Raw genomic sequence first — 686,275 nt, 5'->3', positions numbered from 1 at the left:
CGAAAAATCATCGGAAGATAGACCGCGTCCTGCGCTCAGTATTTTATTTCCGCTTGATAGCTAACTGGTGATGAATTTTAATTTCGGCATAACAATGCAATTACACCAGCAATCTTAGATAGCCTTTACTTACTAGACCGAGGTTTCATACGTCTGAAGATACGACTTGGAGAATCACTAAGACAAAACTTTAGCGTGTCATCCAGCACCTTCTGACGGACTTTCCTAGCCTGGCCACTGGTACCAAATCACACCCATACTTGGAAAGCACCTCTGCCATAACCAAGTTTTTCAGAAGCACTCCATCAAGTCTGTTACGGGAGATGCTGCGCTATCACTTTAGGTAGCCTTGGAGGAAGCTCCGCCAGTTTAGCAGCACTAGTTAGATCCGTTTTTAGTAATTTCAAAATTTTCAAAGACCATCTTCATATAGACGACAAGAAAACAATTAAAAGCCAAACCTCGATCAAAGTTTTCCGAGCCTGCTCTTCATTGATTGGCCATTTCAGCCAAGATAGCCCCAACACCTGGCCGTTTGGACCGGCAGAAACATTCCCAGGTAGCAGGTAGCAGGTACCAGGTAGCAGGTAGCAGCTAGCAGCTAGCAGCTAGCAGCTAGCAGCTAATAGAAAATACAAATTCTTTATGCCTCGCAAGGTGGGTGCCTTCAGGGTGACGACTGACCCATCGCATATGTTCGTAAGCGTTAAGAAAGTTCATACTAATCGCATGACTAGCTCATTACAGTCGGGCGAAAGCCAACTTCCTGCTAGAAATTGAGTGATCAACACCCAAGGACATCCTTATACAACCAAAAACAAAGACATCAATCACGCTTTATCATTCATGACCATAGCGTCGGCCATGTAAGCCTAAGACTGCATCATCTGACGAAACTCGGCGAGATATCCAGCCTGATTATAACTTGTTCGGATTTTTCTTCTCTCGGCATGCGCCGATTCACGCTCGATCACGTCCGAGCCAGATTCCATCTAGTTGAGCATGGTCTAGGCGCTGGCGCGAATGCCATGGGCTGAAAAGCCGATGCGGCCCTTACCCATGCGTTCGGGTGCTCGACTCAATGTCGTTGCTGTCATGCACTCGTTCGGCTTGCGATAGTAAGGAAATAGCAGCCGATGCGCTCCGTATACACTATCTGTTCAGATTAAGCCCGGCGCTCGACTTACCCTACCCAGTCTGCCCCCCCTTCAGCCCGAAGTGCATGCAACAACCTCGCTAAGGCTCCCTCCCCAACATTTCCCTCCTTCCGGGCAAGTCCGGTAACCATGGCAAATCGCCATCAAAACAAGGTAAATTCGCCAAAGAAATGAGGTCAAAGGCCGTTGTACTGCGGGTCGATCAGCTCGTGCCACCTGGGTCAGTTTTCGATCAGCTGCAACAAATAGCACCACATCAGGACGCCCAAGGTTCCAAGCAAATCCTATCGGCATTCCAAATGGCATTCCAACAAAAAAGTCAACTGATATTTTTTTAAAATCAATAGCTTGAACCGCCTATTCAGATTACCGGCGAACTGAGCTCGCTTAGCGACAACACCACTCATTGCTGACATCTGAGTGACCTGACGGAGTCCTCCTAACAAACCCCCTTAACATAGGCACTACCCAAAGAGCCCTCGCCATCGAAATCTTCCGGATACTCCCCCTCCTCAAGACCAATGAACGGTTTGATGACCGGTGCATCCGGTGTAACGCTGAGCACCTGCCTACCACCAATTGAAACCCATTCTCCAGCGCAATCGGGCACGATGAGAAAATACTTTTCCAAGCTTGGCTTACCCTCATCACCAATGACAGCCAATGCACCCGGCTCGATCTTCCTGTACGTCAGCGTGTCGACGGACAACCGCTCCATCAACCGCTCACACTCCTTGATACTGCCCTCCAGCTTGATGACGCGAATCTTCTGAGCAGTAGCCAGGTACTGAGCTTCTTCCTTGAAGGTATCGTAGCGACTTTGCATGGCGCCTATGTGCGAATTCGCTTCGTTTTGCGAATCACGCACGGACTCCTGCGCGGCGTTAAGCATACCCAGCAGTTTTTGCTTGATGCCCTGGAAAGCCGCTAGTTTTTCCTTATTGATACTCACGCAAAATCACTCCACTACGATCGGGAAACTGATAACCCTTTCCTTGCTTCAGGCACCACGATGAAACAGTGTCAGGAAATCCACAGTTGAAGTTGCAGCGGCCTTCGAGCACCAGGCGCAGCGGGGTAGATGAAATACTGCTTCGCAACTCCTGGGCCCACGGTTGCTGTTCAGCGATGACAAATGTGTCATTTTCATAAGTGCTATACGCCAGGTCCTGGCGCAAATAGCACAACGACGACTTCCCTTCCGGGAACACCCTGAAGTAGTCCCCATAGCCCTCAAGGCAGTTCGATTTTTTTGTGCACAAATCGCACACATCGTTGCTTTTTCTGGCAGTCGATTTCAGCTTGTATTCGACCAGTCCTTGGCGGGGTGTCAGGTACCTGACCCTGGAACGGCCGCGTTGCTGGCCATCATCCTGAATCAGTTTCAAATAGCCTGACGCTACTGACTCCTCAAGCGCTTCCTCCGGAGTAATGTAGTACCGGTCGTACTCAGCCGCTGACTCTTCTGTCCAGTACAGGTCCAGTAATTTCAGTCTCAACTGGTGTTGGTCAATAAATGCCAGCTGATCGGGGAGGTCCGTGGTATGCCCCCTCATCAACACCCTGTTCAGTGACATCGGTAAGGAACAATCAATCCCGGCCCGGATGCCCTCGATCAGCTTCTCAAGGTTTCCGCCTCCCGTTACCCTGCGATAGATATCTGGCGACATGGAGTGCCAGCTCAACCGCAAAAGGTCCAGACCCGCCTCTTTGAGCTCTTGCGCCTGCCGTGCAAGCAAGCTGCCGTTGCTGGTCATCGACACACGAAAGCCCATCGCTTTCAGCTTTGCTACCACATGGCCAACACGCACGTTACCTTCACGCCAGAGCAGTGGCTCAAGTGCCGCCACCTCCACTTGCATCAGCCCGGCGTTTTCCTTCCACCACTGCGCGACGCTGATAATCCGTGCAAGGCTAAGCCGGTTCATAGCACAAGCCCTGACAAAATGAGATCGCACACCTGTTCTGGCGTTCTGTCGCTGGTATCGACCTGGACAAGGTCCTGCATGGCAAGAAAGCGTCGACGGGCTTTGTCCAACAAGGTGAGGTTATGGTCGGTAGGGGAAACAACGCCGGTTTGATGCTCTCGCCGAGCAATGCGCTCACGGGAAACTTCGCTGCTCACTGTCAGCAAAATTGAGTGATCGGGCCGGGCCAGCGAGGGAAAGCATTCAGCGATATCGACAGGTAGCGGCTTTGCCTCAGGCCACTGGTAAGCGATGGTGGAGTGAATATACCGATCACAAATAACCGGCCCTCTCTCCAGCAATGCGTTAATTTCAACCTGTTGTGCTTCCAGCGAGTGCAGATAGAAAGCGTATTTTTCTTCCGTGCTTCCCTGGCGCTCAATACGCTGGCGCTCAGTTGAAAATCGCTCGTCTGGTGTTTTGATGCACACGGCGCCAAGGCGATTTGCGAGCATGCGTACAACGGTTGATTTACCGGCGCCGTCGATGCCTTCGATGGTAACGAAGAGGTGCTTCATGTGGATTATTGACTGCCTTGTCTAGCAACTGGAAAGCGTCAGGGCCGGCCCTCAAGACCGGCCACTGCCTGCTCTTTCAGTAGAAGTAATTGGATTCAGCCTTTTTATCGAGACCGACCACAACACTCTGGTCAATTCGACAGGCCGTCGGCGCGTCATTCACCCCCCAATGCCGACAGTAATAACGACCTTCGTTAACCGCCTCGCCCTCTTCGGTGAATACTTCGATCACGGCATTCCAAAGTGATACCCGCGGCGCATCACTGGTGGGGTCCAGGCACAGCAAATGAGTGATCTGCAACTCATCGTCATCATTCGCCTTATACCCCTGATAGCCGATAACCAGCAGCCAATGCCCCGCTTGCCCGCAGTCCCATTCGACACCCACGATCGGGATTTTTCGGTTATCGACAGCATCTGCAATGTTGCGAATGGTTGTTTTACGTCGTGGGGCGACATCAAGCACTGTGGTCACGACACCCGCATGCTTGAACACATCCACCAGCCAGCTCACATCAAAGTCGTCGGTACCTTCTGTAACCAAGGCACCAAAGGCCATCAAGTTTTCGCGAAAGCGGCCAAGGCGCGTGCGACCATCGAAACTGTCGAGTGATCGCGCCTGGTCTCGGGACATGACACCCAGTGCAATCAAGATCATCACGACACAATAAGGACCACAGGCGCCGTCCATTTCCCCTTGGCGCAGGTGGACGTAGTCGTGCGCGTGAGGATGCGCACAGGTCACCGGGCCGTTGGGCGAGACCGACAACCATGGGCTTACGAACATTTGATTCATACAGCATCATTCCTTTGCCGAGGCACTACAGCCGCCCAGTACACGCGGCCGCACCAAAAAACACAGGGGCTGGCGGCACTATGCACCCGCCGCCCGCATTCAGAACTCCACCGCCCGCAAGGTACGTGTCAACTCGCGCCAGTCACTGCAGTCTTTCTCAAGCTGGCTGGCAGCGCTTTGCAGGGCCACTAGGCTCTGCTCATACGGTTTTCTCTGATCAATGAAGAGCTGGTCAATCAACTCGCCGGCACTCTGAACCAGGGCATTTTCCAACTCGGCACCGGTCTCTTCGATCCATTGGATACGCTGGAGGGCACGGCTATGATTGCGCTCGTTCTCTTTTTCTTCGCTGCGCGCCGCCAGAAAAATTTCTGCAACCGCAAACACCAGCTGCACCACAGGCGCCGCGCGTCCCGCCCACTTTTGCAATGTCGACAGCCAACGGCCTTTCAACAGTGGAATCTTCAGCTTGCGCCCCAGAACAAGCAGCGAAGTCAGGTGATCCTGGTTGATACCTTTGAGCTGGGCGAATACTGGCCCGGACAACTTGTCCAGCAGCTCGCTTTCTTCGGCATTAGCGTAGAGCTTGGGATCTACCCCGGCATCGAGCAGCAAGTCGTCGATCTGCGCTTTGCGCATCATCTGCAGTTCGCTTTCGAGCCATTGCTGCAGCTTCTCGGCAATGCCCTGGGCCAGAACTTCCAGCGCTCGCGTCAGCGAAGCAGAGTCACCACTCTGATCAAGGGCACGCTCGATCGTCAGCCGTGCTGCCAGAATCTCGCGACGCACCAGATGCCTGGCGCTGTTTTTCAGCTGTTGCTGCTGACGTGCCATGTGCTCCAACTGTGCATCGATCGCGCCCAATTGCTGTGCCGGGGGCATTTCGCGTTCAAGTTGAACGGAGACCGGCGTGAGCAGTGCCCGCTCAATCATCGTGCAGGTTTGCTCAAGCAACTGCTCTTCGCCATCAAAGCGCTGCAGCCACTGTTTGAACCGAGCGATGAAGACGTCGTAACCCGAATGCTCAAGCAGCTTCGCTTTGCCCTCAAGGCGTCCGCGACTGGCCGACCTGACGTTCATCAGAATCACCGGCAACTGTTCGACCCATGCCTCATCCAGAGCATGGGTTCGCGCATAGTTGAGCAAGGTGCGCGAGAAGCTGGCCTGAATCCGCTCGATGACAGCAGGGTCGCTGTCTTCATAATTGAGCACGATGAACAACTGACGGCGCTGGGAGAGCAGCGTGAAAATACGTTCAACGATGTTCTGCGCATCCTGATCTTCCTGGCGCAGAACGAACAGAATCAAGTTGGCGCGCTTCAGTTGCTCAGTGCTGATTTCGTCATGCTCAATCGGCGCGTTGATCCCCGGTGTGTCGAGCAACACATGCCCGTCCCAATCGAAGTGATGCACGGTGTCGGTGGTGGGAATATCACCCACCACCGCACGCTCTTCACCCAGCAAGGCATTGATCAGCGTGCTTTTGCCAGCGTTGTAGGCACCGAACAACATGACGTGCACTTTGCGCTCGTCAATCTGTTCGATCAGCTGATCGATACGCGCAGGCGCATCCGGCAGGTAGCGCGAAGCGATGCTACAGGAACTGGCAATCAGCGTTTTGTACTGCTCAAAGGGGTTCATCGGGCAACGCTCTCCTTCAAACATTTCAGATCCTGCTCACTGCTCGCAATGATGTCGAACAGGCGCATGGCCTCGACGTCCACCAGGTCGATCGACTCGATGCAGGTATCTACCGCAGCGCCAACGGCCTTGGGCAAACGCGCGCGCAAGTCGGCTTCGAGCTTGCCATGCAAGCGTGCATAGCTGACCCCGACCACTTGCCGGACCATCTGCGTTTCGACCATGTAGTTACCGGCAGCGCCACCGAGCAGCCCACCCAGAAGCCCGCCAGCGATTGCACCAATCGGCCCGCCGAACGCAGTGCCGATTGCGGTACCGATCGCCGTGCCAGTGGCTGTCGCCGCCGCTTGCTTACCTCGCCCGGTAACCAACTCGACATCAACACCCAGGTCTTCGAAACTGCCGACGTCATCACTGGACATGTCGACCAGCACACCTTTGAGCTCGCTGACGTAGTCTTTCAACTCACGCGTCAGGTAATGCTCGATGGTGCTCTGGCACAGCGCATTGACATCCTTGGTCAGCGCTTGAACATCTTGCGTGGACTTGTGCGTTTCCAGCAGGTCAGCGAGTTTGAGCAGCACATCGGCAAGCACCGCCGAAGCGATCTGATCGCTACGTACCTTGAGGCCCTGAACCGCCTTGCGAGTGGCGTCTCGCAGTTCGTCCAGCCTGGGCAGCACGGTACTGCGCAAACTGCTCAGCACGTTGTTCTCAAGGTGGCTAACCATGAGCTGCGTGGCTTTGCTTTCCTTGTAAACGCGGGCCTCCTGGGCAATCACCTGCAACTGAGCGAACAACCGCTCAAAACCAGCCGCCTGCAGGCAATCGTCCTGCTCTGCGTTCTTACGGGCATACCGGACCGACACAGACACCACAGGTTTAAGCAGCGCCTCATCGAGGTCAGACGCGCGCAGCTGTTGTGCAGCACGTTTCCACACATCGCCTTCCTGCAGTGAACGATTGGCCGTCGTCTTGTTGCACAGCACCTTGATTAGCGTGTCCTGCCCGGGAACCTCATCCTCGTTGTAAAAGTCACTTTTGGTGATGATCGGCAGCAGGGGTTTATTGCGCTTGAGTTCCCCCTCCAGCTCAGCCAACTCCTGCACCTGACCTGGCGCAGTGGAACTGCTCAACCACAGCACCGCATCGGCGCTGTCGGTGTAACGCTTGGTCAGTTCACCATTCACACCTGTCACCGAAAGCAATCCGGGTGTGTCGATGAGAATCAGCTTTTGCCCCAGGCGGATGCCCTGGATCTGCGAGGTGGTTTCTGTCTCACCTTCGGCAAAGGGCTCATCGCGCTCGACGATCGCGTTGTCGGCCAGATGAAAGTACTGCACCGCCTCTCCATTGGCAGCGAAGCGTTCGGCGACAAAGTTGCAGAACGAACTCTTACCGGCATTGACCTTGCCAAACACCAGGATCACGGCTTTGTCGCCAAACGTTTCGGCAAGCTGTGCCGAAGGCTGATTACGCGCCCAGGTGCGTCCCCAGTCCTCGATGCACAACCGCACAACTTCGCGTACACCTTCGGCCTGGCGCGCCAGGTGACCGTCACGGTTCAACTTGCCCAGCGAGGGCTGGGCGCTCAACGCGCGGGTCAGATGAGATTGCCAATGCTTCAGTTTGCTTTCGTCGGCTTCCACCCGCTGGGTCAAATACTCGAACCCTTTGAGCGCCTCGATAAATGCTTTTTCCTGCATACACGATCCTGTGCTGGTTCAGGCTGCCCCAGGCAGCGAACTCATCGTCAAAAACAGTGTGACTACTGCCCCGCTTCAAACCGGTGGCAATCGAGCAATCAGCCTATTGGCAGGCTATTGAGAAACGTCTTGGCTTCGTTCCTCTCGGCGATATGCCGCTCCAGTACTTTGATTTCTCCATCAATCTCGCGTACGGGTGCATTACGCAAGAACGCTTTTTTCAGCGACTCAGTGGGAAATTTTGTCGGTTGGCTGACCATTGTCTGAACCAGCCCTTGAAGCTGCTTCGTATCAACTTCAATGCCATGCCCCTGGAGGAAGGCCTTCAGTTGGCGCTCGGCCGCTTCTTTGTTGGCTTGAAGTTTGGCGTTGCGTGCCTTCTCAGCAGCTTCTCGCTCGTAGTCGCGAGAAGACCCCGAAGAAGACGATGACGACGAGGAGTCCGAACTGCTGGATACCGCCGCTGCGACTGCCGCGACGGCTGCACCGGCTAACAAGATAAAAGGAAGCATGGCTCAGGCCTTATTGAGTTGTTTATGGAGCTTGCTGTGCAGGTTTTGGTACTCGGTGACAAAATTTGCCAGCAGCGCTTGCCGTTTGGCCTGCTGATGTAAAAGTCGCGCCTGCAAGTTGGTCAGCCCCTGATCGATCAGGCCTTCCAGGCTTTCCCCCAGCGCCAGCACTTCGTCCTTACGCGTTTGCTCGACATAAGCCAGTGCTGATTGCACAGCCTGGCGCAGCTCGTTGATGCCGCTTTTTTTGATTTTCAGCGCGCTTGCGCTCTCCAGGCCTTGACGATAACGATGGGCAGACACCGGAATGATTGGCAACTTCGGTGCTTGCTGCTTCATCAGCGCCTGAACATTCGCCAAGGTCTGCTCTTCGACCTGCTCGATCTGGGTCAGTACAATCAAGGTCTGACGCCCACTCTTGAGCGCGTCCTGCTGCAAGGTATCGATCATGTCGCATTCGCTCTGGTCGAGTTCGCCCTCTCGCACACAGTGCACAAACAGGCGGATATCCGATTGCTGCCAAGCGCCAGTCATCGCCGCTTGATCATCGTTGCGGGCAACGTCGGCATCCAGTCCGGGGGTGTCCAACCACCGCACGCCCTGATACTCGAAGTCGCTTAGCGCCGTCGTTTCCCGGGCATCGGACACAGCAAATTGCTCGCACTCGACCAATGCGTTGAGCAAGGAGCTCTTGCCATGGTTGTACTTGCCGATCACGGACACCACCGGCAGTCGCGCTTCGGCCAATAGGTATTGCAAACGGTTGATCTGATCAGTCTGATCGGGCAGCACCGCGTTGATTGCTTCGAAACCCATATCCACTCCTCTCCCTGAATGATGTCATTATGCCAACACTGGCCGTACCAAGGTACTCGCCCAACGCTGCATTGTCGGACTTGCACATCTAACGTCGGCGTGCAGGAAACAGCCTGATCAAGCACGCTCCAAGGTTGTCGGCGGTCTACGCTCGATCAAGCGTGTTTGCGCACATGGGGCAGTGATACGCGCAGGGCTGTGCTCCTTTCGGCATGCTTACTCCTCAACCCACAGGACAATAGCAACTTGCCACTGCGGGTGAGCGAACAGTAAGCGAGCGTGCGCAAAGGTTCCACGGGTGTGCAGATATACAGGTCAACTTTTAGTAGGGATCAGTGCTTCAGGCGCCGGGTTTAAGCAGACTTTCCCGGCGACCGATCCTGTCACTCCAACTTATATGACCAATAAATTTACACATCGCACCCAGCGCGTGGATTAGAAAATACCAAACAGCTTCGACTTGACGACCAGACCAGACGGAACCAGGCAGCTGGCAAAGAAGTTGTCTTGCTCGGCATACTTGTCGAACAAGCGGTCGAGCTCGAGATTGACCCGATCAAAGCCTTCATCGAGCCAGCCGATCAAGGTCGCTTTCAGGGTCAGTATAATTTTTGCCGCCTCAAACAGTGCCCCCACCTTGCGCATCAGACTGTCTGATTCAAACCCGTCTTCGATCTCTTTGAAACGCCCTTCCATCTCGCTCTGGAAGTCGTCGAATACTCGAGTGACTGCGCTTTCCAGCTCATCGCTGGTCTCCCAGTCACCCACGAAGCCAAAGGACGAGAGGTAGTCATCGAAGCTTCGTAAATCGGAAAACACTTCATCAAAGTCGGGGAGCTCGATTTCTCTGTCCAAATCGAGGTCAGCGATTTTGAACAGGCTCAGATCCGCCTTTTCAATCTTGCTGACCACAGTGTTGCGCATTTCCATGAGCACACGTTTGAAGTTCAAGCAGCTCATTGCTGCCAGACGCTTGCTCAGGAAGGCGTGAGATTGCTCCAGGTACAGTGAAAGCACTTCTTCCCGGCCAAAGGCCTGCGTCGACTGGCCGCCGCGCTTGCGTACCGACACCGAACACAGCGGTGTCACCGATACACCCGGGCACAGCTTGTGAATTTCCCGCGTCAAGGCTGCGACTTTATCACCCGCCACATCGGCATTGGTCAGGATGACTTGCAGGGGAATGCGTGCATCCTGGCCAATACGCTTGATCAGGTTGAGATCAACCGGTTCCAGACGTGCCGAGCTGGCGTTGATGACATAGAAAGCACCATGTATCCAGGTTTCCGGCTCCATGGGACGTTCGCGCCGTTGCTGCATGAAACGGTCGAACTGCTCAAGCCAACGCCCATAGTTGTCGGCCTCTAGCCCAACGCTGTCGAACACGTTCAGGAGGTGCCCCATGTGGGCAAACGTGTGGGACTGGAAATTCTTTTCCCAGGTGGTAACGGGCTTGCCACTTCCGGTTTCAAACAGGCCGGGCTGGTCGAACAGATAGTTGCAAAAGCTGCTTTTCCCTACACCGCTTTTGCCCAACACGATGAGGTTGATCGCGAATTGATCCATGGCGTTTCAAAACCTTGAACAGCTGTCATCTAAGGAAAGGCGGTGAGAAAGCGTAACGAGATGCCTCTCACCAAACCCTTCGGCGTTCACCAGTAAGTATCAGGCCTTGTTGGCCTTCCACTTTGACATACCGGCATTGAAAGCCTGCATGAAGAGCTCGCTGGAAAGCAGCTTTGTCCAATCCGGCGACTTGCCAGTTTTCAGGTAACCGTCGATGGCGCGTTCATACACCTCGACCAGGGCCAACCCCAGTCCGCCGGTGATTACCCCCGCCACACCAGCGTTTATGACCTGCCCAAACACCGGGATGAACTTGGTCAGGCTGGCCGCCAGCTGGCGCCCAATCAAGCTCAGGATCTGCCCCTTTAGCATACTGACGGCGATTTCACCCATCGAATCGAAGCCATAGAGCTTGGCCAGTGAGGCAGCCATGGCGATCTGCTGCGGCACGATGAGTAGCGCATCCGACATCGGCACCGGATTGAGCCCGGCACTGGCAGCGGTAGTGGCGCTGTAGGTCATGATGATGTTCATGGCTTCGCTACGCTTGGCCGGTAGCGAGGCAATCTGCGCAGCCACAAACGACTGACGTAGTGCATCATCCTTGAGCGATGTACTCGACCAAGTGATCAGCTTTTCAAGGTCCAGTTTCAGCTCTGGGTCAAGGGTGGGATTGTTGGCACAGGTCTCGAACACCTCGCAGTTCACACCGTTTTCGCGCAGGACTTTGCGAAACGCCTGGGAGGTCTCACCGTTACCCTGCTCGTCGATTGGCTCGGCATCGCACTGGGTAAGGACCACGGCCACCGGAATATCCAGTTCGCCAGTGAGCAAGCGCAGGTTGTCCACGTCAAAATCCGTGATGCGGTGATTGGCGACGGACAGGCAGTACCAAATGAGGTGGATCTGCTCATTCAGCGCCTGGTGTTTCCGCTGTTTGATTTCCGGGATGATTTTTTCCCGAAAGTTGCCCGCCGAAGCTTTGCCTTCAGTTACCTCGTAGCCCTCGGTATCGAAGATAACCAACGGCACTTTGGGGTCTTCGTAGCGGTGACAACCACGGGTGATCGGCTTTCCGGTGCCAACCTGGGCGATAGTCTTGCCGAAGATGTGGTTGATCAGGCTGCTTTTACCTACCCCGGTACCACCGACGATCATGAGGTTCGGTCGTTTAACCTGGGCCATCTCATTGTCGAACTGCTCTTCGAATCGCGTTTCCATACTTGCCATTGTTTTTCTCCGTCACTGCGCCTGTATGCGAAATGTCGCGCATTAAAGGCTATCGGTTTGGATGGATTAATCTTTAGCCTTCACTTGCGGGGGCTGCTTTCCTTCGACAATCACTGCCGACTATGCCCCAAACTCCAGGCCTCTTCGAGCATCTGGTCAAGCAATGCCAACAGGTCATCGGCAACAATTTCTTCGAAGTCGCTGTCTTCTTGCGCCAGGATCATCGCGGCAAACTCGTCGCTGTATTCCGGCGCGTCTTCATCTGCAACCGGCTCTGCGGGAATGGCATCCGGGTCACCTCGTTCTTGCTCGTCACTCACCGCGAACCTCCGAAATGAAGGGCGTCAACTGAACGGTCGAAACAGTTTGGCCTTGAATATCTCCAACTGCGTGGCGGCCCTGACCTCCAGGTTGGTGTTCCGGCATGCAGGGCAGGTCGAGAACCAGTCACGCCCCTCGCACAGCGCGTCACTGGCCGGTAACGTCGTGGCATGCCAGTGGCATTTGGGGCAACTGAAAGTGGACGGGCGAGGCGGTATAGGCATAGGAGCAAGTACCCTTGGGTAGCTGAAAAACGACGTGGGCGAACAGTCACGCCGACTCGGCGGCCCGCTTCTCAAGCTCTTCTTTCATCGCCATGTACTCACGGACAAACTCGTAGCCCATCTTGGCAACGACGATAACGCCAAAAATTGCGAATAGATTCTTCATGGCTCGATCTCTTTGGAGCGGAAGGCTTCAGCGTTTCAAAGCGATTTAAATCACCGCTCACTCCGCTAATGGACTGATCATCAGTGGCACCTGCGACAGCACCTATCAGTTGCTCTGATTGCGCAATTGCCTGAGCGCCTTTCATGCGTCATGCAGGCTGCCTTGCAGGCAATATCTAATGGCCATACCCTAGGCAAAATGCCACGCTGCGTCCACGTTGTCTGTGCATACAGGTAAACAATTGGAGCGGGTTCCAATGCGCAAGGCAGAAGCTTTTCACGTTCTGCGCAACGCCACCGAAGCAATACGTAAACTTTATAGACATATACTGTTGATTTACAGACAGCCAAGGACACCGAGGATCGCCCCCCCATGGACTACCAAGTACTCAAGACCCGTCACCGCCAGGAACGTGAAGGTCATCACCCCAACCTCACCTTGCGGGTTCATCGCGCCTTGAGCTGGCTGAACCGCGCCGAGCAGGCAGACGATGTCGACGGGCGCTTCATCTTCCTGTGGATTGCCTTCAACTCGGCCTATGCCACCGACATCGATGAGCAGTACCGTCTTTCCGAGCAGTCCACCTTCAAAACCTTCCTGGACAAACTCTGCTCACTCGACACTGGCAACCTGATCGAGAACCTGGTGTGGTCCGAATTCTCGGGCAGCATTCGCGTGTTGCTGGACAACCCCTACGTGTTCCAGAGTTTCTGGGACAACCAAAACGGCAAGATCAGCGAACAACAGTGGACCGAACGTTTTGCGAACGGCCGTCGGGTAGCGCAACAGGCGTTGGCCAGCCGCAATACCGCGGCTGTGCTCGGCGTTGTGTTCAACCGAATCTATACGCTGCGCAACCAAATGATGCACGGAGGGGCGACCTGGAACAGCAGCGTGAACCGTGACCAGGTGCGCGACTGCTCCAACCTACTGAGTAAGCTCGTGCCGGTGATCATCCTGCTGATGCTGGACAACCCAGAAACACTATGGGGCGACGCCTGCTACCCGGTGATCGAGGCGTAGCACCCTTTTTGCTCATAACGACACCTACGCCCCACAACAGCACCAGCATCACTCCCCGGGCGTGGATACTGCTTCACAAACGCGTTTCACAATCACTGCCACTGGCCAAATAAAATACGGGTACAAAACCGGGTATAAAAAAGCATGACCTTCAATAAACCCATAAAAATAAAGCATTGTACGCCATGACTTTTGGTTTAACGTCTAAGCGCCAGACCGCAGTACCCACGAACCCCTTGAGGCCAACGCCTCAAGGGGTTTTGTTTTTTCTGATCATGCACACGCCCTTCAGGAGCAGCCCCAACAATATTTGCAACGCCGCTGAAATCAGGGGCTGCTTTGCAGCCCTTTCGCGACACAAGGCCGCTCCTACAACGGAACGCGTCGCCTGAACCAACGCATTCCCCTGTAGGAGCGGCCTTGTGTCGCGATGGGCCGCAGAGCGGCCCCGGAATTCAGCATCTAAGCTGTGATTCAGCACCCTCCCCTGGACGCACGCACCATGCCCGAAAAAACCCGCCTCGACTGGCAACGCTGGTTACCCGGCCTGGTCACCCTGCTCCACTACCAACCCGCCTGGCTGCCCAAAGACATCGCCGCAGGCCTGGTGCTCACCACCATGCTGGTGCCGGTGGGTATCGCTTATGCCGAAGCTTCCGGCGTACCTGGCATCTACGGCCTGTACGCCACCATCATCCCGCTGCTGGCCTACGCCCTGTTCGGCCCCAGCCGCATCCTGGTGCTGGGCCCGGACTCGGCGCTGGCCGCGCCGATACTGGCAGTGGTGGTGCAATACGCCGCCAGCGACCCGCAACGGGCAATCGCCATCGCCAGCATGATGGCCCTGGTCGCCGGGGCGTTCTGTGTGATCGCCGGTTTGCTGCGCCTGGGCTTCATCACCGAACTGCTGTCCAAGCCGATCCGCTATGGCTACATGAACGGCATCGCCCTCACGGTGCTGATCAGCCAGTTGCCCAAACTGTTCGGCCTGTCGGTCGACAGCCAGGGCCCGCTGCGGGATACCTGGAACCTGATCCAGGCATTGCTCGCCGGCCATGGCCATTGGCCAAGCTTCGTGGTCGGTGGCGGTAGCCTGGCGCTGATCCTGCTGCTCAAGCCGTTCAAGCGTTTGCCGGGCATTCTCATTGCTGTGGTGCTGGCCACGCTGGCGGTGAGCCTGCTGGGGCTCGACCAGCAAGGCGTGAAAGTGCTCGGCGAACTGCCCCAGGGGCTACCCAGCTTCGTGTTCCCCTGGGTCAGCGGTATCGACCTGGTGGAGGTGCTGCTCGGCGGCATCGCAGTAGCGTTGGTGTCGTTCGCCGATACCAGTGTGCTGTCACGTTCATACGCCGCGCGCATGAAGGCCCCGGTCAACCCCAACCAGGAAATGTTCGGCCTGGGTGTGGCCAACCTGGCCTCGGGGCTGTTCCAGGGCATCCCCATCAGCAGCAGCTCGTCACGCACCCCCGTGGCCGAAGCGGCCGGCTCGCAGACCCAGCTCACCGGCATCATCGGCGCGCTGGCGGTGACCCTGTTGCTGCTGGTGGCGCCCAACCTGATGCAACACCTGCCCAACAGCGCCCTGGCGGCAGTGGTGATTGCCGCAGCATTGGGCCTGTTCGAGTTCGCCGACCTCAAGCGCATCTTCCGCATGCAGCAATGGGAATTCTGGCTGTCGTTCACCTGTTTCGTCGGTGTGGCGGTGTTCGGGGCGATTCCCGGTATCGGCATTGCCGTGGCGATATCAGTGATCGAATTCCTGTGGGACGGCTGGCGGCCGCATCATGCGGTGCTGGGACGGGTGGATGGCACCCGCGGTTACCATGATGTGCAGCGTTATCCACAGGCCCGACGCATTCCGGGGCTGGTGCTGCTGCGTTGGGATGCCCCGCTGTTCTTTGCCAATGCCGAACAGTTCCAGAGCACAGTGATGGCGGCGGTGGATGCATCGCCTACCTCGGTACAACGGCTGGTGATCGCGGCAGAGCCGGTGACCAGCATAGATATCACCTCGGCGGACATGCTGGCCGAACTGGACCGGGCGCTGGAGGCGCGGGGGGTGGAGTTGCAGTTTGCCGAGATGAAGGACCCGGTAAAGGACAAGATGCGGCAGTTCGAGTTGTTCGAGCATATGGGGGAGTCGGCATTTCATCCCACTGTTGGGGCAGCGGTGGATGCCTACCTGGAAGAGAGTGGGGTTGACTGGAAGCCCTAGGTTTTCCTGGGCTGGCCTCTTCGCGGGTAAACCCGCTCCCACAAGAATTGCGTGATCCCATGGGCAACGCGATTCCTGTGGGAGCGGGTTCACCCGCGAAGAAGCCCACGCCGCATCCGAAGCCGGTCGATCCAGATCAGCATGGCACTGGCATACACCGACACCGCCAGAAACAGCGCCATGCGTACGGCAAAGGCGCGGTACACATCCTGCCCGCCCGCGCTGTCCTGCACCGACTGCCCCAGCAAGATCAGCATGGTCGTCAGGCAACTCACCCAGTACGCCGGGCTTTGCCTGGTATCCACCGCACGGTAGAGCCTGCGCCCCTGCCAGAGAACGAACAGCAGCACCCACAGGAAAAACATCCACAGGTGCACGAACAGGCTCAACGCGCCCCACATCAATATCGCCAGCAACCCGGCCAGCAAGGTCGAGCCGATCAGTTCGCGGCTGGCATGCCGTGCGCGGGTCTCACCAGCCTGCTGCCCCAGGCTCACTGCCTTCATGATCAGCGGCATGTACTGGTCCGGGGCGATCAGCGCCAGCAAGAAGGCCGGCATGACGATCAACGTAGCACGCAAGGCAACCCAGCTCACCTGGTCACTGTCGAGCAGAGGCGGTGCCGGTTGCGCCGGCGCATCGGCCGGCTCGGGAAACAGCACATGCGCCGCTGCCGTGCCCAGCACCGCCAGCAGCATGCCTTTGGCCAGCGCTTCGACCACCGACAGCGCCAGGCTGAAGTCGCTGGTGCCGGCGGCAGCGATCATGGTCAGGCCGATAACCAGCAAATTGGCCAACAGGCCATTGCCGCCTTTCAGTGCATAACGCAAGGTAAGGAAAACCCCCACACTCACCAGCAACACCCCGCTTACCGGGGCATGGCGCAGCAGCGGAATCAGCAGCAGCCCGCTGCCGCAGGCAAGCAGCACCAGCCCCGCCAAGGCCGGTGCCGCACGCAGGGGCAAGGGCTGGCTGCGCATGGCCAGCAACAACACCGCGAACACCGGCGCCAGGATCGGTACCGGCAAGCCGATGCCGAAACTCACCGCCAGGCAAAGCGCCACGCCCCAGGCCAGGCGCAGGGCACGCAGGCGGCGTAGTTCAATAGGCATACGACAGCCAGCTCATCAGCCACATGAACAGCCGGCCTAGCAGGTTCAATGGGTTGCCCTCGCTTGGCAGGGCCATGACTTCGGCCTGGCCACCGACCCGCAATACGGTCTTGTCCTGCAACTGGTCACGCTCCAGTTCGACGATAACCGGGAAGCGCTGTGCGGAGCGCAGCCACTCGCGGCTGTTCTGTACGGTCGGCAACGTACCTGGCGGGGCACTCTGGCCTACGCTCACACCGTAGCCGATGCTGCGAATGCGCCCCTTCAACACCGTGCCGGGCAGCGCATCGAGCACTACCAGCACCGGGGTTTCAGGGCGCAGCCGACCTAGGTTGTTCTCGGTCATGTCGGCACTTATCCACACGTCATGGATAGCGATCAGGGTCATCATCGGGCTGCCGGCGCCAACATAGTGGCCAACGTCGGTGCGCAGGTCGGTGATCAACCCGTCTGCATCGGCGCGTACCATGGTGCGCGCCAGGTCCAGCCGGGCTTTTTCCACATTGGCCGCCGCGCTGCGCAGTTGGGCGTTGTCGTCCTGCGCTCCGCCCTGCTGCTCACGGGCCCGCTCAACTTCGGCACGGGCTGCCGCCACCTGGCTGATGGCCTGGTCGCGGCTGGCCTGGGCGCCCTCCAGGCGGCGCACCGACACCGTGCCCGGGTCTTCATCGATCAGGCGCTTGAGCCGCTCGGCGTCCTGCCGGGCCTTGCGCTCGTTGGCCTGGGCTGCCACCAGCGCCGCCTGGGCCGAGTCGATGCCAGCGGTGTGGGCGCCGATCTGCCGGCGTACCGTGTCCAGGTCGGCTTCGGCGCGAGCCAGGGCAATGCGATATTGCTCCTGGTCCAGTTCGAACAACACATCGCCCTTGCGCACTTCCTGGTTGTTGCCCACCGCCACACGCTTCACCTGCCCAGCCACCTCGGCACTCACCGGCACCACGTAGGCCTGGAGGCGGGCTTGCTGGGTATAGGGCGTGAAGCGATCGGCCAGCAGGTACCACAGCAGGCTCACGACAATCAGCAGCAGCACCCAGCGCATGCCGCGATCGGGGGCTGGCGGGGATGGCGTCGGCGTGGTGTCGCTCATTTCGTTTCACCTTGTGCATGTGCCCTGGGGCCTGGCTCGTCAAGCAGTTCACCCCAGTCGGTGCGTTGCTGCATCTGCTGGCGGGTCGCCGGGTCGATCGGTGCGCGGCTGGCGTCCCAGCCACCGCCCAGGGCCTTGTACAGTGTCACCAGGCTGCTGACCGCATTGCCGCGACTGACCAGATAGCCGTCCTGTTGCTGCAGCAGCAGTTGCTGGGCGTCGAGCACGCGCTGGAAGTCGGCAAAGCCTTCGCGGTACTGCGAGCTGGCCAGGTTCAGGGAGCGCTGCGCGGCCTGCGAGGCCTGGTCGCGGATACTTGCGCTCTGCAGCGAGCGCACCAGCCCGCTGGCGGCATCGTCGGCCTCACGGGCGGCTTCGCGCACATCCTGGTGATACAGCTCGATCAGTTGCTGCAAGCGGGCATCTTCCACGCGCACAGCGTTCTTGCGTCGGCCGTAGTCGAACGGGTTCCAGATCAGGCTGGGCCCGGCGGCGATGTCGAAGGTATCGGGCAAATGATTGGCCGTGACGAAACTCCAGCCGATGCTGCCCAACAGGCTCAGTTGTGGATAAAGGTCGGCCTCGGCCACCCCGACCAGCGCCGACTGCGCCGCTACCGCCTGCTCGGCGGCACGGATGTCCGGGCGGCGCTGCAGCAGGCGGGCGGGCACATCCTGCAGCACGGCACGGTTCGGCAACGGCAACTGGCCGTGGCCGGCATCCAGCTGTGGCAGCGGCCCGGGCGCGCGGCCCAGCAGCGAGCACAGCACGTTGCGCAGGGCATTGAGCTGGTTCTGGAACTCGGGGATGGTGGCCTGGGTAGCCAGATACTGGGTGCGCGCCTGTTGCCAGTCGAGTTCGTCGTTTTCGCCATGACGGAACAGCCGCTCGGTTATCTCCAGGCTGCGCTCCTGGCGGCGGGCGTTTTCTTCGGCGATATCCAGCCGCGCCTCGGCGGTGCGCAGGGCAAAGTAGGTGTCGGCCACCTGCGCACGCAACAGCAGCATGGCATCGGCATAATTGGCCTGGGAGGCGAAGTAGACGGCGTCGGCGCTTTCGATTGCGCGACTGAAGCGCCCCCAGAAGTCGATTTCCCAGCCGATGTCGAAGCCCGCGCTGGATTGCCAGAACACCGAATCGCGAGCGGTGGCGGTACCGGACTGATCCTGTTTCAGGTAAAGGCTCTGTGCGCGCAGTTGCTGCAGCTGTGGATAACGCCCGGTCTGCACGATGGCCAACTGGGCGCGGGCTTCGGCAACGCGCAAACCAGCCACGCGCAGGTTGCTGTTATTGGCATCGGCCTCGGCGATCAAGGCATCCAGGGCAGGGTCGGCGAACACGGCCCACCACTGGCGCAGGTCGGGCGCCGCGGCCTGCTGCCCGGCCTGCTCCAGCAGCGGGGTGTTCCAGGTGCCCAGCCACGGGTCCTGCGGCGGCTGGAAATCCGGGCCGACCTGGGTACAGCCCACCAACGCGGCAGCCAGGCTCAGTGCACAACCACAGAAGCGTCCGGGCATGGCAGGCCTTGGCTTACGCCGACGGTTCGACGGGATTTTCCGGCACCTGCAGCGCCACCCACTGCCAGAACAGTACATAAGTGACGCCCAGGATCACCGGCCCGATGAACAGGCCGATGATGCCTTTGACCACCATGCCGCCCAGTGCCCCGATCAGCACCACCGGCATCGGCACGTCCACCCCGCGCCCCAGCAGCAGCGGCTTGAGCACGTTGTCGGCAAGCCCGGCGACGAAGGTGTAGATGGCGAAAATAATGGTCGCCACGGTAAAGCCTTCGACGTTGAAGATGTAGATGATCACCGGCACCGTTATCAACGTGGCCGGTGCCTGGGCAATCCCCAGCATGAGGATGACGATTGCCAGCATCCCCGCCCCCGGTACCCCTTTGATGACGAAGCCGACACCGATCAGCAGCATCTGGATGAAGGCAATGCCGATCACGCCCTGGGCCACCGCGCGAATGGTGGCGGTGCACAGCTTGGCCAATGGCTTGCCGCGCTCCTCCCCCGACACCCGCATGGCGATGCGCTGCGCCGCGATTTCGCCGCGTTCACCGAACGCCATGATGATGCCCGAGACGATGATCGCCGCGATGAACAGCAGGAACGCGCCGCCTGCGCTGGCTGCTGCCCCCAGCACCGTGCGCCCGGCACCCTTGAGCTGGGGCATCCACTGGTTCAGCACACCGGCCATGTTTTCCGAGGCGGCCAGCCACAAGGCATGCACCTTCGGCCCGATCAGCGGCCAGGCCGCCACCGAGTCGGGAGGGGCCGGCACGCTCCAGGTACCGCTCTTGAGCAGCGTCACCAGGCTGTCCACCGACTCGCCGATGGACATCACCACCAGGTAGATCGGCACCAGCAGCACGACCAGTACCAGCAGAACGACCAGCGTCGCCGAAAGCCCGTCCTTGAGCCCTGTGCGGCGCTGGATGCGGCAATACAACGGGTACAAGGTCACCGCCAGGATCACCGACCACAGCATCAGCTCCAGGAACGGCTGGAACGTCTGGAAGGCGAATATCACCAGCGCAGCCACCAGGCCGGCCTTGATGAGCACATCGAGCAAGCCCCGCGACAGGCGGCTGTCCATCTTGATACCCGGTTGCATGCTTCACCTCCAAACTCCAGGTGCGCCATGTGGCGCGATTCAGTGGCCCGCTTCAGGGGCTGCCGGTGTGGGGTTGTCGTCACGCAACTGCCGCGCCAGGGCCATCATTACCAACGGCACTACCGCCATCGACAAGGTGATGGCCAGCACCAGCAGGTCATGCACCTGCTGCCCCAGCACCTGATGATCCAACGCCAGCTTGAACACCACGAAGGCAAACTCGCCGCCAGACGCCAGCACCACGCCCAGGCACAGCGCCTGGGCCTGGGTGAGCCCACCTGCGGTGCGGCCCAGGCCATAAAGCAGCGGCAATTTGATCATCACCAGCAGCAGGGTCAGCCCCAGCACCATTAACGGCATGCCGAACAGCAGGCGCAGGTCGGCGCTCATCCCCACGCCAACGAAGAACAGCCCCAGCAGCAAACCCTTGATGGGCTCGATCTGGGTTTCCAGTTCGTGACGGAAAGGCGACTCGGCCATCAATACGCCCGCCAGAAATGCCCCCAGCGCCATCGACACGCCCACGTGCTCCATCACCCAGGCGGTGCCCAGCACCACCAGCAAGGCGGTAGCGGTAGACAGCTCGGGCAGGCCCGAACCGACTGTCCACTTGAAAACAGGGGTCAACAGGTAGCGGCCAAAGATGATCAGCACACCTATGCCAACCACCACCGCCAACACCGGCCAGGCGCCTTCGTCGGCGGTACTGACATCACCACCGAGCAGCGGCACCACGGCAATCAGCGGGATCGCGGCAATGTCCTGGAACAGCAGGATCGCCACGGCCAGGCGGCCGTGCGGCTTGCCCAGGTCCTTGCGCTCGGCCAGTACCTGCAGGCCAAACGCGGTGGACGACAGCGCCAGGCCCAGGCCCAGCACGATGGCAGCCGGCTTCGACTGGCCGAACAGCCAGTACGCCAGCAGGCCAAGCACTACAGCACTCAGGCCCACTTGTAGCGAGCCGACGCCAAACAGCGCCCTGCGCATGCTCCACAAACGTCGCGGCGACAGCTCCAGGCCGATGACGAACAGCAGCATCACCACACCCATCTCCGACAGGCGTGCCACGTTATCCGGGTTGTTCAGCAAGCCAAATACCGATGGCCCTATGAGGATGCCCGCCAGCAGATAGCCGGGCACCGCCCCCATTTTCAAACGCTGCGCCAGCGGTACCAGAAGCACCACGGCCAGCAGGAACACCACCGTCGCCTGCAACAGGCTGCCATCATGTGGCATAGGCTCGCACCCTCGCTGCTCCCCGTGGGGAGAGATCAGAAACGCTCTTCGACGACCTTGAACGGGTAGTTGACGGCCTTGTATTTGCCGATCTTGCCGCGCTTGGGCAATTTCACCAGCCCGTCGCGGGTGATGTCCTTGTAGGGAATGCGCGTCAGCAGATGGCTGATGATGTTCAGCCGGGCACGGCGCTTGTCGTTGGAATGGGCCATGAACCACGGTGCCCAGGACGAATCAGAGGCGGCGAACATGTCGTCGCGGGCCCGGGTGTATTCATCCCAGCGTGTGTATGACTTGAGGTCCATCGGCGACAGCTTCCACAGCTTGCGGCCATCGTTGATACGGTCCTGCAGGCGGCGGGTCTGCTCTTCGGCGCTGACCTCCAGCCAGTACTTGATGAGGATGATCCCCGACTCGACCATCATCTTTTCGAACAGCGGCACCACGGTGAGAAACTTGCTGCTCTGCTCTTCACTGCAGAAGCCCATCACTCGCTCGACACCGGCGCGGTTGTACCAGCTGCGGTCGAAGATCACTACCTCGCCCGCGGCAGGCAGGTGGCCCAGGTAGCGTTGCACATACATCTGGCTCTTTTCCCGCTCGGTTGGCGCCGGCAGCGCCACCACGCGGAATACTCGCGGGCTGACGCGCTCGGTAATGGCCTTGATGGTACCGCCCTTGCCGGCGCCATCGCGGCCCTCGAAGACAATGCACACCTTCAGGCCCTTGGCCACCACCCATTCCTGCAGCTTCACCAGCTCCACATGCAGCTGCTTGAGTTCCTTCTCGTACGCCTTGCCGCCCAGTTTCTCTGGATGGTCCTTGGGGTCTCTCTTCCTGGACGACTTCGACATGGCGCTCTCCTGAGGGCGAATGAAGAGTCAGTATGGTCGATCCATGGCAGTTTGCCGCTTCGCTTGTGGTGAGTGTTCCGGGGAGGGTGTGGGAGCGGGTTTACCCGCGAATGCGTCATTGAAGCTACCGACGCATTCGCGGGTGAACCCGCTCCCACAGGGTACTCGGTGCCTCCAAGGCCGGACTACTTGGCCATCTTGTTATAGCTGGTCATCAGGTTGCGGTAGTCCGGAATATGGTTGGAGAACAGGGTCCCCAGCCCTTCAATGTCATTGCGCCAGTCACGGTGCAGCTCGCAGGCCACGCCGAACCAGGTCATCAGTTGCGCCCCGGCGGCCTCCATGCGCCGCCAGGCCGAGTCACGGGTCAGTTCGTTGAAGGTGCCGGAGGCATCGGTGACGACAAATACCTCGAAGCCCTCCTCCAGCGCCGACAGAGCCGGGAAGGCCACGCACACTTCGGTCACCACGCCGGCGATCAGCAGCTGCTTCTTGCCGGTAGCCTTGACGGCCTTGACGAAGTCCTCGTTGTCCCAGGCGTTGATGTTGCCAGGCCGGGCGATGTACGGGGCGTCGGGGAACTGCTCTTTCAGTTCGGGCACCAGCGGGCCGTTGGGGCCGGTCTCGAAACTGGTGGTGAGAATGGTCGGCAGCTTGAAGTACTTGGCCAGGTCCGACAGGGCCAGGACGTTGTTCTTGAAGCGGTCGGGGTCGATGTCCCTTACCAGCGAGAGCAGGCCGGTCTGGTGGTCGACCAGCAGCACGGCGGCGTTGTTCTTGTCCAGACGCTTGTATTGGAAGGCCATGACGGGTTTCCTTGCGTTAGCGGGTTGGGAATATCAGCGTAGGCAAGGATGAAAGGTGGATGGAACCGTCAGTCGGTTCGCCTGCCAAGGCCGGCGATGGGGCCGCATGGCGGCCCCTGCAATGCTCAGCCGAGCACCTTGCCAGCTACCTCATCGACCGCCACCTTGGTGATGGCGACGATCTTTTCGGCATCCTCCTGGTTCAGCACCAACGGCGGTGCGAAACCGAGAATGTCACCATGCGGCATGGCCCGGGCGATCATCCCGCGCTCAAGGCACGCTGCCGACACCTGTGGCCCGACTTTCAACGCCGGGTCGAACGCCGTACGCGCCTCGCGATCGGCCATGAACTCGATTGCGCAAAGCATGCCGTCACCCCGTACTTCACCTACCAGCGGGTGGCCTTCGAAGGTTTCGCGCATGCGCCGGTTCAGGTATGCCCCCACCACTTCGGCATTCTCGGTCAGGTTCTCGCGCTCGAGAATATCCAGGTTGGCCAGCGCCGCCGCCGCGCAGATCGGGTGCCCGGAGTAGGTCCAGCCGTGGCCCATCGGGCCGGCCTTCTGCGAGCCTTCTTCGATCACGTTCCACACCTTCTCACCAACGATCACTGCCGACAGAGGCGCATAGGCGCTGGTCAGGCCCTTGGCCGTGGTGATCAGGTCCGGGCGGATGTCGTAGCGCTGGCTGCCCATCTTCGAGCCCAGGCGGCCGAAGGCGCACACCACTTCGTCGGCGATCAGCAGCACGTCGTAGCGATCGAGCACGGCCTGGATCGCCTTCCAGTAGCCCTTGGGCGGCACGATGATGCCACCGGTGCCCATCAGCGGCTCGCCAATGAACGCGGCGACGGTATCGGGGCCTTCGGCCAGGATCAGCTGCTCCAGCTCGTCGGCGCAATAGCGCACGAAGGCCTGCTCGTCCATGTCGGCCGGTGCCTTGCGGTACCAGTGCGGGCAGACCGTATGCTTGACGCCCTCCACCGGCAGGTCGAAATGCTGGTGGAAGCTGGGCAGGCCGGTAAGGCTGCCAGTCATGATGCCCGAGCCGTGATAGCCGCGGTCGCGAGAGATGATCTTTTTCTTGAGTGGACGACCGAGGATGTTGTTGTAGTAGCGCACCAGCTTGACCTGGGTCTCGTTGGCATCGGAACCCGACAGGCCGTAATAGACCTTTTTCATCCCGGCCGGCGCCCAGTCGATGATGCGGCTGGAAAGCTCGATGATCGCTTCGGTCGAGTGGCCGACGTAGGTGTGGTAATACGCCAGCTCCTTGGCCTGGCGATGGATGGCGTCAGCGACCTCGGTACGCCCGTAACCGATGTTCACGCAGTACAGGCCGGCGAAGGCGTCTATCAGTTCGCGGCCTTCATGGTCACGCAGGCGGATGCCCTCGGCACCGGTGATGATCCGGCCCTTGAGCGCGCCGCTGGCGTGGTCATGGGCGTGGGTCGAAGGGTGCATGAAGTGGGCGCGGTCCTGTTCGAACAGCTGGCTGAAATCTTGGCTCATGGCAAACACTCCTTAGAACTGACCGTGGTGGTGCAAGCAAACGTATTTGGTTTCGACGAAGGGTTCGAAGCCCTCGCTGCCGCCTTCGCGGCCCAGGCCCGAGGCCTTCATGCCGCCGAACGGGATGGGGTGGCCGGTGAACTTGACGCCGTTGATCGCCACCATCGCGTGGTCGAGCCGGCGCACCAGCGGGTGCACGACATCGAGGCGGTTGCCGACGATGTAGGCAGCCAGGCCGTACTCGGTGTCATTGGCCATGGTGATGGCCTGCTCCAGCGTGTCGAACGGCATGACCCCGGCAATAGGCGCGAAGTTTTCTTCCTGGTAGATGCGCATCGCCGGCGTGACATCGGCGAGCACCGTCGGCTGGAAGAACCAGCCACCCAGCGCATGGCCCTCGCCTCCGACCAGGCGCCGGGCGCCACGCTGCAGGGCGTCCTCGACCCGGGCCTGGGTGGCATCGAAGGCGGCCTGGTGCATCAACGGGCCGACCTCTGCCGCCGTCTCCTCGCCATCGACCATCGCCGGGCCAACTTTCAGCGCCCGCACCGCTTCGGCGAAACGCATCAGGAATGCTTCGTACAACGGCCGCTGCACCATGATCCGGTTGGCCGCGCAGCAGTCCTGGCCAGACGTCTGGAACTTGGCGGCCACGGCCACCCGCACGGCCAGCTCCAGGTCGGCATCGGCGCAGACGATGAACGGCGCGTTGCCGCCCAGCTCCAGCGCCACTTTCTTCACATCCTGAGCCGCGGCTTGCAGCACCAGCTTGCCGACACGGGTCGAGCCGGTGAAGCTGACCGCCCGCACGCGGCTGTCGCGCACCAGGGTTTCCATGGCCATCTGCGGCTCGCCGATTACCACGTTGAACACCCCCGGCGGGAAGCCGGCGTCCTCTGCCAGCTGGGCCAGGGCCAGCGCCGAAAACGGTGTTTCGTGGGCCGGCTTGACCACCACCGTGCAGCCGGCCGCCAACGCCGCAGCCGCCTTGCGGGTGATCATGGCACTGGGGAAGTTCCACGGGGTGAGCAGCGCGCAGACCCCGACGGGCTCCTTCAGCGTACTCAGCTGGGCACCCGGAATATGGCTGGGGATAGTCTGCCCGTTGAGGCGCCGGGCCTCCTCGGCAAACCAGGGGATGAAGCTTGCCGCATAGGCTATTTCACCGCGTGCTTCGGCCAGCGGCTTACCCTGTTCCTCGCTGAGAATGCGCGCCAGAGCCTCCTGGTGCTCGAGCATCAATTCAGCCCAGCGCCGCAACAGCGCGGCGCGGCTGTCCAGACTCTGCTGGCGCCAGGCCGGGAAAGCCCGCTGGGCGGCATCCACCGCGGCGACGATCTGCTCGTGGTCGAGCAGCGGCACATGGCCGATGACCTGGCGGTTGGCCGGGTCATGCACGGCGATGCTGTTGCCGCTGTGGCTGTGCAGCCATTGGCCATCGACGTGGCACAGGCTGTTGAATGGGTAGTGGTGTGACATGACTGTTCTCCATACCTCGTTGTCGTGGCGCCAGGTTCAGGCCAGTACGTCGGCGATCACCGCCAGGGTGTCGCCGCACTGCACCAGGCCGGGAAAGTGCCGGGCTGCGAGCAAGCCATTGCGTCGGGCGCGGTACTCGACCGGGGCGCTGCCGGTGCGGCGGATGTCATGGATACGGGCGATCACCTCACCCTGGCTGACCGTTCCGCCCAGGTCGCGGCACATCTCCAGCAAGCCGTCGTGCTCGCTGGCGATGAAGCAATCGCCATCGGGCATGTCCAGCAGGGTTGTCTCGCCCTGCTCCACTTCGCCGGCGAGGATGCCGGCGTGAATCAGCACATTGCGCACGCCGCGCTCCGCCAGGGCCACGCTTTTCGCCGTGGAGGTGCCACCACCGCCCAGTTCGGTGGTGATGAACACCTTGCCCTGCTCTTCTGCCGCGGTGTCGTACATCGCCTGCGCATCCAGCTCGAGCATGCGCATGCTGTAGGGCGCGGCGAAGGCCTGCATGCCGGCTTCACAACGGGCCTGCTGGGCCTTGTCGGGCAGCACATGGCATGCAGCGAACGGCAGGAAATCGAGGGTGCGACCACCGGAGTGGATGTCCAGGACGATATCGGCCAACGGCAGCAAGGTGCGCCGGAAATAATCGGCGATCTTTTCCGTCACGCTGCCATCAGGCCGGCCAGGGAAGCTGCGGTTGAGGTTGCCCCGGTCGATCGGCGAAGTACGGGTGCCCGCCTGGAACGCCGGTGTGTTCATGAACGGCACGATGATCACCCGCCCGTTTACCTGCTCGGGCTGCAGCTGCTGAGCCAGCTTGCTCAGCGCCACCGGTCCTTCGTATTCATCACCGTGATTGCCACCAGTGAGCAAGGCAGTAGGGCCATTGCCATTCCTGACCACCGTCAGCGGAATCATCACTGCCCCCCAGGCCGAGTCGTCACGCGAGTACGGCAGCTTGAGGAAGCCGTGCTGCAAACCGTCCTGCTCGAAATCCAAGGTACAGGTGATCGGGTTGGCCACCGTGGCGGCGGCCTGTGCGATTGCATTCATGGGTCAGTCCTTCACGAACAGCTGGCGCGGCACGTTGCACAGGGTCTCGACCCCGGTCTCGGTGATGAGGATGCTTTCGGTGATCTCCAGGCCCCAGTCGTCCATCCACAGCCCCGGCATGAAGTGGAAGGTCATGCCCGGTTGCAGCACGCTGGTGTCGCTCGGGCGCAGGCTCATGGTGCGCTCGCCCCAATCTGGCGGGTAACTGATACCGATCGGGTAACCACAGCGGCTGTCCTTGTGTATGCCGAACTTCTCCAGCACACGGAAGAACGCCCTGGCGATGTCACCGGTGGTGTTGCCTGGCCGCGCGGCATCGAGGCCGGCCGCGATACCTTCGACCACCGCCTTTTCGCCATCAAGAAAGTGTTGCGGCGGCTTGCCCAGGTACACGGTACGCGACAGCGGGCAGTGGTAGCGCTTGTAGCAGCCGGCAATCTCGAAGAACGTGCCGGCGCCGCGGGTGAACGGGGAATCGTCCCAGGTAAGGTGCGGCGCGCTGGCATCTGCGCCAGTCGGCAGCAACGGCACGATGGCCGGGTAGTCGCCGCCATGGCCATCGACACCGAGAATGCCGCTGCGGTAGATCTCGGCCACCAGCTCGTTCTTGCGCATGCCGGGCTCGATGCGTTCGAGGATGCACCCGTGCATCTGTTCGACGATGCGCGCGGCGATACGCATGTATTCGATTTCCTGCGGCGACTTGACCGCCCGCTGCCAGTTGACCAGCCCGGCGGCATCGCTGAAGCGCGCCTGCGGCAAGTGCTTGCACAGGGCCTGGTAGGCCGCCGCGCTGAAGTAGTAGTTGTCCATCTCCACGCCGATGCTCAGGCCGCCCCAGCCCTTGGCCAGAATCACCTCCTGGCACAGGTAGTCCATCGGGTGGCGCTCGCGTGACTGCACATAGATATCCGGGTAGCCGACGATGTTGTCGTGCCGCATGAACACCGTGCGCCTTGCGCCATTGGCGTCCTGGCCGCGGCCAAACCAGATCGGCTCGCCATCGAGCGCCAGCAGCACGCACTGGTGCACGTAGAACGACCAGCCGTCATAGCCGGTGAGCCAGGCCATGTTCGATGGATCGGTAACCAGCAAAAGCTCCAGGCCCTGTGCCTGCATGGCAGCGCGGGTCTTGGCCAGGCGCTGGGCGTACTCCTGCCGGCTGAACGGCAGGTTGACCACTGTCTGTGACATACGGATGCCCTTCTTGTGAGTGGGTTGCGAAAACTGTCAGCTGTGAAACGCCAGGCCTTTGTGGGCGGCGATTGCGCGTTCGAAGGCAAGGTTGGCGATGGCGGTGTCCTGGGCCCCGGTGCCTGTCAGGTCGCACAGGGTGACCTCTTCGGCCTGCGCACGGCCCGGGTGCAGGCCGGCGATGATCTGGCCCAGCTCGGAATGGACGGCCTGTTCGCTGACCGCGCCAGTGCGCAAGGCGTGGTGCAGTTCGCCCAGCACGCGGGTCTGGCTCAGGCGGTCGGCCACATAACGGTCGAGCCGGGCCAGGGCCGTGGGCGCGATCTCGTTCTTGTGCTCGGCATCCGAGCCCATGGCAGTGATGTGCAGCCCCGGTTGCAGGTGATGCGGCAGGATCAGCGGCTCGCGGCTGGGGGTGCAGGTGATGGCGATATCGACCGCCTGCATGGCCTGGTCGACACTGTCGCAGGCCTGTACCTGCAGTTGCCCATCGCGCCCCAGGTCATCACATAACGCTGCGGTTCTCTGCGCATCGCGCCCCCACACCTTGACCTTCTCGATCGGCCGCACCAGGCGCAGTGCCTGCAGCTGCAGGCGTGCCTGTTCGCCACTGCCGATCAAGGCCACGCTGCGGCTGTCCTGCCGCGACAGCCAGCGGGCAGCCACCGCACCGGCTGCAGCGGTGCGCACGGCGGTGAGGTAGCCATTGTCGAGGAGCAAGGCATCGAGCAGGCCAGTGCGGGCCGACAGCAGCATCATCATGCCGTTGAGGCTGGGCAGGCCAAGCTTGGGGTTGTCGAAAAAGCCTGGGCTGACCTTGATCGCGAAACGCTCCAGACCAGGCAGGTAGGCGGTTTTCACGTCCACCTCGCCGTTGTGCTCGGGCACATCCAGGCGCAGGATCGGCGGCATCGCCACATTGGCCGTGGCAAGCAGGGCAAAGGCCTGCTCGATGGCATTGATCGCGTCGCGGTCGAGGGTAATGCAGCTACGCAGGTCGGCTTCGCTGAGCAAGGTGATGGCCGGCATTCGAATACCTCCAGTGAAGGAACGTGAATTTCAGGCGTCGCCGCCATTGATGACGCGCTGATGTTGTGCGCTGTCGACGTTGCGCCCGCTGACCACCACCACCACCGGGCCGCGGGCCGTCACCAAGCCGTCGAGCAGCGCTGCGATGCCGACTGCACCGGCACCTTCGAGTACCAACCGTTCGTGCTGGTAGGCGTGGCGCATGCCATTGGCGATCGACGCTTCCGGCAGCAGGTGGAGTTGGTCGAGCAGACGCTGGGTCATGTTCAGGGTGTGCTGGTTGCCCAGGCCGATGCCGCCGCCGAGCGAGTCAGCGAGTGTCGGCAGCTCCTCAACCTCGACCGGCCTGCCGGCCTGCAGGCTGGCGTACATCGCCGCGCCGCGCTGCATGCTGATGCCATGGGTGGTGATCGCCGGCTTGATGCTTTTCATGGCCAACGCCACACCTGCGAACAGGCCACCACCGGAGAGCGGAATCAGCACCTGCTCCACCTCGGGCAACTGCTCGATGATTTCCAGGCCCAACGTGCCCTGGCCGGCGATGACCTGAGGGTGATCGAAAGGTGGGATCAGGGTTGCGCCCTGTTGGTCGGCATGTTGTTGCGCGGCCTGCTGGGCATCGTCCTGGGAGTGGCCGACGATGCACACTTCGGCGCCCAGATCGCGGATGGCCTGGACTTTGTTGGCTGGCACCAGTTGCGAAAGAAACACGGTTGCCTTCACGCCCAGTTGCGCAGCAGCGTGGGCCACCGCCCGGCCGTGATTACCGGTGGAGGCGGTAACCACGCCGCATGTGCGTTGGTCAGCGCCAAGTGCGGCGATGGCATTGCTGGCGCCGCGCAGCTTGAAGCTGCCGGTAGTCTGCAGGGCCTCGAGCTTCAGGTAGACCGGCGTGCCCAGGTGCCGTGACAGGCTGGGGGAAAGTTCCAGCGGCGTGCTGCGCACCAGGCCGTGGATACGCTGGCGGGCGAGGTAGAGATCGTGAAGCGAGAGCGCTGACATGACCGGGACCCAACAAGTGAGCTGATGTTGGGCGGAGTGTATGAGGCGAAAATTGTCGTGATGAATGTACTAGGGCAATTTGCCGGGGAATTTGTTTTTGCCTGTACCGGCCTCTTCGCGGGTAAACCCGCTCCCACAGGAATCGCGCATTTCCTGAACCTCGCACGGAACCTGTGGGAGCGGGTTTACCCGCGAAGAGGCCGGTACAGGCCGCTCAAAGCTCGTGGATCTGCGGATACTGCCCGAACAACTCCCGCATATCGCCAAAGGCCTGGCGCAGCTTTGCCTCGGAACACTCGGCGCCCACGCACAAGCGCACGGCCCGTGGCCGCGGTGTACCGCGCACCAGGAACGGCTCCGGCGGCGTCACCGCAATCTGCCGGCGGCGCAAGGCACGCACCAGGCTGTCCACTTCCCAGCGCTCGGGAATGTTCAGCCACGCCCCTAGGGCATGGGCGTGCTGACCACGCACATAATCCCCCAGATACTCACGCAACAACGCCTGACGCTCGCCCAGCAAGGTGCGCTGCAGCGCCACCAGCTGCGCCGCGCGCCCATCGTTGATCCAGCGCGATGCAATTTCCGCCACCAAGGGCGTGGCCATCCAGCTGTTGACCCGCAAGATGCTCTCGGTGCGCAGCGCCAGGCGCTTGGGCATGGCCAGGTAGCCCACGCGCAGGCCGGTAAGCACCGACTTGGTCATGCTGGTGCAGTAGAACGACAGCTCCGGCGCATAGGAACTGAGTGGCCTGGCATGGCTGCCACCCAGTAGCGGCCCGTAAACGTCATCTTCGATGATATGCACACCAAAGCGCCGGGCAATTTCGGCAATCTCCTGGCGGCGGCTGTCGGGCATCAGGCTGACGGTCGGGTTGTTGAGGTTGGGTGTGCACACCAGCGCGGTCACCCGCTCGTTGCTGCAGATGTCCTCGAAATGTTCCGGGTTGATGCCCTCGCGGTCCATCTCCAGGCCTTTGAGGGTAAAACCGAGCACCTGTGAATTGCCGATCACGCCATGGTCGGTCAACCCCTCGCACAGCACCACATCATCCGGCCCGGCCAGCGAGGCCAGGGCCAGGAAGATGGCGTGGGCGGCGCCGTTGGTGACCAGCACATCGTCACGCTCGACCTGCATGCCCAGGCCGGCAAGCCAGCGCACCGCCGCCTCGCGGTGGCTCTCGAAACCGGCGATGGGCCGGTAGGCATGGATCCACGGCTGCTCCTCTTCCACGGCCAGCTCGGCGCAGGTGTCGCGCCAGATGCGCTCATGCACCTGGGTGTGCAGGATGCGGGTGATGGAGAAGTCGACCAGGGTACGCTCGGGCAGGTCGATGATGTCATCCGACACACGGTCGCTCATGCGCCGGCTGACGAAACTGCCACGGCCGATCTCGCAACGCACCAGGCCTTGCCGCTCCAGTTCCTTGTAGGCATTGGTCACGGTCTGCACGCTGATGCCCAGGGCATCGGCTACCTGGCGCTGCGGTGGCAGGCGCTGGTCATGTACCAATACGCCGCGCTCGATCTCGCCGGTGACGGCCTGGACCAGGATCTTGTATTTGGACTCGCCGATGCGGGCGGCGTCCAGGGCTGCCTTCCAACTGTGCATCATGATGTTCGCTTCACTTGCCAGGGCCAGGGCCACAGCATCCCCCGTACAAGTGCTTCGGGCAATTGTCCTAGTGCAATGCAATGGCCGTTTCAGCTTTTGTATGCTCGGCCCAAGGTCGAACTCCCGCTGCCCGGCAGCTTCGAACAAAAGACCGACCTGCTTTCGCTGTTTTGCTCCACTGCCTCCTAACACAGAGCCGTCGACGACGGTTTTTATAACAAACAGGAGCTTCATTGATGAGCCAGCCTTTCAACGTTCCACGCCCCTTCCAGCGCCTGCTGATGGCCTGTGCCACCTTCGGTGTGCTTGCCAGCGCCCAGGCCGCCAGCCTGGACGAAATCAAGGAAACCAGCCACATCCGCATCGGCTACGCCAACGAAACTCCGTTCGCCTTCACCGAGACCGATGGCCGGGTAACCGGGGAGTCACCGGAAATCGCCAAGATCATCTTCGAGAAGATGGGCATCAAACAGGTCGATGGCGTGCTCACCGAGTGGGGTTCGTTGATCCCGGGCTTGCGCGCCGGGCGCTTCGATGTGATTGCCGCCGGCATGTACATCACCCCGGCACGCTGCAAGCAGGTGATCTTCACCGACCCGCAGTACGCCCTGCCCGACACCCTGCTGGTGGCACAGGGCAATCCGAAGAACCTGCACAGCTACGCCGACATCGCCAGGAACCCGGACGTGAAGCTGGCGATCATGGCCGGCACGGTCAACCTCGCCTATGCCCGCGACTCCGGCATCACGGATGCGCAGATCCTTCAGGTGCCGGACACCACCGCCCAGTTGCAGGCCGTGCGCGCCGGCCGCGCCGATGCTGCCGTGGGCACCCAGCTGACCATGAAGGGCCTGGCGAAAAAGGGTGGCGACAAGGTCGAGGCGATCAGCGACTTCACCGATGACCCGGCCCACACCGGCTACGGTGCCCTGGCCTTCCGCCCCGAGGACAAAGCCCTGCGCGACGCGGTCAACGCCGAGATGAAGAAGTGGCTGGGCAGCGAGGAGCATCTGAAGACCGTCGCGCCGTTCGGCTTCGACCGCAGCAACGTGACTGACAAGACCGCCGCCGAGCTCTGTGCCCAGCAGTGAATCGAGGTGGCATGGCGCTTGCCGTGCCATTCCCTGTGTAATCCGATTATTCAGGTCGAACCATGGGTGAATTGATACCGTTGTTACTGCAAGGCGCCTGGATCACCATCCAGGTCACCTTCTTCGGCTCGCTGCTGGCCATCGTCGCCGCGATCCTCGCCGCCCTTGGCCGGCGTTCGTCATGGCGGCCATTGAGCTGGTTGTGCGTGGCCTACATCGAGCTGTTCCGCGGCACCTCGTTGCTGGTGCAGTTGTTCTGGCTGTTCTTCGTATTGCCGCTGCCACCGTTCAACCTCGAACTCAGCGCCTACACCGTGGCCATCGTCGGCCTCGGGCTGCATATCGGTGCCTACGGTGCCGAAGTGATGCGCGGGGCGATCAGCTCGGTGGCCAAGGGGCAGTACGAAGCCTGCACCGCGCTGAACATGCCCGCCACCACCCGCTTCCGGCGGATCATCCTGCCGCAGGCATTGCTGGCGGCCATCGCACCTGGCACCAACCTGCTGATCGAACTGCTGAAGAACACCTCGCTGGTGTCGCTGATCACCCTGTCGGACCTTAGCTTCCGCGCCCGTCAACTGGACCAGGCGACCTTCCAGACCCTGGAAATCTTCAGCCTCACCCTGCTGCTCTACTTCGTCCTGGCGCAGGTCATCAACTTCCTCATGCGTCGGGTCGAACGGCGCCTGAGCCGCGGTCGCCTGCGGGGGAGCCTGTCATGAATTTCTGGGACTGGAACTACGTCGCGCAAATCCTGCCCGACTTGCTGCAGGCGTCGCTGAAAACCCTGGGCATCACCTTGGTTGGCTTCCTGATCGCAGTGGTGCTGGGCCTGTTCCTGGCCATCGCCCGACGCAGCCGCCAGGCCTGGCTGTCGTGGCCGGTGGCATTGCTGATCGAGTTCATCCGCAGTACGCCGCTGCTGATCCAGGTGTATTTCCTCTACTACGTGCTGCCCAACTACGGGGTCAACATGACGGCCATGCAGGCCGGCATCATCGGTATCGGCGTGCACTACGCCTGTTACCTGGCCGAGGTTTACCGCGGCGGCCTCGACTCGGTAGCGCGCAGCCAGTGGGAAGCGGTGGTCGCCCTCAACTTCGCGCCGTGGACCGCCTACCGGGCAGTCATCCTGCCCCAGGCGATTCGGCCGATCCTGCCGCCGTTGGGCAACTACCTGATCGCCATGCTCAAGGACACCCCGGTGCTGTCGGCCATCACCGTGGTGGAAATCATGCAGCAGGCCAAGAACGTCGGCTCCGAAAGCTTCCGCTACCTCGAGCCGATCACCCTGGTCGGTCTGTTCTTCCTGGCCCTGAGCGTCGCTCTGGCCTACCTCGTTCGGCGCCTTGAAGTGCGCCTGGAGCTCCGCTGATGATCGCCCCTGTGACCCACTTCGCCACTGCCACCGCCACCCAGCCGCTGGACACCCACATGCCCACACCGGCCATTGCCCAACCGATCGTCAGCTTCAAGGACGTGACCAAACGCTACGGCAGCTTCACCGTGCTCGACGGCCTCAACCTCGATGTCGCCCCCGGCGAAAAGGTGGCGATCATCGGCCCCAGCGGCTCGGGCAAGTCGACGTTGCTGCGGGTACTGATGACGCTTGAGGGCATCGACCAGGGCATGATCGAAGTCGATGGCGAATCGCTCACCCACATGCCCGGGCGCAACGGCGCGCAGCTCATCGCCAACGAGCGCCATGTACGCAAAGTGCGGGCGAAGATCGGCATGGTGTTCCAGAGCTTCAACCTGTTCCCGCACATGAGTGCCTTGCAGAACGTGATCGAAGCCCCGGTCCAGGTGTTGGGCGTGAAGCCGGCCGAGGCGCGCGAACGGGCTGCCGAGCTGCTGGAGATGGTTGGCCTGGGCAACAAGTTCGAGCATTACCCGTCGCAGTTGTCCGGTGGCCAGCAACAACGCGTGGCGATTGCCCGGGCGCTGGCGATGCGGCCCAAGGTGATGCTGTTCGACGAAGTGACCTCGGCACTGGACCCGGAACTGTGTGGCGAGGTGCTGAACGTGATCCGCCGGTTGGGCAGCGAGCACAACCTGACCATGCTGATGGTGACGCATCAGATGGGCTTTGCCAGGGAGTTCGCGGATCGGGTGTGCTTCTTCTACAAGGGGCAGATCCACGAACAGGGGACGCCGGCGCAGATCTACGAAAACCCGCAACAGGAGCGGACCCGGGCGTTCCTCAGTGCAGTGCGGGAGGCGAACTGACCGACGATCGTCGCTTCAGTACTCGCGCCGCTTGCGAAACGCCCAGCGCCCCACCAGCACGGTGAAGGTCGCCACCAGGGCCACCAGCACCCAGAAACCATGGGGGTTTTCCGCCAGCGGCACACCCCCGACGTTCATGCCGAAGAAACCGGCGATGATGTTGATGGGCAGCGCCAGCACGGTCACCACGGTCAGGGTGAACAGGGTGCGGTTGGTCTGTTCGTTGAGCTTGGCGGCGATTTCTTCCTGCAGCAGCTTGATCCGCTCACCGAGGGCGGTGAGGTCGCTGATCACCAGGGTGAACTCTTCTGTGGCCGCCCGCAGCTGGCGTATGTCCTGTTCCTGCAGCCAGTCGGGCGGCCGGTTGAGCAGGCGCAGCAGTGCCCCCGGCTCCAGCGCCAGCAGGCGCTGCAGGCGCACCAGCACCCGGCGCATGCTGCCCAGTTCGGCGCGGTTGTCGCTCAGGCGCTGGGACAGCAACTGGTCTTCGATGCGGTCGACGCTGGTGGTGGTTTCACGCACGATCTGGGTCAGCACATCGCCCTGGTCGCGCAACAGATGGACCAGCAACTCGATGGATGAATGAAAGCGCTCGCCATGCTTGACCGACGAGCGCAGCTTGTCCACCGAATGCAACGGCTGCAACCGCGCGCTCACCAGCAACTGGCTGCTGGCGCAGGCCCACAGCGTGGAGATGTCCGAGGACACCAGGCCGAAGTTGAACACCACATCGTTGACCACTGCCAGCAGCGCCGAGTCGTCGTGTTCGATACGGGTCGAGCGCGAACCTTCGCGCAGGGTTTCGAAGAAGGCTTCGGGCAACTGCAGGTGGGTGCGCAGCCAGCGTTCGCAGGCAGCGTGGGCCAGGTTCAGGTGCACCCACAGAAACTCGCCAGGTTCCAGCGGCTGGCCGAGCGTGCGTAACAACTGCGCCGAATCGATTTCGCGCCCCGGCTGGCCAGGGCGGAAGGCGAAGGCGTAGAGCAGGCCGAACAGGTCGTGGTCCTGTGGCAGATGCAGCGCGGGATGGCCCATTCGAACTCGCAATGAGGCACGGGGAGATGGCAGAAAGGTTGCTGAATATTCGTTGCAGTCAGATGACAGCTGGATAACTGAAAGCCCTTTGGGCTGCGCTGACGCGTAGAGAGCCGAATTCGCAAGCGGTCCGCATACACTGTGGGAGCGGCTTTAGCCGCGAAGAATCCAACGCGGTGCCTGGCACCGGCTGCGCCGGTGTTCGCGGCTAAAGCCGCTCCCACAGGGTCCCTGCTAATTCAATGAGTTATGTGCAGCCTTATGAGAACGGGCACGCCCGCTCCCACAGGATGCGCGGCGCGAAACCTACCTTGCAACCCGCCGATACTGCTGTTTGGGGCTCCGTGGTGATTCGGGATCGGTCATTTCGATCAACCCGGCAGCGAGTGCCGGGTGCAGGTAACTCTTGCGGAATGTGGCACGGTGCGAGAGGCCCAGCTGGTGCATCAATTCGCTGCTCTTCAAAGCAACGCCTGCAGGCAGCACATTCAAGAGACTCGCTACTTGGTCGGTTACTTGGTCGGTTACTTGGTCGGTTACTTGGTCACTGTCTTCTGCTTCGATAAGCGCCCGCAACAAGGCTTCGAGCATGAATTCGACAAATGGGGTTGCTTCAGCAGCTTGGTCGGCGGCGGCCAGGGCAGCGTAGTAAGCGTCCTGCTGCTCACGAATAACGGTTTCCACCGGCAGGTACGCCAACACCGGCCGCCACTGGCTGAGGAGAAGGGTCTGCCATAACCGTCCCATCCGCCCATTACCGTCAGCAAATGGGTGGATGAATTCAAACTCGTAGTGGAATACACAACTGGTAATCAGCGGATGCCAATCGTTGTTCGCGAGCCAGTGCAACAAATCCTGCACCAGCATCGCCACCCGGCTGGCCGGTGGCGCCATATGCAGAAGGCGAGTGCCGCGATAGATGCCCACCCCTCCACGCCGGTAGCGGCCAGCGTCATCTATAAGCCCATGCATCAGCATGCCGTGCGCAGTGAGCAGATCGTCCTGGGACTCAGCGCGCCAACCAGGCATCGCATCGTAGGTCGCGAACGCGTTACGGACTTCCTGGATTTCGCGTGGCAAACCCAGAACCCGCTTGCCATCCAGCAAGGCGGTTACCTGCTCCACGCTCAAGGTGTTGTTCTCGATGGCGAGCGACGCCTGGATGGTGCGGATACGGTTGCCTCGGCGCAGCTGTGGCGTCAGCGTGCCATCACGGTAGGCAGTCAACAATCCCACTTGCTCGCTGATTTCGGCAACCAGAGCCAGAATGCGGGGGGTCACCGTCAGTGGTGGTTGGTAATTGCTCATTGCCTACAGCCCATGGGGATCAGCCGCCACCTTAATCCACAGATCAGGCGGGGGTAAAGAAAGCGCAGCCATCACTTCACAAATTCCTGAACTGATTATTTGCCCACAGCGATTTTTCCCCTCGCCAACCGCCACCAGAATCGCTTCACCACAATCACAAGAACCGTGAGGCCACTCCCGTGGACCAGACACTCCAGGTACGGCAAGCCGCCGCCGACCTCGTTGCGGCGTTCGCCAGCAACGACACCGCTCGCTATTTCGCCTGCTTCAGCGAAGACGCCACCTTCCTTTTCCACACCCTGCCGCAACCGCTGCTGTCGCGCCATGCCTACGAGCAACTCTGGGCCCAGTGGCAGGCCGACGGGTTTGCCGTGCTCGCCTGCGAATCGGGCAATGCCCAGGTGAGCCTGCAAGGTGACGTGGCGATCTTCATGCACGATGTGGCCACGCACATCCGCATCGCCGGCGAAGAACACCAGTTGAGCGAGCGCGAGACCATCGTCTTCCGCCGCCACGGCGAACGGTGGCTGGCCTGCCACGAGCACCTGTCGGTCGTATCGCCGGCCTGATCCCCTTTACGCGGCCCTGCCGCCCTGCCATCGCACCCACAAGAAGGCCCGCGCACTGCGCCGGCCCACAACAACCGCGCTGGAGCATCACCATGAGCCACTCGACCGGTATCGAGACCAATGGCGTCGAACAGATCCCCGACGATCAACGCGACGCCTCCCCGCTGGACCTGTTCCGCCTGATCTTCGGCGGCGCCAATACCTTCGCCACGGCCGTGCTGGGCAGCTTCCCGGTGCTGTTCGGGCTGTCGTTCCAGGCCGGTGTGTGGGCGATCCTGCTCGGCGTCGGCGTGGGCGCGCTGATCCTCGCGCCCATGGGCCTGTTCGGCGCGCTCAACGGCACCAACAACGCGGTGTCGTCGGGTGCGCACTTTGGCGTACACGGGCGCATCGTCGGTTCGTTCCTGTCGCTGCTCACCGCGGTGGCGTTCTTTTCGCTGTCGGTGTGGAGTTCGGGCGACGCCCTGGTCGGCGGCGCCAAGCGCCTGGCCGGCCTGCCGGAAACCGACCTGACCCTGGGCCTGGCCTACGGCCTGTTCGCGGTACTGGTGCTGGTGGTGTGTATCTTTGGCTTCCGCTTCATGCTGTGGGTCAACAAGATCGCCGTGTGGGCCTCGAGCCTGCTGTTCCTGCTGGGCATCGTTGCCTTTGCCGGGCCGTTCGACACCGGTTATGCGGGTAGCGTAAACCTAGGCCAGGCGGGCTTCTGGGCGGCATTCGTCGGTGCGGCGATCCTGGCCATGAGCAACCCGGTGTCGTTCGGTGCGTTCCTCGGCGACTGGTCGCGCTACATCCCGCGTGAAACGCCCAAGGCGCGCATCATGCTGGCGGTGATCGCGGCCCAGGGCGCGACACTGATCCCGTTCCTGTTCGGCCTGTGCACCGCCACCCTGGTGGCCACCCAGGCGCCGGACTACATCGCCGCCAACAACTACGTCGGTGGCCTGCTGGCGGTGGCGCCAAGCTGGTTCTTCCTGCCGGTGTGCCTGATTGCGGTGATCGGTGGCATGTCCACCGGCACCACCGCGCTGTACGGCACCGGCCTGGACATGTCCAGTGTGTTCCCACGCCTGCTCAGCCGTGCCGGCGCCACACTGCTGATCGGCGTGCTGGCGATCGGCTTCATCTTCGTCGGCCGCTTCACCTTCAACCTGGTGCAGAGCGTGTCGACCTTCGCCGTGCTGATCATCACCTGCACCAGCCCGTGGATGGTGATCATGATCCTCGGCCTGATCACCCGCCGCGGCTTCTACCATGCCGACGACCTGCAGGTGTTCACCCGCGGCCAACGTGGCGGCCACTACTGGTTCCTGCATGGCTGGAACTGGCGCGGCATGGGGGCGTGGATCCCCAGCGCGGCGGTGGGCCTGTGCTTCGTCAACCTGCCAGGGCAGTTCGTCGGCCCACTGGGCGACCTGGCCGGCGGCATCGACCTGAGCCTGCCGGTCACCCTGGGGCTGGCCGGTGTGCTGTACCTGCTGCTGCTCAACCTGTTCCCCGAACCTGCCGGCGTGTATGGCCCCCAGGGCCCGCGTTGGGTGCGTTGCAAAAGCACCGCGCACTCGCCGGTAACCACCGCCGAAACGGCCTGACTGGAAACCGACCATGACCACTTCCCACTACATCGCCGGCCGCTGGGTCGAAGGCCAGGGCAGCGACTGCATCAGCGTCAATGACCCGGCCCTTGGGCAACCCTTTGCCGAACTGAAGGCCGCCAGCGTCGCCCAGGTAGACCAGGCAGTGACCGCTGCCCGTGGCGCCCTGCCCGCCTGGAAAAACACCAGCGCCAGCGAACGCGCCGCCTACCTGCGCGGCTTTGCCGAACAACTCGGGCAGCGCCGTGAAGCGTTGATCACCTTGCAGATGCGCAACAACGGCAAGCCACGTCACGAGGCGGAAATCGACCTGGACGACGCCATCGCCACCTTCGGCTACTACGCCGAACTGGCCGAGCAACTGCCATCGAAGAACCGCGATGTGCCGTTGGCTGCGCCGGGTTTCAGCGCTCGCACCCGCCTGGAACCGGTGGGCGTGGTCGGCCTGATCGTGCCGTGGAACTTCCCGCTGGTGACCAGCGCCTGGAAGCTCGCCCCGGCCCTGGCCGCTGGTTGCACCGTGGTGCTAAAGCCATCGGAAGTCACCCCGCTGATCGAACAGGCCTACGGCCAGATCGCCGATGCCCTGGAGCTGCCGGCCGGGGTGTTGAACATCGTCAACGGCAAGGCCGAAACCGGCGCTGCACTGAGCAACCACAATGGCCTGGACAAGCTGTCGTTCACCGGCAGCAATAGTGTCGGCAGCCAGGTAATGCGCAGCGCTTCGGCGCAGTGCCGGCCGGTGACGCTGGAGCTGGGCGGCAAGTCGGCGATCGTGGTGTTCGATGATTGCGACGTGGGCCAGGCAGTGGAATGGATCGTCGCCGGCATTACCTGGAACGCCGGGCAGATGTGCTCGGCCACTTCGCGGCTGCTGGTGCAAGACGGCATTGCCGATGCGCTGCTGCCGCGCTTGCAGGTGGCACTGGAAAACCTGCGGGTCGGTAATCCATTGACCGAAGAGGTCGACATGGGGCCGCTGACCAGCCAGGCGCAGTGGCTGAAGGTGGCCGGCTACTTTGCCACGGCGCGGGAAGAAGGCCTGCAGTGTCTGGCCGGTGGCAAGGCGCTGGACCGGGATGGCTGGTTCGTCAGCCCGACGCTGTATGCCGATGTGCCGAAAGACAGCCGCCTGTGGACCGAGGAAATCTTTGGCCCGGTGCTGTGCGCGCGTCGCTTTGCGACCGAGGAACAGGCAATTGCCGAGGCCAACGATAGCCGCTTCGGGCTGGTGGCTACGGTGTGCTCCGCCGACCTGGAACGCGCCGAGCGGGTGGCCGATGCGCTGGAGGTTGGCCATGTGTGGATCAACTCGGTGCAGGCGGTGTTCGTCGAGACCTCGTGGGGTGGTACCAAGGGTAGCGGGATCGGGCGTGAGCTGGGGCCTTGGGGGTTGTCGGCCTACCAGTCGGTCAAGCATGTGACGCGCTGTCTGGGTTGAAATTTCCGGGGCCGCTTTGCGGCCCTTTCGCGACACAAGGCCGCTCCTACAAGAACCGCGTATGACCATGCATAACGTGCATAACGTGCAAATGACCCGGGCGCTCAACCAGTTGCTGAACCGCGAATAAGGCCTGGAATTGATGCCGGGCTCACCGGCCTCTTCGCGGGTAAACCCGCTCCCACAGGTACCGCGCTGCCCTTCAGGCCTGCGCTATCCCTGTGGGAGCGGGTTTACCCGCGAAGAGGCCGGCACAGGCGATACAAAACTTTGCGTCCGCGTGACTTTCCCCTCCCCCCCGCAAAGTCCCACTTCCTGGTACCCCCACAATCACAACACCAGGCCGGACCACCCATGCACCCTCAACGCACCGCCTTGCACAACGAGCTGCACGCCCGCCCGTCACTGTATTTCGACGGCCCGGCGCATGTCTTCCACCTGGCCTTGCTCGGCGGCGATGCTGCCTGTGCGGCACTGCTGCAACGCTGCTGCCCGGATGCCCTGGACACCGCAGCCGCCCAAGGCATCACCCGCCTGGATGGCCATCCGTTCAAGTGGGAACGGCACACCGAGTTCTTCACCCTGACCCTGGTGGTGCCCTGCACTGCCGCCGATACCGAGTGGCAAACGCTGCCGCCGGTGCTGGCCGAGGCTATCGCCCCGCAAGCGGCGCAGGTGATCAACGCGGTGCAGGTGCTGGTCCGTGACGAACAGGAACTGGACCTGCCCCACTACGGTTTCAAGGACCCGTGCGGCTCCTGCGTCGGCGGTGGCGATGCGGTGGTGTGGAGCGATTTTCGCCTGACCGAGGACGGCACCAACCGCTTCCTGTTCATCAACCGTCGCCTCAATGCCTACCGACAGGGCCGCATGATCCGCCGTCTGCTGGAGATCGAGACCTACCGCATGATGGCCTCGCTGACCCTGACCACGGCCAAGGACCTGAGCCAGGAACTGGATGCCTTCGACAAGACCCTGGTCAACCTCTCGGAGCGAAGTGCCGGTGTCGATGACCATGATTCCAAAGGCTTGCTGGAAGCCATTGCCCACCTGTCACGCCAGGTGGTCAGCCGTACGGTGAAAACCCGCCAGCGCTTCGGCGCCACGCAAGCCTATGCGCAACTGGTGTTCGAACGCCTGGGCGAGCTGCGGGAAAGCCATGTGGGCGACTGCCAGCGCCTGGGGGGTTTCATCGAACGCCGGTTCAAGCCGACCGTGCGCTACTGCGCGGCCACCGAGCAGCGCCTGGAGCAGCTGGCAAAGAATGTGGCCAACCTGGGCGACCTGTTGCAGGCGCGGGTACAGGTGGAAATGGAAGAGCAGAACGCCGGGATCCTGCGCAGCCTCAATGCCCGGGCTGATGCCCAGGTGAAGATTCAACGGGCGGTGGAGGGGCTGTCGATCATTGCCATCACCTACTACCTGCTGAACTTGTTCAAGCTGCTGTATGGCGGGCTGAATGTGCTGGGGTTGGGGCTGACGGCGCGGGATGGGCTGTTGGCCATGGCGCCGCCTGTGCTGTTGGTGTTGCTGGTGATTTTGCTGAGGATCAGGCAGGCCAAGCAGCATTGAGGCAGGGGGCTGCCTTGCAGCCCAATCGCCGGCAAGCCAGCTCCCACAAGGACCGCGTCGACTTCAAGCCATACGCAGTACCTGTGGGAGCTGGCTTGCCGGCGATTGGCTTCACACCGACTCGTCAGCCGAGCGAGCGCCCTCCTGCACCAACACCATGCTCTGCGGCGACGACAGGGGGATGCCCTCGTCACGCAGGCGCCCAAGGATGGTGAACAACAGGTCACTGCGCGTACCGGACACCTGCCGCGGCCCCGCCACGTAACCACTCACACCTATCACCATGCCGCTGCTGGTCAGGTCCTTGAAGGTGACCGAGGTAGCCGGCGCATCCAGAATCGCCTCGTGCTCCTGGTAAGCCGCCAGCAGCAGTTCACGCACGCGGTTGGCATCGGTCTCCAGCGGCATGGTCAGGGTAATGCCGACCACGCCCAGGGCGTTGCCCATGGTCACGTTACGCACGTTCTGCGAGATGAACTGCGAGTTGGGCACGATAACCGTCGAGCGGTCGGACATCTGGATCTCGGTGGCGCGCACGTTGATACGGCGAATGTCGCCCTCGACACCCGCCAGGCTGACCCAGTCGCCCACCTTGACCGGGCGCTCGGTCAGCAGGATCAGGCCGGAAATGAAGTTCTGCACGATCTGCTGCAAGCCGAAACCGATACCCACCGACAGGGCACTGACCACCCAGGTCAGGCTGGTGAGGTTGATGCGCAGGGTCGACATCACCAGCATGGCCAGGAAGATAAAGCCCAGGTAACCCACCAGAGTCACCAGCGAGGCACGCATGCCGGCGTCCATGTCGGTTTCCGGCAGCAGGCGATCGCTCAGCCAGCGCTTGACCACGCGGATGGCGAACAGGCCGCCGAGGAACATCACCACTGCCAACAGAATGTCCTGGGGGACAATGTTCATGTTGCCCAGCAGCTTGCCGCCGGTCTCGTCCCAATCACCCAGGCTCAACAGCAGTTCGCTGGGGCTGGTGCCCGACGGCATCAGTGCCAGCAACAACGCCAGGAACAGCACCACGGTGCGGCCGATACCGGCCAGGATGGTGCTGGCCTGGGCCTGGTGACGTGGCGCCAGGCCCAGGGTCGAGGCCAGCGCCAGGCCGCCGGGCTGGCGGGGCGACAGCAAGGTTTCGCAGAGGTCGCCAAAGAACGTGGTCAGCAGGTAGGCACAGGTAATCACCAGGCTGACCCACAGCAGCTTGGCGGTGAGGAAGTAGGCGAGTGTCAGGTAACCGGCGAGCAAGGCCAGCAGGATCAACGTAAGCCAGATCACCATCACGAACGGGATCAGCCCGGCCAGGCCTGTGGGGCGCTCCAGGTCATGCTTGCGCAGGGTGCGGCGGTAACGCAGCAGCGCACCGGCGAAGGTGAACGCCACTACCAGCGCGGTCAGGCCGTTGACCGCCACGGTCAGCGCCAGGCTGGCACCGATCACGCTGTTGATGCGTTCCATGGTCATCATGACCATCAGCGCCAACGCCAGCACCTTGGGGAACCAGCCCAGGGCGCTGGCCACTTCATCGTGAATAGGTGGCAGGCGCCAGGACGGGCGCTGCAGCATCAGCATGGCGCGGCCCAGGCCGGTGATGAAGGCACTGAACACCACCAGGGCAAGTACATGATTGGCCAGGCTGGCGATATCGGCGCCCAACTCGGCGCTGCTCTCCAGCCCCCAACGCAGCAGCGAGACCGAGCCGGCGATGGTGCCCAAGGTTGCCAGGCTGACACCCAGCGCCAGCGCACTGCGGCGCAGGCGGCCTTCGGGCAGCCAGCTGACCATGGCGCCGGCGAGAAGGCGCTCGAGCACGCGGCGCACCAAGGTCCAGACCAGGATTGCCGCTACCAGGCTGGTAATGAACAGCCAGCGATTTTCAGCGCTGAAGGCACTGCTGATGGCATCAGCCGTCTCACCACGCAGGTCACGCAGGCGTGCCACATCGTCCTGGGTGGGGCGAATGATGCTCTGCCAGAACGCCGGGCTCAGCGGTGAGGCCGCGCGGCTGGTGATCTGCGAGTTGAACTGGCTGCGGCGCAGGTTGACGATTTGCGTGGACAAGTCGCGCGCCGACTGGGTCAGCTTGGAGGCCTGATCCCGCTGCGCCACCAAGGCCTTCTTCTCGGCCTCCAGCGCTTTACGCTGCTGGGTCAGGGTAGCCGCCTCGTCCGGCTGGACCGGGCCGATGACCTTGAGCTTGTCGTCGACTTTTTCAACATCAGTGCTGCGCAGGGCAGTCAACGCGTCGGCCTGACGCTGCACCTGCATTGCGCCCAGGCGCAACTGCGAAAGCAGATCATCATTGGCGTCGCTGGTAACGCCCTGGCGTATCTGGTCCAGCCGCTCGCTCAACTGCTCGATGCTGGCGTTTTCATCCAGCACGTCCGCTTCGGCAACCGCCAGATTGGACAATGGCGTGGCCGGGGTCGACCAGGCCGGGCTGGCAATGGCAAGCATCAGGGCCATGAAAACCATCAGGCCTGGACAATAACGGGCAAGGCTGACACGCCTCATCGAATATTCCTCTTTACAATTCGATTTGGCGGGGGATTCTACGCGGCTTCACGCGATCAGGAGAGTGCCGTTTCTCGTTTGAGCAACTGCTGTTTGCGCTCGATGCCCCAGCGGTAGCCACTGATGTCGCCGTCGCGGCGGACCACCCGATGACAGGGGATGGCCACGGCGATGTGGTTGGCCGCGCAGGCCATGGCCACCGCACGCACCGCCTTGGGCGCGCCGATGCGCTCGGCGATGTCGGTGTAGCTGACCCGGCTGCCGGCCGGCACCTCGCGCAGGGCTTGCCACACCCGCTCCTGGAACGCAGTGCCTTGCACATCCAGTGGCAAGGCCAGGCCCAGCGCGGGTGCTTCGACGAATCCCACCACCTCGGCGACCAACCGTTCGTAAGCACTGTCGCCGCCGACCAGGTGGGCCTTGGGGAACTGGTCCTGCAGGTCGTGCAGCAGGGCCTCGGGATCGTCGCCCAGCAGGATCGCGCAAATGCCCTTCTCGCTCTGGGCCACCAGGATGGCACCCAAGGAGCATTGGCCAAGGGCGAAGTGGATGGTTGCCCCGGCGCCGCCGGCGCGGTATTGCCGCGGACGCATGCCCAGGCGCTGGTCGGCGCTTTCGTAGAAGCGGCTGTTGGAGTTATAGCCGGCGTCATAGATGGCATCGGTGACAGAGCGCTGGCCATCTTCCAGGTGGGCGCGCAGGCGCCGGGCACGGAAAGCGGTGGCATAGGCCTTGGGGGTCAGACCGGTTTCGGCCTTGAACAGGCGATGCAGGTGAAAAGGGCTGACGGCCAGTTGGGCGCTGAGTTGGTCGAGGCTGGGTGCCGGGTCGATGGCTTCGATCAGGCGGCAGGCGCGGGTGACCAGCTGGCTGTGGCGGGTGGCGCTGGTGGTGGCGGTGCAACGTTTGCAGGCGCGGTAGCCGGCGGTTTCGGCGGCAGCTGGGGTGTCGTAGAACTCGACGTTGGTTCGCTTGGCAAGACGCGATTTGCAGCCGGGGTGGCAGTAGATGCCGGTGGTGCGCACGGCGTAGACGAAGTGGCCGGTGGCGGCGGTTTCGCGGGATTCTACGGCTTGCCAGCGTTGGTCGGGGGTGGTGTAGGGGTTCATTGGTAAATGTCCAGATAGGTTGTTGCCTGTGCCGGCCTCTTCGCGGGCCTGCCCGCTCCCACAGGTACTGCATAGCCTTTCAAGGCTGTGGAATCCTTGTGGGAGCGGGCTTGCCCGCGAAAGGGCCGGCACAGGCAGTGCAAAACCTCAGGCCCGCCACAGGTACCAGGCCGCCACGGTGCGGTATGGGCGCCAGCCGCCACCCAGCGAACGCATTTGCGCCGGCGTCGGCGCCTTGTCCAGCCCCTTCAGCCGCCGATAACCCTCGCGCACGCCAAAATCGTCGACCGGCAGAACGTCCGAACGCGCCAGGCTGTAGATCAGCAACATCTCCACCGTCCACCGCCCTACCCCGCGCAATGCCACCAGCCGTTCGATCAACGCCTCGTCAGCCATGGCCAGTGCCTCTTCCCGGCTCGGCACCAGGCCATCCAGCCGGCCTTGGGCAATACCCTGGATCGTCGCCATCTTGCTCGCGGAAAAACCACAGGCGCGCATGGTTTGCGGTGCAACCGCCAGCAACTGTTCCGGCCCAGGGAAACTGGCCTCCGGAAACAGCGCCAAAAGCCGCCCCAGAATTGCCTCGGCGGCACGGGCATGCAACTGCTGGTAGGCAATCGCTCGCACCAGCACTTCGTAAGGTTCACGCCCCGGCGTGGCCTGGTGCAGGCAAGGCCCGGTCGCCTCGATATGCCGCGACCAGTCCGGGTCGAGCGCCGCAAGGTATTCAGTGGCCTCACGGTAGGCTTCAGGCGATAGGTCGGACAGGATCATGGCACCTCCAACGGGTCGATTGCAGGCCCAGCTTAACGCAGCCGTTCATCGGACAAACGCCGATTCTTGCGCGGCTAATTCCTGGCAGGGTATTGCTCGGCACCATCGCCCCGCAACCGCACCGTGCGCCGGTAAGACTGCCGGGCAAAGCACACGAACAACCCGGCCATCAGCGCCAGCGCGATGGGCAGACCATGCGGCGCCACATCCATCGCCGCACCGCTGACCAGCGGCCCGACCAGGCTACCCACACCCCACAGCAAGCCCACGCTGGCATTGGCGGTAACCAGGTCCTGCCCCTTGAAGCGCTGCCCGATCAGTACCAGCGCCAGGGTATAGATGCCGCCTGCCACGGCGCCCAGCAGCACCAGCAGCGGCCATAGCAACCAGGTCAGGTTCAGCAGCCAGGGCAGGCCGATACCGATCGCCATCGCCAGCAGCCCGCATACCAGGTGCAGCCCGGTGCGCTCCACCCGGTCGGCCAACCAGCCAAGCGGCAACTGGAACAACATGTCACCGGCAAACACGACGGTCACCATCAGCGCCGCCACGCCCACGGCAAAGCCATGGCTGGTGGCATACACCGGCAGCAGCGACAGCACCACGGCATCGAAGAACGAGAAGAACAGCACCGCCACGCATAACGCCGGCGCCACACGGAAGAAGCCGGCCAGGCCGAAGCTCTTTTCACCTTCTTCATGTTCCACATGGTCGTTGGGTACGGTCAGCACGATGCACAGCAGCGCCAGGCCATAGCAGGCGGTGACCACACCGGTGATCCACGGGCTGTCGGCGCCCAGCACCGCCAGCATGGCCGGGCCGAGCACCTGGAAGCCGGTAAAGCTGGTGGCGTACAGGGCCATGATCTTGCCGCGGTTGTGCTCCGGGCACAGTTCGTTGACCCACGACTCGCCGAGGATGATGGCGATACCCATGCCCAGCCCCAGGCCCAGGCGCAACAGCGCCAGCTGCCACAGCGAACCGAACGCCGACTCGAGCAAGGCAATGCTGAGCGTGCACAGGCTGAAGCACAGCAGGTAGGTGGTGCGCCGGGTCAGGTGGCGACAGCAGGCGTCGACCAGGAACGCCGAGAGCATCATGCCCGCAGCGGGGATGGCCGAGATGATGCCGATTTCCAGGGTGCTCGCACCGGCTTCATGCAGGCGCAACGACACCAGCGGCAGGCTGGCCCCCAAACTGAAACCCACGACCGAAACGGCGAACAACAGGCCCGCCAGCAAACGCATGTTCATGTACCACTCCTTGCAAACCGAAAAGACGTGCAGACACAGGCGCGCACGCCAGGGCGGCGAGCGACGCGAAAGCGCAGATCAGTTCAGGCGAGGTGTGGCGAGAAGGTGAAGGCAAAAAGCACGCTGCGGCGACGCTTGAGCACCGTGTCGCTCGGCCACGCACGACGCAGGGCCTGGAAGGCAGGCTGGCGGGCGTTTGGCAGGGACTGGGTACGGCACATTGCTTTGACTACTACGCAGGTGGTTGAAGAAAGGGCGGACTCTAGGCCAAGGGTGGTCAAGTCGTCAAATTTCGGAGAGCAACCGCCTTGCATGCTCTCCAGACCTGCGCGGGCCCTTGTAGGAGCAGCCTTGTGCTGCGAAGAGGCCGGCAAGACAACAAATTGTCTTCGGCAGTAATGGCCTCTTCGCAGCACAAGGCTGCTCCTACAGGTTCTGTGCATCTTTCAGCGCTTACCGGTACTTGGCAAGAACACCGCCAGCAACCCGAACAAAGGCAGGAACGAACACACCTCGTACACGTACTCGATGCCACGCAGGTCCGCCACATACCCGAGCAAGGCCGCACCGATGCCACCAAAGCCGAACATCAACCCGAAGAAGATCCCGGCAATCATGCCCACGCTGCCCGGTACCAGCTCCTGCGCATACACCACGATCGCGGAAAACGCCGAAGCCAGGATAAAGCCGATCACCACGCTCAACACGGTGGTCCAGAACAGATCGGTATACGGCAGCACCAGAGTGAACGGCGCCACGCCAAGGATCGAAAACCAGATCACGGCCTTGCGCCCGATGCGGTCACCGATCGGCCCGCCAAAGAAGGTACCCGCCGCCACCGCACCAAGGAACAGGAACAGGTGCAGCTGCGAGCTGGCCACCGACACATCGAACTTCTCGATCAGGTAGAAGGTGAAATAGCTGGTAAAGCTGGCCATGTAGAAGTACTTGGAGAACACCAGCAGGCCCAGCACGATCAGCGCCGCCACCACCCGCCCGCGGGAAATGCCGTGGGTCGCCTGCACAGCCTTGCGCGCCTTGGCCTGGTTGAGGTGCTCCTTGTACCAGCCACGCAGCATCAGGGTGACGCCGAGAAAGAACAGCGCAGCCAGGCCGAACCAGGCCACGTGGCTCTGGCCGAACGGAATGACAATGGCTGCCGCCAGCAGCGGCCCCAAAGCCGACCCGGTGTTGCCACCGACCTGGAAGGTCGACTGGGCCAGGCCGAAGCGCCCGCCCGATGCCAGGCGCGCAATACGCGAGGTTTCCGGGTGGAAGGTCGACGAGCCGATACCCACCAGGGCCGAGGCCAGCAGAATCATCGGGAAGCTGCCGACGAAGGCCAGCATCACGATACCCACCAGGGTACACAGGGTGCCCAGTGGCAGCAGGTTCGGTGCCGGTCGGCGATCGGTAAAGAAACCGACCCAAGGCTGCAGCAGCGAGGCGGTGATCTGGAACGTCAGGGTGATCATGCCGATCTGGGCGAAACTCAGGTCGTAGTTGGCCTTGAGCATCGGGTAGATCGCCGGCAGCACAGACTGGATCAGGTCATTGATCAGGTGCGCCAGGGCGCAGAAACCGATTATGCGCATCACCAGCGGCGTGGCTTGGCTCGCCGCTGCACTGGTGGGCGCCGTGGAGGCGCTACTGATAGCCATGGGCCTGAATCTCCGTCCGTAGTTTGGGATCCGATTATCGGAAAACAAATAGATACATAGCTACCTTTTATTTCCTTTGTCCGCGACACACTTGAAAATGGTTATCAATATAATTAGCATCCTTGGCCAAATACCCGTCATCGTTGGGCGAAACGGCCCTAATCGCGAGCACACCAACCCCATGAGCCCAATGCCCGTTCGCGTCCGTCCACGGCAGATCAACGCGCACCGCAGCCATCTGGGCAAATGGCTGGCGCTATTGTTCCTCCTGGGGCTGGCCGCTACCGCCTACCTGTACTGGCCGCTGATACAGCGCCTGGGCAGCGAATTGCATACCGATGCAGGTGAGCGCCGCAGCATCCGCCTGGCCGATGGCACCACCCTGCACCTGGGCAGCGCCAGTGCGATGAACGCCGACCTGCGTGGCCGCACGCGCCAACTGCACCTGGTGCAGGGCCGGGTATACCTGGAAGTGATGCTCGACGGCAGGGCCATGGAAATAGCAGTGGGCGACGCGCGCATCCAGGTGTTCGGTACCCGCCTGCAGGTCGCCCGCCATGCAGGCCATGACGAACTGGTGGTACTCAGTGGCAAGGCCATGGTTATCCAAGGCAGCGAACAGCGCATGGTATCGATGGGTGAGCGGGTAACCTTCGATGGCGCGCATATCGGCCCGGTACGGAAAGCCGACCTCAAAGCCGCCGATGGCTGGCGCAGCGGGCAGATGAAAGCCGGTGACATGCCGTTGGGCAAGGCAGAACCCGGGCCTGGCCGCTAAGTTTTTGAAAGCGTGCAAATTTTTTTTGAAATGAGTGTTGACAGGGGGGCCGTTCAAGAGAATAATGCGCGCCATCGGCTACATAGCTCAGTTGGTTAGAGCATAGCATTCATAATGCTGGGGTCCGGGGTTCAAGTCCCTGTGTAGCCACCAAACAAGACGAAGGGCTTACCGCAAGGTAAGCCCTTTTTCTTTGTCTGCGGAAAATTACCACAGGCCTGCACCCTTCCCGCACAGGGCATGCAATTGCCACCTCAACGCATTCCGGTCACCGCCACGGCCAGGCCCAACCCGATCAGCGCCAGGCCGATTACCCGGTCCACCAGCCTTTGCCGCTCGATCATCGCCTTGCGCAATGCCGCGCTGGAGAAGAACACCGCCACCAGGCTGAACCACAGCCAGTGGGCAACGGACATGAAAGCGCCGTAGGCAAAATCCAGCGCCAGCGAGCTGCCAGGCTGCACCACCTGGGTGAACGCACTGATCACGAACAGCATGGTCTTGGGGTTGAGGGCGTTGGTCAGAAAGCCCGTGCGCAGGGCCTGCGTTACGCTGGCTGCGGTTGCGGCAACCCCGTCGAGGCTGATACGCCGGGTGTTGGTCAGCGACTGGAAACCCAGGTAGACCAGGTAGCCCGCGCCCAGCACTTTCATGCCCAGGAACAGGGTCGGGCTCTGGCTGATGATCACCGCGATGCCCAGCACCGTGTACAGGACGTGCACCTGCACTCCCAGGGCAATGCCCACGGCGGCAGCCAGCCCGGCCTTGCGGCCCTGTGCATAACTGCTGCGGGTGACCATGGCGAAGTCGGCACCGGGGCTGATGACGGCGAGCAGGGTGAACAGGGCGACGGCAATGAGTTCGGTCATGCTGGTGGCTCTCGATAGACGATGGAAATGCACAGACCAGGTCATTATCGAGAGCTTATAGCCCAGCAAAAATCGATTTATAGTGAGGTAAATCTGATAGCTTTCCTCACAGATATCTAGCGCCTGTGTCGGCCTCTTCGCGGGTAAACCCGCTCCTACAGGGGCGGCGCATCGCCTGTGTGCGGGTTTACCCGCGAGAGGCCGGCACAGACAAACAGGAATGCCATGAAACTGCCGCCACTCAACGCCTTCCGCTACTTCGACATAGCCGCCCAGACCGAGAGCTTCGTGCGCGCCGCCGAGCACCTGCATGTCACCCATGGCGCAGTCAGCCGCCAGGTGCGTCTGCTTGAAGAAAGCCTTGGTGTGGAGTTGTTCGAGCGCCGCAACCGGGCCATTTTCCTCACCCCTGCCGGCCGTGCCTTGCAGGGCACTACCCAGGCGATCTTCGAGCAGCTCGAAGGTGCCGTGCAGCGTTTGCAACAACAGGCCCGCGACAACGTACTGGTGCTGTCGTGCGAGCCGACCATCGCCATGCGCTGGCTGATCCCGCGCCTGCCCCGCTTCCACGCCGCCCATCCCGACCTGCAGTTGCACCTGGTGGCCGCTGGCGGGCCATTGGACTTCGCACGTAGTGGTGTCGACCTGGCAATTCGCCGCGATGACTTCCACTGGGACAAACAGCTGTACAACCAGAAGATCTGCGACGAATGGATCGGCCCGGTCTGCCACCCCACCGCCCCCCTCCAACTCGAAGGCCAGCGCTTGCTGCACAGCGCCACCCGCCCCGGCGCCTGGCCCAACTGGCTGCGCCTGAGCGGCCAACAGGTCCGGCACACCGAGCGCAGCGACTACCAGCACTTTTACCTGTCGATTCAGGCCGCCAGCGCCGGCTTGGGCCTGGCCATGGCCTCAGCCCTCATGGTGCGCGACGAACTCGACAATGGGCAGTTGCAGGCACCGTTCGGCTTCGTGCGTGACGGCTCGGCCTACCTCCTGCTCAGCCCCCTGCCGCTGGAAGACGACGGCAAGCGCCAGCGCTTCGCCACGTGGGTGATGGGCGAATGCCGGAGCTGCCTGGCTCATCTGGGCTTGATACAGAACGACGAACCCGCACGGCCGTCACCACCCCAGGTACGGTAACCCGCGGTATCCACATGAATACGCCCGGAGGGGTAGCGCCCCAGGCCCATGTTCCAGGCCTGGCCGTATTGCTGCCAGAACCGGCACAGCGGGTTGGGGTCCGCCCAGTCGGGCAGCAGGATATCGACAGCGAACGCCCGGGCATGGGCGCTGTTGGCCGCCCCGCCGGCGCAGGCATTCAGGCGCGGGGCTCGATAGGCTGAAACCACCTCGAACTGACGCAGGATGCCCTGGTCATGAAGCGTCTTTATCAGCGAGAGCGTCGAGCGCACTGCCGGCCAGTTGCTGGCGGGCGGCACGGCGAAGGGGGACGCGTGGCACAGCTTCCAGTCCGAAGCCGAACGCAGCAGCTGATGGATCGGCACCACGCCATAAAGACGGGCATCCACAAGCATCTCGCGAAATGGCCGTGTCTGATGGTCCCCGGCCCATTGCGCGAACAACCAGATATCACGCTCATCGGCCTGCGCTCCTGCACCCAACATGCCCAGCACCAGCGGCAGCCATCCAGCCCTTTTCATCCCTGCTCCCCTTGCCACAGTATGTGCCACGCTGCCGAATACGGCTGCGCCCAACAAGGAGTTAAGCATGCACAAGATGGCATTACCGAGCCTTGCCGCCCTGGCCTTCAGCGGCCTTGCAGCCGCCGATGCGCGAATCGACCTGGGCGACGCCCAGCGCGTCACCCGCCTTTTCGCCTTCCCCAACAACTGCCACGTGATCTGTTATCGCGACTGGACCCTGGAGCAAACCGTAGAACACTATCTGACACAGAGCGTACGCCGCGACGGCCATGCCGCGGCCCAGGTGCATGTAAGCCGCGACAACGATCGCCTGCACGCAAACATCAGTGGCGTACCCGCCAACTATGCAAAACCCCTGCGCAAGCTGCTCGACAGCGGTGAACTGGCCTATCAGGCGGCCACCCGGCTGAACGAGGACGGCAAATGGTCCTACGACTGGTATCTGTTCCTGCCGCTGGGCATGGCCCTGCAGAACCGCCGCAGCATCGAACTGCTGCACTTCCCGCCGGACTACTCGCTGACCCAGGCCCAGGACTACCTGCGCTCCAACACCACCGACCGCTGGGCTGAGCTGTTGACATTCAACGGCGTCGACGCCAGCCAGACCCCGGCCTACCAGACCATCATCGATATCGCTCCCATCGCCGCACCCGCCAGCGCGGGTGAAACGCTGAAGGAAACCTACAGCTACTTCAAGGACTACCAGGTGCGCATGGTCAGCGAGATGACCCTGCAAAACCCCGCCAGGCCTCTGCCGATGGTGGCATTCGGCGCGCCGGTACGCAGCTGGATCCAGCAGCAGTACGGGCCGCAGGTTAATGTGCTGGGCCTGGTCAGTATCAGCCCGCAGGCAGGTGCCAAGGTACCGGTACTGGGTGCCAACCACCCTAGTGCCATCTGGTATGCGGCAGACAAGGACAGCCACGGCGGCAACCAGGATGCAGCTGATGCTGCCGGCTTGAAAATGATGGGGCAGGACCTGACGGCAGCCTGCTGGCAGGCAGGGATGGGGCGCAATCAACGGGCCGATGCCAAGCTGACGCTGGATGCCTGCTCGACCAAGTGGCAGGTTACACAGAAGAAACAGACCTGCGAGCTGTTCTTCCGCACCATTCGCAAGTACACGCCGGAGCAGGCGGCGGCAAAATGCAATACCGGCAGCGTGACCAGAAGCCTGCGCGACCTGGCCAAGCCGATGGAGGCTCAGCCACAGGACCTGTGATTGAAGCCCGCCCTGCTCAATCTTCGAGCAGGGTGCAGGCCATCACCAAGGCGTCTTCACGGCCGCCGGCAACCGGGTAATAGTCGCGGCGGCGGCCGATTTCGTTGAAACCATAGCGTTCGTACAAACGATAGGCCGACTGGTTGCTGGCACGCACTTCCAGGAAGCACTCGCGGCCATTGAGCTGGTAGGCCCGGGCCATTAGGTGCTCGAGCAGGCGCAGGCCCAGGCCGCGGCCCTGGTTTTCCGGCTTGACGGTGATGTTGAGCAGGTGGGCCTCGTCGATGATCACGTTGATCACGCCATGGCCCACCTGCTGCTGGCCGTCGAACATCAGCCAGACTTCATACGATTTGAGCGCATCCTGAAAGATCCCTCGAGTCCAGGGATGACTGAACGCGGCATATTCGATCTTAAGTACGGCATCCAGATCCGCCTCGGTCATCCGGCGGAAGCTGATCGAGTCACTCATTCAACGCTCTTCCAGCGCGCCATCAGCTGGCGCATGGCTTTCCAGACGTCCGCCTTGCGCTGCGGCTCGTCCATCAACAGTTCAAGGCCCGGCAAGGCCCAGGCTTCGCCCAGGCCCTCGAGCTTCAGGGTTTGGTAATAGGCTTCGCCGTCGACATTGGCGGCAAAGCGCAGCGCCGGCAGGCCGACCAGCCACAGGCAGGTGCACGGGGCGTCCTCCAGGCGCGCCTGGACAAAGCCCTGGACAAAATCGCGCGCCGCCTCCGGGCCCTGGTCCATGTTGCCGCGCACCAGCAGCGGCCAGCGCACCGGCTCGCCGATGATCTGCGGTGCGTCGGGCAGGCCGGCGGCGCGCAGCATGTCCTTGAGCAGCAGGTACGACGGGTCGCGGCTCTGGAACGGCTGGCCGGTGGCCAACTCCACCAGCAGCAGGCAGCTGCCGGCTCGCAGCAGCTGCAGCGAGAAGCGCGGGGGAGGCACCGGGGCCGGGCGCGGTGGCGCGACCTGCTCCTCGGCCTCGGCGGGCTTGGCGGCCGGCTTGGGCGCACTGCCCGGGCGCGGAATCTCGATTTTCGGCCGCTCGCCGGAGCGGGCCTGGGGGGGGACTGGCGCCTCGTTGGCAGCCGGTGCCGGCCTGCCGTCGAAATCGAGGTCCTCGACCGGCGCCACCGGCAGCAGCAGCTCGGGACGCGACGGTGCGGCGAACGGCAGTTCGGCGCGCGGCAGCCAGTGCACCACTTGCATGGCGGAAAGGTAGGCGCGGCGACGGGGTTCGGTGAGCAAGGGGCGGGGTTCCGAGGGGTGAAGACAAAGGGCCATTCTAACGCCGTTGGCATTCGAGTGCCGCAACTGGTCGGCGGATTTTTATTGCCTGTACCGGCCCTTTCGCGGGTGAACCCGCTCCCACCGGTACTGCGCAAGGCCCTGTGGGAGCGGGTTCACCCGCGAAAGGGCCAGTGAATCCCGTACAACGACAAAGGTTATCTCTCATTACAGACCAAGGGGTGAAAACCTCCCCCCCGGATGCAGTACAATCGCCCCCTTTTTCTTGGCAACGAGTCGAAGCCAATGATCGAACCCAAGCGCGTCCTGCGCGCCCTAGCCGAACACTGGGCCCTGATCGAGCCGCTGTGCGAGCGTTTCGACCAGGGCACCCTGAGCCTGGTCGAATTGCGTCAGCATGTGGCCCGCCAGCAGGTCGAGAGCACCCCGCAGGACATCACCCAGCTGCTCGACGTGTGGATCCGCCTGGATATCCTGGTCCCGGTGGCCAAGAGCCCGAACCGTTTCGAGCTCAACGCGCAGATCCACGACTTCCTCGCCTACCTGCGCCGCGAACACCGGCTGGGCCTGTGCCTGGAGATCGAAGCCTACCTGCGCCACCTGGAGCGCCTGGCCGGGCATATCCAGGACGCCTTCAACAACCGCGACAGCGACGACCTGGCGCGCCAGCTGCGCCTGCTCGACATGCGCGTGCGCGATGTACTGAAGAAGCTCGACAACGACGAACAGGCACTGGTGGCCGTGGCCGAACGGGCCAAGACCAGCAACCGCCAGATCCCGCTGCGCCAGCGCTATGCCGAAGTACTGGCGACCTGGGACGAGTATGTCGAGCCGATGATCCAGCTGGTCAACGCCGACGGCGCCTTCGAACAGGGCGTGCGCAAGGTCGAGACCGTGCTGCTGAAGCTGCTGGGCGAACAGGCGCGCCTGGGCCACCTGGTCGACGACGACATGCTGCTGCGCACCCATGCGCGCATCCTGGAAATGCAGACCAGCGCCCAGCTGACCCTGCGCCACGCCCGCGAATTGCTGCTGCCGCTGCGTGAAGAAGCCCGCCGGCACAACGCCGTGACCCGTGGCGCCGCACTGGCCCTGTCGGTGATCCGGCGCAAGGGCATCGACGCCGTACCGCAAGCGGCCATGCCGATGTTCACCCGCCCGCAAAGCACCTTCCTCGGCAGCGCCAGCCAGGTCGAGGCCTATGTCTACGCACTGGCCCGCTTCGAGCCCAAGCCGGCGCGCTTCCCCAAGGCCCACAAGACCCAGTCCGGCGCCCTGCCCCGCGCACCGCGCACGGTCAAGGAAATGGCCGAACGCTGCGAACAGGCCCTGCCGCTGCCCGACCTGATGGTCTGGCTGCTGGAGCAGGAACCCGAAGGCGCCACCGACGAGCTGCTGTACTGGTTCTCGCGCCTGTCGCGGGAAAAGCGCTTCAAGCGCGAACGCCTCGACCGCCGCGAGTACATCACCCAGGAACACCTGGTCAGCCTGCGCTCGTTCGCCCTGACCTCCAGCCGCGAAGACGCCGCCAGCGCGCCTACCGAATCCAACGCGAGCCCAGCCCATGCATCTTGATCTTTCCGAACTGTCCCAGCTCGCGCCGATCTTCCGCGAGCTGTTCAAAGGCTTCCACGTCAGCCGCCGCGACCCTGAGCTGTATGCCCAGCTGTCGAACTTCCAGGACCAGTACCGCACCCTGTTCAAGGCCCTGGGCTTCGAACTGGTGTGCGACACCCGTGGGTTCTACTACTTCGTGCCGGACATGACCGCCGCGCAGGTCAACAAGACCGCGCAGCGCCTGTCGCTGTTCACCTTCATCCTGGTCGAACACCTGGCCGACCAGGGCCGCGACCCGATGGCCGTGCTCGATGGCGGCAGCATCGGCCGTGACGAACTGCCCTCGCTGCTGGACAAGTACCGCGACCTGTTCCTGCAGGCCGAAGTGCAGACCGTGGACGAGCTGGAAGAAAAAATCCTGCGCCGCATGACCCAGCTCGGCTTCGCCTTCGAGGAAGGCGGCATCTACCGCTTCCTGCCGCCGATGCATCGCTTCCTCGACGTGTGCCTGGCCGTGCAGCAGGACCGCGACCTGGCAGCCACCCTGCACAGCGACCTGCCGCTGCCGACCCCGGTACTGGTCGAGGAAGAAAGCCCCGAAGAACTCAACCGCACCGACGACCCGCTCGACCTCAGCCCCTTCGAGGGCGAGGAAAGCGAAGAGGAAGCCCTGGCCCGGGCCATCCGCGAAGAGCAACAGGAGATTGACGCATGAGCCAGGAACGCTACGGCATCCGCCGCTTCGCACTGCTCAACACCGCCGGCTACAGCCTTGGCCTGTTCCCGCTGGAGCACCCACTGTCGGTATACGGTGCCAACAACCTGGGTAAATCGGCGTCGATCAACGCCCTGCAGTTCCCGATCCTGGCGCGCATGTCGGACATGAGCTTCGGCAAGTACAGCCTCGAGCAGTCGCGCCGCTTCTACTTCGCCAGCGATACCTCGTACATTCTCTGCGAACTGAGCCTGCCCCACGGCCCGCACGTCATCGGCGTTGTCGGCCGCGGCCCGGGCGGCGGTTTCGGCCACCAGTTCTTTGCCTACAAGGGCGAACTGGACCTGGCCCACTACCAGAAGAACGACACCTGCCTGCGCCAGAAAGAGCTGTTCACCAACCTCGAGCGCCTGGGGATCAAGGCCTACGAGCTGAAGCCGGACGAACTGCGTCGTCTGCTGGTCGGTGGCCACACCTCGGTGCCGCTGGACCTGACCATGATCCCGCTGCGCTCGACCAGCGAGCAAAGCCTGAAAACCTTCCGCGCGCTGTTCATCAACCTGCTGCACATGCGCGAAATCACCGCCGCCAAGCTCAAGCAACTGTTCCTCGACGCCTTCGAGCACAGCCTGCGCTCTGGTAGCGTCGACTATATCGCCGCGTGCGAGGAAGCCTTCCGCGACGTGCGCCGCATGGAACAGGACTACAACGCCCTGGTCGCCGCCGGCCCGCTGGTGGAGGCCCTGGCCGGTGGCGTGGCCCAGCGCGACATCCTGCGCGGCAAGCTGCACCGCATTTCACCAGTGCTCGACACCCTGCTGGGCACCTGGCAGGAATACGCGATGGCGCGCAAGGAAGAGCTGGTGATCCAGGCCGAGCACTACCGTGGCGAGCAGGACCGCCTGCAGAACGACCAGCGCGGCGGTACTCAGGAACTGATGCGCCTGGAGCGTGAAATTACCGGTATCCAGCGCTGGCTGGGCGAGCTGTCGGTGCTCAAGCATCGCTTCGCCCTGGTCGATGACGTCAAGGTGCTGGAGCAGCAACTGCTGGCGGCCAAGGACGCCCACGACGAACTGGCCGGCGCCCTGGCCCAGTCGCGGCAGTTCAGCGCCGAAGACCTGGACGAACGCGTCCGAGACCTGGAAAAGCGCCTGAAGCAGGTCAAGCAACAGCTCGACCACGCCGACAACAACAGCTACGCCCGCCTGCGCGAAGAGTTCTCGCAGCAGGACGTCGACCGCCTGATGCGCCTGTTCAATGGCGCGCTGTTCAGCCTGCCGCTGGGTGACCGCGGTATCGAACTGGACGACAGCGACCTGTGGGTAAAATCGCTGGAAGCGGTGCTCGACGGCTTCAAGGGCGAACGCTTCGAAGCCCCGGGCCTGTCCATCGACCTGTCGCACATCGACCCACCGGCACTGCAGGCCCTGGCCGACCGTGCCGCCCTGCGTGACCAGAAAGAGCGCCTGGAAAAAGAGCTGAAGCAGCTCAAGACCCAGCAGGCCGTGGCCGCCGACCGCTCCGCCTCCAAGGCGCAGACCGAAGCCCTGTACCAGGAGGTACTGGACGCGCAGAAAGCGCTGGAAGACTTCCGCCGCAGCGAAACCCTGGCCGCCGAAGAGCCCGAGAAGCTGGAGCAGCTGTCGCAGCTCGAAGCCGCCCAGGACGAACTCAAGCGCTCCAGCGACGCCTTCACCGAACGCGTCCAGCAGCTGTCGGCCAAGCTGCAACTGGTCGGCCGGCAGATCGGCGACCTCGAGGCCAAGCAGCGCACCCTGGAAGACGCCCTGCGCCGTCGCCAGCTGCTGCCGGCCGACCTGCCCTACGGCACGCCGTACATGGAAGCCATCGACGACTCGATGGACAACCTGCTGCCACTGCTCAACGACTACCAGGACAGCTGGCAGAGCCTGCAGCGGGTGGACAACCAGATCGAGGCGCTGTACGCCCAGGTGCGCCTGAAAGGCGTGGCCAAGTTCGACAGCGAAGACGACATGGAACGCCGCCTGCAGTTGCTGGTGAATGCCTACGCGCACCGCACCGACGAAGCCCTGACCTTGGCCAAGGCCCGCCGCGCCGCGGTCACCGACATCGCCCGGACCCTGCGCAACATTCGCAGCGACTACGACAGCCTCGAGCACCAGCTGGCCCTGTTCAACCGCGAGATCAACAAGCGCCAGGTATCCAACCTGGAGAGCTTCCGCGTGGTGCTGGCGCCGAACAAGGAAGCGCTCAAGCACATCGACCAGATCATCCACAGCGCCGGTCAGTACGAAGAAGGCGAAACCCTGTCGGTGTTCGACCTGACCCAGAGCGCCGAGCAGGACAACAAGAACGAAGAGGCCAAGGAATACCTGGCACGGTTGGTGGCAGCCAACCACAACCAGCTGGGCCTGAAGGACCTGTTCGAGCTGGCGTTCGAGATCACCAAGGTCAACGGCCAGCCGGTGATCCATGCCGACATCGACGGCGCGGCATCCAACGGCACCACCATGACCATCAAGGCGCTGACCAACATGTACCTGTTGCTGCACCTGATGGACCGCGACCTGGCCGGGCGTATCCGCCTGCCGTACTACCTGGACGAAGCGGCGGACATCGACGAACGCAACCAGGCTGCACTGCTGGAGACCAGCCTGCAGCTCGGCTTCGTGCCGATCCTGGCGAGCGTGAAGCCGCAGGTGTCGGCGCGCGTGGCGATCGACCTGGAAGGTGGCAGTGGGCCGAATGGCATCTACATCGACGAGGCGGACTGGAAGTTCATCAGCCGTCGCGATGAGGTGAAGGCGGTTGTGCGTGAGGATCATCAGGCCGAGGAATTGGCCTGATATCGGAGTAGTGGGGCCGCTTTGCGGCCCTTTCGCAGCACAAGGCTGCTCCTACAAAGGTATGCATACGCCGATCAATGTAGGAACAGCCTTGTGCTGCGAATGGAGGCCGAAGGCCTCCCAAAAATCTACCAAGCTATCAATGAGCCCAAGGCAGAATCGGAATCGCGGTCACCGCATTCTGCGGGCTGCCTTCGATCATGCGGTCGCTGTACACCAGGTACACCAGCGTATTGCGCTTCTTGTCGAGGAAGCGCACCACCTGCATGGTCTTGAACACCAGCGAGGTGCGCTCCTTGAACACTTCCTCGCCATCCTTCAGCTCACCCTTGAAGCTGATCGGCCCGACCTGACGACAGGCAATCGATGCCTCCGCCCGGTCCTCCGCCAACCCCAACCCACCCTTCACGCCGCCAGTCTTGGCCCGCGACAGGTAGCAGGTCACACCCTCGACCTTGGGGTCGTCGAACGCCTCGACCACAATACGATCATTCGGCCCGAGGAACTTGAACACGGTGGACACCTGGCCGATTTCCTCGGCCCCGGCCAGCATTGGCAGCACCAATGCCGCCACGCCGATTACCCGCTTCAGCACGCTCATACCAGCACCAGGTTGTCGCGGTGCACCAACTCCGGTTCTGCGCTGTAGCCCAGCAGGCTTTCGATGGCATCGGATGGCTGGCCGATGATCTTCTGCGCCTCAAGGGCGCTGTAGTTGGCCAGCCCACGGGCTACTTCCAGGCCGTCCGGGCCGACGCACACCACCATCTCGCCACGACGGAAGCTGCCCTGCACGGTCTTCACGCCAACCGGCAGCAGGCTCTTGTTGGCCTGGCGCAGCGCCTGCACGGCACCGGCATCCAGCACCAGGGTGCCACGGGTCTGCAGATGGCCGGCCAGCCACTGCTTGCGCGCGGCAAGCATGCCGCGCTCGGGCGACAGCAAGGTACCCAGGCGTTCGCCAGCCTTGAGGCGATCCAGCACGCGCTCGATGCGACCACCGATGATGATGGTGTGGGCACCGGAACGGGCAGCCAGGCGCGCGGCGCGCAGCTTGGTCTGCATGCCGCCACGACCCAGCGCGCCACCGGTACCGCCGGCCACGGCATCCAGTGCCGGGTCGTCGGCGCGAGCCTCGTAGATCAGCTGGGCTTCGGGGTTGTTGCGCGGGTCGGCGTCGAACATGCCATCGCGGTCGGTGAGGATCACCAGCAGGTCAGCCTCGACCAGGTTGGCCACCAGCGCCGCCAGGGTGTCGTTGTCGCCGAAGCGGATCTCGTCGGTGACCACGGTATCGTTTTCGTTGATCACCGGCACCACGCCCAGGTCGACCAGCGTGCGCAGGGTGCTGCGGGCGTTCAGGTAGCGCTTGCGGTCGGACAGGTCGTCATGGGTCAGCAGGATTTGCGCGGTGTGCTTGCCGTGCTCGCCGAAGCTCGACTCCCAGGCCTGCACCAGGCGCATCTGGCCGATCGAGGCTGCCGCCTGCAACTCGTTCATCGCACTCGGTCGCGACGTCCAGCCCAGCTGGCTCATGCCGGCAGCCACGGCCCCGGAGGAGACCAGTACCAACTCCACGCCTGCCTCACGCAGCGCGACCATCTGCTCGACCCAAACGGCCATGGCACCGCGATCGAGGCCTTTGCCATCGGCGGTCAGCAGAGCACTGCCAATCTTCACGACCCAGCGCTTGGCGCCCGTCACCTTGCTTCGCATCTTCTTCCAACCTATGTCGAATCTGTAGATACCGTGGATACAAAAACGCCGCTCCAAAGAGCGGCGTTTAGTGTACTGCAACCGGTCAGTCGCGCACGTAAATGATTTCCGGGCCGTCTTCGTCGTCCTCGAAATCATCGTCCCAACCGTCATCGTCGCCGATGTCGTGCACGCTCTTGACACCAGTACGACGCAGGGTACGGGCGTCGTCCAGGGCCTGCAGCTGGGCACGGGCTTCGTCTTCGATGCGCTGGTCGAGGTCGGCCAGCTCTTCGGCGTAGGCCGGGTCGTTGGCCAGGCGGTCGGCGCGGTCTTCGAGGTAGCGCATCAGGTCGTGGCTGAGCTTTTCGGTGCCCTGCTTGGAGATGGCCGAAATCACGTAGACCGGGCCCTCCCACTGCAGGCGCTCGACCACTTCCTTGACCCGCTCGTCGCGCTCGTCATCCATGACCATGTCGGCCTTGTTCAGCACCAGCCAGCGCTCACGCTCGGCCAGCGACGGGCTGAAGCGGGTCAGCTCGTTGACGATGACTTCGGCGGCATCGGCCGGGCTGCTTCCGTCCAGCGGCGCCATGTCCACCAGGTGCAGCAGTACGCGGGTACGCGCCAGGTGCTTGAGGAAGCGGATACCCAGGCCGGCGCCCTCGGAAGCACCTTCGATCAGGCCGGGAATGTCGGCGATGACGAAGCTCTTCCAGCGGTCGACGCTGACCACACCCAGGTTCGGCACCAGGGTGGTGAACGGGTAGTCGGCCACTTTCGGCTTGGCGGCCGAAACCGAGCGAATGAAGGTGCTCTTGCCGGCATTCGGCAGGCCCAGCAGGCCGACGTCAGCCAGCACTTTCATTTCCATCTTCAGGTCACGCTGGTCACCTGGCTTGCCCGGGGTGGTCTGGCGCGGTGCACGGTTGGTGCTGGACTTGAAGCGGGTGTTGCCCAAACCGTGCCAGCCGCCCTGGGCGACCATCAGTTTCTGGCCCGGGGTGACCAGGTCACCGATCACTTCCTGGGTGGAGGCGTCGATCACGGTAGTGCCGACCGGCACGCGCAGGTACAGGTCGTCGCCTTTCTTGCCGGTGCAGTCGGTGCTGCCGCCGTTGGCGCCACGCTGGGCCTCGTGGTGACGGGTGTAGCGATAGTCGACCAGGGTGTTGAGGTTTTCGTCGGCGATCATGTACACCGAACCACCGTCGCCACCGTCACCACCGTTGGGGCCACCGTTCTCGATGAATTTCTCGCGACGGAAGCTCATGCAACCGTTGCCACCGTCACCGGCCTTGACCCGAATGGATACTTCGTCAACAAACTTCATTCAAAACCGCCTCTCGCCTGCTGGCGAGTTGAATACCTGAAAAACCTGAGGCTCTTGCAAAAATGAGCGCGGCGGCCCCGTACGACCGTAGAAACCCACGCCGGCAGCCCATACAAACAGCTTTGCAAGAGGCTCACCACAAACGAAAAAGCCCCGTCGCATGACGGGGCTTCTGGAGCGACGTCGCGATTAAGCGGCGACGATGCTCACGTAACGGCGCATGAACTCGCCTTTTTTCTCGAACTTGATCACGCCTTCGATCTTGGCGAACAAGGTGTGATCCTTGCCCATGCCAACACCGTAGCCAGCGTGGAATTCGGTGCCGCGCTGGCGGACGATGATGTTGCCTGGCTTGATAACCTGGCCGCCATACATCTTCACGCCAAGGCGTTTCGATTCTGAGTCGCGACCGTTACGAGTACTACCACCAGCCTTCTTGTGAGCCATGGTTCAATTCTCCAAATAAATTCAGGGGATCTAGGGGATTAAGCCTGGATACCGGTGATTTTGATCTCGGTGAACCACTGGCGGTGGCCCATACGCTTCATGTGGTGCTTACGACGACGGAACTTGATGATGCGAACCTTGTCGTGGCGGCCTTGCGAAACGACTTCGGCCACTACTTTAGCGCCAGCAACAACTGGAGCACCGATGGTGACTTCTTCACCGTTGGCGACCAGCAGGACGCGATCGAAGGTCACGGATTCGCCAGTGGCGACTTCCAGTTTTTCGATCTTGAGGAATTCACCTTCAGCGACTTTGTACTGCTTGCCGCCGGTAACGATTACTGCGTAAGACATGGTATTTCTCCGATAATCCTGCTCACCCAGCGCTTTATATGATGAGTATTGGCTGGCATGGCTGCACAGGGCTGGAACGGCCCGGCGCAATTGCGTAAGGCAGGTGCTGCCCAGGAAGTTAGGGTGCGCGATTGTACGCAACCGCGGTTTTGCTTGCAAGTGCCGCCCCCGGGGCGCTGGCACCGCGCCTTGACACACCGGGACCCGCGACCTAGCATGCCGCGCAACCTCACTGGAGCAGCCGATGCAACCCCAATCCTTCTACCGCGCGGTGGCTGATGATTTCAGCGCCGTCGACGAGATCATCAAGAAGCAGCTGACCTCGCGCGTGCCGCTGGTATCGAAGATCGGCGACTATATCACGTCCGCCGGTGGCAAGCGCCTGCGCCCCCTGCTGGTGCTGCTGTGTGGCAAGGCCCTGGGCCGCGAAGGCGACGACCTGCGCCTGCTGGCTGCCACCATCGAATTCCTGCACACCGCTACCCTGCTGCACGACGACGTGGTCGACATGTCCGGCATGCGCCGTGGCCGCTCCACCGCCAATGCCCTGTGGGGCAACGCGCCGAGCGTGCTGGTGGGTGACTTCCTCTATTCGCGCTCGTTCGAGATGATGGTCGAACTGGGCTCGATGCCGGTCATGCAGATCCTGTCCAAGGCCACCCGCGTGATTGCCGAAGGTGAGGTGCTGCAGCTGTCGCGGGTACGCGACGCCAGCACCACCGAGGAAGTCTACATGGAGGTCATCCGCGGCAAGACCGCGATGCTGTTCGAGGCTTCGACCCACAGCGCCGCCGCGCTGGCCGAAGCAACCGACGAACAGCGCGAGGCCTTGCGTACCTTCGGTGACCACCTGGGCGTGGCGTTCCAGCTGGTCGACGACCTGCTGGACTACAAGGGTGACTCGCAGACCCTGGGCAAGAACGTCGGTGACGACCTGGCCGAAGGCAAGCCTACCCTGCCGCTGATCTACACCATGCGCGAAGGCACCGCCGAACAGGCTGCGCTGGTGCGCCAGGCGATCCAAAAGGGTGGCCTGGAAGACCTGGAGCAGATTCGCGTGGCAGTCGAGGAGTCGGGTGCTCTGAAGTACACGGCGGAGCTTGCGCGTGACTATGTGAAGCGTGCCATCCAGTGCCTGGAAGTGCTGCCGGCCAGCGAATTTCGTGATGCGCTGGTCGAGTTGAGCGAGTTTGCTGTCGCGCGTACTCACTGATAGACCGAGTCGTCTTCATTCGCGGGCAAGCCCGCTCCTACAGGATTGCGTCGCCTGTATGAGCTGGCTTGCCCGCGATGCTTTTGTACGGACATAATCACTTCTGAAAAAATACCTTATACAATTCGGGTTTTTAACCGCCCGTCTGTTTGTTTGAGGAACCGAAGTGAGCACTCTGCCACCCTGCCCGAAATGCAACTCCGAATACACCTATGAGGATGGCACGCAGCTGATCTGCCCTGAATGCGCCCACGAGTGGTCGGCCAGCGGCGACGCCGAAGCGGCCAGCGACGAGGTGGTGAAGAAGGACTCGGTCGGCAACATCCTGCAGGATGGCGACACCGTCACCGTGATCAAGGACCTCAAGGTCAAGGGCTCGTCCCTGGTGGTCAAGGTCGGCACCAAGGTCAAGAACATCCGCCTGTGCGACGGCGACCACGACATCGACTGCAAGATCGACGGCATCGGCGCCATGAAGCTGAAGTCCGAGTTCGTACGCAAGGTCTGATTTTCCATAAAACCGCCAATTGGCGCTTGCTATTCAGATAATAAGAATTATTCTCATTGGGACTGCTATCCAAGGAGAATAGCCATGACTTATCTGATCGACGCCTGGCTGGACCGCCCTCACCCCTACCTGCGCATTCTTCATCGGGAAACCGGCGAAGTGTGCGCGGTGCTTGAAGAAGAAGCACTCGACGAGCTGCGTGACCAGGGCGACCTGGACATGAGCGGGCTGAATTCGAGTGAACCGGGGGTACTCAAGGAGCTGGTGCGGAATCTGTTTCTGTTCTGCTATGCGCGGGCGTTGCGCCCCGGGGGGACAGACTGGAACTGACGGACCTGGCGAGGGCTTCGCCCTCGATCGCGACACAAGGCCGCTCCTACAAGTGTATGCGTTCCCCTGTAGAAGCGGCCTTGTGTCGCGAATGGGCCGCAAAGCGGCCCCAGCGGCATTACAGAACGTCGAGCAGCTCGACGTCGAACACCAGCACGCTGTGCGGCGGGATGCTGCCAACGCCTTGGGCGCCGTAGGCCAGTTCGCTCGGCACGTACAGGCGCCATTTGCTGCCAGCGTTCATCAGCTGCAGGGCTTCGGTCCAGCCAGCGATCACACCACCTACCGGGAATTCAGCCGGCTGACCACGATCGTAGGAGCTGTCGAACACAGTGCCGTCGATCAGGGTGCCGTGGTAGTGGGTGCGCACGTTGTCTTCGCGGGTCGGCTTGGCGCCTTCACCTGCGGTCAGTACTTCGAACTGCAGGCCCGAAGCCAGGGTGGTGATGCCGTCACGCTTGGCGTTCTCGACCAGGAATGCCTTGCCAGCGGCAGCAGCGGCTTCAGCCTTGGCAGCTGCTTCGGCTTGCATCACTTCGCGGATGACCTTGAAGCTGGCCGACAGGTCGGCTTCGCTGACGCGGCTGTCGGCGCCGTTGAAGGCATCGGTCAGGCCAGCCAGGATGGCTTCCAGGCTGACGCCCGGTGGCGGGTTGTCGCGCAGCTGGCCGCCCAGCTGACGGCCGATGCCGTAGCTGACGCGCGTTTCGTCGGTGGACAGGTTGAGTTCGGACATTGTCGTGCTCCACTGCAGGGCGCAGTGAAGCCGCGCCCTTGATGAAAAGGGCGAGCAGCCTAGCACACTGGGGCGCTGCGAGCAGCTACCAGGCCGAGCGCTGGGAAATCGGCACCTTCAAGTCTTCTTCCGGGTGCGTGCCCATGCCGCACATTTCGTCCTGCACCGACCAGTGCACCAGGTTCATCGAGACCATGGGGATGGTTTGCAGCAACTTGCGTGCATCCTCCACCGAATGCACGCGCAAGCGTTCACCACGGGCATCGGACAGGGGGTGGGGGTGGCCTTTGATCCGCGCTTCGAGCAGGTAGTCACCGCCTTCGATGGCGATCAGGTTCAGTTCGTCGACATGGCCAGCCCTGGCCTCGGTGTTGAGCTGATGCAGGTTCATGAGAGCACCTCGCGATGGGAACCACGCATGAGAGCTCATTTTTTGTACAGAAAGGGCGAATGCACAAGGCATGACTGACGCCGCTCGTCAGTTGGACCGCGCCGGCCTCTTCGCGGGCTTGCCCGCTCCCACAGGGATGGCGAAGAGGCCTGAAAGGTTCAGTGCTTGGTCAGCTTGTCCAGGTAACCCATGCAGAATGCCGAGACCACGAAGGTCATGTGGATGATCACGTACCACATCAGGTAATCGGTGGAGATGTTCTGTGCGTCCATGAACACCCGCAGCAGGTGGATGGACGAAATGGCCACGATCGACGCGGCAACCTTCATCTTCAGCGACGAAGAGTCCATCTTGCCCAGCCAGTTGAGCTTTTCCTTGCTCTCGTCGATGTCCAGTTGCGAAACGAAGTTCTCGTAGCCGGAGATCATCACCATCACCAGCAGGCCGCCCACCAGCGACATGTCGATCAGCGACAGGATCACCAGGATTAGGTCGGCTTCGCTGAGGGCGAAGACGTTGGGCAGGACGTGGACCACTTCCTGGAAGAATTTCAGCGCCAGGGCCAGCAGGCCGAGGGACAGGCCGAAGTAGATGGGGGCGAGCAGCCAGCGCGAGGCATACATCGCATTTTCGAGGATACGTTCCATGGAGTGTCGGGACTCATCAGGTGACTAAAAAAGCGACGGCGAGTATAGCCAGCCACCTGTTACAGCAAAAGCCCGGGGCTGCCATGCAGCCCATTCGCTTGTAGGAGCAGCCTTGTGCTGCGAATGGGCCGCAAAGCGGCCCCCTGCATCAATCAGGTCTCAGGATGAAACTGGTAATCCCCCAGATTCCGACACCGCTCACCATTGATCCGCCGCAACTGCGCCTGCAAATGCAAACACCAGATCTGCGGATCCTCGGCCACCTGATACCCATGCAAGGTCAGGCTGTCGACAATGGCATTGAGTACCGATTCGGCCACCAGCGGCCCATGGAACGGCCCTTGGGCCTTGATCGCGGACGGTTGTTCACCGGCCATGCCGGCGGCGAACAGCAGCGTCCACATGCCGTTATCCCCGGCCAGCGGACGGATGCTGCATTCGATGCGGGTCACCAGGCCCAGGCACTGGCGTGTGAGGCTGAGATTGCGCATGGCCGCGCCCCCTCCAATAAGCCTTGTTCAGCCTGAACCTCAGGCTGTTTCCATCCTGAACGCTGTTACCGTCCTTAAGTTCCAGCATAGAAGAACGGTACAGAAAGATGGAAAACCGGCGCTGAACGGTAGCACATCGCCGCCAGCGCCGGTTTCTTGACTCAGGCCGGCTTGGCCTGGGCAATCACCTCTTCCAGGCGCTCTTTCTCCGCCTTCTCGATTTCTTCCTCGCTGATCATCTCGGCAATCTCACGCAGGCGCTCCACCACCCGCGCGTTGACGCTGCCTTCGGTGAACTGGCCCTTGTCATCCAGCACACCGGCCTCCTCGCCCACCAGCAGGCTCAACGCCTCGTCGGCCTGGCTGACCGCGTACACGTGGAACATGCCGTTCTCCACTGCCTGCAGCACACGCTCGTCGAGCATCAGCGTGGCGACGTTGGCACGCGGGATGATCACTCCCTGCTCGCCGGTCAGGCCACGCGCCTCGCACAAGCGGAAGAAGCCTTCGATCTTCTCGTTGACCCCACCCACCGCCTGCACTTCACCAAACTGGTTGATCGAGCCGGTGATGGCGAAGCACTGCTTGAGCGGCGTACGCGACAAGGCCGAGATCAGCGTGCAGGCTTCGCCCAGCGAGGCGCTGTCACCGTCCACATAGCCGTAGGACTGTTCCAGGGCGATGCTCGCCGAGATCGCCAGCGGGAACTCCTGGGCATAGCGGCTGCCCAGGTAGCCGGTGAGGATCATCACACCCTTGGAGTGGATCGGCTGGCCGAGGTTTACCTCACGCTCGATGTCGACGATACCGCTGCCGCCCGGGTACACGGTGGCGGAGATACGCGCCGGCATACCGAACGCCGAATCACCCACTTCCAGCACGGTCAGGCCGTTGCACTTGCCGATGGCCGCGCCTTCGGTGTCGATCAGGATGATGCCGGCGAGCATGTCGTCCAGCACCCGCTGCGAAACACGCCCGGTGCGGGTGGCCTTGGCCTTGAGCGCACGCTCGATGTGCCCGGCGTCGGTCATTTCGTCACTGGCCAGCTGGCGGATGAAATCAGCTTCGCTGACCAGCTGGAACAGGTCGCCGATACGTGCCGACAGGCGCGACTGGTTTTCTGCCAGGCGGGCGCTGTAGGTGGCCAGACGCGCCACCGCGTCACTGGTCAGTGGCGCCATGCCCTCTTCGTTGGTGCGGGTGCGCAACAGCTGGGCGAACTGCTCCAGGTTCTCATCGACCATGGGCATGTCTTCGTCGAAGTCCACCAGCACCCGGAACATTTCCTGGAAGTCCGGGTCGTGGTCCTGCAGCGCGTAGTAAAGCTGGCGCGAACCGATGATGACCAGCTTGATGTTCAGCGGGATCATCTGCGGCGTCAGGCTGACGGTAGCCACCCGCCCCAGCTCGCCCAGTGGCGACTCCATCTTCAACTTGCGCGACTGCAGCGCACGCTTGAGTGCGTCCCAGACGAACGGCTCGCCCAACATCTTCTCGGCTTCCAGAATCAGGAAGCCGCCGTTGGCGCGGTGTAGCGCGCCTGGGCGCAGCTGACGGTACGAGGTGTACAGCGCACCCTGGTCGGTGCTGTATTCGATACGGCCAAACAGGTTGTCGTAGGTCGGGTGCGGCTCGAACACCACCGGCGCACCGCCGTCGGCGTGGTGGCCGACCACCAGGCTTGGCGCGTACTGCTCTTCCAGCAGCTTGCGCGCAGCCGCGTCGGTCTTGCTGTCATCGACCAGTTGCTCGACCACGGTACGCAGCAGGTTCAGCTGCACCGACTGCAGGTAGGCGCAGACCGCAGCGTTCTCGGCGTACTTCTCCGACAGCGGCGCCAGCAACGGCTGCAGGGCCAGGGTGATGGTTTCCTCGTTGAGCTGGCGCAGCTGGTTGTTCGACTCGCGCTTCCATTGCGGCAGGCTGGCCAGCTCTTCGTTCAGGCGTTCCTCGAGCAGGGCGATATCCTCGTGGAACTGCTCGCGCACCTCTTCCGGCAACTGGGCGAATTCGGCTTCATCCAGCGCCTTGCCGTCGGCCATCGGGGTGAAGGCGACGTTGCTGGCATCGCGGTACAGGGCCACGTCCTTTTCCAGCGAGGCGCGCTCGATCACATCCAGGGCGCGGTCGTAACGCTGGTTGAAGGCGCGGTCGATGGCGCCTTTCTTCTGCTGGTAGGACGGGTGCTCGAATACCGCAGGGAAGGTCGACAACAGGTTGTCGATCAGCCCGTTCATGTCGGCGATGAACGCCCCGGCGGTGCCGGACGGCAATTCCAGTGCGCGGGGTTCACGCGTGTCATCGAAGTGGTTGACGTAAACCCAGTCGGCCGGGGTCTGCTGACGCTTGCCCTCGGCCTTGAGGTAGCGCTTGACGAACGAGAAGCGGCCGGTTCCGGGCTCGCCCATCACGTACACGTTGTAACCAGGGCGCGGCATGGCCACGCCAAACTGCAGGGCCTCGACAGCACGTTCCTGGCCCAGGACTCCGCGAAACGGCTCCAGATCGTCGGTATTGGTAAAGGCAAACTGCTCGGGGGAGAAACGCCGGGTCAGGGCTTCAGGCGCGAGACGCAGGCGCGCAGCGACAGGATCGGGCATTGGGTTTCCTTACTTCGGCGGGGCAGATACGCAGCATTCTGGCGCTGCCCGCGCGCGCCTTGCAAGGCTCCGCAGGACTTTATGTCGCAGCCGGTGCGGGTCATGCAACAGCAAATTTTTCGCAATCAACAACGCAACTCTTAGATCGTGCCTAAACTCCAAGCTGCGCGGGTGGGTGAAAAGCTTTCCCGACCTGGCAACCGAGTTGCCAGAAACCCTGACCCTTGGTTAAGTCAAATAGAGAACAAATGCTATGAAACGGATTCTTCTGGGTACTCTGTTCACCGTGGTCTCGATCAATGCCATGGCCGAAGCGCCAGGCGGCCCGAACTGCGGCTGGGGCAACATGCTGTTCGAAGGCCAGCGCGGCACTCCGGCACACTTCCTGGCTTCCACCACCAACGGCACCTCCGGTAACGCCACCTTCGGCATGACCTCCGGCACCAACGGCTGCTCGACCAAAGCGTCGCTGACCTACGGCGGCAAGTCCTGGTTCGCCATGAACGGCATGATGAATGAACTTTCCGAAGACATGGCCATGGGCCAGGGCGAAGCACTGACCACCTATGCCGTGGTTCTCGGCGTGGCCCCTGAAGACCGTGGCTACTTCGCATCGGTCACCCATCAGCACTTCAACCAGATCTTCAGCAGCGCCGACGTCACTGCCGAAACCGTCCACAGCAACACCCTGGCTGTTCTGAAGAACGACCCACGCCTGGCCAAATACGCAACCGAGGCCTGAGTGCAGCTCCTCCCGCCCCGGCCCCGGGGCGGGTTTCGCCTTTTTTCGGCATCGTTGAGAAGTAGTTGCCCGACATGCTCAAACGCTTCGTATCCCTGGCGCTGTGTGCCTGCGCCCCTGCTCATGCCGCGCCCGTGCTGGACCAAGGCCGTGTCCAGCAACTGGCCAACACCCCTTACTGGATTGCCCTGGGCCATTACGAAACCGCCAAGCTGGGTGGCTGGCGCAGCTATGTGGACGATGATGCGTTCTTCCTCGCCGAGGATGGCGCGCACTACCCCGACCAGGAACTGAAAGCCACGGTCGAAGCGCTGTACGCCCCGGCCAGCCTCGGCGACAAACATGCCCAGTGCGTATTCCCGGCGCGCACCCGCTGGCTGCGCGAACAGCTCGACTTGCAAGACTTGCCGCAACCTGACTGCCAGGAGTTCACCACCTGGTACCAGTCTATCGACCCACACAGTGCGGCGCTGATCTTCCCGGCGGCCTACCTGAACAGCCCGTCATCGATGTTCGGCCACACCTTGCTGCGCATCGACCAGTCCAACACCCGCAGCGACGACACCACGCTGCTGAGCTACGCAATCAACTTCGGCGCCTACATCGAAGGCAGCGACAACAGCATCCTGTATGCCTGGAAGGGCCTGATGGGTGGCTACCCGGGCCTGTTCGCGCTGATGCCCTACCAGGAGAAACTGTCCGAATACCGCAGCCTGGAAAACCGCGACCTGTGGGAGTACCAACTGGACCTGACCCCGGAAGAAACCGGGCGCATGGTCGAACATGTGTGGGAGCTGAAGCAGATCCAGTTCGACTACTTCTTCTTCGATGAGAACTGCTCGTACCGCCTGCTGGAGCTGCTGCAGGTGGCCCGGCCGGGCCTTGACCTGACCTCGCAGTTCCCGCTGACCGCCATCCCGACCGACACGGTGAAAGCCGTGAAGCAGTCCGGCATGGTCGCCAGCGAGACGTACCGCCCCTCTCGCGAACGTGAACTGCTGGCCCGGGCCGAGCCGCTCGATCACGACGAAAAGCGCCAGGTGCTGGCTGTAAGTGCCGACACCGGGCAACTGCAGAGCCCCGAATTCAAGGCCCTCCCCCGCCAGCGCCAGGCGCTGGTGCAGGACGCCGCGTACCGGCTGGAGCGTTACCGTGCCAATGGCCAGGAGCGCGACCCTGGGCAGGCGAAACGCAGCTTCGAACTGCTGCGGGCAATCAACAGCAACCCGCCCCTGCCCCTGCAGATCGAGCGCCCAGGCCTGCCCGAGGACGGCCATGACTCGCGCACCTGGCAGCTGGGCGTAGGCACCCGCGAAGACCGCGCCTACGCCGAGTACGGCCTGCGCATGGCCTACCACGACCTGAATGACAACGCCTATGGCTTCCCGCTGGGGGCGCAGATCGAGATCCTGCAGCTGAAGCTGCGCCAGTACGAAGGCAATGACTGGCAGGTGCAGCGCCTGGACCTGGCCACCATCCGTTCGCTGACACCGCGCAACGAGCTGCTCAAGCCCTGGTCGTGGCAGGTGGCCGGCGGGCTGGAGCGCGTGCCGGGCAAGCATGATGACGAAGTGCTGGTAAGCCATGTGAACGGCGGGGCCGGCGGCACCTGGCAACTGGCCGACGGGTTGCTGGGCTTTGCCCTGGGCACGGTGCGGGTCGAGCACCACAATGATTTTGCCCAGTTCATCGCCCCGGCGGCGGGCTTCAATGGCGGGCTGCTGTGGCGCAACGGGCTGGGCAACATGACGCTGGAGGCCAAGGGCGATTATTTCACCAATGGCGAAGTACGGCGCAGTGTGAGCCTGAACCAGCAATGGGAGATCAGCCAGAACCTGGGCCTGCGGTTGAGTGCTTCGCGAGAGTTCAGCCACCTGGCCACAGCGCAGAACGAGGTGATGCTGGAGTTGAAGTGGTATCACTACTGATCGGCCCTACGCAGTCTTTGTAGGAGCGCGCCAGGGCAGAACCTGTGTGAACCAACCGACTCTTTGACACTGTTTTAACGGCTCCCCGACAAATCGCCACCTAGACTTTCCAGTATCAACCGGAGGGTTTTGTGGTTATGTCGCGGTACTGGTTCGGCGTGTGCATGGCGTTGTTGCTGTCTGGTTGCGAAACCACCCACGAGCAGATGGTCCACCAGGGTTATCCCCCCGCCTATGCCGATGGCTTCCAGGACGGCTGCAGCAGCGGCCGACAGGCGGCAGGGCTGATGGTCGGCGCTTTTCGCAAGGACGTGCCGCGCTACCTGCACGAGCGCCAGTACGAAAGCGGCTGGGACGACGGCTTTCGCCAGTGCCACGCCATGCAGAACAGCGAAGAACAGCGCCAGTACCACGAGCGCTTCTGGGACCAGCGCGAGCGCGACTGGGAGCAGGAAAAGGACCGCGACGCCGCACGCGCCTATCGCCACAACTGAGTCGCAAACGGACATCCCTTGAAACCGGCGGCCTGCGATGATGGTCTCCTGCAAAAGGAGGCCACGCATGAGCCGAGCATTCGTCAACGAAGACCAAGCCGCCGCCCAGGCTGATCAGCCGGTCGAGCGACGGGTCAGCGAACAACCCAACTACGTCACTGCCAGTGGCCTGCGCCAGCTGCAGGAGCGCGTGACCGAGCTGAATGCCCTGCGCAGCGAACTGCAGGCACAAGGTGAACGTGGCGACAAGCAGCGGCTGGCGGATACCGAACGGGACCTGCGCTACTTCAGCGCGCGATTGCAAAGCGCCCAGGTTGTGCCGGCGGCGACATCGCGCAGCAAGGTGCAGATTGGCAGCCGGGTGCGGTTTGTCGATGCGCAGGACCAGGAGCAAGTAGTAAGGCTGGTGGGCGAGGATGAGGCGGATGCCGGGCGGGGGTTGATAAACTGGGGTTCGCCGTTGGGGCGGGCTTTGCTCGGGGCGGGGCCAGGGGATGAGGTGGTCTGGCGGCGGCCGGTGGGGGAGCAGGTGATCGAAGTGGTTGAGGTTTTTGGTGAAGATTGAGGACCTGGGGGCTGCTTTGCAGCCCATCGCGACACAAGGCCGCTCCTACAAGGACCGCGTCATTTCTGAACATGCGCGATACCTGTAGGAGCGGCCTTGTGTCGCGAAAGGGCCGCAAAGCGGCCCCAACGGCCTCAGATCAAACCACGCCTTGCGCCAACATCGCATCAGCCACTTTCACGAAGCCCGCGATGTTCGCACCTTTGACGTAGTTGATGCTGCCATCCGCCTCTTCACCGTAATGCACGCACGCATGGTGAATCGACTGCATGATGTTGTGCAGCTTGCTGTCCACCTCACCGGCAGTCCACAGCAGGCGCATGGCGTTCTGCGACATCTCCAGGCCCGACACGGCCACGCCGCCGGCGTTGGAGGCCTTGCCCGGGGCGTACAGGATGCCGGCCTCCAGGAAGATATCCACAGCCTCCAGGGTAGTCGGCATGTTGGCGCCTTCGGCCACGCAGATGCAGCCATTGCGCAGCAAGGTGCGGGCGTCTTCGGCGTCCAGTTCGTTCTGCGTGGCACACGGCAGGGCGATGTCGCACGGCAGGCTCCACGGGGTCTGGCCCTTGCGGAACTCCAGGCCGAACTGCGCGGCCAGTTCGCTGATGCGGCCACGCTTGACGTTCTTCAGTTCCATCACCGCATCCCACTGGGCATCGGTCAGGCCAGCTTCGGCGTACAGGGTGCCTTCGGAGTCAGACAGCGAAATCACCTTGCCGCCCAGGTCCATGACCTTGCGCGCGGCATACTGGGCCACGTTACCCGAACCGGAAATCGCCACGCGGCAGCCATCGATACGCTTGTCCTGGCGCTTGAGCATTTCCTCTGCGAAGTACACGCAGCCGTAGCCGGTGGCTTCCGGACGGATCAGGCTGCCGCCGTAGGTCATGCCCTTGCCGGTCAGCACCGAAGTGAACTGGTTGGCCAGGCGCTTGTACTGGCCGAACATGAAGCCGATTTCGCGGGCACCCACGCCGATGTCACCGGCCGGGACGTCCAGGTCAGCGCCAATGTGGCGGTACAGCTCGCTCATGAACGCCTGGCAGAAACGCATGACTTCGGCGTCGCTCTTGCCTTTGGGGTCGAAGTCCGAGCCGCCTTTGCCGCCGCCCATGGGCAGCGAGGTGAGAGAGTTCTTGAACACCTGCTCGAAGGCCAGGAACTTCAGCACGCCCAGGTTGACCGACGGGTGGAAGCGCAGGCCGCCCTTGTACGGGCCGATGGCGCTGCTCATCTGGATGCGGTAGCCGCGGTTGACCTGCACCTTGCCCTGGTCATCGACCCAGGACACGCGGAACAGTACGGCGCGCTCGGGCTCGACCATACGCTCCAGAATGCCGGCCTGCAGGTAATGCGGGTTGGCCTCGAGGAATGGCCACAGGCTGCGCAGCACTTCTTCCACAGCCTGGTGGAATTCAGGTTGGGCCGGATCGCGTTGCTTCAGGCGCGCGAGGAAATTGTCGACAGATTCGATCATGGTAGACATCTCACCAAGAGGATTGGACTTATTGGTTTTTTCAGGAATGTACCAAGAAGCAATCGCACCGGAATAGGGCGAAATGTCGTTTTTTTGAAATTATTTGGTGCGTTTTATATAAGTGTATACAAAATCCGGGGCGGCGGCGGCTTCATTCGCGGGCTCGCCCGCTCCCACAGGTTCATCACAGGCCTTGGGTTTCAGGGGCTCCTGTGTGAACGGGCATGCCCGCGAATGAAGCCAGCACCACTTCCCAGTCGGGCACAAAAATGGGGCCTCAAAGGGCCCCATTCTTGTGCATCAGAACACCGGCTTACTGAGCCAGCTTCTTGTGCCGTACACGGTGCGGCTGGGCAGCAGCATCGCCCAGGCGCTTCTTGCGGTCGGCTTCGTACTCGGTGTAGTTACCCTCGAAGAACACCACGTTCGAGTCGTCTTCGTACGCCAGGATGTGGGTAGCCACACGGTCCAGGAACCAACGGTCGTGGGAGATCACGATCGCCGCGCCCGGGAAGTCCAGCAGGGCCTCTTCCAGCGAACGCAGGGTTTCGACGTCGAGGTCGTTGGACGGTTCGTCGAGCAGCAGGACGTTACCGCCCTCCTTCAGGGTCAGAGCCAGGTGCAGGCGGCCACGCTCACCACCGGACAGGTCCTTGACGAACTTCTGCTGGTCGCCACCCTTGAAGTTGAAGCGGCCCACATAGGTACGCGACGGGATCTCGTAGTTGCCGATGCGGATCATGTCAGAGCCGTCGGAAACCTGCTGGAATACGGTCTTGCCGCCGTCCAGGTCTTCGCGGCTCTGGTCGACGCAGGCCAGCTGCACGGTTTCACCGATCTCGATGCTGCCCGAGTCCGGCTGTTCCTTGCCCATCAGCATGCGGAACAGGGTCGACTTACCGGCACCGTTACCACCGATCACACCGACGATGGCGCCTTTAGGCATGGAGAACGACAGGTTGTCGATCAGCACGCGGTCGCCGTAGCCCTTGGTGACGTTCTTGAACTCGATGACCTTGTCGCCCAGGCGCGGGCCGGCCGGGATGTAGATCTCGTTGGTTTCGCTGCGCTTCTGGAATTCCTGCGACTGCATTTCTTCAAAGCGCTGCAGACGTGCCTTGGACTTGGACTGGCGGGCCTTGGCGCCTTTGCGCACCCACTCCAGTTCCTCTTTCATGGCCTTCTCGTGGGCGCTCTGCTGCTTGGATTCCTGCGCCAGGCGCTCGGACTTGGCTTCCAGCCAGCCCGAGTAGTTGCCTTCGTACGGGATACCGGCGCCGCGGTCCAGTTCCAGGATCCAGCCAGCGACGTTGTCGAGGAAGTAACGGTCGTGGGTAATGGCTACCACGGTGCCTGGGAAGTCGTGCAGGAAGCGCTCCAGCCAGGCCACCGAGTCGGCGTCCAGGTGGTTGGTCGGTTCGTCCAGCAGCAGCATGTCGGGGGCCGACAGCAGCAGGCGGCACAGGGCCACTCGGCGCTTCTCACCACCGGACAGGTGCTCGATGCGTGCATCCCAGGCCGGCAGACGCAGGGCGTCGGCGGCAACGTCCAGCTGGCGCTCCAGGTTGTGGCCGTCAGCGGCCTGCAGGATGGCTTCCAGCTTGGCCTGCTCGGCGGCCAGCTTGTCGAAGTCGGCATCCGGTTCGGCGTAGGCAGCATAGACCTCGTCCAGGCGCGCCTGGGCGTCCTTGATCACGCTGACCGCTTCCTCGACCACTTCGCGCACCGACTTGTTCGGGTCCAGTTGCGGTTCCTGTGGCAGGTAGCCGACGTTGATGTCGGGCATCGGACGGGCTTCGCCGTCGAATTCCTTGTCGACGCCCGCCATGATCCGCAGCAGGGTCGATTTACCCGCGCCGTTCAGGCCGAGCACGCCGATCTTGGCGCCCGGGAAGAACGACAGGGAAATGTTCTTGAGAATTTCCCGCTTCGGCGGCACGACCTTGCTCAGCCGATGCATGGTGTAGACGTATTGAGCCAAAACCAAGCCCTCTAATCAGATAGGTAAAGACATCGACGATCGCCCCGGCGCGCTGGCCAGGGGGATGTATTTACGGGGTGTCATTGAACAAAGTCGACCATTCTACGCCAACGCGCGGCGTTGCATAGGAGGGGCGGATGGTGGGGGGTAGGACCGGGGAGAATCTATTGCCTGTGCTGGCCTCTTCGCGGCTAAAGCCGCTCCCACAGGTACTGCACAGTTCTCGAAGGCAGTGATAATCCCTGTGGGAGCGGCTTTAGCCGCGAAAGGGCCGGTACAGCTGCAGATGACTCAGACGTGACGCTGCTTGGCCTTGCCCCGCGGCAAGCGGCAACGGTCGCCCTGCTCGGCCAGGCGCGCGGCCCAGGCGGACTTCACGCTGAAGCCACCGCTACGAGTCGGCTGCTGCTCGGCAGCTTTTGCCGGTTTGGCGGCCGCAGGCACGCTGACAACCTTGACCGCCGGCTTGACCTCGGCCACGGCGACTGCCGGCTCAACTGCCGCCTTGGCGGTCTTGCGCAGTTCGGCCAGCGATGGGCTCTTGCTCTTGGCGACAGCTGCCGCCTCGGGTTTGCTCAGCGAACGCTGGCAAGACTTGCAGGATACGTCCTCGGTCACGGCAGTGCTGACAAGGGTCTGACTGCTGCGCCCGCAGGCGGAATCGAGGCCATTGGAGGAAAAGTGAGTAACCAAAACCGAACATCTCCGATGCGTTGTCATTTGAAGCGGGCGCTATTCTCGCACAGGTTGCAGGGGCTTGCCGAACCACCGGGCAGGCACCACCGGTCACATCGGCTGGCACTTTGCCATAATCCTAGGCATGCTAGCCCGTTTCGGGTGTCCGGCCTTATAGTGCGCCACCGCGGTCTGGCAACCAGACACCGGCACACACCGTGCATGATCCATCCCTGCCATCGCCAGCCCAATCGCAGGATCAACGCTTGACCAATCTTACTCATCCGTCGACATTGCGTTCCGCGCCACAGGCGCCCGTGGCCTCGCTGCGCGGGTCGATCAAGGGTGCGCTGGCGCTGCTGGCCCTGATCCTGCTGGGCCTGCTGCTGTGGCAGCTGTTCGCCCAGTTCAACCATACCCAGGCCGACCTGCGCAAACAGAGCCTGGACGCCACCGCCGAACTGGCCGACCACCTGAGCCTGAACATGGCCCTCAAGGCGCAACAGGCCGTGAATGTGGTGCAGCCCTACGTCAAGGCGCCGACGCCCTCGGCCCTGCCCAGCCTCATGGGCACCCTTCGCGAGCGCCTGCCGGCCCTGCAGAGCATGGCCTGGCTGGACGCTACCGGGCAGGTGCAGGCCGACAGCCTGGCCGGCAGCCCCGACCGCCATTTGCTTGACGAGCTGCTTAGGCTGAACCAGGGCAGCCCGTACTTCTTCACCAATTCGGGCGACAACCGCACCGTCTACCTATTGCTACGCCAGGCCACCGAACAAGGCCGCGGCTACTGGCTGCTGCGCCTGTCGCCGGACTACTACCGCACCCTCACCCTCCACCTGGATGGTGCCGGCCACCCGCTGTGGCTGTTGGAAAACAGCCGCAACGGCGAGGTACTGCAAAGCCATGCGCCGGCCGTTACCAGCAACGAACCGCTGCAAAGCGTGATGCTGGCTTTCATCGACAACAGTACCTGGCAGTTGCGCGGCCTGTTCGACGCCAAGCTGGCCCAACAGAAGCTGCTGCCGGCGCTGCTCGGCAAATGCCTGCTGGTGCTGTTCTGCGCCCTGCTGCCGATGCTGGCCCTGGTCAACATGCGCCGCCGCCAACGGGCGCTGCAGGACGACCGCCGGCGCTATCAGGAAATTTTCGAAGGCACCGGCGTGGCCTTGTGTGTGCTCGACCTGTCCAGCCTGCCCGGCCAACTCGACCGTTACCACCTGCGCAACCGTGCCGCGCTCAAACACAGCCTGGCCCTGGACCCCAACCTGCGCCGCTCGCTGCTGCTGGAGCTGAAGATCACCGAGATCAACCAGGTGGCCCGCCAACTGTTGAACATCGACAGCCACGAAGGTGCCTGGCAGCGCCTGATCGATGGCACTGGCGATGGCCGCGACAGCATCGGCATGCAACTGATCGACGCGCTGATCGAGCAGCGCCCGCTGCTGGAGCTGGAGGTGCGCCTGCCGGCGCCGCTGGGTGGCGAGCTGCACCTGTGGCTGATGGCCCGCCTGCCGCAGCAGCGCCGCGACTACCAGGCGGTCATCCTCAGCATCAGCGACATCACCAGCCGCAAGCAGGTGGAGCTGTCGCTGCTGGAGCGCGAAAGCTTCTGGTCGGACGTGGTGCGCACCGTGCCCGACCAGTTGTATGTGCAGGACGTGCTCAGCCAGCGCATGATCTTCAGCAACCGCCACCTCGGCCAGACCTTGGGCTACGACCGTACCGAGCTGGCGCAGATGGGCGAGCGCTTCTGGGAACTGCTGCTGCACCCCGAGGATGCCACGCACTACCAGGCGCTGCGCCAGCAACAGCGGGACAGCGGCCATGACCAGCCGCTGCACTGCCAGCTGCGTTTCCGCCACCGCGATGGCGGCTGGCGCTGCTACGACATCCGCGAACAAGTGCTGACCCGTGACGCCGACGGCCTGGTGACACGCATCATCGGCGTGGGTAAGGACGTGACGGTGCAGATCGAGGCCAGCCAGTCGCTGCGCGACAGCGAGCAGCGCTACCGCATGCTCGCCGAAAGCATCAGCGACGTGATCTTCTCCACCGACAACCTGCTCCAGCTCAACTACGTAAGCCCCTCGGTGCAAAGCGTGCTGGGCTACCAGGCCGACTGGATCTTCGCCAACGGCTGGCAGTCGATCATCGCCAACCCGTCCCAGCTCACCGGCATCTACAGCCTGATGGAGCGCGTCAGCAAGGCCATGGGCGACCCGGCCCAGCTGGCCCAGCTACGCAACCAACTGCCCACCCAGCTGTTCCTTTTCGACTGCCTGCGCGCCGATGGCCGCAAGATCCCCATCGAACTGCGCCTGGTGCTGGTGTGGGACGATGAAGAGCGCTTCGAAGGCGTGCTCGGGGTTGGCCGCGACATCAGCCAGCAACGCCGTGCCGAGAAAGACCTGCGCATGGCAGCGACGGTATTCGAGCACTCCACCTCGGCCATCCTCATCACCGACCCGGCGGGCTATATCGTCCAGGCCAACGAAGCGTTCAGCCGCGTCAGTGGCTACGCCGTCAGCGAGGTGCTCGACCAGTTGCCGGGCATGCTTACCGTCGACGAGCAGCAGGAAGGCCACCTGCGCTACGTGGTGAAGCAGCTTTACCAGCGCGGCAGCTGGGAGGGCGAAATGTGGCTCAAGCGCCGCGACGGCGACCACTACCCGGCCTGGGTCGGCATTACCGCAGTGCTGGACGACGAAGGCGACCTGGCCAGCTACGTGTGTTTCTTCACCGACATCAGCGAGCGCAAGGCCAGCGAACAGCGCATCCACCGCCTGGCCTACTACGACGCCCTCACCCACCTGCCCAACCGCACGTTGTTCCAGGACCGTCTGTACAACGCCCTGCAGCAGGCCGAGCGGCAAAAGGCCTGGGTGGTGCTGATGTTCCTCGACCTGGACCGCTTCAAACCGATCAACGACTCCCTCGGCCACGCTGCCGGCGACCGCATGCTCAAGGACATGGCCCAGCGCCTGCTGGCCTGTGTGGACAACGACGACACCGTGGCGCGCATGGGCGGCGACGAGTTCACCCTGCTGCTGCAACCGCGCGCGACCCGCGAGATGGCACTCAACCGCGCCATCCACGTGGCCGAGAACATCCTCGGCAGCCTGGTGCGGCCGTTCGTGCTGGAAAACCGCGAGTTCTTCGTTACCGCCAGTATCGGCATCGCCCTCAGCCCGCAGGACGGCAGCGAGCTGAGCCAGCTGATGAAAAACGCCGACACCGCCATGTACCACGCCAAGGAGCGCGGCAAGAACAACTTCCAGTTCTACCAGGCGGAGATGAACGCCAGCGCCCTGGAACGCCTGGAGCTGGAGAGCGACCTGCGCCATGCCATGGAGCAGAACGAGTTCATCCTCTACTACCAGCCGCAGTTCAGTGGCGACGGCAAGCGCCTGACCGGCGCCGAAGCCCTGCTACGCTGGCGCCACCCGACCCGCGGCCTGGTGCCGCCGGGCGATTTCATCCCGGTGATCGAAGAACTGGGCCTGGTGGTGGACGTGGGCGACTGGGTGCTGCGCGAGGCCAGCCGCCAGCTCAAGGCCTGGCACAAGGCCAAGGTGCGCGTGCCCAAGGTGTCGGTGAACATCTCGGCGCGGCAGTTCTCCGACGGCCAGCTGGGTACGCGCATCGCCACCATTCTGGAAGAAACCGGCCTGCCACCGGCGTGCCTGGAGCTGGAGCTGACCGAAAGCATCCTGATGCGCGAAGTGAACGAAGCCATGCAGATTCTCGCCAGCCTGAAAAACCTCGGCCTGAGCATCGCGGTGGACGACTTCGGCACCGGTTATTCGTCGCTGAACTACCTCAAGCAGTTCCCGATCGACGTGCTGAAGATCGACCGCACCTTCGTCGACGGCCTGCCCGAAGGCGAACAGGATGCGCAGATTGCCCGGGCGATCATCGCCATGGCCCACAGCCTCAACCTGGCGGTGATCGCCGAAGGGGTGGAGACCCACGAGCAGCTGGAGTTCCTGCGCGAGCATGGTTGCGACGAGGTGCAGGGCTACCTGTTCGGGCGGCCGATGCCGGCGCATCAGTTCGAGGCGCAGTTCGCCAACGAGAAGCTCTTCATGTTCCATTGACCCCGACGCCTCCTGGCGTGCGCGGACTCTGTAGGAGCGGCCTTGTGTCGCGAAAGGACCGCAACGCGGTCCCGACAATTTCGGCGGCAACGCTGCAATCGCGGGGCCGCTGCGCGCCCCTTTCGCGACACAAGGCCGCTCCTACAGGGACCGCGCCCGGCCTGAGAAGCGCACCCTTAAAAACGGACCTGCGAGTCAACTCCAGTTCCCGCCCAGCCCAGACACGGCGCGGGATGCAACGTGAAGCCCATTGGTCCGCGACTTGATGCCACTTCATATGCCAGCCGCGGATCAATCGGTTAGAATGCCCCCCCAATTCACCCCGATCCTTGAGGACCGCCATGTTCAGCCGTGATTTGACCATTGCCAAGTACGACGCCGAGCTCTTCGAAGCCATGCAGCAAGAAGCTCTGCGCCAGGAAGAGCATATCGAGCTGATCGCTTCGGAAAACTACACCAGCCCGGCAGTCATGGAGGCCCAGGGCTCGGTCCTGACCAACAAGTACGCCGAAGGCTACCCAGGCAAGCGCTACTACGGTGGTTGCGAGTACGTCGACGTCGTCGAGCAGCTGGCCATCGACCGTGCCAAGGAACTGTTCGGCGCCGACTACGCCAACGTCCAGCCGCACGCCGGCTCCCAGGCCAACGCCGCCGTCTACCTGGCCCTGCTGTCGGCCGGTGACACCATCCTGGGCATGAGCCTGGCCCACGGTGGCCACCTGACCCACGGTGCTTCGGTAAGCTCCTCGGGCAAGCTGTACAACGCCATCCAGTACGGCATCGACAGCAACGGCCTGATCGACTACGACGAAGTCGAGCGCCTGGCTGTCGAGCACAAGCCGAAGATGATCGTTGCCGGCTTCTCGGCCTACTCGCAGGTTCTGGACTTCGCCCGCTTCCGCGCCATCGCCGACAAGGTCGGTGCCTACCTGTTCGTCGACATGGCTCACGTTGCCGGCCTGGTTGCCGCTGGCGTGTACCCGAACCCTGTTCCGTTCGCCGACGTGGTCACCACCACCACCCACAAGACCCTGCGCGGCCCGCGCGGCGGCCTGATCCTCGCTCGCAAGAACGAAGAGATCGAGAAGAAGCTGAACTCCGCCGTCTTCCCTGGCGCCCAGGGTGGCCCGCTGGAGCACGTCATCGCTGCCAAGGCCATCTGCTTCAAGGAAGCCCTGCAGCCTGAGTTCAAGGCTTACCAGCAGCAGGTAGTGAAGAACGCCCAGGCCATGGCCAGCGTGTTCATCGAGCGTGGTTTCGACGTGGTTTCCGGTGGCACCCAGAACCACCTGTTCCTGCTGTCGCTGATCAAGCAGGAAATCTCCGGCAAGGACGCTGACGCCGCCCTGGGCAAAGCCTTCATCACCGTCAACAAGAACTCGGTACCGAACGACCCACGTTCCCCGTTCGTCACCTCGGGCCTGCGTTTCGGCACCCCAGCCGTTACCACCCGTGGTTTCAAGGAAGCCGAGTGCCGCGAGCTGGCTGGCTGGATCTGCGACATCCTGGCTGACCTGAACAACGAAGCGGTTATCGACGCCGTGCGTGAGAAGGTCAAGGCCATCTGCAAGAAGCTGCCGGTTTACGGCAACTGATTGGCGATTGCCTGACAGGAAAAAGCCCGGCCTAGTGCCGGGCTTTTTCGTTTTCAGGTGGCGAATCCTGTGGGAGCGGGCGTGCCCGCGAAGAAGACGACTCGGTGGATGGCACCGGCTGCGCCGGTATTCGCGGGCACGCCCGCTCCCACAGGTTATGATTGCGTTCCTCCCTTCAAGCACAGGCCCTACCTTGACCAGAGAGCAACTTGAAACCCACCAGGTCCCGATCTATTTCGTCGCCGTGCTTGCCGCCGTCACGTTCGGCCTGCTGACCAGCGACACTGCACAGCTCCTGGAGGCGCTGGTCACCCCCGCCATCGCGGTGCTGATGTACGCGATGTTCCTGCAGATCCCCTTCCTCGACTTGCGCCAGGGTCTGGGCAACCGCCGCTTCACTTCCGCCCTGCTGCTGGCCAACTTCGTCCTCGTGCCGCTACTGGTATGGGCCATCACCCGCGGGCTGGTCGAGCACCCGGCGATCCTCATCGGCGCGCTGCTGGTGTTGCTGACACCGTGCATCGATTACGTGGTGGTTTTCACCCACATCGGCAAAGGCGACTCCCGCCTGACCCTGGCCGCCACCCCTGTGCTGCTGTTGGTACAACTGGCAATGCTGCCGCTCTACCTGGCCCTGATGCTGGGTGACAACAGCAGCGTGGCCATCTCCATCACCCCGTTCGTGGAAGCCTTCGTGCTACTGATCGTGCTGCCGATGGTCCTCGCCGTACTCACCAGCGCCGGCACCCGTCGCTCACGCACGGTCTCGACCTGGAACGACGCCTGGGCGTGGATGCCGGTACCGGCCATGGCTCTGGTGCTGGTGGTGGTCATCGCCTCGCAAATAGCCGTAGTACTGCGTGATTTCGACCGTTTGCTGCCGGTGATTCCGGTGTACATCGGCTTCATGCTGCTGGCGCCAGTGCTCGGGTTCGTTGCGGCGCGCTTGCTGCGCTTGCCGGTGACCGAGGCACGCTCGGTAACCTTCAGCGCCGCCACGCGCAATTCGCTGGTAGTGCTGCCGCTGGCGCTGGCGTTGCCGGAAGACATGCGCGGTTTGGCGGCGGCAGCTGTGATTACGCAGACATTGGTGGAACTGCTAGGCGAACTGGTCTACGTAAAGGCGATACCCCGGTTTGTGCGCTGACCCGGGGCGTCAGCCGCTTTGGGTCAGGAGCGCTCAGGGCACACGGCAAACACCTGCACCTCGACCAGGTACCCCTCTCCAAGGTCTGCGCCTACGCAAGCCCGTGGAGGTTTCGGATACCCCTTCAACCAGGCGTCGTACACCTCATTGACCAGGTCGAAGTGGCTGTAGTCGGCGATCCATAACTGAACCCGGGTCAAATGCTCCTTATCGACGTTGGCCTCTGCCATCAGCCCATCGATCGTACCCAACGCCTGCCGCAACTGGCCCTGTACATCCTGCTGCAGGTCGTCCGCAACCACGCCTGCCGTTTCGAACAGGCCCCTGTAGCAGACCGCCAGCGACATCCGCTCGCCTTGTCCATAACGTTCGATCATCAAGGTTCCCCCTCTCAACCCATCTGGTTGAGGCAGACGACTTTGGGCTGGGTCATGTCCTCGTAGGCGAACCGCACCCCCTCGCGGCCAAGGCTTCCATATTTCGAGCCACCGAATGGCATGGCATCGAAGCGGTAGTCGGACGAGTCGTTGATCATCACGCCGCCCGCCTCGATACGCCGTGCCAGGCTCAACGCCAAGGACAGGTCTCGGGTAAACACACCAGCGTGCAAGCTGTACTCCGGGGCATTGGCCAGCGCTATGGCCTGCTCGATCTCCTCGAAGGGCGCCAGCATCACCACCGGTGCGAACACCTCTTCACGCCACAGCCGGCTGGCGTGGTCAACACCTTCCAGCACCGTCGGCGAATAGGTAGCCCCCTGGCGCTTGTGACCACAGAGCAGGCGAGCGCCGCCTTGAAGGGCCTGGTTCACGCGCTCTTCAATCTGCCGGGCCGAGCCTTCGGTGATCATCGGCCCCATGTCGGTTTCGCGCAGGCCTGGATCACCTACCACCATGGCCTGGGTCAAGGCCACGAAGCGCTGGCGGAATGCCTCATAGATGGAAGCTTCCACCAGGATGCGCTGGGTGCCGATGCAGTTCTGCCCGGCTGCCCAGAACGCGCCAGATACACAAGACTCGACAGTGGCCTCGAGGTCGCAGTCCTTCAGTACCAGCACCGGGGCGTTGCCACCCAGGTCCATGGCCAGTTTTTTCAGGCCCGCCCCCCGGGCAATCTGTTCGCCTGTGGCGAAACCGCCGGTGAAGGAAATCATCCGCACTTCACGCACGGCCACCAGGGCCTTGCCCAGTTCGGCACCGCCAGTGGCCACGGTGACGACGGCCTCTGGCAGCCCCGCGTCGACCAGGTACTGCACCAGCTTCAAGGCAGAAAGCGGGGCCAGCTCCGAGGGTTTGAGAATGACCGCATTGCCCCCGGCAATCGCCGGCCCCAACTTGTGCGCCACCAGGTTGAGCGGGTCGTTGTACGGCGTGATGGCCAGGATCAGCCCCAGCGGCTCGCGTGTGAACCAGCCCTGACGCGATTCGGAGCCTTCGTAGGCATCGAACGGCACCACCTCGCCGGCATTGCGCCGCGCTTCCTCGGCAGACAGCTTGAGCGTGTTGATGCAGCGTTTCACCTCCTTCTCGGCCTGACGCAGGGTCTTGCCCGCTTCGTCGACAATCAGGCCGGCAAAATCGGCTGCATCGCGCTCAATCAGCCGGGCCGCCTGCTCCAGAATGCTCGCGCGACGGTGCCGAGGCAGCGCGGCACTTTCGTGCACGCCCTGCCGAGCACGCACGAGCAGACCTGGCACGGCATCGGCAGCAAGGTTGGCGACGCTGCCGACCAGGCTACCGTCGAACGGGCTGTAGACATCGATCAAGGCGGGTTGCTGGACGGCTACCCGGGACACGGAAGTCAGGCTCATGAAGGTTGCTCCTCAGGCCGAGCGGCCAGCAGTGTGGATGGCGACGATATCCGACAACAGGGCGAATGCCGTTTCGACACGCCCCGCACCCGGGCCGGACACGGTTACAGCGCCCAGCAATTCGGTGTTGAACGCAACCGCATTGGTGGCACCGGAAATACCCGCCAGAGGGTGGTTGCCGGGCAACAGGCGCGCTTCGACGCAGGCACGCACCGAACCATCGGTTTCACGGCTGGCACTGCCGATCAGTTTCCAGCGCTGGCCCGCCGCCTGCGCTTGCTGGATAGCAGCGCTATCGAGGCTGCTGATCCCGCTGCAGGTCACATCATTCACCTGCAAGCAAGCGCCGAGCAGCTCGTTGGCGAGGATCACCACTTTCAGGCGTACGTCATACCCCTCCACATCGGCGCTCGGGTCAGCCTCGGCATAGCCAAGTGCTTGCGCCTGGGCCACTGCATCGGCAAAACCGAGTCCCTCTTCCATACGGGTCAGCACATAGTTGGAGGTGCCATTGAGGATGCCCTCGAACCCCACCAGGCCTGCACCGGCCAACGTCTGGCGCGCCATGCGCAGCACCGGCGTACCGCTCATGACCGCGCCTTCGTACTCGAACGACACACCATTGGCCTTGGCCAGGGCCTTCAGCGCCGCAGCATGCAAGGCGATCGGCCCCTTGTTGGTAGTGACCACGTGCTTGCCTGCTTCCAGCGCCCAACGGCAGAAGGTTGCCGCCGGTTCACCGTCCTTGGGGTTGGTGAATGTGGCCTCGGCGATGATGTCGGCACCGGACTGCTTGATCACCGATTCGTTGAACGCTTCAGCCGAACCTTGCGGGATCTGCGCCAGCGCCCCCTTCTGAGCAGGCAGTGCAGCCAGCGTGGCCGCATCCAGACCGTTGCGGTCGATTGCCGACCCCAGGAACAGGTCGGTCACGCCAACGATCTTCAGGCCAAAGCCCAGCTCTTGCTGCCAGCGCGCATTGCGTTCGGCGATCAGTTGGGCCAGGGCACGGTTCACACCGCCAAAGCCAACAAGTGCAATTTTGTATTCGGTCATGGTTCGCTGTCCTTTCCAGGCGGTTGGTCGATGGGGACAAGCGTAAGAGCCGTGCAATGCCAGTTGAATATGGCAATCCGCTGTATTTACTGGCCAATCTGACCAGTAGCCGATGCACGCCTGAGCGCCGCCGGAATGCAAAACGCCGCCAGGGCGCAAACCCGGGCGGCGTTGTTGTAGCGAGGGTTACCAAACGGCAAGCGCGCGTCTCAGATCACCGTGGCCAGGACGAACGATGTCACGGTGTTCTCGACCCCAGGCATGGCGGCAATCTCCTTCCATACATGGTGCACCCGTTCCGGGCTGGAAGCCTCGACGCGCAGCAGCAGGTCGAATTCGCCGCTGAGCACTTCACACTGGATCACCTCGGGGATCTGGCGCAATGCATCGAGCACAGCCTCTCCGCGCATGCGGTCGTAGCGGTAGACGAAGATGACCGCGTTGATCAGCGAGGTCGGTCGTCGCCCCTCACCGATACGCAGGGTATAGCCCTGGATGGCCCCGTCACGCTCCAGGCGCTCGATGCGCTGGCGTACCGCATTACGCGACAGGTTCACCTTGAGCCCCAGTTCGGCATGGGCAATGCGTGCATTGGCGGTGAGCTCGGCGAGAATACGCTCGTCCAGGGGGTCGAGGATGCGCTTCATCGTCCTGCCTGCAACCGGGCCAGTATTTCATGAACCCCCGCCAGGTCCTCTGGCGCCAGCAGCGGCCCAACGCCTGCGCTGCCAACACCACAGGCCGGCACCTCGCCATGCCAGGCCCCAAGCTCCGCCAGCAACCCGGCAGACTTTTCCGGGGCAAACTGGCCCAGCGTGACGATCGGCGCACCAATGTTGCGCCGGTGCAGGCGCCCGGCGAATGCCCCGGTGGCAGCGTGTGGGTCTACTGCGCAGCCGGTTTCCTGGAACAGCGTGACGATTTCTTCGCGAATCAGCGCGTCATCCACGGCATAGGAGTCGAACAGCATGCGCGCGTGCAGCCACTGGCGGTTGCCGATGCTCAACTCGCCACAATCCTCGAAATGCTCCATCAGTGCCCGGGTCGCGCCACCATCGCGGTCATACAGCTCCCAGACGAAACGTTCCAGGTTGGAGAACAGCGAAAAGTCCATGACCGGCGACAAGGTCTGGCTGGTGGAGCCACGGCTGTAGCGATTGCAGTGGATGAACCGGTGCAAGGCATCGTTGCGGTTGGTGGAAACAATGATCTGGTTGATTGGCAGGCCCATTTTCTGGGCAATGAACCCCGCGTAGATCTCGGCAAAACTGGCCGTGGGGATGCTGAAACCCACCGGCCGAATCCCACCACCCAGCTGAAGCGCCGCGTGGAAATAGAACACGATCTGCGCCAGCACGCCGACCCAGTTGGTCGAGTTGAAGCTCACGGGAATCAGCCCGGGGCACGGCCATGCACGCAGCAGCGCCGACACCAGTGACTGGCAGTCATCGAAGCTGCCGTCCACGGCCACGCAGCTCACGCTTTCGGAAGCGGCACTGCGCATCACCGCCGCCCGGTCGGCCGGTGTCCCGGCACTGGGGTAAAGCGCCAGCAAGCGTGCCGTAGGGCAATGCCGCAAGGCTTCGATAGCGGCCACCGCCGTATCGCCGTTGCTGGCACCGACCAGCATGACCCGTTCGCAATCGGGGCCCAGGAAATGGCGGATGAGCCGCGCCTGCAATTGCGCGGCGAAATCCTTGGAGGAACGGGTAGGCCCGTGAAACAGCTGCAGGATCCATTCGTTATGGCCAATCTGCTGCAACGGTGCGATGCCACGGTGCTTGAAGCCGCGGTAGCTGTCGCTTACCAGCGCTCTCAGGGTCGGCTCATCGAGCGTGTCGCCGACAAACGGCGCCATTACCCGCCAGGCCAGTTCGTCGAACGGCAACCACGACCAGCTGGCAATATCCTGCTGGCTGAACGTCGGCACCGCAGTCGGCACGTAAAGCCCGCCATCGTCGGCCAGCCCGGAAAGCAGCGCCGTGCGGAAATCAACCCGTGTCTCGTTGCCGCGCGTGGATGTGTACTGCATCGGTGCTCCAGGTAAATATTTGATTAACGGTGGGCCATCGCCACCAACCAGTGGCTGAAGGCTTGGGCATCCGTGGACAACGCCTCACCCAGGCCACGTACCAGGTAAAACGACTCGCTCGCCTCGATGCGCTGCGCAAAAGGCGCCACCAGCCGCCCCTCCTGCAGCAAGTCATCGACCAGCGACGAGCGCGCCAGTGCCACCCCAAGCCCCAGTTCCGCCATGCGCAAGGTCGCCACCAGGGTGTCGAACTGCAGGCCGCTGGAAGAATCGACCTGGTCGGCGCCTACCCGCTCCAGCCAATAACCCCACCCCTCCTCGTAACCCAGCACATGCAGCAACGGGACGCGGGCCAGGTCGCGCGGCTCGCGTAGCGGGGAGCCGGCAATCAGCGCAGGGGAGCAGACTGGCACCAGCAGGTCGCGGGTCAGGCGCTGCGCTTCCACGCCAGCCCACTGGCCGCTGCCCCAGCGGATTTCCAGGTCATCCTCTGCATCCAGTTCCTTGACCCACAGGTTGCTGATGTAGCGGATGTCCACCTGTGGGTGCGAACGGCGAAAATCGGCCAGGCGGGGCGCCAGCCAGAAATGCAGGAACGACAGGCTGCCGCGCACTTTCAGGGGCCGACGCTGGCGTTGCCCGAAAATTTCATTGGTGCCTACCGCCAGGCGGCTTATCGCATCCTGCACCACCGGCAGGTAGGACTGGCCTTCTTCGGTCAACCCCAGCCCCCGGGGCAGGCGCTTGAACAGCGCCACTCCCAACTGGCTCTCCAGGTGGCGGATCTGCTGGCTCACGGCCCCTTGGGTGAGGTGCAGTTCCTCGGCTGCATGGGTGAAGTTCAGGTAACGCGCCGACACTTCGAAGGCTCTGAGCCAGTTCAAGGGGGGCAGGGTTTTCTGGGTCATCGGCGGTTTCTCGTGGCAACGTTCCGGTGCCCTAGTATCACCCTGCTCTGGCGGCCTCGGAACCTGTTGCCAAGGCTTCCGGTTGCAGCGGGCGACGGTCGCGGTACTTGCGGGTCAGCCAGTAGGCCAGGTAACACCAGGCGATAAATGGAAGACCAAAGTACAGGGCCACGCGCTGTGCCGGGTCGAAGGCAATGCCGACGCAGGCCAGCACGCAGCAGAAGATGGCCGCCAGCGGCACGAACGGGTAGCCGCGCACGCGGAACTTGAGGTCTTCGAGCTTGCCGCCATTGGCGATGTAATGGCGACGGAATGCCATCTGGCTGGCCGCGATGCTGATCCACACCACCACCACCGCCAACCCGGAAATGGACACCAGCGCCAGGTAGATGGTGTCGGGGGCAAACACACTGCTCAGCAGCGATGCCATGCCACCGGCCATGCTCAGGACGATGGCATTGAACGGCGTGCCACGACGCGACAGCGCCGCGTACCGGCGGGGCATGTTGCCTTGGTCGCTGAGGGTCCACAGCATGCGCGCCGCTGCATAAAGCCCGGAATTGGCCGCCGACAGCAGTGCAGTGATGATGACGAAGTTCATGATGTCCGCCGCATAGGGGATACCGATCATGGCAAAGACCATCACGAACGGGCTTTCAACCACCCCGGCCTGTTCACGCGGCAACAAGGTAGCCAATACGAAGATGGTGCCGACGAAGAACAGCGCCAGCCGCAGGACCGTGGTACGGATGGCCTTGGGTACGTTCTTTTCCGGGTCGCGGGTTTCGCCGGCGGCGATGCCGATCAACTCGGTACCCGAGAACGCGAAGGCCACCGCCAGCAGGGTCATGGCGATCGACCAGAAGCCCGTAGGGAACAGCCCCTCGCGGGTGAAGTTGCCCAGCCCGACACTGTGCGCCTGGGTAATTTCGAAAACGCCCAGGATCGCGCCGCCGCCCACCACCAGGAAGGCGATAACCGCCAGCACCTTGATCAGTGACAACCAGAATTCGGTTTCGGCAAACGACCGCACCGAAATGATATTGCTGATGAACACCGCAAACCCGAACAGCGCACTCCATATCCACACCGGCGTATCGGGGAACCAACGCACCATCAGGATACCGGCGGCGGTGAATTCCGAGCCGATGGCCACGGTCCAGGTCAGCCAGTACATCCAGGCCACCATGTAGCCTGTACCCGGCCCGAGGTAGCGCGTGGCGTAACTGCTGAACGAGCCGACTTCCGGCATGTGTACCGCCAGTTCGCCCAGGCACATCATCACCAGGTAGACCATGATCGCGCCGAGGATATAGGCGATGACCGCCCCCAGCGGGCCCGCCTGGTTGACGGTGTAGCCCGACGTCAGGAACAGGCCGGTACCGATGACACCGCCCAGCGCCAGCATGACGATATGGCGGGTTTGCATATCCTGCTTGAAGCTATGCGCCGAAGCATTTCTCGTTGTCGTTGTCTGCAGGGACATTGTGGTTTACTCATGAAAGTTGGCGGGCAAGGACGTTGCAACGACCTCGTCTTGGCAGAGCGAAGCGAATTGCCTTGCATATTGTTTTTGTTCGACTTCATGAAGTGGCACCCACCGCAAGGAGCGGGTGCTACACGCCTGCCTCAGGCCTGTGCTTCGGCCAGGCAGGCGTCTTCGTCACCGTGCAATTCCTTTGCTGCGGCCAACTCCTGGCGCACCGATGCACAGGCCTGTGCCAGGTCTGCCAGCAGGTCCTCGGTGTCCTCGATGCCCACCGAAATGCGCACCAGCCCTTCGGAAATGCCCAGGGCCAGCCGTTCTTCGAGGGTGTTTTCCACATGGCTGGTGGTACGCGCCGGGCCGTAGATGGTTTCTACCGCGCCCAGGTTGCCCGCCCGATGGGCGTACTTCAGGCGCGGCAGCAGCCGCGCTACGGTGGGCATGCCGCCTTTGAGCACGAAGCTGACAATGGCGCCGAAGCCACGCATCTGCGCCTTGGCGATCGCATGGCCCGGATGCTGGGGCAACCCCGGGTAGTTGACCGCTTCGACCAGCGGTTCGGTAGTCAGGTAATGCGCCAGGGCCTGGGCACTGGCCTGTTGCTGACGCAGGCGCAGGGCCAGGGTCTTGATACCGCGGATGATCAGGTAGGCGGAAAACGGGTCCAGCGCCGCACCGTTGATCTCGCGGTAGTGGCGCACCTGGGCCATCAACGACTCGGCACCGCACACCACCCCGCCCAGTACATCACCGTGCCCGGACAGGAATTTGGTGGCACTGTGCACCACCACATCCACGCCCAGGGCCAGCGGGTTCTGGTTCAGCGGGGTGGCGAAGGTGTTGTCGGCCACCACCACGGCGCCAGCCTTCCGGGCGGCAGCGCTCAGGCGCTGGATGTCCAGTACCTTGAGGGTGGGGTTGGTAGGGGTTTCCAGATACAGCAGGTCGCAACCCGCGGCGATCTCGCGCTCCAGCGCTTCGGTGTCGAGGGTGTCGCACAGGCAGACCTGCACACCCATGCGCGGCAGGAACTCTTCGAAGATCTTGTTGGTACCGCCGTAACTGTCGCGGGTCGATACCACACGCTTGCCGCTTGAGAGGAAGGTATGCAGCACGGCACTGATGGCAGCCATGCCGCTGCTGAATGCCACCGCCGACTCGGACTGCTCCAGCTCGCAGAGCTTGGCTTCCAGGGTAGCGACTGTCGGGTTGCTCATGCGGCTGTAGATGTAGCCGGGCAGCTTGCCCTGCGCCACGTCGTACCAGGCATCGATGTCGTTGTAGCCGTAGGCGGCACTGACCACGATCGGGGTCTGGGTAGCGTTGTACGGATGCTGAACCTGCTCCCCGCTCCACACCACACGCGTACCGATACCGGCCGCTGCATTGCCCTCGAATTTCTCGTTCTTGTTCATATCCGGTTCCCGCACCGCTGAGTTGTGTACACCGATTCGGCATCGGCTTTCAGCGGACTATAGGGGCATGGCGGGGGGACTGAAAAACGATGGAATCCGGGTCTGAGTAACGTTTTTTTTAATGGCTGGGGCCGAGCGGGTGCGGAAGCCGCCCTGCCCCTTCAAGGCTTTACGCCAGGTTGCGTTTCAGCTCGGCGATATGCTCCGGGCCAATGCCACAGCAGCCACCGATCATGCTGGCACCCCGTTCACGCCAATCGTTGGCCCATGCCAGGTAACCCGGCGGGTCAAGGTCTTCGCGCAGCTCATCCAGGCCGTCGTTGGCGGTGGCTTCCTTCGGCTGCGGCGGGAAGGCGTTGGCATAGGCACCAATGGCGATGTCAGCGTTGTGTCGCTCGATTACCGAGCGCGCTACATCCAGTGCAGCGCCAATGACCTCGGGCTGGCTGCAGTTGAACAGCACGGCCGCCGCGCCCAGGCCGACCACGGCCTCGATGGCATCGGCCACTGGCTCGCCGGAGCGCAGGCGTGGCACCTCGTCGACCTCTTCGTCCTGCAGGGTGAACGACACCCAGAACGGCCTGCCGTCTGCCGGCAATTGGCCGTGGATGGCTCGCACCTCGGCAACCGAGCTCTGGGTTTCGGCCAGCCACAAGTCAACATGCGGGGCCAGGCCCTGCAGCAACGGGGCCAGCACCTCCTCGACGCGCTCGGGCTGGAACAGGTCCGGGCGATAGGAGCCGAACAGCGGCGGCAGCGAGCCCGCCACCTTGACCGGGTGCGCTGCGGTATCGGCGGCATGCCGCGCCAGCTGGCCTGCGATATTGGCCAGTTGTCGTCCTTCCTTTGCAAAACGCTCTTCGCCGATGTGGAACGGCACCACCGCATAGCTGTTGCTGGTAATGACCTGGGCACCGGCAGCGATGAAAGCTGCGTGCACACCAACCACCGCTTCCGGCGCCTCGCTCAGCGCCAACGCCGACCACTCGGGCTGACGAAACGGCGCCCCACTGCGCTGCAGCTCACGGCCCATGCCACCGTCGAGAATTACTATCGCTCGCTGTTTCATATAACTACTCTAAAGGTGCTTATGAATAAAATTCATTATGTAGGTGACATTTATAACTATTAAATACCGCTTCCTATAATTGGCCAACATTTCAGGTATGTCCATGCGATTTTCTACTGTGCTCGGTGCGGGCCTTGTGCTGCTCGCAACTGCTTCCCAGGCCTTTGCCGGTGCCACGCTGGAGCGGGTTGAATCGCGCAAGGAACTGGTCAACGTTTTGATGGAAAGCTACCCACCGTTTTCCTTCCTCAATGACCAGAACCAGCTGGACGGTTTCGACGTGGATGTGGCCAAGGCCGTGGCGGACAAGCTCGGCGTCAAGCTGCGGCTGGAAACCCCTTCGTGGGACGTGATCGCCGCAGGCCGCTGGAGCGGCCGCTACGACATCTGCATCTGCTCGATGACCCCCAGCAAGGCCCGCGCCGAAGTTTTCGACTTCCCGGTGAAGTACTACGCATCGCCTGCGGTGATCGTGGTCAATGCCAAGGATGAGCGTATCCATGGTGCCAAGGACCTGGAAGGCCGCAAGGTGGGTTTGACCAGTGCATCGAGCTATGAAAGCTACCTGAACAAGAACCTGGTCATCGAAGGCGACGAAGACAAGAAGATCGAATACCCCTTCGACTTCGTGCAGATTGCGCCTTACGACACCGACAACGTCGCCTTCCAGGACCTTGGCCTGGGCGCCGGCGTACGCCTGGACGCAATCCTCACCAACCTGGTGACCGCGCAGCCGCGCCTGGACCAGGACAAGCGCTTCAAGCTGGCAGGTGCCCCGCTGTATGAAGAGCCGAACTCGGTGGCCATCGAGAAAGGCGACCCCGAGTGGGATGCCAAGGTGCGCCAGGTGTTTGCCGAGTTGAAGGCTGACGGCACCCTGGCCAAGCTGTCGCAGAAATGGATTGGCGCCGATATCAGCAAATGAGCACCTTCCCCTCATCCCCCAAGCCCGTGGCCAAGCCCACGGGTGCCGGCCTGTTCGGCTTTCGCACCCGGCTGTTGCTGACCTGGCTGGCGCTGTTTGGCCTGTTCGTCGCGTTTTTCCTCAGTTTCGATCTGAAGTTCTCGATCATCCTGGAGAAGTTTCCGAACCTCGCCGGTTTCAAGCTGGGGCCCAACGGCTTTCTGCAAGGCGCGGCACTGACCCTGTTCCTGTGCCTGTGCTCGATGCTGGTGTCGGTACTGTTCGGCTTCGCCGCCGCGCTGGCGCGGTTGTCGAACAGCGCGGTGCTGGTGGGTGTCGCCAGCTTCTACACCTCGTTCTTCCGCGGCACCCCCCTGCTGATCCAGATTCTGCTGATCTACCTGGGGCTGCCACAGCTGGGCCTGGTACCGGGCGCCATCAGCGCCGGCATCATCGCCTTGTCGCTGAACTACGGGGCCTACCTGAGCGAAATCTTCCGCGCCGGCATCCTCGGCGTCGCGCGCGGGCAACGTGAAGCGGCACTGGCGCTGGGCATGCGCACGCCGCAGATCTTCTGGCATATCGTCCTGCCCCAGGCCATGCGGGTGATCATTCCGCCTACGGCCAACCAGTTCATCTCGATGCTGAAGGATTCATCGCTGATATCGGTGATGGGGGTATGGGAGGTGATGTTCCTGGCGCAGTCGTACGGGCGGTCGAGCTATCGATACCTGGAGATGCTGACCACGGCGGCGGTGATCTACTGGGTGCTGTCGATCCTGCTCGAGCTGGTGCAGGCGCGGCTGGAGCGGCATTTTGGCAAGGCTTACCAGCGCTAGGGGCCAGGCTGGGTTGGCAGCCCCCCCCTTATTGAACTGCACGTAAACTCATTGAATTAGCAGGGACACTGTGGGAGCGGCTTTAGCCGCGAACACCGGCGCAGCCGGTGCCATGCACCGCGTTGGATTCTTCGCGGCTAAAGCCACTCCCACAGCGTTACAGCGCCTTCATTTCAGCAATATCCCGCGCCACCTGATCAGCCGATTGATCGAACATCGCCTGCTCCTGCGCATCCAGCGGCAACTCGATCACCCGCGCCAACCCCTCCTCTGCCAGCACGCAGGGCACACCCATGGCAATATCCGTGCGCCCGTACTCGCCTTCCAGAATCGCCACCGCCGGCAAGATGCGGTTTCGCCCGTTGGCGATCGCATCGACCATCTGCGCAATCGCCACGCCCGGCGCATCGCAGGCGCTGCCCAGCTTCTTCAGCCCCAGGATCTCGCCACCACCCTTGCGGGTGCGCTCGACGATCTGCTCGATCTGCTCACTGGACAGGAAGTGCGACAACGGCACCGAACCGATCTGGCAGTAGCGCATCAGCGGCACCATGCTGTCGCCATGCCCGCCCAGGACCAGCGCCGTGATATCCCGGGCAGAGAACCCGGTCTGCTCGGCGATGAAACACTTCATGCGTGCGGTATCCAGCACCCCCGCCTGGCCGAACACCTTGGTGCGCCCTAGCCCGCTCAAGCTCCAGGCGCGATAGGTGAGCACATCGACCGGGTTCGAAACCACCAGCACGGTCGCAGTTGGTGCATGCAGCTTGATGTCGGCCATGATGCCGTCGAGGATTGGCAGGTTGATACTCAGTACATCCTGACGCGACTGCCCCGGCTTGCGCGGCACGCCTGCAGTGATGACCACCAGCTCAGAGCCGTCCAGCATTTCAGCCTTGGCCCCGCCGTGAACCCGGGTATCGGAACCCGACTCGACTGCCGCCTGCCACACATCCAGCGCCTTGCCTTGCGCCATCTCGCCCTGCACATCCATCAACACCAGCTCACGGCACAACTCTTCCCGAGCGATGATCTGCGCCGCCGCCTCGCCGACCAAGCCGGCACCCACGATTGTCAGTTTGTTCACACGACACCTCCCAGCGGCGCGCGCCACCAGGAACACGCCTGCGATACACAGAAGTATTGACCGCTGAGGGGAAAAGGCCACTCGAAGGCAAATGTATGCGTCGCCTGGAGCCGCGAGCTATCGGAAAACACGGGCGAAGCTCGTGCCATCCGCCGCAGGGTCCGCGCCCTCAATTCACAAAAAATTCATTTCACTGCTTGCACTACAGCAGTCAGCGTGATCTATTTGTCCCACGTCCCGGGACCAGGGACGAATAGGTGAAATATCATATGAAAGGTCAAGACATAGGTTTATTACTCAAGCTAGTTTGCCTCCACCGGCATGAGTCACATGGAAAGGCTGTGGGGGCGTGGCCGCACGACTGGAAAGACTGGGAGGAGGAAAGCGATGACCACATTCCGCGTTACCAGGGGCAGCCAGATTTTTTTGAGGGGGGCACCCCACATTTCTCTTCCTACACCGCCCGAGCACTGGAGCTACAAACGGGCATCAGCAAGACCCAGATAAACATCTCCTTGAAGCATTGCACGCAAATTGGCTTGGTCAAAGCTGACCGCAAATCGGGCGTGCCTAGAGCGAACACCAAGGCCCTTTTTGAGTTCATCGTTTACGGTCTGAAGTATGTTTTTCCGGTTCGAGCCGGAGAGCTGACTCGTGGCATTGCAACCAGCTTTGCAGCGCCAGTTCTGGACAAGAGCTTGATTAGCGCTGGTGAGCATGTGCCGGTCTGGTCATATGCCCGTGGCAATACCATGGGAATGAAGATCGAGCCGCTGTTCAAGACCGCAGCAGATGCCGCTCGAAGAGATCCGGAAATGTACGCCCTGCTAGCACTGGTCGATGCCATACGGCTGGGACAGCCCCGCGAACGAAACCTTGCGGCAGAACTGCTGCAGGATCGCCTGGAGTTGCCATGAGCGTTTTCAGTACCCTTCGAAGCATGCTATGCGAGGTTGCCAAAGCATTGGGGCCCGAACTTCGCCAGCAGATGACCTTTGTTGGTGGCTGCACCACGGGCTTGCTACTGACGGACGCTTTCACCCGGGAGCAAGTACGCAGTACCGACGATGTTGACCTGATCGTGCACGTCATGGGCCCCATAGGCTTCGCCCGTTTGCAGGAGACGCTCAGCGCGCGCGGTTTCCGGGTCAGCCCACAAGAAGATGTCGATGACTTCCCCATCTGCGCGATGAAACTTGGCGATCTTCGCGTCGATTTCATGCCGGACGACGATTCCCTTGGATTCAGCAACCGCTGGTACAAAGACGCAATGGCCTCTTCTACGGCCTATGACCTAGAGGAGGAAGTTACTATCAACCTGGTCAACCCCGTGTACTTCATGGCCACCAAACTGGAAGCCTGGACAGGGCGCGGACAGGGGGATGCCCTGTCGAGCCGTGACATAGAAGATATCCTCAACTTGATTGACGGGCGCCCGGAGCTAGCAGACGAAATCGAATCTGCCTCTATCGAAGTACGCGACTACATCAGCCAGGAGATTGGTCAGCTACTGACTGACAGGAACTTTGAATATGCAGTCAACGCCCAGGCCAGAGGCGATGCGGATCGCGAAGGTCTGCTGTTCGAACGGTTAGAAGCCCTGGCAGGAGTGAACCGCTGATGCAGATTGGCTGGCTCAGTCGCCAGGGCAAGGCACGGCTCAGCAACAACGATGCAGCAGCTTTCGGGCGCAATGGTGACTACGTGTTGGCCATTCTCGTGGATGCTGCCGAAAGAGGCGACGGACAAGGCCTCGCCCGACACTGGTCCCGTACCGTGGTCGACGTTGCAGTTGGAGGGGCCCAGCAACTGAGCCCCGAAGGGCTGGTCAGTATCATGCGTGCCGAACAGCAACGCTTGCGACAAGATTATCTACACGCCATCGCCAGCTATTGCTGCGTACTCATCGACCTTCAGCAGCAATTGATCCATGTTGGGCATGTTGGCGATTGCCTGGTGGGACTCCAGCGACCCGGCATGCCCATCAACTGGGTGAACAGGCCGCACAATCTGCAGGAACAGGCGATCTGGCCGGGGGAGATCTCGGGGATTAACGAATCACGGCATCTGCTGACCCGCTCACTGAACGCAAGGCGCTTTTGCATTCCGGACTGGCAGATGACACAACTCCCATGGGATGGACGGCTGCTGCTATGCAGTGACGGGTACTGGCATGAACATCTACATTCGGGTATCGAACTGCAAAGCGTCAACGATGACGCTAGCATGCTAAGCCTGGAATATGGTGAGCCAGCCATTGAACTACAGGCGGACTGCGACAATTTCCGGGAATGCATTCCGAGCACAGTGACTACTACTTCGGCCTGACGCGTTGTGCTGGCAGGCAGAATGGTAGCCCCTCACTAGCACAGCGCATACCTAAAAAACTGCGCTGTTTCCATCCACATGACATCGATTGATTCCCGTGGCGCTTTGGGCCGGGCGGCATGCCTCTCGGCACGGGTATCGGGCACTGATCCTTGCCGCCCTCCTGGCCTTGCCCTTGCGCGGGCTGATCGCCGGTTGCTGGGAGTCCACTTGGGCCCTGATTCCGGTACAGGCCCTTGATGGAATCGGGGCAGGCCTGCTGAGTGTCGCCTTGCCTGGGCTTGTCGCTTCCATCCTGCGCGGCACTGGGCACATCAATGCAGGGCTTGGTGCAGTGATGACGATACAGGGAATAGGCGCGGCCATGAGCCACGCACTTGCCGGCTGGATCGCGCAACATTTCGGCTATGGCACAGCCTTCGTCGTTCTGGGTATCGTGGCTGCAATCGGACTACTCACCTATCAGGCAGGCCTTAGGAAGGGACACCCAAGCCGGCAATTGCCAGCTCAGCCAAATAACGTTGACACGATATAGCGTGCTGCACGCCATCCACCAAAGGCTGGCACCCGGCCAAGCCGCGCCAACTCATTCATTCACCTGAGTAAACTGCATGCCTGTATTTGATCCATCCTCGCTCATCTGGGCCGTCGCCGCCGTTGCGACCGGTGGGGTAATCCTGCGCCCCTGGCGGGTGCCGGAATATGTCTGGGCAGTCGGCGCCGCTGTATTGCTGACCGCGTTTGGCCTGGTGCCACTACCCACGGCCCTCGGCGCTGTCGCCGAGGGTGGCGATGTTTACCTGTTTCTGATCGGTATGATGGTGCTGGCCGAACTGGCACGCCAGGAAGGGCTGTTCGACTGGCTGGCCATGTACGCGGTGCAGCATGCCCGGGGCTCCGGCCAGCGCCTGTTCGACCTGGTATTCCTGGTGGGGGTACTGGTAACGGTGTTCCTCTCCAACGATGCCACGGCTGTGGTGCTTACCCCAGCAGTGTATGCCGCATGCCGGGCGGCCAAGGCCGAGCCGCTGCCCTATCTGTTCATCTGTGCCTTCATCGCCAATGCCGCCAGTTTTGTGCTGCCCATTTCCAACCCGGCCAACCTGGTAGTGTTCGGCAGCCAGATGCCGCCGTTGCTGGATTGGCTGCGGCAGTTCACCTTGCCGTCGCTTGCGGCCATCGGCCTGACCTACCTTGTGCTGCGGCTGGCCCAGCGCAAACAGATACGCCAGCCCCTGGCAACGACTATCGACATGCAACCGCTGTCCAGCGGTGCACGCTTGTGCGCGCTGGGTATCGTGCTGACAGGCGCCCTGTTGCTGCTGACCTCCGCCTTGGACCGGCAGCTCGGCTTGCCCACCTTCTGCGCCGGCATCGCCACGGCCGGGCTGATCCACCTGCGCCAGCGGCGCAACCCGATGCCGGTGCTCAAAGGCGTGGCATGGGGCGTACTGCCGTTGGTCGCGGGCCTGTTCGTGCTGGTGGAAGCGGTGGCACAGACGGGTGTGATCGAGCACCTGGCCCATGGCTTGGCCGCGCTGGCGCGCAGCTCCGAGCACCAGGCGAGCTGGGGCGCCGGCGTGGTCGCGGCTATCGCCGGCAACCTGATGAACAATCTGCCGACCGGCCTGATCGCAGGTTCCGTTGGCCATATTGTCGATTTACCCGCGAAAACTACTGCGGCGCTGCTGATTGGCGTCGACCTCGGTCCGAACCTGTCGATTACCGGCTCCCTGGCCACTTTGCTCTGGCTGGTTGCCGTTCGCCGTGAAGGCGAACACGTCGGTGCCTTGGACTTCCTGCGCCTGGGGGCACTGGTAATGCCGCCTGCCTTGATCGGGGCGTTGGGGTTGCTTCATTTGTGAAGCGCTCGCAAGCGGTCCGCGTACCGTGTGGGAGCGGGCGTGCCCGCGAAGAATCCAACGCGATGCCTGGCACCGGCTGCGCCGGTGTTCGCGGCGGTTCGACGCCTCGACACACCCGCTCCCACAAGGCCACTGCCAACTCAATGAGTTATGTGTTGTGGAGATCGTTGGAGGCGCCGGGCAATTTACGCCTTGAACAAGCGCTCGGCGATGAAATCGACGAACACTCGGATCTTCGGCGACAGGTGGCGGCTCGATTGCCACAGCGCCCAGAACTGGCCCTGGTCGGAGGTATGCGCATCAAGCAGGCTTTCCAGTGCGCCAGTCCTGACCGATTCACGTACCAGAAAGTCCGGCATATAGGCGATACCATGGCCGTCCACCGCAGCCATCAGCATTGCCTCCATGTTGTTCAGCGTCAGCACCGTGGGTAAGCGCAACTGGGTAATCTCGGGATCGGCGCCGAGGCTCCAGTCCATGATCTTGCCGGTCGTGACAAAGCGATAGCGCAGGCAGTCGTGTCGCTCCAGGTCGGCTAGCGTCTGGGGCCGCCCCTTGCGTGCCAGGTAGGTAGGCGCTGCGCACAGGACAAAGCGGAACGGCCCGAGCTTGCGCGACATCAATTTTGAATCGGCTAGCCCACCACTGCGGATCACCACATCGAAACCATCGTCGATCAGGTCGACCAGGTGGTCGTTGAAGTCCATTTCCAGTTCGATTTCAGGGTATGCCTTGCGAAAAGCCGGCATCAACGGCAGCAGAAAACGGTAGCCGATGGTCGGGAGGCTGACCCGCAAGCGACCACGCGGGGCCTGTATCGCATGGGACAGCATGGCCTCCGCATCCTGGAGGTCGTCGAGGATGCGCCGGCAGCGCTCATAGAACAGCTGGCCTTCCGCCGTCAGGCTGACCTTGCGCGTACTGCGCTGGAACAGCCGCACCTTCAACGAACTCTCCAGGCGGGCAACGTTCTTGCCGACCGCCGATGCGGAAATACCCATCGCCCGCGCCGCGCTGACAAAGCTCAACGACTCGGCGGTTTTCACGAAGGCGAGGATGCCGTTCAGGCTTTCCATGGCATTACTTCCCTTTTGTCCATTATGAGTGGAGTTCCAGCCTGTTTATCCAGCATTGCGGCCACTATAGATTTAACGCACACGGAGCTACAACAGGAGGGATAGCGCAATGGATCAGGCTACTGATCACACCCCGCACGCGGGCCGTTACTATGTTCTGGCAGCCATCTGCCTGGCCGCCCTGGTGCTGCCGCTGAGTTTCACCGGTGGCGCCGTGGCCACGCCGGCCATCGGCAAGGCCTTCGGTGCCGAGCCGTCCTCGCTTACCTGGATCACCAACGCCTTCATGCTCAGTTTCGGCAGCCTGCTGATGGCAGCCGGAACCCTGTCGGACATTTACGGACGAAAGCGCCTGTTCACACTGGGCCTGGCCCTGTTCGTCATCGTCAGCATCCTGCTGGCGAGCGTCTACAGCATCGTCTGGCTTGATGCCTTGCGGGCGGTGCAGGGCGTTGCTGCCGCCGCTGCCCTGGCCAGCGGTTCCGCCGCCTTGGCCCAAGAGTTCGAGGACCAGGCCCGCACGCGCGCGTTCAGCCTGCTTGGCACGACGTTCGGGCTGGGCCTGGCGTTCGGGCCGATGGTCAGCGGCCTGCTGATCGAACAGTTCGGCTGGCGCTCGATCTTCGTCAGCACTGCGGTCCTTGCTGCGATCTCGCTGCTGGCAGCGTTGTCACGGATGCGCGAAAGCTTCAACCCCGAAGCGCCCAAGCTGGACCTGCCCGGTGTGCTTGCTTTCTCGAGCATGCTCGCACTGTTTACCACTGCGATCATCCTGGGGCCGCAGGCCGGCTGGCGCTCCCCGCTGATCCTGGGCCTGTTCGGCGGCGCGGCACTGAGCTTGCTGGCGTTCGTGACCATCGAGCTGCGCGCCAGGCAGCCGATGCTCGAGCTGAGCCTGCTGAAATACCCGCGCTTTGTCGGGGTGCAGATTCTGCCGATCGGCACCTGTTATTGCTACATCGTGCTGATCGTACTGCTTCCGTTTCGCTTGATCGGCGTAGAAGGCATCGCCCCGATGCAAAGCGGCCTGATCATGCTGGCACTGTCGGCGCCGATGCTGGTGGTCCCGCTGCTGGCCGCCTGGTTGACCCGCTGGGTAAGTGCTGGCGTGCTGTCGGCTGCAGGCTTCCTGGTGGCGGCTGCGGGGTTGTACCTGTTGGCCCATGCCGCTATTGGCGATTACCAGCAACTGGTGCTGGCAATGCTGGTGATTGGTATCGGCACCGGTTTCCCTTGGGGCCTGATGGACGGGCTGGCGGTTAGCGTGATTCCCAAAGAGCAAGCAGGCATGGCCGCCGGCATCTTCAACACCACCCGCGTGGCGGGCGAAGGTGTCGCCCTGGCGATCACCATCGCCCTGCTCACCGCGTTGGTAGGTAACAGTCTTGGGCGCGTACTGCCTGCCGGCGATTACAGCGAACTGGCGCAGCGCCTGGTGATGGGCGACCTGGGCCAGGTTCAGGGCGTCGATCCGTTGCTGCTGCAGGCTGCGTATCTGGACGGTTTCGGCACCTTGGTGCTGGTGCTGATCGGGTTCACCGTGTTGTCGGCTGGAGCGGCGTTCTTCTTGCTTGGTCAAGACGAGCAGGCAAGGCGTGCCAAAGCGCCTCACAGCAGCCTGCCAGCCTCCGATTCGGTGCGGGGCTGACGACGGCATGGCGATTACACGCAACCATGGGGTCTTGCCTAACGCTCAGGGGCCTGGCCGCTTCGCTCCATGACCTTCCCACACCGCTCACTGGCCAGACGGCTGATGATCCGGGTCGCCTGATGGATACCGGCCGTGTTGCGAAAGCTCAGGCGCGGGTTGTGTTCGCACTCCGGCATTTCGTCGTGCTGGAGGGACTAGCGCGGTCCCTGTAGGAGCTGGCTTGCCTGCGAAGGGCTGCGCAGCAGCCCCATAACCCTACCCGACAGGAATACACCACCAGGAGGCCTTTAGCAGAGGGCCAGCCGCAAGGGTGATATCTGGCCCGCCATTCATCGATGATCCAGCCTAACGCTCGGGGTCCTGGCCGCTTCGTTCCATGACCTTCCCACACCGCTCACTGGCCAAACGGCTAATGATCCGGATCGCCTGATGGATACCGGCAGTGTTGCGAAAACTCAGGTGGAGGTTGTGTTCGCACTCCAGCATTTCGCCGTGCTGGAGGGACTAGCGCGGTCCCTGTAGGAGCTGGCTTGCCTGCGATGGGCTGCGCAGCAGCCCCATAACCCTACCCGACAGGAATACACCACCAGAAGGCCATTAGCAGAAGGCCAGCCGCAAGCGTGATATCCGGCCCGCCGCTCATCAATGATCCTGCCTAACTAACAGGGTCCTGCCCGTTTCGCTCCATCACCTTCCCACACTGCTCACTGGCCAAACGGCTGATGATCCGGATCGCCTGGTGGATACCGGCAGTGTTGCGAAAGCTCAGGTGGGGGTTGTGTTCGCACTCCAGCATTTCGTCGTGCTGGACCAAGGCTTCGCCTAGCAGTTCGAGGGTCCAGGCGTAGCTTTGGATGGTGGATAGGCGTTCTTGGTCAGTCATGGTGCACCTCCCTGGCTGCAGAGACGGAGCGAGATTGACTGGAGGTAAGATCGCTGAGGGCCGTCGAGGAACGACGGTGGAGAACGAATGCGAGGATCTGTAACGGATTTTCGGTGGTCATGCATGAGTTCCTTTCGTGATGGAACTGCCACCGCTCGCGGCCAAGCAAGTTAAGGTGGCAGCAGTACGCGGGTTGGCCGACCGGGACGAAAGGAGCCCGGCACACCCGAAGGTGTCCCGCGCACCACCGCCATAACGCGACATCGCGGGCACAAAAAAAGCGCCTGCGATGAAGACTGGGCGCTGATGCGCCTTTCGATTCCGACCGGCCAAGGTCGCATCACCGATGCTTCGGTGACCGGAGGACTTTATTCCCGAGAGACCGTTTTCGCAAGTTTCTGAGAGTAGGAAAGGACTATGCGTTTCGTAGGAAGATGGCCATCAGAGATCTTTAGCAGAGGGCCAGCCGCAAGATGATGTCTGGCCCACCGCTCATGCATTTGCGAGTTAGGTTAGCGTTGATGCCATGGCTAACGGCGACACTGGAAACGGGTCTTGGGCTGTATGGTATCCATCCAGCTCTCGGCACGATGCCCATGTAGAGTCGGAATCAATCATGGCTGCTTTCATATCGCAGCCATCCAGCAGTCAATGAGCCTCCATCTACGCGGTCTTTTGGATGAGTCCGCCCTTCACTGACAGGGACTTCTGGGAAGTCAAATGGGCTCATGCCTTCGATACAGGCAACGTTGACCCCATATTGATCCGGTGAGGAGCGGCGCTGGTGGAAGGTGTAGATTCCGCATTTCGAGCAGAAGTAGTGCTTTGCAACACGTGTGTTGAACTGATACAGGGTGAGCGCATCCTGCCCTTGGGTCACAGTGATATCGCCCAGGTTGGCTGATACCGCCACTGCACCCCGCATGCGACAGAGCGAGCAGTTGCACCGGCGCGCTGTACGCACACCATCGGTTAAGCGAAGTGAAAAACGCACCGTTCCACAATGGCAGGCTGCCTGGTAAACAGGGCGATCATCGTGTTTTTCATCAGTCATAGCGTTTCTCTTGTCGTGTCAGAGGGAAACAAAGCAGTAGGTCTGCGGGTTGTGTGATGAGCAGGCGGGATCAGCTGCTGGAGGTACTGATGGAAAGCTCGGCCATCTGAAAATATCTATAACCGATTAAAGCACTATCTTGAAAAATCTCGCCAAACACCCCGAAAACACGGGGTGAAAGCTAAATGCCGGTCACCCATTATCTTGAAACCCGTACAACCGGAAGTGAAAAACCGCTGACTATTCACTCGCCTGTGAAGCTGGGTTGAAGGTGGCCTGATCGGCCGAAAGCAGAAACCGGAAGAAACAAAATGCCCTCACACGACAGCGCCCAAGAAGTCGGCTCGACCTGCTTGAGCACTGCGCCAAGGGGAACTCCAGCCACCATCGACCACGGCTCGGTCTTCAATCTGTCCCTATTGGTCGCCGGGTCACCCTTATCGGGTCCGAACTCATAGAGCTTTTGTAGTGAGGCGCCAGCTTTGAACGGGGTGATCGTCTCCCCTTTGGCCGTGACTGCCTACTCTAGGTGGCGGCGAGTTTTTTTATAAACCGGCCTGGCGCCTTGCCCGCCTCAACACCGCTAAAGAGAATAAAGCCTAAGCAGTTCGGTATTACCATGAACTCTAGAATCTAAGCTAGACATCCGACCTCAGTGAGTTGTTTTTTAGGAGAAGATACAAAAGCAGAATTATCTTTTTTGATAGAGACTGCGCGTGCTAGAGGACTAAGCAAATGTTGCTCTAGAAATTTTACAACTGGCACTGCAACACCATCTCCAACCAACTTTACTGCATGTGTCTTTAAATTAGGTAATTTGTAAGTCTCAGCTAGCCCCATAAGTCTCGCAGATTCACGTGGAGACATATGCCGCGTACGAACACTCTCACCTTCTACATATATAAGCATCTGACGTGAAGACCCACCATCCGAAGCTCTCAAGCAACCGGCCACGCCGTCAAACCTAACCTCAGCTCGTGATTTATTAATACCATCGATTAATCGCATGCGACGATATAAAGTACCAATTACAAGACTACCAGATTCTTTGGCCTTTCTGATCTTTTCTAGATTAGTTGGTGTCATTGACCCTAAGAGCTTCAAAGTTTGAGCATCAGTGTGCCAACTTAAACTCGAATCGTCATGAAGCATCAAATCTGCAAGAGATGATGTCCTGAAAACAGCTTCTGGCAACCGCCACCAAATGTGCCGGCATCTCAATTCCTCCGGCAAATATTCGACGGCCTTAACAACCTGAGTTGGGTGCCAGAGAGAAATTGGACTATCTGAGCGCAGCGAACTGGGAAGCTCAACATCAATTTTTACGGCAACAAAAAAAATTCTTGGCCGGCTTTGTGGCAAGAAATTTATTGCATCGATCATTGTGACGCCGAACCGATAGCCACATTCGACAAAGCTTTGGCTAATCAGCTTAAAGTCCAAGCCTCCACGAGACTGTAAGAGCCCGACAACGTTTTCTAAAACTACAATCTTCGGTTCGCGGCCCGTGGCAGTTTTGCTTGCAATTAGCTCCCACCATTTCGTGAAAACCGAAGAACTGGCTCCCGACAATCCATCCCCTAAACCAGCAGAGCTGAAATTCTGACAAGGCGAGCTTGCCCACGCAAGCGTTAAATTATCAGGAATCTGGTCAGCGGTTACTAATCTGATATCCCCTGGCAAGAAATGTTCAGACGACCAATTTTCCATATAAGAGGAAATCTTCACAACATCGTTATCATTTGAAAAGACACATCGCCAGTCATTCCCCAGACCAGCGCGTGCCATCCCTCCTCCGGCAAAAAACTCCGCCCAACTAAACAGATAAGTATTTTCATCGGAATCAGTAAGGCTCAATTTTGGTGCACCCAGCTAGTATCTAATCAGAAGATCATACCATAAAAATTTGCTTTCGTCGCGGCAGGTCCGATGAGCACCTCTTTCTCGAATTCGAACATCAAGCGCTCTCGTTCAAAAGCAAAAGAATTTAAATTACCATTATTGTAAAATCGTAGCGCTTTAACATTAATGAAATGCGAAGAAAGTTGCTCTTTATCGAGGCCGGCAATTTCAAAATCCTTATAGCCCTCTGAATTTAAGAGAAAGAAAAAACCAGGCCGACGACCTTTGTTCTTAAATTCTTTTGGAATCATGAGCGTTAGCTTCTGGTGGAAATCGAAATCTGTCAGGCCCAAACCACGAGCATATTGTTTTCTGAGCGCTAGCACCAGCGCCTTGGTACGCGCCGCGATTGCATTGATTTGCACCCCATCAAGCGGTTGAACCACAGGCTTGTGATTCAGAGTCCACTTCAAGTCACCTGAAGACAAATAGTCTTTGAGATCCGAAAGTGCTCTCTGTGAGTTTCTGGCAGTTGTACCAAAGCTGTTGGTATACGTTGATATATAGAACCAAGCTCTTAATCGAGCAGAGCTTGGTTTAGATTGATCCATATATGCTCGAGCGACGCCCAACATTTGCAGCCGATATGGAAATTCGTTAGGTGTTTCAATACTTAAGTGCTCCGCTGCAAAAATTGCAAGCTTATGTATAGCCCTAAATACTTCGGCAACAACCCCGTCGTTGATATCCTGCGCAAGCTTGTCAGTATCTCTGGAGTAGAGTTCAAATCCGAGGCGAAGCTTAAGTAACATCAGCACAAATTCAGAATCAATTTCTCGCCATTTCGGCAATCCCTCCAGAAAAATCTCGCGATTTCGCTCAACGCTTGTTAGAAGGTCAAACTTATCGGAATAGCTAAGGGCATTGAGCATATGGGCTTCAGTCATAACTGTGCCACGACTATTAATCCGCTCAAAACTTTTAGTTACTAACGCCTGATCATCGGATTCCAGGGGAATAACCGGAATCTTATAATTCTTGAATGCACTCACAATGGCGTCAGACCTGTCTAACAAGTCGTCTCTGCCACCAGGAATGGTGCGCTGAAAGCGAAGTAAGTCCTTACTCTTAAAAACCAGACTCAATGGCATGTAATTATATTTCGCACGCAACTTAATGCTGGGATCCAACTCACTTTCGAAAAGAAATAAATTCTCAACATTCTCAGCCGTCAAATCACAGTACATTGACAATGCTTTGACACTTGCACCGGATCGATTAGATGGCTCGATTTCCTCGACAGGATAAATTAACGTCCCATACAGCGTTGAAAGCCGTTGCAAGCCGTCCATTAAATATAGATTTGTACTCGTAGCCACATCCCCTCTCACCGGAAAAGGACCAATGCGATCATACACGGTTATATTTGAAAGACGGGTATTCCAAACTAAAAGAGCACCAATGGGCAGACCTTCAAATATACTACACAAAAGCTCTCGTTGCTGCTGAGGCTTCCAGACCAAGTCCCGTTGAAACCTCGGGATTTTTAGAAAGCCTTCATGAATTTCTTTAAGCAGTTCAGAGAGATAAGAAACTCTAGGCTCCATCGTGAATTTGAAACTCATACAGGCCTCCCCAGCAATTGTTCAAGATGAGCTATCTTAGTGCCAAACTCCGCCATCACGTTTAAAGCGCGAAATATATCATGGATTTGTTGTTGATATTCCGCACAATAGACTTCAGAGGCAAGCTTATCTCCAAAGCCTCTACCCAATTCTTTTTTCTGCTTTTCCGTCAGATTTGCGTACACAGCATGGTCTTCTTCCTTGCTTTTACCAAAACCCTTCTTGAAGTTGAAATACTTTGACTGCTCCAGACTTAGACCAAAAATAGACTCAACTTTCTGCCCCTTGATATCTGGATGCGTTAAATTGTAAATTTCACGGGTAATATAGTTTTCGACACATCTGCGTTCGAGGCAATGAAATGTGAGATTGTTGTCGGTGCAGACTTGTATCAGGTCTTGAGTGGCTTGAGGGACATGTCCAGGATAGCACGCGTCATTGTCAAACATAATCCAACTCAGAAGTCGAAAGCTAGGAGTAACGGCTCTCTCAATGAGCTGCACTTTCAGTTCACCGTTACCACCGCCGCCGACGAACGCAAGCCTGCCCTTTTGAAATAGGTTCATAAACCGCTCCCGCGATCGCTGAGGCAGGAGAGTCAACAGGAAGTCTCTATCGTTTCTTGAGTTCTCTAGACCAATCAGCGTGACATGATCTAGCACCATACATGCGTCGTCCAGTGTCAATGTGACTTGCCCATCCCATACGCTTTCAGAAATATTATGAAGAACCCGAATCTTATTAGCAGCCAAGTATAACTTCTTCATATTATGCTGCGATTTCAGGTGCACCGAATGACGAAGCACGCGGGACCAGGTTTCTTGAGTCCTGGCATCTAGCGTCTCTACCCACACCTCTGCTTTATCAATATCAGTAAACTCCACAAAAATTCGCTCTTCCAGAAAGCGCTTTGCGAGGTCGTGCAGTTTGATTTCATTTTCACCATTCAGCAATTCGGAAGAAACTAGAAAGTGCATTCTATGCTCCTTCTCCATCTCTTACTTTTATTAAGTTCTTCGCCTGCTCATAAACTTCTTGAAAAACTTCGCTTGGGAAATTGTTAAGAATGTACGCATCCTCATCAAACTCGACCTTTTTCAAGGTGCTGCCATCAGCCTCAACAGCCCTGGACACCCAGTAAGCACTAACGTCTGCCAAATTTAACTCTTTAGAGGCGACAACAGTCTGAACGGCAAGAAGTAGGCTTTCCGAATGAGTTTCGATGACAAATCGTGCATTTGTGTTTTTCCTAATACATCTTACCAAAAAGTTAGCAAGAGTAACTATTGCCTTAGGATGCAAATGCAGTTCAGGCTGCTCAAGTAATATGATTGGGTACTCGCCTAAGTCACCTGTAGCAGCAAGAGCACATAAAGTTACAACAGGCAGCGCTTGGGCTATACCCTCTCCTGAATCAAGTATAGGCACTCTAATTGGAGAAGAAACATCACTCTCATTTACGGAAACAGTCTCTAGGCGTGCAACAATTCGATCATTCGATACGCTTTGAGACAAAGTGTCCAAGACTATTTTTCTACCACAAGTTTCAGCGAGCCACTCATTAATCCAATCAAAAGCCTTGCTTTTTTTGCTTGCCAAATCCCAGATTGCTTCAGCGGTCCCTCCGCCGTCAAATCTAATACCGACAGGGACGCTCGAGTTTATTGTAAATTCCCTTGGAGGGTAAATCCTCACAGCATTTAGCCAATGAACAGAATTTGATAAAGCAAATGTCTTCTTACTAATAGATGGGAACAAAGGCTTCTTAGACTTCAGATTTTTTACAATTGAAAATCTGTCTAGATACAATTCTCGGCCGGCATTATTCGCATCAACGTAACGCCCATCAGCGCCTAAGCCCTGAATAAAAATTGACTCGCGCAATCCGCTGGGGGAATTCTCTTTATATGTTAATGAAGTTAATACCTCTTTATCAACACCCTCTTGTTTAATGTCAAATGAAAAACAATCACCGTCACACCATTCTATCCCAAAGCTCATTCGGCTTTGATTAGCAAAAGCTATATTCCTAAAAATAGCCCCCCTCAAGCAGGGTGCCGTGTAATCAAGAAAGCTCGGAGCATAAGTTTCAGGTCGAGATTGTGAAAAACTAGCAGCTAATATCGATAGCAGTCGGATTGCCGAACTTTTACCTGAGTTATTGTATCCGAACAATATCGTCAACGGCTTTACGCTCAGACTTTGCGGTTCTTTGAAGGCTCTGTACTGAGAAAAGCTGACACTTTTTACCGCCGAATTCTTCATAAAACCTCCATGTGCGCATCTAGAGAACATATTCCAATAGCTAAAATTAATCAAGCTTTCTGAAAAAGCGGCTTGGATTTTTTATTGACTAGATAGGTCTCGCTTGCAGAACATTCTAACGACGTCAGAGTGCATAGCTAATTTTTTTGTAAGTGCGTACAGGGGTTCACACGAAAATATTCTAATCATTCCCTAGCCACAGTGCGCTTAGTAGCATCATGTAAAAAGTTCCTATATGCAGTTGACATTCCTACAGTAGTTTTGATGCGTGCCCCCACAGAGACGAATGATGCCAGAAACCGCTTAACCAGGAATAGTGAATCGGGTGAATTATCGCTCCGCTACTTGTGCGTTCCTACTGGTTATGCTGCGAATGGTGCGGAGAGATCAGCGTAGTTTCAAACCGCTTGAAAGGAATCGGCTGACTCAACTCCCATACTCGAGGAGCAAAGAGGACTGACAACAAGGCCGCTTAAGCCGACAAAAATTGAATTACGCGCTGTTGAGCTAGTCATTCCTACAATTGACAGACGTGTCCCCCAGAGACAGACGGAAACAACAAAGCCCGCATTAGGCGGGCTTTGTTGGTGTTTCATAGATAGTCATAGACTTCTGGAAACTGGCCTTTGGTGCCGGAGACAGGAATCGAACCTGCGACCTTCGCGTTACGAGTGCGCTGCTCTACCGACTGAGCTACACCGGCGTGTAGCGCAACGTACCACTGCTCGCACCCGTTACGCAAACCCCTGTTTCCGCTAGTTTATTGCCCCACCCTCAAGGCGCCTTGCACCCCTTCGGCGCCAGGTCTTCCTCGATGTCGGTCGTACACGCCCATCCGCTAGCCGAACGCGTCAGGGTCAATGCCTTGCCCAGCGCATTGGCAGGCGCATCCACCAGCGTGCAAACGATGCTCCCAGTGCCATCCGCCGCCTTGCCGCTAGCCGTGATCGCACAGTGCGCCGTCGCCGGCTGGCCACCCAGCGCGGCCACATCCGCCACATCCTTCCCATCATTCAACCGCAGGTCCATCGCCGTCTTCAGCGCGCTGATCTCCAGCAACCCGGCCGCGGCCTTGGAGCGTGACTGGTGGTTGGTGTACATCGGTAAGGCGATGGTCGCCAGAATGCCGATGATCGCGACGACGATCATCAGTTCGATCAGGGTGATACCGCGTTGCCCTTTCATGAACGTTTTCCTTTTTGATACGCGTACTCGTTGAGGTCAGGCTCGACCCCGGCTGGCAGCGGCGCAGTAGGCCTGAACAGACACCTTTTGTCACCCCTGCCCGCTCGGGCGTCGTCTTCGCTGAACTACTCTAGTGAGCATCTCGGACGCACGCCCTTGCATGGGCGCGGCAAGCTGTTTCCAGGCTTGTCGCACGGGCAGAAAAAGGACCTTGCATGACCCAATCCACACTCCTCTACACCTGGCACGGCACCGACGCCAACGGCGCGCCGGTCAGCGGGCAAACGTCCGGGCGCAGCCCGGCCTATGTGCGTGCCGGGCTTATCCGCCAGGGCATCAAGGTGGCCAGCTTGCGGCCTGCCGGTGGGCTGACGTTCAGTTTGCCGAAACGGCAGGCAAAGGCCGACCCGGCGGGGTTCAGCCGGCAGTTGGCGACCTTGCTCAAGGCCGGGGTGCCGCTGCTGCAGGCGTTCGAGGTGATGGGGCGCAGTGGCTGTGATGCGGCGCAGGCGGCATTGCTGGATAGATTGAAACAGGATGTGGCCTCGGGCCTGGGGCTGGCAGATGCGTTGCAGCGCCACCCGGGGTGGTTCGATGCGCTGTACTGCAACCTGGTGCGCGTCGGTGAGCAGTCCGGCACGCTCGACCGGCAGCTGGAACAGCTGGCAGGCATGCTGGAGCAGCGTCGGGTGCTGCACAAGAAGGTGCGCAAGGCGATGATCTACCCGTTGCTGCTGTTGCTGACGGGGCTGGGGGTGTCGGCGATCCTGTTGCTGGAGGTGATTCCGAAATTCGAGGGCATGTTCTCTGGCATGGGCGTGGCGTTGCCGGCATTTACCCAATGGGTGATCGACTTGTCCACAGGGCTGAGCCGCTTTGCGCCGCTGTTGCTGGTGATGGGCGTGGTGCTGGGTTTTGCCATGCGCCAGCTCTACCGGCAGCACGCGCCAGCACGCCTGTGGATATCTCGCCGGGTGCTGGGCTTGCCGGTGTTCGGCACGCTGCTGGGGCAGGCGGCGCTGGCGCGCTTTGCGCGCAGCTTGGCAACGTCCTACGCCGCCGGGGTGCCGTTACTGGATGCGCTGGGCACGGTGGCCAGGGTCAGTGGTGGCGACCTGCATGAACAGGCGGTGTTGCGGCTGCGCCAGGGCATGGCCAATGGGCAGGGGCTGCACCAGGCGATGGCCGCTGAGCCGCTGTTTCCGCCGCTGCTGGTTCAACTGACCGCCATCGGGGAATCCAGTGGCACGCTGGACCAGATGCTGGAAAAAGCCGCCAGCCATTACGAGGAACAGGTCAGCCAGGCGCTGGACCAGTTGACCAGCCTGCTGGAGCCGGCCATCGTGCTGGTCCTGGGCCTGCTGGTGGGCGGCCTGGTGGTGGCGATGTACCTGCCGATCTTCCAGTTGGGTAGCTTGATCTGAACATGACTTTATGGACTTTGCTGGCTGAGCAGCCGGCGTACTTTCTCACCCTGGCCACGGTGCTCGGCCTGCTGGTGGGCAGTTTTCTCAATGTGCTGGTGTACCGCCTGCCGATCATGCTGGAGCGGCAATGGCAGCGTGAGGCGCAGGAAATGCTGGAGTTGCCGACCACGCCGCACGAGCGTTTCGACCTGTGGCTACCCGCCTCGCGCTGCCCGCATTGCGCGCATCGGATTCGCGCATGGGAGAACATTCCGGTCATCAGCTACCTGGCCTTGCGCGGGCGTTGCTCAGCCTGCAAAACCCGCATCAGCCCGCGCTACCCATTGGTGGAGTTAGCCAGCGCGCTGCTGTCGCTGGTGGTGGCCTGGCGCTTTGGTGCTTCGCCCGAGGCCTTGCTGGCGCTGCCGCTGACCTGGTGCCTGCTGGCCCTGAGCCTGATCGATGCCGAGCACCAGTTGCTGCCGGATGCGCTGGTGTTGCCGATGCTGTGGCTGGGGCTGATCGTCAACGCCTTTGGCCTCTACGTCCCGCTGACCAGTGCGTTGTGGGGCGCGGTGGCCGGGTACCTCAGCCTGTGGACGGTGTACTGGGTGTTCAAGCTGGTTACCGGCAAGGAGGGCATGGGCTATGGCGACTTCAAGCTGATGGCGCTGATCGGGGCCTGGGGTGGCTGGCAGGTGTTGCCGTTGACCCTGCTGCTGTCGTCGGTGGTCGGGGCGCTGGCTGGGCTGTGCCTGTTGCGCTTGCGCCGCCATGCCATGGGCACGGCGATCCCGTTTGGCCCCTATCTGGCGATTGCGGGGTGGATTGCAGTGCTCTGGGGTGATGAAATATACGTCTCATACACAAACCTGCTTGGATTCTGATGACCACTGCGGCCTTTACCCCCTGGATTCTCGGCCTGACCGGCGGCATTGGTAGCGGCAAGAGCGCCGCTGCCGAGCGTTTCGTCGAGCTTGGTGTGCACCTGGTCGATGCCGACCAGGCGGCGCGCTGGGTGGTCGAGCCTGGCCGCCCTGCCCTGGCCAGCATCGTCGAGCGCTTCGGCACTGGCGTGCTGCAGGCGGATGGCCAACTCGATCGTGCCGCCCTGCGCCAGCTGATCTTCGCCGACCCGGCGCAGCGCAAATGGCTGGAGCAATTGCTGCACCCGCTGATCGGGCAGGAGATTTTCAGCTACCTGGCCAAGGCGGAGTCGCCGTATGCGGTGTATGTGTCGCCGCTGCTGATCGAGTCGGGCCAGCACCAGAAAACCCAACGGGTGCTGGTGATCGATGCGCCTCAGGAGCTGCAGGTGGCGCGTACCCTGGCGCGTGACAACACCAGTGCCGAGCAGGTGCAGGCCATTCTCAAGGCCCAGCTGGCCCGCGAGGAGCGCCTGCGCCATGCCGATGATGTGGTGGTCAATGACGGCGACCTCGCCGCGCTGCATCAGCAGATTGACCGCCTGCACCACTTTTACCTGACTTTACGAGGAGGCCAGCCATGAGCCAGCCATTGACCGTCGATTGCCCGACCTGTGGCGCACCTGTGGAATGGAACGAGAAAAGCCCGTTCCGGCCATTCTGTTCGGACCGTTGCAAGCTGATCGACCTGGGCGCCTGGGCGGCGGAGGAGCACAAGATTCCGGGGGCGGAAGAGTCCGAGGATGAGCTGTACTCGGGGGATTTGGAGCCGCGGCATTGATCCGATAGCCAAGTGGCTGTGCGGGCCGTTTCGCGGGCATGCCCGCTCCCACAGGCAACCCCACAAGCTTCAAGACTGGCGCGGTACCTGTAGGAGCGGCCTTGTGTCGCGATGGGCCGCAAAGCGGCCCTCGATTTCAGCGTTAACCCAAAGTTCGCCGGGGCTGCTCCGCAGCCCTCCCACAGGCAACCCCACAAGCTTCAAGACTGACGCGGTACCTGTAGGAGCGGCCTTGTGTCGCGATGGGCCGCAAAGCGGCCCTCGATTTCAGCGTTAACCCAAAGTTCGCCGGGGCTGCTCCGCAGCCCTTTCGCGACACAAGGCCGCTCCTACAAGCAAGGACCGCACCGCTGCGGTGGCCTGGTTAGTTATCGATCATCCTCCTTCCACGGCGCCTGCAGATACCGCGTGCGGTTGAAGGTTTCCAGCCACTCCGGGCAAAACACCACCAGCGCACTGATCACCGTGCCGTTGATGAACGCTTCGGGGAACATCATCAGCCACAGGTAGCCGACAAAATCGCTGAGCCACTCCGGCATGGCGAAGCGCCCGTCCAGCCACAACAACCCCAGCGCGGTCGACAGGCAGGCCAGCACGGTCAGTGCCGCCGGGAAGAACCCTGAACAGAAGATATACACAAACAGGTTCCGCGGCTGGGCGCGCTCGACCCCTATCGCGCACGCCTCGGCGATCAGCACCGGCAGGCCAACCAGCAACAAGCCATTCACCCCCAGCGCCGCCAGGTCCTGACGCCCCAGCACCAGCAAACCGAGCTGGGCCATGAACCCGCCAAGCACCGCCAGTGGCCAGTCCAGCAACAGCGTGACCGCCGTCATGCCAATGAAGTGATACGACACCCCGGTATCGAAATCGCGCCGCACCAACCACAAGGCAAACAGGCAGAACACCGTGCCAAACAGCAGATGCTGGCGGCGCCGGTCAGTGAACAGCTCAACCCAGCGCACCTGGCTGACCGCCCAGATCAGCAACGGCACATACCCCAGCCAGCCAAGCGTAAGGGTGGTGCCCGACAACACCTGCGCGCTGATCACCTGACGAATGCCCCTTGCAGCCATGTGGATAAAGCCGAGTCTACACCCATTCTCCGTTTCATTCGGTTGCGCTAGGCTGGCACCCTCACTCAATGCAGGAAGCATTGCTCATGCCGGAAGGAATCAACCTTGCCCTGCTGCTGGCAGCAGCGCTCAACGCCATCATCGGCGTACTTCACCTGGTCATCATCGCCGTCGGGCCACGCTGGTACCGTTTGTTCGGGGCCGGCGAGCGCATGGCCGTGGCCGCCGAAAACGGCCGCTGGTACCCAGGGCTGATCACCGCAGCCATCGCCTGCGTGCTGCTGGCCTGGTCGGGGTATGCGCTGTCAGCTGCCGGGGCCATCGGGCGGTTGCCCTTGCTGCTGCCGGCCATCTGCCTGATCACCTTGGTGTACCTGGCGCGCGGCCTGCTGGGGCCGATATTGCTGGCGGGTACCGGGCGCTCGCGGCGTTTCATCGTGGTCAGTTCACTGATCTGCCTGGGGTTTGGCCTGGTGCACCTGCTTGGTGTGGTACAGCAATGGCCAATACTGGGCTGATTTCTGCGCACAAACAGCATCTTATCGTCATCGATTAACAGCTAAGCTTGTCTGCATGGATGACTCAGACTACCTGCGCCTGCTTACCATCCAGGCGGAACAAGCCAATGCCTTTCTCTCCAACGCCCGCAAGTGGGAGCGGGAGCGTTGGGTGTGCCAACGCCTGTTGCAGGGGCTGAACATCCCCTATCGCAGCGAGGACTTCACCCCGGCCGGGCAAGAACCGCCAGACGTGCTGTTCCGCGACGCGGCGTTCGAGGTGTTTTTCGTGCTCGACGAGGGCCGCCGGCTCAACGATGAATGGCGCGAAGAACTGCAGCGCCGGCGCAGTGCGTTTTCCCTGGCGCAACTGGTGCGCCGCGAAGCGCGCCCGCGGCGCATCAGTGCCACCGAGCTGCTGGGGCGGCTGGCGCCGACCTTGCGCAAGAAGGCGCACAACTACCGGGAACGCGGGCTGGAACTGAACGAGCTGGATATCATTGCCTTCGCCAGCCTCAAGCGCGAAGTGCTCGACCTCAACACCCATTTCCCGCCGCCCACCGAATACCTGCGCCAGGGCTGGCGCTCGCTGTCACTGGTCGGGCCGACATTTGCCCGGGTGCTGTTCGCCCACCCCGATGCGCCGGACTTCCTGCGCGGCAACCTGGGCCGCAGCATTGTGTTCGACGTGGGCATCAGTCTTTGATCCACTGCAGCGAGTGTTTGCGATGGCGTACACTCGGCGCCAGAGATAGAAAGCCTTATCATTTGTTTCAAGCGCTTGCGTGAACGCTGTAGCGTTTACGCAGTCCCAAACGTCTACCTGACGAGGCCCCACCATGACCAGCCGCCTGAATCCGGAAGATCAGCGTCGTGTCGATGAGTATCTGCGAGCCCCCCAGCACCAAGTCGAGCGCAGGCCCTTCCGGCCGTGGCTGCTCCTTGTGCTGGTGGTGGCCGTGACCATCGGGTTGGGTCTCATCAGCCGCCTGCTCAGTGGACTGGTGCTATGAGCTGCTTCGCGCTCGCCCTCCCCTCGTGCAGTTTGCGGCCGGCCCCCGGGGCCACGAATTCCGTAAACCTTATGAGATATCCCCATGACTCATCGCATCGTGATTGTCGGCGGCGGCGCCGGCGGCCTGGAACTGGCGACCCGCCTGGGTAAAAGCCTGGGTAAGCGCAAGCAGGCCGAGATCACCCTGGTCGACGCCAACCTCACGCACATCTGGAAGCCTCTGCTGCACGAAGTGGCCGCCGGCTCGCTGAACTCCTCGGAAGACGAACTGAACTACGTGGCCCAGGCCAAGTGGAACCACTTCAACTTCCAGCTGGGGCGCATGAGCGGCCTGGACCGTGAAGGCAAACAGATTCAACTGGCCGCCACCCTCGACGAAGAGGGCCGCGAGCTGTTGCCTGCGCGCACCCTGGGCTACGACACCCTGGTCATTGCCGTAGGTTCCAACACCAACGACTTCGGCACCTTGGGCGCGGCGCAGCACTGCCTGTTCCTCGACACCCGCAAGCAGGCCGAGCGTTTCCACCAGCAGTTGCTCAACCACTATCTGCGTGCCCATGCCGGTGACGTGGCGAGCGAGAAGATCAGCGTGGCCATCGTCGGCGCCGGTGCCACCGGTGTGGAACTGGCAGCCGAGCTGCATCACGCGGCCCACGAACTGGCGGCCTATGGCCTGGACCGCATCCAGCCCAAGGACATGCACATCACCATTATCGAGGCCGGCCCGCGCGTATTGCCGGCGCTGCCAGAGCGCATCAGCGTGCCGGTGCACAAGACTCTGGAAAAGCTCGGGGTGAAGGTGATGACCAACGCTGCGGTCAGTGAAGTGACCGAGGATGGCCTGAAAACCAAAGACGGTGAAGTGATCCAGGCCAGTTTGAAAGTGTGGGCGGCTGGTATCCGTGCGCCGGCGTTCCTCAAGGACATCGATGGCCTGGAAACCAACCGAATCAACCAGCTGGTGGTGCGCCCTACCCTGCAAACCACCCGCGATGACAACATCTTTGCCTTCGGTGACTGCGCCGCCTGCCCGCAACCGGGTAGCGACCGCAACGTGCCGCCACGTGCCCAGGCGGCGCACCAGCAGGCTTCGATGCTGGCGCAGAGTTTGAAGGCGCGGCTGGAGAACAAGGCGCTGCCGACCTATGAGTACAAGGACTACGGCTCGCTGGTGTCGCTGTCGCGCTTCTCGGCGGTGGGCAACCTGATGGGTAACCTGATGGGCAGCGTGAAGCTGGAGGGCTGGCTGGCGCGGATGTTCTACGTGTCGCTGTACCGGATGCACCAGATGGCGTTGTACGGGTTCTTCCGTACGGCGTTGATGATGCTGGGTAGCAAGATTGGCCGGGGTACCGAGCCTAGGTTGAAGTTGCACTGACACTGAAGATTGCTGGGGGCGCTTTGCGCCCCTTTCGCGACACAAGGCCGCTCCTACAAACGACCGCGCAATATCTGCTTGCTGTAGGAGCGGCCTTGTGTCGCGATGGCCTGCAACGCAGGCCCAAAATTCTGGCAAAAAAAAAGGGCATCTCATGCGAGATGCCCTTTTTTTCATGGTGGGTCGTGTAGGATTCGAACCTACGACCAATTGGTTAAAAGCCAACTGCTCTACCAACTGAGCTAACGACCCGGAAATGGTCGGGGTGAGGGGATTCGAACTCCTGACATCCTGCTCCCAAAGCAGGCGCGCTACCGGACTGCGCTACACCCCGTGATACTTAAAGAAAAAGGGCATCTCGCTTGAGATGCCCTTTTTACATGGTGGGTCGTGTAGGATTCGAACCTACGACCAATTGGTTAAAAGCCAACTGCTCTACCAACTGAGCTAACGACCCGGAAAATGGTCGGGGTGAGGGGATTCGAACTCCTGACATCCTGCTCCCAAAGCAGGCGCGCTACCGGACTGCGCTACACCCCGAGATTGGCTCCGCGACCTGGACTCGAACCAGGGACCCAATGATTAACAGTCATTTGCTCTACCGACTGAGCTATCGCGGAACTGAACTTCGGTACATCTTTACAGCTTCGAAGCTTGTGTTAGCTTCGGTCTCTTTGGCTATCCGCTTTCGCGTTGCAGCTGCTGAGGCCGGCTATTCTACATTCTTCGTTTTGCTTGTCAACCACTTTTTTTCATTCAACTTACTGATTTGTAAGTTGTTTTGCGGTCACCGATGTTGCTGGTGATTCGCTTAGTGCCTGACAACGCGGCGTATATTAGGGGCACCCGATTTTAGATGCAAGCAAAAATTTCAAAAATTTCAGCTAGTTATCCAGGAAGCCGGAAAGGCCCGGATTTGCTGGGGCTGTGACGGCCCCTTCGCGGGCATGCCCGCTCCCACAGGTACGGCACCGGTCCTCGGAATGTGTGAGAGGCCTGGGAGATACAGACAAAAAAAAGCCCCGCAGATGCGGGGCTCATGGTGAAACAGATCAGCCGAAGACGATTTCGTCGCCTTCCACCTTGGCGGTAATCGCCGTGCCCGGCATGAACTTGCCTGCCAGGATCAACTGCGCCAACGGGTTTTCGATCCAGCGCTGGATCGCCCGCTTCAGTGGCCGTGCGCCGTATACCGGGTCGTAACCCACGGCAATCAGCTTGTCCAATGCCTCCGGGCTCAGGCTCAGCGACAGTTCGCGCTCCAGCAGACGGCTGCGCAGGCGGCCCAGCTGGATTTCGGTAATGCCGGCAATCTGCTCGCGGCCCAGTGGCTCGAACACCACCACTTCGTCGATACGGTTGATGAATTCCGGACGGAAGTGCGAACCCACCGCATCCATCACCGCCGCACGCTGTGCCTCACGGTCACCCACCAGTTCCTGGATCTGCGCCGAGCCCAGGTTGGAGGTCATCACGATCACGGTGTTGCGGAAGTCCACGGTGCGCCCGTGGCTGTCGGTCAGGCGGCCGTCTTCCAGCACCTGCAGCAGCACGTTGAACACATCCGGGTGGGCCTTCTCCACCTCGTCCAGCAGCACCACCGAGTATGGCTTGCGCCGTACCGCCTCGGTCAGGTAACCGCCCTCTTCATACCCCACATAGCCTGGTGGGGCACCGATCAGGCGAGCCACGGAATGCTTCTCCATGAACTCGGACATGTCGATGCGCACCATTGCCTCTTCGGTGTCGAACAGGAACTCGGCCAGCGCCTTGCACAGCTCGGTCTTGCCCACCCCGGTCGGGCCGAGGAACAGGAACGAACCACTCGGCCGGTTCGGGTCGGACAGCCCGGCACGCGAACGGCGCACCGCGTTGGCCACGGCGGTTACCGCCTCGTTCTGGCCGATCACACGCTGGTGCAGCAGCTCTTCCATCTTCAGCAGCTTTTCACGCTCGCCTTCGAGCATCTTGGCCACCGGGATACCGGTCCACTTCGAGACCACTTCCGCAATTTCTTCCTCGGTGACCTTATTGCGCAGCAACTGGTTTTCGGTCTTGCCGTGCTGGTCGACCATCTGCAGGCTACGCTCCAAGTCCGGGATCACCCCGTACTGCAGCTCGGCCATGCGGCTCAGGTCGCCTTTGCGACGGGCGGTCTCCAGCTCCTGGCGGGCCTGCTCGATCTTTTGCTGGATCTGCGCCGAGCCCTGCACCTCAGCCTTCTCGGAGGCCCAGATTTCTTCCAGGTCGGCATATTCACGCTCCAACCGGTCGATTTCCTCGGTCAGCTTCTCCAGGCGCTTTTTCGCCGCTTCGTCTTCTTCCTTCTTCAGCGCCTGCGACTCCACCTTCAGCTGGATCAGGCGACGGTCGAGGCGGTCGAGCACTTCCGGCTTGGAGTCGATCTCCATGCGGATGCGGCTGGCCGCTTCGTCGATCAGGTCAATGGCCTTGTCCGGCAGCTGACGGTCAGTGATGTAGCGGTGGCTGAGCTTGGCCGCAGCAATGATGGCGCCGTCGGTGATGGCAACCTTGTGGTGCACTTCATAGCGCTCTTTCAGGCCCCGCAGGATGGCGATGGTGTCTTCCTCGCTCGGCTCCTCGACCAGCACCTTCTGGAAGCGGCGCTCCAGGGCAGCATCCTTTTCGATGAACTGGCGGTACTCGTTCAGCGTGGTGGCGCCAACGCAGTGCAGCTCGCCACGAGCCAGGGCCGGCTTGAGCATGTTGCCGGCGTCCATGGCGCCCTCACCCTTGCCGGCGCCGACCATGGTGTGCAGTTCGTCGATGAACAGGATGATCTGGCCTTCCTGCTTGGACAGCTCGTTCAGCAGGCCTTTGAGGCGTTCTTCGAACTCGCCGCGGTACTTGGCACCGGCAATCAGCGCGCCCATGTCCAGCGCCAGCAGGCGCTTGCCCTTGAGGCCGTCCGGCACTTCACCATTGATGATGCGCTGGGCCAGGCCTTCGGCGATGGCGGTTTTACCTACGCCAGGCTCACCGATCAGCACCGGGTTGTTCTTGGTACGGCGTTGCAGCACCTGTACGGTACGGCGAATTTCGTCGTCACGGCCAATCACCGGGTCCAGTTTGCCTTCTTCGGCACGCTTGGTCAGGTCGACGGTGTACTTGTCCAGCGCCTGGCGCGATTCCTCGGCGTTGGCGTCATTGACCGCCGCACCGCCGCGCAGGTTGTTGATGGCGTTTTCCAGGGCCTTCTTGCTCACGCCCTGGCTCAACAACAGCTTGCCGAGCTTGCTGTTCTCGTCCATGGCAGCCAGCAGCACAAGTTCGCTGGAAATGAACTGGTCGCCCTTCTGCTGGGCCAGGCGGTCGGCCTGGTTGAGCAGGCGCGCCAGGTCCTGCGACATGTTTACGTCGCCGGTGGGGTTCTGGATTTTCGGCAGCTGGTCGAGTTCTTTCACCAGTGCCTGGCGCAGGCTGTTGATGTCGAAGCCTACCTGCATCAGCAGCGGCTTGATCGAACCGCCCTGCTGCTCGAGCAGTGCCTGCAACAGGTGCACCGGCTCGATGGCAGGGTGATCCATGCCAACCGCCAGGGATTGGGCATCGGATATCGCAAGCTGCAGCTTGCTGGTCAAACGGTCTATTCGCATGGGGGTACCTTCCTTTTAAAGGGCAGGTCGGAGCGATGGACAGCGCCTGTTTGTGAAGAAACCTGCCTGAGATGACCTTATAGATAAGGCTGATTCTGGAAGATTCAAGCGTAGCGGGGTTGACCAGGATCAACCTGTTGGATTAGTGCTGGGCCATTCGCGGGCATGCCCGCTCCTACAGGGAATCCGCAATGTTTGAAACCTGTGGATCGGGCGTGCCCGCGAAAAGGCCGGTGCAGGCTAGCGCGGCTCCAGCCACACCAGGGAAGCAAAGCGCCCCCCCTGCGGAGTACGGCGATAGGAGAAGAACCGCTCGTCGCTGACCGTGCACAAGCCACCGCCATGAACAGCAGTCACCCCACGCGCCGCCAAACGAATACGCGCCAGCTCATAGATGTCGGCCATCAACTTGCCCGGCCGGGCACCATCGACAAAGGCCCGGGCCGCTTCCGGGTGCACCGCAGTAAAGGCATCACGCACTTCCAGCCCCACTTCGAACGCCTGTGGGCCAATCGCCGGCCCCAGCCACACCAGCACCTCTTCGGGTGGCAGTGCCAGGCGATCCAAGGTGGCCTCCAGCACACCACCGGCCAGCCCGCGCCAGCCAGCATGCGCGGCCGCCACACGGGTACCGGCCCGGTCGCAGAACAGCGCTGGCAGGCAATCTGCAGTCATCACGGTGCAGGCAATGCCAGGCTGGTCGGTCCAGCTGGCGTCGGCCTCGGCCACCACAGCCGGGTCGGCATTTGCCACCACCAGCCCATGCACCTGCTTGAGCCAGGCCGGCTGGATGGCGAATTCGTCGCTCAGGCGACGACGGTTTTCGGCCACCGCGGCAGGGTCGTCCCCTACATGGTCGCCAAGGTTGAAGGTTTCATAGGGCGGCAGGCTGACGCCGCCCTGGCGGGTGGTGACACAGGCGCGCACTGAGGCCGGGGCTGGCCAGTCGGGGAACAGCAGCGACTGAGTCAGGCCACTCATCCGATAAAGCTCTCGCGGTCCTGGTTCAGCAGCGACAGCAACCAGACGAAGTCATCCGGCAGCGGCGATTCCCATTCCATGCGCTCACCGGTGGTCGGGTGTACCAGCGCCAGGAAGCGTGCGTGCAGGGCCTGACGCGGGAAGGTCTTCACCGCCTCGACCATGGTCGGGCTGGCTGCCGGCGGAATGCGGAAGCGGCCGCCGTAGGTCTGGTCGCCGACCAGCGGGTAGCCGACATGAGCCATGTGCACGCGGATCTGGTGGGTACGGCCGGTTTCCAGCTTCACCCGCACATGGGTGTGCGAGCGGAAGCGCTTGAGCACACGGTAGTGGCTGATCGCAGGCTTGCCGCCGTCGGTGACTGCCATGCGCTGGCGCATGCCGCCGTGGCGGCCGATGGGCGCGTCGATCTTGCCACCGGCAGTCACCACACCAACCACGATGCATTCATAAATGCGGCTGACCGAGCGCTTTTGCAGCTGGTCGACCAGGTTGGTCTGCGCCTGCAGGGTCTTGGCCACCACCATCAGGCCGGTGGTGTCCTTGTCCAGGCGGTGCACGATGCCGGCGCGCGGCACGTTGATGATGTCGGGCACATGGTGCAGCAGCGCGTTCAGCAAGGTGCCGCTGGCATGCCCGGCAGCCGGGTGCACAACCAGGCCGGCAGGCTTGTTGATCACCAGGATCTGGTCGTCTTCATAGACGATGTCCAGCGCGATGTCCTCGGCCTCCCACTCGCCCTGGGCCTCTTGCTCGGCCTCCAGTGCCAGCACGGCGCCACCATGGACGGTGTCACGCGGGCGCAGGACCGCGCCATCGACCGTCAGGCGGCCTTCTTTGATCCAGGTAGTCAGCCGCGAGCGCGAATACTCGTCGAACAATTGGGCGGCGACCTGGTCGAGGCGTTGACCGCCCAGTTCGGACGGGACCTCTGCGCTAAGTTGAATGATCTCGGACATGCTCGATTCGGCGGGCGCACAGCCTTTGGTTTCGGCTGCGAGCTTGTGGTTAAATACGGCTTCTTTTGTCCCGGGGTTGGCCGGGGCGCTCATCATAACAGGACGGCACCGCCCAAGACAGCGGCCGTCAAAGGGACGCAAGCCGCCATGCAAGTGAAACACCTGCTGCTGATCGCCATCCTCGGGCTCACCGCGGCCTGTTCCTCCAATAAGGAAGTGATCGACGAGAACCTCAGCGAGGCCGAGCTGTATCAGCAGGCGCAAGCTGACCTGGACAACTCCAGCTACACCAGCGCCGTGAACAAGCTCAAGGCCCTGGAGTCGCGCTACCCGTTCGGCCGCTATGCCGACCAGGCGCAGCTCGAGCTGATCTACGCCAACTACAAGAACTCCGAGCCCGAGGCTGCCAAGTCGGCTGCCGAGCGCTTCATCCGCCTGCACCCGCAGCACCCGAACGTCGACTACGCCTACTACCTCAAGGGCCTGACCTCGTTCGACCAGGACCGTGGCCTGGTGGCGCGCTTCCTGCCGCTGGACATGACCAAGCGTGACCCGGGTGCTGCCCGCGACTCGTACAACGAATTCGCCCAGCTGACCAGCCGCTTCCCCAATAGCCGCTACGCCCCCGACGCCAAGCAGCGCATGATCTACCTGCGCAACCTGCTGGCGTCGTACGAAATCCATGTGGCCGACTACTACCTGAGCCGCCAGGCCTATGTAGCCGCTGCCAACCGTGGCCGCTACGTGGTAGAGAACTTCCAGGAAACCCCATCGGTCGGCGACGGCCTGGCGGTGATGGTCGAGGCGTACCAGAAGATGCACCTGGACGAACTGGCCGCCACCAGCCTGGAAACCCTCAAACTCAACTACCCGGACCACCCGAGCCTGGTAGATGGCGAGTTCCAGCCAAAGCAGACCGAGTCTGACGGCCGCGGCTGGCTGTCCAAAGCGACCCTGGGCCTGATCGAGACCGACACCCCGCTGCCGCCGGGTGAAACCCGCGCGAACCAGGACGTGGTCAAGCAGTTCCAGGACGCACGTGACGAGATGCCGCGTGAGCTGCTGCCAACCGACGAGAACGGTGATCCGATCGTGCCGGAAGGGCCGAAGGAAGCCGAGAAGGACCGTTCCTGGTTCAGCTACATGACCTTTGGTCTGTTCGACTGATACGTAGCGGTACATGAAAGGGAGGCCCTGGGCCTCCCTTTTTTATTGGCCGCGTCCTAGACTGTCGGCTTCTTCAACCGACAAGCTGGACACCATGGTTCGCCTACTTTTCTGGATCGCCCTGATCGCCGCCGCGTTCTGGCTGTGGCGCAAGTTCAAAGCCAGCCAACAGTCGCACCCCGAGGCGAAGCTGGATGCGCCGCTGAAGATGGTGCGCTGCGCCCATTGCGGCGTGCACCTGCCCAATGACCGGGCGCTGCAGCAGGGCAACGAGTGGTATTGCAGCCAGGCACACCTGCAGCAAGGGCCGGGGCAATCCCGTTAGAAACTGGGGCTGCCTTGCAGCCCTTTCGCGACACAAGGCCGCTCCCACAGGGAATACGCAGCCCCTGTAGGAGCGGCCCCGGCAATCTCAGCTCAACCGCCCGGCTGGCGCATACGGCGCCGGGTCAATGATCGGCTCTGCCCCGGTCAACAGGTCGGTAAACAGCTGGCACGAAGCCGGCGCCAGCACCAGCCCGTTGCGGTAATGCCCGCAGTTCAACCACAACCCCGCATGCCCCGGCACCGGTCCGATATACGGAATACCTTCCGGCGACCCCGGCCGCAGCCCGGCCCAGTGCGCCACCACCGTGGCCCCCTCGAGCTCAGGCAGCAACTCCACCGCCGAGGCCTTCAGGCTCTCCAACGCCTCCTCGGTCGGGGTCTTGTCGTACCCGGCATGCTCCAGCGTGCTACCCACCAGAATATGCCCGTCACGCCGCGGGATCGCATAGCGCCCCTTGGCCAGCACCATGCTCGGCAGAAAGTCTTCGGCACATTTGAACAAAATCATCTGGCCCTTCACCGGCTCCACCGGCAGTTCCAGGCCGAGCGTACGCAGCAGGTCGCCACTCCACGCGCCAGCACTGAGCACCACCTCATCCGCCGCCAGCACGTCGTCTGCCGTCTGCACCCCGGTCACGCGACCGCCTTGCTGGACAAAACCGGTAACCTGGCAGTGCTCACGCAAGGTCACGTTGGGCAACGCCAGCAACGCCGCCTTGAGCGACTTCACCAGGCGCGGGTTGCGCACGTTGGCCACGCCGGCCATGTAGATGGCACGCTTGAAGCCCGGGCCCAGCACCGGCACCGCGTCATAGGCCGCCGAAATATCCACGGCACTCAGCGGCCGCTGCTCACGCTCGGCCCAGGCCAGCGCTTCGGCCTCGTCGTCCAGGTCGAGCCAGTACAGGCCGGTGGTGTGCACTTCGGGGTCGACGCCGGTGCTGGCGAACAAACGCTCGCCCAGCTGTGGATAAAAGTCTTGCGACCAGTGTGCCAAGGCGGTCACGGCCGGGCTGTAGCGCCACGGGTACAGCGGCGAGACGATGCCACCGCCGGCCCAGGACGATTCGCGGCCGACTTCACCCTGATCACACACCACCACCTGCCCGACCTTCGCCGCCAGGTTGAATGCCGTCAGCAGGCCGATCACCCCGCCACCGACCACCACTACTTGCTTGCTCATCTGTCGATCCAACACCTGAAGTAAATCCGCGATGCACCGGGCATCATTCAATCTTCAGCTTCCCCAGCAGTGCACGCTGTCTTCGACGGCACCCGGATTGCGCTGCACGCCGGCCTGGTCGAGCTGGAAATCGCCACAGCGGTCCTGCGCCATCAGCCCGCTCGGCAGCCGCCGGGCGCGCAGCGTGAAGGTGTCGCTGTCGCGCTGGGCCTGCAGGCTGTAATAGCGGGTACCGTCGGGCAAGGCAGGGTCGCCCTCGGCGTATTGGCCAGTGCGTACGCGGTGGCGCTCCAGGCGCAGGGCGGCGTCATGCAGCAGGCCAACCACTTCGCTGCGCGCGGCTCGCCGTAGCTGGTCGCTGTAACTGGGGTAGGCAATGGCTGCCAGAATGCCGGTCACGGCCAGCACAATCAACAACTCGATCAGGCTCAAGCCTTGCTGCATGTCAGTCTCCTCGCAATCTCTGCCGCCAGGCAATGCGCCGGGTTGTGTCGCCGGCCATGGCGTAGAAAGCTTCCAGCACATGCCGTGACTGGGTTTGCAGGCTGACGGCGGTGACGCGGTACAGGGTGACCTGCTGCCCTTCCGGCATATGCGCCGCGTGTTCGCTGGTACCCAGATTCTGCAAATGGAAATAGCCGGTTCGCGTGCGCTGCCACTGCCCGCTCAGGTCATGCGGTCGAGCGGGTGGCGGGCACGCCTCGCAAGGGTCGGGGGGAGCCCGCTCGAGCTCGCCTGCCCCTGCCAGCAGCGTGGCCTCGGCCTGCTCCAGCGCCAGCAGGCCTTCGCTCAGATAGCCGGTCATTCGCGTTTGCGCCAGCGCATCACGCAGGGCGGACGCCGCAAGCAGCCCAAGCAGCAGGCTCAGGACCAAGGCCAACAACAGGACTATGCCACGCTGACGATTCATGGGTTCGGCACCGGGTTGCGGATTGCGACGCTCAGTTCATGGTGCTGTTCAAGTTCGAGCGTGGGTTCGTAAAGCGTCAGGGCAATATCCACCCCCTCACCCTGTGCCATTTGCACACGCTGCAAACGCATTGACCGCACATTTTCAACCAGCGGCTGGAAGTTGCTTTTGTTGCGTTTGAATTTCAGCGTATTGCCCTGGAGTTGGTAGACATATCTGCTGATGGGGTAAACCTGTGGGTAGCCCTCCTTCAACTCATCGTCCACAGACACTTTGCTAGTACAGTCCGTGTGCAGGAACCACTGCGGGCCCCCGGCTTGCCCAGGTAACTCCGCAACGACCAGGCTAAGGGTGGATGCTTCGACTTCCATCGGCCGGGCGAATGCGTGGTCTGCGCTCGAACTGCCGAAGTGCCTTGGCCGCAGTCGCAGGCAGCCAAACATCCCGGTCATGCGGATATCCTGGGCCATTCGCAGCAATGCCATGCGTGCCTCATCCTGCATGCGTACTGCCGTGCTTTGCAGCCGCCAGGTATGGTGGGCCGAGGCGAATAGCTGGCTGGCCGCCGCCAACAGCAGCAACCCGATGGTCAGCGCCAGCATCACCTCAAGCAAGCCGAAACCACACTGGCCCCGACTCATGGCCGCCCCCTTTCCTGCTCACTGTGCGCCGCCATTGCCGCCTTCCCATCGCGGCGCGCGTCCTCCGCAGCCTGCAATGCCTGCAGTTGCAGGCCTGCCGCTGCGAACATACCCACAGCCACCACTACCACCGCCAATAACACTTCCAGAAGCGTCATGCCCCGCTGTCTTGCGTGCATCCCTGCACCTCCTGCGACTTTTCCTGCAATTGCATTGAACCCGGGCGACTGGACCGCGGGTCCAACGACCGTGAAGCTACAGCCAAGCACTTCCAGGGAGGAATGCACGGTGAAGCAACGAGGTGTAACACTGATTCAAATGTTGTCGGCCCTGGCGGTGGCCGTGTTGCTGACACAGCTCGGCATGCCGGCCTACGCCAGATTGAGCGACGACCTACACAGGGCGGCAGCTGCGCGTGACTTGGCGCAGGCGCTGCGCAGTGCGCGCAGCCATGCCATGTTGCAAAGCCAGCCGGTGCTGGTGCAGGCGTTGGACGGTAACTGGGGGAATGGTTGGCAGGTGATGCTGGAGCATAACGGGCAGGTGCTGCGCGAGCAGCGTCTTTCACGGCCGCTGAAGATCACGAGCAATCGCGGTGAGCAGCTGAAATTCAGTGCGCAGGGTGTTCCGCTTGGGGCCAACGGTAATTGGTTAGGTTCAACGATGGAGATTTGCGAGCGCTTGACCGCAACTAGCCAGTATCAAGTGGTGATGGCATCGACTGGCAGGGTCAACGTACAGATGGGAGAGCCAAAAAAATCCCGATGCAAAGACACCACTAGCAGATCAGCGCGGTCAATGTAGGAGCGGCCTTGTGTCGCGAAAGGGCCGCAAAGCGGCCCCGGCAATATCAGCTCTAACGCTGAAATCCTGGGGCTGCTTTGCAGCCCGTTCGCGACACAAGGCCGCTCCTACAGGGGGGATTGCGCAAACTGCGGTCAGATCAGCGACCGAACCCGCAACTCCTTGGGCATGGAGAAGGTGATGTTCTCTTCCCGCCCATCCAGCTCTTCAGCACCGGTGGCGCCCCAGGCCTTGAGCTGCTCGATCACGCCACGCACCAGCACTTCGGGAGCCGAAGCGCCAGCGGTAATGCCGACCCGCGCCGTCTGGTCGAACCAGCCACGCTGCAGGTCCTCGGCACCGTCGATCAGGTAGGCCGGGGTGCCCATGCGCTCGGCCAGCTCGCGCAGGCGGTTGGAGTTGGAGCTGTTCGGGCTGCCGACCACCAGTACCACGTCGCACTCGTCCGCCAGTTGCTTGACCGCGTCCTGGCGGTTCTGGGTGGCGTAGCAGATGTCGTCCTTGCGCGGGCCGCCAATGTTCGGGAAGCGGGCACGCAGGGCGTCGATCACGCGGCTGGTGTCGTCCATCGACAGCGTGGTCTGGGTGACGAACGCCAGGTGGTCCGGGTCCTTCACCTGCAGGTTGGCAACATCCTCCTCGTCTTCGACGAGGTAGATGGCGCCACCGTTGCTGGCGTCGTACTGGCCCATGGTGCCTTCGACCTCCGGATGCCCTTCGTGGCCGATGAGAATGCACTCACGGCCGTCGCGGCTGTACTTGGCCACTTCGATGTGCACCTTGGTCACCAGCGGGCAGGTGGCATCGAACACTTTCAGGCCACGGCCAGCAGCTTCCTGGCGCACGGCCTGGGAAACACCGTGGGCACTGAAGATGACGATGACGTCGTCCGGTACCTGGTCCAGCTCTTCGACGAAGATGGCGCCACGGTTGCGCAGGTCTTCCACCACGAACTTGTTGTGCACCACTTCGTGACGCACATAGATCGGCGGGCCGAAGACTTCCAGCGCGCGGTTGACGATCTCGATCGCCCGGTCGACCCCAGCGCAGAAGCCGCGAGGGTTGGCGAGTTTGATTTGCATGCTCGGCTCCAGGCTTACAGGGCCTTCACCTCGAGGATCTCCACCTCGAAGGTCAGGGTCTTGCCAGCCAATGGGTGATTGAAGTCGATGGTCACCTGGTCGTCATCGAACGCTTTGACCACACCCGGCAGCTCGGTGTTGGCGGCGTCGTTGAAGATGATCAACAGCCCTTCGGACAACTCCATGCCCTCGAACTGGGACCGCGGCATGACTTGCACGTTCTGCGGGTTTGGCTGGCCGAATGCGTTCTCCGGGGCCACCACGACGGTACGCTTGTCGCCGCCCTTGAAGCCGAACAGGGCGTTCTCGAACCCTGGCAGCAGGTTGCCATCGCCAACCTTCAAGGTGGCCGGGGCCTTGTCGAACGTGCTGTCGACGGTGTCGCCGTTTTCCAGGTGCAGCGCGAAGTGCAGGGTGACTTCGGTGTTCTGGCCGATACGGGTGTCAGTCATGGACCGGATCCTCGGACTTCTTGCTCTTGAACATATCCAGCGCCAGCATCACCGCACCAACGGTGATGGCGCTGTCGGCCAGGTTGAAGGCCGGGAAGTAATGGCGGTTCTGCCAGTGCACCAGGATGAAGTCGACCACATGGCCGAGCACGACGCGGTCGTACAGGTTGCCGATCGCGCCACCCAGCACCAGCGCCAGCGCCACGGCCAGCCAGGTCTCGTTGCGCCCCAGGCGCTTGAGCCACACTACCAGCACGGCACTGACCACCACGGCGATCAGGGCAAACAGCCAGCGCTGCCAGCCGGAGCTTTCAGCCAGGAAGCTGAACGCCGCGCCGGTGTTGTAGGCCAGGGTCCAGCTGAAGTAGTCAGGGATGACGACAACCTGCTGGTACATGGTCAGGGCATTGTTGAAATACAGCTTGGTGGCCTGGTCGAGGACCAGTACCACCAGGCTCAGCCAAAGCCATGCAAGGCGCCCGAAGCGCCCCGCTACAGGGTTAGGCATAGTGGCGCACCTCGCCGGAACCGCTCAGGTTGTCGACGCAACGGCCGCAGATTTCCGGGTGCTCCGGGTGGCTGCCGACGTCGGCGCGGAAGTGCCAGCAACGGCCGCACTTGGTGTGGCCGGACTTGACCACTTGCAGCTTGAGGCCTTCGACTTCGGTGGCCACCGCTTCGGCCGGCGCTTGCGCGAATGGCACCACGCTGGCAGCCGAGGTGATCAGCACGAAGCGCAGTTCGTCGCCCAGCTTGCCCAGGTCGGCGCTCAGGCCTTCGTCGGCGTACAGGGTGACTTCGGCCTGCAGGTTGCCGCCGATGACCTTGGCGGTACGCTGGTTTTCCAGCTCCTTGTTGACCGATGCCTTGACGGCCATCACGCGGTCCCAGTAGGCGCGGTCCAGTTCGGTACCTTCCGGCAGCTCGCTCAGGCCTTCGTACCAGCCGTTGAGCATTACCGACTCGTTGCGCTCGCCTGGCAGGTACTGCCAGATTTCGTCGGCGGTAAACGCCAGGATCGGCGCGATCCAGCGCACCAGCGCCTCGCTGATGTGGTAGAGCGCGGTCTGGCAGGAGCGGCGAGCGACACTGTTGGCGCCGGTGGTGTACTGGCGGTCCTTGATGATGTCGAGGTAGAAGCCGCCCAGTTCCTGCACGCAGAAGTTGTGCACCTTGGAGTAGACGTTCCAGAAACGGTACTCGCTGTAGTGCTCTTCCAGCTCGCGTTGCAGCAGCAGGGTGCGGTCAACCGCCCAGCGGTCCAGCGCCAGCATGTCTTCCGGGGCCAGCAGGTCGCGGGCCGGGTCGAAGCCGGACAGGTTGGAGAGCAGGAAGCGTGCAGTGTTGCGGATACGGCGGTAGGCGTCGGCGCTGCGCTGCAGGATCTGCTCGGAAACGGCCATTTCACCGGAATAGTCGGTAGCGGCAACCCACAGGCGCAGGATATCGGCACCCAGGGTGTTGTTGACCTTCTCCGGCTCGATGGTGTTGCCCAGCGACTTGGACATCTTGCGGCCGTTCTCGTCCACGGTGAAGCCGTGGGTCAGCAGCTCGCGGTACGGCGCGTGGCCGTCGATGGCGCAACCGGTCAGCAAGGACGAGTGGAACCAGCCGCGGTGCTGGTCGGAACCTTCCAGGTACAGGTCGGCACGCGGGCCGGTGGCGTGGCCGATGTCATGCGAGCCACGCAGCACGTGCCAGTGGGTGGTACCCGAGTCGAACCACACGTCGAGGGTGTCGGTGATCTTGTCGTACTGCTCGGCTTCAGCGCCCAGCAGTTCGGCGGCGTCCAGCTTGAACCAGGCCTCGATGCCTTCCTGTTCGACGCGCTTGGCCACTGCTTCCATCAGCTCGACGGTGCGTGGGTGCAGCTCGCCGGTCTGCTTGTGCAGGAAGAACGGGATCGGTACACCCCAGTTGCGCTGTCGGGAGATGCACCAGTCCGGGCGGTTGGCGATCATCGAATGCAGGCGCGCCTGGCCCCAGGCCGGGACGAACTTGGTGTCTTCGATGGCTTTAAGTGCGCGCTCACGCAGCGGCTCGCCGGTGGTCGGCTGCTTGTCCATACCCACGAACCACTGCGCGGTGGCGCGGTAGATCAGCGGGGTCTTGTGGCGCCAGCAGTGCATGTAGCTGTGGCTGATGGTTTCGGTGTGCATCAGCGCGCCGACTTCGCTCAGCTTCTCGACGATGGCCGGGTTGGCCTTCCAGATGAACTGGCCGCCGAAGAATGGCAGCGAGTCCACATACACGCCGTTGCTCTGCACCGGGGTGAGGATGTCGTCGTTGACCATGCCGTAGCGCTTGCAGGTGACGAAGTCGTCTTCACCGTAGGCTGGCGAGGAGTGCACCACGCCGGTACCGGCGCCCAGCTCGACGTAGTCAGCCAGGTAGATTGGCGACAGGCGGTCATAGAACGGGTGGCGGAAGTTGATCAGTTCCAGTGCCGAACCCTGGGCGGTGGCGATGACCGAGCCTTCCAGGCTGTAGCGCTTGAGGCACGACTCGACCAGCTCTTCGGCCAGAACCAGCAGACGCTCGCCGGTGTCGACCAGGGCGTACTTGAACTCCGGGTGGATGTTCAGCGCCTGGTTGGCCGGGATAGTCCACGGGGTGGTGGTCCAGATCACGATGGCAGCCGGCTTGGCCAGCGAAGCCAGACCGAAGGCAGTAGCCAGCTTGGCGTCATCGGCTACCGGGAAGGCAACGTCGATGGTCTGCGATTTCTTGTCGGCGTACTCGACTTCGGCCTCGGCCAGGGCCGAACCGCAATCGAAGCACCAGTTCACAGGCTTCAGGCCCTTGAACACGAAGCCTTGCTTGACCATCTCGGCCAGGGCGCGGATTTCGCCGGCCTCGTTGGCAAAGTTCATGGTCTTGTACGGGTTGTCCCAGTCACCCAGCACGCCCAGGCGGATGAACTCGGTCTTCTGCCCCTCGATCTGCTCGGCGGCGTACTCGCGGCACAGCTCGCGAGTGCGGTCGGCGGACAGGTGCTTGCCGTGGGTGACCTCGACCTTGTGCTCGATCGGCAGGCCATGGCAGTCCCAGCCCGGCACATACGGCGCATCGAAGCCGGCCAGGGTCTTGGAACGGACGATCATGTCCTTGAGGATCTTGTTCAGCGCATGACCGATATGAATCTTGCCGTTGGCATAGGGCGGGCCGTCGTGCAGGACGAACTTGGGACGATCCTTGCCAATTTCGCGCAGCTTCTGGTACAGGCCAATGCTGTCCCAGCGCTGCAGGATCTGCGGTTCGCGCTGAGGCAGGCCGGCCTTCATGGGGAAGGCGGTGTCCGGAAGGTTAAGCGTGGCTTTGTAGTCGGTCATTTCAGGCTCTTCGTTAGCGGTTGAGCGTGCCAATGTGCACGTGCGGCGGCGATATCCGCATCGATCGCCGACTTCAGCGCCTCCAGGGAGGCGAATCGCTGCTCTTCACGCAGCTTGTGGTGGAACTCCACCGTCAGGCGCCGGCCGTAAAGGTCGCCGGCATAGTCCAGCAGATGAATCTCCAGGTGCGGGCGCCCGTCACCGGCAACGGTGGGGCGCACGCCGATATTGCCGACACCCGGCCAGGCCTTGCCGTCGATTTCGATGCTGGCCAGGTAGACCCCGGACAGCGGCACGCGGCGGCGCTTGAGCTGGATGTTGGCGGTAGGTGTGCCGAGCTGGCGGGCCAGCTTCTGGCCATGCAGCACGCGGCCGCTGATGCGGTATGGGCGGCCCAGCAGGTGCTCGGCCAGCTCGAAGTTGCCTTCGGACAGGGCCTTGCGCACTTCGGTGCTGCTGACCCGCAGGCCGTCCTGGATCACCGTGTTGGCAGCCTCGACGGTGAAGCCGTACTGCTTGCCGGCCTCGACCAGGAAGGCGAAGTCGCCGGCGCGGTCGCAGCCGAAGCGGAAGTCATCGCCCACTTCGAGGTGGCGTACACCCAGGCCGTCGACCAGGATGGCCTTGACGAAGGCATCGGCGCCGAGATTGCTCAGGCGCTGGTTGAATGCCAGGCACAGCACCCGGTCGATACCCTCGGCCGCCAGCAGCTCGATCTTGTCGCGCAGCCGGGCCAGGCGGGCCGGCGCGGTGTCGGGGGCGAAGTACTCGCGTGGTTGCGGTTCGAAGATGACCACGCAGGTCGGCAGGCCCAAGGCCTGGCCGCGCTCGCGCAGGCGCGCCAGGATAGCCTGGTGGCCGCGGTGAACCCCGTCGAAGTTGCCAATGGTGGCGACACAGCCCCGGTGCTCGGGGCGCAGGTTGTGAAGACCTCGAACCAGCTGCATAACGCGCTTCTTGCTCATAAAGTGGCCGATTATAACCACACCCGGGCGCCGGTGACAGGCAGCAGCGCCCAAGGGCGGCGTGGAATGCGAAAAACCGACGCCTGACCCGCCCGATGCCTCAGTGCAAGGCCTTGCGGGCGAAATGCCGAGGCCGGAAGCCGCACAGGTACAGGCAGCCGAAATAGGTCACGACGCCCGCCAGTACCAGAGCCCCCAGGCGCACCAGGCGCTCGAGCATGTTGCCCTGTTCCCAGGCTGGCAGATAATGCATGCCGGCCAGCAACACCGCCGACATCAGCCCCACCGCCAGCAACAGCTTGAGCAGGAATATCGCCCAGCCTGGTTGCGGCTGAAACAGCTGCTGACTGCGCAGTTTCCAGAACAGCAGGCCGGCGTTCAGGCAGGCCCCCAGGCTGATCGCCAGGGCCAGGCCGGCATGCGCGAGCGGCCCGATCAGGGCCAGGTTGAACAGTTGGGTGCAGACCAGGGTGAATACCGCGATCTTCACCGGTGTACGGATATTCTGCTGCGCATAGAAGCCCGGTGCCAGTACCTTGACCAGAATGATCGCCAGCAAGCCCACCGAATAGGCGATCAGCGCCTTCTGGGTCATGGCTGCGTCGACGGCAGTGAACTTGCCGTACTGGAACAGCGCCACGGTCAAAGGCTCGGCGAGGATGGCCAGGGCCAGGGTGCAGGGCAGCACCAGCAGGAAACACAGGCGCAGGCCCCAGTCGAGGATCCGTGAGTACTCCTCGCGGTCCTTGTTGGCGTAGGTCTTGGCCAGGGTCGGCAGCAGTATGGTGCCCAGGGCCACGCCCAGTACACCGGAAGGCAGCTCCATGAGGCGGTCGGCGTAGTACATCCACGACACCGAGCCGGCTACCAGGAAGGAGGCGAAGATGGTGTTGATGATCAGCGAGATCTGACTCACCGACACCCCGAGGATCGCTGGCAGCATCTGCTTGAGCACCCGCCACACGCCGGCATCACGCAGGTTCAGGCGTGGCAGCACGAGCATGCCGATCTTCTTCAGCGCTGGCAGCTGGTACAGCAACTGTGCCAGGCCACCGGCCAGCACGCCCCATGCCAGGGCCATGATGGGCGGGTCGAAATACGGCGTGAGCAGCACGGCGAAGGCAATCATCGCCACATTCAGCAAGGTCGGGGTAAAGGCCGGCACCGAGAAACGGTTCCAGGTATTGAGGATTGCCCCGGCCAGGGAGGACAGCGAGATCAGCAATATATAAGGAAAAGTCACCCGCAACAGGGCGGTGGTCAGTTCGTACTTTTCGGCACTGTCGACAAAGCCTGGGGCGGTCGCCCACACCACCCATGGCGCCGCCAGGATGCCGATGGCGGTCACCAGCGCCAGAACCAAGGTCAGCAGGCCACTGACATAGGCGACGAAGGTGCGGGTCGCCTCCTCGCCTTGCTGGGTCTTGTATTCGGCCAGGATCGGCACGAAGGCCTGAGAAAACGCGCCCTCGGCGAAGATGCGCCGCAGCAGGTTGGGCAGCTTGAAGGCGATGAAGAAAGCATCGGTGGCGATGCCGGCGCCGAAAACACGCGCCAGGATGGTGTCGCGGACAAAGCCTAGCACCCGGGAAATCATGGTGATCGAGCTTACCGCAGCCAGGGATTTGAGCAGGTTCATCGAAAAGATTCACGCCAAGGGCAGAGGACGCTGCCAGACAGCGTCCGAATGTGCGATACTCCCGCGCCTTCGCAGGGGAGCCAAAAATTCCCGAGTTTACAGGTCGCGCAGCAGAAAGGAATATTTCCCTCTTGTTGGCGCACCGCTCGGCGGAACCTTGCAGGTGGCCTTGACATCCGTTCGACTGATCGGCATGATTCGCGGCCTATTTTGTTTGCTATTTACCTAAAGTCTTTCGAGGAGCTCGACGGTGGCCAACACACCTTCCGCCAAGAAACGTGCAAAACAGGCTGAGAAGCGTCGCAGCCACAACGCCAGCCTGCGTTCCATGGTCCGTACCTACATCAAGAATGTAGTTAAAGCCATCGACGCAAAAGACGCCGAAAAAGCGCAAGCCGCTTACGTTCTGGCTGTGCCTGTAATCGACCGTATGGCCGACAAGGGCATCATCCACAAGAACAAGGCTGCTCGTCACAAAGGCCGTCTGAATGGCCACATCAAGGCGCTGAAAGAAGCTGCAGCTGCCTAAGCGACGCGCTAGTCGAAAAACCGACCCTAGGGTCGGTTTTTTGTTGCCTGCGATTTGTGCAAGCATCCCGCCCAGTTGATTACGATCGGCTTTTTGTAGGAGCAGCCTTGTGCTGCGAATGGGCTGCATAGCAGCCCCAGGCTTCAGCTGGCAGCGGACATTGTCGGGGCTGCTACGCAGCCCATTCGCAGCACAAGGCTGCTCCTACGGAAAAGCGCAAGGCTGCACTTGGCAGCCCTGCCTCCACATCACTTGGCAATCTGAATCTTCGGCGCCCACTGCAGCCATTCATCCTCGGCCTTGTCGAACAAGGCGAACGTCTGCTGCGGCCGTGCCGGGTTGCCCATCTGCTCGCCATCCGGCGTGGCGAAGGCGATACCGCCGTCGATCATGGTCTCCACCGACTCGGTACGCACCGTAACCCCCTTGACCAGCCCCCAGTCGAAACCGAAGCCGCTGCTGTTCCAGAAGCGGCTGCCGCTGCGCACCAGGGCCGCATAGCGCGGTTCGATCAGGATATGGATCAACACGCGGTCAGCGCTCTGGCCCAGCTCGAAGCCCGTCACCTTGCCCACCGCAACCTCACGGTAGGTCACCGGCACGCCCGGCTTGATCGAGCCACGGCGCGGAGCGCTCAGCGTCAACGGCAGCCCGACTTCAGGCCCTGCCACCTGCGGGGCGTCGGCCAAGGCGATGAAATCGCGCTGCGGGCCACGGTCCTTGGCAGCCGGCTGCACTTCCAGGTACTGCCCACCCACCAGAGTGTCGAGGTTCTGCGTGCGCACCAGGCCAAAGGCTGGCTTGACCACCCAGAACTGCGTACCGACGCGGGCGATACGGTCCGCCGCTTCGGTAATGCGCGCCCGCAGCAGCACCGCCTGCAGGTCATCGGTCAGGTCGACGCTCTCGATGCTGCCCACATCCAGGCCACGGAAGCGGATCGCCGTGCCTGGCTTGAGGCCGTCAGCACGGTCCACACGAATGGTGATCAACGTTCCTGCGCGGTTGACCGCCTCCTGGCTGTCATGCAGGCGGAAGCGTGGGATGTGGCGTTTGAGCGGCACATCGGGCCGTGGCGTGTCGAACGCGATACCACCGGCCATCAGGGTTTGCAGTGATTCACTCTTGATCTTGATGCCCGACAGGCCGCCCGTCAGGGTGATGCCACTGACATTCCAGAAGCGCGACGAACCGTTGACCAGCTTTTCGTATTCCTTCTCGATATGCACACCGATCAGGATGCGGTTGCTGTTGCGGGCGAACTGGTAGCTCTGCACGCTACCCACCTTCACCTGGCGGTACATGACCGGGCTACCGACTTCCAGCGAACCCAGGGTGTCGGCGAACAGCACCATGTGCAGGCCTGGTGCCTTGAGGTCGAGCGGAGGCGCCTTGGCGCGGGCTTCGAACTCGCGCTCGGGCCGCGCGCCCTTTTCACCAGGGCGAATGGCAATGTAGTTACCCTTTACCAGCGCCTCCAGGCCGGTGATACCCGCCAGAGAAATCGACGGCTTTACCACCCAGAACTGCGTGCCCTCGACCAGGTAATCCTCGGCCAACGGGTCCAGCGTAAGCTCGGCCGAGGCACTGGCCAGGTTGTCTGCCATTGTCAGGGCTTTCAGCGAGCCTACCTGGATGCCCTTGTACATGACCGGTGTACGGCCCGCCTGCAGGCCCTCGTAATCGCTCAATTTCACCTTCACCCGGATACCGGCCTGGGCCGCATCAAAGTCCTCATACAGACGGAACGGCAGGTTCGAGTCGGTGGGTGGACTGTCCTTGCGGTGTTCCGGCGTGGCAAAGGCGATACCACCGGCGACAATGCTCGACAGCGATTCACTACGCACTTTCACGCCCGACAGCGAGGCATCGATGCTGACGCCGCTGGCATTCCAGAAACGCGTGTGCTTGCGCACCAGGCTGGCATAGGCCGGCTCGATGAAGACCTTTATCTCGACAGTGCTCTGGTCCTCGGACAGGCGGTAGCTTTTTACCCGGCCAACCTGGATCTGCTTGTAGAACACCGGGCTGTCACGGTTGAGCGACCCAAGCCGCTCAGCCTTGAGGGTAAGGTGCAGGCCCGGCTCGGTGTCCGACAGCGGCGGCGCAACCTTCAAGGCAGTAAAACGTTTGGTGCGCTCCCCCTCCCCTGGGCTGACGGCGATGTAGTTGCCTGACACCAGAGTTTCCAGGCCGGAAATACCCGCCAGGCTGACGCTCGGCTTCACCAGCCAGAAACGCGTGCCTTTGGTCAGATGCGGCTCGGCAGCCTTGTTCATCTCGATGGTGGCGATCACCCCCTGGTTCTCACCCTTGGCGTCGAGCACCAGGCTCTTGACCTTGCCAACCGGCATGCCCTTGTAGATCACCTCGGTCTTGTTGGCGACGATACCCTCACCCGACTCGAAGCGGACTTCAATTTCCACACCGGCATCACGGTAAGCCTGCCACGCAAGCCAGCCACCGATCATCAAGGCGATCAAAGGCAGGATCCATATGGCCGACCAGTTCGAGGCTGGGCGGGTTTTAGCCGTTGGCAGGTCACTCATGGTCGTCATCCGACTCCGTGTTATCCCAAATCAGTCGGGGATCGAAAGTTAAAGCGGCAAGCATTGTCAGGATCACCACAGTTGCAAAGGCGACAGCGCCCAGGTTGGCTTCGACACTGGCTATTCGGCCGAAATTCACCACCGCCACCAGGATGGCGATGACAAAGATATCGAGCATGGACCAGCGCCCAATGAATTCGATGAAGCGGTACATCAATATCCGTTGCCGTGCCGAAAGCGGCTGACGACGCTGAACGGAGTACAACAGCAAGCCGATGCCCACCAGTTTGAACGTGGGCACCAGGATACTGGCAATGAACACCACGGCAGCAATGGGCACCATGCCATGCTTGAGCAAGGTGATGACACCGGACATGATCGTGTCGGGGCTGCCTTGGCCCAGGGTGCTCACGGTCATGATCGGCAGCATGTTGGCCGGGATGTACAGGATCGACGCGGCAATCAGCAGCGCCCAGGTACGCGCGATGCTGTTCGGCCGACGGGCATGCACGATGGCACCGCAGCGTGTACAGGTTTGTGAAGTGCTGTCTGGCTGTTGCCGGTTCAGCTCGTGACATTCATTGCAGACAAGAATGCCTGCATCAATCGCCCGCATGCAGGTCCTCCCCTGATAGCGCACTCCAGATCTGGTGCGGTGACATCACCACCTCGAGCCACACCTGGATCAATAACAGGCTGATGAAGCAGAACAGCCCCAGGCCTACCGTCAGCTCGGCCAGGTCCACCAGCTTGACGATGGCTACCAGCACGCCCATGAAATAGACCTCGAGCATGCCCCAGTCACGCAAGTGGTGATAGATGCGGTAGAACAGCAGGCCGAAACTACGCCCCACGTTCAGACGGATACTCAAGAGCACGACCAGCTGACAGAGCAGTTTTGCCAAAGGGATGGCCATACTGCACAGGAAAACCACGACGGCCACACCGCGCATTTCCGAGTTGTACAGGCCCAGCACGCCGCTCCAGACGGTATCGTCCGATGTCTGGCCAAGCAGGTGCAGCTGCATGATCGGCAGGAAATTGGCAGGCACAAACAGCAGCAAGGCGGTGAGCACCAGGGCCAGGCTGCGGTTGACCACATTGTGCCGATGGGCGTACAGCTCATAGCCGCAGCGCGGGCATTGGGCTTTCTCATCATGCTGGAGCACGGGCTTGCGCAGCAGCAGGTCACATTCATGACAGGCGACAAGCTCGTCCAACGGCAACTGGGCCAGGGTTTCAGGTTCGACAGGATTGGGCATATAGCGCTTCTGAATAGGTGCGTGGGCCTATTCTAGTGTTCTGGCTCGAATTGTGGGAGGCGACGATCGAACGGAGACCAGTGCGGGCGAGTCGAGGCGTCGAACCGCCGCGAACACCGGCGAAGCCGGTGCCATACACCGGGTCGTCTGCTTCGCGGGTGAACCCGCTCCCACAGGGACTGCGTATGCCCGGGAATTTTTGCGCCACAAAGACAAAACCCCTACCTGCATGTGCAGATAGGGGTTTTGCGAAATGAATCTTGACGATGACCTACTCTCACATGGGGAAACCCCACACTACCATCGGCGATGCATCGTTTCACTGCTGAGTTCGGGATGGGATCAGGTGGTTCCAATGCTCTATGGTCGTCAAGAAATTCTGTTGCCAGAATGTCCAGATGGACAGCCCAGCGAATTCGGATATGCGATATTTGTGATGTTGCGAACTTTCGGTTGTTTCGTCTTCACCACCGCAATCTGCGCTAGCAAATTGCTTGGGTGTTATATGGTCAAGCCTCACGGGCAATTAGTATTGGTTAGCTCAACGCCTCACAGCGCTTACACACCCAACCTATCAACGTCGTAGTCTTCGACGGCCCTTTAGGGGATTCAAGATCCCAGTGAGATCTCATCTTGAGGCAAGTTTCCCGCTTAGATGCTTTCAGCGGTTATCTCTTCCGAACATAGCTACCCGGCAATGCCACTGGCGTGACAACCGGAACACCAGAGGTTCGTCCACTCCGGTCCTCTCGTACTAGGAGCAGCCCCTCTCAAATCTCAAACGTCCACGGCAGATAGGGACCGAACTGTCTCACGACGTTCTAAACCCAGCTCGCGTACCACTTTAAATGGCGAACAGCCATACCCTTGGGACCGGCTTCAGCCCCAGGATGTGATGAGCCGACATCGAGGTGCCAAACACCGCCGTCGATATGAACTCTTGGGCGGTATCAGCCTGTTATCCCCGGAGTACCTTTTATCCGTTGAGCGATGGCCCTTCCATACAGAACCACCGGATCACTAAGACCTACTTTCGTACCTGCTCGACGTGTTTGTCTCGCAGTCAAGCGCGCTTTTGCCTTTATACTCTACGACCGATTTCCGACCGGTCTGAGCGCACCTTCGTACTCCTCCGTTACTCTTTGGGAGGAGACCGCCCCAGTCAAACTACCCACCATACACTGTCCTCGATCCGGATAACGGACCTGAGTTAGAACCTCAAAGTTGCCAGGGTGGTATTTCAAGGATGGCTCCATGAGAACTGGCGTCCCCACTTCAAAGCCTCCCACCTATCCTACACAAGCAAATTCAAAGTCCAGTGCAAAGCTATAGTAAAGGTTCACGGGGTCTTTCCGTCTAGCCGCGGATACACTGCATCTTCACAGCGATTTCAATTTCACTGAGTCTCGGGTGGAGACAGCGCCGCCATCGTTACGCCATTCGTGCAGGTCGGAACTTACCCGACAAGGAATTTCGCTACCTTAGGACCGTTATAGTTACGGCCGCCGTTTACCGGGGCTTCGATCAAGAGCTTCGCTTGCGCTAACCCCATCAATTAACCTTCCGGCACCGGGCAGGCGTCACACCCTATACGTCCACTTTCGTGTTTGCAGAGTGCTGTGTTTTTAATAAACAGTCGCAGCGGCCTGGTATCTTCGACCGGCATGGGCTTACGGAGCAAGTCCTTCACCCTCGCCGGCGCACCTTCTCCCGAAGTTACGGTGCCATTTTGCCTAGTTCCTTCACCCGAGTTCTCTCAAGCGCCTTGGTATTCTCTACCTAACCACCTGTGTCGGTTTGGGGTACGGTTCCCAGTTATCTGAAGCTTAGGAGCTTTTCTTGGAAGCATGGTATCAACCACTTCGTCGCCTAAAGGCAACTCGTCATCAGCTCTCGGCCTTGAAATCCCGGATTTGCCTAAGATTTCAGCCTACCACCTTAAACCTGGACAACCAACGCCAGGCTGGCCTAACCTTCTCCGTCCCTCCATCGCAATAACTGGAAGTACAGGAATATTAACCTGTTTTCCATCGACTACGCTTTTCAGCCTCGCCTTAGGGACCGACTAACCCTGCGTCGATTAACGTTGCGCAGGAAACCTTGGTCTTTCGGCGTGCGAGTTTTTCACTCGCATTGTCGTTACTCATGTCAGCATTCGCACTTCTGATACCTCCAGCAAGCTTCTCAACTCACCTTCACAGGCTTACAGAACGCTCCTCTACCGCGTCATCAAAGATGACACCCGTAGCTTCGGTGCATGGTTTGAGCCCCGTTACATCTTCCGCGCAGGCCGACTCGACTAGTGAGCTATTACGCTTTCTTTAAAGGGTGGCTGCTTCTAAGCCAACCTCCTAGCTGTCTAAGCCTTCCCACATCGTTTCCCACTTAACCATGACTTTGGGACCTTAGCTGACGGTCTGGGTTGTTTCCCTTTTCACGACGGACGTTAGCACCCGCCGTGTGTCTCCCATGCTCGGCACTTCCAGGTATTCGGAGTTTGCATCGGTTTGGTAAGTCGGGATGACCCCCTAGCCGAAACAGTGCTCTACCCCCTGGAGTGATACATGAGGCGCTACCTAAATAGCTTTCGAGGAGAACCAGCTATCTCCGAGCTTGATTAGCCTTTCACTCCGATCCACAGGTCATCCGCTAACTTTTCAACGGTAGTCGGTTCGGTCCTCCAGTCAGTGTTACCTAACCTTCAACCTGCCCATGGATAGATCGCCCGGTTTCGGGTCTATACCCAGCGACTAAACGCCCTATTAAGACTCGCTTTCGCTACGCCTCCCCTATTCGGTTAAGCTCGCCACTGAATATAAGTCGCTGACCCATTATACAAAAGGTACGCAGTCACCTAACAAAGTAGGCTCCCACTGCTTGTACGCATACGGTTTCAGGTTCTATTTCACTCCCCTCTCCGGGGTTCTTTTCGCCTTTCCCTCACGGTACTGGTTCACTATCGGTCAGTCAGTAGTATTTAGCCTTGGAGGATGGTCCCCCCATATTCAGACAAAGTTTCTCGTGCTCCGTCCTACTCGATTTCATTGACAAGAGATTTTCGTGTACGGGGCTATCACCCACTATGGCCGCACTTTCCAGAGCGTTCCACTAATCTCAAATCAACTTAAGGGCTGGTCCCCGTTCGCTCGCCACTACTAAGGGAATCTCGGTTGATTTCTTTTCCTCAGGGTACTTAGATGTTTCAGTTCCCCTGGTTCGCCTCTTGCACCTATGTATTCAGTACAAGATACTCAGCTTATGCTGAGTGGGTTCCCCCATTCAGAGATCTCTGGATCACAGTCTGTTTGCCGACTCCCCAAAGCTTATCGCAGGCTACCACGTCTTTCATCGCCTCTGACTGCCAAGGCATCCACCGTATGCGCTTCTTCACTTGACCATATAACCCCAAGCAATCTGGTTATACTGTGAAGACGACATTCGCCGAAAATTCGCATGTTGCTCTTTCGAGCAGAACTCACAAATTTTACCTTAGCCTGATTAACCAGCAGTGAAACTGGCCATCAGTCTATATCTATCACATATCCGAATTTTTAAAGAACGATCTGACAAAAGTCAGAAATCAACATTCGATGCGAATGTTCATTTCTGAGTTTGATCAAGTAAAGCAAGTGGTGGAGCCAAGCGGGATCGAACCGCTGACCTCCTGCGTGCAAGGCAGGCGCTCTCCCAGCTGAGCTATGGCCCCAAATATTGGTAGGTCTGGGCAGATTTGAACTGCCGACCTCACCCTTATCAGGGGTGCGCTCTAACCAACTGAGCTACAGACCTATATAGGGTCTTGATCGTCTTCAACCATGAATCAAGCAATTCGTGTGGGAGCTCATCAGCAGGCTGATGTCGTCGATTAAGGAGGTGATCCAGCCGCAGGTTCCCCTACGGCTACCTTGTTACGACTTCACCCCAGTCATGAATCACACCGTGGTAACCGTCCTCCCGAAGGTTAGACTAGCTACTTCTGGTGCAACCCACTCCCATGGTGTGACGGGCGGTGTGTACAAGGCCCGGGAACGTATTCACCGCGACATTCTGATTCGCGATTACTAGCGATTCCGACTTCACGCAGTCGAGTTGCAGACTGCGATCCGGACTACGATCGGTTTTGTGAGATTAGCTCCACCTCGCGGCTTGGCAACCCTCTGTACCGACCATTGTAGCACGTGTGTAGCCCAGGCCGTAAGGGCCATGATGACTTGACGTCATCCCCACCTTCCTCCGGTTTGTCACCGGCAGTCTCCTTAGAGTGCCCACCATAACGTGCTGGTAACTAAGGACAAGGGTTGCGCTCGTTACGGGACTTAACCCAACATCTCACGACACGAGCTGACGACAGCCATGCAGCACCTGTGTCAGAGTTCCCGAAGGCACCAATCCATCTCTGGAAAGTTCTCTGCATGTCAAGGCCTGGTAAGGTTCTTCGCGTTGCTTCGAATTAAACCACATGCTCCACCGCTTGTGCGGGCCCCCGTCAATTCATTTGAGTTTTAACCTTGCGGCCGTACTCCCCAGGCGGTCAACTTAATGCGTTAGCTGCGCCACTAAAATCTCAAGGATTCCAACGGCTAGTTGACATCGTTTACGGCGTGGACTACCAGGGTATCTAATCCTGTTTGCTCCCCACGCTTTCGCACCTCAGTGTCAGTATCAGTCCAGGTGGTCGCCTTCGCCACTGGTGTTCCTTCCTATATCTACGCATTTCACCGCTACACAGGAAATTCCACCACCCTCTACCGTACTCTAGCTCGCCAGTTTTGGATGCAGTTCCCAGGTTGAGCCCGGGGCTTTCACATCCAACTTAACGAACCACCTACGCGCGCTTTACGCCCAGTAATTCCGATTAACGCTTGCACCCTCTGTATTACCGCGGCTGCTGGCACAGAGTTAGCCGGTGCTTATTCTGTCGGTAACGTCAAAACAGCAAGGTATTAGCTTACTGCCCTTCCTCCCAACTTAAAGTGCTTTACAATCCGAAGACCTTCTTCACACACGCGGCATGGCTGGATCAGGCTTTCGCCCATTGTCCAATATTCCCCACTGCTGCCTCCCGTAGGAGTCTGGACCGTGTCTCAGTTCCAGTGTGACTGATCATCCTCTCAGACCAGTTACGGATCGTCGCCTTGGTGAGCCATTACCTCACCAACTAGCTAATCCGACCTAGGCTCATCTGATAGCGCAAGGCCCGAAGGTCCCCTGCTTTCTCCCGTAGGACGTATGCGGTATTAGCGTTCCTTTCGAAACGTTGTCCCCCACTACCAGGCAGATTCCTAGGCATTACTCACCCGTCCGCCGCTGAATCAAGGAGCAAGCTCCCGTCATCCGCTCGACTTGCATGTGTTAGGCCTGCCGCCAGCGTTCAATCTGAGCCATGATCAAACTCTTCAGTTCAATACTGCTTGGGTTTTTAAGAAACCCTAAACTTGGCTCAGCAATCTCAAATGACTATGTGATTTCTCGCATAGCCACTTGTGATGCTGATAATCTTTGTGACTATCAGTCCGTACTCACAAGCACCCACACGAATTGCTTGATTCGATTTGTTAAAGAGCGTTTGGTTAAGAGCCTTTCGTCTCAACCGAGGCGCGCATTTTACGCTTTCCTCATTTGCTGTCAAGCGTTTATTTTGAAGTTTTTTGCGAGAAACTCGTTTAGCTTCAAACACTTGACTCGCTGCGATCTCTCGTAGCGGGAGGCGAATCATACAGCGTTTAGAAGCGCTGTCAACCATCATCTCAACCGCTGCCGATCATTTGATCGTAGCCCTTTCAACTTCGCTTCAACTATCTAACTCTTTGAAAATCAAGGAGTTTGTCGTTCCGGCGTCGCTGGAAGTGGGGCGCATTATAAGGGGATTCAGAAGGCGGTCAAGGGTTAATTTCATTTATTTGAAATATCCCAGGCGAAGACCTTATAAAGGCCACCAGATGTTCGCCACAACACCTTCTGCGCCTATGAGATCGAGCGCCGCCCGCGCGGCGCTTCGCAGCACAAGGCTGCTCCTACATCTGTTTCGGGCCAGTCACGCCTGTGCCTGCGCACGCGACCGCCTTGTTTGCCCGACGCGACATCGAGGTGGACGCCAAGGCGGTCGCGTGCCGTTCTCACAGGAATAATTGGCCCGAAACAAACGGTAGGAGCAGCCTTGTGCTGCGAAGCGCCGCGCGGGCGGCGCTCGATCTCACAGGCGCCAGAAAACCCAAGACAGGCACCTCTCAAAGCCAATGCCATCTCAAGACAGGCCCATAGCCGCCCTGACGCACACGACAACCAAAAGCCAAAACACCAAACCCCAAAAACAAAGCGGGGAGGCCTGTCGGCCTCCCCGCTTCTGCTTCATCCCTTACAAACTAGGGAACGCAAACTGCGAAGCCTCATGGCTGGCCCGCTGCGGCCAGCGCTGGGTAATCGCCTTGCGACGGGTATAGAAGCGCACACCGTCCGGACCATAGGCATGCAGGTCACCGAACAGCGAGCGCTTCCAGCCACCAAAGCTGTGGTAGGCCACCGGCACCGGCAGCGGTACGTTCACACCGACCATGCCCACTTCGATCTCGTCGCAGAACAGGCGCGCCGCTTCACCGTCACGGGTGAAGATGCAGGTGCCGTTGCCATACTCATGATCGTTGATCAGTTGCATGGCCTGCTCCAGGCTGTTCACACGCACTACGCACAGCACCGGGCCGAAGATCTCTTCCTTATAGATACGCATCTCCGGGGTCACCTTATCGAACAGGGTGCCACCGACGAAGTAGCCATCCTCATTACCAGCCACACGGAAGCCACGGCCATCCACCACCAGCTTGGCGCCAGCAGCAATACCGTCATCAATGTAGCCCACCACCTTGTCACGGGCAGCAGCCGTCACCAGCGGCCCCATGTCCAGGCCGCACGAGGTGCCGGCCCCAATCTTCAGTGCCTTGATCTGCGGTTCCAGCTTGGCAATTAGGGCGTCTGCCACCTGGTCACCCACGCACACCGCCACCGAAATGGCCATGCAACGCTCGCCGCACGAACCATAGGCAGCCCCCATCAGTGCGCTCACGGCATTGTCCAGGTCGGCATCCGGCATCAGCACCGCGTGGTTCTTCGCACCACCCAGGGCCTGCACACGCTTGCCGCGCTTGGTGCCTTCAGCGTAGATGTACTCGGCGATCGGAGTCGAACCGACGAAGCTCAGGGCCTTCACTTCCGGCGCTTCGATCAGCGCATCCACCGCTTCCTTGTCGCCATGCACCACGTTGAGGATACCCTTCGGAAGGCCGGCTTCCAGCAGCAACTGGGCGATGAACAGGGTCGAGCTCGGGTCGCGCTCGGAAGGCTTGAGGATGAAGGCGTTACCGCAGGCGATGGCCAGTGGGTACATCCACAGCGGCACCATGGCCGGGAAGTTGAACGGGGTGATACCGGCAACCACGCCCAGTGGCTGGAAGTCGGACCAGGCATCGATGTTCGGGCCAACGTTGCGGCTGTACTCGCCTTTCAGTACTTCCGGCGCGGCGCAGGCGAACTCGACGTTCTCGATGCCACGCTTCAGTTCGCCGGCAGCATCTTCCAGAGTCTTGCCGTGCTCTTCGCTGATCATCTGCGAGATTCGTGCTTCATTCTGCTCCAGCAGTTGCTTGAAGCGGAACATCACCTGGGCGCGCTTGGCCGGTGGGGTGTTGCGCCAGGCCGGGAAGGCAGCCTTGGCCGAATCGATCGCTTCCTGCACGGTCGCGCGGCTGGCCAACTCGACTTTGCGCACGGCCTGGCCGGTGGACGGGTTGAAGACATCGGCGGTGCGCTCACCCTTGGTAACCAGTTCGCCATGGATCAGGTGCTGAACAATGCTCATGCAAAACTCCAGATAAAGAAGGTTGAGGCAGGCGCGCGATGCGTTCACGCGCCAGGCATCAGAATCGGAAAGATCAGTCGATCAGGTTCAGGGTTTCGCCTACTGCGTCGAACAGGCGATCCAGTTCCTGCGGCGCGGTGTTGAAGGTTGGGCCGAACTGCAGGGTGTCGCCACCGAAGCGTACATAGAAGCCTGCCTTCCACAGTTTCATCGCTGCCTCGTACGGACGCACGATGGCATCACCGTCGCGGGCAGCGATCTGGATCGCGCCGGCCAGGCCGTAGTTGCGGATATCGACGATGTTCTTGGTGCCCTTCACGCCATGCAGCAGCTTCTCGAAGTGCGGCGCTAGCTCGGCGGCGGCCTGCACCAGGTTTTCCTTCTGCAGCAGGTCCAGCGCGGCGATACCGGCGGCGCAGGCTACCGGGTGGGCCGAGTAGGTGTAGCCGTGCGGGAATTCCACGGCGTACTCCGGGGTCGGCTGGTTCATGAAGGTCTGGTAGATCTCGCTGCTGGCGATAACCGCGCCCATCGGGATAGCGCCGTTGGTCACCTGCTTGGCGATGCACATAAGGTCCGGGGTCACGCCGAAGGCTTCGGAGCCAGTCATCGCGCCCATGCGACCGAAGCCGGTAATCACTTCGTCGAAGATCAGCAAGATGTTGTGCTGGGTGCAGATTTCACGCAGGCGCTTCAGGTAACCCTTCGGCGGCGGCAGAACACCAGCCGAACCTGCCAGCGGCTCGACGATCACGGCAGCGATGTTGGAGGCGTCGTGCAGCTCGATCAGCTTGAGCATCTCGTCAGCGAGGGCGATACCACCCTCCTCGGGCATGCCTTTGGAGAAGGCGTTGACCGGCAGCACGGTGTGAGGCAGATGGTCGACATCCAGCAGCTGACCGAACAGCTTGCGGTTACCGTTGACGCCACCGAGGCTGGTGCCGGCGATGTTCACGCCGTGGTAGCCGCGAGCACGGCCGATGATCTTGGTCTTGGTCGCCTGGCCTTTCAGGCGCCAGTAGGCACGCACCATCTTCAGCGCGGTGTCGGCACACTCGGAACCGGAGTTGGTATAGAACACATGGTTCAGGTCGCCCGGGGTAAGTTCGGTGATCTTCTCGGCCAGCTGGAACGACAGCGGGTGGCCGAACTGGAAGGCCGGGGAGTAGTCCAGTGTGCCGATCTGGCGAGCCACCGCTTCGGTGATTTCCTTGCGGGTGTGCCCGGCGCCGCAGGTCCACAAACCGGACAGGGCATCGAAGATCTTGCGCCCCTGGTCGTCGAACAGGTAGCTGCCTTCCGCCGCCACGATCAGGCGTGGGTCGCGCTGGAAGTTGCGGTTGGCGGTGTAGGGCATCCAGTGCGCATCCAGCTTGAGCTGGCTGGCGATACCGGCGGGGGCGGTTTCGGGCATGTTCATCGGCGGTTCCTCGGAAGACGATTAGGCAACGATGGATGTTGTTGCAGCTAAATTGGCACGGCGATAAAGTCTGGAAAAGCCAACATTTCTAATCTTCAGACAGGCCCTGACTAAACTAATGAGCCGACGCCCCGATCCACTCGCCCAAGTCAGCGATTTTGACATCCGCCTGCTGAAGATCTACCGCAGTGTCGTAGAGTGCGGCGGTTTCTCGGCCGCCGAAAACGTGCTGGGCATTGGCCGTTCGGCCATCAGCCAGCAGATGAACGACCTCGAGCAACGCCTCGGCCTGCGCCTGTGCCAGCGCGGCCGCGCCGGGTTCTCACTGACCGAGGAAGGCCGCGAGGTCTACCACTCGGCGCTGCAACTGCTCAGCGCCCTGGAAAGCTTCCGCACCGAGGTCAACGGCCTGCACCAGCATTTGCGTGGAGAGCTGAACATTGGCCTGACCGACAACCTTGTGACGCTGCCGCACATGCGCATTACCCATGCCCTGGCCGAGCTCAAGGACCGCGGCCCCGATGTGCGCATCCAGATCCGCATGATCGCACCCAGCCAGGTCGAGCACGGTGTGCTCGATGGCAGCCTGCATGTCGGCGTGGTGCCGCAGACCAGCCCGCTGTCGGGCCTCGAGTACCAGCCGCTGTACAGTGAGCGCTCACTGCTGTACTGCGCAGTCGGCCACCCGCTGTTCTATGCCGATGACCAGCAGATCGACGACGACCGCCTCAACAGCCAGGAAGCCATCACCCCCACCTTCCGCCTGCCGGCCGAAATCCAGGCGCATTACCAGGCACTGAATTGCACGGCCAGTGCTTCGGACCGCGAAGGCATGGCGTTTCTCATCCTTACCGGGCGCTACATCGGCTACCTGCCAGACCACTACGCCACGTTCTGGGTGCAGCAAGGCCGCTTGCGTGCCCTCAAGCCCCGGGAACGCTTCTATGACCTGAGTCTCAGCTGGGTAACGCGCAAGGGCCGGCGGCCGAACCTGGTACTGGAAAGCTTCCTCGAAAGCCTGGCTGCGACACGCTGATGCCAGTCTGTGCCGCAAACGCTTGTCACTTCGGCACAGGCAGGTAATCTTGTCCGACAGCCGCAGCCACTGACCCGTACGGAATCGTCCATGACCCTAGAAGTCCCTGCGCATCGCCTCTCCGCCTCGGGCAAGCCCGCGGGCCGCATCCGCCAGAAGAACGAACAGGCCATTATCCAGGCCGCCGAAGACGAGTTTGCCCGCCATGGTTTCAAGGGCACCAGCATGAACACCATCGCCCTCAAGGCGGGGTTGCCCAAGGCCAATCTGCATTACTACTTCACCAACAAGCTGGGCCTGTACATTGCCGTACTCAGCAACATCATCGAGTTGTGGGACAGCACCTTCAACGCCTTGAGCGTCGACGACGATCCGGGCGAAGCCCTGAGCCAGTACATCCGCACCAAGATGGAGTTCTCCCGGCGCAACCCGCAAGCCTCGCGGATTTTCGCCATGGAAGTGATCAGCGGCGGCACCTGCCTGAGCGAATACTTCAGTGCCGACTACCGCGAATGGTTCCGCGGCCGGGCCGCGGTGTTCCAGGCCTGGATCGAAGCCGGAAAGATGGACCCGGTCGACCCGGTGCACCTGATCTTCCTGCTGTGGGGCAGCACCCAGCACTACGCCGACTTCGCCACCCAGATCTGCCAGGTGACCGGCCGCAGCCGCCTGACCAAGCAGGACATGGAAGACGCGAGCAACAATCTTATCCACATCATTTTGAAGGGCTGCGGCATCAAGCCGGCTGCCTGATCGTCATTTATGCCTTCTACCCTGCTCGACCTCTGCGAGTACCGCGAGGAAATCCGCAAAAGCCGCTTCATCACCCTGGCCGGGCCGATCAGCAGTGCCGCCGACGCGATGAGTTTCATCGAACGCCACAGCGACCTGGCCGCCACCCACAACTGCTGGGCCTGGAAGCTTGGCGCCCAGTACCGCAGCAGCGATGACGGCGAACCTGGCGGTACCGCGGGGCGGCCAATCCTCGCGGCCATCGAGGCGCAGGACTGCGACCAGGTGGTGGTGCTGGTAATCCGCTGGTACGGCGGCATTCAGCTGGGAACTGGCGGCTTGGCCAGGGCCTACGGCGGCGGCGCAAACAAATGCCTGCAACAGGCACCCAAGCGGCTTCTGGTGCAGCGCAGCGAATTCACCTGCAGTTGCAGTTTCAGCGAACTGGCACTGGTGAAGCTGCGCCTGGCAGAGGTTGACGGCCTGGTTCTGGACGAACAATTCACCGCCAATGGCGTGGACCTGCTGATTGCACTCGGCGACACCCATCTGGCGCAAATTCAGCAGCAGTTGGCCGACTTGAGCCGCGGGCGCATTCTGCTCGAAGCACGTTGAACATTGCCCACAACAACTGTGGGCCGGCCTGTGGATAAGCTTGGGGCATTCGCTTGCAGGCAGCATTAATCAAGGGCTACAGAGGCTTGATCATATTTTGATCACCATTTGATGACAGCCGCAAACCGTTGATGCTCCTGAGGTTATCCCCAGGTCCCCAGCCTGCGTACCCCCCGCAAGCAATCTGCGCTTGCACACAATAACTGTGGACCAGCTTGTGGATAACCCGTGCGCCAACAGGCCGAAGGCCACGCCGTACAAGGGCCTGACGCAACTGGTGATTTTTCGTACAGCCCACCACGAGGCGCTCGGCACCACAGTGCATTATCCTCAATATCCTTCTTCGAACCGATCACGGAGCGCATCCAAATGGCTAACGCAAAAACCGCACTCATCATCGGCGCCTCGCGCGGGCTAGGCCTGGGCCTGGTGCAACGCCTCCAGGAAGACGGCTGGAACATCACCGCCACCGTGCGCAACCCGCAGCAGCCCGGCGCCCTGGCGGACGTGCCCGGCGTGCGCATCGAACAGCTGGAAATGAACGACACGGCCCAGCTCGATGGCCTCAAGCAACGCCTGCAAGACCAAGTCTTCGACCTGGTGTTCATCAACGCCGGGGTCATGGGGCCTCTGCCGCAAGACCTGGAGACAGTGCAGAACAAGGACATCGGCGACCTTTTCATGACCAACGCCGTGGCGCCAATCCGCGTGGCCCGCCGCCTGGTCGGTCAGGTACGCGAAAGCAGCGGCGTGCTGGCCTTCATGAGCTCGATCCTCGGCAGCGTGACCATCCCCGATGGCGGCGAAATCTGCCTGTACAAGGCCAGCAAAGCGGCCCTGAACTCGATGATCAACAGCTTCGTCGTCGAGCAACAACGCCCCGACCTGTGCGTGCTGGCCATGCACCCGGGCTGGGTGAAAACCGACATGGGCGGTGAAAACGCCGAGATCGACGTGCTGACCAGCACCCGCGGCATGCTTGAACAGATCAAGGCGCAAAGCGGCAACGGCGGCCTGCGCTTCATCAACTACAAGGGCGAACCCTTGGTCTGGTGATTCACCAGGTCGCAGCCTGGCCGGGCGCAATGCCCGGCAAGGCTCTGTAGAATGGCGGCAACCGTACCTGATTGAGATGACCCACCATGTATGACTGGTTGAACGCCCTGCCCAAGGCCGAACTGCACCTGCACCTGGAAGGCTCGCTGGAGCCCGAGCTGCTGTTCGCCCTGGCCGAGCGCAACAAGATCGCCCTGCCCTGGGCCGATGTGGAGACCTTGCGCGGTGCCTATGCCTTCAACAACCTGCAGGAGTTCCTCGACCTGTATTACCAAGGCGCCGACGTGCTGCGCACCGAGCAGGACTTCTACGACCTGACCTGGGCCTACCTGCAACGCTGCAAGGCGCAGAACGTGATCCACACCGAACCGTTCTTCGACCCACAGACCCACACCGACCGCGGCATCCCCTTCGAGGTGGTGCTCAACGGCATCAACCAGGCGTTGAAGGACGGTCGCGAGCAACTGGGCATCAGCAGTGGCCTGATCCTCAGCTTCCTGCGCCACCTCAGCGAAGATGAAGCACAGAAAACCCTCGACCAGGCCCTGCCATTCCGCGATGCGTTCATCGCCGTTGGCCTGGACAGCTCGGAAATGGGGCACCCACCGAGCAAGTTCCAGCGAGTGTTCGACCGCGCCCGCAGCGAAGGCCTGGTCGCCGTTGCCCATGCCGGCGAGGAAGGCCCGCCCGAGTACATCTGGGAAGCCCTGGACCTGCTGAAGGTCAAGCGTATCGACCACGGTGTGCGCGCCATCGAGGACGAGCGCCTGATGCAGCGCATCATCGACGAGCAGATCCCGCTCACGGTGTGCCCGCTGTCGAACACCAAGCTGTGCGTGTTCGACCACATGAGCCAACACAACATCCTCGAGATGCTCGAGCGCGGCGTGAAGGTCACGGTCAACTCTGACGACCCGGCCTACTTCGGCGGCTATGTCACCGAAAACTTCCACGCCCTGTACACCCATTTGGGCATGACCGAAGACCAGGCCCGTCGACTGGCCCAGAACAGCCTGGATGCCCGGCTGGCCTGAATGACCTGACGGCGACATATCTGTGGCGCCGTCAACCTACCTGCAACGTCGGCACGCGGGCAATGCGATTGATCTGCTGGATACCCAACGCAGAAATATGCAATGCCCGCGAGTCCTCGGCCTCGCGCATCCAGCCAGATTGCAGGAACAGCCGGAACAAGGCCTGCCCCAGCACGCCGCCCAGGTGCGGCCCCTGGTCGTTCCACTCGGTGCAGCGGCAGATCACGCAGCCACGTTGCTGGTGCGGCGCCAAGGCATCGATGTAGACCCCGACCAAAGCCAGCTGCGTCCGCCCCTCTTCGCTTACCATCAACTGCCGACCACTACCCTCCAGCCAGCCGGCCACCACCAGACGGTGATACAGCTCACCGGCCAGTTCCCCACCCAGGTGATCGCCACAGCGACGCGCCCTGCGTATCGACATGGGCAGCGGTGATACCGGTGCCTTGGCCCGCTCCCCCCTGGCACTCTCCAACTGGACACTGGCCAGGGCCTCCACCGCTGCCCCGACTTGCGGGGTGGCCAGCCGGAAGTAGCGCTTGCGCCCCCGCGCTTCGTGCCGGAGCAAACCGGCCGACGACAACAACGAAAGATGAGCGCAGGCCGATGACGAGGTCAGGCCTGTCATTACCGCGAGCTCGTTGGCCAGCCGCGGCGTACCATCGATCAATGCCCACAACATGGCACTGCGCTTGGGGTCGGCCATCAGGCTGGCAATCTGGCTGATACTGCTGGCTGCGTTCATGTCCCTGTAACTCCCTGCAAGTTCACTGTGTGGATGCGATGGCCACCCTTGGCAGGGAAGCGCCTCTCGCTGGCACTGGCCTGGTTCGCCAGTATAAGCCGCAAAAAACGCCATTCAGGCAGCGCCGCGCAGTGGTGCCACAGGCAAAATACCACTGGGTATGCCTACCCATGGCAAGCAGTGAAGCAGTGCGTGAAAGCTGCCCGGACCGCGTGGGCAAGCAGCCCGGCACACATGGCAGGAGCCCGGGAACGACAGGCGGAAAAAACACCGGATGCAACTTCGGACGCGGCCGACAACCAATTTCCACAAGTAGCGCAAGCCAAAGCGAAGGTTCCACGTGCTTGCGGGCATTGCACCCCAAGCAGGAAAAAACATGTAGAAAACATTCTTGCCGACCGTCAGTCAGGACACTGATGCAGGTCATGGCGGGCAGAAGGTGCAGCGCTACACTTCATCCGCTCTCCCCCTTTGGAGGTATGCCGCGATGAAAATTGTCGTCAGTGCGTCGAGCCGAAACCCCGCTTGCCCCTGGCAGGTCCAGCTCGATCAACACGTGGTCAGTTTCCGCAGCGAGGCCGAGGCGCGTGCCTTCGTCGCCACGCTGGAAACCCGCCTGCATGCACCTCACCCGCTTATGCGGGAGCCTTGGCCGGCAAGCGTCGGGTCAGCAGCGCGACACTGACCACCAGCGCCCCGCACAGGCTGATCACCAGCGCCATCGGTACCGCACTGCCATCATGCAGCAGCCCGACCAGCGCTGCTGCGCCGGCGGCAACGCTGAACTGCAGGCAGCCCATCAGCGCCGAGGCACTGCCGGCCCGCGCCCCCTGCCCGCTCATGGCACAGGCAGAGGCGTTGGGGATGATGCAGCCAAGGCTGGAGATGCAGACGAACAGCGGTACCAGCAGTGGCCACAGCTGTGTTGGCCGCATTGCCGCCACGGCCAGCAACACCAAGCCCGCAGCCAGGTACAGCCACACCGCACGCGCCAACAGAAACGCCGGCCCGCGCTTGGCCAGCAAGCGTGCATTCACCTGCGCCACCAGGATGAAGCCGGCGGCATTGGTGCCGAACAACCAGCCGTAATGCTCGGCCGGCACGCCGTAGAGCTTGATGAACACGAAAGGTGAACCGGCGATGTAGGCAAACATGCCGGCGATGGCGATACCACCGGTCAGGGCATGGCCGACGAACACCCGGTCAGCGAACAGACGCAAGTATTGGCGCATGGCGCCAGACAGCGGTTGCCGCGGTATGTGCTCGGGCAGGCTTTCCGGCAGGCCCAGGCTGACCGCCAGCAGGCAGCCGGCACTGAACAGGCTCAGGGCGAGGAAGATCGATTGCCAGCCGGCCACGTTCACCAGCACCCCGCCCAGCATCGGTGCCAGGATTGGCGCCAGGCCCATGACTAGCATCAGCTGCGAGAACCCTTTGGCCGAGGCCACCGGGTCGCACTTGTCACTGACGATGGCCCGCGAAAGCACCATCCCGGCGCAACCGCCCAACGCCTGGACAAACCGCGCCAGCACCAGGGTATCGAGGTTGGGGGCATAGGCACAGGCCAGTGACGCCAGGGTGAACAGGGTCACCCCGAACATCAGCGGCTTGCGTCGGCCAAAGCGGTCAGCCACCGGCCCGTAGGCCAGTTGCCCGATGGACAGGCCAAGGAAGTAGGCGGCCAAAGTGGCCTGGACGTGTTTTTCATCGGTGGCGAACGCCTGCGCCATGGCCGGGAAAGCAGGCAGGTAGAAGTCGATCGCCAAGGGCCCGAACGCACTGAGTGCGCCCAGGATGAGCACCATTCGCAGGTTCATCAGGAATCCATAGCAGGCTAAGCAAGTGCTCGATTCTACCTGCTGCGGGCCCTATCGACATGAAAACATTTGCAACAATACAGGCCCTGGCGCGGCCCCTGTAGGAGCGGCCTTGTGTCGCGATGGGCCGCAAAGCGGCCCCAGCAAGTCATGCATCGATGCCAATATCCTGGGGCCGCCTTGCGGCCCATCGCGACACAAGGCCGCTCCTACAGAGTTCAGCGCATAGCCTGATCAGGCTACGTCGGCCTGATAACCCTCATCGCGAATGGCCGTGAGGATCTGCTCCTGAGCCAACTCGCTCTGCACCCGTACCTGCCTGGCCGCCAGATCGACCTCCACCTTGGCCGCGGCATCCTGTTCCTGCACCGCCCGGGTCACGGCTTTCACGCAATGGCCACAGGTCATGCCTTGTACATTGAACACTTGCATGGGGGTTACCTCCTTCGGGTTTTCCACAAGTCTCAAGCTTGCCATCGGGGCAAGGTCAAGACTTGCCGACACCAGCCGGGGTGGAAATCCGCGCGCGCGTCGGCCAAGCTGCGCCTTTGATGATCAGGCAAGCAGGAGATTCTTCATGTTCAGGGCAGCATTGGGCGTCGTCGGGCTATTGAGCACGCTGGCTGCAGTGCCACCGGCCAGCGCCGAGGGCAACTCGGACTACAGCGTGCTGATCATTTCCCGGGAGCGTCTGGAAGTGGCCACCAGTTGCGAAATCGGCATCTACCTCAACGACCAGCTCTCCGGGCGCGTGTTCCAGGAGCAGTCCACCTCGTTCAACCTGCCGCCCGGCCCGGTGGACGTGCGCCTGCGCCTGCTGCCCGGGCAAATGCCCGGCTGCGCCCCGGGTGTCGAGGACCAACGCAGCACACGACTGGACCTGCAGGCGGGCCAGATCAACAAATACCGCATCGCCATGGGGCAATATGGGCTGGAGTTGAAGCGAGCCGGCCTGGGCTATTGACCTTACCTGCGTGGCAAGGTTGATGCTGGAGGCCTGTCCAAGGAGGAGAGCCATGCCCGCATCCACCACATACGACCTGCCGATCTCCGGCATGACCTGCGCCAGTTGTGCCGGCCGGGTCGAACGCGCCCTGCGCAAGGTCACCGGCACTGAACAGGTCAGCGTCAACCTCGCCACCGAACAGGCCCGGGTCCAGGCCCCGGCCAACAGTCTGCCCGCGCTGGTCGAGGCCATACGCGAAGCCGGCTATGGCGTGCCCACCCGCACCGTCGAACTGCAGATTGGCGGCATGACCTGCGCCAGTTGCGTCGGCCGCGTAGAGCGCGCTCTCGGCAAGCTGCCGGGTGTTGAACGGGTCAGCGTCAACCTGGCCAGCGAACGCGCTCACCTCGAAGTGCTCGCGGCCCTCGACGACAACCTGCTGATCGACGCCGTGCAAAAGGCCGGCTACAGCGCCAGCCTGCCGCAAACCGCCAAGGACGACCAGCACGCTGCCCAGCACCGCCTGCGTAACGAACGCCTGGCGGTCGGCGCAGCGTTGCTGCTCGCCCTGCCGCTGGTGGTACCAATGGTGGTGCAGCCGTTTGGCGTGCACTGGATGTTGCCAGCGTGGGTGCAGTTCCTGCTGGCCACACCGGTGCAGTTCATTCTCGGCGCGCGGTTCTACGTGGCCGCCTGGAAAGCCGTGCGCGCCGGGACTGGCAACATGGACCTGCTGGTAGCCCTGGGCACCAGCGCCGGCTACGGCCTGAGCCTGTACCAGTGGGCGCAAGCCCCCGCCGGCATGGCCCCTCACCTGTACTTCGAAGCTTCGGCCGTGGTGATTGCCCTGGTGCTGCTGGGCAAGTACCTGGAAAGCCGTGCCAAGCGCCAGACTGCCAGCGCCATCCGTGCCCTCGAAGCCCTTCGCCCGGAACGGGCCGTGCGCCTGGTCGATGGCCAGGAAGAGGACGTGGCCATTGCACAACTGCGCCTCGGCGACCTGGTACTGGTCAAACCCGGCGAGCGCTTCCCGGTCGATGGCGTGGTGGAAGACGGCAGCAGCCATGCCGATGAAGCCTTGATCAGCGGCGAGAGCCTGCCGATGCCCAAGCAGCCAGGGGACAGGGTCACCGGTGGCGCCATCAACGGCGAAGGCCGGCTGCTGGTACGCACCCAGGCACTGGGTACCGAAACCGTGCTGGCACGCATCATCCGCCTGGTGGAAGACGCCCAGGCGGCCAAGGCACCGATCCAGAAGCTGGTCGACCGGGTCAGCCAGGTATTCGTCCCGGCCGTGCTGGTACTGGCGCTGATCACCCTGGTCGGTTGGTGGCTGGCTGGCGCGCCACTGGAAACCGCGCTGATCAATGCCGTCGCGGTACTGGTCATCGCCTGCCCCTGCGCCCTCGGCCTGGCCACACCCGCCGCGATCATGGCCGGCACCGGGGTCGCCGCCCGCCATGGCATCCTGATCAAGGACGCCGAAGCCCTGGAGCGCGCCCATGCGGTCAACCGTGTGGTGTTCGACAAGACCGGCACCCTCACCTCCGGCAGCCCGCGCGTTGTCCACAGCCAGGCGCAGGTGGGCAGCAGCGCCGACCTGCACCGCCTGGCCGGTGCCCTGCAGCGCGGCAGCGAACACCCGCTGGCCAAGGCGGTACTGGATGCCTGTGCCGAACAGGGCCTGGACGTGCCTGGCGTTGCTGACAGCCAGTCGCTGACCGGGCGTGGTATTGCCGGGCGTGTGGAAGGCCGCGAGTTGGCCCTGGGCAACCGCCGCCTGCTCGATGAAAGCGCCCTGCCACCCGGCGACCTGGCCGCCAAGGCCCAGGCCTGGGAAGCCGAGGGGCGCACCCTGTCATGGCTTATCGAACGCGGCGCGCAGCCGCGTGTGCTGGGCCTGTTCGCCTTTGGTGACAGCCTCAAGCCCGGCGCCGCGCAGGCGATCGATACCCTGCACGCGCAACACATCAGCAGCCACCTGCTGACCGGCGACAACCGCGGCAGCGCCAAAGTGGTGGCCGATGCCCTGGGCATCGACGACGTGCATGCCGAAGTGCTGCCGGCCGACAAGGCCGCGACCGTGACTGCACTCAAGCAGGATGGCGTGGTCGCCATGGTCGGGGATGGCATCAATGATGCGCCGGCGCTGGCCGCCGCCGATATCGGCATTGCCATGGGCGGCGGTACCGATGTGGCCATGCAGGCCGCCGGCATCACCCTGATGCGCGGCGACCCACGCCTGGTACCGGCCGCCCTGGAGATCAGCCGCAAGACCTATGCGAAGATCCGCCAGAACCTGTTCTGGGCGTTCATCTATAACCTGATCGGCATCCCGCTGGCCGCGCTGGGTTACCTCAACCCGGTACTGGCCGGCGCCGCCATGGCCCTGTCCAGCGTCAGCGTGGTGAGCAACGCGCTGTGGCTCAAGGCGTGGAAACCCACCAGCAACACCCAGGAGGCCCCATGAACATAGGCCAGGCCGCCCGCCGCAGCGGGCTCAGCACCAAGATGATCCGTTACTACGAGTCCATCGGCCTGCTCAAACCCGCCACGCGCAGTGACAGCGGCTACCGCCTTTACCAGGCGGAAGACTTGCACAGCCTGGCCTTCATCAAGCGCTCCCGCGACCTGGGCTTTTCCCTTGAGGAGGTCGGCAAGCTGTTGACCTTGTGGCAGGACCGCCAGCGTGCCAGCGCCGATGTGAAAGCGCTGGCCATGCAACACATCGATGAGCTGAACCGGCGCATTGAAGAGCTGGTGAACCTGCGCGACACCCTTGGCGAACTGGTATCGCATTGCCAGGGAGACGAGCGCCCGGACTGCCCGATCCTCAAGGATCTGGCCAATGGCTCTGCTAATGGCTGCTGTCACTGAGCCACCCGCAACGTTTGGTATGCCATATACGTCCAAACACGACCGAATAGTCACCAACTGCGACTTTATCCAATAAATACGGGCGTTTTCCTACATTAAACCCGGATGCTGCCGATGCAATTGTTACCTGCCTCGTGTGTCGAAAATAACAAATCCGGGAGCGTCGATGAGCATCAAACAGAAACTGACCTGGGCATTCGCGGTCATCGCCGGCTTGCCCATAATCCTTGTGGCCACCTTGGTGGTCCTCAACCTGCGTGGCGAAGCCCGCGACGGATTCCTCGATGGCAGCAGCCGGGAAATCCGCCAGGTCAGCAACGCGATGAACATCTTCTTCCAGGGCATCAACCAGAATGTCGAGTACCTGGCTGCGCAGCCGATGGTCGCCGCCACGGGTAGCGAACTGAACAAGTACATGAGCGCAACCCCGTCCAACGAATTGGGCGACCAGGCCAACAAGCTGCTGGAGTTCATGACCCGCCTGGCCACCACGCATCCCAGCTATGCGTACCTGTCCTACGGGGTGAATGACGGTGGCTATGTCGGCTGGCCGGCCGGGCAGAAGTTCGTCAATTACGACCCGCGCACCCGCCCCTGGTACCAATTGGCAATGGCCAACCCTGGCAAGACCTTGCGTACCGGCGCCTACTACTGGGCTGCCGACGACGCCGTGCTGGTCAGCACCGTGCGCACCGTCGCCAACCAACTGGGCAACCCTGGTGGCGTGGTCAACGTCGACGTCTCGCTCAAAGGCCTTACCGAGATCGTCCAGCAGATCAAGCTGGGCGAAAGCGGCTACGTGCTACTGGTGGAAAACAACGGCAACGTACTGGTCGACCCTCGTGACGCCAAGCATAACTTCAAGCAACTGGCGAGCTTTGGCGACGGGTACGCCGAGCTGGCCAAGCACGGCAAGGGGCTGGCCGAAGTGGAACTGAATGGCGTGCGCTACATGGCCAACATCTACCCGGACGAACAGCTGGGCTGGACCCTGATCGGCCTGATCGAACAAAGCGAAGTGATGCAGACCACCACCCGCCTGACTTGGCTGATCGGCGTGGTGGCCCTGGTACTGGCCGCGCTGTTCGCCGTGGTCGGTGCCACCTTCGCCAAGCTGATCGTACGCCCGATCAACGGCGTCACCAGCGGCCTGGAAGATATCGCCCAGGGCGAGGGCGACCTGACCCGCAACCTGGAGATCCGTGGCCGCGACGAAACAGCGCAACTGGCCAGCTGGTTCAACCAGTTCCTCGGTGCCATTCGCAGCCTGATCCAGCACATCGGGGCTGCCGCCAGCAAGATACTCAGCACCTCCAGCAGCTCGACCCGCGTTTCCAGCGACATGGCCGAAGCCGCAGGCCGCCAGCGCGAAGCGGTGGACATGGTCTCTACCGCCTTCCACGAAATGGTCGCCACCGCCAACGAAGTGGCACGTTCCTGCAGCCAGGCGGCACAGTCGGCCGACAGCGGCCAGCAGCAGGCCCGCGAAGGCCAGCAGCAAATCGATGCCGCGGTACATAGCGTTGACCGCCTGAGCCAGGAGATAGAACAGTCGGCGCAGTCGATCCAGCAGCTGGAGCGTGACAGCAACGCCATCCAGTCGATCCTCGGCACCATCCGCTCGATTGCCGAGCAAACCAACCTGCTGGCACTCAACGCCGCCATCGAAGCGGCCCGTGCCGGCGAGCAGGGCCGTGGCTTTGCCGTGGTTGCCGACGAAGTGCGGGCGCTGGCCAAGCGCACTGCCGACTCCACCGCCGAGATCGACGGCCTGCTGGGCAACCTGGCCAGCCGCACTGCCGAGGTTGCCGCACAGATGCACGCCAGCCTGGAGGTTTCGCAGCAGTCGGTGAGCCGCATCGGCCTGGCCCGTGACAGCTTCGGGCAGATCCGCGAGTCGGTGGATGTGATCCGCGACATGAACACCCAGATTGCCACGGCGGCCGAAGAGCAGCACCAGGTGGCCGAAGACATCAACCGGCACATCAGCCAGATTCATGGCGATGCGCAGCTGGTGGCCGAACTGGCCCAAGCGGCGCGGATGGATTCGGAGAGCCTGGCCGGGTTGTCCAATGAGCTGGATGCACTGGTGCGCAGGTTCCGTACCTGATGTTTTGCCTGCCCCGGCCTAATCGCCGGCAAGCCGGCTCCCACAGGTACTGCACAGGCCCTGAGTGCAGTGGGATCCTGTGGGAGCTGGCTTGCCGGCGATAAGGCCGGTGCAGGCAAACAATGCCTGATTGCCTAAAGCTTCAATTCCCCCGGCGTCGCGCCGAACAATTGCTTGAACGCCGCAATGTAAGCCGAGGTGGAGTCATACCCACACCCCAACGCCGCCTCGGTCACACTCTCCCCGGCCTCCAGCAGCGCCAGCGACGACAACAGCCGCATACGCTGCCGCCAGTTGCGAAAACTCAAGCCCGTCTCCCGCTGGAACAGCCGCATCAGCGTCTTCTCCGAGCAACCCAACTCTCGCGCCCACTGCTGCAAGGTCTGCGACTGGTCCGGTGCAGCGATCAGACCATTGCACAGCGCCAGCAACCCCGGGTGCCGTGGCAGTGGCAACGAAAAGCCGACTTCGGGCAGCATGCGCAACTGGTCGAGCAGCACCGCCACCAGCCGCGCCTCGGCACTGTCACCCTCCGGGTAGTCTGCCGGGAACAGGCAGAACTGCTTGATAAGTTCGCGCGCCAACGGGGTCACTTCCAGTACCCGGCATTGCTCCGGGGCCCACGGGCAGGCATCCCGGCGCACGTAAAGGCTGCGCATTTCGGCCTGCATTGAGGTGACCACTTCGTGTTCGGCATCGGCTGGTATCCATACGCCCCACTGGGGCGGGGCGAAGTAGCTGCCTTCCTGTGTATACACCCCGAGGACGCCGCTGATGGCGTAGGAGAACTGCACCCAGTCGTGCTGGTGGCGGGTGGTCCAGGAGCCGGCGCCAAGGCTTTCGGCTCGTGCATAGAGCGGCCTGGGCAGGTGGTCCAGCGCCGGAATGGGGCGGGGGTGTCCGATGATGGGCATGGTGGTTTCTTTTAGTTCTGACCAGACAAGCCTAACAGCTCAGCGCTCGACGATGACGGTCACCCCCTGCCCGCCCGCAGCGCAGATCGATATCAACCCCCGCCCCTTCCCCGACCTCGCCAGCAGCTTGGCCAGGTTGGCCAATATCCGCCCCCCGGTCGCGGCAAACGGGTGCCCGGCCGCCAGCGAACTGCCCTTGACGTTGAGCTTGCTGCGGTCAATCGCCCCGAGCGGCGCATCCAGCCCCAGCCGTTCGCGGCAATAATCGGCATCTTCCCAGGCCTTGAGCGTGCACAGCACCTGGGCAGCAAAGGCTTCGTGAATCTCGTAATAGTCAAAGTCCTGCAGCGTCAGGCCATTGCGCGCCAACAGCCGCGGCACCGCATACACCGGCGCCATCAACAGCCCTTCGCGACCAGTAACGAAATCCACCGCAGCGGTTTCACCATCGACCAGATAGGCCAGCACCGACAGCCCCTGCTGCTCGGCCCATTCCTCGCTGCCCAGCAACACCAGCGAAGCACCATCGGTCAGCGGTGTGGAGTTGCCCGCCGTCAGCGTGCCCTGCCCGCTGCGGTCGAAGGCTGGCTTGAGCTTGGCCAATTGTTCCAGCGTCAGGTCGGGGCGCAGGTTGTTATCACGGGTCAACGACAGAAACGGCGTCAGCAAGTCATCCTGCCAACCTTCGGCGTACGCGGCAGCCAGCGCCTGGTGGCTGAGCAGCGCCAGCTCGTCCTGTTCGGCACGGCCAATGCGCCAGGCCTGGGCCATGCGTTCGCAATGCTCGCCCATCGACAACCCGGTGCGCGGCTCGCCGTTGCGCGGCAATTCGGGTTTCAGGTGGTGAGGGCGCAGCTTGAGGAATGGCTTGAGCCGCTCGCCCAGGCTTTTGCCACGGTTGGCCTGCAGCAAGATGTGGCGCAGGCCTTCGTTTACCGCAATCGGCGCATCGGAGGTGGTGTCCACGCCGCCGGCAATCCCGCAGTCGATCTGCCCCAGGGCAATCTTGTTGGCCACCAGCAGCGCTGCCTCCAGCCCGGTGCCGCAGGCTTGCTGGATGTCGTAGGCCGGCGTCTGCGGCGACAGCCGCGAGCCCAGCACGCACTCCCGGGTCAGGTTCATGTCACGCGAGTGCTTGAGCACCGCACCGGCCACCACTTCCCCCATGCGCAACCCATGCAGGCGGTAGCGTTCGATCAGCCCTTCGAGGGCGACGGTTAGCATCGCCTGGTTGCTGGCCGTGGCGTAGGCGCCATTGGAACGGGCGAAGGGAATTCGGTTGCCGCCCAGGATCGCGACCCGGCGAAGTGAACGCATGCGCTTGTTCCTCCTGAAACAATTTGATCCGTACAGCCTAGGTGTTTTTGCCGCATTCGAACGACCTTGCCACAAAGTTGGTCCACACTTTCAAGCTTGCCTTCCGGGAGACCCACTCATGAGCGATCGCTACCTCGGCTTTGCCAACTCCAACCTCGGCCGCCGCCTTGTGGATGCCCTTGGCCTGCCACGTCCAGCGCCGCTGGAGCGTTGGCAGGCAGGCCGCCTGCGCCCGGTCGAAGGTGCCCTGGTACTGGGTGGCGGGCCACTGGCGAGCCAGGTCGAAGCCATTGCCCCGCGCCTGACCGACACGCTTTACAGCTTCAATACCGACAACCTCCAGGCCGAGGCATGGGTGGCTGGCCTGGGGCCGAAGATCAAGGCCGTGGTATTTGATGCCAGTCACCTGTCCGACAGCGACGCGTTGAAGCAGTTGCGCGAGTTTTTCCAGCCTCTGCTGCGCAGCCTGGCATCGTGCGCCCATGTGGTGTTGCTGGGCCGCGCGCCAGAAAACCTCGACGACCCGTTGGCCAGCATTGCCCAACGAGCCCTGGAAGGCTTCAGCCGCTCGCTGGCCAAGGAACTGCGCAACGGTGCGACCACGCAGTTGCTGTATGTCGGCCCCGGCGCGGAGGACCAGCTGGAAGGCGCCCTGCGCTTCTTCCTCTCGCCCAAGAGCGCCTTCATTTCCGGCCAGGTGCTGCGCCTGCATGCCTGCGCCAGCCAGGTCGAGGACTGGACACGGCCGCTGGCTGGCCGCCGCGCCCTGGTAACCGGGGCCGCACGCGGCATCGGTGCCGCCATTGCCGAAACCCTGGCGCGGGACGGTGCCGACGTACTGCTGCTGGACGTGCCGCAAGCCAGTCAGGACCTCGACGCCCTGGCCGCACGCCTGGGTGGCAAGGCGCTGCCCCTGGACATCTGCGCCGGCGACGCGGCAACGCAACTGCTTGCGGCCCTGCCCGACGGCGTCGACATCGTGGTGCACAACGCCGGTATCACACGCGACAAGACCCTGGCCAACATGACCCCGGAATACTGGGACGCGGTGCTGGCGGTAAACCTCAAGGCACCGCAGGTGCTGACACAGGCGCTGTACGACAACGGCGCCCTGGGTGAAAACGCGCGCATCACCCTGCTGGCCTCGGTCAGCGGTATCGCCGGCAACCGCGGGCAGGCCAACTATGCCGCGAGCAAGGCCGGGCTGATCGGCCTGGCCCAGGCGTGGGCGCCCCGGCTCGCCGAGCGCGGCGGCAGCATCAATGCCGTGGCACCCGGTTTCATCGAAACCCACATGACCGCCGCCATGCCCATGGGCCTGCGCGAGGCCGGGCGACGCTTGAGTTCGCTTGGCCAGGGCGGCCGCCCGCAGGATGTCGCCGAAGCCATCGCCTGGCTCAGCCAGCCGGGCTCCGGTGCAGTCAACGGCCAGGTGCTGCGGGTATGCGGCCAAGCCTTGATGGGGGCCTGAACATGAGCCGACACTGGCACGACCTGCACAGCCCGGCTTCGCGCGCCAGCCTGTACCTGCGCGCGGCAAGCAAGCGCACCATCAGCGGCGACCAGCTGCCGGACGACGGCCTGCGCTGTTTCATTCGCGTCCAGTCGGGCAACCTGGCCGCCTATCGTCGGCTGTGCCACTTCACCGACGATGGCCGCCTGCCGGGTACTTATCCACATGTCATGGCGTTCACGCTGCAGCTGCAGTTGATGACCGCGCCAAACTTCCCCTTCCCGCTGCTCGGCCTGGTGCACCTGCACAACCGCATCGAAGTGATGCGCCCGCTGGGCGGTATCGAAGGGCTGCGCTTTGCGGTGCATGCAGGCAATCTGCAAGCGCATGCCAAGGGCGGCACCTTCGACCTGGTCACCGAAGCCGAAGACGGCATCGGCCTGCTCTGGCGCGAGACCAGCCGCATGCTGGTGCGCGGGCTGAAGCTGGAAAGCCAGGCAGGTGAGCCTGCCGAGGACGAACCGCAAGCGCTGCCAGAGGCGACCCGCTGGTACGCCGACAGCGATATCGGCCGGCGTTATGCCAAGGTCTGCGGGGACTACAACCCGATCCACCTCAGCGCGGCCAGTGCCCGGCTCTTCGGCTTCCCCACGGCCATTGCCCATGGCATGTGGAGCAAGGCCATGGCCCTGGCGGCACTGCGCGGGCACCTGCCGCACAGTGGCTATGCCTTCGAGGTGGATTTCCGCAAGCCGGTGCGGTTGCCATCGGAGGTGGTGCTCGGTGCCAGTGAGGCGGGGGCTACGGGAGAGCTGCGGCTGGATGGGCATGGAGGCATGTTGCATATGGTCGGGCGCTGGGCCCCCCTGTAGGAGCGGCCTTGTGTCGCGATGGGCCGCAAAGCGGCCCCGGCGATGCCAGCGGCGAAGCTGATAATTTGGGGCCGCTTCGCGCCCCATCGCGACACAAGGCCGCTCCTACAGGGACCATGTCTGTCTTGGCGGTATACGCTTGCTTTGCATCGGGCCTGCGCAGAAGCTATGCAGCATTAGGAGACCCCCGATGAACCTGCAAGAACTCACCCAACGCCTGCACCAGATCCGCGACAACAACGACTGGCGCGGCTTTCACAGCCCGAAGAACCTCGCCATGGCCGCCAGTGTCGAAATGGCCGAGCTGGTGGAAATCTTCCAGTGGCTGAACGAAGACCAATCGCGCCAGCTGCCAGCCGATAAGCTGGCCCATGCCGGCCAGGAAATCGGCGATGTGGTGCTCTACCTGTTGCTGCTGTGCAGCGAACTTGGCCTGGACATGGACCAGGTAGTGCGAGCCAAGCTGGCCCACAGCGAGAGGCGCTTCGCCCGATGAACGACCGTCACTTCGATGAGCTGGCTACCCGCTTTGCCGAAAAGATCTACGGCGGCGCCAAGGGCGCGATCCGCCTGGCCGTGCTGCAGGCCGACCTGGCCGAAGCCCTGCCTGACCGCCCGCTGCGCATCCTCGACATCGGTGCCGGGTTGGGTCACATGGCTTTGTGGCTGGCCCAGCGCGGCCACCAGCTGACCCTGGCCGAACCCGCCGCGCCCATGCTCGACGGCGCACGGGCGCGCTTTGCCGAAGCCGGCCAACCGGCCACCTTCATCCAGGCCCCCTGGCAAGACCTGCTTGGCCAGCTGACCGAACCCTACGATCTGGTGCTATGCCACGCCGTACTCGAATGGCTGGCCGAGCCCGAAAGCATCCTGCCGGTGCTGCACCAGCTCACGGCCCCTTCCGGGTGGCTGTCGCTGGCCTTCTACAACCGCGACGCCCTGGTCTATCGCAACCTGCTCAAGGGCCATTTCCGCAAGTTGCGCAGCAACCGGCTGGAAGGTGAAAAGCAGAGCCTGACCCCGCAAAAACCGCTTGATCCACGGGAACTCAGGGCGCAACTTGATCCTATGTGGCAGGTTGAAAGCGAAAGTGGCGTGCGGGTGTTCCACGACTACATGCCCAAGGAATTCCAAGGCAAGGCCGAGCTGCTCGACCTGCTGGAAATGGAACTGGCCTACCGTCGCCACCCCAGCTTCGCCGGGCTCGGCCGCTACCTGCACTGGGTCTGTCGCCCCCGTTGACCTGCCCGCCGGGAGGAATACATGCCGTACCGTCTGTTGTGCCTGGCCGTGCTGCCGCTTGCCCTGGCTGGCTGCCAGGGCAGCAACCCCTACGTGGCCAGCAGCCGCCCGTTACCACCGGCACCGGCCCAGGCGGCCAGCACCTTCGATGCCAGTGCCTACCCGACACCGGCCCGTGATTACGGGCACTACCGTAGCTGGAGCTGGCTCAACGGCCAGTTGCCCAGTGGCTCGGTCGATACCGACCCGGCGCAACTGGCCGATGCCGTCAGCGGCGCACTGGACCAGCATGGCCTGCGTCCCGCCCGGGGCGGCCCCGGCGACTTGCTGGTCAGCGCCGACATACGCCTGGAAAAGCGCTTGCGCCAGGTACGTGACTACGATGCCTACGACCCTTACTACGGCCCGTATCCCTATGGCGGTGTCGGCTATGGCGGCTACCGCCATGGCTATGGGGGCTATGCCAGCGTGCCCATCGTGCGCACCTACGAAGTGCAGGTGATGGTGGTGCGTATCGACCTGTACGACGCCCGCAGCGGCCAGCCGGTATGGAGTGCCAGTGCCGAAAGCGGCAGCGACAAGGACTCGCCGCGTGAACGCGAAAGCGCCCTGCGCGATTCTGTGCACAAGGCGCTCAACGGCTATCCTCCCAGTTGATATCCAACGGAGAACCATCATGTTGCGCCGTCTCGTTCTACTGTCATTCGCGTTGTTGCTCGCCGCCTGCTCCAGCAATAACGTCCAGCAGGATTTCGATGCCAGCCGTGACTTTGCCGCCTACCGCAGCTGGGCATGGCAGGAACCGGGCCTGCAGTACCGCCCGGATGACCCACGAATCAAGAGCGACCTCACCGAGCAACGCATTCACCAGGCAGTTGCAAGCCAACTCGACCAGCGTGGCCTGCGCCCGGTACAAGGCGGCGCCCGGCCGGACGTGACAGTGCGCGCGTACCTGATCGTCGAGCAGCGCCAGCAACAGATCACCACCAACTACGGCGGTGGCTGGGGAGGCTACTGGGGCGGCTACTGGGGTGGCCCGATGTACAACGAAACTCGCAGCGTCGACTACAAGGTCGCCACTATCCAGATCGACCTGTTCGATGGGCGTGACGGCAAGCTGGTGTGGCGCGGCAGTGCCGAGCAGATCATGAACAACTACCCGCCAAGCCCCGAGGAACGCAACAGCGCGATCCAGAACACCGTGACCAAGGTGTTGGCCAACTACCCGCCGGGGAGCAAGAAGTAACACCGAGCGCGGTTATGCAGGCACCGCAGCCCCTGTGGGAGCGGGTTTACCCGCGAAGAAAACAACGCGGTGCATGGCACCGGCTTTGCCGGTGTTCGCGGGTGAACCCGCTCCCACAAGGGTCGCCTGCGAGGCCTGTTTCAACAGCGACAAAATCCATCCCGGCCACGCCTTTTTCCCTCTCCCGCTCCACTCCCCGCAGGTTCCCGTCTATCTTCACTTAAGGAAACCTGACTGACCGGGTAGATGTGTTCAACATTTGGGAAGGGCGACCTGCCAATGCAAAGCATTGTTCTCCTGCTGTGGCTTGCCTTGTGCTCCGAACAGGACGTGCGTCAACGCCAGATATCCAACATGCTCACCCTGGGTGTGGCTGCCTGTGCCCTGGCTTGGCTTTTCGCCACTGGCCGCAGCTGGATCGGCGCCGATGCCAGCGATGCCGGATGGGCGCTGGCCATCGTCATGTTGCTGACCCTGCCCGGCTACATGCTCGGCCGTTTCGGTGCCGATGACGTCAAGCTGATGGGCGCCCTGGCCCTGGCCACCAGCCCGCAATACGTGCTTGGCACCTTCATCGGCGCCGGCGTCAGCGTGCTGCTGTGGCTGCTTACCCGCCGGCGCCTGTGGACGTTGCTCAACCCCAAGGTAAAAAAGCGCTTGCAGGCTTTGACCGAGGAAATGGGTGACAAGCAGGCGTTCGTCCCCTATGTGCTCACCGGTTTTCTTTTGACTGCTGTATGGATCCAGTGAGCAATCTCGTGGTCCGATGGCTGTACAGAATATGTAATTTGTACAAATCCACTACCCCCGACTATTTTTAGTTTGCAGAGCGCTTGGCCCGGGAGCAGGACCGCGTAACGACAGGGAGTTGATCGTGTCCAGAGCATTCAGTGATGTGAAGATATTGGTGGTCGATGACCAACCAGTGATAGTCGAACAATTGTGTGAGTTTCTCGAAACCAAGGGTTACCGCTGCCTGCCGGCCCACTCCACTGACGAAGCCCTGGAACGTTACCTGGCAGACGAGACCATTGGCGTGGTCATCTGTGACCTGCACATGCCTGGTCGTGATGGTATTGAACTGGTCCGCGAACTGAAGATACAAGGCGGGCAGCGCGCGTTCGAGGCCATCATGGTGACCGGTCGAGCGGAGAAGCAGGATGTGATCCGAGCGTTGCGCGAGGGCTTTGCCGATTACTACCAGAAACCCATGGACCTCAATGAACTGCTGGAGGGCGTACGCCGCCAGGAACAGGCCGTGCAGGAGCGCCAGCGCAGCTTCCGCGAGCTGGGCGGGTTGAGCCAGCGTCTGCAAGAGCTGGCAGAGTCGATGGACGAGCTTTACCAGGACCTGCAAAAAGCCCGGGGCCAGGGCATGCACCGGCGTGCCAGCGATGTGGACGAGAGTGAAAGCGAACTGCCAGCGGCGTTCGAGAAGCTGTCGCCACGCCAGCTGGAAGTAGCCCGCCTGGTGGGCAAGGGCCAGACCAACTACCAGATCGCCTGTGAGCTGGGCATTACCGAGAATACCGTGAAGCTGTATGTGTCGCAGGTGCTGCGCCTGACCCACATGCACAACCGCACCCAGCTGGCACTGGCACTGACACCCAGTTCGTCGCCGGTGCATCAGCGGTTTACTACCCATTGAGTGACCGGTAGGCACACCGCTTTTTTGTAGGAGCAGCCTTGCGCTGCGAAAGGGCCCTCATGGCATACAAAAGATTGCGCCTGAAATGGCCTCTTTGCAGCACAAGGCTGCTCCTACAGATCCTCGGTTCACCTGTTACAACTGGATAGCCAGTTTTAACGTCACGCGCGGCGCGCGGTCCAGGCTGTCCAATGCCACATCGGCCAAAGGCTTGGCCACCTCCAGCGCCACATTGAACAAGCGCCCATCGCCCAATCGCACCCCAAGCGCCGCCGAAGCCAGGTGGGCATCCTCCACAGGCCCTCGGTTATGCCATGCCTGCGCCGTGTCCACCACCACATAGGGCTGCACCAACGCCAGCCAGCTGCCGTGCATGCTGTAGTTCACCTCGTAAGCCAAACCCCAGCCCTTGTCGCCGTCCGCCTGGTCGCGCGGGTAGCCACGGCCGAAATTTTGCCCGCCAAATCCCGCACGCTCGCTGTCAGGCAGCTGGTCATCGCTCCAGTACAACGCCCCGGACACCACCCCCTGCCAGTTACCTAGCAACGTGTTGCTCTGCAAGCCGGAAAGCCGCAACCGCAGAAAATCCAGATCGTAGTCGGCATCGCTACGCGCCCCCAGATAATCCAGGCCCTGATAGACCCCGGCGCTGACGATGCGCAAACGGCCCTCTTCCACCTTGCGCCAGTCGCCCTCGAATGACAGCGCACGCACGTAGGTGTCGTAGTCCCGTGCCGATGGCAACCCATCTACCCGGTCCTCGAAGTGCTCACTGACCGAATACACCTGCCCCTGCACCACCATCCATTCATCCGGCCTGACGATCACCGGCTGGCGCAGGCCGATCGCATAGCGATCGCTGTCGCGCTTGCGGGTGATGTCACGGCCATCGTCCAGACGAATCCGCGTGCCGGGTTCGCTGCGGTAGCGCGAAGCCGACAGCAGCAGCTGGCTGCCGCCCGCGTCCAGGTACTGGCTGTAGGCCAGGCGCTGGTAATGCACCTGGTCATCCCCCGGCGGCAGCAACAGGCTGGCCTCGATCTGTTCGGCAAAGCGGGTCTGGGCGTGGCTGGTTGCCGTCAGCAGCGCCTGCGCATCGTCGCGGTTGCCATCAGCAACGATAACAGCAGCGCTGAACGGCTTGCGCTGCGCATGCACAGTCAACCGCGCAGCACCATCAGCGGTTTGCGCCACGGCCAGCTGCGGCTCTATCGTTACCCCCGGCAGGCGCTTGGCCAGGCCCAGGTAGCGCTCCAGCGTTTCTCGGGTCAGCGGGCGCTCGGTGGCAAGCCGCTCCAGCAGCTGATGCAGATAGGCGCCGGCCGGGCCGATATCGCCGTCCACGCGGTAATCACGGATATAACCTTCGACCAGCACCACATTGACCCGGCCATCGGCCACTTCCTGCGGCGGCAGGTAGGCGTACGACAACAGGTAGCCTTCCTGCCGATAGCGCTGGGTCAGGCGCGCGGTGTACTGCTGCAGCTCGCCCAACGTGGTCTGGCGCCCGATCAGCGGTTGGTAGTGTTCGCGCAGGTCGCTCAAGGGGAACACCGTGCCGCCTTCGAAGCGCACTTTATGCAGCACCAGCGGGGTATTCGCAGGCGCCCACGCGGGGCTGTCACCCTCCACCCCAGCCAGCTGCAGGTGAGCGCTGACCGGGCGGTAGGCGTCTATTGGAAGGTTGGCGCTGGGCAGGCGACGTTCGTACTCATGGCTGTCGAGAAAACCCGGCAAAGGCTCGGCATGGGCCGCAAGTGCCCAAGGCAGCAACAATAGGGGCACGGCCAGAGGACGCATAGGGCGCTCCATGTTCCCTGGGGCTGCGTTGCAGCCCTTCGCGGGCGCGCCCGCTCCCACCGAGATCGCGCTTTCCTGAACCCAGCACCAAACCTGTGGGAGCGGGCGTGCCCGCGAAGGGCCGCAAAGCGGCCCCAAATTGCTTGACTGACAGGCATCAGGGGCGCCAGCCGGTCACACCCGTTACCTGCAAGCGTAGGTGCTGCCTCGGCCCTCGTCGAACGGCTACTCGCTGACCTGGAACGCCACGCGCGCCGTCTCGCCGCTTTCATCCAGCGCGCTGATTTCGGCCTGGCCTACCTGTTGGAAGCGCACCAGCAGGCTGTCCTGGCCCTGGGTTTCGCCCAATGGCTGGCCGTTGAGGAACCACCAGCGCCGACCGCCGCCGCCCAGCGCCGACACATGCAGTTGCAACGGCTCGCTGCTGGTGGCCGGGCGGCGCAGGTTGTCGCCTGGGCGCACGCCCACGATCGAAAGCGGTGGCGCGCTGGCCGGCACCTGCGGCGGGCAGGCCGGATCGATGGCCGGCAGGCGCGCCGCACGCCGCTCCACACGTGGCAGCCAAGGCTCCAGCGGGGCGGGCCATAGGGCGATATCGCGGGCCTTGGCGCCCGGGCAACTGCCATCGACGCGCAGCCCCTGGTCGTTGACCCATACGCTTTCGCGCAGGCCCAGGCCGAGTGGCTGGTCGGCGGCCTGCAGGGTTGGCGGCGTAGTGCCGTCCAAAGTCCAGGCGAAACGCTGACGCCGGCAGTTGGGGTCCTTTTTGCTCATCGGCTGGCCCAGTGGCCAACAGATCGCAGCCACGCCGACGTTCGCCGGCACCCGCTCCACCGGCACGCTGATGCCACGCTGGCTGTCACGGTTGCTCAGCAGGTCGTGCACCTGCAGCATCAGCGGCGCTGCCGAAGCCAGCCCGAATTGGCCGGGGACCGGTGTGCCATCGGGGCGGCCAATCCATACGCCGATCAGGTAGCGCGGGCCCACGCCGATCGACCAGGCATCGCGAAAGCCGTAGCTTGTGCCCGTCTTCCACGCCAGTTGCGGGCGTTGCACCAGCTCGGCATGCGGGTCGCGGTCGGGGCGCGCCTGGCCGCTGAGGATGCGCCGGATGATCCACGCCGCCCCTGGCGACAGCAGGCGCCGTTCCAGCAACGGATCCTGTGGTTGCAGGCGCACCCTCGCACTATTGCCACCCCGCGCCAGCGCAGCGTAGCCACCCACCAGGTCCTCCAGGCGGCTGCCCGCACCACCCAGGATCAACGACAGGTTGGGCTCTGCCAGAGGCGGCAATATCAGCGGCATGCCCGCCATGCGCAGTTGCGCGGCAAAGCGTTTCGGACCATAGGCCTCCAACAGCTGCACCGCCGGCAGGTTGAGCGACAGCGCAAGCGCCGAACTGGCCGACACCGGCCCGCTGAAGCCCATGGAGAAGTTGCCGGGGCGGTAGTCGCCATAGCGTCGCGGCACATCCTGCAACAACGACTCGGAATGGATCAGGCCATCATCCAGTGCCATGCCGTAGAGGAACGGCTTTAGAGTGGAGCCCGGCGAGCGCAACGAACGCACCATGTCGACATGCCCGAAGCGGCGCTCGTCGGCCAGGTCGATAGAACCCAGGTAGGCACGCACCGCCATCGTCTGCGCATCGACCACCAGGATGGCGGCGGAGGTGCGCTCCGGCAGCCGTGCCCGCCAGCCCAGCAGCAGGTCTTCGAGGCGCCGCTGCAGTGCGGCGTCGAGCGTGGTACGGATCAGCGGCGGGCTGTCGGCGCTGTTCAGGCGCCGGGCCAGCAACGGCGCGAGAGCCGGCTCCTGACGTGGCGCCAGTACAAGCGGCTCTTCGGCAGCCTCACGGATTTGCTGAGCCGGCCACACCTGGTATTCGGCCAGGCGTTGCAGCACCTTGTCCCGGGCGCGCTGCGCACGCTCGGGGTGACGGTCCGGGCGCAAGCGGCTGGGCGCCTGGGGCAGCACGGCCAGCAGTGCCGCTTCGGCCGGGGTCAGGTGCATGGGCGACTTGCCAAGGTAGGCCCAGCTGGCCGCCGCCACGCCCTGCAGGGTGCCGCCGAAGGGCGCGCGGTCCAGGTAGATCTGCAGGATTTCGCGCTTGGACAAGTGCCATTCCAGCTGCGCCGTGCGCCATAGTTGGCGCAGCTTGCCGGCCAGGGTGCGCTCATGCGGGTCGAGCAGGCGTGCGACCTGCATCGACAGCGTGCTGCCGCCCGACACCACACGCCCGCCACGCAGGTTCAGCCAGGCAGCGCGAGCCAGGGCCAGCGGGTTGACTCCGGGGTGGCTGTAGAACCAGCGGTCTTCGTAGGTGAGCAGCGCCTGCAGATACAGCGGCGAGACTTCGTCGGAGCTGACCGGGTAGCGCCATACGCCATCGGCATCGGCAAAGCGCCACAACGGCGTGCCGTCCTCGGCCAGCACGACGCGGGCCAGGTCGTCTCCGGGCATGGGCAGCGGCCATAGGCGGTCGGCCAGCCACAACAGGCCGAACAGCACCAGCATGCCGATCGCCGTGGCGCGCAACAGCCTGCCCGCACGGGTATGCGGCCGCGTTAAGCTTGGCATCGGGAACCGACCTGGCCAGGTGATGGCCAAAGGCTTGGGAACGGCAACATCGCCGATTCGTTCATCAGGAAGCAACTATGCATGTAGAAGGTTTTTTCGAGTGGCTGGGCCAGGCGCTGGGGTCATTGATCCGCTTCATCGTCGACGCATTGAGCGGGCTGTTCAACCTGCTGGCCAATGCCGGTGGCAATTTCATCGATGGCCTGGCGCGCACCTTGGGCATGGAGACCTCGCTGCTCAGCATCCTCGCCCTGATCATCGGGCTGGTGCTGCTGTACTCGGCAATCCGCGCGTTCATGCGCGCCTCGATCATCCTCGGGATCATCTGGCTGTTGCTGGGGTTGTGGGTGATGAGCTGGGTGATACACTGAACAAGGCCGGGGGCCGCGTTGCGGCCCAATCGCCGGCAAGCCAGCTCCCACCTCGACCGCGTCGCCCTCAAGCCATGCTCCATCCTGTGGGAGCTGGCTTGCCGGCGATGAGGCCGGTAAAGGCGACAAAATTCTAGCGGGCTTTTACGGTCATCTCCCCTTGCCCATCCCCCACGGCCTGCAGGTTTGGCCGGTACATCGATTCAACCTGCGGCGGCGGCACGCGATAGGTGCCCGGGGTCACCGCCCGAGCCAGGTACAGCAGGTGGGTGGTGCCATAGCTGTCCAGCTTGAGCGCGGCGACGTAACGATCATCCCGATACTCCTGGTGCACCACGCTGGCGTTCTGCATCGATTCGCGCCATTCCTTCACCGCACTGCTGGCGTTTTCCAGGCTGGCGGCACTTTGCGCCAGGTTCTGGTTTTCCAGCTCCAGGCCCGCCGGTAGCAAGTCCACCACCAGCGCATCCGGCACCCGGTCTTCAGCCTTGAGCGCCAGGTGCACCAGCACCAGGTCGCCGCTGCGCAGGTTATGCAGGTCCAACGGCTGACCATTCATGCCCAGGTACTCACGGCGGATCTGCATGCCGTTGCCACCGGCCGCAGGCGCCTGGCGTGGGTAACCCGACAAGGTCAGTTGCTGGTACAGCGTCTCGCTGCCTTGGTTCTGCACACTCAATGGCGAAGCCAGCAACGGGCCTTCGAGCTTCATGCCAGACTCGGCATTGTTGAACTCGCGCACTTCACCCGCGCTGTCCAGGCGCGCCTGCCACTGGCCTTCCGGTTTGCCCAGCAGGCCACGGCCGGCCAGGAACAGCGCATTGCGCTCCTGGGTCGACAGCCAGCGGTTGGCCGCCAGCTCATCCGACAGGGCGAACAGCCGCTGGTCGACCTGGCGGCTGGCCAGGTTGCTTTCCTGCAGCAGCGCCAGGATCAGTGCCTGGTCGCGCAGGGCGCTACCATAGTCGGCCATCCAGCCTTTACCGCGGCTGATGCCCAGGCCCGCCTGCAGGGCCTGCTCGGCACGCGGCTTGTCGCCCATCTTGTCCAGCGCCACCGCCAGTTGCACAAGTGGCAGGCCAGAGCGGGCGTCGGCGCGGCGTTCGAACAAGCCGCGCAGTGCCCCCAGAGGCGCCTGCTGGCTGCGCGACAGCACCAATGCCGCATAGGCCTGCACGGCGAAGCGGGTGTGTTCGGCGTTCTCGCTGTAGTCGACTTCGATCAGGTTGCGCTCCTGCAGGTAGCGCAGCAGGCGCTCGCTGGCCTTCTTCAGCGCTTCGGCCGGCACACCATAGCCTTGGTCACGGGCGCGCAGCAGGAAGTCGGTGACATAGGCGGTCAGCCAGTATTCTTCCTCGCTGTCCGAGCTCCAAAGGCCGAAGCTGCCGTTGTAGCGCTGCATGCCCAGCAGGTGCTCGATACCCATCTCGATCTTGCGCTTGCGCACATCGGCTGGCTCGCCCTTGATGCCCAGGCGCTTGAGGCTGTCGGCATCGGCGTACAGCGACGGGTAGAGGCCGCTGGTGGTCTGCTCCAGGCAACCGTAGGGGTAGGCTTCGAGGGCACGGATCTGCTCGGCCAGGTTCAGCGGTGGCCGGCTCGACAAGGCCAGGCTGCCTTCAAGCCCGGCGGGTTCGAAGGCGGCCAGGTCTGCTTCAGGCAGGGTCCATGGCTGGTCCTTCAAGGCCACGCGGTAGTGCTTGAGCATCGCCGGGTAGGCCGGGCGCACGCCCAGCGTCCACTCGCGTTCGAACGCGCCGGTCGGCTCGTTCGGCAGCTGCAGGCCAGTAACCCGCACATGTACCTTGCCCTGCCCCAAGCCACCCTGGGCCTGTACCGGGATCATCAGCGTCGAGCGCTGGCCTTCAGCCAGGGCTACGTTTTGCACGGCGTTGGCCGCCAGGCTCAGCTGCCCTTCGGTGCTGATTTCAACATTCAGTTGCTGGGCACGACCAGACAGGTTGGCCAGGTCCAGCGCCAGGCTGGTACGGTCGCCACCGGCCAGGAAACGCGGCGCCGAGAGTTCGGCGATCAGCGGCGCGGCGACCACGGTCTTGCCTTCGGCCATGCCGAACTGTTCCTCGGTCCAGGCCTGGGCCATCAGCCGCAGTTCGCCATTGAAGTCGGGGATATCGACCGTGGCCTGGCCCTCGCCCTTGTCGTCCAGGGTCACCGGCAGGCTCTGCTGGGCGACGATGGTCACCGTGGTGTTGGGGCGCTTGCCACCCTTGGCCATCGCTGCGTCACCACCAAATGCCAGGCTGGCCAGGCGGCCCTGGCCGGCTTCGATCAACTGGCCGTAGATATCCAGCTGGTCAGCACCGTAAGCCTTGCGCCCGAACAGGCTGGCGAATGGGTCGGGGGTCTTGAAGTCGGTGATGTTGAGGATGCCCACGTCCACCGCCGACAACAGCACATGCACCCGTTCAGGCACGCTGCCATCGGCATTTGCAGCCTTGATCTTCACGGTCAGCGGCTGTTTCGGGCGCATTTTTTCCGGAGCCTGCAGGCTCACCGCCAGCTTGCGTTCGGCGCGGTTCAGCGGCAGGTGCAGCACGCCCACCGCGCGTTTCGGCGTGGCGTTGGCCTTGCGCTCACCCGGGCGGATCACCAGCGCGCTGATGTACAGGTCATGGCGTGCCCACTGCTTGTCCAGTTGCACATCGAACGTCTTGCCCTCGGCGGGAACGTCGATCTCCTGCCACCACAGCGGGCCATCGCTGGACTCGATCATCAGGTAGCCACTGCCGGCTGCGGGCGGGGTGACGGTGACCTTGGCGGCAGCGCCGTCGGCGTAGGCCGGTTTGTCCAGCGCCAGCTTGACCTGGTCCGGCCGCACCGCGCCGCCTTCGGCGTTGTCCTGGGCGCGATAGCCTGCCCAGAAGCGCGCGCTGGACACCAGGCCCGTCTCCGGGTCCTCCACCTCGACACGGTAAGGGCCCCATTCCACCTGGAAGCTCAGCTTGGCGGTGGAGCCGGCCTTGACGCTTACGGTCTCTTCGCTCTGGGTCAGGAACTTCTCGTTGTAGGCGTAGCTCCAGCCATCGCTCTGCGAGTAGTTCCAGTAGTAGTCGCGGCGCTCGCGCACCAGCCGCACCTTGAGGTCGTTGGCCGCCAGTTTCTTGCCGTTGCGGTCGGCCACCAGGAACTCGAACTCCACCGGCCCGTCACTGTCGGTTTCCTCGCCGTCGAACAGGCCACGCAGGCCCGGCAGGCGCTCGGCCGGCCAGATGGGTTGTTCCAGGCGGCGGGTAATCGGCCGGCCACCGGACTCCTGCAGGCTGGCCTGCACGGTCAGTTGCAGCGGCGAGCGGGCTTCGGCCCAGCGGCTTTCGATATCGACCACGGCCTTGCCGGCCTGGTCGAGGGTAACTTCGTCCAGCTCCAGGTCCTGGTTCAGCTCGGTTTCGGTGACCGAGCCGAACTGGTAGCCAGGCAGCGCCGGTACCGCCTCGCGCAGCGGGCGAACATAGGCCTGGCCGCTCAGGCGGTTGCCGGCAGCCGGGGCGCCGTAAAGGTAACGGCCATTGACCTGGATACGCGCATCCTGATCCGGAGACAACGGTTTGCTGCTGCCTTTGAGTTCCAGCGCCAGGCGCTCGGGCAGGAAGTCTTCGACGAGAAATTCATACACCTGCTTGCGCCCGCCCCCCAGGTCGAGCAGCAGTTGCCAGCGGCCGGTCGGGGCCTCGCTGGCCAGCTGCAGCTGGTACTGGTACAGGCCATTGCCGTCGGCTTCCCAGACGAACTTGCGGCTGACCTGCTCATCCGGGCGACGCACTTCCACGCTCACTGGCTGCGCCTTGACCGGCTTGCCGTCCTGGTCGCGCAGCAGGCCGTTGAGCAACACCGTTTCACCGGGGCGATACAGGTCACGCGGGCCGAAGATGAAGAACTGCAGCGGGTTGGCCTGCGGGCCAGTGATGTCGAACTCGGCCAGGTCCAGCGCCGCGCTGCTCAGGCGCAGCAGGGTGGTGTGCACGCCTTGGGTGGCGATCAGGGTGTCGGCCTTGGGCGTGATCGGCAGCTGGGCGTGGCCATCGCTGTCGGTGCTGGCCTGAGCCAGCAGCTTGCCCTTGTCGTCATGGATTTCCAGGTTGACGCCGTTCATCGCCTTGCCACCTTCCAGGGCCTGGGCGAACACATCGAGGCGGTCACGGTAGCGATGCGCGGACACACCGATGTCGCTGAGAGTGAACAGGGTCGCTGGTTGCGAGTAGTCGTAAGTGCCCGAGGCTCGCATCACCGCCAGGTACACGCCTGGCTCCTGCAGCGGCTTGATGCCGGCGATCGGCAGCAGCACGGTCTCGCGGGTGTTGCGTGCGGGGTTGAGGTCGAAGCGGCCGCTGTAGACCAGATCGGCCATGTCCAGGGTTTCCTTGGACTGGTAGTAGTAAAGGCTGCTGTTGCGCCCCCAGTTGACCAGGAAGGTCGAGAGCATGTCCGGCTTCACGCGGAAGAACTCGACATCGACCTTGTCGACGTTGAGGGCGATCACCGGCAGGCCCTCGGCCAGGCGCGTGGGCAGCAGCGAACCGCGGCTGGCGAAGCCGATGGTCGGCTGCATGTCGCGGGTTTCCAGGCGGCTGATCGACTCGCTGTCCAGTTGCTTGCCATTGACCGCCAGCAGGCCCTTGTCGACGGTCAGCACCAGCTTGCGCTGCGGCTCCAGATGGCGCAGACGCAGCTCCATCTGGTTGTCGGACAGTTCCCAGGCGCCGTCGAGCTTGCCTTTGACGGTGTCGACCAGGTGCACTTTGCTGGCGAAGTCCTGCTTGGCATCCAGCGGCGCGGAGAAGCTGATCGACAGCGTCGCGGCGCCATCGAGCTGCACTTCGGAAACATCCAGCACCGTCAGCTCTCGGCCCTCGTAGCGTTTGGCGAGTACGGCCGGGTCTTCGCGTTGGGGTGCCGGGGTGGCGGCGGGCGCTGTGGCCGCCGGCTTTTCGGATGGCGCCGGCTTGTCCGGCGTCGAAGAGTCACAGGCACTGAGCAAAGCCAGCGCGCAGGCCAGCAACAATCCTTTGTTGAACATGGAGTAGAACTCTTTGGCAGCGTGTACGTGAGGGCAGCAACTATAGCGCAACTATGGTCGCGCGAATTAGCTGCATGGCCGGTACACTGCTGGCAATTTAGAAAAGCGGGGGGCGCTTTGCGCCCCTTTCGCGACACAAGGTCGCTCCTACAGAGACCGCGGCAACCTGGAAGGCCTTGCGGTTCCTGTAGGAGCGGCCTTGTGTCGCGAAAGGGCTGCGCAGCAGCCCCAGGATTCCCCAGGACGCCCGATGACCTCACTGACCACCGACTGGCAGCACCGCCCCACCCACCACAAGGTCTGGGCCCTGGCCGCGCCGATGATCCTGTCCAACATCTCCGTGCCGCTGGTAGCCCTGGTCGACAGCACGGTCATCGGCCACCTCCCCCACGCCCACCAGTTGGGTGCCGTAGCCGTGGGCGCCACGCTGTTCACCTTCATGGTCGGCCTGATGGGCTTCCTGCGCATGGGCTCCACCGGCTTCGCCGCCCAGGCCGCCGGCCGAGGCGACGGGGCAGCGTTGCGCCAGGTACTGGTACAAGGGCTGTTGCTGGCGGTCGGCTTCGCCCTGCTGATCGGCCTGCTGGCCCTGCCCTTCAGCCAGCTGGCGCTGCACGCGATGCAACCCAGCGCGGCCCTGCAGCAAGCCACCGAAGACTTCTTCCATACCCGCTTGCTTGGCCTGCCCGCGGCACTGGCCAGCTACGCCCTGGTCGGCTGGTTCCTCGGCACCCAGAACGCGCGGGCGCCACTGGCCATCCTGCTGACCACCAACCTGCTGAACATCGCCTTGAACCTGTGGTTCGTGCTTGGCCTGGGCTGGGGCGTGCTAGGTTCGGCGCGGGCGTCGGTGATTGCAGAATGGAGCGCCGCCCTGCTCGGCCTGGCCCTGACTCGCCCGGCCCTGCGCGCCTACCCGGGGCAGATCGTGTGGGCGGCGCTCAAGCGCTGGCAGGCCTGGCGACCGCTGCTGGCGGTGAACCGCGACATCTTCCTGCGCAGCCTGGCGCTGCAACTGGTGTTCCTGCTGATCACCGTGCAAGGCGCTCGTCTGGGCGAAGCCACCGTGGCGGCCAATGCCCTGCTGCTCAACGGCCTGCTGCTGACTGCCTATGCGCTTGACGGGTTGGCGCACGCGGTAGAGGCCCTGTGCGGCCATGCCATTGGCGCCCGCGACCGCGACACATTGCGCCGCTCGCTGGTGGTGGCCTGTGGCTGGTCGCTGATCATCAGCCTGGGGTTTGCCGGGTTGTTCCTGCTGGGCGGGCACCTGTTCATCGATTTGCAGACCGACATCGAGAGTGTGCGGGCAGCGGCTTATCCGTACCTGCCGTACCTGGCATTGCTGCCGTTGATTGCGGTGTGGAGTTATTTGCTGGATGGCTTGTTCATAGGCGCGACCCGGGCGCGGGAGATGCGTAATGCGATGTTGGTTTCGGTGGTGATTGCGCTGCCCTTGGGGGTGCTCATGAGTGGGTTTGGCAACCATGGGTTGTGGTTGGCGTTTCTCGGGTTCATGGGGTTGCGGGCAGTGACGTTGGGGTGGGTGGGATGGCGGTTGCAGGAAAAAGGTGAGTGGATTCAGTAATGCCGGGGCCGCTTTGCGGCCCATCGCGACGCAAGGCCGCTCCTACATGGAGATGGCCTGGTATCGCGATCACCTGCGGATTCACAGCCACACACAATCCCAATGTGGATAATCACCAGCCCGCCGCACCAGGCCAGCCCGAATGGGATTGGCGATGATGTAGCGGGCAGCGGCCTTTACATCCTCCTCCTTGCGCAGCGCTCGGTCGTAAAAGCCGGGTTGCCAGATGTGCTGTCGCTCGGCACCTGTACGGTAGAGCGCGCAACTGCTTCGCGACTTGAAGGCACACATGAGTTTGCCCAGGCTGGTCGGGCCAAGCTCGATCAGCCAGTGCAAATGGTCCGGCATCAAGACCCAGGCCAGCGAACGGCAACTCCCCTCTCGATCACTCAGCCGCAATTGCTGAATGGCCGAACGCGCAAACCAGAGGTTCTCGAACAACGGGAGGCGATGGCGTGTGATGGTGGTTAGCAGGTAGAGCCGGCCTGGCTCTGAAAAGCGCCCTTGGCGCAAGCGATGGTTGCCGTGACGATCCATGTCGACTTCCTTTGAACATTGCATTCACAGGATAGGCATGGCGATGAAATGCATCGCCGGTGGATCATTACCGAGTATGACGCGGTGAGGGCTGCGCCCTCAGATCGCGACACAAGGCCGCTCCTACAAAAGCTCGCGCCGCGATTTCCCGCGAAACCGCAATTCCATGTGGTTTCGCGGTCCCCTGTAGGAGCGGCCTTGTGTCGCGATGGGCCGCAAAGCGGCCCCCGAGGATCACGACGACAGGTACGAAGACCGGGTCAGACCAAGGCGCAACGCATCCAGGTACTGAGTCCGCTCCCGCGCAGTGATCTTGGCGCTGGCCACCTTGTCACGGTAATGCGTCATCAACTCCTCCGGCGACAAGTGCACATAGCGCAGCATGTCTTCGATGGTGTCGTGGGTCTCGATACCGGCGTGGTACACGCTACCGTCGGCGTTCTGGTAGATGTTCACCGAGTCGGTGTCACCGAACAGGTTGTGCATGTCACCGAGGATTTCCTGGTAGGCACCGACCAGGAACACACCCAGCAAGTAATCCTCGCCCTCCTTCACCGCGTGCACCGGCATGCTGGTCTCGATGCTCTGCTCGTCGACGTACTGGTTGATCTTGCCATCGGAGTCGCAGGTCAGGTCCTGCAGCACGGCACGACGCATCGGCTCTTCGTCCAGGCGGTGCAGCGGGATGATCGGCAATACCTGGCCGATGGCCCAGGTGTCCGGCAGGCTCTGGAACACCGAGAAGTTGCAGATGTACTTGTCGGCCAGCTTGTCGTTCAGCTCGTCCAGCACCTGGCGGTGCGAGCGCTGGCGGGCTTTCAGCGAGTTGTGCAGGCGGCGGCACACGGCAAAGTAGCACTGCTCGGCCAGGGCCTTCTCGGCCAGGCTGATCTTGCCATCTGCATACTGCGCGGCCACGTCACCCATGTAGTGGGTGGCGCGCCAGTAGGTCTCGGTCACCATCTCGATGTCGGTCGGGCCGAGCAGGTCGACCAGCCACTGCACGGTCTCGGGCAGGGCTTCCTTGTTCTCGATGGTCGGCACGTCGTCGTTGTGCTTCTCGACGTCGGTCACCTGGATCACCAGCATGGCGTGGTGCGCGGTCAGCGAACGGCCGCTCTCGGAGAAGATGTGCGGGTGCGGCAGGCCCTGCGCGTCGCAGAATTCCTTGAGCATGCCCACCACCACGCCGGCGTAGTCGTCCATGTCGTAGTTGATCGAGCTGGCATTGCGCGAATGGGTACCGTCGTAGTCCACGCCCAGACCACCGCCAACGTCGATATGGTCGACCGGCAGGCCCAGCGCACGCAGCTCACCGTAGTAACGGATGGCTTCCTTGAAGCCGTGTTGGTAGTCCGCCAGGTTGGCGATCTGCGAGCCCATGTGGAAGTGAAGCAGGCGGATACCTTGGTCCAGGCCGGCATCGCGGAAGCGCTGTACCACCGAAATCAGCTGGGCGGCGGACAAGCCGAACTTGGACTTCTCGCCACCGGTGTCGGCCCACTTGCTCGAGGCCAGCGACGACAGGCGCACGCGCAGGCCGACTTGCGGCTTGACCTTGAGCTCGGCGGCCTCGTCGATCACCAGGGCCACTTCCGACTCTTTCTCGATGACGATGAACACGTTGTGGCCGAGCTTCTGGCCCATCAGCGCCAGGCGGATGAACTCGCGGTCCTTGTAGCCGTTGCAGACGATGGTGCCACCCTTCGGCGCCAGCGCCAGCACTGCCAGCAGCTCAGGCTTGGAGCCGGCTTCCAGGCCAATGGAGACGTTCTGCGTGGCGATGATGTTTTCCACCACCGCTTCCTGCTGGTTGACCTTGATCGGGTACAGCGCGGTGTACTTGCTCTGGTATTCCAGGCGCGCGATGTTGGCATCGAAGGCGCCGGTCAGCTGGCGCACGCGGTCCTGCAGAATGTCGGGGAAGCGCACCAGCAATGGCAGCGACAGGCCGCTCTGGCGCAGTTCGTCGACCTGTTCGAACAGGTCGATCGGTGCGCTTTTCGGGCCGTTGGGGCGTACTTCGACGCGCCCGGCTTCATTGATGGCGAAATAACCAGCGCCCCAATGGCGGATGCCATAAACACTGCGGCTGTCGGCCACGGTCCATTGGCTACCATCGTCTTTGCGTGTGCGTCGTACGGACATTCAAGTCCCCTATAGATAAGTCGAAGACACTGCCCCGCAAGGAGGCGGGCGCAGTGTAAAAGCCAAAAATGACGATTCGTCCGTGCCCTGGATAGACCCTGGTCACGGCAACGAGTTTAGAAAGCACTGGGCAAAAAATCGCGTGGCCGCATCAGCCGCCGGATTTTTTCGCCTTGAAGCCCTGCTTGGTCAGCTCACCGATCAGCAGTTCGACATGGTCGCCCTGGATTTCGATGACCCCATCCTTCAGGGCGCCACCGGTACCACAGCGGCGCTTGAGGGTAGAGGCCAGCTCCTTGAGCTGATCGAGCGGCAGCGGCACGCCGGTGACGGTGGTCACGGTCTTGCCGCCGCGGCCCTTGCTTTCGCGGCGCACACGGGCAATGCCATCGCCTTCGGGGATGACCTGCTGCTTGCAGGTACAAGCATCCACCGGCTGGCTACAGTCGGGGCAGTGCCGACCGGTGTCGGTGGAGTAAACGAGACCGCCAAGGGCGGCGAAGGAAGAAGCTTTCTTGGCCACTTTTGTTCCTCTGTGCTGAGGACAAAAACTGGTCGGCCCCTGGGGGTTGAGCCCGACCGCGAAGCCCCACTCTGGCAGGGGCGGCGCTACTGCCACAAGACCTGCGGCAGCCCGAAAAGGGCGCGCAGTGTAACGATAAATCCCGCTGTTGCTAAGTACTGGAATGCGGCATTTTGCGAATGTTTTGCGACTCCTTTCGACACTGGGGCTGCTTTGCAGCCCGATCGCGACACAAGGCCGCTCCTACAAAGCCCTGCGTACCCCGATCAATGTAGGAGCGGCCTTGTGTCGCGAAAGGACCGCAAAGCGGTCCACGGCGTCATCCCAGGCTGGCTTTATAGCGCTGCAACGCCGCCAACGAGTCCGGGCAATACGGCTTGGTCAGACTTTCTTGCTCAGCCTGCTCCAGGCCAATGAAGCGCGCCTCGATCACCTCTTCCGGCTGCAGCCGCAACGGCGCATCCGAAACCGCCGAATACACCGCACACCACAAGCGGTTATCCGGCTGGTCGAAGTAGAACCGTTCATGAAAGCGCAACTCCACCCCGTCGATCCCCAGCTCTTCGGCCAGCTCACGCGCCGCCGAATCGGCATACGCCTCCCCGGCCGTCACCATGCCGCCTGCCGCCACATCCCAATACCCCGGGTACAGCGCCTTGCTCAGGGTACGCCGGTGCACGCACAACTCACCGGCGCTGTTGAACAGCAGAATGAACGTGCAACGCCCGATCAGGCCGCGCTCACGCAGTTCGGCCCGGGGCAAGGCACCCAGCACCCGGTCGGCTTCATCCACCCAGGTGACCAGTTCTCGGTCGGAAGCCGCCCGGTGGGCGGCCTCGTTCGGGCTGATCGCCATCATCAACCCTGCGACAGCAGCTGACGCAGGTCGATGACCGCCGCGTTGGCCCGGGAAATGTAGTTGGCCATGACCAGTGAGTGGTTGGCCCACATGCCGAAGCCGCTGCCGTTGAGCACCATCGGGCTCCACAGGGCTTCCTGCGAGGCTTCCAGCTCACGGATGATCTGGCGCACGCTGACCGTGGCGTTCTTCTTCGCCAGCACGTCGGCAAAGTCCACCTCGATGGCGCGCAGCAGGTGCGACAGCGCCCAGGCCTGGCCACGGGCTTCGTAGAACACGTTGTCGATCTGCAGCCATGGGGTTTCCACCAGCTCCTCGTCCACCTGCGGCGCCTGGCCGGCGACCAGCGACTCGGTCTTCAGCGTGGTGTTGAGCTTGACCCGGCCAACGCTGGCCGACAGGCGCTGCGACAGCGAGCCCAGGCGGGTGGCCACGTCACCCAGCCAGTTGTTCAGGTTGTCGGCACGGGTATAGAAGATTGCGCCCTTGTCGCCGGCAGCCAGACGGGTCTGGTAGCGGGTCAGCGACTTGATGCCCTCTTCGAACTCCGACTCGCTCGACGGCAGGATCCAGCTCTTGTTGTCGAAGTTGAAACGCGGCTCGGCCTTGGCCAGGTCGGCGTCTTCGGTCGACTGCGACTGCGAACGGGCGAAGTCCTTGCGCAAGGCACGGGACAGGTCGCGCACCTGGACCAGCACGCCATATTCCCAGCTCGGCATGTTGTCCATCCACAGCCCTGGCGGGAAGCGGTCGTTGGAAATGTAGCCACCAGGCTTGTTCAGCAAGGTGCCGGCCACGGTCTTGAGGGTTTCGATAGTGGTGTAGCCCACCACCATCTGCTGGCCGGTACGCTCGGCTGCGGCCTGGGCGTTCTGCTGCACCGGGAACAGCTCCGGCTCCTGGCTCCAGTACCAGCCCAGGCCGATGCACACCAGCAGGTACAACCCGATCAGGGTCCCCAGGGCACGGCTCCAGAGGCCGCCAAGATAGCTACGGGCGGCGGCGCCACGGCCGTCGACACGCTCGCGGGGCTCGGCTTTGGCCTCGCGGTTTTTCCAGTCCAGCATGGCTTTGTCCTTAATCAGTCACGACGGTTCAGGGGCTTGGACCACAGGCCTACGCCAGGGTGCCACGGCAAGCCCGCGTGGCAGCACTATAAAGCAGACACCGCCTTACGCATAAGCGACCAATCGGTCAGCAACTGAATATTCGTTCTGGCCGCTTTGTTGACACAGGGCACTCACGCACCTGAAAAGAACTGCTAGCATAGAGCCATCATTGCCCCTGCACACCCCAACCTACAAGTAGCCAGGACATGAGCCAAGCAGCCGAGCCGAGCCCGCTGTGCCCCGCCCAACAGCTGACGCGTAGCGGCCTGCGCAAGGACGACCCGCTCGATCAGGTGCTGCTGCCGCCCCTGCGCAAGCCGGTGTACATCCTGCTGCAGGACCACGAACGCGCCCAGCGCCTGGCCCAGCAACTGGAATTCTTTGGCCTGGTGGTGCAGGCGCTTGCCAGCGCCGCGGCGTTTCAGGCCTCGATCAGCGAATACCCGCCCTCGGCCATCATCATGGATGTCGACTTCAACGGTGCCGGCCAAGGCCTGCTGTTGGCTGCCCAGATGCAGCAGGGGCTGGCCCGACATATACCACTGCTGTTCTTCAGCCATCACGAAACCGACACCCCGACCCGCCTGGCCGCCGTGCGCGCCGGTGGCCAGGACTTCCTCACCGGCACCCTGGAAGCCTCCAGCCTGTTGGAAAAGGTCGAACTGCTGACCAATGCAACCCAGCACGACCCGTTGCGCGTACTGGTCATCGACGACTCACGCACCCAGGCGCTGTACACCGAGCGCGTGCTGGCCAGCGCCGGCATGATCACCCGCAGCCTGACCGACCCGATCCGCACCATGGCCGAGCTGGCTGACTTCCAGCCCGACCTGATCATCCTCGACCTGTACATGCCGGCCTGCACCGGCCCCGAACTGGCCAAGGTGATCCGCCACAGCGACCGTTATGTGAGTGTGCCGATCATCTATCTGTCTGCCGAGGACGACCTGGACAAGCAGCTGGATGCCATGAGCGAAGGCGGTGATGACTTCCTGACCAAGCCGTTTCGCTCACGCCACCTGATCACCACCGTGCGCAACCGCGCCGCCCGCGCCCGGCACCTGAAGGCGCGCATGGTACGCGACAGCCTGACCGGGTTGTACAACCACACCCACATCCTGCAATTGCTGGAAGACTGCAGCTTCCGCGCCCGTCGCGAGCAGCTGCCGTTGTGCTTCGCCATGCTCGACATCGACCACTTCAAGAAGATCAACGACCGCCACGGTCACCCCATGGGCGACCGGGTGATCAAGAGCCTGGCGCTGTTTCTCAAGCAGCGCTTGCGCAAGACCGATTTCATTGGCCGTTACGGCGGTGAAGAGTTCGCCATTGTCATGCCCAATACCGCACTGGACGCGGCGCACAAGGTTCTGGACGAAATCCGCAGGCGCTTTGCCGAGATCCTCTACCCGGCGCAGCCACGGGACTTGCAGTGCACCTTCAGTGCAGGGGTGGTGCAGTTGGATGAGGGGCTGGATGCGCTGACCATGGCCAGTGCGGCGGACGAGGCGCTGTATCGGGCCAAGCATGCCGGGCGTAATTGTGTAGTCCGTGTGGAGCCTTGAGTTTCTTATAGCCTGCACTGGCCTCTTCGCAGCACAAGGCTGCTTCTACAGGTATCGCACGCGCTGTAGGAGCAGCCTTGTGCTGCGAAGAGGCCAGTGCAGGCGGCCACCAATAGAGGCACTGTGCCACTTTTTTATGGCGCCAACCCCCTGTCGTCATCACCCCGTCACAAAATCGCAATAACTTCAGCCACCGACCTCTCCCTCCCCCGCAGGAAGCTCGCGGCTATGCGCCTGAAGTGGCTGACCAATTTCAACACCCTGTTGCTGGTAACCGTGTGTATCGCCCTGGGCGCCACCTTGTGGTGGTCGCAACGGGCCCTGGAGCGCCCCTACCAACTGATGGAGCGCTACCTGGGCCTGTCCCAGCAGTTCCAGAACCAGGCGGCCCGCAACATCCAGGCGTACCTGGGCAGCGGCGATGCCCTGCGCCATGCCGCGGCGATGGAGGCCAACCAGCAGTTGCAGGCCGCGCTGGCCGACTGGCCCAGCGAACTGGCCGACAAACTGCGCCCCAGCCTGGACAGCCTGCAGGCCTTTACCGCCGAGGAGCTGCTGGCCGCCGGCAAGCTGGCCGGCGACCCGCAAGCCCTGCTGCTGCAGGCCGAGCGGGAACTGGGTGCCAACTTCGAACAGATGGCCGGCTACGCCCGCGACAGCGGCAACGCCGACGCAAACCGCTACCTGGTGCCACTGCTCGACGCCACCGTGCACCTCGGTCGCCTGTCGCTGGCCCGGGACAAGCTGGTCAGCAGCGGCCGCCCGGAGCTGGCCGACGAAGTGGAGCGTGAGCTGCAGCTGATCCGTGCCCAGGCCCAGGCGATCGATGCCTTGCCCTTGCTCGGCGTAACCCATACCGCCGAATCCGGTGCCGACGACTTCGCCGCGATGATGGGCCTGGAAACCCAGGCCAGCGCCCAGCAGGAAGACATTGCCGTCGGCCTCAAGCGCGAACTGCAGAGCCTGCTCGGCCGCTACCCGGCCGAGCTGCAGCGCACCCGCGAACAGATCGAGCGCCGCGTCGCCCTGGCCGCCAGCACCGGCCAGCGCCTGGAGGCCGTGCAACAGGCCATTGCGGCGCTGGAGCCCGAGGTACGCGCCCAGCATGCGAAAATTGCCGCTGAAGTGCGAATCATCCAGGGCCTTATGATCGGCCTGATCCTGCTTATCGCCCTGCTGATCGACACCTTGCAACGCCGCCTGGCGCGCACCCTGACCGGCCTGGCCCCTGCCCTGTCGCGCTGGGCCGAGGGTGATTTCGCCGAGGCCATCGCCCTGGGGAGGACCAACCGCGAACTGCGCGACATCCAGGAATCGCTCAACCGCCTGCGTCAGTATCTGGTAGAGCTGGTCGGCACCATACGCCACAACGCCGAGCAGGTGGCTGGCAGCAGCCACGCCCTGGCCGGCATGAGCGCCGCCCTGCATGACGGCGCCGAACGCCAGGCCGGCGACACCGGGCAGATCCGCGATGCCTTGGGTGAACTGGAAGCGACCATCCAGCAAGTGGCCGGCGACGCCAGCGCCGCAGCTGACGCCAGCCGCGATGCCGGGCGTGCAGTGGAGCAGGGCCAGGCGGTGATCGGCCAGAGCCTGTCGGGCTTGCGTGAGTTGGTCGACGAGGTGCAGGGCAACGCCCGCATGATCGAGCAACTGGCGGAGGAGTCGGCCACCATCGGCGGCGTCCTGACGGTGATCCGCTCGATTGCCGAGCAGACCAACCTGCTGGCGCTGAATGCCGCGATCGAAGCGGCCCGCGCCGGTGAGATGGGCCGTGGTTTTGCCGTGGTGGCCGATGAGGTGCGTTCGCTGGCACAGCGCACCACCGGGGCGACCGGCGAGATTCAGGCACTGATCGACCGCTTGCAGCAGGCAGCCAGAAGTTCGGTGGCCGGGATGCGTGCGCAGCTTGAGCATGCCGAGGCCACGGCCAACCAGGCCCAGGCGGCGGACGGGGCGCTGGACGAGATCGTCTGTGCCATTCGCACCATTTCGGACACTGCGGTGCGGATTGCCGATGTCACGGCGCAGCAGAGTGGTGCCGTGAGTGAGATTCGCGACCACAGCGAGCGGATTCATGAGCTGGGTGAGGACAACCTGCAGCGCATTGGCGAGGGGCGCGAGCAAGGCGAGCAGTTGCTGAGCCTGGGTGGTGAACTGAACCGGGCGGTGCGGGCCTTCAGAGTCTAGGTTGGCATGTACCGGCCTCTTCGCGGGCATGCCCGCTCCCACAGGGATAGCGCATGGCTTGAGGTTTATGCGGACGAGGTGGGTGCGGGTTTACCCGCAGCACATGAGCCAGCGGCCATGTGTCGCCCCCGCCACCAGCATGGCCCCAACCCGCACCAACTCCGCTATCATGCCCAGCACGTTCCACCTCGCGAGTCCGCCATGCGCCGCCTGTTTTTCCTGCTGTTCCTGCTGCTGGCCAGCCCTGCCTTCGCCACGGGCCTGCTCGACAACCGCCCCAGCGCCACCCTCGGCGCAGCTTCGCTGGCCAACAACGCCGACTTCCTGCCGGTACACGAAGCGTTCAAGCTCAGCCTGGTCCAGGCCGATGCGCAAACCATCAAGCTGCGCTTCGTCGCAACCGACGGCTACTACCTCTATCGCCACCGTTTCCAGTTCCGCACCGAACCGGCCGACATTGCCCTGGGCACACCAAGCATCCCCAAGGGCGAGGCCAAGCACGATGAGTTCTTCGGCGATGTCGAGGTGTACCACGGCGTGCTCGATATCGAGCTCCCGCGCAATGACCCGCGCGCCTTCACCCTGCTGGTGGGCTACCAGGGCTGCGCCGACAAAGGCCTGTGCTACCCGCCAGAAACCGCACGTCTGAGCATCGATGGCGAAGGCGGCAAAAGCACCCCGGCCGGCGGTGAACACGCCTGGACCTGGAAGTCGCTGCTGCTGTTCTTCCTCGCTGGGGTCGGCCTGACGTTCACCCCCTGCGTGCTGCCGATGCTGCCGATCCTTTCCGGCGTGGTGCTGCGCGGCCAGGCTGGCGGCCTGCGCGGTTTGGCGTTGTCGCTGGCCTATGTGCTGCCGATGGCGGCCAGCTTCGCGGTACTCGGTGCGTTGATGGGGTTGTTCGGCGCCGGCCTGAACCTGCAGGCGCGCCTGCAGTCGGCCTGGGTACTGGTGCCCTTCGCGCTGTTTTTCGTGGTATTTGCCCTGGCCATGTTCGGCCTGTTCGAACTGAAACTGCCGCAAGCCCTGAGCAACCGCCTGAACAATGTGGCCAGCCACACCCGGGGCGGCTCGCTGCTGGGCGCGGCAATACTGGGCGTACTCTCCAGCCTGCTGGTTTCGCCCTGTGTGTCGGCGCCGCTGGCCGGTGCGCTGCTGTACATCAGCGCCAGCGGCGATGCCCTGGGCGGCGCACTCAAGCTGTTCGCCCTAGGCCTGGGCATGGGCGCACCATTGCTGCTGGTGGCTACCGGTGGCGCGGCCTGGCTGCCGAAAAGCGGCCCTTGGCTGAACACGGTGAAGAACGCCATCGGCGTCCTGCTGCTGGGCTTGGCCATCGGTTTGCTCAGCCGTGTGCTGCCAGGCCCGCTGACCTTGCTGCTGGTCGGTTTCCTCGCCGCCGGCGTGGCGCTGTTCCTCGGTGCCCTCGAATTTGTCGTCAAGACCGCGCGCCAGCGCCTGGCCCAACTGCTCGGCCTGGCCCTGCTGGTGTACGCCCTGGCCTGCTGGTACGGCGCCCTCAGCGGCCACGGCGACCCACTGCGCCCGCTGCCGCCGGCAACCCTTGTGGCCACCGGCAACGGGCCCGCGGTGCAGGCGGATAGCTGGCAGACGATCACTACCCCCGCCGCACTGGACGCTGCCCTGGCCCAGGCCAAGGCAGCCGGCCAGCCGGTGCTCTTGGACTGGTACGCCGACTGGTGCATCAGTTGCAAGGTGATCGAACGCGAGGTGCTCACCACGCCGCAGGTGCAAGCGCAACTGGCCGGCTTCAAGCTGCTGCGTTTTGACATCACCGAAAGCAATGCCGAACAACGCAGCCTGCTCGATCGCTACCGGCTGTTCGGCCCGCCCGCCCTGCTGTTCTTTGCCGCGAACGGTAGCGAAATAACCGCTGATCGGGTCATTGGCGAGATAAATGCCAGTGAATTTGCGCAAATTCTCACACGCGTGCGCGGTAAAGTCGGTCTATAACTTCCCGCGAGCTGTGAAAAATCCAGAAATCAGTGACCAAATTTAATTATTTGGTCACATACTTCGCGCGAACCTCGGACATCGTGCTGGCTATTGCCGGGAACTGGACACTTGCCGTCGCTTTACGGCACACTCGCCGCGCTGTGTCGAATTGCCCTACAAATCCAAGGAATCCGCAGATGGCAACGCTACTGGTGCTTCACGGCCCCAACCTCAACCTGCTCGGTACCCGCGAGCCTGGCCACTACGGCGCCGTGACCCTGGCCCAGATCAACCAGGACCTGGAGCAACGTGCCCGCGCCGCAGGCCACCATCTGCAGTACCTGCAGAGCAACGCCGAATACGAACTGATCGACCGCATTCACGCCGCACGCAACGAGGGTGTGGACTTCATCCTGATCAATCCGGCTGCTTTCACCCACACAAGCGTCGCATTACGTGACGCATTGCTTGCGGTGAGCATCCCATTCATCGAAGTGCACCTGTCCAACGTGCACAAACGCGAACCGTTCCGCCACCACTCCTACTTTTCCGATGTTGCAGTAGGGGTGATCTGCGGCCTGGGCGCCAGCGGTTATCGCCTGGCCCTGGAGTCCGCGCTGGAACAACTGGCTGCCAACGCACAGCCCAAATGATGAAAACCCTGGCCTCAGTGGGCCAGGGTTCGAGAGAAACGTTTCAGATACGTTTTTTTGTATTTCGCCCCCTGACCGAACCTTTGGGAGTTGATGATTAATGGATATCCGTAAAGTCAAGAAACTGATCGAGCTGCTGGAAGAGTCTGGCATCGACGAACTGGAGATCAAGGAAGGCGAAGAGTCGGTCCGTATCAGCCGTCACAGCAAGACCCCGGCTGCCCAGCAGTACTTCGCACCGGCTCCGGTAGCCGCCGCTCCTGTTGCTGCCCCGGTCGCCGCTGCCGCTCCGGCCGCTGAAGCCGCTGCCGCCGCCCCGGCCCTGAAAGGCACCGTGATCCGCTCGCCGATGGTAGGTACCTTCTACCGCAAGCCTTCGCCGACCTCGCCGAACTTCGCTGAAGTTGGCCAGACCGTGAAGAAAGGCGACACCCTGTGCATCGTCGAAGCCATGAAGATGATGAACCACATCGAAGCCGATGTTGGCGGTGTCATCGACGCCATCCTGGTAGAAGACGGCCAGCCGGTTGAGTTCGACCAGCCGCTGTTCACCGTCGTTTGAATCGCGGAGAGCCAACGATGTCTGGGAAGCTCGAAAAAGTCCTGATCGCCAACCGCGGGGAAATTGCCCTGCGGATCCTGCGTGCCTGCAAAGAGCTGGGTATCAAGACAGTCGCCGTGCACTCCACCGCCGACCGTGAACTGATGCACCTGGGCCTGGCAGACGAGTCGGTCTGCATCGGCCCTGCATCGTCCAAGGATTCCTACCTGCATATCCCGGCGATCATCGCTGCCGCCGAAGTGACCGGCGCCACCGCGATCCACCCGGGCTACGGCTTCCTGGCGGAAAACGCCGATTTCGCCGAGCAGGTGGAAAAATCCGGTTTCGCCTTCATCGGCCCGAAAGCCGACACCATTCGCCTGATGGGCGACAAGGTTTCGGCCAAGGACGCGATGATCAAGTCGGGCGTACCGACTGTGCCGGGCTCCGATGGCCCGCTGCCGGAAGATGAAGAAGTCGCCCTGGCGATTGCTCGTGACGTCGGCTACCCAGTGATCATCAAGGCCGCCGGTGGCGGTGGTGGTCGCGGCATGCGCGTGGTGCACAAGGAAGAGGACCTGATTTCCTCGGCCAAGCTCACCCGTACCGAAGCCGGTGCAGCCTTCGGCAACCCGATGGTCTACCTGGAGAAGTTCCTGACCAACCCACGCCACGTGGAAGTCCAGGTACTGTCCGACGGCCAGGGCAACGCCATTCACCTGGGCGACCGTGACTGCTCGCTGCAGCGCCGTCACCAGAAGGTACTGGAAGAAGCGCCAGCCCCGGGCATCGACGAGAAAGCCCGTCAGGAAGTGTTCAAGCGCTGCGTCGATGCGTGCATCGAGATCGGCTACCGTGGTGCGGGTACTTTCGAGTTCCTGTACGAGAACGGCCGCTTCTACTTCATCGAGATGAACACCCGCGTGCAGGTTGAGCACCCGGTGTCGGAGATGGTGACCGGTATCGACATCGTCAAGGAGATGCTGAGCATCGCCGCTGGCAACAAGCTGTCGTTCCGCCAGGAAGACGTGGTCATCCGTGGCCATGCGCTGGAATGCCGTATCAACGCCGAAGACCCGAAGAAGTTCATCCCGAGCCCAGGCAAGGTGAAGCACTTCCACGCCCCGGGTGGCAACGGCGTGCGTGTTGATTCGCACCTGTACAGCGGTTACTCGGTTCCGCCGAACTACGACTCGCTGATCGGCAAGCTGATCACCTACGGCAAGGACCGCGACGAAGCCATGGCGCGCATGCGCAATGCCCTGGACGAGATCGTCGTCGACGGCATCAAGACCAACATCCCGCTGCACCGCGACCTGGTGCGTGATGAAGGTTTCTGCAAAGGCGGCGTCAACATTCACTACCTCGAGCACAAACTGGCCAGCCAGGAGTGATCGCGTAGTGTGATGTACTGAAAACCCCGGACTTGTTCCGGGGTTTTTTATTGCCTGTCAGGGCCTCATCGCCGGCAAGCCAGCTCCCACAGGGATTGCACACGGCTTGAGGTCTATGCGGTCGAGGTGGGAGCTGGCTTGCCGGCGATTGGGCTGCAAAGCAGCCCCCGGGTCCTACCCCTTCATCCGCGGCATCTCGATGTGGTGCTCATGCACCCGCCGGTACAAAGTTGCCCGCGATATCCCCAGAGCCCGCGCCGCATCGGCCGGCTTCCAGCGATGGCGGATCAGCGCATCCAGCAGCAACTGCCGGGCCGGACAGGACATGCTGCTTTCAGCCGATGCGACTACCTCACCGCGCACCTCCTGCGGCAGGTCCTGCATCTGCACCTGCCCGCCCTCACTCACCGCACAGGCATAGCGCAACACCTGCCGCAGCTGGCGCAAGTTCCCCGGCCAGCGATAGACCAGCAGCGCCTGCAGCGCATCATCCGCCAACACCACCTCGACCCCGCAGGCCTCGGCCTCCTCGACCAGCAACTGGTGAATCAACCCCAAGCGGTCCTCACGCTCGCGCAGCGGCGGCAATTCGAAGCGGGCATTGGCCAGGCGGAAGTAAAGATCCTCGCGAAAACGCCCATCCTCCACCATCGCCGCCAAATCGCGGTGGGTCGCGCAAATCACCTGGATATCCACCCGCTCCCGCCGCGCCGCGCCCAGCGGCGCCACTTCACCCTCCGCCAGCACGCGCAGCAACCGGGTTTGCAGGTTCAGCGGCATGTCACCGATTTCGTCGAGGAACAGCGTGCCGCCATCGGCCTGCTGCAACAGCCCCTGCATACCTTTGCTGGAAGCCCCGGTGAAGGCCCCGGCCACATAGCCGAACAGCTCGCTCTCGATCAGGCTTTCCGGGATGGCCGCGCAGTTCAGGGTGACGAACGGGCCATCGCGACGCAGGCTTTGCTGATGCAGCTGGCGGGCGAACACCTCTTTGCCAGCCCCCGTCTCGCCTTGCACAAGCACCGCCAGATTGCAGTCCTTGACCCGCGTGGCCAGGCGCAGATGCTGCTCGATACGGGCGTCCTGGGCCTGGCGCAACGGCTGCGCACGCTGGCGCTGGCGGGGTGCGCTGACCCGGCCGTACAACCCACCCAGGCCCGGCAGGCGTTGAGCGGACGATGCGTTCACGCGGCGCAACTGATCCATGTCGAACAGCTCGCCAATGTGCTCGGGCAAACGCCCCAGATGCTCCACCAGGCGCTGGCGCGCCAGGCTGTTGATCGCCTGCAGGCGGCCATCGCCATCCCAGGCCAGCAGGTAGTCGGGCTGGCTTTCCACATAGCCAGGCGTGCCATGGGCACGCATTACCCAATGGCCCTGGGCACTGTGCATGAAGAAGGCATTTTCGATCTCGCGCGCAGTCTGCTCGACCAATTGGCGGATCAGGTGCTGGCTGCGGCGGTCGTCCGGCGACTGCAAGGCCGAGACATCCACCACGCCCAGCAACTCGCCCAGCGGGTCGAAGACCGGTGCCGCCGTACAGGTCAGGCCAATGAACGCAGCGCGGAAGTGGTCGCGCTTGTGCACCGTGACCGGCGCCTTGCTGGTCAACACCGCCGCCACGCCGCAGGTGCCCTCCTCGCCCTCCGACCAGCAGGTGCCCAGGTACAGCCCGGCCTTGCGGCAGTCGTTGCGGATGGCCGACTCGACCCGGTAATCGATGGTGCGCCCCAAGGCGTCGGTGAGCAGCACGCAGTAGTCGGCACCGCGCACCCGCTCATGCAGGCGGGCCACGGCATCGCTGGCGATACGCAGGAACAGTTCGGCGCGCTCACGGCACTCGTTGAGCAGGCTTTGGGACAGAATGCGCGGCCCCTGCTGGGACCCGGGGTCGAGGCGGTACAGCTCCATGGAACGGCGCCATGAATCGAGAATCAGCGGTGGCACCGGCGCCTGCGGCAGGCGGTCGGCATTCTTCAGCACCCTGCTGACGCAGTCGACATGGGCTCGGGAGTTCGCGGCAAGCATTCAGGCCCTCCGGTTCTCGTTGCTGTTTTTATCGTTGTCCGGCCATTAAGCGCTTCCAGGCATGCCCCGACAAGCACTGCGTGATTACCGGCCGGCTTGAGACGCAGCGTCTCAGCGTCTCGGCCATGCCATACCTCGGCTGGCACCCGGCGTCTCGCCAGCCCGGCCATAGTTTCCGGCCAGAGCGCAACGAAACCGCTCTGCCCCGGCGATTTCAGCCAACCCAAGGAAAACTGGCACCGCGCTTGCTCCGGCACTGGCAAACAAGAAACGAGGTGCGCCATGCCGCTACCCGCCCCAACTGTCGGCATCATTGCCAACCCTGCCTCCGGCCGCGACCTGCGCCGCCTGACTGCCAATGCCGGGCTCTATTCGAGTACCGACAAGGCATCGGCGATCCAGCGCCTGCTCGCTGCCTTCGGTGCTACCGGCATCGGCCAGGTGCTGCTGCCCAGCGACATGACCGGCATCGCCGCTGCCGTGCTCAAGGCCAGCCAGGGCCCGGTCGCCCATGACCAGCACTGGCCGGCCATCGAAATCCTCGACCTGCCGCTGACCCAGACTGTTGCCGATACCCGCCTGGCCACCCGCCAAATGGTCGAGCGCGGTGTGGCGATGATCGCCGTGCTTGGCGGCGACGGCACCCACAAGGCAGTCGCTGCCGAGGCCGGGGACGTGCCGCTGCTGACCTTGTCCACCGGCACCAACAATGCCTTCCCCGAACTGCGCGAGGCCACCAGCGCCGGCCTGGCCGGCGGCCTGCTTGCCAGCGGACGGGTACCAGCCAGCATCGGCCTGCGCCGCAACAAGCGCCTGCTGGTGAAGGTGCCCGAACAACAGCTTGCCGAATGGGCACTGGTGGAGGTGGCGGTGTCGCCTCAGCGCTTCATCGGCGCTCGGGCACTGAGCCGCAGCGAAGACCTTTGCGAAGTCTTCGCGTGTTTCGCCGAACCCCATGCCATCGGCCTCTCGGCCCTGTGCGGCCTGTGGTGCCCGGTCTCGCGCCAGGACCCGCACGGTGCCTGGGTACGCCTGAACCCCGGTGCTGAACAAGCGCTGCTCGCACCACTGGCACCCGGCCTGCTGCAAGGCTGCGGCATCACCGCCAGCGGCGCCCTGACGCCCGGCGTAGCCCATCGCCTGAGCCTGGCCAGCGGCACCCTGGCGCTGGACGGCGAGCGCGAAATCGAATTCGCCGAGCATGACAGCCCCACCATCACCCTCGACCACCAAGGCCCATTGAGCGTGGACGTCGAGGCCGTACTGGCGCACGCCGCCCGCCATCACTTGCTGGCCGTGCCCCGTGGCCATCGGCTGCACCCTGCAAACCCGTGTTGAGACAACCCCGGAGAACAACAAGATGTCCAATCAACTCAGTACCGAACAACTGCTGCATGCCTATGAAGTGATGCGCACTATCCGTGCCTTCGAAGAACGCCTGCACGTCGAGTTCGCCACCGGCGAGATCCCTGGCTTCGTGCACCTGTATGCCGGCGAGGAGGCTTCCGCCGCCGGAGTCATGGCCCACCTGCGCGATAGCGACTGTATCGCCTCGACCCACCGCGGCCACGGCCACTGCATCGCCAAGGGTGTGGACGTATACGGCATGATGGCCGAGATCTACGGCAAGAAGACCGGCGTGTGCGGCGGCAAAGGCGGTTCGATGCACATCGCCGACCTGGAAAAAGGCATGCTCGGCGCCAACGGCATCGTCGGTGCCGGCGCTCCGCTGGTGGCCGGGGCGGCGCTGGCGGCCAAGATCAAAGGCCGCGACGATGTATCGGTGGCCTTCTTCGGCGATGGCGCCTCCAACGAAGGCGCCGTGTTCGAAGCCATGAACATGGCCTCGATCATGAACCTGCCGTGCATCTTCGTGGCCGAGAACAACGGCTACGCCGAAGCCACCGCCTCGACCTGGTCGGTTGCCTGCGACCATATCGCCGATCGCGCGGCCGGGTTCGGCATGCCCGGTGTCACCATCGACGGTTTCGACTTCTTTGCCGTGTACGAGGCCGCCGGCGCTGCCATCGAACGTGCGCGTTCCGGGCAAGGCCCGTCGCTGATCGAGGTCAAGCTCAGCCGCTACTACGGCCATTTCGAAGGCGATGCACAAACCTACCGCGCCCCGGACGAAGTGAAGAACCTGCGCGAATCCCGCGACTGCCTCATGCAGTTCCGCAACAAGACCACCCGCGCCGGCCTGCTCACGGCTGCGCAACTGGACGCCATCGACGCCCGCGTCGAGGACCTGATCGAAGACGCCGTGCGCCGCGCCAAGTCCGATCCCAAGCCACAGCCCGCCGACCTGCTCACCGACGTCTACGTCGCCTACCCCTGAGCCGCGGATTACAAGAACAACAGGAGAATCACCATGGCAAGAAAGATCAGCTACCAGCAGGCCATCAACGAAGCCCTGGCCCAGGAAATGCGCCGCGACAACACTGTATTCATCATTGGCGAAGACGTTGCCGGCGGCGCCGGTGCCCCCGGCGAGGATGACGCCTGGGGGGGCGTGCTGGGCGTGACCAAGGGCCTTTACCATCAGTTCCCGGGGCGCGTGCTCGACGCACCGCTGTCGGAAATCGGCTACGTCGGCGCTGCCGTCGGTGCTGCCACCCAGGGCCTGCGCCCGGTGTGCGAGCTGATGTTCGTCGACTTCGCCGGCTGCTGCCTGGACCAGATCCTCAACCAGGCCGCCAAGTTCCGCTACATGTTCGGCGGCAAGGCGGTAACCCCGCTGGTGATGCGCACCATGTACGGCGCCGGCCTGCGCGCGGCGGCCCAGCACTCGCAGATGCTCACCTCGCTGTGGACGCACATTCCCGGCCTGAAGGTGGTCTGCCCGTCCTCGCCGTACGATGCCAAGGGCCTGTTGATACAGGCGATCCGCGACAACGACCCGGTGATCTTCTGCGAGCACAAGCTGCTCTACAGCATGCAGGGAGAGGTGCCGGAAGAGGTGTACACCGTACCGTTCGGTGAGGCCAACTTCCTGCGTGATGGCGACGACGTGACCCTGGTCACCTATGGCCGCATGGTGCATGTGGCGCTGGAGGCCGCCAACAACCTGGCCCGCCAGGGTATCGACTGCGAAGTGCTGGACCTGCGCACCACCAGCCCGCTGGATGAGGACAGCATCCTGGAAAGCGTGGAAAAGACCGGCCGCCTGGTGGTGATCGACGAAGCCAACCCGCGTTGCTCCATGGCCACCGACATCAGCGCGCTGGTGGCACAGAAGGCCTTCGGCGCGCTCAAGGGCCCGATCGAAATGGTCACCGCCCCGCATACTCCTGTGCCGTTCTCCGATGCACTGGAAGACCTGTACATCCCTGACGCGGCGAAGATCGAGGCTGCGGTACGCAAAGTGATCGAAGCCGCAAGGAGTGCCGCATGAGCCAGATCCATACCCTGACCATGCCCAAGTGGGGCCTGTCGATGACCGAGGGCCGGGTGGATACCTGGCTGAAGCAGGAAGGTGACGAAATCAACAAGGGCGACGAGGTGCTGGACGTCGAGACCGACAAGATCAGCAGCAGCGTCGAAGCCCCGTTCAGCGGTGTGTTGCGCCGCCAGGTGGCCAGGCCTGATGAAACCCTGCCGGTCGGTGCCCTGCTGGCGGTGGTGGTGGAAGGCGAAGCCGAAGAAGCCGAAATCGATGCCGTGGTGCAGCGCTTCCAGGCCGAGTTCGTCGCCGAGGGGGGCGCCGACCAGGCCCAAGGGCCAGCGCCACAGAAGGCTGAAGTGGCTGGCCGGCAGTTGCGCTGGTTCGAGCTCGGTGAAGGCGGCACGCCGCTGGTGCTGGTGCACGGTTTTGGTGGCGACCTCAACAACTGGCTGTTCAACCACCCGGCGCTGTCTGCCGAGCGACGGGTAATCGCCCTCGACCTGCCGGGCCATGGCGAGTCGGCCAAGGCCCTGCAACGGGGCGACCTGGATGAGTTGAGCGAAACCGTACTGGCCCTGCTCGACCACCTGGACATCGCCAAGGCCCACCTGGCCGGCCACTCCATGGGCGGCGCGGTCAGCCTGAACGTGGCGCGCCTGGCGCCGCAACGGGTGGCCAGCCTGAGCCTGGTGGCCAGTGCCGGGCTGGGCGAGGAGATCAACGGACAGTACCTGCAAGGCTTCGTCGCTGCCGCCAACCGCAATGCCCTCAAACCGCAGATGGTACAGCTGTTTGCCGACCCCGCACTGGTAACGCGGCAGATGCTGGAGGACATGCTCAAGTTCAAGCGACTGGAAGGCGTGGACGACGCGTTGCGCCTGTTGGCATCGGCCATCGCTGACGGCGACCGGCAGCGCCACGACCTGCGCGGGGTGCTGGGACAACACCCGGCCCTGGTGGTGTGGGGCGGCAAGGACGCGATCATCCCGGCCAGCCATGCCGAAGGGCTGGAGGCTGAAGTGCTGGTGCTGCCCGAGGCTGGCCACATGGTGCAAATGGAGGCGGCCGAACAGGTCAACCAGCAACTGCTCGCGTTCCTGCGCAAGCACTAAGCCCTTTCCGTGAGCCTGGAGAACAACAATGAACGACCTGAGCCACACCCACATGCGCGCCGCCGTCTGGCATGGCCGCAATGATATTCGCGTCGAACAGGTGCCCCTGCCGGCCGACCCTGCGCCCGGCTGGGTGCAGATCAAGGTGGACTGGTGCGGCATCTGCGGCTCCGACCTGCACGAATACGTCGCTGGCCCGGTATTCATCCCGGTGGAGGCACCGCACCCGCTGACCGGCATCCAGGGCCAGTGCATCCTCGGCCACGAGTTCTGCGGCCAGATCGCCAAGCTGGGTGAAGGCGTGGAAGGTTTTGCCGTCGGTGACCCGGTGGCTGCGGACGCCTGCCAGCATTGCGGCACCTGCTACTACTGCACCCACGGCCTGTACAACATCTGCGAGCGCCTGGCCTTCACCGGCCTGATGAACAACGGCGCCTTTGCCGAACTGGTCAACGTGCCCGCCAACCTGCTGTACCTGCTGCCGCAGGGTTTCCCGGCAGAGGCCGGGGCGCTGATCGAACCGCTGGCGGTGGGCATGCATGCGGTAAAGAAGGCCGGCAGCCTGCTTGGCCAGACGGTGGTGGTAGTTGGAGCCGGCACTATTGGTTTGTGCACCATCATGTGTGCCAAGGCGGCAGGCGCGGCGCAGGTGATCGCCCTGGAAATGTCCTCGGCGCGCAAGGCCAAGGCTAGAGAGGTTGGCGCCAGCGTAGTGCTGGACCCCAGCCAGTGCGACGCCCTGGTGGAAATCCGCAAGCTCACTGCCGGGCTGGGCGCGGATGTGAGTTTTGAATGCATCGGCAACAAACACACGGCCAAGCTGGCCATCGACACCATCCGCAAGGCGGGCAAGTGCGTGTTGGTGGGGATATTCGAGGAGCCTAGCGAGTTCAACTTCTTCGAACTGGTGTCCACCGAAAAGCAGGTGCTGGGCGCGTTGGCGTACAACGGCGAGTTTGCCGATGTGATTGCCTTCATCGCTGACGGCAGGCTGGACATTCGCCCGCTGGTGACCGGGCGGATCGGGCTGGAGCAGATTGTCGAGCTGGGCTTCGAGGAGTTGGTCAACAACAAGGAGGAGAACGTGAAGATCATCGTTTCGCCGGGCGTGCGCTGATTGCACCTCAAAGGCAACACGGAACCTGTGGGAGCGGGCGTGCCCGCGAATCAGGCAACTCGGTGGATGGCACCGGCTTCGCCGGTGTTCGCGGCTAAAGCCGCTCCCACAGGTATTGCGCAAAGCTGAAGGTCACCGCAATACCTGTGGGAGCGGGTTCACCCGCGAAGAAGACCACACGGTACATGGCACCGGCTTCGCCGGTGTTCTCGGGCACGCCCGCTGCCACAGGTTCCGTGCCAGCTTTTCAATGCAGTGCAGGCTCGAGAGCTGCGCCAGCACATGCGTTCGCTGTTTCAGGACCCCATTCTGCGTCATACTCGGCAGACCTATTGCCCGGTTCTCGCCATGCGTTCACTGCTCCCCGTCACCCTGGTCCTGCTGCTCGCCGCCTGCGGCGATGGCGAATCGCTGCTCCCGCCGGACGCGCGCCTGCCTGACGGTGGGCGGTACCGGGGGCAGGTGGTCGATGGCCTGCTGCAAGGCGAGGGCCGGATCGACTACCCCAACGGCAGCTGGTACGCCGGTACCTTCAAGGACGGCCAATGGCACGGTCAGGGCGAATGGCACGGCCGCAACGGCGAGGTGTACCGCGGCCAGTTCGCCGCAGGGCTGTTCCAGGGGCTGGGCGAGCTGACTACCCCGGGTAGCCACTATGCCGGCACCTTCAGCCACGGCCGCCGCGACGGCGAAGGCACCCTCAAGCAAGCCGACCAGACCTACCGCGGCCAGTTCAAGGACGACCTGTACGAAGGCGCCGGCGAGCTGGAACTGGCCGACGGCAGCCGCTACCAGGGCCTGTTCGCCAAGGGCAAGCCCAACGGCGCTGGGGTGCGCAGCGATGCCAGCGGCAACCAGTTCAGCGGCCACTTCATCAATGGCCAGCTGGAAGGCAGCGGCACCTACGACAGCGTTGACGGCGAGCAGTACATCGGCGAGTTCAAGGACAACCGCCTGGAAGGCCGTGGCCGCTACGAAAATGCCGATGGTGATGTGTGGATCGGCGAATTCAAGGACGGCTCGCTGGTTGGCGAAGGCGAACTGCTGGGCAGCGATGGCAGCCACTACAAAGGCACCTTCGCCGACTGGCGCCTGTCGGGCCAGGGCAGCCTGCAACTGGCCGACGGCAGCAAGTACATCGGTGGCTTTCTCAACGATGCCTACCACGGCCAGGGCCGGCTGATCCTGGCCAACGGCAAGGTCGAAAGTGGCACCTGGAGCAACGGCGTGCGCGTACGGGACCAGAACGGCAAGCTGTTGCCCGACCCGCTGGACCTGACGCTGCTCAACCAGGGCCGTTTGCTGGATGAAGCGCTGGCCCGGGTACCGCGCTCGGCGCCACCAGTTCAGCTATACAGCCTGGTGGTGGCCGGCGATGGCCAGCAGAGCGTGTTCATGCGTGAAGCCGACTATGTCAGCAACATGCTCAAGGTGCGCTTTGGCGCCAGTGGCCAGGTGACCCTGGTCAACCACCGCGACCACATGACCACCCGAGCCATGGCCACACGCGAAAACCTGACCCGCGCCGCCCGTACCCTGGCCGAGCGCAGCGGCCCCGAAGACCTGGTGTTCATCTATCTCACCAGTCATGGCAGCCAGGACCATCAGCTGGTACTCGACCAACCGCGCCTGCAGTTGGCCGATCTGTCTGCCGACGAGCTGGCGAGCGCGCTGGCACCGCTGAAGAACCGCGACAAGGTGATTGTCATATCCGCCTGCTATTCAGGGGGCTACATCACGCCGCTCAAAGATGAGCGCACGCTGATCATGACCGCCGCCCGGGCCGACCGCGTGTCTTTCGGTTGCTCGGAAGAAGCCGATTTCACCTATTTCGGCGATGCCCTGTTCGCCGAAGCGCTGAACCAGACCGACGACCTGAAACAGGCGTTTGAACTGGCGCGCGCCAGCGTTGCCGAAAGAGAACAAAGGGAAGGTTTCGAGGCCTCCGAACCGCAGCTGTGGGCGCCGCCGAACGTGCTTGAGCACTGGCAGCACCTGCGCCGGCAACAGGCCGAAGAAGCATTGCGTAACGCCGCACAGGCCAACGTGGGGGAACAGGCGGAAACGCCACGCAGCCACTAAGCTTGTGTGTAACAAGGGAGAGACATCATGTATTTGACGCCTCAGCATGTCCTGCTTGCCGGTGCCACGGGTCTGACAGGTGAACACCTGCTCGACCGTCTGCTCAACGAGCCCACCATCACTCGCGTACTGGCGCCTACCCGCCGGCCATTGGCCGAGCACCCGCACCTGGAAAACCCGGTAGGCGACCCGGCTGTGTTCCTTCCACAACTGGGTGGGCGGGTCGATATCGCCTATTGCTGCCTGGGCACCACACTGAAGCAGGCCGGTTCCGAATCGGCCTTCCGCGCGGTGGACCTGGACATGGTGGTGGCGTTCAGCAAGCGTGCCCGGGAGTTGGGCGCGCGGCATCTGCTGGTGGTCAGTGCATTGGGCGCCGACCCGAAATCGTCGATTTTCTACAACCGGGTCAAGGGTGAGATGGAGGAGGCACTCAAGGCTCAGGATTGGCCGCAGCTGACCATCGTGCGGCCATCGTTGCTGCTGGGTGAGCGGGTCGAGCCTCGGCTTAGTGAACAGTTGGCTTCGCCGTTTGCCAAGCTGATACCCGGGAAGTATCGGGGGATCGAGGCTTGTACCTTGGCCCGGGCGCTGTGGCGGCTGGCGCTGGAGGAAGAGGACGGGGTGCGGATTGTGGAGTCGGATGAGTTGCGCAGGTTGGGCAAGAAATAGGCTTCACTTGTGATGGCCTCTTCGCGGGCACGCCCGCTCCCACAGGTACAGTGATCACAAGAAGATTACACAGATCCTGTAGGAGCGGGTTTACCCGCGAAAGGGCCCTTACAGGCCACCAGTGGCCTGGAAGCCTACACCGGCCGCTGTCAGCAACGACAACGGCAGCAACAAGGTATCGAGCAACATGCTCCCCGGCAGGTCCAGCCCCGGATACGCTGGCGCCTCAGCCCCGTAACGATCCCGCGGGCAGCACCCGCCATTGATCACATACAAGTCCAACCGGGTACCGGCATACACCACCGGTGCCCCGGGTTTGTTGGCATCCAACGTGCGCACCGTGGCGCAGCCACCGAGCAGCACCAGCGCCAGCAAGCCCACCAGCGCTCGCTTCAATCATCCACCCCGAAGTGGTGCTCACCCCAGCGCGGCAACATGTCCTGGGGAATGTTCAGCAGGTTGAGAATGCGCGCCACCACGAAGTCGACCAGGTCGTCGATGGTCTGCGGCTGGTGATAAAAGCCCGGTGCCGCCGGCAGGATCACCGCGCCCATCTGCGACAGCTTGAGCATGTTCTCCAGGTGGATGGTGGAGAACGGCGCCTCGCGCGGCACCAGGATCAGTTGGCGACGCTCCTTGAGGGTAACGTCGGCAGCACGTTCGATCAGGTTGTTGCAGGCACCGGTGGCAATCGCCGACAACGTGCCGGTGGAACAGGGCACCACGACCATTGCCGCCGGGGCGCCGGAGCCCGAGGCTACCGGCGACATCCAGTCTTCCTTGCCATACACGCGGATCTGCCCGTCGGCAGCGCCGGTATATTCGGTGAGGAAGGCCTGCATCGCCTGTGGCTTGGCCGGCAGCACCACGTCCGTCTCGGTGGCCATCACCAGTTGCGCGGCCTTGGAGATCAGGAAGTGCACCTCGCGGTCCTCACGCACCAGGCAGTCGAGCAGGCGCAGGCCATACTGGGCACCAGAGGCGCCCGTCATGGCCAGGGTGATGCGTTCCGGCCCGCTCACTTCAGTGCCTCGGCCAGCTTGCCGTGCAGGCCGCCGAAGCCGCCGTTGCTCATGATCACTACATGGGTACCCGGGCGGGCCTGCCCCTTGACCCGTTCGATGATCGCTTCGAGGCTGTCGGCCACCACGCTGGGCACTTTGCATTGCGCGGCGGTGGCAGCCAGGTCCCAGCCAAGGTTGGCCGGGGCGTACCAGATCACCTGGTCGGCGTCGTTGACGCTTTCCGGCAGGCCGTCACGGTGGGCACCGAGCTTCATCGAGTTTGAGCGCGGCTCGATCACGGCGATCACCGGGGCTTCGCCAACGCGCTTGCGCAGGCCGTCTAGGGTGGTGGCGATGGCGGTCGGGTGGTGGGCGAAGTCATCGTAGATGGTCACGCCCTGCACTTCGGCAACCTTCTCCATGCGCCGCTTGACGCTCTTGAAGGCGCTCAGGCCTTCGATGCCCATGGCTGGCACCACGCCTACATGGCGCGCCGCTGCCAGGGTAGCCAGGGCGTTGGCGACGTTGTGCTGGCCAGTCAGCGCCCAGTCCACCACGCCCTGCGCTTCGCCGTCGAACAGCACTTCGAAGCGCGAGCCGTCGGGGCTGAGCAGACGGGCTTGCCACTGGCCACCTTCGCCGGTGGTCTGCACCGGGGTCCAGCAACCCATGCCGATCACTCGCTCCAGCGCCTGCTCGGTGGTGGGGTGGATGACAAGGCCTTCGCTGGGGATGGTGCGCACCAGGTGGTGGAACTGCCGCTCGATCGAGGCCAGGTCGGGGAAGATGTCCGCATGGTCGAACTCGAGGTTGTTGAGGATCGCCGTGCGCGGGTGGTAGTGGACGAACTTCGAGCGCTTGTCGAAGAAGGCGCTGTCGTACTCGTCGGCTTCGACCACGAAGAACGGCGTATCGCCAAGGCGCGCCGACACCGAGAAGTTCTGCGGCACACCGCCAATCAGGAAGCCCGGGCTCATGCCAGCGTGTTCCAGCACCCAGGCCAGCATGCTGCTGGTAGTGGTCTTGCCGTGGGTACCGGCAACGGCCAGCACCCAGCGGCCCTGCAACACGTGGTCGGCCAGCCACTGCGGGCCGGAAACATAGGGCAGGCCCTTGTTCAGCACGTACTCCACCGCCGGGTTGCCACGCGACATGGCGTTGCCGATGACCACCAGATCTGGCGCCGGGTCCAGCTGGGCCGGGTCATAGCCTTGGGTCAGCTCGATGCCCTGGGCTTCAAGCTGGGTGCTCATCGGGGGATAGACGTTGGCGTCCGAGCCGGTGACGCGGTGGCCAAGTTCCTTGGCCAGCACCGCCAGCGAGCCCATGAAAGTGCCGCAAATACCGAGAATGTGAATATGCATGGTCGACCTCGCAAAACATCGAGGCAGGGTAGCCCAGGGCGCGACAAATCGCACCAGATGTTTCGCTCAGTCGGCCCTGGTGATGCCGTGTTTGCGCAGTTTTCGATACAAGGTATTGCGGCTGATGCCCAAGTGCTCGGCGACACGGGTGAGGTGCCAGTGTTTTGCCTCTAGCGTCTCCAACAATGCTTGCCGCTCCGCATCCTGTAGGAGCGGCCTTGTGTCGCGATCGGGCTGCGCAGCAGCCCCTGCAAATTGGTCGGCGCGGCTGGGCCCCTGGGGCCGCTCTGCGGCCCTTTCGCGACACAAGGCCGCTCCTACAGGGACGGTGCTGTTGCGAACAATGGCTGGGAGATCCGGGAACACGATGCGGGAGTCTTCGCAAAGTGCCACCAGGGTACGCAGCACGTTGCGCATCTGCCGCACGTTGCCCGGCCAGGCGAAGTCGAGCAGTGCCTGCCGCGCCCTGGGCTCGATATCGATCGGTTCTCCCTGCGCCTCCTGACGCAGCAGAAAGTCCAGCAACTGCGCCTTGTCACTGCGCTCGCGCACTGCCGGCAATGCCACTTCCAGGCCATTGAGGCGGTAATACAGGTCCTCGCGGAAACTGCCCTGCTCCACCCTATCCAGCAGGTCACGGTGAGTAGCGCTGACAATGCGCACGTCGACCGCCTGCGGCTCGCCACCGATCGGCACCACCTGGCGCTCCTCCAGCACGCGCAGCAGGCGGGTTTGCAGGGCCAGTGGCATGTCGCCAATCTCGTCCAGCAGCAAGGTGCCGCCATCGGCCTGCAGCAGCTTGCCGCGCATGCCTTCCTTGCGTGCACCGGTAAAGCTGCCGCCGCGGTAGCCGAACAGTTCGCTCTCGATCAGGCTCTCCGGGATCGAGGCGCAGTTGATGGCGACGAACGGCTTGCCGCGCCGCTCGCTGGCCTGGTGCACGGCCTGGGCAAAAGCCTCCTTGCCACAGCCGGTCTCGCCGCGCAGCAACAGCGGCACATCGCGCTCGAACACCCGCACGCTGCGGCGGAAGTCGTTCTGCAAGGCGGGGTCGAGCAGGCAGATAAGCGGCTCCACTTCCCGCGTGGGCCGCGGCTGGGCGGCTGGTACCGACCACACCGGTGCGCGCGCCTGGCCACGCAGGCTGGCGAACACCTGGCGCCCGTCCAGGGTATGCAGCGGCCAGGCCGTGCTGCCGCTGGGCGTGGCGCGGCTGAACAGTTCGTCGTGGCTGCAAGCGAAAAAGCGTTCCAGCGGTTTGCCCAGCACGCCACCACGCACCGTGCCCAGCAGGTTCAGCGCACTCTGGTTGGCGGCGCAGATGCGCCCGTCACCGTCGAACGCCAGCAGGCCTTCGCTGAACAGGCCGACCGACTCGGCCTGCAGGTGAAAACGCAGCAGCCATTGCTGTTCGAAATGGCGCAGGAAGTAGCAGCTTTCGATCATCTTCGCCGACAGGTTGACCAAAGCCATGGTGTGGAACTGGCTCTGCCGGGAAACGTCGGGCCGCGCCGAAGACACATCCAGCACTGCAAGCAACTCGCCATGCGGGTCGAACACCGGGCTGGCCGAGCAGGTCAGGCCGGTGTGGCGGCCACGGAAGTGCTCGTTCTGGTGGATGGTCAGCGCCTGGCGCTCGACCAGGCAGGTGCCGATGCCGTTGGTGCCCTCGCGCGCCTCGCTCCAGTCAGCGCCCAGCCACAGCCCGGCACGCTCGAAGCTGCGCCGCTCGGTCGGCGCGCTGACGCAATTGAGGATCACCCCACGGGCATCGGTCAGCAGCACCGCATGGCCGGCCCCGGAAAGCTGCTGGTGCAGGCTGTTCATTTCATGGTCGGCAATCTGCAGCACCTGGCGCAGGCGCTCGCGGCTTTCCAGCAGGCGCCCATGCTCGAGCACCACCGGGGCCTCGATCACCGACGGGTCGAGGTGGTAGTCCTCCAGGCAGCGCAGCCAGGAGCGGGCGATGGACGGGTCACTTCCACCCTCTCCGGCCCCACCATGGGCGACGGTATGGACTTGCTGGGCATGGCGACTGAAATGATTGCTCTGCATTGTTGTAGTTCTCCGCAGATAGAGAGTCCCGCCAGCATCCTCCACCCGGCAAGGCTTTGCAATGCACCCTCCGGTTACGTGTCGCAAATGGCACAAAGTGTCACCCCCGCGCGTACCGGCGCTGGCACAGAGATCGTGGGCCAGGCCCAAAGAACCGAGCCAAGTCATTGATTTTCCTGGCGCTCGAAACGCTGGCCCAACCTTTGCTCTACGCTTTCCAACTCCCTAACAAACACAATAGCCAGGAGACACACCATGCGTTACGCACATCCCGGTACCGAAGGCGCGAAGGTTTCCTTCAAGAGCCGCTACGGCAACTACATCGGTGGTGAGTTCGTTCCTCCGGTAAAGGGGCAGTACTTCGAAAATACCTCCCCGGTGAATGGCAAGCTGATCGCTGAATTCCCTCGCTCCACTGCCGAAGACATCGATAAAGCCCTGGATGCAGCCCACGCTGCGGCCGACGCCTGGGGCCGCACTTCAGTGCAGGACCGCTCCAACGTTCTGCTGAAGATCGCCGACCGTATCGAGCAGAACCTCGAACTGCTGGCCATTACCGAAACCTGGGACAACGGCAAGCCGATCCGCGAAACCCTCAATGCCGACATTCCGCTGGCGGTCGACCACTTCCGCTACTTCGCTGGCTGCATCCGCGCCCAGGAAGGCGGCGCCGCGGAAATCAACGAAGGCACCGTGGCCTACCACATCCATGAGCCACTGGGCGTGGTCGGGCAGATCATCCCGTGGAACTTCCCGATCCTGATGGCCGCCTGGAAGCTCGCCCCGGCACTGGCCGCCGGCAACTGCGTGGTGCTCAAGCCAGCCGAACAGACCCCGCTGGGCATCACCGTGCTGCTGGAAGTGATCGGTGACCTGCTGCCACCTGGTGTGCTCAACGTGGTGCAAGGCTATGGCCGCGAAGCCGGTGAAGCACTGGCCACCAGCAAGCGCATCGCCAAGATCGCCTTCACCGGCTCGACCCCGGTGGGCTCGCACATCATGAAATGCGCCGCCGAGAACATCATCCCGTCCACCGTCGAACTGGGCGGCAAGTCGCCGAACGTGTATTTCGAAGACATCATGCAAGCCGAACCAAGCTTCATCGAGAAGGCGGCCGAAGGCATGGTGCTGGCGTTCTTCAACCAGGGCGAGGTATGCACCTGCCCGTCACGGGCACTGGTGCAGGAGTCGATCTACCCGCAGTTCATGGAAGTGGTGATGAAGAAGGTGCTGCAGATCAAGCGCGGCGACCCGCTGGACACTGACACCATGGTCGGAGCGCAGGCCTCGCAACAGCAGTTCGAGAAGATCCTGTCGTACCTGGATATCGCCCAGAAGGAAGGCGCCGAGTTGCTGACCGGCGGCAAGGTCGAAAAACTGGAGGGCTCGCTGGCCACCGGTTACTACATCCAGCCGACCCTGCTCAAGGGCAACAACAAGATGCGCGTGTTCCAGGAAGAAATCTTCGGCCCGGTGGTCAGCGTCACCACCTTCAAGGACGAAGCCGAAGCCCTGGCGATCGCCAACGACACCGAGTTCGGCCTGGGCGCCGGCGTGTGGACCCGCGACATCAACCGTGCCTACCGCGTGGGCCGTGGGATCAAGGCTGGCCGCGTGTGGACCAACTGCTACCACCTGTACCCGGCGCATGCCGCGTTCGGTGGCTACAAGAAGTCGGGGGTCGGGCGTGAGACGCACAAGATGATGCTCGACCACTATCAGCAGACCAAGAACCTGCTGGTGAGCTACGACATCAATCCGTTGGGCTTCTTCTAAACCTGGGATGGCCTCGGGGCTGCTTTGCAGCCCATCGCCGGCAAGCCAGCTCCCACAGGGATCGCAGGGGATTCCAGACCTGTGCAGTACCTGTGGGAGCCGGCTTGCCGGCGATGAGGCCGGACCTGCAAACACAATATCCAGAGCACCAACCGCTCTGGCTCGCTTCCTGCAGTACCCATCACCATCGGCCCGGAACCCGTCCGGCCACCAAGAAAAACAACAGGTGAATCTATGCCAAGCGATCATTCCGCCGGCTCGCCGGCAGGCTCTTCCGTCGACTTCGAAAAAGTCGGCTCGGACTATTTCCAGCAACGTGAACTGAAAAAAGGTGCCGCCGGCTGGGTCCTGCTGGTCGGCCTGGGCGTGGCCTACGTCATCTCCGGCGACTATGCCGGCTGGAACTTCGGCCTGGCGCAGGGCGGCTGGGGCGGCATGTTCCTCGCCACCCTGCTGATGGCCACCATGTACCTGTGCATGTGCTTCTCGCTGGCCGAGCTGTCGTCGATGATCCCCACCGCAGGCGGCGGCTACGGCTTTGCCCGCAGCGCCTTCGGCCCCTGGGGCGGCTTCCTCACCGGCACGGCAATCCTCATCGAGTACGCTATCGCCCCCGCCGCCATCGCCGTGTTCATCGGCGCCTACTGCCAGTCACTGTTCGGCATCGGCGGCTGGATGATCTACCTGGCGTTCTACATCGTGTTCATCGGCATCCACATCTTTGGCGTGGGTGAGGCGTTGAAGCTGATGTTCATCATCACCGCCATCGCAGCCATCGCTCTGGCCGTGTTCCTGGTGAGCATGGTGCCCCATTTTGATGCAGCCAACCTGTTCGACATCGCCAAAACGGACGCTGTGGGCGCCAGCAGCTTCCTGCCGTTCGGCTATGTCGGCGTGTGGGCGGCCATCCCCTATGCCATCTGGTTCTTCCTTGCCGTAGAGGGCGTGCCGCTGGCTGCCGAAGAAACCAAGAACCCCAAGCGTGACCTGCCACGCGGCCTGATCGGCGCCATGCTGGTGTTGCTGGCCTTCGCCCTGCTGATCCTGGTGGTCGGCCCTGGCGGCGCAGGCTCCGAAGCACTGAAAGCGTCCGGCAACCCGCTGGTGGAAGCATTGTCCAAAGCCTACGGCGGTAGCACCTGGATGGGCGGCTTCGTCAACCTGATCGGCCTGGCCGGGCTGATCGCCAGCTTCTTCTCGATCATCTACGCCTACTCCCGGCAGATCTTCGCCCTGTCCCGCGCCGGCTACCTGCCGCGCAAGCTGTCGGAAACCAACAAGAGCAAGGCCCCGGTACTGGCCTTGATCATCCCCGGGATCATCGGCTTTGCCCTGTCGCTGACCGGCCAGGGTGACCTGCTGATCCTGGTGGCGGTGTTCGGCGCTACCCTGTCGTACGTGCTGATGATGGCCGCGCACATCACCCTGCGCATCCGTCGGCCGAAGATGGAGCGCCCATACCGCACCCCTGGTGGCATCTTCACCTCGGGCCTGGCACTGGTACTGGCCTGCATCGCTGTGGTCGCCGGTTTCCTGGTAGACCCACGGGTGGTGATTGGCGCCGCAGTGATCTATGCGGTATTAATTGCCTACTTTGCTTTCTACAGCCGCCACCACCTGGTCGCGGGTACACCGGAAGAGGAATTCGCCGCGATCCAGAAGGCCGAAGAGGCCTTGCACTGATCGCCGCCACCCGCCGCGGGGCAACCCGCGGCTCTGGAGAGTCTGTATGGCAAGTTTCGTACACACGGTCGGCCACCTGGTCTACCGCTTCGACAGCCTCAAGGAAGTGATGGCCAAGGCCAGCCCCGCCCGCTCGGGGGACTACCTGGCGGGCGTCGCGGCCAGCAATGATGGCGAACGGGTCGCCGCGCAGATGGCCCTGGCCAATATCCCGCTGACGCATTTCCTCAACGAAGCGCTGATCCCTTACGAAGATGATGAAGTCACGCGCCTGATCATCGACACTCACGACGCCCAGGCCTTCGCCCCGGTCAGCCACCTGACCGTGGGTGGCCTGCGCGACTGGCTGCTGAGCGAAGAGGCCAACGAGGACAGCCTGCGCAGCCTGGCACCCGGGCTGACGCCGGAAATGGCCGCAGCGGTGTCGAAGATCATGCGCGTGCAAGACCTGGTGCTGGTGGCACAGAAGATCCGCGTGGTCACCCGGTTCCGTGGCACCATGGGCCTGCGCGGGCGCCTGTCGACCCGGCTGCAGCCCAACCACCCGACCGACGAGCCGGCCGGCATCGCCGCCAGCATTCTCGACGGCCTGCTGTACGGCAACGGCGACGCCATGATCGGCATCAACCCGGCCACCGACAGCATCGCCTCGATCTGCGCCCTGCTGGAGATGCTCGACGCCATCATCCAGCGCTACGACATCCCCACCCAGGCCTGCGTGCTGACCCACGTCACCACCTCGATCGAGGCGATCAACCGTGGCGTGCCACTGGACCTGGTGTTCCAATCCATTGCCGGCACCGAGGCGGCCAACGCCGGGTTCGGCATCAACCTGAACGTGCTGCAGGAAGGCTACGAAGCGGGCCTTTCGCTGAAACGCGGCACCCTCGGGCAGAACCTGATGTACTTCGAAACCGGCCAGGGCAGCGCGCTGTCAGCCAACGCCCACCACGGCGTCGACCAGCAGACCTGTGAAACCCGCGCCTATGCCGTGGCCCGCCACTTCAAGCCGTTCCTGGTCAACACCGTGGTCGGTTTCATCGGCCCGGAGTACCTGTACAACGGCAAGCAGATCATCCGCGCCGGCCTCGAAGACCACTTCTGCGGCAAGCTGCTGGGAGTGCCAATGGGTTGCGACATCTGCTACACCAACCACGCCGAAGCCGACCAGGACGACATGGACACCCTGCTGACCCTGCTGGGCGTGGCCGGGATCAACTTCATCATGGGTATCCCAGGCTCCGACGACATCATGCTCAACTACCAGACCACCTCGTTCCATGACGCGCTGTACGCGCGCCAGACCCTGGGCCTGAAGCCCGGGCCGGAATTCGAGGCATGGCTGGCCCGCACCGGCATCTTCACCCAGGCCGATGGCCGGGTGCGCTTTGGTGACAACCTGCCGCCGGCCTTCCGCCAGGCCTTGGCACAGCTTGCATAGGGATGACCATGGACCACCGCACGCCTACCCCCGAAAACCCCTGGCTGGCCCTGCGCAACCTGACCCCGGCGCGCATCGCCCTGGGCCGCACCGGCACCAGCCTGCCTACAGGTGCACAACTGGACTTCCAGTTCGCCCACGCCCAGGCACGCGATGCCGTGCACCTGGCCTTCGACCATGCCGGCCTGGCTACCCAGCTGAGTGACCGCGGGCGCGAAAGCCTGGTGCTGCACAGCGCCGCCAGCGACCGCAACCAGTACCTGCAACGCCCGGACCTGGGGCGACGGCTGAACGAAGATTCGGTTGCCGCGCTGCGCCAGCATGCCCAGGCCAACCCCGGCGGGGTCGACCTGGCCATCGTCGTCGCTGACGGCCTCTCGGCACTGGCCGTGCACCGCCACACCCTGCCGTTCCTGGCGCGCTTCGAGGAACAGGCCGCCGCCGACGGCTGGACCAGCGCCCCGGTGGTGCTGGTGCAGCAGGGCCGCGTGGCAGTGGCCGACGAGGTTGGTGAGCTGCTGGGCGCACGGATGACGGTGATGCTGATCGGCGAACGCCCGGGGCTCAGCTCGCCCGACAGCCTTGGCCTGTACTTCACCTATGCGCCAAAGGTCGGCCTGACCGACGCCTACCGCAACTGCATTTCCAACATCCGCCTGGAGGGCCTGAGTTATGGCATGGCGGCGCACCGCTTGCTGTACTTGATGCGCGAAGCCTGCCGGCGCCAGCTTTCCGGGGTGAATCTGAAGGACGAGGCCGAGGTCCATAGCCTGGAGAGCGAAAACAGCACCGGCCAGAAAGGTAACTTCCTGCTCGGCAAAGGATAAAAAACATGTCACGGAAGGCGGATTGCACTTGCGCCAAGCATTGGGCAGCATGCCTTTGAAAGCTGCTGGCAATCCGCTGTTTCCCCTAATGGACTCTGAGGGCCGCACATGCGCATCATCAAGGCAACCCTGGAACACCTCGATCTGCTTACGCCGATGTTCGTCAAATACCGCGAGTTCTATGGGCAGCTACCCTACCCCGACAGTTCGCGCAGCTTCCTGGAAAAGCGCCTGAAGCGGGATGAGTCGGTGATCTACCTGGCGCTACCCGATGATGATGACGGCAAGCTGCTGGGCTTCTGCCAGCTGTACCCGAGCTACTCGTCGCTGTCGCTGAAGCGGGTATGGATTCTCAACGATATCTACGTGGCCGAGGACTCGCGGCGCATGCTGGTGGCCGACCACCTGATGCGTGAGGCGAAGAAAATGGCCAAGGAAACCAACGCCGTGCGCATGCGGGTGTCAACCAGCGCGGACAATGAGGTAGCGCACAAGACTTACGAATCCATCGGGTTTCGTGAGGATAACGAGTTCAAGAGCTATATCCTGCCGATCAGCCAGGATTGACCTGCACCGGCCCTTTCGCGGGCTCGCCCGCTCCCACAGGTACAGCACAGCCTTAGGAAGCAGTGATATCTCTTTGGGAGCGGGCATGCCCGCGAAAGGGCCGGTACAGGAATACCACCTGCCGTAACCCCCCGCTACAAACTCCCCGGGCATGATCCTGACTTAGCCGTATAATGGCCCACCTGTCGTGTGTGAAAATTTACCCATCCGCAGGTAACCGAGCCTACGCCCAAGAACACAGGTGCTGTACATGGATTTCAACCCGCTGGACCTTATCCTGCATCTCGATGCCTACCTCGATCTGCTGGTCACCAACTACGGTCCCTGGATCTACGCCATCCTCTTCACCGTGATCTTCTGTGAAACCGGGCTGGTGGTCATGCCCTTCCTGCCTGGCGATTCGCTGCTGTTCATTGCCGGCGCCGTGGCCGCCGGTGGCGGCATGGACCCGTTGCTGCTGGCCGGCCTGCTGATGGCCGCCGCGATCCTCGGCGACAGCACCAACTATGTGATCGGCCGCACGACGGGCGAGCGGTTGTTCAACAACCCCAACTCGAAGATCTTCCGTCGCGACTACCTGCAGCGTACCCACGACTTCTATGAACGCCACGGCGGCAAGACCGTGACCATGGCGCGCTTCCTGCCCATCCTGCGCACCTTTGCGCCGTTCGTCGCCGGCATCGCCCACATGCACTACCCGCGCTTCCTCGGTTTCAGTGTCGCCGGTTCGCTACTGTGGGTCGGCGGCCTGGTGACCCTGGGCTACTTCTTCGGCAACGTGCCATTCATCAAACAGCACCTGTCGCTGATGGTGGTGGGCATCATCATCCTGTCGCTGGTACCGATGATCCTCGGCCTGCTGCGTGGCCGTCTGGGCCGCACGGCCAAAGCGCACTGAAACTTGCCGATGTGGTCGTTCAGCGCCTGGCGGCGCAAGCGCACCCTGGCGCGCTATCCCATCACCCCCCAGCAATGGCAGGCCGTGCGCGAGCGCCTGCCAATGCTGGACGGCATCACTGACGAAGAGGATCGCTGGCTGCGTGAAGCCTGCATCCTGTTCCTGCTCGACAAGCACCTCACCTGCCTGCCCGGCGTCGAGCCGGATGACGAGCAGCGCCTGGTGCTGGCGGCCCAGGCGCAGTTGCCGCTGCTGCACCTGGGCGAGCTGAACTGGTACCAGGGTTTCCACGAAATCATCCTCTACCCCGACGACTTCAAGAGCCCCCAGCGCCACCGCGATGCCAGTGGCGTGGAGCACGTGTGGGACGGTGAGCACAGCGGCGAAGCCTGGCAGCAGGGCCCGATCATCCTCGCCTGGAGCGGCGTGCTGGCCAGTGGTGGCTGGGAGGCCTACAACCTGGTCATCCATGAACTGGCGCACAAGCTCGACATGCTCAATGGTGATGCCAACGGCCTGCCGCCGCTGCACAGCGGCATGCCCGTGGATGAATGGGCAACCGCCATGCAACAGGCCTATGACGACCTCAACCGCCAGCTGGACGCCAACCCCGACGCCGAAACCGCCATCGATCCATATGCCGCAGAGAACCCCGCAGAATTCTTTGCCGTAACCAGCGAGTACTTCTTTAGTGCTCCCGACCTGCTGCAACAGGCTTATCCACAGGTCTACCGCCAGTTGTCGCTGTTCTACCGCCAGGACCCGCTGGCGCGCCTGTGCCGGTTGCAGGCCGAACACCCGGAATACCGCGAAAGCCACGCCTGACGGGGCCGCACATCAGGCCAGGCGTGGCATGCCCATGCAGAATGTGCCTATAATCGCCGCCACTTTTTTGGTCAAACACGGGGGCACTGCCCAATGAGCTACAGCAAGATTCCGGCGGGCAAAGACCTGCCGAACGACATCTACGTCGCCATCGAGATCCCGGCCAACCACGCGCCGATCAAATACGAGATCGACAAGGACAGCGATACCCTGTTCGTCGACCGTTTCATGGCTACCCCGATGTTCTACCCAGCCAACTACGGCTTCATCCCGAACACCCTGGCCGATGACGGTGATCCGCTGGACGTGCTGGTCGTTACCCCTTACCCGGTAGCCCCAGGTTCGGTTATCCGCGCCCGTCCGGTCGGCGTGCTGAACATGACCGACGACGGCGGCGGCGACGCCAAGGTCATCGCTGTTCCTCACGACAAGCTGTCGCAGCTGTACGTCGACGTGAAGGAATACACCGACCTGCCAGCCCTGCTGATCCAGCAGATCGAGCACTTCTTTGCCAACTACAAAGATCTCGAGAAGGGCAAGTGGGTCAAGATCGAAGGCTGGGAAGGCGCTGACGCCGCCCGCGCCGCGATCACCAAATCGGTTGCTGCCTACAAGGGCTGATGCCGGTTGCATGAAGAACCCCGCCTCGGCGGGGTTTTTTATGGCCATTCGTCAACACCTGCGTTCGCGGCCCTCTTGTTGAATGACCTGCCTTCGCGGTCGGTTGTAGGAGCGGCCTTGTGTCGCGATCGGGCGCGAAGCGGCCGTAAAATCAGCAAATGCGGTCTCTCAGGTACATCGTGCGGGATGGTTTGGGGCCGCGTCGCGCCCCGTCGCGACACAAGGCCGCTCCTACAGCTACCGCGCCAACGCCTGATGCGGTAATAAATCCTACGCAGTCCTACTCCAACGCCCTACAAACAGGCGCTTTTCACACAAGCTCCATCAACATCCGGTTCATATCCTTGCTGGCACCCCGCCGCTACACTCGCCGCCATGAACACATCCGGTGACAGACTCAAAGCCCTCCTCCACGAATGTGGCCTGACCCCTTCTGATTTCGCCGCCCAGCGCAGCGTCACGCCCCAGCACGTCAACAACTGGCTCAAGCGCGGCGTGCCCCTGGCCCGGCTGGACGAAATGGCGGACCTGTTCTGCGTGCATCGTCGCTGGTTGCGCACGGGCGAAGGCCCCAAACACCACAACCCGATCCTGCGCACCTGCCCACCGGGGCCGGCGCCCGCCAACCCGCCCACGCCGCTATCGGCGCAAGGCGGCCGTACATTGAAGGTGCCCTTTTACGAGCTGCACAACGGCCTGCTGTCGCCCGTGGCCGGCAAACACCTGTGCCTGCCCGCAAAAGCCCTGAAAGGGTTGGGAGTGCATGCCGACGACGCCATCTGCCTGGCCATGCCCGCCAGCAACATGACCCCGCTGATTCCGCTGCAAGCTACCCTGGCCATCGACCTGGGCATGACCCAGGTGGTCGAGGGCGAAACCTATGCCCTGCTGCACAACGGCGTGCTCAGGGTTAACAACCTCAGCCTCGGCCAGCACGGCACGCTGTACCTGCACAGCCATGATCGGCGCAACTATGCGGTCGAACGCTACACCGCCGCCCAGCGCCAGACACAAGGGCTGAAGATACTGGGCTGGGTGTTCCACTGGTCGCATTTCCGCCAGCAACGGCCCGACTGAAACAACCTGTGCCATTTTTTGCTGGGCATCCTGCGCGCGCCCTTGTATGCTACGCCGCACATTCAGCCCCGACCGGCGCAAGCCGCGGTCCAGAGGGCTCGGCGATATCCCACACGGGCATCTGCCATCTCTTTCGGCCCCTTGATGGCCACACAGTTAAGGCGATTGCGGCTTACCATAAATTAGTCGGAAGCGTCCCCGAGAAGCCGGCCACAAGCCGGCTTTTTAATGCCCGCCATTCTCATCCTCTGAACTTTCTGCAGCCTTCCCATGGCCGGGGAATCGCCGTTGCGTGAGCGAAAAAAATCTCATTCGCCATTTTTATGACACTATACTAACGCTCATCCGAAAATCGTCGGATAAATGACGTTTCGCGTGGAGCTTTCACCCTCCTGATCTAGGCTCAAGCCATATGGGAGGAGGTGTAGTCCATGCGCAAATTATTGATTGGCTCGTCGATCCTGGCTTGTCTCGTGGTGTTGGGCGGCTGGTTGAGCCGCCCGCAGCCGTTGCCGGTCAGGCTGCTGGAAGTTGAGCGGGGGCCGGTTGAGACGGTGGTGGCCAACACGCGCGCGGGTACGCTGAAGTCCTGTCGACGCTCGCACCTGTCCTTCAATGTCGGCGGCCAGGTTGCCGAGTTGCTGGTCAGCGAGGGCCAGCGGGTCCAGCCGGGTCAGGTGCTCATGCGCCTGCGGCAGGACGAGCAACAGGCCAGGCTGCAGGAAGCCGAGGCGCGGCTGGAGGCCCAGCGCAACACCCGCGAACAGCGCTGCCAGCAAGCTCTCCTGGACCGACGCGACCTTGATCGCCTGGGCCAGCTGGCCGACCGCAAGTTGATTGCCGCCGATCGCCTCGATCAGGCGGCAACCAAGGCCAACCTGGCGAAGCTGATGTGCAGTGCCAGTGCCGTGTTGATACGCGAGGCCGACGCCAGCCTGCAGTTGCAGCGCTCACTGCTGGAACAGACGACTCTGCGCGCGCCATTCGCCGGCATCGTCGCAGAAATCAACGGCGAACTCGGCGAGTTCGTCACCCCTTCGCCGCCAGGTATTCCCACGCCGCCAGCAGTCGACCTGATCGACGACAGCTGCCTGTATGTAGAGGCACCGATCGATGAGGTGGACGCTGCCCGGGTTCACCCAGGAACCGCCGTACGGATCAGCCTGGATGCCTTCCGTGGTCAGCATTTCACCGGCCGCGTCAGCCGCATCGCGCCCTATGTGCGCGAACTGGAGAAGCAGGCGCGCACCGTCGATGTCGAGGTGCGCTTCGACCAGCCGCCGGCAGACCTGGCCCTGCTCACCGGTTATAGCGCCGATGTCGAGATCCTCCTGGAGCAGCACACGGGTGCCTTGCGCATCCCCACCGAGACCCTGCTGGAGGGGCAGCGCGTGCTGCGATATGACCCGAGCGCCCGGGTGTTGCGCGAGGTGCAGGTGCAAACCGGGCTGAGCAACTGGCGCTGGACCGAGGTGCTTGCAGGGCTGGACGAGGACGCACGCATAGTCGCCAGCCACGAGCAGGAAGGGCTCAAGGATACCGTGGCGGTGATCCCTGTGGATGCCGCGGAGACCGAGAAATGATCCGCCTGCGCGGCGGTAGCCGCAGCTTCCAGTTGGGCGAGCAGCAGGTGATGGGGCTGGATGGCCTGGACCTGGACATCGCCGCCGGTGACTACATGGCGGTGATGGGCCCGTCAGGCTCGGGCAAGTCGACCCTGCTGAACATCCTCGGCCTGCTCGACGCGCCGAGCGCCGGCGAATACTGGCTGCAGGGCGAGGCCACGGCGTCGCTGAGCGAGGCGCGCCGCGCCCAGTTGCGCAGCCGACTGATAGGTTTCGTGTTCCAGTCCTACCACCTGATCGCACGGCTGACGGTGCTGGAAAACATCGAGCTGCCGATGGTCCTCGCCGGCATTGGTGCGGCACAACGGCGCAAGCGCAGCAGCCAATTGGTGGCACGCCTGGGGCTGGGCGAGCGCATTGCCCACCGCCCGGCCGAGCTGTCCGGTGGCCAGCGCCAGCGCGTCGCGATCGCCCGGGCGATGGTCATGCAACCGGCGCTGCTGTTGGCCGACGAACCCACCGGCAATCTCGATAGCCAGGCCGGCGCAGAGGTCTTCAGCCTGCTGGAGGAGCTCAACGGCGAGGGCCTGACCCTGATAGTGGTGACCCACGATGCCAGCCTGGGCGCCCGTGCACAGCGCCAGCTGCACATGCGTGACGGGCGGATCCACAGTATTGCGCCGCAGTGGGCGCGGGCCTGATGCGCGCTGCCGATGCCCTGGGCTTCTGGCTAGGTGCCTTGCGTGGGCATCGCTCACGCAGCCTGATGCTACTGCTGGCCATCGCTATCGGGGTGGTCGCGGTCAATCTGCTCACCGGTCTTGGCGCGGGGGCGCGGGCCTTCGTCCTGAACGAGTTCTCGCTGCTCGGGCGCGACATACTCATCGTTTTCCCGGGGCGCAAGGAAACCACCGGGCGAATGCCGCCGCTCACCGGGCTGACGCCACACGAGTTGACCTTGCAGGATGTCCAGGCCATCACCCGGTTGCCGGGCATCCGCCGGGTCGCGCCGCAGCAGGCCGGGCAGATGGAGGTAATAGTCGGCAACCGCAATCGTGAGGTGCTGACGCTGGGCACCACCCGGGACTTCTTCGCCATTCGCCAACTGACGGTCGTACAAGGCCAGCCCCTACCGACGCTGGACCCTGAGCAGGCTGAAGCCGTCTGCGTGATCGGCGGCAAACTCCGGCGCGAACTGTTCGGGGCTCGCCCGGCCCTGGGTGAATGGTTGCGCGCCGGCGACCGGCGCTTCCGGGTGGTCGGCATTCTCGGTGAGCGGGGCGAATCGTTGGGGATGGATTTCGCCGAGATGTTGATCATCCCGGTGGCCAGTGCACAGGCCTTGTTCAATAGCGAGGGGTTGTCGCGGGTGTTTGTCGAGGTGCATGGTCCGAGCTTTCTCGACCGTAGCAAGCAGCTGATACTCGCCGCGCTCAAGGAGCGTCACGAGGGTGAGGAGGACGTTACCCTGGTCAGCCAGGACAGCCTGCTCAGCGCCTTCGACCAGATACTCGCGGTGCTGACCCTGGCGGTGGCTGGCATTGCCGCGATCAGCCTGCTGGTGGCAGGCATCCTGATCATGAACGTGACCTGGATTGCAGTGAGCCAGCGCAGCGCCGAGATCGGCCTGCTCAAAGCCATAGGCGTGACGGCGGCGCAGCTGCGCCTGCTGTTCCTCGGCGAGGCAGCGCTGTTGGCCCTGACAGGGGCACTGGCAGGGCTGCTGCTGGCCGAAACCTTGCTCTGGCTGGGGCGCCTGGCGTTCGATCTGCCGCTCTATGCCCCCTGGTGGGCGCGGGCTGGAGCAGTGCTGCTGGCACTTGGCACGGCGCTGCTGTTCGCCTGGCTGCCGGCCGCTCGGGCCTCGGCGCTGGAGCCGGTGGCGGCGCTACGCCCGCCGGGGGCGCACTGATGCGCTGGCAAGATGGTTTCCGGCTGACCAGCTCGGCGCTGACCTGCCGCCCGCTGCGCAGCCTGCTGACCCTGCTCGGGGTAGCGATCGGCATAGCCGCCGTGGCGCTGCTCACGGCCATCGGCGAGGGCGTGCGCGGCTATGTGCTGGAGAACTTCTCGCAGTTCGGTACTCGGATCATCACCGTGCGCCCGGGCAAGACCCAGACCAGCGGCCTCGGCGGCCTGCTCGGCAGCGTACGGCCACTGACCATCAGTGACACCGATGCCCTGCGGCGCTTGCCGCATGTCGAGGCAGCTGTGCCGATCATTCAGGGTAGCGGGGATGTCCAGTTCGGCCAGCTGAGCCGGCGCAGCGACATTCTCGGTAGTGGCCATCAATTGGCACAGGCCTGGCGCATGCAGCTGAGCCTGGGCGAGTTCCTGCCCGCGGCCCGTGACGGTCGTTCGCCGCCCTATGTGGTGCTCGGCCATCAGCTGCGTGCCGAGCTGTTCGGTGCGCGCAATCCGCTGGGCGAGTTGATTCGCGTCGGCGGCGTGCGTTTCCGGGTGATCGGCGTGATGGAAAAGAAGGGCCAGTTGCTCGGTTTCAACCTCGACGATATCGCCTACATCCCGGTGGATTGGGCGCAAAGCCTGTTCAACCGCACCGGGGTGGTCAAAGCCCATGTAGTGTTCGGCGCAGGCACCACTTCAAAGGCGTTGAGCCGGCAGATTCGCGAGGTGCTTGGCGAACGGCACGGCGCGGAGGACTTCAGCCTGACCACCCAGGATGACATGCTGCGCAGCTTCAACCGCGTGCTCGGCACCCTGAGCCTGGCCATCGGTGCCTTGGGGGGTATTTCGCTGTTGGTTGGCGCGGTCGGCATTCTCACCATCATGACGACCGCTGTGGGCGAGCGCACGGCGGAAATCGGCCTGTTGCGGGCGATTGGCGCCAGCCCGCGGCAGGTGCTCGGGCTGTTTCTCGCCGAAGCGACGCTGCTGTCCATGGCCGGTGGCTTGCTTGGCCTGCTGTTGATGGGCCTGCTGCTCGGGCTACTGCACCTGGCCATGCCGAGCCTGCCCTTGGCGCTGCATCCGCTGTTTCTGCTACTGGCGCTGCTGCTGGCGGCGGTGCTCGGCATTCTCGCCGGCCTGGCTCCGGCCGTGCGGGCGGCCCGCTTGCATCCGGTGGCGGCGCTGCGCATCGAGTAGCGGCCAGGCCAAAGAGCCCCTTGATGGGGCTGCTTTGCAGCCCTTCGCGGGCACGCCCGCTCCCACAGGTCCCGCGCATGTCCTGGCTACAGCGCCATCCCTGTGGGAGCGGGCGTGCCCGCGAAGGGCCGCAAGGCGGCCCCAGATTCTGCATGCCATGCGCTTCGTCAGTCATACCCACCGCAAGCTGACAGAAAAGTAATCTGAAGCTCAGCCAGCTGACAGCGCAGGTCCGCTAGCGTGAAGGAAGATTGTGGGGCTTCTCGACCCACGGGCTGGGGCGTTCAACCGCCTGAACACCAGCAACTTTTCGACTGACTGGACGCAACGGCATGCAAAGCAAAACCACCAGACGCTCCTTCGTCAAAGGCCTTGCCGCTACCGGACTGCTTGGCGGGCTGGGCATGTGGCGCACGCCGGTCTGGGCCGTGACCAGCCCCGGCCAACCGAATGTGCTGAGCGGCACCGACTTCGACCTCTACATCGGTGAGCTGCCGGTCAACATTACCGGCGCTGCGCGCACAGCGATGGCCATCAACGGCTCCATTCCCGGGCCCATCCTGCGCTGGCGCGAAGGCGATACCGTGACGCTGCGTGTGCGCAACCGCTTGCAGCAGGACACCTCCATCCACTGGCACGGCATCATCCTGCCGGCGAACATGGACGGCGTGCCGGGCCTGAGCTTCCATGGCATCGCCCCCGACGGCATGTATGAGTACAAGTTCAAGGTCCAGCAGAACGGCACCTACTGGTACCACAGCCACTCCGGTTTCCAGGAGCAGGTCGGGGTGTATGGCGCCCTGGTCATCGACGCGAAAGAGCCTGAGCCGTTCACCTATGACCGGGACTACGTGGTCATGCTCAGCGACTGGACGGATGAAGACCCTGCACGGGTGCTGTCCAAGCTCAAGAAGCAGTCCGACTACTACAACTACCACAAGCGCACGGTGGGCGATTTCGTCAACGATGTGAGCGAAATGGGCTGGTCCGCCGCGGTAGCCGACCGCAAGATGTGGGCCGAGATGAAAATGAGCCCCACCGATCTCGCTGACGTGAGCGGCTACACCTACACCTACCTGATGAACGGCCAGGCCCCCGACGGTAACTGGACGGGCGTGTTCAAGCCGGGCGAAAAAATCCGCCTGCGCTTCATCAATGGCTCGGCCATGACGTATTTCGATGTGCGAATTCCCGGCTTGAAGATGACGGTTGTCGCGGCGGACGGGCAGCATGTAAAGCCCGTTTCGGTCGACGAGTTCCGCATTGCCGTTGCCGAAACCTACGATGTCATCGTCGAACCCGAAAGCGAGCAGGCTTACACCATTTTCGCCCAATCCATGGACCGTACCGGGTATTCCAGGGGCACCCTGGCGGTTCGCGAGGGCTTGCAGGCCCCTGTTCCCGCTGTCGATCCACGGCCGACCATTTCCATGAGCGATATGGGCATGGACCATGGCGGTATGGGCGGCATGGATCACGGCAGCATGGCCGGCATGGACCACGATGACATGGCAGGCATGGACCACGGCAGCATGGCCGGCATGGACCATGGCGAAATGGCTGGCACCAGCGCGCCCATGCAGAGCCACCCAGAGTCCGAGACCAACAACCCCCTGGTCGACATGCAAACGATGACCCCGACGCCAAAACTGGGCGATCCGGGCATCGGCCTGCGTGACAACGGCCGCCGTGTGCTGACCTATGCCGACCTGCGCAGCACCTTCCCGGACCCGGACGGCCGCGCGCCTGGTCGCACAATAGAGTTGCACCTAACCGGCCACATGGAAAAGTTCGCCTGGTCCTTCGACGGCATCAAGTTTTCCGATGCCGAGCCACTGCGCCTCAAGTATGGTGAGCGCCTGCGCATCACCCTGGTCAACGACACCATGATGACTCACCCCATCCACCTGCATGGCATGTGGAGCGACCTGGAGGATGAGAACGGCAACTTCATGGTGCGCAAACACACGATCGACATGCCGCCTGGCTCAAAACGAAGCTATCGCGTCACGGCAGATGCCTTGGGGCGTTGGGCCTATCACTGTCACCTGCTGTTCCACATGGAAATGGGCATGTTCCGCGAAGTCCGCGTGGACGAATGAACTGGAGATCCGAGATGAGCAAACCAATGAAACGAAGCGCGTTTTTTCTCTCTGCTGCGATAGCCGGCCTGTTTGCAGTTTATGCCCCATCATCCTGGTCCGACGGCAACGATCAGCAGTCTGCCGATGCCAAGGAAGCCAGGAGTGCCCAAGGCATGGACCATGGCGCCATGAAAGGGATGGATCACAGCTCGATGAAAGGTATGAACCATGACGCCATGAAGGGTATGGACCATGGTTCGATGCAGGGCATGGACCACGGCAAGATGATGGAATCCCATGGCAGTAACAAAGCCAAGGCAGGGAAAGATGCTCAATAGCCTGGCACGACCATCGCTGCTGGCACTGACCGTTACGCTGGGGGCGCTGGGTGCTGCGCCCAGCTTCGCCGCTGAAGAAATGGACCATTCGATGATGGACCACGGCGAGATGGATCATGGCAGCATGCAGGGCATGGACCATGGCGCGATGAATCATGGAGCTATGAATCATGAGGCTATGGACCATTCGACAATGAACCAAGGCTCGGCGGATACACCGACAACAAGCCGTACCCCGATCCCGGTGCTGACCGATGCCGACCGCCAGGCAGCCTTCCCCCCATTGGGTGGGCATCAGATGCACGACAGTGCTATCAACAGCTTCTTCCTGCTGGATCAGCTCGAGTACCAGGATGCGGATGAAGGCAGCACGCTGGCCTGGGATGCTTCTGGCTGGGTAGGCGGCGATATCAACCGGCTGTGGATCCGCTCCGAAGGTGAACGCACCAACGGTGTCACCGAGGATGCCGAATTGCAGCTGCTGTACGGCCGCTCGATCAGCCCATGGTGGGATGTGGTTGCCGGGGTGCGCCAGGACTTCAAGCCTGAATCCCCCCAGACCTGGGCGGCGTTCGGTATCCAGGGCATGGCGCTTTACGACTTCGAAGCCGAAGCCACCGCGTTCATTGGCGAGAACGGCCAGACTGCCGCGCGCCTGGAAGGCGACTACGACATTCTGCTGACCAACCGCCTGATCCTGCAGCCGACCGCTGAAGCCAATTTCTATGGCAAGAACGACCCTGGGCGCGGTGTGGGTTCCGGCCTGGCAAATACCGAAGTCGGGCTGCGCCTGCGCTATGAAATTGTCCGCCAGTTCGCCCCCTACATCGGCATCACCTGGAGCCGCTCCTACGGCAAAACCGCCGATTTCGTCCGCGACGACGGTGGTGATGTGGATGAAGCGCGTTTCGTGGCCGGTATCCGCATGTGGTTTTGAGAACCAGACATGAAAAGAACAATAACAACGCTTGTTGCAGCAGGCGCGGTGGCCAGCGTGGCCGTGCTGGGTGCTGCGTACTCTGGCCTGGTCAATGTGGGGGCCGATGATCCCCATTTCCCCGCCGTGCATGCCTTTCTGGCCATGGCACGGGACCGCTCGATCGCAGTACGGGCCAGGGACATCGAGGTGCCAGACCTGAAAGATGAAGCGCTGATTCGTACCGGCGCCGGTAACTACAATGCCATGTGCATCGGCTGCCACCTTGCCCCTGGCGTCGAGAAGACCGAGCTCAGCCAGGCTCTGTATCCATCACCCCCCAACCTGACCAAAAGCGGGATCGGTAGCGACCCCGCTGCGGCGTTCTGGATCATCAAGCACGGCATCAAGGCCTCCGGCATGCCGGCCTGGGGCAAGAGCATGGGCGATGAATACATCTGGGGCATCGTCGCCTTCCTGGATCAGCTCCCCCAGTTGAACGCCCAGCAGTACAAAACGATGGTCGCGGCCAGTGGCGGCCACCAGCATGGTGGTGGCGAAAGTGAAATGCACAACCATGAAGGCCAGCACCGCGGCAACGTGCCTGGCCACCATGGTGAGCAGGCCTCGGGCGCAAGCCAGCATGATGAGGGGCATTCAAAGGCCCATACTCATCGCGATGGCAAGCAGCACATGCATAAAGACTGAAGGCAGGTTACGCAGCACGCGATCCGCCGGGTCCAGCGGGCCAGCAGGTGTATACCGACAGGTTTGCAGCGCCTATGAGACCGAGCGCCGCCCGCGCGGCGCTTCGCGGGGCAAGCCCGCTCCCACATTTGTTGCAACGTGGCCATGTCTGTGAGGCCATGGTTGTCAGCCTTGGCGCACGACTCAAGATAGGTGGGGCGGCAGCAGCGCCAACGGGGAGATATCGCCAGTCCAACAAAGCGGGCAACCATGGCCTGACAGGTTTGGCACGTTGCAACAAATGTGGGAGCGGGCTTGCCCCGCGAAGCGCCGCGCGGGCGGCGCTCGGTCTCATAGGCGCTGAAATTGCTAAGGCGAACACCTTGCGGCCTTCACACAACCTGAAGGCAAACGCTCACTGCCCCATGCCCAGCTCGGCATCATCCATCAGCGCCTTGGCCATCGCACTCAGGTAGTGCGCAGCCCAGATCATCATCGGCTTCTCATCCATCAGGCCGGTGATGGTCAGTTCGCGGACATAGCCCATCAACTCTGAGGACTGCTCGCGGGCATCGCGGCAGGGGATGCCGGGCTCGATGCGGAACAGTGGATGGGTGCCGTGTTCGCCTTGGTAGAAGGTGGTTTTGCCGACGGTGAACTGGGTGTCTTCTGTGGTCATTGTTGAATCCCCCTGAAATTTCTCGACTGCTTGCTCTGGCCCTTTCGCGGGCACGCCCGCTCCCACAGGTACTGTGCAAGTCTTGAGTACTGTGAAGATCCTGTGGGAGCGGGCGTGCCCGCGAAGAGGCCGGAACAGGCAACACATTGCTTAGGCCCTAGTGCAAAGTCCTGGGCCCAGTGGGCATCTGCACCTGAATCAATGCCGACTCCAGCAAAGCCCGCAGCGTCTCCAGTTCATGCATCGACGTCATCATCAAAACCGACGCCGGCGACTTGGGCGGCAGCAGCATGGCCTGATGCACAACGGTCGCAGCGCACAGCGCATAGTCCGTGGCCTGGATCAGGGTGTCTTCAAGGGAATGAATATCGTGGGGTGGATCGAGGACAATCTTAAGCATGGTGACACTCTCTATAGGTTGGCTAGAGCTGCCACTCATGACTTGCAGTGTGATGGGTGGCAGCCACGTACGGGTCTGCAAGACCGGCAGAGAGCAAAATCCGGCAGGTTCGAAAACCTCCCGTACGCAGCCACCATTAAGCGCGCGCAATGGCATGCCATTGGCATCGGTGATCGGCATTTTGCTCTGGACAGGCTTGCAGGCCCGGTCGCTGATTTGGCAACGACAGGGCCACACTAGGCCGCCAGGAACACCACCGCAATGGCTCAAGGGCGCTAGGAAGCTATTTCAGAAATGGCCTACGCGCAACGGGAAAAATCTGATTATCAGAAGTCATACCACGGCTCGAATGAAGGGATATCTCGGTAAACCCGTCAGCCCTTCACACACACCACCTGCCGCAAGGTGTGCACCACCTCCACCAAGTCCTGCTGCGCGCGCATCACCGCATCGATGTCCTTGTAGGCCATGGGGATCTCGTCGATCACCTCCTTGTCCTTGCGGCATTCCACATGCGCCGTGGCCCGCCGCTGGTCTTCCACGGTGAAGCGGCTCTTGGCCTTGGTCCGGCTCATCACCCGGCCGGCACCATGGCTGCAGGAACAGAAAGACTCCTCGTTGCCCAGCCCTCGCACGATGAAGCTCTTGGCCCCCATCGAGCCGGGAATGATGCCCAACTGCCCTTTCTGCGCCGACACCGCCCCCTTGCGCGTCACCAGCACCTCTCGGCCAAAATGCTGCTCGCGCTGCACATAGTTATGGTGGCAGTTCACCGCTTCCAGGCTGGCCTCGAACGGTTTGCCCAGCGCCTTGCGAGCCGCACCGACCACCGCCAGCATCATCAGTTCGCGGTTCTGCCTGGCGTAGTCCTGCGCCCACTCCACCGCTTCGACGTAGTCGGCGAAATGGCGGCTGCCTTCCTCGAAATACGCCAGGTCCTTGTCCGGCAGGTTGGCCAGGTGCTGGCGCATGTCGGCCTGGGCCAGTTCGATGAACAGGTTGCCGATGGCATTGCCCACGCCCCGGGAGCCGCTGTGCAGCATGAACCAGACGCGGTCGGCCTCGTCCAGGCACACCTCGATGAAGTGGTTGCCGCCGCCCAGCGTCCCCAGGTGATGGCGGTTATTGGTCTTCTCCAGCCGCGGGTACTTGTCGGTGATGGCCTTGAAGCGCCCGGCCAACCGCCCCCAGGCCTTGTCAGCCTGGGCCGGCACATCGGCCCAGGCGCCCTGGTCGCGTTTGCCGAAGGTCTTGCCATGCGGCACGGCGTGCTCGATGGCATTGCGCAGGCCATGCAGGTTATCCGGCAAGTCGCGGGCGTGCAGCGACGTGCGCGCGGCGATCATTCCGCAGCCGATATCCACACCCACCGCGGCGGGGATGATCGCGCCAACCGTGGGGATCACACTGCCGATGGTCGAGCCCTTGCCCAGATGCACGTCCGGCATCACAGCCAGGTGCTTGAAGATGAACGGCATCCTCGCCTTGTTGAGCAGTTGCTTGCGGGCGTCGCCTTCCACCGGTACGCCGTCGGTCCACAACTTGACCGGTTTGCCGCCGGCGACCTGAAGAATGTCCATGGGGCTGTTCCTCGAATGCATAGCGGAATGATACCGCCAAAGGTCGTAGAGCCGTCGATTGCCAGCGAGGTGGCAATGTGCTGTATGCTTGGCGGGTCTTCAGGGCGGGGTGAAAGTCCCCACCGGCGGTAAATCGAAAGATGAGCCCGCGAGCGCCCCGGCCATGCCGGGGGTCAGCAGATCTGGTGAGACTCCAGAGCCGACGGTCATAGTCCGGATGAAAGAAGGCGTCAGGCAGGGGCCATCCGGGCGCCCCTGCGCGCGCATTTTGTTCGCCCCGAGACGTTCATCGATCATTCACGAGGAGCGTTTCATGTCCACCAGGCACCACCCACAATTCCCCAATGTCAGCGCCGCCATCGCCGCCTTCCGGGCCGGGCGCCCTGTGCTGCTGCTCGACGACGACGACCGCGAGGACGAAGCGGACATCATCGCCGCCGCCGAGAACATCTCGCTGCAGACCATGGCCATGATGATTCGCGATTGCAGCGGCATCGTCTGCCTGTGCCTGGACGAGGCCACCGTCGACGAACTGCAACTGGCACCCATGGTGCAGAACAACCAGGCACGCCATGGCACCGGCTTTACCGTCACCATCGAGGCGGCGGAAGGCATTACCACCGGGGTGTCCGCCCAGGACCGCATCACCACCATTGGCGCGGCATTGCGCTCTACTGCGGAGCAGCGCCATATCGTCAGCCCGGGGCATGTATTCCCGCTGCGCGCCCGCAATGGCGGGGTGCTGACCCGCCGTGGCCACACCGAAGGCTCGGTGGACCTGGCACGCCTGGCCGGGTTGCGCCCGGCGGCAGTGCTGTGCGAACTGATGAACCCCGATGGCACGATGGCCCGTGGCGAGCAAGTGGCGGTGTATGCGCGGCAATACAATCTGCCGGTGCTGACCATCGAGGAACTGGCGCGGTACCGTGAGGCCATGCTGGAGCTGGAAGCAGAGCCAGCCTGACAGGCCACCTTGGGGCCATTCGCGGGCTTGCCCGCTCCCACAGGTGCACTACAGGTCTTGAAGACTGTGATGTACCTGTGGGAGCGGGCAAGCCCGCGAAAGGGCCCTTGAAACCAACAGCGTTGCCCCTGAAGTTTGCTCCCCCCGCCCCGCTCTGCTAGTGTCGCGCCGTTCTGAATGCCACCGAGACAGTCGCCATGGCCCGCAAAAAAGCCTCCCTCGATTTCGAGCAATCCCTCGCAGACCTGCAAGCACTGGTCGAGCGCCTGGAGAACGGCGAGTTGTCGCTGGAAGAGTCGCTGGCCGCCTTCGAGCAAGGCATCGCCCTGACCCGCGATTGCCAGGGTGCCCTGGCCCAGGCCGAACAGAAGGTGCAAATCCTGCTGGAACGCGATGGCGAACTGGCTGCCCAGCCCTTCGACGCGGAGCCGGAAGCATGATCGGCACCTACCAGGCCAGCTGCCAGGCGCGGGTCGACGCCGCCCTCGAACCGTTGTTCGTCGCCCCGACCAAGGAACTCGAACGCCTTTACGCCGCCATGCGCTACAGCGTGATGAACGGTGGCAAACGCGTTCGTCCGCTGCTGGCCTACGCGGCCTGCGAAGCCTTGGGCGCCCCGGCCGAACACGCCAACGGCGCAGCCTGTGCGGTGGAACTGATCCACGCGTACTCGCTGGTGCATGACGACCTGCCGGCCATGGATGACGACGACCTGCGCCGCGGCCAGCCGACCACCCACAAAGCCTTCGATGAAGCCTGCGCGATCCTCGCCGGCGACGGTTTGCAGAGCCTGGCCTTCAGCGCCCTGCTCGACCCGCGCCTGAGCCCGCAAGACGACAGCATTCGCCTGGCTATGGTCCAGGCCCTGGCCAAGGCTGCCGGCCCGGCAGGCATGGTCGGTGGCCAGGCCATCGACCTGGGCTCGGTGGGCCTGAAGCTGGACCAGCAGGCGCTGGAGTTCATGCACCGGCACAAGACCGGTGCGCTGATCGAAGCCAGCGTGCGCCTCGGCGCCCTGGCCAGCGCCCGCGCCGAGCAGGCGCAACTGGATGCCCTGCAGACATATGCACAGGCGATAGGCCTGGCCTTCCAGGTGCAGGACGACATTCTCGACGTGGAAAGCGATACCGCCACCCTGGGCAAACGACAAGGGGCCGATATCGCCCGTGACAAACCGACCTACCCGGCGCTGCTGGGCCTGGAAGCGGCCAAGGCCTATGCGATCGAACTGCGCGACCAGGCGCTGGTCGCACTGCAAGGGTTCGGCGAAAAGGCCGAACCGCTGCGGGCGTTGGCGCGTTACATCGTCGAACGCCGCAATTAAGCAACGACACCAATCCCTGTGGGAGCGGGTTTACCCGCGAATGCGATGTTGAGTTTACCGCCGCATTCGCGGGTGAACCCGCTCCCACAGGGGCCGCGTAACCCGTGGTTGAATGGGCAGTATTTCCTACAATGGGGTAAACTGCCGCGTCTTCACACACCTATAACGACTCGCCTGATGCCCACGACGTTTCAAGAGATCCCCCGCGAACGCCCGGTCACGCCGTTGCTCGACCGCGCTGACACGCCTGCCGGCCTGCGCCGGCTGGCCGAAGCCGACCTGGAGACCCTGGCCGACGAACTGCGCCAGGAACTGCTCTACACCGTGGGTCAGACCGGTGGGCATTTTGGTGCCGGCCTGGGTGTCATCGAGCTGACCATCGCCCTGCACTACGTCTTCGACACCCCCGACGACCGGCTGGTGTGGGACGTGGGTCACCAGGCCTACCCGCACAAGATCCTCACCGGGCGCCGTAACCGCATGCTCAGCCTGCGCCAGAAGGACGGCATCGCCGCCTTCCCGCGCCGCAGCGAGAGCGAGTACGACACCTTCGGCGTCGGCCACTCCAGCACCTCGATCAGCGCTGCACTGGGCATGGCCATTGCCGCCCGCCTGCAGAACAGCGACCGCAAGTCGATCGCGGTGATCGGTGACGGCGCGCTGACCGCCGGCATGGCCTTCGAGGCGTTGAACCACGCCCAGGAAGTCAACGCCGACATGCTGGTGATCCTCAACGACAACGACATGTCGATTTCGCGCAATGTCGGTGGTCTGTCCAACTACCTGGCCAAGATCCTCTCCAGCCGCACCTATGCGAGCATGCGCGAAGGCAGCAAGAAAGTGCTGTCGCGCCTGCCGGGCGCCTGGGAAATCGCCCGCCGCACCGAAGAGTACGCCAAAGGCATGCTGGTGCCGGGCACGCTGTTCGAAGAACTGGGCTGGAACTACATCGGCCCGATCGACGGCCACGACCTGCCGACCATGATCGCCACCCTGCGGAATATGCGTGACCTCAAGGGCCCGCAGTTCCTGCACGTGGTGACCAAGAAGGGCAAGGGCTTCGCCCCAGCCGAGATCGACCCGATCGGCTACCACGCCATCACCAAGCTGGAGCCGGCCGACAAACCCGCCGCACCGAAGAAAGCCAGCGGCCCGAAATACTCCGCAGTGTTCGGCCAGTGGCTGTGCGACATGGCTGCCGCCGACAACCGCCTGGTGGGCATTACCCCGGCGATGAAGGAAGGCTCCGACCTGGTCGAGTTCAGCGAGCGCTACCCGGAGCGTTACTTCGACGTGGCGATCGCCGAGCAACATGCCGTGACCCTGGCGGCCGGCATGGCCTGCGAGGGCAGCAAGCCGGTGGTGGCGATCTACTCCACCTTCCTGCAGCGCGCCTACGACCAGCTGATCCACGACGTGGCGGTACAGAACCTTGACGTGCTGTTCGCCATCGACCGCGCCGGCCTGGTCGGCGAAGACGGCCCGACCCACGCGGGCAGCTACGATCTGTCATACCTGCGCTGCATCCCGGGCATGCTGGTGATGACCCCAAGCGATGAAAACGAGCTGCGCAAGATGCTCAGCACCGGCCACCTGTACAACGGCCCGGCGGCTGTGCGCTACCCGCGTGGCACCGGCCCGAACGCGCCGATCAGCGGTGACCTGGAGCCGCTGGAAATCGGCAAGGGCGTGGTCCGTCGCCAGGGCGAGAAAGTCGCCTTGCTGGTGTTCGGCGTGCAACTGGCCGAGGCCATGCAGGTGGCTGAGCAGATCAACGCTACCGTGGTCGACATGCGCTTCGTCAAACCGCTGGACGAGGCACTGGTGCTGGAACTGGCCGCAAGCCATGAGCTGCTGGTGACCATCGAAGAAAACGCCATCATGGGCGGTGCCGGTGCGGCTGTGGGTGAGTTCCTGGCCAGCCAGGCGATCGTGAAACCGCTGCTGCACCTGGGGTTGCCGGACATCTATGTCGAGCATGCCAAGCCGGCGCAGATGCTGGCTGAGTGCGGGCTGGATGCGGCTGGGATCGAGGCTTCGGTGAAGGCTCGGATGACCAGGCTCGGGCTTTGAGATTTTGGGGCCGCTTTGCGGCCCATCGCGACACAAGGCCGCTCCTACAGGGACCGCGCAGTTCTTTGTAGGAGCGGCCTTGCGTCGCGATCGAGGGCGCAGCCCTCGCAAAAGCTTACTTGGACGCCGGCGCGTTAGCCTCGAGCAACGCACACAAACGCGCCGTAGCTTCGATCATCTGCCCACTAGGCCGCTCCAGGCCTTTGTCTGGCACCACCAGTAAACGATCATCGGCAACCGCACGCAGTTGCGGCCAGGCCTTCCAACTCTCCAGCTGCGCCTGATCACCCGCCAGAATGACCTGTGGGTTGCGCAGCAGCACAGACTCCACATTTACCTGCGGCGCCGCCTGGGTGAGATCGGCGAAGACATTACGCGCGCCGCAAACGGCCAGGGCATCGCTGACCACCTGCCGGCCACCGAGCGTGTACAGCGGTCGGTCCCAGACCTGGTAGAACACCTGCAAGGGCTCGTCCCGTCGATACTGCTGGCGCAGCTGCCGCAGCCGGTCACGCAGGGCCTGGGCATACCGATGGCCCTGTTCGGCACGACCGATTCGTTCGGCGATGGCTTCGATCTGCTCGATCAGCTGGTCGATGTCATGGGGTTCTGCGCTATACGTTGCGATACCCAGGCGCTTGAGCTGGTCGCGTTGGGCCGGCGGCACGCTGCCCGGCCACAGCAGCAACAGGTCGGGGCGCAGGCTGAGCAGGCGTTCGAGGTCCAGTTGCCCCTGGCGCCCCACCGAGGGCAACTCGCGCAGCGCCGCCGGCCGTTCGCCACCGTCGAGCACACCGACCAGCAGGTCATCGGCCTGTAGTTCGAGCATGATCTCGCTCATCGACGGGGCCAGGCTGACCACTCGCAGGGGTTCGGCGGGCAGTGCGGAGCAGACGAGCAGCGCCAGCAGGCCGGGCAGCAGGCGCATCAGCCGAGCTGGCGTGGAATACGATAGAGGTACAGCACCACTGCGGTGGACAACGCCAGCAGGATCTGCGGCACCGCCTCGAGGCCGACCAGCACCGACAAAGCGGCGACCCAGGCCGGGAAGCAGGCATACAACATAGCCAGGCGCCGCACCCGCGCCAGTTCGATCCAGGCGGCGGGCTCTTCTCCAGTGCCGAGCACCTTGGAAGTGGCGATGAGGGCGCGCTTGTAGGCACTGAAGCGCGGCAGGCTGAGGAACATGGTCGCCGCGCCGGCAATGAACAGTGGCATGGCCAGCACCGAGGCCAGCGCATCACCGCCACCGAAGGCCCAGGCCATCACTGGCAGCGGCACCAGGCCCACCGCCAGGTATTGCCACCAGGCCAGCGCCAGGCGCCGCTTGACCTCGGCGCGGGTCACGCCTGAGGCACCTCGCCCTGGTGCTCGTTACCCAGCATGTGGCCCAGCTTGCCGGCCTTGGTTGCCAGGTAGTAGCGGTTGTGCGGGTTGTGCCCGGTGTGCAGCGGTACGCGCTCGGCGACGACGATGCTCATGTCGGTCAGGGCTTTGACCTTGCGCGGGTTGTTGGTCATCAGGCGCAACGACTTCACGCCCAGGTGCTCCAGCATCGGCAGGCACATGGCGTAGTCGCGCTGGTCGGCGGCGAAGCCCAGGCGCTCGTTGGCCTCGACGGTATCGGCGCCACCGTCCTGCAGCTCGTAGGCGCGAATCTTGTTCAGCAGGCCGATGCCACGGCCTTCCTGGCGCAGGTACAGCAGCACGCCACGGCCTTCACGGGCGATGGCCTGCAGCGCGGCTTCCAGCTGCGAGCCGCAGTCGCAGCGCTGGCTGAACAGGGCATCGCCGGTCAGGCACTCGGAGTGCAGGCGCCCCAGCACCGGCTGGCCGTCCGCGATGTCACCCAGGCTGAGCACCACGTGCTCACGGCCAGTGGCTTCGTCGAGGAAGCCATGCATGGTGAAGGTCGCGAAGGGAGTCGGGAGTTTAGAGGCGGCAACAAAGACGACGGGCACGTTGTGCTCCTGGAATAAGTTTAAATTTCTCGTGGGCCGATTGTATCAGCAGGTTGGGGGATGTGGGCTGGCTGAATACCGTGGGGTAAGATCGAAAAGTTCGATGCTTAGCAAAGGTCTGTACTCAATCCTGTGGGAGCGGGCATGCCCATGAAACGGGGCGCTCAATGTGGTTTGCTATCCGGGCTGAACGGATACGGCTGCTGCCAGTGCTCGAAGATCGGCTTCAGCTCACCACTGCGCACCAGCTCGGTCATGCGCTTGTCGAACAGGTCGCGCAGGGCCTTGGCCTGGTCGCTGCGGGCAAAGGCCAGGTACAGCGGCAGTTCGGCCACATGGGTGCGGCGGAAGCGCTCGGGCTGGGAGGTCTGGCCGAGCACATAGTCGATCTCGGTCAGCGCATCGATGTAGAAGTCCACACGGTCATGCTCGAGCATCGGCAGGATACCTTCGCGGCGCTGGACTTCGCGGAAGTCATGCACATCGGGCAGATAGCTACCGAAGTCGTAGCCACGCACCCAGGCCAAGCGGTAGCGACCTATGGTCTGCCGAGTAGGCACTGGCTTGCTGACCAACCCTAGCGCGTAGATGTGGTCCATGTCGAAGTGCCAGCGCGGATACAGGTTGTCGTCGTTCTCTTCCTTGTACGAGCCTACCCAGGCGTCAGCCTCGCCACGCTTCACCAGCCCGACCGCACGGCTGTAGGGCGCGCTCTGGGTCACTACCTTGACCCCGGCCGGCTCGAACACCTTGCGCAGCACGTCCCAGGCTACCCCGGTACCGTCGGCGTTGGTGTAGTCGAGCCACTCTTCGCTGACCAGGTGGATCTGCTTCGGCACACCCTCGGCAGCCGCCGCCCACGGGGCAAGGCTCAGCAGCATTGCCAGCAGCACGGTCCTCATGGCCATTCACACGCTCCCTGTATCAGGCAACCGCCCAAACCAGAACCTGCATCCCCAGCCAGGCAAACACGCCAGCCAGGATATCGTCGAGCATGATGCCAACGCCCCCATGCACATGGCGGTCGACCCAGCGGATCGGCCACGGCTTGAGAATGTCGAAGAAGCGGAACATCAGGAACCCCGCCAGCAGCCACTGCCAGCCTTCCGGCACCAGCCAGAGGGTTATCCACATGCCGACGATCTCGTCCCAGACAATGCCTTCATGGTCGTGCACGCGCAAGTCATTGGCGACCTTACCGCATAGCCAGAAGCCGAACAGCATGCTCACGCCCAGCAACAGCCAGTAGCCCCAGTCGGGCAGCATCTGCCACATCGGGATGAACGGTATGGCCACCAGCGAGCCCCAGGTGCCCGGCGCCTTTGGCAAGGTGCCAGAACCGAAACCGAAGGCGATGAAGTGCCACGGGTTGCGCCAGACCGAAGGCGGAACAAACTCCGCAGGCACCTGGTTGGGGTGATCGGTCACGGTGTCTCCCTAAAATGTTGATAGCCGCGTTGCCGCGGGGTGATGTCCTGGCCCTGCCGGTCGCGCAGGCTCACACCCTGCCCTTCGAGCACCCGCCCGATGACGTGGAATGCCGCCAGGCCTTGTGCCTGCAGGGATGAAAGCTCGGCTGGCGGCAAGGTGAACGCCAGCACGTAGTCATCACCACCGGTCAGCGCCGCATGTACGGCCGCCTCGGCGCCGAGCAAGCCCTGCAGGGCGGATGACACCGGCACCTGCTCCAGGTTCACTTCGAGCGCCACGCGGGAGCCCTTGGCGATATGCCCGCAGTCGGCCAGCAGGCCGTCGGAAATATCCAGTGCCGAAGTTGCACGCCCGCGCAGCAACTGGCCCAGGGCGAACTGCGGCGACGGCGACCAGTAATGGTCGAGCAACGGTTGCGCCAGCGCGGCATCGGCCTGGCGCTGGCCCAGCACCAGCGGCAAAGCCCCTGCCGCGTTACCCAACTCGCCCCCGACGCAAAGCAGGTCGCCCGGGCGAGCGCCATCACGGCGCAACGCCTGCCCCACCGGAACCCGGCCGAACACGGTCATGGTGATACTCAGGGGGCCGCGAGTGGTGTCGCCACCGATAAGGCTTAGCTGGCAGTGGCCGGCCATGCGGTTGAGGCCGCTGGCGTAGGCTTGCAGCCAGTCGGCGCTGACCTCGGGCAAGGTCAGGGCAAGGGTGAAGCCGATGGGGGTGGCGCCCATGGCAGCCAGGTCGCTGGCCGCCACGGCCAGCGAGCGCTGGCCGAGCAACCAAGGGTCGCACAGAGCCGGAAAATGCACCCCGGCAACCAGGGTGTCGGTGGACACCGCCAGTTGCTCGCCGGCAGGAAGGCCCAGCAAGGCGCAGTCGTCACCAATGCCAAGGGCCACGCCTTCACCGCCTTGCGCACAGGGCGCGGCGGCGAAGTAATGGCTGATCAGCTCGAACTCACCCATGGTCCGCAAGCGCCAGGATCAGCGCTTGTTCGCCTTTACTTCTGCTTCGCGCAGGTTCGGGGCCAGCTTGTCCAGCACACCGTTGACGAACTTGTGGCCATCGGTGGCACCGAAGACCTTGGCCAGCTCGACACCTTCGTTGATCACCACGCGGTACGGTACGTCGACGCGTTTGATGAACTCCCAGGTAGACAGACGCAGCACGGCCAGCTCGACCGGGTCGAGCTCTTCCAGTGCCAAGTCCAGGCATGGCTTCAGGGCGCTGTCGATTTCGCTCTTGATCGCCGGGACCCCATGCAGGATCTCGCGGAAATAAGCGCCGTCGACATCGGAGAAATCGTTATCGACCCGGAACTGCGCTTCGATCTCGTTCAGCGAATGCTGCGCCATGTGCCACTGGTACAGTGCCTGGGTCGCGAGCTTGCGGGCTTCGCGGCGCTTGGCACTCTTCGATGGCTTGCCGGCATCCGCAGGTTTTGGATCGCGCGGGTTGAAACGATCGCTTTCGTCGCTAATCACTTGGCCTCCAACTGCGCCAGCAGGCTGACCATTTCCAGAGCGGACAGGGCAGCTTCAGCACCTTTGTTGCCGGCCTTGGTGCCGGAACGCTCGATGGCCTGCTCGATGGAGTCGACGGTCAGTACGCCGAAGGCCACCGGAACACCGAACTCCATGGACACCTGGGCCAGGCCCTTGGTGCATTCGCCCGCCACGTATTCGAAGTGCGGGGTACCACCACGGATCACTGCGCCCAGGGCGATGATCGCGTCGTAGGCGCCTTGCTGGGCGACCTTCTGTGCCACCAGCGGGATTTCGAATGCACCCGGGGCACGGATGATGGTGATGTCGCTTTCGCTGACACCGTGGCGTACCAGGGCATCAACGGCACCGCTTACCAGGCTTTCGACGACGAAGCTGTTGAAGCGGCCAACCACCAAAGCATAGCGACCTTTGGGGGCGATGAAGGTACCTTCGATGGTCTTCAGGGTCATTCCGATATTCTCATCTTCAAGAGCGAGGCCGCATGCTGGCGGCCTCGACAGGGGTATGGACTCGAGCTGGAGGGCGTCACTGCCGCCTCAAGTCACTCGGAGGGCACGTATTCTACAACTTCCAGATCGAATCCGGATATCGCGTTGAACTTCATCGGCGAACTCATCAGGCGCATCTTGCGCACACCGAGGTCGCGCAGGATCTGCGAACCTGCACCCACGGTGCTGTAGGTGGTCGGTGCCTTGACTGGTGCATCGCCAGCGCTTTCGCGGATGTGCGCCAGCAGCACGTCGCCGTCCAGCGGGTGCCCCAGCAGCAATACCACGCCGCTGCCGGCCTCGGCCACGGCAGCCATGGCGGCGCGCAGGCTCCAGCGGCCCGGTTGCTTGACCAGCAGCAGGTCGCGCAGCGGGTCCATGTTGTGTACGCGGACCAGGGTCGGCTCTTCGGCGCAGATCTTGCCCAGGGTCAAGGCCATGTGCACGTCACCTTCCACCGCGTCGCGGTAGGTGACCAGGTTGAACTCACCCAGCTCGCTCTCGACCGGTTGCTCGGAGACGCGCTGCACGGTGCGCTCGTGGATCATGCGGTAGTGGATCAGGTCGGCGATGGTGCCGATCTTCAGGCCGTGCTCGGCGGCAAACACTTCCAGTTCGGCGCGGCGCGACATGGTGCCGTCGTCGTTCATCACTTCGCAGATCACGCCACTTGGCTCGAAACCGGCCATGCGTGCCAGGTCGCATGCGGCCTCGGTGTGGCCGGCACGGGCCAAGGTACCGCCAGGCTGGGCCATCAGCGGGAAGATGTGGCCAGGGCTGACGATATCTTCGGCCTTGGCGTCCTTGGCAGCGGCCGCCTGCACGGTACGTGCGCGGTCAGCGGCGGAGATGCCGGTGGTGACACCTTCGGCGGCTTCGATCGACACGGTGAACTTGGTGCCGAAGCCCGAGCCGTTGCGCGGCGCCATCAGCGGCAGCTTCAGGGTCTCGCAGCGCTCGCGGGTCATCGGCATGCAGATCAGGCCGCGGGCGTGCTTGGCCATGAAGTTGATGTGCTCAGGCAGGCAGCACTCGGCCGCCATGATGATGTCGCCTTCGTTCTCGCGGTCTTCGTCATCCATGAGGATGACCATTTTGCCCTGGCGGATGTCTTCGACCAGTTCTTCGATGCTGTTGAGCGCCACGCGGCACCCCCTTCTCAATCAGGATTTCAAGAAGCCGTTGGCGGCCAGGAAGCTTTCGGTAATGCCACTGCCCTTGCTCGGTTCGGCAGCCTTGTCACCCAGCAGCAGACGCTCCAGGTAACGGGCCAGCAGGTCGACCTCAAGGTTTACCCGACGCCCTGCACGGTAGTCGGCCATGATGGTTTCGGACAGGGTGTGCGGGACAATGGTCAGCTCGAACTCGGCGCCATTGACCTCGTTGACCGTCAGGCTGGTGCCGTCGACGGTGATCGAACCCTTGTGGGCGATGTACTTGGCCAGTTCCTTCGGTGCACGCACGCGGAACTGGATGGCGCGGGCGTTATCGCTGCGCGAGATGATTTCGCCGACCCCGTCGACGTGGCCGCTGACCAGGTGCCCGCCCAGCCGGGTAGTGGGAGTCAGGGCTTTTTCCAGGTTGACCTTGCTGCCGCTCTTGAGGTCGATGAAGGCGGTGCGCTTGAGGGTTTCGACGCTGACGTCGGCCCAGAAGCCGTCGCCCGGCAGCTCGACGGCGGTCAGGCACACGCCGTTGACGGCGATGCTGTCGCCGAGCTTGACGTCACCCAGGTCGAGCTTGCCGGTTTCGACGTAGACGCGCACGTCGCCACCCTTGGGGGTCAGGCTGCGGATGGTGCCGATGGATTCGATGATGCCGGTGAACATGGGGTCTTCCTCAAAAACGTTTTGCGCAGGGCAAGCCAGGCATTATACGCGGGGTGCCGGCAGGGGGATGGCCGTGACCCGCCAGTCATCGCCCACTGCGCGCATTTCGGTAATTTTCAGCCGCGGCGCTTCGCTCATCTTGTCCAGTGGCCAGTCCAACAGCGGACGGGCCTGGGAACCGAGGAAAGTGCCGGCGACGAACAGCTGGTACTCGTCGATCAGGCCTAGCCGGGAGAAGGCGCCGACCAGGCCGGCACCGGCTTCCAGCAGGACTTCGTTGATGCCGCGGGCCGCCAGTGCCTGCAGCAACGCCGACAGGTCTACCTGGCCATTGTCACCCGGCAAGCTGAGCAGTTCGTGGCCGGCAGCGGCATAGCGCGGGTCATCTGCGACAGCGGTCACCACCAGCGCCGGGCCAGCCTGGAAAAACGGCGCATCCAGCGGCAGGCGCAGGTGGCCATCGATCAGCACTCGCAGCGGTGTGCGGCTGAGAGCCAGGGCAGTGGTTTCGGCATCCAGGCCCAGCTCGGCGCCGCGCACGGTCATCCGCGCGTTGTCGGCCAACACGCTGGTGGCGCTGGTCAGTACCACGCTGGAGCGGGCACGCAGGCGCTGCACCGCCGAGCGGGCGGCCGGGCCAGTGATCCACTGGCTTTCGCCACTGGCCATGGCGGTGCGGCCATCCAGGCTCATGGCCAGCTTGGCGCGAACGAACGGCAGACCGTGCTCCATACGCTTGAGGAAACCGGGGTTGAGTGCGCGGGCCTCGGCCTCGAGCACGCCGCTGGCCACTTCGATACCGGCCTCGGCCAGGCGCCGCAGGCCCTGCCCCGCCACTTGCGGGTTGGGGTCCTGCATGGCGGCTACCACCCGTGCCACGCCTGCCTTGACCAGCGCTTCAGCGCACGGTGGCGTGCGGCCATGATGGCTGCACGGCTCAAGGGTGACATAGGCACAGGCGCCACGGGCACGCTCACCGGCCTGGCGCAGCGCATGCACTTCGGCATGCGGCTCGCCGGCGCGCACATGCCAGCCTTCGCCGACCACCTCGCCATCGCGCACGATCACGCAGCCTACGCGCGGGTTCGGGTGGGTGGTGTACAGGCCCTTGCGCGCCAGCTCCAGCGCGCGGGCCATGTAGTGGGCGTCGAGGATGGCAGCTTGGCTGGGCATGGTCACTCTTTAGCCGGCTCGCGAGCCAGGCGGTCGATTTCTTCGCGGAACTCGTCGAGGTCCTGGAAGCGGCGGTAAACCGAGGCAAAACGGATATAGGCCACTTCGTCGAGCTTGCGCAGCTCGGCCATGACCATCTCACCCACTACCAGCGATTTGACTTCACGCTCGCCGGTGGCACGCAGGCGGCTCTTGATATGCGCCAGCGCAGCTTCCAGGCGCTCGACGCTGACCGGGCGTTTTTCCAGTGCCCGCTGCATGCCGGCGCGCAGCTTTTCTTCGTCGAAGGGTTGGCGCGTGCCGTCCTGCTTGATCAGCCGGGGCAGCACCAGCTCGGCGGTTTCGAAGGTGGTGAAGCGCTCGCCGCAGGCGACGCATTCACGGCGGCGGCGCACCTGCTCGCCCTCAGCGACGAGACGAGAGTCGATTACCTTGGTGTCGTTGGCACCGCAAAAGGGACAGTGCATGGTGGCAGGCAACAAAAAAAGGGAGGGCCATGGTAGCGCATCCCACTGGCAAGACAAGCCAAAGGGGTTAACATCCATGGGAAATCTACCCGTGAAGGACTACCCCATGCACTACCGAGCGCTCGTCGTGCTGTGCTGCGCCGCCCTGCTCGCTGCCTGCGGCAGCGACAGGCCGAAGCCCGACACCCCTCCGGCACCCACGCCAGCCCGCACGGCCAAGCCGGCCACAGTACTGGGCCCGCTGCCGGCCTACCAGCGCGAGCTGAGCGGCACCTTGCTGGAAATCCCCGCCGGTGCCGACGTGGAGCTGGCCTTGCTGGTCATCGACGAACGCGACCGCCCACAACGCTTGCTGGCCAGCAGCAACCTGACCGGCACCGGCCAGGCCCTGCCCTACCAACTGCGCTTCAACCCCGAGGCCTTCCCCGCTGGTGCCCGGGTCGAGCTGCGCGGCCGCGCCAGCAGCTCTGGCCAGCTGATCATGCACCTGCCGCCGGTGCGCATTACCCAGGCCCAGACCCAGGCCACCGGTCCGCTGCGTTTCGAGAAGGCGCCGTAAGTGGCGCCAGTCTCCCTACAACAGCCCCTGCAACAAGCCCTCAGCGGCCTGATCGGCGAAGCGCGTCTTGTCGTCAGCGAGCTACCCGGCTGCGACCTCAAGCTGTGGCTGATCGACGACCAGAACATGGACCGCGCCTTCAGTAGCGAGGAGACTCGGCGCATTCTTGAAGATCCGCCCTACTGGAGCTTCTGTTGGGCCAGCGGCCTGGCCATGGCCCGTTATCTGGCCGAGCACCCGGAATGGGTAGCCGGCAAGCGCGTGCTGGATTTTGGCGCCGGCTCCGGTATCGCCGGTATTGCCGCCGCCCGCGCCGGTGCGCTGGAAGTGGTGGCCTGCGACCTCGACCCGTTGGCACTCGATGCCTGCCGCGCGAATGCCGCGCTGAACGGGGTGGAACTGGGTTACAGCAGCGATTTCTTCGCCGAAGACGATCGCTTCGACCTGATCCTGGTTGCTGACGTGCTGTACGACCGCGCCAACCTGCCGCTGCTGGATGCCTTCCTCGGCCGCGGGCGCCAGGCGCTGGTGGCCGACTCGCGGGTACGCGACTTCAGCCACCCGCTGTACCAGCAGCTGGGTGTGCTGGAAGCGCTGACCCTGCCGGACCTGGCCGAGCCGCACGAATTCCGCCGGGTCAGCCTGTACCACGCCAGCCGCGACACCTTATAGTGGTGTTATCCACGAGTTTGCGAGAGTCGCGATGACCCAAGACACGCCTTACATTTTCGACGCTACCGATGCCACCTTCCAGCAACTGGTTATCGAGAACTCCTTCCACAAACCGGTGCTGGTGGATTTCTGGGCCGAGTGGTGTGCGCCGTGCAAGGCACTGATGCCGCTGCTGGCGAAGATCACCGAGGGTTACCAGGGCGAGTTGCTGCTGGCCAAGATCAACTGTGACGTGGAGCAACAGGTAGTTGCCCAGTTCGGCATCCGCAGCCTGCCGACCGTGGTGCTGTTCAAGGACGGCCAGCCGGTGGACGGTTTTGCCGGTGCGCAGCCGGAATCGGCGATCCGCGCCATGCTCGAGCCGCACGTGCAACTGCCTGCCGCGCCCACCGCCTCGCCGCTGGAGCAGGCCAAGGGACTGTTTGCCGAAAGCCGTTTTGCCGAGGCCGAAGCGCTGTTGCAGGCGCTGCTGGGTGAGGACAACAGCAATGCCGAGGCACTGATCCTGTATGCCCGTTGCCTGGCCGAGCGCGGGGAGCTGGGTGAGGCCCAGGTGGTGCTGGATGCGGTCAAGACTGACGAGCACAAAGCTGCACTGGCCGGTGCCAAGGCACAACTGACCTTCCTGCGCCAGGCCGCCAGTCTGCCGGAAGTGGCTGACCTGAAAAGCCGCTTGGCGCAGAACCCGCAGGATGATGAAGCGGCTTATCAGCTGAGCGTGCAGCAGTTGGCGCGCCAGCAGTATGAAGCGGCGCTGGAAGGGTTGTTGAAGCTGTTCCAGCGTAACCGTGGTTATGAGAACGGGCTGCCGCAGAAGGCGTTGCTGCAGGTGTTCGAGCTGCTGGGCGGTGATCACCCGCTGGTCGGCGTGTATCGTCGCAAGTTGTCGGCGGCGATGTTCTGACAATGCCGGGGCCGCTTTGCGGCCCATTCGCAGCACAAGGCTGCTCCTACACCACGTGTTGCGCAGTCCCTGTAGGAGCAGCCTTGTGCTGCGAATGGGCTGCAAAGCAGCCCCCAAAATCCTGAAAGCCTTCACCCAACCCAGTGATACACCGGCGCGTCCACGCCACTTTCCACCTTGACTTCACTGCTATGCCGCAAGCGCACCAGCAGCCGCTTACCCGCCGCCGTACTTCCCGCCAGCCCTTCGAGCCGATCCAGCAATTCCGGCCCGCTCATCTGCCCCGCCAGGCGCAACACCTCACGCGCCGCAGTCCATTGCCCGTCATCCTGACGCGTTGTCGCCACGGTTTCGGTTGCTGCGGTCTGCGCCACTGCGGGCAATTCGATCTGCCGCCCCAGTTGTGCCCACTCTTCAGGCGCCAGCTCGATGGTCAGGTCCACAGGCCAATCACCAATCTGTCCACGAATTCTCATGCTGCATTCCCTGAACCCAAGTCTAATGCCGCCATCCTACCCCAACATGAAACCTGCGCCACGCAGGCTGGCAGCACGGGGAAAAGCTGTTATAACATAACCCAATCTTCTTGCCCGCTCCGGAGTCATCCATGCGTCGCCTGTTGCTTGCCCTGCCCTTCGCCTTGCTGCCACTGGCCGTGGCCCATGCCCACGATGATGACCACAATCACGACCACGCCCACGGCACCCTCGGCGCCCACGAGCATGGCGTGGCCAAGCTCAATGCCGTGCTCGATGGCAACACTCTGGAGCTGGAGTTGGACAGCCCGGCAATGAATCTGGTCGGCTTCGAACACGCTGCCAACAGCGACGCCGACAAGGCCAAGGTCGCGGCGGTGCGCCAGCAGCTGGAGCAGCCACTGAAGCTGTTCGGCCTGCCCGCCGCTGCCGGTTGCAAGGAAGACCAGCAGGAACTGGAAAGCCCGCTGTTCGGTGATGCCCCGAAAGCCGACGACGATGGTGACGACCACGAGCACAGCCACCAGCACAGCGACATCGGCGCCCATTACCAGCTGACCTGCGCCAACCCCGACAAACTGGCGCAGGTGGACCTCGCTCCGCTGTTCAAGGCGTTCCCGGCTACCCAGAAAATCACCGTTCAACTGATCGGCCCCAATGGCCAGAAAGGCGCGGAAGCCACGCCAGCCAAGGCTGCGGTCGTGTTCTGAATGCGCCAGCCGTTGATCGAACTGCATGACCTGGTCTTCGCCTGGCCCGGACAGCCGGCGCTGCTGGATATTCCGGCATTCCGCCTGGAAGCTGGCGAAGCCCTGTTTCTCAAGGGCCCCAGCGGCAGTGGCAAGACCACATTGCTGGGCCTGCTGGGCGGGGTGAACGTACCGGGCCAGGGCCGCATCCAGTTGCTCGGCCAAGACCTCTGCCGTCTGGGCCAGGGCGCCCGTGACCGCTTCCGGGTCGACCACACCGGTTATATCTTCCAGCAGTTCAACCTGCTGCCGTTCTTCTCGGTGCGCGAAAACGTCGAGCTGCCCTGCCGCTTCTCGCGCAGCCGCAAGGCCCGCGCCGAGCAGCGCCATGGCAGTGTCGACCAGGCAGCCAGCACCTTGCTGGCCCACCTGGGCCTGGACGACCCCGCCCTGCTCGCCCGCCGCGCCGACAGCCTGTCGATCGGCCAGCAGCAACGGGTTGCTGCCGCCCGCGCACTGATCGGCCAACCCGAACTGGTGATCGCCGACGAACCGACCTCGGCGCTGGATGCCGACACCCGCGAAGCGTTCATCCGCCTGCTGTTCGATGAATGCCGCGCCGCCGGTGCCAGCCTGCTGTTCGTCAGCCACGACCAAAGCCTGGCGCCGCTGTTCGACCGCCACCTGTCGCTGGCCGAACTCAACCGCGCCGCCAAGCCCCGGGAGGCCTGATGTACCTGCTCCGCCTTGCCTTGGCCAGCCTGGCCAACCGCCGCTTCACCGCATTCCTCACCGCCTTCGCCATCGCCCTGTCGGTGTGCCTGCTGCTGGCCGTTGAGCGGGTCCGTACCGAGGCCCGGGCCAGCTTCGCCAGCACCATAAGCGGTACCGACCTGATCGTCGGCGCCCGCTCCGGCTCGGTGAACCTGCTGTTGTACTCGGTGTTCCGCATCGGCAACGCCACCAACAATATCCGTTGGGACAGCTATGAGCACTACGCCAAGGACCCGCGGGTGAAATGGACCATCCCCATCTCGCTGGGCGACTCGCACCGTGGTTATCGGGTGATGGGCACTACCGGCGACTACTTCAGCCATTACCAGTACGGCCGCCGCCAGCACCTGGAATTGAGCCAGGGCCGCGCGTTTGCCGATGATCCGTTCGAGGTGGTGCTGGGTGCCGAAGTGGCCGAGGCGTTGCACTACAAACTGGGCGACAAGCTGGTGCTTGCCCACGGCGTGGCCGCGATCAGCCTGGTCAAGCACGACGACAAGCCGTTCACCGTGGTCGGAGTGCTCAAGCGCACCGGCACACCGGTCGACCGCACGCTGCATATCAGCCTGGGCGGCATGGAAGCCATCCACATCGACTGGCACAACGGGGTGCCGGCCCGTGGCGCCGGGCGTATCAGCGCCGAGCAGGCACGGACCATGGACCTGCAGCCTGCCGCCATCACTGCGTTCATGCTCGGCCTGAACAGCAAGATCGCGACATTCAGCCTGCAGCGGGAGATCAATGAATACCGCAGCGAGCCGTTGCTGGCGATCCTGCCCGGGGTAGCCCTGCAGGAGCTGTGGAGCCTGATGGGCACCGCGGAGCAGGCGTTGTTCGTGGTGTCGCTGTTCGTGGTGCTGACCGGCCTGATCGGCATGCTTACGGCGATTCTCACCAGCCTCAATGAACGCCGTAGGGAGATGGCGATATTGCGCTCGGTTGGTGCCAGGCCGTGGCATATCGCAGGGCTGCTGGTGCTGGAGGCACTGTCGCTGGCGGCGGTCGGGATCGCTGCAGGGCTTGGCTTGCTGTATGCGGGAATCGCCTTGGCACAAGGGTATGTGCAGGCCAACTATGGTTTGTACTTGCCGCTGGCCATGCCGAGTGCTCATGAATGGACGTTGCTGGCTATCATCCTGGGAGCTGCGCTGTTGATGGGCAGCGTACCGGCGTGGCGGGCCTATCGGCAGTCGTTGGCCGATGGCTTGTCCATTCACCTCTGAGGGCGTGCAATGATCCAATACCTCACGGCCTTCTTCGCGGGTGAACCCGCGAAGAGGCCAGTACAGGCAGTACAACTACTACTGGTCATGCTGCTTTCGCTGGCATCGCCCATCTGGGCCTCGGAACCCCGCGAACTTGACTGGCCCGCCCTCATCCCCGAAGGCGCCCCGGTCATCCCGCCCCAACTCGCGCCGTTGCACGACATGTCGCAGCTCAGCAACGCCCTGTCCGCCGAGTCCGCCCCACCGGCGCGCCAGCAGGCCCCCGATGCTCCAGTGGTAAAAAGCCTCGACGGCCAGCAGATCAAACTGCCCGGCTACATCGTGCCGCTGGAGGTGAGCGAAGAAGGCCGCACCACCGAATTCCTGCTGGTCCCCTACTACGGCGCGTGCATCCACGTGCCACCGCCACCGTCGAACCAGATCGTGCACATCTTCAGTGAAATGGGCGTTCGCGTAGAAGACCTCTACCAGCCCTACTGGATCGAGGGGAAGCTGCAGGTTAGAGCCTCCAGCAGCGAACTGGCCGATGCCGGCTACCAGATGGAAGCCGAGAAAATATACGCTTATGAGCTGAGATGAGAACTGTTTCGAATTCGTGACGACGCTTCTTTGAGCTGGGTCAAACTTTCTGTTTAACGGCATCCGTACCATTGGACTACTCGATTACTCACGTCCTCTGGGAGCTTCCATGAACAAGTCCTTGCTCAGCGCCGCCCTCGCGGCCCTGGCGCTCGCTGCCCCTGTCGCCCACGCCCACCAGGCGGGTGATGTCATCGTCCGTGCCGGTGCCATCACCGTTGCCCCCAACGAAAGCAGCGGCGACCTGAAATTCGACGGCAGCAAGGTATCGGGCACCAAGGCGACCTTGGACAGCGACACCCAACTGGGCCTGACCTTCGCCTACATGCTCACCGACCATGTCGGCCTCGAGTTGCTGGCGGCCACCCCGTTCAAGCACACCGTCGGCGTCAAAGGTCTGGGCGGCGGCCTGGACGGCAAGTTGGCCGATATCAAGCAACTGCCACCGACCCTGTCGTTGCAGTACTACCCGATGGAACCAACTTCCAAGTTCCAGCCGTATGCCGGCGTCGGCATCAACTACACCCTGTTCTTCGATGAGGACCTCAGTAGTGCACGCAAGCAGCAGGGCTTCAGCAACCTGAAGCTGCAAGACTCGGTCGGCATCGCCGGTCAGCTGGGCATGGACTACATGATCACCGACAACCTGCTGGTCAACGCTTCGGTCTGGTACATCGACATCGACACCAAGGCCAGCGTCGACGGCCCGTCCGCACTGGGCTACAGCAAGACCAAAGTCGACGTCGATGTCGACCCATGGGTGTACATGGTCGGCCTTGGCTACAAGTTCTGACCTGAACACTGCAGGGCGGCTTCGGCCGCCCTCGCGCGTTGCAGCCATAACCAGTACCCCAGCGCGACCGCGCTGATGCCCATCCCGAGCCCACACACCGCTGCCCAACCCCAATGGGCATACACCCAACTCGCCAGCACTGCCCCCACTCCACTGCCAAGCGAATAGCAGCACATGTAGGCGCCGATCAAACGGCTGGCCATTGCGCCACGCCCGGCCAGCAGCAGGCTCTGGTTGGTGACATGCACCGCCTGCACGGCAAAGTCCAGCATCAGCACACCCAACCCGAAGGCCATCAGTGAATGCCCGACGAAGGCCGTGGGCAGCCATGACAGCACAAGCAGAATCAGCGCTACCCCGGTGGTGCGCTCCCCCAGCCCCTGGTCGGCCAGGCGACCGGCGCGCGCTGCCGCCAATGTGCCGGCAACACCCGCCAGGCCGAATAGACCGATCGCGGTATGGCTCAGCGCCAGTGGCTCGGCACTCAGGGGCATGACCATGGCACTCCAGAGCACGCTGAACGCAGCGAAGATCAACACGCCGAACAACCCGCGCTGACGTAGCAGCCGGTCGTGCCGGTACAGCCTGAACTGGGCAACGATCAGCGCCCGGTAGCCAGACCGCAGCGACACCGGTTGCCCCACGGGCAGGCTGCGCCACAGCACCAGGGCCAGCAGTATCAACAACCCTGCGGTAATCAGGTACACGCTGCGCCAGCCAGCCAGGTCGGCAAGCCCGCCCGAGACCAGCCGCGCCAGCAAAATGCCCAGCACTATGCCGCTGGTGACGGTGCCCACGGCCTGCCCCTGCTGGCCGGGGTCGGCAAGGCTCGCTGCATGCGCCACCATCACCTGCACCATGACCGCCATCAGCCCGGTGATAGCCAGGGCCAGCAGCAATAGCGCCCAGTTGGGCGCCATGCCTACCCCAACCAGCGCCAGGGCCGAGAACAGCAACTGCCCGAGCAGCAGGCGCTTGCGGTCGATCAGGTCACCCAGCGGCACGATCAGCAACAACCCCAGGGCGTAGCCCGCCTGGGTCGCGCCAACTACCCAACCGATCTGCTGCTGCGCCACGCCAAGGTCAGCGGCCATCGACTCGAGCAGAGGCTGGGCGAAATACACTGTCGCCACAGCCATGGCGCTGGTAATGGCCAGCAGCAGGGTTATCCAGCGTGTAAGTGCAGGGTTCATCGGGCTGGTCTCGTCAATCTGGTTTCGAATTGAAACCACATGCTGGCTATTTAGCAAATGTAGTTTTAATCTGCAACCAGATGATCACGAAAGGCCCCGTCCATGCTCGATGAAAACAATGCGCAATGCCCCGTAGCCCGGGCGCTGGAGGTACTGGGAGACCGCTGGGCGCTGATGATCCTGCGCGACGCATTCGATGGGCTGCGGCGCTTCAGTGAATTCCAGAAGAACCTGGGGCTGGCGAAGAACATCCTCGCCTCACGGCTGAAGTGGCTGGTGGAGAGTGGGCTGCTGACGATGCAGCCGGCGTCGGATGGCAGTGCCTACAAGGAGTATGTGCTGACCGAGAAAGGGCGATCGGTGTTCCCGGTGGTGGTTGGCTTGAGGCAGTGGGGGGAGCGGTTTCTGTTCGAGGCGGGCGAGGTGCGTTCGGAGTTGGTGGATGGTGATACGGGGCAGGCGCTGGAAACACTGCAGGTGCGGGCCCGGGATGGGCGGGTGCTGGCGGCAGGGGATTGCCTGCGAAAAGTGGTGCGGCATGAGTGATTCTGGGGCTGCTGCGCAGCCCATCGCCGGCAAGCCAGCTCCCACCGGGACCGCGTACTCGCTCTCGGGGAGCTGGCTTGCCGGCGATAGGGGCGCAAAGCGCCCCCAAGCAATTCAGCCCTTGCCCAGAAGCCGCGACAAGCCCTCGACCATCGGCGTCGCCTGCGGAAACTCGAACCGCGCCAACAAGCGCTGGTTATCCGCCCGCGAATGGCGAATGTCACCCGAACGTGCCGCCACATAGCTGACCGCCGGCAAGCTACCCACCACCTTCTCAAGCGCTGCCAGCAGCTGGTTAAGCGATGTGGCCTGGTTGAGGCCGATATTCACCGCGCCCTCCTCGACCTGCGGCTGCTCCAGCGCCTGCACCATCACCTGCACCAGGTCGCCCACGTAAAGGAAGTCCCGGGTCTGCTCACCATCACCGAATACGGTAATCGGCAAACCCTGCACAGCACGTTGGGAGAAGATGCTGATCACCCCGGAATACGGCGAGGACGGGTCCTGGCGCGGCCCGAAGATATTGAAGAAGCGGAACACCACCGGCTCCAGGCCATGCTGACGACGGTAGAAGTCCAGGTACTGCTCACTGGCCAGCTTGTCCACGGCATAGGGGGTCAGCGGCGCCTTGGGAGTGTCTTCGGCAATCGACTCGCCTTCACCATTGTTGCCATACACCGCCGCACTGGAGGCGAACAGCACCCGGCGCAGCCCATGCACGCGCATGGCTTCGCACACGTTGAGGGTACCGATGAAATTGCTCTGGTGGGTCCGCACCGGGTCCTCGACCGAGGCCTGCACCGAGGCCACCGCAGCCAGGTGCACCACGGCACTGCAGCCAGCCGTAACCTGCGTAACCAGCTCGGCATCGGCGACATCGCCTTCAACCAGTTCCAGCCGAGGGTGGCCAACCTGCAGGTTGCCCCGCTGGCCAGTGGAGAAATCGTCGAGAATGCGTACGGCGTAGCCTTTCTCCAACAACGCATCGCACAGGTGGGAGCCAATAAAGCCGGCACCGCCGGTGATCAGGATGGGGGCGTCAGCCATGGCGGTAGAACCGGTCCAGTAGAGGCGGCAAGCCGGCGCGCCAGGCGCGCGGCTTGATGCCGAAGGTATGAAGGATTTTCTTGCAGGCCAGTACCGCGTGCTGCGGCTCTTCGCTGGCATCCGGCCGTGCGGCATGTGCCTGCGGCGTCGGCGCCTGCACGGCCAGCTGCCGGTACTGGCCTGCCTCGGCGAGGATCGCCTGGCCCAGCGCCAGCGGCGTGGTCGCCTCGTTGCCGGCGTAATGGTAGGTGCCCCACAGCGGCGCACTGCAATCGAGTTGTTTGAGCACCGACAGGATCACCCGGGCGGCGTCGTCGACCGGCGTAGGGTTGCCACGCCGGTCATCGGCCAGCAGCAGCTCCTGGGGTTGCTCGGCGCGGGTAAGGAAGCGGCCCAACGCCCCGTCGATGCTTTCGTCGAGCAGCCAACCAAAGCGCAACAGCACGTGTTGCGGGCAAGCCGCGCGAACGCTCTGCTCGAAACGCCACAGGGCCTGGCCACGCAGGCCCAGCGGTACCGGCTCGTCCTTTTCGCTGTAGGCCGTGGCCCGAGAACCATCGAACACCCGGTAGCTGGATGGCTGAACCAGGGTGATCTGGTGGTGCTGGCACAGCTCTGCCAACCGCTCCACAGCCCGCTCCTGCTGGGCCAGGCGCTGCTCACTGACCGACTCGGCCTGGAACCAGTCGAAGTAATAGGCCAGGTTGACCAGTGCATCGGGACGATGATCGTCGAGCAGCTGGGTGAGGCTGGCCGGCGTCCAGCCGTTCTCGGGTGGACGCGGAGCCAGGAATGCGATGTCCTCCTCGGCCCCAAGACGAATCAGCGCTTGCCCGAGGGCATTGCCACCACCCAACAGCATTAGGCGCATACGCATAGAGTCAGCAGATCCGGAGAGGTTGATTGAAGGAAAGGGGTCATTTTGCGGTTTCCGGGCGGGGAAGTCCAACACCGGACCCGTTCGATGCCACAGGCGGTAGTGATTTCAAAGTTTCACCGTTCAATACCGCAACACGCAGAAATCTCCTACGACATACCAGGAACGAGCTGACTTCCGCGCAACAGCACAACCGCATTGAATAGTTGACTCCCCCACTTGCCAGCCGGGGAGCTTCACAAAAACAAGTACAGGGAACGTTCAATGCCTCATTCAGAAGCTGCATACCTGGATTTCAGCCCGGAGCAAAGCAAAGCCATAGCCTTTGCAAGCCAGACCATTGCTGACCTGGGTGGCCCAGAGGCCAAAGGAGTAGCACTTCAGGCTCGTATATTCGCCGATCAACTCGAGCAAGCCTTGAGTGTGGAACAGCGTGGGCTGCTACAACGCTTCAGTGAAGGCCATCTATCTGCCTTGATGTACAGACATATGCCTTGTGCCGACGAGCCAATACCAGAATATCTGCCCCACATTTCCACCCTGGCGCAAAACCCACGCTGCCAATACCTTGCCTCACGCAATCAACTGCTGCTGGAGCTCGTGCGCCACCGCAGTTTCGCCTTCGATATAGATAACGAGGGTAAGCAGGTTCGCCTGGTGGGCAACTTCAAGGGCGGTGGCCGCATTCCGCGACTCGACGAAGATCCCTGCCTGAAAGTTGAAACCAGCTCGCATGCGGGCTTGCGCTTGGGGCCACACACTGAAGCGCCTTACAACTGCTCGACAATTTCCAGCAACGCTCACTCCCCTGCTCCCTCTGCACTGATTCTGACTGCGCGCTGGAACCCCGCCAATGAACCTACGCATGTCTTCCCGCTCCAGGGAATCATTGAACGCTTGGGTAGCATGGGCACACTTGCACTGACTTCAGCGTCTTTCGACTTCACCCGCAGTGACTGCTTCGGTCACGGGCAAGGCAATGCAGGCAAAGCAGTTTCAATACTGCAATTCGAGCCAAATGGTGGTTTCTCTGTTCGTTACAATAGCTATCGCTTCAGTCTGAATGACCGCGCCTGCAGCGCTGCTGCGCGCGCTTTCGACTCCTTTCAAAAAATACTGGATACCACACAACCGTTGGCGTTTGTCCTGCAGCCTGACACCGCACTGCTGATCAACAACAGCCGAGCCTTGCACGGCCGCGACATGGTTCAGGACAACCGGCGCCTGCTTATCCGTCAATTCGGATATTCCCCCTTTGCCGAACCGCTGGTGCTCGCTGAAGACCCGCTGCTGGTGCGTGGCTGATCATAGGAAAACACTCAATGATCGAATTAGATTTAACGCTTGTTCTGACCCTCGCACTGGTGGCACTGATGGCCGGCTTTTTCGATGCTATCGCCGGTGGCGGGGGCCTGATCACGCTCCCGGTGTTGTTCATTGCCGGTATCGAACCCTTGGCGGCAATTGCCACCAACAAGTTCCAGGCGGCTTCGGCTACGGTTTCGGCTACGTGCGCCTTCGCCCGCAAAGGCATGATCGACTGGAGACAAGGCAGTCCAATGGCTGTCATGTCGTTTATCGGAGGGGCGTTGGGTGCCTTGTCGATAACTTACGTGCCCAAAAGCGTTCTGCAGGCGTGCGTTCCACCTCTGCTGATCCTGATAGCCGCCTACTTTGCCTTCAGTCCAAAGCCGAATGAACAAGCGCGCAAGGCAAAGATATCGACCAGCCTGTTCTGCATTACGGTTGCACCAATCATTGGCTTTTATGACGGGATCTTCGGCCCTGGCGTAGGCTCGTTCTTCATGCTGGCCTGCGTGATCCTCTTGGGCCAGCACTTGATACAAGCCGTGTGCACCAGCAAGCTATTGAACGCAGCCTGTAATCTGGGCGCGTTGTCAGTCTTTTCACTGAGCGGGGCGATCATCTGGCCGCTGGCACTGGCGATGGCATTCGCTGCTTTTGTGGGGGCTCAACTGGGCGCACGCTGCGCAGTACACTTTGGCCCCCGTCTGATCAAGCCATTGCTGGTCTGTGTTTGCTGCATCATGGCAATCAAGTTGCTGCTCGACCCAGGCAACCCTGTTGGCGAGTGGTTACATCAACTTGTTCTCTGAAAAAAGCATCACTCGATTTCGAACAGACTGTTACGCAACGGCCCCACGCTAAGGCGCTCACGCACATCGTCATCTATGCGTGGGTCATCCGGCTGGTACAGTTTTACCTGCCGGTAGACATTGATGCGATTGATCTCCTCTCCCAGGTAGTCCCACACAACCCGAGTGCAGGCCGGGTTGCGCCGGTCTCCGCTGGATACGCCGGCCTTCAGGCCGTTGAGGCGGGTAATGCGGCTCTTGAAACTGGGGATGAGGATAGTCTGGCTCATCTCGTTGAACGTCAGCGACTCGTAATCGACCAGGAACATCCGGTCCTGCAGTTGGAACGCCGCTCCCAGATAGCGGCAACGCACCTCGGCATGGGGGTTGGTGGCGCTGGAACGCTCCTGGCGTTCCTGGCGTTCGAAAAGGAACTGCCCGCGCTCCTCCCACAGGTGCACCAATGACACCAGGACCGTGCCCGGAACCGACATGCAGTTGGAATATTCCAGGTAGTAACCGCAATAGCGCGACAGGTTCCCCGCATGGGCGTGCAACGGACGGAACAGATCACTGATCGGGTCGCCAGGCTGCTCGGCCGGGGTCGACACGCGAGCACCGATCAGGCGGCTGAACTGCTCGGGTGGCAAATTCAATTCGTAATCTTCGACCCCGAAGAAATCGCCGATGCGCTTGAGGTTGTAGGCCGTCGGGCGGCTTTGCCCACTCAGGTACTTGTTGAACTGTGCGCGGTTGATCGACAGCTGGCGGCAAACTTCGGAGATAGAGCGGTAGTGGCTGCAGGCCAGTTTGAGGTTGGTAGCGAAATGATCGCTCATGACTCGGGACTCAGGTGACGCGAATGGCGCAATTGTAGCATCAAGTTGCACCAAATCAGAGCAACCCGCGAAATTGTAACCGCTCTTGTCATAGCCAACCATGCGCCCCACGAATAGCGGTGCGCCTGCCGTCCGCTGATCTTTCCACACGAACAATAAGAATCGAGGTCATTTTCCAATGCTCGAAGTACTCAACGATTTCCTCTCGGGGAAACTTCTCATTGTGCTGATCGTAGGGCTGGGTAGCTACTTCACTATCCGCTCCCGGTTCGTCCAGTTCCGCCACTTCGGCCACATGTTCGGTGTGTTCAAGGAATCGCTGCGTGGCCAGGCAGGCCAGCTGAGCTCCTTCCAGGCCCTGATGCTGAGCCTGGCTGGCCGCGTTGGTGCCGGTAACATCGCCGGTGTCGGCATTGCCGTGACCCTGGGTGGCCCAGGCGCCGTGTTCTGGATGTGGGTCACCGCACTGGTGGGTATGTCCAGCAGCTTCTTCGAATGCACCCTGGCCCAGGTCTACAAGCGCGCCGATGGCGACGGCCTGTACCGTGGTGGCCCGGCGTACTACATCCAGCACGGCCTGAAGCTGAAAAGCATGGCCATCGTGTTCTCGGTCCTGCTGCTGGTCACCTACGGCTTCGCCTTCATCGGCCTGCAGTCGTACACCGTGACTCACTCGCTGCAGAACGCCTTCGCCTTCGACCCCAAGCACACCGGCATCGTCCTCGCCGTGCTGCTGGCCATCACCTTCATCGGCGGCATCAAGCGCATCGCCGCGGTGTCGGACCTGCTGGTACCGGTCAAGACCCTGGCGTACATCGGCGTGACCCTGTACGTGATCGGCACCCAGATCGAGCACGTGCCAGCCATGCTGGAAACCATCTTCAAGAGTGCCTTCGGCCTCGACCCGGCGTTCGGCGGCCTGCTCGGCAGTGCCATCGTCATGGGCGTGAAGCGTGGTGTGTTCGCCAACGAAGCGGGCCTGGGCAGTGCGCCAAACGTCGCAGCCGTGGCCGCCGTGAAACACCCGGGTGCGCAGGGCGTTGTCCAGGCATTCAGCGTGTTCCTCGACACCTTCGTGATCTGCACCTGCACCGCGTTGCTGATCCTGTTGTCGGGCTTCTACACCCCGGGCTTCGAAGGTGACGGCATCGTCCTGACCCAGAACTCGCTGGCCGCCGTGGTTGGTGACTGGGGCCGCGTGTTCGTCAGCGTGGCACTGTCGCTGTTCGTGTTCACCTGCATCCTCTACAACTACTACCTGGGCGAGAACAGCCTGCAGTTCCTCAGCCGCAATCGTGTGGTACTGATGGTATTCCGTGGCCTGGTACTGGCGCTGGTTGTATGGGGCTCGTTGCAGGACCTGTCGACTGTGTTCGCCTTTGCCGATATCACCATGACCTGCCTGGCCTTCGTCAACCTGGTGGCCCTGGCCCTGCTGTTCAAGGTCGGCCTGCGGGTGATGCGCGACTACGACGACCAGCGCAAGGCGGGCGTCGACCAACCGGTGTTCGACTCGGCCAAGTTTGCCGACCTGGACCTGGATCGCAATGCCTGGCCTGCCAATCCGCAGGCGGAAACAGCCACTGACAAAGCAGTCGGCGAAGTCCAGACGCAGCGCTGATATTCTCCCCTGCCAGCCGCCCCGTCCGTGGGCGGCTTACCTTCTTCCGCTCACCGCTACGGATACTTCCCATGCGAGCAGTAAAGAATCTCCTCGTGCTCTATACCGGGGGCACCATCGGCATGCTCGAAACCCCCGAAGGCCTGGCGCCGGCCGGTGGCTTCGAAGCACGCATGCGCGAACACTTTGCCCAGTTGGCCGATGCACCCCAGGTGCAATGGACCTTGCAGGAACTGAACCCGCTGCTCGACAGCGCCAACATGCAACAGCACAACTGGCTGGCGATGCGCGATGCAATCGTCGCAGCGGTAGAGGTGGCTGGCCATGATGGCGTGCTCGTACTGCATGGTACCGACAGCCTGGCCTACAGCGCCGCGGCGTTGTCGTTCCTGCTGCTGGGCCTGCCGGTGCCAGTGCTGCTGACCGGCTCGATGCTGCCTGCAGGTAGCGCGGACAGCGACGCCTGGGGCAACTTGTGCGGCGCACTGCGCCAGTTCGAACAAGGGCTGGAAGATGGCGTGCAACTGTACTTCCATGGGCAGCTGCTGCATGGCTGCCGGGCGTCGAAGCTGCGCAGCGAGGCGTTCGATGCCTTTGCCGCGCTGCCGCGCCATCGTGACAGTGAGCGCGCAACGGCGATCCCTGCCGAGCTTGGCTACAAGCACCCGCGCCAGCCGGTCAACCTGGCGATAGTGCCGGTGTTCCCGGGCCTGCAGGCCGGGCACTTGCAGGCACTGCTGGGCAGCGGCGTGCAGGGTTTGCTGCTGGAGTGCTACGGCAGCGGTACCGGGCCGTCGGATGACCAGGCGTTGCTGGATGCGCTGAGCGCGGCACGCCAGCGGGGTGTGATGCTGGCAGCTATCAGCCAGTGCCCTGAGGGGTCGGTGGTGTTCGATACCTATGCGGCGGGTAACCGCTTGCGCGGGGCCGGGCTGGTCAGTGGCGGGGGCATGACCCGGGAGGCGGCGCTGGCCAAGATGGTTGCGTTGCTGGGGGCCGGGCTGGATGTCGACACGGCGGAGCGGTGGTTTGCCCTGGATCTGTGTGGGGAACGGGCCTGAGTGTTGCCTGGTCTGGCCCTATCGCCGGCAAGCCAGCTCCCACAGGGATAACACAAGGCCTGAGGCCTGTGGAGTACCTGTGGGAGCTGGCTTGCCGGCGATAGGGCCCTGACAGGCAAAGGAAAATGGCGGAAGGCAGCGGGAGTCGAACCTGCCCGGGAACGGCTGCCGTCCCCAACCGGGTTTGAAGCCCGGCCGCGCCACCGGGCGCGATTGCCTTCCTTGAACTCAGTGCCTGGCCTGCTGCTGGGCCAGGGCGCTGTCGGCGCGAATGTGACGCTGATCGGCCACCCTCCGGGTCAGGCCGATGCGGTCGAAGTACTCCAGAATCTGCACACTGCGCTTGCGACCGATGCCCAACATATCGCGAAACGCGGCAACCTGCACTATCGGCGTTTCACTGGCCTGCCCCAGCAGCAGCTCTGCCATGCGCTGTAGCGTCGCCTCGGGGTAGAACAGGTCGCGCACCACCTGGTGCACCAGGCCCAACCGGGCCAGCTTGCGCAGCAACAGGCGCACATCGGCTTCGGCACAATTTTCCTCGCTCGCCAGCGTCCGGACCCAGGGCGGATCGTATTGCCCCGCCAGCAACTTCGGTTGCAGACTCGCCCATAATGCACTGTCGGCTTCGCTCAACTGCACCTTGTGATCGGGCAGGTGCAGCCAAGGCCCGCTGCTGGCAATGGCGCCGTCTTCGAGCAACTCATCCAGCAGGCTGACAAAAGCGGGCCGCTCCAGCGGCAAGGCAGCAAAGCGGCGCAGGCGGTCGCGGTCCGGGCCGAGCTGGTCGGGCTCCTGTTCATGGAACCGCACCAACTGCTCCAGCACCTGGCGCTTGAGCGCCTGCCACCGGACACTGGCAAACAGCAGTTGGCCCTGCCGCGTGGCCACCACCAGCACATCTTCCGGCAACTGCCAGGTTTCGCGCAGGCGATTGAACTGCCGTTCCAGACGTTGCGGGTCGATCCCCCCGGGTGCGCTGGCAAGCAGTGCCGGCAAGGCCTGCTCCAGGTCCTCGGCATCACGCAGCACCTGCAATTGGCGCAGGCGCTCATCACTGCGACGCTGACGGCTTGGCGCGAACGGATCGAGTACCTTGCCGCCCCCCAGTGTGCGCTGGGCACGCTGATCGCGCAGCACCAAGCGGTCGCCGTGTACCGCCTGCAGCGGCGCGTTGAGCAGCAACTGGGCGAACATGCGCTGGCCTGCCACCAAGGTTTCACCCTCGAGCAAGGCTACCCGGGCCGTTACATCCTGGGTGCCCAGGTGCACGTGCACAGCGCTGAAATGCTCGAAGGTACGGGTCTCGCCCGGCAACAGGTTCAGCTCGATATCCACCCGCACGCTAGGCGCATGCAGCCACTCGGGCACCAGCCAGTCCCCCCGGCGCACCTGCTCCACCGCCAGGCGTTCGGCAGCAATGTTCAGTGCCACCCGCTGGCCCGCTTCGGCCACCAGTGCGGCCTGGTTCTGCGCATGCAGGCCACGCACCCGCACCGGTTTGCCGGCCTTGCCCAGTAACAAGGTGTCACCGGCACTGACCCGCCCGGCCAGCGCCGTGCCCGTGACCACCACACCCGCACCGGTAACGGCAAAGGCGCGGTCGACGGCCAGGCGGAAACCGCCGCGCACGCTGCGCTGGCACACGCGCTGTTGCGCGGCCAGCAAGGCCTGGCGCAAGGCATCGATACCTTCGCCGGTCACACTTGACAACGGAAACTGCCGCGCACCGGCATATGGGCCCGGCGCGAGAAGTTCGCTGACCTGTGCCTGCACTTCGGCCAGGCGGGCCGGCTCTACACGGTCGCATTTGCTGATCGCCACCAGGGCTTGTGGGATGCCCAGCAACTCGATGATCGCCAGGTGCTCGCGGGTTTGAGGCATCACCCCGTCGTCGGCCGCGACTACCAGCAGCACCAGATCGATACCATGGGCGCCGGCCAGCATGTTGTGGATAAAGCGCTCGTGACCGGGCACGTCGATGAAGCCGGTCAGCACTGCGCCCTCGGTCAACGCCGCATAGCGATAGCCAAGGTCGATGGTCATGCCACGGGCGCGCTCCTCCTGGCGCTGGTCACCGGCCTGGCCGGTCAGGGCCTGGAGCAGTGCGGTCTTGCCGTGGTCGATGTGGCCGGCGGTACCAACGATCACTGTACCGGCCCCAATTGCAGGGTGGGCAACTGAGCCAGCCACTGGGCCTCGTCATCCAGTTGGCGCAGGTCCAGCCACAGGGCGTCATCGTCGATTCGGCCGAGCACTGGCACGGGCAGACCGCGCAAGGCGCGCTCCAGTACATGCAGGCTGCGCCCGCGCAACTTCTTCGACACCTGCGGGCGCAGGCACAATGCCGCGCTTGGCAGGCGGGCCACCGGTTGGCTGCCACTGCCAATCATGCCCAACGCCGGCTCCACACTGACCGCCCATTGCTCGCCGAGCCGGGCTTTGATTTCAGGGGCCAGGCGCTCGGCCTGGGCCTGGATTTCGGCCTGACTGCGGGTCAGCAGGCGCAGGCTGGGCAGGCGCTCGGCCAGGCGGTCGGGGTTGCGGTACAACGCCAGCACCGCTTCGAGTGCGGCAAGGGTGATCTTGTCGACCCGCAGCGCGCGCTTGAGCGGGTTCTTCTTGATTCTGGCGATCAGCTCCTTGCGCCCGACGATGATTCCGGCTTGCGGCCCGCCCAGCAGTTTGTCGCCGCTGAAGGTGACGATATCGGCGCCGTCAGCCAGGGCCTGACGCACAGTAGGCTCGGCGGGCAGGCCCCAGCGGGTAAGGTCAAGCAGGCTGCCGCTGCCAAGGTCTTCAAGCAACGGCAAGTCATGTTGGTGGGCGATACGCGCCAGCTCGGCGGTGGGCACCTGGGTAGTGAAGCCCTGAATGCTGTAGTTGCTGCAATGCACCCGCATCAGCAGGCCCGTACGCGGGCTGATGGCGGCCTCGTAGTCACGGGCATGGGTGCGGTTGGTGGTGCCGACTTCGTGCAGCTTCACGCCGGCGCGGGCCATGATGTCGGGGATGCGGAAGGCACCGCCGATCTCGATCAGTTCACCGCGTGAGATGATCCCCTCCTTGCGCGCACCCAGGCTGTTGAGCGCCAGCAGCACGGCGGCGGCGTTGTTGTTGACCACGGTGACGGCTTCGGCGCCTGTCAGCTCGCGGATCAGGCCCTCGATCAGATCGTCACGGTCGCCGCGCTTGCCGGTGGCCAGGTCGAATTCCAGGTTGAGCGGGTAGCGGGCGGCGGTCTGCATGGCCTCGATGGCCTCCTCTGGCAACAGGGCGCGGCCGAGGTTGGTGTGCAACACGGTGCCGGTGAGGTTGAACACTCGGCGGACCTGGCTGCGTTGCTGGGTGGCCAAGCGTTCGCCAGTGCGGCCCAGCAGGACTTCAGCGGCCAGTTCGGCGGTGCTGAGCTGGCCGGTGCGGGCGGGGTCGCGCAGGTCGTCGAGCAGTTGCCGCAGGGTGGCGAGGACCGCGTCGCGACCGTGGCGGTCGATCAGCGGGAGGCAGGCTGGGTGGCGCAAAAGGGTGTCGATGGAGGGCAGGCGTGGGGTGTCGCTGGCTAGGCTGGAGGGCATGCGGTACTACCTTGGACTGATCCGTTGTCTGTACTGGCCTCTCGCGGGTAAACCCGCTCCTACAAGGGCCGCGCAAGCCTCAAAAGCTGCGCGGGCCCTGTGGGAGCGGGTTTACCCGCGAAGAAGGCGACTCGGTCTTACAGTGTAGACACTCTCCATTACCCGGGTGCGAGCATCAGGTTCGGTGCCAACCGATGGAAGCCCTCCTCGTCCAGGCGAATGTCCAGTGCCAGGCTGGCCAGGTCATCGGCCAGCGGCTCGGCCGCCGCGTCGTTTTCCAGGTAGTTCTGCTTCAGGTAGCTCTCGCACTCCGGGCAGCACTCCGCCCGTAGCGGCGCCTTGCCCGGCGCATGGCGGTCATCGTCAAGGCTGGTATAGCGCAGGTCCTTGCTCGACTCGCAGTACACGCATTTGACCCGCACCACGTGCCATTCGCAGGCACACAGCGAACAAGCCAGGTAGCGCAGGCCATTGTGCTTGCCGCGGTTGCGCACCACCCCGGCCATCGCCGGCGAACCGCAGGCCGGGCACTGGGCCAGGCTGTCGGCGGGCTTGAGCTCTGGCGCGGGCAGCGCCAGCAACCAGCTGGACCAGGCCGCCTGCAAGGCCGCCCCAATGAACGGCACCAGTGCTGCGGGCACTGCGTCGTACTGGCCGGCGAGCAAGGCGATGCCCCAACCCTTGCGTTGATGGTCGTCACTGCTGCGCAGGGTTTGCAGCGCCTCCCCCAACGGACCGCTGGTGTCCGCGTCGAGATGCTCGAGCAAGGCCAGCAACCAGACCAGCCATGGCCCTTCACGCACCAGGCTGTCCGCCGCCAGTGGCGGCAAACCATGACTTATGCACAGGCGCTGACGCTCCTCTGCCACCGGCATGCCAGCGGGCGGGTTATCCACAAGCTGCTGCTGGATACGGCACAAACGAGCCACCAGCTTCAGGTATTCGCCAAGGGCATTGCCCTCAGCCAGCTGCTCCAGACGCGCGGCGCGCAGTTCGAACAGGTTGGCGGGGGGCAGGTGCAGAAACGGCGGCATCACTGCCGACGCTTCGATCTGCCCGGGTTCGAGTATCGTGCTCAAGCGCTCATCCTTCTTTTCGTCCGTGATTGCCCGGCGTCTTGTCACCAGTCACTTCGCGGTACCACAACTCATGGTGCTTGCGCGCCCAGGCGCGGCTGACCCAGCCATGCAGCATGGCGCCGATCGAGCCCTTGATCCAGATACCGGCGTAGATGTGCACGATGATGCTGAGGATCAGCACGAACGCCGCCAGGGCGTGGAGCAGCGCAGACAGGCGAATGACCTCGATGCCGAACAAATGGCTGAAGTATGCGCGCCAGATCACCACGCCGCTGACCAGCAGAACCAGCATGCACACCAGCAGGGTCCAGAACAACAGCTTCTGCCCGGCGTTGTACTTGCCGATCGGTGGCACACCCTCCTCCTTGTTGAGCATCACCCGGTCCACCCGGCGCAGCCACAGTCGGTCATTGGCAGTGATGAAATTGGCGCGCCAGAAACGCAGCACCAGGCCGAGGAAGAACACGAACATCGCCACCCCGAGGAAGGGGTGCAGGATGCGTGTCCAGGGCCCACCGCCGAACAGGTTGCTGAGCCAGAACAGCGCCGGATGGAACAGCGCCAGCCCCGACAGGCCAGCCAGGATGAACAGGATCGCGACGACCCAGTGATTGCTGCGCTCGTTGGCGTTGTAGCGCAGGATGGGTTTGTTGTCGTTCATGGTCGCTGCTCCCCTTGCCCACCGGGCTTGGTCGGATCATAGACATGGACCGACGGGTCCACCTGGTGCACGCTTTCATCCGCAGGTGCCGGGTGTTCGTCCTCCTCCACCCGCTGTGGCCCTACCCGCACATAGTGGAAGAACCCGGCCAGCACCGCAGCCCCCATGGCCAGCAGCGCCAGCGGCTTGGTAAAGCCCTTCCACAGCCCCACCAGCGGGCTGATCACCGGCTGGTCCGGCAGGCCGGCGTACAGCTTCGGTGTGTCGGCATGGTGCAGCACATACATCACGTGGGTGCCACCGACGCCGTCCGGGTCGTACAGCCCGGCCTTGTCGTAGCCCCGCGACTTGAGGTCGACGACGCGCTCGGCGGCATGCACCTTCATCTCATCCTTCGTGCCGAACACGATCGCCCCGGTCGGGCAGGTTTTCACGCAGGCCGGCTCCAGGCCCACGGTCACGCGGTCGGAACACAGGGTGCACTTGTACGCCTTGTGGTCCTTCTGCGAAATACGCGGGATATTGAACGGGCAACCGGTGATGCAGTACCCACAACCGATGCAGTGGTCCTGGTTGAAGTCGACGATGCCGTTGGCGTGCTTGATGATCGCTCCCGGGCTCGGGCACGCCTTCAGGCAACCTGGCTCGGCGCAGTGCATGCAGCCATCCTTGCGAATCAGCCACTCCAGGTTGCCGTCGTCGCGCTCGTGCTCGGTAAAGCGCATCAGGGTCCAGGTCTCGGCAGTGAGGTCCTGGGGGTTGTCGTAGGTGCCGTGGTTGTGGCCGACCTCGTCACGCAGTTCGTTCCACTCCGAACACGCCACCTGGCAAGCCTTGCAGCCGATGCATTTGGTGGTGTCGATCAGCTTGGCGACTTCCTGCTGCTGGCGTACCGAAGGCGGTAAGGTGGTGGTGGCCGAGCGGGCGATGATGTCTTGGCTGGCCATCAGAGTTTCTCCACTTTGACGAGGAACGACTTGGACTCTGGCGTCTGGGTATTGCCGTCACCCAGGAAAGGCACCAGGGTGTTGGTCAGGTAGCCATGCCGCGTAGCCCCGGTGAAGCCCCAGTGCAGCGGGATGCCGATCTGGTGCACGGTCTGGTTATTGACCTGGAGCGGGCGAATCCGCTTGGTCACTACCGCCACCGCATCGATGTGTCCGCGCTTGCTCGATACCCGCACCCGGTCGCCGGCCTTGATACCTTTCTCGTTGGCCAGCACCTCGCCGATTTCGACGAACTGCTCGGGCTGGGCAATGGCGTTGAGCCGGCAATGCTTGCTCCAGAAGTGGAAGTGCTCGGTCAGCCTGTACGTGGTCGCCGCGTACGGGAACTCGTCGTGCTTGCCGAGGGTGTCCCACACCGAGTCGAATACCCGCCCGGCCGGGTTACTGGTGGCCTTCTTGTTCTGCGGGTGCAGCGGGTTGATGCCAATCGGCGTCTCGAACGGCTCGTAGTGCTCGGGGAACGGGCCTTCGGCCATCTTGTCGATGGCGAAGAACCGCGCCACGCCTTCGGGGTTCATGATGAACGGGTTCATCCCCGCCTCGGGCGGCGAGTCGACCTTGAAGTCGGGCACATCGGTCCCGGTCCAGGCCTTGCCGTTCCACCACACCAGGCGCTTCTTCTCCGGGTCCCACGGCTTGCCTTGCGGGTCGCTGGAGGCACGGTTGTAGAGGATGCGGCGGTTGGCCGGCCAGGCCCAGGCCCAGTTCTGCACTTGGTGCATGCCGTACGGGTCGCTGTTGTCACGGCGAGCCATCTGGTTACCCTGCTCGGTCCAGCTGCCGGAGAAGATCCAGCAACCGGACGCAGTGCTGCCGTCGTCCTTGAGCTGGCCAAAGCCCGCCAGTTGCTGGCCGGCCTTGAGCACTGCGCCAGTCGGATCGGTGACGTCCGTCACCGCCCAGCCGTTCATTTCCTTGGCCAGCTCCTCCGGGGATGGCTCTTCAGGGACCTTGTATGGCCAGTTGATGTTCATCAGCGCGTCAGGATAGGCGCCGCCTTCGGCCTGGTAGCGTCGGCGCAGGCGCAGGAACAGCTCGCTCATGATGTGAACGTCGGTGCGGGTCTCGCCCGGGCCGTCGGCGCCCTTCCAGTGCCACTGCAGCCAGCGGCTGCTGTTGACCAGCGAGCCGTCTTCCTCGGCAAAGCAGGTAGTGGGCAGGCGGATCACTTCGGTCTGGATGTTGGCCGTATCGACATCGTTGAACGGCCCGGCGTTGCGCCAGAACTCCGAGGTCTCGGTGGCCAGCGGGTCCATGATCACCAGCCACTTGAGTTTGCTCAGGGCGGCAGTGACACGGTTCTTGTCCGGCAGCGCGGCAATCGGGTTGAAACCTTGGCACATGTAGCCGTTTACCTTGCCCTGGCCCATCATCTCGAACATGCGCAGCACGTCGTAGGCCGGCACATCGAGCTTGGGCAGCCAGTCGTAGCCCCAGTTGTTCTCCGCCGTGGCATTGGCGCCGTACCACGCCTTCATCAGGCTGACATGGAACTTGCCGTAGTTCTGCCAGTACGACAGTTGGCCAGGACGCAGTGGCTTGGAGGCGCGCTTGTCGATATAGGCGGCATAGTCCTGCTCGGCATCGCCGGCAAGGGTCAAGTAACCCGGCAACGAGTTGGACAGCAGGCCGAGGTCGGTCAGGCCCTGGATGTTGGAGTGCCCGCGCAAGGCGTTGACCCCGCCACCCGGCATGCCGACGTTGCCCAGCAGCAACTGCACCATGGCCGCACTGCGGATGATCTGTGCGCCGATCGAGTGCTGCGTCCAGCCAAGCGCATAGAGGATCGTCATGGTCTTGCCCGGTACCGAGCAGGTGGCGATCTCTTCCCAGATCTTCAACATGGCGTCCTGCGGCATGCCACAGGTCATGCTTGCCAGTTCCGGTGTATAGCGGCTGTAGTGCTGCTTCATCAGCTGGAACACGCAGCGCGGGTGCTGCAGCGTCGGGTCGACCTTGGCAAAGCCGTCTTCACCCAGCTCGTAACCCCAGCCGGACTTGTCGGAATACACGCGCTTGGCCTCGTCGTACCCGCTGAACAGGCCATCCTCGAAGCCATAGTTCTCTTTGACGATGAACGACACATCGGTGTAGTTGCGCACGTACTCGTGCTGGATCTTGTCATTGCTCAGCAAGTAATTGATCAACCCGCCCATGAAGGCGATGTCGGTACCGGTACGAATCGGTGCGTAGTAGTCGGCCACCGAAGCGGTACGGGTAAACCGCGGGTCGACCACGATCAGCCGCGCCTTGTTGTGCGCCTTGGCCTCGGTCACCCACTTGAAGCCGCACGGATGCGCTTCTGCTGCGTTGCCACCCATCACCAGGACCAGATTCGCATTGGCGATATCGGACCAGTGGTTGGTCATGGCGCCACGGCCGTACGTCGGGGCAAGACTTGCCACCGTCGGGCCATGTCAGACACGAGCCTGGTTATCGAACCCCAGCATGCCTGTTGCGCGGATGACCTTGTGGGTCAGGTAGCCGGCCTCGCTGGAGGCGGCGGAAGCAGCAAGAAAGCCGGTGGTGAGCCAGCGATTGACCGTTTGCCCCTGGGCGTTCTTTTCGATGAAGTTGGCGTCGCGGTCCTGCTTCATCAGGTCGGCAACGCGATCGAGCGCCTCGTCCCAGCTGACCCGCACCCACTCCTTGCTGCCCGGCTTGCGTACCTCGGGGTACTGCAGGCGGCTCGGGCTGTGGATGAAGTCCAGCAGGCCAGCGCCTTTCGGGCAGAGGGTGCCGCGGTTGACCGGGTGGTCGGCGTCACCTTCGATATGGATGATGTTTTGTTTGACGTTCTTGCCCGCATCGCCCTGGCTGTACATGATCAGGCCGCAGCCGACCGAGCAGTAAGGGCAGGTGTTACGGGTTTCCTTGGTATGCGCCAGCTTGAAGTGACGCACCTGCTCGGCGAATGCGGGTGTCGGGGCCATGCCCAACGCCGCAAGGCTCGAGCCTCCAAGGCCGACGGCGGCGACCTTGAAGAACTGCCGACGGTTCAGGTCCATCGTGCACTCCTGATCAGGTGGTGGACGCACGGAACATGGCCGGCGCCTCTTGGTAGTCACGGTGGCGGCCAATTGATGGCCGCCAACAGTTAAGACTAGCCAAGAATCGAGAAGGTGCGATGACATGGGTCAGCTGAAGGCGCTGTGTTGCCTGATTCGCGGGTGAACCCGCTCCCACAGTTACTGCACATGCCCGAAGCAGGGCGCTATTCCTGTTGGAGCGGGCGTGCCCGCAAACACCGGCAACGCCCGGCCATCCACCACCGGCCGATCAGCAAAGCGGCAGGTTGCGCACCACGTTCAGCGCCGCACTGCTCTGGGCCACCGGCATGATCTCGATGGTATTGATGTTCACATGCGCCGGCTGCTCGGCAATCCAGGCCACCGTGGCCGCGATGTCCTCGGGCAGGATGGCCTCCACGTCCCGATACAGCGCCTGCACGGCATCCAGATCACCGTTCAGGCGCACCACCGAGAAATCGGTCCCCGAGCACAGCCCAGGCTCGATGTTGCTCACTCGAACGCGGGTGCCCGCCAGGTCGGCGCGCAGGTTGAGGCTGAACTGGCGAACGAAGGCCTTGCTGGCGCCATACACGTTACCGCCCGGGTAGGGATAGGTGCCGGCGATCGAGCCGATATTGATGATCATGCCGCTGTCAGCTTCCACCATCTGCGGCAGGATCTTGTGGGTGACCATGGCCAGGCCAGTGATGTTGGTGTCGATCATCCGCTGCCAGTTTTCCGCACTACTGGCCTGGGCACGGTCCACGCCCAGCGCCAGCCCGGCATTATTGACCAGCAGGTCGACCTGCAGTGACGCATCACTAATCTGCTCGACCGCCTTCTCGAGCGACACCGGGTCGGTGACATCCAGCGCCAGCGGAATGAAATTGACGCCTAGCTCGGCGGCCAGCGCTTGCAGCTTGTCCATGCGCCGGGCGCCACCGATCACGCGGTAGCCTTTGCCGATCAAGGTACGGCAGATGGCGCGGCCAAAGCCCGAGGAGGCGCCGGTTACGAATGCAGTTTTCATCAGTTGTCTCCTATGGAAGGGTCAGGCCAGGTACTTAACGCCCAGGCTGGTGAACAGGCAGAGCATCGAGAACACCAGCGCCTTGCGCACCACTTCGTTGCCCTTGCGCAGGGCCAGTGCACTGCCAAGGTGGTTACCGAGGATGTTGCAGGCCACCAGCGGCACCGCCAACAGGTAGACGACCTTGCCGGCAATGACGAAGGCCACCAAAGCGCCGATGTTGGATGCGAAGTTGAAGGTTTTTGAATTGGCCGAGCTGGAGACCAGGTCCATGCGCAGCAGGTAGTGGAACGCGATGATGAACATGCTGCCGGTACCCGGGCCGAAGAAGCCGTCGTAGAAGCCGATGGCCAGACAGGTCAGCGGTACCACGGTGAAGAGCATGCGCGATGACAGTTCACGCTCCTCGACCGGGCGGTCCTTGGGGGTGAGGAAGATGAGGATGCCGAAGGGGATCAGCGCCAGGATGATCTTGCCCACGGCTTCCTGGGAGATCGAGACGATCAGGTGCGCTCCCAGGTAGGCACCGAGCAACGAGAATGGCACGCCGACCAGCGCCACCTGCCAGACCATCTTGCTGTTGGCCAGGAAGTTGCGAATGGCTGCCAGTGTGCCAACGGTACTGACCAGTTTTTCCTGGCCGAGGGCAACCTGCGGTGGCATGCCGACCAGCAGAAAGCCCGGCACCAGGAACAACCCGCCGCCACCGGCAATGCTGTCTACGAAGCCGGCAACGAAAGCGATAGCCCCAAGCATGAGCACCGCCAGCAACCAGTGTTCCGCCCAGAAAGCGCCCAGAATTTCCATAGCGAAGTCCATCCAGTGGAGTGTCCTGCCAAGCACAACGCAAATGTGCATGTCCCAATCAGCGCGATGATTGTAATTACAACAATTGAATCGATTCAATATCGAATTAAATCGACTCAATGGCGAAGATTGCCATCATTACCCGCATCTTGGCTTTCATGTTAGGCTGCGCGCAATTGCAGAATCTGGTGCCATTTCCATGTGGGTCCCTCAATACGGCGATCAAACCCAGCCGGTTTACCTGATGATCGCTAATGCCCTTGAACAGGACATCGAAAGTGGTCGGCTTGCAGCAGGCGATCGTTTGCCCACCCTCAAAGACCTTGCCGAGGCACTGAATGTAACCCCCGGCACAGTTGGAAGAGCCTACGACGAAGCCGCCAAGCGCGGCCTGGTGGTTGGAGAGGTAGGCCGTGGCACATTTGTCAGGCAGTTGCGACAGCGGTTATCCGCCCCGTCGGTGCACACACCAGCTACTGGCGAAAGCAGCCAGATCGATCTCTCGATCATCAAACCCAACGACGCCCACATGAGTGAGTGGCTGGGTGCGGCCATCAGCGAGCTGGCCACCTCTGCGGACCTGGGACAGGTACTCGACTATGTGACAGAAGGTGGTCACACCTCCCACAAACAAGCAGGTGCAGCCTGGATTCAGCGCTGGCTGCCTGATGCGCGCTGGCAACAGGTTGTACTGACCTCTGGCGCACAGCATGGACTATTGGTGGCCATCAGCAGCCTGTCGAACAGCGACGATGTGGTGCTGTGTGAATCGTTCTGCTATCCCGGCATCATCTCCCTGGCCCACAGCATGGGCCGCCGCCTGCGTGGCGTGGCCATGGACGAGCATGGCCTTATTCCCGAGGCATTGCGCGCGGCCTGCCTGGAGCATCGCCCTTCCCTGTTGGTGTGTGTCACCACCCACCAGAACCCCACCAACTCGATCATGCCCCACGCACGGCGCCAGGCCATCGCAGAGATCGCCCGCGAGTTCGACCTGTTCATCGTCGATGACGATATCTACGGCTTCCTTGAACCCGCTCCGGATTACCAGCCACTGGCAGCGTATGCGCCAGAACGTTCGGTGTATCTCACCAGCCTGTCCAAAAGTGTGCTGCCGGCGCTGCGTATCGGTTACCTGTACGCTCCACCGCAAACCCTCTCGCGGCTATCGTCGATGGTACGCAGCAGCGTCTGGATGCCATCGCCGTTGATGGCACAACTGGCCCGCAACCTGATCAACAGCGGCATGGCCGACCAGTTGGTGCGAGAACAACAGGAAGAGGCTGCCGCGCGCCAGCAAATGGCCCAGGAGATCCTTGGCAAGTACAAGATCCGCAGCCAGCCCAACAGCTTCCACATCTGGCTGGAGTTGCCCGAGCCGTGGACCAGCGACGAATTCGCCAACCTGGCGCGTAACAACGGCGTCACTGTAGTCAGTGGCAGCCAGTTCCTGCCAGAGCGCAGCCACGCCAGCTGCGGCGTGCGCATCGCCTTGATGGCCCCCAGTCGTCAGGAGTTGGGCTTTGCCCTGACCAAGCTGGTCAGCCTGCTGGACTCGCCAGAGCCACGGTTGTTCTATTGATCAGGCTCGCTATTGGAGTGGCAGTCGGTACCAATTCATTCTCGGGCAAGCCCGCCCACAAAAAGGTACGCGGCACCGCCCATAAAAAAACCCAGGGCAACTGCCCTGGGTTTCTGGTCTTGCCAGACGCCTAACCGTTCTGATCAGAACGGAATATCGTCATCGAAGCTGTCGAAGTCAGCCGCCGGCTGCGGGGCTGGCTGCTGCGGGGCCGGGCGCTGAGGAGCCTGTTGCGGGCGCGGGGCCTGCTGGCGTGGGGCCTGGTTGTACTGCTGCGGCTGGCCGCCACCGTAGTTGCCGCCACCCTGGTTGTACGGGTCACCGCCCTGCTGCTGGTTCTGCGGGCGGCCGCCGAGCAGCTGCATGGTGCCGTTGATGTCGACGATGATCTCGGTGGTGTAGCGCTTGATGCCGTCTTTTTCCCACTCGCGGGTCTGCAGCTTGCCTTCGATGTAGCACTGCGAACCTTTGCGCAGATATTCGCCGGCGATTTCGGCAACCTTGCCGAACAGCGACACACGGTGCCACTCGGTACGCTCGACCTTCTGGCCCGACTGCTTGTCGGTCCACTGCTCGCTGGTAGCCAGGCTCAGGTTGGTCACGGCGTTACCGTTGGGCAGGTAGCGGACTTCGGGATCCTGGCCACAGGTGCCGACCAGAATGACTTTGTTAACCCCACGGGCCATAACGTTCTCCTAGGCTTCGCACGCCGAAGAGGCCGGGTTTACCAGGCGCTCGAGGGTCGTACGGTCCAAAATTTTCGTATCCAGTTTGATATAGATGGCGGCTTCTTCCGCCACCACGACGGCGTCGGTCACACCTGGCACAGCCATCAGGCGCTCGGTCAGGCCGGCTTCCCGGACTGCCTCTGGCGTCAGCGGCATGCGCAGGCTGGTCACATAGGGCGGCTCGTTCATGCGCAAGGCGACGACCAACCAGATGGCACACAGTACCGCACAACCGAGGAACACCATGTTCAGCCCGCCGTGCTGGAACAACCAGCCACCGAGGATTCCTCCCAGGGCAGCGCCGAGGAACTGGCTGGTGGAGTAGACCCCCATTGCCGTCCCCTTGCCACCTGCAGGCGACACCTTGCTCACCAGCGAAGGCAGCGATGCCTCCAGCAGGTTGAATGCAGTAAAGAATACCACGGTGCCGATCACCAGTCCGCGCAAACCGTCAGCCCACTGCCAGAAGAACACCTCCACCAGCAGCAACACACTGACCGCCCCGGCCAGCACGCGTTTCATCTTGCGCTTTTTTTCGCCATAGATGATGAACGGGACCATTGCAAAAAATGAGATGAACAACGCGGTCAGGTACACCCACCAGTGCTGTTCCTTCGGAAGACCGCCGCGCTCGACAAAGGCCAGTGGCAATGCGACGAAGCTGGCCATGAGGATGGCGTGGAGGATGAAGATGCCCACATCCAGGCGCAGAAGGTCCGGATGGCGCAGGGTCGGGCCGATGGCCTGGCGCGCCACACCCGACTCACGGTGCTGCAGGATGCTGTGGGTATTGGGCACCACAAAGGCGATCAGCAGGATGCCGACCAGGGCAAGTCCTGCCGTGGCGAGGAACAATCCTGACAAGCCAAAGGCACGAGTCAGCAATGGGCCGACGACCATGGCGACGGCAAACGAAAGGCCGATGCTCATGCCGATCATGGCCATGGCCTTGGTCCGGTGCTGCTCGCGGGTGAGGTCGGACAGCAGCGCCATGACCGCAGCGGAAATCGCCCCGGCACCCTGCAGGATACGCCCGGCAATCACACCCCAGATGGAGTCGGCCTGGGCCGCCAATACACTGCCCAGGGCAAAGATGACCAGCCCCAGGTAAATCACAGGCCGGCGGCCGATGCGATCGGAAATCATCCCGAACGGGATCTGCAATACGGCCTGGGTCAGGCCATAGGCACCAATGGCCAGGCCGATCAGCGCAGGCGTGGCACCGGCCAGGTCCATGCCGTAGGTGGCCAGCACCGGCAAGACCATGAACATGCCCAGCATACGAAAGGCAAAGACCAGGGCCAGGCCGCCAGCGGCGCGGGTTTCGCCGCCACTCATACGCTCGTTGTGGGTGTCGTGCATGGATTAACCTCGTGTGAACCGGCGGCGATTCTATCAGTCCGACAGCTTGACGGCATCTACGCGACGCTTTGCCGCGTAATGGCAGGGCGCCGTATACTTCCTTGTTTATGCCCGCCGAGCGAGGCCGCAGTGGACAAGATCCTGATTCGTGGGGCACGTACCCACAACCTGAAGAACATCGACCTGACCCTGCCCCGGGACAAGCTGATCGTGATCACCGGCCTATCCGGTTCCGGCAAGTCGTCCCTGGCGTTCGACACTCTGTACGCCGAAGGCCAGCGCCGCTATGTGGAATCGCTGTCGGCCTACGCCCGGCAGTTCCTGTCGATGATGGAAAAGCCCGACGTCGACACCATCGAAGGCCTGTCGCCGGCCATTTCCATCGAGCAGAAGTCGACCTCGCACAACCCCCGCTCCACGGTCGGCACCATCACCGAAATCTACGACTATCTGCGCCTGCTGTACGCTCGCGTGGGTACCCCACGCTGCCCGGATCACGATATCCCGCTGGAAGCGCAAACGATCAGCCAGATGGTCGACCTGGTGCTGGAGCGACCGGAAGGCAGCAAGCTGATGCTGCTGGCGCCGGTGGTGCGCGAGCGCAAGGGCGAGCACCTGGCGGTGTTCGACGAGCTGCGGGCCCAGGGCTTTGTGCGCGCCCGGGTCAACGGCAAGCTCTACGAGCTCGACGAACTGCCCAAGCTGGACAAGCAGAAAAAACACAGCATCGATGTGGTGGTGGACCGTTTCAAGGTCCGCGCCGACCTGCAACAGCGCCTGGCCGAGTCGTTCGAGACCGCGCTCAAGCTGGCCGACGGCATAGCCCTGGTCGCGCCGATGGATGACGAGCCCGGCGAAGAGACGATCTTCTCCGCGCGTTTCGCCTGCCCGGTCTGTGGTCATGCCATCAGCGAGCTGGAGCCGAAGCTGTTCTCCTTCAACAACCCCGCCGGCGCCTGCCCGACCTGCGATGGCCTGGGGGTGAAGCAGTTCTTCGACACCAAGCGCCTGGTCAATGCCGAGCTCACCTTGGCCGAAGGCGCGATCCGCGGCTGGGACCGGCGCAACGTGTACTACTTCCAGATGCTCGGCTCGCTGGCCGCGCATTACGGCTTCAGCCTTGAGGAACCATTCGGCCAGCTTTCGGCCGAGCACCAGAAGGTGATCCTGCAGGGCAGCGGCAAGCAGAGCGTCGACTTCAAGTACCTCAACGACCGTGGCGACATCGTCAAGCGCTCGCACCCGTTCGAAGGCATCGTGCCGAACCTGGAGCGTCGCTACCGCGAGACCGAGTCGGCCACCGTGCGCGAAGAACTGGCCAAGTTCCTCGGCACCCAGCCGTGCCCCGATTGCCGCGGCACCCGCCTGCGCCGTGAGGCAAGGCATGTGTGGGTGGGCGAAAAAACGCTACCGGCAGTGACCAACCTGCCGATCGGTGAAGCCAGCAACTACTTCGGCGAGCTGACTCTGACCGGACGCCGTGGCGAGATTGCGGCGAAGATCCTCAAGGAAATCTGCGAGCGCCTGCAGTTCCTGGTGAACGTCGGTCTCGACTATCTCACCCTGGACCGCAGCGCTGATACCCTGTCCGGTGGCGAAGCGCAGCGTATCCGCCTGGCCAGCCAGATCGGTGCTGGCCTGGTGGGAGTGATGTACATCCTCGATGAGCCGTCCATCGGCCTTCATCAACGTGACAATGACCGCCTGCTGGCCACCCTCAACCACCTGCGCGACCTGGGCAACACGGTGATCGTGGTGGAACACGACGAGGACGCCATCCGCCTGGCCGACTACGTGGTGGACATCGGCCCTGGGGCCGGCGTGCACGGCGGTCAGATCGTCGCCGAGGGGTCGCCGCAGGAGGTCATGGAGCACCCCGACTCGCTGACCGGCAAGTACCTGTCAGGGCGCAAGAAGATCGTAGTGCCGGCCAAGCGCACGCCGCGCAACAAGAAGCTGCAACTCAAGCTCAAGGGCGCGCGTGGCAACAACCTGCAAAACGTCGACCTTGAAATCCCGATCGGCCTGCTGACCTGCGTGACCGGGGTGTCCGGTTCGGGCAAGTCGACACTGATCAACAACACCCTGTTCCCACTGGCCGCGACCGCCCTGAATGGCTCAAGCAGCCTGGAAGCGGCGCCGCATGCCAGCATGGATGGCCTGCAGCACCTGGACAAGGTAGTGGACATCGACCAGAGCCCGATCGGCCGCACCCCTCGCTCGAACCCGGCGACCTACACCGGCATCTTCACGCCGATCCGCGAGCTGTTCTCCGGTGTGCCGGAATCGCGTTCGCGCGGCTATGGTCCGGGGCGTTTCTCGTTCAACGTCAAGGGAGGCCGTTGCGAGGCCTGCCAGGGCGATGGCCTGATCAAGGTGGAGATGCACTTCCTGCCGGACATCTATGTGCCATGCGACGTGTGCAAGAGCAAGCGCTACAACCGCGAAACCCTGGAGATCAAGTACAAGGGCAAGAACATCCACGAGGTGCTGGAAATGACCATCGAGGATGCCCGCGAGTTCTTCGACGCAGTGCCGGCGCTGGCGCGCAAGCTGCAGACGTTGATGGATGTGGGGCTGTCATACATCAAGCTGGGCCAGTCGGCGACCACGCTGTCGGGCGGTGAGGCACAGCGAGTGAAGCTGTCGCGCGAACTGTCCAAGCGTGACACCGGCAAGACCCTGTACATCCTCGACGAGCCGACCACGGGCCTGCACTTTGCCGATATTCAGCAGTTGCTGGACGTGCTGCATCGCCTGCGCGACCACGGCAATACCGTGGTGGTGATCGAGCACAACCTGGATGTGATCAAGACCGCGGATTGGCTGGTGGATCTGGGGCCGGAGGGTGGCTCGAAAGGCGGACAGATCATCGCCTGCGGTACGCCGGAAGAACTGAGTACGATGAAGCAGTCGTATACCGGGCACTACCTGAAACCGTTGCTGGAGCGGGATCGGGCGTAAGGCCTCGGGGGGCGCTTTGCGCCCCTTTCGCGACACAAGGCCGCTCCTACAGGCGATCGCGTAATCTCTGGATTGACGCGATCAAATGTAGGAGCGGCCTTGTGTCGCGATAGGGCTGCAAAGCAGCCCCAGGCTTTTACATCTGCGACTGCAGGTAATTCTCCAGGCCAATGGCCTTGATCAGCCCCTGCTGCTTCTCCAGCCAGTAGGTGTGATCTTCTTCGGTATCAGCCAACTGTGCGCGCAGGATATCGCGGCTGATGTAGTCCTTGTGCAGTTCGCACAGTTCGATGCCTTTGCACAGCGCGCCGCGTACCTTGTACTCGAGCTTGAGGTCGGCCTCGATCATTTCCGGCACGGTGCTGCCCACTTCCAGGTCATCCGCGCGCATGTCAGGGGTGCCTTCGAGCATGAGGATGCGACGCATCAGGGCATCGGCGTGCTGCGTCTCTTCTTCCATTTCGTGGTTGATGCGCTCGTAGAGCTTGGACAGGCCCCAGTCTTCGTACATACGCGAGTGAATGAAGTACTGGTCGCGAGCCGCCAGTTCGCCCTTCAGCAGCGTAACGAGGTAGTTGATTACGTCCGGGTGACCTTGCATCGCCCTGCTTCTCCATGTGAAAACGTCTATGCCATATAGTGTGAACCAGCTTTTGCCTGCGGTCACTGAAAAACCGCGCAATTAGAAGCAAAAAATCGGTTAAACAGTAGTGATATTCATTGAAAAACCGCCCAAATGAGGGCGGTTCTTCTTATCACTTCGACTTAGGCGAGATTGATGCCCAAGGCCTTGGCAACCCCTTCGCCATAGGCCGGATCGGCCTTGAAGAAGTATTGCAGCTGACGCCGGATCACGTCTTCGCTGACGCCTGCCATGGTGCCGGCAATGTTGTTTATCAGCAGGGCTTTCTGCTCATCGTTCATCAGGCGGAACAGCGCGCCGGCGTGGCTATAGTAGTCGGTGTCCTCGCGGTGGTCGTAGCGGTCTGCCGAACCATTCAGGGCCAGTGCAGGCTCGGCGTGGCTTGGCGACTGCTTCGGCGCATCGCTGTAGCTGTTGGGCTCATAGTTCGGCGCGCTGCCGTAAGTGGCAGTGGCCATGGAACCATCACGCTGGTAGCTGTTGACCGGGCAGCGTGGTGCGTTCACCGGCAGTTGCTGATGGTTGGTGCCCACCCGGTAGCGGTGCGCGTCGGCGTAGGCGAATACCCGCCCTTGCAGCATGCGGTCCGGCGACAGGCCAACACCCGGCACCATGTTGCTCGGGCCAAACGCAGCCTGCTCGACCTCGGCAAAGTAGTTGAGCGGGTTACGGTTGAGCTCCAGCACGCCCACTTCAATCAGCGGGTAGACCTTCTGCGACCAGGTTTTGGTCACGTCGAAGGGGTTTTCGTCGCGGCTGGCAGCCTCGGCTTCGCTCATCACCTGGATGCATACGGTCCAGCGTGGGTAATCGCCCCGCTCGATGGCTTCGAACAGGTCGCGCTGGGCGTAGTCCGGGTCAGTACCTGCCAGGCGCGCGGCATCTGCCGGTGCGAGGTTCTTGATGCCTTGCTGGGTCTTGAAGTGCCATTTGACCCAGGTGCGTTCACCCTTGGCATTGATCAGGCTGTAGGTATGGCTACCGAAACCGTGCATGTGGCGGTAGCCGTCCGGAATGCCGCGATCGGAGAACAGAATGGTGACCTGATGCAGCGCCTCGGGAGAGTGCGACCAGAAGTCCCACATCATCTGGGCGTTCTTCAGGTTGGATTGTGGGTGACGCTTCTGGGTGTGGATAAAGTCCGGAAACTTCAGTGGGTCGCGGATGAAGAACACCGGCGTGTTGTTGCCGACGATGTCCCAGTTACCTTCCTCGGTGTAGAACTTGACGGCAAAACCACGGGGATCGCGCTCGGTATCAGAGGAGCCACGCTCACCACCAACGGTGGAGAAGCGCAGGAAGGTTTCGGTCTGCTTGCCAACCTGTTCAAACAACTTGGCACTGGTGTAATCGGTGATATCGCGGGTGACGGTAAAGGTGCCGTAGGCGCCCGAGCCTTTTGCGTGTACGCGGCGCTCAGGAATGTTCTCGCGATTGAAGTGGGCGAGCTTCTCGATCAGGTGGAAGTCGTCGAGCAGCAGCGGGCCGCGCGGGCCGGCGGAACGGGAATTCTGGTTGTCTGCTACAGGTGCACCGCTGGCGGTGGTGAGAATCTTGCTCATGGGCTCTCCTTATCGGTCTTCAAGCGCCGGCTAATCGGCTCTGGAGAGAGTATTGACGAGCAAGGTTACAAGAACAAATGCATTACGTTACTTGAATCAATAGAAATAAACAATACATCTTGAAACAAAAAACCGGGCACTAGGCCCGGTTTTTTGTAGCAGACAGAACGTCTTACTCAGCAGCTTCTACAGCACCGCCGACCGGACGATCAACCAGCTCGACGTACGCCATAGGAGCGTTGTCGCCAGCGCGGAAACCGCACTTCAGGATGCGCAGGTAGCCGCCCTGACGGGTGGCGTAACGCTTGCCCAGGTCGTTGAACAGCTTGCCAACAGCGGACTTCGAACGGGTACGATCGAAGGCCAGACGGCGGTTAGCTACGCTGTCTTCCTTGGCCAGGGTGATCAGCGGCTCGGCAACGCGGCGCAGTTCCTTGGCTTTCGGCAGGGTGGTTTTGATCAGCTCGTGCTCGATCAGCGACACTGCCATGTTCTGGAACATAGCCTTGCGGTGAGAGCTGGTACGGCTCAGGTGACGTCCACTTTTACGATGACGCATGATTCATTCCTTACCAAACACTACGTTCGGTGATTACGACGATCAGGCGGTCGCCTTGTCGTCTTTCTTAAGACTTGCAGGCGGCCAGTTGTCGAGGCGCATGCCGAGAGACAGACCACGAGAGGCCAGGACGTCCTTGATTTCAGTCAGGGACTTCTTGCCCAGGTTAGGAGTCTTCAACAGCTCTACTTCGGTACGCTGAATCAGGTCGCCGATGTAGTAGATGTTCTCCGCCTTGAGGCAGTTGGCCGAACGTACAGTCAGTTCCAGGTCGTCAACCGGACGCAGCAGGATCGGATCGATCTCGTCTTCCTGCTCGACTACGACAGGCTCGCTGTCACCTTTGAGGTCGACGAACGCGGCCAGCTGCTGTTGCAGGATGGTCGCAGCGCGGCGGATAGCCTCTTCAGGATCCAGGGTGCCGTTGGTTTCCAGATCAATGACCAGCTTGTCCAGGTTGGTACGCTGTTCAACACGGGCGTTCTCGACCACATAGGCGATACGACGCACCGGGCTGAACGAAGCGTCCAACTGCAGACGGCCAATGCTACGGCTTTCGTCTTCGTCGGTTTGACGGGAGTCGGCCGGCTCGTAACCACGACCACGAGCTACAGTGAGCTTCATGTTCAGGGCGCCGTTCGACGCCAGGTTCGCGATTACGTGATCGGGGTTGACGATCTCGACATCGTGATCCAGCTGAATATCGGCAGCGGTAACCACCCCCGAACCCTTTTTCGACAAGGTCAGCGTAACTTCGTCACGACCGTGCAGTTTGATAGCCAGGCCTTTCAGGTTCAACAGGATTTCAATGACGTCTTCCTGAACACCTTCGATCGCGGAGTACTCGTGGAGTACGCCGTCGATCTCGGCCTCGACTACTGCACAGCCAGGCATGGAGGACAACAGGATGCGGCGCAGCGCGTTGCCCAGGGTATGGCCGAAACCACGCTCGAGAGGCTCGAGCGTAATCTTGGCGCGGGTCGGACTGACTACCTGCACATCAATGTGGCGGGGAGTCAGGAACTCATTTACCGAAATCTGCATGGATGCACCTATTTTCTAGCCCTTACTTGGAGTAGAGCTCGACAATCAGGTTCTCGTTGATGTCGGCAGACAGGTCGCTGCGAGCAGGAACGTTCTTGAAAACGCCCGACTTTTTAGCAGCATCCACGTCAACCCACTCAACGCGGCCACGCTGGGCGCACAGTTCAAGGGCTTGAACAATGCGCAGCTGGTTCAGCGACTTCTCGCGAACCGCGACCACGTCACCCGGACGAACTTGGTAGGATGGAATGTTTACAGTCTTACCGTTGACGCTGATCGCTTTGTGCGAAACCAGCTGACGGGACTCGGAACGAGTCGAGCCGAAGCCCATACGGTAGACGACGTTATCCAGACGGCACTCGAGCAGTTGCAGCAGGTTCTCACCGGTTGCGCCTTTTTTCGAGGCTGCAGCCTGGTAGTAACCGCGGAACTGACGCTCCAGAACACCGTAGATACGACGAACTTTTTGCTTCTCGCGCAGCTGGGTACCGTAGTCGGACTGACGGCCACGGCGCTGGCCGTGGATACCTGGGGCTGCTTCGATGTTGCACTTCGATTCCAGAGCGCGAACGCCGCTCTTCAGGAACAGGTCAGTGCCTTCACGACGAGACAGTTTGCATTTTGGACCAATGTAACGTGCCATTTATCTGTCTCCTGATTACACGCGACGCTTCTTCGGCGGACGGCACCCGTTGTGCGGGATTGGCGTCACGTCGGTGATGCTGGCGATCTTGTAGCCGCAGCTGTTCAGTGCACGAACGGCGGACTCACGACCTGGACCTGGACCCTTGACGTTTACGTCGAGGTTCTTCAGACCGTATTCCAGCGCAGCTTGACCAGCACGCTCAGCAGCGATCTGTGCTGCGAACGGGGTGGATTTGCGCGAACCACGGAAACCCGAACCACCGGAGGTCGCCCAGGACAAAGCGTTGCCCTGACGGTCGGTGATGGTCACGATGGTGTTGTTGAAAGAGGCATGGATGTGGGCGATGCCATCAACCACTGTCTTTTTGACTTTCTTACGAGGACGAGCAGCAGGTTTTGCCATGTCTATATTCCTGGGCGATTACTTGCGGATCGGCTTACGCGGGCCCTTACGGGTGCGTGCGTTGGTCTTGGTGCGCTGACCGCGAACCGGCAGACCTTTACGATGACGCAGGCCGCGGTAGCAACCCAGGTCCATCAAGCGCTTGATCTTCATGTTGATGTCACGACGCAGGTCACCTTCGGTGGTGAACTTCGCGACTTCGCCACGCAGGGTTTCGATTTGCTCGTCGCTCAGATCCTTGATCTTAGCGGCTGGGTTTACACCAGCGTCTGCACAGATCTTCTGTGCAGTAGTGCGACCGACACCATAGATGTAGGTCAGCGAGATAACAGCATGCTTGTTATCTGGAATGTTGACGCCTGCAATACGGGCCATTCAGTGGGACTCCAATTGACAGCTACCTACGCCCCGGAAGCCAAGAAATAGGGCGCGAGATAATATCGCTGTAGAAACGAATAATCAACCCAGCAGCACACTAGCTGCTGGGTTTGAAGCGCAGATCACACTCAGCCTTGGCGCTGTTTGTGACGCGGTTCCGCGCTGCAGATCACTCGTACGACGCCTTCGCGACGGATGATCTTGCAGTTACGGCACAGCTTTTTCACCGATGCACGAACTTTCATTACCGACTCCTCGAACCTTAGGGGCGTATCAGCGCAGCAGACCGCTGCCACCGTAGCCTTTCAGGTTGGCTTTCTTCATCAGGGATTCGTACTGGTGCGAAACGAGGTGCGATTGTACTTGGGACATGAAGTCCATCACAACCACTACCACAATCAGCAACGAGGTCCCGCCAAGGTAGAACGGCACATTTGCTGCCACCACCAGGAACTGGGGCAGAAGGCAGACGGCCATCATGTAAAGAGCACCGAACATGGTCAGACGGGTCAGAACGCCATCAATGTAGCGTGCCGACTGCTCACCAGGACGGATACCCGGAATAAAGGCACCGGACTTCTTCAGGTTTTCCGCTACGTCTTTCGGGTTGAACATCAGCGCTGTGTAGAAGAAGCAGAAGAAAATGATCCCTGCACTAAACAGCAGAATGTTCAACGGCTGACCAGGAGCGATCGACTGCGAGATGTCCTGCAGCCAGCCCATACCTTCGGACTGACCGAACCAGGCACCCAGCGAAGCCGGGAACAGCAGAATGCTGCTCGCGAAAATGGCCGGGATAACCCCCGCCATGTTCACCTTCAGCGGCAAGTGGCTGGTCTGCGCAGCGAAGACCTTGCGGCCCTGCTGACGCTTGGCGTAGTGAACGGCGATACGACGCTGACCACGCTCAATGAACACCACAAAACCGATAATCGCTACTGCCAGCAAACCGATAGCGACCAGGGCGAAAATGTTGATATCGCCTGTGCGCGCAGACTCGAAAGACTGCCCGATTGCTCTCGGAAGACCGGCAACGATACCCGCGAAGATCAACATCGAGATACCGTTGCCCACACCGCGCTCGGTGATCTGCTCGCCCAGCCACATCATGAACATCGCGCCTGCCACGAAGGTGGAGACAGCAACGACATGGAAGCCCAGGCCTACAGAAAACGCAACGCCCTGGTTGGCCAGGCCAATGGACATGCCAATGGCTTGAACCAGTGCCAGGATAACGGTGCCGTAGCGGGTGTACTGGCTGATCTTACGACGGCCAGCTTCACCTTCCTTCTTCAACTGTTCCAGTTGCGGGCTGACCGCCGTCATCAGCTGCATGATGATCGATGCCGAGATGTACGGCATGATCCCCAGTGCAAAGATGCTCATGCGCTCAAGCGCGCCACCGGAAAACATGTTGAACAAGCTAAGAATGGTCCCCTCATTCTGCCGAAACAGATCCGCCAGACGGTCTGGATTGATGCCAGGAACCGGGATATGCGCACCTATCCGATAGACGATGATCGCCATAAACAGAAAGCGCAGACGAGCCCAGAGTTCCGACATCCCGCCCTTACCGAGCGAAGAGAGAGCACCTTGCTTAGCCATTTATTCCTCGAACTTGCCGCCAGCTGCTTCGATAGCCGCACGCGCACCCTTGGTGGCTGCGATACCCTTGATGGTGACTGCGCGAGTGACTTCGCCAGACAGCATGATTTTCACGCGCTGTACGTTCTGGCCGATCACGTTGGCATCCTTCAGGGATTGCACGGAGATCACGTCGCCTTCCACCTTGGCCAGCTCGGACAGACGCACTTCGGCGCGGTCCATGGCTTTCAGGGAAACGAAGCCGAACTTCGGCAGACGACGGTGCAGCGGCTGTTGACCGCCTTCGAAGCCAGGAGCGATCGAACCACCCGAACGGGAAGTCTGACCTTTGTGGCCACGGCCGCCGGTCTTGCCCAGACCGCTACCGATACCACGACCTGGACGATGCTTCTCGCGACGGGAACCCGGCGCTGGACTCAGATCATTGAGTTTCATCGATTAACCCTCGACCTTCAGCATGTAGTAAGCCTTGTTGATCATCCCGCGGTTTTCGGGAGTATCCTGGACTTCTACAGTGTGACCGATGCGACGCAGACCCAGGCCCTTAACGCACAGCTTGTGGTTAGGCAGACGGCCCGAGACGCTCTTGATCAGCGTTACTTTTACGGTTGCCATGATCAGAAGATCTCCTCGACGCTCTTGCCGCGCTTGGCAGCAATGGATTCAGGAGATTGCATGGCTTTCAGACCCTTGAAGGTGGCGTAAACCACGTTCACAGGGTTGGTCGAACCGTAGCACTTGGCCAGAACGTTCTGAACACCAGCAACTTCCAGGACAGCACGCATTGCGCCACCGGCGATGATACCGGTACCTTCCGAGGCAGGCTGCATGTAAACCTTCGAGGCGCCGTGGGCAGCCTTGGTGGCGTACTGCAGGGTGGTGCCCTTCAGGTCAACCTGGATCATGTTGCGGCGAGCAGCTTCCATGGCTTTCTGGATCGCGGCAGGTACTTCGCGCGATTTGCCACGGCCGAAGCCAACACGGCCCTTACCATCACCTACCACGGTCAGCGCGGTGAAGGTGAAGATACGGCCGCCTTTTACGGTTTTGGCAACGCGGTTAACTTGAACCAGCTTCTCGATGTAGCCTTCGTCGCGCTTTTGATCGTTATTTGCCATAACTTAGAACTCCAGCCCGCCTTCACGAGCAGCATCGGCCAGCGCTTTGACGCGGCCATGGTACTTGAAGCCGGAACGGTCAAAGGCAACTTGAGATACACCGGCGGCTTTCGCACGCTCAGCTACCAGCTTGCCAACCTTAGTGGCCGCGTCGATGTTGCCAGTGGCGCCATCACGCAGTTCTTTGTCCAAGGTCGAGGCGCTTGCCAGAACCTTGCTGCCGTCGGCCGAAATGACCTGGGCGTAGATGTGCTGCGAGGAGCGGAACACGCACAGGCGCACGACTTCGAGTTCGTGCATCTTGAGACGTGCTTTGCGAGCGCGACGCAGTCGAGTAACTTTTTTGTCGGTCATTTGCTAGGCCCTACTTCTTCTTGGCTTCTTTACGACGGACTACTTCGTCCGCGTAACGCACACCCTTGCCTTTGTAAGGCTCTGGCGGACGGAAGTCGCGGATTTCAGCGGCCACCTGACCCACCAGCTGCTTGTCGATACCCTTGATCAGGATGTCGGTCTGGCTTGGGGTTTCAGCGGTGATACCGGCTGGCAGTTCGTAGTCCACTGGGTGCGAGAAGCCCAGGGCCAGGTTCAGGACGGTGCCCTTGGCCTGTGCCTTGTAACCAACACCGACCAGCTGGAGCTTGCGCTCGAAGCCTTGGCTTACGCCCTGGACCATGTTGTTCACCAGAGCGCGGGTGGTACCGGCCATGGCGCGAGCTTGCTGGTCACCGTTACGAGCGACGAAACGCAGCTCGCCAGACTCTTCGGTAACTTCAACAGACGAGTGAACGTTCAGTTCGAGAGTGCCTTTGGCACCCTTCACCGAAAGCTGCTGGCCGGCGAATTTGACTTCGACGCCTGCTGGCAGCTTAACGGGGTTCTTAGCGACGCGAGACATGCCTATCTCCCCTTAGAACACTGTGCACAGAACTTCGCCGCCGACACCGGCAGCGCGCGCAGCGCGATCAGTCATCACACCTTTGTTGGTGGAGACGATAGACACGCCCAGACCGCCACGTACTTTCGGCAGTTCTGCGACGGACTTGTACTGGCGCAGGCCTGGACGGCTGGAGCGCTTCAGTTCCTCGATGACCGGACGGCCTTCGAAGTACTTCAGTTCGATCGACAGGGAAGGCTTGGCCTCACCAGTTACCTGGTAGCCGGCGATGTAACCTTCGTCTTTCAGAACTTTGGCAACCGCGACCTTCAGGGTGGAGGAAGGCATGCTTACGACGGACTTTTCAGCCATCTGGGCATTACGGATGCGAGTTAGCATGTCCGCTAACGGGTCCTGCATACTCATGGGCTAGATGCTCCTGATACAAGAATTATTAGCCTTGCGGCTATCACAACCACCCGAGCGGACAGGGCAAAAAACCCAGGCTCAGGTGAGCCGGTCATTCTAGACACAAGGTAGAAACGAAACAAGCCCCATATAGGGGCTTGTTTGTTGGCGAGGTCACCGGCGGTCGGAAGATTGCTCCCCTTCCGCCGGGATCCAGCCTGCTGCGATTACCAGGAGGCCTTGACCAGACCTGGTACGTCACCGCGCATTGCAGCTTGACGCAGCATGTTACGGCCCAGGCCGAACTTACGGTATACACCGTGAGGACGACCGGTCAGGCGGCAACGGTTGCGCAGACGCGAAGCGCTGGCATCACGTGGCTGCTTCTGCAGGGCGACAACGGCAGCGAAACGCTCTTCAGGAGAGGCGTTCAGGTTGACGATGGTCGCTTTCAGCTCGGCACGCTTTTTGGCGTACTTGGCTACCGTGAGCTGACGCTTCAGCTCGCGGTTTTTCATGCTCTTCTTGGCCATTTTCCTACTCCAATCAGTTGCGGAACGGGAACTTGAAAGCACGCAGCAGAGCGCGGCCTTCGTCGTCCGAACGAGCAGTGGTGGTCAGGGTGATGTCCAAACCGCGCAGAGCATCGATCTTGTCGTAGTCGATTTCCGGGAAGATGATCTGCTCTTTCACGCCCATGCTGTAGTTGCCACGGCCATCGAAGGACTTGGCATTCAGGCCGCGGAAGTCGCGAACCCGAGGCAGGGAGATCGCCAGCAGGCGGTCCAGGAATTCGTACATCTTGTCGCGACGCAGGGTCACCTTGACACCGATCGGCCAGCCTTCACGGACTTTGAAGCCCGCGATGGATTTACGAGCGAAAGTCACGACCGGCTTTTGACCGGTGATCTTTTCCAGGTCGGCAACAGCGTGCTCGATGACTTTCTTGTCGCCGATCGCTTCGCCCAGACCCATGTTCAGGGTGATCTTGGTAACGCGCGGAACTTCCATCACGTTCGACAGCTTAAGTTCTTCCTTAAGCTTAGGAGCGATTTCGTTCCGGTAAATCTCTTTCAGTCGTGCCATGGTCTTCTACCTAGCAGTGTTCAAGCATCAACCGCTTTTTGGGTCGACTTGAAGACACGAATTTTTTTACCGTCTTCTACTTTGAAACCAACGCGGTCAGCCTTGTTGGTTTCGCCGTTGAAGATGGCAACGTTGGAAGCGTGCAGAGGCGCTTCTTTTTCGACGATACCGCCCTGTACGCCCGCCATCGGGTTAGGCTTGGTATGACGCTTGACCAGGTTCACACCACCAACAACCAGACGGTTGTCAGCCAGAACCTTCAGCACCTTACCGCGCTTACCTTTGTCTTTGCCGGCGATCACGATGATCTCGTCGTCACGACGAATCTTTTGCATGTCGGATCTCCTTACAGCACTTCAGGGGCGAGCGAGACGATCTTCATGAACTTCTCGGTACGAAGTTCACGGGTCACTGGCCCGAAGATGCGAGTGCCGATCGGCTCTTGCTTGTTGTTCAGCAGAACAGCAGCGTTGCCGTCGAAACGAATGATGGAACCGTCAGCGCGACGAACACCGTGACGGGTGCGCACGACAACAGCAGTCATCACTTGGCCTTTCTTGACCTTACCGCGCGGAATTGCTTCCTTGACGGTTACCTTGATGATGTCACCGATGCCGGCGTAACGGCGGTGCGAACCACCGAGCACCTTGATGCACATGACGCGACGAGCGCCGCTGTTATCGGCCACATCGAGCATGGATTGAGTCTGAATCATAAAATTTCTCCGACCCCTAGCCCTTAGACTTCAACAGCGCGTTCGAGGACTTCAACCAGTGCCCAGGACTTGGTCTTGGCCAGCGGACGGGTTTCACGGATGGAAACCTTGTCGCCGATCTTGCACTGGTTGGCTTCGTCGTGCGCGTGCAGCTTAGTCGAACGCTTAACGTATTTACCGTAGATCGGGTGCTTTACGCGACGCTCGATCAGAACGGTGATGGTCTTGTCCATTTTGTCGCTGACGACACGGCCAGTCAGCGTACGGACGGTTTTTTCAGCTTCAGCCATGATCACTTACCTGCCTGCTGGTTGAGCACAGTTTTCACGCGAGCGATGTCACGCTTAACTTGCGAGAGCAGGTGCGACTGCCCCAACTGGCCAGTTGCTTTCTGCATACGCAGATTGAACTGGTCGCGCAGCAAGCCGAGCAGTTGCTCATTCAGTTGCTGTGCCGATTTTTCACGAAGTTCATTCGCTTTCATCACATCACCGTCCGCTTAACAAAGGAGGTGGCGAGAGGCAGCTTTGCAGCAGCCAGGGCGAAAGCTTCGCGCGCCAGCTCTTCAGAAACACCCTCGATTTCATACAGGACTTTGCCTGGCTGAATCTGGGCAACCCAGTATTCCACGGAACCCTTACCTTTACCCATACGAACCTCGAGAGGCTTCTTGGAGATCGGCTTGTCCGGGAACACACGGATCCAGATCTTACCGCCACGTTTTACGTGACGGGTCAGCGCACGACGTGCGGACTCGATCTGGCGAGCGGTGAGGCGACCGCGAGCAACAGCTTTCAGGGCGAATTCGCCGAAGCTGACTTTGCTACCGCGCAGTGCCAGACCACGGTTGTGGCCAGTCATCTGCTTGCGGAATTTTGTACGCTTTGGTTGCAACATTTGGCGTACCCCTTACTTAGCAGCTTTTTTACGAGGCGCTGGTGCTTGTGGTTTCAGTTCTTCTTGGCGACCACCAATAACTTCGCCTTTGAAGATCCAAACCTTCACACCGATCACACCGTAAGTGGTGTGAGCTTCGTAGGTGTTGTAGTCGATATCGGCACGCAGGGTGTGCAGAGGCACACGACCTTCGCGATACCACTCGGTACGAGCAATCTCAGCACCGCCGAGACGACCGCTCACCTGGATCTTGATGCCCTTGGCACCAATACGCATGGCGTTCTGTACGGCGCGCTTCATGGCGCGACGGAACATTACGCGGCGCTCCAGCTGCTGAGCTACGCTCTGCGCAACCAGCATAGCGTCGAGTTCCGGCTTGCGGATCTCTTCGATGTTGATGTGCACAGGCACACCCATCTGCTTGGTCAGGTCCTGACGCAGCTTCTCGACATCTTCACCTTTCTTACCGATAACGATACCGGGACGAGCGGTGTGGATGGTGATGCGTGCAGTTTGAGCCGGACGATGAATATCGATACGGCTTACGGACGCGCTTTTTAGTTTGTCTTGGAGGTACTCACGCGTTTTCAGATCCTTCAACAGGTAATCTGCGTAAGTAGCACCGTCTGCGTACCAGACGGAGGTGTGCTCCTTGACGATTCCCAGGCGAATGCCAGTGGGATGTACTTTCTGACCCATCTGATCGACTCCGTTACTTGTCCGCAACCTTGACAGTGATATGGCAAGACCGCTTGACGATGCGATCAGCACGGCCTTTGGCACGTGGCATGATGCGCTTCAGCGAACGCCCTTCGTTGACGAAGACGGTGGAGACCTTCAGGTCATCAACGTCTGCGCCTTCGTTGTGTTCGGCGTTGGCAACGGCCGACTCGAGGACTTTCTTCATGATTTCAGCGGCTTTTTTGCTGCTGAAGGCCAACAGGTTGAGCGCTTCGCCCACCTTCTTCCCGCGGATCTGGTCGGCGACCAAGCGGGCTTTCTGGGCGGAGATGCGAGCGCCCGACAACTTAGCGGCTACTTCCATTTCCTTACCCCTTAACGCTTGGCTTTCTTGTCAGCCACGTGCCCGCGATAGGTGCGGGTACCGGCGAACTCGCCCAGTTTGTGGCCGACCATGTCTTCGTTCACCAGAACTGGGACATGTTGACGACCGTTGTGTACCGCGATGGTCAGACCGACCATTTGTGGCAGGATCATCGAACGGCGCGACCAGGTTTTAACTGGCTTGCGATCGTTCTTCTCCACCGCCACTTCGACCTTCTTCAGCAGGTGAAGATCGATAAAAGGACCTTTTTTCAGAGAACGTGGCACTGTCGTATCCCTCTAGTTACTTGCGACGACGGACGATCATGTTGTCGGTACGCTTATTACCACGGGTCTTCGCACCCTTGGTTGGGAAGCCCCATGGCGATACCGGATGACGACCACCGGAGGTACGACCTTCACCACCACCATGTGGGTGGTCAACCGGGTTCATGGCAACACCACGAACGGTTGGGCGAACGCCGCGCCAGCGTTTGGCACCAGCTTTACCCAGCGAACGCAGGCTGTGCTCGGAGTTCGAGACTTCGCCCAGGGTCGCACGGCACTCAGCCAGTACTTTACGCATCTCACCGGAACGCAGACGCAGAGTCACGTAGACGCCTTCACGAGCGATCAGCTGAGCCGAAGCACCAGCGGAACGAGCGATCTGAGCACCTTTACCCGGCTTCAGTTCGATGCCGTGAATGGTGCTACCTACTGGGATATTGCGCAGCTGCAGGGAGTTACCGGCCTTGATTGGGGCCAGGGCACCTGCGATCAGCTGGTCACCAGCGCTCACGCCTTTAGGGGCGATGATGTAGCGACGCTCACCGTCTGCGTAGCACAGCAGGGCGATGTGAGCAGTACGGTTCGGGTCGTATTCGATACGCTCGACAGTGGCTGGAATGCCATCTTTGTCGTTGCGACGGAAGTCGACCAGACGGTAATGCTGCTTATGACCACCACCAACGTGACGAGTGGTGATGCGGCCATTGTTGTTACGACCACCAGACTTCGATTTTTTCTCGATCAGCGGTGCGTGAGGAGCGCCTTTGTGCAGCTCCTGGTTGACCACCTTGACCACGAAACGGCGGCCAGGGGAAGTCGGTTTGCATTTAACGATTGCCATGATGCACCCCTTCCTTACTCAGCACTGCTGCTGAAATCGAGATCTTGGCCTGGCTGAAGGGAGACGATCGCCTTCTTCCAGTCATTACGCTTGCCCAGACCACGTGCGGTACGCTTGGTTTTACCCAGAACGTTAACAGTCGACACGTTTTCAACTTTTACATTGAACAGGCCTTCGACAGCTTTCTTGATTTCCAGCTTGGTTGCATCGGTAGCAACCTTGAATACGAACTGGCCTTTTTTCTCAGCCAGAACGGTAGCCTTCTCGGAAACGTGCGGGCCAAGGAGGACTTTGAATACGCGTTCCTGGTTCATCCCAGCAGCTCCTCGAATTTCTTCACGGCCGAGACAGTGATCAACACTTTCTCGTATGCGATCAGACTGACCGGGTCGGAACCTTGTACGTCACGTACGTCAACGTGCGGCAGGTTGCGAGCAGCCAGGTACAGGTTCTGATCAACAGCGTCGGAAACGATCAGTACGTCGTTCAGACCCATGCCGTTCAGCTTGTTCAGCAGATCTTTGGTTTTCGGTGCTTCAACAGCGAAGTCCTGAACCACGACCAGACGGTCGCTACGCACCAGCTCAGCGAGGATGGAGCGCAGGGCTGCGCGGTACATCTTCTTGTTGAGCTTCTGCGAGTGATCTTGAGGGCGAGCTGCGAAGGTTACACCACCGCCACGCCAGATCGGACCACGAGTGGTACCAGCACGAGCACGGCCAGTACCCTTCTGACGCCATGGGCGCTTACCGCCACCAGCCACGTCGGAACGGGTCTTCTGCTGCTTGGTGCCCTGACGGCCGCCGGCCATGTAGGCCACGACTGCTTGGTGTACCAGCGTCTCGTTGAATTCGCCACCGAAAGTCAGTTCGGAAACTTCGATCGCCTGAGCGTCATTTACATTGAGTTGCATGTCAGTTTCCCCTTAACCGCGAGCCTTGACAGCTGGACGTACAACCACGTCGCCGCCAGTAGCGCCTGGAACGGCACCCTTGACCAGCAGCAGGTTGCGTTCAGCGTCTACGCGAACTACTTCCAGGGACTGAACAGTCACGCGCTCGGCGCCCATGTGACCGGACATTTTCTTGCCCTTGAACACACGACCAGGAGTCTGGCACTGGCCGATGGAACCTGGGACACGGTGCGACACGGAGTTACCGTGGGTGTTGTCCTGGCCACGGAAGTTCCAGCGCTTGATGGTACCGGCGAAGCCTTTACCTTTGGACTGACCAGTAACGTCTACCAGCTGGCCTGCAGTGAAGAGTTCAGCTTTGATCAGATCGCCAGCCTGGAAATCGCCTTCTTCAAGACGGAACTCCCAGACACCGCGACCAGCGGCAACGTTGGCCTTGGCGAAGTGGCCTGCCTGAGCGGCAGTCACGCGCGAAGCACGACGCTCGCCGACAGTGACTTGCACTGCACGGTAGCCATCGGTTTCTTCAGTTTTGAACTGGGTGACGCGATTCGGCTCGATCTCGATGACCGTGACCGGAATGGAGACACCTTCTTCGGTGAAAATGCGGGTCATACCGCACTTGCGACCGATTACACCAATAGTCATGTTGTAAACCTCATGAGTGTACGGGGCTTTCACCCGCTATGGCCGCCCATTTCAGAGCGTTACACGACCAGACCGAAGTCTTAGCCGAGGCTGATCTGTACTTCCACACCTGCCGCCAGATCAAGCTTCATCAGCGCATCAACGGTTTTATCCGTTGGCTGGACGATGTCCAGAACACGCTTATGAGTGCGGATCTCGTACTGGTCACGCGCGTCTTTGTTGACGTGCGGGGAAACCAGAACGGTGAAACGCTCTTTGCGGGTAGGCAGTGGAATTGGACCACGCACTTGTGCACCAGTACGTTTCGCGGTTTCCACGATTTCCTGGGTGGATTGGTCGATCAGGCGATGGTCGAAAGCCTTCAACCTGATACGGATTTGCTGATTTTGCATTGGATTTCAGACTCCAGGCTGTTCCCAACGGACGCACTACGCCCGCTAAAAGGAGGCGTGATTCTATAGACGCCCCCATTTAGTGTCAACCCAATAAAAAAAACCCCCGCTGAGCGGGGGTTTTTTCAATCGGTCGAGTGATTACTCGATGATTTTTGCTACGACGCCGGCGCCGACGGTACGACCGCCTTCACGGATAGCGAAGCGCAGACCGTCTTCCATTGCGATGGTCTTGATCAGGGTGACAGTCATCTGAATGTTGTCACCTGGCATTACCATTTCAACGCCTTCCGGCAGTTCGCAGTTACCGGTCACGTCAGTGGTACGGAAGTAGAACTGAGGACGGTAGCCTTTGAAGAACGGAGTGTGACGACCGCCTTCTTCCTTCGACAGAACGTAGACTTCTGCGGTGAACTTGGTGTGCGGCTTGACCGAACCTGGCTTGACCAGAACCTGGCCACGCTCAACGTCGTCACGCTTGGTACCACGCAGCAGAACGCCGCAGTTCTCGCCAGCACGACCTTCGTCCAGCAGCTTGCGGAACATCTCAACACCGGTGCAGGTGGTGGTGGTGGTGTCACGCAGACCAACGATTTCCAGCGGATCCTGAACGCGGACGATACCACGCTCGATACGACCGGTAACAACGGTACCACGACCCGAGATCGAGAATACGTCTTCGATCGGCATCAGGAACGGCTGGTCAACGGCACGAACAGGCTCAGGGATGTAGGCATCCAGAGTTTCTACCAGCTTCTTGACAGCGGTAGTACCCATTTCGTTGTCGTCTTTGCCTTCCAGGGCCATACGAGCCGAACCGATGATGATCGGGGTATCGTCGCCTGGGAAGTCGTAGGTGGACAGCAGGTCGCGAACTTCCATCTCGACCAGCTCCAGCAGCTCGGCGTCGTCTACCAGGTCAGCCTTGTTCAGGAAGACCACGATGTAAGGAACGCCTACCTGACGGGACAGCAGGATGTGCTCACGGGTTTGTGGCATCGGACCATCGGCGGCCGAGCAAACCAGGATCGCGCCGTCCATCTGGGCAGCACCGGTGATCATGTTCTTCACGTAGTCAGCGTGACCTGGGCAGTCAACGTGAGCGTAGTGACGAATGTTCGAGTTGTACTCGACGTGAGCGGTGTTGATGGTGATACCGCGCGCTTTTTCTTCCGGAGCCGAGTCGATCTTGTCGAACTCAACGACTGCCGAACCGAAAACTTCGGAGCAGACGCGAGTCAGAGCTGCGGTCAGAGTGGTCTTACCGTGGTCAACGTGGCCGATGGTGCCGACGTTAACGTGGGGAAGGGAACGATCAAATTTTTCTTTAGCCACGACAGTGAACCTCTTGCCTAAAGGGGATTAGCCTTGTTTTTTAACGAGTGCTTCGACGATGTTCGACGGAGCTTCGGCGTATTTGGAGAATTCCATGGAGTAGCTTGCGCGACCCTGAGACATGGAACGAACGTCGGTTGCGTAACCGAACATCTCTCCGAGCGGAACTTCAGCGCGGACGACACGGCCAGAGACCGATTCATCCATACCCTGGACCAGACCACGACGACGGTTCAGGTCACCCATCACGTCACCCAGGTAGTCTTCCGGAGTTACAACTTCGACCTTCATGATCGGCTCGAGAACCACGCCACCGCCCTTCTGGGCCAGTTGCTTGGTTGCCATCGAAGCGGCGATCTTGAACGCCATTTCGTTGGAGTCGACGTCGTGGTACGAACCGTCGAATACCGCGGCCTTCAGGCCGATCAGAGGATAGCCGGCAACAACGCCGTTCTTCATCTGCTCTTCGATACCCTTCTGGATCGCAGGGATGTATTCCTTAGGAATCACACCACCAACGACTTCGTTGGCGAACACCAGACCTTCGGTGATGTTGCCCTTGTCGTCCTGATCCGGCTCCGAGAAACGGATCCAGCAGTGACCGAACTGACCACGACCGCCCGACTGACGAACGAACTTGCCTTCGATCTCGACGTTGGACTTGGTGATCTTCTCGCGGTACGAAACCTGCGGCTTGCCGATGTTGGCTTCGACGTTGAACTCGCGCTTCATGCGGTCAACGAGGATGTCCAGGTGCAGCTCACCCATACCGGAGATGATGGTCTGACCAGTTTCTTCGTCGGTCTTGACGCGGAACGACGGGTCTTCCTGGGCCAGCTTGCCCAGTGCGATACCCATCTTCTCCTGGTCAGCCTTGGTTTTCGGCTCTACGGAGAGCGAAATCACAGGCTCCGGGAAGTCCATACGTTCGAGGATGATCGGCTTGTCGGCGTTGCACAGGGTGTCACCAGTGGTGACGTCCTTCATGCCGATCAGAGCGGCGATATCGCCCGCACGCACTTCCTTGATCTCTTCACGCTGGTTGGCGTGCATCTGCACCATACGACCAACGCGCTCTTTCTTGCCCTTGACCGAGTTGATGACGGAGTCACCGGAGGTCAGGAAGCCCGAGTAAACGCGAACGAAGGTCAGAGTACCAACGAACGGGTCGGTGGCAATCTTGAACGCCAGAGCCGAGAACGGCTCATCGTCGTCAGCATGACGCTCGTCGTACTGCTCTGGGGTGACTTCATCCTTCGGCACTTCGGCCAGATCAGGGTGGATACCCTTGATCGCAGGAATTTCGGTCGGAGCAGGCAGGTAGTCGATAACGGCGTCGAGAACCAGGGGAACGCCCTTGTTCTTGAACGACGAACCGCAGACAGCCGGAACGATCTCGCTGGCCAGGGTGCGCGCGCGCAGGCCTGCCTTGATTTCTTCGACGGTCAGCTCACCTTCTTCAAGGTACTTGTTCATCAGCTCTTCGCTGGCTTCGGCGGCGGCTTCAACCATGTTGTTGCGCCATTCGTTAGCCAGGTCGACCATGTCCGCTGGAATTTCTTCTTCGCGGTAGGTGGTGCCCTTGTCGTCTTCGTTCCAGTAGATGGCTTTCATCTTGATCAGGTCGACCTGACCCTGGAAGTCGTCTTCTGCACCGATAGCCAGCTGGACCGGAACCGGGGTGTGACCCAGGCGGTTCTTGATCTGACCGACAACGCGCAGGAAGTTGGCACCAGCACGGTCCATCTTGTTCACGTAGACAACACGTGGAACGCCGTACTTGTTGGCCTGACGCCATACGGTTTCGGACTGCGGCTCAACGCCGGAGGTGCCGCAGAACACAACGACCGCGCCGTCGAGTACACGCAGCGAACGCTCTACTTCAATGGTGAAGTCAACGTGGCCGGGGGTATCGATGACGTTTACGCGGTAGTTGTCGTACTGACCACGGGAACCTTTCCAGAAGGTGGTAACGGCAGCGGAGGTAATGGTGATACCGCGCTCCTGCTCCTGCACCATCCAGTCGGTGGTCGCGGCGCCGTCGTGCACCTCGCCCATTTTGTGGCTCAGACCTGTGTAGAACAGGATCCGCTCGGTAGTGGTAGTCTTGCCCGCGTCAACGTGGGCGCAGATACCGATGTTACGGTAGCGGTTAATTGCTGTAGTACGAGCCATAAAGCCCTCGCAAAATGATTGATGCTTGAATTAGAAGCGGTAGTGCGAGAACGCTTTGTTGGCCTCGGCCATACGGTGCACGTCTTCACGCTTCTTGACTGCAGCACCCTTGCCTTCAGCAGCATCCAGCAGTTCGCCGGCCAGGCGCAGGGCCATCGACTTCTCGCCGCGCTTGCGGGCGTAGTCTACGAGCCAGCGCATTGCCAGAGCGTTACGACGGGACGGACGAACTTCAACCGGAACCTGGTAAGTGGCACCGCCAACACGGCGGGACTTAACTTCGACCAGCGGAGCGATGGCGTCGAGAGCTTTCTCGAAGATTTCCAGGGGGTCGCTGTTCTTGCGTGCTTTGACGGTATCCAGGGCACCGTAAACGATGCGCTCGGCTACGGCCTTCTTGCCGCTTTCCATCACGTGGTTCATGAACTTGGCGAGAATCTGGGATCCGTACTTCGGATCGTCAAGGATCTCACGTTTTGCTGCTACACGACGTCTTGGCATGATAAGCCCTCAAACGGTCTTCAGGTTAGCCCGGGACCAGGTCTTTCGACCCCTGCCCGACCTTACTCTTATCGACTCAAATAAATGGATGTCTGCAAACGGCCGATTACTTCGGACGCTTGGTACCGTACTTCGAACGACCCTGGTTACGGCCTTTAACGCCCGAAGTATCCAGAGAGCCGCGAACGGTGTGGTAACGAACACCTGGCAAGTCTTTTACACGGCCGCCACGGATCAGGACGACGCTGTGCTCTTGCAGGTTGTGGCCTTCACCACCGATGTACGAGGAAACCTCGAAACCGTTGGTCAGACGCACACGGCATACTTTACGCAGTGCCGAGTTAGGTTTTTTCGGCGTGGTGGTGTACACGCGGGTGCACACGCCACGACGCTGCGGGCAGTTCTGCAGCGCAGGTACGTCGGATTTCTCGACGGTACGCTTACGCGGCTGACGTACCAGCTGGTTGATAGTTGCCATCTACTAGCTCCACTGATTGTCTTGCGACGCTATTGTCTTGCAAGAAAGCCAAAAATTGGCGAGACGGAGCCTCACCAAATTTAAGGGTACAAAAGTCTAAAGAGGATCTTGCACCCAGTCAAGACGAGGCCCCGGCCCTCCCCGCCCGATCATCGGCAACATTTCATGTCGCCGCTGATCGCTCGGGGCTTGCCGGGGCCCTGCCCTGTACTTAGTTACCGCTGGAGTTCAGCGCTTCGGTCAGTGCGGCTTCCACCTCACTGGCGCTCACACGCAGCGGCTTGTCGGCATCACGGCGACGCTTACGCTCGCTGTGGTAGGCCAGACCAGTACCGGCCGGAATCAGACGACCCACGACCACGTTCTCTTTCAGGCCGCGCAGGTAGTCGCGCTTGCCGGTTACCGCCGCTTCGGTCAGTACGCGGGTGGTTTCCTGGAAGGAAGCCGCGGAGATGAACGACTCGGTCGACAGCGAGGCCTTGGTGATACCCAGCAGCACGCGGGAGAACTTGGAGATGAACTTGTCCTCGCTGGCGAGACGCTCGTTCTCTACCAGTACCTGGGTCAGTTCCATCTGGTCGCCCTTGATGAAGCTGGAGTCACCCGACTCGGTGATCTCGACCTTGCGCAGCATCTGACGCAGGATGGTCTCGATGTGCTTGTCGTTGATCTTAACGCCTTGCAGACGGTAAACGTCCTGGATCTCGTTGACGATGTACTTCGCCAGCGCGCTCACACCCAGCAGACGCAGAATGTCGTGCGGATCGCTCGGGCCGTCGGAGATAACTTCGCCGCGGTTTACCTGTTCGCCTTCGAAGACGTTCAGGTGGCGCCACTTCGGAATCAGCTCTTCGTACGGATCGCTACCGTCGGTCGGGGTGATGACCAGACGACGCTTGCCCTTGGTCTCCTTGCCGAACGCGATGGTGCCGCTGACTTCAGCCAGAATCGAGGCCTCTTTCGGACGGCGCGCTTCGAACAGGTCGGCAACGCGCGGCAGACCACCGGTGATGTCACGGGTCTTCGACGTTTCTTGCGGGATACGCGCGATAACGTCACCAACACCGATCTGGGCACCGTCAGCCACGCCGACGAGGGCGTTGGCCGGCAGGAAGTACTGGGCAGGTACGTCGGTACCTGGCAGGTACAGATCCTTGCCAGAAGCGTCGACCATCTTGATAGCAGGACGGATTTCCTTGCCAGCGGCAGGGCGATCCTTGACGTCCAGTACTTCAATGTTGGTCAAACCCGTCAATTCGTCAGTCTGACGCTTGATGGTGATGCCTTCTTCCATGCCAACGAAGGTCACGGTACCTTTCAGTTCGGTAACGATCGGGTGGGTGTGCGGGTCCCACTTGGCGACGATAGCGCCAGCTTCGACCTTTTCACCTTCCTTGACCGAAATTACCGCACCATAAGGCAGCTTGTAGCGCTCACGCTCACGACCGAACTCGTCGGCAATGGCCAACTCGCCCGAACGCGATACGGCAACCAGGTTGCCATCGGCACGTTCTACCTGCTTCAGGTTGTGCAGACGCACCATACCGCCGTTCTTCACCTGGACGCTGTCGGCAGCCGAGGTACGGCTTGCAGCACCACCGATGTGGAACGTACGCATGGTCAGCTGGGTACCCGGCTCACCGATCGACTGCGCAGCGATAACGCCGACAGCTTCACCGATGTTCACCTGGTGACCGCGAGCCAGGTCACGACCGTAGCACTTGGCGCAGATGCCGTAACGGGTTTCGCAGTTGATCGGCGAACGCACGACCACTTCGTCGATGCTGTTCAGCTCGATGAATTCGACCCACTTCTCGTCGACCAGGGTACCGGCCGGAACGATGACGTCCTCGGTGCCTGGCTTGAACACGTCACGGGCGATGACACGACCCAGCACACGCTCACCCAGCGGTTCTACAACGTCACCACCTTCGATGTGCGGGGTCATCAGCAGGCCCTGGTCGGTGCCGCAGTCGATCTCGGTAACAACCAGATCCTGGGCAACGTCTACCAGACGACGAGTCAGGTAACCGGAGTTGGCGGTCTTCAGTGCGGTATCCGCCAGACCCTTACGAGCACCGTGGGTCGAAATGAAGTACTGCAGAACGCTCAGACCTTCACGGAAGTTCGCAGTGATCGGCGTCTCGATGATGGAGCCGTCCGGCTTGGCCATCAGGCCACGCATACCGGCCAGCTGACGGATCTGGGCTGCGGAACCCCGCGCACCGGAGTCAGCCATCATGTACATCGAGTTGAAGGACTCTTGCTCGACTTCCTTGCCTTCGCGATCGATGACCTTCTCTTTCGAGAGGTTGGCCATCATCGCCTTGGACACTTCGTCGTTCGCCTTCGACCACAAGTCGATGACCTTGTTGTACTTCTCGCCCTGGGTTACCAGACCGGAGGCGTACTGGCTCTCGATTTCCTTCACTTCGTCGGTAGCGGTACCGATGATGCGTGCTTTCTCGTCCGGGATAACGAAGTCGTTAACACCGATCGAAACGCCGGAAATGGTCGAGTAAGCGAAACCGGTGTACATCAGCTGGTCAGCGAAGATAACGGTCTCTTTCAGACCAACCACGCGGTAGCACTGGTTGATCAGCTTGGAGATCGCCTTTTTCTTCATCGGCTGGTTGACCACGTCGTAAGGCAGGCCTGCCGGTACGACCTGGAACAGCAGCGCACGGCCGACGGTGGTGTCGACGATGCGGGTGTTCTTGACCACGGAGCCGTCACGCTCTTTCACGGTTTCGTTGATACGAACCTTGATTTTCGCGTGCAGGGCAGCCTCGCCGGCGCGGAATACGCGGTCGACTTCCTGCAGGTCGGCGAACACGCGACCTTCGCCCTTGGCGTTGATGGCTTCACGGGTCATGTAGTACAGACCCAGTACCACGTCCTGCGACGGAACGATGATTGGCTCACCGTTGGCTGGCGACAGGATGTTGTTGGTCGACATCATCAGCGCGCGCGCTTCGAGCTGGGCTTCCAGGGTCAGCGGCACGTGAACGGCCATCTGGTCACCGTCGAAGTCGGCGTTGTACGCGGCACAGACCAGCGGGTGCAGCTGAATAGCCTTGCCTTCGATCAGAACCGGTTCAAATGCCTGGATACCCAGACGGTGCAGGGTCGGTGCGCGGTTGAGCAGCACGGGGTGTTCGCGGATCACCTCGGCGAGCACGTCCCACACCTCTGGCAGCTCACGCTCGACCATCTTCTTGGCAGCCTTGATGGTGGTCGCCAGACCACGCATTTCCAGCTTGCCGAAAATGAACGGCTTGAACAGCTCGAGAGCCATCTTTTTCGGCAGACCGCACTGGTGCAGACGCAGGGTCGGGCCTACGGTAATTACCGAACGGCCGGAGTAGTCCACACGCTTACCGAGCAGGTTCTGACGGAAGCGACCTTGCTTACCTTTGATCATGTCGGCCAGGGACTTCAGCGGACGCTTGTTCGAGCCAGTGATGGCGCGACCGCGACGGCCGTTGTCCAGCAGGGCGTCGACCGCCTCCTGCAGCATGCGCTTTTCGTTGCGCACGATGATGTCCGGCGCCGACAGATCCAGCAGGCGCTTCAGACGGTTGTTACGGTTGATCACGCGACGATACAGGTCGTTCAGGTCAGAGGTCGCGAAGCGGCCGCCATCCAGCGGTACCAGCGGACGCAGGTCCGGCGGCAGCACTGGCAGGACGGTCAGGACCATCCACTCAGGCAGGTTGCCCGAACCCTGGAACGCTTCCATCAGCTTCAGGCGCTTGGACAGCTTCTTGATCTTGGTTTCCGAGTTGGTCTGCGGAATCTCTTCGCGCAGGCGACCGATCTCGTGCTCCAGGTCGATAGCGTGCAGCAGCTCGCGGACAGCCTCGGCACCCATGCGGGCGTCGAAGTCATCACCGAACTCTTCCAGCGCTTCGAAGTACTGCTCGTCGTTCAGCAGCTGGCCTTTTTCCAGGGTGGTCATGCCCGGGTCGATAACGACGTAGCTCTCGAAGTAGAGCACGCGCTCGATGTCACGCAGGGTCATGTCCATCAGCAGGCCGATACGGGACGGCAGCGACTTCAGGAACCAGATGTGGGCAACCGGCGAGGCCAGTTCGATGTGCGCCATGCGCTCACGACGAACTTTTGCCAGGGCAACTTCAACGCCGCACTTCTCGCAGATCACGCCGCGATGCTTGAGGCGCTTGTACTTGCCGCACAGGCACTCGTAGTCCTTGACTGGGCCAAAGATCTTGGCGCAGAACAGGCCGTCACGCTCAGGCTTGAACGTACGGTAGTTGATGGTTTCCGGCTTCTTAACTTCACCGAACGACCACGAACGGATCATTTCAGGCGACGCCAGACCGATGCGGATGGCGTCGAACTCTTCGACTTGACCCTGGTTTTTCAGCAAATTCAGTAGGTCTTTCAAGGCCTTTCCTCCTGGCGGAGCAGGGAGCGGGCATTACCTGCCCCACTCCCCTTCGCGTCACGTGTTATTCGGTTTCCAGATCGATATCGATACCGAGCGAACGGATCTCTTTGATCAACACGTTGAAGGACTCGGGCATGCCCGGCTCCATACGGTGATCGCCATCCACGATGTTCTTGTACATCTTGGTACGGCCGTTCACGTCGTCCGACTTCACTGTGAGCATTTCTTGCAGGGTGTATGCCGCGCCGTATGCTTCCAGCGCCCACACTTCCATCTCCCCGAAACGCTGACCACCGAACTGCGCCTTACCACCCAGCGGCTGCTGGGTAACCAGGCTGTAGGAACCAGTGGAACGCGCGTGCATCTTGTCGTCCACCAAGTGGTTCAGCTTGAGCATGTACATGTAACCAACGGTCACAGGACGCTCGAACTTGTTGCCGGTACGGCCATCGAACAGCACCATCTGGCCGCTCTCTGGCAGGTCGGCCAGCTTCAGCATGGCCTTGATCTCGCGCTCCTTGGCACCGTCGAAGACCGGGGTAGCCATTGGCACGCCCTTCTTCAGGTTGTGGGCCAGGGCCAGGATCTCTTCGTCGGTGAACTCGTCCAGGTTTTCCTGACGACCGCCGATCTCGTTGTAGACCTCGGTCAGGAACACGCGCAGTTCAGCGGCCTTGCGCTGCTCTTCGATCATGCGGTCGATCTTCTCGCCCAGACCTTTGGCCGCCAGGCCCAGGTGGGTTTCGAGGATCTGACCGACGTTCATACGCGAAGGTACACCCAGCGGGTTCAGTACGACATCGACCGGAGTACCGTTGGCGTCGTGCGGCATGTCTTCGACCGGCATGATTACCGAGACGACACCCTTGTTACCGTGACGACCGGCCATCTTGTCACCCGGCTGGATGCGACGGCGGATTGCCAGGTAAACCTTGACGATCTTCAGTACGCCCGGTGCCAGGTCATCACCCTGCTGCAGCTTGCGCTTCTTGTCTTCGAACTTGTCGTCCAGCAGACGGCGACGATCGACGATGTACTGCTGAGCCTTTTCCAGCTGCTCGTTCAGTGCATCTTCGGCCATGCGCAGTTTGAACCACTGCCCGTGCTCCAGACCATCCAGCACTTCGTCAGTGATCACGGTGCCTTTCTTCAGGCCCGCGCCACCGTCGACCACCTGGCCGTTCAGAGCAGAACGCAGACGCTCGAAGGTTGCACCTTCGACGATGCGGAACTCTTCGTTGAGGTCCTTGCGGATCTCGTCCAGCTGCATCTTCTCGATGGCCAGAGCGCGGCTGTCGCGCTCGACGCCATCACGGGTGAAGACCTGTACGTCGATGACGGTACCCTTGGTGCCGGTTGGCACGCGCAGGGAGGTGTCCTTAACGTCGCTGGCCTTCTCACCGAAGATTGCGCGCAGCAGTTTTTCTTCCGGAGTCAGCTGGGTTTCGCCTTTTGGCGTTACCTTGCCGACCAGGATGTCGCCAGCGCCGACTTCGGCACCCACGTAGACGATACCGGCTTCGTCCAGCTTGTTCAGTGCGGCTTCACCCACGTTCGGGATGTCCGCAGTGATTTCCTCTGGGCCAAGCTTGGTGTCACGCGCCACACAGGTCAGTTCCTGGATGTGGATGGTGGTGAAGCGGTCTTCCTGAACCACACGCTCGGACAGGCAGATGGAGTCTTCGAAGTTGAAGCCGTTCCACGCCATGAACGCGATGCGCATGTTCTGACCCAGTGCCAGTTCACCCATGTCGGTGGACGGGCCGTCGGCCATGATGTCGCCACGCTGAACCTTGTCACCCTTGCTCACCAGCGGACGCTGGTTGATGCAGGTGTTCTGGTTCGAACGGGTGTACTTAGTCAGGTTGTAGATATCCACACCTGCTTCGCCGGTTTCCACTTCGTCGTCGGCAACGCGAACAACGATACGGCTGGCGTCGACCGAGTCGATCACGCCACCGCGACGAGCAACCACGCAGACACCGGAGTCACGGGCAACGTTGCGCTCCATGCCGGTACCTACCAGCGGCTTGTCGGCGCGCAGGGTCGGTACAGCCTGACGCTGCATGTTCGAACCCATCAATGCACGGTTGGCGTCGTCGTGCTCGAGGAACGGAATCAGCGACGCAGCGACGGAAACAACCTGCTTCGGCGAAACGTCCATCAGGGTGACGTCTTCCGGCGCCTTGACGGTGAATTCGTTCAGGTGACGAACAGCTACCAGCTCATCGATCAGCTGCTTCTTCTCGTTCATCGCGGCCGAAGCCTGGGCGATGACGTGATCCGCCTCTTCAATGGCCGACAGGAACACGATGTCGTCACTGACCACGCCTTCCTTCACTACGCGGTACGGGCTTTCCAGGAAGCCGTACTGGTTGGTGCGGGCATAGGCTGCCAGGGAGTTGATCAGACCGATGTTCGGACCTTCAGGGGTCTCGATCGGGCACACACGGCCGTAGTGGGTCGGGTGTACGTCACGGACTTCGAAGCCGGCACGCTCACGGGTCAGACCGCCTGGGCCGAGTGCGGAGACGCGGCGCTTGTGGGTGATCTCGGAGAGCGGGTTGTTCTGGTCCATGAACTGGGACAGCTGGCTGGAACCGAAGAACTCTTTCACCGCTGCCGCAACCGGCTTGGCGTTGATCAGGTCTTGCGGCATCAGGCCTTCGCTTTCCGCCATCGACAGGCGTTCCTTGACCGCGCGCTCGACACGCACCAGGCCAACGCGGAACTGGTTCTCGGCCATCTCACCGACGCAACGTACACGACGGTTACCCAGGTGGTCGATGTCGTCGACGATGCCTTTGCCGTTACGGATGTCGACCAGGGTCTTCAGAACCTCGACGATATCTTCCTTGCTCAGCACGCCCGAACCTTCGATCTCGGTACGACCGATCCGACGGTTGAACTTCATGCGGCCAACGGCGGACAGGTCGTAACGCTCGGCGCTGAAGAACAAGTTGTTGAACAGGGTCTCGGCAGCATCCTTGGTTGGCGGCTCGCCAGGACGCATCATGCGGTAGATCTCGACCAGGGCTTCCAGCTGGTTGCTGGTGGTGTCGATCTTCAGGGTGTCGGAGATGAACGGACCGCAATCGATGTCGTTGGTGTACAGGGTCTCGATACGGACGACCTGAGCCTTGGCGACCTTGATCAGCAGTTCAGTGGTCATCTCGGTGTTGCATTCAGCCAGGATCTCGCCGGTAGCCGGATGCACAATAGCCTTGGCAGTAGTGCGGCCCAGGACGTATTCCATTGGAACGTCCAGCTGCTTGACGCCGGCCTTCTCGAGCTGGTTGATGTGGCGCGCAGTAATACGGCGGCCCTGCTCGACGATGACTTTGCCGGTTTCGTCATGGATATCCATGACTGCAACCTCACCACGCAGACGCTGCGGTACCAGTTCCAGGCTGAGTTTCTCGCCGGAAATGTGGAACACGTTGGTGGTGTAGAAGGTGTTCAGCACTTCTTCAGTGCTGTAACCCAGGGCACGCAGCAGCACCGAGGCCGGCAGTTTGCGGCGACGGTCGATACGCACGAACACGCAGTCCTTCGGGTCGAACTCGAAGTCCAGCCAGGAGCCGCGGTAAGGGATGATGCGAGCGGAGTACAGCAGCTTGCCGGAGCTGTGAGTCTTGCCACGATCGTGGTCGAAGAACACACCAGGCGAACGGTGCAGCTGGGAAACGATCACACGCTCGGTACCGTTGATAACGAAGGTACCGTTCTCAGTCATCAGGGGGATTTCACCCATGTAGACTTCTTGCTCTTTGATGTCCTTGATCGCTTTGTTCGACGATTCCTTGTCGAAGATGATCAGGCGCACCTTGACCCGCAGTGGGACCGCGAAGGTCACGCCACGCAGGACACATTCCTTCACATCGAAGGCGGGTTCGCCCAGGCGATAGCCTACGTACTCCAGGGCAGCATTGCCGGAGTAGCTGATGATCGGGAATACCGATTTGAAGGCCGCGTGCAGGCCGACGTCGCGGAACTGATCCTTGGATGCTCCCGCTTGCAGGAATTCGCGATACGAATCCAGCTGGATGGCCAGGAGGTAAGGCACATCCATGACGTCCGGCAACTTGCTAAAGTCCTTGCGGATACGTTTTTTCTCAGTGTATGAGTAAGCCATCAGCGTTCCCCAGCTTGGTCACCTGCTTGTTTGGCTTCTCCCGGCGGGAGCAGCCAGAAAATCGTGCAAACCTCTTGGTTTGCGCCACCCACATGGGTGTCTTGCAGCTTGTTATCGGGGCCGGCCTGACCGGCCACCAATAACGGAAAAAGGCCGGTGGCATAAGCCACCAGCCATCAGCCCTTCGCTCAACGCTCGGACTGGAGTCGCAAGGTCGAGATTACTTCAGCTCGACTTTAGCGCCAGCTTCTTCCAGCTTCTTCTTCGCGTCTTCAGCGGCTTCTTTCGAAACGCCTTCAGCGATAACCTGAGGAGCGCCGTCGACTTTCTCTTTGGCTTCTTTCAGGCCCAGACCGGTCAGTTCACGAACGGCCTTGATCACGTTTACTTTCTTGTCGCCAGCTTCGGTCAGAACGACGTTGAACTCGGTCTGCTCTTCAACAGCGGCAGCAGCGCCAGCAGCTGGGCCAGCAGCAACAGCGGCAGCAGCGGTAACGCCGAAGGTTTCTTCCATCGCTTTGATCAGTTCAACAATTTCCAGAACAGTTTTCTGGCCGATCGCTTCGATGATTTGTTCGTTAGTCAGAGACATGACTTAAATCCTGTATTGGGGTGACAGCCTACGCAGCCATCAAATTAAACGTATGATTTTGAAAGAGTTGCGCGTGCCTTAGGCAGCAGCAGCTTCTTTCTGGTCGCGCAGAGCTGCCAGGGTACGAGCCAGCTTGCTGGTTGCACCTTGGATTACGCTCATCAGCTGTGCGATAGCCTCGTCGCGGGTTGGCAGGGTTGCCAGCACGTCGATCTGGTTAGCGGCAAGGAACTTGCCGTCGAACGCAGCTGCCTTGATCTCGAACTTGTCCTGACCCTTGGCGAACTCTTTGAACAGACGAGCAGCAGCGCCCGGGTGTTCGTTGGAGAAAGCAATCAGGGTCGGGCCTTTGAACGCGTCGTTGAGGATCGAGAATTCGGTGCCTTCAACAGCGCGCTTCAGCAGGGTGTTACGTACGACACGTACGTATACGCCAGCTTCGCGGGCCTCTTTACGGAGTCCGGTCATTGCGCCTACAGTCACACCACGGGCATCAGCCACGACAGCGGACAGAGCGACTTTGGCAGCCTCGTTGACTTCAGCGACGATGGCCTTCTTGTCTTCGAGTTTAATTGCCACGGGTTTACTCCTGGTTTTTACCGTTTCATCTGGCCGAAGCCGGATGTCGTTTTGGTGTCTGATTCGGTAACGAATCGGGAGCACCATCTGCGTGGGCTGGTATTTTAAGGCTTGCGCCGCCTACGGTCTTGGATAGCCCCCGCCAGGCAGGGACCCCAATTTTTGCTGGTGGCGCGACAGGTCGCGCCACCATGTTCTTACACGTTCAGCGAGCTCTGATCGATGACCAGACCTGGGCCCATGGTGGTGCTCAGGGTAACGCGCTTGACGTAGATACCTTTCGAGGAAGCTGGCTTGATACGCTTCAGATCAGCGATCAGGGCTTCAACGTTTTCCTTCAGCTTGCCGGCTTCGAAGCCGACCTTGCCAACGGAGGTGTGGATGATACCGTTCTTGTCGGTACGGTAGCGAACCTGACCAGCCTTGGCGTTCTTGACAGCGCCGGCTACGTCTGGGGTCACGGTACCAACTTTCGGGTTAGGCATCAGGCCGCGAGGACCCAGAACCTGACCCAGTTGACCTACAACGCGCATGGCATCAGGCGATGCGATGACGACGTCATAGTTCAGGTCGCCGCCTTTCATTTCGGCAGCCAGATCGTCCATACCTACGCGGTCAGCGCCGGCAGCCAGAGCGGCTTCAGCAGCTGGACCCTGGGTGAAGACAGCAACGCGAACGGTCTTGCCAGTGCCGTGTGGCAGCACGGTAGCGCTACGTACGACCTGGTCAGATTTACGCGGGTCAACACCAAGGTTAACGGCGATGTCGTAGGACTCTACGAACTTGGCAGCCGGCAGCGAAGCCAGCAGAGTGGCCGCTTCTTCGAAGTTGTAGGCCTTGCCTGCTTCGATTTTCTCGGCGATTGCCTTTTGGCGTTTGGTCAGCTTAGCCATTACACACCCTCCACGTTCAGGCCCATGCTGCGGGCAGAGCCAGCGATGGTGCGTACAGCAGCGTCCAGGTCAGCGGCAGTCAGATCAGCCTGTTTAGCTTTGGCGATGTCTTCCAGCTGAGCACGGGTAACGGTACCGACTTTAACGGTGTTCGGGCGAGCCGAACCACTGGTCAGGCCAGCAGCTTTCTTCAGCAGAACCGAGGCAGGGGTGCTCTTGGTCTCGAAGGTGAAGCTACGGTCGCTGTAGACAGTGATGATCACAGGAGTCGGCAGGCCGGCTTCTTGACCCTGGGTACGGGCGTTGAAGGCCTTGCAGAATTCCATGATGTTCACACCGTGTTGACCCAGTGCTGGACCAACGGGTGGGCTTGGGTTGGCCTGGCCGGCCTTAACTTGCAGCTTGATGTAAGCCTGAATCTTCTTAGCCATGAGCTACTCCAAAATCGGGTACGAACGCCTGTTGGCTCCCCGGATGACTTGCGTTTTATCCCAGTGACGACAAAACCCCGCAGCACACAGGGCTGCGGGGTATGGGATGCTTCGTCCGCCTAGACCTTTTCGACCTGGCTGAACTCGAGCTCCACCGGAGTAGAGCGACCGAAAATGAGCACCGCTACCTGCAGGCGACTCTTTTCGTAGTTAACCTCTTCGACACTACCATTGAAGTCAGCGAACGGACCGTCAATGACTCGAACCACTTCACCCGGCTCGAACAGCGTCTTCGGCTTCGGCTTGTCGCTACCGTCGGCAACGCGACGCAGGATAGCCTCTGCTTCTTTATCGGTGATCGGCGCAGGCTTGTCTGCGGTGCCGCCAATAAAGCCCATCACACGAGGGGTGTCCTTGACCAAGTGCCAAGTCCCTTCGTTCATCTCCATCTGGACCAGTACATAGCCAGGGAAGAATTTACGCTCACTCTTGCGCTTCTGGCCATTGCGCATTTCGACGACTTCTTCGGTCGGGACCAAGATCTCGCCGAAACCGTCTTCCATGCCAGCCAGCTTGACGCGCTCGATCAGGGAGCGCATTACATGCTTCTCGTAACCCGAGTAAGCATGCACAACATACCAACGCTTAGCCACGGGACACCTTTAGCCAACGATCAAGGAGACCGCCCAGCCGAGCAGGGAATCAAGACCCCACAGCAGCAGTGCCATAACCAGCACGACAGCCACGACAATCAGCGTGGTCTGGGTGGTTTCCTGGCGGGTCGGCCACACGACTTTACGAATCTCGGTACGAGCTTCCTTCGCCAGCGCAAAGAACGACTTGCCCTTCGCAGTCTGCAGAGCTACAAAGCCCGCGACAGCAGCCAGGACGAGAAGTGCAAGGACGCGATACAGGATCGGGGAGGCGGAGTAATACTGGTTACCCACTACACCGACAACCACCAAAGCCACTACAGCCAGCCACTTGAACAGATCAAAACGCGATTCTTGGGCTTCAGTTTTGGGAGTCATCGAGGAGGATCCTGTGAGAAGAAAGCCATCACACCGAGGTGAAATGGCAGGTCAGGAGGGAATCGAACCCCCAACCTACGGTTTTGGAGACCGTCGCTCTGCCAATTGAGCTACTGACCTGTAACGCTGTATCAGGCCGGCCATTATACCGGCCTGATCAAGTAAATCAACTACTTATTCAATAATTTTTGCTACGACGCCGGCGCCGACGGTACGACCGCCTTCACGGATAGCGAAGCGCAGACCGTCTTCCATTGCGATGGTCTTGATCAGGGTGACAGTCATCTGAATGTTGTCACCTGGCATTACCATTTCAACGCCTTCCGGCAGTTCGCAGTTACCGGTCACGTCAGTGGTACGGAAGTAGAACTGAGGACGGTAGCCTTTGAAGAACGGAGTGTGACGACCGCCTTCTTCCTTCGACAGAACGTAGACTTCTGCGGTGAACTTGGTGTGCGGCTTGACCGAACCTGGCTTGACCAGAACCTGGCCACGCTCAACGTCGTCACGCTTGGTACCACGCAGCAGAACGCCGCAGTTCTCGCCAGCACGACCTTCGTCCAGCAGCTTGCGGAACATCTCAACACCGGTGCAGGTGGTGGTGGTGGTGTCACGCAGACCAACGATTTCCAGCGGATCCTGAACGCGGACGATACCACGCTCGATACGACCGGTAACAACGGTACCACGACCCGAGATCGAGAATACGTCTTCGATCGGCATCAGGAACGGCTGGTCAACGGCACGAACTGGCTCAGGGATGTAGGCATCCAGAGTTTCTACCAGCTTCTTGACAGCGGTAGTACCCATTTCGTTGTCGTCTTTGCCTTCCAGGGCCATACGAGCCGAACCGATGATGATCGGGGTATCGTCGCCTGGGAAGTCGTAGGTGGACAGCAGGTCGCGAACTTCCATCTCGACCAGTTCCAGCAGCTCGGCGTCGTCCACCAGGTCAGCCTTGTTCAGGAAGACCACGATGTAAGGAACGCCTACCTGACGGGACAGCAGGATGTGCTCACGGGTTTGTGGCATCGGACCATCGGCGGCCGAGCAAACCAGGATCGCGCCGTCCATCTGGGCAGCACCGGTGATCATGTTCTTCACGTAGTCAGCGTGACCTGGGCAGTCAACGTGAGCGTAGTGACGAATGTTCGAGTTGTACTCGACGTGAGCGGTGTTGATGGTGATACCGCGCGCTTTTTCTTCCGGAGCCGAGTCGATCTTGTCGAACTCAACGACTGCCGAACCGAAAACTTCGGAGCAGACGCGAGTCAGAGCTGCGGTCAGAGTGGTCTTACCGTGGTCAACGTGGCCGATAGTGCCGACGTTAACGTGGGGAAGGGAACGATCAAACTTTTCCTTAGCCATCGATACAATCCTCCGCAGAAGAAATAGTCTTGCGCTGATAAAACAAAGGCAGATATTTTCATATCTGCCTTGTTTATATGGAGCTCTTGAGCGGACTTGAACCGCTGACCTCACCCTTACCAAGGGTGTGCTCTACCAACTGAGCTACAAGAGCGAAACACTTTGTGCAAAATCCAGCAAACTTGGAGCGGGTAGCGGGAATCGAACCCGCATCATCAGCTTGGAAGGCTGAGGTTCTACCACTAAACTATACCCGCGGAGCTTGCGGCTCTCGCTAAAACTGGTGGAGGGAGAAGGATTCGAACCTTCGAAGCTCTCGCAACGGATTTACAGTCCGTCCCCTTTGACCGCTCGGGAATCCCTCCAGATGTGGCCGGCATTCTATTTGTCTGCCGCCATAGTGTCAAGCGTTTTTTCAAATTTTTTCAATCAAATCTGAAACTTAGCTGCTTTGACACTGCTTCCAGTTCTGCCACCTGAGTGGTCTTCCCTGTGAAGCGGGCGCCATTCTATCAAGCTATTCGCCAGTTGCAATACCCTGGCAGAAAATAATTTTGTGTTTTAAGTCTTTGAAATCGTTGGAAAGAGTCGCAAGGACGGTTTGGTCCAGCAAACGCTCGCTTTCCGGGGCAACCTTGAGCCAACGACCGTCCGCCCCTGGCAGCTGCCCCACCACCGGCAGCGTGGCAATATCCAAGCTCATCAAACGCTGACGCAGCGCATCGAGCTGCCCCTGCCCCATCACACCACCGACCACCAGGCACTCGTCCCGCCGCTTGGGCGGTGCCGACACCCCTGTTTCGCGCAACAGGCGGATTTCTTGCTGATTGCCCTTGTACAGCGACAAGGGCGCGACCTCCTTGACCTTCAGCGGGGCTTCCTGCTGGTGCCACACGTAATAGAAGACGTTAAGCACCAGTAACAGCAGAAACAACCAACGCATAGGCACCTCAATCCAATGGGCAGGCCATGGCCAGGCCTACGAAAACCAGGTCAGGCACGACACGCGCCTGGGGGACGGCCTCCTTTACCAGCGGCGCATCGCCACCTGTGAGGAACACCGTGAAATCCTCCCCCCACAATGCACGCGCCTGTTCGAGCTGGGTACGCGCAAAACCCTGAAGCATCAACACGCAACCGCGCTCGACCGCCTCGACCGTCGAGCGTCCCGGCGCCAGACTGGCCAATGCCCGCTCGGCGGAAGCATCGTCATAACGGATACGCCGGGTGTGCGTACGCAACTGGCTACGCATCAATGGCATCCCCGGGCAGATGTAGCCACCCAGATGCTCGCCATTCGCCGCCACGAAATCCGCTTTTGCAGCGGTCCCCAGATCAATGACCAGGCAGGCGCCCCTGGCCAAGTGAAAGGCTCCTAGCGCCGCCAACCAACGGTCCATGCCCAGGCGCTGGTAATCGTCATAGCCATTGCGCACACCCGCCATTTCCCGGGCCGGGTGCGCCACCCGTGCCTGCACGGCAAACGCCTGGGCAATCAGCGCGCAAAGCGCATCGGTTTCGTCCTCACTGCGCACACTGACAATGCGGCAACCGCTGAGACGCACCGAAGCCAGTGCAGCCACTTCGGCCACCAGCGCCTGATCGGAGTCGACGATACCGCCGCTTTCAATCACTGCATCAGCGACATGGATTACTCGCCATTTGATGAAGCTGTTACCGCAATCGAGCTCAAGAATCATCACGCAACCTCAAACTGAGCTCACCACCACTGAAGCTCTTCTCCACCCCGTCCACCTCAAGGCGCAAGCCGCCCTGCCCGTCGACGCCAAGAACCACGCCATCAATACGCGTGCTACCGGCAACCAGAGAAACACTGCGCCCCTGCCAGAGGTGCGCCTGTTCCCATTCTTCCTGGAATGCGGCAAACCCATAGCGACGATGCCGTGCCAATTCGTGCTGCAACTGCTGACTGAGCAACGCTACCAGCCGGTTACGGTCTATTGCCGCACCTATTTCGCGACGCATCGAGGTCCACATCTGGTCGACCTGATCGTTGGTTTGCATGTTCACATTGATGCCAATACCCAGCACCACATGACAAACATCTGCCGGGTCGCCCACTAACTCCAGGAGGATACCGGTGATCTTTTGCCCGCGAACGAGGACATCGTTGGGCCATTTGAGCCCCACATCCCTTACACCAAAAGCCTGCAGGGTACGCATTACCGCCAATCCAACCACCAGGCTCAAGCCCTCGAGCTGGCGCATGCCACCATCCACGCGGAGAACCAGGCTGTAATAGAGGTTTTCGGCAAACGGGCTGACCCACTGCCGACCGCGCCGACCACGGCCGGCGCTCTGGCGCTCGGCCAGGACCAGGAATGGAGCGATCTGCCCTTCCCCGGCGAGCCGCAAGCCTTCGGCATTGGTCGAGTCGATGGTTTCGTGGATGAACACGGGCCAACGCTCGCCTTCGGCAAACTCGGAGATCGCCTGTGCATCGAGCAAAGCCAGTGGCGCCGCCAGCTGATAGCCGCGCCCACGAACCTTGTGAATGGTGAGGTTCAGTTCGCTCTCCAGGTGCTGCAGCTGCTTCCAAACGGCGCTGCGACTTACCCCGAGGGCCGACCCCAGAGCTTCTCCGGAATGGAACCGACCATCCTTGAGGAGATTCAACAACTTCAGCATGCCAGTCTCGACTTGGAATAAGGCAGGCATGATAGCTATGGGCCGTTGGCTTGCATAGGAAAAGGGCCCGCCGGCAGGGCGATGGGGATCCTGCAGCATACCCTGAAGACCCCGCCGCACTTATGGGCTTTCGCCGCAAAGCAGGCGACGCGGTGGATGGCACCGGCCTTGCTGGTGTTCGCAGGTGAACCCGCTGTATGCCCGGGAATTTTTGCGCCACAAAGACAAAACCCCTACCTGCATGTGCAGATAGGGGTTTTGCGAAATGAATCTTGACGATGACCTACTCTCACATGGGGAAACCCCACACTACCATCGGCGATGCATCGTTTCACTGCTGAGTTCGGGATGGGATCAGGTGGTTCCAATGCTCTATGGTCGTCAAGAAATTCTGTTGCCAGAATGTCCAGATGGACAGCCCAGCGAATTCGGATATGCGATATTTGTGATGTTGCGAACTTTCGGTTGTTTCGTCTTCACCACCGCAATCTGCGTTAGCAAATTGCTTGGGTGTTATATGGTCAAGCCTCACGGGCAATTAGTATTGGTTAGCTCAACGCCTCACAGCGCTTACACACCCAACCTATCAACGTCGTAGTCTTCGACGGCCCTTCAGGGGATTCAAGATCCCAGTGAGATCTCATCTTGAGGCAAGTTTCCCGCTTAAATGCTTTCAGCGGTTATCTCTTCCGAACATAGCTACCCGGCAATGCCACTGGCGTGACAACCGGAACACCAGAGGTTCGTCCACTCCGGTCCTCTCGTACTAGGAGCAGCCCCTCTCAAATCTCAAACGTCCACGGCAGATAGGGACCGAACTGTCTCACGACGTTCTAAACCCAGCTCGCGTACCACTTTAAATGGCGAACAGCCATACCCTTGGGACCGGCTTCAGCCCCAGGATGTGATGAGCCGACATCGAGGTGCCAAACACCGCCGTCGATATGAACTCTTGGGCGGTATCAGCCTGTTATCCCCGGAGTACCTTTTATCCGTTGAGCGATGGCCCTTCCATACAGAACCACCGGATCACTAAGACCTACTTTCGTACCTGCTCGACGTGTTTGTCTCGCAGTCAAGCGCGCTTTTGCCTTTATACTCTACGACCGATTTCCGACCGGTCTGAGCGCACCTTCGTACTCCTCCGTTACTCTTTGGGAGGAGACCGCCCCAGTCAAACTACCCACCATACACTGTCCTCGATCCGGATAACGGACCTGAGTTAGAACCTCAAAGTTGCCAGGGTGGTATTTCAAGGATGGCTCCATGAGAACTGGCGTCCCCACTTCAAAGCCTCCCACCTATCCTACACAAGCAAATTCAAAGTCCAGTGCAAAGCTATAGTAAAGGTTCACGGGGTCTTTCCGTCTAGCCGCGGATACACTGCATCTTCACAGCGATTTCAATTTCACTGAGTCTCGGGTGGAGACAGCGCCGCCATCGTTACGCCATTCGTGCAGGTCGGAACTTACCCGACAAGGAATTTCGCTACCTTAGGACCGTTATAGTTACGGCCGCCGTTTACCGGGGCTTCGATCAAGAGCTTCGCTTGCGCTAACCCCATCAATTAACCTTCCGGCACCGGGCAGGCGTCACACCCTATACGTCCACTTTCGTGTTTGCAGAGTGCTGTGTTTTTAATAAACAGTCGCAGCGGCCTGGTATCTTCGACCGGCATGGGCTTACGGAGCAAGTCCTTCACCCTCGCCGGCGCACCTTCTCCCGAAGTTACGGTGCCATTTTGCCTAGTTCCTTCACCCGAGTTCTCTCAAGCGCCTTGGTATTCTCTACCTAACCACCTGTGTCGGTTTGGGGTACGGTTCCCAGTTATCTGAAGCTTAGGAGCTTTTCTTGGAAGCATGGTATCAACCACTTCGTCGCCTAAAGGCAACTCGTCATCAGCTCTCGGCCTTGAAATCCCGGATTTGCCTAAGATTTCAGCCTACCACCTTAAACCTGGACAACCAACGCCAGGCTGGCCTAACCTTCTCCGTCCCTCCATCGCAATAACTGGAAGTACAGGAATATTAACCTGTTTTCCATCGACTACGCTTTTCAGCCTCGCCTTAGGGACCGACTAACCCTGCGTCGATTAACGTTGCGCAGGAAACCTTGGTCTTTCGGCGTGCGAGTTTTTCACTCGCATTGTCGTTACTCATGTCAGCATTCGCACTTCTGATACCTCCAGCAAGCTTCTCAACTCACCTTCACAGGCTTACAGAACGCTCCTCTACCGCGTCATCAAAGATGACACCCGTAGCTTCGGTGCATGGTTTGAGCCCCGTTACATCTTCCGCGCAGGCCGACTCGACTAGTGAGCTATTACGCTTTCTTTAAAGGGTGGCTGCTTCTAAGCCAACCTCCTAGCTGTCTAAGCCTTCCCACATCGTTTCCCACTTAACCATGACTTTGGGACCTTAGCTGACGGTCTGGGTTGTTTCCCTTTTCACGACGGACGTTAGCACCCGCCGTGTGTCTCCCATGCTCGGCACTTCCAGGTATTCGGAGTTTGCATCGGTTTGGTAAGTCGGGATGACCCCCTAGCCGAAACAGTGCTCTACCCCCTGGAGTGATACATGAGGCGCTACCTAAATAGCTTTCGAGGAGAACCAGCTATCTCCGAGCTTGATTAGCCTTTCACTCCGATCCACAGGTCATCCGCTAACTTTTCAACGGTAGTCGGTTCGGTCCTCCAGTCAGTGTTACCTAACCTTCAACCTGCCCATGGATAGATCGCCCGGTTTCGGGTCTATACCCAGCGACTAAACGCCCTATTAAGACTCGCTTTCGCTACGCCTCCCCTATTCGGTTAAGCTCGCCACTGAATATAAGTCGCTGACCCATTATACAAAAGGTACGCAGTCACCTAACAAAGTAGGCTCCCACTGCTTGTACGCATACGGTTTCAGGTTCTATTTCACTCCCCTCTCCGGGGTTCTTTTCGCCTTTCCCTCACGGTACTGGTTCACTATCGGTCAGTCAGTAGTATTTAGCCTTGGAGGATGGTCCCCCCATATTCAGACAAAGTTTCTCGTGCTCCGTCCTACTCGATTTCATTGACAAGAGATTTTCGTGTACGGGGCTATCACCCACTATGGCCGCACTTTCCAGAGCGTTCCACTAATCTCAAATCAACTTAAGGGCTGGTCCCCGTTCGCTCGCCACTACTAAGGGAATCTCGGTTGATTTCTTTTCCTCAGGGTACTTAGATGTTTCAGTTCCCCTGGTTCGCCTCTTGCACCTATGTATTCAGTACAAGATACTCAGCTTATGCTGAGTGGGTTCCCCCATTCAGAGATCTCTGGATCACAGTCTGTTTGCCGACTCCCCAAAGCTTATCGCAGGCTACCACGTCTTTCATCGCCTCTGACTGCCAAGGCATCCACCGTATGCGCTTCTTCACTTGACCATATAACCCCAAGCAATCTGGTTATACTGTGAAGACGACATTCGCCGAAAATTCGCATGTTGCTCTTTCGAGCAGAACTCACAAATTTTACCTTAGCCTGATTAACCAGCAGTGAAACTGGTCATCAGTCTATATCTATCACATATCCGAATTTTTAAAGAACGATCTGACAAAAGTCAGAAATCAACATTCGAAACGAATGCTCATTTCCAAGTTCTGACCAGGAACAACACAAGATCCATACAGGATCTTGATCGTCTTCAACCATGAATCAAGCAATTCGTGTGGGAGCTCATCAGCAGGCTGATGTCGTCGATTAAGGAGGTGATCCAGCCGCAGGTTCCCCTACGGCTACCTTGTTACGACTTCACCCCAGTCATGAATCACACCGTGGTAACCGTCCTCCCGAAGGTTAGACTAGCTACTTCTGGTGCAACCCACTCCCATGGTGTGACGGGCGGTGTGTACAAGGCCCGGGAACGTATTCACCGCGACATTCTGATTCGCGATTACTAGCGATTCCGACTTCACGCAGTCGAGTTGCAGACTGCGATCCGGACTACGATCGGTTTTGTGAGATTAGCTCCACCTCGCGGCTTGGCAACCCTCTGTACCGACCATTGTAGCACGTGTGTAGCCCAGGCCGTAAGGGCCATGATGACTTGACGTCATCCCCACCTTCCTCCGGTTTGTCACCGGCAGTCTCCTTAGAGTGCCCACCATAACGTGCTGGTAACTAAGGACAAGGGTTGCGCTCGTTACGGGACTTAACCCAACATCTCACGACACGAGCTGACGACAGCCATGCAGCACCTGTGTCAGAGTTCCCGAAGGCACCAATCCATCTCTGGAAAGTTCTCTGCATGTCAAGGCCTGGTAAGGTTCTTCGCGTTGCTTCGAATTAAACCACATGCTCCACCGCTTGTGCGGGCCCCCGTCAATTCATTTGAGTTTTAACCTTGCGGCCGTACTCCCCAGGCGGTCAACTTAATGCGTTAGCTGCGCCACTAAAATCTCAAGGATTCCAACGGCTAGTTGACATCGTTTACGGCGTGGACTACCAGGGTATCTAATCCTGTTTGCTCCCCACGCTTTCGCACCTCAGTGTCAGTATCAGTCCAGGTGGTCGCCTTCGCCACTGGTGTTCCTTCCTATATCTACGCATTTCACCGCTACACAGGAAATTCCACCACCCTCTACCGTACTCTAGCTCGCCAGTTTTGGATGCAGTTCCCAGGTTGAGCCCGGGGCTTTCACATCCAACTTAACGAACCACCTACGCGCGCTTTACGCCCAGTAATTCCGATTAACGCTTGCACCCTCTGTATTACCGCGGCTGCTGGCACAGAGTTAGCCGGTGCTTATTCTGTCGGTAACGTCAAAACAGCAAGGTATTAACTTACTGCCCTTCCTCCCAACTTAAAGTGCTTTACAATCCGAAGACCTTCTTCACACACGCGGCATGGCTGGATCAGGCTTTCGCCCATTGTCCAATATTCCCCACTGCTGCCTCCCGTAGGAGTCTGGACCGTGTCTCAGTTCCAGTGTGACTGATCATCCTCTCAGACCAGTTACGGATCGTCGCCTTGGTGAGCCATTACCTCACCAACTAGCTAATCCGACCTAGGCTCATCTGATAGCGCAAGGCCCGAAGGTCCCCTGCTTTCTCCCGTAGGACGTATGCGGTATTAGCGTTCCTTTCGAAACGTTGTCCCCCACTACCAGGCAGATTCCTAGGCATTACTCACCCGTCCGCCGCTGAATCAAGGAGCAAGCTCCCGTCATCCGCTCGACTTGCATGTGTTAGGCCTGCCGCCAGCGTTCAATCTGAGCCATGATCAAACTCTTCAGTTCAATACTGCTTGGGTTTTTAAGAAACCCTAAACTTGGCTCAGCAATCTCAAATGACTATGTGATTTCTCGCATGGCCACTTGTGATGCTGATAATCTTTGTGACTATCAGCCCGTACTCACAAGCACCCACACGAATTGCTTGATTCGATTTGTTAAAGAGCGTTTGGTTAAGAGCCTTTCGTCTCAACCGAGGCGCGCATTCTACGCCTTCCTCATTTGCTGTCAAGCGTTTATTTTGAAGTTTTTGCGAGAAACTCGTTTAGCTTCAAACACTTGACTCGCTGCGATCTCTCGTAGCGGGAGGCGAATCATACAGCGTTTAGAAGCGCTGTCAACCATCATCTCAACCGCTGTCGATCATTCGATCGAAGCGCTCCTGACACTACCTGAATCGCCTAACTAATTGATTTGCAAGAAGTTTTGCGCTTCGACTACGTCAGAAGTGGGGCGCATTATAAGGGGATTCAGAAGGCGGTCAAGGATTAATTTCATTTATTTGAAATATCCCAGGCGAAGACCTTATAAAGGCCACCAGATGTTCGCCACAACACCTTCTGCGCCTATGAGATCGAGCGTCGCCCGCGCGGCGCTTCGCAGCACAAGGCTGCTCCTACATCTGTTTCGGGCCAGTCACGCCTGTGCCTGCGCACGCGACCGCCTTGTTTGCCCGACGCGACATCGAGGTGGACGCCAAGGCGGTCGCGTGCCGTTCTCACAGGAATAATTGGCCCGAAACAAACGGTAGGAGCAGCCTTGTGCTGCGAAGCGCCGCGCGGGCGACGCTCGATCTCACAGGCGCCAGAAAACCCAAGACAGCCACCTCTCAAAGCCAATGCCATCTCAAGACAGGCACCCGGCAGCCCTGACACAACCAACAACCAACAACCCAAAAACAAAGCGGGGAGGCCTACCGACCTCCCCGCTTTTACATAGCTACACCTACCGGCTATCACTCAGCCTTGAGGGTAACCCGAGCAAACGACTTCTTGCCCGCCTGGCACACATGGGTTGCACCCAGCGCAAACACGAAGTCACGATCGACCACCGCGCCATCAACCTTGACCGCACCACCACTCAGCAAATCACGCGCCTGAGCCGAGTTCTTCACCAGGCCAGCCCGGTTCAGCACGGCAGCAATTGGCAGGCTTTCAGCCGCAGCCACTTCGACCTCCGGCAGATCTTCCGGCAACTCGCCCTCCTTCATGCGGTTACCCGCGGCACGGTGAGCATTGGCCGCAGCCTCCTCGCCATGGAAGCGTGCAACGATCTCTTCCGCCAGCTTGATCTTGATGTCGCGTGGATTTGCGCCATTGGCGACGTCGGTACGGAACTGCTCGATCTCTTCCATGGAACGGAAGCTCAGCAGCTCGAAGTAGCGCCACATCAGGGTATCCGGGATCGACACCAACTTGCTGTACATAACCCCCGGCGCTTCCTGGATACCTACATAGTTACCCAGCGACTTGGACATCTTCTTCACGCCGTCGAGCCCTTCGAGCAGCGGCATGGTCACGATGTTCTGCGCCTCCTGGCCATAGGCGCGCTGCAGTTCACGCCCCATCAGCAGGTTGAACTTCTGGTCAGTGCCACCGAGTTCGACATCAGCCTTCAGTGCCACCGAGTCATAGCCCTGCACCAGCGGGTACAGGAACTCGTGGATGGCAATAGGCTGGTTGGTGGTGTAGCGCTTGTCGAAGTCATCGCGCTCGAGCATGCGCGCCACGGTGTACTGCGACGCCAGTCGAATGAAATCAGCCGGAGTCAGCTTGTCCATCCAGGTGGAGTTGAATGCAACCTCGGTCTTGGCCGGGTCAAGGATCTTGAACACCTGCTGCTTGTACGTCTCGGCGTTTTCCAGCACCTGCTCGCGGGTCAGCGGCGGGCGCGTGGCGCTCTTGCCGCTCGGGTCGCCGATCATGCCGGTGAAGTCACCGATCAGGAAGATGACCTGATGCCCCAGATCCTGGAACTGGCGCAGCTTGTTGATCAGCACCGTGTGCCCAAGGTGCAGGTCAGGCGCGGTCGGGTCGAAGCCGGCCTTGATGCGCAGAGGTTGGCCGCGCTTGAGCTTCTCCACCAGTTCCGACTCGACCAGTACTTCTTCCGCGCCGCGCTTGATAAGCGCCAGCTGCTCTTCAACCGACTTCATAGACAAACCCGCAAGGCTCAGATTCAGGGGGAGCCAACCATACAAGATCGGCCGTCAATTACAAGTTTCGCAAAGGAATGTGACCCGAGCCCGGGCTTGCGGCGTCTACGCGCCCTTGCGTGAAAATGGTTTTGGTTATATTTTATACAGTTATTTCATCTTCATCATGTCATTCATCTTTTCCATTTCACCTTTTTCAAAGTCACCTTGCCCATGACCAACGAACCGCCTAAAGCGCCCCCGCTTTATCCGAAAAGCCATCTGTTGGCCGCCAGCGGCATAGCCGCCCTGCTCAGCCTGGCCCTGCTGGTGTTTCCTTCCAGCGAAGTGGAAGCCAAGAAAACCACCCTCAACCTCGAGCTGGAGAGCCCTGCCGAGCAGTTGAAGGACGAATCCCGCGCTGCGCCCCTGGTGCAGGCAGAAGGTGAGCAAGGCTCACCATTCGCCCAGATCGAAGAGGCCGCCCCCGAGACCCAGAAGGCCGAGCAGGAAGCCCCTGCGGCCGAACCGGTCGTCGAAGCTGCCAAGCAGCCCAGCCACCGCGAAGTCACCGTGGCCCGTGGCGACACCCTGTCCACACTGTTCGCCAAGGTCGGCCTGCCGAGCAACGCGGTGCACGACCTTCTGGCCAGCAACAAGCAGGCCAAGCAGTTCAGCCAGCTCAAGCATGGCCAGGTGCTGCAGTTCGAGCTTGACAAGGACGGCCAGCTGGCCAGCCTGCACAGCAAGGTCAGCAACCTCGAAACCATTCGCCTGACCAAGACCGACAAGGGCTATACCTTCAACCGCGAGATCAGCAAGCCGGTTGTGCGTACCGCCTACGCCCACGGTGTGATCAAAAGCTCGCTGTCGGCCTCGGCCCAACGTGCCGGCCTGTCCCACAGCATGACCATGGACATGGCTCGCGTGCTGGGTTACGACATCGATTTCGCCCAGGACATCCGCCCGGGCGATGAATTCGACGTGGTCTACGAGCAGAAGGTGATGGACGGCAAGGTCGTCGGTACCGGCAACATCCTCTCCGCGCGCTTCACCAACCGCGGCAAGACCTACACCGCCGTGCGCTATACCAACAAGCAGGGCAACACCAGTTACTACACCGCAGATGGCAACAGCCTGCGCAAGGCATTCATCCGCACTCCGGTCGACTTCGCCCGCATCAGCTCGCGCTTCTCTGCCGGCCGCAAGCATCCGATCCTGAACAAGATCCGTGCCCACAAAGGCGTCGACTACGCCGCCCCACGCGGCACCCCGATCAAGGCAGCCGGTGACGGCCGCATCGAACTGGCCGGGCGCCGCGGTGGTTACGGCAATACCGTGATCATCCAGCACGGCAACCGCTACAAGACGCTGTACGGCCACATGCAAGGCTTTGCCAAGGGCATCAAGACCGGCAGCTCGGTCAAGCAGGGCCAGATCATCGGCTATATCGGCACCACCGGCTTGTCCACCGGACCGCACCTGCACTACGAGTTCCAGGTCAACGGTGTGCACGTTGACCCGCTGAGCCAGAAAGTGCCAATGGCCGACCCGATTGCCAGGAACGAACGCCAGCGTTTCCTGCAGCAGAGCCAGCCCTTGATCGCCCGCATGGATCAGGAAAAGGCCACCCTGCTCGCAGCGAACAAGCGCTAAGCACATGGCGCTATACCTGGGGGTGATGTCCGGCACCAGCCTCGATGGCCTGGACATTGCCTTGATCGAACAAGGCGAGCAGCTCGAACTGCTCGCCACCCACTACCTGCCCATGCCCGGCGACCTGCGCCAGGAACTGCTGGGCCTTTGCAGCAGCGGCCCTGACGAGATCGCCCGCGCTGCACTGGCGGAAAACCGCTGGGCCAGCCTGGCAGGCGAAGGCATCTGCCAACTGCTGGCCAGGCAAGGGCTGCCGGCCGGAGCCATCCGCGCCATCGGCAGCCACGGCCAGACCATTCGCCACGAACCTGCACGCGGCTTTACCGTGCAAATCGGCAACCCGGCGCTGCTGGCCGAGCTTACCGGTATCAGCGTGGTAGCCGACTTCCGCCGCCGCGATGTGGCCGCCGGCGGACAAGGTGCGCCACTGGTGCCGGCCTTCCATGAAACCCTGTTCAGCCATCTGGGCCAGCGCCTGGCAATTCTCAACGTGGGCGGCTTCAGCAACCTCAGCCTGATCGAACACGACAAGCCAGTCCACGGCTTCGACTGCGGCCCGGGCAACGTGCTGCTGGATGCCTGGATCGAACGCAAGCGCGGCCAGGCCTACGATGCGGATGGGGCTTGGGCTGCCTCGGGCTTGGTGCAAGCCGACTTGCTCAGCGCACTGCTGGCCGACCCGTTCTTCGCCGGAATCGGCCCGAAGAGCACCGGTCGCGAAGTATTCAACCTGTCCTGGCTGGAAGGTCACCTGGCCCGCCTGCCCGCTTACCGCGACGAGGACGTACAGGCAACTTTGCTGGAACTGACCGCACGCAGCATCATCGACTCGTTGAGCAACGCCCAGCAAGGCACCGAAGCGCTGCTGGTCTGCGGTGGCGGTGCGCGCAACGGCGCCCTGATGGCACGCCTTGGCCAGTTGCTGCCCGACGCCCGTGTCGCCAGCACCGGCGCCCATGGCGTGGACCCGGACTGGGTCGAAGCAATGGCCTTCGCCTGGCTGGCCCACTGCTGCCTGGAAGGCATTGCTGCCAATCGCCCTAGCGTGACAGCGGCCAAGGGCCTGCGCGTACTCGGCGCAATCTACCCGGCCTGAACGTTACGCCAGAAAGCAAAACGCCGCGCAATTGCGCGGCGTTTTCGTATGGCCAGGCCTCAGATCGAGAACGAGGAGCCGCAGCCACAGGTGGTGGCAGCGTTCGGGTTCTTGATCACGAAGCGCGAGCCTTCCAGGCCTTCCTGGTAATCCACCTCGGCGCCGGCCAGGTACTGGAAGCTCATTGGGTCGACCACAAGGGAAACACCTTCGCGCTCGACGATGGTGTCGTCTTCGGCCACGTCCTCATCGAAGGTGAAGCCATACTGGAAGCCCGAGCAGCCGCCACCGGTGACGAACACGCGCAGCTTCAGACGATCGTTGCCTTCCTCGGAAACCAGGTTCTTCACCTTTTGCGCAGCGCCGTGGGTGAATTCCAAAGCGGTGGGGGTGAAGGTTTCGACGCTCATGTTGATTCTCCCGGCGTGGTAGCCGCCATAAAACTCGATGACGCGCATTATCCGCTTTCCCGAGAAAATCGGTCAAGAATTGTGCGGCTTTAGTCGCGACCTACAAAAAGGCCCGCACGACGCGGGCCTTTTCGCAAGCTGGCTGCTTATGGCAGCAGGCCCGCGTGGGACAGGCCCATGCGTTCGTCCAGGCCGAACAGGATGTTGAGGTTCTGCACTGCCTGGCCGGACGCGCCCTTGACCAGGTTGTCGATCACCGACAGCACCACCACCAGGTCACCACCTTGCGGGCGATGAACGGCAATGCGGCAGACGTTGGCACCGCGCACACTGCGGGTTTCCGGATGGCTGCCAGCCGGCATCACGTCGACGAACGGTTCGTTGGCATAACGCTTCTCGAACAGCGCCTGCAGGTCGACCGAGGTGTCGGCGACGGTAGCGTACAGGGTTGCATGGATACCACGGATCATTGGCGTCAGGTGCGGCACGAAAGTCAGGCCGATATCCTTGCCAGCGGCCAGGCGCAGGCCCTGGCTGATTTCCGGCAGGTGGCGATGGCCCTTCACTGCATAGGCTTTCATGCTTTCGCCGGCCTCGCAGAACAGCGAGCCCACCGCCGCACCACGGCCAGCGCCGCTGACACCCGACTTGCAGTCGGCGATCAGGCGCGACGGGTCGGCCAGGCCAGCTTCCAGCAGCGGCAGGAAGCCCAGTTGGGTAGCAGTCGGGTAGCAACCCGGCACAGCGATCAGGCGCGCCTGGCGAATCTTCTCGCGGTTGACTTCAGGCAGGCCGTATACCGCGTCCTTGAGAAGCTCTGGCGCACCGTGCGGCTGGCCGTACCACTTGCCCCACTCGGCAGCGTCCTGCAGGCGGAAATCGGCCGACAGGTCGATCACCTTGGTACCGGCCGCCAGCAGTTCGCCAGCCAGGGCGTGGGCAACACCGTGCGGGGTGGCGAAAAACACCACGTCGCAGGCTGCCAGGGTCTTGCTGTCCGGCACGCTGAACGCCAGCCCGTCATAGTGGCCGCGCAGGTTCGGGTACATGTCCGCCACTGCAACGCCCGCCTCGGAGCGCGAAGTGATGACCGCCACTTCGGCCTGTGGATGCTGTGCCAGCAGACGCAACAGTTCGACGCCGGTGTAACCCGTGCCGCCGACGATACCGACCTTGATCATAACGCTTGCCCCTTATCAACGAGCCGTCTGGAAAGCGCACGATAATAGGGGCGCAAGGCGCCTGTAACAACTCTTCGGGTGACCCTTCGGGCGCTTGACCACTACTATCTGACGACCGTGAATACCTGAAGGAACTCCCCCATGCTTTACCTATGGATCAAAGCGCTGCATATCGTCAGCGTGGTCTGCTGGTTCGCCGGCCTGTTCTACCTGCCGCGGCTGTTCGTCTACCACGCCCAAAGCCAGGACAGCATCAGCCAGGAACGCTTCGTGACCATGGAGCGCAAGCTGTTTCGCGGCATCATGAACCCGGCGATGATCGCCACCTACGTGTTCGGCGCGTGGATGCTCTATCTCACGCCCGGCTGGCTCAGCCAGGGCTGGCTGCATGCCAAGCTGACCCTGGTCATCCTGCTGACCGTCTACCATCACATGTGCGGCGCCCAGCGCAAGCGCTTCGCCAGCGGCAGCAACACCCGCAGCCACGTCTACTATCGCTGGTTCAACGAAGTGCCCGTGCTGTTCCTGCTGGGTATCGTAATTCTGGTGGTGGTCAAACCGTTCTGACATAGCCACCCGCTCAAGGAGCCTTGCCATGTCGTTACCTGCCTCCCTCGAACAACGCCTGCGCCTGCCCGTGGTTGCCGCACCGATGTTCCTGATCTCCAACCCCAGGCTGGTACTGGCCTGCTGCTCCAGCGGCGTGGTCGGCAGCTTCCCGGCCCTGAACCAGCGCGACAGCACCGGCTTCAAGGCCTGGCTGGAGGAAATAGAGGCAGGCCTGGCACAGCTGCAGGCGCCAGCACCCTATGCCGTCAACCTGATCGTCCACCCGACCAACCCGCGCCTGCAGGCCGACTTGGCGTTGTGCGTGGAACACCGCGTGCCGATCGTCATCACCAGCCTCGGCGCGGTGAAGGAAGTGGTCGATGCCGTGCATGGCTACGGTGGCCTGGTGTTCCACGATGTCACCACCCGCCGCCATGCCGAGAAAGCCGCCGAAGCCGGTGTCGATGGCCTGATCGCCGTTGCTGCAGGCGCAGGCGGCCATGCGGGCACCTGGAGCCCGTTCGCCCTGGCCGCGGAGATCCGCCAGTTCTTCGACAAGACCCTGCTGCTGGCCGGTTGCCTCAACCACGGCCACGAGATCCTCGCCGCGCAAATGCTGGGTGCGGACCTTGCGTACATGGGCACCCGCTTCATCGCCACCGCAGAAAGCCAGGCCCCGGGCGCCTACAAGCAGATGCTGCTCGATTCCCATGCCGCCGACATCGTCCACACCCCGGCGGTGTCCGGCGTCCCCGCCAGCTTCCTGCGCCCGAGCCTGGAACAGGCCGGCTATGACATGAACGCCATCAAGGGCGGCCATGAGCAAGGCAAGCTCAAGCCGATCGACGACGAAGCCAAGGCCTGGAAGACCGTGTGGTCGGCGGGCCAGGGGGTCGGCGGTATAGACGACCTGCCCAGCGCCAGCGCGCTGATCGGACGGCTGCATGACGAGTACCGGGACGCCCTGGAGCGCTGCCAGGCCCTGCGCGCCCGTACCTTGTAGCAAAAGGCAACACCTTGACTGGCCAAGCTGTACACTAGGCGCCCTCTTCAGCCCCCAGGAGCCTTGCATGACCCGTTACGCCATGATCACTGGTGCTTCCAGCGGCCTGGGCCTCGCCCTGGCGGAAGCCCTGGCGCGGCGCGGGCGCAACCTGATCCTGGTGGCTCGCCAGCGTGAAACGCTGGAGCCGGTGGCCATCGAACTGACCCAACGCTTCGGTGTCGAGGTGCTATTCCGCGCCTGCGATCTCAGCCAACCGTTACGCCTGTCAGGCTTCGTGCTTGAACTGGAGGAAGGCGAGCGACGTATAGACCTGCTGGTCAATTGTGCCGGCCTGCGCACCTACGGGCCATTCCTGGCCCATGAGTGGGCGGACGAGCAGGACTTGCTGGAAGTCAACGTGCTGGCCCTGAGCCGCCTGTGCCACGCCATCGGTAACCTGATGGCCGTGCAGGGCGGCGGACAGATCCTCAATGTCGCGGGCCTGGCCGGGGTGGCGCCAGGCCCGTGGATGGCCGCCTATGCCGCTAGCAAGGCCTATGTACTGAGCTTCTCCCAGGCCTTGCGTGAAGAACTCAAGCGCACCGGCATCAAGGTTTCGGTACTGTGCCCAGGCCCGGTGCACTCCTCGCGCCGGCGCATTCCGCGGCTGGATGGCAAGCCACGCTGCCTCAGCCCTGAGGAAGTTGCGCTGTACACGGTGCGCGCGCTGGACAAGAACCGCGCGCTGATCATGCCCGGCCGGCGCAACCGCTGGCTGGCGTTCGCCCCGCGTCTGCTGCCGCGCTGGCTGGTGCGCAAGCTGGCCGGTGCCATCCACCGCCGCTATTGCCCGGTTGGTATGGAATAGCTACTGGGCGAGCGGCGCCCGGCTGAGTACACTCGGCCCGACCCTCACCATGGAGCAAGTGTTGTGGACGATTTATTCATCAAGATCATCAACCGGGAAATCCCGGCGAAGATCATCTACGAGGACGACCAGGTTCTGGCGTTCCACGATATCGCCCCCCAGGCGCCCGTGCATTTTCTGGTCATCCCGAAAAAGCACATCCGCACTCTCAATGACTTGACCGAGGAAGACAAAGGCCTGGCTGGTCACATCTTGTTCACCGCCCAGCGCCTGGCCAAGGAACTTGGCTGCGAAGAAGGCTTCCGCGTAGTCATGAACTGCAACGAGCAAGGCGGCCAGACCGTCTACCACATCCACATGCACGTGCTTGGCCAGCGCCAGATGCACTGGCCACCGGGCTGATCCACGGCAAGCGACCCTGCCACTATTGCGGTAAACTGTCGGGCACATTCTTGCGGAGGTGCCCGATGGCTACCGAACGTCACTACTCGCCGCTCGACCGCTTGTTGCTGCAGGCCGATACCGCCATGCGCACCTTGCTGCCCTTCAGCGGCCAACCCACCCGCCCTTCGCCGGCCATCGTCCAGCCGGACGTCGACCTTGACGAACAGCAGGCCCGCCATGTTGCCGGGTTGATGCGTATCAACCACACCGGTGAAGTCTGCGCCCAGGCGCTGTACCAGGGCCAGGCCCTGACCGCCAAGCTGCCCGAAGTGCGCAAGGCCATGGAACACGCCGCCGAGGAAGAAGTGGACCACCTGGCCTGGTGCGAACAGCGCATTCGCCAACTGAACAGCCACCCCAGCGTGCTCAACCCGTTGTTCTACGGCATGTCGTTCGGTATCGGTGCACTCGCCGGGCTGGTCAGCGACAAGGTCAGCCTTGGCTTCGTCGCCGCCACCGAGCATCAGGTGTGCAAGCACCTCGACGAGCACCTGGAGCAGATTCCGCAGGAAGACGAAAAGTCCCGGGCCATCCTCGAACAGATGCGCGTCGACGAGGAACAGCACGCCGAGTCTGCACTGGAAGCCGGCGGTTATCGCTTCCCTGCCCCAGTCCGTTTTGGCATGAGCCTGTTGGCCAAAGTCATGACCAAGAGTACCTACCGTATCTGAAGGCATCACCATGACGGACCGTTTCGACGCCAAGGACCTGGCGCGCGCCGTGCAAGCCGGCATTCTCCAGCCAGGCCAGGACCAGGCCCTGCTGGCGTTCCTGCGCCAGCGACCAGCACAGCGTGGCAGCTTCCAACTGGCCCATGTCGCGTTCTACTTCGGCGCCATGCTGATCATGGCAGCCATGGGTTGGTTGCTCACCGAAGCCTGGATGCGCATCGGCGACTGGGCGCTGCTGCTCATCGCCAGCCTCTATATTCTGCTGCTCACACTGTTCGCCGTTAACCTGCAACGGCGCGTACAGCCCGTCGCGGCCGGGGTGCTGGCGGCGGTGGCGGTCAGCATCGTGCCGTTGGCGGTGTTCGCCATCGAACGGCTGGTCGGCTGGTGGCCAATGGATGATGCGCAGGCGAACTATCACCAGTACTACACCTACGTGCAGGGCGGCTGGCTGGCAATGGAAGCAGCCACGGTACTTGCCGGACTGTTGATGCTGAGGCTGATCCCCTACCCGTTTATCGTCATGCCGATTGCCGTCGCCCTGTGGTTCATGTCGATGGACTTGAGCGAATGGTTCTTCGGCTCGCCATTCAGCTGGGAACAGCGCCGCGAGGTTTCGCTGTGGTTCGGTCTGGGCTTGCTGGTGTTTTTTGTTGGTGTGGACGGCCGCACCCGCGAAGACTATGCCCACTGGGGCTACCTGGCCGGGCTGGCGGCATTCTGGGGCGGGCTGACGCTGGTGGACAGCGGCAGTGAGCTGGGCAAGGCCCTGTACTGCCTGATCAATATTGCCCTGATGGGTATGGCGGTGCTGTTGCGCCGGCCGGTGTTCATGGTGTTCGGGGCGTTGGGTGTGGCGGCTTACCTGGGGTACCTGTCGTACGAGGTGTTTGCCGACTCGCTGCTGTTCCCGGTGGTGGTGACCCTGATCGGGCTGGGGGTTATCGGGCTGGGGCTGGTTTACCAGAAGCGGCGGGAGCGGTTGAGCCGGGTGATGCGCGATTGTTTGCCGGGATGGGTGCGGGCTGCGCTGCCGGCGCTTCGCAGCTGAAATTGCCAGGGCCGCTCCGCGCCCCATCGCGACAGAAGGCCGCTCCTACAGGTGGTACGCGATCCCTTGTAGGAGCGGCCTTGTGTCGCGATGGGGCGCAAAGCGGCCCCAAAATGTCAGCCTTGACCCAGCTCTACAATCTCGTACCCGTGGGAAATCTCAACCCCGGCACGCTCGAGCATGATCGAAGCCGAGCAATACTTCTCCGCCGACAGCTCCACCGCACGCTTGACCTGGGCTTCCTTGAGCCCACGCCCCTTCACCACGAAGTTCATGTGGATCTTGGTAAACACCTTCGGGTCTTCGCTGGCACGCTCGGCCTCCAGGAACGCCTCGCAGCTTTCCACCGCCTGGCGCGACTTCTTCAGAATGCTGACCACGTCAAAGCTGCTGCAGCCACCCAGGCCCAGCAACAACATTTCCATCGGGCGCACGCCCAGGTTACGGCCACCGGCCTCGGGCGGGCCGTCCATCACGACGACATGGCCGCTCCCCGATTCGCCGAGGAACATCGCCTCACCGGCCCACTGGATACGTGCCTTCATCTACCCGGACTCCTGATTTACGAAAAAGGGTGTCAGCTTAGACCTTGTACGGCTGTGGGAAAAGTACGAGTCATGTCGGTTTAGTACCGAAACATCCTGTAGTGTCTGATAAGCTGGCGCCAAATGACTGGCGCGCTCCGCCAGCCAACCTTTATATAAAGCCTATGCGTCATATCGAACAGGATTTCGTGATGGTTGCTTCCGCCCTACCCGCCAAGATCAAGAACATCGACAAGCTGCTGGTGCACTGCCAGCGCCGTCGCTATACCGCCAAAAGCAACATCATCTGCGCCGGCGACCGGGCCGAGACACTGTCGTTCATCATCAAGGGTTCGGTCACCATCCTCATCGAGGACGATGACGGCCATGAAATGATCATCGCCTACCTCAACAATGGCGACTTCTTCGGCGAGCTGGGCCTGTTCGAACCAGTCGAAGGTGAACAGCAGCGCAGTGCCTGGGTGCGCGCCAAGACCGAATGCGAAGTGGCCGAAATCAGTTATGAGAAATTTCGCGAACTCGCGCGCCAAGACCCGGAAATCCTTTATGCCTTGGGCAGCCAGATGGCCCAGCGCTTGCGCAACACCACGCGCAAGGTCGGCGACCTGGCGTTCTTCGACGTTACCGGGCGTGTCGCACGTTGCCTGCTGGAGCTGTGCAAGCAACCCGACGCCATGACCCACCCCGATGGCATGCAGATCAAGATCACTCGTCAGGAAATCGGCCGCATCGTCGGTTGCTCGCGGGAAATGGTCGGCCGCGTCCTCAAGGACCTTGAGGAACGCAGCCTGGTGCAGGTCAAAGGCAAGACCATGGTGGTCTACGGTACCCGCTAGTCTCTGGGCAGGTCGGTCAGCACCTTGGCATAGGCCTGCGACAGCCGCTCGAACCATGGGGCCGCGGGCGCCACTTCGTGCAGGGCGATGTGCGCATCGGCACGGCAGCGCTGCTCCAGTTCGCAGCACTCATTGAAGCGGTTGACCGCAGCCACCATCGAATCACGCTCGTTGTCCAGCAGCAACGCACCGTGCACCAGCACCACCGGGCGCTTGCCACCCAGCCCCTGGCGCCAGCGCTGGGCGGTGCCGACCAATTTGCGGCCATTGAGGTTGACGTTGTAACGGCCATCGCAGAAGGCACCGTCGATTTCGCCCACCGATGCCACCCCACCCCACTCGCGCAGCACGTCGCATAGCGGCAGGCACAAGCGCTCGTAGGCGTTTTCGATACGGCCGTGGTCTCCTTCGCTGCGGGGGGCAACATAGACCAGGGCTACGTTCACCGTGGAGTGTGACTGCGGCACCGGTTCGCCGCCGGTTTCGCGCAGCAGCACCGGCCAGCCGGCAATCGCCAGCTCCGCGCAGGCGGCTTCGAAGTTTTCCAGACGGCTCATGCGCCGGGGCATGACCAGGGCGTGGTCGGTCGGGCGCCAGAACAGCACGCCACTGTCGCACTCCCCGCGGCAGACGGCGGCCAGCAATTCCTGTTCGGCGTGCAGGCCTTGTTCTACGGTCAGGGTCAGGGGTTGATCGGTCATTGATCCACCTATGTCTTTTTTTACCGGCCTCTTCGAGGGCTCGCCCGCGAAGAGGCCATTGCAGGCATACAAAAAAGCCGGCAATAACGCCGGCTTCATTCGATCAGTCCAGTTGCTGAACAGTCTTCTTCACCTGTTCCGGGAAGAACAACCGCTGCAATTCAAGCCCTGGCTGCTCGGCGCGCATGAATGCCTCACCTACCAGGAACGAGTAGACCTCATTGATCGCCATCAGCTCCACATCGGCCCGGTTCAAGATGCCGCTCTCGGTAATCGCCAGGCGATCACGCGGAATACGCGGCAGCAGGTCGAGGGTGGTTTCCAGGCTGACCTCGAAGGTGTGCAGGTTGCGGTTGTTCACCCCCACCAGCGGTGTATCCAGGGTTTTCAACGCGCGCTCCAGCTCATCGCCGTCGTGCACTTCCACCAGCACGTCGAGGCCGACATCCTTGGCCGTGGCCGCCAGTTCAGCCATCTTCACGTCATCCAGCGCCGACACGATCAGCAGTACACAGTCCGCGCCCAGGGCCCGGGCCTCGACGATCTGGTACGGGTCGACCATGAAGTCTTTGCGGATCACCGGCAGCGACACCGCCGCGCGGGCCTGCTGCAGGTACTCGTCGGCGCCCTGGAAGTAATCCACATCGGTCAGTACCGACAGGCAGGTCGCCCCGCCCTTCTCGTAGCTGACGGCGATTTCCGCCGGCACGAAATGCTCGCGAATCACGCCTTTGCTCGGCGAGGCCTTCTTTATTTCGGCAATCACCGCCGGCTGCTTGCGTGCGGCTTGCTCGATCAGAGCCTTGGCAAAACCACGCGGGGCGTCGGCAGCCTTTGCAAGGCCCTCCAGTTCGGCGAGGCTGACGCGCGCGCTGCGCTCGGCCACTTCCTGAAACTTGCGGGCAATGATCCTTTCCAGCACCGTCGGCACACTCATGCTTCGTTCTCCACCTTGAATACTGCAGTAAAGGCACCCAGCTCCTGCAGCTTCTCCCAGGCCAGCCCGGTGTGCAGTACGTCGTGGGCCAGTTCCACACCGGCTTTCAGGCTCATGGCATGGTCAGCGGCATATAGCGCCGCGCCGGCATTGAGCACGATCATCTCGGCGGCCTTCTGGCCGTTTTCGGTCTTGCGTCGGCCCAGTGCATCGCGGATCAGCTCCAGCGACGCCTGCGGGTTCTCGACGGCCAGGCCGTGCAGGCTCTGGCTCTTCATGCCTAGGTCTTCCGGCTCTACCCAGTATTCGGTGATTTCGCCATTCTTCAGTTCGGCGACGAAGGTCGGTGCAGCCAGGCTGAACTCGTCCAGGCCGTCTTTCGAGTGCACCACCAGCACGTGCTTGCTGCCCAGGCGCTGCAGCACTTCAGCCAACGGGCGGCATAGGGTCTGGGCGAATACACCGACCACCTGGTGCTTCACCCCGGCCGGGTTCGTAAGCGGGCCGAGCATGTTGAACAGGGTGCGCAGCCCCAGGTCGCGACGCGGGCCGGCTGCGTGCTTCATGGCCGAATGATGGCTTTGCGCGAACATGAAGCCGATGCCCAGGCTATCGATGCAGCGGGCCACCTGGGTGGGCGTCAGGTTCAGGTAGATACCGGCGGCCTCCAGCAGGTCGGCACTGCCGCTCTTGCCCGATACCGCGCGGTTGCCATGCTTTGCCACGGTGCAACCTGCCGCCGCCAGTACGAACGACGAGGCGGTGGACACGTTGAAGATGTTGGCGCCATCACCGCCGGTACCGACGATATCGACCACGCCATCGAGGCTCTGCAGTTCGACCTTGTCTGCCAGCTCGCGCATCACCGACACCGCACCGACGATCTCGTCGATGCTTTCGCTCTTCATGCGCATGCCCATCAGGAAGGCGCCGATCTGCGCTTCGCTGCACTGGCCGGTCATGATCTGGCGCATGACGTCGCGCATTTCTTCGGTAGAAAGGTCCAGCTGACCGACGATACGGCTCAACGCACTCTTGATATCCATGTTCGATCCTTAGCGGCGGCCGCCGGTCTGCTTGAGGAAGTTGGCGAACAGTTCGTGGCCCTGTTCGGTCAGGATCGACTCGGGGTGGAACTGCACCCCTTCGATATTCAGCGTCTTGTGGCGCAAGCCCATGATCTCGTCGACCGAGCCGTCAGCATGGGCGGTCCAGGCGGTCACTTCCAGGCAGTCGGGCAAGGTTTCGCGCTTTACCACCAGCGAGTGGTAACGGGTAACGGTCAACGGGTTGTTGAGGCCGGCGAACACGCCCAGGTCACGGTGATGTACCGGGCTGGTCTTGCCGTGCATCACCTGGCGGGCACGTACCACATCACCACCAAAGGCCTGGCCGATGGACTGGTGGCCCAGGCATACGCCAAGGATCGGCAGCTTGCCGGCAAAGTGCAGGATGGCCTCGATGGACACGCCCGCCTCGCTCGGCGTGCACGGGCCTGGAGATACGACGATGCGCTCGGGATTGAGGGCTTCGATCTGGGCAATGGTCATTTCGTCATTGCGAATGACCTTTACATCGGCACCCAGCTCGCCAAGGTACTGAACGACGTTGTAAGTGAATGAGTCGTAATTGTCGATCATCAGTAACATCGGGTTAAACCTCTTGAATCTACTGACTTCAAAATTCGAACCTTCCTGCTTCTGCCAAAGGCGCAGCTTGGCCATTCAGGGGCGGTAGTCAGGAAGGCAAACGGGGGCGGGCCGGACGGGCCGGCAGGGGATAAAGTCAGGCGCGCCAACGCCAACGGGCGTGGGCCTTGATAACGCGCATCAAGAGTTTGCTGACGATCAACACAGGATAGGTCTCGCTCATACGTTCCGGCACAGTAGCCTACCGGGGCGGCGGGCGCAATATGCCCGTAAACACGGGGAAACGAATGGACTTGGGAGGGATGCACTGCGATTTGCTAAGGTCGATGGGGTTGTCCTGATAAAAACAAAGAAAAGGATGTTCCCTGATGCGAAAAGCACCGTTATTGCGCTTTACCCTCGCCTCATTGACGTTAGCCTGCAGCCAGGCCTTCGCGACACCCTCGCCCTACTCCAGCATGATCGTGTTTGGTGACAGCCTCAGCGACGCCGGGCAGTTTGGCGGGGTGCGCTTCACCAACCGCGATGCCAATGGCAATTATGCGCCAGTGTCACCGATGATCCTGGGCGGGCGGCTCGGTGTGAGCCCGACCGAGCTTGGCCCTTCCACCTCACCGGTCAATCCGGTGCTGGGCCTTCCCGACGGCAACAACTGGGCAGTCGGTGGCTACACCACCCAGCAGATCCTGGACTCGATAACCAGTACCTCCGAAACCGTCATCCCGCCAGGGCGACCCGGCGCCGGGCTGGTACTGCGTGATAAACCGGGCTACCTGGCCAACGGCCTGCGCGCCGACCCCAACGCGTTGTATTACCTGACTGGCGGCGGCAATGACTTCCTGCAAGGCCTGGTCAACAGCCCGACCGATGCCGTGGCCGCCGGCGCCCGCCTGGCCGCCAGCGCCCAGGCCCTGCAGCAAGGCGGCGCCCGCTACATCATGGTCTGGCTGCTGCCCGACCTCGGGCAAACACCGAACTTCAGCGGTACGCCGCAACAAAACCCACTGTCGCGGCTATCCGGCGCGTTCAACCAGTCGCTGCTCAGCCAACTGGGGCAGATCGATGCCGAAATCATTCCGCTGAACATCCCTGTGCTGCTGAGCGAAGCGCTGGCCAGCCCCGAGCAGTTCGGCCTGGCCAGCGGCCAGAATCTGGTCGGCACCTGCTACAGCGGCGAAGGCTGTGTGGGAAATCCCGTGTATGGCATCAACGGCGCCACGCCAGACCCGACCAAGCTGCTGTTCAACGACTCGGTGCACCCGACCATTGCCGGCCAGCAACTGATTGCCGACTACGCCTATTCGATCATCGCCGCCCCCTGGGAACTGACCTTGCTCCCGGAAATGGCCCACGCCAGCCTACGCGCTCACCAGGACGAACTGCGCAACCAGTGGCAGACACCCTGGCAGGCAGTTGGCCAGTGGCAGGCCTTCGTTGCCACCGGCGCACAGGACCTGGACATCGACGGCCAGCGCAGCGCGGCCAGCGGCGACGGCCGCGGCTACAACCTGACTCTGGGCGGCAGCTACCGCCTGAACGATGCATGGCGCCTGGGCCTGGCCGGAGGCGTGTACCGGCAGAAGCTGGAAGCCGGCGCACAGGACTCGGACTACAAGCTGGACAGCTACCTTGCCAGCGCCTTCGCCCAATACCGCCAGGACCGCTGGTGGGCCGACGCGGCGCTGACCGCCGGGCACCTGGACTACAGCGACCTCAAGCGCACCTTCGCCCTTGGCGTGAACGACCGCAGCGAAAAGGGCGACACCAATGGCGAGGCCTGGGCGATGTCGGGGCGACTGGGCTACAACCTGGCAGCCGAGAGCAGCAGCTGGCAGCTGGCGCCGTTCATCAGCGCCGACTATGCGCGAGTGAAGGTGGATGGCTATGACGAGAAGACCGGGCGCTCGACGGCGCTGGGTTTCGATGACCAGGAACGTACATCACGCCGTTTGGGCGTGGGGTTGCTGGGTAGCGTGCAGGTGCTGCCAGGTACTCGGCTGTTCGCCGAGGTGGCGCAGGAGCACGAGTTCGAGGATGACCAGCAGGATGTGACGATGCACCTGACCAGCCTGCCGGCGAACGATTTCACCCTGACAGGGTATACGCCGCACAGCGACCTGACCCGGGCGAGCCTGGGGGTGAGCCATGAAGTGGTGGCGGGGGTGCATTTGCGCGGCAACTACAACTGGCGCAAGAGTGATGAATTGACGCAGCAGGGAGTGAGCTTGGGCATCAGCGTCGACTTTTGAATTGATGGGGCCGCTTTGCGGCCCCGATCAACTTATTTGGCGGAAGTCTGCTCAGCCAACGCCACCGCGCGGAACATCGCTCGGCGCTTGTTGATGGTCTCTTCCCATTCCAGCGCCGGCACCGAGTCGGCAACGATGCCACCCCCGGCCTGCACATGCAGCTCACCGTCCTTGATTACCGCGGTACGGATGGCAATGGCGGTATCCATGTTGCCGTTCCATGCGAAGTAACCGACGGCACCACCGTAAACCCCACGTTTGACCGGCTCCAGCTCGTCGATGATTTCCATCGCACGAATTTTCGGCGCACCCGACAGCGTACCGGCCGGCAGTATCGCCCGCAGTGCGTCCATCGCCGTCAGCCCTTCGCGCAGCTGGCCAGTGACGTTGGACACAATGTGCATCACGTTGGAGTAACGCTCGATCACCATCTTCTCGGTCAGGCGCACGCTGCCGGTCGAGGACACGCGCCCGACGTCGTTACGGCCCAGGTCGATGAGCATCAGGTGCTCGGCAATTTCCTTGTCGTCCGACAGCAGGTCGTCTTCCAGCGCGCGGTCGGCCTCTTCGGTAGCACCACGCGGGCGGGTGCCGGCAATCGGGCGTACGGTGACCAGGTTGTCCTCGACGCGTACCAGCACCTCGGGCGAGCTGCCGACCACATGGAAGTCGCCAAAGTTGAAGAAGTACATGTACGGCGTCGGGTTGAAGCAGCGCAGCGCGCGGTACAGGTCGATAGGCGCCGCCTTGAAGTCGATCGACATGCGCTGCGACGGCACCACCTGCATGCAGTCACCAGCCAGGATGTATTCCTTGATGCGGCCGACGGCGTTCTTGTAATCCTCGCGGGTATAGCTGGAGCGGAATTCCGGCTCGGCAGCCTGCGGGCCACTCAGGTCCAGGCCACGGCGTGGAGTGATCGGCTGACGCAGGGTTTCAAGCAGGCCTTGCAGGCGTGCCTGGCCCTGTTCGAAAGCCTGCTCTTCCGCCGGGTCGACCAGCACGATCGCGTGCATCTTGCCCGCCAGGTTGTCGAACACCACCACCGCATCGGACACCATCAGCAGGATATCCGGCACACCCAGCGGGTCCGGGTTGGGGCTGGCGCCCAGGCGCTTTTCCACATAGCGCACGCAGTCGTAGCCGAAGTAGCCGACCAGGCCGCCGTTGAAGCGCGGCAGGCCAGGGATATCGGCGACCTTGTAACGGTCCTTGAAGGTTTCGACGAAGGCCAGCGGGTCTTCGACATCGTGGCTTTCCACCTCCACGCCATCCTGCAGGATGCTGACGTGGTAACCGTGCACACGCATCACGGTGCGCGACGGCAGGCCGATCATCGAGTAACGGCCCCATTTCTCGCCGCCCTGCACCGATTCGAGCAGGTACGAGTTGGGCTGGTCGGCCAGTTTCAGATAGATCGACAACGGCGTGTCGAAGTCGGCCAGGGTTTCGCAGGCCAGGGGAATGCGGTTGTAGCCGGCAGCGGCCAGGCGCAGGAATTCTTCGCGGGTCATGGGTAGCCTCGTGGCAAGCAGCAATAGGTCAGGCAAACGGACGGGCCGGCACGCGCCGGCAGGCTGAAGTCAGGCGCGCCAACGCCAACGGGCCAAGGCCTTGATGACTTTCATCCAGAATTTGCCGGTAACCGCCACGGTGGACTCTCTGTCTTGTGAGGCTTGAAGGTCCGCCAACGTTATCCCAGTGGCCGGGTCTGCGCAACCGGGCAGCAATGCACGCAGGTCGTCGATCACCAGACTGGGGGATTCGTCGTGGATCGGCCGGCCATGGTTGTAGCCGTAGGTCAGGCCGACGCACTGCACGCCAGCCGCCTTGGCCGCCAGCACGTCACTGCGTGAATCGCCGACAAACAGCGACTGCTGCGGGGTGACACCGGCCATCTGCATGACGAACAGCAACGCCGCAGGGTCGGGCTTTTTCTGCGGCAGAGTGTCGCCACCGATGATCCAGCGGAAGTAGTTGCCGATCTTCATCTGGTCCAGCAGCGGGCCAACGAAGCGCTCGGGCTTGTTGGTGATCAGAGCCATCTCCACGCCCTGCTTGCGCAGCCAGCGCAGGGTGTCCTGCACACCGGGGTAGACCACGGTCAGTTCGTGGCTTTCGGCATAGGCGTCCATGAACAGCGCCAGCGCCTGGTCGGCCAGCGCATCTTCCACGGCAGCGTGGTCGATGCCGCCGGCCAGCGCCCGGCGCACCAGAACCTGGGCACCGTTGCCCACCCAGTGGCGCACCGCCTCCAGGCCGGCAGGCGGGCGCCCCAGTTCGAGCAGCATGCGGTCCACGGCGGCGGCCAGGTCTGGCACGGAATCGATCAGGGTACCGTCCAGATCGAACATCACCAGCCTGGGCAGCGTCCCGGGGAACAGCTGCTCGAAGCCGCTCATGGGCGGGCCTGAGCCAGTTCGGCGCGCATCCTGGCGATTACTTCCTGGTAATCCGGGGCGTTGAAGATCGCCGAGCCGGCCACGAAAGTGTCGGCGCCAGCGGCAGCGATTTCGCGGATGTTGTTGACGTTGACGCCACCGTCGATTTCCAGGCGGATATCACGGCCGCTGGCGTCGATCAGCGCACGCGCCTCGCGCAGCTTGTCGAGGGTGCCAGGGATGAACTTCTGCCCGCCAAAGCCCGGGTTGACGCTCATCAGCAGCACCATGTCGATCTTGTCCATCACATACTTCAAGGCATCCAGGCTGGTGGCCGGGTTGAACACCAGACCGGCCTTGCAACCACCGTCCTTGATCAACTGCAGAGAACGGTCGATGTGCTGCGAGGCTTCCGGGTGGAAGGTGATGTAGGTGGCACCAGCTTCGATGAAGTCGCCGATGATGCGGTCGACCGGGCTGACCATCAGGTGCACGTCGATCGGGGCGGTGACGCCGTACTTGCGCAGGGCGGTGCAGACCATCGGACCGATGGTCAGGTTGGGGACGTAGTGGTTGTCCATCACATCGAAGTGGACGATGTCGGCACCCGCGGCCAATACCTTGTCGACGTCCTCGCCCAGACGGGCGAAATCGGCGGAGAGAATGGAGGGGGCAATAGCGTAGGGCTGCATGGCGCACCTGTTGGCAGAATCACGGTGGCGCGCATTGTAACCCAGGGAAGCGGATGAAGGCTGATTAGCATCAACCTGTACCGGCCTCTTCGCGTCTGTAGGAGCAGCCTTGTGCTGCGAAGAGGCCGGTAGGGCCGAAGAATAGCTTTTGTCTTACCGGCCTCTTCGCAGCACAAGGCTGCTCCTACAAGGGTAATGCGCAGGCCTTGAGCTACTAATCAAGTCGGCTGCTGGGTCCTCAGCTTCTCGCTACGCCCACGCAACCATTCCAGGGTCAGCAGCAACACTACCGAAAAGGCAATCAGCAAGGTCGCCGCCGCGGCAATGGTCGGGCTCAGGTTCTCGCGAATACCACTGAACATCTGTCGCGGCAGGGTCGCCTGCTCCGGCCCGGCCAGGAAAAGGGTCACCACTACTTCGTCAAACGACGTGGCAAAGGCGAACAACGCCCCCGAAATCACCCCGGGCGCGATCAACGGCAGGGTTACCCGGCGGAAAGTCAGCAGTGGCGAGGCGCCCAGGCTGGCTGCCGCACGCACCAGGTTGTAGTTGAAGCCCTGCAAGGTCGCCGACACGGTAATGATCACGAACGGCACGCCGAGTACCGCATGCACCAGAATCAGCGAGGTGAAGCTGTTGCCCATGCCCAGCGGGGCGAAGAACAGGTAGCTGGCCACACCGATGATCACCACCGGCACCACCATCGGCGAAATCACCAGCGCCATCACCAGCGACTTGCCCGGGAAGTCGCCACGGGTCAGGCCGATGGCCGCCAGGGTGCCGAACACCATGGCCAGCACCGTGGCTGCCGGGGCGACGATGATGCTGTTCTTCAAGGCCCGCATCCACTCGGCCGAACCGAAGAAGTCCTGGTACCACTGCAGCGAGAAGCCCTGCAGCGGGTACACCAGGAAGCTGCCACTGTTGAACGACAGCGGCACTATCACCAGGACCGGCAGTATGAGGAACAGCAGGATCAAGCCGCAAAGAATGCGCAGGCTGTAGAACCACACCCGCTCCACGGGCGACATGTAAGGGCTCAGCATGACAAGGCTCCTCAGCTCAGGCGCAGGCGGCTGGCGCCGACCAGCCAGCTATAGATCAGGTACAACAGCACGGTCGCCAGCAGCAACAGCCCGCCAAGCGCGGTGGCCATGCCCCAGTTGATGCTGGTGTTGGTGTAGAAGGCCACGAAGTAGCTGACCATCTGGTCATTCGGGCTGCCCAGCAGTGCCGGGGTGATGTAGTAGCCGATGGCCAGAATGAACACCAGCAGGCAACCAGCGCCAACCCCGGCGTAGGTCTGCGGGAAGTAGACCCGCCAGAAACTGGCGAACGGGTGGCAGCCCAGCGAGATCGCCGCACGCATGTAGCTCGGCGAAATGCCCTTCATCACGCTGTACAGCGGCAGGATCATGAAAGGCAACAGGATGTGCACCATCGAGATGTACACGCCGGTGCGGTTGAACACCAGTTCCAGCGGCTGGTCGATGATGCCCATGGCCATCAGCGCGCTGTTGATCAGGCCGCCCGACTGCAGCAGCACGATCCACGCCGCCACCCGCACCAGGATCGAGGTCCAGAACGGCAGCAGCACCAGGATCATCAGCAGGTTGCTCTGCCGGGTCGGCAGGTTGGCCAGCAGGTACGCCAGCGGGTAGGCCAGCACCAGGCAGATTGCGGTAATCACCACACCCATCCACAGGGTGCGGGCGAAGATGTCCAGGTAAATGGCCTGGTCCGGGGTGGCCTTGGCCAGTTCGCCAAGGTCATCGATACGGTGGTCGAGCGAAGCCAGCAGGTAGAAAGAGGTGACCGTACTGGTGTTGCGGCGGATTGCCTGCCAGTAGGCCGGGTCGCCCCAACGCTCGTCGAGAGCCTGCAAGGCATCTTTATACGAAGCGGGTTCGCTCTTGAACGGCAGCGCCCGCGCGGTCTTTGCCAACAGGCTGCGGTAACCGGCGAGCTCCATGTTCAGGCGCTTGGAAAGGTCGCCCAAGGTCTGGTTCTTGCGCGATTCGGCCAAATCCTGGCTCAACGCCTTGTAAACGTCCTCGCCCGGCAGGCTCTTGCCATCCCACTGGGTGATGACGCCAACGGTGCGCGGCAAGCCGCCAACCACTTCCGGGTTGCCGACGCTCTTGTACAGCAGCGCCGCAATAGGCACCAGGAACACCAGCAGGAGAAACAGCGCCAGCGGCGCGATCAACGCCTGCGCCTTCCAGCGGTTGACCCGCTCGGCATGCTTGAGGCGCTGCTTGAGACTTGGACCTGCGCCTTCTTTGAGGGGCACTGCAATGGCCATGGCGAACTCCGCGATACGAACTGAAAATGGGGCTGCTGCGCAGCCCATCGCAGGCAAGCCAGCTCCTACAGATACTGCGCTGGCTCTAGAGCGGCCCCCTGTGGGAGCTGGCTTGCCGGCGATGGGCCGCAAAGCGGCCCCCTACACTGGTCGTTTACTTCTTCGCCGCCCAGGCGTTGAAGCGCTGCTCCAGCTGCTCGCTGTTGTCGGCCCAGAAGGCCACATCGATCTGCACCTGGTTGGCGATGTTTTCAGGCGTGGTCGGCATGTCCTTCTTCACAGCGTCCGACAGCAGGCTCACGGCCTTGGAATTGGCCGGGCCGTAGGCGATGTTCTCGGAGTAGGTCTTCTGCTGCTCTGGCTGCACGCTGAAGGCGATGAATTTCTTCGCTTCCTCGACATCCTTGGCACCTTTCGGGATGGCCCAGGCATCGAAGTCGTAGATGCCGCCGTTCCACACCACCTTCAGGTTGCTCTCTTTCTGCACCGCAGCGATGCGGCCGTTGTAGGCAGAGCTCATGACCACGTCACCCGAGGCCAGGTACTGCGGCGGCTGGGCGCCGGCTTCCCACCACTGGATGCTTGGCTTGAGTTCGTCGAGCTTCTTGAAGGCGCGGTCCACGCCCTCTTTGGTGCCCAGCACCTGGTACACATCCTTCGGCGCCACACCGTCGGCCATCAGGGCGAATTCCAGGGTGTACTTGGCGCCCTTGCGCAGGCCGCGCTTACCCGGGAATTTCTTGGTATCCCAGAAATCGGCCCAGCTGGTCGGTGCGGTCTTCAGCTTGTCGGCGTTGTAGGCCAGCACCGTGGACCATACGAAGAAGCCAACACCACATGGCTGAATGGCACCCGGCACATAGTCGGCCTCATTACCGAACAGGGCCGGGTCGAGTTCTTCGAACATGCCCTCGTCACAGCCACGGGCCAACTCTGGCGACTCCACTTCCACCAGGTTCCACGACACGCTCTTGGTGTCGACCATGGCTTTGACCTTGGCCATCTCGCCGTTGTACTCGCCTGCGATGATCTTGCCCTTGCCGGCCTTCTCCCACGGTTCGTAGAACGCCTTCACCTGGGCCGCCTTGTTGGCACCACCAAACGAGACAACAGTCAGGTCTGCGGCCATGGCCTGGCCAGCGGCGAACAGCCCCAGGGCCAGGGCGGTCAGTTTCAACTGCTTGCGCATTATTATTCTCTCCACAGTACAGGGTTGGTGAAGCAATCCATCAATGGGCTTCGGCAATCGGATCGAGCGCGCGGGCGTGCTCCACCTCCCAGCCCAGCGGTACCACATCGCCCACGGCCAGGGCCGGGTCGAGCTCGGCAATCGGCTGTTTCACGAAGAAATCGCCCTTGCCGCAAACTTCCAGGCGCACCCGCACGTGGTCGCCCAGGTAAATGAATTCCGCCACCCGGCCCGAGAAACGGTTAACACAGCTTTCGCTGTGGCCATTCAGGCGCACGCGCTCCGGGCGGATCGACAGGGTCACCGGCTCGCCGGCCTGGCCGACATTCACCGCCAGCGCCTCGACCCGCTCGCCACGCGGCAACTGCACCTGGCAGCGCTTGCCATCACTGGCCAGCAAGGTGCCGTTGATGCGGTTGTTCTCGCCGATGAAGTTGGCGACGAAGGTGTTGCAGGGTTCTTCGTACAGCGTGCGCGGGTCGGCGATTTGCTGGATTTCGCCCTGATGGAACACGGCCACCCGGTCGGACATGGTCAGCGCTTCGCCCTGGTCGTGGGTCACGTACACCACGGTCACGCCCAGGCGCTGGTGGATGTGCTTGATCTCCATCTGCATGTGCTCGCGCAGCTGCTTGTCCAGCGCGCCCAGCGGTTCGTCCATCAGAACCAGCTGCGGCTCGAACACCAGTGCCCGGGCCAGGGCCACACGCTGCTGCTGGCCGCCGGACAGCTGGCCGGGGTAGCGTTTGGCGAAGGCATCGAGCTGGACCATGTTCAGCACCCGCTTTACCCGCTCGCTGATGTCGGTCTTGCTCAGGTTGCGCACGGTCAGCGGGAACGCCAGGTTCTCGGCCACGGTCATGTGCGGGAACAGCGCGTAGTTCTGGAACACCATGCCGATGTCGCGTTTGTGCGGCGGCACGTTGTTGATCGAACGCCCGGCCAGCTGGATTTCACCGGCGGTGGGGGTTTCGAAGCCAGCCAGCATCATCAGGCTGGTGGTCTTGCCCGAGCCGGACGGGCCAAGCAGGGTAAGGAACTCGCCCTTGCGAATATCCAGATTGAGGTCTTTGACGATCAGCGACTCGCCGTCGTAGCTCTTCTGCACACCACGGAAGCTGACCAGCGTTTCGCTGGTTGCAGCGTTCGACTTCGCCTCGCTCATGCCTGCACCTTCTTGTTGGATGACTGCGTAGGCATAGACTAGACAAGCGGCAAGCACCGGAAAATCGGGGGTGCTGAGAGAATGCCATCATCCGGATGGAAGATTTGTTGTAGGGATTCCCCTACAAAGATGGCGGGATTGGAATACTTCTCTCAGACCTCCGGCGCGCCCCTGTGGCGGGCTTACCCGCGAAGAGGCTAGCCCAGGCAGCGCAGATGGCAGGTCAGGCCCTTTCGCGGGTAAACCCGCTCCCACAGGGATTCGCTACAGGACGTAGGAAGCGCATGTCGCAATCAGACCAGCTTGTGCTCCATCGCGTACTTCACCAGCTCAGCCAGCGAATTCACTTTCAGCTTCTGCATCAGGCGCGCCTTGTGGGTGCTGATGGTCTTGCTCGACAGCGCCAACTGCTGGGCGATGTCGTTGACGTTGGCGCCCTGGGCCAGGCGTTCGAACACCGAAAACTCTCGCTCCGACAGCAGGGTGTGCAACGGCCGCGACTCGGTCAGGCCCACCTCGAAGACCATGCGGTCGGCCAGCGCCGGGTCGATATAGCGCCCGCCAGCGGCAACCCGGCGAATCGCGGTCAGCAACAGCGCCGGGTCGCTGTCCTTGGTGGCATAGCCCGCCGCTCCGGCCTTCAGCGCCCGCGCCGCCATCTGCGCTTCATCGTGCATCGACAGCATCAGGATCGCCGGGGCGTCCTGCAACGCGCGGATTCGCGGAATCGCTTCCAGGCCATTCACGCCCGGCATCGAAATATCCAGCAGTACCACCTCGCACGGGGTGTGGCGCAAGGTTTCCAGCAACTGCTCGCCGTTACCGGCTTCCCCCGCCACCTGCATGTCCTTGGCCAGGCCAATCAACTGCTTGATGCCCTCACGGACAATGGTGTGGTCTTCGGCCACCAGCACTCGAATCACGATCGCTCTCCTACTCCAACGGTATGGCCACGCTCAGGCTGGTGCCTTCGCCCGGTTCACTGTCCAGCGCCATGCTGCCGCCCAGCATCAGCACCCGCTCACGTACCCCTACCAGGCCGAACGAGGTGGGCCGAGGCTGGTCGCGGCAAAAGCCCTGGCCGTCATCGCTGACGGTCATGCGCAATTGCCCGTGCTCACGCACCAGTTCGATCTCCACGCTATGGGCCTGGGCATGGCGCATCACGTTGGTCAGCGCCTCCTGGAGGATACGGAACAGCCCGATGGCCTTGGCATCGCTCAATGCTGGCAGATTATCCGGTACTTGCACCAGGCAGGGGATTTGCGTGCGTGCTTCAAAGCGCCGCGCCTGCCATTCAATGGCCGAGGCGATGCCGGCATCGAGAATCGGAGGACGCAAGGCAGTGGCTACGTCGCGCACCAGCTGGAACAGCTGGGCGATCAGGCGCTTCATGCTGGCCAGCCGCTCGTTCAGCCCCGGGTCCAGCTCGGCGAAGGCCAGCTCGCACATCGACACTTCCAGCTTGAGCACGGTCAGCATCTGCCCCAGTTCATCGTGCACTTCTCGGGCGATGCGGGCTTTTTCTTCCTCACGCACGCTTTCCAGGTGGGCCGACAGTTCGCGCAGCTGCTCCTGGGACCTGGCCAGCGCCAGCTCGGCCCGCTTGCCCTGCGTGATGTCCCAAACCACACCGTCCCATACCACCCGGCCGTTACCCAGGCGCCGGGTACTGGCTTTGATGTCGGCCCAGCGCTGTTCACCCTGGCGGGTGAGGATGCGCCCCTGCCAGGACCAGTCCTGGTCGCTGGCCAAGGCCAGGTCCTGCACCCGGTGGTAATCGGCACGGTCCTCAGGGTGCACCAGGTTGCGCAGGCCCATCTGCGGGTCCTGGATCTCACTGGGCGAATAGCCCACCAAGGCCTCGCTGCCTTCGCTGATGTAGGGGAATTCCAGGTCGCCCTCGGCCGGGTCGCGCTCCAGGCGGAACACCAGCCCCGGCACGTTGCCGGCAATGCCCTTGAGCCGCGCCTCGCTTTCGCGCAGGGCCGCCAGGGCGCGGTAGCGCTCGGTGACATCGGCGAGGTACACAACCAGGTACTCGGAGTCACGAAAGCGCAGAAAACTCAGCGACAGCTCGACCGGCAACAGGCTGTGGTCAGCCCGGCGGCACTGCGTCTCGAACTGACCAACACCGCCCGCCCCGGTACGTGCGCCCTTCCACAGCTCCAGCCAGCGATCCATGGTCAGGCTGGGTTCAAAGTCGCTAAGCGGCCGCTCCAGCAGTGCGCCTTCGCCGTAGCCCAGCATGCGCTCGGCGGCATGGTTGGCGTAGCGTACGTGGCTGTCCCAGTTGACCCAGAGGATGCCCACCGTGCTCTGGTCGATGGCAAACTGACTCAGGCGCAACGCTTCTTCGCGCACTTGCCGCTCCACAAGACTTTCGCGCGTGGCCAGCAGGCTGCGCTCCAACTGGCGCTGTTGCCGACGCTGCCACACCAGGGTGGCCAACGCGCACAACAGCAGCAAGCCGAACAGCAGTGCCAGGTTCTTCCAGAATCCTGTCGACTCGCTCAAGCGTGGGTACTTTGGCTGCAGCCAACGCTGGTGCAGTTGCTCCAGTTCCTTGGCCGGCAGCGCCTGCAGGCCACGCTCCAGCACATCAGCCAGCAGCGGCCAGTCGCGCCGCGAACCGATGCGCAACAGTTGCGGCAGGCCGATATCGCCGACCACAGCCAGCTCGCCGAACTCGCTTTCGCGCGACAGGCGGCTGAGCTGAGCTTCATCCAGCACGGCGAAACTGGCCTGGCCGCCCACCACCAATTGCAGGGCCTCGCGCTCGTTGGGTACCCCTTGCAGGTTGAGGTTGCTGTAGTTACCGCGCAGGTAGTCCGCCAGCTGGCTGGGCATGCGCACCGCCACCCGCTGCTCGGCTCCGAGCGTTTCCAGTTCCACGGCCATCGTCCCGGTGCGCGGCCCCACCACCAGTTGCGGCACGCGCATGTAAGGGTCGCTGAACAGCCACAGACGCAGGCTGGCAGGGGTCTGGGTAAGCCCCGGGGCAAAGTCGATTTCGCCGGCCTGGAGGGCATGTTCGAGGCTGGCCTGGTCGGCGAAGTTGCGCCAGGTAAGGTCCAGCCGCAGCGCCTGCGCCAGGCTGCTCACCAGTTCCACGTTGGCACCGTACAGTTGCTGCAGGCGCCGGTCGAACTGAGCGTAGGGCGCCTGCAACACCAGGCCGACACGCAGGCTACGATGTGTATCCAGCCATTGCTGCTGGGCAGGTTCCAGGGCAACCGTGGGCACCGCTTCGGGCCTTGCCAATGCAATCAAGGGCAGCCAAAAGCAGCCGATAACCAACAGGCGACGCACTCGCTTCATCTACACGCTCGTCTTGGCAAAGCGGCCATGCAGCATGGCCGTCACGGGCAAATACCATTAGGCTGCCGGTATCATTCTGGCCCCGGGTTGACTCATGTCCACACTTTATCGCACGACGCTGGCAATGTGCTGCCTGGCCTCGATCCTTCCACTCGGCGCCCTGGCCGCCGATGCCGAAAAACCATCCACCACCACCGAGGCACCCGTTGCCCAAGCTCCTCGCCCGCCGCTGCTGGAACGCAGCCAGGAGGATGCCCAGGCACTTGAACGGCTGGTGCCCAAGGCCGAACAGCAGACCCTTCAGGCCGGTGCCGACAGCTTCCTGGCCTTGTGGAAACCAGCCAACGACAGCGATCCACAGGGCGCGGTCATCATCGTCCCGGGGGCTGGCGAAACGGCTGACTGGCCGAATGCGGTCGGCCCGCTGCGGCAGAAGTTCCCCGATATCGGCTGGCACAGCCTCAGCATCAGCCTGCCTGACCTGCTCGCCGACAGCCCGCAGGCGCGAGTCGAGGCCAAGCCGGCTACCGAGCCGGAGCCAGACAAGGGCGAAAGCGCTCCGGCCAAGGACATGCCGGCCGATGCCAATGCTAACGTCGCCCAGGCTACCGCAGCCGATGCCGACACCGCAGAGAGCACTGACGCCAAACAGGCCAGCGAACAAACCGACCCAGCCGATGCCGAGCGCATTTTCGCCCGCCTGGATGCTGCGGTGGCCTTTGCCCAGCAGCACAACGCCCGCAGCATCGTGCTGATCGGCCATGGCAGCGGCGCATATTGGGCGGCCCGCTATCTGAGCGAGAGGCAGCCACCACAGGTGCAGAAACTGGTAATGGTTGCCGCGCAGACACCAGCACGGGTGGAGCATGACCTGGAAAGCCTGGCGCCAACCTTGAAAGTGCCGACTGCCGACATCTACTACGCCACCCGCAGCAGTGACCGCAATGCAGCCGCACAGCGCCTGCAGGCCAGCAAGCGGCAGAAGGACAACAAGTACCGGCAGTTGTCGCTGATTGCCATGCCGGGGAACAAGGCGGCCGAGCAGGAGCAACTGTTCCGCCGGGTGCGGGGGTGGATGAGTCCGCAGGGGTAAGGTTTGCCATGATGGCCCTGTCGCCGGCACTCCAGCTCCCACAGGTACACCACAGTGTTCAGGGTCAGTGCAATACCTGTGGGAGCTGGCTTGCCCGCGATAGGGCCATCAAAGCCCGCGCCGCTTGCGGATCATGGCATAAGCCTGATGCAGCTCCCGGGTCCGCTCGGTTGCTTCACGCACCTGCGACTCACTGGCACCAGTACCCGCCAGCTTGTCCGGGTGGTGCCGGCTGACCAGCCGACGATACGCCTGCTTGACCTTGTCGCCATCGGTATCCGCCTCGACCGCCAGCAAGCGCAACGCCGCCGCATAGGTCATGGCGACCCCTTCCGGCCCCGCCGCCTTGCGTGGTTCGTACTCCAGCGACATGGCCTGCACCTGCCGCCGGCTCAGGCCCAGTTTCTGCCCCCAGTCCAGCAGCAGTTCACGCTCCTTGTTGCCCATCTTGCCGTCGGCCCAGACCATGCGCCAACAGGCACGCAGGGTACCTTCGGCCGCATGCGGCTGCTGGCGAATGCGCCGCAGGTGCCCACCCAGCCGGTCCTTGCCCGCCTTGCCGCGGTTGAACGCAGCAATCGCACGCAGCCGAGCCTCTTCGGCCAGGTCCAGGCGCACCATCTCCTGGCGCGCCTGCTGAATATGCTGCTCGCCCACCCGGCCATCGCACTTGGCCAGGCGCCCGAGCATCACGAACAGCAATTCGTCGTCCTGCAACGCCGGGCGCCCACCCAGGCGTTCACGCATGTCCTCCCAGCCTTGCAAACGCAGGCGACGGTCCATGGCCTGCCCGAGCAACGCCCCGAGCAAGGCCCCGGGGATGCTGGCAACGGCAAAGCCGGCACCGACACCAATCACCGTGCTTGGCCACCACATGTCAGGCACGCTCGCGGATCAGGCGCTCGGCCTCGGCCAAGCGTTCGAGCGTACCGACATCAACCCAGTGCCCACGGTAGTGCTCGCCACTGACCTGGCCCGCAGCCATGGCCTGACGCAGCAACGGCGCCAGCTTGAAGGCGCCAGGCTGGCAGCCTTCGAACAGCGCCGGGTGCAGCACCGAAAGGCCACTGAAGGTCAGCGTGCCAGGCGCATCATCACCATCGACCACCCGCTCACCCACCAGGCGGAAGTCGCCGCGGCCGTGATGGCCTGGGTTGTCGACCAGCACTAGGTGAGCCAGGCCTTGCAGGGGAGCCTGCAGGCGCGCGAAGTCGTAGTCGGTCCAGACATCGCCGTTCACCAACAGGAACGGCGCGTCACCCAGCAATGGCAGGGCCTTGAAGATGCCACCGCCGGTTTCCAGCGGCTCTCCTTCGGGCGAATAGCGGATGCTCAGGCCGAAACGGCTGCCGTCACCCAGGTGGTCCTCGATCTGCTGGCCGAGCCAGGCATGGTTGATCACCACCTCGGTGACGCCCGCCGCAGCCAGGGCCCGCAGGTGGTACTCGATCAATGGCTGGCCGGCGACCGGGACCAGCGGTTTGGGGGTGTGCAGGGTGAGCGGGCGCATGCGCTCGCCTTTGCCCGCTGCCAGGATCATTGCCTTCATGCACGCGCTCCGGCCTGCAACTCGGCAATCAGCTCACCCAGCTCCGCCAATTCGGGCCGGCGGCTGATCACTTCTTCTATATAGGCGAAGAAGCGCGGTACGTCGCCCAGGTAACGGGGTTTGCCGTCACGGTGGCAGATACGGGCGAAAATACCGATCACCTTCAGGTGGCGCTGTACACCCATCAGGTCGCTGGCACGCTGGAACGCCTCGAAATCGGCCTGCACCGGGATGCCGGCAGCCTGCGCCTTCTGCCAGTAGTCGCGCAGCCAGCCTTCGACCCGCGCCTGCGGCCAGCTGAGGAACGCGTCCTTGAACAGGCAGGTGATGTCGTAGGTGACCGGGCCATACACGGCATCCTGGAAGTCCAGCACGCCGGGGTTGGGCGTGCTCTGCATGAGGTTGCGCGGCATGTAGTCTCGGTGCACCAGCACCTTGGGCTGGGCCAGTGCGCTGTCGATCAGCAGCTGGCTGATTCGTTGCCAGGTGGATTTCTGGGCATCGCTGAAGGCCAGGCCAAGCTCACGACCCACGTACCACTCCGGGAACAACTCAACTTCACGGCGCAACAGCGCATCGTCGTAGCTGGGCAACGGCGCGTCCATCGGCAGGCGCTGAAACGCCAGCAGTGCGTCGATGGCATCGGCGAACAGGCCGTCGGCGTTGTCCGCATCAATGATATCAAGGTATGTCTGGTGGCCCAGGTCACCCAACAGCAGGAAACCACGTTCCAGGTCCTGGGCATGGATCAGCGGCACGTGCACGTCGGCGCTGGCCAGCAGGTGGTCGATGGCGACGAACGGTCGGCAGTTTTCCTGTGGAGGTGGTGCATCCATGATCACGAAGCTGTGGCCGGCACCCTGCCAGCGGAAATAACGGCGGAAGCTGGCGTCGCTGCTGGCCGCGGTCAAGCTGCCTGCAGGCACGTCGCCCCAGGCATTTTTCCGGAAAAGATCATTGAGCTGCTCATCGAGCCAGACCGTCAGTTGTTGCAGGCGTACATCGTGTTCAGGCATTACAAGGGTCTCCGACGGCCCTAGCCGTCAAGCGGGTCATGCTTTATTATCCAGCATCTTTTTCAGACCATCGAGAGGCGTGCGGCCCCACACGCGGGCAGATGGCACGCAGGAAGCCCGGACTAATAAGATGGCATTGAAATCCCCCGCGTTTCGTAGAAAGTTTCCGTTGCTGGTAACCGGCGGTCTGCTGGCCCTGCAACCTCTGGCCACGTCTTACGTGGTGGCAGCCGAACAGTTCGACTGCCAAGTGTCCGCCTCCGGTGGTTGGGACTGCAAGCCCAAGACCCCAACCAACAACCTGCCGCCGCGCCCGGTGCACGAGGGTGCTGCCGTCAGCACCGGCACCGAAGCCGCGAGCGAAGGCGAAACCGCGGACCGGCCGATGCTGGTCACCGAGGCCAAGGGCCGTGGCCTGAAGTCGCGTAGCGAAGACTACAGCCACCTGGACTGGGTTCCGCGTGAAAAGCTCACTGCCGCACAGTTGGCCGAAACCGGCCCGTACTGCGGAGGCGCCTACATCGAGCCAACCCGCCCTGGCATGGCCGACACCACGCCGAAGGACGAGTCGCCGACCTACATCAACGCCAAGGTATCCAAGTACCAGCAAGAGCAGCAGATCGCTACCCTCGCCGGTGACGTGGTGATGCGCCAGGGCAGCATGCAGGCCGAGGCCGACGAGGCCAACCTCTACCAGACCGAAAACCGTGGCGAGCTCAAGGGCAACGTCAAGATCCGTGACAACGGTTCTCTGGTGGTCGGTGACGAGGCACAGATCCAGCTCGACACGGGCGAGGCCCAGGTCGACAACGCCGAATACGTGATGCACAAGTCGCACATCCGCGGCAGTGCCCTGTACGCCAAGCGTGGCGAGAACGCCATCATCCGCCTCAAGGACGGTACGTACACCACCTGCGAACCGGGCAGCAACGCCTGGCAGCTGAAGGGCAACAACATCACCCTGAACCCGGCCACCGGTTTCGGTACCGCGACCAACGTTACGCTGCGGGTCAAGGATTTCCCGGTGTTCTACACACCGTACATCTACTTCCCGATCGACGACCGTCGCCAGTCCGGCTTCCTGCCGCCATCGTTCAGCAGCACCAGCGATACCGGCTTCATGCTGGTCACGCCGTACTACTTCAACCTGGCGCCGAACTACGATGCCACGTTGTATCCGCGCTACATGACCAAGCGCGGCCTGCTGATGGAAGGCGAGTTCCGCTACCTGACGCCTTCCAGCGAAGGCCAGTTCGGTGGCGCGTACCTCAACGACAAGAACGACGACCGTAAAGACCAGACTGACTACAAAGAGCAGCGCTGGATGGTCAACTGGCAGCACAAGGGCGGCTTGGACGAGCGCCTGATGGCTGAAGTGGACTACACCGACATCAGCGATCCGTTCTACTTCCAGGACCTGGAATCCGACCAGATCGGTATTGAAACCCAGGACTTGCTGAACCAGCAGGGTGCACTGACCTACCGTGGTGACAGCTACACCGCACGGTTGAATGTGCATGCCTACGAAATGGCGACCATCTCGAAGATCACCCCGTATGATCGCCTGCCGCAGATTACCTTCAATGGCAAGCTGCCGTACGAGCCGGGTGGGCTCAATATTGCTTACGAAACCGAGGCAGTCCGTTTCGATCGTGACCTGAAAGACGACTTCGTATTGAACGAAGATGGCCTTCCCGACACTTCGGCGGGTGCGCCTGGTCGCCGCCTGGACCAGAACGTCAGCGGCATCGCCCGCGCCAACGGCAACCGTTTCAACGTCGCACCATCGATCAGCCTGCCGATGGAAGCCAGCTACGGCTTCCTGACCCCCAAGCTGAAATATGCGTATACCCACTACGATCTGGACTTGGACAGCCAGGGTAAAACCCAGGCTATCGCGCAATCGGCCAACCCAGCGTATGGCAGCTACAACAGCTCGCTGAACCGCGACGTACCGATCTTCAGCGTGGACAGCGGCCTGTACTTCGACCGCAAAACTTCGCTGTTCGGCACCAACTACAAGCAAACCCTCGAACCGCGTATGTACTACCTCTACGTCCCGTACAAGGACCAGAAGGACATCCCGCTGTTCGACTCGGGTGAAACCCTGTTCAGCTACGATTCGCTATTCCGCGACAACCGCTTCAGCGGCACCGACCGCATCGGTGACGAGAACAAGCTGTCGCTGGGCGTGACCACCCGCTGGATCGAAGAAAACGGTTTCGAACGCCAGAACTTCAGCATCGGTCAGGCTTTCTATTTCAAGGACCGCAAAGTTCAGCTCCCTGGTATCGATTACCGTACCCGCAGCGACTCGCAGTCCGATGTGTCGCCATACGCGTTGGTGTACAACTACTACTTCAACCGCGACTGGCGCTTCAATTCGGACTTCAACTGGGACCCGGACAGCCGCAGCACCCGCTCGGGCAGCGCGATGTTCCATTACCAGCCTGAAGACAACCCGAACAAAGTGGTCAACCTCGGTTATCGCTACCGTAACGACACCATCTCCTACGACTCCACGACCGGTACCTGGAAAGTGGGCGGTGGCGACTACGGCGTCCCAGGCAGCGAGAACTACATCAAGGACTACTACAAGATCCAGCAGCATGACTTCTCGGTCATCTGGCCGATCGTTCCGCAGTGGAGCGTCATCGCTCGCTGGCAGCATGACTACAACCGCAATCGCACCCTGGAAGCCCTGGGCGGTTTCGAGTACGACAACTGCTGCTGGAAGCTGCGTCTGATCAACCGTTACTGGATCGACTACGACGACTTCAGCCAAGCCCTCCCGGCGAACGAAAAAGGCGACCACGGCATCTTCCTTCAGATCGTCCTGAAAGGCCTCGGTGGTGTAGTCGGCAACAAGGTCGAATCTTTCCTCGACCAAGGCATTCAAGGTTATCGTGAACGTGAAGACCAAGCTTATTGATCGACTGCGCCCGGCGTTGCTGGGCGTTGCATTGCTGAGTGGCGCGGTGCATGCCGCGGTGCAACCTCTTGATCGCGTGGTGGCCATCGTCGACAACGACGTGGTCATGCAAAGCCAGTTGGACCAGCGTGTCCGCGAGGTCCAGCAAACCATCGCCAAGCGTGGCGGCGGCATGCCGCCTGCCGGTGCGCTGGATCAGCAGGTGCTGGAACGCCTGATCGTCGAGAACCTGCAGTTGCAGATCGGCGAGCGCTCCGGCATCCGCATCACCGACGAAGAGCTGAACCAGGCCATGGGCACCATTGCCCAGCGCAATGGCATGTCGCTGGACCAGTTCCGCGCCGCCCTGGCTCGTGACGGCATGTCGTTCGACGACGCCCGTGAGCAGGTCAAGCGCGAGATGATCATCAGCCGCGTGCGCCAGCGCCGCGTGGCCGAGCGTATCCAGGTCTCCGAGCAGGAAGTGAAGAACTTCCTCAACTCCGACCTTGGCAAGATGCAGATGTCGGAAGAGTACCGCCTGGCCAACATCCTGATCCCGACCCCGGAAGCGGCCAACTCGGAAGCCATCCAGGCCGCCGCGCGCCAGGTTGGCGATGTGTACCAGCAGCTCAAGCAGGGCGCGGACTTCGGCCAGATGGCCATTGCCCGCTCCGCCAGCGAAAACGCCCTGGAAGGCGGCGAAATGGGCTGGCGTAAAGCCGGCCAGCTGCCACCAGACTTCGCCAAGATGCTCAGCAGCATGCCGGTTGGCGAAATTACCCAGCCCATCCGCATCCCCAACGGCTTCATCATCCTCAAGCTCGAGGAGAAGCGCGGTGGCAGCGAGAACGTGCTGCGTGACGAAGTGCACGTTCGCCACATCCTGATCAAGCCGAGCGAGATCCGCAGCGAGGCGGCCACCGAGCAACTCGCCGAGCGCCTGTACGAGCGCATCAAGAACGGTGAAGACTTCGGTGAGCTGGCCAAGAGCTTCTCGGAAGACCCGGGTTCGGCGCTCAACGGCGGCGACCTCAACTGGGTCGACCCGAACAGCCTGGTACCGGAGTTCCGCGAGCAGATGGCCAACGCCGCCCAAGGCGAGGTCACTCGTCCGTTCAAGACCCAGTACGGCTGGCATGTCCTGGAAGTGCTGGGCCGTCGCGCCACCGACAGCACCGAGCAGGCTCGTGAGCAACAGGCCATGAACGTACTGCGCAACCGCAAGTACGACGAAGAGCTGCAGACCTGGCTGCGCCAGATCCGCGACGAGGCCTACGTTGAAATCAAGCTGCCTGGCGCTGACCAGGCCGCCCAGTGAAGCCCCTGCGCTTCGCCGTCACCCCCGGCGAGCCGGCCGGCATAGGCCCTGACCTGTGCCTGCTGCTCGCCGCAGACGCCCAGCCCCATCCCCTGATCGCCATCACCAGCCGTGACCTGCTCGCCGAGCGGGCCACGCAGCTGGGGCTGGCCGTCAACCTGCTGCCGGTAGCGCCGGGGCTATGGCCCGAGCAGCCGGCGCCAGCGGGTAGCCTTTACGTCTGGGATACCCCCCTGGCGGCCCCGGTGGCGCCGGGCCAGCTCGACAAGGCCAATGCCGCGTTTGTGTTGGAAACCCTGACCCGTGCCGGGCAAGGCTGCCTGGAAGGGCATTTCGCCGGGATGATCACCGCCCCTGTACACAAGGGCGTAATCAACGAAAGCGGTATCGCCTTCTCCGGGCATACCGAATTCCTTGCCGAGCTGACCCACACCGCGCAAGTGGTGATGATGCTGGCCACCCGTGGCCTGCGCGTGGCCCTGGTGACCACGCACCTGCCGCTGCGCGACATTGCCGACGCCATCACTGCCGAGCGCGTCGAGCGTGTAACCCGTATCCTGCATGCCGACATGCGCGACAAGTTCGGCATTGCCAACCCGCGTATCCTGGTGTGCGGCCTCAACCCGCACGCGGGCGAGGGCGGCCACCTGGGCCGCGAGGAAATCGACATCATCGAGCCGACCTTGGCCCGCCTGCGCACCGAAGGCATGGACCTGCGCGGGCCGCTGCCGGCCGATACCCTGTTTACCCCCAAATATCTGGAGCACTGCGACGCGGTGCTGGCGATGTACCACGACCAGGGCCTGCCTGTACTCAAGTACAAAGGCTTCGGCGCTGCGGTCAACGTGACCCTGGGCCTGCCGATCATCCGCACGTCGGTCGACCACGGCACAGCCCTGGACCTGGCCGGCACCGGCAAGGTCGACACCGGCAGCCTGCGCGTCGCGCTGGAAACCGCCTACCAGATGGCCGAGAACCGACCATGAACGAGCAATACCAACACCGGGCGCGCAAGCGCTTCGGCCAGAACTTCCTGCACGACGCCGGCATCATCGACCGCATCCTGCGTGCCATCAACGCCAAGGCCGGCGAACATCTGCTGGAAATCGGCCCCGGCCAGGGCGCCCTGACCGAAGGCCTGCTCGGCAGCGGGGCACAACTGGACGTGGTGGAACTGGACAAGGACCTGGTGCCGATCCTGCAGCACAAGTTCGCCGACCGCAGCAATTTCCGCCTGCACCAAGGCGACGCCTTGAAGTTCGACTTCAACCAGCTAGGCGTGCCACCGCGCAGCCTCAAGGTAGTGGGCAACCTGCCCTACAACATTTCCACCCCGCTGATATTCCACCTGCTCAGCCATGCCGGGTTGATCCGCGACATGCACTTCATGCTGCAGAAGGAAGTGGTCGAGCGCATGGCCGCCGGCCCTGGCGGTGGTGACTGGGGGCGTCTGTCGATCATGGTGCAGTACCACTGCCGGGTCGAGCACCTGTTCAACGTTGGCCCTGGCGCATTCAACCCGCCGCCGAAAGTGGACTCGGCCATCGTCCGCCTGGTGCCGCACGAAGTGCTGCCGTACCCGGCCAAGGACGCAAAGCTGCTGGAGCAGGTGGTACGCGAAGCCTTCAACCAGCGCCGCAAGACCCTGCGCAACACCATGAAAGGCCTGCTCGACAGTGCGGCCATCGAAGCTGCCGGCGTGGATGGCAGCCTGCGCCCTGAACAGCTGGACCTGGCCGCCTTCGTGCGCCTGGCTGACCAGTTGGCCGATCAGCAAGCCTGATATCGCCTGTACCGGCCTCTTCGCGGGCAAACCCGCTCCCACAGGTACTGCACAGCCCTCAAAATCTGCGTAGTACCTTGTAGGAGCAGCCTTGTGCTGCGAAGAAGGATTTTCTTCGACAGTAATGGCCTCTTCGCAGCACAAGGCTGCTCCTACAGGTCCTGTGCATACCTTGAAACCCATGCTCTCCAGGTAGGAGCGGGTTTACCCGCGAAAGGGCCGGGACAGACAACACAAACCCCCAAGCCCCTCACCGCTGGCCCTCACCCCTCCCAATGGCCTAGACTGCATTACTGCGTCAGTTTGCCCAAGGCCCTTGCATGTCCGACCCTCGCTATAAAATCGACGTTAGCGTCGTGACCCGCTACCTCAAAGAACAATCCGACCCCGAAAACAGTCGTTTCGCTTTCGCCTACACCATCACTGTGCAGAACAATGGCTCGCTCAAGGCCAAGCTGCTGTCGCGCCACTGGCTGATCACCAACGGTGACGGCGAGGTCGAGGAGGTGCGTGGCGCCGGCGTGGTCGGCCAGCAGCCCAATATCGACCCGGGCCAGAGCCATACCTACAGCAGCGGCGCGGTCATCAGCACCCGCGTGGGCACCATGCAGGGCAGCTACCAGATGTTCGCCGAAGACGGCAAACGCTTCGATGCCGAGATCGCCCCCTTCCGCCTGGCGGTGCCCGGGGCGCTGCACTGATGGCTACCTATGCCGTCGGTGACCTGCAGGGCTGCCTGCAGCCACTCAAGTGCCTGCTCGAACGGGTCAATTTCAACCCCGCCGTCGACCACCTGTGGCTGGTCGGCGACCTGGTCAACCGCGGCCCCGAGTCACTGGAAACCCTGCGCTTCCTTTATTCGATCCGCCAGTCGCTGGTGTGCGTGCTAGGCAACCATGACCTGCACCTGCTGGCCGTCTGGCATAACGTCGAACGCCTGAAGAAAAGCGACACACTGCGCGAGATCATCGAAGCACCGGACGCCGATCAGCTGTTCGACTGGCTACGCCAGCAAAAGCTGCTGCATTACGACGAACCCCGTGGCATTGCGCTGGTTCACGCCGGTATTCCACCGCAATGGACCTTGGGCAAAGCCCTGGAACTGGCCGCCGAGGTAGAGGAAGTGCTGCGTGACGATGAGCGCCTGAAACTGTACCTGGACGGCATGTACGGCAACGAGCCGAACAAGTGGAGCAAGAGCCTCACCGGCATCGAACGCCTGCGGGTCATCACCAACTGCCTCACGCGCATGCGCTTCTGCACCGCCGAGGGCAAGCTCGACCTCAAGAGCAAGGAAGGCCTGGATACCGCCCCCAAGGGCTACAAGCCCTGGTACGCACACAAAGGCCGCCGCTCACGCCACGTGAAGATCATCTTCGGCCACTGGGCCGCCCTGCAGGGGCAGGTCGACGAGCCCGGCATCATCGCCCTGGACACCGGTTGCGTATGGGGCGGTGCCATGACCCTGTACAACGTCGACAGCGGCGAATACCACCGCTGTGACTGCAGCGACGACGGCAACTTACGCCTTCCCACCCAAACGCCTACACTGAACGATCAATCCTGAAGGAAGCCGTACCCATGAGCGAATTCAAGCGCATCCATCCCGAACAGGCCCTGGCCCTTCGCGCGCAAGGTGCGGTAGTCGTCGACATTCGCGACCCGCAGGCCTTTGCCGCCGGCCACATCACTGGCGCCAAGCATCTGGATAACCATTCTGTCGCCGAGTTCATCCGCAATGCCGACCTCGACGCCCCAACCCTGGTGGTGTGCTACCACGGCAATTCCAGCCAGAGCGCTGCGGCCTATCTGGTGAACCAGGGTTTCTCGGACGTATACAGCGTCGACGGCGGCTTTGAGCTGTGGCGCGCCACCTACCCGGCCGAAACCGCCCAGGGCACTGCCGAATAATTTTTTCATTTTTACTGCAGCCCGCGCCCCATGCGGGCTTGCGGCTTATCTGACGAACGGTCGTTCGCAACTTCTCCACGCCTCGCCCTTGACCTTGCGGATAACCAACTATTCTTAAGCGCAGGCCATCCAGAAAAAGGGGAGAGCCGGTACACCGGCGTGCGGGTCATCGGTAGCGTTAAAGGGTGTTCTGGGGGGTATACAGCAATCGGCAGCCCCGGTTGCATGCCAGCATCAGCTGACTGATCCGGCGTCGTCTCCACGTATCGAGCGAGGTGACGTCATGAGTATTTTTAGCCACTTCCAACAACGTTTCGAGTCTACGCGCCAGGAAGAACTCTCGCTGCAGGAGTACCTCGAGCTGTGCAAAGAGGATCGCAGTGCCTACGCATCGGCGGCCGAACGGCTGTTGCTGGCCATCGGTGAGCCGGAGCTGATCGACACCTCAACCAACTCCAGACTGTCGCGAATCTTCTCCAACAAGGTTATCCGCCGCTATCCGGCCTTTGCCGACTTCCATGGCATGGAAGAGTGCATCGACCAGATCGTGTCCTACTTCCGCCACGCCGCCCAAGGCCTGGAGGAGAAGAAACAGATCCTCTATCTGCTGGGCCCGGTGGGCGGCGGTAAGTCGTCGCTGGCCGAAAAACTCAAGCAGCTGATGGAAAAGGTACCGTTCTACGCCATCAAGGGCTCGCCGGTATTCGAGTCGCCATTGGGCCTGTTCAATGCCACCGAAGACGGGGCCATTCTCGAGGAAGAGTTCGGCATCCCGCGGCGCTACCTGAACACCATCATGTCGCCCTGGGCCACCAAGCGCCTGCAGGAGTTCGGCGGCGACATCAGCAAGTTCAAGGTGGTGAAGCTGTACCCGTCGATCCTCAACCAGATCGCCATCGCCAAGACCGAACCTGGCGACGAGAACAACCAGGACATTTCGGCCCTGGTCGGCAAGGTCGACATCCGCAAGCTCGAGGAATTCCCGCAGAACGACGCCGACGCATATGCCTATTCGGGCGCGCTGTGCCGGGCCAACCAGGGCCTGATGGAATTCGTCGAGATGTTCAAGGCCCCGATCAAGGTCCTGCACCCGTTGCTCACCGCCACCCAGGAAGGCAACTACAACAGTACCGAAGGCCTCGGCGCCATCCCCTACTCCGGGATTCTGCTGGCCCACTCCAACGAATCGGAGTGGCACACCTTCCGTAACAACAAGAACAACGAGGCGTTCATCGACCGGATCTACATCGTCAAGGTGCCGTACTGCCTGCGCGTCAGCGACGAAATCAAGATCTACGACAAGCTGCTGATCAACAGCTCGCTGGCCAAGGCGCACTGCGCGCCAGATACGCTGAAGATGCTCGCCCAGTTCACCGTGCTGTCGCGCCTGAAAGAGCCGGAAAACTCCAACATCTACTCGAAGATGCGGGTGTACGACGGGGAAAACCTCAAGGACACCGATCCGAAGGCCAAGTCGATCCAGGAGTACCGCGATGCCGCCGGCGTCGACGAAGGCATGAACGGCCTGTCGACCCGCTTCGCGTTCAAGATCCTGTCCAAGGTGTTCAACTTCGATCCGCATGAAGTGGCCGCCAACCCGGTGCACCTGCTTTATGTGCTGGAGCAGCAGATCGAGCAGGAACAATTCCCGGCGGAAGTGCGCGAACGCTACCTGCGCTACCTGAAGGAGTACCTGGCCCCGCGCTATATCGAGTTCATTGGCAAGGAAATCCAGACCGCCTACCTGGAGTCCTACAGCGAGTACGGCCAGAACATCTTCGACCGCTACGTGCTGTATGCAGACTTCTGGATTCAGGACCAGGAATACCGCGACCCGGAAACCGGCGAAATCCTCAACCGTATCGCCCTCAACGAAGAACTGGAGAAGATCGAGAAGCCGGCCGGCATCAGCAACCCGAAAGATTTCCGCAACGAAATCGTCAACTTCGTGCTGCGCGCCCGCGCCAACAACAACGGCAAGAACCCGAGCTGGCTGAGCTACGAAAAGCTGCGGGTGGTGATCGAGAAGAAAATGTTCTCCAACACCGAAGACCTGCTGCCGGTCATCAGCTTCAACGCCAAGGCAAGCAAGGAGGACCAACAGAAACACAACGACTTCGTCACGCGTATGGTAGAGCGTGGCTACACCGACAAACAGGTTCGTCTGCTGTCGGAATGGTACCTGCGGGTCAGGAAATCGCAATAAAGCGACAAGCTACCCACCGCGCGCCCAGGGCTGCCATGCCAGCCCTGGGCGGCGGCAGCTGCTTTGCTGCCTTTATCTGCAGCAGCTCGTAGCTTGAAGCGTGCAGCTGTTCCCAGCTACCGGAGGGACCATGAGCTACGTTATAGATCGACGCCTGAACGGCAAGAACAAGAGCACGGTGAACCGCCAGCGCTTCCTGCGGCGGTACCGCGAACACATCAAGAAAGCCGTCGAAGAGGCGGTAAGCCGCCGTTCCATCATGGACATGGAACATGGCGAGCAGATCAGCATTCCGGGGCGCGACATCGACGAACCGGTGCTGCACCATGGTCGCGGGGGCAAGCAGACCATCGTGCACCCAGGCAACAAGGAATTCACCGCCGGTGAACACATCCCCAGGCCACAAGGCGGTGGCGGTGGCAGCGGCCGAGGCAAGGCCGGCAACTCCGGCGAAGGCATGGACGACTTCGTATTCCAGATCACCCAGGAAGAATTCCTCGAGTTCATGTTCGAGGACCTCGAGCTACCCAACCTGGTCAAACGTCACCTGACCGGGGCCGACACTTTCAAGACCGTGCGCGCCGGTATCGCCAACGAAGGCAACCCGTCACGCATCAACATCGTGCGCACCCTGCGTTCGGCCCATGCCCGGCGCATCGCCCTGACCGGCAGCAGCCGCGCACTGCTGCGCGAAGCGCAAAAGGAACTCGCCCGCCTGAAGGTCGAGGAGCCAGACAACTTCACCGATATCCAGGAAGTCGAACACGAGATCGAACGCCTGAAGGCACGCATCAACCGCCTGCCCTTCCTCGACACCTTCGACCTCAAGTACAACCTGCTGGTCAAGCAGCCCAACCCCAGTTCCAAGGCTGTGATGTTCTGCCTGATGGACGTGTCCGGCTCGATGACCCAGGCCACCAAGGACATCGCCAAGCGCTTCTTCATCCTGCTGTACCTGTTCCTCAAGCGTAACTACGACCGCATCGAAGTGGTGTTCATCCGCCACCACACCAGCGCTCGTGAAGTCGACGAGGAAGAATTCTTCTATTCGCGGGAAACCGGCGGCACCATCGTTTCCAGCGCACTCAAACTGATGCAGGAGGTCATGGCCGAACGCTACCCGGCCAGCGACTGGAACATCTACGCCGCCCAGGCTTCCGACGGCGACAACTGGAACGACGACTCGCCGATCTGCCGTGACATCCTGGCCAAGCAGATCATGCCGCATGTGCAGTACTACACTTACGTTGAAATCACCCCGCGTGAACACCAGGCGCTGTGGTACGAATACGAGCGCATCGGCGAAGCCTTCCCCGACACGTTCGCCCAGCAGCAGTTGGTATCGGCCGGGGATATCTACCCGGTCTTCCGTGAACTCTTCCAGCGCAGGTTAGCCACATGACCGCCAGAGCACAGAGACGCCAACCTATTTCCACCGGGTCCGAGTGGACGTTCGAACTGATCCAGACCTACGACCGGGAAATCAGCCGCCTGGCCGAGCGTTACGCCCTGGACACCTACCCCAACCAGATCGAGGTCATTACCGCCGAGCAGATGATGGACGCCTACGCCTCGGTCGGGATGCCGCTGGGTTATCACCACTGGTCCTACGGCAAGCAGTTCCTCAGCACGGAGAAGTCCTACAGCCGTGGCCAGATGGGCTTGGCCTACGAGATCGTGATCAACTCCGACCCCTGCATCGCCTACCTGATGGAAGAAAACACCATGTGCATGCAGGCACTGGTGATCGCCCACGCCTGCTACGGCCATAACAGTTTCTTCAAGGGCAACTACCTGTTCCGCACCTGGACCGACGCCAGTTCAATCATCGACTACCTGGTGTTCGCCAAGCAGTACATCGCCCAGTGCGAAGAGCGCCATGGCATTGATGCCGTGGAAGACCTGATCGACTCCTGCCATGCCCTCATGAACTACGGCGTCGACCGCTACAAGCGGCCTTATCCGATTTCCGCTGAAGAGGAGCGGCGGCGGCAGAAGGAGCGCGAGGAGCACCTGCAGCGGCAGATCAATGACCTTTGGCGGACCATTCCGAAGAGCGCCGACAAGGGTAACGAGCGAGATGATGCGCGCTTCCCCGCCGAACCGCAGGAAAACATCCTGTATTTCATCGAGAAGAACGCCCCGCTGCTGGAGCCCTGGCAACGTGAAGTGGTGCGCATCGTGCGCAAGATCGCCCAGTATTTCTACCCGCAGCGCCAGACCCAAGTGATGAACGAAGGCTGGGCGACGTTCTGGCACTACACACTGATGAACGACCTGTACGACGAGGGGCTGATCACCGAAGGCTTCATGATGGAGTTTCTGCAGTCGCACACCAGCGTGGTATTCCAGCCCGGCTTCGACAGCCCCTACTACAACGGCATCAACCCCTACGCACTGGGCTTTGCGATGTATACCGACATCCGCCGCATGTGCGAAAACCCGACCGAAGAAGATCGGCGCTGGTTCCCCGACATTGCCGGCAGCGACTGGCTTTCTACCATCAAGTTCGCCATGAGCAGCTTCAAGGACGAGAGCTTCATCCTGCAGTACCTGTCGCCGAAGGTCATTCGCGATCTGAAGCTGTTCAGCATCCTCGATGACGACCAGCGCGACGACCTGTATGTACCTGCCATCCACGACGAGGCCGGCTACCGGACCATTCGCGAACTACTGGCGGCGCAGTACAACCTGGGCAACCGCGAACCGAACGTGCAGATCTGGAGCGTTGACCGCCGCGGCGACCGCTCGCTGACCTTGCGTCACCAGCAACACAACCGCAAACCGCTGGGCGATTCTACCGATGAAGTGCTCAAGCACCTGCACCGCCTGTGGGGCTTCGACATCCACCTGGAGACCGTCCAGGGAGAGCAGGTGATGAAAACCCACCACATGCCACCACGCGGCGAGCACGGCGAAAGCGCCGACTATGGCCGCATGGATCTGGCTGTCATTCACCACCTCTAGTGCAACTTCAAGGCTGCCGACGGGTTATCCTGTCGGCAGTTATGGAGAGCTGCACATGCACATCTACAAAGTCGGCGGCGCCGTGCGCGACCGCCTGCTCGGCCGCCCTGTCAGCGATATCGACTGGCTGGTGGTCGGCGCCACGGTCGAGGAAATGCACGCCAAGGGCTTTCGACCGGTCGGCGCTGATTTCCCGGTGTTCCTGCACCCGAAAACCGGCGAGGAATACGCCCTGGCGCGCACCGAGCGCAAGAGCGGGCGTGGCTACGGCGGTTTCACTTTCCACGCCAGCCCCGATGTGACCCTGGAAGAAGACCTGATCCGTCGTGACCTGACCATCAATGCAATGGCCGAGGACGAGACGGGTACGGTATACGATCCCTATCATGGCCAGGACGATATCGATCAACGCCTTTTACGCCATGTTTCCCCGGCATTCGCCGAAGATCCGTTGCGCGTACTGCGTGTCGCGCGCTTTGCTGCCCGTTATGCACCGCTGGGATTCCGGGTTGCCGATGAGACGCTTGAGCTGATGCGTCAGATCAGTGCCTCTGGCGAATTGCAGGCGCTGACCGCCGAGCGCAGCTGGAAGGAAATCGAGCGGGCGCTGATGGAGGCGCAGCCACGGATGTTTTTCCAGGTGCTGCGTGCTTGCGATGCTCTGCAGGAACTGCTGCCCGAACTGGATGACGGCCCCCAGGCTCTGGCAGCATTGGAACAGGCTGCAATGCACGACCAGCCCCTGCATATACGCTGGGCCTGCCTGCTACAGCCGCTGGCACCGGACGCCATCAAGGCAGTCAACAAGCGCCTGAAGGCGCCGCGAGAGTGTCAGGAGCTGGCGTTGCTGACGGGTGAGTGCCTGGAGCTAGGCAACCAGGCGCAGGAACTGCCTGCCGCGACAATCCTGGAGCTGTTGCAGAAGTTCGACGTGTACCGGCGGCCGCAGCGGTTCGAGGATTTCCTGATCGCTTGCGAGATGACAGCACTGGGCGAGGGAAAATCGGGTTATCCACAGGCCGACTACCTGCGAGGGGCAGCGGCGGCGGCGCGGGCAGTGGATGTTAAGCCATTGGTGCAGGCAGGGCTGACCGGCCAGGCCTTGGGTGAAGCGCTCAAAAGTGAGCGGCTGAAAGCGCTCGAGGCTTACAAGCGCGATTGAGCATACCGGTCCTTTCGCGGGCGTGCCCGCGAAGAGGCCGGTACAGGCTTACGCGGGAGTCAGCTGCAACCCACGCCACTCAAAGGCAACCGGCGCCAGCACCTGATCAATTTGCGCCTCCTGCCACAACTGCGCCATTGTCTTGCCTACCCCCGGATGCACAAGCTCCGGCGCCAGCAGCGACAGTGGCCACAGCACAAAGGCGTTCTTCAGGATCTCGGCCCGAGGCAACACCAGCCCATCGAACGTGCCGTGCAAGTCGTCATACATCAGCACGTCGATATCCAGCGGCAGCCCCTTGCGGTCCGGGGCATAGCGGCCATTGTCGGCCTCGATGAACTTCAACCGGCGGTCCAGTTCGATCAACGGCAACGCAGTCTGCCCAGTCACCACGAAGTTGATGAACGGACCGCTCTTGATCCCCACCGCCTGGCTTTCGAACGCCGGCGAGCAGCGCATGTCGGTCAGGATGCCTGCCAACGCATCGAGCCCGGCGCACAAATGCACCTCGCGATCAATGTTGCTGCCAAGGCCCAGGTAAACCGTGCTCAGAGACATCCGCGCTCGATCTCCACGCCAACACCGCCACGGGCTGCCGGTACCGCACCCGGCTTGGTCAGCTTCAACCGCACCCACGGGATGTGGAACTCTTCCATCAACGTCGCCACCAGGCGCTCGGCGAAAGTTTCAACCAACTCGAAACGCGCCTGTTCGGCAAACGCCTGGATACGGGCCGACACACTGGCATAATCCAGCGCCAGGTTCAGGTCGTCACCCGCCGCAGCCGGGCGGTTATCCCAGGCAAAGCTCAGGTCCAGGCGCAAGCACTGGCGAATATCCCGCTCCCAGTCATAGGCACCGATGACGGTATCGACTTCCAGGCCTTCGATGAACACTCTGTCCAAGCACTTCTCTCCACAGCACGACAAGGGCGACTGGCGCCGTTAGAATCAGGGCGTCCTCGCCCGGAATAGTTAGCATGTTTTGGTTACTGGCGTTGCTCGCCTACCTGCTTGGCTCGCTGTCCTTCGCCATCGTCCTCAGCCGCCTTACGGGCAGTCCGGACCCGCGTTCCAGCGGTTCAGGCAATGCCGGCGCCACCAACATGCTACGCCTGGCAGGCCGCAAACTGGCGATCCTGACCCTGCTTGGCGACCTGTGCAAGGGCCTGTTGCCGGTATTGCTCGCCCGCGGTGCCGGCCTGGACCTGCAAGCGCAGGCCTGGATTGGCGTTTGCGCAGTGCTGGGCCACCTGTTCCCGCTGTACTTCCGCTTTCAGGGCGGCAAGGGCGTGGCAACTGCCGCCGGCATGCTCATGGCCCTGTATTTCCCAGCCGCGCTGCTGGCCATCGGCGCCTGGCTGCTGACTTTCTACCTCACCCGCACCAGTTCGCTGGCGGCACTGATCGCCACACCACTGACCTTGCCGTTGCTGGCCTGGCGCGAGCCAGAGGCCCTGCTGCCGATCACTGTGTTGACGGCTATGATCGTATGGCGCCATCGCAGCAACCTGCGCGACCTGTTCGCAGGCCGCGAACGGCACTTCTGAAGCTTAAAGCGGCGGCAACTGCTCCATCGGCCAGCGTGCCTGCACACTGATTGCCAGGTCTTGCTGTTGCCCGGCCAACAACCGCTGGCAGCCGGCATAGGCGATCATCGCACCGTTGTCGGTACAGAACTGCGGGCGCGCGTAGTACACGTTGCCCTTGATGCTGCCGAGCATGTCCTCGAGGGACGCACGCAGTGCCTTGTTGGCGCTGACGCCACCGGCAATGACCAGGCGCTTGAGGCCAGTCTGTTTCAACGCCCGCTTGCACTTGATGGTCAAAGTCTCCACCACCGCCTGCTGGAATGCCAGGGACAGGTCGCAACGGGTTTGCTCACTGTCGTCGCCGGCATCGCGGCACTGCTGCCAGGTGTTCAGGGCAAAGGTTTTCAGGCCGCTGAAGCTGAACTCCAGGCCCGGGCGGTCGGTCATCGGCCGCGGGAACACGAAGCGGCCAGGCACACCGCGTTCGGCCAGACGGGCGATTTCCGGGCCACCGGGGTAGTTCAGGCCGATCAGCTTGGCGGTCTTGTCGAACGCTTCACCGGCGGCGTCGTCCAGGCTCTCGCCCAGCAGCTCGTACTGGCCGATGCCATCGACCCGCACCAGCTGGGTGTGACCACCGGAAACCAACAAAGCGACGAACGGAAACTCCGGTGGGTTTTCTTCCAGCATGGGTGCCAGCAGGTGGCCTTCCATGTGGTGTACGCCAATCGCCGGGATGTCCCAGGCAAAGGCCAGCGCCTGGGCGCACGAGGCCCCCACCAGCAGGGCACCGACCAGGCCAGGGCCTGCGGTGTAGGCGATGGCGTCGATCTCGGTGGCGACGCAGCCGGCCTCATCCAGCACCTGGCGGATGAGTGGCAGCATGCGCTTGACGTGGTCGCGCGAGGCAAGCTCTGGCACCACACCGCCGAACACGCGGTGCAGGTCGATCTGGCTGAACAGCGCGTCGGCCAACAAACCGCGCTCGCTGTCGTATAATGCGACGCCAGTTTCGTCGCAGGATGTTTCCAATCCCAGTACTAGCATGGGTTCGTCCCTTGTGGGGGCTGAATTCGAAGCCGCGCATGATAGTCCCCGTGTCGGATGCCGACCAGCGGTTTTCGATCAGAGGCTTTGCATTCCGGCTTGCTAAGGGTTAACATCCGCAACCCTTGAAAACCGACGTTCTCCAGCACACCTTTGTTTTGCCAGGAGCACGTCTACCCCGGTAATGAATTAAGGTAGCCCTGGATGCCAGCCGTCAAAGTTAAAGAGAACGAACCCTTCGACGTAGCTCTGCGTCGTTTCAAGCGCTCCTGCGAAAAAGCCGGTGTACTGGCTGAAGTTCGTAGCCGCGAGTTTTACGAGAAGCCGACCGCCGAGCGTAAGCGCAAAGCAGCTGCTGCTGTTAAGCGTCACGCCAAGAAAGTTCAGCGCGAACAGCGCCGCGCCGTTCGTCTGTACTAATACAGGCGTTCTACGCAAAGCTTCTGCCCTGCCCGGCTAACCGCCGGGCGATGGCAGTGGTCGTTTCAAACTTGAGCAGCTAGCTCAAGGCCCTGCACAAGCTTCATGCGAACTGCACATGGGCAACCTGCCTGAAACGTCAGAGCTGGTCCTCCTTGTTGTATGACCAGACGTGCACGTCCGACTGACGAGCCCTCAGGGGCTGGCGACGAGCACACATTCCCTCGCACTTTCCCAAGCGGCACTCGCCCCATTCGGCGCGTGAGCGATTAGACTTGCCAGCTGCCAGATGACGAGACTGCCATGGCCGGGCTGATTCCCCAGAGTTTCATTGACGACCTTATCAACCGCCTCGACATCGTCGACGTGGTGAGTTCGCGCGTCCAGCTGAAAAAAACCGGCAAGAACTATTCCGCCTGCTGCCCGTTCCACAAGGAAAAAACCCCTTCCTTCACGGTCAGCCCCGACAAGCAGTTCTACTACTGCTTCGGCTGCGGCGCCGGCGGCAACGCCCTGGGCTTCGTCATGGACCACGACAACCTGGACTTCCCCCAGGCGGTCGAGGAGCTGGCCCGCGCCGCCGGCATGGAAGTACCCCGCGAGCAAGGTCGCCGCGACCACAAGCCGCGCCAGCCAACCGATTCGCCGCTGTACCCGCTGCTGGACGCCGCCTCGGAGTTCTACCGCCAGGCCCTGCGCAGCCACCCGACCCGCAAGGCAGCGGTGGATTACCTCAAGGGCCGCGGCCTGTCCGGGGAAATCGCCCGTGACTTCGGCCTGGGCTTCGCCCCGCCAGGCTGGGATAACCTGCTCAAGCACCTGGGTGCCGACACCTTGCAGCAGAAGGTGATGATCGATGCCGGCCTGTTGATCGAAAACGCCGAAAGCGGCAAGCGCTACGACCGTTTCCGCGACCGGGTGATGTTCCCGATCCGCGACAGCCGCGGACGCATCATCGCCTTTGGTGGCCGAGTGCTCGGCGACGACAAGCCCAAGTATCTGAACTCCCCGGAAACCCCGGTGTTCCACAAGGGCCAGGAACTCTACGGCCTGTACGAGGCACGCAAGCACAACCGCAACCTCGACGAAATCATCGTCGTCGAGGGCTACATGGACGTCATTGCCCTGGCCCAGCAGGGCCTGCGCAACGCCGTGGCCACCCTCGGCACCGCCACCAGCGAAGAGCACCTCAAGCGCCTGTTCCGCGTGGTACCCAGCGTGCTGTTCTGCTTCGACGGTGACCAGGCCGGGCGCAAGGCCGCCTGGCGCGCCCTGGAGTCGACCCTGTCGAACCTGCAGGACGGCCGCCGCGCGCGCTTCCTGTTCCTGCCCGAAGGCGAAGACCCGGACAGCCTGGTGCGCGCCGAAGGCACCGACGCCTTCATGGCCCGCATCAACCAGCACGCCCAGCCGCTGGCCGATTACTTCTTCGAGCAGCTAAGCGTCGAAGCCGACCCGCGCTCGCTGGAAGGCAAGGCGCACATGGCGACCCTTGCCGCACCGCTGATCGAAAAGATCCCCGGCGCCAACCTGCGCCAGCTGATGCGCAACCGCCTTAAGGAAATCACCGGCCTCGACCCGCAGCAGGTCGAGCAACTGGCGCAACACGCCCCGGCCACCAGCAGCGTGCCGGACTACGACCCTGGCTACGACTATGACGCCATGGCCAGCTATACCCCCGATTACGGCGACATGCCGCAGCACGACTTCGCCCCCGTTCATCAGGAACAGGAGTGGAAGCCGAACAAGGGCGCTGGCAAGAAGCAGTGGGGCGACAAACCCTGGGACAAGAACCGCAAGGGTGGCAAGCCATGGCAGCAGCGTGACGAAGCACCACCACGCGTACCGGCCCCGGTCGAGCCACCCACCCTGGCCGCCCTGCGCACGTTGCTGCACCACCCTCTGCTGGCCGGCAAGGTGGAAGATGCCAGCCACTTCGCCGATGAAGAACACTTGTACAGCCAGCTGCTGGTGGCACTGATCGAAGCCGCGCAGAAAAATCCTGGGCTAAGCTCAATGCAGTTGATCGCACGTTGGCACGGCACCGAACAGGGGCGCCTGCTGCGGGCCCTGGCGGAAAAGGAATGGCTGATCGTGGCCGACAACCTTGAACAACAGTTTTTCGACACTATAACTAGCTTGTCCGCCCGCCAACGCGAGCGCAGCCTGGAACAACTGCTCAGGAAATCACGTCAAAGCGAATTGACCAGCGAGGAAAAAACCCAGCTCCTCGCCCTGCTGAGCCGGAATGTTCCCGCACAAACGCCGACCTCATCTGGCGCGTGAGGCCCATGCTCGGGTATAATCCTCGGCTTGTTTTTTGCCCGCCAAGACCTTCAGTGGATAGGGTGTTATGTCCGGAAAAGCGCAACAGCAGTCTCGTATCAAAGAGTTGATCACCCGCGGTCGTGAGCAGGGCTACCTGACTTACGCGGAGGTCAACGACCACCTGCCTGAGGATATTTCAGATCCGGAACAGGTGGAAGACATCATCCGCATGATCAACGACATGGGGATCAACGTATTCGAGAGTGCTCCGGATGCGGATGCCCTTCTGTTGGCGGAAGCCGACACCGACGAAGCCGCGGCCGAAGAAGCCGCTGCTGCGTTGGCGGCAGTTGAAACCGATATCGGCCGCACGACCGACCCGGTGCGCATGTACATGCGCGAAATGGGCACCGTCGAGCTGCTGACCCGCGAAGGCGAGATCGAAATCGCCAAGCGTATCGAGGAAGGCATCCGTGAAGTCATGGGCGCCATCGCTCACTTCCCGGGCACTGTCGACTACATTCTCAGCGAATATGACCGTGTCACCAGCGAAGGCGGCCGTCTGTCGGACGTTCTCAGCGGTTACATCGATCCTGACGACAATATCGCCGCGCCGACCGAAGAAGTGCCGATCCCAGGCACCAAGGCCGCCGCTGCGAAGGAAGAGTCCGACGACGACGAGGACGAATCCGAAAGCGGTGACGACGAGGAAGAGGCCGAGAGCGGCCCGGACCCGGAAGTCGCCCGTCAGCGTTTCGGCGCGGTCAACGACCAGCTTCAGGCCACCAACAAGGTTCTGAAGAAGAATGGTCGCACCCACCAGGAAAGCATCGACGCCCTGCAGGCCCTGGCCGATTTGTTCATGCCGATCAAGCTGGTACCGAAGCAGTTCGAGGTACTGGTAGAGCGTGTTCGTGACGCCCTGAACCGCCTGCGCCAGCAGGAACGCGCCATCATGCAGCTGTGCGTGCGTGACGCCCGCATGCCGCGTGCCGACTTCCTGCGCATGTTCCCGAGCAACGAAACCGACCAGACCTGGAGCGGTGACCTGGCCAAGCGCAACACCAAATGGGCTGCCGCCCTGGGTGAAAAGGACGCTGCCATCGTCGCTTGCCAGCAGAAGCTGATCGACCTTGAGACCGAAACCGGCCTGACCGTTGCCGAGATCAAGGAAATCAACCGTCGTATGTCGATCGGTGAAGCCAAGGCCCGCCGCGCCAAGAAAGAAATGGTCGAGGCGAACCTGCGTCTGGTGATCTCCATCGCCAAGAAGTACACCAACCGTGGCTTGCAATTCCTCGACCTGATCCAGGAAGGCAACATCGGCTTGATGAAAGCGGTGGACAAGTTCGAATACCGTCGCGGCTACAAGTTCTCGACCTATGCCACCTGGTGGATCCGCCAGGCGATCACCCGTTCGATCGCCGACCAGGCGCGCACCATCCGTATTCCGGTGCACATGATCGAGACGATCAACAAGCTCAACCGTATTTCCCGCCAGATGCTGCAGGAAATGGGTCGCGAACCGACCCCGGAAGAGCTGGGCGAGCGCATGGAAATGCCTGAGGACAAGATCCGCAAGGTACTGAAGATCGCCAAAGAGCCGATCTCCATGGAAACCCCGATCGGTGACGACGAAGATTCGCACCTGGGCGACTTCATCGAGGACTCGACCATGCAGTCCCCGATTGACGTGGCCACGGTCGAAAGCCTCAAGGAAGCCACTCGTGACGTGCTCTCGGGCCTGACCGCACGCGAAGCCAAGGTGCTGCGTATGCGCTTCGGTATCGACATGAACACCGACCACACCCTCGAAGAGGTGGGCAAGCAGTTCGACGTGACCCGCGAGCGGATCCGTCAGATCGAAGCGAAGGCGTTGCGCAAACTGCGCCACCCGACTCGCAGCGAGCATCTGCGCTCCTTCCTCGACGAGTGATGACAAAACCCCGGCCCAGGCCGGGGTTTTTCTTTTCCGGCTGTTGCGCAAAATCTGAATTCTGGCGCGATCTCTGTAGGAGCAGCCTTGTGCTGCGAAGAGTCCATTGCAACAGTAGATGATCTTTCGCCTGACTGGCGTCTTCGCAGCACAAGGCTGCTCCTACAGGGGGCGCGCATGCCATGAAGGCCATGCAGGTCGCCCCACACCCGCAAGGCCCTGTTGCCTCTGACAAAAGACCCTGCCTTCCACCGCACACCTACAGCAATGCCCGTCTACACTCGACTTCATACCACTTGAATGTGAGGCCGCTATGCCGCTGATGCCGGCCATCCTGTTGCTGCTCCTGATCTTGTGGAACACAACGGCCGGCGCCCTGACCCTGACAGACGAGGAGAAAGCCTGGTTGGCTGCCCACCCGCAGCTGAGCCTGGGTGTAGACGCCTCTTGGCCACCGTTCGAGTTTCGCGACCAGGAGGGCCGGTACCAGGGATTGGCCGCCGATTACATCGCCACGATCCAGCAACGCCTGGGCGTGACGCTCAAACCGGTCGAACCCAGCAGCTGGACCGAGGTACTGGCGCAAGCACGCGAAAGCCGCATCGACCTGCTGCCCGGCATCATGTCCACCCCCGAGCGCCAAGGCTACCTGGCCTTCACCCGGCCGTACCTCGACTTCCCCATCGTTATCCTCGCCCACAAAGGCGGTGCACAGCCGCGCAACCTGGACGACCTTTACGGCCTGAAGATCGCCGTGGTCGAAAACTACGCCCCGCACGAACTGCTGCGCACCCAACACCCAGACCTCAACCTGGTGGCCCTACCTAACGTCAGCTCTACCCTGCAGGCCCTGGCCACCGACGAAGTGGACGCCGTGGTCGGTGACCTCGCTTCAAGCATCTGGAGCCTGCGCCAGCTCAAGCTCGACGGCCTCTACGTCAGCGGCGAAACGCCCTACCGCTACCAACTGGCCATGGCCGCCCCGCGCGACAAGAAAGTACTGGTCGGCATTCTCGACAAAGTGATAGCCGACATGAGCAGCAGCGAAGTCAGCCAGATCCAGCAACGCTGGGTGGGCAATGTTGTCGACCAACGGATGTTCTGGTCGGACCTGCTGGTGTATGGCCTGCCCACGGTGCTGGTATTGATGGCCGTGCTGGCAGCGGTCATCCGCATCAACCGCCGGCTCAGTTCGGAAATTTCACGGCGCATCGCCTTGGAGCAGGAACTGCGCAGCAGCGAGTACCACTATCGCAGCCTGGTCGAGAGCCTGTCCGCCATAGCCTGGGAGGCCGACGCCAACGACTTCACCTACAGCTACGTCTCGCCCCACGCAGAAGGCCTGCTCGGCTACCCATTGGCCGACTGGCTCAAACCTGGCTTCTGGCGCAGCATCCTGCACCCGGAGGATGCCCTCTGGGCCCAGGCCTACTGCGACAGCGAGACTGCCGCCGGCCGCGACCACAGCCTCGACTACCGGGTGATCAGGGCCGATGGCCAGCCACTGTGGGTACGCAACATCGTCAGCATGATCGAGCATGGCCACCAGCCGGTGATGCGTGGCCTGATGATCGACATCAGCGAGACCAAGCGCACCGAGGACGCCCTGCGCCTGTCCGAACAGAAGTTCGCCTCGGTGTTCCAGCAGTGCCCCGACATCCTGCTGATCGCCCGCCACAGCGACGGCTGCCTGCTGGAGGTGAACGAGGCCTTCGAAGAGCAGATCGGCCTCACCCCGAGCCAGGTAATTGGCCGCACCGCCACCGAGCTCAACCTGTGGGGCGTCGAAGGCGACGGCCCGCGGCTGCTCGAACGCCTGCACCAAGGCGGTATCCGCAACCTGGAAATGAGCTTCCGCCGCAGCAACGGCCAACTCTTCACCGGCCTGACCTCGGCCGAAACCTTTGAACTCGACGGCAACCTCGCGCTCGTGGTGGCGGTACGCGATATCAGCCAGCTCAAGGAAACCCAGGAGCAGCTACAAACCTCGGAAGAGAAATTCGCCAAGGCCTTCCATGCCTCGCCCGATGGCCTGCTGCTGTCGCGCCAGAGCGACGGTTTGCTGCTCGAAGTGAACGAAGGCTTCTGCCGCCTGACCGGCTATGATCTCAGCCCGACCATCGACCAGACCTCGCTGGACCTGGGCATCTGGGTCGACCTCAACGAGCGCAAGCGTCTGGTCCAACAGCTAAAACGCGACGGCTTCGTACGCGACTTCACGTGCCACCTGCGCCGCAGCGACGGGCAGATTCGCCTCTGCGAACTCTCTGCACGGCCGCTGCCGATTGCTGGCGACGACTGCATACTGACCATCGCCCGCGACATCACTGAGCGCCATCTGATGCAGGAAAAGCTGCAGCTGGCCGCCACCGTGTTCGAGAACACCGCCGAAGGCGTGCTGATCACCGACATCGACCAGCACATTAGTGCCGTAAACCGCGCCTTCAGCGAAATCACCGGTTACAGTGAGATCGAAGCCCTCGGTCAGACCCCACGCCTGCTCGCCTCCGGCCAGCACGACAGTGCGTTCTATGCCGCCATGTGGCACCAGCTGACCGATGAAGGCCATTGGCAAGGCGAGATCTATAACAAGCGCAAGAACGGCGAACTGTACCCCGGCTGGCTGACCATCAGCGCCGTACGCAACAGCGAGCGCGAGATTACCCACTTCGTCGCTGTGTTCGCCGACATCTCCAGCCTCAAGCACGCCCAGGCCAAGCTTGACTACCAGGCCCACCACGACCCACTGACCGGCCTGCCCAACCGTGCCCTGTTCGAGAACCGCCTGCAGGCCGCGCTCACCTGCGCGCAGGTCTCCAACCGCAAGGGCGCGGTGCTGTTCCTTGACCTAGACCGTTTCAAGCACATCAACGACAGCCTCGGCCACCCGGTCGGCGATCTGCTGCTCAAGGGCATCGCCCAACGCCTGAAAGAGCAGGTGCGTGATGTCGACACCGTGGCCCGCCTGGGTGGCGATGAGTTCATCATCCTGCTGCCCGGCCTGCACAAACCCAGTGACGCCAGCGCCATCGCCAACAAGCTGCTGACCTGCTTCAACGCGCCATTCCAGGCTGGCGAGCATGAGTTCTTCACCAGCGCCAGCATCGGCATCAGCCTTTATCCACAGGACGGTACCGACGTTGCCACACTGATTCGCAACGCCGACGCCGCCATGTACCGCTCCAAGGCCAAGGGCCGTAACCGCGTCGAAGCCTACACCCTCGACCTCACCGCCCAGGCCAGCGAACGCATCGCCCTGGAGCACGAACTGCGCCGCGCCATCGAGCGCAACGAACTGAGCCTGTGCTTCCAGCCCAAGCTCAGCCTCAAGACACAGAGCCTGGTCGGTGCCGAAGCGCTGATACGCTGGAGCCACCCGACCTTTGGTGAAGTGCCGCCGGAGCACTTCATTCACCTGGCGGAAGAGAACGGCACCATACTCCAGATCGGTGACTGGGTACTGGAGCAGGCCTGCCGGCAGATGCAGGCCTGGAAGATGCACTACGACCCCTTCGGCCCGCTGTCGATAAACCTCGCCGGCGCCCAGCTACGCCATCCCCACCTTGCCAGGCGCATCGAACAGTTGCTGAAGCACTACCAGCTCACAGCCGGTGACCTGCAGCTGGAAATCACCGAAAACTTCATCATGAGCCAGGCAGAGGAAGCCTTGGCCGTGCTGTACCAGCTGAAGAAACTGGGCGTGCAACTGGCCATCGACGATTTCGGCACCGGTTATTCATCGCTGAGCTACCTCAAGCGCCTGCCGCTGGACATTCTCAAGATCGACAAGTCGTTCATCCGCGGGCTGCCCGACGACCCTCATGACGCCGCCATCGCCCGCGCCATCATCGCCCTGGGCCGCAGCATGCAGCTGACCATCATTGCCGAGGGCGTGGAAAACCAGGCCCAGCAACGGTTCCTGGCGGCAGAGGGCTGTGAGCAGATCCAGGGCTACATCGTCAGCCTGCCCCTGCCCCCGGACGACTTCGCGGCGACGTTTCTTCGCATAGCACTATCGGATCTTTCAGATGGCACAGGTGCGAAACCCTCGTTATAATCCGGCCACTTACTGAGGGCCTATAGCTCAGTCGGTTAGAGCAGAGGACTCATAATCCTTTGGTCCACGGTTCGAGTCCGTGTGGGCCCACCAGAAAACTCAAAGGCCTACGTTGCAGAACGTAGGCCTTTGTCATTTCAGGGACTGCAGTCGTCATGTTCTCCTGACTAGGGCAACTCCTCTTGCTGGGCTATCCAGCTGTGTATGTACTGAAGAACCCGTGTCGCACCTTCGGCAGTTTCCACCAGCTCTATCGGCCGCTCACCACTGAGGAACTGATTGGGCTGCTCCATCCACTTGAACGCTGCCGCCCTGCTTCCGCGTACAGGAATGGCCAAATCCAGAATTTCCTGCAGCAGTTCAGGTTGTCCATACCAGGACTCCGGCTTGATGGTTGGTTTCCTCCCTGGAATCACTCTCGGTAGCTGACAGGCCGCAAGCTCGCCTGAATTGATGTGCTCTCGCTTCCAGTGCGCAAACTTGATCAGGTCGGTATTCGCCGAGCGGTTTTGCCCCGACGTCGGCACAACCACGCCAATCCGCACATCTGTGTGAGCACGAATCATCTGAAGTGCAGGAGCGATGTCAGTATCGTTGGTAACGATGACGGCATGGTCAACCTGCCCCGTGATCGAATCATGGTAAGCCTGGAGGGCCAGATTCACGTCGCTCTGTTTCTCCTCCACCTTCCAGGCCTGGATTTCCTGGCACTCACGCGGAGCCTTGTCCGGATTTTCAGGGTCGACGATCTTCACCTTCATTTTATTGACGGCGTAATAACCTTCGATGAGCTCTATTCGACCGTCATGCAGCTTGCGCAAAGCAGTGTGGTAGCGAGCTTGTGACGACACTGAATCGCCAGCACGGGCGACCGACTCGATGATCTTTGCCGTGAAATATTTGATCGAGGGGGATTCCAGGAGCCGCCATGCCCTGATCTGGCCATGGCTGTCCGTGACCAGTATGGAAGGCAAGATGTGCTTTTCAAAGAGAGGTAGCAGGTCGAGCCACTTGTACGGTGTGCCGCGCAAGCAGCCGTAGTAGAAGTTGTAGCCGTCGATATAGATACGAGTGCGCAGAGGCTCAGAATCAAGCTTTCTCTGCATTTTTTGCACTCCAGAAACGAAAAAACCGGCTTAAGCCGGCTTTTTCCCCCTCCAACCAGATGGTCATGCCACGCCGGTCGTGAGGGTTAGTTGTTGTCGGCAGTATTGCGCAATGAGGGAGCTGATGCAAGGTAGTAGGCTGGCATCCTCGTCCTCCGAAACACAACGTTCGTGAGAGGGCCATTCTCTGCTCAGGCATGGCTATCTAAACAGCTATAAATCGTTAGATTTTGTGAGCTCCTATTCCACCCTAGACCGCACCTCGACCTGCCGGACCAATCGAGCAGTTCTGTCATTGCGCCCGATGCTTACATGCCGGCGCAGCAGCTGTAGGAGCGGCCTTGTGTCGCGAAAGGGCCGCGAAGCTGCCCCGGGATTGCAGCACTGATGCAACGCATGGCCAACTGTCTACCCTTGCCCTGCTTACCGCAGGCTGGCTAGGCTAGCGGGTCAACCGTAGAGACTCGCCATGTCGGATTCCCGCTCCATCACGCTGGATGAAATCGATCGCCAGCTGATCGCCCTGTTGCAGATAAACGCCCGCGAAAGCGTCGCCACCCTCGCCCGCCAGCTGGGCATCGCTCGTACTACCGTCAACTCGCGTCTGGAGCGGCTGGAGAAGAACAAGGTCATCTCCGGCTATGGCGTGCGCCTGGGCCAGCGGGTGATGGGGGGTGGGCTGCAGGCGTATGTGGGGATCAAGGTGCAGCCGCGCTCGGGCAAGGAGGTGGTGCGGCGCCTGAGTGCCATGGGCCAGGTACAGCAGCTGTGCGCAGTGAGCGGCGAGTTCGACTATGTGGCCTGGCTGCGTACGGATTCGCCCGAGCAACTGGACCAGTTGCTCGACCAGATCGGCAGTGTCGACGGGGTGGAGAAGACCACCACGTCGATCATTCTCAGCAGCAAGGTGGACCGAGGGCAGCCGCTCTGAACCTGGCTGGCGGTCAGGCCTCCTGGCCGTCGAGCAGGCCTTCCAGAATCGCCGAAAGGCTTTCGGCGGAATGCTGCATCGACCAGACGATGTCACGGCTGCGCTCGGGGGCGTGATGCTGGGCATAGTCGGTGGCGATCTGATTGAGGCCACGGGCCAGCAGGCAGGCGTGGACCAAGGCGTCTGCGGCGTCGATGCCGGGGCGTATGGCGAATAATGGCGGGTGGCTGGTTTCGCAGTTGCAGAAGGTTTTTTCTGCGGTGGGTTTCAGTTTTTCGGGTTGGTCGGAATAAGTCTTCTTCATGATGCAGTTTCCAAATTGAGTCTTGAGAAAACCGCCTACCAACTCCTTCTCACGGGAAATAGGTGGCAGCCATGCACGGGGTGAGAACCGGCCAACTTGGAAATCCGGCCAGGCGAAAGCCTGCCCGCGCACAGCTGCCATGACATAAGCCTTGGTACGAAGTTGGAGATGGGTTCTCACACCCAGTCGCCCGAACAGCGGCGACCCAGTGAAGTTAACGATGAGGCGTTTCCCACGCAGCCAGACCGAGGCTATAGCGGGCGTAGGGTAATTCTTTAATTCATGGCATGGGTGTAGGAACTGTCTGATCACACCCTGTGGGAGCGGGCGTGCCCGCGAACACGGGCGAAGCCCGTGCCATACACCGCGGGGGCTTCTTCGCGGGCTCGCCCGCTCCCACAGGGGGCCGATGCTGTGCTTGAGATGGGTAGGCTTCCTGTTCGTCATAAAGCAATCTTGTTTATACATTTCGACGATTCAAGCTACATTCAGACAACAATATGCACCTTAATAACGAACACCCCACTCCCTAAAATGGCCTCCAGGCATCTCCTATACTCAGGCTCCGCCCCTGCGCAGCCTCTCTGGCAAGGTCACTTCATGAACAAGAAAAACCGCCACCCCGCCGATGGTAAAAAACCCGTCACCATCTTCGGCCCGGATTTCCCCTTCGCCTTCGACGATTGGCTGGAACACCCCGCAGGCCTGGGCAGCATCCCGGCCGAGCGCCATGGTGAGGAAGTGGCAATCGTGGGCGCCGGTATCGCCGGCCTGGTGGCGGCCTACGAGCTGATGAAGCTGGGCCTAAAGCCGGTGGTGTACGAAGCATCCAAGCTGGGTGGCCGGCTGCGCTCGCAAACCTTCAACGGCACTGACGGGATCATCGCCGAACTGGGTGGCATGCGCTTCCCGGTGTCGTCCACTGCCTTCTACCACTACGTGGACAAGCTGGGCCTGGAGACCAAACCGTTCCCCAACCCACTGACCCCGGCCTCGGGCAGCACTGTGATCGACCTGGAAGGCCAGACCTACTACGCCGAAAAACCCACCGACCTGCCCAAGTTGTTCCACGAAGTGGCCGATGCCTGGGCCGACGCGCTGGAAAGCGGTGCCCAGTTCGCCGACATCCAGCAGGCCATCCGCGACCGTGACGTACCGCGCCTGAAAGAGCTTTGGAACAAGCTGGTACCGCTGTGGGACGACCGCACGTTCTACGACTTCGTCGCCACCTCGCGCTCGTTCGCCCAGCTGAGCTTCCAGCACCGCGAAGTGTTCGGCCAGGTCGGCTTCGGCACCGGCGGCTGGGACTCGGACTTCCCCAACTCGATGCTGGAAATCTTCCGCGTGGTGATGACCAACTGCGACGACCACCAGCACCTGGTAGTCGGCGGTGTGGAACAGGTACCGCAAGGCATCTGGCGCCATGTACCGGAGCGCTGCGTGCATTGGCCGGAAGGCACCAGCCTGAGCGGGCTGCATGGCGGCGCACCGCGTACCGGGGTCAAGCGCATCGCCCGCGCTGCCGATGGCCGCCTGGCGGTCACCGACAACTGGGGCGACACCCGTCACTACAGTGCCGTGCTCGTCACCTGCCAGACCTGGCTGCTGACCACCCAGATCGACTGCGAGGAATCGCTGTTCTCGCAAAAGATGTGGATGGCCCTGGACCGCACCCGCTACATGCAGTCGTCGAAGACCTTCGTCATGGTCGACCGGCCGTTCTGGAAGGACAAGGACCCGGAAACCGGCCGCGACCTGATGAGCATGACCCTCACCGATCGCCTCACCCGTGGCACCTACTTGTTCGATAACGGTGACGACAAGCCGGGGGTGATCTGCCTGTCCTACTCGTGGATGAGCGACGCGCTGAAGATGCTGCCGCACCCGGTGGAAAAACGCGTGCAACTGGCTCTGGATGCACTGAAGAAGATCTACCCGAAGACCGACATCGCCGGGCACATCATCGGCGACCCGATCACCGTTTCCTGGGAAGCCGACCCGCACTTCCTCGGCGCCTTCAAGGGCGCGTTGCCTGGGCACTACCGCTACAACCAGCGCATGTACGCGCACTTCATGCAGCAGGACATGCCTGCCGAGCAGCGCGGCATGTTCATCGCCGGTGACGATGTGTCGTGGACGCCGGCCTGGGTGGAAGGCGCGGTACAAACATCGCTGAATGCGGTGTGGGGTATCATGAATCACTTCGGTGGCCGCACCCACCCGGACAACCCCGGCCCAGGCGATGTGTTCGACGAAATCGGCCCGATCGCCCTGCCGGACTGAGACAAGGAGGCAGCATGCGCATCGCTCTGTTCCAGGGCGCACCCAAGCCACTGGACGTGCCCGGCAACCTGCAACGGTTGCGCCACCAGGCGCAACTGGCGGCCGAACGCGGGGCCAGTTTGCTGGTGTGCCCGGAGATGTTCCTGACCGGCTACAACATCGGCCTGGCCCAGGTCGAGCGCCTGGCCGAGGCCGCCGATGGCCCGGCGGCCATGGAGGTGGTGGAAATCGCCCAGGCGCACCGCATCGCCATCGTCTACGGGTATCCGGAGCGTGGCGATGATGGCGCGATCTACAACAGCGTGCAGTTGATCGATGCGCACGGCCGCAGCCTGAGCAACTATCGCAAGACCCACCTGTTCGGCGAGCTGGACCGCTCGATGTTCAGCGCAGGTGCCGATCACTTCCCGGTGGTGGAGCTGGATGGCTGGAAGGTCGGCCTGCTGATCTGCTACGACATCGAGTTCCCGGAAAACGCGCGACGCCTGGCGCTGGACGGTGCCGAGCTGATCCTGGTGCCGACGGCGAACATGTCGCCGTACGACTTCATCTGCCAGGTGACAGTGAGGGCGCGGGCGCAGGAGAATCAGTGCTACCTGGTGTATGCCAACTACTGCGGCTCGGAAGACGATATCCAGTATTGCGGGCAGAGCAGCATCGTCGGCCCGGATGGCAGCCTGCTGGCCATGGCCGGGCGGGACGAGTGCCAGTTGCTGGCGGAGCTGGAGCATGAGCGGGTGGTACAGGGGCGGGCGGCGTTTCCTTACCTGAGCGATCTGCGCCAGGAGCTGCACCTGCGTAAGGGCTGACAGGGGCCGCTGTGCGGCCCATTCGCCGGCAAGCCGGCTCCCACCTCGACCGCACCGGTTTCAAGGCATTTGCATTCCCTGCGGGAGCCGGCTTGCCGGCGATAGGGCCAAGCCTGCCAACACAAATGGGTTAGCATGAACACCTGCCCCGGAGTTTCCATGCCTGACGCCACCCGCCACCTCACCCTCGCCAACGGCCTGCAGCTGACCCTGCGCCACGCCCCGCGCCTGAAGCGCTCGGCCGCGGCCCTGCGGGTGCACGCGGGTAGCCACGACGCGCCGACCAGATGGCCCGGCCTGGCCCACTTCCTGGAGCACCTGTTCTTCCTCGGCACCTCGCGCTTCCCTCTGGACGACGGCCTGATGCGCTACGTGCAGGCCCTCGGCGGCCAGGTCAATGCCAGCACTCGCGAACGCACCACCGACTTCTTCTTCGAGGTCCCGCCCAGCGCCCTGGCCGGGGGGCTGGAGCGCCTGTGCCAGATGTTGGCCGAGCCAGATTTGGGTATCGAGCGCCAACGCCGCGAACGCGAAGTAATCCATGCCGAGTTCATTGCCTGGTCGCGCAGCCCGCAGGCCCAGCAGCAGTTCGCCTTGCTGCAATCGGCAGCGCCCGGCCATCCATTGGGCGCTTTTCATGCCGGTAACCGGCACACCCTGGCCTTGCAGGATCCTGCCTTCCAGCAAGCGCTCGGTGGCTTTCACCAGCGCTTCTACCAAGGCGGCCAGGTCACCCTGAGCCTGTGCGGCCCGCAATCGCTGGATGAACTGGAATTACTGGGCCGGCAGCATGCCAAGCTGTTCGCAACAGGTGAACGGGTGCCACAAGCTCTGCCACCGCCTTTATCGGCGACCGACACGCACCTGCTGTTCAGCCACGAAAACCTGCCGGCAGGTGCCGAGCAGGCCCTTGAGTTGCTCATCGCCAGCCTCGGCGATAGCCGCCCGGGCACCTGGCTGGATGCACTTCGCCAGCGTGGCTGGCTGCAAGGCTTCAAGGCTGAGGCGCTGTATGCCTTCGCCGGGCAGTTGCTGTGGCACATTGATCTGAAGCTGAGCGAGGACGCCTGCCCAGAGGAAGCCAATGCCCTGTTGCAGGGCTGGTTCGGCTTCATCCGCCAGGCCGCCCCTGAGCAATTGAGTGCCGAATTCGAGCTGCTGCAGCAAAGCCGCGAACGCAGTGCCAGTGCGCTTGAGCTGGCCCGCCGGGACAGCGCCGGCCAGCCGTTCAGCGGTTTGGACACACAAGGCTTGCAGGCGCTCCGAGCCCTGCTGGAAGGCCTGCCGGGCCGCGCACATGGGCATTGGCAACTGCCCTCCATCGACCCCCTGCTTCTGGCCGACTTGCCTGATGCCAGTCCGCACCCACTGCCAGCGGCATTGAAAGTCAGCGACCAGCTGCCTGGTGCTCGTCAGTACGCGGCGCTGTACCTGCGCTGGCATGTCCCTTCGCCGTTGCGCCAGCGCCTGCATGCGCTGCTCGAGCGCGCCTTGCACCCCCTGCAGGAGCGCTGCGAGCGCGTATCGGTGCAGCTGCAGTTCAGTACCGCTGGCGAATATTGGCAACTGCGCTGCGCCGGGCTGCCGGCAGCGGTATTGCGCACTGTGGAACAGGCCTTGGCACTGATGCTCAAGCCCCCGGCAGGAAGCTGGCTGCCGAGTTCGACGCAGCCTCCGGCACTGATCCCCATCCGTGCCCTGCTCAAGCAGCTACCCGACGCAGTTCTGGGCGCCGCGCCTGCACCTGCTCCGGCCTGCACCCTGGCACAGACGCATCTCGACAGCCTGTGGCAGCAAACACGCTGGCACGGCCTGGCTGCCGGCTTCGACGATGCCGCCCTGAACGCATTGGGCACCGTGCTGCAGCACTGCCCTGGCCAAGGCTCGGCGCCTGGCCCTCTGCCCGCCTGGGCCAAGCACCGTTGGCAACATGCCGAAGTACCCGGCAGTGAGCATGCCCTGCTGCTGTTCTGCCCACTGCCAGCGGCCATGGAAGCCGCTGGCCGCCTGCTCGCGCAGTTGCTGCAAGGGCCGGTTTACCAACGGCTACGGGTAGAACTGCAACTCGGCTATGCGGTGTTCAGTACCTTTCGTCAGGTCGAGGGGGTCGGCGGCCTGCTGTTCGGGGTCCAGTCGCCTCATGCCAGCCAGGTACAGATCCTCGACCACCTGCTCACCTTGCTGCGCCAGGGCGTTACCCTGGCCCCTGCCGCTGGTCAGGCCCTGGCCGCGCAATTCGATGAACCGGCGATGGGCAACGCCGAAGTCGCCGAATGGGCGTGGCAGACATTCCTGGCCACACAACCCGGCAGGCTGGATGCACTGCGCAGGTCTATCCTGAAAACGCGGCAGACGGATCTGGACCAGTTGCTGAACCACTTGCTCGATACAGATTCCACTTGGCTATGCCTTGCCAACGCAGCCGCACCAGATGCTTCCTGGCTGGGTTCAAACCCATGATTGTTACGAAAACCGCAACGGAGTTTTCGAATAATTAACCTTTCGGTACAAATTTTTCTTGTAAGATAGCGCAATCCCAGCCATGGGAACCTCCAGCCATTGGCGGTACCCAAGTAGTAGCTGACAAACCCACCCCCTCATCCGGAAGGAGTAATTCCATGTGGACCAAACCTGCATACACTGATCTGCGCATCGGCTTCGAAGTCACCATGTACTTCGCCAACCGCTAAGCCCGGCTTACGGTTCAACGCCTCGGCCTGCCGGGGCGTTTTCGTTTTTTCGCTACGGTTTCTGCAGAGAGAGTGGCCATGTACATCCAGGTTCTCGGTTCCGCCGCCGGCGGCGGGTTCCCCCAGTGGAACTGCAACTGCGTCAACTGCAAGGGCTTGCGTGACGGCACCTTGCGGGCCACGCCGCGCACCCAGTCCTCCATCGCCCTGTCCGACGATGGCGTGCACTGGGTGCTGTGCAATGCCTCGCCCGATATCCGCGCCCAGCTCCAGGCCTTTGCGCCGATGCAGCCGGCCCGTGCCCTGCGCGACACCGGCATCAACGCCATCATCCTGCTGGACAGCCAGATCGACCACACCACTGGCCTGCTCAGCCTGCGCGAAGGCTGCCCGCACCAGGTGTGGTGCACCGACATGGTCCACCAGGACCTGACCACGGGCTTTCCGCTGTTCAACATGCTCAGCCACTGGAACGGCGGCCTGCAGTGGAACCGCATCGAGCTGGAAGGCAGCTTCGTCATCGACGCCTGCCCCAACCTGCGCTTCACCCCGTTCCCCCTGCGCAGCGCCGCGCCGCCCTACTCGCCACACCGCTTCGACCCGCACCCGGGCGACAACCTTGGCCTGCTGGTCGAGGACACCCGCACCGGCGGCAAGCTGTTCTACGCCCCAGGCCTGGGCCAGGTAGACAACAAGCTGCTGACGATGATGCAAGGCGCCGACTGCCTGCTGGTCGACGGCACCCTGTGGGAAGATGATGAAATGCAGCGCCGTGGCGTAGGCACCCGCACCGGCCGCGAGATGGGCCACCTGGCGCAGAACGGCCCCGGCGGCATGCTGGAGGTGCTGGATGGCTTCCCGCGCCAGCGCAAGGTACTTATCCACATCAACAACACCAACCCGATTCTCGACGAAGACTCGCCCGAGCGTGCCGAAGTGCTGCGCCGGGGTGTGGAAGTGGCCTTCGATGGCATGAGTATCGAGTTGTAAAAAGGTCTGCGAGTTGACACAACCCCCTGTGGGAGCGGGCATGCCCGCGAAAAATCCAACACGGTGTATGGCACCGGCTTCGCCGGTGTTCGCGGGCACGCCCGCTCCCACAGGGGGCGAGGTGAGCCGAGACTCAGCTTTACAGGAGCCAGCCGAATGAGCGACGCACTGCCAATGTCCCCTGCCGAATTCGAGCAGGCCCTGCGCGCCAAGGGCGCCTACTATCACATTCATCACCCGTACCACGTGGCGATGTACCAGGGTCGCGCCACCCGCGAACAGATCCAGGGCTGGGTAGCCAACCGCTTCTACTACCAGGTCAACATCCCGATGAAGGATGCCGCGATCCTGGCCAACTGCCCGGACCGCGAAGTACGCCGCGAGTGGATCCAGCGCCTGCTCGACCACGATGGCGCGCCCGGCGAGGACGGTGGTATCGAAGCCTGGCTGCGCCTGGGCCAGGCCGTGGGCCTGGACCCGGACCAGCTGCGCTCCCAGGAGCTGGTACTGCCCGGTGTGCGCTTTGCCGTGGACGCCTACGTCAACTTCGCCCGCCGGGCCAGTTGGCAGGAAGCGGCCAGCAGCTCGTTGACCGAACTGTTCGCCCCGCAGATCCACCAGTCGCGCCTGGACAGCTGGCCGCAGCACTACCCGTGGATCGACCCGGCCGGCTACGAATACTTCCGCACCCGCCTGGGCCAGGCCCGGCGTGACGTGGAGCATGGCCTGGCGATTACCTTGCAGCACTACACCACCCGCGCGGGCCAGGAGCGTATGCTGGAGATACTGCAGTTCAAGCTGGATATTCTCTGGAGCATGCTCGACGCCATGAGCATGGCCTACGAGCTGAACCGCCCGCCCTATCATTCCGTCACCCAGGAACGGGTGTGGCACAAAGGGATCACCCTATGAGTTTCGACCGTAATCAAGTGCCAGCCTGGCGCCCCGGCTACCGCTTCCAGTACGAGCCGGCGCAAAAGGGCCATGTGCTGCTGTACCCCGAGGGCATGATCAAGCTCAACGACAGCGCGGCCCTGATCGGTGGCCTGATCGACGGCCAACGCGACGTTGCCGCGATCATCAGCGAACTCGAACAACAGTTCCCCGGTGTCCCGGAAGTGGCCGATGACATCGAGCAGTTCATGGAGGTGGCCCGTGCCGAACACTGGATCGTCCTCGCCTGAGTTACCGCCCACGCCCGCAGTCGGCCTGCCGCTGTGGCTGCTGGCCGAGCTGACCTACCGTTGCCCGCTGCAGTGCCCGTACTGCTCCAACCCACTGGACTTCGCAGCCCAGGGCCAGGAGCTGAGTACCGCACAGTGGTTCAAGGTGATGGCCGAAGCCCGGGAAATGGGTGCCGCGCAAATCGGTTTCTCCGGCGGAGAACCGCTGGTACGTCAGGACCTCGCCGAACTGATCGGCGAGGCCCGCCGGCTGGGCTACTACACCAACCTGATCACCTCGGGCATCGGCCTGACCGAGGCGCGCATCGCCGACTTCAAGAAGGCCGGCCTGGACCATATCCAGATCAGCTTCCAGGCCAGTGACGAGCAGGTCAACAATCTGCTGGCCGGCTCGAAGAAGGCCTTTGCGCAAAAGCTGGAAATGGCCCGTGCGGTGAAGGCCCATGGCTACCCGATGGTGCTCAACTTCGTCACCCACCGGCACAACATCGACAAGATCGACCGCATCATCGAGCTGTGCATCGCCCTGGAAGCCGACTTCGTCGAGCTTGCCACCTGCCAGTTCTACGGCTGGGCCCACCTCAACCGGCTGGGCCTGCTGCCAACCCGCGCGCAGCTGGAACGGGCCGAACGCATTACCAACGAGTATCGGGAAAAGCTCAAGGCCGAGGGCAACCCGTGCAAGCTGATCTTCGTCACACCGGACTACTACGAGGAGCGCCCCAAGGCCTGCATGAATGGCTGGGGCAGCCTGTTCCTCACCATCACCCCGGACGGCACTGCCCTGCCCTGCCACGGCGCGCGCCAGCTGCCGGTGCAGTTCCCCAACGTGCGCGACCACGACCTGCACCACATCTGGTACGACTCGTTCGGCTTCAACCGCTTCCGTGGCTATGAGTGGATGCCCGAACCCTGCCGTTCCTGCGACGAGAAGGAAAAGGACTTCGGCGGCTGCCGCTGCCAGGCCTTCATGCTCACCGGCGATGCCAGCAACGCCGACCCGGTGTGCGCCAAGTCGGCCGACCACGGCATCATCCTCAAGGCCCGCGAGGAGGCGGAAAGCGCCCAGCTCACCATTGAACAGATGACCTTCCGCAATGAACGAAACTCCCGTGTCATCGTCCGCGGCTGAGTTCAGCGCGGCCCAGGCTGTTGCGGCCGGCACCGACTTCGCCGAACTCAAGGTCAGCGCTGCGGGGCTGTTCTGGAACGAGTTTCGCCCGGCCGATGGTGCCTGTCGCATCTGGCACTGGCAGCACCAGCAGGCCCGCTGCCTGACCCCCGATGGCTTCAGTGTGCGTAGCCGGGTTTACGAATACGGCGGTGGCAGCTTTTGCCTGGGCGGCGATGGGCTGCTGTTCGTCAACGAAAAGGACCAGCAGGTCTATACCCAGGCCCTGGAAGGCGCAGCACCGCGCGCCATGACCGATGATGCCAGCTGCCGCTACGGCGATGTGCAGTGGCAGGACGGCCTGGTGCTGGCGGTCGAGGAGCAGCATGGCGAACGGGTCGAGCATCGCTTGGTCGCCCTGGGTGAACAAGCCCGCGAAGTGCTCGCCGAGGGGGCCGACTTCTATGCATCGCCTACGGTAAGTATCGACGGCCAGCGCCTGGCGTGGGTCGAATGGGACCGCCCGGCACAACCCTGGACCATCACCAGGCTGATGTGCCGCATACGTGATGCAAGTGGCCACTGGGGGCCCGCGCAATGTGTGGCTGGCGCCGACGAATCGCTACAGCAACCACGCTTCGATGGCGAAGGCCGACTTTACTGCCTGTCCGACCGCAATGGCTTCTGGCAACCCTGGGGCGAGGTCGATGGCCGTTGGCAGGCCCTGCCTGCCGAACCGGCGGACCACGCCGCAGCCCCCTGGCAACTGGGCGCCAGTACCTGGTTGGCGCTGGGACCGCGAAGCTATCTGGCCAGCTGGTTCGAAGACGGCTTCGGGCAACTGGGCCTGCGCACTGCCGATGGCCGACTGGAGCGTTTCGCCAGCGCCTACACGCGCTTTCGCAGCCTGGCCATGGATGCCGAACACCTGTATGCCATTGCCGCCTCGCCGATCAGCCCGCCGGCGGTCATCGCCATCGCCCGCAACGACCACGAGGTCAGCGTATTGGCTGGTGGCACCGAAGTGCTGCCGGCAAGGCATATCAGCCTGCCGCAGTCGATCCACTACGGCAGTGACGGTCATCGCGCCCACGGTTTCTTCTACCCGGCAGCCCGGTCGCAAGGAGCCGCACCGCTGGTGGTGTTCATCCATGGCGGCCCGACCTCGGCCTGTTATCCCGTGCTCGACCCGCGAATCCAGTACTGGACCCAACGCGGCTTCGCCGTCGCCGACCTGAACTACCGGGGCAGCACCGGCTATGGCCGTGAATACCGCCAGGCCCTGCACCTGCGCTGGGGCGAAAGCGATGTGGCCGATGCTTGCGCGGCGGTGGATTACCTGGCCGGACGTGGGCTGATCGACAGCCGCAAGGCGTTCATCCGCGGCGGTAGTGCGGGCGGCTACACCACCCTATGCGCCCTGGCGTTCCATGATGTGTTCCGAGCCGGTGCCAGCCTGTACGGGGTCAGCGACCCGGTTGCCCTGGGCCGGGCCACCCACAAGTTCGAAGGGGACTACCTGGACTGGCTGATTGGCGACCCGCTGCAGGATGCCGAGCGCTATCGCCAGCGTACGCCGCTGCTGCATGCGGGGCAGATCAAGGTACCGGTGATTTTCTTCCAGGGCGAACTGGATGCGGTGGTGGTGCCGGAGCAGACGCGGTCGATGCTGGCGGCACTGCAGGCTAACGGGATCGAGGCTGAAGGGCACTTCTACGCGGGGGAGCGGCACGGGTTCCGCAAGGCGGAAAACCTGGCGCATGCGCTGGAAGAAGAATGGAAATTCTATTGCCGGGTGTTGGGGGGCTGAGATTCTGGGGCCGCTTTGCGGCCCATCGCGACACAAGGCCGCTCCTACAGGGATCGCACAAGCCCGAATGTGGCGCTGTACCTGTAGGAGCGGCCTTGTGTCGCGATGGGCTGCAAAGCAGCCCCAAAAATCTCAGCGCTTGGCGATGATGTACACCGCATGCACGATCCCCGGAATGTACCCCAGCAAGGTAAGCAAGATATTCAGCCAGAACGCCCCGCCAAACCCCACCTGCAGGAAAACGCCCAGCGGCGGCAGGATGATGGCGATGATGATGCGTATAAAGTCCATGCGAGTCTCTCCTGAAGGGGTTACATCAGAGACTAGCCGCCCGCCACAGAGGTTCAACAGGCAAAAAAAAACGCCCCGGGCCGAATGAAACAGGCCAAGGGCGATGCGCAGGAACGCCAGACGGTTCGTAGAATTCTCGATGTCACCAGGCCGCTAGGCTGGCATTTCGCGGCGGGCCTGCTGCTGGGCATGCAGGCGGGCAAAGGCACGGGCAAGGCGCAGCAGCATTTCGTCGATGTTGCCCTTGCTCACGGTCAGCGCTGGCGAAAAACGCACCACATCCGCCTGCGGTGCGTTGAGCAACAGGCCTTCGTGCAAGGCAGCCGCCACCAGCTGGCGGGCCAGGTTTTCTTTCATCTGCAGGGCCCACAGCAGGCCTTGCCCGCGCACTTCGCCCTGGCCATAGCGCCCGGCCAGCCGGCTCAGGCCTTCACGCAGGTGGCGGCCGTTGTCCCGCACCTGGGTGAAGAAGCCAGGCTCCAGCACGGTATCCAGCACGGCCAGGCCGGCAGCGCACATCAGCGCGTTGCCATGGTGGCTGCCTTCCAGTTCGCCAGGCTCGGCGCAGCACGCCGTGCCCCGGGCCAGCAAGGCCGCCAGCGGCACACCACCGCCCAAACCCTTGCCCAGCGTGATGATATCGGCGCGCACGCCGTAGGTTTCCTCGGCCAGCAGCGCGCCACAGCGGCCAATGCCGGTCTGCACCTCGTCGAGGATCAGCAGGATGCCCAGTTCGCGGCACAGCGTTTCCACACCCTTTAGGTATTCCTGCGTGGCCGGGATGACACCCGCCTCACCTTGGATCGGCTCGAGCATGATCGCCACGGTGCGCGAGTCCACCTCGGCGTGCAGCGCCGCCAAGTCGTTGAATGGCACCTTGCTGAAGCCAGGCAGGCCCGGTTCGCAGCGGTTGCAGGGCAGCGGGTCGGACGCTGACAACGCGCCCAGGCTGCGGCCATGGCAGGCCTGGGTGGCGGTGATGATGTGATAGGCGCCGTTGCGGTGCAGCTGGCCCCACTTGCGCGCCAGCTTGATCGCGCCTTCGCAGGCTTCGGCACCGCTGTTGAGCAGGTAGGCCTGGTCGCTGCCGGTGCTCTGGCACAGGCGGTTGACCAGCCCCAGCAGGCCACGGCTGTGGAAGCCCGAGCCCGGGTTGATCAACGCCTGGGCCTGGCTGCCCAGCGCCTTCGCCAGCACACTGGGGCTGTGGCCCAGGCTGTTGACTGCACCACCCTGGGTGAAGTCCAGGTAGGCATGCCCTTCGTTGTCCCACAACCAGGAGCCCTGGCCACGCACGAATACCTGCGCTGCGCGTTCGGTGCTGGGCATCAGGCGCTCACGCGACAGCTGCGGCGCTTCCGGCGCGATCACCGGCGCACGCTTGGGCTCGGCGACGGCGGCAGGGGCCGGGCGGCGCAGGTTGAACAGGTTCATCAGGGCTCCAACCAATCACGACAGGGGCGGTCACGGTGCGGCTTGGGTGCGGCACTCGATATTTTGCCTTGCCTATCAAAAGTGTTTTTCATCCGGGGTAACAATCGATCGATTCATCGCTGTAACCCTTTGGAATACGGCGATAGACTAGGCCTCGCGAGGGGTTTCGACCATTTCGTTTTTCCAGCATTTTCGATAAGTATCACTTATGGATTTCCGCCAACTGCGTTATTTCGTCGCGGTGTATGAAGAAGGCCACGTGGGCCGCGCCGCCGAGCGCCTGTCGCTGTCCCAGCCAGCGCTTTCCCAGCAGATACGCCAGCTGGAGCACAGCCTCGACCTGAGCCTGTTCGAACGCAGCAACAAGCGCCTGCTGCCGACTCTGGCCGCCCACACCCTGTACAACCACGCCCTGCCGTTGCTCGACGGCCTGCAGCGCGCCCACGAGGCCATGCGCAACTTCAAGGGCCAGTCGCTGCGTACCTTGGCCATCGGCGTGCTGCAGACCGTGCGGCCGAGCCTGGTGCCGCAGCTGCTTGAACGCCTGCGCAGGGCACAGCCGCACCTGGTGGTGCAGATCTACGAATTGTCAGGGCTGGAGATCGAACGGCGCTTGCTCAATGGCAGCCTGGACATCGGTATCAGTTACCTGCCGCCACGCCAGCCGGGGCTGCATGGTCTGCTGCTCTATGAAGATGAACTGCAACTGGTCATCCCCGCTACCCACCCGCTAAAGGACTTCAAGAAGGTGTCCATTCGCCAGGCCGCCGAGCTGCCCATGCTGATGCTGGGCGAGGAATTCCAGATCCGCCAGATCTGGCAGGCGCAACTGGCCAGCCAGGGGCGTCGGCCGCAGGTGCAGGCAGAGATGAACAACATGGCGGGGATTCTCGACAGCCTGGCCCATACCGCGCTGGCCACCATCCTGCCGGGGCGGGCCAAGGAGGCCGCCGAGGATGACCAGGGGCTGCTGTGGAAGCCATTGAGCGAGCCACGGGTACCGCTGAAGGTTGGCTTGGTGTTCCGCGATGCCCAACGCCAGCAGGCATCTGTGGAGCTGCTGCGCACGCTGCTGGAGGAAGAGACGGACGCCCGCCTGTTGGGTGCATCACCGCTGGATGTGCTGGGCTGAAAAAACACGCGCACAAAGAAAACCCCGCCGAAGCGGGGTTTTCCAGACTGTTTCCCTGTGACATCCGTATCGCCCCGCCATCCTGGCAGGTGTCCTTCGTCGTCATCCTTGATCTGTCCTTTGCGCTTCCTGCGCAACGTCCATGTGGTAAAGAATAACCGTGGATCCAATCTGAGAACAGTGGTGAAAAGTCACCACGTTGTGTAGGAAAAGGCTTACACGACAGGGGCCGCTTTGCGGCCCATCGCGACACAAGGCCGCTCCCACAGGGGAACGCATAGCCATTCGAGCTTGCACGGTACCTGTGGGAGCGGCCTTGTGTCGCGATGGGCTGCAAAGCAGCCCCCAAATCTGTCAGAACTGTTCGGCATCCAGCAGGTACAACGACTCACTCCCCGCCTTCACCGAAGCCACCAGCGAGTCCACCCGCGGCAGCAACCGCGCAAAGTAGAACCGCGCCGTACCCAGCTTGCCCGTATAGAACGCCTCATCCCCTTCACCCGCCTTCGCCGCCCGCGCCATCAATGCCCACATGTAGGCATAGGCGACATAACCAAAGGCATGCAGGTACTCGACCGAAGCCGCTCCGATTTCGTTCGGGTTGCCCTTGGCCTGTTCCAGCACCCACTCGGTCAGCCCGTCGAGCTGATCGAGACAGGCACCCAACGGCTTGGCAAATTCATCCAGCTCGCTACCTGCGCTGGCAATGAACTGGCGAATCTCGTCGGAGAACAGCCGGTAGTACGCCCCGCCACTGGCCACCACCTTGCGCCCCATCAGGTCGAGGGCCTGGATGCCGTTGGTGCCTTCGTAGATCTGCGTGATACGCACATCGCGCACCAGTTGCTCCTGCCCCCATTCGCGAATGTAGCCATGCCCGCCGAACACCTGCTGGCCGTGCACCGCGCACTCCAGGCCCAGGTCGGTGAGGAAGGCCTTGGCAACCGGCGTCAGCAGTGCCACCAGTTCTTCGCTGCGCTTGCGCACGGCGGTGTCTTCGCTGAACTTGGCACTGTCCAGCTGCATGGCCACATAGCTGGAGAAGGCACGGCCACCCTCGATCAGCGCCTTCATGGTCAACAGCATGCGGCGCACGTCCGGGTGGACGATGATCGGGTCAGCGGCCTTGTCCTTGGCTTGTGGCCCGGTCGGGGCGCGGCTCTGCAGGCGGTCGCGGGCGTACTCCACGGCATTCTGGTAGGAGCGCTCGGCCGAGGCCAGGCCCTGGATACCAACGCCAAGGCGCTCGTAGTTCATCATGGTGAACATGGCCGCCAGGCCCTTGTTCGGCTCACCGACGATATAGCCGACCGCTTGATCGAAGTTCATCACGCAGGTGGCCGAGGCCTGGATACCCATCTTGTGCTCGATCGAGCCGCAGGTGGCCGGGTTGCGCGCCCCCAGGCTGCCGTCTTCATTGACCAGGAACTTCGGCACCAGGAACAGCGAAATGCCTTTCGGCCCCGCTGGTGCGTCCGGCAGCTTGGCCAGCACCAGGTGGATGATGTTCTCGGTCAGGTCGTGCTCGCCGCCGGTGATGAAGATCTTGGTGCCGCTGACCTTGTAGCTGCCGTCGGCCTGGGGCTCGGCCTTGGTGCGGATGATGCCCAGATCGGTACCGGCGTGCGGCTCGGTCAGGCACATGGAGCCGGCCCACACGCCGGCGTACATGTTTGGCAGGTACTTTTCCTTCAGCGCTTCACTGGCGTGGGCGTTGATCGACAGACAGGCGCCAGCAGTCAGCATCGGGTACAGGCCGAAGGACAGGCTGGAGGCGTTGACCATTTCCTCGACCTGGGCCGAGATGACCTTGGGCATGCCCATACCGCCGAACAGCGGGTCGCCACCCACACCCACCCAACCGCCTTCGGCGTAGGTTTTGTACGCCTCGATGAAACCGGCTGGGGTACTTACTGCGCCGTTTTCCCAGTGACAGCCCTCTTCGTCGGCGGCACGGCTGAGCGGTGCGATGGACTTGGCGGTGACCTTGCCGGCTTCTTCCAGCACGGCCATGGCTGTGTCGGCATCGACAACCTCGGCCAACCCGGGCAACTGCGCCCACTGCTCGGCCACGTTGAAGACTTCATTCAGTACGAAGCGCATGTCGCGCAGGGGCGCTTTATATTCAGCCATGACAACCTCTCGCTAGTCGGGTCGGAGCGGTCTCGGGGAACCGCGACACTGGGTTGCAGCCAGTGTAACCGAACAACTTTTACGAGACATAGGGTCATCAATAGACCGTATAGTCTAACTCGGTCACGCCGTGCGCACCGCCCCTCGCTGCGCTTGTTGCCCATGTACCATGACACAATTGCGCCCTGCGCCCTTGGCGCTGTACAGCGCCTGGTCAGCGGATTTCAGCACCGCTTCGGGGTTACGATGATCGGCCTGGCGCTCCGCCACACCGATGCTGATGGTGACCGAAACCGTACCCCCACTGCTGCCCGCCCGCCGCTGGCGCCCGGCGGTATCGTCCTGCGGGCGGTTGTGCTGGTCGCGCAGGTGCATCACGTAGTTGGCGATCATTTCGCGCACGGCTTCAACATGGGGCACGCATTCCTCGGCGGTCTTGCCGGCAAACACCAGAGCGAACTCCTCGCCGCCATAGCGGTAGGCACGGCCCCCCCCGGTAACCTTGGACAGGCGGCTGGCAACCAGGCGCAGCACCTGGTCGCCGACATCGTGGCCGTGGGTGTCGTTGAATTTCTTGAAGTGGTCGACATCGGTCATGGCGATCACATAGTTGCGTCCCAGGCGCTGCATGCGCTCGTTCAGCGCACGGCGCCCCGGCAGGCCGGTCAGTTCGTCGCGGAAAGCCATCTGGTAGGCCTCGTGCGCCACCGCTGCGGCGATCATCAGCATGACCTGGCTGCACATGATGTTCAGGGTAAACGGCAGGATGAAGGTTTGCGGCAACATCCAGAAGATGCCCAGCAGGCCCATCACCTGCGCAGCGTGCAGCGGCCGTGGTGCACGCAGGTATTGCACCACCAGCAGGATGAACACGCCGAGGAACAGCGGATAGACCATCTGGATCAGGCTCATCCACTGGCCATGCAAGGTTGGCCAGCGGATTTCCGCCAACCAGGTCAGTAGTGCTTGGGGGTAGCTTTGCTCCAGGGCCACCGCCACGCTACCCACGGCGAACAGCACGGCGCCACGGGCGACCAGGTCCTGCAGCAGGTGGGTGCGCTCCTGCCAGGCACCATACAGCCCGAACAGGGCGGGTAGCAGCAGGCACACGAGGTGGAAGATCACCGCCGCGTCCTCGCGAACGCGGCCATGGTCACGGTAGAAGTCGGTCTGGGTGTCGAGCAGGTAGTAGGCGATGTACACCGTGAGCATCAGGAACAGCTCGCGCTGGCGACGGTACACCGCACAGTAGGCGCCACCCAGCAGCAGGACCAAGGTGGGCAGGACGTTGAACAGCGATGTGAAAAAGACACTGAGGTCTCTCACATAGGCCGCGGCGAGTCCTGCCAGCAAAAGAATCAGCGAAGGCAGGAAGTGACTCGCGCGAACAGCGTTAAAACGAAACAAGGGTAATCTCCAACCCGGCAGATCAATGGTGGCATTGTGCCCTTACTTCATCGGCAGTGCACATGAACAGTTGAATATCGAATCAGACGCTTTTCCTTGTAGGAGCAGCCTTGTGCTGCGAAAAGGCCGCAATGACAAAAGATTTTCTGTGGCAGCTATGGCCTCTTCGCAGCACAAGGCTGCTCCTACAAAGAGATAGGCATCAGGCCGCAGAATGAAAAAACCCGCCTGCCGGTGAAGGCAGACGGGTTTCGTGTACAGCGGCAGGATCAGTACGACAGGCCGAAGTGTTCTTCGTCCATCGCCATCAGGTTGTTGGCACCCGACAGCATGGTCGCCACATGGGTACGGGTACGCGGCAGGATGCGCTGGAAGTAGAAGCGCGCGGTCTGCAACTTGGCGGTGTAGAAGGCTTCTTCGCTGGTGCCGGCAGCCAGTTTCTCCGCCGCCAGGCGGGCGATGTCAGCCCAGAAGTAGGCCAGGCAGGCGTAGCCGGAATACATCAGGTAATCGACCGAGGCCGCACCCACTTCTTCGCGGTCCTTCATGGCGGCCATACCCACTTTCATGGTCAGCTCGCCCCATTCCTTGTTCAGCGCCGCCAGCGGTTCGACGAACTCCTTGACCGCTTCGTTGCCTTCCTGCGCCTGGCAGAACTTGTGCACGATCTTGGTGAAGCCCTTCAGCGCTTCGCCTTGGGTCATCAGCACCTTGCGGCCGAGCAGGTCCAGGGCCTGGATGCCGGTGGTGCCTTCGTACAACATGGAAATGCGGCTGTCCCGTACGTTCTGCTCCATGCCCCATTCGGCGATGAAGCCGTGGCCACCGTAGATCTGCACGCCATGGTTGGCGGCTTCGAAGCCGACCTCGGTCATGAACGCCTTGGCGATCGGGGTCAGGAACGCCAGCAGGGCATCGGCCTTCTTGCGCTCTTCTTCATCCTGGCTGTACTTGACGATGTCCACCTGCTTGGCAGTGAAGTACACCATCGCGCGGTTGCCTTCGGCGAAGGCCTTCATGGTCAGCAGCATGCGACGCACGTCCGGGTGGACGATGATCGGGTCAGCAGCCTTGTCCGGTGCTTTCGGGCCAGTCAGGGAGCGCATCTGCAGGCGCTCACGGGCGTACTTCAGGCCACCCTGGAACGCGACTTCGGCGTGGGCCAGGCCTTGCAGCGCGGTACCCAGGCGAGCGGTGTTCATGAAGGTGAACATGCAGTTCAGACCTTTGTTAGCCGGGCCGATCAGGTAGCCGGTAGCGCCGTCGAAGTTCATCACGCAGGTGGCGTTGCCGTGGATACCCATCTTGTGTTCGATCGAGCCGCAGCTCACGCCGTTGCGCTCGCCCACACCGCCTTCGGCGTTGGGCAGGAACTTCGGCACGATGAACAGCGAGATGCCCTTGGTGCCAGCCGGTGCGTCCGGCAGGCGGGCCAGGACGATATGGACGATGTTGTCGGCCATGTCGTGCTCACCGGCCGAAATGAAGATCTTGGTGCCCGACACCTTGTAGCTGCCGTCGGCCTGTGGCTCGGCCTTGGTGCGCAGCATGCCCAGGTCGGTACCGCAGTGCGGCTCGGTCAGGCACATGGTACCGGTCCACTCGCCGGATACCAGCTTGGTCAGGTAGGTGTGCTGCTGCTCGGGGGTGCCGTGCGCAGAGATGGTGTTCATCGCGCCATGGGACAGGCCCGGGTACATGCCCCACGACCAGTTCGCACCGCCGACCATTTCGCTCAGCGCCAGGCCCAGCGACTCCGGCAGGCCCTGGCCGCCGTGCTCGACGTCATGCGCCAGGCTCGGCCAGCCGCCTTCTACGAACTGTTCGTAGGCCGCTTTGAAGCCGGTCGGGGTTTTAACGCCCGACTCGCTCCAGGTGCAGCCCTCCTGGTCACCCACGCGGTTCAGCGGCGACAGCACCTGCTCACAGAACTTCGCGCCTTCTTCGAGGATCGCGTCGACCATGTCGGGCGTGGCGTCCTGGCAACCCGGCAGGCTCTGATAGTGCGCCTCATAGCCGAGCAGCTCGTCGCGAACGAAGCGGATATCACGCAAGGGGGCTTTGTAATCAGGCATTGCGATGAACCTCTAGGTGAGTTCTGTGGGGTGACCAGCACGTGGCGGCCGTCGATCAAACAGTTGTTTGAAACTTACGTTTAGCTCCGCCTTATGTCAAGGATGGACTATGGTGCCATTTACGCCACGAAAAATGGCAAAAGCGTCAAGCCATGATAAGTCCCCCTGTGGGAGCGGGTTTACCCGCGAATGGGCCAGCCCGGAAAACAGAGGTTTCCGGGCGGACGCATTCGCGGGTAAACCCGCTCCCACAGGGATAGCGTTATGTTCGGGAAAGGCCGCCGTGTCAGGCGTAGGTGTCGATGATCCGGCCGAGCATTTCGTCGGAAGCCTTGGCGACCTTTGCGCCAAGCTCGACTTCGAGTTTGCCCACGGCCAGCTGCACGGTGCTGGTGGCCAGGTCCATTTGCTGGCTGCGGTCGACCGCGCGCAGGCGTTCGGCCTGAAAATCGCTGGACTGGCTGGTGGCGCTACGTTCGGCGGTGGTGCTGGCGATCTGGCTGGCAGCCTGATCGACGCGGTTCTGGCCGGTCTGGATTGCGCTCAGGCCCGCGTAATAGGCGGAGCTACCGGTGATTTCCATGTCAGGACTCCATTGACGCTGGATGGCGAACAGGCCCATTAAAGCAGGCCAGGGGCGAAAAGGCCCGTTTAAATCCCTAATGGCCTCGTGCCATTTGATAGGCCTTGGGTATTCCTGTACCGGCCTCTTCGCGGGCTTGCCCGCTCCTACAGGGGACCGCGCGATACCTGAACCCTGCGCTGTACCTGTGGGAGCGGGCAAGCCCGCGAAAGGGCCAAGCCTGGAAACGGCTAATCCAGCAGATCCAGCTGAAGGTGTTCAGCAACCATGTCGGCACTGGCCTGCTTCAACTTGGGCACCCGCCCCAGGCATGGCGCCGGCAAACGCTCGGCCAGGCTGGCCAGGTTCTCTTCCAGGCGCGAAGTACGCGGCTCGATGATGTTCGCCACCCATCCAGCCAGTTGCAGCCCGTCACGCTCGATCGCCTCAGCGCTTAACAAGGCATGGCTGATACAGCCGAGCCGCACCCCGACCACCAGAATCACCGGCAGCCGCAGGGCCACCGCAAGGTCGGACAGGTTTTCCAGCCCCGACAACGGCACGCGCCAGCCTCCGGCTCCCTCGATCAGGGTGAAATCGGCATTTTGTTGCAGCACATTCCGCATCGCAGCCAGCAGGTCCGACACGGCCAGCGTCACCCCTGCCTCACGTGCGGCCACATGCGGCGCAATCGCAGGCTCGAAGGCAAACGGGTTGACCTGTTCGTAGGGCATCTTGATCGTGCTTTCATCGATCAGCGCCTGAGCGTCGCTGTTGCGCAAGCCTTTGGGCGTCATCGTGCAACCGGAGGCCACCGGCTTGGCTCCCAACGTGCTCATGCCCTGCAACCGTGCCGCATGCAGCAGGCCGGCAGCGATGGTGGTTTTGCCGACATCGGTATCGGTACCGGCAATGAAATAGGCCTGGCTCATCTCGCTCCCCTTAAGCCTGTGGCTTGCGCAACACACCATAGACCACCTGGTAGGTGGCTGGCAGCCCCTCGGGCTGGCGAAATGCCTCATACGCCTGCAACAGGCCCTGCATGCGTGCCCGGCCGGTAAGCCCGGAAGGTCGGCCGGGGTTCAGGTTGTGGGCGCCGAGAGCCTTGAGTTCATGGGTAAGGCTGCGTACATCCGGGTAGTGCAGCACGTGCGGACAACGCTGCAGACCAAGCTGTTCGAAGCCGCTGGCTGCGCACAGGCGCTGATAGTCCTCGAAACGGCGGAAGCGGTTCACATGCACTAGGCCATCCACCGCCTGCCAACTGGCGCGCAGTTCATCGAGGGTACCCACACACAGGCTGCTGAAGGCCAGCACGCCGCCCGGGCGCAGCACTCGCAGCGCTTCTGCCAGCACGCTGGCGAACTGGCCGCACCACTGCACGGCCAGGCTGGTAAACACCAGGTCGACACTGGCATCACGCAGCGGCAAACGCTCGGCGTCACCGGCCACGTGATAGAGCGCCCCGCCCTGTTCGTTGCGGGCATGGCACAACATGCCTTCGGCGATATCCACCGCAACGCCGCTGGCCTGGGTGAACCGCTCGGCCAACGCCCTGCTGAAATGACCGGTGCCGCTGCCCAGGTCCAGCCAGCGTGACGGCTGCAGGCCTTCCGGCAACTGCTCCAGCAAGCTCGAACCCACCGCACGCTGCAAGGCTGCCACGCTGTCGTAGCTGGCTGCGGCGCGGGAGAACGAGGCCGCTACCTGGCGCTTGTCGGGCAGCGCGCCGGGCAGGGTCGGACGGGAAAGGTCAGTCATCGCCACTCTCATGCAGGAAACTCTTGATGCCCGCCGCCAGTTCCTGCGGGTATTCCAGCAGGAACGCGTGGGAGCTTTCTTCGACCAGGCCCACTTCCACATCGGGCAGCAACTCGCTCAGCGCCTTTGCCGCCTCTGCCGGCACCAGCGCATCGCTGCCGGCGAACAGGTGCAACTGCGGGCCTCCGTAGGCCTGCAGTGCTTCGCGGGTGTCCAGCTTGGCCAGCACTTCAAGGCCGGTGGCCAGGTACAGCGGGTCGGTGTCCGGTACGCCGACACCCAGTTGGCGTAGCAGGGTGCGCGGTTGCAGGGCACCGTCACTGCACAAGGTACGGAAGCGCTTCAGGGTGACCTGGGTATGGCTGCGGCAGCCGTCGAGGAACGTGCCAAAAGTGTCTTCGGCCATGCCGTGGGGCCAGTCGGGGCGAGCCACGAAACTGGGGTTGCTGGCCAGAGTCAGCAGGCCGCAGCAATGGTCGCCGCGCTTGTGCGCCAGCGCGCTGGCCAGCATGCCGCCTAACGACCAGCCACCCAGCCAGACATCGCTCGGCAGCTTGCGGTCGAGGTGGTCGACCCAGGCCTGCACATCGCTATGGGCCAGTTCCGGCAAGGGCATCAGCTCTACCTGCAGGCGGGCGTCCTGGGCACGCAGGCTGGCGGCCAGCGGCTCCAGGGAAGCAGTGCCCAAGCCCCAGCCAGGCAACAGAACAAGTCGATTACGCATCGGCGCTCTCCAACTGTGGATAACACTCGGCCAATGCATTCAACAATAGCTGCACCTGCGCCCCGCTGTGCGCGGCGCTCAATGTCACCCGCAGGCGTGCGCTGCCCGCCGGCACGGTGGGCGGGCGGATGGCCGTCACCAGCAAGCCGCGCTCGCGCAGCATGCGTGACAGGCGCAGGGCCTTTGCGCTGTCGCCGATGACGATGGGCTGGATCGGCGTCGGGCTGTCCATCAATTCCAGGCCGATCTGCTGCGCACCTTCACGGAACTGGCGGATCAGCGCGGCCAGGTGCTCGCGGCGCCAGGTTTCGCGGCGCAGCAATTCCAGGCTCTTGAGGGTGGCGCAGGCCAGCGCCGGTGGCTGGCTGGTTGTATAGATGTACGGGCGGGCGAACTGCACCAGCGCCTCGATCAGCTCTTCGCTGCCGGCCACAAAGGCACCGGCGGTACCACAAGCCTTGCCCAGCGTACCGATCAACACCGGCACATCCTCAACGCCCAGGCCGAAGTGCTCGACGATACCGCCGCCCCGGGTGCCGAGGGTGCCCAAGCCATGGGCATCGTCAACCATCAGCCAGGCACCGCGAGCGCGGGCGACATCGGCCAGCGCCGGCAGGTCGGCCAGGTCGCCGTCCATGCTGAACACGCCATCGGTCACTACCAGGGTATTGCCTACGGCCTTGTCCAGGCGGCTGGCCAGGCTGGCCGGGTCGTTGTGCAGGTAGCGGTTGAAACGGGCACCACTGAGCAACCCGCCATCCAGCAGCGAAGCGTGGTTCAGGCGGTCCTGCAGCACCGTGTCGCCCTGCCCCACCAGCGCGGTGATGGCGCCCAGGTTGGCCATGTAGCCGGTGGAGAACAGCAGCGCGCGCGGGCGCCCGGTGAGTTCGGCCAGGGCCTCTTCCACCTGGTGGTGCGGCGTACTGTGGCCGATCACCAGGTGCGAGGCACCGCCACCGACACCCCAGCGCTTGGCGCCGGCCTGCCAGGCGGCAATCACCTCGGGGTGGTTGGCCAAGCCCAGGTAGTCATTGCTGCAGAAGGCCAGCAAACACTGGCCATCGACCACCACTTCCGGCCCCTGCGGGCTTTCCAGCAATGGCCGCTGCCGATACAGGTCTGCGGCGCGCCGTTCGGCCAGGCGCGCTGCCAAGTCGAAGGCCATTTCAGGCTGTCGCGGCGTTGTAGAACATCTCGCTGCTGCGCTGCTCGACCAGCGCCTGCTCGATGGCCGCCTGGTGCACTTCGTCGGCGTGCTCTTCACGCGCTTCGGGCTTGATGCCCAGGCGTGCGAACAGCTGCATGTCCTTGTCGGCCTGCGGGTTGGCGGTGGTCAGCAGTTTTTCGCCGTAGAAGATCGAGTTGGCACCAGCCATGAAGGCCAGGGCCTGCATCTGCTCGTTCATCTGCTCGCGGCCGGCGGACAGGCGCACGTGCGACTTGGGCATGAGGATACGGGCCACGGCCAGCATGCGGATGAAGTCGAACGGGTCGACGTCCTCTTCCTCGGCCAGCGGCGTGCCGGCCACCTTGACCAGCATGTTGATTGGAACCGACTCCGGGTGTTCGGGCAGGTTGGCCAGCTGGATCAGCAGGCCGGCGCGGTCGTCCAGCGACTCACCCATGCCGAGGATGCCGCCGGAGCAGATCTTCATCCCGGCATCGCGCACGTAGGCCAGGGTCTGCAGGCGCTCGCTGTAGGTGCGGGTGGTGATGATGCTGCCGTAGAACTCAGGCGAGGTGTCGAGGTTGTGGTTGTAGTAGTCCAGGCCGGCCTGAGCCAGGGCCTTGGTCTGCTCCTGGTCGAGCTTGCCGAGGGTCATGCAGGTTTCCAGGCCCATGGCCTTCACGCCTTTGACCATCTCCAGCACGTAGGGCATGTCTTTGGCCGACGGGTGCTTCCACGCCGCGCCCATGCAGAAGCGGGTAGAACCAATGGCTTTGGCGCGGGCGGCTTCTTCCAGCACCTTCTGCACTTCCATCAGCTTCTGTTTTTCCAGCCCGGTGTTGTAGTGGCCGGACTGTGGACAATATTTGCAATCTTCCGGGCAGGCGCCGGTCTTGATCGACAACAGGGTCGAAACCTGCACGCGGTTCGGGTCGAAATGCGCGCGGTGCACGGTCTGCGCCTGGAACAGCAGGTCATTGAACGGTTGCTGGAACAGCGCCTTGACCTCGGCCAGGGACCAGTCGTGACGTGTTGTTGCAGTTGTGCTGGCGCTCATTGGCGTTTCCTTGTTTAGGCTGAAGCAGGCGCCGGGACAGGAAAGCCCGCCAGCGCATCACGGATAGCTCGCATAGTCATGGAAGGCCTATGAACTGTCAACCACACTGGAAAAGACTGGTTTACAAGTGCTCACTTATTAATCAATTGTGTTTGCTGTGCGATGAACCTGCCGAGCAGGCCTACCCGCTGTGCGTCGCCTGCGAGCAGGAACTGCCCTGGCTGGGCGATCATTGCCTGCGCTGCGCCCTGCCATTGCCGATAGCCGGCCTGACTTGCGCTCAATGCCAGCGCCGCGCACCGGCCTTCGAGCAGGTGCTTGCACTGTGGCATTTCGGCTTTCCGGTGGACACGCTGATCAGCCGTTTCAAGCACAACCGCCAGTGGCCCTTGGGGCGCCTGATGGCCGAATTGCTCGCGCATGGGCTGCTGCACCGCTTTACCGAAGGGCTGCCGCGCCCCGACCTGTTGTTGCCTGTACCCTTGGCCAAACGTCGACTACGGGAGCGGGGGTTCAACCAGGCGGGGATGCTCGGGCGCTGGCTGTCGTCGCACGTGGGGGTACGTTGCGACGAGCGGTTGCTGCTGCGCACACGGGAGACACCTGCGCAGCAACAACTGGACGCCAAGGCCAGGCGACGCAACTTGCGCCAGGCGTTTACCGTCACGGGCAAGCTGACGGGCAAGCATGTCGCCATTGTCGATGACGTGTTGACCACCGGTGCGACCGCGCAAGCGGTTGCCGAAGTGCTGCGCAAGGCCGGTGCGCGGCGGGTGGATGTGTATTGCCTGGCGCGTACGCCCAAGCCGGGGTATGTATGAGCAAGCGCGAATTGCCCGGTGTAGGAGCGGCCCTGTGTCGCGATCGGGCTGCGCAGCAGCCCCAGCGATATTTGCCAAGGCATGAATCGTGGGGCCGCTTCGCGCCCCTTTCGCGACACAAGGCCGCTCCTACACACTATCCACCCTCAGGCCCCCACAAGACCGAATGCCCATGCCCCTGCCCCCCCACCTTACCCAGCACATCGCTCGCCGCCCCCAACGCATCGCGCTGCTGCAGTACATTGCCGAAGAAGGTTCGATCACCCGCGCCGCCAAGGCTGCGGGCATCAGCTACAAGGCCGCCTGGGACGCCATCGACGAACTCAACAACCTGGCCAGCCAGCCCCTTGTCGAGCGCAGTACCGGCGGGCGTGGTGGCGGTGGTGCCCGTCTGTCGCCGGAAGGCCAGCGGGTGCTGCGCCTGTACCAGAGGCTGCAGGCCCTTCAGGCGCAAATCCTCGAAGCGGCCGAAGAGTCCAGCGACCTCGACCTGCTCGGCCGGCTGATGCTGCGTACCAGCGCGCGCAACCAGTTGCAGGGCCAGGTCAGCGGCCTGCGCCGCGAGGGACGGCATGATCGCGTCAGCCTGGCGTTGGGCGGAGGGTTGGAGATCGAGGCGTTGATCACCCACGACAGCACCGCACGGCTGGAACTGACGCTGGGGACGACGGTAGTGGCGCTGCTCAAGGCGGGGTGGGTGAGGTTGCTGGCCGACGAGGAACAGGCCGAAGCGGATAGCAATTGCCTACGGGCGACGGTGGAGGAGGTGCTGGCGGAGGCTGATGGGCCTGGTGAGGTCCGGTTGGCGTTGGGGAATGGGCAGACGTTGTGTGCGTTTGCCGAGACGGATTGGTTGGCTGGGCAGCGGGTGGCAGCAGGCAGTTCGGTGCGGGTTCAATTTCATCCCTCTTATGTATTGCTTGGGATTCCTGCATAGCCTGGCCGCGCTTTGCGCGGTTCGCGGGTTTACCCGCGAAGAGGCCGGTACAGGCATAACGCGTTACCATGGTCCCCACGCCGCCTATCCCCGGAGCCCCCATGTCCCACCCCTTCGATACCCTCACCCCCGACCTGGTCCTGGACGCCGTGGAAAGCCTGGGCTTTCTCAGCGATGCCCGGGTGCTGGCGCTGAACAGCTACGAAAACCGCGTCTACCAGGTGGGCATCGAGGGCGCGCAACCGCTGATCGCCAAGTTCTACCGCCCAGGCCGCTGGAGCGACGCGGCCATCCTCGAAGAGCACAGCTTCACTGCCGAACTGGCCCAATGCGAAGTGCCGGTGGTCGCCCCGCTGCAGCACGACGGCCGCACCCTGTTCGAACACCAGGGCTTCCGCTTCACCCTGTTCCCCCGCCGCGGCGGCCACGCGCCAGAGCCGGGTAACCTCGACCAGCTCTACCGTCTTGGCCAGTTGCTCGGCCGCCTGCATGCCGTGGGTGCCAGCAAACCGTTCGAGCACCGCGAAGCGCTGGCTGTGGACAACTTCGGCCACGCCTCGCTGAATACCCTGCTGGAAGGCGATTTCGTCCCTCGCGAACTGCTGCCGGCGTTCGAATCGGTGGCCCGCGACCTGCTCAAGCGAGTGGAGGACATCTATGCCCGCACCCCGCACAAGCTCATCCGCCTGCATGGCGACCTGCACCCCGGCAACCTTATGCACCGCGACGAGGTGTACCACGTGGTCGACCTCGACGACTGCCGCATGGGCCCGGCGGTGCAGGACTTGTGGATGATGCTGGCCGGCAGCCGCGAGGAGCGCCTGGGGCAACTGGCCGAACTGATCGACGGCTACAACGAGTTCCACGACTTCGACCCGCGCGAGCTGGCCCTGATCGAGCCCCTGCGCGCCCTGCGCCAGTTGCACTACAGCGCCTGGCTGGCGCGGCGCTGGGACGATCCGGCATTTCCGCCGAGCTTCCCCTGGTTCGGCCAGCCACGCTACTGGGGAGACCAGATCCTCGCCCTGCGCGAGCAAATGGCCGCACTGGATGAAGCGCCGCTGAAATTGTTCTAGAAGCACGCCCGCCTCTGTCTACAATAGGCGTCGCTTTATTTAGCTACCTAAGCAAGGATTCTGCATGCACGCCGCAAACCCGCGTCGCGGGTACCTACTGGGCCTCAGCGCCTACATCATCTGGGGTCTTTTCCCCCTGTACTTCAAGGCAATCCAGAGCGTTCCGGCGGTGGAGATCATTGTCCACCGGGTGCTGTGGTCGGCACTGTTCGGCTCGCTGTTGCTACTGGTGTGGAAACACCCCGGCTGGTGGCGTGAACTGCGTGACAACCCGCGCCGGTTGGGCATCCTGGCCCTGAGCGGGGCGCTGATCGCCGGCAATTGGCTGACCTACGTATGGTCGGTGAACAACGGGCGCATGCTCGAGGCCAGCCTGGGTTACTACATCAACCCGCTGATCAACGTGCTGCTGGGCATGCTGATTCTTGGCGAGCGCCTGCGTCGGCTTCAGTGGCTGGCCGTGGCCATGGCCGCGGTGGGTGTGGCTCAGCAGGTGTGGCAGGTGGGCAGCCTGCCGTGGGTGTCGCTGGTACTGGCGCTGAGCTTCGGCTTCTACGGGCTGATTCGCAAGCAGGCACCGGTGGCGGCGCTGCCGGGCCTGGTGGTGGAAACCTGGATGCTGGTACCGCTGGCGCTTGGCTGGCTATTGCTGCATCCGGCGGCGACAAGTGCCCAAGGCGCGTTCTACACCAGCAGCGAAGCGTTGTGGCTGATGGCTGCGGGGCCGGTGACACTGGTGCCGCTGGTGTGCTTCAACGCTGCTGCGCGGCACTTGCCGTACACCACGCTGGGCTTCCTGCAGTACCTGGCGCCGACCCTGGTGCTGCTGCAGGCGGTGCTGCTGTTCGATGAGCATTTGTCGCCGAGCACCTTGGTGGCGTTCATGTTCATCTGGGCGGGTTTGGCGATTTACAGCGTCGATGCGTGGGTCAGTTTGCGCAAGCGCAGCTGATCAAAAAATGATCACAACTCTGCGGCCCCTGTAGTTCATGGCCTGCAGAGACATCTCCAAAGGTTATCCACACCCTCGTCCCCGTGCTTTGTGCACAAGCTGCTGATTTTTGGGTGTTTTTTGATCAAAGCCGTGTAAGGCGCGCGCGGCCTGGGCTGGAGAGGGGAACCCCCAGGTTATCCACAGGGCCTTCCCCGTGATATCGGGATAACCGCAGGGGGCTGCTTTGCAGCCCATCGCGACACAAGGCCGCTCCTACAGGGGAACGCGTAACCCTTGTAGGAGCGGCCTTGTGTCGCGATGGGCCGCGAAGCGGCCCCGGCAATCTCGGATCAATCCTCCGGCCGCAGCTTCAACTCCACCATCAAGTCATCCGCCAGACTCTCCAGTCGCTGCTGCAGTTCTTCGAGCGGTAGAGTCAGCGGCAAAGCCAACAACGCATCTGCATGAAACAACGGCTCGCTGCTCATCGGCGCCGGCCGCACTTCTGTTGAAAACCGCTCGACGTTCACCTGCAATTCAGCCAGCAAACGGGTGATATCACGCACGATCCCCGGCCGGTCATTCCCTACCAGCTCCATGGCAATCGGTTTCCAGGTACACGAAGGCTCGATGCCACTCTCGGCGATCAGCACGCGAATGTCATATCGGACCAACCCCTGCAGCGAAGCCACCAGCTCGTCGTAGTTTTCCGCCGGCACCGCCACCCGCAGGATGCCGGCAAACTGCCCGGCCATGCGCGACATGCGGCTTTCCAGCCAGTTGCCACTGTGGTCGGCGATGCACTGGGCAATGCGCTCGACCTGGCCGGCCTTGTCAGGGGCAATCACAGTCAGTACAAGATGATCCACAAGCCCTTCCTCGTGTCGGACCGCGCCGTGCGGCAGAAAATCGGGGGATCGACTCAGTATAGGCAAGGCGCGGCAACCTGCCGCAGGGCAATCCGCACAACGAATCGTGTACTGTTTCAAGATTTATCTGGAACAATCCACCTGTTTTTTGCGAACATACTCACTCCCAGCGTGACCATACGCGACCAACGGGTCGCATAACGGCGCTTTTAGTCTGATTTTGCCCCGCCTACTGCTTCATGTAGTATCCCGTGGCGCGGACTACAAAACGTCGTTTGGATGTCTGCCAAGGCGCCTGTGAAAATACGCACACTGTCTGCCAGCCGGTCTGGCAGGCCGCACCCAGCCGCGCTCGGGGTTTACTCGGGGGCATGCACTGGTGCCGTGTTTAGAGAAGCGCTACAGGCTTAATACAGAAGAGCGAAATAGCTGAGCAGAGTGAGGCAAGCAATGACTGGATACGTTCAAGTCGGTGGCCTTCAGGTCGCCAAGGTCCTGTACGACTTCGTGAACAACGAAGCCATCCCAGGGACCGGCATCGTCGCCGAGCAGTTCTGGGCCGGTGCAGAGAAGATCATCAATGACCTCGCTCCAAAGAACAAAGCCCTGCTCGCCAAGCGCGACGAGCTGCAAGCCAAGATCGACGCCTGGCACCAGGCACGCAAAGGCCAGGCCCACGACGCCGTAGCCTACAAAGCATTCCTCCAGGAAATCGGCTACCTGCTGCCACAAGCCGACGATTTCCAGGCAACCACCCAGAACGTGGACGAAGAAATCGCCCACATGGCCGGCCCGCAGCTGGTCGTACCGGTGATGAACGCCCGCTTCGCCCTGAACGCCGCCAACGCCCGTTGGGGTTCGCTGTACGACGCGCTGTATGGCACCGATGCCATCAGCGATGAAGGCGGCGCCGAGAAAGGCCAGGGCTACAACAAGGTACGTGGCGACAAGGTCATCGCCTTCGCCCGCGCCTTCCTCGACGAAGCCGCGCCACTGGCGGCCGGCTCGCACGTCGACTCCACCGGCTACCGCATCGAAGGCGGCAAGCTGGTAGTTGCCCTGAAAGGCGGCAGCAACAGCGGCCTGCGTGACGATGCCCAGCTGATCGGCTTCCATGGCGATGCCGCTGCGCCGACCGCCGTGCTGCTCAAGCACAACGGCCTGCACTTCGAAATCCAGGTCGACGCCAGCACCCCGGTCGGCAGCACCGACGCCGCCGGCGTGAAAGACATCCTGATGGAATCGGCGCTGACCACCATCATGGACTGCGAAGACTCGGTTGCAGCCGTTGACGCCGACGACAAGGTGATCGTCTACCGCAACTGGCTGGGCCTGATGAAAGGCGACCTGGCAGAAAGCGTTAGCAAGGGTGGCAAAACCTTCACCCGCACCATGAACCCGGACCGCGAGTACGCCGCGCCCAACGGCGGTAGCGTGACCCTGCATGGCCGTTCGCTGCTGTTCGTGCGCAACGTTGGCCACCTGATGACCAACCCGGCGATCCTCGACGCCCAAGGCAACGAAATCCCCGAAGGTATTCAGGACGGCCTGTTCACCAACCTGATCGCCCTGCACAACCTCAATGGCAACACCAGCCGCAAGAACACCCGCACCGGCAGCGTGTACATCGTCAAGCCGAAGATGCACGGCCCGGAGGAAGTAGCCTTCGCCGCCGAAATCTTCAGCCAGGTCGAAGACCTGCTGGGCATGAAGCGCAATACCGTCAAGGTCGGCATCATGGACGAGGAGCGCCGTACCACGGTCAACCTCAAGTCGTGCATCAAGGCCGCAGCCGAGCGCGTGGTGTTCATCAACACCGGCTTCCTCGATCGCACCGGCGATGAAATCCACACCTCGATGGAAGCCGGCGCCGTGGTGCGCAAGGGCGCCATGAAAAACGAGAAGTGGATCGGTGCCTACGAGAACAACAACGTCGACGTTGGCCTGGCCACCGGCCTGCAAGGCCGTGCGCAGATCGGCAAAGGCATGTGGGCCATGCCCGATCTGATGGCAGCCATGCTCGAGCAGAAGATCGCCCACCCGTTGGCTGGCGCCAACACCGCCTGGGTGCCGTCGCCGACTGCAGCCACCCTGCATGCCCTGCACTACCACAAGGTGGACGTACAGGCGCGTCAGCGTGAACTGGCTTCGCGCACACCCGCGTCGGTGGATGACATCCTCACCATCCCGCTGGCCGCCGACACCAACTGGTCGGCCGAAGAGATCCGCAACGAACTGGACAACAACGCTCAGGGCATCCTCGGCTACGTGGTGCGCTGGATCGACCAGGGCGTAGGTTGCTCGAAGGTGCCGGACATCAACAACGTCGGCCTGATGGAAGACCGCGCCACCCTGCGCATCTCGGCCCAGCTGCTGGCCAACTGGCTGCGCCATGGCGTGGTCAGCCAGGAGCAGGTGCTGGAAAGCCTCAAGCGCATGGCCGTGGTGGTGGACCAGCAGAACGCCAGCGACCCTCTGTACCGCCCGATGGCACCGAACTTCGACGACAACGTCGCGTTCCAGGCGGCGGTAGAACTGGTGGTGGAAGGTGGCAAGCAGCCGAACGGCTATACCGAGCCGGTACTGCACCGCCGTCGCCGCGAGTTCAAGGCGCGTAACGGGCTGTAAGCGACATCTGCGACAGGGGGCCGCTTTGCGGCCCAATCGCCGGCAAGCCAGCTCCCACAGGGACTGCACAGGCCCCAAACGCTGTGCGGTCCCTGTGGGAGCTGGCTTGCCGGCGATGAGGCCGGAACAGGCTCCTCAGCTAACCGATCTGCAGTTCTTTCTTCACCAGCTCCAGCAGCCTGTCCAGGTCGACCGGCTTCAGAAGAAAATCCACAACCCCCAGGTGCATCACGTCCACCGCCTCTTTCACGTCGGTATCGCCCGACACCACGATGATCGACAACGCCGCCCGCTCTGATTCGCGAACCTTGCGGATCAGGTCCAGGCCATCCTCGGGCTGCATGCGCAAATCCGTGATCATCAAGCCGATTCTTTGCTGGTAGTGCAGGTACAGCCTGGCCTCCTCGGCCCCATCCGCCCCGACACAGTCAATCCCCCGGCTTTTCAGGTACAGGATCAGCGCCTCACGATTCACCGCATTGTCATCCACCACCAGCACCAGGGGCTTGGCAACCACGGGCGCACTTACGAGGGCCAATGCCTCGCGCTCGGCGTCACTCAGGATGTCGTGTTGCTCAGGCATGCTCATCTCGTCAAAAAAATTCCGCTTCAGCATTAGGACCGCAGAACTTGCGTAACCCGGTTGGCCTTTCGTCGGGTCTTTGACAGGGGCGCTCATAGACTTACGTCCAATGGGCACCATCCCGCCGCAAGCCGACCATGGAGGCAGAGAACAACATGGCCGGCACCTATATATATAGATATATAGTTCGGCATAGCGATACGGTCAGTTTCATGAGCAAAAAGGACGCCTACACCCAGGCGGGCAGGACAGCAGTGCTGCAGAACATCCAGGGCACCCTGCAGTTCCTGCAGCGTTTTCCGCCGTTCAACCAGATGGAACACAGCCACCTGGCCTACCTGGTCGAACAGTGCCAGCTGCGCTTCTATGCCAGCGGCGAAAGCATCGTCAAACCTGCCGATGGGCCGGTCGAGCACTTCTACATCGTCAAGCAGGGCCGCGTGGTCGGCGAACGCCAGCATCTGGTCAAACCTGGTGTGGAGACTACCTTCGAGATCACCAGCGGCGAATGCTTCCCGCTGGCTGCCCTGCTCGGCGAGCGGGCGACCCGCACCGAGCATCTGGCAGGTGAGGACACCTTCTGCCTGCAGTTGAACAAGGCCGCGTTCATCCGCGTGTTCTCGATGTCGGAAGTGTTTCGGGATTTTGCCCTGCGCGGGGTCAGCAGCCTGCTCGACCAGGTCAACCAGCAGGTACGCCAGCGCGCGGTGGAAACCCTCGGCACCCAGTATTCGCTGAACACGCCGCTGGGTGAACTGGCCATGCGCCATCCGGTGGTGTGCAGCCCCGAAACGCCTCTGCGAGACGCCGTGCGACTGATGCACGAGCAGCAGGTCGGCAGTATCGTAGTGGTCGACCAGCAGCGTTACCCCACCGGTATCTTCACACTGCGCGACTTGCGCCAGGTGGTGGCTGCGGCCGATGCCGACCTGGGTGCACCCATCGCGCGCCACATGACCGCCCAGCCGTTCTACCTCAGCCCCCAGGCCAGCGCCTTCGACGCAGCCATGGCGATGACCGAGCGGCACATCGCCCACGTATGCCTGGTGGAAAACCAGCGCCTGTGCGGTGTGGTTTCGGAGCGCGACCTGTTCTCCCTGCAACGGGTCGACCTGGTGCACCTGGCACGCACCATCCGCCATGCGCCACGCCTGGATACCCTGGTCTCGCTGCGCGGCGAAATCAGCCAGCTGGTCGAGCGAATGCTGGCCCATGGCGCATCCTCCACGCAGATTACCCAGATCATCACCCTGCTCAACGACCACACCGTGTGCCGGGTGATCGAACTGGCGCTGGCCGAGCGCGGTGACCCGGGCGTGCCGTTCAGCTGGCTGTGCTTTGGCAGCGAGGGGCGACAAGAACAAACCCTGCACACTGACCAGGACAACGGCATCCTCTTCGAAGCCGCCGACAGCATCGAAGCCGACGCCATCCGCGCACGCCTGCTGCCGCTGGCGCAATACATAAACCAGTGCCTGGCCCAGTGCGGCTTCACCCTGTGCAAGGGCAACGTCATGGCCGGCAACCCCGAGCTGTGCCTGTCGCGCATTGAATGGGCGCGGCGTTTTGCCAGTTTTGTCCGTGAAGCCAGCCCGGAGAACCTGCTGGGCTCGAGCATCTATTTCGACCTGCGTGTGGTGTGGGGCGACGAGCAAGGTTGCGAGCAACTGCGCCAGGGCCTGCTGGAGCAGGTGGCCGACAACCGCATCTTCCAGCGCATGATGGCTGACAACGCCCTGCGCCAGCGCCCGCCGGTGGGCCGCCTGCGCGAGTTCGTGCTGACCCGCCAGGGTAACGACAAGGCCGCCACCCTCGACCTCAAGGTCCAGGGCCTGACGCCCTTCGTCGATGGTGCGCGGCTGCTGGCCCTGGCCAACGGCATCGGTGCCTGCAATACCTTGGAGCGCCTGCGCCAGCTCGTGGCCAAGGGCGTGATCGAGGCACTGGATGGCGCAGCGTATGAAGAGGCCTACCACTTCATCCAGCAAACCCGCATGCAGCAGCACCAGCGCCAGACCCGCGACAACCTGCCCTATTCCAACCGCCTGGACCCGGACAGCCTCAACCACCTGGACCGGCGCATCCTGCGCGAGTCCCTGCGCCAGGCCCAGCGCCTGCAAAGCAGCCTGGCCTTGCGGTACCAGCTATGAGCCTGTTCGCCTGGCTGCGCCCCAGCGCGCCGGAACTGGACCACGCCACGCGCCAGCGCCTGGCCCGGCTGCCCAAGTCAGCGCCATTGGGGGTGTGTACCCTGCGCGAGCAGCGCTGGGTGGTGCTTGACCTGGAGACCAGCGGCCTGAACACCAACCGTGACCAGGTGTTATCGGTTGGTGCCGTCGCCATCGAAGACGGCGCCATCGACTTTGCCCAGCAATTCGAACGCACCTTGCACCGGCCTTTGCAGAAGACCAACGCCAGCGTGCTGATCCACGGCCTGGGCCCGAGTGCCCTGGCTGCCGGTTGCGACCCGGCCGAGGCCTTGCTCGATCTGCTCGACTTCATTGGCAACAGCCCGGTGTTGGCATTCCATGCGCCGTTCGACCAGCGCATGCTCGCCCGCGCGCTGAAGGAAAGCCTGGGCTATCGCTTGCAGTCACCTTTCCTGGATGTTGCCGAGCTGGCGCCGATGCTCAACCCCGACACAGTGCTGCGCGAGGCCGGGCTGGATGACTGGGTGGCGCGGTTTGGCCTGCAGGTAGAGGAGCGCCATCACGCCAGCGCCGATGCGCTGGTTACCGCCGAACTGGCGCTGATCCTGTTCAGCCAGGCCCGGCGCCAGCAGCTGGACAGCCCGCTGCAGCTGGAGCAGCGCTTGCGCGGGTGGCGCAGGCGCAAGGTGCACAATCACGGTTTGTAGGGCGTGAGCGCTGAGTCGCCTGTGAGATCGAGCGCCGCGCGGGCGGCGCTCGATCTCATAAACGCTACATCACCCACGCCCTACACCCCGTCAGCCCCAACCATGATGGCCATCCGATAAGCGTCCATTGCACCCACCCCCTCCCCTCTGCAACAATCGCGAATAATTATCGTTAGTTAATGCATTCGTTCCGGGGGGACGCTGCTTGTCTTCTGCACAGAGCCCACACGCCGATCTGGTCGGTGCGCTGTACCGCGACCATCGCGGCTGGCTGCTCGCCTGGCTGCAACGCAGCATGGCCTGCCGCCAACGTGCCGAAGACCTGAGCCAGGACACCTTCGTGCGCCTGCTCGGCCGTGCGCAACTGGATACGCCCCGCGAACCCCGCGCGTTCCTGGCCGCCGTGGCCAAGGGCCTGATGTTCGACCACTTCCGCCGCGCCGCGCTAGAACAAGCCTACCTGGCTGAACTGGCCCTGATGCCGGAAGCCGAACAACCTTCCCCGGAAGTGCAACACCTGATCCTCGAGGACCTCAAGGCCATCGACCGCCTGCTAGGCAAGCTGTCGAGCAAGGCCCGCGCAGCATTCCTGCACAATCGCCTGGACGGTATGAGCCATGCCGAAATCGCCGAGCGCATGGGGGTTTCGGTTTCGCGGGTGCGCCAGTACATCGCCCAGGGCATGCGCCAGTGCTACGTGGCCCTGTACGGGGAGCCGACGTGAGCAGTTCACCGGTTTCGTCCCGGGTGCTGGAAGCCGCCATTGCCTGGAAGCTCAGCCTCGACAACGGCAGCGGCACACCTGACGAGCGCAGCGAATTCATGCGCTGGCATGCCGCCAGCGAGGAGCATGCCCGCGCCTGGCACCAACTCGGTGCCATGGACCAGCGCGTGAGCGCCGCTGCCGGCCCGGCACGCCAGGCCCTGCTGCAATCGCGCGCCGGGCTGCGCCGACGTATCGGCAAGGTCGGCGGCGGGCTGGCCGGCATGTTTCTGCTGAGCTCGCTGCTGGCCTGGGTCGGCGCACCATCGCTGGCACCGAGCTACTGGCTGGCCGACCAGCGTACCGCCACCGGCGAACTGCGTACCCTGCGCCTGGAAGACGGCACCTTGTTGAGCCTGAACAGCCACACGGCCGTGGATATCGACTACGCCGGCAAGCAACGGGTGATCGTGCTGCACCAAGGCGAGATTTCGGTCGAAACCGGCCATCAGGACCCGCGCCCGCTGCTGGTGCGCACCGACGATGGCCGCCTGCGCCCGTTGGGCACGCGCTTCCTGGTGCGCCGCGAGGACGACGGCACGCGCCTGGAAGTGCTGCAAGCTTCGGTCGCCGCCATGCCGCTGAACAGCGGCGACGAACAGGTGCTGCGCGAAGGCCAGCAGGTTCTGATGAACGCCAACGGCCTTGGCCGGATCGGCACGGTGCCAGCCGGTGCCGACGCCTGGACCCGCGGCATGCTGGTGGTGGACAACGTGCGCCTGGCTGACCTGCTGGCCACGCTTGGCCAGTACCGCAGCGGTTACCTTGGGGTAGACGACCAGGTCGCCGACCTGCGGGTGACCGGCAGCTTCCCGCTGAACGATACCGACCTGGCGCTGTCGTCGCTGGTGCCGGCACTGCCGGTGAAGGTCGAGCGGCATACCCAGTGGTGGGTGACCGTCGGTCCCAAGTAGGCCTGCACTGGCCTCTTCGCGGGTAAACCCGCTCCCACAGGATTGCACCAGCCTCAAAGCCCCCGCGATCCCTGTGGGAGCGGGTTTACCCGCGAAAGGGCCGGTACAGGCAAAAGCCAACTTCAAATAATTCTCAATTTTTTTCAGATTCGCCCTGTCACTTTTCAAATCTCGCTCGGCAAGGAAGCAGAAAGCACTTATCCGTCGAGGAGCCTCTGCATGTCCCGTGCTGTTGATCGTATCCTGCGCCCCAGCCTGATGGCCCTGGCCATCGCCGTGACCGCACCATTGGCCAGCCCTGCCCTGTTCGCCGCCGAGCAATCCGCTCAGCGCGCCTACGACCTGCCCAGCGCCCCGCTGGCCACCACTCTCAACCAGATCGCCAGCCAGGCCGGCATCACCCTGGCCATCGACCCGGCACTGGTCAGCGGTCGCACCTCGGCCCCGGTGAGCGGGCAGTACGATGGCCTTGGTGCCCTGCAGGCCGCCCTGCGCGGCACCGGCCTGCAACTGCAGCAAAGCAGCGTGGGCAGCTACAGCCTGGTGGCTACGCCGGAAGGGACACTGGCGTTGCCGGAGACTGCGATCAATGCGACTTCCAGCTATGAAAGCGCCTGGGGACCGGTAGAGGGTTACACCGCTACCCGGACAGCAGCAGGCACCAAGACCGACACCGCCATCGCCGAACTTCCCCGCTCGGTAAGCGTGATCACCCGCCAGCAGATGGAAGACCGGCCGGTGCTCAGCCTGAACGACGCCCTTCGCTACACCGCTGGCGTGCAGAGCAGCGGCTATGGATCCGACTCGCGCAGCGACTGGTTGCTGGTACGGGGTTTTGTGCCTACCCAGTTCCTCGATGGCCTGCCATTGCCCAAGGGCAACTACGCCACCCCCAAGATCGAGCCCTGGAACCTGGAGCGCATCGCCGTACTGCGTGGCCCGGCCTCTTCGGTCTACGGCCAGACTCCACCAGGCGGCCTGCTTGACATGACCAGCCGTCGGCCGCAATTGGAAAGCAGCCACGAAGTCGAAGCCCAGGTTGGCAGCAACAACCACAAGCAGATCAACTTCGACAGCACCGGCAAGCTCGACGATGCAGGCCAGTTCCTGTACCGAGTGAGCGGCACCGTGCGTGACAGCGGTTCGCCGGTCGATCACATCCCGGACAAGCGCTACAACATCGCGCCCAGTCTGACCTGGAACATCAACGACGACACCAAGCTGACTTTCATCAGCCAGTACACCCGCGATGACACCGGCATCACCGGCCAGTTCCTGCCACTGCAGGGCACCAAACTGGATAGCCCCGCAGGCAAGATTTCGCACCACAAGAACCTGGGCGACCCGGATTGGGAGTCCTACGACCGCACCTACTACCACCTGGGCTATGCGTTCGAAACACGCCTGAACGACACCTGGCAGTTCCGTCAGAACCTGCGCTACGCGCGTAACGAACTGGACTTCAAGGGCATTACCGCCGGTGGTTCGATCTGGCCAGCCGGCCCGGACGAAGCTGTCAGCGCCGATGGCACCGTGCAACGCACCGCCGGTATCGTCGAGGAGGACATCTCACAGTTCGCCCTGGACAACAACTTCCAGGCCGACTTCCAGACCGGGCAGGTTGCCCATACCCTGCTGCTGGGGCTCGACCACCAGCGCTCGGACAGTAATGCCCGCTGGCGCTGGGGCTCGGCGGGTGTGCCACCGAGCAATATCCACAACCCCATCTACGGTCAGGATTTCTCGAACGTTCAGTACTTCGACATGTACGACTACGACCAGAAAACCCAGCAGACCGGCCTGTATATCCAGGACCAGATGGCGTTGGACAACTGGCGCCTTACCCTTGGTGGCCGTGAGGACTGGGTGCACACCGGCACCACCTTCCACAACCAAGGCGACGCAACCAACACCCAACGCGACAAGAAGTTCAGTGGTAACGCAGCTCTCAGCTATGTATTCGATAACGGCCTGACGCCTTACATCTCCTATGCCGAGTCGTTCCAGGCTGCCACCGGTTCCACCGTCAACAGCACCGATGCCTTCAAACCGACCGAAGGCAAGCAATACGAACTGGGCATCAAGTACCAGCCTCCAGGCAGCAATAGCCTGTTCACCGCTGCTGTGTTCGACCTGACACAGGAGAACATGTCGGTGACCGAGGGTGGTGTCACCCGCCAGGTAGGCGAAGTGCGTGTCAAAGGCCTGGAGCTGGAGGCTACCTCGGATGTGACCGAGAACCTCAAACTGGTGGGTTCGTACACCTACAACGACAGCGAAATCATCAAAGGCACCAGTGACGAGAAAGGCAAGCGCATGGCGCAGGTGCCGCGCAACCAGGCTACTGCCTGGGCTGACTACACCTGGCACAGCGGACCACTGGATGGGTTCGGGGTCGGCGTTGGCGTGCGCTACGTGGGCGATACCTACGGTAATACCACTAATACCGATTGGGGCCATGTGGGGTCATACACCGTCTACGACGCATCGGTGCACTACGACCTGGGCCGCCTGAACAGCACCCTCAAGGGGGTGACCGTAGCCGTGGATGCGAAGAACCTGTTCAACAAGGACTACTTGTCTACCTGTGACGGGTACTACTGCTACTACGGCGACGAGCGCAACGTGGTGGCCAGTGTCAATTACAAGTTCTGAGTGAGCCGGGCCATTCGCCGCACAAGGCTGCCCCTACAACGGCCAACGCGGTCCCTGTAGGAGCAGCCTTGCGCTGCGAAAGGGCTGCGCAGCAGCCCCAGCTTCCAACAGGCAAAAATCGGTACCGTGATGAAAAGCCCAACCATCCGCCGCTGGTCGGTGATCCACACCTGGAGCAGCCTGGTCTGCACCCTGTTCCTGCTATTGCTGGCAGTCACCGGCCTGCCGCTGATCTTCAACCACGAACTCGAACACCTGCTGGGCGATGCCCCTGAACTGCGGGAAATGCCGGCCAATACCCCACACCTGGACCTGCAGCAGTTGGTGATCAAGGCCGAGCAGCACCGCCCCGGCGAGGTCATGCAGTACTTCGGCTACGACGAGGACGAAGCCAACGGCGTAGTGGCCATCACCGCCGCCACCGCCGGCACCGAACCCAATTCGTCGCACACCTTCATGCTCGACGCACGCACCGGTGAAGCCGTGGCCATGCCGGCCGCCAACGGCGGCTTCATGATGACCATGCTGCGCCTGCACGTTGACATGTTCGCCGGCCTGCCCGGCAAGCTGCTGCTCGCCTTCATGGGCGTGCTGTTCGTCGTGGCGATCATCTCCGGCACAGTGCTCTATGCACCATTCATGCGTCGCCTGGACTTCGGCACGGTGCGCCACGGCAAATCCCGTCGCCTGCGCTGGCTCGACCTGCACAACCTGATCGGCGTGGTCACCTTGGCCTGGGCACTGACGGTAGGCGTGACCGGGGTCATCAGCGCGCTGTCGGACCTGGTCATCGCCGCCTGGCGCAACGACAGCCTGGCCGCCATGGTTGCCCCGTACCGTGATGCCCCACCGCTCACCGAACGTGCCCCAGCCACCCACCTGCTGACCATCGCCGAACAGGCCGCCCCCGGCATGCGCCCGGACTTCATCGCCTTCCCCGGCACACGCTTTTCCAGTGAGCACCACTATGCGGTGTTCATGAAGGGCGCCACGCACCTGACCTCGCACCTGCTCACGCCCGTGCTGATCGATGCGCGAACACTGGCGGTGACCGCCGTCGGCGAACGCCCCTGGTACATGGATGCCATGGGCCTGTCGCAACCACTGCACTTCGGCGACTACGGCGGCCGGCCAATGCAAATCCTGTGGGCGCTACTCGATGTGCTGACCATCATCGTCCTCGGCAGCGGCTTGTACCTGTGGTGGGGCAAACAACGCACGAAGCGGGAGGCGCGGGCATGAGCCACAAGTCACAGCCGACCTGGCGCATCTTCATCTGGCCGATGGTCGTGGCCTTGCTCACTGCCGTGGGGCTGTTTGCCGCCTTGCTGGGGGACGGGGTCTGGGACAGCCTGGCCTGGCTCGGCCTGGGGGTGTCGGCGGCTCTCGGCCTGCAAGGTTTCTACCCTCGTCCACGGCAGTAACCGGGTAATACCCGCACCCTCTTTTGCCGCGACATGGTTGGCTCCCATTTTCCAAGGAGCCATACCATGACACCTTTGCAGCGCCTCGAAGCGCTCGATCAACAACTCATCGCCCTTGAGCAAGGCAAACCCGAACTGACGGGCGAAACGGAACCGGCCGCCATGCGTCAGCGTTTTTTTGGTGACCTGGCAGCGTTCTGGAACGACCCTGTCGAAGCAGGCCACAGCCGCGTCCAGCAGCTGCGCGAACTGCGTCATGAGCAACTTCTGGCCGAACTGGAGCTGCGCCTCGCCGACCAGACCCTGGACTACAGCCACATCAGCCTGCTGCGCACCTCCCTGGAGCTGCCGCTACCCTGGCAGCGCAACCACCTGCCAGACACCCACCGGGCCCAGGTTTATCGGCCGGTATTCAACCGTTCAAGGCCCCATGGCCGGTTGCCGTTACCCGGCGTGCTGGTATTGGTGGCAGACGCACCGGAAGGGGCCGTTGCCGAGCCTGCAACAGCCACAGGCCAGGCACTGCTGTGCAGCGTTTCTCATGGCGTTGAAGGCTTCGCCAACCTGGCCGAACTGCATAGGGAGCTGTGCGAGCGCCTGGACGACCCCATGCAAAGCCGGCCAATGCTGCAACTGCTACCCCGCCTGCAGGACCAGCAACTGGTCCGGTGTGCCGACCGGCTGCGATACGAGTGGTTTACCGGCGACCTGGTCGAACAACAGGCCACTGACGTGATCGACGCGCAGCATCAACGGCTCACCATCGCCTGGCACGCCGCCTGGGCGCTTGACCAGAACCCGGATCTGCCGGCGCTGAAAAGCACCCTGGCCAAACAGCAGTCACTGAACGATCTCATGGGCAGCCAATATGCGTTGTCCACCCGTTATGCGCTGCTGCTGGAAAAACACCTGCCCGCCTGGCTGCGCCAGAGCTCCACGCAAAACCTGACGCACATCATGCAAACGATCCAGGAGCTCGCCGGGGCCATCACCCAGGCTGCTGCACCCGGCCTTTTGACCCTGGAGGCGTTCGGCAATCGCCACCACCTGCTGGCATGGGTGCGCGAACGCCTTGGCAAGGCGCTGCGGCGCGAATTCTCCATCGACTTGCCTGCCGAAAAAGTCTGCATAACCGTCACGCTTGCACACCGCACCGGCCCGCTGATCAACCCGCTGGCACCTTCGGGTTACGTGGCCGTTGCCAACCGTCGCCATGTCGGTGGCACCATCGAACTGGTAACCACCACCTACCGCCTGGACGAGCTGGCCCTGTTGAACATCGGCTGGTTCGACGTCGATTACTGGCTGACTGCCCGGATACACAACGAGGACGGCTCCACGCTGGAATCAATATCCGCGGAAGGGGTAAAGCGCCTGGTGCGTGAGCTGGACGCCGGCAGTGGCTACATCCGCTACCTGCGAACCCACCTGCTGGAGTCTCCAGGTGCGCGCTGGCGCATGCAATGCCACGGCAACATGAACCGCGCCCGCATGCGCGCCGAGGCGGCCAAGGCCCGCTATGCCAGGCACTTTCTGAACGATACCCACGAGCGGGGCTATCGCTGGGTCAAAGCCGTCACCGACCACCCCGACAACAATTGGCGCCCTACCATCGACGAGCATCGTATCGCGGTGCGCCAACTGATCATCGACGGGCACACGCTGCAAGGGGTACTGCTGCTCAATGCCGAGAGCGACAACCAGCCGTCGCTGGTGCTGTATACGCCGGACGCTCCCGACCGGCGCGCATGGCGTGAATACCCCGATACCCGGGCGCTGCTCAGAACCCTTCGCAGCACGCCGTCCTTGCGAAAGTACCTGATCCAGCGCGCGCCTCTGGCTGATGGCAAGCGGCTCGACAAGTTGGTGCGCAAAGGCCGCCTCGGGCCATATGTGCAAAGACCAATGATCAACGGCAACCTCTTCGATGCCCTTTACAAGGCCCAGGTCCACGCCATGATCGCCGAGGTCGATACCAACAGCCGCAGCAACCGCGAGCTGCTCGGCGAGTACGGGCTGTCGACGCTGCGCCTGGTTCTCGACATGATCAGCCTCGTGCTACCGGCCCCGACAATGTCAGCCCTGGCCTTCGGCCGTATGTCGATTTCGCTGTGGGACGGCTTCGAAGCCCTGGAAAAAGAGGATTATGCAGCGACCTTCCACCACGCCATGGCTGCTTTGAGCCACAGCGCCGACGGGTTGTCCAGTTTCGCTGGTTCGCCCCTCATGCGCCGGGCGATGCGCGGCCTGCCGCCGCAACCTCCGCGCCCACTGCCGAATACCCACGAAGCGGCCGTGGATGTGAGCAAGCTGCGCTACCGGATCGACGGCGTTCATGGCGAGGAAGTGTACGAACAGATCAACAGCGTGCCAGGCCCGGACCGGTACTTCGTCAAGGACAGCCAGGGGAGGTTGTACAACGTCCACTTCGACGGCTATCGCTGGCGGGTTCTCGACCCCAGGCAGCCGGATGCCTACGCGCAACTGCCGATCAAACGGCTGCGCAACGGCAATTGGGTGGTCGATTCCATCGTGCTTTGGCATGACGGGTTGCCTGACATAGCCCACCTGTTGGAAGAGGTACGCCTGCAACAACCATTAGCGGGCGAACCGGTGGCAGGGGACGCCGACCTGCACGACGCTGGGGGGCAACTCTATTTGCAGTTGGGTAACCATCAGTTGCCGGTTCGACGGCACCTGCTTGCCGGGCAATACCATTTGCTGCTGCCCGAGAAGGCACTGGGCGCAGTCCACGCCTGGGCAGTATTGCGCCAACAGGGCGGCCAATGGCGCATTCGCGTGCGCCAGCCAGGCCGCAGCAGCGACTGGCTGGCACTGCCGGCGGATTACTCGGCCAGCTTGGGCAACAGCCGGTCCAGCCGCTGATGCAAGGCACTGCCACTCGGCCAGTTGCGCAGCAGCCGCGCCCGATCACGGGCGTAGGCCGGGGCGAAGCTGAGCTGGGTGGCGTGCTGGCACATGGCGTCGAGGTCGATCAGCGACCATTGGCCGTTGTGCCAGAACAGGTTGTGGCCCTTGAAGTCGCCGTGGCTGATACGCTCGCGAATCAGTTGCTGCATCACATGCACCAGGGCATCCACCTGCTCCTCAGGCGCATCGCCGTTATCCACGTAGGGCGCGAAGCATTCGGCCAGGTCTGGGCCATCGATATACTCGGTGACCAGGTAGGCACGGCTTCGCAGCCCCATCACCCGTTGCTCCAGCACCGCGAGTGGACGCGGCGTGGCAATGTCGAGGAACTCCAGGCGATGGCCTTCGATCCAGGAATGCCAGGCCCGGCTCGGGCGCCAGAAGCGCTTGAACCAGTGCGCGGTGTTCTTGATGTTGTAGCGCTTGAGCACCAGCGTGCGCCCGCCAACCTCGATGCGCGCCACACTGGCCGCACCACCGGTCTTGTACAGGTGACCCTGGTCGATCAACGCATCGGCCTGCTCCAGTACCGGCAGCATGGCTTCGACCTCGTCGCGGCGGATTGCCCGCAAGCCCGAAAGGCTGCGCTCGACACTGAACAGGCTGCATTCACGACCAGCCTTTTCCAGGTAATCCTTCTGGCGCCAGCTGCGCACCTTGTCTACCTGCTTCTGCAGGGCTTCCAGCGGCAGCGCATGCTCGGCGTTGGCCAGCAGATAGTGCACCAGCAATTCTTCGATGAAAGGCTCCAGGCGCTTGGGGAGCTGAGCGAAGAACACCCCCAGGTTTTCCAGCACACGCGGGCGTGACAGCTGCTGGCCAGGCGTTTCGGCCTTGATGCCGGCGCCGTCGATCAGGTACAGCTTGCCGCCGTGGCGCAGCAGGTTGTCCAGGTGCAGGTCTTCCTGCCACAGGCCCCGGGCGTGCATGTGCGCCACTGCGGTGAGCGCCTCGCCCAGCACCAGATGCTGCTCGTCTGCCAACACCGGCAAGCTCTCCACTGCCGCCCAGGCATCGGCCAGGCTCTCGGCGCCGTCGAGGAATTCGAACAGCAGCCAGCCGCCCTCGCCTTCCTTGAGGCCGTCGGCCAGCAGCTTCGGCGTGGTCAGGCCCTGCTCGGCCAGCAGTTTCACGCCTTGCAATTCGCGCTGGAAATGCCGTGCAGCGTTACCACCGACCAGCAGCTTGGCCAGCACCGGGGTACCGCGCCACACGCCGGCACCCACATAGCGCTGGCCCGGCAGCACGCGCAGCAGGCTGAGCAATTGCAGGTCGGCCGTGCCGGCGGCATCGGCCAGGGTGATGCTCAGGGGCAACGAGGGGCTGCGCCCGGCCTCTTTCAATTCAGACAAACGCATCAGCGGGCCTCTTTTTCACGACGGCGTTGCGTCAGGCGTTGCAGCCAGGTATCGACCAGCGTGCCATCGGCAGGCTGCGCCAGGTAGCTGGCCAGCAAGGTACGTACATCGCGCTCGCCCCAGACCGGTGCGCGGCGCAGCAACGGCTCCAGGTCCTTGAGGCGGTCACGCATGCCGAACAGCAGGGGTCGGGTCTTCTCCAGGTCGATCAGTTGCGCGTCCCAGCCTTCGCGGCGCTGACGCAGGAAGATGTGCTTGGGGTAGAAGCAACCATGCACCTGGCCGGCACGGTGCAGGGTGCGCGCCAGCTGGCCGCAGGCCTGCAGGACACCATTGCGTTCGGCATCGCTCAGTTGTGGCCACCGGGCCAACAAGCTGTCGAGGTCGGCCCATTCGTCCAGAGCACGAGTCATCAGGATCGCCCGGTGCGTGCCGCCTTTCTTGCGCTCGCCGTAGAACACCGCCTGCAAGGCCGGAATCTGCAGTTTCTGGTAACGGCTGATGTTGCGGAATTCGCGGGCGAAGGTCGGCTCGCCGAATGGCCGGTGGAGGGTACGGGTCAGGTAGTCGCTCTGGCGCTTGAGGTAGTAGCCCTTGCCCTCGAGTTCCAGGCGGTACACGCTGCTCCAGCCACCGCGGCCGGTGTTCGGTTCGTCCACGGCATCCAGTTGCAGCGCCCACAGCGCCTCGAAGTCGTCCAGGCCATGGCGCTTGAGCAGCGCGAGGTCCGCGCTGGCCAGGTAATCGGTCATTCCCTTCCCTCGAAAAAGCTCACCACCTGGCGAATGCGCTTCTTGTCACGCACATTCAGCCGATCGCGGCCACGATATTGCAGGTAGAAACGCAGGCGCTGGGTCGCCGACAGATGGTATTTGGCCACTTTGTCCAGGCATGCAAGGTCCTTGATCATCCGGTGCCGCCACATGAAGCCGCGCCAGAAATCGCCGGTGGGGCAGTCGATGAAGAATAGCGTGCCCTGGTCGTCGACCAGCAAGTTGCGCCATTTCAGGTCGTTATGGGCGAAGTGGTGCTGGTGCATGACCCGGGTGTGGCGCGCCAGCTGGCTGCTGACATGCCCGACCCAGGCGCGATCGGCCAGGCGTGCATCGTTGCGCTCGGCCAGCGCCGACAAGTCTTCGGTATGCGGCAGTTCGCGGGTGATCATGGCCCCCCGGCCAAAGGCCAGGCCATTGCGCTCCAGGCCCCAGGCCACCACTTCGGCAGTGGGGATGTCCCACTTGGCGAACTGCTTGAGGTTCTGCCATTCGGCCTTGATCCGCGGCCGGCCCAGGTAACGGCGCATGTGCTTGCCGGCCCCGGTGTAGCGCTTGACGTAATAATTGACCCCGTCACGCGTGATACGCACCACCTCACTGAGCGGGTCGCGGGTCAGGCGCTCGCCTTGCAGGGCAAATACAGCATCGAGGCTGCCGAAGTCCGCCGCCAGGTGTTCGTAGCCCGGCGCCAGTGTCCACCCCGCCATCAGAGTGCATCCCCATAGCGTTGCTTGCGATCGTAGAGTTTCTGCGCCTTGCGCTCCAGCCAGGCGAGCAGCGCGGCTTCATCCTTCAGGACTTGCCGCAGCGGGCGCTGGAAGTAACCGCGCAGGAAGCGCAGCTTGTCGCGCTGGGTCAGGCCGATGTCCAGCGCCGAGAAGTACAGCGCGGCCAGGTCCTTGTCGCGCCAGCGGCGGCTGATTTTCGCCCGGGTCTGCGCGCGGTGCAGGTCGATTACCGACAGTTTGAAGTCTTCCGCCGTCACCGGGCGGTCGGTGTGCAGCAGGAAGTGGCAGATGTAGCAGTCGCGGTGGTTGACCCCGGCGCGGTGCATGCCGCCGGTCATCTTCGCCACTTCGGCGATCAGCGCGCGCTTCAGGCGCGGCTCGGGCGGCTGCCTGACCCAGTCGATGCTGAAGTCTTCCAGGCTGATGGTCGGCGCCAGCTCTTCGGTGATGATGAACGAGTGCTGCGCGGCCGGGTTGCTGCCACGCTCGCCATAGGCGACGGCTGTCATGGTCGGCACGCCAACCTGGTGCAGGCGCTGTATGGCCTGCCATTCCTGGCCGGCGCCGAGTACCGGCAGCTTGGCGGTGAGCAGGTTCTTGAAGATCTCGCCCCAGCCGATGCCGCGGTGGATCTTGACGAAAAAGCCCTCGCCAGCGACTTCGGTGCGCAGCGTGCGGCGCCCTTCCAGTTCGCGATAGACCTCGCCTTGCAGCGCCTCCACGGCATCGAAGGCATCACGCCCGGCCCACAGGCGCTTGAACGGTTCGGCCAGTATCAGCTTCATGCGGACTCCTGCCCCAGGATCACGTCGGCGGCATGCTGCGGCATGCTGTACAGATCGGCGGTTTCAGCAAACGCCAGGCCGTTGCGCGACCAACTGGCGCGGGCCTGCTGGTCTTCGAGCATGCGCTGCAGGTAGCCATTGAGCTGTTCCTGCTCGAACGGCTCGTCCAGCACCAGGCCACTGTCGGCCTCAGCGATATAGTGGGCGTAGCCGCATACTTTGGAGACCAGCACCGGCAGGCCGGCCACCAGTGCCTCGAGCAGCACCGTGCCGGTGTTCTCGTTGTACGCCGGGTGGATCAGCAGGTCGGCGCCAAGCAGAAAGCGCGGGATGTCGCTGCGGCCCTTGAGGAACTGCACCTGCTCGCCCAGGCCCAAGGTAGCGCTTTGCAGCTGGAACACCTTGGGGTCATCCTGGCCGATCACCATCAGCCTGGTGCGTTTGCGCAGGGTCGACGGCAGTGCGGCCAGGGCCTTCAGGCTGCGGTCAACACCCTTGGTCTTGAAGCCCGAGCCAATCTGCACCAGCAGCAGGTCGTCATTGCCCAGGTTGAATTCCTTGCGGAACTCGGTGCGGATTTCGCCGGCATTGGCCGGCGCGCGGCGGTCCTGGGAAATGCCCGGCGGCAGCAGGTGGAAACGCTCCACCGGGGTGCCGTAGTGCTTGATGAATAGCGGCTGCTGCACTTCGGAAATCATCAGCACTTCGGTATGGGCGTCCTTGGCGAACACCGCGCGTTCGTATTCGGCAAAGTGCCGGTAACGACCCCAGCGGCGGTACAGGCCGCCACGCAGGGTCTGCGCCTTGTCCTCGAAGCAGCCGTCGGCGGCGTAGTACACATCCAGCCCAGGCATCTTGTTGAAGCCGATCAGGCGGTCGACCGGGCGCTTGGCCAGGTCGGCGGCCATCCAGGCGCTGAGCTTCTCGTTGCGGCGGTGGTTGAAAATCGCCTTCACCGGCGCCACCAGCACTTCGAAGCCCGGCGGAATGTCACCCTCCCAGATCAACGTGTACACACGGATCTGGTGGCCCCGCTTCTGGCATTCCAGGGCAATGCGCATGAAGTCGCGCTGCAGCCCGCCGAAGGGGAAATATTTGTAAAGCACGAAAGCCAGTTGCATCAACGGACATCCTCAGCCAGCAGCAACGCGCTCAAGCGGCTCGCCACATGCTCGGGATTCAGGCGAGTGAAGCACAATGGCCACTCGCGTTTCAGATCGAACCGGCGCAGGTCGTCGGCGCTCGGTTTGTAGGTGCACTTCTTCTGCAGGCAGGGCGCGCAGGGCCAGTCACTGGCCTGGTGAATCTGGGTCCGTCCGTAGGCGCCAGTCAGGCCCGGGTTGGTAGGGCCGAACAGCGAAATGGTGGGCACATCGAGTGCCGCCGCCAGGTGGCCGAGGCCGGTATCGACCGCCACGCAGGCTTTTGCCGCCGCCAACACGCGTGCGACGCCGGCAAGGTTCAATTTGGGGAGCACCTGGCAGTTGTTCAAGCCCTGGGCGATGCGCTCGGCCCGCGCCTTCTCGGCCGGGTTGCCCCACGGCAGGCGCACCTCCAGCTTGCGCCGGCCCATGCGCTCGGCCAGTTCGCGCCAGTAGGCTTCGGGCCAGTGCTTGGTCGCCCAGGTGGTGCCATGCAGGAACACCACATAGGGGGCGGCCGGCGGCAGTTGCAGGCGCTCGAGGTCCAGGCCGTAGTTGCCGATGCCTTCCGGCAGGTCGTAGGCCAGGGCCATGGCGAACAGCTGGCGCACCCGCTCCACCGCGTGCTGGCCGGTGGCAACCGACAGGCGCCGGTCATAGAAGCGGCTGGCCCAGCCTTCGCGGGCCGAATAGCGGTCCAGGCCGGCCACCGGAGCCTTCACGTAGCGGGTCAGCCAGGCCGATTTGACCAGGCCCTGGGCGTCGATCACCAGGTCGTACTTGCGCTCGCGTACACGTTGCTTGAACGCCTTCCACTCGCCGCTCTTGATGGTTTGCCAGAGGTTCTTGCGCCAGCGGCGAATGGCCACCGGGATCACCTGGTCGACCGCCGGGTGCCAGCTGGGGATTTCGGCGAAGCCTTCTTCCACCACCCAGTCGAAGCGGATGCCCGGGATGGCGTGGGCGGCATCGGTAAGCGCCGGCAAGGTGTGGATCACATCACCCAGCGACGAAGTCTTGATGATCAGTACCCGCACTTAGTCGACCTCGGCCACGGTATCGATCAGGTCCGGCCCGGTCAGGCTGTGCAGGGCAGCGATGACTTTGCCCGGTTCCAGCAGGCGCAGGCAGTTGTAGTGGCCGAAGCGGCAGGTGCGGTCGAAGCACGGGCTGCACTCGATGCCGGTGCGCACCACTTCCACGTGCTCGGCCAGCGGCGGGGTAAAGCCCGGCGAGGTCGAGCCGTACACCGCCACCAGCGGGCGGTTCAGCGCGGCGGCCACGTGCATCAGGCCCGAGTCGTTGGACACCACGGCATGGGCGCAGGACATCAGGTCGATGGCCTCGGCCAGCGAGGTTTCGCCGGCCAGGTTGGACGACTCTTCACGCAAGCCCGGGATCAGCCGATCGCGAATCTGCTCACCGACCGGGTGATCGTTCTTCGAGCCGAACAGCCACACCTGCCAGCCCTGGCGGATCATCGCATCGGCCACGGTGGCGTAGTGCTCGGCCGGCCAGCGCTTGGCCTCGCCGAACTCGGCACCGGGGCACAGCGCCAGCACCGGGCGGTCCAGCTCCAGGCCGAACTTGGCCAGGGCGGCGTCGCGGCTTTGCGCTTCGATCTGCAGGCTGGGGCGCGGGTACGGCTGCGGCAGCTCGGCGCCGGGTGCGTAAGCCAGGGCCATGAAGCGCTCGATCATCAGCGGGTAACGGGCCTTGTCCAGCTTGCGCACGTCGTTGAGCAGGCCGAAGCGCATTTCGCCGCGCCAGCCGGTGCGCTTGGGGATACCGGCAAAGAACGGCACCAGCGCCGACTTCAGCGAGTTGGGCAGCAGGATGGCCTGGTCGTACTGGCCGGCCAAGGACTTGCCGATGCGTCGCCGCGTGGCCAGTTCCAGTGCGCCGTGGCCGAGCGGGAAGCTCAGGGCCTGACGGACCTCGGGCATGCGTTCGAGGATCGGCCGGCTCCACTCGGGGGCCAGCACATCGATCACGCAGTCGGGATGCTGCTGTTTCAGGCACTGGAACAGGGTCTGCGCCATCACCATGTCGCCGACCCAGCTGGGGCCAATGATCAGTATTCTCATGCTTAGTCCAGAAACGCTCGGGGAGGCTACAGGCTGCGATACAGCCTGGCCTCCCCTCTTTATATTCAGGCTATGTGGCGGACAGTGTACCACCGGTGGTGAGGCATGAGCCTTTGGGGCTGCTTTGCAGCCCATCGCGACACAAGGCCGCTCCTACAAGGGAATGCGATCTCCTGTAGGAGCGGCCTTGTGTCGCGATGGGCCGCAAAGCGGCCCCAGCAATCTCAAGTCAAACCCAATTCACCCCAGATCCGCCGCACTTCGCGGCGTTCATCGGCAAACTGCGCCGCATCGATAACCCCGGCCTGCTTCTGCAGGGCCTGGCGGTGCGAGGCCGAGCGGAACGCCTTGTACACTTCACGCAACAGCACCGCGTCACTGGCCGGCATCAAACCCGCCTGCTCCAGCTCTTCCAGAATGCGGATGTTATCGGTCCATCGGAGTATGGCCGGGTGGTCGTGGGACCAGGCCAAAGCGGCGTATTGCACCATAAATTCGATATCGACGATACCGCCGGCATCCTGCTTGATATCGAACGGCACACCGGCCTCGAAGGCGTTGGCTGCGGTACCGGCAGCGGTGGCCTTGGTGCCGAGGTTGTCGCGCATCTTGGCGCGCATTTCGCTCACTTCGCTGCGCAGTTTTTCCAGGTCGCGGGCCTGGCCCAACACCTTGGCGCGCACGCCTTCGAATGCCGTGCCCACCTGCTTGCAGCCCACCAGCACCCGGGCCCGCACCAGGGCCTGGTGCTCCCAGGTCCAGGCCTCGTTCTGCTGGTAGCGCTCGAACGCTCCCAGCGAGCTCACCAGCAGGCCCGAGGCACCCGACGGGCGCAGGCGCATGTCCACGTCATACAGCTGGCCCGAGTTGGTCTGGGTGGTCAGCAGGTGAATGATGCGCTGGCCGAGGCGCGTGAAGAACTGCGCACTGTCGATCGGCTTGGCGCCGTCGGTTTCCGCCTGCGGGTCGCCGTCATGGATGAATACCAGGTCCAGGTCCGATCCGTGACCCAGCTCCAGGCCACCTACCTTGCCGTAGCCGATGATGATGAAGCCCGGGTCGCACAGGCTGCCGTCGCTGCGCTTGGGCTGGCCGTGGCGGGCCACGGTCTGGCGCCAGGCCAGGGCCAGTACCTGGTCGAGGATGGCCTCGGCCAGCCAGGTCAGGTAGTCGCTGACTTTCATCAGCGGCAGGTTGCCGCTGATTTCCGAAGCGGCCACGCGCAGGCTGTGGGCCAGCTTGAAGTGGCGCAGCGCCTCCATTTGCTGTTCCAGGTCGTCCTCGGGAATGCGTGTCAGGCGTTCGCGCAGTTCGCTGGCCAGCTCCGGCGCCAGTGGCGGGCTGAACAGGCGGCCTTCGTTAAGTAGCTCGTCGAGCAGCAGCGGGTAGCGGGCAATCTGCTCGGCAATCCACGGGCTGGCGGCGCACAGTGTCAGCAAGCGGCGCAAGGCCCCGGGGTTTTCGGTGAGCAGCACCAGGTAGGCGGAACGCCGTGCCACGGCCTCGACCAGCGGCAGCACGCGCTCGAGCACCAGGTCGGGGTTGTCATGTTCCACAGCCTGGGCCAGCAACCGTGGGATAAAGGCGTCCAGGCGCTCACGGCCAATCCGCTGCATCGAACGCAGCTGCGGGCTGGAGCGCAGCGCGGCCAGGCGCCGCAGGGCTTCGGCAGGCTGCTGGAAACCAGCCTCTTGCAGCTGACGGCCAGCCGCATCTTCATCCTGTGCCTGCTCCCACAGCGGTGACCATTCCCCCCCCACCACCAGCTCGCCCTCGCCGTCTTCATCATCCGGGTCGGCGATCACTTGGCGGAAGTGCCAGTCAATACGGCCACGCCAGTGCGTCAGCTGGTCATGGAAGCTTTGCCAGTCGGCATAGCCAAGCATGTAGGCCACCCGCGCCTGATCGATCTCGTTGTCCGGCAGCATCTGCGTCTGGCGGTCGGCGATGGCCTGGATGGCGTGTTCGGTATAACGCAGGAACTCATAACCCTCGCGCAGCTCGGCGACCACGGCTGGCGGTAGGTAGCCCTGGCCCTCGAGGGTGGCCAGCACTTTAAGCAGCGGCCGCTGTTGCAGGCTGAGGTCGCGCCCGCCGTGGATCAGCTGGAAAGCCTGAGCGATGAATTCCACCTCACGAATCCCCCCGGCACCCAGCTTTATGTTGTCGGCCATGCCCTTGCGCCGCACTTCCTGCTGGATCAGCTGCTTCATGCTGCGCAGCGCTTCGATCGCGGAAAAGTCCAGGTAGCGGCGGTACACGAACGGCCGCAGCATCTCCTGCAACTGTGCCCCGGTCGCCTGGTCGCCGGCCACAACCCGCGCCTTGATCATCGCGTAGCGTTCCCAGTCACGGCCCTGGTCCTGGTAGTACTGCTCCAGGGCATTGAAGCTGAGCACCAGCGCGCCGGCCGAACCATACGGGCGCAGGCGCATGTCGACGCGGAAAACGAAACCGTCGACGGTGACCGGGTCCAGCGCCTTGATCAGGCGCTGGCCCAGGCGGGTGAAGAACTCCTGGTTGTCCAGCGAGCGCTTCACCCCTTCGGTTTCGCCGCCTTCGGGGAAGGCGAAGATCAGGTCGATGTCCGACGACAGGTTCAGCTCCACCGCGCCCAGCTTGCCCATGCCCAGCACCACCATGTGCTGCGGCTGGCCGCTGCGGTTGCCGACAGGCGTGCCGAACTGCTGACAGTGGCGCGGGTACAGCCATTGGTAGGCTTCGTCGATGGCGGCGTCGGCCAGGTCGGACAGGTCGCGGCAGGTTTCGCCCAGCGCGGCCTGGCGGGTGATGTCGCGCCAGACGATGCGCAGCTGTTGGCGGTTGCGCTCGCGGCGCAGGTTGCGCGCCAGCTCCTCCTCGCTTTGCGCCGCCTGGGCGGCTGCAGCGATGTGCCCGCACAGTTCACCCGCGGCGTAACTCCGATCCAGCTCGCCACTGGCCAGCAGGCCGAACAGCATCGCTGGCTCGCGTCGGACCAGGCCGAGCACGAAGTCGCTGGCGGCGGCTACCTGGTCGAACTGTTGCCGGTGCAGAGGGCTCCAGGCCTGGGGGTCGAGTTCCGGGTGGGCAGCCACGGCATCGCTGATGAATTGCTGGTTGCGAGCGACCAGTGGCTGCAGGGAAGCGGGCAGATCGGACGGCAAAGGTAGGCGCATGGTCTATCCTTGATCGGCGTGAAATAGAGGGGAAGAAGCGGCCAAGGGGAAGCCGGACCACGGTTGGACTGTCGTACAAAAGTTGGAAATAGCTGAAAGAAGCGAAAAAATGGCAACAAACATCAAGAATTACCCGTTCGCGACACAATTCCAACCAACATGAACGTTTTTCCTCACAAGCCAACATGCGACGAAACGTCGCACAAATGTAGTTTTACTACTACTCGTGTCGTGTAAAAGCATGAAATGCGAAAGCAAATGTAGTAAAACTACACGGCGCCGGAGGACACCCCGGTAATCCAAGAATTCACGACGTCTGCCCATAAGGCCAGTCGCAATCTCAGGCAATCGATTCTGGTTGCCTTTCCGCCCTGGAGCAAGCCATGCAAGACCTCGATCCAATCGAAACCCAGGAATGGCTGGATGCCCTGGAGTCGGTCCTCGACAAAGAAGGCGAAGACCGCGCTCATTACCTGATGACCCGTATGGGCGAGCTGGCCACCCGTAGTGGCTCCCAGCTGCCGTATGCGATCACCACGCCATACCGCAACACCATCCCTGTCACCCACGAAGCACGCATGCCTGGCGACCTGTTCATGGAACGCCGCATTCGCTCGATGGTGCGTTGGAACGCCCTGGCCATGGTCATGCGTACCAACCTGAAAGACTCGGACCTGGGCGGACACATCTCCAGCTTCGCCTCCAGCGCCACCCTGTACGACATCGGCTTCAACTACTTCTTCCAGGCCCCGACCGAAGAACACGGCGGCGACCTGATCTTCTTCCAGGGCCATGCTTCGCCAGGCATCTACGCCCGTGCGTTCATGGAAGGCCGCATCAGCGAAGACCAGATGAACAACTTCCGTCAGGAAGTGGACGGCAACGGCCTGTCTTCGTACCCGCACCCATGGCTGATGCCTGACTTCTGGCAGTTCCCGACCGTTTCGATGGGTCTGGGCCCGATCCAGGCCATCTACCAGGCACGTTTCATGAAGTACCTGGAAGCCCGTGGCTTCATCCCGGCCGGCAAGCAGAAGGTCTGGTGCTTCATGGGCGACGGCGAGTGCGACGAGCCGGAATCCCTGGGCGCAATCGCGCTGGCCGGCCGCGAGAAGCTGGACAACCTGATCTTCGTCATCAACTGCAACCTGCAGCGCCTCGACGGCCCGGTTCGCGGCAACGGCAAGATCATCCAGGAACTCGAAGGCGTGTTCCGTGGCGGTGGCTGGAACGTCAACAAGGTCGTGTGGGGCCGCTTCTGGGACCCACTGTTCGCCAAGGACACCAACGGTGCCCTGCAGCGCCGCATGGACGAAGTCATCGACGGCGAGTACCAGAACTACAAAGCCAAAGACGGCGCGTACGTTCGTGAGAACTTCTTCAACACCCCAGAGCTCAAGGCCATGGTCGAAGACCTGTCCGACGAAGAGATCTGGAAGCTCAACCGTGGCGGCCACGACCCGTACAAGGTCTACGCGGCGTACCACCAGGCGGTCAACCACAAGGACCAGCCTACCGTCATCCTGGCCAAGACCATCAAGGGTTACGGTACCGGTGCCGGCGAAGCCAAGAACACCGCGCACAACACCAAGAAGGTCGACGTCGACAGCCTGCGTCACTTCCGTGACCGCTTCGACATCCCGGTCAAGGATGCCGACCTGGAGAACCTGCCGTTCTTCAAGCCGGAAGAAGGTTCTGCCGAAGCCAAGTACCTGGCCGAGCGCCGTGCTGCCCTGGGCGGTTTCGTGCCACAGCGCCGCGCCAAGAGCTTCAGCGTACCGACCCCGCCACTGGAAACGCTGAAAGCGATCCTGGACGGCTCGGGTGACCGCGAAATCTCCACCACCATGGCCTTCGTGCGTATTCTGGCGCAGCTGGTCAAGGACAAGGAAATCGGCCAGCGCATCGTCCCGATCATCCCGGACGAAGCCCGTACCTTCGGTATGGAAGGCATGTTCCGCCAGCTGGGCATCTACTCGTCGGTCGGCCAGCTCTACGAGCCAGTCGATAAAGACCAGGTGATGTTCTACCGCGAAGACAAGAAGGGCCAGATCCTCGAGGAAGGCATCAACGAAGCCGGCGCCATGTCGTCGTTCATCGCTGCCGGTACCTCGTACAGCTGCCACAACCAGCCGATGCTGCCGTTCTACATCTTCTACTCGATGTTCGGCTTCCAGCGTATTGGCGACCTGGCCTGGGCCGCTGGCGACAGCCGCACCCGTGGCTTCCTGATCGGCGGTACTGCCGGCCGTACCACCCTCAACGGTGAAGGCCTGCAGCACGAAGACGGTCACAGCCACATGATGGCGGGCACCATCCCGAACTGCCGCACCTATGATCCAACCTACGGCTACGAGCTGGCGGTGATCATCCAGGACGGCATGAAGAAGATGACCGAAGAGCAACAGGACATCTTCTACTACATCACCGTGATGAACGAATCCTACCAGCAGCCAGCCATGCCGGCCGGTGTCGAGGAAGGCATCATCAAGGGCATGTACCTGCTGGAAGAAGACACCCGCGAAGCCGCGCACCACGTACAGCTGATGGGCTCCGGCACCATCCTGCGCGAAGTCCGCGAAGCAGCGAAGATCCTGCGTGAAGAGTTCAACGTCGGTGCCGACGTGTGGAGCGTCACCAGCTTCAACGAACTGCGTCGCGACGGCCTGGCCGTGGAACGCGCCAACCGCCTGAAGCCTGGCCAGAAGCCACAGCAGACCTATGTCGAGCAGTGCCTGAACGGTCGCAAGGGCCCGGTCATCGCCTCCACCGACTACATGAAGCTGTTCGCCGAGCAGATTCGCCAGTGGGTACCGAGCAAAGAGTTCAAGGTCCTGGGTACCGACGGTTACGGTCGCAGCGACAGCCGCAAGAAGCTGCGTCACTTCTTCGAAGTCGACCGCCACTTCGTGGTGCTGGCTGCCCTGGAAGCCCTGGCTGACCGCGGCGAGATCGAACCAAAGGTTGTTGCAGACGCTATCGTCAAGTTCGGTATCGACCCGGACAAGCGCAACCCACTGGACTGCTGAGGAGTATTTTTAAGTGAGCGAACTCATTCGCGTACCTGACATCGGCAGCGGTGAAGGTGAAATCATCGAGCTGTTCGTCAAGGTCGGTGATCGTATCGAGGCTGACCAGAGCCTGCTGACCCTGGAGTCCGACAAGGCCTCCATGGAGATCCCGGCCCCGAAAGCCGGCGTCATCAAGGAACTGAAGGTCAAGCTGGGCGACCGCCTGAAAGAAGGCGACGAGCTGCTGGTCCTGGAAGCCGAGGGCGCCGCTGCAGCGGCCCCTGAGGCTCCGGCCGCCGCTCCGGCCCAGGCTGCTGCGCCGGCTCCGGCCGCCGAAGCCGCCCCTGCCCCAGCTCCGGCAGCAGCCCCGGCTGCCGCCAGCGTGCAGGACATCCACGTGCCGGACATCGGTTCGTCGGGCAAGGCCAAGATCATCGAAGTGCTGGTAAAGGTCGGCGACACCGTCGAAGCCGACCAGTCGCTGATTACCCTGGAGTCCGACAAGGCTTCCATGGAAATCCCGTCGCCGGCTGCCGGCGTGGTCGAAGAAGTCCTTTGCAAGCTGGAAGACGAAGTCGGCACTGGCGACCTGATCTTCAAGCTGAAAGTCGCGGGCGCTGCCCCGGCTGCTGCTCCGGCACCTGCCGCTGCTGCCCCGGCCAAGGCTGAAGCGGCTCCGGCCGCCGCACCTGCCGCTGCAGCCCCGGCTGCTGCCCCTGCACCGGTTGCTACCGCACCGGCTGCCGGTAGCAACGCCAAGGTTCACGCAGGCCCGGCGGTTCGTCAGCTGGCCCGTGAATTCGGCGTCGACCTGGGCGCGGTTGCCGCGACCGGTCCGCACGGCCGCATCCTGAAAGAAGACGTGCAGGTCTACGTCAAGGCGATGATGCAGAAGGCCAAGGAAGCACCGGCAGCCGCTGGCGCAACCGGTGGCGCCGGCATCCCGCCAATCCCTGCCGTGGACTTCAGCAAGTTCGGTGAAGTGGAAGAAGTGGCCCTGACCCGCCTGATGCAGGTCGGTGCTGCCAACCTGCACCGCAGCTGGCTGAACGTGCCGCACGTGACCCAGTTCGACTCCGCCGACATCACCGAGCTGGAAGCCTTCCGCGTTGCGCAGAAGGCCGTGGCCGAGAAGGCTGGCGTTAAGCTGACCGTGCTGCCCCTGCTGCTCAAGGCCTGCGCCTTCCTGCTCAAGGAACTGCCAGACTTCAACAGCTCGCTGGCGCCAAGCGGCAAGGCCATCATCCGCAAGAAGTACGTGCACATCGGCTTTGCCGTGGACACCCCGGACGGCCTGCTGGTCCCTGTGATCAAGAACGTCGACCAGAAGAGCCTGCTGCAACTGGCTGCCGAAGCGGCTGCGCTGGCCGAGAAAGCCCGCACCAAGAAGCTGTCGGCCGACGAGATGCAAGGCGCCTGCTTCACCATCTCCAGCCTCGGCCACATTGGCGGCACCGGCTTCACGCCGATCGTCAACGCGCCGGAAGTGGCGATCCTGGGCGTCTCCAAGGCGACCATGCAGCCAGTCTGGGATGGCAAGGCCTTCCAGCCGAAGCTGATGCTGCCGCTGTCGCTGTCCTACGATCACCGTGTGATCAACGGCGCTGCCGCCGCGCGCTTCACCAAGCGCCTGGGCGACGTGCTGGGCGATATCCGCACCATGCTGCTGTAAGGCAGCCCGCTGCCCCTCCCTGCGAGGGGCAGTATGCTTTTCGAGCTGCCACGCTCGTACCTCAACCCCGTCGATTGGCGGGGCTTTTTTTTGCCTCGCATAAAGCACATTGGGGCCGCAAAGCGGCCCCGGAAATATCAGCCAGACTACAGATTCCCACCCACCAGCCGATAACCCGTCCACAGCATCACGCATGGCTGCTTGCCAGCCCCCGGGACATGATGCAACCTTGCCAGACCTGCCGCCCCCAAAGGCCGCGTTTCCTCTTCAAGCGAGTCTTCGATGAAAAGCCAACCCGATGCCGCCAGCCGTGTGGCGGCCGAGGTCGTCACGCAGTTACCCGTGCCCTCGCGGCTCGGCATGCTGCGCTTCGAAAGGCTCAACGAAGCCACTTGGGCCATGCTCTACCTCGACCCGGCCTGCGAGCGCCAGTTCGGCCTGCACGCTGGCGACCTCTGCGCCCTGGTAGACGCACCCTACGCCAGCCTGATGGAACCCGAGGCCCGCTACCGGCTACACGACGAGATCCAGCTGCAACTGGCCCAGCGCGGGTACTACCGCGTGCGCTACACCTTGCACACGCCAACTGCTTCGCTACGCCTGCTGGAGGCTGGGGAAGCCTACAAGCAGCACAACCGCCATCTGTTGCGCGGCTACCTGAGCGTGCTCGACGACCAGGCCGAAGAAACCAGCGAGGCCGGTGCCAGCGACCTGGAATCGCGCAACAACCGCCTGCAACTAGCCCTGCAACTGAACCAGCGCGCGCAGCAGGAACAACTCGAACACCTGGAACGGGTACGTGGCCAGCAAGACCTGATCCTGCGCCTGGCCCGCCAGCGCTACAGCGCAGGCAACTCTCTGCGGGAAGCCGCCCAGCTGATTACCCAGAGCGCCTGCGAAATCTACAAGGTCGATATTGCGAGTATCTGGCACCTTGAAGACCAGCGCCTGGAGCCGATCATCGCCTGGTACCGGGACGCGCAAGAACACCGCCAGCCCGAAGCCATCGATGCCAGCCGCTTCCCCGACTACCTTGACGCGTTGCACGCCAGCCGCGCCATCGACGCCCACAATGCCGGCCACGACCCGCGGACCCGAGCCCTGACACAAAGCCTGTGCCCGGATAACAAGGCCATGCTCGATGCCAGTATCCGTGTCGATGGCCAGGTCGTCGGCGTGCTGTGCCTGGAGCAGACCGGCCAGACACGGGCCTGGCAGTCGGACGAAATCGCTTTTGCCGGCGAACTGGCCGACCAGTTCGCCCAGGTCATCACCAACCACAACCGGCGCACCGCCGCCAGCGCCCTGCACCTGTTCCAGCGCGCAGTCGAGCAAAGCGCCAGCGCCTTCCTGCTGGTCAACCGCGACGGTGTGGTGGAATACGTCAACCCCAGCTTTACTGCCATCACCCAGTACAGCACCGAAGAAGTGCAAGGCCGCCACCTGGCTGAGCTGCCAGCGCTGGAGAACCTGAGCGAGCTGCTGTTCGACTCTCCGTCGAGCCTGGCCATGGGTAACAGCTGGCAGGGCGAGTTCAAGAGCCGGCGCAAGAACCTCGAACCCTACTGGGGCCAGCTTTCGATTTCCAAGGTATATGGCGACAACCGTGAGCTGACCCACTACATCGGCATCTACGAAGACGTCACCCAGACCAAGCTGGCCCAGCAGCGCATCGAGCGCCTGGCCTATACCGACAACCTGACCAACCTGGGCAACCGCCCGGCGTTCATTCGCAGCCTGGACGAGCGCTTTGCCCGTGATGGCGAATACTCGATGTGTCTGCTGCTGGTGGACATCGACAACTTCAAGCGCATCAACGACAGCCTCGGCCACCAGACCGGCGACAAGCTGCTGATCAGCCTGGCCCGGCGCCTGCGCAACAGCCTGCACTCGGGCGGTATCCTGGCGCGCTTTGCCAGTAACGAGTTCGCGGTACTGCTCGACGATACAAGCCTTGAAGATGGCCAGGGGGTCGCCCAGCAATTGCTGCGCACCCTCGACAAACCGATGTTCGTCGACAACCAGCTGATCAACGTCACCGCCTCGGTGGGCCTGGCCTGCGCGCCACTGCATGGCGCCGACCCGGCCAGCCTGATGAAGAACGCCGGCCTGGCGCTGCACAAGGCCAAGGCCAACGGCAAGCATCAGGTGCAGGTGTTTACCGAAGTGCTCAATGCCGAAGCCAGCTACAAGCTGTTCGTCGAGAACAACCTCCGTCGTGCCCTGACCCAGAACGAGCTGGAGGTGTTCTACCAGCCCAAGCTGTGCCTGCGCAGCGGCCGCCTGTTGGGGCTGGAAGCGCTGCTGCGCTGGAACCACCCTGAGCGCGGGATGATCCGCCCGGACCAGTTCATCAGCGTGGCGGAAGAAACCGGCCTGATCATCCCCATCGGCAAATGGGTGGTGCGCCAGTCGTGCCGCATGAGCCAGCAACTGCGCGAAGCCGGCATGGGCAACCTGCATGTGGCCATCAACCTGTCCCCCAAGCAGTTCTCCGACCCGGACCTGGTGGCATCGATCAGCACGATCCTAGAGGAAGAAGCCCTGCCCCCGCACCTGCTGGAGCTGGAGCTGACCGAAGGCCTGCTGCTGGAAGCCACAGAAGATACCCACCGCCAGCTGGATGAACTGAAGGCCCTGGGCCTGACCCTGGCCATGGACGATTTCGGCACCGGTTATTCGTCGCTGAGCTACCTGAAGAAGTTTCCGATCGACATCCTCAAGATCGACCGCAGCTTCATCAACGAGATCCCGGACAACCAGGACGACATGGAAATCACCTCGGCGGTGGTAGCCATGGCTCACAACCTCAAGCTGAAGGTGGTAGCCGAGGGTATCGAGACGCCGGAGCAGCTGGCGTTCCTGCGCCGGCACCGCTGCGACGTGGGCCAGGGCTACCTGTTCGACCGGCCGATTCCGGGGCGCGAGCTGGCTGAACGGCTGAAGCGCTATCCGCGTGGCCCAGTGGCCTGACAGCCGCGCAAACCTCGGGCACTATAGAACCCATTCGGGCCCTATCGCCGGCAAGCCAGCTCCCACAGGGACCGCTCATATCTCAAAATCTGTGATATCCCTGTGGGAGCTGGCTTGCCGGCGATGGCCCCACCACCTATCCAACTGAATAAACACAGAGGAACGGCCATGGTCCTGCGTTCGGAAATCCTGGTGAACAAAAACGTCATGCCAACCGCGGAACAGGCCCTGCCTGGCCGCGAAACGCCAATGAGCCTGCCCGAGTTCCACTACGTGTTCAAAGACACGCCGCTGCTCGGCCCTTTCTTCGAAGGCGCCATCGACTTCGCCATCTTCGGCCTCGGTTGCTTCTGGGGCGCCGAGCGTCGCTTCTGGCAACGTGAAGGCGTAGTAAGCACCGTGGTCGGCTACGCAGGCGGCTTCACCCCCCACCCCACTTACGAAGAAGTCTGCTCGGGCCTGACCGGCCACACCGAAGTGGTGCTGGTGGTGTTCGACAAGGACAGAGTCAGCTACCGCGAGCTGCTGGCGATGTTCTGGGAGCTGCACAACCCGACCCAGGGCATGCGCCAGGGCAACGACATCGGCACCCAGTACCGCTCGGCCATCTACTGCACCAGCCCTGAACAGCTGGAACAGGCCAAGGCCAGCCGCGACGCCTTCCAGGCCGAACTGAGCAAGGCCGGCTTCGGTGAGATCACCACCGAAATCGACCAGGCACCGACCGTGTACTTCGCCGAGGCCTACCACCAGCAGTACCTGGCCAAGAACCCGGACGGCTACTGCGGTATCGGCGGTACCGGCGTGTGCCTGCCACCGAGCCTGCAGGGTAACTGAAGCATGAGCACGATGACTCTGTTCCACTCGCCGTTGTCGCCTTTCGTGCGCAAGGTCATGGTGGTGTTGCACGAGACCGGCCAACTTGAGCGCGTGCAGCTGCAGCCGGTGAACATCAGCCCGGTCAGCGGCGACCCACAGCTCAACCAGGACAACCCGATCGGCAAGATCCCGGCCCTGCGCCTGGAAGACGGCACCGTTCTGCATGACAGCCGGGTGATCTGCGAGTACCTCGACCTGCAGCACGTCGGCCTGCCGCTGCTGCCGCGCGAAGGCTCGGCACGCTGGCGGCGCATGACGCTGGTGTCGCAGGCCGATGCCATCATGGATGCGGCGGTATCGAGCCGCTACGAGAGTTTCCTGCGCCCTGAAGACAAGCGCTGGGATGGTTGGCTGCAGGCACAGGGCGACAAGATCCGCCGTAGCCTGGCCAATCTGGAGCAGGAGCATTTGCCCGAGTTGATGTCCGGGTTCGACCTGGCAGCGATTGGCGTGGCCTGTGCGCTGGGGTATCTGGATTTGCGCCAGCCCGAGTTTGGCTGGCGTGAACACCAGCCTGGATTGGCGGCGTGGTATGCCGAGGTGGCCAAGCGGCCGTCGATGGTGGCAACAGCACCGGCAGCCTGACAGGCCCATTCGCAGCACAAGGCTGCTCCTACAGGCACTCGTGCTCCCCTGTAGGAGCAGCCTTGTGCTGCGAATGCCTCACCTCGGTATCACAGGAAACAACTGCCCGATCCTGAGGGCTAACCACCGCCCGATCTCTCTGTCCTCCCTCATGCCACCCTCCCCACCCGGGCCCAATCCAGCCGCCGGGTCAGCACCATGAATACCCCCAGCAGGCCAAAGCACAGCAACGAGCCCATCAACAGCGCATAGTCCTCGGCACTCAGCAGCCCGTACAGCAGCGCATACAACGCCGCCAACCCCACCGCAAAGCCCACCCCACGCCCCAGGCTGCGCAGCACATGGCTCAGGTAGAAGCCGATCAGCAGCACACACGCCGAAGCTGACAACCCATACGCCAAACCAAAGCCGATGTGCTCGGACAACGACAGCAACAGCAGGTAGAAGAAAGCCAGCGCCACCCCCACCAGGATGTACTGCACCGGGTGTACGCTGAGGTTCTTAAGCACTTCGAACAGGAAGAAGCCGGCGAAGGTCAGGGCGATGAACAGCAAGGCGTACTTGATCGCCCGCTCGCTCTTCAGGTACTGGTCCACCGGGTCGACGAAGCTGACACCGAAGCTGCGCTCGCTGAAGTCCGCACACTGCCCGGCGGTAGCGCACTGGCGCAGGGCGTCTTCGAGGTTGGTGGCAAAGAACGAGGTCTGCCAGTGGGCACTGAAGCCTTGGGCGTCGATATCGCGGCGACTGGGCAGGTAGTTGCCGACGAAGCTCGGGTGCGGCCAGTTGGCACGCAGGTCCACGGCACTGGTGCGGCCCACCGGCACTACGTGCAGCTGGCCGGTGCCTTGCAGTGCGAGATCGAAACCATAGCTGAATTCACGCGCCTGCAAGCCGTCCAGCCCCGGCAGGCTGGCGTGCACGCCGCCGCGCATCCAGTCGAGCCGGGTACCGGCTTCGAACGGTACTTTCTGCTCGCCGATGCTCAGCTCAAGGCCGTTCTCGATGCCGCGGATATCGCTGATGCCCACCACCAGGAACGGCTTGTCGAAGCGGTAGTCGTCGAAGTCCTTGTCGATGCCCCAGCGTTCCGGGAGCTTGAAGCGGCCACTGATACGGCCCTTGGCGTGGAACAGCCGGGCCTGGTAGATGCCACGGGCGCGCAGTTCGGTGTCCACGCCCAGGTCGGCGTCGAAGGTTTCCGGCAGGAAGTACAGGTGACCGGCAATGGTGCTGGTTTCTTGCGTGCGCTCGCCGTCCTTTTCGATCCAGCGGCGCTGGTACTTGCGGTAGGGCACCACCAGCAGCGGGCCGCTGAGTTGCTGGTCGAAGCTAGCGCTCTGGGCGATATCGCGCAGCACAGTGTCGCGCAGGGCCTGGCGTTCACCGATCAGGCCGCTGATCAGCAGTAGCGGGACGAGCAGCAGCAAGATCAATACGGCGATCATGCCGAGTTTGAAACCGAGGGTCTTGTTCATGGGGCCTCCTGTGGCAGTGGGCGCAGTGTCTGCGCCTTGCGTGGAGGCCTCGGGGAGATGGTGTGGAGATTGTGTGTTTTTGGGGCCGCTTTGCGGCCCATCGCGACACAAGGCCGCTCCTACAGGAGGACGCGCGCTCTTGTAGGAGCGGCCTTGTGTCGCGATGGGCTGCGCAGCAGCCCCGGCAATGTCAGCTGATACGCCGCACCGGCAGCCACAACCTCACCCGCACCCCACCATCGACGTTATCCACCGCCAACGCCCCGCCATGCAGCTGCATCACCTCGGCCACGAAATTCAGCCCCAGCCCGGTACTCTTGCGCCCACTCCCCGGCCGCGGCAGCGAGTAGAACCGCTCGCTCACCCGCCCAATGGCATAGGCAGGTATCGCCTGCCCCTGGTTGAACACACTCAGCGCCACCCGCTCGCCATCGCGCTCCAGGTCGAACAGCAGCGCGCCGCCCTCCGGGGTGAAGTCCAACGCGTTGTCGAGCAGGTTGGCCAGCGCCTGGCGCATCAGAAACGGGTCACACAACAGGCGCAAACCAGCCGGCACCCGCTGACGCACCTGCAAATCGGCACCTTCGATACGCGCCGCATGGGCCAACAGCAACTCGTCCACCAATGCCGCCAGCGCCACCTGCTGCTCATCCTCCAGCGCCTGCATCTGCTCGACCCGGGCCAGGTTGAGCAGGCGTTCGATCATCTGCTGCAAACGCTCGCTCTCGCGCTCGATGTTGCCGGCAAAGCGCGCCCGCTGGTCAGCCGGCATGTCATCGCCCTGCAACAGCTCGGAAGCGCCACGAATGGCCGCCAGCGGGCTTTTCAGCTCGTGTGTCAGGGTATGCACATACCGCTCGACATAAGCCTTGCCTTCCAGTTGGGTGCGCATGTGCTCGACCGCCTGGGCCAGGTGAGCCAGTTCACCACCCTTGTAATGCGGCAGGGCGGCGCGCTCGCCCTCGCTGACCGCCTGAGCGTAGCGGGCCAGCCGGCGCAGCGAGCGCGCCAGCCACCACGACAACGCGGCACCGATCAGCAGGCCCAGGCCGATCAGCCCCAGCCCCAAGGTGAGCAAGCGCCGTTCTGAGCGGTCGATGTACGGTTGCAGCGAGCTGTTGGGCTTGGCCACGGTGACCACGCCGATGATCTTGCCATCGTCGATGATCGGCGCGCCTACATGCATCACCGAGGTGCTTTCATCTTCGGGGTCGCTGCGGGTGGAACGGGCGCCATACTGGCCACGTAGGGTCAGGTACACGTCATTCCACTTCGAGTAGTCCTTGCCCAGGTCCTCGCCGCTGGAGTCCAGCAGTACGGTGCCCTTGGCATCGGTGACGTAGATGCGGTGGCTGACCTGGTTCTTGGCCAGCCCCCAGATCTGCGCACCCGGGCTGCGCGAGCCGTAGGCCTTGAGCACTTCGGGCAAGCGGCTCTGGTTCAGGGTGCCGGCCTTGACGTCATCGTGCAGGATCTCGGCCAGCAGGTTGGCGGTGTCCACCAGCGTTTCTTCCGAGGACTGTCGCACTACCGGACGGATCTGTTCACGCACCGTGTTGAGCAGAAAGTAGCCCGCCAGCCCGACGAACAGGAAGTACACCAGGAAGATCCGGATGCCCAGGCGCATCAAGCATGGTCCGGGCTGTAGCTGTAGCCGAGGCCACGGTGGGTCTGGATCGGTTCGGCGTCGCTGGCCACCTGGCGCAGCTTGGCGCGCAGGCTCTTGATATGGCTGTCGATGGTGCGCTCGTAGCCAACGTCAGAGGCCACGCCCACGGCGTCCAGCAGCTGTTCGCGGCTGAATACCCGGTGCGGTTGCTCGAGCAGGCATTGCAGCAGGCGGAATTCGTGGCGGGTAAGGGGGAGTGGCTGGCCGCGGTAGGTGATCTGCATGCGCAAGGTGTCGAGCTGGAACAGCGCGGTCTCGACAGCTGGCTCGACCCTGGGGCCCATGCGCTTGAGGATCGCCCGTACTCGCGCCGCCACTTCACGCGGGCTGAAGGGTTTGACCACATAATCGTCTGCGCCGATTTCCAGTCCCACCACCCGGTCGATTTCGCCGTCGCGGGCGCTGAGGAACATTACCGGTACTTCGCTGAAGCGGCGCAGCTGACGGCAGGTTTCGAAGCCACTGATATCGGGCAGGCCGATATCGAGGATGACCAGGTCGGCCGGGCGCTGGCGCTGCTGGTCGAGGGCGGCGCTGCCCAGGGTTACCCATTCGGTGCTATGGCCGTCGGCCTGCAGGGCATAGACCAAGGTGTCGGCGATGGCGGCTTCGTCTTCGACGATGAGGATGTGGGGCATGGCGTCCGGGCCTGTGCAGATATCTATGGCGACGCACTATTGTGTAGGAGCGGCCTTGTGTCGCGAAAGGGCCGCAGAGCGGCCCCGGCGATTTCTGCATCAGCGCTGAGATCGTGGGGCCGCTATGCGCCCCATCGCAGGCAAGCCAGCTCCCACAGGTACCGCGCAGCCCACAAGGACACGCGCCATCCCTGTGGGAGCGGGCGTGCCCGCGAAGAGGCCGGTACAGGTGGCTTGCGATCAGCAGCCTGGCTTGCCAGCGGTGAACTTCTTGGCCGGATTGACCGCCGCCTTGAACTCGCGCAAAGCCTTGGAACCCACCAGCAGCGGGTAGTTGAAGCTGCTGCGGTCCACCAGGTTGACCTCGACGGTGCGCTTCACGTCCCCCAGGCACAGCTCCAGGTCGACCACCGGGCGCTTGGAGATTTCCGGCGCATCGCCTTCCTCCTCTTCATCGGCACGGCCCTTGATCTTGCTGATGCGCGAGACCTTGTGCTCGTACACCTTGCCGTCCGAGTCCTTGGTGGCCAGGCGGAAGCGCACCCACTCGTCGCCATCACGGGTGAACAGCTCGATATCCTTGGCCGACAGCGACGCGGTGAAGGCACCGGTATCCATCTTGGCTTTCAGGGTTTCGCCCAGTTCGGGCAGGGCTATGTTCTCGTAACGGCCATAGATTGTGGGCTCGGCGGCCATGACCGGCAGCGCCAACAACGACAACAGGGCAAGCAGAGGTTTCACAGGCAAGCTTCCTTGAGGAGGGTCAGTGCTTAGACTGCACTGGCAGGATAGGTTCGCTGTCACAAGCCTATCCAACATAATGTGAAACATTTGTCCTCGCCGCAGGGCACTGGAAATTTGGCGTAGGGCACGGCCCTGCTTATCATTGCCAACCGTTTATCTCCTACAACAAGAGTCTCTTTATGCGTCGCCTGCTGACCGGCATCCTCACTACCACCCTGCTGCTGCTCAACACCCTGGTGTTGATCTGCCCGCTGCTGGTCTTCGCCCTGCTCAAACTGGTGCTTCCGGGGCGTGGGCGTGACTATGCTTCCTGGGCGGTGATGTGGGTGGCCGAGACCTGGTCGGAGATCGACAAGGCCATCTTTGCCCTGTGCATTCCTACCCAGTGGGATATCCGCGGCGTCGAGAACCTGCGCAAGGACACTTCGTACCTGGCCGTCAGCAACCACCAGACCTGGGTCGATATCCCGGCGCTGATCGAGAGCCTCAACCGCCGTACACCGTTCTTCAAGTTCTTCCTGAAGAAGGAGCTGATCTGGGTACCACTGCTGGGCCTGGCCTGGTGGGGGCTGGATTACCCGTTCATGAAGCGCTACAGCAAGGCCTTCCTGGAGAAGCACCCCGAGCTGAAAGGCAAGGACCTGGAAATCACCAAGGCTGCCTGTGAACTGTTCAAGCGCCAGCCGGTGACCGTGGTGAACTACCTGGAAGGCACCCGCTTCACCGAAGCCAAGCGTCAGCAGCAGCAATCGCCGTATCGCTACCTGCTCAAGCCCAAGGCTGGTGGCGTGGCGTTCGTGCTGGCGGCATTGGGCGAGCAGCTGGATGCCTTGCTGGACGTGACCATCGTCTACCCCGGCAACAAGGCGCCGGGTTTCTGGGATTTGCTCAATGGCAGCATCAGCCGGGTGATTATCGACATTCGTGTACGTGAACTGGACCCGATGCTGTGGTCAGGGGATTACGAGAATGATGCTGAGTTCAGGCAGACCGTGCAGGCCTGGGTGAACCAGTTGTGGGTAGAGAAGGACTTGCGGATCGAGCAGCTGCGGGTGGAGATGGGCTGAGATTTCCATTGCCTGACCAGGCCTCTTCGCGGGTAAACCCGCTCCCACAAGTACTGCGCAATACTCAAGACCTGTGAGCCCCCTGTAGGAGCGGGTTTACCCGCGAAGAGGCCGGTACAGGCATTAAAAGAATCCGATTAAAAACCTGGCTAATAATCAGCATTAGGATTACTTCTTTGTCACACCCCACCTAAGTGGATAAAAATCGACCAAAGCACAACTACAAAAAAGCTCTGGATCGAACGATGGCCAACCCACCCAGCTCCCCCCCCGTCCAGCTCCGCCGTGTCCTCGGCCTGCCCGCCCTGGTGTTCTTCGGCCTGGTGTACATGGTCCCGCTGACCATCTTCACCACCTACGGCATCGTCACCGAACTTACTGGTGGCCGCACGGCCGGCGCCTATATCGTCACCCTGGTGGCCATGCTGTTCACCGCCACCTCCTACAGTTTCATGGTCAAACGCTTCCCGGTCGCGGGCTCGGCGTACTCCTACACCAACATGGCCTTCGGCCCGAACGTTGGCTTCCTGGCCGGCTGGTCGCTGCTGCTCGACTACCTGTTCCTGCCGATGATCAACTACCTGCTGATCGGCTTGTTCCTGAACATCGCCTTTCCGGCCATCCCCGCGTGGTCGATCGCGCTGGCCTCTATCGCCCTGGTCACGGTGCTCAACGTGGTCGGTATTCACTCTGTGGCCAAGACCAGCAACCTGATCGTCGGTGCACAGATCGTCTTCATCGTGGTGTTCGTCGCCCTGTCCTGCCAGTCCCTGGCCGGCCAACCGCTCGACCTGCTTTCACCACTGCTGGGCGACGGTTCGCAGCCGGGCTTCGGCGCGCTGATGGCTGGTGCGGCGGTGCTGTGCCTGTCGTTCCTCGGTTTTGACGCTGTCTCGACCTTGGCCGAAGAATGCCGCGATGCCCGCCGCGATGTGCCACGGGCAATCATCCTCACCACCCTGTTCGCCGGCGTGCTGTTCACCGTGCTGGCCTATGTCAGCCAACTGGTACTACCCGGCACCACCTTTGCCAATGCCGATGCGGCGGCCAACGAGGTGATGTTCAAGGCGGGCGGGCAGTTCCTGGCCAACTTCTTCACTGCGGCCTATGTGGCTGGCAGCTTGGGCTCGGCGCTGGCCTCGCAGGCGGCTGTGTCGCGCATTCTATTCACCATGGGTCGTGACAAGGTGCTGCCGCAGCGAACGTTCGGCTACCTGTCACCGCGCTTTGGCACGCCGGTGTTCGCCATTCTGCTGGTTTCGGCGTTCTCGTTGCTGGCGTTGGTGATCGACCTGGCGACCCTTGCCTCGCTGATCAGCTTTGGTGCGCTGGTGGCGTTTTCGGCGGTGAACCTGGCGGTGGTGAAGACCCACCTGGTGGACGATGCCTCGCAGCGCAGCCTCAAAGGGCTGCTGAGCTATGGCCTGGTGCCGCTGGTGGGGTTGGGGTTGACACTGTGGCTGTGGACCAGCCTGTCGGCGCTTACCTTGGTGATTGGCCTGTGCTGGTTTGCGCTGGGTCTTGCGTACCTGGCAGTACTGACCGCCGGCTTCCGCCGCCCGGTACGCCTGGTAGACTTTACGGAAGCGACCTGACAGGACGCGATTCCGTGTTTGCGGGATACACCATTCTCATGGCCTGCGCTGGCCTTTGTAGGAGCGGCCTTGTGTCGCGAAGGGCCGCAAAGCGGCCCCAGGATTTCAGCGTCACCACACAGATTGCCGGGGCCGCTTCGCGCCTCTTTCGCGACGCAAGGCCGCTCCTACAGGTACAGCGTAAGCCTTCAAGGCTGTGATGCTGGCAAAACCCTCAGACCGAAGGTCGAGTCAATGGAGCAGGAGTGGTCCACAAACTCCCCAGGTTCTGCAACAACGACCCAGCAATCCCCTGCTGCCCCAGGTACTGCAGCAGCAACGGCGCAAACTGCCCGATCATCCCGGTATCCATCCCCAGCGCCTTGAACGCATTGTCCAGGTCGCTGCGGTTTTCCACATTGTTGCCCAGCGCATTGCTCAAAGCCGACTGGCTCTCGCTGTTCTTGCCCAGCAACTCACCCAGGCCACTCAAGCCACCCAGTGCATTGGCCCCGGCAAGCAGGTCCAGCCCTGGCACGGCCTTGGTCAATTGGCCGTAGTCGTCGCTGCTCAGGTTGTTGCGCGCCAGCCCAAGCATGGCCCCAGCACCACCCACGGCTTGCTCCGGGGTGATATTCAATTGGCTGCCCAAGGTATTGAGCAGGTTTGCCTGCGCCTCGGGTGCCTGCACCTGGCCTTGCTGGCTATGATTCTGGTTCTGCATGGCCGACACGGCGTTGGCGGCGTCGCTGAGGTTGAAGGCAAACACCGGGCTTGCGGCCAGGGTCATCAGGGTTGCCAGGGTGAATGCTTTCATCGGGGGGGGACCTCGTGGGCCGGGATGGCGTGGGAAACGAGGGGTTTGACTCATGGTTTTGGGGTTTGTTCCAGCCGTTCGTTACCTAGCAGAATTGCTAGTTGTCACCACCTAAACATGGCGCGCAATGTAAAGCGCCATCGCAAAATCGCAAGCGCCCAGGAAGAAATTTATGATGGACAACACCGGAAATAGAAGAGAATTGGTTTCAACATCAATCAGCCCGCACTCCCAAAAGGTCTCAGATAGAAGCACCATGACCTTCTATAAAAATGGCAAACTTACTACCGAGATATCTGCGCAAGGCTATTGTCATGTTTTCGGGGCGCAAGCCACCCATATGGCTCAGTTTGACCAGACTCAGGAGCCTAACTTTTTTAGAGTCGATGAAGCCAATACAGTCCTTGGCATGCGGAGTGACTCAATGTCGTACTCCCCCTATGGCTATCTAAATATTGAAAAAATGGCAGCACTGCTCGGATTCAATGGGCAGCGGCGAGACCTTTTGACTCAAGGATATCTACTGGGCAATGGGCACCGACTATACATCACATGCCTGATGCGGTTCGGCAGTCCGGACACGTTCAGCCCCTTCGACAGAGGAGGTGTGAATGCTTACGCTTACTGCCAGAACGACCCTATCAATAAAGTAGACCCCTCGGGGAACATTCCCCATTATTTACGTAGCGTTGCCAAGTGGATCGGTAATATTACGGGATTGAGAAAGCCTTCATCCAACCCAGGGGGTACCTTAAGCATCATCAATGAACCAGGTGTACGAGATAAGATATTCAGTCAACTTCCAGCAAAAGACCTGGGGAACCTTGCCTCCACATCAAAGGCATTCCACTTGGAGATTGGGGAATTATCCATAAAAAATGTCAAAAAACTAGATGCAAACTTAGTACCTGCGGCAATCCAAGGAAAAGTTGAGGGCATTCTTCCAATTGACACAAAACGTAAGCGCGCCCTTCATAATAGTGTCATACAGAAAATTGAAAATTTACCTATACAACAACTGGAAAACAGCGACGCATTTGCTGACCTGCACCCAGGAGCCGCACTCTTACGTATAAATAGAAATAACCAAAAAATGCTAAACTTTCCCCATGAATCCGGAGTTCCCATAATCGATCCAGTAAGTGGCAGGCGAAATGCCATTCGCTTAAACCGCTAGCTACAAATACCACTCCCATAGGTAGTACATAACGCCTTTGTGTCTATATTTGTACTACAACGCCCCAAAAACCCCTCACCTCCTGAGGAGCTGTCATTTTCAAGACGCACGGAACATACTCCCAACTTCCTCCAAGCCATTGTGGTGTTCAGGGTTGCGTCCTGGTCTCGGGCGGTCGCTGCACATCAGCGATCGGCTTTGACAGGCCGACTCAAATTAAAAGCTATGCCCTGCCTTTCATGGCGGCTGTGCGTGGGGCACCTTCGGGTGCGCCGGGCCCCTCAATTTGACCGGTCTGTCAACCCATTGCACAACTGCCGCCCTTTGTTTGACAGCAAATGGCGGCGGCTTCATCGCAAATTGAGGGTTACACCATGCTGAAAACTGTTTCTGATCCGCCCCATAATCCCCACTCCCTTGAAGGCGGCATCCTCCATACCATGGAGTACGCCTAGTGATGATCGCCGACGGGCATATTCAAACCTTCAGCAGACACCGACGTTACGTCGCGACGGGCACCGAGATATTTCAGGAATACAGCAATTATTTTGAGCGTATTGGAAGGAGAGCAGAAGAGATCCGCCAACAACTCGGGACTGATCAACTCCGATGGTTTCACTTTTAAAGCAGATATCCAGATACTCAAAGGAGTCGGCCCCTAATCACCCGCTACCTGATAAAACTGCCGGCCGCTGGTGATAGGGCCTGCACTACACGTCCAAAAATTTCAGACTGAAGGCTGAACCAAAGGCGCCGGCTTTGCCCACAGTGAAGGAAGAGATGACACCGCACAGTCAGATGTCCCCCATCCTTTGCCGGAGCGCCTGGATATCGCGCGCCATTTGCTCTTCCGTAGTTATAAAACTGCCAAAATCTGTGGGTTCGCCTGGACTTGAAACTCGCTTGAACGTAAGTACGTGGTGCGCCGCCCCAGGAATCCTCAGTTCATTTATACCTGTGCTCCGTACCACTCCCCGTGAGGATTCTTTCTTAACCACTGCAAAATCAACTGTACTTACCGCTAACACAGCACCTTTTTTCTTTAAACCTGCATAGTTGAGCGCATTCTCGTACGTATCGGTCACAAACAATGTGCCAGTTGGACTTTTAAAACCTTCCTTCAAAATTTTCTTTGCTGCGGCCTTACTTGTACCATGATAACCAATCCGGACGTCTTGGTCTGCCTGCTTTCCGCCAGGGCTTTTAGAGGACCAAAGAAGACTCCTAAAAAAGTTGAAAATCCGCCCATGACCTGTCGGATCGGTAAAGTTTACAGGGTCACCAATGCAGTACACGTACGAATTCGCTCCCCCTCTACCAAATGGGCTCAAGTTATCCGGACTGGTAAATCGCATCAGACTGGGACTATACGCACGATATCCATTACCTAATAAGTAACGAACTGCGACTTCATCAAATCGCTCACCACTGAACCCAAGCAAAGCATCCTTTAAATTTTCTAAGGATGCACAACCATAGGGCGCGTAGGCGACTCCAAATTTCGCTCCATATTTCGGCACACGCGAAACAGATAGTTTTTCATCATGATAAAGCAGTCCTATCTCGTATCGACCGTCATGAATTTCACGCTGGGCAAGCACGCCGTGCTCGAACCTATAAATCGATTGGCATTTATAGCTTTGAATTTTTGCATGTAGATTATCACCTTGATAGAAATACTGAGCGAAGGCCAGTTCCAACTTGGAATCATATTTCTCAGACATTCCTTGTTCAGGTACAGGTTTAATAGGCATAGATATCACCTCCAGCAGCATGATCACCTCTATCCATACACTCGCCCACTCAGGTTATGCCGTCTACTAGCAAAAATATCAGTTGATGGCGCTACTCACAGCGCAATCGGACATTTCCTCAGAGAAGGGCCGGAGAGCCATGTCGCTCCAAAAAAGCAACTGTCAAATTTGCCAGTAGCAGAATCGACATAGATTAAGTTAGTCTAATTTATACTTCCGCGACTCCGCCATCGTACCGCCAAGCGCCACGAGGCTAGCTCAATCAATTTGTTGGAGGACTATCATGGCACACCTCTTCTACCAAAGCGGTAATCTCATCACTTTAAAAATAGGCGATCATTACCGTTCGACTTTCCGGTCCACCAAACATATTTTCGCTGAATCCTCTAATGATAGCGCCCGAAAACTTGAACTGTTAGCGACAGATACGAAAAACTCAATAATGTACACCCATGACAGCGCAAAAAAAGAAGAGTATGCATATGCCGCTTTTGGGCATTCTAGAAACCTACCGTCCAAACGGACGTTGCAAGGATTCAATGGCGAATTCATAGATATACTATTAGGAGTCTATCACCTTGGATTGGGGTATAGAGCATACTCCCCGGATCTAATGCGTTTTCAATCACCTGATAGCCTCAGCCCCTTTGGAAAGGGTGGAACGAACTGTTACGCATACTGCGGCGGAGATCCAGTCAACTATACAGACCCGACAGGTCATGTACTCGTACATTTGGAAAATGGCCAGGTCATGAAGGTGAGCAAGAACGCTGCCGTAGCGTTTCATAGATTCAAGCCCTCCACGCTCAAGCGTACCACCTCGCATGCCAGTGCATTGCGTCCAAACGCCCCACGCTACTCTGCCACACCTTAACCCATTAATCACTTTGATAAAATAAGGGAGCCCGATATATTCGAGTCCATTATTAGCAATCTACTCCCCCAAGAGGCAGCCGCACTCTCAAAAACTTCTAGATCCATTAATAGCTATACCACCCCAATCATTCAAAGATACATAAAAGCAATAACCACAAGCGATCAAACAATGAGCGCTGCGAGGGCGGGAACACTCTCCGGCGTACCGGGTAATTTCAGCAGAAGCGCTGTAGCAAGGCTTGACCTATTAGAAGATATAAACAGCATAGAAGCTCTTGGTGGTGCAAGAATTTATTTGAGAGAGATCAGATATGGCCGACAGCAAGCTCGTCGAGACGCCCGGATAGAGCGACCTGGTAGCCTTGAGGACCTCATCTTCGATGCTGATTAAATTATGAGAGCGAACACTTCAAAGCCGCCCTCTACAAGCGGCTTTGAATGTTCAATACATTTCTCATATTTATTGTATTCGTCCGGCCAATAGATCTTCCTGCCGCAACCGCCGAAGGCCATGCTGTCCACCTAATTTAAGTGGACTTCGGTTGCACGGTCAGAAAGCCGTAGCGGTATGTGCGGGATATGACCATTGACGGACTGATGGACAACAAGCCGCAGTTGCTTTGGGCTTCACATTACCTGAGCGCGTTGGCCAAGGCGCTGATGGATGATGCCGAGCTGGGGATGATGCGCTGAGCCTTGTATAGCTTGGCCGGTTAGCGCGGTCAGCTGTAGGAGCGGCCTTGTGTCGCGAAAGGGCTGCGCAGCAGCCCCGGCAATTTGTGCATTTGCGCCAAAACCCTGGGGCTGCTTGGCAGCCCTTTCGCGACACAAGGCCGCTCCTACAGGGCAGTGCAGGCTTGAGATCAGTGCAACAGCCACAAAAAAGCCCCTCGATTCGAGGGGCTCTCGTTAATCGGCGCTGATTACGCCGCCCCCCACATCTTGTGCGGGTCAATAACGAACTTCTTCGGCACACCCGCATCGAACTCGCCATAACCTTCCGGCGCCTGGTCGAGGTTGATCACCTGCACACCCACCACTTCGGCAATGTTGATACGGTCCCACATGATCGCCTGCATCAGCTGGCGGTTGTACTTCATGGTCGGGGTCTGGCCGGTGTGGAAGCTGTGCGACTTGGCCCAGCCCAGGCCGAAGCGAATGCTCAGCGCGCCGATCTTGGCGGCAGCATCCACCGCACCCGGGTCTTCGGTCACGTACAGGCCCGGGATACCGATGTTGCCGGCAACGCGGGTAACCTGCATCAGCGAGTTCAGCACGGTAGCTGGCGCTTCATGCTTGGCACCTTCGTGGCCATGGCCGCGGGCCTCGAAGCCAACGGCGTCGATGGCGCAGTCCACTTCAGGCTCGCCGAGGATATCGACGATCTGCTCGTGCAGCGGGGTGTCCTTGGACAGGTCGACCACTTCGAAACCCTGGGACTTGGCGTGAGCCAGGCGGGCTGGGTTGAGGTCGCCAACGATGACGCAAGCAGCGCCCAGCAGACGTGCCGAGGCAGCGGCAGCCAAACCGACCGGGCCGGCACCGGCAACGTAGACGGTGCTGCCTGGGCCAACGCCGGCAGTCACGGCACCGTGGTAACCAGTAGGCAGGATGTCAGACAGGCAGGTCAGGTCACGGATCTTTTCCATGGCCTTGTCGCGCTCGGGCAGTTTCAGCAGGTTGAAGTCGGCGTACGGCACCAGCACGTACTCGGCCTGGCCGCCGGTCCAGTCGCCCATGTCGACGTAACCATAGGCACCGCCAGCGCGGGCAGGGTTGACGGTGAGGCAGACACCGGTGTGCATTTCCTTGCAGGAGCGGCAGCGGCCACAGGCGACGTTGAATGGCACCGAGACCAGGTCGCCAATCTGCATGCGCTCGACGTCACGGCCCTTCTCGACGATCTCGCCGGTGATTTCGTGGCCCAGGACCAGGCCGACCTGGGCAGTGGTGCGACCGCGGACCATGTGCTGGTCGGAGCCGCAGATGTTGGTGGAGACCACCTTCAGGATCACGCCGTGCTCGATCTTCTTGCCGCGTGGGTCCTGCATTTTCGGGTAGTCGATCTTCTGCACCTCGACCTTGCCGGCGCCGAGATATACCACTCCACGATTGCCAGACATGCTCTTACCTCGCTTGATTTATATTTATGCAGCGGTGGTTGAACGCGCCGCCATCCGTGGGCGGCATGTGTTACTGGAATGCAGGGAATTGTGGGCCTGATGGGGACGGATGCGCTGACTGGAAACGACAGGCAAATACCTCTGAACGGCAATCGGCCAGGTGGTGGTCGCGCGCATGCCCGGGGCGATGAATATCTACCGCAATACGTTGGCGACCGAGTGATTCGATAGGGATGCAGTAACCCATCGTCTATCAAACTGGAGAACCACCATGACGGATACTGAACGCCCCGAGGACGCCTTCTGGCCATACTGGGTCGAGGCTGCCAGGCAGCAGGGCTTCGACCCAGACATCGAAGCAGCATTGTTCGGCAAACAGCGGTACTTTCTGGACGCCGACAAGATCTTCTATTACGCGGCTTATGGTCCAGGCTACGACTTCGACGAAGAAGCCGAAGGCATGGATCTTCACGAGTTCAAAGCAGGCTGGGTGGACCGCGACGGCGATCCAATCCCAGGTAACAAACTGGGTGCGGACATGCGCCAGAGGTTCCTTACAGCCATCCGCGAAACCCTGAAAGCCCATGCCCGCGATAAAAGCTAGACGCGGTCAGAGCACCACAGTCCTGTTCGCATTGAGGAACACTCGTCGCTCGATGTGATACCCCACCGCTCGCGCCAGGGTCAGGCACTCGATGTCGCGCCCTTTGGCAATCAGGTCTTCGGGGTAATGACTGTGGTCGACCACCTCCACACCCTGGGCGATGATCGGGCCTTCGTCCAGGTCGTTGTTGATGTAGTGCGCGGTAGCGCCAACCATCTTCACGCCCTTGTTGTACGCCTGGTGATAAGGCTTGGCGCCTTTGAACCCTGGCAGCAACGAGTGGTGAATGTTGATCGCCCAACCATCCAGGCGCCGGCACAGCTCCGGTGACAGCACCTGCATGTAGCGCGCAAGAATCACCAGTTCGGCGCCGGTTTCCTCGATCACCTGAAGTACCTTGCGCTCTTGCCCGGGCTTGTCCTTGGGGTCGAGGGCAAAGTGGTAGTAAGGAATCTTGTGCCAGTGTGCCAGGGGTTCGAGATCAGGGTGGTTGGATACCACCGCGACCACGTCCATGGCCAGCTGACCGATACGCTGGCGATACAGCAGGTCGTTAAGGCAGTGGTCGGCCTTGGACACCATGATCACCACCTTGGGGCGATGGTTAGGTGCGGTCAGCTCGAAGGTCATGCCGAACGCCTCGCTGCGCTCGGCAAGGCCGGCCCGGAAGCCGGCTTCATCGAAATCATCCGGCTGGCGGAACTCCACGCGAATGAAGAAACGCCCCGACAGCCGGTCATCGAAGGAGTGGTGCTCCGTCACGTAGCAGCGCTGCTCGAAGAGGTAACGCGTCACCACGTCGACGGTGCCGAGCATGCTCGGGCAGTCGGCGGTGAGAATCCAGGTATCCGGTGCCCGACTCATGTTCTGTTCTCCTTAAGCCTCGATGCTCAGGCCGTACTCGGCCGAAGCGTCCTGCAGCCACAGCCACCAGTAGTCGGCGAAGCTGCGGCGAATCACCAGCTCCCAGGTATCTTCGGCGGTGCGGCGGATCACCAGTTGCGACTTGGCGAAGACAGTGCCGACTGCCTTGCCCACCGGGAAGTTGTTCGGATGAACATCATAGCTGGTGGACTTCATCAGCACTTCGCGCACGTTCGGGCCGCGCAGTTCCAGCAGGCTCTGCCCACCGCTGACATTGACCACCTGGATGTGCTGGCCTTCGAGGGCCGCGCGCAGCTTCTGCTCGACGGCAAACTCCTGGCCCCCCGGGACGATCAGCAGCCACTCGTCCGGCCCCATCCATTGCAGCGACATTTCGTTGTTGGCGACCACGGTCAGTGCCACTGGCAGCTCCAGGCCCAGGGCCTTGTGCACGCCGGCGGCAAATTCCGGGTCGTGGCCGTCGCCACGGAGGGTCAGGTGGCCGAGGAACTTGCGTTCACGCAGGGTCACGCCTGCGTTCTTGCGGCCTTTGCCAACCAGGCTGGCCAGGTCGGCGTGGTGCAGTGGCGACTGGGCCTTGGCCTCGGCGCCGGGGTTTTGCTGGAAGACGTTGATAGCGCTCATTTCTTACCTGCCTTGAATTCTTGTTCGTCGATGCGACGCAGCTTGTGTGTTGGGGCTACCGGCCTCATCGCCGGCAAGCCAGCTCCCACAGGGAGCTCGCCAACCTTCAAAGCTGCATCGATCCTGTGGGAGCTGGCTTGCCGGCGATTGGGCCTGGCCTGCCCCCACAGGGCCCGGAGTCAAACGTTCTGCCGCTCACCCTTCGGATCGAAGAACACCGAAGACACGATCTCCGCCTCGATCACGCTGCCATCCGCCTGCGGCGAGTAGACGCGCTCGCCCATGCGCTTGAGGCCGCCTTTGACCACACCCATGGCGAACGAATAGCCCAGGGAGTTGGACGCATAGCTGGAGGTGACGTGGCCAACCATGTCCATCGGGATCGGCTGTTTCGGGTCGAACACCAGCTGGGCGCCTTCCGGCAGCCACTTGGTCGGGTCGACCGGCTTCAGGCCCACCAGCTGCTTGCGGTTTTCGCGCACGCAGTCTTCGCGGTTCATGCCACGCAGGCCGATCCACGAATACGGCTTGTTGCGGCCCACGCACCAGCTCATGTTCAGGTCATCCGGGGTCATTGAGCCGTCAGTGTCCTGGCCAACGATGATGAAGCCCTTCTCGGCACGCAGTACGTGCATGGTCTCGGTGCCGTACGGGGTCAGGTTGTACTTCTTGCCTGCCTCGATGATCTGTTCCAGCACGCCCATGGCGTAGTTGGCCTGTACGTTGACTTCGTACGACAGCTCGCCGGTGAACGAGATACGGAACACCCGGGCCGGTACGCCGCCGACGTTGCCTTCTTTCCAGGTCATGAACGGGAAGGCTTCCTTGTCCATGTCGATGTCGGTCAGCTCGCTGAGCAGCTTGCGGCTGTTCGGGCCGGACAGGGTCATGGTGGCCCAGTGGTCGGTGACCGAGGTGAAGTACACCTTCAGTTCCGGCCATTCGGTCTGGTGGTACAGCTCCATCCACTGCAGCACGCGGGCGGCGCCACCAGTGGTGGTGGTCATGATGAAGTGGTTGTCGCCGACGCAGGCGGTTACGCCGTCGTCGAAGACCATGCCGTCTTCCTTGCACATCAGGCCATAGCGGGCCTTGCCCACGTCGAGCTTGGTCCAGGCGTTGGTGTAGATGCGGTTGAGGAACTCACGCGCGTCCGGGCCCTGGATGTCGATCTTGCCCAGGGTCGAGGCGTCCAGCAGGCCCACGCTGTCGCGCACGGCCTTGCATTCACGGGCCACGGCGGCGTGGATGTCTTCACCGGCTTTCGGGAAGTACCATGGGCGCTTCCACTGGCCGACATCTTCGAACTCGGCGCCGTTCTTCACGTGCCAGGCATGCAGGGCGGTGAAGCGTACGGGCTCGAACAGGTGACCACAGTGACGGCCCGCTACCGCGCCGAAGGTAACCGGCGTGTAGTTGGGACGGAACATGGTGGTGCCCATTTCCGGGATGGTGATGCCGATCGAACGGGCGGCAATGGCCAGGCCGTTGATGTTGCCCAGTTTGCCCTGGTCGGTACCGAAGCCCAGCGCGGTGTAGCGTTTCACGTGCTCGACCGACTCGAAGCCTTCGCGGGTGGCCAGTTCGATGGCGGCTGCGGTGACGTCGTTCTGCTGGTCAACGAACTGCTTGGGTGCACGGGCAGTGCCTTTGTCGTGCGGCACCTGGAACAGCGCCACAGTGGCCTCTTCCTTGCGTGCAACGGTTTTCGGCAGGCTGCCAACGGTGGCCTTGAAGCCCGCTTCGGTGGCTGCGCGAACGCCGCCCTCGAAGCCATCGGCGATCACGTCGCCCAGGGCGTAGACGCCGTTGATGCCACCCACGCATTCGCGTTTCTGCGGAGCATCGCCCGGCACGAAGCCGAGGATGTCTTCACGCCATACCGGGCGACCGCCCAGGTGCGAAGCCAGGTGCACGATCGGGCTGTAACCGCCGGAGGTGGCGATCAGGTCGCACTCGAGAGTTTCGCCAGGGCTGGTGACCTTGTGTGCCTGCACATCGATGGCGGCCACACGGGCGCCGGTGACGTGCTTGCTGCCCTTGGCCTCGATCACGGCGCTGGAGGTGAGGATGCGGATGCCTTTGGCACGTGCTTCTTCAACCAGCGAGCCACGCGGGTTGTGGCGGGCGTCGGCAATGGCGACCACTTGCAGGCCGGCGTCGTGCCAGTCCAGCGCGGCGCGGTAGGCGTGGTCGTTGTTGGTCGACAGCACCAGCTTGCGGCCCGGGGCCACGCCGTAACGGCGTACGTAGGTGGAAACGGCACCAGCCAGCATGTTGCCCGGCACGTCGTTGTTGCCGTACACCAGCGGGCGCTCGTGGGCGCCGGCAGCCAGCACCACGCGCTTGGCACGCACGCGGTGCACGCGGTGGCGAACCTGACCGATCGGGGCGCGGTCGCCGAGGTGGTCGGTGAGGCGCTCGTGGATGGTCAGGAAGTTATGGTCGTGGTAGCCGTTGACCGTGGCACGTGGCAGCAGGGTCACTTCCGGCAGGCTTTCCAGCTCCTTGACCACGGCGTTGACCCAATCGGTAGCAGGCTTGCCGTCGAGGGTTTCGCGGGTGTCGAGCAGGCTGCCGCCGAACTCTTCCTGCTCGTCAGCCAGGATCACGCGGGCACCGCTGCGGGCAGCGGCCAGTGCGGCGGCCAGGCCAGCAGGGCCGGCGCCGACGATCAGCACGTCGCAGTGCTGGTTCATGTAGTCGTAGCTGTCCGGGTCGTTCTGCAGCGGCGCACGGCCAAGGCCGGCGGCTTTGCGGATGTACTTCTCGTAAGTCATCCAGAACGATTTCGGGTACATGAAGGTTTTGTAGTAGAAGCCCGGCGGCATCATGCTGCCGCCCACCTTGCCCAGGATGCCCATGACGTCGTTGTTGACGTTCGGCCAGCCGTTGGTGCTGGTAGCTACAAGACCTGCGTACAGCGCCTGCTGGGTGGCACGCACGTTGGGGATCTGGGTGGCTTCGCTGGAGCCGATCTGCAGGATGGCGTTCGGCTCTTCGGTACCAGCGGCGATGATGCCGCGTGGGCGCGAATACTTGAAGCTGCGGCCGACGATGTCGACGCCGTTGGCCAGCAATGCGGCGGCCAGGCTGTCACCGGCATAACCTTGATAGGTCTTGCCGTTGAAAGTGAAGTTCAGGACCTTGCTGCGGTCGATACGGCCGCCGCTGGCGAGGCGATAGGTCTGGCTCATACTTTTTCCCCTTGGCCTTTGACGGTCGACGCGGCGCCGCTCTGCTTGCCGCTGGCGGTCACTTGCGGCTTCTCGCCAATCTTGTAGGTTTCCAGAATCTCGTAGGTCACGGTGTCGCGGGTGACGTTGAAATACTGGCGGCAGCCGGCAACGTGGTCCCACAGTTCGTGGTGAATACCGCGTGGGTTGTCACGGTAGAACATGTAGGTACCCCACTCCTCGTCGGAGCAGGCGTTAGGATCCAGCGGGCGGGCGATGTGCGCCTGGCCAGAGGCGTGGAACTCTTCTTCGGAGCGCAGCTCGCCGCAGTGGGGACAGAAAATATGCAACATGACGGTGTCTCCGGTTAGTGGGCGACGGCGGCGGCGCCGTGTTCGTCGATCAGTGCGCCGTTGTAGAAACGGTCCATGGAGAACGGCGCGGCCAGTGGGTGCATTTCGCCCTTGGCCAGGCTCGCGGCGAAGACGTTGCCCGAACCCGGGGTCGCCTTGAAGCCGCCAGTACCCCAACCGCAGTTGAAGAACATGTTCTTGACCGGGGTCTTGGTGATGATCGGGCAAGCGTCCGGCGAGGTATCGACGATGCCGCCCCACTGGCGGTTCATGCGCACGCGCGAGAGGTTGGGGAACATCTCGACGATGGCCTGCAGGGTATGCTCGATCACCGGGTACGAACCGCGCTGGCCGTAGCCGACCCAGCCGTCGATACCGGCACCGATCACCAGGTCGCCCTTGTCGGACTGGCTGATGTAGCCGTGCACGGCGTTGGACATGATCACGCTGTCGATGATCGGCTTGATCGGCTCGGATACCAGTGCTTGCAGCGGGTGCGATTCCAGCGGCAGGCGGAAGCCGGCCAGCTTGGCCATGTGCCCGGAGTTACCGGCGGTGACCACGCCGACGCGCTTGGCGCCGATGAAGCCTTTGTTGGTTTCCACACCGATGACCGCGCCGTTTTCCTTGCGGAAGCCGATCACTTCGGTCTGCTGGATCAGGTCCACGCCCAGGGCGTCGGCGGCACGGGCGAAGCCCCAGGCCACGGCGTCGTGACGGGCCACGCCGCCACGGCGCTGCACGGTGGCACCAAGGATCGGGTAGCGGGTGTTCTTCGAGCAATCCAGGTACGGGATCTCGGCCGCGACCTGGGCGGTGTTGAGCAGCTCGCCATCCACGCCGTTCAGGCGGTTGGCGCTGACCCGGCGCTCGGAGTCACGCATGTCCTGCAGGGTGTGGCACAGGTTGTACACACCGCGCTGGGAGAACATCACGTTGTAGTTGAGGTCCTGGGACAGGCCCTCCCACAGCTTCATGGCGTGCTCATACAGGTGCGCCGACTCGTCCCACAGGTAGTTGGAACGCACGATGGTGGTGTTACGGGCGGTGTTGCCGCCGCCCAGGTAACCCTTCTCGATCACGGCAACGTTGGTGATGCCGTGTTCTTTGGCCAGGTAGTAGGCCGTGGCCAGGCCATGGCCGCCACCGCCGACGATAACCACGTCGTAGACCTTTTTAGGGGTTGGCGTGCGCCACATGCGCTGCCAGTTCTCGTGGTGGCTGAGGGAGTGCTTGAAAAGGCCGAAGCCCGAGTAACGTTGCATGGTGTGTGACTCCACTCAGCGGTAAACAGGGAAATCTGCGCAAAGGGCCGCGACGTTCTTCGCCACATCGGCTTCGACGTCTGCGTCACCGAGGTTGTCGAGGATGTCGCAGATCCAGCCGGCCAGGGCCACGCACTGAGCGACCTTGAAGCCGCGGGTGGTAACGGCCGGGGTACCGATGCGCAGGCCCGAGGTGACGAATGGCGACTGCGGGTCATTCGGCACGGCGTTCTTGTTGACGGTGATGTGCGCGCGGCCCAGGGCGGCGTCGGCATCTTTGCCGGTGAGGCCCTGGCGGATCAGGCTGACCAGGAACAGGTGGTTGTCGGTGCCGCCGGAAACCACGTCGTAGCCGCGGTCGATGAACACCTGGGCCATGGCCTGGGCGTTTTCGATCACTTGTTGCTGGTAGGCCTTGAATTCAGGCTCCAGCGCTTCCTTGAAGCAAACGGCCTTGGCGGCGATCACGTGCATCAGCGGGCCGCCCTGGGCGCCAGGGAACACCGCGGCGTTCAGCTTCTTCTCGATCTCTTCGTTCGACTTGGCAAGGATCAGGCCGCCACGTGGGCCGCGCAGGGTCTTGTGAGTAGTGGTGGTAACCACATCGGCGAACGGGATCGGGTTCGGGTACAGGCCAGCGGCAACCAGGCCGGCTACGTGGGCCATGTCGACGAACAGCAGCGCACCGACCTTGTCGGCGATGGCGCGGAAGCGTGGGAAGTCGAGGGTCTTGGAGTAGGCCGAGAAGCCGGCAACGATCATTTTTGGCTTGTGCTCGACAGCCAGGCGCTCGACTTCGTCGTAGTCGATCAGGCCGGTGTTGGTGTCGATGCCGTATTGCACAGCGTTGTACAGTTTGCCCGAAGACGACACCTTGGCACCGTGGGTCAGGTGGCCGCCGTGGGCCAGGCTCATGCCGAGGATGGTGTCACCAGCCTGCAGCAGGGCCAGGTAGACCGCAGCGTTGGCCGAGGAGCCGGAGTGCGGCTGGACGTTGGCGTAGTCGGCACCGAACAGCTGCTTGGCGCGCTCGATGGCCAGGGCCTCTACCTTGTCCACGTGCTCGCAGCCGCCGTAGTAGCGCTTGCCCGGGTAGCCTTCGGCGTACTTGTTGGTCAGGCCGCTGCCTTGGGCCTGCATCACGCGCTTGGAGGTGTAGTTTTCCGAGGCGATCAGCTCGATATGGTCTTCCTGGCGCTGTTCTTCGGCATTCATCGCCGCCAGCAGTGCATCGTCGTAACCCTGAATCTGGTCTTGCTTGCTGAACATCGTGTATCTCCCGGCAGCGATCGTTTTTTGTCGTGGGGCACTGTGGCCCTTTGTGGCGATGTTATGACTGGCCGGGGCGGGTCAGATGCCTGCGCACGCCTTGCAATGGCGCGTTTACGACATTCGTTTTGCACTGGCCTCTCTGGCCTCATCGCCGGCAAGCCGGCTCCCACAGGAATGACATTGCTCTCAAGCCCTGTGGAGTACCTGTGGGAGCCAGCTTGCCGGCGATAGGCCCAGTACAGGCACCGCTGAAATCAGCCGATGCACCGCTTGTATAGGCAACTGCTGAATCGATGGTTTAGAGTGCTGTTCTGCGTCGTTCACAGGACAGTGTCATGACAGATAAGAGCCAACAATTCGCCAGCGACAACTATTCCGGCATCTGCCCCGAAGCCTGGGCAGCGATGGAAAAGGCCAACCATGGCCACGACCGCGCCTACGGCGACGACCAGTGGACCGAACGCGCCGCGGAATACTTCCGCAAGCTGTTCGAAACCGACTGCGAGGTGTTCTTCGCCTTCAACGGCACCGCCGCCAACTCCCTGGCCCTGGCCTCGCTGTGCCAGAGCTACCACAGCGTGATCTGCTCCGAGACCGCCCACGTCGAAACCGACGAGTGCGGTGCGCCAGAGTTCTTCTCCAACGGCTCCAAGCTGCTGACCGCGCCCAGCGTCAACGGCAAGCTGACACCACAGTCGATCCGCGAAGTGGCGCTGAAGCGTCAGGACATCCACTACCCCAAGCCACGGGTGGTGACCATTACCCAGGCCACCGAGGTGGGCACCGTCTATCGCCCCGACGAGCTGAAGGCGATCAGCGCCACCTGCAAGGAGCTGGGGCTGAACCTGCACATGGACGGCGCACGCTTCAGCAATGCCTGCTCGTTCCTGGGCTGCAGCCCGGCAGAGCTGACCTGGAAGGCCGGTGTCGATGTACTGTGCTTTGGCGGCACCAAGAACGGCATGGCGGTGGGCGAGGCGATCCTGTTCTTCAACCGCCAACTGGCCGAGGACTTCGACTACCGCTGCAAGCAGGCCGGGCAACTGGCATCGAAGATGCGCTTCCTGTCGGCGCCTTGGGTGGGCCTGCTGGAAGATGGCGCCTGGCTTCGCCATGGCACGCATGCCAACCATTGCGCGCAGTTGCTCGCCTCGCTGGTGAGTGACTTGCCGGGGGTGGAGCTGATGTTCCCGGTCGAGGCCAACGGGGTGTTTCTGCAGATGCCAGAGCACGCGATCGACGCACTGCGCGCCAAGGGGTGGCGGTTCTATACCTTCATTGGTAGCGGCGGGGCGCGGTTCATGTGCTCGTGGGATACCGAGCAAGAGCGGGTGCGCGAGCTGGCGGCGGATATCCGCAGCATCATCGGCGCCTGACAGCCCGCATTCGCGGGCATGCCCGCTCTCATAGAGCAACACATGACTCATTGGTTCGGCGAGGCCCTGTAGGAGCAGCCTTGTGCTGCGAAGAGGCCGGGGCTGACAAAGCCTGTCTATTGGCTGTACCGGCCTCTTCGCAGCACAAGGCTGCTCCTACAAAGGACGCGTCAGACGAGCGATATTGGTTCTCTGCGCGACAGCGCAGCCCAAAGGGTTGGGCAATCTCCCACAGGAACATCGCAGCCGTCGAGAGCTGTGCAGTACCTGTGGGAGCGGGCAAGCCCGCGAAGAAGCCCTGATCTAAAGCCTGAACCCACCCATCTGCCGCGCCAGGTCATCCGCCAAGCCACGCAGCGCCTGGCACTCTTCACGACAGCCCTGCACCTCCGCCGCGGTCTCCCGCGCCAGGTCGGAAATCCCCTGCACCGTACGATTGATCTCCTCGGTCACCGCCGACTGCTCTTCGGTCGCAGTAGCTACCTGATGGTTCATGTCGCTGATGTGCTCGACCTGGTCAGTGATCGCCCCCAATGACGCTCCGGTGCGCTGGCTCGACTCCACCCCGCTACCCGTCGCCTGCTGCCCAGCCTGCATCGAACTCACAGCCGAACCCGCGCCCTGCTTCAAGCGCTGGATCATCTGCTGCACTTCGTCGGTGGACAGCTGCGTGCGCCGGGCCAAGGTACGCACCTCATCGGCCACCACGGCAAACCCACGGCCCATCTCCCCTGCCCTGGCCGCCTCGATGGCGGCATTCAGCGCCAGCAGGTTGGTTTGCTCGGAAATACTACGGATAACCGCAAGAACTTCGTCGATCGAAGCTACTTCCTCGGCCAGCTGGCTGACTGCATCGGCCGCCTTGCCGATATCACCCGACATCCCCTCGATACCACGGATCGAGCGTTGCACCACTTCACGCGCCTGCAGGGCTTCGTCCCTCGCCGACTGCGAGGCCTGGGCCGCATCACCGGCATTGCGGGCAATGTCCTGCACGGTCAAACCCATTTCGTGCACGGCGGTAGCGACCATTTCGGTCATTTCCTGCTGGCGCCCGGAACGCTCGGCGGTGTTGTCCACCACCTGTGTCACCTGCTCGACCGCCAGGTGCAGCCGCTCGGAAGTGTGCAATACCTCGCCGATCAACCGGCGCTGGCTGTCGAGGAAGCGGTTGAAACCACGCGCCAGGTCGCCCAGTTCGTCCTGGCGTGAATCGTCCAGCCGGTGGCTGAGGTCACCCGCGCCGCTGCCAATCTGCACCAGCGCCGCTGTCACGCGGCGGATCGGCCGCACCAGGCCACGCGCCAGCAGCACCACCAGCAGCAGCGACACCAGGGCCACGGCACCACCGATCAGGCTGGTCAGCCATACCGCCTGGTGCATTGGCGCGTAGATTTCCTCCTCGGGCACCTCGGCCACCAGGGTCCAGTTGAGGTCGCGAAGGGGCAGTCCGAGCGCCAGGTAGCTTTCGCCGTCACGGCTGAAGCGGCTGCTGCGCAGGCCTTCGCCGCCAGTCATCAGCACCTTGGCGGCATCCGCGCCGAGCTGTTCGGTGAGCTGGCGTTTGCCGCTGAAGGCAGCGTCCGGATGAACCTGGATCAGGCCATCGTTACGCACCAGGAACACCTTCCCGTGCTCGCCAAATTTGAAGTCATGGATCAGCTTCGACAGTTCGGTCATGCGCAGGCCCATACCGGCCACACCGACCAGTTGGCCATTCTTTTCCACACGATAGTCGATGAACAGCGCGAGCTCGCCGGTGGCACCGTCGATGTCGATGTTGATCAGGCGTTCGGCACCGCTGTCGATGTAGCCGTAGAACCATTTGTCCTTGGGGTTGCCGCGGCTGAGGGTACGGTCCATGCCATTCTCGTTGTAGTAGTGGCCGGTTTCGGTCGAAACGAACAAAGTGGTGAAGGCCCGGTTGCGCTGCTTGGCGGCGGTCAGGTATTCGATGAATGAAGCGGCATGGGCGGGGTCTTCACCGGCGGCAAGCCAGTCGCGCAGCAGGGTGTTGCCGGCAATATCTGCCGCCGCCACCAGCGGCTGGCCGAGCATGCGCTCGATGTCGTTGCGGATGGCCTCGATGCTGGCGGGCAGCGCGGTATCGACCAGGTAGCGTTCGGTGAGACGGTTTAGCGCCACCGTGAAAATGATGACCACCACCAGGATGCTCGCCAGCAGGGCTGCGCCCATGCTGGAGATCAACTGCCACTGGATGCTTTTACGCCAGATACGCATGCCCTACTCCCCGCATAATTATTGTTTGCGGAAAGTGTATACACTTGCGTATGCAGTTAATCTAGTGACCTGAAGCAATCAGATACCCTGTGGGAGCGGGTTTACCCGCGAATGCGATGCTGAATGCACTGACGCATTCGCGGGTGAATCCGCTCCCACAGAGGTCGATGCAAGGCCTTATTGTTCGGCTATGGTCCGCACGATGGCGTCCACCGTGGCATCGATCTGCGCCTGGGTACGCTCCAGCGTCTTGCGGTGCTCATCCTGCAGCTCGATCTGCCGCGAACACAGGTTCAGCGCGGCCAGCACCAGCAGCTTGTCGCCGATCAGGGTCGGGTACTGACGCTTGGTCTGGGCCAGGGCGGTGTTGAGCATCTGCACCGCCTGGGCCAGGGTCGCTTCCTGGCCTTCAGGCGCCTTGATCGAATAGTCGTTGCCGAGGATCGACACGACATTGATCGGCTGCGCTCGCAGTGTCATGCGCCTACGACGCCGGCGTTGGCGCGCTCGAGCAGGGCCTGCAGGCGTGCGGCGGTGCTGCCGTTCTTCTCTTCCTGCTCCATCAGCGACAGCTGCAGGGTTTCGTTCTCTTCCTTGGCCTGGGCCAGTTCCTGACCGAGGGCGGCGTTCTGCTCGGTGAGTTGAGCGTTCTTCTGCATCAGGTCGCTGACCAGTTGCTCGATTTGATTCAGGGAAGCTTCCAGCATGGGTCTATCTCAGGTTGTTGCGAGGGGCGCACACGATAAAGAAAAGTGCGGCCCATCGCCATTAAATATCGGATTCACAAAGTGTCTAACCCGCAGATTGACAGGGTAGCCGGCCCCTTGTTCCGACCTGGATCAACCGCCGGTCAGGAAAAGGACTGACGAAAGCGCCCGTGGCCAGCAGCAGAACAACGAAATCGAACAGGCGGCCAGCACCCTCATCGAGATGATCAGCGCTGTGGAAGAAGTGGCGCGGAAAGTGGACGCAACCTGGCAAACATCAATGAGCTGTCGGTGCAGAGTGCTACCGGGGCGCAACAGACCCGTGCGGTGATTGCAGAATTGTCACGCCTTGCCTTGGACTTTAATGGGTTGGCGAGATGCAGCCCTGATCTGTTCAGCAAGCTCCAAGGGGCTTGGAGACTCGCTGGCGGTGGTAGGGCCAACGAAGGGCGAAAATTCAGCCCCAGCCAAATCCATCATGAGAGGCCCAAAACTATTCTCAACCTCTTTCTGCAGCGCCCTGCCGACTGAAAATCCTTTTAACCCGGCCTTCACAATACTCCCAGCAGTCGCCAACTCTTTACCACCAGGTACTCCGTAAAAAGCCAGGCTGCCTCCGATACCGGCCGTCCATTTAGCCGCTTCAGCCAACACCTTCAATCCAGCTGGACGAGCCCAAGCTGCTTTAATCCGCGAGCCTAGCCATATCGCGCTTTTGAGAAACGAGAGAATGCTGAATGCTCCGCTCGGATCTTGCCTGTTAACCGGATCTCCCAAGCAATAGGCATAAGCATTGATACCCCCCTTGGAAAATGGGCTCAGCTGGTCTGCAGACAAGAATCGCCTTGATGCGGAGCTATATGCTCTTCTGCCATTGCCGAGCAGATAAAAGCCTGTGAGGTTATCTCGGCGCTCGCCATTAAATGCGAGTACCCAAGCAGCATTGCCCGGATGTGCACCATAGGGGTCATATGCGCCGTGTGTTCTGCAGTGGCTGCGGTAAAACACTGAACCGCTCATATCCACAACTAGCAAATGGCAACGGTTCATGCTCAATACTCAAAGAGGACTGAGGCAATTCTATTTGGTACCTCGGGTAATCTGGAACTGTCGGAAATACCAGTTGTGAAACAGAACAGGGCCGCTTTGCGGCCCTGGGAACACCGGATCAGTAATCGATCCGCACATCCCCTTTCGGCACACTGCAGCACGACAGGATGTAGCCCTCGGCTTCGTCCTCTTCGGTAATGCCGCCGTTGTGCTCCATCTCCACTTCGCCGCCCAGCTTGAGCACCTTGCAGGTGCCGCAAATGCCCATACCGCAGGCTTTCGGGATCATCAGGCCAACCTTGGCCGCCGCCGCGTGCACGGTCTCGCCCGGGGCGATGCGGATGCTCTTCTCGCTGCCGATGAACTCCACCAGGTTGAGGTCGGCCGCATCCAGTTCCGGCGCGTCGGCAGCCTGCTCGGCATGCTCCACCGCATCGGCTTTGGCCTCAGGCGGCGTCGCACCGAACGATTCCTCGTGATAGTTCTTCATGTCGAAGCCGACCGCTTCGAGCATGCGCTTGACCGCAGTCATGTATGGCGTCGGGCCGCAGCAGAACACCACACGGTCCATGTAGTCCGGCGCGATCAGCTCCATCAGGCGCTGGTTGAGGTAACCGCGATAACCCGCCCACGGCTCACCCAGGCCATGCTTTTCACAAATGATGTGCAGGCTGAAATTGGGGATGCGCGAGGCCATCTGCTCCAGTTCACGATGGTAGATGATGTCCTTCGGCGAACGGGCGCTGTGCACGAACACCATGTCGACATTGCCGTTGGTGTCGTAGAACCAGCGCGCCATCGACATGACCGGGGTGATCCCGACACCGCCCGAGAGGTACAGCACCTTTTGCGCCGGGAAATCGATGGCGTTGAACAGCCCCACCGGGCCATGCACCGGCAGCTCGGCGCCTTCGTGCATGGTGTCGTGAAGGAAGTTGGACACCAGGCCGCCCGGTACGCGCTTGACCGTGATCGAGAAGCTGTAGGGCACCGACGGCGAACTGGAGATGGTGTAGGAACGCATCACCGGCTTGCCTTCGATCTCCAGCTCCAGGGTGACGAACTGCCCCGGCTTGAAGAAGAACATGATCGGTTGATCGGCCATGAAGCAGAACGTGCGCACGTCCCAGGTCTCCTGGATGACCTTGACGCAGCGCACGATGTGGCGGCCGTTGGCCCAGGTCTGGGTAGTGACCGGATTGAGGAAGGTATCGGACATGTTCATCTCCAGCAGCCGACTATTGGCCGTTTTATGGCTTGGATAATGCGCAAGCTGAAGACGACGTACATTCCTGCCAGCGACATCGGCGTGCTTATCGCGACCAGCCCCGCACTGCAAGGGCTGGCGCGTCGTAATTCAAATCGGCCATGTCGCCCATGGATACGGTTCATGACGCCTTCGGACGCACACTCCACGGCAAAACAACTAGCTGTTTCTGATGAGCAGCCTTGCGGCACCACAACAACGATTAGCCACCTTTTGCCGGCCGCACACGGCCCCGAGGAATACACGATGGACGTCACCGCAACCCTGAGCCTGGGCGATCCACTGGAACCTGCACGCAAGGCCACCGCCGAGATGCTGCAGACCCGCGAGCGCACCTACTCGCTGCCCCAGCCTTTCTACACCGACGAGCGTCTGTTCCAGATCGACATGCAGGAGATCTTCCACAAGGAGTGGCTGATCGCGGGGCTGGTAAGCGAGATTCCGACAAAGGGCAACTTCCTGACCCTGCAGATCGGCAAGAACCCGATCATCGTGATCCGTGGTGCCGAGGGTAAGGTGCATGCCTTCCATAACGTCTGCCGCCACCGCGGCTCGCGTCTGTGCACCAGCGAAAAAGGCAAGGTGGCCAAGCTGGTCTGCCCTTACCACCAGTGGACCTACGAGCTGGACGGCCGCTTGCTGTTCGCCGGCACTGAAATGGGCGCCGACTTCGACATGAACCAGTATGGCCTGAAGCCGGTGAACGTGAAGGTCGCTGGCGGCTACATCTTCATCAGCCTGGCGGAAAACCCGCCCGCCATCGACGAGTTCCTGGCCACCCTGGACCACTACATGGAACCGTACGATATGGAAAACACCAAGGTGGCGGTACAAACCACCTTGATGGAAAAGGCCAACTGGAAACTGGTGCTGGAAAACAACCGCGAGTGCTACCACTGCAATGGGTCGCACCCTGAACTGCTGAAAACCCTGCTGGAGTGGGACGACACCAACGACCCTCGCGCCGACCAGGCCTTCAAGGACCACGTAGCCGCCTCCGCCGCTGCCTGGGAAGCCGAGAAGATCCCGTACCTGCACAAGAGCCATGGCCTGCGTAACCGTATCGTGCGCATGCCGCTGCTCAAGGGGACCGTGTCGATGACCATGGATGGCAAGCAGGCATGCAAGAAGCTGATGGGCCGCATCAAGAACCCCGACCTGGGCTCGATGCGCATCCTGCACCTGCCACACTCCTGGAACCACTGCATGGGCGACCACATGATCGTGTTCACCGTGTGGCCGATCAGCGCCCAGGAAACCATGGTCACCACCAAGTGGCTGGTGCACAAGGATGCCGTGGAAGGCGTGGACTACGACCCTGAGCAGATGCGCAAGGTCTGGGACGCAACCAACGATCAGGACCGTCGTTTGGCTGAAGAGAACCAGCGTGGGATCAACTCCACTGCTTATCAGCCTGGGCCTTACTCGAAGACCTACGAGTTTGGCGTGGTCAACTTCATTGACTGGTATAGCCAGCGCTTGCTGAACAATCTGGGCGCGGAACCTGCGCCTTACCTGAAAGAAGTGCAGGCGCAGTAACTGCCCGGGATAAGCGGATAGCGACAGATGTCGCTATCCGTATTTCTGGGATGGGGTCATGCCTCTGATCTCGGCCGCTGAAGTGTTCACATCATCTGCGGTAGGCGGAGATTCTCGCCGCCTCACAGCGACAGGCGTATCCGGTTTCCATGGCTTCTCCTGAGCCAGCCCCCATGCCTCATAGCCCGTCGTTGCGAGCGACACAACGGTCAGCGTAGCCAAGGCCCATGTCTGCCAGTTGTTTTCAGGATCGGCCGTTCTCACAACACCAATGGTCAACCCCGCAACGCCAGCGACCGCACTCACGCTGGACAAAGCCCAATCCTGTCGTGTTGGCGGCATAATCGACGGTGAAAGGCTTTCCACGGCAATTCTTCGACTAGCACCCACCTGCTTGACGAAAGCTCTGAATCGTAGCCCGCTGATAAACAGACCTAGCACGTTGGTAAGGATACTCAGCACTGGCAGTACATAATCCTCTGCCTTCTGCCCTGTGGGATCGCGGTGGTTGACCGGGTCACCAAGGCAGTACAAATAAGCATTGAGCCCGCCCTCGCCGAACGGGCTTTGCGTGTCGGGTGACTGGAAACGCATGAGCGAGGGTGTGTAGGTACGATGGCCATTTCCTAGTGGGTAATTCCCAGTCACTGGGTCCCGATACTCTCCACAAAATGCCAGCCCTGGTGCGCAGGCGGCGCTCATGACTCCATAAGGCGCATAAGCACGGGGGCCGCCGGGATACGTACCCAGTACAGAGTGCTGCCGATCGGCATTTAGCAGGTATGTCGCCATGAGTTATTCACAAATACGAAGACCTGTGGATACGGTAATGGTCGGTTTAACATTTGCGTACTGGCAAAAATGTCAGGTAGGACCTTGATCATTATTTGACCATATCAGCCAAGGTCGCGTATTAACTGGGCTACAGCGGAGTTCATACATCTTGTCCACAGAAACACCAACAGACTTTGTGGGCAACCAATGAGCTTTTTGCTATCGCCCTGTTGATAAGTGACCCAAGGGCTTGATTTTCAGGCATCGCGTAGCATCCGGGCGGGATTGTTCAATTTTTGAACAGATCTGCCAAAGCCTTTGACTACGCCGCTTACAGGTGATGCCGAACAGATTATCCACAGACCGGCTAACAGCGATTGTGGGCAAAATCAGCAGGGTGCTGCCGTGCTTTGCATGCGAAGGCAGGGATAATACTGATCGTTTTTTGATCAAAAGCTTGGAGGTCACGTCATACAAGGGCTGCGGCCATGCGCCAACACTTTATCCACACCTTGGCGAACAGATTCGGTGGGCAAAAGCGACCGATCGAGGCTGTGTATGGAATGTAGGAGCGGCCTTGTGTAGCGATGGGCCGCAGCGCGGCCCCAGGATCTCGACTACGAATCAAGATAACCGGGGCTGCTGCGCAGCCCATCGCGACACAAGGCCGCTCCTACACCGGGACCGCGTGAGGCTCTAGCGCAGCACGCCTTCTTCCACCAGCAGCTTGAGGATGGCCTCGGCGCCTTCCTGTGGAGAAACGTCCTTCAATACCTTGCCACCGCCACCACTGGCCTTGGCCGTCGCCGCCTTCATCCGGTCGGCACCGCTCTTGGCCTTGATCACCTTAAGCCGCTTGGGCCGTGGGCGGGCTGGCTGCAGTTCGGCTTCGGCCAGCAGTTCGTCCTCGACGATAGCCACGTTGCGTGCCGCCAACACACCCCGACGCGCCGGCCCGAAAGCGCTCTGGCGCGGCTTGGGCGCAGCGTTATCCACAGTCGCCAGCAACGGCAGACGCACCTTCAGCCGACGCCGCTGACCGCGCGGCAGCGCCTGCAATACCTGGGCGGTGCCGTTGTCGATCGACTCCACTTCAGCCAACCCCACAATCAGCGGCCAGCCGAGCTTTTCGGCCAGCAGGAACGGCAACATGCCCGACCCTTCGCCGGTCTCGGCCTGGCTACCAGTCAGCACCAGCTGTGCCCCGGCATCGCGCAGGTAATCCCCGAGCACGCCCAGCACGTCGGCACCAGCCGGCTGCTCCAGCACATCCAGATGGTCCAGGCCCATCCCCAGGTAGGCGCGCAGCGCCTCTTCCCGTGGGTCGCCGGCATGCACCACCTGCAAGTTATCCCCAGCCAGCTGCAAACCCAGCTCCACGGCGCGCGCATCCTGCTCGGCGCGGCGAGCGCGGCCGGAGCTGGGGTGGGCACCGATGGAAACCAGGCTGATCACTTTCGTACTCATGCTCGTGCCCTTATGCCGCGTCGCGCTGGCCGCCGCTGCGGTAGTTGTCCACAGCCTCGATCAGTGCCTGGAGAATCGCCGAACTGTCGCCAATTACCGACAGGTCGGCCCGTTTGATCATGTCGCAGCCCGGGTCCATGTTGATCGCCACCACCTTGTCGCAGGCGCCGATGCCCTGCAGGTGCTGGATCGCGCCCGAGATACCCACAGCCACGTAGACCCGCGCGGTAACCCAGGTACCGGTGGCACCCACCTGGCGGTTGCGCGGCATGAAGCCATCGTCCACCGCCACCCGCGAGGCGCCTTCGGTGGCGCCGAGGGCCGCGGTGGCCTTGTGATACAGGTCCCAGTCCTTGACCCCGTTGCCGCCCGAGACGATGAACTCGGCTTCGGCCATGGCAATGGTGGCCGGGTCCACGGCCACCGAGCCGAGGTCTTCGATGCGCGACAGGCTGCGCGCCACGCTTGTGGACAACTCCACCGGCAGCGCTTCGTGACGGGTTTCGCTGACTGGCTCGGCGCACTCGGCCGCCGCCAGGATCAAGCGTGGTACGGCGCGCTGCAGGTCTTGGTGGCCGGCACCGGCACGGCCGATGCACTGGCCGTCCTTGACCTGCCATACCCGCGTCGCCGGGCGCTCGCCCAGTGCCGCGCCCAGGCGCCGGCCCAGTTCGCCGCCACCGGTGCGGCTGTCGGGCAGCAGCCAGTGGCGCGGGGTGAACTGGTTATCCACAGCCCGCAAGCCTTGTACCAGTTGCTCCGGTGCATAACCTTCGAAAGCCTCGCCTTCGATGACCAGCAGGCGGTCTACCCCGGCTGTGGAAAAGTTGCTTTCCTTGTGCTCGCCAAACACCACTGCCAGCACCGCACCGTCGCTGCCGGCCAGACTGTGGGCCAGGCCGAGCAGGTCGCGGTCGTGGCTGCTCAGGCGGCCGCCGACCATGTCTGGCACCACGGCGATGTAGAACGCCGGCGCCGGCACCTGGTGCAGCGGCAGCTTGACCTCGGCCGCCGCCGTGCGTCGCCCGCCCACGGCGGTGCCCTGCTGGGCGCCGCTGCGGTCGATGCGCTTGATGCCGGCCGGGCCGATGAAGCCTGCGGCAATCGCATGGGGGTTCTTGCGGATGAGGCCGTTGGGCCCCATCCAGCTGGTCTGCTGCGTCTGCATCGCTGCATGCAGCGGGTGCAGACGGTTACGGGCGATCCACTCGGCGCGTGGGTCGCGGCGGATAATGTCGCTCATCAGTGCACCTCCGCAGGTTCACGTTTGGCCGTTTGCGGCTTTGGGGCAGAGGGCGCGTCCTCTTCGATCAGCACGTCGGCCACCAGTTCGGCCAGGTCCTTGATCTGCGGGCGCGGTTCGACCACACCTTCGAGCATGGCGGTGCACTGTGGGCAACCCACAGCTACCAGCTCGGCCTCGGTCTCGCGGATGTCGTCCATGCGCATGTCCGGGATACGCTGCTTGCCAGGGATGTCGGTGATCGGCGCACCGCCGCCACCGCCGCAGCAACGGGAACGGAAGCCCGAGCGCTGCATCTCGCGCACTTCGATACCCAGGGCCTTGAGCACGGCACGCGGAGCTTCGTACTCACCGTTGTAACGACCCAGGTAGCACGGGTCGTGGTAAGTGACGCTGCCACCCTTGTGCTGGCCGAGGTTGAGCTTGTTGGCCGCGATCAGTTCGGCGATGTAGGTGCTGTGGTGCTGCACCTGATAGTCGCCGCCCAGGGCGCCGTACTCGTTTTTCAGCACATGGAAGCTGTGTGGGTCGCAGGTGACGATGCGCTGGAACTTGTACTTGGCCAGGGTCTGGATATTGCGTTTGGCCAATTGCTGGAAGGTCGCTTCATCGCCCAGACGGCGCGCCACGTCGCCGCTGTCGCGCTCTTCCAGGCCGAGCACGGCAAAGTCCACGCCCGACGCCTTGAGCACTTTGACGAACGAGCGCAGGGTGCGCTGGTTGCGCATGTCGAAGGCGCCGTCACCGACCCAGAACAGCACCTCGGTGGTTTTCACCTCCGACAGCAGTTGCAGGTTGAGGTCGGCGGCCCAGTTCATGCGCCCGCCAGGTGCGAAGCCGCCCGGGTTGTCGGTAGCGATCAGGTTGTCCAGCACTTCGGCGCCCTTGTTCGGGGTGGCGCCTTTTTCCAGGGTGAGGTGACGGCGCATGTCGACGATGGCATCGACGTGCTCGATCATCATCGGGCATTCCTCAACGCAGGCACGGCAGGTGGTACACGACCACAGCGTTTCGGCGTCGACCAGGCCATTGACGATCGGCTGGTGCGGGTGGCCGCCATGCTCACCGATCGGTTTGCCCGGGTATGGGCTGCCGGCAAACTGCGCGTCAGTACCACCGGCCAGGCCGATGACCATGTCCTGGATGAGCTTTTTCGGGTTCAGCGGCTGGCCGGCGGCAAAGGCCGGGCACATGGCTTCGCATTTACCGCACTGCACGCAGGCGTCGAAGCCCAGCAGCTGGTTCCAGGTGAAGTCCACCGGCTTTTCCACGCCCAGTGGCGCGTTCGGGTCTTCCAGGTCCAGCGGCTTGAGGCCGGTGGAACGGCCGCCGCCAAAGCGTTCGGCGCGGCGGTGCCAGGCCAAGTGCAGGGCACCGGCGAAGGCGTGTTTCATCGGGCCGCCCCAGGTCATGCCGAAGAACAACTCCGACACGCCCCACAGCACGCCCAGCCCGAGAATGCCCACCATCACCCAGCCACCGGTGTTGGCCGGCAGGATGCCGGCAACCGGCAAGGTGGCGATGAAGAAGCTCACGGCAAACGCCAGCAAGCTCTTCGGCAGGCGCATCCACGGGCCCTTGGACAGGCGCGAAGGCGGGTTGAGGCGGCGCTTGAAGACGAAGATGGCGCCGCTGAACATGATCACGGTAGCCACCAGCAACGCGTAGCCGAGAATCTTGCTCTGTAGGCCGAAGCCGTGCACCAGGATCGCCAGCACGGCCGACAGCACGAAGCCGCCAGCGGTGGCCACGTGGGTCTTGGACATGTACTTGTCGCGCTCGACCACATGGTGCAGGTCCACCAGGTAACGGCGCGGCATGGCCAGCAGGCCGCCGATCAGGTTGACCTTGGACGGCCGGCCACGCCGCCACATGCGCACCCGGCGCAGGGCGCCGAGCACTGCCAGGCCAAGGGCAGCGAACAGCAGAATAGGTAGAAGGGTGTTCAACATGGGAGGCTCCCACAACAGCTGGATTCTTGCGCCACTCTGAAGATGGGATTGGCCCCTTGTGGGAGCGGGTTTACCCGCGAATGCGTCAGATCAGACAACTTTGTTGCTTGTGCTGACGCTTTCGCGGGTGAACCCGCTCCCACAGGGACCGCGCCCGGTGGCGACGATTTTTCTCGATCAGAAGTCCTTGCACAGGCGCAAGGCGTCGTAGATCGCCGCATGCACGTTGCGCTGGGCCACGCAGTCGCCGATGCGGTACAGCAGGTAGCCTTCGCCCGGCTGGCTGAGGATCGGCTGTGGCTTGATGGCGAACAGCGCCTCCACGTCGATCTGGCCTTTGTTGCGCGAACCTTCCTTCAGTGCGTAGTACAGCTGCTCGTCAGGACGCACGCCGTTCTCCACCACCACCTGGTCGACCACACGCTCTTCCTTGGCGCCGGTGTATTCGTTTTCCAGCACCGCCACCAGCTTGTCGCCTTCGCGGTAGACCTTTTCCAGCATCATGTCGCCGGTCATGATCACTTCTTTCGGATACATGCTGCGGTAGTAGGTCGGGAAGGTAGTACCGCCCATGGCCACGCCCGGCTTGATGTCGTCGGTGACGATCTCCACCTGGCTGCCCTTGTCGGCGATGAAGTCAGCCACCGACATGCCGGTGAACTCGCAGATGGTGTCGTACACCAGCACGTTCTTGCCCGGCGCAACCTTGCCGTCGAGCACATCCCAGCTGCTGACCACCAGCCCTTCGGCGGCGCCCCAGTGCTCGTTCTGCTCCAGGAAGGAATGCCCACCCACCGCCAGCACGATGATGTCCGGGCGCAGGTCCTGGATGGCAGCCACGTCGGCGGCGGTGCCCAGGCGCAGGTCGACCTTCAGGCGCGCCAGCTCCAGCTGGTACCAGCGGGTGATACCGGCGATCTGGTCGCGCTGCGGGGCCTTGGCGGCGATGGTGATCTGCCCGCCGATCTGCTCCTTCTTCTCGAACAGGGTCACATCGTGGCCACGTTCGGCAGCCACGCGGGCCGCTTCCATGCCGGCCGGGCCGGCGCCAACTACCACCACCTTGCGCTTGGCGCCGGTGGTCTTCTCGATGATATGCGGCACGCCCATGTATTCACGGGAGGTCGCGGCGTTCTGGATGCACAGTACATCCAGGCCCTGGTACTGGCGGTCGATGCAGTAGTTGGCACCGACGCACTGCTTGATCTGGTCGATCTGGCCCATCTTGATCTTGGCGATCAGGTGCGGGTCAGCCATGTGCGCACGGGTCATGCCGACCATGTCCACGTAGCCACCTTCGAGGATACGCGTGGCCTGGTTCGGGTCCTTGATGTTCTGCGCGTGCAGCACCGGGACCTTGACCACTTCCTTGATACCGGCCGCCAGGTGCAGGAACGGCTCCGGCGGGTAGCTCATGTTCGGGATTACGTTGGCCAGGGTGTTGTGGGTGTCGCAACCCGAACCGACCACGCCGATGAAGTCGAGCATGCCAGTGGCGTCGTAGTAGGCAGCGATCTGCTTCATGTCCTCGTGGCTGAGGCCATCGGGGTGGAACTCGTCGCCACAGATACGCATGCCCACGCAGAAGTCGTCACCGACCTCGGCGCGCACAGCCTTCAGTACTTCGAGGCCGAACTTCATGCGGCCTTCGAAGGTACCGCCCCATTCGTCGGTACGCTTGTTGACCCGCGGGCTCCAGAACTGGTCGATCATGTGCTGGTGCACGGCCGACAGTTCCACGCCGTCCAGGCCACCTTCCTTGGCGCGGCGGGCAGCTTGCGCGTAGTTGCCGATCACGCGCCAGATCTCTTCCACCTCGATGGTCTTGCAGGTGGCGCGGTGCACGGGTTCACGGATACCCGACGGCGACATCAGGGTCGGCCAGTTGAAGCCGTCCCAACGCGAGCGACGGCCCATGTGGGTAATCTGGATCATGATCTTGGCGCCATGCTTGTGCATGGCGTCAGCCAGGTTCTGGAAGTGCGGGATGATGCGGTCGGTCGACAGGTTGACCGACGACCACCACTCCTGCGGGCTGTCGATGGCCACCACCGACGAGCCGCCGCAGATCGCCAGGCCGATACCGCCCTTGGCCTTTTCTTCGTAGTACTTCACGTAGCGGTCGGTCGTCATGCCGCCGTCAGTGGCGTAGACCTCGGCGTGCGCGGTGCTGAGCACACGGTTGCGGATGGTCAGTTTGCCGATCTGGATCGGCTGGAACATTGCTTCGAATGCCATGACGCTATCTCCGGCTTACAACGGCTTTGTAACGAACAGGCCATCTTCGTGGCCTTCTTCCGACCCGCCATAGACCTGTTCGGCCACGGTGCGGATCGAGCTGCCGCGGGCAGCGAGAATCTGGTCCATGGCGCCGGCGAACCAGCCGGTGAACATGTAGTCGACCTTGCGGCCGCACTTGCCATAGACGTACACGAACGCGGAGTGCTTGAGCTTGACGCTGCAGGTGCCCTTGTCGAGGTCGATGTCCTGGATTTCGAACAGGCCCCAGCCACGCTGGCTCAGGCGCTTCATGTAGTGCTCGAACACCGCCACGCCTTCCAGGCCATGGCACTCGGCTTCTTTTTCACACCAGTGCCAGGCGGACTTGTAGCCGGCCTTGTAGAGGATCTCGGCGTACTTGTCGGCGCCCAGGACTTCTTCGATGCCCATGTGGTTGTTGACGAAGAAATGGCGCGGCACATACAGCATCGGCAAGGCGTCGCTGGTCCAGACACCGGTCTCGCTGTCTACTTCGATTGGCAATTGCGGGGCGATCTTGGCCATGGAAACTCAACTCCATAAAATTTTTTATCGGGATGCCCCGGCGTTGCTGGCAGGGGCTTTCAGGCTTGGAGAGCGGCTTACTCGCCCCACACGTCCTTGAGGACGTTGACCCAGTTCTCACCCATGATCTTGCGCACCACGCGCTCGGAGTGGCCGCGCTTGAGCAAGGTTTCGGTGAGGTTGGGGAATTCGCCCACAGTGCGGATGCCCAGCGGGTTGATGATCTTGCCGAAGTTGGTCAGGCGACGGGCGTAACCCTTGTCGTGGGTCAGGTATTCGAAGAAGTCCTGGCCGTGGCCCTGGGTGAAGTCGGTACCGATACCGATGGCGTCTTCACCGACGATGTTCATGGTGTACTCGATGGCTTCGGCGTAGTCGTCGATGGTCGAGTCGATGCCCTTGGCCAGGAACGGCGCGAACATGGTCACGCCGACGAAACCGCCGTGGTCGGCGATGAACTTCAGCTCTTCGTCCGACTTGTTGCGCGGGTGCTCTTTCAGGCCCGAAGGCAGGCAGTGCGAGTAGCAGACCGGCTTTTTCGACTCGAGGATGACTTCTTCGGAGGTCTTGGAGCCCACGTGGGACAGGTCGCACATGATGCCGACGCGGTTCATTTCGGCAACGATCTCGCGACCGAAGCCCGACAGGCCGCCGTCTCGCTCGTAGCAACCGGTACCGACCAGGTTCTGGGTGTTGTAGCACATCTGCACGATACCCACGCCCAGCTGCTTGAACACGTCGACGTAGGCGATCTGGTCTTCGAAGGCGTGGGCGTTCTGGAAGCCGAAGAGAATGCCGGTCTTGCCCAGTTCCTTGGCCTTGCGGATGTCGGCGGTGGTGCGTACCGGCATCACCAGGTCGCTGTTATCGCGGATCAGCTTCTGGCTGGCGGCGATGTTGTCGACGGTAGCCTTGAAGCCTTCCCAGACCGACACCGTGCAGTTGGCCGCAGTCAGCCCGCCTTTGCGCATGTCTTCGAACAGCTCGCGGTTCCACTTGGCAATGATCAGGCCGTCGATGACGATGCTGTCGGCGTGAAGTTCGGCTGGGCTCATCAGGCTGTCCCCTTTTATTGAATGGGTTTGCGCCAAACCTTATTGCCGGCGCTTTGGGGCCAGCATATGCCTGTGCCCAAAGGCGCCCCGATGCAAAAACGACAGGGGGTTTGCCGAAAGCGTCAATGCGCGACATCGCGCCCTCTGGCGCGCCGTCTGGCGATGAGAGACAGTCTCGATAACGACATTTCCGGCCGTTTCATGAACATTTCTTCAGGGAGCTATCGTCTTGTCGGCGGCTGAGCGAGAATCCAGCCGATTCGTCAGCCTTGTTGAGGAGAAAACGGATGAAATCAATGGCATGGCTGGTACTGCTGGCTGTCGTATCGGGCGCCCAGGCCGGCGAGGAAGAAAGCACCCCGTGCGACAACGTCGAGACCGACCAGCAGACATTCGCTTGCGCGGCGTTCAACAAGCAGACGGCCGAGCGTGAACTTAAGTCGGCGTATGACGACCTGATACAGCGCATTCGCGACCAGTACGCCGACGAAGGCGACAAGGCAGACGCCTTGGCCGGGCGCATGGAGGCGGCCGAGAAACTGTGGACGCAACTGCGCGATGCCGACTGCAAGGTCGAAACCTATGCCGAGAAACCGGGCAGCAAGGCGTTCGAAGCAGCGTGGAACACCTGCGTGGCACAACGCAGCGATGACCGCTCGGAGTACCTGCAGTCCATCGGCCAGCAGTAAGGGAGTTCCTCGGCAGGAAAGGCTTTCGGCTTATCTGTCTTGACGATCCGAACCAAAGTGCGTTCCCGGCGCCTCACCCGAGGTGCCGATGATGAACTCGATCGGAAACCAAGACATGACCTCTACTATCAGCAAGACCGACATGAACAGCGCCATTGCCGCCCTGAAGAAAGAAGGCGAAGAACGCGCCGTCATGGTTGCCAACACCGTCTGCATCTTTGCCCCGGATGTACCTGCCAGCGTTGCCGAAGACGTGCTCGATGGCATGCGCTTGATGAACCTGTCGGCAAACAAGAAGTTCGACAAGGAAACCCAGCAGCGCGAGTGGTACAACTTCTACAACGACGGCCTGGGCAAGTTCGGCTGGACGCTGACCGGCGCCGCCCATGTCGAGGAGGCAATCGACAAGGACACCCACACGCTGGCCACCCTGGTGCCGCAGATCGTCACCGTCCAGATCGGCGCCAGCCACCGCCTGAGCCGCTGTGTAAAACGCTCCTTCGAAGTGATCGTGCAAACACCCAAGGCGCAGCAACTGCTCGAAGAAAGCAGCGTGAGCGTTTCGGGCAAATCCAGCACCATTCAGATTTCGGCCTGCGAGATGACACCGCAAGGCCTGCCGATCATGCACATGACCAGCGTTCAGCTGAGCTATGACAAGGCTGAGAAAACCGCAGGTTCCGCTGGCCGCATCATCGACAAGTCGAACACCAGGGTATACCGGGCCTCGCAGCAGGGCTCGTTCAGTGTTCGCCACTTCGACGCCATGCGCGAAGCCGTCAGGATGAAGCTGGCCAGCCAAGCGTTCGACATCCTGGCGCTGGACATCTGACCTGCGCCTGGCGCCGCCATGCGGCGCCAGGTTCCCCTTCCTACGCCTACGGCGAGGGCCAGAAGCATGCCCACCAAACCTGCCACCCAACCCTGGGAAGACCTTCATGCCTGCTTGCGCCTGGCGCAACTGGAAGCCAACCAGGTTCACGATCGCCAACAGGATGGCCAGCGCTGGTTCAACCGTTTTCTGCAGGGCCTGGAAAACAGCGGTGTCGAACTGATCGAGCGGACAACGAAAAGCATCAACTGCGTACCCACGGATGCTGTGTTTCAAGACGTCTTCAACGGCTGGATTCCAGCGCCCCAGCGTCGCAACCTCAAGTTCGAGCGGGTTGCCAACGACATACTTAATGGCTTGAAACAGCCAGACCTCGCCCTGCTGCGCAGCACCTCGGCCAGCTCGCACCTGCGCATCGAATTTGACCTGGATGATAGCGGAAGCCCGCTGGCGATCGTCTTCAACCTGTGCTGTTCGACCGACCCGGATGCCCCACGTACGCGCCTTGCCCTGCAACTGGACCACATGGGCGCGAAACTCGACGCCCGGGCTTTCGAGGCGCGGCGAGTACAGGTCGAAAACCGCCTCCAGGCGCTTTCTGACCTCGATCAGTTCTAACCAGGCGGCATTGCACGCTCCAAGGCTGAGGGTGGTCGCCACCGTGCAAATATTGGTCGCCAGAACGCACGGCACAGAGCCTCCATGGGCCGCGCGAAAGATTTCAGTTACTTTTTCCCAGTTTGGCTTCTGTTCGGTAGGTAACTTGGCCGATTCGCTCGATACCTCCTACCGATTGCGCCATGCTCAGCCCCTCAGACAGCGGATACTCCTGATCCATATCTGAGACGATGAAAGCCCCTTCATCGCCGCCCCGATAATTGCGGTGCGCTGCGCGACCTAATCCAGCACATTCTCGACCAGTATGCCGATCAAAGCGACAAGGACACTGCCTTGGTCGGCGCATGGACGCAGCCGAAAAGCTCTTGGCGCAGCTGCGGGATGCTGACCGAGAGGTCGAGCCCTATGCCGACAAGCCTGGCAACAAGGCGCTTCAGGCGGTCTGGGATACTTGCTTTACGTAACGCAGCAATGACCGCTCGGAATACCTGCAGTCCATGGGGCAGCAGTCATCACGCACCGCTCCTCACTTACATTGTAAAAAATCAAAACAACCATCATGAGATGACTTAAAAAGCGAAATTCAGCTCTCGATCTCAGTATTGGCTGCCGCCCTAGCCCAACACAGCTAATAATACGGTCATTAGATGCGCCGTGAAATCCAAGCTAAGTCAAGAAACACCAGATAGCCGGGAACTATATCTCTCTCCATTAAACCCTGCCAAATGCCGAAGATTCCAAGCTCCGCAGCTAACTGCTGCTTTTCAATTGGAGCGTCACATGCAGGGCCCTTTAGTTCTACCTGACCAGTATGTCTATCCTACAAATAGAATCCCAGTAATACTCCCCACACTTTATCCCTTTGGGTTACCTCACTGGCCATATGCCGCGCCTGGCCCATTCATCTCTGATATACCACCTGCCACTCCTTCTCCAACGGCACTCCCGAAACCAGAGCAACTGCTGGATGCAATCAGAAGTGAGAACACCAGCAAATTTGAATTAGGCAACATTATTCAATCAGTAACTGAAGAAGTTGAGGAACTGGCAGCCACTCTCTACGCAAATGACATCAATGCGCGAAAATATGCAATGGAGGACCTAATTCTACAAAAACTAGATGAGATACCGCTTCTCGACACTAATGCCAGACAACTATTAGGTTTCAATTCTACATGGAGGTCTTCTGCATCCGTCATCTCCAGTTACGAGCAAAAATATGGAAAAATAAGCGACAACCCAGACCTTTTCGTTCAGAGAGCCACACAGAGCTACGCCCACTCTAAGACTAGGGACTTTATTGCACTCCAGATTTATCATCTATCGCAACAATTGCAGGGCAGCACTACAGAGCAAGTACGGGCCCGCGTCCAAGCCCGAGAAGCCGCGCGTATGGCAGCCAGAGCTGCCGCAAATGCCGAAGCAGAGCGTATCGCCGCTGAGGCTGCCGCGAAGGCCGAAGCCGAGCGTATCGCCGCCGAGGCTGCCGCGAAGGCCGAAGCCGAGCGTATCGCCGCCGAGGCTGCCGCGAAGGCCGAAGCCGAGCGTATCGCCGCCGAAACTGCCACAGTCCGAGCAGCAAATACATACTCTACATCTGGTTCCATTGCACAAATCAGCTCGGTCGTGCTTACGGCTGCAGGCACAGTGTCGAGTAATACCCCCCTGTTCTCACTTCGCACAGTATTAGGAACTGCGATTGGAGCACTAGAAGGTTATGCGGTCGCTGTAGGCTCGGGTTTCATCGTCGGTGTTTCGGCTTTGCTCTACTCGCCTCGGCTCGGTAATGGTGAGCTCCCTGATCGCTACAGCCTGCAAACGCCGCTGTCAGATCTAGCTCCCCAAGTAAGCATAGCATTGGCAACCAATGAAGGCATAAGCAGCACAGCTGAGATGCCCTACCGTTTCAGCTCCCGGACCACGGCCGAGGGCGCCTCGGAAATTTTCGTAGTCAAAGCTAACGGCGGCCCCGTTCCATTTGAGGTACGTGTACTTACCGCTTCATTCGACGCACAACGCAACATCTATACCGCGACCACCGCAGACTCACCGCCGCGGACCCTCACCTGGACTCCTATCGACAAACCAAGAGACTCCTCTACCAGCCTGCCCTCTGAGCAAAAACCTCCGAAGATTTATCCCGGAGCTGAATTGCTACCGGTTGAAATCAGGATTGACAGCTACCCAGGTATTGCTGACGCCAACCTTGATGACTACATCGTTGTTTTTCCTGCAGACTCGGGGCTGCCGCCAATCTACACAATGTTCAGGGATCGGCGAGAAGATCCTGGTACGGCAAGTGGGTACGGCCCTCAAGTTGACGAATCGTGGTCTAGAGGCGCTTCGACAGGTGAAGGAGCCCCCATTCCAATGCAGGTTGCTGACTTGCTGCGGGGGAGAAACTTCCCAAATTGGCGGTCCATGAGGGAAGCGATCTGGAAAGCAATTGGCAATGACGAAATGCTTTCAAAACAATTCAGTCGGGTGAACATTTCTAGGATGAGAAAAGGGCTCGCTCCGTACGTTCCCAAAAATGCTCGTGTCGGGAAACGAGTTGTGGTGGAACTGCATCATAAAACATTGATTTCTCGGGGCGGAGAAGTGTACAACGCAGAGAACATTTTCCTTACGACTCCCGACCTCCATATCCAAATTCACCAAGGCAATTAAAAATGAATGATTCTATTAGCGATATTAAAGAAACAGATTTTTTGGAGTTTGTAAAAAAAATATACATAGTTGACTACCCTAGCGACGAAGCGCACCGTAGCGCTGTGGAGAAATTTGAGCAACTGTCAGAGCACCCTGCTGGATCAGATCTTCTTTTTTACCCAGAGGAAGGGAAAGATAGCCCTGAGCAAATTGTGGCCGAGGTGAAGGCTTGGCGTGCTGCAAACGGCAAACCAGGATTTGCTCAACCCTAATATGTGCCCCCCCGATCAGTTGTAAAGGCGGTCAAATAACTGATCGGGGCTCCCACCTCGTCTAACCAAACAAGTTTTCCAAGGAGGCGAGAGTTGAACCTCAATGGCTCACGAGGACCAGTCACACCACCCGGGCCAACCGATCCTCCCGCGGACACCGCTCGAACCGTGCCCGGTAGCTGCGTGTGAAATACGACGCCGACTCGAACCCGCACGCCACCGCCACCTCCAGCACACTCATGTCGGTCTGGCGCAATAGCTGCCGAGCCTTGTCCAGTCGCAATCGCAGATAGAAGCCACTGGGCGTGTCGTCCAGATGCAAGCGGAACAGGCGCTCCAGTTGCCGCCGAGTCACCTGCACTGCATCGGCCAGCACCTGGGTGTTGAGCGGCTGCTCGATATTTCGCTCCATCTCGCCGATCACCTTTACGAGCTTCTTGTTGCTGATGCAGTAACGGCTGGCGATCTGCATGCGCTGGTGGTCCTGGCGCTGGCGAATACGCCCGAGCACGAACTGCTCGGACACCTGCACCGCCAGCTCGCTGCCATGGGCCTGGCCGATCAGGTCAAGCATCAGGTCGATTGACGCGGTACCGCCTGCGCAGGTGATGCGACGCCGATCGATCTCGAACAGCTCCTGGGTCACCTGCAAGCGTGGATAGCGCTCCTTGAACGCCTCCAGCGCCTCCCAGTGCACGGTGGCGCGGTGGCCGTCGAGCAGGCCGGCCTCGGCCAGCACCACCGCGCCGGTATCGATGCCACCCAGAACCACCCCCTCATGGTCCAGGCGGCGTAGCGCCTGCTGCAGCGCCGGCCCATAACAGGCCAATGGCTCGAAACCGGCGACGATCAGCAGGATGCCACCAGGCTCGCCCGCCGCCAGCGCTGCATCGGCGTTCACCGACATGCCATTGCTGGCCAGCACCGCCCCGCCGTCCAGGCTCAACACCTGCCAGCGATACAACGGGCCCTTGAAGCGGTTGGCCACCCGCAGTGGTTCCAGGGCACTGATGAAACCCATGGCCGAGAACCCGGGCAACAACAGGAAGTGAATGATTTGCGGCATTGCATGCTCCACGGCAAAGGTGGTCGCCTCCGTGCAAATGTTGGTCGCCAGGGTGCGATTTTCCACCCTGACAGCAGCGTAGCTTCTTCATACGACCCAGAGAGGTCGAACCCCAATAACAATATGCACTGCCGATGGAGAGCCACCATGCACAGCTTGATCCGCCGCAGCCTGTTGACCCTTGCCCTGAGCAGCATCGCCACTTCCCCACTATTCGCCGCCGAGCCCGCGGCTTGCAAGAACGTCCGTCTGGGCGTGGTCAACTGGACCGACGTCATCGCCACCAGCGCCATGGCCCAGGTGCTGCTCGATGGCCTTGGCTACCAGACCAAACAGACCAGCGCCTCGCAGCAGATCATCTTCGCCGGCATCCGCGACAAACGCCTGGACATGTTCCTGGGTTACTGGAACCCGATCATGACCCAGACCATCACCCCGTTCGTCGACGCCAAGCAGGTCAAGGTGCTCGACAAACCCAGCCTGGAAGACGCCCGCGCCACCCTGGCGGTGCCCAAGTACCTGGCCGACAAGGGCCTGAAGACCTTCGCCGACATCCACAAGTTCGAAAAGGAACTGGGCGGGAAAATCTACGGCATCGAACCGGGTTCCGGCGCCAACACCCAGATCAAGGCGATGATCGCCAAGAACCAGTTCGGCCTGGGCAAGTTCCAGCTGGTCGAGTCCAGCGAGGCCGGCATGCTCGCCGCCGTCGATCGCGCGGTGCGGCGCAACGAAGCCGTGGTGTTCTTTGGCTGGGCGCCGCACCCGATGAACGTGAATATCGACATGGTCTACCTGGGCGACAGCCAGGACGCCCTGGGCCCTGACGAAGGCCGCGCGACAGTGTGGACGGTGACCGCGCCGGACTACGCCGAACGCTGCCCCAATGCCCACCGCCTGCTGGCCAACCTGAACTTCAGCGCCGAGGACGAGAGCCGCATGATGCAGCCGCTGCTCGACCACAAGGATGCGCTGGAGTCGGCCCGCCAGTGGCTCAAGGACCACCCCGAGGACAAGGCCCGCTGGCTGGAGGGTGTGACCACCTTCGATGGCAAGCCGGCTGCTGACAACCTCAAGCTCACTGCCAACTGACACCCCCCCTTCGCAGCACAAGGCTGCTCCTACAGGTACAGCGCATAGAACAAGGTCTGCGCAGACCCTGTGGGAGCGGGCATGCCCGCGAAAAGGCCACCACAGCTCTCTCAAGGAACCCCGACATGAACCACGACGTCATCATCACCTGCGCCCTCACCGGCGCCGGCGACACCGCCTCGAAAAGCCACCTTGTTCCAGTCACCCCCAAGCAGATCGCCGAGTCTGCCGTAGAGGCCGCCAAAGCCGGCGCCACCGTGGTCCACTGCCACGTGCGCGACCCGCAAACCGGCCGCTTCAGCCGTGACGTGGCGCTGTATCGAGAAGTCATGGAGCGCATCCGCGAAGCCGACGTGGACATCATCGTCAACCTTACCGCGGGCATGGGTGGCGACCTGGAAATCGGCCCGGGTGAAACACCACTGGAGTTCGGCGCGGGTACCGACCTGATCGGCCCACTGGAGCGTCTGGCCCATGTCGAAGCGCTGCTGCCGGAAATCTGCACCCTCGACTGCGGCACCCTCAACTTCGGCGACGGCAACTCGATCTACGTCTCCACCCCGGCACAACTACGCGCCGGCGCCAAGCGCATTACCGAGCTGGGGGTAAAAGCCGAGCTGGAAATCTTCGACACCGGCCACCTGTGGTTTGCCAAGCAGATGATGAAGGAAGGCCTGCTCGAAGACCCGCTGTTCCAGCTGTGCCTGGGTATCCCGTGGGGCGCTCCGGCCGATACCACCACCATGAAGGCGATGGCCGACAACTTGCCGCCAAACGTCACCTGGGCCGGGTTCGGTATCGGTCGCATGCAGATGCCGATGGCCGCACAGGCGGTGCTGCTGGGCGGCAACGTGCGGGTGGGCCTGGAGGACAACCTTTACCTGGACCGTGGCGTGCTGGCCAGCAACGGCCAGTTGGTCGAGCGCGCGGTGGAAATCATTTCGCGCCTTGGCGCCCGTGTGCTGACCCCGGCCGAAGGCCGGGAAAAGATGAACCTCAAACGCCGCTGACACTTTCAGGAGCCCAACATGACCTTCATCACCGAGATCAAGACCTTCGCCGCGCTGGGTAGTGGCGTGATCGGCAGCGGCTGGGTTGCGCGCGCCCTGGCCCACGGCCTGGACGTGGTCGCCTGGGACCCGGCGCCAGGCGCCGAGCAGGCCTTGCGCAAGCGCATCGCCAACGCCTGGCCGGCACTGGAAAAGCAAGGCCTGGCACCAGGCGCATCACAAGACCGCCTGAAGTTCGTCGCCACCATCGAGGAATGCGTCCGCGACGCCGATTTCATCCAGGAAAGCGCCCCTGAACGCCTGGACCTGAAGCTCGACCTGCACGCAAAGATCAGCGCCGCCGCCAAACCCGACGCGATCATCGGTTCCAGCACCTCGGGCCTGCTGCCCAGCGAGTTCTACGAGTCGGCCACCCACCCCGAGCGCTGCGTGGTCGGCCACCCGTTCAACCCGGTGTACCTGCTGCCGCTGGTGGAAATCGTCGGCGGCAACCGCACCGCTCCCGAGGCCATCGAAGCGGCCCGGACCATCTACACCGCCCTGGGCATGCGCCCGCTACACGTACGCAAGGAAGTGCCCGGGTTCATCGCCGACCGCCTGCTCGAAGCGCTGTGGCGCGAAGCACTGCACTTGGTCAACGACGGCGTGGCCAGCACCGGCGAGATCGACGATGCCATCCGCTTCGGCGCCGGCCTGCGCTGGTCGTTCATGGGCACGTTCCTCACCTACACCCTGGCCGGTGGTGATGCGGGCATGCGTCACTTCATGGCCCAGTTCGGCCCGGCGTTGAAACTGCCCTGGACCTACCTGCCGGCGCCGGAACTCACCGACAAGTTGATCGACGATGTGGTCGAAGGGACCTCCGAGCAACTGGCGGATCGCAGCATCGCCGCGCTGGAGCGCTATCGTGATGACACCCTGTTGGCAGTGCTGGAAGCGGTAAAGACCAGCAAGGCCAGCCACGGCATGGCTTTCGGCGACTGAGGAGACCGCGATGCCCGCACTGATCACCTACCGCACCCCGGTCCAGGAGGACTGGGTCGACTACAACGGGCACCTGCGCGATGCCTACTACCTGCTGATCTTCAGCTACGCCACCGACGCGCTGATGGAGCGCATCGGCCTGGATGCCGACAGCCGCGGCCAGAGCGGTAACTCGCTGTTCACCCTGGAGGCGCACATCAACTACCTGCACGAAGTGAAGCTGGGCACCGAGGTATGGGTGCAAACGCAGATCATCGGCTTTGATCGCAAGCGCCTGCATGTCTACCACAGCCTGCACCGGGCAGGGTTCGACGAAGCGCTGGCGGCCAGTGAGCAGATGCTGCTGCATGTGGACCTGGCGGGGCCGAGGTCGGCACCGTTCAGTGAGCGGGGTGTCGAGTTGCTGCAAGGGTTGGTGGATGAGCAGCAGGATGTGCCCCCGGCTGAGTTCGTCGGCCGTGTGATAGCCCTGCCTACACCAAACTGAGCAGCAACATATAACCTGTGGGAGCGGGCGTGCCCGCGAATGCGGCGGTAAATCCACCATCGCATTCGCGGGCACGCCCGCTCCCACAGGTCATGTATTCAGGCAAAAAATAACCCCGGAAAGCCGTGAGCATCCGGGGCCAAGAGCGAGCAACATCCACTGTACACGAACGAGGGTGACCAAACCCTCCGTTGCGGCAGATGGCTTGAGTTTGCGCACTTCCCGAACACTGGATTTAGCCGTAAACGACCTGTTCTTAGCCAAAGCAGCCATGGCGCCATTCTGTTGTTGCGGGCATGTCGCCGGCGTCACAGAATCGGTCGTAAATCACAGCAGCACTCTCTTAGCGATAAAAGGGACAACAGCCATGATGCATGCGGATTTGATTGACCAGGACGATCTGGCAGGCCACCTGCGCGCGCGCGGGTTCGAGATTCCGGCCGGCGCTACTGCCGAGCAGGCGTGCGAAGCGGTGGTGCGTGGGCTGACCGAGCCCAATGCACGGGCGCTGAAGGGGATGGTGGAGCAGATGTATACCGGTAGTGCGACGATCCTGCCGGCGGTGCGCCAGGCCATCGACAAACAGCTGTTGCCGGCGTTGGCGCAGTTCAACAAGCGCGGCTGACAAAGTTTTCCTGCACCGGCCTCTTCGCGGGCTTGCCCGCTCCCACAGGGATTGCACAGAGTTCAAATACTGTGCACCTCCTGTGGGAGCGGGCAAGCCCGCGAAGAGGCCGGCTCCGTTTCAGAGCCTTACACTGGCAAAGGTCGACTCATTGCGCGCCTGGCTCAGGGCCGCCATCGGCCCGCTGTGCGGCGACAGGGTCATGGCCTGCGGGATCGGCATCATCGCCACCTGCTGCGCGGTGTTGGAGCCCACGCGCTCGTCACGCGGCGGAATGCCGAAATACTCGCGGTAGCATTTGGAGAAGTGCGGGGTAGACACGAAGCCGCACACCGACGCCACTTCGATGATCGACATCGGCGTCTGCTTCAGCAGCTGCCGGGCGCGGATCAGGCGCAGCTTCAGGTAGTAACGCGACGGCGAACAGTGCAGGTACTTCTGGAACAGGCGCTCGAGCTGCCGGCGCGATACCGACACGTATACCGCCAGTTCGTCCAGGTCGATCGGCTCTTCGAGGTTGGCCTCCATCAGCGCAACGATTTCCTGCAGCTTTGGCTGGTTGGTGCCAAGCATGTGCTTGAGCGGCACGCGCTGGTGATCCTGCTCGTTGCGGATGCGCTCGTAGACGAACATTTCGGAGATCGCCGCCGACAGTTCACGGCCGTGGTCGCGGCTGATCAGGTGCAGCATCATGTCCAGCGGCGCAGTACCGCCGGAGCTGGTGAAGCGGTTACGGTCGAGGGTGAACAGGCGGGTGCTCATGTTGACGCGCGGGAAAGCCTCTTGCATCGCGGCCAGGCACTCCCAGTGCACACTGCAATCGAAACCATCCAGCAGCCCGGCACAGGCCAAGGCCCAGCTGCCGGTGCATACCGCGCCCAGGCGGCGCGACTGGCGGGCCTGGGTTTGCAACCAGGTGACATGCTCGCGGGTGACACTGCGCTGGATGCCCACGCCGCCGCAAACAATCACGGTATCGATGGGAGGCGCACTGTGCATCGCGGCGTCAGGGGTTATCTGCAAGCCATCGCTGGCCCACACCTGTCCACCATCGGCGGTTAGGGTGTGCCAGCGGTACAGCTCGCGGCCGGACAGCTGGTTGGCCATGCGCAGCGGCTCGACGGCCGACGCCAGGGAAATCAGGGTGAAATTGTCCAATAGGAGAAACCCGATGGACTGGGGGGCTGTGCGGTTCTGGGTTGGGTTCCCGGAGGTGTACGACGTCATCGCGATTTCTCCTCACACAAATGCAGGGGGTGCCTCAGGCGAGCACTGATTTCTTGTTATGTATGGCCCCGGTTTCATGTGTGGGGGCCTTGGTACCAATCTCTACGCAAACGCCGTGCCTGAAGTTGAACGGCCATCCAAAAAAACCTGAAAACGACGCCTTTGTTAGGCAAATCAGGTGCTTTGATCGAGTTGGTCAATCATCGTAGAACGGGCGTGCTAGGCGGTGTGCGTGGAATGGCTGAGCAATTTGGTGACACGCGCAGTGTAGGATGCCCAGAAACGACACTCTTGAGTGTCACCGACAATGCCCGCACTGATTACGACACCCGACGATTGGTATGCGTCGCGCTGCACCATAAGGATGCATTGGGGGGGCTGTGCTGCACCTGCGTCAAACTCAAGGGCCTCTTCACGGTTTCACCCGCGAAGAGGCCCTTGAGTTCCGGTCAAGCTATCAGCACTCGATCGCGCTGACCGCCAAACCACCGCGCGAAGTCTCTTTATACTTGTCGTGCATGTCGGCCCCGGTATCGCGCATGGTGCGGATCACCTGGTCGAGGGAAATGAAGTGCTCGCCGTCACCACGCAAGGCCATCTGCACTGCGTTGATGGCCTTGACCGCAGCAATAGCGTTGCGCTCGATGCACGGCACCTGCACCAATCCGCCAACCGGGTCGCAGGTCAGGCCCAGGTTGTGCTCCAGGGCGATCTCGGCAGCGTTCTCCACCTGTGGCGGGGTCGCGCCCAGCACTTCGGCAAGACCCGCCGCTGCCATGGCGCAAGCCGAGCCGACTTCCCCCTGGCAACCCACTTCGGCACCAGAGATCGAGGCGTTCTTCTTGCACAGGATGCCCACCGCGGCAGCACCGAGGAAGAAGTCGACCACGCTGGACTCGTCCACCGCATCGCTGAAGCGCATGTAGTAGTGCAACACCGCCGGGATGATGCCCGCCGCACCGTTGGTCGGTGCGGTAACCATACGCCCCCCGGCAGCGTTTTCTTCATTGACCGCCAAGGCGAACAGGTTGACCCACTCCATGGCGCTCATGGTCGAGCCGATCACGTTGGGTTTGCCGATTTCCTGCAGGCTGCGGTGCAGCTTGGCGGCGCGGCGGCGCACGTTCAATCCGCCGGGCAGCGTGCCTTCGTACTTGAGGCCGTTGTTGACGCATTCCTGCATGGCTTCCCAGAGCTTGTGCAGGCCGGCGCGGATCTCTTCCTCGCTGCGCCAGACCTTCTCGTTGGCCATCATCAATTGCGACACGCTGAGGTCGTTTTGCTTGCACAGGCGCAGCAGTTCGGCAGCGCTATTGAAATCGTACGGCAGCACCGTCTGGTCAGCATCCAGCACGCCGCTGGCGGCCTGGGCGGCATCAACCACGAAGCCGCCACCCACCGAGTAGTAGGTGTCGCGGTGCAGCTCGCCCTGTTCGCCTTCGGCAACCAGGGTCATGGCGTTGGGGTGGTACGGCAAATTCTCGTCCAGCAACAGCATGTCGCGGGCCCAGACGAATTCGATGGGCAGGCGGCTGTCCAGCTGCAGGGTGTTGGTTTCGCGCAGGTCGGCTATACGCGGCGCGATCTGGGTCGGGTCGATGGCGTCAGGCCATTCACCCATCAAGCCCATGATGGTGGCATTGTCGGTGCCGTGCCCCACACCTGTGGCCGACAGCGAGCCATACAGGCGCACTTCGATCCGCTTCACACGTTCCAGCTCGCCGCGTTCGCGCAGGCCCTGGACGAACAGGGCGCCAGCACGCATGGGGCCTACGGTGTGGGAGCTGGAGGGCCCGACACCGATCTTGAACAGGTCGAACACGCTGATGGCCATTGTCGAATCACCTCTTGCTGGGCTTGTCTCTGCGCGCCATGCGCAGGGCGGGGTAACTGCTAGGCTGAAGCAGCGGGCCGCCTTGAATGCACGCATCATCGGGCTTTTACCAACCCCCTCGCCGTCTGCAACCGACGTACTTTTGTCCAGCAGCGCCGCGCTGTTTTCAACCGGGGAGCTGCCCTTGCCACGCCGCTTTACGGCGGCCTGGTGACGTAAAAATGCGGCTGAGGGGGTGGAAAAATCCATAAACGACATCGCCCATACTGGATACGACCCGTTCCGTACTGGTTACGACCCCACCAGTAGGCGATTGCACGGCGCTGGAGGATTATCGAAAGCGACTCGTAAAGCACGGCCACGCATCCTGCCCTCTGCAGGCCTGGTCGACCGGACCCTGAGAAAGCCCGGCGACCCACGCGAACCCGAAGACAAAATCACAGGAGTCCATCCATGAAAGGTTCACCCTCGCTGTTGCTGGTTGCGTTGCTGTCCGCGCCTTTGCTGGCCCAGGCCGCCGAACCCGAGCAATGCAAGACGGTACGGTTCTCGGATGTCGGCTGGACCGACATCACGGTCACCACCGCGACCACCAGCGTTGTGCTCGAAGCACTGGGTTACAAGACCCACACCACCATGATCTCGGTACCGGTGACCTACAAGTCGCTGGCCACCGGCAAGGACCTGGACGTGTTTCTCGGCAACTGGATGCCGACCATGGAGAACGACATCAAGCAGTATCGCGACGCCGGCACCGTGGAAACCGTGCGCGCCAACCTGGAAAACGCCAAGTACACCCTGGCCGTGCCCCAGGCGCTTTATGACAAGGGCCTGAAGGATTTCAGCGACATTCCCAAGTTCAAGCAGGAACTGGACGGCAAGATCTACGGCATCGAGCCCGGCAACGATGGCAACCGCACCATCCAGAGCATGATCGACAAGAACGCCTTCGGCCTGAAGGACGCCGGATTCAAGATCGTTCAGTCCAGCGAGGCCGGCATGCTGTCGCAGGTCGACCGCGCGCAGAAACGCGGCGAGGCCATCGTGTTCCTCGGCTGGGAACCGCACCCGATGAACACCCGCTTCAAGATGCAGTACCTGACCGGCGGAGACGAATTCTTCGGCCCCGACTTCGGCAAGGCGACCGTATTGACCAACACCCGCAAGGGCTATGTGCAGGAATGCAGCAACGTTGGCCAGCTGTTGAAGAACCTGTCGTTCGAGCTCAAGGATGAAAGCACCATGATGGGCTATGTCCTGGACGACAAGATGAAACCCGAGGCGGCTGCCAAGAAGTGGCTCAAGGACAACCCTGGCAAACTGGATGCCTGGCTGGCCGGCGTAACCACCGTGGATGGCAAACCCGGCCTTGAGGCGGCCAAGGCCAAGCTGACGCAATAACGAAATACGCAATAGCGCTACCTCGGGGCAGGACCGTGCCTGCCCCGGGTTGAGTTCAATCTATGCAGGTGGAAGCTCGCTATCATGCTTATCGATCAGAAAATACCCCTGGGCCAGTACATCGCGTCGTTCGTCGAGTGGCTGACCCAGAACGGCGCGAATTACTTCGACGCCATCGCGCAAGGCCTGGAGTTCATGATCCATGGCGTAACCAGTGCCCTGACTTTCTTCAATCCGTTCGTGCTCATCGCTCTGTTCGCCGCCCTGGCGCATTTCATCCAGCGCAAGTGGGCGCTGACCGCATTCGTCGCCCTGTCGTTCCTGCTGATCCTCAACCTGGGTTACTGGCAGGAAACCATGGAAACCCTGGCGCAGGTCACCTTCGCCACGGTGGTTTGCGTGGCCATCGGCGTGCCACTGGGCATCGTCGCCGCGCACAAACCGATGTTCTATACCGCCATGCGCCCGGTACTCGACCTGATGCAGACGGTACCTACCTTCGTCTACCTGATCCCCACCCTGACCCTGTTCGGCCTGGGTGTGGTGCCGGGGCTGATCTCGACAGTGGTGTTTGCCATCGCCGCCCCGATCCGTCTCACCTATCTGGGCATCTGCGACGTCCCGCAGGAGCTGATGGATGCCGGCAAGGCCTTTGGCTGCTCACGGCGCCAGCTGCTCACCCGTATCGAACTGCCGCACGCGATGCCAAGCATCGCCGCCGGCGTTACCCAGTGCATCATGCTGTCGCTATCGATGGTGGTGATCGCCGCCCTGGTCGGCGCTGACGGCCTGGGCAAACCTGTGGTCAACGCACTGAACACCGCCGATATTTCCCTGGGCTTCGAAGCGGGCCTGGCAATCGTGCTGCTGGCGATCATGCTCGACCGTATCTGCAAGCAACCGGACCTGCCGGTAAGGGGTGAAGCATGAGCATCATTCGTTTCGAAGACGTCGACGTCATCTTCTCCAACAAGCCGCGCGAAGCGCTGGCACTGCTCGACCAAGGCCAGACCCGCGAGCAGATTCTCAAGCAGACCGGCCTGGTGGTGGGTGTCGAGAAGGCCAACCTGGATATCCAGAAGGGCGAGATCTGCGTGCTGATGGGCCTGTCCGGCTCGGGCAAGTCGAGTTTGCTGCGCTGCATCAACGGCCTCAACACCGTCAGCCGCGGCAAGCTGTTCGTCGAGCACGAAGGCAAGCACATCGATATTGCCCACTGCACCCCGGCCGAACTGAAGATGATGCGCACCAAGCGCATTGCCATGGTGTTCCAGAAATTCGCCCTGATGCCCTGGCTGACGGTGCGCGAGAACATCAGCTTTGGCCTGGAAATGCAGGGCCGCCCCGAGAAGGAACGACGCAAGCTGGTAGACGAGAAGCTCGAACTGGTGGGCCTGACCCAGTGGCGCAACAAGAAGCCGGACGAACTGTCTGGCGGCATGCAGCAGCGCGTGGGCCTGGCCCGGGCGCTGGCGATGGATGCCGACATCCTGCTGATGGACGAACCGTTCTCGGCACTGGACCCGCTGATCCGCCAGGGCCTGCAAGACGAGTTGCTGGGCCTGCAGGCCAAGCTGAGCAAGACCATCGTGTTCGTCAGCCACGACCTGGACGAGGCGCTGAAACTGGGTAGCCGCATCGCCATCATGAAGGACGGGCGGATCATCCAGTACAGCAAGCCGGAAGAGATCGTGCTCAACCCGGCCGACGAGTATGTGCGTACCTTTGTCGCCCATACCAACCCACTGAACGTGCTGTGCGGGCGCAGCCTGATGCGCAGCCTGGACAACTGCAAGCGGGTGAACGGTTCGGTGTGCCTGGACCCCGGCATCGACTCGTGGCTGGACCTTGGCGAAGGTGGCTCGATCAAGCGCGCACGCCAGGGGCAGAACGGGCTTGACCTGCAGAACTGGGCACCAGGGCAGGATGTGGAGCTGCTGGGCCGCCGCCCAACGTTGGTAAATGCCGATATCGGAATGCGCGAGGCGCTACAGATTCGTTATCAGACCGGCAACAAGCTGGTGTTGCAGGATAACGACAAGGTGGTGGGGATTCTTGGGGATACCGAGCTTTATCACGCATTGCTCGGCAAGAACCACGGTTGATGCAATTGGGGCCGCGTTGCGGCCCTTTCGCAGCACAAGGCTGCTCCTACAAAGGACCGCGTAACCTTGTAGGAGCAGCCTTGTGCTGCGAATGGAGGGCAAAGCCCTCCCGGCATTCTGTCAGCGAACGACAATCCCGCGCGAAGCCATGTAGGCTTTGGCTTCCGGCACCGTGTACTCACCAAAGTGGAAGATGCTGGCCGCCAACACTGCGCTGGCATGCCCTTCCAGAATGCCGTCAGCCAGGTGCTGCAGGTTACCCACCCCACCTGAGGCAATCACCGGAATACCCAGCGCATCACTGATCGCACGGGTAACGCCCAGGTCGAAGCCGTTCTTCATGCCGTCCTGATCCATGCTGGTCAGCAGGATCTCGCCAGCACCCAGGCCTTCCATCTTCTTCGCCCATTCAACGGCATCCAGCCCGGTCGGCTTGCGCCCGCCGTGGGTGAAGATTTCCCAGCGTGGTTCTTCGCCTGGCCCGGACACCTTCTTGGCATCAATGGCGACGACGATGCACTGCGAACCGAAACGGTCCGCGGCCTCGCCGACAAACTCTGGGTTGAACACCGCGGCCGTGTTGATCGAGACCTTGTCGGCACCGGCATTGAGCAGGTTGCGGATGTCCTGCACGGTGCGCACGCCACCGCCCACGGTCAGCGGGATGAACACCTGGCTGGCCATGCGCTCGACGGTATGCAGGGTAGTGTCGCGGCCGTCGACGCTGGCAGTGATGTCGAGGAAGGTGATTTCGTCGGCACCTTGCTCGTCGTAGCGACGGGCGATTTCCACCGGGTCGCCAGCATCACGGATGTTCTCGAACTTGACGCCCTTGACCACCCGGCCGTTGTCCACGTCCAGGCAAGGGATGATGCGCTTGGCCAGTGCCATGGTTCAGTCCTCAGCCTTGGTAGTTGTCGCAGAAGGTCTGGGCCTCGGCGACATCGAGGGTGCCTTCGTAGATGGCACGGCCGGTGATGGCGCCGATGATGCCCGGGGCCTTGGCGTCCAGCAGGGCCTTGATGTCGCCCAGATTGTGGATGCCGCCCGAGGCGATCACCGGGATCGAAGTGGCTTCTGCCAGCGCCTTGGTGAACGGCACGTTGCAGCCTTGCATCATGCCGTCCTTGGCGATGTCGGTGTAGACGATCGCCGAGACGCCATCGGCCTCGAAACGCTTGGCCAGGTCGATGACCTGAACCGAGCTCACTTCAGCCCAGCCGTCGGTGGCGACAAAGCCGTCCTTGGCGTCCAGGCCAACGATGACCTTGCCCGGGAAGGCCTTGCACGCTTCGGCAACGAACTCTGGCTGCTTGACCGCCTTGGTGCCGATGATCACGTAGCTGACGCCAGCCTTGACGTAGTGCTCGATGGTTTCCAGCGAGCGGATGCCACCGCCGATCTGGATCGGCAGGGTCGGGTAGCGCTTGGCAATGGCGGTGACCACTTCACCGTTGACCGGCTGGCCTTCGAAGGCGCCGTTGAGGTCGACCAGGTGCAGGCGGCGGCAGCCACCCTCGACCCACTTGGCGGCCATGCTCACCGGGTCGTCGGAAAATACCGTGGAGTCTTCCATGCGGCCCTGGCGCAGGCGCACGCAGGCACCGTCCTTCAGATCGATAGCGGGGATAATCAGCATCTTGGGAACCTGTCTGTTCTTGGGGTTTCAGGGCTTCTCGAGCGCCCACAGATCGCTTTCGATGCTCTCGAACCGCTCCTTGAGGTGCAGCTGAACATCGGCAATCGCCCTGTTGTAGTAAAGGGGTGCAATTTCTTTGCTGAACAGTTCGAGGACTTCGGCCACTTCGAACGACCCCAGCTCCAGCTCGAAACGATCTTCGAGGAAGCGCTTGAGCGTGTGCAGCGCTTCGCGCTCCTGCTCGGGGGCCAGGGTGATGACCGGGGCCTTGGTCTTCGACCTGCTCATTTACCAGCGCCCGTCCCAGGCGACGAAGTTCTGCAGCAGCTGCAGGCCATGGGTATGGCTCTTCTCCGGGTGGAACTGCACGGCAAAGCGCGAGCCATCGGCCAGTGCAGCGGCGAAATCGACACCGTAATGGCCGCGGCCGACCACCTGGGCCGGCTTGCCGGCATTGATGTAATAGCTGTGCACGAAGTAGAACCGCGCACGGTCGGGGATGTCGTGCCACAGCGGGTGGTCGTTGGTCTGGCCGACTTCGTTCCAGCCCATGTGCGGCACCTTCAGGTGCTCGCCGTCTTCCTGCAGGTCTTTGCCAAAGAAGCGAACCTGGCCGGGGAACAGGCCGATACAGTCGACACCGTCGTTTTCTTCGCTGTGGTCGAGCAGTGCCTGCATACCCACGCAGATGCCGAGGAACGGGCGGTCCTGGCTGACTTCACGCACCAGGCTGTCGAAGCCCAGGCGGCGGATTTCTGCCATGCAGTCGCGAATCGCGCCCACGCCCGGGAATACCACGCGGTCGGCTTCGCGGATGACCGTGGCATCACTGGTGACCAGTACCTTGCCGGCACCTACATGCTCGAGCGCCTTGGCCACCGAGTGCAGGTTGCCCATGCCATAGTCGATTACGGCTACCGTCTGCATTTACAGGCACCCTTTGGTGGAAGGCATCTGCCCGGCCATGCGCTCGTCGAGGGTAATGGCCATGCGCAGGGCGCGGCCGAAAGCCTTGAACACGGTCTCGATCTGGTGGTGGGTGTTGTGGCCACGCAGGTTGTCGATGTGCAGGGTGACCAGGGCGTGGTTGACGAAGCCCTGGAAGAACTCCTGGAACAGGTCGACATCGAAGCCACCGACGCTGGCGCGGGTGTACGGCACATGCATCTGCAGGCCCGGGCGACCGGAGAAGTCGATAACCACGCGCGACAGCGCTTCGTCCAGCGGCACATAGGCGTGGCCGTAGCGGAAGATGCCCTTCTTGTCACCGATGGCCTGGGCAAATGCCATGCCCAGGGTGATGCCGACGTCTTCGACGGTATGGTGATCGTCGATATGCGTGTCACCCTTGCACTCGATATCCAGATCGATCAGCCCATGGCGGGCAATCTGGTCCAGCATGTGTTCAAGGAAAGGCACACCGATATCGAATCGGGCCTTGCCACTGCCATCGAGGTTGATCGAGCACTTGACCTGGGTTTCCAGGGTATTGCGCTCGACGGAAGCCTTACGTTCGACCATCACCAGCTCCGCAAAATCATTAGGCGAAAAGGGCTTCATTATAGGCCTAGAACGCGCCGGCTTGAAACGCGGATGACATATGGCAAAACGCGGAATTACGCAGGCTGGATACCGTTACAGGTCTATACAACCGCATGGCTTGGGGCTGCTTTGCAGCCCATCGCCGGCAAGCCAGCTCCCACAGGGGCCTCACAATCTTCCAGGCCTGTAGCATACCTGTGGGAGCTGGCTTGCCGGCGATAGGGCTAGTACAGCCAGCAAAGTCAGCCGGTTTTACCACTGATCAATGGAACAGCACAGCCGTCTTCTGCAGGGTAATCCAAACGCCCCAGGCCAACGGCACGACCACCACTGCCCAGGCCAGCAGCACCAGCGGCAGGCTACCCGGCGCCGCCTTCCACTCCAGCGAGCGCGCCCCGTCGGCGCCCTTGTCATGGCTCAACGCCCGCTCGGCAGCCAGTTCGGCATCGCTCATGAAATGCTTGTCGGCCACCGGTCGCACCAGCATGTTGCAGACAAAGCCCAGCACCAGCAGGCCGGCGAGGATGTACAGGGTCATGTCATAAGCAGCCGCACGCTCCACCCCGGCCGCCAACTGGTACTCGCGCAGGTAGGTGATAAGCACCGGCCCCAGCACCCCCGCCGCCGCCCAGGCGGTCAGCAGGCGGCCATGAATGGCGCCGACCATCTGCGTGCCGAACAGGTCGGCCAGGTAGGCCGGTACCGTGGCAAAACCACCACCGTACATCGACAGGATGATGCAGAACGCCGCCACGAACAGCGCCACGTTACCCAGGTGCCCCATGTTCGGCACCAGGCTGTACAAGCCCACGCCCAGGGCAAAGAAGGCGAAATAGGTGTTCTTGCGGCCAATGTAGTCCGAGAACGACGCCCAGAAGAACCGGCCGCCGATGTTGAACAGGCTCAGCAGGCCGGTGAAGCCGGCGGCGATCGCGGCAATCTGCGCCAGCTGGGCGCTGTTCAGCTCGCTGAAGCTCAGCCCGTTGCCCAGCAGCTTGCCGGCGAACACTTCCTGCAGCAACGGCGAAGCCATGCCGAGGATGCCGATACCCGCTGACACGTTCAGGCACAGCACCAGCCAGATCAGCGCGAACTGCGGGGTCTTCCAGGCCACGCTGACGTGCACGTGGCGGTCGGTGACCATGGTGTTGCCAGCTTTCTTCACTGGGGCGCTCCAGCCTTCGGGCTTCCAGCCGGTTGGCGGTACGCGATACGCCAGGGCACCGGCGGTCATGAACACGAAGTAGATCGCCGCCATGACGACGAAGCTCTGCCACACGCCCACTTCCTGCGCATTGCCGAAATGGCCCATCAGCGCGGTGGCCAGTGGTGCACCGACCATGGCCCCGCCACCGAAGCCCATGATCGCCATGCCGGTGGCCATGCCGCGCTTGTCCGGGAACCACTTGATCAAGGTCGACACCGGCGAGATGTAGCCCAGGCCCAGGCCGATACCCCCGATTACGCCGGAACCCAGCCACATCAGCCACAGCTGATGGGTTTTCACGCCAATCGCCGAAATCAGCATGCCACCGCACCAGCACAGCGCCGACACCAGGCCGGCCTTGCGCGGGCCGGCGTGTTCCAGCCAACCACCCAGCACGGCCGCCGAGCAACCGAGGAAGACGAAGAACAGGGTGTAGATCCAGCTCAGCATGGAAATCGGCCAATCGCATTCGGCGCTGAACATACGGGCCATGAAGCCCATGTCCGCCGCGCAGGCGACCGGGGCGGTGATGCCTAGGGCTTGCGACAGCGGCAGCCAGAACACCGAGAAGCCATAGGCCATGCCGATGCACAGGTGGATGGCAAGGGCGGCCGGTGGGACCAGCCAGCGGTTGAAGCCCGGACGGGCGATGATGCGCTCCTTCGACAGGAAGCCTGGCGCACTGGCCAAGGTCCCCGCCGCGACGGTACTGCTCATGGATCAGATCCTTCTTATAGGGAGGGTGCAGGCAAAGCGGCGCAAGGGTAGCAGTATCAAATAGCGTGAAAGCAATCTGATATCGTTAATTTTTGCTCGGCTGAAACGGTCATGTTGCCTATACCGGCGATAGGGCCGGTACAGGCCACACATTCGGAACTGACAAAATCATGGCTGTCGAAAGCCGTACCATCTGCTGTACGCGTAGGAAATGCCCCGTATCTCTAGTCGAATACGCAGGGGTAACCACTGCGGCGCTATACTCTGGCGCTTGAATTTAAAAAACGGACTACAAGGACTCGCCCATGAAAGCGTTCGGCAAAATCCTGGGACTTGGGCTTCTCGGGTTGCTGCTGATCATCGTGGCGCTGGGCTTCGCCCTGACCCACCTCTTCGATCCCAACGACTACAAAGACGAGATTCGCCAGCTGGCACGTGACAAGGCTCACGTCGAGCTGACCCTCAACGGTGACATTGGCTGGAGTCTGTTCCCGTGGCTGGGCCTGGAGTTGCACGATGCGAGCATCGCCACCTTGAACAAACCCAAGGAGCCCTTCGCCGACCTGCAGATGCTCGGGCTTTCTGTACGTGTGCTGCCACTGCTGCGCCGCGAAGTGCAGATGAGCGACGTGCGCGTCGAGGGCCTGAACCTGACCCTGGCCCGTGACGAACAGGGCCATGGCAACTGGGAAGACATCGGCAAGCCGCTGCCCACGCAGAACGGCGCCAGTGCCGATGGGCAGGCCAGTGCTCCAGCCCAGGCACCGGCCGAACAGGCGTCGGCACCAGTCGCCAGCAATGAACGCGCCGTCAAGCTGGACATCGACAGCCTGACCGTGAACAACGCCCGCGTGCAATACACCGATGCCAAGACCGGCCAGAGCTACAGCGCCGAAAGCATCCAGCTGAGCACCGGCCCGGTCCACGAAGGGGCGAACATTCCACTCAAGGCCAGCGCCTTCCTCAGCGCCAGCCAGCCGAACATCAAGGCCCGCACCGAACTGGCCGGCGAGCTGCGCTTCGACCGCAAGCTCAAGCGCTACAACTTCGAAGACATGCGCCTGTCGGGCGAAACCTCGGGTGAGCCCACCGGCGGCAAGACCGTGACCTTCGCCGCCCAAGGCCAATTGCTGGTCGACCTGGCCGCCAATGTCGCCTCGTGGAACGGCCTGAAAGTCTCGGCCAACCAGCTGCGCGCCCTGGGCGAGCTGAACCTGCGAGACCTGAACAAGGCACCGCAGCTGAGCGGCGGCCTGTCCATCGCCCAGTTCGACCTGCGCACCTTCCTCGACAGCATCGGCCGCCCGCTGCCGGCCACCAACGACCCGGCGGCCTTCGCCAAGCTGGAACTGGTCACCCGCCTGCAGGGCACGCCGAACAGCCTGGCCCTGGAAGACCTGGCGGTGAAGCTGGACGACAGCACCTTCACTGGCCGCGTGGCCGTCGAAGACTTCGCCAAACAGGCCCTGCGCCTGCAGCTCAAGGGTGACACCTTCAACGCCGACCGCTACCTGCCGGCCAAGAGTGAAGAGGCCAAGGGCGCCACCGCCGCGCGTCAGGCCGAGGTCAAGCAACAGGAAGCCACCGCGGTCGCCGGCCCTGGCACCACGCCACTCCCCAACGCCCCGACCCAGGTCGCCTGGAGCGACGACAAGCTGCTGCCGATCGACCGCCTGCGCGTCCTCGACCTGCAAGCCGACCTGGCCTTCGGTTCGCTGACCCTGGACAAACTGCCGATCGAAGACGCCCAGCTCAAGGCGATCGGCCAGGGCGGCCTGCTGACCCTGCAAACCCTGCGCGGTGAACTGTACAACGGCACCTTCGAGGCCAAGGGCACGGACGATGTGCGCCCTGCCGTGCCGCAACTGGGCGTCAACACCAGCATCCAGCGGGTGCCGGTGGAACACTTCATCAAGACCGAGGGCAAAGAGCAGACGCCACCGGTCAAAGGCCTGCTGACCCTGACCAGCGACCTGACCGCCACCGGCAACAGCCAGAAGGCCCTGGTCGACACCCTCAACGGCAACGCCAACTTTGTCATCAATGATGGCGTGCTGGTCAATGCCAACCTGGAACAGCAACTGTGCAAGGCCATCGCCACGCTGAACCGCAAGTCGCTCAGCGGCGAGCCACGTGGCAAGGACACCCCGTTCCAGGAACTGCGTGGCAGCCTGGTAGTACGCAATGGCGTTGCCAACAACCCGGACCTCAAGGCGCGCATTCCGGGCCTTACCGTTAATGGCCATGGTGACCTCGACCTGCGCGTACTGGGCATGGACTACAACGTTGGCGTGGTCGTCGAAGGCGACCAGCGCGCCATGCCGGACCCGGCCTGCCAGGTCAACGAACGCTATGTGGGTGTCGAAATACCGCTGCGCTGCCGCGGCCCGCTGGAGCTGGGCGCCAAAGCCTGCCGTCTGGACCAGGACGGCCTGGGCAAGGTTGCCGCCAAGGTGGCCGGCAACCGTCTGCAAGACAAGATCGATGAAAAACTCGGAGACAAAGTGAGCCCGGAATTGAAAGACGCGCTCAAGGGGCTGTTCAAGCGATGAGCCCCGAGCAGTTCTCCAGCGCAGTGCTGGATTGGTATGACGAACACGGCCGGCACGACCTGCCCTGGCAACAGGGCATCAACCCGTACCGGGTATGGGTGTCGGAAATCATGTTGCAGCAGACCCAGGTCAGCACCGTGCTCAACTACTTCGACCGCTTCATGCAGGCCCTGCCGACCGTGCAGGCCCTGGCCGAGGCGCCGGAGGACGAGGTACTGCACCTGTGGACGGGCCTGGGCTACTACACCCGGGCACGCAACCTGCAAAAGGCCGCCAAGATCGTGGTCGCACAGCATGGCGGCGAATTCCCGCGCAGTGTCGAGCAGCTCACCGAGCTGCCCGGCATCGGCCGCTCCACCGCCGGCGCCATCGCCAGTATCAGCATGGGCATCCGCGCACCGATCCTCGACGGCAACGTCAAGCGCGTGCTCGCCCGCTACACCGCCCAGGCCGGCTACCCCGGCGAGCCCAAGGTGGCCAACCAGCTGTGGGCCACGGCCGAACGCTTTACCCCACAGCAGCGCGCCAACCACTACACCCAGGCGATGATGGACATGGGTGCCACGCTGTGCACCCGCAGCAAGCCCAGCTGCCTGATCTGCCCGCTGCAGCGCGGCTGCGAAGCGCACCTGCACGGTGAAGAAACCCGCTACCCCGAGCCCAAGCCGCGCAAGGCACTGCCGCAACGCCGCACGCTGATGCCGCTGCTGGCCAACAACGAAGGCGCCATCCTGCTTTACCGTCGCCCGTCCAGCGGTCTGTGGGGTGGTTTGTGGAGCCTGCCGGAACTGGACGACATTGCCCAGCTCGACGACCTGGCCTACCAGCACGGCCTGCGCCTGGCTGACAGCCGCGCCATGGACGGCCTGACCCATACCTTCAGCCACTTCCAGCTGGCGATCGAACCCTGGCTGGTGCGCGTCGACCCGGTCGGCCAGCACGTGGCCGAGGCCGACTGGCTCTGGTATAACCTCGCCACCCCGCCGCGCCTGGGCCTCGCCGCCCCGGTGAAAAAGCTGCTCAAACGCGCGGCCGACGAACTGATTGCAGGAGATGCCCGATGACCCGCACCGTGATGTGCCGCAAGTACAAAGAAGAACTGCCAGGCCTGGAGCGCCCGCCCTACCCCGGCGCCAAGGGCCAGGACATCTTCGAACACATCTCGCAGAAAGCCTGGGCCGACTGGCAGAAGCACCAGACCATGCTGATCAACGAAAAGCGCCTGAACATGATGAACGCCGAGGACCGCAAATTCCTCCAGGGCGAGATGGACAAGTTTTTCGCCGGCGAAGAATACGCCCAGGCGGAAGGCTACGTTCCACCCTCGGAATGACCCCACGGAACGTAAGCGACGGAATTAATTTAAAATTTTTTCAAAAAGTCGTTGACGAGCGGTCTGAAAGTCTATTTAATTCACCTCGTCGCCCAGATAGCTCAGTCGGTAGAGCAGAGGATTGAAAATCCTCGTGTCGGCGGTTCGACTCCGTCTCTGGGCACCACCTTCAAGCTTCTGGTGGTTGCAAAGTTACCCGAAGCGACAACAAGAAACCCGCCTAGTGCGGGTTTTTTGTTGTCTGTCATTTTTGCTGGAGGCTTGGCAGTTACCTGCCGTTACTGCCCTTCCCGATCGCTAAACCTTACCCCGCCGCGCGCGGCAGCACCTCGGCATGAAGCCTGACCCCGAGGGCCGCCATCACCTTCATGATGGTCGCCAAACTCGGGTTACCCTCCGCAGACAACGCCTTATACAGCCCTTCTCGTGTCAGGCCGGTATCACGCGCCAACTGAGCCATACCCCGGGCACGAGCGATATCACCAAGGGCAGCAGCAAGCAGTGCTGGATCGTTTTCTTCAAGACAGGCCTCAAGGTAGAGGGCCATGTCTTCCTCTGTCTTCAAATGGTCTACAGCGTCCCATTTGGTCAGCTTGATATTTGTCATGGCGGCCTCCTAAAGGTCGCGTGCCAGCTTGAGGGCAGATTTGATATCGCTGGCCTGGCGGGTTTTATCGCCACCCGCCAGGAGGGTGTGCACATAAAAAAATGTGAACCACAGTTCACACTACATTCAATTTTTCGCTGTTTCGAACTGTTTGTGGAAGCGCCGTTGACCGATATCAAAGTGCCGCCAATCGCTCGACTTAAAATGCCAGATGGACATCCGACCCGACCCGCAAGGACCTCCATGAGCGAAGAATCCCCCCTCCTACTCCCCGCCCCCAGCGAGCCCGCCATCACCCCAGCCCGCACGCGCCGCCCACGCCAGCGCAAGCCGGAGCCGACGATCACCAGCATCAGCCAGCAACCTGCTGCACTGGAAGTCGCCACCGCCCCCAAGGGCAGCAACGAAGACAGCACCTCGGCCCGCTTGCCCACCAGCTACCCGTACCGCACCCGCATGCGTCGCCAGGACTACGAGAAGGCCAAGCATGCGCTGCAGATTGAGCTGCTCAAGGTACAGAGCTGGGTGAAGGAAACCGGCCAACGCGTGGTGATCCTGTTCGAAGGGCGCGATGCCGCAGGCAAGGGCGGCACCATCAAGCGGTTCATGGAGCACCTCAACCCACGCGGCGCGCGCATCGTGGCCCTGGAGAAGCCTTCCGAGCAGGAAAAAGGACAGTGGTACTTCCAGCGCTACATCCAACATCTGCCCACGGCAGGTGAAATGGTGTTCTTCGACCGCTCCTGGTACAACCGCGCCGGTGTCGAGAAGGTGATGGATTTCTGCTCGCCACTGCAGTACCTGGAGTTCATGCGCCAGGCGCCGGAGTTGGAGCGCATGCTGTGCAACAGCGGCATCCTGTTGTTCAAGTACTGGTTCTCGGTGAACCGAGAAGAGCAGCTGCGCCGCTTCATCTCGCGCCGGGACGACCCGCTCAAACACTGGAAGCTGTCCCCCATCGACATCAAGTCGCTGGACAAGTGGGAGGACTACACCGCAGCCAAGGAGGCGATGTTCTTCCATACCGACACGGCCGATGCACCTTGGACGGTGATCAAGTCCGATGACAAGAAGCGTGCGCGGATCAATTGCATCCGGCACTTCCTGCATTCGCTGGACTACCCGGGCAAGGACCGCAGCGTGGCGCATGCGCCGGATGCGCTACTGGTCGGGCGAGCGTCCCACGGCTTCGAGGAAGATGAGGCAGAGCCGCAGGCCAGTTGAATCGGCGTGCCTGCTGCGCTTCAATACGCGCAATTTCCGCCCCACCAAGGATTCACCATGGCCACCCCAACCAAGCAACAGAAACGCGCCAAGCGCGCCGCCAGCAAGGCCAAGCAGAACCGCATGGTACGCAGCGGCCAGGCGGTCAAGGCCAGTGCCGGTGACAGCGCCAGCATCGAGCAGGTGTACAACAAGGCCATGGAGTCGGGCAGCTACGACCCGCTGTTCAAGAAGATGAAGGAAGCCCAGGAAGGCGGCCTGGTACCGATGATTTCGGTGTTCCTGGTAGACCCTCTGCTGGCCCTGGTGCTCAAGGGGCACAAGGAAGAGCACGCCACCGATTACATCGTGCTGGTGTTCAATGCCTACCGCAAATGGCTGGATGGGGCCGACGAAGAAGCCACCATGGCCTGGCTGGAGAGCGATGAGTTCCAGGCCGCCTACGTGGCGGCTTCGGAGCTGGTTGCCAAGCAGCAACAGCAGCAGAAGCAATTTGGCTGACAGGGCTGTGTAGCCTGCCCGGGCCCTATCGCCGGCAAGCCGGCTCCCACAGGTACACCCCAGGCTTAAAGGCAATGCCGTCCCTGTGGGAGCGGGCAAGCCCGCGAAAGAGCCGGAACAGGCAACAAAAAGGCCGCGCCCTTCACAGGACGCGGCCTTTTCATTTCAGCCAGCGCGGGTCAGTTATCCAGCGCCACCCGCCCGGCAGCTTCACGCTTGCGGTGCACCAGCAAGCCAGCCGCCACCACACCAATGCTCAGCAGCGCGGTCGCGATGATTTCGGCGCGGTGGTCCTCACGCAGCGCCATTACCACCAGAATGGCAATGATGAAGGCAATGGTCGCCCAGGTAAGGCCCGGGAACAGCCACATCTTGAAGGTGATCTTCTCGCCGCGTGCCTCACGCTGGGCGCGCATGCGCAGCTGCGATACGGCAATCACCAGGTACACCAGCAGCGCAATGGCACCAGAGCTGGCCAGCAGGAACTCGAACACCTGGGCCGGGGCCACGAAGTTGGCGAACACACAAAGGAACGCTGCTGCGGTAGACAGCAGAACCGCCACATGCGGGGTAGCCGACTTGGTGGTGCGCTGGGCAATGGCCGGGGCGTCACCACGCTTGCTCAGCGAGAACAGCATGCGCGACGAGGTGTACAGCGCCGAGTTCAGGCAGCTGGTCACGGCGATCAGTACGACGATGTCGACGATCAGCTTGGCATTCGGCACGCCGATGCGGCTCAGCACGGTCTGGTAGGAACCGGTCTCGGCCAGGGCCGGGTCGTTCCACGGTACCAGGGCCACGACCAGGAAGATCGACACCAGGTAGAACAGGCAGATACGCCAGATCACCGAGTTGGTGGCGCGGCTGATCTGCTTGCCCGGGTCCTTCGACTCGGCGGCGGCGATGGTAACGATTTCGGTACCCATGAACGAGAACATGGTGGTCAGCATGGCTGCCAGCACCGCGCCCAGGCCGTTAGGCATGAAGCCCTGGGTGTCGAACAGGTGGCTGGCACCGCTTACCTGGCTGCTCGGCACAAAGCCGAACAAGGCAGCACAACCCACAGCGATGAAGCCGATGATCGCCAGAACCTTGAGCAGAGCGAACCAGAACTCGAACTCGCCGTAGTTCTTCACGCTGCACAGGTTGGTCAGGGTCAGCGCCAAGGTGATGACCAGGGAGAACGCCCACAGGTCGGCCGCAGGGAACCAGGCATGCAGGATGGCCGCGGCGGCGTTGGCCTCCAGCGGAATCACCAGTACCCAGAACCACCAGTACAGCCAGCCAATGGTGAAACCGGCCCAGCGCCCGATGGCGCGGTCGGCATAGGTAGAGAACGAACCGGTGTCAGGCGAGGCGACCGCCATTTCACCCAACATGCGCATGACCAGCACGACCAGCGTACCGGCGGCAGCGTAAGCCAGCAGCACGGCTGGGCCGGCAGCAGCGATGGCGTGGCCGGAGCCAACGAAAAGGCCGGCACCGATGACGCCAGCGATGGACAGCATGGTCACATGCCGTTGTTTGAGCCCCTGAGCGAGGTCATTGGAATTGTTACCGCTCATTGAAACTACCTTTGTAAGGAGTGGACCACTCCGACTGCGGTTACGGAGCGCGCCTGGGGTTGACCTGGGCGTCGCTGCAATCGGCGGTTTCCTGCTGGCAATAAGCGCGCCATGTGCTGAATACATTCGTCAGAAAAGTCGGTAGCCCTTTTAGCATGCGGTTTGGAGGGCTTTCGGCCAACGGCTGACCGAAAGGCCACCAAATCATCGGATTACTGAAATACCCACTTACAAACGCACCAAAGGTGCTCCCCGGTAACACCTGTGCACCGCTGCAATGCAAAAAAGTGCAACCTAGAGGTACAACCTAAAGACCTGGCCGCCCCCGTTCGCGGGCATGCCCGCTCCCACAAGTCAGGTGCAACCATTTGAGCCTTTTAAAGAACCTGTGGGAGCGGGCGTGCCCGCGAAAGGTCTAAAACCGCTTCCATGAGCGGGCCAAAGCTGGCACCATCGCGCCTTTTTTCATCAAGGCTCTGGTGCTGGGCGACACCTTCGCGGACATCCGCGCGACGTTGCGCTGCAACGATGCGACAAACTGCCCCACCAGCGCCCCGAGTCCCCAGCGACCCTGTTGGCCGTGATAATGCCGCTATGCTAGCGTGGCGCACGCCAGGAAGGCCGCCAACAGCTGGGAACGCACCCGTACACATGAGGACCGCACATGGCTCAGGCCACGCCCGCGCTGGAAATCCGCAATCTGCACAAACGCTACGGCGAGCAGGAAATTCTCAAGGGCATTTCGCTGACCGCACGCGACGGTGACGTGATCTCCATCCTGGGGTCGTCCGGCTCCGGCAAATCCACCCTGCTGCGCTGCATCAACCTGCTCGAAAACCCGCACCAGGGCGAAATCCTGGTTGCCGGTGAAGCCCTCAAGCTCAAGGCCGCCAAGAACGGCGACCTGGTCGCCGCCGACAACCGCCAGATCAACCGCCTGCGCAGCGAGATCGGTTTCGTCTTCCAGAACTTCAACCTGTGGCCGCACATGTCGATCCTCGACAACATCATCGAGGCGCCACGCCGCGTGCTCGGCCAGAGCAAGGCCGAGGCCATCGAAGCCGCCGAAGCCCTGCTGAACAAGGTCGGCATCTACGACAAGCGCCACAGCTACCCCGCCCAGCTTTCCGGTGGCCAGCAACAGCGCGCCGCCATTGCCCGTACCCTGGCCATGAAGCCCAAGGTCATCCTGTTCGACGAGCCAACTTCGGCGCTCGATCCGGAAATGGTCCAGGAAGTGCTAAACGTTATCCGCGCATTGGCCGAAGAAGGCCGTACCATGCTGCTGGTGACGCACGAGATGAGCTTTGCCCGCCATGTGTCCAGTGAAGTCGTCTTCCTGCACCAGGGCCTGGTCGAAGAGCAGGGATCGCCGCAGCAGGTCTTCGAGAACCCGACCTCGGCGCGTTGCAAGCAATTCATGTCCAGCCACCGCTAACGGAGCAATACATGCACACTTACAAGAAGTTCCTCCTGGCAGCTGCTGCCACGCTGGTGATGTCGGCCAACGCCCTGGCCGCAGAAAAACTGCGCATGGGTATCGAAGCCGCCTACCCACCGTTCAACAACAAGGATGCCAGCGGTAACGTGGTCGGCTTCGACAAAGACATCGGCGACGCCCTGTGCGCCAAGATGAAAGTCGAATGCTCGGTCGTCACCTCCGACTGGGACGGCATCATCCCGGCCCTGAACGCCAAGAAGTTCGACTTCCTGGTGTCGTCGCTGTCGATCACCGACGAGCGCAAGCAGGCCGTGGACTTCACCGAGCCGTACTACTCCAACAAGCTGCAGTTCATCGCGCCGAAAAACGTCGACTTCAAGACTGACAAGGCCTCGCTCAAGGGCAAGGTAATCGGTACCCAGCGCGCCACCCTGGCTGGCACCTGGCTGGAAGACAACTACGGTAACGACGTAGAGATCAAACTGTACGACACCCAGGAAAACGCCTACCTCGACCTGGTTTCCGGCCGCATCGACGGCATCCTGGCCGACAAGTACGTGCAGTACGAGTGGCTGAAGAGCAAAGACGGCTCGAACTTCGAGTTCAAGGGCGAGCCAGTGATGGACAGCGACAAGATCGGCATCGCCGTGCGCAAGGGTGACACCAAGCTGCGCGACGACCTGAACAAGGCCCTGGCAGAAATCAAGGCCGACGGCACGTACAAGAAGATCAACGACAAGTACTTCCCGTTCAGCATCGAATGATCCGCCCCGACCGGCGCGCCCTTGCGGCGCGCCAGTCCCTAGAATGACCTGCCCATGAATATCGACCTGCACGGATTCGGTCCGGCCATGATGGCCGGCACCCTGATGACCGTAAAACTGGCGCTTTGCGCCTTGCTGCTGGGCCTGGTCCTGGGCCTGCTCGGCGCCCTGGCCAAGACTTCCGCGACCAAGCCGCTGCAATGGCTTGGTGGCTTCTATTCGACCCTGGTTCGCGGCGTGCCCGAACTGCTGTGGGTACTGCTTATCTATTTCGGCACCGTCGGCTTGATGAACGCCCTCGGTGAAGCCCTGAACATGCCGGGCCTGGAGCTCAGCGCGTTCGCTGCGGGCGTGATCGCCCTGGGCCTGTGCTTCGGCGCCTATGCCACCGAAGTGTTCCGTGGCGCCATCCTGGCGATCCCCAAGGGCCACCGTGAAGCCGGCCTGGCGCTTGGCCTGTCCAAGGGCCGCATCCTGTCGCGGATCATCCTGCCGCAGATGTGGCGCATCGCCCTGCCCGGCCTTGGCAACCTGTTCATGATCCTGATGAAGGACACCGCCCTGGTGTCGGTAATCGGCCTGGAAGAAATCATGCGCCACGCACAAATCGGCGTGACCGTGACCAAAGAGCCGTTCACCTTCTACATGGTCGCGGCCTGCATCTACCTGAGCCTGACTATCATCGCGATGACCGGCATGCACTTCATGGAAAAACGCGCCGCTCGCGGCTTTGCGAGGGCTGAATAATGAATTGGGAAGTCATCATCAAATGGCTGCCACGCCTGGCCCAGGGTGCGACCCTGACCCTGGAGCTGGTAGCCATCGCGGTGGTTGCCGGGTTGATCCTGGCCATCCCGCTGGGCATCGCCCGCTCCTCGCGCCATTGGTATGTGCGCGCGGTGCCGTTCAGCTACATCTTCTTCTTCCGTGGCACGCCGCTGCTGGTGCAGCTGTTCCTGGTCTACTACGGCCTGGCGCAGTTCGACGCGGTGCGTTCGAGTTCGCTGTGGCCGTACCTGCGCGATCCGTTCTGGTGCACCGTGCTGACCATGACCCTGCACACTGCTGCCTACATCGCCGAGATCCTGCGCGGCGCGCTGCAGTCGATCCCCAAGGGTGAGATCGAGGCGGCGCGGGCGCTGGGCATGTCGCGAGGCAAGACGCTGTTCTACATCATGCTGCCACGCGCCGCGCGCATCGGCCTGCCGGCGTACAGCAACGAAGTGATCCTGATGCTCAAGGCCAGCGCCCTGGCCAGTACCGTGACCCTGCTGGAACTGACCGGCATGGCCCGTACCATCATCGCCCGCACCTACCTGCCGGTAGAGATCTTCTTTGCCGCCGGGGTGTTCTACCTGGTGATCTCGTTCGTGCTGGTGCAGGGCTTCAAGCTGCTGGAGCGCTGGTTGCGCGTGGATGCGTGCCAGGGCCGCTGAGACCTCACTGACTGCTTCGCGGGCACGCCCGCTCCCACAGGTGTAGCGCCTACCTTGAATGTGGCGCTATACCTGTGGGAGCGGGCGTGCCCGCGAAGAGGCCCTCAAAACCACCACACATCCTTGCCATGCCCAACCACCTCCACAGCCCCCACCTAAGCACCCGCTTCCAGGCCCTCGACCAGTTCCTGATCGAGCACCAGCAGCTGTGGAAACCCCGCCCCTTCACCAGCCTGAAGCTGGCTTGGGAAACCGCCCACCCCGAGCTTGCCGCCCACCTGCGCCAATGCTCCCTGGCAGACGCCGAAACCGACACCACCGCTGCCCCGTTGCCCGCCCCATTCCCGCAACTGGCCCAGCAAGCCCGACAGCTTTCGGCACTCGGCAACCTCCCGGAAACCGACCTGCCCCCCGCCGCGCACCGCCTCGACGTAGCCGTCCCCGGCCGCAAATGGCAGCAGATCGAAGCGTTCGCCAGCCACCTGGCCTTCCGCGAACAGCCCCGTCACTGGCTGGACTGGTGCTCCGGCAAAGGCCACCTGGGCCGCCGCCTGCTGCAACCCGGCCAACAACTGACCTGCCTGGAATACGACGCCGAACTGGTCGCCGCCGGCCAGGCCCTGAGCGCGCACCACCACTTGCCGGCGCAGCATGTGCACCAGGATGTGATGGCCAACGACAGCGCCCGCCACCTGGCTGGCGACAAAAGCGTGGTTGCCCTGCACGCCTGTGGCGACCTGCATGTGCGCCTGATGCAACTGGCCAGCCAGCAAGGTTGCCGACAACTGGCCGTGGCGCCCTGCTGCTACAACCGCATCGCGGCGCAGCAATACCAGGCGTTATCCACAGCCGCCCAAGCCTCCGGCCTGCGGCTGTCACTGGACGACCTGGGCCTGCCCCTGAGCGAAACCGTTACCGCCGGCGCCCGTGTGCGGCGCCAGCGCGACACCTCGATGGCCCGGCGCCTGGGCTTCGACCTGCTGCAACGCCAGCAGCGCCAGACCGACGAGTACCTGCCGACACCGTCGCTACCCGTGGCCTGGCTGGAGAAGCCCTTCGAGCAGTACTGCCGCGACCTGGCCGAACTCAAGCAATTGCAGCTGACTGGCAACCCGGACTGGGCTGCCCTGGAAGCCGCCGGCTGGCAACGCCTGGCCGAGGTCCGCAACCTGGAGCGCGTGCGCAACCTGTTCCGCCGGCCGCTGGAGCTGTGGCTGGTACTCGATCGGGCCCTGTTCCTCGAAGAACAAGGCTACAACGTGCGCCTTGGCTTGTTCTGCGACTACCCACTCACCCCGCGCAACCTGCTAATCCTTGCCGAACGCGACCGTTAGCCGCAGCACAACCTGTGGATAACTCTGTGAACAAGCTTGTGATTACCTGTTGGATCCAAGCGCTATTTCAAGCGTTTGGCTTATTCCGGCTTGCGCGTCAAGGCCAGTAAAAACAGGCGTTTGCGCAAAGACCGGCGGTGTATCGATCCGGCATGCCTTTCGCGCAAGTCGCCGATGCCACTTGTGCATAAACATTTCTTGTGGTTGGCGCAAGCACTGTTTGCACGGCCTTTGTGGGTTCTTTTTCTTGCTCAGAAATCTGCAGGTTTACGCGATTCCTGTGGGAGCGGGCGTGCCCGCGAACACGGGCGAAGCCCGTGCCATGCGATGCGGTACCCGCTCCTACGACTTTCAATGGACCTTGTTCTTGGCAATCTCGATATCGTTCATCAGCGCCTTGGCCATGTCGCACAGATAATCGGCGGCGCCCAGGAATTTATGGTCATCCTCCATATCCCCCTCGCGCACCAGATGCTTGATGTAGCCCATCAGGATCGAGACATGCTCATAGGCAGCATCGACGGGGACGCCAGGCTCCACGCGTAGCAGATTGAGGGATGGGTTACCGGCTGCGAGGAAGGTTTCCACGCCTGCGGTAGTGATGGGTTCGATGATGGTTTTCTTCATGGCATAAATCCTTACTCGAGGAGGGGACTGCCAGAAATCTTTCTCACGGATTTGGGTGGCAGCCGTACGCGGGGTGAGAAACCGGTCGAATAAGGAAGCCCGGCCAGACCGAAGTCTGCCCGCGTACGGCCACCATAAATGGGTAGCGCTTATTCGATCAGGGTTCTCACACCCGGTCGCCAGAGCGACCCGAAAACGGTATCCGTGAGCCATTTCCCCGACAACAGCGATACTTCGGCGGCGCGCGTAGGATAGTTCCGAAGCCACCAACCCCTGAAGCTGTTAGCCCTAAAGTTCAGAATCTTCGTACAGCTGATGGCCTATTCGCGGGCGCGCCCGTTCCCACAAGTACTACACAGTTTCAAGGCTTGTGGAGATCCTGTGGGAGCGGGCAAGCCCGCGAATAGGCCATCACAAGCAACACAAAGCTAATGCCCGACCGCCGCAACGGTGTATCATCCGCCGCCCCAAATGATTAAAAAGTGACGTCGCGCGCTACCCGCCAGCCCCGCGACCTTCTGGCGTTGCGCCAGAACCGACAATGGACTAACGGACCCGACCATCGTGACCCAAGCCAAGCCCCTCGCCCTGCTGACCCTCGCCCTGGCCCTGACCGGCTGCGCCAGCGGCACCGCTCCCCACCCCACCAGCAGCCTGGGCTGGAACCACCCCGGCATGCAGCTGGGCGGCGACAACGGCCTGCCCCTGCGCACCGAAAGCCCCTGCCGCAAGCGCGGCTGCGACAATGACAAGCTGTTCTTCAACCCGGGCAAAACCGAGCCGAGCGTCACCACCATCCATCGCGGCTGGTAGGAAAATTCTTCTTTCAGGTCGGTGACTTAGGTCATTTGCGAACATTCGCAACGAAGTGGTTTACAGGCGCCAACCGATCGTTATAATGACGCCCCATTGCCGGTATAGCTCAGATGGTAGAGCAACTGACTTGTAATCAGTAGGTCCCGGGTTCGATTCCTGGTGCCGGCACCATACGCAGTATCAAAAAAGGCTCACCGAAAGGTGGGCCTTTTTTGTTTCCAGCACGCTCTGCATGATCCCTTCCTCCAAGATTGATCTCAATCAAGCCTGACGCCGGCACGCAGCTTAGCCTGAGATCAGTCAGCCCTTGAGGGAAGGAAACCATGGCCAAGAAATTCCCCAAAACCCCCAGCCACCCGGAGCGCATCTGCTGGGGCTGCGACCTGTACTGCCCGGCCAAGTCATTGGCCTGTGGCAATGGGGCGAGTCGGACCATGCACCCAGCGGAACTGTTTGGCGAGGACTGGGACAGTTTCGAGGACCGGCTGGAGAAGCCGGTTGATCGCCAGCAAGAGACTGGCCCTAGGTGAAACAGGGCAGCTTTGCGGCCCATAGCCGGCAAGCCGGGCTCCTACAGGTACAGCGCATGCCTTGAGGCCGATGCGGCCCAGCGAATGAGGTGCTGCGGTGGATGGCACGGGCTTCGCCCGTGTTCGCGGGCGCGCCCGCTCCCACAGGGATCGCGCCACCTGTTAGAAATTGAGCACGGCAGTTGCTACCAACGGGGCGCGCCGGATTCAAGATATGCGCTGTATATGTGGGAGCCCGGCTTGCCGGCGATGGGCTGCGCAGCAGCCCCAGGTGCGGTTGATCAGAACGCTGTGCTGACCGTCAGCGACAGGTTGCGTGGGTCACCATAAATTGCCCCGGCATAGAACCCGTAGCGGGTGTAGTAGTGCTTGTCGAACAGGTTGTTGGCGTTGAGGCTGACGCTGGTGTCGTCAATCAGCTGGTACTTGGCCATGGCATTCCAGATGGCATAACCGGACCAATTCACGTCAGTGGCACCGTTGCTCACACCATTGCTCGGCTGGCCCGCCGGGCTGGAGATTGCGCGGATGTTGCACTGCGCAGTAACCCCGGCGCCCAGGGTCAGGCGGTCGAGCGGGCCGGAAAGGCGGTAGGTGGTCGAGGCCTTGAACAGGTGCGATGGGTCGCTGCGGCCGTCGCTGTCGACGCGACGGAAGTGCAGGTAGGTGTAGCCGGCGTACACGTTCCAGCTGGGGGTCAGGGCGCCGGCGATTTCCAGGTCGATACCGTCGGTTTCCTGGCCGGAACCGGCCTTGTAGGCGTCGCCACCGGTGGGGGTGGTCAGGTCGCCGTCGAGCACTGCCTTGTTTTCCTGCTTGGTGCGGAAGTACGCCGCCGAGGCGTTCAGGCGGCCATCGAACCACTCTCCCTTGATGCCCGTCTCGTAGCTTTGCCCGCGAATCGGCTCGACCTTGCTGCCGCTGCTGGTTTCAGCGGTTTGCGGGGTGAAGATGTCGGTGTAGCTGGCATACAGCGAGTAGTTGTCGTTGAGGTCGTACACGGCGCCCAGGTACGGGGTGACGATGCCGTTCTCTTCCTGGCTGGTACGTGCGCCAGCCACGCTGCGGGTGGTGGCCGAGTAGTTGCTGGTGCGCACGCCGAGGATGACCGACAGTGGGTCGGTGATGCTCAGGCGGGTTGCCGCGTACATGCCCTGCAGGCGGGTGGTGGTCTTGCTGTGGCGGCCGGTGCGCGAGGCGATGATGTTGTAGTCGTCATCCACGCCATTGCGCCAGTCGGTCAGCGGGAAGCCGTTGTTGGCGCGGAACTGGCAGCCCAGCGCAGGCGCACTGGCCATGCCGTCACCGACCATGGTGCAGGTGTATTCCGGCGACCAGGCCACGGTGCGGCTGTCGTTGTAGCCAACCATCGCCTGGTGGGTACGGCCAAACAGTTGGAACGGGCCGGACAGGTCGATCTGCGCCGACTGCTGGGTGGTGTCGGTGGAGCTGTGCAGGCCGTTGAGCACGGCGCCGCTGCCATCCTGGTCCCAGTAGCCGCCGTAGCTGCCACGGCCTGCCGAGTTGACCTTGGCCAGGCCACGGTGGTTGAGGGTTTCGGCGGTGCTCTGGGCGGCTTTCAGGTCCAGCGTCCAGTCGTTGTCGAAGCGGTGCTCCAGCGAGCCGAACGCGGTGCGGGTGGTGTACTCGCCAAAGCTCCAGCTGGGTACCACGTTGGTGCTGCGCGGCAGGTCGGTCTTGCTGCCATCGCTGTACCAGATCGGGATGTTCGCACCCCAGCCACCGCCGACAATCTTGTTGTACTCGTACTGGTAGCCGGCACCAAGGGTGGTGGCGTCGTCCAGGTCGAACTCGAAGTTGGCCAGCGCTGCACGGGAGCGCTCGGACTGGTTGTCGCGGAATGAGTTGGCGTCCTGCTGGGTCATCACGAAGCGCGAACGCAGGCGGCCGTCTTCGGACAGCGGCAAGTTGAGGTCGGCGCCCAGGCGGCGTTTGTCCCAACTGCCGTAGGTGGCATAGGCGCAACCGCCGAACGTCCTGGTCGGTGCCTTGCGGATCAGGTTGACGGTGGCCGACGGGTCGCCGGTACCGCCCAGCAGGCCGTTGGCGCCGCGCACGATGTCGATGCGCTCGTACAGGTCCATGTTCAGTGCGTTGCCGCCGCCACTGAAATCGGACCCGCCCTGGAACTGCAGGCCATCGACCTTCCAGTTGCTGATCGAGTAACCACGGGCACGGTAGTCGGTACGCCCGCCCACTTCGGACTTGCTCGCGGTCACGCCTGGGGTGGTTTCCAGCGCTTCCTCGATGGTGTGGATGTCGCGGTCATCCATTTGCTGGCGGGTAATGGTGGTGACCGACTGCGGCGTCTGGCGCGGCGTCAGGGCCAGGCCGGTGGAGCTGCGGGTGCTTTCGACGGTGTAACCCAGCTGACCAGCTTCGTCGGCAGGCAGCAGGGCGCTGTCTTCGATCTGCGTGGCCTCCAGTTCCAGGGGCTTGCTGTCGGCAGCCATCGCGCCACCGCTGACGGCCACGGCAATGAACAGGGCCAGCGGTTTAAGGCGTGTGCCGCCTCGGCTGATGGAGGGGAAGGTGTTCGAGGTGCTCTCGGAGTTCATTTGGGAAGGCTTCGTATTTGCAGATGATTTTTTGTTAGGATTCTAGGGATCGGCCCCCCGGGCTCCAGACCCGGCTTGTACGGGGATGTAATCGAACGTAACGAGCGCCACCGGCCCTCACCGAACAGGTGTTTTTCTGCATGAGCACAACTTTGCTTGTTGTCGACGATGACGACGAGATCCGCGAACTTCTTTGTGATTACCTGACAGATGCCGGCTATAACGTGCTGGCAGCGGCTGACGGCGAGCAGATGCGCGAGCACCTGGCCCGGCACAAGGTTGAGCTGGTGGTGCTGGACCTGATGCTGCCGGGCGAAGATGGCCTGAGCCTGTGCCGCCAGCTGCAAGCCACGCCGGGGCTGGCGGTGATCATGCTGTCGGCCAAGGGCAGCACGCTGGACCGCATCATCGGTCTGGAGGTGGGTGCCGATGACTACCTGGCCAAGCCCTTCGAGCCACGCGAGCTGATCGCCCGGATCAAGGCCGTGCTGCGTCGTCCGCAACGCCTGGATGCGCCCGCCGAAGAGCCGGTAGAAGATGCCCAGCTGTTCGCCGGCTTCCGCCTGGAACACGTGAAACGCCTGCTCACCCGCCCCGATGGCGAGACCCTGACCCTGCCCCGCTCCGACTACCGCGTACTGCGCGAGCTGCTGGAAGCCAACAACCGTGTGGTGTCCCGCGACCAGCTGACGCGCAGTGCGTTCGGCCGCGACCACCTGCCAGACGACCGTTCGGTGGACATGTGCGTCAGCCGCCTGCGCCAGCACCTGCGCCACGCGCCGGCGGGTGCCGCGCAAATTCTCACTATCCGCAACGAAGGCTATTTGCTGAGCATCGCCGCCAACGGGGCCGATGCCTGACATGCGCTGGCTGCGCCGGCTGTGGCCACGCACGTTGTTCGGCCAGTTGCTGCTGATAATGGTCAGCGGCACCGTGCTGATCCAGTTGATGTCCAGCAGCATCTGGTTCGATGTGCGTTTTGCCCAGGTTCTCGAGGCCCCTGTCCGGCTGATTGCCGCACGCAGCGCGCCGTTGATCGCCCAGGCTGACTGCCGTGCCGGTGCATTGCAGGCGCCAGCGCATTACCAAGTGCGTTGCAGCGAAGCCCTGCCCACGCCGGTGCAGGACGAGCGCCGCGGGCGCAGGCGTGTCGAGCTGTTGCTGCACCAGGCCCTCGAGTACGAGTTGGGGCATGCCCAGGACGTGCGCCTGATGAAGGTGCAGCTGACCGACGAACAGGGCCAGCCGATCGTCTGGCGCAGCCTGTTCGGCCTGCGCACGGCCCAGGCGCATCTGCAGTTCGCGGTACCGTTGGCCGATGGGCATTGGCTGACCATCGAGGGCCAGGAACTGCAAGGCTGGAGCGGCGAGTCGGCCTGGGTGCTGATCAGCGATTACCTGTTGCGGGTGTATGCGCTGCGCATCGTCGCGGTATTGCTGGTGTGCCTGATAGCCGTGCGCCTGTGCCTGCGCCCGCTGCGGCGCCTGGCCGATGCCGCGCGCGGCCTGGGCAGCAACCTCGAGCAGCCGCCCTTGGCGCTGGATGGCCCGGAGGAAGTGCGCCAGGCGGCCCAGGCCTTCAACGCCATGCAGCAGCGGCTGATCGCGATGGTCAACGACAAGGCCTACTTCCTGGCCGCCGTGTCCCACGACCTGCGCACCCCGCTGACGCGCATGCGCCTGCGCCTGGAGCGCTTGCCGGACGACGAAAACCGGCAACGCCTGCGGCAGAACATCGCGCAGATGGACAACATGATCGGCCAGGTGCTCGATTACCTGCGCGCGGGGGAGCAGCAGAACTTGCAACAGGTAGACCTGGACCGGCTGGTGGTGCGCCAGTGCGCGGAGCTGGCCACTGCCGAAGAGCCGTTGCCGGTGCATGGCCAGGGGGGCAGCCTGCGGGTCGATGCCCTGCTGCTGCAGCGCTGCCTGCAGAACCTGCTGGTCAATGCGTTGCGTTATGCCAAGGAAGTTTCGGTCACGCTGGAGCAGGCGACCACAGGGGTGTTCATCCATATCGATGACCGCGGCCCGGGGATTGCGCCGAGCCTGCTGGCGACCATCATCGACCCGTTCGTGCGTGGTGAAGGGTCGCGCAACCAGGCGTCCGGGGGGTATGGGCTGGGGTTGAGCATCGCCCAGCGGATTGCTGCCAGCCATGGGGGCGAGTTGCTGCTGGCGAACCGCGAGGGGGGTGGGTTGCGGGTCAGCGTGTTGCTGCCTCGCTAACACTTTTGTGGAGGAGGAACTGTGCCGCCTGTGCTGGCCTCATCGCCGGCAAGCCAGCTCCCACCGGAACTGCGCATGGCTTGAAATCGGTGCGGTCGAGGTGGGAGCAGGCTTGCCGGCGATGAGGCCAGCACAGGCAACACAACCACAATCAGGTAACAGTCTTTTACCGATTACCCAGGTTTTCCCCTCCCCGCCTTTGCCTATCCTATGCCCGGTCATCCTGCCTGCGATGGACCCATGAAACACTCTCTACCCAGCCGCTACGCCTGCCTCGCCCTCTGCCTGCTGTTCACCTTCGCCAGCCTGCCGCTGCTACCCCAGCATGCCTGGCTGTGGCCGTTGACACTGATCACCGCGCTGCTCAGCCTGGTCGGCCTGAACGACCTGCGGCAAAGCCACCACGCCGTGCGCCGCAACTACCCGATCCTGGGCAACATCCGCTACCTGATCGAAACCATCCGCCCGGAGATCCGCCAGTACCTGATCGAGGGCGACGACGACAAGCTGCCGTTCTCCCGCTCGCAGCGCTCGCTGGTCTACGCCCGGGCCAAGAACGAAAGCGCCGAGAAGGCCTTCGGCACCCTCAACGATGCCTACAAGCCCGGCTTCGAGTTCATCAGCCATTCCATGCTGCCAGTGGCCACGCCAGACCCGGCATCGTTCCGCATCGCCATTGGCGGGCCGCAATGCCGCCTGCCCTATTCGGCATCTATCTTCAACATCTCGGCCATGAGCTTCGGCGCCCTCAGCGCCAACGCCATCGCTGCCCTGAACCGCGGTGCACGCATGGGCCGTTTTGCCCATGACACCGGCGAAGGCAGCATCAGCCCGTACCACCGCGAACATGGCGGTGACCTGATCTGGGAAATCGGCAGTGGCTACTTCGGCTGCCGCACCGAGGACGGCCGCTTCGACCCACAGCGATTCGCCGAGCAGGCGCGCTCGCCACAGGTGAAGATGATCGAGATCAAGCTCAGCCAGGGCGCCAAGCCGGGCCACGGCGGCATCCTGCCGGGGCACAAGGTCAGCCCCGAAATTGCCGCAACCCGTGGCGTGCGCGTGGGCGAAGATTGCATCTCGCCAGCGGCGCACAGTGCCTTCCGCACGCCAGTCGAGTTGCTGCAGTTCGTGGCCAGCCTGCGCGAGCTGTCGGGCGGCAAGCCGGTGGGGTTCAAATTCTGCCTGGGCCACCCTTGGGAGTTCATGGGCATTGCCAAGGCCATGCTGGCCACTGGCATCACTCCGGACTTCATCGTCGTCGATGGCAAGGAAGGCGGCACCGGGGCGGCGCCACGCGAGTTCAGCGACAACATGGGCGTGCCGATGCGCGAGGGCCTGATGTTCGTGCACAACACCCTGGTCGGCCTGAACCTGCGCGCCGGCATCCGCATTGGCGCGGCGGGCAAGATCGTCAGCGCCTTCGACATCGCCAGCGTGCTGGCCATCGGGGCGGACTGGGTCAACTCCGCGCGCGGCTTCATGTTCGCCATTGGCTGCATCCAGTCGCAGAGCTGCCATACCAACAAATGCCCGACCGGGGTGGCCACGCAAGACCCGCTGCGCCAGCGCGCCTTGGTGGTGCCGGACAAGGCCGAGCGGGTGGCCAGCTTCCACCGCAACACGCTGCATACGTTGGCCGAAATGTTGGCTGCCGCGGGCCTGGAACACCCTTCGGAACTCAAGCCCAAGCACCTGGCGCGGCGTATCAGCCCTAGCGAAATCGGGCTGTTCTCGGACCTGCACACGTTCCTTAAACCGGGCGAATTGCTCAGTGGCTCGATTGAAAGCGAGTTTTATGCGCGGATGTGGCGGATGGCGCGTAGTGACAGCTTTGGGCCGGAGACTGGGGAGGGAGAGGTGAAGGTTGCTGGGGTGCGGCGCAGGGAAGTGGTGGAGACGGCGTGAAAGCCGGGGGCCGGGTTGCGGCCCTTTCGCGACACAAGGCCGCTCCTACAGAATCGTGTGGGAGCGGCCTTGTGTCGCGATGGGCTGCAAAGCAGCCCCTAGGCCATCAGATCAGGATCAGAAGATGCTGATCGGGTACTCGACGAATACGCGGACTTCGTTGCCGTCGTCGTTGTAACCGTTCTGCTGCACGGCGTTGTTGGTACGCACGAACGAGCTACGCAGCTTGATCGACAGGTCCTTGGCCGGGCCGTCCTGCACCACGTAACGGATCTGGTTGAAGATCTCGCGCTCTTTACCTTCACCGAAGCCCTGCGGGTTGTCGACGTTGCGGGTGTTGATGTTGTCACCCACCACGTAGGCCAGCTTGTAGGTCAGGCCCGGGATGCCGTAGGCACCGAAGTCCAGGCCGTAGCCCAGCTGCCAGGAGCGCTCGTCTTCGGCGTTGAAGTCGGACCAGTACGAGTTGGCCAGGTAGATGGTCGAACCACCGTCACCCACGCCACCCTCGTTCTGGTACCAGCCGTAGTTGTAGCCGGTGCTGCCGGTGCTGCGCTGGTGGGCGATGGTGAACGAGTGCGCACCGAACGCGTAGGTCGCTGCCAGGCTCCAGATGGTGTTGGAGTCGCCGTTGAGTTTGGCGCTCTTGACGAACTTGTTGTCGATGTCCGACTTGTAGCCGTTGAAGTCCAGGGTCAGGGACTGGTCGTTGGCAATCGGGAAGACGTAGTTCAGGCCCAGGTAGTGCTTCTTCATCACGTCTTCGTTGTCGGCGGTGTACAGCGAAGCGGTGAAGTTGTCGGTGAACTTGTAGCTACCACCGAGGACGTTGATCGACTTCAGGCCACCACCGTCACGGCGCTCGGCGCTCTTGCGCGCTTCCTGGGTGAAGCGGCCGGCGTTCAGTTCCAGGCCCTGGATCTCTTTGGAGGTGATCAGGGTACCGGTGAAGCTTTCTGGCAGCAGACGGGCGTCGTCGTACTGCAGCACTGGCAGTGCCGGCATCTGGTCACCGTACTTGAGCACGGTGTTGGAGATGCGGAACTTCACTGCAGCGCCACCACGGGCCAGGTTGTGCGGCGAGTTGGCGTTGCCGTTCTCGTCCTTGAAGTCCGAAGGCTTGAAGAAGTCGACACCGGCGCCACCGTTGTGGCCCTTGCCGCCATCCAGACGCACGGCGTACAGGCCGAATGCATCGACGCCGACACCGACGGTGCCCTGGGTGAAGCCGGAGGAGAAGTTGGCGATGACGCCCTGGCCCCATTCGATCTGGTCGTCGGTGCCGTGCTTCTTGTCACGATTGATGTAGGCGTTACGCAGCAGGACGTTGGCGTGGCTGTCCTCGATGAAGCCTTTGCTGTCGGCCTGATCATTGGCCTGTGCCTGGGTCGCGGCGATCATCGCCAGGGCGACCAGGCTGATCCTGGTTTTCAACATGTTGTTTTCCTTATTTCTTAATCAAAAACGCTCTGCAATATGACGCCAGGAACCAACGCCCCTTCGTAGGTTCGACGCTATGCGGATCCAGACTGGAAGGCCTGCCGGAAATCACACGGCGGCCTCTGGCAGCAGCATGGCCAAGATCATGGCCAGCAGGCGTTGGCCGAATCCTAGCCGTGTGCGATTACAAATGTCAAAAAGTCGTGAAATGCAGGTTGATATAACCAAAATCGCGCGCTTGCCTGGTGCATTTCCATGCAGGTTTGCGCTATCAGCGGACAATTTATCTCGTGTGAGAAATAGCCTTTTGATCGAATGGACAATTTCCTGCGAGGGCTTTCGCAGCACAAGGCTGCTCCTACAGGGAAACGCGGCGCGGTGGAGACCGTAACAAACTGACACAGATGTAATGACAAGCCTTTACAAATACTCAAGCAATAGCAAATAACAAGCATTACCATCCGCATCTCTTTTTCACCTGCTCGATCCGGATGTGCCCATGCTTGTACCCTGCCGTCTTTCACCCCTGACGCTTGGCCTGTCGCTGCTGTTCGGCGCCAGCCTGGCCAGTGCCGCCACCACCACCCTGCCGGAACTGTCGGTAACCGCCGACAGTGAGCGCGAAGAGGACAACCCGCGAGTCAAGGAGGTAAGCACCGCGACCCGCACCTCGACGCCGGTACGCTATGTGCCGCAGGCCATCGACACGGTAAAGACCGTCAACGTGCTGGATTACGGCAGCAACACCCTGGGCAAGGCGCTGGAAGGCATCCCCAACGTCAGCAGCGGTGCCGACACCCGCTTCGACAGCGTGCGCATCCGCGGCTTCGAAGCCAGCAACGACTTCTACCTGGACGGCATTCGCGACGACAGCCAGTACATCCGCGACCTGCATAACATCGAGCGGGTCGAAGTGCTCAAGGGGCCGGCAGCGGTGCTTTATGGCCGTGGCAGCCAGGGCGGTATCGTCAACCGGGTGAGCAAGGCGCCGGAGCACGGCCGCCGTTCGAGCATCGAGGCGCAGGCCGGCAGCGAAGACCTGCGCAGCCTGTATGCCGACCTCAGTGCCGACCCCAGCGACACCGTCAGCCTGCGCCTGAACATGGGCAACCAGGACAACAACAGCTTCCGCGACGGCATCGACGGCAACCGCCAGCTGTTCGCCCCGTCGATCAGCTGGCAGGTCACCCCCGACCTGAACTGGCTGGTGCAATACGAATACAGCCGCTACAACCGCACCCCGGACCGAGGCATCCCCGGGGTCAACGGCCGCCCGGCCGATGTCGGCCGCAGCACCACTTATGGCGACACACAGCGCGACTATATCGACGACCGCGCCCAGTCGCTGCGCTCGCGCCTGAACTATCAGCTGAACGAAACCTGGCAGTTGCGCCATACCCTTGGCCTGTTCAAGCTCGACAGTGAGTTCGACAACACCTACGTCACGGGCTACGACGCCAGCACCGACACCTTGACCCGCCAGCGCTGGCAGCAGGACCTGAACACCAGAAACCTGTTCAACACCCTGGAGGCCGAGGGCGACTTCGACACCTTGGGCCTGGAGCACAAGCTGTTGCTGGGCCTGGAGTTCGGCAACCAGAAGCGCGACCCGGTGCTGTACAAAGCGGTCGACCAGAAACTCCAGGGCCTGGGCAAGCCCGGCCGCAACCAGCAGCTCAATGGCCCAATGACGTTGTTTAGTGACAACCATACCGTGGTCGATAGCCGCGGCCTTTATCTGCAAGACCAGATCCGCCTGAACGATCAGTGGCAGGTTCTTGCCGGTGTACGCTTCGACCAGTTCGACGTGCAGACCACCAACAAGGATGGCGTGCGCGAAACACAGGACAGCAACAGCACCAGCCCACGCTTGGGTGTGGTCTATACACCGTGGCGCGACCATTCGTTCTACGCCTCGTGGAGCAAGACCTTCTCGCCGGTTGGCGGCGGGCTGATCGGCATCACCCCAGGCGCAAAAGGCAACGGTAACGACGCCAAGCCGGAAGAAACCCGTCAGAAGGAAATCGGCGTGAAGAGCGACTGGCTCGACCAGCGCCTGACCACCACCCTGGCCATCTACGAGCTGGAGCTGTACAACCGCCGCACCCGCGACCCGCTTGTCCCGGAAAACATCTTGCTCAGCGGCATGCAGCGTTCGCGCGGTATCGAGCTGACCGCCACCGGCAACATCGTTGGCAACTGGTACGTGCGCGGTGGCATCGGCCTGCAGGACGCGACCATCGTCAAGGACAACAACGGCCAGGAAGGCAACCGTATCAATGACGTGGCCAAGCGCAACGGCAGCCTGTTCGTGACCTGGAAACCGGAACTGGGCTGGTACGCCGAAACCGGCCTGACGTTGGTAGGCGAGCGTTATGCGGACAACCAGAACACCACGGTGCTGCCGGGGTATGGCCGCTGGGATGCACTGGCGGGGTACCGCACGCATGACTGGGATGTGCGGGCGGCGCTGAGCAATATCGCCGACAAGACCTATTACAGCTCGGCAACCAGTGCGGCGCAGATCCAGGTGGGTGACCCGCGTAGCCTGGTGGTGACTGGCAGCTACAGATTCTGATCTTTATTGCCTGTGCCGGCCCCTTCGCGGCTAAAGCCCTCCCACAGGGACCCCACATGTATCGAGCCCAGTGGGGTACCTGTGGGAGCGGCTTTAGCCGCGAAGGGGCCAGCACAGGTTGAAGCAATCGATCAGTGCCACACCGCCATCAGCGCCTGCATTTCTGCTTCGCTGATCAGCCCTTGGGGGTATCGTCCGGCAAGCAGACGTCGTGGGTCGGTCGTCCTGACCCTGATGCTTCCATGGTGTTTCAACCACTTCGCCACAAGTCTGAGCGATTGGTGATTCACTGCCGATGGGCGCAAAGCCGACTCACTTGCTGCATTCATTTCTACACGTACTCCCTGGCCCGTGAGCGGCTAATCTACGTAAGGATTGTTACAGATTCGAGAGCTCAGCATGGCCGAGCTATCTGTCTGAAAAACAATACAAAACATATGCCAGTACAGGCCTGCGGACGGCCCCTGGAAACAAAAAAGCCCGTCATGTGACGGGCCTCTTCATTCACCGTGCGCTCAACGCTTGAACGGCGCCGGCTGCTGCTGTGTCAGGCAGTGGATGTTGCCACCGCCCAACAGCAGCTCACGACCAGGGATCATCACCACCTCGTGGTCGGGGAAAATCTTCGCCAGGATCGCTCTGGCCTCGGCATCTGCCGGGTCGTCGAAGCTAGGCGCAATGATGCCGCCGTTGACGATCAGGAAGTTCACGTACGAGCCGGCCAGGCGCACCGATGGGTCACGCTCCTGGCTGCCTGCCACCTGATCGACCCCGGCGCACTCTTCGGCAGTAGCGAACAGCGGGCCCGGGATCGGCATTTTGTGCACGATGAACTCGCGGCCCTTGGCATCGCGGGTGTTCTTCAGCACCTCCATGGCGGCATGGCAGCGTGCATAGTTGGGGTCGTTGGAATCATCGGTCCAGGCCAGTAACACTTCGCCCGGGCGCACGTAACAGCAGAAGTTGTCGACATGGCCATCGGTCTCGTCGTTGTACAGGCCATCCGGCAACCAGACCAAGGTGTCCACCGCCAGATGATCGCGCAGCACCGCTTCGATCTGCTCGCGGTTCAGGTGCGGGTTGCGGTTGCGATTGAGCAGGCATTCTTCGGTAGTAATCACCGTGCCTTCGCCGTCCACGTGGATCGAGCCGCCCTCGAGCACGAAGCCTTCGGTGTGGTAGCGCTGGCAGCGCTCCATTTCCAGGACCTTGGCCGCCAGCTCCTCGTCACGGTTCCACGGTGCGTACAGGCCGCCGTCGAAGCCGCCCCAGGCATTGAAGCCCCAGTCCACACCACGCACTTCACCCTGGTCGTTGATGACGAAGGTCGGACCGGTGTCACGCACCCAGGCATCGTCATTGCTGATCTCGACCACGCGAATGTTCGGCTGGTCGAGCTGGCGGCGGGCATTCTCGTACTGGCCAGCGGAAACCGCGACGGTTACCGGCTCGAAGCGGGCAATGGCCTTGGCCAGGGTCACATGGGCAGCCTGCGCCGGCTTGCCGCCCAGGCGCCAGTTGTCCGGGCGCTCCGGCCAGACCATCCACACCTGGGTTTGCGGGGCCCACTCGGCGGGCATGTGGAAACCATCGGCACGGGGAGTGGAGTTGAGGGTTTTCATGATTGACCTCTGTGATGGCCCTGAGCCGGACTGTGCTGGGGCGTTTGTCAATTTATAACCGATATATATCGATATTTGAAGCCCGATAATCGGGAAAATCATGAGCGATCAAGGAAATTAAATCGATAAGAATCGATACAACCCCAACCTTGGCCGAGGAGCGAAACGGCACGACATCTACCATAGCCAGCCCTTGTGAATGCCGTTGAAGCCCGAGGCGGAAAAAACGGCCAGACCGGCTAGGGTCAATACATGAGCAGAACGGGCCAGCGAACCGCCATGAACATCATCCCTACCGCGATCCCTGAAGTACTGATCATCGAGCCGAAGGTTTTCGGTGACAGCCGTGGTTTTTTCTTCGAGGCATTCAACGCCCGCGAGTTCGCCCGGCAAACCGGCGTGAAGGCCGAGTTCGTCCAGGACAACCACTCGCGCTCCATCAAGGGTGTCCTGCGTGGCCTGCACTACCAGGTGGAAAACACCCAAGGCAAGCTGGTGCGCGTGGTGCAGGGGGAAATCCGTGATATTGCCGTGGACGTGCGCAAGAGCTCGCCAACCTTCGGCCAATGGGTCGCGGTGCAGCTGTCGGCCGACAATCATCGCCAGTTATGGATTCCACCAGGCTTTGCCCACGGCTTTGCGGTGATGAGCGAGTCGGCCGAGTTCCTCTACAAGACCACCGACTACTACAACCCGGGTGCCGACCGCTGCATCCGCTGGGATGACCCGACGCTGGCCATCGACTGGGGGCTGCAGCAGCCACCGGTGCTGTCGGACAAGGACAAGCTCGGCCTGCCGCTGGCAGAGGCGGAACTGCTACCTTAACTAGCGCATAATTGCGGCAGACTTTTCTGGCGCATTTACGTGATGATTGCAAAACCCACGCCCCCACGCCGTCCCCGCTGGCGCAGCCTGGCCCTGTTGGCCGTGTGCCTGGTCCCGTTATTGTGGCCCCTGCATCACCTGGCCGAACGTTACTACCAGGAAGAACTGGCCTCGCAGAACCGCCAGACCCTCGACCTGTATGTCGCCAACCTGCTCGGTACCCTGCACCGCTATGAAACCCTGCCGCAGATACTCGGCGACCTGCCGGCGCTGCGCGGGGTGCTGGCCGACCCGTTCCGCCTGGAAGCGGTGACCAATGCCAACCGCCTGCTCAAGGACATCGTCCAGCAGACCGGCGCCGAGGTGATGTACCTGATGGACGTCAGCGGCAACACCCTGGCCGCCTCCAACTGGGACAAGCGTGACAGCTTCGTCGGCCGCAACTTCGCCTTCCGCCCGTATTTCAACGAAGCCATGGCCGGCCGCCTGGGGCGCTTCTTTGGCCAGGGCACCACATCGGCCAAGCGCGGTTACTTCTTCGCCGCCGCCGTGCGAGACCGTGAACGCATCGTTGGCGTACTGGTGGTCAAGGTCGACCTCAACCACACCGAAACCTTGTGGGGCCGCACCCCCGAGCAGCTGTTGCTGACCGACCACAATGGCGTGGTCATCCTGACCTCGCGGCCCGACTGGCGCTTCCGCGCGACCCGTGCGCTGACCGAGGCCGAGCGCCAGGCCATCATCGCCATCCAGCCCTACCCGACCCAAGCCCCGCAACCGCTGGTACTCAACCCGGACGCCTGGATCAGCCAGACCCGCGACATCAAGGAAACCGGTTGGCAGGTCAGCATCCTCGCTCCGCGCATGCTGGTCGACCGTTCGGTGCAAACCGTCATGGCCATCGGCGCTGGCACCCTGCTGGTGCTGATACTGCTGGCTGGCCTGGTGATGCAGCGGCGCCGTCACTACATCGACCGCATCGACTTCGAGGCACGCGGCCGCCAGGAACTGGAAAAACGCGTGGCCGAGCGCACCGCCGACCTTGAAGGCCTGAACACCCGGCTCAAGAGCGCCGTACTGGAGCGTGAGAACGCCCAACAGGAGGCCGTGCGCGCCCAGGACGAACTGGTACAGGCCGGCAAGCTGTCGGTGCTCGGCACCATGTCGGCCAGCATCAGTCACGAACTCAACCAGCCGCTGGCCGCCATCCGCAGCTACGCGGAAAACGCCGAGATCCTGCTCGACCACCAGCGAACCGAAGAAGCCCGCGGCAACCTCAAGCTGATTGGCGAGCTGACCGGGCGCATGGCCTCGATCATCGCCCACCTGCGCGCCTTCGCCCGCCGTGACCGCCATGCCCCGGAGAGCGTGGCCCTGCAGCCGGCCCTGGACGACGCCCTGGCGCTGCTGGCCAAGCGCCGCCGGGCAATGGCCGTGGAACTGATCCGCGACCTGCCGGAAGCCACCTTGTGGGTACAGGCCGGCGAGACCCGCCTGCGCCAGGTGCTCGGCAACCTGCTGGCCAATGCCCTCGACGCCCTGACCGAAAAAGCCAACCCGCGCCGCCTGTGGCTAAGTGCCGAACAGCGCGATGACTGCGTCTACCTGTACATTCGCGACAACGGCCCCGGCTTCAGCCGCCAGGCCCTGGAGCACGCCAAGGAGCCGTTCTTCACCACCAAGACCCGCACCCAGGGCCTGGGCCTGGGCCTGGCCATCTGCGAAAGCCTGATGCGTGCCCTGGGCGGTGAACTGCTGCTGGCCAACCACCCGGAAGGTGGCGCACTACTGACCCTGCAGCTGCGTGTGGCCGCGCCTGGCGCTACTTTGCCCAATTCGGAGGACCCCTCGGCATGACCACCGAGACACTGATCGACAGCCGAGCCCAGGTCATCCTGGTCGATGATGACCCGCACTTGCGCCAGGCCCTGAGCCAGACCCTGGACCTGGCCGGGCTCAAGGTGGTCGCCCTGGCCGACGCCCAGGGCCTGGCCGAACGCATCGAGGCCGACTGGCCCGGGGTGGTGGTCAGCGACATCCGCATGCCGGGTATCGATGGCCTGCAGCTGCTGGAACAACTGCACGGCCGTGACAACGAGCTGCCGGTATTGCTGATCACCGGCCACGGTGATGTGCCGCTGGCGGTGCAGGCAATGCGCGCCGGGGCTTATGACTTCCTGGAAAAACCCTTTGCCAGCGACGCCCTGCTGGACAGCGTGCGCCGCGCCCTGGCCCTGCGCCGCCTGGTGCTGGACAACCGCAGCTTGCGCCTGGCCCTGAGCGACCGTCAGCAATTGGCCACCCGCCTGGTGGGCCAGTCGCCGTCCATGCAGCGCCTGCGCGAGCAGATCGGCGCCCTGGCCGGCACCCGCGCCGATGTGCTGATCCTGGGTGAGACCGGTGCCGGCAAAGAGGTGGTGGCCCGCGCCCTGCACGACCTGTCCAGCCGCCGCGACGGGCCGTTCGTGGCGATCAATGCCGGCGCACTGGCCGAGTCGGTGGTCGAAAGCGAGCTGTTCGGCCATGAGCCCGGGGCGTTCACCGGCGCGCAGAAACGCCGCATCGGCAAGTTCGAGTTCGCCAACGGCGGCACACTGTTCCTCGACGAAATCGAGAGCATGAGCCTGGATGTGCAGGTGAAACTGCTGCGCATGCTTCAGGAACGGGTGGTTGAGCGCTTGGGTGGCAACCAGCTGATCCCGCTGGACATCCGCATCATCGCCGCGACCAAGGAGGACCTGCGCCAGTCCGCTGACCAAGGGCGGTTCCGCGCCGATTTGTATTACCGCCTGAACGTGGCGCCGCTGCGTATTCCACCGCTGCGCGAACGCGGCGATGACATCCTGGTGCTTTTCCAGCACTTCGCCGACGCCGCCAGCGAGCGCCATGGTCTGCCGCCACACGCCCTGCAGCCGGCCCAGCGCGCCATGCTGCTGCGTCACGACTGGCCCGGTAACGTACGCGAGCTGCAGAACGCCGCCGAGCGTTTCGCCCTTGGCCTGGAACTGGCTCTGGACGGTCAGGCGCCGCCGGCGGCAATGCCTTCGGTACCGATGCCGAGCGGCAACCTCAGCGAACAGGTCGAGCAGTTCGAGCGCTCGCTGATCGCTGCCGAACTGGCCCAGCCACACAGCTCCATGCGCAGCCTGGCCGAGGCGCTGGGCATCCCCCGCAAAACCTTGCACGACAAGCTGCGCAAGCATGGCTTGAGCTTTGATGGCGGTAGCGGCGGGCATGACGATCAAGAGGACAACCGTTAATGAACACCGATAGCCAGTACCTGCAGACCGTCCTGCACGGCGACATCCCCCTGACCCGCGAAATGGGCCTGGAAGTGCTCGATTGGCAGCAGCACACCCTGCGCCTGCAATTGCCGCTGGCGGCCAACGTCAACCACAAGAGCACCATGTTCGGCGGTAGCCTGTACTGCGCCGCGGTGCTGGTGGGTTGGGGCTGGCTGCACCTGCGCCTGCGCGAGTCGGGTATCGATGACGGGCATATCGTCATCCAGGAAGGGCAGATCAGTTATCCGCTGCCGGTTACCGGGGCGGCGGTGGCGCGCTGTGCGCCGCCGGATGAGAAGACCTGGGAGCGGTTCCTGACCATGTATCAGCGGCGCGGGCGGGCACGGTTGACGCTGGAGACCACGGTGAGCAATGCCGGTAGTGACGAGCCTGCTGTTACCTTCAGCGGCCAATACGTGCTGCACCGCTGACCGCGGGCAAGTACTGATGCCAGTCAGTTAGTGCTGTTGGGTCTGCTGCGCAGCCCATCGCCGGCAAGCCAGCTCCCACAGGTGCAGCGCCATGCTGAAGGTCTGCGCAGTACTTGTGGGAGCTGGCTTGCCGGCGATGGGCCGCAAAGCGGCCCCGGCGATATAGGCGGCGAAGCTGAAGTCCTGAGCTCCAACAGAGTGTGATGATACCCGTCAGATCAGGCTCAGGAAGGCTTCGCGCCAAGCAGCATTTGCCGGCAACGCCAGGAAATGCGGGTTGAGCAACGACTCCCGCGCCGGGTACCGGAACGGCAAGCCGTCCAACCCGATTACCTGGCCACCGGCCCCTTCCACCACGCCCTGCGCCGCCGCGGTATCCCACTGCGAGGTCGGTGCCAGGCGGGGATAGCAATCAGCGCTACCCTCGGCCAACAGGCAGAATTTCAACGAACTGCCGATATTGGCCAGCTCCAGTTCACCCACCGCCGCCCCCAACCCGGCCAACAGCGCTTCCTGTTCCGGGCTGGAATGGCGACGGCTGGCAACCACGGTGAAACGCCCACCTGCCGGCGGCGCGTCGCGAACCTGGATCGGCTGCGGAGCCTCACCCGCTTCCGCACGCCAGGCGCCCAACCCACGCCCACCGAAGTAGCAGCGCCCGTTGGTCGGCATGGATACCACGCCGAACACCACCTCGCCGTTTTCGACCAGGGCGATGTTGACCGTGAACTCCTCGCTGCCGGCGATGAATTCCTTGGTGCCGTCCAGCGGGTCGACCAGCCACCAGCGGCTCCAACCCTGACGCTCGGCCAGCGGAATGTTGCAATCCTCTTCAGACAGCACCGGGATCTGCGGCGCCAGCGCCAGCAGGCCATCGGCAATCACCCGGTGCGCCGCCAGGTCGGCGGCGGTGACCGGCGAATCGTCGGCCTTGTTGGTCACGGCCACATCGGCGCGCCAGAACGGCAAGATCGCTTCGCCCGCCGCAAGGGCCAGCTTGACCACTTCGTGCATCAATTGCAGGTCGTTCATGCTTCCAGCAGCCCCCGCTGAATCAGTAGGTCACGCGCCAGATACAACGCCGCCAAGGCACGCCCCTCGGTGAACTGTGGGTGCATGGCCAGGGCCGAGAGTTCGCGCAGGTTAACCTTGTCGACCCGCATCGGCTCCGGCTCATCGCCCTCCAGGCGCTCCTCGTACAGGTCGCTGGCCAGCACCACCTGGATCTTCTGGCTCATGTAGCCCGGCGACAGCGACAGCTCGGTCAGGTGCTCCAGCTGGCGCGCGCCAAAACCGGCCTCTTCCTTGAGCTCCCGGTCGGCTGCCGCCAGCACGTCCTCGCCCGGCTCGATCAGGCCTTTGGGCAACGACAGCTCGTATTCGTCGGTGCCGCCGCAGTATTCCTCTACCAGCACCGCGTGCTCGGCATCGAGCATGGCCACGATCATCACCGCGCCGTAACCATTACCCCGGCCCACCAGGCGCTCGTAGGTACGCTCGTTGCCATTGCTGAAGCGCAATTGCACGGCTTCGACGCGAAACAGGCGGCTGCTGGCGACGATTTCGCGGCTGAGGACGGTGGGTTTCTGGCGCATGGGGCGGCTCCTTGGCGTGAACGGGTTACTATACCGTGGCTTGCCGACTGATCGAGAGTTTCCCATGCCTGTTCTTCCCTGGTCCGCCATCGATACCGTCCTGCTGGACATGGATGGCACCCTGCTCGACCTGCATTACGACAACCGCTTCTGGCTGGACCACCTGCCCCAGCGCTATGCCGAGCTGCACGGGGTGAGCCGTGCCATGGCGGAAATGGAACTGCAGCCGCTGTTCGAACGCAATGCCGGCACGCTTAACTGGTATTGCCTGGACTTCTGGAGCCGCGAATTGCGGCTGCCGATCCGTGAGCTGAAACAGGAAATCGCCGACCTGATCGCCCTGCGCCCGGATGCCGATACTTTCCTTGCCGCGATCCGCGACGCGGGCAAGCGCGTGGTGATGATCACCAATGCGCACCGGGATTCGCTGTCACTGAAGCTGGAGCGGGTGGAGCTGGCGCCGTACTTCGAACGGCTGATCAGCTCGCATGACTACGGCTACCCGAAGGAAAGCCCGCAGTTCTGGGACGCGTTGCAGGCGGACATCGGCTTTGAACCGGAGCGCAGCCTGTTCATCGATGACACCTTGGCGATTCTGCGCAGTGCGCGACGGTTTGGCGTGGGGCATCTGCTGGCGGTGCGCCAGCCGGATAGCCAGGCAGGGCCGCGGGATACCGAGGAGTTTGCGGCGGTGGAGGATTACCGGGAATTATTGGTAGGCCTGTGAGGGCCCTTTCGCCGGCAAGCCAGCTCCCACATGTACCTCGCAGGCCCTCAGGCCTGTGGTAATCCTGTGGGAGCTGGCTTGCCGGCGATAGGGCCGGTACAGGCTGCAGAGATCAGTCAGGAATACGCAACACCTGCCCCGGATAGATCTTGTCCGGGTGCTTGAGCATCGGTTTATTGGCCTCGAAGATCTTCTGGTATTTGTTGGGGTCGCCATACACCTTCTTCGAAATGGCGCTCAACGTATCACCCTTTTCCACCGTCACGAACCGCGCGGCCTTGGCCACCGGTCCGGTCACGGTGATCTGGTCATCCACACTGGCAACGCCCGCGACGTTACCCGCCGCCAGGATGATCTTCTCCTTCTCCTCCTGGCTGGCCACCTCACCCTTGAGGATGATCGTGTCTCCCTCTACAGTGACCGTGATATTCGGGTTGCCCAGGCCGACACTTTCCACGTGTTTCTTCAGTTGCTCTTCGGCATTGGCATTGCCGGGGGTCAGCAGGTCGATCAACTTCTCGCCCGCTTCCTTGACGAAACTGAACAAGCTCATAACGCTCTCCTTGTTGACGAAACCTCGGACACAGCAGTCTAGGCCAGCTTTTCCCCTGGCGCCCCATGCGACCAATCGACGCGGTCTATCAAGGCATAGACCCTAGCGATTAGACGCCGCCAGCCCGCACGCCTAGGCTTGTGCTATCTGAAAGTTGCCGATAGCCCGATGAACAGTCAGCTCCGATGAACAGCAAGCCTCCGGTCTGCGCGGCCTCATCGCCCTTGACCATGCCCGCCGCCAGCAACACCTACGATTACGTCCAGCTCAACGATGCCAGACGCGACAGCACGCCCCTGGCCGAAGAAGTGGCCCTGGCCATTGCCTACAACGGCCTGAACCAGGCGGTGATGCTGGTCAGCCCCACCGACCTGGAAGACTTCGCCGTCGGCTTCAGTGTCGGCAGCGGCATAGTCGAAGGCACAACGGAAATCTACGACCTGAAACTCTCCGGCAGCGGCTCGGCAATGTACGCCGACCTGGAGATTTCCAGCCGTGCGTTCTGGAACCTGAAAAACCAACGCCGCCAGTTGGCCGGCACCAGTGGTTGCGGCCTGTGCGGGGTCGAAGCGCTGGAGCAGGCACTGCCAGAGCTGGCCAAGCTGCCTGGCGCACCTTTGCCACCCGCGCAATGGTTGGTCGGCCTGCGTGAGCGCATCGATGCCTTCCAGCCCCTCGGCCAACACTGCGGCGCGGTGCATGCGGCGCTGTTCATGGACCGCCACGGCGAACTGCTGCTCGGCCGCGAAGACATCGGCCGGCACAACGCCCTCGACAAGCTGATCGGCGCCTTGCTGCGCCAAGACATCGACAGCCAGGGTGGCCTGGCCATCGTCACCAGCCGCTGCAGCCTGGAGCTGATCCAGAAGGTGCTGCGGGCCGGTATCCAGACCCTGGTCAGCCTGTCGGCGCCCACCGGCCTTGCCCTGCAATGGGCGCGCAAACACAACCTCAACCTTATTCATTTGCCCAAGCACAGCGCACCGCGGGTCTACAGCCCAGCGGCGGAGTCGTAACAGTCGTGACCTCGTACCAACACCTCCCGGACAACGCCCCAGCCTCTCCACCTCGTTACAAGCCCTACCACGGCCCCGCCGGTGGCTGGGGCGCGCTGCGCAGCGTGGCCAAGGCCTGGGTTGGCAGCGATAACGCGCTGAAGAACATTCGCGCGCTGCTCAAGACCAACCAGAACGGCGGCTTCGATTGCCCCGGCTGTGCCTGGGGCGACTCGCCGGAAAGCGGCATGGTCAAGTTCTGCGAGAACGGTGCCAAGGCAGTGAACTGGGAGGCGACCAAGCGCCGCGTCGATGCCGCCTTTTTCGCCCGCTACAGCGTCACTTCGCTGCTGCAGCAGAGCGACTACTGGCTGGAGTACCAGGGGCGCCTGACCGAGCCGATGGTCTATGACGCGTCCAGCGACCGCTACCGGCCGATCAGCTGGGAAGCCGCCTTCACCCTGATCGCTCGCGAGTTGAACAAGCTGGCCAGCCCTGACCAGGCCGAGTTCTACACTTCGGGGCGCGCCAGCAACGAAGCAGCGTACCTGTACCAGCTGTTCGTGCGGGCCTACGGCACCAACAACTTCCCCGACTGCTCGAACATGTGCCACGAGGCCAGCGGCGTGGCCCTGGGGCAAAGCGTCGGGGTCGGCAAGGGCACCGTCACCTTCGACGACTTCGAGCACGCCGACGCGATTTTCGTCTGGGGCCAGAACCCCGGTACCAACCACCCGCGCATGCTCGACCCGCTGCGCGATGCGGTAAAGCGCGGTGCCCAGGTGGTGTGCATCAACCCGCTCAAGGAGCGTGGCCTGGAGCGCTTCCAGCACCCGCAGAACCCGCTGGAGATGCTGACCAACAGCGACCGGCCGACCAACACCGCATTCTTCCGCCCGGCCTTGGGCGGCGACATGGCGCTGCTGCGCGGCATGGCCAAGTTCGTCCTGCAATGGGAACGCGAAGCCCAGGCCAACGGCGAACCGGCAGTCTTCGACCACGCCTTCATCGCCGAACATGGCCATGGCGTCGACGACTACCTGGCGGTAGTGGATGCCACCCCGTGGGAGCACATCCAGACCCAGTCCGGCCTGGCGCTGGCCGACATCGAACTGGCCGCGCGCATGTACTGCCGTGGCAAGCGGGTGATCATGTGCTGGGCGATGGGCATTACCCAGCACCGCCACTCGGTGCCGACCATCCAGGAAATCGTCAACCTGCAGATGCTGCGCGGCAATATCGGCGTGCCAGGCGCAGGACTGTGCCCGGTGCGTGGCCACAGCAACGTGCAGGGTGACCGCACCATGGGCATCAACGAGCGCCCGCCGGTGGCCCTGCTGGACGCCATCGAGCAGCGCTTCGGCTTCCCCGTGCCCCGGCACAACGGCCACAACACCGTCGAGGCGATCCATGCCATGCTCGACGGCCGGGCCAAGGTATTCATCGGCCTGGGCGGCAACTTCGCCCAGGCAACGCCGGACACCGAGCGCACCGCCCAGGCACTGCGCAACTGCGAGCTGACCGTGCACATCAGCACCAAGCTCAACCGCAGCCACCTGGTGCACGGCAAGCAGGCACTGATCCTGCCGTGCCTGGGGCGCACTGACATCGACCTGCAGGCAGAAGGGCCACAGGCGGTAACGGTAGAGGACTCGTTCAGCATGGTCCACGCCTCCAATGGCCAGCTGAAGCCGCTGTCAACGCAGATGCGCTCGGAGCCGGCGGTCATCGCCGGTATCGCCGCCGCCACCCTGGGCAAGAAGCCCGTGGACTGGCACTGGCTGGTGGCTGACTACGACCGTATCCGCGAGCTGATCGGCGACACCATCGCCGGCTTCAGCGGCTTCAACCAGCGCCTGCGCGAGCCGGGCGGTTTCTACCTGGGCAACAGCGCCGCCAGCCGCGAATGGAATACCAGTACCGGCCGCGCGAACTTCAAGGCCAACCTGCTGCCCGACACGCTGCTCGACGAGCGTGTACGGGCCAGCGGCCAGGTGCCAGACCTGATCATGCAGTCAATGCGCTCGCACGATCAGTACAACACCACCATCTACGGCCTGGACGACCGCTACCGTGGCGTGCGTGGCCAGCGCGAGGTGCTGTTCGCCAACGAAGCCGACATCATCCGCCTGGGCTTCCAGCCGGGGCAGCAGGTCGACATCGTGTCGTTGTGGGGGGATGAGCATGTGCGCCGTGTGCACGGCTTCACCCTGCTGGCCTTCGACATCCCGGCCGGGCAGGCGGCGGCGTACTACCCGGAGGTGAACCCGCTGGTGCCGCTGGAGAGCATTGGCGATGGCAGCCATACGCCGACGTCGAAGTTCATTGCCATCAAACTGGAGCGGGCGCGGGACGACGGGCGCATCCTGTAGGAACGGTGTTGGCCTCTTCGCGGGTAAACCCGCTCCCACAGAGGCAACTCAAGGACCGAGAGCGGTGATATCCCTGTGGGAGCGGGTTTACCCGCGAAGAGGCCGGAAGCCCCTGCGCAAAAATCAAAAAAGCCCTGTTCCATAGCGGTTCAGGGCTTCGTCATAAAGGTCTCAGACAGCGAAAAAACGATAAAGTTTCACAGCCGTTACCGTCGTGGTTATGACGACGACCGCCGCCACTGGGACCGCGGCCATCATTACGGCCATCGCAAGCACAAGCGCCACTGGCGCGACTAACGCCTGAGGGCCCTGCCCCGGCAACAAAAGCCCCGCCCCTGCCAGCGGGGCTTTTTTATGCCTGCTGTTCCAGCACTACACCAGACAGGATCACCTGCAGCGTCTCTGGCAATGCCACTGGCCGGCCACTGGCGCGTTCGATGAACACCTGCACCACCGTGCCTGCCGCACACGCCTCCGGCTCCCCTGGGCGGAACAGGGCCAGGCGGTACTCCACCGTGCTGCCCGCCAGGCGCGTCACCCCCAGCCCCACTTCCAGTACATCCGGGAACCCTGGCAGCGCGTAGAAATCCGCCGCCGAACTGACCACGAAGGCCGCCAGCTCGCCGTCACGCAGGTCCAGTTCGGCCTGTTCGACGAGGAACGCTTGGATGGCGGTTTCGAAAAAGCCATGCACGGTGGCACCGGCGACGTGGCCATTCAGGTCATTGTCCTGGGGGCGAGTGAGGATGGGGTGGAAGTGGGAGAAGGCAGTGCGCTGAGGGGATTCGGTCATCTGGCTGGCTCTTGTCTTCGCAATGAATGCTGACAGTGAAACAGAAAAACCGGATTTCCGCTGCTTGTGCCGGCCTCTTCGCGGGTCACGCTCCTACAAGAGACTGCACTCGCCGGGAATCAGAAAACAAAAAAGCCGCCCCAAGGGGCGGCTTTCTCGTTGCGGGCGGGTGCAGCTTACAGCTGCGGGCCAGCGGCCTTGATGGCGTCGGAAACTTCGAACTTCTTGAAGTTTTCGATGAACAGCTTGGCCAGGCCTTTGGCGGCCTCGTCGTAGGCAGCCTTGTCAGCCCAGTTGGTGCGCGGGTTGAGCAGCTCGGTATCAACGCCCGGAACGGCCTTAGGCACGTCCAGGTTGATGATGTCCAGGTGCTCGGTTTCGGCACCGATCAGCGCGCCGCTCTGGATCGCAGCGATCACGGCACGTGTGGTCGGGATGCTGAAGCGCTTGCCAACGCCGTAGCCACCGCCGGTCCAGCCGGTGTTGACCAGGTAGACCTTCGAGTCGAAGCCCTTGATACGCTTGATCAGCAGCTCGGCGTACTCGCCAGCCGGGCGCGGGAAGAACGGGGCGCCGAAGCAGGTGGAGAAAGTCGACTTGATGCCGCTGCCCGAACCCATTTCGGTGGAACCGACCAGCGCGGTGTAGCCGGACAGGAAGTGGTAGGCAGCCTGCTCGTTGTTCAGGATCGAAACCGGAGGCAGAACACCAGTCAGGTCGCAGGTCAGGAAGATGACTGCGTTCGGCTCGCCGCCCAGGTTCGCTGCGGAACGCTTGGCAACGTGCTCCAGCGGGTAGGCCGCACGGCTGTTCTGGGTCAGGCTGACATCGGTGTAGTCGGCGTGCTTGTTGGCGTCGAGGACGACGTTTTCCAACACGGCGCCATGCTTGATGGCTTTCCAGATGACCGGCTCGTTCTTCTCGGACAAGTCGATGCACTTGGCGTAGCAGCCGCCTTCGATGTTGAAGACCACGCCCTCGCCCCAGCCGTGCTCGTCGTCACCGATCAGGTAACGGCTTTCGTCGGCCGACAGGGTGGTCTTGCCGGTGCCGGACAGGCCGAAGAACAAGGTCACATCGCCTGCTTCGCCGATGTTGGCGGCGCAGTGCATCGGCAGCACGTCGGCAGCCGGCAGCAGGAAGTTCTGCACCGAGAACATGGCTTTCTTCATTTCGCCGGCGTAGCGCATGCCAGCGATCAGCACCTTCTTCTGGGCGAAGTTGATGATCACGCAACCATCGGAGTTGGTGCCGTCACGCTCAGGCTCGCACACGAAGTTGGCGACGTTGAGGACCTGCCACTCGCCACGGCCAGCCGGGTTGTACTGCTCCGGGTTGATGAACAGGCAACGACCGAACAGGTTCTGCCAGGCAGTCTGGGTGGTCATCTTCACCGGCAGGTAGTGCTCGGCGGCCGCCCCTACGTGAACGTAGGAAACGAAGTGATCCTGGGCGTTGTTGAACGCCTCGACGCGGTCCCACAGGGCATCGAACTTGTCGGCCGGGAACTTGCGGTTGATCGGGCCCCAGGCAATGGCGTCCTGGGTGGAAGGCTCTTCGACGATGAAACGGTCAGCCGGCGAACGGCCAGTACGGTGACCGGTCTCCACGACCAGTGCGCCAGTATCGGCTAGTACGCCTTCACCGCGTTGCAGCGCTTCTTTTACCAGCTCATCGACGCTCAGGTCGGTGTACACGGTGTTGTTGGCTTGCGTCATGAGATACCCCATCCGGCCCGAGGCCGAGTGCTCCAAACGTTTTGTAGTTGTCTTGAAAAAACTACTACAGCGAAAAAAGTGGCCGGATTATGCCAGAAACGCCCAAAAAAAGTAGGCCCCTCCTGTCAGAACTGCGCTTTTGCGCAATTCGACAGGAGATTGTCCTGTAGTTAAACGTTTCAGTGACGAGTTTCTGAGGCTACGTCAGTGCCGCCACCGGCAAACAGTTGCGCCACATCGCTGGCGTCGAAGAAATAGCGCTCGTTGCAGAACTGGCAATCGATCTCCACCTGCCCGCCGCATTCTTCCACCAGCGCCTTGGCATCGTGCTCGCCCAAACTGACCAGCGCATTGCCGGAACGTTCGCGAGAGCAGCTGCAGTTGAAGCGCAACGGCTGGATATCGAACAGGCGCACGGCATCTTCGTGGTACAGGCGGTGCAGCAGGGTTTCGTTGTCCAGCGCCCACTCATCGGCCTTGAGCGTGGTGGCCAATGCCACAACGTGCTGCCAGCTTTCTTCACGCTCTTCATCGTCCGGCTGGCGATCGCGCGGCAGTTGCTGCAGCAGCAGACCACGGGCCTTGCCGCCTTCGGCGTTGAGCCAGAAGCGCGTGTTGAGCTGTTGCGACTGGACGAAGTAGTTGGTGAAGCACTCCGACAGGGTGGCGCCGTCGAGGTCGACGGTGCCCTGGTAGCGCTGGCCCTTGACGGGATCGATGGTCAGGGTCAGGTGGCCGTCGGGCATCAGCTGCGACAGGGTAGCATCCGCCGGGATCTGGTCCGCTTCGTAACGGGCCATGCCACGGATGTCCCGGTCACCCGAACATTCGACCATCAACAGCGGGATCGGCCCTGCGGAACGCGCCTGCAGAATCAGCAGGCCGTCGAACTTCAGCGCCCCCACCAGCAAGGCGGTGGCGGCCATCAGCTCGCCCAGCAGTGCCTGCACCGGCTGCGGGTACTCATGACGCGCCAGCACCGCGGCGTAGCTGTCATCGAGAGACACCCACTCGCCGCGCACATCGCGCTCGTCGAAGATGAAACGTTGGGTGAAATCGGTATCAGGCAAGTCGCTCATAGGTTTTGGCTATCTGAAAAATGATGACAAAATGGTTACAAGGGTTGTCGGAAAACATGCGAGAACCCCGTGACAGAGCGCTCACAAGGCGCTCCGATTCCTGTTTGCAATAGAGGTATTTTATGGACAATCGACCACTGTTCCAAGCAAGGTGGTCCTGGGGGCCATTGGCAGCCTGTACGCTGCTTCCTATCGCTCTACTGTGTTTCTGGTTATGGCCCATTGGCCAGATCTTGTGCCTGACTTTCGACGAGTGGCTGTTCCACAGCCTGAATGCGCCGCTGGCCGACAACACCACCTGGCGCTACATCTGGACCGTCGGTAGCCTGCGCCCATTCGACATCGTCGTCGGCCTGATCCTTCTGGCAGTGCTTATCCGTGGTGACTGGGTGTTCAAGGCAACCCAGGTGCGCCAGGCCTTTTTCGGCTTCCTGGTCACGCTAATCCTCTTAGTGGTGATTCGCGCGCTGTTTTCCAAGTGGGTGGATGCAGCCGGCTGGCAGCACAAGAGCCCGTCGATGATGTTCGACGAGGTGGTGCACCTCAGCGACTACTATCCGAACCTGGAGGCGGCCTGGGAGCTCAAGGACCGTTCCAGCAAGAGTTTCCCGGGGGATCATGCCTCGGTACTGCTGGTCTGGGCGCTGTTCATGAGCGTGTTCAGCCGCCGCCTGGTGCAGTACCTGGTGGTCTGGGGGCTGGCGGTATTGTTCATGTTGCCGCGCCTGGTGGCCGGTGCCCACTGGGGGCAGGATGACTACATCGGCGGGCTGCTGATGGCGGTGCTGGCGTTGGGCTGGAGCTGCTATACGCCGCTGGCGGCCAAGGGGAGTGCAGTGCTGCTGCGCTGGACGGCGCCGTTGTTCGCGATAGCGGCCAAGTTACCGTTGGTCGGGCGCTTGGCGGTGACCCGCTAGATCCTTGGGGCTACTGCGTAGCCCATCGCGGCACAAGGCCGCTCCTACAGGGGGGCGCAGGCCTCAGGCCTTGTGCTGGCTGCCGTGGCCTCATCGCCGGCAAGCCAGCTCCCACAGGGATTGCACAAGTTTCAGGGCTTGCGCAGTACCTGTGGGAGCTGGCTTGCCGGCGATGGGCCGCAAAACGGCCCCGGCTATTCGAAGCTCCCATGCAACTGGTGAATCTGCCGCCGCTGCTTCTTGGTCGGCCGCCCATCGGTGGTCACGCCCATCGCCCCGGCCTTGCGCAGTTCCGCCGCCTGTTCACGCCGGCGCACGCTGTCCTCGGTCTCTTCGTACAACGTCTGCGCCTCTGGCGCCCCACGCCGCACCACCGACAGAGCCTTCACCACCACGGTGCGCTCGTCGAATCCGGTGCGCAGCACGAACTCGTCACCCACCCGCGGCTCCTTGCCCGGCTTGCAGCGCTCACCCCGGCAATGCACCTTGCCGCTCTCGATCGCAGCCTTGGCCAGCGCGCGAGTCTTGTAGAAGCGTGCCGCCCACAGCCATTTGTCCAGGCGGACCTTGTCGTCGTCTTCGGCTTTTTGTGCCATCCCGTTACCTCGAACGCTGTGTTTCATCGAACTGTACTACCGTAACGATCGGATGCAAAAAATCCCCGCCGTGCTTACAGTTCACCACCTCATCCGCAGGGTGCGTTTCGTGAAGACATTTGACCATTTGACTGTGATCGGCCTGCGCGAGTGGGTCGCCCTGCCCGACCTTGGAGTGGCCGGGCTGCGCGCCAAGATCGACACCGGTGCCAGCACCTCCAGCCTGCACGCCACCGAAGTGGAACCGTTCGAGCGCGACGGCCAGCCCTGGGTCCGCTTTACCGCACATCTTGGCTCGGTGGTGCAGTTGCGCCACCGCCGCTGCGAGGCACCGCTGGTGACCATGAAAACCATCAAGAGCTCCAACGGCCAGGCCCAGACCCGCTATGTCATCCGCACGTCACTGGCCCTGGGCGACGGTGTGTGGGAAGTGGAGTTCACCCTGGCCTGCCGCAAGAACATGCGTTATCGCCTGTTGCTGGGTTCCAAGGCCCTGATCCATGGTCAGCTGGTGGTCAACCCTGGCCTCAAATACGTACAAGACAAACCGGCCTTCCCGGCCACCCTTTCTACTGCCACAGGTGCTGCATGAAGATCGCTGTGCTGTCGCGCAATCCGCGTCTGTATTCCACCCGCCGCCTGGTCGAAGCCGGTACCCAGCGGGGCCACGAAATGGTGGTGATCGACACCCTGCGGGCCTACATGAACATTGCCAGCCACAAACCGCAGATCCACTACCGCGGCAAGCCGCTGGAAGGCTTCGATGCGGTGATCCCGCGCATCGGTGCATCGGTGACCTTCTATGGCTGCGCAGTGCTGCGCCAGTTCGAGATGATGGGTGTATATCCGCTCAACGAGTCGGTAGCGATAGCCCGCTCCCGCGACAAGCTGCGTTCACTGCAATTGCTGTCGCGGCGCGGCATCGGCCTGCCGATTACCGGTTTCGCCCACTCGCCGGACGACATCCCCGACCTGATCCAGATGGTCAACGGCGCCCCGCTGGTGATCAAGGTGCTGGAAGGTACACAGGGCATCGGCGTGGTGCTGTGCGAAACCACCAAGGCCGCCGAATCGGTGATCGAGGCGTTCATGGGGTTGAAGCAGAACATCATGGTGCAGGAATACATCAAGGAAGCGGGTGGCGCGGATATCCGCTGCTTCGTGGTCGGCGACAAGGTCATCGCGTCGATGAAGCGCCAGGCCAAGCCGGGGGAATTCCGCTCCAACCTGCACCGCGGTGGGGTGGCCAGCCTGATCAAGATCACCCCGGAAGAACGCATGACCGCCATTCGCGCGGCCAAGGTGATGGGCTTGAGTGTGGCGGGTGTGGATATCCTGCGCTCCAACCACGGGCCGCTGGTGATGGAGGTGAACTCGTCGCCGGGGCTGGAAGGCATCGAAGTGACCACCGGCAAGAACGTGGCCGGCATGATCATCGAGCATCTGGAGAAGAATGGCGGGCCTAATCAGACTCGGACCAAGGGTAAGGGCTGAGATTTTGGGGCTGCTGCGCAGCCCATTCGCAGCACAAGGCTGCTGCTACAAGGGATCTCGCCCCCTGTAGGAGCGGCCTTGTGTCGCGAAAGGGCCGCAAAGCGGCCCCGGCAATCACACGGCATTACGCGGCAGCAACAGCCCCAAAGGCAACCGTACCCGCGCCTCGATCCCACCCCCGGACCGATTGCGCAACTCCACATTCCCGCCATGCTGCGCCGCGATCCGCTTGACGATCGCCAGCCCCAGCCCGGTGCCCTTGCCCCCCCGGGCCCGGTCACCACGAATGAACGGGTTGAAGATGGTCTCCAGCTCCGACTCGTCGATCCCCGTCCCGCGGTCCAGTACGCTCAGCACCACATACGGCGCACTCTCGTCGCCCGACACATAGGCGGCCACCTCGACCCCTTTGCCGGCGTGGTGCAGGGCGTTGCCGATCAGGTTGCCCAGCATGCGCTTGAGCGAAACCCGGCGCAGCGGGAACGGTGGGATCGGCTCCAGGCACAACCGCACCCGTTCCTCCGGCTGGTTGTACGGCGCCACCACTTCGCGCACCAGGTCAGCCAGGTCGACCTCCTCAACCGGCTCGTCACGCCCATCGCGGATAAAGGCCAGGAACTGGTCGAGGATCGCGTCCATGTCCTCGATATCGCGGACCATGTCGTCACTCAGTTCGCTGTCGCTGTCCAGCAACGACAACGACAGGCGCAGGCGCGTCAGCGGTGTGCGCAGGTCGTGGGAAACTCCGGCCAGCATCAGCTCGCGCTCGCGCCCGGCCTGCTCGACATCCTCAGCCATCTGGTTGAAGGCCTTGTACACCTCGGTCATCTCGCTGGGCGTATCGCTGATCGGCAGGCGCACGCTGCGCCCCTGGCCCAGTTGCCGGGCGGCGAACACCAGGCGCTTGAGCGGCTGGTTCAGCTGGCGCACGAAGATCCAGGCCGAAGCTGTGGACAACAGGCCGATGGCCAGGAACCAACCCAGCACGTTCCAGATCTTCTGCCCACGCAGCGGGTGCGGGTACAGCGGTACCTTCAACCAGCCCGGCCCCAGGCTTGGCGCATTGACCCACAACGCCGGCGGTGCATGAATGCGCAACCGTACCTCGGTGTCTTCGCCCAACTCGGCCTGCATCTGCCGTTGGTAGATTTCGCTGTAGGGCCAGTGCTGCTCACCCTCGGGCACGCCCGAGCCGGTGACCCGGATAAGGCCTGCCGCTTCGGCGATCTTGTCGCGGTTTTCTTCGTCGGCTGCCCAATAGGCGCGCAGGGTCAGCGCAACACCGTGGCTGTACTGACGGTCGACCAGCACGTCCTCGTTCATCAGCAGGTAGACCAGGGTCAAGGCCTTGGAGAACAAGACGACGATCAACACCAGCCACAGGGTGCGGGCGAAGAAACTTTGCGGAAACCAGAGCGGTGTTTTCATCGACGGCGCGGCATCATTTACCGGCGTTTCCGTCCGGCACGAACACGTAGCCCACGCCCCACACGGTCTGGATATAACGCGGCTTGGACGGGTCCGGCTCGATCATGCGGCGCAGACGCGAGATCTGCACGTCGATGGAGCGTTCCAGCGCATCCCATTCACGGCCACGCGCCAGGTTCATCAGCTTGTCGCGGGTCAGCGGCTCGCGCGCGTGCATCACCAGCGCCTTGAGCACGGCGAACTCGCCGGTAGTGAGCATGTGCACTTCGTCGCCACGCTTGAGTTCGCGGGTGGCCAGCGACAGCTCGTAGTCGCCGAAGGTGACCGACTCGTCTTCGCTACCCGGCGCACCCGGCACGCTCGGTGCCTGGCGGCGCAGCACGGCCTTGACCCGGGCCATCAGCTCGTCGGGGTTGAACGGCTTGCCCAGATAGTCGTCAGCGCCCAGCTCCAGGCCCTTGATACGGCTGAGCTCGTCGCCCTTGGCGGTGAGCATGATGATCGGGATCTGGTTGTTCTGCTGGCGCAGGCGCTTGCACGCCGACAGGCCATCCTCGCCGGGCAGCATCAGGTCGAGAACCACCAGGTTGAACACCTCACGCTGCAGCAGGCGGTCCATCTGCTCGGTGTTGGGCACCGCGCGGGCACGGTAGCCCTTGCTGGTGAAGAAACGTTCCAGCAGGCTGCTCAGCCCCGGGTCGTCGTCGACGATGAGAATCTTGTCACCTTCAGCGGTGTTTGGCGTGCCGGTCATGAATAACTCCTCTGATATCGCCGCGCATTATGGCGTAGCCATTGCTGCACGTTGCGTGAGCATTGTTAGCAGATTTTTCCCCCGGCGCCAGTTCCGGCTGGCCGGGCGCCATCACCGCAAGCCGTTTGCGATGGGTATAATGCGCGGCTTTCATCCAGCGCCGCCGGGCGACAGGCCCACAGGCGACCCCCGTATTCACAAATGTCAGGTGGTTTACATGGACAGCATCAACAGCCGTATCGCCGAGGAACTGGGCGTACGCCCCCAGCAGGTCGAGGCGGCCGTGGGCCTGTTGGACGAAGGCTCGACCGTGCCCTTCATCGCCCGCTACCGCAAGGAAGTGACCGGTAGCCTGGACGACACCCAGCTGCGCCATCTGGAAGAGCGCCTGCGCTACCTGCGCGAACTCGACGAGCGCCGTGCCAGCATCCTGGCCAGCATCGAGGAGCAGGGCAAGCTGACCCCGGAACTGGCCCGCGAGATCAAGCTGGCCGATACCAAGACCCGCCTCGAAGACCTGTACCTGCCGTACAAGCAGAAGCGCCGCACCAAGGGCCAGATCGCCCTGGAAGCCGGCCTCGGCGAGCTGGCCGACGGCCTGTTCAACAACCCAGACCTTGCCCCGGAAAGCGAAGCCGCACGCTTCGTCAACGCCGACAAGGGCGTGGCCGACGTCAAGGCCGCGCTGGAAGGCGCCAAGTACATCCTCATGGAGCGCTTCGCCGAAGACGCCGCCCTGCTCGACAAGCTGCGCAGCTTCCTCAAGCAGGAGTCGGTGCTCAGCGCCCGCGTCGTGCCTGGCAAGGAAGAGGAAGGCGCCAAGTTCCGTGACTACTTCGCCCATGACGAACTGCTGCGCAACGCGCCGTCGCACCGCGCCCTGGCAATTTTCCGCGGGCGTAACGAAGGCGTGCTGAGCGCCTCGCTGAAAGTCGGCGAAGAACTGCCCGGCACCCTGCACCCGTGCGAACTGATGATCGGCAACCACGTCGGCATCGAGAACCGCAACCGCCCGGCCGACAAGTGGCTGGGCGAAGTGGTGCGCTGGACCTGGAAGGTCAAGCTCTACACCCACCTGGAAACCGACCTGTTCGGCGAGCTGCGCGACAACGCCGAAGGCGAGGCGATCAATGTGTTCGCCCACAACCTGCACGACCTGCTGCTGGCCGCCCCGGCCGGCCCGCGCGCCACCCTGGGCTTCGACCCGGGCCTGCGTACCGGCTGCAAGATCGCCGTGGTCGATGCCACAGGCAAGTTGCTGGACCACACCACGGTCTACCCGCACGCGCCGAAGAACGACTGGGACCGCACCATTTCGATCATGGCTGCACTATGCGCCAAGCACTCGGTGGAGCTGATCGCCATCGGTAACGGCACCGCCAGCCGCGAAAGCGACAAGCTGGTGGCGGAGCTGGTCAAGAAGTACCCAGCGCTGAAGATCACCAAGATCATGGTTTCCGAGGCCGGCGCTTCGGTGTACTCCGCATCGGAACTGGCCGCCCGCGAATTCCCGGACCTGGACGTGTCGATCCGTGGCGCCGTGTCGATTGCCCGCCGCCTGCAGGACCCGCTGGCCGAGCTGGTGAAGATCGACCCGAAATCCATCGGTGTCGGCCAGTACCAGCATGACGTGTCTCAACTGAAACTGGCGCGCGGCCTGGACGCCGTGGTCGAGGACTGCGTGAACGCCGTGGGCGTGGACGTCAACACCGCCTCGGTGGCCCTGCTGACGCGCATCTCCGGCCTTAACGCTACCCTGGCGCAGAACATCGTCGCCCATCGCGATGCCAACGGCCCGTTCGCCACTCGCGCGGCACTGAAAAAGGTCAGCCGCCTGGGTGAGAAAACCTTCGAACAAGCCGCCGGCTTCCTGCGTGTGATGAACGGCGACAACCCGCTGGATGCCTCCGCGGTGCACCCCGAGGCCTACCCGCTGGTGCAACGGATTGCCGCCGATACCGGCCGTGACATCCGCTCGCTGATCGGTGACAGCAGCTTCCTCAAGCGCCTGGACCCGAAGAAATTTACCGATGAAACCTTCGGCCTGCCGACCGTCACCGACATCCTGCAAGAACTGGACAAGCCTGGCCGCGACCCACGCCCCGAGTTCAAGACCGCCACCTTCCAGGACGGCGTCGAAGACCTCAAGGACCTGGAACCGGGCATGATCCTCGAAGGCGTGGTGACCAACGTCACCAACTTCGGTGCCTTCGTCGACATCGGCGTGCACCAGGACGGCCTGGTGCACATTTCGGCGCTGTCCGAGAAGTTCATCAAGGACCCGCGTGAAGCGGTCAAGGCCGGCGACGTGGTCAAGGTCAAGGTCATGGAAGTGGACATCCCGCGCAAGCGTGTCGGCCTGTCCATGCGCATGAGCGACACCCCTGGCGAGAAGGTCGATGGCAACCGCGGCGGTAACCGTGGCAATGGCGGCAACCGCCAGCAGCAGGCGCCGCGCCAGCGCGAAACCGCCACCGCAGCACCGGCCAACAACGCCATGGCAGCCCTGTTCGCCAACGCCAAGCAGCTGAAGAAGAAGTGATGGACGTTCCACGCGAATACGTCGAAAGCGCCTTCAGCCAGCTCCTCGGCTGCCGCCTGCAACGCCTGGAGACAGGTGTTGCCGAGGTAGCCCTGGCGCTCGAGCCACACTTGCGCAACCGTGGCCAGAAGCTGCACGGCGGGGCGATCTTCAGCCTGGTGGACATCGCCATGGGCCTGGCCTGCTCGGCCAGCCATGGTTTTGACCAGCAAAGCGTCACCATCGAGTGCAAGATCAACTACATGCGCGCCGTCAGTGACGGCGAGGTGCTGTGCACCGCCCGCGTGCTGCACGCCGGGCGGCGTACCCTGGTGGTCGACGCCGACGTAGTTCAGGGCGACAAGCTGGTGGCGAAAGCGCAAGGAACCTTCGCGGTTCTCTAGCTCACCAAGCATTATCTGCGGTATTTTCAGCAGTGCGCTGGCACTGCTGGATCCGCGTTAACCAGGCGACAACGCCAGTTCCTTTCTTCCTACCCTTGTAGACCGTTATCTCTACCCCCATATTGGGGCGACTGACGCGTGAAGGAATACATCTTGAGCGACCTCCTCAACCGCCGCCTGAGCCTGCTCGGCGCCAATCTTCCCCTGCTCAAGCAGTGCCTGCACGGTATTGAGCGCGAATGTCTGCGCGTGACCGACGAAGGTCGCCTGGCCCAGACCCCGCATCCGCAAGCCCTGGGATCGGCGCTGACCAACGAGCAGATCACCACCGATTATTCCGAGTCGCTGCTGGAGTTCATCACCCCGGCCCTTCCCGACCCGGCCAAGGTGCTGGAAAGCCTCGAAGAGACCCACCGTTTCGTCTACAGCAAGCTGGGCGACGAATATCTGTGGAGCCCGTCGATGCCCTGCACGCTGCCAGCCGAGGAGGACATCCCGATCGCCGAGTACGGCAGCTCGAACATCGGTAAGCTCAAGCATGTCTACCGCAAGGGCCTGGCCCTGCGCTACGGCCGCACCATGCAGTGCATCGCCGGTATCCATTACAACTTCTCGCTGCCCGAAGCGCTGTGGCCGTTGCTGCGCGCCGCAGAAGGCGGCAGCGAGAGCGACCGCGACTACCAGTCGTCGGCCTATATCGCGCTGATCCGTAATTTCCGCCGCTACAGCTGGCTGCTGATGTACCTGTTCGGCGCCTCGCCGGCCCTGGACAAAGGCTTCCTGCGTGGCCGCCCGCACCAGCTCGAAGAGCTGGACGCCGAAACCCTGTACCTGCCCTACGCCACCAGCCTGCGCATGAGCGACCTTGGCTACCAGAGCAACGCCCAGGCCGGCCTCACGCCGTGCTACAACAACCTGGCCAGCTACACCGACAGCCTGCGCAAGGCGGTGGGCACGCCCTACCCGCCTTACGTCGAAGTCGGCACGCACGTGGATGGCGAGTGGGTACAGCTGAACACCAACATCCTGCAGATCGAAAACGAGTACTACTCGAACATTCGCCCCAAGCGCGTCACCTACACCGGCGAGCGGCCGATCCAGGCCCTGACCTCGCGCGGCGTGCAGTACGTGGAAGTGCGTTGCCTGGACATCAACCCGTTCCTGCCGGTGGGCATCGACCTGACCGAGGCGCGCTTCCTCGACGCGTTCCTGCTGTTCTGCGCGCTGGAAGACAGCCCGCAACTGGACAACGGCGAATGCGGCCAGTGCACCAACAACTTCCTGACAGTGGTCAAGGAAGGCCGACGCCCGGGCCTGGAACTGCGCCGCAATGGCCAGCCGATCGGCCTGAAGACCTGGGCCAGCGAGCTGATCGAGCGAATCCGGCCACTGGCCGATCTGCTCGACCAGGCGCAAGGCGGTGCAGAGCACGGCAATGCCCTGGATGCCCAGCAGGCCAAGGTCGACGACGCCTCGCTGACCCCGTCGGCCCAAGTGCTGGCGCGCATGACCGAGCATAACGAAAGCTTCGTCAAGTTCGCCCTGCGCCAGAGTCGTATTCACGCCGAAACCTTCCGCGAGCAGCCACTGCCGGTCGAACGCCAGCAGGCCTTCGAAACCCTCGCCCGCGACTCGCTGGCCGAGCAGTCGCGCCTGGAACAGCAGGAAGTCGGCGACTTCGACCTGTTCGTCGGCGCCTACCAGGCCAGCATCCTGGCGATCAGCAACTGATGACCCGCACTGCCACCCCGCGCAAGCCGCGCGCCAGCAGCCAGGCCAGGATCGAGGCGATCCTGGCTGCTGCACGCGAGTTGCTGGCCGAGCTGGGGGTGGCGAGCCTGTCGATCTACAGCGTGGCCGAGCGCGCACAGATACCACCGTCGTCGGTGTACCACTTCTTCGCCAGCGTGCCGGCGCTGCTGGAGGCGTTGACGGCCGATGTGCACCGGGCCTTTCGGGAAGCGCTGAGCGCGCCGATCGACAGCAGTGCGTTCAACACCTGGCACGAGCTGTCACGGCTGATCGAGCAGCGGATGCTGAATATCTATAACGAGGACGCGGCGGCGCGGCAGCTGATCCTGGCCCAGCATGGCCTGAGCGAAGTGGTGCAGGCCGACCGGCAGCACGACATGGAACTGGGCGACTTGATGCACAAGTTGTTCGACCAGCATTTTCATCTGCCCGAGATGCCGGTGGATGTGGACGTGTTTGCCCTGGCCATGGAATTGAGTGACCGGGTGTATGCGCGGTCGGTGCAGCTGCATGAGGCGATCACCCCGCGCATGGCCGAGGAAGGCAAGCGAGTGTTCGAGGCGTATCTGGGGTTGTATCTGCCGCCATTTCTGGCCAAGCGTTAAATTTGATGGCCTCATCGCCGGCAAGCCAGCTCCCACAGGTACAGCACAAGGCCTGAAGCTTGTGGGCACCTATGGGAGCTGGCTTGCCGGCGATTGGGCTGCAAAGCAGCCCCATGGCCAACACCCATCACAGCTTGGCGATGGACACTTCAGTCGATTTCACGAAGGCAATCACTTCACTGCCCACCTGCAGCTCCAGCTCACGCACGGAGCGGGTGGTGATGACCGAAGTGACGATGCCCGAGGCAGTCTGCACGTCGATTTCCGACAGTACCGGACCTTCCAGGATTTCCTTCACGGTGCCTTTGAACTGGTTGCGAACGTTGATGGCTTTGATGGTCATGATTTGATTCCTTCTCTATGGCTTCAGTCTGGTAAGTGAGTCAGTCAGTGCGCCCAACGCAGTTGCGTGGGCAAAGGGGCTACAGGATCCGGCTCGGGCGCAGCGCCCGGGGCCGACAGAACACGGTTGAGCACTTCGCTTTCCAGCGCGGCCAGGCGGTGCGAACCACGCGCCCGAGGCCGTGCCAGGTCGACAGTGAGGTCGAGCCCGACTTCGCCGTCCTCGATCAGGATCACCCGGTCAGCCACGGCGACTGCCTCGCTGACATCGTGGGTAACCAGCAACACGGTGAAGCCGTGCTGACGCCACAGGCGTTCGATCAGTTGCTGCATCTCGATACGGGTCAATGCATCCAGTGCACCGAGCGGCTCGTCCAGCAGCAGCAGGCGCGGCTGGTGAATCAGCGCCCGGGCCAGGGCCACACGCTGCTTCTGGCCACCCGACAGAGCCGCCGGCCATTCATTGGCGCGATCGGCCAGGCCAACGGACTCCAACGCTTCCAGCGCACGCGGGCGCCAGTCGCCAGACAGGCCCAGGCCAACGTTGTCGATCACCTTCTTCCATGGCAGCAGGCGCGCGTCCTGGAACATCAGGCGGGTTTCTTCGCGGGCCTGTTCCAGCGGCGCGGCACCGGCCAGCAACTGGCCTGCAGTGGGCTGGTCGAGACCGGCCAGCAGGCGCAGCAAGGTGCTCTTGCCGCAGCCACTACGGCCGACGATCGCGACGAACTGGCCGGCAGGAATATGCAGCTCGATCCCCTTCAGCACTTCGCGCTGGCCAAAGGTCTTGCGCAGGCCGCTGGAAGCCAGCGGGATGCCACGCAGCAGGCGTGGCGGCTGTTCCTTGAGTACGGTCATGCGCCCTCCCTCCTGGCCACTTGATAGGCCGGGTGCCAGCGCAGCCAAACACGCTCCAGGCCCCGGGCTGCGAGGTCGGCAAGCTTGCCGAGCACGGCATACAGGACGATGGCCAGCACTACCACGTCGGTCTGCAGGAACTCACGGGCGTTCATCGCCAGGTAACCGATGCCGGCATTGGCCGAAATGGTTTCGGCAACGATCAGGGTCAGCCACATGAAGCCCAGGGCAAAGCGCACGCCTACCAGGATCGAAGGCAATGCCCCGGGCAGGATCACCTGGCGGAACAGGCTGAAGCCGGACAAGCCATAGCTGCGCGCCATTTCCACCAGCGCCGGGTCGACGTTGCGGATGCCGTGATAGGTGTTCAGGTAGATCGGGAACAGCGTGCCCAGCGCCACCAGGAAGATCTTTGCCGACTCGTCGATACCGAACCACAGGATCACCAGCGGGATCAGCGCCAGGTGCGGCACGTTGCGGATCATCTGCACCGAGCTGTCGAGCAGGCGTTCGCCCCAGTTCGACAGGCCGGTGATGAAGCCCAGCACCAGGCCGATGCTGCCACCGATGACGAAGCCCAGCCCGGCACGCCAGCCACTGATGGCCAGGTGGGTCCAGATCTCGCCGCTGCGCACCAGCTCGACGCCGGCGCTGACCACGGCGCTGGGCGCGGGCAGGATGCGCGTCGACAGCCAGCCGGCGCTGACCGCCAGTTGCCAGGCAGCCAGCAGCAGTACCGGCAGCGCCCATGGCGCCAGGCGCTGGCCAAGGTTGTTGGAAGTTGCACGACTCATGGCCTGGCCCTCAGCTCTGCGCAACGGACTTGGGCAGGATGTCGTTGGCCACCATTTCGCCAAACGGGCTCACATAGCCGCCGGCCTTGGCTTGCTCCGGGCGTTGCACATCCAGGTGCGGGAACAGCAGCTCGGCCACCCGGTACGACTCTTCCAGGTGCGGGTAGCCGGAGAAGATGAAGGTATCGATGCCCAGCTCGGCGTATTCCTTGACGCGTGCCGCGACGGTCCGGCCATCCCCCACCAGCGCGGTACCGGCACCGCCACGCACCAGGCCGACACCTGCCCACAGGTTGGGGCTGACCTCCAGCTTGTCACGGTTGCCGTTGTGCAGGGCGGCCATGCGTTGCTGGCCGACCGAGTCGAAGCGCGCCAGCGAGGCCTGTGCACGAGCGATGGTGTCGTCGTCCAGGTGCGAGATGAGCTTGTCGGCAGCGGCCCAGGCTTCTTCGTTGGTTTCCCGCACGATCACGTGCAGGCGGATGCCGAAGCGCACTTCGCGGCCCTGAGCAGCGACTTTCTCACGCACCTGGGCGATTTTTTCAGCGACCGCACTCGGCGGCTCGCCCCAGGTCAGGTACAGCTCGACCTGCTCGGCGGCCAGGTCCTGTGCGGCTTCGGAGGAACCACCGAAATACAGTGGCGGGCGTGGTTGCTGGATCGGCGGGTAGAGCAGCTTGGCGCCCTTCACCTGGATGTGCTTGCCGTCGTAGTCGACCACCTCGCCTTCCAGCACCTTGCGCCAGATACGGGTGAACTCTACCGAGGCTTCATAACGTTCCTGATGGTTCAGGTGCAGGCCGTCACCGGCCAACTCGTCCGGGTCGCCACCGGTCACCAGGTTGAACAGCGCGCGGCCGTTGGACAGGCGATCAAGGGTTGCTGCCTGGCGTGCCGCCACGGTCGGCGAAATGATCCCGGGGCGCAGGGCGACCAGGAACTTCAGCCGCTGGGTCACCGGGATCAGCGATGCCGCGACCAGCCAGGAGTCCTCGCAGGAGCGCCCGGTAGGGATCAGCACGCCACCAAAGCCGAGCCGGTCGGCCGCCTGGGCGATCTGCTGCAGGTAGCCATGGTCGACGGCGCGCGCGCCATCGGAGGTGCCCAGGTACTTGCCGTCACCGTGGGTAGGAAGGAACCAGAAGATGTTAAGGCTCATTGGAGTTGTCTCCTCAAGGGGGCTCAGCCAGGGCGGCGCCCCGGCGCAGGCGAATCAATCAAGGCGCACTGGCGACCTTGGCCGGGGGTGTCCAGATCACGTCCTTGATGCTCAGCGGCTTGGGAATCAGCTTCAGTGCCTGGAACGTGTCGGCGATCTTCTGTTGCGCGGCCACCACTTCCGGGGTGAGCGGCGCGGCACCGTAGCCTTGGCGCTTGACCGAAGTCAGGGTGATATCGGCGGGCAGGCCGAGCAGCGGCGCGACCTGGTCGGTCACTTCCTGCGGGTTGGCCTGGGACCATCCACCCACGGCACGCACTTCTTCGATCAGGGTGTTGATCACCGCCGGGTGCTGGGTCGCGTAGTTGCGGGTGGCCAGGTAGAACTGATGGTTGTCGACCAGGCCCTTGCCATCGCGCAGGGTATGAGCCTGCAGCTGTTTCTCGGCGGCAGCCTGGTACGGGTCCCAGATCACCCAGGCGTCCACGCTGCCGCGTTCGAAGGCGGCGCGGGCGTCGGCCGGGGGCAGGTACACCGGCTGGATGTCGCTGTATTTCAGGCCTGCGTCTTCCAGGGCGCGAACCAGCAGGTAGTGAACGTTGGAGCCTTTGTTGAGGGCGACTTTCTTGCCCTTGAGGTCTTTGACCGACTGGATCGGCGAGCCCTTCGGCACCAGGATCGCCTCGCTGTGCGGCGCTGGCGGCTCGTAGGCGACGTACAGCAGGTCGGCACCGGCGGCCTGGGCGAACACCGGCGGGGTTTCACCGGTGACGCCAAAGTCGATGGAGCCTACGTTCAGCCCCTCAAGCAGCTGCGGGCCGCCGGGGAACTCGGTCCATTGCACCTGCACGCCCTGCTCGGCCAGGCGCTTTTCCAGCGTGCCCTTGGCCTTGAGCAGCACCAGGGTGCCGTATTTCTGGTAACCGATACGCAGGCTCTCGGCCTGGGCTTGGGTAATGGCGCCGAAGGACACAGCCGCCGCAAACAGGGCGACCAGACCGCGACGCAAGAAGACTGTGCGCATGGCGCTCTCCTGTGCGAGTGGGTTCGGGTTGCACCTGCTTGCCTCGTTGTCGGGCGAGTAAGGTGGTGAAGCGGGTTGGGCCGGTCAGATGCTCCAGCGAGCGCTGATCAGGCGTTCGTTCAATACGCCGGGGGCCACGGGGCGCGGCCGACGGGCCAGTGCAACGTGGAAGGTTTCCAGCGCGTCCTGCAGGCGTTCTTCCAGCGCCGCTACCAGCTGCGCGGGCCTGGAGCCTTCTGCGTAGGCGACCTGGCTGTCGTCGGCGAAGATCCCTTGCAGGGTCTCTTGCGCCTTGAGTGCCGACAGCACGGGTTTCAGCGCGTAATCCACCGCCAGCATGTGGGCGATGCTGCCGCCGGTGGCGATCGGCAACACGATCTTGTGTGCCAGGGCGCGTTCGGGCAGCAGGTCGAGCAAGGTTTTCAGGGCACCGGCGAACGAGGCCTTGTACACCGGCGTGGCGACGATCAGGCCATCGGCCTGGGCGACCAGCTGCTGGAAGTGCTGCACCTTCGGGCTGTCGAAACGAGCGTGCAGCAGGTCTTCGGCGGGAAAGTCACGTACCTGGAACGTCACTACCTCGACGCCACGGTCCTGCAGCCACTGGCGAGAACGCTCCAGCAGCACGCCGGAGCGTGAACGGGTACTTGGGCTACCACCGATTGAGACGACCAGCATTGCAGCGCTTCCTTGTGTTTTGTTGGAGGTGACATTAGCAGTCGTCGCATATATCTAGAAATCATATTTTTTCATTTGTTTATTCCATTTTTATCAAAATCCTGTTTTGGCACTTTCGGGGGTTTACCCGCGAAGAAGCCACCGCAGTTTCAGCAGGCATAAAAAAGGGCCGTCGAAACGGCCCGAATATCCCTGCTTTGGCTAAGAGCAATGCAACGAGGAATCCTTTAACGATTGGGCTGCGGAGTCAGCCGCAGATAGGGTTTGACCGCCCGGTAACCTTTGGGGAAACGCTGCCTGATCTCTTCCTCGTCCTTCAGCGAGGGCACGATTACCACGTCGTCACCGTCCTGCCAGTTACCTGGCGTGGCGACCTTGTGGTTGTCGGTCAGCTGCAGCGAGTCGATCACCCGCAAGATTTCGTTGAAGTTGCGTCCGGTACTGGCCGGGTAGGTGATGGTCAGGCGCACCTTCTTGTTCGGGTCGATGACGAACAGCGAGCGCACGGTCAGGGTGTCGCTGGCATTCGGGTGGATCAGGTCGTACAGGTCGGACACCTTGCGGTCGGCGTCGGCAATGATCGGGAAGTTGACCACGGTGTTCTGGGTTTCGTTGATGTCATCGATCCAGCGGTGGTGCGAATCGACCGGGTCCACCGACAGGGCGATGGCCTTGACCCCGCGTTTGGCGAAATCGTCCTTCAGCTTGGCGGTCAGGCCCAGCTCGGTGGTGCACACCGGGGTGAAGTCGGCTGGGTGAGAGAACAACACCCCCCAGCTGTTGCCCAGCCACTCGTGGAAGCGGATCTTGCCTTCACTGGAATCCTGTTCGAAATCGGGGGCGATATCGCCGAGTTTTAGGCTCATGGGCTGCGGCTCCTGTGCTGGGTTCTGTACCGTGTGGGTTCAATGTGCCTGCATTCGATTAAAAATAAAAAGAATAAATACTGATTTGTTTATAACCAAAAAACATACGAAATTGCAGACACAAAAAAGCCTCGCACTAGGCGAGGCTTCTTGTTCAGCTACGGCTTACAGGAAGTTGTAAGTGTAGTTCACGATGAAGCGAGTCTGGTCTTTGTCCCCGATGCTTTCGCCGCTACCACGGTAAACACCCTGACGCAGGCTGAAGCCCAGGCCTTTGAGGGAGCCTTGCTGAATGGTGTAGTCGACGCGTGCGTCACGTTCCCATTCGTTGTAGCTGCCGTCGCCCGACTTGTTGCGGATGTCGTCACCACGCAGGTAGGCCACCGAAGCCTTCAGGCCTGGAACGCCCAGGGACGCGAAGTCATAGGAGTACTGACCGAAGGTGGTGTTCTCACCGGCACGAGCGAACTGGTTGATCATGCTGTCGGTGAACAGGTAGAAGCTTGCGCCGCCATTGCCTTCCAGCGAGGAAGTGGCGCCGTCCTTGCGGACGCTACCTTGGTTCAGCCAGACGAAACCACCATCGTCACCCACTTGCTGGTGACCGAGCATCAGCGCATGGCCACCCAGGGTGTAGGTGAACATGGCGCTCCAGGTCTTGTTGTCGACCTCGCCCCCGTTCTTCGCGTAGCCACCGTTGTTGTCGAAGGCGTAACCGGTCTCGCCATTCTTGCCGTCGCTGCGGCTATCGAAGTAGCGCAGGTCGGTCTTGAACGACTGGTTGTCGGCGATCTTGAAGACGTGGGTAGCACCCAGGAAGTGCTGCTTGTAGAAGTCTTCCAGGTTCGAGTAGTAGTACTGCAGGGTCAGGTCGGGAGTGAGCTTGTAGTCACCACCGGCGAACTGGAACTTGTTGCTGTCGCGGAAGGCGCCAGAAACGGAAAGACCGGTACGGTTGCTCGAAGCACGACCCATGGCGTGGGTCAGTTGACCTGCGTTGAAGGTCAGGTTGTCGATTTCCTTCGACTGGAGGGTGCCACCCTCGAAGGTCTGCGGCAGCAGACGGCCGTCGTTGGAGACCAGGATCGGCAGCATAGGCGCCAGGGCGCTACCGTAGTGGACCTCGGTCTTGGAGAAGCGAGCCTTGGCGTTACCACCAATGCGTGCCCAGTCGTGAACTGCCGAACCATCGGAGTCGCTTGGGAAGAAGGTGTTGTTGGCATCTGGACGGCTACCACGGCCACCATCCAGGTGAATGCCCCACAAAGCCTGGACGTCGACACCAAAACCTACGGTGCCTTCGGTGAAACCAGACAGGTAGTCGAGCTTGAAGCCCTGACCGCTTTCTTTCTGGTCGATACCGCTTTCGCGGTTGTCATCGTTGAAGTACATGGTGCGCGAGCTGAGCGACAGCTTGCTGTCTTCAACGAAACCGGCAGCGCCTGCTTGTTGGGCGAGAACCCCCAGTGCCACGGCCAGGGCCAGGCTGGACTTGTACATGTTTTGCTCCTCTACGTTCTAATTCTTGTGTATCTCTGGTGGCGGGATCTGCTGCCCCGCTCACCGTGGATTGGCGATTTAGTCCCAAAGCGTGACCGTAAAGTCAATCGTTTCTAAACGTTTCGCGACTTTGGTCTAAGACGCCAGCTGCGCTACAGGATAATGACAATCCTATAAATCCAAAATGACCGTTTTATGAATTGGTAAGATTTTTAAGGAATATGTTAGGAATTATTACTGCTATTCGTTAGAAGCAGCATTCTTTTCATAACCAATAGTTATTTGCAAACGTTTGCTCATAACCTAATTCCGTATCGTTCTATCGGGACGAAAAAGCCTAGCAGCACTCTCGGATTTCACCATTGAGCGAAATCACAGCGTTTCCCTGTTAACGCGTCTCAAACCATTGGCTCCTAAGCTAATGCAAAAAAGTTATTTATTTTACATTTCTTAGATCAATTAGCCTTCTCGTCATCCACCACACCGATTGCCTGACGAGAGGTTCACCATGATCCCGCACGCCCCGCTGCGCCTGTTCGCCGCCCTGACCCTCGCCAGCGCCAGCTGGTCGGCCCAGGCTGCTGACCTGACCGTGGCCTACCAGACCACCGTCGACCCGGCCAAGGTGGCGCAGGTCGATGGCGATTACGAAAAAGCCAGCAAGGCCAGCATCGACTGGCGCAAATTCGATAACGGCGCCGACGTGATCACCGCCGTAGCCAGCGGCGATGTACAGATCGGCTACCTGGGCTCCAGCCCGCTGGCCGCCGCAGCCTCCCGCAAGCTGCCGGTCGAGACCTTCCTGATCGCCACGCAGATTGGCGCCGGTGAAGCACTGGTCGCCCGCGACAGCATCAAGACTCCGCAAGACCTGGTCGGCAAGAAAGTCGCCGTGCCTTTCGTCTCCACCGGCCACTACAGCCTGCTGGCCGCGCTGAAGAGCTGGAACATCGACCCGGCCAAGGTGCAGATCCTCAACCTGGCGCCACCGGCAATCATTGCCGCCTGGAAGCGCGGCGACATCGATGCCACCTACGTCTGGGACCCGGCCCTGGGTGTGGCCAAGGAAAACGGCAAGGTGCTGATCACCTCCGGCGAGCTGGCCGAGAAAGGCGCACCGACCTTCGACGCATGGATCGTGCGCAAGGACTTCGCCGCCAAGCACCCCGACGTGGTCAAGGCCTTCGCCAAGGTCACCCTCGACGCCTACGCCGACTACCGCAAGAACCCGCAAGCCTGGCTGGCAAATCCCGACAACGTGAGCAAGCTGGCCAAACTGTCTGGCGCCAAGCCTGCCGACATCCCGGTGCTGCTGCAGGGCAACGTCTACCCGCTGGCCGCCGACCAGGCCAACGCACTGGGCGCACCGACCACCCAGGCGCTGACCGACACGGCCACCTTCCTCAAGCAGCAAGGCAAGGTCGACGCGGTGCTGCCGGACTACTCCCCGTACGTCAGCGCCCAGTACCTCCCCAACTAAGCCTGTAGAAAACCGACCGGAGCCTGCCATGGCCTTGCTCGAACTGGAGCGCATCAGCGCACAGTACCCCGGTGCCGAAACCCCGGTACTGGCCGACATCAACCTGAGCCTGGGGCCACGCCAGCTGCTGGTGGCCCTGGGCCCTTCCGGCAGTGGCAAGACCTCGCTGCTCAACCTCATCGCAGGCTTCGTCGCCCCCAGCGGCGGGCGCATCACCCTGGACGGCGTGCCCGTCCAGGGCCCCGGCGCCGAGCGCGGCGTAGTGTTCCAGGACGATGCGCTGCTGCCTTGGCAGAACGTGCTGGGCAACGTCGCATTCGGCCTGGAACTGGCCGGCGTGCCACGCGCCGAGCGTGAGGCCAAGGCACGCGAAATGCTGGCCCTGGTCGACCTCGACGGCTTTGGCGAACGGCGTATCTGGCAATTGTCCGGTGGCCAGAAGCAGCGTGTTGGCCTGGCCCGGGCGTTGGCAGCCGATCCACGGGTGTTGCTGATGGACGAACCGTTCGGCGCACTTGATGCCTTCACCCGCGAGCAGATGCAGGAGTTGTTGCTGCAGGTATGGCAACGCACCGCCAAGCCGGTGTTCCTGATTACCCACGACATCGAAGAAGCCGTGTTCCTCGCCAGTGAACTGGTACTGCTGGCGCCCAACCCGGGGCGCGTGGTGGAGCGCCTGCAACTGGACTTCGGCCAGCGCTACGCAGCGGGTGAATCGGCGCGGGCTATCAAGTCCGACCCGGCTTTTATCGAAACCCGCGAGCACGTACTTGCGCGGGTGTTCTCTCAACGCCAAAGCCTGCAGGAGCGCGCATGAGCAGCCTGGACCTGCCGGTCACCGGCAAGCGCAACACCCAACCCCGGCCAGCCACCAAGCTGCGCCGCCCCCTGCCCACCCGCTGGATCAGCACCCTGACCCTGGCCAGCCTGCTGTTGGCCTGGTGGCTGGTGACCGCGGCCGGCTGGATCGAGCCGCTATTCCTGCCCTCGCCCGCCGACATCCTGGCCAAGGCCGGGACCCTGCTGACCCAAGGCTATATGGATGCCAGCCTGTGGCAGCATCTGGGTGCCAGCCTGGGGCGCATCGGCGTGGCCCTGCTTGCCGCCACCCTCACCGCCATCCCGGTGGGTATCGCCATCGGCTACAACCGCGTGGCCCGAGGCATTCTCGACCCGCTGATCGAGTTCTACCGGCCGATCCCGCCGCTGGCCTACCTGCCGCTGATCGTCATCTGGTGCGGCATCGGCGAGCTGTCCAAGGTGCTGCTGATCTACCTGGCAATCTTCGCCCCCATTGCCATTGCCACTGCCACCGGCGTGCGCACGGTCGACCCGGCCAAGCTGCGTGCCGCGCAGTCGCTGGGCGCGACCAAGGCCCAGCTGATCCGCCACGTGATCCTGCCCAGCGCCCTGCCCGACATCCTCACCGGCATCCGCATTGGCCTGGGGGTTGGCTGGTCGACCCTGGTGGCTGCCGAGCTGATCGCCGCCACCAGCGGCCTGGGCTTCATGGTGCAGTCGGCGGCGCAGTTCCTGGTCACCGATGTGGTGGTGCTGGGGATTTTGCTGATCGCCCTGATCGCCTTCGCACTGGAAATGAGCCTGCGTGCCCTGCAACGCAAACTGGTGCCTTGGCACGGGCAGAGCCACTGAATCCTGTTGACCACGCCAGCAGCCTGGCGCCTGATTGAAGAGACCGACATGAGCCTGACCATCACCCCCCTCAGCCCGGCGCTCGGCGCCCAGATCAGCGGCGTGGACATCAGCCGCGATATCACCGTCGAAGAACGAGACGCCATCGAGCAGGCGCTGCTGCAGCACCAGGTGCTGTTCTTCCGCGACCAGCCGATCAACCCGCAGCAGCAGGCGCGGTTTGCCGCCCGCTTCGGCGACCTGCACATCCACCCTATCTATCCCAACGTGCCGGAAACCCCGCAGGTGCTTATCCTCGACACGGCGGTGACCGATGTGCGCGACAACGCCGTGTGGCACACCGATGTGACCTTCCTGCCGACCCCGGCCCTGGGCGCGGTACTCAGCGCCAAGCAGTTGCCGGCCTACGGCGGCGACACCCTTTGGGCCAGCGGCATCGCTGCCTTCGAAGCCTTGTCGGCGCCGCTGCGCGAGATGCTCGACGGGCTGACAGCCACCCATGACTTCACCAAGTCGTTCCCGCTGGAGCGCTTTGGTACCACGCCGGAAGACCTGGCGCGCTGGGAAGCAACCCGGCGGAACAACCCGCCGCTGTCGCACCCGGTGGTGCGCACGCATCCGGTGAGCGGGCGCAAGGCGCTGTTCGTCAATGAGGGGTTCACCACGCGCATCAATGAGCTGGGCGAACTGGAAAGCGAGGCACTGTTGAAACTGCTGTTCGCCCATGCGACGCGGCCGGAGTTCAGCATTCGCTGGCGGTGGCAGGAGAATGACGTGGCGTTCTGGGACAACCGCGTGACCCAGCATTTTGCGGTGGATGACTACCGGCCGAACCGGCGGGTGATGCATCGGGCGACCATCCTTGGGGATGCGCCCTTCTGAAACTGGGAGGCCTTTGGCCTCCATTCGCAGCACAAGGCTGCTCCTACAGGGAAGCGCGATCCCTTGTAGGAGCAGCCTTGTGCTGCGAATGGGCCGCAAAGCGGCCCCAGCGATCTAGCGGACCAGATGCAGGTACTGCATGTGCCGTTCGTACTGGTCGAGGATGTCGTTGATGATCTGCTCCTTGCTGTAGCCCACCAGGTCATAGTTCTGGCTGCCTTCGCTCAGGTGCACCTCCGCCCGGTAGTAACGGCGGTTCTTCAACTCTTGCGTACCCAGCCCACCCAGGGCGAACGATGGCGTGAAGTAACCACGCATCTGCACCTGGTAAATGAACGGCTGTTCCTCGCCATGGCCAATCTTCAGGCTGACGTTGTCGTGGCTCGGGTCGTCCTGGGTAATCAGCACCAGGCCCTTCTGCTCGAACACTTCACGCACATCGGCAATTGCCGGGCGGACCACGTCGTCCATGAAGCGGTATACCTCATCACGCGACGGGAAGTGCACCGCCTGGCTCAGGCGCTGGCGCCAGCCGCCACGGCCGCGGCGTGACTGGGCGAACGGGGCCAGCGAATGCATCTGTGCGATCTGCCGTTGCGACTCCAGGTAGAACGCCTTGTGCAGCCCCCACATCATGCACAGCAGGATCAGCGAGAACGGCAACGAGGTCAGCACCACCGCCGACTTCAGCGAGTCGATGCTGCCGGCGAACAGCAGCGCGCTGGTGATCAGCGCGGTCATCGCCCCCCAGAAGATACGCAGCCAGTTCGGCCCATCCTCGTCCGCATCACCGCCCTTGGCCGACAAGGTCGACAGCACCACGGTGCCCGAGTCGGCCGAGGTGACGAAGAACACAAAGCTGATGAACACCGTCACGGCGATCACCGTCTTGCTCCAAGGGTAGGTCTCCAGCAGCAGGTACAGGCTCATCGACGGGTTATCCAGCGCCGACTGGCCCAACGCTGTCATGCCGTGGTTGATGACTTGGTCCAGGGCACTGTTGCCGAAGATCGACATCCACGCCAAGGTGAAGCCCAGCGGAATCAACAGCACACCAAAGACGAACTCGCGGATGGTGCGGCCACGGGAGATGCGGGCGATGAACAGGCCCACGAACGGCGCCCAGGCAATCCACCAGGCCCAGTAGAACACCGTCCAACCGCCCAGCCAGTCACGGTTCTCGCCGTAGGCATAAACGTCGAAGCTCTTGCGCGGCAAGGCACCCAGGTAGTCGCCGAGGTTCTGGATCAGCGTGTTGAACAGGTGCTGGGTAGGCCCGGCGAACAACACGAACAGCAACAGCGCGCAGGCCAGGAACAGGTTGATGTCGCTCATAACCCGCACGCCCTTCTCCACCCCGGCGACCGCCACGGCCACCGCCGCGCCCATCATCAGGGTGATGAGCAGCACTTGCACCCACTGGCTGTGGTCGATGCCGAACAGGTAGTCGAGGCCGGCGTTCAGGTGCAGCACGCCAAAACCCATGTCGGCACCCAGGCCGAACACCGTGGCGATGATGCCGAAACCGTCCACCGCATAACCGATCGGCCCGTTGATGCGCTTGCCGATCAGCGGGTACAACGCCGATCGCAAGGCCAGCGGCAGGTTGTGCCGATAGGCGAAGTAGGCTAGGGCCATGCCGACGAAGGCGAACACGCCCCAGCCATGCAGGCCCCAGTGCAGGAACAGGATCTGCATCGCCTGGCGCCCGGCCTCGGCCGTGCCCGCTTCGCCCTGGGGCGGCTGCAGCATGTGGGTCAGGGGTTCGGACACGCAAAAGAAGAACAAGGTGATACTGATGCCGGCGGCGAACAGCATACCGGCCCATGACAGGTAGCTGAACTCGGGTTCGTCGTGGTCGGCACCGAGCTTGATCTTGCCGTAGCCGGACAAGGCGGTGACCACCACGAAGACCAGGTACAGCGTCATCGCCAGCATGTAGTACCAGCCGACCGTGTTGGCCGCCCAGTTCTGCGCCGCCAGCAACCAATCGCCTGCTGCTTGTGGATAGGAAATGACCACGAGGCCGAAGATGAGGATGAAACTTGCCGCGAAATAGAACACCGGGGGGTTCATGCGGATCTTGCCATTGGCAAGGGAAGGGTTCGGTGCACTCATTGGGGGCGCACCTCGTCGAATGACGTAAGGCTCGGAATGAACGGGTTCAGCAAAGGAATCCTCCTGTTGAACACCGGCAGCGGACCAGCGTTTTTTCATTGAACAAGCGTTCAAGTTAAACATGGATCGGATTTCAATGCGAATTGGGGCGCTGATTGGTGCCCTCCTGCACTGACCTCTTCGCGGGCTCGCCCACTCCCACAGGGACCGCACGAACATTGAATTTTGTGCAGTAGCTGTGGGAGCGGGCAAGCCCGCGAAGTGGCCGGTACAGGCCAATGAAATGCCAGATCAGTTCTTGTCCTGGCAATCCAGCTGCAGGTTGGCCTGGGTAATGTTGCTCTCGGCCGGCACACTGCGAGTCAGCCACACATTACCGCCAATGGTCGAGCCTTTGCCGATGGTGATCCGCCCCAGCACCGTGGCCCCCGCATAGATCACCACATCGTCCTCAACGATCGGGTGGCGTGGCAGCCCCTTGTGCAAGGTGCCCGATTCATCGCTGGGGAAGCGCTTGGCGCCCAGGGTCACCGCCTGGTAGATGCGCACACGCTCGCCGATGATCGCGGTTTCGCCAATCACCACGCCGGTACCGTGGTCGATGAAGAAGCTCGGGCCGATCTGCGCCCCGGGGTGAATGTCGATCCCCGTGGCCGAATGCGCCAGCTCCGAGCTGATCCGCGCCAGCAGCGGCAGGCCGGCCTGGTACAGATGGTGCGCCAGGCGATGGTGGATGATCGCCAGGATGCCCGGGTAGCACAGCAGCACTTCATCGACACTGCGCGCAGCCGGGTCGCCGTGATAGGCGGCCAGAACGTCGGTGTCCAGCAGCACGCGCAGGCCCGGCAGGGCGGCGGCGAATCCCTGCACCAGGCTCAGCGCATGAGCATCGACGCCGGCCAGTTCGCCCTTGCTTTGTCGTGCGGCGTAGCGCAGCTCCAGGCGGGCCTGGGCCAGCAGGGCGGTCAGGGCGGCATCCAGCGTATGGCCGACGTAGAAGTCTTCGCTTTCTTCGCGCAGGTCGACCGGGCCAAGGCGCATGGGGAACAGTGCGCCGCACAGTTGCTCCAGGATGTGCCGCATCGCTTCGCGCGAAGGCAGCTCACGCCCGCCCTGCTCGCCGCTGCTGCGGCCATTGCGGGTGCGCCATTGTTCACGGGCGCCGCGCAGGCCGGTGACGATGCTCTGCAACTGCCAGTGCCCGGATGAAGATTGTTCGCTCACGGTTTTCTCCTGCCTGAGTAGGCCAAACTCATTTTTATTTGCAGGTCCGGCCTCTTCGCGGGCTCGCCCGCTCCCACAGGGACCGCACAAATTCCAAGCCCTGTGCAGTACCTGTGGGAGCGGGCGAGCCCGCGAAAGGGCCGGACCTGCCTACATGCAATTCACTCTACGGCAAATCCATCCCTTGGAAAAAACAACGCTTTATTCCATCCTGCGCTAAGTCAGGCATAAGCCGCGATGACGGAGCAGGCAACCTCGCCTACCCTCAATGCAGCCAGCACCTGGCAAAAACCAAAAGGAAATAACAAAATAATTTTTTAGTATTTCCTGGCCTAAGCAGCCGACCCTATAGTCGCCACCCACTACTTACACAACAAGCGCGGGGCTCTGAAATGTCGAAATTCGCCAAACCGCTACTCAACGCCAGCCTGGCACTCCTGCTGGGTGCCGGCCTGCTCAGTCAGGCCTTCGCTGGCGAGCAGCTGAAGACCATCCAGGAAAAAGGCGTGATCAACGTCGGCCTCGAAGGCACCTACCCACCGTTCAGCTTCCAGGACGAAAACGGCAAGCTGACCGGCTTCGAAGTGGAACTGTCCGAGCTGCTGGCCAAGGAGCTGGGGGTAAAGGCCAAGGTGCAGCCGACCAAGTGGGACGGCATCCTCGCCGCACTGGAATCCAAGCGCCTGGACGTGGTGATCAACCAGGTAACCATTTCCGAAGAGCGCAAGAAGAAGTATGACTTCTCCGAGCCTTACACTATCTCCGGCATCCAGGCGCTGATCCTGAAGAAGAAGGCCGAGCAGCTGAACATCCACAAGGCCGCAGACCTGGCAGGCAAGAAGGTCGGTGTAGGCCTGGGCACCAACTACGAGCAATGGGTCAAGAAGGACGTGCCGCAAGCCGATGTACGCACCTATGAAGACGACCCGAGCAAGTTCGCCGACCTGCGCAACGGCCGCATCGACGCCATCCTGATCGACCGCCTGGCCGCGCTGGAATACGCGCAAAAAGCCAAGGACACCGAACTGGCCGGCGATGCCTTCTCGCGCCTGGAAAGCGGCGTGGCCCTGCGCAAGGGTGAACCGGAACTGCTGGCAGCGATCAACAAGGCGCTGGACAAGCTCAAGGCTGACGGCACGCTGGCCAAGCTGTCCGAGAAATACTTCGGTGCCGATGTCACCAAATGATCGCTGAAAGCCTGCAACTCGTTGTCGACTCCGCGCCCTTCCTGCTGAAGGGCGCGGGCTATACAGTGCTGCTCAGTGTTGGCGGCATGTTCTTCGGCCTGGTGCTGGGCTTTGCCCTGGCACTGATGCGGTTGTCGAAGATATTGCCCCTGAACTGGCTGGCGCGGGTCTACGTGTCGTTCTTCCGCGGCACGCCGCTGCTGGTGCAGCTGTTCGTCATCTACTTCGGCATGCCGCAGATCGGCATCGAACTCGACCCGATCCCGGCTTCGCTGATCGGCCTGTCGCTGAACATGGCCGCCTACATCTGCGAAATCCTGCGCGCGGCGATTTCCTCGATCGACCGTGGCCAGTGGGAAGCTGCAGCCAGTATCGGCATGACCCGCGTCCAGGCCATGCGCCGGGCGATCCTGCCCCAGGCCTTGCGCACCGCACTGCCGCCGTTGGGCAACAGCTTCATCTCGCTGGTCAAGGACACTGCCCTGGCGGCAACCATCCAGGTGCCCGAGCTGTTCCGCCAGGCCCAGCTGATCACCGCACGCACCTTCGAAGTGTTCACCATGTACGTGGCGGTGGCGGTCATCTACTGGGTGTTGTGCAGCATCCTCGCGCACTTCCAGAACCGCATGGAAGCGCGAGTCAACCAGCATGACCAGGAGCATTGAGCATGATTGAAGTCAAAGGCCTGACCAAGCGGTTCAAAGGCCAGACCGTGCTCAACGGTATCGACCTGACAGTACAACCCGGCGAAGTGGTGGCCATCATCGGCCCCAGCGGCTCGGGCAAGACAACCTTCCTGCGTTGCCTGAACCTGCTGGAAACACCCGATGCCGGGCAGATCCAGATTGGCGATATCAGCATCGACGCCAACCGCCCGCTGGGTGGGCAGCAAAGTGCGATTCGCCGCTTGCGCCAGCAGGCCGGGTTCGTGTTCCAGAACTTCAACCTGTTCCCTCATCGCACCGCCCTGGAAAACGTGATCGAGGGGCCGGTGATCGTCAAGAAGACACCCCGCGAGCAGGCGATCGAACTGGGCCGGCGCCTGCTGGCCAAGGTCGGCCTGGCCGGCAAGGAAGACGCCTACCCGCGGCGCCTGTCCGGTGGCCAGCAACAACGGGTGGCCATCGCCCGCGCCTTGGCCATGGAGCCGGAGGTGATCCTGTTCGACGAGCCGACCTCGGCGCTGGACCCCGAACTGGTGGGTGAAGTGCTGGCGACCATCCGCGGCCTGGCCGAGGAGAAGCGCACCATGATCATCGTTACCCACGAGATGAGCTTTGCCCGCGATGTGGCGAACCGGGTGATCTTCTTCGACAAGGGCGTGATCGTTGAGCAGGGCGAGGCCAAGGCGCTGTTTGCGGCGCCGAAGGAAGAGCGTACCCGGCAGTTCTTGCGCAAGTTCCTGGGGACTGCTGCCTCCGAGTAAACCTGCACTGGCCCTATCGCCGGCAAGCCAGCTCCCACAGATACCCCACAGTAATCAAGACCTGTGGCGTCCTGTGGGAGCTGGCTTGCCGGCGATAGGGCCAGTACATCCACAGCAAATCCCTCCTTCTATATATATTCCAAAGAGTTAGTTCATAAACTTTTTATAAAGCATTAGGGTATATAAACCGGACCACCGGACCAGCACACATCTGTCGCGATCAGCTGTTAGCGACATAATTCATTTGTGAGGTCAGGAATGGTCAGGATCACGATCACCCCAGTGCGGAACGCCAGGGCATTGAGTGCAGCCAAGGAGCGGTACTGATGTCCAGCCAACCCGATACCCAATTCCACAGCGATCTCGACAGCTCGCCCCTGCTGCTGCCGGCCAAGGTTCTACGCAACGACACCGAAGCCCTGCAAGCAGCCCGCGAACTGGCCGAGGTCGCCCGCGAGCAGGCCGCCCGCCGCGACCAGCAACGCAAACTGCCATGGGCCGAGATCGAACTGTTCACCCGCAGCGGCCTTGGCAGCATCAGCGTACCCAAGGCACATGGCGGCCCGGAGGTGTCGTTCGAGACCGTGGCTGAAGTGTTCCGCCTCATCAGCGCCGCCGACCCGGCCCTGGGGCAGATCCCGCAGAACCAGTTCGGCATGCTGCAACTGTTGCGCCTGACTGCCACCGAGGCGCAGCAGGCGGTGATCTTCCGCAGTGTGCTTGATGGCTGGCGCATCGGCAATGCCGGCCCCGAACGCGGCACCAAGGACACCCTGACCCTCAAGGCCAGGATCACCCGCGTCGGCGACAGCTATCGCATCAGCGGCGAGAAGTTCTATTCCACCGGCGCCCTGTTCGCCCACTGGGTGGCGGTCAAGGCACTGGACGACGAAGGTCGCCAGCGCCTGGCATTCGTCCGCCGAGGCAGCCCGGGGCTGCGCATCGTCGATGACTGGTCCGGTTTCGGGCAGCGCACCACTGCAAGCGGCACCGTGCTACTCGACCAGGTCCCGGTGGATGCCGACCTGGTGATCGACAACTGGCGCCAGCGCGACATTCCCAACATCCAGGGCGCTGCCTCGCAGCTGATCCAGGCGGCGATCGATGCTGGCATTGCCGAAGCAGCGATCGAGGACGCCATCAGCTTCGTGCGCGAAAAGGCCCGGCCATGGATCGAAGCCAAGGTCGACCGCGCCAGCGACGACCCTTACGTAATCGCCGACATCGGCCGCCTGAAGCTCGAGCTGCACGCCGCCGAAGCCCTGCTGCGCAAGGCCGCGCGGGTCCTCGACGAGGTCAACGCCGAGCCGATCGATGCAGCAAGCGCAGCGCGGGCCTCGATCGCGGTGGCCGAGGCCAAGGTGCTGACTACCGAGATTGCCCTGCAGGCCAGCGAAAAGCTGTTCGAGCTGGCCGGCAGCCGCGCCACCCTCGCCGAGTTCAACCTCGACCGCCACTGGCGCAATGCCCGGGTGCACACCCTGCATGACCCTGTGCGCTGGAAGTACCACGCAGTTGGCGCTTACCACCTCAACGGCACCTTGCCTGCACGGCATTCCTGGATCTGATTTAAGGGCCTTGGGGCTGCTTTGCAGCCCATCGCGACACAAGGCCGCTCCTACAAGGGATCGCGTACCTCCTGTAGGAGCGGCCTTGTGTCGCGATGGGCCGCAGAGCGGCCCCGAGGCCCCGGAGAAACACCATGACTACAAACATCATCACCAGCGACACCCAGGCCCTGAAAGTTGCCGAAGAAGTCGCCCGACACCTGCGCCGCGACAGCGCCCTGCGCGACCGCGAGCGCCGTCTGCCGCACGCCGAACTGGAACTGTTCACTCGCTCCGGCCTGTGGGCCATCAGCGTACCCAAGGCCTTCGGCGGCGCCGGCGTGTCCAACATCACCCTGGCCAAGGTAATCGCCCGCATCGCCCAGGCCGACGGCTCGCTAGGGCAGATCCCGCAAAACCATTTCTACGGCCTGGAAGTCCTGCGGGTAAACGGCACACCCGAACAGCAACAGCGCTTTTACGCCGAAGTACTGGCGGGCAACCGCTTCGGCAACGCCCTGGCCGAACTGGGCACCAAGACCGCCAACGACCGCACCACGCGCCTGTCCCGCGACGGCGATGGTTTTCGCATCAACGGCCGCAAGTTCTACTCCACCGGCGCCATATACGCCCAGCGCATTCCCACTTCGGTGGTCGATGAGCAGGGCGTGCAGCACCTGGCCTTCGTCCCGGCCGACAGCCAGGGCCTGCAGGTGATCGACGACTGGAGCGGCTTCGGCCAGCGCACCACCGGCAGCGGCTCGGTGGTGTTCGATAACGTGTATGTCAGTGCCGCCGACGTGGTGCCGTTCCAGAGCGCCTTCGAACGCCCCACCCCGGTCGGCCCGCTGGCGCAGATCCTTCATGCCGCCATCGACACCGGCATCGCCCGCGCCGCATACGAAGATGCCCTGCACTTCGTGCGCACCCGCAGCCGCCCCTGGGTCGACTCCGGCCTGGACAAGGCCAGCGATGACCCGCTTACGCTGAAGAGTTTCGGCCATCTGGCGATCCGTCTGCACGCCGCCGAAGCCTTGCTGGAGCGCGCGGGCGAATATCTGGACCGCGCCCGCGACGACAGCACTGCCGAAAACGTGGCCGCCGCGTCCATCGCGGTGGCCGAGGCCCGCGCCATCAGCACCGAGATTTCCCTCGCGGCCGGCACCACCCTGTTCGAACTGGGCGGCAGCCAGGCCACACTGGCCGAACACAACCTTGACCGCCACTGGCGCAACGCCCGCGTGCACACCCTGCACGACCCGGTGCGCTGGAAGTACCACGCCATCGGCAACTACTACCTCAATGATGCCAACCCACCACGCCGGGGGACCATCTGATGGCCAAGCAGATCCTGCTCAATGCTTTCAACATGAATTGCATCGGGCACATCAACCACGGCCTGTGGACCCACCCACGGGACACCTCGACCCAGTACAAGACCCTGGACTACTGGACCAGTCTGGCGCGGCTGCTGGAGCGCGGCTTGTTCGACGGGCTTTTCATCGCCGACATCGTCGGCACCTACGACATCTACGGCCAGTCGCTGGACGTCACCCTCAAGGAGTCGATCCAGCTGCCGGTCAACGACCCGCTGCTGCTGGTCTCGGCCATGGCCGCCGTCACCCGCCACCTGGGCTTCGGCCTTACCGCCAACCTCACCTACGAAGCGCCGTACCTGTTCGCTCGCCGCCTTTCCACCCTGGACCACCTGAGCCATGGCCGAGTGGGCTGGAACATCGTCACCGGCTACCTCGACAGCGCCGCCCGGGCCATGGGCCTGGCGCAGCAACCCGAGCATGACCGCCGCTACGACCAGGCCGACGAGTACCTGCAGGTGCTGTACAAGCTGCTGGAAGGCAGCTGGGCTGAAGATGCCGTGGTCGCCGACCGCCAGCAGCGCGTCTATGCCAGGCCCGACAGGGTGCGCAAGGTCAACCACCAGGGCGAGTTCTACAAGGTCGACGGCTACCACCTGTGCGAACCCTCACCGCAGCGTACACCGGTACTGTTCCAGGCCGGCAGCTCGCAGCGTGGCCTGGCCTTCGCCGGCAACCATGCCGAATGCGTGTTCATCAGTGGCCAGGACAAGGCCGCCACCCGCGCCCAGGTCGACAAGGTGCGCGCCGCCGCCCAAGCCGCTGGCCGCGACCCGCAAGCGGTCAAGGTGTTCATGGGCATCACGGTGATCGTCGCCGCCACCGAGCAGCAGGCCCAGGCCAAGCATGCCGAGTACCTGCGCCATGCCAGCGCCGAGGCCGGGGTCGCGCACTTCGCAGCGTCCACCGGCATCGACTTCGCCGCCTACGCCCTGGACGAGCCGATTGCCTTCAGCCAGGGCAACGCCATCCAGTCGGCCACGCGCCAGTTGCAGGACAACGTCTGGACCCGCCGGCGCCTGCTGCAGCAGCACGCCCTGGGTGGCCGTTACGTGACCCTGGTCGGCGCGCCCGAGCAGGTGGCCGAACAGCTGATCGCCTGGGTCGATGAAACCGGTCTGGACGGTTTCAACCTGACCCGCACCGTAACCCCGGAAAGCTTCGAGGACTTCATCGACCTGGTCATCCCGCAGTTGCAACAGCGTGGCCGCTACAAGACCGCCTATGCCGAAGGCACCCTGCGCGAAAAACTGTTCCAGGCCGACCACCCGCATTTGCCCGCCGACCACCCTGGCTCGGCCTACCGCTTTACCTCTACCCCTGCCCCGACTGGAGCCCTGCACCATGCTTGATAAATTGTTCCGGCCCGTCGCGGCCATTGCCCTCTCCCTCGGTCTGTCCGCCAGCGCGCTGGCTGCCGAACCGCTGAAGATCGGCACCACCTCGGCCTTTGCCATCCCGCTGGAAGCCGCAGTGGAAGAAGCGCACAAGCAAGGCCTTGAAGTGAAGCTGGTCGAGTTCAGCGACTGGATCGCACCCAATGTCAGCCTCAATAGCGGCGACATCGACGTGAACTACTTCCAGCACATCCCGTTCCTGGAAAACGCCAAGGCAGCCGCAGGCTTCAACCTGGTGCCCTACGCCCCGGGCATCATCAACAACGTCGGCCTGTACTCGAAAAAGTGCAAGAGCTTCGCCGACCTGCCCGAAGGCGCCAGCGTGGCCATCGCCAACGACCCGATCAACAGCGGCCGTGGCCTGCAGCTGCTGGCCAAGGCCGGGCTGATCACCCTCAAGCCGGGGGTCGGCTACAAGGCCACCGAGGACGATATCGTCGCCAACCCGAAAAAACTGAAAATCCTTCAGGTCGAGGCCGTACAGCTGGTTCGCGCCTATGACGACGCCGACCTGGTGCAGGGCTACCCGGCCTACATCCGCCTGGCCAACAGCTTCGACGCCGGCTCCGCACTGCTGTTCGACGGCCTGGAGAACAAGGAGTACGTGATCCAGTTCGTCATTCGACCGCAAAGCAAGGACGACCCACGCCTGGCCAAGTTCGTCGACATCTACCAGCACTCGCCAGTGGTGCGCGCAGCCTTGGACAAAGCCCACGGCAAGCTCTACCAGGCCGGTTGGGAGGGCTGACATGAGCCAGGCCAGCGCGCTGCGGGCGCCCACCACACAACCACTGCCGCCAACGGCCAGGGAGCAGGCCCTGCGCCCGGAGGTCAATGAAGCCCATGTGCGCTTCATCGGCCTGGGCAAGACCTACCCGGGCCAGGCGCAACCGGCCTTGCAAGGCATCGACCTGAACATCTGCCATGGCGAGATCTTCGGCATCATCGGCCGCAGCGGCGCCGGCAAGTCATCGCTGCTGCGCACCATCAACCGCCTGGAGCAACCCAGCCAGGGCCGGGTGCTGATCGACCAGGTGGACATCGCGCCCTTCGACGAGGACCACCTGGTAGCCCTGCGCCGGCGTATCGGCATGATCTTCCAGCACTTCAACCTGATGTCGGCCAAGACCGTGTGGCAGAACGTCGAGCTGCCCCTCAAGGTGGCCGGCGTGGCCAAGGCGGAGCGCCAGCGCAAGGTACGCGAACTGCTTGAGCTGGTGGGCCTGCGGGAAAAGCACCACGTGTACCCGGCGCAGCTGTCCGGCGGGCAGAAGCAGCGCGTGGGCATTGCCAGGGCGTTGGTGCATGACCCCGAGATCCTGCTGTGCGACGAGGCCACCTCGGCGCTGGACCCGGAGACCACTGCTTCCATTCTCGAACTGCTGCGCGACATCAACCAGCGCCTGGGCCTGACCATCGTGCTGATCACCCACGAGATGGCGGTAATCCGCGATATCTGCCACCGGGTGGTGGTGCTGGAACGTGGAGAAGTGGTCGAGCAGGGTGAGGTCTGGCGGGTGTTTGGCTCACCACGCCACGAAGTCACCCGTACCCTGCTGGCACCGTTGCAAGCCAGGTTGCCAGCCGCGCTGCAAGCCAGCCTGCGGGCCAACCCGGCAAGCCGCGACAGTGCCGTGGTGCTGAGGCTGACCCTGCTCGGCGAGCCCGAACTGTCCGCCCTGTTCAACGACCTTGGCGGCCGCGTACGCCTGCTGCAGGGTGGTGTGGAAACCATTGGCGAGCATGCCCTGGGGCAGCTGATCCTGTCGGTGCAGCACTCGCCGCACGACACCCATCAATTGCTGGAGCGCGCCCGCCGCTGGGCCGAGGACGTGGAGGTACTGGGCCATGTGGTTTGATCGCCTGCTGGAAGGTTTGCTCGATACCCTGCTGATGGTCGGCGTGTCGTCGCTGATCGCCCTGCTGGTGGGGGTACCGATGGCGGTGCTGCTGGTCACCAGCGACAAGGGCGGGATCTTCGAGGCGCCGCTGCTGAACCGGGTGCTGGGTGCATTCGTCAACCTGTTCCGCTCGATCCCGTTCCTGATCCTGATGGTCGCGCTGATCCCCTTCACCCGCTTGGTAGTGGGTACCACGTATGGCGTGTGGGCGGCAGTGGTGCCACTGACCATTGCCGCCACTCCGTTCTTCGCGCGGATTGCCGAGGTCAGCCTGCGCGAAGTCGACCACGGCCTGGTGGAGGCTGCACAGGCCATGGGCTGCCGGCGCTGGCACATTGTCTGGCACGTACTGCTGCCAGAGGCGCTGCCGGGGATTGTCGGGGGCTTCACCATCACCCTGGTGACCCTGATCAACTCCTCGGCCATGGCCGGAGCGATCGGTGCCGGGGGACTGGGGGACATCGCCTACCGCTATGGCTACCAGCGCTTCGACAGCCAGATCATGCTGACCGTGATTGCCATGCTGGTGGCGTTGGTGGCGTTGATCCAACTGGGTGGAGACCGGTTGGCGAAAGGCTTGAACAAGCGCTGAATTCTTCGCGGGCACGCCCGCTCCCACAGGTACTGCACAGGGCTTGAATACAACGATATCCCTGTGGGAGCGGGCATGCCCGCGAAGGGGCCTTCAACCCCAGCACAAATCCCCGGCAGGCACCGGCCGCCCGAACCAGTACCCCTGCCCAAGCTGACACTGCTCATGCAGCAGGAAGCTGGCCTGCTCGGCCTGCTCGATGCCCTCTGCATGCACTTGCATACCCATGCTGCGGGCCAGGGCGATGATCACCCGGACGATCGCGATATCGTCCTCATCCAGCGGCAACCCGGCAACGAAGCCTTGGTCGATCTTCAGCTTCTGCACCGGCAAGCGCTTGAGCCGCAGCAGCGATGAATAACCGGTGCCAAAGTCGTCGATAGCCAAGGTCACCCCCAGCTCGCGCAGGCGATGCAACTGCTCCAGCGCCACCTCCGGGTCCTCCATCACTGCGCTCTCGGTCACCTCCAGCTCCAGCAAGGCCGGGGCCAGGCCGGTGTCGTCCAGCACCTCGGCCACCTGCTGGTACAGCTCGTGCTGGCCAAACAGGCGGCTGGAAATGTTCACCGCCACGAATGCCAACTGCCGCCCTTCACCCTGCCATCGCACCATCTGCCGACACGCCTGGCGTAGTACCCAGGCGTCGATCTCGGCAATCAGCCCGGTACGCTCGGCAATCGGGATGAATTCGCCCGGTGGAACCAGGCCGCGCTCAGGGTGCTGCCAACGCACCAAGGCTTCGACGCCGACCTGGCGGCCGGTCGCCAGGTCGTGCACCGGCTGGTAGAACACCCGCAGCTCGTCCTGCTCCAAGGCTCGGCGCAGCTCGCCGGCGGTTTCGACCCGGTGTTGGGCGTGAGCGGTCAGTTCTTCGGTGTACAGCGCATAGCAGGCCCGCCCGTTGCTCTTGGCCTTGTACAACGCCGAGTCGGCATTGCGCAGCAACTGCTCGGCACTCAAGGCATCGCTGGGGAACAGGCTGATGCCCACGCTGACGCTGATGAACAGGCGGTGACCGTCGAACTGGAACGGCTCGCGCATGCGCTCGATGATGCCCTGCGCCAGCTTGCCCGCCTGGCCAACCTCATGGCAGTTTTCCGCCAGCACGCCAAATTCGTCGCCCCCCAGGCGCGCCAGGGTCACGCCGCTGCGCAGCACCTCTGCCAGGCGCTCGCCCACCAGCTTCAGCAACTGGTCGCCAATGGTGTGGCCAAGGCCGTCGTTGATGCTCTGGAAATGGTCCAGGTCCAGCAACAGCAGGGCACAACCACGCTTGTTCGCCTGGGCTGCGGCCAGCGCCTGCTCGACCCGGTCGTTGAACAGCAGGCGGTTGGGCAGGTCGGTCAGCGGGTCGTGGTGAGCCAGGTAGGCCAGTTCCTGTTCAGAATGCTTGATCGCGCTGATGTCGCTGAACACCGCCACGTAATGGCTGAGCTCGCCTTGATCGTCGCGGATGGCGCAAATGGTCTGCCATTGCGGGTAGATTTCACCGCTCTTGCGCCGATTCCATATTTCGCCGCTCCACTCGCCCTTTTCCGCCAGAGTGGCGAAGATCTGCTGGTAGAACGCCAGGCCATGGCGGCCCGACTTGAACTTGTTCGGGCGCTGGCCGATGACCTCGTCCTGCTGGTAGCCGGTGATACGCATGAAGGCACGGTTGACGTGCACGATCAGGCCATGGCGGTCTGTCACCAGCACGCCTTCGAGGGTGCTGTCGAACACTGCCGCAGCCATGCGCAGGCGTTCACGGTCTTCACCACGCATACGCGCGCCAACACCGATGAAGTCGAGCAGCCGCACCCGCGACACATAGATCAGAAAGGCGCTGAGCAGCACCCAGACCACCACGTTGATCTGCCGGCCCACGGTCAGTGCCAGGGGGTCGTCGGTCATGCCGTGCAACACCACCTCGGCCAGCGTCAGCCAGAGGATCGAGAGCACCACATACAGCGCGGCCATGCGCAAGGCGTCGCGAACGGAAACAGACATGTCGGGTGCAATTGCCCATGAAAAATGATGGGGCATTATAAAGGCTGAAACATGTCGTGACTTCCTATCTGAACGGGTAACTGTATTTATTTCCTGCCCAAGGGATAATCAGCCCCTCCTCCTGCATTCCGAGGGTATTTACACCTATGTGGTACAACGGCCTGCTCGACTTCTCGGCCTGGCAACTGGTCGGCATTACACTGTTGATGACCCACGTGACCATCGTCAGCGTCACGGTCTACCTGCACCGCTACTCCGCGCACCGGGCCCTGGAGCTCAATGGCGCGCTCAAGCACTTCTTCCGTTTCTGGCTGTGGCTGACCACGGCGCAGAACACCCGCGAATGGACCGCCGTCCACCGCAAGCACCACGCCAAATGCGAAACCCCCGACGACCCGCACAGCCCGCTGTACAAGGGCCTGGGCACGGTGCTGCGCAAGGGTGCCGAGCTTTACCGGGAAGAGGCGCGCAACCCTGAAACCCTGCGCATCTATGGCAAGAACTGCCCGGACGACTGGATCGAGCGCAACCTCTACTCGCGCTACAAGCTGGGCGGCATCGCGCTGATGGCGGTAATCGACCTGCTGCTGTTCGGCACCATCGGCATCACCATCTGGGCAGTGCAGATGATGTGGATTCCGTTCTGGGCCGCCGGCGTGGTCAACGGCCTGGGCCACGCTCTCGGCTACCGCAACTTCGAGTGCCGCGACGCCGCGACCAACCTGGTGCCGTGGGGCATCGTCATCGGTGGCGAAGAGCTGCACAACAACCACCACACCTACCCCAACTCGGCCAAGCTGTCGGTCAAGCGCTGGGAGTTCGACATGGGTTGGGCGTGGATCCGCCTGTTCTGCCTGCTGCGCCTGGCCAAGGTACAGCGCGTGGCGCCCATCGCCCACCGGGTGGCAGGCAAGGCCAGCCTGGACATGGACACCGCCATGGCCATCCTCAACAACCGCTTCCAGATCATGGCCCAGTACCGCAAGCTGGTGATCGGCCCGCTGGTCAAGCAGGAGCTGGCCCGCGTCGATGCTTCGCTGCGCCATCACTTCCGCCGCGCCAAGCGCCTGTTGTCGCGCGAGACCAGCCTGCTGGAAGACCGTCACCATGTGCGCATCGAGTCGATGCTCGCCCACAGCCAGGCGCTGAAGACCATCTACGAAAAACGCCTGGCCCTGCAGCAGATCTGGGCGCGCACCAGCGCCAACGGCCACGACATGCTGGCCGCCATGAAGGACTGGGTACATGAGGCGGAAACCAGCGGCATCCACGCCCTGCGGGACTTCGCGGCACAGCTGAAGACGTACTCCCTGCGCCCGACCGGCGCCTGACCGCCGTTGATCGGCACGCCCCTTTGGCTGGGCGTGCCGCCCGGAACTTCGCCCTCTCGTTTACACTCATATCTGGCACATCGCCCGCGTGGCGGGCCAGATGCTGGCCGCACGCTTTCACGCCGAGATCTGCTCCGTGCACATGGCCAAGAACATTCCGACGACACTGCCCGGCACCCCGCCTCCGGAAGCCGCCCAGACCTTGCTTGCGCTACTCCACGCCCAAGGCGAGGTTGCCCGCCTGAGCGAGCGCGAACAGCTGTTCAGCTCGCTGCTCGATAGCGTCAATGCGGTGCTATGGGCCTTCGACTGGGAAACCCGTCAGGTGCTTTACGTCAGCCCCGCCTACGAACGCATCTTCGGCCGCTCGGCCAGCCTGGTGCTGGCCGACTACAACGAGTGGCGAGACAGCATCTACCCCGACGACCTGGAGTTCGCCGAACGCAGCCTGGCCCAGGTACTGCTCAAGGGCTCGGTGGAAGACCGCGAGTACCGCATCCTCAATGCCGACGGCCAGTTGCGCTGGCTGAGCGACAAGTGCTACATCAACCAGCAACGCGATGGCGACCGGGTGATCATCGTCGGCATCGCAGAAGACATCACCGAGAAGAAGCAGCTCGAAGGTGAACTGCAGCGCCTGGCCACCACCGACGTGCTGACCCAGAGCAGCAACCGCCGGCACTTTTTCGAATGCGCCCAGCAAGCCTTCGACAGCGCCCGCGAAGACGGTACACCACTGGCCTTCCTGCTGCTGGACATCGACGACTTCAAGCGCATCAACGACAGCTACGGTCACCAGGAAGGCGACCAGGTGTTGCAGCAGATCGCCGACAGCGGCAAGGCCGTGCTACGCCGAGGTGACCTGTTCGGGCGCATTGGTGGCGAGGAGTTCGCGGCAGTGTTCCCCGGCTGTAGTGCCCAGGTCGCGGAGCAGATTGCCGAGCGCTTGCAGCGGCAGATCCAGCGGCTGAGCTTCAGCCATGGGGAGCAGACCTACGGGGTGACGGTGAGCCAGGGGGTGACCGGGCTGACTGACGAGGATGTGGCGCTGGACAGCCTGTATGCCCGGGCCGATGCGGCGATGTACCAGGCCAAGCGCCAGGGCAAGAACCAGATCGTCCGCGGCTGAGCCTTGGGGGGGGCTTTGCCCCCCTATCGCGACACAAGGCCGCTCCTACCGGCAACCGCGTACCCGTGTAGGAGCGGCCTTGTGTCGCGATGGGCCGCAAAGCGGCCCCAAGACCTCAGCCCGAAACTTCACCCTCAGCTAAAGGCGGTTCTTCCTGCTGCGGCTTCACCTCCGGGTTCTCCACCTTACGCAACCGCCTCAGCTCCGGCAGGCCAAGCTTGAGCAGGCGCGCGGTCTTGCTGCTGGCCACCTTCTCCAGCCCCTGCTCGGCCGACAGCCGCGACAACTGCCCGGCCAGGTTCATGGCCAGCATCTCCCGCGAGTACACCCCGCCGCCCAGCTGGTAGATCGCCGCGATCAACTCTCGCAACCCCAGCGGCAACCGCCAGCGCGTACGCAGCGCCGAGCCGAACGCCGCACCGAACTCATTGAGCGACAGCTGCACCTGATCCTCATCCAGCTCGCCCCCGGCCAGCCGCCACTCCTGCAGGCAGCGCAGCACCGCCAGGTCGCCCAGGCAATGCAGCAACCCCGCGCAATAACAACGCCCTTCGTCCAGCTCGAGCATGCGTGCCAAGGTGCGGCCATATTCGGCAGCGTGCAGCGACAACTCCCAGTAGCGGGAAGCATGCTCCGCCAGCAGCGGGTCGCTGAGGCGAGCGCTGCGCTTGAGGGTCATGCCCAGGATCAGGTTCATGCTCTGGGTGCTGCCAAGCTTGTTCAAGGCCTGCAGCAGCGTCTGCACTGGTGCTTCGCGGTGCAGCGCTGCGCTGTTGGCCGCCGCAATCAGCACAGCGGTGATCTGCGGGTCGCCCTGCACTTCCTCTTCGAGCACTCTCAGGTTCAGGCCCTGGGGGTTTAGCGCGCGCTTGATCGCCACCTGCACATCGGCCAGCAGCGGCCCGCCATCGGCGGTAGCGCGACGCTGCTCGAGGTAGGCCGGCAGGCTGGCACCTGGCTGCAAGGCCGGCACCGGGCAGGCGATTTCTTCGCCAACCGCCAGCAGCAGCTCTTCCAGGCGCTTGCGAAGAGTTTCCAGGTTCAGCGGCTTGCTCAGGTAGGCAGTAGGGTGCAGGGGCAACGCCTCATGCACACTGGCACTGTCAATGCGGTTGCTCATGAGGATGAACGGCAACCTCGAGTCTTTCGCGCGTACCTTGCGCAACAGGTCGAGCCCATCGACACCTGCCAGTTCGCGCGCGGCAATGATCAGGTCGGGCTTGCTCGACAGCGCGCTCAAGGCCTGCGAGCCGTCGGCGCAGAGCTGCAGGCGGGCATCACAGCGCACGCTCAGCAGCATTTCGCTGAGCATGTCACGTACCCAGGGGTCGCCCTCGACAATAAGTACGCTTGGTGGGGTGGGGTCTGCAGCGTTCATCGCCAACTCCTGAATAGCCCTGCCACACAGTCCGTCGCAGCTTCCTGAGCAAATCCTCCGACAACGATAGCGCCCCAAGGCTTTCCTGGGCACAAAAAAACCCGCCGAAGCGGGTTTTTTCTGAAGCAGGTCACATCAGGCGATTTCAGCGAAGCACTCTTCGATGATAGCCAGGCCTTTGTCCAGCAGAGCATCTTCTGCGGTCAGCGGAACCAGGATACGCAGAACGTTGCCGTAGGTACCGCAGGACAGCAGGATCAGGCCCTTCTCGCGAGCCTTGGCGACAACCTGGCCAACGGCAGCTGCGTTCGGGGTGTGAGTGCCTTTCTCGAAGACTTCGACAGCGATCATCGAGCCCAGACCACGGACGTCGCCGATGATCGGGTACTTCTTCTGGATTTCGCGCAGGCCGGTGGTCAGGCGCTCACCCACAGCTTTGCTGCGGTCCAGCAGTTTCTCTTCTTCGAACACTTCGATCACGGCCAGGGCCGCGGCGCAAGCGATCGGCGAACCGGCGTAGGTACCACCCAGGCCGCCAGGAGCGATGGCGTCCATGTATTCGGCCTTGCCGCACACACCGGCCAGCGGGAAGCCGCCAGCGATGGATTTGGCGAAGGTGGTCAGGTCAGGCGCAACGCCCATCTGTTCCATGGCGAAGAAGGTGCCAGTACGGCCAGCGCCGGTCTGTACTTCGTCGGCGATGAGCAGGATGCCGTGCTGGTCGCACAGGGCGCGCAGGCGCTTCATCAGCTCTTTCGGCGCTGGCAGGAAGCCGCCTTCGCCTTGTACCGGCTCGAGGATGATCGCGGCGATGTCGCGCGGCTCGGCGTCGTTCTTGAAGATGCGCTCGACCGAGGCGATGGCGTCGTCAACGCTGATACCGTGCAGTTCGCTAGGGAACAGAGCGCGGAAGATGCCACCTGGCATCAGGCCCATGCCAGCGGAGTACGGCACGACCTTGCCGGTCAGGCCCAGGGTCATCATGGTACGGCCGTGGTAGCCGCCGGTGAAGGCGATTACGCCAGCGCGGCCAGTGGCGGCACGGGCGATCTTGACGGCGTTTTCAACGGCTTCGGAGCCGGTGGTGACCAGCAGGGTCTTCTTGTCGAAGTCGCCTGGGACCAGCTTGTTGATCTTTTCGCACAGCTCTACATAGGGTTCGTAGGCCAGCACCTGGAAGCAGGTGTGGCTGACCTTGGTCAGCTGGTCTTGCACGGCCGCAACCACTTTCGGGTGCAGGTGGCCGGTGTTCAGTACTGCGATGCCGCCGGCGAAGTCGATCAGTTCGCGGCCTTCAACGTCGATCACGGTCGAGTTCTTCGCGGTATCGACGAAGATCGGGTGGATCTGGCCAACGCCACGTGGGACGGCGGCGACACGACGTTGCATCAAGGATTCGTTGGTCTTGCTCATAATGCCCTCATTGCGCCGGTCTGGAGTGGCGCTTTTATTCGGGGGTGGCTGGGAGTGCTCGCGAACAGTATTCGTTGATCGACTGCCGTGAACGCCCTGGCCACCAGGTACTGCGATGTAAAAAAGGCCAGCGAGACGTCGCTCTCGCGCCCCGCTGGCAGAGGTAAAGCCTTTACCGTGCTATCAGACGCTGATGCACAGGTATTTGATTTCGAGGTAGTCCTCGATACCGTACTTGGAACCTTCGCGGCCCAGGCCCGAAGCCTTGATGCCACCGAACGGTGCCACTTCATTGGAGATCAGGCCGGTGTTGATACCTACCATGCCGTATTCCAGGGCTTCGGCAACACGGAACACACGGCTCATGTCGCGGGCGTAGAAGTACGAGGCCAGGCCGAACTCGGTGTCGTTGGACATGGCGATCACTTCGGCCTCGTCCTTGAAGCGGAACAGCGGCGCCAGCGGGCCGAAGGTCTCTTCCTTGGCGACGGCAGCGGTCTTCGGTACGTCGACCAGAATGGTCGGCTCGAAGAAGTTGCCTTCGATGATCTTGCCACCGGACAGTACCTTGGCGCCTTTGCCAACGGCGTCTTCGATGTGTTCCTGGACCTTGGCGACAGCCTTGCCGTCGATCAGCGGGCCAGTGGTGGTGCCTTCTTCCAGGCCGTTACCGATCTTCAGCTTGGCAACAGCGGCGGCCAGCTTCTGGGCGAACGCGTCGTAGACGCCGTCCTGCACGTAGATACGGTTGGCGCAGACGCAGGTCTGGCCGTTGTTGCGGTACTTGGAGATGATCGCGCCCTCGACCGCCTTGTCCAGGTCGGCGTCGTCGAACACGATGAACGGGGCGTTGCCACCCAGCTCCAGGGAAACCTTCTTGATGTCCTTGGCGCATTCTTCCATCAGCTGGCGACCGATTTCGGTCGAGCCGGTGAAGGACAGCTTGCGGACCAGGGAGTTGCCGGTCAGTTCACCGCCAACTTCGCCAGCGCTGCCGGTAACCACGCTCAGCACGCCAGCCGGGATGCCGGCACGGTGGGCCAGCTCGACCAGGGCCAGGGCGGAGTATGGGGTCTGCGAGGCAGGCTTGAGCACCATGGTGCAGCCGGCGGCCAGGGCCGGGCCGGCTTTACGGGTGATCATGGCGGCCGGGAAGTTCCACGGGGTGATGGCCGCGGTAACACCGATTGGCTGCTTGATGACGATCAGGCGCTTGTCTGGCTGGTGGCCCGGGATGGTGTCACCGTAGACACGCTTGGCTTCCTCGGCGAACCACTCGATGAACGAGGCAGCATAGGCGATTTCGCCCTTGGCTTCGGCCAGCGGCTTGCCTTGTTCGGTGGTCATCAGGCGAGCCAGGTCGTCCTGGTTCTCGATCATCAGTTCGAACCAGCGACGCAGCTTGGCCGAACGCTCCTTGGCGGTCAGGGCACGCCAGGCCGGCAGAGCCTTGTCGGCGGCTTCGATGGCGCGGCGGGTTTCCGCGGTGCCCATCTTCGGCACGGTACCGATGACTTCACCAGTGGCCGGGTTGGTGACCTTGATGGTCTGGCCGTTGTCCGCATCCAGCCACTCACCATTGATGTAGGCTTGCTGGCGGAACAACTGAGCGTCTTTGAGCTGCATGTCGGCTTCCCGAATTGTTGATTGTTGAAAAGCGCCCAAGGCAGGGCATCGAGCGTTTGAAATCTCAAACGAATGCTAAGCGGCTGCTGGGGTGTTGGACAATAGGCTGTTCGAAAAAAAGAACGAATGGTTGAACACCCTGGCGGAAATTTCACATTTCTGTGCCGTAGCAACCGGCCCTATCGCCGGCAAGCCAGCTCCCACAGGGACCCCACAAAATTCAGCACCTGTGGGGTCCCTGTGGGAGCTGGCTTGCCGGCGATAGGGCCAGTACAGGTTAGACGAACGAGCTGAAGGAAATGTGATGGGAGGACCGACGGCCCTCCCGGAGGGATGGGTCAGAAGGCCTTGGCCAGGTCGATCACCAAGGCTCGGTAACCCACGCTGCCCGGCTGCCGGCTGTGCACCTTCAGCTCCACCAGCACCTCCTGGGTCCCGCGCCGCACCTCGTTGAGCACGGTGGTGGTCAGTTTCTCCGGGGTCAGGAAGTTCACCGACGCCGAGTAAATGAACTGGGTGTCGGTCTCCGGCCGGTAGGCCACCACCGAGGTCACCGGGCTGTACCACTCGTCGCCGCGCTCCTTGCCGTATTCCCACACCTGCTCGACCGTGCCCTTGGCCTCGTCGATGCGGTATTCCACCGCCCGACTGTAGTTGCCCGTCAGCCTGGTCGGCGCAAAGTCGCGGCCCCAGCCGTTGTCGAACACGGTCAGCGTGCCTTTGCCGGTCAGCCAGGCGGTGTGCTGTGTCCACGACCAGTCGAAGCCTTCGCTCGCCACCGGCGTCAGCACCTTCTCGCGCAGACGCTCAGGCCAGCCTTGAGGCGAGGCGAGAATCCACTTCACCTGCTTGTCGCGGCCTATCTTCACCACGCCCTGGTGCCGTGCTGAAACGATGATGCTGTCGTCATCGGCGTCGTAGTCGATGGCATTGACGTGTGCCCAGTTACGGCCTGTGCCCACGCCCGGGGTGTCACCAAAGGGCAGGTCACCTTCGGCCAGTTCGTTGGCCAGCCGCTCGTCCTGTTTCTGCACCCCGGCCGGCAATTGGATGGCTGCCTTGCCCAGGGTTTCCAGCAGGTCGCCACGGTACGGGTCGAGAATCTGGTTGAGGTCCCAGAAGTCCAGCACATCACCGGCCTCGTTGACCTCGATGATGTGATCACGGATCGAGCGCACGCGCTTGCCGTCGGGCCGGCGATAGTCGCTGGTGCCCACCCGCAGCAGGTAGGTGCCATTGGCGGTCTCGCGGATTTCATGGGAGAAGTCGGCAAACTTGTCGGGCAGGCTGCGCTGCCAGATGCGCCGGCCCAGCAGGTCGTACTTGGAGTAGGTCTGGCCCTGGCCCCAGATCAGCTTGCCATCGCGGGTCTGCTGGAAGCCCATGGTGCCGCCCAGGCCATCGCGGCGGTTGGAGTCGTGGATCTGCTCGATGTCCAGGTACCAGCGCACGTCGCCATTGCTGTCGGCGATCCAGTTGTTACCCACCTGGTCCCATTCCGCCGCGCCGCCCAGGGCATTCCACTTGAAGGCGCGCCCGCCCGGGATGTCCCCCTGCAGGTGGTTGAACAGGTACAGGCGCTGTTCAAAACCTGGCGCTACCTTGACTGGCTGCACTTCAGGCAAGGCAGCGGTCTGCCTGGCCACCACCGGCAGGCGCACGGCCGGAGCGTAGATCTGGTACTGCTCGCGGATGCGCTCGCCGTCGAGCTTGTAGGTCACTTCCACCTGGTTGACGTGGTCCGGGTACAGGCCGAATACCGGGATGCCGCCATAGGTCCACAACGAACGGTCGGACACCTCGTAGGCGATGTCCACACCGCGCTCACCCCGGCCCAGCACGCGCACGTGCGCGGCACTCAGGCTGCGCCCACCGTCGCGAATGATCGCGGTCAGCGGCGCCAGGCGATAAGGGTTGACCACCACGTCGCCGAGCAGCGCCTCGTCACGTTCGGGGACCTTGGCGGTCAGGCAGGCGCCCTCAGGCAATACAGGGGTTTCGGTCTTGGCATTCATGGCAAAGCTCCTTGTGCTCAGAAGTCGTAACGGGCGGTGGCGCCGAAAGTGCGCGGGGTACCGAGCACGCCGGCATAGCCACCGTTGGCGGAGTTCCACAGGCTGGTGAAGTAGGTCTTGTCACCGGCGTTCTTCACCCACAGCGACAGGTCCACCACGCCGTCGCCCTGGTCCAGGCGCACACCGGCGGAGAGGTTGACCAGCGCGTAGCTGGGGATCTGGCCGAAATCGGAGTCGTCGATGGTGCCCACCGCCTTGGAGCGGAAGGCGTAGCTGGCGGTGACGTAGGGTTCGATGTGCTCGCTGGCCTGCCACTTGTACTGGGTATTGAGGTTGGCGATGTACTTGGAGGCGCCGACCACCTGGTGGCCGGACAAATCGCAGGTGGCAGTGGCATTGGCCAGGCTCACTTCCGGCGGGCATGGGGCGTCCTTGTACTCGGTGTAGCGCACGTCGTTCCACGAGCCGTTGAAGTTGACCGTGAGGCCGCGCAGCGGCAGTGCCGTGGCTTCGAACTCCAGGCCACGCGAGCGCACGCGGCCGGCGTTGGCCAGGTACTGCACGCGGTTGATCTGGTCGTAGACGTTGGCCTGGTAGCCATGCACTTCGGCCCAGAACAGGTTGGTATTGAGTTGCAGGCGGTCGTCGAACAGCGAGCTTTTCAAGCCGAGTTCGGCGTTGTTGACCCGCTCGGTGCCGACCAGCAGCGAATCGGTGCCCAGCCGTGGCGCAGCGCCAACGGTAAGGTTGATACCGCCAGACTTCTCGCCGTGGGTCAGGGTGGCGTAGCCCAGCAATTGCTCGTTGAAGCGGTAGCTCAGGCCCAGCAGGCCAGAGGGGCTGAAGCTGTACTGGTTGAGGTCGCCTGAATCGTAGGCGCCTACCCGGCCCTGGCGTGCTGCTGCGGCGGCCCCGGTTACTGCCGCACCGCCGGTTGGTGCATCGCGGGTCACCCAGGCGCTCTTTTCTTCATAGGTGCCGCGAACGCCGGCGGTGAAGTCCAGGCGGTCGGTGATGTGCCAGGTGCCTTGGGCGAACAGCGCGTAGCTGTCCGTGTCGATGTGCCCGTTACCAATGGTGTCGACGTTGGCCAGGGCGCCGGCCGGGGTGAGGTTCCAGATGTCCGCCTGCGGCCCGTAGAAAGTGAAGGATTTGTTGTCCAGGTCCTGCTTGAAGTAGTACGCGCCCAGCACGTAGTCGAAGGCACCACCGGTGGGCGAAGCCAGGCGGATTTCCTGCGAGTACTGCTTGTCGCGCACCGACACCCCGGCGCTGTAGAACACCGGCACGTTGAGGCCGTCGTCGTTGCGCGGGGTGAAGTCCCACCAGCGGTAGGCGGTGATCGAGGTCAGGGTGAAGTCGTTGGGCAGGGTCCAGTTGGCCTCCACCGAGGTGCCGCCCTGGAACACCGTCACCTGCTGGTCGGCGTCGAAGTTGACCTTGCTGTGCTTGCCCGACACCAACGTCGCGCCGGCCTGGGCGGCCAGGCTTTCGTAGCGGTTGACGCCATTGATGGTAGGGCCGGTGCTGTACAGGCTGAGGATGCCGTTGTCGGAGTCTTCTTCGTTGTATTCGCCGATCCAGCGCAGGTTGAAGGTTTCGCTCGGTTTGAACAGCAGCTGGGTACGAAAACCTTGGCGCTTGCCGCCGTTGAGGTCGTCGCCGTTGTGGATGTTCTTCACATAGCCGTCGTCTTCGGTGCGATAGGCGCTGATGCGCCCGGCCAGTGTGTCGCTGATCGGCCCCGAGAAGCTGCCTTGGGTTTGCAGGTAGCCGTCTTCACCAATCGACTGCTGGATGCTGCCCTCGCGGTGGAAGGTGGGCTTGCGCGTGGTGATGTTGAGCACGCCGGCGGTGGTGTTCTTGCCGAACAGCGTACCTTGCGGGCCGCGCAGCACCTCCAGCTGCTCCACGTCCAGCAGGTCGAACACCGCCATGCCGGGGCGGCCGAGGTAGACGTTGTCCAGGTAGATGCCGACGCTGCCTTCCAGGCCATCGCTGGCGGGGTTGTTGCCCAGGCCACGGATCGAAATGCTCGACTGGCGGGCATGAACGTAGGCGACGTTGGTGCTGGGTACCAGTTGCTGCAGGTCCTGCACGCGGTAGATGCGTTGGGTTTCCAGGGTTTCGCTGTCGAGCACGCTGATCGGCGTGGGCACGCTTTGCGCGGTTTCTTCGCGGCGGCGGGCATTGACCGTGACAGTGCCGAGCTTGGCTTCCTGCTCCACCGCCGGGGTGGCGCTGACCGGCTCTTCGGCGAAGCTGGCAGAGGACGCCGCCAGCAGCACGCCGGCAGCCAAGGGTTGCAAGGTGAAACGCGACGCGCGCGCAGGCCAACGGGAAACTCCGGACATGCAAATGCTCCTTGAGGCATGGGCCCTGGCGAGCATTTCCGTTGGCGGAACCGAATCGCGGTCAGTCGGGCTTATATTCTTTTCGGCGATATAAATATTTTTAATTCATATTTTGTGGAATAAGTGACTCCCTTTATAAGGGGGCTAACCCTTGTCAGCAATTGCATTCGACCGAAAGTTTCAATGTAAAAAATGCATATCGATCTCCGTCAGCTGCGTCACTACATTGCCCTTGTCGAGCACCGCAGCTTCGTTGCTGCGGCCGCTGCGGTGAACCTGTCGCAATCAGCGTTCAGCCGCAGCATCCAGACCCTCGAGCACAACATCGGCTGCCGCCTGGTCGACCGCGCCAGCAAGGAGCTGGCGCCGACTCGCCAGGGCCTGCTGGTGCTGGAGCATTCGCGGCGGCTGGTGCATGGGGCGCACAACCTGGTCAACGAGATCCACCAGTTCAATGGTGCCACTACCGGCGTTGTACGCTTTGGCTCCGGCCCGGCGCCGGCAGGGGGTTTGGTACCGCGGGCGGTGGCACGCTTCGTCGCCGAATACCCCGCGGCACGTACCTGCTTCCAGGTGGATAACTGGCAGGCGCTGAACCGCAAGCTGGTTGCCGAGGAGATCGAGTTCTTCGTCGCCGACACCCGCCAGTTCGAGTCTGACCCGGACTACCAGGTGCACAGGCTGGCGCCGCAGCGCTGGCACTTCTGCTGCCGCGTCGGGCACCCGTTGACCGGGCGCGAGAGCGTGCGGGCACGTGACCTGTTCGAATACCCCCTGGCCACGACCTTCCGCCCGCCGAACATCCGCAAGATCCTCAGCGACCTCAGCGGGCGGCAGGATTTTCTGCCGACGGTAGAGTGCGAGCACGGCTATGCACTGCTGAATGTGGTGATGCATTCGGACACCATCGGCATTGCCTGCAATGCCAACTTGCGGCCGTATCAGCGTGACGGGGGATTGGTGGCATTGCAGCTGGCCGACCTGACGGTGGAGCAGGAAGAAGCGTTCTATACCCGTTATGGGGTGGTGAGCCGGGTGGGGTATGGGCTATCGCCGTTGGCTCAGGGGCTGGTCAGGCAGTTGATTGCCTGCGATACCGAGTTTTAGCTGACGGGGGCTTTGCCCCCGAATCGCCGGCAAGCCAGCTCCCACAAGATCACCGCAGCCTTCTGGCCTGTGATGTACCTGTGGGAGCTGGCTTGCCGGCGATAGGGCCGCAAAGCGGCCCCGGCGATATCAGCCTTTACGCGTGGTGCGGCTCAACTGGCCATCCACCCCGACCGGTACCTCACCCGCCAGGGTCACCCGCCGCACCACCCGCGGCTGGGTCCCGTAATCATCCACCGCATAATGCTGCGTCGCGCGGTTATCCCAGATCGCCACGTCCCCCGCCTGCCAGCGCCAGCGAACGGTGTTCTCCAGACGCGTCACATGCCCTTGCAGCACCGCGAACAGGTGTTGCGAATCCGCCAGCGAATAACCTTTGATGCGCTTTACAAAATGCCCCAGCTGCAGCACCCGCTCGCCACTGATCGGATGCACGCGCACCACCGGGTGCTCGGTCTCGTACACCGTGGAGGTGAACACTTTGCGATAGCGCTCCAGCTTGGCCTGGTCCACATCGGGCTTCACGCTGGCGTAGTCGTATTCGTTGCTGTGCACCGCCCATAGCTTGTCGGCCAGCTCGCGCAGCGGCTCGGGCAGCTCCTGGTAGGCCGTGGCGGTGTTGGCCCACACGGTGTCACCACCGGATGCCGGCGCCACCACGCTGCGCAGGATCGAGGCCTTGGGGTAGGCGTCGACGAAGGTCACGTCGGTATGCCAGGAGTTGGCCCGCTGACCTTCGGCACCATCGAGCTGCAACAGGTAGCTGGTGCCATCCACCACCGGCACGGTAGGGTGGGCGACCGGCTCACCGAGCAACTTGGCGAAAGCTTCCTGGGTTTGGTCATCCAGGTGGGTCTGGCCACGGAAGAAGATCACCTTGTGCTTCACCAGCGCGGCCTGGATGGCGTCGAGGGTGGCGGCATCAAGGTCGGCGGACAATTTCACCCCGCGAATTTCGGCACCGATGCGGCCGGCAACCGGGTGGATGTCGAGTTCGAGGGTTTGTGGCGCGGTGGCCAGGGCGGCATTGCTCATGGTCGTGTCCTTGCGGTCATTGTCGGGTTTTCGGGGTTCAGCGGGCGGCCTGCACGGCCTGTTTTTGTTGCAGCGCAACATCGAGGAAACGTGGTTCGATCCAGTCGGCCACCTGGAAGCCACGGCGGATCAGGCGCTCCTTGGCGGCCAGGTCCACACCCTGTTGCAACTGGCCGACGAATTCGGCGTCCAGCCGTGGATCGAAGTAATGGGCCAGGTCTTCCTTGGCCAGGTCGTCATTGAGGATGCTGCGCGGCCAGTTGGCATTGCTGGCCACCAGCTCGACATAGGCCTCGCGGTTGTGTTCGTCGCGCAGCCAGGCGCTGGCCTGTTGCTGGGCATTGACCAGGCGCTGCACCAGCTCGGGGTATTTGCGGATGAAATCGCCAGTGCACAGCAGTACCGCCTGGGTACTGCCGGCTCCTTCCAGATCACGCGAGTTGACCGGTAGCTCTACCAGCCCGCGCTCGCGCAGCGACAGCAGGTTGGACAGGCCCCAGGTGGCGTCGATCTGCTTGGCGGCCAGTGCGGCATTGGCGGCGTTGAAGTCCAGGTTGATCACCTTCAGCTCGCGCTCGCTAAGCCCCTGGCTGGCCAGGGCGCTGGCGAACGACAGCTGGTTGGCGGTGCCACGGAACACCGCCACGCGCTTGCCTTTGAGGTCGTGCAGGGTCTTGATGCCGGAACCGGGCACCACGCCCAGGTAGCTCTTCACCCCACGTACCCCCGCCGACAGCACGCGGGTATCCAGGCCATTGGCCTTGCCGACGATGGCGGCCAGGTCGCCGAGGTAGGCGAAATCGGCCTGGCCGTTGGCCAACGCTTCGTTCACCACCGGCCCGGCGCCCTTGAAGAAGTGCCAGTCGATGCGAATGCCGTCCTTGGCGAATTCCTTCTCCAGCAGTTGCTGGTCACGCAGCACGTCGACCACGCCACCGGCGCTGGGCTTGCTGCCCGCGCTGAGGTCGGGCACGGCGATGCGGATGCTTGCTGGCTTGGCCGGTTCAGCTGCGTGGGCGCTGAGGGTGAAGGCCAGCCCAAGGGCGGTGATCAGGTGGCGCAGCGGGATTTTCATGGCAAGGCTCCTTGGCAGGCTGCCACCGGCGATGGCCGGCGCTTTGGCCAGAAGCTAGGCAGGTCTGGCTAGAACCTACAAAGACAGAAAATTCATTCTTCAGTAACTGAATGGCATAAATCAGGCGGCATGCGGGCCTGCGACTGGCTTGCGAAAAGCGCATGGAAAATATGAGGAAAACGCAACGGCGGGGGGCTTCCGTATGCATGAAACGCATGCTCTTATCTCTTGAAAGTCATTTTTCAGAATTTTTAATTCCATAAATGAATAATCTAACAACGTCTTGAGAGATGGCCGATGAATGGAATTCTGAGCAGGAATCGGAGGTGGCTCCGGGGGCCGCTGTGCGGCCCTATCGCGACACAAGGCCGCTCCTACAAAGGCCTCGCATACCTGGTGCCTGCAGCAATTGCCGTGCTGTGGGTAGTGGCCAGCCGGGAGCACTGGATGAGCGAGCAGATTCTGCCGGCGCCAGCATTGGTTTGGCAGAGCGCGGTGGAGTTTGGCTCCGGCGAGCTGTGGGGGCACCTGTGGATAAGCTTGCAGCGGTTGTTCTGGGGGCTGGCGGTCGGCATCGGCAGCGGGTTGCTGCTGGGTGTTTGGCTGGGAGCTTCGCGGCGGGCGCAAACGCTGGTGCTGCCGACCTTCGTGGCGCTGGCACAGATTCCTACCCTGGCCTGGATCCCGTTGTTCATGCTGTTCTTCGGGATCGGCGAGTTGCTCAAGCTGGTGGTGCTGGTGAAAGCCGTGGTGGTCCCCGTCACCTTGCACACGCTGGTCGGTGTACGCGATGCCCAGCCCAAGCTGCGAGAGGCCGCTGCGGTGCTGCGCCTGCCTCGCCATCTACTGTTCCTGCGCCTGCTGCTACCGGCTGCCCTGCCCGCCTTCCTCACCGGCGTACGCCTCGCCCTGGCCACCGGCTGGACCTCGCTGCTGGCGGTCGAACTGCTGGCCTCCAGCGAAGGGATTGGCTACCTGATGGTGTGGGGACGGCAGCTGTTCATGCTCGACCTGGTGCTGCTGTGCATCCTGGTGATCGGCCTGGTCGGCGCACTGCTGGAGCGCGGCTTCTCGGCCCTGGAAAAGCGCCTGCTGTACTGGCCGCAAGCGGCCACAGGGGAGCAGCACCGTGGCCCCGTGCCGCGGGGTTGGCAAAGCCTGCTGCTGCCACTGGCACTGTTGGCCCTGTGGCAGTTCAGTAGCAGTTTGGGCTGGGTAGACAGCAACATCCTGACCTCACCACTTGAAGTGTTGCGCACCCTGCTGACCGGCCTGGCCGATGGTTCGCTGCCGCAAGCCTTGCTGCTGAGCCTGCAGCGCGCTTTGGCCGGCTTGCTGCTGGGCGGTAGCGCTGGCCTGCTGGCCGGTTTGCTGTTGGGGCTTTCGGCCAATGCCGAACGTATCTTCGAGCCTAGCCTGTCGGCGTTGCGTCAGGTGGCGCTGTTTGCCTGGGTGCCGCTGCTCACAGCCTGGTTCGGCCTGGGTGAAGGGGCCAAGCAGGTATTCGTCGGCATGGCTGCGTTCTTCCCGTTGCTGATCGCCACCCAGCGCGGTATCGCCAGCCTCTCGCCACAGCTGGGCGAAGCGGCGCGCACCCTGCGCCTGAACCTGTGGCAACGCCTGCGGCTGCTGGTGCTACCCGGCGCAGCCCCGGCCATTTTTGCCGGCCTGCGCCTGTCGCTGATCTACGCCTGGCTGGGCACCATCGGTGCCGAATACTTCATGCCCTCGGACGGAGGCATCGCCAGCCTGATGATCGGCGCCCAGCAGCTGTTCCGCATGGACCAGGTAATGGCCGCCATGCTGCTGATCGGCCTGGTCGGCGCCCTGCTCGGCACCCTTGGACAACGCCTCGAATCGCGCGCCACGCGCTGGAGAACCGCATGAACGCCTTCAACACCTCGCACCTGCACGCGGCCAACCAGCCCGATGCCACCCCACCCCTGGTCAGCTTCGAGGGGGTCGGCAAAGTGTTCAGCGTCGATGGCCAGCCGCTGGAAGCCATCCGCAACTTCAACCTGTCGATCAACCAAGGCGAATTCATCGCCATCGTTGGTGCTTCCGGCTGTGGCAAATCTACTCTGCTGCGCCTGCTGGTGGGGCTGGATACCGACTACAGCGGCAACATCCGTGTGGACGGCCACACTGTCAGCGGCATTGGTAGCGAACGCGGCATCGTGTTTCAGGAGCACCGGCTGTTCCCCTGGCTGAGCGTGGAACAGAACATTGCCCTGGGCCTGGTCAACGAACCGCTCACCCAGGGTGAGCGCGCGCGGCGGGTACACGAGTTCGTGCAACTGGTGGGGCTGGTCGGCTTCGAGTCAGCCTACCCACACCAGCTGTCCGGCGGCATGGCCCAGCGCGTGGCGATCGCCCGAGGCCTGGTAGCCAGCCCGCGTATCCTGCTGCTCGACGAGCCGTTCGGCGCGCTGGATGCGCTTACCCGCCAGCAACTGCAGGACGAGCTGCTGGCTATTCGCGAACGTGCAGGCATCACCACGCTGCTGGTCACCCATGACGCCGAAGAGGCCACCTACCTGGCCGACCGGGTGGTGGTTCTGGAACCGCGCCCGGGGCGGATCAAGTCGGTGGTGGAGATCGACCTGCCACACCCACGGTTGCGTACGGGCGCGGCACTTCACGAGCTGCGGGAGAAGGTGCTGCACCAGGTCACCGGGGATGGCGGCTACCTGACGCCGCCGGTGCGCCGGGTCGAAGGGTTGAGGCCGGAGCTGATTGCGCTCTGAGCCTGTGGGAGCGGGCATGCCCCTCCTCATAGAACTACACCGTGTGGGAGCGGCTTTAGCCGCGAACACCGGCGCAGCCGGTGCCATGCACCGCGTTGGATTCTTCGCGGCTAAAGCCGCTCCCACAGGGTACGCGGACCGCTTGCGAATTCAGGTCTCTATGCGACAGCGAATGCCCGCGAAGAAGACTCACAGGGCAATCAGGTCACGCAGGTAAGCCCAAGGGTAGATACCCCGTTCATGCCCATCGCTGAACACCAGCTGCACGCCATATCCTTGCGGCTCGATTTGCACCACGCGCACATCATCGCGCACCAGACTGATGCTCCCCTGCAGCCGTGCCGTTCGGCATTGTGAACAGGGGCAAGCACCGCGCAGGCGGGCATGGCTGAGGCTGTGTTCGCCGTCTTGCCATTGCAGCACCAGTTGCCCGGGCCCGCGCATGTTGCGAATAGCTTGCGGGGCGTTCATCAGTAGGCCCCGCGCAGTTGCGCCATGGCGATCCGCACAGCCTTGCGCACCTCGGGATCGCTATCGGCCTCGGCGGCCTGCAGCACCGGCAAGGCACGCGCCTGGCCCAGCTCACCCAGGGCCAGAGCCGCCTCCTTGCGCAGGTTGGCAATGCCGTGGCCAAGCAACTCGCCAAGCGCGTCCAGGGCCGCAACATGACGCAGCCGCCCCAGAGACCGCGCCGCACGCAGACGTACTTGCCAGAAGTCATCGGCAAGAGCATTTACCAGTGCCGGGCCTGCTGGGGCCAGGCCCACCTTGCCTAGCGTGGTGGCGGCTTCTTCACGCACTTGCCAGGCCTTGTCAGCCAATGCAGCCACCAATGCTGGCACCACCGCGCTGTCGCGGGCGAGCCCCAGCGCACCAATGGCCGCGCGGCGCACCTCGGTGTCCGGCTCATCTGCGGCAAGCTTTGCCAATGCTGGCAATGCCGGCTGGTGCTTGAGCCAGCCAAGAATACCCACTGCCTCACGCCGGACCGCGGCGTCGCCATCGGCCAGGGCCAGCAGTGCAGGCTCTGCAGCATCTTCCAGGCGCAACTCGCGCAAGGCACGCAGGGCGCTTGCACGGACGAAGGCATCGGCATGCTTGACCCATGGCAGGATCAGCTGACCGTTTTCAAGGCTCTTGAGTTCGCTGAGGCTCTGGGCGGCAGCCAGCCGTACCGGCTCGGCAGCATCGGCCAGCGCAGCACACAGGGCCTGCACAACTTCGGGTTCTTCCCAGGCCTCGAGCAGGCGCGCGGACTCGGCACGCACCTCGTCGGCGACATCCACCAGCAGTGCATCGGTGAGCCATGGCAAGCCATCCGGGTCTTCCAGGTCGGCCAGTTCGATCAGGGCGATGCGGCGCACGCCTGCATCAGCGGCACCAAGGCGAGGCAGAAGAGCAAGGATGTCGGGGTTGTCAGTCGTTCGTTCAGTCATAGCGCGATCCGTAGCGGTGGGTGCTCAGTGTCCGGCAGGCCCAGCGGGGTCAGGCGCGGGAGTTCGCGGCCTTCCTCGTGACGGAGCAAGGCCAGACAGTGACGCTTGAGGTGAGTGAATTCAGGGCTGGTCAGCAGGCTGGCGCGGCGTGGGCGCGGAAACTCCAGGTGCAGGTCTTCGATAAAGCGGCCAGGTCGCGGGCTCATCACCAGGATACGGTCGGCCAGGAACAGCGCCTCGTCGATATCGTGGGTGACGAACACCACGGTGGTGCGGATGCTTGCCCAGATATCCAGCAACAGCTCCTGCATGCGTGCACGGGTTTGCGCATCCAGGGCACCGAAGGGTTCGTCCATCAGCAAAAGGCGCGGCCGGTTGATCAGCACCCGGGCAATCTCGGCCCGTTGCTGCATGCCGCCGGACAACTGACTGGGCCAGCGCCCGGCAAAGTCGGCCAGCCCCACCAGTTGCAGCATTTCACGAGCCTGCCGGCGACGTTCGGCGCGGCCCTGGCCCTGCATCTTCAGGCCGAAGGCCACGTTGTCGAGCACGCTACGCCAAGGCAGCAAGGTGTGGTGCTGAAACACCATGCCACGCTGCGGTGACGGCCCGGCAACGGTCTGGCCATCCACGCTCAACTGGCCGCTGCTGGGCACCAGGTGCCCGGCCAGGGCGCCAAGCAACGTCGACTTGCCGCAACCGGAGGGGCCAAGGATGCAGACGAACTCGCCAGGCTCTACGGCAAAGTCCAGACGCTGCACCGCCTCGAATGCTTCGCTGCCATGCCCCAGTCGTATCGACAGGCCACGCCCGTCGATACGCCCTGGCGCTGGTTGATAACTGTTCATCAGCTGGCCCTCCGCGTGCGGTACCAAGGCGTGGCCAATTCCCCAAGTCGCTTGACCAGGGCGCTGCTGCCCATGCCCAGCACGCCGATCAGCAGCATGCCGACGATGATGTCCGGGTAGTTTTGCAAGGTGTACGACTCCCAGGTGTAGTAGCCGATACCGAACTGTCCGGAAATCATCTCGGCGGTGACCAGGCAGAACCATGAAGTACCCATGCCGATGGCAAGGCCAGTGACGATGCTTGGCAGCGCTCCAGGCAACACCACTTCGCGCAGGATCGACCAACGTTCTGCACCGAGGCTGCGCGCCGACGCCACCAGGCGCGGGTCGATGGCCTCGACGCCGTGCACGGTGTTCAGCAGGATCGGGAACAGCGCGCCAGTGAACGTTATGAACACCATCGACAGTTCCGACGACGGGAACATCAGGATCGCCAGCGGAATCCACGCCACCGCCGGAATCGGACGCAGCACTTCGAGTGGCGGCAGCAGGGTGTCCTCGGCCCATTTCGAGCGGCCGATCAACAACCCCAGGGCCACGCCAATCAGCGCCGCGGCGCCATAACCGGCAAACACCCGTGACAGGCTGCTGCCCAGGTGCGCCAGCAGGGTGCTGGAGGTCAGCAACTGCCAGGCAGCTTCCAGCACCGCCTTCGGTGTGGGGACATAGGTGAACGTCAGCAGCCCGAGGTCCAGCTTCACGCTCGCCGCGACCTGCCAGAACAGCAGGCAGGCCAGCAGCGAAGCCAGGCGCACCGGCCAGCGCTTGAGGTTGCAGGTCATGTCGGTGCCTCCCGGTCAGCGCTGGGCGACCAACTTCTGGTTGGCGCTGACGAAGTCCAGCGCTTCACCGCCATGGGCCTTGGCATACTGCTCGGCCTGGTCCTTGAGCAGGAACGCTGCCAGTTCACCCTTGGCGTTACGCACGAACCAGGCCTGGTTCGCCAGCAACTTGATTCCGCTGTCGGCGGCCTGGGCGTAGATGGCGCGGATGTCCTTGCCCTCCTGCTCCAGCTGGGCCAAGGCGCCAAGCGCGGCCTCCGGCGAAGCGTAGTGGCGGACCTTGCCTTCACCGCGCACCCAGATCTGTGCCAGGCGGCTGAAGTCGGTGATCGGTTTGCCTGTCAGCGCGTCATTGGCCTTGAGTGGCTGCGGATCATAGTCTTTCAGCGCCTTGTCGTAGTCCAGGCCAGCCTCCTTGAAGGCCGCACGGATGTACTGGTCGTCGATGAACTTGTCGGTGTCGAGGCCGCGGTCGGTCTTTTTAAGCAGCTTGAGCGTATCGATGGAGGTTGCGACTGCCTGACGGTATTCAGGCTTCCATGTCAGGTCGCGGGTCTGCAGGCCGAGCGGGCCGTGGAACAGGTAATTGACCTCGGCCTCGATGCCGGTGACTTTCTCGATCAACTCGCTGTACTTCTCAGGTTCCGCAGCGATCAGCCGATCGGCTTCGAGGCTGGCGCGCAGGTAGGCGGTGACCACTTCGGGGTACTTCTTCGCATAATCGGCATCGACCAAAGCGCCATGGAAGGTCGGTGCGTTGGCTTGGGCGCCGTCATAGATCTTGCGGGCGAAGCCGCGGTTGGGGAACAGTTCGGCGAACGGCACGAAGTCGGCATGGGCCTCGATGCGGTTGCTACGCAGGGCGGAACCGGCGATTTCCGGCGCCTGGGCGATGATTCGCACATCCTTCTGCGGGTCCCAGCCCTGGGCTGCTACGGCACGCAGCAGCATGCCGTGGGCGGTGGAGGCGAACGGCACGGAAATGGTCCTGCCCTTGAGTTCAGCCAGCGACTGCACGCTGGACGCCGCCGGTACGACGATGCCATTGCCGCTGCCGTGCACGCTGCCCGACAGCACGCTTACGAACAGGCTGCGCTTGCCGGCATCCAGGTGGGCAACACCGTTGAACGACCCGGGGAAGTCGGCCATTGCACCGAAGTCGAGTTTGCCAGCGACCATTTCATTGGTCAGTGGCGCACCGCTGGTGAAGTTCTTCCACTCCACCTGATACTTGGCATCTTTGTATTTGCCGTCATGCGGCAGGTACTTGTCCAGCAGGCCAAGCTCGCGTATCAGCAGGCCACCAGTGGCGCAGTTGATGGTGGTGTCCTGGGTGCCAATGGCGATGCGGATGGTTTCGGCGCTGGCATTCAGGCCAGTGAGCGCCAGCGCGAGGCCGGCCACGGTTGCAACAAGGCGCATGGGTGTTTCCCCTCGAGTCGTTATAAGAGTTGGGTCGTCTCCGCCGCCCGGCTTGGGTGGTGGGAAACGAGGGGCACAGCAGGAGGGCGTCCGGTGGTGCGCCGGATGGCGGGATGAATCAGCGCAGCAGGTATGGGATGTCGACCTTCACCGCACCCGTGGGGCAGTCCTTTTCGCAGGGCATGCAGTACCAGCATTCGTCGAAGGCCATGTAGGCCTTCTGCGTGGCCGGGTTGATCGCCAGCAGGTCCATGGGGCAAACCTCCACGCAGACGGTGCAGCCTTTTTCGGCGATGCACTTGTCTTCGTCGATGGTGACGGGGGCGCTGCTGCGGAAGAAGATTTCTTGCGGCTGGTAGGCCATTTCACGGAGTCCTCGGGGCCTGCGGCCCTCGTTCTTCGAAGTGTTCACAGGACACAGCGTCGCCTAGGCTGCATCGGCCTTTACCCGCAGCTGGTCGTAGGCGGTCTGCTCTTGTGCGTCCAACGCAATCAGGTAAGGCTCGACCGCTTTCCTGAAACTGGTCATTTCACCGTTCTCGCCCTTTTTCAGATGGCAATGGCAGAACCACTCGCCATCATTGCGCTCAGGGAAGTCCACCCGGTGGTGGTACAGCCCCCAGCGGCTTTCCTCGCGGAACAGCGAGGCCCGCGCCGCCATCTCGGCGCAATCGCGAATCACCGAAACTTCCATCGCACGCATCAGTTCATGAGGGTTGCTGGCCTTCATCTGGTCGAGGTCACGTTCGATCTCTGCAAAGCGCTCCAGGCCGATTTCCATCTTTTTGGTCACCTTCGGCGGCTGCAGGTAATCGTTGACCATGCGTCTGAGCTTGTACTCGACCTGCGCCGGCGGCAGGCCATGCTGACGCTGCAGCGGGGCAAACACCCGCGCGCGCTCGCGCTCGACCTGTTCGGCATCGACCTCGGCGAGTTCGCGCCCGGTCACGTAATGCGCAGCGTTCACACCGGCAAACCAGCCATAGGTGAAGGCCCCGAGCATGTAGTTGTGCGGCACCGCTGCCATATCGCCCGCGGCATACAGCCCTTTGACGCTGGTCTCGGCCTTTTCATTGACCCACACCCCCGACGCCGAATGCCCCGAGCAGAAACCGATCTCCGAGATATGCATCTCGACCATGTGCTGGCGATAATCGGTGCCACGCCCGGCGTGGAACTGGCCACGACTGGGGCGCTCGTTGCTGTGCAAGATCTCTTCGATGTTCTGGATGGTTTCCTCGGCCAAGTGATCGAGCTTGAGGAACACCGGGCCATTGCCGCCCTCGAGTTCCTGATGGAACTCCCACATCATCTGGCCGCTCCAGTAGTCGCACTCGATAAAGCGCTCACCCTTGCTGTTGGCGGTATATCCACCCAGTGGGCCGGTGACGTAGGCACAGGCCGGGCCGTTGTAGTCCTTGATCAGCGGGTTGATCTGGAAGCACTCGAGGTTGGCCAGTTCGGCACCTGCATGGTAGGCCATGGCGTAGCCATCACCGGCGTTGGTCGGGTTCTCGTAGGTGCCCATCAGATAACCCGACGACGGCAGGCCCAGGCGCCCGGCCGCGCCGCAGGCAAGGATCACCGCCTTGGCCCGCACCACGCGAAACTCGCCGCTACGGCAATCGAAACCCAGCACGCCAGCGGCCGCGCCTTCACCATCGAGCAGCACACGGGTGCAGACCATACGGTTGCTGATTTCGACCCGGGCACGCTTGAGCTGACGGTACAGCACCTTCTTGATGTCGTGGCCTTCGGGCATGGGCAGCACGTAGGCGCCCATGTGGTGAACCTTTTTCACCGCGTAGTCGCCGGTCTCGTCCTTCTCGAACTTCACCCCCCAGCGGTCGAGTTGCTCGATGGTTTCAAAGCTGTGGGTAGCGTAGGCATGCACCGTGGCCTGGTTGACGATGCCGTCATTGGCCACGGTGATTTCCTTGGTGTACTGCTCGGGGGTGGCATGGCCTGGGATGATCGCGTTGTTCAGGCCATCCATGCCCATGCTGATGGCTCCGCTGCGCTTGACGTTGGCTTTGTCCAGCAGCAGCACGCGCAGGTTTTTGTCCTGCTCCTTGGCCTTGATCGCCGCCATCGGCCCGGCGGTACCGCCACCGATGACGATGATGTCGTAGTCCTGGGTCTGGATGCTCATGCCTTGCTCCCCTTCTGGCGGTCGATGCGCAGGCGGTACTGGAAAGCATCGCCGCGGTAGTAAAGGTGTTCGAAGTCCAGTGGCGTACCATCGGCGGCATGGGTCAGGCGCTCGATGCGCATGATCGGCGAGCCTTCTTCAACATCCAGGGCCTGGGTCAGGTCGCTGTCGGCCAGCACGGCATCGATGGCCAGGTCGGCGTGGCCAAGGGCAATGCCGCAGTCGTTTTCCAGGAGCAGGAAAATGTCGCGGGTGACAAGGTCGGCCTTTTCCAGTTTTTCGCCGACGGCCTTGGGCAACCAGGTCAGCTCCAGCGACACCGGCTCGCGGTTGATCAGCCGTACTCGGCGGATCTCGGTGACCAGGCTGCCCTCCTCGACCTGCAGCCGCGCGGCCACCAATGCATTGGCTGGCACATGGCGGAAACTGCGCAGGCGGTTGATCACCTCGTAACCCATTTGCGTCATCGACTCGCCCAACCCCTGCAGGGTACTGACGTTCTGGAAAGCCTTGGGCTTGGCGACGAAGGTGCCCTTGCCGTGGATCTTGAAAATCAGCCCTTCCTTCTGCAGGTCGCCCAGCGCCTGGCGCACGGTGATGCGGCTGACGTCGAAAGCCTTGCCCAGTTCGCTTTCCGAGGGCATGCGGCTATGCGATGGATAAGTGCCGTCGAGGATGCGCTCGCGCAGCAATTCCTTGAGCTGGGTGTAAAGCGGTACCGGGGACAGGGGGAGCAGTTCGGCCATGGGGTCTCTTCGCTGATCGGATACTTGTTATAACAAGTTGTGACCAGAGAATAGAGGGCATAATAACTGCCGTGGAAATATCGATATCGCATATGGATAGATGCGTTTGTGATTGCTTCTGCCGGCCTCTTCTCGGCGAAAGGTAAAAACAGCTACAGATCAAGGCGATGGACGCCATCGGATCAGATGGGTATCATGCGTGCGCGTTGCACTCGTAGCTCAGCTGGATAGAGTACTGCCCTCCGAAGGCAGGGGTCGTGGGTTCGAATCCCGCCGAGTGCGCCATACCCCTCACAAAGCCCGCCTTGCGCGGGCTTTGTCGCTTCTGCAAGACAGTGTCGGCCTGCTCGCGTTATTTCGTTTGGCGCTTACTGAAGCCGGCTTTAGTCCTGATGGCTTTACCTGGTTGGATCCATCTGCTTAGAATAGTGGCATTATGCCTCATCCTTCAGATGGATCGTCGCAAGGTTAACCATACCCTCCAGGGAATCAGGAATGAAAATGCTGAAACACTGTCTGGCCTTGACCATCGCCGCCACCCTCGTGGGTTGCCAGGCGACCGGTGAGCAATACCAATCCGATGTGTTCGATGCCAGCCAGGTAAACACCCAGCAGGAAGCCAAGACCGTGAAAATCATCACGGTCTCGCCGACCAAGATCAAGGTCAGCAACGAGAAGAACCAGAAAGCCGCAATGATGGTGGGTGGTGTACTGGGTGCGCTGGGTGGCGCGGCGCTGGGTGCAGGCCACAACAAGGACACCGCGATCATCGGCGGCGTGGCAGGCGGTGGCGCCGGCGCACTGGCAGGGTCCCTGGTCAGCGATACCTCGCTGGTGCCCGGCGTACTGATCGGCTACTCGGAAAACGGCAAGATCTACACCTCCGCCCAGGTTGGCCGCCCGTGCGATTTCGAAGTGGGGGGCATCTCCCTGATGGTCATGACCATCTCCAACGAAACCCGCATCCAGCCAAATGCGACCTGCCCAGATCCGAAAAAGAGCTGAGGCCTGAGCACATGAAGCACATTGTTCTGGGCACCGCCCTCGCACTGTCTGCCGCCACTGCCATGGCAGGCCAGTTCGATCAGCTCTACCAGATCGAACAGCAGACCAAGCAATCCGAAGCCGCCCTGGAAACCGAACGCCTGCGCCAGGCCGCCGCCGCCGAGCAGCGCGCCGAAGCTCGCGAAGCTGCTGCCCGCCAGCAGCGCGCAGCGGCCCAACGTGCCTCCGCGCAGCGTGCCGCCGAGAAACAGCAGGCGCAAGCAGCCGAGCGCAAGCGCGTGCAGACCCGCGAAGAAGCCTACGAGGACGACCTGCGTGCGCTGGAGCTGGAAGAGCGTCGCCTGGCCCTGCAAGCGAAAAAGGCAAAGGTCGCCCGCGCCAACGACTACATCGATGCCGAACTGCGCGACAGCGCTGCACGCACCGACGTGATCCAGTCCAATGCAGACTCCGCACGCAACGTCACCTCGGGCGCCAAGTCGCTGCTCGAGGACGCCGGCAAGGCGGAAGTGAAACGCGCCGGCAGCCTGTTCGGCGAGTAACCATCCAGGTGCGGTCCCGGCCCGCAGGCCGTGACCGCCCGTTGCAGAGACAACATCATGCTACGTCTGATCATGCTGGCCACGGCCGGCCTGCTGCTGAGCGGCTGCCTGCAGGAAGAAGCCAAGTTCCCCACCGTCGACCTGCACGGTCGCCTGGTCGTCGACCAGGAAATGACCGCATCGCGTCAGGCGCAGGGCATCCAGGGCGAGTACTTCAAGCGCGTCCTCAGCGTGAATGGCCAGGACATGGCCTTCAACGACTTCGTCCAGCAATACTGCCCGGACAGCAATACCCGCAACGAAACCTGTATCAAGGCCTTCCGCATCAAGAAGATCGACGATGTCAGCGGTGCCACGAGGTTCCTGCCCAACGGGCTGTAATCACCGTTGGAAGCACTGGAAAGGCCCCGGCAACGCGCCCGGGGCTTTTTCGTTTGTGCGACATGTCGCGTTTCTGGCACTCCCGTGCCACGGGTCATTGGTGTTAGCGTGGGCGTCTTCCCGTTTCCCGACGGGTAACCCACAACAATGATTGGCGAAGGAATGCGCACAACCATGCACCTGAAAAAACTTACCGCCACCACCCTGCTGCTGGCCAGCATCGGCCTGTTCACCCAACCGGCACAGGCCAACCTTACCCAGCAGCAGTCCGCGGCCATCGTCAAAGCCTTCGACGGCAGCGACCCAAGCGACTTCAAGCAGTTCCTCGGCAAGCTCAAAGGCAGCGACCTGGCCAAGGCCGACAACCTCGCGGCAACCCTGGATGCCTACCTGGCCGGCAAGCCATTGGCCGCCGAGCAGCAGAACGAGATCAACCGCCTGCTCGGCCTGTATACCCGCATCAAGTACGGCAAGGCTGCCAGCGAAACCCTGCGTGAACTGGTGGCCATCCCCACCTTCAATGTCGAAGGCACGCCGCAGCACGAGAACCCCGAGTTCCTCAGGATCGCCGAAAAGATCAAGGCCCTGGCCGACAGCTTCGGCCTGGCTTTCCGCAATATCGACAACCGGGTGTACGAGATTTCGCTGGGCAGCGGTAAGGAAGTGGTCGGCATCCATGCCCACGCCGACGTGGTGCCGGTCAACCCGGACAACTGGAAGCTGGCCGATGGCACGCGCCTGGACCCGTTCAAGGTCACCCTGGTCGGTGACCGCATGTACGGCCGCGGCACCGAAGACGACAAGAACGGCATTGTCGTGGCGATGTACGCGCTGAAAGTGGCCAAGGACGAAAACCTGCCGCTGGCCCGCCAGTTCAAGCTGCTGATCGACACCACTGAAGAAACCAGCGGTGATGCCATCCCCTACTACTTCGAGCGCAACCCCACGCCCGACTACAACCTGGCCCTCGATGGCGGCTACCCGGTGGTCATCGCCGAGAAAGGCTACGGCACGATCATGGCCAGCTTCAGCAAGCGCCAGGCCAGTGGCAAGGGTGCCGAGATCGTCAACCTGACCGGCGGCCTGGCCACCAACCAGATCCCGACAACCTCGGTCGCGACCCTGGTCACCGACAACCCGGCGAAGCTGGCCAGCCAGCTGGAAAAAGCCGGCGCCGATTACGTGAAGCGCAATGGCGGCGACTTCAGCATCGCTGCCAAGGCCGATGGCAAGCAGGTGTTGCTCACCGTGACCGGCGTTTCCGCCCACTCTTCGGAGCCGGAGTCCGGGGTCAACCCGGTGGCGCGCATGCTTGGTTTCATCAACGGCCTGGGCAAGGATGTGCCGCTCAAGCACAACCACTTCACCGATGCCGCCCGCTATGCCGCCGACAACTGGGGCCTGGACTACCTGGGCAACAAGCTCGGCGTGGCCTTCAAGGATTCGTTCATGGGCCCGCTGACCGCCTCGCTGACCTTTGTCGGGGTGGATGAAAAAGGCCTGAAACTGGCGGTGAACCTGCGCATTCCGAAGGGCAAGCCCATTGCCAAGATCAAGGACGAACTGGCTGACAAGCTGGGCAAATGGACCCGGCAGAGCCATACCTCGGTGGCCTTCGACTACAGCCTGGACGAGCCGATGTACCGCAACCCCGAAGGCGAATGGGTCAAGGCCTTGCTGGACGTTGCCACCGAGAACCTGGGCATGAAGCACGAGTTCGGCACCTCGGCGGGTGCTACCTCGGTACACGACCTGCCTAACGGCGTGCAGTTCGGCCTGGCCATGCCGGATGTGAAGTACACCGGGCACAACGACAACGAGTTCAAGACCGTGGAGCAGTTCATGCTGGACTTGCAGGTGGTGAGCGAGATGGTGGCGCGGATCGGGCAGATGCCGAAGCTCTGAGCCAACTCTACCGGCCTCTTCGCGGCTAAAGCCTCCCACCTCGACCGCATCGGCCTCGAGCCAGGTGCTATCCCTGTGGGAGTGGCTTTAGCCGCGAAGAGGCCGGCACAGGCGACAACTCATGACGTTTTTCAATCGACTCGATGCCGTTTCCTGCATTGCCGTGCAGAGCGCCGTGCCGGATGCTTTATTTACTCCGAGACATCGCTTTTTCCCCAGCAGAGGCCCGTATGAAGACCGTCGAACAAATCCTCAAGACCAAGTCCCAGCATCAGACCGTGTACACCATCGGCCCGGATGACTCGGTACTCGACGCACTGAAAATGCTGGCGGAAAAAAACGTCGGTGCGCTCCCGGTGGTCGAGGCCAACCAGGTGGTGGGTATCGTCAGTGAACGGGACTATGCGCGCAAACTGGTGCTCAAGGGCCGCTCGTCCGCCGCCACCCCTGTGCGCGAGATCATGAGTGCGCCGGTGGTCACCGTGGAACCGAAGCAGAAGCTCGACTACTGCATGAACCTGATGACCGACCGCCACCTGCGCCACCTGCCGGTGGTCGACAATGGCCAGCTGCTCGGCCTGCTGTCGATCGGCGACCTGGTCAAGGAAACCATCGCCGAACAGGCCAGCCTGATCCTGCAACTGGAGCAATACATCCGCGGTGAATGAAGCACCTCAATGGTAGGCGCGCTCCAGTTCGTCCAGCTGATGGTCGAAGCTGCGCAGGCGCGCCGACCAGGTGTACACCAGCACTTCCAGATCCCGATTGAGCACGGCAGTGTTGCCATTGCCGCTGCGGGTTGGTTCGCCCAGATCCAGCTGGTAGCGTTCACGGGCCATGGCCTGGGCCACGCTGGACAGGTCGCGGGCATTGGCCAGCCAGTGGTGGTGGTGGTCATGAATTTCGCGGTCGAGCAAGCGGCACTGGCGTTTCAGGGCATCCAGGCTCTGCTCCAGCGGCGTGCCCTTGAGCTCGCCCATGACCTCTTCGAAGGTGCGCCCCGAATGCCAGTAGCTGCCCCAGAAGTAGCGGTCGAACACCGTCTCGACGCGGCGCAGCGCAACCTTGGTGTTCCAGATGGTCAGCAACGTTCGCCCCTGCACCACCTCGCGCTTGTTCAGGTGCAGTTGCTGCCAGGCGATCCAGGCCAGCGCCACCAGTGCAACCGCCACGGTGACGGCGGCAGCGGCATACAGGAAGTGCACTGCCTGGTTCATCTGTTGCGATTGCCTGATGCCGTAGAAGTAACTGGCCGTCAGGGTGCCCAGGATCGTCACGGAGCACCAGAAACCCGGTGCGTAGGGATCTTTCATCGCGCTATCCCCTTGTTGTTTTCCTGAGCATAGCAACGGCCAATCACTCGTCAGGTGCCACTCGGCGCTTTATTTTCGAGGGCGGCGCAACGCTTCGTTGAGTTGATCGAATGGCTCCGCCCAGTCGGCATCCTCATTGATGCTGTCGTTGAGAAACTCGCGCTGGGAAGCGGTCCAGAACGGCGCATCCACCAACTTGATGTCGTTCTTCAGTGGCGAGTGGCTGGCGATGAACTGATCGATGCTCACCGCATCGTCAGGCAGGCCCAGTTGTTTGAACAGCTCGGCAAAGGGATGAATCGGCGCTTCCATGGTTCCTCCTGAGAGCCAGGCAAGCCGTCCACGACGCCCGCCCGGCATTGGTGTGAAAACATCAGCACAGCTCGCGCACTTCGGCGTGCGGCACCAGTTTCATGTACTGCTCCATGCTCATGTGGATCAGGTGATCGTGGTCACCCGCTTCCAGGTAGACATCGCCCTGGCGGGTCAAGCTCGGGTCGACCAGCATTTTTATCTGGTAGGCATCGCCAAGGGCCGGTACGGCACCGCGCTCGCAGTCGCCGAACAGGCTCGGCAGGCCGCTTTCACGGGTCAGTTGCCAGGCCCCGGACATGCGCACCTTGGTCATGTCCAGATGCCGGTTGGCCGGTAGCACGGCCATGATGTAGTTGCCATGACGGTCATCGAGCATCACCGACTTGGCGACCCGCTCGGCGGGCACGCCGGCCGTACGGGCCGACTCCAGGCTGGTGGCCGAATGTGGATGGGGAATGATGTCGTAATCGCAGTTGGCCTTGTCCAGGCGATCCTGCAGGGTCTTTGCCATACGCATGATGCACCTCCGGTTTCGCCCCCCAATTTCCAATTTTAGGCCGGGTACCAGCAGGCAGGGCTAAACTTGTGCAATAGAGGCAAACGAGGTGACGACAGGTGATCGCCCGCTGCTGGCGCTGGCTGTTGCTGGTGTTGCTGCTTGGCATTACGCCAGGCGGTCAGGCAGCGCCTGGTGCAGTCTGGGTGCTGGGTGTCGATGACGCCATCGGCCCTGCCAGCGCAGACTACCTGGTGCGCAGCCTCGACCAGGCCAAGGCACAGGGTGCACAACTGGTGGTTATCCGCATGGACACCCCGGGCGGGCTGGACAGCGCCATGCGCCAGATGATCAAGGCGATTCTCGCCAGCCCAGTGCCGGTCGCAACCTTCGTCGCCCCCAGCGGAGCCCGCGCCGCCAGCGCCGGCACTTATATCCTCTATGCCAGCCATGTCGCGGCCATGGCGCCCGGTACCAACCTGGGGGCCGCAACCCCCGTGCAGGTCGGTGCTCCGCCAGGCACGCCCAAGGATGACAAGGCCAAAGGCAGCGATGACGATACCCTCGCGCGCAAGCAGGTCAACGATGCGGCGGCCTACATCCGTGGCCTGGCGCAGCTGCGCGGGCGCAATGCCGACTGGGCGGAGAAGGCCGTGCGCGAGGCGGTCAGCCTGTCCGCCAGCGAGGCCTTGAGGCTTGACGTTATCGACCTGATGGCCGATGACCTGCGTGACCTGCTGCACAAGCTCGATGGCAAAACGCTCACTGTCGCTGGCCAGCCCCTGCAACTGCAGACCGCCGGCGCCAACCTGGTCGAGCACCTGCCGGACTGGCGCACACGGGTGTTGGCGGTCATCACCAACCCCAGCGTGGCGCTGATTCTGATCATGATCGGTGTGTACGGCCTGCTGTTCGAATTCATGAACCCCGGCTCGACGGTCGGCGGCGTGGTAGGCGGTATATGCCTGCTGCTGGCGCTATATGCCCTGCAGCTGTTGCCGGTGAGCTTCGCCGGGGTGGCGCTGATATTGCTCGGCATCGCCTTCATGATCGCCGAAGCCTTCCTGCCCAGTTTCGGCGTGGTCGGCTTTGGCGGCATTGTCGCCTTCGTGGTCGGCGCGCTGATCCTGATCGACACCGATGCCCCTGGCTTCGGTATCCCGCTGGCCCTGATCGGCATCCTGGCGGTGCTCTCGGCGCTGCTGATCGGCGGTGTGCTGGGCATGGCGCTCAAGGCCCGCCGACGGGCGCTGGTCAGCGGTGACGCCGGCCTGGTCGGCAGCCTGGTCACCGTCACACAGGTGATGGCGGGCAACCCGTTCTGTGGCTTTGTGCTGGCCCAGGGCGAGCAATGGCAAGCGCAGTGTGCAACGCCACTGCAAGCGGGCCAGAACGTGCGGGTGACCGCGCGCCATGGCGTCATGCTGGAAGTGAGCGCCGCCGCGCCCGCGGCGCAAGGAGAATGACCATGTTCATGCAATTGGGCTTCGGCGCGGTGCTGATCGTGCTGGCGATGCTGTTGCTGTCGGCGTTCCGCATCCTGCGCGAATACGAGCGCGGCGTGGTGTTCCAACTGGGGCGCTTCTGGCAGGTGAAGGGGCCGGGGCTGATCCTGCTGATCCCGGTAATCCAGCAAATGGTGCGGGTGGACCTGCGCACCGTGGTGCTGGATGTACCACCTCAGGATGTGATCACCCGCGACAACGTCTCGGTCAAGGTCAACGCCGTGCTCTACTTCCGAGTGCTCGACCCGCAGAAGGCGATCATCCAGGTCGAGGATTTCCTCGTGGCGACCAGCCAGCTGGCCCAGACCACGCTGCGCGCGGTGCTCGGCAAGCACGAACTGGATGAACTGTTGGCCGAACGCGAGCAACTGAACTCGGACATTCGTCAGGTGCTTGATGCACAGACCGATGCCTGGGGTATCAAGGTGGCCAACGTCGAGATCAAGCACGTCGATCTCAACGAATCGATGGTGCGCGCCATTGCCCGCCAGGCCGAGGCCGAGCGTGAACGTCGGGCCAAGGTGATCCATGCCGAAGGTGAGTTGCAGGCGTCGGAGAAGTTGATGCAGGCGGCGCAGATGCTGAGCAAGGAGCCAGGGGCGATGCAGTTGCGCTACATGCAGACGCTGGGGACGATTGCCGGGGACAAGAGCTCGACCATCGTCTTTCCGCTGCCGGTGGATTTGCTCAAGGGGTTGGTGGACAAGCAGAAATAGAGGTGGCCCATTCGCGGGCAAGCCCGCGAATGGCCTACATACGGTCTGTCAGACTGGCGCGCGACGCAGAGTCGCCAGGAAGGTGGCCGCGCCAATGAACAACCCGGCGAAAGTCCGGTTCAAACGCTTCTGCTGTTTGGGCGTACGCAGCAAGCGCAACACCCGCGCAGCCAACCCGGTATACCCCGCCATCACCAGCATATCCACGGCGACCATGGTCACGGTGATCGCCACATACTGGGGCAACAGCGGTTCATGCGGATTGATGAACTGCGGCAGCACCGCCAGCATGAACACCAGCGCCTTGGGGTTGCTGACGTTGACCAGGAAACCACGGAACACCAGGCTCAGCGGTTTGCCGATCGGACGCACGGCGGATTCATCGCTCATGTCCAAGGGCAGCGCACGCCACTGTTTGTAGGCCAGGTAGACAAGGTAGGCGACACCGAACCATTTGATTATCTGGAACGCCGTGGCCGAGGCAGCCAGAACAGCACCGACGCCGGCGGCGATGATGGCGATCTGCAGGATCAGGCCCAGTTGCAGGCCCAGGGCGTTCCAGTAACCACGCCAGAAACCGTATTGCAGGCCACTGGACATCGAGGCAATCGCCCCGGCGCCGGGTGAAAGGCTGATCACCCAACAGGCGGCAAAGAAGCCCAACCACACTTCCATCGACATCACACACCTCGCTCGGACATATGTTGCAAAACGTTAAGCTAAGGTGTTGGTGAAAAAATAACCAGTAAATTTTGCAGGATTTACTCCGTCAGTACCGGCCTCTTCGCGGGCTTGCCCGCTCCCACAGGTATTGCGCTGCTCTCAAAGGCTATGGATTTCCTGTGGGAGCGGGCAAGCCCGCGAAGAGGGCCGTACAGGATTAATCAATCCACCTCGGCGGACGACTCTTTGTGCATGGACTGCACCTCAGCCCCGCGCCAGCGCCGTACTGACTTCTGGAAGAACTGGCTATTGGGCACCTGCACCAGCGCCCCGCCCGCCTCGGGCATTTCCATCAGCGTGGTGAACAGCAGGTTGATGGCAATCACCCGGCCCTTGACGCCCGGCTTGTCGAGGGTGTCGACCAGTTCGACCACATCACCAATACGAAACGGCCCGACGGTGAAGATCAGCACCGCGCACAGCAGGTTGGACAGCACGCTCCACATGGCGAAGAAAGCCACTGCTGCCACCGCGACGAAGCCGGACAGTGCTGTCCACAGTACCGTCGCCGATACACCCAGGCGCTCCAGCACGAACAGCAACGCGCTGCCCATGATCAGCCAGCGCAGGCCACCACGCACCGGCACCAGCAGCTCCGGCGGCAACGGGTAACGCTGGCTCAGGCGGCTCAGCCCGCGTGCAACGATGCGCTGCAGGACGAAGGCCACTACCAGGATCAACAGTATCTGCAAGCCCAGCCAGAAGGTGTCCATCCATTGCCCTGGCAGCAGCGAACGCAGTTCCTCCATCAGGACAGCGCCTCGAGCTCGGCCTGCATGCTTTCGAGGGTTTCCAGCGCTTCCATCCAGGCCTCTTCCAGTTCGCCTTCGCGCTGCTTCAGCTTGGTCTGGCGCGCCAGCAGGTCACGCAACTCGTCCTTGCGCGACGCGTCGTAGAGGCCACCATCACCCAGCGCGGTCTCGATCTCGGCCAGTTGCGCGTGCACCTGGTTGAGCTCGGCTTCCAGCTTGTCGGCAGCCTTCTTGTGCGGGGCCAGTTGCTGACGCAAGGCTGCGGCAGCCTGGCGTTGGGCCTTCTTGTCGGTCTTGTCCGGGTTGACCGGGGTGGTACTGGCCGGCGCGCTGCGCTGGCGGTACTCGACCAGCCAGCGGCTGTAGTCGTCCAGGTCACCATCGAAGATGTCGACCTTGCCGTCGGCCACCAGCAGGAAGTCGTCGGTGGTGCTCTTGAGCAGGTGACGGTCGTGCGACACCACCACCACGGCACCGGCAAACTCCTGCAGGGCCATGGTCAGCGCCAGGCGCATTTCCAGGTCGAGGTGGTTGGTCGGTTCGTCGAGCAGCAGCAGGTTCGGTCGCTCCCAGGCGATCAGGGCCAACGCCAGGCGGGCCTTCTCACCACCGGAGAAGTTCACCACCGGCTCGTCGACGCGATCGCCATGGAAGTCGAAGCCGCCCAGGAAGTCGCGCAGGGTCTGCTCACGCTCGGTGGGAGCAATGCGCTGCAGGTGCAGCAGCGGGCTGGCCTTGTCGTCCAGAGAGTCCAGCTGGTGCTGGGCGAAGTAGCCCACGGCCAGGTTCTCACCCCGCACCAGGCGGCCCGATAGTGGCTCGAGCTCGCCAGCGAGGTTCTTGATCAGGGTCGACTTGCCAGCGCCGTTGGGGCCGAGCAGGCCAATGCGCGCACCGGGGGTGAGCTGCAGCTTGACCTTGTCGAGGATCGCCTTGTCACCGTAGCCCAGGCGGCCTTCGGACAGGCTCAGCAGCGGGCTGGAGATTTTCTGCGACTCGCGGAAAACGAAGTCGAACGGCGAATCGACATGCGCCGCCGATAGCTCCTCCATGCGCTCCAGGGCCTTGATCCGGCTCTGTGCCTGGCGGGCCTTGGTGGCCTGGGCCTTGAAGCGGGCAATGTACTTTTCCATGTGCGCACGCTGGGCCTGCTGTTTCTCGTAGGCCTGCTGCTGTTGCGCCAGGCGCTCGGCCCGGGTGCGCTCGAAGGCAGTGTAGCCGCCCTTGTACAGGTTCAGCTTGCGCTGCTCGACGTGCAGCACATGGTCGACCACGGCATCGAGGAAGTCGCGGTCGTGGGAGATCAGCAACAACGTGCCGGGGTAGCCCTTGAGCCAGTCCTCCAGCCACAGGATAGCGTCCAGGTCCAGGTGGTTGGTGGGCTCGTCGAGCAGCAGCAGGTCGGAGGGGCACATCAGGGCCTGGGCCAGGTTCAGGCGCATCCGCCAGCCACCGGAGAAGTCGCCGACGCGGCGGTCCATCTGTTCGTTGGTGAAACCAAGGCCGGCCAGCAACTTGCGTGCGCGGGCGTCGGCGGTATAGCCGTCGGCGCTATCCAGCTCAATGTGCAGGCGCGCCAGGGCGGTACCGTCGTGGGCCTGCTCGGCCGCAGCGAGTTCGGCCTGGACCTTGCGCAGGCGCACGTCACCGTCGAGCACATAGTCCACGGCCAGGCGGTCGAGGGTATCGACCTCCTGGCGCATGTGGGCGATGCGCCAGTCACCGGGCAGCTGGCAATCGCCGGCATCGGGCGACAGCTCACCGCGCAGCAAGGCGAACAGGCTGGATTTTCCGGCGCCGTTGGCGCCGATCAGGCCGGCCTTGTGACCGGTGTGCAGGGTCATCTCGGCGCCTTCTAGCAAGCGCTGCGGACCACGCTGTAAAGTGAGGTTGGATAGTCTGATCATGATGGTCGCGGAGTCTACCAGCTTCCTCGGCCCATAGCGCGAGTGGAACCATGCACACCGACCTGTGGAATCACGCCCTGGCCCTGTACGCCAGGCCCGGCGTGGAAGCCGCCTGCCTTGAACTGCAGGCGCTGGGTGGCGATGTCTGTCTGCTGCTGTGCGCAACCTGGCTGCAGGCGCGTGGCGTGGCCGTGCGGGACGAACGCGTACACGCATTGCGCGAGGTTACCGAGCCCTGGCAGCGCGAAGTGGTCAACCCATTACGTAGCTTGCGCCAACAGTGGCGAGCAGCAGCGCAAAGTGATGCGCAGCTGGCGGCGTTGCGTGAGCAGGTTAAAGGGTTGGAATTACAGGCCGAGAAAGCCTTGCTGGAACGCTTGCAGGAGCGTTCGCGACAATGGCCGGCAAGCGCCCATGAGCCCATGGACGACTGGCTGGCCCGGCTGGCGCCGGACCAGGCCCGCCACCACGACGCGCTGGTTGGATTGCGCGTCGCGGCGGCAGCGCTTCAGGACGCCGAAGACGGTGCCTGAGCCGGGGTGCTGGCAGGTGCCGATGGCGCTACCGAAGCTGCCGGGGTGGCCGAGTTGGTCGCGGCGGCCAGATTGCTGGCGGCTGGCGTAGCCGGTTTGGCTTCGGCTGGCTTGCTGGCAACAGGCTTGGCAGCTGCTGGCTTGGCGGCGGGTTTGGCGGCCGTACGTGCTGGGGCCTTGGCGGCAGCTGGTTTCGCGGCCGGCTTGGCAGCAGCGGCTTTGGCTGGCGTTTTGGCCGCCGCTGGCTTGGCTGCAGGTTTAGCGGCTGCGGTGGCTTTGGCTGCTGGCTTGGCTGCAGGTTTGGCAGCAGCAGTGGCCTTGGCGGCTGGCTTGGCCGCAGGTTTGGCAGCAGCAGTAGCCTTGGCAGTTGGCTTGGCTGCAGGTTTGGCAGCAGCAGTGGCCTTGGCGGCTGGCTTCGCTGCAGGCTTGGCAGCAGCAGTGGCTTTGGCGGCTGGCTTCGCTGCAGGTTTGGCAGCAGCAGTGGCTTTGGCAGCTGGTTTGGCTGCAGGCTTGGCAGCAGCAGCGGCCTTGGCGGCTGGCTTGGCCGCAGGTTTGGCAGCAGCAGTGGCCTTGGCGGCTGGCTTGGCTGCAGGTTTGGCAGCAGCAGTGGCCTTGGCGGCCGGCTTGGCTGCAGGTTTGGCCGCAGCAGCCTTGGTGACGGGTTTGGCGGCTGCCGGTTTGGAGGTCTTGGCAGCACGCTGGTCAAGCGCCTTGGCTGCAGCTTCGCGAACCTTGCCTACACCTTGGGCCAGCTTGAGGCTGTCCTGGGCATCGCGCTTGAGTTGCTGAATATAAGAACGAGTCTGGGTTTGACGTTCCTTGAGGGAGTCGAGCAGTTCTTCAAGTTCGCCAATGACTTTTTGCGCCTTGGTCTGCGCCTTGGCTTTACCTGCCTTGGCCGCGTCTTGCAGTTTCAGGCGACCGTTGTGCAGTTTTTCCTGGGCCTTGCCACGCTGCTTTTCCAACTTGGCCAGCAGTTTTTCCGCATCAGCCAGCGCTTGCGAGCAGGCATCTTCCAAGTGTTCGAGCAAGCTGCCCGAAAGTTGCTGGAGCAGGTGTAACGGCGTGCTTACTGGCTTCTTTTTAGCCGACATGGTTTACCTCCTGGCTGACGAGATTGCGGCTCATACTATGCTTCTGCTGCTACCGCCGCTAGGGCATGTTGACAGTATTGTTTACGCCGCGTTGCATGCCTGGGCAAAGTTGTTATCTTGCAGCTCCGAGCAAGTGTAGTTGCTGAATAAATCATTGCTGATATTTGGCAGTTATCTGTATTGCACAGCACTCCTGTAGGAGCGGCCTTGTGTCGCGATGGGCTGCGGAGCAGCCCCTTGATTTCAGCACCACCGCAGATATTGCCGGGGCTGCTTTGCAGCCCTGTCGCGACACAAGGCCGCTCCTACAGGGACCGCGAGCACACAATACAAATCGGAACACTGGCATACTTCCCCGCTCATTGGCGCAGGAACTGACCATGCCTCGATATCTTCTTTTAGGTTTATGCCTGCTGGCACCCATCGCCCTGGCCGACAGCGAAGAACATGACCTCGCCTACAGCATCGGCGCCAGCCTGGGTGAGCGGCTGCGCCAGGATATGCCGGGCCTGCAGTTGGATGCGCTGGTAGAAGGCCTGCGCCAGTCCTACCAGGGGCAACCGCTGAAACTCGACAAGGCACGCATGCAGGCTTTGCTCCAGCAGCAGGAAGCACAGGAAGGCGATGCCGCCATGCAGAAGCTGCAAGCTGCCGAAACACGCTTCATGGCCAACGAGCGTGGTCGTTATGGCGTGCACGAACTACCGGAGGGTGTGCTCTACAGCGAACTGCAAACAGGCACGGGCGCGCAGCCCAAAGCCGGTGGCAAGGTGCAGGTGCGCTATGTGGGCAGGCTGCCAGACGGCTCGGTGTTCGACCAGAACCAGACGCCCCAGTGGTTCAGCCTGGACTCAGTCATCGAAGGGTGGCAGGTGGCCTTGCCAAAAATGCACGCTGGCGCCAAATGGCGCCTGGTGATCCCGTCGGCGCTAGCGTATGGCGCCGAGGGTGCGGGCGACCTGATTGCACCCTACACCCCCCTGGTGTTCGAGATAGAACTGCTGGCGGTTGGCGACTGACGCCAACACTCACGCCGGTAATGCGCCTTCTTCCTTGTGCGCGTTGTGCAACACTTCGATCAGGCAGTCTTCCAGTTCGAAGCGCTCGTGCAGCAGGCCACCCAGCTTGCCCAGCTTTTCGGCAAAGCGCTCGGTGTTTTTGCACTCACCCTTGGCGCAATGGTCATTGAAGGCCAATGCGACCTGAGTACTGTCGTTGATCCGTGGGTTGATCTCTTCGGCCAGCTTCAGCGCCTTCTCGTCGCCGAAGGCCTTGGCCTCACTGACCAACTGCTCGCAGACTTCGAAATGCCACGCCGAAACGTAGTCAACGAGGAGCGCGCAAAAGTCCCCGTTCGTGTCCTTGTCGGCGAAGGCCGGCTTGGCATCGCGCAGCGCGCGGAAAGCCTGCACCAGTTCCTGGCGCTCCTCCAGCCAGCGGTCGATCAGTTTGTGAACCCCACCCCAGCGTTCCTGAGCGTTCTGACAACTATCGAGCATGGCGATCTCTTCCCTTCTGGGTAGATGCCGCTGCACCTCGCACCACGACCGTGCAGCACAAAGGTGACATCAGCAGGCGGCATCGAGCAGTTGTGTTTTCGGTATGCGTGCAGGGAGATTATTCCCGCGCGTGCTGCCCTTCAAGGTACGCAGCGGACAAAGTTCATACAAGTGTTTAATACCCAGTTACACGGCCATTGGTCGTGCCAATGGTGCAACCTTGCGCCAAGTCATGTTCTCGCCAGGGTGCGGAAACGATACGCCAGCAGACAACTCAACGGCAGCATTGCCAGCAGCAGGAACGCCAACAGGCTCCACTCGGGCAGGGTCAGGTCGAGGAAGCTCCAGGTCAGCGAGTTGCAATCCGGGCCGCCGAACAACAATTGCCGGGCTGCCTCGCCCCAGGATTGCTCGATCAGCCGCCCGAGCGGCACCGGGCAGACAGCGATGGCCCCGTCATCCCCCTGCAACCACACATGTCGCGCTGCCAGCAACGCCCCGGCCAGCGAACAGCCCAGCGTCGCCCGCGCATAACAACGAATGCCCGCCGTACCCGGTGCCTGCAGCACTGCCGCCAGGCACAGCATTGCGTACACTCCAAGCAGCAACCGCTGGCTGAAACACAACGGGCAGGGCACCAGCCCGAGGACGCTTTCCAGGTGGAAGGACGCAGCCAGTACCGCCAGTGCAGCAAGGCAGGCAGGTAGGAAAAAGGTGCGCAAACGGGCCGGCAGCATGGGCGGTGAAGGTCCCGGGATAATGAAGAGGCTTGAAACGGTAGAGGAAAGAAGCGCTTTGTTTCAAGGCGCGACAGTAAGGACAAGTCGCTGAATCGCTAAGGAAATTTCCAACCATGCGGTAGGAAACGTCTGAAGAAATGGACTGCAGATCTAACTTACACAGAGAGAAAAGTTACCCGCCCCCGAAGCCCGCACCTTTGCGCGGGCCCTGGGGTAGGTCAGGCGCGTACGCCTTCGGGCAAAGGCAGGGCCAGCAGGCGCTCGTCCAGCAGGCCGAGGCCCTCCTGGAACAGCTGGTTGCTGCGCTCGGTCTCGCCAAGGCCGGCGAGCAGGCGCGCCAGCTCGGCACAGGCCTCGGGGTTGCGTTCCATGCGCAGGCTGCTTTCCAGATAGTCCCGTGCCTTGCCCCACAAGCGGTTCTGCAGGCTCAGACGGCCCAGGGTTAGCAGCAGGCTGGCATCTTGCGGGTGGGCCTTGAGCCAACCTTCGGCTGTTTGCAGCTGGCGCGCCGGGTCATCGCCGCGCACCAGGCCGTACAGGCGTGCCAGATGGCTTTCGTATTCACGCTTGAGAGCGGTGCGAAGCACTTGTTCCGCTTCGCTCTGGGCGCCCACCTGACGCAATTGCTCGGCATAGGCCAGCACCAGTTGTGGCTCCTGGCGCTGGGCAGCAGTCAGTTGCTGCCAGGCGCGCTCCAGAGCCTGACGGGCGCTTTGCGCATCCTCGCCACGGGTGGTGGCCAGGCTCAGGTTCTGGCCCCAGGCACGTTGCTCCAGGGCAGCCAGCTCGGCGGCCGGCAGCACCTTGCCCTTGCGCAGGTCAGGCAGCAGGCGGATCAGGGCAGACCAGTCGCCGCGTTCCAGGTGCAGGCGCTGCAGTAGGCGCAGCACCTGGCCGTTGTGCGGGTGGCGCTCCTGCATCGCCAGCAGGGTTTCCAGCGCGCCGTCGCTTTCGCCACGGTCCATCTGCAATTGCGCATGGGTCAGGGCAATAGCCAGCTCCGCTTGCGGCTGGCGCTCCAGAGCACGTTCCAGCAGGTTGTCGCTGTCTTCGGTTCGGCCTTGCTCGTTGGCGGCACGCGCGGCACCAAGGTAATACAGCAACGGCTGGCGCTCGGCCTCGGCGGCACGGTGCAGATGGCGCTGGGCACTGGCCCAACGGCCCTCGGCGAGGTCCAGCTGGCCCTGCTCGATGGCCAGACGAACTCGCCGGCTGCGATTACGCCGCGACCACGGGTTGACCACGCCACTGGAAGTCAGCACCAGGCCGACCAGGTAGCGCACCAGCCACAGCAACAGCACCACAACCAGCAAGCCGGCCAAGGCCGCCCACAGCCCCGACTGGTAGCGGAAGCTGCCATAGGAGATCAGCACGTAGCCGCTGTGCTTGGCGACCGCGATACCTAGCGCCGCGGCGACCACGATCGCCAGCACGGCCAGCAGGTAGACACGCTTCATGGCTTGCCCCCTTCAGCATCGGCCGGCAGGTGGCGGCGCTGGATATAGGCCTGCACTGCGGCCAGACTTTCGCTGAGGTCAGGGGTAACCACCGACACCGGCTGTTCGGCCAAGGCATTGAGGCTGTCAAGCATGGCCTTGCTTTGCGGGTTGTCGGCGTTGAAGTTGGCCAGCAGCACGCTGCGGGCGTCGTCCAGCGCCTGGGTGTAGACCTTGCTATCGCCATTGAGCGCTGCCCACTGGGCCTGCTCGATGGTCAGGCTCAGGGCCAGACGCAGCTGGTTCAGTTGCTGCCCGGCCAGCAGCGGACGCACGTTGTCATCGGCGTTGAAGTCGATCTGGAAGTACTTGGAGATTTCGGCCCACCATTGGGACAGGCGACTGGCGCCATCACCATCGGCGGTGAGCGCGCCCAGGGCATCGGCATTGGTGTCGAACTCTGGCGACTGGGCGCTGAGTTGCTGCACCAGCTCGCGCTGAGCGGCGAGTTTCAGGAACAGGCCGGTACGGTCCGGTTGCTGAGTGCTGTTGAGCGTGGCCAGGCTGCGCGCCAATTGCTCACGGGCGGCGAAGGCACCCGGATCGCTCTGCTCGCGCAGGATCTCGTCCGCCCCCTCGACCAAGGCCTTGGCACTGGTGATGTCCTGCAGCGCCGACAGGCGCAGGGTGGCCAGGCGCAGCAGGTGCTCGGCCTCGGCCAGGCGCCATTCCTTGCGGCTTTCGCCCAGTATGGTTTCCAGGCGCTGGCTGAGACGTTGCTGGTCACCCTGCAACTGTGCCACCAGGCGGCGGCGGTCTTCCAGCTCGCTGGCTGCCGGCAGGCTGGCCAGTTGCGCGCTGATCTGCTGCTCACGCTGCTGCAGGGCCTCGGCGCGCTGGTTCAGCGCCTCGATGTGCTGGCCCTGGTTGAATTCGCTGCCTTGCAGTTGACGCACCTGCCAGACACCCCAGCCACCTACCGCCACCCCGGCCGCGCCCAACAGCAGGGCCAGCGTTGCCAGGCCACTGCCGGAGCGCTTGGCAGGTGGGGTGGTGACGGGTTCCGCCGGCGCCTGTGCCGACGGCTGATCGTTATTGGACAAGACAGTCTCGCTCACGTATCCATCCTTTGCATGGGGGCGCATCGCGTTCAGCTTAGCGCCTTAAGAGGCAGGTGCAGCGCTGCGCTGCACGGCTGCCAGCAAGGCCGTGGCACTGGCGCCACGGCAATCCACAACCTGTTGGGCCCCGGCGGCCCTGGCCTGATCGGCAACCCGAGGGCTGGGCACGAACAGCGGCAGACGCGCCAGCTGCGGCCAATCGGCGCCGGCCATCTGCTGCAAGTGTTCAAAACCCTGCCCACTGCTGACCACCAGGCCATTGAGGCGTTCCGCTTCGATGCGGCGCATCAGGGTGCCCGCCGGGTAAGCCGGCAGGCAGCGACGATACAGTTCCAGATAATCGACACTAGCACCTTGCTCTGCAAGACGCTCTGCCAGCAGTTCGCGACCTCCCACACCACGAACGATCAAGATCCGCGGTGCCGGCACGGCAACTGCCTGGTGCAGGGCTGGCAGCGCCAGCAACGCTTCGCTGTCATCGCCGCGTGGCGGGACGCTCACCGCCACGCCTGCACCCTGAAGCACGGCGGCGGTCGCCTCGCCCACGGTGAACCAACCTTGCATGGGTGGCCGCAGGCCGGCCTCGGCCAATTGCTCAAGCAACAAACGGGCTGCCGGCTTGCTGACCACGATGATCGCCTGGAAGGCGTGCAGGCCTTCCAGCAACAGGCGTTGCTGGTTGTCCACAGCGACGGGCTCGATTGCCAGCAGCGGCAGGCAGCTGCTGGCTACCCCCGCCGCTGCCAGGCTTTGCGCCAGTGCCGCACAGTCCTCGGCAGGCCGGGTCAGCAACAGGCGCCACGAACTCACGGGTGGCCGGCCTCGCCGTAGACTTCCTTGAGGATGGCCTCGGCGCCCTGCCCCAGCAGGTCCTCGGCCACCTGCACGCCCAGGCTTTCGGCGGCAGTACGTGGTGCGCGGGCATCGGCCACCAACAGGGTACCGCCGCTGGGCTGGCCTACCAGGCCACGCAGCCACAGCTGGTCACCTTCAAGCACCGCATAGCAGGCAATCGGTACCTGGCAGCCACCATTCAGGCGCTTGTTCAGGGCACGCTCGGCCACCACCCGGTCGGCAGTATCGGCATGGTGCAGCGGTGCCAGCAGTGCATGGATTTCGTGGTCGGCACTGCGACATTCGATACCCACCGCACCCTGGCCGCCTGCCGGCAGGCTGTCATCGACGCTGATGGCGGAAGTGATGCGGTCCTCGAAACCCAGGCGAATCAAGCCGGCAGCGGCAAGGATGATAGCGTCGTACTCACCGGCATCTAGCTTGGCCAGGCGGGTGTTGACGTTGCCACGCAGGAAGCGGATTTCCAGGTCCGGGCGACGCGCCAGCAACTGGGCCTGGCGACGCAGGCTGGAGGTACCGACAATGCTGCCGGCAGGCAGCGCATCGAGGCTGTCAAAGGTATTGGAAACGAAGGCATCGCGCGGGTCTTCGCGCTCGCAGATGCAGTACAGGCCCAGGCCTTCGGGGAAGTCCATGGGCACGTCCTTCATCGAATGCACGGCGATGTCGGCTTCGTTGTCCAGCAGGGCGGTTTCCAGTTCCTTGACGAACAGCCCCTTGCCACCGATCTTTGCCAGCGGCGCGTCGAGCAGCTTGTCGCCACGGCTGACCATGGGCACCAGGGTCACCAGCAGACCGGGGTGGGCCTGCTCGAGGCGGGCTTTGACGTATTCGGCCTGCCACAGGGCCAAGGCACTTTTACGGGTGGCAATGCGGATTTCGCGAGTGGACATGGAACGCCCCGATCCAGAGAAATGCTGTCGATGATAACAGCATCGCCGGTATCGCTAGCAGATGTGGATCAGGATCCTGTGCTTACCTGTACCGCCCAATCGCCGGCAAGCCAGCTCCCTCAGCCGTGCAAGGCTCAAGGCTGACACTATACCTGTGGGAGCTGGCTTGCCGGCGATTGGGCCGGTACAGGCTCAGAGGGTTTGCATCATCTTGCGCACACCGGCCACATGGCGCCGGCTGACGGTCAGGGCGTCACCGTCCAGGCCTTTCAGGTATAGCTGGAAATGCCCCAGCGGCGTGCGCTGCAGGCGTTCGATACGCTCACGGGCGACCAGGGCATTGCGGTGGATACGCACGAAGCGTTCGCCAAACTCGTCTTCCAGGGCCTTGAGCGGCTCGTCGAGCAACACTTCCCCGGCCTCGTGGCGCAAGGTCACGTACTTGTGGTCGGCAATGAAATAGATGACCTGGGGCAAAGGGATCAGCTCGATGCCTTTGCGCGTGCGGGCACTGATGTGGCTACGCGGGCCGCCGCCTTCGTTGGCCGGCCTGGTGAGCGCCGCCAACTGGGCGCGGTTGGGCTTTTCGGCCTTGCGCAGGGCATCGCGCAAGGCCTGGGCCTGGAAAGGTTTGGTCACATGGCTGAGGGTACTGTCCTTGAAAGCCTCGGCACCGTATTCATCGTCCCCGGTGCAAAACACCACCGCCGGAGGCGCCTCGCGCTCGCACAAGCGAGCAGCAACCTGCAGGCCATCCAGGCCTGGCATGCCGATGTCCAGCAGGACCACATCGGGCTTAAGGCTTTCGATCAGCGCCAAGGCCTCCTCGCCGTTGGTGGCGCTAGGCTCCAGCACGGTGTAACCCTCCAGTTCGCCGAGCAGCCGGCTAAGGCGCTCACGGCCTTGGGGTTCGTCATCAACGATCAGGACATTCATAATTGCGCTGGATTCCTGAATGAGTCTCGCACAGGTATAGCGTAGACAGGTATGGTTCGAGCGACACTAAGGTCACGCTCTAGACCGGTGCGAAGGCCAAAGATTCACTCGGCCGGCAGATTCACTGCCAGTCCTCCTGTCCAACTGTAGACGGTCCGTGGAACACTGCCGTTCATTCCTGCAAATCCTTCTCTATCGTTTTCCGCGCAATTCTGTCGACCAGCGCCCTGCGGCGGCCGGCCCAAACCCTGCTATCATCGGCGCCACTTTTTCGTTCACGCCTGCAATGAGTGAATCCATGAGCACCGACAAGACCAATCAGTCCTGGGGCGGCCGCTTCAGTGAACCCGTCGACGCCTTCGTCGCCCGTTTCACCGCCTCGGTCGATTTCGACAAGCGCCTGTACCGCCACGACATCATGGGTTCGATCGCCCATGCCACCATGCTGGCGCAGGTCGGCGTGCTCAGCGATGCCGAGCGCGACACCATCATCGATGGCCTGAAGACCATCCAGGGTGAGATCGAAGCCGGCACCTTCGACTGGCGCGTCGATCTCGAAGACGTGCACATGAACATCGAGGCACGCCTGACCGACCGTATCGGCATCACCGGCAAGAAGCTGCACACCGGCCGTAGCCGCAACGACCAGGTGGCCACCGACATTCGCCTGTGGCTGCGCGACGAAATCGACCTGATCCTGGCCGAGATTACTCGCCTGCAGCAGGGCCTGCTGGAGCAGGCCGAGCGTGAAGCCGAAACCATCATGCCCGGCTTCACCCACCTGCAGACGGCACAGCCGGTCACCTTCGGCCATCACCTGCTGGCCTGGTTCGAAATGCTCAGCCGCGACTACGAGCGCCTGGTCGACTGCCGCAAGCGTGCCAACCGCATGCCCCTGGGCAGCGCCGCGCTGGCAGGCACCACCTACCCGATCGACCGCGAGCTCACCTGCAAGCTGCTGGGCTTCGAAGCCGTGGCCGGCAACTCGCTGGACGGCGTGTCGGACCGCGACTTCGCCATCGAATTCTGCGCCGCCGCCAGTGTGGCGATGATGCACCTGTCGCGCTTCTCCGAAGAGCTGGTGCTATGGACCAGCGCGCAGTTCCAGTTCATCGACCTGCCAGACCGCTTCTGCACCGGCAGCTCGATCATGCCGCAGAAAAAGAACCCGGACGTGCCGGAACTGGTACGTGGCAAGAGCGGCCGTGTGTTCGGCGCCCTGACCGGCCTGCTGACCCTGATGAAAGGCCAGCCGCTGGCCTACAACAAGGACAACCAGGAAGACAAGGAACCGCTGTTCGACGCCGCCGACACCCTGCGCGACTCGCTGCGTGCCTTTGCCGACATGATTCCGGCCATCAAGCCCAAGCACGCCATCATGCGTGAAGCGGCCCTGCGCGGTTTCTCCACTGCCACCGACCTGGCCGACTACCTGGTACGCCGTGGCCTGCCGTTCCGTGACTGCCATGAGATCGTGGGTCACGCGGTGAAGTATGGCGTGGAAACCGGCAAGGACCTGGCCGAAATGAGCCTGGACGAACTGCGCCAGTTCAGCGACCAGATCGAGCAGGACGTGTTTGCCGTGCTGACCCTGGAAGGCTCGGTGAATGCCCGTAACCACATTGGTGGTACCGCACCGGCGCAGGTGCGTGCGGCCGTAGCCCGCGGCAAGGCGCTGCTGGCTTCGCGTTAAGGCCTCAAGGCGAGGGCTTTGCCCTCGATCGCCGGCAAGCCAGCTCCCACAGGTATGGCGTGACCCTCAAGGTAAGCGCTGTAACTGTGGGAGCTGGCTTGCCGGCGATGGGCTGCGAAGCAGCCCCAGCTTTTAGCGTTTACCGCTGCGAATCATCTCCATGAAGGCCGGCATCGCCGCCTCCTTGTCCGCCACGATCCGCGCCATGTGCGGGTTGTCGCCCATCAGCTGCAGCAACGCCTTGGCCTGCGGGAAGTCCGCCAGGAAGTCGATGTTCAGCACCTTCTTGCCCACCGCGTAGGCCAGGTCGACCGAGAAGCAGAACATCAGGTCTGCCAGGGTCAGTTGCTCACCCGCCACATAGGGGGCGAAGCGGCCGTTACGCTTGAGCGTGGCAAAACCGGCCAGCAGATCCGCGCGAGCTTTTTCCTTTATCAGTGGCTCGACCTGCATGCCAAAGAAAGACTCGGCATAGCAGGTACGCGCCGGCAGCTCGATGTAGAGCTCGATTTCCTTGAGCAGCTCACGCACCTTGGCCTGCCCGAACGGGTCGGCAGGCAGCAGCGCCTTGCCGCCCTGGGTCTGCTCGATATAGTCGAGAATCACACTGGTTTCGCTGAGGAAGCCGTGTTCGGTCTGCAGCACCGGCACCTTGCCTCGCGGGCTCACTTCCAGCGCCTGTGGCGCCTGGCCGCCATAGAAGATGACTTCTTCGAAGGGCAGGCCTTTTTCCAGCAGGGCCAGCTTGACCATGTTGTAGTAGTTGCTGACCGAGAATCCATGAAGCTTGAGCATGAGGTAACAGCCTCCAGGCCGTAAGGGGTTGGCCCGGCTTTTATAGACCGTACGACCGCCCCTGACCAGCGTCATGCACCCTGTCAATGCCCGGGCATTGCCGCCACGGGCGTGGCACACTGTGCATCCCATCACAGGAGTACCGCCATGAGCGAGCCCACCGAAATCGACAATGACGACGACGAAGCCTTCGCCGAGGCAACGCTGACCCAGGCTATCGAGAACCAGATAGAAAGCGGCGAGCCGCCTGCGGCCAAGGCCACCTTCAACAAGCTGACCCTGGTTGGCTATGAGCGTGAAGACATTCTCAACCTGATGGCCCATGTGCTGGCCTTCGAGATCGACAACATGCTGGTGGAAGACCGCGCGTTCAACAGCGAGTGGTATGAAAGCGCGCTGCGGGCGCTGCCAGAGTTACCACCTGAGATGGATCAAGGCGAGGACGAATAACCCGGCTACACTCGAAGATCAGGCACCGTAGAACGGTGCCGTCATCCTTGTCTGGAAGTCAGGAGTCGCCATGCCTTTTACCCCCGATCTGATTGCTGAACTGGAAGTACTTTCGCTGTTCAAGCACGACAGCAGCCAGGAAGGCATCAAGATTCACAAGAACGCTTCCCCTGCCCTGGTAGCCGCCGCGCAACGCCTGCATGAAAAGGGGCTGACCGATCAACCTGATGGCGGCTATCTGACCAGCCTGGGTCATGACGCTGTCGAAAGTGTCCAGTTGCTGCAGAACATTCTCAAGGCGCCACAGCCGGCCTGAACTGATAATGCCAGGGGCTGCCTTGCAGCCCATCGCCGGCAAGCCGGCTCCCACAGGTACAGCAAATGGCTTGAAGCCGATGCGGTCGGAGTGGGAGCTGGCTTGCCGGCGATGGACCGCAGCGCGGCCCTAATCAGTTGGCCGCTGCCCTGCGCCTTTCCGCCAGGCGCGAGCGCCCGTACAGGAACACGATGGCCAGCAAGGCCAGCGCCTGCGCCGAAAGCGAGTAGGCGTCAGCGTGAACCCCCAGCCAGTCGAACTCGAAGAACGCCACCGGCCGCGTGCCAAGTACCCCGGCCTCTTGCAGCGCCTTCACGCCATGCCCGGCGAACACCACCGACAAGGCACATAGCAGCGCGGCGTTGATACTGAAGAACAGCGACAGCGGCAGCTTGGCCGAGCCACGCAGGATTACCCAGGCCAACCCCACCAGCAGCACCAGCGCCGTGGCGCCACCCGCCAGCACCGCCTGGTGCCCGGCTGGGCCGGCCTGCAGCCACAGGGTTTCGTAGAACAGGATCACTTCGAACAGTTCGCGGTAAACCGAGAAGAACGCCAGCACGGCAAAACCGAAACGTCCGCCACCACTGACCAGGCTGCTCTTGATGTAATCCTGCCAGGCGGCAGCATGGCGGCGGTCGTGCATCCACACGCCAAGCCACAGCACCATCACCGCGGCGAAAAGCGCCGTGCAGCCTTCCAGCAGCTCGCGCTGGGCGCCACCAACGTCGATCACGTAGGCTGCCAGCGACCAGGTTGCGAAACCGGCCACCAGCGCCAGGCCCCAGCCGATGTTGACGCTGCGCACCGCCGACTGCTGGCCGGTATTGCGCAGGAAGGCCAGGATCGCCGCCAGCACCAGAATCGCCTCCAGGCCTTCGCGCAGCAGGATCAGCAAGCCGGATACAAAGCTCAGCGACCAGCTCAGGCCATCGCTGCCCAGCAGTTTGGAAGCCTGCTCGAGCTTGGCCTTGGCTTCGCTCAGGCGTTGCTCGGCCTGGGCCACGGGCAAGCCGTCCTGCAGCGACTGACGGTAGGCCATCAGCGATTTTTCGGTGTCCTTGCGCGCCTGGGTGTCGATGTTGTCCAGCGAGCTTTCCACCAGCTCGAAGCCTTCCAGGTAGGCCGCTACTGACAGGTCATAGGCCTGGTCGTGATCACCTGCGCGGTAGGCCGCCAGGCTCTTGTCCAGAGTGCTGGCGGTGTATTCGAGCAATTGCGCCGGGCCACGTTTGACCTGCGGCGGCTGCGCGCGCTGGGCGCGGAACGCCTCCACGGCCGTGGCACCTTCGCTGGCGGCGACTTCGGCCGGGGTCTGGCGGGCCAGGTCGGCGATGTTCCAGGTCTTGTCGCCTTTGCCGGCTTCTGGTTTGGCGGTGAAGCTGGCGATGTAGGCAGCCACATCCCAACGCTGGCGGTCGTCCAGCTGGTCGGCAAACGAAGGCATCTCGGTGCCATCGATGCCCAGGGCCAGGGTGTTGTAGAGGTCGAACAGGCTCAAATGGTCGAGGCGCGAAACATCGCGCAGGTTGGCGGGTGCAGGCTCCAGGCCCACGCCGGCCGGGCCGTCGCCGGCGCCAGTTTCGCCGTGGCAGATCGAGCAGTTTTGCGCATACAGCGAAGCGCCACGGGCCGGGTCCGGGGTAATCACCGGAGCCTGGCTGACCTCGTAGGCCACCGCCAGGCGTGCACCCAGCTGGCGGGCCTGCCTGGCAACAGCCGGGCCGTCCTGGCGCTGGTCGATGGCCTGGCGCAGCGCCTGGACGCCCTGCTCCAGGGCTGCTTGTTCAGCATGCGCAGGCAGGCCTTTGACCAAGTCGGCCAATACCGCGCTGAACTCCTGCTGCTCGCGGTATTCACCATCGTCGATCACCTTGCCGTCTTGCACGGTGGGCGGGTAGTCGGCGCCAATGTAGTCCAGCAGGTGCAGGGCCTTGGAGGCCTCGGCGGGGGCTTCGGCCAGCGCCAGGGTACTGCACAGCGCCAGCACCGGGCCGAGCAAAATAACCGGCAGCCAGGCAAGCAGACGGGAACGGGTTTTCATGGCCAGTCTCGAAGGGAATGCGAAAGAGAACATTGTTCACTCCCACTTTGCTTCACTCAAGGGTGCTGGGCGGATTTCATGAAAAATCTTGCTACAAATCAGATGAAGAGGGGGAATGCGCTGAACCTGTGGGAGATTCTGTCTTGTGTTGCCGGTTCGGGCCTCATCGCTGGCAAGCCAGACTCCCACAGGTATTGCACATGGCTTGAGGGAGATGAGGTCGAGGTGGGAGCTGGCTTGCCGGCGATAAAGGTTGCGCCGATGTCACTGGAAACACCGGGTACCAATTGATTGGTTATTCGCAGATCCATAGCCACTAGCCTGAGGAGCAACCCATCAGGAGACAGGGAACATGGATCGTCCCCACTCAGACCAGTTACGGCTTGGCCGTTTTTCGGAAACCAGTCGATTGTATCTGCTTACCAGCACAACCCTCGACCGGGCCCCAATATTCAATGACTTTCACTCGGCCCGCTTTCTGGTTGCCGAGTTGCGCCAGGCTGAAGAGGAAGGTGCCGTCAGATCGCTGGCCTGGGTGGTGATGCCAGATCATTTTCATTGGCTGGTCGAGCTTGGACCGGGCAGCCTGAAGCGCTTGATGCGCAGGGTGAAATCTCGCAGCACCATGATGATCAACAGGTATCAAGGGCGAAGCGGCCAGCTCTGGCAGAAGGGATTTCATGACCGGGCCTTGCGCCGGGAGGAGGATGTGCAGGCGGTGGCGCGGTACATCGTCATGAATCCGAAGCGGGCAGGATTGGTCGCGAGGGTGGGGGATTATCCGCATTGGGATGCAATTTGGCTTTGATGGGGCTTTGCCTGTCAGGGCCCTATCGCCGGCAAGCCAGCTCCCACAGGGTACACATCAGGCCTGTGGCAGGCGCTGACCTGCCTGGGCCTCATCGCCGGCAAGCCACACAGGTCAGTCACAGGACTCGATAGCAGTGAACGTACAGGTGTGGGAGCTGGCTTGCCGGCGATGGGCCGCACAGCGGCCCCGGGGTCTTTAGGGTTATTGAAGAACCTTGTTCATCCCCCGCTCCATATCATCGATCAAGGCCTTGGCCATCTCGCTTAGTATCCGCACAGCGCTACCGGCAATGCGGTCGTTTTCCATTTCCGCTTCGGTGGTCAGGTGGCGAATACAGCCCAGCAGCACAGATAGCTGCGAGAAAGCATGGCTGAACGGCACATTTGGCTGCAGGCGGAACAAGTCGAAGGTTTCCACACCTGCGGTTGCAGAGTCTCTTGGATCATCGCTCATCGGGTCGCTCCTTGATCGTGGCGGGTTGCATGGGTGCGGTCGCACACGGCATTGATCAGGCGGCAGAGCAATCGAATATTCATGCCCATGGCATTGCGCATGTCGCCGGGAGGGTTGTCGAGCAGGACTGTGGTGGTGTGGTCGATGGTCAGGGTGATGGCGCTGATCAGCTCTTCGCAGTCTTTGGGGCTGAGTGGATCGATTAGTGAGAGTGCGGGAGGGTCGAGCAGAAGCAGATCGGTAACTGGTGGATCGGGGACGAGCTTGTTCATAATTGCATTCCCTGTGAATAACTATGAACTGCAATCCTCTTCGTCTCACGGAATTGGGTGGTAGTCGTGCGAGGGGTGAGACCCGGGCTCACAGGAAAACCCGACCAGGCGAAAGCCTGCCCGCGCACGACCACCATTAAGCGGTGCGTTCTGTGAGTCCGGGGGTCTCAATCCCGATCGCCTTGCGAGGCGACCCCGCGACAGTATTCCGGGAACACTTTCCAGCCAAGACAGCACCTTCCGACAGGTGCTGTAGGATAATTCGACAGGGCGTTCGAACTGAAGCAGTTGGTTTCTGGTTCGGAAATGTCTTACAGCTCTAGAACCTAGGCGAGGGCGTTGCCCTCGATCGCCGGCAAGCCAGCTCCCACAGGGTATGCACCAACTTCGAGGCATGTACAAGCCGGCTACCACAGGTGCACCACAGGCCTCAAAAGCGGTGGAGTACCTGTGGGAGCTGGCTTGCCGGCGATTTGGCCTCAAGGCTTGGCGGTGCCCTTCCAACCCCCACCCAACGCCAGGAACACACCGATCTGCCCCTGAGCCACTTGGCTATTGGCCGCTGCCAGCTGCGCGCGCATGTCGGTATAGGTACGCGTCGCCTGCAGGTCGGCCAGGAACGATTCACGCCCCGCCTGGTAATACCGGTGCGTCTGGTCCGCCGCTTCCTTGGCCGACTTCTCCGCCTCGGCCAGCGCGTCACGCCGGTCCAACAGGGCGCTGTACTGCGCCAGGCGGGTCTGGGTCTCGCGAATGGCGTTCAGCACTACCCCATCAAAATTCGCCAGGGCTGCCTGGGTCGAGGCTTCGGCCATGCGAATGCGGGCACGGGTGCCGTTGGTGGGGATGGTCCAGCTGATCTGCGGGCCAAAGCCCCAGCGGTTGGTCGCCGGCTCGCCAAGGTTCTCGAGGATACCAATGGTGCCAACCTGGGCGCCGATGCTGATGTCGGGGTACAGGGCGCCGGTAGCCACCCCAATGTAGGCAGTGGCAGCGGCCAGCTGCCGTTCGGCCTGGCGCACGTCTGGACGGCGCTTGAGCAGCGCCGCGCCATCGCCCACCGGCACCAGCTGGTTCAGGTGCGGCAGCTCGGCACAATCGGCAGTGCCGGCAGGCAGCTGATCGACCGGTTTGGCCAACAAGGCAGCCAGTGTGTACATGCCGGTCTCGCGCTCTGCCTTGAAGCGTGGCAGTTCGGCGCGCAAGGATTTGAACTGGGTCTGCGAGCGGGTGACCTGGGTTTCGTCGCCACGCCCGGCATCACGCAGGCGCTGGTTGAGCTTCACGCTCTGCTCCTGCAGGTCGAGCGACTCGCGGGCAATGTGGTATTCCTCGTTGGCCGAGCACACCTGGGTGTAGGCCTTGACCACATCCGCCACCAGGGTAATGCGGGCGGTATCGGCGGCGGCCTGCACTGCGTCGGCATTGGCCTTGGCCGCCTCGGTGCCACGCTTGAAAGTACCCCACAGGTCGAACTGGTACGAGGCACTGATGATGGCTTCGCCGATGTTGGCCACCGGCACTTTCTCTGGCAGCAGGAAGGCCTCGCCCGATTCCTGCAGGCGCTGGGCGCCAAGCTTGACGCCGCCGTTGAAGCCACCTTGCGACTCAGCCACTTCGACCTGGGCGCGCGCCTTGGCAATGTTGGCGGCAGCCACGCGCAGGTCGGTGTTGGCACTCAGGGCCTGGCGCACCAGCTCGTTCAGCCGTTGATCCTGATACAGCTGCCACCAGTCCTCAGGCACCGGTGCCGATACCACGCTGTCGGCATCCTGGCGCAGCGGGCCGTTGAGGTCGCTGCGTTGCACCGCCGCGTCCTTCGGCACCTCATAGTCGGGGCCGACCATCATGCAGGCCCCCAACGACAGGCACAGCCCCGCCAGGATCAGCTGTTTCATGGGCGCTGGCCCTCGATGATCGACACCGTGGCGGTTCGCCCGGCAATCATGCGGAAGTCTTGCGGCACTTCATCAAAGGCGATGCGCACCGGAATACGCTGAGCCAGGCGCACCCAGCTGAATGCCGGGTTGACGTTGGGCAACAGGTTGGCACCACTGCTGCGGTCACGGTCTTCGATGCCGGCGGCGAAGCTTTGCACATGGCCACGCAGGCGGGTGTTGTCGCCCATGACGCGAATGTCCACGGCATCGCCGATGTGGATACCGCCAAGCTTGGTTTCCTCGAAGTAGCCATCGACGTGGTACGAGGCGCTGTCGACCACCGACAGCACCGGGCGGCCGGCGGTGACGAATTCGTGATTACGCGGTGCTCGGTCGTTCAGGTAACCGTCCACCGGGCTGCGCACCACCGAGCGGTCGAGGTTGAGCTGGGCGGTATCGACGGCCACCTGCGCTTCGCTGACGGCGGAACGGGCACGGGCCTCGCGGGACTGGCTTTCTTCCAGCTGTTCGGCGGCCACCAGGTTGCCCAGCTTGCGGTTGCGCTGCGCTTCGCGGGAGGCCTGGGCCAGGGTTTCCTGGCGCTCACCCAGGGTCGCCTTGGCCTGGCGCAGGGCCAGGGTGAAGCGGTCCTGGTCGATGGTAAACAGCACATCGCCGCGCTTGACGGTCTGGTTGTCACGCACCTCGACCTTCTGGATCAGCCCGGACACGTCCGGGGCAATCTGGATCACGTCGGCGCGGATGTGGCCGTCGCGGGTCCAGGGGGCGAACATGTAGTACACCACCATCTGCCACACGAGCACGGCGGCGAAGGTCACTACCAGCAAGGTCAGGACCACACGGCCCAGGGTCAGCAAAGGTTTTTTCATGGCAGCATCAGGTTTCGGCAAAAGTGGTCCACCGCACCAAGCAGCACGGCATAAAGAGCAACGTTGAACAACGCCCGGTGCCAGACCAGGCGGTAGAAATGCAGGCGCACCAGCACCGCGTGCACCCCGAGGAACAGCAGGTAGGTGCCAAACATCATCACCAGCAGCGTGGGCAGGAATACCCCGCTGATATCCAGTTCACCAATCACAGGGGCGCTCCGTCGAGGCCGGGGGGCAGTTGCGGTTGTTCGGCTGGCTCGAGCATCACCTCCACGCCCGGCAGCAGCGCCAGGCGCAGGCCGCTCAGCGCGTGCAGCAGGTGGGTACGGGCATCGCCGCGCTCGTACAGCTCATCCAGGTTCAGCGCCAGGCGCGCGCGCTCCATGTTGCGCAGCAGCGCGGCCGGGGCGTGCAGGCGCTCGCCGGCGCGCAGGCAGGCGGCGTAGTGTGCGCCGACTTCCTCGACCACTGTGTTCAGGCGCTCACGAGCCTGCTGCCCGGCACGCGGCATATAGGCCAGCAGGTCGAGCAGGTTCAACCCCACGCGCAGGTCGCGCAGTGCCACGCCGCTGTCCTGCCCGGTTTGCGACAAGCGCGGCAGGTGCTGCATCAGGCGGTCGAGCATCTGCACACCGACCTGGCGGTGCTCGGCCAGGGTAGCCGGCTCGGTCATTTCGACGATGTCGCGCCAGGCGAAGCGGGTCATGCGCTTGGCTGCCAGCTCCACGCCGAACGGGCGCATCACCAAGGTCCAGATGAAGGCGAACAGCAGACCCACGGGGCCGGCCAGGTTGGAATTGAGGAAGGTGAAGAAGTCAGCATCGTAGGCACCCTGGATGCTGATGAAGGTCGAGGTGTTGACGATGGTCAGCAAGGTACCCAGGTAGAAGCGCGGCTGCACGGTCAGGGTGCCAACGCAGATGAATGGCACGGCGAAGGCCAGCACCAGCATCGGGAAGTCGTGCAGGTTGGGCAGCACCAGGAACAGGTACAGGCTGGAGAAGATGACCGACATCAGCGTCCAGAAGAAGAACCTGTAGATCTGCGGCGCCGGGTCGTCCATGGCGGCGAAGAAGCTGCACGACACGGCGGCGAGGATCACTGCGCTGGCGCCGTCGTTCCAACCCAGGCCAATCCACAAGCCGCAGGCTACAACGATCGCCAGCACGGTTGAGGCCACCGAATACAGCATCAGGCCACGGTCGAAGAACGCCGTCAGGCGGCCCAGGCGCCAGTGGCGGTACACCGCGCGCCAGGGTTTGGAATCGTCGCTGCGCAGGGCATGTTGCAGGCTGCAGCAGTCCTGCCACAGGTCGGCCCATTCGGTCAGGCGGTACAGAGCGTTGGACAGTAGCAGTTCGGCGCGCTGGTCGAGGGCAGCGGCGCCCGGCTGCAGGCGCTCGATCTGTTCGTGCAGGGCGGTCCAGCGGGCGACCGAGGCGCTGTCGACAGTGCCCTTGAGCCATTCGCGGGCGGCATCGAGCAACGGTTGCAACTGGGCGAACTGTGCCGGGGCGCGGCCTTCGAGGGCGACCAAGGCGTCGTCGAGGGCATCGATCACGGGCAGCAGGTGGATCATGCGCCCGCGCAACTCGCGGGCATTCTTCAGGGTGTGCGGACCGGCACCTTCATGGCCGAGCTGGCCGATCATCAGCTCCAGCGAGTTGAAGGTGGCGACCATCGCCCCGCGCATGCCGCCAACCTGGTCTGCGCTGGCCTGGCGGGCCAGGTAGGTGTCGCTGTAGCGGATCGCTTCGGTGAACCAGCTACCAGTGGCACCGACTACAACTGGCGCCAGCCGGCGTGGCCAGAAGATCGCTCCGACCACCGCCGCGCAGACGATCCCCAAGCAGATTTCCTGGGCGCGGGAAGACGCCACATCGAACACAGCAAGCGGGTTGTCGACCACCGCCAGGGCAATCATCGGCAAGGTGTAGCCGGCCAGCATCAGCACATAGTTGTTGGCGGTGCGCAGGTTCAGCGAAAGGAACAGCAAGGTGCCGGTCCACAGGGCGATGGCGATGCTCAGCAGCAACGGTGACTGCACCAGCGGTGGTACCAGGAAAATCGCCCCGCCAGCACCGAGCAGCGTGCCCACGGCACGGTACAGGGCCTTGGAGCTGGTGGGGCCAAGGAACGGGCTGGAGACGATGTACACCGTGGCCATGGCCCAATAGGGGCGCGGCAACTGCATGAGCAGGGCGATGTACAGGGCGATCATGGAGGCGGCAAAGGTTCGCACGCCATAGAACCAGTCGCGGGCCGGGGGCACCGAGCTGAAGAAGCCGCTCATGCTGCCCCGCCTGTGTTGCCCAGGCCGGCGGCTTCGAAGGCACGCAGCACGCGCAAGGCGGCTTCCAGGTCGGCCTGGTCGATGCCATGCAGCACCTCGCGGCGCAGGCGCACCAGTTCGGCTTCGATGGACTCGGCCAACGTGCGGCCTGCGGCGGTCAGGCTCAGGGCCTTGGCGCGGCGGTCCAGCGGGTCCTCGCTGCGGCATACCAGGCCGGCCTTGCACAGCTGGTCGAGCAGGCGCACCAGCGACGGGCTTTCCAGGCCGGCGGCCTGGGCCACGGCCACCTGATGCACGCCGTCACCCAGGCGCACGATCATCAGCAACGGCGCGGCGCAGGCCTCGGAAATGCCGTAACCGGTCAGGGCGGTATGGCAGATGCGCCGCCAATGGCGGGCGGCAACCACCATGCCACTGCTGACTTGCAGGCGCAGGAGATCAAGGGACATGACAGGAACCAAGGATATTCATAGTTTGCTAACTATCAATATACGCCTGTGCCTCCCCCTGTCGTCAACCGGGGGGATGGATGAATTGTTGTTCATGCTGGGGCTTCTGGCCTGCCTGTGCCGGCCTCTTCGCGGGTAAACCCGCTCCCACAGGTGCTGCATAGGATTCAAGCCATGCGCGGTACCTGTGGGAGCGAGTTTACCCGCGAAGAGGCCCGGACAGGCAACAGAGCATTCAGGGCTGTATCTGGTCTTCCAGCTTCATGGTCAAGGCCAATGTACTGCCCATCTGCACCGCCCGGTCACGCCACTCCTGGTAGCGGCCCTCGTCACGGCTGCTGAAGTGTACCGCCAGCTCTTCGGCCGCCTGCACCACCCCCGCAGCTGCCGCCAGCTCCAGCCAGTACAGTGCGGCCTTGAGATCAGCCTCCACGTACAGCCCGTGCATCAACCGGTAGCCCACCTCGAAACGGCAGCGTGCCTCGCCATGCTCGGCCCCGCGCAAGAACCACTGGTAGGCCTGTACCAGGTCTACCTGCCACTGCAGGCTGCCATCGCACACTTCTTCCTCGTACAGGTCACCCAGCGCAGCAGCGGCATGCAGCATGCCCCGCTCGAAAGCCTGCCGGTAGCACTCCGCCGCCTGTAGGTAAGAGGGTTCGATACCTTTGCCGAAGTAATGTTGCTGCCCAAGGTTGAACCACGCCGCGGCATTGCCTTGCAGGGCCGCCATGCGCAACAGGTGGCCGGCCAACACGGTGTCAGCACGCCAGTATTTGCCGTTGAGCCAGATCCAGCCAAGGTCGTTGAGCGCCGCCACATTGCCTTGCAAGGCCTGGCGGCGCAGGTCGACGTAAACCGTCTGCAAGTCGCTGGCTTCGTCCAGGCGGCTGACCAGCAGCGAGCGCTGGCTGGGCAACCCGATCCCGGCAAACAGTCGCTGTCGCCTCCCGACAGCGGCCGGTGGGGCAATGACCCGCTCGGGCAAAAGGCGGGCAAGCAGCGAATGGATATTGCTGGCAGCAGACATGTTCATCCTCATTGAACGACACACAACCCCAACCTTCGGCTGTGATGAGGCGTGATTCTGCGTGACGTAACGTCAAAACCTGTCGCGAACGATTCGGCACCAGGCAACCAAATGCGACTTCCTTGATCTGAGCAGGCTGTGGCCAATTGCCATGACCCACGCCTGCCGCCATCCTATTGCGGCAAGCCTAGACAAGGACGTTATCTTTTGCCGTTCGCCACCACTCGCGCCACCCTCAGCCGACAGTGGGCGCTGCTGCGCCAGTTGCCCAGCCGTTCCCCTGGCATTACCAGCGCCGAATTGGTCTGGCGCCTGCGTGACGTGGGCTTCACCGTCAGCAAACGCACTGTCGAGCGTGATCTCAATGAGCTGTCGCTGATATTTCCGCTGGAGCGCAATGACAAGAGCATTCCGTTTGGCTGGCACTGGTCGGCGAACGTTGCTGGCGAGTTGCGTGGGAATTTCGATCTGCAGGGTTTTTTGCGCGGTGGTTCGCTGCAGCCGGCGCAAGGTGAAGGGGTCGAGCTACAGGCCTGGGTCAGCGACCTGCTGGCCCGACAGTTGCGTGAAGCGCCGTTGAGTGTCGATATGCAGCTGACAGCGCTGGAGCAGGGCCATCGGCTGCGGGCCACCGTGGAGGATGGCTGGGGGTTGCGCTGGTGGGTGCTGAGCCAGGGAGCAGGCGTGGTGATCGAACAGCCCAGCCAGCTACGCATGGAGATTGCCAGGACACTCGTTGAAGCGGCGGCACAGTATCAGGATGGCCATTGAGCTTAAGGCTCACCCACCAGCAAGTCTCGATTTCCCATGGCTAAGAACCTGGCCTGCAATTGCGAGATGAAAGTAGAGCACAAGCCACTTATAGCAAAGTGGCACTTTACCCCTCCGATTAATAATAAATTAAGCCGATATAATCAACTGGGCAAGCTTAAAAGCTTCAGAACATTATGGGCAACAACAAAAACAACCGTAGAAGTCATTAGCCCTCCCCACGAAACTAGAATTTTAATTTTCAGATCCTTTGGAAAGCGCAATATTTCGGAAGCATCCGCAACACCTTTGCTAACAAAGACACCGGGCATCATAAGCATATTTGCGGCCAGGCAGATGCGCAACACTTTACCTAGCAAACCCGCCGATGAGAAACTTAACCGATTACTTCGTACATAACTGCATCCCGACAGGTTCGATTCAACCAAATCAAGATATCGGCAGGCTAGGTAAATCATAATACCCACACTGATCATTATCCAGAATAACAACATGGACATTCCTATTACTTCAACTGTCGATTTCATTCAATCCTCTTTCCACACACTCGCCTCCCAAGCGGGTCAAACCAACAACCTTGTTGCTCCCATCTTCCCGGCAAGCTTCGTCAGACAAGGCGAAATTGAGCACCGCGCATCACACTGCAGCCTGCGCGCTTCCTCCAAACACTTTCTTAAAAAGACCCGAGCGCGAGGAATGCGACTGAAGAAATACACATTGTGCACCACGTTACTATAAGCAGTCTTTTCATACGCGTCGGAAAGTTCTGCAGTTGCGCCTCGTCAACCAATCCCTTGCGAGCAAATAGGTATGGCGTGCTCAGAAGTGTTGATATGGTACAGATACGCATAATCTTACCGATGATGCCTGCGTGCAAATAAAGCTTCCTATTCCCCGATACAAAACTGCTTTTTGATAGCAGACCTTCAATCTCATCAAGATATCTTATGGCGACATATATTTTCACTAAAAGCGCAACCATACCCAAGCAGAAAAAACAAATCGCGACCACATTCATCTCAAGACTGCTCACGCTTTATTACTCACCGTAAATTATTGCAAATCACCGTAGGAGTGGTCACCTGGCAATCAGTTTCGTAAAGCCCCTACCCACATGCAAAATGCTGACAACGACAAGGTTCGTGAGCCACAGCGAAATCAGTAGCCTTTCGATGTACTCAGTTACTGCTCGTACCTCTGGAGCATCAACCAGCCCTTTTCCCCTCACAAAGTCACTCAGGCCCAAAGAGCTTACGACTGCCACCCAAGGCAATTCAAACATAATAAAGCCAAGCCTGAAACGCCAGCATAGCTAAGACTTCAATCGTCAATGCTAGCCATAGCCCAATTAACAAAAATCTCAGCGACCTCGGAAATCTCTTTATCTCGTCGGAGTTTGCTAGTCCACGCTGTACGTAGGGGCCTGGCATTGTCAAAAGAAAGGCAATACTGCACACACGTAAAACCTTACCCGGCATACCAGCATGAAAAAAGCCTTCCTTAACGCCCTGTATATATCTAGACTTCTCCAAAAGGGATTCAGCCCTATCTAAACATGCATAAGCAACATAAACCAGGACAAGCAGAGTTATTACTCCCAAGCCAAAGATCATCAAGACAATCAGGCCAGGCTCAAACATAGTCATTCTGAAACCTTGCGATATAGGAAATCACCTGCAATTTCACCCCATCCCCCAAAGATCTCGCCGCCGACTGCTCCCCCAACCGCCCCGCCGACCACTCCGCAAACCAAAGAGCCAGGACCTGTTGTAATTCCTAGCACAAACGCGCATGCCCCGGTGGCGATTGCACCGCCATAAGCGCCCACAATACTACTTCCAGTCAAACCTAATAACAGAGAACCACCCTCTACGTACTTAGCTCTGGCACACTCCTTTTCCCGCCCCAGAGTACAAGCTTTTTTAATTTCCAGCCCAGTAGCGGCTACATCCAACGCAACCCCGATGTAGGCCCCTTTCTTGATCAGACTCGCAGCCTTCGCCACTCCCGTTACCTTCTCTGCATACCCGGATATCTCCCCAGCATTCAGATAACGCTTGGTGGAAAGCTGCAGCATTCGCTTGATCGATCCCTGATTTCGTAGACCCGAGCCATAGGCGGCCGTCCTCCCCAGCTGTTCGTCCAACGTCCTGAACAGCTCCACACGCTTGGCATAGAACTCTTCCCGCGCCCTGAACACACCACCACTCATATGCTCGCGGTGCAGTAGCTCGATCTGTTCCAGCGTCTTCTTGATTGCATCCAGATACCTGGCCCAGCCATCGCTCGCTGCCCCTGCCCCCATCGATGCATGGGCCAGTAGACTTTGCAGCATCTCGAAGTTATCCAGCATGAAACCGTCAACACCGCCCCCGTTGAGCATGATGTCGCGGTGGATGCCAGCCGCCTTGCCCATGAGAAAGGCTTCATGGCTGGTGCAGGAAGAAGTATCGGGGTCACCGACGATCACCAGTTCGCCGGCCAAGACCACGGTGTTGACGATATGCCCATTGAGCACATCGAACTTGGCCTGCTGGTTGGCGTTCATCGGTGTACCGTTCTTCAGCGTCGCGTAATTCTGTGCCTTGGGATTTATAAAGCTGCGTGCCTCGGACATGGTCGTTCCTCACGCAAACTTCTTGTTGGCAATCCGGTCCCAGCCACCGGTCACATTGCCGCCGGCACGGCCATCGGCGCGTTGCTGCCGGGTGTAGGTGGTCTTGATACGGCCGTAGTCGAGCTGGATGATTTCAGTCGGCACGCCGGCATGCGCGCTTTGTGCATAGTCGGCGATGATCACTTCTTCGAGCACCACTTCGTAGTATTTGAGCTTGTCCCCACCGGCGCGGCAGACGACCAGCCTCACCTCTTTCAGGTGCTGCCCGGCGCAACTGGCTTCGAGCAGTTTGCAACTGGCGTTGTCCAGGTACTTGGTGAAGGTGAGGTTGCTCAGGGTGGTACGCCCGGAAGTGGCGCCGCCTGCGGAACTGGCGGTGGCGGAGGCGCTTTGGCTGCTGCCGAACGTGTAGCCAAGGATCTCGATCCAGTTGCTGTATTGCTCGTCCTTTGCTTCGCCAGCGATTTCCGCGATTTGAATATAAGCGTCGAAAGCCATGGTTACTGTTCCTCGTAAACAATTGAGCGGAACAGGCTAGGCACGGAAAAACTCCAACGCAATCGTTCTGCGGAGATCGATGCTAAATTAGGAATTTTCTTACAAGTTATACGACAAGTCGGCTTGAAAATATTTGAACGTGTTTCAGAGCTACGCCATTTGGGCCGACAACATCAGGCCGATCACCGGCAAGCCGACGATCGGGCCAACCAAGCACATGCGCGTCAGCGCTGCATCCCCCAGCGGCGAACGGTCAACCGCTCCAGGGTATTGAACACCAGCCCTTCCACCAGCAAGCCGATCAGGATCACCACCGCCAACCCGGCAAACACCTTGTCGGTGTACAGCTCGTTGCGGTTCTGGAAGATGTACCAACCCAGCCCGCCTTTGCCACTGCTGGCCCCGAACACCAGCTCGGCAGCGATCAGTGTGCGCCAGGCGAACGCCCAGCCGATCTTCAGCCCCGACAGGATCGACGGCAGCGCCGCCGGCACCAGGATATGCAGCACCAGCCGCAGCCCTTTCAGGCCGTAATTGCGCCCGGCCATGCGCAGGGTCTCCGACACGCCGAGAAAGCCCGCATAGGTATTCAGCGCCAGCGCCCATAGCACCGAGTGCACCAGCACGAAGATCAGGCTGTTGTCGCCCAGCCCGAACCACAGCAAAGCGAGCGGCAACAGGGCAATCGCTGGCAATGGGTTGAACATCGAGGTCAGGGTGCCCAGCAGATCGCGCCCAAGCTGGGTCGACACCGCCAAGCTAGTGAGGCCGAAGGCCAGGATGATCCCCAGCAGGTAACCCTTGAGCAGAATTACCAGCGACACGCCAACCTTGGCGGGCAACTCACCGCTGACCATGCCGTCCCACAGCGCCGTGGCCGTCTGCAGGAAGGTCGGTAGCAGCAGATCGTTGCCCTGGTAGCGGGCAATGGCCTCCCACAGCACGGCGATCACCAGCAGGATGACCGCCTTGCGCAACCAACCGTGCTGCCACAGGCGCTGAGCCAACGGCAGGTTGCGCTCCACAGGCACACTGAGCAAAGGCTCCAGCTGCACCTCGTATTCCTGGCGTACAGGTGTAGTGGTCATGGCTGAAGCTCCCGTCAGTAGGCAATACGGATATCGTTGAAACCAAGATCGTCGGGCTGTTCGGGGGCATCCACCCCATCGAACAGCAAACGATGGATGCGCCGGGCACTGGCCTGGAAGTCGCTACCCCCCAGGCTGCCCAAGTCGTACTGGTGGCTGTGCACTTCGGCACGCACCCGCCCCGGGTGGGGCGACAGCAGCAGGATGCGGTTGCCGACCACCAGCGCTTCTTCGATGGAGTGGGTAACGAACAGCAGGGTAAAACGCACCTCCTCCCATAGCAGCAGCAGTTCTTCCTGCATCTTGCGCCGGGTCAGCGCATCAAGTGCCGCGAACGGTTCGTCCATCAGCAGGATCTTCGGCTGAGTGGCCAAGGCCCGGGCAATCGCCACGCGCGCCTTCATACCGCCCGACAGGGTGTGTGGGTAGGCATCGGCGAAGGCGGCCAGGCCGACTTTTTCCAGGTAGTGCAGTGCCCGCTCCTCGGCCTCGGCGCGTTTCAGCTGGCCCGACACCAGCAGAGGGAACATGACGTTCTGTTTCACCGTCTTCCATGGCGGCAGCTGGTCGAACTCCTGGAACACCACGATGCGGTCGGGGCCCGGACCGCTGACTGGCTGACCTTGCAGCAGAATCTGCCCCTCCTGGGGCGAGATAAACCCGGCCACGGCCTTGAGCAAGGTGGACTTGCCGCAGCCGGAGGGGCCGAGCAGCACGAAGCGGTCGGCACGGTCGACTTCGAAGCTGACCTGATGGGTGGCCCGCACCACGCGTTGCGAGGTGCGGTATTCGAGGCTGAGGTTATTCACCTTGAGCAAAGGCGGCGTTGCGACACGGCTCAGGTTGCTGGCCGTGTGGCCTGGCAATGGGGCGGTCATGATCGGTCAGCTCCCCTGCAGCGGGCGTTCATCCTGGAAGAAGTAGTCCTTCCACGATTCCGGCTTGTGCTTGATGGCGCCTACCCGATAGAGGAAGTCGGCCAACTTGTAGGTGTTCTTTGGCGTGACGGTGAATTCGTACTGCGGGTTGTCGATCAGCCTGATCAACGTGTCGCGGTCGATCTTGGCCTTGGTCACGCGGATGTAGGTGTCGGCGGCAGCCGCCTTGTCCTTCTGGGCGAAGTCCGCGGCTTCGGCCAGCGCATCAACGAAGGCCTTGTAAGTCTTGGGGTTGTCCTTGCGGAATTTTTCAGTGGCGAACAGCAAGGTCGGCGAGTTGGGGCCGAGCAGGTCGTAGCTGTTGAGTACAACGTGCACGTTCTTGTTGGCGAGCACCTGGTCCTGGAACGGCGGGTTGGAGAAGTGTCCGTTGAGTTCGGTGCCGCCGGCCAGCAGCGCGGCAGTGGCATCCGGGTGCGGCACGGCCAGGGTGTACTTGTCGAGGCGGTTGTATTCCTTGTCGCCCCATTGCTGGGCGGCGGCGTACTGCAGGAAGCGCGACTGCACCGAAACGCCTACCGCCGGTACGGCGATGCGGTCCTTGTCGGAGATGTCGGCAATGGTCTTCACATTGGGGTTGCTGCTGACCAGGTAGTACGGGAAGTTGCCCAGCGAGGCCACGGCCTTGACGTTCTGTCGGCCCTTGGTACGGTCCCACACGGTCAACAGCGGGCCGACGCCGGCACCGGCGATGTCCACCGAACCGGACAGCAGTGCGTCGTTGATAGCCGAACCACCCGACAGCTGGGCCCAATCGACTTCGATGTCGATGCCCTGCTCCTTGCCATGTTTTTCGATCAGATGCTGGTCACGCACTACGTTCAGCAGCAGGTAGACGATACCGAACTGTTCGGCGATGCGAATCTTGCCTTCTGCTTGCGCCGTGGCGGGGGCCGCCAGGCTGCCGACGACAAGGCTTGCGCCCAGGCCGATGCTTGCCGCCAGGCGGCTGATGGATTTACGCATGATGGGTTTCCTCAGTCGTCAGAACGGGGCATCGCCCTGGATGGTGGTGCGATACAGCTTGCGCCGCAGGTGTGCGGGGCAGCCAGTGGCCAGGTGGATCAGCGAGCGGTTGTCCCAGAACACCAGGTCGTGAGGCTGCCACTGGTGACGATAGATGTTCTGCTCCAGCACGCTCAGGGCATACAGCTGTTGCAGCACGTCGCGGCTTTCGTCACTTGGCAGGCCGACGATACGGGTGGTGAAGCCTTCGCTGACGAACAGCGCCTTGCGGCCGTTTTCCGGGTGGGTACGCACCACCGGATGGATGACTTCCTGTACCTGCGCCAGCTGCTCGGCGGTCAGGGTCGGGCGCCAGTTGCCTTCGAACTTGGTCTCGGCGTAACGGGCGGTGTAGGAGTGAGCGGCACTGCGGCCCTCGACCACCTTGCGCAGGGCCGCGGGTACAGCGTCCCAGGCCTTGTGCATGTCGGCGAACAGAGTATCGCCGCCCTCGCCGGGCAGTTCCTGGGCATGCAGCATGGAACCGAGGCTGGGCAGTTCCTTGTACGACAGGTCCGAGTGCCAGAACTTGCCGGCATCACCCAGGCCGATGTTCTGGCCATTCTCGATGATGTTGGAAACGATCAGGATCTCGGGGTGGCCGGCGAGCAGGAACTGCTTGAGCACATGGATCTGCAATGGACCAAAACGGCGGCTGAAGGCGATCTGCTGGTCGGGACTGATGCGTTGGTCGCGAAACACCAGCACATGGTGGTCGAGGTGGGCGCGATGGATACGGGCAAAATCCACGGCGTTGACCGGCCTGGCCAAGTCCAGGCCGATGATCTCGGCACCTACAGCACCGGAAAAAGGGCGGATTTCGAAGCGTTGCGGCAGTGCGCTGTCGATGATCGACAAGGCGTTCGAGGCGGCTGACATTTTTCACTCCCACGCAGTGCGCGACTTCAATGGCGCGCAACGATCAGAAACGCACGGGGATTTCCCGTGTGGGTTCAAGTCGTGCGGCGCATCGATTGGTCGACGGGTACGCAGTGGAAGCGACTATAAAGTCATAAGGGTTTTATTTTAAATACCGATAAAGAATAACCATAGCACGGCTGTCAGAGGCGGCGCGCAATCAGATCAACCCGCCCTGCTCTTCCTCATCGATGAGGTTGTTCAGGCTGCTGAGCGCCTTGCGCGCTGTAGAACGGTTGAGCAGCTTGGCCTGCGCACCGGGGGGCAGGTCGGTGATCTTGAACACACCCTTGGCAGTCAGCACATCGATCAAGTCCTCGAGCACGCGGATCATGTCGAGATCGCTTTGCTTGAGCTGGTTGAGGCTGTTTTCCACGACGTCATCGGCAAACCATTCCTGGATATCGGCATGGTCGGCGGGGAGCATTTCGGTGAACTGGTCAAAAGCGGCTGCTTCGACCCGCTGCAACTGGCCAGCGGCATCGCGTTGCACGTAGAACATGGCGGTGTCCCTCGTCACATTGGTTCCTGGGTGGTAGACAGCAGCATAGGCAAAGATCACCGGGCACGCAGGCCCGGCGCCAGAGTATGCGCTGTCATGGAGTTGCGGGAAAGGCCCAGGCACGCGTCCTGTAGGAGCGGCCTTGTGTCGCGACAGGGCCGCAAAGCGGCCCCACGGTTTCGGCAACAATGCCGGAGACCTGGGGGCTGCTCTGCAGCCCATCGCGACACAAGGCCGCTCCTACAGGGACAGCGCCAGCCTGAAGCCGGTGATGGCGATGGGCTGCAGGGCAGCCCATTGGCGCATCAGCTGTCCTTGTTGTGGACGATGATGGTCGGGTCAGCACCGCTGATCAACGAGTTGATCGTGGTGTTGGACCAGTTCACCCCTTCCAGCTTGATGGTCACGTCGGCATTGGCGATACCACCGGCGGCATTGAGCTTGCCTTCGCTGCTGACCTGCAGCGTCGTCGTGCCTTCCACCGTGGTGAGCTTCAGGTAGTTGTCGATGGTGCTGCCCTTCTCGCCCTGGAGCAGGTCCTTCAGGTCGATGCGGTCGCCTTCGGCCACCTTGAAGTCCTTGATCACGTCATTGCCGGTATCGCCAGCCTTCCATACGAAGGTGTCGGCACCGCTGCCACCGGTCATGGTGTCATCGCCCTTGCCGCCAAGCAGGATGTCATTGCCTTCACCACCGAGCAAAGTGTCCTTGCCCAGGCCACCGATCAGGATGTCATTGCCCTTGCCACCGTCGAGGGTGTCGTCGCCGCCCTGGCCGAACAGGAGGTCATTGCCCGCGCCACCGTTGAGAATGTCATTGCCATCGTTGCTGCGCGAGACATCGAATTCGCTGACGTGCTCGACGATGTACTTGTGCAGCACGCGACCGTCGACATCACCCAGGGCCACACCCAGCTGGCCTGCAACATAGCTCTGTATGGCTTCGACACCGTTGCCGGCGACCGAACCGAAGCTCACCAGGTCACCGAAGATGATGTCGTTGCCATCACCACCGTTGACGGTGTCATTGCCCGGCACGGTGGCTTCGGTGTGGCCCAGGATCGCTTCCGCCAGTTTGCTCGGGTCGATGTTGGTCTGCGGCTTGCTATCGGTGTCGTAAGGCTTCAGGTCGTTGACATTGACCGCGCTGTTCAGGCCGATGGCTTCCACGCCAGACAGGTTGGACAGCAACAGGAAGCTTTGTTGCGAGTTGTAGTCCACATAGTAGTAACCGCTTTCAGCGTAGGAGAACTCAAAGGTGCCATCACCTTGGGCATGCAGCTGTCCAGACGCACCATTGTCGTTGGTCCAGCCCTTTTTGCCCCAGTATTCGGCGGTCATGTTGCCTTTGGCATCGATGCTGAAGCGGTTGTCGCTGCCCACCATCTTGTTGGTGACCACGTCACCCAACTTGTAGCCGATCGACTTGAGCACGGAATCCACCGTTGTGCCGATGTTCCTGAAGGTGCCCTCACGTTCGCCAGCCTGGTACACGTTCGGCTGGCCGTCGGTGATGAAGAACGTCTGGCGGCTGCCGGTGTTGCCCACGTCCATCAATTGCTTGAACCAGTTGGCGGTGGTCTTGAAGGCATCCTCGTAGTTGGTCGAGCCGCTGGAATAGAGCGTATTGAGCGCAGTGTAGAGCGTGCTCAACGCGTTCTTGTCGCCCAGGTTGACCGAAACCGTACTGTTCACCTGGGTGGAGAAGTCCACCAGCAGGATGTTCACTGTACCGGACTGCGCGCCCTTGACGCTGTTGGCCAGCGTATCGAACACCGACTTCAGCGAGTTGCGCGCGGCATCGACCGCGCTGCCCATGCTGCCTGAGGTATCGACGATGAACGCAATGTTGTAGTCCTGACCCGGCGTCACATGCAGGCCACTGATGTCGGCAACGATGATGTCACTGGTGGTGGTGCCGGTGAAACTGTCGCTGTCGGTAGTCAGGTTGCTGGCGGTGTAGCTGTCCGGATAGACAGTTACCTTGATCGTGCCTTCGGTGGAGGCTTTGCTGCCGCCCACGCTTTCGGTAGCGGTCGAGGTGACCTTCACATCGAAACTGCCCTGGTAGTACGCCGGCGGCTTGATGCTCAGGCCGTTGAGGCTCCAGCCGGTGACGTCAACCGACGTGGCGCCGACGGTTACGGTATGACCGGCGCCATCGCTGAGCACCGAACCTGCCGGAATGCCGTCCAGCTTGACGCTCAGGCTCTCGGAGCCGTCGGTGTCGGTCAGGTTGGTGGAAATGCCGACCAGCTTGACGGTGCCGTTCTCCGGCCCTTCGTTGAGCTTGTAGCCGTCGTAGTAGCCCTGGCCGTCACTGCCATGGAAATCGGACACGGAAAGCCCCGCGCTCCCCATCGCCGCAACGTTCGGGTACATCGGGATGGCCGAGCTGCTCAGGTCGGTCACCGGGCCGTTACCGACCTTGACGTTGATATCCAGGCTGCCCGGGCCGGACTGGTTGGCGTGGTAGATCTCCAAGGTGTAGTAGCCGCTGACAGGCGGCGAGAAGCTGCCGGAGATCGTACCGCCCGCCCCCCAGGTGGCGCCGACCACGCTGGTTTTGCCGATATAGACCTGCAAGCTGTCATCGGCGGTGCCGCTGAAGGTGTAGGTCTGGCCGGCTTCCAGGTAGATCAGGCCGGAGGTCTTGGAGCCCGTACCGGCGGCAACGCTGCCGCCCGAATCGGCGCTGGTAACCTGCTCGGTCTTGCTGGCACTGCCAGAGTTGGCGAACACGTTCTTCAGCGCAGTACCGCTGATGCCGTTGCCGTTGGTGCCCAGGCCCGTGAGGCTGTTCCAGGTTTCCTTGGTCAGGCCAAGCGATTCGGGAGTGTTGCTGCCGATGTTCAGGCCAGGCTTGTCGGCTACAGGTGCAATATCGACCTTCAGCGTGGCCTCGCCACCAGCAGCGGTACCGTCGGTAGGCTTGTACTTGATCTGGGCATAGTCGGCCTGCTTGTTGCCGACGCCCGTTCCGCCATATCCGTCGATACCCGACTCGTTGGATTTTGGCACGAACCGCAGGTTGCCGGCAGCGATGTCAGCCTGGCTGACGGTCTGGTTCTGGGCGACGTTGACCCAGGCGGTGCCGTTGAAGAGCTGCAGGGAACCCGCTGGCAGCTGGGTGAAGGTCACACCCAGGCTCGACAGGGCGCTGTCGACGTCGGAAATGTTGAAGTCGTTCCAGGTCAGCACCAGCGGCGTGTCTTCGACGCCAGTGACGGCGCCGCCAGTGGCGACCGGTGCGTCGTTGACAGCGATCACATTCACCGTGGTCGTGGCGGTGTTCGAGGTATTAACGCCGTCGGTCACCGTCACGGTGATGATGCGAGGCGTGGTGCTCGGGTTCTCGCTGCTGTTGATGAAGGTGATGTTCTTGATCGCCTGGATATAGTCGGCCAGCGACGCAGCGCCGCTCAGGGTCAGGACTACCTTGCCGTCTGTGCTGTTGGCGTTGATCGTGATGCCGTTGACACTGTTGCCTAGGTTCAGCGCATCACCCGGCTGGCGGTTGGTCAGGGTGACCGTCGCGCCCGTCAGCTGCGAGCTGTCGAAGTCGGTGATAGTGACGTCCACATCGCCGATCGACACACCACTGCCTGGCTGGTTCTCGGTGAAGGTGGTCTGGTAGTCGGCTCCGGTCTTGCCGCTGGAGTCGTTGCCATCCAGGTCCAGAACCGGAGCTGGCTCGAATATCTGGGTGGTCACGCTGCCGGCGCTGGAGCTGATGTCGAGCTTCTCGAAGTTACCGCCAGTGGCCGAATCGATCTTGACCGTGAAGTGCTCGGTACCCTCGGTGGCGTTGTCCTTGAAGGTCGGGACGGTGAACGTTGCCTGCGAGCTGTTGGCCTTGATCACTACGGTAGCCACGCCGGTGTAGTCCGTGCCATCGGCCGCGGTGCCGGTGTAGGTCAGTTTGACGGTGACGTCGGTCTCGGCCTTGTTGGTCAGGTTCAGGACGTACGTGGCATTACCACCTTCGGCGACCGCGGCGGTGCCGCTGATGCTCAGGGTGGTGGTCTGGATGGTATCCGTGACCGCAGTGACCGCCGCCGTATCGCTGACGTTCAATTTCTCGAAGTTGCCACCGCTGGTTTCGGTGATCTTCGCCGAAACGTTGCCTGCATCGATATAGACGTCATCGGCTGGCGCCGGAACGGTCACGGAGCCGGAGAGCTTGCCCGCATCGATGCTGATCACAGCGCCGTTGCTCAGCTTGATGGTCATGTCGGTGCCAGCCTTGTTGGTCAGGGTGGCGGTGTAGGTGATCTGGCCACCTTCTGCGACGGTTGGCGTGGCGCTGAGGCTAAGGCCAGTGTGGTCGATGGTGTCGCTGACCTTGGTTACCGCATAGGCTCCACTGGTAGCCAGCAGCTCGAAGTCGCCGCCAGTGGTGCCATCGATCTTGGCCTGAACGGTACCGGCATCAATGTACACATCGTCGCTCGGCGCATCGATGGTGATCGAACCTTCTTTCTGACCCGCCGCGATGGTGATGGTCTCGCCGTTGCTCAGCTTGACGTTCAGCGCGGTACCCGCCGGGTTGGACAGCGTTGCGGTGTAAGTGATCTTGCCGCCTTCGGCCACGGTATCTGTCGCAGTCAGCGTGAGCGTGGTGACGTCCGGGGTCGCCGGGTTGTCGGCGACAGTAGTCACTGGCTCGCCAACGGCCACGGTCTTCTCGTAGTTACCACCCGAGATGTCGGTGATCTTGTTGGTCAGGTCCAGGTTGGTGTTATGGACGTTGTTCGGCGCGGTGAACGGCACCGACGCCGACGACTCGCCCACCGGAATGGTGATGGTCTGGCCGTTGGCCAGTTTTACCACCAGGTCCGAACCGGTAACTTTGTGATTGACCGATGCGGTGTAGGTCACCACACCACCTTCAGCGACGGTCGAGGTCGCGGTCAGGGTCACGGTAGTGGTGTCGATGGTATCGGTGACCTTGGTCACAGCCGCAGTGCTGCTGACGTCCAGCTTCTCGAAGTCACCACCGGTGGTACCGGTAACGGTCACGCTCAGGTCTTCGGCATCGACATACACATCGTCGCTCGGCGCGTCGATGGTGATCGAGGCTTCCTTCGAACCGGCGGCGATGGTGATGGCTTCGCCGTTGCTCAGCTTGACGGTCAACGCAGTACCCGCCGGGTTGGACAACGTTGCGGTGTAAGTGATCTTGCCGCCTTCGGCCACGGTATCTGTCGCAGTCAGCGTGAGCGTGGTGACGTCCGGGGTCGCCGGGTTGTCGGTGACAGTGGTCACTGGCTCGCCAACGGCCACGGTCTTCTCGTAGTTACCACCCGAGATGTCGGTGATCTTGTTGGTCAGGTCCAGGTTGGTGTTATGGACGTTGTTCGGCGCGGTGAACGGCACCGACGCCGACGACTCGCCCACCGGAATGGTGATGGTCTGGCCGTTGGCCAGTTTTACCACCAGGTCCGAACCGGTAACTTTGTGATTGACCGATGCGGTGTAGGTCACCACACCACCTTCAGCGACGGTCGAGGTCGCGGTCAGGGTCACGGTAGTGGTGTCGATGGTATCGGTGACCTTGGTCACAGCCGCCTTGCTGCTGACGTCCAGCTTCTCGAAATCACCACCGGTGGTACCGGTAACGGTCACGCTCAGGTCTTCGGCATCGATATACACATCGTCGCTCGGCGCGTCGATGGTGATCGAGGCTTCCTTCGAACCGGCGGCGATGGTGATGGCTTCGCCGTTGCTCAGCTTGACGGTCAGCGCAGTACCCGCCGGGTTGGACAACGTTGCGGTGTAGGTGATCTTGCCGCCTTCGGCCACGGTATCCGTCGCGGTCAGCGTGAGTGTGGTCACGTCCGGAGTCGCCGGATTATCGGTGACAGAGGTCACTGGCTCGCCAACGGCCACGGTCTTCTCGTAGTTACCACCCGAGATGTCGGTGATCTTGTTGGTCAGGTCCAGGTTGGTGTTATGGACGTTGTTCGGCGCGGTGAACGGCACCGACGCCGACGACTCGCCCACCGGAATGGTGATGGTCTGGCCGTTGGCCAGTTTTACCACCAGGTCCGAACCGGTAACTTTGTGATTGACCGATGCGGTGTAGGTCACCACACCACCTTCAGCGACGGTCGAGGTCGCGGTCAGGGTCACGGTAGTGGTGTCGATGGTATCGGTGACCTTGGTCACAGCCGCCTTGCTGCTGACGTCCAGCTTCTCGAAATCACCACCGGTGGTACCGGTAACGGTCACGCTCAGGTCTTCGGCATCGATATACACATCGTCGCTCGGCGCGTCGATGGTGATCGAGGCTTCCTTCGAACCGGCGGCGATGGTGATGGCTTCGCCGTTGCTCAGCTTGACGGTCAGCGCAGTACCCGCCGGGTTGGACAACGTTGCGGTGTAGGTGATCTTGCCGCCTTCGGCCACGGTATCCGTCGCGGTCAGCGTGAGTGTGGTCACGTCCGGAGTCGCCGGATTATCGGTGACAGAGGTCACTGGCTCGCCAACGGCCACGGTCTTCTCGTAGTTACCACCCGAGATGTCGGTGATCTTGTTGGTCAGGTCCAGGTTGGTGTTATGGACGTTGTTCGGCGCGGTGAACGGCACCGACGCCGACGACTCGCCCACCGGAATGGTGATGGTCTGGCCGTTGGCCAGTTTTACCACCAGGTCCGAACCGGTAACTTTGTGATTGACCGATGCGGTGTAGGTCACCACACCACCTTCAGCGACGGTCGAGGTCGCGGTCAGGGTCACGGTAGTGGTGTCGATGGTATCGGTGACCTTGGTCACAGCCGCAGTGCTGCTGACGTCCAGCTTCTCGAAGTCGCCGCCGTTGGTGCTATCGATATTGGCCTGAACGGTACCCGCATCGATGTACACATCGTCGCTCGGCGCGTCGATGGTGATCGAACCTTCTTTCTGACCCGCCGCGATGGTGATGGTCTCGCCGTTGCTCAGCTTGACGGTCAGCGCAGTACCCGCCGGGTTGGACAGCGTTGCGGTGTAGGTGATCTTGCCGCCTTCGGCCACGGTATCTGTCGCGGTCAGCGTGAGTGTGGTGACGTCCGGGGTCGCCGGGTTGTCGGTGACAGTGGTCACTGGCTCGCCAACAGCCACGGTCTTCTCGTAGTTACCACCCGAGATGTCGGTGATCTTGTTGGTCAGGTCCAGGTTGGTGTTATGGACGTTGTTCGGCGCGGTGAACGGCACCGACGCCGACGACTCGCCCACCGGAATGGTGATGGTCTGGCCGTTGGCCAGTTTTACCACCAGGTCCGAACCGGTAACTTTGTGATTGACCGATGCGGTGTAGGTCACCACACCACCTTCAGCGACGGTCGAGGTCGCGGTCAGGGTCACGGTAGTGGTGTCGATGGTATCGGTGACCTTGGTCACGGCTGCGCCGCTGTTTACATTCAGCTTCTCGAAGTCACCACCCGTGGTTTCGGTCACTTTGACCTGCAGTACTTCAGCATCAATGTAGACATCATCGCCTGGGGCGTCGACGATGACCGAAGCCTCCTTCGAGCCGGCGGCAATGGTGATGGTTTCACCGTTGCTCAGCTTGATCACCAGATCGGTGCCGGCCTTGTTGGTCAAGGTCGCGGTATAAGTGATCTTGCCACCCTCGGCAACCGTCGGTGTCGCGCTCAGGGTAAGGTGGGTAATGTCCTTGGTGCCTGGTCCGTCGGTCACGGTCGTCACCGGCTCGCCAACGGCTACGGTCTTCTCGTAATTGCCGCCCGAGATGTCGGTGATCTTGTTGGTCAGGTCCAGATTAGTGTTGTAGGCATTGTCTGGCGCGGTGAAGGGCACCGACGCCGACGACTCACCCACCGGAATGGTAATGGTCTGACCGTTGGCCAATTTCACCACCAGGTCAGAACCGGTGACCTTGTGGTTGACCGACGCGGTGTAGGTCACCACACCACCCTCGACCACGCTTTGCGTGGCCGTCAAGGTCACGGTGGTAGTGTCGATGGTATCGGTGACTTTGGTCACGGCCGCCTTGCTGCTGACATCCAGCTTCTCGAAATTGCCACCCGTGGCATCGGTGATGGTCACGCTGAGGTCTTTGGCATCGATGTACACATCGTCCCCTGGGGCGTCGACGATGATCGAAGCTTCCTTCTGGCCTGCCGCGATGGTAATGGTTTCGCCGTTGCTCAGTTTGATGACCAAGTCAGTGCCGGCCTTGTTGGTCAAGGTGGCGGTGTAGGTGATCGTGCCACCTTCGGCCACTGTCGGTGTGGCAGAAAGCGTCAGGCAGGTAATATCCTCTGAGCCTGGGCCATCAGTAACCGTTGTGCTGACTTCCGATTTGTCCAGGGTCAGCTTTTCAAACTTCCAGGCATCTGCACCGCTGACCGAGTCGATCGCATTCACTACAGGCTGAGCACCTACATAGACATCATTAGGCGCGGTAACGGTGATCGAGCCGGTGTTGCTGTTGGCCGGCACCACAACTACGGTCTTGCCGTCGCTGAGGGTGAAGTACAGCGGCGAGTGGTTGTTGATCGGCAGGCCGTCTTGGCTGGTCAGCGTGACGGTATAGGTAATTTCGCCACCCTCGGTGACGGAATCGGTAGCCGTCAGCTTGGCCACTACTTCGTTGATGGTGTCAGTCACTCCCACCGACGCGGCTCCGCCAAATTGCAGATTCTCGAAGGTGCTGCCTGCGGTATCGGTCGCCGACTTGAGGCCGACACTGATAGTGCCGGCGTCTTGGTAAACGTCGTCGCCCTGTACGGCATGGGTGTACTGCGCACTGGTTTCTCCCGCCTTGATCGTGACTTGGGCATCGTTGCTCAAGGTCACGACAAGATCGTGCGCCAGCACGGTGTTGACCTTCACGGTAAAGGTCGGGTTCTGGTTCTCGAGGACCGATACCTGGTCGGCCTCGATGCTAACCCACACAAGGTCACCACCAGAGCCTGGGGTGCCGGATTCATCAGTCACGGTGGTAGTGACCTCGGTTTTGTCCAAGGTCAGTTTCTCGAACTTCCATACATCAGCACCGCTGACCGAATCGATCGCATTGACTACCGGTGGATTGGCGCCCATGTAGACGTTGTCCGGCGCGGCAACGGTTATCGAACCGGTTGTACTGTTGGCCGGTACCTCAATAACGGTCTTGCCATCGCTGAGAGTGAAATACAGCGGCGATTGGATGTTGAGCGGCAGTCCATCCTTGCTGGTCAGCGTGACGGTGTAGGTAATTTCGCCACCTTCGGTTACGGACTCAGTAGCGGTCAGTTTGGCGACGACTTCACTGATGGTGTCCGAGATCTCAACGGTAGCCGGGCCTCCGAACGCCAGCTTCTCGAAGGTGGCACCCGAGACGGTGGCATCTGTCACGCTGAGCGTGACGGAGCCGGCATCCTGGATGACATCATCGCCTTGGGCTGCGGTCTTGTATTCCACTTCGGTCTTGCCGGCCTCAATGGTCACGGTATCGCCGTTCGACAGAGTAACTGTCAACGGACGGTCCAGTGCCTGGCTTACCTTCACAGTAAAGGACGGCTGCTGGTCCTCTGTCACGTTGCCATTACTGACGATGCTTACGGTGACGGTATCGATACTGTCATTGATGACAGTCGATGCAGGCGTCGGGTCTGGCGTCAGCTGCTCGAAGTTGCCGCCGGTCGCACCGGTAATCGTGGTGCTGACAGTCGAACCGTTGTTATAGACGTCGTTGGCCGGGGTTTCGAAGTCGACGCTGCCCTGGGTCTTGCCGGCTTCCACGGTGATGGTCTGGCCGTTGGACAGGGTCACGGTCACCGGGGTCTGAGCCGGGTTGCTCAGGGTTACGGTGTAGGTGATCACCCCGCCTTCGGTCACCGACGGAGTGGCCGTCAGGGTCGCAGTGGTGGTGTCGACCGAGTCGTTGATCGTGGTCTGCGCCGGGGTTGGGTTCGGCGTCAGCTGTTCGAAGTTGCCGCCGGTGGCGCTTTCGATGGTCACGCTAACGGTCGAGCCGTTGTTGTAGACGTCGTTGGCCGGGGTTTCGAAGTCGACGCTGCCCTGGGTCTTGCCGGCTTCCACGGTGATGGTCTGACCGTTGGACAGGGTCACGGTCACCGGGGTCTGAGCCGGGTTGCTCAGGGTCACGGTGTAGGTGATCACCCCGCCTTCGGTCACCGACGGGGTCGCCGTCAGGGTCGCGGTGGTGTTATCGACCGAGTCGTTGATCGTGGTCTGCGCCGGGGTCGGGTTCGGCGTCAGCTGTTCGAAGTTGCCACCGGTCGCACCGGTAATCGTGGTGCTGACAGTCGAGCCGTTGTTGTAGACGTCGTTGGCCGGGGTTTCGAAGTCGACGCTGCCCTGGGTCTTGCCGGCTTCCACGGTGATGGTCTGGCCATTGGACAGGGTCACGGTCACCGGGGTCTGGGCCGGGTTGCTCAGGGTTACGGTGTAGGTGATCAGCCCGCCTTCGGTCACCGACGGAGTGGCCGTCAGGGTCGCGGTGGTGTTATCGACCGAGTCGTTGATCGTGGTCTGCGCCGGGGTCGGGTTCGGCGTCAGCTGTTCGAAGTTGCCGCCGGTCGCACCGGTAATCGTGGTGCTGACAGTCGAGCCGTTGTTATAGACGTCGTTCGCCGGGGTTTCGAAATCGACGCTGCCCTGGGTCTTGCCGGCTTCCACGGTGATGGTCTGGCCGTTGGACAGGGTCACGGTCACCGGGGTCTGAGCCGGGTTGCTCAGGGTCACGGTGTAGGTGATCACCCCGCCTTCGGTCACCGACGGGGTCGCCGTCAGGGTCGCGGTGGTGTTATCGACCGAGTCGTTGATCGTGGTCTGGGCCGGGGTCGGGTTCGGCGTCAGTTGCTCGAAGTTGCCGCCGGTGGCGCTCTCGATGGTCACGCTAACGGTCGAGCCGTTGTTGTAGACGTCATTGGCCGGGGTTTCGAAGTCGACGCTGCCCTGGGTCTTGCCGGCTTCCACGGTGATGGTCTGGCCATTGGACAGGGTCACGGTCACCGGAGTCTGAGCCGGGTTGCTCAGGGTCACGGTGTAGGTGATCACCCCGCCTTCGGTCACCGACGGGGTCGCCGTCAGGGTCGCGGTGGTGTTATCGACCGAGTCGTTGATCGTGGTCTGCGCCGGGGTCGGGTTCGGCGTCAGCTGTTCGAAGTTGCCGCCGGTGGCGCTCTCGATGGTCACGCTAACGGTCGAGCCGTTGTTATAGACGTCATTGGCCGGGGTTTCGAAGTCGACGCTGCCCTGGGTCTTGCCGGCTTCCACGGTGATGGTCTGGCCGTTGGACAGGGTCACGGTCACCGGGGTCTGAGCCGGGTTGCTCAGGGTTACGGTGTAGGTGATCACCCCGCCTTCGGTCACCGACGGAGTGGCCGTCAGGGTCGCAGTGGTGGTGTCGACCGAGTCGTTGATCGTGGTCTGCGCCGGGGTTGGGTTCGGCGTCAGCTGTTCGAAGTTGCCGCCGGTGGCGCTTTCGATGGTCACGCTAACGGTCGAGCCGTTGTTGTAGACGTCGTTGGCCGGCGTTTCGAAGTCGACGCTGCCCTGGGTCTTGCCGGCTTCCACGGTGATGGTCTGGCCATTGGACAGGGTCACGGTCACCGGAGTCTGAGCCGGGTTGCTCAGGGTCACGGTGTAGGTGATCACCCCGCCTTCGGTCACCGACGGGGTCGCCGTCAGGGTCGCGGTGGTGTTATCGACCGAGTCGTTGATCGTGGTCTGCGCCGGGGTCGGGTTCGGCGTCAGCTGTTCGAAGTTGCCGCCGGTGGCGCTCTCGATGGTCACGCTAACGGTCGAGCCGTTGTTATAGACGTCATTGGCCGGGGTTTCGAAGTCGACGCTGCCCTGGGTCTTGCCGGCTTCCACGGTGATGGTCTGGCCATTGGACAGGGTCACGGTCACCGGAGTCTGAGCCGGGTTGCTCAGGGTTACGGTGTAGGTGATCACCCCGCCTTCGGTCACCGACGGAGTGGCCGTCAGGGTCGCAGTGGTGGTGTCGACCGAGTCGTTGATCGTGGTCTGGGCCGGGGTCGGGTTCGGCGTCAGTTGCTCGAAGTTGCCGCCGGTGGCGCTTTCGATGGTCACGCTAACGGTCGAGCCGTTGTTATAGACGTCATTGGCCGGGGTTTCGAAGTCGACGCTGCCCTGGGTCTTGCCGGCTTCCACGGTGATGGTCTGGCCATTGGACAGGGTCACGGTCACCGGAGTCTGAGCCGGGTTGCTCAGGGTCACGGTGTAGGTGATCACCCCGCCTTCGGTCACCGACGGAGTGGCCGTCAGGGTCGCAGTGGTGGTGTCGACCGAGTCGTTGATCGTGGTCTGGGCCGGGGTCGGGTTCGGCGTCAGCTGTTCGAAGTTGCCGCCGGTGGCGCTTTCGATGGTCACGCTAACGGTCGAGCCGTTGTTGTAGACGTCGTTCGCCGGGGTCTCGAAGTCAACACTGCCCTGGGTCTTGCCGGCTTCAACGGTGATGGTCTGGCCGTTGGACAGGGTCACGGTCACCGGGGTCTGAGCCGGGTTGCTCAGGGTTACGGTGTAGGTGATCACCCCGCCTTCGGTCACCGACGGAGTGGCCGTCAGGGTCGCGGTGGTGGTGTCGACCGAGTCGTTGATCGTGGTCTGCGCCGGGATCGGGTTCGGCGTCAGCTGTTCGAAGTTGCCACCGGTCGCATCGGTGATCGTGGTGCTGACGGTCGAACCGTTGTTATAGACGTCGTTGGCCGGGGTCTCGAAGTCGACGCTGCCCTGGGTCTTGCCAGCTTCCACGGTGATGGTCTGGCCATTGGACAGGGTCACGGTCACCGGGGTCTGAGCCGGGTTGCTCAGGGTTACGGTGTAGGTGATCACCCCGCCTTCGGTCACCGACGGAGTGGCCGTCAGGGTCGCAGTGGTGGTGTCGACCGAGTCGTTGATCGTGGTCTGGGCCGGGGTCGGGTTCGGCGTCAGCTGTTCGAAGTTGCCACCGGTCGCATCGGTGATCGTGGTGCTGACGGTCGAACCGTTGTTATAGACGTCGTTGGCCGGGGTCTCGAAGTCGACGCTGCCCTGGGTCTTGCCAGCTTCCACGGTGATGGTCTGGCCATTGGACAGGGTCACGGTCACCGGAGTCTGGGCCGGGTTGCTCAGGGTCACGGTGTAGGTGATCACCCCGCCTTCGGTCACCGACGGAGTGGCCGTCAGGGTCGCAGTGGTGGTGTCGACCGAGTCGTTGATCGTGGTCTGGGCCGGGGTCGGGTTCGGCGTCAGCTGTTCGAAGTTGCCGCCGGTGGCGCTTTCGATGGTCACGCTAACGGTCGAGCCGTTGTTGTAGACGTCGTTCGCCGGGGTCTCGAAGTCAACACTGCCCTGGGTCTTGCCGGCTTCAACGGTGATGGTCTGGCCGTTGGACAGGGTCACGGTCACCGGGGTCTGAGCCGGGTTGCTCAGGGTTACGGTGTAGGTGATCACCCCGCCTTCGGTCACCGACGGGGTCGCCGTCAGGGTCGCGGTGGTGTTATCGACCGAGTCGTTGATCGTGGTCTGGGCCGGGGTCGGGTTCGGCGTCAGTTGCTCGAAGTTGCCGCCGGTGGCGCTCTCGATGGTCACGCTAACGGTCGAGCCGTTGTTGTAGACGTCATTGGCCGGGGTTTCGAAGTCGACGCTGCCCTGGGTCTTGCCGGCTTCCACGGTGATGGTCTGGCCATTGGACAGGGTCACGGTCACCGGAGTCTGAGCCGGGTTGCTCAGGGTCACGGTGTAGGTGATCACCCCGCCTTCGGTCACCGACGGAGTGGCCGTCAGGGTCGCGGTGGTGTTATCGACCGAGTCGTTGATCGTGGTCTGCGCCGGGGTCGGGTTCGGCGTCAGCTGTTCGAAGTTGCCACCGGTCGCACCGGTAATCGTGGTGCTGACAGTCGAGCCGTTGTTGTAGACGTCGTTGGCCGGGGTTTCGAAGTCGACGCTGCCCTGGGTCTTGCCGGCTTCCACGGTGATGGTCTGGCCATTGGACAGGGTCACGGTCACCGGGGTCTGGGCCGGGTTGCTCAGGGTCACGGTGTAGGTGATCACCCCGCCTTCGGTCACCGACGGAGTGGCCGTCAGGGTCGCAGTGGTGGTGTCGACCGAGTCGTTGATCGTGGTCTGGGCCGGGGCCGGGTTCGGCGTCAGCTGTTCGAAGTTGCCGCCGGTGGCGCTTTCGATGGTCACGCTAACGGTCGAGCCGTTGTTGTAGACGTCATTGGCCGGGGTTTCGAAGTCGACGCTGCCCTGGGTCTTGCCAGCTTCCACGGTGATGGTCTGGCCGTTGGACAGAATCACGGTCACCGGGGTCTGAGCCGGGTTGCTCAGGGTTACGGTGTAGGTGATCACCCCGCCTTCGGTCACCGACGGAGTGGCCGTCAGGGTCGCAGTGGTGGTGTCGACCGAGTCGTTGATCGTGGTCTGGGCCGGGGTCGGGTTCGGCGTCAGCTGTTCGAAGTTGCCACCGGTCGCATCGGTGATCGTGGTGCTGACGGTCGAACCGTTGTTATAGACGTCGTTGGCCGGGGTCTCGAAGTCGACGCTGCCCTGGGTCTTGCCAGCTTCCACGGTGATGGTCTGGCCATTGGACAGGGTCACGGTCACCGGAGTCTGGGCCGGGTTGCTCAGGGTCACGGTGTAGGTGATCACCCCGCCTTCGGTCACCGACGGAGTGGCCGTCAGGGTCGCAGTGGTGGTGTCGACCGAGTCGTTGATCGTGGTCTGGGCCGGGGTCGGGTTCGGCGTCAGCTGTTCGAAGTTGCCGCCGGTGGCGCTTTCGATGGTCACGCTAACGGTCGAGCCGTTGTTGTAGACGTCGTTCGCCGGGGTCTCGAAGTCAACACTGCCCTGGGTCTTGCCGGCTTCAACGGTGATGGTCTGGCCGTTGGACAGGGTCACGGTCACCGGGGTCTGAGCCGGGTTGCTCAGGGTTACGGTGTAGGTGATCACCCCGCCTTCGGTCACCGACGGAGTGGCCGTCAGGGTCGCAGTGGTGGTGTCGACCGAGTCGTTGATCGTGGTCTGGGCCGGGGTCGGGTTCGGCGTCAGCTGTTCGAAGTTGCCACCGGTCGCATCGGTGATCGTGGTGCTGACGGTCGAACCGTTGTTATAGACGTCGTTGGCCGGGGTCTCGAAGTCGACGCTGCCCTGGGTCTTGCCAGCTTCCACGGTGATGGTCTGGCCGTTGGACAGGGTCACGGTCACCGGAGTCTGGGCCGGGTTGCTCAGGGTCACGGTGTAGGTGATCACCCCGCCTTCGGTCACCGACGGAGTGGCCGTCAGGGTCGCAGTGGTGGTGTCGACCGAGTCGTTGATCGTGGTCTGGGCCGGGGTCGGGTTCGGCGTCAGCTGTTCGAAGTTGCCACCGGTCGCACCGGTAATCGTGGTGCTGACAGTCGAGCCGTTGTTGTAGACGTCGTTGACCGGGGTTTCGAAGTCGACGCTGCCCTGGGTCTTGCCGGCTTCAACGGTGATGGTCTGGCCGTTGGACAGGGTCACGGTCACCGGGGTCTGAGCCGGGTTGCTCAGGGTTACGGTGTAGGTGATCACCCCGCCTTCGGTGACGCTTGGCGAAGCGGTCAGGGTCGCGGTGGTGGTGTCGACGGTATCGGTAACCTGAGTAACCGCTGGTGTTTGCGGCACAGTCACTATCAGCCCGCCGCCCCCGGTGGTGCCCGTTACGGTCGCCGAAATCTGGCCGCCGTCGATATACGGGGTATCGTTCGCGGGGACCACGACGTTTACGCTCCCAGTGGTCTGCCCGGCCGGAATGACAATCACGGCACCGTTGGACAGGGTGACCACCAGGTTTGTGGTCGGCGCCTGGCCAACCGTAGCGGTATAAACGATTACGCCACCCGCTTCACTGATGGAAGAGGTAGCGCCCAGAACCAGGTCGGTAGCAACATTGGTATCGGTCGTCGGAGTAGTCACCTGGTTGTTGCTGGTGGCATCCAGCTGGCCAACCTCTTCGCCATCGAGCACGGCAGCAAAGCCCAGCCCATCAGTCGGAAAGCCGACGGTAGGGTCGACCCGGCCTGCGGTTTCTTCGAGCATGACAAAGCTGTGGCCACCGCCAAGTGCACCACCACCGCCCGCCGACGACGGGCCAGCCGCAGTTGCTTCAAGCTCGGTAGTCGGGTCGACACCGGCGGCGATCGCCTGTTGCAGCTCTTCCACTGACGGCGCGGCCTGCGCGGTAGCCTGACTCAGGTCGGTGCTGCTGTCAGGCGCATCAGCGCTCCACTGGCTGTCTCGACCCAGGTCAAGCAAACGGCCGTCGGCCAGCTCCAAAGTAACTGCACCGCCTGGGCCGGTGAGCACTTCTTCACCAGCCAGCAGGCGGTCCCCTTCGATCAGAACACGCCGAATGCCCTCTGGGGATACCGCAATAACCTGGCCAACAAGACTTTTGACGATGGCTACAACGCTGCTCATTGGACTCTCCGTGTGACCCGATAGGTACTTCCCTGCCAGAGCGGCACTCGCAGACCACTTCAGGCGGAAATATGTTGATGATCTTTCGACGCTTACCGGCGTCAATATTCCGTCTATAACTTATTGAAATTTACCAAATGCCAAACTATTGACCTGCATTCTGCCATCCTAAACAATCGCCAATGTAATGTCACATTGATATTCGCATATTAACCATGTGCTTTCTGGGGACAAGTGTCATACATCACCTAAAGCGCGCGCAACGCGACATTCAGAGCATCTTTCTCGGCGCTTAGGTGATGGTATCGGATGGGTCAGGACACCCTTTCATCGGCAATTGTCAAAATTCGAGCGTCAATTTACAAATCACCTTCAGCTCGCTCAAACAATAGCTTTGTCAGAAGCACAAACCTTGCCTAAAGGGGGCCCGGCGGTGACTGGAGGCCGCGCAGAACCTGGGCCTTGTGACAGTTCGCGACTCTCGGTAGCCAGTACAGTTGCACAATAAGGGTGCCAATTTGCCGCAGATCAAAGAGATAGCGAACCACAGCGTAAATACTGCCAGCCCTAATACGAGAAAGCGTCACCGTTTGTATAGACCAGGTTTGTCAGAGAACGCTTTTCTAATAGATGAATTTTGCCTAATTAGTCGCGCAAGTTCGTCAACAAATCAGCGCCTGTTTCTTGACCATGGTGCAGAGCGATACCGCAACACCTCTGTCGCCAGCTGGATGGCAGGCTATGCTGAAAACTGATTCGATCTGGATGCTGACTGGATCAAAAATGAAACATCCACCACCCAGCACCGTCTGCCAGGAATGAAGACCGCAGAACTGTTTACTCAATACCGATTCAAGGCGACCATTAGCCGGTTGCCCAAGCGCCAGGGTGCCGTAGCCTCATGACCACTGCCTGGCAGCACGGGTGAGCCAGCCTGAACGGCGGCACACCCACCCCACCCACCACAAGGATGAAGAGAGCGCCGCGTGGAATCCGAAGTCAGTCGAGTCCAACTCAGCCACGATCCACGCAGTCAGCATGACGATCCCCTGCTGGATAGTCTGTTGAGCCTGTGTGTCCTGCACCAGAAACCTGCAAGCCGGGTCATGCTGACCACCGGTCTGCCGTTGCCGGCCCAGCGCCTGAGCCCCGAGTTGCTGCCCCGCGCTGCAGCCAGGGCCGGCCTGCAGGGGCGCCTGCTGCAGCGTAAGCTGGAGCAGATCCCGAGCATCGCCATGCCAGCCATGTTGCTGCTCAAGGAAGGCCGCAGCGCCGTCCTGCTGGGCTGGGAGAACGAAGACACCGCACGCCTGTTGCTCAGCGAGAGCGATGGCGGCGAGGTGCATGTCAGCCGCGAAGCCCTGCAGAGCGATTACAGTGGTCGGGTATTCTTTGCCCAGCCGCAGCACAAGTTCGACGTCAACCACGGCAACCTCATCCCGCGGGCGAAGTCGTGGTTCCGCGATACCTTGCTGCGCAGCAAATGGCTGTATATCGACGCCATCGCCGCCAGCCTGGTGATCAACCTGATCGCCCTGGCCGCGCCACTGTTCGTGATGAACGTATATGACCGGGTGGTACCCAACCAGGCCACCTCGACCCTCTGGGTACTGGCCGTCGGCATCGCCGGCGCCTACATCTTCGACCTGATCCTCAAGGGCCTGCGCGGCTTGTGCCTGGACCTGGCCGGCAAGAAGACAGACCTGATCATTTCGGCAACGCTGTTCGAACGTATCGTCGGCATGTCGATGAAGTACCGCCCTGCCAGGGTCGGCAGCTTTGCCCAGAACATTCATGAGTTCCAGGGCCTGCGGGACTTCCTCGCTTCGCTGACCCTGACCAGCCTGATCGACCTGCCGTTCACCGTCCTTATTCTGATTGTCATCGCCATCATTGGCGGGCACCTGGTGTGGATCCCGATTATCGCCTTCCCACTGGCCCTGGGCATCGGCTACGCACTGCAACGGCCACTGATGGCGACCATGGAACGGACCATGGCCCTGGCTTCGGAGCGCCAGTCCAGCCTGATCGAGACCCTTGCCGGCCTGGATGCGGTAAAGGTCAACAACGCCGAAAGCGAACGCCAGTACATGTGGGAGCAGACCCTCGGTACCCTCAGCCGCCTGGAACTGCGGGTGAAAGTGCTGTCGAGCCTGGCGATGAACATCACCCTGCTGATCCAGCAACTGGCAGGCGTGGCAATGATCTGCGTCGGCGTATACCTGATCATCGACGGCAACCTGAGCATGGGCGGCCTGGTAGCCTGCTACATGCTCAGCGGCCGCGCCCTCGGGCCGCTGGGCCAGCTCAACGGCCTGCTCGCCCGCTATCAGCAAGCCAAGGTGACCATGGTCTCCACCGACCACATGATGGAACTACCGCAAGAGCGCAACTTCGAAGAACGCCCGCTGAGCCGCAAGGTGCTGCAGGGCAGCGTCGAGTTCCGCGGGGTCGATTTCACCTATCCGAACCAACAGAACCAGGCCCTGAAGAACATCAACCTCACCATCCGCCCCGGCGAGAAGGTGGGCATTATCGGCCGCAGTGGCTCGGGCAAGAGCTCGTTGGCCAAGCTCATCGTCGGCCTGTACGAGGCCGACAGCGGCTCGCTGCTGGTCGACGGCGTGGACATTCGCCAGATTGACGTCAGCGAACTGCGCCACAACATCGGCTACGTGCCGCAGGACATTCAGCTGCTGGCCGGTACCCTGCGCGATAACCTGGTCAGCGGGGCCCGCTACATCGAGGATGAGTTGATCCTGCAGGCTGCTGAACTGGCAGGCGTACATGAATTCGCCCGGTTGCACCCGGACGGCTACGAGCTGCAGGTGGGTGAGCGCGGGCAGAACCTGTCCGGCGGCCAGCGACAGAACGTCGCCCTGGGCCGCGCGCTGTTGCTCAACCCGCAGATCCTGCTGCTGGACGAACCGACCAGCGCCATGGACAACACCGGCGAAGAACGCCTCAAGCAGCGGCTGCAGGCGGTAGTGGAAGGCAAGACGATGCTGCTGGTCACTCACCGTGCCTCGCTGCTGTCACTGGTGGACCGACTGATCGTGATCGATCGCGGGCAGATTGTCGCCGACGGCCCGAAAGCCGCGGTCATGGATGCGCTGAAGAAGGGGCAGATCAGTGTTGCATAAGCTGGATGTAGGGCAGTTCAAGGAAGGCCTGCGGCGCTATTTCAAAGGGTCCGATTCACTGGGCGGGCAGCCGCTGCCAGAGGTCAACAAGGCCCTGATCGAGGATGCGCCGCGAGTCGTGCGGCTGACCATCTGGGGCGTGATCCTGTTCTTCGTGTTCCTGATCGTGTGGGCCAGCGTCGCGCCCATCGACGAAGTTACGCGGGGTGAAGGCAAGGCCATTCCGTCGTCCAAGGTGCAGAAGATTCAGAACCTGGAGGGGGGTATAGTCGCCGAGATCTTCGCCAAGGAAGGGCAGATCGTCGAAGTGGGCCAGCCATTGCTGCGCCTGGATGAAACCCGATTCGCCTCCAATGTGGGTGAAACCGAGGCCGACCGCCTGGCCATGGCTTTGCGCGTCGAGCGCCTGAGTGCCGAAGTGGGCGACACCCCGTTGAAGATCGATGAGGAACTGCGCAAGGCCGCGCCAAGCCAGGCAGCAAGCGAAGAGTCGCTGTACCAGAGCCGGCGCCAGCAACTGCAGGACGAGATTGGTGGCTTGCAGCAACAACTGGTCCAGCGCCAGCAGGAGCTGCGCGAGTTCAGCTCAAAGCGCGCCCAGTACGCCAACAGCCTGGAACTGTTGCGTAAAGAGATCAGCATGTCCGAGCCACTGGTGGCAACCGGCGCAATCTCGCAGGTTGAAGTGCTGCGCCTGCGTCGTGCCGAGGTGGAGAACCGCGGTCAGCTGGACTCCACAGCGCTGGCTATCCCGCGTGCCGAGGCGGCCATTCGCGAGGTGCAAAGCAAGATCGAAGAGACCCGTGGCAAATTCCGTAGCGAAGCGCTGACCCAGCTGAACGAAGCGCGCACAGAGCTGAACAAAGCCACGGCAACCAGCAAGGCGCTGGATGATCGCGTGCACCGCACCATGGTTACTTCGCCGGTACGCGGTATCGTCAAGCAACTGCTGGTGAATACCATTGGCGGGGTGATCCAGCCGGGCAGCGATATCATAGAAATCGTGCCGCTGGACGACTCACTGGTTATCGAGGCGAAGATCCTGCCCAAGGACATCGCCTTCCTGCACCCTGGTCAGGAAGCGACGGTCAAGTTCACGGCCTATGACTACACCATCTACGGTGGGCTGAAGGCCAAGCTGGAGCAGATCGGTGCCGACACCATCACCGATGAAGACAAGAAGACCACCTATTACCTGATCAAGCTGCGCACCGACCGCAGCCACCTGGGCACTGACGAGAAGCCGCTGCTGATCATTCCGGGGATGGTGGCGACGGTCGATATCATGACCGGCAAGAAGACCATCATGAGCTACCTGCTCAAGCCGATCATGAAGGCGCGTTCGGAGGCGTTGCGCGAGCGTTGACCGCCATTCCTACCGTGTTCGTTGTAGGAGCAGCCTTGTGTCGCGAAAGGGCTGCACAGCAGCCCCAGCGATTTTTGCGTCTTTGCTGAAATCCTGGGGCCGCTGTGCAGCCCTTTCGCGACACAAGGCCGCTCCTACAAGGGACCGCATACCCTCAGCGCCAGGGGGCAGGCTCACCAACCAACTGCCCCTGAATCCCGCCTACACCCATCTCCCGCAACACCAACCGCTCACCTTCCGTCTCGACCCGCTCGGCAATCAGCGGCAGGTCGATACTGTGTGCGGCACGCTGGACCGCTTCGATGAACAGCCGCTTGTGCTGCTCTTGGTCAATGTTGCGGATGTAGCTGCCATCGATCTTCAGGTATGCCAGGCCCAGGTGCGCCAGGTTGCCGATCATGCTGAAACGCCCACCAAAGCGTTGCAGCGCCAAGCCGAAGCCAAGCGCGTGCAGGCGCCGGGTGAGTTGTTCCAGAACCGCCTGCTCAGGCAACTGTTCCTCGCCAATTTCGAAAACCAGCCGCGGACCAAGCGCCGTGTTTTGGCCCAGAAGCTCGAAGACACGCTGCAGGGCCTTGGGGTCGGCCAGGGTGGCGGCGGACAGGTTCAGCGCCAACACCTGTTCATGCCCTCGAAGGTGCGCCAGCACCTTCTCCAACACCAGCACATCAAGCCGCGGCATCCAGCCGAAGCGCTCCAGCCAGGGCAGGAAGCGGCCTGCCGGCAGCGCCTCGCCCTGGCCATCCTGCAAACGCGAAATCACCTTGTGGTGCAGTACCCGTTGTACAGAAGCGCAATCTACGACTGGCTGGAAGAACAGTTCAAATTGCCCATTATTGAATGCCTGGTCCAGCCGCTCATGCCAGACATGCTGACTATCCGCAGCAACTGCGGCCACACCTTGTTCAAGGCATACCCAACCCGGTGTTGGCTGGTTCTCGGCGCGTGCCAGCGCCTCGTCGGCAAGCTTCAGCAATGCCTGTGGTGAATCACCGGGGTTGAACGGCGCCAGGCCGATACAAGCCACCGGGTCTATATCACTAGCGCCTGTTTCGTGCAGGCTGTGCAGCGTTGCTTCCAAGGCCTGGGCAAGCTGTACCGCCTCTTCATGCACCATGCCCGGCGCCAACACGGCGAACTCGCCCCCGCGGCTGCGGGAAATCAGGTCGTTGGTTTCCGGGTAGCTGGCACAGGTGCGACGCAACTGCTCACCCACAGCCTGTAGCAACTGGTCGGTACGCTGGCCGCCAAGACGGGCGTTCAACCCCGCCAGCCCCTGGACCCGCAGCAACAGCAGGTAGCCGGCGCGCGCTTCTTCCAGGTTGCTCACCCGGGTGTTCAACTGCATCTCGAAATAACGGCGGTTGGAGAGCCCGGTCAGGCTGTCCTGATAGGACTCGGCACGCAGCCGCTCGCTGCGCTCGGCCTGCTCGGTGAACAGTGCCTTGAGCTTCTCGACCATCTGGTTCATCGCCTGCACTACCCGGCGCAGCTCCGGTGTGCGCGGCAACTCAGGCAGGCTGAGGAATTCGCGGCGGGCAATGGCGTGGGACTGCTCGACCATGTAGTCCAGCGGCCGCAACTGGCGACGCAGGAGCAAGGCGCCGAGTACGGCGCTGGCCGCGCCACACAGCAGCAGCCAACCCAGGCTGCCCAGGGCGCTTTGCCAGAGCTTGGCAATGGCGAACATCGGGTGGCTGATCACCTCAACACGCGCAGCCTGCTGCCAGCCACGGCTGACGATGGCGTCGCCGCCGGCAGCTTCCAGGCCGATCAGGCCCACGAACCAGCGCGGTACACCGCCGGGGTCCGGCTCGGCGTGGCGCTCTACCAGCACAGCATTGGAACCTAGGTCGACAACCTTGATACTTGAGTAATAACCACTGTCAAAGATCGAACTGACCATCAGCTCGACCATCGCCGGGTCATCGATATTCGGCGTCAGCGACAGCGCCAGCGCTGTCGCCGCATCCTGGGCGTGCGAGCGCAACTGGTTGACGTACTGGCTGCGCGAGCTTTCCAGGCTGACCATGAAACTGCCACTGAAGGCGACCACCAGGAAGAGGCAAATGGCCAACAGCAATTGTTTGAACAGTGACATCTGTGCTCCTTCAGTAAACCGGCTCGGCCGGGAACCCTTCGGCCTGCATTTTCTTCAGCAAATCCTGCCAGCGTGACAGCCGCTTGGTATCGCCGACCTTCTTGTTGCCTGCGGCGCCCGTCAGCCACAAACCCTCACCATTGAAGGCGTACACCGGCAGCAGGTCGGTACGCTGGCTGGCCGGCTTGATGGCATCCATTAGGCTGTCGAGTACCAATGGTTGAGCCTGTGGGCTTGAATAATAGGTCAGGACCATGTGCGCCCGGTTCTGCCGCAGCGCCTTTACGTAGGTAATGCGCAGCTTTTCACTGGGAATACCCATGCGCCGCAGGCTGAAATACTTGGCGATGGCGTAGTCCTCGCAGTCCCCTGCACCCTTGATCAGCGCCTGCACCGGCGTGGCCCAATAGTCGACCTCGTGCCACAGGTCGATGTCCTCTACATAGCGCAATTGCTGGTTGAAGAAGCGGTTGACCACCTGCAATCGCTCAAGCTCCGTACCCTGCTTCTGCGTAGCCATCAGGCTCTGCCAGGCATCGATACGGCCCTGCCCGGCGCCCAAGGGGCCATACAGGGCCTGCGACTTGCGGCTGATCTGGGAAAAGTCCCAATCCGCGTACAGCCCGCCCAGCAGCAGGCTGCCCAGCAGCGCAGCAAGGCCGACACGTTGCACAACGGTTTTGAGCATCCAGGATATCGCCACTGCCAAGCCCTGTTCAGGCCAGTCGAAAGCAGCGATGGTGCGGCCTGCAACGGCAAAAGACAATGGCATCCTGCAATCATGCACCCGCCGGTCAGTCGACCTACACTTTCTGGTTATAACCTTGTGTGGGCCGCTTCCTTTGCCCTTCGACTTCATCCACCATAGCCGCGCTTTTGGGGGCGCCTGCTCCATTAGGTGTACAGGTTTGACACCCCCAAGAGCTGTTACTAGCTTCATTGGATCCAACTTTAGTCATCGTTGAGGCAGACGTCGCGTGGCCGAGAAAATCAAATTGAGCAATGTGCTGGCCAGCGAGCAGCTGTTGCCGCACCAGGCCCGTGGCGTGATCGAAGAACGCCTGCGTAGTGCCATTCTTGATGGCCGTTTGCCCCCTGGTACTGCCATCCGCCAACAAGAGCTCGCTACCTTGTTCGGTGTAAGCCGCATGCCCGTTCGCGAAGCCCTGCGCCAGCTGGAAGCGCAATCACTGCTGAAAGTGGAAATGCACAAGGGGGCGGTTGTTGCGCCGCTGATCGGCGAGGATGCGGTGGACACCTATGCCCTGCGCGTGCTGCTTGAGACCGAGGCACTGCGCCAGTCCATTCCGCTGCTCGATGCCAACGACATCGCCAGTGCCCGCGGGTATATCCAGCAACTGGAAAACGAAACCCGTCACGCCGAAATCGGCCGCCTCAATCGCCTGTTCCACATGTCGCTGTACAGCAAGGCGCCGAACAAGAAGCTGCTGCGCCTGATCGAGGACGAATTGAACGAGGAAGAGCGCTTCCTGCGGTTTCATCTTTCGTCCATGGGCCTGGGCAAGCTCACCCAGGACGATCACAACGCACTGGCGGATGCGGCTGGCGACAAGCTGGTGGATGAAGCAGTAACGGTGCTGGAACGGCACCTGAATAACGCATCGCGGGTAATCCGCAAGTACCTGGATACACAACGGAGCCGCTAGCGAGCAGTGACTGCATCAAGGTGCGGTCGAATAGGTTGCAAATTGATCTGCCCTTGTCAACAATGAGACTAATTATCATTCATGTCCATTGGTGGCAGCGCCCTCCCATGCCCAGCAACGATTCCGTGCAAACGCTCTACAGTGACCACCACGGTTGGTTGCATGCCTGGCTACGCAGCAAGCTGGGCAACGCCGCCGATGCCGCAGACCTGGCTCAGGACACCTTCGTACGCCTGTTGCAACGTCGCGAACATCTGCAACTGAACACACCCCGGGCTTTCCTGAGAACGGTTGCGCGTGGGCTCGTGATCGACCACTGGCGGCGCGAGGAACTGCACAGGGCCTATCTCGAAGCACTGGCACAGTTGCCGGAAGCGCAGGCCCCTTCGGCCGAAACCCGTGAGCTGCTGCTGGAATTGCTGGAGCGCATCGCGCGCATGCTCGAAGGCCTCAAGCCCAAAGTACGTCGTGCATTCCTGCTTGCCCAATGCGAGGGGCTGAAGCACCAGGCGATCGCCGACCAGATGGGGATCTCGGTGCGTACCGTGGAGCGCTATATCGCCGACGCGCTCTACCATTGCTACTTGCTGCGCTACGCCGACGAGTGTTGACGTAATGACCGCTTCACAGCCCGGCGCAACAGCAGTCAAGCAGGCCATCCAGTTGATGCTGAGGCTGCGCGAGAGCGGGCATGCCCCTGCCCTGCAACAAGAGTGCAGGCAATGGCGCACTGCCCACCACGAACACGAGCAGGCTTGGCAACGAGTAATTCACCTGCATCAGGACCTCGACCTGCGTGCCATACCCGGTGCCGGGCTGGCTTTGCAAACCCTGGAGACCAGCCAGCGCCGCCTGCATCGTCGGCAGGCGCTGAAACTGCTTGGCGGCGTTGCCATGGTAGGGACGGCGGCATGGCTGGGAAAAGACCTCGATGCGGTCAACGCCTGGACATCAGACTACGCCACCGGCACGGGCGAACGACGCAGCTTTGCGCTTCCCGATGGCTCGCAGATGCAACTCAACACCCGCAGTACCGTCGACCTGGCCTTCAATGACCAGCAGCGCCTGGTCCGCCTGAAGCAGGGGGAATTGATGATTGCCTGCAACCCGCAGCGTTCCTTGCTTGTAGAAACTCGTGACGCGTTACTGGAAGGGTTCGAAGGACGCTTTGTGGCACGTCAGGACAGCGACTGCACGCAGGTCAGTGTCAGCCATGGCAGGGTGGCGATACACCGGCCTGACAATGGCCAGCTGCAATGGATCGAAAGCGGCCAGAACTGGCGCCTGGATGCGCTAGGCACACACCAGCTCGAACAGGTGGACATGGATGCGATGGCCTGGACAGAAGGCCTGATCGTCACCCGGGACATGCGCCTGTTCGACTTCCTTGCGCAGGTCAGCCGTTATCGCCATGGTTACCTGGGCTGTAGCGACGACATTGCCGATTTGCGCCTGTCGGGTGTATTTCGCCTCGAAGACCCGGAGCAACTGCTACAGCTGATACCACGGACGCTACCCGTACGGCTTCGCCAACGTACACGCTGGTGGGTGCGCGTGGAGGGGCTGGCCTGAACTGACGGCGGCTTTTGCGTTCAGGGCTGCTATGCAGCCCATCGCCGGCAAGCCAGCTCCCACAGAGATCGCAAAAGGCCTGAGGGCTATGCAATACCTGTGGGAGCTGGCTTGCCGGCGATGGGGCGCGTGGCGGCCCCAATAACTTTTTTGACGGGTTTTGAATGTCGGTCCGGCTAGGACAGTAAGCGACACCTCCTGCCCTCTCACTTCAACGGACCCCTCATGCCTACCGCTCCCGCGCATATGCGCACATTTAACGCGAATGATTTTCGACCTGTCTTGCACTCAGTATATTTACGCAATGCAGTCCGGGCTGCCCTGTTTGGCACCTCCTTGGGCCTGACAGCCGTCACACCACTGTCCATAGCAGCAGAAACGGCCCAGGTAAGCCACCACTACGCGATCCCGGCCGGCCAGTTGGATGATGTGCTCAACCAGTTCGCCCGCCAGGCTGGCATCACCCTGTCGAGCACACCCCAGCTCACCCAAGGCTTGCAGTCGAATGGTCTGCAGGGGCAGTACTCTACCGATCAGGCACTGCGCCAGTTGCTAAATGGCAGCGGCCTGGGAGCCGTTAACCAGAACGGCCGCAGCTACGTGCTGCAGGTACAACCCCAAGGCGCTGCATTGTCATTGCCAGACACCGATGTCCGTAGCTTCACACTTGGCAATGCATTGGGCAGCATGGAGGGTTACAACGCTACCCACAGCCAGGTGGCGACCAAGACCAGCATGCCGCTGGTAGAGACATCACAATCGGTCTCGGTGGTTACCCGACAGCAGATGGACGACCAAGGCTCACAAACGGTTGCCCAAGCCATGCGCTACACACCTGGGGTACTGACCAACCCCTACGGGGCGACCCATCGTTATGACTATGTGGCCATGCGTGGCTTCAACGACGGCTCGGTAGACAACATCTACGTCGACGGGCTCAAGTCGATGGGAGACAACGGCACCTACAGCACCATGCAGGTGGACCCGTACTTCCTGGAGCGCATCGATATCCTCAAGGGACCGTCTTCGGTACTGTATGGCCGTAGCTCGCCAGGAGGCCTGGTGGCACTGACCACCAAGAAGCCGCTGTTCACCCCCTACCATCAAGTCCAGGCCACCCTCGGTACCCAAGGCCAGCGCGGCATGGGTTTCGATTTCAGCGGCCCCGTGGATGACGACAAGCGTATCGCTTATCGCCTGACAGGCCTGGCGGATGCTTCCGACACGCAGTTCGACCACAACAAGGAAGAACGCTATGCCATCGCGCCGGCCGTCAGCATCGACTTCAGCGAAGACACTTCGCTGACCCTGCAGGCCTACCTGCAACATGACCCCAACGGCGGCTATCACGGCGGTAACCCCGCAGATGGCATGCTGCACAAGCGCAACGGCTTGCGCCTTTCGGACCATTTCTTCGAAGGCGAGCCGGGTATCGACAACTACGAGCGTACCCAACAGTCCTTCAGCTATCAGTTCGAGCATCGCTTCAACGATGTGTTCACGGCACGCCAGAACTTCCGCTATCAGGATTCCGACGTGTCGATGGACCAGGTGTATTCCGCCGGCTGGGCGGATGCCGACAGCAATATCCTCAACTGCGCCTATACCGGCGGCGACGAACGCCTGCATTCGTACATCATCGACAACATGCTGCAGGCGGAATTCTTCACCGGGGCCGCCAAACACACCTTGCTGCTGGGCACCGACTACCAGCGACGCAAGGCTGACGTGGCCTGGCGTTATGGCACAGTCGATCCGCTGGATGCAGGCAACCCGCAGTACGGCAACGGCAACCTTCAGGTGCTGGGCGAGAACCGCTACCAGCGGCGCTTGCAGCAAACGGGCGTTTACCTGCAGGACCTGGTGGAGCTGGACCAATGGCGCTTCTCGTTGGGGCTGCGCCAGGACTGGGTGAAGGTGTCCGAGGAAAATCGCGACAGCAACACAAAGGTCAGTGACCAGCGCTCCAGGTTCACTACCCGCGCAGGGGTGCTCTACCTGTTCGAGAACGGCATTGCGCCCTATTTCAGCTACTCGGAGTCGTTCAACCCCAATACCGTGTCCGACCAGGAAGGACGCCCTCTGGCACCGACCGAAGGCACTCAATGGGAGGCTGGCATCAAGTATCAGCCGCCGGGTAGCGACAATCTGTTCACCGCATCGGTGTTCCGCATCGAGCAAGAGAACCTGGCCTCGAAGCAGCCTGACGAGGACTTCTATCGCCCTGTAGGGCAAGTTCGCTCACAAGGGCTTGAACTGGAGGCCCATGTGCAACTGACCGACAGCTTGAAGCTGCTGGGCGGCTATACCTTTACCGATATCGAGTACGCAAAGTCGATGCCCAGCCTGGTGTCCGGCAATCTGGATAACAAGGGCAATTCGCCAACCCAGGCACCGAAACAGATGTTCTCGCTTTGGGCTGACTACAACTTCCACCAGGGGGCCCTGGATGGCATGCGCTTGGGTGGTGGGGTGCGGTATGTGGGGTACAGCTGGGTGGATGCGGAAAACAGTATGAAGGTGCCCTCCTATACCCTGTTCGACGCCTCGATCGGCTATGACCTGGGCAAGGTCGGGCTGCGGGGGATGGATGTGCGCTTGAACGCCAACAACCTTACCAATGAAAGCTACATCACTTCGTGTGCCAGCTTGAACTACTGCTACATGGGTGAAGAGCGCAATGTCAGTGCCACGGTCAGCTATCAGTTCTGAGCTGATTGCGACGCACACAAGCCCTGGGGTCTTTGGGCCCTGAAAGACAAAGCCCCTGTCTGCATCGCAGACAGGGGCTTTGGATTTGAATCTTGACGATGTCCTACTCTCACATGGGGAAGCCCCACACTACCATCGGCGATGCATCGTTTCACTGCTGAGTTCGGGATGGGATCAGGTGGTTCCAATGCTCTATGGTCGTCAAGAAATTCTGTGTGCTGGCCCGTCCCTCGGACGTACCTGCGAATCTCTGTAGTTCCTACTTAAAGACAAAACCCCTACCTGCATGTGCAGATAGGGGTTTTGCGAAATGAATCTTGACGATGACCTACTCTCACATGGGGAAACCCCACACTACCATCGGCGATGCATCGTTTCACTGCTGAGTTCGGGATGGGATCAGGTGGTTCCAATGCTCTATGGTCGTCAAGAAATTCTGTTGCCAGAATGTCCAGATGGACAGCCCAGCGAATTCGGATATGCGATATTTGTGATGTTGCGAACTTTCGGTTGTTTCGTCTTCACCACCGCAATCTGCGCTAGCAAATTGCTTGGGTGTTATATGGTCAAGCCTCACGGGCAATTAGTATTAGTTAGCTCAACGCCTCACAGCGCTTACACACCCAACCTATCAACGTCGTAGTCTTCGACGGCCCTTTAGGGGATTCAAGATCCCAGTGAGATCTCATCTTGAGGCAAGTTTCCCGCTTAGATGCTTTCAGCGGTTATCTCTTCCGAACATAGCTACCCGGCAATGCCACTGGCGTGACAACCGGAACACCAGAGGTTCGTCCACTCCGGTCCTCTCGTACTAGGAGCAGCCCCTCTCAAATCTCAAACGTCCACGGCAGATAGGGACCGAACTGTCTCACGACGTTCTAAACCCAGCTCGCGTACCACTTTAAATGGCGAACAGCCATACCCTTGGGACCGGCTTCAGCCCCAGGATGTGATGAGCCGACATCGAGGTGCCAAACACCGCCGTCGATATGAACTCTTGGGCGGTATCAGCCTGTTATCCCCGGAGTACCTTTTATCCGTTGAGCGATGGCCCTTCCATACAGAACCACCGGATCACTAAGACCTACTTTCGTACCTGCTCGACGTGTTTGTCTCGCAGTCAAGCGCGCTTTTGCCTTTATACTCTACGACCGATTTCCGACCGGTCTGAGCGCACCTTCGTACTCCTCCGTTACTCTTTGGGAGGAGACCGCCCCAGTCAAACTACCCACCATACACTGTCCTCGATCCGGATAACGGACCTGAGTTAGAACCTCAAAGTTGCCAGGGTGGTATTTCAAGGATGGCTCCATGAGAACTGGCGTCCCCACTTCAAAGCCTCCCACCTATCCTACACAAGCAAATTCAAAGTCCAGTGCAAAGCTATAGTAAAGGTTCACGGGGTCTTTCCGTCTAGCCGCGGATACACTGCATCTTCACAGCGATTTCAATTTCACTGAGTCTCGGGTGGAGACAGCGCCGCCATCGTTACGCCATTCGTGCAGGTCGGAACTTACCCGACAAGGAATTTCGCTACCTTAGGACCGTTATAGTTACGGCCGCCGTTTACCGGGGCTTCGATCAAGAGCTTCGCTTGCGCTAACCCCATCAATTAACCTTCCGGCACCGGGCAGGCGTCACACCCTATACGTCCACTTTCGTGTTTGCAGAGTGCTGTGTTTTTAATAAACAGTCGCAGCGGCCTGGTATCTTCGACCGGCATGGGCTTACGGAGCAAGTCCTTCACCCTCGCCGGCGCACCTTCTCCCGAAGTTACGGTGCCATTTTGCCTAGTT

General features: G+C 62.2%; 597 protein-coding genes, 18 tRNA genes, 9 rRNA genes, 5 pseudogenes and 1 riboswitch. Of the genes and pseudogenes, 266 read left to right on the top strand and 363 right to left on the bottom strand.

Annotation, left to right across the window (positions count from 1 at the left end; genetic code table 11):
• Nucleotides 1-1,596: 1,596 nt before the first annotated feature.
• The 11 genes from GYA95_RS22560 to GYA95_RS22510 form a co-directional block, all read right to left on the bottom strand.
• Complete coding sequence (locus GYA95_RS22560) at nucleotides 1,597-2,109, bottom strand: hypothetical protein (protein WP_003150781.1); 513 nt, start codon at nucleotides 2,107-2,109, stop codon at nucleotides 1,597-1,599.
• Nucleotides 2,096-3,085 carry a radical SAM protein gene (locus GYA95_RS22555; RefSeq protein ID WP_003150783.1) on the bottom strand — a complete coding sequence of 330 codons (990 nt, stop codon included), beginning with the start codon at nucleotides 3,083-3,085 and terminating at the stop codon, nucleotides 2,096-2,098. The genes GYA95_RS22560 and GYA95_RS22555 overlap by 14 nt, the downstream gene beginning before the upstream one ends.
• Nucleotides 3,082-3,642, bottom strand: coding sequence for a dTMP kinase (locus tag GYA95_RS22550; protein WP_003150784.1), 561 nt, complete (start codon nucleotides 3,640-3,642; stop codon nucleotides 3,082-3,084). Before GYA95_RS22550 ends, GYA95_RS22555 begins: the two co-directional genes overlap by 4 nt.
• 76 nt (nucleotides 3,643-3,718) lie before the next feature.
• Nucleotides 3,719-4,438, bottom strand: a complete 720-nt coding sequence (locus tag GYA95_RS22545) for a hypothetical protein (protein ID WP_003150785.1) — start codon at nucleotides 4,436-4,438, stop codon at nucleotides 3,719-3,721.
• A 99-nt stretch (nucleotides 4,439-4,537) separates the two neighbouring features.
• Nucleotides 4,538-6,079: a GTPase gene (locus tag GYA95_RS22540; protein WP_161551497.1), complete on the bottom strand. Its 1,542-nt coding sequence runs from the start codon at nucleotides 6,077-6,079 to the stop codon at nucleotides 4,538-4,540.
• Entirely contained in the window at nucleotides 6,076-7,785 is a 1,710-nt protein-coding gene (locus GYA95_RS22535) for a GTPase domain-containing protein (RefSeq protein ID WP_058162732.1), read from the bottom strand. Before GYA95_RS22535 ends, GYA95_RS22540 begins: the two co-directional genes overlap by 4 nt.
• Nucleotides 7,786-7,883: 98 nt before the next feature.
• The gene (locus GYA95_RS22530; protein ID WP_126593930.1) at nucleotides 7,884-8,297 is read right to left on the bottom strand and encodes a hypothetical protein; all 414 of its coding nucleotides are present in this window, start codon (nucleotides 8,295-8,297) and stop codon (nucleotides 7,884-7,886) included.
• Between the two features lie 3 nt (nucleotides 8,298-8,300).
• The gene (locus GYA95_RS22525; protein WP_003150789.1) at nucleotides 8,301-9,113 is read right to left on the bottom strand and encodes a GTPase; all 813 of its coding nucleotides are present in this window, start codon (nucleotides 9,111-9,113) and stop codon (nucleotides 8,301-8,303) included.
• A gap of 435 nt (nucleotides 9,114-9,548) precedes the next feature.
• On the bottom strand, nucleotides 9,549-10,679 hold the full coding sequence (locus GYA95_RS22520) for a GTPase (RefSeq protein WP_003150790.1): 1,131 nt from the start codon (nucleotides 10,677-10,679) through the stop codon (nucleotides 9,549-9,551).
• Between the two features lie 99 nt (nucleotides 10,680-10,778).
• On the bottom strand, nucleotides 10,779-11,909 hold the full coding sequence (locus tag GYA95_RS22515) for a YcjF family protein (RefSeq protein WP_058162733.1): 1,131 nt from the start codon (nucleotides 11,907-11,909) through the stop codon (nucleotides 10,779-10,781).
• Between the two features lie 110 nt (nucleotides 11,910-12,019).
• On the bottom strand, nucleotides 12,020-12,229 hold the full coding sequence (locus GYA95_RS22510) for a hypothetical protein (RefSeq protein WP_003150792.1): 210 nt from the start codon (nucleotides 12,227-12,229) through the stop codon (nucleotides 12,020-12,022).
• Between the two features lie 763 nt (nucleotides 12,230-12,992).
• Between GYA95_RS22510 and GYA95_RS22505 the strand changes: the two genes are divergently transcribed.
• Together GYA95_RS22505 and GYA95_RS22500 are read left to right on the top strand one after the other, a co-directional pair.
• Complete coding sequence (locus GYA95_RS22505; protein WP_003150793.1) at nucleotides 12,993-13,643, top strand: HEPN domain-containing protein; 651 nt, start codon at nucleotides 12,993-12,995, stop codon at nucleotides 13,641-13,643.
• A 502-nt stretch (nucleotides 13,644-14,145) separates the two neighbouring features.
• Entirely contained in the window at nucleotides 14,146-15,858 is a 1,713-nt protein-coding gene (locus tag GYA95_RS22500; RefSeq protein WP_015268936.1) for a SulP family inorganic anion transporter, read from the top strand.
• 89 nt (nucleotides 15,859-15,947) lie between these two features.
• On the opposite strand, the gene GYA95_RS22495 is transcribed toward GYA95_RS22500, so the two are convergent.
• From GYA95_RS22495 to ehuR, 14 genes are all read right to left on the bottom strand, one after another.
• Nucleotides 15,948-16,970 carry a DUF2955 domain-containing protein gene (locus GYA95_RS22495; RefSeq protein WP_161551496.1) on the bottom strand — a complete coding sequence of 341 codons (1,023 nt, stop codon included), beginning with the start codon at nucleotides 16,968-16,970 and terminating at the stop codon, nucleotides 15,948-15,950.
• Nucleotides 16,960-18,057, bottom strand: coding sequence for an HlyD family secretion protein (locus GYA95_RS22490; RefSeq protein WP_015268934.1), 1,098 nt, complete (start codon nucleotides 18,055-18,057; stop codon nucleotides 16,960-16,962). Before GYA95_RS22490 ends, GYA95_RS22495 begins: the two co-directional genes overlap by 11 nt.
• Nucleotides 18,054-19,574, bottom strand: a complete 1,521-nt coding sequence (locus GYA95_RS22485; RefSeq protein ID WP_015268933.1) for an efflux transporter outer membrane subunit — start codon at nucleotides 19,572-19,574, stop codon at nucleotides 18,054-18,056. Before GYA95_RS22485 ends, GYA95_RS22490 begins: the two co-directional genes overlap by 4 nt.
• 13 nt (nucleotides 19,575-19,587) lie before the next feature.
• The gene (locus GYA95_RS22480; protein ID WP_015268932.1) at nucleotides 19,588-20,685 is read right to left on the bottom strand and encodes an AI-2E family transporter; all 1,098 of its coding nucleotides are present in this window, start codon (nucleotides 20,683-20,685) and stop codon (nucleotides 19,588-19,590) included.
• 39 nt (nucleotides 20,686-20,724) lie between these two features.
• Nucleotides 20,725-21,921, bottom strand: a complete 1,197-nt coding sequence (locus GYA95_RS22475; RefSeq protein ID WP_015268931.1) for a monovalent cation:proton antiporter-2 (CPA2) family protein — start codon at nucleotides 21,919-21,921, stop codon at nucleotides 20,725-20,727.
• 35 nt (nucleotides 21,922-21,956) lie between these two features.
• The gene (gene ppk2 / locus GYA95_RS22470; RefSeq protein ID WP_015268930.1) at nucleotides 21,957-22,775 is read right to left on the bottom strand and encodes a polyphosphate kinase 2; all 819 of its coding nucleotides are present in this window, start codon (nucleotides 22,773-22,775) and stop codon (nucleotides 21,957-21,959) included.
• A gap of 185 nt (nucleotides 22,776-22,960) precedes the next feature.
• A complete protein-coding gene (gene ycaC / locus GYA95_RS22465; RefSeq protein ID WP_013970853.1) occupies nucleotides 22,961-23,581 on the bottom strand; it encodes an isochorismate family cysteine hydrolase YcaC in 621 nt (206 codons plus the stop codon).
• Between the two features lie 125 nt (nucleotides 23,582-23,706).
• Complete coding sequence (locus GYA95_RS22460; RefSeq protein WP_015268929.1) at nucleotides 23,707-25,092, bottom strand: aspartate aminotransferase family protein; 1,386 nt, start codon at nucleotides 25,090-25,092, stop codon at nucleotides 23,707-23,709.
• A gap of 12 nt (nucleotides 25,093-25,104) precedes the next feature.
• Complete coding sequence (locus GYA95_RS22455; protein WP_015268928.1) at nucleotides 25,105-26,571, bottom strand: NAD-dependent succinate-semialdehyde dehydrogenase; 1,467 nt, start codon at nucleotides 26,569-26,571, stop codon at nucleotides 25,105-25,107.
• 36 nt (nucleotides 26,572-26,607) lie between these two features.
• Nucleotides 26,608-27,627, bottom strand: coding sequence for a N(2)-acetyl-L-2,4-diaminobutanoate deacetylase DoeB (gene doeB, locus GYA95_RS22450; RefSeq protein ID WP_015268927.1), 1,020 nt, complete (start codon nucleotides 27,625-27,627; stop codon nucleotides 26,608-26,610).
• 3 nt (nucleotides 27,628-27,630) lie between these two features.
• Complete coding sequence (doeA, locus tag GYA95_RS22445; protein ID WP_015268926.1) at nucleotides 27,631-28,821, bottom strand: ectoine hydrolase DoeA; 1,191 nt, start codon at nucleotides 28,819-28,821, stop codon at nucleotides 27,631-27,633.
• 36 nt (nucleotides 28,822-28,857) lie between these two features.
• Nucleotides 28,858-29,850 (bottom strand): cyclodeaminase, encoded by a 993-nt coding sequence (locus tag GYA95_RS22440; RefSeq protein WP_015268925.1) that lies wholly within the window; start codon nucleotides 29,848-29,850, stop codon nucleotides 28,858-28,860.
• A gap of 30 nt (nucleotides 29,851-29,880) precedes the next feature.
• Nucleotides 29,881-30,852, bottom strand: a complete 972-nt coding sequence (gene eutB / locus GYA95_RS22435) for a hydroxyectoine utilization dehydratase EutB (protein ID WP_015268924.1) — start codon at nucleotides 30,850-30,852, stop codon at nucleotides 29,881-29,883.
• Nucleotides 30,853-31,066: 214 nt separating this feature from the next.
• Nucleotides 31,067-32,461: a MocR-like ectoine utilization transcription factor EhuR gene (gene ehuR / locus GYA95_RS22430; protein WP_025337665.1), complete on the bottom strand. Its 1,395-nt coding sequence runs from the start codon at nucleotides 32,459-32,461 to the stop codon at nucleotides 31,067-31,069.
• A 239-nt stretch (nucleotides 32,462-32,700) separates the two neighbouring features.
• Between ehuR and ehuB the strand changes: the two genes are divergently transcribed.
• From ehuB to ehuA, 4 genes are all read left to right on the top strand, one after another.
• Nucleotides 32,701-33,555, top strand: a complete 855-nt coding sequence (gene ehuB / locus GYA95_RS22425; protein ID WP_015268922.1) for an ectoine/hydroxyectoine ABC transporter substrate-binding protein EhuB — start codon at nucleotides 32,701-32,703, stop codon at nucleotides 33,553-33,555.
• A gap of 62 nt (nucleotides 33,556-33,617) precedes the next feature.
• Complete coding sequence (gene ehuC / locus GYA95_RS22420) at nucleotides 33,618-34,277, top strand: ectoine/hydroxyectoine ABC transporter permease subunit EhuC (protein ID WP_015268921.1); 660 nt, start codon at nucleotides 33,618-33,620, stop codon at nucleotides 34,275-34,277.
• Nucleotides 34,274-34,930, top strand: a complete 657-nt coding sequence (gene ehuD, locus GYA95_RS22415; protein ID WP_003256382.1) for an ectoine/hydroxyectoine ABC transporter permease subunit EhuD — start codon at nucleotides 34,274-34,276, stop codon at nucleotides 34,928-34,930. Before ehuC ends, ehuD begins: the two co-directional genes overlap by 4 nt.
• Before the next feature lie 59 nt (nucleotides 34,931-34,989).
• On the top strand, nucleotides 34,990-35,784 hold the full coding sequence (gene ehuA / locus GYA95_RS22410; RefSeq protein ID WP_075046875.1) for an ectoine/hydroxyectoine ABC transporter ATP-binding protein EhuA: 795 nt from the start codon (nucleotides 34,990-34,992) through the stop codon (nucleotides 35,782-35,784).
• 15 nt (nucleotides 35,785-35,799) lie between these two features.
• Here the strand turns inward: ehuA and GYA95_RS22405 are convergent, their stop codons facing one another.
• Both GYA95_RS22405 and GYA95_RS22400 read right to left on the bottom strand, forming a co-directional pair.
• The gene (locus tag GYA95_RS22405; RefSeq protein ID WP_015268919.1) at nucleotides 35,800-36,819 is read right to left on the bottom strand and encodes a transporter; all 1,020 of its coding nucleotides are present in this window, start codon (nucleotides 36,817-36,819) and stop codon (nucleotides 35,800-35,802) included.
• 306 nt (nucleotides 36,820-37,125) lie between these two features.
• On the bottom strand, nucleotides 37,126-38,127 hold the full coding sequence (locus GYA95_RS22400) for a Fic family protein (protein ID WP_015268918.1): 1,002 nt from the start codon (nucleotides 38,125-38,127) through the stop codon (nucleotides 37,126-37,128).
• Between the two features lie 179 nt (nucleotides 38,128-38,306).
• Between GYA95_RS22400 and GYA95_RS22395 the strand changes: the two genes are divergently transcribed.
• The 4 genes from GYA95_RS22395 to GYA95_RS22380 all read left to right on the top strand — a co-directional run bounded on the left by GYA95_RS22395 (nucleotide 38,307) and on the right by GYA95_RS22380 (nucleotide 43,304).
• On the top strand, nucleotides 38,307-38,696 hold the full coding sequence (locus GYA95_RS22395; RefSeq protein ID WP_015268917.1) for a YybH family protein: 390 nt from the start codon (nucleotides 38,307-38,309) through the stop codon (nucleotides 38,694-38,696).
• 92 nt (nucleotides 38,697-38,788) lie between these two features.
• The gene (locus GYA95_RS22390) at nucleotides 38,789-40,288 is read left to right on the top strand and encodes a purine-cytosine permease family protein (RefSeq protein WP_015268916.1); all 1,500 of its coding nucleotides are present in this window, start codon (nucleotides 38,789-38,791) and stop codon (nucleotides 40,286-40,288) included.
• Nucleotides 40,289-40,301: 13 nt separating this feature from the next.
• Nucleotides 40,302-41,732, top strand: a complete 1,431-nt coding sequence (locus tag GYA95_RS22385) for an aldehyde dehydrogenase family protein (protein ID WP_015268915.1) — start codon at nucleotides 40,302-40,304, stop codon at nucleotides 41,730-41,732.
• Nucleotides 41,733-42,086: 354 nt separating this feature from the next.
• Complete coding sequence (locus GYA95_RS22380; protein WP_161551495.1) at nucleotides 42,087-43,304, top strand: DUF3422 domain-containing protein; 1,218 nt, start codon at nucleotides 42,087-42,089, stop codon at nucleotides 43,302-43,304.
• 111 nt (nucleotides 43,305-43,415) lie between these two features.
• On the opposite strand, the gene GYA95_RS22375 is transcribed toward GYA95_RS22380, so the two are convergent.
• From GYA95_RS22375 to GYA95_RS22355, 5 genes are all read right to left on the bottom strand, one after another.
• The gene (locus tag GYA95_RS22375; protein WP_015268913.1) at nucleotides 43,416-45,827 is read right to left on the bottom strand and encodes a DUF3772 domain-containing protein; all 2,412 of its coding nucleotides are present in this window, start codon (nucleotides 45,825-45,827) and stop codon (nucleotides 43,416-43,418) included.
• Between the two features lie 56 nt (nucleotides 45,828-45,883).
• The gene (gene ada / locus GYA95_RS22370) at nucleotides 45,884-46,936 is read right to left on the bottom strand and encodes a bifunctional DNA-binding transcriptional regulator/O6-methylguanine-DNA methyltransferase Ada (protein WP_015268912.1); all 1,053 of its coding nucleotides are present in this window, start codon (nucleotides 46,934-46,936) and stop codon (nucleotides 45,884-45,886) included.
• Nucleotides 46,937-47,083: 147 nt separating this feature from the next.
• Nucleotides 47,084-47,710: a DNA-3-methyladenine glycosylase family protein gene (locus GYA95_RS22365; protein ID WP_015268911.1), complete on the bottom strand. Its 627-nt coding sequence runs from the start codon at nucleotides 47,708-47,710 to the stop codon at nucleotides 47,084-47,086.
• A 74-nt stretch (nucleotides 47,711-47,784) separates the two neighbouring features.
• The gene (locus GYA95_RS22360; RefSeq protein ID WP_015268910.1) at nucleotides 47,785-48,963 is read right to left on the bottom strand and encodes an MFS transporter; all 1,179 of its coding nucleotides are present in this window, start codon (nucleotides 48,961-48,963) and stop codon (nucleotides 47,785-47,787) included.
• Nucleotides 48,964-49,409: 446 nt separating this feature from the next.
• Nucleotides 49,410-50,624: an MFS transporter gene (locus GYA95_RS22355; RefSeq protein WP_015268909.1), complete on the bottom strand. Its 1,215-nt coding sequence runs from the start codon at nucleotides 50,622-50,624 to the stop codon at nucleotides 49,410-49,412.
• A 181-nt stretch (nucleotides 50,625-50,805) separates the two neighbouring features.
• Here GYA95_RS22355 and GYA95_RS22350 point away from each other — a divergent pair.
• A pseudogene (locus GYA95_RS22350) lies at nucleotides 50,806-51,378 on the top strand (FecR family protein); the annotation flags it as partial.
• Between the two features lie 100 nt (nucleotides 51,379-51,478).
• Nucleotides 51,479-51,555 (top strand) — tRNA-Met (locus GYA95_RS22345).
• Between the two features lie 101 nt (nucleotides 51,556-51,656).
• Here the strand turns inward: GYA95_RS22345 and GYA95_RS22340 are convergent.
• Nucleotides 51,657-52,271 carry a LysE family translocator gene (locus GYA95_RS22340; RefSeq protein ID WP_015268907.1) on the bottom strand — a complete coding sequence of 205 codons (615 nt, stop codon included), beginning with the start codon at nucleotides 52,269-52,271 and terminating at the stop codon, nucleotides 51,657-51,659.
• Nucleotides 52,272-52,496: 225 nt separating this feature from the next.
• Between GYA95_RS22340 and GYA95_RS22335 the strand changes: the two genes are divergently transcribed.
• Complete coding sequence (locus GYA95_RS22335; RefSeq protein ID WP_015268906.1) at nucleotides 52,497-53,414, top strand: LysR substrate-binding domain-containing protein; 918 nt, start codon at nucleotides 52,497-52,499, stop codon at nucleotides 53,412-53,414.
• Here GYA95_RS22335 and GYA95_RS22330 read toward each other — a convergent pair.
• Nucleotides 53,354-53,935: a D-Ala-D-Ala carboxypeptidase family metallohydrolase gene (locus tag GYA95_RS22330; RefSeq protein WP_043935315.1), complete on the bottom strand. Its 582-nt coding sequence runs from the start codon at nucleotides 53,933-53,935 to the stop codon at nucleotides 53,354-53,356. The genes GYA95_RS22335 and GYA95_RS22330 overlap by 61 nt on opposite strands.
• Before the next feature lie 67 nt (nucleotides 53,936-54,002).
• Here GYA95_RS22330 and GYA95_RS22325 point away from each other — a divergent pair, with 67 nt between their 5' ends.
• Complete coding sequence (locus GYA95_RS22325; protein ID WP_015268904.1) at nucleotides 54,003-55,160, top strand: hypothetical protein; 1,158 nt, start codon at nucleotides 54,003-54,005, stop codon at nucleotides 55,158-55,160.
• A 16-nt stretch (nucleotides 55,161-55,176) separates the two neighbouring features.
• Here the strand turns inward: GYA95_RS22325 and rimI are convergent, their stop codons facing one another.
• Together rimI and GYA95_RS22315 are read right to left on the bottom strand one after the other, a co-directional pair.
• Entirely contained in the window at nucleotides 55,177-55,632 is a 456-nt protein-coding gene (gene rimI / locus GYA95_RS22320; protein WP_003256329.1) for a ribosomal protein S18-alanine N-acetyltransferase, read from the bottom strand.
• Complete coding sequence (locus GYA95_RS22315; protein ID WP_161551494.1) at nucleotides 55,629-56,414, bottom strand: energy transducer TonB; 786 nt, start codon at nucleotides 56,412-56,414, stop codon at nucleotides 55,629-55,631. The genes rimI and GYA95_RS22315 overlap by 4 nt, the downstream gene beginning before the upstream one ends.
• A 285-nt stretch (nucleotides 56,415-56,699) precedes the next feature.
• Between GYA95_RS22315 and mksB the strand changes: the two genes are divergently transcribed.
• The 3 genes from mksB to mksF are packed head-to-tail and all read left to right on the top strand — an operon-like array spanning nucleotide 56,700 to nucleotide 61,517.
• Nucleotides 56,700-57,989 carry an Mks condensin complex protein MksB gene (gene mksB / locus GYA95_RS22310; RefSeq protein ID WP_015268902.1) on the top strand — a complete coding sequence of 430 codons (1,290 nt, stop codon included), beginning with the start codon at nucleotides 56,700-56,702 and terminating at the stop codon, nucleotides 57,987-57,989.
• Complete coding sequence (gene mksE / locus GYA95_RS22305) at nucleotides 57,979-58,686, top strand: Mks condensin complex protein MksE (protein WP_013970824.1); 708 nt, start codon at nucleotides 57,979-57,981, stop codon at nucleotides 58,684-58,686. Before mksB ends, mksE begins: the two co-directional genes overlap by 11 nt.
• A complete protein-coding gene (gene mksF / locus GYA95_RS22300; protein WP_015268901.1) occupies nucleotides 58,683-61,517 on the top strand; it encodes an Mks condensin complex protein MksF in 2,835 nt (944 codons plus the stop codon). The genes mksE and mksF overlap by 4 nt, the downstream gene beginning before the upstream one ends.
• A gap of 139 nt (nucleotides 61,518-61,656) precedes the next feature.
• Here mksF and GYA95_RS22295 read toward each other — a convergent pair whose 3' ends face one another.
• From GYA95_RS22295 to rplU, 5 genes are all read right to left on the bottom strand, one after another.
• Nucleotides 61,657-62,118, bottom strand: a complete 462-nt coding sequence (locus tag GYA95_RS22295) for a CreA family protein (RefSeq protein WP_015268900.1) — start codon at nucleotides 62,116-62,118, stop codon at nucleotides 61,657-61,659.
• Entirely contained in the window at nucleotides 62,115-63,233 is a 1,119-nt protein-coding gene (gene proB, locus GYA95_RS22290) for a glutamate 5-kinase (protein WP_015268899.1), read from the bottom strand. The genes GYA95_RS22295 and proB overlap by 4 nt, the downstream gene beginning before the upstream one ends.
• Before the next feature lie 85 nt (nucleotides 63,234-63,318).
• Nucleotides 63,319-64,545, bottom strand: coding sequence for an Obg family GTPase CgtA (gene cgtA, locus GYA95_RS22285; RefSeq protein ID WP_013970821.1), 1,227 nt, complete (start codon nucleotides 64,543-64,545; stop codon nucleotides 63,319-63,321).
• Nucleotides 64,546-64,734: 189 nt separating this feature from the next.
• A complete protein-coding gene (gene rpmA, locus GYA95_RS22280; protein WP_003247464.1) occupies nucleotides 64,735-64,992 on the bottom strand; it encodes a 50S ribosomal protein L27 in 258 nt (85 codons plus the stop codon).
• Between the two features lie 38 nt (nucleotides 64,993-65,030).
• Nucleotides 65,031-65,345: a 50S ribosomal protein L21 gene (gene rplU, locus GYA95_RS22275; protein WP_003247466.1), complete on the bottom strand. Its 315-nt coding sequence runs from the start codon at nucleotides 65,343-65,345 to the stop codon at nucleotides 65,031-65,033.
• A 244-nt stretch (nucleotides 65,346-65,589) separates the two neighbouring features.
• Between rplU and GYA95_RS22270 the strand changes: the two genes are divergently transcribed.
• The 3 genes from GYA95_RS22270 to GYA95_RS22260 all read left to right on the top strand — a co-directional run bounded on the left by GYA95_RS22270 (nucleotide 65,590) and on the right by GYA95_RS22260 (nucleotide 67,396).
• On the top strand, nucleotides 65,590-66,558 hold the full coding sequence (locus GYA95_RS22270) for a polyprenyl synthetase family protein (protein ID WP_015268898.1): 969 nt from the start codon (nucleotides 65,590-65,592) through the stop codon (nucleotides 66,556-66,558).
• A 166-nt stretch (nucleotides 66,559-66,724) separates the two neighbouring features.
• The gene (locus GYA95_RS22265) at nucleotides 66,725-67,066 is read left to right on the top strand and encodes a zinc ribbon domain-containing protein YjdM (RefSeq protein ID WP_009686103.1); all 342 of its coding nucleotides are present in this window, start codon (nucleotides 66,725-66,727) and stop codon (nucleotides 67,064-67,066) included.
• Nucleotides 67,067-67,150: 84 nt separating this feature from the next.
• Complete coding sequence (locus GYA95_RS22260; protein ID WP_003256316.1) at nucleotides 67,151-67,396, top strand: PA4570 family protein; 246 nt, start codon at nucleotides 67,151-67,153, stop codon at nucleotides 67,394-67,396.
• 118 nt (nucleotides 67,397-67,514) lie between these two features.
• On the opposite strand, the gene GYA95_RS22255 is transcribed toward GYA95_RS22260, so the two are convergent.
• The 5 genes from GYA95_RS22255 to GYA95_RS22235 form a co-directional block, all read right to left on the bottom strand.
• Nucleotides 67,515-68,132: an FKBP-type peptidyl-prolyl cis-trans isomerase gene (locus GYA95_RS22255; protein WP_003256315.1), complete on the bottom strand. Its 618-nt coding sequence runs from the start codon at nucleotides 68,130-68,132 to the stop codon at nucleotides 67,515-67,517.
• An 85-nt stretch (nucleotides 68,133-68,217) separates the two neighbouring features.
• Nucleotides 68,218-68,523 (bottom strand): DUF6482 family protein, encoded by a 306-nt coding sequence (locus GYA95_RS22250; RefSeq protein WP_015268897.1) that lies wholly within the window; start codon nucleotides 68,521-68,523, stop codon nucleotides 68,218-68,220.
• Nucleotides 68,524-68,681: 158 nt separating this feature from the next.
• Complete coding sequence (locus tag GYA95_RS22245) at nucleotides 68,682-69,170, bottom strand: TIGR00645 family protein (RefSeq protein WP_003247486.1); 489 nt, start codon at nucleotides 69,168-69,170, stop codon at nucleotides 68,682-68,684.
• Between the two features lie 152 nt (nucleotides 69,171-69,322).
• On the bottom strand, nucleotides 69,323-69,661 hold the full coding sequence (locus GYA95_RS22240) for a PA4575 family protein (protein WP_003247487.1): 339 nt from the start codon (nucleotides 69,659-69,661) through the stop codon (nucleotides 69,323-69,325).
• Between the two features lie 161 nt (nucleotides 69,662-69,822).
• A complete protein-coding gene (locus tag GYA95_RS22235) occupies nucleotides 69,823-72,261 on the bottom strand; it encodes a Lon protease family protein (RefSeq protein ID WP_013970817.1) in 2,439 nt (812 codons plus the stop codon).
• Between the two features lie 253 nt (nucleotides 72,262-72,514).
• Here GYA95_RS22235 and GYA95_RS22230 point away from each other — a divergent pair, with 253 nt between their 5' ends.
• The 4 genes from GYA95_RS22230 to GYA95_RS22215 all read left to right on the top strand — a co-directional run bounded on the left by GYA95_RS22230 (nucleotide 72,515) and on the right by GYA95_RS22215 (nucleotide 75,990).
• Nucleotides 72,515-73,003, top strand: a complete 489-nt coding sequence (locus tag GYA95_RS22230) for a DUF3015 domain-containing protein (RefSeq protein WP_003256313.1) — start codon at nucleotides 72,515-72,517, stop codon at nucleotides 73,001-73,003.
• Nucleotides 73,004-73,077: 74 nt separating this feature from the next.
• Nucleotides 73,078-74,931, top strand: a complete 1,854-nt coding sequence (locus GYA95_RS22225) for an Lnb N-terminal periplasmic domain-containing protein (protein WP_015268896.1) — start codon at nucleotides 73,078-73,080, stop codon at nucleotides 74,929-74,931.
• 137 nt (nucleotides 74,932-75,068) lie between these two features.
• Nucleotides 75,069-75,425, top strand: a complete 357-nt coding sequence (locus GYA95_RS22220; RefSeq protein ID WP_013970815.1) for a hypothetical protein — start codon at nucleotides 75,069-75,071, stop codon at nucleotides 75,423-75,425.
• A gap of 67 nt (nucleotides 75,426-75,492) precedes the next feature.
• Nucleotides 75,493-75,990, top strand: coding sequence for a GreA/GreB family elongation factor (locus tag GYA95_RS22215; RefSeq protein WP_015268895.1), 498 nt, complete (start codon nucleotides 75,493-75,495; stop codon nucleotides 75,988-75,990).
• 139 nt (nucleotides 75,991-76,129) lie between these two features.
• On the opposite strand, the gene gdhA is transcribed toward GYA95_RS22215, so the two are convergent.
• The 3 genes from gdhA to GYA95_RS22200 all read right to left on the bottom strand — a co-directional run bounded on the left by gdhA (nucleotide 76,130) and on the right by GYA95_RS22200 (nucleotide 80,144).
• Entirely contained in the window at nucleotides 76,130-77,470 is a 1,341-nt protein-coding gene (gdhA, locus tag GYA95_RS22210) for an NADP-specific glutamate dehydrogenase (RefSeq protein WP_015268894.1), read from the bottom strand.
• A 313-nt stretch (nucleotides 77,471-77,783) separates the two neighbouring features.
• Entirely contained in the window at nucleotides 77,784-79,451 is a 1,668-nt protein-coding gene (gene ettA, locus GYA95_RS22205; protein ID WP_015268893.1) for an energy-dependent translational throttle protein EttA, read from the bottom strand.
• Between the two features lie 291 nt (nucleotides 79,452-79,742).
• Nucleotides 79,743-80,144, bottom strand: coding sequence for a hypothetical protein (locus GYA95_RS22200; RefSeq protein ID WP_015268892.1), 402 nt, complete (start codon nucleotides 80,142-80,144; stop codon nucleotides 79,743-79,745).
• A gap of 248 nt (nucleotides 80,145-80,392) precedes the next feature.
• On the opposite strand from GYA95_RS22200, the gene GYA95_RS22195 reads away from it, so the two are divergent.
• The 3 genes from GYA95_RS22195 to GYA95_RS22185 all read left to right on the top strand — a co-directional run bounded on the left by GYA95_RS22195 (nucleotide 80,393) and on the right by GYA95_RS22185 (nucleotide 86,965).
• Complete coding sequence (locus GYA95_RS22195; protein ID WP_043935307.1) at nucleotides 80,393-84,223, top strand: sensor domain-containing protein; 3,831 nt, start codon at nucleotides 80,393-80,395, stop codon at nucleotides 84,221-84,223.
• 341 nt (nucleotides 84,224-84,564) lie between these two features.
• A complete protein-coding gene (gene glyA / locus GYA95_RS22190) occupies nucleotides 84,565-85,818 on the top strand; it encodes a serine hydroxymethyltransferase (protein WP_003256308.1) in 1,254 nt (417 codons plus the stop codon).
• Between the two features lie 193 nt (nucleotides 85,819-86,011).
• The gene (locus GYA95_RS22185) at nucleotides 86,012-86,965 is read left to right on the top strand and encodes an arsenic resistance protein (protein ID WP_061303405.1); all 954 of its coding nucleotides are present in this window, start codon (nucleotides 86,012-86,014) and stop codon (nucleotides 86,963-86,965) included.
• Nucleotides 86,966-86,988: 23 nt separating this feature from the next.
• Here GYA95_RS22185 and GYA95_RS22180 read toward each other — a convergent pair whose 3' ends face one another.
• The 9 genes from GYA95_RS22180 to GYA95_RS22140 form a co-directional block, all read right to left on the bottom strand.
• On the bottom strand, nucleotides 86,989-87,312 hold the full coding sequence (locus GYA95_RS22180) for a RidA family protein (protein ID WP_052329203.1): 324 nt from the start codon (nucleotides 87,310-87,312) through the stop codon (nucleotides 86,989-86,991).
• A gap of 44 nt (nucleotides 87,313-87,356) precedes the next feature.
• Nucleotides 87,357-88,775 carry an aldehyde dehydrogenase family protein gene (locus GYA95_RS22175; protein ID WP_015268888.1) on the bottom strand — a complete coding sequence of 473 codons (1,419 nt, stop codon included), beginning with the start codon at nucleotides 88,773-88,775 and terminating at the stop codon, nucleotides 87,357-87,359.
• A gap of 12 nt (nucleotides 88,776-88,787) precedes the next feature.
• Nucleotides 88,788-89,831, bottom strand: a complete 1,044-nt coding sequence (locus GYA95_RS22170; RefSeq protein WP_015268887.1) for a homoserine dehydrogenase — start codon at nucleotides 89,829-89,831, stop codon at nucleotides 88,788-88,790.
• A gap of 209 nt (nucleotides 89,832-90,040) precedes the next feature.
• Complete coding sequence (locus GYA95_RS22165; protein ID WP_015268886.1) at nucleotides 90,041-90,478, bottom strand: Lrp/AsnC family transcriptional regulator; 438 nt, start codon at nucleotides 90,476-90,478, stop codon at nucleotides 90,041-90,043.
• On the bottom strand, nucleotides 90,475-91,863 hold the full coding sequence (locus GYA95_RS22160; RefSeq protein WP_015268885.1) for a threonine synthase: 1,389 nt from the start codon (nucleotides 91,861-91,863) through the stop codon (nucleotides 90,475-90,477). The genes GYA95_RS22165 and GYA95_RS22160 overlap by 4 nt, the downstream gene beginning before the upstream one ends.
• Nucleotides 91,864-91,886: 23 nt before the next feature.
• Nucleotides 91,887-92,771: a LysR substrate-binding domain-containing protein gene (locus tag GYA95_RS22155; protein WP_015268884.1), complete on the bottom strand. Its 885-nt coding sequence runs from the start codon at nucleotides 92,769-92,771 to the stop codon at nucleotides 91,887-91,889.
• Nucleotides 92,772-92,808: 37 nt separating this feature from the next.
• A complete protein-coding gene (locus GYA95_RS22150; RefSeq protein ID WP_043935306.1) occupies nucleotides 92,809-94,257 on the bottom strand; it encodes an amino acid permease in 1,449 nt (482 codons plus the stop codon).
• 143 nt (nucleotides 94,258-94,400) lie between these two features.
• Nucleotides 94,401-95,672 carry a cystathionine gamma-synthase family protein gene (locus GYA95_RS22145; protein WP_015268882.1) on the bottom strand — a complete coding sequence of 424 codons (1,272 nt, stop codon included), beginning with the start codon at nucleotides 95,670-95,672 and terminating at the stop codon, nucleotides 94,401-94,403.
• Between the two features lie 169 nt (nucleotides 95,673-95,841).
• The gene (locus tag GYA95_RS22140) at nucleotides 95,842-96,741 is read right to left on the bottom strand and encodes a homocysteine S-methyltransferase family protein (protein ID WP_015268881.1); all 900 of its coding nucleotides are present in this window, start codon (nucleotides 96,739-96,741) and stop codon (nucleotides 95,842-95,844) included.
• 103 nt (nucleotides 96,742-96,844) lie between these two features.
• Between GYA95_RS22140 and GYA95_RS22135 the strand changes: the two genes are divergently transcribed.
• Nucleotides 96,845-97,666 carry an ABC transporter substrate-binding protein gene (locus GYA95_RS22135; RefSeq protein ID WP_015268880.1) on the top strand — a complete coding sequence of 274 codons (822 nt, stop codon included), beginning with the start codon at nucleotides 96,845-96,847 and terminating at the stop codon, nucleotides 97,664-97,666.
• Entirely contained in the window at nucleotides 97,663-98,484 is an 822-nt protein-coding gene (locus GYA95_RS22130) for an amino acid ABC transporter permease (RefSeq protein WP_015268879.1), read from the top strand. The genes GYA95_RS22135 and GYA95_RS22130 overlap by 4 nt, the downstream gene beginning before the upstream one ends.
• Nucleotides 98,485-98,641: 157 nt before the next feature.
• Here GYA95_RS22130 and GYA95_RS22125 read toward each other — a convergent pair whose 3' ends face one another.
• The gene (locus GYA95_RS22125) at nucleotides 98,642-99,571 is read right to left on the bottom strand and encodes a malate dehydrogenase (protein ID WP_015268878.1); all 930 of its coding nucleotides are present in this window, start codon (nucleotides 99,569-99,571) and stop codon (nucleotides 98,642-98,644) included.
• A gap of 257 nt (nucleotides 99,572-99,828) precedes the next feature.
• On the opposite strand from GYA95_RS22125, the gene GYA95_RS22120 reads away from it, so the two are divergent.
• The 5 genes from GYA95_RS22120 (at nucleotide 99,829) to GYA95_RS22100 (ending at nucleotide 103,764) form a co-directional block, all read left to right on the top strand.
• Nucleotides 99,829-100,488 (top strand): hypothetical protein, encoded by a 660-nt coding sequence (locus GYA95_RS22120; RefSeq protein WP_238841724.1) that lies wholly within the window; start codon nucleotides 99,829-99,831, stop codon nucleotides 100,486-100,488.
• Entirely contained in the window at nucleotides 100,485-101,192 is a 708-nt protein-coding gene (locus tag GYA95_RS22115) for a hypothetical protein (protein WP_015268876.1), read from the top strand. The genes GYA95_RS22120 and GYA95_RS22115 overlap by 4 nt, the downstream gene beginning before the upstream one ends.
• On the top strand, nucleotides 101,192-101,899 hold the full coding sequence (locus GYA95_RS22110; RefSeq protein ID WP_015268875.1) for a PP2C family protein-serine/threonine phosphatase: 708 nt from the start codon (nucleotides 101,192-101,194) through the stop codon (nucleotides 101,897-101,899). Before GYA95_RS22115 ends, GYA95_RS22110 begins: the two co-directional genes overlap by 1 nt.
• Nucleotides 101,900-101,996: 97 nt before the next feature.
• Entirely contained in the window at nucleotides 101,997-102,434 is a 438-nt protein-coding gene (locus GYA95_RS22105; protein ID WP_015268874.1) for an MFS transporter, read from the top strand.
• A gap of 76 nt (nucleotides 102,435-102,510) precedes the next feature.
• Nucleotides 102,511-103,764, top strand: a complete 1,254-nt coding sequence (locus GYA95_RS22100) for an arsenic transporter (RefSeq protein WP_015268873.1) — start codon at nucleotides 102,511-102,513, stop codon at nucleotides 103,762-103,764.
• Nucleotides 103,765-103,949: 185 nt separating this feature from the next.
• Here GYA95_RS22100 and GYA95_RS22095 read toward each other — a convergent pair whose 3' ends face one another.
• Nucleotides 103,950-104,840: a LysR substrate-binding domain-containing protein gene (locus GYA95_RS22095; RefSeq protein WP_015268872.1), complete on the bottom strand. Its 891-nt coding sequence runs from the start codon at nucleotides 104,838-104,840 to the stop codon at nucleotides 103,950-103,952.
• A 109-nt stretch (nucleotides 104,841-104,949) separates the two neighbouring features.
• On the opposite strand from GYA95_RS22095, the gene GYA95_RS22090 reads away from it, so the two are divergent.
• The gene (locus GYA95_RS22090; protein WP_015268871.1) at nucleotides 104,950-106,488 is read left to right on the top strand and encodes an MFS transporter; all 1,539 of its coding nucleotides are present in this window, start codon (nucleotides 104,950-104,952) and stop codon (nucleotides 106,486-106,488) included.
• Nucleotides 106,489-107,146: 658 nt separating this feature from the next.
• On the opposite strand, the gene GYA95_RS22085 is transcribed toward GYA95_RS22090, so the two are convergent.
• The 9 genes and pseudogenes from GYA95_RS22085 to GYA95_RS22050 form a co-directional block, all read right to left on the bottom strand.
• Nucleotides 107,147-107,374 (bottom strand): hypothetical protein, encoded by a 228-nt coding sequence (locus GYA95_RS22085; RefSeq protein WP_015268870.1) that lies wholly within the window; start codon nucleotides 107,372-107,374, stop codon nucleotides 107,147-107,149.
• 610 nt (nucleotides 107,375-107,984) lie between these two features.
• On the bottom strand, nucleotides 107,985-108,428 hold the full coding sequence (locus GYA95_RS22080; protein ID WP_015268869.1) for a GFA family protein: 444 nt from the start codon (nucleotides 108,426-108,428) through the stop codon (nucleotides 107,985-107,987).
• Between the two features lie 328 nt (nucleotides 108,429-108,756).
• Nucleotides 108,757-109,016, bottom strand: a pseudogene (locus GYA95_RS28005) (protein-methionine-sulfoxide reductase catalytic subunit MsrP); the annotation flags it as partial.
• Nucleotides 109,017-109,061: 45 nt separating this feature from the next.
• Nucleotides 109,062-110,285 carry a DNA cytosine methyltransferase gene (locus GYA95_RS22075; RefSeq protein WP_015268868.1) on the bottom strand — a complete coding sequence of 408 codons (1,224 nt, stop codon included), beginning with the start codon at nucleotides 110,283-110,285 and terminating at the stop codon, nucleotides 109,062-109,064.
• Between the two features lie 26 nt (nucleotides 110,286-110,311).
• Nucleotides 110,312-111,895 carry a DUF262 domain-containing protein gene (locus GYA95_RS22070; RefSeq protein WP_080604838.1) on the bottom strand — a complete coding sequence of 528 codons (1,584 nt, stop codon included), beginning with the start codon at nucleotides 111,893-111,895 and terminating at the stop codon, nucleotides 110,312-110,314.
• Nucleotides 111,892-112,872, bottom strand: a complete 981-nt coding sequence (locus GYA95_RS22065) for a hypothetical protein (protein WP_015268866.1) — start codon at nucleotides 112,870-112,872, stop codon at nucleotides 111,892-111,894. The genes GYA95_RS22070 and GYA95_RS22065 overlap by 4 nt, the downstream gene beginning before the upstream one ends.
• Before the next feature lies 1 nt (nucleotide 112,873).
• On the bottom strand, nucleotides 112,874-114,160 hold the full coding sequence (locus GYA95_RS22060) for an AAA family ATPase (RefSeq protein WP_158242119.1): 1,287 nt from the start codon (nucleotides 114,158-114,160) through the stop codon (nucleotides 112,874-112,876).
• Nucleotides 114,161-114,787: 627 nt separating this feature from the next.
• Nucleotides 114,788-114,863, bottom strand: a tRNA-Thr gene (locus GYA95_RS22055).
• A 71-nt stretch (nucleotides 114,864-114,934) separates the two neighbouring features.
• Entirely contained in the window at nucleotides 114,935-115,345 is a 411-nt protein-coding gene (locus tag GYA95_RS22050; RefSeq protein ID WP_015268865.1) for a pilin, read from the bottom strand.
• A 215-nt stretch (nucleotides 115,346-115,560) separates the two neighbouring features.
• On the opposite strand from GYA95_RS22050, the gene GYA95_RS22045 reads away from it, so the two are divergent.
• The 4 genes from GYA95_RS22045 to yacG are packed head-to-tail and all read left to right on the top strand — an operon-like array spanning nucleotide 115,561 to nucleotide 118,458.
• The gene (locus GYA95_RS22045) at nucleotides 115,561-116,769 is read left to right on the top strand and encodes a type II secretion system F family protein (RefSeq protein ID WP_015268864.1); all 1,209 of its coding nucleotides are present in this window, start codon (nucleotides 115,561-115,563) and stop codon (nucleotides 116,767-116,769) included.
• Between the two features lie 2 nt (nucleotides 116,770-116,771).
• Complete coding sequence (locus GYA95_RS22040; RefSeq protein ID WP_015268863.1) at nucleotides 116,772-117,638, top strand: prepilin peptidase; 867 nt, start codon at nucleotides 116,772-116,774, stop codon at nucleotides 117,636-117,638.
• Complete coding sequence (gene coaE, locus GYA95_RS22035; protein WP_015268862.1) at nucleotides 117,638-118,261, top strand: dephospho-CoA kinase; 624 nt, start codon at nucleotides 117,638-117,640, stop codon at nucleotides 118,259-118,261. Before GYA95_RS22040 ends, coaE begins: the two co-directional genes overlap by 1 nt.
• Nucleotides 118,258-118,458: a DNA gyrase inhibitor YacG gene (gene yacG / locus GYA95_RS22030; protein WP_003260624.1), complete on the top strand. Its 201-nt coding sequence runs from the start codon at nucleotides 118,258-118,260 to the stop codon at nucleotides 118,456-118,458. The genes coaE and yacG overlap by 4 nt, the downstream gene beginning before the upstream one ends.
• A gap of 368 nt (nucleotides 118,459-118,826) precedes the next feature.
• Here the strand turns inward: yacG and GYA95_RS22025 are convergent, their stop codons facing one another.
• The gene (locus tag GYA95_RS22025) at nucleotides 118,827-119,534 is read right to left on the bottom strand and encodes an energy-coupling factor ABC transporter permease (protein WP_043935298.1); all 708 of its coding nucleotides are present in this window, start codon (nucleotides 119,532-119,534) and stop codon (nucleotides 118,827-118,829) included.
• Between the two features lie 86 nt (nucleotides 119,535-119,620).
• Here GYA95_RS22025 and GYA95_RS22020 point away from each other — a divergent pair, with 86 nt between their 5' ends.
• The 4 genes from GYA95_RS22020 to GYA95_RS22005 all read left to right on the top strand — a co-directional run bounded on the left by GYA95_RS22020 (nucleotide 119,621) and on the right by GYA95_RS22005 (nucleotide 122,424).
• Nucleotides 119,621-120,052, top strand: coding sequence for a hypothetical protein (locus GYA95_RS22020; RefSeq protein WP_015268860.1), 432 nt, complete (start codon nucleotides 119,621-119,623; stop codon nucleotides 120,050-120,052).
• A gap of 55 nt (nucleotides 120,053-120,107) precedes the next feature.
• Entirely contained in the window at nucleotides 120,108-120,737 is a 630-nt protein-coding gene (locus GYA95_RS22015) for a DUF1780 domain-containing protein (protein WP_013970766.1), read from the top strand.
• Nucleotides 120,738-120,870: 133 nt separating this feature from the next.
• Complete coding sequence (locus GYA95_RS22010) at nucleotides 120,871-121,044, top strand: DUF3094 family protein (protein WP_013970765.1); 174 nt, start codon at nucleotides 120,871-120,873, stop codon at nucleotides 121,042-121,044.
• Nucleotides 121,045-121,128: 84 nt separating this feature from the next.
• Nucleotides 121,129-122,424: an NAD(P)/FAD-dependent oxidoreductase gene (locus tag GYA95_RS22005; protein WP_003260618.1), complete on the top strand. Its 1,296-nt coding sequence runs from the start codon at nucleotides 121,129-121,131 to the stop codon at nucleotides 122,422-122,424.
• Between the two features lie 176 nt (nucleotides 122,425-122,600).
• On the opposite strand, the gene GYA95_RS22000 is transcribed toward GYA95_RS22005, so the two are convergent.
• From GYA95_RS22000 to rluD, 8 genes are all read right to left on the bottom strand, one after another.
• A tRNA-Lys gene (locus GYA95_RS22000) sits at nucleotides 122,601-122,676 on the bottom strand.
• Between the two features lie 5 nt (nucleotides 122,677-122,681).
• Nucleotides 122,682-122,758 (bottom strand) — tRNA-Pro (locus tag GYA95_RS21995).
• A gap of 47 nt (nucleotides 122,759-122,805) precedes the next feature.
• A tRNA-Lys gene (locus tag GYA95_RS21990) sits at nucleotides 122,806-122,881 on the bottom strand.
• 6 nt (nucleotides 122,882-122,887) lie between these two features.
• A tRNA-Pro gene (locus GYA95_RS21985) sits at nucleotides 122,888-122,964 on the bottom strand.
• 4 nt (nucleotides 122,965-122,968) lie between these two features.
• Nucleotides 122,969-123,044, bottom strand: a tRNA-Asn gene (locus tag GYA95_RS21980).
• Between the two features lie 432 nt (nucleotides 123,045-123,476).
• Nucleotides 123,477-126,041, bottom strand: a complete 2,565-nt coding sequence (gene clpB / locus GYA95_RS21975; protein ID WP_015268858.1) for an ATP-dependent chaperone ClpB — start codon at nucleotides 126,039-126,041, stop codon at nucleotides 123,477-123,479.
• A 240-nt stretch (nucleotides 126,042-126,281) separates the two neighbouring features.
• Nucleotides 126,282-127,022 carry a peptidoglycan editing factor PgeF gene (pgeF, locus tag GYA95_RS21970; protein WP_015268857.1) on the bottom strand — a complete coding sequence of 247 codons (741 nt, stop codon included), beginning with the start codon at nucleotides 127,020-127,022 and terminating at the stop codon, nucleotides 126,282-126,284.
• Entirely contained in the window at nucleotides 127,019-127,981 is a 963-nt protein-coding gene (rluD, locus tag GYA95_RS21965; protein ID WP_015268856.1) for a 23S rRNA pseudouridine(1911/1915/1917) synthase RluD, read from the bottom strand. The genes pgeF and rluD overlap by 4 nt, the downstream gene beginning before the upstream one ends.
• 147 nt (nucleotides 127,982-128,128) lie before the next feature.
• On the opposite strand from rluD, the gene GYA95_RS21960 reads away from it, so the two are divergent.
• A complete protein-coding gene (locus GYA95_RS21960) occupies nucleotides 128,129-129,148 on the top strand; it encodes an outer membrane protein assembly factor BamD (protein ID WP_015268855.1) in 1,020 nt (339 codons plus the stop codon).
• A gap of 94 nt (nucleotides 129,149-129,242) precedes the next feature.
• Entirely contained in the window at nucleotides 129,243-129,473 is a 231-nt protein-coding gene (locus GYA95_RS21955) for a PP0621 family protein (RefSeq protein WP_015268854.1), read from the top strand.
• An 87-nt stretch (nucleotides 129,474-129,560) separates the two neighbouring features.
• Here the strand turns inward: GYA95_RS21955 and thiO are convergent, their stop codons facing one another.
• From thiO to GYA95_RS21930, 5 genes are read right to left on the bottom strand one after another with little or no spacing between them, the layout of a single operon-like run.
• Nucleotides 129,561-130,658, bottom strand: a complete 1,098-nt coding sequence (thiO, locus tag GYA95_RS21950) for a glycine oxidase ThiO (protein ID WP_015268853.1) — start codon at nucleotides 130,656-130,658, stop codon at nucleotides 129,561-129,563.
• Nucleotides 130,659-130,712: 54 nt separating this feature from the next.
• On the bottom strand, nucleotides 130,713-131,102 hold the full coding sequence (locus tag GYA95_RS21945) for a type IV pilin protein (RefSeq protein ID WP_013970758.1): 390 nt from the start codon (nucleotides 131,100-131,102) through the stop codon (nucleotides 130,713-130,715).
• 1 nt (nucleotide 131,103) lies between these two features.
• The gene (locus GYA95_RS21940; RefSeq protein WP_015268852.1) at nucleotides 131,104-131,568 is read right to left on the bottom strand and encodes a hypothetical protein; all 465 of its coding nucleotides are present in this window, start codon (nucleotides 131,566-131,568) and stop codon (nucleotides 131,104-131,106) included.
• Complete coding sequence (locus GYA95_RS21935) at nucleotides 131,565-132,209, bottom strand: PilW family protein (protein WP_161551493.1); 645 nt, start codon at nucleotides 132,207-132,209, stop codon at nucleotides 131,565-131,567. The genes GYA95_RS21940 and GYA95_RS21935 overlap by 4 nt, the downstream gene beginning before the upstream one ends.
• Nucleotides 132,206-132,388, bottom strand: a complete 183-nt coding sequence (locus tag GYA95_RS21930) for a prepilin-type N-terminal cleavage/methylation domain-containing protein (RefSeq protein WP_015268850.1) — start codon at nucleotides 132,386-132,388, stop codon at nucleotides 132,206-132,208. The genes GYA95_RS21935 and GYA95_RS21930 overlap by 4 nt, the downstream gene beginning before the upstream one ends.
• Nucleotides 132,389-132,497: 109 nt before the next feature.
• Between GYA95_RS21930 and GYA95_RS21925 the strand changes: the two genes are divergently transcribed.
• Nucleotides 132,498-133,013, top strand: coding sequence for a GspH/FimT family pseudopilin (locus GYA95_RS21925; protein WP_043935296.1), 516 nt, complete (start codon nucleotides 132,498-132,500; stop codon nucleotides 133,011-133,013).
• A gap of 134 nt (nucleotides 133,014-133,147) precedes the next feature.
• Here the strand turns inward: GYA95_RS21925 and ispH are convergent, their stop codons facing one another.
• From ispH to murJ, 6 genes are all read right to left on the bottom strand, one after another.
• Nucleotides 133,148-134,095, bottom strand: a complete 948-nt coding sequence (gene ispH, locus GYA95_RS21920; protein WP_013970753.1) for a 4-hydroxy-3-methylbut-2-enyl diphosphate reductase — start codon at nucleotides 134,093-134,095, stop codon at nucleotides 133,148-133,150.
• A gap of 14 nt (nucleotides 134,096-134,109) precedes the next feature.
• Nucleotides 134,110-134,547: an FKBP-type peptidyl-prolyl cis-trans isomerase gene (locus GYA95_RS21915; protein WP_015268848.1), complete on the bottom strand. Its 438-nt coding sequence runs from the start codon at nucleotides 134,545-134,547 to the stop codon at nucleotides 134,110-134,112.
• Nucleotides 134,540-135,055: a signal peptidase II gene (lspA, locus tag GYA95_RS21910; RefSeq protein WP_003258216.1), complete on the bottom strand. Its 516-nt coding sequence runs from the start codon at nucleotides 135,053-135,055 to the stop codon at nucleotides 134,540-134,542. Before lspA ends, GYA95_RS21915 begins: the two co-directional genes overlap by 8 nt.
• A complete protein-coding gene (gene ileS, locus GYA95_RS21905) occupies nucleotides 135,048-137,879 on the bottom strand; it encodes an isoleucine--tRNA ligase (protein WP_015268847.1) in 2,832 nt (943 codons plus the stop codon). The genes lspA and ileS overlap by 8 nt, the downstream gene beginning before the upstream one ends.
• The gene (ribF, locus tag GYA95_RS21900; protein WP_015268846.1) at nucleotides 137,876-138,826 is read right to left on the bottom strand and encodes a bifunctional riboflavin kinase/FAD synthetase; all 951 of its coding nucleotides are present in this window, start codon (nucleotides 138,824-138,826) and stop codon (nucleotides 137,876-137,878) included. The genes ileS and ribF overlap by 4 nt, the downstream gene beginning before the upstream one ends.
• A gap of 118 nt (nucleotides 138,827-138,944) precedes the next feature.
• The gene (gene murJ, locus GYA95_RS21895) at nucleotides 138,945-140,483 is read right to left on the bottom strand and encodes a murein biosynthesis integral membrane protein MurJ (RefSeq protein WP_015268845.1); all 1,539 of its coding nucleotides are present in this window, start codon (nucleotides 140,481-140,483) and stop codon (nucleotides 138,945-138,947) included.
• A gap of 250 nt (nucleotides 140,484-140,733) precedes the next feature.
• Here murJ and rpsT point away from each other — a divergent pair, with 250 nt between their 5' ends.
• On the top strand, nucleotides 140,734-141,012 hold the full coding sequence (gene rpsT, locus GYA95_RS21890) for a 30S ribosomal protein S20 (RefSeq protein ID WP_003247625.1): 279 nt from the start codon (nucleotides 140,734-140,736) through the stop codon (nucleotides 141,010-141,012).
• 248 nt (nucleotides 141,013-141,260) lie between these two features.
• On the opposite strand, the gene GYA95_RS21885 is transcribed toward rpsT, so the two are convergent.
• From GYA95_RS21885 to GYA95_RS21840, 10 genes are all read right to left on the bottom strand, one after another.
• On the bottom strand, nucleotides 141,261-143,561 hold the full coding sequence (locus GYA95_RS21885; RefSeq protein ID WP_015268843.1) for a PqiB family protein: 2,301 nt from the start codon (nucleotides 143,559-143,561) through the stop codon (nucleotides 141,261-141,263).
• A complete protein-coding gene (locus GYA95_RS21880) occupies nucleotides 143,554-144,177 on the bottom strand; it encodes a paraquat-inducible protein A (protein ID WP_015268842.1) in 624 nt (207 codons plus the stop codon). Before GYA95_RS21880 ends, GYA95_RS21885 begins: the two co-directional genes overlap by 8 nt.
• Nucleotides 144,164-144,823, bottom strand: coding sequence for a paraquat-inducible protein A (locus GYA95_RS21875; protein ID WP_013970746.1), 660 nt, complete (start codon nucleotides 144,821-144,823; stop codon nucleotides 144,164-144,166). Before GYA95_RS21875 ends, GYA95_RS21880 begins: the two co-directional genes overlap by 14 nt.
• Before the next feature lie 258 nt (nucleotides 144,824-145,081).
• Nucleotides 145,082-145,197, bottom strand: a 5S ribosomal RNA gene (gene rrf, locus GYA95_RS21870).
• Between the two features lie 131 nt (nucleotides 145,198-145,328).
• Nucleotides 145,329-148,220: ribosomal RNA gene (locus tag GYA95_RS21865) — 23S ribosomal RNA — on the bottom strand.
• Between the two features lie 233 nt (nucleotides 148,221-148,453).
• A tRNA-Ala gene (locus GYA95_RS21860) sits at nucleotides 148,454-148,529 on the bottom strand.
• Nucleotides 148,530-148,535: 6 nt separating this feature from the next.
• A tRNA-Ile gene (locus GYA95_RS21855) sits at nucleotides 148,536-148,612 on the bottom strand.
• A 77-nt stretch (nucleotides 148,613-148,689) separates the two neighbouring features.
• Nucleotides 148,690-150,226 (bottom strand): 16S ribosomal RNA (locus GYA95_RS21850).
• A gap of 952 nt (nucleotides 150,227-151,178) precedes the next feature.
• Nucleotides 151,179-152,672, bottom strand: a complete 1,494-nt coding sequence (locus GYA95_RS21845) for a CoA-acylating methylmalonate-semialdehyde dehydrogenase (RefSeq protein WP_015268841.1) — start codon at nucleotides 152,670-152,672, stop codon at nucleotides 151,179-151,181.
• A gap of 73 nt (nucleotides 152,673-152,745) precedes the next feature.
• Complete coding sequence (locus tag GYA95_RS21840) at nucleotides 152,746-154,092, bottom strand: omega-aminotransferase AptA (RefSeq protein ID WP_015268840.1); 1,347 nt, start codon at nucleotides 154,090-154,092, stop codon at nucleotides 152,746-152,748.
• Between the two features lie 118 nt (nucleotides 154,093-154,210).
• Here GYA95_RS21840 and GYA95_RS21835 point away from each other — a divergent pair, with 118 nt between their 5' ends.
• The 5 genes from GYA95_RS21835 to GYA95_RS21815 all read left to right on the top strand — a co-directional run bounded on the left by GYA95_RS21835 (nucleotide 154,211) and on the right by GYA95_RS21815 (nucleotide 158,565).
• Nucleotides 154,211-155,128 carry a LysR family transcriptional regulator gene (locus GYA95_RS21835; protein ID WP_013970743.1) on the top strand — a complete coding sequence of 306 codons (918 nt, stop codon included), beginning with the start codon at nucleotides 154,211-154,213 and terminating at the stop codon, nucleotides 155,126-155,128.
• Between the two features lie 90 nt (nucleotides 155,129-155,218).
• On the top strand, nucleotides 155,219-155,881 hold the full coding sequence (locus GYA95_RS21830; RefSeq protein WP_003257076.1) for a TetR/AcrR family transcriptional regulator: 663 nt from the start codon (nucleotides 155,219-155,221) through the stop codon (nucleotides 155,879-155,881).
• A gap of 9 nt (nucleotides 155,882-155,890) precedes the next feature.
• Nucleotides 155,891-156,475 (top strand): IMPACT family protein, encoded by a 585-nt coding sequence (locus tag GYA95_RS21825; RefSeq protein ID WP_015268839.1) that lies wholly within the window; start codon nucleotides 155,891-155,893, stop codon nucleotides 156,473-156,475.
• 369 nt (nucleotides 156,476-156,844) lie between these two features.
• Nucleotides 156,845-157,531 (top strand): SDR family oxidoreductase, encoded by a 687-nt coding sequence (locus GYA95_RS21820; RefSeq protein ID WP_015268838.1) that lies wholly within the window; start codon nucleotides 156,845-156,847, stop codon nucleotides 157,529-157,531.
• Between the two features lie 86 nt (nucleotides 157,532-157,617).
• Nucleotides 157,618-158,565 (top strand): adenosine deaminase, encoded by a 948-nt coding sequence (locus tag GYA95_RS21815; protein WP_013970740.1) that lies wholly within the window; start codon nucleotides 157,618-157,620, stop codon nucleotides 158,563-158,565.
• A 31-nt stretch (nucleotides 158,566-158,596) separates the two neighbouring features.
• On the opposite strand, the gene GYA95_RS21810 is transcribed toward GYA95_RS21815, so the two are convergent.
• Nucleotides 158,597-159,310 carry an ArsR/SmtB family transcription factor gene (locus GYA95_RS21810; RefSeq protein ID WP_013970739.1) on the bottom strand — a complete coding sequence of 238 codons (714 nt, stop codon included), beginning with the start codon at nucleotides 159,308-159,310 and terminating at the stop codon, nucleotides 158,597-158,599.
• Between the two features lie 487 nt (nucleotides 159,311-159,797).
• Between GYA95_RS21810 and GYA95_RS28000 the strand changes: the two genes are divergently transcribed.
• Nucleotides 159,798-159,995: a hypothetical protein gene (locus GYA95_RS28000; RefSeq protein ID WP_015268837.1), complete on the top strand. Its 198-nt coding sequence runs from the start codon at nucleotides 159,798-159,800 to the stop codon at nucleotides 159,993-159,995.
• On the opposite strand, the gene GYA95_RS21805 is transcribed toward GYA95_RS28000, so the two are convergent.
• Both GYA95_RS21805 and GYA95_RS21800 read right to left on the bottom strand, forming a co-directional pair.
• Entirely contained in the window at nucleotides 159,946-161,127 is a 1,182-nt protein-coding gene (locus GYA95_RS21805; RefSeq protein ID WP_161551492.1) for a multidrug effflux MFS transporter, read from the bottom strand. The genes GYA95_RS28000 and GYA95_RS21805 overlap by 50 nt on opposite strands.
• 234 nt (nucleotides 161,128-161,361) lie before the next feature.
• A complete protein-coding gene (locus GYA95_RS21800) occupies nucleotides 161,362-161,559 on the bottom strand; it encodes a heavy-metal-associated domain-containing protein (protein ID WP_015268835.1) in 198 nt (65 codons plus the stop codon).
• Nucleotides 161,560-161,704: 145 nt separating this feature from the next.
• On the opposite strand from GYA95_RS21800, the gene GYA95_RS21795 reads away from it, so the two are divergent.
• The 5 genes and pseudogenes from GYA95_RS21795 (at nucleotide 161,705) to GYA95_RS28390 (ending at nucleotide 167,060) form a co-directional block, all read left to right on the top strand.
• A complete protein-coding gene (locus GYA95_RS21795) occupies nucleotides 161,705-162,091 on the top strand; it encodes a hypothetical protein (RefSeq protein WP_015268834.1) in 387 nt (128 codons plus the stop codon).
• Between the two features lie 52 nt (nucleotides 162,092-162,143).
• Entirely contained in the window at nucleotides 162,144-164,543 is a 2,400-nt protein-coding gene (locus tag GYA95_RS21790) for a heavy metal translocating P-type ATPase (RefSeq protein WP_015268833.1), read from the top strand.
• Complete coding sequence (cueR, locus tag GYA95_RS21785) at nucleotides 164,540-164,950, top strand: Cu(I)-responsive transcriptional regulator (RefSeq protein WP_015268832.1); 411 nt, start codon at nucleotides 164,540-164,542, stop codon at nucleotides 164,948-164,950. The genes GYA95_RS21790 and cueR overlap by 4 nt, the downstream gene beginning before the upstream one ends.
• Before the next feature lie 166 nt (nucleotides 164,951-165,116).
• Nucleotides 165,117-166,202, top strand: a pseudogene (locus GYA95_RS28395) (cache domain-containing sensor histidine kinase); the annotation flags it as partial.
• A gap of 90 nt (nucleotides 166,203-166,292) precedes the next feature.
• Nucleotides 166,293-167,060: a methyl-accepting chemotaxis protein gene (locus tag GYA95_RS28390; RefSeq protein WP_371033815.1), complete on the top strand. Its 768-nt coding sequence runs from the start codon at nucleotides 166,293-166,295 to the stop codon at nucleotides 167,058-167,060.
• A 134-nt stretch (nucleotides 167,061-167,194) separates the two neighbouring features.
• Here GYA95_RS28390 and GYA95_RS21775 read toward each other — a convergent pair whose 3' ends face one another.
• On the bottom strand, nucleotides 167,195-167,974 hold the full coding sequence (locus GYA95_RS21775; protein ID WP_015268830.1) for an AraC family transcriptional regulator: 780 nt from the start codon (nucleotides 167,972-167,974) through the stop codon (nucleotides 167,195-167,197).
• A 39-nt stretch (nucleotides 167,975-168,013) separates the two neighbouring features.
• Nucleotides 168,014-169,291 carry an acetyl-CoA C-acetyltransferase gene (locus tag GYA95_RS21770; RefSeq protein ID WP_015268829.1) on the bottom strand — a complete coding sequence of 426 codons (1,278 nt, stop codon included), beginning with the start codon at nucleotides 169,289-169,291 and terminating at the stop codon, nucleotides 168,014-168,016.
• A 118-nt stretch (nucleotides 169,292-169,409) separates the two neighbouring features.
• Here GYA95_RS21770 and GYA95_RS21765 point away from each other — a divergent pair, with 118 nt between their 5' ends.
• The 8 genes from GYA95_RS21765 (at nucleotide 169,410) to GYA95_RS21730 (ending at nucleotide 175,752) form a co-directional block, all read left to right on the top strand.
• Nucleotides 169,410-170,762, top strand: coding sequence for a 3-oxoacyl-ACP reductase (locus tag GYA95_RS21765; protein WP_015268828.1), 1,353 nt, complete (start codon nucleotides 169,410-169,412; stop codon nucleotides 170,760-170,762).
• 2 nt (nucleotides 170,763-170,764) lie between these two features.
• Nucleotides 170,765-171,616 carry a MaoC family dehydratase gene (locus GYA95_RS21760; protein ID WP_015268827.1) on the top strand — a complete coding sequence of 284 codons (852 nt, stop codon included), beginning with the start codon at nucleotides 170,765-170,767 and terminating at the stop codon, nucleotides 171,614-171,616.
• A gap of 190 nt (nucleotides 171,617-171,806) precedes the next feature.
• Complete coding sequence (locus GYA95_RS21755; RefSeq protein WP_161551491.1) at nucleotides 171,807-172,112, top strand: MazG-like family protein; 306 nt, start codon at nucleotides 171,807-171,809, stop codon at nucleotides 172,110-172,112.
• Complete coding sequence (locus GYA95_RS21750; protein ID WP_015268825.1) at nucleotides 172,109-172,858, top strand: methyltransferase domain-containing protein; 750 nt, start codon at nucleotides 172,109-172,111, stop codon at nucleotides 172,856-172,858. The genes GYA95_RS21755 and GYA95_RS21750 overlap by 4 nt, the downstream gene beginning before the upstream one ends.
• Before the next feature lie 21 nt (nucleotides 172,859-172,879).
• Nucleotides 172,880-173,515, top strand: coding sequence for a DUF4136 domain-containing protein (locus GYA95_RS21745; RefSeq protein WP_003257064.1), 636 nt, complete (start codon nucleotides 172,880-172,882; stop codon nucleotides 173,513-173,515).
• 19 nt (nucleotides 173,516-173,534) lie between these two features.
• A complete protein-coding gene (locus tag GYA95_RS21740; RefSeq protein WP_015268824.1) occupies nucleotides 173,535-174,104 on the top strand; it encodes a DUF4136 domain-containing protein in 570 nt (189 codons plus the stop codon).
• A 279-nt stretch (nucleotides 174,105-174,383) separates the two neighbouring features.
• Nucleotides 174,384-174,854, top strand: coding sequence for a prepilin peptidase (locus tag GYA95_RS21735; RefSeq protein WP_013970724.1), 471 nt, complete (start codon nucleotides 174,384-174,386; stop codon nucleotides 174,852-174,854).
• 124 nt (nucleotides 174,855-174,978) lie between these two features.
• The gene (locus GYA95_RS21730) at nucleotides 174,979-175,752 is read left to right on the top strand and encodes a response regulator transcription factor (RefSeq protein WP_015268823.1); all 774 of its coding nucleotides are present in this window, start codon (nucleotides 174,979-174,981) and stop codon (nucleotides 175,750-175,752) included.
• Between the two features lie 135 nt (nucleotides 175,753-175,887).
• Here GYA95_RS21730 and GYA95_RS21725 read toward each other — a convergent pair whose 3' ends face one another.
• A complete protein-coding gene (locus tag GYA95_RS21725) occupies nucleotides 175,888-177,552 on the bottom strand; it encodes a ShlB/FhaC/HecB family hemolysin secretion/activation protein (RefSeq protein ID WP_015268822.1) in 1,665 nt (554 codons plus the stop codon).
• Between the two features lie 225 nt (nucleotides 177,553-177,777).
• Nucleotides 177,778-180,132, bottom strand: a complete 2,355-nt coding sequence (gene pbpC, locus GYA95_RS21720; protein WP_043935286.1) for a peptidoglycan glycosyltransferase PbpC — start codon at nucleotides 180,130-180,132, stop codon at nucleotides 177,778-177,780.
• 77 nt (nucleotides 180,133-180,209) lie between these two features.
• On the opposite strand from pbpC, the gene GYA95_RS21715 reads away from it, so the two are divergent.
• On the top strand, nucleotides 180,210-180,503 hold the full coding sequence (locus GYA95_RS21715; RefSeq protein WP_013970720.1) for a hypothetical protein: 294 nt from the start codon (nucleotides 180,210-180,212) through the stop codon (nucleotides 180,501-180,503).
• Nucleotides 180,504-180,636: 133 nt separating this feature from the next.
• On the opposite strand, the gene GYA95_RS21710 is transcribed toward GYA95_RS21715, so the two are convergent.
• On the bottom strand, nucleotides 180,637-185,538 hold the full coding sequence (locus tag GYA95_RS21710) for an alpha-2-macroglobulin family protein (RefSeq protein WP_015268820.1): 4,902 nt from the start codon (nucleotides 185,536-185,538) through the stop codon (nucleotides 180,637-180,639).
• A gap of 250 nt (nucleotides 185,539-185,788) precedes the next feature.
• Between GYA95_RS21710 and GYA95_RS21705 the strand changes: the two genes are divergently transcribed.
• Nucleotides 185,789-187,126, top strand: coding sequence for an MATE family efflux transporter (locus GYA95_RS21705; protein WP_015268819.1), 1,338 nt, complete (start codon nucleotides 185,789-185,791; stop codon nucleotides 187,124-187,126).
• An 81-nt stretch (nucleotides 187,127-187,207) separates the two neighbouring features.
• Here GYA95_RS21705 and GYA95_RS21700 read toward each other — a convergent pair whose 3' ends face one another.
• The 5 genes from GYA95_RS21700 to GYA95_RS21680 form a co-directional block, all read right to left on the bottom strand.
• Entirely contained in the window at nucleotides 187,208-187,663 is a 456-nt protein-coding gene (locus GYA95_RS21700) for an REP-associated tyrosine transposase (protein ID WP_015268818.1), read from the bottom strand.
• 234 nt (nucleotides 187,664-187,897) lie between these two features.
• Entirely contained in the window at nucleotides 187,898-189,811 is a 1,914-nt protein-coding gene (gene speA, locus GYA95_RS21695) for an arginine decarboxylase (RefSeq protein WP_013970716.1), read from the bottom strand.
• 151 nt (nucleotides 189,812-189,962) lie between these two features.
• Nucleotides 189,963-190,334: a translation initiation factor Sui1 gene (locus tag GYA95_RS21690; protein ID WP_003257057.1), complete on the bottom strand. Its 372-nt coding sequence runs from the start codon at nucleotides 190,332-190,334 to the stop codon at nucleotides 189,963-189,965.
• Between the two features lie 319 nt (nucleotides 190,335-190,653).
• Nucleotides 190,654-191,190, bottom strand: a complete 537-nt coding sequence (locus GYA95_RS21685; RefSeq protein ID WP_015268817.1) for an NUDIX hydrolase — start codon at nucleotides 191,188-191,190, stop codon at nucleotides 190,654-190,656.
• Nucleotides 191,191-191,192: 2 nt separating this feature from the next.
• Nucleotides 191,193-192,260, bottom strand: coding sequence for a DUF2333 family protein (locus GYA95_RS21680; protein WP_013970713.1), 1,068 nt, complete (start codon nucleotides 192,258-192,260; stop codon nucleotides 191,193-191,195).
• Between the two features lie 248 nt (nucleotides 192,261-192,508).
• Between GYA95_RS21680 and GYA95_RS21675 the strand changes: the two genes are divergently transcribed.
• The 6 genes from GYA95_RS21675 (at nucleotide 192,509) to accC (ending at nucleotide 200,601) form a co-directional block, all read left to right on the top strand.
• The gene (locus tag GYA95_RS21675; protein WP_015268816.1) at nucleotides 192,509-193,867 is read left to right on the top strand and encodes a diguanylate cyclase; all 1,359 of its coding nucleotides are present in this window, start codon (nucleotides 192,509-192,511) and stop codon (nucleotides 193,865-193,867) included.
• A gap of 228 nt (nucleotides 193,868-194,095) precedes the next feature.
• On the top strand, nucleotides 194,096-196,057 hold the full coding sequence (locus GYA95_RS21670) for a methyl-accepting chemotaxis protein (RefSeq protein ID WP_137164940.1): 1,962 nt from the start codon (nucleotides 194,096-194,098) through the stop codon (nucleotides 196,055-196,057).
• A 201-nt stretch (nucleotides 196,058-196,258) separates the two neighbouring features.
• Nucleotides 196,259-198,031, top strand: a complete 1,773-nt coding sequence (locus GYA95_RS21665; protein WP_015268814.1) for a protein-disulfide reductase DsbD — start codon at nucleotides 196,259-196,261, stop codon at nucleotides 198,029-198,031.
• A gap of 179 nt (nucleotides 198,032-198,210) precedes the next feature.
• Nucleotides 198,211-198,666 (top strand): type II 3-dehydroquinate dehydratase, encoded by a 456-nt coding sequence (gene aroQ, locus GYA95_RS21660; protein ID WP_003255330.1) that lies wholly within the window; start codon nucleotides 198,211-198,213, stop codon nucleotides 198,664-198,666.
• A 100-nt stretch (nucleotides 198,667-198,766) separates the two neighbouring features.
• Nucleotides 198,767-199,228: an acetyl-CoA carboxylase biotin carboxyl carrier protein gene (gene accB / locus GYA95_RS21655; RefSeq protein WP_015268813.1), complete on the top strand. Its 462-nt coding sequence runs from the start codon at nucleotides 198,767-198,769 to the stop codon at nucleotides 199,226-199,228.
• Nucleotides 199,229-199,245: 17 nt separating this feature from the next.
• Nucleotides 199,246-200,601 carry an acetyl-CoA carboxylase biotin carboxylase subunit gene (gene accC / locus GYA95_RS21650; RefSeq protein WP_003257054.1) on the top strand — a complete coding sequence of 452 codons (1,356 nt, stop codon included), beginning with the start codon at nucleotides 199,246-199,248 and terminating at the stop codon, nucleotides 200,599-200,601.
• Between the two features lie 174 nt (nucleotides 200,602-200,775).
• Here accC and GYA95_RS21645 read toward each other — a convergent pair whose 3' ends face one another.
• On the bottom strand, nucleotides 200,776-202,629 hold the full coding sequence (locus GYA95_RS21645; protein ID WP_015268812.1) for a sigma-54-dependent Fis family transcriptional regulator: 1,854 nt from the start codon (nucleotides 202,627-202,629) through the stop codon (nucleotides 200,776-200,778).
• 282 nt (nucleotides 202,630-202,911) lie between these two features.
• Here GYA95_RS21645 and GYA95_RS21640 point away from each other — a divergent pair, with 282 nt between their 5' ends.
• From GYA95_RS21640 to GYA95_RS21610, 7 genes are all read left to right on the top strand, one after another.
• Entirely contained in the window at nucleotides 202,912-203,967 is a 1,056-nt protein-coding gene (locus GYA95_RS21640; RefSeq protein ID WP_015268811.1) for an ATP-NAD kinase family protein, read from the top strand.
• Between the two features lie 22 nt (nucleotides 203,968-203,989).
• Complete coding sequence (locus tag GYA95_RS21635) at nucleotides 203,990-204,967, top strand: thiamine pyrophosphate-dependent dehydrogenase E1 component subunit alpha (RefSeq protein WP_015268810.1); 978 nt, start codon at nucleotides 203,990-203,992, stop codon at nucleotides 204,965-204,967.
• Between the two features lie 33 nt (nucleotides 204,968-205,000).
• A complete protein-coding gene (locus tag GYA95_RS21630; RefSeq protein WP_013970705.1) occupies nucleotides 205,001-206,023 on the top strand; it encodes an alpha-ketoacid dehydrogenase subunit beta in 1,023 nt (340 codons plus the stop codon).
• On the top strand, nucleotides 206,020-207,126 hold the full coding sequence (locus tag GYA95_RS21625; RefSeq protein WP_015268809.1) for an acetoin dehydrogenase dihydrolipoyllysine-residue acetyltransferase subunit: 1,107 nt from the start codon (nucleotides 206,020-206,022) through the stop codon (nucleotides 207,124-207,126). Before GYA95_RS21630 ends, GYA95_RS21625 begins: the two co-directional genes overlap by 4 nt.
• Before the next feature lie 52 nt (nucleotides 207,127-207,178).
• Entirely contained in the window at nucleotides 207,179-208,243 is a 1,065-nt protein-coding gene (locus tag GYA95_RS21620; RefSeq protein ID WP_224765940.1) for a 2,3-butanediol dehydrogenase, read from the top strand.
• 348 nt (nucleotides 208,244-208,591) lie between these two features.
• Nucleotides 208,592-210,325, top strand: a complete 1,734-nt coding sequence (locus tag GYA95_RS21615; protein ID WP_043936054.1) for a C13 family peptidase — start codon at nucleotides 208,592-208,594, stop codon at nucleotides 210,323-210,325.
• A 27-nt stretch (nucleotides 210,326-210,352) separates the two neighbouring features.
• Nucleotides 210,353-210,997, top strand: a complete 645-nt coding sequence (locus tag GYA95_RS21610) for an oxidoreductase (protein WP_015268805.1) — start codon at nucleotides 210,353-210,355, stop codon at nucleotides 210,995-210,997.
• Between the two features lie 108 nt (nucleotides 210,998-211,105).
• On the opposite strand, the gene GYA95_RS21605 is transcribed toward GYA95_RS21610, so the two are convergent.
• The 4 genes from GYA95_RS21605 to GYA95_RS21590 all read right to left on the bottom strand — a co-directional run bounded on the left by GYA95_RS21605 (nucleotide 211,106) and on the right by GYA95_RS21590 (nucleotide 215,420).
• Complete coding sequence (locus GYA95_RS21605) at nucleotides 211,106-211,393, bottom strand: YceK/YidQ family lipoprotein (RefSeq protein WP_015268804.1); 288 nt, start codon at nucleotides 211,391-211,393, stop codon at nucleotides 211,106-211,108.
• The gene (ubiX, locus tag GYA95_RS21600) at nucleotides 211,390-212,019 is read right to left on the bottom strand and encodes a flavin prenyltransferase UbiX (RefSeq protein WP_013970698.1); all 630 of its coding nucleotides are present in this window, start codon (nucleotides 212,017-212,019) and stop codon (nucleotides 211,390-211,392) included. Before ubiX ends, GYA95_RS21605 begins: the two co-directional genes overlap by 4 nt.
• Nucleotides 212,016-213,365 (bottom strand): UDP-N-acetylmuramate:L-alanyl-gamma-D-glutamyl-meso-diaminopimelate ligase, encoded by a 1,350-nt coding sequence (gene mpl / locus GYA95_RS21595; protein ID WP_015268803.1) that lies wholly within the window; start codon nucleotides 213,363-213,365, stop codon nucleotides 212,016-212,018. The genes ubiX and mpl overlap by 4 nt, the downstream gene beginning before the upstream one ends.
• A 66-nt stretch (nucleotides 213,366-213,431) precedes the next feature.
• Nucleotides 213,432-215,420, bottom strand: coding sequence for a sigma-54-dependent Fis family transcriptional regulator (locus GYA95_RS21590; RefSeq protein WP_102059509.1), 1,989 nt, complete (start codon nucleotides 215,418-215,420; stop codon nucleotides 213,432-213,434).
• Between the two features lie 255 nt (nucleotides 215,421-215,675).
• Between GYA95_RS21590 and exaC the strand changes: the two genes are divergently transcribed.
• From exaC to GYA95_RS21505, 17 genes are all read left to right on the top strand, one after another.
• Nucleotides 215,676-217,196, top strand: coding sequence for an acetaldehyde dehydrogenase ExaC (gene exaC, locus GYA95_RS21585; RefSeq protein ID WP_015268801.1), 1,521 nt, complete (start codon nucleotides 215,676-215,678; stop codon nucleotides 217,194-217,196).
• 234 nt (nucleotides 217,197-217,430) lie between these two features.
• Nucleotides 217,431-218,879 (top strand): ethanolamine permease, encoded by a 1,449-nt coding sequence (eat, locus tag GYA95_RS21580; protein WP_015268800.1) that lies wholly within the window; start codon nucleotides 217,431-217,433, stop codon nucleotides 218,877-218,879.
• A gap of 46 nt (nucleotides 218,880-218,925) precedes the next feature.
• The gene (locus GYA95_RS21575; protein ID WP_013970694.1) at nucleotides 218,926-220,320 is read left to right on the top strand and encodes an ethanolamine ammonia-lyase subunit EutB; all 1,395 of its coding nucleotides are present in this window, start codon (nucleotides 218,926-218,928) and stop codon (nucleotides 220,318-220,320) included.
• Nucleotides 220,321-220,328: 8 nt separating this feature from the next.
• The gene (gene eutC, locus GYA95_RS21570) at nucleotides 220,329-221,147 is read left to right on the top strand and encodes an ethanolamine ammonia-lyase subunit EutC (protein WP_015268799.1); all 819 of its coding nucleotides are present in this window, start codon (nucleotides 220,329-220,331) and stop codon (nucleotides 221,145-221,147) included.
• 108 nt (nucleotides 221,148-221,255) lie between these two features.
• Complete coding sequence (locus tag GYA95_RS21565; RefSeq protein ID WP_003257044.1) at nucleotides 221,256-221,714, top strand: GNAT family N-acetyltransferase; 459 nt, start codon at nucleotides 221,256-221,258, stop codon at nucleotides 221,712-221,714.
• A 250-nt stretch (nucleotides 221,715-221,964) separates the two neighbouring features.
• On the top strand, nucleotides 221,965-222,612 hold the full coding sequence (locus GYA95_RS21560) for a DedA family protein (protein WP_015268798.1): 648 nt from the start codon (nucleotides 221,965-221,967) through the stop codon (nucleotides 222,610-222,612).
• Between the two features lie 9 nt (nucleotides 222,613-222,621).
• Complete coding sequence (locus tag GYA95_RS21555; RefSeq protein ID WP_015268797.1) at nucleotides 222,622-223,437, top strand: M90 family metallopeptidase; 816 nt, start codon at nucleotides 222,622-222,624, stop codon at nucleotides 223,435-223,437.
• A 93-nt stretch (nucleotides 223,438-223,530) separates the two neighbouring features.
• On the top strand, nucleotides 223,531-224,058 hold the full coding sequence (ppa, locus tag GYA95_RS21550; protein ID WP_003255365.1) for an inorganic diphosphatase: 528 nt from the start codon (nucleotides 223,531-223,533) through the stop codon (nucleotides 224,056-224,058).
• 375 nt (nucleotides 224,059-224,433) lie between these two features.
• Complete coding sequence (locus tag GYA95_RS21545) at nucleotides 224,434-225,135, top strand: XRE family transcriptional regulator (RefSeq protein WP_015268796.1); 702 nt, start codon at nucleotides 224,434-224,436, stop codon at nucleotides 225,133-225,135.
• A gap of 431 nt (nucleotides 225,136-225,566) precedes the next feature.
• Nucleotides 225,567-226,718, top strand: a complete 1,152-nt coding sequence (locus GYA95_RS21540) for an efflux RND transporter periplasmic adaptor subunit (protein ID WP_015268795.1) — start codon at nucleotides 225,567-225,569, stop codon at nucleotides 226,716-226,718.
• Nucleotides 226,715-227,401, top strand: a complete 687-nt coding sequence (locus tag GYA95_RS21535; RefSeq protein WP_015268794.1) for an ABC transporter ATP-binding protein — start codon at nucleotides 226,715-226,717, stop codon at nucleotides 227,399-227,401. Before GYA95_RS21540 ends, GYA95_RS21535 begins: the two co-directional genes overlap by 4 nt.
• Nucleotides 227,401-228,612, top strand: a complete 1,212-nt coding sequence (locus tag GYA95_RS21530; RefSeq protein WP_043936052.1) for an ABC transporter permease — start codon at nucleotides 227,401-227,403, stop codon at nucleotides 228,610-228,612. Before GYA95_RS21535 ends, GYA95_RS21530 begins: the two co-directional genes overlap by 1 nt.
• Nucleotides 228,612-229,808 (top strand): ABC transporter permease, encoded by a 1,197-nt coding sequence (locus GYA95_RS21525; protein WP_015268792.1) that lies wholly within the window; start codon nucleotides 228,612-228,614, stop codon nucleotides 229,806-229,808. Before GYA95_RS21530 ends, GYA95_RS21525 begins: the two co-directional genes overlap by 1 nt.
• A gap of 332 nt (nucleotides 229,809-230,140) precedes the next feature.
• The gene (locus tag GYA95_RS21520) at nucleotides 230,141-231,910 is read left to right on the top strand and encodes a copper resistance system multicopper oxidase (RefSeq protein ID WP_015268791.1); all 1,770 of its coding nucleotides are present in this window, start codon (nucleotides 230,141-230,143) and stop codon (nucleotides 231,908-231,910) included.
• Nucleotides 231,911-231,924: 14 nt separating this feature from the next.
• Nucleotides 231,925-232,230, top strand: a complete 306-nt coding sequence (locus tag GYA95_RS21515; RefSeq protein WP_015268790.1) for a hypothetical protein — start codon at nucleotides 231,925-231,927, stop codon at nucleotides 232,228-232,230.
• The gene (locus tag GYA95_RS21510) at nucleotides 232,220-233,167 is read left to right on the top strand and encodes a copper resistance protein B (RefSeq protein WP_015268789.1); all 948 of its coding nucleotides are present in this window, start codon (nucleotides 232,220-232,222) and stop codon (nucleotides 233,165-233,167) included. Before GYA95_RS21515 ends, GYA95_RS21510 begins: the two co-directional genes overlap by 11 nt.
• Nucleotides 233,168-233,176: 9 nt before the next feature.
• Nucleotides 233,177-233,854 carry a c-type cytochrome gene (locus GYA95_RS21505; protein WP_043935276.1) on the top strand — a complete coding sequence of 226 codons (678 nt, stop codon included), beginning with the start codon at nucleotides 233,177-233,179 and terminating at the stop codon, nucleotides 233,852-233,854.
• 394 nt (nucleotides 233,855-234,248) lie between these two features.
• On the opposite strand, the gene GYA95_RS21500 is transcribed toward GYA95_RS21505, so the two are convergent.
• From GYA95_RS21500 to GYA95_RS21490, 3 genes are all read right to left on the bottom strand, one after another.
• On the bottom strand, nucleotides 234,249-234,512 hold the full coding sequence (locus tag GYA95_RS21500; protein WP_015268787.1) for a DUF3077 domain-containing protein: 264 nt from the start codon (nucleotides 234,510-234,512) through the stop codon (nucleotides 234,249-234,251).
• A 157-nt stretch (nucleotides 234,513-234,669) separates the two neighbouring features.
• On the bottom strand, nucleotides 234,670-234,912 hold the full coding sequence (locus GYA95_RS21495) for a hypothetical protein (protein WP_161551500.1): 243 nt from the start codon (nucleotides 234,910-234,912) through the stop codon (nucleotides 234,670-234,672).
• A gap of 374 nt (nucleotides 234,913-235,286) precedes the next feature.
• Nucleotides 235,287-236,492 carry an RtcB family protein gene (locus GYA95_RS21490; protein WP_015268785.1) on the bottom strand — a complete coding sequence of 402 codons (1,206 nt, stop codon included), beginning with the start codon at nucleotides 236,490-236,492 and terminating at the stop codon, nucleotides 235,287-235,289.
• Between the two features lie 91 nt (nucleotides 236,493-236,583).
• Nucleotides 236,584-236,725: riboswitch (FMN riboswitch) on the top strand.
• Nucleotides 236,726-236,805: 80 nt separating this feature from the next.
• On the opposite strand from GYA95_RS21490, the gene ribB reads away from it, so the two are divergent.
• The 4 genes from ribB to dxs all read left to right on the top strand — a co-directional run bounded on the left by ribB (nucleotide 236,806) and on the right by dxs (nucleotide 240,853).
• Complete coding sequence (ribB, locus tag GYA95_RS21485) at nucleotides 236,806-237,456, top strand: 3,4-dihydroxy-2-butanone-4-phosphate synthase (protein WP_015268784.1); 651 nt, start codon at nucleotides 236,806-236,808, stop codon at nucleotides 237,454-237,456.
• A 197-nt stretch (nucleotides 237,457-237,653) separates the two neighbouring features.
• Entirely contained in the window at nucleotides 237,654-237,896 is a 243-nt protein-coding gene (locus tag GYA95_RS21480) for an exodeoxyribonuclease VII small subunit (protein WP_003255380.1), read from the top strand.
• Entirely contained in the window at nucleotides 237,893-238,780 is an 888-nt protein-coding gene (gene ispA / locus GYA95_RS21475; protein WP_015268783.1) for a (2E,6E)-farnesyl diphosphate synthase, read from the top strand. Before GYA95_RS21480 ends, ispA begins: the two co-directional genes overlap by 4 nt.
• Before the next feature lie 177 nt (nucleotides 238,781-238,957).
• On the top strand, nucleotides 238,958-240,853 hold the full coding sequence (gene dxs / locus GYA95_RS21470; protein WP_015268782.1) for a 1-deoxy-D-xylulose-5-phosphate synthase: 1,896 nt from the start codon (nucleotides 238,958-238,960) through the stop codon (nucleotides 240,851-240,853).
• 115 nt (nucleotides 240,854-240,968) lie between these two features.
• Here the strand turns inward: dxs and GYA95_RS21465 are convergent, their stop codons facing one another.
• The 12 genes from GYA95_RS21465 to nrdR form a co-directional block, all read right to left on the bottom strand.
• Entirely contained in the window at nucleotides 240,969-241,781 is an 813-nt protein-coding gene (locus tag GYA95_RS21465) for a cobalamin-binding protein (RefSeq protein ID WP_015268781.1), read from the bottom strand.
• The gene (locus GYA95_RS21460) at nucleotides 241,781-242,200 is read right to left on the bottom strand and encodes a hypothetical protein (protein WP_015268780.1); all 420 of its coding nucleotides are present in this window, start codon (nucleotides 242,198-242,200) and stop codon (nucleotides 241,781-241,783) included. The genes GYA95_RS21465 and GYA95_RS21460 overlap by 1 nt, the downstream gene beginning before the upstream one ends.
• Nucleotides 242,197-242,814, bottom strand: a complete 618-nt coding sequence (gene ribA / locus GYA95_RS21455) for a GTP cyclohydrolase II (protein ID WP_015268779.1) — start codon at nucleotides 242,812-242,814, stop codon at nucleotides 242,197-242,199. Before ribA ends, GYA95_RS21460 begins: the two co-directional genes overlap by 4 nt.
• Nucleotides 242,815-242,978: 164 nt before the next feature.
• The gene (locus GYA95_RS21450) at nucleotides 242,979-243,722 is read right to left on the bottom strand and encodes a substrate-binding periplasmic protein (protein WP_015268778.1); all 744 of its coding nucleotides are present in this window, start codon (nucleotides 243,720-243,722) and stop codon (nucleotides 242,979-242,981) included.
• 16 nt (nucleotides 243,723-243,738) lie between these two features.
• On the bottom strand, nucleotides 243,739-244,242 hold the full coding sequence (locus GYA95_RS21445) for a phosphatidylglycerophosphatase A family protein (RefSeq protein WP_015268777.1): 504 nt from the start codon (nucleotides 244,240-244,242) through the stop codon (nucleotides 243,739-243,741).
• The gene (thiL, locus tag GYA95_RS21440) at nucleotides 244,239-245,207 is read right to left on the bottom strand and encodes a thiamine-phosphate kinase (RefSeq protein WP_015268776.1); all 969 of its coding nucleotides are present in this window, start codon (nucleotides 245,205-245,207) and stop codon (nucleotides 244,239-244,241) included. The genes GYA95_RS21445 and thiL overlap by 4 nt, the downstream gene beginning before the upstream one ends.
• A gap of 18 nt (nucleotides 245,208-245,225) precedes the next feature.
• Nucleotides 245,226-245,726 (bottom strand): transcription antitermination factor NusB, encoded by a 501-nt coding sequence (gene nusB / locus GYA95_RS21435; protein WP_013970674.1) that lies wholly within the window; start codon nucleotides 245,724-245,726, stop codon nucleotides 245,226-245,228.
• Nucleotides 245,723-246,199, bottom strand: a complete 477-nt coding sequence (ribH, locus tag GYA95_RS21430) for a 6,7-dimethyl-8-ribityllumazine synthase (RefSeq protein WP_003255395.1) — start codon at nucleotides 246,197-246,199, stop codon at nucleotides 245,723-245,725. The genes nusB and ribH overlap by 4 nt, the downstream gene beginning before the upstream one ends.
• Before the next feature lie 92 nt (nucleotides 246,200-246,291).
• Complete coding sequence (gene ribBA, locus GYA95_RS21425) at nucleotides 246,292-247,383, bottom strand: bifunctional 3,4-dihydroxy-2-butanone-4-phosphate synthase/GTP cyclohydrolase II (RefSeq protein ID WP_003259341.1); 1,092 nt, start codon at nucleotides 247,381-247,383, stop codon at nucleotides 246,292-246,294.
• Between the two features lie 18 nt (nucleotides 247,384-247,401).
• Nucleotides 247,402-248,067, bottom strand: a complete 666-nt coding sequence (locus tag GYA95_RS21420; protein ID WP_003255399.1) for a riboflavin synthase — start codon at nucleotides 248,065-248,067, stop codon at nucleotides 247,402-247,404.
• A gap of 42 nt (nucleotides 248,068-248,109) precedes the next feature.
• Entirely contained in the window at nucleotides 248,110-249,240 is a 1,131-nt protein-coding gene (gene ribD, locus GYA95_RS21415) for a bifunctional diaminohydroxyphosphoribosylaminopyrimidine deaminase/5-amino-6-(5-phosphoribosylamino)uracil reductase RibD (protein WP_015268775.1), read from the bottom strand.
• Nucleotides 249,241-249,242: 2 nt separating this feature from the next.
• A complete protein-coding gene (gene nrdR, locus GYA95_RS21410) occupies nucleotides 249,243-249,707 on the bottom strand; it encodes a transcriptional regulator NrdR (protein ID WP_003255402.1) in 465 nt (154 codons plus the stop codon).
• Between the two features lie 106 nt (nucleotides 249,708-249,813).
• On the opposite strand from nrdR, the gene GYA95_RS21405 reads away from it, so the two are divergent.
• The 3 genes from GYA95_RS21405 to trxA are packed head-to-tail and all read left to right on the top strand — an operon-like array spanning nucleotide 249,814 to nucleotide 251,842.
• Complete coding sequence (locus GYA95_RS21405) at nucleotides 249,814-250,266, top strand: YbaY family lipoprotein (protein WP_015268774.1); 453 nt, start codon at nucleotides 249,814-249,816, stop codon at nucleotides 250,264-250,266.
• Complete coding sequence (locus GYA95_RS21400; protein WP_003259339.1) at nucleotides 250,267-250,938, top strand: class I SAM-dependent methyltransferase; 672 nt, start codon at nucleotides 250,267-250,269, stop codon at nucleotides 250,936-250,938. It begins immediately after the preceding gene.
• Nucleotides 250,939-250,969: 31 nt separating this feature from the next.
• Entirely contained in the window at nucleotides 250,970-251,842 is an 873-nt protein-coding gene (trxA, locus tag GYA95_RS21395) for a thioredoxin (protein WP_013970670.1), read from the top strand.
• A gap of 131 nt (nucleotides 251,843-251,973) precedes the next feature.
• Here trxA and GYA95_RS21390 read toward each other — a convergent pair whose 3' ends face one another.
• Entirely contained in the window at nucleotides 251,974-252,318 is a 345-nt protein-coding gene (locus tag GYA95_RS21390) for a hypothetical protein (RefSeq protein WP_043935270.1), read from the bottom strand.
• Nucleotides 252,319-252,449: 131 nt separating this feature from the next.
• Here GYA95_RS21390 and GYA95_RS21385 point away from each other — a divergent pair, with 131 nt between their 5' ends.
• From GYA95_RS21385 to GYA95_RS21365, 5 genes are all read left to right on the top strand, one after another.
• Nucleotides 252,450-253,028 carry a DUF2796 domain-containing protein gene (locus GYA95_RS21385; protein WP_015268772.1) on the top strand — a complete coding sequence of 193 codons (579 nt, stop codon included), beginning with the start codon at nucleotides 252,450-252,452 and terminating at the stop codon, nucleotides 253,026-253,028.
• Nucleotides 253,029-253,739, top strand: coding sequence for an ABC transporter ATP-binding protein (locus GYA95_RS21380; RefSeq protein ID WP_015268771.1), 711 nt, complete (start codon nucleotides 253,029-253,031; stop codon nucleotides 253,737-253,739). It begins immediately after the preceding gene.
• Nucleotides 253,739-255,004 carry an ABC transporter permease gene (locus GYA95_RS21375; RefSeq protein ID WP_161551490.1) on the top strand — a complete coding sequence of 422 codons (1,266 nt, stop codon included), beginning with the start codon at nucleotides 253,739-253,741 and terminating at the stop codon, nucleotides 255,002-255,004. The genes GYA95_RS21380 and GYA95_RS21375 overlap by 1 nt, the downstream gene beginning before the upstream one ends.
• 9 nt (nucleotides 255,005-255,013) lie before the next feature.
• The gene (locus GYA95_RS21370) at nucleotides 255,014-255,586 is read left to right on the top strand and encodes a DUF3299 domain-containing protein (RefSeq protein ID WP_043935268.1); all 573 of its coding nucleotides are present in this window, start codon (nucleotides 255,014-255,016) and stop codon (nucleotides 255,584-255,586) included.
• 109 nt (nucleotides 255,587-255,695) lie between these two features.
• The gene (locus tag GYA95_RS21365; RefSeq protein ID WP_015268768.1) at nucleotides 255,696-256,379 is read left to right on the top strand and encodes an OmpW/AlkL family protein; all 684 of its coding nucleotides are present in this window, start codon (nucleotides 255,696-255,698) and stop codon (nucleotides 256,377-256,379) included.
• On the opposite strand, the gene GYA95_RS21360 is transcribed toward GYA95_RS21365, so the two are convergent.
• Entirely contained in the window at nucleotides 256,367-257,572 is a 1,206-nt protein-coding gene (locus GYA95_RS21360) for an MFS transporter (protein ID WP_015268767.1), read from the bottom strand. The two genes, GYA95_RS21365 and GYA95_RS21360, sit on opposite strands and share 13 nt — an antisense overlap.
• A gap of 102 nt (nucleotides 257,573-257,674) precedes the next feature.
• On the opposite strand from GYA95_RS21360, the gene GYA95_RS21355 reads away from it, so the two are divergent.
• Complete coding sequence (locus GYA95_RS21355) at nucleotides 257,675-258,118, top strand: winged helix-turn-helix transcriptional regulator (RefSeq protein ID WP_015268766.1); 444 nt, start codon at nucleotides 257,675-257,677, stop codon at nucleotides 258,116-258,118.
• Between the two features lie 114 nt (nucleotides 258,119-258,232).
• On the opposite strand, the gene GYA95_RS21350 is transcribed toward GYA95_RS21355, so the two are convergent.
• On the bottom strand, nucleotides 258,233-259,165 hold the full coding sequence (locus tag GYA95_RS21350; RefSeq protein ID WP_015268765.1) for an NAD-dependent epimerase/dehydratase family protein: 933 nt from the start codon (nucleotides 259,163-259,165) through the stop codon (nucleotides 258,233-258,235).
• The gene (locus GYA95_RS21345) at nucleotides 259,158-260,042 is read right to left on the bottom strand and encodes a sugar nucleotide-binding protein (protein WP_015268764.1); all 885 of its coding nucleotides are present in this window, start codon (nucleotides 260,040-260,042) and stop codon (nucleotides 259,158-259,160) included. Before GYA95_RS21345 ends, GYA95_RS21350 begins: the two co-directional genes overlap by 8 nt.
• 264 nt (nucleotides 260,043-260,306) lie before the next feature.
• Between GYA95_RS21345 and GYA95_RS21340 the strand changes: the two genes are divergently transcribed.
• Nucleotides 260,307-261,347 carry a Fe(II)-2OG oxygenase family protein gene (locus GYA95_RS21340; protein WP_043935265.1) on the top strand — a complete coding sequence of 347 codons (1,041 nt, stop codon included), beginning with the start codon at nucleotides 260,307-260,309 and terminating at the stop codon, nucleotides 261,345-261,347.
• Nucleotides 261,348-261,364: 17 nt separating this feature from the next.
• Entirely contained in the window at nucleotides 261,365-262,159 is a 795-nt protein-coding gene (locus GYA95_RS21335) for a TSUP family transporter (RefSeq protein WP_013970658.1), read from the top strand.
• Nucleotides 262,160-262,167: 8 nt separating this feature from the next.
• On the opposite strand, the gene GYA95_RS21330 is transcribed toward GYA95_RS21335, so the two are convergent.
• On the bottom strand, nucleotides 262,168-262,977 hold the full coding sequence (locus tag GYA95_RS21330; protein ID WP_015268762.1) for a helix-turn-helix domain-containing protein: 810 nt from the start codon (nucleotides 262,975-262,977) through the stop codon (nucleotides 262,168-262,170).
• A gap of 178 nt (nucleotides 262,978-263,155) precedes the next feature.
• On the opposite strand from GYA95_RS21330, the gene GYA95_RS21325 reads away from it, so the two are divergent.
• Nucleotides 263,156-264,598, top strand: coding sequence for an alanine/glycine:cation symporter family protein (locus GYA95_RS21325; RefSeq protein WP_013970656.1), 1,443 nt, complete (start codon nucleotides 263,156-263,158; stop codon nucleotides 264,596-264,598).
• A gap of 71 nt (nucleotides 264,599-264,669) precedes the next feature.
• Nucleotides 264,670-265,659, top strand: a complete 990-nt coding sequence (locus tag GYA95_RS21320; RefSeq protein WP_015268761.1) for an asparaginase — start codon at nucleotides 264,670-264,672, stop codon at nucleotides 265,657-265,659.
• Between the two features lie 126 nt (nucleotides 265,660-265,785).
• Here GYA95_RS21320 and GYA95_RS21315 read toward each other — a convergent pair.
• From GYA95_RS21315 to GYA95_RS21275, 9 genes are all read right to left on the bottom strand, one after another.
• Nucleotides 265,786-265,881: transfer RNA gene (locus GYA95_RS21315), tRNA-Sec, on the bottom strand.
• A 6-nt stretch (nucleotides 265,882-265,887) separates the two neighbouring features.
• Complete coding sequence (gene selB, locus GYA95_RS21310; RefSeq protein WP_015268760.1) at nucleotides 265,888-267,810, bottom strand: selenocysteine-specific translation elongation factor; 1,923 nt, start codon at nucleotides 267,808-267,810, stop codon at nucleotides 265,888-265,890.
• Complete coding sequence (gene selA / locus GYA95_RS21305; protein WP_015268759.1) at nucleotides 267,807-269,234, bottom strand: L-seryl-tRNA(Sec) selenium transferase; 1,428 nt, start codon at nucleotides 269,232-269,234, stop codon at nucleotides 267,807-267,809. The genes selB and selA overlap by 4 nt, the downstream gene beginning before the upstream one ends.
• A 158-nt stretch (nucleotides 269,235-269,392) precedes the next feature.
• The gene (gene fdhE / locus GYA95_RS21300) at nucleotides 269,393-270,313 is read right to left on the bottom strand and encodes a formate dehydrogenase accessory protein FdhE (protein ID WP_015268758.1); all 921 of its coding nucleotides are present in this window, start codon (nucleotides 270,311-270,313) and stop codon (nucleotides 269,393-269,395) included.
• Between the two features lie 4 nt (nucleotides 270,314-270,317).
• On the bottom strand, nucleotides 270,318-270,974 hold the full coding sequence (locus GYA95_RS21295; protein ID WP_013970651.1) for a formate dehydrogenase subunit gamma: 657 nt from the start codon (nucleotides 270,972-270,974) through the stop codon (nucleotides 270,318-270,320).
• The gene (gene fdxH, locus GYA95_RS21290; RefSeq protein ID WP_015268757.1) at nucleotides 270,971-271,921 is read right to left on the bottom strand and encodes a formate dehydrogenase subunit beta; all 951 of its coding nucleotides are present in this window, start codon (nucleotides 271,919-271,921) and stop codon (nucleotides 270,971-270,973) included. Before fdxH ends, GYA95_RS21295 begins: the two co-directional genes overlap by 4 nt.
• The gene (gene fdnG / locus GYA95_RS21285) at nucleotides 271,921-274,989 is read right to left on the bottom strand and encodes a formate dehydrogenase-N subunit alpha (protein ID WP_137108957.1); all 3,069 of its coding nucleotides are present in this window, start codon (nucleotides 274,987-274,989) and stop codon (nucleotides 271,921-271,923) included. Before fdnG ends, fdxH begins: the two co-directional genes overlap by 1 nt.
• 271 nt (nucleotides 274,990-275,260) lie before the next feature.
• Nucleotides 275,261-276,022, bottom strand: a complete 762-nt coding sequence (locus GYA95_RS21280) for an SDR family NAD(P)-dependent oxidoreductase (protein WP_015268755.1) — start codon at nucleotides 276,020-276,022, stop codon at nucleotides 275,261-275,263.
• Between the two features lie 21 nt (nucleotides 276,023-276,043).
• Entirely contained in the window at nucleotides 276,044-276,829 is a 786-nt protein-coding gene (locus tag GYA95_RS21275) for a sulfite exporter TauE/SafE family protein (RefSeq protein ID WP_043935263.1), read from the bottom strand.
• A 199-nt stretch (nucleotides 276,830-277,028) separates the two neighbouring features.
• On the opposite strand from GYA95_RS21275, the gene GYA95_RS21270 reads away from it, so the two are divergent.
• Nucleotides 277,029-278,411: an aminotransferase-like domain-containing protein gene (locus GYA95_RS21270; RefSeq protein WP_015268753.1), complete on the top strand. Its 1,383-nt coding sequence runs from the start codon at nucleotides 277,029-277,031 to the stop codon at nucleotides 278,409-278,411.
• A gap of 143 nt (nucleotides 278,412-278,554) precedes the next feature.
• Here GYA95_RS21270 and GYA95_RS21265 read toward each other — a convergent pair whose 3' ends face one another.
• Both GYA95_RS21265 and GYA95_RS21260 read right to left on the bottom strand, forming a co-directional pair.
• Entirely contained in the window at nucleotides 278,555-279,097 is a 543-nt protein-coding gene (locus GYA95_RS21265; RefSeq protein WP_013970644.1) for a single-stranded DNA-binding protein, read from the bottom strand.
• 9 nt (nucleotides 279,098-279,106) lie between these two features.
• Nucleotides 279,107-280,501, bottom strand: coding sequence for an MFS transporter (locus GYA95_RS21260; protein ID WP_015268752.1), 1,395 nt, complete (start codon nucleotides 280,499-280,501; stop codon nucleotides 279,107-279,109).
• A gap of 129 nt (nucleotides 280,502-280,630) precedes the next feature.
• On the opposite strand from GYA95_RS21260, the gene uvrA reads away from it, so the two are divergent.
• On the top strand, nucleotides 280,631-283,465 hold the full coding sequence (uvrA, locus tag GYA95_RS21255) for an excinuclease ABC subunit UvrA (RefSeq protein WP_013970642.1): 2,835 nt from the start codon (nucleotides 280,631-280,633) through the stop codon (nucleotides 283,463-283,465).
• A gap of 136 nt (nucleotides 283,466-283,601) precedes the next feature.
• On the opposite strand, the gene bfr is transcribed toward uvrA, so the two are convergent.
• The 54 genes from bfr to tyrS form a co-directional block, all read right to left on the bottom strand.
• Nucleotides 283,602-284,066, bottom strand: coding sequence for a bacterioferritin (gene bfr, locus GYA95_RS21250; RefSeq protein WP_003257116.1), 465 nt, complete (start codon nucleotides 284,064-284,066; stop codon nucleotides 283,602-283,604).
• Between the two features lie 164 nt (nucleotides 284,067-284,230).
• Nucleotides 284,231-285,670 (bottom strand): catalase, encoded by a 1,440-nt coding sequence (locus tag GYA95_RS21245; RefSeq protein ID WP_015268751.1) that lies wholly within the window; start codon nucleotides 285,668-285,670, stop codon nucleotides 284,231-284,233.
• 172 nt (nucleotides 285,671-285,842) lie between these two features.
• Complete coding sequence (gene rplQ / locus GYA95_RS21240) at nucleotides 285,843-286,229, bottom strand: 50S ribosomal protein L17 (protein WP_003255451.1); 387 nt, start codon at nucleotides 286,227-286,229, stop codon at nucleotides 285,843-285,845.
• Nucleotides 286,230-286,271: 42 nt separating this feature from the next.
• Nucleotides 286,272-287,273, bottom strand: a complete 1,002-nt coding sequence (locus tag GYA95_RS21235) for a DNA-directed RNA polymerase subunit alpha (RefSeq protein WP_003255452.1) — start codon at nucleotides 287,271-287,273, stop codon at nucleotides 286,272-286,274.
• Between the two features lie 22 nt (nucleotides 287,274-287,295).
• Nucleotides 287,296-287,916, bottom strand: coding sequence for a 30S ribosomal protein S4 (gene rpsD, locus GYA95_RS21230; protein WP_003257114.1), 621 nt, complete (start codon nucleotides 287,914-287,916; stop codon nucleotides 287,296-287,298).
• 15 nt (nucleotides 287,917-287,931) lie between these two features.
• Nucleotides 287,932-288,321: a 30S ribosomal protein S11 gene (gene rpsK, locus GYA95_RS21225; RefSeq protein ID WP_003255454.1), complete on the bottom strand. Its 390-nt coding sequence runs from the start codon at nucleotides 288,319-288,321 to the stop codon at nucleotides 287,932-287,934.
• An 18-nt stretch (nucleotides 288,322-288,339) separates the two neighbouring features.
• Nucleotides 288,340-288,696, bottom strand: a complete 357-nt coding sequence (gene rpsM / locus GYA95_RS21220) for a 30S ribosomal protein S13 (RefSeq protein WP_003257112.1) — start codon at nucleotides 288,694-288,696, stop codon at nucleotides 288,340-288,342.
• A gap of 131 nt (nucleotides 288,697-288,827) precedes the next feature.
• Nucleotides 288,828-288,944, bottom strand: coding sequence for a 50S ribosomal protein L36 (gene rpmJ, locus GYA95_RS21215; RefSeq protein WP_002555468.1), 117 nt, complete (start codon nucleotides 288,942-288,944; stop codon nucleotides 288,828-288,830).
• A 28-nt stretch (nucleotides 288,945-288,972) separates the two neighbouring features.
• Nucleotides 288,973-290,304, bottom strand: a complete 1,332-nt coding sequence (secY, locus tag GYA95_RS21210) for a preprotein translocase subunit SecY (RefSeq protein WP_003257108.1) — start codon at nucleotides 290,302-290,304, stop codon at nucleotides 288,973-288,975.
• Entirely contained in the window at nucleotides 290,305-290,739 is a 435-nt protein-coding gene (gene rplO / locus GYA95_RS21205) for a 50S ribosomal protein L15 (protein ID WP_003257107.1), read from the bottom strand. It abuts the gene before it with no gap.
• Between the two features lie 3 nt (nucleotides 290,740-290,742).
• Nucleotides 290,743-290,919, bottom strand: a complete 177-nt coding sequence (rpmD, locus tag GYA95_RS21200) for a 50S ribosomal protein L30 (RefSeq protein ID WP_003255463.1) — start codon at nucleotides 290,917-290,919, stop codon at nucleotides 290,743-290,745.
• A gap of 2 nt (nucleotides 290,920-290,921) precedes the next feature.
• Nucleotides 290,922-291,422: a 30S ribosomal protein S5 gene (gene rpsE / locus GYA95_RS21195; RefSeq protein WP_003255465.1), complete on the bottom strand. Its 501-nt coding sequence runs from the start codon at nucleotides 291,420-291,422 to the stop codon at nucleotides 290,922-290,924.
• 3 nt (nucleotides 291,423-291,425) lie between these two features.
• Nucleotides 291,426-291,776 (bottom strand): 50S ribosomal protein L18, encoded by a 351-nt coding sequence (gene rplR / locus GYA95_RS21190; protein ID WP_009397496.1) that lies wholly within the window; start codon nucleotides 291,774-291,776, stop codon nucleotides 291,426-291,428.
• A 10-nt stretch (nucleotides 291,777-291,786) separates the two neighbouring features.
• Nucleotides 291,787-292,320, bottom strand: a complete 534-nt coding sequence (rplF, locus tag GYA95_RS21185) for a 50S ribosomal protein L6 (protein WP_009681972.1) — start codon at nucleotides 292,318-292,320, stop codon at nucleotides 291,787-291,789.
• 12 nt (nucleotides 292,321-292,332) lie between these two features.
• Nucleotides 292,333-292,725 (bottom strand): 30S ribosomal protein S8, encoded by a 393-nt coding sequence (rpsH, locus tag GYA95_RS21180; RefSeq protein ID WP_009681971.1) that lies wholly within the window; start codon nucleotides 292,723-292,725, stop codon nucleotides 292,333-292,335.
• A 209-nt stretch (nucleotides 292,726-292,934) separates the two neighbouring features.
• Nucleotides 292,935-293,240, bottom strand: a complete 306-nt coding sequence (rpsN, locus tag GYA95_RS21175) for a 30S ribosomal protein S14 (RefSeq protein ID WP_013970638.1) — start codon at nucleotides 293,238-293,240, stop codon at nucleotides 292,935-292,937.
• Between the two features lie 13 nt (nucleotides 293,241-293,253).
• Nucleotides 293,254-293,793, bottom strand: coding sequence for a 50S ribosomal protein L5 (rplE, locus tag GYA95_RS21170; protein ID WP_003257095.1), 540 nt, complete (start codon nucleotides 293,791-293,793; stop codon nucleotides 293,254-293,256).
• Nucleotides 293,794-293,813: 20 nt separating this feature from the next.
• Nucleotides 293,814-294,128, bottom strand: a complete 315-nt coding sequence (gene rplX / locus GYA95_RS21165; protein WP_013970637.1) for a 50S ribosomal protein L24 — start codon at nucleotides 294,126-294,128, stop codon at nucleotides 293,814-293,816.
• Nucleotides 294,129-294,139: 11 nt separating this feature from the next.
• Complete coding sequence (rplN, locus tag GYA95_RS21160; RefSeq protein ID WP_002555479.1) at nucleotides 294,140-294,508, bottom strand: 50S ribosomal protein L14; 369 nt, start codon at nucleotides 294,506-294,508, stop codon at nucleotides 294,140-294,142.
• Between the two features lie 23 nt (nucleotides 294,509-294,531).
• Nucleotides 294,532-294,798 (bottom strand): 30S ribosomal protein S17, encoded by a 267-nt coding sequence (gene rpsQ / locus GYA95_RS21155; protein WP_003255478.1) that lies wholly within the window; start codon nucleotides 294,796-294,798, stop codon nucleotides 294,532-294,534.
• A 2-nt stretch (nucleotides 294,799-294,800) separates the two neighbouring features.
• Entirely contained in the window at nucleotides 294,801-294,992 is a 192-nt protein-coding gene (gene rpmC / locus GYA95_RS21150) for a 50S ribosomal protein L29 (RefSeq protein WP_002555481.1), read from the bottom strand.
• The gene (gene rplP / locus GYA95_RS21145) at nucleotides 294,992-295,405 is read right to left on the bottom strand and encodes a 50S ribosomal protein L16 (protein ID WP_003255479.1); all 414 of its coding nucleotides are present in this window, start codon (nucleotides 295,403-295,405) and stop codon (nucleotides 294,992-294,994) included. Before rplP ends, rpmC begins: the two co-directional genes overlap by 1 nt.
• A gap of 12 nt (nucleotides 295,406-295,417) precedes the next feature.
• Nucleotides 295,418-296,104, bottom strand: a complete 687-nt coding sequence (gene rpsC / locus GYA95_RS21140; protein ID WP_003255481.1) for a 30S ribosomal protein S3 — start codon at nucleotides 296,102-296,104, stop codon at nucleotides 295,418-295,420.
• Between the two features lie 13 nt (nucleotides 296,105-296,117).
• A complete protein-coding gene (gene rplV, locus GYA95_RS21135) occupies nucleotides 296,118-296,450 on the bottom strand; it encodes a 50S ribosomal protein L22 (RefSeq protein ID WP_003103908.1) in 333 nt (110 codons plus the stop codon).
• Between the two features lie 11 nt (nucleotides 296,451-296,461).
• The gene (gene rpsS, locus GYA95_RS21130; RefSeq protein ID WP_003255482.1) at nucleotides 296,462-296,737 is read right to left on the bottom strand and encodes a 30S ribosomal protein S19; all 276 of its coding nucleotides are present in this window, start codon (nucleotides 296,735-296,737) and stop codon (nucleotides 296,462-296,464) included.
• 16 nt (nucleotides 296,738-296,753) lie between these two features.
• The gene (gene rplB, locus GYA95_RS21125; RefSeq protein WP_015268750.1) at nucleotides 296,754-297,578 is read right to left on the bottom strand and encodes a 50S ribosomal protein L2; all 825 of its coding nucleotides are present in this window, start codon (nucleotides 297,576-297,578) and stop codon (nucleotides 296,754-296,756) included.
• A gap of 14 nt (nucleotides 297,579-297,592) precedes the next feature.
• Complete coding sequence (gene rplW / locus GYA95_RS21120; protein WP_003255484.1) at nucleotides 297,593-297,892, bottom strand: 50S ribosomal protein L23; 300 nt, start codon at nucleotides 297,890-297,892, stop codon at nucleotides 297,593-297,595.
• Nucleotides 297,889-298,491, bottom strand: coding sequence for a 50S ribosomal protein L4 (gene rplD, locus GYA95_RS21115; RefSeq protein ID WP_008089819.1), 603 nt, complete (start codon nucleotides 298,489-298,491; stop codon nucleotides 297,889-297,891). The genes rplW and rplD overlap by 4 nt, the downstream gene beginning before the upstream one ends.
• Nucleotides 298,492-298,503: 12 nt before the next feature.
• Nucleotides 298,504-299,139: a 50S ribosomal protein L3 gene (rplC, locus tag GYA95_RS21110; RefSeq protein WP_003257089.1), complete on the bottom strand. Its 636-nt coding sequence runs from the start codon at nucleotides 299,137-299,139 to the stop codon at nucleotides 298,504-298,506.
• Nucleotides 299,140-299,219: 80 nt separating this feature from the next.
• The gene (gene rpsJ / locus GYA95_RS21105; RefSeq protein WP_003186070.1) at nucleotides 299,220-299,531 is read right to left on the bottom strand and encodes a 30S ribosomal protein S10; all 312 of its coding nucleotides are present in this window, start codon (nucleotides 299,529-299,531) and stop codon (nucleotides 299,220-299,222) included.
• Nucleotides 299,532-299,672: 141 nt separating this feature from the next.
• The gene (gene tuf / locus GYA95_RS21100; RefSeq protein ID WP_013970626.1) at nucleotides 299,673-300,866 is read right to left on the bottom strand and encodes an elongation factor Tu; all 1,194 of its coding nucleotides are present in this window, start codon (nucleotides 300,864-300,866) and stop codon (nucleotides 299,673-299,675) included.
• A 27-nt stretch (nucleotides 300,867-300,893) separates the two neighbouring features.
• The gene (gene fusA, locus GYA95_RS21095) at nucleotides 300,894-303,041 is read right to left on the bottom strand and encodes an elongation factor G (protein ID WP_015268748.1); all 2,148 of its coding nucleotides are present in this window, start codon (nucleotides 303,039-303,041) and stop codon (nucleotides 300,894-300,896) included.
• 30 nt (nucleotides 303,042-303,071) lie between these two features.
• A complete protein-coding gene (gene rpsG / locus GYA95_RS21090; protein ID WP_003246741.1) occupies nucleotides 303,072-303,542 on the bottom strand; it encodes a 30S ribosomal protein S7 in 471 nt (156 codons plus the stop codon).
• Between the two features lie 106 nt (nucleotides 303,543-303,648).
• Nucleotides 303,649-304,020 carry a 30S ribosomal protein S12 gene (gene rpsL / locus GYA95_RS21085; protein ID WP_003257088.1) on the bottom strand — a complete coding sequence of 124 codons (372 nt, stop codon included), beginning with the start codon at nucleotides 304,018-304,020 and terminating at the stop codon, nucleotides 303,649-303,651.
• Nucleotides 304,021-304,231: 211 nt separating this feature from the next.
• Nucleotides 304,232-308,431 carry a DNA-directed RNA polymerase subunit beta' gene (gene rpoC / locus GYA95_RS21080; RefSeq protein WP_013970632.1) on the bottom strand — a complete coding sequence of 1,400 codons (4,200 nt, stop codon included), beginning with the start codon at nucleotides 308,429-308,431 and terminating at the stop codon, nucleotides 304,232-304,234.
• Between the two features lie 64 nt (nucleotides 308,432-308,495).
• Nucleotides 308,496-312,569, bottom strand: a complete 4,074-nt coding sequence (gene rpoB, locus GYA95_RS21075) for a DNA-directed RNA polymerase subunit beta (protein WP_013970631.1) — start codon at nucleotides 312,567-312,569, stop codon at nucleotides 308,496-308,498.
• A gap of 220 nt (nucleotides 312,570-312,789) precedes the next feature.
• The gene (gene rplL / locus GYA95_RS21070; protein WP_013970630.1) at nucleotides 312,790-313,161 is read right to left on the bottom strand and encodes a 50S ribosomal protein L7/L12; all 372 of its coding nucleotides are present in this window, start codon (nucleotides 313,159-313,161) and stop codon (nucleotides 312,790-312,792) included.
• Nucleotides 313,162-313,239: 78 nt separating this feature from the next.
• Complete coding sequence (rplJ, locus tag GYA95_RS21065; RefSeq protein WP_003257082.1) at nucleotides 313,240-313,740, bottom strand: 50S ribosomal protein L10; 501 nt, start codon at nucleotides 313,738-313,740, stop codon at nucleotides 313,240-313,242.
• Nucleotides 313,741-313,937: 197 nt separating this feature from the next.
• Nucleotides 313,938-314,633 (bottom strand): 50S ribosomal protein L1, encoded by a 696-nt coding sequence (gene rplA / locus GYA95_RS21060; RefSeq protein ID WP_013970629.1) that lies wholly within the window; start codon nucleotides 314,631-314,633, stop codon nucleotides 313,938-313,940.
• Entirely contained in the window at nucleotides 314,633-315,064 is a 432-nt protein-coding gene (gene rplK, locus GYA95_RS21055) for a 50S ribosomal protein L11 (RefSeq protein ID WP_003255500.1), read from the bottom strand. The genes rplA and rplK overlap by 1 nt, the downstream gene beginning before the upstream one ends.
• 119 nt (nucleotides 315,065-315,183) lie before the next feature.
• A complete protein-coding gene (nusG, locus tag GYA95_RS21050) occupies nucleotides 315,184-315,717 on the bottom strand; it encodes a transcription termination/antitermination protein NusG (RefSeq protein ID WP_003255501.1) in 534 nt (177 codons plus the stop codon).
• A gap of 9 nt (nucleotides 315,718-315,726) precedes the next feature.
• Nucleotides 315,727-316,095, bottom strand: a complete 369-nt coding sequence (gene secE, locus GYA95_RS21045; protein ID WP_003257081.1) for a preprotein translocase subunit SecE — start codon at nucleotides 316,093-316,095, stop codon at nucleotides 315,727-315,729.
• 44 nt (nucleotides 316,096-316,139) lie between these two features.
• Nucleotides 316,140-316,215: transfer RNA gene (locus tag GYA95_RS21040), tRNA-Trp, on the bottom strand.
• A gap of 54 nt (nucleotides 316,216-316,269) precedes the next feature.
• A complete protein-coding gene (gene tuf / locus GYA95_RS21035) occupies nucleotides 316,270-317,463 on the bottom strand; it encodes an elongation factor Tu (RefSeq protein ID WP_013970626.1) in 1,194 nt (397 codons plus the stop codon).
• Nucleotides 317,464-317,541: 78 nt separating this feature from the next.
• Nucleotides 317,542-317,617: transfer RNA gene (locus GYA95_RS21030), tRNA-Thr, on the bottom strand.
• 29 nt (nucleotides 317,618-317,646) lie between these two features.
• A tRNA-Gly gene (locus GYA95_RS21025) sits at nucleotides 317,647-317,720 on the bottom strand.
• A gap of 24 nt (nucleotides 317,721-317,744) precedes the next feature.
• Nucleotides 317,745-317,828: transfer RNA gene (locus GYA95_RS21020), tRNA-Tyr, on the bottom strand.
• Between the two features lie 152 nt (nucleotides 317,829-317,980).
• The gene (locus tag GYA95_RS21015; protein ID WP_015268745.1) at nucleotides 317,981-318,406 is read right to left on the bottom strand and encodes a hypothetical protein; all 426 of its coding nucleotides are present in this window, start codon (nucleotides 318,404-318,406) and stop codon (nucleotides 317,981-317,983) included.
• 7 nt (nucleotides 318,407-318,413) lie between these two features.
• Nucleotides 318,414-319,163, bottom strand: coding sequence for a pantothenate kinase (locus tag GYA95_RS21010; RefSeq protein ID WP_015268744.1), 750 nt, complete (start codon nucleotides 319,161-319,163; stop codon nucleotides 318,414-318,416).
• On the bottom strand, nucleotides 319,153-320,112 hold the full coding sequence (gene birA, locus GYA95_RS21005; protein ID WP_015268743.1) for a bifunctional biotin--[acetyl-CoA-carboxylase] ligase/biotin operon repressor BirA: 960 nt from the start codon (nucleotides 320,110-320,112) through the stop codon (nucleotides 319,153-319,155). Before birA ends, GYA95_RS21010 begins: the two co-directional genes overlap by 11 nt.
• Nucleotides 320,113-320,382: 270 nt before the next feature.
• Nucleotides 320,383-320,498, bottom strand: a 5S ribosomal RNA gene (gene rrf, locus GYA95_RS21000).
• 131 nt (nucleotides 320,499-320,629) lie between these two features.
• Nucleotides 320,630-323,521, bottom strand: a 23S ribosomal RNA gene (locus GYA95_RS20995).
• Between the two features lie 317 nt (nucleotides 323,522-323,838).
• A 16S ribosomal RNA gene (locus GYA95_RS20990) occupies nucleotides 323,839-325,375 on the bottom strand.
• A gap of 949 nt (nucleotides 325,376-326,324) precedes the next feature.
• A complete protein-coding gene (gene tyrS, locus GYA95_RS20985; protein ID WP_013970622.1) occupies nucleotides 326,325-327,524 on the bottom strand; it encodes a tyrosine--tRNA ligase in 1,200 nt (399 codons plus the stop codon).
• A gap of 213 nt (nucleotides 327,525-327,737) precedes the next feature.
• On the opposite strand from tyrS, the gene GYA95_RS20980 reads away from it, so the two are divergent.
• Entirely contained in the window at nucleotides 327,738-329,159 is a 1,422-nt protein-coding gene (locus GYA95_RS20980; RefSeq protein WP_015268742.1) for a peptidoglycan DD-metalloendopeptidase family protein, read from the top strand.
• A 4-nt stretch (nucleotides 329,160-329,163) separates the two neighbouring features.
• Nucleotides 329,164-330,255, top strand: a complete 1,092-nt coding sequence (locus GYA95_RS20975; protein WP_015268741.1) for an anhydro-N-acetylmuramic acid kinase — start codon at nucleotides 329,164-329,166, stop codon at nucleotides 330,253-330,255.
• Between the two features lie 59 nt (nucleotides 330,256-330,314).
• On the opposite strand, the gene erpA is transcribed toward GYA95_RS20975, so the two are convergent.
• On the bottom strand, nucleotides 330,315-330,665 hold the full coding sequence (gene erpA / locus GYA95_RS20970; RefSeq protein ID WP_015268740.1) for an iron-sulfur cluster insertion protein ErpA: 351 nt from the start codon (nucleotides 330,663-330,665) through the stop codon (nucleotides 330,315-330,317).
• Between the two features lie 146 nt (nucleotides 330,666-330,811).
• Entirely contained in the window at nucleotides 330,812-331,846 is a 1,035-nt protein-coding gene (argC, locus tag GYA95_RS20965; RefSeq protein ID WP_013970618.1) for an N-acetyl-gamma-glutamyl-phosphate reductase, read from the bottom strand.
• A gap of 141 nt (nucleotides 331,847-331,987) precedes the next feature.
• Between argC and hemJ the strand changes: the two genes are divergently transcribed.
• The 6 genes from hemJ to GYA95_RS20935 all read left to right on the top strand — a co-directional run bounded on the left by hemJ (nucleotide 331,988) and on the right by GYA95_RS20935 (nucleotide 336,414).
• Nucleotides 331,988-332,413 carry a protoporphyrinogen oxidase HemJ gene (gene hemJ, locus GYA95_RS20960; RefSeq protein ID WP_003258833.1) on the top strand — a complete coding sequence of 142 codons (426 nt, stop codon included), beginning with the start codon at nucleotides 331,988-331,990 and terminating at the stop codon, nucleotides 332,411-332,413.
• Between the two features lie 28 nt (nucleotides 332,414-332,441).
• The gene (locus tag GYA95_RS20955) at nucleotides 332,442-333,398 is read left to right on the top strand and encodes an NAD(P)H-dependent flavin oxidoreductase (RefSeq protein ID WP_015268739.1); all 957 of its coding nucleotides are present in this window, start codon (nucleotides 332,442-332,444) and stop codon (nucleotides 333,396-333,398) included.
• A gap of 67 nt (nucleotides 333,399-333,465) precedes the next feature.
• The gene (locus tag GYA95_RS20950) at nucleotides 333,466-334,248 is read left to right on the top strand and encodes an SDR family NAD(P)-dependent oxidoreductase (protein ID WP_013970616.1); all 783 of its coding nucleotides are present in this window, start codon (nucleotides 333,466-333,468) and stop codon (nucleotides 334,246-334,248) included.
• Between the two features lie 63 nt (nucleotides 334,249-334,311).
• Nucleotides 334,312-334,650, top strand: coding sequence for a histidine triad nucleotide-binding protein (locus tag GYA95_RS20945; protein ID WP_013970615.1), 339 nt, complete (start codon nucleotides 334,312-334,314; stop codon nucleotides 334,648-334,650).
• Nucleotides 334,651-334,715: 65 nt separating this feature from the next.
• On the top strand, nucleotides 334,716-335,363 hold the full coding sequence (coq7, locus tag GYA95_RS20940) for a 2-polyprenyl-3-methyl-6-methoxy-1,4-benzoquinone monooxygenase (RefSeq protein WP_015268738.1): 648 nt from the start codon (nucleotides 334,716-334,718) through the stop codon (nucleotides 335,361-335,363).
• Nucleotides 335,364-335,373: 10 nt separating this feature from the next.
• Nucleotides 335,374-336,414, top strand: a complete 1,041-nt coding sequence (locus tag GYA95_RS20935) for a hypothetical protein (protein WP_015268737.1) — start codon at nucleotides 335,374-335,376, stop codon at nucleotides 336,412-336,414.
• Nucleotides 336,415-336,530: 116 nt separating this feature from the next.
• Here GYA95_RS20935 and GYA95_RS20930 read toward each other — a convergent pair whose 3' ends face one another.
• Nucleotides 336,531-336,959, bottom strand: a complete 429-nt coding sequence (locus tag GYA95_RS20930; protein WP_013970613.1) for an OsmC family protein — start codon at nucleotides 336,957-336,959, stop codon at nucleotides 336,531-336,533.
• 191 nt (nucleotides 336,960-337,150) lie between these two features.
• Here GYA95_RS20930 and crp point away from each other — a divergent pair, with 191 nt between their 5' ends.
• Complete coding sequence (gene crp, locus GYA95_RS20925) at nucleotides 337,151-337,795, top strand: cAMP-activated global transcriptional regulator CRP (RefSeq protein WP_012270218.1); 645 nt, start codon at nucleotides 337,151-337,153, stop codon at nucleotides 337,793-337,795.
• Here the strand turns inward: crp and GYA95_RS20920 are convergent.
• The 4 genes from GYA95_RS20920 to GYA95_RS20905 all read right to left on the bottom strand — a co-directional run bounded on the left by GYA95_RS20920 (nucleotide 337,792) and on the right by GYA95_RS20905 (nucleotide 341,082).
• Nucleotides 337,792-338,496 carry a lipoate--protein ligase family protein gene (locus tag GYA95_RS20920; protein ID WP_015268736.1) on the bottom strand — a complete coding sequence of 235 codons (705 nt, stop codon included), beginning with the start codon at nucleotides 338,494-338,496 and terminating at the stop codon, nucleotides 337,792-337,794. The two genes, crp and GYA95_RS20920, sit on opposite strands and share 4 nt — an antisense overlap.
• Before the next feature lie 103 nt (nucleotides 338,497-338,599).
• Nucleotides 338,600-339,433, bottom strand: a complete 834-nt coding sequence (trpC, locus tag GYA95_RS20915; protein ID WP_015268735.1) for an indole-3-glycerol phosphate synthase TrpC — start codon at nucleotides 339,431-339,433, stop codon at nucleotides 338,600-338,602.
• Entirely contained in the window at nucleotides 339,430-340,479 is a 1,050-nt protein-coding gene (gene trpD / locus GYA95_RS20910) for an anthranilate phosphoribosyltransferase (RefSeq protein WP_013970609.1), read from the bottom strand. The genes trpC and trpD overlap by 4 nt, the downstream gene beginning before the upstream one ends.
• 9 nt (nucleotides 340,480-340,488) lie before the next feature.
• Nucleotides 340,489-341,082 carry an aminodeoxychorismate/anthranilate synthase component II gene (locus GYA95_RS20905; RefSeq protein ID WP_015268734.1) on the bottom strand — a complete coding sequence of 198 codons (594 nt, stop codon included), beginning with the start codon at nucleotides 341,080-341,082 and terminating at the stop codon, nucleotides 340,489-340,491.
• A 368-nt stretch (nucleotides 341,083-341,450) separates the two neighbouring features.
• Between GYA95_RS20905 and estP the strand changes: the two genes are divergently transcribed.
• Nucleotides 341,451-343,331: an esterase EstP gene (estP, locus tag GYA95_RS20900; protein ID WP_015268733.1), complete on the top strand. Its 1,881-nt coding sequence runs from the start codon at nucleotides 341,451-341,453 to the stop codon at nucleotides 343,329-343,331.
• Between the two features lie 32 nt (nucleotides 343,332-343,363).
• Here the strand turns inward: estP and trpE are convergent, their stop codons facing one another.
• The 9 genes from trpE to GYA95_RS20855 form a co-directional block, all read right to left on the bottom strand.
• The gene (gene trpE / locus GYA95_RS20895; RefSeq protein WP_015268732.1) at nucleotides 343,364-344,845 is read right to left on the bottom strand and encodes an anthranilate synthase component I; all 1,482 of its coding nucleotides are present in this window, start codon (nucleotides 344,843-344,845) and stop codon (nucleotides 343,364-343,366) included.
• 69 nt (nucleotides 344,846-344,914) lie between these two features.
• Complete coding sequence (locus GYA95_RS20890; protein ID WP_013970605.1) at nucleotides 344,915-345,733, bottom strand: phosphoglycolate phosphatase; 819 nt, start codon at nucleotides 345,731-345,733, stop codon at nucleotides 344,915-344,917.
• Nucleotides 345,730-346,404 (bottom strand): ribulose-phosphate 3-epimerase, encoded by a 675-nt coding sequence (rpe, locus tag GYA95_RS20885; protein WP_003260678.1) that lies wholly within the window; start codon nucleotides 346,402-346,404, stop codon nucleotides 345,730-345,732. The genes GYA95_RS20890 and rpe overlap by 4 nt, the downstream gene beginning before the upstream one ends.
• A gap of 218 nt (nucleotides 346,405-346,622) precedes the next feature.
• A complete protein-coding gene (locus GYA95_RS20880; RefSeq protein ID WP_015268731.1) occupies nucleotides 346,623-347,450 on the bottom strand; it encodes an ABC transporter permease in 828 nt (275 codons plus the stop codon).
• A gap of 11 nt (nucleotides 347,451-347,461) precedes the next feature.
• Nucleotides 347,462-348,709 carry an ABC transporter permease gene (locus GYA95_RS20875; protein WP_013970602.1) on the bottom strand — a complete coding sequence of 416 codons (1,248 nt, stop codon included), beginning with the start codon at nucleotides 348,707-348,709 and terminating at the stop codon, nucleotides 347,462-347,464.
• A 154-nt stretch (nucleotides 348,710-348,863) separates the two neighbouring features.
• Nucleotides 348,864-349,898, bottom strand: coding sequence for an ABC transporter substrate-binding protein (locus GYA95_RS20870; protein WP_015268730.1), 1,035 nt, complete (start codon nucleotides 349,896-349,898; stop codon nucleotides 348,864-348,866).
• A gap of 40 nt (nucleotides 349,899-349,938) precedes the next feature.
• Nucleotides 349,939-351,063: an ABC transporter ATP-binding protein gene (locus GYA95_RS20865; RefSeq protein WP_012270208.1), complete on the bottom strand. Its 1,125-nt coding sequence runs from the start codon at nucleotides 351,061-351,063 to the stop codon at nucleotides 349,939-349,941.
• A 293-nt stretch (nucleotides 351,064-351,356) separates the two neighbouring features.
• The gene (locus tag GYA95_RS20860) at nucleotides 351,357-351,989 is read right to left on the bottom strand and encodes a response regulator (protein WP_169774891.1); all 633 of its coding nucleotides are present in this window, start codon (nucleotides 351,987-351,989) and stop codon (nucleotides 351,357-351,359) included.
• Nucleotides 351,990-351,996: 7 nt separating this feature from the next.
• Nucleotides 351,997-354,384, bottom strand: a complete 2,388-nt coding sequence (locus tag GYA95_RS20855) for a PAS domain-containing sensor histidine kinase (RefSeq protein WP_015268728.1) — start codon at nucleotides 354,382-354,384, stop codon at nucleotides 351,997-351,999.
• Between the two features lie 94 nt (nucleotides 354,385-354,478).
• On the opposite strand from GYA95_RS20855, the gene GYA95_RS20850 reads away from it, so the two are divergent.
• On the top strand, nucleotides 354,479-355,477 hold the full coding sequence (locus GYA95_RS20850) for an alpha/beta hydrolase family protein (RefSeq protein WP_054573709.1): 999 nt from the start codon (nucleotides 354,479-354,481) through the stop codon (nucleotides 355,475-355,477).
• A 108-nt stretch (nucleotides 355,478-355,585) separates the two neighbouring features.
• Here GYA95_RS20850 and GYA95_RS20845 read toward each other — a convergent pair whose 3' ends face one another.
• Genes GYA95_RS20845 through GYA95_RS20835 form a run of 3 tightly spaced genes read right to left on the bottom strand, consistent with a single transcriptional unit; the run spans nucleotide 355,586 to nucleotide 358,042 of the window.
• Entirely contained in the window at nucleotides 355,586-356,353 is a 768-nt protein-coding gene (locus tag GYA95_RS20845) for a TerB family tellurite resistance protein (protein WP_015268726.1), read from the bottom strand.
• Between the two features lies 1 nt (nucleotide 356,354).
• Nucleotides 356,355-357,026, bottom strand: coding sequence for an N-acetylmuramate alpha-1-phosphate uridylyltransferase MurU (gene murU, locus GYA95_RS20840; RefSeq protein WP_015268725.1), 672 nt, complete (start codon nucleotides 357,024-357,026; stop codon nucleotides 356,355-356,357).
• Nucleotides 357,023-358,042, bottom strand: a complete 1,020-nt coding sequence (locus tag GYA95_RS20835) for an aminoglycoside phosphotransferase family protein (RefSeq protein WP_015268724.1) — start codon at nucleotides 358,040-358,042, stop codon at nucleotides 357,023-357,025. Before GYA95_RS20835 ends, murU begins: the two co-directional genes overlap by 4 nt.
• A 130-nt stretch (nucleotides 358,043-358,172) precedes the next feature.
• On the opposite strand from GYA95_RS20835, the gene GYA95_RS20830 reads away from it, so the two are divergent.
• The 11 genes from GYA95_RS20830 (at nucleotide 358,173) to GYA95_RS20780 (ending at nucleotide 372,303) form a co-directional block, all read left to right on the top strand.
• The gene (locus GYA95_RS20830) at nucleotides 358,173-360,974 is read left to right on the top strand and encodes an LPS-assembly protein LptD (RefSeq protein WP_161551489.1); all 2,802 of its coding nucleotides are present in this window, start codon (nucleotides 358,173-358,175) and stop codon (nucleotides 360,972-360,974) included.
• Nucleotides 360,955-362,274: a peptidylprolyl isomerase gene (locus GYA95_RS20825; RefSeq protein WP_015268722.1), complete on the top strand. Its 1,320-nt coding sequence runs from the start codon at nucleotides 360,955-360,957 to the stop codon at nucleotides 362,272-362,274. The genes GYA95_RS20830 and GYA95_RS20825 overlap by 20 nt, the downstream gene beginning before the upstream one ends.
• A complete protein-coding gene (gene pdxA, locus GYA95_RS20820; RefSeq protein ID WP_015268721.1) occupies nucleotides 362,271-363,260 on the top strand; it encodes a 4-hydroxythreonine-4-phosphate dehydrogenase PdxA in 990 nt (329 codons plus the stop codon). The genes GYA95_RS20825 and pdxA overlap by 4 nt, the downstream gene beginning before the upstream one ends.
• Entirely contained in the window at nucleotides 363,257-364,057 is an 801-nt protein-coding gene (gene rsmA, locus GYA95_RS20815; RefSeq protein WP_013970591.1) for a 16S rRNA (adenine(1518)-N(6)/adenine(1519)-N(6))-dimethyltransferase RsmA, read from the top strand. Before pdxA ends, rsmA begins: the two co-directional genes overlap by 4 nt.
• A gap of 320 nt (nucleotides 364,058-364,377) precedes the next feature.
• Entirely contained in the window at nucleotides 364,378-364,758 is a 381-nt protein-coding gene (gene apaG / locus GYA95_RS20810) for a Co2+/Mg2+ efflux protein ApaG (RefSeq protein WP_013970590.1), read from the top strand.
• Complete coding sequence (locus GYA95_RS20805; RefSeq protein WP_015268720.1) at nucleotides 364,758-365,624, top strand: symmetrical bis(5'-nucleosyl)-tetraphosphatase; 867 nt, start codon at nucleotides 364,758-364,760, stop codon at nucleotides 365,622-365,624. The genes apaG and GYA95_RS20805 overlap by 1 nt, the downstream gene beginning before the upstream one ends.
• 14 nt (nucleotides 365,625-365,638) lie before the next feature.
• Nucleotides 365,639-365,968, top strand: a complete 330-nt coding sequence (glpE, locus tag GYA95_RS20800) for a thiosulfate sulfurtransferase GlpE (protein WP_015268719.1) — start codon at nucleotides 365,639-365,641, stop codon at nucleotides 365,966-365,968.
• A 283-nt stretch (nucleotides 365,969-366,251) separates the two neighbouring features.
• Nucleotides 366,252-368,174, top strand: a complete 1,923-nt coding sequence (locus GYA95_RS20795; protein WP_015268718.1) for a PrkA family serine protein kinase — start codon at nucleotides 366,252-366,254, stop codon at nucleotides 368,172-368,174.
• 130 nt (nucleotides 368,175-368,304) lie between these two features.
• On the top strand, nucleotides 368,305-369,576 hold the full coding sequence (locus tag GYA95_RS20790; protein WP_013970586.1) for a YeaH/YhbH family protein: 1,272 nt from the start codon (nucleotides 368,305-368,307) through the stop codon (nucleotides 369,574-369,576).
• Nucleotides 369,573-371,141, top strand: coding sequence for a SpoVR family protein (locus tag GYA95_RS20785; RefSeq protein WP_013970585.1), 1,569 nt, complete (start codon nucleotides 369,573-369,575; stop codon nucleotides 371,139-371,141). Before GYA95_RS20790 ends, GYA95_RS20785 begins: the two co-directional genes overlap by 4 nt.
• Before the next feature lie 55 nt (nucleotides 371,142-371,196).
• Complete coding sequence (locus tag GYA95_RS20780; protein ID WP_015268717.1) at nucleotides 371,197-372,303, top strand: multifunctional CCA addition/repair protein; 1,107 nt, start codon at nucleotides 371,197-371,199, stop codon at nucleotides 372,301-372,303.
• 48 nt (nucleotides 372,304-372,351) lie between these two features.
• Here the strand turns inward: GYA95_RS20780 and folK are convergent, their stop codons facing one another.
• Together folK and folB are read right to left on the bottom strand one after the other, a co-directional pair.
• On the bottom strand, nucleotides 372,352-372,861 hold the full coding sequence (gene folK / locus GYA95_RS20775; protein WP_015268716.1) for a 2-amino-4-hydroxy-6-hydroxymethyldihydropteridine diphosphokinase: 510 nt from the start codon (nucleotides 372,859-372,861) through the stop codon (nucleotides 372,352-372,354).
• Nucleotides 372,852-373,208: a dihydroneopterin aldolase gene (folB, locus tag GYA95_RS20770; RefSeq protein WP_004375185.1), complete on the bottom strand. Its 357-nt coding sequence runs from the start codon at nucleotides 373,206-373,208 to the stop codon at nucleotides 372,852-372,854. Before folB ends, folK begins: the two co-directional genes overlap by 10 nt.
• Nucleotides 373,209-373,282: 74 nt before the next feature.
• On the opposite strand from folB, the gene plsY reads away from it, so the two are divergent.
• Nucleotides 373,283-373,852 (top strand): glycerol-3-phosphate 1-O-acyltransferase PlsY, encoded by a 570-nt coding sequence (gene plsY, locus GYA95_RS20765; protein ID WP_004375186.1) that lies wholly within the window; start codon nucleotides 373,283-373,285, stop codon nucleotides 373,850-373,852.
• 3 nt (nucleotides 373,853-373,855) lie between these two features.
• Here the strand turns inward: plsY and tsaD are convergent, their stop codons facing one another.
• Entirely contained in the window at nucleotides 373,856-374,881 is a 1,026-nt protein-coding gene (gene tsaD, locus GYA95_RS20760; RefSeq protein ID WP_015268715.1) for a tRNA (adenosine(37)-N6)-threonylcarbamoyltransferase complex transferase subunit TsaD, read from the bottom strand.
• A 204-nt stretch (nucleotides 374,882-375,085) separates the two neighbouring features.
• On the opposite strand from tsaD, the gene rpsU reads away from it, so the two are divergent.
• The 5 genes from rpsU to GYA95_RS20735 all read left to right on the top strand — a co-directional run bounded on the left by rpsU (nucleotide 375,086) and on the right by GYA95_RS20735 (nucleotide 383,655).
• Nucleotides 375,086-375,301 (top strand): 30S ribosomal protein S21, encoded by a 216-nt coding sequence (rpsU, locus tag GYA95_RS20755; RefSeq protein ID WP_003255575.1) that lies wholly within the window; start codon nucleotides 375,086-375,088, stop codon nucleotides 375,299-375,301.
• A gap of 303 nt (nucleotides 375,302-375,604) precedes the next feature.
• A complete protein-coding gene (dnaG, locus tag GYA95_RS20750) occupies nucleotides 375,605-377,587 on the top strand; it encodes a DNA primase (protein ID WP_013970579.1) in 1,983 nt (660 codons plus the stop codon).
• Between the two features lie 67 nt (nucleotides 377,588-377,654).
• Nucleotides 377,655-379,505, top strand: a complete 1,851-nt coding sequence (gene rpoD / locus GYA95_RS20745; RefSeq protein ID WP_013970578.1) for an RNA polymerase sigma factor RpoD — start codon at nucleotides 377,655-377,657, stop codon at nucleotides 379,503-379,505.
• A gap of 313 nt (nucleotides 379,506-379,818) precedes the next feature.
• Nucleotides 379,819-383,562, top strand: a complete 3,744-nt coding sequence (locus GYA95_RS20740; RefSeq protein WP_015268714.1) for a bifunctional diguanylate cyclase/phosphodiesterase — start codon at nucleotides 379,819-379,821, stop codon at nucleotides 383,560-383,562.
• Nucleotides 383,563-383,578: 16 nt separating this feature from the next.
• Nucleotides 383,579-383,655 (top strand) — tRNA-Ile (locus tag GYA95_RS20735).
• A 74-nt stretch (nucleotides 383,656-383,729) separates the two neighbouring features.
• Here GYA95_RS20735 and nicB read toward each other — a convergent pair.
• On the bottom strand, nucleotides 383,730-384,668 hold the full coding sequence (nicB, locus tag GYA95_RS20730) for a 6-hydroxy-3-succinoylpyridine 3-monooxygenase (RefSeq protein WP_015268713.1): 939 nt from the start codon (nucleotides 384,666-384,668) through the stop codon (nucleotides 383,730-383,732).
• A 469-nt stretch (nucleotides 384,669-385,137) separates the two neighbouring features.
• On the opposite strand from nicB, the gene GYA95_RS20725 reads away from it, so the two are divergent.
• On the top strand, nucleotides 385,138-385,599 hold the full coding sequence (locus GYA95_RS20725; protein WP_015268712.1) for an Lrp/AsnC family transcriptional regulator: 462 nt from the start codon (nucleotides 385,138-385,140) through the stop codon (nucleotides 385,597-385,599).
• Between the two features lie 13 nt (nucleotides 385,600-385,612).
• Here the strand turns inward: GYA95_RS20725 and GYA95_RS20720 are convergent, their stop codons facing one another.
• Nucleotides 385,613-385,903 carry a hypothetical protein gene (locus GYA95_RS20720; protein ID WP_015268711.1) on the bottom strand — a complete coding sequence of 97 codons (291 nt, stop codon included), beginning with the start codon at nucleotides 385,901-385,903 and terminating at the stop codon, nucleotides 385,613-385,615.
• A gap of 600 nt (nucleotides 385,904-386,503) precedes the next feature.
• Here GYA95_RS20720 and GYA95_RS20715 point away from each other — a divergent pair.
• The 9 genes from GYA95_RS20715 to GYA95_RS20675 all read left to right on the top strand — a co-directional run bounded on the left by GYA95_RS20715 (nucleotide 386,504) and on the right by GYA95_RS20675 (nucleotide 396,780).
• Nucleotides 386,504-388,186 (top strand): flavin monoamine oxidase family protein, encoded by a 1,683-nt coding sequence (locus GYA95_RS20715; protein ID WP_015268710.1) that lies wholly within the window; start codon nucleotides 386,504-386,506, stop codon nucleotides 388,184-388,186.
• A gap of 14 nt (nucleotides 388,187-388,200) precedes the next feature.
• The gene (locus GYA95_RS20710) at nucleotides 388,201-388,995 is read left to right on the top strand and encodes a carbon-nitrogen hydrolase family protein (protein WP_015268709.1); all 795 of its coding nucleotides are present in this window, start codon (nucleotides 388,201-388,203) and stop codon (nucleotides 388,993-388,995) included.
• A gap of 159 nt (nucleotides 388,996-389,154) precedes the next feature.
• A complete protein-coding gene (gene pqqF, locus GYA95_RS20705) occupies nucleotides 389,155-391,455 on the top strand; it encodes a pyrroloquinoline quinone biosynthesis protein PqqF (RefSeq protein WP_015268708.1) in 2,301 nt (766 codons plus the stop codon).
• 158 nt (nucleotides 391,456-391,613) lie between these two features.
• Entirely contained in the window at nucleotides 391,614-391,685 is a 72-nt protein-coding gene (gene pqqA, locus GYA95_RS20700) for a pyrroloquinoline quinone precursor peptide PqqA (protein ID WP_003243383.1), read from the top strand.
• A 78-nt stretch (nucleotides 391,686-391,763) separates the two neighbouring features.
• Entirely contained in the window at nucleotides 391,764-392,675 is a 912-nt protein-coding gene (gene pqqB / locus GYA95_RS20695; RefSeq protein ID WP_015268707.1) for a pyrroloquinoline quinone biosynthesis protein PqqB, read from the top strand.
• A 156-nt stretch (nucleotides 392,676-392,831) separates the two neighbouring features.
• Nucleotides 392,832-393,587, top strand: coding sequence for a pyrroloquinoline-quinone synthase PqqC (gene pqqC, locus GYA95_RS20690; RefSeq protein WP_003255592.1), 756 nt, complete (start codon nucleotides 392,832-392,834; stop codon nucleotides 393,585-393,587).
• Nucleotides 393,584-393,859 carry a pyrroloquinoline quinone biosynthesis peptide chaperone PqqD gene (gene pqqD / locus GYA95_RS20685; RefSeq protein ID WP_004375207.1) on the top strand — a complete coding sequence of 92 codons (276 nt, stop codon included), beginning with the start codon at nucleotides 393,584-393,586 and terminating at the stop codon, nucleotides 393,857-393,859. Before pqqC ends, pqqD begins: the two co-directional genes overlap by 4 nt.
• Nucleotides 393,831-394,991, top strand: a complete 1,161-nt coding sequence (gene pqqE, locus GYA95_RS20680) for a pyrroloquinoline quinone biosynthesis protein PqqE (protein WP_015268706.1) — start codon at nucleotides 393,831-393,833, stop codon at nucleotides 394,989-394,991. The genes pqqD and pqqE overlap by 29 nt, the downstream gene beginning before the upstream one ends.
• Nucleotides 394,957-396,780 (top strand): S9 family peptidase, encoded by a 1,824-nt coding sequence (locus GYA95_RS20675; protein WP_043935245.1) that lies wholly within the window; start codon nucleotides 394,957-394,959, stop codon nucleotides 396,778-396,780. The genes pqqE and GYA95_RS20675 overlap by 35 nt, the downstream gene beginning before the upstream one ends.
• A 132-nt stretch (nucleotides 396,781-396,912) precedes the next feature.
• Here GYA95_RS20675 and GYA95_RS20670 read toward each other — a convergent pair whose 3' ends face one another.
• Both GYA95_RS20670 and GYA95_RS20665 read right to left on the bottom strand, forming a co-directional pair.
• On the bottom strand, nucleotides 396,913-397,071 hold the full coding sequence (locus GYA95_RS20670; RefSeq protein WP_009681539.1) for a YqaE/Pmp3 family membrane protein: 159 nt from the start codon (nucleotides 397,069-397,071) through the stop codon (nucleotides 396,913-396,915).
• A gap of 153 nt (nucleotides 397,072-397,224) precedes the next feature.
• Nucleotides 397,225-398,505, bottom strand: coding sequence for an aspartate aminotransferase family protein (locus GYA95_RS20665; protein WP_015268704.1), 1,281 nt, complete (start codon nucleotides 398,503-398,505; stop codon nucleotides 397,225-397,227).
• Nucleotides 398,506-398,713: 208 nt separating this feature from the next.
• On the opposite strand from GYA95_RS20665, the gene GYA95_RS20660 reads away from it, so the two are divergent.
• Nucleotides 398,714-399,637, top strand: coding sequence for a LysR family transcriptional regulator (locus GYA95_RS20660; RefSeq protein ID WP_004375209.1), 924 nt, complete (start codon nucleotides 398,714-398,716; stop codon nucleotides 399,635-399,637).
• Nucleotides 399,638-399,991: 354 nt separating this feature from the next.
• Here GYA95_RS20660 and GYA95_RS20655 read toward each other — a convergent pair whose 3' ends face one another.
• The 9 genes from GYA95_RS20655 to bioB form a co-directional block, all read right to left on the bottom strand.
• A complete protein-coding gene (locus tag GYA95_RS20655; protein WP_015268703.1) occupies nucleotides 399,992-401,770 on the bottom strand; it encodes an acyl-CoA dehydrogenase C-terminal domain-containing protein in 1,779 nt (592 codons plus the stop codon).
• Nucleotides 401,771-401,893: 123 nt separating this feature from the next.
• Nucleotides 401,894-403,177 carry a GGDEF domain-containing protein gene (locus tag GYA95_RS20650; protein ID WP_039613233.1) on the bottom strand — a complete coding sequence of 428 codons (1,284 nt, stop codon included), beginning with the start codon at nucleotides 403,175-403,177 and terminating at the stop codon, nucleotides 401,894-401,896.
• A gap of 269 nt (nucleotides 403,178-403,446) precedes the next feature.
• The gene (locus GYA95_RS20645; RefSeq protein ID WP_015268701.1) at nucleotides 403,447-405,252 is read right to left on the bottom strand and encodes a phenylacyl-CoA dehydrogenase; all 1,806 of its coding nucleotides are present in this window, start codon (nucleotides 405,250-405,252) and stop codon (nucleotides 403,447-403,449) included.
• A gap of 286 nt (nucleotides 405,253-405,538) precedes the next feature.
• Nucleotides 405,539-405,835, bottom strand: coding sequence for a hypothetical protein (locus tag GYA95_RS20640; protein WP_003258614.1), 297 nt, complete (start codon nucleotides 405,833-405,835; stop codon nucleotides 405,539-405,541).
• Between the two features lie 230 nt (nucleotides 405,836-406,065).
• On the bottom strand, nucleotides 406,066-406,746 hold the full coding sequence (gene bioD / locus GYA95_RS20635; RefSeq protein ID WP_015268700.1) for a dethiobiotin synthase: 681 nt from the start codon (nucleotides 406,744-406,746) through the stop codon (nucleotides 406,066-406,068).
• A 10-nt stretch (nucleotides 406,747-406,756) separates the two neighbouring features.
• On the bottom strand, nucleotides 406,757-407,575 hold the full coding sequence (bioC, locus tag GYA95_RS20630) for a malonyl-ACP O-methyltransferase BioC (RefSeq protein ID WP_015268699.1): 819 nt from the start codon (nucleotides 407,573-407,575) through the stop codon (nucleotides 406,757-406,759).
• Nucleotides 407,568-408,299 carry an alpha/beta fold hydrolase gene (locus GYA95_RS20625; RefSeq protein WP_015268698.1) on the bottom strand — a complete coding sequence of 244 codons (732 nt, stop codon included), beginning with the start codon at nucleotides 408,297-408,299 and terminating at the stop codon, nucleotides 407,568-407,570. Before GYA95_RS20625 ends, bioC begins: the two co-directional genes overlap by 8 nt.
• Nucleotides 408,292-409,464, bottom strand: coding sequence for an 8-amino-7-oxononanoate synthase (bioF, locus tag GYA95_RS20620; protein ID WP_015268697.1), 1,173 nt, complete (start codon nucleotides 409,462-409,464; stop codon nucleotides 408,292-408,294). Before bioF ends, GYA95_RS20625 begins: the two co-directional genes overlap by 8 nt.
• 1 nt (nucleotide 409,465) lies before the next feature.
• Nucleotides 409,466-410,524 carry a biotin synthase BioB gene (gene bioB, locus GYA95_RS20615; protein WP_013970556.1) on the bottom strand — a complete coding sequence of 353 codons (1,059 nt, stop codon included), beginning with the start codon at nucleotides 410,522-410,524 and terminating at the stop codon, nucleotides 409,466-409,468.
• Between the two features lie 89 nt (nucleotides 410,525-410,613).
• Between bioB and GYA95_RS20610 the strand changes: the two genes are divergently transcribed.
• The 4 genes from GYA95_RS20610 to rarD all read left to right on the top strand — a co-directional run bounded on the left by GYA95_RS20610 (nucleotide 410,614) and on the right by rarD (nucleotide 414,310).
• Nucleotides 410,614-411,345, top strand: coding sequence for a ComF family protein (locus GYA95_RS20610; protein ID WP_015268695.1), 732 nt, complete (start codon nucleotides 410,614-410,616; stop codon nucleotides 411,343-411,345).
• 172 nt (nucleotides 411,346-411,517) lie between these two features.
• Nucleotides 411,518-412,282: a TOBE domain-containing protein gene (locus GYA95_RS20605; protein WP_015268694.1), complete on the top strand. Its 765-nt coding sequence runs from the start codon at nucleotides 411,518-411,520 to the stop codon at nucleotides 412,280-412,282.
• Nucleotides 412,283-412,383: 101 nt separating this feature from the next.
• The gene (locus GYA95_RS20600) at nucleotides 412,384-413,358 is read left to right on the top strand and encodes a serine/threonine protein kinase (RefSeq protein ID WP_015268693.1); all 975 of its coding nucleotides are present in this window, start codon (nucleotides 412,384-412,386) and stop codon (nucleotides 413,356-413,358) included.
• 64 nt (nucleotides 413,359-413,422) lie between these two features.
• Nucleotides 413,423-414,310 carry an EamA family transporter RarD gene (gene rarD / locus GYA95_RS20595; RefSeq protein ID WP_015268692.1) on the top strand — a complete coding sequence of 296 codons (888 nt, stop codon included), beginning with the start codon at nucleotides 413,423-413,425 and terminating at the stop codon, nucleotides 414,308-414,310.
• 332 nt (nucleotides 414,311-414,642) lie between these two features.
• Here rarD and GYA95_RS20590 read toward each other — a convergent pair whose 3' ends face one another.
• A complete protein-coding gene (locus GYA95_RS20590; RefSeq protein WP_013970551.1) occupies nucleotides 414,643-415,161 on the bottom strand; it encodes a glycine cleavage system transcriptional repressor in 519 nt (172 codons plus the stop codon).
• 450 nt (nucleotides 415,162-415,611) lie between these two features.
• Between GYA95_RS20590 and GYA95_RS20585 the strand changes: the two genes are divergently transcribed.
• Nucleotides 415,612-417,789 (top strand): malate synthase G, encoded by a 2,178-nt coding sequence (locus tag GYA95_RS20585; RefSeq protein ID WP_015268691.1) that lies wholly within the window; start codon nucleotides 415,612-415,614, stop codon nucleotides 417,787-417,789.
• Between the two features lie 139 nt (nucleotides 417,790-417,928).
• On the opposite strand, the gene GYA95_RS20580 is transcribed toward GYA95_RS20585, so the two are convergent.
• Entirely contained in the window at nucleotides 417,929-418,468 is a 540-nt protein-coding gene (locus tag GYA95_RS20580; RefSeq protein WP_043935237.1) for a response regulator, read from the bottom strand.
• A 116-nt stretch (nucleotides 418,469-418,584) separates the two neighbouring features.
• Between GYA95_RS20580 and GYA95_RS20575 the strand changes: the two genes are divergently transcribed.
• From GYA95_RS20575 to GYA95_RS20540, 8 genes are all read left to right on the top strand, one after another.
• Nucleotides 418,585-420,522 carry a putative nucleotidyltransferase substrate binding domain-containing protein gene (locus tag GYA95_RS20575; protein ID WP_015268689.1) on the top strand — a complete coding sequence of 646 codons (1,938 nt, stop codon included), beginning with the start codon at nucleotides 418,585-418,587 and terminating at the stop codon, nucleotides 420,520-420,522.
• Nucleotides 420,519-421,229, top strand: a complete 711-nt coding sequence (locus GYA95_RS20570; RefSeq protein WP_015268688.1) for a 3'-5' exonuclease — start codon at nucleotides 420,519-420,521, stop codon at nucleotides 421,227-421,229. The genes GYA95_RS20575 and GYA95_RS20570 overlap by 4 nt, the downstream gene beginning before the upstream one ends.
• 205 nt (nucleotides 421,230-421,434) lie before the next feature.
• Nucleotides 421,435-421,953 (top strand): RNA polymerase sigma factor, encoded by a 519-nt coding sequence (locus GYA95_RS20565; RefSeq protein ID WP_015268687.1) that lies wholly within the window; start codon nucleotides 421,435-421,437, stop codon nucleotides 421,951-421,953.
• Entirely contained in the window at nucleotides 421,950-422,906 is a 957-nt protein-coding gene (locus GYA95_RS20560) for a FecR domain-containing protein (protein ID WP_015268686.1), read from the top strand. Before GYA95_RS20565 ends, GYA95_RS20560 begins: the two co-directional genes overlap by 4 nt.
• A gap of 219 nt (nucleotides 422,907-423,125) precedes the next feature.
• Nucleotides 423,126-425,561 (top strand): TonB-dependent siderophore receptor, encoded by a 2,436-nt coding sequence (locus tag GYA95_RS20555; RefSeq protein WP_015268685.1) that lies wholly within the window; start codon nucleotides 423,126-423,128, stop codon nucleotides 425,559-425,561.
• Nucleotides 425,562-425,690: 129 nt separating this feature from the next.
• On the top strand, nucleotides 425,691-426,803 hold the full coding sequence (locus GYA95_RS20550) for a PepSY-associated TM helix domain-containing protein (protein ID WP_015268684.1): 1,113 nt from the start codon (nucleotides 425,691-425,693) through the stop codon (nucleotides 426,801-426,803).
• A complete protein-coding gene (locus tag GYA95_RS20545) occupies nucleotides 426,800-426,985 on the top strand; it encodes a hypothetical protein (protein WP_015268683.1) in 186 nt (61 codons plus the stop codon). Before GYA95_RS20550 ends, GYA95_RS20545 begins: the two co-directional genes overlap by 4 nt.
• Nucleotides 426,986-427,051: 66 nt before the next feature.
• Nucleotides 427,052-429,871 carry a dermonecrotic toxin domain-containing protein gene (locus GYA95_RS20540; RefSeq protein ID WP_043935235.1) on the top strand — a complete coding sequence of 940 codons (2,820 nt, stop codon included), beginning with the start codon at nucleotides 427,052-427,054 and terminating at the stop codon, nucleotides 429,869-429,871.
• Here GYA95_RS20540 and GYA95_RS20535 read toward each other — a convergent pair.
• From GYA95_RS20535 to glnE, 8 genes are all read right to left on the bottom strand, one after another.
• Nucleotides 429,832-431,274 carry a lipopolysaccharide kinase InaA family protein gene (locus tag GYA95_RS20535; protein ID WP_013970541.1) on the bottom strand — a complete coding sequence of 481 codons (1,443 nt, stop codon included), beginning with the start codon at nucleotides 431,272-431,274 and terminating at the stop codon, nucleotides 429,832-429,834. The two genes, GYA95_RS20540 and GYA95_RS20535, sit on opposite strands and share 40 nt — an antisense overlap.
• Nucleotides 431,274-432,026, bottom strand: a complete 753-nt coding sequence (locus GYA95_RS20530) for a lipopolysaccharide kinase InaA family protein (RefSeq protein WP_015268682.1) — start codon at nucleotides 432,024-432,026, stop codon at nucleotides 431,274-431,276. Before GYA95_RS20530 ends, GYA95_RS20535 begins: the two co-directional genes overlap by 1 nt.
• On the bottom strand, nucleotides 432,023-432,757 hold the full coding sequence (locus GYA95_RS20525; protein WP_015268681.1) for a lipopolysaccharide kinase InaA family protein: 735 nt from the start codon (nucleotides 432,755-432,757) through the stop codon (nucleotides 432,023-432,025). The genes GYA95_RS20530 and GYA95_RS20525 overlap by 4 nt, the downstream gene beginning before the upstream one ends.
• Nucleotides 432,757-433,563, bottom strand: a complete 807-nt coding sequence (rfaP, locus tag GYA95_RS20520) for a lipopolysaccharide core heptose(I) kinase RfaP (protein WP_013970539.1) — start codon at nucleotides 433,561-433,563, stop codon at nucleotides 432,757-432,759. Before rfaP ends, GYA95_RS20525 begins: the two co-directional genes overlap by 1 nt.
• A complete protein-coding gene (locus GYA95_RS20515) occupies nucleotides 433,560-434,684 on the bottom strand; it encodes a glycosyltransferase family 4 protein (RefSeq protein ID WP_015268680.1) in 1,125 nt (374 codons plus the stop codon). The genes rfaP and GYA95_RS20515 overlap by 4 nt, the downstream gene beginning before the upstream one ends.
• On the bottom strand, nucleotides 434,684-435,742 hold the full coding sequence (gene waaC / locus GYA95_RS20510) for a lipopolysaccharide heptosyltransferase I (RefSeq protein ID WP_015268679.1): 1,059 nt from the start codon (nucleotides 435,740-435,742) through the stop codon (nucleotides 434,684-434,686). The genes GYA95_RS20515 and waaC overlap by 1 nt, the downstream gene beginning before the upstream one ends.
• Nucleotides 435,743-436,792, bottom strand: a complete 1,050-nt coding sequence (gene waaF, locus GYA95_RS20505; RefSeq protein ID WP_013970536.1) for a lipopolysaccharide heptosyltransferase II — start codon at nucleotides 436,790-436,792, stop codon at nucleotides 435,743-435,745.
• A 224-nt stretch (nucleotides 436,793-437,016) separates the two neighbouring features.
• Nucleotides 437,017-439,950, bottom strand: coding sequence for a bifunctional [glutamate--ammonia ligase]-adenylyl-L-tyrosine phosphorylase/[glutamate--ammonia-ligase] adenylyltransferase (gene glnE / locus GYA95_RS20500; protein WP_015268678.1), 2,934 nt, complete (start codon nucleotides 439,948-439,950; stop codon nucleotides 437,017-437,019).
• Nucleotides 439,951-440,333: 383 nt separating this feature from the next.
• On the opposite strand from glnE, the gene aceE reads away from it, so the two are divergent.
• The 5 genes from aceE (at nucleotide 440,334) to GYA95_RS20475 (ending at nucleotide 449,070) form a co-directional block, all read left to right on the top strand.
• Nucleotides 440,334-442,979, top strand: coding sequence for a pyruvate dehydrogenase (acetyl-transferring), homodimeric type (gene aceE / locus GYA95_RS20495; RefSeq protein ID WP_003258640.1), 2,646 nt, complete (start codon nucleotides 440,334-440,336; stop codon nucleotides 442,977-442,979).
• Nucleotides 442,980-442,992: 13 nt separating this feature from the next.
• Nucleotides 442,993-444,633 (top strand): dihydrolipoyllysine-residue acetyltransferase, encoded by a 1,641-nt coding sequence (aceF, locus tag GYA95_RS20490; RefSeq protein WP_015268676.1) that lies wholly within the window; start codon nucleotides 442,993-442,995, stop codon nucleotides 444,631-444,633.
• Nucleotides 444,634-444,915: 282 nt separating this feature from the next.
• Nucleotides 444,916-447,606 (top strand): putative bifunctional diguanylate cyclase/phosphodiesterase, encoded by a 2,691-nt coding sequence (locus GYA95_RS20485; RefSeq protein WP_015268675.1) that lies wholly within the window; start codon nucleotides 444,916-444,918, stop codon nucleotides 447,604-447,606.
• Nucleotides 447,607-447,774: 168 nt separating this feature from the next.
• The gene (gene msrA / locus GYA95_RS20480; RefSeq protein ID WP_003257532.1) at nucleotides 447,775-448,443 is read left to right on the top strand and encodes a peptide-methionine (S)-S-oxide reductase MsrA; all 669 of its coding nucleotides are present in this window, start codon (nucleotides 447,775-447,777) and stop codon (nucleotides 448,441-448,443) included.
• 3 nt (nucleotides 448,444-448,446) lie between these two features.
• On the top strand, nucleotides 448,447-449,070 hold the full coding sequence (locus GYA95_RS20475) for a glutathione S-transferase (protein WP_015268674.1): 624 nt from the start codon (nucleotides 448,447-448,449) through the stop codon (nucleotides 449,068-449,070).
• Between the two features lie 149 nt (nucleotides 449,071-449,219).
• Here the strand turns inward: GYA95_RS20475 and creD are convergent, their stop codons facing one another.
• From creD to rloA2, 4 genes are all read right to left on the bottom strand, one after another.
• On the bottom strand, nucleotides 449,220-450,548 hold the full coding sequence (creD, locus tag GYA95_RS20470) for a cell envelope integrity protein CreD (protein ID WP_015268673.1): 1,329 nt from the start codon (nucleotides 450,546-450,548) through the stop codon (nucleotides 449,220-449,222).
• Nucleotides 450,549-450,738: 190 nt separating this feature from the next.
• A complete protein-coding gene (gene creC, locus GYA95_RS20465; protein ID WP_015268672.1) occupies nucleotides 450,739-452,175 on the bottom strand; it encodes a two-component system sensor histidine kinase CreC in 1,437 nt (478 codons plus the stop codon).
• Nucleotides 452,175-452,855: a two-component system response regulator CreB gene (creB, locus tag GYA95_RS20460; RefSeq protein ID WP_015268671.1), complete on the bottom strand. Its 681-nt coding sequence runs from the start codon at nucleotides 452,853-452,855 to the stop codon at nucleotides 452,175-452,177. Before creB ends, creC begins: the two co-directional genes overlap by 1 nt.
• 240 nt (nucleotides 452,856-453,095) lie before the next feature.
• The gene (rloA2, locus tag GYA95_RS20455; RefSeq protein WP_015268670.1) at nucleotides 453,096-453,596 is read right to left on the bottom strand and encodes a retropepsin-like aspartic peptidase RloA2; all 501 of its coding nucleotides are present in this window, start codon (nucleotides 453,594-453,596) and stop codon (nucleotides 453,096-453,098) included.
• A 182-nt stretch (nucleotides 453,597-453,778) separates the two neighbouring features.
• Between rloA2 and GYA95_RS20450 the strand changes: the two genes are divergently transcribed.
• Both GYA95_RS20450 and GYA95_RS20445 read left to right on the top strand, forming a co-directional pair.
• Nucleotides 453,779-454,666 carry an acyltransferase gene (locus GYA95_RS20450; RefSeq protein ID WP_015268669.1) on the top strand — a complete coding sequence of 296 codons (888 nt, stop codon included), beginning with the start codon at nucleotides 453,779-453,781 and terminating at the stop codon, nucleotides 454,664-454,666.
• A gap of 245 nt (nucleotides 454,667-454,911) precedes the next feature.
• Entirely contained in the window at nucleotides 454,912-456,261 is a 1,350-nt protein-coding gene (locus GYA95_RS20445) for an APC family permease (protein ID WP_015268668.1), read from the top strand.
• 214 nt (nucleotides 456,262-456,475) lie between these two features.
• Here GYA95_RS20445 and GYA95_RS20440 read toward each other — a convergent pair whose 3' ends face one another.
• Nucleotides 456,476-457,057, bottom strand: coding sequence for a DUF2780 domain-containing protein (locus GYA95_RS20440; protein ID WP_054573678.1), 582 nt, complete (start codon nucleotides 457,055-457,057; stop codon nucleotides 456,476-456,478).
• 172 nt (nucleotides 457,058-457,229) lie between these two features.
• Here GYA95_RS20440 and GYA95_RS20435 point away from each other — a divergent pair, with 172 nt between their 5' ends.
• Complete coding sequence (locus tag GYA95_RS20435) at nucleotides 457,230-458,234, top strand: RHS repeat-associated core domain-containing protein (protein WP_102059505.1); 1,005 nt, start codon at nucleotides 457,230-457,232, stop codon at nucleotides 458,232-458,234.
• Between the two features lie 794 nt (nucleotides 458,235-459,028).
• On the opposite strand, the gene GYA95_RS20430 is transcribed toward GYA95_RS20435, so the two are convergent.
• Nucleotides 459,029-460,009 carry an RHS repeat-associated core domain-containing protein gene (locus tag GYA95_RS20430; protein ID WP_080604834.1) on the bottom strand — a complete coding sequence of 327 codons (981 nt, stop codon included), beginning with the start codon at nucleotides 460,007-460,009 and terminating at the stop codon, nucleotides 459,029-459,031.
• A gap of 262 nt (nucleotides 460,010-460,271) precedes the next feature.
• On the opposite strand from GYA95_RS20430, the gene GYA95_RS20425 reads away from it, so the two are divergent.
• Nucleotides 460,272-460,862, top strand: a complete 591-nt coding sequence (locus GYA95_RS20425; RefSeq protein ID WP_080604833.1) for an RHS repeat-associated core domain-containing protein — start codon at nucleotides 460,272-460,274, stop codon at nucleotides 460,860-460,862.
• 569 nt (nucleotides 460,863-461,431) lie between these two features.
• Nucleotides 461,432-461,557, top strand: a pseudogene (locus GYA95_RS20420) (DUF3077 domain-containing protein); the annotation flags it as partial.
• A gap of 230 nt (nucleotides 461,558-461,787) precedes the next feature.
• Here the strand turns inward: GYA95_RS20420 and fdhA are convergent.
• A complete protein-coding gene (gene fdhA / locus GYA95_RS20415; protein WP_015268662.1) occupies nucleotides 461,788-462,987 on the bottom strand; it encodes a formaldehyde dehydrogenase, glutathione-independent in 1,200 nt (399 codons plus the stop codon).
• Between the two features lie 271 nt (nucleotides 462,988-463,258).
• Here fdhA and GYA95_RS20410 point away from each other — a divergent pair, with 271 nt between their 5' ends.
• Nucleotides 463,259-463,591 carry a hypothetical protein gene (locus GYA95_RS20410; protein ID WP_015268661.1) on the top strand — a complete coding sequence of 111 codons (333 nt, stop codon included), beginning with the start codon at nucleotides 463,259-463,261 and terminating at the stop codon, nucleotides 463,589-463,591.
• 6 nt (nucleotides 463,592-463,597) lie between these two features.
• Here the strand turns inward: GYA95_RS20410 and purU are convergent, their stop codons facing one another.
• The 6 genes from purU to GYA95_RS20380 all read right to left on the bottom strand — a co-directional run bounded on the left by purU (nucleotide 463,598) and on the right by GYA95_RS20380 (nucleotide 471,163).
• Entirely contained in the window at nucleotides 463,598-464,455 is an 858-nt protein-coding gene (purU, locus tag GYA95_RS20405) for a formyltetrahydrofolate deformylase (protein WP_013970522.1), read from the bottom strand.
• Between the two features lie 12 nt (nucleotides 464,456-464,467).
• Nucleotides 464,468-465,100: a sarcosine oxidase subunit gamma gene (locus GYA95_RS20400; RefSeq protein ID WP_015268660.1), complete on the bottom strand. Its 633-nt coding sequence runs from the start codon at nucleotides 465,098-465,100 to the stop codon at nucleotides 464,468-464,470.
• A 179-nt stretch (nucleotides 465,101-465,279) separates the two neighbouring features.
• Nucleotides 465,280-468,297, bottom strand: a complete 3,018-nt coding sequence (locus GYA95_RS20395; protein WP_015268659.1) for a sarcosine oxidase subunit alpha — start codon at nucleotides 468,295-468,297, stop codon at nucleotides 465,280-465,282.
• On the bottom strand, nucleotides 468,294-468,629 hold the full coding sequence (locus tag GYA95_RS20390) for a sarcosine oxidase subunit delta (protein WP_015268658.1): 336 nt from the start codon (nucleotides 468,627-468,629) through the stop codon (nucleotides 468,294-468,296). Before GYA95_RS20390 ends, GYA95_RS20395 begins: the two co-directional genes overlap by 4 nt.
• A 14-nt stretch (nucleotides 468,630-468,643) precedes the next feature.
• A complete protein-coding gene (locus GYA95_RS20385; RefSeq protein ID WP_003255680.1) occupies nucleotides 468,644-469,894 on the bottom strand; it encodes a sarcosine oxidase subunit beta family protein in 1,251 nt (416 codons plus the stop codon).
• 15 nt (nucleotides 469,895-469,909) lie between these two features.
• Entirely contained in the window at nucleotides 469,910-471,163 is a 1,254-nt protein-coding gene (locus tag GYA95_RS20380; protein WP_013970518.1) for a serine hydroxymethyltransferase, read from the bottom strand.
• Between the two features lie 338 nt (nucleotides 471,164-471,501).
• On the opposite strand from GYA95_RS20380, the gene GYA95_RS20375 reads away from it, so the two are divergent.
• A complete protein-coding gene (locus tag GYA95_RS20375) occupies nucleotides 471,502-472,542 on the top strand; it encodes a threonine aldolase family protein (protein WP_015268657.1) in 1,041 nt (346 codons plus the stop codon).
• A 303-nt stretch (nucleotides 472,543-472,845) separates the two neighbouring features.
• On the opposite strand, the gene GYA95_RS28385 is transcribed toward GYA95_RS20375, so the two are convergent.
• The 6 genes and pseudogenes from GYA95_RS28385 to gbcB form a co-directional block, all read right to left on the bottom strand.
• On the bottom strand, nucleotides 472,846-473,574 hold the full coding sequence (locus GYA95_RS28385; RefSeq protein ID WP_371867753.1) for a methyl-accepting chemotaxis protein: 729 nt from the start codon (nucleotides 473,572-473,574) through the stop codon (nucleotides 472,846-472,848).
• A 135-nt stretch (nucleotides 473,575-473,709) separates the two neighbouring features.
• Nucleotides 473,710-474,738, bottom strand: a pseudogene (locus GYA95_RS28380) (HAMP domain-containing protein); the annotation flags it as partial.
• A gap of 222 nt (nucleotides 474,739-474,960) precedes the next feature.
• Nucleotides 474,961-475,263 (bottom strand): cell division protein ZapA, encoded by a 303-nt coding sequence (locus GYA95_RS20365; RefSeq protein WP_003257516.1) that lies wholly within the window; start codon nucleotides 475,261-475,263, stop codon nucleotides 474,961-474,963.
• Nucleotides 475,260-475,490, bottom strand: coding sequence for a hypothetical protein (locus GYA95_RS20360; RefSeq protein ID WP_003257514.1), 231 nt, complete (start codon nucleotides 475,488-475,490; stop codon nucleotides 475,260-475,262). Before GYA95_RS20360 ends, GYA95_RS20365 begins: the two co-directional genes overlap by 4 nt.
• Before the next feature lie 342 nt (nucleotides 475,491-475,832).
• Complete coding sequence (locus tag GYA95_RS20355; RefSeq protein ID WP_102059501.1) at nucleotides 475,833-476,540, bottom strand: RHS repeat-associated core domain-containing protein; 708 nt, start codon at nucleotides 476,538-476,540, stop codon at nucleotides 475,833-475,835.
• A 118-nt stretch (nucleotides 476,541-476,658) separates the two neighbouring features.
• Nucleotides 476,659-477,759, bottom strand: coding sequence for a glycine-betaine demethylase subunit GbcB (gbcB, locus tag GYA95_RS20350; RefSeq protein ID WP_015268654.1), 1,101 nt, complete (start codon nucleotides 477,757-477,759; stop codon nucleotides 476,659-476,661).
• Between the two features lie 294 nt (nucleotides 477,760-478,053).
• On the opposite strand from gbcB, the gene gbcA reads away from it, so the two are divergent.
• Complete coding sequence (gene gbcA, locus GYA95_RS20345) at nucleotides 478,054-479,346, top strand: glycine-betaine demethylase subunit GbcA (protein WP_015268653.1); 1,293 nt, start codon at nucleotides 478,054-478,056, stop codon at nucleotides 479,344-479,346.
• A gap of 33 nt (nucleotides 479,347-479,379) precedes the next feature.
• Here gbcA and GYA95_RS20340 read toward each other — a convergent pair whose 3' ends face one another.
• From GYA95_RS20340 to GYA95_RS20310, 7 genes are all read right to left on the bottom strand, one after another.
• Nucleotides 479,380-480,048, bottom strand: a complete 669-nt coding sequence (locus GYA95_RS20340) for an RHS repeat-associated core domain-containing protein (RefSeq protein WP_232873974.1) — start codon at nucleotides 480,046-480,048, stop codon at nucleotides 479,380-479,382.
• A gap of 768 nt (nucleotides 480,049-480,816) precedes the next feature.
• Nucleotides 480,817-481,587, bottom strand: a complete 771-nt coding sequence (gene etfB, locus GYA95_RS20335; RefSeq protein WP_003257512.1) for an electron transfer flavoprotein subunit beta — start codon at nucleotides 481,585-481,587, stop codon at nucleotides 480,817-480,819.
• Nucleotides 481,588-481,597: 10 nt separating this feature from the next.
• On the bottom strand, nucleotides 481,598-482,830 hold the full coding sequence (gene etfA, locus GYA95_RS20330) for an electron transfer flavoprotein subunit alpha (RefSeq protein ID WP_015268651.1): 1,233 nt from the start codon (nucleotides 482,828-482,830) through the stop codon (nucleotides 481,598-481,600).
• Entirely contained in the window at nucleotides 482,830-484,782 is a 1,953-nt protein-coding gene (dgcB, locus tag GYA95_RS20325; protein ID WP_013970509.1) for a dimethylglycine demethylation protein DgcB, read from the bottom strand. The genes etfA and dgcB overlap by 1 nt, the downstream gene beginning before the upstream one ends.
• A gap of 177 nt (nucleotides 484,783-484,959) precedes the next feature.
• Nucleotides 484,960-487,020, bottom strand: coding sequence for a dimethylglycine demethylation protein DgcA (dgcA, locus tag GYA95_RS20320; RefSeq protein WP_013970508.1), 2,061 nt, complete (start codon nucleotides 487,018-487,020; stop codon nucleotides 484,960-484,962).
• Between the two features lie 15 nt (nucleotides 487,021-487,035).
• On the bottom strand, nucleotides 487,036-487,566 hold the full coding sequence (locus GYA95_RS20315) for a DUF5943 domain-containing protein (protein ID WP_013970507.1): 531 nt from the start codon (nucleotides 487,564-487,566) through the stop codon (nucleotides 487,036-487,038).
• Nucleotides 487,567-487,643: 77 nt separating this feature from the next.
• Nucleotides 487,644-488,621, bottom strand: coding sequence for a dipeptidase (locus tag GYA95_RS20310; RefSeq protein ID WP_003257506.1), 978 nt, complete (start codon nucleotides 488,619-488,621; stop codon nucleotides 487,644-487,646).
• A 287-nt stretch (nucleotides 488,622-488,908) separates the two neighbouring features.
• On the opposite strand from GYA95_RS20310, the gene GYA95_RS20305 reads away from it, so the two are divergent.
• From GYA95_RS20305 to GYA95_RS20285, 5 genes are all read left to right on the top strand, one after another.
• Nucleotides 488,909-489,310 carry a lysozyme inhibitor LprI family protein gene (locus tag GYA95_RS20305; RefSeq protein ID WP_003257504.1) on the top strand — a complete coding sequence of 134 codons (402 nt, stop codon included), beginning with the start codon at nucleotides 488,909-488,911 and terminating at the stop codon, nucleotides 489,308-489,310.
• 115 nt (nucleotides 489,311-489,425) lie between these two features.
• Nucleotides 489,426-490,142: a hypothetical protein gene (locus tag GYA95_RS20300; RefSeq protein WP_080958440.1), complete on the top strand. Its 717-nt coding sequence runs from the start codon at nucleotides 489,426-489,428 to the stop codon at nucleotides 490,140-490,142.
• 66 nt (nucleotides 490,143-490,208) lie between these two features.
• Nucleotides 490,209-490,760 (top strand): hypothetical protein, encoded by a 552-nt coding sequence (locus tag GYA95_RS20295; RefSeq protein ID WP_015268648.1) that lies wholly within the window; start codon nucleotides 490,209-490,211, stop codon nucleotides 490,758-490,760.
• 780 nt (nucleotides 490,761-491,540) lie between these two features.
• Nucleotides 491,541-493,430 (top strand): S-type pyocin domain-containing protein, encoded by a 1,890-nt coding sequence (locus GYA95_RS20290; protein ID WP_080604832.1) that lies wholly within the window; start codon nucleotides 491,541-491,543, stop codon nucleotides 493,428-493,430.
• 2 nt (nucleotides 493,431-493,432) lie between these two features.
• On the top strand, nucleotides 493,433-493,684 hold the full coding sequence (locus GYA95_RS20285; protein ID WP_015268645.1) for a bacteriocin immunity protein: 252 nt from the start codon (nucleotides 493,433-493,435) through the stop codon (nucleotides 493,682-493,684).
• 121 nt (nucleotides 493,685-493,805) lie between these two features.
• Here GYA95_RS20285 and GYA95_RS20280 read toward each other — a convergent pair whose 3' ends face one another.
• Entirely contained in the window at nucleotides 493,806-494,750 is a 945-nt protein-coding gene (locus GYA95_RS20280) for a GlxA family transcriptional regulator (protein WP_015268644.1), read from the bottom strand.
• A 147-nt stretch (nucleotides 494,751-494,897) separates the two neighbouring features.
• Between GYA95_RS20280 and choX the strand changes: the two genes are divergently transcribed.
• From choX to GYA95_RS20255, 5 genes are all read left to right on the top strand, one after another.
• The gene (gene choX / locus GYA95_RS20275) at nucleotides 494,898-495,842 is read left to right on the top strand and encodes a choline ABC transporter substrate-binding protein (RefSeq protein ID WP_015268643.1); all 945 of its coding nucleotides are present in this window, start codon (nucleotides 494,898-494,900) and stop codon (nucleotides 495,840-495,842) included.
• A gap of 125 nt (nucleotides 495,843-495,967) precedes the next feature.
• A complete protein-coding gene (locus tag GYA95_RS20270; RefSeq protein ID WP_015268642.1) occupies nucleotides 495,968-496,852 on the top strand; it encodes a beta-keto acid cleavage family enzyme in 885 nt (294 codons plus the stop codon).
• A gap of 18 nt (nucleotides 496,853-496,870) precedes the next feature.
• Complete coding sequence (locus GYA95_RS20265; RefSeq protein WP_015268641.1) at nucleotides 496,871-497,836, top strand: L-carnitine dehydrogenase; 966 nt, start codon at nucleotides 496,871-496,873, stop codon at nucleotides 497,834-497,836.
• 10 nt (nucleotides 497,837-497,846) lie between these two features.
• Nucleotides 497,847-498,323: a thioesterase family protein gene (locus GYA95_RS20260; protein WP_015268640.1), complete on the top strand. Its 477-nt coding sequence runs from the start codon at nucleotides 497,847-497,849 to the stop codon at nucleotides 498,321-498,323.
• 367 nt (nucleotides 498,324-498,690) lie between these two features.
• A complete protein-coding gene (locus tag GYA95_RS20255; RefSeq protein WP_003257487.1) occupies nucleotides 498,691-498,948 on the top strand; it encodes a hypothetical protein in 258 nt (85 codons plus the stop codon).
• Between the two features lie 120 nt (nucleotides 498,949-499,068).
• Here GYA95_RS20255 and gbdR read toward each other — a convergent pair whose 3' ends face one another.
• On the bottom strand, nucleotides 499,069-500,175 hold the full coding sequence (gene gbdR / locus GYA95_RS20250; protein ID WP_015268639.1) for a choline metabolism transcriptional regulator GbdR: 1,107 nt from the start codon (nucleotides 500,173-500,175) through the stop codon (nucleotides 499,069-499,071).
• A 457-nt stretch (nucleotides 500,176-500,632) separates the two neighbouring features.
• Complete coding sequence (locus GYA95_RS20245) at nucleotides 500,633-502,009, bottom strand: L-serine ammonia-lyase (protein ID WP_015268638.1); 1,377 nt, start codon at nucleotides 502,007-502,009, stop codon at nucleotides 500,633-500,635.
• Nucleotides 502,010-502,462: 453 nt separating this feature from the next.
• Between GYA95_RS20245 and GYA95_RS20240 the strand changes: the two genes are divergently transcribed.
• From GYA95_RS20240 to choV, 3 genes are all read left to right on the top strand, one after another.
• Nucleotides 502,463-503,410 carry a choline ABC transporter substrate-binding protein gene (locus GYA95_RS20240; protein WP_015268637.1) on the top strand — a complete coding sequence of 316 codons (948 nt, stop codon included), beginning with the start codon at nucleotides 502,463-502,465 and terminating at the stop codon, nucleotides 503,408-503,410.
• 81 nt (nucleotides 503,411-503,491) lie between these two features.
• Entirely contained in the window at nucleotides 503,492-504,340 is an 849-nt protein-coding gene (gene choW / locus GYA95_RS20235; protein ID WP_169774667.1) for a choline ABC transporter permease subunit, read from the top strand.
• Nucleotides 504,337-505,515, top strand: coding sequence for a choline ABC transporter ATP-binding protein (gene choV / locus GYA95_RS20230; protein WP_003257485.1), 1,179 nt, complete (start codon nucleotides 504,337-504,339; stop codon nucleotides 505,513-505,515). The genes choW and choV overlap by 4 nt, the downstream gene beginning before the upstream one ends.
• A 120-nt stretch (nucleotides 505,516-505,635) precedes the next feature.
• Here the strand turns inward: choV and hisF are convergent, their stop codons facing one another.
• The 6 genes from hisF to GYA95_RS20200 all read right to left on the bottom strand — a co-directional run bounded on the left by hisF (nucleotide 505,636) and on the right by GYA95_RS20200 (nucleotide 510,620).
• Nucleotides 505,636-506,406 carry an imidazole glycerol phosphate synthase subunit HisF gene (hisF, locus tag GYA95_RS20225; RefSeq protein ID WP_013970495.1) on the bottom strand — a complete coding sequence of 257 codons (771 nt, stop codon included), beginning with the start codon at nucleotides 506,404-506,406 and terminating at the stop codon, nucleotides 505,636-505,638.
• A gap of 10 nt (nucleotides 506,407-506,416) precedes the next feature.
• Nucleotides 506,417-507,154 carry a 1-(5-phosphoribosyl)-5-[(5-phosphoribosylamino)methylideneamino]imidazole-4-carboxamide isomerase gene (gene hisA, locus GYA95_RS20220; protein ID WP_015268636.1) on the bottom strand — a complete coding sequence of 246 codons (738 nt, stop codon included), beginning with the start codon at nucleotides 507,152-507,154 and terminating at the stop codon, nucleotides 506,417-506,419.
• Nucleotides 507,155-507,181: 27 nt separating this feature from the next.
• Nucleotides 507,182-507,442 carry a DUF2164 domain-containing protein gene (locus tag GYA95_RS20215; protein ID WP_003257483.1) on the bottom strand — a complete coding sequence of 87 codons (261 nt, stop codon included), beginning with the start codon at nucleotides 507,440-507,442 and terminating at the stop codon, nucleotides 507,182-507,184.
• On the bottom strand, nucleotides 507,443-508,081 hold the full coding sequence (gene hisH / locus GYA95_RS20210) for an imidazole glycerol phosphate synthase subunit HisH (protein ID WP_013970493.1): 639 nt from the start codon (nucleotides 508,079-508,081) through the stop codon (nucleotides 507,443-507,445). It lies immediately after the preceding gene.
• Complete coding sequence (gene hisB / locus GYA95_RS20205) at nucleotides 508,082-508,675, bottom strand: imidazoleglycerol-phosphate dehydratase HisB (RefSeq protein ID WP_003255736.1); 594 nt, start codon at nucleotides 508,673-508,675, stop codon at nucleotides 508,082-508,084.
• 283 nt (nucleotides 508,676-508,958) lie between these two features.
• Nucleotides 508,959-510,620 (bottom strand): OFA family MFS transporter, encoded by a 1,662-nt coding sequence (locus GYA95_RS20200; protein ID WP_015268635.1) that lies wholly within the window; start codon nucleotides 510,618-510,620, stop codon nucleotides 508,959-508,961.
• A 305-nt stretch (nucleotides 510,621-510,925) separates the two neighbouring features.
• Between GYA95_RS20200 and GYA95_RS20195 the strand changes: the two genes are divergently transcribed.
• The 4 genes from GYA95_RS20195 to GYA95_RS20180 all read left to right on the top strand — a co-directional run bounded on the left by GYA95_RS20195 (nucleotide 510,926) and on the right by GYA95_RS20180 (nucleotide 514,671).
• Entirely contained in the window at nucleotides 510,926-513,172 is a 2,247-nt protein-coding gene (locus tag GYA95_RS20195) for an AsmA family protein (protein ID WP_161551488.1), read from the top strand.
• On the top strand, nucleotides 513,169-514,236 hold the full coding sequence (gene mutY, locus GYA95_RS20190; RefSeq protein ID WP_015268633.1) for an A/G-specific adenine glycosylase: 1,068 nt from the start codon (nucleotides 513,169-513,171) through the stop codon (nucleotides 514,234-514,236). The genes GYA95_RS20195 and mutY overlap by 4 nt, the downstream gene beginning before the upstream one ends.
• A complete protein-coding gene (locus GYA95_RS20185) occupies nucleotides 514,233-514,505 on the top strand; it encodes an oxidative damage protection protein (RefSeq protein ID WP_003257478.1) in 273 nt (90 codons plus the stop codon). The genes mutY and GYA95_RS20185 overlap by 4 nt, the downstream gene beginning before the upstream one ends.
• Before the next feature lie 90 nt (nucleotides 514,506-514,595).
• Nucleotides 514,596-514,671, top strand: a tRNA-Phe gene (locus GYA95_RS20180).
• Nucleotides 514,672-514,809: 138 nt separating this feature from the next.
• On the opposite strand, the gene GYA95_RS20175 is transcribed toward GYA95_RS20180, so the two are convergent.
• Entirely contained in the window at nucleotides 514,810-515,112 is a 303-nt protein-coding gene (locus GYA95_RS20175; protein ID WP_015268632.1) for an addiction module antidote protein, read from the bottom strand.
• A 243-nt stretch (nucleotides 515,113-515,355) separates the two neighbouring features.
• Between GYA95_RS20175 and ppk2 (GYA95_RS20170) the strand changes: the two genes are divergently transcribed.
• Both ppk2 (GYA95_RS20170) and GYA95_RS20165 read left to right on the top strand, forming a co-directional pair.
• Nucleotides 515,356-516,336, top strand: coding sequence for a polyphosphate kinase 2 (gene ppk2 / locus GYA95_RS20170; protein ID WP_015268631.1), 981 nt, complete (start codon nucleotides 515,356-515,358; stop codon nucleotides 516,334-516,336).
• A 57-nt stretch (nucleotides 516,337-516,393) separates the two neighbouring features.
• Nucleotides 516,394-516,837 (top strand): hypothetical protein, encoded by a 444-nt coding sequence (locus tag GYA95_RS20165; protein WP_013970488.1) that lies wholly within the window; start codon nucleotides 516,394-516,396, stop codon nucleotides 516,835-516,837.
• Nucleotides 516,838-517,016: 179 nt separating this feature from the next.
• Here GYA95_RS20165 and gabP read toward each other — a convergent pair whose 3' ends face one another.
• On the bottom strand, nucleotides 517,017-518,402 hold the full coding sequence (gene gabP, locus GYA95_RS20160; protein WP_161551487.1) for a GABA permease: 1,386 nt from the start codon (nucleotides 518,400-518,402) through the stop codon (nucleotides 517,017-517,019).
• A 664-nt stretch (nucleotides 518,403-519,066) separates the two neighbouring features.
• Between gabP and GYA95_RS20155 the strand changes: the two genes are divergently transcribed.
• The 5 genes from GYA95_RS20155 (at nucleotide 519,067) to GYA95_RS20135 (ending at nucleotide 523,377) form a co-directional block, all read left to right on the top strand.
• Entirely contained in the window at nucleotides 519,067-519,840 is a 774-nt protein-coding gene (locus GYA95_RS20155) for an ABC transporter ATP-binding protein (RefSeq protein WP_003257472.1), read from the top strand.
• A gap of 11 nt (nucleotides 519,841-519,851) precedes the next feature.
• Nucleotides 519,852-520,607 carry an ABC transporter substrate-binding protein gene (locus GYA95_RS20150; protein WP_015268630.1) on the top strand — a complete coding sequence of 252 codons (756 nt, stop codon included), beginning with the start codon at nucleotides 519,852-519,854 and terminating at the stop codon, nucleotides 520,605-520,607.
• A 54-nt stretch (nucleotides 520,608-520,661) separates the two neighbouring features.
• Nucleotides 520,662-521,354: an ABC transporter permease gene (locus tag GYA95_RS20145; protein WP_015268629.1), complete on the top strand. Its 693-nt coding sequence runs from the start codon at nucleotides 520,662-520,664 to the stop codon at nucleotides 521,352-521,354.
• Nucleotides 521,354-522,043 carry an ABC transporter permease gene (locus tag GYA95_RS20140; protein WP_015268628.1) on the top strand — a complete coding sequence of 230 codons (690 nt, stop codon included), beginning with the start codon at nucleotides 521,354-521,356 and terminating at the stop codon, nucleotides 522,041-522,043. The genes GYA95_RS20145 and GYA95_RS20140 overlap by 1 nt, the downstream gene beginning before the upstream one ends.
• Before the next feature lie 128 nt (nucleotides 522,044-522,171).
• Nucleotides 522,172-523,377, top strand: coding sequence for a methyltransferase (locus GYA95_RS20135; protein ID WP_054573666.1), 1,206 nt, complete (start codon nucleotides 522,172-522,174; stop codon nucleotides 523,375-523,377).
• 351 nt (nucleotides 523,378-523,728) lie between these two features.
• Here the strand turns inward: GYA95_RS20135 and GYA95_RS20130 are convergent, their stop codons facing one another.
• Entirely contained in the window at nucleotides 523,729-524,004 is a 276-nt protein-coding gene (locus GYA95_RS20130) for a DUF3077 domain-containing protein (RefSeq protein ID WP_015268626.1), read from the bottom strand.
• A gap of 564 nt (nucleotides 524,005-524,568) precedes the next feature.
• Between GYA95_RS20130 and GYA95_RS20125 the strand changes: the two genes are divergently transcribed.
• The 3 genes from GYA95_RS20125 to GYA95_RS20115 all read left to right on the top strand — a co-directional run bounded on the left by GYA95_RS20125 (nucleotide 524,569) and on the right by GYA95_RS20115 (nucleotide 525,350).
• Entirely contained in the window at nucleotides 524,569-524,817 is a 249-nt protein-coding gene (locus GYA95_RS20125; protein ID WP_015268625.1) for a hypothetical protein, read from the top strand.
• Between the two features lie 98 nt (nucleotides 524,818-524,915).
• Nucleotides 524,916-524,991 (top strand) — tRNA-Thr (locus GYA95_RS20120).
• 152 nt (nucleotides 524,992-525,143) lie between these two features.
• Nucleotides 525,144-525,350: a DUF3079 domain-containing protein gene (locus tag GYA95_RS20115; protein ID WP_015268624.1), complete on the top strand. Its 207-nt coding sequence runs from the start codon at nucleotides 525,144-525,146 to the stop codon at nucleotides 525,348-525,350.
• Nucleotides 525,351-525,631: 281 nt separating this feature from the next.
• Here the strand turns inward: GYA95_RS20115 and GYA95_RS20110 are convergent, their stop codons facing one another.
• Nucleotides 525,632-527,929, bottom strand: coding sequence for a TonB-dependent siderophore receptor (locus tag GYA95_RS20110; RefSeq protein ID WP_161551486.1), 2,298 nt, complete (start codon nucleotides 527,927-527,929; stop codon nucleotides 525,632-525,634).
• A 140-nt stretch (nucleotides 527,930-528,069) separates the two neighbouring features.
• Between GYA95_RS20110 and GYA95_RS20105 the strand changes: the two genes are divergently transcribed.
• From GYA95_RS20105 to GYA95_RS20095, 3 genes are all read left to right on the top strand, one after another.
• Nucleotides 528,070-528,789, top strand: a complete 720-nt coding sequence (locus tag GYA95_RS20105; protein WP_015268622.1) for a response regulator — start codon at nucleotides 528,070-528,072, stop codon at nucleotides 528,787-528,789.
• 1 nt (nucleotide 528,790) lies between these two features.
• Complete coding sequence (locus GYA95_RS20100) at nucleotides 528,791-530,158, top strand: ATP-binding protein (protein WP_043936049.1); 1,368 nt, start codon at nucleotides 528,791-528,793, stop codon at nucleotides 530,156-530,158.
• Nucleotides 530,159-530,398: 240 nt separating this feature from the next.
• Nucleotides 530,399-532,066 (top strand): FMN-binding glutamate synthase family protein, encoded by a 1,668-nt coding sequence (locus tag GYA95_RS20095; protein ID WP_015268620.1) that lies wholly within the window; start codon nucleotides 530,399-530,401, stop codon nucleotides 532,064-532,066.
• Nucleotides 532,067-532,183: 117 nt separating this feature from the next.
• Here the strand turns inward: GYA95_RS20095 and GYA95_RS20090 are convergent, their stop codons facing one another.
• The gene (locus tag GYA95_RS20090; RefSeq protein WP_015268619.1) at nucleotides 532,184-533,503 is read right to left on the bottom strand and encodes an OprD family porin; all 1,320 of its coding nucleotides are present in this window, start codon (nucleotides 533,501-533,503) and stop codon (nucleotides 532,184-532,186) included.
• A 502-nt stretch (nucleotides 533,504-534,005) separates the two neighbouring features.
• On the opposite strand from GYA95_RS20090, the gene GYA95_RS20085 reads away from it, so the two are divergent.
• Nucleotides 534,006-536,084, top strand: coding sequence for a TonB-dependent receptor (locus GYA95_RS20085; protein ID WP_015268618.1), 2,079 nt, complete (start codon nucleotides 534,006-534,008; stop codon nucleotides 536,082-536,084).
• Between the two features lie 515 nt (nucleotides 536,085-536,599).
• On the opposite strand, the gene aguA is transcribed toward GYA95_RS20085, so the two are convergent.
• Complete coding sequence (aguA, locus tag GYA95_RS20080; RefSeq protein WP_015268617.1) at nucleotides 536,600-537,706, bottom strand: agmatine deiminase; 1,107 nt, start codon at nucleotides 537,704-537,706, stop codon at nucleotides 536,600-536,602.
• Nucleotides 537,707-537,985: 279 nt separating this feature from the next.
• On the opposite strand from aguA, the gene rfbC reads away from it, so the two are divergent.
• Genes rfbC through GYA95_RS20060 form a run of 4 tightly spaced genes read left to right on the top strand, consistent with a single transcriptional unit; the run spans nucleotide 537,986 to nucleotide 542,246 of the window.
• The gene (gene rfbC, locus GYA95_RS20075) at nucleotides 537,986-538,531 is read left to right on the top strand and encodes a dTDP-4-dehydrorhamnose 3,5-epimerase (protein ID WP_015268616.1); all 546 of its coding nucleotides are present in this window, start codon (nucleotides 537,986-537,988) and stop codon (nucleotides 538,529-538,531) included.
• A gap of 42 nt (nucleotides 538,532-538,573) precedes the next feature.
• Nucleotides 538,574-540,388, top strand: a complete 1,815-nt coding sequence (locus GYA95_RS20070) for a sensor histidine kinase (protein WP_015268615.1) — start codon at nucleotides 538,574-538,576, stop codon at nucleotides 540,386-540,388.
• Nucleotides 540,385-541,791 (top strand): sigma-54-dependent transcriptional regulator, encoded by a 1,407-nt coding sequence (locus tag GYA95_RS20065; protein WP_015268614.1) that lies wholly within the window; start codon nucleotides 540,385-540,387, stop codon nucleotides 541,789-541,791. Before GYA95_RS20070 ends, GYA95_RS20065 begins: the two co-directional genes overlap by 4 nt.
• Nucleotides 541,791-542,246, top strand: a complete 456-nt coding sequence (locus tag GYA95_RS20060; protein ID WP_015268613.1) for a thioesterase domain-containing protein — start codon at nucleotides 541,791-541,793, stop codon at nucleotides 542,244-542,246. Before GYA95_RS20065 ends, GYA95_RS20060 begins: the two co-directional genes overlap by 1 nt.
• Nucleotides 542,247-542,459: 213 nt before the next feature.
• Here GYA95_RS20060 and cysQ read toward each other — a convergent pair whose 3' ends face one another.
• Both cysQ and nudE read right to left on the bottom strand, forming a co-directional pair.
• Entirely contained in the window at nucleotides 542,460-543,278 is an 819-nt protein-coding gene (gene cysQ / locus GYA95_RS20055) for a 3'(2'),5'-bisphosphate nucleotidase CysQ (RefSeq protein ID WP_015268612.1), read from the bottom strand.
• Nucleotides 543,275-543,841: an ADP compounds hydrolase NudE gene (gene nudE / locus GYA95_RS20050; RefSeq protein WP_015268611.1), complete on the bottom strand. Its 567-nt coding sequence runs from the start codon at nucleotides 543,839-543,841 to the stop codon at nucleotides 543,275-543,277. The genes cysQ and nudE overlap by 4 nt, the downstream gene beginning before the upstream one ends.
• Before the next feature lie 64 nt (nucleotides 543,842-543,905).
• On the opposite strand from nudE, the gene yrfG reads away from it, so the two are divergent.
• Nucleotides 543,906-544,568, top strand: a complete 663-nt coding sequence (gene yrfG, locus GYA95_RS20045; protein ID WP_003257447.1) for a GMP/IMP nucleotidase — start codon at nucleotides 543,906-543,908, stop codon at nucleotides 544,566-544,568.
• A 112-nt stretch (nucleotides 544,569-544,680) separates the two neighbouring features.
• On the opposite strand, the gene lysM is transcribed toward yrfG, so the two are convergent.
• Nucleotides 544,681-545,121 (bottom strand): peptidoglycan-binding protein LysM, encoded by a 441-nt coding sequence (gene lysM, locus GYA95_RS20040; protein WP_015268610.1) that lies wholly within the window; start codon nucleotides 545,119-545,121, stop codon nucleotides 544,681-544,683.
• Nucleotides 545,122-545,306: 185 nt separating this feature from the next.
• Between lysM and fdhD the strand changes: the two genes are divergently transcribed.
• Nucleotides 545,307-546,137, top strand: coding sequence for a formate dehydrogenase accessory sulfurtransferase FdhD (gene fdhD, locus GYA95_RS20035; protein WP_015268609.1), 831 nt, complete (start codon nucleotides 545,307-545,309; stop codon nucleotides 546,135-546,137).
• 5 nt (nucleotides 546,138-546,142) lie between these two features.
• Nucleotides 546,143-548,488 (top strand): FdhF/YdeP family oxidoreductase, encoded by a 2,346-nt coding sequence (locus GYA95_RS20030; protein WP_015268608.1) that lies wholly within the window; start codon nucleotides 546,143-546,145, stop codon nucleotides 548,486-548,488.
• Between the two features lie 352 nt (nucleotides 548,489-548,840).
• On the opposite strand, the gene GYA95_RS20025 is transcribed toward GYA95_RS20030, so the two are convergent.
• The 3 genes from GYA95_RS20025 to hslO all read right to left on the bottom strand — a co-directional run bounded on the left by GYA95_RS20025 (nucleotide 548,841) and on the right by hslO (nucleotide 552,078).
• Nucleotides 548,841-549,281, bottom strand: coding sequence for an acyl-CoA thioesterase (locus GYA95_RS20025; RefSeq protein ID WP_015268606.1), 441 nt, complete (start codon nucleotides 549,279-549,281; stop codon nucleotides 548,841-548,843).
• Between the two features lie 176 nt (nucleotides 549,282-549,457).
• Nucleotides 549,458-550,999, bottom strand: coding sequence for a phosphoenolpyruvate carboxykinase (locus GYA95_RS20020; protein WP_015268605.1), 1,542 nt, complete (start codon nucleotides 550,997-550,999; stop codon nucleotides 549,458-549,460).
• A 179-nt stretch (nucleotides 551,000-551,178) separates the two neighbouring features.
• On the bottom strand, nucleotides 551,179-552,078 hold the full coding sequence (hslO, locus tag GYA95_RS20015; RefSeq protein WP_015268604.1) for an Hsp33 family molecular chaperone HslO: 900 nt from the start codon (nucleotides 552,076-552,078) through the stop codon (nucleotides 551,179-551,181).
• 122 nt (nucleotides 552,079-552,200) lie between these two features.
• Between hslO and GYA95_RS20010 the strand changes: the two genes are divergently transcribed.
• Nucleotides 552,201-552,995 carry a phosphatase PAP2 family protein gene (locus GYA95_RS20010; RefSeq protein WP_015268603.1) on the top strand — a complete coding sequence of 265 codons (795 nt, stop codon included), beginning with the start codon at nucleotides 552,201-552,203 and terminating at the stop codon, nucleotides 552,993-552,995.
• Nucleotides 552,996-553,189: 194 nt separating this feature from the next.
• On the opposite strand, the gene GYA95_RS20005 is transcribed toward GYA95_RS20010, so the two are convergent.
• Nucleotides 553,190-553,591, bottom strand: coding sequence for an RNA-binding S4 domain-containing protein (locus GYA95_RS20005; RefSeq protein WP_013970457.1), 402 nt, complete (start codon nucleotides 553,589-553,591; stop codon nucleotides 553,190-553,192).
• A gap of 109 nt (nucleotides 553,592-553,700) precedes the next feature.
• On the opposite strand from GYA95_RS20005, the gene rimB reads away from it, so the two are divergent.
• Together rimB and rimK are read left to right on the top strand one after the other, a co-directional pair.
• A complete protein-coding gene (gene rimB / locus GYA95_RS20000) occupies nucleotides 553,701-554,183 on the top strand; it encodes a retropepsin-like aspartic endopeptidase RimB (RefSeq protein ID WP_003257436.1) in 483 nt (160 codons plus the stop codon).
• Nucleotides 554,180-555,085 (top strand): 30S ribosomal protein S6--L-glutamate ligase, encoded by a 906-nt coding sequence (gene rimK / locus GYA95_RS19995; protein WP_015268602.1) that lies wholly within the window; start codon nucleotides 554,180-554,182, stop codon nucleotides 555,083-555,085. The genes rimB and rimK overlap by 4 nt, the downstream gene beginning before the upstream one ends.
• Nucleotides 555,086-555,199: 114 nt before the next feature.
• Here rimK and GYA95_RS19990 read toward each other — a convergent pair whose 3' ends face one another.
• Nucleotides 555,200-556,513, bottom strand: coding sequence for an ATP-binding protein (locus GYA95_RS19990; RefSeq protein WP_013970454.1), 1,314 nt, complete (start codon nucleotides 556,511-556,513; stop codon nucleotides 555,200-555,202).
• A gap of 13 nt (nucleotides 556,514-556,526) precedes the next feature.
• Nucleotides 556,527-557,267 (bottom strand): osmolarity response regulator transcription factor OmpR, encoded by a 741-nt coding sequence (gene ompR, locus GYA95_RS19985; RefSeq protein WP_012270052.1) that lies wholly within the window; start codon nucleotides 557,265-557,267, stop codon nucleotides 556,527-556,529.
• A 217-nt stretch (nucleotides 557,268-557,484) separates the two neighbouring features.
• On the opposite strand from ompR, the gene GYA95_RS19980 reads away from it, so the two are divergent.
• From GYA95_RS19980 to GYA95_RS19965, 4 genes are all read left to right on the top strand, one after another.
• Nucleotides 557,485-559,809, top strand: coding sequence for a Tex family protein (locus GYA95_RS19980; protein WP_015268601.1), 2,325 nt, complete (start codon nucleotides 557,485-557,487; stop codon nucleotides 559,807-559,809).
• Nucleotides 559,809-560,192 carry a PaaI family thioesterase gene (locus GYA95_RS19975; protein WP_003257433.1) on the top strand — a complete coding sequence of 128 codons (384 nt, stop codon included), beginning with the start codon at nucleotides 559,809-559,811 and terminating at the stop codon, nucleotides 560,190-560,192. The genes GYA95_RS19980 and GYA95_RS19975 overlap by 1 nt, the downstream gene beginning before the upstream one ends.
• 153 nt (nucleotides 560,193-560,345) lie before the next feature.
• Nucleotides 560,346-561,923: a glutamate--cysteine ligase gene (gshA, locus tag GYA95_RS19970; RefSeq protein WP_015268600.1), complete on the top strand. Its 1,578-nt coding sequence runs from the start codon at nucleotides 560,346-560,348 to the stop codon at nucleotides 561,921-561,923.
• Complete coding sequence (locus GYA95_RS19965; protein WP_015268599.1) at nucleotides 561,923-562,549, top strand: TetR/AcrR family transcriptional regulator; 627 nt, start codon at nucleotides 561,923-561,925, stop codon at nucleotides 562,547-562,549. Before gshA ends, GYA95_RS19965 begins: the two co-directional genes overlap by 1 nt.
• 127 nt (nucleotides 562,550-562,676) lie before the next feature.
• Here GYA95_RS19965 and GYA95_RS19960 read toward each other — a convergent pair whose 3' ends face one another.
• The 8 genes from GYA95_RS19960 to GYA95_RS19925 all read right to left on the bottom strand — a co-directional run bounded on the left by GYA95_RS19960 (nucleotide 562,677) and on the right by GYA95_RS19925 (nucleotide 569,770).
• Nucleotides 562,677-562,892 carry a TOBE domain-containing protein gene (locus GYA95_RS19960; RefSeq protein ID WP_003255829.1) on the bottom strand — a complete coding sequence of 72 codons (216 nt, stop codon included), beginning with the start codon at nucleotides 562,890-562,892 and terminating at the stop codon, nucleotides 562,677-562,679.
• 44 nt (nucleotides 562,893-562,936) lie between these two features.
• Nucleotides 562,937-563,749, bottom strand: a complete 813-nt coding sequence (ssuB, locus tag GYA95_RS19955) for an aliphatic sulfonates ABC transporter ATP-binding protein (RefSeq protein ID WP_013970450.1) — start codon at nucleotides 563,747-563,749, stop codon at nucleotides 562,937-562,939.
• Complete coding sequence (ssuC, locus tag GYA95_RS19950; RefSeq protein WP_015268598.1) at nucleotides 563,746-564,543, bottom strand: aliphatic sulfonate ABC transporter permease SsuC; 798 nt, start codon at nucleotides 564,541-564,543, stop codon at nucleotides 563,746-563,748. Before ssuC ends, ssuB begins: the two co-directional genes overlap by 4 nt.
• Before the next feature lie 10 nt (nucleotides 564,544-564,553).
• On the bottom strand, nucleotides 564,554-565,702 hold the full coding sequence (gene ssuD, locus GYA95_RS19945; RefSeq protein WP_015268597.1) for an FMNH2-dependent alkanesulfonate monooxygenase: 1,149 nt from the start codon (nucleotides 565,700-565,702) through the stop codon (nucleotides 564,554-564,556).
• A gap of 58 nt (nucleotides 565,703-565,760) precedes the next feature.
• A complete protein-coding gene (locus GYA95_RS19940; protein WP_015268596.1) occupies nucleotides 565,761-566,726 on the bottom strand; it encodes a sulfonate ABC transporter substrate-binding protein in 966 nt (321 codons plus the stop codon).
• Nucleotides 566,727-566,810: 84 nt separating this feature from the next.
• On the bottom strand, nucleotides 566,811-567,404 hold the full coding sequence (gene ssuE / locus GYA95_RS19935) for an NADPH-dependent FMN reductase (protein ID WP_015268595.1): 594 nt from the start codon (nucleotides 567,402-567,404) through the stop codon (nucleotides 566,811-566,813).
• 227 nt (nucleotides 567,405-567,631) lie between these two features.
• Entirely contained in the window at nucleotides 567,632-568,270 is a 639-nt protein-coding gene (locus GYA95_RS19930) for a peroxiredoxin (protein WP_015268594.1), read from the bottom strand.
• Nucleotides 568,271-568,435: 165 nt separating this feature from the next.
• A complete protein-coding gene (locus GYA95_RS19925) occupies nucleotides 568,436-569,770 on the bottom strand; it encodes an OprD family porin (protein ID WP_015268593.1) in 1,335 nt (444 codons plus the stop codon).
• A gap of 508 nt (nucleotides 569,771-570,278) precedes the next feature.
• On the opposite strand from GYA95_RS19925, the gene tauA reads away from it, so the two are divergent.
• Genes tauA through tauD form a run of 4 tightly spaced genes read left to right on the top strand, consistent with a single transcriptional unit; the run spans nucleotide 570,279 to nucleotide 573,785 of the window.
• Nucleotides 570,279-571,250, top strand: coding sequence for a taurine ABC transporter substrate-binding protein (tauA, locus tag GYA95_RS19920; protein ID WP_015268592.1), 972 nt, complete (start codon nucleotides 570,279-570,281; stop codon nucleotides 571,248-571,250).
• Between the two features lie 28 nt (nucleotides 571,251-571,278).
• The gene (gene tauB, locus GYA95_RS19915; protein ID WP_023660883.1) at nucleotides 571,279-572,067 is read left to right on the top strand and encodes a taurine ABC transporter ATP-binding subunit; all 789 of its coding nucleotides are present in this window, start codon (nucleotides 571,279-571,281) and stop codon (nucleotides 572,065-572,067) included.
• Nucleotides 572,064-572,903 (top strand): taurine ABC transporter permease TauC, encoded by an 840-nt coding sequence (gene tauC, locus GYA95_RS19910; RefSeq protein ID WP_023660882.1) that lies wholly within the window; start codon nucleotides 572,064-572,066, stop codon nucleotides 572,901-572,903. Before tauB ends, tauC begins: the two co-directional genes overlap by 4 nt.
• A 48-nt stretch (nucleotides 572,904-572,951) precedes the next feature.
• Nucleotides 572,952-573,785 (top strand): taurine dioxygenase, encoded by an 834-nt coding sequence (gene tauD / locus GYA95_RS19905; protein WP_015268590.1) that lies wholly within the window; start codon nucleotides 572,952-572,954, stop codon nucleotides 573,783-573,785.
• A gap of 114 nt (nucleotides 573,786-573,899) precedes the next feature.
• On the opposite strand, the gene betT is transcribed toward tauD, so the two are convergent.
• A complete protein-coding gene (betT, locus tag GYA95_RS19900; protein ID WP_167506610.1) occupies nucleotides 573,900-575,861 on the bottom strand; it encodes a choline transporter BetT in 1,962 nt (653 codons plus the stop codon).
• Between the two features lie 333 nt (nucleotides 575,862-576,194).
• Complete coding sequence (epsC, locus tag GYA95_RS19895) at nucleotides 576,195-577,127, bottom strand: serine O-acetyltransferase EpsC (protein ID WP_015268588.1); 933 nt, start codon at nucleotides 577,125-577,127, stop codon at nucleotides 576,195-576,197.
• 392 nt (nucleotides 577,128-577,519) lie between these two features.
• Between epsC and tcyJ the strand changes: the two genes are divergently transcribed.
• The 9 genes from tcyJ (at nucleotide 577,520) to GYA95_RS19850 (ending at nucleotide 586,553) form a co-directional block, all read left to right on the top strand.
• Nucleotides 577,520-578,314, top strand: coding sequence for a cystine ABC transporter substrate-binding protein (tcyJ, locus tag GYA95_RS19890; RefSeq protein ID WP_015268587.1), 795 nt, complete (start codon nucleotides 577,520-577,522; stop codon nucleotides 578,312-578,314).
• Nucleotides 578,311-578,979 (top strand): cystine ABC transporter permease, encoded by a 669-nt coding sequence (tcyL, locus tag GYA95_RS19885; protein ID WP_003255849.1) that lies wholly within the window; start codon nucleotides 578,311-578,313, stop codon nucleotides 578,977-578,979. Before tcyJ ends, tcyL begins: the two co-directional genes overlap by 4 nt.
• Before the next feature lie 2 nt (nucleotides 578,980-578,981).
• Nucleotides 578,982-579,740, top strand: a complete 759-nt coding sequence (gene tcyN / locus GYA95_RS19880) for an L-cystine ABC transporter ATP-binding protein TcyN (protein WP_013970435.1) — start codon at nucleotides 578,982-578,984, stop codon at nucleotides 579,738-579,740.
• A 326-nt stretch (nucleotides 579,741-580,066) separates the two neighbouring features.
• Nucleotides 580,067-581,308 (top strand): SfnB family sulfur acquisition oxidoreductase, encoded by a 1,242-nt coding sequence (locus tag GYA95_RS19875; protein WP_015268586.1) that lies wholly within the window; start codon nucleotides 580,067-580,069, stop codon nucleotides 581,306-581,308.
• A 134-nt stretch (nucleotides 581,309-581,442) separates the two neighbouring features.
• On the top strand, nucleotides 581,443-582,624 hold the full coding sequence (locus tag GYA95_RS19870; protein ID WP_015268585.1) for an SfnB family sulfur acquisition oxidoreductase: 1,182 nt from the start codon (nucleotides 581,443-581,445) through the stop codon (nucleotides 582,622-582,624).
• Complete coding sequence (locus tag GYA95_RS19865; RefSeq protein WP_015268584.1) at nucleotides 582,624-584,015, top strand: LLM class flavin-dependent oxidoreductase; 1,392 nt, start codon at nucleotides 582,624-582,626, stop codon at nucleotides 584,013-584,015. The genes GYA95_RS19870 and GYA95_RS19865 overlap by 1 nt, the downstream gene beginning before the upstream one ends.
• Complete coding sequence (locus GYA95_RS19860) at nucleotides 584,008-584,808, top strand: MetQ/NlpA family ABC transporter substrate-binding protein (RefSeq protein WP_015268583.1); 801 nt, start codon at nucleotides 584,008-584,010, stop codon at nucleotides 584,806-584,808. Before GYA95_RS19865 ends, GYA95_RS19860 begins: the two co-directional genes overlap by 8 nt.
• A 1-nt stretch (nucleotide 584,809) precedes the next feature.
• Nucleotides 584,810-585,919 (top strand): methionine ABC transporter ATP-binding protein, encoded by a 1,110-nt coding sequence (locus GYA95_RS19855; RefSeq protein WP_015268582.1) that lies wholly within the window; start codon nucleotides 584,810-584,812, stop codon nucleotides 585,917-585,919.
• On the top strand, nucleotides 585,909-586,553 hold the full coding sequence (locus GYA95_RS19850) for a methionine ABC transporter permease (protein ID WP_008096606.1): 645 nt from the start codon (nucleotides 585,909-585,911) through the stop codon (nucleotides 586,551-586,553). The genes GYA95_RS19855 and GYA95_RS19850 overlap by 11 nt, the downstream gene beginning before the upstream one ends.
• A gap of 93 nt (nucleotides 586,554-586,646) precedes the next feature.
• On the opposite strand, the gene dibA is transcribed toward GYA95_RS19850, so the two are convergent.
• Entirely contained in the window at nucleotides 586,647-588,542 is a 1,896-nt protein-coding gene (dibA, locus tag GYA95_RS19845; protein WP_043935215.1) for a phosphodiesterase DibA, read from the bottom strand.
• A gap of 146 nt (nucleotides 588,543-588,688) precedes the next feature.
• On the opposite strand from dibA, the gene desA reads away from it, so the two are divergent.
• A complete protein-coding gene (desA, locus tag GYA95_RS19840; RefSeq protein WP_015268580.1) occupies nucleotides 588,689-589,873 on the top strand; it encodes a delta-9 fatty acid desaturase DesA in 1,185 nt (394 codons plus the stop codon).
• A 100-nt stretch (nucleotides 589,874-589,973) separates the two neighbouring features.
• Nucleotides 589,974-591,002 carry a GGDEF domain-containing protein gene (locus GYA95_RS19835; RefSeq protein ID WP_015268579.1) on the top strand — a complete coding sequence of 343 codons (1,029 nt, stop codon included), beginning with the start codon at nucleotides 589,974-589,976 and terminating at the stop codon, nucleotides 591,000-591,002.
• 115 nt (nucleotides 591,003-591,117) lie between these two features.
• Here GYA95_RS19835 and GYA95_RS19830 read toward each other — a convergent pair whose 3' ends face one another.
• From GYA95_RS19830 to GYA95_RS19810, 5 genes are all read right to left on the bottom strand, one after another.
• Nucleotides 591,118-592,380 carry a response regulator gene (locus tag GYA95_RS19830; protein ID WP_015268578.1) on the bottom strand — a complete coding sequence of 421 codons (1,263 nt, stop codon included), beginning with the start codon at nucleotides 592,378-592,380 and terminating at the stop codon, nucleotides 591,118-591,120.
• 135 nt (nucleotides 592,381-592,515) lie between these two features.
• On the bottom strand, nucleotides 592,516-593,793 hold the full coding sequence (gene gabT / locus GYA95_RS19825) for a 4-aminobutyrate--2-oxoglutarate transaminase (RefSeq protein WP_015268577.1): 1,278 nt from the start codon (nucleotides 593,791-593,793) through the stop codon (nucleotides 592,516-592,518).
• Between the two features lie 183 nt (nucleotides 593,794-593,976).
• On the bottom strand, nucleotides 593,977-595,419 hold the full coding sequence (gabD, locus tag GYA95_RS19820; protein WP_015268576.1) for an NADP-dependent succinate-semialdehyde dehydrogenase: 1,443 nt from the start codon (nucleotides 595,417-595,419) through the stop codon (nucleotides 593,977-593,979).
• Between the two features lie 338 nt (nucleotides 595,420-595,757).
• A complete protein-coding gene (locus GYA95_RS19815; protein ID WP_015268575.1) occupies nucleotides 595,758-597,434 on the bottom strand; it encodes an aryl-sulfate sulfotransferase in 1,677 nt (558 codons plus the stop codon).
• Nucleotides 597,435-597,451: 17 nt separating this feature from the next.
• Nucleotides 597,452-599,824 (bottom strand): TonB-dependent receptor, encoded by a 2,373-nt coding sequence (locus GYA95_RS19810; protein ID WP_371035235.1) that lies wholly within the window; start codon nucleotides 599,822-599,824, stop codon nucleotides 597,452-597,454.
• A gap of 156 nt (nucleotides 599,825-599,980) precedes the next feature.
• Here GYA95_RS19810 and GYA95_RS19805 point away from each other — a divergent pair, with 156 nt between their 5' ends.
• A complete protein-coding gene (locus GYA95_RS19805; RefSeq protein WP_015268573.1) occupies nucleotides 599,981-600,895 on the top strand; it encodes a LysR family transcriptional regulator in 915 nt (304 codons plus the stop codon).
• Between the two features lie 129 nt (nucleotides 600,896-601,024).
• Here GYA95_RS19805 and GYA95_RS19800 read toward each other — a convergent pair whose 3' ends face one another.
• Together GYA95_RS19800 and GYA95_RS19795 are read right to left on the bottom strand one after the other, a co-directional pair.
• Nucleotides 601,025-601,930, bottom strand: a complete 906-nt coding sequence (locus GYA95_RS19800; RefSeq protein ID WP_015268572.1) for a TauD/TfdA dioxygenase family protein — start codon at nucleotides 601,928-601,930, stop codon at nucleotides 601,025-601,027.
• Between the two features lie 37 nt (nucleotides 601,931-601,967).
• A complete protein-coding gene (locus GYA95_RS19795) occupies nucleotides 601,968-603,005 on the bottom strand; it encodes an ABC transporter substrate-binding protein (protein ID WP_015268571.1) in 1,038 nt (345 codons plus the stop codon).
• 297 nt (nucleotides 603,006-603,302) lie between these two features.
• On the opposite strand from GYA95_RS19795, the gene GYA95_RS19790 reads away from it, so the two are divergent.
• Nucleotides 603,303-604,892, top strand: a complete 1,590-nt coding sequence (locus GYA95_RS19790; protein WP_226989595.1) for an ABC transporter permease — start codon at nucleotides 603,303-603,305, stop codon at nucleotides 604,890-604,892.
• The gene (locus GYA95_RS19785; RefSeq protein ID WP_015268569.1) at nucleotides 604,889-605,752 is read left to right on the top strand and encodes an ABC transporter ATP-binding protein; all 864 of its coding nucleotides are present in this window, start codon (nucleotides 604,889-604,891) and stop codon (nucleotides 605,750-605,752) included. Before GYA95_RS19790 ends, GYA95_RS19785 begins: the two co-directional genes overlap by 4 nt.
• Before the next feature lie 189 nt (nucleotides 605,753-605,941).
• Here the strand turns inward: GYA95_RS19785 and GYA95_RS19780 are convergent, their stop codons facing one another.
• From GYA95_RS19780 to GYA95_RS19745, 8 genes are all read right to left on the bottom strand, one after another.
• A complete protein-coding gene (locus GYA95_RS19780; RefSeq protein ID WP_015268568.1) occupies nucleotides 605,942-606,223 on the bottom strand; it encodes a DUF971 domain-containing protein in 282 nt (93 codons plus the stop codon).
• On the bottom strand, nucleotides 606,223-607,188 hold the full coding sequence (locus GYA95_RS19775; RefSeq protein WP_015268567.1) for a HEAT repeat domain-containing protein: 966 nt from the start codon (nucleotides 607,186-607,188) through the stop codon (nucleotides 606,223-606,225). Before GYA95_RS19775 ends, GYA95_RS19780 begins: the two co-directional genes overlap by 1 nt.
• Nucleotides 607,185-608,036 (bottom strand): ABC transporter ATP-binding protein, encoded by an 852-nt coding sequence (locus GYA95_RS19770; protein WP_015268566.1) that lies wholly within the window; start codon nucleotides 608,034-608,036, stop codon nucleotides 607,185-607,187. The genes GYA95_RS19775 and GYA95_RS19770 overlap by 4 nt, the downstream gene beginning before the upstream one ends.
• Nucleotides 608,036-608,818 carry an ABC transporter permease gene (locus GYA95_RS19765; RefSeq protein WP_015268565.1) on the bottom strand — a complete coding sequence of 261 codons (783 nt, stop codon included), beginning with the start codon at nucleotides 608,816-608,818 and terminating at the stop codon, nucleotides 608,036-608,038. The genes GYA95_RS19770 and GYA95_RS19765 overlap by 1 nt, the downstream gene beginning before the upstream one ends.
• Nucleotides 608,819-608,833: 15 nt before the next feature.
• Complete coding sequence (locus tag GYA95_RS19760; RefSeq protein WP_015268564.1) at nucleotides 608,834-610,240, bottom strand: ABC transporter substrate-binding protein; 1,407 nt, start codon at nucleotides 610,238-610,240, stop codon at nucleotides 608,834-608,836.
• 118 nt (nucleotides 610,241-610,358) lie between these two features.
• Entirely contained in the window at nucleotides 610,359-610,604 is a 246-nt protein-coding gene (locus GYA95_RS19755) for a 4Fe-4S dicluster domain-containing protein (protein ID WP_008096634.1), read from the bottom strand.
• A 63-nt stretch (nucleotides 610,605-610,667) separates the two neighbouring features.
• The gene (locus GYA95_RS19750) at nucleotides 610,668-612,392 is read right to left on the bottom strand and encodes a fumarate reductase/succinate dehydrogenase flavoprotein subunit (RefSeq protein ID WP_015268563.1); all 1,725 of its coding nucleotides are present in this window, start codon (nucleotides 612,390-612,392) and stop codon (nucleotides 610,668-610,670) included.
• Nucleotides 612,389-613,138, bottom strand: a complete 750-nt coding sequence (locus GYA95_RS19745) for a GntR family transcriptional regulator (RefSeq protein WP_015268562.1) — start codon at nucleotides 613,136-613,138, stop codon at nucleotides 612,389-612,391. The genes GYA95_RS19750 and GYA95_RS19745 overlap by 4 nt, the downstream gene beginning before the upstream one ends.
• A 208-nt stretch (nucleotides 613,139-613,346) precedes the next feature.
• On the opposite strand from GYA95_RS19745, the gene GYA95_RS19740 reads away from it, so the two are divergent.
• The 6 genes from GYA95_RS19740 to GYA95_RS19715 all read left to right on the top strand — a co-directional run bounded on the left by GYA95_RS19740 (nucleotide 613,347) and on the right by GYA95_RS19715 (nucleotide 617,639).
• Nucleotides 613,347-613,423, top strand: a tRNA-Arg gene (locus tag GYA95_RS19740).
• 210 nt (nucleotides 613,424-613,633) lie between these two features.
• Nucleotides 613,634-614,143, top strand: coding sequence for a hypothetical protein (locus GYA95_RS19735; protein ID WP_003260236.1), 510 nt, complete (start codon nucleotides 613,634-613,636; stop codon nucleotides 614,141-614,143).
• An 11-nt stretch (nucleotides 614,144-614,154) separates the two neighbouring features.
• Complete coding sequence (locus GYA95_RS19730; RefSeq protein ID WP_015268560.1) at nucleotides 614,155-614,685, top strand: DUF5384 family protein; 531 nt, start codon at nucleotides 614,155-614,157, stop codon at nucleotides 614,683-614,685.
• A gap of 57 nt (nucleotides 614,686-614,742) precedes the next feature.
• Nucleotides 614,743-615,066: a hypothetical protein gene (locus GYA95_RS19725; protein ID WP_015268559.1), complete on the top strand. Its 324-nt coding sequence runs from the start codon at nucleotides 614,743-614,745 to the stop codon at nucleotides 615,064-615,066.
• Nucleotides 615,067-615,240: 174 nt separating this feature from the next.
• Entirely contained in the window at nucleotides 615,241-616,971 is a 1,731-nt protein-coding gene (locus tag GYA95_RS19720) for a dipeptidase (RefSeq protein ID WP_015268558.1), read from the top strand.
• Between the two features lie 230 nt (nucleotides 616,972-617,201).
• The gene (locus GYA95_RS19715; protein WP_015268557.1) at nucleotides 617,202-617,639 is read left to right on the top strand and encodes a CBS domain-containing protein; all 438 of its coding nucleotides are present in this window, start codon (nucleotides 617,202-617,204) and stop codon (nucleotides 617,637-617,639) included.
• A 6-nt stretch (nucleotides 617,640-617,645) separates the two neighbouring features.
• On the opposite strand, the gene GYA95_RS19710 is transcribed toward GYA95_RS19715, so the two are convergent.
• From GYA95_RS19710 to GYA95_RS19700, 3 genes are all read right to left on the bottom strand, one after another.
• A complete protein-coding gene (locus GYA95_RS19710; RefSeq protein WP_015268556.1) occupies nucleotides 617,646-618,284 on the bottom strand; it encodes a hypothetical protein in 639 nt (212 codons plus the stop codon).
• Between the two features lie 69 nt (nucleotides 618,285-618,353).
• Nucleotides 618,354-618,596 carry a DUF2789 domain-containing protein gene (locus GYA95_RS19705; protein WP_015268555.1) on the bottom strand — a complete coding sequence of 81 codons (243 nt, stop codon included), beginning with the start codon at nucleotides 618,594-618,596 and terminating at the stop codon, nucleotides 618,354-618,356.
• Between the two features lie 61 nt (nucleotides 618,597-618,657).
• The gene (locus tag GYA95_RS19700; protein WP_015268554.1) at nucleotides 618,658-619,116 is read right to left on the bottom strand and encodes an aminoacyl-tRNA deacylase; all 459 of its coding nucleotides are present in this window, start codon (nucleotides 619,114-619,116) and stop codon (nucleotides 618,658-618,660) included.
• 98 nt (nucleotides 619,117-619,214) lie between these two features.
• On the opposite strand from GYA95_RS19700, the gene GYA95_RS19695 reads away from it, so the two are divergent.
• Both GYA95_RS19695 and GYA95_RS19690 read left to right on the top strand, forming a co-directional pair.
• Entirely contained in the window at nucleotides 619,215-620,561 is a 1,347-nt protein-coding gene (locus GYA95_RS19695) for an NfeD family protein (protein ID WP_015268553.1), read from the top strand.
• Nucleotides 620,562-620,563: 2 nt separating this feature from the next.
• On the top strand, nucleotides 620,564-621,316 hold the full coding sequence (locus GYA95_RS19690; RefSeq protein ID WP_015268552.1) for a slipin family protein: 753 nt from the start codon (nucleotides 620,564-620,566) through the stop codon (nucleotides 621,314-621,316).
• 48 nt (nucleotides 621,317-621,364) lie between these two features.
• Here GYA95_RS19690 and GYA95_RS19685 read toward each other — a convergent pair whose 3' ends face one another.
• The 3 genes from GYA95_RS19685 to GYA95_RS19675 form a co-directional block, all read right to left on the bottom strand.
• Nucleotides 621,365-621,997 carry a LysE family transporter gene (locus GYA95_RS19685; protein ID WP_015268551.1) on the bottom strand — a complete coding sequence of 211 codons (633 nt, stop codon included), beginning with the start codon at nucleotides 621,995-621,997 and terminating at the stop codon, nucleotides 621,365-621,367.
• Between the two features lie 203 nt (nucleotides 621,998-622,200).
• Complete coding sequence (locus GYA95_RS19680; RefSeq protein WP_015268550.1) at nucleotides 622,201-622,788, bottom strand: mechanosensitive ion channel family protein; 588 nt, start codon at nucleotides 622,786-622,788, stop codon at nucleotides 622,201-622,203.
• On the bottom strand, nucleotides 622,788-624,698 hold the full coding sequence (locus GYA95_RS19675) for an ATP-binding cassette domain-containing protein (RefSeq protein WP_015268549.1): 1,911 nt from the start codon (nucleotides 624,696-624,698) through the stop codon (nucleotides 622,788-622,790). The genes GYA95_RS19680 and GYA95_RS19675 overlap by 1 nt, the downstream gene beginning before the upstream one ends.
• Before the next feature lie 50 nt (nucleotides 624,699-624,748).
• On the opposite strand from GYA95_RS19675, the gene GYA95_RS19670 reads away from it, so the two are divergent.
• A complete protein-coding gene (locus tag GYA95_RS19670) occupies nucleotides 624,749-625,231 on the top strand; it encodes a TIGR02444 family protein (RefSeq protein WP_015268548.1) in 483 nt (160 codons plus the stop codon).
• Here the strand turns inward: GYA95_RS19670 and GYA95_RS19665 are convergent.
• The gene (locus GYA95_RS19665) at nucleotides 625,207-626,325 is read right to left on the bottom strand and encodes an AlgP family protein (protein ID WP_015268547.1); all 1,119 of its coding nucleotides are present in this window, start codon (nucleotides 626,323-626,325) and stop codon (nucleotides 625,207-625,209) included. The two genes, GYA95_RS19670 and GYA95_RS19665, sit on opposite strands and share 25 nt — an antisense overlap.
• A gap of 380 nt (nucleotides 626,326-626,705) precedes the next feature.
• Between GYA95_RS19665 and GYA95_RS19660 the strand changes: the two genes are divergently transcribed.
• Nucleotides 626,706-627,344 (top strand): FKBP-type peptidyl-prolyl cis-trans isomerase, encoded by a 639-nt coding sequence (locus tag GYA95_RS19660; protein ID WP_015268546.1) that lies wholly within the window; start codon nucleotides 626,706-626,708, stop codon nucleotides 627,342-627,344.
• 9 nt (nucleotides 627,345-627,353) lie between these two features.
• On the opposite strand, the gene GYA95_RS19655 is transcribed toward GYA95_RS19660, so the two are convergent.
• From GYA95_RS19655 to GYA95_RS19625, 7 genes are all read right to left on the bottom strand, one after another.
• Nucleotides 627,354-627,824, bottom strand: a complete 471-nt coding sequence (locus GYA95_RS19655; RefSeq protein WP_015268545.1) for an Rsd/AlgQ family anti-sigma factor — start codon at nucleotides 627,822-627,824, stop codon at nucleotides 627,354-627,356.
• A 230-nt stretch (nucleotides 627,825-628,054) separates the two neighbouring features.
• Nucleotides 628,055-628,561: a disulfide bond formation protein B gene (locus tag GYA95_RS19650; protein ID WP_015268544.1), complete on the bottom strand. Its 507-nt coding sequence runs from the start codon at nucleotides 628,559-628,561 to the stop codon at nucleotides 628,055-628,057.
• Nucleotides 628,562-628,782: 221 nt separating this feature from the next.
• On the bottom strand, nucleotides 628,783-630,021 hold the full coding sequence (locus GYA95_RS19645) for a heme biosynthesis protein HemY (RefSeq protein WP_015268543.1): 1,239 nt from the start codon (nucleotides 630,019-630,021) through the stop codon (nucleotides 628,783-628,785).
• Nucleotides 630,018-631,118 (bottom strand): uroporphyrinogen-III C-methyltransferase, encoded by a 1,101-nt coding sequence (locus GYA95_RS19640; RefSeq protein ID WP_015268542.1) that lies wholly within the window; start codon nucleotides 631,116-631,118, stop codon nucleotides 630,018-630,020. The genes GYA95_RS19645 and GYA95_RS19640 overlap by 4 nt, the downstream gene beginning before the upstream one ends.
• Nucleotides 631,119-631,163: 45 nt before the next feature.
• Nucleotides 631,164-631,931 (bottom strand): uroporphyrinogen-III synthase, encoded by a 768-nt coding sequence (locus GYA95_RS19635; RefSeq protein WP_015268541.1) that lies wholly within the window; start codon nucleotides 631,929-631,931, stop codon nucleotides 631,164-631,166.
• Nucleotides 631,928-632,869 carry a hydroxymethylbilane synthase gene (gene hemC / locus GYA95_RS19630; protein WP_015268540.1) on the bottom strand — a complete coding sequence of 314 codons (942 nt, stop codon included), beginning with the start codon at nucleotides 632,867-632,869 and terminating at the stop codon, nucleotides 631,928-631,930. Before hemC ends, GYA95_RS19635 begins: the two co-directional genes overlap by 4 nt.
• A gap of 192 nt (nucleotides 632,870-633,061) precedes the next feature.
• Nucleotides 633,062-633,805, bottom strand: coding sequence for a LytR/AlgR family response regulator transcription factor (locus GYA95_RS19625; protein ID WP_015268539.1), 744 nt, complete (start codon nucleotides 633,803-633,805; stop codon nucleotides 633,062-633,064).
• 298 nt (nucleotides 633,806-634,103) lie between these two features.
• Here GYA95_RS19625 and argH point away from each other — a divergent pair, with 298 nt between their 5' ends.
• Nucleotides 634,104-635,498, top strand: a complete 1,395-nt coding sequence (argH, locus tag GYA95_RS19620) for an argininosuccinate lyase (RefSeq protein WP_015268538.1) — start codon at nucleotides 634,104-634,106, stop codon at nucleotides 635,496-635,498.
• Nucleotides 635,499-635,630: 132 nt separating this feature from the next.
• Here the strand turns inward: argH and GYA95_RS19615 are convergent, their stop codons facing one another.
• Entirely contained in the window at nucleotides 635,631-636,293 is a 663-nt protein-coding gene (locus GYA95_RS19615; RefSeq protein ID WP_015268537.1) for a glutathione S-transferase, read from the bottom strand.
• Between the two features lie 147 nt (nucleotides 636,294-636,440).
• On the opposite strand from GYA95_RS19615, the gene GYA95_RS19610 reads away from it, so the two are divergent.
• Nucleotides 636,441-636,743 (top strand): hypothetical protein, encoded by a 303-nt coding sequence (locus GYA95_RS19610; protein WP_015268536.1) that lies wholly within the window; start codon nucleotides 636,441-636,443, stop codon nucleotides 636,741-636,743.
• A gap of 70 nt (nucleotides 636,744-636,813) precedes the next feature.
• Nucleotides 636,814-637,059 (top strand): TIGR02647 family protein, encoded by a 246-nt coding sequence (locus GYA95_RS19605; protein WP_015268535.1) that lies wholly within the window; start codon nucleotides 636,814-636,816, stop codon nucleotides 637,057-637,059.
• A 133-nt stretch (nucleotides 637,060-637,192) separates the two neighbouring features.
• Here the strand turns inward: GYA95_RS19605 and GYA95_RS19600 are convergent, their stop codons facing one another.
• Nucleotides 637,193-639,136 (bottom strand): cytochrome c/FTR1 family iron permease, encoded by a 1,944-nt coding sequence (locus GYA95_RS19600; RefSeq protein ID WP_043935206.1) that lies wholly within the window; start codon nucleotides 639,134-639,136, stop codon nucleotides 637,193-637,195.
• A gap of 319 nt (nucleotides 639,137-639,455) precedes the next feature.
• Between GYA95_RS19600 and GYA95_RS19595 the strand changes: the two genes are divergently transcribed.
• Nucleotides 639,456-639,911: an REP-associated tyrosine transposase gene (locus tag GYA95_RS19595; protein WP_015268533.1), complete on the top strand. Its 456-nt coding sequence runs from the start codon at nucleotides 639,456-639,458 to the stop codon at nucleotides 639,909-639,911.
• A gap of 204 nt (nucleotides 639,912-640,115) precedes the next feature.
• Here GYA95_RS19595 and GYA95_RS19590 read toward each other — a convergent pair whose 3' ends face one another.
• The 8 genes from GYA95_RS19590 to GYA95_RS19555 all read right to left on the bottom strand — a co-directional run bounded on the left by GYA95_RS19590 (nucleotide 640,116) and on the right by GYA95_RS19555 (nucleotide 647,181).
• A complete protein-coding gene (locus GYA95_RS19590) occupies nucleotides 640,116-640,367 on the bottom strand; it encodes a DUF3077 domain-containing protein (RefSeq protein WP_015268532.1) in 252 nt (83 codons plus the stop codon).
• Nucleotides 640,364-640,639 carry a hypothetical protein gene (locus GYA95_RS19585; protein WP_003260202.1) on the bottom strand — a complete coding sequence of 92 codons (276 nt, stop codon included), beginning with the start codon at nucleotides 640,637-640,639 and terminating at the stop codon, nucleotides 640,364-640,366. Before GYA95_RS19585 ends, GYA95_RS19590 begins: the two co-directional genes overlap by 4 nt.
• Nucleotides 640,640-641,118: 479 nt before the next feature.
• Entirely contained in the window at nucleotides 641,119-642,537 is a 1,419-nt protein-coding gene (locus tag GYA95_RS19580) for an efflux transporter outer membrane subunit (RefSeq protein ID WP_015268531.1), read from the bottom strand.
• Nucleotides 642,534-643,409, bottom strand: a complete 876-nt coding sequence (locus GYA95_RS19575; RefSeq protein WP_010951565.1) for an efflux RND transporter periplasmic adaptor subunit — start codon at nucleotides 643,407-643,409, stop codon at nucleotides 642,534-642,536. The genes GYA95_RS19580 and GYA95_RS19575 overlap by 4 nt, the downstream gene beginning before the upstream one ends.
• The gene (locus GYA95_RS19570; protein ID WP_003255905.1) at nucleotides 643,406-643,618 is read right to left on the bottom strand and encodes a DUF1656 domain-containing protein; all 213 of its coding nucleotides are present in this window, start codon (nucleotides 643,616-643,618) and stop codon (nucleotides 643,406-643,408) included. The genes GYA95_RS19575 and GYA95_RS19570 overlap by 4 nt, the downstream gene beginning before the upstream one ends.
• Complete coding sequence (locus tag GYA95_RS19565) at nucleotides 643,615-645,702, bottom strand: FUSC family protein (protein ID WP_015268530.1); 2,088 nt, start codon at nucleotides 645,700-645,702, stop codon at nucleotides 643,615-643,617. Before GYA95_RS19565 ends, GYA95_RS19570 begins: the two co-directional genes overlap by 4 nt.
• A complete protein-coding gene (locus GYA95_RS19560; RefSeq protein WP_015268529.1) occupies nucleotides 645,699-646,151 on the bottom strand; it encodes a MarR family winged helix-turn-helix transcriptional regulator in 453 nt (150 codons plus the stop codon). The genes GYA95_RS19565 and GYA95_RS19560 overlap by 4 nt, the downstream gene beginning before the upstream one ends.
• Before the next feature lie 235 nt (nucleotides 646,152-646,386).
• Entirely contained in the window at nucleotides 646,387-647,181 is a 795-nt protein-coding gene (locus GYA95_RS19555) for a tetratricopeptide repeat protein (RefSeq protein ID WP_054573364.1), read from the bottom strand.
• A 207-nt stretch (nucleotides 647,182-647,388) separates the two neighbouring features.
• Here GYA95_RS19555 and GYA95_RS19550 point away from each other — a divergent pair, with 207 nt between their 5' ends.
• Nucleotides 647,389-647,952 (top strand): WCX domain-containing protein, encoded by a 564-nt coding sequence (locus GYA95_RS19550; protein ID WP_015268527.1) that lies wholly within the window; start codon nucleotides 647,389-647,391, stop codon nucleotides 647,950-647,952.
• Nucleotides 647,953-648,095: 143 nt separating this feature from the next.
• Here the strand turns inward: GYA95_RS19550 and GYA95_RS19545 are convergent, their stop codons facing one another.
• The 11 genes from GYA95_RS19545 to GYA95_RS19495 all read right to left on the bottom strand — a co-directional run bounded on the left by GYA95_RS19545 (nucleotide 648,096) and on the right by GYA95_RS19495 (nucleotide 672,763).
• The gene (locus GYA95_RS19545) at nucleotides 648,096-648,479 is read right to left on the bottom strand and encodes a hypothetical protein (RefSeq protein WP_137137827.1); all 384 of its coding nucleotides are present in this window, start codon (nucleotides 648,477-648,479) and stop codon (nucleotides 648,096-648,098) included.
• A 747-nt stretch (nucleotides 648,480-649,226) separates the two neighbouring features.
• Nucleotides 649,227-649,598 carry a hypothetical protein gene (locus tag GYA95_RS19540; RefSeq protein ID WP_054573363.1) on the bottom strand — a complete coding sequence of 124 codons (372 nt, stop codon included), beginning with the start codon at nucleotides 649,596-649,598 and terminating at the stop codon, nucleotides 649,227-649,229.
• Nucleotides 649,595-650,569: a hypothetical protein gene (locus GYA95_RS19535; RefSeq protein WP_015268524.1), complete on the bottom strand. Its 975-nt coding sequence runs from the start codon at nucleotides 650,567-650,569 to the stop codon at nucleotides 649,595-649,597. Before GYA95_RS19535 ends, GYA95_RS19540 begins: the two co-directional genes overlap by 4 nt.
• A gap of 9 nt (nucleotides 650,570-650,578) precedes the next feature.
• Complete coding sequence (locus GYA95_RS19530; RefSeq protein ID WP_015268523.1) at nucleotides 650,579-651,067, bottom strand: Hcp family type VI secretion system effector; 489 nt, start codon at nucleotides 651,065-651,067, stop codon at nucleotides 650,579-650,581.
• 224 nt (nucleotides 651,068-651,291) lie between these two features.
• Entirely contained in the window at nucleotides 651,292-652,155 is an 864-nt protein-coding gene (locus GYA95_RS19525; protein ID WP_015268522.1) for an ABC transporter permease, read from the bottom strand.
• Nucleotides 652,156-652,169: 14 nt separating this feature from the next.
• On the bottom strand, nucleotides 652,170-653,033 hold the full coding sequence (locus GYA95_RS19520; protein WP_015268521.1) for an ABC transporter ATP-binding protein: 864 nt from the start codon (nucleotides 653,031-653,033) through the stop codon (nucleotides 652,170-652,172).
• A gap of 6 nt (nucleotides 653,034-653,039) precedes the next feature.
• Nucleotides 653,040-654,059 carry an ABC transporter substrate-binding protein gene (locus GYA95_RS19515; RefSeq protein WP_015268520.1) on the bottom strand — a complete coding sequence of 340 codons (1,020 nt, stop codon included), beginning with the start codon at nucleotides 654,057-654,059 and terminating at the stop codon, nucleotides 653,040-653,042.
• 18 nt (nucleotides 654,060-654,077) lie between these two features.
• Nucleotides 654,078-654,977, bottom strand: coding sequence for a TauD/TfdA dioxygenase family protein (locus tag GYA95_RS19510; RefSeq protein WP_015268519.1), 900 nt, complete (start codon nucleotides 654,975-654,977; stop codon nucleotides 654,078-654,080).
• Between the two features lie 199 nt (nucleotides 654,978-655,176).
• Nucleotides 655,177-655,518: a hypothetical protein gene (locus GYA95_RS19505; protein ID WP_015268518.1), complete on the bottom strand. Its 342-nt coding sequence runs from the start codon at nucleotides 655,516-655,518 to the stop codon at nucleotides 655,177-655,179.
• Nucleotides 655,519-655,823: 305 nt separating this feature from the next.
• Nucleotides 655,824-671,918 (bottom strand): retention module-containing protein, encoded by a 16,095-nt coding sequence (locus GYA95_RS19500; RefSeq protein WP_161551485.1) that lies wholly within the window; start codon nucleotides 671,916-671,918, stop codon nucleotides 655,824-655,826.
• A 662-nt stretch (nucleotides 671,919-672,580) separates the two neighbouring features.
• Nucleotides 672,581-672,763: a hypothetical protein gene (locus GYA95_RS19495; RefSeq protein WP_137188445.1), complete on the bottom strand. Its 183-nt coding sequence runs from the start codon at nucleotides 672,761-672,763 to the stop codon at nucleotides 672,581-672,583.
• Between the two features lie 141 nt (nucleotides 672,764-672,904).
• Here GYA95_RS19495 and GYA95_RS19490 point away from each other — a divergent pair, with 141 nt between their 5' ends.
• Together GYA95_RS19490 and GYA95_RS19485 are read left to right on the top strand one after the other, a co-directional pair.
• Complete coding sequence (locus GYA95_RS19490) at nucleotides 672,905-675,061, top strand: type I secretion system permease/ATPase (RefSeq protein ID WP_015268516.1); 2,157 nt, start codon at nucleotides 672,905-672,907, stop codon at nucleotides 675,059-675,061.
• Complete coding sequence (locus GYA95_RS19485; RefSeq protein ID WP_015268515.1) at nucleotides 675,051-676,427, top strand: HlyD family type I secretion periplasmic adaptor subunit; 1,377 nt, start codon at nucleotides 675,051-675,053, stop codon at nucleotides 676,425-676,427. The genes GYA95_RS19490 and GYA95_RS19485 overlap by 11 nt, the downstream gene beginning before the upstream one ends.
• Before the next feature lie 154 nt (nucleotides 676,428-676,581).
• Here the strand turns inward: GYA95_RS19485 and lapD are convergent, their stop codons facing one another.
• Together lapD and lapG are read right to left on the bottom strand one after the other, a co-directional pair.
• Nucleotides 676,582-678,528: a cyclic di-GMP receptor LapD gene (gene lapD / locus GYA95_RS19480; protein WP_015268514.1), complete on the bottom strand. Its 1,947-nt coding sequence runs from the start codon at nucleotides 678,526-678,528 to the stop codon at nucleotides 676,582-676,584.
• 10 nt (nucleotides 678,529-678,538) lie between these two features.
• Nucleotides 678,539-679,300 (bottom strand): cysteine protease LapG, encoded by a 762-nt coding sequence (gene lapG / locus GYA95_RS19475; protein ID WP_015268513.1) that lies wholly within the window; start codon nucleotides 679,298-679,300, stop codon nucleotides 678,539-678,541.
• A gap of 205 nt (nucleotides 679,301-679,505) precedes the next feature.
• Here lapG and GYA95_RS19470 point away from each other — a divergent pair, with 205 nt between their 5' ends.
• The 4 genes from GYA95_RS19470 (at nucleotide 679,506) to GYA95_RS19455 (ending at nucleotide 684,479) form a co-directional block, all read left to right on the top strand.
• A complete protein-coding gene (locus GYA95_RS19470; RefSeq protein ID WP_015268512.1) occupies nucleotides 679,506-680,195 on the top strand; it encodes a GntR family transcriptional regulator in 690 nt (229 codons plus the stop codon).
• A 107-nt stretch (nucleotides 680,196-680,302) separates the two neighbouring features.
• Complete coding sequence (locus tag GYA95_RS19465; protein ID WP_015268511.1) at nucleotides 680,303-680,806, top strand: sigma-70 family RNA polymerase sigma factor; 504 nt, start codon at nucleotides 680,303-680,305, stop codon at nucleotides 680,804-680,806.
• A 4-nt stretch (nucleotides 680,807-680,810) separates the two neighbouring features.
• Nucleotides 680,811-681,767 (top strand): FecR family protein, encoded by a 957-nt coding sequence (locus GYA95_RS19460; protein ID WP_015268510.1) that lies wholly within the window; start codon nucleotides 680,811-680,813, stop codon nucleotides 681,765-681,767.
• 246 nt (nucleotides 681,768-682,013) lie between these two features.
• On the top strand, nucleotides 682,014-684,479 hold the full coding sequence (locus GYA95_RS19455) for a TonB-dependent siderophore receptor (RefSeq protein ID WP_043935199.1): 2,466 nt from the start codon (nucleotides 682,014-682,016) through the stop codon (nucleotides 684,477-684,479).
• 90 nt (nucleotides 684,480-684,569) lie between these two features.
• Here the strand turns inward: GYA95_RS19455 and rrf (GYA95_RS19450) are convergent.
• The 3 genes from rrf (GYA95_RS19450) to GYA95_RS19440 form a co-directional block, all read right to left on the bottom strand.
• A 5S ribosomal RNA gene (rrf, locus tag GYA95_RS19450) occupies nucleotides 684,570-684,685 on the bottom strand.
• 109 nt (nucleotides 684,686-684,794) lie between these two features.
• A 5S ribosomal RNA gene (gene rrf, locus GYA95_RS19445) occupies nucleotides 684,795-684,910 on the bottom strand.
• A 131-nt stretch (nucleotides 684,911-685,041) separates the two neighbouring features.
• Nucleotides 685,042-686,275: ribosomal RNA gene (locus GYA95_RS19440) — 23S ribosomal RNA — on the bottom strand; the annotation flags it as partial.

The organism is Pseudomonas asiatica, from assembly GCF_009932335.1.
Classification (GTDB): Bacteria; Pseudomonadota; Gammaproteobacteria; order Pseudomonadales; family Pseudomonadaceae; genus Aquipseudomonas; species Aquipseudomonas asiatica.
This window is presented reverse-complemented; position numbering and strand designations above follow the sequence as displayed.

Bases quoted from the DNA above. Each gene is read 5' to 3' on its own strand.
- GYA95_RS22555 (WP_003150783.1), bottom strand. From the start codon at position 3,085: ATGAACCGGCTTAGCCTTGCACGGATTATCAGCGTCGCGCAGTGGTGG.
- GYA95_RS22550 (WP_003150784.1), bottom strand. From the start codon at position 3,642: ATGAAGCACCTCTTCGTTACCATCGAAGGCATCGACGGCGCCGGTAAA.
- GYA95_RS22545 (WP_003150785.1), bottom strand. From the start codon at position 4,438: ATGAATCAAATGTTCGTAAGCCCATGGTTGTCGGTCTCGCCCAACGGC.
- GYA95_RS22540 (WP_161551497.1), bottom strand. From the start codon at position 6,079: ATGAACCCCTTTGAGCAGTACAAAACGCTGATTGCCAGTTCCTGTAGC.
- GYA95_RS22535 (WP_058162732.1), bottom strand. From the start codon at position 7,785: ATGCAGGAAAAAGCATTTATCGAGGCGCTCAAAGGGTTCGAGTATTTG.
- GYA95_RS22530 (WP_126593930.1), bottom strand. From the start codon at position 8,297: ATGCTTCCTTTTATCTTGTTAGCCGGTGCAGCCGTCGCGGCAGTCGCA.
- GYA95_RS22525 (WP_003150789.1), bottom strand. From the start codon at position 9,113: ATGGGTTTCGAAGCAATCAACGCGGTGCTGCCCGATCAGACTGATCAG.
- GYA95_RS22520 (WP_003150790.1), bottom strand. From the start codon at position 10,679: ATGGATCAATTCGCGATCAACCTCATCGTGTTGGGCAAAAGCGGTGTA.
- GYA95_RS22515 (WP_058162733.1), bottom strand. From the start codon at position 11,909: ATGGCAAGTATGGAAACGCGATTCGAAGAGCAGTTCGACAATGAGATG.
- GYA95_RS22505 (WP_003150793.1), top strand. From the start codon at position 12,993: ATGGACTACCAAGTACTCAAGACCCGTCACCGCCAGGAACGTGAAGGT.
- GYA95_RS22500 (WP_015268936.1), top strand. From the start codon at position 14,146: ATGCCCGAAAAAACCCGCCTCGACTGGCAACGCTGGTTACCCGGCCTG.
- GYA95_RS22495 (WP_161551496.1), bottom strand. From the start codon at position 16,970: ATGCCTATTGAACTACGCCGCCTGCGTGCCCTGCGCCTGGCCTGGGGC.
- GYA95_RS22490 (WP_015268934.1), bottom strand. From the start codon at position 18,057: ATGAGCGACACCACGCCGACGCCATCCCCGCCAGCCCCCGATCGCGGC.
- GYA95_RS22485 (WP_015268933.1), bottom strand. From the start codon at position 19,574: ATGCCCGGACGCTTCTGTGGTTGTGCACTGAGCCTGGCTGCCGCGTTG.
- GYA95_RS22480 (WP_015268932.1), bottom strand. From the start codon at position 20,685: ATGCAACCGGGTATCAAGATGGACAGCCGCCTGTCGCGGGGCTTGCTC.
- GYA95_RS22475 (WP_015268931.1), bottom strand. From the start codon at position 21,921: ATGCCACATGATGGCAGCCTGTTGCAGGCGACGGTGGTGTTCCTGCTG.
- ppk2 (WP_015268930.1), bottom strand. From the start codon at position 22,775: ATGTCGAAGTCGTCCAGGAAGAGAGACCCCAAGGACCATCCAGAGAAA.
- ycaC (WP_013970853.1), bottom strand. From the start codon at position 23,581: ATGGCCTTCCAATACAAGCGTCTGGACAAGAACAACGCCGCCGTGCTG.
- GYA95_RS22460 (WP_015268929.1), bottom strand. From the start codon at position 25,092: ATGAGCCAAGATTTCAGCCAGCTGTTCGAACAGGACCGCGCCCACTTC.
- GYA95_RS22455 (WP_015268928.1), bottom strand. From the start codon at position 26,571: ATGTCACACCACTACCCATTCAACAGCCTGTGCCACGTCGATGGCCAA.
- doeB (WP_015268927.1), bottom strand. From the start codon at position 27,627: ATGAATGCAATCGCACAGGCCGCCGCCACGGTGGCCAACCCGATCACC.
- doeA (WP_015268926.1), bottom strand. From the start codon at position 28,821: ATGTCACAGACAGTGGTCAACCTGCCGTTCAGCCGGCAGGAGTACGCC.
- GYA95_RS22440 (WP_015268925.1), bottom strand. From the start codon at position 29,850: ATGCCGGCCATCACCTTGCTCAGCGAAGCCGACCTGCGTAGCTGCATT.
- eutB (WP_015268924.1), bottom strand. From the start codon at position 30,852: ATGTCAGCGCTCTCGCTTCACGATCTCTACCTCGCCCGCCAGCGTATC.
- ehuR (WP_025337665.1), bottom strand. From the start codon at position 32,461: ATGCACAGTTGGAAGGCAGCCCTGGACGCCGCCCGCATCGGCGAGTCC.
- ehuB (WP_015268922.1), top strand. From the start codon at position 32,701: ATGAGCCAGCCTTTCAACGTTCCACGCCCCTTCCAGCGCCTGCTGATG.
- ehuC (WP_015268921.1), top strand. From the start codon at position 33,618: ATGGGTGAATTGATACCGTTGTTACTGCAAGGCGCCTGGATCACCATC.
- ehuD (WP_003256382.1), top strand. From the start codon at position 34,274: ATGAATTTCTGGGACTGGAACTACGTCGCGCAAATCCTGCCCGACTTG.
- ehuA (WP_075046875.1), top strand. From the start codon at position 34,990: ATGCCCACACCGGCCATTGCCCAACCGATCGTCAGCTTCAAGGACGTG.
- GYA95_RS22405 (WP_015268919.1), bottom strand. From the start codon at position 36,819: ATGGGCCATCCCGCGCTGCATCTGCCACAGGACCACGACCTGTTCGGC.
- GYA95_RS22400 (WP_015268918.1), bottom strand. From the start codon at position 38,127: ATGAGCAATTACCAACCACCACTGACGGTGACCCCCCGCATTCTGGCT.
- GYA95_RS22390 (WP_015268916.1), top strand. From the start codon at position 38,789: ATGAGCCACTCGACCGGTATCGAGACCAATGGCGTCGAACAGATCCCC.
- GYA95_RS22385 (WP_015268915.1), top strand. From the start codon at position 40,302: ATGACCACTTCCCACTACATCGCCGGCCGCTGGGTCGAAGGCCAGGGC.
- GYA95_RS22380 (WP_161551495.1), top strand. From the start codon at position 42,087: ATGCACCCTCAACGCACCGCCTTGCACAACGAGCTGCACGCCCGCCCG.
- GYA95_RS22375 (WP_015268913.1), bottom strand. From the start codon at position 45,827: ATGAGGCGTGTCAGCCTTGCCCGTTATTGTCCAGGCCTGATGGTTTTC.
- ada (WP_015268912.1), bottom strand. From the start codon at position 46,936: ATGAACCCCTACACCACCCCCGACCAACGCTGGCAAGCCGTAGAATCC.
- GYA95_RS22365 (WP_015268911.1), bottom strand. From the start codon at position 47,710: ATGATCCTGTCCGACCTATCGCCTGAAGCCTACCGTGAGGCCACTGAA.
- GYA95_RS22360 (WP_015268910.1), bottom strand. From the start codon at position 48,963: ATGAACATGCGTTTGCTGGCGGGCCTGTTGTTCGCCGTTTCGGTCGTG.
- GYA95_RS22355 (WP_015268909.1), bottom strand. From the start codon at position 50,624: ATGGCTATCAGTAGCGCCTCCACGGCGCCCACCAGTGCAGCGGCGAGC.
- GYA95_RS22340 (WP_015268907.1), bottom strand. From the start codon at position 52,271: ATGACCGAACTCATTGCCGTCGCCCTGTTCACCCTGCTCGCCGTCATC.
- GYA95_RS22335 (WP_015268906.1), top strand. From the start codon at position 52,497: ATGAAACTGCCGCCACTCAACGCCTTCCGCTACTTCGACATAGCCGCC.
- GYA95_RS22330 (WP_043935315.1), bottom strand. From the start codon at position 53,935: ATGAAAAGGGCTGGATGGCTGCCGCTGGTGCTGGGCATGTTGGGTGCA.
- GYA95_RS22325 (WP_015268904.1), top strand. From the start codon at position 54,003: ATGCACAAGATGGCATTACCGAGCCTTGCCGCCCTGGCCTTCAGCGGC.
- rimI (WP_003256329.1), bottom strand. From the start codon at position 55,632: ATGAGTGACTCGATCAGCTTCCGCCGGATGACCGAGGCGGATCTGGAT.
- mksB (WP_015268902.1), top strand. From the start codon at position 56,700: ATGATCGAACCCAAGCGCGTCCTGCGCGCCCTAGCCGAACACTGGGCC.
- mksE (WP_013970824.1), top strand. From the start codon at position 57,979: ATGCATCTTGATCTTTCCGAACTGTCCCAGCTCGCGCCGATCTTCCGC.
- mksF (WP_015268901.1), top strand. From the start codon at position 58,683: ATGAGCCAGGAACGCTACGGCATCCGCCGCTTCGCACTGCTCAACACC.
- GYA95_RS22295 (WP_015268900.1), bottom strand. From the start codon at position 62,118: ATGAGCGTGCTGAAGCGGGTAATCGGCGTGGCGGCATTGGTGCTGCCA.
- proB (WP_015268899.1), bottom strand. From the start codon at position 63,233: ATGCGAAGCAAGGTGACGGGCGCCAAGCGCTGGGTCGTGAAGATTGGC.
- cgtA (WP_013970821.1), bottom strand. From the start codon at position 64,545: ATGAAGTTTGTTGACGAAGTATCCATTCGGGTCAAGGCCGGTGACGGT.
- rpmA (WP_003247464.1), bottom strand. From the start codon at position 64,992: ATGGCTCACAAGAAGGCTGGTGGTAGTACTCGTAACGGTCGCGACTCA.
- rplU (WP_003247466.1), bottom strand. From the start codon at position 65,345: ATGTCTTACGCAGTAATCGTTACCGGCGGCAAGCAGTACAAAGTCGCT.
- GYA95_RS22270 (WP_015268898.1), top strand. From the start codon at position 65,590: ATGCAACCCCAATCCTTCTACCGCGCGGTGGCTGATGATTTCAGCGCC.
- GYA95_RS22260 (WP_003256316.1), top strand. From the start codon at position 67,151: ATGACTTATCTGATCGACGCCTGGCTGGACCGCCCTCACCCCTACCTG.
- GYA95_RS22255 (WP_003256315.1), bottom strand. From the start codon at position 68,132: ATGTCCGAACTCAACCTGTCCACCGACGAAACGCGCGTCAGCTACGGC.
- GYA95_RS22250 (WP_015268897.1), bottom strand. From the start codon at position 68,523: ATGAACCTGCATCAGCTCAACACCGAGGCCAGGGCTGGCCATGTCGAC.
- GYA95_RS22245 (WP_003247486.1), bottom strand. From the start codon at position 69,170: ATGGAACGTATCCTCGAAAATGCGATGTATGCCTCGCGCTGGCTGCTC.
- GYA95_RS22240 (WP_003247487.1), bottom strand. From the start codon at position 69,661: ATGCGCAATCTCAGCCTCACACGCCAGTGCCTGGGCCTGGTGACCCGC.
- GYA95_RS22235 (WP_013970817.1), bottom strand. From the start codon at position 72,261: ATGCCCGATCCTGTCGCTGCGCGCCTGCGTCTCGCGCCTGAAGCCCTG.
- GYA95_RS22230 (WP_003256313.1), top strand. From the start codon at position 72,515: ATGAAACGGATTCTTCTGGGTACTCTGTTCACCGTGGTCTCGATCAAT.
- GYA95_RS22225 (WP_015268896.1), top strand. From the start codon at position 73,078: ATGCTCAAACGCTTCGTATCCCTGGCGCTGTGTGCCTGCGCCCCTGCT.
- GYA95_RS22220 (WP_013970815.1), top strand. From the start codon at position 75,069: ATGTCGCGGTACTGGTTCGGCGTGTGCATGGCGTTGTTGCTGTCTGGT.
- GYA95_RS22215 (WP_015268895.1), top strand. From the start codon at position 75,493: ATGAGCCGAGCATTCGTCAACGAAGACCAAGCCGCCGCCCAGGCTGAT.
- gdhA (WP_015268894.1), bottom strand. From the start codon at position 77,470: ATGATCGAATCTGTCGACAATTTCCTCGCGCGCCTGAAGCAACGCGAT.
- glyA (WP_003256308.1), top strand. From the start codon at position 84,565: ATGTTCAGCCGTGATTTGACCATTGCCAAGTACGACGCCGAGCTCTTC.
- GYA95_RS22180 (WP_052329203.1), bottom strand. From the start codon at position 87,312: ATGTCGCTGGCGGTCTGCTACAGGGGCCTGTTCGAAACGGCAGGCGTG.
- GYA95_RS22175 (WP_015268888.1), bottom strand. From the start codon at position 88,775: ATGAGCCTGACTTCCGTGTCCCGGGTAGCCGTCCAGCAACCCGCCTTG.
- GYA95_RS22170 (WP_015268887.1), bottom strand. From the start codon at position 89,831: ATGACCGAATACAAAATTGCACTTGTTGGCTTTGGCGGTGTGAACCGT.
- GYA95_RS22165 (WP_015268886.1), bottom strand. From the start codon at position 90,478: ATGAAGCGCATCCTCGACCCCCTGGACGAGCGTATTCTCGCCGAGCTC.
- GYA95_RS22160 (WP_015268885.1), bottom strand. From the start codon at position 91,863: ATGCAGTACACATCCACGCGCGGCAACGAGACACGGGTTGATTTCCGC.
- GYA95_RS22155 (WP_015268884.1), bottom strand. From the start codon at position 92,771: ATGACCCAGAAAACCCTGCCCCCCTTGAACTGGCTCAGAGCCTTCGAA.
- GYA95_RS22150 (WP_043935306.1), bottom strand. From the start codon at position 94,257: ATGTCCCTGCAGACAACGACAACGAGAAATGCTTCGGCGCATAGCTTC.
- GYA95_RS22145 (WP_015268882.1), bottom strand. From the start codon at position 95,672: ATGAACAAGAACGAGAAATTCGAGGGCAATGCAGCGGCCGGTATCGGT.
- GYA95_RS22140 (WP_015268881.1), bottom strand. From the start codon at position 96,741: ATGAAACAGCGAGCGATAGTAATTCTCGACGGTGGCATGGGCCGTGAG.
- GYA95_RS22135 (WP_015268880.1), top strand. From the start codon at position 96,845: ATGCGATTTTCTACTGTGCTCGGTGCGGGCCTTGTGCTGCTCGCAACT.
- GYA95_RS22130 (WP_015268879.1), top strand. From the start codon at position 97,663: ATGAGCACCTTCCCCTCATCCCCCAAGCCCGTGGCCAAGCCCACGGGT.
- GYA95_RS22115 (WP_015268876.1), top strand. From the start codon at position 100,485: ATGAGCGTTTTCAGTACCCTTCGAAGCATGCTATGCGAGGTTGCCAAA.
- GYA95_RS22110 (WP_015268875.1), top strand. From the start codon at position 101,192: ATGCAGATTGGCTGGCTCAGTCGCCAGGGCAAGGCACGGCTCAGCAAC.
- GYA95_RS22100 (WP_015268873.1), top strand. From the start codon at position 102,511: ATGCCTGTATTTGATCCATCCTCGCTCATCTGGGCCGTCGCCGCCGTT.
- GYA95_RS22095 (WP_015268872.1), bottom strand. From the start codon at position 104,840: ATGGAAAGCCTGAACGGCATCCTCGCCTTCGTGAAAACCGCCGAGTCG.
- GYA95_RS22090 (WP_015268871.1), top strand. From the start codon at position 104,950: ATGGATCAGGCTACTGATCACACCCCGCACGCGGGCCGTTACTATGTT.
- GYA95_RS22085 (WP_015268870.1), bottom strand. From the start codon at position 107,374: ATGACTGACCAAGAACGCCTATCCACCATCCAAAGCTACGCCTGGACC.
- GYA95_RS22080 (WP_015268869.1), bottom strand. From the start codon at position 108,428: ATGACTGATGAAAAACACGATGATCGCCCTGTTTACCAGGCAGCCTGC.
- GYA95_RS22070 (WP_080604838.1), bottom strand. From the start codon at position 111,895: ATGAGTTTCAAATTCACGATGGAGCCTAGAGTTTCTTATCTCTCTGAA.
- GYA95_RS22065 (WP_015268866.1), bottom strand. From the start codon at position 112,872: ATGCACTTTCTAGTTTCTTCCGAATTGCTGAATGGTGAAAATGAAATC.
- GYA95_RS22060 (WP_158242119.1), bottom strand. From the start codon at position 114,160: ATGAAGAATTCGGCGGTAAAAAGTGTCAGCTTTTCTCAGTACAGAGCC.
- GYA95_RS22050 (WP_015268865.1), bottom strand. From the start codon at position 115,345: ATGAAAGGGCAACGCGGTATCACCCTGATCGAACTGATGATCGTCGTC.
- GYA95_RS22045 (WP_015268864.1), top strand. From the start codon at position 115,561: ATGACCCAATCCACACTCCTCTACACCTGGCACGGCACCGACGCCAAC.
- GYA95_RS22040 (WP_015268863.1), top strand. From the start codon at position 116,772: ATGACTTTATGGACTTTGCTGGCTGAGCAGCCGGCGTACTTTCTCACC.
- coaE (WP_015268862.1), top strand. From the start codon at position 117,638: ATGACCACTGCGGCCTTTACCCCCTGGATTCTCGGCCTGACCGGCGGC.
- yacG (WP_003260624.1), top strand. From the start codon at position 118,258: ATGAGCCAGCCATTGACCGTCGATTGCCCGACCTGTGGCGCACCTGTG.
- GYA95_RS22025 (WP_043935298.1), bottom strand. From the start codon at position 119,534: ATGGCTGCAAGGGGCATTCGTCAGGTGATCAGCGCGCAGGTGTTGTCG.
- GYA95_RS22020 (WP_015268860.1), top strand. From the start codon at position 119,621: ATGCCGGAAGGAATCAACCTTGCCCTGCTGCTGGCAGCAGCGCTCAAC.
- GYA95_RS22015 (WP_013970766.1), top strand. From the start codon at position 120,108: ATGGATGACTCAGACTACCTGCGCCTGCTTACCATCCAGGCGGAACAA.
- GYA95_RS22010 (WP_013970765.1), top strand. From the start codon at position 120,871: ATGACCAGCCGCCTGAATCCGGAAGATCAGCGTCGTGTCGATGAGTAT.
- GYA95_RS22005 (WP_003260618.1), top strand. From the start codon at position 121,129: ATGACTCATCGCATCGTGATTGTCGGCGGCGGCGCCGGCGGCCTGGAA.
- clpB (WP_015268858.1), bottom strand. From the start codon at position 126,041: ATGCGAATAGACCGTTTGACCAGCAAGCTGCAGCTTGCGATATCCGAT.
- pgeF (WP_015268857.1), bottom strand. From the start codon at position 127,022: ATGAGTGGCCTGACTCAGTCGCTGCTGTTCCCCGACTGGCCAGCCCCG.
- rluD (WP_015268856.1), bottom strand. From the start codon at position 127,981: ATGTCCGAGATCATTCAACTTAGCGCAGAGGTCCCGTCCGAACTGGGC.
- GYA95_RS21960 (WP_015268855.1), top strand. From the start codon at position 128,129: ATGCAAGTGAAACACCTGCTGCTGATCGCCATCCTCGGGCTCACCGCG.
- GYA95_RS21955 (WP_015268854.1), top strand. From the start codon at position 129,243: ATGGTTCGCCTACTTTTCTGGATCGCCCTGATCGCCGCCGCGTTCTGG.
- thiO (WP_015268853.1), bottom strand. From the start codon at position 130,658: ATGAGCAAGCAAGTAGTGGTGGTCGGTGGCGGGGTGATCGGCCTGCTG.
- GYA95_RS21945 (WP_013970758.1), bottom strand. From the start codon at position 131,102: ATGCAGCAAGGCTTGAGCCTGATCGAGTTGTTGATTGTGCTGGCCGTG.
- GYA95_RS21940 (WP_015268852.1), bottom strand. From the start codon at position 131,568: ATGAATCGTCAGCGTGGCATAGTCCTGTTGTTGGCCTTGGTCCTGAGC.
- GYA95_RS21935 (WP_161551493.1), bottom strand. From the start codon at position 132,209: ATGAGTCGGGGCCAGTGTGGTTTCGGCTTGCTTGAGGTGATGCTGGCG.
- GYA95_RS21930 (WP_015268850.1), bottom strand. From the start codon at position 132,388: ATGCACGCAAGACAGCGGGGCATGACGCTTCTGGAAGTGTTATTGGCG.
- ispH (WP_013970753.1), bottom strand. From the start codon at position 134,095: ATGCAAATCAAACTCGCCAACCCTCGCGGCTTCTGCGCTGGGGTCGAC.
- GYA95_RS21915 (WP_015268848.1), bottom strand. From the start codon at position 134,547: ATGACTGACACCCGTATCGGCCAGAACACCGAAGTCACCCTGCACTTC.
- lspA (WP_003258216.1), bottom strand. From the start codon at position 135,055: ATGCCTAACCCTGTAGCGGGGCGCTTCGGGCGCCTTGCATGGCTTTGG.
- ileS (WP_015268847.1), bottom strand. From the start codon at position 137,879: ATGACCGACTACAAAGCCACGCTTAACCTTCCGGACACCGCCTTCCCC.
- ribF (WP_015268846.1), bottom strand. From the start codon at position 138,826: ATGCAGCTGGTTCGAGGTCTTCACAACCTGCGCCCCGAGCACCGGGGC.
- murJ (WP_015268845.1), bottom strand. From the start codon at position 140,483: ATGAACCTGCTCAAATCCCTGGCTGCGGTAAGCTCGATCACCATGATT.
- GYA95_RS21885 (WP_015268843.1), bottom strand. From the start codon at position 143,561: ATGAGTGACCTGCCAACGGCTAAAACCCGCCCAGCCTCGAACTGGTCG.
- GYA95_RS21880 (WP_015268842.1), bottom strand. From the start codon at position 144,177: ATGCGGGCGATTGATGCAGGCATTCTTGTCTGCAATGAATGTCACGAG.
- GYA95_RS21875 (WP_013970746.1), bottom strand. From the start codon at position 144,823: ATGCCCAATCCTGTCGAACCTGAAACCCTGGCCCAGTTGCCGTTGGAC.
- GYA95_RS21845 (WP_015268841.1), bottom strand. From the start codon at position 152,672: ATGAGCATTGTTCAGCACCTGATCCATGGCGAACTGGTTACCAAGGGT.
- GYA95_RS21840 (WP_015268840.1), bottom strand. From the start codon at position 154,092: ATGAACATGCCCGAAACCGCCCCCGCCGGTATCGCCAGCCAGCTCAAG.
- GYA95_RS21835 (WP_013970743.1), top strand. From the start codon at position 154,211: ATGAGCCGACGCCCCGATCCACTCGCCCAAGTCAGCGATTTTGACATC.
- GYA95_RS21830 (WP_003257076.1), top strand. From the start codon at position 155,219: ATGACCCTAGAAGTCCCTGCGCATCGCCTCTCCGCCTCGGGCAAGCCC.
- GYA95_RS21825 (WP_015268839.1), top strand. From the start codon at position 155,891: ATGCCTTCTACCCTGCTCGACCTCTGCGAGTACCGCGAGGAAATCCGC.
- GYA95_RS21820 (WP_015268838.1), top strand. From the start codon at position 156,845: ATGGCTAACGCAAAAACCGCACTCATCATCGGCGCCTCGCGCGGGCTA.
- GYA95_RS21815 (WP_013970740.1), top strand. From the start codon at position 157,618: ATGTATGACTGGTTGAACGCCCTGCCCAAGGCCGAACTGCACCTGCAC.
- GYA95_RS21810 (WP_013970739.1), bottom strand. From the start codon at position 159,310: ATGAACGCAGCCAGCAGTATCAGCCAGATTGCCAGCCTGATGGCCGAC.
- GYA95_RS28000 (WP_015268837.1), top strand. From the start codon at position 159,798: ATGAAAATTGTCGTCAGTGCGTCGAGCCGAAACCCCGCTTGCCCCTGG.
- GYA95_RS21805 (WP_161551492.1), bottom strand. From the start codon at position 161,127: ATGAACCTGCGAATGGTGCTCATCCTGGGCGCACTCAGTGCGTTCGGG.
- GYA95_RS21800 (WP_015268835.1), bottom strand. From the start codon at position 161,559: ATGCAAGTGTTCAATGTACAAGGCATGACCTGTGGCCATTGCGTGAAA.
- GYA95_RS21795 (WP_015268834.1), top strand. From the start codon at position 161,705: ATGTTCAGGGCAGCATTGGGCGTCGTCGGGCTATTGAGCACGCTGGCT.
- GYA95_RS21790 (WP_015268833.1), top strand. From the start codon at position 162,144: ATGCCCGCATCCACCACATACGACCTGCCGATCTCCGGCATGACCTGC.
- cueR (WP_015268832.1), top strand. From the start codon at position 164,540: ATGAACATAGGCCAGGCCGCCCGCCGCAGCGGGCTCAGCACCAAGATG.
- GYA95_RS28390 (WP_371033815.1), top strand. From the start codon at position 166,293: ATGGCCGAAGCCGCAGGCCGCCAGCGCGAAGCGGTGGACATGGTCTCT.
- GYA95_RS21775 (WP_015268830.1), bottom strand. From the start codon at position 167,974: ATGCCCATCATCGGACACCCCCGCCCCATTCCGGCGCTGGACCACCTG.
- GYA95_RS21770 (WP_015268829.1), bottom strand. From the start codon at position 169,291: ATGCGTTCACTTCGCCGGGTCGCGATCCTGGGCGGCAACCGAATTCCC.
- GYA95_RS21765 (WP_015268828.1), top strand. From the start codon at position 169,410: ATGAGCGATCGCTACCTCGGCTTTGCCAACTCCAACCTCGGCCGCCGC.
- GYA95_RS21760 (WP_015268827.1), top strand. From the start codon at position 170,765: ATGAGCCGACACTGGCACGACCTGCACAGCCCGGCTTCGCGCGCCAGC.
- GYA95_RS21755 (WP_161551491.1), top strand. From the start codon at position 171,807: ATGAACCTGCAAGAACTCACCCAACGCCTGCACCAGATCCGCGACAAC.
- GYA95_RS21750 (WP_015268825.1), top strand. From the start codon at position 172,109: ATGAACGACCGTCACTTCGATGAGCTGGCTACCCGCTTTGCCGAAAAG.
- GYA95_RS21745 (WP_003257064.1), top strand. From the start codon at position 172,880: ATGCCGTACCGTCTGTTGTGCCTGGCCGTGCTGCCGCTTGCCCTGGCT.
- GYA95_RS21740 (WP_015268824.1), top strand. From the start codon at position 173,535: ATGTTGCGCCGTCTCGTTCTACTGTCATTCGCGTTGTTGCTCGCCGCC.
- GYA95_RS21735 (WP_013970724.1), top strand. From the start codon at position 174,384: ATGCAAAGCATTGTTCTCCTGCTGTGGCTTGCCTTGTGCTCCGAACAG.
- GYA95_RS21725 (WP_015268822.1), bottom strand. From the start codon at position 177,552: ATGCGTCCTCTGGCCGTGCCCCTATTGTTGCTGCCTTGGGCACTTGCG.
- pbpC (WP_043935286.1), bottom strand. From the start codon at position 180,132: ATGCCAAGCTTAACGCGGCCGCATACCCGTGCGGGCAGGCTGTTGCGC.
- GYA95_RS21715 (WP_013970720.1), top strand. From the start codon at position 180,210: ATGCATGTAGAAGGTTTTTTCGAGTGGCTGGGCCAGGCGCTGGGGTCA.
- GYA95_RS21710 (WP_015268820.1), bottom strand. From the start codon at position 185,538: ATGTTCAACAAAGGATTGTTGCTGGCCTGCGCGCTGGCTTTGCTCAGT.
- GYA95_RS21705 (WP_015268819.1), top strand. From the start codon at position 185,789: ATGACCTCACTGACCACCGACTGGCAGCACCGCCCCACCCACCACAAG.
- GYA95_RS21700 (WP_015268818.1), bottom strand. From the start codon at position 187,663: ATGGATCGTCACGGCAACCATCGCTTGCGCCAAGGGCGCTTTTCAGAG.
- speA (WP_013970716.1), bottom strand. From the start codon at position 189,811: ATGTCCGTACGACGCACACGCAAAGACGATGGTAGCCAATGGACCGTG.
- GYA95_RS21685 (WP_015268817.1), bottom strand. From the start codon at position 191,190: ATGGCGATCAGCCCGAACGAGGCCGCCCACCGGGCGGCTTCCGACCGA.
- GYA95_RS21680 (WP_013970713.1), bottom strand. From the start codon at position 192,260: ATGCTGGACTGGAAAAACCGCGAGGCCAAAGCCGAGCCCCGCGAGCGT.
- GYA95_RS21675 (WP_015268816.1), top strand. From the start codon at position 192,509: ATGAGCCAAGCAGCCGAGCCGAGCCCGCTGTGCCCCGCCCAACAGCTG.
- GYA95_RS21670 (WP_137164940.1), top strand. From the start codon at position 194,096: ATGCGCCTGAAGTGGCTGACCAATTTCAACACCCTGTTGCTGGTAACC.
- GYA95_RS21665 (WP_015268814.1), top strand. From the start codon at position 196,259: ATGCGCCGCCTGTTTTTCCTGCTGTTCCTGCTGCTGGCCAGCCCTGCC.
- aroQ (WP_003255330.1), top strand. From the start codon at position 198,211: ATGGCAACGCTACTGGTGCTTCACGGCCCCAACCTCAACCTGCTCGGT.
- accB (WP_015268813.1), top strand. From the start codon at position 198,767: ATGGATATCCGTAAAGTCAAGAAACTGATCGAGCTGCTGGAAGAGTCT.
- accC (WP_003257054.1), top strand. From the start codon at position 199,246: ATGTCTGGGAAGCTCGAAAAAGTCCTGATCGCCAACCGCGGGGAAATT.
- GYA95_RS21645 (WP_015268812.1), bottom strand. From the start codon at position 202,629: ATGCTTGCCGCGAACTCCCGAGCCCATGTCGACTGCGTCAGCAGGGTG.
- GYA95_RS21640 (WP_015268811.1), top strand. From the start codon at position 202,912: ATGCCGCTACCCGCCCCAACTGTCGGCATCATTGCCAACCCTGCCTCC.
- GYA95_RS21635 (WP_015268810.1), top strand. From the start codon at position 203,990: ATGTCCAATCAACTCAGTACCGAACAACTGCTGCATGCCTATGAAGTG.
- GYA95_RS21630 (WP_013970705.1), top strand. From the start codon at position 205,001: ATGGCAAGAAAGATCAGCTACCAGCAGGCCATCAACGAAGCCCTGGCC.
- GYA95_RS21625 (WP_015268809.1), top strand. From the start codon at position 206,020: ATGAGCCAGATCCATACCCTGACCATGCCCAAGTGGGGCCTGTCGATG.
- GYA95_RS21620 (WP_224765940.1), top strand. From the start codon at position 207,179: ATGCGCGCCGCCGTCTGGCATGGCCGCAATGATATTCGCGTCGAACAG.
- GYA95_RS21615 (WP_043936054.1), top strand. From the start codon at position 208,592: ATGCGTTCACTGCTCCCCGTCACCCTGGTCCTGCTGCTCGCCGCCTGC.
- GYA95_RS21610 (WP_015268805.1), top strand. From the start codon at position 210,353: ATGTATTTGACGCCTCAGCATGTCCTGCTTGCCGGTGCCACGGGTCTG.
- mpl (WP_015268803.1), bottom strand. From the start codon at position 213,365: ATGCATATTCACATTCTCGGTATTTGCGGCACTTTCATGGGCTCGCTG.
- GYA95_RS21590 (WP_102059509.1), bottom strand. From the start codon at position 215,420: ATGCAGAGCAATCATTTCAGTCGCCATGCCCAGCAAGTCCATACCGTC.
- exaC (WP_015268801.1), top strand. From the start codon at position 215,676: ATGCGTTACGCACATCCCGGTACCGAAGGCGCGAAGGTTTCCTTCAAG.
- eat (WP_015268800.1), top strand. From the start codon at position 217,431: ATGCCAAGCGATCATTCCGCCGGCTCGCCGGCAGGCTCTTCCGTCGAC.
- GYA95_RS21575 (WP_013970694.1), top strand. From the start codon at position 218,926: ATGGCAAGTTTCGTACACACGGTCGGCCACCTGGTCTACCGCTTCGAC.
- eutC (WP_015268799.1), top strand. From the start codon at position 220,329: ATGGACCACCGCACGCCTACCCCCGAAAACCCCTGGCTGGCCCTGCGC.
- GYA95_RS21565 (WP_003257044.1), top strand. From the start codon at position 221,256: ATGCGCATCATCAAGGCAACCCTGGAACACCTCGATCTGCTTACGCCG.
- GYA95_RS21560 (WP_015268798.1), top strand. From the start codon at position 221,965: ATGGATTTCAACCCGCTGGACCTTATCCTGCATCTCGATGCCTACCTC.
- GYA95_RS21555 (WP_015268797.1), top strand. From the start codon at position 222,622: ATGTGGTCGTTCAGCGCCTGGCGGCGCAAGCGCACCCTGGCGCGCTAT.
- ppa (WP_003255365.1), top strand. From the start codon at position 223,531: ATGAGCTACAGCAAGATTCCGGCGGGCAAAGACCTGCCGAACGACATC.
- GYA95_RS21545 (WP_015268796.1), top strand. From the start codon at position 224,434: ATGAACACATCCGGTGACAGACTCAAAGCCCTCCTCCACGAATGTGGC.
- GYA95_RS21540 (WP_015268795.1), top strand. From the start codon at position 225,567: ATGCGCAAATTATTGATTGGCTCGTCGATCCTGGCTTGTCTCGTGGTG.
- GYA95_RS21535 (WP_015268794.1), top strand. From the start codon at position 226,715: ATGATCCGCCTGCGCGGCGGTAGCCGCAGCTTCCAGTTGGGCGAGCAG.
- GYA95_RS21530 (WP_043936052.1), top strand. From the start codon at position 227,401: ATGCGCGCTGCCGATGCCCTGGGCTTCTGGCTAGGTGCCTTGCGTGGG.
- GYA95_RS21525 (WP_015268792.1), top strand. From the start codon at position 228,612: ATGCGCTGGCAAGATGGTTTCCGGCTGACCAGCTCGGCGCTGACCTGC.
- GYA95_RS21520 (WP_015268791.1), top strand. From the start codon at position 230,141: ATGCAAAGCAAAACCACCAGACGCTCCTTCGTCAAAGGCCTTGCCGCT.
- GYA95_RS21515 (WP_015268790.1), top strand. From the start codon at position 231,925: ATGAGCAAACCAATGAAACGAAGCGCGTTTTTTCTCTCTGCTGCGATA.
- GYA95_RS21510 (WP_015268789.1), top strand. From the start codon at position 232,220: ATGCTCAATAGCCTGGCACGACCATCGCTGCTGGCACTGACCGTTACG.
- GYA95_RS21505 (WP_043935276.1), top strand. From the start codon at position 233,177: ATGAAAAGAACAATAACAACGCTTGTTGCAGCAGGCGCGGTGGCCAGC.
- GYA95_RS21500 (WP_015268787.1), bottom strand. From the start codon at position 234,512: ATGACCACAGAAGACACCCAGTTCACCGTCGGCAAAACCACCTTCTAC.
- GYA95_RS21495 (WP_161551500.1), bottom strand. From the start codon at position 234,912: ATGCTTAAGATTGTCCTCGATCCACCCCACGATATTCATTCCCTTGAA.
- GYA95_RS21490 (WP_015268785.1), bottom strand. From the start codon at position 236,492: ATGGACATTCTTCAGGTCGCCGGCGGCAAACCGGTCAAGTTGTGGACC.
- ribB (WP_015268784.1), top strand. From the start codon at position 236,806: ATGTCCACCAGGCACCACCCACAATTCCCCAATGTCAGCGCCGCCATC.
- GYA95_RS21480 (WP_003255380.1), top strand. From the start codon at position 237,654: ATGGCCCGCAAAAAAGCCTCCCTCGATTTCGAGCAATCCCTCGCAGAC.
- ispA (WP_015268783.1), top strand. From the start codon at position 237,893: ATGATCGGCACCTACCAGGCCAGCTGCCAGGCGCGGGTCGACGCCGCC.
- dxs (WP_015268782.1), top strand. From the start codon at position 238,958: ATGCCCACGACGTTTCAAGAGATCCCCCGCGAACGCCCGGTCACGCCG.
- GYA95_RS21465 (WP_015268781.1), bottom strand. From the start codon at position 241,781: ATGCGCCTGCTGCCCGGCCTGCTGGCGCTGCTCGTCTGCTCCGCACTG.
- GYA95_RS21450 (WP_015268778.1), bottom strand. From the start codon at position 243,722: ATGGCCATGAGGACCGTGCTGCTGGCAATGCTGCTGAGCCTTGCCCCG.
- thiL (WP_015268776.1), bottom strand. From the start codon at position 245,207: ATGGGTGAGTTCGAGCTGATCAGCCATTACTTCGCCGCCGCGCCCTGT.
- ribH (WP_003255395.1), bottom strand. From the start codon at position 246,199: ATGACCCTGAAGACCATCGAAGGTACCTTCATCGCCCCCAAAGGTCGC.
- GYA95_RS21420 (WP_003255399.1), bottom strand. From the start codon at position 248,067: ATGTTCACCGGCATCATCGAATCCATCGGCACCATCCGCAGCCTGACC.
- ribD (WP_015268775.1), bottom strand. From the start codon at position 249,240: ATGCCCAGCCAAGCTGCCATCCTCGACGCCCACTACATGGCCCGCGCG.
- nrdR (WP_003255402.1), bottom strand. From the start codon at position 249,707: ATGCACTGTCCCTTTTGCGGTGCCAACGACACCAAGGTAATCGACTCT.
- GYA95_RS21405 (WP_015268774.1), top strand. From the start codon at position 249,814: ATGCACTACCGAGCGCTCGTCGTGCTGTGCTGCGCCGCCCTGCTCGCT.
- trxA (WP_013970670.1), top strand. From the start codon at position 250,970: ATGACCCAAGACACGCCTTACATTTTCGACGCTACCGATGCCACCTTC.
- GYA95_RS21390 (WP_043935270.1), bottom strand. From the start codon at position 252,318: ATGAGAATTCGTGGACAGATTGGTGATTGGCCTGTGGACCTGACCATC.
- GYA95_RS21385 (WP_015268772.1), top strand. From the start codon at position 252,450: ATGCGTCGCCTGTTGCTTGCCCTGCCCTTCGCCTTGCTGCCACTGGCC.
- GYA95_RS21380 (WP_015268771.1), top strand. From the start codon at position 253,029: ATGCGCCAGCCGTTGATCGAACTGCATGACCTGGTCTTCGCCTGGCCC.
- GYA95_RS21375 (WP_161551490.1), top strand. From the start codon at position 253,739: ATGTACCTGCTCCGCCTTGCCTTGGCCAGCCTGGCCAACCGCCGCTTC.
- GYA95_RS21370 (WP_043935268.1), top strand. From the start codon at position 255,014: ATGATCCAATACCTCACGGCCTTCTTCGCGGGTGAACCCGCGAAGAGG.
- GYA95_RS21365 (WP_015268768.1), top strand. From the start codon at position 255,696: ATGAACAAGTCCTTGCTCAGCGCCGCCCTCGCGGCCCTGGCGCTCGCT.
- GYA95_RS21360 (WP_015268767.1), bottom strand. From the start codon at position 257,572: ATGAACCCTGCACTTACACGCTGGATAACCCTGCTGCTGGCCATTACC.
- GYA95_RS21355 (WP_015268766.1), top strand. From the start codon at position 257,675: ATGCTCGATGAAAACAATGCGCAATGCCCCGTAGCCCGGGCGCTGGAG.
- GYA95_RS21350 (WP_015268765.1), bottom strand. From the start codon at position 259,165: ATGGCTGACGCCCCCATCCTGATCACCGGCGGTGCCGGCTTTATTGGC.
- GYA95_RS21345 (WP_015268764.1), bottom strand. From the start codon at position 260,042: ATGCGTATGCGCCTAATGCTGTTGGGTGGTGGCAATGCCCTCGGGCAA.
- GYA95_RS21340 (WP_043935265.1), top strand. From the start codon at position 260,307: ATGCCTCATTCAGAAGCTGCATACCTGGATTTCAGCCCGGAGCAAAGC.
- GYA95_RS21335 (WP_013970658.1), top strand. From the start codon at position 261,365: ATGATCGAATTAGATTTAACGCTTGTTCTGACCCTCGCACTGGTGGCA.
- GYA95_RS21330 (WP_015268762.1), bottom strand. From the start codon at position 262,977: ATGAGCGATCATTTCGCTACCAACCTCAAACTGGCCTGCAGCCACTAC.
- GYA95_RS21325 (WP_013970656.1), top strand. From the start codon at position 263,156: ATGCTCGAAGTACTCAACGATTTCCTCTCGGGGAAACTTCTCATTGTG.
- GYA95_RS21320 (WP_015268761.1), top strand. From the start codon at position 264,670: ATGCGAGCAGTAAAGAATCTCCTCGTGCTCTATACCGGGGGCACCATC.
- selA (WP_015268759.1), bottom strand. From the start codon at position 269,234: ATGCCCTCCAGCCTAGCCAGCGACACCCCACGCCTGCCCTCCATCGAC.
- GYA95_RS21295 (WP_013970651.1), bottom strand. From the start codon at position 270,974: ATGAACGACAACAAACCCATCCTGCGCTACAACGCCAACGAGCGCAGC.
- fdxH (WP_015268757.1), bottom strand. From the start codon at position 271,921: ATGGCCAGCCAAGACATCATCGCCCGCTCGGCCACCACCACCTTACCG.
- GYA95_RS21280 (WP_015268755.1), bottom strand. From the start codon at position 276,022: ATGAAAACTGCATTCGTAACCGGCGCCTCCTCGGGCTTTGGCCGCGCC.
- GYA95_RS21275 (WP_043935263.1), bottom strand. From the start codon at position 276,829: ATGGAAATTCTGGGCGCTTTCTGGGCGGAACACTGGTTGCTGGCGGTG.
- GYA95_RS21270 (WP_015268753.1), top strand. From the start codon at position 277,029: ATGTGGGTCCCTCAATACGGCGATCAAACCCAGCCGGTTTACCTGATG.
- GYA95_RS21265 (WP_013970644.1), bottom strand. From the start codon at position 279,097: ATGGCCCGTGGGGTTAACAAAGTCATTCTGGTCGGCACCTGTGGCCAG.
- GYA95_RS21260 (WP_015268752.1), bottom strand. From the start codon at position 280,501: ATGCACGACACCCACAACGAGCGTATGAGTGGCGGCGAAACCCGCGCC.
- bfr (WP_003257116.1), bottom strand. From the start codon at position 284,066: ATGCAAGGTCACCCGGACGTAATCAACTACCTCGTTACGCTGCTGAAG.
- GYA95_RS21245 (WP_015268751.1), bottom strand. From the start codon at position 285,670: ATGAGCAAGATTCTCACCACCGCCAGCGGTGCACCTGTAGCAGACAAC.
- rplQ (WP_003255451.1), bottom strand. From the start codon at position 286,229: ATGCGTCATCGTAAAAGTGGACGTCACCTGAGCCGTACCAGCTCTCAC.
- GYA95_RS21235 (WP_003255452.1), bottom strand. From the start codon at position 287,273: ATGCAGATTTCGGTAAATGAGTTCCTGACTCCCCGCCACATTGATGTG.
- rpsD (WP_003257114.1), bottom strand. From the start codon at position 287,916: ATGGCACGTTACATTGGTCCAAAATGCAAACTGTCTCGTCGTGAAGGC.
- rpsK (WP_003255454.1), bottom strand. From the start codon at position 288,321: ATGGCAAAACCTGCTGCTCGTCCTCGTAAGAAAGTCAAAAAGACAGTG.
- rpsM (WP_003257112.1), bottom strand. From the start codon at position 288,696: ATGGCCCGTATTGCAGGCGTCAACATTCCAGATAACAAGCATGCTGTT.
- rpmJ (WP_002555468.1), bottom strand. From the start codon at position 288,944: ATGAAAGTTCGTGCATCGGTGAAAAAGCTGTGCCGTAACTGCAAGATC.
- secY (WP_003257108.1), bottom strand. From the start codon at position 290,304: ATGGCTAAGCAAGGTGCTCTCTCTTCGCTCGGTAAGGGCGGGATGTCG.
- rplO (WP_003257107.1), bottom strand. From the start codon at position 290,739: ATGAAACTCAATGATCTGAGTCCAGCGCCGGGTTCCCGTCGCGAGAAG.
- rpmD (WP_003255463.1), bottom strand. From the start codon at position 290,919: ATGGCAACCGTAAAAGTAACGCTGATCAAGAGCGTCTCGGGCCGTCTG.
- rpsE (WP_003255465.1), bottom strand. From the start codon at position 291,422: ATGGCAAATAACGATCAAAAGCGCGACGAAGGCTACATCGAGAAGCTG.
- rplR (WP_009397496.1), bottom strand. From the start codon at position 291,776: ATGACCGACAAAAAAGTTACTCGACTGCGTCGCGCTCGCAAAGCACGT.
- rplF (WP_009681972.1), bottom strand. From the start codon at position 292,320: ATGTCTCGCGTCGCTAAGAACCCCGTTAAGCTGCCAGCAGGCGTCGAA.
- rpsH (WP_009681971.1), bottom strand. From the start codon at position 292,725: ATGAGTATGCAGGACCCGTTAGCGGACATGCTAACTCGCATCCGTAAT.
- rpsN (WP_013970638.1), bottom strand. From the start codon at position 293,240: ATGGCCAAGAAGAGCATGAAAAACCGCGAGCTGAAGCGTCAGCTCACG.
- rplE (WP_003257095.1), bottom strand. From the start codon at position 293,793: ATGGCACGACTGAAAGAGATTTACCGGAACGAAATCGCTCCTAAGCTT.
- rplX (WP_013970637.1), bottom strand. From the start codon at position 294,128: ATGCAAAAGATTCGTCGTGACGACGAGATCATCGTGATCGCCGGCAAA.
- rplN (WP_002555479.1), bottom strand. From the start codon at position 294,508: ATGATTCAGACTCAATCCATGCTCGATGTGGCCGATAACAGCGGCGCT.
- rpsQ (WP_003255478.1), bottom strand. From the start codon at position 294,798: ATGGCTGAAGCTGAAAAAACCGTCCGTACGCTGACTGGCCGTGTCGTC.
- rpmC (WP_002555481.1), bottom strand. From the start codon at position 294,992: ATGAAAGCGAATGAACTTCGTGAAAAATCGGCACAGCAACTGAATGAG.
- rplP (WP_003255479.1), bottom strand. From the start codon at position 295,405: ATGTTGCAACCAAAGCGTACAAAATTCCGCAAGCAGATGACTGGCCAC.
- rpsC (WP_003255481.1), bottom strand. From the start codon at position 296,104: ATGGGTCAGAAAGTACATCCCACTGGCATTCGCCTGGGAATCGTCAAG.
- rplV (WP_003103908.1), bottom strand. From the start codon at position 296,450: ATGGAAGTAGCCGCTAAGTTGTCGGGCGCTCGCATCTCCGCCCAGAAA.
- rplB (WP_015268750.1), bottom strand. From the start codon at position 297,578: ATGGCAATCGTTAAATGCAAACCGACTTCCCCTGGCCGCCGTTTCGTG.
- rplW (WP_003255484.1), bottom strand. From the start codon at position 297,892: ATGAACCAGGAACGCGTATTCAAAGTCCTCCTTGGCCCGCACGTTTCC.
- rplD (WP_008089819.1), bottom strand. From the start codon at position 298,491: ATGCAACTCAATGTAAATGACGCTCAGGCGATCGAAGTTTCCGAACTG.
- rplC (WP_003257089.1), bottom strand. From the start codon at position 299,139: ATGACTATTGGTGTAATCGGTCGCAAGTGCGGTATGACCCGCATTTTC.
- rpsJ (WP_003186070.1), bottom strand. From the start codon at position 299,531: ATGCAAAATCAGCAAATCCGTATCAGGTTGAAGGCTTTCGACCATCGC.
- fusA (WP_015268748.1), bottom strand. From the start codon at position 303,041: ATGGCTCGTACTACAGCAATTAACCGCTACCGTAACATCGGTATCTGC.
- rpsG (WP_003246741.1), bottom strand. From the start codon at position 303,542: ATGCCAAGACGTCGTGTAGCAGCAAAACGTGAGATCCTTGACGATCCG.
- rpsL (WP_003257088.1), bottom strand. From the start codon at position 304,020: ATGGCAACTATCAACCAGCTGGTACGTCAGCCGCGTAAGCGTACCGTC.
- rpoB (WP_013970631.1), bottom strand. From the start codon at position 312,569: ATGGCTTACTCATACACTGAGAAAAAACGTATCCGCAAGGACTTTAGC.
- rplL (WP_013970630.1), bottom strand. From the start codon at position 313,161: ATGTCTCTGACTAACGAACAAATCATCGAAGCGATCGGCCAGAAAACT.
- rplA (WP_013970629.1), bottom strand. From the start codon at position 314,633: ATGGCTAAGCTGACCAAACGCCAAAAGGCAATCGCCGAGAAAATCGAA.
- rplK (WP_003255500.1), bottom strand. From the start codon at position 315,064: ATGGCTAAGAAGATTCAGGCTTACATCAAGCTGCAAGTTAAGGCCGGC.
- secE (WP_003257081.1), bottom strand. From the start codon at position 316,095: ATGACTCCCAAAACTGAAGCCCAAGAATCGCGTTTTGATCTGTTCAAG.
- tuf (WP_013970626.1), bottom strand. From the start codon at position 317,463: ATGGCTAAGGAAAAGTTTGATCGTTCCCTTCCCCACGTTAACGTCGGC.
- GYA95_RS21015 (WP_015268745.1), bottom strand. From the start codon at position 318,406: ATGCGTTGGTTGTTTCTGCTGTTACTGGTGCTTAACGTCTTCTATTAC.
- GYA95_RS21010 (WP_015268744.1), bottom strand. From the start codon at position 319,163: ATGATTCTTGAGCTCGATTGCGGTAACAGCTTCATCAAATGGCGAGTA.
- birA (WP_015268743.1), bottom strand. From the start codon at position 320,112: ATGCTGAAGTTGTTGAATCTCCTCAAGGATGGTCGGTTCCATTCCGGA.
- tyrS (WP_013970622.1), bottom strand. From the start codon at position 327,524: ATGAAGTCGGTTGAAGAGCAGCTGGCGCTTATCAAGCGCGGCGCGGAA.
- GYA95_RS20980 (WP_015268742.1), top strand. From the start codon at position 327,738: ATGACCAACGAACCGCCTAAAGCGCCCCCGCTTTATCCGAAAAGCCAT.
- GYA95_RS20975 (WP_015268741.1), top strand. From the start codon at position 329,164: ATGGCGCTATACCTGGGGGTGATGTCCGGCACCAGCCTCGATGGCCTG.
- erpA (WP_015268740.1), bottom strand. From the start codon at position 330,665: ATGAGCGTCGAAACCTTCACCCCCACCGCTTTGGAATTCACCCACGGC.
- argC (WP_013970618.1), bottom strand. From the start codon at position 331,846: ATGATCAAGGTCGGTATCGTCGGCGGCACGGGTTACACCGGCGTCGAA.
- hemJ (WP_003258833.1), top strand. From the start codon at position 331,988: ATGCTTTACCTATGGATCAAAGCGCTGCATATCGTCAGCGTGGTCTGC.
- GYA95_RS20955 (WP_015268739.1), top strand. From the start codon at position 332,442: ATGTCGTTACCTGCCTCCCTCGAACAACGCCTGCGCCTGCCCGTGGTT.
- GYA95_RS20950 (WP_013970616.1), top strand. From the start codon at position 333,466: ATGACCCGTTACGCCATGATCACTGGTGCTTCCAGCGGCCTGGGCCTC.
- coq7 (WP_015268738.1), top strand. From the start codon at position 334,716: ATGGCTACCGAACGTCACTACTCGCCGCTCGACCGCTTGTTGCTGCAG.
- GYA95_RS20935 (WP_015268737.1), top strand. From the start codon at position 335,374: ATGACGGACCGTTTCGACGCCAAGGACCTGGCGCGCGCCGTGCAAGCC.
- GYA95_RS20930 (WP_013970613.1), bottom strand. From the start codon at position 336,959: ATGAAGGCACGTATCCAGTGGGCCGGTGAGGCGATGTTCCTCGGCGAA.
- crp (WP_012270218.1), top strand. From the start codon at position 337,151: ATGGTTGCTTCCGCCCTACCCGCCAAGATCAAGAACATCGACAAGCTG.
- GYA95_RS20920 (WP_015268736.1), bottom strand. From the start codon at position 338,496: ATGACCGATCAACCCCTGACCCTGACCGTAGAACAAGGCCTGCACGCC.
- trpC (WP_015268735.1), bottom strand. From the start codon at position 339,433: ATGAGTGTGCCGACGGTGCTGGAAAGGATCATTGCCCGCAAGTTTCAG.
- trpD (WP_013970609.1), bottom strand. From the start codon at position 340,479: ATGGATATCAAGAGTGCGTTGAGCCGTATCGTCGGTCAGCTGGACCTT.
- GYA95_RS20905 (WP_015268734.1), bottom strand. From the start codon at position 341,082: ATGTTACTGATGATCGACAATTACGACTCATTCACTTACAACGTCGTT.
- estP (WP_015268733.1), top strand. From the start codon at position 341,451: ATGCGAAAAGCACCGTTATTGCGCTTTACCCTCGCCTCATTGACGTTA.
- trpE (WP_015268732.1), bottom strand. From the start codon at position 344,845: ATGACCCGCGAAGAATTCCTGCGCCTGGCCGCTGCCGGCTACAACCGC.
- GYA95_RS20890 (WP_013970605.1), bottom strand. From the start codon at position 345,733: ATGAGCGGCTTCGAGCAGCTGTTCCCCGGGACGCTGCCCAGGCTGGTG.
- rpe (WP_003260678.1), bottom strand. From the start codon at position 346,404: ATGCAGCCCTACGCTATTGCCCCCTCCATTCTCTCCGCCGATTTCGCC.
- GYA95_RS20880 (WP_015268731.1), bottom strand. From the start codon at position 347,450: ATGCTGAGCCCTTACATGTCGCCCGTGGAGCGGGTGTGGTTCTACAGC.
- GYA95_RS20875 (WP_013970602.1), bottom strand. From the start codon at position 348,709: ATGGCCATTGCAGTGCCCCTCAAAGAAGGCGCAGGTCCAAGTCTCAAG.
- GYA95_RS20870 (WP_015268730.1), bottom strand. From the start codon at position 349,898: ATGCGCAAGCAGTTGAAACTGACCGCCCTGGCCCTGGGGCTGTTCGCC.
- GYA95_RS20865 (WP_012270208.1), bottom strand. From the start codon at position 351,063: ATGAGCGAGGCGAAGTCGAACGCTGCAACCAGCGAAACGCTGGTCAGC.
- GYA95_RS20855 (WP_015268728.1), bottom strand. From the start codon at position 354,384: ATGAAGCGAGTGCGTCGCCTGTTGGTTATCGGCTGCTTTTGGCTGCCC.
- GYA95_RS20850 (WP_054573709.1), top strand. From the start codon at position 354,479: ATGTCCACACTTTATCGCACGACGCTGGCAATGTGCTGCCTGGCCTCG.
- GYA95_RS20845 (WP_015268726.1), bottom strand. From the start codon at position 356,353: ATGTGGTGGCCAAGCACGGTGATTGGTGTCGGTGCCGGCTTTGCCGTT.
- murU (WP_015268725.1), bottom strand. From the start codon at position 357,026: ATGAAGGCAATGATCCTGGCAGCGGGCAAAGGCGAGCGCATGCGCCCG.
- GYA95_RS20835 (WP_015268724.1), bottom strand. From the start codon at position 358,042: ATGCCTGAACACGATGTACGCCTGCAACAACTGACGGTCTGGCTCGAT.
- GYA95_RS20830 (WP_161551489.1), top strand. From the start codon at position 358,173: ATGGCATTGAAATCCCCCGCGTTTCGTAGAAAGTTTCCGTTGCTGGTA.
- rsmA (WP_013970591.1), top strand. From the start codon at position 363,257: ATGAACGAGCAATACCAACACCGGGCGCGCAAGCGCTTCGGCCAGAAC.
- apaG (WP_013970590.1), top strand. From the start codon at position 364,378: ATGTCCGACCCTCGCTATAAAATCGACGTTAGCGTCGTGACCCGCTAC.
- GYA95_RS20805 (WP_015268720.1), top strand. From the start codon at position 364,758: ATGGCTACCTATGCCGTCGGTGACCTGCAGGGCTGCCTGCAGCCACTC.
- glpE (WP_015268719.1), top strand. From the start codon at position 365,639: ATGAGCGAATTCAAGCGCATCCATCCCGAACAGGCCCTGGCCCTTCGC.
- GYA95_RS20795 (WP_015268718.1), top strand. From the start codon at position 366,252: ATGAGTATTTTTAGCCACTTCCAACAACGTTTCGAGTCTACGCGCCAG.
- GYA95_RS20790 (WP_013970586.1), top strand. From the start codon at position 368,305: ATGAGCTACGTTATAGATCGACGCCTGAACGGCAAGAACAAGAGCACG.
- GYA95_RS20785 (WP_013970585.1), top strand. From the start codon at position 369,573: ATGACCGCCAGAGCACAGAGACGCCAACCTATTTCCACCGGGTCCGAG.
- GYA95_RS20780 (WP_015268717.1), top strand. From the start codon at position 371,197: ATGCACATCTACAAAGTCGGCGGCGCCGTGCGCGACCGCCTGCTCGGC.
- folK (WP_015268716.1), bottom strand. From the start codon at position 372,861: ATGTCTCTGAGCACGGTTTACCTGGGCCTTGGCAGCAACATTGATCGC.
- plsY (WP_004375186.1), top strand. From the start codon at position 373,283: ATGTTTTGGTTACTGGCGTTGCTCGCCTACCTGCTTGGCTCGCTGTCC.
- tsaD (WP_015268715.1), bottom strand. From the start codon at position 374,881: ATGCTAGTACTGGGATTGGAAACATCCTGCGACGAAACTGGCGTCGCA.
- rpsU (WP_003255575.1), top strand. From the start codon at position 375,086: ATGCCAGCCGTCAAAGTTAAAGAGAACGAACCCTTCGACGTAGCTCTG.
- dnaG (WP_013970579.1), top strand. From the start codon at position 375,605: ATGGCCGGGCTGATTCCCCAGAGTTTCATTGACGACCTTATCAACCGC.
- rpoD (WP_013970578.1), top strand. From the start codon at position 377,655: ATGTCCGGAAAAGCGCAACAGCAGTCTCGTATCAAAGAGTTGATCACC.
- GYA95_RS20740 (WP_015268714.1), top strand. From the start codon at position 379,819: ATGCCGCTGATGCCGGCCATCCTGTTGCTGCTCCTGATCTTGTGGAAC.
- nicB (WP_015268713.1), bottom strand. From the start codon at position 384,668: ATGCAGAGAAAGCTTGATTCTGAGCCTCTGCGCACTCGTATCTATATC.
- GYA95_RS20725 (WP_015268712.1), top strand. From the start codon at position 385,138: ATGTCGGATTCCCGCTCCATCACGCTGGATGAAATCGATCGCCAGCTG.
- GYA95_RS20720 (WP_015268711.1), bottom strand. From the start codon at position 385,903: ATGAAGAAGACTTATTCCGACCAACCCGAAAAACTGAAACCCACCGCA.
- GYA95_RS20715 (WP_015268710.1), top strand. From the start codon at position 386,504: ATGAACAAGAAAAACCGCCACCCCGCCGATGGTAAAAAACCCGTCACC.
- GYA95_RS20710 (WP_015268709.1), top strand. From the start codon at position 388,201: ATGCGCATCGCTCTGTTCCAGGGCGCACCCAAGCCACTGGACGTGCCC.
- pqqF (WP_015268708.1), top strand. From the start codon at position 389,155: ATGCCTGACGCCACCCGCCACCTCACCCTCGCCAACGGCCTGCAGCTG.
- pqqB (WP_015268707.1), top strand. From the start codon at position 391,764: ATGTACATCCAGGTTCTCGGTTCCGCCGCCGGCGGCGGGTTCCCCCAG.
- pqqC (WP_003255592.1), top strand. From the start codon at position 392,832: ATGAGCGACGCACTGCCAATGTCCCCTGCCGAATTCGAGCAGGCCCTG.
- pqqD (WP_004375207.1), top strand. From the start codon at position 393,584: ATGAGTTTCGACCGTAATCAAGTGCCAGCCTGGCGCCCCGGCTACCGC.
- GYA95_RS20675 (WP_043935245.1), top strand. From the start codon at position 394,957: ATGAACGAAACTCCCGTGTCATCGTCCGCGGCTGAGTTCAGCGCGGCC.
- GYA95_RS20670 (WP_009681539.1), bottom strand. From the start codon at position 397,071: ATGGACTTTATACGCATCATCATCGCCATCATCCTGCCGCCGCTGGGC.
- GYA95_RS20665 (WP_015268704.1), bottom strand. From the start codon at position 398,505: ATGAACCTGTTCAACCTGCGCCGCCCGGCCCCTGCCGCCGTCGCCGAG.
- GYA95_RS20660 (WP_004375209.1), top strand. From the start codon at position 398,714: ATGGATTTCCGCCAACTGCGTTATTTCGTCGCGGTGTATGAAGAAGGC.
- GYA95_RS20655 (WP_015268703.1), bottom strand. From the start codon at position 401,770: ATGGCTGAATATAAAGCGCCCCTGCGCGACATGCGCTTCGTACTGAAT.
- GYA95_RS20645 (WP_015268701.1), bottom strand. From the start codon at position 405,252: ATGCCTGATTACAAAGCCCCCTTGCGTGATATCCGCTTCGTTCGCGAC.
- GYA95_RS20640 (WP_003258614.1), bottom strand. From the start codon at position 405,835: ATGGAAATCACCGGTAGCTCCGCCTATTACGCGGGCCTGAGCGCAATC.
- bioD (WP_015268700.1), bottom strand. From the start codon at position 406,746: ATGAGCCAGGCCTATTTCATTGCCGGTACCGATACCGATGTCGGCAAA.
- bioC (WP_015268699.1), bottom strand. From the start codon at position 407,575: ATGACTGACCTTTCCCGTCCGACCCTGCCCGGCGCGCTGCCCGACAAG.
- GYA95_RS20625 (WP_015268698.1), bottom strand. From the start codon at position 408,299: ATGCGTAATCGACTTGTTCTGTTGCCTGGCTGGGGCTTGGGCACTGCT.
- bioF (WP_015268697.1), bottom strand. From the start codon at position 409,464: ATGGCCTTCGACTTGGCAGCGCGCCTGGCCGAACGGCGCGCCGCAGAC.
- bioB (WP_013970556.1), bottom strand. From the start codon at position 410,524: ATGAGCGCCAGCACAACTGCAACAACACGTCACGACTGGTCCCTGGCC.
- GYA95_RS20610 (WP_015268695.1), top strand. From the start codon at position 410,614: ATGAACTGTCAACCACACTGGAAAAGACTGGTTTACAAGTGCTCACTT.
- GYA95_RS20605 (WP_015268694.1), top strand. From the start codon at position 411,518: ATGCCCCTGCCCCCCCACCTTACCCAGCACATCGCTCGCCGCCCCCAA.
- GYA95_RS20600 (WP_015268693.1), top strand. From the start codon at position 412,384: ATGTCCCACCCCTTCGATACCCTCACCCCCGACCTGGTCCTGGACGCC.
- rarD (WP_015268692.1), top strand. From the start codon at position 413,423: ATGCACGCCGCAAACCCGCGTCGCGGGTACCTACTGGGCCTCAGCGCC.
- GYA95_RS20585 (WP_015268691.1), top strand. From the start codon at position 415,612: ATGACTGGATACGTTCAAGTCGGTGGCCTTCAGGTCGCCAAGGTCCTG.
- GYA95_RS20580 (WP_043935237.1), bottom strand. From the start codon at position 418,468: ATGAGCGCCCCTGTCAAAGACCCGACGAAAGGCCAACCGGGTTACGCA.
- GYA95_RS20575 (WP_015268689.1), top strand. From the start codon at position 418,585: ATGAGCAAAAAGGACGCCTACACCCAGGCGGGCAGGACAGCAGTGCTG.
- GYA95_RS20570 (WP_015268688.1), top strand. From the start codon at position 420,519: ATGAGCCTGTTCGCCTGGCTGCGCCCCAGCGCGCCGGAACTGGACCAC.
- GYA95_RS20555 (WP_015268685.1), top strand. From the start codon at position 423,126: ATGTCCCGTGCTGTTGATCGTATCCTGCGCCCCAGCCTGATGGCCCTG.
- GYA95_RS20550 (WP_015268684.1), top strand. From the start codon at position 425,691: ATGAAAAGCCCAACCATCCGCCGCTGGTCGGTGATCCACACCTGGAGC.
- GYA95_RS20545 (WP_015268683.1), top strand. From the start codon at position 426,800: ATGAGCCACAAGTCACAGCCGACCTGGCGCATCTTCATCTGGCCGATG.
- GYA95_RS20540 (WP_043935235.1), top strand. From the start codon at position 427,052: ATGACACCTTTGCAGCGCCTCGAAGCGCTCGATCAACAACTCATCGCC.
- GYA95_RS20535 (WP_013970541.1), bottom strand. From the start codon at position 431,274: ATGCGTTTGTCTGAATTGAAAGAGGCCGGGCGCAGCCCCTCGTTGCCC.
- GYA95_RS20530 (WP_015268682.1), bottom strand. From the start codon at position 432,026: ATGACCGATTACCTGGCCAGCGCGGACCTCGCGCTGCTCAAGCGCCAT.
- GYA95_RS20525 (WP_015268681.1), bottom strand. From the start codon at position 432,757: ATGGCGGGGTGGACACTGGCGCCGGGCTACGAACACCTGGCGGCGGAC.
- rfaP (WP_013970539.1), bottom strand. From the start codon at position 433,563: ATGAAGCTGATACTGGCCGAACCGTTCAAGCGCCTGTGGGCCGGGCGT.
- GYA95_RS20515 (WP_015268680.1), bottom strand. From the start codon at position 434,684: ATGCAACTGGCTTTCGTGCTTTACAAATATTTCCCCTTCGGCGGGCTG.
- waaF (WP_013970536.1), bottom strand. From the start codon at position 436,792: ATGAGAATACTGATCATTGGCCCCAGCTGGGTCGGCGACATGGTGATG.
- glnE (WP_015268678.1), bottom strand. From the start codon at position 439,950: ATGCGCCTACCTTTGCCGTCCGATCTGCCCGCTTCCCTGCAGCCACTG.
- aceE (WP_003258640.1), top strand. From the start codon at position 440,334: ATGCAAGACCTCGATCCAATCGAAACCCAGGAATGGCTGGATGCCCTG.
- GYA95_RS20485 (WP_015268675.1), top strand. From the start codon at position 444,916: ATGAAAAGCCAACCCGATGCCGCCAGCCGTGTGGCGGCCGAGGTCGTC.
- msrA (WP_003257532.1), top strand. From the start codon at position 447,775: ATGGTCCTGCGTTCGGAAATCCTGGTGAACAAAAACGTCATGCCAACC.
- GYA95_RS20475 (WP_015268674.1), top strand. From the start codon at position 448,447: ATGAGCACGATGACTCTGTTCCACTCGCCGTTGTCGCCTTTCGTGCGC.
- creD (WP_015268673.1), bottom strand. From the start codon at position 450,548: ATGAACAAGACCCTCGGTTTCAAACTCGGCATGATCGCCGTATTGATC.
- creC (WP_015268672.1), bottom strand. From the start codon at position 452,175: ATGCGCCTGGGCATCCGGATCTTCCTGGTGTACTTCCTGTTCGTCGGG.
- creB (WP_015268671.1), bottom strand. From the start codon at position 452,855: ATGCCCCACATCCTCATCGTCGAAGACGAAGCCGCCATCGCCGACACC.
- GYA95_RS20450 (WP_015268669.1), top strand. From the start codon at position 453,779: ATGCGTCGCCTGCTGACCGGCATCCTCACTACCACCCTGCTGCTGCTC.
- GYA95_RS20445 (WP_015268668.1), top strand. From the start codon at position 454,912: ATGGCCAACCCACCCAGCTCCCCCCCCGTCCAGCTCCGCCGTGTCCTC.
- GYA95_RS20440 (WP_054573678.1), bottom strand. From the start codon at position 457,057: ATGAAAGCATTCACCCTGGCAACCCTGATGACCCTGGCCGCAAGCCCG.
- GYA95_RS20435 (WP_102059505.1), top strand. From the start codon at position 457,230: ATGATGGACAACACCGGAAATAGAAGAGAATTGGTTTCAACATCAATC.
- GYA95_RS20430 (WP_080604834.1), bottom strand. From the start codon at position 460,009: ATGCTGCTGGAGGTGATATCTATGCCTATTAAACCTGTACCTGAACAA.
- GYA95_RS20425 (WP_080604833.1), top strand. From the start codon at position 460,272: ATGGCACACCTCTTCTACCAAAGCGGTAATCTCATCACTTTAAAAATA.
- fdhA (WP_015268662.1), bottom strand. From the start codon at position 462,987: ATGTCTGGCAATCGTGGAGTGGTATATCTCGGCGCCGGCAAGGTCGAG.
- GYA95_RS20410 (WP_015268661.1), top strand. From the start codon at position 463,259: ATGACGGATACTGAACGCCCCGAGGACGCCTTCTGGCCATACTGGGTC.
- purU (WP_013970522.1), bottom strand. From the start codon at position 464,455: ATGAGTCGGGCACCGGATACCTGGATTCTCACCGCCGACTGCCCGAGC.
- GYA95_RS20400 (WP_015268660.1), bottom strand. From the start codon at position 465,100: ATGAGCGCTATCAACGTCTTCCAGCAAAACCCCGGCGCCGAGGCCAAG.
- GYA95_RS20395 (WP_015268659.1), bottom strand. From the start codon at position 468,297: ATGAGCCAGACCTATCGCCTCGCCAGCGGCGGCCGTATCGACCGCAGC.
- GYA95_RS20390 (WP_015268658.1), bottom strand. From the start codon at position 468,629: ATGTTGCATATTTTCTGTCCCCACTGCGGCGAGCTGCGCTCCGAAGAA.
- GYA95_RS20385 (WP_003255680.1), bottom strand. From the start codon at position 469,894: ATGCAACGTTACTCGGGCTTCGGCCTTTTCAAGCACTCCCTCAGCCAC.
- GYA95_RS20380 (WP_013970518.1), bottom strand. From the start codon at position 471,163: ATGTTCAGCAAGCAAGACCAGATTCAGGGTTACGACGATGCACTGCTG.
- GYA95_RS20375 (WP_015268657.1), top strand. From the start codon at position 471,502: ATGACAGATAAGAGCCAACAATTCGCCAGCGACAACTATTCCGGCATC.
- GYA95_RS28385 (WP_371867753.1), bottom strand. From the start codon at position 473,574: ATGGTCGCTACCGCCGTGCACGAAATGGGTTTGACCGTGCAGGACATT.
- GYA95_RS20365 (WP_003257516.1), bottom strand. From the start codon at position 475,263: ATGACACTGCGAGCGCAGCCGATCAATGTCGTGTCGATCCTCGGCAAC.
- GYA95_RS20360 (WP_003257514.1), bottom strand. From the start codon at position 475,490: ATGCTGGAAGCTTCCCTGAATCAAATCGAGCAACTGGTCAGCGACCTG.
- GYA95_RS20355 (WP_102059501.1), bottom strand. From the start codon at position 476,540: ATGAACCGTTGCCATTTGCTAGTTGTGGATATGAGCGGTTCAGTGTTT.
- gbcB (WP_015268654.1), bottom strand. From the start codon at position 477,759: ATGTCCGATACCTTCCTCAATCCGGTCACTACCCAGACCTGGGCCAAC.
- gbcA (WP_015268653.1), top strand. From the start codon at position 478,054: ATGGACGTCACCGCAACCCTGAGCCTGGGCGATCCACTGGAACCTGCA.
- GYA95_RS20340 (WP_232873974.1), bottom strand. From the start codon at position 480,048: ATGAGCGCCGCCTGCGCACCAGGGCTGGCATTTTGTGGAGAGTATCGG.
- etfB (WP_003257512.1), bottom strand. From the start codon at position 481,587: ATGAGTACGAAAGTGATCAGCCTGGTTTCCATCGGTGCCCACCCCAGC.
- etfA (WP_015268651.1), bottom strand. From the start codon at position 482,830: ATGAGCGACATTATCCGCCGCGACCCACGCGCCGAGTGGATCGCCCGT.
- dgcB (WP_013970509.1), bottom strand. From the start codon at position 484,782: ATGTTGAACACCCTTCTACCTATTCTGCTGTTCGCTGCCCTTGGCCTG.
- dgcA (WP_013970508.1), bottom strand. From the start codon at position 487,020: ATGGCATTCGAAGCAATGTTCCAGCCGATCCAGATCGGCAAACTGACC.
- GYA95_RS20315 (WP_013970507.1), bottom strand. From the start codon at position 487,566: ATGGCCAAGATCGCCCCGCAATTGCCAATCGAAGTAGACAGCGAGACC.
- GYA95_RS20310 (WP_003257506.1), bottom strand. From the start codon at position 488,621: ATGAGCCCAGCCGAACTTCACGCCGACAGCATCGTCATCGACGGCCTG.
- GYA95_RS20305 (WP_003257504.1), top strand. From the start codon at position 488,909: ATGAAATCAATGGCATGGCTGGTACTGCTGGCTGTCGTATCGGGCGCC.
- GYA95_RS20300 (WP_080958440.1), top strand. From the start codon at position 489,426: ATGACCTCTACTATCAGCAAGACCGACATGAACAGCGCCATTGCCGCC.
- GYA95_RS20295 (WP_015268648.1), top strand. From the start codon at position 490,209: ATGCCCACCAAACCTGCCACCCAACCCTGGGAAGACCTTCATGCCTGC.
- GYA95_RS20290 (WP_080604832.1), top strand. From the start codon at position 491,541: ATGCAGGGCCCTTTAGTTCTACCTGACCAGTATGTCTATCCTACAAAT.
- GYA95_RS20285 (WP_015268645.1), top strand. From the start codon at position 493,433: ATGAATGATTCTATTAGCGATATTAAAGAAACAGATTTTTTGGAGTTT.
- GYA95_RS20280 (WP_015268644.1), bottom strand. From the start codon at position 494,750: ATGCCGCAAATCATTCACTTCCTGTTGTTGCCCGGGTTCTCGGCCATG.
- choX (WP_015268643.1), top strand. From the start codon at position 494,898: ATGCACAGCTTGATCCGCCGCAGCCTGTTGACCCTTGCCCTGAGCAGC.
- GYA95_RS20270 (WP_015268642.1), top strand. From the start codon at position 495,968: ATGAACCACGACGTCATCATCACCTGCGCCCTCACCGGCGCCGGCGAC.
- GYA95_RS20265 (WP_015268641.1), top strand. From the start codon at position 496,871: ATGACCTTCATCACCGAGATCAAGACCTTCGCCGCGCTGGGTAGTGGC.
- GYA95_RS20260 (WP_015268640.1), top strand. From the start codon at position 497,847: ATGCCCGCACTGATCACCTACCGCACCCCGGTCCAGGAGGACTGGGTC.
- GYA95_RS20255 (WP_003257487.1), top strand. From the start codon at position 498,691: ATGATGCATGCGGATTTGATTGACCAGGACGATCTGGCAGGCCACCTG.
- gbdR (WP_015268639.1), bottom strand. From the start codon at position 500,175: ATGACGTCGTACACCTCCGGGAACCCAACCCAGAACCGCACAGCCCCC.
- GYA95_RS20245 (WP_015268638.1), bottom strand. From the start codon at position 502,009: ATGGCCATCAGCGTGTTCGACCTGTTCAAGATCGGTGTCGGGCCCTCC.
- GYA95_RS20240 (WP_015268637.1), top strand. From the start codon at position 502,463: ATGAAAGGTTCACCCTCGCTGTTGCTGGTTGCGTTGCTGTCCGCGCCT.
- choV (WP_003257485.1), top strand. From the start codon at position 504,337: ATGAGCATCATTCGTTTCGAAGACGTCGACGTCATCTTCTCCAACAAG.
- hisF (WP_013970495.1), bottom strand. From the start codon at position 506,406: ATGGCACTGGCCAAGCGCATCATCCCTTGCCTGGACGTGGACAACGGC.
- hisA (WP_015268636.1), bottom strand. From the start codon at position 507,154: ATGCTGATTATCCCCGCTATCGATCTGAAGGACGGTGCCTGCGTGCGC.
- GYA95_RS20215 (WP_003257483.1), bottom strand. From the start codon at position 507,442: ATGAGCAGGTCGAAGACCAAGGCCCCGGTCATCACCCTGGCCCCCGAG.
- hisH (WP_013970493.1), bottom strand. From the start codon at position 508,081: ATGCAGACGGTAGCCGTAATCGACTATGGCATGGGCAACCTGCACTCG.
- hisB (WP_003255736.1), bottom strand. From the start codon at position 508,675: ATGGTCGAACGTAAGGCTTCCGTCGAGCGCAATACCCTGGAAACCCAG.
- GYA95_RS20200 (WP_015268635.1), bottom strand. From the start codon at position 510,620: ATGAGCAGTACCGTCGCGGCGGGGACCTTGGCCAGTGCGCCAGGCTTC.
- GYA95_RS20195 (WP_161551488.1), top strand. From the start codon at position 510,926: ATGAAAGCGTTCGGCAAAATCCTGGGACTTGGGCTTCTCGGGTTGCTG.
- mutY (WP_015268633.1), top strand. From the start codon at position 513,169: ATGAGCCCCGAGCAGTTCTCCAGCGCAGTGCTGGATTGGTATGACGAA.
- GYA95_RS20185 (WP_003257478.1), top strand. From the start codon at position 514,233: ATGACCCGCACCGTGATGTGCCGCAAGTACAAAGAAGAACTGCCAGGC.
- GYA95_RS20175 (WP_015268632.1), bottom strand. From the start codon at position 515,112: ATGACAAATATCAAGCTGACCAAATGGGACGCTGTAGACCATTTGAAG.
- ppk2 (WP_015268631.1), top strand. From the start codon at position 515,356: ATGAGCGAAGAATCCCCCCTCCTACTCCCCGCCCCCAGCGAGCCCGCC.
- GYA95_RS20165 (WP_013970488.1), top strand. From the start codon at position 516,394: ATGGCCACCCCAACCAAGCAACAGAAACGCGCCAAGCGCGCCGCCAGC.
- gabP (WP_161551487.1), bottom strand. From the start codon at position 518,402: ATGAGCGGTAACAATTCCAATGACCTCGCTCAGGGGCTCAAACAACGG.
- GYA95_RS20155 (WP_003257472.1), top strand. From the start codon at position 519,067: ATGGCTCAGGCCACGCCCGCGCTGGAAATCCGCAATCTGCACAAACGC.
- GYA95_RS20150 (WP_015268630.1), top strand. From the start codon at position 519,852: ATGCACACTTACAAGAAGTTCCTCCTGGCAGCTGCTGCCACGCTGGTG.
- GYA95_RS20145 (WP_015268629.1), top strand. From the start codon at position 520,662: ATGAATATCGACCTGCACGGATTCGGTCCGGCCATGATGGCCGGCACC.
- GYA95_RS20140 (WP_015268628.1), top strand. From the start codon at position 521,354: ATGAATTGGGAAGTCATCATCAAATGGCTGCCACGCCTGGCCCAGGGT.
- GYA95_RS20135 (WP_054573666.1), top strand. From the start codon at position 522,172: ATGCCCAACCACCTCCACAGCCCCCACCTAAGCACCCGCTTCCAGGCC.
- GYA95_RS20130 (WP_015268626.1), bottom strand. From the start codon at position 524,004: ATGAAGAAAACCATCATCGAACCCATCACTACCGCAGGCGTGGAAACC.
- GYA95_RS20115 (WP_015268624.1), top strand. From the start codon at position 525,144: ATGGCCAAGAAATTCCCCAAAACCCCCAGCCACCCGGAGCGCATCTGC.
- GYA95_RS20110 (WP_161551486.1), bottom strand. From the start codon at position 527,929: ATGAACTCCGAGAGCACCTCGAACACCTTCCCCTCCATCAGCCGAGGC.
- GYA95_RS20105 (WP_015268622.1), top strand. From the start codon at position 528,070: ATGAGCACAACTTTGCTTGTTGTCGACGATGACGACGAGATCCGCGAA.
- GYA95_RS20100 (WP_043936049.1), top strand. From the start codon at position 528,791: ATGCGCTGGCTGCGCCGGCTGTGGCCACGCACGTTGTTCGGCCAGTTG.
- GYA95_RS20095 (WP_015268620.1), top strand. From the start codon at position 530,399: ATGAAACACTCTCTACCCAGCCGCTACGCCTGCCTCGCCCTCTGCCTG.
- GYA95_RS20090 (WP_015268619.1), bottom strand. From the start codon at position 533,503: ATGTTGAAAACCAGGATCAGCCTGGTCGCCCTGGCGATGATCGCCGCG.
- GYA95_RS20085 (WP_015268618.1), top strand. From the start codon at position 534,006: ATGCTTGTACCCTGCCGTCTTTCACCCCTGACGCTTGGCCTGTCGCTG.
- aguA (WP_015268617.1), bottom strand. From the start codon at position 537,706: ATGAAAACCCTCAACTCCACTCCCCGTGCCGATGGTTTCCACATGCCC.
- rfbC (WP_015268616.1), top strand. From the start codon at position 537,986: ATGAACATCATCCCTACCGCGATCCCTGAAGTACTGATCATCGAGCCG.
- GYA95_RS20070 (WP_015268615.1), top strand. From the start codon at position 538,574: ATGATTGCAAAACCCACGCCCCCACGCCGTCCCCGCTGGCGCAGCCTG.
- GYA95_RS20065 (WP_015268614.1), top strand. From the start codon at position 540,385: ATGACCACCGAGACACTGATCGACAGCCGAGCCCAGGTCATCCTGGTC.
- GYA95_RS20060 (WP_015268613.1), top strand. From the start codon at position 541,791: ATGAACACCGATAGCCAGTACCTGCAGACCGTCCTGCACGGCGACATC.
- cysQ (WP_015268612.1), bottom strand. From the start codon at position 543,278: ATGAACGACCTGCAATTGATGCACGAAGTGGTCAAGCTGGCCCTTGCG.
- nudE (WP_015268611.1), bottom strand. From the start codon at position 543,841: ATGCGCCAGAAACCCACCGTCCTCAGCCGCGAAATCGTCGCCAGCAGC.
- yrfG (WP_003257447.1), top strand. From the start codon at position 543,906: ATGCCTGTTCTTCCCTGGTCCGCCATCGATACCGTCCTGCTGGACATG.
- lysM (WP_015268610.1), bottom strand. From the start codon at position 545,121: ATGAGCTTGTTCAGTTTCGTCAAGGAAGCGGGCGAGAAGTTGATCGAC.
- fdhD (WP_015268609.1), top strand. From the start codon at position 545,307: ATGAACAGCAAGCCTCCGGTCTGCGCGGCCTCATCGCCCTTGACCATG.
- GYA95_RS20025 (WP_015268606.1), bottom strand. From the start codon at position 549,281: ATGACCGAATCCCCTCAGCGCACTGCCTTCTCCCACTTCCACCCCATC.
- GYA95_RS20020 (WP_015268605.1), bottom strand. From the start codon at position 550,999: ATGACGCAAGCCAACAACACCGTGTACACCGACCTGAGCGTCGATGAG.
- hslO (WP_015268604.1), bottom strand. From the start codon at position 552,078: ATGAGCGACTTGCCTGATACCGATTTCACCCAACGTTTCATCTTCGAC.
- GYA95_RS20010 (WP_015268603.1), top strand. From the start codon at position 552,201: ATGGACAATCGACCACTGTTCCAAGCAAGGTGGTCCTGGGGGCCATTG.
- GYA95_RS20005 (WP_013970457.1), bottom strand. From the start codon at position 553,591: ATGGCACAAAAAGCCGAAGACGACGACAAGGTCCGCCTGGACAAATGG.
- rimK (WP_015268602.1), top strand. From the start codon at position 554,180: ATGAAGATCGCTGTGCTGTCGCGCAATCCGCGTCTGTATTCCACCCGC.
- GYA95_RS19990 (WP_013970454.1), bottom strand. From the start codon at position 556,513: ATGAAAACACCGCTCTGGTTTCCGCAAAGTTTCTTCGCCCGCACCCTG.
- ompR (WP_012270052.1), bottom strand. From the start codon at position 557,267: ATGACCGGCACGCCAAACACCGCTGAAGGTGACAAGATTCTCATCGTC.
- GYA95_RS19980 (WP_015268601.1), top strand. From the start codon at position 557,485: ATGGACAGCATCAACAGCCGTATCGCCGAGGAACTGGGCGTACGCCCC.
- GYA95_RS19975 (WP_003257433.1), top strand. From the start codon at position 559,809: ATGGACGTTCCACGCGAATACGTCGAAAGCGCCTTCAGCCAGCTCCTC.
- GYA95_RS19965 (WP_015268599.1), top strand. From the start codon at position 561,923: ATGACCCGCACTGCCACCCCGCGCAAGCCGCGCGCCAGCAGCCAGGCC.
- GYA95_RS19960 (WP_003255829.1), bottom strand. From the start codon at position 562,892: ATGACCATCAAAGCCATCAACGTTCGCAACCAGTTCAAAGGCACCGTG.
- ssuB (WP_013970450.1), bottom strand. From the start codon at position 563,749: ATGACCGTACTCAAGGAACAGCCGCCACGCCTGCTGCGTGGCATCCCG.
- ssuC (WP_015268598.1), bottom strand. From the start codon at position 564,543: ATGAGTCGTGCAACTTCCAACAACCTTGGCCAGCGCCTGGCGCCATGG.
- ssuD (WP_015268597.1), bottom strand. From the start codon at position 565,702: ATGAGCCTTAACATCTTCTGGTTCCTTCCTACCCACGGTGACGGCAAG.
- GYA95_RS19940 (WP_015268596.1), bottom strand. From the start codon at position 566,726: ATGCGCACAGTCTTCTTGCGTCGCGGTCTGGTCGCCCTGTTTGCGGCG.
- ssuE (WP_015268595.1), bottom strand. From the start codon at position 567,404: ATGCTGGTCGTCTCAATCGGTGGTAGCCCAAGTACCCGTTCACGCTCC.
- GYA95_RS19930 (WP_015268594.1), bottom strand. From the start codon at position 568,270: ATGAGCCTAAAACTCGGCGATATCGCCCCCGATTTCGAACAGGATTCC.
- GYA95_RS19925 (WP_015268593.1), bottom strand. From the start codon at position 569,770: ATGTACAAGTCCAGCCTGGCCCTGGCCGTGGCACTGGGGGTTCTCGCC.
- tauA (WP_015268592.1), top strand. From the start codon at position 570,279: ATGATCCCGCACGCCCCGCTGCGCCTGTTCGCCGCCCTGACCCTCGCC.
- tauB (WP_023660883.1), top strand. From the start codon at position 571,279: ATGGCCTTGCTCGAACTGGAGCGCATCAGCGCACAGTACCCCGGTGCC.
- tauC (WP_023660882.1), top strand. From the start codon at position 572,064: ATGAGCAGCCTGGACCTGCCGGTCACCGGCAAGCGCAACACCCAACCC.
- tauD (WP_015268590.1), top strand. From the start codon at position 572,952: ATGAGCCTGACCATCACCCCCCTCAGCCCGGCGCTCGGCGCCCAGATC.
- betT (WP_167506610.1), bottom strand. From the start codon at position 575,861: ATGAACCCCCCGGTGTTCTATTTCGCGGCAAGTTTCATCCTCATCTTC.
- tcyJ (WP_015268587.1), top strand. From the start codon at position 577,520: ATGTCGAAATTCGCCAAACCGCTACTCAACGCCAGCCTGGCACTCCTG.
- tcyL (WP_003255849.1), top strand. From the start codon at position 578,311: ATGATCGCTGAAAGCCTGCAACTCGTTGTCGACTCCGCGCCCTTCCTG.
- tcyN (WP_013970435.1), top strand. From the start codon at position 578,982: ATGATTGAAGTCAAAGGCCTGACCAAGCGGTTCAAAGGCCAGACCGTG.
- GYA95_RS19875 (WP_015268586.1), top strand. From the start codon at position 580,067: ATGTCCAGCCAACCCGATACCCAATTCCACAGCGATCTCGACAGCTCG.
- GYA95_RS19870 (WP_015268585.1), top strand. From the start codon at position 581,443: ATGACTACAAACATCATCACCAGCGACACCCAGGCCCTGAAAGTTGCC.
- GYA95_RS19865 (WP_015268584.1), top strand. From the start codon at position 582,624: ATGGCCAAGCAGATCCTGCTCAATGCTTTCAACATGAATTGCATCGGG.
- GYA95_RS19860 (WP_015268583.1), top strand. From the start codon at position 584,008: ATGCTTGATAAATTGTTCCGGCCCGTCGCGGCCATTGCCCTCTCCCTC.
- GYA95_RS19855 (WP_015268582.1), top strand. From the start codon at position 584,810: ATGAGCCAGGCCAGCGCGCTGCGGGCGCCCACCACACAACCACTGCCG.
- GYA95_RS19850 (WP_008096606.1), top strand. From the start codon at position 585,909: ATGTGGTTTGATCGCCTGCTGGAAGGTTTGCTCGATACCCTGCTGATG.
- dibA (WP_043935215.1), bottom strand. From the start codon at position 588,542: ATGTCTGTTTCCGTTCGCGACGCCTTGCGCATGGCCGCGCTGTATGTG.
- desA (WP_015268580.1), top strand. From the start codon at position 588,689: ATGTGGTACAACGGCCTGCTCGACTTCTCGGCCTGGCAACTGGTCGGC.
- GYA95_RS19835 (WP_015268579.1), top strand. From the start codon at position 589,974: ATGCTGGCCGCACGCTTTCACGCCGAGATCTGCTCCGTGCACATGGCC.
- GYA95_RS19830 (WP_015268578.1), bottom strand. From the start codon at position 592,380: ATGAACGCTGCAGACCCCACCCCACCAAGCGTACTTATTGTCGAGGGC.
- gabT (WP_015268577.1), bottom strand. From the start codon at position 593,793: ATGAGCAAGACCAACGAATCCTTGATGCAACGTCGTGTCGCCGCCGTC.
- gabD (WP_015268576.1), bottom strand. From the start codon at position 595,419: ATGCAGCTCAAAGACGCTCAGTTGTTCCGCCAGCAAGCCTACATCAAT.
- GYA95_RS19815 (WP_015268575.1), bottom strand. From the start codon at position 597,434: ATGAATGCCAAGACCGAAACCCCTGTATTGCCTGAGGGCGCCTGCCTG.
- GYA95_RS19810 (WP_371035235.1), bottom strand. From the start codon at position 599,824: ATGCTCGCCAGGGCCCATGCCTCAAGGAGCATTTGCATGTCCGGAGTT.
- GYA95_RS19805 (WP_015268573.1), top strand. From the start codon at position 599,981: ATGCATATCGATCTCCGTCAGCTGCGTCACTACATTGCCCTTGTCGAG.
- GYA95_RS19800 (WP_015268572.1), bottom strand. From the start codon at position 601,930: ATGAGCAATGCCGCCCTGGCCACCGCGCCACAAACCCTCGAACTCGAC.
- GYA95_RS19795 (WP_015268571.1), bottom strand. From the start codon at position 603,005: ATGAAAATCCCGCTGCGCCACCTGATCACCGCCCTTGGGCTGGCCTTC.
- GYA95_RS19790 (WP_226989595.1), top strand. From the start codon at position 603,303: ATGAATGGAATTCTGAGCAGGAATCGGAGGTGGCTCCGGGGGCCGCTG.
- GYA95_RS19785 (WP_015268569.1), top strand. From the start codon at position 604,889: ATGAACGCCTTCAACACCTCGCACCTGCACGCGGCCAACCAGCCCGAT.
- GYA95_RS19780 (WP_015268568.1), bottom strand. From the start codon at position 606,223: ATGAACGCCCCGCAAGCTATTCGCAACATGCGCGGGCCCGGGCAACTG.
- GYA95_RS19775 (WP_015268567.1), bottom strand. From the start codon at position 607,188: ATGACTGAACGAACGACTGACAACCCCGACATCCTTGCTCTTCTGCCT.
- GYA95_RS19770 (WP_015268566.1), bottom strand. From the start codon at position 608,036: ATGAACAGTTATCAACCAGCGCCAGGGCGTATCGACGGGCGTGGCCTG.
- GYA95_RS19765 (WP_015268565.1), bottom strand. From the start codon at position 608,818: ATGACCTGCAACCTCAAGCGCTGGCCGGTGCGCCTGGCTTCGCTGCTG.
- GYA95_RS19760 (WP_015268564.1), bottom strand. From the start codon at position 610,240: ATGCGCCTTGTTGCAACCGTGGCCGGCCTCGCGCTGGCGCTCACTGGC.
- GYA95_RS19755 (WP_008096634.1), bottom strand. From the start codon at position 610,604: ATGGCCTACCAGCCGCAAGAAATCTTCTTCCGCAGCAGCGCCCCCGTC.
- GYA95_RS19750 (WP_015268563.1), bottom strand. From the start codon at position 612,392: ATGAGCATCCAGACCCAGGACTACGACATCATCGTCATCGGTGGCGGT.
- GYA95_RS19745 (WP_015268562.1), bottom strand. From the start codon at position 613,138: ATGGCCGAACTGCTCCCCCTGTCCCCGGTACCGCTTTACACCCAGCTC.
- GYA95_RS19735 (WP_003260236.1), top strand. From the start codon at position 613,634: ATGAAAATGCTGAAACACTGTCTGGCCTTGACCATCGCCGCCACCCTC.
- GYA95_RS19730 (WP_015268560.1), top strand. From the start codon at position 614,155: ATGAAGCACATTGTTCTGGGCACCGCCCTCGCACTGTCTGCCGCCACT.
- GYA95_RS19725 (WP_015268559.1), top strand. From the start codon at position 614,743: ATGCTACGTCTGATCATGCTGGCCACGGCCGGCCTGCTGCTGAGCGGC.
- GYA95_RS19720 (WP_015268558.1), top strand. From the start codon at position 615,241: ATGCACCTGAAAAAACTTACCGCCACCACCCTGCTGCTGGCCAGCATC.
- GYA95_RS19715 (WP_015268557.1), top strand. From the start codon at position 617,202: ATGAAGACCGTCGAACAAATCCTCAAGACCAAGTCCCAGCATCAGACC.
- GYA95_RS19710 (WP_015268556.1), bottom strand. From the start codon at position 618,284: ATGAAAGATCCCTACGCACCGGGTTTCTGGTGCTCCGTGACGATCCTG.
- GYA95_RS19705 (WP_015268555.1), bottom strand. From the start codon at position 618,596: ATGGAAGCGCCGATTCATCCCTTTGCCGAGCTGTTCAAACAACTGGGC.
- GYA95_RS19700 (WP_015268554.1), bottom strand. From the start codon at position 619,116: ATGCGTATGGCAAAGACCCTGCAGGATCGCCTGGACAAGGCCAACTGC.
- GYA95_RS19690 (WP_015268552.1), top strand. From the start codon at position 620,564: ATGTTCATGCAATTGGGCTTCGGCGCGGTGCTGATCGTGCTGGCGATG.
- GYA95_RS19685 (WP_015268551.1), bottom strand. From the start codon at position 621,997: ATGTCGATGGAAGTGTGGTTGGGCTTCTTTGCCGCCTGTTGGGTGATC.
- GYA95_RS19680 (WP_015268550.1), bottom strand. From the start codon at position 622,788: ATGGAGGAACTGCGTTCGCTGCTGCCAGGGCAATGGATGGACACCTTC.
- GYA95_RS19675 (WP_015268549.1), bottom strand. From the start codon at position 624,698: ATGATCAGACTATCCAACCTCACTTTACAGCGTGGTCCGCAGCGCTTG.
- GYA95_RS19670 (WP_015268548.1), top strand. From the start codon at position 624,749: ATGCACACCGACCTGTGGAATCACGCCCTGGCCCTGTACGCCAGGCCC.
- GYA95_RS19665 (WP_015268547.1), bottom strand. From the start codon at position 626,325: ATGTCGGCTAAAAAGAAGCCAGTAAGCACGCCGTTACACCTGCTCCAG.
- GYA95_RS19660 (WP_015268546.1), top strand. From the start codon at position 626,706: ATGCCTCGATATCTTCTTTTAGGTTTATGCCTGCTGGCACCCATCGCC.
- GYA95_RS19655 (WP_015268545.1), bottom strand. From the start codon at position 627,824: ATGCTCGATAGTTGTCAGAACGCTCAGGAACGCTGGGGTGGGGTTCAC.
- GYA95_RS19650 (WP_015268544.1), bottom strand. From the start codon at position 628,561: ATGCTGCCGGCCCGTTTGCGCACCTTTTTCCTACCTGCCTGCCTTGCT.
- GYA95_RS19645 (WP_015268543.1), bottom strand. From the start codon at position 630,021: ATGAAGCGTGTCTACCTGCTGGCCGTGCTGGCGATCGTGGTCGCCGCG.
- hemC (WP_015268540.1), bottom strand. From the start codon at position 632,869: ATGTCCACTCGCGAAATCCGCATTGCCACCCGTAAAAGTGCCTTGGCC.
- GYA95_RS19625 (WP_015268539.1), bottom strand. From the start codon at position 633,805: ATGAATGTCCTGATCGTTGATGACGAACCCCAAGGCCGTGAGCGCCTT.
- argH (WP_015268538.1), top strand. From the start codon at position 634,104: ATGAGCACCGACAAGACCAATCAGTCCTGGGGCGGCCGCTTCAGTGAA.
- GYA95_RS19615 (WP_015268537.1), bottom strand. From the start codon at position 636,293: ATGCTCAAGCTTCATGGATTCTCGGTCAGCAACTACTACAACATGGTC.
- GYA95_RS19610 (WP_015268536.1), top strand. From the start codon at position 636,441: ATGAGCGAGCCCACCGAAATCGACAATGACGACGACGAAGCCTTCGCC.
- GYA95_RS19605 (WP_015268535.1), top strand. From the start codon at position 636,814: ATGCCTTTTACCCCCGATCTGATTGCTGAACTGGAAGTACTTTCGCTG.
- GYA95_RS19600 (WP_043935206.1), bottom strand. From the start codon at position 639,136: ATGTTCTCTTTCGCATTCCCTTCGAGACTGGCCATGAAAACCCGTTCC.
- GYA95_RS19595 (WP_015268533.1), top strand. From the start codon at position 639,456: ATGGATCGTCCCCACTCAGACCAGTTACGGCTTGGCCGTTTTTCGGAA.
- GYA95_RS19590 (WP_015268532.1), bottom strand. From the start codon at position 640,367: ATGAGCGATGATCCAAGAGACTCTGCAACCGCAGGTGTGGAAACCTTC.
- GYA95_RS19585 (WP_003260202.1), bottom strand. From the start codon at position 640,639: ATGAACAAGCTCGTCCCCGATCCACCAGTTACCGATCTGCTTCTGCTC.
- GYA95_RS19580 (WP_015268531.1), bottom strand. From the start codon at position 642,537: ATGAAACAGCTGATCCTGGCGGGGCTGTGCCTGTCGTTGGGGGCCTGC.
- GYA95_RS19575 (WP_010951565.1), bottom strand. From the start codon at position 643,409: ATGAAAAAACCTTTGCTGACCCTGGGCCGTGTGGTCCTGACCTTGCTG.
- GYA95_RS19565 (WP_015268530.1), bottom strand. From the start codon at position 645,702: ATGAGCGGCTTCTTCAGCTCGGTGCCCCCGGCCCGCGACTGGTTCTAT.
- GYA95_RS19560 (WP_015268529.1), bottom strand. From the start codon at position 646,151: ATGTCCCTTGATCTCCTGCGCCTGCAAGTCAGCAGTGGCATGGTGGTT.
- GYA95_RS19555 (WP_054573364.1), bottom strand. From the start codon at position 647,181: ATGTCTGCTGCCAGCAATATCCATTCGCTGCTTGCCCGCCTTTTGCCC.
- GYA95_RS19545 (WP_137137827.1), bottom strand. From the start codon at position 648,479: ATGAAATCGACAGTTGAAGTAATAGGAATGTCCATGTTGTTATTCTGG.
- GYA95_RS19540 (WP_054573363.1), bottom strand. From the start codon at position 649,598: ATGACTATGTTTGAGCCTGGCCTGATTGTCTTGATGATCTTTGGCTTG.
- GYA95_RS19535 (WP_015268524.1), bottom strand. From the start codon at position 650,569: ATGTCCGAGGCACGCAGCTTTATAAATCCCAAGGCACAGAATTACGCG.
- GYA95_RS19530 (WP_015268523.1), bottom strand. From the start codon at position 651,067: ATGGCTTTCGACGCTTATATTCAAATCGCGGAAATCGCTGGCGAAGCA.
- GYA95_RS19525 (WP_015268522.1), bottom strand. From the start codon at position 652,155: ATGACCACTACACCTGTACGCCAGGAATACGAGGTGCAGCTGGAGCCT.
- GYA95_RS19520 (WP_015268521.1), bottom strand. From the start codon at position 653,033: ATGACCGCCCCATTGCCAGGCCACACGGCCAGCAACCTGAGCCGTGTC.
- GYA95_RS19515 (WP_015268520.1), bottom strand. From the start codon at position 654,059: ATGCGTAAATCCATCAGCCGCCTGGCGGCAAGCATCGGCCTGGGCGCA.
- GYA95_RS19510 (WP_015268519.1), bottom strand. From the start codon at position 654,977: ATGTCAGCCGCCTCGAACGCCTTGTCGATCATCGACAGCGCACTGCCG.
- GYA95_RS19505 (WP_015268518.1), bottom strand. From the start codon at position 655,518: ATGTTCTACGTGCAACGCGATGCCGCTGGCCAGTTGCAGCGGGTCGAA.
- GYA95_RS19500 (WP_161551485.1), bottom strand. From the start codon at position 671,918: ATGAGCAGCGTTGTAGCCATCGTCAAAAGTCTTGTTGGCCAGGTTATT.
- lapD (WP_015268514.1), bottom strand. From the start codon at position 678,528: ATGTCACTGTTCAAACAATTGCTGTTGGCCATTTGCCTCTTCCTGGTG.
- lapG (WP_015268513.1), bottom strand. From the start codon at position 679,300: ATGCCATTGTCTTTTGCCGTTGCAGGCCGCACCATCGCTGCTTTCGAC.
- GYA95_RS19465 (WP_015268511.1), top strand. From the start codon at position 680,303: ATGCCCAGCAACGATTCCGTGCAAACGCTCTACAGTGACCACCACGGT.
- GYA95_RS19460 (WP_015268510.1), top strand. From the start codon at position 680,811: ATGACCGCTTCACAGCCCGGCGCAACAGCAGTCAAGCAGGCCATCCAG.
- GYA95_RS19455 (WP_043935199.1), top strand. From the start codon at position 682,014: ATGCGCACATTTAACGCGAATGATTTTCGACCTGTCTTGCACTCAGTA.